Annotated in this window: 972 protein-coding genes, 1 tRNA gene, 23 pseudogenes, 4 riboswitches and 1 other annotated feature (2 of these 1001 cut by a window edge); of the genes and pseudogenes, 795 read left to right on the plus strand and 201 right to left on the minus strand. The window is 41.2% G+C overall.

All coding sequences use genetic code 11. The annotated features are described in order from the left end of the window. The 6 genes from ctaD to eis all read left to right on the plus strand — a co-directional run. Positions 1-524 carry the 3' end of a cytochrome c oxidase subunit I gene (ctaD, locus tag FOF60_RS08045; protein WP_192470226.1) on the plus strand. 1,348 nt of this gene lie to the left of the window's left edge, so only the last 524 of its 1,872 coding nucleotides appear in the window; its start codon lies beyond the left edge, outside the window; its stop codon occupies positions 522-524. Continuing rightward, positions 524-1,153 carry a cytochrome (ubi)quinol oxidase subunit III gene (locus FOF60_RS08050; protein WP_192470227.1) on the plus strand — a complete coding sequence of 210 codons (630 nt, stop codon included), beginning with the start codon at positions 524-526 and terminating at the stop codon, positions 1,151-1,153. The genes ctaD and FOF60_RS08050 overlap by 1 nt, the downstream gene beginning before the upstream one ends. Before the next feature lie 4 nt (positions 1,154-1,157). Further along, positions 1,158-1,493: a cytochrome c oxidase subunit IVB gene (ctaF, locus tag FOF60_RS08055; RefSeq protein WP_192470228.1), complete on the plus strand. Its 336-nt coding sequence runs from the start codon at positions 1,158-1,160 to the stop codon at positions 1,491-1,493. Between the two features lie 150 nt (positions 1,494-1,643). Next, complete coding sequence (gene ctaG, locus FOF60_RS08060) at positions 1,644-2,555, plus strand: cytochrome c oxidase assembly factor CtaG (protein ID WP_192470229.1); 912 nt, start codon at positions 1,644-1,646, stop codon at positions 2,553-2,555. 165 nt (positions 2,556-2,720) lie between these two features. Next, positions 2,721-3,185 (plus strand): DUF420 domain-containing protein, encoded by a 465-nt coding sequence (locus tag FOF60_RS08065; RefSeq protein ID WP_192470230.1) that lies wholly within the window; start codon positions 2,721-2,723, stop codon positions 3,183-3,185. A gap of 104 nt (positions 3,186-3,289) precedes the next feature. Beyond that, positions 3,290-4,468, plus strand: coding sequence for a GNAT family N-acetyltransferase (eis, locus tag FOF60_RS08070; RefSeq protein ID WP_192470231.1), 1,179 nt, complete (start codon positions 3,290-3,292; stop codon positions 4,466-4,468). A 54-nt stretch (positions 4,469-4,522) separates the two neighbouring features. On the opposite strand, the gene ytvI is transcribed toward eis, so the two are convergent. After that, positions 4,523-5,581 carry a sporulation integral membrane protein YtvI gene (gene ytvI / locus FOF60_RS08075; protein ID WP_192470232.1) on the minus strand — a complete coding sequence of 353 codons (1,059 nt, stop codon included), beginning with the start codon at positions 5,579-5,581 and terminating at the stop codon, positions 4,523-4,525. 275 nt (positions 5,582-5,856) lie between these two features. On the opposite strand from ytvI, the gene FOF60_RS08080 reads away from it, so the two are divergent. Beyond that, positions 5,857-6,213 carry an Asp23/Gls24 family envelope stress response protein gene (locus FOF60_RS08080; protein WP_192470233.1) on the plus strand — a complete coding sequence of 119 codons (357 nt, stop codon included), beginning with the start codon at positions 5,857-5,859 and terminating at the stop codon, positions 6,211-6,213. Between the two features lie 16 nt (positions 6,214-6,229). Here FOF60_RS08080 and FOF60_RS08085 read toward each other — a convergent pair whose 3' ends face one another. Continuing rightward, entirely contained in the window at positions 6,230-6,589 is a 360-nt protein-coding gene (locus FOF60_RS08085) for a YugN family protein (protein ID WP_192470234.1), read from the minus strand. A 243-nt stretch (positions 6,590-6,832) separates the two neighbouring features. Between FOF60_RS08085 and FOF60_RS08090 the strand changes: the two genes are divergently transcribed. Both FOF60_RS08090 and FOF60_RS08095 read left to right on the plus strand, forming a co-directional pair. Then, positions 6,833-7,261: a CBS domain-containing protein gene (locus tag FOF60_RS08090; protein ID WP_192470235.1), complete on the plus strand. Its 429-nt coding sequence runs from the start codon at positions 6,833-6,835 to the stop codon at positions 7,259-7,261. 375 nt (positions 7,262-7,636) lie between these two features. Then, the gene (locus tag FOF60_RS08095; protein ID WP_225649858.1) at positions 7,637-8,653 is read left to right on the plus strand and encodes a CAP domain-containing protein; all 1,017 of its coding nucleotides are present in this window, start codon (positions 7,637-7,639) and stop codon (positions 8,651-8,653) included. Positions 8,654-8,708: 55 nt separating this feature from the next. Here FOF60_RS08095 and FOF60_RS08100 read toward each other — a convergent pair whose 3' ends face one another. Together FOF60_RS08100 and FOF60_RS08105 are read right to left on the minus strand one after the other, a co-directional pair. Then, positions 8,709-9,074 carry a hypothetical protein gene (locus FOF60_RS08100; RefSeq protein WP_192470236.1) on the minus strand — a complete coding sequence of 122 codons (366 nt, stop codon included), beginning with the start codon at positions 9,072-9,074 and terminating at the stop codon, positions 8,709-8,711. Between the two features lie 11 nt (positions 9,075-9,085). Continuing rightward, positions 9,086-9,577 (minus strand): PaaI family thioesterase, encoded by a 492-nt coding sequence (locus tag FOF60_RS08105; RefSeq protein ID WP_192470237.1) that lies wholly within the window; start codon positions 9,575-9,577, stop codon positions 9,086-9,088. A gap of 285 nt (positions 9,578-9,862) precedes the next feature. Between FOF60_RS08105 and FOF60_RS08110 the strand changes: the two genes are divergently transcribed. The 4 genes from FOF60_RS08110 (at position 9,863) to FOF60_RS08125 (ending at position 11,534) form a co-directional block, all read left to right on the plus strand. Continuing rightward, positions 9,863-10,261, plus strand: coding sequence for a YlbD family protein (locus tag FOF60_RS08110; protein ID WP_192470238.1), 399 nt, complete (start codon positions 9,863-9,865; stop codon positions 10,259-10,261). 14 nt (positions 10,262-10,275) lie between these two features. Further along, positions 10,276-10,515 (plus strand): YlbE-like family protein, encoded by a 240-nt coding sequence (locus FOF60_RS08115; RefSeq protein WP_192470239.1) that lies wholly within the window; start codon positions 10,276-10,278, stop codon positions 10,513-10,515. A 121-nt stretch (positions 10,516-10,636) separates the two neighbouring features. Then, on the plus strand, positions 10,637-11,104 hold the full coding sequence (locus FOF60_RS08120; RefSeq protein ID WP_192470386.1) for a YlbF/YmcA family competence regulator: 468 nt from the start codon (positions 10,637-10,639) through the stop codon (positions 11,102-11,104). Between the two features lie 154 nt (positions 11,105-11,258). After that, positions 11,259-11,534 (plus strand): YlbG family protein, encoded by a 276-nt coding sequence (locus tag FOF60_RS08125; RefSeq protein ID WP_192470240.1) that lies wholly within the window; start codon positions 11,259-11,261, stop codon positions 11,532-11,534. Positions 11,535-11,604: 70 nt separating this feature from the next. Here FOF60_RS08125 and FOF60_RS08130 read toward each other — a convergent pair whose 3' ends face one another. Beyond that, positions 11,605-11,994, minus strand: coding sequence for a DUF7147 family protein (locus tag FOF60_RS08130; protein WP_192470241.1), 390 nt, complete (start codon positions 11,992-11,994; stop codon positions 11,605-11,607). A gap of 165 nt (positions 11,995-12,159) precedes the next feature. On the opposite strand from FOF60_RS08130, the gene FOF60_RS08135 reads away from it, so the two are divergent. The 3 genes from FOF60_RS08135 to coaD all read left to right on the plus strand — a co-directional run bounded on the left by FOF60_RS08135 (position 12,160) and on the right by coaD (position 14,917). After that, positions 12,160-13,551, plus strand: coding sequence for a stalk domain-containing protein (locus FOF60_RS08135; RefSeq protein WP_192470242.1), 1,392 nt, complete (start codon positions 12,160-12,162; stop codon positions 13,549-13,551). 298 nt (positions 13,552-13,849) lie between these two features. Then, positions 13,850-14,422 carry a 16S rRNA (guanine(966)-N(2))-methyltransferase RsmD gene (gene rsmD, locus FOF60_RS08140; protein ID WP_192470243.1) on the plus strand — a complete coding sequence of 191 codons (573 nt, stop codon included), beginning with the start codon at positions 13,850-13,852 and terminating at the stop codon, positions 14,420-14,422. Next, a complete protein-coding gene (gene coaD / locus FOF60_RS08145; protein ID WP_192470244.1) occupies positions 14,423-14,917 on the plus strand; it encodes a pantetheine-phosphate adenylyltransferase in 495 nt (164 codons plus the stop codon). Between the two features lie 16 nt (positions 14,918-14,933). On the opposite strand, the gene ylbJ is transcribed toward coaD, so the two are convergent. Beyond that, positions 14,934-16,157 carry a sporulation integral membrane protein YlbJ gene (gene ylbJ, locus FOF60_RS08150; protein WP_192470245.1) on the minus strand — a complete coding sequence of 408 codons (1,224 nt, stop codon included), beginning with the start codon at positions 16,155-16,157 and terminating at the stop codon, positions 14,934-14,936. Between the two features lie 386 nt (positions 16,158-16,543). Between ylbJ and FOF60_RS08155 the strand changes: the two genes are divergently transcribed. Together FOF60_RS08155 and FOF60_RS08160 are read left to right on the plus strand one after the other, a co-directional pair. Continuing rightward, complete coding sequence (locus tag FOF60_RS08155; protein ID WP_192470246.1) at positions 16,544-17,362, plus strand: patatin-like phospholipase family protein; 819 nt, start codon at positions 16,544-16,546, stop codon at positions 17,360-17,362. After that, positions 17,359-18,384, plus strand: coding sequence for a SepM family pheromone-processing serine protease (locus FOF60_RS08160; protein ID WP_192470247.1), 1,026 nt, complete (start codon positions 17,359-17,361; stop codon positions 18,382-18,384). Before FOF60_RS08155 ends, FOF60_RS08160 begins: the two co-directional genes overlap by 4 nt. A 41-nt stretch (positions 18,385-18,425) precedes the next feature. Here the strand turns inward: FOF60_RS08160 and FOF60_RS08165 are convergent, their stop codons facing one another. Then, positions 18,426-19,652 (minus strand): nucleotidyltransferase, encoded by a 1,227-nt coding sequence (locus FOF60_RS08165; protein ID WP_192470248.1) that lies wholly within the window; start codon positions 19,650-19,652, stop codon positions 18,426-18,428. 146 nt (positions 19,653-19,798) lie between these two features. Here FOF60_RS08165 and FOF60_RS08170 point away from each other — a divergent pair, with 146 nt between their 5' ends. The 4 genes from FOF60_RS08170 (at position 19,799) to FOF60_RS08185 (ending at position 22,242) form a co-directional block, all read left to right on the plus strand. Continuing rightward, a complete protein-coding gene (locus FOF60_RS08170) occupies positions 19,799-20,323 on the plus strand; it encodes a YceD family protein (RefSeq protein WP_192470249.1) in 525 nt (174 codons plus the stop codon). 80 nt (positions 20,324-20,403) lie between these two features. Next, positions 20,404-20,577 carry a 50S ribosomal protein L32 gene (gene rpmF / locus FOF60_RS08175; protein ID WP_023615018.1) on the plus strand — a complete coding sequence of 58 codons (174 nt, stop codon included), beginning with the start codon at positions 20,404-20,406 and terminating at the stop codon, positions 20,575-20,577. Positions 20,578-20,771: 194 nt separating this feature from the next. Next, a complete protein-coding gene (locus FOF60_RS08180) occupies positions 20,772-21,542 on the plus strand; it encodes an enoyl-CoA hydratase/isomerase family protein (protein WP_192470250.1) in 771 nt (256 codons plus the stop codon). 79 nt (positions 21,543-21,621) lie between these two features. Further along, a complete protein-coding gene (locus FOF60_RS08185) occupies positions 21,622-22,242 on the plus strand; it encodes an RsfA family transcriptional regulator (RefSeq protein ID WP_192470251.1) in 621 nt (206 codons plus the stop codon). A 107-nt stretch (positions 22,243-22,349) separates the two neighbouring features. Here FOF60_RS08185 and FOF60_RS08190 read toward each other — a convergent pair whose 3' ends face one another. After that, positions 22,350-22,823, minus strand: a complete 474-nt coding sequence (locus tag FOF60_RS08190) for an N-acetyltransferase (RefSeq protein ID WP_192470252.1) — start codon at positions 22,821-22,823, stop codon at positions 22,350-22,352. A 361-nt stretch (positions 22,824-23,184) separates the two neighbouring features. Here FOF60_RS08190 and FOF60_RS08195 point away from each other — a divergent pair, with 361 nt between their 5' ends. From FOF60_RS08195 to FOF60_RS08440, 50 genes and pseudogenes are all read left to right on the plus strand, one after another. Then, entirely contained in the window at positions 23,185-24,528 is a 1,344-nt protein-coding gene (locus FOF60_RS08195; protein WP_192470253.1) for an acetyl-CoA carboxylase biotin carboxylase subunit, read from the plus strand. A 13-nt stretch (positions 24,529-24,541) separates the two neighbouring features. Next, positions 24,542-24,754: an acetyl-CoA carboxylase biotin carboxyl carrier protein subunit gene (locus FOF60_RS08200; protein ID WP_192470254.1), complete on the plus strand. Its 213-nt coding sequence runs from the start codon at positions 24,542-24,544 to the stop codon at positions 24,752-24,754. Between the two features lie 21 nt (positions 24,755-24,775). Next, positions 24,776-26,317, plus strand: coding sequence for an acyl-CoA carboxylase subunit beta (locus FOF60_RS08205; RefSeq protein WP_192470255.1), 1,542 nt, complete (start codon positions 24,776-24,778; stop codon positions 26,315-26,317). Between the two features lie 231 nt (positions 26,318-26,548). Further along, positions 26,549-27,439 (plus strand): 2-dehydropantoate 2-reductase, encoded by an 891-nt coding sequence (locus FOF60_RS08210; RefSeq protein WP_192470256.1) that lies wholly within the window; start codon positions 26,549-26,551, stop codon positions 27,437-27,439. Further along, positions 27,436-27,828 carry a DUF3397 domain-containing protein gene (locus FOF60_RS08215; protein ID WP_319801573.1) on the plus strand — a complete coding sequence of 131 codons (393 nt, stop codon included), beginning with the start codon at positions 27,436-27,438 and terminating at the stop codon, positions 27,826-27,828. The genes FOF60_RS08210 and FOF60_RS08215 overlap by 4 nt, the downstream gene beginning before the upstream one ends. Before the next feature lie 176 nt (positions 27,829-28,004). Next, positions 28,005-29,639, plus strand: coding sequence for a bacillithiol biosynthesis cysteine-adding enzyme BshC (gene bshC, locus FOF60_RS08220; protein WP_192470257.1), 1,635 nt, complete (start codon positions 28,005-28,007; stop codon positions 29,637-29,639). Positions 29,640-29,875: 236 nt separating this feature from the next. Further along, entirely contained in the window at positions 29,876-30,307 is a 432-nt protein-coding gene (gene mraZ, locus FOF60_RS08225; RefSeq protein WP_192470258.1) for a division/cell wall cluster transcriptional repressor MraZ, read from the plus strand. A 57-nt stretch (positions 30,308-30,364) separates the two neighbouring features. Beyond that, the gene (gene rsmH / locus FOF60_RS08230; protein ID WP_264647695.1) at positions 30,365-31,288 is read left to right on the plus strand and encodes a 16S rRNA (cytosine(1402)-N(4))-methyltransferase RsmH; all 924 of its coding nucleotides are present in this window, start codon (positions 30,365-30,367) and stop codon (positions 31,286-31,288) included. Between the two features lie 57 nt (positions 31,289-31,345). After that, complete coding sequence (ftsL, locus tag FOF60_RS08235; RefSeq protein WP_192470259.1) at positions 31,346-31,702, plus strand: cell division protein FtsL; 357 nt, start codon at positions 31,346-31,348, stop codon at positions 31,700-31,702. Further along, positions 31,702-33,912, plus strand: coding sequence for a penicillin-binding protein (locus tag FOF60_RS08240; RefSeq protein ID WP_192470260.1), 2,211 nt, complete (start codon positions 31,702-31,704; stop codon positions 33,910-33,912). The genes ftsL and FOF60_RS08240 overlap by 1 nt, the downstream gene beginning before the upstream one ends. A gap of 383 nt (positions 33,913-34,295) precedes the next feature. Continuing rightward, positions 34,296-36,209, plus strand: coding sequence for a stage V sporulation protein D (locus FOF60_RS08245; RefSeq protein ID WP_192470261.1), 1,914 nt, complete (start codon positions 34,296-34,298; stop codon positions 36,207-36,209). Positions 36,210-36,406: 197 nt separating this feature from the next. Then, a complete protein-coding gene (locus FOF60_RS08250; RefSeq protein WP_192470262.1) occupies positions 36,407-37,867 on the plus strand; it encodes a UDP-N-acetylmuramoyl-L-alanyl-D-glutamate--2,6-diaminopimelate ligase in 1,461 nt (486 codons plus the stop codon). Between the two features lies 1 nt (position 37,868). Then, positions 37,869-38,318, plus strand: coding sequence for a hypothetical protein (locus tag FOF60_RS08255; protein ID WP_192470263.1), 450 nt, complete (start codon positions 37,869-37,871; stop codon positions 38,316-38,318). Between the two features lies 1 nt (position 38,319). Next, positions 38,320-39,294 carry a phospho-N-acetylmuramoyl-pentapeptide-transferase gene (gene mraY / locus FOF60_RS08260; protein WP_192470264.1) on the plus strand — a complete coding sequence of 325 codons (975 nt, stop codon included), beginning with the start codon at positions 38,320-38,322 and terminating at the stop codon, positions 39,292-39,294. After that, the gene (murD, locus tag FOF60_RS08265) at positions 39,295-40,647 is read left to right on the plus strand and encodes a UDP-N-acetylmuramoyl-L-alanine--D-glutamate ligase (protein WP_192470265.1); all 1,353 of its coding nucleotides are present in this window, start codon (positions 39,295-39,297) and stop codon (positions 40,645-40,647) included. A gap of 67 nt (positions 40,648-40,714) precedes the next feature. Next, positions 40,715-41,851 carry a stage V sporulation protein E gene (gene spoVE / locus FOF60_RS08270; protein ID WP_192470266.1) on the plus strand — a complete coding sequence of 379 codons (1,137 nt, stop codon included), beginning with the start codon at positions 40,715-40,717 and terminating at the stop codon, positions 41,849-41,851. Between the two features lie 518 nt (positions 41,852-42,369). After that, positions 42,370-43,465: pseudogene (gene murG, locus FOF60_RS08275) on the plus strand (undecaprenyldiphospho-muramoylpentapeptide beta-N-acetylglucosaminyltransferase). A 59-nt stretch (positions 43,466-43,524) separates the two neighbouring features. Next, entirely contained in the window at positions 43,525-44,433 is a 909-nt protein-coding gene (gene murB, locus FOF60_RS08280; RefSeq protein WP_192470267.1) for a UDP-N-acetylmuramate dehydrogenase, read from the plus strand. Positions 44,434-44,695: 262 nt separating this feature from the next. Then, complete coding sequence (locus tag FOF60_RS08285) at positions 44,696-45,487, plus strand: cell division protein FtsQ/DivIB (RefSeq protein WP_192470268.1); 792 nt, start codon at positions 44,696-44,698, stop codon at positions 45,485-45,487. Beyond that, positions 45,435-46,169 carry a DUF881 domain-containing protein gene (locus tag FOF60_RS08290; protein ID WP_192470389.1) on the plus strand — a complete coding sequence of 245 codons (735 nt, stop codon included), beginning with the start codon at positions 45,435-45,437 and terminating at the stop codon, positions 46,167-46,169. Before FOF60_RS08285 ends, FOF60_RS08290 begins: the two co-directional genes overlap by 53 nt. A gap of 167 nt (positions 46,170-46,336) precedes the next feature. Then, positions 46,337-47,017, plus strand: a complete 681-nt coding sequence (locus tag FOF60_RS08295) for a DUF881 domain-containing protein (RefSeq protein ID WP_192470390.1) — start codon at positions 46,337-46,339, stop codon at positions 47,015-47,017. After that, complete coding sequence (locus FOF60_RS08300) at positions 47,017-47,367, plus strand: small basic family protein (protein WP_023614986.1); 351 nt, start codon at positions 47,017-47,019, stop codon at positions 47,365-47,367. Before FOF60_RS08295 ends, FOF60_RS08300 begins: the two co-directional genes overlap by 1 nt. A gap of 137 nt (positions 47,368-47,504) precedes the next feature. After that, positions 47,505-48,788, plus strand: a complete 1,284-nt coding sequence (gene ftsA / locus FOF60_RS08305) for a cell division protein FtsA (protein WP_192470269.1) — start codon at positions 47,505-47,507, stop codon at positions 48,786-48,788. A 40-nt stretch (positions 48,789-48,828) separates the two neighbouring features. Next, positions 48,829-49,971, plus strand: a complete 1,143-nt coding sequence (ftsZ, locus tag FOF60_RS08310) for a cell division protein FtsZ (protein WP_192470270.1) — start codon at positions 48,829-48,831, stop codon at positions 49,969-49,971. A 611-nt stretch (positions 49,972-50,582) separates the two neighbouring features. After that, a complete protein-coding gene (gene spoIIGA, locus FOF60_RS08315) occupies positions 50,583-51,521 on the plus strand; it encodes a sigma-E processing peptidase SpoIIGA (RefSeq protein WP_192470271.1) in 939 nt (312 codons plus the stop codon). A 44-nt stretch (positions 51,522-51,565) separates the two neighbouring features. Then, positions 51,566-52,284, plus strand: a pseudogene (gene sigE / locus FOF60_RS08320) (RNA polymerase sporulation sigma factor SigE). Positions 52,285-52,452: 168 nt separating this feature from the next. Beyond that, on the plus strand, positions 52,453-53,232 hold the full coding sequence (gene sigG, locus FOF60_RS08325) for an RNA polymerase sporulation sigma factor SigG (RefSeq protein WP_144474803.1): 780 nt from the start codon (positions 52,453-52,455) through the stop codon (positions 53,230-53,232). A 170-nt stretch (positions 53,233-53,402) separates the two neighbouring features. Then, positions 53,403-53,675 carry a YlmC/YmxH family sporulation protein gene (locus FOF60_RS08330; RefSeq protein ID WP_192470272.1) on the plus strand — a complete coding sequence of 91 codons (273 nt, stop codon included), beginning with the start codon at positions 53,403-53,405 and terminating at the stop codon, positions 53,673-53,675. 68 nt (positions 53,676-53,743) lie between these two features. Beyond that, positions 53,744-54,574 carry a peptidoglycan editing factor PgeF gene (gene pgeF, locus FOF60_RS08335; protein ID WP_192470273.1) on the plus strand — a complete coding sequence of 277 codons (831 nt, stop codon included), beginning with the start codon at positions 53,744-53,746 and terminating at the stop codon, positions 54,572-54,574. After that, complete coding sequence (locus FOF60_RS08340; protein ID WP_192470274.1) at positions 54,574-55,260, plus strand: YggS family pyridoxal phosphate-dependent enzyme; 687 nt, start codon at positions 54,574-54,576, stop codon at positions 55,258-55,260. Before pgeF ends, FOF60_RS08340 begins: the two co-directional genes overlap by 1 nt. Position 55,261: 1 nt before the next feature. Further along, on the plus strand, positions 55,262-55,702 hold the full coding sequence (locus FOF60_RS08345; protein ID WP_102262124.1) for a cell division protein SepF: 441 nt from the start codon (positions 55,262-55,264) through the stop codon (positions 55,700-55,702). Positions 55,703-55,707: 5 nt separating this feature from the next. After that, positions 55,708-55,968: a YggT family protein gene (locus FOF60_RS08350; RefSeq protein ID WP_192470275.1), complete on the plus strand. Its 261-nt coding sequence runs from the start codon at positions 55,708-55,710 to the stop codon at positions 55,966-55,968. 75 nt (positions 55,969-56,043) lie between these two features. Then, complete coding sequence (locus FOF60_RS08355) at positions 56,044-56,817, plus strand: YlmH family RNA-binding protein (RefSeq protein ID WP_192470276.1); 774 nt, start codon at positions 56,044-56,046, stop codon at positions 56,815-56,817. Between the two features lie 90 nt (positions 56,818-56,907). Continuing rightward, positions 56,908-57,429 carry a DivIVA domain-containing protein gene (locus FOF60_RS08360; RefSeq protein WP_192470277.1) on the plus strand — a complete coding sequence of 174 codons (522 nt, stop codon included), beginning with the start codon at positions 56,908-56,910 and terminating at the stop codon, positions 57,427-57,429. 370 nt (positions 57,430-57,799) lie between these two features. Continuing rightward, positions 57,800-60,559, plus strand: coding sequence for an isoleucine--tRNA ligase (ileS, locus tag FOF60_RS08365; RefSeq protein WP_192470278.1), 2,760 nt, complete (start codon positions 57,800-57,802; stop codon positions 60,557-60,559). A 152-nt stretch (positions 60,560-60,711) separates the two neighbouring features. Then, on the plus strand, positions 60,712-60,999 hold the full coding sequence (locus FOF60_RS08370; RefSeq protein WP_192470279.1) for a TraR/DksA C4-type zinc finger protein: 288 nt from the start codon (positions 60,712-60,714) through the stop codon (positions 60,997-60,999). Between the two features lie 370 nt (positions 61,000-61,369). Then, positions 61,370-61,861, plus strand: coding sequence for a signal peptidase II (gene lspA, locus FOF60_RS08375; RefSeq protein WP_023614969.1), 492 nt, complete (start codon positions 61,370-61,372; stop codon positions 61,859-61,861). After that, the gene (locus FOF60_RS08380; protein ID WP_192470280.1) at positions 61,833-62,744 is read left to right on the plus strand and encodes an RluA family pseudouridine synthase; all 912 of its coding nucleotides are present in this window, start codon (positions 61,833-61,835) and stop codon (positions 62,742-62,744) included. The genes lspA and FOF60_RS08380 overlap by 29 nt, the downstream gene beginning before the upstream one ends. A gap of 205 nt (positions 62,745-62,949) precedes the next feature. Continuing rightward, the gene (pyrR, locus tag FOF60_RS08385; protein ID WP_192470281.1) at positions 62,950-63,492 is read left to right on the plus strand and encodes a bifunctional pyr operon transcriptional regulator/uracil phosphoribosyltransferase PyrR; all 543 of its coding nucleotides are present in this window, start codon (positions 62,950-62,952) and stop codon (positions 63,490-63,492) included. Between the two features lie 143 nt (positions 63,493-63,635). Then, positions 63,636-64,955, plus strand: coding sequence for a solute carrier family 23 protein (locus FOF60_RS08390; protein WP_192470282.1), 1,320 nt, complete (start codon positions 63,636-63,638; stop codon positions 64,953-64,955). A 179-nt stretch (positions 64,956-65,134) separates the two neighbouring features. Then, entirely contained in the window at positions 65,135-66,079 is a 945-nt protein-coding gene (locus FOF60_RS08395; RefSeq protein ID WP_192470283.1) for an aspartate carbamoyltransferase catalytic subunit, read from the plus strand. After that, entirely contained in the window at positions 66,042-67,325 is a 1,284-nt protein-coding gene (locus FOF60_RS08400) for a dihydroorotase (RefSeq protein ID WP_192470284.1), read from the plus strand. The genes FOF60_RS08395 and FOF60_RS08400 overlap by 38 nt, the downstream gene beginning before the upstream one ends. Then, positions 67,322-68,419, plus strand: coding sequence for a carbamoyl phosphate synthase small subunit (locus FOF60_RS08405; protein WP_192470285.1), 1,098 nt, complete (start codon positions 67,322-67,324; stop codon positions 68,417-68,419). The genes FOF60_RS08400 and FOF60_RS08405 overlap by 4 nt, the downstream gene beginning before the upstream one ends. Further along, positions 68,406-71,618: a carbamoyl-phosphate synthase large subunit gene (gene carB, locus FOF60_RS08410; protein ID WP_192470286.1), complete on the plus strand. Its 3,213-nt coding sequence runs from the start codon at positions 68,406-68,408 to the stop codon at positions 71,616-71,618. The genes FOF60_RS08405 and carB overlap by 14 nt, the downstream gene beginning before the upstream one ends. Further along, on the plus strand, positions 71,615-72,382 hold the full coding sequence (locus FOF60_RS08415; RefSeq protein ID WP_192470287.1) for a dihydroorotate dehydrogenase electron transfer subunit: 768 nt from the start codon (positions 71,615-71,617) through the stop codon (positions 72,380-72,382). The genes carB and FOF60_RS08415 overlap by 4 nt, the downstream gene beginning before the upstream one ends. After that, positions 72,379-73,320: a dihydroorotate dehydrogenase gene (locus FOF60_RS08420; protein WP_192470288.1), complete on the plus strand. Its 942-nt coding sequence runs from the start codon at positions 72,379-72,381 to the stop codon at positions 73,318-73,320. The genes FOF60_RS08415 and FOF60_RS08420 overlap by 4 nt, the downstream gene beginning before the upstream one ends. Beyond that, positions 73,292-74,008, plus strand: a complete 717-nt coding sequence (pyrF, locus tag FOF60_RS08425; protein ID WP_192470289.1) for an orotidine-5'-phosphate decarboxylase — start codon at positions 73,292-73,294, stop codon at positions 74,006-74,008. The genes FOF60_RS08420 and pyrF overlap by 29 nt, the downstream gene beginning before the upstream one ends. Continuing rightward, entirely contained in the window at positions 74,005-74,640 is a 636-nt protein-coding gene (gene pyrE, locus FOF60_RS08430; RefSeq protein WP_192470290.1) for an orotate phosphoribosyltransferase, read from the plus strand. Before pyrF ends, pyrE begins: the two co-directional genes overlap by 4 nt. 110 nt (positions 74,641-74,750) lie before the next feature. Beyond that, positions 74,751-75,251 carry a hypothetical protein gene (locus tag FOF60_RS08435; protein ID WP_192470291.1) on the plus strand — a complete coding sequence of 167 codons (501 nt, stop codon included), beginning with the start codon at positions 74,751-74,753 and terminating at the stop codon, positions 75,249-75,251. Positions 75,252-75,440: 189 nt separating this feature from the next. After that, positions 75,441-76,088, plus strand: coding sequence for a VTT domain-containing protein (locus tag FOF60_RS08440; protein ID WP_192470292.1), 648 nt, complete (start codon positions 75,441-75,443; stop codon positions 76,086-76,088). Positions 76,089-76,347: 259 nt separating this feature from the next. On the opposite strand, the pseudogene FOF60_RS08445 reads toward FOF60_RS08440, so the two are convergent. Further along, positions 76,348-78,056 (minus strand): annotated as a pseudogene (locus FOF60_RS08445) (NFACT family protein). A gap of 307 nt (positions 78,057-78,363) precedes the next feature. On the opposite strand from FOF60_RS08445, the pseudogene FOF60_RS24410 reads away from it, so the two are divergent. The 17 genes and pseudogenes from FOF60_RS24410 to spoVM all read left to right on the plus strand — a co-directional run bounded on the left by FOF60_RS24410 (position 78,364) and on the right by spoVM (position 96,533). Next, positions 78,364-81,053, plus strand: a pseudogene (locus FOF60_RS24410) (calcium-translocating P-type ATPase, SERCA-type). A gap of 234 nt (positions 81,054-81,287) precedes the next feature. Then, a pseudogene (locus tag FOF60_RS08460) lies at positions 81,288-82,162 on the plus strand (YicC/YloC family endoribonuclease). A 56-nt stretch (positions 82,163-82,218) separates the two neighbouring features. Next, a complete protein-coding gene (remA, locus tag FOF60_RS08465; protein ID WP_023614949.1) occupies positions 82,219-82,482 on the plus strand; it encodes an extracellular matrix/biofilm regulator RemA in 264 nt (87 codons plus the stop codon). 9 nt (positions 82,483-82,491) lie between these two features. Beyond that, on the plus strand, positions 82,492-83,106 hold the full coding sequence (gene gmk, locus FOF60_RS08470) for a guanylate kinase (protein ID WP_192470294.1): 615 nt from the start codon (positions 82,492-82,494) through the stop codon (positions 83,104-83,106). Continuing rightward, complete coding sequence (rpoZ, locus tag FOF60_RS08475; RefSeq protein WP_041965989.1) at positions 83,107-83,331, plus strand: DNA-directed RNA polymerase subunit omega; 225 nt, start codon at positions 83,107-83,109, stop codon at positions 83,329-83,331. Between the two features lie 291 nt (positions 83,332-83,622). Continuing rightward, positions 83,623-84,834 (plus strand): bifunctional phosphopantothenoylcysteine decarboxylase/phosphopantothenate--cysteine ligase CoaBC, encoded by a 1,212-nt coding sequence (coaBC, locus tag FOF60_RS08480; protein ID WP_192470295.1) that lies wholly within the window; start codon positions 83,623-83,625, stop codon positions 84,832-84,834. Further along, positions 84,831-87,245 carry a primosomal protein N' gene (priA, locus tag FOF60_RS08485; protein ID WP_192470296.1) on the plus strand — a complete coding sequence of 805 codons (2,415 nt, stop codon included), beginning with the start codon at positions 84,831-84,833 and terminating at the stop codon, positions 87,243-87,245. The genes coaBC and priA overlap by 4 nt, the downstream gene beginning before the upstream one ends. Positions 87,246-87,437: 192 nt before the next feature. Continuing rightward, positions 87,438-87,923: a peptide deformylase gene (gene def / locus FOF60_RS08490; protein WP_192470297.1), complete on the plus strand. Its 486-nt coding sequence runs from the start codon at positions 87,438-87,440 to the stop codon at positions 87,921-87,923. Next, entirely contained in the window at positions 87,920-88,873 is a 954-nt protein-coding gene (gene fmt / locus FOF60_RS08495; protein ID WP_192470298.1) for a methionyl-tRNA formyltransferase, read from the plus strand. The genes def and fmt overlap by 4 nt, the downstream gene beginning before the upstream one ends. Further along, a complete protein-coding gene (gene rsmB / locus FOF60_RS08500) occupies positions 88,866-90,215 on the plus strand; it encodes a 16S rRNA (cytosine(967)-C(5))-methyltransferase RsmB (protein ID WP_192470299.1) in 1,350 nt (449 codons plus the stop codon). Before fmt ends, rsmB begins: the two co-directional genes overlap by 8 nt. A 1-nt stretch (position 90,216) precedes the next feature. Next, on the plus strand, positions 90,217-91,308 hold the full coding sequence (gene rlmN / locus FOF60_RS08505) for a dual-specificity RNA methyltransferase RlmN (RefSeq protein ID WP_192470300.1): 1,092 nt from the start codon (positions 90,217-90,219) through the stop codon (positions 91,306-91,308). Between the two features lie 4 nt (positions 91,309-91,312). After that, positions 91,313-92,065, plus strand: a complete 753-nt coding sequence (locus FOF60_RS08510; RefSeq protein WP_192470391.1) for a Stp1/IreP family PP2C-type Ser/Thr phosphatase — start codon at positions 91,313-91,315, stop codon at positions 92,063-92,065. Positions 92,066-92,070: 5 nt separating this feature from the next. Continuing rightward, positions 92,071-94,029, plus strand: a complete 1,959-nt coding sequence (gene pknB, locus FOF60_RS08515; RefSeq protein WP_192470301.1) for a Stk1 family PASTA domain-containing Ser/Thr kinase — start codon at positions 92,071-92,073, stop codon at positions 94,027-94,029. 18 nt (positions 94,030-94,047) lie between these two features. Further along, on the plus strand, positions 94,048-94,929 hold the full coding sequence (rsgA, locus tag FOF60_RS08520) for a ribosome small subunit-dependent GTPase A (RefSeq protein ID WP_192470302.1): 882 nt from the start codon (positions 94,048-94,050) through the stop codon (positions 94,927-94,929). Between the two features lie 3 nt (positions 94,930-94,932). Next, positions 94,933-95,577, plus strand: a complete 645-nt coding sequence (rpe, locus tag FOF60_RS08525) for a ribulose-phosphate 3-epimerase (protein ID WP_192470303.1) — start codon at positions 94,933-94,935, stop codon at positions 95,575-95,577. A gap of 90 nt (positions 95,578-95,667) precedes the next feature. After that, entirely contained in the window at positions 95,668-96,315 is a 648-nt protein-coding gene (locus FOF60_RS08530; protein ID WP_192470304.1) for a thiamine diphosphokinase, read from the plus strand. Positions 96,316-96,452: 137 nt separating this feature from the next. Further along, positions 96,453-96,533: a stage V sporulation protein SpoVM gene (gene spoVM, locus FOF60_RS08535; RefSeq protein ID WP_167831967.1), complete on the plus strand. Its 81-nt coding sequence runs from the start codon at positions 96,453-96,455 to the stop codon at positions 96,531-96,533. A gap of 204 nt (positions 96,534-96,737) precedes the next feature. Here spoVM and rpmB read toward each other — a convergent pair whose 3' ends face one another. Further along, positions 96,738-96,926 carry a 50S ribosomal protein L28 gene (rpmB, locus tag FOF60_RS08540; protein ID WP_023614934.1) on the minus strand — a complete coding sequence of 63 codons (189 nt, stop codon included), beginning with the start codon at positions 96,924-96,926 and terminating at the stop codon, positions 96,738-96,740. 294 nt (positions 96,927-97,220) lie between these two features. Between rpmB and FOF60_RS08545 the strand changes: the two genes are divergently transcribed. From FOF60_RS08545 to FOF60_RS09165, 125 genes and pseudogenes are all read left to right on the plus strand, one after another. Next, a complete protein-coding gene (locus FOF60_RS08545; protein WP_041965977.1) occupies positions 97,221-97,583 on the plus strand; it encodes an Asp23/Gls24 family envelope stress response protein in 363 nt (120 codons plus the stop codon). A gap of 15 nt (positions 97,584-97,598) precedes the next feature. Then, positions 97,599-99,269: a DAK2 domain-containing protein gene (locus tag FOF60_RS08550; RefSeq protein ID WP_192470305.1), complete on the plus strand. Its 1,671-nt coding sequence runs from the start codon at positions 97,599-97,601 to the stop codon at positions 99,267-99,269. Between the two features lie 291 nt (positions 99,270-99,560). Further along, positions 99,561-101,609, plus strand: a complete 2,049-nt coding sequence (gene recG, locus FOF60_RS08555; protein WP_192470392.1) for an ATP-dependent DNA helicase RecG — start codon at positions 99,561-99,563, stop codon at positions 101,607-101,609. A 246-nt stretch (positions 101,610-101,855) separates the two neighbouring features. Continuing rightward, positions 101,856-102,425 (plus strand): transcription factor FapR, encoded by a 570-nt coding sequence (gene fapR, locus FOF60_RS08560; protein ID WP_192470306.1) that lies wholly within the window; start codon positions 101,856-101,858, stop codon positions 102,423-102,425. Positions 102,426-102,438: 13 nt separating this feature from the next. Then, positions 102,439-103,419 (plus strand): phosphate acyltransferase PlsX, encoded by a 981-nt coding sequence (gene plsX, locus FOF60_RS08565; protein ID WP_192470307.1) that lies wholly within the window; start codon positions 102,439-102,441, stop codon positions 103,417-103,419. A 39-nt stretch (positions 103,420-103,458) separates the two neighbouring features. Continuing rightward, positions 103,459-104,406 (plus strand): ACP S-malonyltransferase, encoded by a 948-nt coding sequence (gene fabD / locus FOF60_RS08570; protein WP_192470308.1) that lies wholly within the window; start codon positions 103,459-103,461, stop codon positions 104,404-104,406. Continuing rightward, positions 104,403-105,146 (plus strand): 3-oxoacyl-[acyl-carrier-protein] reductase, encoded by a 744-nt coding sequence (fabG, locus tag FOF60_RS08575; RefSeq protein ID WP_192470309.1) that lies wholly within the window; start codon positions 104,403-104,405, stop codon positions 105,144-105,146. The genes fabD and fabG (FOF60_RS08575) overlap by 4 nt, the downstream gene beginning before the upstream one ends. A gap of 392 nt (positions 105,147-105,538) precedes the next feature. Beyond that, a complete protein-coding gene (locus FOF60_RS08580) occupies positions 105,539-105,772 on the plus strand; it encodes an acyl carrier protein (RefSeq protein ID WP_167831778.1) in 234 nt (77 codons plus the stop codon). A gap of 276 nt (positions 105,773-106,048) precedes the next feature. After that, positions 106,049-106,828 (plus strand): ribonuclease III, encoded by a 780-nt coding sequence (gene rnc / locus FOF60_RS08585; protein ID WP_192470310.1) that lies wholly within the window; start codon positions 106,049-106,051, stop codon positions 106,826-106,828. A gap of 206 nt (positions 106,829-107,034) precedes the next feature. Continuing rightward, a complete protein-coding gene (gene smc / locus FOF60_RS08590; RefSeq protein ID WP_192470311.1) occupies positions 107,035-110,601 on the plus strand; it encodes a chromosome segregation protein SMC in 3,567 nt (1,188 codons plus the stop codon). Between the two features lie 107 nt (positions 110,602-110,708). Beyond that, complete coding sequence (gene ftsY, locus FOF60_RS08595; RefSeq protein WP_192470312.1) at positions 110,709-111,713, plus strand: signal recognition particle-docking protein FtsY; 1,005 nt, start codon at positions 110,709-110,711, stop codon at positions 111,711-111,713. A gap of 100 nt (positions 111,714-111,813) precedes the next feature. After that, positions 111,814-112,143 (plus strand): putative DNA-binding protein, encoded by a 330-nt coding sequence (locus FOF60_RS08600; protein WP_192470313.1) that lies wholly within the window; start codon positions 111,814-111,816, stop codon positions 112,141-112,143. 13 nt (positions 112,144-112,156) lie between these two features. After that, positions 112,157-113,509, plus strand: coding sequence for a signal recognition particle protein (gene ffh / locus FOF60_RS08605; RefSeq protein ID WP_192470314.1), 1,353 nt, complete (start codon positions 112,157-112,159; stop codon positions 113,507-113,509). Between the two features lie 109 nt (positions 113,510-113,618). Next, positions 113,619-113,891: a 30S ribosomal protein S16 gene (gene rpsP / locus FOF60_RS08610; protein ID WP_192470315.1), complete on the plus strand. Its 273-nt coding sequence runs from the start codon at positions 113,619-113,621 to the stop codon at positions 113,889-113,891. A 14-nt stretch (positions 113,892-113,905) separates the two neighbouring features. After that, the gene (locus FOF60_RS08615; protein WP_192470316.1) at positions 113,906-114,136 is read left to right on the plus strand and encodes a KH domain-containing protein; all 231 of its coding nucleotides are present in this window, start codon (positions 113,906-113,908) and stop codon (positions 114,134-114,136) included. Positions 114,137-114,340: 204 nt separating this feature from the next. Next, positions 114,341-114,733 (plus strand): YlqD family protein, encoded by a 393-nt coding sequence (locus FOF60_RS08620; RefSeq protein ID WP_192470317.1) that lies wholly within the window; start codon positions 114,341-114,343, stop codon positions 114,731-114,733. Between the two features lie 7 nt (positions 114,734-114,740). Next, complete coding sequence (rimM, locus tag FOF60_RS08625; RefSeq protein WP_192470318.1) at positions 114,741-115,259, plus strand: ribosome maturation factor RimM; 519 nt, start codon at positions 114,741-114,743, stop codon at positions 115,257-115,259. Beyond that, positions 115,259-115,999: a tRNA (guanosine(37)-N1)-methyltransferase TrmD gene (gene trmD, locus FOF60_RS08630; protein ID WP_192470393.1), complete on the plus strand. Its 741-nt coding sequence runs from the start codon at positions 115,259-115,261 to the stop codon at positions 115,997-115,999. Before rimM ends, trmD begins: the two co-directional genes overlap by 1 nt. 131 nt (positions 116,000-116,130) lie before the next feature. After that, the gene (gene rplS / locus FOF60_RS08635; RefSeq protein WP_079508409.1) at positions 116,131-116,475 is read left to right on the plus strand and encodes a 50S ribosomal protein L19; all 345 of its coding nucleotides are present in this window, start codon (positions 116,131-116,133) and stop codon (positions 116,473-116,475) included. Between the two features lie 297 nt (positions 116,476-116,772). Then, a complete protein-coding gene (gene lepB, locus FOF60_RS08640; RefSeq protein WP_192470319.1) occupies positions 116,773-117,327 on the plus strand; it encodes a signal peptidase I in 555 nt (184 codons plus the stop codon). A 58-nt stretch (positions 117,328-117,385) separates the two neighbouring features. Next, complete coding sequence (gene ylqF / locus FOF60_RS08645) at positions 117,386-118,261, plus strand: ribosome biogenesis GTPase YlqF (RefSeq protein ID WP_192470320.1); 876 nt, start codon at positions 117,386-117,388, stop codon at positions 118,259-118,261. A gap of 91 nt (positions 118,262-118,352) precedes the next feature. After that, a complete protein-coding gene (locus FOF60_RS08650) occupies positions 118,353-119,123 on the plus strand; it encodes a ribonuclease HII (RefSeq protein WP_192470321.1) in 771 nt (256 codons plus the stop codon). A 21-nt stretch (positions 119,124-119,144) separates the two neighbouring features. Continuing rightward, the gene (locus FOF60_RS08655; protein ID WP_192470322.1) at positions 119,145-121,001 is read left to right on the plus strand and encodes a hypothetical protein; all 1,857 of its coding nucleotides are present in this window, start codon (positions 119,145-119,147) and stop codon (positions 120,999-121,001) included. Beyond that, complete coding sequence (locus FOF60_RS08660) at positions 120,998-121,282, plus strand: EscU/YscU/HrcU family type III secretion system export apparatus switch protein (RefSeq protein ID WP_192470323.1); 285 nt, start codon at positions 120,998-121,000, stop codon at positions 121,280-121,282. Before FOF60_RS08655 ends, FOF60_RS08660 begins: the two co-directional genes overlap by 4 nt. 299 nt (positions 121,283-121,581) lie before the next feature. Then, positions 121,582-122,742 carry an ADP-forming succinate--CoA ligase subunit beta gene (gene sucC / locus FOF60_RS08665; RefSeq protein WP_192470324.1) on the plus strand — a complete coding sequence of 387 codons (1,161 nt, stop codon included), beginning with the start codon at positions 121,582-121,584 and terminating at the stop codon, positions 122,740-122,742. 22 nt (positions 122,743-122,764) lie between these two features. Beyond that, a complete protein-coding gene (gene sucD, locus FOF60_RS08670; protein WP_192470325.1) occupies positions 122,765-123,667 on the plus strand; it encodes a succinate--CoA ligase subunit alpha in 903 nt (300 codons plus the stop codon). Between the two features lie 62 nt (positions 123,668-123,729). Beyond that, on the plus strand, positions 123,730-124,584 hold the full coding sequence (gene dprA / locus FOF60_RS08675) for a DNA-processing protein DprA (protein ID WP_192470326.1): 855 nt from the start codon (positions 123,730-123,732) through the stop codon (positions 124,582-124,584). Between the two features lie 368 nt (positions 124,585-124,952). After that, positions 124,953-127,028, plus strand: a complete 2,076-nt coding sequence (gene topA / locus FOF60_RS08680) for a type I DNA topoisomerase (RefSeq protein ID WP_192470327.1) — start codon at positions 124,953-124,955, stop codon at positions 127,026-127,028. A gap of 424 nt (positions 127,029-127,452) precedes the next feature. Next, the gene (gene trmFO, locus FOF60_RS08685) at positions 127,453-128,760 is read left to right on the plus strand and encodes an FADH(2)-oxidizing methylenetetrahydrofolate--tRNA-(uracil(54)-C(5))-methyltransferase TrmFO (RefSeq protein ID WP_192470328.1); all 1,308 of its coding nucleotides are present in this window, start codon (positions 127,453-127,455) and stop codon (positions 128,758-128,760) included. A 60-nt stretch (positions 128,761-128,820) separates the two neighbouring features. Then, positions 128,821-129,723 (plus strand): tyrosine recombinase XerC, encoded by a 903-nt coding sequence (xerC, locus tag FOF60_RS08690; RefSeq protein WP_192470329.1) that lies wholly within the window; start codon positions 128,821-128,823, stop codon positions 129,721-129,723. Positions 129,724-129,743: 20 nt separating this feature from the next. Further along, a complete protein-coding gene (hslV, locus tag FOF60_RS08695; RefSeq protein WP_041964480.1) occupies positions 129,744-130,286 on the plus strand; it encodes an ATP-dependent protease subunit HslV in 543 nt (180 codons plus the stop codon). Positions 130,287-130,305: 19 nt separating this feature from the next. Continuing rightward, complete coding sequence (gene hslU, locus FOF60_RS08700; protein ID WP_192470330.1) at positions 130,306-131,712, plus strand: ATP-dependent protease ATPase subunit HslU; 1,407 nt, start codon at positions 130,306-130,308, stop codon at positions 131,710-131,712. Between the two features lie 128 nt (positions 131,713-131,840). Then, positions 131,841-132,620, plus strand: a complete 780-nt coding sequence (gene codY / locus FOF60_RS08705; protein WP_167831756.1) for a GTP-sensing pleiotropic transcriptional regulator CodY — start codon at positions 131,841-131,843, stop codon at positions 132,618-132,620. A 495-nt stretch (positions 132,621-133,115) separates the two neighbouring features. Continuing rightward, entirely contained in the window at positions 133,116-133,511 is a 396-nt protein-coding gene (gene flgB / locus FOF60_RS08710; protein ID WP_192470331.1) for a flagellar basal body rod protein FlgB, read from the plus strand. 2 nt (positions 133,512-133,513) lie between these two features. Then, entirely contained in the window at positions 133,514-133,963 is a 450-nt protein-coding gene (flgC, locus tag FOF60_RS08715; protein WP_192470332.1) for a flagellar basal body rod protein FlgC, read from the plus strand. A 45-nt stretch (positions 133,964-134,008) separates the two neighbouring features. Next, positions 134,009-134,287, plus strand: a complete 279-nt coding sequence (gene fliE, locus FOF60_RS08720; RefSeq protein WP_251613475.1) for a flagellar hook-basal body complex protein FliE — start codon at positions 134,009-134,011, stop codon at positions 134,285-134,287. A gap of 75 nt (positions 134,288-134,362) precedes the next feature. Beyond that, positions 134,363-135,958: a flagellar basal-body MS-ring/collar protein FliF gene (gene fliF, locus FOF60_RS08725; RefSeq protein WP_192470334.1), complete on the plus strand. Its 1,596-nt coding sequence runs from the start codon at positions 134,363-134,365 to the stop codon at positions 135,956-135,958. Between the two features lie 11 nt (positions 135,959-135,969). Next, entirely contained in the window at positions 135,970-136,986 is a 1,017-nt protein-coding gene (gene fliG / locus FOF60_RS08730) for a flagellar motor switch protein FliG (protein ID WP_192470394.1), read from the plus strand. Then, positions 136,970-137,740 (plus strand): flagellar assembly protein FliH, encoded by a 771-nt coding sequence (gene fliH / locus FOF60_RS08735; protein ID WP_192470335.1) that lies wholly within the window; start codon positions 136,970-136,972, stop codon positions 137,738-137,740. Before fliG ends, fliH begins: the two co-directional genes overlap by 17 nt. Then, positions 137,740-139,053 (plus strand): flagellar protein export ATPase FliI, encoded by a 1,314-nt coding sequence (gene fliI, locus FOF60_RS08740; RefSeq protein ID WP_192470336.1) that lies wholly within the window; start codon positions 137,740-137,742, stop codon positions 139,051-139,053. The genes fliH and fliI overlap by 1 nt, the downstream gene beginning before the upstream one ends. A 7-nt stretch (positions 139,054-139,060) precedes the next feature. Further along, complete coding sequence (fliJ, locus tag FOF60_RS08745) at positions 139,061-139,507, plus strand: flagellar export protein FliJ (protein WP_192470337.1); 447 nt, start codon at positions 139,061-139,063, stop codon at positions 139,505-139,507. A gap of 4 nt (positions 139,508-139,511) precedes the next feature. Continuing rightward, positions 139,512-140,111, plus strand: coding sequence for a MotE family protein (locus FOF60_RS08750; RefSeq protein WP_192470338.1), 600 nt, complete (start codon positions 139,512-139,514; stop codon positions 140,109-140,111). A 33-nt stretch (positions 140,112-140,144) separates the two neighbouring features. Beyond that, the gene (locus FOF60_RS08755; RefSeq protein ID WP_192470339.1) at positions 140,145-141,383 is read left to right on the plus strand and encodes a flagellar hook-length control protein FliK; all 1,239 of its coding nucleotides are present in this window, start codon (positions 140,145-140,147) and stop codon (positions 141,381-141,383) included. 10 nt (positions 141,384-141,393) lie between these two features. Next, positions 141,394-142,023: a flagellar hook assembly protein FlgD gene (gene flgD / locus FOF60_RS08760; RefSeq protein WP_192470340.1), complete on the plus strand. Its 630-nt coding sequence runs from the start codon at positions 141,394-141,396 to the stop codon at positions 142,021-142,023. Between the two features lie 17 nt (positions 142,024-142,040). Beyond that, positions 142,041-142,430, plus strand: coding sequence for a TIGR02530 family flagellar biosynthesis protein (locus FOF60_RS08765; RefSeq protein ID WP_192470341.1), 390 nt, complete (start codon positions 142,041-142,043; stop codon positions 142,428-142,430). A 79-nt stretch (positions 142,431-142,509) separates the two neighbouring features. Next, positions 142,510-143,691 (plus strand): flagellar hook protein FlgE, encoded by a 1,182-nt coding sequence (locus FOF60_RS08770; protein WP_192470342.1) that lies wholly within the window; start codon positions 142,510-142,512, stop codon positions 143,689-143,691. Positions 143,692-143,745: 54 nt separating this feature from the next. Further along, positions 143,746-143,967 (plus strand): flagellar FlbD family protein, encoded by a 222-nt coding sequence (locus FOF60_RS08775; protein ID WP_167831742.1) that lies wholly within the window; start codon positions 143,746-143,748, stop codon positions 143,965-143,967. Beyond that, positions 143,957-144,385 carry a flagellar basal body-associated protein FliL gene (gene fliL / locus FOF60_RS08780; protein ID WP_192470343.1) on the plus strand — a complete coding sequence of 143 codons (429 nt, stop codon included), beginning with the start codon at positions 143,957-143,959 and terminating at the stop codon, positions 144,383-144,385. The genes FOF60_RS08775 and fliL overlap by 11 nt, the downstream gene beginning before the upstream one ends. A gap of 42 nt (positions 144,386-144,427) precedes the next feature. After that, entirely contained in the window at positions 144,428-145,429 is a 1,002-nt protein-coding gene (gene fliM / locus FOF60_RS08785; protein ID WP_192470344.1) for a flagellar motor switch protein FliM, read from the plus strand. Further along, positions 145,416-146,681 carry a flagellar motor switch phosphatase FliY gene (gene fliY, locus FOF60_RS08790; protein WP_192470395.1) on the plus strand — a complete coding sequence of 422 codons (1,266 nt, stop codon included), beginning with the start codon at positions 145,416-145,418 and terminating at the stop codon, positions 146,679-146,681. Before fliM ends, fliY begins: the two co-directional genes overlap by 14 nt. 18 nt (positions 146,682-146,699) lie before the next feature. Continuing rightward, positions 146,700-147,062 (plus strand): response regulator, encoded by a 363-nt coding sequence (locus tag FOF60_RS08795; protein WP_041967240.1) that lies wholly within the window; start codon positions 146,700-146,702, stop codon positions 147,060-147,062. Positions 147,063-147,093: 31 nt separating this feature from the next. Beyond that, entirely contained in the window at positions 147,094-147,750 is a 657-nt protein-coding gene (locus FOF60_RS08800; RefSeq protein ID WP_225649862.1) for a flagellar biosynthetic protein FliO, read from the plus strand. Then, entirely contained in the window at positions 147,743-148,408 is a 666-nt protein-coding gene (gene fliP, locus FOF60_RS08805; RefSeq protein ID WP_192470345.1) for a flagellar type III secretion system pore protein FliP, read from the plus strand. The genes FOF60_RS08800 and fliP overlap by 8 nt, the downstream gene beginning before the upstream one ends. A gap of 14 nt (positions 148,409-148,422) precedes the next feature. Next, entirely contained in the window at positions 148,423-148,692 is a 270-nt protein-coding gene (gene fliQ / locus FOF60_RS08810; RefSeq protein ID WP_192470346.1) for a flagellar biosynthesis protein FliQ, read from the plus strand. Between the two features lie 4 nt (positions 148,693-148,696). Next, entirely contained in the window at positions 148,697-149,473 is a 777-nt protein-coding gene (fliR, locus tag FOF60_RS08815) for a flagellar biosynthetic protein FliR (RefSeq protein WP_192470347.1), read from the plus strand. After that, positions 149,474-150,559 (plus strand): flagellar biosynthesis protein FlhB, encoded by a 1,086-nt coding sequence (gene flhB, locus FOF60_RS08820; protein ID WP_192470348.1) that lies wholly within the window; start codon positions 149,474-149,476, stop codon positions 150,557-150,559. Between the two features lie 35 nt (positions 150,560-150,594). After that, a complete protein-coding gene (flhA, locus tag FOF60_RS08825) occupies positions 150,595-152,631 on the plus strand; it encodes a flagellar biosynthesis protein FlhA (RefSeq protein ID WP_192470349.1) in 2,037 nt (678 codons plus the stop codon). Then, positions 152,628-153,806 (plus strand): flagellar biosynthesis GTPase FlhF, encoded by a 1,179-nt coding sequence (gene flhF, locus FOF60_RS08830; RefSeq protein ID WP_192470350.1) that lies wholly within the window; start codon positions 152,628-152,630, stop codon positions 153,804-153,806. The genes flhA and flhF overlap by 4 nt, the downstream gene beginning before the upstream one ends. Next, positions 153,799-154,665: a MinD/ParA family protein gene (locus FOF60_RS08835; protein WP_192470351.1), complete on the plus strand. Its 867-nt coding sequence runs from the start codon at positions 153,799-153,801 to the stop codon at positions 154,663-154,665. Before flhF ends, FOF60_RS08835 begins: the two co-directional genes overlap by 8 nt. Positions 154,666-154,672: 7 nt before the next feature. Further along, on the plus strand, positions 154,673-155,758 hold the full coding sequence (locus FOF60_RS08840; protein ID WP_192470352.1) for a protein-glutamate methylesterase/protein-glutamine glutaminase: 1,086 nt from the start codon (positions 154,673-154,675) through the stop codon (positions 155,756-155,758). A gap of 19 nt (positions 155,759-155,777) precedes the next feature. Continuing rightward, complete coding sequence (locus FOF60_RS08845) at positions 155,778-157,835, plus strand: chemotaxis protein CheA (protein WP_192470353.1); 2,058 nt, start codon at positions 155,778-155,780, stop codon at positions 157,833-157,835. A gap of 45 nt (positions 157,836-157,880) precedes the next feature. Continuing rightward, positions 157,881-158,336: a chemotaxis protein CheW gene (locus tag FOF60_RS08850; RefSeq protein ID WP_192470354.1), complete on the plus strand. Its 456-nt coding sequence runs from the start codon at positions 157,881-157,883 to the stop codon at positions 158,334-158,336. Between the two features lie 17 nt (positions 158,337-158,353). Further along, a complete protein-coding gene (locus FOF60_RS08855; protein ID WP_192470355.1) occupies positions 158,354-158,995 on the plus strand; it encodes a chemotaxis protein CheC in 642 nt (213 codons plus the stop codon). Continuing rightward, positions 158,988-159,485, plus strand: coding sequence for a chemotaxis protein CheD (locus FOF60_RS08860; RefSeq protein ID WP_192470356.1), 498 nt, complete (start codon positions 158,988-158,990; stop codon positions 159,483-159,485). The genes FOF60_RS08855 and FOF60_RS08860 overlap by 8 nt, the downstream gene beginning before the upstream one ends. 64 nt (positions 159,486-159,549) lie before the next feature. Beyond that, positions 159,550-160,311, plus strand: a complete 762-nt coding sequence (locus FOF60_RS08865; RefSeq protein ID WP_192470357.1) for a FliA/WhiG family RNA polymerase sigma factor — start codon at positions 159,550-159,552, stop codon at positions 160,309-160,311. A gap of 19 nt (positions 160,312-160,330) precedes the next feature. Next, positions 160,331-161,713, plus strand: coding sequence for a flagellar assembly protein A (locus tag FOF60_RS08870; protein WP_192470358.1), 1,383 nt, complete (start codon positions 160,331-160,333; stop codon positions 161,711-161,713). Position 161,714: 1 nt separating this feature from the next. Next, positions 161,715-162,029, plus strand: coding sequence for a hypothetical protein (locus tag FOF60_RS08875; RefSeq protein ID WP_192470359.1), 315 nt, complete (start codon positions 161,715-161,717; stop codon positions 162,027-162,029). Positions 162,030-162,038: 9 nt separating this feature from the next. Next, a complete protein-coding gene (locus tag FOF60_RS08880) occupies positions 162,039-162,608 on the plus strand; it encodes a hypothetical protein (protein WP_192470360.1) in 570 nt (189 codons plus the stop codon). Positions 162,609-162,752: 144 nt separating this feature from the next. Next, the gene (gene rpsB / locus FOF60_RS08885; RefSeq protein ID WP_192470361.1) at positions 162,753-163,463 is read left to right on the plus strand and encodes a 30S ribosomal protein S2; all 711 of its coding nucleotides are present in this window, start codon (positions 162,753-162,755) and stop codon (positions 163,461-163,463) included. A 345-nt stretch (positions 163,464-163,808) separates the two neighbouring features. Then, positions 163,809-164,693, plus strand: coding sequence for a translation elongation factor Ts (tsf, locus tag FOF60_RS08890; protein WP_192470362.1), 885 nt, complete (start codon positions 163,809-163,811; stop codon positions 164,691-164,693). A gap of 128 nt (positions 164,694-164,821) precedes the next feature. Continuing rightward, positions 164,822-165,547 carry a UMP kinase gene (pyrH, locus tag FOF60_RS08895; protein WP_167831722.1) on the plus strand — a complete coding sequence of 242 codons (726 nt, stop codon included), beginning with the start codon at positions 164,822-164,824 and terminating at the stop codon, positions 165,545-165,547. Continuing rightward, positions 165,547-166,104 (plus strand): ribosome recycling factor, encoded by a 558-nt coding sequence (gene frr / locus FOF60_RS08900; RefSeq protein WP_192470363.1) that lies wholly within the window; start codon positions 165,547-165,549, stop codon positions 166,102-166,104. The genes pyrH and frr overlap by 1 nt, the downstream gene beginning before the upstream one ends. Positions 166,105-166,692: 588 nt before the next feature. Next, entirely contained in the window at positions 166,693-167,469 is a 777-nt protein-coding gene (locus tag FOF60_RS08905; protein ID WP_192470364.1) for an undecaprenyl pyrophosphate synthase, read from the plus strand. A 19-nt stretch (positions 167,470-167,488) separates the two neighbouring features. Further along, the gene (locus tag FOF60_RS08910; RefSeq protein WP_192470365.1) at positions 167,489-168,277 is read left to right on the plus strand and encodes a phosphatidate cytidylyltransferase; all 789 of its coding nucleotides are present in this window, start codon (positions 167,489-167,491) and stop codon (positions 168,275-168,277) included. Positions 168,278-168,372: 95 nt separating this feature from the next. Next, positions 168,373-169,515: a 1-deoxy-D-xylulose-5-phosphate reductoisomerase gene (gene dxr, locus FOF60_RS08915; RefSeq protein ID WP_192470366.1), complete on the plus strand. Its 1,143-nt coding sequence runs from the start codon at positions 168,373-168,375 to the stop codon at positions 169,513-169,515. 51 nt (positions 169,516-169,566) lie between these two features. Then, entirely contained in the window at positions 169,567-170,829 is a 1,263-nt protein-coding gene (gene rseP, locus FOF60_RS08920; protein WP_192470367.1) for an RIP metalloprotease RseP, read from the plus strand. Positions 170,830-170,914: 85 nt separating this feature from the next. After that, positions 170,915-172,617, plus strand: a pseudogene (locus FOF60_RS08925) (proline--tRNA ligase). A 618-nt stretch (positions 172,618-173,235) separates the two neighbouring features. After that, positions 173,236-177,561, plus strand: a complete 4,326-nt coding sequence (locus FOF60_RS08930) for a PolC-type DNA polymerase III (protein WP_192470368.1) — start codon at positions 173,236-173,238, stop codon at positions 177,559-177,561. Positions 177,562-177,773: 212 nt separating this feature from the next. After that, positions 177,774-178,244, plus strand: coding sequence for a ribosome maturation factor RimP (rimP, locus tag FOF60_RS08935; RefSeq protein ID WP_192470369.1), 471 nt, complete (start codon positions 177,774-177,776; stop codon positions 178,242-178,244). 202 nt (positions 178,245-178,446) lie between these two features. Next, positions 178,447-179,556 carry a transcription termination factor NusA gene (gene nusA / locus FOF60_RS08940; protein ID WP_192470370.1) on the plus strand — a complete coding sequence of 370 codons (1,110 nt, stop codon included), beginning with the start codon at positions 178,447-178,449 and terminating at the stop codon, positions 179,554-179,556. Positions 179,557-179,572: 16 nt separating this feature from the next. Beyond that, positions 179,573-179,854, plus strand: a complete 282-nt coding sequence (rnpM, locus tag FOF60_RS08945) for an RNase P modulator RnpM (protein ID WP_102265029.1) — start codon at positions 179,573-179,575, stop codon at positions 179,852-179,854. Further along, positions 179,854-180,156 carry a YlxQ family RNA-binding protein gene (locus tag FOF60_RS08950; protein WP_041967213.1) on the plus strand — a complete coding sequence of 101 codons (303 nt, stop codon included), beginning with the start codon at positions 179,854-179,856 and terminating at the stop codon, positions 180,154-180,156. Before rnpM ends, FOF60_RS08950 begins: the two co-directional genes overlap by 1 nt. A gap of 19 nt (positions 180,157-180,175) precedes the next feature. After that, on the plus strand, positions 180,176-182,458 hold the full coding sequence (gene infB, locus FOF60_RS08955) for a translation initiation factor IF-2 (RefSeq protein ID WP_192470371.1): 2,283 nt from the start codon (positions 180,176-180,178) through the stop codon (positions 182,456-182,458). After that, the gene (locus tag FOF60_RS08960; RefSeq protein WP_192470372.1) at positions 182,458-182,739 is read left to right on the plus strand and encodes a DUF503 domain-containing protein; all 282 of its coding nucleotides are present in this window, start codon (positions 182,458-182,460) and stop codon (positions 182,737-182,739) included. The genes infB and FOF60_RS08960 overlap by 1 nt, the downstream gene beginning before the upstream one ends. Before the next feature lie 19 nt (positions 182,740-182,758). Beyond that, complete coding sequence (gene rbfA, locus FOF60_RS08965) at positions 182,759-183,139, plus strand: 30S ribosome-binding factor RbfA (RefSeq protein ID WP_192470373.1); 381 nt, start codon at positions 182,759-182,761, stop codon at positions 183,137-183,139. Between the two features lie 113 nt (positions 183,140-183,252). Continuing rightward, the gene (truB, locus tag FOF60_RS08970) at positions 183,253-184,170 is read left to right on the plus strand and encodes a tRNA pseudouridine(55) synthase TruB (protein WP_192470374.1); all 918 of its coding nucleotides are present in this window, start codon (positions 183,253-183,255) and stop codon (positions 184,168-184,170) included. Between the two features lie 105 nt (positions 184,171-184,275). After that, positions 184,276-185,229, plus strand: coding sequence for a bifunctional riboflavin kinase/FAD synthetase (ribF, locus tag FOF60_RS08975; RefSeq protein ID WP_192470375.1), 954 nt, complete (start codon positions 184,276-184,278; stop codon positions 185,227-185,229). Positions 185,230-185,351: 122 nt separating this feature from the next. Continuing rightward, positions 185,352-185,621, plus strand: a complete 270-nt coding sequence (gene rpsO / locus FOF60_RS08980; RefSeq protein ID WP_023614845.1) for a 30S ribosomal protein S15 — start codon at positions 185,352-185,354, stop codon at positions 185,619-185,621. Between the two features lie 456 nt (positions 185,622-186,077). Further along, positions 186,078-188,195 (plus strand): polyribonucleotide nucleotidyltransferase, encoded by a 2,118-nt coding sequence (pnp, locus tag FOF60_RS08985; RefSeq protein WP_192470376.1) that lies wholly within the window; start codon positions 186,078-186,080, stop codon positions 188,193-188,195. A gap of 246 nt (positions 188,196-188,441) precedes the next feature. Next, positions 188,442-189,407, plus strand: a complete 966-nt coding sequence (locus FOF60_RS08990; protein WP_192470377.1) for a polysaccharide deacetylase family protein — start codon at positions 188,442-188,444, stop codon at positions 189,405-189,407. 84 nt (positions 189,408-189,491) lie between these two features. Further along, positions 189,492-190,724: a M16 family metallopeptidase gene (locus tag FOF60_RS08995; protein ID WP_192470378.1), complete on the plus strand. Its 1,233-nt coding sequence runs from the start codon at positions 189,492-189,494 to the stop codon at positions 190,722-190,724. Between the two features lie 462 nt (positions 190,725-191,186). After that, positions 191,187-191,432, plus strand: a complete 246-nt coding sequence (locus FOF60_RS09000; protein WP_192473234.1) for a YlmC/YmxH family sporulation protein — start codon at positions 191,187-191,189, stop codon at positions 191,430-191,432. Between the two features lie 227 nt (positions 191,433-191,659). Further along, entirely contained in the window at positions 191,660-192,562 is a 903-nt protein-coding gene (dpaA, locus tag FOF60_RS09005) for a dipicolinic acid synthetase subunit A (protein ID WP_192473268.1), read from the plus strand. Beyond that, the gene (locus FOF60_RS09010) at positions 192,559-193,155 is read left to right on the plus strand and encodes a dipicolinate synthase subunit B (protein WP_192473235.1); all 597 of its coding nucleotides are present in this window, start codon (positions 192,559-192,561) and stop codon (positions 193,153-193,155) included. Before dpaA ends, FOF60_RS09010 begins: the two co-directional genes overlap by 4 nt. A gap of 248 nt (positions 193,156-193,403) precedes the next feature. Then, entirely contained in the window at positions 193,404-194,453 is a 1,050-nt protein-coding gene (gene asd / locus FOF60_RS09015; RefSeq protein WP_192473236.1) for an aspartate-semialdehyde dehydrogenase, read from the plus strand. A gap of 41 nt (positions 194,454-194,494) precedes the next feature. Beyond that, positions 194,495-195,739 (plus strand): aspartate kinase, encoded by a 1,245-nt coding sequence (dapG, locus tag FOF60_RS09020; protein ID WP_192473237.1) that lies wholly within the window; start codon positions 194,495-194,497, stop codon positions 195,737-195,739. 58 nt (positions 195,740-195,797) lie between these two features. Beyond that, positions 195,798-196,664 (plus strand): 4-hydroxy-tetrahydrodipicolinate synthase, encoded by an 867-nt coding sequence (dapA, locus tag FOF60_RS09025; RefSeq protein ID WP_192473238.1) that lies wholly within the window; start codon positions 195,798-195,800, stop codon positions 196,662-196,664. A 182-nt stretch (positions 196,665-196,846) separates the two neighbouring features. Then, a complete protein-coding gene (locus FOF60_RS09030) occupies positions 196,847-198,511 on the plus strand; it encodes a ribonuclease J (RefSeq protein WP_192473269.1) in 1,665 nt (554 codons plus the stop codon). Between the two features lie 138 nt (positions 198,512-198,649). Next, complete coding sequence (locus FOF60_RS09035) at positions 198,650-199,402, plus strand: ClpP family protease (RefSeq protein WP_225650411.1); 753 nt, start codon at positions 198,650-198,652, stop codon at positions 199,400-199,402. Then, entirely contained in the window at positions 199,399-199,611 is a 213-nt protein-coding gene (locus FOF60_RS09040) for a YlzJ-like family protein (protein WP_192473239.1), read from the plus strand. Before FOF60_RS09035 ends, FOF60_RS09040 begins: the two co-directional genes overlap by 4 nt. A gap of 229 nt (positions 199,612-199,840) precedes the next feature. Then, a complete protein-coding gene (locus FOF60_RS09045) occupies positions 199,841-202,174 on the plus strand; it encodes a DNA translocase FtsK (protein WP_192473240.1) in 2,334 nt (777 codons plus the stop codon). A 306-nt stretch (positions 202,175-202,480) separates the two neighbouring features. Further along, positions 202,481-203,206, plus strand: coding sequence for a GntR family transcriptional regulator (locus FOF60_RS09050; protein ID WP_192473241.1), 726 nt, complete (start codon positions 202,481-202,483; stop codon positions 203,204-203,206). 88 nt (positions 203,207-203,294) lie between these two features. Next, positions 203,295-204,389: a BMP family lipoprotein gene (locus FOF60_RS09055; protein WP_225650413.1), complete on the plus strand. Its 1,095-nt coding sequence runs from the start codon at positions 203,295-203,297 to the stop codon at positions 204,387-204,389. Between the two features lie 268 nt (positions 204,390-204,657). Next, positions 204,658-206,181 (plus strand): ABC transporter ATP-binding protein, encoded by a 1,524-nt coding sequence (locus tag FOF60_RS09060; RefSeq protein WP_192473242.1) that lies wholly within the window; start codon positions 204,658-204,660, stop codon positions 206,179-206,181. Then, entirely contained in the window at positions 206,178-207,257 is a 1,080-nt protein-coding gene (locus tag FOF60_RS09065) for an ABC transporter permease (RefSeq protein ID WP_192473243.1), read from the plus strand. The genes FOF60_RS09060 and FOF60_RS09065 overlap by 4 nt, the downstream gene beginning before the upstream one ends. Before the next feature lies 1 nt (position 207,258). Then, positions 207,259-208,212 carry an ABC transporter permease gene (locus FOF60_RS09070; protein ID WP_192473244.1) on the plus strand — a complete coding sequence of 318 codons (954 nt, stop codon included), beginning with the start codon at positions 207,259-207,261 and terminating at the stop codon, positions 208,210-208,212. 180 nt (positions 208,213-208,392) lie between these two features. Next, positions 208,393-209,481: a GGDEF domain-containing protein gene (locus tag FOF60_RS09075; RefSeq protein ID WP_192473245.1), complete on the plus strand. Its 1,089-nt coding sequence runs from the start codon at positions 208,393-208,395 to the stop codon at positions 209,479-209,481. Between the two features lie 211 nt (positions 209,482-209,692). Further along, a complete protein-coding gene (gene yfmF, locus FOF60_RS09080) occupies positions 209,693-210,970 on the plus strand; it encodes an EF-P 5-aminopentanol modification-associated protein YfmF (RefSeq protein ID WP_192473246.1) in 1,278 nt (425 codons plus the stop codon). Then, complete coding sequence (gene yfmH, locus FOF60_RS09085; RefSeq protein WP_192473247.1) at positions 210,970-212,265, plus strand: EF-P 5-aminopentanol modification-associated protein YfmH; 1,296 nt, start codon at positions 210,970-210,972, stop codon at positions 212,263-212,265. Before yfmF ends, yfmH begins: the two co-directional genes overlap by 1 nt. 70 nt (positions 212,266-212,335) lie before the next feature. Continuing rightward, positions 212,336-213,058, plus strand: a complete 723-nt coding sequence (ymfI, locus tag FOF60_RS09090) for an elongation factor P 5-aminopentanone reductase (RefSeq protein ID WP_192473248.1) — start codon at positions 212,336-212,338, stop codon at positions 213,056-213,058. Positions 213,059-213,160: 102 nt separating this feature from the next. Next, entirely contained in the window at positions 213,161-213,418 is a 258-nt protein-coding gene (locus tag FOF60_RS09095; RefSeq protein WP_192473249.1) for a DUF3243 domain-containing protein, read from the plus strand. Between the two features lie 274 nt (positions 213,419-213,692). Continuing rightward, positions 213,693-214,484 carry a DUF3388 domain-containing protein gene (locus FOF60_RS09100; protein WP_192473250.1) on the plus strand — a complete coding sequence of 264 codons (792 nt, stop codon included), beginning with the start codon at positions 213,693-213,695 and terminating at the stop codon, positions 214,482-214,484. A 20-nt stretch (positions 214,485-214,504) separates the two neighbouring features. Next, positions 214,505-215,398 (plus strand): helix-turn-helix domain-containing protein, encoded by an 894-nt coding sequence (locus FOF60_RS09105; protein ID WP_192473251.1) that lies wholly within the window; start codon positions 214,505-214,507, stop codon positions 215,396-215,398. A 183-nt stretch (positions 215,399-215,581) separates the two neighbouring features. Continuing rightward, entirely contained in the window at positions 215,582-216,160 is a 579-nt protein-coding gene (gene pgsA / locus FOF60_RS09110) for a CDP-diacylglycerol--glycerol-3-phosphate 3-phosphatidyltransferase (RefSeq protein WP_192473252.1), read from the plus strand. A gap of 25 nt (positions 216,161-216,185) precedes the next feature. Next, a complete protein-coding gene (locus FOF60_RS09115; RefSeq protein ID WP_192473253.1) occupies positions 216,186-217,433 on the plus strand; it encodes a competence/damage-inducible protein A in 1,248 nt (415 codons plus the stop codon). A gap of 294 nt (positions 217,434-217,727) precedes the next feature. Further along, positions 217,728-218,767, plus strand: a pseudogene (recA, locus tag FOF60_RS09120) (recombinase RecA). Positions 218,768-219,137: 370 nt separating this feature from the next. Continuing rightward, a complete protein-coding gene (gene rny, locus FOF60_RS09125; RefSeq protein ID WP_251613466.1) occupies positions 219,138-220,700 on the plus strand; it encodes a ribonuclease Y in 1,563 nt (520 codons plus the stop codon). A gap of 118 nt (positions 220,701-220,818) precedes the next feature. Beyond that, positions 220,819-221,616 (plus strand): TIGR00282 family metallophosphoesterase, encoded by a 798-nt coding sequence (locus FOF60_RS09130; RefSeq protein WP_192473256.1) that lies wholly within the window; start codon positions 220,819-220,821, stop codon positions 221,614-221,616. 591 nt (positions 221,617-222,207) lie between these two features. Beyond that, positions 222,208-222,468, plus strand: a complete 261-nt coding sequence (gene spoVS / locus FOF60_RS09135; protein ID WP_010193268.1) for a stage V sporulation protein SpoVS — start codon at positions 222,208-222,210, stop codon at positions 222,466-222,468. A gap of 130 nt (positions 222,469-222,598) precedes the next feature. Beyond that, positions 222,599-223,534 carry a dipeptidase gene (locus FOF60_RS09140; protein ID WP_192473257.1) on the plus strand — a complete coding sequence of 312 codons (936 nt, stop codon included), beginning with the start codon at positions 222,599-222,601 and terminating at the stop codon, positions 223,532-223,534. A gap of 297 nt (positions 223,535-223,831) precedes the next feature. Further along, on the plus strand, positions 223,832-225,565 hold the full coding sequence (locus tag FOF60_RS09145; protein WP_192473258.1) for a 2-oxoacid:acceptor oxidoreductase subunit alpha: 1,734 nt from the start codon (positions 223,832-223,834) through the stop codon (positions 225,563-225,565). A gap of 1 nt (position 225,566) precedes the next feature. After that, a complete protein-coding gene (locus FOF60_RS09150; RefSeq protein WP_192473259.1) occupies positions 225,567-226,433 on the plus strand; it encodes a 2-oxoacid:ferredoxin oxidoreductase subunit beta in 867 nt (288 codons plus the stop codon). A gap of 341 nt (positions 226,434-226,774) precedes the next feature. Continuing rightward, positions 226,775-228,319: a tRNA (N6-isopentenyl adenosine(37)-C2)-methylthiotransferase MiaB gene (miaB, locus tag FOF60_RS09155; protein WP_192473260.1), complete on the plus strand. Its 1,545-nt coding sequence runs from the start codon at positions 226,775-226,777 to the stop codon at positions 228,317-228,319. A gap of 1 nt (position 228,320) precedes the next feature. Then, the gene (locus FOF60_RS09160; RefSeq protein ID WP_192473261.1) at positions 228,321-228,758 is read left to right on the plus strand and encodes a YlbF/YmcA family competence regulator; all 438 of its coding nucleotides are present in this window, start codon (positions 228,321-228,323) and stop codon (positions 228,756-228,758) included. A gap of 486 nt (positions 228,759-229,244) precedes the next feature. Further along, positions 229,245-229,787, plus strand: a complete 543-nt coding sequence (locus tag FOF60_RS09165; RefSeq protein ID WP_192473262.1) for an outer spore coat protein CotE — start codon at positions 229,245-229,247, stop codon at positions 229,785-229,787. Between the two features lie 152 nt (positions 229,788-229,939). Here FOF60_RS09165 and FOF60_RS09170 read toward each other — a convergent pair whose 3' ends face one another. Continuing rightward, the gene (locus FOF60_RS09170) at positions 229,940-230,851 is read right to left on the minus strand and encodes a 4Fe-4S dicluster domain-containing protein (RefSeq protein WP_192473263.1); all 912 of its coding nucleotides are present in this window, start codon (positions 230,849-230,851) and stop codon (positions 229,940-229,942) included. Positions 230,852-231,158: 307 nt separating this feature from the next. On the opposite strand from FOF60_RS09170, the gene FOF60_RS09175 reads away from it, so the two are divergent. The 6 genes from FOF60_RS09175 (at position 231,159) to FOF60_RS09200 (ending at position 238,064) form a co-directional block, all read left to right on the plus strand. Then, positions 231,159-231,773 carry a molecular chaperone TorD family protein gene (locus tag FOF60_RS09175; protein WP_192473264.1) on the plus strand — a complete coding sequence of 205 codons (615 nt, stop codon included), beginning with the start codon at positions 231,159-231,161 and terminating at the stop codon, positions 231,771-231,773. Between the two features lie 340 nt (positions 231,774-232,113). Further along, positions 232,114-234,309 (plus strand): molybdopterin-containing oxidoreductase family protein, encoded by a 2,196-nt coding sequence (locus FOF60_RS09180; RefSeq protein WP_192473265.1) that lies wholly within the window; start codon positions 232,114-232,116, stop codon positions 234,307-234,309. Next, positions 234,309-234,845 carry a 4Fe-4S dicluster domain-containing protein gene (locus tag FOF60_RS09185; protein WP_192473266.1) on the plus strand — a complete coding sequence of 179 codons (537 nt, stop codon included), beginning with the start codon at positions 234,309-234,311 and terminating at the stop codon, positions 234,843-234,845. Before FOF60_RS09180 ends, FOF60_RS09185 begins: the two co-directional genes overlap by 1 nt. 5 nt (positions 234,846-234,850) lie before the next feature. Further along, a complete protein-coding gene (gene nrfD / locus FOF60_RS09190) occupies positions 234,851-235,747 on the plus strand; it encodes an NrfD/PsrC family molybdoenzyme membrane anchor subunit (RefSeq protein ID WP_225650416.1) in 897 nt (298 codons plus the stop codon). 90 nt (positions 235,748-235,837) lie between these two features. Next, positions 235,838-237,393, plus strand: a protein-coding gene (locus FOF60_RS09195; RefSeq protein WP_192473838.1) for an IS3 family transposase whose coding sequence is annotated in 2 segments (ribosomal slippage) — positions 235,838-236,477 and positions 236,477-237,393 — 1,557 coding nt in all. Because the reading frame shifts where the segments join, the coding sequence is not laid out codon by codon here. A 161-nt stretch (positions 237,394-237,554) separates the two neighbouring features. Continuing rightward, on the plus strand, positions 237,555-238,064 hold the full coding sequence (locus tag FOF60_RS09200; RefSeq protein WP_192473342.1) for a hypothetical protein: 510 nt from the start codon (positions 237,555-237,557) through the stop codon (positions 238,062-238,064). 109 nt (positions 238,065-238,173) lie between these two features. On the opposite strand, the gene FOF60_RS09205 is transcribed toward FOF60_RS09200, so the two are convergent. Next, positions 238,174-239,628: an aldehyde dehydrogenase family protein gene (locus tag FOF60_RS09205; RefSeq protein ID WP_192473341.1), complete on the minus strand. Its 1,455-nt coding sequence runs from the start codon at positions 239,626-239,628 to the stop codon at positions 238,174-238,176. 191 nt (positions 239,629-239,819) lie between these two features. On the opposite strand from FOF60_RS09205, the gene FOF60_RS09210 reads away from it, so the two are divergent. The 13 genes and pseudogenes from FOF60_RS09210 (at position 239,820) to FOF60_RS09270 (ending at position 253,069) form a co-directional block, all read left to right on the plus strand. After that, positions 239,820-240,269, plus strand: a complete 450-nt coding sequence (locus FOF60_RS09210; RefSeq protein ID WP_192473340.1) for an NUDIX domain-containing protein — start codon at positions 239,820-239,822, stop codon at positions 240,267-240,269. Between the two features lie 220 nt (positions 240,270-240,489). Next, positions 240,490-240,633, plus strand: coding sequence for a hypothetical protein (locus tag FOF60_RS09215; RefSeq protein WP_192473339.1), 144 nt, complete (start codon positions 240,490-240,492; stop codon positions 240,631-240,633). Positions 240,634-240,660: 27 nt separating this feature from the next. After that, a complete protein-coding gene (locus FOF60_RS09220; protein WP_192473338.1) occupies positions 240,661-240,987 on the plus strand; it encodes a hypothetical protein in 327 nt (108 codons plus the stop codon). A gap of 179 nt (positions 240,988-241,166) precedes the next feature. Continuing rightward, positions 241,167-241,664 carry a GNAT family N-acetyltransferase gene (locus tag FOF60_RS09225; protein WP_413632851.1) on the plus strand — a complete coding sequence of 166 codons (498 nt, stop codon included), beginning with the start codon at positions 241,167-241,169 and terminating at the stop codon, positions 241,662-241,664. Between the two features lie 131 nt (positions 241,665-241,795). Then, entirely contained in the window at positions 241,796-242,836 is a 1,041-nt protein-coding gene (locus tag FOF60_RS09230) for a sensor histidine kinase (protein ID WP_192473337.1), read from the plus strand. Next, the gene (locus tag FOF60_RS09235; RefSeq protein ID WP_192473336.1) at positions 242,817-243,443 is read left to right on the plus strand and encodes a response regulator transcription factor; all 627 of its coding nucleotides are present in this window, start codon (positions 242,817-242,819) and stop codon (positions 243,441-243,443) included. Before FOF60_RS09230 ends, FOF60_RS09235 begins: the two co-directional genes overlap by 20 nt. A gap of 205 nt (positions 243,444-243,648) precedes the next feature. Next, a complete protein-coding gene (locus tag FOF60_RS09240) occupies positions 243,649-244,590 on the plus strand; it encodes an ABC transporter ATP-binding protein (protein ID WP_192473335.1) in 942 nt (313 codons plus the stop codon). Between the two features lie 13 nt (positions 244,591-244,603). After that, positions 244,604-245,794, plus strand: coding sequence for an ABC transporter permease (locus FOF60_RS09245; RefSeq protein ID WP_192473334.1), 1,191 nt, complete (start codon positions 244,604-244,606; stop codon positions 245,792-245,794). Further along, positions 245,787-246,917 (plus strand): ABC transporter permease, encoded by a 1,131-nt coding sequence (locus FOF60_RS09250; protein ID WP_192473333.1) that lies wholly within the window; start codon positions 245,787-245,789, stop codon positions 246,915-246,917. Before FOF60_RS09245 ends, FOF60_RS09250 begins: the two co-directional genes overlap by 8 nt. 268 nt (positions 246,918-247,185) lie before the next feature. After that, a pseudogene (mutS, locus tag FOF60_RS09255) lies at positions 247,186-249,845 on the plus strand (DNA mismatch repair protein MutS). 54 nt (positions 249,846-249,899) lie between these two features. After that, positions 249,900-251,825, plus strand: a complete 1,926-nt coding sequence (mutL, locus tag FOF60_RS09260) for a DNA mismatch repair endonuclease MutL (RefSeq protein ID WP_192473331.1) — start codon at positions 249,900-249,902, stop codon at positions 251,823-251,825. A gap of 178 nt (positions 251,826-252,003) precedes the next feature. After that, entirely contained in the window at positions 252,004-252,450 is a 447-nt protein-coding gene (locus FOF60_RS09265; protein ID WP_192473330.1) for a hypothetical protein, read from the plus strand. A 106-nt stretch (positions 252,451-252,556) separates the two neighbouring features. Further along, positions 252,557-253,069 carry a DinB family protein gene (locus tag FOF60_RS09270; protein ID WP_192473329.1) on the plus strand — a complete coding sequence of 171 codons (513 nt, stop codon included), beginning with the start codon at positions 252,557-252,559 and terminating at the stop codon, positions 253,067-253,069. A 132-nt stretch (positions 253,070-253,201) separates the two neighbouring features. On the opposite strand, the gene mreBH is transcribed toward FOF60_RS09270, so the two are convergent. Then, a complete protein-coding gene (mreBH, locus tag FOF60_RS09275; protein WP_192473328.1) occupies positions 253,202-254,209 on the minus strand; it encodes a rod-share determining protein MreBH in 1,008 nt (335 codons plus the stop codon). 276 nt (positions 254,210-254,485) lie between these two features. On the opposite strand from mreBH, the gene miaA reads away from it, so the two are divergent. From miaA to FOF60_RS09300, 5 genes are all read left to right on the plus strand, one after another. Then, positions 254,486-255,439 carry a tRNA (adenosine(37)-N6)-dimethylallyltransferase MiaA gene (gene miaA, locus FOF60_RS09280; protein WP_192473327.1) on the plus strand — a complete coding sequence of 318 codons (954 nt, stop codon included), beginning with the start codon at positions 254,486-254,488 and terminating at the stop codon, positions 255,437-255,439. Positions 255,440-255,468: 29 nt separating this feature from the next. Beyond that, a complete protein-coding gene (gene hfq, locus FOF60_RS09285) occupies positions 255,469-255,699 on the plus strand; it encodes an RNA chaperone Hfq (protein ID WP_192473326.1) in 231 nt (76 codons plus the stop codon). A 383-nt stretch (positions 255,700-256,082) separates the two neighbouring features. Next, on the plus strand, positions 256,083-257,042 hold the full coding sequence (gene spoVK, locus FOF60_RS09290; protein WP_192473325.1) for a stage V sporulation protein K: 960 nt from the start codon (positions 256,083-256,085) through the stop codon (positions 257,040-257,042). 84 nt (positions 257,043-257,126) lie between these two features. Beyond that, positions 257,127-257,357, plus strand: coding sequence for a glutaredoxin family protein (locus tag FOF60_RS09295; protein WP_192473324.1), 231 nt, complete (start codon positions 257,127-257,129; stop codon positions 257,355-257,357). A 191-nt stretch (positions 257,358-257,548) separates the two neighbouring features. Next, entirely contained in the window at positions 257,549-258,568 is a 1,020-nt protein-coding gene (locus FOF60_RS09300; protein ID WP_192473323.1) for an STAS domain-containing protein, read from the plus strand. Positions 258,569-258,613: 45 nt separating this feature from the next. Here FOF60_RS09300 and FOF60_RS09305 read toward each other — a convergent pair whose 3' ends face one another. Next, on the minus strand, positions 258,614-259,219 hold the full coding sequence (locus FOF60_RS09305) for a trimeric intracellular cation channel family protein (protein ID WP_192473344.1): 606 nt from the start codon (positions 259,217-259,219) through the stop codon (positions 258,614-258,616). 181 nt (positions 259,220-259,400) lie between these two features. On the opposite strand from FOF60_RS09305, the gene hflX reads away from it, so the two are divergent. The 19 genes from hflX to FOF60_RS09400 all read left to right on the plus strand — a co-directional run bounded on the left by hflX (position 259,401) and on the right by FOF60_RS09400 (position 278,002). Then, positions 259,401-260,660: a GTPase HflX gene (hflX, locus tag FOF60_RS09310; protein ID WP_192473322.1), complete on the plus strand. Its 1,260-nt coding sequence runs from the start codon at positions 259,401-259,403 to the stop codon at positions 260,658-260,660. A 31-nt stretch (positions 260,661-260,691) separates the two neighbouring features. After that, positions 260,692-261,963: a methionine gamma-lyase family protein gene (locus FOF60_RS09315; protein WP_192473321.1), complete on the plus strand. Its 1,272-nt coding sequence runs from the start codon at positions 260,692-260,694 to the stop codon at positions 261,961-261,963. A gap of 143 nt (positions 261,964-262,106) precedes the next feature. Then, entirely contained in the window at positions 262,107-262,511 is a 405-nt protein-coding gene (locus FOF60_RS09320; RefSeq protein ID WP_102262287.1) for a MerR family transcriptional regulator, read from the plus strand. Positions 262,512-262,557: 46 nt separating this feature from the next. After that, positions 262,558-263,898, plus strand: coding sequence for a type I glutamate--ammonia ligase (glnA, locus tag FOF60_RS09325; RefSeq protein ID WP_192473320.1), 1,341 nt, complete (start codon positions 262,558-262,560; stop codon positions 263,896-263,898). 342 nt (positions 263,899-264,240) lie between these two features. Then, entirely contained in the window at positions 264,241-265,566 is a 1,326-nt protein-coding gene (locus FOF60_RS09330) for a phenylacetate--CoA ligase family protein (protein ID WP_192473319.1), read from the plus strand. Positions 265,567-265,586: 20 nt separating this feature from the next. After that, entirely contained in the window at positions 265,587-266,546 is a 960-nt protein-coding gene (gene paaA / locus FOF60_RS09335; protein WP_192473318.1) for a 1,2-phenylacetyl-CoA epoxidase subunit PaaA, read from the plus strand. Positions 266,547-266,601: 55 nt separating this feature from the next. Next, positions 266,602-266,949: a 1,2-phenylacetyl-CoA epoxidase subunit PaaB gene (paaB, locus tag FOF60_RS09340; protein ID WP_192473317.1), complete on the plus strand. Its 348-nt coding sequence runs from the start codon at positions 266,602-266,604 to the stop codon at positions 266,947-266,949. Beyond that, a complete protein-coding gene (gene paaC / locus FOF60_RS09345) occupies positions 266,946-267,764 on the plus strand; it encodes a 1,2-phenylacetyl-CoA epoxidase subunit PaaC (RefSeq protein ID WP_264647696.1) in 819 nt (272 codons plus the stop codon). The genes paaB and paaC overlap by 4 nt, the downstream gene beginning before the upstream one ends. A 6-nt stretch (positions 267,765-267,770) precedes the next feature. Further along, positions 267,771-268,253 (plus strand): 1,2-phenylacetyl-CoA epoxidase subunit PaaD, encoded by a 483-nt coding sequence (gene paaD, locus FOF60_RS09350; protein WP_192473316.1) that lies wholly within the window; start codon positions 267,771-267,773, stop codon positions 268,251-268,253. A 118-nt stretch (positions 268,254-268,371) separates the two neighbouring features. Continuing rightward, positions 268,372-268,680, plus strand: coding sequence for an EthD family reductase (locus tag FOF60_RS09355; RefSeq protein ID WP_192473315.1), 309 nt, complete (start codon positions 268,372-268,374; stop codon positions 268,678-268,680). Beyond that, a complete protein-coding gene (locus FOF60_RS09360; protein WP_192473314.1) occupies positions 268,673-269,452 on the plus strand; it encodes an enoyl-CoA hydratase-related protein in 780 nt (259 codons plus the stop codon). The genes FOF60_RS09355 and FOF60_RS09360 overlap by 8 nt, the downstream gene beginning before the upstream one ends. 14 nt (positions 269,453-269,466) lie before the next feature. After that, complete coding sequence (locus FOF60_RS09365; protein WP_192473313.1) at positions 269,467-270,240, plus strand: enoyl-CoA hydratase-related protein; 774 nt, start codon at positions 269,467-269,469, stop codon at positions 270,238-270,240. 35 nt (positions 270,241-270,275) lie between these two features. Next, a complete protein-coding gene (locus tag FOF60_RS09370) occupies positions 270,276-271,793 on the plus strand; it encodes an aldehyde dehydrogenase family protein (protein WP_192473312.1) in 1,518 nt (505 codons plus the stop codon). A 67-nt stretch (positions 271,794-271,860) separates the two neighbouring features. Continuing rightward, positions 271,861-272,724 carry a 3-hydroxyacyl-CoA dehydrogenase gene (locus tag FOF60_RS09375; protein WP_225650427.1) on the plus strand — a complete coding sequence of 288 codons (864 nt, stop codon included), beginning with the start codon at positions 271,861-271,863 and terminating at the stop codon, positions 272,722-272,724. A gap of 12 nt (positions 272,725-272,736) precedes the next feature. Further along, the gene (gene pcaF / locus FOF60_RS09380) at positions 272,737-273,945 is read left to right on the plus strand and encodes a 3-oxoadipyl-CoA thiolase (RefSeq protein WP_192473311.1); all 1,209 of its coding nucleotides are present in this window, start codon (positions 272,737-272,739) and stop codon (positions 273,943-273,945) included. A 1-nt stretch (position 273,946) separates the two neighbouring features. Continuing rightward, positions 273,947-274,723, plus strand: a complete 777-nt coding sequence (locus FOF60_RS09385) for an enoyl-CoA hydratase-related protein (RefSeq protein WP_192473310.1) — start codon at positions 273,947-273,949, stop codon at positions 274,721-274,723. Between the two features lie 131 nt (positions 274,724-274,854). Next, complete coding sequence (gene paaX, locus FOF60_RS09390) at positions 274,855-275,730, plus strand: phenylacetic acid degradation operon negative regulatory protein PaaX (RefSeq protein ID WP_192473309.1); 876 nt, start codon at positions 274,855-274,857, stop codon at positions 275,728-275,730. Between the two features lie 500 nt (positions 275,731-276,230). Beyond that, positions 276,231-277,268, plus strand: coding sequence for a DmpA family aminopeptidase (locus tag FOF60_RS09395; protein ID WP_192471239.1), 1,038 nt, complete (start codon positions 276,231-276,233; stop codon positions 277,266-277,268). A gap of 59 nt (positions 277,269-277,327) precedes the next feature. After that, positions 277,328-278,002, plus strand: a complete 675-nt coding sequence (locus tag FOF60_RS09400; RefSeq protein ID WP_192471240.1) for an NAD(P)H-dependent oxidoreductase — start codon at positions 277,328-277,330, stop codon at positions 278,000-278,002. A gap of 54 nt (positions 278,003-278,056) precedes the next feature. On the opposite strand, the gene FOF60_RS09405 is transcribed toward FOF60_RS09400, so the two are convergent. Then, on the minus strand, positions 278,057-278,578 hold the full coding sequence (locus tag FOF60_RS09405) for a gamma carbonic anhydrase family protein (protein WP_192471241.1): 522 nt from the start codon (positions 278,576-278,578) through the stop codon (positions 278,057-278,059). A 73-nt stretch (positions 278,579-278,651) separates the two neighbouring features. On the opposite strand from FOF60_RS09405, the gene FOF60_RS09410 reads away from it, so the two are divergent. From FOF60_RS09410 to FOF60_RS09495, 18 genes and pseudogenes are all read left to right on the plus strand, one after another. Then, complete coding sequence (locus FOF60_RS09410; RefSeq protein WP_192471242.1) at positions 278,652-279,599, plus strand: NAD(P)H-dependent flavin oxidoreductase; 948 nt, start codon at positions 278,652-278,654, stop codon at positions 279,597-279,599. A gap of 509 nt (positions 279,600-280,108) precedes the next feature. Beyond that, the gene (locus tag FOF60_RS09415) at positions 280,109-281,107 is read left to right on the plus strand and encodes an ABC transporter substrate-binding protein (protein ID WP_192471243.1); all 999 of its coding nucleotides are present in this window, start codon (positions 280,109-280,111) and stop codon (positions 281,105-281,107) included. 18 nt (positions 281,108-281,125) lie between these two features. Further along, the gene (locus tag FOF60_RS09420; protein ID WP_192471244.1) at positions 281,126-282,157 is read left to right on the plus strand and encodes an ABC transporter permease; all 1,032 of its coding nucleotides are present in this window, start codon (positions 281,126-281,128) and stop codon (positions 282,155-282,157) included. Continuing rightward, positions 282,132-282,926 (plus strand): ABC transporter ATP-binding protein, encoded by a 795-nt coding sequence (locus tag FOF60_RS09425; protein ID WP_192471245.1) that lies wholly within the window; start codon positions 282,132-282,134, stop codon positions 282,924-282,926. Before FOF60_RS09420 ends, FOF60_RS09425 begins: the two co-directional genes overlap by 26 nt. Positions 282,927-283,104: 178 nt before the next feature. After that, a complete protein-coding gene (locus FOF60_RS09430; protein ID WP_192471405.1) occupies positions 283,105-283,494 on the plus strand; it encodes a thioesterase family protein in 390 nt (129 codons plus the stop codon). A gap of 61 nt (positions 283,495-283,555) precedes the next feature. Continuing rightward, positions 283,556-284,662: a Leu/Phe/Val dehydrogenase gene (locus FOF60_RS09435; RefSeq protein ID WP_192471246.1), complete on the plus strand. Its 1,107-nt coding sequence runs from the start codon at positions 283,556-283,558 to the stop codon at positions 284,660-284,662. A 33-nt stretch (positions 284,663-284,695) separates the two neighbouring features. Continuing rightward, on the plus strand, positions 284,696-285,763 hold the full coding sequence (gene pdhA / locus FOF60_RS09440; protein ID WP_192471247.1) for a pyruvate dehydrogenase (acetyl-transferring) E1 component subunit alpha: 1,068 nt from the start codon (positions 284,696-284,698) through the stop codon (positions 285,761-285,763). Continuing rightward, the gene (locus FOF60_RS09445; protein WP_192471406.1) at positions 285,763-286,758 is read left to right on the plus strand and encodes an alpha-ketoacid dehydrogenase subunit beta; all 996 of its coding nucleotides are present in this window, start codon (positions 285,763-285,765) and stop codon (positions 286,756-286,758) included. The genes pdhA and FOF60_RS09445 overlap by 1 nt, the downstream gene beginning before the upstream one ends. Positions 286,759-286,769: 11 nt before the next feature. Then, on the plus strand, positions 286,770-288,146 hold the full coding sequence (locus FOF60_RS09450) for a dihydrolipoamide acetyltransferase family protein (protein ID WP_192471248.1): 1,377 nt from the start codon (positions 286,770-286,772) through the stop codon (positions 288,144-288,146). 127 nt (positions 288,147-288,273) lie between these two features. Beyond that, on the plus strand, positions 288,274-289,389 hold the full coding sequence (gene hppD / locus FOF60_RS09455; RefSeq protein WP_192471249.1) for a 4-hydroxyphenylpyruvate dioxygenase: 1,116 nt from the start codon (positions 288,274-288,276) through the stop codon (positions 289,387-289,389). A gap of 70 nt (positions 289,390-289,459) precedes the next feature. Beyond that, complete coding sequence (gene hisC / locus FOF60_RS09460) at positions 289,460-290,551, plus strand: histidinol-phosphate transaminase (RefSeq protein ID WP_225650042.1); 1,092 nt, start codon at positions 289,460-289,462, stop codon at positions 290,549-290,551. A 3-nt stretch (positions 290,552-290,554) separates the two neighbouring features. Continuing rightward, complete coding sequence (locus FOF60_RS09465) at positions 290,555-291,166, plus strand: flavin reductase family protein (RefSeq protein WP_192471251.1); 612 nt, start codon at positions 290,555-290,557, stop codon at positions 291,164-291,166. An 8-nt stretch (positions 291,167-291,174) separates the two neighbouring features. After that, positions 291,175-292,098, plus strand: a complete 924-nt coding sequence (locus tag FOF60_RS09470) for a fumarylacetoacetate hydrolase family protein (RefSeq protein ID WP_192471252.1) — start codon at positions 291,175-291,177, stop codon at positions 292,096-292,098. A 15-nt stretch (positions 292,099-292,113) separates the two neighbouring features. Then, a pseudogene (locus FOF60_RS09475) lies at positions 292,114-293,272 on the plus strand (homogentisate 1,2-dioxygenase). Between the two features lie 445 nt (positions 293,273-293,717). Next, positions 293,718-295,325 carry a ribonuclease J gene (locus FOF60_RS09480; RefSeq protein WP_192471408.1) on the plus strand — a complete coding sequence of 536 codons (1,608 nt, stop codon included), beginning with the start codon at positions 293,718-293,720 and terminating at the stop codon, positions 295,323-295,325. A gap of 122 nt (positions 295,326-295,447) precedes the next feature. Continuing rightward, positions 295,448-295,861, plus strand: coding sequence for an SRPBCC family protein (locus tag FOF60_RS09485; RefSeq protein WP_192471253.1), 414 nt, complete (start codon positions 295,448-295,450; stop codon positions 295,859-295,861). 1 nt (position 295,862) lies between these two features. Then, positions 295,863-296,189, plus strand: a complete 327-nt coding sequence (locus FOF60_RS09490) for an ArsR/SmtB family transcription factor (protein WP_192471254.1) — start codon at positions 295,863-295,865, stop codon at positions 296,187-296,189. 147 nt (positions 296,190-296,336) lie between these two features. Beyond that, complete coding sequence (locus FOF60_RS09495) at positions 296,337-299,519, plus strand: DEAD/DEAH box helicase (protein WP_192471255.1); 3,183 nt, start codon at positions 296,337-296,339, stop codon at positions 299,517-299,519. Positions 299,520-299,610: 91 nt separating this feature from the next. Here FOF60_RS09495 and FOF60_RS09500 read toward each other — a convergent pair whose 3' ends face one another. Further along, a complete protein-coding gene (locus FOF60_RS09500; protein ID WP_192471256.1) occupies positions 299,611-300,450 on the minus strand; it encodes an STAS domain-containing protein in 840 nt (279 codons plus the stop codon). Positions 300,451-300,784: 334 nt separating this feature from the next. On the opposite strand from FOF60_RS09500, the gene FOF60_RS09505 reads away from it, so the two are divergent. Next, on the plus strand, positions 300,785-301,657 hold the full coding sequence (locus FOF60_RS09505) for an aminoglycoside 6-adenylyltransferase (RefSeq protein ID WP_192471257.1): 873 nt from the start codon (positions 300,785-300,787) through the stop codon (positions 301,655-301,657). Between the two features lie 44 nt (positions 301,658-301,701). On the opposite strand, the gene FOF60_RS09510 is transcribed toward FOF60_RS09505, so the two are convergent. After that, positions 301,702-303,147, minus strand: coding sequence for a zf-HC2 domain-containing protein (locus FOF60_RS09510; protein WP_192471258.1), 1,446 nt, complete (start codon positions 303,145-303,147; stop codon positions 301,702-301,704). Further along, complete coding sequence (locus tag FOF60_RS09515; protein ID WP_192471259.1) at positions 303,144-303,641, minus strand: RNA polymerase sigma factor; 498 nt, start codon at positions 303,639-303,641, stop codon at positions 303,144-303,146. Before FOF60_RS09515 ends, FOF60_RS09510 begins: the two co-directional genes overlap by 4 nt. Positions 303,642-303,820: 179 nt before the next feature. Here FOF60_RS09515 and FOF60_RS09520 point away from each other — a divergent pair, with 179 nt between their 5' ends. Together FOF60_RS09520 and FOF60_RS09525 are read left to right on the plus strand one after the other, a co-directional pair. Beyond that, positions 303,821-304,300, plus strand: a complete 480-nt coding sequence (locus FOF60_RS09520; RefSeq protein WP_192471260.1) for a GNAT family N-acetyltransferase — start codon at positions 303,821-303,823, stop codon at positions 304,298-304,300. A gap of 47 nt (positions 304,301-304,347) precedes the next feature. After that, a pseudogene (locus tag FOF60_RS09525) lies at positions 304,348-304,869 on the plus strand (GNAT family N-acetyltransferase); the annotation flags it as partial. Between the two features lie 332 nt (positions 304,870-305,201). On the opposite strand, the gene FOF60_RS09530 reads toward FOF60_RS09525, so the two are convergent. Then, positions 305,202-305,723 carry an undecaprenyl-diphosphatase gene (locus tag FOF60_RS09530; protein WP_192471262.1) on the minus strand — a complete coding sequence of 174 codons (522 nt, stop codon included), beginning with the start codon at positions 305,721-305,723 and terminating at the stop codon, positions 305,202-305,204. A gap of 79 nt (positions 305,724-305,802) precedes the next feature. Between FOF60_RS09530 and FOF60_RS09535 the strand changes: the two genes are divergently transcribed. After that, positions 305,803-306,267, plus strand: a complete 465-nt coding sequence (locus FOF60_RS09535) for a GyrI-like domain-containing protein (protein ID WP_192471263.1) — start codon at positions 305,803-305,805, stop codon at positions 306,265-306,267. A 143-nt stretch (positions 306,268-306,410) separates the two neighbouring features. On the opposite strand, the gene FOF60_RS09540 is transcribed toward FOF60_RS09535, so the two are convergent. Then, positions 306,411-306,719 carry a DUF4257 domain-containing protein gene (locus tag FOF60_RS09540; protein WP_192471264.1) on the minus strand — a complete coding sequence of 103 codons (309 nt, stop codon included), beginning with the start codon at positions 306,717-306,719 and terminating at the stop codon, positions 306,411-306,413. Positions 306,720-306,986: 267 nt separating this feature from the next. On the opposite strand from FOF60_RS09540, the gene FOF60_RS09545 reads away from it, so the two are divergent. The 12 genes from FOF60_RS09545 to FOF60_RS09600 all read left to right on the plus strand — a co-directional run bounded on the left by FOF60_RS09545 (position 306,987) and on the right by FOF60_RS09600 (position 313,899). Next, entirely contained in the window at positions 306,987-307,424 is a 438-nt protein-coding gene (locus FOF60_RS09545) for an NUDIX hydrolase (RefSeq protein ID WP_192471265.1), read from the plus strand. Positions 307,425-307,531: 107 nt separating this feature from the next. Then, positions 307,532-308,143, plus strand: coding sequence for a kinase (locus FOF60_RS09550; protein ID WP_192471266.1), 612 nt, complete (start codon positions 307,532-307,534; stop codon positions 308,141-308,143). Positions 308,144-308,233: 90 nt separating this feature from the next. Then, positions 308,234-308,569 (plus strand): hypothetical protein, encoded by a 336-nt coding sequence (locus FOF60_RS09555; protein ID WP_192471267.1) that lies wholly within the window; start codon positions 308,234-308,236, stop codon positions 308,567-308,569. A 6-nt stretch (positions 308,570-308,575) separates the two neighbouring features. Then, a complete protein-coding gene (locus FOF60_RS09560) occupies positions 308,576-309,595 on the plus strand; it encodes a DUF2332 domain-containing protein (RefSeq protein WP_192471268.1) in 1,020 nt (339 codons plus the stop codon). Positions 309,596-309,627: 32 nt separating this feature from the next. Continuing rightward, positions 309,628-310,221, plus strand: coding sequence for a hypothetical protein (locus FOF60_RS09565; protein WP_192471269.1), 594 nt, complete (start codon positions 309,628-309,630; stop codon positions 310,219-310,221). Between the two features lie 23 nt (positions 310,222-310,244). Further along, positions 310,245-310,679 carry an ester cyclase gene (locus tag FOF60_RS09570; RefSeq protein WP_192471270.1) on the plus strand — a complete coding sequence of 145 codons (435 nt, stop codon included), beginning with the start codon at positions 310,245-310,247 and terminating at the stop codon, positions 310,677-310,679. Positions 310,680-310,682: 3 nt separating this feature from the next. Continuing rightward, positions 310,683-310,910, plus strand: coding sequence for a hypothetical protein (locus FOF60_RS09575; protein ID WP_192471271.1), 228 nt, complete (start codon positions 310,683-310,685; stop codon positions 310,908-310,910). Between the two features lie 51 nt (positions 310,911-310,961). Next, entirely contained in the window at positions 310,962-311,423 is a 462-nt protein-coding gene (locus FOF60_RS09580; protein ID WP_192471272.1) for a GNAT family N-acetyltransferase, read from the plus strand. 110 nt (positions 311,424-311,533) lie between these two features. Continuing rightward, positions 311,534-312,133 carry a hypothetical protein gene (locus tag FOF60_RS09585; protein WP_192471273.1) on the plus strand — a complete coding sequence of 200 codons (600 nt, stop codon included), beginning with the start codon at positions 311,534-311,536 and terminating at the stop codon, positions 312,131-312,133. After that, positions 312,126-312,683, plus strand: coding sequence for a ribonuclease FAU-1 family protein (locus FOF60_RS09590; protein WP_192471274.1), 558 nt, complete (start codon positions 312,126-312,128; stop codon positions 312,681-312,683). The genes FOF60_RS09585 and FOF60_RS09590 overlap by 8 nt, the downstream gene beginning before the upstream one ends. Before the next feature lie 24 nt (positions 312,684-312,707). Continuing rightward, on the plus strand, positions 312,708-313,589 hold the full coding sequence (locus tag FOF60_RS09595) for a DUF2268 domain-containing putative Zn-dependent protease (protein WP_192471275.1): 882 nt from the start codon (positions 312,708-312,710) through the stop codon (positions 313,587-313,589). After that, the gene (locus FOF60_RS09600; RefSeq protein ID WP_192471276.1) at positions 313,570-313,899 is read left to right on the plus strand and encodes a hypothetical protein; all 330 of its coding nucleotides are present in this window, start codon (positions 313,570-313,572) and stop codon (positions 313,897-313,899) included. The genes FOF60_RS09595 and FOF60_RS09600 overlap by 20 nt, the downstream gene beginning before the upstream one ends. Before the next feature lie 57 nt (positions 313,900-313,956). Here FOF60_RS09600 and FOF60_RS09605 read toward each other — a convergent pair whose 3' ends face one another. Beyond that, a complete protein-coding gene (locus FOF60_RS09605; RefSeq protein WP_192471277.1) occupies positions 313,957-314,505 on the minus strand; it encodes a GNAT family N-acetyltransferase in 549 nt (182 codons plus the stop codon). Positions 314,506-314,686: 181 nt separating this feature from the next. On the opposite strand from FOF60_RS09605, the gene FOF60_RS09610 reads away from it, so the two are divergent. After that, positions 314,687-316,615, plus strand: a complete 1,929-nt coding sequence (locus FOF60_RS09610) for an ATP-dependent DNA helicase (protein ID WP_192471278.1) — start codon at positions 314,687-314,689, stop codon at positions 316,613-316,615. A gap of 45 nt (positions 316,616-316,660) precedes the next feature. Here FOF60_RS09610 and FOF60_RS09615 read toward each other — a convergent pair whose 3' ends face one another. Together FOF60_RS09615 and lexA are read right to left on the minus strand one after the other, a co-directional pair. Beyond that, on the minus strand, positions 316,661-316,864 hold the full coding sequence (locus tag FOF60_RS09615) for a hypothetical protein (protein WP_192471279.1): 204 nt from the start codon (positions 316,862-316,864) through the stop codon (positions 316,661-316,663). A 171-nt stretch (positions 316,865-317,035) separates the two neighbouring features. Continuing rightward, a complete protein-coding gene (lexA, locus tag FOF60_RS09620) occupies positions 317,036-317,659 on the minus strand; it encodes a transcriptional repressor LexA (protein ID WP_023614724.1) in 624 nt (207 codons plus the stop codon). 154 nt (positions 317,660-317,813) lie between these two features. Between lexA and FOF60_RS09625 the strand changes: the two genes are divergently transcribed. From FOF60_RS09625 to FOF60_RS09670, 10 genes are all read left to right on the plus strand, one after another. Beyond that, positions 317,814-318,128 carry a cell division suppressor protein YneA gene (locus tag FOF60_RS09625; protein WP_192471280.1) on the plus strand — a complete coding sequence of 105 codons (315 nt, stop codon included), beginning with the start codon at positions 317,814-317,816 and terminating at the stop codon, positions 318,126-318,128. Between the two features lie 19 nt (positions 318,129-318,147). After that, positions 318,148-318,792 carry a YneB family resolvase-like protein gene (locus tag FOF60_RS09630; protein ID WP_192471281.1) on the plus strand — a complete coding sequence of 215 codons (645 nt, stop codon included), beginning with the start codon at positions 318,148-318,150 and terminating at the stop codon, positions 318,790-318,792. A gap of 78 nt (positions 318,793-318,870) precedes the next feature. Next, positions 318,871-319,104: a DUF896 domain-containing protein gene (locus FOF60_RS09635; RefSeq protein ID WP_102262345.1), complete on the plus strand. Its 234-nt coding sequence runs from the start codon at positions 318,871-318,873 to the stop codon at positions 319,102-319,104. A gap of 312 nt (positions 319,105-319,416) precedes the next feature. Next, on the plus strand, positions 319,417-321,426 hold the full coding sequence (gene tkt / locus FOF60_RS09640; RefSeq protein WP_192471282.1) for a transketolase: 2,010 nt from the start codon (positions 319,417-319,419) through the stop codon (positions 321,424-321,426). A 208-nt stretch (positions 321,427-321,634) separates the two neighbouring features. Then, positions 321,635-322,186: an RNA polymerase sigma factor gene (locus FOF60_RS09645; protein ID WP_192471283.1), complete on the plus strand. Its 552-nt coding sequence runs from the start codon at positions 321,635-321,637 to the stop codon at positions 322,184-322,186. Next, entirely contained in the window at positions 322,186-323,208 is a 1,023-nt protein-coding gene (locus tag FOF60_RS09650; protein WP_192471284.1) for a DUF4179 domain-containing protein, read from the plus strand. Before FOF60_RS09645 ends, FOF60_RS09650 begins: the two co-directional genes overlap by 1 nt. A 125-nt stretch (positions 323,209-323,333) precedes the next feature. Then, positions 323,334-323,759 carry a VOC family protein gene (locus FOF60_RS09655; RefSeq protein WP_192471285.1) on the plus strand — a complete coding sequence of 142 codons (426 nt, stop codon included), beginning with the start codon at positions 323,334-323,336 and terminating at the stop codon, positions 323,757-323,759. Positions 323,760-323,871: 112 nt separating this feature from the next. Next, positions 323,872-324,618: an SDR family NAD(P)-dependent oxidoreductase gene (locus tag FOF60_RS09660; RefSeq protein ID WP_192471286.1), complete on the plus strand. Its 747-nt coding sequence runs from the start codon at positions 323,872-323,874 to the stop codon at positions 324,616-324,618. 106 nt (positions 324,619-324,724) lie between these two features. Further along, positions 324,725-325,420: a lysozyme family protein gene (locus FOF60_RS09665; protein WP_192471287.1), complete on the plus strand. Its 696-nt coding sequence runs from the start codon at positions 324,725-324,727 to the stop codon at positions 325,418-325,420. A gap of 145 nt (positions 325,421-325,565) precedes the next feature. Beyond that, on the plus strand, positions 325,566-325,715 hold the full coding sequence (locus FOF60_RS09670) for a hypothetical protein (protein WP_192471288.1): 150 nt from the start codon (positions 325,566-325,568) through the stop codon (positions 325,713-325,715). 42 nt (positions 325,716-325,757) lie between these two features. Here FOF60_RS09670 and FOF60_RS09675 read toward each other — a convergent pair whose 3' ends face one another. Continuing rightward, complete coding sequence (locus FOF60_RS09675; RefSeq protein WP_192471289.1) at positions 325,758-326,393, minus strand: FMN-dependent NADH-azoreductase; 636 nt, start codon at positions 326,391-326,393, stop codon at positions 325,758-325,760. A gap of 252 nt (positions 326,394-326,645) precedes the next feature. Here FOF60_RS09675 and sirA point away from each other — a divergent pair, with 252 nt between their 5' ends. Both sirA and FOF60_RS09685 read left to right on the plus strand, forming a co-directional pair. Further along, complete coding sequence (sirA, locus tag FOF60_RS09680; protein WP_192471290.1) at positions 326,646-327,086, plus strand: sporulation inhibitor of replication protein SirA; 441 nt, start codon at positions 326,646-326,648, stop codon at positions 327,084-327,086. Between the two features lie 158 nt (positions 327,087-327,244). Beyond that, positions 327,245-327,460, plus strand: coding sequence for a YneF family protein (locus FOF60_RS09685; RefSeq protein ID WP_041966564.1), 216 nt, complete (start codon positions 327,245-327,247; stop codon positions 327,458-327,460). Between the two features lie 282 nt (positions 327,461-327,742). On the opposite strand, the gene FOF60_RS09690 is transcribed toward FOF60_RS09685, so the two are convergent. Continuing rightward, on the minus strand, positions 327,743-327,904 hold the full coding sequence (locus FOF60_RS09690; protein ID WP_192471291.1) for a hypothetical protein: 162 nt from the start codon (positions 327,902-327,904) through the stop codon (positions 327,743-327,745). Positions 327,905-328,043: 139 nt separating this feature from the next. Between FOF60_RS09690 and FOF60_RS09695 the strand changes: the two genes are divergently transcribed. From FOF60_RS09695 to FOF60_RS09710, 4 genes are all read left to right on the plus strand, one after another. After that, positions 328,044-328,499, plus strand: coding sequence for a GNAT family N-acetyltransferase (locus FOF60_RS09695; protein ID WP_192471292.1), 456 nt, complete (start codon positions 328,044-328,046; stop codon positions 328,497-328,499). A gap of 11 nt (positions 328,500-328,510) precedes the next feature. Further along, entirely contained in the window at positions 328,511-328,885 is a 375-nt protein-coding gene (locus FOF60_RS09700) for a DUF2750 domain-containing protein (RefSeq protein WP_192471293.1), read from the plus strand. Positions 328,886-328,975: 90 nt separating this feature from the next. Then, positions 328,976-330,271: an MFS transporter gene (locus FOF60_RS09705; protein ID WP_192471294.1), complete on the plus strand. Its 1,296-nt coding sequence runs from the start codon at positions 328,976-328,978 to the stop codon at positions 330,269-330,271. A 117-nt stretch (positions 330,272-330,388) separates the two neighbouring features. After that, complete coding sequence (locus tag FOF60_RS09710; RefSeq protein WP_192471295.1) at positions 330,389-331,030, plus strand: Type 1 glutamine amidotransferase-like domain-containing protein; 642 nt, start codon at positions 330,389-330,391, stop codon at positions 331,028-331,030. Between the two features lie 187 nt (positions 331,031-331,217). On the opposite strand, the gene FOF60_RS09715 is transcribed toward FOF60_RS09710, so the two are convergent. Beyond that, a complete protein-coding gene (locus tag FOF60_RS09715) occupies positions 331,218-331,571 on the minus strand; it encodes a response regulator transcription factor (RefSeq protein ID WP_192471296.1) in 354 nt (117 codons plus the stop codon). A gap of 190 nt (positions 331,572-331,761) precedes the next feature. On the opposite strand from FOF60_RS09715, the gene FOF60_RS09720 reads away from it, so the two are divergent. From FOF60_RS09720 to FOF60_RS09740, 5 genes are read left to right on the plus strand one after another with little or no spacing between them, the layout of a single operon-like run. Beyond that, complete coding sequence (locus FOF60_RS09720) at positions 331,762-332,409, plus strand: class I SAM-dependent DNA methyltransferase (RefSeq protein WP_192471297.1); 648 nt, start codon at positions 331,762-331,764, stop codon at positions 332,407-332,409. A gap of 23 nt (positions 332,410-332,432) precedes the next feature. After that, the gene (mtnN, locus tag FOF60_RS09725; protein WP_192471298.1) at positions 332,433-333,131 is read left to right on the plus strand and encodes a 5'-methylthioadenosine/S-adenosylhomocysteine nucleosidase; all 699 of its coding nucleotides are present in this window, start codon (positions 332,433-332,435) and stop codon (positions 333,129-333,131) included. After that, complete coding sequence (locus FOF60_RS09730) at positions 333,131-333,598, plus strand: S-ribosylhomocysteine lyase (protein WP_192471299.1); 468 nt, start codon at positions 333,131-333,133, stop codon at positions 333,596-333,598. Before mtnN ends, FOF60_RS09730 begins: the two co-directional genes overlap by 1 nt. A gap of 15 nt (positions 333,599-333,613) precedes the next feature. Next, on the plus strand, positions 333,614-334,537 hold the full coding sequence (locus FOF60_RS09735; protein ID WP_192471300.1) for a PLP-dependent cysteine synthase family protein: 924 nt from the start codon (positions 333,614-333,616) through the stop codon (positions 334,535-334,537). Continuing rightward, on the plus strand, positions 334,538-335,671 hold the full coding sequence (locus tag FOF60_RS09740; protein WP_192471301.1) for a bifunctional cystathionine gamma-lyase/homocysteine desulfhydrase: 1,134 nt from the start codon (positions 334,538-334,540) through the stop codon (positions 335,669-335,671). Between the two features lie 123 nt (positions 335,672-335,794). Here the strand turns inward: FOF60_RS09740 and FOF60_RS09745 are convergent, their stop codons facing one another. After that, positions 335,795-337,105, minus strand: coding sequence for a nucleobase:cation symporter-2 family protein (locus tag FOF60_RS09745; RefSeq protein WP_192471302.1), 1,311 nt, complete (start codon positions 337,103-337,105; stop codon positions 335,795-335,797). Beyond that, positions 337,102-337,704, minus strand: a complete 603-nt coding sequence (locus tag FOF60_RS09750) for a xanthine phosphoribosyltransferase (RefSeq protein WP_192471303.1) — start codon at positions 337,702-337,704, stop codon at positions 337,102-337,104. Before FOF60_RS09750 ends, FOF60_RS09745 begins: the two co-directional genes overlap by 4 nt. A 131-nt stretch (positions 337,705-337,835) precedes the next feature. Further along, positions 337,836-337,937, minus strand: a riboswitch (purine riboswitch). 190 nt (positions 337,938-338,127) lie between these two features. Between FOF60_RS09750 and FOF60_RS09755 the strand changes: the two genes are divergently transcribed. Further along, positions 338,128-339,876 (plus strand): ABC transporter ATP-binding protein, encoded by a 1,749-nt coding sequence (locus FOF60_RS09755; protein WP_192471304.1) that lies wholly within the window; start codon positions 338,128-338,130, stop codon positions 339,874-339,876. 3 nt (positions 339,877-339,879) lie between these two features. Continuing rightward, the gene (locus FOF60_RS09760) at positions 339,880-341,673 is read left to right on the plus strand and encodes an ABC transporter ATP-binding protein (protein ID WP_192471305.1); all 1,794 of its coding nucleotides are present in this window, start codon (positions 339,880-339,882) and stop codon (positions 341,671-341,673) included. Positions 341,674-342,246: 573 nt separating this feature from the next. Here FOF60_RS09760 and FOF60_RS09765 read toward each other — a convergent pair. Next, positions 342,247-342,417 carry an aspartyl-phosphate phosphatase Spo0E family protein gene (locus FOF60_RS09765; RefSeq protein ID WP_192471306.1) on the minus strand — a complete coding sequence of 57 codons (171 nt, stop codon included), beginning with the start codon at positions 342,415-342,417 and terminating at the stop codon, positions 342,247-342,249. A 301-nt stretch (positions 342,418-342,718) separates the two neighbouring features. Here FOF60_RS09765 and FOF60_RS09770 point away from each other — a divergent pair, with 301 nt between their 5' ends. The 9 genes from FOF60_RS09770 to FOF60_RS09810 all read left to right on the plus strand — a co-directional run bounded on the left by FOF60_RS09770 (position 342,719) and on the right by FOF60_RS09810 (position 347,616). Next, positions 342,719-343,426, plus strand: coding sequence for a cytochrome c biogenesis CcdA family protein (locus tag FOF60_RS09770; protein WP_192471409.1), 708 nt, complete (start codon positions 342,719-342,721; stop codon positions 343,424-343,426). A 258-nt stretch (positions 343,427-343,684) separates the two neighbouring features. Beyond that, the gene (locus FOF60_RS09775) at positions 343,685-344,044 is read left to right on the plus strand and encodes a response regulator (RefSeq protein ID WP_192471307.1); all 360 of its coding nucleotides are present in this window, start codon (positions 343,685-343,687) and stop codon (positions 344,042-344,044) included. Between the two features lie 82 nt (positions 344,045-344,126). Beyond that, positions 344,127-344,609, plus strand: coding sequence for a CcdC family protein (locus tag FOF60_RS09780; protein ID WP_192471308.1), 483 nt, complete (start codon positions 344,127-344,129; stop codon positions 344,607-344,609). 163 nt (positions 344,610-344,772) lie between these two features. After that, positions 344,773-345,327, plus strand: coding sequence for an HAD-IIIA family hydrolase (locus FOF60_RS09785; protein WP_192471309.1), 555 nt, complete (start codon positions 344,773-344,775; stop codon positions 345,325-345,327). After that, on the plus strand, positions 345,324-345,458 hold the full coding sequence (locus FOF60_RS09790; RefSeq protein WP_264647663.1) for a hypothetical protein: 135 nt from the start codon (positions 345,324-345,326) through the stop codon (positions 345,456-345,458). The genes FOF60_RS09785 and FOF60_RS09790 overlap by 4 nt, the downstream gene beginning before the upstream one ends. Before the next feature lie 102 nt (positions 345,459-345,560). Next, positions 345,561-345,770, plus strand: coding sequence for a class I SAM-dependent methyltransferase (locus FOF60_RS09795; protein WP_225650043.1), 210 nt, complete (start codon positions 345,561-345,563; stop codon positions 345,768-345,770). Between the two features lie 6 nt (positions 345,771-345,776). Then, positions 345,777-346,208 carry an NUDIX hydrolase gene (locus FOF60_RS09800; protein WP_192471310.1) on the plus strand — a complete coding sequence of 144 codons (432 nt, stop codon included), beginning with the start codon at positions 345,777-345,779 and terminating at the stop codon, positions 346,206-346,208. Positions 346,209-346,220: 12 nt separating this feature from the next. Beyond that, positions 346,221-346,778, plus strand: coding sequence for a GNAT family N-acetyltransferase (locus tag FOF60_RS09805; RefSeq protein WP_192471311.1), 558 nt, complete (start codon positions 346,221-346,223; stop codon positions 346,776-346,778). Positions 346,779-346,800: 22 nt separating this feature from the next. Continuing rightward, positions 346,801-347,616 (plus strand): DUF2268 domain-containing protein, encoded by an 816-nt coding sequence (locus FOF60_RS09810; RefSeq protein WP_264647697.1) that lies wholly within the window; start codon positions 346,801-346,803, stop codon positions 347,614-347,616. A 56-nt stretch (positions 347,617-347,672) separates the two neighbouring features. On the opposite strand, the gene FOF60_RS09815 is transcribed toward FOF60_RS09810, so the two are convergent. Both FOF60_RS09815 and FOF60_RS09820 read right to left on the minus strand, forming a co-directional pair. After that, the gene (locus tag FOF60_RS09815) at positions 347,673-348,257 is read right to left on the minus strand and encodes a histidine phosphatase family protein (RefSeq protein WP_192471313.1); all 585 of its coding nucleotides are present in this window, start codon (positions 348,255-348,257) and stop codon (positions 347,673-347,675) included. Between the two features lie 11 nt (positions 348,258-348,268). After that, complete coding sequence (locus FOF60_RS09820; protein WP_192471314.1) at positions 348,269-348,658, minus strand: NUDIX domain-containing protein; 390 nt, start codon at positions 348,656-348,658, stop codon at positions 348,269-348,271. Between the two features lie 435 nt (positions 348,659-349,093). On the opposite strand from FOF60_RS09820, the gene FOF60_RS09825 reads away from it, so the two are divergent. The 5 genes from FOF60_RS09825 (at position 349,094) to FOF60_RS09845 (ending at position 352,756) form a co-directional block, all read left to right on the plus strand. Then, positions 349,094-350,266 (plus strand): FAD-dependent monooxygenase, encoded by a 1,173-nt coding sequence (locus FOF60_RS09825; RefSeq protein WP_192471315.1) that lies wholly within the window; start codon positions 349,094-349,096, stop codon positions 350,264-350,266. Between the two features lie 209 nt (positions 350,267-350,475). Beyond that, the gene (locus FOF60_RS09830; RefSeq protein WP_192471316.1) at positions 350,476-351,336 is read left to right on the plus strand and encodes a cation diffusion facilitator family transporter; all 861 of its coding nucleotides are present in this window, start codon (positions 350,476-350,478) and stop codon (positions 351,334-351,336) included. Positions 351,337-351,480: 144 nt separating this feature from the next. Next, positions 351,481-352,074, plus strand: coding sequence for an NUDIX hydrolase (locus FOF60_RS09835; protein WP_192471317.1), 594 nt, complete (start codon positions 351,481-351,483; stop codon positions 352,072-352,074). Positions 352,075-352,110: 36 nt separating this feature from the next. Further along, positions 352,111-352,506: a VOC family protein gene (locus tag FOF60_RS09840; RefSeq protein ID WP_192471318.1), complete on the plus strand. Its 396-nt coding sequence runs from the start codon at positions 352,111-352,113 to the stop codon at positions 352,504-352,506. After that, a complete protein-coding gene (locus FOF60_RS09845) occupies positions 352,481-352,756 on the plus strand; it encodes a DUF3977 family protein (RefSeq protein ID WP_225650044.1) in 276 nt (91 codons plus the stop codon). Before FOF60_RS09840 ends, FOF60_RS09845 begins: the two co-directional genes overlap by 26 nt. A 63-nt stretch (positions 352,757-352,819) precedes the next feature. On the opposite strand, the gene FOF60_RS09850 is transcribed toward FOF60_RS09845, so the two are convergent. Further along, the gene (locus tag FOF60_RS09850) at positions 352,820-353,293 is read right to left on the minus strand and encodes a hypothetical protein (RefSeq protein ID WP_192471319.1); all 474 of its coding nucleotides are present in this window, start codon (positions 353,291-353,293) and stop codon (positions 352,820-352,822) included. Positions 353,294-353,510: 217 nt separating this feature from the next. Here FOF60_RS09850 and FOF60_RS09855 point away from each other — a divergent pair. The 5 genes and pseudogenes from FOF60_RS09855 to FOF60_RS09875 all read left to right on the plus strand — a co-directional run. After that, a pseudogene (locus FOF60_RS09855) lies at positions 353,511-353,708 on the plus strand (GNAT family N-acetyltransferase); the annotation flags it as partial. A gap of 150 nt (positions 353,709-353,858) precedes the next feature. Then, positions 353,859-354,332: an 8-oxo-dGTP diphosphatase gene (locus FOF60_RS09860; protein WP_192471411.1), complete on the plus strand. Its 474-nt coding sequence runs from the start codon at positions 353,859-353,861 to the stop codon at positions 354,330-354,332. A 34-nt stretch (positions 354,333-354,366) separates the two neighbouring features. Further along, entirely contained in the window at positions 354,367-354,858 is a 492-nt protein-coding gene (locus FOF60_RS09865; protein WP_192471320.1) for a GNAT family N-acetyltransferase, read from the plus strand. A gap of 31 nt (positions 354,859-354,889) precedes the next feature. Beyond that, a complete protein-coding gene (locus tag FOF60_RS09870) occupies positions 354,890-355,354 on the plus strand; it encodes a GyrI-like domain-containing protein (RefSeq protein WP_192471321.1) in 465 nt (154 codons plus the stop codon). Positions 355,355-355,436: 82 nt separating this feature from the next. After that, positions 355,437-355,799, plus strand: a complete 363-nt coding sequence (locus tag FOF60_RS09875; protein ID WP_192471322.1) for a DUF2500 domain-containing protein — start codon at positions 355,437-355,439, stop codon at positions 355,797-355,799. 50 nt (positions 355,800-355,849) lie between these two features. On the opposite strand, the gene FOF60_RS09880 is transcribed toward FOF60_RS09875, so the two are convergent. Further along, the gene (locus tag FOF60_RS09880) at positions 355,850-356,350 is read right to left on the minus strand and encodes a CBO0543 family protein (protein ID WP_192471323.1); all 501 of its coding nucleotides are present in this window, start codon (positions 356,348-356,350) and stop codon (positions 355,850-355,852) included. A 119-nt stretch (positions 356,351-356,469) separates the two neighbouring features. Here FOF60_RS09880 and FOF60_RS09885 point away from each other — a divergent pair, with 119 nt between their 5' ends. The 8 genes from FOF60_RS09885 (at position 356,470) to FOF60_RS09920 (ending at position 361,699) form a co-directional block, all read left to right on the plus strand. Next, the gene (locus FOF60_RS09885; protein WP_225650045.1) at positions 356,470-356,796 is read left to right on the plus strand and encodes a hypothetical protein; all 327 of its coding nucleotides are present in this window, start codon (positions 356,470-356,472) and stop codon (positions 356,794-356,796) included. 131 nt (positions 356,797-356,927) lie between these two features. Beyond that, positions 356,928-357,347 (plus strand): VOC family protein, encoded by a 420-nt coding sequence (locus tag FOF60_RS09890; RefSeq protein ID WP_192471325.1) that lies wholly within the window; start codon positions 356,928-356,930, stop codon positions 357,345-357,347. After that, positions 357,344-357,904, plus strand: a complete 561-nt coding sequence (locus tag FOF60_RS09895; protein ID WP_192471326.1) for an AAA family ATPase — start codon at positions 357,344-357,346, stop codon at positions 357,902-357,904. Before FOF60_RS09890 ends, FOF60_RS09895 begins: the two co-directional genes overlap by 4 nt. A gap of 50 nt (positions 357,905-357,954) precedes the next feature. Continuing rightward, the gene (locus tag FOF60_RS09900; RefSeq protein ID WP_192471327.1) at positions 357,955-358,728 is read left to right on the plus strand and encodes a phosphotransferase; all 774 of its coding nucleotides are present in this window, start codon (positions 357,955-357,957) and stop codon (positions 358,726-358,728) included. Positions 358,729-358,739: 11 nt separating this feature from the next. Beyond that, a complete protein-coding gene (locus tag FOF60_RS09905) occupies positions 358,740-359,177 on the plus strand; it encodes a GyrI-like domain-containing protein (protein WP_192471328.1) in 438 nt (145 codons plus the stop codon). 67 nt (positions 359,178-359,244) lie between these two features. After that, on the plus strand, positions 359,245-359,985 hold the full coding sequence (locus FOF60_RS09910) for a class I SAM-dependent DNA methyltransferase (protein WP_192471329.1): 741 nt from the start codon (positions 359,245-359,247) through the stop codon (positions 359,983-359,985). A gap of 6 nt (positions 359,986-359,991) precedes the next feature. Beyond that, positions 359,992-360,456, plus strand: a complete 465-nt coding sequence (locus FOF60_RS09915) for a GNAT family N-acetyltransferase (RefSeq protein ID WP_192471330.1) — start codon at positions 359,992-359,994, stop codon at positions 360,454-360,456. 1 nt (position 360,457) lies between these two features. After that, positions 360,458-361,699, plus strand: coding sequence for a S41 family peptidase (locus FOF60_RS09920; RefSeq protein ID WP_192471331.1), 1,242 nt, complete (start codon positions 360,458-360,460; stop codon positions 361,697-361,699). 787 nt (positions 361,700-362,486) lie between these two features. On the opposite strand, the gene FOF60_RS09925 is transcribed toward FOF60_RS09920, so the two are convergent. Further along, positions 362,487-363,395, minus strand: coding sequence for a nuclease-related domain-containing protein (locus FOF60_RS09925; protein WP_264647665.1), 909 nt, complete (start codon positions 363,393-363,395; stop codon positions 362,487-362,489). Between the two features lie 137 nt (positions 363,396-363,532). Between FOF60_RS09925 and FOF60_RS09930 the strand changes: the two genes are divergently transcribed. Further along, entirely contained in the window at positions 363,533-363,754 is a 222-nt protein-coding gene (locus FOF60_RS09930; protein WP_192471333.1) for a hypothetical protein, read from the plus strand. Positions 363,755-363,781: 27 nt separating this feature from the next. Here the strand turns inward: FOF60_RS09930 and FOF60_RS09935 are convergent, their stop codons facing one another. Next, positions 363,782-364,072 (minus strand): hypothetical protein, encoded by a 291-nt coding sequence (locus tag FOF60_RS09935; RefSeq protein WP_192471334.1) that lies wholly within the window; start codon positions 364,070-364,072, stop codon positions 363,782-363,784. A gap of 86 nt (positions 364,073-364,158) precedes the next feature. On the opposite strand from FOF60_RS09935, the gene FOF60_RS09940 reads away from it, so the two are divergent. Both FOF60_RS09940 and FOF60_RS09945 read left to right on the plus strand, forming a co-directional pair. Further along, the gene (locus FOF60_RS09940) at positions 364,159-364,335 is read left to right on the plus strand and encodes a hypothetical protein (RefSeq protein ID WP_192471335.1); all 177 of its coding nucleotides are present in this window, start codon (positions 364,159-364,161) and stop codon (positions 364,333-364,335) included. A 19-nt stretch (positions 364,336-364,354) separates the two neighbouring features. After that, positions 364,355-364,876, plus strand: coding sequence for a P-loop NTPase family protein (locus FOF60_RS09945; RefSeq protein WP_192471336.1), 522 nt, complete (start codon positions 364,355-364,357; stop codon positions 364,874-364,876). Positions 364,877-364,910: 34 nt separating this feature from the next. Here the strand turns inward: FOF60_RS09945 and FOF60_RS09950 are convergent, their stop codons facing one another. Next, a complete protein-coding gene (locus FOF60_RS09950) occupies positions 364,911-365,342 on the minus strand; it encodes a DUF2621 domain-containing protein (RefSeq protein WP_192471337.1) in 432 nt (143 codons plus the stop codon). A gap of 139 nt (positions 365,343-365,481) precedes the next feature. On the opposite strand from FOF60_RS09950, the gene FOF60_RS09955 reads away from it, so the two are divergent. From FOF60_RS09955 to FOF60_RS09970, 4 genes are all read left to right on the plus strand, one after another. Next, positions 365,482-365,578: transfer RNA gene (locus FOF60_RS09955), tRNA-Sec, on the plus strand. A 180-nt stretch (positions 365,579-365,758) separates the two neighbouring features. Further along, positions 365,759-366,571, plus strand: coding sequence for a VOC family protein (locus tag FOF60_RS09960; protein WP_192471338.1), 813 nt, complete (start codon positions 365,759-365,761; stop codon positions 366,569-366,571). A 255-nt stretch (positions 366,572-366,826) separates the two neighbouring features. Further along, entirely contained in the window at positions 366,827-368,521 is a 1,695-nt protein-coding gene (locus tag FOF60_RS09965; protein WP_192471339.1) for a M3 family oligoendopeptidase, read from the plus strand. A gap of 323 nt (positions 368,522-368,844) precedes the next feature. Next, entirely contained in the window at positions 368,845-370,002 is a 1,158-nt protein-coding gene (locus tag FOF60_RS09970; protein WP_192471340.1) for a hypothetical protein, read from the plus strand. 102 nt (positions 370,003-370,104) lie between these two features. Here FOF60_RS09970 and FOF60_RS09975 read toward each other — a convergent pair whose 3' ends face one another. Together FOF60_RS09975 and FOF60_RS09980 are read right to left on the minus strand one after the other, a co-directional pair. Further along, positions 370,105-371,028: an LCP family protein gene (locus FOF60_RS09975; RefSeq protein WP_192471341.1), complete on the minus strand. Its 924-nt coding sequence runs from the start codon at positions 371,026-371,028 to the stop codon at positions 370,105-370,107. 160 nt (positions 371,029-371,188) lie between these two features. Beyond that, on the minus strand, positions 371,189-371,944 hold the full coding sequence (locus FOF60_RS09980; RefSeq protein WP_192471342.1) for a DUF3891 family protein: 756 nt from the start codon (positions 371,942-371,944) through the stop codon (positions 371,189-371,191). 118 nt (positions 371,945-372,062) lie between these two features. Here FOF60_RS09980 and FOF60_RS09985 point away from each other — a divergent pair, with 118 nt between their 5' ends. After that, positions 372,063-372,371 (plus strand): DUF3817 domain-containing protein, encoded by a 309-nt coding sequence (locus FOF60_RS09985; RefSeq protein ID WP_192471343.1) that lies wholly within the window; start codon positions 372,063-372,065, stop codon positions 372,369-372,371. Continuing rightward, entirely contained in the window at positions 372,372-372,638 is a 267-nt protein-coding gene (locus FOF60_RS09990) for a DUF1450 domain-containing protein (RefSeq protein ID WP_192471344.1), read from the plus strand. Positions 372,639-372,676: 38 nt separating this feature from the next. Here FOF60_RS09990 and FOF60_RS09995 read toward each other — a convergent pair whose 3' ends face one another. Together FOF60_RS09995 and FOF60_RS10000 are read right to left on the minus strand one after the other, a co-directional pair. After that, complete coding sequence (locus FOF60_RS09995; RefSeq protein ID WP_192471345.1) at positions 372,677-372,862, minus strand: hypothetical protein; 186 nt, start codon at positions 372,860-372,862, stop codon at positions 372,677-372,679. Positions 372,863-372,880: 18 nt separating this feature from the next. Next, a complete protein-coding gene (locus FOF60_RS10000; protein WP_192471346.1) occupies positions 372,881-373,036 on the minus strand; it encodes a hypothetical protein in 156 nt (51 codons plus the stop codon). Between the two features lie 108 nt (positions 373,037-373,144). Here FOF60_RS10000 and FOF60_RS10005 point away from each other — a divergent pair, with 108 nt between their 5' ends. The 7 genes from FOF60_RS10005 (at position 373,145) to FOF60_RS10035 (ending at position 377,681) form a co-directional block, all read left to right on the plus strand. Then, positions 373,145-373,513 (plus strand): hypothetical protein, encoded by a 369-nt coding sequence (locus tag FOF60_RS10005; RefSeq protein WP_192471347.1) that lies wholly within the window; start codon positions 373,145-373,147, stop codon positions 373,511-373,513. A 184-nt stretch (positions 373,514-373,697) separates the two neighbouring features. Further along, positions 373,698-374,210, plus strand: a complete 513-nt coding sequence (locus tag FOF60_RS10010; RefSeq protein ID WP_192471348.1) for a cell wall hydrolase — start codon at positions 373,698-373,700, stop codon at positions 374,208-374,210. A gap of 149 nt (positions 374,211-374,359) precedes the next feature. Beyond that, complete coding sequence (locus FOF60_RS10015; protein ID WP_192471349.1) at positions 374,360-375,139, plus strand: SGNH/GDSL hydrolase family protein; 780 nt, start codon at positions 374,360-374,362, stop codon at positions 375,137-375,139. 12 nt (positions 375,140-375,151) lie between these two features. After that, complete coding sequence (locus FOF60_RS10020) at positions 375,152-376,063, plus strand: ABC transporter ATP-binding protein (protein WP_192471350.1); 912 nt, start codon at positions 375,152-375,154, stop codon at positions 376,061-376,063. Beyond that, complete coding sequence (locus FOF60_RS10025) at positions 376,056-377,036, plus strand: DUF2705 family protein (protein WP_192471351.1); 981 nt, start codon at positions 376,056-376,058, stop codon at positions 377,034-377,036. Before FOF60_RS10020 ends, FOF60_RS10025 begins: the two co-directional genes overlap by 8 nt. A 291-nt stretch (positions 377,037-377,327) precedes the next feature. After that, positions 377,328-377,492 (plus strand): Fe3+ hydroxamate ABC transporter substrate-binding protein, encoded by a 165-nt coding sequence (locus FOF60_RS10030; protein ID WP_192471352.1) that lies wholly within the window; start codon positions 377,328-377,330, stop codon positions 377,490-377,492. 12 nt (positions 377,493-377,504) lie between these two features. Continuing rightward, entirely contained in the window at positions 377,505-377,681 is a 177-nt protein-coding gene (locus tag FOF60_RS10035; protein WP_192471353.1) for a hypothetical protein, read from the plus strand. 36 nt (positions 377,682-377,717) lie between these two features. On the opposite strand, the gene FOF60_RS10040 is transcribed toward FOF60_RS10035, so the two are convergent. Continuing rightward, positions 377,718-379,130, minus strand: a complete 1,413-nt coding sequence (locus tag FOF60_RS10040) for a LysM peptidoglycan-binding domain-containing protein (protein WP_192471354.1) — start codon at positions 379,128-379,130, stop codon at positions 377,718-377,720. A gap of 164 nt (positions 379,131-379,294) precedes the next feature. Between FOF60_RS10040 and FOF60_RS10045 the strand changes: the two genes are divergently transcribed. From FOF60_RS10045 to FOF60_RS10100, 12 genes are all read left to right on the plus strand, one after another. Beyond that, a complete protein-coding gene (locus tag FOF60_RS10045) occupies positions 379,295-379,663 on the plus strand; it encodes a hypothetical protein (RefSeq protein WP_192471355.1) in 369 nt (122 codons plus the stop codon). A 138-nt stretch (positions 379,664-379,801) separates the two neighbouring features. Beyond that, positions 379,802-380,254, plus strand: coding sequence for a DUF7010 family protein (locus FOF60_RS10050; RefSeq protein WP_192471356.1), 453 nt, complete (start codon positions 379,802-379,804; stop codon positions 380,252-380,254). A 240-nt stretch (positions 380,255-380,494) separates the two neighbouring features. Then, entirely contained in the window at positions 380,495-381,160 is a 666-nt protein-coding gene (gene rpiA, locus FOF60_RS10055) for a ribose-5-phosphate isomerase RpiA (RefSeq protein WP_192471357.1), read from the plus strand. Between the two features lie 112 nt (positions 381,161-381,272). Beyond that, positions 381,273-381,950, plus strand: a complete 678-nt coding sequence (locus FOF60_RS10060; protein WP_192471358.1) for an AlkZ-related protein — start codon at positions 381,273-381,275, stop codon at positions 381,948-381,950. Between the two features lie 2 nt (positions 381,951-381,952). Further along, positions 381,953-382,492: a cysteine hydrolase family protein gene (locus tag FOF60_RS10065; protein ID WP_192471359.1), complete on the plus strand. Its 540-nt coding sequence runs from the start codon at positions 381,953-381,955 to the stop codon at positions 382,490-382,492. A 127-nt stretch (positions 382,493-382,619) separates the two neighbouring features. Further along, on the plus strand, positions 382,620-383,540 hold the full coding sequence (locus FOF60_RS10070; RefSeq protein WP_192471360.1) for a DMT family transporter: 921 nt from the start codon (positions 382,620-382,622) through the stop codon (positions 383,538-383,540). Positions 383,541-384,131: 591 nt separating this feature from the next. Next, on the plus strand, positions 384,132-384,797 hold the full coding sequence (locus FOF60_RS10075) for a sigma-70 family RNA polymerase sigma factor (RefSeq protein ID WP_192471361.1): 666 nt from the start codon (positions 384,132-384,134) through the stop codon (positions 384,795-384,797). 20 nt (positions 384,798-384,817) lie between these two features. Continuing rightward, entirely contained in the window at positions 384,818-385,399 is a 582-nt protein-coding gene (clpP, locus tag FOF60_RS10080; RefSeq protein ID WP_192471362.1) for an ATP-dependent Clp endopeptidase proteolytic subunit ClpP, read from the plus strand. 345 nt (positions 385,400-385,744) lie between these two features. After that, on the plus strand, positions 385,745-386,926 hold the full coding sequence (locus FOF60_RS10085) for an LL-diaminopimelate aminotransferase (protein WP_192471363.1): 1,182 nt from the start codon (positions 385,745-385,747) through the stop codon (positions 386,924-386,926). An 82-nt stretch (positions 386,927-387,008) separates the two neighbouring features. Beyond that, positions 387,009-387,114, plus strand: a riboswitch (SAM riboswitch). A gap of 142 nt (positions 387,115-387,256) precedes the next feature. Continuing rightward, positions 387,257-388,306: an LLM class flavin-dependent oxidoreductase gene (locus FOF60_RS10090; RefSeq protein WP_192471364.1), complete on the plus strand. Its 1,050-nt coding sequence runs from the start codon at positions 387,257-387,259 to the stop codon at positions 388,304-388,306. Positions 388,307-388,334: 28 nt separating this feature from the next. After that, positions 388,335-389,288 carry an ATP-grasp domain-containing protein gene (locus FOF60_RS10095; protein WP_192471365.1) on the plus strand — a complete coding sequence of 318 codons (954 nt, stop codon included), beginning with the start codon at positions 388,335-388,337 and terminating at the stop codon, positions 389,286-389,288. Between the two features lie 96 nt (positions 389,289-389,384). Continuing rightward, the gene (locus tag FOF60_RS10100; protein ID WP_192471412.1) at positions 389,385-390,188 is read left to right on the plus strand and encodes a pentapeptide repeat-containing protein; all 804 of its coding nucleotides are present in this window, start codon (positions 389,385-389,387) and stop codon (positions 390,186-390,188) included. Positions 390,189-390,662: 474 nt separating this feature from the next. On the opposite strand, the gene FOF60_RS10105 is transcribed toward FOF60_RS10100, so the two are convergent. Further along, positions 390,663-392,084, minus strand: coding sequence for a VWA domain-containing protein (locus FOF60_RS10105; protein ID WP_264647666.1), 1,422 nt, complete (start codon positions 392,082-392,084; stop codon positions 390,663-390,665). Between the two features lie 160 nt (positions 392,085-392,244). On the opposite strand from FOF60_RS10105, the gene FOF60_RS10110 reads away from it, so the two are divergent. After that, positions 392,245-392,814 (plus strand): cysteine hydrolase family protein, encoded by a 570-nt coding sequence (locus tag FOF60_RS10110; RefSeq protein WP_413632857.1) that lies wholly within the window; start codon positions 392,245-392,247, stop codon positions 392,812-392,814. A gap of 23 nt (positions 392,815-392,837) precedes the next feature. Here the strand turns inward: FOF60_RS10110 and FOF60_RS10115 are convergent, their stop codons facing one another. Beyond that, positions 392,838-393,587 carry a YqcI/YcgG family protein gene (locus FOF60_RS10115; RefSeq protein ID WP_192471367.1) on the minus strand — a complete coding sequence of 250 codons (750 nt, stop codon included), beginning with the start codon at positions 393,585-393,587 and terminating at the stop codon, positions 392,838-392,840. Positions 393,588-393,763: 176 nt separating this feature from the next. On the opposite strand from FOF60_RS10115, the gene FOF60_RS10120 reads away from it, so the two are divergent. The 4 genes from FOF60_RS10120 (at position 393,764) to FOF60_RS10135 (ending at position 396,888) form a co-directional block, all read left to right on the plus strand. Then, on the plus strand, positions 393,764-395,200 hold the full coding sequence (locus FOF60_RS10120) for a PQQ-dependent sugar dehydrogenase (RefSeq protein ID WP_192471368.1): 1,437 nt from the start codon (positions 393,764-393,766) through the stop codon (positions 395,198-395,200). Positions 395,201-395,212: 12 nt separating this feature from the next. Then, positions 395,213-395,761, plus strand: a complete 549-nt coding sequence (locus FOF60_RS10125; RefSeq protein WP_192471369.1) for a hypothetical protein — start codon at positions 395,213-395,215, stop codon at positions 395,759-395,761. Between the two features lie 46 nt (positions 395,762-395,807). Then, on the plus strand, positions 395,808-396,380 hold the full coding sequence (locus FOF60_RS10130) for a YybS family protein (protein WP_192471370.1): 573 nt from the start codon (positions 395,808-395,810) through the stop codon (positions 396,378-396,380). Positions 396,381-396,498: 118 nt separating this feature from the next. After that, positions 396,499-396,888: a thiol-disulfide oxidoreductase DCC family protein gene (locus FOF60_RS10135; protein WP_192471371.1), complete on the plus strand. Its 390-nt coding sequence runs from the start codon at positions 396,499-396,501 to the stop codon at positions 396,886-396,888. Positions 396,889-397,023: 135 nt separating this feature from the next. Here FOF60_RS10135 and FOF60_RS10140 read toward each other — a convergent pair whose 3' ends face one another. Next, the gene (locus tag FOF60_RS10140; protein ID WP_192471372.1) at positions 397,024-398,346 is read right to left on the minus strand and encodes a DUF3238 domain-containing protein; all 1,323 of its coding nucleotides are present in this window, start codon (positions 398,344-398,346) and stop codon (positions 397,024-397,026) included. A 240-nt stretch (positions 398,347-398,586) separates the two neighbouring features. On the opposite strand from FOF60_RS10140, the gene FOF60_RS10145 reads away from it, so the two are divergent. Continuing rightward, complete coding sequence (locus FOF60_RS10145; RefSeq protein ID WP_192471373.1) at positions 398,587-399,516, plus strand: DMT family transporter; 930 nt, start codon at positions 398,587-398,589, stop codon at positions 399,514-399,516. A gap of 450 nt (positions 399,517-399,966) precedes the next feature. Here the strand turns inward: FOF60_RS10145 and fosM are convergent, their stop codons facing one another. Then, on the minus strand, positions 399,967-400,389 hold the full coding sequence (fosM, locus tag FOF60_RS10150; RefSeq protein WP_192471374.1) for a FosM family fosfomycin resistance protein: 423 nt from the start codon (positions 400,387-400,389) through the stop codon (positions 399,967-399,969). Between the two features lie 154 nt (positions 400,390-400,543). Between fosM and FOF60_RS10155 the strand changes: the two genes are divergently transcribed. Both FOF60_RS10155 and FOF60_RS10160 read left to right on the plus strand, forming a co-directional pair. Continuing rightward, on the plus strand, positions 400,544-401,311 hold the full coding sequence (locus tag FOF60_RS10155) for an NUDIX domain-containing protein (protein WP_192471375.1): 768 nt from the start codon (positions 400,544-400,546) through the stop codon (positions 401,309-401,311). A gap of 124 nt (positions 401,312-401,435) precedes the next feature. Then, positions 401,436-401,939, plus strand: coding sequence for a GreA/GreB family elongation factor (locus FOF60_RS10160; RefSeq protein ID WP_192471376.1), 504 nt, complete (start codon positions 401,436-401,438; stop codon positions 401,937-401,939). A 183-nt stretch (positions 401,940-402,122) separates the two neighbouring features. Here FOF60_RS10160 and FOF60_RS10165 read toward each other — a convergent pair whose 3' ends face one another. Continuing rightward, positions 402,123-402,989: a PIG-L deacetylase family protein gene (locus tag FOF60_RS10165; RefSeq protein WP_192471377.1), complete on the minus strand. Its 867-nt coding sequence runs from the start codon at positions 402,987-402,989 to the stop codon at positions 402,123-402,125. A gap of 268 nt (positions 402,990-403,257) precedes the next feature. On the opposite strand from FOF60_RS10165, the gene FOF60_RS10170 reads away from it, so the two are divergent. The 6 genes from FOF60_RS10170 to FOF60_RS10195 all read left to right on the plus strand — a co-directional run bounded on the left by FOF60_RS10170 (position 403,258) and on the right by FOF60_RS10195 (position 409,287). After that, positions 403,258-403,992, plus strand: coding sequence for a GntR family transcriptional regulator (locus FOF60_RS10170; protein WP_225650046.1), 735 nt, complete (start codon positions 403,258-403,260; stop codon positions 403,990-403,992). A 38-nt stretch (positions 403,993-404,030) separates the two neighbouring features. Further along, positions 404,031-405,215: an iron-containing alcohol dehydrogenase family protein gene (locus FOF60_RS10175; protein ID WP_192471378.1), complete on the plus strand. Its 1,185-nt coding sequence runs from the start codon at positions 404,031-404,033 to the stop codon at positions 405,213-405,215. A gap of 16 nt (positions 405,216-405,231) precedes the next feature. Continuing rightward, on the plus strand, positions 405,232-406,980 hold the full coding sequence (locus FOF60_RS10180; protein ID WP_192471379.1) for a thiamine pyrophosphate-binding protein: 1,749 nt from the start codon (positions 405,232-405,234) through the stop codon (positions 406,978-406,980). Next, the gene (locus FOF60_RS10185; RefSeq protein WP_192471380.1) at positions 406,981-407,907 is read left to right on the plus strand and encodes a bile acid:sodium symporter family protein; all 927 of its coding nucleotides are present in this window, start codon (positions 406,981-406,983) and stop codon (positions 407,905-407,907) included. Then, complete coding sequence (locus FOF60_RS10190) at positions 407,904-408,896, plus strand: SDR family oxidoreductase (protein ID WP_192471381.1); 993 nt, start codon at positions 407,904-407,906, stop codon at positions 408,894-408,896. The genes FOF60_RS10185 and FOF60_RS10190 overlap by 4 nt, the downstream gene beginning before the upstream one ends. Positions 408,897-409,059: 163 nt before the next feature. Then, positions 409,060-409,287 carry a hypothetical protein gene (locus FOF60_RS10195; RefSeq protein WP_192471382.1) on the plus strand — a complete coding sequence of 76 codons (228 nt, stop codon included), beginning with the start codon at positions 409,060-409,062 and terminating at the stop codon, positions 409,285-409,287. 523 nt (positions 409,288-409,810) lie between these two features. Here FOF60_RS10195 and FOF60_RS10200 read toward each other — a convergent pair. Next, complete coding sequence (locus FOF60_RS10200) at positions 409,811-410,632, minus strand: DODA-type extradiol aromatic ring-opening family dioxygenase (RefSeq protein ID WP_192471383.1); 822 nt, start codon at positions 410,630-410,632, stop codon at positions 409,811-409,813. Positions 410,633-410,789: 157 nt separating this feature from the next. On the opposite strand from FOF60_RS10200, the gene nhaC reads away from it, so the two are divergent. Together nhaC and FOF60_RS10210 are read left to right on the plus strand one after the other, a co-directional pair. Next, positions 410,790-412,199, plus strand: a complete 1,410-nt coding sequence (gene nhaC, locus FOF60_RS10205; RefSeq protein WP_192471415.1) for a Na+/H+ antiporter NhaC — start codon at positions 410,790-410,792, stop codon at positions 412,197-412,199. Positions 412,200-412,304: 105 nt separating this feature from the next. Beyond that, a complete protein-coding gene (locus FOF60_RS10210) occupies positions 412,305-413,144 on the plus strand; it encodes a manganese catalase (RefSeq protein ID WP_192471384.1) in 840 nt (279 codons plus the stop codon). A 62-nt stretch (positions 413,145-413,206) separates the two neighbouring features. Here the strand turns inward: FOF60_RS10210 and FOF60_RS10215 are convergent, their stop codons facing one another. Continuing rightward, complete coding sequence (locus FOF60_RS10215; protein ID WP_192471385.1) at positions 413,207-413,725, minus strand: ferritin-like domain-containing protein; 519 nt, start codon at positions 413,723-413,725, stop codon at positions 413,207-413,209. Between the two features lie 136 nt (positions 413,726-413,861). Between FOF60_RS10215 and tatA the strand changes: the two genes are divergently transcribed. Further along, positions 413,862-414,056: a twin-arginine translocase TatA/TatE family subunit gene (gene tatA, locus FOF60_RS10220; RefSeq protein ID WP_192471386.1), complete on the plus strand. Its 195-nt coding sequence runs from the start codon at positions 413,862-413,864 to the stop codon at positions 414,054-414,056. Between the two features lie 82 nt (positions 414,057-414,138). Here the strand turns inward: tatA and FOF60_RS10225 are convergent, their stop codons facing one another. Both FOF60_RS10225 and FOF60_RS10230 read right to left on the minus strand, forming a co-directional pair. After that, positions 414,139-414,432 (minus strand): hypothetical protein, encoded by a 294-nt coding sequence (locus FOF60_RS10225; RefSeq protein ID WP_192471387.1) that lies wholly within the window; start codon positions 414,430-414,432, stop codon positions 414,139-414,141. Position 414,433: 1 nt separating this feature from the next. Then, positions 414,434-415,723, minus strand: a complete 1,290-nt coding sequence (locus FOF60_RS10230; protein WP_192471388.1) for a TolB family protein — start codon at positions 415,721-415,723, stop codon at positions 414,434-414,436. Between the two features lie 203 nt (positions 415,724-415,926). Here FOF60_RS10230 and FOF60_RS10235 point away from each other — a divergent pair, with 203 nt between their 5' ends. The 5 genes from FOF60_RS10235 to FOF60_RS10255 all read left to right on the plus strand — a co-directional run bounded on the left by FOF60_RS10235 (position 415,927) and on the right by FOF60_RS10255 (position 421,573). Then, positions 415,927-416,160, plus strand: coding sequence for a hypothetical protein (locus FOF60_RS10235; RefSeq protein ID WP_192471389.1), 234 nt, complete (start codon positions 415,927-415,929; stop codon positions 416,158-416,160). An 829-nt stretch (positions 416,161-416,989) separates the two neighbouring features. Further along, the gene (locus FOF60_RS10240) at positions 416,990-417,241 is read left to right on the plus strand and encodes a hypothetical protein (protein WP_192471390.1); all 252 of its coding nucleotides are present in this window, start codon (positions 416,990-416,992) and stop codon (positions 417,239-417,241) included. Positions 417,242-417,576: 335 nt separating this feature from the next. Continuing rightward, positions 417,577-418,353: a TerC family protein gene (locus FOF60_RS10245; RefSeq protein WP_192471391.1), complete on the plus strand. Its 777-nt coding sequence runs from the start codon at positions 417,577-417,579 to the stop codon at positions 418,351-418,353. A gap of 143 nt (positions 418,354-418,496) precedes the next feature. Then, positions 418,497-420,128, plus strand: a complete 1,632-nt coding sequence (locus FOF60_RS10250; protein ID WP_192471392.1) for an acetolactate synthase large subunit — start codon at positions 418,497-418,499, stop codon at positions 420,126-420,128. Continuing rightward, the gene (locus FOF60_RS10255; protein WP_225650049.1) at positions 420,122-421,573 is read left to right on the plus strand and encodes an aldehyde dehydrogenase family protein; all 1,452 of its coding nucleotides are present in this window, start codon (positions 420,122-420,124) and stop codon (positions 421,571-421,573) included. The genes FOF60_RS10250 and FOF60_RS10255 overlap by 7 nt, the downstream gene beginning before the upstream one ends. A gap of 46 nt (positions 421,574-421,619) precedes the next feature. Here FOF60_RS10255 and FOF60_RS10260 read toward each other — a convergent pair whose 3' ends face one another. The 5 genes from FOF60_RS10260 to FOF60_RS10280 all read right to left on the minus strand — a co-directional run bounded on the left by FOF60_RS10260 (position 421,620) and on the right by FOF60_RS10280 (position 425,820). Further along, on the minus strand, positions 421,620-422,078 hold the full coding sequence (locus tag FOF60_RS10260) for a hypothetical protein (RefSeq protein WP_192471393.1): 459 nt from the start codon (positions 422,076-422,078) through the stop codon (positions 421,620-421,622). A gap of 3 nt (positions 422,079-422,081) precedes the next feature. Further along, positions 422,082-422,870, minus strand: a complete 789-nt coding sequence (locus tag FOF60_RS10265) for a hypothetical protein (RefSeq protein ID WP_192471394.1) — start codon at positions 422,868-422,870, stop codon at positions 422,082-422,084. A gap of 269 nt (positions 422,871-423,139) precedes the next feature. Then, positions 423,140-423,901 (minus strand): nucleotidyltransferase domain-containing protein, encoded by a 762-nt coding sequence (locus FOF60_RS10270; protein ID WP_192471395.1) that lies wholly within the window; start codon positions 423,899-423,901, stop codon positions 423,140-423,142. Continuing rightward, on the minus strand, positions 423,898-424,752 hold the full coding sequence (locus FOF60_RS10275) for a patatin-like phospholipase family protein (RefSeq protein WP_192471396.1): 855 nt from the start codon (positions 424,750-424,752) through the stop codon (positions 423,898-423,900). The genes FOF60_RS10270 and FOF60_RS10275 overlap by 4 nt, the downstream gene beginning before the upstream one ends. A 321-nt stretch (positions 424,753-425,073) precedes the next feature. Then, on the minus strand, positions 425,074-425,820 hold the full coding sequence (locus FOF60_RS10280; RefSeq protein WP_192471397.1) for an AAA family ATPase: 747 nt from the start codon (positions 425,818-425,820) through the stop codon (positions 425,074-425,076). Between the two features lie 214 nt (positions 425,821-426,034). On the opposite strand from FOF60_RS10280, the gene FOF60_RS10285 reads away from it, so the two are divergent. The 7 genes from FOF60_RS10285 (at position 426,035) to FOF60_RS10315 (ending at position 430,627) form a co-directional block, all read left to right on the plus strand. After that, complete coding sequence (locus FOF60_RS10285) at positions 426,035-426,361, plus strand: YnfA family protein (RefSeq protein ID WP_192471417.1); 327 nt, start codon at positions 426,035-426,037, stop codon at positions 426,359-426,361. Between the two features lie 411 nt (positions 426,362-426,772). Further along, entirely contained in the window at positions 426,773-427,006 is a 234-nt protein-coding gene (locus FOF60_RS10290; RefSeq protein WP_192471398.1) for a glutaredoxin family protein, read from the plus strand. Between the two features lie 133 nt (positions 427,007-427,139). Beyond that, entirely contained in the window at positions 427,140-427,685 is a 546-nt protein-coding gene (gene lepB / locus FOF60_RS10295) for a signal peptidase I (protein ID WP_192471399.1), read from the plus strand. A 191-nt stretch (positions 427,686-427,876) separates the two neighbouring features. Next, positions 427,877-428,020 carry a hypothetical protein gene (locus FOF60_RS10300; protein WP_192471400.1) on the plus strand — a complete coding sequence of 48 codons (144 nt, stop codon included), beginning with the start codon at positions 427,877-427,879 and terminating at the stop codon, positions 428,018-428,020. Positions 428,021-428,032: 12 nt separating this feature from the next. Beyond that, on the plus strand, positions 428,033-428,254 hold the full coding sequence (locus FOF60_RS10305; RefSeq protein ID WP_192471401.1) for a hypothetical protein: 222 nt from the start codon (positions 428,033-428,035) through the stop codon (positions 428,252-428,254). Further along, on the plus strand, positions 428,235-428,609 hold the full coding sequence (locus FOF60_RS10310; protein ID WP_225650052.1) for a SpoIIAA family protein: 375 nt from the start codon (positions 428,235-428,237) through the stop codon (positions 428,607-428,609). Before FOF60_RS10305 ends, FOF60_RS10310 begins: the two co-directional genes overlap by 20 nt. 359 nt (positions 428,610-428,968) lie before the next feature. Continuing rightward, positions 428,969-430,627 carry a catalase gene (locus FOF60_RS10315; RefSeq protein ID WP_192471402.1) on the plus strand — a complete coding sequence of 553 codons (1,659 nt, stop codon included), beginning with the start codon at positions 428,969-428,971 and terminating at the stop codon, positions 430,625-430,627. Positions 430,628-430,708: 81 nt separating this feature from the next. Here the strand turns inward: FOF60_RS10315 and FOF60_RS10320 are convergent, their stop codons facing one another. Beyond that, on the minus strand, positions 430,709-430,882 hold the full coding sequence (locus tag FOF60_RS10320; RefSeq protein WP_192471403.1) for a hypothetical protein: 174 nt from the start codon (positions 430,880-430,882) through the stop codon (positions 430,709-430,711). A gap of 132 nt (positions 430,883-431,014) precedes the next feature. On the opposite strand from FOF60_RS10320, the gene FOF60_RS10325 reads away from it, so the two are divergent. Further along, positions 431,015-431,929, plus strand: coding sequence for an SDR family oxidoreductase (locus tag FOF60_RS10325; RefSeq protein ID WP_192471404.1), 915 nt, complete (start codon positions 431,015-431,017; stop codon positions 431,927-431,929). A gap of 173 nt (positions 431,930-432,102) precedes the next feature. Here FOF60_RS10325 and FOF60_RS10330 read toward each other — a convergent pair whose 3' ends face one another. Then, on the minus strand, positions 432,103-433,242 hold the full coding sequence (locus FOF60_RS10330; protein WP_192473840.1) for an IS110 family RNA-guided transposase: 1,140 nt from the start codon (positions 433,240-433,242) through the stop codon (positions 432,103-432,105). 425 nt (positions 433,243-433,667) lie between these two features. Further along, a complete protein-coding gene (locus FOF60_RS10335) occupies positions 433,668-433,805 on the minus strand; it encodes a hypothetical protein (protein ID WP_192473792.1) in 138 nt (45 codons plus the stop codon). A gap of 533 nt (positions 433,806-434,338) precedes the next feature. Here FOF60_RS10335 and FOF60_RS10340 point away from each other — a divergent pair. Continuing rightward, positions 434,339-435,355: an STAS domain-containing protein gene (locus FOF60_RS10340; protein WP_192473791.1), complete on the plus strand. Its 1,017-nt coding sequence runs from the start codon at positions 434,339-434,341 to the stop codon at positions 435,353-435,355. A gap of 240 nt (positions 435,356-435,595) precedes the next feature. Further along, the gene (locus FOF60_RS10345) at positions 435,596-435,919 is read left to right on the plus strand and encodes a hypothetical protein (RefSeq protein WP_192473790.1); all 324 of its coding nucleotides are present in this window, start codon (positions 435,596-435,598) and stop codon (positions 435,917-435,919) included. Positions 435,920-436,095: 176 nt separating this feature from the next. Here FOF60_RS10345 and FOF60_RS10350 read toward each other — a convergent pair whose 3' ends face one another. Further along, positions 436,096-437,568 (minus strand): ATP-binding protein, encoded by a 1,473-nt coding sequence (locus tag FOF60_RS10350; RefSeq protein ID WP_192473789.1) that lies wholly within the window; start codon positions 437,566-437,568, stop codon positions 436,096-436,098. Positions 437,569-437,762: 194 nt separating this feature from the next. Between FOF60_RS10350 and FOF60_RS10355 the strand changes: the two genes are divergently transcribed. Genes FOF60_RS10355 through FOF60_RS10365 form a run of 3 tightly spaced genes read left to right on the plus strand, consistent with a single transcriptional unit; the run spans position 437,763 to position 439,986 of the window. Next, positions 437,763-438,299: a sigma-70 family RNA polymerase sigma factor gene (locus FOF60_RS10355; protein WP_192473788.1), complete on the plus strand. Its 537-nt coding sequence runs from the start codon at positions 437,763-437,765 to the stop codon at positions 438,297-438,299. Continuing rightward, a complete protein-coding gene (locus tag FOF60_RS10360) occupies positions 438,300-438,707 on the plus strand; it encodes a PadR family transcriptional regulator (RefSeq protein ID WP_192473787.1) in 408 nt (135 codons plus the stop codon). Positions 438,708-438,714: 7 nt separating this feature from the next. Further along, on the plus strand, positions 438,715-439,986 hold the full coding sequence (locus tag FOF60_RS10365; protein ID WP_192473786.1) for an FtsW/RodA/SpoVE family cell cycle protein: 1,272 nt from the start codon (positions 438,715-438,717) through the stop codon (positions 439,984-439,986). A gap of 531 nt (positions 439,987-440,517) precedes the next feature. Here FOF60_RS10365 and FOF60_RS10370 read toward each other — a convergent pair. Then, entirely contained in the window at positions 440,518-441,693 is a 1,176-nt protein-coding gene (locus FOF60_RS10370; protein WP_192469760.1) for an IS256 family transposase, read from the minus strand. A 380-nt stretch (positions 441,694-442,073) separates the two neighbouring features. On the opposite strand from FOF60_RS10370, the gene FOF60_RS10375 reads away from it, so the two are divergent. Next, positions 442,074-443,546: a substrate-binding domain-containing protein gene (locus FOF60_RS10375; protein ID WP_192472396.1), complete on the plus strand. Its 1,473-nt coding sequence runs from the start codon at positions 442,074-442,076 to the stop codon at positions 443,544-443,546. Positions 443,547-443,711: 165 nt separating this feature from the next. Here FOF60_RS10375 and FOF60_RS10380 read toward each other — a convergent pair whose 3' ends face one another. Continuing rightward, positions 443,712-444,503 (minus strand): TIGR00266 family protein, encoded by a 792-nt coding sequence (locus FOF60_RS10380; protein ID WP_192472397.1) that lies wholly within the window; start codon positions 444,501-444,503, stop codon positions 443,712-443,714. A gap of 443 nt (positions 444,504-444,946) precedes the next feature. Here FOF60_RS10380 and FOF60_RS10385 point away from each other — a divergent pair, with 443 nt between their 5' ends. From FOF60_RS10385 to FOF60_RS10405, 5 genes and pseudogenes are all read left to right on the plus strand, one after another. Continuing rightward, positions 444,947-445,195: a heterocycloanthracin/sonorensin family bacteriocin gene (locus FOF60_RS10385; protein WP_319801582.1), complete on the plus strand. Its 249-nt coding sequence runs from the start codon at positions 444,947-444,949 to the stop codon at positions 445,193-445,195. A gap of 152 nt (positions 445,196-445,347) precedes the next feature. Further along, positions 445,348-447,258: a putative thiazole-containing bacteriocin maturation protein gene (locus tag FOF60_RS10390; RefSeq protein ID WP_192472398.1), complete on the plus strand. Its 1,911-nt coding sequence runs from the start codon at positions 445,348-445,350 to the stop codon at positions 447,256-447,258. Then, positions 447,255-449,203 (plus strand): annotated as a pseudogene (locus FOF60_RS10395) (TOMM precursor leader peptide-binding protein). Before FOF60_RS10390 ends, FOF60_RS10395 begins: the two are co-directional and overlap by 4 nt. An 11-nt stretch (positions 449,204-449,214) precedes the next feature. After that, positions 449,215-450,771, plus strand: coding sequence for a SagB family peptide dehydrogenase (locus tag FOF60_RS10400; RefSeq protein ID WP_192472399.1), 1,557 nt, complete (start codon positions 449,215-449,217; stop codon positions 450,769-450,771). 323 nt (positions 450,772-451,094) lie between these two features. Next, positions 451,095-451,589: a DUF3267 domain-containing protein gene (locus tag FOF60_RS10405; protein WP_192472479.1), complete on the plus strand. Its 495-nt coding sequence runs from the start codon at positions 451,095-451,097 to the stop codon at positions 451,587-451,589. Between the two features lie 37 nt (positions 451,590-451,626). Here the strand turns inward: FOF60_RS10405 and FOF60_RS10410 are convergent, their stop codons facing one another. Further along, positions 451,627-452,154 carry a hypothetical protein gene (locus FOF60_RS10410; protein WP_192472400.1) on the minus strand — a complete coding sequence of 176 codons (528 nt, stop codon included), beginning with the start codon at positions 452,152-452,154 and terminating at the stop codon, positions 451,627-451,629. 207 nt (positions 452,155-452,361) lie between these two features. Between FOF60_RS10410 and FOF60_RS10415 the strand changes: the two genes are divergently transcribed. From FOF60_RS10415 to FOF60_RS10430, 4 genes are all read left to right on the plus strand, one after another. Further along, positions 452,362-452,940: an RNA polymerase sigma factor gene (locus FOF60_RS10415; RefSeq protein ID WP_192472401.1), complete on the plus strand. Its 579-nt coding sequence runs from the start codon at positions 452,362-452,364 to the stop codon at positions 452,938-452,940. Next, positions 452,930-454,036, plus strand: a complete 1,107-nt coding sequence (locus tag FOF60_RS10420) for a DUF4030 domain-containing protein (RefSeq protein WP_192472402.1) — start codon at positions 452,930-452,932, stop codon at positions 454,034-454,036. The genes FOF60_RS10415 and FOF60_RS10420 overlap by 11 nt, the downstream gene beginning before the upstream one ends. Positions 454,037-454,135: 99 nt before the next feature. After that, positions 454,136-454,768, plus strand: a complete 633-nt coding sequence (locus FOF60_RS10425; protein WP_225650263.1) for an alpha/beta hydrolase — start codon at positions 454,136-454,138, stop codon at positions 454,766-454,768. A 190-nt stretch (positions 454,769-454,958) separates the two neighbouring features. Continuing rightward, entirely contained in the window at positions 454,959-456,473 is a 1,515-nt protein-coding gene (locus FOF60_RS10430; RefSeq protein ID WP_192472403.1) for a flavin-containing monooxygenase, read from the plus strand. Between the two features lie 12 nt (positions 456,474-456,485). Here the strand turns inward: FOF60_RS10430 and FOF60_RS10435 are convergent, their stop codons facing one another. Continuing rightward, the gene (locus tag FOF60_RS10435) at positions 456,486-457,016 is read right to left on the minus strand and encodes an MEDS domain-containing protein (protein ID WP_225650271.1); all 531 of its coding nucleotides are present in this window, start codon (positions 457,014-457,016) and stop codon (positions 456,486-456,488) included. Positions 457,017-457,205: 189 nt separating this feature from the next. Continuing rightward, on the minus strand, positions 457,206-457,967 hold the full coding sequence (locus FOF60_RS10440; protein ID WP_192472405.1) for an MBL fold metallo-hydrolase: 762 nt from the start codon (positions 457,965-457,967) through the stop codon (positions 457,206-457,208). 118 nt (positions 457,968-458,085) lie between these two features. On the opposite strand from FOF60_RS10440, the gene FOF60_RS10445 reads away from it, so the two are divergent. From FOF60_RS10445 to FOF60_RS10460, 4 genes are all read left to right on the plus strand, one after another. Next, complete coding sequence (locus FOF60_RS10445; RefSeq protein ID WP_192472406.1) at positions 458,086-458,499, plus strand: Lrp/AsnC family transcriptional regulator; 414 nt, start codon at positions 458,086-458,088, stop codon at positions 458,497-458,499. 88 nt (positions 458,500-458,587) lie between these two features. Beyond that, complete coding sequence (locus FOF60_RS10450; RefSeq protein WP_192472407.1) at positions 458,588-458,842, plus strand: hypothetical protein; 255 nt, start codon at positions 458,588-458,590, stop codon at positions 458,840-458,842. Between the two features lie 136 nt (positions 458,843-458,978). Beyond that, the gene (locus tag FOF60_RS10455; protein ID WP_192472480.1) at positions 458,979-460,217 is read left to right on the plus strand and encodes a cysteine desulfurase-like protein; all 1,239 of its coding nucleotides are present in this window, start codon (positions 458,979-458,981) and stop codon (positions 460,215-460,217) included. 35 nt (positions 460,218-460,252) lie between these two features. After that, positions 460,253-460,888, plus strand: coding sequence for a LysE family translocator (locus FOF60_RS10460; protein WP_264647667.1), 636 nt, complete (start codon positions 460,253-460,255; stop codon positions 460,886-460,888). Positions 460,889-460,947: 59 nt separating this feature from the next. Here the strand turns inward: FOF60_RS10460 and FOF60_RS10465 are convergent, their stop codons facing one another. From FOF60_RS10465 to FOF60_RS10475, 3 genes are all read right to left on the minus strand, one after another. After that, positions 460,948-461,262 (minus strand): hypothetical protein, encoded by a 315-nt coding sequence (locus FOF60_RS10465; protein ID WP_192472408.1) that lies wholly within the window; start codon positions 461,260-461,262, stop codon positions 460,948-460,950. Between the two features lie 211 nt (positions 461,263-461,473). Continuing rightward, positions 461,474-462,118: a glycosyltransferase gene (locus FOF60_RS10470; protein WP_192472409.1), complete on the minus strand. Its 645-nt coding sequence runs from the start codon at positions 462,116-462,118 to the stop codon at positions 461,474-461,476. Between the two features lie 109 nt (positions 462,119-462,227). Then, positions 462,228-463,103 carry a LysM peptidoglycan-binding domain-containing protein gene (locus tag FOF60_RS10475; RefSeq protein ID WP_192472410.1) on the minus strand — a complete coding sequence of 292 codons (876 nt, stop codon included), beginning with the start codon at positions 463,101-463,103 and terminating at the stop codon, positions 462,228-462,230. A gap of 223 nt (positions 463,104-463,326) precedes the next feature. Between FOF60_RS10475 and spxA the strand changes: the two genes are divergently transcribed. From spxA to FOF60_RS10490, 3 genes are all read left to right on the plus strand, one after another. Beyond that, the gene (spxA, locus tag FOF60_RS10480) at positions 463,327-463,722 is read left to right on the plus strand and encodes a transcriptional regulator SpxA (protein ID WP_192472411.1); all 396 of its coding nucleotides are present in this window, start codon (positions 463,327-463,329) and stop codon (positions 463,720-463,722) included. 79 nt (positions 463,723-463,801) lie between these two features. Then, positions 463,802-464,224 carry an RrF2 family transcriptional regulator gene (locus tag FOF60_RS10485; RefSeq protein WP_192472412.1) on the plus strand — a complete coding sequence of 141 codons (423 nt, stop codon included), beginning with the start codon at positions 463,802-463,804 and terminating at the stop codon, positions 464,222-464,224. Between the two features lie 72 nt (positions 464,225-464,296). Further along, complete coding sequence (locus FOF60_RS10490) at positions 464,297-464,629, plus strand: IDEAL domain-containing protein (protein WP_192472413.1); 333 nt, start codon at positions 464,297-464,299, stop codon at positions 464,627-464,629. A 51-nt stretch (positions 464,630-464,680) separates the two neighbouring features. Here the strand turns inward: FOF60_RS10490 and FOF60_RS10495 are convergent, their stop codons facing one another. Next, positions 464,681-464,989 carry a peptidoglycan-binding domain-containing protein gene (locus FOF60_RS10495; protein ID WP_264647668.1) on the minus strand — a complete coding sequence of 103 codons (309 nt, stop codon included), beginning with the start codon at positions 464,987-464,989 and terminating at the stop codon, positions 464,681-464,683. Next, entirely contained in the window at positions 464,940-465,431 is a 492-nt protein-coding gene (locus FOF60_RS10500; RefSeq protein ID WP_264647669.1) for a L,D-transpeptidase, read from the minus strand. Before FOF60_RS10500 ends, FOF60_RS10495 begins: the two co-directional genes overlap by 50 nt. A gap of 246 nt (positions 465,432-465,677) precedes the next feature. Here FOF60_RS10500 and FOF60_RS10505 point away from each other — a divergent pair. After that, positions 465,678-466,369 (plus strand): annotated as a pseudogene (locus FOF60_RS10505) (DUF421 domain-containing protein). A 102-nt stretch (positions 466,370-466,471) separates the two neighbouring features. Here FOF60_RS10505 and FOF60_RS10510 read toward each other — a convergent pair. Next, positions 466,472-466,795, minus strand: coding sequence for a hypothetical protein (locus tag FOF60_RS10510; protein ID WP_192472416.1), 324 nt, complete (start codon positions 466,793-466,795; stop codon positions 466,472-466,474). Between the two features lie 261 nt (positions 466,796-467,056). Here FOF60_RS10510 and FOF60_RS10515 point away from each other — a divergent pair, with 261 nt between their 5' ends. The 7 genes from FOF60_RS10515 (at position 467,057) to FOF60_RS10545 (ending at position 469,805) form a co-directional block, all read left to right on the plus strand. Then, complete coding sequence (locus tag FOF60_RS10515; RefSeq protein ID WP_192472417.1) at positions 467,057-467,605, plus strand: hypothetical protein; 549 nt, start codon at positions 467,057-467,059, stop codon at positions 467,603-467,605. A gap of 64 nt (positions 467,606-467,669) precedes the next feature. Beyond that, positions 467,670-468,086, plus strand: a complete 417-nt coding sequence (locus FOF60_RS10520) for a hypothetical protein (protein WP_192472418.1) — start codon at positions 467,670-467,672, stop codon at positions 468,084-468,086. Between the two features lie 135 nt (positions 468,087-468,221). Next, entirely contained in the window at positions 468,222-468,695 is a 474-nt protein-coding gene (locus FOF60_RS10525) for a hypothetical protein (RefSeq protein ID WP_192472419.1), read from the plus strand. Between the two features lie 114 nt (positions 468,696-468,809). Next, a complete protein-coding gene (locus tag FOF60_RS10530) occupies positions 468,810-469,043 on the plus strand; it encodes a hypothetical protein (protein WP_225650265.1) in 234 nt (77 codons plus the stop codon). A gap of 9 nt (positions 469,044-469,052) precedes the next feature. Continuing rightward, entirely contained in the window at positions 469,053-469,253 is a 201-nt protein-coding gene (locus FOF60_RS10535; protein ID WP_225650273.1) for a hypothetical protein, read from the plus strand. After that, a complete protein-coding gene (locus FOF60_RS10540) occupies positions 469,238-469,462 on the plus strand; it encodes a hypothetical protein (RefSeq protein WP_192472481.1) in 225 nt (74 codons plus the stop codon). The genes FOF60_RS10535 and FOF60_RS10540 overlap by 16 nt, the downstream gene beginning before the upstream one ends. Positions 469,463-469,634: 172 nt before the next feature. After that, on the plus strand, positions 469,635-469,805 hold the full coding sequence (locus FOF60_RS10545) for a hypothetical protein (RefSeq protein ID WP_192472420.1): 171 nt from the start codon (positions 469,635-469,637) through the stop codon (positions 469,803-469,805). 66 nt (positions 469,806-469,871) lie between these two features. Here FOF60_RS10545 and FOF60_RS10550 read toward each other — a convergent pair whose 3' ends face one another. Further along, a complete protein-coding gene (locus tag FOF60_RS10550; protein ID WP_192472421.1) occupies positions 469,872-470,066 on the minus strand; it encodes a hypothetical protein in 195 nt (64 codons plus the stop codon). Positions 470,067-470,243: 177 nt separating this feature from the next. Between FOF60_RS10550 and FOF60_RS10555 the strand changes: the two genes are divergently transcribed. Together FOF60_RS10555 and FOF60_RS10560 are read left to right on the plus strand one after the other, a co-directional pair. Further along, positions 470,244-471,446 (plus strand): TolB family protein, encoded by a 1,203-nt coding sequence (locus tag FOF60_RS10555; RefSeq protein ID WP_192472422.1) that lies wholly within the window; start codon positions 470,244-470,246, stop codon positions 471,444-471,446. A 94-nt stretch (positions 471,447-471,540) separates the two neighbouring features. Next, entirely contained in the window at positions 471,541-472,392 is an 852-nt protein-coding gene (locus FOF60_RS10560; protein ID WP_192472423.1) for an alpha/beta fold hydrolase, read from the plus strand. A gap of 64 nt (positions 472,393-472,456) precedes the next feature. Here the strand turns inward: FOF60_RS10560 and FOF60_RS10565 are convergent, their stop codons facing one another. Beyond that, positions 472,457-473,275, minus strand: coding sequence for an MBL fold metallo-hydrolase (locus tag FOF60_RS10565; protein ID WP_192472482.1), 819 nt, complete (start codon positions 473,273-473,275; stop codon positions 472,457-472,459). Positions 473,276-473,422: 147 nt separating this feature from the next. Between FOF60_RS10565 and FOF60_RS10570 the strand changes: the two genes are divergently transcribed. The 5 genes and pseudogenes from FOF60_RS10570 to FOF60_RS10590 all read left to right on the plus strand — a co-directional run bounded on the left by FOF60_RS10570 (position 473,423) and on the right by FOF60_RS10590 (position 477,266). Then, entirely contained in the window at positions 473,423-473,809 is a 387-nt protein-coding gene (locus FOF60_RS10570) for a hypothetical protein (RefSeq protein WP_192472424.1), read from the plus strand. Between the two features lie 65 nt (positions 473,810-473,874). After that, a pseudogene (locus tag FOF60_RS10575) lies at positions 473,875-474,085 on the plus strand (IS1595 family transposase); the annotation flags it as partial. A 50-nt stretch (positions 474,086-474,135) separates the two neighbouring features. Next, on the plus strand, positions 474,136-475,173 hold the full coding sequence (locus tag FOF60_RS10580; protein ID WP_264647671.1) for a serine hydrolase domain-containing protein: 1,038 nt from the start codon (positions 474,136-474,138) through the stop codon (positions 475,171-475,173). A gap of 570 nt (positions 475,174-475,743) precedes the next feature. Continuing rightward, the gene (locus FOF60_RS10585) at positions 475,744-476,088 is read left to right on the plus strand and encodes a hypothetical protein (protein WP_192472426.1); all 345 of its coding nucleotides are present in this window, start codon (positions 475,744-475,746) and stop codon (positions 476,086-476,088) included. A 962-nt stretch (positions 476,089-477,050) separates the two neighbouring features. Next, positions 477,051-477,266, plus strand: a complete 216-nt coding sequence (locus tag FOF60_RS10590) for a hypothetical protein (RefSeq protein ID WP_192472427.1) — start codon at positions 477,051-477,053, stop codon at positions 477,264-477,266. A gap of 55 nt (positions 477,267-477,321) precedes the next feature. On the opposite strand, the gene FOF60_RS10595 is transcribed toward FOF60_RS10590, so the two are convergent. Further along, complete coding sequence (locus FOF60_RS10595) at positions 477,322-478,260, minus strand: endonuclease I family protein (protein WP_192472428.1); 939 nt, start codon at positions 478,258-478,260, stop codon at positions 477,322-477,324. Positions 478,261-478,384: 124 nt separating this feature from the next. Next, on the minus strand, positions 478,385-479,431 hold the full coding sequence (locus FOF60_RS10600; RefSeq protein ID WP_192472429.1) for an NAD(P)/FAD-dependent oxidoreductase: 1,047 nt from the start codon (positions 479,429-479,431) through the stop codon (positions 478,385-478,387). A 181-nt stretch (positions 479,432-479,612) separates the two neighbouring features. Between FOF60_RS10600 and FOF60_RS10605 the strand changes: the two genes are divergently transcribed. From FOF60_RS10605 to FOF60_RS10685, 17 genes are all read left to right on the plus strand, one after another. Then, a complete protein-coding gene (locus FOF60_RS10605; RefSeq protein ID WP_192472430.1) occupies positions 479,613-480,458 on the plus strand; it encodes an ABC transporter ATP-binding protein in 846 nt (281 codons plus the stop codon). Then, complete coding sequence (locus tag FOF60_RS10610; protein WP_192472431.1) at positions 480,409-481,329, plus strand: iron-hydroxamate ABC transporter substrate-binding protein; 921 nt, start codon at positions 480,409-480,411, stop codon at positions 481,327-481,329. Before FOF60_RS10605 ends, FOF60_RS10610 begins: the two co-directional genes overlap by 50 nt. A 64-nt stretch (positions 481,330-481,393) precedes the next feature. Then, positions 481,394-482,401 (plus strand): FecCD family ABC transporter permease, encoded by a 1,008-nt coding sequence (locus FOF60_RS10615; protein WP_192472432.1) that lies wholly within the window; start codon positions 481,394-481,396, stop codon positions 482,399-482,401. Continuing rightward, positions 482,398-483,405, plus strand: coding sequence for a FecCD family ABC transporter permease (locus FOF60_RS10620; protein ID WP_192472433.1), 1,008 nt, complete (start codon positions 482,398-482,400; stop codon positions 483,403-483,405). The genes FOF60_RS10615 and FOF60_RS10620 overlap by 4 nt, the downstream gene beginning before the upstream one ends. Positions 483,406-483,697: 292 nt before the next feature. Then, positions 483,698-484,717, plus strand: coding sequence for an STAS domain-containing protein (locus FOF60_RS10625; protein WP_192472434.1), 1,020 nt, complete (start codon positions 483,698-483,700; stop codon positions 484,715-484,717). A 140-nt stretch (positions 484,718-484,857) separates the two neighbouring features. Then, the gene (locus tag FOF60_RS10630; protein WP_192472435.1) at positions 484,858-485,283 is read left to right on the plus strand and encodes a DMT family transporter; all 426 of its coding nucleotides are present in this window, start codon (positions 484,858-484,860) and stop codon (positions 485,281-485,283) included. 24 nt (positions 485,284-485,307) lie between these two features. Beyond that, positions 485,308-486,006: a Crp/Fnr family transcriptional regulator gene (locus tag FOF60_RS10635; RefSeq protein WP_192472436.1), complete on the plus strand. Its 699-nt coding sequence runs from the start codon at positions 485,308-485,310 to the stop codon at positions 486,004-486,006. Between the two features lie 18 nt (positions 486,007-486,024). Further along, on the plus strand, positions 486,025-486,519 hold the full coding sequence (locus FOF60_RS10640; RefSeq protein WP_192472437.1) for a DMT family transporter: 495 nt from the start codon (positions 486,025-486,027) through the stop codon (positions 486,517-486,519). 131 nt (positions 486,520-486,650) lie between these two features. Then, positions 486,651-487,478 (plus strand): STAS domain-containing protein, encoded by an 828-nt coding sequence (locus tag FOF60_RS10645; RefSeq protein WP_192472438.1) that lies wholly within the window; start codon positions 486,651-486,653, stop codon positions 487,476-487,478. A gap of 372 nt (positions 487,479-487,850) precedes the next feature. Continuing rightward, on the plus strand, positions 487,851-489,887 hold the full coding sequence (locus tag FOF60_RS10650; RefSeq protein WP_264647672.1) for a transglycosylase domain-containing protein: 2,037 nt from the start codon (positions 487,851-487,853) through the stop codon (positions 489,885-489,887). A gap of 169 nt (positions 489,888-490,056) precedes the next feature. Next, positions 490,057-490,557, plus strand: coding sequence for a hypothetical protein (locus tag FOF60_RS10655; RefSeq protein ID WP_192472440.1), 501 nt, complete (start codon positions 490,057-490,059; stop codon positions 490,555-490,557). 185 nt (positions 490,558-490,742) lie between these two features. After that, positions 490,743-491,759 (plus strand): DUF3231 family protein, encoded by a 1,017-nt coding sequence (locus FOF60_RS10660; protein WP_192472441.1) that lies wholly within the window; start codon positions 490,743-490,745, stop codon positions 491,757-491,759. A gap of 193 nt (positions 491,760-491,952) precedes the next feature. Continuing rightward, the gene (locus FOF60_RS10665; RefSeq protein WP_225650267.1) at positions 491,953-492,687 is read left to right on the plus strand and encodes a phosphatase PAP2 family protein; all 735 of its coding nucleotides are present in this window, start codon (positions 491,953-491,955) and stop codon (positions 492,685-492,687) included. Between the two features lie 220 nt (positions 492,688-492,907). Beyond that, the gene (locus FOF60_RS10670; RefSeq protein ID WP_225650269.1) at positions 492,908-493,003 is read left to right on the plus strand and encodes a putative holin-like toxin; all 96 of its coding nucleotides are present in this window, start codon (positions 492,908-492,910) and stop codon (positions 493,001-493,003) included. Between the two features lie 520 nt (positions 493,004-493,523). Further along, a complete protein-coding gene (locus FOF60_RS10675; protein ID WP_192472442.1) occupies positions 493,524-494,048 on the plus strand; it encodes a ribonuclease H-like YkuK family protein in 525 nt (174 codons plus the stop codon). Between the two features lie 29 nt (positions 494,049-494,077). After that, the gene (locus FOF60_RS10680) at positions 494,078-494,272 is read left to right on the plus strand and encodes a hypothetical protein (protein WP_192472443.1); all 195 of its coding nucleotides are present in this window, start codon (positions 494,078-494,080) and stop codon (positions 494,270-494,272) included. A gap of 295 nt (positions 494,273-494,567) precedes the next feature. After that, on the plus strand, positions 494,568-495,350 hold the full coding sequence (locus FOF60_RS10685; protein WP_192472444.1) for a GNAT family N-acetyltransferase: 783 nt from the start codon (positions 494,568-494,570) through the stop codon (positions 495,348-495,350). 67 nt (positions 495,351-495,417) lie between these two features. On the opposite strand, the gene FOF60_RS10690 is transcribed toward FOF60_RS10685, so the two are convergent. Genes FOF60_RS10690 through FOF60_RS10705 form a run of 4 tightly spaced genes read right to left on the minus strand, consistent with a single transcriptional unit; the run spans position 495,418 to position 500,048 of the window. Next, positions 495,418-495,813: a hypothetical protein gene (locus FOF60_RS10690; protein WP_192472445.1), complete on the minus strand. Its 396-nt coding sequence runs from the start codon at positions 495,811-495,813 to the stop codon at positions 495,418-495,420. Positions 495,814-495,816: 3 nt separating this feature from the next. After that, complete coding sequence (locus FOF60_RS10695) at positions 495,817-497,211, minus strand: sensor histidine kinase (RefSeq protein WP_192472446.1); 1,395 nt, start codon at positions 497,209-497,211, stop codon at positions 495,817-495,819. Then, complete coding sequence (locus tag FOF60_RS10700) at positions 497,208-497,879, minus strand: response regulator transcription factor (protein WP_192472447.1); 672 nt, start codon at positions 497,877-497,879, stop codon at positions 497,208-497,210. Before FOF60_RS10700 ends, FOF60_RS10695 begins: the two co-directional genes overlap by 4 nt. A gap of 48 nt (positions 497,880-497,927) precedes the next feature. Beyond that, entirely contained in the window at positions 497,928-500,048 is a 2,121-nt protein-coding gene (locus FOF60_RS10705; protein ID WP_192472448.1) for an MMPL family transporter, read from the minus strand. 330 nt (positions 500,049-500,378) lie between these two features. On the opposite strand from FOF60_RS10705, the gene FOF60_RS10710 reads away from it, so the two are divergent. The 13 genes and pseudogenes from FOF60_RS10710 (at position 500,379) to FOF60_RS10770 (ending at position 510,196) form a co-directional block, all read left to right on the plus strand. After that, a complete protein-coding gene (locus FOF60_RS10710; protein ID WP_192472449.1) occupies positions 500,379-500,816 on the plus strand; it encodes a hypothetical protein in 438 nt (145 codons plus the stop codon). A 64-nt stretch (positions 500,817-500,880) separates the two neighbouring features. Next, complete coding sequence (locus FOF60_RS10715) at positions 500,881-501,492, plus strand: group-specific protein (protein ID WP_192472450.1); 612 nt, start codon at positions 500,881-500,883, stop codon at positions 501,490-501,492. Positions 501,493-501,574: 82 nt separating this feature from the next. Next, on the plus strand, positions 501,575-501,853 hold the full coding sequence (locus tag FOF60_RS10720; RefSeq protein WP_192472451.1) for a hypothetical protein: 279 nt from the start codon (positions 501,575-501,577) through the stop codon (positions 501,851-501,853). 109 nt (positions 501,854-501,962) lie between these two features. Further along, positions 501,963-502,406 (plus strand): hypothetical protein, encoded by a 444-nt coding sequence (locus FOF60_RS10725; RefSeq protein WP_192472452.1) that lies wholly within the window; start codon positions 501,963-501,965, stop codon positions 502,404-502,406. Positions 502,407-502,433: 27 nt separating this feature from the next. Beyond that, positions 502,434-502,622 carry a hypothetical protein gene (locus FOF60_RS10730; protein WP_192472453.1) on the plus strand — a complete coding sequence of 63 codons (189 nt, stop codon included), beginning with the start codon at positions 502,434-502,436 and terminating at the stop codon, positions 502,620-502,622. A 169-nt stretch (positions 502,623-502,791) separates the two neighbouring features. Continuing rightward, positions 502,792-503,418: a class I SAM-dependent methyltransferase gene (locus FOF60_RS10735; RefSeq protein WP_192472454.1), complete on the plus strand. Its 627-nt coding sequence runs from the start codon at positions 502,792-502,794 to the stop codon at positions 503,416-503,418. Between the two features lie 187 nt (positions 503,419-503,605). Further along, positions 503,606-505,061 (plus strand): annotated as a pseudogene (locus tag FOF60_RS10740) (amidase family protein). A 493-nt stretch (positions 505,062-505,554) separates the two neighbouring features. Next, positions 505,555-506,493, plus strand: coding sequence for an MBL fold metallo-hydrolase (locus FOF60_RS10745; protein ID WP_192472455.1), 939 nt, complete (start codon positions 505,555-505,557; stop codon positions 506,491-506,493). A gap of 153 nt (positions 506,494-506,646) precedes the next feature. After that, on the plus strand, positions 506,647-507,465 hold the full coding sequence (locus tag FOF60_RS10750; protein ID WP_192472456.1) for a GNAT family N-acetyltransferase: 819 nt from the start codon (positions 506,647-506,649) through the stop codon (positions 507,463-507,465). A gap of 70 nt (positions 507,466-507,535) precedes the next feature. Continuing rightward, positions 507,536-507,889, plus strand: a complete 354-nt coding sequence (locus FOF60_RS10755; protein ID WP_192472457.1) for a DUF3221 domain-containing protein — start codon at positions 507,536-507,538, stop codon at positions 507,887-507,889. A 106-nt stretch (positions 507,890-507,995) separates the two neighbouring features. After that, positions 507,996-508,811, plus strand: coding sequence for a class I SAM-dependent methyltransferase (locus FOF60_RS10760; protein ID WP_192472458.1), 816 nt, complete (start codon positions 507,996-507,998; stop codon positions 508,809-508,811). 179 nt (positions 508,812-508,990) lie between these two features. Then, the gene (locus tag FOF60_RS10765; protein WP_192472459.1) at positions 508,991-509,467 is read left to right on the plus strand and encodes a DinB family protein; all 477 of its coding nucleotides are present in this window, start codon (positions 508,991-508,993) and stop codon (positions 509,465-509,467) included. A gap of 171 nt (positions 509,468-509,638) precedes the next feature. After that, positions 509,639-510,196: a thioredoxin family protein gene (locus FOF60_RS10770; RefSeq protein ID WP_192472460.1), complete on the plus strand. Its 558-nt coding sequence runs from the start codon at positions 509,639-509,641 to the stop codon at positions 510,194-510,196. 249 nt (positions 510,197-510,445) lie between these two features. On the opposite strand, the gene cspC is transcribed toward FOF60_RS10770, so the two are convergent. Further along, positions 510,446-510,646, minus strand: a complete 201-nt coding sequence (gene cspC / locus FOF60_RS10775; protein ID WP_044394619.1) for a cold shock protein CspC — start codon at positions 510,644-510,646, stop codon at positions 510,446-510,448. 438 nt (positions 510,647-511,084) lie between these two features. Between cspC and FOF60_RS10780 the strand changes: the two genes are divergently transcribed. From FOF60_RS10780 to FOF60_RS10790, 3 genes are all read left to right on the plus strand, one after another. After that, on the plus strand, positions 511,085-511,273 hold the full coding sequence (locus FOF60_RS10780; RefSeq protein WP_192472461.1) for a hypothetical protein: 189 nt from the start codon (positions 511,085-511,087) through the stop codon (positions 511,271-511,273). 194 nt (positions 511,274-511,467) lie between these two features. Further along, positions 511,468-512,400 carry a DNA/RNA non-specific endonuclease gene (locus tag FOF60_RS10785; RefSeq protein WP_192472462.1) on the plus strand — a complete coding sequence of 311 codons (933 nt, stop codon included), beginning with the start codon at positions 511,468-511,470 and terminating at the stop codon, positions 512,398-512,400. 576 nt (positions 512,401-512,976) lie between these two features. After that, positions 512,977-513,465: a hypothetical protein gene (locus FOF60_RS10790; RefSeq protein WP_192472463.1), complete on the plus strand. Its 489-nt coding sequence runs from the start codon at positions 512,977-512,979 to the stop codon at positions 513,463-513,465. Positions 513,466-513,651: 186 nt separating this feature from the next. On the opposite strand, the gene FOF60_RS10795 is transcribed toward FOF60_RS10790, so the two are convergent. Next, the gene (locus FOF60_RS10795) at positions 513,652-514,155 is read right to left on the minus strand and encodes a hypothetical protein (RefSeq protein WP_192472464.1); all 504 of its coding nucleotides are present in this window, start codon (positions 514,153-514,155) and stop codon (positions 513,652-513,654) included. 92 nt (positions 514,156-514,247) lie between these two features. Beyond that, positions 514,248-514,667 (minus strand): hypothetical protein, encoded by a 420-nt coding sequence (locus tag FOF60_RS10800; RefSeq protein WP_192472465.1) that lies wholly within the window; start codon positions 514,665-514,667, stop codon positions 514,248-514,250. A gap of 141 nt (positions 514,668-514,808) precedes the next feature. Here FOF60_RS10800 and FOF60_RS10805 point away from each other — a divergent pair, with 141 nt between their 5' ends. The 17 genes from FOF60_RS10805 to FOF60_RS10885 all read left to right on the plus strand — a co-directional run bounded on the left by FOF60_RS10805 (position 514,809) and on the right by FOF60_RS10885 (position 529,934). Next, complete coding sequence (locus FOF60_RS10805) at positions 514,809-515,138, plus strand: hypothetical protein (RefSeq protein ID WP_192472466.1); 330 nt, start codon at positions 514,809-514,811, stop codon at positions 515,136-515,138. Positions 515,139-515,299: 161 nt separating this feature from the next. Next, positions 515,300-516,226, plus strand: coding sequence for an alpha/beta hydrolase (locus FOF60_RS10810; protein WP_192472467.1), 927 nt, complete (start codon positions 515,300-515,302; stop codon positions 516,224-516,226). Between the two features lie 665 nt (positions 516,227-516,891). Continuing rightward, positions 516,892-517,740, plus strand: a complete 849-nt coding sequence (locus FOF60_RS10815) for an MBL fold metallo-hydrolase (protein WP_192472468.1) — start codon at positions 516,892-516,894, stop codon at positions 517,738-517,740. Positions 517,741-517,891: 151 nt separating this feature from the next. Next, complete coding sequence (locus tag FOF60_RS10820) at positions 517,892-518,350, plus strand: NUDIX domain-containing protein (RefSeq protein ID WP_192472469.1); 459 nt, start codon at positions 517,892-517,894, stop codon at positions 518,348-518,350. A gap of 253 nt (positions 518,351-518,603) precedes the next feature. Continuing rightward, positions 518,604-519,566 (plus strand): helix-turn-helix transcriptional regulator, encoded by a 963-nt coding sequence (locus FOF60_RS10825; RefSeq protein ID WP_192472470.1) that lies wholly within the window; start codon positions 518,604-518,606, stop codon positions 519,564-519,566. Between the two features lie 74 nt (positions 519,567-519,640). Beyond that, the gene (locus FOF60_RS10830; protein WP_192472471.1) at positions 519,641-520,273 is read left to right on the plus strand and encodes a type 1 glutamine amidotransferase family protein; all 633 of its coding nucleotides are present in this window, start codon (positions 519,641-519,643) and stop codon (positions 520,271-520,273) included. Between the two features lie 547 nt (positions 520,274-520,820). After that, positions 520,821-521,141, plus strand: a complete 321-nt coding sequence (locus FOF60_RS10835) for an NUDIX domain-containing protein (RefSeq protein ID WP_319801574.1) — start codon at positions 520,821-520,823, stop codon at positions 521,139-521,141. Between the two features lie 129 nt (positions 521,142-521,270). After that, on the plus strand, positions 521,271-521,702 hold the full coding sequence (locus FOF60_RS10840; protein WP_192472472.1) for an NUDIX hydrolase: 432 nt from the start codon (positions 521,271-521,273) through the stop codon (positions 521,700-521,702). Positions 521,703-521,860: 158 nt separating this feature from the next. After that, on the plus strand, positions 521,861-522,730 hold the full coding sequence (locus FOF60_RS10845; protein WP_192472473.1) for a GNAT family N-acetyltransferase: 870 nt from the start codon (positions 521,861-521,863) through the stop codon (positions 522,728-522,730). A gap of 116 nt (positions 522,731-522,846) precedes the next feature. Continuing rightward, a complete protein-coding gene (locus FOF60_RS10850; protein ID WP_192472474.1) occupies positions 522,847-523,206 on the plus strand; it encodes a hypothetical protein in 360 nt (119 codons plus the stop codon). A 117-nt stretch (positions 523,207-523,323) separates the two neighbouring features. Next, complete coding sequence (locus FOF60_RS10855; protein WP_192472475.1) at positions 523,324-523,707, plus strand: hypothetical protein; 384 nt, start codon at positions 523,324-523,326, stop codon at positions 523,705-523,707. Between the two features lie 133 nt (positions 523,708-523,840). Continuing rightward, on the plus strand, positions 523,841-524,398 hold the full coding sequence (locus FOF60_RS10860) for a hypothetical protein (protein ID WP_192472476.1): 558 nt from the start codon (positions 523,841-523,843) through the stop codon (positions 524,396-524,398). 181 nt (positions 524,399-524,579) lie between these two features. Beyond that, the gene (locus tag FOF60_RS10865; RefSeq protein WP_192472477.1) at positions 524,580-525,104 is read left to right on the plus strand and encodes a P-loop nucleotide/nucleoside kinase family protein; all 525 of its coding nucleotides are present in this window, start codon (positions 524,580-524,582) and stop codon (positions 525,102-525,104) included. A gap of 205 nt (positions 525,105-525,309) precedes the next feature. Continuing rightward, positions 525,310-526,605 carry an IS110 family RNA-guided transposase gene (locus FOF60_RS10870; protein ID WP_192473839.1) on the plus strand — a complete coding sequence of 432 codons (1,296 nt, stop codon included), beginning with the start codon at positions 525,310-525,312 and terminating at the stop codon, positions 526,603-526,605. 581 nt (positions 526,606-527,186) lie between these two features. Continuing rightward, positions 527,187-528,455: an MFS transporter gene (locus tag FOF60_RS10875; protein WP_192473708.1), complete on the plus strand. Its 1,269-nt coding sequence runs from the start codon at positions 527,187-527,189 to the stop codon at positions 528,453-528,455. A gap of 256 nt (positions 528,456-528,711) precedes the next feature. After that, the gene (locus FOF60_RS10880; RefSeq protein ID WP_192473709.1) at positions 528,712-529,197 is read left to right on the plus strand and encodes a tetratricopeptide repeat protein; all 486 of its coding nucleotides are present in this window, start codon (positions 528,712-528,714) and stop codon (positions 529,195-529,197) included. 164 nt (positions 529,198-529,361) lie between these two features. Further along, positions 529,362-529,934, plus strand: a complete 573-nt coding sequence (locus FOF60_RS10885) for a chloramphenicol phosphotransferase CPT family protein (RefSeq protein ID WP_192473710.1) — start codon at positions 529,362-529,364, stop codon at positions 529,932-529,934. A gap of 94 nt (positions 529,935-530,028) precedes the next feature. On the opposite strand, the gene FOF60_RS10890 is transcribed toward FOF60_RS10885, so the two are convergent. Both FOF60_RS10890 and FOF60_RS10895 read right to left on the minus strand, forming a co-directional pair. Then, positions 530,029-530,460: a hypothetical protein gene (locus FOF60_RS10890; protein ID WP_225650508.1), complete on the minus strand. Its 432-nt coding sequence runs from the start codon at positions 530,458-530,460 to the stop codon at positions 530,029-530,031. 138 nt (positions 530,461-530,598) lie between these two features. Beyond that, entirely contained in the window at positions 530,599-530,949 is a 351-nt protein-coding gene (locus tag FOF60_RS10895) for a DUF2200 domain-containing protein (RefSeq protein ID WP_192473711.1), read from the minus strand. A gap of 140 nt (positions 530,950-531,089) precedes the next feature. On the opposite strand from FOF60_RS10895, the gene FOF60_RS10900 reads away from it, so the two are divergent. The 15 genes from FOF60_RS10900 (at position 531,090) to FOF60_RS10970 (ending at position 543,701) form a co-directional block, all read left to right on the plus strand. Next, positions 531,090-531,362 carry a hypothetical protein gene (locus FOF60_RS10900; protein WP_192473712.1) on the plus strand — a complete coding sequence of 91 codons (273 nt, stop codon included), beginning with the start codon at positions 531,090-531,092 and terminating at the stop codon, positions 531,360-531,362. A gap of 155 nt (positions 531,363-531,517) precedes the next feature. Continuing rightward, the gene (trhA, locus tag FOF60_RS10905; protein ID WP_192473713.1) at positions 531,518-532,156 is read left to right on the plus strand and encodes a PAQR family membrane homeostasis protein TrhA; all 639 of its coding nucleotides are present in this window, start codon (positions 531,518-531,520) and stop codon (positions 532,154-532,156) included. 36 nt (positions 532,157-532,192) lie between these two features. After that, on the plus strand, positions 532,193-532,735 hold the full coding sequence (locus FOF60_RS10910) for a GNAT family N-acetyltransferase (RefSeq protein WP_192473714.1): 543 nt from the start codon (positions 532,193-532,195) through the stop codon (positions 532,733-532,735). Positions 532,736-533,006: 271 nt separating this feature from the next. Continuing rightward, the gene (locus tag FOF60_RS10915) at positions 533,007-533,915 is read left to right on the plus strand and encodes a proline dehydrogenase family protein (RefSeq protein WP_192473715.1); all 909 of its coding nucleotides are present in this window, start codon (positions 533,007-533,009) and stop codon (positions 533,913-533,915) included. 205 nt (positions 533,916-534,120) lie between these two features. Further along, on the plus strand, positions 534,121-534,420 hold the full coding sequence (locus tag FOF60_RS10920; protein WP_192473716.1) for a helix-turn-helix domain-containing protein: 300 nt from the start codon (positions 534,121-534,123) through the stop codon (positions 534,418-534,420). Between the two features lie 24 nt (positions 534,421-534,444). Beyond that, complete coding sequence (locus tag FOF60_RS10925; RefSeq protein ID WP_192473717.1) at positions 534,445-534,684, plus strand: hypothetical protein; 240 nt, start codon at positions 534,445-534,447, stop codon at positions 534,682-534,684. 134 nt (positions 534,685-534,818) lie between these two features. Then, positions 534,819-535,448: a BA5345 family protein gene (locus tag FOF60_RS10930; RefSeq protein WP_192473718.1), complete on the plus strand. Its 630-nt coding sequence runs from the start codon at positions 534,819-534,821 to the stop codon at positions 535,446-535,448. 229 nt (positions 535,449-535,677) lie between these two features. Continuing rightward, entirely contained in the window at positions 535,678-537,792 is a 2,115-nt protein-coding gene (locus FOF60_RS10935; protein WP_192473719.1) for a DEAD/DEAH box helicase family protein, read from the plus strand. Positions 537,793-537,804: 12 nt separating this feature from the next. Next, on the plus strand, positions 537,805-537,981 hold the full coding sequence (locus FOF60_RS10940; protein ID WP_192473720.1) for a hypothetical protein: 177 nt from the start codon (positions 537,805-537,807) through the stop codon (positions 537,979-537,981). Next, positions 537,981-539,978 carry an AAA family ATPase gene (locus FOF60_RS10945; RefSeq protein WP_192473721.1) on the plus strand — a complete coding sequence of 666 codons (1,998 nt, stop codon included), beginning with the start codon at positions 537,981-537,983 and terminating at the stop codon, positions 539,976-539,978. The genes FOF60_RS10940 and FOF60_RS10945 overlap by 1 nt, the downstream gene beginning before the upstream one ends. Beyond that, positions 539,971-540,435, plus strand: coding sequence for a DNA phosphorothioation-associated protein 4 (locus FOF60_RS10950; protein ID WP_192473722.1), 465 nt, complete (start codon positions 539,971-539,973; stop codon positions 540,433-540,435). The genes FOF60_RS10945 and FOF60_RS10950 overlap by 8 nt, the downstream gene beginning before the upstream one ends. A gap of 309 nt (positions 540,436-540,744) precedes the next feature. Then, positions 540,745-541,275 carry a DUF6431 domain-containing protein gene (locus FOF60_RS10955; protein ID WP_225650527.1) on the plus strand — a complete coding sequence of 177 codons (531 nt, stop codon included), beginning with the start codon at positions 540,745-540,747 and terminating at the stop codon, positions 541,273-541,275. Positions 541,276-541,319: 44 nt separating this feature from the next. Then, the gene (locus FOF60_RS10960) at positions 541,320-542,675 is read left to right on the plus strand and encodes a DDE-type integrase/transposase/recombinase (RefSeq protein WP_192473827.1); all 1,356 of its coding nucleotides are present in this window, start codon (positions 541,320-541,322) and stop codon (positions 542,673-542,675) included. After that, on the plus strand, positions 542,668-543,468 hold the full coding sequence (locus FOF60_RS10965) for an ExeA family protein (RefSeq protein ID WP_192473828.1): 801 nt from the start codon (positions 542,668-542,670) through the stop codon (positions 543,466-543,468). The genes FOF60_RS10960 and FOF60_RS10965 overlap by 8 nt, the downstream gene beginning before the upstream one ends. Beyond that, positions 543,465-543,701: a DUF5348 domain-containing protein gene (locus FOF60_RS10970; RefSeq protein WP_192473829.1), complete on the plus strand. Its 237-nt coding sequence runs from the start codon at positions 543,465-543,467 to the stop codon at positions 543,699-543,701. Before FOF60_RS10965 ends, FOF60_RS10970 begins: the two co-directional genes overlap by 4 nt. Before the next feature lie 105 nt (positions 543,702-543,806). On the opposite strand, the gene FOF60_RS10975 is transcribed toward FOF60_RS10970, so the two are convergent. From FOF60_RS10975 to dndB, 7 genes are all read right to left on the minus strand, one after another. Continuing rightward, on the minus strand, positions 543,807-544,766 hold the full coding sequence (locus FOF60_RS10975; protein ID WP_192473145.1) for a hypothetical protein: 960 nt from the start codon (positions 544,764-544,766) through the stop codon (positions 543,807-543,809). Positions 544,767-544,783: 17 nt separating this feature from the next. Beyond that, complete coding sequence (locus FOF60_RS10980) at positions 544,784-544,948, minus strand: hypothetical protein (RefSeq protein ID WP_192473146.1); 165 nt, start codon at positions 544,946-544,948, stop codon at positions 544,784-544,786. Positions 544,949-545,031: 83 nt separating this feature from the next. Beyond that, positions 545,032-546,150 (minus strand): cysteine desulfurase family protein, encoded by a 1,119-nt coding sequence (locus FOF60_RS10985; protein WP_192473147.1) that lies wholly within the window; start codon positions 546,148-546,150, stop codon positions 545,032-545,034. Between the two features lie 8 nt (positions 546,151-546,158). Next, on the minus strand, positions 546,159-546,530 hold the full coding sequence (locus FOF60_RS10990; protein WP_192473148.1) for a DndE family protein: 372 nt from the start codon (positions 546,528-546,530) through the stop codon (positions 546,159-546,161). Continuing rightward, the gene (gene dndD, locus FOF60_RS10995; protein WP_192473149.1) at positions 546,527-548,512 is read right to left on the minus strand and encodes a DNA sulfur modification protein DndD; all 1,986 of its coding nucleotides are present in this window, start codon (positions 548,510-548,512) and stop codon (positions 546,527-546,529) included. Before dndD (FOF60_RS10995) ends, FOF60_RS10990 begins: the two co-directional genes overlap by 4 nt. Before the next feature lie 21 nt (positions 548,513-548,533). Further along, entirely contained in the window at positions 548,534-550,126 is a 1,593-nt protein-coding gene (gene dndC / locus FOF60_RS11000; protein WP_192473150.1) for a DNA phosphorothioation system sulfurtransferase DndC, read from the minus strand. 1 nt (position 550,127) lies between these two features. Then, positions 550,128-551,225 (minus strand): DNA sulfur modification protein DndB, encoded by a 1,098-nt coding sequence (dndB, locus tag FOF60_RS11005; RefSeq protein WP_192473151.1) that lies wholly within the window; start codon positions 551,223-551,225, stop codon positions 550,128-550,130. A 204-nt stretch (positions 551,226-551,429) separates the two neighbouring features. Here dndB and dptF point away from each other — a divergent pair, with 204 nt between their 5' ends. Genes dptF through dptH form a run of 3 tightly spaced genes read left to right on the plus strand, consistent with a single transcriptional unit; the run spans position 551,430 to position 560,375 of the window. Further along, a complete protein-coding gene (gene dptF, locus FOF60_RS11010) occupies positions 551,430-553,733 on the plus strand; it encodes a DNA phosphorothioation-dependent restriction protein DptF (protein WP_192473152.1) in 2,304 nt (767 codons plus the stop codon). Positions 553,734-553,741: 8 nt separating this feature from the next. After that, on the plus strand, positions 553,742-555,160 hold the full coding sequence (gene dptG / locus FOF60_RS11015; RefSeq protein WP_192473153.1) for a DNA phosphorothioation-dependent restriction protein DptG: 1,419 nt from the start codon (positions 553,742-553,744) through the stop codon (positions 555,158-555,160). Beyond that, positions 555,141-560,375 (plus strand): DNA phosphorothioation-dependent restriction protein DptH, encoded by a 5,235-nt coding sequence (dptH, locus tag FOF60_RS11020; RefSeq protein ID WP_192473154.1) that lies wholly within the window; start codon positions 555,141-555,143, stop codon positions 560,373-560,375. The genes dptG and dptH overlap by 20 nt, the downstream gene beginning before the upstream one ends. A gap of 36 nt (positions 560,376-560,411) precedes the next feature. Here the strand turns inward: dptH and FOF60_RS11025 are convergent, their stop codons facing one another. The 3 genes from FOF60_RS11025 to FOF60_RS11035 are packed head-to-tail and all read right to left on the minus strand — an operon-like array spanning position 560,412 to position 562,995. Further along, entirely contained in the window at positions 560,412-560,777 is a 366-nt protein-coding gene (locus FOF60_RS11025) for a DndE family protein (RefSeq protein WP_192473155.1), read from the minus strand. Between the two features lie 4 nt (positions 560,778-560,781). Then, positions 560,782-562,797 carry a DNA sulfur modification protein DndD gene (dndD, locus tag FOF60_RS11030; RefSeq protein ID WP_192473156.1) on the minus strand — a complete coding sequence of 672 codons (2,016 nt, stop codon included), beginning with the start codon at positions 562,795-562,797 and terminating at the stop codon, positions 560,782-560,784. A gap of 9 nt (positions 562,798-562,806) precedes the next feature. Continuing rightward, complete coding sequence (locus FOF60_RS11035; RefSeq protein WP_192473157.1) at positions 562,807-562,995, minus strand: DNA modification system-associated small protein; 189 nt, start codon at positions 562,993-562,995, stop codon at positions 562,807-562,809. A 144-nt stretch (positions 562,996-563,139) separates the two neighbouring features. On the opposite strand from FOF60_RS11035, the gene FOF60_RS11040 reads away from it, so the two are divergent. The 3 genes from FOF60_RS11040 (at position 563,140) to FOF60_RS11050 (ending at position 568,382) form a co-directional block, all read left to right on the plus strand. Then, positions 563,140-564,132 (plus strand): HNH endonuclease, encoded by a 993-nt coding sequence (locus FOF60_RS11040; RefSeq protein ID WP_192473158.1) that lies wholly within the window; start codon positions 563,140-563,142, stop codon positions 564,130-564,132. Between the two features lie 67 nt (positions 564,133-564,199). Continuing rightward, on the plus strand, positions 564,200-565,927 hold the full coding sequence (locus tag FOF60_RS11045) for an MrcB family domain-containing protein (protein ID WP_192473159.1): 1,728 nt from the start codon (positions 564,200-564,202) through the stop codon (positions 565,925-565,927). Next, positions 565,899-568,382, plus strand: a complete 2,484-nt coding sequence (locus FOF60_RS11050) for a restriction endonuclease-like protein (RefSeq protein ID WP_192473160.1) — start codon at positions 565,899-565,901, stop codon at positions 568,380-568,382. Before FOF60_RS11045 ends, FOF60_RS11050 begins: the two co-directional genes overlap by 29 nt. A 54-nt stretch (positions 568,383-568,436) precedes the next feature. Here the strand turns inward: FOF60_RS11050 and FOF60_RS11055 are convergent, their stop codons facing one another. Beyond that, on the minus strand, positions 568,437-568,673 hold the full coding sequence (locus FOF60_RS11055) for a hypothetical protein (protein ID WP_192473161.1): 237 nt from the start codon (positions 568,671-568,673) through the stop codon (positions 568,437-568,439). A 94-nt stretch (positions 568,674-568,767) separates the two neighbouring features. On the opposite strand from FOF60_RS11055, the gene FOF60_RS24415 reads away from it, so the two are divergent. From FOF60_RS24415 to FOF60_RS11070, 3 genes are all read left to right on the plus strand, one after another. Further along, complete coding sequence (locus FOF60_RS24415) at positions 568,768-569,610, plus strand: nucleoside triphosphate pyrophosphohydrolase (protein WP_319801575.1); 843 nt, start codon at positions 568,768-568,770, stop codon at positions 569,608-569,610. A 25-nt stretch (positions 569,611-569,635) separates the two neighbouring features. Beyond that, positions 569,636-570,118, plus strand: coding sequence for a hypothetical protein (locus FOF60_RS11065; RefSeq protein ID WP_264647673.1), 483 nt, complete (start codon positions 569,636-569,638; stop codon positions 570,116-570,118). Between the two features lie 1,012 nt (positions 570,119-571,130). Further along, a complete protein-coding gene (locus FOF60_RS11070) occupies positions 571,131-572,528 on the plus strand; it encodes an LVIVD repeat-containing protein (RefSeq protein ID WP_192473163.1) in 1,398 nt (465 codons plus the stop codon). Positions 572,529-572,700: 172 nt separating this feature from the next. On the opposite strand, the gene FOF60_RS11075 is transcribed toward FOF60_RS11070, so the two are convergent. Next, entirely contained in the window at positions 572,701-574,011 is a 1,311-nt protein-coding gene (locus tag FOF60_RS11075) for an acetamidase/formamidase family protein (protein ID WP_192473164.1), read from the minus strand. A gap of 604 nt (positions 574,012-574,615) precedes the next feature. Here FOF60_RS11075 and FOF60_RS11080 point away from each other — a divergent pair. Together FOF60_RS11080 and FOF60_RS11085 are read left to right on the plus strand one after the other, a co-directional pair. After that, positions 574,616-575,128 carry a hypothetical protein gene (locus FOF60_RS11080; RefSeq protein ID WP_264647674.1) on the plus strand — a complete coding sequence of 171 codons (513 nt, stop codon included), beginning with the start codon at positions 574,616-574,618 and terminating at the stop codon, positions 575,126-575,128. Between the two features lie 211 nt (positions 575,129-575,339). After that, positions 575,340-575,756: a GNAT family N-acetyltransferase gene (locus FOF60_RS11085; RefSeq protein ID WP_264647675.1), complete on the plus strand. Its 417-nt coding sequence runs from the start codon at positions 575,340-575,342 to the stop codon at positions 575,754-575,756. A gap of 70 nt (positions 575,757-575,826) precedes the next feature. Here the strand turns inward: FOF60_RS11085 and FOF60_RS11090 are convergent, their stop codons facing one another. Continuing rightward, positions 575,827-576,354: an NUDIX hydrolase gene (locus FOF60_RS11090; protein WP_225650385.1), complete on the minus strand. Its 528-nt coding sequence runs from the start codon at positions 576,352-576,354 to the stop codon at positions 575,827-575,829. Between the two features lie 100 nt (positions 576,355-576,454). Between FOF60_RS11090 and FOF60_RS11095 the strand changes: the two genes are divergently transcribed. From FOF60_RS11095 to helD, 9 genes are all read left to right on the plus strand, one after another. Beyond that, complete coding sequence (locus tag FOF60_RS11095) at positions 576,455-576,907, plus strand: HIT family protein (RefSeq protein WP_192473165.1); 453 nt, start codon at positions 576,455-576,457, stop codon at positions 576,905-576,907. Beyond that, entirely contained in the window at positions 576,900-577,715 is an 816-nt protein-coding gene (locus FOF60_RS11100; RefSeq protein ID WP_192473166.1) for a PP2C family serine/threonine-protein phosphatase, read from the plus strand. Before FOF60_RS11095 ends, FOF60_RS11100 begins: the two co-directional genes overlap by 8 nt. A 146-nt stretch (positions 577,716-577,861) precedes the next feature. Further along, positions 577,862-578,338, plus strand: a complete 477-nt coding sequence (locus FOF60_RS11105) for a glutathione peroxidase (protein ID WP_192473167.1) — start codon at positions 577,862-577,864, stop codon at positions 578,336-578,338. A gap of 21 nt (positions 578,339-578,359) precedes the next feature. Further along, a complete protein-coding gene (locus tag FOF60_RS11110; protein ID WP_192473168.1) occupies positions 578,360-578,800 on the plus strand; it encodes a MarR family winged helix-turn-helix transcriptional regulator in 441 nt (146 codons plus the stop codon). Between the two features lie 130 nt (positions 578,801-578,930). After that, positions 578,931-579,398, plus strand: coding sequence for a UPF0158 family protein (locus FOF60_RS11115; RefSeq protein ID WP_192473169.1), 468 nt, complete (start codon positions 578,931-578,933; stop codon positions 579,396-579,398). 191 nt (positions 579,399-579,589) lie between these two features. Then, complete coding sequence (locus FOF60_RS11120) at positions 579,590-579,988, plus strand: cytidine deaminase (RefSeq protein ID WP_192473170.1); 399 nt, start codon at positions 579,590-579,592, stop codon at positions 579,986-579,988. Between the two features lie 159 nt (positions 579,989-580,147). Continuing rightward, positions 580,148-580,549 (plus strand): nuclear transport factor 2 family protein, encoded by a 402-nt coding sequence (locus tag FOF60_RS11125; RefSeq protein WP_192473171.1) that lies wholly within the window; start codon positions 580,148-580,150, stop codon positions 580,547-580,549. Between the two features lie 63 nt (positions 580,550-580,612). Further along, positions 580,613-580,801, plus strand: a complete 189-nt coding sequence (locus FOF60_RS11130; RefSeq protein ID WP_192473172.1) for a hypothetical protein — start codon at positions 580,613-580,615, stop codon at positions 580,799-580,801. A gap of 266 nt (positions 580,802-581,067) precedes the next feature. Then, positions 581,068-583,395, plus strand: a complete 2,328-nt coding sequence (gene helD, locus FOF60_RS11135; protein WP_192473173.1) for an RNA polymerase recycling motor HelD — start codon at positions 581,068-581,070, stop codon at positions 583,393-583,395. A 114-nt stretch (positions 583,396-583,509) separates the two neighbouring features. On the opposite strand, the gene FOF60_RS11140 is transcribed toward helD, so the two are convergent. The 3 genes from FOF60_RS11140 to FOF60_RS11150 all read right to left on the minus strand — a co-directional run bounded on the left by FOF60_RS11140 (position 583,510) and on the right by FOF60_RS11150 (position 585,558). Beyond that, on the minus strand, positions 583,510-584,508 hold the full coding sequence (locus tag FOF60_RS11140) for a DUF3231 family protein (protein ID WP_192473174.1): 999 nt from the start codon (positions 584,506-584,508) through the stop codon (positions 583,510-583,512). An 88-nt stretch (positions 584,509-584,596) separates the two neighbouring features. Next, a complete protein-coding gene (locus FOF60_RS11145) occupies positions 584,597-585,088 on the minus strand; it encodes a hypothetical protein (protein ID WP_192473175.1) in 492 nt (163 codons plus the stop codon). Then, a complete protein-coding gene (locus tag FOF60_RS11150; protein ID WP_192473176.1) occupies positions 585,085-585,558 on the minus strand; it encodes a hypothetical protein in 474 nt (157 codons plus the stop codon). Before FOF60_RS11150 ends, FOF60_RS11145 begins: the two co-directional genes overlap by 4 nt. A gap of 252 nt (positions 585,559-585,810) precedes the next feature. On the opposite strand from FOF60_RS11150, the gene FOF60_RS11155 reads away from it, so the two are divergent. Continuing rightward, positions 585,811-587,499, plus strand: a complete 1,689-nt coding sequence (locus tag FOF60_RS11155; RefSeq protein WP_192473177.1) for an NAD-dependent malic enzyme — start codon at positions 585,811-585,813, stop codon at positions 587,497-587,499. Between the two features lie 183 nt (positions 587,500-587,682). On the opposite strand, the gene FOF60_RS11160 is transcribed toward FOF60_RS11155, so the two are convergent. After that, a complete protein-coding gene (locus FOF60_RS11160) occupies positions 587,683-588,339 on the minus strand; it encodes a potassium channel family protein (protein ID WP_192473178.1) in 657 nt (218 codons plus the stop codon). 453 nt (positions 588,340-588,792) lie between these two features. On the opposite strand from FOF60_RS11160, the gene FOF60_RS11165 reads away from it, so the two are divergent. Next, positions 588,793-589,323, plus strand: coding sequence for a nucleotidyltransferase family protein (locus FOF60_RS11165; protein ID WP_192473185.1), 531 nt, complete (start codon positions 588,793-588,795; stop codon positions 589,321-589,323). A gap of 213 nt (positions 589,324-589,536) precedes the next feature. Then, positions 589,537-589,881: a hypothetical protein gene (locus tag FOF60_RS11170; RefSeq protein ID WP_192473179.1), complete on the plus strand. Its 345-nt coding sequence runs from the start codon at positions 589,537-589,539 to the stop codon at positions 589,879-589,881. Positions 589,882-590,201: 320 nt separating this feature from the next. On the opposite strand, the gene FOF60_RS11175 is transcribed toward FOF60_RS11170, so the two are convergent. Next, positions 590,202-590,390, minus strand: coding sequence for a hypothetical protein (locus FOF60_RS11175; RefSeq protein WP_192473180.1), 189 nt, complete (start codon positions 590,388-590,390; stop codon positions 590,202-590,204). Positions 590,391-590,543: 153 nt separating this feature from the next. Here FOF60_RS11175 and FOF60_RS11180 point away from each other — a divergent pair, with 153 nt between their 5' ends. Both FOF60_RS11180 and FOF60_RS11185 read left to right on the plus strand, forming a co-directional pair. Next, positions 590,544-590,894 (plus strand): nuclear transport factor 2 family protein, encoded by a 351-nt coding sequence (locus FOF60_RS11180; protein ID WP_192473181.1) that lies wholly within the window; start codon positions 590,544-590,546, stop codon positions 590,892-590,894. A gap of 308 nt (positions 590,895-591,202) precedes the next feature. After that, the gene (locus FOF60_RS11185) at positions 591,203-591,625 is read left to right on the plus strand and encodes a hypothetical protein (RefSeq protein WP_192473182.1); all 423 of its coding nucleotides are present in this window, start codon (positions 591,203-591,205) and stop codon (positions 591,623-591,625) included. A 478-nt stretch (positions 591,626-592,103) separates the two neighbouring features. On the opposite strand, the gene FOF60_RS11190 is transcribed toward FOF60_RS11185, so the two are convergent. From FOF60_RS11190 to FOF60_RS11215, 6 genes are all read right to left on the minus strand, one after another. Continuing rightward, positions 592,104-593,330, minus strand: coding sequence for an IS4 family transposase (locus tag FOF60_RS11190; RefSeq protein ID WP_192473841.1), 1,227 nt, complete (start codon positions 593,328-593,330; stop codon positions 592,104-592,106). Between the two features lie 466 nt (positions 593,331-593,796). Continuing rightward, positions 593,797-594,585, minus strand: a complete 789-nt coding sequence (locus FOF60_RS11195) for an ABC transporter permease (protein WP_192473772.1) — start codon at positions 594,583-594,585, stop codon at positions 593,797-593,799. A gap of 3 nt (positions 594,586-594,588) precedes the next feature. Beyond that, positions 594,589-595,371, minus strand: coding sequence for an ABC transporter permease (locus FOF60_RS11200; protein ID WP_192473771.1), 783 nt, complete (start codon positions 595,369-595,371; stop codon positions 594,589-594,591). Beyond that, entirely contained in the window at positions 595,368-596,348 is a 981-nt protein-coding gene (locus tag FOF60_RS11205) for an ABC transporter ATP-binding protein (protein WP_192473770.1), read from the minus strand. Before FOF60_RS11205 ends, FOF60_RS11200 begins: the two co-directional genes overlap by 4 nt. A gap of 111 nt (positions 596,349-596,459) precedes the next feature. Beyond that, positions 596,460-596,717, minus strand: a complete 258-nt coding sequence (locus FOF60_RS11210) for an ArsR/SmtB family transcription factor (protein WP_264647676.1) — start codon at positions 596,715-596,717, stop codon at positions 596,460-596,462. Beyond that, entirely contained in the window at positions 596,695-597,492 is a 798-nt protein-coding gene (locus FOF60_RS11215; RefSeq protein ID WP_264647677.1) for a hypothetical protein, read from the minus strand. The genes FOF60_RS11210 and FOF60_RS11215 overlap by 23 nt, the downstream gene beginning before the upstream one ends. Before the next feature lie 251 nt (positions 597,493-597,743). Between FOF60_RS11215 and FOF60_RS11220 the strand changes: the two genes are divergently transcribed. From FOF60_RS11220 to FOF60_RS11255, 8 genes are all read left to right on the plus strand, one after another. Next, complete coding sequence (locus FOF60_RS11220; protein ID WP_192473768.1) at positions 597,744-598,169, plus strand: nucleoside 2-deoxyribosyltransferase; 426 nt, start codon at positions 597,744-597,746, stop codon at positions 598,167-598,169. A 33-nt stretch (positions 598,170-598,202) separates the two neighbouring features. Next, positions 598,203-598,397 carry a hypothetical protein gene (locus FOF60_RS11225; protein WP_192473767.1) on the plus strand — a complete coding sequence of 65 codons (195 nt, stop codon included), beginning with the start codon at positions 598,203-598,205 and terminating at the stop codon, positions 598,395-598,397. Positions 598,398-598,442: 45 nt separating this feature from the next. After that, a complete protein-coding gene (locus FOF60_RS11230) occupies positions 598,443-598,586 on the plus strand; it encodes a hypothetical protein (protein ID WP_192473766.1) in 144 nt (47 codons plus the stop codon). A gap of 759 nt (positions 598,587-599,345) precedes the next feature. Then, positions 599,346-600,116 (plus strand): alpha/beta hydrolase family protein, encoded by a 771-nt coding sequence (locus FOF60_RS11235; RefSeq protein ID WP_192473765.1) that lies wholly within the window; start codon positions 599,346-599,348, stop codon positions 600,114-600,116. Between the two features lie 283 nt (positions 600,117-600,399). After that, positions 600,400-600,588 carry a PspC domain-containing protein gene (locus FOF60_RS11240; RefSeq protein WP_192473764.1) on the plus strand — a complete coding sequence of 63 codons (189 nt, stop codon included), beginning with the start codon at positions 600,400-600,402 and terminating at the stop codon, positions 600,586-600,588. A gap of 46 nt (positions 600,589-600,634) precedes the next feature. Beyond that, a complete protein-coding gene (locus tag FOF60_RS11245; RefSeq protein ID WP_192473763.1) occupies positions 600,635-600,976 on the plus strand; it encodes a hypothetical protein in 342 nt (113 codons plus the stop codon). Positions 600,977-601,021: 45 nt separating this feature from the next. Then, positions 601,022-601,540 carry a GrpB family protein gene (locus FOF60_RS11250; protein ID WP_225650520.1) on the plus strand — a complete coding sequence of 173 codons (519 nt, stop codon included), beginning with the start codon at positions 601,022-601,024 and terminating at the stop codon, positions 601,538-601,540. A gap of 236 nt (positions 601,541-601,776) precedes the next feature. Continuing rightward, positions 601,777-602,709 carry an oligosaccharide flippase family protein gene (locus tag FOF60_RS11255; RefSeq protein ID WP_264647678.1) on the plus strand — a complete coding sequence of 311 codons (933 nt, stop codon included), beginning with the start codon at positions 601,777-601,779 and terminating at the stop codon, positions 602,707-602,709. Here the strand turns inward: FOF60_RS11255 and FOF60_RS11260 are convergent. The 4 genes from FOF60_RS11260 to FOF60_RS11275 are packed head-to-tail and all read right to left on the minus strand — an operon-like array spanning position 602,670 to position 605,626. After that, positions 602,670-602,906 (minus strand): DUF5348 domain-containing protein, encoded by a 237-nt coding sequence (locus FOF60_RS11260; RefSeq protein WP_192473829.1) that lies wholly within the window; start codon positions 602,904-602,906, stop codon positions 602,670-602,672. The two genes, FOF60_RS11255 and FOF60_RS11260, sit on opposite strands and share 40 nt — an antisense overlap. Beyond that, positions 602,903-603,703, minus strand: coding sequence for an ExeA family protein (locus tag FOF60_RS11265; protein WP_192473828.1), 801 nt, complete (start codon positions 603,701-603,703; stop codon positions 602,903-602,905). Before FOF60_RS11265 ends, FOF60_RS11260 begins: the two co-directional genes overlap by 4 nt. Beyond that, positions 603,696-605,051, minus strand: a complete 1,356-nt coding sequence (locus FOF60_RS11270) for a DDE-type integrase/transposase/recombinase (protein ID WP_192473827.1) — start codon at positions 605,049-605,051, stop codon at positions 603,696-603,698. Before FOF60_RS11270 ends, FOF60_RS11265 begins: the two co-directional genes overlap by 8 nt. Positions 605,052-605,095: 44 nt before the next feature. Then, positions 605,096-605,626 carry a DUF6431 domain-containing protein gene (locus tag FOF60_RS11275; protein ID WP_225650527.1) on the minus strand — a complete coding sequence of 177 codons (531 nt, stop codon included), beginning with the start codon at positions 605,624-605,626 and terminating at the stop codon, positions 605,096-605,098. Positions 605,627-605,822: 196 nt separating this feature from the next. On the opposite strand from FOF60_RS11275, the gene FOF60_RS11280 reads away from it, so the two are divergent. The 5 genes and pseudogenes from FOF60_RS11280 (at position 605,823) to ftsZ (FOF60_RS11295) (ending at position 610,634) form a co-directional block, all read left to right on the plus strand. After that, positions 605,823-606,665 carry a lipid II flippase MurJ gene (locus tag FOF60_RS11280; RefSeq protein WP_192473660.1) on the plus strand — a complete coding sequence of 281 codons (843 nt, stop codon included), beginning with the start codon at positions 605,823-605,825 and terminating at the stop codon, positions 606,663-606,665. 81 nt (positions 606,666-606,746) lie between these two features. Next, positions 606,747-607,254 (plus strand): annotated as a pseudogene (locus FOF60_RS24565) (TolB family protein); the annotation flags it as partial. A gap of 68 nt (positions 607,255-607,322) precedes the next feature. Next, a pseudogene (locus tag FOF60_RS11285) lies at positions 607,323-608,738 on the plus strand (prolyl oligopeptidase family serine peptidase); the annotation flags it as partial. Positions 608,739-608,860: 122 nt separating this feature from the next. Further along, positions 608,861-609,088, plus strand: a complete 228-nt coding sequence (locus tag FOF60_RS11290; protein ID WP_192473659.1) for a hypothetical protein — start codon at positions 608,861-608,863, stop codon at positions 609,086-609,088. A 319-nt stretch (positions 609,089-609,407) separates the two neighbouring features. Then, positions 609,408-610,634, plus strand: a complete 1,227-nt coding sequence (gene ftsZ, locus FOF60_RS11295; protein WP_192473658.1) for a cell division protein FtsZ — start codon at positions 609,408-609,410, stop codon at positions 610,632-610,634. Positions 610,635-610,888: 254 nt separating this feature from the next. Here the strand turns inward: ftsZ (FOF60_RS11295) and ggt are convergent, their stop codons facing one another. Further along, entirely contained in the window at positions 610,889-612,661 is a 1,773-nt protein-coding gene (gene ggt, locus FOF60_RS11300; protein ID WP_192473657.1) for a gamma-glutamyltransferase, read from the minus strand. A gap of 292 nt (positions 612,662-612,953) precedes the next feature. Between ggt and FOF60_RS11305 the strand changes: the two genes are divergently transcribed. The 25 genes and pseudogenes from FOF60_RS11305 to FOF60_RS11425 all read left to right on the plus strand — a co-directional run bounded on the left by FOF60_RS11305 (position 612,954) and on the right by FOF60_RS11425 (position 630,389). Then, positions 612,954-613,343, plus strand: coding sequence for a DUF4440 domain-containing protein (locus FOF60_RS11305; protein WP_192473656.1), 390 nt, complete (start codon positions 612,954-612,956; stop codon positions 613,341-613,343). A 63-nt stretch (positions 613,344-613,406) separates the two neighbouring features. Next, on the plus strand, positions 613,407-613,928 hold the full coding sequence (locus FOF60_RS11310; protein ID WP_192473655.1) for a spermidine/spermine N(1)-acetyltransferase: 522 nt from the start codon (positions 613,407-613,409) through the stop codon (positions 613,926-613,928). Positions 613,929-614,264: 336 nt separating this feature from the next. Further along, positions 614,265-614,981 (plus strand): M14 family zinc carboxypeptidase, encoded by a 717-nt coding sequence (locus FOF60_RS11315; RefSeq protein WP_225650499.1) that lies wholly within the window; start codon positions 614,265-614,267, stop codon positions 614,979-614,981. After that, positions 614,942-615,397 carry a hypothetical protein gene (locus FOF60_RS11320; RefSeq protein ID WP_225650497.1) on the plus strand — a complete coding sequence of 152 codons (456 nt, stop codon included), beginning with the start codon at positions 614,942-614,944 and terminating at the stop codon, positions 615,395-615,397. Before FOF60_RS11315 ends, FOF60_RS11320 begins: the two co-directional genes overlap by 40 nt. Positions 615,398-615,554: 157 nt before the next feature. Further along, complete coding sequence (locus FOF60_RS11325) at positions 615,555-616,106, plus strand: GNAT family N-acetyltransferase (RefSeq protein WP_192473654.1); 552 nt, start codon at positions 615,555-615,557, stop codon at positions 616,104-616,106. Between the two features lie 68 nt (positions 616,107-616,174). Next, positions 616,175-616,360 (plus strand): DUF4177 domain-containing protein, encoded by a 186-nt coding sequence (locus FOF60_RS11330; protein ID WP_192473653.1) that lies wholly within the window; start codon positions 616,175-616,177, stop codon positions 616,358-616,360. A 145-nt stretch (positions 616,361-616,505) separates the two neighbouring features. Beyond that, the gene (locus FOF60_RS11335; RefSeq protein ID WP_413632894.1) at positions 616,506-616,703 is read left to right on the plus strand and encodes a hypothetical protein; all 198 of its coding nucleotides are present in this window, start codon (positions 616,506-616,508) and stop codon (positions 616,701-616,703) included. 89 nt (positions 616,704-616,792) lie between these two features. Further along, positions 616,793-617,086 carry a hypothetical protein gene (locus FOF60_RS11340; protein ID WP_192473651.1) on the plus strand — a complete coding sequence of 98 codons (294 nt, stop codon included), beginning with the start codon at positions 616,793-616,795 and terminating at the stop codon, positions 617,084-617,086. Between the two features lie 215 nt (positions 617,087-617,301). Continuing rightward, the gene (locus tag FOF60_RS11345; RefSeq protein WP_192473650.1) at positions 617,302-617,928 is read left to right on the plus strand and encodes a histidine phosphatase family protein; all 627 of its coding nucleotides are present in this window, start codon (positions 617,302-617,304) and stop codon (positions 617,926-617,928) included. An 83-nt stretch (positions 617,929-618,011) separates the two neighbouring features. Then, entirely contained in the window at positions 618,012-618,878 is an 867-nt protein-coding gene (locus FOF60_RS11350; protein WP_319801576.1) for an aminoglycoside phosphotransferase family protein, read from the plus strand. A 47-nt stretch (positions 618,879-618,925) separates the two neighbouring features. Further along, entirely contained in the window at positions 618,926-619,369 is a 444-nt protein-coding gene (locus tag FOF60_RS11355; RefSeq protein WP_264647679.1) for a hypothetical protein, read from the plus strand. Between the two features lie 84 nt (positions 619,370-619,453). Then, positions 619,454-619,987, plus strand: coding sequence for a hypothetical protein (locus FOF60_RS11360; RefSeq protein ID WP_192473649.1), 534 nt, complete (start codon positions 619,454-619,456; stop codon positions 619,985-619,987). Between the two features lie 41 nt (positions 619,988-620,028). Continuing rightward, positions 620,029-620,793 carry a class I SAM-dependent methyltransferase gene (locus FOF60_RS11365; RefSeq protein ID WP_225650494.1) on the plus strand — a complete coding sequence of 255 codons (765 nt, stop codon included), beginning with the start codon at positions 620,029-620,031 and terminating at the stop codon, positions 620,791-620,793. A 56-nt stretch (positions 620,794-620,849) separates the two neighbouring features. Further along, on the plus strand, positions 620,850-621,416 hold the full coding sequence (locus FOF60_RS11370) for an NUDIX hydrolase (RefSeq protein ID WP_192473648.1): 567 nt from the start codon (positions 620,850-620,852) through the stop codon (positions 621,414-621,416). Positions 621,417-621,439: 23 nt separating this feature from the next. Then, positions 621,440-621,730 carry an SdpI family protein gene (locus tag FOF60_RS11375; protein WP_192473647.1) on the plus strand — a complete coding sequence of 97 codons (291 nt, stop codon included), beginning with the start codon at positions 621,440-621,442 and terminating at the stop codon, positions 621,728-621,730. Between the two features lie 161 nt (positions 621,731-621,891). Further along, a complete protein-coding gene (locus FOF60_RS11380) occupies positions 621,892-622,842 on the plus strand; it encodes an alpha/beta fold hydrolase (protein WP_192473646.1) in 951 nt (316 codons plus the stop codon). A gap of 201 nt (positions 622,843-623,043) precedes the next feature. Continuing rightward, positions 623,044-623,211, plus strand: coding sequence for a hypothetical protein (locus FOF60_RS11385; protein ID WP_192473645.1), 168 nt, complete (start codon positions 623,044-623,046; stop codon positions 623,209-623,211). A 120-nt stretch (positions 623,212-623,331) separates the two neighbouring features. Further along, complete coding sequence (locus tag FOF60_RS11390; RefSeq protein ID WP_192473644.1) at positions 623,332-623,892, plus strand: GNAT family N-acetyltransferase; 561 nt, start codon at positions 623,332-623,334, stop codon at positions 623,890-623,892. Positions 623,893-623,955: 63 nt separating this feature from the next. Then, the gene (locus tag FOF60_RS11395; protein ID WP_192473643.1) at positions 623,956-624,132 is read left to right on the plus strand and encodes an amino acid transporter; all 177 of its coding nucleotides are present in this window, start codon (positions 623,956-623,958) and stop codon (positions 624,130-624,132) included. 510 nt (positions 624,133-624,642) lie between these two features. After that, a pseudogene (gene istA / locus FOF60_RS11400) lies at positions 624,643-626,188 on the plus strand (IS21 family transposase). Next, positions 626,188-626,952, plus strand: a complete 765-nt coding sequence (gene istB / locus FOF60_RS11405) for an IS21-like element IS643 family helper ATPase IstB (protein WP_192473832.1) — start codon at positions 626,188-626,190, stop codon at positions 626,950-626,952. Before istA ends, istB begins: the two are co-directional and overlap by 1 nt. Before the next feature lie 69 nt (positions 626,953-627,021). Continuing rightward, a complete protein-coding gene (locus tag FOF60_RS24420) occupies positions 627,022-627,366 on the plus strand; it encodes a class I SAM-dependent methyltransferase (RefSeq protein ID WP_319801577.1) in 345 nt (114 codons plus the stop codon). A 419-nt stretch (positions 627,367-627,785) separates the two neighbouring features. Then, positions 627,786-628,421 carry a zinc dependent phospholipase C family protein gene (locus tag FOF60_RS11415; RefSeq protein WP_192471225.1) on the plus strand — a complete coding sequence of 212 codons (636 nt, stop codon included), beginning with the start codon at positions 627,786-627,788 and terminating at the stop codon, positions 628,419-628,421. Between the two features lie 25 nt (positions 628,422-628,446). Continuing rightward, positions 628,447-629,460, plus strand: a complete 1,014-nt coding sequence (locus FOF60_RS11420; protein ID WP_192471224.1) for a S66 family peptidase — start codon at positions 628,447-628,449, stop codon at positions 629,458-629,460. A 56-nt stretch (positions 629,461-629,516) separates the two neighbouring features. Next, positions 629,517-630,389 (plus strand): phosphotransferase family protein, encoded by an 873-nt coding sequence (locus FOF60_RS11425; RefSeq protein ID WP_192471223.1) that lies wholly within the window; start codon positions 629,517-629,519, stop codon positions 630,387-630,389. A gap of 102 nt (positions 630,390-630,491) precedes the next feature. Here FOF60_RS11425 and FOF60_RS11430 read toward each other — a convergent pair whose 3' ends face one another. Together FOF60_RS11430 and FOF60_RS11435 are read right to left on the minus strand one after the other, a co-directional pair. Next, on the minus strand, positions 630,492-631,739 hold the full coding sequence (locus tag FOF60_RS11430) for a M20/M25/M40 family metallo-hydrolase (protein ID WP_264647680.1): 1,248 nt from the start codon (positions 631,737-631,739) through the stop codon (positions 630,492-630,494). Next, positions 631,740-631,880 carry a hypothetical protein gene (locus FOF60_RS11435; protein ID WP_225650023.1) on the minus strand — a complete coding sequence of 47 codons (141 nt, stop codon included), beginning with the start codon at positions 631,878-631,880 and terminating at the stop codon, positions 631,740-631,742. A 283-nt stretch (positions 631,881-632,163) separates the two neighbouring features. Between FOF60_RS11435 and FOF60_RS11440 the strand changes: the two genes are divergently transcribed. From FOF60_RS11440 to FOF60_RS11455, 4 genes are all read left to right on the plus strand, one after another. Beyond that, entirely contained in the window at positions 632,164-632,991 is an 828-nt protein-coding gene (locus tag FOF60_RS11440) for a manganese catalase (protein WP_192471222.1), read from the plus strand. Positions 632,992-633,153: 162 nt separating this feature from the next. Then, a complete protein-coding gene (locus FOF60_RS11445) occupies positions 633,154-634,074 on the plus strand; it encodes a DMT family transporter (RefSeq protein ID WP_192471221.1) in 921 nt (306 codons plus the stop codon). Positions 634,075-634,089: 15 nt separating this feature from the next. Further along, positions 634,090-634,965: a proline iminopeptidase-family hydrolase gene (locus FOF60_RS11450; RefSeq protein WP_192471220.1), complete on the plus strand. Its 876-nt coding sequence runs from the start codon at positions 634,090-634,092 to the stop codon at positions 634,963-634,965. A 75-nt stretch (positions 634,966-635,040) separates the two neighbouring features. Then, positions 635,041-635,280 (plus strand): hypothetical protein, encoded by a 240-nt coding sequence (locus tag FOF60_RS11455; RefSeq protein ID WP_192471219.1) that lies wholly within the window; start codon positions 635,041-635,043, stop codon positions 635,278-635,280. Between the two features lie 128 nt (positions 635,281-635,408). On the opposite strand, the gene FOF60_RS11460 is transcribed toward FOF60_RS11455, so the two are convergent. Next, the gene (locus tag FOF60_RS11460) at positions 635,409-635,588 is read right to left on the minus strand and encodes a hypothetical protein (RefSeq protein ID WP_192471218.1); all 180 of its coding nucleotides are present in this window, start codon (positions 635,586-635,588) and stop codon (positions 635,409-635,411) included. A gap of 312 nt (positions 635,589-635,900) precedes the next feature. Between FOF60_RS11460 and FOF60_RS11465 the strand changes: the two genes are divergently transcribed. Next, positions 635,901-637,436 carry a DUF4145 domain-containing protein gene (locus FOF60_RS11465; protein ID WP_225650021.1) on the plus strand — a complete coding sequence of 512 codons (1,536 nt, stop codon included), beginning with the start codon at positions 635,901-635,903 and terminating at the stop codon, positions 637,434-637,436. 45 nt (positions 637,437-637,481) lie between these two features. Here FOF60_RS11465 and FOF60_RS11470 read toward each other — a convergent pair whose 3' ends face one another. After that, positions 637,482-637,607: a hypothetical protein gene (locus FOF60_RS11470; protein WP_023614463.1), complete on the minus strand. Its 126-nt coding sequence runs from the start codon at positions 637,605-637,607 to the stop codon at positions 637,482-637,484. 207 nt (positions 637,608-637,814) lie between these two features. Here FOF60_RS11470 and FOF60_RS11475 point away from each other — a divergent pair, with 207 nt between their 5' ends. The 8 genes from FOF60_RS11475 (at position 637,815) to FOF60_RS11510 (ending at position 642,242) form a co-directional block, all read left to right on the plus strand. Then, the gene (locus FOF60_RS11475; RefSeq protein ID WP_158651528.1) at positions 637,815-637,961 is read left to right on the plus strand and encodes a hypothetical protein; all 147 of its coding nucleotides are present in this window, start codon (positions 637,815-637,817) and stop codon (positions 637,959-637,961) included. A gap of 174 nt (positions 637,962-638,135) precedes the next feature. After that, on the plus strand, positions 638,136-638,309 hold the full coding sequence (locus FOF60_RS11480; RefSeq protein WP_192471217.1) for a DUF3934 family protein: 174 nt from the start codon (positions 638,136-638,138) through the stop codon (positions 638,307-638,309). A gap of 167 nt (positions 638,310-638,476) precedes the next feature. Further along, a complete protein-coding gene (locus tag FOF60_RS11485; RefSeq protein WP_192471216.1) occupies positions 638,477-638,968 on the plus strand; it encodes a DUF2975 domain-containing protein in 492 nt (163 codons plus the stop codon). A 10-nt stretch (positions 638,969-638,978) separates the two neighbouring features. Then, positions 638,979-639,194 (plus strand): helix-turn-helix domain-containing protein, encoded by a 216-nt coding sequence (locus FOF60_RS11490; protein WP_192471215.1) that lies wholly within the window; start codon positions 638,979-638,981, stop codon positions 639,192-639,194. Between the two features lie 206 nt (positions 639,195-639,400). Continuing rightward, positions 639,401-640,195 carry a DUF2935 domain-containing protein gene (locus tag FOF60_RS11495; protein ID WP_192471214.1) on the plus strand — a complete coding sequence of 265 codons (795 nt, stop codon included), beginning with the start codon at positions 639,401-639,403 and terminating at the stop codon, positions 640,193-640,195. Between the two features lie 318 nt (positions 640,196-640,513). Further along, positions 640,514-640,760, plus strand: a binding site (T-box leader). A 65-nt stretch (positions 640,761-640,825) separates the two neighbouring features. After that, on the plus strand, positions 640,826-641,392 hold the full coding sequence (locus FOF60_RS11500) for a GNAT family N-acetyltransferase (protein WP_192471213.1): 567 nt from the start codon (positions 640,826-640,828) through the stop codon (positions 641,390-641,392). Between the two features lie 86 nt (positions 641,393-641,478). Continuing rightward, on the plus strand, positions 641,479-641,928 hold the full coding sequence (locus tag FOF60_RS11505; protein ID WP_225650018.1) for a GNAT family N-acetyltransferase: 450 nt from the start codon (positions 641,479-641,481) through the stop codon (positions 641,926-641,928). A gap of 92 nt (positions 641,929-642,020) precedes the next feature. After that, positions 642,021-642,242, plus strand: a complete 222-nt coding sequence (locus FOF60_RS11510; RefSeq protein ID WP_192471212.1) for a hypothetical protein — start codon at positions 642,021-642,023, stop codon at positions 642,240-642,242. Between the two features lie 497 nt (positions 642,243-642,739). Here the strand turns inward: FOF60_RS11510 and FOF60_RS11515 are convergent, their stop codons facing one another. Beyond that, positions 642,740-642,937 (minus strand): hypothetical protein, encoded by a 198-nt coding sequence (locus tag FOF60_RS11515; protein ID WP_192471211.1) that lies wholly within the window; start codon positions 642,935-642,937, stop codon positions 642,740-642,742. A gap of 324 nt (positions 642,938-643,261) precedes the next feature. Here FOF60_RS11515 and FOF60_RS11520 point away from each other — a divergent pair, with 324 nt between their 5' ends. The 15 genes from FOF60_RS11520 to FOF60_RS11590 all read left to right on the plus strand — a co-directional run bounded on the left by FOF60_RS11520 (position 643,262) and on the right by FOF60_RS11590 (position 654,471). Continuing rightward, complete coding sequence (locus tag FOF60_RS11520) at positions 643,262-643,924, plus strand: ArsR/SmtB family transcription factor (protein ID WP_225650017.1); 663 nt, start codon at positions 643,262-643,264, stop codon at positions 643,922-643,924. A gap of 97 nt (positions 643,925-644,021) precedes the next feature. Next, complete coding sequence (locus FOF60_RS11525; RefSeq protein ID WP_192471210.1) at positions 644,022-645,245, plus strand: MFS transporter; 1,224 nt, start codon at positions 644,022-644,024, stop codon at positions 645,243-645,245. A 557-nt stretch (positions 645,246-645,802) separates the two neighbouring features. Next, on the plus strand, positions 645,803-646,642 hold the full coding sequence (locus tag FOF60_RS11530; RefSeq protein ID WP_192471209.1) for an aminoglycoside 6-adenylyltransferase: 840 nt from the start codon (positions 645,803-645,805) through the stop codon (positions 646,640-646,642). Between the two features lie 62 nt (positions 646,643-646,704). After that, complete coding sequence (locus FOF60_RS11535; protein WP_192471208.1) at positions 646,705-647,232, plus strand: histidine phosphatase family protein; 528 nt, start codon at positions 646,705-646,707, stop codon at positions 647,230-647,232. A gap of 71 nt (positions 647,233-647,303) precedes the next feature. Continuing rightward, positions 647,304-647,498: a hypothetical protein gene (locus FOF60_RS11540; protein ID WP_192471207.1), complete on the plus strand. Its 195-nt coding sequence runs from the start codon at positions 647,304-647,306 to the stop codon at positions 647,496-647,498. Between the two features lie 180 nt (positions 647,499-647,678). Then, positions 647,679-648,041 (plus strand): hypothetical protein, encoded by a 363-nt coding sequence (locus FOF60_RS11545; protein ID WP_192471206.1) that lies wholly within the window; start codon positions 647,679-647,681, stop codon positions 648,039-648,041. A gap of 35 nt (positions 648,042-648,076) precedes the next feature. After that, positions 648,077-648,430 carry a YunG family protein gene (locus FOF60_RS11550; RefSeq protein WP_192471205.1) on the plus strand — a complete coding sequence of 118 codons (354 nt, stop codon included), beginning with the start codon at positions 648,077-648,079 and terminating at the stop codon, positions 648,428-648,430. Between the two features lie 64 nt (positions 648,431-648,494). Continuing rightward, entirely contained in the window at positions 648,495-648,701 is a 207-nt protein-coding gene (locus FOF60_RS11555) for a hypothetical protein (protein WP_192471204.1), read from the plus strand. A 185-nt stretch (positions 648,702-648,886) separates the two neighbouring features. Further along, positions 648,887-649,831: an ABC transporter ATP-binding protein gene (locus FOF60_RS11560; RefSeq protein ID WP_192471203.1), complete on the plus strand. Its 945-nt coding sequence runs from the start codon at positions 648,887-648,889 to the stop codon at positions 649,829-649,831. Positions 649,832-649,835: 4 nt separating this feature from the next. Beyond that, positions 649,836-650,591 carry an ABC transporter permease gene (locus tag FOF60_RS11565; protein WP_192471202.1) on the plus strand — a complete coding sequence of 252 codons (756 nt, stop codon included), beginning with the start codon at positions 649,836-649,838 and terminating at the stop codon, positions 650,589-650,591. After that, positions 650,591-651,376: an ABC transporter permease gene (locus FOF60_RS11570; RefSeq protein WP_192471201.1), complete on the plus strand. Its 786-nt coding sequence runs from the start codon at positions 650,591-650,593 to the stop codon at positions 651,374-651,376. The genes FOF60_RS11565 and FOF60_RS11570 overlap by 1 nt, the downstream gene beginning before the upstream one ends. 89 nt (positions 651,377-651,465) lie before the next feature. After that, positions 651,466-652,140 (plus strand): DUF5694 domain-containing protein, encoded by a 675-nt coding sequence (locus FOF60_RS11575; protein ID WP_192471200.1) that lies wholly within the window; start codon positions 651,466-651,468, stop codon positions 652,138-652,140. A gap of 123 nt (positions 652,141-652,263) precedes the next feature. After that, complete coding sequence (locus FOF60_RS11580) at positions 652,264-652,752, plus strand: NUDIX hydrolase (RefSeq protein WP_192471199.1); 489 nt, start codon at positions 652,264-652,266, stop codon at positions 652,750-652,752. Between the two features lie 118 nt (positions 652,753-652,870). Continuing rightward, on the plus strand, positions 652,871-653,494 hold the full coding sequence (locus FOF60_RS11585; RefSeq protein WP_192471198.1) for a hypothetical protein: 624 nt from the start codon (positions 652,871-652,873) through the stop codon (positions 653,492-653,494). A gap of 131 nt (positions 653,495-653,625) precedes the next feature. Further along, positions 653,626-654,471 (plus strand): aminoglycoside adenylyltransferase domain-containing protein, encoded by an 846-nt coding sequence (locus FOF60_RS11590; RefSeq protein WP_192471197.1) that lies wholly within the window; start codon positions 653,626-653,628, stop codon positions 654,469-654,471. A gap of 106 nt (positions 654,472-654,577) precedes the next feature. Here FOF60_RS11590 and FOF60_RS11595 read toward each other — a convergent pair whose 3' ends face one another. Next, positions 654,578-654,982 carry a GNAT family N-acetyltransferase gene (locus FOF60_RS11595; RefSeq protein WP_192471196.1) on the minus strand — a complete coding sequence of 135 codons (405 nt, stop codon included), beginning with the start codon at positions 654,980-654,982 and terminating at the stop codon, positions 654,578-654,580. Between the two features lie 336 nt (positions 654,983-655,318). Here FOF60_RS11595 and FOF60_RS11600 point away from each other — a divergent pair, with 336 nt between their 5' ends. The 3 genes from FOF60_RS11600 (at position 655,319) to FOF60_RS11610 (ending at position 658,856) form a co-directional block, all read left to right on the plus strand. Continuing rightward, positions 655,319-657,124: a S9 family peptidase gene (locus FOF60_RS11600; RefSeq protein WP_192471195.1), complete on the plus strand. Its 1,806-nt coding sequence runs from the start codon at positions 655,319-655,321 to the stop codon at positions 657,122-657,124. Between the two features lie 226 nt (positions 657,125-657,350). Next, positions 657,351-658,034, plus strand: a complete 684-nt coding sequence (locus FOF60_RS11605) for a type 1 glutamine amidotransferase domain-containing protein (protein ID WP_192471194.1) — start codon at positions 657,351-657,353, stop codon at positions 658,032-658,034. A 63-nt stretch (positions 658,035-658,097) separates the two neighbouring features. Next, the gene (locus FOF60_RS11610) at positions 658,098-658,856 is read left to right on the plus strand and encodes an SDR family NAD(P)-dependent oxidoreductase (protein ID WP_192471235.1); all 759 of its coding nucleotides are present in this window, start codon (positions 658,098-658,100) and stop codon (positions 658,854-658,856) included. Positions 658,857-658,936: 80 nt separating this feature from the next. Here the strand turns inward: FOF60_RS11610 and FOF60_RS11615 are convergent, their stop codons facing one another. Next, the gene (locus FOF60_RS11615) at positions 658,937-659,377 is read right to left on the minus strand and encodes a cell wall hydrolase (RefSeq protein WP_192471193.1); all 441 of its coding nucleotides are present in this window, start codon (positions 659,375-659,377) and stop codon (positions 658,937-658,939) included. 697 nt (positions 659,378-660,074) lie between these two features. After that, positions 660,075-660,800 (minus strand): hypothetical protein, encoded by a 726-nt coding sequence (locus FOF60_RS11620; RefSeq protein WP_192471192.1) that lies wholly within the window; start codon positions 660,798-660,800, stop codon positions 660,075-660,077. An 87-nt stretch (positions 660,801-660,887) separates the two neighbouring features. On the opposite strand from FOF60_RS11620, the gene FOF60_RS11625 reads away from it, so the two are divergent. Next, a complete protein-coding gene (locus FOF60_RS11625) occupies positions 660,888-661,343 on the plus strand; it encodes a DUF4362 domain-containing protein (RefSeq protein ID WP_192471191.1) in 456 nt (151 codons plus the stop codon). A gap of 75 nt (positions 661,344-661,418) precedes the next feature. After that, positions 661,419-661,796: a VOC family protein gene (locus tag FOF60_RS11630; RefSeq protein WP_192471190.1), complete on the plus strand. Its 378-nt coding sequence runs from the start codon at positions 661,419-661,421 to the stop codon at positions 661,794-661,796. A 137-nt stretch (positions 661,797-661,933) separates the two neighbouring features. Here the strand turns inward: FOF60_RS11630 and FOF60_RS11635 are convergent, their stop codons facing one another. Further along, the gene (locus FOF60_RS11635; RefSeq protein WP_192471189.1) at positions 661,934-662,185 is read right to left on the minus strand and encodes a hypothetical protein; all 252 of its coding nucleotides are present in this window, start codon (positions 662,183-662,185) and stop codon (positions 661,934-661,936) included. A gap of 178 nt (positions 662,186-662,363) precedes the next feature. Between FOF60_RS11635 and FOF60_RS11640 the strand changes: the two genes are divergently transcribed. The 4 genes from FOF60_RS11640 to FOF60_RS11655 all read left to right on the plus strand — a co-directional run bounded on the left by FOF60_RS11640 (position 662,364) and on the right by FOF60_RS11655 (position 664,299). Continuing rightward, the gene (locus FOF60_RS11640) at positions 662,364-662,927 is read left to right on the plus strand and encodes an AAA family ATPase (protein WP_192471188.1); all 564 of its coding nucleotides are present in this window, start codon (positions 662,364-662,366) and stop codon (positions 662,925-662,927) included. 107 nt (positions 662,928-663,034) lie between these two features. Next, positions 663,035-663,205: a hypothetical protein gene (locus FOF60_RS11645; RefSeq protein WP_192471187.1), complete on the plus strand. Its 171-nt coding sequence runs from the start codon at positions 663,035-663,037 to the stop codon at positions 663,203-663,205. A gap of 3 nt (positions 663,206-663,208) precedes the next feature. Next, positions 663,209-663,502: a hypothetical protein gene (locus tag FOF60_RS11650; protein WP_192471186.1), complete on the plus strand. Its 294-nt coding sequence runs from the start codon at positions 663,209-663,211 to the stop codon at positions 663,500-663,502. A 71-nt stretch (positions 663,503-663,573) separates the two neighbouring features. Further along, entirely contained in the window at positions 663,574-664,299 is a 726-nt protein-coding gene (locus FOF60_RS11655; RefSeq protein WP_192471185.1) for a sulfite exporter TauE/SafE family protein, read from the plus strand. Between the two features lie 98 nt (positions 664,300-664,397). Here FOF60_RS11655 and FOF60_RS11660 read toward each other — a convergent pair whose 3' ends face one another. Beyond that, complete coding sequence (locus tag FOF60_RS11660) at positions 664,398-665,231, minus strand: DUF1206 domain-containing protein (protein ID WP_192471184.1); 834 nt, start codon at positions 665,229-665,231, stop codon at positions 664,398-664,400. A 197-nt stretch (positions 665,232-665,428) separates the two neighbouring features. Between FOF60_RS11660 and FOF60_RS11665 the strand changes: the two genes are divergently transcribed. Further along, positions 665,429-665,635, plus strand: a complete 207-nt coding sequence (locus FOF60_RS11665) for a ChaB family protein (RefSeq protein WP_023614440.1) — start codon at positions 665,429-665,431, stop codon at positions 665,633-665,635. Between the two features lie 68 nt (positions 665,636-665,703). Here FOF60_RS11665 and FOF60_RS11670 read toward each other — a convergent pair whose 3' ends face one another. Next, entirely contained in the window at positions 665,704-666,228 is a 525-nt protein-coding gene (locus FOF60_RS11670; RefSeq protein ID WP_192471183.1) for a DinB family protein, read from the minus strand. Positions 666,229-666,429: 201 nt separating this feature from the next. Between FOF60_RS11670 and FOF60_RS11675 the strand changes: the two genes are divergently transcribed. Continuing rightward, positions 666,430-666,954: a sigma-70 family RNA polymerase sigma factor gene (locus FOF60_RS11675; RefSeq protein ID WP_192471182.1), complete on the plus strand. Its 525-nt coding sequence runs from the start codon at positions 666,430-666,432 to the stop codon at positions 666,952-666,954. Further along, positions 666,947-667,954 carry a DUF4179 domain-containing protein gene (locus FOF60_RS11680; protein WP_192471181.1) on the plus strand — a complete coding sequence of 336 codons (1,008 nt, stop codon included), beginning with the start codon at positions 666,947-666,949 and terminating at the stop codon, positions 667,952-667,954. The genes FOF60_RS11675 and FOF60_RS11680 overlap by 8 nt, the downstream gene beginning before the upstream one ends. Before the next feature lie 148 nt (positions 667,955-668,102). Here the strand turns inward: FOF60_RS11680 and FOF60_RS11685 are convergent, their stop codons facing one another. Continuing rightward, entirely contained in the window at positions 668,103-669,521 is a 1,419-nt protein-coding gene (locus FOF60_RS11685) for a PQQ-dependent sugar dehydrogenase (protein ID WP_192471180.1), read from the minus strand. 294 nt (positions 669,522-669,815) lie between these two features. Between FOF60_RS11685 and FOF60_RS11690 the strand changes: the two genes are divergently transcribed. The 7 genes from FOF60_RS11690 (at position 669,816) to FOF60_RS11720 (ending at position 676,748) form a co-directional block, all read left to right on the plus strand. Then, positions 669,816-670,508, plus strand: coding sequence for a response regulator transcription factor (locus tag FOF60_RS11690; RefSeq protein WP_192471179.1), 693 nt, complete (start codon positions 669,816-669,818; stop codon positions 670,506-670,508). 2 nt (positions 670,509-670,510) lie between these two features. After that, positions 670,511-671,506 carry a sensor histidine kinase gene (locus FOF60_RS11695; RefSeq protein WP_225650016.1) on the plus strand — a complete coding sequence of 332 codons (996 nt, stop codon included), beginning with the start codon at positions 670,511-670,513 and terminating at the stop codon, positions 671,504-671,506. A 228-nt stretch (positions 671,507-671,734) separates the two neighbouring features. Further along, positions 671,735-672,499, plus strand: a complete 765-nt coding sequence (locus FOF60_RS11700) for an ABC transporter ATP-binding protein (protein ID WP_192471177.1) — start codon at positions 671,735-671,737, stop codon at positions 672,497-672,499. After that, positions 672,489-674,423 carry an FtsX-like permease family protein gene (locus tag FOF60_RS11705; protein WP_192471176.1) on the plus strand — a complete coding sequence of 645 codons (1,935 nt, stop codon included), beginning with the start codon at positions 672,489-672,491 and terminating at the stop codon, positions 674,421-674,423. The genes FOF60_RS11700 and FOF60_RS11705 overlap by 11 nt, the downstream gene beginning before the upstream one ends. Positions 674,424-675,059: 636 nt before the next feature. Then, positions 675,060-675,848 carry a helix-turn-helix domain-containing protein gene (locus FOF60_RS11710; protein ID WP_192471234.1) on the plus strand — a complete coding sequence of 263 codons (789 nt, stop codon included), beginning with the start codon at positions 675,060-675,062 and terminating at the stop codon, positions 675,846-675,848. Positions 675,849-675,881: 33 nt separating this feature from the next. Further along, positions 675,882-676,253 carry a VOC family protein gene (locus FOF60_RS11715; protein ID WP_264647681.1) on the plus strand — a complete coding sequence of 124 codons (372 nt, stop codon included), beginning with the start codon at positions 675,882-675,884 and terminating at the stop codon, positions 676,251-676,253. 12 nt (positions 676,254-676,265) lie between these two features. Continuing rightward, a complete protein-coding gene (locus FOF60_RS11720) occupies positions 676,266-676,748 on the plus strand; it encodes an SRPBCC family protein (RefSeq protein ID WP_192471174.1) in 483 nt (160 codons plus the stop codon). A gap of 44 nt (positions 676,749-676,792) precedes the next feature. On the opposite strand, the pseudogene FOF60_RS11725 reads toward FOF60_RS11720, so the two are convergent. Both FOF60_RS11725 and FOF60_RS11730 read right to left on the minus strand, forming a co-directional pair. Further along, positions 676,793-677,122, minus strand: a pseudogene (locus FOF60_RS11725) (redoxin domain-containing protein); the annotation flags it as partial. 15 nt (positions 677,123-677,137) lie between these two features. Beyond that, positions 677,138-677,314, minus strand: a complete 177-nt coding sequence (locus FOF60_RS11730; RefSeq protein WP_192471173.1) for a hypothetical protein — start codon at positions 677,312-677,314, stop codon at positions 677,138-677,140. 462 nt (positions 677,315-677,776) lie between these two features. Here FOF60_RS11730 and FOF60_RS11735 point away from each other — a divergent pair, with 462 nt between their 5' ends. Further along, entirely contained in the window at positions 677,777-677,932 is a 156-nt protein-coding gene (locus tag FOF60_RS11735) for a hypothetical protein (RefSeq protein WP_192471172.1), read from the plus strand. Positions 677,933-677,959: 27 nt separating this feature from the next. On the opposite strand, the gene FOF60_RS11740 is transcribed toward FOF60_RS11735, so the two are convergent. Next, positions 677,960-678,418, minus strand: a complete 459-nt coding sequence (locus FOF60_RS11740) for a J domain-containing protein (RefSeq protein ID WP_192471171.1) — start codon at positions 678,416-678,418, stop codon at positions 677,960-677,962. Positions 678,419-678,551: 133 nt separating this feature from the next. Here FOF60_RS11740 and FOF60_RS11745 point away from each other — a divergent pair, with 133 nt between their 5' ends. From FOF60_RS11745 to FOF60_RS11760, 4 genes are all read left to right on the plus strand, one after another. Further along, positions 678,552-679,073 carry a DinB family protein gene (locus FOF60_RS11745; RefSeq protein ID WP_192471170.1) on the plus strand — a complete coding sequence of 174 codons (522 nt, stop codon included), beginning with the start codon at positions 678,552-678,554 and terminating at the stop codon, positions 679,071-679,073. 143 nt (positions 679,074-679,216) lie between these two features. Next, a complete protein-coding gene (locus FOF60_RS11750; RefSeq protein WP_192471169.1) occupies positions 679,217-679,672 on the plus strand; it encodes a DUF5662 family protein in 456 nt (151 codons plus the stop codon). Positions 679,673-679,726: 54 nt separating this feature from the next. Beyond that, positions 679,727-680,128 carry a GNAT family N-acetyltransferase gene (locus tag FOF60_RS11755; RefSeq protein ID WP_192471168.1) on the plus strand — a complete coding sequence of 134 codons (402 nt, stop codon included), beginning with the start codon at positions 679,727-679,729 and terminating at the stop codon, positions 680,126-680,128. 209 nt (positions 680,129-680,337) lie between these two features. Continuing rightward, positions 680,338-681,228, plus strand: a complete 891-nt coding sequence (locus tag FOF60_RS11760; RefSeq protein WP_192471167.1) for an acyl-ACP desaturase — start codon at positions 680,338-680,340, stop codon at positions 681,226-681,228. 170 nt (positions 681,229-681,398) lie between these two features. Here FOF60_RS11760 and FOF60_RS11765 read toward each other — a convergent pair whose 3' ends face one another. Then, the gene (locus FOF60_RS11765; RefSeq protein WP_192471166.1) at positions 681,399-682,337 is read right to left on the minus strand and encodes an acetamidase/formamidase family protein; all 939 of its coding nucleotides are present in this window, start codon (positions 682,335-682,337) and stop codon (positions 681,399-681,401) included. Between the two features lie 12 nt (positions 682,338-682,349). Continuing rightward, positions 682,350-683,285 (minus strand): DMT family transporter, encoded by a 936-nt coding sequence (locus tag FOF60_RS11770; protein WP_225650014.1) that lies wholly within the window; start codon positions 683,283-683,285, stop codon positions 682,350-682,352. A 331-nt stretch (positions 683,286-683,616) separates the two neighbouring features. On the opposite strand from FOF60_RS11770, the gene FOF60_RS11775 reads away from it, so the two are divergent. The 10 genes from FOF60_RS11775 to FOF60_RS11820 all read left to right on the plus strand — a co-directional run bounded on the left by FOF60_RS11775 (position 683,617) and on the right by FOF60_RS11820 (position 693,475). Further along, positions 683,617-683,751, plus strand: a complete 135-nt coding sequence (locus tag FOF60_RS11775; RefSeq protein WP_264647682.1) for a hypothetical protein — start codon at positions 683,617-683,619, stop codon at positions 683,749-683,751. A 738-nt stretch (positions 683,752-684,489) separates the two neighbouring features. Further along, positions 684,490-688,764 (plus strand): S8 family peptidase, encoded by a 4,275-nt coding sequence (locus tag FOF60_RS11780; RefSeq protein ID WP_192471165.1) that lies wholly within the window; start codon positions 684,490-684,492, stop codon positions 688,762-688,764. Positions 688,765-688,981: 217 nt separating this feature from the next. Then, a complete protein-coding gene (locus FOF60_RS11785) occupies positions 688,982-689,386 on the plus strand; it encodes a DUF4181 domain-containing protein (protein WP_192471164.1) in 405 nt (134 codons plus the stop codon). 52 nt (positions 689,387-689,438) lie between these two features. Then, positions 689,439-690,098, plus strand: coding sequence for a hypothetical protein (locus FOF60_RS11790; protein WP_192471163.1), 660 nt, complete (start codon positions 689,439-689,441; stop codon positions 690,096-690,098). A 392-nt stretch (positions 690,099-690,490) separates the two neighbouring features. Next, a complete protein-coding gene (locus tag FOF60_RS11795) occupies positions 690,491-691,381 on the plus strand; it encodes a carbohydrate kinase family protein (protein ID WP_192471162.1) in 891 nt (296 codons plus the stop codon). A 60-nt stretch (positions 691,382-691,441) separates the two neighbouring features. Then, positions 691,442-691,705 carry a hypothetical protein gene (locus FOF60_RS11800; RefSeq protein ID WP_192471161.1) on the plus strand — a complete coding sequence of 88 codons (264 nt, stop codon included), beginning with the start codon at positions 691,442-691,444 and terminating at the stop codon, positions 691,703-691,705. A gap of 228 nt (positions 691,706-691,933) precedes the next feature. Then, entirely contained in the window at positions 691,934-692,263 is a 330-nt protein-coding gene (locus FOF60_RS11805) for a hypothetical protein (protein ID WP_225650013.1), read from the plus strand. Further along, positions 692,260-692,709 (plus strand): hypothetical protein, encoded by a 450-nt coding sequence (locus tag FOF60_RS11810; protein WP_192471160.1) that lies wholly within the window; start codon positions 692,260-692,262, stop codon positions 692,707-692,709. The genes FOF60_RS11805 and FOF60_RS11810 overlap by 4 nt, the downstream gene beginning before the upstream one ends. A gap of 84 nt (positions 692,710-692,793) precedes the next feature. Beyond that, the gene (locus tag FOF60_RS11815) at positions 692,794-693,147 is read left to right on the plus strand and encodes a hypothetical protein (RefSeq protein ID WP_192471159.1); all 354 of its coding nucleotides are present in this window, start codon (positions 692,794-692,796) and stop codon (positions 693,145-693,147) included. Positions 693,148-693,280: 133 nt separating this feature from the next. After that, a complete protein-coding gene (locus tag FOF60_RS11820) occupies positions 693,281-693,475 on the plus strand; it encodes a hypothetical protein (RefSeq protein WP_192471158.1) in 195 nt (64 codons plus the stop codon). Between the two features lie 80 nt (positions 693,476-693,555). Here the strand turns inward: FOF60_RS11820 and FOF60_RS11825 are convergent, their stop codons facing one another. The 3 genes from FOF60_RS11825 to FOF60_RS11835 all read right to left on the minus strand — a co-directional run bounded on the left by FOF60_RS11825 (position 693,556) and on the right by FOF60_RS11835 (position 697,943). Then, positions 693,556-695,022, minus strand: a complete 1,467-nt coding sequence (locus FOF60_RS11825) for a M20 family peptidase (RefSeq protein WP_192471157.1) — start codon at positions 695,020-695,022, stop codon at positions 693,556-693,558. Positions 695,023-695,081: 59 nt separating this feature from the next. Next, complete coding sequence (locus tag FOF60_RS11830; protein ID WP_192471156.1) at positions 695,082-696,353, minus strand: MFS transporter; 1,272 nt, start codon at positions 696,351-696,353, stop codon at positions 695,082-695,084. Positions 696,354-696,635: 282 nt separating this feature from the next. Further along, positions 696,636-697,943: an alkaline phosphatase family protein gene (locus FOF60_RS11835; RefSeq protein WP_192471155.1), complete on the minus strand. Its 1,308-nt coding sequence runs from the start codon at positions 697,941-697,943 to the stop codon at positions 696,636-696,638. A gap of 140 nt (positions 697,944-698,083) precedes the next feature. On the opposite strand from FOF60_RS11835, the gene FOF60_RS11840 reads away from it, so the two are divergent. The 3 genes from FOF60_RS11840 to FOF60_RS11850 all read left to right on the plus strand — a co-directional run bounded on the left by FOF60_RS11840 (position 698,084) and on the right by FOF60_RS11850 (position 699,411). Next, positions 698,084-698,623: an HD domain-containing protein gene (locus tag FOF60_RS11840; protein WP_192471154.1), complete on the plus strand. Its 540-nt coding sequence runs from the start codon at positions 698,084-698,086 to the stop codon at positions 698,621-698,623. A gap of 85 nt (positions 698,624-698,708) precedes the next feature. Then, positions 698,709-699,086, plus strand: coding sequence for a VOC family protein (locus FOF60_RS11845; RefSeq protein ID WP_264647698.1), 378 nt, complete (start codon positions 698,709-698,711; stop codon positions 699,084-699,086). Between the two features lie 106 nt (positions 699,087-699,192). After that, positions 699,193-699,411, plus strand: a complete 219-nt coding sequence (locus FOF60_RS11850) for a hypothetical protein (RefSeq protein ID WP_192471152.1) — start codon at positions 699,193-699,195, stop codon at positions 699,409-699,411. Positions 699,412-699,482: 71 nt separating this feature from the next. Here the strand turns inward: FOF60_RS11850 and FOF60_RS11855 are convergent, their stop codons facing one another. Continuing rightward, the gene (locus FOF60_RS11855; RefSeq protein ID WP_192471151.1) at positions 699,483-699,701 is read right to left on the minus strand and encodes a hypothetical protein; all 219 of its coding nucleotides are present in this window, start codon (positions 699,699-699,701) and stop codon (positions 699,483-699,485) included. 376 nt (positions 699,702-700,077) lie between these two features. Between FOF60_RS11855 and FOF60_RS11860 the strand changes: the two genes are divergently transcribed. The 4 genes from FOF60_RS11860 to FOF60_RS11875 all read left to right on the plus strand — a co-directional run bounded on the left by FOF60_RS11860 (position 700,078) and on the right by FOF60_RS11875 (position 703,716). Continuing rightward, on the plus strand, positions 700,078-701,511 hold the full coding sequence (locus tag FOF60_RS11860; protein ID WP_192471150.1) for a glycoside hydrolase family 1 protein: 1,434 nt from the start codon (positions 700,078-700,080) through the stop codon (positions 701,509-701,511). Between the two features lie 131 nt (positions 701,512-701,642). Further along, on the plus strand, positions 701,643-702,197 hold the full coding sequence (locus FOF60_RS11865; protein ID WP_192471149.1) for a GNAT family N-acetyltransferase: 555 nt from the start codon (positions 701,643-701,645) through the stop codon (positions 702,195-702,197). Positions 702,198-702,211: 14 nt separating this feature from the next. After that, positions 702,212-702,745: a GNAT family N-acetyltransferase gene (locus tag FOF60_RS11870; RefSeq protein ID WP_192471148.1), complete on the plus strand. Its 534-nt coding sequence runs from the start codon at positions 702,212-702,214 to the stop codon at positions 702,743-702,745. Between the two features lie 44 nt (positions 702,746-702,789). Next, a complete protein-coding gene (locus tag FOF60_RS11875) occupies positions 702,790-703,716 on the plus strand; it encodes a GNAT family acetyltransferase (RefSeq protein WP_192471147.1) in 927 nt (308 codons plus the stop codon). A 304-nt stretch (positions 703,717-704,020) separates the two neighbouring features. On the opposite strand, the gene FOF60_RS11880 is transcribed toward FOF60_RS11875, so the two are convergent. Then, positions 704,021-704,803 (minus strand): SDR family oxidoreductase, encoded by a 783-nt coding sequence (locus tag FOF60_RS11880; RefSeq protein WP_192471146.1) that lies wholly within the window; start codon positions 704,801-704,803, stop codon positions 704,021-704,023. Positions 704,804-705,025: 222 nt separating this feature from the next. Between FOF60_RS11880 and FOF60_RS11885 the strand changes: the two genes are divergently transcribed. Beyond that, positions 705,026-705,736: a DUF4230 domain-containing protein gene (locus tag FOF60_RS11885; protein WP_192471145.1), complete on the plus strand. Its 711-nt coding sequence runs from the start codon at positions 705,026-705,028 to the stop codon at positions 705,734-705,736. A 403-nt stretch (positions 705,737-706,139) separates the two neighbouring features. On the opposite strand, the gene FOF60_RS11890 is transcribed toward FOF60_RS11885, so the two are convergent. Both FOF60_RS11890 and FOF60_RS11895 read right to left on the minus strand, forming a co-directional pair. Further along, on the minus strand, positions 706,140-706,319 hold the full coding sequence (locus FOF60_RS11890; protein ID WP_192471144.1) for an H-type small acid-soluble spore protein: 180 nt from the start codon (positions 706,317-706,319) through the stop codon (positions 706,140-706,142). Between the two features lie 123 nt (positions 706,320-706,442). Next, positions 706,443-708,383, minus strand: coding sequence for an alkaline phosphatase family protein (locus tag FOF60_RS11895; protein ID WP_192471143.1), 1,941 nt, complete (start codon positions 708,381-708,383; stop codon positions 706,443-706,445). A gap of 164 nt (positions 708,384-708,547) precedes the next feature. Between FOF60_RS11895 and FOF60_RS11900 the strand changes: the two genes are divergently transcribed. Continuing rightward, positions 708,548-709,105 carry a YdhK family protein gene (locus tag FOF60_RS11900; protein ID WP_192471142.1) on the plus strand — a complete coding sequence of 186 codons (558 nt, stop codon included), beginning with the start codon at positions 708,548-708,550 and terminating at the stop codon, positions 709,103-709,105. A 492-nt stretch (positions 709,106-709,597) separates the two neighbouring features. Next, a complete protein-coding gene (locus tag FOF60_RS11905; RefSeq protein ID WP_192471141.1) occupies positions 709,598-710,764 on the plus strand; it encodes a TraB/GumN family protein in 1,167 nt (388 codons plus the stop codon). Between the two features lie 820 nt (positions 710,765-711,584). Here the strand turns inward: FOF60_RS11905 and FOF60_RS11910 are convergent. Continuing rightward, a complete protein-coding gene (locus tag FOF60_RS11910; RefSeq protein ID WP_192471238.1) occupies positions 711,585-711,725 on the minus strand; it encodes a hypothetical protein in 141 nt (46 codons plus the stop codon). A gap of 82 nt (positions 711,726-711,807) precedes the next feature. After that, on the minus strand, positions 711,808-712,287 hold the full coding sequence (locus FOF60_RS11915; RefSeq protein ID WP_192471140.1) for a hypothetical protein: 480 nt from the start codon (positions 712,285-712,287) through the stop codon (positions 711,808-711,810). 139 nt (positions 712,288-712,426) lie between these two features. Here FOF60_RS11915 and FOF60_RS11920 point away from each other — a divergent pair, with 139 nt between their 5' ends. Next, positions 712,427-713,239 carry a DUF2935 domain-containing protein gene (locus tag FOF60_RS11920; RefSeq protein ID WP_192471139.1) on the plus strand — a complete coding sequence of 271 codons (813 nt, stop codon included), beginning with the start codon at positions 712,427-712,429 and terminating at the stop codon, positions 713,237-713,239. An 83-nt stretch (positions 713,240-713,322) separates the two neighbouring features. Here the strand turns inward: FOF60_RS11920 and tenA are convergent, their stop codons facing one another. Then, positions 713,323-713,994, minus strand: coding sequence for a thiaminase II (gene tenA, locus FOF60_RS11925; RefSeq protein ID WP_192471138.1), 672 nt, complete (start codon positions 713,992-713,994; stop codon positions 713,323-713,325). A gap of 79 nt (positions 713,995-714,073) precedes the next feature. Further along, a riboswitch (TPP riboswitch) is annotated at positions 714,074-714,183 on the minus strand. A 173-nt stretch (positions 714,184-714,356) separates the two neighbouring features. Here tenA and FOF60_RS11930 point away from each other — a divergent pair. Next, positions 714,357-714,572 (plus strand): hypothetical protein, encoded by a 216-nt coding sequence (locus tag FOF60_RS11930; protein ID WP_192471137.1) that lies wholly within the window; start codon positions 714,357-714,359, stop codon positions 714,570-714,572. A 261-nt stretch (positions 714,573-714,833) separates the two neighbouring features. Here the strand turns inward: FOF60_RS11930 and qoxD are convergent, their stop codons facing one another. The 5 genes from qoxD to FOF60_RS11955 all read right to left on the minus strand — a co-directional run bounded on the left by qoxD (position 714,834) and on the right by FOF60_RS11955 (position 719,176). Further along, complete coding sequence (gene qoxD, locus FOF60_RS11935) at positions 714,834-715,133, minus strand: cytochrome aa3 quinol oxidase subunit IV (RefSeq protein ID WP_192471136.1); 300 nt, start codon at positions 715,131-715,133, stop codon at positions 714,834-714,836. Between the two features lies 1 nt (position 715,134). Continuing rightward, the gene (qoxC, locus tag FOF60_RS11940; protein WP_192471135.1) at positions 715,135-715,740 is read right to left on the minus strand and encodes a cytochrome aa3 quinol oxidase subunit III; all 606 of its coding nucleotides are present in this window, start codon (positions 715,738-715,740) and stop codon (positions 715,135-715,137) included. Beyond that, positions 715,730-717,709: a cytochrome aa3 quinol oxidase subunit I gene (qoxB, locus tag FOF60_RS11945; protein ID WP_192471134.1), complete on the minus strand. Its 1,980-nt coding sequence runs from the start codon at positions 717,707-717,709 to the stop codon at positions 715,730-715,732. The genes qoxC and qoxB overlap by 11 nt, the downstream gene beginning before the upstream one ends. Next, the gene (qoxA, locus tag FOF60_RS11950) at positions 717,699-718,724 is read right to left on the minus strand and encodes a cytochrome aa3 quinol oxidase subunit II (RefSeq protein ID WP_192471133.1); all 1,026 of its coding nucleotides are present in this window, start codon (positions 718,722-718,724) and stop codon (positions 717,699-717,701) included. The genes qoxB and qoxA overlap by 11 nt, the downstream gene beginning before the upstream one ends. Before the next feature lie 287 nt (positions 718,725-719,011). Further along, entirely contained in the window at positions 719,012-719,176 is a 165-nt protein-coding gene (locus FOF60_RS11955) for a hypothetical protein (RefSeq protein WP_192471132.1), read from the minus strand. Positions 719,177-719,299: 123 nt separating this feature from the next. Here FOF60_RS11955 and FOF60_RS11960 point away from each other — a divergent pair, with 123 nt between their 5' ends. The 8 genes from FOF60_RS11960 (at position 719,300) to FOF60_RS11995 (ending at position 727,234) form a co-directional block, all read left to right on the plus strand. Continuing rightward, a complete protein-coding gene (locus tag FOF60_RS11960; RefSeq protein WP_192471131.1) occupies positions 719,300-720,052 on the plus strand; it encodes an alpha/beta hydrolase family protein in 753 nt (250 codons plus the stop codon). Between the two features lie 21 nt (positions 720,053-720,073). Then, positions 720,074-720,967 carry an oxidoreductase gene (locus FOF60_RS11965; protein ID WP_192471130.1) on the plus strand — a complete coding sequence of 298 codons (894 nt, stop codon included), beginning with the start codon at positions 720,074-720,076 and terminating at the stop codon, positions 720,965-720,967. Between the two features lie 186 nt (positions 720,968-721,153). After that, entirely contained in the window at positions 721,154-721,381 is a 228-nt protein-coding gene (locus FOF60_RS11970) for a hypothetical protein (protein WP_192471129.1), read from the plus strand. 103 nt (positions 721,382-721,484) lie between these two features. Next, entirely contained in the window at positions 721,485-724,088 is a 2,604-nt protein-coding gene (gene adhE, locus FOF60_RS11975; protein ID WP_192471128.1) for a bifunctional acetaldehyde-CoA/alcohol dehydrogenase, read from the plus strand. Positions 724,089-724,285: 197 nt separating this feature from the next. Continuing rightward, on the plus strand, positions 724,286-725,689 hold the full coding sequence (locus FOF60_RS11980; RefSeq protein WP_192471127.1) for a M20/M25/M40 family metallo-hydrolase: 1,404 nt from the start codon (positions 724,286-724,288) through the stop codon (positions 725,687-725,689). A 237-nt stretch (positions 725,690-725,926) separates the two neighbouring features. Further along, positions 725,927-726,361, plus strand: coding sequence for an Hsp20/alpha crystallin family protein (locus tag FOF60_RS11985; RefSeq protein WP_192471126.1), 435 nt, complete (start codon positions 725,927-725,929; stop codon positions 726,359-726,361). A gap of 211 nt (positions 726,362-726,572) precedes the next feature. Further along, positions 726,573-726,929 carry a hypothetical protein gene (locus tag FOF60_RS11990; protein ID WP_192471125.1) on the plus strand — a complete coding sequence of 119 codons (357 nt, stop codon included), beginning with the start codon at positions 726,573-726,575 and terminating at the stop codon, positions 726,927-726,929. 14 nt (positions 726,930-726,943) lie between these two features. After that, positions 726,944-727,234 carry a hypothetical protein gene (locus FOF60_RS11995; RefSeq protein ID WP_192471124.1) on the plus strand — a complete coding sequence of 97 codons (291 nt, stop codon included), beginning with the start codon at positions 726,944-726,946 and terminating at the stop codon, positions 727,232-727,234. 32 nt (positions 727,235-727,266) lie between these two features. On the opposite strand, the gene FOF60_RS12000 is transcribed toward FOF60_RS11995, so the two are convergent. From FOF60_RS12000 to FOF60_RS12025, 6 genes are all read right to left on the minus strand, one after another. Continuing rightward, positions 727,267-727,965 (minus strand): YetF domain-containing protein, encoded by a 699-nt coding sequence (locus FOF60_RS12000; RefSeq protein ID WP_192471123.1) that lies wholly within the window; start codon positions 727,963-727,965, stop codon positions 727,267-727,269. 60 nt (positions 727,966-728,025) lie between these two features. Then, positions 728,026-728,241, minus strand: coding sequence for a hypothetical protein (locus tag FOF60_RS12005; protein ID WP_192471122.1), 216 nt, complete (start codon positions 728,239-728,241; stop codon positions 728,026-728,028). A gap of 14 nt (positions 728,242-728,255) precedes the next feature. Next, complete coding sequence (locus tag FOF60_RS12010; protein WP_192471121.1) at positions 728,256-728,501, minus strand: hypothetical protein; 246 nt, start codon at positions 728,499-728,501, stop codon at positions 728,256-728,258. Between the two features lie 361 nt (positions 728,502-728,862). Beyond that, the gene (locus FOF60_RS12015) at positions 728,863-729,063 is read right to left on the minus strand and encodes a cold-shock protein (RefSeq protein ID WP_192471120.1); all 201 of its coding nucleotides are present in this window, start codon (positions 729,061-729,063) and stop codon (positions 728,863-728,865) included. Positions 729,064-729,232: 169 nt separating this feature from the next. Beyond that, entirely contained in the window at positions 729,233-730,813 is a 1,581-nt protein-coding gene (locus tag FOF60_RS12020) for a bifunctional metallophosphatase/5'-nucleotidase (protein WP_192471119.1), read from the minus strand. Between the two features lie 91 nt (positions 730,814-730,904). Continuing rightward, positions 730,905-732,152 carry a CYP152 family fatty-acid peroxygenase CypC gene (locus tag FOF60_RS12025; protein ID WP_192471118.1) on the minus strand — a complete coding sequence of 416 codons (1,248 nt, stop codon included), beginning with the start codon at positions 732,150-732,152 and terminating at the stop codon, positions 730,905-730,907. Between the two features lie 284 nt (positions 732,153-732,436). Between FOF60_RS12025 and FOF60_RS12030 the strand changes: the two genes are divergently transcribed. From FOF60_RS12030 to FOF60_RS12040, 3 genes are all read left to right on the plus strand, one after another. Beyond that, complete coding sequence (locus FOF60_RS12030; RefSeq protein WP_192471117.1) at positions 732,437-732,619, plus strand: hypothetical protein; 183 nt, start codon at positions 732,437-732,439, stop codon at positions 732,617-732,619. 19 nt (positions 732,620-732,638) lie between these two features. Further along, positions 732,639-732,761 (plus strand): hypothetical protein, encoded by a 123-nt coding sequence (locus FOF60_RS12035; RefSeq protein WP_264647683.1) that lies wholly within the window; start codon positions 732,639-732,641, stop codon positions 732,759-732,761. Between the two features lie 1,023 nt (positions 732,762-733,784). After that, positions 733,785-734,372 (plus strand): GNAT family N-acetyltransferase, encoded by a 588-nt coding sequence (locus tag FOF60_RS12040; protein WP_192471116.1) that lies wholly within the window; start codon positions 733,785-733,787, stop codon positions 734,370-734,372. A gap of 75 nt (positions 734,373-734,447) precedes the next feature. Here the strand turns inward: FOF60_RS12040 and bioB are convergent, their stop codons facing one another. The 3 genes from bioB to FOF60_RS12055 form a co-directional block, all read right to left on the minus strand. Next, a complete protein-coding gene (gene bioB / locus FOF60_RS12045) occupies positions 734,448-735,443 on the minus strand; it encodes a biotin synthase BioB (RefSeq protein ID WP_192471115.1) in 996 nt (331 codons plus the stop codon). 15 nt (positions 735,444-735,458) lie between these two features. Then, positions 735,459-736,049, minus strand: a complete 591-nt coding sequence (locus FOF60_RS12050) for a biotin transporter BioY (RefSeq protein ID WP_192471114.1) — start codon at positions 736,047-736,049, stop codon at positions 735,459-735,461. A 282-nt stretch (positions 736,050-736,331) separates the two neighbouring features. Beyond that, positions 736,332-736,640 (minus strand): hypothetical protein, encoded by a 309-nt coding sequence (locus FOF60_RS12055; RefSeq protein WP_192471113.1) that lies wholly within the window; start codon positions 736,638-736,640, stop codon positions 736,332-736,334. 163 nt (positions 736,641-736,803) lie between these two features. On the opposite strand from FOF60_RS12055, the gene FOF60_RS12060 reads away from it, so the two are divergent. The 3 genes from FOF60_RS12060 to FOF60_RS12070 all read left to right on the plus strand — a co-directional run bounded on the left by FOF60_RS12060 (position 736,804) and on the right by FOF60_RS12070 (position 739,302). Further along, positions 736,804-737,769 carry an alpha/beta hydrolase gene (locus tag FOF60_RS12060; RefSeq protein WP_192471112.1) on the plus strand — a complete coding sequence of 322 codons (966 nt, stop codon included), beginning with the start codon at positions 736,804-736,806 and terminating at the stop codon, positions 737,767-737,769. A 9-nt stretch (positions 737,770-737,778) separates the two neighbouring features. Next, positions 737,779-738,636 carry an MBL fold metallo-hydrolase gene (locus tag FOF60_RS12065; RefSeq protein ID WP_192471111.1) on the plus strand — a complete coding sequence of 286 codons (858 nt, stop codon included), beginning with the start codon at positions 737,779-737,781 and terminating at the stop codon, positions 738,634-738,636. A 213-nt stretch (positions 738,637-738,849) separates the two neighbouring features. Next, positions 738,850-739,302 (plus strand): SRPBCC family protein, encoded by a 453-nt coding sequence (locus FOF60_RS12070; protein WP_192471110.1) that lies wholly within the window; start codon positions 738,850-738,852, stop codon positions 739,300-739,302. 32 nt (positions 739,303-739,334) lie between these two features. On the opposite strand, the gene FOF60_RS12075 is transcribed toward FOF60_RS12070, so the two are convergent. Then, positions 739,335-739,640: a hypothetical protein gene (locus tag FOF60_RS12075; RefSeq protein WP_192471109.1), complete on the minus strand. Its 306-nt coding sequence runs from the start codon at positions 739,638-739,640 to the stop codon at positions 739,335-739,337. A gap of 126 nt (positions 739,641-739,766) precedes the next feature. Here FOF60_RS12075 and FOF60_RS12080 point away from each other — a divergent pair, with 126 nt between their 5' ends. After that, a complete protein-coding gene (locus FOF60_RS12080) occupies positions 739,767-740,477 on the plus strand; it encodes a DUF2161 domain-containing phosphodiesterase (protein ID WP_192471108.1) in 711 nt (236 codons plus the stop codon). Positions 740,478-740,892: 415 nt separating this feature from the next. Here FOF60_RS12080 and FOF60_RS12085 read toward each other — a convergent pair whose 3' ends face one another. After that, positions 740,893-741,762 carry a TetR/AcrR family transcriptional regulator gene (locus FOF60_RS12085; RefSeq protein ID WP_192471107.1) on the minus strand — a complete coding sequence of 290 codons (870 nt, stop codon included), beginning with the start codon at positions 741,760-741,762 and terminating at the stop codon, positions 740,893-740,895. 183 nt (positions 741,763-741,945) lie between these two features. On the opposite strand from FOF60_RS12085, the gene FOF60_RS12090 reads away from it, so the two are divergent. Further along, positions 741,946-743,484 (plus strand): DHA2 family efflux MFS transporter permease subunit, encoded by a 1,539-nt coding sequence (locus tag FOF60_RS12090; RefSeq protein ID WP_192471106.1) that lies wholly within the window; start codon positions 741,946-741,948, stop codon positions 743,482-743,484. Positions 743,485-743,562: 78 nt separating this feature from the next. Next, entirely contained in the window at positions 743,563-743,901 is a 339-nt protein-coding gene (locus tag FOF60_RS12095) for a nuclear transport factor 2 family protein (RefSeq protein WP_192471105.1), read from the plus strand. Between the two features lie 81 nt (positions 743,902-743,982). Here the strand turns inward: FOF60_RS12095 and FOF60_RS12100 are convergent, their stop codons facing one another. After that, entirely contained in the window at positions 743,983-744,357 is a 375-nt protein-coding gene (locus FOF60_RS12100; RefSeq protein WP_192471104.1) for a hypothetical protein, read from the minus strand. Between the two features lie 170 nt (positions 744,358-744,527). Here FOF60_RS12100 and FOF60_RS12105 point away from each other — a divergent pair, with 170 nt between their 5' ends. From FOF60_RS12105 to FOF60_RS12115, 3 genes are read left to right on the plus strand one after another with little or no spacing between them, the layout of a single operon-like run. Continuing rightward, positions 744,528-745,532, plus strand: coding sequence for a DUF3231 family protein (locus FOF60_RS12105; protein ID WP_251617360.1), 1,005 nt, complete (start codon positions 744,528-744,530; stop codon positions 745,530-745,532). A 21-nt stretch (positions 745,533-745,553) separates the two neighbouring features. Then, a complete protein-coding gene (locus FOF60_RS12110; RefSeq protein WP_192471103.1) occupies positions 745,554-745,925 on the plus strand; it encodes a hypothetical protein in 372 nt (123 codons plus the stop codon). A gap of 29 nt (positions 745,926-745,954) precedes the next feature. Continuing rightward, positions 745,955-746,104, plus strand: coding sequence for a hypothetical protein (locus FOF60_RS12115; protein WP_192471102.1), 150 nt, complete (start codon positions 745,955-745,957; stop codon positions 746,102-746,104). Positions 746,105-746,129: 25 nt separating this feature from the next. On the opposite strand, the gene FOF60_RS12120 is transcribed toward FOF60_RS12115, so the two are convergent. Then, positions 746,130-746,966 carry a GDSL-type esterase/lipase family protein gene (locus tag FOF60_RS12120; RefSeq protein ID WP_192471101.1) on the minus strand — a complete coding sequence of 279 codons (837 nt, stop codon included), beginning with the start codon at positions 746,964-746,966 and terminating at the stop codon, positions 746,130-746,132. 170 nt (positions 746,967-747,136) lie between these two features. Here FOF60_RS12120 and FOF60_RS12125 point away from each other — a divergent pair, with 170 nt between their 5' ends. Beyond that, complete coding sequence (locus FOF60_RS12125) at positions 747,137-748,504, plus strand: MATE family efflux transporter (protein ID WP_192471100.1); 1,368 nt, start codon at positions 747,137-747,139, stop codon at positions 748,502-748,504. A gap of 126 nt (positions 748,505-748,630) precedes the next feature. Here FOF60_RS12125 and FOF60_RS12130 read toward each other — a convergent pair whose 3' ends face one another. Continuing rightward, positions 748,631-749,068, minus strand: a complete 438-nt coding sequence (locus FOF60_RS12130) for a DUF4395 domain-containing protein (RefSeq protein ID WP_319801583.1) — start codon at positions 749,066-749,068, stop codon at positions 748,631-748,633. 168 nt (positions 749,069-749,236) lie between these two features. On the opposite strand from FOF60_RS12130, the gene FOF60_RS12135 reads away from it, so the two are divergent. The 3 genes from FOF60_RS12135 (at position 749,237) to FOF60_RS12145 (ending at position 750,902) form a co-directional block, all read left to right on the plus strand. Then, the gene (locus FOF60_RS12135; protein WP_192471099.1) at positions 749,237-750,250 is read left to right on the plus strand and encodes a VanW family protein; all 1,014 of its coding nucleotides are present in this window, start codon (positions 749,237-749,239) and stop codon (positions 750,248-750,250) included. A gap of 110 nt (positions 750,251-750,360) precedes the next feature. After that, complete coding sequence (locus FOF60_RS12140) at positions 750,361-750,516, plus strand: hypothetical protein (RefSeq protein WP_192471098.1); 156 nt, start codon at positions 750,361-750,363, stop codon at positions 750,514-750,516. Positions 750,517-750,551: 35 nt separating this feature from the next. Next, positions 750,552-750,902, plus strand: a complete 351-nt coding sequence (locus tag FOF60_RS12145; RefSeq protein WP_192471097.1) for a hypothetical protein — start codon at positions 750,552-750,554, stop codon at positions 750,900-750,902. Between the two features lie 21 nt (positions 750,903-750,923). On the opposite strand, the gene FOF60_RS12150 is transcribed toward FOF60_RS12145, so the two are convergent. From FOF60_RS12150 to FOF60_RS12185, 8 genes are all read right to left on the minus strand, one after another. After that, positions 750,924-751,142 (minus strand): hypothetical protein, encoded by a 219-nt coding sequence (locus tag FOF60_RS12150; RefSeq protein ID WP_192471096.1) that lies wholly within the window; start codon positions 751,140-751,142, stop codon positions 750,924-750,926. Positions 751,143-751,206: 64 nt separating this feature from the next. After that, positions 751,207-752,052 carry a hypothetical protein gene (locus FOF60_RS12155; RefSeq protein ID WP_192471095.1) on the minus strand — a complete coding sequence of 282 codons (846 nt, stop codon included), beginning with the start codon at positions 752,050-752,052 and terminating at the stop codon, positions 751,207-751,209. Further along, the gene (locus tag FOF60_RS12160) at positions 752,042-752,536 is read right to left on the minus strand and encodes a sigma-70 family RNA polymerase sigma factor (RefSeq protein WP_225650010.1); all 495 of its coding nucleotides are present in this window, start codon (positions 752,534-752,536) and stop codon (positions 752,042-752,044) included. The genes FOF60_RS12155 and FOF60_RS12160 overlap by 11 nt, the downstream gene beginning before the upstream one ends. A 285-nt stretch (positions 752,537-752,821) precedes the next feature. Then, complete coding sequence (metH, locus tag FOF60_RS12165) at positions 752,822-756,274, minus strand: methionine synthase (RefSeq protein WP_192471093.1); 3,453 nt, start codon at positions 756,272-756,274, stop codon at positions 752,822-752,824. Further along, the gene (locus FOF60_RS12170) at positions 756,255-758,117 is read right to left on the minus strand and encodes a bifunctional homocysteine S-methyltransferase/methylenetetrahydrofolate reductase (RefSeq protein WP_192471092.1); all 1,863 of its coding nucleotides are present in this window, start codon (positions 758,115-758,117) and stop codon (positions 756,255-756,257) included. Before FOF60_RS12170 ends, metH begins: the two co-directional genes overlap by 20 nt. Beyond that, the gene (gene metC / locus FOF60_RS12175) at positions 758,117-759,295 is read right to left on the minus strand and encodes a cystathionine beta-lyase (RefSeq protein ID WP_192471091.1); all 1,179 of its coding nucleotides are present in this window, start codon (positions 759,293-759,295) and stop codon (positions 758,117-758,119) included. The genes FOF60_RS12170 and metC overlap by 1 nt, the downstream gene beginning before the upstream one ends. After that, the gene (locus FOF60_RS12180) at positions 759,292-760,407 is read right to left on the minus strand and encodes a methionine biosynthesis PLP-dependent protein (protein ID WP_192471090.1); all 1,116 of its coding nucleotides are present in this window, start codon (positions 760,405-760,407) and stop codon (positions 759,292-759,294) included. The genes metC and FOF60_RS12180 overlap by 4 nt, the downstream gene beginning before the upstream one ends. A 174-nt stretch (positions 760,408-760,581) precedes the next feature. Further along, positions 760,582-760,695, minus strand: a riboswitch (SAM riboswitch). Positions 760,696-761,680: 985 nt separating this feature from the next. Continuing rightward, complete coding sequence (locus tag FOF60_RS12185; RefSeq protein ID WP_192473449.1) at positions 761,681-763,312, minus strand: M4 family metallopeptidase; 1,632 nt, start codon at positions 763,310-763,312, stop codon at positions 761,681-761,683. Positions 763,313-763,566: 254 nt separating this feature from the next. Here FOF60_RS12185 and FOF60_RS12190 point away from each other — a divergent pair, with 254 nt between their 5' ends. The 5 genes from FOF60_RS12190 (at position 763,567) to FOF60_RS12210 (ending at position 768,667) form a co-directional block, all read left to right on the plus strand. Continuing rightward, a complete protein-coding gene (locus FOF60_RS12190) occupies positions 763,567-765,309 on the plus strand; it encodes a carbon starvation CstA family protein (RefSeq protein ID WP_192473450.1) in 1,743 nt (580 codons plus the stop codon). Positions 765,310-765,368: 59 nt separating this feature from the next. After that, positions 765,369-765,632 carry a cory-CC-star protein gene (locus FOF60_RS12195; protein WP_192473477.1) on the plus strand — a complete coding sequence of 88 codons (264 nt, stop codon included), beginning with the start codon at positions 765,369-765,371 and terminating at the stop codon, positions 765,630-765,632. Between the two features lie 11 nt (positions 765,633-765,643). Further along, positions 765,644-766,609 carry an ArsA family ATPase gene (locus tag FOF60_RS12200; RefSeq protein WP_192473451.1) on the plus strand — a complete coding sequence of 322 codons (966 nt, stop codon included), beginning with the start codon at positions 765,644-765,646 and terminating at the stop codon, positions 766,607-766,609. A gap of 115 nt (positions 766,610-766,724) precedes the next feature. Further along, the gene (locus FOF60_RS12205) at positions 766,725-767,402 is read left to right on the plus strand and encodes a hypothetical protein (RefSeq protein ID WP_192473452.1); all 678 of its coding nucleotides are present in this window, start codon (positions 766,725-766,727) and stop codon (positions 767,400-767,402) included. 71 nt (positions 767,403-767,473) lie between these two features. Continuing rightward, positions 767,474-768,667: a thermonuclease family protein gene (locus FOF60_RS12210; protein ID WP_264647684.1), complete on the plus strand. Its 1,194-nt coding sequence runs from the start codon at positions 767,474-767,476 to the stop codon at positions 768,665-768,667. A 253-nt stretch (positions 768,668-768,920) separates the two neighbouring features. Here the strand turns inward: FOF60_RS12210 and FOF60_RS12215 are convergent, their stop codons facing one another. Both FOF60_RS12215 and FOF60_RS12220 read right to left on the minus strand, forming a co-directional pair. Continuing rightward, positions 768,921-769,700: a hypothetical protein gene (locus FOF60_RS12215; protein WP_192473453.1), complete on the minus strand. Its 780-nt coding sequence runs from the start codon at positions 769,698-769,700 to the stop codon at positions 768,921-768,923. Next, the gene (locus tag FOF60_RS12220; RefSeq protein ID WP_192473454.1) at positions 769,690-769,860 is read right to left on the minus strand and encodes a hypothetical protein; all 171 of its coding nucleotides are present in this window, start codon (positions 769,858-769,860) and stop codon (positions 769,690-769,692) included. Before FOF60_RS12220 ends, FOF60_RS12215 begins: the two co-directional genes overlap by 11 nt. 151 nt (positions 769,861-770,011) lie before the next feature. On the opposite strand from FOF60_RS12220, the gene FOF60_RS12225 reads away from it, so the two are divergent. The 3 genes from FOF60_RS12225 to FOF60_RS12235 all read left to right on the plus strand — a co-directional run bounded on the left by FOF60_RS12225 (position 770,012) and on the right by FOF60_RS12235 (position 772,841). Further along, the gene (locus FOF60_RS12225; protein ID WP_192473455.1) at positions 770,012-771,238 is read left to right on the plus strand and encodes an ATP-binding protein; all 1,227 of its coding nucleotides are present in this window, start codon (positions 770,012-770,014) and stop codon (positions 771,236-771,238) included. 291 nt (positions 771,239-771,529) lie between these two features. Beyond that, positions 771,530-771,730, plus strand: a complete 201-nt coding sequence (locus FOF60_RS12230) for a cold-shock protein (protein ID WP_192473456.1) — start codon at positions 771,530-771,532, stop codon at positions 771,728-771,730. A gap of 154 nt (positions 771,731-771,884) precedes the next feature. Continuing rightward, a complete protein-coding gene (locus FOF60_RS12235; protein WP_192473457.1) occupies positions 771,885-772,841 on the plus strand; it encodes a glycine-rich domain-containing protein in 957 nt (318 codons plus the stop codon). Between the two features lie 35 nt (positions 772,842-772,876). Here FOF60_RS12235 and FOF60_RS12240 read toward each other — a convergent pair whose 3' ends face one another. Beyond that, positions 772,877-773,719, minus strand: coding sequence for an STAS domain-containing protein (locus tag FOF60_RS12240; RefSeq protein WP_192473458.1), 843 nt, complete (start codon positions 773,717-773,719; stop codon positions 772,877-772,879). Between the two features lie 290 nt (positions 773,720-774,009). On the opposite strand from FOF60_RS12240, the gene FOF60_RS12245 reads away from it, so the two are divergent. From FOF60_RS12245 to FOF60_RS12265, 6 genes are all read left to right on the plus strand, one after another. Beyond that, the gene (locus FOF60_RS12245; RefSeq protein ID WP_192473459.1) at positions 774,010-775,155 is read left to right on the plus strand and encodes an exonuclease SbcCD subunit D; all 1,146 of its coding nucleotides are present in this window, start codon (positions 774,010-774,012) and stop codon (positions 775,153-775,155) included. Continuing rightward, positions 775,152-775,583, plus strand: coding sequence for an AAA family ATPase (locus tag FOF60_RS24425; RefSeq protein WP_319801578.1), 432 nt, complete (start codon positions 775,152-775,154; stop codon positions 775,581-775,583). Before FOF60_RS12245 ends, FOF60_RS24425 begins: the two co-directional genes overlap by 4 nt. Continuing rightward, positions 775,580-778,288 (plus strand): SMC family ATPase, encoded by a 2,709-nt coding sequence (locus FOF60_RS12250; protein ID WP_319801579.1) that lies wholly within the window; start codon positions 775,580-775,582, stop codon positions 778,286-778,288. Before FOF60_RS24425 ends, FOF60_RS12250 begins: the two co-directional genes overlap by 4 nt. Before the next feature lie 122 nt (positions 778,289-778,410). Further along, a complete protein-coding gene (locus FOF60_RS12255) occupies positions 778,411-779,472 on the plus strand; it encodes a DUF3900 domain-containing protein (RefSeq protein ID WP_192473461.1) in 1,062 nt (353 codons plus the stop codon). Positions 779,473-779,635: 163 nt separating this feature from the next. Next, a complete protein-coding gene (locus FOF60_RS12260) occupies positions 779,636-780,136 on the plus strand; it encodes an NUDIX hydrolase (RefSeq protein ID WP_192473462.1) in 501 nt (166 codons plus the stop codon). Positions 780,137-780,155: 19 nt separating this feature from the next. Beyond that, positions 780,156-780,935, plus strand: a complete 780-nt coding sequence (locus FOF60_RS12265) for a class I SAM-dependent methyltransferase (RefSeq protein ID WP_192473463.1) — start codon at positions 780,156-780,158, stop codon at positions 780,933-780,935. Between the two features lie 177 nt (positions 780,936-781,112). Here FOF60_RS12265 and FOF60_RS12270 read toward each other — a convergent pair whose 3' ends face one another. Further along, positions 781,113-781,319, minus strand: coding sequence for a hypothetical protein (locus FOF60_RS12270; RefSeq protein ID WP_264647685.1), 207 nt, complete (start codon positions 781,317-781,319; stop codon positions 781,113-781,115). A 161-nt stretch (positions 781,320-781,480) separates the two neighbouring features. On the opposite strand from FOF60_RS12270, the gene FOF60_RS12275 reads away from it, so the two are divergent. The 14 genes from FOF60_RS12275 to FOF60_RS12340 all read left to right on the plus strand — a co-directional run bounded on the left by FOF60_RS12275 (position 781,481) and on the right by FOF60_RS12340 (position 796,493). Beyond that, a complete protein-coding gene (locus tag FOF60_RS12275) occupies positions 781,481-782,233 on the plus strand; it encodes an SDR family NAD(P)-dependent oxidoreductase (protein ID WP_192473464.1) in 753 nt (250 codons plus the stop codon). Between the two features lie 40 nt (positions 782,234-782,273). Continuing rightward, positions 782,274-783,887, plus strand: coding sequence for a long-chain-fatty-acid--CoA ligase (locus FOF60_RS12280; protein WP_192473465.1), 1,614 nt, complete (start codon positions 782,274-782,276; stop codon positions 783,885-783,887). 79 nt (positions 783,888-783,966) lie between these two features. Beyond that, positions 783,967-784,530, plus strand: a complete 564-nt coding sequence (locus FOF60_RS12285; RefSeq protein ID WP_192473466.1) for a TetR/AcrR family transcriptional regulator — start codon at positions 783,967-783,969, stop codon at positions 784,528-784,530. 104 nt (positions 784,531-784,634) lie between these two features. Continuing rightward, the gene (locus FOF60_RS12290) at positions 784,635-785,036 is read left to right on the plus strand and encodes an acyl-CoA thioesterase (protein WP_192473467.1); all 402 of its coding nucleotides are present in this window, start codon (positions 784,635-784,637) and stop codon (positions 785,034-785,036) included. Positions 785,037-785,072: 36 nt separating this feature from the next. Beyond that, positions 785,073-785,852: an SDR family NAD(P)-dependent oxidoreductase gene (locus tag FOF60_RS12295; protein ID WP_192473468.1), complete on the plus strand. Its 780-nt coding sequence runs from the start codon at positions 785,073-785,075 to the stop codon at positions 785,850-785,852. Between the two features lie 39 nt (positions 785,853-785,891). Next, positions 785,892-786,683, plus strand: a complete 792-nt coding sequence (locus tag FOF60_RS12300) for an enoyl-CoA hydratase/isomerase family protein (protein ID WP_225650441.1) — start codon at positions 785,892-785,894, stop codon at positions 786,681-786,683. An 11-nt stretch (positions 786,684-786,694) separates the two neighbouring features. Beyond that, complete coding sequence (locus FOF60_RS12305; protein ID WP_192473469.1) at positions 786,695-787,669, plus strand: quinone oxidoreductase family protein; 975 nt, start codon at positions 786,695-786,697, stop codon at positions 787,667-787,669. Positions 787,670-787,684: 15 nt separating this feature from the next. After that, positions 787,685-788,683 carry a phosphotriesterase family protein gene (locus tag FOF60_RS12310; RefSeq protein WP_192473470.1) on the plus strand — a complete coding sequence of 333 codons (999 nt, stop codon included), beginning with the start codon at positions 787,685-787,687 and terminating at the stop codon, positions 788,681-788,683. Positions 788,684-788,791: 108 nt separating this feature from the next. Beyond that, the gene (locus FOF60_RS12315; RefSeq protein WP_192473471.1) at positions 788,792-789,676 is read left to right on the plus strand and encodes an MBL fold metallo-hydrolase; all 885 of its coding nucleotides are present in this window, start codon (positions 788,792-788,794) and stop codon (positions 789,674-789,676) included. 42 nt (positions 789,677-789,718) lie between these two features. After that, positions 789,719-791,236: a class I adenylate-forming enzyme family protein gene (locus FOF60_RS12320; RefSeq protein WP_192473472.1), complete on the plus strand. Its 1,518-nt coding sequence runs from the start codon at positions 789,719-789,721 to the stop codon at positions 791,234-791,236. Positions 791,237-791,260: 24 nt separating this feature from the next. Further along, the gene (locus tag FOF60_RS12325; protein WP_192473473.1) at positions 791,261-792,154 is read left to right on the plus strand and encodes a R2-like ligand-binding oxidase; all 894 of its coding nucleotides are present in this window, start codon (positions 791,261-791,263) and stop codon (positions 792,152-792,154) included. A 259-nt stretch (positions 792,155-792,413) separates the two neighbouring features. Then, the gene (locus tag FOF60_RS12330; RefSeq protein WP_192473474.1) at positions 792,414-793,943 is read left to right on the plus strand and encodes an aldehyde dehydrogenase family protein; all 1,530 of its coding nucleotides are present in this window, start codon (positions 792,414-792,416) and stop codon (positions 793,941-793,943) included. 34 nt (positions 793,944-793,977) lie between these two features. Then, a complete protein-coding gene (locus tag FOF60_RS12335) occupies positions 793,978-795,192 on the plus strand; it encodes an iron-containing alcohol dehydrogenase (protein ID WP_192473475.1) in 1,215 nt (404 codons plus the stop codon). An 83-nt stretch (positions 795,193-795,275) separates the two neighbouring features. Beyond that, the gene (locus FOF60_RS12340) at positions 795,276-796,493 is read left to right on the plus strand and encodes an acyl-CoA dehydrogenase family protein (RefSeq protein ID WP_192473476.1); all 1,218 of its coding nucleotides are present in this window, start codon (positions 795,276-795,278) and stop codon (positions 796,491-796,493) included. A 341-nt stretch (positions 796,494-796,834) separates the two neighbouring features. Here the strand turns inward: FOF60_RS12340 and FOF60_RS12345 are convergent, their stop codons facing one another. Then, positions 796,835-797,884 carry a M42 family metallopeptidase gene (locus FOF60_RS12345; RefSeq protein ID WP_192472031.1) on the minus strand — a complete coding sequence of 350 codons (1,050 nt, stop codon included), beginning with the start codon at positions 797,882-797,884 and terminating at the stop codon, positions 796,835-796,837. A gap of 149 nt (positions 797,885-798,033) precedes the next feature. On the opposite strand from FOF60_RS12345, the gene FOF60_RS12350 reads away from it, so the two are divergent. From FOF60_RS12350 to FOF60_RS12440, 19 genes are all read left to right on the plus strand, one after another. Continuing rightward, a complete protein-coding gene (locus FOF60_RS12350; RefSeq protein ID WP_225650179.1) occupies positions 798,034-798,933 on the plus strand; it encodes a superoxide dismutase in 900 nt (299 codons plus the stop codon). An 81-nt stretch (positions 798,934-799,014) separates the two neighbouring features. Next, entirely contained in the window at positions 799,015-799,326 is a 312-nt protein-coding gene (locus FOF60_RS12355; protein WP_192472032.1) for a DUF3892 domain-containing protein, read from the plus strand. 158 nt (positions 799,327-799,484) lie between these two features. After that, positions 799,485-800,660, plus strand: coding sequence for an acyl-CoA dehydrogenase family protein (locus FOF60_RS12360; protein ID WP_192472033.1), 1,176 nt, complete (start codon positions 799,485-799,487; stop codon positions 800,658-800,660). Positions 800,661-800,708: 48 nt separating this feature from the next. Further along, on the plus strand, positions 800,709-801,473 hold the full coding sequence (fabG, locus tag FOF60_RS12365; protein WP_192472034.1) for a 3-oxoacyl-ACP reductase FabG: 765 nt from the start codon (positions 800,709-800,711) through the stop codon (positions 801,471-801,473). 16 nt (positions 801,474-801,489) lie between these two features. Next, positions 801,490-801,939, plus strand: coding sequence for a MaoC family dehydratase N-terminal domain-containing protein (locus FOF60_RS12370; protein WP_192472035.1), 450 nt, complete (start codon positions 801,490-801,492; stop codon positions 801,937-801,939). Next, positions 801,936-802,343 (plus strand): MaoC/PaaZ C-terminal domain-containing protein, encoded by a 408-nt coding sequence (locus FOF60_RS12375; RefSeq protein WP_192472036.1) that lies wholly within the window; start codon positions 801,936-801,938, stop codon positions 802,341-802,343. Before FOF60_RS12370 ends, FOF60_RS12375 begins: the two co-directional genes overlap by 4 nt. Positions 802,344-802,500: 157 nt before the next feature. Continuing rightward, on the plus strand, positions 802,501-803,646 hold the full coding sequence (locus FOF60_RS12380) for an acyl-CoA dehydrogenase family protein (protein ID WP_192472037.1): 1,146 nt from the start codon (positions 802,501-802,503) through the stop codon (positions 803,644-803,646). 49 nt (positions 803,647-803,695) lie between these two features. After that, positions 803,696-804,901, plus strand: a complete 1,206-nt coding sequence (locus FOF60_RS12385; protein ID WP_192472038.1) for an acyl-CoA dehydrogenase — start codon at positions 803,696-803,698, stop codon at positions 804,899-804,901. A 13-nt stretch (positions 804,902-804,914) separates the two neighbouring features. Further along, positions 804,915-805,688 (plus strand): SDR family oxidoreductase, encoded by a 774-nt coding sequence (locus tag FOF60_RS12390; protein ID WP_192472039.1) that lies wholly within the window; start codon positions 804,915-804,917, stop codon positions 805,686-805,688. A gap of 15 nt (positions 805,689-805,703) precedes the next feature. Further along, positions 805,704-806,873, plus strand: a complete 1,170-nt coding sequence (locus FOF60_RS12395; RefSeq protein WP_192472040.1) for a thiolase family protein — start codon at positions 805,704-805,706, stop codon at positions 806,871-806,873. A gap of 31 nt (positions 806,874-806,904) precedes the next feature. Beyond that, positions 806,905-807,960: a phosphotransferase family protein gene (locus FOF60_RS12400; RefSeq protein WP_192472041.1), complete on the plus strand. Its 1,056-nt coding sequence runs from the start codon at positions 806,905-806,907 to the stop codon at positions 807,958-807,960. 34 nt (positions 807,961-807,994) lie between these two features. Beyond that, positions 807,995-808,708 (plus strand): 2-phosphosulfolactate phosphatase, encoded by a 714-nt coding sequence (locus FOF60_RS12405; protein WP_225650181.1) that lies wholly within the window; start codon positions 807,995-807,997, stop codon positions 808,706-808,708. A gap of 34 nt (positions 808,709-808,742) precedes the next feature. Then, a complete protein-coding gene (locus tag FOF60_RS12410) occupies positions 808,743-809,696 on the plus strand; it encodes an alpha/beta hydrolase (RefSeq protein WP_192472043.1) in 954 nt (317 codons plus the stop codon). 20 nt (positions 809,697-809,716) lie between these two features. Next, on the plus strand, positions 809,717-811,393 hold the full coding sequence (locus FOF60_RS12415; protein ID WP_192472134.1) for a long-chain fatty acid--CoA ligase: 1,677 nt from the start codon (positions 809,717-809,719) through the stop codon (positions 811,391-811,393). Between the two features lie 45 nt (positions 811,394-811,438). After that, positions 811,439-812,302, plus strand: coding sequence for a branched-chain amino acid ABC transporter permease (locus FOF60_RS12420; protein WP_192472044.1), 864 nt, complete (start codon positions 811,439-811,441; stop codon positions 812,300-812,302). A 2-nt stretch (positions 812,303-812,304) separates the two neighbouring features. Then, entirely contained in the window at positions 812,305-813,327 is a 1,023-nt protein-coding gene (locus FOF60_RS12425) for a branched-chain amino acid ABC transporter permease (RefSeq protein WP_192472045.1), read from the plus strand. Position 813,328: 1 nt separating this feature from the next. Continuing rightward, positions 813,329-814,093, plus strand: coding sequence for an ABC transporter ATP-binding protein (locus FOF60_RS12430; RefSeq protein WP_192472046.1), 765 nt, complete (start codon positions 813,329-813,331; stop codon positions 814,091-814,093). After that, positions 814,086-814,793 (plus strand): ABC transporter ATP-binding protein, encoded by a 708-nt coding sequence (locus FOF60_RS12435; protein WP_192472047.1) that lies wholly within the window; start codon positions 814,086-814,088, stop codon positions 814,791-814,793. Before FOF60_RS12430 ends, FOF60_RS12435 begins: the two co-directional genes overlap by 8 nt. Before the next feature lie 89 nt (positions 814,794-814,882). Next, positions 814,883-816,082: an ABC transporter substrate-binding protein gene (locus tag FOF60_RS12440; protein ID WP_192472048.1), complete on the plus strand. Its 1,200-nt coding sequence runs from the start codon at positions 814,883-814,885 to the stop codon at positions 816,080-816,082. A 133-nt stretch (positions 816,083-816,215) separates the two neighbouring features. Here FOF60_RS12440 and FOF60_RS12445 read toward each other — a convergent pair whose 3' ends face one another. Further along, positions 816,216-816,413, minus strand: coding sequence for a hypothetical protein (locus tag FOF60_RS12445; protein WP_251617425.1), 198 nt, complete (start codon positions 816,411-816,413; stop codon positions 816,216-816,218). A gap of 122 nt (positions 816,414-816,535) precedes the next feature. On the opposite strand from FOF60_RS12445, the gene FOF60_RS12450 reads away from it, so the two are divergent. Further along, positions 816,536-817,330, plus strand: a complete 795-nt coding sequence (locus FOF60_RS12450; RefSeq protein ID WP_192472049.1) for a type II pantothenate kinase — start codon at positions 816,536-816,538, stop codon at positions 817,328-817,330. Between the two features lie 92 nt (positions 817,331-817,422). Here FOF60_RS12450 and FOF60_RS12455 read toward each other — a convergent pair whose 3' ends face one another. From FOF60_RS12455 to FOF60_RS12485, 7 genes are all read right to left on the minus strand, one after another. After that, complete coding sequence (locus FOF60_RS12455) at positions 817,423-818,439, minus strand: LLM class flavin-dependent oxidoreductase (protein WP_192472050.1); 1,017 nt, start codon at positions 818,437-818,439, stop codon at positions 817,423-817,425. A 178-nt stretch (positions 818,440-818,617) separates the two neighbouring features. Continuing rightward, positions 818,618-819,352 (minus strand): exonuclease domain-containing protein, encoded by a 735-nt coding sequence (locus FOF60_RS12460; RefSeq protein WP_192472051.1) that lies wholly within the window; start codon positions 819,350-819,352, stop codon positions 818,618-818,620. Between the two features lie 14 nt (positions 819,353-819,366). Next, the gene (locus FOF60_RS12465; protein ID WP_192472052.1) at positions 819,367-820,326 is read right to left on the minus strand and encodes a DUF294 nucleotidyltransferase-like domain-containing protein; all 960 of its coding nucleotides are present in this window, start codon (positions 820,324-820,326) and stop codon (positions 819,367-819,369) included. Between the two features lie 85 nt (positions 820,327-820,411). Next, positions 820,412-821,731, minus strand: a complete 1,320-nt coding sequence (locus FOF60_RS12470; protein WP_192472053.1) for an ammonium transporter — start codon at positions 821,729-821,731, stop codon at positions 820,412-820,414. 138 nt (positions 821,732-821,869) lie between these two features. After that, positions 821,870-822,208 (minus strand): MerR family DNA-binding transcriptional regulator, encoded by a 339-nt coding sequence (locus tag FOF60_RS12475; RefSeq protein ID WP_319801525.1) that lies wholly within the window; start codon positions 822,206-822,208, stop codon positions 821,870-821,872. Positions 822,209-822,271: 63 nt separating this feature from the next. After that, complete coding sequence (gene fbpA / locus FOF60_RS12480; protein ID WP_192472054.1) at positions 822,272-822,418, minus strand: Fur-regulated basic protein FbpA; 147 nt, start codon at positions 822,416-822,418, stop codon at positions 822,272-822,274. Positions 822,419-822,431: 13 nt separating this feature from the next. Then, a complete protein-coding gene (locus FOF60_RS12485) occupies positions 822,432-822,575 on the minus strand; it encodes a hypothetical protein (protein ID WP_192472146.1) in 144 nt (47 codons plus the stop codon). Positions 822,576-822,737: 162 nt separating this feature from the next. On the opposite strand from FOF60_RS12485, the gene FOF60_RS12490 reads away from it, so the two are divergent. The 5 genes from FOF60_RS12490 to FOF60_RS12510 all read left to right on the plus strand — a co-directional run bounded on the left by FOF60_RS12490 (position 822,738) and on the right by FOF60_RS12510 (position 827,885). Then, positions 822,738-823,604: a dimethylarginine dimethylaminohydrolase family protein gene (locus FOF60_RS12490; protein ID WP_225650185.1), complete on the plus strand. Its 867-nt coding sequence runs from the start codon at positions 822,738-822,740 to the stop codon at positions 823,602-823,604. A gap of 1,001 nt (positions 823,605-824,605) precedes the next feature. After that, positions 824,606-826,066, plus strand: coding sequence for an alanine/glycine:cation symporter family protein (locus FOF60_RS12495; protein ID WP_192472055.1), 1,461 nt, complete (start codon positions 824,606-824,608; stop codon positions 826,064-826,066). 123 nt (positions 826,067-826,189) lie between these two features. Beyond that, positions 826,190-827,104, plus strand: coding sequence for a CBASS cGAMP-activated phospholipase (locus tag FOF60_RS12500; protein ID WP_192472056.1), 915 nt, complete (start codon positions 826,190-826,192; stop codon positions 827,102-827,104). A gap of 105 nt (positions 827,105-827,209) precedes the next feature. Then, positions 827,210-827,479, plus strand: a complete 270-nt coding sequence (locus tag FOF60_RS12505) for a DUF1292 domain-containing protein (protein WP_192472057.1) — start codon at positions 827,210-827,212, stop codon at positions 827,477-827,479. Between the two features lie 136 nt (positions 827,480-827,615). Then, positions 827,616-827,885, plus strand: coding sequence for a hypothetical protein (locus FOF60_RS12510; RefSeq protein ID WP_192472058.1), 270 nt, complete (start codon positions 827,616-827,618; stop codon positions 827,883-827,885). Between the two features lie 126 nt (positions 827,886-828,011). On the opposite strand, the gene FOF60_RS12515 is transcribed toward FOF60_RS12510, so the two are convergent. Next, positions 828,012-830,075 carry a metallophosphoesterase family protein gene (locus FOF60_RS12515; protein WP_192472059.1) on the minus strand — a complete coding sequence of 688 codons (2,064 nt, stop codon included), beginning with the start codon at positions 830,073-830,075 and terminating at the stop codon, positions 828,012-828,014. A 115-nt stretch (positions 830,076-830,190) separates the two neighbouring features. Further along, positions 830,191-831,339: a glycoside hydrolase family 18 protein gene (locus FOF60_RS12520; protein ID WP_192472060.1), complete on the minus strand. Its 1,149-nt coding sequence runs from the start codon at positions 831,337-831,339 to the stop codon at positions 830,191-830,193. Between the two features lie 155 nt (positions 831,340-831,494). Here FOF60_RS12520 and FOF60_RS12525 point away from each other — a divergent pair, with 155 nt between their 5' ends. From FOF60_RS12525 to FOF60_RS12540, 4 genes are all read left to right on the plus strand, one after another. Continuing rightward, on the plus strand, positions 831,495-832,286 hold the full coding sequence (locus FOF60_RS12525; protein WP_192472061.1) for an alpha/beta fold hydrolase: 792 nt from the start codon (positions 831,495-831,497) through the stop codon (positions 832,284-832,286). An 87-nt stretch (positions 832,287-832,373) separates the two neighbouring features. Continuing rightward, on the plus strand, positions 832,374-832,667 hold the full coding sequence (locus tag FOF60_RS12530) for a DUF3219 family protein (protein ID WP_319801584.1): 294 nt from the start codon (positions 832,374-832,376) through the stop codon (positions 832,665-832,667). Between the two features lie 3 nt (positions 832,668-832,670). Then, complete coding sequence (locus FOF60_RS12535; protein ID WP_192472063.1) at positions 832,671-833,663, plus strand: LLM class flavin-dependent oxidoreductase; 993 nt, start codon at positions 832,671-832,673, stop codon at positions 833,661-833,663. Positions 833,664-833,894: 231 nt separating this feature from the next. Beyond that, positions 833,895-834,611 carry a YebC/PmpR family DNA-binding transcriptional regulator gene (locus FOF60_RS12540; RefSeq protein WP_192472064.1) on the plus strand — a complete coding sequence of 239 codons (717 nt, stop codon included), beginning with the start codon at positions 833,895-833,897 and terminating at the stop codon, positions 834,609-834,611. Between the two features lie 58 nt (positions 834,612-834,669). On the opposite strand, the gene FOF60_RS12545 is transcribed toward FOF60_RS12540, so the two are convergent. Further along, positions 834,670-834,996 (minus strand): Mpo1-like protein, encoded by a 327-nt coding sequence (locus FOF60_RS12545; RefSeq protein ID WP_192472065.1) that lies wholly within the window; start codon positions 834,994-834,996, stop codon positions 834,670-834,672. Positions 834,997-835,204: 208 nt separating this feature from the next. Here FOF60_RS12545 and FOF60_RS12550 point away from each other — a divergent pair. After that, a pseudogene (locus FOF60_RS12550) lies at positions 835,205-836,446 on the plus strand (erythromycin esterase family protein). Positions 836,447-836,488: 42 nt separating this feature from the next. Here the strand turns inward: FOF60_RS12550 and FOF60_RS12555 are convergent. From FOF60_RS12555 to FOF60_RS12565, 3 genes are read right to left on the minus strand one after another with little or no spacing between them, the layout of a single operon-like run. Continuing rightward, positions 836,489-837,625 carry a zinc-dependent alcohol dehydrogenase gene (locus tag FOF60_RS12555; protein WP_192472066.1) on the minus strand — a complete coding sequence of 379 codons (1,137 nt, stop codon included), beginning with the start codon at positions 837,623-837,625 and terminating at the stop codon, positions 836,489-836,491. 16 nt (positions 837,626-837,641) lie between these two features. Next, positions 837,642-838,004 (minus strand): spore coat protein, encoded by a 363-nt coding sequence (locus tag FOF60_RS12560; protein WP_192472067.1) that lies wholly within the window; start codon positions 838,002-838,004, stop codon positions 837,642-837,644. Continuing rightward, complete coding sequence (locus FOF60_RS12565; RefSeq protein ID WP_192472068.1) at positions 838,004-838,231, minus strand: spore coat protein; 228 nt, start codon at positions 838,229-838,231, stop codon at positions 838,004-838,006. Before FOF60_RS12565 ends, FOF60_RS12560 begins: the two co-directional genes overlap by 1 nt. A 127-nt stretch (positions 838,232-838,358) precedes the next feature. Here FOF60_RS12565 and FOF60_RS12570 point away from each other — a divergent pair, with 127 nt between their 5' ends. The 3 genes from FOF60_RS12570 (at position 838,359) to FOF60_RS12580 (ending at position 840,145) form a co-directional block, all read left to right on the plus strand. Then, positions 838,359-838,568 (plus strand): hypothetical protein, encoded by a 210-nt coding sequence (locus tag FOF60_RS12570; RefSeq protein ID WP_192472069.1) that lies wholly within the window; start codon positions 838,359-838,361, stop codon positions 838,566-838,568. Beyond that, positions 838,565-838,861 carry a spore coat protein gene (locus FOF60_RS12575; RefSeq protein ID WP_192472070.1) on the plus strand — a complete coding sequence of 99 codons (297 nt, stop codon included), beginning with the start codon at positions 838,565-838,567 and terminating at the stop codon, positions 838,859-838,861. Before FOF60_RS12570 ends, FOF60_RS12575 begins: the two co-directional genes overlap by 4 nt. A gap of 216 nt (positions 838,862-839,077) precedes the next feature. Next, entirely contained in the window at positions 839,078-840,145 is a 1,068-nt protein-coding gene (locus FOF60_RS12580) for a mechanosensitive ion channel family protein (protein WP_192472071.1), read from the plus strand. Between the two features lie 55 nt (positions 840,146-840,200). On the opposite strand, the gene FOF60_RS12585 is transcribed toward FOF60_RS12580, so the two are convergent. Next, a complete protein-coding gene (locus FOF60_RS12585) occupies positions 840,201-840,845 on the minus strand; it encodes an SDR family oxidoreductase (protein ID WP_192472072.1) in 645 nt (214 codons plus the stop codon). 203 nt (positions 840,846-841,048) lie between these two features. Here FOF60_RS12585 and FOF60_RS12590 point away from each other — a divergent pair, with 203 nt between their 5' ends. Then, the gene (locus FOF60_RS12590; RefSeq protein WP_192472073.1) at positions 841,049-842,419 is read left to right on the plus strand and encodes an aldehyde dehydrogenase; all 1,371 of its coding nucleotides are present in this window, start codon (positions 841,049-841,051) and stop codon (positions 842,417-842,419) included. Between the two features lie 36 nt (positions 842,420-842,455). After that, the gene (locus FOF60_RS12595; protein WP_192472074.1) at positions 842,456-842,650 is read left to right on the plus strand and encodes a YbxH family protein; all 195 of its coding nucleotides are present in this window, start codon (positions 842,456-842,458) and stop codon (positions 842,648-842,650) included. A gap of 85 nt (positions 842,651-842,735) precedes the next feature. Here the strand turns inward: FOF60_RS12595 and FOF60_RS12600 are convergent, their stop codons facing one another. After that, positions 842,736-843,977 (minus strand): dicarboxylate/amino acid:cation symporter, encoded by a 1,242-nt coding sequence (locus FOF60_RS12600; protein ID WP_192472075.1) that lies wholly within the window; start codon positions 843,975-843,977, stop codon positions 842,736-842,738. 245 nt (positions 843,978-844,222) lie between these two features. On the opposite strand from FOF60_RS12600, the gene FOF60_RS12605 reads away from it, so the two are divergent. Together FOF60_RS12605 and FOF60_RS12610 are read left to right on the plus strand one after the other, a co-directional pair. Further along, the gene (locus tag FOF60_RS12605; RefSeq protein WP_192472076.1) at positions 844,223-844,756 is read left to right on the plus strand and encodes a class I SAM-dependent methyltransferase; all 534 of its coding nucleotides are present in this window, start codon (positions 844,223-844,225) and stop codon (positions 844,754-844,756) included. A 146-nt stretch (positions 844,757-844,902) separates the two neighbouring features. Next, the gene (locus FOF60_RS12610; protein WP_192472077.1) at positions 844,903-845,862 is read left to right on the plus strand and encodes a nucleoside hydrolase; all 960 of its coding nucleotides are present in this window, start codon (positions 844,903-844,905) and stop codon (positions 845,860-845,862) included. A gap of 40 nt (positions 845,863-845,902) precedes the next feature. On the opposite strand, the gene FOF60_RS12615 is transcribed toward FOF60_RS12610, so the two are convergent. Together FOF60_RS12615 and FOF60_RS12620 are read right to left on the minus strand one after the other, a co-directional pair. Continuing rightward, positions 845,903-847,123, minus strand: coding sequence for an MFS transporter (locus FOF60_RS12615; protein WP_192472078.1), 1,221 nt, complete (start codon positions 847,121-847,123; stop codon positions 845,903-845,905). Positions 847,124-847,286: 163 nt separating this feature from the next. Beyond that, the gene (locus FOF60_RS12620) at positions 847,287-847,526 is read right to left on the minus strand and encodes a hypothetical protein (RefSeq protein ID WP_192472079.1); all 240 of its coding nucleotides are present in this window, start codon (positions 847,524-847,526) and stop codon (positions 847,287-847,289) included. 128 nt (positions 847,527-847,654) lie between these two features. On the opposite strand from FOF60_RS12620, the gene FOF60_RS12625 reads away from it, so the two are divergent. Next, positions 847,655-848,215 carry a flavin reductase family protein gene (locus FOF60_RS12625; protein ID WP_192472080.1) on the plus strand — a complete coding sequence of 187 codons (561 nt, stop codon included), beginning with the start codon at positions 847,655-847,657 and terminating at the stop codon, positions 848,213-848,215. Between the two features lie 641 nt (positions 848,216-848,856). Here the strand turns inward: FOF60_RS12625 and FOF60_RS12630 are convergent. Together FOF60_RS12630 and FOF60_RS12635 are read right to left on the minus strand one after the other, a co-directional pair. Further along, on the minus strand, positions 848,857-849,600 hold the full coding sequence (locus tag FOF60_RS12630; RefSeq protein WP_192472081.1) for an adenylate/guanylate cyclase domain-containing protein: 744 nt from the start codon (positions 849,598-849,600) through the stop codon (positions 848,857-848,859). 14 nt (positions 849,601-849,614) lie between these two features. Beyond that, positions 849,615-850,145, minus strand: a complete 531-nt coding sequence (locus FOF60_RS12635; RefSeq protein ID WP_192472082.1) for a Pycsar system effector family protein — start codon at positions 850,143-850,145, stop codon at positions 849,615-849,617. A 301-nt stretch (positions 850,146-850,446) separates the two neighbouring features. Between FOF60_RS12635 and FOF60_RS12640 the strand changes: the two genes are divergently transcribed. From FOF60_RS12640 to FOF60_RS12665, 6 genes are all read left to right on the plus strand, one after another. Next, a complete protein-coding gene (locus FOF60_RS12640) occupies positions 850,447-850,629 on the plus strand; it encodes a hypothetical protein (protein ID WP_192472083.1) in 183 nt (60 codons plus the stop codon). 81 nt (positions 850,630-850,710) lie between these two features. Beyond that, positions 850,711-851,385: a hypothetical protein gene (locus tag FOF60_RS12645; RefSeq protein WP_192472084.1), complete on the plus strand. Its 675-nt coding sequence runs from the start codon at positions 850,711-850,713 to the stop codon at positions 851,383-851,385. Beyond that, entirely contained in the window at positions 851,340-853,322 is a 1,983-nt protein-coding gene (locus FOF60_RS12650; RefSeq protein ID WP_192472085.1) for a hypothetical protein, read from the plus strand. Before FOF60_RS12645 ends, FOF60_RS12650 begins: the two co-directional genes overlap by 46 nt. A gap of 21 nt (positions 853,323-853,343) precedes the next feature. Further along, positions 853,344-854,336: an ATP-binding protein gene (locus FOF60_RS12655; protein ID WP_192472086.1), complete on the plus strand. Its 993-nt coding sequence runs from the start codon at positions 853,344-853,346 to the stop codon at positions 854,334-854,336. Between the two features lie 35 nt (positions 854,337-854,371). Further along, positions 854,372-855,931: a hypothetical protein gene (locus FOF60_RS12660; RefSeq protein WP_192472087.1), complete on the plus strand. Its 1,560-nt coding sequence runs from the start codon at positions 854,372-854,374 to the stop codon at positions 855,929-855,931. Between the two features lie 92 nt (positions 855,932-856,023). Next, a complete protein-coding gene (locus FOF60_RS12665) occupies positions 856,024-857,373 on the plus strand; it encodes a hypothetical protein (RefSeq protein ID WP_192472088.1) in 1,350 nt (449 codons plus the stop codon). Between the two features lie 76 nt (positions 857,374-857,449). Here the strand turns inward: FOF60_RS12665 and FOF60_RS12670 are convergent, their stop codons facing one another. Next, entirely contained in the window at positions 857,450-858,460 is a 1,011-nt protein-coding gene (locus FOF60_RS12670; protein ID WP_192472089.1) for a tyrosine-type recombinase/integrase, read from the minus strand. Positions 858,461-859,030: 570 nt separating this feature from the next. Here FOF60_RS12670 and FOF60_RS12675 point away from each other — a divergent pair. Further along, on the plus strand, positions 859,031-860,140 hold the full coding sequence (locus FOF60_RS12675; RefSeq protein WP_192472090.1) for a YncE family protein: 1,110 nt from the start codon (positions 859,031-859,033) through the stop codon (positions 860,138-860,140). 551 nt (positions 860,141-860,691) lie between these two features. Here the strand turns inward: FOF60_RS12675 and FOF60_RS12680 are convergent. Further along, complete coding sequence (locus FOF60_RS12680) at positions 860,692-862,308, minus strand: multicopper oxidase family protein (protein ID WP_192472091.1); 1,617 nt, start codon at positions 862,306-862,308, stop codon at positions 860,692-860,694. A 503-nt stretch (positions 862,309-862,811) separates the two neighbouring features. On the opposite strand from FOF60_RS12680, the gene FOF60_RS12685 reads away from it, so the two are divergent. The 11 genes and pseudogenes from FOF60_RS12685 (at position 862,812) to FOF60_RS12735 (ending at position 873,587) form a co-directional block, all read left to right on the plus strand. After that, on the plus strand, positions 862,812-863,357 hold the full coding sequence (locus FOF60_RS12685) for a ferric reductase-like transmembrane domain-containing protein (RefSeq protein WP_225650211.1): 546 nt from the start codon (positions 862,812-862,814) through the stop codon (positions 863,355-863,357). Between the two features lie 187 nt (positions 863,358-863,544). Then, the gene (locus FOF60_RS12690) at positions 863,545-863,871 is read left to right on the plus strand and encodes a four-helix bundle copper-binding protein (protein ID WP_192472137.1); all 327 of its coding nucleotides are present in this window, start codon (positions 863,545-863,547) and stop codon (positions 863,869-863,871) included. A gap of 169 nt (positions 863,872-864,040) precedes the next feature. Continuing rightward, complete coding sequence (spoIIP, locus tag FOF60_RS12695; RefSeq protein WP_192472093.1) at positions 864,041-865,198, plus strand: stage II sporulation protein P; 1,158 nt, start codon at positions 864,041-864,043, stop codon at positions 865,196-865,198. A 205-nt stretch (positions 865,199-865,403) separates the two neighbouring features. Continuing rightward, positions 865,404-866,348, plus strand: coding sequence for a F510_1955 family glycosylhydrolase (locus tag FOF60_RS12700; RefSeq protein WP_192472094.1), 945 nt, complete (start codon positions 865,404-865,406; stop codon positions 866,346-866,348). 495 nt (positions 866,349-866,843) lie between these two features. Next, entirely contained in the window at positions 866,844-867,185 is a 342-nt protein-coding gene (locus FOF60_RS12705) for a metal-sensitive transcriptional regulator (RefSeq protein ID WP_192472095.1), read from the plus strand. Between the two features lie 14 nt (positions 867,186-867,199). Continuing rightward, positions 867,200-867,406 (plus strand): copper chaperone CopZ, encoded by a 207-nt coding sequence (copZ, locus tag FOF60_RS12710; RefSeq protein ID WP_192472096.1) that lies wholly within the window; start codon positions 867,200-867,202, stop codon positions 867,404-867,406. A 127-nt stretch (positions 867,407-867,533) separates the two neighbouring features. Beyond that, a pseudogene (locus tag FOF60_RS12715) lies at positions 867,534-869,964 on the plus strand (heavy metal translocating P-type ATPase). A 249-nt stretch (positions 869,965-870,213) separates the two neighbouring features. Then, positions 870,214-870,828, plus strand: a complete 615-nt coding sequence (locus FOF60_RS12720; protein WP_192472098.1) for a YdhK family protein — start codon at positions 870,214-870,216, stop codon at positions 870,826-870,828. Between the two features lie 450 nt (positions 870,829-871,278). Further along, entirely contained in the window at positions 871,279-872,661 is a 1,383-nt protein-coding gene (locus FOF60_RS12725) for a sensor histidine kinase (protein ID WP_225650189.1), read from the plus strand. Beyond that, positions 872,658-873,332 carry a response regulator transcription factor gene (locus FOF60_RS12730; protein ID WP_192472099.1) on the plus strand — a complete coding sequence of 225 codons (675 nt, stop codon included), beginning with the start codon at positions 872,658-872,660 and terminating at the stop codon, positions 873,330-873,332. The genes FOF60_RS12725 and FOF60_RS12730 overlap by 4 nt, the downstream gene beginning before the upstream one ends. Before the next feature lie 12 nt (positions 873,333-873,344). Further along, complete coding sequence (locus tag FOF60_RS12735; RefSeq protein WP_192472100.1) at positions 873,345-873,587, plus strand: hypothetical protein; 243 nt, start codon at positions 873,345-873,347, stop codon at positions 873,585-873,587. 236 nt (positions 873,588-873,823) lie between these two features. Here FOF60_RS12735 and FOF60_RS12740 read toward each other — a convergent pair whose 3' ends face one another. Then, the gene (locus tag FOF60_RS12740; protein ID WP_192472101.1) at positions 873,824-874,765 is read right to left on the minus strand and encodes a plastocyanin/azurin family copper-binding protein; all 942 of its coding nucleotides are present in this window, start codon (positions 874,763-874,765) and stop codon (positions 873,824-873,826) included. A gap of 203 nt (positions 874,766-874,968) precedes the next feature. On the opposite strand from FOF60_RS12740, the gene FOF60_RS12745 reads away from it, so the two are divergent. The 22 genes from FOF60_RS12745 to FOF60_RS12845 all read left to right on the plus strand — a co-directional run bounded on the left by FOF60_RS12745 (position 874,969) and on the right by FOF60_RS12845 (position 893,363). Beyond that, positions 874,969-875,721 carry a PIG-L deacetylase family protein gene (locus FOF60_RS12745; RefSeq protein ID WP_192472102.1) on the plus strand — a complete coding sequence of 251 codons (753 nt, stop codon included), beginning with the start codon at positions 874,969-874,971 and terminating at the stop codon, positions 875,719-875,721. A gap of 23 nt (positions 875,722-875,744) precedes the next feature. After that, positions 875,745-877,541, plus strand: a complete 1,797-nt coding sequence (locus FOF60_RS12750) for an ABC transporter substrate-binding protein (protein WP_192472103.1) — start codon at positions 875,745-875,747, stop codon at positions 877,539-877,541. A gap of 81 nt (positions 877,542-877,622) precedes the next feature. Beyond that, entirely contained in the window at positions 877,623-878,588 is a 966-nt protein-coding gene (locus FOF60_RS12755) for an ABC transporter permease (protein ID WP_225650191.1), read from the plus strand. Beyond that, on the plus strand, positions 878,581-879,438 hold the full coding sequence (locus FOF60_RS12760) for an ABC transporter permease (protein ID WP_192472105.1): 858 nt from the start codon (positions 878,581-878,583) through the stop codon (positions 879,436-879,438). The genes FOF60_RS12755 and FOF60_RS12760 overlap by 8 nt, the downstream gene beginning before the upstream one ends. Positions 879,439-879,441: 3 nt before the next feature. Continuing rightward, entirely contained in the window at positions 879,442-880,410 is a 969-nt protein-coding gene (locus FOF60_RS12765) for an ABC transporter ATP-binding protein (RefSeq protein ID WP_192472106.1), read from the plus strand. Beyond that, a complete protein-coding gene (locus tag FOF60_RS12770) occupies positions 880,403-881,407 on the plus strand; it encodes an ABC transporter ATP-binding protein (protein WP_192472107.1) in 1,005 nt (334 codons plus the stop codon). Before FOF60_RS12765 ends, FOF60_RS12770 begins: the two co-directional genes overlap by 8 nt. A gap of 16 nt (positions 881,408-881,423) precedes the next feature. Next, positions 881,424-882,056, plus strand: a complete 633-nt coding sequence (locus FOF60_RS12775; protein ID WP_225650193.1) for an NAD(P)/FAD-dependent oxidoreductase — start codon at positions 881,424-881,426, stop codon at positions 882,054-882,056. Positions 882,057-882,068: 12 nt separating this feature from the next. Beyond that, positions 882,069-882,407 carry a metal-sensitive transcriptional regulator gene (locus FOF60_RS12780; protein WP_192472109.1) on the plus strand — a complete coding sequence of 113 codons (339 nt, stop codon included), beginning with the start codon at positions 882,069-882,071 and terminating at the stop codon, positions 882,405-882,407. A 29-nt stretch (positions 882,408-882,436) separates the two neighbouring features. Beyond that, the gene (locus tag FOF60_RS12785) at positions 882,437-883,801 is read left to right on the plus strand and encodes an MATE family efflux transporter (protein WP_413632720.1); all 1,365 of its coding nucleotides are present in this window, start codon (positions 882,437-882,439) and stop codon (positions 883,799-883,801) included. Positions 883,802-884,044: 243 nt separating this feature from the next. Further along, positions 884,045-885,700, plus strand: coding sequence for a peptide ABC transporter substrate-binding protein (locus FOF60_RS12790; RefSeq protein WP_192472110.1), 1,656 nt, complete (start codon positions 884,045-884,047; stop codon positions 885,698-885,700). Between the two features lie 99 nt (positions 885,701-885,799). Then, the gene (locus tag FOF60_RS12795) at positions 885,800-886,729 is read left to right on the plus strand and encodes an ABC transporter permease (RefSeq protein WP_192472111.1); all 930 of its coding nucleotides are present in this window, start codon (positions 885,800-885,802) and stop codon (positions 886,727-886,729) included. 3 nt (positions 886,730-886,732) lie between these two features. Then, a complete protein-coding gene (locus FOF60_RS12800; protein WP_192472140.1) occupies positions 886,733-887,650 on the plus strand; it encodes an ABC transporter permease in 918 nt (305 codons plus the stop codon). Positions 887,651-887,679: 29 nt separating this feature from the next. Continuing rightward, the gene (locus tag FOF60_RS12805; RefSeq protein WP_192472112.1) at positions 887,680-888,684 is read left to right on the plus strand and encodes an ABC transporter ATP-binding protein; all 1,005 of its coding nucleotides are present in this window, start codon (positions 887,680-887,682) and stop codon (positions 888,682-888,684) included. Between the two features lie 158 nt (positions 888,685-888,842). Beyond that, the gene (locus tag FOF60_RS12810) at positions 888,843-889,070 is read left to right on the plus strand and encodes a hypothetical protein (RefSeq protein ID WP_192472113.1); all 228 of its coding nucleotides are present in this window, start codon (positions 888,843-888,845) and stop codon (positions 889,068-889,070) included. Between the two features lie 334 nt (positions 889,071-889,404). Beyond that, positions 889,405-889,782 carry a hypothetical protein gene (locus FOF60_RS12815; protein WP_264647554.1) on the plus strand — a complete coding sequence of 126 codons (378 nt, stop codon included), beginning with the start codon at positions 889,405-889,407 and terminating at the stop codon, positions 889,780-889,782. A 642-nt stretch (positions 889,783-890,424) separates the two neighbouring features. Beyond that, complete coding sequence (locus FOF60_RS24570; protein ID WP_413632895.1) at positions 890,425-890,730, plus strand: CBO0543 family protein; 306 nt, start codon at positions 890,425-890,427, stop codon at positions 890,728-890,730. An 804-nt stretch (positions 890,731-891,534) separates the two neighbouring features. Beyond that, a complete protein-coding gene (locus FOF60_RS12820) occupies positions 891,535-891,759 on the plus strand; it encodes an SHOCT domain-containing protein (RefSeq protein ID WP_192472115.1) in 225 nt (74 codons plus the stop codon). Positions 891,760-891,834: 75 nt separating this feature from the next. Continuing rightward, positions 891,835-892,083 carry an SHOCT domain-containing protein gene (locus tag FOF60_RS12825; protein WP_225650195.1) on the plus strand — a complete coding sequence of 83 codons (249 nt, stop codon included), beginning with the start codon at positions 891,835-891,837 and terminating at the stop codon, positions 892,081-892,083. 48 nt (positions 892,084-892,131) lie between these two features. After that, positions 892,132-892,566 (plus strand): hypothetical protein, encoded by a 435-nt coding sequence (locus FOF60_RS12830; protein ID WP_225650197.1) that lies wholly within the window; start codon positions 892,132-892,134, stop codon positions 892,564-892,566. 59 nt (positions 892,567-892,625) lie between these two features. Then, positions 892,626-892,811 carry an SHOCT domain-containing protein gene (locus tag FOF60_RS12835; protein ID WP_192472116.1) on the plus strand — a complete coding sequence of 62 codons (186 nt, stop codon included), beginning with the start codon at positions 892,626-892,628 and terminating at the stop codon, positions 892,809-892,811. Positions 892,812-892,830: 19 nt separating this feature from the next. Continuing rightward, positions 892,831-893,115 (plus strand): SHOCT domain-containing protein, encoded by a 285-nt coding sequence (locus FOF60_RS12840; protein WP_225650198.1) that lies wholly within the window; start codon positions 892,831-892,833, stop codon positions 893,113-893,115. Positions 893,116-893,129: 14 nt separating this feature from the next. Further along, entirely contained in the window at positions 893,130-893,363 is a 234-nt protein-coding gene (locus FOF60_RS12845; protein ID WP_192472117.1) for an SHOCT domain-containing protein, read from the plus strand. Between the two features lie 51 nt (positions 893,364-893,414). Here FOF60_RS12845 and FOF60_RS12850 read toward each other — a convergent pair whose 3' ends face one another. Further along, on the minus strand, positions 893,415-893,780 hold the full coding sequence (locus FOF60_RS12850; RefSeq protein ID WP_192472118.1) for a hypothetical protein: 366 nt from the start codon (positions 893,778-893,780) through the stop codon (positions 893,415-893,417). 125 nt (positions 893,781-893,905) lie between these two features. Here FOF60_RS12850 and FOF60_RS12855 point away from each other — a divergent pair, with 125 nt between their 5' ends. Next, positions 893,906-894,529, plus strand: a complete 624-nt coding sequence (locus FOF60_RS12855) for a class I SAM-dependent methyltransferase (protein ID WP_225650200.1) — start codon at positions 893,906-893,908, stop codon at positions 894,527-894,529. 252 nt (positions 894,530-894,781) lie between these two features. Here FOF60_RS12855 and FOF60_RS12860 read toward each other — a convergent pair whose 3' ends face one another. After that, positions 894,782-895,066 (minus strand): AbrB/MazE/SpoVT family DNA-binding domain-containing protein, encoded by a 285-nt coding sequence (locus tag FOF60_RS12860; RefSeq protein ID WP_192472120.1) that lies wholly within the window; start codon positions 895,064-895,066, stop codon positions 894,782-894,784. A 392-nt stretch (positions 895,067-895,458) separates the two neighbouring features. Here FOF60_RS12860 and lgt point away from each other — a divergent pair, with 392 nt between their 5' ends. Next, positions 895,459-896,280: a prolipoprotein diacylglyceryl transferase gene (lgt, locus tag FOF60_RS12865; RefSeq protein ID WP_192472121.1), complete on the plus strand. Its 822-nt coding sequence runs from the start codon at positions 895,459-895,461 to the stop codon at positions 896,278-896,280. A gap of 587 nt (positions 896,281-896,867) precedes the next feature. On the opposite strand, the gene FOF60_RS12870 is transcribed toward lgt, so the two are convergent. Then, positions 896,868-898,331, minus strand: a complete 1,464-nt coding sequence (locus FOF60_RS12870) for a multicopper oxidase family protein (protein ID WP_225650202.1) — start codon at positions 898,329-898,331, stop codon at positions 896,868-896,870. Between the two features lie 268 nt (positions 898,332-898,599). Between FOF60_RS12870 and FOF60_RS12875 the strand changes: the two genes are divergently transcribed. The 5 genes from FOF60_RS12875 (at position 898,600) to FOF60_RS12895 (ending at position 900,145) form a co-directional block, all read left to right on the plus strand. After that, on the plus strand, positions 898,600-898,809 hold the full coding sequence (locus FOF60_RS12875; protein ID WP_192472122.1) for an SHOCT domain-containing protein: 210 nt from the start codon (positions 898,600-898,602) through the stop codon (positions 898,807-898,809). A 74-nt stretch (positions 898,810-898,883) separates the two neighbouring features. Beyond that, the gene (locus tag FOF60_RS12880; protein ID WP_214705864.1) at positions 898,884-899,126 is read left to right on the plus strand and encodes an SHOCT domain-containing protein; all 243 of its coding nucleotides are present in this window, start codon (positions 898,884-898,886) and stop codon (positions 899,124-899,126) included. Between the two features lie 27 nt (positions 899,127-899,153). Further along, positions 899,154-899,588, plus strand: coding sequence for a hypothetical protein (locus tag FOF60_RS12885; protein WP_225650204.1), 435 nt, complete (start codon positions 899,154-899,156; stop codon positions 899,586-899,588). A 61-nt stretch (positions 899,589-899,649) separates the two neighbouring features. Beyond that, positions 899,650-899,835 (plus strand): SHOCT domain-containing protein, encoded by a 186-nt coding sequence (locus tag FOF60_RS12890; protein WP_192472123.1) that lies wholly within the window; start codon positions 899,650-899,652, stop codon positions 899,833-899,835. A 25-nt stretch (positions 899,836-899,860) separates the two neighbouring features. Next, complete coding sequence (locus FOF60_RS12895; protein ID WP_192472124.1) at positions 899,861-900,145, plus strand: SHOCT domain-containing protein; 285 nt, start codon at positions 899,861-899,863, stop codon at positions 900,143-900,145. Positions 900,146-900,305: 160 nt separating this feature from the next. Here FOF60_RS12895 and FOF60_RS12900 read toward each other — a convergent pair. Then, a pseudogene (locus tag FOF60_RS12900) lies at positions 900,306-900,779 on the minus strand (multicopper oxidase domain-containing protein); the annotation flags it as partial. 189 nt (positions 900,780-900,968) lie between these two features. On the opposite strand from FOF60_RS12900, the gene FOF60_RS12905 reads away from it, so the two are divergent. The 12 genes from FOF60_RS12905 (at position 900,969) to FOF60_RS12960 (ending at position 912,093) form a co-directional block, all read left to right on the plus strand. Next, a complete protein-coding gene (locus tag FOF60_RS12905) occupies positions 900,969-901,220 on the plus strand; it encodes an SHOCT domain-containing protein (protein WP_192472125.1) in 252 nt (83 codons plus the stop codon). Positions 901,221-901,452: 232 nt separating this feature from the next. Further along, positions 901,453-901,713 (plus strand): metal-sensing transcriptional repressor, encoded by a 261-nt coding sequence (locus FOF60_RS12910; RefSeq protein ID WP_192472126.1) that lies wholly within the window; start codon positions 901,453-901,455, stop codon positions 901,711-901,713. A 165-nt stretch (positions 901,714-901,878) separates the two neighbouring features. Next, complete coding sequence (locus tag FOF60_RS12915; protein ID WP_192472127.1) at positions 901,879-902,379, plus strand: QcrA and Rieske domain-containing protein; 501 nt, start codon at positions 901,879-901,881, stop codon at positions 902,377-902,379. Positions 902,380-902,900: 521 nt separating this feature from the next. Continuing rightward, positions 902,901-903,428 carry an RNA polymerase sigma factor gene (locus FOF60_RS12920; RefSeq protein WP_192472128.1) on the plus strand — a complete coding sequence of 176 codons (528 nt, stop codon included), beginning with the start codon at positions 902,901-902,903 and terminating at the stop codon, positions 903,426-903,428. Beyond that, positions 903,412-904,167 (plus strand): hypothetical protein, encoded by a 756-nt coding sequence (locus tag FOF60_RS12925; RefSeq protein ID WP_192472129.1) that lies wholly within the window; start codon positions 903,412-903,414, stop codon positions 904,165-904,167. Before FOF60_RS12920 ends, FOF60_RS12925 begins: the two co-directional genes overlap by 17 nt. 318 nt (positions 904,168-904,485) lie before the next feature. Beyond that, the gene (locus FOF60_RS12930; protein ID WP_192472130.1) at positions 904,486-905,391 is read left to right on the plus strand and encodes an ABC transporter permease subunit; all 906 of its coding nucleotides are present in this window, start codon (positions 904,486-904,488) and stop codon (positions 905,389-905,391) included. Continuing rightward, positions 905,384-906,295, plus strand: coding sequence for an ABC transporter permease subunit (locus FOF60_RS12935; protein ID WP_192472131.1), 912 nt, complete (start codon positions 905,384-905,386; stop codon positions 906,293-906,295). Before FOF60_RS12930 ends, FOF60_RS12935 begins: the two co-directional genes overlap by 8 nt. A gap of 490 nt (positions 906,296-906,785) precedes the next feature. Then, positions 906,786-907,148: a hypothetical protein gene (locus FOF60_RS12940; RefSeq protein ID WP_192472132.1), complete on the plus strand. Its 363-nt coding sequence runs from the start codon at positions 906,786-906,788 to the stop codon at positions 907,146-907,148. A gap of 201 nt (positions 907,149-907,349) precedes the next feature. Beyond that, positions 907,350-908,645, plus strand: coding sequence for an IS110 family RNA-guided transposase (locus tag FOF60_RS12945; RefSeq protein WP_192473839.1), 1,296 nt, complete (start codon positions 907,350-907,352; stop codon positions 908,643-908,645). A 494-nt stretch (positions 908,646-909,139) separates the two neighbouring features. Further along, the gene (locus FOF60_RS12950) at positions 909,140-909,586 is read left to right on the plus strand and encodes a hypothetical protein (RefSeq protein ID WP_192473802.1); all 447 of its coding nucleotides are present in this window, start codon (positions 909,140-909,142) and stop codon (positions 909,584-909,586) included. A gap of 681 nt (positions 909,587-910,267) precedes the next feature. Next, positions 910,268-911,596: a group II intron reverse transcriptase/maturase gene (gene ltrA / locus FOF60_RS12955; RefSeq protein ID WP_192473803.1), complete on the plus strand. Its 1,329-nt coding sequence runs from the start codon at positions 910,268-910,270 to the stop codon at positions 911,594-911,596. A 152-nt stretch (positions 911,597-911,748) separates the two neighbouring features. Further along, entirely contained in the window at positions 911,749-912,093 is a 345-nt protein-coding gene (locus FOF60_RS12960) for a hypothetical protein (RefSeq protein WP_192473804.1), read from the plus strand. 132 nt (positions 912,094-912,225) lie between these two features. On the opposite strand, the gene FOF60_RS12965 is transcribed toward FOF60_RS12960, so the two are convergent. After that, complete coding sequence (locus FOF60_RS12965) at positions 912,226-912,708, minus strand: hypothetical protein (protein ID WP_192473805.1); 483 nt, start codon at positions 912,706-912,708, stop codon at positions 912,226-912,228. Between the two features lie 139 nt (positions 912,709-912,847). Next, positions 912,848-913,687, minus strand: a complete 840-nt coding sequence (locus tag FOF60_RS12970; protein ID WP_192473806.1) for a tyrosine-type recombinase/integrase — start codon at positions 913,685-913,687, stop codon at positions 912,848-912,850. Positions 913,688-913,831: 144 nt separating this feature from the next. Here FOF60_RS12970 and FOF60_RS12975 point away from each other — a divergent pair. The 4 genes and pseudogenes from FOF60_RS12975 (at position 913,832) to FOF60_RS12990 (ending at position 918,428) form a co-directional block, all read left to right on the plus strand. Continuing rightward, positions 913,832-914,686, plus strand: a pseudogene (locus FOF60_RS12975) (alpha/beta fold hydrolase). 132 nt (positions 914,687-914,818) lie between these two features. After that, positions 914,819-916,114 carry an IS110 family RNA-guided transposase gene (locus FOF60_RS12980; protein ID WP_192473839.1) on the plus strand — a complete coding sequence of 432 codons (1,296 nt, stop codon included), beginning with the start codon at positions 914,819-914,821 and terminating at the stop codon, positions 916,112-916,114. A gap of 466 nt (positions 916,115-916,580) precedes the next feature. Then, a complete protein-coding gene (locus tag FOF60_RS12985) occupies positions 916,581-917,033 on the plus strand; it encodes a hypothetical protein (RefSeq protein ID WP_192472322.1) in 453 nt (150 codons plus the stop codon). 501 nt (positions 917,034-917,534) lie between these two features. Next, complete coding sequence (locus FOF60_RS12990) at positions 917,535-918,428, plus strand: C39 family peptidase (protein WP_225650256.1); 894 nt, start codon at positions 917,535-917,537, stop codon at positions 918,426-918,428. Positions 918,429-918,828: 400 nt separating this feature from the next. Here the strand turns inward: FOF60_RS12990 and FOF60_RS12995 are convergent, their stop codons facing one another. Then, a complete protein-coding gene (locus FOF60_RS12995) occupies positions 918,829-920,340 on the minus strand; it encodes a multicopper oxidase family protein (RefSeq protein ID WP_225650257.1) in 1,512 nt (503 codons plus the stop codon). A 203-nt stretch (positions 920,341-920,543) separates the two neighbouring features. Between FOF60_RS12995 and FOF60_RS13000 the strand changes: the two genes are divergently transcribed. The 3 genes from FOF60_RS13000 to FOF60_RS13010 form a co-directional block, all read left to right on the plus strand. Beyond that, entirely contained in the window at positions 920,544-921,062 is a 519-nt protein-coding gene (locus FOF60_RS13000; protein ID WP_192472323.1) for a hypothetical protein, read from the plus strand. A 21-nt stretch (positions 921,063-921,083) separates the two neighbouring features. Beyond that, positions 921,084-921,941 (plus strand): hypothetical protein, encoded by an 858-nt coding sequence (locus FOF60_RS13005; RefSeq protein WP_192472324.1) that lies wholly within the window; start codon positions 921,084-921,086, stop codon positions 921,939-921,941. A gap of 72 nt (positions 921,942-922,013) precedes the next feature. After that, positions 922,014-922,746: the 5' portion of an MATE family efflux transporter gene (locus tag FOF60_RS13010; protein ID WP_192472325.1), read on the plus strand. The gene runs 701 nt beyond the window's last position; only the first 733 of its 1,434 coding nucleotides appear in the window; the start codon lies at positions 922,014-922,016; the stop codon falls past the right edge of the window.

The following is a 922,746-nucleotide window of genomic DNA, read 5'->3' on the forward strand; positions in this document are numbered from 1 at the left end:
TCCTGCCTGGACAGGGACTTGAACTAGGAAACTTAATCAGTACAATTGGTGCCTTCTTTATGGCTGTAGCTGTTATTGTTTTATTGATTAACGTAATCATCACACAAGTTAAAAATGAAAAAGTTGGGAATGACCCATGGGGAGACGGCCGTACACTAGAGTGGGCGATTGCATCTCCGCCGCCATTCTACAACTTCAAGCAGCTTCCGCTTGTACGCGGACTTGATGCTTACTGGCTGGAGAAAATGGAAGGCAAGAAGGGCATGACTCCTGCAGAACCGCTTGGCGACATTCATATGCCGAATAACTCTTTCATTCCTTTCGTTATATCACTTGGTCTTTTCATCGCAGCATTTGGTGCAATGTACCGTGCTGAAACAAGCTGGGGACTATTAGTGCTGATCCTCGGCATGGCTGTAACATTAGGAGCCATGTTCGTACGTTCGATTAAAGATGATCATGGATTCCATATTCATAAAGAAGACTTAATGGACGATGATAATGATAAGGGGGCAAAGGCATAATGCAAGCTGAAGAAAAATTCACTTATGAAACATGGCCTGCGGAGCCTGAAAAAGCAACCCTCGAAGCAAAAAACAAGTTTTTGGGCTTCTGGTTCTTTCTTGGTGGAGAGACAGTATTGTTTGCGACTCTCTTCGCAACCTATCTTGCATTGAAAGATAAGGTTCCAAGTGCTGAACATGCACTTGCCAAGGATATCTTTGAAATACCACTTGCTTTTACGGCGACAATGCTTCTTTTAACAAGCTCTTTGACAAGTGTATATGCTATGTACCATATGAAGAATTTCAATTTTAAGAAGATGCAGCTATGGCTTGGATTTACAGTACTTCTAGGTGCTGCATTTCTGGGTCTTGAAATTTACGAGTTCTATCACTATGTTCATACCTTTGGACACACGTTTACAAGTAGTGCCTTCGGATCTGCATTTTATACGCTAGTCGGCTTCCACGGAGCTCACGTGGCATTTGGTTTATTGTGGATCATTACTCTGATGGTCCGCAACTCCAAGCGTGGATTGAACCTTTACAACGCTCCTAAGTTTTATGTGGCCAGTCTCTACTGGCACTTCATCGACGTTGTATGGGTATTCATCTTCACGGTTGTATATCTAATGGGAATGGTGGGATAAACTGATGTCTAATCAACAACCAAGTTCAGGGAACCCAAGAGTAGACGTGGAATATCGTCGCAGGAAGAGCGCCGAAGAGATGAGATACCAAATCGTTACATTTGCATTGATGATTTTCTTGACGATTGTTGCCTTTGTTGCAGTTGGATATGAAGGATTCTCAGGCTGGTTCACAGTTCCGTTCATCCTTCTGCTAGCTGTCATCCAGGTAATCTTCCAGCTCTACTATTTCATGCACATGAGCCATAAGGGGCACGAAGCACCTACTCTGTTCCTATATTCTGGCGTTGTTGTAGGAGCAGTAACAATTCTTGCTTTCACAACAATTATCTGGTGGTAATATGACTTAAAGAAAAAATCGGCTTTTAGCCGATTTTTTCTATGTAAGCGAGTATACTAACATTTAATGGCAGAGCCGTTTTATTGAAGTACCATACCTTTGGAAGTATAATGAAAGTAAAGTTCTTAGACAGGACGGGGTGAAATACAAATGCTTACTTTAGATATATTTGGATTCAGAGCATTATGGAGTCCAGTATATTTTCTGGTGATGGCAGCTCTATTAGTTGCTTATTATCTGGTTGTCTACAAGTACTATGATCGTTTCAAGGAAGGTGTACCTGCAACACGAAAGCAGGCTGTTTATTTTACATCGGCTATCATCGTGCTTTATATCATTAAAGGTTCGCCTGTCGATTTGATGGCACATATCACTTTTTACATGCACATGATCCAGATGGCTGTCCTATACCTTGTTGTTCCGCCTCTTTTGATTTTTGGCCTGCCTGACTGGTTTTGGAGATCATTCTTGTCGTTGCCGGCAATTGACCCGTTGTTCCGTTTTTTCACAAAGCCGCTTATTGCTTTGATCATGTTCAATGGAATATTCTCGATTTACCATATCCCGCTGATTTTTGATTTTGTAAAAACGGATATGTGGCTCCATGCTGGCTATACATCGGTGCTATTTATACTAGCGATGTTCATGTGGTGGCCGCTAGTCAATAAATTGGAAGAATATCAGACATTATCCGGCGTTAAGAAAATGGGCTATATATTTGCTGACGGTGTACTAATCACACCAGCTTGTGCTTTGATTATCTTTGCTGATACACCAATGTACGCAACTTTTTCCGATCCGAATGCATGGGGTGAGGCCTTGAAATTATGTGTTCCGCCTACGATGCTCTCGACACTGGATCTTAGTGGTCCGGAAACCTTCAGTTCTATTTCGCTCCTGCATGATCAGCAGCTTGGCGGAGTAATCATGAAGGTTATACAGGAAATAGTATATGGCATTTTCCTCGGATATGCGTTCTTCCAATGGTTCCGCCATGAGGAAGACAACCAGGCTGAACAGGATGCAATCAATCTTGCCAGCGCCCCTCAGCCGGTAAAATAAATTGAGTTGTAAAAGCTTCCTTAAAGGGAGCTTTTATTTTTTCTGATTTGTCTTTATTCTCCAAAAGAAAATTTATCAGTAATATGCATTCAAATATTGAAAAAAAGGGACAGGTCACCTACAATTAACCTTATGGAGAAATAATGAATTGAGAGGTAAACATATATGTCTAACTTACCGATCCTGCCCACGATCAGCACAACATTTATTGTTTTAAGTGCAATCACGGTGGCAATTGGCTGGGCCCAGATAAAACAAAGAAAAATTGATCAGCATCGCAAAACCATGACGCTGGCTGGAATATTCGCGATCATATTCTTTGTCATTTATGCTTCAAGGACAATCTTTATCGGAAATACTTCATTTGGGGGACCAGATGATATCAAGATTTATTACACTGTGTTTTTAATTTTCCATATTACACTTGCTACAGTTGGGGCGGTCCTTGGAATCATTTCACTTTACACAGGATATAAAAACAAATTAGAGCGTCACCGTAAACTTGGTCCTGTAACAAGTGTTATCTGGTTCTTTACTGGTATAACGGGCGTTGCCGTTTACCTGCTTCTTTATGTATTCTATAAAGGCGGAGAAACAACATCAGTCATCAAGGCCATACTTGGAACATAATAGACTCTAAAAACATTGCTTATAGCAATGTTTTTTTATTTTTAGAAGGTATTCCAGTCTTAACAGGCGAATCTATTAGATTGTAAAAAGGGGGTTGTATTTGTTTGGATATTAAGGTTCTATCTGAAGAACATTATCTGGAGTCAATGAATTTATCAATGTATGCTTTTCAATATCAAGTACCGGAAAGTGATATTCCTAAACGTTTGGAAACTCTAAAGAAACATCACTTGCTTGGGATATTTGAGGGAGAAGAGCTTGCGTCCAAATTGCATATTCTTTCTTTGAAGGTGAAAATTGGCCAGCTTGAATGGAAAATGGGGGGCATTGCAGGTGTTGCTACCTATCCAGAGCACAGGCGTAAAGGGCATGTAAACGCACTTATGAAAAGGGCGCTGGTGGATATGGATCAAGACGGGAATATAGTTTCCTTTCTGCATCCTTTCCAGATTGATTTCTATAGAAGGTTTGGGTGGGAGATCATTTCTGACAATAGGAAGATTACTATTGAGAAAATCAATCTAAAACCTGTAGAAAGACAGGAGGGAATAATTAAGCGGCATACAGAGAAAAGACACTCCATTGATATCGAGAGGGTGTATGATCGATATGCAGAAATGCATAGCGCAATGCTCGCAAGAGATTCGGAATGGTGGCGCACGAGTATATACGGCGAACAAACAGCTGCTGTTTATTATGATTTGAAAAAAGAAGCGGCAGGGTATCTGATATACGAGATTAAAGATAATGTCATGAAGGTTGAGGAATACGTCTCTTTAACCCATGAAGCAAGAAAAGGCTTGTGGAATTTCATTTGCCAGCATGATTCAATGGTAGAACGAGTAGAGATACTGACATCCATCCATGATCCTTTCCCGTATTTCTTGAAGGAGCCTAAGCTCAAGACAGAAGTTTATCCATATTTCATGGGCAGGATTGTGAATGCTGAAAAAGCATTATCAACATATCCCTTCAGCAACAGGAATGAAGGGGAGAATATCTTCATTCATCTGGATGACGCTGCTGCTCCATGGAATGCAGGCACATATATAATAGGGCAGGATGGGGTTAAATTTCACCCTGTCAAAGAGGGAGGAACCTGTGTAACAGCTCCCAAGCGCGGGCTGCACACGAACATCAATACACTGACAGCCATGTTATTCGGTTATAAACGTCCACTTGAATTATATGAATTGGAACTGCTCAAGGGAAACATAGATGAAGTAAAGGTGCTTGAGCAGATAATACCGGCATTCAAGCCATTCTTCTATGATTTTTTCTAAATCTATAGAAATACAATAAACCCCGGGTGCAAGCCACCCGGGGTTTTTCTGTCCTTAAATCTTGAATTTGAATTTAATGATTCCAGCTTCTTTGGCTGAATTGAAACCAATCAGGAGCAATGGTCCAATTACAAAGCCCATGAACCCGAAAAGCTTCAGTCCGAGATACATGGCAATCAGTGTAGATAGTGGGGAAAGGCCAATATGGCTGCCCATCACTTTAGGTTCTACCGTTCGCCTGATGATCAATAAAATGACAGCCAGTACAGCCAGCTGGGTTCCAAGGGCGATGTTGCCCGTTGCCAGGTGGAAGATTGACCATGGCGCCAATATGACGATTGAGCCAATTAGCGGGATGAAATCAATCAGCCAGATAATCGCTGACATGACAATTGCATATTCTGGAGTGATGAAAAGCAACCCAATTAGTGCAACGATAAAAATAATCACACTCACTAGAAATTGTGCTTTCAAGAATCCAAATACAACGTAAGAAAGTCGTGAAGTCATGAAATGGACCTTATCAGCAGTTCTCTCTGTCAAATGGCTGTACACACCTTGCCTTAAAGATGGCAGCTCCAGCAAGAAAAGAAACAGTGCAATCAAATAGACCAGGAAGCTGATCAGGAAATTCGGGATGTAGGTCAGCAATGCCTTCAAATTATCTATATTGATAAATGCAATCATGTCATTTTTGAGTTTATTGAGAAAGTCCTCAGCCCGGTTGCTGATTTCGGTTACCACTTCCCTTGGAAGGTCATTGGCAGCCTCAACAAAGCTATTTTCGGCCTTATACCAGGCATTTGTAATTTCATTTATATAAACTGGAGTATTATCAATCAGGTCAATTGCCTCGGTGACTGCCGTCGTAGTCAGGAAATAGCCTGAAACCATGATGAGCAATACGAACAGGAGGAAAATTGTCAAGACTGCAAGGTGCCGCCCTCTTTTGAATCTTTTCTGGAAGTAAACTACCGCAGGCTCGAGAAAAAGAGCGGTGATCAAAGCAGCAATCAACGGGATGGATACCGGCAGGATAATGTAAAGAATTGCTGCAACTACGATGGTGATTAATGCAATAATGATCGTTCGTTTAGTGAAAATACCGGACAAGTGAAGCTCCTTTCTATACTCCTGAAGAGTATATACCTCTAAAAAGCATTGTATTGAGGGCACTTAAGCAAAAAGCGTAAAAAACCTTAACAATTAAATTATAGTACGCATTTAATATAAGAAACAACAAAAATCAGCTTTCATCCATGTGTTTTTGTAAACTTTGTTGAATTTTAGCAATTGAGTACACTCAGATGAACGATAGAAAGGTATCCCATCTCTATCTCTCCCGATGTAAATCAAGTTTCGCAACCTTAACAGCGAGGGGTGAGGAAATGAAGGAGTCAAGTAAAACCATGCCTCCGCAATATAGAGAGGTATGCCGTGCAGTCTGTGCGATTGTGCATGCCAATATAAATGAAAACCACTTTTTTTACCAGTCGAAATTAAAAAACAGGATTTCCCGCTTACGAAGAAATTCCTTTGCTGATAATGGAGTAATTGTTGAACTAGACCAGGGTAACGTGAAAATAAAAGTCTACGTTGACACTGTGGTAGGGAATTACTCAATCCTTTACACTGCAATGGAGCTCCAGAAGAATATTGAAGAGGAGGTTGTGCTGCTGACTTCTATCTTGCCGAAGAAGATTGATGTCTCCATAATGGGACTGAATATAAAAAAGGCGCAATAATTGCGCCTTTTTTATGTTAAATTGCAAACTTTTCTACTTCAGATTTCACATCGTTTAAAAGCTTTTCGCACTGGCTGACAAGTGCTTTTGGGAATTGCTCACCTTCACCATATTCAACGCCATGCGGATAGTAATGTTTTCCCAGCAAAGGAGTCATTAACTTAATGATCGCTTTGTGTGAGCCGATATCACCTTCATGAGCATAGCCTTGGACACGCAAATAAAATGTTCCTTCTTTGACTACAATCTTTTTGTCATAGGTTACTCTCTCATAGTCCCATTGTCCTTCACGTACCAGACCGTGCTCTAACATAACCTCATCAAGTCGGTTCAAGTCCGCCTTCAGGTTTTCAATACCTGTATTTTCGAATTTCATCCTTTTCCCTCCTAAAAACACACTGCAGTAATATCGCCTAAAATAGATTATATCTCAAATTTAATAATAGTAAAAATATGCTTAAGTTGCAATGAATATAAAAGCGAATTTCTGCTTTCTTCTTCTGCTTATGAACCAGGAAGCAGAGAAATAAGAATTATGTAATTGAGGGCATAATTAGCATCATACGGGCTAACCTAACAGTGAGTAGGCTAAGCTTTGATTCATAAGGAGGAAAAGATAGTGCGTAAAATCCGTGATATCATGACTAGCGATGTTGAAACCTGTACTTTGTTGGACAATGTATTCGAAGTGGCAGTTAAAATGAAGGAATGGAATGTTGGTTCCATCCCAATTGTGGACGAGGATAAGCTTGTAGGTATGATTACCGACCGGGACATTGTCATTAGAGGAATAGCAGAAAAACATCCGCCGTCATCAAAGGTTGAAAGTGTCATGAGTGACCATCTCGTTACAGCGACACCTGATATGTCCACTAAAGAAGCAACTAAACTGATGGCGGATCATCAAATAAGAAGGCTGCCGGTAGTTGAAGGTGAAAAACTAGTAGGAATCGTAGCGTTAGGAGACTTTGCCGTAAACGAACTGACAGACGAACAAGCCCAGCACGCCCTATCAGAAATTTCAGAGCCAGGAAACCATATGCAATAGACTAAGGCACTCATATTGGGTGCCTTTTACCATCATTTCACCGGTAATTGTCCACTTATATTCCGTAAGGGTGTTGTTTGATTTTACATCGGGAAAGCGATATGTTAAAAGTAGGATAACCAGAGATATTGAAAGCAGTAGTGTCAATCGTGTTACAGTTCAATAATTTTTTTATGTCCCATAGAACACTTCTATTAAAACGAACACTATAAATGATATAATAATTTCAAAAATCACTCATATAGTGATAGAGAGATCATAGTGTCTTTTGACTCACATTCGTGTATCTGGCACAGTCAAAAAGGGGGGATCTACCTGAGAACTATTGCAAGGATATTAGTTTTTGCCGCAATTTTTTTACTTATTGGATTATACATGGGATATAACAAGGAAGATAATGAGGAAATGGTAATCGAAGAGAAATCCACTCCTAAAGTAGATGAATCCCTTAAAAAGGATATCAATGAACAAAGTATCAGCGAAGGTATTGAGCAGCCTTCACAAGGTGTTGGTTCCTTGTTGGGGAAGGATATTGACTCTCTTAAGGCGGCCTTAGGTGAACCTACAAGAGTTGACCTTTCAGCGTATGGCTTCCACTGGTGGATCTTTAACAATGATCCTGAAGAATATATCCAGGCTGGTGTCTTGAATGATAAGGTTGTGACGGCTTACGGCATTGGTCCTTCGGTAAATGTGCAGCCATTTAAAATTGGCCAGCCGATTGAAGAAATTTTCTCTATGAATGTCATTGAACCTGATGTAACATTTGAATATAATGGAAGCTCCTATAAGTTCGAGCTGTCCGAGCAGGATATGAACACTCGTCCCATTATAAAAATGGGGGAATACTTTGTTCAGCTCTATATCGATAAGTTCACTAGTTCTGTTTCGAGCATCCGTTATATGGATAAGGAAACAATCGTCAAACAGCGTCCATATGAAATGGTCTACAGAGGAACGCTGATCGAACCGCCTGTATTGTCGGAAGGGGATTGGATCAGGATTGAAGCCGGTCTCGAAAAACAAATCCTGGACATTACAAATGCGATCAGATCTAGGCATGAGCTTCAAACACTTGAATGGGATGAAAGAACAGCAGAAGTTGCCTATGCCCATAGCAAGGATATGGCCATTGAGGACTATTTTTCACATGAATCTGAAAAACACGGGGATTTATCTGAAAGGCTAAAAGCAGCAGAGATCTTGTATCAATTGGCTGGGGAAAACATTGCAGCTAACTATACAGATGGACCAGCGGTTGTTGAAGGCTGGCTGAATAGTGAATCCCACCGTGAGGCATTATTGAACGAAGAATTCACGCATCTTGGTGTTGGCGTATACCAAAGGCATTATACCCAGAACTTCTTGAAAACATGGGAAGAACCACAGTAATTGCTATTTTACATTCATTCATTAAGTATAGCGAAGGAGCATGACCCAAAAGAGGTCATGCTCCTTCCTTTTGCTTGATGGCCCTGTTGATTGAAAAGAAACCTTGTTTCCAGCTGCCGTAAAGATGTACCAAATCCCCCTCATGGAATAGAGGTGGAACTGCGCCTTTTCTCAATGGCGTCACTTTTTTAACGGTTAATTCCTTTATTCCTGTGTTGATTTTTAAAAGTGTTATATGATTAAACCGATGATAATAGAAACGCTCTTTATATGAATTGACTTCGATGATTCTTCCGCTTACGATCGCTTCTTCAGGAATATTTTCAAGTTCGATCCATTCCTGGAAATTCGCCTGCATTTCTTTCTTCGTCAGCCAGTAAAAATAGGCCAGGACAATCGGAATCGCAATTGCTGTAACCATTATTGATCACCTTATTTATGCTGTTTTTTTACAACAAAGAAGCTGCCTGATGAATGCGCGATTTTTTTCCCATCGGATCTGAAAACATCGGCTTCAAGGACGACAGTGCTTCTTCCTTTATGAATCAGCGTAGCTTTACAATGGAGGTTGTCACCGATACCTGGCGCAAGGTAATGGATGTTAATTTGAGATGTGACAGCGGCGTAACCTTCTGGCAGCAGCTTATTGGCAAGTGTGCCCATCGCTGTGTCTAGTACCGTGGCAGTAAAACCGCCATGTACTATGCCAAGGGTATTATCGAGCACATTTGTAATCGGAATATCAATTTCGCAAGTTTCATGATCGAGTCTTCTGTCCATATGCAGAAGGCCGTCGATATACGTACTGTTTTTCCCGCTTAGTTTATTTTTAACTCCGGCCAGCACCGTTCTGAGAGCTTCAAGTTCCTGCTCGCCCGATAACGAGATGCATTCGTCTAGAAGCTTTTTCAATTCTTTTTCCACTATATTTTTACCTCTTTCTTTATGGCCCTGTTACTTAAATTTCGAATGAAAATCATTATTTTAAAAAAGCCATTTTCTAATCTGTGTATTATTTTAACACTTTAAAAAAGTTAGATGAAGTTTTTAAGTAGTGGGCGACAATAAAGCAGGTATTAAAATTGCCAGGAAAGCACGAATAACCAGAAGGTTTCTCTTAGAACAACAATTTCTCATTGAGGTCCTTCACCAATACCGTTGAGTTTCATATGCTATTATAGGCATTTGTTACACTGTGAGGTGAAAGCTATGGCCAAAAAGAAACTGCATCCCTCTGTAGAAAAGTTCAAGGAATTTGTAAAAACCCACCCAGAGCTCGTGCAGGAGGTCAGGAAGGGAAATACAACCTGGCAGGAAATGTATGAAGATTGGTACCTGCTCGGTGATGATGATCCAAAATGGAACAAAAGCATGAATGAAAAGGACGAAAAAAGCGAAGAAAAGGAAAAGAAGACGGATTGGTTAGGGACGATAATGGGTGCTGTGAAAAATATGGACCCAGAGCAGGTGCAAGGACAAATTCATAATATAAGCCAGGCGCTCGGTGCGATTCAGGGGGTGCTTTCCCAGTTTCAGGGCAGTAAAGGCGGCCAGCAGCCATCTAAAGGCTCGGGGCCTGCACATCCTTTTTCCTTTAGGCAGGATTAGAATGGAGGCTGAAAATGCGTAAAGATGTTATGGAGCAATTACGATCGAATAAAGAATTGATCGAGTTTGTCCGATCCCAGCCACACTGGTACAGGAAGCTGAGCAGAGATCCACGGGATATTTATTCTGCAGAGATCGCTGCACTGCACCATTTTGAAAAAACAATCCCGCATAAGGTTCAAAAATTCTCCAACAATGTCCAGATGGCCTCAATGATGATGCATATGTTCTCAAGCATGAATTCCCAATCATGACAAAGCTTTCTTCTGAATGAGGAAAGCTTTGATTATTTTAGAAAGTAAATTAAGCAGGCATATGACGGCTTTCAGTTGGCCGGTCCGGAAAGTTTCGCTTTTCTGGCAGTTTCATGGTAAAATGAGGTTCGGAGGTGAGCCAGCATTGCTTGCTGTTACATCAGAAAGAGTTTTATTGTTGGAAGAAGCTGAACAGTTAGTCAGCATGATTTTACAATCTGATATTGCCGAGAATTATCGGGAATGTTTATATAATGTTAAAAACAATCCTGAGACACAGAAGAAGGTCCGTAAATTTGTGGACATGAAGGAACGTTATGAAGAGGTTCAGCGTTTCGGAAAGTACCATCCTGACTATAAGGAAGTCATGGGCCAGATCAGGATTGTGAAAAGAGAGCTGGACATGGATGAGGTAATAGCCGAATTCAAGAAAGCGGAAAATGACCTGCAAAGTCTGCTTGATGAAGTTAGCGTGATCATCGGCCGATCCGTTTCGGAGAGCGTGAAAGTTCCTACCGGGAATCCATTCTTCGAAAGCTCTTGCGGAGGCGGCTGCGGCAGCGGAGGAAGTTGCGGGTGCTCTGCGTAAATCGTTGCCAAAAGCATGGATTATCCATGCTTTTTTCTTATAATTAAGCTTCGTTTGCCCTCAATAGTTGGGTAAAAAGGATTGATTATTGAAAAAACTGGTTTTTATATGCTAGACTAGTACAAAGCAAACGTTTACCAAAGGGGAAAAGAATATGATAGGACAGAGGCAGGGAATCATCGTCTGGCTGTATTCATTAAAACAGGCCAAGATGCTCAGAAGATTTGGCAATGTTCATTTTGTCTCGAAAAAATTGAAATATGCAGTTATATATTGCAATTTGGAAGAGGCAGAGTCGCTGATGGAAAAAATCAATTCATATTCGTTTGTTAAAAAGGTGGAACCTTCCTATAAACCATTCTTAAAGATGGAATTCGAAAACTCTTCCCCTGATAAAGCAAAAGAATATGATTATAAGATGGGAATTTAGAACCGTACTTATAGAGCAAATGATTAACAGTAAAAGGTGAGGGGGAGCCCCTCACCTTTTTATTTTGATTTTATTGTAAAGGCGGAATATAGTGGTTTAGCCTTAAAATGCCAATAAGGTGCTGATAGTACAACTCTTTTTCGGCAAACATCGTCGATGGCTTGGCATCAAATTCAATGATGGTTTTGACAAGTTCAGCAGCCATTTCTGCAAACATGTCAAAGCGTTTGTTTTTAAGGACATGGGGGTTTGGGATACCTTCCCTGCAGACATATAGTGCCTGGAATTTCCCAGGGTCGGTTGGCTTTAGCACAACGACAAGGGAACTTACATCTTTTTCGTTTATTTTTGTATGGATCGCCATCAAATGCATCAATCTATGCTGGTTTGCCCTGGCAGTTTCTATTAATTCGTAAAGATCAGAATATCCTTCACCAAGCTCAATAAAACGCTGAATCAATCTAAATTACCCCTTCCAACTTATCATTCCATCATACTTTACCACTTGTGAACAGAAAATTGAAGCGTTTGTCAGACTTGATTCTTTTAAAAAAGTGAAAACTTTGTCTTACGCTCTTCCGTTGTTTTTGCTATTTTATTAGTAGTAGAGAGTGGGGATAAAACGATGAAAAAGGTGTCTATCCTGATGACCTCAGGATTATTCATAGTTATTTGCGTAGCTGTTCTATGGCAATGGAATGCTTTTTCGGAAGACAGAGGCAAACCAGCTGAACGAAAGGAAGAAACCTCTATCGTTACTTCGGTGAAGGTGGAGTCGAACCAGCTTCTAGTAAAGCAGGTTTTTTATGGTCTGGAGTCGACCCGGCAATACCAGGCAGTCATCCCGGCACAGGCTGCCGAGGTTAAATGCACCGATTCAGAAGAGAATCCATGCGGGGATGGATTGTTGCCTAAAGGAGAAAAGCTTCAGTTTGAGTACATTTTAAAAACTGGTCCAGGGCTTTCGCTTCTTTTGAATGATTGGATGATTGTACTGAAGGAAGCAGCGGTCAACAAGACGAGAATTGAGATAATAGACCAATATAACAGAAAAGGGACATGGGCTGCCGGGCTTCCATTGAAGGGCTTTAAGCAAACGGAATTACTGCGTTATTATGTGTTTGAAGGAGTTCATTCAACTCCTTCGCTATATTGGCAGGAAAAGCCGCTTTTTAAACTAAATGGTCAAAAGGGTATCGATTATTATATCAGTAAGAAGGAACAGGTCATTTATGAATTTGACAGTCTTGGCACCTTTTCCGACAATCATTTAACTGTAGTCATTACAGAGGATCAAAGGGCGATCCATGGAAACGGGCTGTTGCTGGTTGGAAACATGCTGACCGACAAGGGAATTGAGCGGCAATTGGCAACCGCCTTCCTGGCTTCCAAGTTTGGAACAGACAGGGGCAAAGAAGGCTGGACTATTGAGGCACTCGCTTCACTGGTTACAAAACAGGAACCGGAAACTGCCAAAAGCAAAGCGATGGCCAGAGAGCTGGCGAATGCTTTGACAACAGAAGAAACTGCTGCATTTGTCACCTATTTTTCCAAAGAGAGAAATCTTGATGTCAGCTTGCTCGATGAGTATTTATCATCAATCAAAGGGATGAACACAAAGTTCTTCTTAAAAAACAGCCAAAAAGGTCAAGCAGGATTTCCAATGCTTTTCACAGACTCAAGGAGTGTCATCGTAAATGGAAATGAAAAGGATGAACTGGAGGTTGTGATCAAAGGCAAGGAGCAACTATTTCCATTAGTGCCGACCATGGCTGCTCTAGGGTATAAAGCAAAAATAGGAACTGATTTTAATGCAGTGGAACTCTCATCTGACAACAGCCAATACTCCTTCAACCTGAAGAATAAAACATTCATTCTAGATGGCCAAAGCTTCGGGATTCTTGAAAATCCATTCCAGTACCTGAATGGAGAATGGTACCTGGAAAAGCGCTGGCTTCATGCGATCTTTAAGGTGCAAATTTCGGAAAGTGATGAAAGGTTATTTCTTGAAACATAATTATTTGCAATCTTTTTTAAGGCAAAAAAAAAATCCCTGCAGTTTCTGCAGGGTCCTTCTATATCCTGTCAACAGGATAGAAGGCAAAGGGAGAGGAGAAACCGGAGGAAGAACTTATGGGGAAACGTAAGTCTTCTCCGCGGTTGGCAACAACATCCTCAAATTGATGTTGTTAATCATCATTATTTCCACATTAGGAAGGGATATACACTTATTTGGTTAATTTTTTATATGTGTGGTAGGATAAGGGAGTAATTTACATAAGTTAAAAATGTTTAAATGATTGAGGGATATAAATATGAGAGTTGTATCAGGTGATTTGAAGGGCCGCGTTTTGAAAGCGGTACCCGGAACGTCTACTAGGCCTACTACTGATAAAGTGAAGGAATCGCTGTTCAATATGATTGGGCCTTATTTTACAGGAGGATTGGGCCTTGATTTATTCGCTGGAAGCGGAGGGCTTGGAATTGAAGCTCTAAGCAGAGGCCTGGAGAAAGTAATTTTTGTCGACCGTGAAGGCAAGGCAATACATATCATCAATGAAAACCTTAAATCCTGCGGTTTGGAAGAAAAGGCAGAAGTATACCGAAATGATGCTGTCAGGGCTTTGAAGGCCATTCAAAAAAGAGATCTAAAGTTCGATTATATATTCTTGGATCCCCCATATAAAAAACAGCAGCTGGTCAAGCTGTTGGAATTGATTGAAAAAGAAAGGCTTATTCATCATGATGGGTTGATCGTCTGCGAGCATGCTTCTGATATCACCTTGCCAGATAAGGTAGGGGTGCTAGTACAGTCAAGAAACGAAAGTTATGGAATAATCGGAATTACTCTTTATAAAGTCGATGCAGATGTTGAGGGGGAAATTTAAGTGGCAAGAGTGGCAGTATGTCCAGGCAGTTTCGATCCCATTACATTGGGACATTTGGATATCATTACTAGAGCAGCTAAGGTATTCGATGAGCTGTATGTAGTTGTTTTGAATAATTCTTCAAAGCAACCTTTGTTTACGGTAGAGGAAAGAATAGAGCTTATTGAACAGGTGACGAAGGGAATTCCAAATGTAAAAGTAGATTCATTCCAGGGGTTATTAGTTGATTATGCAGAGAGCGTTAACGCCGATGCCATTATTAGGGGCTTGCGCGCTGTTTCGGATTTTGAGTATGAAATGCAAATTACATCCATGAACAGAGTGCTGAGTGATAAAATCGAGACTTTTTTCATTATGACAAACAATCAGTATTCTTTCTTGAGTTCAAGTATCGTTAAAGAGGTTGCGAAGTATGATGGGAAAATTTCAGAATTGGTTCCGCCTGAGGTCGAAGAGGCGTTGCTAAGAAAATTCAAGAATGAAGAGAAGAAATAACGGGCAGAGATGCCCGTTATTTCTCTTTTAATAGGCGATTTCCAAGTAACCAGACATAAACAAGTAAACTGGCGATTGTAATCAAAGGGCCTGCAGTGGTGAGCATATTGTGTGCGTCTGCCAGGCGGCTGCCCTCCGAAGTCAGGTATTCCATTACCGGCAGGGCATTCGAAGGCTGGCCATCTTCAAAGTAGCGCTCATAAACTGGTTTCCATAAAATGAACGCATAGAATGCCGCAAAGATTCCGTGAAGGATTCTTGCAAAAAAGAAAGGTTTGAAGCGTATGTCTGTCTGGGCAAGAATACTGGCAACCTGAGCCTGGACACTAAACCCGCTGAAAGCGAGAATGAAGCTGGTTATTACCGCCTGATGCATCAAAGTGGCTTCCTGGATCTGGCTGGTCATCTGGCTGCCGAGAGTGATTTCGAATAGGCCTGAAATGAATGGAAGGCTCAAGCTTTCTGTCATACCAAGCATCACCAGTAGCATTTCGAGGAATTCGGCCAGGAATGCGGTAATGTGAAGATGGAATAATAGTTTATTAATAACCGAGAATAAGATAATGAAACCGCCAATCATCAACAAGGTCTGGATCGAGGACATCACGGCGTCACCCAGCAGTTTTCCTATCGGGCGATTGTCTTTTATCCTTGTCCTGTGCAAGGCGGCAAATGCATCCCTGATCGTAAGGTTACGACCCTTTTCCTTTGTGGCATTTTCTTCATTCCTGCCGTAGAACCTCATAACTAACCCTACACTGATGTTTCCCAGGTAGTGGGCCAGGGCCAAAATAACACCGAGCTGGACATTATAAAAGAACCCAACTGATACTGCGCCAAAGATGAATAGTGGGTTAGATGAATTAGTAAAAGATACGAGCCTTTCTGCCTCGATTTTTGACAGCTGCCCTTCCTGGCGCATTCTGGCCGTCAGCTTTGCGCCGGCAGGAAAGCCGGAAGCCATGCCCATCGCCCAGACAAAACCGCCGACACCTGGTACCTTGAACAGCGGCCTCATCAGAGGTTCCAGCAAAACACCAATAAAACGAACGACACCAAATCCAATCAGCATTTCGGAAACGATGAAAAAAGGAAGGAGTGAGGGGAAGACAATTTCCCACCACATATTCAAGCCTCTAATCGATGCATCAAAGGATTGCTGGGGAAAAGAAATGAGTGAAGCAGCCAGTAAAGTGACGGAGGCTGCAAGGAAAAGTGTTTTCATTCTTGATTTTAGCACCTAAAATCCTCCTTCCTGCGGTCTTGCTGTGAAACTGTATTAATCAATGGTAAAATAGAGGGAAACTCACCAGAGGGATCGTTTTCCATTCAAGATCCGGTATTTGTACTTACCGGACCGTATGCAGAAGGCGTTCAAACTTGTTATTCTTTTGAAAGCTGGCAGTGTTCGCGTTGATTATTGCTTTTAGCATTCTTATATGTACCGGGCTATGTTTAAATGAGGCCGCAAGGGATTCATTTTTATTTTGTTGTCACAGCAAAAAGTTTGCAAAAAGAGCCAGAAAAATACATAAATAATGATTAGTTGTCAGCCTTGTCCTCATATAAATCAATATACTCGCTGAACTCCAAATTAGACCAAGTTTAGTCTGTATCGAAAAATTCATGGTTTTAAGGGAGGAAAAAGCTTTGGCAAGTCCAAAGATCGGTTTAGCTCTTGGATCAGGAGGGGCACGGGGGTTTGCCCATCTGGGGGTCATAAAAGTTTTAAGAGATGAAGGCATCCCAATCGACTTGATTGCCGGGAGCAGCATGGGTGCACTAGTGGCTTCATTTTACGGTGCGGGCCTTGACGTCGACCGGCTTTATAAACTATCGCGTGTGTTCAAACGGAAGTATTATCTCGATTTTACGGTCCCTAAGATGGGATTTATCGCCGGCAAAAGGGTGAAGGAGCTCATCAGGATTTTCACCCATGGCAAAATGATCGAGGAGCTGGATATCCCGATTGGCATTGTTGCAACAGACCTAATGTCAGGTGAGAAGGTCGTCTTTACAAAAGGACCTGTGGCGGAAGCTGTAAGGGCAAGCATCGCAATCCCGGGAATTTTTGTTCCCGAAAAGCTGGACGGAAGATTGTTCGTTGATGGCGGAGTTGTTGACCGGATTCCTGTTTCTGTCGCTAAGGAGATGGGAGCAGATATTGTGATCGCAGTGGATGTATCCAGCGTGAAGATCAAAAACGAGGATGTTACCTCAATTTTCGATGTGATCATGCAGAGTATTGATATCATGCAAATGGAGCTGGTCGCAAATCGAGAGGTTGCTTCAGATGTAATGCTCAGGCCGCCAGTTGAAATGTTTAATTCAAAAGCATTCACTAATATTGAAGAAATCATCGCAATCGGTGAAGAAGAAGCTAAAAAGCACATTGATAAGATAAGAAAGTGCATTGAACAATGGAAGGAGCCACAAACAGAATGAGCAGAAAAAAGTCAATAGGTCTGTCTATATTGGCAGCTATATTAATAATGGCTAGCGCTCTTTTTTACTTGCCTTACTATGTTACAAAACCGGGAATGGCAAAGGAGCTGGAACCGATTGTCGAGGTTGAGGACGGTTATGATGAAGAAGGAAGTTTCATGCTGACGACAGTCAGGATGGGAAGAGCGAATATTTATGCCTATGTTATTGCCAAGCTGAGCAAATACCAGGAAATCTTTCCAGTAGAAGATATAAGGGCGGAAAATGAATCGGACGAAGAATATAATATTCGCCAGTTGCACATGATGGATAACTCGAAGACATCGGCAATAGAGGTCGCCTATAAAAAAGCGGGAAAACCAGTTGGCTACAACTATAAAGGAGTTTATGTATTAAGGATAATGGATGGAATGCCTGCTGAAGGCAAGCTTATGCCTGGCGATCTAGTTTTCAAGGTAGATGGTAATGAATTTGAATCATCTGATGAATTCATTGAATATGTTAGTTCAAAAAAGCCAGGGGATAAGGTCGAGCTCTCATATAAACGGAATGGGAAGACGAATTCAGTGGAAATTCCACTAAAGGCACTGGATGATGGCAGCAATCGACCGGTAGTAGGGATCCAGCTTGTGGATGACAAAGAGATCGACGTTGAGCCTGATGTAACAGTACAATCGGAGGAAATCGGCGGACCATCGGCTGGACTTATGTTTTCTTTGGAAATCTACAACCAATTGACCGAGGAAGATTTGACAAAAGGGTATGAAATAGCTGGTACAGGCACAATGAGTCCCGACGGAACGGTAGGTAGAATCGGGGGAATCCAGCAGAAAGTAGTAGCTGCGGATAAGGCAGGTGCGGAAATCTTCTTTGCTCCGTTTGAAAAAGGTGCAAAGGGATCGAACTATGAAGAAGCACTTATAGCGGCTAAAGATATTGGTACGAAAATGAAAATAGTTCCTGTGGATACTTTTGATGAAGCTGTATCGTATCTGGAAAATTTAAAAGAAAAATCAAGCTGAAGCTAGCTTGATTTTTTTTATCTTATAGATTTAATTAAGGTTCATCGACGGCTATCTTTCAACATGATTGGGGGCCGGCTGAATTCTTCCGTAAGCAGCTGTTCCTGGCCATGATCCTTCTGGCCAAGAGCATAAATCCTTGATGCTTTGATATCGAGTTCGATGTCAGGGTCAGAAAAGGCAGATAGTTTTGAAACAAGCGGCAGACTGAAATCCTTCTTTTTGGAATTCAGGTAGGAACGGCCTTTTTCCGTAGCACCTAATAACCTTAAATAACTCACTGTTTTTTCGCTCGTTTTCATGGTGTCTTTGCGTGTATTCGTTAAAATATGCAGGCATACTCTCTGCAGCCTTGTCCATGTATATCGCTTGGTTTTGATTGATTCCATGAATTGCTGAAAAGAGCGAGAGGCAGATGCTGCGGCAAGCAATCTATTCTCCAGTCCTTCTTCGACTTCATAGAACTCCGTTAATTCTGCTGGATTGCTTTGGGTCAGTTTATATTTTAATAAAGGCCAGTAATTTTCCCAGGAATGAAAACTGCCATATTGATCTCTGTAGTTTATTAGCTGAGCATAGGTTGTTTCCGGTACGTATTGCTTGATTGTTTCAATCTCTCCTGCCGATCCAAATAAAGCTTTACGTATGCTTGTCGCGCTGGCTATTGTGGCTGATGCGAAATGCTCGTCATGATAGCCGGCATTCTTCCTGGTGATCGTTTCCGCTTTCATTGAGCTTTTTTGCCTGATGATCGCCTGTATGTAATGAAGTCCGAGAATGTTATTCGGCTTTGAAATATCGATGAAGCTTTCAGATGGAGCAAGCGATTGGAAGCTAAGAGCGATTGATTTAGGGTAACTATGGCCTTCCCCAGTATAAAATTTTATTTTACTCTGGAATTCCTCATTGTTTTCCTCAAGAAAGGCAACCGTATTAGTGAATGCTTCCAAATCACCGGATTCGCTGCCGAAACAAAGAGTATCGCAACCAGCAGCGGAAAGAATCGAAACAGCTCCTTCTGCAAAAGTTTCTGCATGCTGTGTCGCAAAACGGTAAGGAAGTTCAAAGACGATATCAACGCCTGCTTCAAGAGCCATCTTTGTCCTTGCCCATTTCGAGACAAGGGCCGGTTCACCGCGCTGAAGGAAATTTCCGCTCATCGCCGCAATCGAAAGATCTGCATCAGTTTGTTCCTTCGCCTGTTGCAGGTGGAATAAATGGCCATTATGGAAAGGATTATACTCAACAACAACGCCAACTGCTTTCATTCTGGCACTCCTTCATGTTAAGATTGATATTGCATTGTCTTGAAGTTTAATTTAAAGTATGTATGTAAATTATAGTGTAAAGAAAAAATATTGACAAATGATTATACGAAGGGCTATAATTACCTTTGTTGCCTTGGGGTGATTCTATGAAATGGACAATAAGTCAGATACAAAAACATCGAAACAAGGACTTTCTGATTGACGAGTTTGTCCGAATGGACTCGATTAAGGAAACAGATCCGACAATCCGTGAGGTATCTCCCATCCATCTAACTGGAAGGGCAGATATCAGTGCCACAAGAGTGACATTCCATGTACGGATTGATGGCCACCTGATCCTGCCTTGTTCACGGACACTGGTTGATGTAAAACATCCAATTGATGTGGAAACTACTGAAACTTTCATGTTAAACAGCCACGACTATGAGGCTGATGAGGAAGTTCATCAAGTAACAGGCGATGTCCTTGACCTTGAACCAATCATCAGGGAAATCTTGCTAGTGGAAGTTCCATTGCAAGTATACTGTGATGATAGCGCTGGACAAGAAGGCGCACCCCAGTCAGGTAAGGATTGGGAAGTAATCGAGGAACAGGAGAAATCCGAAAAACTTGATCCCCGACTTGCCGGGCTTGCAAAATTCTTTGAGGATTCTAAGGATTCCTCTGACTAATTGATTAAAAAAGAGCGTGGAGGTCCAGAAAAGGACTGGCCTTCATAAACTTTCTTATTCCTTTTAAGGAGGTGGGAAGAATGGCTGTACCATTTAGAAGAACGTCTAAAACTGCGAAAAGAAAACGCCGTACTCATTTTAAATTACAAGTTCCGGGTATGGTAGCATGCCCTAACTGCGGTGAAATGAAACTTGCTCACCGTGTGTGCAAAGCTTGCGGAACATACAAAGGGAAAGAAGTTGTAAACGACTAATTTTCTCGTGAAAAAGCACAGGATGCAACTGCATCCCTGTGCTTTTTTTCGTTTAAGCGGACTTGAAAAAATCATCTGCCTGCAAGAAGTGGGACATTGGCGCACGAGTCCTGCTTTAATTCATACTCCAAGCACTTTTTATATGTACTGAATATTGATAAAATTTAGTGGACGAGAATATTAGGAGGAGCACAATGGATCCATACATAATTTCTAAAGAAAAAGATGGAGTACTGCTATTTACAATCAACAGGCCTGACAGGAGAAATGCCATCGACTATGATGTGATGAACGGACTGGAAAAAGCAATCGAGCTCGCTGCTGGAAACGATGTTAAAGTATTTGCTATTACGGGGGCAGGCGGCCAGGCATTTTGTTCTGGAGGCGATTTATCAGCCTTTCATCGTTTAAAAACAGAGTCGCAGGCGTATGGGATGCTTTCAAGGATGGCTAGTATTTTATACAAGCTGCTTGTCCTTCCAAAACCGACTATTGCCATTCTGAATGGTTCTGCTGTAGGAGGAGGGTGCGAAATTGCTTCAGCATGCGACTTCAGGATTGGAAGAGAAGGGATGAAAGCGGGCTTTGTCCAGGGAAACCTAGCCATTACGACTGGCTGGGGAGGAGGCTCGATCCTCTTGGAGAAACTTCCACAGAATATCGCGATGAAAATGCTGCTTGATGCGAAAATATATACTGCAGAAGAACTCGTGGAAATTGGATTCATCCACCATATTTATAAAGAACATCCGACAGATGCCTGTCTCTCATTTATGGAAGGCAGCTTGAATAAAGAGACAACTGTTTTAGAAGCCTATAAAACTTTAATGAATAAAAAATGGGAGCTCTTATCAATGAGAGAAAGGATGGAAGAGGAAGCTGCGAGATGTGCTGTATTGTGGGAACAGGAAGTCCATCACGATAAAGTGGACGAATTCATGAGTAAAAAAAATAAAAATAATTAGCAGGGTATTAGGTGATATCAGTCTATCTTTCCTATTAGATGCATATGAATGAATAAAAAACAATAGGAGGGATTTATTGATGCCATTAACCCGTCAAGATGCCTGGTCACAGGATGAAGACTTATTGCTGGCTGAAGTAGTATTGCGGAATATCCGAGAAGGCGGTACCCAATTAAAGGCATTTGATGAAGTAGGGAAACAGCTTTCGAGGACTGCAGCAGCTTGCGGTTTCCGCTGGAATTCATATGTAAGAAAGCAATATAAATCAGGTATTGAGCTTGCAAAAAAACAGCGGAAGGAAGCGAAAAAACAGGGAAAGACACAGGAGAGAGCAGAGGAGCCTGCGGCACCAGTGAGCGTAGCGCCAAGCATCCCTTCAGAACAAGAGGAACAGCAATCCAGCCTTAGCATTGAAGCGGTAAAACAATACCTCGATGACCTCTATGAAAAAGCGGCAGCTGCTAACAGCCAGGATGTGCAAAAAGATCAAATCCGCGGGCTTGAAAAGCAAATCTATTACTTGTCTGCGGAAAATGAAAAATTGGAAACACAATTGCGTTCTATGGAAGAAGACTATCGGGCCTTAATTGACATCATGGAGCGAGCAAAAAAAAGAGTAGGCCCTAAAAGTGAAGACCAACAACAAAGAATGAATTTCCAGGTTGAGGGTAAAGGAAATATGGAAAAAGTAGAAAAATAGGCAATAAAACGTGCGCCTGCCGGTCATGGCAGGCGCTATTATTGTACGATTCGATTTTAGAAAAAATAAATATCTGCTCCTGCGAATATCGCAGTTATAAAGTGAGATTATTGAAGCTGTTCAGTTACACCAGCTGGGTACCAGACAAGCGGGTTCTCTCCACGGTCCCTCTCTACATCATAATGGACTGGAGTAAAGTCCATCTTTTCCCAGAAGTCCTGTGATTTTACCCGAGGATTCGTTTTGATCGGAAGGCCAAAACCCTTCGCGAATTCAACGAGTGCTTTGCCATATCCCTTGCCCTGGTAATTTGGAAGTACCTCTAACTTCCAAAGCTCCAGATAATCCTGGGGAGGCTCGAAATAGCGGTCAAACTGTTTCTTGACCTGGTAAAGGCTCATGCGGGCAACAAGCTTGTCACCGAAATAGATTCCGTAGAACGGAGAATCGCTATCATTTTCCACAATGTTTGCTTCCAAATCCTCAAGCATTGAGAGCTCCTGATGGCCATACTCTTTGAACTTCTTGAATTCTTCTAATGTCTTATAATTGATTTTCAGTTTTTCCACTTTATTCACCATAAAACAATCCCCCAATCAAGCCGCCAATAATTCATTGTATACTGCTCTTAACGAAAGTTTGCTCATCCATAGCCGGATGATAAAAATCTGAACCTTGATTTTTATGAATCTTTCAAGGCTGAGGACAGATTCAATGACATCATGCTTTCGAAAGCAGCAATATATATATACCCGAAATGTGGCATATTTAAAGGCAGCTGAATATTTTTGTTTTTTATAGCCTATTTTTATTATATTATAAAAACATGAAAAATTCTGCATTTGAATTTTAGAAAGCGGTTCCAATTTTTGCAGGAAGTATACAGAATATTGTAGAATTTTATATAGTGAGCGTATTTTTTTACGGGAAAGGGGAAATAGCGTGCAAAAAATACTAATTGCAAACAGAGGGGAAATTGCGCTTCGCATCATCCGAACGTGCCGCGAGCTTGGTGTAAAAACAGTGGCTGTCTATTCTGATGCTGATAAAGAGTTGCCTTTTGTTAAAGAAGCTGACAGCGCTTACCGGATTGGCGAGCCGCCTGTTCAAAAATCATATCTCAATGCAGAAGAAATCTTAAGAATCGCAAAGGAAGAAAATGTCGACGGCATTCATCCTGGTTATGGCTTTTTATCAGAAAATGCAGAGTTTGCCCGTAAGGTGGAGAAAGCTGGCTTGGCTTTCATTGGTCCGGCTCCTGATACGATTGAAAAAATGGGTGATAAAATAGTCGCCAGATCGACGATGGAAGCAGCTGGTGTTCCAGTTGTGCCGGGCAGTGACCAGGGACTGAAGACACTGGAGGATGCTGTTAGGCTTGCCGAGAAAATAGGCTACCCAGTTATGCTGAAGGCTAGCGGCGGCGGGGGCGGCATTGGCATGGTGCTCTGTGAAAATGAGCAAGCGCTCGTTAAGAATTATGATTCAACGAAGGGCAGGGCAAAGGCTTACTTTGGGTCCGATGAAGTATTCATTGAAAAATACATCAAAAATGCCCGTCATGTCGAGGTGCAAATTTTTGGCGATACACATGGCAACCATGTACATATGTTTGAACGTGATTGCTCTGTACAGCGCCGCCATCAAAAGGTGATTGAGGAGGCTCCTTCGCCATTCCTGAAAGAAGAAGCGAGACAAAAGATGTATGAGACAGCAGTTAAAGCTGCTAAGGCTATGGACTATGTCAACGCAGGAACGGTGGAATTCATTGTCGATGAGAACGAGAACTTCTATTTCCTTGAAATGAACACCAGACTGCAGGTTGAACATCCAGTCACAGAAACGATTACAGGCCTGGACCTTGTTAAGTGGCAAATCCTCGTTGCCCGCGGTGAAAAACTGCCTCTGCTTCAGGATGAGATCATAAAGAATGGTTGGGCGATTGAATTCCGATTATATGCGGAAGACCCTGTAAGGTTCCTGCCTTCACCTGGCAAGATCAGTGAGTTTTCATGGCTTGAGGCAGAAGGCGTTCGAGTTGATTCTGGATATGAATCCGGTTCGACTGTAACCCCTTTTTATGATCCTATGGTTGCCAAATGCATCGTAGGAGGCAGTACCAGGGAAGAAGCAATACAGCTTGCACAGGAATTTTTTAAGACGCTGAAACTCGAAGGCATTAAATCCAATGCCCCTTTGTTTGCGGAGATATTAAGTGAAGAAGGCTTCAAATCTGGCAATTATACAACAGCCTATTTAACAGATAGAAAAATGGCATCTAAATAGAGGAGGAAAAGACATGAAAGAAATTACAGCAAATATGGCAGGTACAGTTCTTAATGTGATGGTAGCAGCAGGAGATACGGTATCAGAGGGGCAGGAAGTCCTAATGCTTGAATCAATGAAGATGGAAATCCCTGTTGAAAGCCAGGGTGCAGGAACCGTTGCGGAAGTTAAGGTGAACATTGGAGACTTTGTTAACGAAGGCGATATCCTGCTTGTATTAGAATAATAGATTTTAAGGAGGAGTAGAATGACTACGGCAAAGACATTAACTGATTCATTGCAGGAAAAAGTCCAACAAATCGAGGTTGGCGGACAACCGAAGTATCATGAAAAGCTGGCTGAGCAAAATAAATTATTTGTGCGTGAGCGTTTGAATCTATTATTTGACGAGGGAGTCTATGAGGAAGATGGCAAATTCGCCAATTTCCAGGCAGGCGACCTGCCGGCAGATGGTGTTGTAACGGCTATCGGAAAAATCGGCGGGCAAACAGTCTGTGTCATGGCGAACGATTCAACAGTAAAAGCGGGTTCATGGGGAGCAAGGACCGTTGAGAAGATCATCAGAATCCAGGAAACAGCTGAAAAACTAAAGGTGCCTTTATTGTATCTGGTTGATTCAGCAGGGGCCAGAATTACGGACCAGCTTGATATGTTCCCTAATCGAAGGGGAGCAGGCAAGATCTTTTACAATCAGGTGAAATTGTCTGGAGTAATCCCGCAGATCTGCCTTCTTTTCGGGCCTTCTGCAGCAGGCGGAGCATATATTCCGGCTTTCTGCGATATCGTGATCATGGTTGACCAGAATGCTTCGATGTATCTGGGGTCACCGAGGATGGCGGAAAAGGTAATCGGCGAAAAGGTAACGCTTGAGGAAATGGGTGGCGCCCGAATGCATTGCTCTGTCAGTGGTGTAGGCGATATGCTCGTATACAGCGAGGAAGAAGCCATTGAATCAGCGAAGCGCTATTTAAGCTATTTCCCTGCAAATTTCCAGTCGAAGACAGCTTTGGTCGAAGGAGTGGCTCCTAAGGCCGGAAGAAGCCTTGAGGAGATTGTACCAGTGAACCAAAACGCTCCATTTGACATGTATGAAGGCATTGATGCGCTGATCGACGAAGGAAGTTTCTTTGAAATCAAAAAGCTGTTTGCTCCTGAAATTATCACAGGGCTTGCTCGTATAGATGGAAGGGCAGTTGGAATCATTGCCAACCAGCCGAAGGTGAAGGGCGGAGTATTATTCGTGGACTCTGCCGATAAGGCTGCTAAATTCATCACGCTTTGTGATGCCTTCCATATCCCATTGCTATTCCTTGCTGACGTACCAGGATTCATGATTGGAACGAAAGTGGAGAGAGCCGGGATCATCCGCCATGGTGCGAAGCTGATTGCTGCGATGAGTTCAGCTACTGTACCGAAAATTTCTGTAGTTGTCCGTAAGGCATATGGAGCAGGCCTTTACGCGATGGCAGGACCAGCATTTGAGCCGGATTGCTGCATCGCCCTGCCGACTGCCCAAATCGCGGTAATGGGTCCGGAAGCTGCTGTCAATGCAGTCTACTCCAATAAAATTAATCAGATTGAAGACCCTAAAGAAAAAATTGCGTTTGTCCAGGAAAAACACCAGGAATATAAAGAAAGCATCGACATCTATAAGCTAGCCTCTGAGTTGATCGTGGACGACATCGTTGCAGCCAACGACCTGAGGAATGCACTGATCGATCGCTTCAAACTATACGAAACAAAAGATATGGAATTCAGTGTCAGAAAACATCCTGTATATCCGGTATAAAAGTAAACGGAGATCCTATTGGGTCTCCGTTTTGCTTCTATGGGGTGAAAAGTTGAGGTTCTATCAAAATTAATTCAAATAACCATAATCCCTTCTTCCTAATAAGCAAGTGTTTCTGCTAAAATATGACTAAAGTCATTGTAATATCGGTGCCAAAAATAATAGATTTTTCATTATAAAAGCACAAATGTTCTTTCATATTATTTTTTAAGAGCAGGATGAGGGGTTTTTATGAAAATAGGAATAATCGGCGGCGGCTCAATAGGATTATTATTCTCTTATTACCTAAGCTTGCACAATGAGGTTTCTATATACACAAGGACACAGGAGCAAGCAGACCTAATTAACGAACATGGTCTTCATCTTGTAAAAGGTGGAATAGAGCAGGCTCCATTACAGGTAACTGCTGCCCCAATCCAGAAATGGAGGGGGGGCGAAGATTTAACTGTTGTAGCGGTGAAGCAGTACCAGCTCTCCGGTTTAATAACTGACCTGAAAGAAAAGGCCAAAGGAAGCATTCTTTTCCTTCAAAATGGCTATGGCCATATTAAAATGCTCTCGGAGCTGGCAGCAAATGATGTTTTTGTTGGTTCTGTTGAACATGGAGCTGTCAGAATGAACGGATATACAGTTCAGCACAATGGTGTGGGTGTAACCAGAACTGCAGTTTTTAGAGGAGATTCTGGCGTCCTTGGAGAATTATCTACAATAACAAGTTTTCCATTTATCCTGGAACGTGACTACAAAGAGATGCTCATCAAAAAATTAGTGGTCAACGCGGTGATCAATCCATTGACGGCAATCCTTAAAGTGAAAAATGGAAAGCTGATTCAAAATCCTTTTTACTTTGAGATCTTCAAGCAATTGTTTGATGAATGTGCTTATGTACTTGAACTGCCTAATCGGGAACAGTACTTCAGCAATCTTATGGCAGTATGCGAAAAAACAGCAAATAACCATTCATCCATGTACAAGGATATTGAAAATGGCAGGCAGACAGAAAATGATGCCATTCTCGGGTATTTGCTTGAATTAGCCAGAAGCAAAAATAAAAAAGCTCCATTAATACATAACTACTATCACTGCATAAAGGGGAAGGAGCACGAAAGGGAGGGAGCATGATGCCGGGATTCTTCTCCGCACTTGTTGCCACATTGATCACAGTTCCAATGATTGGCTACCTCACTGTGTTCATCATCAGTAAGCAAGTTACAGGCAACCATCGTCGTTCGGTCAATATGGCTCTTGACTTTAGCACCTTTTTGCTGGTGCTGTCTGTCCATTTTTTGATCATCACCATCTGGAACAAATCGTATCTATGGCTCATCTTGATCATCTTGTTTGGGCTAGCAGCTATATTTGTTTTGATTCACTGGAAATATAAAGAGGAAATCTTGTTGCCGAAGGTATTCAAGGGCTTCTGGCGCTTCAATTTCCTGCTTTTCTTTTCAGCCTACATTGTCCTCGTGTTATATGGTTTGTTCAAACGACTGACATTCCTGTTTGCTTAAACTAGTGTTGGACCGTCTTAATAGAGGGTCCAGCATTTTTTTTAGCTTATTCAAAGCTTGATTAAAAAGAATCTTGATTTTAGAAATTTCGAAAGGCAAAGTTTTTTTCTTTTCGATTCAAACAATGCTATACTCATAACAGTGAAAATTGCTTACGAGAAAGGAAGTACAAGTTAATGGAGATGTTGAATCTCTCTCTTCCGGCTGCCAACCGGTTTGCGACAGATTATCTAACTGGAAGCCCTGGGCTGCAGAGCTTCTTTCATTATAATTTCAACGATAAAAACGCATATATCCACCGCTTGGATGAATTGAAAAATAGAAGCTTTATGAGAAATGAGCTTGCAGACCATATTCAGTCCTTTATGTCCCGTTATGCGAATTCTGAAAAAATCACAGATAATATCAATAAGCTGAGAAAAGAAAATAGCGTTGCTGTCATCGGAGGGCAGCAGGCCGGTATTCTGACTGGTCCGCTATATACAATCCATAAAGTGATTTCAATTATCAAGCTTGCTGAACAAAAAGAGGCTGAGCTTGGCGTTCCTGTCGTACCGGTATTCTGGATTGCCGGGGAAGACCATGACTACCAGGAAGTTAACCATGTGTATGTCATGAAGGACAATAAGCAGGAAAAGTGGGTTTATCCTGAGAAGAACCTAGAGAAAAAGATGATTTCAGAAGTGTGTATAAACAGGGACCTTTGCTACTCCTGGGTTGAAGAGATTATGGAAACTTACGGAGAGACGAAGCACACGAAAGAGGTATTGGAATTTGCCCTTGAATCGTTGAAGACTGCGGAATCCTTCGTTGATTTTTTTGCAACGATCATTATGGAGCTATTCAAAGATTCAGGCTTGCTGATCGTAGATTCTGGAAATAAAGAACTGCGCAGGCTGGAAAAAGACTATTTTATCAATCAAATCAAAAATCATCGTGAAATCACGTCTGCTGTTCTTGGCCAGCAGGAACGGACATCTGGTGCTGGATTTGCGAATATGATCGATATTAGCGAGAATGCAGCGAACCTTTTCTTTTATGATGAAAAAGTAAATGAGCGGATTTTGCTCCAGTTTAACCCACAAAGTGGAGGTTTTTCAGGGAAAAATGGGGAAGTCAGCTTCACATATGAAGAGCTGTTGGAGATTGCGAGCGAATATCCAGAAAAGCTGAGCAATAATGTCGTTACTCGTCCGCTAATGCAGGAGTGGCTGTTCCCGACGCTGGCGTTCATTGGCGGACCTGGAGAAATAGCCTATTGGGCTGAGCTGAAACTGGCTTTCGAACATTTGAGCCTAAAAATGCCGCCACTTGTTCCAAGACTCAACATAACATTGCTCGAAAGGTCGATTGAGTCTGACCTTGAAGAACTGAACCTTGATTTGAAAGAGGTTTTAATTTCTGGAACAAATGGTCATGAGTTGAAATTCATTGATTCTTTAAAGGATCGTGAAGTAGAAGAACTTTTCGAGAATGTAAAAACGATGCTGGCAGATCAATATAAAGTCATCCGTGAAAAATCCAACGGAATTGACCCTGTTTTGATGCCTATGCTCCAGAAGAACGAATCCATCCTGATTAAACAGGTTGAATTCATGGAGGATAAAATAGTAGAGGCCATTTGCCGAAAGCATGACCATATCCTGCGTAAATTCACAAGGGTAGAAAACGCGTTAAGGCCAGGCGGTTCACCGCAGGAAAGAGTCTGGAACCCGTTCTACTACTTAAATAAGTTCGGATTAAATTTAATACCAGATTTACTAAAGCTTGATTATGAATTCGATGGAACACATAAAATTATAAAGTTGTAAGTTTAAGCTTCATCCTTTTTAGGATGGAGCTTTTCTTTTTAAAGATAAACAACTCAGCTTTGCCCGAAAAGAGTGAGAGGGTGAATTTCGATGAAAGCAACTTTTTTGAAATGAAAGAAATTGATGGAAATGAATATTTACAGAAGGAATTTAAGGGCGTGGGGAGAATAATTAAAATAAGGTGGTGAAAAGTGGGGGAATGTGGTACATTGTATTTAGAAAGTGGGGGTAGTGGCATGTTCATGGGTGAATACCATCATAATGTTGATAGCAAAGGCCGATTGATCATCCCTGCCAAGGTCCGTGAAAACCTGGGAGAAATGTTCATTCTTACCCGTGGACTTGACCAATGTTTATTTGGTTACCCCGTTTCTGAATGGTCAGTGATTGAAGAAAAGCTTAAAGGACTTCCGCTGACTAAAAAAGATGCACGTGCATTTACCCGTTTTTTCTTTTCGGGTGCTACCGAGAGTGAAATTGACAAACAGGGGAGAGTAAATATTCCTTCCCCGCTGATGCAATACGCCAAGCTTGAGAAAGAATGTGTGATTTTAGGTGTTTCCAATCGAATTGAAATTTGGAGCAAAACCATCTGGGAAGAATATTTCGCAGAATCTGAGGAATCTTTTGCTGAAATTGCGGAAAATATGATTGGATTTGATATTTAAGGGTAACATTATTCTGATATAATATTACCTGCTCCTCGATTGGAAAGGTGGATCATGATGTTCAAACATACAACAGTTTTACTGGAAGAAACAGTAGACGGGCTAGATATCAAGCCTGACGGTACATATGTGGATTGCACTCTCGGTGGCGCAGGCCACAGTGAATTAATTTTGTCCAAGCTTTCGGAAAAAGGAAAGCTATACGCGTTTGATCAGGACGATATTGCAATTGCGAATGCGAAAGAGAAGCTTGCTGCTTATGGCGACAGGCTGACGATCATCAAGAGCAATTTCCTTTATTTACAGGAAGAGCTTGAAAATTTGGGTGTAACAGAAGTGGATGGAATCCTGTATGATTTGGGGGTTTCCTCACCGCAGCTGGATACTCCAGAACGCGGCTTCAGTTATCACCATGACGCTCCGCTCGATATGCGAATGGACCAGGATGCACCATTGTCCGCGTATGATGTGATTAATGAATGGCCATATGAAAAATTGGTCAAAATCTTTTTCCAGTATGGTGAAGAGAAGTTTTCAAAGCAAATTGCCCGCAAGATTGAGGCAGCGAGAGAAAGTAAACCAATTGAAACAACTGGTGAACTTGTCGAATTGATCAAGGATGCGATTCCTGCACCTGCAAGGAGAAAAGGCGGTCATCCGGCCAAACGAGTTTTTCAGGCAGTCAGGATTGCGGTTAATGATGAGCTTGGTGTATTTGAAAAATCGCTAGAGCAGGCAATCGATCTCCTGTCCGTAGGAGGAAGGATCAGCGTCATCACCTTCCACTCACTTGAAGACAGGATTTGCAAGGTAACCCTAAAAAAAGCGAGTGAAACGCCTCCGCTTCCACCAGGCTTGCCAATCATACCTGAAGAATACCAGCCAAAATTGAAGCTGATAACTAGGAAGCCGATCCTTCCGTCAGAGGAAGAGCTGGAATTCAATAACCGGGCAAGATCCGCAAAGCTGCGCATCAGCTGAAAAAGATAAAAAAATAAAATATAAAAATATAAAATATAATTTTCAGGAGGGAAAATAATGAGCAATCTGGCTAGAAAATTGCAGCAAGAACAGCAGCAGCGCACTGTTCAGGCACCGGCAAAATCGCCGGCAAGACGCAATTCGATACTGACGCCCGGCGAAAAAATCCTGATGTTTGTTTTTGGGGCAATTGTTTGCTTCGGCGCGACATTCATGGTTTCAAAACAGGCAGCTATTTACGAAGTTAACAAAGAAATTCAAATCATTGAAGGCAGCATTCAGGAGCAGCAAAAGATTAACAGTGACCTTGAAATCCAGATTAGCGAATTAAGTACCTATGAAAGAATCAAAAAGGTAACAGAGAAGCTCGGTTTAACATTGAACGAAGACAATGTTAAAGGTGTGGAAAACTGATGATTAAGAAACAGCCAAATATGAATGCGGGAGCAGCGGTATTATTCGTAATATTCAGCCTGCTCTTTTTTATCTTGATTTTCAGGTTCGTAACCATCCAGGTTACGGGAGAAGTTCACGGGCAAGCCCTGGCTGCAAGGGCACAGCAAAAGTACACGAATGAAAAAGTAATCGAGGCTACAAGAGGAACGATCTTTGACCGGAAAGGTGAAGTGGTTGCCGAGGATACAACTGCCTACACGCTTGTCGCCATCCTTAACGATTCAGTAACAACGAATAAGAAGAAGCCGAAGCATGTAACTGACCCTGCAAAGACTGCGGCAGTGCTGGCAAAGTATATAGATATGAATGAATCGGAGATATACAAACGACTGACCAAAGAAAAAGCATGGCAAGTTGAGTTCGGGAAAGCCGGCCGGGATATATCCCACCAGACCAAACGGGAAATCGAAGAGGAGAAACTTCCTGGGATCACTTTTTTGCGAGATTCAAAGAGATTTTATCCGAACGGTGTATTTTCATCCCATTTAGTCGGATTTGTAGAGAAGGAAGAAACAGAAGATAAGAAAACAGTTACTTCTGGTCAGCTGGGGATTGAAAAAACGCTTAATGACGAATTGACTGGCAAGAATGGTTCTCTTTCATTCGAAAGTGATTTATGGGGCTTTCTTTTACCTGATGGAGAGAAAAAAGTCACCCCAGCCAAGGATGGAAGCAATGTATTTTTAACGATTGATAAAAAAATCCAAACATTTGTGGAGGATGCCGTCGATCGTGTTGATGAGGAATATAAACCAAAGAAAATCATTGCGGTCGTTGCTGATCCGAAGACCGGAGATATCCTTGCAATGGCCCAGCGACCGAGCTTCCACCCGACGACAAGGGAAGGGCTGGATAATAGCTGGCATAATGAGGTGGTCGAAACCCCAATCGAGCCAGGATCTACGATGAAGATTTTCACACTTGCAGCAGCAGTGGAGGAAAATAAATGGAATCCGAATGAACCTTATAAATCAGGTTCTTATAAAGTTACCGAAAATTCAAGAGCAATTCGCGACCATAACGGCAGTGGTTGGGGAACAATATCTTATTTGGAAGGCATCCAGCGTTCTTCTAACGTAGCAGTTGCAAAGCTGGTAAATGAAAAAATCGGCACGGAAAAATTCCGTGAGTATTTGACTGATTTTGGCTTTGACCAACCTACGGGTATTGACCTACCTAACGAGACATCTGGAACAATTGTCTATAAATGGCCGATTGAGAAAATTACGACTTCATATGGACAGGGAACGACTATAACACCGATCCAGCTGATACAGGCAGCGACATCAGTTGCAAATGACGGGAAAATGATGAAACCGCGAGTGATTGATAAGATAGTCGATCCAAACACGGGTGATGTGATCAAGCAAGAGGAACCAAAGTCTGTTGGCCAGCCTATTTCTGCAGAAACTGCCAAGGCAGTTAGGGATGTTTTAGGGACTGTTGTCACTGGTGAGCATGGTACAGGGAAATCATATGCAATCGATGGGTATGAGGTTGCCGGCAAAACAGGTACTGCGAACATAACAGCGAACGGCAGTTATTTAGATGGTGCAAGCGATTATCTGTTCTCATTCCTTGGAATGGCACCAAAAGATGATCCAAAATTAATCGTCTATGTCGCTGTCCAGCAGCCGGAAATAGACCATTATTATAAAGGTTCTATTCCAACCTCTATGATTTTTAAATCAGTGATGAAAAGCAGTCTGCAATATTTAAATATTAAACCTGCCTCTGTGGAAAAGGCGGATTCAAGCCCGGTACCAGATGTTACGGATATGAGTGCCGCAGAAGCAAAGAGCTTGCTTGAATCCAAAGGGTTTGAAACAGTTGTTATCGGAGACGGAAACCAGGTGGAGGAGCAGTTGCCTAAGGCTGATATAATGGCACTCGAAGGTGAAAAAGTCTTTATCAGATCATCCGGAGTCATGACATATCCGGACATGACAGACTGGTCACTTAGAGATGTAATGAAGCTGGCGCAGATTGCAGAGATTAAGCTGAATAAAGCCGGCAGCGGTTACGTCACAAAACAAAGCCTTAAACCGGGAGTACCAATCAATGAAGGTGAGAACCTGATTGTCGAGCTGGAAACCCCGCTTCAGCAATTTGAGAAATCATTGAAGACTGAGGAAGAAGATGTAGAAACAGAGGAAGTGGGCGGATGAGCCCTTCCTCTGTTTTTTTTGTTTGCCTGGTAAAAGGGTGTGCAATTGTATTCCTAGCTTCGGATAAGAGCTGTATGCTACTATCACCTGAGGTTCGGACAAAACTTCAGTTGTGGCACCTCATTTGTCTGAAGTAGTCTCAGGTTCGGACAAAACCGGAGTTGTGGCACCTCATTTTGTCCGAAGTATCCCTAGGTTCGGACAAGTTTATGATGATTTACAACAACGTTGACTAAATTAGGCCTGTCTCCGTGGTATAAACAAACCTCAGCTTGTCTCTACTTCTTGTTATATTTAAATTCGTACAAGCATATATTTGAACGAGTATCTGAGAGGATCTTAGTCTACTATTGGAACGACTATAGGGGAGGTTTGTTCAATATATGCGTGTATCAAATGTGACGGTCAGAAAGAGGCTGGCGCTCGTTTTGGTAATCGGGATTCTGGTGTTTTTTATCATAGATGTCCGTCTCGGCTATGTACAGTTTATGCTGGGAGATTTCTTGACGGGAAAAGCAAAGGATTCATGGAGCAGGAATGTACCGTTTGAACCGCAGCGAGGGGAAATTACGGACAGGAACGGGATAGCGCTGGCAACGAATATTAGTGCACCGACAGTTTACGTAGTGCCGCGCCAGGTAAAAGACCCTGAAGCTGCTGCAGAAATATTGGCGAAAGCACTAAATATGTCTAAGGAGAAGGCCTATCAGCACATTACGAAAAAAGCAATGATTGAGAGGATTCCAGAGGGAAGGAAAATTTCCCATGAGAAGGCAAAGGAAATAAGGGCGCTGGATATCAAAGGTGTTTATATTGGCGAGGATTCAAAGCGTCATTATCCATACGGCAGCTATCTATCCCATGTGCTTGGTTTTGCGGGAATCGATAATCAAGGATTGATGGGGCTTGAGCTCTATTATGATAAGGAATTGCAAGGGCAAAAGGGCTCGGTTCAATTTTATGCGGATGCCAAACAGCAGCGGATGAACAATATGGCGGATGACTATGAGCCGCCGGTAGACGGGCTGGATCTGAAACTGACAATTGACAGCAGGGTACAGACTATCATAGAGAGGGAGTTGGATATTGCCCAGGCCAAATACAATCCTGATGGTATCATTGCCATTGCCATGAATCCAAATAACGGTGAGATCCTGGCAATGTCGAGCAGGCCGGACTTCGACCCGGCTAACTTCCGTAATGTCGCACCGGAAGTCTATAATCGTAACTTGCCGATATGGAGCACATATGAGCCAGGATCCACTTTTAAAATTGTAACCCTGGCAGCAGCCCTCCAGGAAGGGAAGGTCGATTTGGAAAAAGACCATTTTCACGATTCCGGTTCAGTAGAAGTAGCCGGGGCAAGGATACGCTGCTGGAAAAAGGGCGGACATGGCAGCCAATCCTTCCTTGAAGTTGTCGAGAATTCCTGTAACCCAGGGTTTGTCGAACTTGGGGACAGACTTGGAAAAGAAAAACTGTTCAAATATGTGAAGGATTTCGGTTTTGGTGAGAAAACAGGCATTGACCTTCAAGGGGAAGGCAAAGGAATCCTCTTCAACCTGGATAGGGTCGGTCCGATCGAACAGGCAACAACTGCTTTTGGACAGGGTGTGTCAGTCACCCCGATCCAGCAGGTCGCTGCGGTTTCAGCAGCAGTAAATGGTGGAATACTTTATACACCTTATATTGCTAAAGAGTTGATTGACCCTGTTACAGGGGAGGTTGTCATGAAGAAGTCCCCACAGGCAAAAAGAAGAGTAATTTCTGAAGAGACTTCAAAAGAGATAAGGCATGCGCTTGAAAGTGTCGTAGCTAAGGGTTCGGGTAAAAATGCTTATGTAGACTCTTACAGGGTTGGCGGAAAAACTGGTACGGCCCAAAAGGCGAAGGATGGGCGATATCTCGAAAATAACCATATCGTATCATTCATAGGCTTTGCTCCTGCGGATGACCCGCAAATAGTTATCTATGTAGCGGTAGATAACCCGAAAGGTACAGTGCAATTCGGTGGGGTAGTGGCAGCTCCGATCGTTGGCGATATGATGGAAGATAGCCTGCGCGCGATGGAGGTTCCTCCACGGAAGGACCAGATTGAAAAAGAATTGACGTGGATGGATACGCCAATGGTGGAGGTCCCTGACCTGATCGGCTTAACCAAACAGGAACTCAGGCAGCAACTGATCAACTTTAAGCTTGATATTGCGGGCGATGGGGAGAAGGTTGTTAAACAGCTTCCTTCACCAGGAGTAAAAATCAAGGAAGGGTCAACCATCAGGGTTTATATGAACGATTAACGAAGATATTTTAGAAACAATAGGTTAAGGTGAGCAGGCGGCGGCAGGATAATCATCCGCCGCCTGTTTTTGGCTCGCCCATATTTCTGCACTTACTCACGTAAAAAGGGCTTGTTCTTTTCATCTCCACAATGGCTAATTTCAGCCTAATCATGTAAAATAAGAGTCGCCATGTTGTTTGAGAGGATTTGATATTTATGAAATTACACGAATTGATTGGTTACTTGCACCCGTTCGTGGATTACAAGGGAGAAAATCCCGAAATTACTTCAATTGAAAATGATAACCGCAGAGTGACTCCTGGAAGTTTATTCATATGCATAAAAGGTTATACAGTTGATGGTCATGATTTTGCTGCTTCTGCAGTAAAAAATGGAGCTGCAGCCGTTCTCGCTGAACGGGAATTACCTGTGAATGTCCCGGTAATTGTTGTCAAGGACACTGTCCGGGCAATGGCAGTGCTTGCGGATGCTTTCTTTGGCCAGCCTAGCCAGAAGCTTCATATGGTTGGAATAACGGGTACCAATGGAAAGACGACGACCAGCCATATTATTGAACAGATTTTTAAGGATGCTGGCCAGAAGACCGGTCTGATTGGAACGATGTACACAAAGATCGGCGAGCAAATGTCTGAAGTCAAGAATACAACACCTGAAAGCCTGACTTTGCAAAAAACTTTCAAGAGGATGGTTGACGAACAGGTTGAGACAGCTGTAATGGAGGTATCGTCGCATGCGCTTGTTTATGGCCGTGTCCATGGTACAGATTACAATGTTGCTGTTTTCACAAACCTGACACAGGACCACTTGGACTACCACAAGACAATGGAAGAATACAGAAAAGCGAAGGGACTTCTTTTTTCACAGCTCGGAAATGCCTTCAATCATGCTAAGCCTAAATTTGCCGTCCTGAATGCAGATGATCCGGCAAGTGACGAATTCGCCATGCTGACAACTGCCCATATATTAACTTACGGCATTGATAACCATGCTGACCTGCAGGCAATCAACATCGCGATGACAGCAAGCGGTACTTCATTTGACTTGGTCAGTCCTTTTGGCGTGAAAAAGGTAAACATCCAGTTGATCGGCAAGTTCAGCATCTATAATGTACTCGCCAGCATCGGAGCTGCCGTTGTTTCAGGCTTATCTTTAGATGAGATCATCGCCTCTGTGGAAGGAGTAAAGGGAGTTTCGGGCAGGTTTGAGGTAGTCGATGCGGGACAGGATTTCTCTGTGATTGTTGACTATGCCCATACACCGGATAGCCTTGAGAATGTCCTGAAAACCATACAGCAATTTGCCCAGAAAAGGGTATTTTGTGTAGTAGGTTGTGGTGGCGACCGTGATCGCACCAAGCGTCCGCTTATGGCGAAAATCGCCTGTGAATATTCTACTGATGCTATCTTCACATCGGATAACCCGCGAAGCGAGGATCCGGCAGAAATCATCAAGGATATGGAAGAAGGAGTAAAGGGTGAAGTGTATACTTCAATCATTGATAGGAAGGAAGCTATCCAGCATGCCGTGAAAAATGCGAAGTCAGGAGATGTCATCCTGATTGCTGGCAAGGGCCACGAAACATACCAGCAAATTGGTGACAGAACATTTGACTTTGATGACCGAATTGTGGCACGTGAGGCGATAGAGGAGAGGTAATATGCTGACATACCAGGATGTTTCAAGTCTATTTTCAAGAACAACTGGAATAAAGGGTGAGAATATCTGCTTTCATACTGTAAGCAGTCTTGCTGACGCCAAACAGCCCAAAGGGCTGTTTGTCCCTGTATCGAATGATTCAGGTACTCTGCAGGAAGCGATTTCGAACGGCGCTGTGGCAGCTGTCTGGCCTGAAGGAGAGCAGGTGCCGGCATATGCGCCAAACCACTTCCCGATTTTTTACACAAAAGATAATTTGAAAGGCTTAGAGAAAATTATGAACTCATACTATGATTACTTATCACAACACGAAGAGATCAAGGAAAGAACTAAATTCATTTTCCTGAACAAAGCACTTCTTAATGAAGCTGATGAAACATATGATATAGCTGTGATGGCTGAAAACATTAATAGTCTTGGCAGCAATAAGAATAAGGCAGGTGAGGAATAGAATGCTGGAGCAAGTTATCTTTTTCACAATATTGATGGGTTTCCTGATCACTGTTCTGCTTTCTCCAGTGTTTATTCCTTTTTTGAGAAGGCTTAAATTTGGCCAGAGCATCAGAGAAGAAGGACCGAAATCGCACCAGAAAAAAACAGGTACACCAACAATGGGCGGCGTAATGATCTTAATCTCCATCACAATTACGACACTTGTGATGACAGGGAAGTTCTCTCAGCCTTCAGTGGAAACGTATCTGTTATTATTTGTAACTTTAGGATTTGGTCTGCTTGGCTTTATGGATGATTTCATCAAGGTTGTTATGAAGCGAAACCTTGGCTTGACTTCAAAACAAAAGCTTCTTGGCCAGATTATTATTTCCGTTATTTTTTATTTCATATTCAAGCAGAGTGATTTTTCAACAGAAGTCAGCATCCCATTAACCGACATCTCTTTTGATCTTGGATGGGGATACGCTCTGTTCATTATTTTCTGGATGGTCGGTTTTTCGAATGCTGTTAACCTGACGGACGGGCTTGACGGGCTGGTTTCCGGTACCGCTGCCATTGCGTTTGGTGCATTCGCTGTACTAGCCTGGAGCCAGTCTCAATACGAGCTGTCCATTTTTTCGGTAGCGGTCGTGGGCGCTGTTTTGGGATTCCTGGTATTTAATGCGCATCCGGCGAAAGTGTTCATGGGAGACACCGGTTCGCTTGCTCTGGGTGGGGCGATCGCAACTGTCGCCATCCTTGCAAAGCTTGAGATCATCCTGATCATCATTGGCGGTATTTTCGTGATAGAGACATTATCTGTGATCCTTCAGGTTATCTCATTTAAAACCACAGGGAAGAGAATTTTCAGAATGAGTCCGCTTCACCATCACTATGAGTTGATTGGCTGGTCAGAGTGGCGTGTCGTTGTCACATTCTGGACTGTCGGCCTGCTTTTCGCCATCCTAGGAATTTATATTGAGGTGTGGATCTAAATGAAAGATATCAAAACATATCAACATAAAAAAATACTTGTACTTGGCCTTGCCAAGAGTGGAGTCAGTGCAGCGGCTCTGCTACATAAATTAGGGGCTTTTGTTACGGTCAATGACAGCAAGCCTCTTGCTGAAAATCCAGAAGCGCAAGGGTTGCTTGAGCAGGGGATCAAGGTTGTTTGTGGAAGCCACCCAATCGAATTGATGGACGAAGGTTTTGAACTGGTCGTCAAGAACCCGGGAATTCCATACTATAACCCTATGATTCAAAAAGCGGTTGAAAAGGAAATTCCGATTATCACTGAAGTTGAACTGGCATACCAGATTTCTGATGCACCACTGATTGGCATAACAGGCACGAACGGAAAGACGACGACTACCACGCTGATTTTCGAAATGCTTGAAGCAGGGGAGAAGCATCCATTGATTGCAGGGAATATCGGAACTGTGGCATCAGGTGTTGCCCAGGAAGCAACTTCTGAAAATACGATTGTTATTGAACTCTCTTCCTTTCAATTGATGGGGATCGACCAGTTTAAACCACGTATCGCAATCATTACAAATCTGTATGACGCACACCTGGATTATCACGGCACGAGGAAAGAATATATGGGAGCCAAAGCTCGGATTACCCAGAACCAGACTGAAGAAGACTTCCTCATTATCAATGCCGACCAGGAGGAATGCATGGAAATTGCCCGCAATTCAAAAGCGCAAATCGTACCTTTCTCAACAAGGAAGGTGCTTGAAAGCGGCGCTTATGTAAAGGATGGCTGGGTTTGCTTTAATGGGGAGCAAATTATTGAAACAAAGGATATCGTCCTGCCGGGCAAGCATAATCTGGAGAATATACTATCGGCCGTAGCGGCAACGCTGCTTTCAGGTGCAGATAAAGAGGCAATCAGCAAGGTGCTTACTACCTTCGCAGGCGTACGTCACAGGCTTCAGTATGTGGCCACTATCGATGAACGTAAATTTTATAATGACTCAAAAGCTACCAATATTTTAGCAACTGAAAATGCCCTGGCGGCGTTCGAAGCCCCGATTGTCTTGCTGGCCGGCGGTCTTGACAGAGGCAATTCTTTTGATGAGCTTGTTCCCTCACTGAAAAATGTAAGGACCCTGATCACCTTTGGAGAAACTGCTGAAAAAGTTGGACAGGCTGGACAGGATGCAGGAATAAAAACGATTCTGCGGGCCGATAATGTGGAAAAGGCCGTTCCCGTGGCATTTGAACATTCAGAACCCGGTGATGTTATCCTGCTGTCTCCTGCTTGCGCAAGCTGGGATCAGTACAAAACTTTTGAGGTCAGAGGAGACATGTTTATCGAGGCAGTGCATAAGCTTAAGTAAGGGCTTGTCTTGGACAACATGACTCACCGATGCTTGGCCTCATTGCAGGCTGGATGGGAAGCGGCATATGAGCCCTAAATCATACAGCCGAGGTGTATTGCTTTGCCAACGAAAAAAAACGACTCCAGACATATTCCTGATGATTGTAACATTTACGCTTTTGGCAGTAGGTTTAATCATGGTTTACAGCGCAAGTGCTGTCTGGGCGGATTATAAGTTCAATGATTCCTTCTTCTTTGCAAAACGGCAGATGCTGTTTGCAGGTGTCGGGATCGTCGCGATGTTCTTTATCATGAATATTGACTACTGGACATGGAGGACATGGGCAAAGGTCATTTTGATCATCTGTTTTGTCCTGCTGATCCTTGTGCTGATCCCTGGAATCGGCAATGTGCGGAATGGTTCCAGGAGCTGGATAGGAGTAGGAGCATTCTCAGTACAGCCCTCAGAGTTTATGAAAATTGCGATGATTGCCTTCCTCGCGAAGTTCCTGTCAGAGAACCAGAAGGCGATCACGTCATTCAAGCAGGGACTGTTTCCTTCATTAGGACTTGTATTTTTGGCATTTGGCCTAATTATGCTTCAGCCCGATCTAGGTACAGGAACTGTCATGGTTGGCACTTCTGTGGTTATCATCTTTATTGCCGGAGCCAGGATAAGTCATTTTGTCGGTCTCGGACTGTTAGGGGTGGCAGGTTTTGTAGGACTGATCATTTCAGCTCCATACAGGATGAAACGGATTACATCCTTCCTTGACCCATGGCAGGATCCACTCGGAAGCGGCTTCCAGATGATTCAATCGCTGTATGCGATCGGACCAGGTGGGCTGTTCGGTCTTGGTCTTGGGCAAAGCAGGCAAAAATTCTTTTACCTGCCTGAGCCGCAAACTGATTTTATTTTTGCGATTCTTGCAGAAGAGCTCGGGTTCATTGGCGGTTCACTGATTCTTCTATTATTCTCATTACTGCTTTGGAGAGGTATAAGAATTGCACTGGGAGCTCCCGATTTATTCGGAACTTTCCTGGCGACTGGGATCATCGCGATGATTGCGATCCAGGTAATGATCAATATCGGTGTTGTAACCGGGCTAATGCCTGTTACCGGTATCACGCTCCCATTCCTGAGTTACGGTGGTTCATCCCTGACATTGATGCTGATGGCTGTAGGGGTACTGCTGAATATCAGTCGCCACTCGCGATATTAAACTGTTACAAAAACAAAAGACCCTGCATCAGGGTCTTTTGTTTTTGATAATTTTTCCTCCTGTAAGTTATGATTTAAACAGGAGCCGGAAATTCGGACATGATCTGTGAATATGTTAGGAATATGGCTTTGTTCATGCTATATTACATTTAAATAACAATATCTTTAAAAACTGTCCTGAAGTTTAGAATATAGTAGAATAGGGTAAAACCGGGGAGTGCCTTTTTTAAAGGCTTCTTTTCACCGTCATAATTTACATCACTGAATCCGGAAAAAACTGGTGTGTAAATCCAAGCGTGATAGACGTGATTAAAAAAGGCTGTTTTCGCCATTGATTGTTGCTTTTCAGACGGGTGCTCGTCTTCGGGATAATTAAGTAATCGGGCTTACTTCAGAAGATTTATGAAAAAGCATTGAATTATATTCGAAAATCCCGGGTGTCATTTAAATATTTGTTGAGAGAGTAACAGGGTTTACGAAAGAGCCTTAAAAAAGAGATAAGTTGCTGAGGTGTGGAAAATGAAGATTGCAGTTAGCGGCGGCGGTACAGGAGGGCATATTTACCCTGCGCTCGCACTCATAAGGGAAATTCAAAAAAAGGATGAAAATGTTGAGTTTCTTTACATAGGGACAGAGAAAGGCCTTGAAAGCAAGCTTGTGCCCAGGGAAAACATCCCGTTCAAATCCATACATATCACAGGATTCAAACGAAAAATTTCATTCGAAAACGTAAAGACGGTCCTGCGGTTTCTAAAAGGAGTTCGGGACAGTAAAAAAATGCTCAAGGAATTCAAACCAGATGTTGTCATTGGTACAGGCGGCTATGTTTGCGGGCCGGTGGTCTATGCTGCTGCGAAAATGGGCATACCTACAATTGTCCATGAACAAAATAGCGTTCCAGGTTTGACGAATAAATTCCTGAGCCGTTATGTTGATAAAATCGCCATTTGCTTCGAGGAAGCAAGAGAGTTCTTCCCTGAGCAAAAGGTTGTGCTGACTGGTAACCCTAGGGCGTCCGAGGTGTTGGGGCAGGATGGAATCAAAGGCAGGTTATCTGCCGGCCTGAAGCTTAAAATCCCAACTGTTCTCATATTTGGCGGTAGCAGGGGTGCAAGGCCCATTAATGAGGCAGTCGTAAAAAGTCTGACCGAATTAAGCGGCAAACCGTATCAGGTTTTATATGTAACGGGTGATGTGCATTTTGAAGATGTCCGGAAAGAAGTTGAGCTTGTTGGAAATCCGGAAAATGTCATTATCAAACCATTCATACACAATATGCCAGAGGTGTTATCCGGGGTAGATTTAACAGTAGCAAGGGCAGGGGCGACTACGCTGGCTGAGCTCACTTCACTGGGAATTCCCAGCATATTGATTCCAAGCCCATATGTAACCGACAATCATCAAGAAAAAAAACGCCCGGGCATTAAGTGAAAATGGTGCAGCCAAATTGCTGCTTGAAAAAGACCTCACAGGTCCCAAACTGGTTGAAAGCATTGACCATATTCTGGGCCGTGAAGAGAAGCTGGCAGAAATGAAGAAGGCCGCGAAAAAACTAGGCATCCCTGACGCTGCCCAGAGACTGTACCGTCTCATGGAGGAATTGGCGGAAAAGTAGCCTATAGGCATGCAGCTGCATAAACTGTTCAAAAGCTGTATCGTGAAAGGAAGGGTATTATGAAGGATCTAGCTAGCAAACTTAGAGATTTGAGCATCGGTTCTATAAAAGAGAATGAACCGCTCGCAAACCACACATCGATGAAAATAGGCGGACCTGCTGACATACTTATTGAACCTTCATCAATAGAAAATCTAAGAAAAGCGGTTGAAGTCATTAAGAATTCTGGTGTTAAATGGACCGTAATCGGCAGAGGATCGAATCTCCTCGTTTCAGATAAAGGAATTGAAGGTGCTGTTATCAAGCTGGGTTCCGGGCTTGATGATTTGGAGATTGATGGCACAAGAGTGACAGCTGGCGGAGGCCTTTCGCTGGTCAATTTTGCGATCACCATTAGTCGCAAAGGGCTCTCCGGACTGGAATTCGCAGGCGGCATTCCAGGGTCGATCGGCGGTGCGGTTTATATGAACGCCGGAGCACACGGATCGGATATCTCACAAATACTTGAGAAAGCATATGTGCTTTTTGAAGATGGCTCTCTTGAATGGCTTACTAACAAAGAGATGAAATTCTCATATAGAACATCAGTCCTTCAGAAAGAAAGACCAGGGATTGTTGTAGGCGCCATTTTCCAACTTGAAGAAGGAAATAAGGATGAAATTGTCGCGGAGCTGCAAAAAAACAAGGATTATCGAAAAGAAACACAGCCATATAATTTTCCAAGCTGCGGCAGTGTCTTCCGGAATCCACTGCCAAATTATGCAGGAAATTTAATCGAAAAATCAGGCTTAAAAGGCCATCAAATTGGCGGAGCGCAAATTTCCGAACTGCATGCGAATTTCATTGTAAACAAAGGAAATGCCAAGGCTGAGGATGTTCTCGGTCTAATCCAGCATGTAAAGGACACTGTCCTCGATTTACATGGTGTGAAAATGGAGACAGAGGTAGAAATTATCGGCCGGAAATAGCAGGAAAGAGGTTCAGGCTGTCAATTTCTGTGATATAATAATTCATTAGATTAGGATGCTTACCTGATAGAAACGGCATGGCCAAATTTTCATGCCGTTGGTTCTTCTTTTCTTGTTGTGCTGCTTTACATAGCTTAATTAATTTGAATTTATAGGGCAGCTCCTGATCAAAAATTATTATAACGATGGCTATAACCTGCATGAGCAAGTAAAAAGGAGTTTTCTTCAGAGAATGGGTTCAGCCGATAAAGAGGGGATTGAAATGGACAAGAGGAAAATCGTCTCGATTGAAGACCGGATTCCAAAGTTAAAACATCAAAGGCGCAAGAAAGCCAATCGCAGGCTTATCATGCTGCTGGCTATGTTTTTTATATTAATAGCCGGTGTTATCTATTTTCAATCACCGCTTAGCAAGGTGAAGGATATTACTGTTTCAGGAAATGACTCCTATTCTTATGAACATATCGTTGAAAAAAGCGGAATCTCCTTCGACACAAATGTGTGGAAAATCAGCAAGGGTGAAATTGAAGGGAAACTGGAAAAAATCCAGGAAATCAAGCAAGCTTCTGTGAACATAAAGCTTCCAAATACAGTCGACATCGTGCTTGAAGAATATAGCAGGCTAGCCTATATTTCAAAGGGAAAGAATTTTTATCCGGTCCTTGAGAATGGGAATATCCTTGGTGAAAAACAGATGGATGAAATCCCTGTCAATGCGCCCATTTTAATTGGATTTAAGGAAGGAAAAGTCCTGGATGAAATGATTGCTGCATTGGAGGAACTTCCAGAAGTGGTGATGAATTCAATTTCTGAAATCCACTCACAGCCAATTAAAACGGACCGATATCTCATCAAGCTGTATATGAATGACGGATATGAGGTGAATGCTTCTCTCAGGACTTTTTCTGATAAAATGGCACATTACCCATCAATCGTCAGCCAGCTTGACCCTTCTAAGAAGGGTGTGATCGACCTTGAGGTTGGATCCTATTTTAAAGCATATGAAGCAGAGGAAGCTGAGGAAGTTGAAATTGAAAAAGAAAGTGAACAGTAATCGTGTAATTCTTTCAATCGTTTTCCTGGTCCTGGGCTTCATGGTCGCTTTTTCATTCCGTGTCACACAGGACGAGGGAGAAAAAGGCCAGGGCCTCACGGACAGACAGTGGGAGAAGCACTTAAGTTTGAGGAATGATTTAATAGAGCAGGAAGAAAAAAACCGAGAGCTCCAGAAAGAGTTGAATGCCAAGCAGGAAAAGGTGAGGGAAATAGAAGCCAGTCTTTCCAAAGAGGCTCAAGTTTTCTTTAACATGGCTGAGGACGCTGAAAAATACCGTATGTATCTTGGAAAGGTGAAGGTTAGCGGAAAAGGTGTAAAAGTAACACTGGCTGATGGAGAGTATGACCCTGATGAGAAAAATATCAATAATTATCTTGTGCATGAACATCATGTATTCAAGGTGATCAATGAACTGTACATCTCAGGTGCAGCAGCTATTGCTGTGAATGGTCAGAGGATCTCACACAATTCCTATATATTGTGTACAGGCCCTGTTATTACTGTTGATGGCTACCAGCATCCTGCCCCATTTGAAATCACTGCGATTGGCGACCCCGATGTTCTTTCCTCCGCTCTTAATATTACCGGTGGGGTAAAAGATCAGCTTGTGAATGACCAGATCGTGTTTTCCTTAGAAGAAAAGGAAAACATTCATATCGATCCAATTTTGGGCAAATGATTATCATCAGTTATTAACTTCCCAATTAGGAAAGCCATAAATATTTAGGCAGGCTTTTTATTATGGATTAGACCATGTAAAGAAAAGGCTTTATAGAAAGCAAGGTGAAAGTATTGGGCGGACCAAAGAATCTTAGCTTCAGCGTTATAGCTGCTATCATTGGATTAATGGTCGCCATTCAGTTTCAAACCGTGAAGGAACCGGAAGTCAGGGATACACGTGACACTTGGCAGCTTCGGGAAGATTTAATGAAGGAGAAGGAATTACAGTCCAAGCTGCTTCTCGAAATCAGGTCAAATGAAGAGAAAATTGCTAAGTATGAAACTGAGAGGCAGCAAAGCAAGGAAGAAGTGCTTCGGGAAACACTCTCTGAATTAAAGGAAGAGGCAGGATTGACAAAGGTCACCGGACCTGGCATCACGCTTTCGATAGAACCTGCTTTCAGCCTAATAGTCGAAGGTGGCAATCCACCTTCAGTTTCTCCGGATATGCTCAAAAGGCTGTTGAATGAATTGAACTTATATGGCGCAAAGCATGTCTCCGTAGATGGTGAAAGAGTAATTAATACAACGGTCATCCGGGATATAAACAGGGTGACAAAAATCAATGGCCATTCCTTGAATCGTTTTCCAATAGAAGTTAAAGTGATCACGGAAAATGGTGACGCAGCCGAAAAGCTATACAATCGTATGAAGGTTTCCACGGTTGCCGAGGACTTCTTCATTGACAATTTGGAAGTCAAGGTAAACAGGCCTGTTGGCGATCTGGTTGTACCTGCCTATCAGGACACAATCAGGATCAGATACATGGAGTCTGCTAAAACAGAAAAAGAGGGAGGCAACGGGTAATGTGGCTTCCAATCATGGGATTGGTCATTGGTGTCATTATTGGGCTATTGACCGATATCCGAATTCCGGAAGAGTATTCTAATTATTTATCAATCGCAATCCTTGCTGCCCTCGATACTTTGTTTGGCGGGATTCGCGCCCAGCTGCAAAATATTTATGATGAAAAAGTTTTCGTATCAGGTTTCTTTTTTAATATAGTATTAGCAGCAAGTTTAGCTTTTCTAGGTGTCCATCTTGGTGTAGACTTGTATTTAGCAGCAGTTTTTGCCTTTGGGGTAAGGCTGTTCCAGAATATAGCCGTCATCAGGAGAATAATATTGACGAAATGGTCAACGACAAGTGAAAAGTAGAAAAAAAAATGATATTTTAAAAGGGAAATATTTAATTGTGACGAATAAAGTAATGTAATTAAAAAATGAAACGCAATTAGATAGTGGTTCGAAATTGTTGTTCTAACACTAGGAATTGATGAAGGAGGTGCCACAGAATGAACAGCAATGATATATACGTCAGTCTTGACATCGGTACATCCAGTGTGAAGGTAATCATTGGAGAAATGGTCAATGACACATTAAATATAATTGGTGTTGGCAATGTTAAGTCCGAAGGGTTAAGGAAGGGCTCCATTGTTGATATAGATGAAACCGTTCATTCTATTAAAAGGGCAGTCGAACAAGCTGAAAGAATGATAGGTTTAAAGATTAACCAGGTGATTGTTGGTGTCACCGGCAATCATGTTTCCCTGTTGCCATGCCATGGCGTGGTTGCAGTTTCCAGCGACAATCGCGAGATCACGAACGAGGACGTAGCGAGAGTCATTGATGCTGCACAGGTGGTATCGATTCCTCCAGAGCGAGAGATAATAGACGTTATTCCTAAGCAATTTATCGTGGACGGTCTTGATGAGATCAATGATCCAAGAGGCATGATCGGTGTAAGGCTTGAAATGGAAGGAACGATCATTACTGGATCAAAGACTATCTTACATAATACTCTTCGTTGTGTTGAGCGGGCTGGACTTGAAATCGTGGATATTGGCCTGCAGCCGCTTGCTGCTGGGGCATTCGCGCTTTCAAAAGATGAAAAGAATATGGGTGTCGCAATGATTGATATCGGCGGCGGTTCATCCACGGTCGCTGTTTTTGAAAACGGGCACCTAAGAGGTACATCAGTCATCCCGGTTGGAGGAGACCATATCACTAAAGACCTATCAATCGGTTTGCGTACTACAACTGAAGAAGCGGATAAATTAAAATTGAAGCATGGACATGCCTTTTATGACCATGCATCGGAAGAGGAAGTATTCGAGGTTTCAATTATCGGCAGCGACCAGCAGCAGCAGTTCAACCAGCTGGAAGTGGCAGATATCATCGAGGCCAGAATGGAAGAGATTTTCTCCCTTGTCCAGGATGAATTGAAACACATGAACATAAGGGACCTGCCAGGCGGATTTGTCCTGACAGGTGGAACAGCCAATATGCAGGGTGTTCTGGAGCTTGCCCAGGATATTTTCCATAGCAGGGTAAGAATTGCCATTCCGGATTATATTGGTGTAAGGGAACCTCAGTACACCACAGCAGTCGGCTTAATCCAATTTGCATATAAAAATGCAAAATTAAAAGGAAAGAAAATGGAAGCAGCTTTTAGTGAAATGGAACCAAAAGAAAAGAGAGTTCAAAAACAGCCGCATCCAAAATCGAAGCCTGAGAAACAGCCTGAAGAAAAAGTCACCTCAAGAATGAAGAAATTTCTTGGCTACTTTTTTGAATAATCAGAGCTAACGGGAAATCGGCGAATTAGGAGGATTTGTCATGTTGGAATTTGATACGAATTTAGATTCACTTGCTACTATAAAAGTTATCGGTGTTGGCGGCGGCGGAAATAATGCGGTTAACCGAATGATCGAACACGGTGTCCAAGGTGTGGAATTTATCGCGGTCAACACAGACGCACAAGCACTTAACCTTTCCAAAGCTGAAATCAGAATGCAAATCGGCGCAAAATTGACGCGCGGACTTGGTGCAGGAGCAAATCCAGAGGTAGGTAAAAAAGCTGCCGAGGAAAGCAAAGAACAAATTGAAGAAGTACTAAAGGGCGCAGACATGGTATTCGTCACAGCTGGTATGGGCGGAGGCACTGGAACTGGTGCAGCGCCAGTAATCGCACAGATCGCTAAAGATCTTGGTGCGTTAACAGTGGGTGTTGTTACACGTCCGTTTACATTTGAAGGACGCAAGCGTGCTGGGCAGGCTGGCGGCGGAATCTCTTCTATGAAGGAAGCAGTAGATACACTGATCGTCATCCCTAACGACCGTTTGCTTGAGATTGTTGACAAGAGCACTCCGATGCTTGAAGCATTCCGTGAAGCGGATAATGTTCTGCGCCAGGGTGTCCAGGGTATTTCTGACCTAATTGCTACACCTGGTTTGATCAATCTTGACTTCGCTGACGTAAAAACGATCATGTCCAATAAAGGTTCAGCCTTGATGGGCATTGGGGTAGCATCAGGTGAAAACCGTGCTACCGAAGCAGCCAAAAAAGCTATTTCATCTCCATTGCTTGAAACATCACTTGATGGAGCTCAAGGTGTCCTGATGAATATCACTGGCGGCACGAATTTGAGCCTTTATGAAGTTCAGGAAGCTGCAGATATTGTTGCTTCTGCTTCAGATCAAGATGTAAACATGATCTTTGGTTCTGTTATCAATGAAAACTTAAAAGATGAAATTATTGTTACGGTGATTGCAACAGGCTTCAATGAGGAAGTCGTCCAACCAAAGCCGACAAGACCAGGTTTTGGCGGACAGCAAAAGCCAGGTATGGGAGCGATCAAGCGCGAACAGCCGAAACGTGAAGAAATCCAGCAGGAAGCACCAAGAAGCAACCAGTCGCCACAGGGTGAGGATGCCCTTGATATCCCAACATTCCTGCGCAACCGCAACAGAAGACGCTAATATTACTGCAGAAGGACATAGCCGAAACGGCTATGTCCTTTTTAATGTTCCAAAACACCTGTCACACAAATTTCTTTAGGCAGTCCTAAAAAAATAGTGGTTTCCTATTAAATCAAAGATTCTTTTTACACTCGTAAATAATAATCTGAAAATTGACAAAATCCGAAGGTAAAAGTGAAAATCTCTGTTGTTTTGTTGCCAGAATATGACACACTTCATAGGTCATTGACGATATACTTTTCCGTAACGGAATGATAGAGCAAAAGCAAACCGTTTAAAAAGTGCTTGCCATGTGGCTGCTTACATTGCCCGACGCCAACTTGGTACAACAAAAATTTAATAGGGTTAGCCAGATTGAAAAAAACTTGTGTATGTTATCAAGTAGATGCTGGATTCTGGCTCTGCACATAAGGGCAAAAAAGGCGCTTGAGGATTTTGTACCTGTAAAGCGTATAGAGTTTATACACTTGGATTAGTGTCTAGCTCCAGCGCCTAGCCCCTCGAGACGTTTCGGTCCGCCCAATGAAGTCAAAGAACGACTTCACTGGTCGGCCCTCCAACGCTTGTCGGGGCTGACCAAGGCGCTTGCGCTTTTCTTAGGGGGATGAGAGGTGAAGGTATATCTGGATGTCATCTGGGCTCTGAATCTATTATTTGATACATTCCTTCTTTACCTGACTGCGATCATCCTGAAAAGACAGGTTAAGCTTTGGAGATTAGGTTTGGGAGGGGCCATTGGTTCATTGCTCATTATATTAGCAATTACTCCTTTTCATGCTGCAGCGGGGCACCCAGCAGGGAAATTGTTTTTTTCGATCATGATGGTCCTGGCAGCCTTTGGATATAAAAGATTCCGTTTTTTCATAAAGGCGCTCATGACTTTTTATGTAACGACCTTTCTGCTAGGGGGCACCTTGACAGGAGTACATTACTTTATCCAATTTGATATGAACCTGGCATCGAGTGTTGCTATGAATCATATTAAGGGATTTGGTGATCCAATCAGCTGGCTGTTTGTATTGCTCGGGTTTCCGCTTGCCTGGCATTTTTCGAGGCGGAATATTGAACAATTTGAAATGACCAAGATTCAGTATGATTCACTCGCAGAAGTTGACGTGAAGTTCATGGACTTGGATTTCAGCGTAAAAGGACTGATCGACAGCGGCAACCAGCTATATGACCCTATTTCTAAAATGCCAGTCATGATTTTATCCATTGCAAATTGTTTGGATCGTATGCCAAGTGAACTCAAAAGGATTGCGGATGATCCTGATTGTGTTTTGTCAGGGGATGGGAATTTTTCTGCTCAGTTAGAAAATCGAATGAGAATCATTCCATGCAAGGTGGTCGGACAAGAGCATCAGTTAATTATTGCTTTTCATCCTGAAAGTATTAAGATCACCACAAACGAAGGTACTTATATTGCTGAAAAGGGTTTAATATCTTTTACTGCACAAGAATTATCGGCAGATGGCAGTTTCCAATGCATTATCCACCCTAAAATGCTGGCAGGAATGTCAAAGTCAGAGCGGGCGGAGAAGGTAAGTTAATATTACTATACTCAGAAATACATAATTTAGAAGGAGGACAATCAATGAAAAATTTGCGGCTTCGGTTATCCTATTACTGGTATAAATTATTAATTAAACTAGGCTTGAAAACAGATGAAATATATTATATCGGCGGTAGCGAAGCGTTGCCACCTCCTTTAACGAAAGAAGAGGAAGAAGTGCTGTTGCATAAACTGCCAAAAGGGGATAAAGCAGCGCGGTCGATCCTGATTGAAAGGAATTTGAGACTCGTTGTTTACATCGCACGTAAATTCGAAAACACAGGCATCAATATAGAAGACTTAATCAGTATTGGAACAATCGGTTTAATTAAAGCGGTCAATACCTTTAACCCAGAGAAAAAGATCAAGCTGGCGACCTATGCATCGAGATGTATTGAAAATGAAATCCTCATGTATCTGCGCAGGAATAATAAACTTCGGTCAGAAGTTTCCTTTGATGAGCCGCTGAATATTGATTGGGATGGAAATGAACTTCTGCTGTCTGATGTTCTTGGTACAGATGATGATATTATCACTAAAGATCTCGAATCCAATGTTGATAAAAAATTGCTGGTTAAAGCGCTGCAGCAGCTTTCTGACCGTGAAAAGCAAATCATGGAATTGCGTTTCGGACTTGGGAGCGGTGAGGAGAAGACCCAAAAGGATGTCGCGGATATGCTGGGAATTTCACAGTCCTACATTTCACGTCTTGAAAAAAGAATCATAAACGTTTGCGTAAAGAATTCAATAAAATGGTATAGCAGAAAAATTTTCGCCAAAATATTTTTAACGTTGATAATCGTGATAAAACAACGGTTTACTGGACAATTCTTCCTGAAACCAGTCCAGGCTTCAGGTAAATAGTGCATATTTTTCCTTCTTGCGGAGATACTGATTTTTGACAGCAGCTCCTGTGAGGAGGGAAAAGATTGACACGAAACAAAGTTGAAATTTGCGGTGTTGATACATCAAAGCTTCCCGTTCTAAAAAACGAGGAAATGAGAAAACTTTTCAGAGAAATGCAAAGCGGTGACATCACAGCAAGAGAGAAACTTGTGAATGGGAACCTGAGGCTTGTTTTGAGTGTGATCCAGCGTTTTAACAACCGGGGCGAGTTTGTTGATGACCTGTTTCAGGTCGGATGTATAGGCCTTATGAAGTCCATTGATAATTTTGATCTCGGACAGAATGTTAAGTTTTCGACCTATGCTGTCCCTATGATCATCGGCGAAATCAGAAGGTATTTAAGAGATAATAATCCAATTAGAGTCTCCCGGTCATTAAGGGATATAGCCTATAAGGCCCTGCAAGTACGAGAAAAGCTGATGAGCGAAGCATCCAGGGAACCGACTGCAGAGGAAATTGCCAAGGTGCTTGAAGTGCCGCATGAAGAGATTGTATTCGCCCTTGATGCCATCCAGGATCCAGTCTCCTTGTTTGAACCAATCTATAATGATGGCGGAGATCCAATTTATGTAATGGACCAGCTAAGTGATGAACGGAACAAGGATACGAACTGGATAGAGGAAATTGCCTTGAAAGAAGGCATGAGGCGGTTGAACGAAAGGGAAAAACTAATTTTAAGGAAGAGATTCTTCCAGGGTAAGACACAAATGGAGGTAGCCGATGAAATCGGCATCTCACAAGCCCAGGTATCCCGCCTTGAGAAAGCAGCCATTAAACAAATGAATAAAAATATACAAAGCTAAGCTGCCTTTTGGGCAGCTTTTTCATTTGCATTAGGTATAAGGCTCTAATAAAAGAATGATAGGACATCCGATATAATCTGTAATGACTGAACTAATTCATACATCTGTATTACCTTCATATAATTTAAAAAGGGCTGACAAACGCCAAAGTGAAATCCGGAGGGATCTGTATGGTTAAGGTGACAGAATTTCAAGTTAAGGATGTCGTGAATGTTTCGGATGGCAAAAGGCTTGGTAATATAGAGGACTTTGAAATCAATTTAAATACCGGTAAAATTGAAGCGGTTGTTATAGGGAGTTCCGGAAAAGTGCTTGGATTCTTCGGAAAGGAAGAAGAAGTTGTGATTCCCTGGAGAAATATCCTGAAAATAGGTGAGGATGTCATTTTAGTCCGGTATAAAGACAGCGGTGAATACCTGCAGCAAAATGACAGTGATGAGTAAGGTCGTAATACTGTTGTATTGCGGCTTGTATGTGATAAACTAGACAAAAACGTGTGAGGTATTAGACAATGGAGCCATTCATCTTAAAAAGTGAGGAATATTTTGTCGTAAAAGAGTGGATGGAACGTTATCCAGGACTTGAAGCGGGGTTCACGACAAAGAATGGCGGTGTGAGCAAGCAGGATGCTTTTACAGGTCTGAATTTCGGTTTTCATGTTGGAGACGAGCAGAATGCGGTTTGCGAAAATCGTCTCCTGGTGGCCGATAAGATCTCATTTCCTCTTTCCAGCTGGGTCGGTGCGGAACAAACGCATGATATCCAGATTGCAAGGGTCGGACAATCGGATCAAGGAAGAGGCTCTGCAACTTATGATTCTTCTTTTTCAGGGACGGATGGCTTCATGACTGATGAGAAGGGAGTCCTTCTTACACTTTGTTTTGCAGACTGTGTACCGCTTTATTTTATAGAACCAGAGACAAGGTTGATCGGAGTCGCTCACGCTGGGTGGAAAGGAACTGTTCATGGCATTGCAGCTGAAATGATCAGCAAATTTCAGCAAAATGGCGCAAAAACGGAAAAAATTTCTGCTATTATTGGCCCATCAATATGCAAAAAATGTTATATTGTTGATGAGAGAGTCGTCAATTTAGTGAAAAATATACTAGATGGTGTCGATATATTACCATATAATCAAGTTAGTGAAGGCCAATATTCTCTCGATTTAAAGGAAGTGAACCGTCAGATACTGTTAAAAGCAGGCATGGAAGACGGGAATATACAGGTTACCGATTATTGCACAAGCTGCCACAGTGAGCATTTTTATTCGCATAGACGGGATAACGGGAATGCTGGGCGAATGATGGCTTATATAGGCTGGAAGGAGGATAGCCATCCATAATGAATGTCAGAGAAAATCTGGAGGTTATCCAGAGTCAAATAGCAGATGCCTGTAAAAAAGCCGGGCGCAATCCAGAAGAGGTCAAGATTATTGCAGTTACTAAGTATGTTTCACCAGAACGTGCCAAGGAGGCAATTAATGCAGGTGTCACCCATCTTGGCGAGAACCGGGATGAAGGACTGCTTCATAAAATTCGCCACTTAGAGGACAAGCCTGTATGGCATTTTATCGGGACACTGCAAACGAGAAAAGTGAAAAACATAATTGAACATGTTACATATATTCATTCATTGGACAGGCTTTCGCTTGCGAAGGAAATCAACAAGCGGTCAGATTCAAAAGTGAGTTGCCTGATTCAGGTCAACGCATCCGGTGAAGAGAGCAAGCATGGGTTGAGGCCGGATGAAGTAATTGGTTTTGTACAAGACCTGAAGCAGTTTAATAATATTCAGATCAGCGGATTGATGACGATGGCTCCCTTCACTGAAGACCAGCAAGTGATCAGGGATTGCTTCAGGACACTGAAGAGTCTCCAGGCTGAATTACAGTCGCTTCAACTGGAAAATGCACCATGTGATGAATTGTCAATGGGAATGTCAAATGATTTTCAAATAGCTGTTGAAGAAGGATCCACAATGGTGCGCATTGGCACTGCATTGGTAGGGAACGAATCGGAGGTGCAATAATATGAGCTTAAAATCAAAAATTAAGACATTTTTTTTCCTGGAAGATGAATATGACTATAATGATGAGGAAATGCTCGAGGAAGAAGCAGAGCCTTTTAAGCCCAATAAACAGCCTGTCCAGCAAAAGCAGAATGTGGTAAGCCTGCAAAGCGTGCAAAAATCTTCAAAGGTTATCCTCATGGAGCCGAGGATGTACGCTGAAGCCCAGGAGATCGCTGATCACTTAAAAAATCGCAGGGCAGTCGTTGTGAACTTGCAGCGTATCGAACAGGATCAGGCAAGGCGCATTGTCGATTTCCTTAGCGGAACAGTTTATGCAATCAGCGGTGATATTCAGCGGATTGGCATGAATATATTCTTATGTACCCCGGATAATGTGGAAGTCACAGGAAATATTTCTGAGCTGATGCAGGAGCGGGATTACCAAGAGTCGAGGTGGTAGATTAAATGGATATAGTAATAGGTATTATAGCTCAGTTAGTTAGTCTTTATCAGTGGGCCCTGATTATTTATATTTTCATGTCATGGTTCCCTAACGCGAGAGAAACGGCAATCGGACAATTTTTGGCGCGTATTTGCGAACCATTCCTGGAGCCTTTCCGCCGGATTGTTCCTTCAATTGGCATGATTGATATTTCGCCAATCGTCGCTTTCCTTGTATTGCGTTTTGCTGTCAGCGGCTTGTATCAGCTGGCTGCTTGGTTTTAATAAGGAAATTCTTTCTTGCAGGGTCTGAATCAGGCCCTGCTTATTTTCTATCAAGGTAATAAAAGGAGTACATAAATGTCTATTTACCAGCATTTTCGTCCTGAGGAAAGGGAATTTATCGATCAGGTCATTAACTGGAAAGAATATGTTGAGCAAAATTATGCTCCGAAATTAACTGATTTTTTGGATCCCAGAGAGCAGCAGATCCTTTCAACGGTCATAGGCAAGCATCCTGATGTAAAATGGGAGCTTTTTGGCGGAGCTTCAGGTACAGAAAGGAAAAGGGCATTCCTATTTCCCGAGTATTTGGAAGCTAAAAAAGAAGATTTCCAGGTGAAGCTTTTCCGAATTGATTATGCAAAAAAGTTTGTGAATATCGAACACCGGCAAGTTTTGGGCAGCCTGATGTCCCTTGGCTTGAAGCGAGGGAAATTTGGAGATATCCTGATTGATGGAGATGACGTGCAGTTTTTTGCAGCTGAGGAAATCGCTGATTACATCCGGCTGCAATTAGAATCGATTGGCAGGGCATCGATTGGCTTATCAGAACTTCCGCTTGAAAAGGCTGCAGCTATTGCTGAGGAATGGAATGAAATGAACACTACCGTTTCATCCTTACGCCTGGATACCGTCATGTCGGCTCTATTCAATCTCTCAAGGCAGAAATCCCAGCTGCTTATCCAGCATGGCCATGTAAAGGTTAATTGGACAGGCATTGAAAATACAGCCTTTGAGTGCGGTGAAGGGGATGTCATATCCGCACGAGGATATGGGCGTGCGAAAATCATCACAATTGAAGGTAAAACAAAAAAAGATAAATATCGAGTTATTGCCGGAAGAAAAAAATAATTATATAGTTATAGAAGAAGGATTTTTAGTGTTTTTGTCGAATCATTGCTTTAAGTACATAAAGGATTATAACTTATGGGAGGTGGCGTAATGCCTTTAACGCCGTTAGATATACACAACAAAGAATTCAATAAGGGATTTCGCGGGTATGATGAAGATGAAGTGAATGAGTTCCTTGATCAAGTTATCAAGGACTACGAACTAATAATCCGAGAGAAAAAAGAGATGGAAGAAAAACTGAATGAAATGAATTCAAGGCTTGGACACTTTACCAACATCGAAGAAACATTGAATAAATCAATCGTGATCGCCCAGGAAGCGGGAGAAGAAGTTCGCCGCAATGCACAAAAAGAAGCAAAGCTGATCATTAAGGAAGCGGAAAAGAACGCTGACAGAATCATCAATGAATCCTTATCAAAGGCACGTAAAATTGCTTTGGAAATCGAAGAGTTAAAAAAGCAGTCTAAAGTGTTCAGGACAAGATTTAAAATGCTGATCGAAGCGCAGCTTGATATGCTGAACACAGATGACTGGGATCACCTGCTCGAGTATGAACTGGATTCAACAGAATTAAAGTCGACTGCGCGAGAAGAAGAAGATTCACTAGCTTGACGCGGGGGCGTTAAATCGCATATAATTTCATAACAAAGTGCAATACATGACAGAAACGATGACAGGGACAGTATGGCGTTCCAGTTGCTTGCATTTCAGCGAAATGGGGAAGGTGGAAGCCCATTGCAAGCGGATAGCCAGAACATCACCCGATAGTTCCGAGCTGAACATCCTTTTTAGGACCAGTAAGCACAGGCGTGACATTCGCGTTAAGAATGCTAAGAGGACAGTATGAGGAATACTTGTCTATTTAGGGTGGTACCGCGGGAAATAAACCTTCTCGTCCCTTTTCAGGGATGAGGAGGTTTTTTTATTTTTCAAAGGTCGTTTTCTTTCATGATTGCAACGGTAAAAATAGGAGGATCAATTAATGGAGTACAAAGATACTTTACTCATGCCGAAGACCGAGTTTCCAATGCGCGGAAACCTTCCGAACAGGGAACCAGAAATTCAGGCAAAATGGGAAGAAATGAATATCTATGAAAAGGTTCAAAAACACACCGAAGGGCGTCCGCATTTTATCCTGCATGATGGACCTCCATATGCCAATGGAGATATCCATATGGGGCACGCACTAAATAAGATCCTTAAGGATTTTATCGTCCGCTATAAATCAATGAGCGGTTTCTGCTCGCCTTATGTACCAGGCTGGGATACTCATGGCTTGCCAATCGAGCAGGCACTGACGAACAAGGGCGTAAAACGCAAGGAAATGACGGTTGCCGAGTTCAGGAAGCTGTGTGAAGAGTATGCTTACCAGCAAATCGACAATCAGCGTGAACAGTTCAAGCGTCTGGGAGTGAGAGGCGACTGGGAAAACCCTTATATCACTTTGAAGCCAGAATATGAAGCACAGCAAATTAAAGTATTCGGCGAAATGGCCAAAAAAGGTTACATCTACAAAGGCAAAAAGCCTGTCTACTGGTCACCGTCAAGTGAATCTGCACTTGCGGAAGCCGAGATTGAATACCAGGATAAGCGTTCTGCATCCATCTATGTTGGCTTCCCTGTAAAAGACGGAAAAGGCGTACTGGACCAGGGTGTCGAAATCATCATCTGGACAACAACTCCATGGACGATCCCTGCTAACCTTGGAATTTCCGTACATCCTGATTTGACATATGTTGTGGTTGAAGCTGACGGCAGGAAATTCCTTGTAGCTGAAGATCTTCTTGAAGCAGTAACAAATGAAATTGGTTGGGAAAATGCTTCAACAGTTAAGAAAGTTGCTGGAAAAGAGCTTGAAGGCGTTCTGGCAAAGCATCCATTATACGGCCGGGATTCACTTGTCATGCTAGGCGAGCACGTTACAACCGATGCTGGTACTGGATGTGTCCACACTGCGCCTGGACACGGGGAGGATGACTTCCATGTTGGCCAGAAGTACGGTCTTGAAGTATTATGCCCTGTAGATGATAAAGGTGTTATGACAGCTGAAGCAGAAGGCTTTGAAGGTCTATTTTATGATCAGGCAAACAAGCCAATCACAGAAAAACTTGAAGAAGCTGGTGCTTTGTTGAAGCTAAGCTTTATCACCCACTCATACCCGCATGACTGGAGAACGAAAAAACCTGTTATCTTCCGTGCTACAGCACAGTGGTTTGCGTCAATCAAGGACTTCCGCGGTGAATTGCTAAAAGCTGTTGAGGAAACAAAATGGGTTCCGGCATGGGGCGAAACAAGATTATTCAATATGGTCCGTGACCGCGGTGACTGGTGTATTTCGCGTCAGCGTGCATGGGGCGTGCCAATTCCTGTATTCTATGCAGAAAACGGCCAGGAAATCATCACGGATGAAACGATCGAACACGTTTCAAACCTGTTCCGTGAGCATGGTTCTAATATCTGGTTTGAAAAAGAAGCGAAGGAATTGCTCCCAGAGGGCTTCAGCCATCCTGGCAGCCCTAATGGCCAATTTACAAAAGAAACAGACATCATGGATGTTTGGTTCGATTCAGGTTCATCCCATCAGGCAGTGCTTGTAGAGCGTGATGATCTCCAGCGCCCGGCGGATCTTTATCTGGAAGGATCTGACCAATACCGCGGCTGGTTCAACTCATCATTATCAACAGCAGTTGCCGTAACAGGCAAAGCTCCTTACAAAGGAGTCCTGAGCCACGGTTTCGCACTTGATGGCGAAGGCCGCAAGATGAGTAAATCCATTGGTAACGTAGTCGTGCCTGCAAAGGTCATGAACCAGCTGGGTGCTGATATCCTCCGTCTCTGGGTTGCATCCGTCGATTATCAATCCGACGTCCGTGTTTCTGACGCCATCCTGAAGCAGGTGGCTGAAGTGTATCGTAAGATTCGTAATACATTCAGATTCTTACTGGGCAACCTTTCAGATTTCAACCCAGAAACAGATGCTGTACCATACGAACAGCTGCGCGAGGTTGACCAGTTCATGCTTGTGAAGTTGAACAAATTGATCAAGTATGTGCGCAATGCATATGACAATTATGAATTTGCAGGCGTCTACCATGCGGTCAACAACTTCTGTACGCTTGATTTGAGTGCATTCTACCTTGATTTTGCAAAGGATGTTCTTTACATTGAAGCTTCAGGCAACGCTGAGCGCCGCGCAATCCAGACAGTATTGCACGAGAGTCTGCTTGCGTTGGTTAAACTGACTGCACCGATCCTTTCTCACACAGCGGATGAGGTTTGGGCTTTCATTCCTTCAGCGAAGGAAGACAGCGTCCAGCTGACAGATATGCCTGAAGCGAAGGAAATCGCAAATGCAGAAGCACTTGAAAACAAGTGGAATGCATTCATGAAGCTTCGTGACGATGTCCTGAAGGCACTTGAAGAAGCAAGGAACTCAAAAGTGATCGGCAAATCGCTGACAGCAAAAGTTTCTCTATATGTTAATGACAGCACAAAAGAGCTTCTGGATTCAATCTCTGAAAACTTAAGCCAGCTGTTCATTGTTTCAGGCTTCGAGGTCGCTGGAAGCTACGATCAGGCGCCTGACAATGCGATCAAGCTTGATAATGCAGCGATTGTGGTTACAAAGGCTGAAGGTGAAACTTGCGAAAGATGCTGGGTTGTCACACCAGATGTCGGCAAGGTCGAAGAGCATCCAACACTATGTGAACGATGTGCAACGGTTGTAAAAGAAAATTACTAATTTGATTTTTGGACTCCGGGATTTTATCCGGAGTTCTTTTTTTGCCAATTATCATCCTGCTTGGGAAATCCTGCAGTACATGTAAAAACTTTAACTGAGTCAGCAAATTGTTACGGGAAATAATAGCTTTAAACAGGAACGGGGGCAGATATATGGATAGTAATCTCGATTACATTTACAAAGAGCTCCGCGAAACGAGAACAGAATTGTTAGCGTACCTGAATGACGGCCAGAAAGACGAAAGGATTTTGCATTATATAAATGATGAGCTCCACGATATCGAAGCAGCGCTGGAAAAAATGGAAAATGGCGAGTATGGAAAATGTGAAGTATCTGGAGAATACCTGCCATATGAAGTTTTGCAGACCATCCCCACAGCTAAATCAGCTGTGGAGTTAGACCAGATTGAACAATACTACCGTAAGCCAATTTATTCGTAAAAAAAGATCGGCATGGTTGCGATGCTTAGGATTGGATGATCCACTCAATGTTAACTTACTGGAAAAAATCATCGAAAATTTCCAAGTCGCCAATAAAAGTGAATTTTCGCCAATAAAATCAAATTATCGCCAATAAAAAATGAAAATCGCCAATATAAATATTTTTTCGCCAATAAACATTTTTGACCAAACATTTTCTGTTAAAATTATGCCCTACTGCTCATTCTTAAGGGTAATTTCTTTGTTAGTAGCCGTTTTGCTACTTTTAAAGGACAGGAAAATTACAAAATCTTATAATATCTGTCGTTTTAATCTTTTATGTGCTAAAATTCAAAAGGTAATAAATGTTGTGGATGTGGAGGTTACCTTTGTGTTTTATTACATAATTGCACTGTTTGTTATTTTGCTTGACCAGGTTACTAAATGGTTTATTGTCAAAAACATGGAGCTTGGGGAGAGCATAAAGGTCATAGAGAATTTCTTGTACATCACTTCACACCGAAACCGTGGTGCTGCATGGGGAATCCTGCAGGGGCAAATGTGGTTTTTTTATGTCATTACCATCATTGTGGTGATTGGCCTTGTCGTCTATATTCAAAAAGCAGCTAAAGGCAAACTTCTGCTGGGTGTTTCGCTTGGTTTTATGCTGGGCGGGGCGATTGGGAACTTTATCGACAGGGTATACCGAAAGGAAGTTGTTGATTTCATCAACACCTATATTTTTGGATACGATTTCCCTATTTTCAATATCGCGGATTCTGCGCTGGTAATCGGTGTAGGATTGTTGATGATTGACATGATCAGGGAAGAGAGAGAGGCGAAAAGAAAAGCTTATGGAGAAAATGGAACACATCATCAGTGAGGAACAGGCTGGTGACAGAATAGATAAAGTGGTATCTACACTTGACCCAGAATGGTCTAGGAGCCAGGTGCAGCTATGGATTAAGGACGGGAACGTTCTCGTCAATGGAGCTAAAATCAAAACAAATTATAAATGCAGCTTGAATGATCAGCTTGAAATCATCATTCCGGAGCCAGAAGCGTTGGATGTTATCGCAGAGGAAATGGACCTTGAGATTTATTATGAGGATGCAGATGTCCTTGTTGTGAACAAGCCCAAAGGAATGGTCGTCCATCCAGCACCTGGACATATGACTGGAACACTTGTAAACGGGCTCATGGCGCACTGCAAGGATTTATCTGGTATCAATGGCGTGCTCCGCCCGGGAATCGTCCACCGGATTGATAAGGATACCTCCGGACTTTTAATGGTGGCCAAAAATGATATGGCACACGAAAGCCTGGTGAACCAGCTGGTGGCCAAATCTGTTACTCGAAAATACAAGGCGCTCGTACATGGAAATATCCAGCATGATCATGGAACAATTGACGCTCCGCTTGGTCGCGACCAAAGGGACCGCCAGAGCATGACAGTAGTCGATAATGGCAAAAATGCGGTCACACATTTCAATGTTCTCGAACGCTTCCAGGACTTTACTTTTGTTGAATGCCAGCTTGAAACAGGCAGGACGCACCAAATCCGTGTGCATATGAAATACATCGGTTATCCGTTGGCCGGAGACCCTAAATACGGACCGAAAAAGACACTTGATCTTGGAGGACAGGCATTGCATGCTGGCCTGCTTGGATTTGATCACCCAAGGACAGGTGAGTATCTGGAGTTTGAAGCTCCGCTGCCTGAGTATTTCGTAAAGCTCTTAAATGATTTAAGAGAAAATCGTTGACAAAGTTCAACATCTATTTTAAGATGACTATAGTTTAATAAGTCCTTTAAAGACAGTCCCGTGAGGCTGAGAAGGAAACGGATTTGCAACTGGCATTAGTGTATGCTCGGCTGCATAATGACACCACACGTTTACCCTCTTGCCGAAATCAGGCGAGAGGGTTTTTTACTTTCCGTTTTCCATAGACAGAGAAGGAGTGAAAACAATGGCTGAAAAAGCGGTTGTGCTCGACAACCAGGGAATCCGCAGGGCACTGACGAGGATTGCTCATGAAATCATCGAAAGAAACAAGGGAATCGAAGACAGCGTGCTTGTGGGTATCCGTACCAGAGGGATTTATATCGCCAAAAGGCTGGCTGAAAGGATCCGCGAGATTGAAGGAGCGGAAATCCCGGTAGGTGAGCTGGATATCACACTGTATCGCGATGACTTGACGAAGAAGACGGATGATCAGGAGCCTGAGGTAAAAGGCTCGGATATTCCGGTCGACATTTCGAATAAAAAGGTTATCCTGGTGGATGATGTCCTTTATACAGGCAGGACAGTACGCGCTGGTATGGATGCTTTGATCGATATTGGACGCCCGGCGACAATCCAGCTTGCAGTGCTGGTCGACAGAGGTCACAGGGAGCTGCCGATCAGGGCGGACTTTGTGGGAAAGAACATACCGACATCAAGCTCGGAAAGAATCGTCGTCGAGCTTCAGGAAGTAGATGAAGAAGAACGCGTAAGCATTTTTGAAAAATAAATAATGCCCTTTTAAATGCAGTCCAGAGAGGCTGAAAAGGGGGAACGCATGGCTGATGGCTTTGTGCGGGTTTTTTTACCCATACCCTCTTTGTATCTACTGGCAAAGAGGGTTTTTTTATACAAAGAGAGAGGGGAATAAATATGAACAAACCAATCCTAGACATTAAAGATGTACCATCACCATTCCAATGGTTCACACTTAGCCTTCAGCACTTATTCGCCATGTTTGGCGCGACAATCCTTGTACCTTACCTGGTCGGCTTAAGCCCGGCCATCGCCTTGATTTCAAGCGGCCTTGGAACGATCGCTTTCCTGATTATCACTAAATTCCAGGTTCCGGCTTACCTAGGGTCATCCTTCGCTTTCATCGCTCCTGTCATCGCAGCCAAAGCAGGTGGAGGACCTGGTGCCGCAATGATTGGTACCTTCCTTGCCGGACTCGTTTATGGAGTTGTAGCTCTGATCATCAAGAAGGCAGGTTACCGCTGGATCATGCGCCTGCTGCCGCCAGTTGTAGTCGGCCCTGTCATCATTGTCATTGGGCTCTCACTGGCAGGAACAGCGGTCAGCATGGCAATGAATGTCCCTGGCACTACTGAGTACAGCTTGATTCACTTCTCTGCGGCTTTAGTAACGCTTGCAGCGACAATCGTCTTCTCGATTTACGGAAAGGGAATGTTCAGCATGATCCCTATCCTTGCTGGTATCATTGTCGGTTATCTTTACTCAATGGCAATAGGCATCGTAGACTTCACAGGAATCAGAAAAGCGGATATTTTTGAAATGCCAGATTTCATCTTCCCGTTTGTCCATTACGATGTGAGCATCAGCTGGAAGCTGGTCATGCTGATGGTTCCAGTCGCAATCGTCACATTGTCAGAACATATCGGACACCAGCTCGTACTGAGCAAGGTTGTCGGCAGGGATTATATCAAAGAACCGGGTCTTCACCGCTCCATCATGGGTGATGGTATGGCGACAATGATTTCCGGTTTGATCGGCGGGCCGCCAAAGACGACTTACGGCGAAAACATCGGTGTCCTTGCGATTACGAGAGTGTACAGCGTGTATGTCCTGCTTGGCGCAGCCATCATCGCGACAGTATTCGGATTCATCGGTAAAATTACGGCATTGATCAGCTCAATCCCAACACCGGTTATGGGCGGCGTCTCAATCCTGCTGTTCGGAATCATCGCTTCATCAGGTTTGAGAATGCTTGTCGACAGCAAAATCGACTTTGGCAACACAAGAAACCTTGTCGTCTCATCGGTTATCCTGGTGATCGGGATTGGCGGAGCATTCATTAAGCTGAATGAAAACTTCGAAATACATGGCATGGCTTTAGCGGCCTTGATTGGTGTCATCCTTAACCTGGTCCTGCCTGGACGCCCGGAAATTGAAGAAGATATGTTTGAAATGGAAACTGAAAAAAAAACTGAGAAAAAGAACGATGTAGCATAGTACCACCTTTTAAAGAAGTCCAGAGAGGCTTATAAGGGTGATATGAGCGAACCGGCTTATTCATGATGCACGCAAACCCGAAAATTCGGGGTTTATGCCGGCAAGCTCATAGTCAAGCACCCTGTTGAACAGAAAACAGGGTGCTTTTTTTTCTTGCAAAATAGAAGGGGGGATCAGCCGTGAAATGGGATTTACTGACAACATCACAGCTTAGTGAACAAGAAATACAGGAAATTATTCTGTGTGCGGGTGAATTTGCCAGCGGGAAGACATGGCAGCCAAAAGAAAAACTGTTCATCAGCAATTTATTCTACGAGCCAAGCACAAGGACAAAGTCCAGCTTTGAAATGGCTGAACGCAAGCTTGGGCTCGAAGTGATTCCGTTTGAGGTCCAGACATCCAGTGTACTGAAAGGCGAAACTTTGTATGACACCGTTAAAACACTTGAAGCAATTGGCACCGACGCACTCGTAATCAGGCATAATGCAGATAATTATTTTTCAGAACTTGAAAAAGGCATTAGGATTCCGATCATCAATGCCGGCGATGGAAAAGGGCACCACCCAACACAATCATTGCTTGACCTGATGACCATCCAGCAAGAGTTCGGCAGTTTTACAGGGCTTGCAGTTACCATCATCGGTGATATCCTCCATAGCCGTGTAGCGAGGTCGAATGCGGACGCACTGGTCAGACTTGGAGCTAAAGTGATTTTTTCGGGTCCTGAAGACTGGGTGGATCAAAACAACCTTCCTGAAGGCTGCTGCTATATGCCAGTAGACGAGGCCGTTAAGTCGGCAGATGTGGTGATGCTCCTGCGTGTCCAGCATGAACGGCATGATGGCAAACTTCTATTTGATAAGATTGAGTACCACCGACACTATGGTTTAACGATGGAAAGAGAAAGGCTTATGAAAAAAGGGAGCATCATCCTCCATCCTGCACCAGTCAATCGCGGCGTCGAAATCGCAGATGAATTGGTTGAAAGTCCAAAGTCACGGATATTTAAGCAAATGGAAAATGGTGTGTACATCAGAATGGCAGTGTTAAAGAGAGCACTTGAAAATAGGAATGGGGGAATGAAAAATGACCATGTTAATCAAAAATGGCAGATTGCTTACTGAAACAGGATTTGAAGAAACAGATATTTTGATAGAGGACGGAAAAATCGCTGCAATCGGATCCGGGTTAACAGCTGAAGCAGAACAAATTATTGACGCTAAAGGAAAGCTGGTTGCGCCAGGATTTGTAGACCTGCATGTGCATCTTCGCGAACCGGGAGGCGAGAAAAAAGAAACGATTGCTACCGGAACACTGGCTGCTGCAAAAGGTGGTTTTACCACTGTTGCTGCAATGCCGAACACCAGGCCGGTGCCTGATTCAAAAGAGCAGATGGAGTGGCTTCAGAAGAGAATCCAGGAAACAGCTTCCGTAAGAGTCTTGCCATATGCGTCAATCACTGTGCGCGAGCTTGGCCAGGAACTGACAGATTTTGAAGGTTTAAAAGAAGCAGGTGCATTCGCACTAACGGATGATGGCGTTGGTGTCCAGTCAGCAGGAATGATGCTTGAAGCAATGAAAAGAGCTGCAAAGCTTGATATGGCAATAGTCGCACATTGCGAAGACAATACTTTGATCAATAAAGGCTCTCTACATGAGGGCAGGAAAGCCGCTGAACTGGGAATCAACGGAATCCCGTCAGTATGTGAATCTGTACATATAGCAAGAGACATTCTGCTTGCGGAAGAGGCAGGATGCCATTACCATGTTTGCCACATCAGCACGAAAGAATCAGTCAGAGCAGTCCGGGACGCGAAGCGATATGGCATAAAGGTCACAGCAGAGGTAACGCCGCACCATTTGCTTTTGAATGAAGAGGATATAAGCGGAAATGATGCCAACTATAAAATGAATCCACCGCTAAGAAGCAAGGCAGACCACGAGGCATTGATCGCAGGACTGCTGGACGGGACGATCGATTTTATCGCCACTGACCATGCACCGCATACAAGTGAGGAAAAAGCAGAGGGAATCCAGCTGGCGCCATTTGGGATTGTCGGCCTGGAGACAGCTTTCCCGCTTCTGTACACACACCTTGTTAAAAAAGAAATTATTACCTTAAAGCAGCTGGTGGACTTTTTAACAGTCAAACCTGCAAAAACATTTGGATTGTCTTATGGAGAACTAAAAGCTGCTACACCAGCTGACATCGTATTAATAGATCTGGACCTGGAAAAAGAGATCAATCCAGAAGAATTTTTATCAAAAGGCAAGAATACACCATTCGCAGGCTGGAAGTGCAAAGGATGGCCGGTACTGACGATTGCTGAAGGAAAAATAGTCTGGGAAAAGGGAGTTGTGACCGCATGAAAAAGCAGCTGATTTTAGAGGATGGAACCATTTTTGTGGGGGATGGATTTGGAAGTGAAGCGGCTACTACAGGTGAGGTTGTTTTCAATACAGGTATGACCGGCTATCAGGAAATCCTGTCAGATCCTTCATACTGCGGCCAGATTGTGACACTGACTTATCCGCTGATTGGCAACTACGGCATCAACAGGGATGATTTCGAATCTATCAGTCCTGCAGTCCATGGGCTAGTGGTGAAAGAAAATGCTGAATTTCCTTCCAACTGGCGTTCTGAATTATCTTTGGATGCATACTTGAAAATGAAAAATATTCCGGGCATTGCTGGAATCGATACCAGAAAGCTGACAAAAATCATTCGGCAGCATGGAACATTAAAGGGATCCATCTGCGGGATGGAAGAAAATCCGGATGAAGTTATTGCAGCATTAAAAGGCAGAAGCCTGCCGAATGACCAGGTAAAGCAAGTTTCAACGAAAACACCTTATCCAAGCCCAGGCCGTGGCCATAGGGTCGTGCTTGTTGACTTCGGATTGAAGCACGGTATCCTGCGGGAACTGAATGACCGGAACTGTGATGTGATAGTAGTTCCTTACAATACAACTGCCGAAGAAATTCTCAGCTTGAGTCCGGATGGCATCATGCTTTCAAATGGACCTGGGGACCCAAAGGATGTTCCTGAGGCGATTGAAATGATTAAAGGTCTGTTAGGCAAGGTACCGCTGTTCGGGATTTGTCTTGGCCACCAGTTGTTCGCGCTTGCCTGTGGGGCAAATACGGAAAAAATGAAATTCGGTCACCGCGGCTCCAATCATCCTGTGAAGGATTTAAGGACGGGGAAAGTAGCGCTGACCTCACAAAACCATGGATATACAGTTACTGAAGAATCTGTCACAGGGACAGAGCTAGAGGTTACACATATAGCATTAAATGATGGAACAGTTGAGGGTCTTGCCCATAAAAATGCCGCAGCTTTCACTGTGCAATATCACCCGGAAGCATCACCAGGACCTGAGGATGCGAACGAATTATTCAACCAATTCATCGAGCTAGTAGAAGCAGAAAAAAAGGAGGCTGTCACAAATGCCAAAGCGTAAAGATGTTAACAGTATATTAGTCATAGGATCAGGACCGATCATCATCGGCCAGGCAGCAGAATTCGATTATGCAGGCACACAGGCATGCATCGCACTGCGTGAAGAAGGCTATAAGGTCATCCTCGTCAATTCGAACCCTGCAACCATCATGACTGACACGGAAATTGCAGATGTGGTATACATAGAGCCGCTTACTCTTGAGTTTGTGGCAAGGATCATCCGCAAAGAGCGTCCGGATGCCATCCTGCCGACTCTTGGCGGACAGACAGGACTTAACCTTGCAGTCGAACTGGCTAAATCAGGTGTTTTGGATGAATGTGGCGTGAAGATTCTCGGAACAAAGCTAGAAGCGATCAACCAGGCGGAGGACAGAGAGTTATTCAGGGACTTGATGAACGAGCTCGGACAGCCGGTCCCAGACAGCGACATCATTCACAATCTAGAAGAGGCTTATACTTTTGTGGAGAGAGTCGGATATCCAGTGATTGTCCGCCCTGCTTTTACAATGGGAGGCACTGGTGGAGGCATCTGCAGCAACGAAAAAGAATTGATTGAGATCGTAACGAGCGGCATAAAAAACAGTCCTGTAGGACAATGTTTGCTTGAAAAGAGCATTGCCGGGTTCAAGGAAATTGAATATGAAGTAATGCGTGACAGCAATGATAACGCCATCGTCGTCTGCAATATGGAAAACTTCGATCCGGTAGGTGTCCATACAGGGGATTCCATCGTCGTGGCGCCAAGCCAGACTCTGAGTGACCGTGAATACCAGCTGCTTAGGAATGCCAGCCTGAAAATCATCAGGGCCCTGAAGATCGAAGGCGGCTGCAATGTTCAGCTTGCACTTGACCCTGACAGCTTTAACTACTATGTAATCGAAGTGAATCCGCGGGTAAGCCGATCCTCTGCCCTGGCATCAAAAGCTACGGGCTATCCAATTGCCAAGCTGGCAGCTAAAATCGCTGTTGGTTTGACACTCGATGAAATGCTGAATCCGGTTACGGGGAAGACATATGCCTGCTTTGAACCTGCACTGGATTATGTTGTAACAAAAATTCCACGTTGGCCATTCGATAAATTTGAATCAGCGAACCGGACACTTGGAACGCAAATGAAAGCAACTGGCGAAGTTATGGCAATCGGCCGGACTTTCGAAGAGTCGCTGCTTAAAGCGATTCGTTCGCTTGAAGCTGATGTGATCCACCTTTCTTTGAATAATCAAAGTGAAATTAACGATGAATTGCTTGAGAAGAGAATTCGCAAGGCCGGTGACGAGAGGTTATTTTACCTTGCAGAGGCGATCAGAAGAGGGATTTCAATCGAAACTCTTCACAGCTGGAGCAAGATCGATTTATTCTTCCTTCATAAATTAGAGAGATTAATAGCTTTTGAGCAGGAGCTTTCTGAAAAGAAGTTTGACCTGGAAACAGCAAAGTCAGCAAAGCGCAAAGGCTTTTCAGATAAGGTAATTGCTGAACTGTGGAACGTGGAAGAACAGGAAGTATATCAGTGGCGGATTGAGAACAGCCTGACCCCTGTATTTAAAATGGTCGATACTTGTGCCGCTGAGTTCGAATCAGAGACTCCATATTTCTATAGCACATATGAGGAAGAAAATGAATCAGTTGTGACAGGAAGGGAAAGCGTCATTGTACTGGGGTCCGGGCCGATCAGGATTGGTCAGGGAATCGAATTTGATTACGCTACCGTCCATTCCGTGAAAGCCATCAAAGAAGCGGGCTACGAGGCCATTATCGTCAATAACAATCCTGAAACGGTCTCTACTGATTTTAGCATCTCTGATAAATTGTACTTTGAACCTTTGACGATTGAGGATGTCATGAACATTATCAATCTCGAAAAACCAATTGGAGCAGTGGTCCAATTTGGCGGGCAAACTGCGATCAACCTGGCATCGAAGCTTGTCGACAGGGGAGTGAAGATTCTCGGAACAAGCCTGGAAGATCTGGATCGGGCTGAGGACCGTGACAAGTTTGAACAGGCACTATCCGGCCTGCAAATCCCGCTTCCAAAAGGCAGTACAGCAAAATCAGTAAAAGAAGCAGCGTTGATTGCATCAGAAATCGGCTACCCAGTTCTTGTGCGTCCATCCTATGTACTCGGCGGCAGGGCAATGGAGATAGTCTATAAGGAAGAAGAACTTCTGCATTATATGAAAAACGCGGTAAAGATCAACCCTGAATATCCTGTGCTGATCGACCGTTATCTGACTGGGAAAGAAGTAGAGGTCGATGCGATATCCGATGGGGAAAACGTATTGATACCGGGCATTATGGAACATATTGAAAGAGCGGGTGTCCATTCGGGGGATTCGATCGGTGTCTATCCGCCTCAAAGCCTCAGTGAGGAAGTAAAACAAAAGCTAGTAAACTATACGATTGATCTTGCTAAAGGGCTGAATATTGTCGGTCTGCTGAATATTCAATATGTCATTGCTGATGAAGAAGTCTATGTGCTCGAAGTGAACCCTCGCTCCAGCCGTACAGTACCATTTCTGAGCAAAATCACGAACGTGCCAATGGCGAGAATCGCAACTAAGGTCATCCTTGGCCAGAGCCTGCAAGCTCAAGGATACGAAACCGGTCTTGTACCTGAACAAGATGGAGTTTTTGTGAAAGTACCGGTGTTCTCGTTTGAAAAATTGCGTCGGGTTGACATCACACTCGGACCGGAAATGAAGTCTACCGGCGAAGTCATGGGTAAGGATACAACGCTCGAAAAAGCTCTGTATAAAGGCATGATTGCTGCCGGCATGAAAATCAAGGAGTTTGGTACAGTCCTTCTTACAGTTGCTGATAAGGATAAAGAAGAAACATTGGCATTGGCAAAGAGATTCTCGAACATTGGCTATCAATTGATGGCGACAGAAGGAACAGCCAAATACCTGGAGGCTGCCGGCATTAAGGTGAAGACTGTCGGAAAAATCGGTGCTGAAGGACCGAATCTGATCGATGTGATCCGTAAGGGAGAAGCACAGATGGTCATCAACACGCTGACAAAAGGCAAGCAGCCAGAACGTGATGGATTCAGGATCCGCCGAGAATCTGTAGAGAATGGTGTGCCATGCCTGACTTCCCTTGATACAGCAAAAGCGATCTTACGAGTCATTGAATCTATGACATTTTCAGCAGATGCACTAAAGCCGATGGAGCAAGCCAAAGAAGGTGTTTTTTCATGATCAGGCAGGAAAACTGCAAAGTAGTGAGCAACAGACAGATTGCCGACAACATTTTTGAACTGGTCTTAAGCGGCGAACTTTCTGCGGCTATGTCCCAGCCTGGCCAATTCGTCCATGTGAAAGTTGGGGAAGGCTTTGACCCGCTTTTGCGCCGGCCAATCAGCATCGCTTCGATTAATGATGGCACATTTACGATTATCTACAGGAGGCAGGGAAGGGGAACCTCCATGCTAGCCGAAAAAACCCCAGGGATGTCAGTCGATGTCCTGGGACCACTGGGCAATGGCTTTCCGGCAGGAGAAGCCAAACCGGGTCAAACGGCAATCCTTGTTGGCGGTGGAGTTGGAGTTCCGCCTATGTATGAACTCGCTAAGCAGCTCGCCCGAAATGGAGTTAAAGTCATAAGCATAATCGGATTCCAAACAGCCAGTGCCCTTTTTTACGAAAAAGAGCTGTCAGGCTTTGGTGAAGTGTATGTTACGACTGTTGATGGCACCTATGGCCGAAAAGGGTTCGTCACTGACATTCTTGACGGTTTGGAAGCGGATATAGTATTTGCTTGCGGTCCGACACCGATGTTGAGAGCCGTTGAAAATGGAAATTATGCAGATAAAACTTACCTTTCACTAGAAGAACGGATGGGATGCGGAATCGGTGCTTGCTTTGCATGTGTCTGCCATACGAAGGATGATCCACAAGGCTTCACATATAAAAAGGTCTGCAGCGATGGACCAGTATTTCAAGCAGGGGAGGTTGTCATATGAGTTCGCTATCAATCCAGCTGCCAGGATTAAATCTAAAAAATCCAGTTATGCCTGCTTCAGGCTGCTTCGGCTTTGGCAGGGAGTTCAGCCAGCTCTACGACTTGAGCCTTCTGGGAGCAATCATGATAAAGGCTACGACGCCAGACCCGCGCTTTGGAAACCCGACGCCAAGGGTTGCCGAGACGCCAGGCGGGATGCTCAATGCCATCGGCCTGCAGAACCCCGGCTTAGAGAAAGTGTATAATGAAGAACTTCCATGGCTCGAGCAGTTTGATGTGCCGATCATTGCGAACATCGCTGGTTCAACGGAGGATGATTATGTAAAAGTAGCAGAACAAATGTCCAAGGCTCCAAATGTCCATGCCCTTGAACTGAATATATCATGTCCCAATGTAAAAACGGGCGGGATCGCCTTCGGCACAGACCCCGACATGGCAAAGGCGCTGACCCGGAAGGTAAAAGATGTGTCTGAAGTGCCTGTGTATGTAAAGCTTTCTCCAAATGTATCTGACATTGTCAAGATTGCCAGGGCAGTTGAGGATGGAGGCGCGGATGGGATCACAATGATCAACACTTTGCTTGGCATGAGAATCGACCTGATGACAGGGCAGCCAATACTTGCGAATAAAACCGGCGGCTTGTCCGGTCCTTCTGTGAAGCCGGTAGCCATCAGGATGATTTATGAAGTCAGCCAGCATGTATCCATCCCAATTATCGGAATGGGGGGAATCCAATCGGCTGAGGATGTGGTCGAGTTTTTCCTTGCCGGTGCAAGTGCTGCGGCGGTAGGAACCCAGAATTTCGTAGACCCTTTTGTATGCCCAAAAATCATTGAAGAATTGCCGGAATGGCTGGCTAAGCTCGGGGCAGACCATATTTCTGAATTAACGGGAAGGAGCTGGAAGAAGAATGAAAGACTCGCTTATTATCGCCCTTGATTTCCCTAACAAGGGGCAGGTGTTTGAGTTCCTTGAACCATTTGGAAATGAACAGCTTTTTGTAAAAGTTGGAATGGAGCTTTTTTATGCCGAAGGGCCGTCAATTATTGAGGAGTTGAAGAAGCGGAATCATAAAATCTTCCTTGACCTGAAGCTTCATGACATCCCTAATACAGTAAAAAGTGCAATGAAGGTGCTCGCTGGAATGGGGTGTGGCCTTGTCAATGTCCATGCTGCTGGAGGTTCGGAAATGATGGCAGCAGCGATCGAGGGCCTTGAGGCAGGCACTCCAGCGGGTCTCAAGCGTCCGGATTGCATTGCGGTCACACAATTGACCAGTACATCTGAAATCCAGGTCCATTCTGAACAGCTGATTGGGGTATCGTTACATGAGTCCGTACTGAATTATGCGGCACTGGCTCAAAAGTCAGGGCTTGATGGTGTGGTCTGTTCCCCTCATGAAGCCAGCCTCATTCATGGCCGATTGGGTGTTGAATTCATGACCGTCACACCGGGGATCCGTCCAGCTGAAAGTGCGATTCAGGACCAGAAACGCAGTGCTACTCCTGAATTTGCAAGGAAACAAGGTATATCCGCAATCGTCGTCGGAAGGCCAATTACACGGGCAGCTAATCCCCTGGAGAGCTATCTGGCAATTAATAATGAATGGAAAGGTGTATATCAATGAAAAGAGAAATAGCAGAAGCATTGCTTGAAATCGAAGCTGTCAGCTTACAGCCTGAAAATCCATTTACATGGTCTTCCGGACTGAAGTCGCCGATTTACTGTGATAACCGACTCACTCTGTCTTTTCCTCCCATCCGCAGAAGAGTGGCTGAAGGGCTGAAGAGCTTGATTGTTGAACACTTTCCAGAAGCTGAGATGATCGCGGGAACGGCTACTGCTGGGATACCTCATGCCGCCTGGGTCAGCGAACTGCTTGATTTACCTATGACTTATGTACGCTCGAAAGCAAAGGGACACGGAAAAGGGAATCAAATCGAAGGAAAGGTGACTCAAGGCCAAAAGGTCGTTGTTGTCGAAGATTTAATCTCAACTGGAGGCAGCGTCATTGAGGCGGTCGAGGCATTGCGAGAAGCAGGCTGCGTAGTACTTGGAGTTGTTTCGATTTTTACATATGAACTAGAAAAAGGCAAGCAGCAGCTGGATTCTGCAAATATCTCAGCACACTCACTGACTGACTTCACAACTCTTGCTAACCTGGCAGAGGAAAAAGGACTTATCACTAAAGAAAGTCTTGATAGCCTTGCAGAATGGCGCAAAAATCCATCAGAATGGGGAACCGCCAAAAATATTTGACTGAGAGCAGCCTATTGGCTGCTTTTTCTACTTTAGTAAAATATGGTTAAATTTATAGATAGGATGTGATAAAATTAAAAAGTGGAATTTTCTGATAACGAGGTGCTAATGTGAAGAAAATAATCGGAATTATAGCAATCATGGCTGGTTTTAGTCTTTTAAGTGCATTTGTGGTTCCGGGTTTAGCAGATAAGCTTCAATCCAAAAAGGCTGCAAAACATGTTTTAGAAAATTTGGTAGAACAAAATTACGAAGCAGCGTTTGATGGGATTCATTTTTATGATGTTGCATCTGATTTATCTCCAACCATCCCCTATGGAGAGGCAAAAAAAGTTTGGAGTAAACGGGTTCAGTCTTTAAAAAAGAACGGCACTTATCTAGTTGACTATAAAAATCTTTATGTGGAGCTGGATGATACATACCCGACTGGAAAAGTGGATTTGGTTATGATGATCAATGGTAAGGAAAAGTATCTTGAAGATGTATCACTGTGGTTTGGGTTTCAGGACAGAAAATGGGGGCTTGGGAATTTACACGACTTCATAAATACAGATCAAGAGGAAGATTGGGAAAAAGCCCTAAGCGGAAATGTTGCCGCCCCTAAAGAATAGTTATGAACGGAAGTGTATCCTGGAGCAGGGTGCACTTTTTCTATCGGGGTAAAAAAAGAATTAAAGTTTAACAACTTTTAAGGGTTAACCTGTTGGCATGCAACTTAATAAGTGTGTTTCAATATAATTATAAGCCTTACTGCAATAATGCCAGGTATATAAATTTTATATAGTAGGAGGAAAAGACTCATGGAACAGGTCATACAGTTGCTGAAAAATATTGATAGCAGTCTCCACTACTATATTGATGAATATGGGGCAGCCATTTATATTATGTTGTTTTTGATTGTCTACTTTAAAACGGCTTTTGTAATCCTGACATTTTTGCCAGGCGATTCAATGGTCTTCGCGAGCGGTACTCTGGCGGCTGCCGGAGATTTAGATTTTAAAATCTTGTTTATGCTTTTTGCTGCTGCAACTATTTTGGGTGACAGCCAGAATTTCTTCATCGGGAAACAGCTCGGGAAGTTAAACTCCGAAAACCGTTTTCTATACCGTTTAACATCAGATAAATCGATTGGCAAGGCGAAGGTTTTTTTGTCTGACTATGGAAGGGTAGCCATTACCTCTTCACGGTTTGTCCCGCTCATGAGAACCTCTGTACCATTTGTTTCAGGATACACAGGATATGAGTTTAAATCATTCTTAAGCTACAACCTTATTGGTGGATTGATGTGGACAGCCTTCTGGCTGACAGCAGGATTTCTACTCGGTAATATTGCCTGGGTAGAGAATAACTTATTCCTCACATTGTTGATGGTTTCTTCTACTGCTTTTATTCCTGCAATTATTGGTTTTGTAAAACAATATAAAAAAAGGAAAGAGGCAGTAGCCTGATAGGCTGATGGAAATTTGTGAGAGGAACAGCTAAAGTAAAACCCGCCGGTAGAACTGAATACCAGGCGGGTTTCTTGTTTCGTAGGAAATTATAAAATTATTTAGTTGTGGATAACTACATGTAATTTTTTTAATCCAGCTCCAGCGCCTAGCCCCTCGAGTCGCTTCGGTCCGCCCAATGAAGTCAAAGAACGACTTCACCGGTCGGCCCTCCAGCGCTTGTCGGGGCTGAACGAGGTGCTTGCGCTTTTTGTTCAGTTTACTGTTTCAATTTCAGAATCATATCTTCATCCGGTGTCACGTATACGGTCTGTTGCTGTTCGTAAATGACAAACCCTGGCTTTGCGCCGGCTGGCTTCTTCACATGTCGCACCTTTGTGAAGTCGACAGGGACGGAACTTGAATTACGTGCTTTGCTGAAGTAAGCCGCAATCTTTGCTGCCTCGATAATGGTTTCTTCTGCTGGCTCTTTGCTGCGGATGACCACGTGGGATCCGGGGATATCTTTTGTGTGAAGCCATATTTCATCCCGGGCTGCCACCTTATTTGTTAAGTAATCATTTTGCTTATTATTTTTTCCGACGAGTATTTCTGTTTCATTGGTAGATCGGTATTTTTCAAGCTGCGGCTTCAGGTTTTGTTTATTTTTATTACCTTTTTTCTGCCGGGCCCGAATATATCCACCCTCAATCAATTCTTCCCTGATTTCTTCGATATCTTTTGGCGATGCAGCCTCTACCTGTTGCAGGAGAGCATCGAAATAAGAAACCTCGGCTTTTGCTATTTCAATTTGTTCTTTGACAATATTCACAGAGTTCTTTGCCTTTTGATATTTGGTGAAGTATCTCTGGGCGTTTTCCGAAGGTGTTTTCCGCGGCTCCAGCGGAATTGTGATGGTAGCTCCGTCTTCATCATAATAATTAACAACGGTAATTTCCTTCATGCCTTTTTCGGCCATAAAAATGTTAGCGGTCAGCAGCTCTCCGAATAATTGATACTGCTCAGCTTTTTTTGCATCTTCAAGAGTCGTTTCCAGCTTTTTGATTTTCTTCTCATTTTTCTCTTTTTCATTTGCAATCAGTCTTTCGAGATCATTGCCCTGCTGCTTGACCCGGTCACGTTCTGCTTTGCCAAAATAATAACGATCGAGCAGGCTGCTCAGGGACTCAAAGGACTTTGCTTCTCCCTTCAGGTGCTCAAGCGGAATCAGGTAAAAGGCTTCTTTATTGCTTCCATTTGTGATCGAAGGTTTATACCGATGTTGCCTGAGCTCATCCATCACTGATAAAAAGGCCTTTGGAATAGTTGTGCGGTTTGCAAGTCCAGCTTTAAAGACTATTTCCCTCGCCAGTACCGGTGACACACCGGCAAAACTTGAAACTAGCTGCTTATCAATTTTTCCAGCGTTAAAATCAATAAATCTCAAGACATCTTCTTCCTGTGCCTCGAATGGATTCATTTTTTCCTGCTGCGGAGGCATTACGTACTCTTGCCCGGCATGATGGCCCTGTGTGTATTCACGGCAAATGAAACATGCTTGATGCTATCGAGAATCATGTTTCTTTGTTTATCGACGATGATTATATTGCTGTGGCGTCCCATGATTTCGACGATCAATTGTTTGTAGGAGATATCGCCGATTTCATTTCTGCCTTTTATTTCAAAAATAATCATCCGGTCAAGGCCGGCCTGTTGGATGTCTTCTATGATCGACCCTTCAAGGTGCTTGCGCAGCAGCATACAGAACATTGGCGGCTCATTGGGGTTATCATATTGCTCATTTGTGATCTGGACTCTGGCGTAGCTCGGGTGAGCAGACAAAAGGAGCTTATGGTTAACTCCGTTTGCCCTCACAGCCAGAATTATTTCATTTTTATAAGGCTGGTGGATTTTATTGATTCGTCCCCCTTTAAGAAGGGTGGAAAATTCGTTTGTGATGGCTCTTGTAAACAATCCGTCAAATGACATGTAAAATACATCCTTTTCTATTTATCTGAAGCCTTGTCGAGGCTGATCAAGGCGCTTCCACTTTTCTTTATCTAGCTCCAGCGCCTAGCCCCTCGAGTCGCTTGTCTAGTGTCGCCTCCTAGAAACTCCGAAACTTCAACTTCGCCGTCAGAAGCAAAAAGCGCTTCTTTGTCGGAGTCTCCAGTTTCTGCGTTTCTGGACAGTCGCCTTCGCTTTTCTATTCTATAAACATCTTATCATTTTTTTGGACAGGGCTGAATAAGCTTTCTTTAGAGTAGGACAAACAAGGAGGAAGTGTGATGGCCCCATGAAGTTCCATGAGATGAATGAAAATGAAATAGCTAGTGCCTTAAGAACAGATTTTACAGAAGGATTGGAAGAAAAGGAAGTAAAACGCAGACGTGATCAGCATGGATATAACGCATTGGCCGAGGGGGAGAAACAATCGGCCCTGTTATTATTCTTCAGCCAGTTTAAGGATTTCATGGTATTGGTGCTCCTTGCAGCTACGTTGATATCAGGACTCCTCGGAGAAATGGTCGATGCGATTGCCATCATAGCCATTGTTCTTGTAAATGGTATTTTAGGGTTTTTCCAGGAAAGAAAGGCGGAAAAATCACTTGATGCCCTGAAAGAACTTTCCGCTCCGCAAGTCCATGCTTTGCGTGATGGCGAGTGGACAAAGATTCCGTCAAAGGAAGTTGTCCCTGGTGACATTCTTAAATTTACAAGCGGGGACAGGATTGGCGCAGATATCCGCTTGATTGAATCCAGGAGCCTGGAAATTGAAGAATCAGCATTGACGGGAGAGTCTGTTCCTGTACAAAAAAACACAAGTCCGCTGAGGATTCCTAACCCGGGACTGGGTGATATGGAAAATATGGCGTTCATGGGCACGATGGTCACAAGGGGAACTGGAACTGGTGTTGTCGTTGCTACAGGCATGAAAACTGCGATGGGCCAGATTGCTGACTTGCTGCAGACGGCTGAAGCACAGGAAACCCCACTTCAGCGCAGGCTTGAACAATTAGGGAAAATCCTGATAACGGCCGCTCTTTTCCTAACCTTATTGGTAGTAGGAATTGGCGTACTCCAGGGGCATGACCTGTATACAATGTTCCTTGCAGGGGTCAGTTTGGCAGTTGCCGCCATCCCTGAAGGTCTGCCGGCAATTGTTACTGTTGCGCTGTCACTGGGTGTCCAGAGAATGATCAGAAAGAATGCGATCGTCAGAAAGCTTCCTGCGGTGGAGACGCTTGGCTGCGCATCTGTCATTTGTTCTGACAAAACGGGAACGATGACTCAGAACAAAATGACCGTTACCCATTTGTGGAGCGGCAATAAAACCTGGACTGTGGATGGTGTGGGATACTCACCAACAGGATTATTCTTTTATAAAGACAAAAGCGTGGATCCTCATAGTGAAAAGTCATTGCAGCAGCTGCTGACATTTGGGATGCTTGCAATCACGCTGAAATGATTGATAAAGATGGCGAGTACACAATTGATGGTGACCCTACTGAAGGAGCTCTGCTGGTAGCCGCAATGAAAGCGGGTTACAGGAGAGAAAGCCTGCTGGACCAGTTTGAAATTGTTAACGAGTTCCCTTTCGATTCCAAGCGAAAAATGATGAGTATGATCGTGAAGGACAAAACTGGACGGAAATTTGCTGTTGTAAAAGGTGCACCGGATGTCCTGATTGGATTAAGTGATTCAATTCTCTGGGATGAAAGGCAGCAGCGCCTGACAAAAGACTTGACTGCTAAAGTCCAGGGGGCGATTGACGAGCTGGCTGGCAACGCATTAAGAACAATTGCCATAGCCTTCAAACCGATTCCGCAAAACACTGTCGTCCTTCATGAAAATGAAGCCGAAAAAGACCTGGTTTTCATCGGATTGCAGGGTATGATCGACCCGCCGCGACCTGAGGTGAAAACAGCTGTAAAAGAATGCCGCGACGCAGGTATTAAAACTGTGATGATTACTGGTGACCATGTTATCACTGCGAAGGCGATTGCTAGTCAGTTAGGGATATTAACCAAAGGCAGCAAAGTCTTAGATGGCAAGGCATTATCCGAGTTGTCTGTTTCAGAGCTAGAGGATGTAGTCGACGATGTTTCGGTTTTTGCGAGAGTTTCGCCTGAACATAAGCTTAAAATTGTAAAAGCTTTGCAAAATAGAGGGCATATCGTTGCGATGACTGGTGACGGCGTAAATGATGCGCCAGCCATTAAAGCTGCAGATATAGGAGTGGCTATGGGGATAACAGGTACAGATGTAGCAAAAGAAGCATCTTCCCTCGTACTCCTCGATGATAACTTCGCCACAATAAAAGCAGCCATTAAGGAAGGCCGAAACATCTATGAAAATATCAGAAAGTTCATCAGGTACCTCCTGGCTTCCAATGTTGGGGAGATTTTGGTCATGCTGTTCGCAATGATCCTTGGCTTGCCTCTCCCGCTCGTGCCGATCCAGATCCTCTGGGTGAATCTGGTGACAGATGGCCTCCCTGCGATGGCATTAGGGCTTGACCAGCCTGAGGATGATGTAATGAAAAGGGATCCGCGCCATCCTAAGGAAGGGGTATTTGCCCGGGGGTTAGGCTGGAAAGTCGTGTCAAGAGGTTTCCTGATTGGATTGATGACTCTGATTGCATTCATGATAGTCTATAATAGAAATCCGGACGACTTGGTATATGCACAGACCATTGCGTTTACAACACTCGTGATGGCACAGTTAATTCACGTATTCGACTGCAGGAGCGAAAAATCAATCTTCGCCCGCAACCCTTTTGAGAACAAATATTTAGTTTGGGCCGTAATTTCTTCGTTGGCCATGGTCCTTGTTGTGATCTATTCGCCAGTACTGCAGCCAATATTCCACACTGTTCCAATAATGGCGATGGATTGGTTATTGATCCTTGGCTTATCGGCAATTCCGACATTTTTGCTTGCGGGAACATTTTTTGCAAGAAAAACAAAGAGAAATATGATATAATCCGTTAGGTAATAGAGAAGGCTCTATTGCCTTTCTTTTTTTTACTAATGCTCTTTCGTAATCTTTCCTGCATCTACAGCTGAAAAGTTTTATGAAATCCTAAGCTTGGAAGTTCCTTTCGAGGGAAGGAGCGGAGTTGAAAAAAACATAAATTTAGACATTACATAAATGAATAAGCCTGTTCCACGGGTCTACAGGAAACTCGACTTTTTAGAAAGAATGGATGTGTCTGAAATGGTCGTCAGTATGACTGGGTTTGGAAGGAGCAGGACTGAATCTGACAGGTTCAGTGTCACAGTCGAGGTCAAAACGGTCAATCACCGTTTTTGTGAATTCCATATTCGCATGCCCCGGCAGCTCCTGAAAACGGAAGAAAAAATAAAAAAGAAACTCGGCGAACATATAAAAAGAGGGAGAGTCGAAGTATTTGTAACTTTGGAGGGCCAAGGCATAGTTAGCCGAAGTGTACATATTGACTGGGCAGCCCTGGACGAATTAGTCCATCACATAACTGAAATCAAGAACAGGTACAGCATTACGGGGGATATTGAGCTCCGTGACATTGTCAGCAGGCAAGAAATCATCCATATTGAAGAAATAGAAGCTGAAAATGAAGAGCTTGAACTTCTTGTCCTTTCAGCCGTTGAGGATGCCGGGAGCCAATTGGTCCAAATGCGTATGCTGGAAGGATCAGCACTTGAAAAGGATGTATTGCAGCATATCCAGCAGTTAAAAGAAAACATCACGAGCGTGAAGAAGCTGGCGCCGAGTGTTGTAGAGCAGTACCGTGAGAGGCTTCAAAAGAAAATGGCTGAATTGACGGATAGCCAGGCAGATGATGACAGAATCCTTACCGAGGTTGCCTTCTTTGCAGATAAAGCTGATATTAGTGAAGAGATTGCCAGGCTTGAAAGCCATGTAAGTCAATTCAAAGAAATTTTGAAGGCGAATGAGCTCTTGGCAGGAAATTGGATTTTCTGCTTCAGGAAATGAATCGCGAGGTCAACACAATCGGTTCCAAGGCGAATGATTCAAGAATTGCCAGGGAAGTAGTCGAGATGAAAAGCCTCCTGGAAAAGGTTAAGGAGCAAGTGCAAAATATAGAGTAGCGTTTAGAAAAGGCTTTAGAAGGCCAAAATAAATAACTGATGATTGGGGGACCATCATGGCAATCAAGCTTATAAATATAGGCTTCGGCAACATTGTTTCAGCTAACAGGATCATCTCGATCGTAAGTCCTGAATCAGCTCCAATAAAACGGATCATCCAGGACGCACGCGACCGTGGATCATTAATAGATGCAACATACGGAAGAAGGACGAGGGCTGTCATTGTAATGGACAGCGACCATGTCATTCTCTCTGCGGTACAGCCGGAAACAGTAGCTCACCGCCTGAATGACCGTGATGATATTATTGATGAAGGGTAGGACTATTTAATGCAGGAAAAAGGATTGTTGATTGTTCTTTCAGGACCATCAGGTGTTGGCAAAGGAACGGTCCGGAAAGAATTATTTTCCCAGCACGATACAGCTTTTGAGTATTCCGTGTCCGCGACAACGAGGCTGCCGCGTGAAGGAGAGCAAAATGGAGTAGATTATTTCTTCAAAACCAGGGAAGAATTTGAAGAAATGATCAAACAGGACCAATTGCTAGAGTATGCAGAATTTGTTGGCAATTATTATGGTACTCCAGTTGAGTACGTCCGCGAAACGCTCGATGCGGGAAGGGATGTTTTCCTTGAAATTGAAGTTCAGGGAGCAAGCCAGGTAAGAAGGAAATTCCCTGAGGGACTTTTCATTTTCCTAGCGCCGCCCAGCCTTTCAGAACTTGAAAACCGGATCGTGACAAGAGGGACAGAAACAGAAGATATCATCAAAGGCAGGATGAAAGCTGCTAGAGAAGAACTCGAAATGATGGAATTATATGATTATGTTGTTGAAAACGACCATGTTGAAAACGCAGCACAACGAGTTAAATCAATCGTTGTTGCGGAACACTGCCGCAGGGAACGTGTTCAACATCGTTATAAAAAAATGCTGGAGGTTGAATAAATGCTTAATCCTTCTATTGACTCTTTAATGACAAAAATTGATTCAAAATACTCATTAGTATCGGTTGCAGCTAAACGCGCACGCAGCATGCAGGTCCATATGGATGCTAAGCTAGATAAGTATGTTTCCCACAAATTCGTTGGCAAGGCACTCGAAGAAATCAACGCAGAAAAGCTTCATTTCAAGACAGCAGGAAGCCATGAAGAGCTAAATATCAACGAATAACACCACGATAACAACCTATTTATTGGGTTGTTATTTTTTTGTTTAGGCCTTACTGGCAAATAGGGAGATTCTATAAGCCCAAAAAGAGATTTTTACTTTAAAAAGGTCACATAGAAAAAAGTCTATAAATAAATAAAAAGGGACATAGTCCAGGTAGCTCATAATGTAAGGCACTACATACCACAGCTACTATATTACAGTAATGACCTTGCCTATTTCATGCTTAATCTGTGAAAAAATGTTATAGTTCAATCATAATGATAGTTTGTTGTAAAATGGGGGTTCTCTGACATGCTGAACGGTAAAAAAATTCTATTGTGTGTGACCGGTGGGATCGCTGTGTATAAGGGTGCTGCGCTGACGAGCAAGTTGACCCAGGCGGGTGCTGAAGTGAAGGTTATCCTTAGTGATTCTGCAGCTAAATTTGTTACTCCGCTCACTTTTCAGGCATTGTCTAGAAGTGAAGTTTATACAGATACATTCGATGAGAAAAATCCGGAAAATATCGCCCATATCCATTTAGCAGATTGGGCTGATTTGATTATAATTGCCCCAGCGACTGCCAATATTATCGGCAAGCTTGCAAATGGGATTGCTGACAATATGATTTCTACGACACTTCTTGCCGCGACTGCACCAGTATGGGTTGCTCCAGCAATGAATGTACATATGTACCAGCACCCCGCTGTTAAGAAAAACATGGAGACATTAAGAAACTTTGGATATGAATTTATTGAACCCGGAGAAGGGTACTTGGCATGTGGATACACAGGCAAGGGCCGTCTTGAGGAGCCTGAGACAATCGTCGAGCTTGCTGGCCAGTTTTTCTCTGATAAGGGCGGGGACCTTTCAGGACAAACTGTCTTGATTACTGCGGGCCCTACAAGGGAAAAAATCGATCCTGTCCGCTTTCTTACCAACCATTCAACTGGCAAGATGGGGTTCGCAATCGCAAGGGAAGCTGTGAAAATGGGGGCAAGGGTAATCCTTGTTTCGGGGCCGGTCAACTTGGATCCTCCAGGGGGAGCCGAATTAATTAAAGTGGAAAGTGCAGAGGAAATGTACCATGCTGCCCTGGCACATTTTGATAAGGCGGATGTCATGATTAGTACCGCGGCCGTAGCGGATTACCGTCCGAAATATACCTATGAAGAGAAAATGAAGAAAAAAGAAGGCGACCAGGCTCTTGAGCTTGAAAGGACGAAGGATATACTGTTTGAGCTCGGACAAAGGAAAACCGGCCAGGTGATCGTTGGGTTCGCAGCAGAAACAAATGATGTCGAAATCCATGCTAAGGGCAAGCTTGACAGAAAAAATGCAGACATGATTGTGGCGAATAACGTCAAACAGCAAGGCGCAGGCTTTGGTGCTGACACAAATATTGTCACCATTTACAAAAAGGATGGTACGTCCGTCGAGCTGCCTTTGATGTCTAAATCAGATGTAGCCCGAAAGATTCTTGCCGAAGTCGTTCACTGTTTTAAAAAGGATGAAAGCTTATGAATATAGCAAGCGTTATTGTCGATGTGCCTGCAAAGCAAACTGACAAAACCTTTGACTATAAAATACCTGAAAAATTCAAAGATGTGATCAAGCCTGGGACAAGGGTCATCGTACCGTTTGGTCCGAGAAAAATCCAGGGATTTGTCAGGGACCTTAAGAAAGAGTCCAGCTTCTCTAAGCTGCGCTCAATCATCGAACCACTTGATTTGACACCCGTACTGAATGAGGAACTTCTCGACCTCGGTGACTGGCTGACTGAACATACTCTAAGCTATAAAATCTCCTCCTATCAGGCAATGCTTCCAGCAGCGTTGAAGGCTAAATATGAAAAGAAAATTGTGCTTGCAAAAGGGACAGATATAACGGATCTGCCTGGAAATTTACTAGAGTTGTTCAAGGAAAATAGTGAAATCAACTGGGAGGATGCCGTTACTAAGGGTCTTGTACAGCAACTGCAAAAAGAGGCGTCGTCTGGCAGAGTAGAGGTAGTTTACCAGGTGAAGGACAGAGTGCGCAAAAAGCTGCTCAAGCATGTTTCACCAGCCGTTGAGCCTGTTCAGCTCAGGGAGGTAAGGGACAAACTATCATCACAGGCGTCAGGGCAGAAATCCGTGTTAGATTTCTTTCTGGAAAATCCAGAACCTGTGGAACAGAGGCTGATACTCTCCACTCTTGGAATCTCCCAGGCATCAATACAGTCACTGGTAAAGAAAGGTATGCTGAAAGTAGAAGAGCTGGAGGTTTACAGGGACCCATATTCAGAACGGGAATTTGAACGTAAAATGGCCCTCGAACTGACAGTTGAACAAGAAAAAGCGATTAGCCCCATCCTTTCTGCAATTGAAAAGGACTTGCATGAAGTCTTTCTATTATATGGTGTGACAGGCAGCGGCAAGACTGAAATTTATTTGCAGTCCATTCAGGAGGTATTGATTAAAGGCAAGGAAGCGATTGTGCTTGTGCCGGAAATTTCATTGACGCCGCAAATGGTCACGCGCTTCAAGGAGCGGTTTGGTGATTTGGTGGCTGTCATGCATAGCGGTCTATCTGCGGGTGAGAAGTATGATGAATGGCGGAAAATCCAGCGCAAGGAAGTAAAAGTGGTGGTAGGAGCGAGATCGGCGATTTTTGCTCCATTCGAGAACATCGGTATCATTATCATCGATGAAGAGCATGAAACGAGCTATAAGCAAGAAGAGAATCCAAGGTACCATGCAAGGGACGTGGCGATCCAGAGGGCTAAGACAAATGCTTGTCCAGTTGTCCTCGGCAGCGCGACTCCCTCACTTGAATCATTTGCCCGTGCGCAAAAAGGAAGGTATACTTTGCTCTCTCTCCCCAAGCGGATGAATAATCAGGCGCTGCCAACCGTTGAGATCGTCGATATGCGAGAGGAATTGCGAACAGGAAACCGCTCGATGTTTTCGGTAAAGCTTTTTGAAAAGATAAAAGACAGGCTTGAGAAAAAAGAGCAGACCGTCCTGTTTTTAAATAAACGCGGTCATTCGTCGTTTGTGATGTGCCGTGATTGCGGTTATGTCATGAACTGTCCGCATTGCGATATCACGCTGACATACCACCGATATAATGAGCAGATGAAATGCCATTATTGCGGTTACGAAGACAGGGTGCCGACCATTTGCCCTGAATGCAATAGTGAGCATATCCGCTATTTCGGCACCGGAACACAAAAGGTTGAGGAAGAGCTGTTAAAATTGATTCCTGAGGCAAGGATCATCAGGATGGATGTGGATACAACTGGCAGGAAAGGCTCACATGAAAAGCTGCTCACGGCATTTCAAGAGGGCCAGGCGGATATTTTACTCGGAACCCAAATGATTGCGAAAGGGCTGGATTTTCCAAACATTACATTAGTAGGTGTCCTTTCAGCAGACACCATGCTGAACCTGCCCGATTTCCGGTCTTCTGAAAAGACCTTCCAGCTTTTGACGCAAGTAAGCGGGAGGGCTGGAAGGCACAAGCTTCCCGGAGAGGTAGTAATCCAGACTTATACACCCGAGCATTACAGTGTTGAGCTTGCCGGGACGCAGGACTATGACAGGTTTTACCAGCAAGAGATGCTGATGCGGAAGGTTCACCAGTACCCGCCGTTTTACTATCTTTCCCTTGTAACTGTCAGCCATCAAGAATTGATGAAAGTAGTGTCAGTTACGGAAAAAGTTGCGAAATTCATCTCTTCGAGGCTGTCGAATGAAGCCGTTGTACTGGGTCCTGTAGCATCACCAATACCGCGGATCAACGATAGATATCGCTATCAATGTCTGATAAAATACAAAAAGGAACCAGAATTGAAGAATGCCCTAAAAACAATACTTGATCATTATCAGCAGGAAACAGGGACAGGGGGTTTGCAGATTTCTGTCGACTTAAACCCCTATATTTTGATGTAATGATTCCTTTTAAACAGGTTTTTTTCGAATGAAGTATACAAAGCAGGCCCGTATCCAGTTGTCGGAGAAACTACGCAATGTGAGGCTTTAAAGCAACAACGTTTACGAAACCTGTTTTCAGGAAAGTTTATGAAAAAAGATGATTGAACAAGCTAATACTACTATTTAAATGGATTTATTGGAGGATTTATTTTGGCAGTAAGAAAAATAGTAAATTATCCAGCGGAGATTTTGGAGCAGGAATGCGAAAAGGTCACAGTTTTCGACAAAAAACTGGCAAAGCTGCTGGATGACATGTATGATACAATGATTGAATTTGATGGCGTCGGCCTGGCCGCTCCTCAAATAGATATAAAGAAACAAATTGCGATTGTCGATATCGATGATGAGCACGGTACGATTGAATTGATCAATCCTGTTATCCTGGAAACCAGCGGTGAGCAAACAGGACCTGAAGGGTGCTTGAGTTTCCCGGGATTATATGGTGAGGTCACACGCCCGAATTATGTAAAGGTTAAGGCCCAGAACCGCAAAGGGAAAAGCTATGAACTAGAAGCAGAGGAGTTTTTAGCGAGAGCAATCCTCCATGAGATTGACCATTTACACGGAGTGCTATTCACCACCAAGGTGTCAAGATATATCGAAGAAGCTGAGTTAGAGGAGTTGAACCTGGAATGACAAGAATCGTATTTATGGGGACTCCGGATTTTTCTGTCCCGGTTTTGAGAAGATTGGTCGATGAAGGCTATGATGTAGTAGGAGTGGTTACCCAGCCTGACCGCCCAGTTGGAAGAAAACGGGTCATGACTCCGCCTCCTGTAAAAGCAGAAGCGCTGAAACATGGCATTACGGTTTATCAGCCGGAGAAAATCCGCCAGCAGGATGAACTCGATAAAATTTTGGCCCTTGAACCAGAATTAATTGTCACAGCTGCGTTTGGACAGATCTTGCCAAACAAACTCCTTGAGGCACCAAAGTTTGGCTGCATAAATGTTCATGCATCCCTTTTGCCAGAGCTGCGCGGTGGAGCGCCAATTCACTACGCCATCATCCGCGGCAAAGAAAAAACAGGTATAACGATTATGTATATGGTTGAAAAATTGGACGCTGGTGATATCCTGACACAAGTGGAAGTCCCGATTACCGAAACAGATACTGTTGGAACACTGCATGATAAAATGAGCTCAGCTGGTGCTGAACTTTTATCAGAAACGATTCCCAAGCTGTTAAAAGGGGAGATTACTCCTGTTCCGCAAAACGATGAAGATGCCACATTCGCGTGGAATATCAAGCGCGAACAGGAAAAGATCGATTGGAACAGAGATGGCGCAGAGATATATAACCATATCCGCGGCATGAATCCCTGGCCCGTTGCCTATACGACTATGGATGGATCGGTCATGAAGGTATGGAGCGCCGAAAAGGCAACTTATACAGGAAACGACCAGCCCGGTATGATTGTAAAAGTTGAAGAGGATGGTTTTGTTGTTGCCACTGGTGATGAAACCGCAATAAAAATCACAGAGCTTCAGCCAGCAGGCAAGAAAAAAATGGATGCCAAGCAGTTCTTGCTGGGGGCAGGATCCAACTTACAGCCAGGCGTTAAGTTAGGAGACAACAATGAGTAAAAAGAAAAATGTCAGGGATACAGCATTGCAGCTCCTTGAAACTATAGAAAAGAACCAAGCCTACAGCAATCTGCTCTTGAACAGTGCGATTGATAAAAATGAAATCAACCCGATTGACGTAGGCTTGCTGACAGAATTGGTATATGGCACGCTTCAGCGAAAAATGACTCTCGACTTTTACCTTAAGCCATTTATCGAGAAGAATAAAAAGCTTCAAAGCTGGGTCATCAATCTGCTGCGTATGACACTCTACCAGATGGTCTACTTGGATAAAATCCCGGAAAGAGCGGCTATATTTGAAGCAGTGGAAATTGCAAAACGCAGGGGACATAAAGGGATTGCCAGTCTAGTAAATGGTGTGTTGAGGAGCATTCAGAGAAATGGATTGCCTTCACTTGATACCATCACAGATCCTGCTGAAAGAATTTCGATCGAGACCAGCCATCCATTGTGGCTCGTAAAAAGGTGGGTCAACCAATTCGGTGTCGAAAAGACACAGGAAATGTGTGAAGTAAATTTAACTGCTCCGCTCCAGACAGGCAGGGTCAACTTGACGAGAATCTCCCGGGATGAGTGCCTTGACCTGCTTGAGGAAGAAGGATTTGAAGTAGAACCGAGTCCCATTCTGCCAGAAGCAGTAAAGTGTCTCAGGGGCAATCTTGCTTCATCCAAAGCTTTCAAATATGGTTTATTAACCATCCAGGATGAAAGCTCCATGCTCGTTGCCCACGCACTGGGCATTAAAGAAGAAGAGGTTATTCTTGATGCATGTGCAGCTCCGGGAGGGAAAACTACTCATATCGCCGAAAAGCTCGGCAATAGCGGGAAAGTGATTTCCCTTGACCTACATGAACACAAGGTGAAGCTAATCTCCGAGAATGCAGAGCGCCTGGGCCTCGAAAATATTGATGCCCAAAAAATGGATAGCCGCCAGGCTTCGGCTCAATTTGAAAAAGAATCAATTGATCGGGTATTACTGGATGCTCCCTGCTCCGGACTCGGAGTAATGAGACGAAAGCCGGATATGAAGTATACTAAGAAGGAACAGGATTTATCACAGTTGAAAACGATCCAATTGAGCCTGCTCGAATCAGTCGCCCCGCTTTTAAAAGCTGGAGGGACACTTGTATATAGTACATGCACGGTTGACCGTGAGGAAAACCAGGAAGTAATCGAAAAATTTTTACACGACCATCCCGAATTCGAAGGAGATCCCTCATTTGCAGAAAGAATGCCAGAGGCAATCAAACCATTGATTAATGGTTATGATGTGCAGATTCTTCCGCAGGATTTTGGCTCTGATGGGTTTTATATTGCTTGTTTAAGAAAGAAGGTGGAATAACATGGAACAAGAAAAAGCAACAAGGAATGCAGCAACAGAGGATACAGGAAAAAAGTCCATTTATTCACTTCAGCTTGATGAACTGAAGGACTGGCTGAAGGAACAGGGAGAAAAACCTTTCCGGGCAGAGCAAGTATTTGACTGGCTTTACAAAAAAAGAGCAGTTTCTTTCGAGGATATGTCCAACCTCTCAAAAACTTTAAGGGACAAGCTAGAAGAGCATTTCGTATTGACAACACTCGATACAATTATTCAGCAGACATCATCAGATGGAACGATCAAGTTCTTATTCGAAATGCATGATGGCAAGTCCATTGAAACCGTACTTATGAGGCATGAGTATGGAAATTCTGTCTGTGTAACTACACAGGTTGGCTGCAGGATCGGCTGTACTTTTTGCGCATCTACACTTGGCGGTTTAAAGAGGAACCTGGAAGCAGGAGAAATCGTTGCCCAGGTCGTAAAAGTACAACAGGCACTTGATGAGACAGACGAGAGAGTAAGTTCAATCGTCATCATGGGAATCGGCGAACCGTTTGATAACTATGACAATATGCTCTCTTTCCTGAAGATCGTCAACCATGAAAAAGGCTTGAATATCGGCGCGCGTCATATTACGGTATCAACAAGCGGAATCATCCCGAAAATTTATCAGTTTGCTGATGAGAATATGCAAATCAACTTTGCGATTTCGCTGCACGCTCCGAATAGCGAACTGCGCAGCAGGCTGATGCCGATCAACCGTGCATATAAGCTTCCTGACCTGATGGATTCAGTCCGCTATTATGTGAACAAGACAGGACGGCGAATCAGCTTTGAGTATGGTCTTTTTGGCGGAGTGAATGACCAGGTTGAGCATGCGGAGGAACTGGCACAACTGGTTAAGGGTATTAAGTGCCATATAAATCTTATTCCCGTCAACTATGTACCTGAGCGTGATTACGTAAGGACACCAAAGAGCCAGATCTTCAAGTTCGAACGGACACTTCGCGACCGCGGAGTGAATGTGACAATCAGAAGAGAACAAGGGCATGACATTGAAGCAGCTTGCGGACAACTTCGGGCGAAAGAAAGAAAAGAAGAGACGAGGTGACAAAATGAAGGCTGTTTTCATGACAGACAGGGGAAAAGTCCGCCTGCATAATGAAGACAATGGCGGCATTTTTGTAAACTCTCACGGCCAGCGCCTTGCCATCGTAGCAGATGGCATGGGCGGCCACCGTGCGGGTGATGTTGCCAGTGAAATGACGATCAAGCATTTGAAGGATCTATGGGATAGTTCAACAGAGATACATACAGCAGAAGAAGCAGAAAAATGGATGGAAGAAGCTGTCTTGCAAGTCAATAAAGATATATTCGAGCATTCCTTGAAAAACACAGAATGTGAAGGAATGGGAACAACCATCGTGGCGGCCATTTGTACGAACCTGTTCGCGACCATCGTTAATATAGGTGACAGCCGATGTTACTTATTGAACGAGACGGGATTCAAACAATTGACGGAGGATCACTCTCTTGTTAACGAGCTGGTTCGATCTGGACAGATTTCAAGGGAAGATGCAGAGCACCACCCGAGAAAAAATGTCCTTTTAAGAGCGCTCGGGACTGAAGAGTCGGTCGAGATGGATGTGAAAACAATCATCTTTGAAGAGGAAGATGCGCTTCTCCTTTGTTCCGATGGACTTTCCAATAAAGTAAGCCAGGAAGAAATGGAAAGCATCATTAGAAATAGCGGTATGTCCCTTGAAGATAAGGCGGCAGAATTTATCAAAAGGGCAAACCAATACGGCGGCGAAGATAATATTACTCTTGCTATCGTCGAATACCAGGAATTCAACGAGGGCAGGTGAAGAATATGATTATCGGAAAAAGAATCAGCGGACGCTATAAAATCAAGGACATGATCGGCGGCGGAGGCATGGCGAATGTCTACCTTGCCCATGATATGATCCTCGATAGGGATGTAGCGGTCAAAATGCTTCGTCTTGATTTTGCCAACGATGATGAATTTATACGCAGATTCCATCGAGAAGCGCAATCCGCAACCAGCCTTGCTCATCCAAACATCGTCAGCATTTATGATGTCGGTGAAGAGGACGGGCTATACTATATTGTGATGGAATATGTCGATGGCCAGACATTGAAGCAGTACATACAGCAGCACGCGCCTGTTCCGGTTGAAGAAGCCCTTGATATAATGCAGCAGCTTACTTCCGCGATTTCACATGCCCATCATAATCATATTGTCCACCGGGATATCAAGCCGCATAATATCCTGATCGACAGCAGCGGTACAGTAAAAATTACCGATTTCGGAATAGCAATGGCTTTAAGCGCAACCAGTATCACTCAAACGAATTCAGTGCTGGGATCTGTTCATTATCTTTCTCCTGAACAAGCTAGAGGGGGCATGGCAAACAAGAAGTCGGATATTTATTCGATTGGGATTGTCATGTTTGAATTGCTCACAGGGAGACTTCCCTTTTCAGGTGAATCTGCTGTTTCCATTGCCCTGAAACATTTACAGTCGGAGACTCCTTCCTTAAAAAGATGGAATCCGCAAATCCCTCAAAGTGTAGAGAATGTTGTTCTCAAGGCGACTGCGAAGGATCCTTTCCATCGATATGATACTGTCGATGAAATGGAAGAGGATCTGCGTACAGCACTTGATGCAAATCGTTTGAATGAAGGAAAGTTTGCCATACCAGAAGATGATGAAGCGACAAAAGCAATCCCGATTATAACGAATGACCGGCCTTATCATAATCTTGATGAAACAATCGTACGAAAAGACGATGCTGGTTCACAGGAACAAACACCAAAAGCTAAGCCAGAGAAAAAGAAGAAAAAGAAATGGCCAATCATACTGACAGTTTTGTTTTTATTGATCTTAACAGCGGGAATAGTAATGGTGACAATGGGCCCCGACTTATTCGGTCCGAAGGAAAAGGAAGTGCCTGATGTAAGCGGCATGGAAGTAGAAGATGCAGTCGCAAAACTCATGTCAGCTGGCTTTGTTACCGGAGATATAAATGAAATCAGTGATGAGGAAGTCGAAGAAGGAAATGTCATCCGCACTAATCCGAAAGCTGGTAAGATGATTAAAGAAGGAAATGAAATCGACTTGTATATCAGTACAGGGAAAGAAACAGTGGAATTGTCGGATTATAGAGACAGGAATTACGACGATGTCTACAGCCTGCTGGAAGGGAAAGGTTTCAAGGATATCGTAAAAAACGAAGAGCATGACGATAGTGAAGCAGGTACCATCCTTGAGCAAAATCCACCGGGTGGTGAATCCGTCATTCCTGAGGAGACAACTTTGGAATTTAAAGTCAGCAAGGGGCCAGAATTGGTCACATTGCGAGATTTGAAAGGATACAACCAAGACAACCTCGATGTATATGAAGAAACCACTGGCCTGGTCATTGAGAGAACTGAAGAGGCGTATCATGATACAATACAAGCCGGATCGGTAATTTCTCAAAAAACTGAACCAGGTACTGACTTGCCACCAGGCAGTAAGGTGAGTGTGGTCATTTCAAAAGGACCTGAGCCAGCACCTCCTAAAGAAAAAACTATTGAAATTACAATACCATTTCAGCCGAAAGAAGAAGGAGTACCTCAAGAAGTAAAGATTTATATTAGTGACATGAATCGCGATGATTCAGTTCCTGCAGAGACCTTTAAAATCACTGAGGATACAACCCGTAAACTCACTTTTATGATCGCACCAGGCCAAGAGGCTTATTATAGAGTGACAGTGGACGATGTACATTATACAGAGGAACGTATTCCGTATCCAGAAGACTAACAGACAGGGAGTGTTGCTATGCCTGAGGGCAAAATTATTAAGGCGCTGAGCGGTTTTTATTATGTTGCCAATGAAGATGGGGTTGTCCAGTGCCGAGGCCGTGGTGTTTTCCGTAAAAACAAGGTTACACCGCTCGTAGGTGACGAGGTCGTTTTCCAGGCTGAGAATGATACGGAAGGCTATATCCTGGAAGTCAAAAACCGGAAGAATGAGCTGGTACGCCCGCCAATCGCGAATGTAGACCAGGCCATCCTCGTTTTTTCAGCTGTGGAACCTGATTTCAGTACAGCTTTGCTAGACAGGTTTTTGGTGCTTGTTGAATACAACCAAATCGAGCCACTCATCTGCATTACGAAAATGGATCTAACCAATGAAGAACAAAAGTCCCGGCTCGAAGAATATGCAGAGGACTATCGTAAGGCAGGCTATGAGGTGATTTTAACATCCTCTGAAACTTCAGAAGGGCTGGAAAAATTGAAACCTCATATTGAGGGCAAGATATCTGTTTTTGCCGGTCAATCCGGAGTGGGAAAATCTTCTCTGCTTAACGCAATCCGACCAGACCTGGAGTTGAAAACTGACGATATATCTTCCCATTTGGGCAGGGGCAAGCATACAACAAGGCATGTTGAACTGATTACCATCAATAATGGGCTTGTTGCTGACACACCTGGTTTTAGTTCGCTGGAATTCACAGATATTGAAGCAGAGGAGCTTAATTCATGCTTTCCGGACATAGCGGAGATCAGTGAGGATTGTAAATTCCGCGGCTGCCTTCATATGGCTGAGCCCAAGTGTGCCGTCAAAGCAGCAGTCGAGTCAGAAGCATTGCCTGAATACAGGTATTCGCATTATAAGGACTTTTTGTTAGAAATCAAAGATAGAAAGCCGAGGTACTGAAATATGGTGAAAATTGCACCTTCCATTTTATCAGCCGACTTTGCCCGCCTGGGGGAAGAAATCAAGGATGTCGAGCGAGGTGGAGCTGATTATATTCATGTGGATGTAATGGATGGACATTTTGTCCCTAATATTACGATTGGTCCATTGATTGTCGAAGCAATCAGACCAGTAACGAAGCTTCCGCTTGATGTCCACCTGATGATCGAAAATCCTGACCAATATATTGAAGCGTTCGCAAAGGCCGGAGCGGATTATATTACGGTCCATGTGGAAGCGAGCAGGCATCTGCACAGGACGATTCAGCTAATTAAATCTACCGGTGTAAAAGCGGGGGTTGTCTTGAACCCGGCAACTCCTGTGGACAGTCTGAAGCATATAATTGAGGATGTCGACTTGGTGCTTCTTATGTCCGTCAATCCGGGTTTCGGCGGCCAAAAATTCATCTCTTCAGTACTTCCTAAAATCAGGCAGGTAAAAGAACTTGCAGAAACATTGAATCTTGAACTTGAAATCGAAGTCGATGGCGGAGTGAACGAAGAGACAGCCAGACTTTGTATTGAAGCTGGAGCGAACGTGCTTGTAGCCGGTTCAGCAGTCTTTAATAAGGAAGACAGAGGAGCTGCTATCGCTAGCCTAAGACCATAAATAAAGCCAGCCGTCACATGCGGCTGGCTTTATTTAGCTTATAGTTTTTCAGTATATACTATTCTTTGAATGGAAAAGGAGTTTGCTTTTATGATAATAAACTTAGTAGCAGGAGGACCGGCAAACCTGATACCAGATTTCCATTTATATGACGAAAGCAATGTCATCTGGGTTGGGATCGATAGAGGTGTATTTTTTTTACTTGGGGCAGGAATCAAGCCATCAACAGCATTCGGGGATTTTGACTCCGTTTCAGAAGCAGAGTTGGCAGAGATTGAGGAAGCTGTTTCAGACCTTAATAAATTTAAACCTGAAAAAGATGAGACAGATATGGAGCTGGCTTTAAACTGGGCACTTGAGCAGGAACCGGAATCCATAAAAGTATTTGGCGCCACTGGAGGAAGGCTGGACCATCTAATGGCAAATATCCAAATGCTGGTCAAGCCCCTTCAGGACGGATCTTCCATCCATATCGAAATAATTGATAAAAATAATATCTTATATATCAAAGGCCCAGGCACCTACACTGTCAGCGAGCTCGATGAATTTAAGTATGTTTCCTTTCTGCCTGTAACACCGGCAGTCTCCGGCATGACGCTAGAAAATTTTAGATACCCATTAAAAGACTGTCATATTCCTATGGGGTCGACACTATGTATTAGTAATGAACTTATTAGAGGTCATGGTACTTTTTCATTTTCTGAAGGCATATTATTAGTTGTAAGAAGCAAGGATTGAAAAGTCTTCTCTGGAGCTCTATTCATGAAATTGAATTCAAGGATTCACATGAAAGGAGCAATTTTTGCATACCAGCGAATATACTGTACGGATGCAGAAAGAAGACTGGTTTTCGAGAGATGGTGAGGAGGGACGGTATGAGATTCTATACAATCAAACTGCCTAAATTTTTAGGGGGCCTCGTACGGGCGATGTTAGGTGCATTTAAAAAGGAATAGAACCGATAAAAAGTGAAGTGAAGAGAGAATATGAAAGCTCTATTGGCACCCTGGAAACGGGGTGCTTTTATTTTGCTGTCAATTGGGAAGAATGAGAATGAGGATGTTTTGTAAGTCACAGAAAAATAAAAAAGGCACCCTCTAGGATGCCGTGCAGTTTCCTGCCGGCTGCTGGAGCCAGGCAGAAGATCTGCGACTTTTTAATTATACGCGTTCAACTTTACCTGATCTTAGAGCTCTTGCAGATACCCAAACACGCTTAGGCTTGCCGTCTACAAGAATACGTACTTTTTGAAGGTTAGCACCCCATGTACGCTTGTTAGCGTTCATTGCGTGAGAGCGTGCGTTCCCAGAACGAGTTGATTTACCAGTTACTACACATTTACGTGGCATATGATTTCCCTCCTAACTGACAAAAGCTGTTACTATTTTTTGCTGCAATTATTTGCATATCGTCAGAACTGCGAATTAAACAGGATAACCTCTTCTCTGACATACTTTAATAATTTATCATAGAAATTTCGCATTTGCAATACTTCTGATGAAAGCTATAAAGAAAAAAACCTTGACATATAGTTGAGATTCTTGCTGAATAATAAAGGGAAGGGCAGAATAACTTTAAAAATTGCTTGGCTTATAGTAAAATAACTGTAGCATAATGCTATTTTTCCAAAGGGGGAACGAATCATGTCCATCGAGCTAAAAACGAAGTACGGACAAATTGATATATCAAATGACGTCATTGCAACGATTGCGGGCGGCGCAGCGGTTGATTGTTATGGTATTGTCGGGATGGCTTCAAAGAACCAGATCAAGGACGGATTGACAGATATTTTGCGCAGGGAGAATTTCACTCGCGGAGTAATCGTTCGCCAGGAAAACGAGGAAGTACATATTGATATGTATATTATTGTGAGCTATGGGACGAAAATTTCCGAGGTTGCCCACAATGTCCAGTCAAAGGTAAAATACACTCTTGATAAAACTGTAGGGCTGGCAGTTGACTCGGTGAATATTTACGTTCAAGGAGTTCGTGTAACGAACCCGTAAGAGGAGGAAAGATTTGTGTCTATTAATGTTCTAGACGGAAAGCGTTTTGCGGAGATGGTGATTCAGGGTGCCAACCATTTGGCGGCGAATGCCAAGTATGTCGATGCACTGAACGTCTTCCCTGTTCCTGATGGTGATACGGGAACGAATATGAATTTATCGATGACTTCCGGTGCCAAGGAAGTAAAGAACAATGTACAGGAACATATCGGGAAGGTTGGTTCTGCACTTGCCAAGGGCTTGCTTATGGGAGCGAGAGGCAACTCTGGGGTTATCCTGTCCCAATTATTCCGCGGTTTTGCAAAAGCAATCGAAAATAAGCCAACTGTGAACTCTGTAGAGTTTGCCGCTGCGTTGAATGCAGGTGTTGAAACAGCTTATAAAGCTGTCATGAAACCTGTGGAAGGCACAATTTTAACAGTAGCAAAGGATGCTGCAAGGCATGCTGTAGCTATTGCCAAGAATCATGAAAGCCTTATTGGCTTAATGGAAGAAGTGCTGAAAGAAGCGAAGGCATCATTAAACCGCACACCTGATTTGCTTCCCGTTCTAAAGGAAGTAGGAGTAGTAGATAGTGGCGGACAGGGTCTTGTGTTCGTTTATGAAGGCTTCCTTGCAGAATTGAAGGGTGAAAAGCTTCCTGATTCCCCATCTGCGATGCCGAATATGAATGAGCTTGTCAGCGCTGAGCATCATAAGAGCGTCCAGAGCCACATGAACACTGAAGATATTGAATTCGGCTATTGTACTGAATTCATGGTTAGGCTTGAAGGAAAAGAAGCATTTTCTGAGGAAAACTTCCGCCAGGACTTGAGTCATTATGGAGATTCACTTCTGGTAATTTCCGATGACGAAGTAGTAAAGGTACATATCCACTCAGAACAGCCCGGCGAGGTTTTGACGTATGGACAAAGATACGGAAACCTTATCAATATGAAGATTGAAAATATGCGCCAGCAGCACACGGATATTGTCGGCGAATCATCTACCCCACTTCGAACTCAGGCTGCTGAGCCTAAGAAGGAAAAACGGGAGTACGGAATCGTCGCTGTCTCAATGGGTTCCGGAATCGCTGAGCTTTTCCGCAGCATTGGTGCCAACGCGGTGATTGAAGGCGGCCAGACAATGAATCCAAGTACAGAGGATATCATTAAGGCGATTAAAGAAGTGAATGCGCGCAAGGTCATCATCCTGCCGAACAATAAGAACATCATCATGGCCGCTGAGCAGGCTGCTGAGGTAGCCGAGGAAGAAGTGGTAGTCATTCCTTCGAAAACTGTTCCCCAGGGAATGACAGCATTGCTATCATTTAACCCATCAGCTGAACCTGGTGACAACAAAGAAGCAATGACTGAGGCAATGCAGCATGTGAAAACGGGCCAGCTGACATATGCTGTCCGCGATACGAGTATAGACGGTCTTGAAATTTCAACAGGAGATTTCATGGGCATCGCCGATGGAAAAATCGTCCTGAAGGACCAGGACAAAGTCAAGGCAGCCAAGGACCTATTGGAACAGATGCTTGATGAAGACTCAGAAATCCTGACAATCTTAAAGGGTGAAGATGCTTCCGAGGAAGATGTCGATTCAATCGTCGAGTTTGTTGAAAGCAATTACGGCGATGTGGAAGTAGAAGTCCACAATGGTGAACAGCCATTATACGCCTTCATCTTCGCGATCGAATAAATTCATCCAGAATTGGAGATTCTTCCGCTGGACAAATAAAATTGTAATATGGTACTAAGAAATAGAAGGGGACACCCTTCTATTTCGTTTTGTATATAAAGAGTTTTTAATCGTTGATTGCACGATTTTATGTGAAAAGATAAACGTAACAGCTTCTGCTTTGCCCGAAAAAGGGCCGTGCAGTGAAGACGGTAAAAACAAAACTCCAGAAACAGCGTGAGGAGGGGGGAGCGGCAGCACCGATTGGCCGTAAGCTGGAGGCCAGAATTTTCGGTATACCGCTTGATAATCTTGAATGAACAATTAAAACAACCAGTAACAGCAGTTAAAGGGATCGGCAATGAAATGGCGGAGACTCTGGCAGATATGCAGATCAGGACTGTCGGTGACTTGCTTGAATACTTCCCGTACCGTTACGAGGATTATCGCCTGAAGGACCTGGCGGAAGTAAAGCATGACGAGAGAGTCACGGTGGAAGGGACGGTTCACAGTGAGCCTTCTGTTGTATATTATGGCCGTAAAAAGAACCGGCTGACAGTGAGGCTGCTTGTTGGCCGTTATTTAATCATCGCTACATTCTTTAATCAGCCATATCTAAAACAAAAAATAACTGTCGGGGAAACCATCTCTGTTACCGGGAAATGGGATCAGCACAGGCAGACGATCACCGCTACTCAAATGTCGTTGGGCGAGCATGGAAAGAGCCAGGATTTTGAACCTGTTTATGCTGTAAAAGGAAAAATGACCGTAAAAACAATCAGAAGGCTGATCAAGCAGGCATTTTCTCAGTTCGGACATGAAATCGGAGAAATTTTGCCAGCGGAACTTCTTCAGAAATACAAACTGCTTAATCGCAGGGATGCGCTGAGAATCATGCATCTCCCGTCAGATTCAGAGGAGATGAAGCAGGCGAGAAGGAGATTTGTATACGAGGAGTTTCTTTTATTCCAGCTTAAGATGCAGTCATTGAGAAAACTTGAACGGGAACAGAGTCCTGGAATTGCGATTTCATATGAATTGGACAAGCTGAAAACTTTCATTTCGGGATTGCCTTTCCCGCTTACGGGAGCACAGAAACGAGTGGTAAATGAAATCCTTGGGGACATGAAGTCGCCTTACCGCATGAATCGTCTTCTTCAGGGGGATGTAGGATCGGGTAAAACAGTTGTTGCAGCGATCGCCCTCTATTCGGCAAAGACAGCCGGCTATCAAGGTGCATTAATGGTCCCTACGGAAATCCTGGCCGAACAGCACTCGCAATCATTGACACAGCTGCTCAAGCCATTCGGGATAACGGTGGCTCTCCTGACAAGCTCTGTCAAAGGGAAGCGCAGAAAAGAGATGCTTGAACAGCTGAAGCTTGGTGAAATTGACGTGCTGATTGGAACACATGCTTTGATCCAGGATGAAGTGGATTTTCAAAACCTGGGACTTGTTATTACGGATGAACAGCACCGTTTTGGCGTGGAACAAAGACGGGTACTTAGGGAAAAAGGGGAAAATCCTGATGTACTGTTCATGACCGCGACTCCAATACCAAGAACTCTTGCCATTACCGTATTTGGTGAAATGGATGTCTCTGTTATTGATGAAATGCCAGCTGGACGTAAAACGATCGAAACATATTGGGCCAAACATGAAATGCTTGAGCGAGTTCTTGCCTTTATGGAAAAAGAGCTTTCGAAAGGAAGACAGGCCTATGTGATTTGTCCTCTTATCGAGGAGTCGGATAAGCTGGACGTGCAGAACGCAATCGATGTGCACAGCACATTGAGCTTCTATTTTAAAGACCGTTACAAGGTCGGACTTATGCATGGACGCCTCCATTCCGATGAGAAAGACCAGGTCATGAAAGCATTCAGTGATAACGAGGTGCAAGTTCTCGTTTCGACCACTGTGGTAGAGGTTGGAGTCAATGTCCCGAATGCGACGGTCATGCTGATTTATGACGCTGAGCGATTTGGATTGGCACAGCTTCACCAATTAAGAGGCAGGGTTGGCCGCGGAAGCGATCAATCGTACTGCATTTTGCTTGCCGACCCTAAAAGTGAAGTCGGCAAAGAGCGAATGAAAATAATGTCCGAAACGAATGATGGGTTTGTTCTCAGTGAAAAAGATTTAGAGCTGAGGGGCCCAGGTGACTTCTTTGGGAAAAAACAAAGCGGCCTGCCTGAATTCAAGGTAGCTGATATGGTCCATGATTACCGTGCGCTGGAAACCGCTAGGAATGATGCGGCGCTGCTAGTCCAATCAGAAGCTTTCTGGCAAAGCGGGAAATATAGATTATTACGAGAGTATCTAGAGGAAACAGGTGCTCTTGCCAATGAGAAACTGGATTGACCTGATTGAATCTATTAACGATTAAAAGATTCATAGTATGGACGAAAGCAGATTCAGTTGTGAGTCTGCTTTTGTTATGCACCGGGGTAAAGCCATGCAAGTCACAAGATTTACCGATACTCTGACAACGATGATTGGTGCTGATCCAGTCCCCGGCGCATTTCATTTTTCTTCTTGCAATCTTTTTTTATTATATATATACTACTATTAGTACCTAGTCTTAATAGCTCGGGCGGTGTTTAGTAAATGAAACGCAACAAAAGAGAACGTCAGTCTATGTTGACTGAGACGATTAAAGAAAATCCCTTCATAACGGATGAGGAGCTGGCCGAAAAATTTTCCGTCAGCATCCAGACAATAAGACTGGACAGACTGGAATTATCAATTCCTGAACTAAGGGAAAGAATTAAGAACGTGGCCGAAAAACGATTCGAAGATGAAGTCCGTTCCTTGCCGCTGGAAGAAGTAATTGGTGAAATCATTGATATTGAACTTGACCATAGTGCAATATCAATTCTGGATATAAAGAGAGAACATGTATTTAAACGAAATAAAATCGCCAGGGGGCACCATTTGTTTGCCCAGGCTAACTCGCTGGCCGTTGCCGTTATAAATGATCAGCTTGCATTGACAGCTAAAGCTAATATCCAATTCACAAGATCGGTAAAAGAAGGTGAACGGGTAATCGCCAAAGCGAGAGTCAAAAAGATTGATAACGATCATGGCCGTACTCTTGTAGAAGTGATTAGTTTTGTGAACAGTGAAAGTGTTTTTAAAGGCGAGTTTGAAATGTACCGGTCAAAAAATGAAAAGTAAGGGATGAAAAGCGATGAGGCTAGCAGTAGATGCGATGGGCGGAGACAATGCACCAAGAGAAATCGTCCTCGGAGCAATGAAAGCAATTGAAAAATATAATGACATACATATAGTGTTAGTTGGCGACGAGAATAAGATCCGGGAGCACCTCACAAATGAAGAGAGAATCGAAATCCTTCATACAGAAGAAGTGATCCTTGGTACAGATGAACCTGTCAGGGCAGTGCGCCGCAAAAAAACTGCTTCAATGGTTCTTGCAGCCCAGCAAGTTGCTGATGGAAATGCAGATGCCTGTATTTCTGCCGGCAATACAGGAGCTTTGATGGCTGCTGGATTGTTTGTGGTAGGAAGAATAGATGGTATTGAAAGACCGGCCCTGGCACCGACTCTTCCTACAATTGGAGGAGAAGGCTTCCTGCTTCTCGATGTCGGAGCCAATGCTGATGCAAAACCTGAACACCTTGTCCAATATGCGATAATGGGTTCGATTTACAGCGAGAAGGCAAGAGGAATCACAAATCCTCGTGTGGGCTTGTTGAATATTGGGACAGAGGAGAAGAAAGGCAACGAGCTCGTAAGAAACACATATGAATTATTGAAGGAAGCAGATATCAACTTCATTGGCAACGTTGAATCAAGGGACTTGCTTGAGGGAGCTGCGGATGTTGTAGTCGCAGATGGTTTTACCGGAAATATGGTTCTGAAAACCATTGAAGGTACAGCAATGTCGGTGTTTAAAATGCTAAAAACAGCTTTGACTTCCAATTTCAAAAGCAAGATGGCTGCTGCTGTTCTGAAGCCGGACCTGACCGTACTCAAAAATAAGATGGATTACACGGAATATGGCGGTGCTGGTCTTTTCGGTCTTAAAGCTCCTGTCATCAAAGCTCATGGATCATCTGATGCAAATGCGGTGTTCAATTCGATCCGGCAGGCGAGGGAAATGGTAGAAAAGGATGTTTCCGGTACTATCAAAACTGCCATCGAAAAGTGAGTAATGAATAAAAAATAACGAGTTAAAGGGGAATCTTTCATGGGGAAAATCGCGTTTTTGTTCCCGGGACAGGGATCGCAGACAGTAGGGATGGGACAGGCCCTCGCGAATTCAGAGCAATCAGTCTCAGAAACTTTCAAAAAAGCGGACGAGGTCCTGGGTGAAAGCTTAAGCACACTGATTTTTGAGGGTCCTCAAGAGAAGCTTACGCTTACGACAAATGCCCAGCCTGCGCTTTTGACAACCAGTATTGCTATATTGAATTATTTCAGCCAGTTCGGGATCAAGCCTGATTTTACTGCCGGCCATAGTCTGGGTGAATATTCTGCCCTGGTTGCTTCGGAAGCTATTACTTTTGAAGACGCAGTGTATGCAGTCCGCAAACGTGGAGAGCTCATGGAAGAGGCTGTACCGAATGGAGAAGGAACAATGGCCGCAGTTCTCGGCATGGATCGTCAGAAGCTCATGGATGTGACCGAAACTGTTTCAGCTGGCGGTAATCCTGTTCAGCTGGCCAACTTGAATTGTCCGGGACAAATCGTCATTTCTGGTTCTAGAGCTGGAGTAGAAGAAGCTTCTGTGAAAGCAAAGGAAGCTGGTGCCAAACGGGTTATTCCGCTCGATGTCAGCGGTCCGTTCCATTCCTCGCTGATGAAGCCGGCTGCTGAAAGATTTGAAGCTATACTGGGAAACATTACAGTAAAGGATGCGGCTGTTCCGGTGATTGGAAATGTAACGGCCGAACCGATGACAGAAGCTTCGGAATTCAAAAAAAGATTAGTTGAACAGCTTTATTCTCCGGTACTATGGGAGGATTCAGTCGCGAAAATGCTGGAACTTGGTGTCGATACCTTTATAGAAATTGGGCCGGGAAAGGTTCTGTCTGGTCTTGTAAAGAAAGTGGATCGCTCAGCAAAGACATTCGCAATAAATGATGCAGAAACTTGTGCAGCAGCAGTTGCTGCTCTTAAGGAGGAGAAGGAATGAGACTGGAAGGTAAGGTAGCGCTGGTAACCGGAGCCTCTCGCGGAATTGGGCGTGAAATCGCTTTGGAACTTGCCAGGGAAGGTGCATCAGTCGCAGTCAATTATGCAGGGAGCGAAGCAAAAGCCCTGGAAGTTGTTGATGAAATCAAGGCAATGGGACAAGATGCTTTTGCCATTCAGGCAGATGTTTCCAACTCCGAATCAGTAAATGATATGGTTAAAGAAACGATTGAGCGTTTCGGCAAGCTGGACATACTTGTTAACAATGCGGGTATAACGAAAGACAATCTGTTGATGAGGATGAAAGAATCTGAATGGGATGATGTAATCAACATCAACCTAAAAGGTGTCTTTCTTTGTACAAAAGCAGTTACAAGACAAATGATGAAGCAAAGAAGCGGGAGAATCATCAATATCTCTTCCATTGTAGGTGTCAGCGGTAATCCAGGGCAGGCTAACTATGTTGCGGCCAAATCCGGAGTGATTGGGCTGACTAAAACGACGGCGAAGGAGCTATCATCCAGAGGAATCACAGTGAACGCTGTGGCACCGGGATTTATCACGACAGACATGACGGATAAGCTAAACGAGGATGTAAAAACAGAAATGCTCAAACAGATACCGCTGGCACGGTTCGGTGAGCCGAAAGATATTGCAAGAACCGTCGTCTTCCTGGCATCCGAAGACAGCGCGTATATGACAGGCCAAACCCTGCACATAGATGGCGGCATGGTGATGTAGATTTTTTTATTGCTTTTGTGAAAGGGCTAAAACAATGAGATCACAAGGGTGTTGATTCTAAAGTATCGGGCTCTGTTATAATCAACTTTCAATTTATAAAACCTGTTGATTGTAGTGGAAGGCGCGAAGACTCCTCCGAAGTGCTAACGCATTTTCATCGTGCGTGGGAGGATTCAAGGTAGCAAATTCAATGTCCTGCGGGATTAGCAAGTCATCGGGAGACCCCGCAGGCGTGTTAACGCCGAGGAGGCTCCCGGACTGCCCGCGGAAAGCGAAGCGCCTGGAACGAAGATCAACAGACTAGTTTAATAGCCCTAATATTAAAAAGTTATTACAGCCATTTATTAATTAAATAAAATCAACTATAATGGCTTGAGGGGAGGTGAACAAGCATGGCAGACGTTTTAGAACGCGTAACAAAAATTATTGTTGACCGTTTGGGAGTAGATGAATCTCAAGTAACTTTAGAAGCATCTTTTAAAGATGATCTTGGTGCTGATTCCCTTGATGTTGTTGAATTGGTAATGGAACTAGAAGATGAGTTCGACATGGAAATTTCTGATGATGATGCTGAAAAAATCGGTACAGTTGGTGACGCTGTTAACTACATAAATAGCCAAAAGTAATTGTTCGATTTACTGAGAAGCTCCGTTTTTATAAACGGGGCTTTCTTCTGTAAAAAAGCTCGTATTTACTCTTCAACAGGACTTATAATCACAATTGACCCTTTACACAGTAAACTTAAAAAGTAATCTGCTGGAATTAGCCAAGTTTTTTTGCTTTATTGGCGTTATTTTTTGTAAACTGTTAGTAGTCTGTATTGTTTTGCATATGGCACAATAAATGAAATCTGCAAAAACATTCAATAACAGCTTTAAATTATGAGCAAGGTGGAATAAATCATGCGCAACAATGGAAGAGAAAGAGACAAAAAGAATATCCGCGCAAAGGAGCAGAAATTCAAAGTATTCCAGGACAAAATTGGTATTCATTTTGATAGTGATAAGCTTTTAAAACAGGCATTTACACATTCATCCTATGTGAATGAGCATCGCAGAAAGCCTCATGAAGATAATGAGAGGCTTGAGTTTCTTGGTGACGCTGTTTTGGAACTGACTGTTTCTCAATTCTTATATAAGAAGTATCCGATGATGAGCGAGGGAGAGCTTACTAAGCTGCGCGCTGCTGTAGTTTGTGAGCCATCACTTGTGGCCTTTGCGAATGAGCTTTCCTTTGGTGAACTTGTTTTGCTTGGCAAGGGAGAAGAAATGACAGGTGGAAGAACAAGGCCTGCCCTTTTGGCAGATGTATTCGAGGCTTTCATCGGTGCCTTATACCTGGATAAAGGAATTGAAACAGTCACTACATTCCTAGAAGAAATTGTGTTTCCAAAAATCAATGCCGGTGCTTTTTCTCATGTGATGGATTTTAAAAGCCAGCTTCAGGAACTCGTACAGCGGGATGGTGTCGGCACGCTTGAATACCGGATTATGAAGGAGATAGGTCCTGCGCACAGCAGGGAATTCGAATCACGTGTCTATCTTAACGGGCAAGAATTGGGGACAGGAACAGGGCGCTCGAAGAAGGAAGCAGAGCAGCATGCTGCCCAGATGGCTCTTGAAAAATTGAAGTCCCATATGGAAGCGAATATGGAAACGGACGATAAAACGGGCGATAAATAGAACGGTTTTTTAATAGAGGTTAAGTCCGATGATCCAAAACTGTCTAGCTCTAGCGCCTAGCCCCTCGAGTCGCTTCGGTCCGCCCAATGAAGTCAAAGAACGACTTCACTGGTCGGCCCTCCAGCGCTTGTCAGGGCTGGACAAGGCGCTTGCGCTTTTCGAATGTCATCTTAGAGAATTAGTTTAACTGGAAAGGGAGAGCCATATTGTTTTTAAAACGATTAGATGTGGTTGGATTTAAATCGTTTGCCGAGAGGATTTCAGTAGAATTCGTTCCAGGTGTGACTGCTGTCGTAGGGCCTAATGGAAGCGGGAAAAGTAATATTACTGATTCTATCCGCTGGGTTCTTGGGGAACAATCAGCCAAGTCGCTCCGCGGTGCAAAAATGGAAGATATCATCTTTGCCGGGAGTGATTCGCGCAAGCCGCTGAATTTTGCAGAAGTAACATTAACCCTCGATAACGAAGATCAATCCTTGCCGCTTGATTACAATGAAGTGAGCGTAACCCGTCGTGTCTACCGTTCAGGTGACAGTGAATATTTAATCAACAAACAGAATTGCCGACTCAAGGATATTGTTGATTTATTCATGGATTCGGGCCTCGGCCGCGAAGCTTTCTCGATTATCAGCCAGGGCAGGGTTGAGGAAATACTCAACAGCAAACCTGAGGACCGCAGGACGATATTTGAGGAAGCTGCGGGTGTTCTTAAATATAAATCTCGTAAGAAAAAAGCGGAAAGCAAGCTTTTTGAAACGCAGGAGAATTTAAATCGGGTAACGGACATCATCCATGAATTAGAAGGTCAGGTAGAGCCGCTGAAAATCCAGGCTTCAATCGCAAAGGATTATCTGCAGCAAAAAGAAGAATTAGAACAAATAGAAGTTGCGCTGACTGCTTTTGAGATTGAAGATCTCCATGGCCGATGGGAGCAGCTGTCTAGGCAGCTTGAACAGCATAAAGAAGATGAAATCAAACAATCTGCCGTCCTTCAGAAAAAAGAAGCGGAAATAGAAAAAATGAGGGACCAGCTAGCCGCACTGGATGAATCGGTCAGCGATTTGCAGAACGTGCTCTTGCATGCCAGCGAGGAGCTTGAAAAGCTGGAAGGCAGAAGAGAGGTTCTCAAGGAACGGAAAAAGAATGCTTCGCAAAACAAAGGGCAGCTCGAAAAGAATATTGAGGAGCTGACCTCTTCTGTTGTACTGCTGGAAAACCAGAAGGCTGAGTATGAGCAATCTGTTTCAGTATTAGCGGCAGAAGCTTCTGCACTCCAGAAAGAGCTTCAGCAGAAGCAGGAGCAGTTAAAGCTTTACAGCGAAGATGTTGAACATAAAATCGATTCAATAAAAAGTGACTACATCGAGGTGCTGAACGAACAGGCCGGGGCCAAAAATGAGAAGATTTATATTGAACAGCAGCTGCAGCAGCAAGCAGCCAAAGGTTCGAGGCTGGACAATGACAATGACCGCTTTGTCTCAATTCGTGATGAAATCAATGAGAGAAAAGCAGAAATAGAGAAAAAGGTCGCCTCTTCACAGCAGGAGTTGGAGGAGCAGGCTAGAATCTTTTTTGAAGAGCAGAAGAAGCTTGAATCTTTAAGGAATAATTACGAGAGGCAAGAGAAAACACTGTATCAGGCATATCAGTTCCTGCAGCAAGCTAAATCAAAAAAAGAAATGCTTGAAGAAATGGAGGAGGATTACTCGGGCTTTTTCCAAGGCGTAAAGGAAGTGCTGAAGGCCAGGGATACTCGTCTTCACGGTATAGAAGGTGCGATTGCTGAATTAATCCATGTTCCTAAACAATACGAAACGGCGATTGAAACAGCTCTTGGCGGCGCGATGCAGCATATTGTTGTCCAGAATGAAGAAAATGCGCGAGCTGCAATACAGTTCCTGAAGCAAAAATCATTCGGCAGGGCAACATTCCTCCCGCTAAGCATCATCAAAGGGAAATATCTGGCTTCTTCACAGCTCGCACTTCTTGCGGATAACAGTGCGTATATCGGCACTGCTGCCGATTTGATTCAGTTTGATCAAAAGTATGCTGAAGTCGTAAAAAACTTACTGGGCAATGTAGTGATTGCCAGGGATTTAAAGGGCGCCAATGAAATTGCCAAAATGCTGCAATACCGCAGCCGAATCGTCACACTTGATGGTGATGTGGTGAACCCCGGTGGGTCGATGACTGGGGGAGCAGTAAAACAGAAATCGAGTTCATTGCTCAGCCGTAAGGGCGAATTAGAAGATTTAACGAATAAGCTAGCCGACATGGAAGAAAAGACTAGCTTGCTTGAATCGAAAGTGAAATCATTGAAGGCTGAAACGCAAAACAGTGAAATAAGGCTGGAGGAACTGCGGAAAGCAGGGGAAGAGCTTCGCTTTAAGCAGCAGAGTTTGAAGGGTGACCTGCGGGAAGTGGAGCTGGAACAGAAAAATATCAATGAACGTTTATCGGTATACGATTCTGAAAAGACCCAGCTCGACTCGGACAAGGAAAAGCTAGAATCCAGATTGATTGAACTCGATGGTTTATTGGCTAAGTTCCATCAGGATCTTGTTCAATTTGATAAAGAAATAGAACGCCTGACGAAGCTGAAGAACTCTAACTCTTCTTCCAAGGATTCGCTGGTTTCTGAAATCAGTGATTTAAAGATCAACCTGGCATCGAAGAAAGAACAACACTCCCATGTGAAGGAAAAGCTGGATTCTGCAGTTATACAGTCTGAAGAGCAATCTAGAAAATTGGATATTCTGAAAGAAGATCTATCTCTTCTGTCCTCTGAAATGACCGATAGTTCATCCGGTGAAACCCAACTGGAAGAAGCTGCAAAAAGAAAGCTGCAGGACAAAAATGAAACGCTTAAGCTGATTTCTTCACGCAGGAATGAGCGTCTTGAGCTTCAAAATAAGCTTGAGGACCAGGAGTTGGAATCAAAGGAACTAAGGAGACTTCTGAAGGGCATCAACGAAGTGCTCAAGGATGAGGAAGTGAAGCTGAACAGGCTGGATGTTGAACTGGATAATAAGCTTGCTCATCTTAGAGAGGAATATCTTCTTTCATATGAAGCGGCGAAGGAACAATATCCGCTGACAATCCCGGCCGATGAGGCAAGGAGAAAAGTAAAGCTGATCAAAATGGCGATTGAGGAACTGGGAACGGTGAACCTTGGGGCAATTGAAGAATACGACCGTGTCTCAGAGCGTTATGAATTCCTGCTGGAGCAGAAGAATGATCTCCAGGAAGCAAAGGATACATTATTCCTGGTCATCGACGAAATGGACCATGAAATGAAAAAGCGCTTTGAACAGACCTTCACTGCGATCCGCTCACACTTCGAGTCTGTGTTCCAGGCTTTATTCGGAGGCGGCCGAGCGGACCTGCGGCTGACACAGCCAGATGACCTGCTGAACACCGGGGTTGAAATAGTTGCCCAGCCACCAGGAAAGAAGCTGCAAAACCTAGGGTTATTATCTGGCGGTGAGCGGGCGTTGACCGCGATTGCCCTGCTGTTCTCCATTTTGAAGGTTCGTCCTGTACCATTCTGTATCCTGGATGAAGTGGAAGCTGCATTGGATGAAGCCAATGTATACCGTTTTGCTCAATATCTGAAGAAATACCGTGAAGAAACTCAATTTATCGTCATTACTCACCGTAAAGGTACTATGGAGGAAGCGGACGTCCTTTATGGTGTAACCATGCAGGAGTCAGGAGTCTCCAAGCTGGTATCCGTACGGCTTGAAGATTCGAAAGAACTTGTGAAAAATTAAAAGTGCAAACACCTTGTTCCGGCCTGGAGATGTAGAGGCTGGACCTGAGTCAATTCTCGCAGAGGTGCAGGGTTAAAATTGAAATAAAGCAGGAAGGCGTTGGAACCATGAGTTTTTTTAAGAAACTAAAAGAAAAGTTTACGACACAAACTGAAAGTGTCACAGAGAAATTCAAAGATGGTTTGACGAAAACAAGGGATAACTTCTCCAATAAAGTGAATGACCTTGTATCGCGCTATCGTAAAGTAGATGAAGAATTTTTCGAAGAGCTGGAAGAAATTTTGATCCAGGCTGATGTTGGCTTCGAAACGGTAATGGAATTGATCGAAGAGCTGAAAAAGGAGGTCAAGCGCCGCAACATCCAGGACACAAAAGATGTTCAGGCTGTCATCTCCGAGAAGCTCGTTGATATCTATGAGGCCGGATCTGATGATGACTCTTTCCAGCTGAACATCCAGGAAGACGAGTTGACGGTCATTTTGTTTGTAGGAGTCAATGGTGTCGGTAAAACAACTACCATCGGTAAATTGGCCCATAAGTTCAAGTCTGAAGGAAAAAATGTCCTGCTTGCCGCTGGTGATACATTCCGTGCAGGTGCAATCGAGCAGCTTGAAGTTTGGGGAGAGCGCGTTGGTGTCGATGTGATCAAGCAGGCTGAAGGATCCGATCCGGCAGCTGTCATGTATGATGCCGTCCAATCGGCGAAGTCGAGAAAAGCGGATATCCTGATTTGTGATACTGCCGGCAGATTGCAAAATAAGGTAAACCTGATGAAAGAACTTGAAAAGGTAAAGCGTGTCATTGAACGCGAGGTGCCGGGAGCTCCTCATGAGGTATTGCTAGTGCTTGATGCAACTACTGGCCAGAACGCTTTGATCCAGGCTAAGACCTTTAAAGAAGCGACTGACGTAAGCGGAATCGTTCTTACTAAGCTAGATGGAACAGCAAAGGGCGGTATTGTTCTTGCCATCCGCAATGAGCTGAACATTCCGGTTAAATTTGTGGGTCTTGGTGAAAAAATGGATGACCTGCAGGAATTTGATGCTGAAAGGTATGTTTATGGCCTTTTTGCAGACATGGTCGATAAAGAGGAAACAGCAGAGGAATCTTGATATACCAACAAATTGCTGTAAAGAACTTTTCTTGACAGGGAAGATGATCGTGTGTAAACTCTTAATGTAAAGGTATTTCACTTAACATGGGGGAATCGAAATGCTTGAGAAAACGAACCGCATGAACTATTTGTATGACTTTTATCAGGCATTGCTTACTCCAAAACAAAGCAGTTATATGGCTCTGTACTATCTTGATGACTATTCGCTCGGGGAGATTGCTGAAGAGTATGATGTTAGCCGGCAGGCTGTATACGACAACATCAAACGCACAGAAGCGATGCTCGAGGAGTATGAAGAAAAGTTGTTGTTGTTCGAGAAATTCCAGAAAAGAAGTGAGCTTATTTCAAAATTGAAAGAGCATTTTGGGGATGGAGAGAACGACCGCGATTTGCATGAAATGATAGCCGAGCTTGAGAAATTAGACTAGGGAGGCGCATGATATGGCATTTGAAGGATTGGCCGACCGACTGCAAAATACGATGCAAAAGATCCGCGGAAAAGGCAAGGTTTCGGAAGCGGATGTAAAAGAAATGATGCGAGAGGTCCGTCTGGCGCTTCTAGAGGCTGACGTTAACTTTAAAGTTGTTAAAGACTTCGTCAAGAAAGTCACTGAAAGAGCAGTTGGCCAGGAGGTTGTCAAAAGCCTGACACCAGGCCAGCAGGTCATTAAGGTTGTTAAAGAAGAACTTACCGAGCTGATGGGCGGAGAGCAAAGCAAAATCGCTGCCGCAAATCGTCCTCCGACTGTCATCATGATGGTCGGTCTTCAAGGTGCTGGTAAAACGACAACCACCGGTAAGCTTGCAAATCTCCTTCGTAAAAAATACAATCGAAAACCTTTGCTTGTGGCGGCGGATATCTATCGTCCAGCTGCCATCAAGCAGCTCGAGACGCTCGGCAAGCAATTGAGCATGCCGGTATTCTCGCTGGGAGACCAGGTCAGCCCTGTTGAAATTGCTAAACAGGCGATTGCCAAGGCGAAGGAAGACCATAATGACTATGTCCTGATCGATACTGCCGGTCGTCTTCATGTGGATGAAAACCTGATGGACGAGCTGAAGCAGATCAAAGAGCTTTCCAAACCAGACGAGATTTTCCTTGTTGTCGACGCGATGACAGGACAGGATGCCGTGAATGTCGCGCAAAGCTTCAATGAACAGCTTGGCTTGACTGGTGTCGTCCTGACAAAGCTTGACGGTGATACACGAGGCGGTGCTGCGCTGTCCATTCGCGCTGTTACCAATACGCCGATTAAATTCGTCGGTCTTGGTGAAAAGCTCGATGCCCTGGAAGCATTCCACCCTGAAAGGATGGCGTCCAGGATTCTTGGTATGGGTGATGTTCTTACCCTGATCGAGAAGGCACAGGCAAACGTCGATGAAGAGAAAGCGAAAGAGCTTGAGAAGAAAATGCGTACAGCATCATTTACCCTTGATGACTTCCTGGACCAGCTTGGCCAGGTGAGGAAGATGGGGCCACTGGATGAAATCCTGAAAATGATGCCTGGTGCTAATAAAATCAAAGGCATGAACAATCTTCAAATCGATGAAAAGCAAATCTCGCATGTTGAGGCGATCATCCAGTCGATGACAGCCCATGAAAAAACTCATCCTGAAGTCATCAACGCCAACAGGCGGAAACGGATTGCGAAGGGAAGCGGAACGTCCATCCAGGAAGTGAACCGCCTGCTCAAGCAATTCGAGGACATGAAAAAGATGATGAAACAGATGACGAACATGCAGCAAAAAGGCAAGAAAAAGGGCGGCTTCAAGATGCCATTCAACCCGTTTTAACTTGTAAATTCAGGTATTTGCAGTCTGTAAAGAAAAAACACTTTACAAGCTGTTTTCTATTTGGTATTATTCTATCTTGTGTGAAACTATTCGGAGGTGCTTATTTAAAATGGCAGTAAAAATTCGTTTAAAGCGTATGGGAGCTAAAAAGTCTCCTTTCTATCGTATTGTAGTAGCTGATTCCCGTTCACCACGTGACGGCCGTTTCATCGAGTCTGTAGGAACTTACAACCCAGTTGCTCAACCAGCAAAGGTTGAACTTAACGAAGAGTTAGTTCTTAAGTGGTTGAATGACGGTGCAAAACCATCTGATACAGTGCGTAACTTGTTCTCTAAGCAAGGTATCATGGAAAAATTCCACAACGCTAAGCACAGCAAGTAATTGTGGACACGCCCATGAAAGAATTAATTGAGACGATCGTGAAGCCACTTGTTGATTTTCCAGAAGATGTCCATGTAAATGAACATGAAGAGGATCAGCGCGTTACCTATAAGCTTTCCGTCAACAAAAGTGATATGGGCAAAGTAATTGGTAAGCAGGGACGCGTTGCAAAGGCGATTCGAACAGTAGTCTATGCAGCAGGCTCATCACAGCATAAGAAGATTTTCTTGGAAATCGTCGAATAACAATCATCTGCGCAAGCAGGTATAGAAAATTCTATAGTTGATTGTACTAAAAGGGAGGGGTAACCCTCCCTTTTTTCTATTTGTAGAAATTAAGGTATAATAGATACTTGATATAATAATGACCACTGATGTAATAGTTATTTTTTGGCCAGCCCTTGTTGAGGGTCTGGAAAGTGGTCAGCTTGGCTTTAAGGAGGAAATGCTTTGAAGGTACTGCAAACAATCATTGTCAAACAAGTACTGACAGAAGAGAGCAAGGAAAGAATCCACCAAAAATACCACTCCAGAAAGCTTCAGCTGCAGAAGGAATGCGATCAACTTAGATTTGAATTGAAGAAGCTGGAGAAATCCAGGAAGTTTCCGCCTGAAACATTGAAGAAGCATTTTGAGCAAGAAATAAAAGTCCATAAAGAAAAAATCAAGCTCCTGGATTTTCAAATAGAACAACTACATATTCTTCCGCTTGGGAGTGAAATTAAAGAAACGGAGCTGCAAGGGATCGTCGAGGTTGGTGTTGGCGACCAATGGGATGAGTTTCTTTCAGGAAAGACTATTATTGTGAAAGATGGCGTCGTGGCCGAAATACGCGAGAGGTGATTGGAAAATGGAAAAGTATTTTAATGTCGGAAAGATTGTTAATACACATGGCATCCGCGGGGAGGTCAGAGTGATATCAAGGACTGACTTTCCAGAGGAACGGTATAAGATAGGAAATACTCTGTTCCTATTCATGCCAGGTTCAAAGGAGCCGGAAGAATTGGTAGTGAAAAGCCATAGGACCCATAAGAATTTCAACCTCCTGACATTTGAAGGCTTCGACAATGTCAATCAGGTAGAAAAAATGAAGGGTGGCATCCTAAAGGTTCCAGAGACACAGCGCGGTGAACTAGAGGAAGGCGAATTTTATTTCCAGGATATTATTGGCTGTAACATGGTAACGACCGACGGTGAAGAACTTGGCAAGGTAATTGAAATCCTTACTCCTGGTGCAAATGATGTCTGGGTTGTAAAGGGAGCAAATGGCAAGGAACTCCTGATTCCATATATCGAGGATATAGTGAAAAAGGTAGACGTTAAGGAAAAGATTATTGAAATTGAGCCAATGGAAGGGCTTCTTTCATGATGAACATCGATGTCCTGTCTATTTTTCCAGAAATGTTTGAGGGTGTGTTTGGCTCTTCTATCCTGAAAAAGGCTGCTGAAAAAGGAGCTGCCGGGTACAATGTCGTCAATTTCCGTGACTTTGCCGATAACAAGCATCAGACAGTGGATGATTATCCATATGGCGGCGGTGCTGGCATGGTCTTAAAACCTCAGCCGATCTTCGATGCCGTATCTAATTTAAAGGAACGCGCAAAAAGCACTTCCCCAAGGGTGATCCTCATGTGCCCTCAGGGTGAGCGGTATACACAGAAGAAAGCAGAAGAGCTGGCAAAGGAAGAGCATTTAATTTTTATTTGCGGCCATTACGAGGGGTATGATGAGCGTATCAGGGAGCATGTCATAACTGACGAGATTTCAATCGGGGATTATGTCCTGACCGGCGGGGAGCTTGGCGCGATGGTTGTCATCGACAGTGTCGTGCGCCTGCTTCCAGGTGTACTTGGCAGTGAAGAGTCCCATATCCAGGATTCCTTCAGCACTGGTCTGCTTGAGCACCCCCATTATACAAGACCGGCAGACTTCCGCGGATTGAAGGTCCCGGATGTGCTGGTCTCTGGCAACCATAAGTTGATTGACGAGTGGCGGACAAAGGAGAGTTTAAGAAGAACCCTGCAGCGAAGGCCAGATCTTCTTGATGAGGCAGAGCTGACAGAACAGCAAAAAAAATGGCTTGATGAACTGATAAAAATGAATGAATAATATTGCAGTCAGGCCATGTTTATGTTAAGATACTTCTTGTGGCTAAAAGCAATCGTGCTTGTATGCCACTTATAACAATGTTCCGCTGCAATGAAAGTGTGCAAGAGCATTCGTGGGAGGAGTTGAATACGATGCAACAATTAATCGAAGAAATCACAAAAGCACAACTTCGCACTGATCTTCCATCTTTCCGTCCTGGTGACACTGTACGTGTACACGTTAAGGTTGTTGAAGGAACTCGCGAACGTATCCAGTTGTTTGAAGGTGTAGTGATTAAGCGTCGTGGCGGTGGAATCAGCGAAACTTTTACAGTACGTAAAGTTTCTTACGGAGTAGGCGTTGAGCGTACTTTCCCTGTTCACACACCAAAAATTGCGAAGCTTGAAGTTATCCGCCGCGGTAAAGTCCGCCGTGCGAAACTTTACTACCTGCGTAACCTGCGTGGTAAGAAAGCTCGTATTAAAGAAATTCGATAAGAATGAATGTCAAAAAGGAGCTTGCCTAGCCAAGCTCCTTTTTCATTCAGATTTTCTTTTTCTGGCGAAATGGTAATAGATATGTTAATAAAATGCAACCGCATATGGGCTCTTTTCAAGGAAACGTTTAAAATAGTGCGGCATACATTCTCGTAAACCTTTGGTTGGGCCAAGAACGAAAAGAACTTTATTAAATTTATTTTAAAAAATCATTGCCCATCGTGTTTATCTTGTCTGACTTATGTAAAATAAAGTTATGTACTCAAACAACATTTATTTCGGAATGGTGGGAAAAGAATGGCCGAGAAAAAGAAGAATGAACTATGGGAATGGACGAAGGCACTTCTGATTGCTGTCGTACTGGCAGCAGTGATCCGATACTTTTTATTTGCTCCAATTGTGGTGGATGGTTTATCCATGATGCCTACACTCCATGACCAGGACCGGATGATCGTAAATAAGCTAAGCTATAAAATTGGAGAACCAGAAAGATTCGATATTATCGTCTTTCATGCTCCTGAGAACAAAGATTACATAAAAAGAGTAATCGGCCTTCCGGGCGATACAGTGGAATATAAAAATGACACGCTATATGTGAATGGAAAAGCATATGAAGAACCGTACTTGGAAGACTATAAGAAACAGGTGATTGATGGGCCGCTGACAGATCCATTTACGCTGGAAGAGAAGATCGGCAGGGAGACTGTTCCTGAAGGCCATCTTTTCGTGATGGGCGATAATCGCCGTTTCAGCAAAGACAGCCGCCACATTGGGACTGTTCCATTTGATGAGGTACTGGGCAAGACTAGCATCATCTACTGGCCAATTGAGGATATTCGAACAATAGACTAGAAATTGAACGCAATCCAAAAGGCATGCAGGATTGCATAACAGATAGGAGGTGGCTGCTTTGACGATCCAATGGTTTCCAGGCCATATGGCGAAGGCTCGCAGAGAGGTCACGGAAAAATTAAAGCTCGTGGATGTCATTTTTGAGTTGGTGGACGCGCGGATCCCGTATTCGTCAAGAAACCCAATGATTGATGAAATCATTCAGCACAAACCAAGAATTGTTTTACTGAATAAAGCGGATATGGCAGATAAAGCCGTTACTGAGCAATGGCTGCGCTACTACCGTGAAAAAGGAATCACTGCGCTGGCGATCAATTCTCAGGCTGGTACAGGCTTAAAGCAAATAGTCCAGGAGTCCAAGGTGCTTCTGAAAGATAAAATTGACCGCCTGAAATCCAAAGGGGTCAAGCCGAGGGCCATCCGGGCAATGATTGTCGGAATCCCGAACGCCGGGAAATCAACACTGATCAACAGGCTTGCGGGCAAGAATATTGCCCAGACCGGGAACAGGCCTGGGGTCACTAAGTCGCAGCAATGGATCAAAGTCGGCAAGGAGCTGGAACTGCTCGATACTCCGGGGATTCTTTGGCCGAAGTTTGAGGACCAGGAAGTAGGTACAAAGCTTGCAGTGACAGGAGCAATCAAGGATACTATCCTTAATCTTCAGGACTTAACCGTTTATGCTTTAAAGTTTTTGGAAAAGCATTATCCTGAACGCCTCCAGGAGAGATATAAGCTTTCTGAACTCCCAGAGGAGATTGTGGAGCTCTTTGATCAGATTGGCGATTTCCGCGGCTGCAGAATGCCTGGTGGATACGTTGATTATGACAAAGTCGCAGAGCTCGTAATCAGGGAAATACGAACAGAAAAACTAGGTCCGCTATCCTTTGAACGACCTGAGGATTTAAACTCAGTGGATGAGATAGAAAGTTAAACCCCAAAAATAAAGGTCCTGAGTCCAGGGCCTTTATTTTTGGTTTAAACTGCCGATACATAATAAAGAAGTAATTTAGGAGAAAAATTACATGGAGAAATATACAATTGGTGAAATAGAACAGCAGCTATTCGGGGAAAAGGAAGTAAATAAAGAATTCTTGAAAAGCATAAAAAAAGATAGCCGCAAAGGCGTACAAAAACTGGTCTTGAAATGGGAAAGGCAGGCAGAGTTGAAAAGGCAAGTCCATGAGCAATTCATCAACATGACTTCCTTTGAGAGGAAATACCGATCCGAAGGTTTCCAGAATATTGCCGGGATCGATGAGGCCGGACGGGGACCTTTAGCCGGGCCAGTCGTTGCAGGTGCCGTCATCCTGCCGGAGAATTTTTATCTTCCTGGTCTCAATGATTCTAAAAAACTGTCAGAATCAAAAAGGGATGAATATTTTGAGGTCATCACGGCTGAGGCTCTTGCTGTCGGAGTCGGAATAATCGGAGCCCGGGAGATAGATGAAATCAATATTCTCCAGGCCAGCAAAAAAGCGATGCTTACTGCTGTCAACCAATTAGGGGTCAATCCCGATTATCTTTTGATAGATGCCGTTAAGCTGGACACACCATATCCGTATGAAGCATTGATTAAAGGTGATTCCAGAAGCATATCCATCGCGGCAGCTTCCATTATTGCCAAAGTAACAAGGGACAGGCTGATGAAAGAACTCAGTTTGGATTATCCCCAATATGGATTCGGGGCAAATATGGGATATGGAACCGCTGAACACTTGAATGCTCTCAGAGAGTATGGTGTGACAGAGCACCACAGGAAGACGTTCGCTCCTGTAAGAGAGTGCATTCAGTAAAACTTGCAAAGCAGGTGGACCATGGAAACAGGAGCGCTTCAAGGCTTATTTAACCAGAAAACATCACAACAAATAAAAACATCCGAATTCCGGCCCGGACAAATCATAAATGGCAAAATTCTAAAGCTGTACCCTGAGCAAGTAGCTGAAGTACAGATTGGGAATCAAAAGATGATTGCTCAACTAGAAGCGCCGTTGTCAGCAAATGAGCGCTATTGGTTTCAGGTCCAGCCTGGAGAAGGGAAGGTCCATTTAAAGGTAATCAGTTCAGGTGCTGAGGAGAAAGGCCAGCTGGGGAGCCTGTCGAAAATCCTTGGAGAATTTTCAATTCAGCCCACGAAGGAAAACATTGAACTGGTACGCTTTTTTATCAAGGAACAGCTTCCGGTAAACCGTGAACTGCTTAAGCAGGCATCAGAGTGGTTAAGCATGGTGGATTCACGCGCTGCCGGGCAGGATGCAATAAAAATGATCCTGACTAGAGGGATTCCGTATACACAGACGGCGTTTGAAGCCCTTCACACCACTGCTAAAGAGCCGTCTTTGGTTCTGTTGATGGAGAAGCTTGAAAAGGCTTTGGATACGGCATCGAGTTCTGCTGCAGGTACAAACCTCCAGAAACTATTGAATGAAATGCTGCCTGCCAATAAAACAGCAGCTTCCGAAACTGCCCTGAATCATCTAGCAGGGATATGGCTTAAGAGAGACGGGAAGGAAAGCCATGCGGCATTGGAGCTGCTTAAACAGTTTGGTGCAATTACTTCGAAAGGAAGCGAAAGCATCGTTCTGCAACAGATGCTGTCTAGGCTGCAGTACTCTAATACAATCGGAGAAGAATTGCCTGCCGGGCTGAATTTTGCCAAAAATGTCATGACTCTTATAGGCGATGGTGATCGTTCCGCGGCCAGACAGATGATCACAAGCTTCATTCCGGAAAAAATTCTTTCTGCTAATGAGCTTGTAGAATCACTTAAATTGCTATTCAACCGGGCACCTGGTAAAGAAGCGGAGGTACAGCAAGGGCTCCAGGCTTTCAGACAGTTAATGTCGATGGCGAGTGAAGGAGAGTCCCTGTCCATTTTACTGGGGGGTAAGGATAGGTGGCAGCAGGCAGGGATGGATCTGCTTAAGGCTGCAGCCCAGCCTCAATCTGGCAATTTTACAGGCCTCCATACCCAGCTTTTGTCAGAAGCAGCTGGCAAGGCAGAACAGCCAGCCGCAATGCAAGAAGCCGGAGCAGCACTGCTCACTGACACAAAGATTAAAACATTCCTGTCAGCTCTTGGCCTTTCGTATGAACACCAGCTTGGCGAGGTGTTAAAGGATGGTGAGATTGGCAGGCCGCATGTTTCGGAGACACTTAAACCCTTGTTGCTGCGCCTATTGAGCGAGAATCCCCCTGCAGCTGTAAAAGAAGCTTCAGAGCAGCTTTTGAACAAAATTACCGGATTCCAGCTGCTTTCGCAGGAAGCGGGTCCAATCCAGCAGCTCGTCGTGCAAATCCCCTTTATGCTGGGTGGAAAAACGAATGAACTAACGATGCAATGGAGCGGGCAGAAAACCGAAGATGGAAAAATTGACGCTGCTTTTTGCCGTGTGCTCTTTTACCTTAAACTTGAGCATTTGAATGATCTAATTGTGGATATGCAAGTTCAGAATCGCGTCATGAGTGTGCAGATTTTTAACGAAAATCCAGCTCTGAAAAAAATGGCAGAGCAACTGACACCGTTGTTGAAATCAAAATTAGCGGAAGTTAATTATCAGCTGTCCTCAGTTCATTTCCATGTCCCGGGACAAACTCAGTCAGCTCGAAACCAGCGCAGTCTGCAAGATTTATATAGCCAAAAAGAATATAGCGGAGTGGATATCAAAATATGAAACCACCAAAGCATACAAGGAGATCAGCTGTTGCCCTGGGGTATAATGCAGGAACTATGGACGCTCCTAAAGTAATGGCGAAGGGGAAAGGGCTACTGGCTGAACAAATCATTGGAAAAGCGAAGGATCACGACATTCCCATCCAGGAAGACCCATCACTTGTCGAAGTGTTGAGCCAGCTTGAACTGAATGACCGGATACCAGAGGAACTATATCAAGCAGTAGCTGAAGTATTTTCCTTTGTCTATCATTTGGATAAACAAGCAGGAAGACAAAAATAATATTTTCACAAACCACGATATCAAGTATAGCTTTTTTAGCGTGTTTTTTCTTAGTAAAAGCCGGGAAATGCAGTCTTCCCGGCTTTTAGTCTGCGCAAGTATTTGTACGGATGTTTTTTTGCAATATTTAAAATGGGGAAATATTTAAATCATAATGGTAGACAATCAATATTTCATTATATAAAATGAAAGCGCAGTCTATTTTTTAAAAATTTAAATGAATTATATTTTCTACTTAGGAAAGTGCATTTCAGGTATCTGGAAGTATTGAGTTTTCCTAATAGATAGGAGGATGGGAAATGAATGTCCATGAGTATCAAGGAAAAGAAATCCTCAGAAAATATGGGGTAAAAGTACCGAATGGGAAGGTTGCTTTTACAGTCGATGAAGCTGTTGAAGCAGCTAAAGAGCTTGGGTCATCAGTTGTAGTTGTAAAAGCTCAAATCCATGCTGGCGGAAGGGGTAAAGCCGGCGGTGTCAAGGTTGCAAAGAACCTTGATGAAGTACGTACATATGCTTCTGAAATTCTGGGCAAGACACTGGTTACTCACCAGACAGGTCCAGAAGGCAAGGAAGTAAAACGCCTGTTGATTGAGGAAGGCTGTGACATCAAGAAGGAGTACTATGTAGGCCTTGTGCTTGACCGTGCAACTTCACGTGTTGTCCTTATGGCTTCTGAAGAAGGCGGAACGGAAATCGAAGAGGTTGCTGAAGCGACTCCTGAAAAAATCTTCAAAGAAGAAATCGATCCTGTATTAGGGCTTATGCCATACCAGGCTCGCCGTATCGCATTCAACATCAACATCCCTAAGGAACTAGTCAACCAGGCTGTAAAGTTCATGATGGGCTTATATAACGCTTATGTTGAAAAGGATTGCTCAATCGCTGAAATCAACCCGCTGGTTGTTACTGGTGACGGACAGGTAATGGCACTTGACGCTAAATTGAATTTTGATTCAAACGCGCTATACCGCCAGAAGGATATCCTTGAGTACCGCGACCTTGAAGAAGAGGATCCAAAGGAAATCGAAGCATCCAAGTATGACCTTAGCTATATTTCTTTAGATGGAAATATCGGCTGCATGGTTAACGGTGCAGGTCTTGCGATGGCAACAATGGACATCGTGAAGCATTATGGCGGAGACCCTGCAAACTTCCTTGATGTTGGGGGCGGCGCTACTGCAGAGAAAGTAACAGAAGCATTCAAAATCATCCTTTCAGATCCTAACGTAAAAGGAATCTTTGTTAATATCTTCGGCGGCATCATGAAGTGTGATGTTATCGCTACTGGTGTTGTGGAAGCTGCCAAGCAGGTTGGACTTGAGGTTCCGCTTGTCGTTCGTCTTGAAGGTACGAACGTTGATCTTGGAAAACAGATTCTTAATGAGTCTGGCTTGAATATCATTGCTGCTGAATCAATGGCAGACGGCGCTGAAAAAATCGTTTCATTAGTTAAGTAGGATCGAAAGGAGAGAATTTGACGTGAGCGTATTCATTAATAAAGATACAAAGGTCATTGTTCAAGGGATTACGGGTTCTACTGCCCTTTTCCATACAAAACAAATGCTTGAATATGGTACAAAAATTGTTGGAGGAACATCTCCAGGCAAGGGCGGTACAGAAGTTGAAGGCGTGCCTGTATTCAATACTGTCCAAGAAGCTGTTGATGCAACAGGTGCAAATGCGTCTGTAATCTATGTGCCTGCTCCATTTGCGGCGGATGCGATCGTTGAAGCTGTTGATGCAGAGCTTGATTTGGCAATCTGTATCACTGAGCATATCCCGGTATTGGATATGGTGAAGGTGAAGCGTTACATGGAAGGCAGAAAGACTCGCCTTGTGGGACCTAACTGCCCTGGTGTCATCACTCCGGAAGAGTGCAAGATCGGAATCATGCCTGGATATATCCATACAAAAGGCCATGTCGGCGTTGTATCACGTTCTGGAACGTTGACATATGAAGCAGTACACCAATTGACACAAGCAGGAATCGGCCAGTCTACAGCTGTAGGTATCGGCGGAGACCCGGTTAACGGAACAAACTTTATCGATGTCCTGAAGGCATTCAATGAAGATCCGGAAACATATGCGGTCATCATGATCGGTGAAATCGGCGGTACATCTGAAGAAGAAGCAGCAGAATGGGTCAAGGCAAACATGACTAAGCCTGTTGTCGGCTTCATCGGCGGAAGAACTGCACCTCCTGGAAAGCGCATGGGCCACGCTGGTGCGATCATTTCAGGCGGCAAGGGTACAGCAGACGAAAAGATCCGCGTAATGAACGAGTGCGGCATCCAGGTTGCTGAAACGCCATCCGTAATGGGTGAAACCTTGATCAAGGTTTTGAAGGAACAAGACCTTTACGATCAGTGCAAAACACACTAAAATATACAACAAGACAGTCCCTCCTTACAGAGGGGCTGTTTATTAATCCCAGGGGGAAGCAAATGGATGAATTGAAAAAGAAACTAATCCGTCTTGTCCATAGCAAAAATGCGAGTTGGAAAACTATCTATTCTGCACTCAAAACAAATACTGAACTAGCTGATTATAAAACTGCAAAGTATTCCTCTATCAATCCTCAAGTGCAACAAGTCAACAGAGACCATCAATTTATTTCCATCGACAAACTGCTCAATGACTACACCTCAAAGAAAATTCACCTGATCACTGTTTTTGATCCCGAATATCCAATTAATCTTAAGACAATCTATCAGCCACCCTGGATTCTCTTTGCCAGGGGAGATTTATCTTTGCTAAAGAACCCTATGAGCCTTGCTGTTGTTGGCTCAAGGAACGCCTCATCATACGGCATAGAAGCGATCGATTATTTATTTCCTTCATTAATAGAGAAGAACATACAGATAGTAAGTGGTCTTGCAAGGGGGATCGATGCCCATGCCCATAAAGCAGCCATTAAATTGGGCGGAAAAACAATCGGTGTAATAGCTGGCGGGTTTAACAATCTTTATCCTAAGGAAAATGTTAAATTGGCAGAGTACATGATGGAAAAACAACTCGTATTGTCCGAGTATCCACCAGAGACAATGCCGGCGAAATGGCACTTTCCGATGCGAAACAGGATTATCAGCGGTCTTTCAGGGGGTACACTTGTTATTGAAGCGAGGAAAAAGAGCGGTTCACTTATTACAGCAGATTTTGCATTGAATGAGGGCAGAGATGTTTTTGCTGTCCCCGGAAGCATTTTGACACCTGATTCCGATGGAGTCCATTATTTAATCCAGCAAGGAGCCAAACTGGTCAAGTGTTCCGAGGATATTTTAGAGGAACTTGGTATGTAATGTGGGATATTCGTATAAAATGCAAAAAAGCAAATTTAAAATTTTTAAAGTGTGAGGTTTATGAAACAAAGAGCAGGACAAAGAATGATATAGTGCTAGGCTGCAGCAATAATTGTATTGGGTGGATATAATAGAAAAAAGTTAGAAAAAGTTTCGGAAATATACTATTTCAGCAAGTTATTTTTATATTTGAATGAAAATTTACATCAAAAAGGTTGAAATAATTTTCAATCTGTTATACATTTTGCATCAGGTATTTTAAAATTTCTTAAAGAGATGAAACCGTTTACTTTCAACGGTTGATTTGACAACATTATGATTAGTTGATAATAATTAATGTAATTTTATACCTCTAAGGAGGAAATTGGATGTCGGATTTTTTAGTCATCGTTGAATCGCCTGCAAAGGCAAAGACGATTGAGCGTTACCTTGGAAAAAAATATAAAGTGAAAGCCTCTATGGGGCATTTGATAGATTTGCCTAAGAGCCAGATGGGAATCGATACAGAAAATAATTATAATCCTAAGTACATTACGATCAGGGGCAAGGGGCCTGTTCTGAAGGAATTGAAAACTGCTGCTAAAAAGGCAAAGAAAGTCTACCTCGCGGCTGACCCCGACAGAGAAGGGGAAGCGATTGCCTGGCATTTGGCCAAAAGTCTCGACGTGGATGTCCATTCGGACTGCAGGGTTGTATTCAATGAAATTACAAAGGATGCCATCAAGGAATCTTTTAAACATCCGCGGGCGATCAATATGGACCTCGTAGATGCCCAGCAGGCACGCCGTGCTCTGGACAGACTGGTAGGATATAATATTAGCCCGCTGCTTTGGAAGAAGGTCAAGAAAGGGCTGAGTGCAGGGCGAGTGCAATCAGTTGCTTTAAGGATGATCATTGACCGTGAGAAGGAAATCGCTGCGTTTGTTCCAGAAGAATATTGGACAATCGGTGCTGAATTCCTGAAAGGCAAAAGTTCATTTGAAGCTTCTTTTTACGGAATTGGCAAACAAAAAGCTGAGTTAAAGTCTGAAGAGGATGTCAAAAATATCCTTAAGCAGGTGAAGGGAAACAAATTCACTGTTGAGTCGGTGACAAAGAAAGAACGAAAGCGTAATCCTGCACCGCCATTCATTACTTCTTCATTGCAGCAGGAGGCAGCCCGAAAGCTCAACTTCAGAGCCAAAAAGACTATGATGCTTGCCCAGCAGCTTTATGAAGGAATCGATCTTGGAAAAGAAGGTACAGTCGGTTTGATTACGTATATGAGAACGGACTCCATACGGATTTCTGAAGTGGCACAAGGAGAAGCAAGGGAATACATCACAAGTGAGTATGGAGAAAATTTCATACAGACAGAGGCCAGGAAAGAGAAGAAGCAATCCAATGCTCAAGATGCACATGAAGCAATCCGGCCAACCAGCACAATGAAGGTTCCCGAGAAGATAAAGGAATTCCTCTCAAGGGATCAGTACAGGCTTTATAAACTTATCTGGGAACGGTTCGTCGCAAGCCAAATGGCTCCTGCGATCATGGATACGATGAGCGTTGATTTGAAGAATGGAGAGGTTACTTTCCGCGCGACAGGCTCAAAGGTCAAATTCCCGGGGTTCATGAAGGTTTATGTAGAAGGTTCGGATGACCAGGTTGAAGAAAAGGATAAGTTCCTTCCTGACCTTAGGGAAGGTGACGAGGTCACAAAGAAAGAGATCGAACCGAAGCAGCACTTTACACAGCCTCCTCCAAGATATACTGAAGCAAGGCTCGTCAGGACGCTTGAGGAAATGGGGATTGGCCGGCCATCAACATATGCGCCAACCCTGGATACAATCCAGAAGAGGGGCTATGTATCACTTGATAATAAACGGTTCGTGCCGACTGAGCTTGGTGAAGTTATCCATGAGCTGATGCTGGAATTCTTCCCGGAAATCCTGGATCTTGAGTTCACCGCCAAAATGGAGCAGAACCTCGATAATATTGAAGATGGAAAAATCAATTGGGTCAACGTCATTGACGAATTTTACCGTGATTTTGAAAAGCATCTCCAAGTAGCTGAAAAGGAGATGCAGGAAATCGAAATCAAGGATGAACCCGCCGGAGAAGATTGCGATCAATGCGGTTCTGCTATGGTATTCAAAATGGGCCGGTACGGCAAATTCATGGCCTGCAGTAATTTCCCGGAATGCAGGAATACGAAGGCGATCGTTAAGGAAATCGGGGTTAAATGCCCCAAATGTGAAGAAGGCAATATCATTGAGCGCAAGAGCAAAAAACGCCGGATTTTTTACGGCTGCGACCGTTTCCCAGAGTGCGATTTCCTATCATGGGATAAACCACTTGCAAGGAAATGCCCTAAATGCGAAAATATGCTAGTTGAAAAGAAGCTCAAAAAGGGTGTTCAGGTTCAATGTACGGAATGCGACTATAAAGAGGAACCACAAAGCTAGAGTGAGCCGATGGCTCACTCTTTATCTTTGTAAAGAGGTTACCGGGACTGACCAAGGCGCTTCCGCTTTTCTTTGTCCAGCTCCAGGCCTAGCCCCTCGAGACGCTTCAGTCCTGCCAATGAAGTTAAAAAACGACTTCACTGTCAGGTCCTCCAACGCTTGTCGGGACTGACCAAGGCGCTTCCGCTTTTCTTTTTTTGAAACTTTTTCTTTCATTTTCGTAAATGAAAGTGCAAAATGATACAAGTATCAGGGTAAAGTAAGTAAGGTTGAGTATATAATAGAAGCTTTATGTCAAGGCAAGTGTTATAATAATTATTTTAAAAAGGCTGATGCTTTTACTTTGCCTGTTAAGATATGAATCAGAAAAGGCAATTGGACTTTCAACAAACAAAATTTCTAATAGCTACTGGAGGAAATAGAAATGACTGAAGCTACTGTAAATGTCGTTGGTGCCGGATTGGCAGGAAGTGAAGCTGCATGGCAGCTTGCTGAAAGAGGCATCAAGGTGAACTTATACGAGATGAGACCGGTTAAACAGACCCCGGCACACCATACTGATAAATTTGCTGAGCTGGTTTGCAGCAACTCTTTGAGAGCCAACACTTTAACTAACGCAGTTGGTGTTTTAAAGGAAGAAATGAGGAACCTGAATTCTGTCATCATCTCGGCAGCGGACGCATGTGCTGTTCCGGCAGGCGGAGCTTTGGCAGTAGATCGCCACGAGTTCGCTGCGCATGTAACCAGCCGTGTAAAGGAACATCCCAATGTTACTGTATTTAATGAAGAAATCACTGAAATTCCACAAGGTCCAACCATCATTGCGACGGGGCCGCTGACAAGCCAGGCGCTTTCCCAGCAACTAAAGGAGCTTACAGGGGAAGAATATTTATATTTTTATGACGCGGCAGCCCCAATTATCGAGAAAGACAGCATTGACATGGACAAGGTCTATCTGAAATCCAGATATGATAAAGGCGAAGCAGCTTATCTTAACTGTCCGATGACAGAGGAGGAATTTGACCGTTTTTATGAAGCGCTGATTTCTGCTGAAACAGTTCCTCTTAAGGAGTTTGAAAAAGAAATCTTTTTTGAGGGTTGTATGCCAATAGAGGTCATGGGTCAAAGAGGGAGAAAGACAATGCTTTTCGGGCCGATGAAGCCGGTTGGGCTCGAAGATCCTAGAACTGGTAAACGTCCTTATGCAGTGGTACAGCTTCGCCAGGATGATGCAGCTGGAACACTTTATAATATTGTAGGCTTCCAGACTCATTTGAAATGGGGGCCGCAAAAGGAAGTCATTCAATTGATTCCAGGACTGGAAAACGCTGAAATCGTCCGTTACGGTGTCATGCATCGTAACACCTTTATCAACTCACCTAAAGTTTTAAAAGCAACATATCAATTCAGGAATAGAGAAGATTTATTCTTTGCCGGACAAATGACAGGTGTTGAGGGTTATGTTGAATCAGCGGCTAGCGGACTGATTGCTGGAATAAATGCGGCCCGTCTTGTAAAAGGCGATGAGCCGGTGGAATTCCCTCATGAAACAGCAATGGGCAGCATGGCCAGATATATAACAACGACTAACGCGAAAAACTTCCAGCCTATGAATGCAAACTTCGGGCTTTTCCCTGATCTTCCCGAAAGAATCAAGGCTAAGCAGGAACGCAATGAGAAGCATGCTTCCAGAGCATTGGAAACAATTCAGAAATTTGTGAAAAATTTGTAATTTCTATTGCGAGGGCTATATAAATATGATACTATTTAGTAGCCCTTGTGAGGTGACAAGATGGAAGCAAATGTGAACAATTCTTTAAACTTATTTATTGAATATTTACAAATTGAAAAAAATTACTCACAATATACAATTGAACATTATCAACATGATATTAGGGAATTTTTTTTGTTCATGTCTGAGCAAGGCCTGACCAGTCTGGATGAAGTTGAGTATGCTGATACAAGGATTTACCTGACAAAATTATTTGACCAGCAGCTATCCAGAAAGTCAGTCGCCCGAAGGATTTCGTGTATGCGCAGCTTTTACAAGTTCTTGCTTCGTGAAAAAATAGTCGGGGATAACCCATTTTCTCTCGTATCCATCCCGAAACTGGAAAAGCGGCTGCCAGACTTTTTTTATGAAGAGGAACTTTCCCAGCTATTTAAAGCATGTGAAACCGAGACCGCGATCGGAAAAAGGAACAAAGCCCTATTGGAACTGCTTTATGCTACAGGAATCCGTGTAGGTGAGTGCTGTAAAATCACTCTTAAGGATATGGATTTATCTCTATCTACAGTTTTAATTCATGGAAAAAGGAAAAAGGATAGATATGTGCCTTTCGGAAGTTTTGCACAGGATGCGATTGAAGACTACATAAAAAATGGAAGACCAGAGCTTCTAAAAACGAAAGAAGATCATGGCCATTTATTTGTAAATTTCCGTGGCGGCCCTCTTACGGACAGAGGAATCAGGGAGATTCTGAATAAACTGATCGAAAAGTCTGCCCTGACAGGGAAAATCCATCCCCATAAACTGCGCCATTCTTTCGCTACACATATGATGAGCAATGGAGCAGACATGAGGACAGTACAGGAGCTGATGGGCCATGAATTCCTGTCTTCAACGCAAGTATATACCCATGTTACGAAAGAGCACTTGCGAAATATTTACATGTCACATCATCCGAGGGCTTAAGCAAAAAGGAGGACGAAGGAATGTCTGAGTTCCATGCCACAACGATATTTGCTGTTCAACATAAGGGCCAATGCGCAATGTCAGGCGATGGCCAGGTGACCTTTGGGAATGCTGTAGTGATGAAACACACAGCTAAGAAGGTTCGGAAGTTGTTTAATGGTAAAGTAATTGCAGGTTTTGCCGGTTCAGTTGCAGACGCATTCACCCTGTTTGAAATGTTTGAAGGCAAGCTTGAGGAATACAATGGAAATCTCCAAAGGGCTGCAGTCGAACTAGCAAAGCAATGGAGAAGTGATAAAGTCCTCAGGAAGCTTGAGGCGATGTTGATTGTATTGAATGAGACTGATATGCTTCTTATTTCCGGAACAGGTGAAGTCATTGAGCCTGATGATGGCATTCTTGCGATTGGTTCTGGAGGAAATTATGCTTTGTCTGCAGGCCGTGCATTAAAGCAATATGCTGGGGAACATTTAACAGCGAAAGAAATCGCGAAGTCTTCATTGGAAATTGCTGCTGACATTTGTGTTTACACAAACCACAATATTATCGTGGAAGAACTGTAACAGAAAAGGAGTGTTGAGTGTGAAACAAACGACAAGTTTAACTCCAAGGCAGATCGTGGAAAAGCTGGATCAGTATATTATCGGCCAAAAGGATGCAAAAAAAGCTGTTGCAGTTGCTCTCAGAAATAGATACCGCCGCGGCTTGCTCGCTGAAAATATCCGTGATGAAATCATCCCGAAAAATATCCTGATGATTGGCCCAACTGGTGTAGGTAAAACGGAGATTGCCAGAAGAATGGCTAAGCTGGTAGGTGCCCCTTTCGTCAAGGTCGAGGCGACAAAGTTCACTGAAGTGGGCTATGTTGGCCGTGATGTCGAATCAATGGTGAGAGACCTTGTTGAAACATCAATCAGGCTTGTCAAAGAGGAAAAGATGGAGCGAGTAAAGGAACCGGCAGAGGAAAACGCAAATCGCCGTCTAGTTGAATTGCTGGTCCCTTCAGCGAAAAAATCCGTCAATTACAAAAATCCACTGGAAATGTTATTCGGCGGCAGCCAGCAGCAGCCTGAACAAGAGTCTAATCAATCTGAAGACTTAGGGTTGTTTGAAAAGCGTAAAATCATCAAGCAAAGGCTCGATCAAGGTGAGCTTGAGGATGAGCTGGTAACGGTCGAGGTCGAGGAACAAGCCCCTTCCATGTTTGATATGCTCCAGGGTTCCGGAATGGAACAGATGGGAATGAACATGCAGGATGCTTTAAGTGGCTTAGTGCCGAAGAAGCGCAAGAAACGAAAACTCCCTGTCCGTGAAGCAAGGAAGGTATTAATCAATGAAGAGGCTCAAAAGCTTATTGATATGGATGAGGTAACTCAGGAAGCTACATATCGTGCTGAGCAGGCAGGCATTATTTTCATTGATGAGATTGATAAGATTGCCAGCAAGAATTCCGGTGGATCCAGTGCTGATGTTTCGCGTGAGGGTGTTCAGAGGGACATACTGCCTGTTGTGGAAGGATCGACTGTTAACACGAAATATGGTCCTGTAAAAACTGACCATATCTTATTTGTCGCTGCTGGTGCCTTCCATATGGCAAAGCCTTCTGATCTGATTCCTGAATTGCAAGGGCGTTTCCCAATCAGGGTAGAGCTTACTAAGCTGACAGTTGAAGACTTCTACAGGATTCTAGTTGAGCCTGATAACGCGCTTACAAAGCAATACGAAGCTTTATTGGAAACTGAAGGTATACAAATTGAATTTTCTGACGATGCTATTCGTAAGATAGCAGAAGTCGCTTATGACGTGAACCAAAATACGGATAATATTGGAGCCAGAAGGCTGCAGACGATTCTTGAGAAGCTGCTGGAAGACCTCAGCTTTGAAGCTCCAGACATCAATCTGGAGAAGGTAGCGATCACTCCGCAATATGTAGAAGAAAAACTAGGCGCTATCGCAAGAAACAAAGATTTAAGCCAGTTCATATTATAATGGTTTATCGTTTTAATGCATACTCAATAGGGTAGACAAATAAAGGCTGCCTATTGTGCTGAAGTATTGAAACTAGCCAAAATTAAAATAAATGTAATTTTGTTTGAAGCAAATAGGAGGAAGAATCAATGGACTTACTATCAAAAACTAGAAAAATTAATGCCCTGCTCCAAAAAGCCGCCGGCAAACCGGTAAACTTTAAAGAAATGTCAGAGACGCTAAGCGAAGTCATCGAAGCGAACATCTTCGTTGTCAGCCGCAGAGGGAAGCTATTAGGCGTAGGAATCAATCAGCAAATTGAAAACGAGCGCATGGTAAAAATGCTTGAAGACCGCCAATTCCCTGAAGAGTACACAAAGAATCTTTTCAATATCCAGGAGACATCACCTAACCTGGATGTGGACAGTGAGTACACAGCATTTCCTGTTGAAAACAAAGAGCTTTTCAAAAACGGGTTAACAACAATCGTGCCGATCATCGGCGGCGGTGAGCGCCTGGGAACACTGATCCTTGCCCGTCTCGAAGAACAATTCCACGATGATGACCTTATTCTAGCTGAATATGGCGCAACAGTGGTAGGGATGGAAATCCTTCGTGAAAAGGCTGAAGAGATTGAAGATGAAGCTCGCAGCAAAGCTGTAGTACAAATGGCAATCAGTTCTCTATCCTATAGTGAACTAGAAGCAATTGAGCACATCTTCGAAGAACTTAACGGAAAAGAAGGCTTGCTGGTAGCTTCAAAAATCGCTGACAGAGTCGGCATCACTCGTTCTGTAATCGTCAACGCGCTGCGTAAGCTGGAAAGTGCAGGCGTAATCGAGTCCCGTTCCCTAGGAATGAAAGGAACTTATATCAAGGTTTTAAATGACAAGTTCCTGTTTGAACTTGAAAAGCTTAAGAGCAACTAAATAAAGAATAAAAAATCGCTGAAGTTCAGCGGATTTTTTTATTCTTTATATTAAAGAGCATCTAGATTCGGCCAGATGCGAAAGGAGTTAACAGCATAATGTTACAAATTTATTTCGATTCTTTTACACTCCTCCTTTTATCATAGGAGAACGAATAATTTTAATGAAGAAAATAATGGAAAAAAGGTAAAATAATATAGGTAATTTGCCCTCGAAGCAATTTAGAAACCAAGCAAATTTTCGTTCGTTATTCCTATCTTTTTTTTAATACTTTACAAAAAACTGGTGTGAATTAATAAAAATATAAAAATTAGTAAACTTATAGGTCTTTTAGACTATTTTGAAAAATGAGCATAATGCATGATAAAAATTAACCGAAAGTACATAGACAGATTATTTCAGATTCTTTACAATTAGGAATATAATGACGAAATTCAGCAAAGAATTACAAAATCCAGCAAAATAATCCAGTGTAGCAATTGCGAGGTGCAAAAATTGAAGTTGTTTTCAAATACAGTATCAACCCTCGAGCATGCGTTGAACTATTCTTCTGCAAAGCAGAAAGTCATTTCGCAGAATATCGCGAATGTTGATACACCGAACTATAAAGCGAAGGATGTGTCCTTTAAGGCTGTGTTCCAGGATGTCATGGGACAATCCTTTCAAGCAAATAGATCTGACGCCCGGCATTATGAATTCAGCAGCAGGGCGAACACTTTGCCTGGAGTCGTTAATAATCCGTTTGTGAATTATAACGAAAATGGGAACAGCGTTGATATGGATAAAGAAATGGCCGACCTGGCTACGAACCAAATTTACTACAATGCGCTGACTGAGAGGATTAATGGAAAATTCAACTCTCTCCAAACAGTCATTAGGGGAGGTAAGTAAGAATGAGCATGTTTCATAGCATGAACACGACAGCTTCTGCGTTGACTGCCCAGCGCCTAAGGATGGATGTCATTTCTTCAAACATGGCGAACGTCGATTCGACAAGAGGAGTAAATGGAGAGCCATACCGCAGGAAGATGGTTGTCCTTGAACCTAAGGAAGGAAACTTTTCTTCATTCCTAAATAGAGCAATGGGGAAAACCGAAGGAGCGGGAGCAGGAAATGGGGTTAAAGTATCAAGAATTGTAGAGGACAGAGAAAATCCGCTTAAGATGGTATATGATCCTGAACACCCTGATGCTGATCAAGAAGGATATGTTGCTTACCCGAATGTAGATCCTTTAAGGGAAATGGTGGATTTGATAAGTGCGACTCGTTCTTATGAAGCCAATGTCACAGTTTTTAACGCTTCCAAGGGTATGATGATGAAAGCCCTTGAGATCGGTAAATAAGGAGATAACTAAATGAACACAGCTGGGATTAATTCTGTCAGCCAAATGGTCAAACCATTTCAAACAAAAGTGTCTACTCCCACACCTACACCATACGAAGCACAAAAAAGTTTTTCGTCCGTACTTAAGCAATCTATTGAAAATTTAAATAACACACAGCTTCAGTCAGATGCGATGACAAATAAATTGGCTCGTGGGGAAAATGTAGACCTGCATCAGGTAATGATAGCAAGCCAAAAGGCGAGCATTACACTGCAGGCTACAATGGAAGTCAGAAATAAAGTAGTTGAAGCATATCAGGAAATGATGAGAATGCAAGTTTAATAATTAGCTAAAAACTAAGATTAGATCGGTTATTAGCTGTATAAAAAGAAGAGACTTAATAACCGGGGGATTGAAATGAAAGAAACCGTTCAAAAGTATATACATACAATGAAGGATTTCTGGCAAGGGCGCACCAGAAAGCAAAAAATCGGTCTTGGTGCGTCTATTTTCTTTGTTCTAATAGTTGCCGTCCTTACAGCTTATTTCACTACCAGGACCTCTCTTGAGCCACTTTACAGCAATCTTTCACCGGCTGAAACAGGGAGTATCAAAGAGAGCCTTGATGCCAGGGGCATACCATCCGAGATTACCGATGGCGGGAAAACGATCCTGGTACCGGCAGAGTCAGTTGACAGCTTGAAAGTAGAGCTTGCGGCTGAAGGGATTCCTAAGTCAGGCAGCATCGATTATACCTTTTTTAGCCAGAATGCTGGAATGGGTATGACAGACAATGAGTTCTTTGTTCTGAAACTCGAAGCAATGCAAACAGAATTGGCGAATCTGATGAAAGGGATCGATGGAGTAAATGATGCTAAGGTAATGATTAACCTTCCCGAAAAAGGAATTTTTGTCAGCGATAATGAACAGCCTGCATCGGCTTCCATCGTGCTAAATACAAGCCCAGGCTATCAATTCAAGGAAGACCAAATAAGCGCACTATATCACTTAGTGGCTAAAAGTGTACCGAACCTTCCTACAGATAATATCGTCATCATGAATCAGTTTTTTGAGTACTTCGATTTAAAAAATGAAAATAATTCCAGCGGGACATCTTTTGCTTCCCAGCATCAGATTAAACAGCAAATTGAAAGAGATGTGCAAAGGCAAGTGCAAAATATGCTGGGTACCCTTATGGGTCACGACAAAGTAGTCGTTTCCGTAACTGCCGATATAGACTTTACCCAGGAAAACAGAGAAGAAAACATCGTAGAGCCTGTTGATCAAGAAAATATGGAAGGAATCGCAATCAGCGCCCAGCGGATTACTGAAACCTTCACAGGGAACGCCGACCAGGCCGGTGGAATTCCGGAAGGGGGCAATCCTGGTGAAACGACAGGTTCTCAATACCTAGAGGGTGCAAGTGGGAATGGCGATTATGAAAGAGTCGAAGAAACAATAAATAATGAAGTCAGCCGAATCCGCAAGGAAATTATCGAAAGCCCATACAAGGTGAGAGACCTCGGCATCCAGGTCATGGTAGAACCGCCAACACCGGATGACGAAAGTTCACTGCCGCAGGAAAGAGTAGAAGATATCACAAGAATCCTGGGGACGATTGTCAGGACAACCATTGATAAGGATGCTCTTGGAACGGAGCTGACTGATGAGTTAATAGAAGACAAGGTCGTTGTATCTGTGCAGCCGTTCAATGGAAAGATTACATTCGAGAATAACGTTGTAGAAAAACTGCCTTGGTGGATCTATCTTGTAGGAGGTTTGCTGCTCGCCGCAATCATAATCCTGCTGCTTCTATTCATGAGGTCCAGGAAGAATGCAGTTGAAGAAGAAGAATATGTAATGGAAGAAAAGTATGAACAAATTCGTGTTCCTGATGTGAACAAGGAATTTGAGACAGAGGGAACTATGAAGAAAAAGCAGCTGGAAAAAATGGCGAAAGAAAAGCCAGAGGATTTCGCTAAATTATTGCGAACATGGATTTCTGAGGATTAGGAGGAGGACCAATAGTGAGGAAAGACCAAAAAGAATTAACAGGAAAACAGAAGGCTGCAATCCTCCTGATCTCTCTTGGCCCAGATGTTTCGGCTTCGGTTTATAAGCATTTAAGTGAAGAAGAGATCGAGAAACTTACACTTGAAATCTCTGGTGTGAAAAAGGTTGACTCGATGGCAAAGGAAGAAATTCTGGAAGAGTTCCACAGTATCGCGCTGGCACAGGATTATATCACCCAAGGTGGAATCGGCTACGCGAAAACAGTATTGGAAAAGGCGCTGGGAACCGATCAGGCGGCAGTGATCATCAATAGATTGACCTCATCACTGCAAGTTAGACCATTTGATTTTGCACGAAAAGCGGATGCCGGACAAATTCTCAATTTCATTCAGAATGAGCATCCGCAAACAATTGCTCTTATACTTTCTTATTTGGATTCAGCCCAAGCAGGCCAGATTTTGTCTGAACTGCCACAGGATGTCCAGGCTGATATCGCCCGGCGCATAGCCGTGATGGACAGCACATCACCAGAAATCATCAATGAGGTGGAGCAGATTCTTGAAAGGAAGCTCTCAGCAACTGTTACTCAGGACTATACGCAAACTGGCGGTATTGAAGCTGTTGTTGATGTATTGAACGGAGTGGACCGTGCAACCGAGCGCACGATTCTTGATGCCCTGGAAATTCAGGATCCAGAGCTTGCAGAGGAAATCAAGAAGCGGATGTTCGTGTTCGAAGATATTGTCACACTGGATAACCGTGCAATCCAGCGTGTGATCAGAGACTGTGAAAATGAAGATCTCATGCTTGCTCTTAAAGTTTCAAGTGATGAAGTGAAAGAAATTGTCTTTAAAAATATGTCTAAACGAATGGTTGAAACCTTCCAGGATGAAATGGAATTCATGGGTCCTGTAAGGCTGCGGGATGTTGAAGAAGCTCAGTCAAGGATTGTCGCAATAATCAGACGTCTGGAAGAAGCTGGTGAAATCGTCATTGCCCGTGGCGGAGGAGATGATATTATTGTCTAGGCTTATCAAATCTCAATATACCAGTACAGTATCTTCAGAAAAGAAGGTCATCTCCATCAGGATGCTGGAAGCAACGAGTCAGCAAGATGTTCCCCAGGTCTTCACTCATACAGAAGATGAAAGAAAGAGAATCCTGGATAATGCCGCATTGGAAGCCAACCACATAGTTTCAAGGGCAATGGAAGATGCGGAGCAGATCCGGCAGCAAATCTACCAGGAAAAGCAAGAATGGGAGCAGCAAAGTTCCCTTTTAGCCGAAGAATCCAGGCAGCTTGGTTTTGAGCAAGGATATCAAGAAGGCAAAAACCAGGGTTATGCAGACTATCGTCAAACAATTTTGTTTGCCCAGGAAACAGTTGATGCAGCGAAACGGGATTACCAGCATCATATAGAATCATCAGAAAAGGTCATTCTTGATCTCGGAGTGAAAATTGCAGGGAAGATACTTGGCGAAAAACTGGCAGCAGCTGAAGGTTTTCTAGCCCTTGTGAAAAGAGCATTAAAAAACTCCAGAGATTATAAAGATATTCAGCTGCATGTACATCCAAAACACTACCAGGACCTGCTTGCTCAAAAAGAAGAACTGATTGCCATCTTTCCAAAGGACATTGATTTTTATATCTACCCGGATGATGAGCTTGAGGAGACTTCGTGCATCATAGAATCAGAAAATGGCAGGATTGACGCAAGTGTAGACAGCCAATTGGAGGAAATCAAAATTAAGCTGTTTGAAATGCTGGAGAGTGAACAATAATGAAGGCCGAGGATTTATTGGAACATGTCGATTTTATGGATAGTTTTAAACGTTATGGACGTGTAAAGAGAGTTGTTGGCTTGATGATTGAATCTCAGGGTCCTGAAAGTTCTATAGGTGATGTGTGCTTTATTCATGTTGGCACTAAGAAGAAGCGAAAAATCCAGGCCGAGGTTGTCGGCTTTCAAGATGAAAATGTCATTTTGATGCCGTATACATCCATTCATGATATATCACCCGGAAGTCTCGTTGAAACGACAATGAAACCGCTTGAAATCAAAGCTGGTCCTGGTATGATCGGGAAAGTAGTTGATTCTCTGGGGGTTCCGCTCGACCAATCCAGCCTGCCAAAAGGATTGGCATCCGTTCCAACAGAACAAGATCCGCCCAACCCTTTGAGCAGGCCGCCAATCTCAGAACCAATCGAAGTTGGAGTCCGGATGATTGACAGTCTGCTCACAGTCGGCAGCGGCCAGCGTGTTGGGATCTTTGCCGGAAGTGGTGTCGGGAAGAGTACTTTGCTGGGAATGATTGCGAGAAATACTACCGCAGACCTGAATGTCATTGGACTTATTGGTGAGCGTGGCCGGGAAGTCAGGGAATTCATAGAACGTGATTTGGGGCCGGAAGGGTTAAAACGTTCTATTGTGGTTGTCGCCACTTCTGACCAGCCTGCATTGATGCGGATTAAAGGTGCCTATACGGCAACAGCCATTGCAGAGTATTTTCGCGACAAAGGTTTGAATGTCATGCTGATGATGGACTCTGTTACACGGGTAGCAATGGCCCAGCGGGAAGTAGGACTGGCAGTTGGCGAACCTCCAACTACTAAAGGCTATACTCCTTCAGTGTTCGCCATCCTCTCGAGGCTCCTGGAAAGGACAGGGACAAATGAATTTGGATCCATCACAGGCTTTTACACTGTGCTTGTAGATGGTGATGACATGAATGAGCCGATCGCCGACACGGTACGGGGAATTCTAGATGGCCACTTTGTATTAGACAGGGAATTAGCCAATAAAGGCCAATACCCGGCAGTGAACGTGTTAAAAAGCATTAGCCGAATCATGAACAATATTGTTTCAGATGATCATGTCAAAGCAGCAGAAAGATTGAGGGAATTATTAAGCACCTATATCAATGCTGAGGACTTGATCAATATCGGCGCATATAAAAAAGGCACATCTGCAGAAATAGACGAAGCAATTATGAGATACCCGCAAATTCTTAATTTCTTAAAACAAGGAACCAATGAAAAAGTTTCAATTAATGAGAGTGTCCAGGCTCTATTGCAGCTAGTAAGGAAAGGTTGATGGTTCAATGAAATATCAATTCAAGTTTGATAAGATCCTTTCACTCAAGACGAGAGAAGTAGACGAAGCTCAAGTCGTTTACCAGGAATCAGTCAAAAAATTCGAAGAGGCTGCTGACCGGCTCTATCATCTGCTGAAGAAAAAAGAGGACATTGAGTGTTTCCAATCAGACCGGCTGCTGGATGGTTTACCTGTCCAGGAAATACGACACCATCAACAATTTATCGGAAATCTGGAAAAATCGATTGCTCACTATCAAAAAGTCGTGATGAACGCTAGAAATATCATGAACTATCAACAAGTTAAGCTAATGGAAAAAAATCAAGAAGTAAAAAAGTACGAAAAAATCAAAGAGAAAGACCATCTTCAATTTCTTGCAGCTGAAAAATATGCAGAGAGCAGGATGATGGACGAAGTCTCGATTCAGCAATATATGAACCGGGAAATTAGGTGATCAAATGGCACAGAAAGTGGAGGAAAAGGATAGTCAGGAAGAAAATAAGTTCCATTGGTTTTTGATGGTGGTTGCCATCCCAAGCTTGTTTGCAATTGTAATTGCTCTGGTTGCTCTTTCAATTCTAGGGATCAATATTTTTGAAACTGCGAAGGACATTGGCGGAAAAATACCATTCATTTCTCAGTATGTGAGTGAAGAGAACCAGCCGTCCACCGATGAATTTGAAAAAAATATCATCAGCCTTGAAGCGGAAATTAAAGACCGAGAAGCAAAAATGGAACAACTTCAGTCGAAAATCGACAGTAAGGATACACAGCTGAAACGGATGGAACTGGAAAAAGCACAGCTGCAGGCACAAATAGAGGAATTGACTGCGATCCAGGAAGAAAACAAGCGAGCCTTCCGGGAAATCGTCAAAACGTATGAAACGATGTCAGCAAAGAGTGCGGCACCGATTATCTCCAATATGGAAACGAGCGAAGCGGTTAAGATTCTGACAAATATCAAGCCGGAGTCACTTGCAGCCATTATGGAGAAACTTCCAGCCGAAGAAGCAGCTAAATATACAGAATTACTGACGAACGAAACGAACGGTAATTAGTTGGTGTAACGAGACTTGAGAGGAGGTGAAAACATGGAAATAGGAGGTCTTGGGTTTTTTAATACCATTGCCGCGGGGAAGCAGCCAGTAGCCGATAAGACAGGAAAAGATGGAAGTTTTGCCGGGTTCATGTCAACAGTTTTATCAGGGAAAACTAATTCACCCGCCGCAACTGAAGCATCTAAAGATGGAGAAAAACTAGAGGAACTAGGTTCGCTGGCAGAACTCATTAACGTATCGGACCTTTTAGAGCTGGAAGATGGGATGAAGCTTCTGGATATGCTGAATTCAGATTCTGGAAGTCTATTAAATAAGGCGCTGTCACAGCTTGGGATCAATAATGAAGAATTGAAACTTTTTATCCAAAAGTGGTCCAGTGCTGATGGAGTGGAATTGACGAATGCCTCTGATGAAGAGCTGTTGGCTTCCATAGCGGCTTTATTAACAGGTATTGCTAATCAGCCTGCGGATGAACTAACGATGAAATTAGACCAAAGTGATGTACAAGCCTTAAAGGCACTGAAGCTGTATGAATTAATGTCCAGATATGCTGATGGTCAAAATTTTAAAAACTCTGATTCTATAAAGGAATCTCTGAAAAGTCTCGGTGAAGCTTTAAAGGACTTTTTAGGAACAAATAACAACAATTCAAATACCGATTATTTACAAAAACGATTTACCCAGTTAGCAGTCGACCTAAACCTTGCTTCAAAAAAATTATTCACAGAGGGAAATGGTTTTGCAGATCCCAGCTCCGGTTTGAAAACGGAAGGGGCACCAGGAACACTTGGTTTCCTTCCACAAATGACCAAAGCTGAACAGTTGATGTTAACGATGAACAGCCCAGAAAGGCCAGTTTCAGCTGAACAATTAATGAAACAGTTTGAATCAATCCTTTCAAAATCACATTTCATGAACAGTGGCGGAACACAGAAATTATTCATCAAGTTATTCCCTGAGCACCTGGGAAGCATCCGGATCGAGCTTTTCCAGAGGGATCAAACGATGATGGCAAGAATCATAACCACCTCTGGTACGGCAAAGGAAACACTCGAATCACAGATTAATGGGCTGAAACAAGCATTTGCTGCACAGAACCTTTCGGTGGATAGGATTGAAGTGACTCAGCAGCAGGCTCAGCAAGAACGATTCCTGAACAAGGATTCCGAGCAGCAGCAAAGACATTCAGACAGAGGGCAGCAAGAACAGAAAGACGAAAAAGGGGATTTTAATCTCTCCTTCGAAGAAGCACTGCTAAATACTGAAGCTTAGGAGATAGACAATGGTGAATACGATCAATTCTACTTATCTGCTGTCCAATCTTCAAAAGGACAGGAAAGCTGGTTCAGATATTCTCGGGAAAGATGATTTTTTGAAAATCTTGATGACCCAGCTGCAGAATCAGGATCCTTTGAATCCGATGCAGGATAAAGATTTCATAGCGCAAATGGCAACATTTTCGACACTTGAGCAGATCACGAATATGGGAAAATCAATCGACCGTTTCGTTCAGGCTGAACAACAAAACAAAATGATTTCCTATAGCCAGTTCGTGGGCAAGGATATTACCTGGCACAAGATTGAAAGTGCAAATGGCGAGGAAACCGTTAAACAAGGAAATGGAAAGGTTGCCTCAGTCCAGTTCAAGGAAGATACAGTTTCTTTTGTACTTGAGGACGGCACGACCCTGGAACCAGCAAATATTTCGCAGATCAATGAGTTGTCCAGCGAGAACCATATGCTGCAGGCGAGCATGTTGATTGGAAAGACCATTAGCTATCTTGATGAAAATAACCAAGAGAAATCTGCTAATGTCCTATCTGTTTCATTTAAAAATGGCAAGACATCTTACTTGCTGGATGATGAGAATAACACAAGCATCATTTCTTCACAGATTACAAAAATTCAATAACACAAGGAAGTGGTGTAATGGATAAAACGCAATTCCGTCCAATTCATTCACTGCCTGTTAACAGGAATCACCAAAAACCTGTGAAAGCCAACAATTTAGCACAATCACCATTTTCCTTGCAATTACAGAGTGCAATCCAATCAAAGAATGGACTGACCATAAGCAAGCATGCAACTGAACGATTGGAGCAGCGAGGAATTAACATATCCCAGGAGCGCTGGAACAGGATTGAGGAAAAAGTTAGTCAGGCTAAAGCCAAAGGCGTGAGTGATTCACTTGTTCTGCTGAAAGACGCGGCGCTGATTGTCAGCGCGAAAAACAACACGGTCATTACAGCCATGGGCAGGCAGGAAGCAGCGGAACAAATATTCACCAATATAAATGGCACAATCGTCATGGAAAATTAAAAAAATAGGCTGGACCTTTACGGAGGCCTGGGCTGTGGACCGATTGAAGCAGCCCCCAAATCGAAAGGAGTTTTAAATAATGCTTCGTTCAATGTACTCAGGAATCAGTGGAATGAAAAACTTCCAAACAAAACTAGACGTAATCGGCAACAATATTGCCAATGTAAATACCTACGGTTTTAAAAAGGGCCGTGTTACTTTCAAGGACACAATGAACCAAACCATTTCCGGCGCTAGTGCTGCACAAAACGGAAAGGGTGGAAAAAATCCTATGCAAGTAGGACTGGGATCCACTATTGCAACAATAGATACGATTGATACACAATCAAGTTTGCAGACAACAGGAAGATCTCTTGACCTGGCAATTTCAGGTGATGGTTATTTTGTTGTTAAGCAAGGAAATGCACAGTTCTACACTCGCGCAGGTAACTTCTATCTTGATGAGGAAGGGACACTTGTTAATGGTGATGGATATAAAGTTCAATCCAACAATAATGGGGTTCTTGAAGATATTAAAGTGGATGTGAATTCTATTTTGCCCGCTCAGAAATCAACCGAGTTGAAAATTGATGGAAATTTTCCAACTGGAGTTGCTGGTGACACTGAACAGCTGCAACAAATCAAAGTTGTAGATAGTAATGGTGAGGAACATACAATTGAGTTGAGTGTTAATTCAACTGGAACTTCAGGTGAATGGGAAATTACTCTACAAGATAGAGCAAGAAGTTCTTTAACTGATTTGGTCATTACAATTAATAATGGGAGGATTACTCAACAATCTGGAACTTTATCTGTCGATAATGGAACAACCAATGGGGAACAAATCCCCCTATCAATTTCACTAGGAAACGTTACTTCAACTGCTGGGAACTTGAATGCTCTATTCTCACCTAACGGAACCACCCAAGGTGCAATAGAAAGCTTCAGTATTGGTCAAACGGGTGAAATCAGCGGTGTCTTCTCAAACGGTCGAGTAGAAACTCTAGGTGTTCTTGCTCTAGCTAAATTCAGTAACGCAGCAGGTCTTAGCAAGGTAGGTAACAATATGTTTCAGGACTCAGTTAACTCAGGTACAGCGAATATTGGTACTCCAGGGGACGGTTATGGAACTGTAGCGTCCGGAGCACTCGAAATGTCTAACGTAGATCTATCAGAAGAATTTACCGAAATGATCACGGCTCAGCGTGGTTTCCAGGCAAATACTAGAATTATTACAACCTCTGATGAAATTCTTCAAGAATTGATTAACCTAAAACGATAGACTAGGAGAGGAGCAGGGCTGAAAGGGAGATCCTTTTAGCCCCTGTGAATTATAGTGATTAAAGTAACGAAATTAAATGGTAAATCATTTAGGATTAATTCATTATTTATCGAAGTAGTAGAAGCTTTTCCAGACACAACAATTACCTTGACCAACGGACGAAAGTATGTCGTAAGGGAAAGTGAAGACGAAGTGAGCAAGTTGATCCAGGAATTTTATCAGAGTGTCGGCCTTCTTGGAGGGCGAATGTTGGAGGAACTGAATCATGAAGAATAATAAGCTGGTAATGATTATGTCGGTCATGCTGGTAGCCATATTGCTTGTAGGGACGATCGCTGTGGTAGCGGTTATGAAACTTACAGCTGAAGATGGTGAAAAAGAGCCAAGCATCGATGAGGTGCTCGAGGCTTCCGTAGACATTCCCGAGGTAACGACGAACCTTGCATCAAATGATTTTATAAAGATATCTTTTAAAATTGAAACAGACGGCAAAAAAGCAAAAGAAGAGTTGCAAAAGAGAGATTTTCAGGTGAAAAACCTGATTATCTATGAACTATCCGAGAAGAAGGCAGAAGAACTGCAAGGCAAGGAAGGCAAGATGAACCTTGAAGAAGTCCTAAAGACGAAGATAAATGACCTGATGCTTGAAGGAAAGGTCAAAAAGGTCTACATAACAGGTTCTCTCCTCCAATAACAGATTGAAATAAATTACCGTAACTTTATGGAGGTGAGGAGCATGTCGGGAGATGTATTGTCGCAAAGCGAAATTGATGCTTTGTTATCAGCATTATCAACAGGAGAAATGGATGCGGATGAATTAAAGAAAGAACAAGTAGAAAAAAGGGTTAAAGTTTATGATTTTAGAAGAGCTTTGCGTTTCTCGAAAGATCAAATCCGCAGCCTTACCCGAATCCATGAAAACTTTGCCAGGTTATTGACTACTTTTTTCTCCGCCCAGTTAAGGACATATGTAAACATCAATGTCGCGTCAGCTGACCAGATCCCTTATGAGGAATTCATCCGGTCCATTCCCAAGATGACGATATTGAATGTATTTGATGTAGAACCGCTTGAGGGCAGGATCCTGATGGAGGTCAACCCTAACATTGCATACGCAATGATGGACAGGCTGCTTGGAGGAAAAGGCTCAAGCCATAATAAAGTCGATAGCTTGACAGAAATCGAAACCAGAATCATGTCCAATATGTTTGAGAAAGCTTTTGAGAATTTCAGGGAAGCTTGGGGTTCGATTTCTGATATCGATCCGCAGCTTTCGGAATTTGAAATCAATCCGCAATTTTTGCAGATGGTTTCCCCGAATGAAACCGTCGTGGTGATTTCGTTGAACACTACGATCGGAGAAGCAAGCGGAATGATCAATATATGTATACCGCATGTAGTGCTGGAGCCGATCATTCCTAAACTTTCAGTGAAATATTGGATGCAGTCCGATAAGAAACAAAGCTTGCCAATCGAAAATTCAGTACTGCAGAGTGAAATCCAAAAGGCTGATGTCTCAATTACAGCGGAAATTGGCTCGTCTGAAATCTCGATTCAGGACTTCCTGATGCTTGATATCGGCGATGTAATTGAACTGAATCAGCAAATAGACCAGCCTTTACTGATAAAAGTCGGAGATATCCCTAAATTTGTTGGACAGCCAGGGAAATTGAACAAAAAGTTAGCCATTCAAGTGTTTGATACATTTAAGGGAGGAGACGATGATGGTGAGCGATGACATGTTATCTCAAGATGAAATCGATGCGCTTCTTAGAGGAACCTCTGATGAAGCAGAAGAAACAGAAAATACAATGAACGTGGATGACTATTTTTCTTTTATGGAAAGAGATGCATTAGGAGAAATAGGCAATATATCATTTGGCAGTTCAGCTACAGCACTATCAACTTTATTGAACCAGAAGGTAGAAATTAATACCCCTACGGTTACGGTAGTACACAAGTCAAAATTGGAAGATGCTTTTCCAGATCCTTATGTGGCCGTACAGGTTTATTACACAGAAGGTTTCAGCGGCAGCAATATGCTTGTTATCCAGCAAAATGACGCGGCGATCATCGCAGATTTAATGCTGGGCGGCGACGGATTGAATCCAAGGGATTTACTGGACGAAATCCAGCTGAGTGCTGTTCAAGAGGCAATGAACCAGATGATGGGATCTGCGGCTACCTCAATGTCTACAGTTTTTAGCAAGAGAGTTGATATTTCACCTCCCAATATCAATCTGTTGAATGTCGTGGAAGGAGAAGGCACTGAATCAATTCCCGAAGATGATATTTTGGTGAAGGTCTCATTCTCGTTAAAAATCGGCAATTTAATAGATTCGAATATTATGCAGCTTTTGCCAGTTACTTTCGCTAAAAGCCTGGTGGATGAATTATTAAATCCTGGGACAGCACAAGAGACAGCACCTGAAATCCAGGCACCAACATTCCCGCAAGGTAATCAGCCTGAACAAAATAAAGCAAATCCAACACAGGAAAACCATAATAATGCCCATTATCAACCAATGCAACAGCCGGAATATCAAGTACATCAGGAGCCGGCTTATTATCAGCAGCCAACCTATCAAAATGTTCCACAACAGCATGGCTATTCTCAACCGATGCAATCGGGACCACAGCATTTTGGCAATGTGATGACTGGCGCACAGCCTACAGTCCAGCCAGCAGTGTTCTCAAGCTTCGAATCATCACAGCCTCAGCAGGCGGAAACAAAGAACCTGGATATGCTGCTTGATATCCCGCTGCAGGTGACGGTTGAACTGGGCAGGACGAAGCGCTCAGTCAGAGACATCCTTGAGCTCGGATCTGGTTCAATCATCGAACTGGACAAACTCGCTGGAGAACCAGTCGATATCCTGGTTAACAATCGATTGATTGCCCAGGGAGAAGTAGTAGTAATTGATGAGAATTTTGGTGTCCGGGTTACTGATATAATCAGCCAGAGCGACCGCATTAAAAAATTAAAATAATCTTCAGGGGGAATTTCAATGGCGAACAAGATTTTAGTCGTAGACGATGCGGCTTTCATGAGAATGATGATTAAGGACATTTTGACAAAAAACGGCTTTGAAGTCGTCGCAGAAGCAGCAGATGGAGCACAGGCACTTGAAAAATATAAAGAATTTCAGCCTGACCTTGTCACAATGGATATTACCATGCCGGAAATGGATGGCATCACTTCTTTAAAAGAAATTAAAAAAATCAATCCGAACGCAAAGGTTATCATGTGTTCGGCGATGGGCCAGCAAGCAATGGTCATCGATGCGATCCAGGCAGGAGCTAAAGATTTCATCGTAAAACCATTCCAGGCTGATCGCGTTATTGAAGCGATTTCCAAAACATTAAGCTAGTGAACTTTTATCATTTAGAGGGTGCGGCAAATTGTTAAGATTAATCCGAACTGCCTCGACAATTCTTTTCTTATTAGCTGCTCTGTTCAGTCCAATTGGCTTGGCGAGTGCAGAGCAGCTAAATAAAAGTGTGCAGGATTGTTTGAAAAATCCTGAGTCGTGTGATGATGGACAGGCAGATAAGAGAACAAACCAATCAGACGATGAAAAATCCCAGGTAGGGGTCAATTTCATGGATTTCGTCAGGATGATCCTTGCTACGGCCTTTGTGGCAGCATTAATCTACTTCCTCCTCAAATTCATCAATAAGAAGAGCATGACCTATAAAAGCTCGCAGCTTGTTGAAAATCTTGGAGGCACCAGCTTAGGAGCCAACAGATCGGTTCAGATTGTAAAAGCGGGCAATAAGCTTCTCATTGTTGGCGTGGGAGAGAACATACAGCTGTTAAAGGAAATTGACGACCCGGAAGAGTACAGCCAAGTCATTCAGGAATATAACAATAAAATGGAGCAGCTTGTACAGCCAAGCGATATTGTGACAAAGTTGCTTAAAAGAGCGAAAAGAGACGGCGGCAATCAGCGTTCCGAATTTTCCGCATTGCTGAAGAACCAGCTGAATGATATGGCAAGCGGAAGAAAGAAAATGCTTGAGGAGATACAGAAGAAAGGGTCAGAAAAAAATGAATGAGTTTATGGAGTTTTTCAACAGCAGTTCTCCTGAGAGTGTATCAACATCCGTAAAGCTGATGCTCCTGCTGACTGTACTTTCGATTGCGCCAGGCATCTTGATTTTAATGACAAGTTTTACAAGGATCATCATCGTTCTTTCCTTTGTCAGAACGGCGCTTGCAACACAGCAAATGCCGCCTAACCAAGTGTTGGTCGGGCTTGCGATGTTCCTGTCATTCTTTATCATGGCACCTACTTTCCATGAAGTGAATGAACAAGCTCTGACACCTTTATTTAATGAAGAAATCAATTTGGAGCAAGCCTATGAGCGGGCATCAATTCCCTTCAAGGAATTCATGAGCGCGCATACGAGGCAGAAGGATTTGGCGTTATTTCTGGAGTATTCAAGGGCTGAAACTCCTGAATCGGTTCAGGATATTCCTTTGACTGCCCTCGTTCCTGCATTTGCCATCAGTGAAATCAAAACAGCATTCCAGATTGGATTTATGATTTTCATCCCTTTTCTGGTGATCGATATGGTTGTCGCTAGTGTCCTGATGTCCATGGGTATGATGATGCTTCCGCCAGTTATGATTTCTCTTCCATTTAAGATTTTACTATTTGTAATGGTAGATGGATGGTATTTAGTCGTGAAATCGTTATTACAAAGTTTTTAAGCAGGTGAATGTAAATGACATCAGAAGGTGTTATCTCAATAGCAGAACGAGGAATTTATACAGTTTTAATGATTTCAGGGCCATTGTTGATTTTAGCACTGGTAGTTGGTTTGATCGTCAGTATTTTTCAGGCAACTACACAAATCCAAGAACAGACACTGGCTTTCGTGCCAAAGATTGTGGCCGTGCTGGTCGGAGTCGTTTTCTTTGGTCCATGGATGCTAAGTTATATGCTGAGCTATGCGACGGAGATTTTTTCGAATCTTACTAGGTTTGTAGGCTGATGAGATGCTAGATTTCATTCCTTCGTTTCCGGCATTCCTGCTGATATTTGTAAGGGTGACATCCTTTTTCTTGATGATGCCTTTATTTTCATATCGGACGATTCCCGCGTCTCATAAAGTAGGGCTTGGATTCATGCTTTCTATCATCATGTTTACAGCAATTGGACCCCCTGAAATCGCAATAGACAGCACATATTTCCTGCTGGTCATCAAAGAAGCAATGGTTGGTTTATTCATAGGCTTCATTGCAGCATTGATGATGGCTGCCATCCAGATTGCCGGGGGATTCATAGATTTCCAGATGGGCTTTGCCATTGCGAATGTCATCGATCCACAGACAGGGGCACAGAGTCCGCTGATGGGGCAGTATTTATATACGATTGCTCTTTTGTTTTTACTGACTGTAAACGGCCATCATCTGTTGATGGATGGTATATTTTACAGTTATGATTTTATCCCGATCGATCAGGTGACCATACCGTTTGGGAATGAAAATATTGCGGAATTCATCATCCTGTCTTTCAATAAAATGTTCATTATCGCCTTCCAGATGTCCTTGCCGGTGGTCGGCAGCTTGTTCCTGGTTGATGTTGCCCTTGGGATTGTAGCAAGGACCGTCCCGCAATTGAATATATTCGTTGTCGGGCTGCCAGTGAAAATCGGTGTAAGCTTTCTCGTACTTATTGCGGTAATGGGCGTGCTGATCATGGTTATAACGGATCTGTTTTCCACTACTCTTGCGACCATGAGGGGTTTGATGGAAATGATCGGAGGAGCATAAATGGAGTTTTTAAGGTTAGACCTGCAGTATTTTGCCGGTGAAAAAACAGAAAAAGCGACTCCCAAAAAGAGACAGGACGCTCGGAAAAAAGGACAGGTTGCCAAAAGCCAGGACGTCAATACTGCCATTGTCCTTCTTGCTGTGTTTTTGTTTTTGATGTTCTTTGGCAGTGTGATGATGGAGAGACTCATCGGGGTCCTTCGCCATTCCTTACAAAACTACATGTTAATGGATTTGACTTCGAATAATATCGAATCTATTGTGATTGAAATATTAGCTGAATTGGTCATCTTCCTGGGTCCCGTCATGATCGTTGCGTTGATTGCAGGGGTTGCTGCCAACTACATCCAAGTCGGCTATATGTTTTCGACTGAAGCAATCCAAATGAAACTAGAGAAAATCAATCCGATCAGCGGCTTCAAGAGGATTTTTTCAATGAGGGCAATCGTTGAATTGCTAAAATCCATCCTTAAAATCACCTTCGTAGGTGTGATCGCTTTCTCAGTTCTGTGGTTGCGATTGGACGAGGTGCTTCTCCTCGCTAATAAGAGTGTGGGTGCTGCATTGGCAACTATTGCCGGGCTGACACTCCAAATGGGCCTTTTTGCTTCCGGAGCATTGCTATTTTTATCATTATTGGATTATCTGTACCAAAAATATGATTATGAGAAAAGTATCCGCATGTCAAAACAAGACTTGAAAGATGAGTATAAAAACATCGAAGGGGATCCTCTTATCAAGTCTAAGATTAAGCAGAAGCAAAGAGAGATGGCAATGCGGCGGATGATGCAAGAAGTTCCAAAAGCAGATGTGGTCATTACGAACCCAACTCACTTCGCGATCGCATTAAAGTATGACGAGCAAAAGGCTGATGCTCCGATCGTTGTGGCTAAGGGTGTTGACTTTGTCGCACAGAAGATTAAATTGATTGCCAAGGAAAATGAGATTATGTCTGTCGAGAACCGTCCTTTGGCGAGGGCGTTATACAGCCAGGCTGAGATCGGTGATGCCATCCCTGAGGAGTTTTTCAAAGCGGTGGCAGAAATCCTGGCCTATGTGTATCAAACAAAAAATAAAGTGCTGTAATTCTTCAGGTATGCAGTGTTTAGGAGAGAAGTAGTATGTCAGCAAGAGACCTGTCCGTCCTGCTTAGTGTCATCTTAATCGTAGCCATGTTGATCATTCCTTTTCCGCCATGGCTGCTAAGTGTACTAATCATGGTAAACATCTCAATTGCACTTCTGGTGCTGTTGAACACAATGAATATGACTGAACCGCTCCAGTTTTCTGTTTTTCCTTCACTGCTGCTGTTGTTAACTTTATTCAGACTTGGTTTGAATGTTTCGACGACGCGTTCCATCCTTTCAAAAGGTGAAGCTGGAGGGGTGGTTGAGACCTTCGGTACATTCGTTGTCGGGGGGAATGTTGTCGTCGGGATGGTCGTGTTCCTGATCTTGATCATTATCCAGTTCATTGTCATCACGAAAGGTTCCGAGCGTGTATCAGAGGTTGCAGCAAGATTTACCCTTGATGCGATGCCTGGTAAGCAAATGAGTATCGATGCTGATTTGAATGCCGGGATGATTTCTGAACAGCAAGCACGCGAACGACGCGAAAAAGTAAGTAGAGAAGCAGATTTTTACGGTGCGATGGATGGTGCAAGTAAATTCGTAAAGGGAGATGCCATCGCGGGAATCATCATCGTCCTGATCAACTTGATATTCGGGATTGTTATCGGCATGACACAGCAAGGTCTTGGGATTGGAGATGCTGCCCAGAAATACTCCCTGTTGACAGTTGGTGACGGGATTGTCAGTCAGATTCCTGCACTTTTGATCTCGACAGCGACGGGTATTGTGGTTACTCGAGCTGCATCTGATGGAAACCTTGGTATTGACATTACTTCGCAGCTGTTGGCTTATCCTAAAATGCTGTATGTCGGTGCAGCCACGATTTTCCTGCTGGGGCTGTTTACGCCGATCCACGATTTGCTGACAATTCCGATTGCGGCATTGATGGCATTTGGCGGCTACTCATTCTCCCGTGTTCCTGAGCCCGATAAGCAGCAGCTGCAGGAAATGGAAGAAGACATTCAGATGGACGAGATGAAAAGTCCTGAGAGTGTGGTTAATCTTTTGAATGTTGATCCGATTGAGTTTGAATTCGGATATGGTTTGATACCTCTTGCTGACGCTAATCAGGGAGGAGACCTTCTGGACCGGATTGTCATGATCAGAAGGCAGCTTGCCATTGAGCTTGGGCTGGTCATTCCGGTAGTCAGAATTCGGGACAATATCCAGCTTCAGCCGAATGAATACAGACTGAAAATCAAAGGGAACGAAATGGCCAGGGGAGAATTGCTTCTTGATCATTATCTGGCAATGAGCCCTGGAATAGATGATGATTCTGTCGAAGGTATCGATACAATCGAACCAAGTTTCGGTTTGCCTGCTAAATGGATCACGGAAGAAATGAAGGAGCAGGCAGAAATCTTCGGCTACACAGTAGTCGATCCGCCTTCTGTTGTTTCGACGCATATTACAGAAGTAATAAAGGCTAATGCACATGAACTTCTGGGCAGACAGGAAACGAAGCAGCTGATCGATCACCTTCGTGAAAGCTATCCGATCCTTGTTGAGGAAGCGACACCGAATCCTTTATCAGTTGGTGAAATCCAAAAAGTGCTTGGCAAGCTGCTTAGGGAAAATGTCTCAATCAGGAATTTGCCAATTATATTCGAAACACTTGCTGATTATGGAAAAGTGACAACTGATACAGATATCCTTGCTGAATACGTCCGTCAGGCCCTTGCAAGACAAATCACGAACCAATATTCCCGAAATGGTGAAACTCTGAAGGTGATTACACTATCGGGAAGGGTAGAAAAGGTGGTAGCGGAAGGTGTTCAGCAAACAGAGCACGGAAACTACCTATCCCTGGACCCTGCAGTATCTCAAGGAATATTGGAATCTGTGGCAAACCAGGTAGAGCAATTGAGCATAATGGAACAAACGCCGATTATCCTCTGTTCACCTGCGGTCAGGATGTATGTGCGCCAGCTGACAGAAAGGTATTTTGCGCAAATACCTGTATTGTCTTATAACGAACTTGAAGCAAATGTCGAAGTCCAAAGTGTCGGGGTGGTGAATGTAGAATGAAAGTAAAAAAGTATACAGCTTCATCCATGCCTGAAGCAATGAAACTCGTCAGGGGGGAGCTGGGCAATGAGGCAGTGATCCTTAATTCCCGTGTCGTCCAGACAGGAGGATTCATGGGCTTTTTCAAGAAAAATAGCATTGAGGTAATTGCTGCCATTGACCCAGACACCGACTTAAGTTCAAAGGCTGCCAGTGTGGATCAACCAGGTAAATATACTCGCCCTGTGGTAATGAGAGAAGTATCCAAAAAGGATGCATCAGCTGTTCAGGTGAAACCTGTAATGGAAACACCGCAAAAAGCGGACAAGGAACTATTGAAAGAAATTTCACAGCTTAAGGAACTGCTTAAGGAATCAGGAAAAATCGAAGGAGTCTCTTTGCCAGAACCAATCAGCAGGCAAATCCAATTCCTGAGGGATATGGATATAAATCAAGAAATCATTGATGAAATAGCTGGATTCCTTCTTGAGAAATGGTATCTCGGCGGAGCGGCTGCAAGTGAAGCAGAAATAACCGAATGGTGTGCACTGGCAATTGAAGAAAAGCTATCTCCTCTTACATTCGAAGGTATTTCTTTTAAAAGGAAATTTGTCAATGTCATTGGGCCGACAGGCGTTGGAAAAACGACTACACTGGCAAAAATCGCTGCTGATTGTGTATTGAAGCACCAGAAGAAAGTTGCTTTTATCACCACAGACACTTATCGAATTGCTGCAATTGAGCAGTTGAAAACATATGCGAAAATTCTCGATGTCCCAATAGAAGTTTGCTACAACATGGAGGACTTCAAGGCAGCAACAGATAAATTCGCGGACTATGACCTTGTCTTCATCGATACAGCAGGACGTAATTTCAGGAATCAAAAGTATGTCAACGATCTAAAAGATGTCATCGATTTCGGAAAGGATATGGAAACTTTTCTTGTCCTGGCATTGACGGCAAAACAAAAAGATATGGAGGAAATCAGGCAGCAATTTTCGCTGATCCATATTGATAAATTCATTTTCACAAAACTTGATGAAACCTCGGTATATGGAGCAATGCTCAATATGGCGTTGAAATTTTCAACTGGAATTGCCTATTTGACCAATGGTCAGGATGTGCCAGATGACCTGATCGAGGCAAAGCCAAATATTATTGCAAATACTATTCTTGGAGTCAGCACCTATGAATGACCAGGCAGAAAAATTAAGAAACCGACTTAAAACAAACACTCCCGCCAAGGAAGCGAAGACGCTCGCAGTGGTCAGCGGAAAAGGCGGAGTCGGGAAATCGAATTTCTCGCTCAACTTCTCGATCTCCCTCGCCAAAAAAGGCTATAAGGTCTTGTTGTTTGATTTGGATATCGGTATGGGGAATATCGAGATTTTGATGGGGAGAAGTTCTTCACTTTCCATTGCCGATTTTCTTTCAGGAAAATCATCGATGGAGGAGGTAATTTTTCAGGGGCCACACGGTGTCGAGTATATCTCAGGCGGGACAGGCTTAAGCCAATTAGTCAGGATGGACCGTGCTGGCGTCGATTACTTTATCTCTAGTTTAAGTGAAGTTCTGAGAAAGTATGATTATCTGATTTTTGATATGGGAGCCGGCTTGAACGAGGAGACTTTAGCGATCCTCCTGTCTGTCAACGAGATATTTGTCATCACCACGACAGAGCCCACCTCCTTGATGGATGCATACGCTACTATGAAATACATCCACCTGTCAGATTCAGAATTGCCGTTCTATTTGGTTGTCAACAGGGCAGGTTCCATCAAAGAAGGCAACGATACGATGGCCAGACTGGACGATGTTCTTGGGAAGTTTTTAGGAAGGACACCGATCAAGCTTGGAATGCTGCCGGATGATAAAACTGTCCAGGAAGCAGTAAAACGCCAGATTCCATTTACAATGTTCAATGAACGGTCACAAGCTTCTAAAGGAATGGCAGCGATTATCGAAAAATATATCAATAATGCGAGCTACAATGCCGAAAAGACAGATAACAGGAGTTTTACAGCTAGATTGAAGCAATTCCTTTTCGAAAGGTAGTGGTCGAGTGGCAAAAACCAGAGTTCTCATCGTAGATGATTCAGCTTTCATGCGAAAGCTGATCAACGACTTTCTATCAGAACACCCGGAAATTGAGGTTATTGGCACGGCTCGGAATGGAGAGGATGCCATTAAGAAATGCCGGGAATTCCGTCCTGATGTCATTACACTTGACGTAGAAATGCCGAAACTAAACGGGTTAGAAGTATTGAAGCTGATTATGAAGGAGCACCCGCTGCCGGTTGTAATGCTTTCTAGCACCACGAAAGAGGGCGCGGACACGACGCTGCAGGCGATTCAGGCGGGTGCTGTGGATTTTGTGGCCAAGCCATCAGGATCCATTTCAATAGATTTACATAAAATCAAAACAGAGTTAATCCAAAAAGTGTTATCGGCAAGCAAAGCTAATCTGACAAAAATAAACTTCCTGGAAGATTCAAATACTGTTGGGAAGAAATTGGAGAGTTCCATAGATTCAGAGATTAAGCCTGCAAGCAACGTAACAACAAGGGGATTTACGCAATCCAAAAAGATTGTCTGCATTGGAACTTCTACCGGGGGACCAAGAGCATTGCAGCAAGTTATAACTTCATTGCCGAAAGGTTTGGAGGTACCAATCCTGATTGTCCAGCACATGCCGCCCGGTTTTACCAAGTCCCTTGCCAATCGACTGGACTCCTTAAGCCAGATTAGAGTCAAGGAAGCGGAAGATGGCGAGCTTTTACAAAAAGGGACTGCATACATAGCCCCAGGAGGCTTTCACTTAACGGTTAAGACATTAGGTTCATCGCTGGCAATCAGTCTTAGCCAATCACCGCCTCGAAACGGACATCGTCCTTCCGTTGATGTGATGTTCGAGTCTATCAGTACCATCAAGAATTACAGTAAAGTTGCTGTCATCATGACAGGAATGGGGTCAGATGGGTCCAAGGGACTGGTTGAAATGAAAAAGAACGGCATAGTAAAAGCAATCGCTGAATCCCAGGATACATCAATTGTTTTCGGAATGCCAAAAGCAGCAATAGCAACGAATATGGTTGATGAGGTAGCGAATGTAGAGAACATCGCACAATCGATCATGAATTATATATGAGGCCGGAGGTGCTGTGCACATGGAATTGAATCAATATCTTGAAGTCTTTATTGAAGAAAGTAAAGAACATTTACAGGCCTGTAATGAACAAGTATTGGAATTAGAGAAGAATCCCCAGGATTTATCAATCATTAATGAAATTTTCAGGTCGGCTCATACTCTTAAAGGGATGTCAGCGACAATGGGTTACGAGGACTTGGCAAGTCTTACACATCAAATGGAAAATGTACTTGATGCGATAAGGAATAACAGATTGACGACAACACCTGAAATAATTGATGTTATTTTCATGGCTGTTGATCACCTTGAAGACATGGTCCAGGCAATAGCTGCTGGTGGCGATGGTAAAAAGGACGTCACTGAAACAGTTGAAAAGTTAAAACAGATTGAAAAAGGGGAACCGCTGTCGGACTCCGCTAATAAGGAAGTTGCCGCTGCAGCCGTTTTAGAAGCCAAGCAGCAATCCCATTATGATGAATTTGAACTGACTGTTTTAAAACAGTCCAAAGAACAAGGGTTCGGTGTTTATGAAATTGAGATCGCTTTGCGTGAAGATTGCTTGCTGAAAGCTGCACGAGTCTATATGGTTTTTGAGGTATTGGAGAAGATTGGTGAAGTAATCAAAGCAAACCCTTCAGTAGAGCAGCTAGAGGAAGAGCAATTTGACCATGAATTTTCGATTACGATTGTCTCCAAAGAGGATCCTGAGGATATTAAAAGCAAAATCATGAAAGTTTCAGAGGTTGTCAAAACCGACCTTAAGTCATTAGAGTTTGATGATGAGAGTAATGATTCGAATGGTGAGGTCATGTCAAAATCAAATGGCCTCGAGGTATCTGATTCAACTGCTTCGGACCTAACTCAATCGGTCGGTTCTGAAGTGGCGCCGGTTCAAGATAAAAAAGGCGGTGCCAAACAGCAAGTAAATAGCAGCAAAACAATAAGGGTGAATATTGAACGTCTCGATATTCTAATGAATTTATTTGAAGAACTTGTCATTGACCGCGGCAGACTCGAGCAAATCTCAAAAGATCTGGATAACGGAGAGCTTACTGAAACGGTTGAAAGAATGTCCAGGATATCCGGTGACTTGCAAAATATTATTCTGAATATGAGGATGGTCCAGGTAGAAACGGTATTCAATCGCTTCCCGAGAATGATTCGTCAATTAGCGAGAGACTTAAATAAAAAGATCAACCTAGAAATCGTTGGTGCTGAAACAGAATTGGATCGCACAGTAATTGACGAAATCGGTGATCCGCTTGTGCATTTATTAAGGAATTCAGTTGACCATGGGATTGAATCACCTGAAGAGCGGAAGGCCAAGGGTAAAAATGAAGAGGGTACTGTGGTGCTGCGTGCCTTCCACAGCGGCAACCATGTTTTCATAGAAATCGAGGATGATGGTGCTGGAATAAGCAGGGATAAGGTATTGAGGAAGGCCATCAGCAAGGGAATCATCACCGAACAATCTGCTGCAGGCTTCACTGATAAACAGGCATTTGAATTAATCCTTTCATCTGGCTTCTCGACTGCTGAGAAGATTTCAGATATTTCAGGACGAGGCGTAGGGTTGGATGTGGTGAAAAATACGATTGAGTCTCTGGGCGGTTCAATCTCAATCGACTCTAAGGAAAATGAGGGAACTATTTTCTCCATACAGCTTCCTCTGACATTATCAATCATTTCGGTTATGTTAGTCGAAATCCAGAAAGAAAAATTTGCGATTCCTTTGTCATCAATCATTGAGACAGCCATAATCAAAGAAACTGATATCATGAATGCACATAATCAAAAGGTAATTGATTTTAGAGGCAAGGTCGTGCCATTACTGTTCTTAAAGGATATCTTCGAGGTACCGTCAGAACATAGCGAAGATCAATTCCACTCGGTCATCATCGTTCGAAAAGGAGATAAAATGGCTGGCTTGATTGTTGACTCATTCATTGGACAGCAAGAAGTAGTCCTTAAATCATTAGGAAATTATTTAACGAATGTTTTTGCGATCTCCGGAGCAACAATCCTTGGAGATGGTCAGGTAGCATTGATTGTGGATTGCAATGCCTTAATTAAATAGATCCCTTGTTAAAACAATGACGATGATATTTTGGGAGTGAGAAAAGTGGCTGAAAATTTGGTGTCAGACTTAAAAGTAATCGTGTTCCAGCTGAATGATAAAGAATACGGTGTTCCTGTAAGCCAGGTTAAGTCGATTGAAAAGATCATGCATATTACAAGGGTGCCTCATACAAATCCTTTTGTAAAAGGTGTCATGAACCTTCGCGGAGTTGTGACTCCACTATTGGATTTGCGTGTCCGATTTGGCATGGAGGAAGAAGCATACAACGAAGGAACTCGAGTCATTATCGTTTCAATAGAAGATAAAGAAGTAGGCTTGATCGTAGATGGAGCAAATGATGTCATAGATATACCAACTAGTAAGATCGAACCTCCGCCTGAGGTCGTTGGCCTGGCAGCTGAAGGGTTCATTGACGGAGTGGCCAACTTGGATAAAAGGTTATTGATTTTAATAGATTTGCACAAAATCCTTGAATCCGATGAAGTAAAAGCTTTGTAAGTGAAGGGAATAGATCTATGACTTTTCTAAAAAGCATTTCGGACATCCACCTCGACATTTTAAAAGAGGTTGGAAATATAGGAGCAGGACATGCTGCAACGGCTTTATCAACTTTATTGAATAAAAAAATTGATATGAAGGTGCCCAGAGTCAGGGTCGTATCCTTTGATGAAGTGATGGACCTGGCCGGCGGGGCGGACAATGTCGTGGCGAGTGTATTTCTTCGAATAGAAGGCGATGCCCCGGGAAGCATGTTTTTTATCCTTCCCCTCCCACAGGCAGAGAAGTATATCGGCCAATTAATAAAAAAACAGTCATTCTCTTTTTCAGAAGAACAGGATAATGAGCTGGCACTATCTGCTCTCCAGGAACTAGGGAATATTTTATCGGGTTCATATCTTTCGTCACTATCAGATTTCACAAAGCTGAGCCTGTATCCATCCGTTCCGGCTTTAAGCATAGATATGGTAGGAGCAGTCATCAGTTTCGGGCTACTGGAATTATCGCAGGTGAGTGATTATGCGATCGTAATCGATACGGCTTTGGATGAAGAAGATGCCCAGATGCCTGACAGTGTGAATGGACATTTCTTTCTATTGCCGGACCCTGATTCATTCCATATCATCTTCTCTGCGCTAGGAGTAAGGCTTGATGTATAAAACAGCTGAAATCATCAAAGTCGGTATTGCTGATATGAACATTGTTAAAGTTCCGGACTTAATACGGACCACAGGCCTTGGTTCCTGTGTCGGTGTGGTTTTGTATGATCAGGCTAGAGAAGTTGCAGGCATGGCGCATATCATGCTGCCAGATTCGTCTTTGTCGCGGGCAGAGCCGCTGAATAAAGCGAAATTTGCTAATACGGCCATCAAGGAACTTTTAGATGGCCTGTTGAGAGCAGGTGCTAGAACTTCTGGAATAAAGGCCAAGCTTGCTGGGGGTGCACAAATGTTCCAGTTTTCCGGAAGCAGTGACATGATGAGAATTGGACCAAGGAATGTGGAAGCAGTTTTAAAGGAATTGAAGGAACTCAGGATTCCGGTTATAGCCCAGGATGTAGGCGGAAATAGCGGAAGGACAATCGAGTTTGATCCAAAAACCGGTTTGATGCAGATCAGGACTGTTAATAAAGGGAATAGTGAGATTTAATTCGTTGAATTTAAATGTAAGCAGCTTCCAAGAATAATGCGTGATGCGCGTGAGGAGGATGACAATGGTACGAGGATCCACGTCGGAAGAACAGGTAACATGGGATAAATGGGTACAGTTCCGTGATCCGGATGCAGGTAATTTACTGATAAAAAAATATATGCCACTTGTTTCCTACCATGTGCAAAGAATCTCAGTGAGTCTTCCGAAAAGTGTGTCTAGAGATGATTTAAGAAGCCTTGGCATGATTGGTTTATATGATGCTCTGGAAAAATTCGATCCGAACAGGGATTTGAAATTTGATACATATTCTTCTTTCCGGATTCGGGGAGCAATATTAGATGGATTAAGAAAGGAAGACTGGCTGCCGAGAAGTACCAGGGAAAAAGCAAAAAAGATTGATGCAGCCATCGAGAGACTGGAGCAGCGATATATGCGCAATGCGACCATCGAAGAAATTGCCAGTGAACTGAACATGGATGAGACCGAGATTTATACCACAATAAATGAACATTTTTTTGCGAATGTTCTATCGATAGATGAACATCCCAACGAAAATGATGAACGGGACAACCAATCATTCGTAATCAAGGATGAAAAAGCTGAAATCCCTGAAGATAAACTTTTAAAGTCTGAAATGCTGGAAGAGATAGCTGAAAAAGTCTCGAAACTAAATGACAAAGAGCAACTCGTATTGAGTTTGTTTTACAAAGAGGAATTAACGCTGACTGAGATTGGGCAAGTCATGAATTTATCGACCTCCAGGATCTCGCAGATTCATTCCAAAGCGATTTTTAAACTGAGAAAATGGCTAGAGACAGCTTAACAGAAGGCAGGAGATCAACTTGGCGACTGAGTATAAGATAAGGTTATCCCAGGACAGGCTTACTGCTGAATTGATTCTGGATACCGAAAATAGGGAATTGGCTTTTTCTATTGAGGAATTATTCGATATTTTAGAAGCTGAAAAAGTCGTTTTTGGTGTCAAAAGGGATCTGTTAACGCAAATCTCAGAGACCCCATATTCTTTTGACTATCCAGTCACCATTGCTGCTGGAGAGCCAAAAGTGGATGGTGCAGATGCGTATTTGCGTAACGAACTCCATCATAACAGTCGTCCTGACCATAAAGTTTTTAATTTTCGTTCCGTTATGCATATTCCCTCAGTGAGAAAAGGTCAGTTGCTGGCTTCTGTGGTCCCGCAAATGAATGGAACCGATGGGAAAGATGTCACTGGGAGGATGATTCCGGCAAAGCCGGGACGTCCCATCCGGGTGAGACCGGGAAATAATGTTATATTTGAATCCGGGCAGTTTTTTTCAATTTGTGATGGACAAGTCAGCATTACAGATAAAGCAATCTCGGTCAATCCAGTATTTGAGGTTAATGGTGATTTGGATTTAAGGACAGGGAATATTGATTTTGTCGGAAATATCACTATTAGAGGGAATGTGCCCAGCGGATACGAGCTGAAAGCTGGCGGAGATATCGTAGTGGATGGTCTTGTTGAAGCAGCCCATCTTCATGCAGAAGGCAATATCATAATCAAGGGCGGCGTGGCCGGAGCGATGAAAGGGAAGGTTACAGCCGGAGGAAATCTGCTGGCGAATTATCTAAACCAGGCCAATGTTAAAGCGGGACAGGATATTATTGTGAAGTCATCCATACTGCACAGTAAACTGACTGCTTCTGGAAATGTAGATTGCCGTACAGGCACAATCATTGGGGGAACCATCTCAGCCGGGCGAGATATTTTCGTCAAGGAATTAGGCAATGAGCTTTTTACGAAAACAGAGTTAGCTGTCGGCTGGGATCCCTTGCTTGAACAAGCGGAAATCGATACTCTTAAATCCATCGAAAATTCAAAAGAAAACATTAGAAAACTCACAGAAATCGAAGTGAAGCTTGCTGAAATCGGCAGCCGGGCAGGCGGTCTTAAGGCAGAACAGCAGCAAATGATCTTGAAGCAGCGCAATACCAGGCGGAATGTTGAAACTGGTTTAGCGGAATTGGTGGCTGAACTTGAATTTCTAAAAATGGAAAAGCAGGACAGATTATACTCATCCTTATATGTATTAGAAAGAGTATTCCCCAATACGAAGGTGTTTTTCGGGAAGTATGCGATCCTGACAAACCAGCTTTATAAAAAAGTCAGCTTTCATCTTGAAAATAGCGAAATCTCGATTCATTCAATAGTAGAGAAAGAAAGTCCAATAGTCAGGAAGTGACATGATGAGCCTCAAAGCAATCGAAATGCAGATTGCGCTTCCGAGGACACATGATGCCGGCAAGATTCAGGAACAACTTCAGCAGCGAGGACAGCATCTTCAGGAGCATGCCGCACAAAGTGTGACAAAGGAAGATGACTTAAAGCGTAAGACCGTGGTTAAAAATAGCCAAAAGCAAGAAGCCCGCCTGAATCAGGAGGGCAGCCCATCAGGCAAGCAGCAGCAAAATGGCCGGCGAGATCAAAAGGACAAGAATGATCAACCCGAACAGCCTCACCACCCATATAAAGGGAAGGTGATTGATTACAGCGGATAGAGGGATGTTATGACCACTTTTCTACTACTCTTAAGCCTCATGTTAAACGTTGCAGCAATCTTCGCAATCATCCTATTATATTTACGGCAAAACCGGCTCGCAGAAGCAGAGAAAAAGCAGGGAAAAATCATCAAGGAAATTGAAGAGGTATTTTCAGCTTACCTTTTTGAATTGAAGGAAGAAAATGATAAATTTCTAGAATTGATGACTGCAACAAATATTCAAAAGGAATCTGACGGTAACAAGACTGCCCCGATTGAAGCAGCAGAAGAAAAGCCAGAAGCAGTTGCTGATGGAGTTAGCAAGGAAACGAACCAGCGTCTTGGTAAAGGAATTTCCTACCATGCTGCCAGGAAGGCATACCAGCAGAATCACGTACCAGTTCCATCTGATTCAAATGATAACATTTATATGGAGATTCCCGAGGGTAATAGTGAATCCACACCATTAAGTTTTGTTGATCAGGTTGTACACATGAAAAAACAGGGATTGACGATCGAAGAAATTGCCAGGGATTTGGATAAAGGGAAAACAGAAATAGAACTTTTGCTTAAATTTCGGCAAAATACGCAAGAATAACTTGAATGTCCGTTTTATTTATGCTATATTATCTCATGGTGTTAATACACACGTTCATTGATTCGGTCAGATGGTGCTGTTTCGGCAGTTCCTGGCTGAAGATGATTTGGACGGAGGAAATCAAAACCATTAGGAGGAAACACAATGTCAGTAATTTCTATGAAGCAACTGCTTGAAGCTGGTGTACACTTCGGTCACCAGACTCGCCGTTGGAACCCTAAGATGAAGAAGTACATCTTCACTGAGCGTAACGGCATCTACATCATCGACCTTCAAAAGACTGTTAAGAAGGTTGAAGAAGCATACAACTACGTGAAGGAACTAGCTGGTAACGGCGGTACTGTTCTTTTCGTAGGTACTAAGAAACAAGCTCAAGATTCTGTTAAAGAAGAAGCAGCTCGTTCTGGTATGTACTATGTGAACCAACGCTGGTTGGGTGGTACTCTAACGAACTTTGAAACAATCCAAAAGCGTATCTCACGTCTTAAGAACATCGAAAGAATGTCTGAAGACGGAACTTTTGAAGTACTTCCTAAGAAAGAAGTAGTTCAATTGAAGAAAGAGCAAGAGCGTTTAGAAAAGTTCTTGGGCGGAATCAAGGATATGAAGGGCCTTCCAGATGCTCTTTTCATCATTGACCCACGCAAAGAGCGCATCGCTGTTGCTGAAGCACGCAAATTGAACATTCCTATCGTGGGAATTGTTGATACAAACTGTGATCCAGACGAAATCGACGTAGTTATCCCTGCGAACGATGACGCGATCCGCGCTGTTAAATTGCTTACTTCTAAAATGGCTGATGCTATTATCGAAGCTAAACAAGGCGAAGAAACTACAGAAACTGTAGAAGCTTAATTTAAAATAAGGTGATATAGGGAAGCGCCCTTTATCACCTTTTTTTAAGACTTGCTTCTGCACGGGTTAATAATAAATATCTATTTTGAACCCCTGTTGATTGAAGTGTAGGCGCGAGACTCCTGCGGGATCAGCGGGACGGGTGAGACCCCACAGGCGCAAAAGCGCCGAGGAGGCTCACCGCACGCCCCGCGGAAAGCGAAGCGCCGGAACGGAAATCAACAGCCAAGGATAACAGATCCTAACTTTAAAGCCAATGTAAAACATGTCTAGGTTTATATTGGCGAAATCAAGTTAAAATAAAGTATAGTTACATATAACCGAGATTTTAGGAGGAATTTCATTATGGCAATTACTGCACAAATGGTTAAAGAATTGCGTGAAAAAACTGGCGCAGGTATGATGGACTGCAAAAAAGCTCTTCAGGAAACAAATGGTGACATGGATCAAGCGATCGACTTCCTTCGTGAAAAAGGAATTGCTAAAGCTGCGAAAAAAGCTGACCGCATCGCTGCTGAAGGTACAACTTACATCCTTACTGAGGGCAACGAAGCAGTAATCCTTGAAGTGAACTCTGAAACAGACTTCGTAGCAAAGAACGAAGGCTTCCAGGTTCTAGTTAAGGAAATCGCTGAGCACCTTCTTAAGAACAAGCCTGCATCTGCTGAAGAAGCTAATGCTCAAACAATGGAAAATGGCGATACAGTTGAAACTCGCATCAACAATGCGATCGCTAAAATTGGTGAGAAGCTTTCCCTTCGCCGCTTTGAAGTAAAAACTAAGACCGATAACGATGCATTCGGTGCATACCTTCACATGGGAGGACGCATTGGCGTACTTTCTGTTCTTGAAGGATCTACAGACGAAGCAGCTGCTAAAGATGTTTCCATGCACATCGCTGCATTGAACCCTAAATATGTTTCTCGTGATGAAGTATCTCAAGAAGAAGTTGAGCACGAGCGTCAAATTCTTACACAACAAGCTCTTAACGAAGGAAAGCCAGAAAATATCGTTGCGAAAATGGTTGAAGGCCGCCTAAGCAAGTATTTCGAAGATGTTTGTGTTCTTGACCAGCCATTCGTAAAGAACCCTGACCAAAAAGTACGCCAGTTTGTTGAATCAAAAGGCGGAACACTTCGTGAGTTCACTCGTTATGAAGTAGGCGAAGGAATCGAAAAGCGTGAAGATAACTTTGCTGAAGAAGTAATGAACCAAGTAAACAAGAAATAATTTTTACTAGCCTATGTAATTGCAGGGAACACTCCAGTGTTCCCTGTTTTTGGACATAGCTTTAAAAGTAGGCTTTTCCTGCAGCATTAATGCTGCGGTAAGCCTGAAATTACATATGGAGGTACCCTATGACGAGCCCTAAATACAAAAGAGTTGTTTTAAAGTTAAGTGGAGAAGCATTAGCCGGAGAACAAGGATTTGGCATCAATCCGTCGGTAATTAAAAATGTTGCAGACCAAGTGAAGGAGATTGCAGAACTGGATGTTGAGGTCGCTGTTGTAGTAGGCGGAGGAAACATCTGGAGAGGCAAAATCGGAGAAGAAATGGGCATGGACAGAGCGACGGCAGACTATATGGGCATGCTCGCTACCGTCATGAATTCCCTGTCATTGCAAGACAGCCTGGAACAAGCGGGAATCGAGACAAGGGTTCAAACTTCCATCGAAATGCGCCAGGTAGCAGAGCCGTACATAAGAAGAAGGGCAATCAGGCACCTGGAGAAAAAGCGTGTGGTCATTTTTGCAGCCGGAACTGGAAATCCGTACTTCTCAACGGATACTACCGCTGCATTGCGCGCTGCTGAGATCGAAGCAGATGTAATCCTTATGGCTAAGAATAACGTTGATGGCGTTTACTCAGCTGACCCGCGTGTTGACAAGAATGCTACTAAGTATGAAGAGCTCTCATACCTGGATGTGCTTAAGGAAGGCCTTGCTGTCATGGATTCAACGGCTTCATCCTTGTGTATGGACAATGATATCCCGTTAATTGTATTCTCTATTATGGAAAAAGGTAATATTAAACGAGCAGTAATGGGTGAAACAATCGGAACAACCGTGAGGGGGAAAAACTAATGCCAAAACAAGCAATTGCCAATGCGAAAGAAAGAATGTCTAAAGCGATCCAAGCTTATACCCGCGAACTTGCCAGCATTCGTGCAGGGAGAGCAAGTGCCTCTCTTCTTGACAGAGTACAGGTGGAATACTATGGAGCTCCAACTCCAGTCAATCAACTTGCTGGCATTTCTGTACCGGAAGCGCGTCTTTTGGTCATCCAGCCTTATGATAAGTCAATCCTTGGTGAGATTGAAAAAGCTATCCTGAAGTCTGATCTTGGCCTGAACCCTGCAAATGATGGATCAATCATCAGGATCGCGATTCCTCAACTGACTGAGGAGCGACGCAAGGAACTTGCGAAGCAGGTTAAAAAGGAAGCAGAAGAAGCAAAAATCGCTATCCGCAATATCCGTCGTGATGGAAATGAAGATCTGAAAAAGCTTGAGAAAAACGGCGAAATTACAGAAGATGACCTGCGTGGATATTCTGACGATATTCAAAAGCTGACAGACGAACACATTGCAAAAATTGATCAGATTACAAAAGATAAAGAAAAAGAAATTATGGAAGTGTAATCACTGCATTTGCAGTCAACATCGAAAACCCTCTGTTTTCCAGGGGGTTTTTTCTCTATACATATACTTGCTGATGAGTTGATTGGAATGGAAGGCGCCGCAGACTCCTCCGAAAATGCTAGCGCATTTCCATCGTACGTGGGAAGACTCGAGGAAGCTCTTCAAAGTCCTGCGGGCTCAGCTCCGGTCCCGCGGAAAGCGAAGCGCCTGGAATGGAAATCAACAGTCTAATTTAACACAGCTAAAATTAAAACAATAAGTTTACGGAAACAGCCTGAATGATAGAATATAATAATATTGGCTGTATTATTCTGTTTTACTTCATAAGAACATATTCTGTATATAAGGCTCCTTTTGCGTAAGGGCAGGCTGGAATTGAAGAATATTAATGTGAGACCATCCGTTTATAGAGATATCTTTTTTCTTTTTTGGTATGATAGTGGCATATGGAATTGAAGAGAGAAAAAAGAATTACTCTAACGCTGTTAATGAGCAGTCCAGCTTCAGCGCCATATCGATCCCTGTCACAGTCAATAGGGATGAACGACTCATTGGAGCTAAAGATAATCTTTTGGGGGAGCTGTCACAATGTTAAATAAAATGAATCCGTGGAAAAAGGATCAAAATCCTGCCGGTTTCCGAGATCGTGTACTTCATATTAAAGAAAATGAAGTCCCTTCTCATGTTGCCATCATTATGGATGGTAACGGACGCTGGGCTAAAAAGCGTGCTTTGCCCCGGGTTGCTGGCCATCATGAAGGCATGAAGGTTGTCCGTAAAATAACCAAGCTGGCCAATGAGCTTGGTGTCAAGACGCTTACTGTTTATGCTTTCTCTACTGAAAACTGGAAAAGGCCCAAAATGGAAGTGGATTTCCTAATGAAGCTGCCCGAAGAATTTCTTGGCACTTTCCTTCCAGAATTAATTGAAGAAAATGTCCGTGTCGAAATGATAGGTTATATGGATAAGCTTCCAGAGCATACCAAAAGGGCCGTAGGGAAAGCGATGGAAGACACGAAGGATAACACCGGTCTTGTCTTGAACTTTGCTCTCAACTATGGAAGCCGTGGAGAAATCATAGACAGCGTCAAAAGAGTTATCGATGACGTGAAAAATGGTAAAATGGCTGAAAGTGAGTTGACGGAAGAAGTCTTTTCAACTTACTTGATGACCAAGGATTTGGATGATCCGGACTTGTTAATCAGGACTAGTGGAGAAATCCGCTTGAGCAATTTTATGCTTTGGCAGCTTGCATACACGGAGTTCTGGTTTACTGATGTTCTGTGGCCGGACTTTGATGAAGAACACTTTGTCGAAGCAATTGAAGCATTCCAGGGCCGGCAGCGGCGTTTTGGAGGAGTATAAAAAAGGTGTGAATAAATAGATGAAGCAAAGAATCATTACAGCAGTCATAGCAGCAGCTGTTTTTCTTCCAATCGTTATTTTTGGAGGCTGGCCATTTATTGCAATGGTTTACCTAATAGCATCAGTTGCATTATACGAAGCATTGAAGATGAAACATTTAAAGCTTTTCTCGGTTCCAGGCATTCTATCATTGTTGTTATTGTGGACTTTCCTGATACCCGAACAATATAGCGATCTTCTTGTTGAATTTGATTATACAAAACTAGAGCTTTTCTTTCTTGGAGTGCTTTTATTTCTGACTTATACTGTCATAACTAAAAATCGCTTCACTTTTGAAGATGTTGCTTTTTCAATCATGTCAATACTCTATGTCGGGCTCGGCTTTTATTTCTTCATTGAAACTAGAGAAGAAAGCCTGACCTATGTGTTCTATTCACTATTCATAATCTGGGCTACCGATTCAGGAGCCTATTTTATCGGACGGGCAATTGGCAAGCATAAGCTATGGCCCGAAATCAGCCCTAACAAGACAACAGAAGGCTTTTTTGGCGGTGTAGTGTCTGCACTCGCAGTTGCTGCCCTGTTCAGTGTGTTCGGGGATATGAAGGTTCCGACTGTTATCCTGCTTATGGCGACAGCATTTTTATCAGTGTTCGGCCAAATTGGAGACCTTGTTGAGTCAGCACTGAAGCGACATTACAATGTAAAGGACTCAGGCAACATCCTTCCAGGACATGGAGGCATGCTTGACCGCTTCGACAGCTTGTTGTTTGTCTGGCCGTTAATCCACCTGTTCCATTTGTTATAATGTCTTGAGCGCATCGTAATAAAGATAAGAAATTAATGAATTCGATAATACCGGGTGTGTACCGTTTCCCGTTGGAGATATTAGGAGTGAAATTTGTGAAAAGAATCAGCTTGTTGGGAGCAACAGGATCGATTGGAATCCAGACGCTCGATGTAATCAGGGAGCATCCCGAAGAGTTCAAGCTAGTATCAATGTCTGCTGGAAGAAACATAGAGCTTACCAGGAAAATCATAACTGAATTTCTGCCAGAACTTGTTTCTGTTCAGGAGAAAGACGATGCTGAACGGTTAAAATTAGAATTCCCCCAGGTGAGGATTATATTTGGACAAGAAGGCCTAGTGGAGGCTGCTGTTTTTCATAAGGCGGATATACTTGTCAATGCGGTACTCGGAAGTGTTGGTTTAGGGCCAACATTGGAGGCGATCAGATCAGGCAAGACGATCGCGATCGCGAATAAGGAAACGCTTGTAACTGCTGGTCATATCGTCATGGATGAGGCAAAGCGACATAACGTATCCATCCTCCCTGTTGACAGTGAGCATTCTGCCATTTTTCAGGCATTACAAGGTGAAAGGGAAAAGAATATTGAGAGACTGATCCTCACAGCTTCGGGAGGCAGCTTCAGAGACCGGAAGAGGGAAGAGCTGCAAGGTGTAACAAAAGCAGATGCCTTGAACCATCCAAACTGGTCAATGGGTGCAAAAATCACGATTGATTCCGCCACGATGATGAATAAGGGTCTGGAAGTCATTGAAGCTCATTGGCTTTTCTCTCTTCCGTATGATGATATATCGGTCCTCCTCCATCGAGAGAGCATCATCCATTCGATGGTAGAGTTCCATGACACAAGTATTATGGCACAGCTCGGAACACCTGATATGAAAGTGCCTATTCAATACGCCCTTACATATCCTGACAGATTGCCATTGGTTACAGGGAAAAGGTTGAATCTTGCAGAAATTGGACTGCTCCACTTTTCGGAAATGGATTTTGACCGGTTCCGCTGCCTGAAGTTTGCTTATGATGCCGGACGGGCGGGAGGCACTTTGCCGGCAGTCATGAATGCTGCGAATGAAGCAGCAGTAGCTGCCTTTTTGGACGACAGAATCACATTCCTTCAAATTGAGGACTTAATAGAGAGAGCAATGGAAAACCATAACATCATAGAAAAACCGGACCTTGAATCAATTCAAGAGGTTGACAAAGAGACTAGAAGGTATGTAAAGTCACTACTATAAAATTCAGTCTCGATAGTGGATTCTTATCCTATTAAAAGGTGGTTAGAAAATTTGAATACAGTTATTGCCTTTATCGTCATTTTTGGCGCCCTGGTGTTCTTCCATGAACTTGGGCACTTGATTTTCGCCAAACGTGCAGGGATCCTCTGCCGTGAATTTGCAATTGGATTTGGTCCTAAGGTCTTTTCTTTTAAAAAAAATGAAACGACTTATACGATCCGACTCCTTCCTATCGGAGGGTTTGTCAGAATGGCTGGCGAAGATCCCGAAATGATTGAGATCAAGCCAGGGCATAGAGTAGGTTTACTTTTTAACAAGAGTGAAGAAGTTCAGAAAATCATTCTAAATAATAAAGAAAAGTATCCTGACGCACGAATTATCGAAGTGGAAAAAGCCGATATCGAACGTGAGCTTTTCATTAAAGGTTATGAAGAAGGGGAGGATGACAGCCAGCTGACATCTTTCCCAATAAGCAAAACAGCCGTTCTTGTCGAGAATGGAGTGGAAACTCAAATTGCTCCATTTGACAGGCAGTTCGGTTCGAAAACGCTTGGACAGAGAACAATGGCAATCTTCGCTGGACCTATGATGAATTTCATCCTGGCAATGGTTATTTTCATCATCCTTGCCATTTTTCAGGGAATCCCGTCAAATGAACCTGTATTGGGAAAGTTGACCCCAGATGGAAGTGCACTTAAGGCGGGGCTTCAAGAGGGTGACATCGTTAACAGCATTGAGGGATCTGAAGTATCAAGCTGGCAGGATGTTGTTGAAATAATCCGGAAGAATCCGGGGAATGAGCTTGATTTCTCGATTGTTCGTGAAGGGAAGAATATCGAACTTCCAGTAACACCTGAAGTACAGGATGTTGAAGGAGAAAAAATCGGATTGATCGGTGTATACAGTCCGGTAGAAAAATCACCGTTAAAATCGATATCCTACGGCGTGAAGGAAACATACTTCTGGACAAAAGAGATCTTTTCCATGCTTGGAAAACTACTTACTGGGCAATTCTCGATTGACGCTTTATCGGGACCTGTGGGCATTTATGTCTCAACTGATACCGTTGCAAAGTCCGGAATCTTCTATCTAATGAAATGGGCGGCAATCCTAAGCATCAACCTGGGAATCATGAACCTTCTCCCATTCCCGGCACTAGACGGGGGAAGGCTGACCTTCTTTGCGGTTGAAGCGCTGAGAGGAAAGCCAATCGACAAGCAAAAAGAGGGTATGGTCCACTTCATCGGCTTCGCATTGTTGATGCTGCTGATGCTGGTGGTCACATGGAATGATATTCAAAGATTCTTCCTGTAAGTTAATACATTTTACTTCCTGCCCGGGCCAAACCGGGCAGGAACATTTTTAAAAACATGAACTAATCCTAATGAGGTGTTAATCAATGAAGCAAAGTATGTCGCTTATTCCTACTTTAAGAGAAGTACCATCAGATGCAGAAGTCAAAAGCCATCAGCTATTGCTCAGGGCTGGATTCATCCGTCAAAACGCAAGCGGTGTTTATACATACATGCCTTTAGGGCGCAAGGTCCTTCAAAAAGTCGAGGCAATCATCAGAGAAGAGATGAATAATGCCGGTGCAGCTGAATTATTCATGCCAGCCCTGCAGCAGGCTGAACTATGGCAGGAATCAGGCCGCTGGTATTCCTATGGCCCAGAACTTATGAGGCTTAGGGACAGGCATGACCGCGAGTTCGCTCTTGGCGCGACACATGAAGAGGTCATTACAAGCATTGTCCGGGATGAAGTAAAATCTTATAAACGCCTTCCGCTGACACTTTACCAGATCCAGACAAAATACCGTGACGAAAAACGTCCAAGATTCGGCCTTCTGCGCGGCCGTGAATTCATAATGAAGGATGCGTATTCCTTCCATGCTACACAAGAGAGCCTTGATGAGGTTTATGAGCGAATTTTCCAGGCATATTCGAATGTATTCAGACGCTGCGGTTTGAACTTCCGTGCTGTTATTGCTGATTCAGGAGCAATGGGAGGAAAGGATACACATGAATTCATGGTCCTTTCTGATATCGGGGAAGACACAATTGCCTATTCCGATACATCTGAATATGCGGCTAATATCGAAATGGCGCCAGTAACGGCGGTTTATGAGAAGAGCAGTGAACCTGCCAGGGAATTAGAAAAAGTGCACACTGAAAACAAGAAGACAATTGATGAAGTCTCTTCCTTCCTTAACGTTGAAGCAAAAGATTGCATCAAGTCTTTGCTGTTCAAAGTGGACGATCGCCATGTGCTTGTTTTAGTCCGTGGTGATATGATGTGAACGATATTAAATTGAAGAATTACTTTGAGGCTTCAGTTGTTGAACTGGCTGATACTGCGACAACGAAAGAGGTACTTGGGTGCTCAGTTGGCTCTCTTGGACCGGTCGGAGTAGACAGTGTTGAGATAATCGCTGACAATGCTGTGCAGGCAATCGTCAATGGTGTCTGCGGAGCAAATGAAGAAGATTATCATTTTACAAATGTTAATCCTGAACGTGACTTCAAGGTTGCAGCATTTACTGACCTGCGCTTCATTAAAGAAGGCGATCCTTCACCAGATGGTCAGGGAACAATTGTCTTCGCAAAAGGTATTGAAGTCGGACATGTGTTCAAGCTTGGCACAAGATACAGTGAAGCAATGAATGCTGAGATCCTTGATGAGAATGGAAGAACAAAGCCAATGATCATGGGATGCTACGGAATTGGCGTTTCCCGTACAATGGCCGCAGTCGCAGAACAATTCAATGATGAAAACGGGCTGGTTTGGCCAACGAATATTTCACCATTCGATGTCCACCTCATTGCAGTGAACATGAAGGACAGCGCACAGGCTGAATTAGCTGAAGAATTATATTCCAACCTGCAGGCAGCAGGTATGGAAGTGCTTCTTGACGATCGCCAGGAAAGGCCTGGAGTGAAATTCGCAGACTCAGATTTGATTGGCTTGCCTGTAAGAGTCACAGTCGGCAAAAAAGCCGGCGAAGACATCGTCGAAGTGAAAATCCGCAAAAACGGCGAAATGCAAGAAGTGCAAAAAGATGATTTGGCAGGGGTATTGAAAAATATTTTGCAAAAACTATAATTTGGCGGCGGATCCTTTATCAGGGTCCGCTCATTTTATTTACTGAGGATAGATTTATAGCTCCCCATAAGGGTACATTTATGGATTAATCGTACCCTTATGCAGCGAAATCAACCTCTATAAGGGTACATTTAAGGTTTAATCGTACCCTTATGCAGCGAAATCAACCTCTATAAGGGTACATTTAAGGTTTAATCGTAGCCTTATGCAGCGAAATCAACTCCTATAAGGGTACATTTAAGGTTTAATCGTACCCTTATGCAGCGAAATCAATCTCTATGAGGGTACATTTAAGGTTTAATCGTACCCTTATGCAATGAAATCAACTCCCATAAGGGTACAATTAAGCATCTAATCACGTCCTAAAGCCGCGTCTTCACTTTCTATAACAGTATACATACATCAAAAAAAGCTCTAGATTCGCTGTGTTTTTTTACAATATATATATTTATTGAATGATTCAAATGGTAATATCAAACACAGGTAAAAGTACAAGCATTTTATGTTATAATAACCTTTGCTATTAAACATGAAATACATCCAACCAGAGTTGTTTTCAAACGGGCAATTCCGCCCGATAGATAGAATTTAAGCTTTTCAGATGGGAGAGAAATAACCATGAGTGATCTTTCTTCGGGAAAAAAAGAAAGGTTTCAGCTCCTGCTGCAGCAGCTGCAGCTAACAGAAGATGCAATTGTCACTCATTTTCAAAACGCTGAAATTGACAGGGTAGTGATTGAGAAACAGGCAAGGAAATGGCATTTCTTTTTCCAGTTTGAAAGAATCATTCCTTGTCAGTTGTATAACACATTCATTGGCAAGCTGGAACAGACTTTCTCACATATTGCGAAAATATCATACTCGGTAAAAGTGCTTGAACAGGCAATCAGTGAAAAGGAAATCTTGGATTATTGGAAGTCATGCATCAAAGAAATAGATGGCATCGCGCCTCCGTTGTTAAAGCTCCTGAATGAGCAAGTTCCGCAAATCCATGGCACAAAACTCATTTTAACAGCCAGGAATGAAGCCGAAGGACTTGCACTTAAGCGTAAATATGGGGGCATTATAGCCGAGATTTACCAGAGTTTTGGTTTCCCTTTACTGACGATTGATACGGTTGTAAGTGAAGAAAGTTCTTCAGATGAATATGAAAAATTCATGAAGGCTAAAGAGAAGGAAGACCAGGAACGCGGTCTGATGGCAATGATCGAGATGCAGAAGAAGGAAGCTGAACAAGCCAAGGGAGATGGCGCGCCGCAGGAAGGCCCGGTTACCATTGGACTTACAATCAAGGATGATGCTGACTTCCGCAAGCTTGAAGACATCGTTGATGAAGAGCGCCGCGTAGCCGTCGAAGGCTATGTATTCTTTGCTGAAACAAAAGAGCTTCGCAGCGGCAGGACGCTATTGACATTCAAAATTACGGACTATACAAGCTCCATCATGGTAAAAATGTTCTCCCGCGATAAGGAAGATGCCGCGATTTACCAGCGCATTACAAAAGGAATGTGGCTAAAGGTAAGGGGCAGCATCCAGAACGACACCTTTGTCCGCGATCTTGTCATGATTGGAAATGACGTGAATGAAATAAAGCCCAAAGGAAGAATTGATTCTGCGCCAGAAGGCGAAAAAAGAGTCGAGCTTCATTTGCATACACCAATGAGCCAGATGGACGCAGTGTCATCTGTCAGCGCACTGGTTTCCCAGGCAGCAAAGTGGGGCCACAAAGCAGTGGCAATTACTGACCATGCAGTTGTGCAATCCTACCCGGAAGCTTTCGGGGCAGGGAAGAAAAATGATATCAAAATCCTATACGGTGTGGAAATAAACCTCGTTGATGACGGTGTGCCAATCGCGTATAATGATGCGCACAGATTGCTGGCAGACGATACGTATGTCGTGTTTGACGTCGAAACAACAGGTCTGTCAGCTGTATACGATACAATCATTGAACTTGCGGCTGTTAAAATCCGCGACGGAGAAATCATCGACCGGTTCGAATCATTCGCTAATCCTCACCACCGTTTATCGGCAACGACCATCAACTTGACAGGCATTACCGATGATATGGTCCGCAATGCGCCGGAAGTGAGTGAGGTACTGAAAAAGTTCAAGGAATGGTCAGGTGACTGTGTCCTGGTTGCCCACAATGCTTCTTTCGATATGGGATTTCTGAATGTCGGCTATAAAAAGATCGGCATGGGTAAAGCGCAGAATCCGGTTATCGATACACTTGAGCTTGGCCGCTTCCTGTATCCTGATATGAAAAATCATCGATTGAATACATTAGCGAAGAAATTCGATATTGAACTAACACAGCACCACCGTGCCATCTATGATGCAGAAGCGACAGGGTATCTGTTGGTGAAAATGTTAAAGGATGCAGCGGAAAAAGGATTGGAATACCACGATCAGCTCAATGACAATATGGGCCAGGGGAAAGCTTTCCAGAGAGCGCGTCCTTATCATGCTACCTTGTTGGCTAAAAACGAAGTCGGCATGAAAAACATCTTCAAGCTTGTGTCTATTTCCCATATTGATTACTTTTACAGGGTGCCGCGAATTCCACGATCACTTTTAAATAAACATCGTGAAGGAATTCTGATTGGTTCTGGATGCGACAAGGGTGAAGTTTTCGAAGGCATGATGCAAAAAGGTCCGGAAGAAGTCGAAGAAGCAGCGCAGTTCTATGACTATCTGGAAGTCCATCCAAAGGCTGTTTATGCTCACTTGCTTGAACTGGAATTAGTGCGGGACCAGAAGGCACTTGAGGATATCATCAACAATATCGTCAAGCTTGGCGAGAAGCTGGACTTGCCGGTAGTTGCTACAGGTAATGTCCACTACTTGAATGAGAATGATAAAATCTACCGCAAAATCCTGATCAACTCTCAGGGAGGAGCAAACCCTCTTAATCGTCATGAGCTTCCTGATGTGCATTTCAGGACAACGAATGAAATGCTCGATGCTTTTAAGTTTCTGGGAGAAGAAAAGGCGAAAGAAATTGTTGTAGAAAACTCTAACAAGATTGCTGACATGATCGATGTCATCAAGCCAATCAAAGATGACCTTTACACACCGAAAATCGAGGGCGCAGATGAAGAAATGCGCAGCATGAGCTACGGTATGGCCCGCAGCATTTATGGGGATGACCTTCCTGAAATCGTTGAGGCTCGTTTGGAAAAAGAATTGAAGAGTATCATAGACAATGGTTTTGCCGTTATCTATTTGATTTCTCATAAACTTGTTAAAAAGTCACTGGATGATGGCTATCTAGTAGGTTCACGTGGATCGGTAGGATCTTCTTTTGTAGCGACGATGACGGAAATCACTGAGGTTAACCCGCTGCCGCCGCACTATGTATGTCCAAAGTGCAAAAAATCAGAGTTCTTCAATGATGGATCAGTCGGTTCAGGTTTTGACCTTCCCGACAAGGACTGCCCGGAATGCGGAATTAAATATAAAAAAGACGGACATGACATACCGTTTGAAACCTTCCTTGGTTTCAAAGGGGACAAGGTACCCGATATCGACTTGAACTTCTCGGGTGAGTACCAGCCGCGTGCCCATAATTACACAAAAGTTCTGTTTGGTGAGGATTATGTTTACCGCGCGGGAACAATCGGTACTGTTGCGGATAAGACGGCCTATGGTTATGTAAAAGGATACCAGGGTGACAATAATCTGCAGCTTCGCGGAGCGGAAATCGACCGTCTGGCATCTGGCTGTACCGGTGTGAAACGGACGACTGGCCAGCACCCGGGCGGAATCATCGTAGTTCCTGATTACATGGATATTTTTGATTTTTCGCCAATCCAATTTCCTGCAGACAGCAGCACGTCCGAATGGAAAACAACCCATTTTGATTTCCATTCGATTCACGACAACTTGTTGAAGCTGGACATTCTCGGGCACGATGACCCGACAGTGATCAGGATGCTTCAGGATTTGAGCGGAATCGACCCTAAGACAATTCCGACTGATGATCCAGAAGTCATGAAAATTTTCAGCGGAACAGAATCCCTGGGTGTGACAGAGGAACAAATTATGTCCAAGACCGGTTCACTTGGTATTCCGGAATTCGGTACTCGCTTTGTTCGTCAGATGCTTGAGGACACAAAGCCGACGACGTTCTCTGAACTCGTACAGATTTCAGGTCTTTCACACGGTACGGATGTATGGCTTGGAAATGCCCAGGAATTGATTCATAACAATATTTGTAACCTTAGCGAAGTAATCGGCTGCCGTGATGATATCATGGTCTACCTGATCTACCAGGGACTGGAGCCGGCATTTGCATTTAAGATCATGGAGTCGGTTCGTAAGGGTAAAGGCTTGACGGATGAAATGGAAGAAGAGATGCGCAAGAATAAAGTGCCTGAATGGTACATCGATTCTTGCAAAAAGATCAAGTACATGTTCCCGAAAGCCCACGCCGCTGCATACGTTTTGATGGCCGTGAGGATTGCCTATTTCAAAGTCCACCATCCGCTCATGTATTACGCAGCATACTTCACAGTCAGGGCGGATGACTTCGATGTCGACGCAATGGTCCGAGGATCCGAGAGCATCCGGGCGGTGATTGAAGAAATTAGCGCCAAGGGGCTTGACGCTTCGACAAAAGAGAAAAATCTAATGACTGTAATGGAGCTCGCACTTGAAATGTGTGAGCGAGGCTTTGGATTTGCAAAAGTAGATCTGTACAAATCCAGTGCGTCAGAGTTCATCATTGAAGGCGATAAGCTGATACCGCCATTTAATGCGATACCTGGACTAGGTACGAACGCGGCGATTAATATCGTCAAAGCGCGTGAAGAAGGAGAATTCCTGTCCAAGGAAGACCTGCAGCAGCGAGGAAAGATCTCCAAGACGATTCTGGAATACCTCGACAACCATGGCTGCCTGGAGGGCATGCCAGATCAGAACCAATTGTCGTTATTCTAATTGTTTTGCGGCAGGCTTCTGGAAAGGCAAGCTATAACTGCCGTTTGTTTGCAATAAATATCTGGTTATGTTATATTTTTATTGGAAATACTAAGGATATCTCTGGCAGATGAGAGTGGGGCAACCCGCTCTTTCTTGTTTGTTAGGCACTTTTACGGGGATAAATACCAAATAGTGATTAAGTAATGAGGTTGTGTCAAAGGAGGGATTTTATGAGCAAGGTTACCGAAGTTGTGGAAGAGCTAGTAACTCCCATCTTAAATGAAAACGAACTAGAATTGGTCGACATCGAATATGTCAAAGAAGGAAAGAACTGGTTCCTGCGCGTATACATTGATAAGGACAACGGAATTGATATCGAAGAATGCGGCATCGTCAGTGAGCGCCTTAGCGAAAAGCTCGATGCCATTGATCCAATCCCGCATAACTACTTTTTGGAAGTCTCCTCACCGGGTGCAGAACGTCCGCTGAAAAAGGAAAAGGATTATCAGAAATCAATCGGCAAGAATGTCTTCATTAAAACCTATGAACCAATTGATGGGGAAAAGGCTTTTGAAGGAGTATTGACTGATTACAATGGCGAAACCGTCACTGTTGAAGTGAAAATCAAAACTCGCAAAAAGACAGTCGTCATCCCATTCGATAAGATTGCCAGCGCGAGACTCGCTGTCACTTTTTCATAATCTGTCCAGAAATTATCTTAAGTTAATTAATTAAAGGATTGTTTCGAATCTTTTGTTTTTAGGCAAAGGTTCATAATGATTAAACGTATACTTCTTTACAGGAACATGAAAACGTTTTTGAGGTGTGAACTGGCGGGCAAAGGGCGGAGTTTCGAAAAGAGCCTTACTAAGCAGGGTAGTAAAAAAGGGGGATTTATATCTCATGAGCAGCGAATTGTTGGATGCTCTTACGATTCTTGAAAAAGAAAAAGGAATTTCCAGGGACATCTTAATTGATGCGATCGAGGCAGCGCTTATTTCTGCATACCGCCGCAACTTTAACCAGGCACAAAACGTGCGTATTGATTTGAACCTTGGCAATGGTTCAATGCGTGTTTTTGCAAGGAAGGAAGTTGTCGATGAAGTATTCGATCCACGTCTGGAGATCTCATTGGAAGATGCACAAAAAATCAATCCGAATTACGTGGTTGAAGATGTCGTTGAACTGGAAGTAACACCTAAGGATTTCGGAAGGATTGCAGCGCAGACTGCCAAGCAGGTAGTTACCCAGCGTGTCCGTGAAGCTGAAAGAGGAATCATCTATTCTGAGTTCATCGATCGTGAAGAAGATATCATGACAGGTATTGTCCAGCGCCAGGATCCTAAGTTCATCTATGTAAGCCTGGGGAAAATCGAGGCGATCCTGCCAGCGAATGAACAGATGCCGAACGAACACTATAAGCCTCACGACCGCATCAAAGTATTTATCACCAAGGTTGAAAAAACCACTAAAGGTCCACAAATCTTCGTTTCCAGAACCCATCCGGGACTGTTAAAGAGACTATTCGAGATTGAAGTTCCTGAAATCTATGATGGAACAGTTGAAATTAAGTCAGTTGCGCGTGAAGCAGGCGACCGTTCAAAGATTTCTGTCCACTCAGACAATCAAGAAGTGGATCCGGTTGGTTCATGTGTCGGACCTCGTGGAACTCGTGTCCAGGCTGTCGTCAATGAGCTTAAGGGTGAGAAAATCGATATTGTAAAATGGTCTGAAGACCCAGTCGTATTTGTGGCCAATGCACTCAGCCCATCAAAGGTTCTTGATGTCATTGTAAACGAAGAAGAAAAAGCGACTACCGTCATTGTTCCTGATTATCAGTTATCACTTGCAATCGGAAAGCGCGGGCAAAATGCGCGTCTTGCTGCTAAGTTGACTGGTTGGAAGATTGACATCAAAGCAGAAACAGAGGCAAGGGAGTCCGGGATTTATCCTCGCGACAATGAGCCATTGTTGACTGCTGATAACGACTTTGAAGATGAAGACATCGATTAATGAGAGGTGAATGATCGTGAACAGCCGCAAAAAGGTTCCTATGCGAAAATGTGTCGCAACCGGTGAAATGAGGCCGAAAAAAGAACTAGTTCGCATCGTTCGCTCAAAGGAAGGAGAAGTATCCATTGATCTGACTGGCAAGAAATCAGGCCGTGGTGCTTATCTTTCTAAAGATAAAGAAGCAGTGCAATTAGCAAAGAAACGAAACATATTGTCCAAACAGCTTGAAACTCAAGTGGACGATGCAATATACGATGAGTTGAATGATCTCATCGAAAAGGAGAGCAGACTATCCTGATGAACTCAAATCAATGGATGTCATTGCTTGGCTTAGCCAATCGAGCACGGAAAATTATTTCAGGGGAAGAGCTTTCCGTCAAAGAAATCAGAAGCGGGAAGGCGAAGCTCATTTTGCTTTCTGCGGATGCATCCGCGAATACTACAAAAAAGATTACCGACAAGTGCAAATCCTATAATGTGCCTTACAAAGTAGTCCCGGACCGGTATCAGCTCGGCCAGGCGATCGGCAAGGAAGCACGTGTTGTAGTAGCCCTGTTGGACGAGGGTTTTGCAAAAAAACTGTTGACGTTGCTCGATTAATTCTAGCGGGGGTGAAGATATGAGTAAAACACGCGTTTATGAATATGCAAAGAAGCATAATTTATCGAGTAAAGACGTGATTATAAAGTTAAAAGAAATGAACATAGAGGTCTCTAACCATATGACTGCAATGGAAGATGACACCGTGAAGAAGCTTGACGCTGTCTATAATAAGAAAGAAGATAAGCAGCAGCAGCAAAGCCAGCAAAAGGCTTCACAGGGACAGAAACAAGCCCAGAACCGCAATCAAGGCCAAAAGGCTAATCAGGGCCAGAATCGCAACCAATCTCAAAACCAGCAAAAGAACAACCAGGCACAGCCAAAAGCTCAGCTGAAGACAACAGCCAGTGCTTTTTCAGATGATGAGCGCCGCGCAACAACTCCAGAAAAGGTGAAAAGTTCAGCAGCTGCCAAAAAGCCTGGAAACTCCCAGCCTTTCAATAAGAATAATAAGAACAAACAAAACAATAAGAACAGAAACCAGCAGAACCAAAATAAAGGCCGACAGAACCAGCAGCAAGCTCAACAACAGCCGAAGAAGGTTAAAGAGCTTCCATCAAAGATCACTTTCAGTGAGTCATTGACAGTAGCTGAACTAGCCAAGAAGCTTAACCGTGAGCCGTCTGAAATCATCAAGAAGCTCTTTATGCTTGGTGTCATGGCTACCATCAACCAGGACCTTGATAAGGATGCAATTGAATTGATTGCAACTGATTATGGGGTTGAGGTTGAAGAAGAAATCAAGATTGACACAACTGATCTTGAAGTTTACTTCACAGAAGATGATGAAGCATCTATGGTTGAAAGACCATCAGTTGTAACGATTATGGGTCACGTTGACCATGGTAAAACAACCTTGCTTGATTCAATCCGCAACACGAAAGTGACTGCAGGAGAAGCAGGCGGCATCACTCAGCACATTGGTGCATACCAGGTTGAAGAAAACGGCAAAAAAATTACATTCCTTGATACACCTGGTCACGCAGCATTCACAACAATGCGTGCTCGTGGTGCTAAGATTACCGATATCACAATCCTTGTTGTAGCTGCTGATGACGGTGTAAAGCCACAGACTGTAGAAGCATTGAACCATGCAAAAGCTGCCAATGTACCTATTATCGTAGCTGTTAATAAAATGGACAAACCGACTGCAAACCCTGATCGTGTTATGCAGGAGCTAACTGAATACGGACTTGTTCCAGAGGCGTGGGGCGGCGAAACAGTTTTTGTTCCGATTTCTGCCTTAACAGGAGAAGGACTCGATAACCTGCTGGAAATGATCTTGCTTGTCGGTGAAGTTGAAGAATATAAAGCAAATCCTAATCGAAATGCTATCGGTACTGTAATCGAAGCGCAGCTTGATAAAGGCCGCGGATCTGTTGCTACTTTGCTTGTCCAAAACGGTACACTGAAAATTGGTGATCCAATCGTTGTCGGAAACACATTCGGCCGTGTCCGTGCGATGGTAAATGATCTGGGACGTCGTGTTAAAGAAGCAGGCCCTTCTGCCCCTGTAGAAATCACAGGTTTGAACGATGTTCCGCAAGCAGGCGATCGTTTTGTAGTTTTCGATGATGAAAAGACTGCCCGCCAGGTTGGAGAGATCCGTTCACAGCAGGCTGTTCAGGCGCAGAGAAGCGAAAAAGCGCGCGTCAGCCTTGATACTTTGTTTGAACATATGAAACAAGGGGAAATGAAAGACCTAAATCTAATTATTAAAGCCGACGTCCAAGGTTCAGTTGAAGCACTTGCAGCAGCATTGCAAAAACTGGATGTGGAAGGTGTAAATGTAAGAATCATTCACACTGGTGTTGGTGCGATCAATGAGTCTGACATCACACTTGCGGCAGCTTCTAACGGTATCGTCATTGGTTTCAACGTACGCCCGGACAATAATGCTAAGCGCGCTGCAGAGTCAGAGAGCGTCGATATCCGACTTCACCGCATTATTTACAAAGTGATTGAAGAAATCGAATCAGCGATGAAGGGTATGCTTGATCCGGTTTATGCCGAAAAGATCATCGGCCAGGCTGAAGTCCGCCAGACTTTCAAGGTATCGAAAATCGGAACGATTGCCGGGTCATATGTTACTGATGGTAAAATCACCCGTGATAGCGGCGTTCGTTTGATCCGTGACGGAGTCGTCATCTTTGAAGGAGAAGTCGATGCACTGAAACGCTTTAAGGATGATGCTAAGGAAGTAGCGCAGGGATATGAATGTGGTATTACCATTAAAAACTTCAAAGACGTCAAGGAAGGCGACGTTATTGAAGCATATATCATGGAAGAAGTGGAACGTTAATGGTAGTAGGCTTAGCAGCCTGTGAATGCATCATCTATGATGCTCATTCTCTTAAGGAAAAGAGGGCTGTCCTCCAGCGGATCATCACAAGGCTCAAGCAAAAGTTCAATGTATCAGTATCTGAAGTGGACCATCACGATGTTTGGCAGCGGACAACAATTGCGGTTGCAGCCGTATCAGCATCGAAGGTGTCCACTGAAAGAGAGCTGCAGAATGCCTTGAAAATGATTGATTCTTTTCCGGAGATCGAACGTACCATCACCGAAATAGAATGGCTTTGATAGAACGAGGTGATTGAAAATGGGTCATAGAGTAAATCGTGTTGGCGAACAGATGAAGAAAGAAATAGGCGATATCATCAGCCGTAAAATCAAGGATCCGCGAGTAGGTTTCGTAACAGTAACGGATGTCGAGGTTACAGGGGATCTTCAGCAGGCAAAAGTGTATATTTCTGTTTTAGGCGACGAACAACAGAGGGAAGACACTCTTAAAGGATTAGCGAAGGCCAAGGGCTTCATCAGGACAGAAATCGGCCAGCGAATCCGCCTCAGAAAGACTCCTGAACTGATCTTTGAATTTGATGAAACGATGGCTTATGGTAATCGCATTAATTCACTGATCCATGAGCTGCAGAGGGAAGAGCAGCCTGGAGAAGATGAGCAAGAAAAGGATAATGATTAAGCGGTCCGCCGTAGATCTTGATATGAAAAATGGATAGACACTTTTGTCTATCCATTTTTTTCGATAAGCGGTGTATAAACTAATAATACATAAAAGAATCGAGGAAAAAGAAAATGGAAGGGATTCTGCCTCTTTTTAAACCAGCGGGAATGACTTCGCATGATTGTGTGTTTAAACTCAGGAAAATATTAAGAACGAAGAAGGTCGGGCATACGGGCACTCTTGATCCGGATGTGACTGGAGTACTGCCTATATGTGTTGGCAAGGCGACAAAAATAGCCGAATACATTACTGACGCAGGAAAAGCATATGAGGGGGAAGTCACCCTGGGCTTCACGACAACTACGGAAGATTCATCAGGTGAGAAGGTTGAGGAAAAAGCAGTGGACAGGGTAATCACAAGGACAGAGGTCGAAGAAGTCCTCCAATCACTGACAGGCGAAATTGCTCAGACTCCCCCTATGTATTCAGCCGTAAAAGTTAATGGAAAAAAACTATATGAATACGCGAGACAAGGTATTGAAGTTGAAAGGCCAACCAGGAAGGTCACCATTTATAAGATAGAGCTGCTTGATGATAGAGATTCATTTGAAGGTGATCAGATTAGTTTTAAATTCCGAGTTTCCTGCAGTAAGGGGACATACATTCGGACATTGGCAGTGACCATTGGTGAAAAATTAGGATATCCTGCCCATATGTCTTCCCTTGTGAGAATTCAATCCGCTGACTTCACTATTGAGGACTGCTATACGTTCGAACAGCTCGAGGAATTGGCTGAAGAAGGCAATCTGGCAGCTTCCCTGCACCCATTGGAAGCTGGTATTTCTTATTTGCCGAAATATCGCATTAATGATAAAGTAGCAGAGAAAGTGAAAAATGGAGCCCTGCTTCCTATCCCGGAGGAATATGCGGGGAATAGCGGTCCCATTATAGTAGAAACAGAAGACGGAAAAGCGCTCGCCATTTACAGGGCACATCCAACAAAAATAGGGATGATGAAACCTGATAAAGTTTTGAGAAATGATCAATAGATCAATAGGTCATCACTGTATAATTTGTTTATTTTGCAAATTAGTGATGTGAACTCTAAAGTCTTGATAAAGAGAGCAGCTGGGTCAGAAAAGGTGAGTAATATCGTGGAAATGATTAAGCTAAACCATCCTCATGCATATAATAAAGAAGATTTTCCTCCAATGGCCGTGGCACTGGGCTATTTCGACGGAGTTCATCTAGGCCACCAGCAGGTTATCGAGGAAGCAAAAAAAGAGGCTGAAGCTAAAGGGTTGAAAAGTGCGGTCATGACCTTTGATCCTCATCCCTCTGTCGTTCTTGGCAAAAGTGTTCAGCACATGGAATATATCACCCCATTAAATGATAAGGCTAGAACAATCGAAGCAATGGGCGTGGATTACCTATTTGTTGTTCATTTCACAACCGAATTCTCGAGTCTATTGCCCCAGGAATTTATTGATCAATACATCATTGGTTTGAATGTACACCATGTCGTGGCAGGATTCGACTATTCATACGGAAAAATGGGAAAAGGAAATATGGAGACGATCCAGTTCCATTCCAGAGGCAAGTTCGATTTCACTGTGGTATCCAAGCTGTCTACTAGTGAAGAAGAAAAGGTTAGCTCTACCTTGATCCGTACTTTTTTACGTGACGGCAAGGTAGATAAGATGCCAGGCTTGCTTGGGAGATTTTATACAACAGAGGGTACGGTTGTACATGGAGATCGCAGGGGGCGTACGATCGGTTTCCCAACAGCGAATGTAAGCATCGATGAGCAGTACATTCTCCCTCCTACTGGAGTATACGCTGTTAAGATTCAGGTAGAGGGAGCATGGCATGAAGGTGTTTGCAATGTTGGTTATAAACCAACCTTTCACAAGGAGAAAAAGGACAAACCTACTGTCGAAGTCCACATCTTCAACTTTAATAAAGAGATTTACGGTGAAACTGCAACAATAGAGTGGCATCTGCGCCTCAGAAGTGAACGGAAATTCGAGGGAATCCAGCAGTTAATTGCCCAAATCGAAAAAGATAAGCAAGAAGCCGTTCTATACTTTGAAAAAAACAAGGGTTAGACTTGCTTTTTGTCGTAAAAAGATGTATTCTTATTAACGTATCAAAAAAGAACCTTTGCTTGGCAAGTCGAGTCACCGACGCTTGCTCGGTAACAGGGGATTATTAAATGGAGGTGAAACGGATGGCAATCACAAAAGAACGTAAAAACGAACTTATCAACGAATTCAAGACTCACGAAAGTGATACTGGATCTCCAGAAGTTCAAATCGCTGTCCTTACTGCAGAAATCAACACATTGAACGATCACTTGCGCGTTCACAAGAAGGACCACCACTCACGTCGCGGTCTTTTAAAAATGGTAGGTAAGCGTCGTAATCTTTTGACTTACCTTCGTAACAAGGACGTTGCTCGCTACCGCGAGTTAATCAACAAGCTTGGTCTACGTAGATAGTCTGTAAAAGCGGGATTTTTCCCGCTTTTTTATTAGGCAAATTTTTTGCAGGTACATAACGATTGATTGATATGAAGCGCTCCTTTTTGGAGCATAATATAACATAAAAGACATTTTAACATGGCACACCCATTTGCTTTGTTGGGACAAACTTTGTAAAACGGGCTGTTGGGGAAGTTCATGGGTTTTATCATTCATTATAAAGGTATATTTGTTATATAAGACATGCGTTTGTGCTGTTTTAAATAAAAAGCGCAAGCGCCTTGGTCAGCCCTGACAAGCGGTGGAGGGCCGACCAGTGAAGTCGTTCTTTGACTTCATTGGGCGGACCGAAGCGTCTCGAAGGGCTAGGCGCTGGAGCTGGACACTGATCTAAGTGTGAAAGTTTATACTTGAAAATTACAAATGCCCGGGCAGAGCCAGGGTGTACTTAGTGGTAGAGAGGGGCTAAAAAGCATGGAACAAGAAAAACAAAGTTTTTCCTTCGACTGGGCAGGACGCAAGCTTACAGTTGAAATTGGACAGCTTGCAAAGCAAGCGAGTGGTGCAGTCCTTGTCCGTTACGGAGATACGGCTGTATTAAGCACAGCGACTGCGTCAAAAGAACCGAAGAATTTAGATTTCTTCCCTTTGACAGTCAATTATGAAGAAAGACTATATGCTGTCGGAAAAATTCCAGGCGGCTTCATTAAACGTGAAGGACGTCCAAGTGAAAAGGCGATTCTTGCGAGCCGATTAATTGACCGTCCGATCCGTCCATTATTCCCGGATGGATTCCGCAACGATGTTCAGGTAATCAGCATTGTCATGAGTGTTGACCAGGACTGCTCATCAGAAATGGCTGCTATGTTTGGATCTTCATTAGCACTTTCTGTTTCAGATATCCCATTTGGTGGACCAATCGCTGGTGTCACAGTGGGAAGAATTGATGGCAAGTTTGTGATCAATCCATCTGTAGAAGAAACAGAAAAGAGTGATATGCATCTGGTTGTTGCAGGTACAATGGATGCAATCAACATGGTTGAAGCAGGTGCGGAAGAGGTTCCTGAAGAGGTCATGCTTGAAGCAATCATGTTTGGACATGATGAAATCAAGCGTTTAATTGCCTTCCAACAGGAAATCGTCGCGCAGGTTGGTAAAGAAAAAAGAGAAATTAAACTTTTTGAATTAGATAAAGAACTTGAAGCTGAAGTTCGCGGAATTTGTGAGCAGGATATGATTTCAGCTATCCAGGTACAGGAAAAGCATGCTCGTGAAGATGCGATCAAAGAAGTGAAAAATGCCGTCATCGCTCGCTATGAAGAGCAAGATGCGGATGAAGACAAGCTTAAGCAAGTGAAACAAATCCTTGATAAAATTGTTAAAGGTGAGGTTCGCCGCTTGATTACGGAAGAAAAAGTACGTCCAGACGGACGTGGAGTCGATGAGATCCGACCGCTTTCTTCTGAGGTAGGCTTGCTTCCTAGAACACATGGTTCTGGATTGTTCACAAGGGGACAAACCCAGGCTCTAAGCATCTGTACACTTGGCGCAATGGGCGATGTGCAGATTCTTGATGGTCTTGGTATCGAAGAAGAAAAACGATTCATGCACCATTATAATTTCCCATTATTCTCTGTTGGTGAAACAGGTCCGATTCGTGGGCCGGGACGACGTGAAATTGGCCACGGTGCACTTGGTGAAAGAGCCCTCGAACCTGTGATCCCGAATGAGAAAGACTTCCCATACACTGTCCGACTTGTATCCGAAGTGCTTGAATCAAATGGTTCTACTTCACAGGCAAGTATTTGTGCTAGTACATTAGCTCTTATGGATGCAGGGGTGCCAATTAAAGCACCGGTTGCCGGTATTGCAATGGGTCTGATCAAATCAGGAGAACATTATTCTATTCTTTCTGATATCCAGGGTATGGAAGATCACCTTGGCGACATGGACTTCAAAGTAGCTGGAACTGCAAAGGGTGTTACAGCATTGCAGATGGATATCAAGATTGAAGGATTATCCCGTGAGATTCTTGAAGAAGCCTTACAACAGGCGAAAAAAGGCCGCATGCATATCCTTGATTCCATGCTGGCGACAATAAAAGAACCACGTGAACAGCTTTCAAAATATGCACCAAAAATCATCACTATGTGGATCAAGCCTGATAAAATCCGTGACGTCATTGGACCAAGCGGAAAACAAATCAATAAAATCATTGAAGAAACAGGCGTAAAAATCGACATCGAACAAGATGGTACGGTATTTATCGGTTCAGTAGATGAAGATATGATCCAAAGAGCAAAGAAAATTATCGAAGACATTGTCCGTGAAGTCGAAGTTGGAGAAATGTACCTTGGAAAAGTCCGCCGCATTGAAAAATTTGGTGCGTTCGTTGAAATCTTCCCTGGTAAAGACGGTTTAGTCCATATCTCTGAGCTTGCTGAAGAGCGAGTAGGTAAGGTAGAGGATGTCCTGAAGCTGGGAGATGAACTACTGGTCAAGGTAACTGAAATCGACAAACAAGGCAGAGTCAATCTTTCACGCAAAGCAGTATTAAAAGAGCAGCGTGAAAAAGCTGAAAAACAATCTTAACCAGTAAAGGCCGGGTGCAGTCCCGGCCTTTTTATTTTTTTCTATGCCCCCATCTTAACACCCCAAAGCTCTGCTCGATCAGCAGCAGTTTTTAATATTTACGTAGCCAAGATCCTCTCTTTTCTTGTTCATTCACGACTGTCTTTCGTTCTACCTTGTCCTTCTGTTTCATAGAGTAAAATAAGGCTCTTTTTGTACATCATGCAATATTTTCGAGTGGGCTTAACAGAGGAGGAGGCAAATTAAATGCGAAAGTTTGTATTAATTTCTGTTTTATTGATTGCTGCGTGGATCATGGTGAATAATCCATTCTCCCATACATATGTTTCAGGACTTAAAACCGGGGCACTTGAAGTGGCTGGCAATAAGAATTCATTAATGTCAGAAATTGAATTGAAAGCAAAAGAATATGAAATTGAACCATCCGATGCCAGGAAAGATCCTGTCTGGAAGGTAGTTCCCGGCTACAATGGGCTTAAAGTAGATATCAAAAAGTCTTTTAACAAGATGGAGAAGGAAGGCGAATTTGATCCGGAAAAGCTAGTCTTCAAGCAGGTGCCGCCTCAAGTACATTTAAATGATTTGCCGCCTTCGGCCATCTATAAAGGACATCCTGAAAAGCCGATGGTAAGCTTTATTATTAATGTAGCATGGGGAAATGAGTACTTGACAGGAATGCTTGCGACTTTAAAGAAGCATAATGTGACGGCAAGTTTCTTTCTTGAAGGCAGATGGGTAAAGAATAACCCAGGCATGGCGAAAATGATTGCTGACGCAGGACATGAGATAGGAAATCATTCATTCACACACCCAAACATGAAGCAGCTTTCTGCAGCTAAAATCAATGAGGAGATCACCAGGACAAATGAGGTTATTGAAGCAGTGACCAGTGTAAAAAGTAAGTGGTTTGCTCCACCAAGTGGGTACTACAAGGATGAAGTGGTTGAAATAGCTGCCGCACATCAATTAGGGACCGTCATGTGGAGCGTAGATACGATCGATTGGCAGAAGCCCACTCCAGATAGACTGATCAATAGAGTGATGGGGAAGGTTCACAATGGCGCAATGATTCTAATGCATCCAACAGAGTCGACTGCTGCCTCGCTCGATCAATTGATCACTCAAATAAAAGCCAAAAATTTACAAATTGGAACTGTTTCCAGTTTATTAAGTGAAAATAGGATAGTAACGACAAAAAAAATGAAAGAATAGCATTGTATTTGGAAAAAGTAAGTTAAATGGACTATACTAAGTAAATGCAGTAATTTTAGCAGCTGGTACCAGAGGAGGAATATAATGATAAAGAAATATACATGCCAAAACGGTGTAAGAATTGTACTAGAACAAATTCCAACTGTCCGTTCGGTGGCAATCGGAGTATGGATCGGAACAGGCTCCCGTAATGAAAACCCAGAGAACAATGGGATTTCCCATTTTCTTGAGCATATGTTCTTTAAAGGCACCAAGACAAGGACCGCCAGAGAAATCGCGGAGTCCTTTGACAGCATTGGCGGTCAGGTGAATGCATTCACTTCCAAGGAATATACATGTTATTACGCGAAGGTATTAGATAATCATGCCCCATACGCGTTAGAAGTTTTAGCTGATATGTTCTTTAATTCTACCTTTGATTCTGAGGAATTGAATAAAGAGAAGAACGTTGTGAACGAAGAAATCAAGATGTACGAAGATACTCCTGATGATATCGTCCACGATTTGCTTAGCCAGGCAGTTTACGGCGACCATCCGCTTGCGTATCCTATCCTTGGAACGGAGGAAACACTTCAAAGTTTTACAGGAGAAAAGCTGGAGCAGTATATGCATGATACTTACAGACCGGAAAATGTAGTTATATCCATTGCCGGGAATGTTCCGGAATCTTTCATAAAAAACGCAGAAGATTTCTTTGGCTCATATGAAGCAAGCAAGGAAAAGATGGATAATGCGAAACCCGAATTCCATGCAACACATGCTTCCCGTAAAAAAGAAACTGAACAAGCACACCTTTGCCTGGGTTTCGAAGGATTGCAGATCGGACACTCTGACGTCTATAGCTTGATCGTCTTGAACAATGTACTAGGGGGCAGCATGAGCAGCAGACTGTTCCAGGAAGTACGTGAACAGCGCGGACTTGCTTACTCTGTGTTTTCCTATCACTCAGCTTACCAGGATAGCGGTATGGTGACCATTTATGGCGGGACTGGCGCAAATCAGCTGAACGTTCTATATGAAACAATTCAGGACACTCTTGCGAAGCTGCGAGCAGAAGGCATTACGGAAAAAGAACTCAACAACAGTAAAGAACAGCTTAAAGGCAGCCTGATGTTGAGCCTTGAAAGCACAAACAGCCGTATGAGCAGGAACGGAAAAAATGAACTTCTGCTTGGAAGACATCGCTCCCTTGATGAAATCGTCGAACAAATCGATCAGGTAACTAAGGATAGCGTCGATGGAATGGCCAATAAGATTTTCACAGACAAATATTCTGTTTCCTTGATCAGTCCAAATGGCGAACTGCCAAATTTATAATATCTTCCAAAAACAGCAGTTTCCATGTGAAACTGCTGTTTTTATTTAAAGGAACCTTTCGCCACTTCAATTACAGCCCCAGGAAAGCAGAAAGAGGCGCAGGTTCGTGACAGGTTTGGTCTCTGCTGGATGAAAGCTGTCAAGAAAACGAAGGAATCGTGACAGGTTTGGTCTCTGCTGGATGAAAGCTGTCAAGAAAACGAAGGAATAGTGACAGGTTTGGCCTCTGCACATGAAAAGCTGTCAAGAAAACGAAGGAATAGTGACAGGTTTGGCCTCTGTACATGAAGAGCTGTCAAGAAAACGAGGGAATTATGACAGGTTTGGTCTCTGCAGATGAAAGCTGTCAAAATAACCAGTGATAGTGTCAAACAATTCCCCTTTTTTTCAAGGATATGTATTCTAAAAAACCTCCTGGATTGATACATATAGAGTAAGGACAAAGTGACAGGGGGGGCCAACATGAAATTAAGTGAACTTGGCGGTAAAGAAATCGTCGATGCAAAGAGGGCAGAAAGATTAGGCGTGCTCGGACAGACTGATTTGGAAATTAATGAACGTTCTGGACAAATAGAAGCTTTGATCATTCCATCTTTAAAATGGTTCGGTCTCCGCAAGCAATCCGGAGAAGTTCGGGTTCCATGGAAGCATATAAAGAAAATAGGTACCGACATGATTATCATTGACATACCAGATGATGAAGCGTAAAAGCGGGCACAGAGCCGGCTTTATTTTTTTGCCAGATTAATTCCTTAGGTTTTTCAACATAAAAAACTCTACACTTATAAAATAGCTTTCTGCGCCGGCCATAGGTCCGGCGCATTTCTTTTATGGAAAACTCACCTATTACAAGTTTGATACATATGATGTTGAAGTAGTTCAATTTGAATGAAATATATATTCCAGGATTAATGGAAAAGAAGGTGATTGTTCTCATGCTGACAGGAATGCAAATCGCAGTTATCGGCGGTGATGCGAGACAGCTGGAGATTATTCGCAAGCTGACAGAGCTTGATGCAAAGCTTTCTTTAATAGGCTTCGAGCAGTTGGACCATGCTTTTACAGGTGCCTCAAAAGAAAAGATAGATGAAGTTGATTTTTCCGTCCAGGACGCTTTGATCCTGCCTGTGCCAGGAACAAGTCTGGAGGGTCAGGTCGAAACGATTTTCTCAAATGAAAAAGTAGTCCTCATCAAAGAAATGCTTGAAAAGACACCAGAACATTGCACAGTTTATTCAGGCATCAGCAACTCATATTTGACTGGTATTACAAAGCAGGCTAACAGGAAACTTATACAGCTGTTCGCTCGTGATGATGTAGCAATATACAACTCAATCCCGACTGTCGAAGGAACGATCATGATGGCGATCCAACATACAGATTTCACTATCCACGGCTCCAAGGTAACCGTTCTGGGGTTGGGCAGAGTTGGTATGAGTGTGGCGAGGACCTTCCATGCCCTTGGTGCTAAGGTGAAGGTCGGAGCGAGGAAAAGTGAGCACATCGCAAGGATTACGGAAATGGGTCTAGAACCATTCCTTTTATCTGAAATAGGCAAAGAAGTTTCAGATACCGATATTTGTATCAATACGGTTCCTCATCAAATCGTTACAGCCTCTGTCATTTCGAGGATGCCAGCTCATACCCTGATTATTGACCTTGCATCCAAACCAGGTGGAACGGATTTTCGCTATGCGGAAAAGCGCGGAATCAAAGCGTTGCTTGCACCAGGATTGCCGGGAATCGTTGCCCCGAAAACTGCAGGCCAAATATTGGCGAACGTTCTTTCTCAGCTGCTTATGGAAGACTTTAATAACCGAAAGGAGAAAGAAGCATGAGTTTAAAAGGGAAAAAGATTGGATTTGGATTAACAGGCTCGCATTGTACGTATGATGCTGTGTTTCCTGAAATTGAAAAGTTAGTGAATGCAGGAGCTGAAGTTTTACCGGTTGTCACATTCACTGTTAAAAATACAGAAACACGTTTTGGCAAGGGAGAAGATTGGGTACAGCGGATTGAGGAACTTACAGGGAACAATGTGATAGACTCAATTGTGAAGGCCGAACCCCTGGGTCCCAAAATACCACTTGATTGTATGGTCATCGCCCCGCTGACAGGCAATTCCATGAGCAAGTTTGCGAATGCAATGACAGATTCACCAGTCTTGATGGCTGCTAAAGCAACTTTGAGAAACCAGAAGCCAGTTGTTCTTGGCATCTCGACGAACGATGCTTTGGGGTTAAATGGCGTTAATCTTATGAGATTAATGGCAACCAAGAACATTTATATGATTCCTTTTGGCCAGGATGATCCGGTCAAAAAGCCAAATTCTATGGTCGCAAGAATGGGGATGCTTTCCGAGACAATCATGGAGGCGATGAATGGCAAGCAGCTCCAGCCAGTGCTGGTCGAGCGTTATAAGGATAATTAATTCTGTAAGTTAACACAGAAGACAATGGGCAAAAATTCTGCTCTGAATGCACTAATTTCAACTGGAAACGCTTTTCTCCGGCAGTGAAGCAAAATGTTTCTTTTCTTAATGATTGATTATGATAAAATATAGGATAATATACTAGGCGGTTATTTCTATTGGACCGCCGTTTTACTTATGGTTTAAACAACCTCAGCAAAAAATGCGGGGATATAAAAACGATAATGGTAGTGGAAGGGGAAACAGCAATGTCAGAGAGAAAAGGTTACCGTATAGCAGTAGTGGGAGCAACAGGAGCAGTAGGTCAGCAGATGATCCAGACGCTGGAAAGCAGGGACTTCCCTGTTTCAGAGCTATTATTGCTGTCATCATCAAGGTCAGCTGGTACAAAGGTTCAATATAAAGGAAAAGAGATAACAGTTCAGGAAGCCAAGCCAGAGAGCTTTGAAGGTGTGGATATCGCCCTGTTCAGCGCTGGAGGAAGTGTCTCAAAAGAGCTGGCACCGGAAGCAGTCAAACGCGGTGCAATCGTTGTTGATAACACAAGTGCATTTCGTATGGATGAGAACACTCCGCTTGTCGTGCCTGAAGTGAATGAGGAAGATTTACATTCTCACAATGGTATTATCGCTAATCCGAACTGCTCTACGATCCAGATGGTTGTAGCATTGGAGCCATTACGTAAGAAGTTCGGCCTCGATAAGATTATCGTATCCACGTACCAGGCAGTATCAGGTGCAGGGGCAGCAGCAGTCGAGGAGCTTGAGGAACAGACTCAGGCAATCCTGAATGGTGAAGAATACGAACCAAAGATTCTCCCAGTTAAGTCAGCGGAAAAGCACTACCAAATTGCGTTCAACGCTATTCCGCAAATCGATACATTCGTAGATAACGGATTCACGTACGAAGAAATGAAAATGATCAATGAAACGAAAAAAATCATGCATATGCCTGAACTGCAGGTTGCCGCAACATGCGTACGTCTCCCGGTTGGAACTGGTCATTCAGAGTCAGTATATATTGAAATTGGCCAGGACGGTGTTTCCACAGCAGTAGTAAAAGAACTTCTGGCGGATGCACCAGGAGTTGTCCTGCAGGATGATCCTGATCAGCAGCTGTATCCAATGCCTGCATTCTGTGTTGGCAAAAATGATGTATTTGTCGGCAGAATCAGGAAGGACTTGGACAATGATAAGGGCTTCCACATGTGGGTCGTTTCTGACAACCTGTTAAAAGGTGCTGCATGGAACTCGGTCCAGATTGCTGAAAGTCTTGTGAAGCTTGGATTGGTAAAGTAGAAGCATAATTGTATTAATGACAGAATTACTGAGGTGTTACGATGAAAATAATCGTTCAAAAATTTGGCGGTACATCTGTCCGGGACGAACAAAGCCGCAGCCAGGCGATGGGCCATATTAAAAAGGCGATCGATGATGGGTATAAAGCGGTGGTGGTAGTCTCTGCGATGGGAAGGAAGGGAGATCCGTACGCAACTGACACCCTCCTCAGTCTGCTGGGAGGAAGTGACAGCAAAATCAGCAAGCGCGAGCATGATCTCCTGCTGTCATGCGGAGAAACGATTTCCAGTATCGTTTTTACCAATATGCTGCTTGAGAACGGCATAAGTGCGACGGCCCTTACTGGTGCACAGGCAGGATTCAGGACAAATAGCGAGCATACGAACGCGAGAATCCTTGATATGAAATGCGACAGGCTGTTGAGGGAACTTGATCAGGTCGACGTTGTCGTTGTGGCTGGCTTCCAGGGCGCAGCAAAAAATGGAGACGTGACAACAATCGGCAGGGGTGGCAGTGATACATCGGCTGCAGCGCTTGGTGCAGCGTTAAACGCTGAATGGATTGACATCTTTACCGATGTCGAGGGAATCATGACAGCTGATCCAAGGATTGCAGAAAACGCAAGGCCTCTTTCCGTGGTTACTTATACTGAAGTTTGTAATATGGCTTACCAGGGCGCAAAGGTAATCCACCCTCGTGCTGTAGAAATTGCCATGCAGGCAAAAGTTCCGATTCGAATCAGGTCCACGTATTCGGAAGGTCTCGGCACGCTGGTTACTGCCCTAAATCGTGAGAATAAAGGGACTGACATCAAGGAACGGCCTGTGACAGGAATTGCGCATGTTTCAAATGTAAGCCAAATCAAAGTATTTGCTAAAAAAGACCAATACAATCTGCAATCTGAAGTTTTCAAGGCGATGGCCAATGAAAATATAAGCGTTGATTTTATCAATATTTCTCCTAATGGAGTGGTCTACACAGTCTTGGACGAAATGACTGACCGGGCGGTAAAGGTATTGGAAGGACTTGGACATACGCCGCAAATCGAGAAACATTGTGCAAAGGTCTCCGTTGTCGGAGCGGGAATGGCAGGAGTCCCAGGGGTAACTTCGAAAATCGTTACAGCTTTATCTGAAAGAGGTATTCGCATCCTTCAGTCTGCTGACAGCCATACAACCATTTGGGTATTAGTAAAGCAAGAGGATTTAGGAAAGGCAGTAAATGCATTGCATGACGCCTTTCAGCTCGAAGAGGAAACAGTTGATTTCGAGCGTCAAGATATATAAAAGATTTTGCTTCCCAGCCTCGGCTGCTGGAAGCCTTTCAGAAGAGGAGTGAACAGGAATGGTTCAATTCGGAAGAGTATCCACAGCAATGGTGACCCCATTTGATCATAAAGGTCACATTGATTTCGCTAAAACAACCCAGCTAGTAAACCATTTGATTGATAACGGAACAGATTCGCTTGTTGTTGCAGGGACAACTGGCGAATCCCCGACTCTGTCTAAAGAAGAGAAAATCGCATTATTCCAGCATGTCGTGAAGGTTGTAGACAAGAGGGTTCCTGTAATTGCTGGAACAGGCAGCAATAACACATATGCGACCATCGAACTGACAAAAAAAGCCGAAGAGATTGGTGTAGACGCAATTATGATCGTAGCACCATACTACAATAAGCCGAACCAGGAAGGATTATACCAGCACTTTAAAGCTGCAGCTGCGGCCACATCCCTCCCTGTTATGGTTTATAATATTCCAGGAAGGTCAGTAGTCAACATCCTGCCTGAAACAGTGATCAAATTGGCTGAAATCCCGAATATTGTAGCAGTAAAGGAAGCCAGCGGCGACCTGAATGCCATGACTAAGATCATTGCAAATACACCGGACGATTTCCTTTTATACAGTGGGGATGACGGATTGACTCTCCCTGTCCTTGCCATCGGGGGTACTGGAATTGTATCTGTAGCTTCCCATGTGATTGGAAATGAGATGCAAGCAATGGTCGATGCTTTCTTCAGCGGAAGAAATGCGGACGCAGCAAAATTGCATCAGCGCCTGCTCCCAATCATGCAAGGACTCTTCGCTGCACCAAGTCCGGCACCTGTAAAAACAGCATTACAGCTAAAAGGGCTTGATGTTGGTTCCGTTCGTTTGCCAATGGTACCATTAACAGAACAAGAAAGAACAGCAGTAGCGAAATTATTTGAATAGAAGCAAAGGCCAGCCTCTTGGGGGTTGGCCTTATTTTATATGGAGTAAAGCCAAGTCGTTGCATTGCCCGCTGCAAACTCATGGCACGAATGAATATTGTTGTAAAGATTTTCAGTCATAAAGTATAATGATTTTAACTGATTACGTTCGGGAGCTAACAACATAGGAGGAGCAGGGAATTGATTACGAAAAACGAAAGTATTAAAATCATCCCACTTGGCGGAGTTGGGGAAATCGGCAAGAATATGTACATCACCGAAGTAGACGGTGATATTTTTGTGGTTGACGCAGGATTGATGTTTCCTGAGGATGAGATGCTGGGGATTGATATTGTCGTTCCTGATTTTACTTATTTGACTTCGAATAGCGACAAGGTAAAAGCAATTTTCCTGACACACGGTCATGAAGATCATATTGGGGCGTTAACTTATGTTTTACAAAAAATCGATGCACCGGTATATGGAACAGAGCTGACAATTGCCCTGGCGAAGGAGAAGATGAAAGAACAAGATTTTTCCGGATCTGCAGATTTCCGTGAAATTAACTCGGATACAGTATTGGATTTCGACAGAGTTTCTATTTCCTTTTTCAAAACCAACCATAGTATTCCTGGTTCAGTCGGCGTAAGCATTCATACTTCAGAAGGTGCAATCGTACATACAGGGGATTTTAAGTTCGATCAGGCTGCTGGACCACTGTACAAACCTGAAGTCGGCAAGATGGCAGCGATAGGTGAAAAAGGCGTTCTTTGCTTGCTTTCAGACAGTACAGAGGCTGAAAGGCCAGGATATACGCCATCTGAATCAACAGTCGTTGCTGAACTATACAATGTTTTTTATAATGCACAGGGCAGAATCATCGCTGCTTGCTTTGCCTCTGACCTAAATAGGATCCAGCATCTCTTTGACAGTGCGTCGTCAAATGGCCGCAAAGTAGCGGTAGCAGGAAAAAGCCTGAAACGCGTATATGATATAGCATTAGAACTCGGATATTTACAGGTGGAAGAGGACTTAATTATATCGGTAAATGATTTAAAGGATTACGAAGATGATCAGGTAGTTATTTTAACCACGGGAAGCCAGGGCGAGCCGATTGAAGCTTTGCAGAAGATGGCTAAACAAGTGCATCCACAGGTGAATATCCAGGCTGGAGACACAGTCCTGTTTGCTGCTTCTCCACTGAGGGGGAGTGAAGTATTTATTTATAAGACGATGGATATGCTTTACCGTGCCGGTGCGAAGGTTATGTCTGGCAAAAAAAGTGTTCATGTTTCAAGCCATGGAAGTCAGGAAGAATTGAAATTTATGATCAATCTGATGAACCCGAAGTTCTTCATTCCTGTACATGGCGAATACAAAATGCTGAAGGCACACAAAAAGCTGGCACAATCATGCGGGATTGCAGAGGAGAATATACTCATTCCTGACCGTGGTGACGTCATTGAAATTTCTGGCGGGAAACTGAAGTCCACAGAGAGGGTTCCGGCAGGGAATATATTGATTGACGGAATCGGAGTCGGAGATGTAGGCAATATTGTTCTCCGAGACCGAAGGCTGCTTTCGCAGGACGGCGTTTTAATTGTAGTTGTTACACTGAATAAAGCAAACAGAAAGATTGCAGCCGGTCCAGAAATTATTTCGCGCGGTTTCGTCTATGTCCGTGAATCAGAAAAGCTGATGACGGAATCTTATTCGCTTGTAAAAGAAATCGTAGAGAAAAATGCTGATAAAGAGTCATTTGATTGGAATAGTCTAAAACAGGACATCCGTGATTCCTTGAACCAATATTTATATGAAAAAACAAAACGCCGCCCAATGATCATGCCGATCATAATGGAGGTTAAATAATCACAAAAAGTACTGGCTCATGCCAGTGCTTTTTGTTTTACCCTCTCTTGCAAAAACCTGATGTCATTCTCTGGTCTGGAATGAAATTGCTTATGATGTTCATACTAAAATTATCATGCCTGAAGGGAGCATAAAAGGATGGATATTGATATGAATAAATTCAGTTCAGAAAACCAGGAAGGACAGCAAGGGGATAAGGAAAACAAACCATCTGGCCTTCTTGAGAAAATACAGCAGCTTGGCCAAACGAATGTACCCCAGCTGTCTCAGGATTCGAAGATCCATTGTTTGACGATTGTTGGCCAAATCGAAGGACATATGCAGCTTCCGCCTCATAATAAAACGACGAAATATGAACATTTAATTCCACAAATTGTCGCAATTGAACAAAACCAGAATATTGAAGGCTTGCTTGTTATCTTGAATACAGTTGGCGGGGATGTAGAAGCTGGGCTGGCGATATCGGAGATGCTGGCATCACTTTCCAAGCCAACAGTATCTATTGTACTGGGTGGCGGCCATTCAATAGGCGTGCCAATTGCCGTTTCCTGTGATTATTCGTTCATTGCGGAGACTGCAACTATGACAATTCATCCAATCAGGTTGACAGGACTCGTTATTGGCGTACCACAAACTTTTGAATATCTCGATAAAATGCAGGAAAGAGTCGTTAACTTTGTTACAAAGCATTCCAATATCCCCGAAGAAACATTTAAAGAGCTGATGTTTGCAAAGGGTAACCTGACGAGAGATATCGGAACGAACGTAGTCGGCCATGATGCAGTAGAGACTGGTCTCATCCATGAAGTTGGCGGCATAGGGCAGGCGATGAAAAAGTTAAATGAATTAATTGATTTGAATAAACAAAAGTCTGAAGTGATTGTACAATGATCCTTTACACTATGATGCCGCATGAACAGGTATTTCCTCCAAGTGAAGACGCAGCCGTAAACCAAGTAATGATGAGCTATAACGGAATCCCGATCATGGCTGAATTGACAGAAAATCACGAGTATCGGGTAGTCAGGGTAATGAGCACCGACCCGAACCATTACATGGAACCTTCCTGCTTACCTGGTACAACAATTTCACTATCATAGTTAAGTCTTGTTTTGGGACAGTTTTTCACCGGCAGGCGAAATGTAATCTGATCAGATATCTATTGGCAAGGATAAAAAAACGATTGTGCCGTTTCAGCTGGCAAATATGATATAATATGGATACACTCAGCATTGGCAGCCGATAGGGCTGCTTTTCTTCTTACTATAGTTTGAAGACTGGACTCATTGTTTATGCTGGTAGTGAAGCTATAAATATTCAGGTGATAAAATGGCCAAAAGGAAAAGACGGCAATCGAGAAAAAAGAATATTTTGAAAACAACAGTTCAATATGAACTTGCCGGGTTAGCATTGCTCGCATTGGCCATCATAGCGATGGCGGATTTGGGTGCTGTTGGAAGGGCGGTCGTGATGTTTTTCCGCTTTTTCTTCGGAGAATGGTATATGCTCAGCCTGGTCGGGCTGGTCGTGTTCAGTATTTATATCATGTGGAAACGAAGCCTGCCCTTTATTTTCCACACCAAATTGATTGGTACATATCTGATTCTCAGTGCAATCTTGTTATTAAGCCATGTGACGTTATTCGAACTATTATCGAATGGAGGCAAGTTTGAGGATCCAAGTGTCATTAAAAATACATTTGATTTATATGTCATGGAGGCTAAAGGTGAGACAAGCACAACAGACCTTGGAGGCGGGATGATTGGGGCTGTGATGTTTGCTTTGTTTTATTTTCTGTTTGATGCAGCTGGCTCCCAATTGATTGCGTTTCTGTTAATCATCATAGGCGCGATACTCGTTACTGGGAAAACCTTTAGTGAAGTTGCCGGAAAAATACTTACACCTATCGGCAGTTTTATCAAAGACCAATGGATTTCATTCATTGAAGACGTGAAGCAATGGAAAGAAAATCACCAGTATAAAAAGATGGAAAAAATGCAGGCGAAGCAAGCTGAAAAAGAGAACAGCCAGGCAGTTCCTAAGGAAGCACCAGTTGAAAAAACTATTGAACTTACCGAGGGGCCGGCCCCGGAGCCAATCATATCCAGCTTTGCGGAGCGAGCCTATGCAAACACCCCTGAAGCACAGCCGCAGGAGGCGGAGAAGAAGGCTAAAACCGCACAGGACACAGGTGATGCTGGTGAAGAATTGACACAACCTATTACTTTTACTGAGGTAGAGAATACCTCATACGAGCTTCCGCCGATTGATATATTGAAGCTGCCGAATAAAACCGACCAGAGCGGAGAATATGAAATGATCCATGCCAATGCGGCCAAGCTTGAACGTACATTCCACAGCTTTGGTGTAAAGGCAAGGGTAACTCAGGTTCACCTAGGACCTGCTGTTACAAAGTATGAAGTCCACCCAGATGTCGGTGTCAAGGTCAGCAGAATTGTAAGTCTGAACGATGATTTGGCATTAGCTCTGGCTGCGAAGGATATCAGGATCGAAGCCCCTATACCCGGAAAGTCAGCCATTGGAATCGAAGTGCCTAATTCCGAGGTGGCAATGGTTTCTTTACGGGAAGTTATTGATTCCAAACAGCACAACAAACCTGGGTCAAAACTTCAAATTGGTTTAGGGCGCGATATTACCGGGGAGGCAGTGCTGGCAGAATTAAATAAAATGCCTCACCTTTTGGTTGCCGGTGCTACCGGAAGCGGGAAAAGTGTATGTATTAACGGGATTATCACGAGTATTCTGATGAAAGCAAAGCCTCACGAAGTTAAATTGATGATGATCGATCCGAAAATGGTAGAGCTGAATGTTTATAATGGGGTGCCACATTTGCTGGCTCCTGTTGTGACAGATGCGAAGAAAGCATCCCAGGCACTCAAAAAAGTGGTCAGTGAAATGGAAAGGCGCTATGAGCTTTTCTCGCACACTGGAACAAGGAACATAGAGGGCTACAATGAATATATTAAGAAATACAATAACGAAGAAGATGCGAACCAGCCTTTACTTCCATTCATTGTCGTAATTGTGGACGAGCTTGCGGACTTGATGATGGTGGCATCATCTGATGTTGAAGATTCGATTACACGTCTTGCACAAATGGCCCGTGCTGCGGGGATTCATCTCATCATAGCTACGCAAAGGCCGTCAGTTGATGTTATAACAGGGGTAATCAAAGCGAATATTCCTTCAAGAATAGCATTTGCAGTGTCTTCAATGACAGACTCAAGAACGATTCTGGATATGGGCGGTGCTGAGAAGCTGCTCGGAAGAGGTGACATGCTGTTCCTGCCTGTAGGGGCATCCAAACCTGTCAGGGTGCAGGGAGCTTTCCTCTCGGATGAAGAGGTTGAAGAAGTTGTCAACTACGTGATTGGCCAACAGAAGGCGCAGTATCAGGAGGAAATGATTCCTGAAGATATACCTGAGAACACGTCAGAGGTTGAGGATGATTTGTACGGTGATGCAGTAGACCTTGTGGTTGAAATGCAGACAGCTTCTGTATCTATGCTGCAGCGAAGGTTCAGGATTGGGTACTCTCGTGCAGCAAGACTGATTGATGAAATGGAGCTGCGAGGTGTAGTTGGGCCCTATGAAGGAAGCAAGCCGCGGACCGTCCTGGTGGCTAAGTCCGAAGAGGCATAACTTTATACGATTACAAAAGACAAAAGTCGGGTGAGCACACCCGGCTTTTGTGTTTATGTAGGAAATAACTCCTATACAGAAAATAATAGTGTCATACTATTAAAACCGCTTACAAAATATTATTATACCAAAAATATAGGTTTTTCGTCCCGGAAAAAGTGACAATTTTGGTTATTCTAGCTTTTTTCGACAAAATGATGAAACACTATTTATTTATCTCTAAAAAAGTGTTATAGTATTTTCGATTAGTAGGAATGCTATACATCAGATGTCTGATGTCTTGAGCAAAGGTTGGAGGAACGCCTCATGTCGATCAAGTCAGATAACCGGCACCTGTATTTACAAGTAATCGATCACCTAAAGCAAGATATTCAAAAAGGTATATATAAAGAAAGAGAAAAATTGCCTTCTGAATTCGATCTTGCCAAACAGCTTGGAGTCAGCAGAGCTACACTAAGAGAAGCATTGCGAATACTTGAAGAAGAAAATGTCATTGTTCGCAGGCATGGTGTAGGGACCTTTGTGAACGCCAAACCATTGTTTGAGTCAGGTATCGAACAGCTTAACAGCGTGACTGGGATGATTGAGCAGGCAGGGATGAAGCCTGGTACAATCTTTTTAAACTCAACGACTACTGGGCCAACCGAAGAAGATATTCGTCGTTTCTCATGCTCGCTTGATGATGAAATCACACTCGTCGAAAGGGTCAGAACTGCAAATGGGGAGCCTGTTGTCTATTGTTTGGACAAGATTCCTTCAAGTATCCTGCCGGAAGATTCTTCTTTTGAAGATGAATCATTGCTTCATCTTCTTGAGATTAAATCGAACCGGAAGGTGACATATGCGGTAGCTCAAATCGAGCCAATTGGCTATCATGAGAAGATTTCACCCATCCTCGAATGCGCGCCGGAAACTGCATTGCTTGTTTTGAAGCAGATGCATTTCGACGAGAACGACGTTCCGATTCTTTATTCGGTCAATTACTTTAAAGCCGACAAGTTCAGTTTTCATGTCCTTAGAAGAAGAATTTAAATTTTTTTTAAGGAAATGAAAACGCTAACTGATTGGTTTTTCAGAACATTCCTGCGAAATCACAAACAATCTCTGGGGGGTACAAACCTTGAAAAAGCGTAAATTTGGTTTGGTAATGTCATTGCTTTTAGCAGCAGGTACAATGTTGGCAGGTTGCGGAAGCGACGATGGCGGTTCTACTGGTGGAAAAGAATCAGACTTAAGAGTAGGTATGGTAACTGACGCAGGTACGATTGATGACAAATCTTTCAACCAAGGTACTTGGGAAGGAATCCTGAAAGCTGAGGAAGATCTAGGCGTAAAGACAAAGTACCTTAAGCCAGCTGGAACGACTGAAGCAGAATACTTAAAAGAAATCGGCAACTTATATGATGCAGAATATAAGTTTATCATTACACCGGGCTTTAAATTCGAAACAGCAGTATTCCAAGCCCAAGATAAATATGAAGATGCTAAATTCGTCATCATTGACGGAAATCCACACAACGGAGACTTTAATCCAGTTGTAAAAGATAACACTGTTGCTGTATTCTTCGCTGAGCATGAGTCCGGCTTCCTTGCTGGTGTAGCTGCAGCGGTTGAATTGAAAGAAGGCGAAGCAGGCTTTATCGGTGGTATGGAAATCCCTGCTGTACAAAAGTTCAACTGGGGCTTCCAACAAGGTCTTAAATATGCAAATGAAAACCTTGACACGAATGTAACAATGAAAGCTGAAAACGTTGTATATCAAGGTTCATTTGACAACGCTGCTGCTGGTGGACAAATCGCGGCTCAATTCTATGATCGTGGCGTAGATGTTATCTTTACTGCTGCAGGTGGTGTTGGTGTTGGTGCGATCAACGAAGCGAAGAACCGTGCTAAGGCTGGAGAAAATGTCTGGATCGTCGGTGTTGACGTTGACCAGTTCGAAGATGGTAAGTACGATGGCGACAAGTCTGTCATCCTGACTTCAGCAATGAAGAAGCTAGACCAGGTTGCTTTTGATATGGTCCAAGCTGAAATCGATGGCAAATTCCCAGGTGGAGAAACATTAACGTTTGATGCTAAGAACGATGGAATCGGTCTTCCTGAGGAAAACCCTAACCTAAGCGAAGAAACTATGGGCAAGGTTAAGGAAGCTTACGACAAGATTAAATCAGAAGAAATCACAGTCTCTGCTGAACAAGGAGATTTATTTAAGTAAAAAAAGTGCAAAAGAGACGGTACCTTCCGTCTCTTTTGTCTATCAAACCCGGTACGGAAAATATTGCTAATTTTAAAATGTGAGTTTGATAATTGTTCATATTGAAAAAAAAATGTACAGCTCCAGAGCCTGGCTTCCACAAAATCGGCCTGCCAGAGGAAGTTGTTTCACACTTCCCCGAACAATCTGGCCTAATCTTGTGAAGCTGACCAAGGCGCTTACGCTATTCTTAATAGGTATAGAGTCTAATACAAAGGTGAGTGCTACTATGAGTTATGTAGTTGAGATGTTGAATATCCGGAAAGAGTTTCCGGGTATCGTAGCCAACGATAATGTTACCCTTACCCTAAAAAAAGGGGAAATACATGCATTATTGGGTGAAAACGGTGCAGGGAAGTCAACCTTAATGGGTGTTCTGTTCGGTATGTACCAGCCTGAACGAGGCGTAATAAAAGTAAATGGACAAGAAGTTAAGATTACGAATCCTAATGTGGCAAACCGTTTGGGAATCGGAATGGTGCACCAGCATTTCAAGCTGGTTGAGAACTTCACTGTAACAGAAAACATCATTTTGGGCAGTGAGCCACTTAGAGGCATGGTGCTTGATATTGATAAAGCAGCAAAAAGAATTGAAAAATTATCAAAGCATTATGGATTGAATGTTGATCCTCATGCGAAAATTGAAGATATCTCAGTAGGTATGCAGCAAAGAGTCGAGATTTTGAAGATGCTTTATCGTGAAGCGGATGTTCTGATTTTGGATGAGCCAACAGCTGTTTTAACACCAGCAGAAATTGATGAATTGATGAAAATTATGCGCAATCTTATTAAAGAAGGCAAGTCTATTATTATTATCACTCATAAATTGAAAGAAATTAAAGCGGTTGCTGACCGTTGTACGGTAATCCGCCGCGGTAAAGGCATTGGCACTGTCAATGTGGCAGAAGCAAGTGAGGCTAGTCTTGCAGAAATGATGGTCGGACGTCAGGTCTCTTTTAAAGTGAATAAGAAAGAAAGTACTCCTGCTGAGGTAGTACTTAAAATAGATTCTTTGTCAGTCAAAAATAATAGAAAAGTAATGGGATTAAAGGAATTTTCACTGGAAGTCCGAGAGGGAGAAATTGTTGGTATTGCCGGCGTTGAAGGCAATGGCCAGACAGAGCTTGTGGAAGCTATCACTGGTCTAAGGAAAGCAGAGTCCGGGTCAATCCTTCTTTATGGTGACGAAATCATTAATCTTCCAATCCGTCAGAGAAATGAAAAAGGAATCAGCCATATTCCGGAGGACAGGCAAAAGCGCGGTCTTGTACTGGATTACTCGCTTGTCTCAAACATGGTGCTCCAAATTTATAATAAGAAACCTTTCTCTAGGAATGGATTATTAAATGTGCCTGCAATGAAAGCGTATGCTCAAAATATACTGACAAACTTTGATGTGCGTTCAGGCGAAGGTGCTGCTTCGATTGCCAGAACACTATCAGGTGGGAACCAGCAAAAAGCAATTATCGGAAGAGAGCTTGAACTTGATCCGAAGCTTTTGATCGCGGTTCAGCCAACACGCGGTCTTGATGTTGGGTCAATCGAATACATCCATAAAAGGATTATTGAACACCGTGATAAAGGCAACGCAGTTTTGCTGATTTCATTGGAACTTGATGAGGTTTTACAGTTATCAGATCGTATCGCGGTTGTAAACAATGGTGAACTGGTAGGAATCGTAAATGCAGCTGAAACTGACGAAAATGAAGTAGGTCTAATGATGGCAGGCGTGTCTAAGGAGAGAAGCATATGAGAAATACCATCGTATCATTAATATCCATTATTCTAGGTCTGGTGGCCGGGGGAATCTTAATGCTTTTCATCGGAAGCAATCCGATCGAGGGCTATTCCTATTTGCTTCAAGGAGCACTGAAGAATTTGGAACGTATCGGTAATACTCTGGCAACAGCAACACCGCTTGTATTCACAGGTTTGTCTGTCGCCTTTGCGTTCCGTACTGGTCTTTTTAACATTGGCGCCTCTGGACAAATGCTGGCTGGAGGACTTGCTGCAACAGCTGTCGCCTTAACTTTTGATCTATCCGGACCTGTAAACCTTTTAGCAATGGTACTGGCGGGTCTGGTTGCTGGTGCTTTGTGGGCATTCATTCCTGGTTTGCTGAAAGCGAAATTCAATGTTCACGAGGTTGTTTCCACAATCATGATGAACTGGATTGCCTACTGGACGATCTACTATATTGTCCCAGGATATTTCAAGGGAGAATTCCTGGAGACAGAATCTAAGAAACTGGCAGAATCAGATACTTTGAGAACGCCATTCTTAACTGAAATGTTTGACGGGTCTTATATTAACCTGGGTCTTTTCCTTGCAGTCATTGCAGTTATTATCATTGCCTTTATCATTGATAAGACGACATTGGGCTTCGAGTTAAAGGCGGTTGGTTTTAACCGATTTGCTGCAGAATATGCAGGTATGAAAGTTAACCGTAACATTATTCTATCCATGTTGATTTCTGGTGCACTTGCGGGTGTTGGCGGGGTAGCGTTGTATACAGGAAATGCTTCTAGTATTCAAATAGGTATTCTGCCTTCTCAAGGTTATGACGGCATCGCGGTAGCCCTTCTTGGCGCCAACCATCCTGTAGGGGTATTCTTCGCAGCGGTACTGTTCGGAATTTTATACTCTGGAACAGGATTCATGAACGCAATGACGGAGATTCCGCCTGAATTGGCAAATACCATTATCGCGATCATCATTTATTTTGCTGCAACAAGTGTTATGATTGAGCGTCTTCTGAACAAATTCAAGGCGAAAAAATCTAACAAAGAAGATAAACGTGGTCCTGTAGTCGAGAAGGGAGATTCTTAAGATGTGGTCAATAATAGAACAAATTTTTCCTTACGCGATTATCTTTACAATTCCTCTTCTAATAACGGCGCTTGGCGGACTTTTTAGTGAACGAAGCGGTATTGTTAATATCGCCCTTGAGGGATTGATGGTCATTGGAGCCTTTTCTGGTGCGCTGTCCATCCACTACCTGAGCGGCGTATTGGACAACCACACATTGGTACTTTGGCTGGGATTGCTGGCTGCTGTACTTGCTGGTGTGCTATTCTCCATCTTGCATGCTTTTGCCAGCATTAATCTTAATGCCAATCAAATCATCAGTGGTACGGCAATTAACCTGATTGCTACTGCACTGACAGTGTTCCTTGCAAGGAATATTACTGGTAGTGGAAACATTCGGATCTCAAGCGGTTTTTCACCATGGGATGTTCCTTTCCTTTCTGATATACCTGTAATCGGAGATTTATTTTTCACAAAGACATATCCAACAACATGGTTGGTATTGATTATTCTTTTTGCAAGTTCATTCATTTTATATAAGACAAAGTTTGGACTTCGTCTGCGCTCCTGTGGTGAATTCCCACAAGCAGCCGAAGCAGCCGGGATCAATGTCAGGAGAATCCGTTACAGCGGGGTCCTGATTTCTGGAGCTTTCGCCGGTCTAGGCGGAGCCTTGATTATCGTCACCCAGTCTGGTGAATTCACAGGAACTGTTGCAGGTCTAGGCTTCCTTGCACTTGCTTCTTTGATTTTCGGTCAGTGGAAGCCGCTAGGTGTGCTTGCAGCGACTCTCTTCTTTGGATTTGCCAGTACGATTGCAAACGTGTCTCAAGTAATTCCAGAGTTGGCTGTTATTCCGCCAATCTTGTTGAAGATTTTCCCTTATGTAGTGACGCTAATCGCACTTGTTATCTTCTCCAAGTCATCACAAGCACCAAAAGCAGTTGGAGAAACATTCGACAGCGGCAAACGTTAATACGTACACTGTGAAAAGAGGTACCTAAAAAGGGTGCCTTTTTTTATATATTTTTATGGACTTAAATATTCAGTTGATAATATCATAAAAATTCGAACATTCCATTTAGATTAAATCTTCCATATGTGTTAATATAAAGGAAAAGTTTGCTAAAAAATATATCGTCAAGAGGGCATGGATATGAAGCTATCATTATATATGGACGATCGTGAAACGGAAAAAATCTTTTCTTATTTACGCTGGATATTCCTATTGGTAGGGATTCTAGTATTCTACTTTCCCCCATTGGCGGACAGGCTGAATTTTACAAAAGAAACATTTCCTTTATTGCTTTCAATTGGATTTGTCTATATGACCGTTGCGCAGGTTGCTTTGATAAAAATGTCGGCGGGAAACGAGTATTTCAATTTACTTACAAAGGCTGGCATCATTTTCGATTATATTGCCCTAATGTGGCTTCTCGCCTTGACAAATGGAGTCATTTCCCCGCTTTTTCCGATTGCTTATTTGGTCGTCATGCATGCGACCATTTACTGGCGGACAAAGGGGGCGATATTATCTTCGATTTCGTTAACAATAGGGTACACAACTATTTATGCCTTCCAGGCTCAATTTGACTTTCATACAACATTTGTCTTTATTTTAAATCTTGTCTTCATATGGATCATCGGTGTGTTTGGTTCATTGATTGTCATACGTGAAAGGAAGCATTTGAAACAGAAAGAAATTTTTCATGAGCTGATGTTCACTGATTATTTAACAGGCTTATATAATCATCGCCATTTTCAGGAACAATTAAGGGTTTTAGTAAATGCGCGGCAAAATTTCCTGTTGGTCATGGGAGATATTGATCACTTTAAGCAAATCAATGACCAGTTCGGCCACTTAGCGGGAGATGAAATCTTAAAAAAAATTGGAAGCATTTTTCAAGAATTGGCGACTGACTATGATGCGCAGGCTTTCCGTTATGGCGGAGAGGAATTTGCCTTTCTTTTACCTGCTATCGAGGAACCAGAACAAATCCGCTTTTTTGATGCCCTTTACGAAAGATTATCTGCTGAAAAGTTCAGTAAAGAATGCAAAAGTGTCACGATGAGCTTTGGGATTGCTTCATCAAAAGGTTCAGTCTTGCCGGATAAACTTCTTGGTTATACTGACCAGCTTTTATACAGTGCAAAAGCAAACGGAAAAAATCAGGCTAAATTCGAATCTGGTTATACATATTTTTACTCGCAGGCAAAAGATGAAATCGCTGCTTCCAGACAATAAAAGCTTCCCAATGGGGAAGCTTTTGCCATATTGACTGCCAAATCCTTGAATAAGACTTAATGTGAAAGGTATAGTTAGAGTATATTTATAGGAATATTAAATATAGACTTCACAACGTATACATAAAAGGAAGAATGTTTTATTTTCATCAATCATGTGAAGAAGAAAGATTGTAAGCAAGTCTTGTTGTTATAAATAAAGGAGGATATCAATGGCTGTCATTTCAGAATCAATCAAGGATATGAAAGGCTACAAGCTCCATATTGTCAAAACTGAAAAATTCAAAACAAATACAATTGTCTGGAAGATGAAGGCTCCGCTTACCAGTGAGGATGTAACGAAAAGGGCGCTGCTTCCGTACGTGCTGCAAAGCAGTTCCAAGGCTTACCCATCGACTTCGAAGTTTCGATCTTATCTTGATGAGCTTTACGGTGCAAATTTATATGTAGATGTTTCAAAAAAGGGAGAATATCAGGTCCTCAGTTTTTCCCTTGAAATAGCAAATGAAAAGTTCCTCAGCGACCCTGATCCTTTGCTGAAAAAAGGATTGCAATTGATGGCGGAGATACTGGTGAATCCGCTGGCTGAAAATGGGGCTTTTGACAAAGAGACTGTTGAAAAGGAGAAACGCACATTAAAACAGCGGATCCAGGCCGTCTATGATGATAAAATGAGATACTCCAATTTCAGGCTTGTACAGGAAATGTGCAAGGATGAACCATATGCGCTCCATGTCAATGGTGAAATTGATGATATTCCGCAAATTGACGAGAAGAACCTTTATGAATACTATAAGAAAGCCTTTGCGGAAGATGAGCTTGACCTATTTATCATTGGGGATGTTGATCAGGCTGAAGTCCAGTCGTTTGCACAGGACCTCCTGCAATTTGATCAGCGTGCACCTAAACTGGTTGAGGCTTCGAAAAGTGTTTCCGTGGAAGAAAAAACCGTCAAGGACAAAGAGGACGTCAAACAGGGTAAGCTGAATATCGGCTACAGGACGAATGTTCTTTATGGTGATAAAGATTATTATGCACTCCAGGTTTTCAATGGGATTTTCGGAGGGTTTTCACATTCTAAATTATTTTTGAACGTGCGTGAAAAAAATAGTCTTGCCTATTATGTCGCAAGCCGTCTTGAAAGCCACAAAGGATTAATGATGGTCATGTCAGGCATTGAATTTGAAAATTTTGAGCTGGCTGTAAAAATAATCCGTGAGCAAATGCAAGCGATGCAGTCTGGCGATTTTACCGACCAGGAAATCGAACAGACGAAAGCTGTGATCGAAAACCAAATGCTTGAAACTATGGATACGGCAAGAGGGATGGTTGAGGTCCTCTATCATAATGTTGTGTCGCGTCAAAGTGTCAGCCTCGATGACTGGCTTCAGGGCATGAGTAAAACCACAAAAGAAGAAATCGTTGCTGTAGCCAAAAAGGTTCAGCTTGATACGGTCTACTTCTTAACTGGATTGGAGGCGGACAAATAATGGAGAAAATCACTTTTGAACAGCTTCAGGAAGAAATGTACTACGAAAAGCTGGATAACGGACTCGATGTATACATTCTCCCGAAAAAAGGATTCAATAAAACATATGCTACTTTTACAACGAAATACGGTTCAATCGATAATCACTTCCTTCCTCCTGGAAAAGATGATTTCGTGAAGGTGCCTGATGGCATCGCCCACTTCCTTGAACATAAATTGTTTGAAAAGGAAGATGGTGACGTGTTCCAGCAATTCAGTAAGCAGGGTGCTTCAGCGAATGCATTTACTTCATTTACGAGGACTGCGTATTTATTTTCGAGTACATCAAATGTGGAGAAAAACCTTGAAACGCTGATTGACTTCGTTCAAGAGCCTTATTTTACCGAGAAGACAGTTGAAAAGGAAAAGGGAATCATCGGGCAGGAGATTACAATGTATGATGACAACCCAGACTGGAGGCTGTATTTCGGCCTGATTCAGAATATGTATAAGAACCACCCCGTCAGCATCGATATCGCGGGTACAATAGAGTCGATTTCCCATATAACAAAAGATATGCTGTATGAGTGCTATGAAACCTTTTACCATCCGAGCAATATGATGTTGTTCGTAGTTGGTCCTGTTAACCCTGATGAGGTCATGGCCTTGATAAAAGAGAACCAGGGGAAGAAGGAATACGAAAAACAGCCAGAAATCCAGCGGAGGTTCGACGAGGAACAAGTTGGGGTTGCTGAAAAGAAACAGGTTCTTAAAATGAATGTCCAGACGTCCAAGTGCCTGGTTGGGATCAAGGCGGCCGACCCGACTGAATCGGGCAGGGAGATGCTGAAAAAAGAGCTGTCTATCAATGTGATGCTTGATATTCTCTTTGGAAAAAGTTCTGAGAACTACACCGAGTTATATGGCTCAGGATTAATCGATGATACGTTTTCATACGATTATACGGAAGAACAGGGCTTTGGATTTGCGATGGTCGGCGGCGATACGAACGAGCCAGATGTCCTTGCAAGCAAGCTGGAAGCCATGCTACTGGATGCCAAATCCGGCCGAGGATTGACAGACGACAACCTTGAAAGAACAAAAAAGAAAAAAATTGGAGCTTTTCTAAGGGCAGTCAATTCACCTGAGTATATTGCGAACCAGTTCACACGCTATGCATTCAATGATATGGATTTGTTTGATGTAGTGCCGGTGCTTGAAAGCCTAACACTGGAGGATCTCAAGCAGGCTGCCAGCAAGCTGATTGCCGAAGAACGGTTTACAGTCTGCCAGGTAGTCCCAAAGGATAAGCAATAAAACAGCATTTAATCTATGCGCCGGTCTTTGCCGGCGCATTATTTCATGAGATTATTTGGAGAGGGAAAACATGAAGAAATTCGCACTCGTAACAGGAGCAAGTGGGGCGATCGGAAAGGCGATTTCCACGAAGCTTGCAGCTGAAGGTTATTCGCTTTATTTGCATTTTAACAAGAACGAAAAAGGGATGGAGGAACTTGTCGGTCAAATTCAACACTTTGGCGGAGAATATATACCGATCCAGGCAGATCTTGCTTCAAAGACAGGCTATTTGGATTTGGCAGCCAACATCTTCTCCATTGATGCAATAGTACATAATGCAGGAAATGCCCTATACGGACTTCTTGAAGATTTGAAGGAGGCGGAAGCAGAGGAACTTATCCAGATTCATTTAACATCGCCTATGATGCTGTCCAAAAAGCTTATTCCAAAATTGCGGCAAAAGGAAAGAGGGAGTATCGTTCTCGTGTCATCTATATGGGGACAGACAGGCGCATCATATGAAGTGGCCTATTCGGCGGTAAAAGGAGCCCAAATAGCTTTTGCAAAAGCGTTGAGCAAAGAACTGGCAAGCTCAGGGATAAGGGTGAATGCCGTAGCTCCAGGTGCGATTCAGACTCCTATGGTTGAAGACTTTTCACAGGATGAAATCGAGGCCATTACCGATGATATTCCATCTGGCCGTTTGGGTAAAGCAGAAGAAGTGGCAGACAGTGTTGAATTCCTCCTGTCTGATAAATCCTCCTATATTAACGGACAGGTCTTGGCAGTAAACGGCGGCTGGCTGACATGATGCAGATGTGACAATTTTTCAAAACATGTATCGAAATGAATAATAATGACCGTTCGTATGCAAAATAACCTTGTACTATTTTTAGACAAGGAGGTTGTCAATATGTCCGTATTGGATAATTGGAATCAGTGGAAGGATTTCTTGGGAGACCGCCTTCATCAGGCGCAGGACCAGGGGATGAATAAAGAGGTAATGGGAGACCTTGCCTACCAAATCGGGGACTATCTTGCCAAGAATGTCGACCCTAAAAATGAGCAGGAAAGAGTACTTGCAGACCTGTGGTCAGTTGCAAGTCCTGACGAACAGCATGCCATCGCAACAATGATGGTTAAATTGGTTCAGAACAACGGTACTAAATAATCAGCAGGATCTGGAGAGGGGACATATAGCTTCCTCTCTTTTTTTTATACTTTTTCTTAATCTTGTTGCTCTCTTAACCAAAAGTAAAACCGGAAGCGTGTTTTTTCGCTGTGTTCTTCCATCGAAAAGGCATCCGGGACAAGGCTTTATTTTACTTTTAACTTCTGGCTTGTTTTTCCTTTCATCTTCTTTGAAAATCATATAATATAGTAGCTAGATATTCGATGTCAAAATGTGTCGCAATCAAGTGACCTTATAGCAGAGGAGGAGAACGATGGAAAAGAAAGAATGGTACTTGGAATATGAGATTATGATTAACCGTCCAGGACTGCTAGGTGATATTTCTTCTTTGCTCGGTATGCTGTCAATAAATATTGTTACGATCAATGGAGTCGATGAAGGAAGGCGCGGCTTGTTGATCCTTGCAAAAGATGATGACCAAATTGAACGATTAGAGTCAATTCTAAATACAATGGATACAATAAAGGTAATTAAAATCCGTGAACCGAAGCTTCGTGACCGGATGGCGGTCAGACATGGCAGGTACATACAGCGTGATGCAGATGATAAAAAAACATTCCGGTTTGTTAGGGATGAACTTGGACTACTTGTAGATTTTATGGCAGAATTGTTTAAGATGGAAGGACACAAGCTGATTGGGATCCGTGGGATGCCGCGAGTCGGCAAGACGGAGTCAGTCGTGGCTTCAAGTGTCTGTGCGAACAAGCGTTGGCTGTTTGTTTCTTCGACATTGCTGAAACAGACAATCCGCAACCAATTGATTGAAGATGAGTACAACGCTGATAACTTATTTATCATTGACGGTATCGTCTCCACAAGAAGGGCGAATGAAAAGCACTGGCAGCTTGTCAGGGAAATCATGCGCCTGCCTGCGGTGAAGGTTGTTGAACATCCGGATATTTTTGTCCAGAATACGGAATATACACTGGATGACTTTGATTATATTATTGAACTTCGCAATAACCCTGATGAAGAAATTGTGTATGACATGGTTCAGAAGAATCACATGTTTACCGATTCTGATTTTGGCGGATTTGATTTTTAACAGTATTGGAAGGTGTTATCGTGACTGAGTTAGGAAATATATTAAAGGAAGCACGTGAAGCTAAGGGCCTCAGCCTGGACGAACTGCAGTCCATCACGAAAATACAGAAGCGCTACCTTCTTGGTATTGAAGAGGGCAATTACTCTATGATGCCAGGGAAGTTTTATGTCCGTGCATTCATTAAACAATATGCAGAGGCTGTAGGGCTTGACCCAGAACAGCTTTTTGAGCAGCATAAAAATGAAATCCCATCTACATACAACGAAGAGTTGCCCGAGCAGCTTTCCCGTGTCCAGTCGAGGAAAAGTGTTTCTCCGGAGACTTCAAAGATTCTCGACGTTCTTCCTAAAATTTTATTTGGAATCTTTATCATAGGTGCTATCGCATTGGTTTGGTATCTGATCGTCGAGTATGCGGGGGATGAGACAAAGGAACCTGTGACGCCAGGTAAGGAAACAAGGGTGGAAGAACCTGCAGAGATAACAGATGATAGTGATCAAACAGATGATAGCGGAAGTGGAGACACTGGCGAAGAAGAAGATGTCGCTGAGGAGGAACCGGCCGAAGAGGAAGCTGAGCCTGAAACACCTGCTCAGGATCTTTCAGTACTATCGAACAGCGGCAGCAATACGGTATATGAACTAAAGGGTGCCGATTCTTTCGTCATTAAAATTGTATCGCTTGGACAGACATGGGTGGGACTATCGAATGGTTCTAAATCTATTTTTCAAGAAACTCTGGTAAAAGGAAAGAATGAAAGCCGGACGGAAGATTTATCCAACGAAACAAAAGCAGTTATCAATATCGGACGTGCACCTGATACCGAAATCTACGTAAATGACCAGAAGCTTGAATATGCAGTACCGCCTGAAGAGGATATGACCCAGGTGATAACAATTAATTTTGTTAAATAAGCCTACTGCCTTTCCTTGTAAAGCCAAATCAAAGTATGATTTGCCAAAATGCCCGTATGGACTTTAGTTTATACGGGCTAAAATTATACTACAGGCATATTTAATGATGATTTTTACATATTGGATATAATGAAAGAAGTCAAGATAATGGCTTTGTAATTTTTCATCTGGAGGAAATAGTATATGAATTTGCCAAATAAGATTACGGTTTCTCGAATTTTATTGATTCCGTTATTCATGATCATCATGATTGTCCCATTTTCATGGGGTGATATCTCCCTGCTGGGTACAACCATGCCGGTCACTCATTTTGTAGGAGCGTTAATCTATATCTTTGCGTCCGTGACAGACTGGGTTGACGGTTATCTGGCGCGAAAGCACAATTTAGTTACAAACCTTGGAAAATTCCTTGATCCCCTTGCAGATAAACTGCTTGTCTCTTCTGCATTGATTGTGTTGGTTGAACTGGGTTATGCCCCTGCGTGGATTGTCATCATTATTATTAGCCGGGAGTTTGCCGTAACTGGACTGCGTTTACTGCTTGCTGGCGGTGGCGAAGTTGTTGCAGCTAAAATGCCCGGTAAGATTAAAATGTGGGCACAGACAGTGGCCATTTCCGCCCTCTTGCTGCATAATATCATTTTTGAAGCATTCTCCATACCGTTTGCAGACATTGCATTATGGGTGGCGATGTTCTTTACCATTTGGTCTGGATGGGATTACTTCGCTAAAAACAAGGAAGTATTCAGTAATTCCAAATAATTGATTTTGTCAGGGGGGACAAGAAATGAATGCCGAAATCATTGCTGTGGGATCTGAATTGCTCCTTGGGCAAATTGTCAACACGAACGCCAGGTTCCTTTCCAGGCAGCTTGCCGACCTGGGAATCAATGTTTACTTTCATACTGTTGTCGGAGATAATCCTGATAGATTGAAGAATGCAATGAAAATAGCCCGGGAACGTGCAGAGCTGATTATCTTTACGGGCGGATTGGGTCCGACGAAAGATGACCTGACAAAAGATACTATTGCCGGGCAGCTTGGAAAGCGGCTTGTTCTTGATGAAGAAGCGATGAAGTCCATCGAATTGTATTTTGAAAAAACGAACAGGATAATGACTGAGAATAACAGGAAGCAGGCGCTCGTGATCGAAGGGTCCACGGTTTTGAAAAATGATCATGGCATGGCTCCGGGGATGTTCCTGGCAACTGAGGACAATAAATACATGCTCCTGCCGGGTCCCCCTTCTGAAATGGAGCCTATGTTCTTGAAATACGGTCAGGCAGCTATTGCAGGCTTGTCTGGCAATCAAGCTAAAATTGAGTCGAGAGTTCTTCGATTCTTTGGAATTGGCGAGGCGGCTCTTGAATCGGAAATAGAAGATTTGATTGACCAGCAAAGCAATCCGACCATTGCACCACTGGCTGGGGATGGTGAAGTTACACTGAGGCTTACAGCGAGGGACGACGTCCACGGAACTGCTCAGGCATTGATTGACTCAATGGAAGCAAAAATCATGGACAGAGTCGGTGAGCATTTTTATGGTTACGACGAAACTTCGTTAGTGATCGAGCTTTCGAAACTATTGAAAAGCCAAAACCTGACGTTATCAGCTGCTGAAAGCTTGACCGGCGGCATGTTCCAGCAGGATTTGACTTCAGTTCCAGGTGCAAGCAGCCTTTTTAAAGGCGGTATAGTCTGTTACTCCAATGAGGCCAAAATGGGTCTTGTGAACGTTAATCCAAAAACAATCGAGGAATTTGGAGCTGTAAGCAGGGAATGTGCGGAAGAACTTGCAATAAATGCTGCTGCGATTACCAACTCTGATATCGGCATCAGCTTCACCGGAGCAGCTGGCCCAGACAGCCTGGAGGGGCATCCAGCCGGAACGGTTTTCATCGGAGTACATATAAAGGGGAAGCCAGTCCATGTGGAAAAACTAAGCCTCAGCGGCTCCCGGGATGCCATCAGAAAAAGATCAGTAAAGTTTGGCTGCCAGATCATAATTAATAGATTGTCAGGAACACGGAAGTGATGCACTTCCGTGTTTTTTTAGGCCCCTGAATATATAGTCGACCCGGTGCTTGGAATAGACAGATTCTTTGCTGAAAACTCTTTTTAGCGGGTATATATCAAAGTAAAACTGCTGAAAAAGGTATCGAAAAATCAATTTTGACGCTTTCTGCTCTTCTAAAAAAAAACGAATAAATGTTCGATTTTTTGTTGGACAAACCTCTTGGAAAAAGGTATAGTAATAGTAGGCTTTAAATAAGAGATTTGCGGCCAGGCAGTATGCTGGTTCGTTTTTATATAAAAGGAGGAAATTTGAGTGAGTGATCGTCAAGCTGCCTTAGATATGGCGTTAAAACAAATTGAAAAACAATTTGGTAAAGGATCAGTTATGAAATTAGGGGAGAAAACAGACACTAAAATTCTACCTCTCCAAGTGGGTCCCTTGCACTGGATGCTGCCTTGGGAATAGGCGGATATCCTCGCGGTCGTGTTATTGAAATCTACGGACCTGAAAGTTCAGGTAAAACAACTGTTGCTCTTCATGCGATTGCAGAAGTGCAGGCAAATGGCGGCCAGGCGGCATTCATTGACGCTGAACACGCACTGGATCCTGTATATGCACAGAAACTCGGTGTAAATATCGATGAACTTCTTCTTTCACAGCCGGACACTGGAGAACAGGCTTTGGAAATCGCAGAAGCACTTGTGCGAAGTGGAGCAATTGATATTATTGTTGTTGACTCCGTTGCAGCTCTTGTTCCAAAGGCTGAAATTGAAGGTGAGATGGGCGATGCCCACGTTGGTCTTCAAGCCCGTTTGATGTCCCAAGCATTGCGTAAGCTTTCCGGTGCAATCAACAAGTCAAAAACTATCGCAATCTTCATTAACCAGATTCGTGAAAAAGTGGGCGTTATGTTCGGGAACCCTGAAACAACTCCTGGCGGACGCGCTCTGAAATTCTATTCAAGTGTACGTCTTGAAGTCCGTCGTGCTGAAACATTGAAGCAGGGCAATGATATGGTCGGTAACAAAACGAGGATCAAGGTGGTCAAGAACAAGGTCGCTCCACCATTCCGTACAGCTGAAGTAGATATCATGTACGGTGAGGGGATTTCCCAAGAGGGTGAGATCATCGACATGGGTTCAGACCTTGATATCGTCGATAAGAGTGGTTCTTGGTATTCCTACAATGGTGAGCGTCTTGGACAGGGAAGAGAGAACGCGAAAATGTTCCTTAAGGAAAACCCATCCATCCGTCTTGAAATCAAGCAGAAAATCCGTAATCACTATGGCCTTGATGGCGAGTTCACGGTGACTGAAACTGATGAAGACCAGGAAGAACTCCCATTAGATTAATAGTCTATCTCTGCCTATCACCAAGGTCTCCTGAAATCCAGGAGGCCTTGTTTGTGCTTTTCTGACTATAATGGTAGGCGAATATTGATTTTTAGCATTCCTATTCCTACCGTAGAAAGTGTAGAAAATCAACAGTCACATCGAAGAAATAAGAATTGATTGAATAATTAATCAAACCAACGGAATACACATGGGACAAACCCTTGACAATAAAATATGGCAGCTTTACAATTAAAAATGTATATTTTACATTTTCATGGTATTAAAAACGTTTAAAAGCATTTGAGCTGTATATTGACGCTAGTAACAATGTACATGCCGACACTTTAAAAAACGTAACACAAGTTCATAGCAAGAGGAGGTGAAAATGATGGATCTAATTATTTCAATCATCTCCATTTTGCTTGGCCTATTCGTCGGTGCAGTTGTTGGCTATTTTTATCGTAAATCCGTTGCGGAAGCAAAAATTGCAGGTGCCAAAAACGCCGCAGAACAAATTGTTGAAGATGCGAAGCGTGAAGCAGAGGCTATGAAAAAAGAAGCCCTGCTGGAGGCTAAGGATGAAAATCACAAGCTGCGTACTGAAGCAGAGCGTGAAATTCGTGAACGAAGAAATGAACTGCAAAAACAAGAAAATCGTTTATTGCAAAAAGAGGAGAATCTTGATCGCAAAGATGAGTCGTTGAACAAACGCGAGAATCTTTTAGAGAAAAAAGATGACGCTCTTTCCAAAAGACAACAGCATATTGAAGAGATGGAAAGCAAAGTGGACGAGATGGTACGAAATCAGAAGACTGAACTAGAACGCATCTCGGGCTTAACGCGTGATGAGGCTAAATCCATCATTTTGGAGCGTACTGAGCAAGAACTTGCTCACGACATTGCACTAATGATTAAGGAAAACGAAAACAGGGCGAAAGAAGAATCCGATAAGAAAGCGAAAGAAGTACTTTCACTAGCCATTCAAAGATGTGCAGCAGACCATGTTGCTGAAACGACTGTATCAGTCGTAAATCTTCCGAATGATGAAATGAAAGGGCGTATTATCGGTCGTGAGGGACGGAATATCCGCACCCTGGAAACGTTGACGGGAATCGATCTCATTATTGATGACACTCCGGAAGCGGTTATCCTTTCTGGATTTGACCCTATCAGACGTGAAACAGCCCGTCTAGCTCTAGACAAGCTTGTCCAGGATGGACGTATTCATCCGGCTCGAATTGAGGAAATGGTTGAGAAAGCACGCCGTGAAGTTGATGAACATATTCGTGAGGTTGGGGAACAGACTACCTTCGAAGTGGGAGTGCACGGACTGCATCCAGATCTTATCAAGATTCTTGGCCGCTTGAAATATCGTACAAGCTACGGACAGAATGTACTTAAACATTCAATGGAAGTAGCCCAATTGTCCGGATTGCTTGCCGCAGAACTAGGTGAAGATGAAACTCTAGCTCGCCGCGCAGGACTTCTGCATGATATCGGTAAGGCAATTGACCATGAAGTAGAAGGAAGCCACGTTGAAATCGGCGTGGAGCTTGCTACTAAGTATAAGGAGCATCCAGTTGTTATCAACAGTATTGCTTCTCACCATGGTGATACTGAGCCGACTTCGATCATTGCAGTACTTGTTGCTGCTGCTGATGCATTATCAGCTGCAAGGCCTGGTGCCCGTAGCGAAGCGCTTGAAAACTATATCCGCCGTCTCGAAAGGCTTGAAGAGATTTCTGAATCCTATGAAGGAGTCGAAAAATCATTCGCTATTCAGGCGGGTAGAGAAATCAGGATTATGGTTAGGCCAGATCAAATCGATGACTTGCAGGCACACCGCCTCGCACGAGATATTCGTAAGAAAATCGAGGAAGAACTCGATTATCCTGGACATATCAAGGTTACAGTCATCCGAGAGACTCGGGCAGTTGAATATGCAAAATAAAGCGGTGCTTCGGCGCCGCTTTTTATATTGCATGCTCACTACTTTGCTGGTTTTCCTCTAAACTCGATGTTATGATACAATTTTTACATAAATAATTTGAAGGCAGGAATGAGGAATAATGAGAATTTTATTTGTAGGGGATGTTGTAGGCTCCCCTGGCAGGGACATGGTTACAGAATATCTGCCTAAGCTAAAAGGAAAATTCCGACCGACTGTTACCATCATTAATGGTGAGAATGCAGCGAGCGGAAAAGGAATAACGGAGAAGATTTACAGACAGTTTCTCGAGCAGGGAGCACAGGCCGTTACTTTAGGCAACCATGCATGGGATAATCGTGAAATCTTTGAATTCATTGATGGAGCTAAATATCTCGTCAGGCCTGCTAATTATCCTGAAGAGGTACCTGGAAAAGGGATTGTTTATTTAAAGATCAACCAGGATGAGCTGGCAATCATCAACTTGCAGGGCCGTACTTTCTTGACGCCAATAGATTGCCCATTTAAAAAAGCAGATGAATTGATTGAGGAAGCCAGCAAACGCACTTCCCTCATTTTCGTCGATTTCCATGCTGAGGCAACTAGCGAAAAGCAGGCGATGGGCTGGTATCTTGATGGAAGAGTTTCCGCTGTGGTCGGTACGCATACTCACGTACAGACAGCAGATGATAGGATTTTGCCCTCTGGAACAGCTTTTCTCACCGATGTAGGCATGACAGGACCGTATGATGGTATATTGGGAGTAGAAAAAGATGCGGTCCTAAGAAGGTTCATGACAAGTCTGCCAACGCGTTTCGAAGTAGCCAAGGATGGAAGGAACCAGTTGTCTGCAGTGTTGATAGACTTAGATAAAAAGACTGGCAAAGCAGTGAAAATCCAGAAAATCCTTATTAATGAAGATCATCCTTTCTATGACTAAAATATGATATCTGGTTAACAATCCTTCAGACTGCAGATGAACTCATTCGAGTTTGCCTGCAGTCTATTAATTTGCTTGGAATTGGATATTTGGAAGTGTATGAAATACCAAATGCCTGTAATTAGTAAGCATCCGGATAAAAGATACCCTTATCGAGAGGGAGAAGCCTGCATAAGGGTACGATACGCGCTGAAAGGTATCCTTATGAAGAGGGAGAAGCACGCATAAGGGTACGGATACGCGCTGAAAGATACCCTTATGAAGAGGTAGAAGGCCTCATAAAGGAACAATACTTGCCGAAAGACCCCCTTATAGAGAGGTGGCAGGCAACATAAGGGTGCGATAACCCTGCAAAGTACCCTTACCTAGAACAAAACCTGTGCAACAGAATATATCGATAAAACTGTCCTTTCCCATTAAAAAATATTCAAACAATCCGCTCTAACAACAGTATCTCTCTTAATACTTACATGCTTTTTTTTACTGAAGGTCATATGTGGGCCTCCTCCTGAATATAGTAGCAGTGGAACAGACTAACCTGGATGTCCACTTAAGACATCCAGGACGGGATAAAATAAGGAGGAGCCAGGAATGGAGATATTAAAAGTTTCAGCAAAATCTAATCCTAATTCTGTAGCTGGTGCGCTTGCTGGAGTACTGCGCGAAAGAGGAGGCGCAGAAATTCAGGCTATCGGGGCGGGTGCATTGAATCAGGCCGTTAAGGCAGTAGCGATCGCAAGAGGGTTCGTAGCACCTAGCGGCGTCGATTTAATTTGCATCCCGGCATTTACTGATATCCTGATTGATGGCGAAGAACGGACAGCCATTAAATTGATTGTTGAACCCAGATGAAAGCGCCAGCGTGCCTATAGATAGAGTAAGTCTTAAAAACCTGGAAGGGTAACTTTCTGCCTGTTTGCTACTGCAAGCAGGTTTCTTTTGTTTTTTGGTGTATTATGAATGTAAAAAGGAGGGTATTTTTGTGAAGATCTTTGATGCTCATTGTGATGTCCTATATAAATTATTTATGGATCCAACCCTTGAGTTCGCTAATTCACCGGGATTGCAGGTTAATCTTGAAAGGCTGAAGGCTTCGAACACAAAAGTACAATTATTTGCCATCTATGTGCCTGAATCCGTTCATCCTGACCTGAAATTTGAAGCTGCGCTCAGGATGGCAGATTTATTTTATGAAAAAGTCCTTACCCCTCATCCTCAAATCAGGCTGGTCAAGGACAGGGAGGACATTGATCAGCTCGCCGAGGATAAAATCGGTGCGGTCCTGACTCTGGAAGGTTGTGACGCGATTGGGCAGGATTTATTAAAGTTGCGCACATTGCTCAGACTTGGAGTACGCTCAGTAGGCTTGACGTGGAACTATGGAAATTATGTGGCTGATGGTGCCCTGGAGGAACGGGGAGCTGGCCTTTCAAGATTTGGCCGTCAGGTTGTCCAACTTCTGAATGATACTGGAACAGTCTGCGATGTCTCCCACTTATCTGAACAGGGGTTCTGGGATGTAATGGAGAGTGCTGAGCATGTCTTCGCATCTCATTCAAACTGTTATTCGCTTTGCCGCCATCCGCGCAACCTTAAGGATAATCAGATCAATGCATTGATTGATCGTGATTCAGTGATTGGTGTTACCTTTGTGCCGGAATTTTTATCAGGTAAAAAGGAATCCGCTTCAATTAATGATGTGATTCGCCATCTTGACCACATTTGTTCTCTTGGAGGAGAAAATCATGTAGGCTTTGGTTCTGATTTTGATGGAATTGAATTTACGGTAGGAAATCTTGAGGGTAATGAACAGTATGATAACCTTTGGAATGAACTTCAAAAATATTATTCTGATATACAAGTGCGTAAGTTCCTGCATAAGAATATGGCTTCCAGAATACCTGTTCTTAGTCGCTGAATTCTGTGTAGAAGAACAATTCCTAACCGTGATTGCAAGGTGGACAGGATAAGAAACTTATAATATTTTAATAAATAAAAAAATATTCATATTTTAGTCAATAATTATTCTGAAAGGGTTGCTTTTTTATTCACATAGGTCTAGAATTGTAAGCGTTTAGTACCATCCATTTGCTAGATTTCAGCACTAATTGCGAGATGTAAACCGCTTAATTCTAGTGAATTACTTGGAAAAGTGCTACACTTAATAACGAAGCGTTTTTACATATTTTTTTACGTATCTAAAGGGGTGTAAGAGATGATCAATCAACTTTCATGGAAAGTTGGCGGACAGCAGGGAGAAGGAATTGAATCTACCGGGGAAATTTTCTCTATTGCATTGAACCGTCTAGGCTACTACTTGTATGGCTACCGTCACTTTTCATCACGTATCAAGGGCGGACACACAAATAACAAGATTCGAGTAAGCACTACAGAGGTTCGATCTATTTCTGACGATTTAGATATTCTTGTAGCTTTCGACCAGGAAACAATCGATGTAAACTACAAAGAATTGCATGAGAACGGCGTAATTATTGCTGATGCGAAGTTTGACCCAAAAAAGCCTGAGGATACTCAAGCTGCGATGTATGCGGTTCCATTTACCGAAATGGCTACTGAATTGGGAACATCTCTTATGAAAAACATGGTTGCCATTGGTGCGACTAGTGCAGTTCTAGACTTGGATATCCAAGTTTTTGAAGAAGTCGTCCAGGAGATTTTCGGACGCAAAGGACAACAAGTTGTCGATAAAAATATGGAAGCCATCAAAGCTGGCTACGAATATACGAAAGAACAATTAGGCGGCGCTGAGACAATGCAGCTTGAAAAGGCTGATGGCCAGAAACGCCTGTTCATGATTGGCAATGATGCAATCGCTCTTGGAGCAGTAGCAGCAGGATGCCGTTTCATGGCTGCATACCCAATCACACCTGCTTCAGAAATCATGGAATACCTGATCAAGAAACTTCCTGCCCTTGGCGGAACAGTCATTCAGACGGAAGATGAAATCGCTGCTGTCACTATGACAATCGGTGCTAACTATGGCGGTGTACGTGCCCTTACAGCTTCTGCTGGACCAGGCCTTTCTTTGAAGATGGAAGCAATCGGTCTTTCAGGTATCACTGAAACACCGCTAGTGATTGTTGACACTCAACGTGGCGGCCCATCAACCGGACTTCCTACAAAACAGGAACAATCAGATTTAATGGCAATGATTTATGGAACGCACGGTGAGATTCCTAAAATCGTGTTTGCTCCAAGTACTGTTCAGGAAGCATTCTATGATGCAGCGGAAGCATTCAACCTTGCCGAGGAATATCAGTGCCCTGTCATTATGCTGACGGACCTTCAATTATCTCTAGGAAAACAGACAGTTGAACCGCTTGAGTTTGATAAAGTGGAAATCCGCCGCGGTAAATTGGCTACAGAAGCTCTTCCTGAAATCGATAATAAAGGCTACTTCAAGCGTTATGAAGTGACTGAAGATGGTGTATCACCACGCGTTATCCCAGGAATGAAGAACGGTATCCACCATGTTACTGGTGTTGAGCATGATGAAACAGGAAAACCTTCGGAATCCGCTGCTAACCGTATTGCGCAAATGGATAAGCGTATGCGTAAAATCAGCAATCTGAAGTTCAATACGCCAATCCACAAGAACGCTCCGCATGAGGAAGCTGATCTGTTGATCGTAGGTTTCAACTCTACAAGAGGTGCAATTGAAGAGGCAATGGGAAGACTTGAGAAGGATGGCCTGAAAGTTAACCACGCACATGTGCGCCTGGTACATCCATTCCCTGCTGATGAAATGATGCAGCTTGTACAATCTGCAAAGAAAGTTGCAGTTATTGAAAACAATGCGACAGGACAGCTGGCAAACATCATGAAGATGAATGTCGGAAGTCATGAGAAGATCCATAAGATCCTCAAGTATGACGGAAATCCATTCTTGCCGCAGGAAGTCCACACAAAATGCAAGGAGTTGTTCTAGGATGGCGACTTTTAAAGAATTTCGCAATAATGTAAAACCAAACTGGTGCCCAGGCTGCGGCGACTTCTCTGTCCAGGCGGCTATGCAGCGTGCTGCTGCCAATGTGGGTTTAGAGCCTGAAGACCTGGCAGTAATCTCTGGTATCGGCTGTTCAGGCCGTATCTCTGGATACATCAACTCATACGGTTTCCACGGAATTCATGGCCGTGCACTTCCAATCGCTCAGGGCGTGAAGATGGCCAACCGTGATTTGACAGTCATCGCTTCCGGCGGTGATGGAGACGGCTTCGCGATCGGAATGGGACATACAGTCCATGCGATCCGCCGTAACGTTAATATCACTTACATTGTCATGGATAACCAGATTTACGGTTTGACGAAGGGACAAACTTCCCCACGTTCGGCTGCTGGATTCAAGACAAAATCAACTCCTGCAGGTTCCATCGAGCAGGCTATTTCTCCAATGGAATTGGCTTTGACAGCTGGCGCTACTTTCGTGGCACAAAGCTTCTCGACAGACCTTAAGGATTTGACTGCGCTGATCGAGGCTGGAATCAAGCATGAAGGGTTCTCACTAATCAACGTATTCAGCCCTTGTGTAACTTACAACAAGGTAAATACTTACGATTGGTTCAAGGAAAACTTGACAAAGCTTAGCGATATCGAAGGATACGATCCTTCAAACCGTGAAGCAGCCATGCAGACATTGATGGAACATAAGGGATTGGTTACAGGATTAATCTATCAAGATACAGAGCGTAAGTCTTATCAGGATCTGGTAAGCGGTTATTCTGAAACTCCTTTATCAAAAGCAGATCTTAAGCTTGATCAAGCTCATTTTGACAAGCTGGTTGCTGAATTCATGTAATAAGCGAAGTGAGTTTCAATAAAACCCCAATCGTCGAGGATTGGGGTTTTATTATTCTTGTAAAATCAAGCTTATTGGGATCTTTTGTGATTAGTATCACTCCAATTAGATAATCTATAGGGTAATATAATTGACTAGGACGGCTTTTTTATCAAGAAAGCTGTATTTCCATTGCCTGCTATTGTTTTCATTGATTGAAGAGTTTATACTATTATAATGTGTATATTTAATATTTTCAGGGTGATGCAGCCCTTTTTATCGTAGAAAGCAGAACTGTTAAAATAGCTCCGGCGAGGTTGAATCCTTCTGCCTGCTTGCTTTCTAATGAAAGGAGATCTGAAATGAACGAGAATCAACGCTTGGAAGGCCAGAAAGTACAAACTGAAAATTCTTCGGACAAAAAATCCAGCAAGGATTACAGCAAGTACTTTGAAACAGTATATACAGCTCCATCATTGAAGGATGCAAAGAAACGCGGCAAAGAAGAAGTCAAGTACCATAAAGACTTTGACATCCCTGAAGAATTCATTGGTATGGGACAAGGGCGCAAATTCTACATCCGTACATATGGATGCCAGATGAATGAGCATGACACAGAAGTCATGGCTGGTATATTCCTTGGTCTCGGATATGAACCTACTGACAGTGTCGAGGATGCGAATGTCATTCTACTGAATACATGTGCAATCAGGGAAAATGCTGAGAATAAGGTGTTTGGTGAACTTGGACATTTGAAGCACCTGAAAAGAGAAAAGCCAGATCTTCTATTGGGAGTATGCGGCTGCATGTCCCAGGAAGAATCGGTCGTTAACAAAATTCTCAAAACCTATAACCAGGTTGATATGATTTTTGGTACACATAATATCCATCGCCTGCCACATATTCTGCAGGAAGCATATATGTCCAAAGAAATGGTCGTTGAAGTCTGGTCCAAGGAAGGGGACGTAATCGAAAACCTTCCGAAGGTTCGCAAAGGGAACATCAAAGCGTGGGTGAACATCATGTATGGCTGCGATAAATTCTGCACATACTGCATCGTTCCCTATACGCGAGGCAAAGAGCGGAGCCGCCGTCCAGAAGACATCATTCAGGAGGTCCGTCAGCTTGCGGCCCAGGGCTATCAGGAAATTACCCTGCTTGGCCAGAATGTAAACGCGTATGGAAAAGATTTTACGGACATCGATTACGGTCTAGGGGACTTGATGGATGAAATGCGTAAGATCGATATTCCACGTGTGCGTTTTACAACAAGCCATCCGCGTGATTTTGACGATCCCCTGATTGAAGTGCTGGCTAAGGGCGGAAACTTGATGGATCACATCCATCTGCCTGTACAGTCAGGTTCTACAGATGTATTGAAAATCATGGCCAGAAAATATACGAGGGAACAATACCTTGAGCTTGTACGCAAGATCAAGGCAGCTATTCCTAATGTCACATTAACAACAGATATTATCGTGGGTTATCCGAATGAGACAGATGAGCAATTCGAGGAAACAATGTCTCTTGTTCGTGAAGTAGGATATGAATCAGCTTATACATTCATTTACTCTCCAAGGGAAGGCACACCTGCCGCTAAAATGCAGGATAATGTCCCGATGGAAGTGAAGAAAGAGCGTCTTCAGCGCCTGAACGCACTAGTGAATGAGCAATCTGCACAGTCTATGAAGAAGTATCAGGATCAGATTGTTGAGGTATTGGTTGAAGGCGAAAGCAAAAACAACCCTGATGTACTGGCCGGGTATACAAGCAAGTTAAAGCTTGTCAATTTCGTCGGTCCGAAGTCGGCCATCGGTAAAATCGTCAAGGTTAAGATCACAGATGCAAAAACATGGTCATTAAACGGGGAAATGGTAGAAGAAATACAACCAGTTGAGGTGAACTAAGTTGGCAAAATACAATAAAGATGACATTATCCAGCGTTCAAGAGAAATCGCAAGAATGATTGCGGAAACAGAAGAAGTTGACTTTTTCAAACGTGCAGAAGCGCAAATCCATGAGAATGAAAAAGTGAAAACACTTATTTCTTCTATTAAAGGCCTTCAAAAACAGGCTGTTAACTTTCAGCATTACGGAAAAACAGAAGCGTTGAAGAAGACGGAAGCAAAAATTGCTTCTTTAGAACAACAACTGGATGAAATTCCAGTAGTCCAGGAGTTCAAGCAATCGCAAATTGATGTTAATGAATTGCTTCAGCTAGTAGCTACAACAATTTCCAATACAGTTACAGATGAAGTAGTCGCAGCAACTGGCGGAGATGTACTTCGCGGCGAAACAGGTGCAGCTTTGAAAAACGAAGCAAGCTGCCATACGCACAACCATTAATCATTGAAGAGTAAATGGCACCCGATTATAGGGTGCCATTTTTTTATTGTATAGGAAATTTTAAAAGCATTTTTGTGTGGATAACTACATGTGGGTGTCTTAATCCAGCTCCAGCGCCTAGCCCCTCGAGACGCTTCGGTTCTGCCAATGAAGTCAAAGAACGACTTCAATGTCAGGCCCTCCAGCGCTTGTCGGGGATGAACGAGGCGCTTGAGCTTTTTGTTCTTCATTGGATCAGATAAGGGTCCTGTTGGGAAGGTGAGTGGACTGCTTCTCCAGTCTGGAGTATCTCTTTTCGGGGACTGCGATATGAAATCAATACAATCTTAATTACCCATCAACTTTCTTCAATTGGGAACATTCAGCATGTATGGGCATACAATGAACTATGCCTAAGTTTTTACCAGTGGTTCTAAAATTAATCGCACACTAGTCTAATATCACGCATAGGATGAATTGAAAAAGATTGAGGAGGTTTCGCTCGCAATGGGAGATTACAGAGAGATTATTACGAAAGCCGTCGTAGCGAAGGGACGCAAATTCACGCAGTCCAATCATACGATCAACCCAGCGCATAATCCGAGCAGCATTCTGGGCGCTTGGGTCATAAACCATAAGTATAAGGCAAAAAAGGTAGGGAAAGTGGTTGAAGTAAACGGGTCTTACGAAGCCAACATCTGGTACTCCTTTGATGATAATACAAAAACTGAAGTAGTGACGGAGAAAGTAACTTACTGCGATGTCATCAAGCTGAAGTACCGTGACCCTGATTGCATGGATGATCATGATGTCCTTGTAGAGGTTCTGCAGCAGCCAAACTGTATCGAAGCGGTCATTTCGCCTAATGGCAACAAAATCATCGTTCACGTCGAGAGGGAATTCCTTGTGGAAGTCATTGGTGAAACGAAGGTATGCGTTGTCACTCATCCAGGCGGATGCGATTGCGATGATGATGAGTGGGGCCATGGCCTCGATGATGACGAATTCGAAGACTTGAACCCAGACTTCCTCTTGGGAGAGGAAGAATAACATCGAACTAGGAAGCTTTCACTTCCTAGTTTTTTTTTTACAATGAAACGAAAAAGGCGGAAAGAGATAGTCATTAAAAAAAGCACTGGGCATGGAAGCAGTTTAAAAAAATGGGCTTCTAATGGCCAGTGCCTCTATTATAGCCCATTCACTCAAAGGAAAAAATTGGGCTTTTTAATTGTGCTGCATATATGGCATGCATCAGATTCTTCCCAGGCATGAAAGGAAGTGCCGCATTGTTTGCAAATGTTCTTACTCAAGCTATAAGAGACTGACGGAGCCTTGTGAACCTCTTGCTCAACTGTTATTGCGCTCGTTCTGCAAATGTCCAAGCATAAATGGCATCCGGTGCATTGGTTTTCATTCATTATAAGCTCGTTCTCCCCGAGGCTGAATACGCCAGAGGGACAAATATTAAAACAGGCTTCACATAGTGTGCACTCATCCTCGTTGATTTCCACTTTATAAAAAGACCAATCCTTGAACAGAAGGGAAGGTTTAAAATTGCTTTCATTGAAGCGCCATTTAACAGGTGTCACGGAAGAAAGAACAGTTTTCCTGCTGTCGGAAGAGAGCTTTGCAAAAAAGTCCCGTCTTGATAACCTTGGCTGCTCTTTTGGCTCCAGGACCAAATGGTTTGTAACCTGCAGGAGTTCAAGTGACATGGCGCCCAGGACTTCATTGGCCTGGCTGATTCGGTTTACTAACTTCGAATATAAAGAAGGCTGATAAATAAAGCGTATTCCTTTTTTATGGTAGTAAAGCAGTTCAGTTAAGCTTGGCAGCGGCGATTCCTGCTCGAGCAGAAGATGATCCTGGCTGACCTTTCTTGAAGGAGATTGTCCTTTGATAGCCTGTACAGGACAGGCTGTGATACAGACACCGCAGGAAGTGCATCTTTTTTCATCAATCATCATTTTTTGATTCTCAAGCAGGATGGCTTCATCCGGGCATGCGTCAAAACAAGCTGAACAGGAACTCAGCGGGCTGATCGTCCTGGTGCAGGATTCTGAGATCTCCAGATCGTAACTAAGGCTTTCAAGCCAATTGGTTAACAGAGACATAATCGTCACCTCAGGGGGCATTATTCTATACTTTCATTTTACGATTAAACCTTTAAAAAAGAGGCGAGTTTGCCAGATATTCATACATATGTAAAAGAAAATTCACAAATGAAGTGCCGCTGAGTCACTATATCCTCAGTCAAACCAGGAGAAATCAGTTATGTCGATAGAACTTATGGAGGATTCATTAAAGTTAATTTAGGTGAATTCCTTCACATACTCAAGAGGGTTTCGCCACAGAATGTATATTGTTTCACAAACTTTTATGCCATATAGTGAAGGTGTATTCGAAAGGTGGTGAATCCCGGTGATTGGATTAGATAACAAGAAAGAGTGTGCGAATGTTTTTTTAGTCCTTGCAGATTTATATAAACATCCAACTATAGAGATCTGGGATGAGATTAAGGAACAAGATCTTCTGAAGAAGCTGGAAGAATCGATCAAGAATCATTACAATCATACTTTTTCCTTAGAGGAAGTCTTGCCTGAAAGCTATGAAAAGTTTCAAGAATTATTCATGACCTCTATTGGAAGCATGCAAAAGCAGGCTGCCATTCCGGTTGAATCTTTGTATAAACCGTGGACACAGGACAAAACTTGTACACTTCCCTTTGCACGGGACAAAGGGTATATCCTGGGTGATTCGGCGTTACATATCAATTTTCTGTTAGAAAAGCTAAAGATCGATATTCCTGTTGAATTACAGGGCATGCCGGACCACTTGGCTATCCTGCTGGAATTGCTGGCCTATTTCATAGAGCATGCTCCTGAACACTTTACAGCTGAATTTATGGATGATCATTTCGATTGGCTGGAAGAATTCGAATCGCAGCTTTCGCTGGTAACAGAGCACTCATTTTATCAGAGGTTGACAAGAATATTGATTGAGACCCTGCAGGCGCATCGAAATAATTACCTGTAGATCTTAAATTTTGGCTGTTTTCGCTTTGATTGCTGCATCTGGGCTCTTTTCGAGGAGACTCCCAGCTTCAAATGCGTAAAAAGGTTGTAAAAACAATAATGTTCCAAAAGCGTAAATCTGTTTAAGGTGGTGATGCTTTTAGTGATGGACAATCTTTTGAAAAAAGCTATAATAACAGATTCAATTCCATCAGTCAGGAATTTTGCTAAAGAGTCAAAAAGATTAAACTTTAGCATTGTTGGAAGAAGCATCATGTTATCGAATGTGCCTGTGACAATGCAATATAGGCATTACATCCAATATGTTTTACCGGTCGGGAGTAAAAGGAGGGCTAGTTAAAATGGTGGAAACAAAACTATCACGTCGTGGATTTATCAAAGCCTCTGCTGCTACTGCTGCTCTGGCATCTGCGGGAACAGTAGGCTTTAATGAATGGTCCAAAAATTATGTGAAAGCAGGAGCAAATGCAGTAGTGAAGGAGATTCCTAGTACATGCAATGCATGTTCAAGCAAATGCGGAATGATCGGCCACATCAAAAATGGCCGCTTATGGAAGCTGACGGGGCACCCTGACCATCCTTATTCGAAAGGAAAGCTGTGTGCGAGAGGGCATGGTTATGCTACTGTTGTTTATTCAAAAGACAGGCTGACACAGCCTTTAAAAAGGGTGGGCAACAAGAAATTTGAGCCGATCACATGGGAACAAGCTTATAAAGAAATCGCTGAAAAATTGAACAAAATCATTAAAGAACATGGTCCCCAGTCAGTCGCATTAACGGAGGACCCCCGTGCTTCAGGGAAATTTTATTCCCCTCGATTCATCAATGCCCTGGGTTCTGCCAACTATTATACGCACCATGTAGTTTGCTCGAACTCCAGGGATGCAGGTTTTCTTCATACAGTAGGGGTAACGGCTACTAGCGCAGATATCAGCAATGCAAAATATATTATGTTCATTGGCAGGAGCTATGGTGACGGCATCCGTCCTAGTTCCGTACAATCTCTGGCAGCCGCGAAGGATAACGGAGCCAAGATTGTTATTGTTGATCCTCGTTTGAACAATACCGGCAACCTGGCGACCGAATGGCTTGCGATCCGTCCTGGCACAGACCTGGCACTGGTGCTGGCGATGTCACATGTATTGATAAAAGAAAACCTTCAGGATACAGAGTTCATTAAGAACTACACAATTGGTTATGAGGAATATGCGAAGGAACTGAAAAAATACACGCCAGAATGGGCAGAAGGAATCACCGGTATACCTGCAGACGCTATCACTCGTATTGCAGTAGATATGGGCAAAGCCAAACCGAAGGCATTGATTGAGCAATCATGGAGAGGTGCTTTCGGCTGCAACTATGAAAATAGTACAGAAACCGGCCGTGCCGTAGCAATGTTCAATGCTTTACTTGGAAACTACCAGCAAAAAGGCGGAAGTATATTTGGCGGAAAACCTTCGCTGGGTAAGCTTGACAAGTCTAAACACCCGAGTCCAAAAGAACCAGATATTCCAAAGGCAGGATCCAAGGAATTCCCGATTGCCTACCCAGAAAACGGTGTAGCAACAATCGTGGCAAAAGAAGCTCTGGAAGGAAAAATGAAGGCGGCAATTTATTATCATTCCAATGCAGCACTTGGTTACGGAAATCCTAAAGTCATGAAGGAAGCACTTTCTAAAATGGATCTTGTGGTGGCAATAGATGTTCAAATGTCTGAAACTGCACAATTGGCTCACTACGTCCTTCCTGAAGTGACATATATTGAACGCGATGAAGTAATAGAAGGTTTATCAGGTAAGATTCCTGGAATCGCCCTTCGCCAGCAAATGGTGGAGAAAGTCCATCCAGAAACAAAGCCGATCCATGAGATTTATACGGAGCTCGCAAAAGCTTGCGGAGTTGGTCAGCACTTCAATTTCACACTGGATGAATTGAATGAAGCGATGCTTGCACCGACCGGTATTACGTATAAACAGCTTAGGGAAAAAGGTACAATCATGTTCCCGAATGAGGAAATTACGATCGGAGAAATGCCGAAATTAAAAACTCCATCCGGGAAAGTTGAATTTTACAGTGAAACATATAAAGCAGCTGGTTTCATGCCGATCGTCGAATGGATTGAGCCAAAGGTAAGTCCCGCAGACGATTCCTTCCGTCTGATTACGGGCAAGCAGGCGATACACAGCCATACTCAGACTGCGAATATACCAATCTTGATGCAAATTACAAAAGATTATGATTTAGAGAGAATCTGGATCAACCCTGTCCGTGCCAAAGCGCTGGGAATCAAGGATGGGGATATGGTGGAATTGAAATCCAGTGAAGCAACCAGCAAAATCCGGGTCAAAGTTACTGAAAGAATCCACCCAGAGGCGATTTTTGTCCCAAGTCATTACGGCATTACGTCTAAAGATTTGAAAACAGGATACGGTGTTGGCTTTGGATATATGGAGCATGTTCCCTTTGATTTTGAAAAATGGAGTGGATCGGGTAATATCCACGAAGTAATCGTGAAGGTTAGGAAGGTGAAGGGCTGATGGCACGCTATGGAATGGTAATAGACACACGAAAATGCGTCGGCTGCTATGCTTGCCGGGTAAGCTGCCAGATGCAGAATGAGCTTCCGGTAGAAGAGTCTTATATTAAATTTTATGAAAAGGAAACAGGGGTTTTCCCAAACGTCAAGAATGAAATCATCCCTGTACAATGCCAGCACTGTGAGGATGCCCCATGTGTTAGTGTTTGCCCGACAAAGGCAACCTATACGACGGATGAAGGCATCGTGCTAGTAGATGCAGATAAGTGTATCGGCTGCAAGTACTGTATGGTGGCATGCCATTATGGTGCGAGAACACAGGACCATAATACAGGAGTTGTTGAGAAGTGCCGTTTCTGTGCTGAGCTGGTAGCAGAAGGCAAGCAGCCGGCCTGTGTAAGCACATGTATTAGCAACGCCAGGATATTTGGTGATCTTGATGATCCAAATAGCGAAGTTTCGAAAGCAATTGTTAAAATGAATGCCCAGCCTTTAAGGCCGGACTTAGGCAAGGCAAAAATTTACTACGTGAGGTGATTATAATGGTTTGGGGAACAATTATCGCAGCCTATTTATTCCTTGCTGGACTAAGTGCCGGGGCTTTTTTAACATCTTCCTATGCAGCAAGGAAATATCCGGAGGCCAAGACAGTCAGGTTTGTTGGAAGGTTAATCAGCCCGATTCTGATGGGAATAGGACTGTTACTTCTAATTGTTGATGCTGAAGCCGGTCTTAAGGATCCTTTGCGCTTCATCTATTTGTTTACTAATTTCAGTTCCGTCATGACAATCGGTACTTATTTCATCAGCTTTTTCATGATGGCGGCAGCCTACATCGCCTTGATGGAACTGTTGAAAAAAGATACGAACAAAATTGTGGAGTACGTCGGTATCGTATTCGCTGTTGCCACAGCCATTTACACTGGCTTCCTGATTGGGGTCATCGGTGCTGTTCCGCTATGGAATACAGCCATTCTGCCGATCCTGTTCGTTGTGTCGGCATTTTCAACAGGAATTGCCGGTACTATGCTTGTATCAGCAATTTTGGATAAAAAAGTTGTGCATCATGTTATGGCGTTAAAAAAGATTCACTTAACATTGCTGATAGCTGAAGTATTTCTGATCTTCACGATGTTCCTGATTACTTCATCGACCAATGAGTCTGCAGCCCAATCTGTTTCTATGCTTCTTACCGGTGAGTACAGCACTTTATTCTGGTTCGGACTGATTGTTGCAGGATTAATACTTCCAATTACAATCGAAGCTCTTGAATTATGGAATTCAAAAAGACTTCATCAAACTCCGGCGGGATTGGAATTGGCTGCTTCAGGCTCACACGGAATTGCTGCTACAATGATCACAGAAAGTGCCGTACTGGCAGGAGGTTTCATTCTCCGCTACCTGTTGCTGGCAGCAGCTGTTCCGGTAATATTTTTATAGTAGCGAAAAGACCTGGACTAAAATGATATGCTCCCCTTTAGGTAGACAGATTAAAAAATATAATCTGTTTACTTAAAGGGGAGTTTTTATATGTCAAAAAGGGCCTTTTCACTCCAAGATAAAATTAAGATTATAAAGGCTTTGGAAAACAGGAACCATACCATTTCGGAACTGGAATCTATATACAAAGTGAGCAATATGGCAATTTATGATTGGATCTATAAGTTTGAAAAATACGGAGTGGAAGGATTGAACGAATCCTCTACTTGGAAGAGATATTCGAAGGAACTTAAACTGTCGGCAGTTCAGGACTATCTTAGCGGAGATTACTCCATTCAGGAAGTTACGAGGAAATATGAAATTTCCACTACTTCTCTCCTTCGCAAGTGGATTAAAAAGTATAATAGTCATAGAGAATTAAAGGACACTTTCCAAGGAAGGACAAACACTATGACTAGAAGAAACACTACTATAAATGAACGGAAAGAGATTGTGCTATATTGCCTTGAGAACGGCAAAGATTATCAGAAGGCAGCTGAGACCTACCAGGTCTCTTACCAACAAGTATATCAATGGGTTAAAAAGTATGAGGATGGCGGCGAAGAAGCCCTAGGGGATAAACGTGGGAGGAAAAAGGAAGAAGTTGAACTCTCTCCAGAACAGAAGATGAAATTGGAGATGAAGAGGCTTGCGAGCGAAAACGAACGCTTACGTGCAGAGAATGCATTCCTAAAAAAGTTAGAGGAGATCGAAAGGAGGCGAAGATAAGCCAGGTACGCCTAGAGGAGAGATATATCGCGATCAAGGAACTTCACCAGGAGGAGGGATTCCCTCTCGTCATGCTTTGTGAAATTGCGGGGGTGGCTAGATCTTCATATTACAAATGGCTGAAGCGAGTACCTTTAATCCGTGAACGACAGAATGAAGAACTTGTAGAAGAAATGAAGGCTCTCCATGAAGATGTTAAAGGAATCTACGGCTACCGCAGGATTACGATGGCTCTGAATCGAAAGTTGGGCAAGAGCTTCAACCATAAGCGTATCTATAGGCTGATGAAGATTGTCGGCATTCAAAGCGTAATCCGGAAAAAGAAGAAACGCTATAAAAAGTCAACCCCTCAACATGTCGCAGAAAATGTGTTAAACCGTGAATTCCAAGCCGAAAATCCAAATGAGAAATGGGTTACGGATGTCACTGAATTCAAGTATGGAGAAGCAAAAAAGGCTTATTTGAGTGCGATTAAAGACTTACACGATGGAACCATCGTCAGTTACGTTTTTGGGCATTCCAACAACAATAAACTGGTGTTTGATACGCTGGATCAGGCTACAGCCCTTTTGAATGGAGACCGTCCACTTATACATAGCGACAGAGGCTTTCAGTATACCCATCTCGGATTTAAACGAAGAATAGATCAAGCAGAGATGACTCAAAGTATGTCTCGAGTCGGAAGATGTATTGACAATGGTCCAATGGAATCCTTTTGGGGATCACTGAAAAGCGAGAAGTATTACCTGGAGAAATATAAGACCTTTGAGGAACTATCTGCGGCGATTGATGAGTACATATACTTTTATAACCATAAGCGTTACCAAAAAAGATTAAACGGCCTTAGCCCCCTAGAATACAGGGCTAAAGCCGCTTAGATTGTTTTTATTATTTCCACTGTCTACTTGACCGGGAGCAGTTCAAAAACGTCCAGGTCTTTTTGGTATCGATATGACTCTCCTTTTCTTTATTGATAAGGCTTAGAACAGTTAACAAACTTACGAATATAATGCCTATGAGGAACGAGGAGGGATTTTTGATGAATTTGCCTGCTGTGGATTTAGGAATCATGGCTGAACACCTGCCGACCCATCAAGGAGTAATCAGCAAGTTAAAGATCTACCATGAAATTGTAGACAATCAAGAGTTAGAGAAACTGATTCAGTTGAATATCCAAATGCTAAGGGATCATGTGAGAGTAATGCTTGAACTTATAGATCCAAAGCGTAAAGGAGAGGTAAAGCTCGCGGAAATGGCCGATATACAGATAAATACTGAAAAGCTGAACCTATCTGAACAAGAAAAAGATATTGTTTTAGAAACAAGGTCAGCATCAAAGCTTATGGGAAGCAATAATTTTAATTCTGCTTTAATGATGAAAGATAGGAATGTAAAACATATTCATATTCAGATGGCTTATCAGGATGTAAGAATGCAAATGCTTTACAATATGATTGTCGAACATGTAGAGGCTGATTTTACGCCGCGTGTTACTGAAGCAATGCAAGCAAAGACTCACGAAGAGTATAAGCATATTTTGCAGGAGTAGGGGACCTTGGTAATTTGGCTTAACTTCGCTGATTCGCCCTGTTCAAAGAATACTTGCAGGTTTTCAATCTAAAGCAAAAAGCTGAACCAGAGGTTCAGCTTTTAACATGTTAAAATGGGTATTTGCGTGGATTGGTCTGGGCTGATATCCATTGTACAGTTGTAAATTCTTCAAGGGACCATTCCCCGCCGAATCTTCCAAGACCTGAATCTTTTTCGCCGCCAAAAGCAACCAGTGGTTCATCGTTTACGCTTTGGTCATTAACATGTACCATGCCAGATTGTATTTGCTTGGCTACTTCGACACCTTTTTCAACAGATCCTGCGTGGACGGCTCCGCTTAATCCAAATGGTGTGTCGTTAGCAATGCGGATTGCTTCTTCTTCGCTTTCAACAGGAATGATGGTTACGACTGGACCGAACATCTCGTTCTTCGCCGTTGCGACCTCATTGCTGCCCGTAAGCACGTATGGAGTCATTAGCGTGCCATTTGCAGAGCCCTCCAGCACCACTTCTGCTCCTTCAGATTTAGCCTTCTCAATATCTTTAAGAATCCGTTCGACTGCTCCGCGGTTGATCAGTGGTCCAATCAGAGTATCAGGCTCGCGTGGATCACCAGCTTTAAGATTCTGAGTTTTTTCCACAAACCTTTCAACGAATTCATCATATCGGTCCTTATGGACGATCACGCGGTTAACAGCCATGCAGATTTGTCCATTATGCATGAATTTGCCGAAGATGGCGGAGTTTATGGCATGCTCTATATTTGCATCCTTAAGGACTACGAGTGCATTATTACCGCCGAGCTCCAACGCCACTTTTTTTATGTTTTGGCCGCAAAGCGCTCCGATATGGCGGCCGACACCAGTTGAACCAGTGAACGAAATCATTCTTGGCACAGGATTCTCTACGAATGAATCTCCGATTTCACCGATATCAGATATAGTAACATTGAGCAAACCTTTTGGCAGACCCGCTTCTTCAAATATTTTAGCGATCACAGTACCGCCACTCATTGCGGTCTGTTCATCAGGCTTCAACACGACTCCATTGCCAACTGCAAGTGCAGGTGCAACAGAACGCATTGATAAGTACATTGGGAAGTTAAATGGACTGATGACACCTACCACCCCAAGTGGTTTACGGTATACACGATTTTCCTTTCCGGGAACAAGGGAAGGCACCATCTTGCCGTCCATTCTTAATGGGAATGACGCTGACTCTCTAGTGATGGCGATACAGAAATCAACCTCGACATTCGCCTTTATATGGGTAGAGCCAGACTCTGATACGAGTAACTCTACCAATTCCTTTCGCCTTTCCGACATGATGCGGACTGCATTTTCCATGATGGTAGAACGTTCGAAAGGATTGACATTCTCCCATTCTTTTTGGGCTTTCCTGGCAGACTCATACGCTTGCTTAACATCTTCAATTCCAGCCATCTTGAATTCAGCCAAGACTTCTTCGTTATACGGGTTTTTATCCTTATAGCGGCTCTGGCCAGTACCATCTCGCCATTCTCCGCTGATATATTGTTTATTCAAACTTTTGTACAGTTCCATAATCTCACTCCTAGTAATATAGTCTCTATTTTTTTACCCTCGCAAAGATAGTTGAAAAGTAATTTAAAGAAATGGAAGGAGATTCTTGTGAAAACACGAAAAGTAAACTGAAGAAAATTGTTCCAAAATTAAGTGCTTCTCTAGTTGTTTATCATAAACATAAATACTTTTTGGATTGAAGGGATGCAAGAATGATAACTTTTGGGAAAATGGAACCAGAAATAAACTATACCTGGCGGCCGGGGGTGTATGGAATCATATTGAAGGAAAATGAGAATCTGGTTGCATTAATAGAGACGGATGATGGGCGATATTTCCTTCCTGGCGGTGGCATGGAAGGAAGTGAAAGTCACGTTGAGTGTCTTGTAAGAGAAGGCATTGAAGAAATGGGAAAGCTTCTTGAAATCGGCGAATGGATAGTAAAAGCACAGCGATATTTTTACTCGGAGAAGGATGGTACATATTATCTTGTGGAAGGACACTTTTATTTTGCCAGAATAGCCGGAAATACGGGAGAACCTTTAGAGGCAGACCATAACCTCAAGTGGATCGAAGCGGGAGAAGCAGTAAAGAGATTGTTTCATGAACATCAAAGCTGGGCTGTCCAAAAGGCACTAACAATGATGGAAAATAACGGTTAAAATACCTAATATACAGGCATTATAATAGCAAGAATGGGATTGATAACATGTCTGAATAAGGTATCCTTGTTGGGAAATTTAAATGAACCAAAATACCCCTTTCCTTTCTGACCTGCTTAATGGTAATGTTAGCATAATCACATTCCTCATGATAAATTTGTTTGACCATAGGCATAAATGGGAAAATATTTCTTAGAACAGTAAAATAATGAGGGAGATTATGATTAACAACTTTGAATACCGGATCTTTTACGAAGAACTAAGAAGACTTCATAAAGAATACAAGCGATGTAATGATGCCACTATAAAAAAATCTATAAATATGGACATCAAACTTTTAGAGAATGCGCTGGAAGCAATCTGAAAAAGTAAATTAAGCAGGAGATTTTCTATGAATAAACAATTAACTGATCCAGAATTCCTTACTTTTTGTGAAACCGCTCTGCCAATAGAAGTGGTAGAGAAATTTACCGATAATAATATCCGCGGACTTGAGAATATTGCACTTAGGTCGATTTCAACTCGCAATAAACTCCCGGCAAATGTAGCCAATCTTCTGGTTGCTTATTTTTACAGCCACTTCGGTAATCAAGTATATAATCGTAATGACCTGGCGCGTTTATATGATTACTGGGCATCAAAGGATGTCAGGACAATGGCTCAAGCAGCCGAAATGACCAGTGAAGATATTGAGGCTGTTCTCAATACGTTAAGATGATGTCATAACTTTAAAACAGGCTGAGCTCAGCCTGTTTTTTTTGCTCTTTTTGCGTTCATTCTTATCTTTGTTTTCGGATTGGTGGTAAAGCAACAAAATAGCAAAACAAGAATTAGTGAAGGAATATCACTTGAAATATAGAATAGTACACTAAACTAATAGAAGGTGGGTGTCATTTTTTGCTGGAAAATAGTCTGGTTAGACTTGCGGTAATAGAAGATGGCGAAAAGATTATCGAGTTGCTAAAAAATAACGCAAAGTGGATGCAAGATCATGGAATTAATCAATGGCAATACCTTTTAAACGGAGGGGATGATGAGGAAATCCTGGAAGCCATAAAGCAGAAAAAAACATATATCCTCCTGAATAATGAAAAATTAATTGGTACATTTACACTGTCGACAACCCAAAGTGAATGGGACAAGCATATATTTGGGGAGGACCCTGATGGAGATTCAATGTATCTGCACAGGCTTGCTGTATTGCCCGCATTTATCGGCAAAGGTCTTGGAAAAGAGATATTAAGGTGGATTGAGGATAATGTTTCAACTGACAAAACCTATTTAAAATTAGACTGTGTTGCCGACAACAGCAAACTGAATCAATTCTACTGTGCAAATGGATTTCACTACATCGGTGAAACAGATCAACACAGTAAATTTCAAAAAAAATTTTGACCCTAGTTGGGTCTTTTTTTGTATATACACTTGATATTTCACTTAATGTTAATAAACATGGCAGAGTACCAGCCTGAATAAGGGTTAAAATGGAGTTGCGAAGAAGAGATGTTTTAGCGAGGGATTAGTTTATGGTTATCCAAACAGAATTTTTGGCGGAAATTGTTGATCATCTGCCTGAGGGCATGATTGTAATGGATAAGGATCGGAGTATTCATTATCTTAATGAAAAGGCAGTTCATATGACTGGATGGAAGCTTGGCGAGAAAGTACCCTACTGTACTTATTGCCAGGAAAGAGAGCTGGATGAGGATGAAAATCGCTGTATTTTAACTTCTGATGAACCGATTCCTTTTTTCAACTCCCATCTGGCGGTATATGAAGGACTTGAAGAATTTGAAATGTCTTTAAAGAAGATGATTATATCGGAAGAAGAATTTTATGTACTTAGAATACGGCCGCCTGTACGGAATGAGAATAGCGAGCGGGCACGATTCCATGAGCTGCTTGTTCAAGAAACACTGCTGGCGCAGGAGGCAGAGCGCAAAAGGATAGCCATGGAACTGCATGATCATATAGGACAGAGTGTCTATAGCATTTTTCTTGGCCTTGAGGTAATCAAACAGAATATTAACGAAGAGAAGTATCAAAATCATGTCACCAACATGGTCAATGTTATGGAAAAAACCCTTGAAGATATTAAGCGCCTGACCAAAAGTCTCAGACCTGAAATCGTTTATGATATTGGTTTGGAGAAATCACTTCGTCAAGCTGTAAAGGACTGGAGAAAACTATACCAAATAGACATTTTTTTGGAGATGGAGCTTGATAAGGAGCAAAAACTTGATCCGGAAAAAGAACTTCATCTATTCAGGATTATCCAGGAAAGTATCACAAATTCGGTTCGTCATGGAAAAGCAACCTATTTCTCCATCCATTTAAAAACATTCTATCAATATATATTTTTTCAGTTATTCGATAATGGCAATGGTTTCATTTCCAAAGGATGCAAGACGAAAGGGCTCGGCCTGAAGCATATGTACGAGCGCTGCAAAATACTTGATGGGGATATTAAGTGGGTCAGCAAGGAAGGCGGACCTACACGGGTAGAAGGGTTTGTATCTTTAACAAAAGCGGAGGAGGAGAGGGAAGATGAACCTAATGATCATTGATGACCATGAAATCGTCCGGGATGGATTAAGTATGCTCTTACAGCAATCTTTTTGCATTGACGGAAGGATTTGTGCCTGCGATGGCTATGAAGCAGTTAAAGCTGCAGCGGACTTCCCCGCCGACCTGGTACTGCTGGACCTTTCGATGCCGGGCGGCCTGGATGGAATGACGACATTGGAAAGGCTGCGGAAACTTCTGCCTGATGCCAAAATAGTCATTTTCTCGATGCACGATGATATCGGGTATCAGAAGAAAGCCTACGAGGCCGGGGCCGACGGTTATTTAATCAAGCAGCTGAAGCGGGACGATCTCATCCAATCCCTGGACAAAATTTTAGCGAACCAAAAGGTGTTCGATACCCATGTGTGGGAAGATGATTCGGAAGGTGACCAAATCAATCTCGTTGATCTTCCAATAACGAAGCGAGAAAAAGAGGTATTTATTCTTACTGTAAAAGGATATTCCCAAAAGGATATCGCGGAAAGGCTTGATATATCAGTCAAAACCGTTGAAAACCATCGCCAGAAAATCGGTGAGAAGCTAGGAACGCACAAACGATATGAATGGGTCGAGACTGCATTGAAATATAATGTATTGCAGCCTTAGAAGCAGGACAGATAATGATGTCTTGCTTTTTTATTTCTCTTAATGTGATTAAAATATGTTCTTTCTTGGGGGGAATTGCAGGTGGGATGTCATAATCCATTTGAGAATCTTTTAAAACAATTTCATGTATTAATTGGAAATTATTTCATAAATGCAGTTTTTCTGAGATAATAAAATCAAATATAGGTCGAAAGCAGGTGTCTGAATGGAAGTCCTGGAAGTAAGTCAATTGACTAAGAGGTTCAGAGATTTCGAAGCAGTTAAGAATGTTTCTTTTTCCGTGCAAAAAGGTGAATCATTTGGTCTTTTGGGACCAAATGGGGCAGGAAAGACCACCACGATCCAGATGATATCCGGGTTATTCCCTCCAAGTTCAGGAACCATTGACATAGCAGGCATTGACATGGTCAGGCAGCCAAAGCAGGGGCAAGCGCTTTTAGGCATTGTTCCTCAGGAAATTGCTCTATACCAAACGATGAGTGCGCGGGAAAACCTTACATTCTGGGGAAGAATGTACGGTTTAAGAGGAAACCACTTGCAAAAAAGGATAAATGAAGTACTTGAAATCATCGGTTTGACCGATCGGGCCAGGGAAAAAGTAGAGACTTTTTCTGGCGGTATGAAGAGGAGAGTCAATATCGGTGCTGCGATTTTACATAAACCGGAATTATTGATCATGGATGAACCAACTGTAGGGATCGATCCTCAATCCCGCAGCCATATCCTTGAAACAGTGAAACAATTGAATGCAGAAGGGATGACTGTTATCTATACAAGTCACTATATGGAGGAAGTTGAGTATCTTTGTGAAAAGATCGGCATTATGGATCAGGGAGAATTCATTACATCGGGATCCATTTCCGAGTTGAGGGAGACAATTGGTGATCGTTCACGGATTGTCATGAACTTTTCGAAGGCACTCAACCTTGAAAACATAAAGACGATACTGTCTCCTTCAATACCTGAAAAAGACCTGTCATTGAATCATGATGAGCTGGCCATTTTTCATAAAGAGCCACAAAAAGTGCTAAGTGAATTAATTCAGTCAGTTACGGGAGCGGGTTTTGAAATCACATCCGTAGAAGTCGTGGAACCGAACCTTGAGAGTGTATTTCTCCACCTTACTGGCCGAAGTTTAAGGGATTAAGGAGGTAGTTGAAATGGGTTTTTGGTGGCTGGCACTAAAAGATGCGCTCCTCATGGGCAGAGACCGGAAGGCACTGTTGACGCTTGTCTTTATGCCTATTTTATTGATTGGGATCCTTGGTGCAGCATTTGGCAATATGATGGATGAAGAGGAAGCAGCTTCGATTAAAAAATTCAAGGTCGGTATTGTGAATTATGATGAAGGCGAGCTTGGCAGTGTCTTGTCTCAAGAGGTATTCAAGAAAGGCCTTCCGGAACTCATTTCTGCAAAGGAAATGACCGAGGAGAAGCTGGAAGACAGTTTAAAGGAGCAGGAAATTTCCGTCGGTATCATTATTCCGCGGGATTTTTCCGGCCACATCATTTCGGGTGGGAATTCTGAGGTACGGGTCATCTCCATTCCGTCAGCTTCTATTCAATCATCGATTGTCGAGAATGTCGTGCTTCAATTCACTCAGAGTGCCGCTATAAATGTAATTGCAATGGAGGTCGCTGGCCCAACCAGCTTTGGCAAAGCTCTCCCTGCTATGTCTCAATTGGCGGAAGCTGATTATGCCTTTGTTGAAGAAGCAGCGGCAGAACAGGATCAGAAACCAGTGGGCTCATTCCAGTATTACGCAGCCGGTATGGGTGTCATGTTCTTGCTGATGACGGTTATTACTGGAGTAAGCGCAATGATCGATGAAAAGGAACAAGATGTATTCAATCGTTTGCTTGTTACAAAGCTGTCTAATCAACATTACTTAATAGGCAAGTTTATTGGCTTGCTGTTTATGTCTTCAGTTCAATTTTTCATTATTATTCTTGGGACACATTACCTTTACGATGTTCAATGGGGAGAGTCCATGACTGGGGTTATAATTGTCGGCTTTGCATTTGTTTTTAGTGTCAGCGGGCTGGGGGTACTTCTGGGAGCTCTAGTCAAAAAAGAGAAAACATTCAATGCTGCCGGAATGCTGGCTACTCAAATAATGGCTGCACTTGGAGGGAGCATGGTCCCATTGTATATCTTTCCCGACTGGGTCAATACGGTCGTCAAAGTCCTTCCAAATGCTCTTGCCCTCCAAACATTCCTGGAGCTCATGTCTGGTGCCGGAGTATGGCAAGTACTGATAGAAGCAGGCATTTTAATTGCGATTGGTCTTGTATCCCTTCTAATTGCGTTTGTATCCCTTTTCGCTGGGAGGAGGGCTTTGCATGCGTAAAATTTTATCCATTGCCATTTTACATCTGAAATCATTGTTCAAATCACCTTCAGCGATTGTGATGATGTTCATCATGCCAATTATGTTCAGTCTTATTTTTGGAGGAATTGGCTCAGAAGGGTCTTCACGGGATAAACCGGTTGTGCTGATGGCAGCAAAAGATGATGAATCAAACAGCAGGATTCTCGAGTTACTGTCATCAAATGGCCAGTATACCTGGAGAAATGCGGAGGAAAAGCAAGCCAGAGAATCGGTCGAAAATCAAGAGGCTATTGCAGCGGTGATAATCGCTGAATCGGCATTAGAGAGCCATGATTCCGGTAAGCCTCTTTTTCAAATGGTTGTCCAAAGGAAAACCCAGGAGTATCTTGCATTAAAAAGTTATGTTGAAGGTGTTGGGAGGACTGTTATTCAAACCATTGAAATGTCCCCTGAACAAGATGCATTGGCCTTCAAAGCTATACTAGAAAAAGCAGCAGCGCGAGAACCATTGGAAATCAGCAGTGAAGTCATTCATAAAGAAGAATCAAAGACTGGTTCAGTCGGCATGCTGGCGATCGGCTTTACGATTATGTTCATGATGTTTGGCATATCAGGAGCAGCCTCCACCATTCTTGATGAAAAAATTGGCGGCACATGGCAGCGCCTGCTCACGTCACCAACAACGAAAGTCCAGGTAATGACAGGCTATCTATTTTCATATTTCTTGATGGGGGCAATCCAGTTAATCGTCCTCATGATTGTCATGTACTTAATTTATGGTTCAATGTGGGGCAATTTGTTTTATTTCGTACCATTTGCAGCACTCGTCATCATCACGATTGTCGGCTTTGGCCTGATGATGGCCAGCATCGTAAAATCGAGACAGCAGGCTAGTGCGCTGAGCGCTGTGTTGATTGTCAGTACATGCATGCTCGGAGGTGTTTACTGGCCAATAGAGATTGTGCCGGAATTCATGCAGCAAATAGCCAAGGTAGTGCCCCAAAGTTGGATGATCACAGGATTCCGTGAAATCGTCAGTGGAAGCCTTTATCTCCCTGCACTCCGGAATTCAACACTGGTATTACTAGTATTCAGCTTACTATTTTTTACAATTGGGTTGAGGAAGATGAAATATGATTAAAAAATGCCAGTCCTTATAGGGACTGGTAATTCTTTTTAAGGGGATTCTATCGAAAATTATTTTTTGTCGAGTTATAATAGATATTTAGAATAATAGTCGAAAAAGAGCTGTTTCCAGTGTGCATTGCCCAAATAAGAGTGTGAGCACGGGAAACGGTTAGGTCAGGGCTTCTGCATTGACCGAAAAAGAGTAAGAGAATGGAAAACGGTCAAAGCGGATCCCTTGCAATGACCTTACAATAAAAGCAAAGTGAATTTTGGAGGATAATATGGCTGCATATACCCCTATGATCAAGCAATACCTGCAAGTGAAGGCGGATTACAAGGATGCCTTTTTATTTTTCCGTTTGGGAGATTTTTATGAAATGTTCTTCGAGGATGCATTAAAGGCATCACAGGAACTTGAAATTACACTGACGAGCAGAGAGGGCGGTGGAGAGGAACGGATTCCGATGTGCGGTGTTCCTTACCACTCAGCTCCTAACTATATTGAACAGTTGATTAACAAAGGCTATAAAGTAGCGATTTGTGAACAAACAGAAGATCCCAAGACTGCCAAAGGTGTCGTTAAGCGTGAAGTTGTCCAGCTAATCACTCCGGGAACCGTAATGGAAGGAAGAGGGCTTTTAGAAAAAGAAAATAACTTTATCGCTACTGTTTCGGCTTTTCAGGGAAACATATATGGTTTTGCCTGCAGTGACCTGTCGACAGGAGAAAGCAGGGCTACTTTAATTAACGGCAGTATTGAAGACCTTATTAACGAATTATCGATTTCCGGAGCAAAGGAAGTTGTCATTGAAAGCACGCTTTCACCAGAAGTCCAGAAAAAGCTGAAGGAGCGTTCTATTCTAGCGCTGTCAATAGAGGATAACACTGAAATGAATGAAGCTTTCTCAGTTCTATTTGAGCACCTTGAGAATGAGCAGTTAAAAAGCACAGCTTCAAGATTATTCAATTATTTGTACCGGACGCAGAAGCGCAGCCTTGATCATTTGCAAAAGGTATCTGCCTATCAGGTCCAGCAATATATGAAGATTGATTATTTTTCGAAGCGAAATCTTGAACTGACAGAAACGATACGTTCTACTGCAAAAAAAGGAACACTTCTATGGCTGCTTGATGAGACAATGACTGCCATGGGCGGCAGGATGCTGAAGCAATGGATAAACAGGCCGTTGATTGACAAAGGAGAAATCGGCCGCCGCCAAGAACTGGTCCAGCTTTTTGTCGGACAGTTTTTTGAGCGCCAGGAATTGCGGGAGAAGCTGAAAGAGGTATACGATCTTGAACGTTTGGCCGGCAGGGTTGCTTTTGGCAATTTAAATCCAAGAGACTTGATGCAGCTAAAAAGGTCTTTATTACAGGTGCCATCGCTAAAACATATTTTGGAGAGTCTTCCCCACGAGGAAGCTGCCCATATGGCAGATAGACTTGACCCTTGCGAGGAGGCAGCGGATCTGCTCGAACAGGCCATCGTCGATAATCCTCCGATCTCTGTCAAGGAAGGGAATATCATTCGCGATGGTTACGATCAGCAGCTTGATCAATACCGAGATGCCAGCAGGAATGGAAAAACGTGGATTGCGATGCTGGAGCGGGATGAGCGTGAGAAAACAGGGATAAAATCCTTAAAGGTTGGCTATAACCGAGTGTTTGGCTACTATATTGAAATAACGAAGGCGAACCTGCATCTTCTTCAGGAAGGCCAGTATGAGCGCAAACAGACGCTTTCTAATGCTGAGCGCTTTATCACGCCTGACTGAAGGAAAAGGAAGACTTGATCCTTGCAGCCGAGGAAAAAAGTGTCGAGCTAGAATATCAGCTATTTACCGGAATTCGCGAGACGATAAAAGAATATATTCCTAGATTGCAGGGACTTGCAAGGGCTCTAAGTGAACTTGATGTCATTCTCGGGTTTGCAGAGCTGAGTGAACAGCGTCATTATGTAAGACCTATTTTCTCAGCTGATCGGAAAATTGTCCTGAAGGATGGACGCCATCCAGTTGTCGAAAAGGTGATGGATGCACAGGAATACGTGCCTAACGATTGCTATATGGACAATGACCGTGAAGTCCTGCTGATTACAGGGCCGAATATGTCTGGTAAAAGCACATATATGCGCCAGGTTGCCCTGACAGCTATCATGGCTCAAATAGGCTGTTTTGTCCCGGCCTCCGAGGCGGTCTTGCCGATATTCGACCAGGTTTTCACCAGGATTGGGGCGGCGGATGATCTTGTTTCCGGACAAAGTACTTTCATGGTCGAAATGCTGGAGGCAAAGAACGCAATTACCAATGCGACGAAAGACAGTTTGATCCTTTTTGATGAAATCGGCCGTGGTACCTCAACTTATGACGGCATGGCACTCGCCCAGGCTATGATTGAATATATCCATGATAAGATCAGCGCAAAGACGCTGTTTTCGACACATTATCATGAAATGACTTCACTGGAAAATGAATTGGAAAAGTTGAAGAATGTACATGTCAGTGCAGTTGAACAGAATGGAAAAGTAGTCTTTCTTCATAAAATCAAGGAGGGTGCAGCAGATAAAAGTTACGGAATACATGTTGCCCAGCTGGCAGAATTACCGGCAGATCTGATCGAACGCGCTGCTGAAATCCTGCAAATACTCGAACATACGGATACCCAGGTGTCTACTGAACTTAAAAGTCTGAAGAGCGCAGACTCTGTGCGTGAACCATTGCAAAATGGCCATGAAAAACAAAGCATGCTTCAGGCTGCAGAAACGGCAGCCGCAGCTCAATTATCATTTTTTGATGAAGAGCCCGAACAAAAGAAAGCAAGTGGCTCAAGCAAAAAAGAGAAGCAGATTATTGAACAATTAAACGGACTGGAAATCCTTGATATGACTCCTTTGCAGGCCATGAATATGCTTTACGAGCTGCAAAAAAAGCTGCGAAAGTAATTATAGTTCACAAAAATGCATGAAGAAAATACTAATAGCTGGAGGTGAGACGGAATGGCGAAAATTATTCAACTCGACGATGCTTTATCAAATAAGATTGCTGCTGGTGAGGTAGTTGAACGGCCGGCATCGGTTGTTAAGGAATTATTGGAGAACGCGATTGATGCCAACAGTACCGTGATTGAGATTGATCTCGAGGAAGCAGGACTGGCCAGGATCAGAATCACAGATAATGGAGACGGCATAGAGGAAGATGATGTTCTTGTCGCCTTCCAGCGGCATGCCACGAGCAAGATCAAGAATGAAAACGACTTGTTCCGGATCAGGACTCTCGGGTTCAGGGGCGAGGCGCTGCCGAGTATCGCCTCTGTCTCAAGGCTTGAAATGAAAACATCCACCGGTATCGAAGGCAATAAAGTGGTCATCGAAGGCGGCAAGGTCGAATCAGTAGAGAAAGCCGACAGCCGCAAAGGAACGGATATCAGTATTTCAGACCTGTTTTTTAATACTCCGGCACGCCTTAAATATATGAAGACGATCCATACCGAACTTGGCAATATTACTGATGTCGTCAACCGCCTGGCGCTGGCAAACCCGAATATCTCCTTCAGGCTTATCCATAATGGGCGCCAGCTTTTGAAGACAACAGGAAATGGGGATGTTCGCCAGGTGCTGGCTGCCATTTACGGGATTAATATGGTCAAAGCTATGATCCCAATCTCTGGAGAGTCTCTAGATTATAAGATTAGCGGTTATATTTCAATGCCGGAAATCACCAGGGCATCACGAAATTATATTTCGACGATGATTAATGGCCGTTTTATCAAAAATTATGCTCTTGTTAAAGCAATCCAGGAAGGGTACCATACGCTGCTCCCGATCGGCAGGTATCCAGTTGTCCTGCTGAATATTGAAATGGACCCGCTTTTGATAGATGTGAATGTCCATCCATCCAAGATGGAAGTGCGATTAAGCAAGGAGCAGGAGTTGAATGAGCTCGTCTCGAGCGTCATAAAGAACGCTTTTAAGACGAAGGAATTAATACCGGCTGGGATGGTTAGCCAGAAGCAGGAGAAACCCAAGTCAGAACAAACATTCATGGACCTGGACCATTTGCCTAAAGCTGAAGAAAAGTCTTCAATGATCCAGTCAACCATTGAGCGCAGGCCATTTGTGGAGGAGAAGGCTGTTGAGCTGACCAAAAGCTATAAAGCTGCTGAAGTACAAGAAGCTTCACAGCAGGAAGCTCCTGACTGGAGAAATGCCTTGGTAGCTCAAGAGAATCCAGCACTTTCATTTGCTGCACCTGATGAAAACGAAATTGTTCAAGAAGATGGAATGACAGAACCGGCTGCCTCAACAGCAGCTTCCGAACAGCCTGCTGAAGTGCAGGCTTCCCGTGTCCCTCCTCTTTATCCAATTGGGCAAATGCACGGTACTTATATTCTCGCTCAAAACGACCGCGGATTATATATAATTGACCAGCATGCTGCCCAGGAGAGAATCAAGTATGAGTATTTCAGGGACAAGGTAGGCGAGGTAGCGACCGAGCTTCAGGAAATGCTCATGCCAATAACACTTGAGTACTCAGCCGATGAGTGCATAAAAATCAATGAGCACCAACATGAGCTGGAAAAAGTGGGAGTCTTCCTTGAGCCATTCGGCTACAACAGCTTCATCGTCCGCTCACACCCGCAGTGGTTCCCTCCCGGTGAGGAAAAAGAGCTGATTGAAGACATGATTGAACAACTCTTGATGATGAAAAAAGTGGATATTAAAAAGCTTAGGGAAGAAGCAGCCATCATGATGAGCTGCAAGGCATCCATCAAAGCAAATCATCACCTGCGCAACGACGAGATCCAGGCATTGCTGGATGAATTGCGGCGTTCGTCCGACCCGTTTACATGTCCTCATGGCCGGCCAATCATCGTTCATTACTCCACATATGAAATGGAGAAAATGTTTAAAAGGGTAATGTGATTCAAAAGAAACAGTGTTTCCAATTGGGAGCACTGTTTTTTATGTAAGAAAATTTTACTTCAGTTGGATAAAAATCCTTTAATTCCTCTTCCTTGTGGTGTAAAATTACACTAATAGGAAAATTATAAAATCACCAAATTAGTTATTGGCTCTTATACTTTTAAAAGGGGGCGATAGATTGTTTGTCATTTCATTATTAATCTTCATCTTACCAGTCGTTATATTGATTTTTGCAGTGGCATTTGCAGTGAAAAATAAAGAGCAAGGGGGAGAGAAAGTGGTCAGACATTTATATACCTATCTCGTATTGTTTGCTACATTGATGATGGTCATTGGGGGAGGCGTTTCGATCTTCATGGCGACGGCGGATCTTGTCAGCCCAACTGGATACTATCAAAGTTTTACAGAATATAAGCAAAATATGACCATTGGCAAAATTGAAAATTCCAAAACAGAACTGACTGAGGAAGAACTCCGCAGCAACTATGATTTGTATGTAACAGAAGAAAAGGCGAGGCAAAAAGACAGGGCAGTCAATCAAATTATCAAAAGCCTGGGCTTTATCGTCATTCCTTTGCCGGTTTTCCTGTATTTTAATAGGCTGAGGAAACAATATAAAGAGTGAATAGGAAGGCACTGTTCATCTGAACAGTGCCTGTTTAAATTATATAAGAGGAAAATATCCCATCATACACGAATACTTTATGAATGAAGAAAGGAAGTGAATTTGAATGTTTAAACGACCAAAGTTGGAAGAATTCCCTGCCTATACACGGAATTATATTAAACTGGTTCCTGAAGGAGACATCGTCGATATTCTTACTGAACAGCTGGATACTACATATAATCTATTATCCCAAGTAACCGAAGATCAGGCCGACTACCGCTATGAGGATGGGAAATGGTCTTTGTCTGAGGTGCTTGGACATCTCACAGATACTGAAAGAATCATGGCCTACAGAATCCTTCGCATTGCAAGAGGCGACCAGAACCCTCTCGTGGGGTTCGATGAGAATGAATTTGTTAAGAAAGCTTCCTTTTACGAGCGCCCTATGACTGATCTTTTGGAAGACTATCAGAATGTTAGAACAGCAACGACTAGTTTGTTAAAAGGCCTGCCACAACACTCGTTAAAATACCGGAGCAATGCGAATGGATTCGAAGTTACGGTGGAAACAGTTGCTTATATGGTCGCTGGGCATGAACGTCATCATCTGAAAATTATTGAAGAGAAGTATTTATAGAAAAGTGGGATTTATATGACTGAAGGAGTTGGGAAACTCAAAAGGCCATATAAAGGTTCAATGATAGAATGAATGCTTTGAAATGTAAACGAAAAGACCGCAAAATCATTGCGGTCTTTTCGTTCTTTTGCTTTATTTTACAGCGGGCTGCAGTTTATGGATGTACTGCAACGCTTTACCTGTACCGATTGCAACGGATTCCAGCGGGTTTGGAGCGATGTGTACTGGAACGACCATCTCGCTTCCAAGCCAATCCTGCATTCCATTCAACAAAGCACCGCCGCCAGAAAGGATCACGCCGCGATCGACAATATCACCGCTAAGTTCTGCAGGGCAGTCCTCAAGCGTAGCCCGTATCGCTTCCATGATATGAAGCAGGGATTCTTTTAATGTTTCCCTGATCTCATAAGAGTTTAGAGTAACGGTCTTTGGCAGGCCAGTTACTAAGTCACGTCCACGTATTTCCATTTCCATCATTTCGTGGTCAACAAGGGCGTAGCCAATCTCCATTTTGATTTTTTCAGCTGTTCTTTCACCAATGAGGACATTGTATTCTTTTCGTACATATTGAACAATGTCTTCGTCCATTCTGTCCCCAGCGATGCGAATGGAATGGCAGGCAACGACTCCGCCGTATGAAATGATTGCAACTTCTGTAGTGCCGCCGCCGATATCAACAACTACGTTCGCTACCGGCTCATCAACAGGGAGTCCTGCCCCGATTGCAGCTGCAACTGGTTCCTCTATGAGATGAACCTTCTTTGCACCGGCATTTCTGACTGCATCCTGAATCGCACGTCGTTCGACGCTCGTTGAACCAGAAGGTGTGCAGACGACAACATCCGGTTTACGGAGAGCAAATCCTCCTGTTTTTGAAGCTTTCTTCATGATTTGTTTTAGCATTTCAGTTGTTACGTCAAAATCAGCAATGACTCCATCTTTTAAAGGACGGATTGCTACGATCTTTCCAGGTGTCTTTCCGATCATTTCCTTTGCTTCCTTGCCGACCGCAAGAACATTTTTTGTCTCTGTATCGATCGCCACTACTGAAGGTTCGTTCAAAGCGACTCCTTTATTTTTACTATATACAAGTGTGTTGGCTGTACCTAAATCAATTCCTATTTCTGTAGTTGATAACATAGTGTGTTCACCCAGTTCCCTAAAAATTATTAACCATCATAGACTTCTATTAAACTATCATGAATGTGGGGGTGAAAGGTTGTTTGTTACTGAAACGTTATCTAACTGTAAAAGTTGAGGAAAATTTTTTCAAAAGATGATATAAGAGAATAACATTTGTAAAATTCGGGTATAATGCATAGATGTTCAACTGCTTTCTATTTAATGGTAAGATAAATTTATGATGTCAGAGATGAAATGACTGACACCCTCTATGAAAAGGCAGTGTGAAATTTTTTGGAACAAAAACAGAAATTGATTGTGTTAATCGGGCCGACTGCAGTTGGCAAAACAAAGCTGAGCATTGAGCTTGCGAAAAAGTTCAACGGTGAAATCATTAGCGGTGATTCCATGCAAATATACAAAGGGATGGATATCGGCACCGCGAAAATCACCAAGGAAGAAATGGAAGGGATCCCCCATCATTTAATTGATATCAAGAAACCTGAAGAAAGCTTCTCAACCGCTGAATTCCAGGAGCTTGTCCGCAAGAAAATCGATGAAATCAGTTCTCGCGGGAGGATGCCAATGATTGTCGGCGGTACGGGATTATACATCCAGTCAGTGATCTTTGATTATCATTTCACGGATACACCCTCAGACCCCACATTCAGGCGCAGTTTGGAGCAAGCAGTAGAGGAAAACGGTCAGGAATTTTTACATGGAAAATTGAAGGATGCGGACCCCGTAAGCGCATCACGTATACATCCTAATAATGTCCGGCGTGTCATCAGGGCGCTGGAGATTATCCACTGCACGGGCAAAACAGCTGGAGAACTGCAGGAGAACCAATCACCGGAACTTCTGTATGATACAGCACTAATCGGCCTGACAATGGACAGGGAGATGCTATACAATAGAATCAATTACCGTGTCGACCTAATGATGAAGCAGGGGCTCCTTGATGAGGTCCAATACTTTTATGAAAAGGGCTTAAGGGAATGCCAGTCCATCCAGGCGATTGGATACAAAGAGCTTTACGACTACTTTGACGGCAAGGTTTCATTAGCGCTGGCAATCGAGAATTTAAAACAAAATTCCCGCCGATATGCAAAAAGGCAGCTAACATGGTTTCGAAACAAGATGAATGTGGAATGGTTTGATATGTCAGAGTCAAAAGACGCTGAAAAAAAATTCGCTGAAATTTCGAAGTTCATTGAAGGAAAGCTCAAGATAAAAGCGAATACATAATAATAGAGATAAAAGAGGAGGATCCGCCCATGAAACAAGTGAACATTCAGGACCAGTATTTAAACCAGCTCCGCAAGGACAATATCAATGTGACCGTCTTCTTATTGAACGGATTTCAATTGAGAGGCCAGATTAAAGGTTTTGATAACTTTACCGTGCTTTTCGAATCAGAAGGAAAACAGCAGCTTGTTTATAAGCACGCTATCTCAACATTCGCACCGCAAAAGAATGTCCAGATCGATTTCGATGCTCAGGCTTAATTAAATAACGAGTAAGAAAACCCGCCTTGTGCGGGTTTTTTCTTTTATTTGGTTTTCTTGGAACCAGCTGCTTGAGTCAAAAATACCCTTATCCAGGAAGAACCGGCCCCATAAGGGTACAATAACATCCGAAATCATCGATATTTATTTTGAAAATGAATTTCCACCTTCCTGAATACATATAAATATAGAAGTTTATTTCTTGGGAAACCGCATAATGTGACAATAGCAAAAATATGCTGCTAGAACTTGTCGAATAAATCGAGGCCTCCCCAAAAAGGGTATTATTTTATTATGATATATATGTTTTGTACACCATATAGGCGGATATCACAAATACAACTATGATGCGTATACTGTTTCCAGAATGAGAGGTGAAATCTTTGGACCAACCGCTTCGTAAGAAAAACAACGGTCAAATCAGTATTGTATTGAACGCACAGCAAAGGAAGACGTTGACAAAGGAATTGCCTGAGTCGCAGCTGGTTCCAAAGTCAATCCCGCAGGAGCATGCAGCTTTGAAGGAAATTGAGGAAGAGCTCGGGGCACTTGTTGGCATGGAAGAAATGAAAAGGATGATTAAAGAGATTTATGCCTGGATCTATGTGAACAAAAAACGGGAAGAAATGGGACTGAAAGCTGGAAAACAGGCTCTTCACATGATGTTCAAGGGCAATCCGGGAACGGGAAAGACAACGGTCGCCAGGATTATCGGAAAGCTTTTCCTTAAGATGAATGTCCTTTCGAAAGGGCATCTAATCGAAGCAGAAAGAGCTGACCTTGTTGGTGAGTATATCGGGCATACCGCGCAAAAAACGCGCGATTTGATAAAAAAGGCAATGGGAGGCATCCTGTTCATTGATGAAGCCTATTCCCTCGGCCGAGGCGGAGAAAAGGATTTCGGCAAGGAAGCGATTGATACCCTTGTTAAACATATGGAGGATAAACAGCATGAATTCATCTTGATCCTTGCCGGATATTCGAGAGAAATGGAATTTTTCCTTACACTTAACCCGGGACTTCATTCAAGGTTTCCGCTCGTAATCGATTTTCCCGACTATTCAATAGACCAGCTTATGGATATAGGACAGCGTATGCTGAAGGAAAGGGAATATAGTCTGAGTCACGAGGCAGAACGGAAATTGCGGGAGCACCTTGTAAATGTAAAATCAACACTTGGGGCAGCGGCATTTTCGAACGGTCGCTATGTTCGAAACGTGATTGAAAAATCAATCCGGGCACAGGCAATGCGGCTGTTAATGCAGAATCAGTATGACCGACATGAACTGATGACCCTACGAAGCAATGACCTTGTTTTTACAGATGATAACAGGGGGAAATAATGTCAGCATCTTTGTTGACATTATTTTTTTGGTTTGATAATATACCCATATAGGTATAATTCGTAGTCATTGGGGGATATTAAGATGAACGAAATTATAGTTTACACAACAAATACTTGTCCTTACTGCACAATGCTGAAAAATTTCCTGGATGATAAAGGTTTGGCTTACAAAGAAGTGAACGTACAGCAAGACCCGATTGCGGCACAAAGATTGGTCAACGCAACAGGACAAATGGGTGTGCCACAGTCAAATGTAAACGGGAAATGGGTATTAGGCTTCGATCCAAATTCAATCATGTCATTCTTAAATTAGTTACAGAGGATTCCAGTTTTCCTGGGATCCTTTTTTATTTTTAAGGAGTCAACGATTGCATATCGATTTTAAGTTTAAAGGAAGTAAATAAAGGGTAAAGATTGGGGTTTCCTTAAAGTTTTTTGGGAAAACTAATCTTTATCGTAAAAATGAGTGCTTAACTTATATAGAGAAAAAAGGAGCTAACAATTATGGGGTATGAGTATAATCATGAGATTGCAGGTTATGATTTTGGCTGGGATGTAAAATCCGGAAAGTTTACGTTCGAGGGTCAGGATGCAGTGCTGTTTTGGATTTCTTCAGCAATGAAAACCTTTTTTGATACGATCGAAGAGATTTCTGGAGAAGAGGCATCCAACCTGGTTTTTGAAACAACTGGGTTTCGCCAGGGACTTGTGGTTGGCCAATATTTTGAAAAAATGAAAGAGGTAAGCGTATCTGAAGCTGCTGATATGATCACAAGTACATATGCAACCGCCGGATGGGGGTTGACTATTATCAAGGATTTGGATTTTGAAACGAAAACATTTACAGCCTTTATGAAGGACAGCTGGGAGCATAAAGTGAATATTGCCCAGGGAAAAAAAGTGGGAGGAAGATTCTTGCCCGCTCATTATGCTGGAGTTTTTTCCGGACTATTCGGTACAAATATCTGGTATGAAATCAAACAGCATCAGTTAGAAGGGCACGAATACAGTGTGATTGAGTATTTCCCTTCAGATGTCACAATCGCTGATAATATTCATCAGCTGGCACGAAAGAAAGAATCAGAACAAATCAGGAAACTCGAAGGCCTTGTTGAAGAAAAGACTGCTGTATTAAAGGAGCTGGTCAATAAGCTTTCCTCTCCGATTATCCCGGTTCTTGAGGGAGTCGTCGTCGTCCCACTGATCGGAAAATATGAAGAAGACAGGGCAGATCAGCTGATTGTAAACACCCTGAATCGACTGCCATCCTATAAAGCAAGCTATCTCGTCCTGGATTTGACAGGTATGGACCAGGAAATCGGACCGCATGCAGTCAGTCTGATTGAGAAAATTGGGTCTGCAGCTAGGCTTATTGGTACGAAAACCATTCTGGTCGGGATTTCATCCACACTTGGGATTGAAATAACCCAGTCCAACATCAATCTCTCGAAATTTGATTGCTTCCAGACATTGCAGCATGGCATCCACTACGCTATCGGGCAGATGGGAAGGAAGATTATATAGTTAGAAAAAAAGCAGAGCTGATTCATGTTGAATCAGCTCTGCTTTCTAGTGTACTCCCAGCTTCCGGACTGGCAAATGCCATTTGTAGGTGTATGACAGTACGCGGAGTGCCGTGATGACTGCAAAAAGTCCATAGAGTTCGACAGCTTTATCAGCCATTCCGAGGCCGATGACTAGTCCGGCAAGAACAGCCCAGACGGCATATATTTCCGCCTTCAATACTAATGGTTTTCTGCCGGCGAGCAGATCACGGATGATTCCGCCGCCGCTTCCAGTCAATACAGCAGCTACGATGACGGCGCTTAAAGGATGCCCCATATTTGATGCGTAGATCGCGCCTTGGATCGCAAAAGCTGCAAGCCCGATGGCATCGAAAAAGTTGCCCCATCGCTGCCAGTGTTTTAATAGATTACTAGGAAATAAAAAAACGATGGTAATTGACAACAAGGCCAAATTGAAAAATAGCCCCTGTTCCCATAGTGCTGATACTGGTACCCCGATTAATAGGTTGCGGATTGCACCGCCGCCAAATGCCGTTACGATTCCTAATATATAAACTCCGAAGATATCATATTCTTCTTCCATTGCGATGATTGCACCGCTGATCGCGAATGCTACTGTTCCAATCATGCTGAGTACTTCCCATGTCATCATGTTTTTCTCCTCTTGTTAAAATAATGCCTCAATACTAAAATAGTTAAATGAAAACATATTGATTTTATCATGTTTATTCCAATTTACAACCACTTTTACACTTACTTTCAAAATTTTTGTTTGCGGCATTATTTTGGTATGATGTCATTAGCTATATATATGGAAAGAAGGGTGTTATTTGGAACAGGAAAACGTATTTGAAAAAGTGATTCTTGTTGGCTGTCAGACGACTGAAGAAGAAGATCTTCGTTTTCAATATTCAATGGAGGAACTTGAATCACTTACGGAAACGGCAAAGGGAAATGTCCTGATGCAGGTTGTCCAAAAGCGGCCAAAGGTCCATCCTGCTACATACATTGGCAAAGGGAAGGTGGAAGAGCTCCAGGCACTTGAGGAGGAGCTCGAGCCGGATTTAATTATTTTTAATGATGAACTGTCGCCAAGCCAAAACCGCAATCTTTCAGCCGGCTTAAAGGCGAGAGTCATCGACCGTACACAGCTGATCCTTGATATTTTCGCTCAAAGGGCCCGCTCGAAAGAAGGGAAACTCCAGGTCGAGCTTGCTCAGCTTCAGTATCTTCTGCCGCGTCTTGGCGGTAAAGGGATTGAAATGTCACGACTTGGTGCGGGAATCGGGACGAGGGGACCTGGTGAAACAAAGCTGGAGTCAGACCGCCGGCACATCCGCAAACGTATCGATGATATTAAAACGCAATTGTCAGTCATCGTTCAGCACCGTGACCGCTACCGGGAGCGCCGGAAGAAGAACAAAACGTTCCAGATTGCTTTAGTCGGGTATACGAACGCAGGAAAGTCCACTCTTTTTAACCGGTTGACAGAAGCAGAGTCGTTTGAAGAAAATCAATTATTCGCTACCCTGGATCCAATGACTAGGAAAGCGATTTTACCAAGCGGCTTTACGGCTCTCCTGACAGATACGGTCGGATTCATCCAGGACTTGCCGACCACCTTGATCGCAGCTTTCCGTTCAACTCTGGAAGAAGTACGTGAAGCTGATTTGCTCCTGCATGTAGTGGATATGTCCAATGAGGATTATTTTTCACATGAACAGACAGTCAATAAATTGCTGGAGGACCTTGAAGTCCACCAAATCCCGCAGATTACCGTCTATAACAAGCGGGATATCGCCCACCAGGATTTCGTGCCAAATGCACAAAATGATACGGCGTTCATAAGTGCGTTCAGTGAGGAAGACCGCAGGAATCTCCTTGTGAAAATTGAACAGTCCATCATCGGAATGATGGAGCCATTCCATGTCCTTGTGCCGTCAGATGAAGGAAAACTGCTGGCACAGCTGAAAAATGAGACCATTCTTCGTGAGCTTGCTTTTGATGAAGATAAGCAGGGCTATGTCTGCAAGGGCTACTCTTTGACAGACCATCAGATTACCGGCCAGCTGAAACGGTTCTCGGTATAAATTGATTTTTCTTAAAAGATAGGAGAGCAACATGTTTAAACAACTAAAAAACGGGCAGATGCTGCAGCCTCTTGTCAGCGAAATTGAGCAGCAAATTGCACATGTGCACAAAAATATAGATGAACGGATTGATTCTAACCAATTCAGGGTATTGCAGAGTTTCCAGAAACATCGGGTGAGTGATTCCCATTTCATCCCGACCACCGGTTACGGATATGATGATGCCGGCAGGGAAACCCTCGAAAAGATTTACGCAGAGGTTTTCGGTGCAGAAGCCGGACTGGTCCGCCCGCAAATCATCTCCGGAACTCATGCGATTTCGATATCGCTATTTGGGATCCTTCGGCCTGGCGATGAGCTGTTATACATCACTGGAAAACCGTATGACACTCTTGAAGAGATCGTTGGGATACGCGGTACCGGAAACGGATCATTGAAGGAATTTGGAATTTCTTATAATACTGTGGATCTTACAGAAAAGGGAGACATTGATTGGGCTGCTGTCGAAAGAGCAATCAAACCTGAAACAAAAATGATCGGTATTCAGCGCTCCAAAGGGTATGCGACAAGACCGTCCTTCACTATCGAGCAAATTGGTGAAATGGTGAGGTTTGTAAAGGAAATCAAGCCTGATGTCGTCGTGTTTGTTGATAACTGTTATGGGGAGTTTGTTGAGGAGCTAGAACCATGCCATGTTGGCGCAGATTTGATGGCTGGCTCCTTGATTAAAAATCCTGGAGGCGGGATTGCTAAGACAGGCGGATACATAGTAGGCAAGGAAGAGTTTGTCGAGGCTTGTTCTTTCCGGATGACATCCCCGGGAATTGGGGCAGAGGCCGGTGCTTCTCTATACTCTTTACAAGAAATGTACCAGGGATTCTTCATGGCACCGCATGTTGTCGCACAAGCCTTGAAGGGTGCTGTATTCACAGCCGCAATGCTGGAAAGTCTAGGTATGAATTCCTCGCCAAAATGGAATGCGAAGCGAACCGATCTAATCCAGGCAGTCCAATTCGATGATCGGGATAAGATGGTTGCATTTTGCCAGGCCATTCAGTATGCATCCCCAATCAATTCTCATGTGACCGCACATCCTGCTTATATGCCGGGATATGAGGATGATGTGATTATGGCTGCTGGTACATTCATCCAAGGAGCGAGTATTGAATTAACAGCTGATGGGCCGATCAGGCCGCCATATGTCGCGTATGTGCAGGGTGGCTTAACCTATTCCCATGTTAAGATGGCTGTTTGTATTGCAATCGATTCTTTAATCGAAAAAGGTTTAATTCATATAAAATAGGTAAATATACAACAGGACGCTTGCTAAATAAGTCCTGTTCTTTTTTTATAATTTTTCATGTCAGATAATCTAACATATGTTTGACAACATACCTTACATTGAATATAATGAGAATATCTTAAAAGGAAGGAGGAGAAATCATCATGGGCGGAAGTGAAATTCGCCGGAATATGCCGCTCTTTAGCATTGGGATTGTCATGCAGCTGACAGATTTGACCGCCAGGCAAATCCGATACTATGAAGAGCATGAATTGATTTCTCCGGCAAGAACAGAGGGCAATAAACGACTCTTTTCCTTAAACGATATTGACAAGCTCCTTGAGATCAAAGACTTGATCGACCAGGGAGTCAACATGGCAGGCATCAAGCAAATATTTAATGTTAAACAACAGACAGCCATTAGTGCTGCTGAGAAAAAACAAGCTGAGAAAACGAGACGGGAGCTATCTGATGCCGATTTGCGTAAATTGCTTCGCAAAGAACTTCAGCAGGCAGGACGCTTTAACCGATCTGGCAATCATGGGGACATGTCGAGATTTTTTCATTAGTAATCAAAATTATCTATCATTAGAATTTTAGGAGGAACTTTTAACAATGGCTAAGACGTTTACAAGAGAAGACATTATTCGCTTATCAAAAGAAGAAAATGTAAAATTCATTCGTTTGCAGTTCACTGATATTTTAGGAACGATCAAGAACGTTGAAATCCCGATCAGCCAGCTTGAAAAAGCGCTTGATAACAAAATGATGTTCGATGGATCCTCCATTGAAGGCTTCGTTCGTATTGAAGAATCTGACATGTACCTGATCCCAGATTTGGATACATGGGTAATCTTCCCTTGGACAGCTGAAAAAGGTAAGGTTGCGCGTTTGATCTGTGATATCAAAAATGCTGATGGCACACCATTTGCGGGCGACCCGCGCGGTAACCTCAAGCGCATTCTGAAGGAAATGGAAGAGCTTGGCTTCACAAACTTCAATCTTGGACCAGAACCGGAATTCTTCCTGTTCAAGCTGGATGTCAATGGAGAGCCTACACTTGAATTGAATGACAATGGTGGCTACTTCGACCTTGCACCAACCGATCTTGGCGAAAACTGCCGCCGCGATATCGTTCTTGAGCTGGAAGAGATGGGCTTCGAGATTGAAGCATCTCACCATGAGGTTGCTCCTGGACAGCACGAAATCGACTTCAAATATGCAGATGCTTTGACAGCTTGTGACCAGATCCAGACTTTCAAGCTTGTTGTTAAAACTATTGCCCGTAAACACGGTCTGCACGCAACATTCATGCCGAAGCCATTGTTCGGCGTAAATGGATCCGGAATGCACTGCAACATGTCATTGTTCCGCAACGGCGAGAACTCATTCTATGATCCATCCGATAAGAAACTAGAGCTAAGCGAAACTGCTTACCAGTTCATCGCTGGAACATTGAAGCATGCTTCTGGATTTACAGCTGTAACAAACCCGACTGTAAACTCATATAAGCGTCTGGTACCTGGTTATGAAGCACCTTGCTACGTTGCATGGTCTGCTAAAAACCGTTCACCATTGATCCGTATCCCTGCATCACGCGGCTTGAGTACACGTGTTGAAGTCCGCAGTGTCGATCCTGCAGCTAACCCGTACCTTGCAATGGCAGTATTGCTTGCAGCAGGCCTTGACGGAATCAAGAATAAAATGACTCCTCCTTCATCAGTAGACCGCAACATCTACGTGATGAACAAAGAAGAGCGTGTAGAAGAAGGAATCGATGATCTGCCGCCAACATTGGCAGCTGCTCTCGACCAGCTGAAGAAGAACGAAGTAATCAGCGCAGCACTTGGCGACCACATTCTCGAACACTTCATCGAAGCAAAAGAGATCGAATGGGATATGTTCCGTACCCAGGTCCACCCATGGGAGCGCGAACAGTACATGAGCATGTATTAATAGAACAAAATGACCTCCTGACTCTGTCAGGAGGTCATTTTTTTAAAAAAGTGACTGGAGCAAGCGCGCCTTTTAAGGTGAAAAGAGCATTAGCAATATCACTATGACTTTCCTTGCAAATTACTAGCACTTTCCCAACAATCCCTGCAAAAATCACCACATATCACTTCTTTTACCTTCTACAAGTAGAATTTCTTCAGCAAAAATTAAAATTTTCAGAAAAATAATTGACTTTTTCCTATATACACGTTATCTTTGTTTTAAAATATATAACACATTTATAGTGTTACGGTTATATAACGTTATATAAATAAAATTTTATGTATTACAGGGGGCGGAATCTTGATTCTACATGAAATTGAAATGAGCAGTCGTGAGTCCATCGAAGAGATCCAACTTCAAAGACTCAAGGCAGTAGTGGAGAAAGTTGCCCAAAGGGTACCGTTTTACAAGAAGAAATTTACGGAGGTAAATTTTTCGCCTGATAGGCTAAATAGTCTGGAAGATTTGGAAGCGCTTCCTTTCACTGAGAAGCATGACCTTCGGAATCACTATCCTTTCGGGCTTTTCGCTGTCCCGCAAAGTGAATTGGTCAGAGTACACGCCTCGTCGGGAACAAGCGGCAAGCCGACGGTGGTCGGCTATACACAAAATGATATCGAAATGTGGGGAGAGATTGTCGCCAGGGCGATTGCTCTTGGCGGCGGTGAACCAGGCAATTTCCTGCATAATGCTTATGGGTATGGCCTTTTTACTGGCGGATTGGGCTTGCATTACGGAAGTGAAAAGCTGGGGATGGTGACAGTACCGGTTTCCGGCGGCAACACCCAGAGACAAATCATGTTGATTGAAGATTTTAAACCGCAGGTCATTTGCGGGACACCTTCTTACATTCTGAATATCGCTGAAACGATGGAGGAAATGGGCATGGACCCGCGCGAAACTTCATTGAAATACGGTATTTTCGGGGCTGAGCCTTGGTCAGAAGAAATGAGGAAGGCGCTCGAAGAAAAGCTGGGAATTAAGGCATGCGATATTTACGGTCTTAGCGAAGTGATCGGGCCTGGTGTCGCAAGTGAATGCCATGAAGCACAGGCGGGATTGCATGTTGCCGAAGATCATTTTTTAGTTGAGGTAATTGACCCTGAAACGTTAAAACCTGTTCCTGAGGGGGAAGAAGGGGAACTGGTATTCACAAGCCTGACGAAGGAAGCCTTTCCGGTCATCCGCTATCGTACGGGTGATATTGCTTCAGTAACTAAGGAAAAATGCAGCTGCGGACGGACGACAGTCAGAATGTCCCGTGTCAAAGGAAGAATCGATGACATGCTAAACATCAATGGCGTTAATGTGTTCCCATCACAGATTGAACATTGCCTGCTGACAGTACCTGAACTTGCCCCTCATTACCAGATTCAGATTTTACAGAAGCGTACGTTAAAAGTTCTTGAGCTGCATGTTGAGATGAATGAGGAATATTTCACAGGGATTGGGGCGGATCCGATTTCGGATTCGGTTTATCAGCTGGAGCAAAGGATTCAGTCATTGCTGAGGAGCCAGTGCCTGATATCAATGGAGGTGCGGGTGCATCGTCCAAAAACAATACCGCGCTCTGAAGGGAAAGCAGTTCGGATTGTAGATAAAACAAAGGAACCTATTGGAACTTAAATCTAAGGAGGTAAGGCAGCATGGAAAACACAATTTCCTTCGATCTAATGAGCGAAGAAGCGAAATATGAGCACTTCATGAGCCGGATTGAAGCAGGCGATAAAGTTGAGGCAGAAGACTGGATGCCGGATGACTATCGAATGACACTGATCAAGCTTATATCAATGCATGGCATCAGTGAAATAATGGGTGCGCTCCCGGAAAAAGAATGGGTCCCAAAAGCGCCTACTTTGAAAAGAAAGCTGGGGATCATGGCGAAGGTGCAGGATGAAATGGGACACGGCCAACTTTTGTTAAGAGTGGCCGAAGATTTGATGAAGCCGCTGGGAAAATCACGCGAGAACATCATACAGGATTTGCTTTCCGGCGACTTGAAATTCCACAATGTCTTCCATATGGAAGCAAAAACATGGGGAGATGCCGGATTGATTGGCTGGCTTGTCGATGGTGCAGCCATTATATCCCAGACGAATATGCTTGATGCTTCGTATGGGCCATACGCAAGAGCGTTGAAGCGAATCTGCGCGGAGGAGGTTTTCCATGCCCAGCACGGCGAGGCGATCATCATGGCGCTTGCAGAAGGAACTGACGAGCAGAAAGCGATGATTCAGGATTCGTTAGACCGCTGGTGGGAAGCGCTTCTAATGTTCTTCGGTCCTGCAGATGCGTCTACTACTGGAACTTCCAAACAGGACACAACCATCAAGTACAGGATCAGAACGAAAACAAACGAGGAGCTCCGCCAGGACTTTTTCACAAAATATATTCCAAGGGTCCTGTCGCTTGGTTTGAAGCTGCCAGATGAAACGATGCATTTTGACCAGGAGTCAGGCATGTGGCAATACAAGCAGCCGGACTGGAGCAAGTTCAAGCAAATCATCAAGAATAATGGACCAAAATCAAAGGATCGTTTAAGGCTTAGGGAAATTTCCTATAGCAACAATAAATGGGTCATCGACGCATTGAGCGCTAAAGCATAAGCCACCAGCTAATGAAGAATTAGCCGAGGGAATTCCACAGGAAAGGAGAGAGATCATGTCTGGGAATGGATTTTATCAGGAGTTTGAAGTCTTCAGCAAAAGGACGGTCAATTCGCCTATGCAGTACCAGTTCTCATTGCTGGCTCCGAACCACGAGCTGGCCCTTGTGATGGCTCAGGAAAATTTCATGAGGCGGGAGCCGGTTGCCGATATTTGGGTCGTCAAGCGGGATGATATCAGAAAGATGTCGCTTGAAGAGCGCCAAACATTGCAAAGGCTTGATAACAAGGATTACAGGAATACAAAGGGCTACGGTTATTTGAAAAAGAAATGGCGCTACTACGAGCAGGAAATGCTTGATGAAAAGGAGATCTTGTCATGGGGAGGGAAGCAGGAGAAATGAAATATGAACTTGAAGATGCGTTGAAAAATGAAACCCTTCACGACGCTGCAGTTGAACTCCTGTTCCAGCTTGCTGATGATGATTTCATTATTGCCTACCGGGGTTCTGAGTGGCTGGGGCTTGCTCCCCATATTGAAGAGGACGTCGCTTTCTCTTCTATCAGCCAGGATACAATGGGCCATGCGGCAATGTTTTATCAGCTTCTTAGCGACCTAGGGGCTGGTGATCCTGACCAGCTTGCCCACAGCAGGCCGGCAGCAGAACGAAAGAATGCGATTTTACTAGAAAAAGTGAACGGCCCGGGTACGTATTTGACAGAGCCGCATTATGACTGGGCATTTGCTGTAGTGAGGAACTATTTTTACGCCCAGGCCAAGAAAGTGAAAATTGAATCACTGAAGAATTCATCCTACCAGCCAATGGCTGAAGCGGCAGTGAAGATCAATATGGAACTTTACTACCATTTACTGCACTGGAAAACGTGGTTCTCCCAGCTTGTGAGTGCCGGTGGAGAAGCGAGGACAAGAATGGAAGCCGCGATGGAGAAGGTTTTTGTTGAACTTGAAGGATTGTTCTCGATGGGAAGCCAGGCCGAAGAATTCTCAAAGCACAATTTGATAGATTCAGAGGAAGCTCTGAGAACGAAATGGATGCAAATGATGGCACCTGTTTTTGAATCCCTTAACCTGGAGATGCCAGATCAATTCGGGATGATGAGCGGAAATGGGCGAAATGGCGAGCATACCGCTGACTTGCAGACTGCTCTAGATACATTGAGTGAGGTCTATATATCCGATCCGGCAGCAAGCTGGTGATGATGAATGATAAGAGATAAAATCATCGATGCTTTGCAGACTGTGAAAGATCCTGAGATCGACAGTGTATCGATTATTGAACTGGGTATGCTTGATGAAGTCAAAATCACCTCAAATGATGTTTTGATAAAGCTATTGCCTACCTTCATGGGCTGTCCGGCACTAGATATCATCAAAAACAATGTTGTCAAAGCGGTCTTATCCATTGATGAAGTTGAAAAAGTGGATGTGAAATTCATCTTTCATCCCCCTTGGACATCAGATCGTGTCACTGATCTTGGCAGGGAAAAGCTCAAGGAATTCGGCATCGCACCTCCGCCAAGGCATATTACAGAAACGGGTGAGTGGCAGGCTGATTGCCCTTACTGCGGCTCAACCTATACGACCATGGAAAATCTCTTTGGCCCGACTGCCTGCCGCAGTATTCTATACTGCAAGTCATGCAAAAACCCTTTCGAGGCAATGAAACCAGTATCAACTTTGATGTGACGCCAAAGTCGAAAAAAGGAACCTTGGTGTCACATCAATTGATTAATAGCTTCAAGAAGCAATGCATATATTCTATTTGGTCTATAAAAATTTTAAAGAGAAAAGGGAGAGATTTTTAATGGTAAAACTAATCGCGATTTACAAGCATCCACAGGACAAAGAGGCATTTGACAAGCACTATTTTGAAACGCACGCCCCGCTGACTGCAAAAATTCCTGGTCTCCGTAAAATGGAAGTGACACGCATCGTCGGAAGCCCAATGGGCGGGGAAGGTAAATATTATCTAATGTGTGAAATGTACTATGACGACCATGAGGCATTAAAAGCTGGGATGAAATCTGCTGAGGGCAGAGCTTCTGGAAAGGATGTTATGAGCTTTGCGGGTGATCTGGTCACGATGATGATCGGTGAAGAAGTGAATGAATAGAAACTATGAAATGATCGAAACGACTGTAAAAGGACATATTGGATTAATACAGCTTAATCGCCCGAAGGTCCTCAATGCCTTGAACAGGCAAATGGTTTCGGAGGTGCTTTCGGCAATGGAAGCATATGACGAGGATGCTGACATTAAGGTGATTGTCCTCGCAGGCAAGGGAAGGGCATTTGCTGCAGGTGCCGATATCGATGAAATGATGGACGCGGACGCAATCTCAATGGAAACATTGAACCAGTTCACTGACTGGGATCGGCTTGCCTGGATCAAAAAGCCTGTCATCGGGGCTGTACATGGATTTGCCCTGGGCGGTGCATTTGAGCTGGCGCTATGCTGCGACATGCTGTTTGCCGCAGAAAATGCGGAATTCGGATTCCCTGAAGTCAATCTTGGCGTCATGCCGGGAGCAGGCGGAACGCAAAGGCTCACAAAGCTCGTTGGCAAAACGAAGGCAATGGAATGGATCCTCAGCGGCAAGCGTATCTCTGCCAAAGAAGCATTGCACCATGGAATCATTAATTCTACTTTTGCTGAGGAAGTCCTGATGGAAGAAACACTAAAATTCGCCAATACAATCGCGAAGCAGGCTCCAGTTGCTGTAAGACTGATTAAAGAGTCGGTGCTGAAAGCAGTCGATTATCCTTTATATGAAGGAATGCAATATGAACGCAAGAACTTTTACATGCTTTTTGCAACGGAAGACCAGAAGGAAGGCATGAGGGCTTTCAAGGAAAAACGGAAGCCTGAATTTAAAGGGAAATAAGGGGGTACATAGACATGTTTGAAACCGTTTTATATGAAGTGCGGAATCAGGTAGCCTACATCACCCTGAACCGCCCTGATAAATTGAATGCCTTCACTCAGCAATTGAACAAGGAAATACAAACCGCAATCAAGTCTGCTTCACGGGATAAAGACGTTAGAGCGCTGGTTATCACTGGAGCAGGGCGGGCGTTTTGTTCAGGCGAGGATTTGGCAGGGGTTTCAGATGAAATGGACCATGGCGAAGTGCTTCGCAAACGCTATAATCCGATGCTTTTGGAACTTGACCGTTGTGAAAAACCGGTCATTGCCGCCGTTAATGGGGTGGCGGCAGGAGCTGGAATGAGCTTAGCGCTTGCCTGTGATTTCCGGATTGCTTCTGAAAAAGCTAGTTTCGTAGAGGCCTTTATCCATGTCGGCCTTGTTCCTGACGCCGGCAATCTATATTATCTTCCACGGCTGATCGGCCACGCGAAAGCAATGGAGCTTGCTGTATTTGGAGAAAAAATTCCTGCAGACAAGGCAAAGGATCTGGGGCTGGTAACAGAAGTCTACTCATTGGACAACTGGAACGACAATGTTGCTGTATTTGCAGAGAGACTTGCCAATATGCCTACTAAGGCAATTGGCCTAATCAAAAGGAACTTGAAGGCAAGCTGGCATACAAGCTTTGAGGAGTATCTGGAAAGAGATGCCCAGAGCCAGCGAATTGCCGGGCAGACCGCAGACCATAAAGAAGGCGTCCAGGCGTTCATGGCAAAAAGAAAACCAGTCTTCAAGGGTGAATAAATTATCAATCAATCTACTAAAAGGAGATGTTACGCGTGACAACAGTAAAAGAGCAAAAATTCGAAGCAATGGCAGTAAAACGCGAGACATATCAGCTAATCATCAATGGAGTACGCCAGGACAGCGTCAATGGTGAAACGTACAAAGTCTACAATCCGGCGACAGGCGAGGAAGTTGCAACTGTGGCTAAGGCTTCAAAAGAAGACGCAGAGCTTGCGGTACAGGCTGCAAGAAATGCATTCGATTTTGGGAAGTGGCGTCATTTCCCTGTAAACAAGCGCTCCCGCACATTGAATAAGATCGCTTCCATCATGCGCTCCCGTTTCAATGAGCTGGTAGAGTTGGAGATTCTTGATACAGGTAAATCTCTGGCTGCAGCACAGGGACAGGTAATGCAGGCAATCGAGGATTTCGAGTTTTACGCAGGTGCGATTGTCAGCCACCGCGGTGCTGTGAACAGCATGCCTGGTGCATTCCAGAATATTACCGAAAAAGAGCCTGTCGGCGTTTGTGCCCAGATCATTCCTTGGAACTATCCAATGATGATGGCGGCTTGGAAGATTGCTCCTGCGATTGCAGTCGGCTGCTCGGTTGTCGTGAAGCCAGCATCACTGACACCATTATCAGCAGTCGTCCTCGGTGAAATCTGTATCGAAGCAGGTGTACCTGAAGGCGTTGTGAACGTCATTCCTGGATCTGGTTCAGTAGTGGGGAACTATCTGGTCGAGCACGATAAAGTCGACAAAGTAGCTTTTACAGGTTCAACGCCAATCGGCAAGGATATCATGGCAAGAGCTTCTCAAACGCTAAAGCGTGTGACTCTTGAACTTGGCGGAAAGTCACCGAGCATTGTTTTTGAAGATGCGGATATCGATGCTGCAGTAGCGGGCTCTCTATTCGGGATCTTCTACAATACGGGCCAATCATGCGAAGCACGTTCTCGTTTGTATGTCCATGAGGATGTATATGATGAGTTCATGGAGAAATTCGTGACAAAAACAAAGCAGCTTAAGCTTGGAAATCCATTTGAAAAGGAAACTCATGTCGGCGCCGTCATCAGCCAGGACCAAATGGATGTCATTGATGGATATGTAAAATCTGCAGTGGCTGACGGAGCTGAAGTTTTAACAGGAGGAAAAGCTGCGAATCTCGAAGGCTATGAAAATGGTTACTGGTATGAACCTACCATCATCGCTGAAACGACTCACAGCATGAAGGCTGTTAAAGAAGAAATTTTCGGGCCGGTTGTTGTCGTCATGAAGTTCAAGGATGAAAAAGAAGCTGTCAAACTGGCGAATGACAGTGAATATGGACTTGGATCTGCCATTTGGACGAAGGATTACGGCCGTGCAACAAGGGTATCAAAACAGATCCAGGCGGGGATCGTCATGATCAACTGCCCGTTCTCTGCATTCCCGGGCACACCATTCGGCGGCTATAAGCAATCCGGATTCGGCCGCGAACTCAGCATTGAAACACTCGATTTATATACAGAAACAAAGAGTATCGTCTCTTATTACGGCAGCCGCCCGCTAAATCCGTTTAACGTTTAATCATGAGGCGAGCACTCTACGACCTGGGTGCTCGCCTTTCAGTTTTTGTGAACAGGAGGAATATATAATGAAGAAACTCATCGTAATCGGTTCGGGTGTCATGGGAAGAGGAATTGCCTATGTCAGCAGCCTGGGCGGTTTTAATACTGTCCTGATTGATGTTGATGAAAAACAGCTTCTTAACGCCGAACAAGAAATCAACAGCATTTTTGATAAGGGGATTGCCAGAGGGAAAATCGCGCTAGAAGACGCAGAGTCCGCTAAAACAAGACTGAAATATTCGAATTTCCTTGCTGATAATGTGAAGGATGCTGACCTGGTCATAGAAGCCGTGCCTGAAAAAATAGATATAAAGAAAACGATTTTCGAAGTGATAGACCAGCATGCTCCTGAACATTGCCTGTTTGCGTCCAATACATCGACAATGAGCCCTACTGAAATTGCCTCTTTTACGAAGCGTCCTGAGAAGGTCATCGCGATGCATTTCTTCAATCCGGTCCACAAAATGCCGCTTGTAGAAATTATCCGAGGTCTGGAAACGAGCAATGAAACAGCTGAAGCAATCCAGAAAGCGGCAATCCAGATGGGAAAAGAAACAGTCATCGTCAACGAATTTCCCGGTTTCGTGACAAGCCGGATCAGCGCGTTAGTCGGCAACGAAGCCTTTTACATGCTGCAGGAAGGGTTGGGCAGCCCGGAGGATATCGATAAGGCAATTAAGCTTGGATTGAATTATCCGATGGGGCCATTCGAGTTGGGTGATCTTGTTGGGCTGGATACACGCTTGAACAATTTGAAATACCTCCATGAGAAGCTCGGTGAAAAATACCGCCCGGCACCATTGCTTGAGCAATACGTTAAAGCTGGCCGTCTTGGCAGGAAGACTGGACGCGGTGTGTACGACTATCGAGAATCTGTGACGACGAAGTAGAGGAGGATGGCGATGAGAGAAGTTGTGATTGTTGATGCAGTAAGAACACCGATTGGAAGATACAACGGAAGTCTCCGTCATATCCGCCCGGATGATTTAGGGGCAATTGTTATCAAGGCGTTGATGGACCGTAATCCAGATGTGACTGCAGCTGAAATTGAAGAAGTAGTTTTGGGGAATGCGAACCAGGCAGGCGAAGATAATCGCAACGTTGCAAGGATGTCAGGACTGTTGGCTGGACTGCCTGTCGAAGTTGCCGGGACAACCATCAACCGATTATGCGGTTCTGGTCTGGATGCTGTCAACTATGCGGCCAGAGCGATATTGGCCGGTGAAGGCGACATTTTCATCGCCGGAGGAACGGAAAGCATGACAAGAGCGCCATTCGTGATGGCCAAGCCGGAAAAAGATTTCCCTCGCGGCAATATGGAGATGTTCGATACGACAATCGGATGGCGTTTCGTAAACACCAAGCTGAAGGAAATGTACGGAACGGACAGCATGCCGGAGACAGCAGAGAATGTCGCGAAAAAGTATAGCATTTCCAGGGAAGCCCAGGACGAATTTGCAGCAGAAAGCCAGCTTCGCGCACAGAAAGCAGTGGAAGCCGGGCGATTTGAAAACGAGATCGTTCCTGTTGTTTACGAAGATAAAAAAGGGAACAAGGCTGTGATTGACTCTGATGAACATCCACGGCCAGGAACAACCATTGAAAAGCTGGCAAAGCTAAAGCCTTTGTTCAAGGATGGAACGGTAACGGCAGGCAATGCTTCTGGAGTGAACGACGGTGCGTCTGCACTCCTTTTGATGAGCCGAGAGAAGGCTGTTGAGCTTGGTTTGAAGCCACTGGCAAAATATATTGTATCAGCGACAGCGGGATTGGAGCCTTCCATCATGGGCATGGGCCCTGTTTATGCTGTTCAAAAGGCTCTGAAGCGTGCGAATCTGTCTGTTGAAGATATGGATTTGATTGAGTTGAACGAGGCGTTTGCTGCCCAATCCCTCGGCTGCATTCAGGAGCTTGGGCTGGATCAATCTAAGGTCAATGTAAACGGCGGGGCCATTGCGTTCGGCCATCCGCTCGGTGCAAGCGGTGCCCGTATTTTGACAACCCTTTTATATGAAATGAAAAAGCGGGATTCCAGGTATGGACTTGCGACTATGTGTGTAGGTGTTGGCCAGGGAATTGCCACGATTATCGAGAATATAGGAGAGAAATAAAATGAACAACATCAAATTCCAGAAAGAGCAACATATAGCCTATGTAACGCTTGACCGGCCGGAATCACTGAACTGTTTCAATTTTGAAACGCTTCAGGAGCTGGGCGATTTAGTAGACAGACTGCATACTGATACAGACGTCAGAGTAGTTATTTTTACCGGAGCAGGGGAGAAAGCCTTCAGTGCAGGCGCCGATCTGAAAGAAAGGAAGCATCTTACAGATGCGGAAGTGCGCCGCAATGTAAAGAAGATCCGCGATGTTTTCAGCGCGATTGCCGACCTGCCGCAGCCGACGATTGCCGCTGTCAACGGCTTTGCTTTTGGCGGTGGTTTCGAACTGATGCTCGCCTGTGACTTTAAAATTGCTGCAGACAATGCCTTGATGGGCATGACAGAGGTGAGCTGGGGCATTATTCCGGGTGCAGGCGGTACACAGCGTCTGTCCAGGCTGATTGGTGAGATGAAGGCGAAGGAACTGATTTTTACAGCGAGAAAAATTTCCGCTGAGAAGGCTTATGAACTGGGAATTCTTACAGCGGTGGAATCAAAAGAGAATGTCATGGCAGCCTGCAAGGAGCTTGCTCAGGAAATCCTCCAGAATGCGCCAATTGCCGTGAGACAGGCAAAATATGCCATCCATCATGGCAGCAGCACCGACCTGCAGACAGGGCTGGCAATCGAATCCAAAGCTTATGAAGTAACCATTCCAACAAAGGATCGAGTGGAAGCGTTAAATGCCTTCAGTGAAAAACGCAAGGCTGTTTTTACGGCACAGTAAATCCATAGGGAGAAATCCCTATGGTTTTTCACTTTTTAAGCAAAAAGTTTTTGCAAAATAATGATAATACTGTAAAATATTCTATAACGGTTTTATTACGTATATCAAAAACGGATGAGGATGACATAAGCTTGAATACTAGATCAATGATTTTCACCTTATACGGTGACTATATCTCCCATTATGGGAGCAAGATTTGGATTGGCAGCCTGATTCGGCTGCTGAATGAATTTGGACATAATGACCAGTCGGTGAGAGCGGCTATTTCACGCATGAATAAACAGGGCTGGGTCCAGGCTGAAAAAATTGGCAACAAGAGCTATTACTCCCTGACACCGCGCGGTCAGAAAAGGATTGACGAGGCGGGCAAGCGTATTTTTAAGTTGAAGCCAGAGGAATGGGACGGAAAATGGAGAATCCTCATGTACACCATTCCTGAGGAAATCCGCAATGTCCGCGACGAATTGCGCAAGGAACTGATATGGAGCGGCTTTGGATCGATGTCGAACAGCTTCTGGATTTCAGCCAATAATCTCGAAAGACAGGTCAGGGACCTGATCGAGAAATACGAAATCGAACAATATGTCGATTTCTTTGTAGCCGAGTACAAAGGTCCGCATGAAAATCTTCGGCTTGTTGAAAAAAGCTGGGACTTAAAAGAGATTAATGCCAAATACCACGATTTCATCAGTGAGTACAGCCAGAAATACATCATCGATAAAAACAAAATCCAAAAAGGGAGCATGTCCGACGCCGAATGCTTCGTGGAGCGCACAAAGCTGGTACATGAATACAGGAAGTTCCTCTTTTTTGACCCGGGTCTCCCTGAGGAGCTTTTGCCGGAAAAATGGCTGGGTAGCCACGCCGCCGCATTGTTCAGCGAATACTACAAAGAACTTGCCGAACCTGCATCCCGCTTTTTCGAGTCCGTCTTCAAAGAAGGAAACGAAATCAAGCATAAAGACGTGGACTATAACGTCATGGACCACCCGTATATACTAGAATAGTTTTATGCCATCCTTGCGCTGTCTAGGATGGCTTTCTTTCATCATTGTCGATGGTTAAGCTGTTTTAGGTATCTTCAACTTATGACAGGTTTGGCGTAGGAAGAGGAAAAGCTGTCAAAAGAATGCCCGACTTAAGACAGGTCTGGCATCAAATGCAGCAAAGCTGTCAAAAGAAAGGCCAACTTAAAACAGGTTTGGCGTGAAATGGAGAAAAGCTGTCAAAAGAAAGGCCAACTTAAGACAGGTTTGGCGTGAAATGGAGAAAAGCTGTCAAAAGAAAGCCCGACTTAAGACAGGTCTGGCATCAAATGCAGCAAAGCTGTCAAAAGAAAGCCTAACTTAAGACAGGTTTTGCGTGAAACACAGAAAAGCTGTCACAAGAAGCCCGAACTTCAGACAGGTTTGCAATGGAAAGAGGAAAAGTTGTCATAAGAAGCCGCATTTGATCTGTGTAAAGAATAACAGCTATTTTCCCAAAAGGATGTTCTAGGAGGATTAACATGAAAGTACGAGACAGAGGCATAATAGTTGGCAGGATGTCCCCTGGGACCAATAACTGTATAACAGATGTACCTGGTTTAATGGTCGGCCATGTAACATTGGATTATCCTCTGGATGACAAAGGTGAGGAGTATGCCTGTACTGGTGTGACGGCAATTCTGCCGCATGGAGGGAATTTGTTCAAAGAAAAAGTTACCGCCGCCAGCTATGTCCTAAACGGTTTTGGGAAGACGACGGGCCTCGTCCAGGTGAATGAACTCGGAACGATCGAGTCACCCATTATGCTGACGAATACCTTAGGAGTGCCGGCTGTCACCCAGGGTACCCTGGAGTACATGCTTGCTGAAAATGAAGAGATTGGCGAGACGACGGGCACGATCAATATTGTCGTCGGTGAATGCAATGACAGCTATTTAAACTCGATTCGTCTTTTTCCGGTAAAGCCGGAAAATGCCATACAGGCAATTAAGAAAGCTTCAGCAATTCCGGCAGAAGAAGGTGCCGTTGGAGCGGGAAAAGGAATGGTTTGTTTCGGTCATAAAGGCGGCATAGGTACAGCATCCAGAATGATCGAAGCAGATGATCCACATATGATTGGCTGTCTGGTGCTCAGCAATTTCGGCAAAAAAGAAGAGTTTATGGCAGGGAAATATAACATTGAATCAATAAAAACAGGAATTGCCGAAACGGCAGACGGTTCCATCATGATTATTCTTGCAACAAATGCACCGTTAAGCGACCGGCAGCTGTTGCGCATGGCAAAGAGGTGTGGAATCGGCCTGGGCCGGACCGGCAGTCATTACAGTCATGGAAGCGGCGATATTGTGATTGCTTTTTCAACTGCCAATAAAACAATGCACGATTCAGACGAATACATTCAATCAAGCAGCATGATCAGGGATGACCATCCATTAATGAACGATCTATTCACGGCTGCAGCAGAAGCAACAGAAGAAGCAATCCTGAACTCCCTATCACAGGCTGAAACGACTAAAGGGAGAAAAGGCAGAGTTGTTGAAGCTTACCCTTTTTTGTAGGCAATATTAGGAGAAATGTGATAAGTTAAGAAAAACATAACCTGGGAGGAGAGTTACATATGCGAGACAAAGCAACTTTGAAGCAGGAGATTCTTGATGCTTTCCATTTTAGGCATGCCACAAAGGAATTTGATCCAAGCAAAAAGATTCCAGAGGATGACTTCCGTTTTATCCTGGAGACCGGCCAGTTATCTCCAAGCTCTTTTGGTTTTGAACCGTGGCGCTTCCTTGTTGTACAGAGTGAAGAGCTTCGCGAGAAAGTGAAAAATACTGCCTGGGGAGCGTATGGAAAGCTTCCGGAAGCAAGTCATTTTGTGATTATCCTTGCGAGGACAAAAGTTGATACTAAATATGATTCTGAATATCTTCAGGATCATTTTAGAAACAAGAAAAAGATGCCTGAGGAATTCATGGCGAATTACCTCAAGCGAATTGAGGAATTCCAGAAGTCTGATTTTAAATTGCTCGACGGAGACCGCCCGCTGTTTGATTGGGCGTGCAGGCAAACGTATATCGTCCTGGCTAATATGATGACGGCAGCAGCGCAAATCGGTATTGATTCCTGTCCGATTGAAGGTTTCAATTTTGAAAATATGAACAAACTTCTCGCTGATGAAGGATTGCTGGATGATGGCCATTTCGGAATTTCCGTCATGTGTGCGTTTGGCTATCGCGTAAAAGAACCGAATCCAAAGACAAGACGCCCATTGGATGACATAGTTAAATGGGTATAATAGTATAGCTGCTATCAAAACAAAGAGCCTGGCTGTCTGCCAGGCTCTTACTCTTTATTTAATCTCCTTTAAGCTCTCCCGATATTCCTTCCCCTTTTGAACATATGTATCGATCGATAGTTGAATCAGCTCCAGATCTTTATCGCCGATCTCCCTGACGACTTTCCCGGGTGATCCGACAACAAGAGACCGCGGCGGTATTTTTTTTCCCGCAGGTATCAAAGTATTGGCTCCGATAATACATTCTTCCCCGATTTCGGCTCCATCAAGGATGGTCGAGCCCATTCCGATAATGCATCGTTTCTTGATGGTGCAGCCATGAAGGATGGCGTTATGGCCGACCGTGACCTCGTCTTCAATGACAAGTGGCGAGCCTTCATAAAGATGGCACGTGACGTTATCCTGGATGCTGCAGCTGTCGCCTATAGTGATTGTATCTTCATCCCCGCGTAAAACTGCATTGAACCAAACGCTGGAATTCTTGCCGATTTTTACGTCGCCGATGATGAAACTGCCGGGTGCCTGGAAAACTGTTTCATCAACGACCGGGCTTTTATCGGAATAACTTAGAATCAATGAAAATCCCCCTTTTTCAATTGTCATAATTTTAGAACTAGTATAACATTAATTTAACGAAGGGGGAATTTTTGTGAATGGAATTACTACTGTTCTGGGCATAAAATATCCAATCATCCAGGGTGGAATGGGGAACATAAGCAATGCCATTTTGACAGCTGCTGTTTCCGAAGCTGGCGGCCTTGGAACGATAGGTGCCGGTACGATGTCAGCTGAAGAAGTGGAGCAAATTATTCTTGAAACGAAAACGAGGACATCGAAGCCTTTTTCAGTGAATGTGGCCTTAAGTGTTTCACCGAATGTGGTGGAAATCCTGCGCCTGGCTGTCAAGCATAAAGTGCAGGCAGTAACATTATCAGCAGGGAATCCTGCACCTTTCATTCCTAAGCTGAAAGAGGCTGGAATTAAGATTATTACCGTGGTCGCATCTGTAAAGCAAGCAAAGAAAGCCGAAGCTGCAGGTGCTGATATCTTAGTAGCTGAGGGGTATGAAGCAGCGGGCATTAACTCGAATCTCGAAACAACGACGCTGGCATTGATTCCTCAGATTGTTGCACAGGTGAACATACCGGTTGTTGCGGCGGGAGGAATTGGGGATGGCAAGGGCCTTGCTGCCATGCTGGCACTTGGAGCGAGCGGCGTCCAAATGGGAACAAGATTCATCGCTACAAAGGAAGCTCCTTTCCATGAAAACTACAAGCAGAAGCTTTTGCAGGCAAGTGATCATGAGACAGTAATAGTCGGCAGATCTGTCGGAAGAATTCGCAGACTGCTGAATACCTCTTATGCAGGGAGACTGCTGGAGGCAGAAAAACAGGGTCTTACTCCAGAAGAATTTGCCGAACTGACAACTGAGGAAATACATAAAAAAGGGGCATTGGAAGGAAGCGAAGATAACGGGTTTATGAATGGAGGCCAGGTGTCTGGACTTGTTTCTGATATCCCGTCAGTAGATGAATTATTGGATCGAATGGTAAAGGAAGCAAAAGATCGGTTAAAAGTTGCAGAACTCTTACTATAATTTTGAGAAGTGTGCTCCAATCAGGGAGCGCACTTTTTTAGTTTTTTGTAAAAAATGTTTTTTTATTTGATGTCCATACCTGAACTTTTTAAATGGTTGAGGCTGCAAAAGTCTATAAAACAGGTGTTTATACATCGCTTTCGTGCATAAAAGCGAAAAAGTTAAATTATTTTTAAAAAACATCTTGATAGTTTATTAAAGTGATGGTTTAATAATTAAATATCATAACATACTAAATTTTCGGAATTTTATTGACTTTAATTTATTGCTGGTGTTAATATAACGTTATATTTACGGTGTCTATAGTGGATATCATACTTTTTGGAATCGCTTTCAAAAAATACATCCAGTTTCTTAGCTAAAGCTTTAAATGGACACCCACTGCCTCAAGTTATAAATGGACTTCCAGATCTTTGCCTAATGTTTTCAATTTTGGTGCGTTCCGGCTGCTTTGAAATTTAAGTCTACATAGTTTACTGCCGGTTAAAAAATATTCAAGGGGGATTATTATGAAAAAATCAGTAAAAGCTATTTCTCTTGTTCTGGCCAGTGCCTTGTTCATGGCTGGCTGCGGAGGAAATGAAGCATCAAATGGATCTTCTGACAAAGATCAGTACAAGATTGGCCTGACGCAATTTGCGGAGCATCCATCGCTTGATGCCGCAACCGAAGGATTTAAGAAAGCTCTTGAGGACAAAGGGTTCAAAGAGGGAGACAATGTAACATATGACTTCCAGAACGCACAGGCAGACATGAATAACACAGCAAGTATCGCGAATAATTTTGTCGGTGATAAAGTCGACCTCATCTTCGCTAATGCTACACCAAGTGCGGTCGCAGCACTTAATGCGACGAAGGACATTCCAATCATTTTCACATCAGTGACAGATCCGGTTGGGGCGGGGCTTGTTGAAGCATTCGATAAGCCTGGCGACAATATCACTGGTACGACCGACAACCATCCGGATGCTACCAAAAAGACAATTGACTTCATGACGAATGAAATTGGCGCAAAGAAAATCGGCGTCATTTATAACGCTGGCGAGCAGAACTCTGAAGTCCAGTTGAAGGAAGTAAAGAAGCTTGCGGAAGCAAATGGAGCTAAGGTTGTTGAAGCCTCAATCTCTACATCAGCTGAAGTTAAGCAGGCTGCAGAATCCCTTGTCGGACGTGTTGATGCCATCTATGTCCCTACGGATAATACAGTCGTTTCTGCGCTTGAATCTGTTATTTCTGTAGCTAATGGCAAAAAGATCCCGTTATTCGTTGGTGAGCTAGATTCCATGAAGCGCGGCGCTGTTGCAGCCAGCGGTTTCAATTACTATGACATTGGTTACCAGTCGGGCTTGATGGCTGCTGAAATTTTATCTGGCAATAAGAAAGCTTCTGAGATTCCTGTTGAGCTTCCTGAATCTTTAACACTGACAATCAACAAAAAAGCTGCTGAGGAGCAGGGTGTTGAAGTCAAGGAAGAATGGGGAGACGACGCAGAGTTCTACGAAGAATAAAAGAAAGGATGATTCAACTTGTTTACTTCAATATTTGGAGCATTTGAGTCCGGCATTATCTATGCCATCATGGCTCTGGGTGTATACTTATCCTTTCGGGTACTTGATTTTCCGGATTTGACGGTTGACGGCAGCTTCGTAACTGGAGCTGCGGTCGCCGCCATCATGATTGTAAATGGTTCAAACCCATTTGCTGCTACAATGGTGGCACTAGTTGCCGGATTCATCGCTGGATGCTTGACAGGCATCATTCATACAGTAGGTAAGGTTAATGCGCTTCTGTCGGGGATCCTGATGATGATTGCCTTATATTCTATCAATCTAAGAATAATGGGTAAGTCGAATGTCCCTTTGCTGAACACGGATACTGCCATGACAGCGGTTCGGGACTTTTTCGATAAGACGGGAATTGATGGATTCTTCAATGGAATCCTTACGGCAGTCGGCCTTGGCGACAGTCTCCCAAGGACATGGGGAATCCTCCTGTTCATGATTGTCGTAACGCTGGCAATTAAATTCCTTACGGATGCATTCCTTAAAACAGAACTTGGACTTGCAATCCGGGCAACTGGTGATAACAAGAGAATGATCCGCAGCTTCTCATCCAATACAAACCTGATGATCATCCTTGGCCTTGGCCTTTCGAATGCGATGGTGGCTTTTTCAGGCGCTTTAATCGCCCAGCAGGGTGGTTTTGCGGATGTCGGCATGGGTATCGGAATGATCATCATCGGTCTTGCTTCAGTCATCATTGGTGAAGCACTGTTTGGTACAAAGTCGATTGCAAGAACAACACTCGCTGTTATTGGCGGGGCTATCATCTACCGAATTGTTGTCACACTGGCATTACGGGTGGAGTTCCTCGAGCCAGGCGACATGAAGCTGATCACGGCAATTATCGTAATCCTGGCATTGACTGCTCCGAAAATGATAGAAGGCTATAAAGAGAAAAAACGGAAGGTAAAAAGGCAGCTTGAGCACATGCAGATGGCAGCTATTCCTTCTGAACGAAAGGGTGAGGCTGGTGCTGCACTTAAATCAGATTCATAGAGTCTTCAATGAGGGTACTCCAGATGAAAAGATCGCCCTGGACAATATTAATCTCACCCTGGAAAAGGGAGACTTTGTCACAGTCATCGGCAGTAACGGAGCCGGAAAATCTACTTTAATGAATGTGATCTCCGGTGTCATGATTCCAGACCATGGTCAGGTGGAACTGGACGGTAAGGATGTAACCTACATGACCGAGTACAACCGCTCAAAATTGATTGGCCGTGTATTTCAGGATCCAATGGCCGGCACTGCACCAAGCATGACAATTGAAGAAAACCTGGCCATTGCCTATTCAAGGAACAAGCGACGTTCCCTGCGTCGAGGCGTCACGAAAAAACGTCGTGAGCTTTTCCAGGAAGTACTTGAATCGCTGCACCTGGGCCTTGAAAACCGCCTGAATGCGAAGGTTGGCCTGTTATCAGGAGGAGAACGCCAGGCGTTATCCTTATTGATGGCTACATTCACAGAACCATCCATTCTTTTACTGGATGAGCATACCGCGGCACTCGATCCTGCGCGTGCCGAGTTAATCACCAATCTAACAAAAGAAATCGTCGACAAATACCATCTCACTACATTGATGGTCACGCACAATATGCAGCAGGCACTAGACCTCGGCAACAGGCTGATCATGATGGACAAAGGCCAGATCATCCTCGAGGTAAACGAAGAACAAAAAGCCAAGCTGACAATCGAAGACTTGCTAAATGAGTTCCAGCGAATCCGCGGAACAAAGATGGCAAGCGACCGGGCTTTATTAGGCTAAACAAAAAACAACCAGCTATTTTGAGCTGGTTGTTTTTTGTTAGCTAAATATTATATCAAAATTATTTTTAAGAAAATACCAAAATTTCTTACAATTTATTGACCATTTATTTAACGAAATGTTATGATAGCGTTAAATAAACGTTATACATATTTGCAACTTGGAAAGGTGGGATATGATGCTAGATGGCTTGATCGCTGGGCATACGGCCTCCATCGATGTCATTGTTACACCAGATATGTTTGCCCGCTTTGAGGGAAAAGTCGTCCATCCAGTATACTCCACGGTTTCGATGGTGTATCACATGGAATGGGTTTCACGGCAAATTATCATTCCCTTTTTAGAGGATCATGAAGAAGGAATGGGAGGTGCGGTGACTGTTAAACACATCGCTCCATGCACCGAAGGAGCTGAGGTAACGATTACTGCTACCGTCACAGGGCTGCAGGACAATACCATTCTTACTAATATAAGGGCAGAAAGCAAAGGTCGCCTTATAGGAATAGGGGAAGTAAAGCAAGTGGTCCTTCCTAAAGAGAAGATAACTGAATTAATTACTGGAAGCTAAAAATTTTTGCGCAAAAATGTAAGCGCTAACATGGTTTAACGGAATAAAGGGGGAAAGCACAATGGATATGTTTGAACAAATTCGTGAGCACGAGCAAGTTGTTTTTTGTAATGATGAAGCAACTGGATTAAAGGCGATTATAGCGATTCATAGTACACGGTTGGGACCAGCATTAGGCGGCTGCCGCATGTACCCTTATAAAACAGTCGACGATGCACTTGAAGATGTACTGCGGCTTTCAAAGGGCATGACGTACAAGTGTGCAGCGGCTGACGTCGACTTCGGCGGCGGGAAGGCTGTCATCATTGGTGATCCTACCAAGGATAAGAGTCCGGAATTATTCAGGGCATTTGGCCAGTTTGTAGAGTCGATCCAGGGCCGTTTTTATACAGGAACAGACATGGGGACGGATCCGGAAGATTTTGTCCACGCATTAAAAGAAACGAATTGCATCGTTGGCGTCGATGAAGTGTATGGCGGAAGCGGCGACTCTTCAGTCCCAACAGCGCAGGGTGTAATTTTTGGATTGCAGGCAACGAGCAAAGCTCTATGGGATACGGATGATTTGTCCGGTAAATCCTATGCGATCCAGGGACTGGGCAAGGTAGGCTACAAGGTTGCAGAATACCTTCTGGAAAATGGTGCAGACCTGTATGTTACAGACATCAATCAAAAAGCAATCGACCAGATTGTCCAAAAAGCGAAGGAAATGGGAGCAGGAATCAAAGTCGTTAACAGTGACGAAATTTATTCCCAGCCTGCGGACATTTTCATCCCGTGCGCAATGGGCGGAATCATCAACGATGACACAATTCCACAATTGCAGGTAAAAGCAGTCGTGGGTTCTGCGAACAATCAGCTCAAGGAAGAACAGCACGGTCATATCCTTCAGGAAAAGGGAATTCTTTATGCGCCTGATTACATCGTCAATGCAGGCGGATTAATCCAGGTTGCGGATGAACTTTATTCGCCAAACAAAGAGCGGGTCTTGAAAAAGACGAAGGCTATCTATAATTCTCTTTTAAATATTTACAGGCAGGCAGAGAGTGAAGGAATTACGACTGTTGAAGCAGCGAATAAATTCTGTGAAAACAGGATCGAAGCCAGAACAAGACGCAACAGCTTCTTCTCTCATATGAAGCGTCCAAAATGGGCAGTGAGGATGTAATAGAATCATAGACTTTTAAAAAAGGGTGAGCCGATGGAAAAGGATTTTCCGATTTTTCAAGTGATGGACCAGAACGGAAACATTGTGTCTGAGAAATATAAAGATTTGGTGACTGAAGAGCGAGTGAAGAAATTTTATTCGGAAATGGTAAGGATCCGGACGCTGGACAGGAAATCCATCAGTCTCCAGCGTCAGGGGCGAATCGGGACATACGCTCCATTTGAAGGACAGGAAGCTTCCCAGGTAGGAACGGCTTTAGCACTCGAAAGTGATGACTGGATGTTCCCGACGTACCGTGATCATGGAGCAGCAACGGTGTTCGGCCACTCGCTCAGGAATATTCTGCTGTTCTGGAATGGACGAAATGAAGGATGCGTTCCGCCGGATGGGAAAAAGATTTTTCCACCGGCCATACCGATTGCAACGCAGATTCCACACGCTGCAGGTGCAGCATTTGCCGAAAAGCAAAAAGGTACAAAGAATGCGGCCATTTGTTATTTCGGTGATGGTGCGACCTCGGAAGGTGATTTTCATGAAGGCTTGAACTTTGCCAGCGTCTTCAAATCACCGGTCGTCTATTTTTGCCAGAATAATCAATATGCAATATCAGTCCCTATTAGCAAACAGATGAACTCTGCAACCATTGCACAAAAAGCGCTTGCCTATGATATTCCAGGTGTGAGAGTTGATGGCAACGATGTTTTTGCCGTGTTTGCTGAAACGGAAAAGGCACTTGAACGTGCCCGGAATGGCGAGGGTCCAACATTGATTGAAGCGCTGACCTGGCGTTATGGGTCCCATACCACTGCTGACGATGCATCAAAATATCGTGATCAAGGTGAAAGTGCGCTCAAGCGAATGGAGACAGATCCTTTGCTAAGACTGGAACGCTGGCTGAAAAATGAAGGGCTCTACGATGAAGCATGGGTGACGGAAATAGAAGGACAGGCAGCGGCAGAAATTGACGCAGCTGTACAGGAAATGGAGAAATTCCCTAAAGCTGACCCGGCTGTGATCTTTGACTATGTCTTTGAGAAACCTACATGGACAATCGAGAAGCAAAAGCGGGAGTATCTAGAATTGATCGGAGGTGAGTCATGATGGAAACAGCAGTGCAGACAAAGACTTTAACGCTTATCCAGGCGATCACCGAAGGACTTGATACGATGCTGGATGAAAGCAAGGAAGTCATCCTTCTAGGTGAAGATATCGGAAAAAACGGCGGAGTATTCCGCGCTACTGATGGTCTTCAGGAGAAATATGGGGAGGACCGCGTGATCGATACGCCTTTAAGCGAAGCAGGCTTTGTTGGGGCAGCGATTGGCATGGCAGTGAACGGATTCCGTCCCGTTGTGGAAATTCAGTTCCTGGGCTTTATTTATCCTGCCTATGAACAAATCATGACCCATGCTTCAAGACTGCGGATGAGAACTCTTGGCCATTTTACTGTTCCGATGGTGATTCGCGCTCCATATGGGGCCGGTGTGCGTGCACCTGAAATTCATTGTGACAGCACTGAATCCCTTTTTACCCATATGCCAGGAATGAAGGTAGTCTGTCCATCCAATGCTTATGATGCAAAAGGGCTGATGATTGCTGCAATTGAAGATCCCGACCCTGTCCTCTTTTTAGAGCCGATGAGAAGTTATCGTTCTTCACGTGGTGAGGTTCCGGAAGGGAAGTATACAGTTGAAATCGGTAAAGGAAAGAAGCTGACAGAAGGCGAAGATGTGACGGTCATTGCCTGGGGCGCGATGGTACCAGTAGCGATGAAGGCCGCTGAAGATATGAAGCAAAAGGGTATCAATTGCGAGGTCCTTGATTTGAGGACACTTTATCCAATCGACAAGGACCTAGTCGTCGAGTCAGTACAGAAAACAGGGCGCACGGTGATTGTCCATGAAGCCCATGCGACAGGCGGAACTGGCAGTGATTTGATTTCTTTGATCAATGATGAGGCGTTTCTTTACCAAAAAGCTCCGGCCGAAAGAGTGACAGGCTATGACACGCCTGTACCGTATTTTGGGTTTGAGGATCATTATCTGCCGACACCGAAAAGAGTCGCAGCTGCAATACAGAAAGTAATGAAGTTTTAGGAGGCGTGCCGATGGTTGAAGTAAAGCTCCACGACATTGGGGAAGGCATGACCGAAGCGGACATCAATTGTTACCTGGTGAAGCCAGGGGATTTCGTCAAGGCAGATGATCCATTGGTTGAAGTCCAGACAGACAAAATGACCGCAGAGATTCCCGCTCCCCGATCAGGTGTAATTAAAGAACTGCTGTTAACTCCAGGGCAAACGGTAAAGGTAGGAACAACTTTACTGATCATGGAGGACAGTACCAGTGCAGGTAAGCCTGTTGAGTCCCAGAAGGTAGTTGATGCTGGAAAAGCAGCAGCCGAACCTGCCGAGGCTGCGGTAGCTGTTTTGGACAGACCAACTGCTAGTAAGGTGCCTGTAGGTGTTAGTGCGCGACTGGGACAGATCCTTGCTTCTCCTTATACCAGGAAAGTTGCCCGGGAACACGGCGTCAATATTATGGAGGTCAAAGGGACTGGACCAGCAGGCCGGATTACCGAAGAAGATATACTTGCCTTTGTTCATTTAAGAGAGCAAGGGGCTGCGAGCCATTCGGAAGGTGGTTCCGAACAGCAGGTTCCGAACGTTTCGCAACTAGCTTCCGAACAAGAGGTTCCGATGGTTTCAAAACATGCTTCCGAACTGCAGGCTCCGAATGTTTCAGAAGCAGGTTCCGAAGAACAGGTTGCTGCTCGAAGCGAAGGTGTCCATCTGGATATATTGCCATTCCGCGGCCGCCGCAAGCAGATTGCAAAAAAGATGGTCCAATCCATGTATACCATCCCTCACTGTACTCATTTTGAAGAAATTGATGTCAGCGAGTTGATTGCTTTAAGGGAAGAGATCAAGGCTTCCGGTAACTCTATATCTGCAACGGCATTTTTCATTAAAGTCCTTTCGATTGCGTTGAAAGAATTTCCGGTCTTTAATGCAAAGCTCGATGAAGAAAATGAAAATATCCAGCTGTTGCGTGAACATCATATCGGAATTGCCGTGGACACTCCAGAAGGCCTGATCGTGCCGGTAATCAGGAATGTTGAGCAGAAGAATTTAAAGAATATCCATAGTGAAATGAAGCGTCTGACAAAGCTCGCCCTTGATGACAAGCTTACGGTAAAGGATATATCAGGCGGAACATTCACGATCAGCAATGTGGGTCCACTGGGCGGCAGCATTGGTGCTACACCAATCATCCAGCACCCGCAGACAGCGCTTGTTTCCTTCCATAAAACAAAGAAACGGCCAGTTGTCACAGATCAAGATGAAATTGCCATCCGGTCTATCATGAATCTGTCAATGGCATTTGACCACAGAGTCGCAGACGGGGCAACGGCTGTTGCTTTTACAAACCGTTTCGCACAGTTGATTGAGAACCCGAAAATGATGCTATTGGAATTGATGTAACAGTTTCAAGAATAGATACTTTACCACACAAAAGCATCATAGCTTTACATCACGCTCTTGAGAGGGCTGGGATAATTACTATAAAATAATTTTAAATATTATAAATATTCTTTCAGGAGGTTTTACAATGCAAGAGAAAGTAATGGTATCTGGCCAAAATACAGAGGACTTTTTTCCGGTACAGGATGTTGATTATTTAGAGCTTTATGTAGGGAATGCCAAGCAGGCATCTCACTTTTTCCAGACGGCTTTTGGCTTTAAGGTAGTTGCCTATTCCGGCCTTGAAACAGGGAATCGCGAAACAACATCCTATGTCCTGCAGCAGCGAAAGATCCGTCTTGTTGTGACTGGAACGTACAATGATTCATCTCGTGTAGCCCAGTTTGTCAAGACTCACGGCGATGGCGTCAAGGACATTGCGCTTGCTGTTGATGATGTTGAGAAGGCGTATGAGGGAGCGGTTAAGCGGGGAGCAATTGAAATCCAGCCGCCGCATGAAGTTTCTGATGAAAACGGTACGTTAAAAAAGGCGGTCATCGGTACATATGGTGACACCATCCATACACTTGTTGAAAGAAAAAATTACAAAGGCTTGTTCATGCCAGGGTTTGTTGAACACGAAACAACAGTCCCTGTGAATGACGCTGGTTTCATCGGGATTGACCATGTTGTCGGCAATGTTGAGAGAATGGAAGAATGGGTTAACTATTATGCCAATGTTATGGGCTTCAAGGAAATGAAGCATTTCACTGATAAGGATATCGTTACTGAGTATTCAGCGTTGATGTCTAAAGTAATGCACAATGGCGGCCGCATCAAATTCCCGATTAACGAGCCGGCAGAAGGCAAGCGCAAGTCGCAGATCCAGGAATACTTGGAGTTCTACAACGGACCTGGCGTTCAGCATCTAGCGATTTTGACAGAGGATATTGTCAGCACAGTAGCACAACTGCGTGAAAATGGTGTTGAATTCCTGAACACACCGGATTCTTACTATGAAATGCTGTCAGAGCGTGTTGGCGAAATTGATGAAGAAATCGATAAGCTAAAAGAGCTTAGCATTTTAGTAGACCGTGACGATGAAGGTTATCTGCTGCAGATCTTCACGAAGCCAGTCGTAGACCGTCCAACGCTATTCATTGAAATCATCCAGCGCAAAGGTGCAAGAGGTTTTGGTGAAGGAAACTTCAAGGCTCTATTCGAATCAATCGAGCGTGAACAGGAACGACGCGGCAACCTTTAATAGCAGGGAGTGAAGGGGGCGAAACGCTCCCTTTTCGTTGTAAGTGCGACTGTGAAATGGGGGGATGAACATGAATGTAAGAGCAAGAGCAGAACTCGAAGGAATCACACCATACGCCCTCGGACAGACAATTGAGGAGATTAAAGAACAGTATGGACTTACTAAAGTAAGGAAGCTTTCGGATAATGAAAATGTGTATGGCACTTCGCCAAAAGTCAGAGAAGCAATCATGCAGGCTTCATCTAATCTGGCATTCTATCCGGACGGATTGACCTCAGGAATCGTTGAGAAGCTTTCCACCTATTATAAATTGGACCAAAAGCAATTTCTTGTATCAAACGGTTCAGAGGAAATCATTCGTCTTTTGACAAGAGCATACATTGGTAAAAATGATGAAGCGGTCATGGCAGAGGTTACTTTCCCTCGCTATAAAACGAATGTGGTGATCGAAGGCGGCAGAGCTGTCACTGTACCGATGATCGACGGCAGGCATGATCTTAAAAAAATGCAGGAAGCCATCAACGAAAAAACTAAAATGGTATTCGTTTGCAACCCGAACAACCCAACCGGGACGATTGTCGCCAAGCAAGATTTGCTTTCTTTTATCGACAATGTGCCTTCAAATGTGCTGATCATCATGGATGAAGCTTATTTTGAATACACAGATTCTGATGAATTCCTGGATACGATGACATTGCTTGATCAATATCAAAACATCGTCATCCTCAGAACTTTTTCGAAAATCTATGGCCTTGCCAGTCTGCGAGTCGGCTATGGCATCATGCATGAAGATATCGCGACGGAGCTTCATAAAGTCAGGGACGTCTTCAATGTGAACCAGCTTGCACAGGAAGCAGCAATGGCTGCTATAGAGGACCAGGATTTCGTGAAAGACTGTGCAGCTAAAAATAGTGCAGAAAGAGCATTCCTGAGTGCGAAGTTCAAAGAGTTGGAGATTGATAGTTTTCCATCGCAATCCAATTTTTTGTTTGCTTTCACGAATAGACCGGTTATTCAGAAGCTGACGGAAAATGGTGTGCTTGTCAGGCAGATGCACCTGCCAGGGTACAAGGAAGCATTCCGGATCACTCTCGGCACACATGAAGACCATGAGTTCATTTTGCAAGTCGTCAGCCAGCTTTTTCATGAAAGGGCGGTGTAAGCCTTGGAAATCAAAACAGATCAACTTGAATGGAGAGACGCATACAAGCTCTTGCAAGGCTCAGTCCTGCCGCGGCCCATTGCCTTTGTTTCCAGCCAGGATGAAAACGGGAACGCCAATCTGGCTCCATTCAGTTTTTTTACCGTCATCAGCTCAAACCCGATGATGGTCTGCTTTTCGCCAATGAGAAGAGGGACTGACGGCGCGAAGAAAGATACCCTGAAAAATATTGAAAGCACAAAGGAGTTCGTCATCAATATTGTCAGTGAGGAGTTCGTCCAGCAGATGAATGACTGTGCGACGGAATTCGCGTCAGATGTCGATGAATTCGAGGCTTCCGGACTGACCAAGGTTGACAGTGTTGCAGTTAGACCTTCACGAGTCAAAGAGTCCAAGGTCCATCTTGAGTGTATTCTCGATCAGGTCCTGCACTTTGGCGGGGAAGAAGCTGGAGCTGGCAGCCTTGTCATTGGCAAAGTTGTTCATGTCCATGTTGAAGATGATCTTTATGAAAATGGCCGCATTAATTCTGAGAAGCTAAATCCGGTTGGCAGGCTGGCAGGCGCAACTTATACTCTGCCCCTGGCCAAAACCTTTGAACTGCAAAGAAAATAGGTGATCACATGAAATTCATTACTTTTACGAAAAAAGACGGAACAGTGAGAGCTGGCTGGATCAACTCCAGCAATATGGCAGTTGATATGCATGAAGCATCGAATGGGACATTGCCTGACAATATGCTTGCATTCATCGAAAACCATGCTGCATTCATGGAGTATATCCAAGAAAATAAAGGCTTGATTGAGACAGGGAATGGTTCTTATCCGCTGACTGAAGTAACCTTGAACGCGCCGCTCCCAAATCCTAAGAGTGTACGTGATTTTTACGCATTCGAGCAGCATGTAAAAACAGCAAGGGAGAACCGGGGGCTGGAAATGATTCCTGAATGGTATGAGATCCCGGTGTTCTATTTTACCAACCATCTTGCCATCAAAGGACCAGAAGATGAAATCAGGCGTCCGCAAGCATGCGAGTGGCTCGATTATGAATTGGAAATCGCTTGTGTCATCGGCAAGGAAGGCCGGAATATCAAGGCTGAGGATGCAGAACAGCATATATTCGGATTTTTTATCATGAATGACTGGAGTGCCCGCGATCTGCAGCGTCACGAAATGAAAGTAGGCCTTGGACCGGCGAAGGGCAAGGATTTCGCGACTTCAATTGGTCCATATCTGGTCACAAAGGATGAGCTAGATTCCATCAAGGCGGAGAAAGGCTATGACCTTCAGATGACAGCAAGGGTGAACGGACGGGAACTTTCAAGTGGCAATGTGAAGAATCTTTATTACTCCTTCGGCGAGATGATTGAGCGTGCTTCCGCGGGGACGACCCTGTACCCGGGAGAGGTAATCGGCTCAGGCACAGTTGGAACAGGCTGTATCCTGGAACTGGGTACAGATGTCCACCGTTGGCTGGAGCCCGGTGATGAAGTAGAACTTGAGATTGAAGGACTTGGTGTTTTGAAAAATAAAATAATCGAAGACTAGAAAGAAGGTGTATCAATGTATTACCGTCAGCTGGGAGAAATCCCAAAGAAAAGGCATATCCATTTTTAAAAAGGAAGACGGTTCGCTTTTTCGCGAGCAGGTAATGGGAACCAAAGGGTTTTCCGGCACACAGTCAATCCTTTATCATCACCATATGCCGACAGAGGTAGTAAAAAGTGAATTGATCGGCAGCTACATGCCTGAATATGAAGAGCAGGAATCATTGAACCATCGGCACTTCCTGACCGACCAGATTACGAAAACTGGGGATGCTCTAAGTGGAAGGGAATATATCCTCGGTAATGACGACCTCCTAATTGGATTCGCGAATATCACTGAAACGATGAAGCAATTTTACCGCAATGGTGATGGAGATGAAATGTTCTTTTTCCATCATGGATCCGGCAAGGTGGAAACGATGTTTGGAACGATAAACTATCGTCCTGGTGATTATGTCGTGATCCCAATCGGCACGATGTACAGGGTTGTTCCAGATGATTCTGAGCAGACAAAGGCATTGATTGTTGAATCGTTCAGCCAGATTACCACTCCTCGACGTTACCGCAATGAATATGGGCAGCTTCTCGAGCACAGTCCATTCTGTGAACGTGACATCCGCGGGCCGGAAACGCTGGAAACCTTCTCTGAAAAAGGGGAGCATGAGGTGATTACCAAGACGCGCGGCCATCTGCATCGTCACGTGTTGAACCACCACCCGCTTGATGTTGTCGGCTGGGATGGCTATTTGTATCCGTGGGCATTCAATATCGAGGACTTCGAGCCAATCACCGGCCGAATCCATCAGCCGCCGCCTGTCCATCAGACATTCGAGGGCCATAATTATGTGGTATGTTCCTTCGTGCCAAGGCTTTACGATTATCATCCTGAAGCGATTCCGGCACCATATTACCACAGTAACGTAAACAGCGATGAACTGCTGTACTATGTAGAAGGAAACTTCATGAGCCGCAAGGGAATCAAGGAAGGATCGATCACATTGCATCCAAGCGGAATCCCGCACGGACCGCATCCGGGCAAGACAGAAGCAAGCATCGGCAAAAAAGAAACGTTGGAGCTTGCCGTCATGATCGATACATTCCGGCCGTTGAAAACGGTAAAAAAAGCCAAGGATATCGAAGACGACCAGTATATGTATACCTGGATCGAGAAATAAGGAAATAAGACCAATTCGCTAAAGAGCGGGTTGGTTTTTTTGTTCAGCAACTGGAAAAAACATGCATTTTTTCCAGTTTGCGAATAAAATCGTATTTTTGCGAATAAAATTTTAGATTTTGCGAATAAAATCATTTTTTTGCGAATAAACATATGGTTTTTGCGAATAAAATTTTTTCGCAAAATATACTAATGGAATTCTCTAATAATCTGGGCGAAAAACATGAGCAGCACGATCTTCAGTCATTTAAAAACAAGTGAAAAATATTAAAAAAATGCAAAAACGTTTAGTTTTGAGGAATTCCTAAACATTATAAGGGTAAACTCATTGCAAAATAATCCAAACCAAAATCGGCAATACTAACAAAATCGATTACGGATTAGGAGGATATGACGTGACTTTATCTATATTCGCCTTGGGCGGCATCAATGAAATCGGAAAAAACATGTATGTTGTCCAATATGAGGACGATATTTTTGTGATTGACTGCGGAGGGAAGTTTCCTGATGAGAGTTTATTGGGAATCGATTTGATTATCCCGGAAATGACCTACCTTGAAGAAAACAGAGACAAAATCAGAGGGTTGATTGTAACTCATGGACACGAAGACCATATCGGCGGAGTCCCTTATTTCTTCAAAAAGCTGAAAGCGCCAGTATATGCAACAAATTTCACTCTCGGATTAATTGAACTGAAACTCAGTGAGCACAAACTGCTGAGAGGGACAGAGCTGAATAAAATCAATTCAGATTCAGTATTGGATTTCGGCAAGGTGAAGGTTTCTTTTTTCAAAGTGAGTCACAGCATCCCGGATTGTTTAGGAATTGTATTCCATACACCTGAGGGGAATGTTGTTCATACGGGAGACTTCAAATTCGACCTGACGCCGGCTAATGATGAACAATCTGAGATTCATAAGATGGCGAAAATTGGAACGGACGGTGTGCTTGCTCTGTTATCAGAGAGCACGAACGCAGAGCGCACTGGTTTGACGCCATCAGAAAGAATGGTGGCCAGCCATCTTGAAGAAGCCTTCATGAAAGCAGAAGGGAAAATCTTTGTATCAACTTTTGCCTCTAACGTGAACCGGGTTCAGCAGGTCGTTGAGGCAGCAATCAAGACAGACAGGAAGCTTGCGCTGCTTGGCAGGAGTATGGTCAATGTAGTCGATGTGGCGATCGAAAGAGGGTACTTGAATGTTCCTGAAGGAATGCTGATACAACCGAATGTAGTCGACCAACTGGACCCACATAAGGTTGCCATCCTGTGCACGGGCAGCCAGGGAGAGCCGATGGCCGCGCTTTCCCGCCTCTCAACAGGAAATTATCGCGATGTCTCGGTATATCCAGGAGATACCGTCATCATGGCGGCATCCCCAATTCCCGGAAATGAAAAGGATGTTTCCAAGATCATTGATAATTTGTTCAAGCTCGGCGCAAAAGTCATTTACGGCTCTGGCAGCACTACCGGCATGCATGTTTCCGGCCATGGCTACCAGGAAGATCTCAAGCTGATGCTGACTTTGATGCAGCCTAAGTATTTCATCCCAATTCATGGGGAATACAGGATGCTGCATCACCACCGCTTGCTGGCGGAATCTGTTGGTGTCGAAAAAGGAAATACATTTATCGTTAAAAATGGTGATATCGTTGACATAGAAAATGGCGAAGCGCGCCAGACACGAAATGTTCCTGCAGGTGATACGTATGTTGATGGCGTAAGTGTCGGAGATGTGGGCGAGATTGTGCTCAGGGACAGAAAGCAGCTATCCGAGGATGGAATGCTTGTCATTGTCCTGACTTTAAGCAAAGCTGAACGTAAAATCATTTCTGGGCCAGATACAATCTCACGAGGGTTTGTTTTTGTGAAAAACTCAGAGGACCTTATGAGAGATGTAAACAATCTTGTGACAAAAACAGTAACCGAACTTCAAGAAGACAATGTACATCGCTGGAATGTCATTAAGCAGGGAATTAAAAAAGCAGTCGGCCAGCACATCTTCCAAAAAACAAGAAGAAGGCCGATGATCTTGCCGATTATAATTGAAATTTAATGTTATAGTGGACCAGGTACTACACTTAGTGCCTGGTCCATTCTGTTGACATGACACTATAAGGTGTCATATATTAAGGAAGTGACACCAAATAGTGTTATTTAACCAATGGAGGGTAAAACATGGATACACAAAGAGAAATCCGCAAAACAATCATTCTAAATGCACCAATCGAAAAAGTATGGAAAGCAGTCGCAACATCAGAAGGGATCGCTGCCTGGTGGATGCCGAACACATTTGAACCGGAGCTTGGCAAAGAGTTCATTCTCCACGCAGGTCCTTTTGGAGATTCACCATGTAAGGTAACCGAATTGGAACCGCCAAATCGTCTGGGCTTTGATTGGGGGAGGGATTGGCACCTACTATTCGAACTGAAGGAGTTGGAGGGAAAGACTGAGTTCACGTTAATCCACTCTGGTTGGGATCCGGATAAGGTCACTGAGTTGGGTCAGCCTCATAGTGTTATCCAGGGAATCATGGATAATGGTTGGGACAAAATCGTTAACGAAGCACTTCCAGCCTACATCGAGGGCTAATATGTCAGCTTCACATGCAAAACATGATGTTTTCCAGGCTGTTGCAGACCCTACTCGCCGGAAAATACTGAAGCTGCTCGCAGACAAGGAGATGCCTGTTGCGTCCATAACTGAAGAATTTCCGATTACCAGGACGGCAGTAAACAAACACTTATTTGTGCTATCTGAAGCAGGTTTGGTAACCAGTAAAAAAATTGGACGTGAAACTCGCTATTCATTACAGCCAGAACCGCTTCAGGAATTGCAGGAATGGCTTTCGTTTTTCGAGATATATTGGGATAACAAACTCTCAGCATTGAAAAATTTTGTGGAATCGGATGATGACTAAGTTCCGGATGTTCTGGAAGCTTACTTCCATTTTAAAACTTCGAGCATGGAGAATTCTCCATGCTTTTTGCATTCCTGCTTAACAAATGAGGAGATAAGGTCTACACTAATAATTATCGATTACCGCATCTCGGGGAGGGAGCAGGCCATGGATCTCAAACTAAACTTAAAAGTCATCAAGGAATTATGCGGCACTGTTTCCTTCAAGCGGGGGGATGCGTTTTACCGTGCGGATAAAGTAGAATTCAAAGACTGCAATGATAAACGGCTGAATGCAACAGTTACAGGCGCGGATGTATTCCACGTCATTGTCACCAAAACCGGTGACGGCCGTTTCACAACGGAGTGCACTTGTCCCAAGCTTGCTTCTGTCAAACATGAATGCCAGCATGTAGCCGCGGTCCTGCTGGCGATTTTGGATGAGCAAAAGCATGGGTCATCAAATGCACTTAAGAATTTTGATCATCCAGGAAGTGAGCTGGCTGAAGGGCTGCTGACCATTTTCAGTGAAGGACCACGAAGAACAAGCGGCCACCAGCTCCATTTTGAAACAAGGAAGCCCTTGAATACGATATTCAAGATCGAGCCGGTTGAAACAAGTGATCAGCAAATGATGCTTGGAGTTTCGATGAGTATTGGCCCAATTGAAATCGAGGATGTTCCCGGATTCCTGATGAGTGTAGCGAATCGGCAGTCAGCATCGCTATCTAATTTATTCACCTATGATCCCGAGCTTCATTGTTTTCATAATGATATTGACTCAATCATTAATATACTTATCCAAATCGTCCAGGACTCAGAATTAAAGGTCAATAGCGATCATGACTCCTCTGTCATCATCATTCCGCCATCCTTTTGGCATCAGCTATTGCCGCTGTTGGAACAGGCACCGGATGTTAAGTTGAAAGAGGATGGCCAAGTTACCGGGCTGTTTTCTGTTTCCACCGATCGTCTTCCGCTATTGTTCAATTTTGAAAAAGTTACGGAGAAAGACTATTCGCTAAAAATTGCCGGAATCTCTGACCTGATCGTACTTCATAAATATGACCTCGTTTGGTCGAAAGCTCAGTTAATCCAGCTCAGTACCGAGGATTGCAGCAGATTATTTGAACTGAAAAATATGCTTGCCCAATCAAGAACGAATAGCATACCGATTTTACAGGATCAAATGGGTTTCTTTGTCGAAAAAGTCGTACCAGGCCTCCGCCGGATTGGGGAGGTTCAAATTGACGGCGATATAACGAAACAATTCTTATCAGAACCGTTGACCGCAAAGCTGTATCTTGATCGCGTGAATAACCGGTTACTCGCAGGGATCGAGTTCCAGTATGGAAAAATCGTTTTCAATCCGCTTGAGAACAGGGAACCTAAAGTGAATTCTCTGCTAATCAGGGACATGGAAAAGGAGGATCTGATTCTGGAGTTGCTTGATGAAGGTTCATTTGCAAAAACGGATGGCGGTTATTTTTTGCATAACGAAGAGCTGGAATATGAATTTTTATATCACACCTTGCCGAAGCTGCAAAAGCTTGTTCACGTATATGCTACTACAGCTGTCAGAAGTCGTATTTTCAGGGAGCCTGCCCGGCCGCAAATACGTGTAAAGGTGAAAAAAGAGCGGACAAACTGGCTTGAATTCAAGTTTGAAATGGATGGGATTCCTGAAAAGCAGATCCGGGACATCCTCGAAGCACTTGAGGAAAAGCGTAAGTATTATCGTTTGCGAAGTGGTGCACTTATGTCCCTTGAAACGAGGGAATGGGAGGAAATCCAGCGTTTCTTAAAGGCAGGGCCAATCCAGGATGAAGATTTGGAGAAAGGGTTGAATGTTCCTATTGTCCGGGGGATGCAAATGCTGGAATCATTCGGGGATGGATCCGTTCTAAGATTAGAAGATTCGTTCCGCACTTTTCTGGATGAAATAAGCACTCCTGGAAAAGTAAAATTTGAGGTCCCCGATAATCTGGATCCAATCTTGCGTGAATACCAGAAACAGGGTTACCAATGGATGAAAACTCTCGCAGGTTACGGGTTTGGCGGCATCCTGGCAGATGATATGGGACTTGGTAAAACACTGCAAAGCATCGCCTATATTGCATCGGAGCTTTCCAGTATAAAGAAGAACCGAAAGCCTGTCCTGATTGTCTGTCCATCTTCACTTGTCTATAACTGGCTCAGTGAATTCATGAAATTTACTCCTGAAATCCAGGCAGTCATCATCGACGGCAATAAAGCAGAGCGCTCCAAACTGCTTAAGGATGTTTCGGGCATTGATGTGGTCATCACCTCTTATATGCTTCTGCGCAGGGATATTCATCTGTACGAAAAAATCAAATTTCACACTGTCTTTTTCGATGAAGCACAGGCTTTTAAAAATCCGCTGACTCAAACGGCAAAAGCAGTGATGAACATACAGGCTGACCACCGGTTCGCGTTGACTGGCACGCCGATTGAAAACTCCATAGAGGAGTTATGGTCTATTTTCCGGGTAGTGTTTCCAGAGTTATTCCAGGGATTGAAGGAATACAGCAATCTGACAAGCAAGACCATCGCCCGCAGAATCCGGCCATTTTTACTGCGAAGGGTAAAAGAAGAAGTGCTTGGGGAGCTGCCGGAAAAAATTGAATCAATCGATAGAGTTGAATTGCTGCCTGAACAGAAGAAGCTTTATGCTGCGTATCTGGCAAAACTTCGCCATCAAACGCTGAAACAGCTGGATAAAAATACGATCAGGAAGAACCGGATCAAAATTCTGGCTGGCCTGACACGATTAAGGCAAATTTGCTGCCATCCTGCTTTGTTCGTAGACGGATACAAAGGCGACTCAGCAAAGCTGGAGCAGCTGAAACAAATCATTGAGGAATCCAGGTTTGCTGGAAGAAGAGTTCTCATATTCTCACAGTTCACGAAAATGCTCGACTTGATTGGCAGGGAATTGGCATATGAGGGAATTCCGTTCTTTTATCTGGACGGACAGACACCTCCTGAAGAGCGAGTGGAAACGTGCGAAAAGTTTAATGCTGGAGAACGGGACTTTTTCCTGATTTCCTTGAAAGCTGGGGGCACAGGCTTGAATCTTACCGGAGCTGACACAGTCATCCTTTATGATTTATGGTGGAATCCAGCCGTAGAGGAGCAGGCCGCGGACCGCGCCCACCGAATGGGACAGAAGAATAAAGTCCAGGTCATCAAATTGATCGCCAGAGGTACAATTGAAGAAAAGATGAACGAGCTCCAGGATAAAAAGCGGAACATGATCGAAGAAATAATTGAAGAAAAAAGCTCGGCTTCGCTGACAGAAGAAGATATCCGCGAAATTCTGCAGATTTAGCTTTAGTTGAGTTAAACAGGATAACGAAGAGCCCAGCTTGCATAATAGCCAACAGGTAAGCCCCTAGAATTGACTAGGGGCTTTTACTGTTTTATTTCGTATTTTCGCTATCCAGATAGGATCTCAATGTTTGCTGTAACGTACCTTTGGTCTCTGCTTTTTGATCAAAAGTGATTCCTGAATGTATCATTTTTCTTACAAGATCAGGACGCATTCCTGTAATGACTGCGTTTGAACCCATCATCGATACGCCGCTCAATACTTTTTGGAAATGGGAGATGACGTTCATTTCCATGTCTGCAATTCCTGAAAGATCCATAATTAATGTTTGGACTTTCAGCTTTGAAATATCCATCAGTACCTTCTCTTCGATAATCTGCATCCTGTAGTCATCCATCATACCGATTAGAGGAAGTACAGCAACCGAACTGCTGACTGGGATAATCGGGACGGATAAGTGTTCAACCAATTTCCTTTGTGAGTTAAGCAGTTCATCTTTGTACTTTGTATAAGTCAGGAAGAAGGTATTCAGGAATTGGTCAACTCGGTCATTGATCCTTTTCTCGAGCTGGAAGAATTCCTCGCGGTCTGTAAATCGATTGTACGTTTGATCATATTTGTTTAGGAAGTGCCACAAAGTTCGGCGAATGGCCTGAATCCATTCCAGCTTGAATGCCACAGTCAACGAATGTTCTGCCCAGGCGATTCCTTCTTGTTCAGCAAAAGCAACCAGATTGTCTTCCTGCTGCTCCACTATGTAGACAATTAACTTTTCTGCGTTCTTTAAAAGGTCGATATTTCCTTTTTGGAGAATCTCATTAATCTTCGAAGCGACATTCACCGCTTCTGATAATAAGTGTTGTTCGAAAAGTTCCCTATTGGATTGAATGAAATCGGTCACTTCATCTCTTTGGTTAAAAGTTGATTCCATTTTGTGTACACTCCCCAGCTAATTACTTAAATTTATTTAACAACATCGAGATAGTGTTAAGTCTCCTTAATTTAACTGTAACAAACAATGAGAGTAAACTCAAATAATCCAATACCACACAGCCTGATAATCAATTTTTTGCAGGATATGTGCTCAGAAAACCGAAATAATGATATAAGGTTATATTATTTAACAATCATTAGGGGGGAAACAATGGGCTGGTTCATCATTGTTATTATTGCGTACTTACCGATATTTTACCGTATTCATCGCCGTCTGGACTTCTTGGAAAAAGAGGTTGAGCGGTTAAGCAAAGAAAAGGAAGTTATCTAACATGAAACAAGAACAAGAGATGATAGGCCAGCTTCTTGATTGGGCCAGGAAAAACAATAATATCCGGACTGTGCTGATGACAAGTTCACGAGCAAATCCACATGCATTCACTGATCTGTTCACTGATTATGATTTCGAGATTTTCGTGAATGATTTAAATGCTTTTACCGAGGACGATGGATGGCTCGAGCAATTCGGTCAGCTCATAAAAAAAGTGGTTTTAGAGGATGGCAATTGGCGAACGAGACTAGTCCTATACGAAGATGGAACAAAGATAGATTTTCAGATTACGGCTAATGATTTTGTTAAACACCTGGCTTCCCTGTCAGAACTGCCGGAAGGGTATGACAATGGCTATAAAGTCTTGTTAGATAAGGATGGAATCACAAATGGAATCCAGGCTCCTTCTTACAAGGCATATATAACAAAGAAGCCGTCAGCGGAACAATTTGAAGATATTGTCAACAGTTTTTGGGGAGATTCCGCATACGTAGCGAACAGCCTTTGGCGTGATGAATTGTACTTTGCAAAGTACATGCTTGATAATATCATACGATTCCATTATCTCCAGCCTGTGATTGAATGGCACTTGGGAGTAAAACATGAGTGGAGCGTCAATCCCAATAAGTTTGGGCGATGGTTCAAGCGTTACCTGGATACAGAAACATGGGCAGAACTGGAAGGGACTTATGCTGGAGCCGGGATTGAGGAGAACTGGGAGGCTCTTTTCCAGACAGCAGACCTTTTCAGCCGTCTGTCACAGGAAGTCGGGAAGAGTTTGGGTTATGAGTATCCAATGGAATATGAGCGAAAAATGTGGACGTATTTGTTAAAGGTGAAGAAGTTGCCGCAGGATGCTAAAAGTTTTACATAGTAGAAAGACTGCCTGTGCATAATCACAAGGCAGTCTTTTACATTCTAAAAATGATCTAAATAGATTTTCTCTTCGAGACCTGTTTTTGCTGATATAAATTTTCCCTCTTCAAAGTGCTGCAAATCCGGTTCCATGTAAACCAATTCAAAATTTCCGGTTAAAGCTGAGTAAATGACAACAGCTTTTTTGTCACCATTTTTTTCAGAGGAGGCTGGCAGGGTGACTGCATCCAGTTGTTCGAATGAAGGAACATCGGGATTGTGGTGAAAGTTCTCGAGTTCGCCGTTCCTGGCATTAAGGTTAAGAAAAGTTTCCGTCTCAAAAGGTGTATACAAAGTATAACCTTGAACTCTTGGCACAGCTCTGAAGCTATAAACCTTGTATCTGGAATCATTAGCTGAGGAGTTAAAATTAAAGCCTAAAGAAACGAGATCAAAATTAATATCTTTTCCGTATATATTTTCTAAATATAATCTGGCTTTTTTTTCGGCTTTTACCTGATCCAGGATCGGTCCGTCGGTTAGCGGGCCAGTGACTCCAAAATATTCTGTGATTTGGCCGGTGACTGCATCGATCTCTCCGCCATAGCCATTTTTATTCTCAAAGCGATAGACATATATATCGTTTACCGGACTTACTTTTTCCAATTCAAATTCATCTTGCTCAATTTTTAGAGAGTCGGCGATACGGCTTTTTAATTCCGATTCCTTCAGGGGCTCGATCTGATCAGGCATTTTATGAAAACGAGTATAACTGTAGGTTAATAAGTTTACGTTTTCATAAAACTTATCGATCTCCTTAACATCTATAATATGAAGAAAGGAGCTATAGCCATGGTGGGTTTTTTCATACTCTTCCCTAAAATCTTGCCTGTGGATTTGAATATATTCTTTTAACGACTGGTATGCTGATTCATCCGTGTCAGACCACCTGCCCTGGTTAAAACGGATTTTCATCACTTCAAGCATCGCATTCAGTCTTTGAGTATTCAGGATGAGATGAAATTCTGTTGATTTTAATTTGTACTTCTCGATAAAATTCATATGATCTGTAAGTTCATTATTATATTCATGGAAACGATTCATTTCATATGAGTCAAAGTTGATTTGATCTTTGTTTTTCACAACTTCAATTATTCTGTCCATTTGCCCGAGAACATCGTAATAACCATCGGTAGCCATGAATAATTGTTCTCGCTCATTGATGTAATCGGTGAATACCATGGAAAATAGGATGCCGGCAAGAACGACTGAAACCACCCTTAGACGGATCAGTTTCATTTTTAAGATGATTTTATCATCAAGGGCTTTTGATACAGCCGGCTCTTCCATGTCATTTAATTGGATTGTCTTTTCACCAGTTTCGTAAAACTTCTTGCACGCCTCACATTCCTTCAGGTGTCCATCAACTGCTGTTTTAACAGAAGGGGTTAAGTCATTTTCTATATATAACGGATATAGATCCTGGACCACTTCATGTTCCAATTTCATTCTCCATCCTCCATTTGCTTGTAGAGTTCTTTGAATTTTTTTCTGGCCCGGTACAAGCCAACCTTGACCTGGCCGATTGTTTCGTTTGTGATCGCCGCAACTTCTTCATAAGTAAGATCGTTCACATCCCGCAAGATGATATACGTTCTGTAATTTTCCTGCAGCTTCAGTAATGTCAGTTCGATTGCATTTTGGTCATCTAAACGTTTGAATTGATCGTGCTGATGATTTAAGTGCTGGTCAATTCTATCTGATTGAAGCTCCATGCTGGTTTGTTTCTTCTTGCTGAAATTGATATATGTGTTTCTTGCAATTTTAAAAAGCCAGGTTTTTAATGAGGACTCTCCACGGAAGCTGGAAAGCGACTGAAATGCCTTCAGAAAGGTATCCTGGGTAAGATCTTCAGCAATATGTTGATTTAACGTCGCACGGTATAGGTACAAGAAAATCGCTTTCTTGTAATTTTCGTATAATTCAATCCTCGGGTCTGACATTCCATCCCCCTCTCTCTAGAAAACATAGACAGTTAGCATTGCCAAAAGTTACATATTATTTTATTTTTTATATCTAAAAGTGAGTTGAGAATGGTAAAATTAGCTAAAAACGTATCTGTACACTTAATAATATCATCGGTACATAATGAATGTTTTATAGAACGACAGGGGGATCTTTTATGGAATTGACCTTAAGGCCTATAGTTAAGGATAATTGGGAGGAGGCAATACAGTTAAAGGTTAAGGAAGAGCAAAGGAATTTTATAGCCTCCAATCTGTACTCCATCGCAGAAGTCCAATTTCTTGATCAGTTCAAAGTTTCCGCGATTTATGATGGCGATCAGATGGTGGGTTTTTCGATGTATGGAATTGACCCGGATGATCAAAATTATTGGATTTATCGTCTAATGATCGATGAAGCCCACCAGGGAAAAGGATTCGGAACGGAAGCAGTAACATTGATAGTTAACGAGATTAAGAGTGAAAACACAACAGGTATCCCAGTTATCATGATTGGATACAACCAGGAAAATGATGGTGCCAGAGCGACATACACCAAGGCCGGATTTGTTGAGACAGAGATAGCGCCCTGGGGAGAGCAGTTGGCAGCTTATAGCTTAAAAAGATACCCAATGAAAAAGAGATTCATATTTTCCTGAAGTAAATGCTGGGTGTTTGTTGGGTGTATTGAAGGGGCGAATACCAGGTGACGGATCAAGTATACTTAGTAAAGCCAAATATAAAGTTAGAAAAGGAATATTTAGAATTTTACGAAGAGTGGAAAGCAAGCGGGGAGAAATTGGCTCCATCTATCATTAGAAAGGCTCCATCTGATTTTGCAGGCATGGTCGATTTTTTCCTCAATAACGAAAAGGGGATTAATCTTCCTGAAGGCTGGGTGCACAACTCAACATACTGGCTTGTTAATGAGAATAATCGGGTGTTGGGTGCAGCAAATATCAGACATGAGTTAACAGAAAGGCTATATAATTCTGAAGGCCATATTGGCTGTGGTATCCGTCCAAGCGAGCGGCGAAAGGGCTTCGCGACGAAGATTTTGTCATTGTCCCTGGAGAAAATGCACGAGTTAGGAATTTCTAAGGTTCTTGTTACATGCAATGAAGACAATGTCGGATCAGAGCGTGCTATTTTAAAAAATGGCGGCAAAGAGGACGTCAGCTATACAGAGGAAAATGGGAATGTAGTGAAACGGTTCTGGATTGATTTAGAAAAGGATGGAGCCGAACAAGAATATTCTCTAGTAACTTCAGACAGGTTTGGCTTTAAAAGCAGAAAAGCTGTCAAAAGAAAGCCAAACTTCAGACAGGTTTGGTGTTAAACGGGGAAAAGCTGTCAAAAGAAAGGGTAACTTCAGACAGGTTTGATCCCAAACAGAGAAAAGCTGTCAAAAGAAAGGGTAACTTCAGACAGGTTTGATCCCAAACAGAGAAAAGCTGTCATAAGCAGCCTAATTGTTGCCATGCAACCAGCCAATAGAAGCTTTTTATTTTATGACCCTACTGGCCGCATATTATTGCGACTTTATGCAGGACCAACCAATTAACTGATTTCCGGTTTGTTTCCAAATTTACGGTATGAAATGAGTCTTGTCACAACACTTGCCAACGAACCGATTAATGCACTGCCAACAATATCAGAAGGGTAATGGTGACCGACCCAAATCCGGGAAAAACCGGTTAGAGCAGACAACCAGGTCATCATTATCCCTAACCTGCGATGGAACATCAACAGTGAAGTGGAAGCGGCAAAGGCAAGAACAGTGTGCTTGCTCGGGAAGGACGAATTCATTTTTGAAGGAATCAGAATACCAACTCGTCTCTTCTTGAATGGACGAGGCTTATAATAAAAGATTTTAATGAAAAATTGAATCACAAAACTGATAAAAATAGAACTCCCGGTTTCAAGGGCAATCCGTTTGTTGCGTCGGTTCTTAAAAAGGAGTAAGGCTGTTATTAGAATGTAGACATAACGGATACGATTAGACACGAATATCATTAACAAATCCACTGGCCTCAAACGGCCAGATAATCTGTTGATTAACTGGAAAAGATTAAGATCCATAAAGTTTCTCCTCATATTTTTAATCTTACTTTTCCCTGGCTGGTTCTAAAAATGTATTGAAAAAAGGAGAGGATAAAAAATGGAAGCAAAGGTGGTAAATAAAGAAGCATTCAAAGCGATAGGAGTCAAATGGGTCGGCACTTTTGAACAGGCCGCCAAAGGAGAAATTAAAGTTTTTCACAAAAATTTTCTAAATAGCAAGAAACAGATAAATAATGCTGTTAATCCAGAAAATATTCTTGGTCTGTCTTATCACATCACAGATAATGGCTTTACCTATTATCTGGCCCTAGAAGTTGAAGAGGGGACAACTACCCCTGAAGGAATGGAGTTCATCTCGGTTCCGGCCTGTACATTTGCCACAACTGAGTATAAGGGGGCAACTGTGCATGAAGCTTATACAGCCTTGTATACATGGATTAAACAGAATGGATATAATTTAAGCCAGAGTGATTTAGAGCATCTGGAAGAGTATCCAGGGAGTTTTGATCCTGTAATTGATGTACCTGAGCTAAAAATTAATATTCCGATTAAGGGGATTTAAACGAAGGTTATATTAGGGGATGAAGAGGATCCTATTAAAACTTTCCCAAGTTCATTTATATCAAAAAAAAACAAGCACTTTGGAAGCTGCTTGACCAATGGCGTTAGCAAACTTCTTTCTATCAGGCTGAGGTGTTGGTTTTTTCATTTGCCAATATCCTCCCCACCCTGGTTACTGCTTCCTATTCGAAATAATTCAAGTCCTCTTAGTAAGGCATCACCCCCGAAACCAGCCATGATGGACATCAAAAAGACTCTTAGCAGTGAATCAGCTTCGGATGAGACCACTAGAAGTGCGGCGGCTAGGGATCCTGTGAGGATCTCTTCCAGGAACCCCAGGTAAATGAACTTTTTTGTCCTTCTTGGCATGATGATCTTGCCTCGTTTTCTAACATGAGCTGTCAGTCCAACAAATCCACCGATGACCATTGCGAAAATAATGTTTTCTAACATGTTCATCACTCTCCTAAAGTCCAGATTTTTGTTGGGTCGACCCTAGGTAACTCTAGGTGTAATACTATTATACAAGTAGTAATAGTGGAAAAGCATGTGTAAATTTATCGAATTTTCAGTAAATTTAAATAGTAAAAACTATGTGTAACTTTTTGGTAAAATTTAATAATTGGGACCTTTAAAAAAAGTTACAGGCCTTTAGTCATAAAGATTGTTTTTAAATGGGTGTATTGGTAATGGAGAAGAGTAATTGGAGGGAGTTCATTAATGTTTGTTCTAAATGTTGAAGGCGCCGTGTACAGAGAAGGAAAGTGGCTAGTCATTGAACGGAGTACCAAAGAGGAACATGCAGGAGGACTGCTTTCACTTGTTGGGGGAACGGTTGAAAACGAAGGATTCTCAGTAGATTTGCTTGAGCGAACTTTGAAACGGGAGCTCTTTGAGGAAGTTGGGATCACAATAAAGGACGATGTTAAATATGTACGCAATACATCTTTTATTCTCCCGGATGGACGGGAAGTACTCGATCTTGTATTCTATTGTGAAATTGCCGCTGGTGAACCATACCCAAAAAGCAAGGATGAAGTGGAAGCAGTTTATTGGATGACAGCAGCAGAAATTTTTGCTCACCCCAAGGCTCCTATCTGGCTAAAGGAAAGCATTGAAGAGGGAGAAGTTCAAAATAGTAAAATTGAAATCAAATGATGATGCCGCCTTTTCCAGGTGGTTTTATTTTTGCCTGAAAAAGGGATATGTGTAAGTTTAGCGAATAAGTAAATGTATTTTTTAACTTTGAAAAGTGGGGTTGCAAGATGAACGCTGAAGAAGAGTTATTGAGACAGGTTAATTCGGTACTACACACAAATAAACGATGTATTTTAGGTATAGATGGTCTTAGCAGGGCAGGAAAAACCACTTTAGTGAAGAGAATCGCTTCAATGCTTACGGAAAAAGAAATCGAAACTACCGTCATTCACTTGGACGACCATATTGTAGAGCGGTCGAAGAGGTACAATACCGGCCAGGAGGAGTGGCAGGAGTATTATAGCTTACAGTGGGATGTAGATTCGCTAGTGAAATCCTTATTTGACAACTTGATACACTCAGATGAAATTGAACTCTCATATTATGATAATGAGACGGACCAACATGTTAATAGAACACTGAATCTGGCTTTTAAAAAAGTGATAATTGTTGAAGGGATTTTCCTCCAGAGAGAGGAATGGAGACCATATATTGACTATACCGTTTTTATAGACTGTCCAAGAGATGTAAGGTTTGCTAGGGAAAACAGTCAAACTCAATTGAACATTGAAAAATTCAGAAACAGATACTGGAAAGCAGAGGACTACTACATGGAAAAACTTCGTCCCGTAGAAAAAGCTGACCTAGTTGTCCCTTATACTCAATTAATGAACGATTAACTAAGAACTGCAGGTGAAGGGGATTGAATTGGAAAAAGCTATTAAGCTTTGGGAAAAGTACGGAAAAAATGTACTTATGGTGGGACTGATATGCTAGAAAAAGTGCTGCGGCACAGATTGTTATTGGTATCTATTCTTATTGGCTGGATAGAGGTGACAATTACTCCTTTCTTTGATTCAGTCACTGTAACCCCTGATTATGATTTGACAAAGCATAGACTTGGGCTGCCTCTGCCGATTATTGAACAGAACACCTGGTTGACACCATTGGAGGATGCGTTTCCATTTGAATTGGGATTAGTGAGTCCACTGGAGAATCCTACGCAGATCTTAATAGGGAATTATTTATTCCTTGTAGTGGCAGCTGCGTGTGCTGTTTATGTGATTCTTTTAAGTATTGTGTCTTTATATAGAAGGGCTCGGTGATGTTTAATGACAAATGATCTCTCTAATAAATTCAGAAGATTTGCGATCTATGAATGCAGGGAATCAAGTCCGTTATATGAGTTTCTTTCTTTAAAGATTGCTGAAGACGGTGAGATGCTTGAACTTTCATCTTCGGCAAAGAAGGGGCAGCCTGTGCCCAATTTGTTCTTTGGAGCGGTCCACTATTTAATATTGAAAGGATATAATCATAGGCTCTCGGATTTTTATCACAGTATAATAAATCATCCAGGAAAGGCAGAAGATGCATACCCTGCTTTCGTGGACTTTTGCCAAAAATATTCTAATGAGATTATTGGTTTGTTAAAAAATAAAATCGTCCAGACCAACGAAGTCAGACGATGTTCGTATCTTTACCCAGTATTCAGTCATATATATCAAATGACTAAAAAACCATTGGCATTAATTGAAATCGGAACCAGTGCAGGTTTGCAACTATGCGTGGATCAATACAGTTATTCTTATGGAACTGGAGAGTTATATGGGAATCCGAATTCTGAAGTTCATCTGTCCTCTGTAATCAAAGGGAGAAACCCGCTGCTGCAACAAATGAATAAGCCCGAAGTGGCAACAAGGACCGGAATCGACCTGCATATAAATGATGTTGGAAAAATAGAGGATTATTTATGGCTAAAGGCATTGATTTGGCCTGAACACGGTGAAAGACGGGAGTTATTTGAAAAGGCGGCAAGCTTTGTAAGCAATCAAACTTTAAGGTTAATAGAGGGGGATGGTGTCGAAATAATCAGATCCCTATCAACCGAAATTCCGGAAGAACAAGTGATGTGTATATTTCATACTCATGTTGCCAATCAAATGCCCATCGAGACAAAGGTGAAGCTTCTGGAGCAAATAAAAGAAATTGGACAACGAAGGGCAATTTTTCATATATACAATAATATTTACGATGAAAAGCTCCACCTGGATTTTTATCTCGATGGAGAAGAAAGCTTGAACACAATCGGGGAAACCGATGGCCATGGCCGTTGGTTTAAATTGAGTTACTAGAATGTTGGAATTTTTCTGTTAGGGTGAATTATATGGATAAAGGATCTTTAATTATTGCTAGCATAGGTATGGCTATATCCATTTTATACTCAATTTATCAACTTTTTATTAGTAAAACATCAGGCGGATTGGAGAAAGAAGTAGAAGAGAAGATGAAAGCCCGCCCAGTCGCCAATGTTATACGTTATTTGATCTTCATTGCTGTAAACTCTTTCCTTGCAAATATGTTTTTTGACATAGGCTGGCTGTTATGGATTAGTTTTTTTTCGGCATTTGCTTTATGGATTTTGCTGATTGAGCATCAGTTTAACTTTTCATACCTAATCAGTATCATTATGATTCTTTTGATTTTTTTAGGAGCTGGTGTACCGACCCATCAACAATCGTTTATAAACCATATCACTGATAGTACTGAGTACGAATGTTTAAGAATTGAGTGTGTGAAAGTTTCTGATGTCGTTGTGGATGATGAACTGAAGACTGAGGTAAAAGTTTTATCAATTCAGGGTTATTCATTTGATTGGTATATGTTATTTGCCAGAGGAGAACTGATTTTGAAAGATGAAGACGGCAATGTAAATGAATTCAGCGGAATCAACATCGGTGGCCTATGGCTGCTGAACTAATAACTATGATCAGGAGTGGGGATATGATTAGCGATGATAAGAGATTGCTAGCTGAAAGATGGTTCGGAGAATATTTTACACAGGGGAATCTTGGTGTGATTGAGGAACTGACCACTGAGGATTTTGTTTACTATTCGCGAAACGGTGAAAACTCACGGGAATCAATGGTTGATTTCATGAAATGGTATCAATCCGTTTTTCATGATGATGAATGGGTGCTGGAGGATTTGATTGAACAGGGCAATAAGCTGGTAGTGCGTTACACCGGCTGGATGACCTATAAAGGTGGCTGGTTTGATATTCCGTCAGAAAACCAACGGGTAAAAGAGACTGGTATCATGATCTTCATATTTAATGGCAGCAAGGTAAAAGAAATGTGGTGTGAGAATAGCGATGCGGGTATTTTATATGATTTAGGGGCATTGGAAAAAAACTCACGAAGTATTTTAGGAGGGTGAGGAATGGCTGGAACAGTATTTTGGTTTCTGGTTGCAGGATTTGTCGTTCTGTTTATTTGGGGCTTGATGAGTAAATCTAGAAAGCTTCTTATTATAAGTGGATTGGCAATTACCCTGCCATCCCTATATTTTCTGGGCGCGGAGAATGGATTCAGGCTGTTAGCACTAGTTCCGTTGCTTCCCTTCGGATTTAGTTGTTTTTTTGCAAAACAAAAGAAGAACAGCAGATAGATGGAGAGCAGAATTTCACCTGCAGAAAACATTTACTGTGCGGAGGAAAATATGAAAATTCGATTAGCCAATAAAAGGGACATTGAGCAGTTAATAAAGATGAGATGGGACTTTACGCTCGAAGACTACCCAGAAATGGGGGAAGGTGTGAAGTTTAGCTCGTTTGAAAATGAATGCAGAAGGTTTCTTGGAACCGCGATAGACAGCAGCAAGTGGTTTGTTTGGGTAGCTGAGAAAAATGGGCAAATCATTTCCCATATTTATGTTGAGTTGATCCAAAAGGTTCCGCGCCCAGGCAGGGTCACACATCCGTTTGCCTATATGACAAATGTATATACTGTTCCTGAATATAGGGGAAAAGGAACTGGCAGCAAGCTGCTATCACGTGTTAATGAATGGGCCGAGGAAAAGAAGCTTGAATTCATCATTGTTTGGCCCAGCGAAACTAGCAACGAGTTTTATGGCAGAAACGGCTACACACATTGTGCAGAACCAATGGAACGGCATTTTTAAAACGATTGTTCTTAAGAATAACATTTATTTACAATAATATTCAGATAATTTGAAACCTTCTATCCTGATAAACGTATTACCGTATATATTGGGAAATGGAGGAAATGATTATGCCTCGCTTAAGTTTTAATACAGAGAATACAACGAATATAATCCTCGTTACAGCAATTATTTTACTCATCAGCAGTTTGTTCATGCCACTCGTTTTTGTTTATTTTATACAGGATTATCTTTACCTGTCAGCCGATAAATGGTTTTATGATACTCCGCCATCGGCTTATATACTTTTCATGATTGGTATGCTATGGATCTCGGTAACCTTATTCCTGTATTTATTTCTTGATTGGAAGTTTGATTGGAAAGGCGTAAAGTGGATTTCACTTCTCCTCATGTTAGGCTGCATTCCATTTTTTATGTTCGGCGTGTCGAACTATTATTACCTTGATGACAAGGGAATGCACTTTAATGAACATACAACGTTCAATACAATCAATTCTTATTATTGGGAGGATATGAAGGAAGCGAAAGAGATCTTCGTGAAGAACAATGGAGTAACAGTAGTAGACCATTTAAATTTGATTACAAAATCTGGAGAAGTGATTGAACTGCCTTATAACAGCAAGGTTCAGAACAACAGATACAAAATCATGGAGAAACTGCAAGAAAACAATATCACCCTAACCAATAATATGGGAGATTTATATGAATGATTTCAACTTAAAAAGAAAATACGGTGACCGAGCAGACTGGCTTCGTGTGGTTCAGAGAGAATTCATTCAGCAGTATTTTAATGAAGAACGCTTTAAGGGCTACGTTACCTTATTAAAGGTCATCAAAGTGACCGATCCATTAGAGCTGGAATATGGGGATCAAAAGATTTGCATTGTAGATGAAGGTTATACCTGGCTGCAGCATTTCCCAGAGGGTTCACGCCATTCCGTGACAACCATGTATAATGCTGCAGGAGAGATTGTCCAATGGTATATCGATATATGTTATCGCATTGGCATTGAAAATAGCCGTCCATGGATGGATGATCTTTTTTTGGATATCATTATCCTTCCCTCCGGAGAAGTGTTTCACAAAGATGCTGATGAATTAGAATGGGCCTTATCCTCCGGTGCTATAGATGACGAACTATATAAAATTGCAACCTCTGAGGCTGTCTCAATAAAAAAACAAATCGAAGCAAATAAATTTGAATTGCTTCATTTATCTAAGGTGCATAAAGAATTTTTGGAACGGAAGATGGGCAGTTAATGAAATGGTGAGGAGCGATTTGTGTTGGACCATATTGAAGTTCGGGATTTTAAAGAAAGGTTTTTAAGCTTTTATAGAAAAGCAATAGAAACGGAAGTGGATACAGAAGAAAGATGGAAGCTATGGGAGGAGCATTATGGCTTTGCGGCTGTTCCACCTGGTTCAGAAGGAGAAAAGTTAGCAAGACAGCTCCTAGATAATTCGTGGGAACAGTATGAACAGCATATTGAAGACATCATTTCATGGAATCCGGATCAGGCTGCAATAACGGATAAGTTAGGGGAAGTAAAACAAGTTTTAGGATTTAAAGGTGATATTACCTTATTGCTGTTATTCTTTGTTGGCAATTTTGAAGGGAATGCCTTCATTGCTCCTACTGAGGACGGGAACATGGCTTTATGCTTCCCAATTGAGATTCAGTCAAAAAGAGATTCCGAGATTCTTATTTACCACGAATTAGCTCATGTCGTACACTTTCATAAAGCTGACATCAGTACTAATTGGGAACGGTCAATTGCTTCAACGATCATCCAGGAAGGGATCGCGATGCACACAAGCAAGGTGCTTGTACCGGGAAGGAAGCTTGTTGAGTATATTGGAAATGATGATCAATGGGTGACATTATGCAATGAGAAAGAATTAGGGATTCTTTCCGGTGCCATTCCTTTTCTGGAGAAGAGCGATTCCGAATCAGTCTTTCGATTTACATTAGGCGAGGGGACATGCGGATTCCAAAACGAGGCCTATTATATAGGCTGGAAGCTGGTAGAGCATCTATTGGAAAAAGGAATGTCATTGAGTGATTTAGCAGGCTTACACGAGCCAGATTTACCAAGATTTGTTGCAACTCACCTGAATCTATATATAGAAAGCAAATGGTCGGATTATGTATGTAAAGATATATAGATATCGCTTAAAGCCGATGAGGGAGCAAGAATACCTCGAAATACAAAGCGAAGCAGAGCGGATTTATTCGCATTTTATACAGAAACAAACTTTGTTTTTGCAAAGCAGCGAAGATAGGGAAATTTGGCAGGAAATACATATCTATCAAGATAAGAAGAGCTATACTGAAACTGTCTCTTTAGTAGACCAACAGCCTGAAATCCAGGTTTTGTACAACCGGTTCCTTGAGGTGATCAATTCAATTAATGAGATGTCTGAAGAAGACTATCAATTGATTGATATAGATTTTCTACGCGAATTTTCAGAATAGAGTTAAAAGATTTAGGTTAAAAAAGTGAGGGAACAATTTGTATTTCCCCTCACTTTTTTATGCTATCAACTTACTAACAGAATTAAAGGCAGGCGGATACTCAATTTTCCCCTGTAATCCAGTTAATGAACCTTTCTTTAGTTCAAGAGCCATAAATACCTCTTCAGGAACAGGAAAAGGGGGAACTATTCCAAATTGGCTTGTCGGCGAAAAGCCAAAACGAGGGTAAAAATTCGGGTGCCCAAGAACAAAAATATGATCACATCCTAAATCCCTGCAAGCTTTAATTCCTTCATTGACCAAGTCAGAACCGATTCCGCTATTTTGATAATCTGGTTTCACGGACATTGGAGCAAGACCTAAAGTAGGGACAATTCCCTGGTCAGTAACAAGGTGAATGACACTGAAAAGTATATGTCCTATTATTTCACCTTCATTCTTGGCGGCAACGAGGCTCAAACCAGAGACAAAATGCTCCGATTCCCTTATAAGTTCGACTAAAGAAGCTTCATTTTCTCCATTTTCAAAAGCCAAAACAATTAATTCCCTAATGTATGTATAATCATTGGGGTTTTCTGGGCGAATGATATAATCAGCGTTGTTCATATTTCTTGTACTCCTTCCAGACAAGGTTGGGTGTGTGATTGTATCTGATTTCATATTAGCAGAAAATCCCAAAAAAGTAATCGAGATTTTAACAGAAGAAATCCTTTCACTTATCGTACTCTTATCTGTTATGATAAAAGCTGGCTTTTTGCCGGAATCAATATTTTTGAGGAGAACCTGAATGAAAAATAACCTTCCATTTACCATTACCAAGAATGATACGTTCTTTGATTTATTAGGAGATTATATTGGTGATGTCTTTTATGATATATTGCCTGAAAAGGGCTATGAACTGCGTGATGAACAGATTTATATGGCCTTCCAGGTGGAGCAGGCCTTTAAGAATAAAGGAATTGTTTTTGCAGAAGCGGGCGTCGGTACCGGCAAGACATTCGTCTATCTTATTTATGCCATTCTATACGCAAGATATATGGGAAAGCCGGCGATTGTTTCTTGCTCGGATGAGACGTTGATCGAGCAGCTCGTGAAAGAGGGCGGCGATATCGAAAAGCTAGAAAAGGCGCTAGGATTGAAGGTTGATGTCCGTCTCGCAAAAGCAAGGGAACAGTATGTGTGCGTGAAGAAGCTTGACGACCTTTCAAACACGTCGAATGAAAAAGAAATTCTGGATGTCCACGACCAGCTGCCAGATTTCATCTTTGATGAAGGAATCTCAATGAATTCATTCACTCGCTATGGCGACCGAAAGGAATATCCATGGGTCACGAATGAAAAATGGGCTTCTATGGCCTGGGATCCACTTCAGCAATGCTCAACATGCAGCTGGCGCCATCGCTGCGGCCAAACCTTGAACCGTGATTATTATCGTCATGCGGGCGATTTGATCATTTGTTCTCATGATTTTTATATGGAGCATGTGTGGACAAAAGAATCTCGTAAGCGGGAAGGGCAGATGCCATTGCTTCCAGACGCAAGTACGGTGATTTTTGACGAAGGCCATTTGCTTGAATTCGCGGCGCAAAAGGGATTAACATATCGGTTCAACTCTCAAACTTTGACCACTGTCCTTACAGGATATATGCACCAGGACGTCCGGGAAGAATCTCTTTATTTAATCGAAGATATTCTGGAGCTCCATGATGCATGGTTTGACCTTTTGGTTAAAAATTCCTCGGCAGTAGAAGGGTCTAATCGAAAAGAAGTACCGATGCTATCAAATATCAGGCAGACTGCGGAAACTCTTGAGAAAAAGGTTACCGATTTAATGGACCAGCTGGTTTTTGATGCCGAAATGTTCCTGATCGACGAGTACCATTTAAAGATCATGGAAGAATATCTCGAGTTTTTCGCTTATGGTCTATCGATTTTCCTAAAGAACGACGAAGGGATTTTCTGGCTAGAAGAGAATGAAGTACAAACATCGCTGGTTATCATGCCTCGACTCGTTGAGGATATATTGAAAAAAGAAGTATTTTCACAAAACATCCCATTTGTATTTTCATCAGCTACATTGTCCCAGGGGGGAGACTTCAGCTATATAGCGAAAAGCCTGGGGATTGAAAAATACTCCTCCTTTACTGTTGCATCTCCATTTGAGTATGAAGAGCAAATGGAACTGGTTGCACACAGTGAGGATGATGAAATAAAGAAATGGGACAAAATAGGAGAAGACCTTAGGTCCAGCAATGGCAGCTCTCTTGTTCTGTTCTCGTCCGAACAAGAGATGGAACGATTCCGGGCATGGACTGAAAATCAAGAATGGAGTTTCCCTATCTTGTTTGAGGGAGACCGTGAAATTAGTGAAACCGTTAAGGGATTCCAGAATGGCATTGCAACCGTTCTATGTTCATACAGTCTATGGGAAGGATTGGATGTCCCGGGAGAGTCATTAATCCAAGTCATCATCTCGTCCTTGCCATTCCCGCCTCATGACCCAGTCTTCCAGGCGAAAAGAAAGCATGCGGATAATCCAGCTGCAGAGGTTGATATACCTTATATGCTGCTCCGCCTAAGACAGGGAATGGGCCGCTTGATCAGAAGCAGCCAGGATAGCGGAACAGTGCATGTATGGCTGACTGCAAATCAAAAAGCAGCGTACTTTGAAGAAATAAAAGGTGTGCTGCCTGTTCAAAATATTCAATGGAAATAGAAAAATCCCGAAAGGACAATCCTTTCGGGATTTTTCAGTTAGATGTTAGCCTCTGCAGCCACATTTTCTATGGCGGCGGTCACGATCGTCATCCCGATCATCCCGAGCGCCTGCTACTAAATCCTCAAGTATACAACGGCGCACAGCACGGCAGAGGTCATCAAAATCAACAGTTGCCCTGACTTTGTCTCTGTCCCGGTTAGGGAAAAACACGCCAGCTACATCATTATCATTTCGATTGTATCCCATTAGAAACTCAACTCCTTTCCATCATGAAAGATACTTACACAATATCTTATGTGGAGAGGGACAAGTTGTCAGGGTCTCTACCTATTTTTTTCATAAATGTGCTAGTCTCATATAGAAGTAGTTAAAAAGTTTAGCAGATAGAAAAAAGCAAGCGAAGGCCGCTTGCTTTTTTTAATGCATATGGCGGTATACACCAATGACTTTACCAAGAATGGATACATTTCGAAGGATAATTGGATCCATCGTAGGGTTTTCCGGCTGCAGCCTGAAATAATCCTTTTCCTTGAAGAAGCGCTTTACTGTTGCTTCATCATCCTCTGTCATCGCAACAACAATGTCTCCGTTATTAGCTGTTTTCTGCTGCTTGACAATAACGTAGTCGCCATCAAGAATGCCTGCTTCAATCATACTGTCCCCCATGATTTCGAGCATGAAAACCTGCTCATCATGTGGAACAAGGCGGTCAGGAAGAGGAAAGTACTCTTCTACATTTTCGATTGCGGTAATTGGCATACCAGCAGTTACTTTACCGACAACAGGTACATTGACCACTTTATATTTAGGGATGCGGCTATCTTCTTCTATTTCGAGAATTTCTATTGCACGCGGCTTAGTAGGATCGCGTCGGATCAAGCCTTTGCTTTCAAGTCTTGCAAGGTGTCCATGGACAGTGGAGCTGGAAGCAAGCCCCACAGCTTCACCGATTTCGCGTACGGATGGCGGATACCCTTTTTTCTTGACTTCACCTTTTATGAATTCAAATATATCTTGTTGACGCTTCGATAACTTTGTCATATTCACGCACCTCGTATATTTTCTTGTCCTAATTATACCATGTCTTTTCCACAGATACAAACATAAGTTCGAATTTTTAGGTTGACACAAAACAAATGTTCGATTTATAATAAAATCAATAAACCGAACATACATTCGTCAAGGGGTGCCGTAAATGAAAAAGCTTTGGGAAAACTATTCATATGCAATGATCCTGCTTGCTGTCAGCTTAATTTTTTCAATCGTCGCAAAAGCACAGTTAAATAACGAGGATGCATACATAACTGTTACTATAGAAGAAGGGCAATCATTATGGGAGATTGCTGAATCATTTGCCAGTGAACATAATCTTTCTGAAAATGAATTTATAAGCTGGGTAGAAAAAGAAAACGGAATTATAGGTGAAACAATCGTTCCAGGCGATGAGCTGGTAATCCCTGTGGAGGCTGAGCATATTGAACCAACACAGATTGCGGATGCGGAAAGATAGGATGAAATAAGGTGACAACATGAAAGCAATTATCTATTGCCGCGTAAGTACAACAAAGGAAACACAGGAAACTTCCCTGGCCAGACAGGAGGAAGAGCTGCTGCGGCTGGCAGGCAATTATGGTTTTGAAGTAGCTAGTATTATTAAGGAACAAGCTAGTGGTTATGATCTTGAGAGAGAAGGGATTCTTGAACTGCTGGAACTGATCAAGGATAAGAAGATTGGTGCCCTGTTGATTCAGGATGAGACGAGACTTGGAAGAGGAAATGCCAAAGTCGCGATTCTTCATTGCATCTTGAAAGAAAATGTAAAGTTATATAGTGTCTCCCACAGTGGGGAGCTCCAGTTATCCGAATCAGATTCGATGGTGCTCCAAATTGTCAGTATGGTGGAAGAGTATCAGAGGAAGATCCACAATATTAAAATCAAGCGTGGGATGAAACGAGCAGTTGAGCATGGATATAAACCGCAGCGCAACTTGAAAAATCAAGGTGAAAACTCCGGCCGGGAACGAAAAGAGATGCCGGTCGAGGAAATTGTCAGACTGCGTAATAACGGGCTTACCTTTGCTGAAATCGCAGCAACACTAAGGGGTTTTGGATATGACGTATCCAAAGCAACGGTAAACCGAAGATATCTTGAGTATACAGAGACAGAGGAATAAGAAAGCTCTATTCTTGTAAAATCCAAAAAATTTTAGTAAGATGACATTTGACGTAATTTTTTACAAAGGAGCTTTACAATGCTATCAAGTGATAAAATTGCTAGAATCAATGAACTGGCAAGGAAAGCAAAATCATCAAAGTTGACAGAAGAAGAAGCAAAGGAACAAACAAAGCTTCGTGCGGAATATCTACAATCTTTCCGATCTTCTATGCTTAATACACTTAAAGGTGTTACCATTGTGGATCCTGAAGGCAATGATGTTACCCCTGATAAGCTCAAAGAAGAAAAAACGAAGAACAAGCTTCATTAAATATATGAAAAAATGGAATACATACAGCATGTATTCCATTTTTATTTTGTTGTAAATTCTTTGACACCGACAAAAGCAGTATTACGATTACTTCCGGCTGTTCGGGCTATTCAGAATTCCTAAATAATGCACTCTGCTGCAATATCTTTTGCATCTGCATAAGCAGTGCATTTACATAACAATAGCTAGTTTGTGTCAAAATAGATAACAATACGGCCATTTCTGTCTCCTTCAGGCATAATTTGTTGTATAATAATTTCTCTCGCTATAATATTAAGGATGTAGCTAGTACCTATAGAAAGGATGTATTTAATGTTTAAAGAAATTGATATGCTTTCAATTGATTCCATCCGTACTTTATCAATTGATGCAATTGAAAAGGCAAATTCCGGCCACCCTGGCATGCCGATGGGGGCAGCTCCGATGGCTTACACATTGTGGACTCGTTATATGAACATCAACCCAAAGAATCCAGAATGGTTTAACCGCGACCGTTTTGTATTGTCTGCAGGACATGGTTCAATGTTGTTATACAGCTTGCTCCATCTTGCAGGTTATGATTTAACCATGGATGATATTAAACAATTCCGCCAGTGGGGCAGCAAGACTCCAGGACACCCTGAGTTCGGCCATACTGCCGGTGTAGACGCAACAACTGGACCGCTTGGCCAGGGGATTGCTATGGCAGTCGGTATGGCAATGGCTGAACGTCATCTTGCTGCAGTCTACAATAAAGATAACTTTAATATCGTTGATCACTATACATATAGTATTTGCGGTGACGGCGATCTAATGGAGGGTGTATCTGCTGAAGCAGCATCACTTGCAGCTCACCTGAAGCTAGGCAGAATGATCGTTCTTTATGATTCGAATGATATTTCTTTGGATGGCGATCTGGATAAGTCATTCTCAGAAAGTGTTGAAGGACGTTTCAAGGCGTATGGCTGGCAATATATTCGCGTGGAAGATGGCAATAACCTTGAAGAGATCGCAAAAGCAATTGAAGAAGCAAAGACGGATGAAGACCGTCCGACAATGATTGAAGTAAAAACGATTATCGGCTATGGTTCACCTAACCTATCAGGTAAATCAGATGTTCACGGCGCTCCGCTTGGGGCTGATGAATTGAAGCTTACGAAGGAAGCTTATAAGTGGACTTTCGAAGAAGACTTCCATGTGCCAAGTGAAGTGTACGATCACTTCAAACAGCAAATCGCTGAAAAAGGTGAACAAACAGAACAGGCTTGGAACGAACTTTTTGCAAAATATAAGAGTGAATATCCTGAACTAGGAGCCCAGCTTGAAAAAGCCATGAAGGGTGAGTTAGTCGAAGGATGGGATAAAGACATTCCTGTATACGAGGAAGGAAAGAGTCTTGCGAGCCGTGCTTCCTCTGGAGAAGCACTTAACGGAATCGCGAAGAACCTTCCATACTTGGTCGGTGGATCTGCTGACCTTGCTGGATCAAATAAAACAATGATCAAGGGATCAGGCGACTTTTTCCCGAATTCATTCGAAGGCCGCAACATCTGGTTTGGTGTCCGTGAATTCGCTATGGGTGCTGCGATGAACGGTATGGCGCTTCACGGCGGACTAAAGATATTTGGCGGAACATTCTTTGTGTTCTCTGACTACCTAAAGCCGGCAATCAGACTTGCTGCACTAATGGGCTTGCCTGTAACTTACGTATTCACTCATGACAGTATCGCAGTAGGGGAAGACGGTCCTACGCACGAACCAGTTGAGCAGCTGGCAGGACTTCGCGCAATGCCGAATCTGTCAGTGATACGTCCTGCAGATGGGAACGAAACAGCGGCTGCATGGAAGCTTTCAGTTGAATCAACCAAGACGCCAACAGCTCTTGTGTTGACTCGCCAAAACCTGCCGACAATCAAAGATACTGACAAGAACGCTTATGAAGGCGTATCTAAAGGTGCCTATGTCATTTCTCCGGCTGGAAAAGACACTGCTGACGCACTGCTTCTGGCAGCAGGATCAGAAGTTGGACTTGCAGTGGAAGCCCAACAAGCTCTGGCTTCAGAAGGCATTGACGTTGCGGTTGTCAGCATGCCTTCATGGGACCGTTTCGAACAACAGTCCAAGGAATACAAAGAAAGCGTAATTCCTAAGTCTGTCAAGAAGCGTCTTGGAATTGAAATGGGATCTTCACTTGGCTGGCACCGTTACGTGGGTGACGAAGGGGAAGTTCTTGCAATCGATACATTTGGAGCGTCTGCTCCTGGCGAGAAGATCTTGGAAGAGTACGGCTTCTCTGTAAACAATGTAGTCGCACGCGTAAAAGCATTACTTGAGCAAAACTAAATAATTGAATGTAAAAGAGTACGGAATCAATATGGTTTCGTACTCTTTTTGTTTGGAATAAATAATGGGAATTCATGTTAAAATCAATTTGGGTTATGACTAAAAGTAGAATACAAGTAATTTCATTAATATATTTTTTTCATCACCTTGCAACCAGAAAGTGGTTGACTTCGCCTAAAGAATAGAAGCAAACAAGGAGGTGCTGCTTTTGGAACAGAAAGAATTGATGCTGCGAATCCAGAATGGAGATGAGTCAGCATTCGCTGAATTATTGAATCCATTGATTGAAAAGGCATATAAAACGAGCTATAGTATTGTCCGGTCAAAGGAAGAGGCAGAAGAAGTCGTCCAAAACGCTATGCTTGAAGCATATCGGAATATCATGGCCGGTAAGGAAATTGTCTATTTTAATACCTGGTTTTACAAGTTGGTTTCACACCGGTCCATTGATAGCGTAAGAAAGAGTGCAAGAAAGAAGGAAACGGTAATTGAAATTGAAACGTTACAAGATCATTGGGGAGTAGTAGACGCGGTGATTCAGGAAGAAATGCATCTTGAAATCAATCAAGGAATTCAGTCTCTCAAAAACGGAGATTATCGGAATGTGCTGCTCTTATACTATTATCAAGATTTTTCTATCCAGGAGGTTTCAGAAATGCTTGGCATAAAAACCTCAACAGTCAAATCACATCTTCACAGGGCCAGAAAAGCTCTAAAGACTAGGCTAATGGAAAATCAAATGATAGGGGTGAGCACATAATGAATAAGGAAGATAAGATGATCAAAAGAGAGATAGAGGAAGACATGGATAAGATTGAGGTGCCATCTTCTCTTTATGATTTTGCCAAAAATATTAAGAAGGAAGAAAGACAAAGGAAATCAACTGGAAGAATTAGCAGAAAGAGAACTTTACAGGTCGCCGCAGCAGCTGTGATTGCTCTTGGGGTAACGGCTGGTTCGGCATTCTATAATCCTTCTGTAGCAGAAATGGCTTCTAAAATCCCTTACCTGGGACAGGTTTTCCAGACGAAACCTGTTAATACCATGCTTCGGGATGCACTGGAAAAAGAAGGGTATGATAACTTCTCCCTAGGGATGACACCGGGTGAAGTGACCAGTTTTGAAATCAGGATTAAAGGTTCTGAAAAGGATGCTGACCGTGAGCGGGAGAAAATAACCGCAATAACAGATAAAGTCCTCAAAAGTAAAGGATATGATGCTTATAAAATCAAAGTCAGCTCCTACCTTCCTCAAGTTACACCACTGACGAAGGAGGAAGAGGAATTAACCAAGCTTGGTGAAAACCTAGAAGCTGCCCTAAAGCAAGCAGGGTTTGACATTCTATATGTAAATCCGTTCAATAGCCAGATTGAAGTTGCTATACCAAAAACAGAAACAAGTGCAGAAGAAATTAAAAAGGCAACAATTCAAGCAGCCAATAATAATGGTTACGAAAGAGAGGTTACCATAGAAATTGTCGATATAGAAAAAAATAACCGCGAAGATATATGGCTGGGTTATATGAGAAGCATATATGAAGGAATGGCTCTGAAAAAAGAGTATCACGTAACCGGTTATGGGTATTCATACAAAAATAATAAAATGAAAATGATCATAAAAACTAATTTGAAGCCATCTGATAAGGAAGCAGAAGAAACGGTAAACAACATTCGTGAGGAAATCGTTAAGTTTGTTGAAAGTGAAAAACAGAATTCAAATGTAAAGGAAGATGAATACGAGATAATAATCCGCGATAAAAGTGGAAATGACTTGCCATATTAAGAGAATGTCAAAAAAGCGGCAACCTCCGCTTTTTTTTTGTTCAAGTATAAAATTGAATGAGGAAACAAATAATGGTAAAATAAAAAACGAACTGATGTTCCTAATTATTAGAAAGAGGTGCTGAAATGATTACAGGAATTGTTCCTTATTTAGTGACAAATGGAAATGGCCAGAAAGCAGTGAAGTTTTACCAGGAGGCACTTGGAGCCGAAGTGGTTAGTCTGCAAACATTTGGTGATATGCCTGCGAATCCTGAATACCCGCTTCCTGAAGAAGCAAAAAATCGAGTATTGAACGCCCAGATGAACATTGGAAATGCGAAATTGATGCTATCTGATACATTTCCTGGATACCCATTTCAGCTTGGATCTCAAGTCACAATCGCATTAATGGTGGATAATCCCTCTGAAGCTCAGACAATTTTTGAGAAGCTTCAAGCAGGCGGAAAGGTTACAATGCCACTTCAGGAGACCTTCTGGAGTCCCGCTTACGGCCAGGTGACAGATCAATTTGGTGTCGAGTGGCAAGTATCAACAGAAATGAAGAAATAAATCCTGAGCTGGACTGTTAAGGCAGTCTGGCTTATTTTTGATATAGAGATTGAAAAGATGAACGATGTGGAATCAATGATAATATTAACTTCGCTTAACAGGAGGTAAAGAAATGACAGAAAAGTTTGAAGGGAAGACAGTCGTCATAACCGGCGGATCTAATGGTATTGGTAAAGGGCTTGCCGAAGCATATGCAAAAGAGAACGCGAATGTATGTATTGCAGATATAGATGAAACGAAGGGGAAAGAGTTGGTTTCCAGCCTAAAAGAGTTGGGTGGACAAGCTGCCTTTTACAAAACAGATGTCAGGAAAGAAGAGGATCTTGTCAGCCTGGTAGATCGTGTTATCAATGATTTCGGTCAGATTGATGTATTGATCAATAATGCCGGGGTGTCAAGGTTCAAGCCTTTATTTGAGCTTACTACTGAGGAATGGGAAGATGTTGTTTTTACCAATCTCAGAAGTGTATTCATTGGATCCCGTGAAGCTGCCAAAAGGATGAACGAAGGTGGACGGATCATTAATATAGCATCAACAAGGGCGACTATGTCTGAACCGAATTCCGAAGCTTATGCTTCCTCTAAAGGAGGAATTGTTGCATTGACACATGCCCTTGCCGCTTCGCTTCAAGAGAAAGGGATCACAGTCAACTCGATAAGTCCAGGCTGGATCCAGACAGAAGATTATGATGGCTTACGTGAAAAAGACCATCTTCAGCATTGGTCCAACCGTGTCGGGAGGCCGGAGGATATAGCTAAAGCATGTCTCTATTTAGCTGACCCGGGGAACGATTTTATTAATGGCCAGGACCTTGTTATTGATGGCGGTATGACGCGGAAAATGATCTATGAAGAGTAAAATAAATGAGAGGGGGCTGCGAAAATAATAGCGGCTCCCTTTCAACTTTGAATGATTTTTTATAAAATAAGAGGAAGAAGTAAAGTATTTGGGAGAGAAATCATGAATGAAATACAGTAAAAAGAAACCCAAAAAGAAAAAGCAAGTGCAGAGAAACTTCAATCTGGCTATTTTATTGTTTGTGAGCTTTGTTGGTTTTTTCCTGCTTGATAGATTCCTAGAGTTATATAATGATAATTTCAAAAAAATGAATGTTGGCGTTAATAGTTCAATCGGTGAAGTAGCCAAATATACTCCGATGATTGAGGAAGAATTGAAAAAAGTGGGAATGGACGATCACACCGTCACAGTCGCAGCTTTAATGATGCAGGAGAGCAGAGGGGAAGGCGGCGACCCAATGCAAGCTTCTGAATCATTGGGATTGGCTCCTAATACCATACAGGATCCGCAACAGAGCATTCAGCAAGGTGTAAAGTACTATCAACGTGTCGTGAATCATGGTAACAAAATGCAGGTGGATTTCCCGACTATCATCCAATCATACAATATGGGAATTGGTTATATTGATTTTATAGCTAGAAACGGCGGGAAGCATAGCGAGGAGCTGGCAAAAAAGTTTTCCATGATCCAGGTAGAAAAAAATCCGCAAACCTATGATTGCGGCGGGGACAAAGACAATTTCCGCTATCCTTATTGCTACGGCGATTTCACTTATAGTACGAAGGTGGCCAAACATATGGAGTCCATTACAGTTAGCAATCCAGATAATTTTACAGAAGAAAATACAAAAAGTTCTTTTTAGGTTGCATGATATGATAAACCAAACATCCGGGGTTCCGGGTGTTTTTATTGTGAAAAATATTTTTTGAGGCAGCAGGAAAAAAGAATGAACACGGTAAATATATTAGTAATAAATACCCATACTAATTATCAGGAGGTGTGTACAAATGTTCGAATATGGCAAGGACATTCCGTTGGACGGTGCGGTTGTGAATCAAGCAGAACAACAAGGAGCTGGCGAGGAACAGGGAGTCACAGAGGGAGCTGTTTTCAGCTTCGACCATCGCAAAGACATTCCATTGGACGGAGTAAAATAAGCAGAAAAAAAAGCCTGAAAGAAAACAGGCTTTTTTGCTGTGTTAAAATTGTTTAGCGAGCTCATTGGCGCGTTGAATGGCTTGCTGCTTGATTTCTTGTGCTTTATCAGGCATAGCAGCCATACCCTCAATTGCCAGTGTTTCAGCATCGGTGATTCCCATGAATGCAAGAACAGCACGAAGGTAGCGGTCGCCGAACTCCAGATCCTTAGCAGGACCTTCTGAATAGATACCGCCGCGCGCCTGGATGTGAAGAGCCTTCTTGCCTCCAAGTAAACCAACTGGACCCTCTGCCGTATATTTGAATGTTTTTCCGGCAATCGCGATGTTATCGATATAAGCTTTCATTTTTGGCGGGAAGCTGAAGTTCCAGAATGGTGTTACAAAAATATATTTATCCCCGGCAACAAACTGATCTGTCAGTTTATTGATGGCGCTCACTTTTTGTTTTTCATCGTCGCTTAGCTGTTCGAAAGCCGAACCTTGCTGTAATTTACCCCAGCCGCTGAAAACATCTGTATCAATAAATGGTATGTCCATTTTATAAAGGTCCAATCTGACGATCTCATCTTCAGGATTGTTTTCACGATAGGCTTTAATAAACTCCTCACCAACCGATAAACTGAACGATTCCTCAACCGGCTTCGGATTTGCTGTAATGTAAAGTACTGTTGCCATGAATAGTCATCCTTTCTATATCTGATTAACATTGATATATTCCCCTGTTTACTAGCGAGTATTCCACTTTCGAATAAAAAAACTGTAAAACATCGGATTTCGTGACTACCAAACAGGTGAAAATTATAATAAAAAGTGAGAAAGTTTTGAATTCGACATAATTAGTGGATTTTTTCGGCATCTTTAGACAAACGCTGACTGAACGTTTTCCTATAATAAAGACAAAAGCTTGTCTGCAGAGGAGGGGATCATGTGAGATCCTACCAGCTATATCTAATAGAAGATGAATTTGCCTCCCATTATTTCGGAAGAGAACGGATGTTTTATCAATTGTTTTTGGAATATAGTCAAGCAAACCATGACCTGAAATCTATCATTGCCAAGCAAGTTAAATTTGTTACGAAATCCATTCCTGTGCTTCGCATCCATCAGCTCCTTCATCAACAGCTTTCCAAGGCTAAAGGATTTCATGTTGAGAACGGCATATACATTTATGAAAACAACTCAAATAATAGTTCAGCCACGCTTAAAGTCCATGAAAGGTGGCTGGAGTTAGACTCACATGGTCAAGTCGACGCAGAAACAGTCTTTTTTGAAATTCTTCGGAAATGTGAATCATCCTTCCTTGCCATCGACCTTGAATCACATAAGTACGGCTGGCTGAAGCCGATTAAAGAACGAAAATATGTATAGTGAAGGCAGATGTAACAATTGGTGGTTCCATTCTTCGCTGATGAATGCAAAAAGTTTTGAAATTGAATTGATTTAATAGAGAAAAAAACCTGCAGATATTGTATAATAGCTGTTGGTTTAGTACACTGTATGTTAGACAACATGAAGGAGGAAGTTTTATGTGGGATCTAATTCTAGTTGGTATACTGGCATTAGTTGTCGGTGTAGCGCTAGGATTTTTCATTGCTCGTAAATACATGGAGAGCTACTTAAAGAAAAATCCGCCAATCAACGAACAAATGCTTAAAATGATGATGATGCAGATGGGTATGAAACCATCCCAGAAGAAAATCAATCAAATGATGTCAGCAATGAACAAGCAGACAGGAAAATAAAAAGGACAAGCACTCATTCATTCTAATGATGGGTGCTTTTCTTTTTGTTGTTTTCCCCTTAAGGCGACATTTTAAGTGTCGAAGAGATCAAACGACCAAGGAGAAAAGTTTAATGGACATTTTAAAGAGTAAGAGGGCTCGAAATGTCCAAGAAGAGGGATTTAATAGACATTTTGAAGTGTGGCAGGAATAGAAATGTCCAAGAAAAGGGCTTTGATAGACAATTTGAAGTATGGGTCTTCTAATAAAATGTATGCAAAAAAACAACGCCGGAAAATGGCGTTATTTTTGTTTGTTTGATTTGTCCTCGTCCTTATTTTTTGCACCTTGCTGAAATATTGAATCGAAAAATTCGTCTGCCGTTTCCATTACGCCGCCGTGAAGCTGACCGTCAGCCCCAACTTTGTTTTTATCACCTTTGACTGGATTATGGATTCTTACCAATGTAAGCTCACCTCCTATTATTAGGCTTTGTCATCATAGTCCAAAATAACCGGCCAGAAGCATTTGTTAAACTATGGCAGGACATCAATCGGCCAATACAGAATATGAAACCTAAGAAATTAAAAAAGGAGTTCATATTATGTACCAATATTTCAACGGACTTGTTATACGGGAAGGGACGGAAGGGATATCAGCGGAAAAGGTCGAGAAGCTTTTTGAGGACGCGGGCTGGACACGTAACACCCCGGATTGGCAAAAAGAAAAGTTTTCGCTGATATTTAAAAATTCAACCTGGGCATTTACGGTGTGGGATGAAAATGAAATGGTCGGAATGGTCAGGGTCATCTCTGATCAGATTATGGCAGCGAATATTATGGATCTGGCCGTTTTATCATCATATCGTGGGAAAGGGATTGGCCAGAAGCTAGTGCAGCTTTGCGTCCAAAAACTCCCCCATGGAGACTGGTTTGCGCATACTTCTGCCAACAATTTTAGCTTCTATGAAAAATGCGGTTTCGAGGTCAAGGATCTTTCGCAAAATGGTACATGCGCGTATTATGGGTATATTCAGGCCCGGAAAGATGGACATAGATAGGAGTGCTGTAATTGAATCATCATGAATTTGAGGCAGTCATCAAGCAGCCGGCTGCTATAAGGTATGAATACTTCATAAAAAAAGCAGCAGATTATGAAGAGATATGGGGGCTGTATAACGATGGCTGGGCAACTGCAGAAGATGACATGGGCAATGTATTGATCCCGTTTTACCCTAATGAAAAGTTCGCAGAAACATTTGCTAAGAATGAATGGGAAGGCTTTAAAGCAAAAAAAATTGAAATGGATGACTTCCTCGAGAAGTGGCTTCCGGGGATGAAGTCAGACGGGATAAAATCATCAATTTTCCCAACCGACACAGATTCTGCCGTAATGAATGTAGATATTCTGCTAAAAGACCTGAAAGCAGAGCTGGAGAATTATTGATTTGATAAGCCAAATATAAATCATATTCAAAATATACCCAATATGGTATAATTGTAACATCTTGATTTTAGAAAGAGAGAGCTGAAAAAAATGTCACGTCAATCCGAAGGTGCAGCGGCTGAGGAAAATCATCCCGAGTGGCTGCAAGATTATGTAGAATCACCTGAAAAACAAGAAGCTTTATATAAAAGAACCTTATTAATAGTTGTTCTGTCCCAGATTTTCGGCGGAGCCGGCCTTGCAGCCGGGATAACTGTAGGGGCATTGTTGGCTAAAGAAATGCTTGGCACTGATAGTGTGGCTGGTCTTCCGATAGCGCTCTTTACGTTAGGTTCTGCAGGAGCAGCTCTCATTATCGGGCGCCTTTCACAGCGTTATGGCAGGCGAGCGGGCCTGGCTTCAGGATTTTTAACTGGCGGAATTGGCGCGATTGGTGTAATCATAGCTGCAGTAACGAATAATATTTTTCTGCTTTTTGCGTCACTTTTGATCTATGGTGCCGGCAGTGCGACAAATTTACAGGCACGGTATGCAGGGACGGACCTGGCCAGTCCTAAAGAACGTGCGACAGCTGTCAGTATCGCGATGGTGTCCACGACGTTTGGTGCTGTAGCTGGTCCTAACCTTGTCGAGGTAATGGGAGAGTTTGCAACATCTGTAGGGGTACCGGCTTTGTCCGGACCATTCATTCTCGCAGCCGCAGCCTATATCGTTGCTGGATTAATACTATTGTTTTTCCTTCGTCCCGATCCGTTTGTGGTCGCAAGGGCCATAGCTTTGGCGGAACATAAAGCTAAAACCAGTTCCCATGATTATGTCGAGGAAGCACTTGTTACCGATAAACGAGGAATCGGAGTAGCGGCTTTAATCATGGTTCTCACCCAAATGGTGATGGTAGCGATTATGACGATGACTCCTGTGCACATGGGCAGCCATGGACATGGTTTAAGCGCGGTTGGTATGGTAATAGGTTTCCACATTGGAGCAATGTATCTGCCTTCTTTATTGACTGGTGTACTTGTTGATAAAATCGGACGCGCGGCGATGGCGATCGCCTCCGGAATTACACTTCTGGCTTCCGGGATTATGGCTGCTGTTGCTCCGGGTGAATCTATGTTTTGGATCACACTTGCCCTCATTCTCCTCGGTCTAGGCTGGAACTTTGGCCTAATCAGCGGAACAGCTCTGCTTGTCGATGCCACAAATCCGGCAAATCGCGCAAAAATGCAAGGTACAGTTGATGTAATGGTCGCATTGTCGGGAGCCTCCGGCGGAATGTTATCAGGCATGGTTGTGGCTAATTCAAGCTTTGCCTTCCTTTCACTTGCAGGTGGGGTACTTTCCTTAGTGTTAATACCATTTGTGATATGGACAAATAAAAAGTAATTATTTTATCTTTTGGGTCTGGATGTTTCCAGGCTCTTTTTTTTGGACATTTAAAGGTTTTTCCAGTATCTTTATTGAAAATATCTTGATGAATAATTTCAGAAAGAGATGAACGAGATGAGAAAATTAGTGCTTTTGAGTGATCTAAGAAATATGAATCCAGCTTTAATAAGGAAAATCAAAAATATAACTGGCGGCCAGTCACTTAGGCTTGCTTATATCCCGTCACGAACAGACAAAGAAAGATGGTATTTTGATAAAGCCAAGCCAGAGTTTTCGGAAATGGATATTACTGACTTCTTTTATTTTGACGTGGACGAAGACTTCGAATCATCACAGCTGGTGGAGTTTACAAGCTGTGACGCCATTTTTCTGTCAGGGGGGAATACCTATCAATTTTTGAAGAACCTGAAGGACCGGAACATTTTTAAACATATTAAACAAATGGTGAATGAGGGGAAACCTTTAATCGGTGTTAGTGCGGGCAGCATGATCATGTCCAAATCAATCAAGATTGCAGCATTCCATGATGAAAATGAAGTCCAGTTAAATGAATTAAGCGGGTTAGAACTGGTGGATTTTGAATTTATGCCTCATTGGAACAGAGAAAAAGATCAGCTGGAGGAGCTTTTAAAATATTCCCTTACTCAGGAAGAAAGCATTTTTACCTGCAATGACGGCGATGGAATAGTCATTGAAGGAGATGAAATTGAGTTTTATGGAGATATAAAGGAGATACGAAAAGGTGTGTTGATATAAATTTTGAAAAGTGTAAACCATTAAATCCCCTAACGGACAAACGGAAGGCGGCACCGTGTAAAAATGTCCGATAGAAGTGCCCTATCGGACAAACGGAAGGCGGCACGCAAGAAAAGTGTCCGATAGAAGAGCTCTATCGGACACACGGAAGGCGGAACGCATGAAAAGTGTCCGATAGATGTCTATTCTATAAGAGATCTTTTATCTTCGAAACTACATCCTTTGGGCTGAATGGCTTCAAGATGTATTCGCTGGCTCCTAATTCTGCTCCTCGTTCAAGGTCACTAGCTTCCCCTTTAGCAGAAAGCATGATGACGGGTGTGTCTTTGGTTTTCCTAATTTCCTCTAATACTGAAAAACCATCTCTTCCAGGCATTAAAAGGTCCAGAATGATGACATCATATGAATTCTGTAAAGCTTTTTCCAAAGCTGCTTCCCCATTGTCAGCAACTTCAACGACTAATGCTTCTCTTTCTAAATACATCTTTAATAAATGGCTAATTCTTTGTTCATCCTCAGCAACTAGCACTTTCTTTCCCATGTTTTCCCCCTGAAAAATCTTTGTTTATTGTAAGTATACACTATTGCCGAGTTGTTTTCTTCAATGATGAAGGAATTAATCACGGTAAAAAAATTGATTTTACAAAATGAACGTGATAATATGTGACCTATAATAATTTAATTCATACTATACATATAGGAATTATAATAATTAAATCGGAGTGAATGGAATGGGTCGGGAATTTATCCCCTTATTTGATGATTGGGCCGAATTTTACGAGGACACAGTGTCAGGAAATGATCTTGAGTATAAAGAAGTATTTGAAAATTATGATAAAATATTACAAACAGTTGCCTTAAGATCAAATGGTACCGTATTGGAGTTTGGAGTAGGAACAGGGAATCTTACTGAAAAGCTGATTTCCTTGGGAAGAGTTGTATATGGAGTAGAGCCATCTAAAGCGATGAGAGCAAAAACAAAAGCTCGATTCACGGATCTACATTTATACGATGGGGATTTCATTAACTTTCCTGACCTTCCTGGAAAAGTGGATTCGATCGTAAGCACGTATGCTTTTCATCATTTGAGCAATGAAGAAAAGGATACAGCCCTCAAATTGTACAGCAAACTCTTGGGTGATCAAGGGAAGATTGTGTTTGCTGATACTGCATTTGTAAATGAAGAACACCGGGAAGAACGACATCGAATCGTAAAAGAGCAGGGGCATGAGAATTTGCTTGCGGATCTAAAGAGAGAATACTATACAACCCTCGAAATTTTGGAGAGGCTTTTCGAGAAAAACGGATTTCAGGTTTCTTTTGAAAAAATGAACTCTTATGTTTGGCTGATGGAAGCTGTTAAAGTAAGTAAAAATTAATATGGTATTGGAGAGTTGCAGCAATGAGAGTTGGAATAATCGGAGCAATGGATGAAGAGGTTGATTTACTGCGCAGCAAGCTAGAAGAAAGGAAAGATACGATTCTAGCTGGAAGTGAATTTTATCAAGGGAAGATTGATAGTTTAGAAGTTGTGCTGCTGAAATCTGGCATCGGAAAAGTGAATGCGGCATTGGGAACGGCATTATTGATTGAGAAATTCGAGCCGGACGTCATTATCAATACTGGATCTGCAGGCGGCTTCCACAAGGATCTCAATGTTGGGGATGTGGTCATTTCTACTGAAGTGAGACACCATGACGTTGATGTTACGATTTTTGGGTATGAATATGGCCAGGTCCCGAGGATGCCAGCATATTTTGCTCCGGATGATAAGCTTGTAGCTGCAGCAGTAAAGAGCGCAGAACAAATTGATGGTATCCAGGTTGTTAATGGATTGATCGCATCTGGCGATTCCTTTATGAATGACCGAGAGAGAGTTGAATTCATCAGGACCAAGCTGCCCGATTTATATGCTGCGGAAATGGAGGCAGCTGCAATCGCGCAGGTAGCATATCAATTTGAAAAACCATTTGTCATTATCAGGTCGCTCTCCGATATTGCCGGCAAAGAGTCGAACATTTCATTTGACCAATTCTTGGAAACAGCAGCGAAAAATTCCGCAGAACTAATTTTACTAATGTTAGAGGAGTTGAAGAAGTAATGGTAAAGAAAATGAATGTTGAAAGTTTTAATTTAGATCACACGAAGGTGGCTGCACCATATATACGTTTGGCAGGAACAACACAGGGTGCCTATGGAGATGTAATTCATAAATATGATATCCGCTTTTGCCAGCCGAACAAGGAACATATGGAGATGCCTGGCCTTCACTCACTAGAACATTTAATGGCAGAAAACATTCGCAATCATCATGCGAGTGTCGTTGATATAAGTCCAATGGGCTGCCAGACTGGTTTTTATTTGTCAGTGATCAACCATGATGACTACGACAATATTCTAGAGGTTTTAGAAGATACTCTTAAAGATGTGCTTGAAGCAGATGAGGTTCCTGCCTGCAATGAAATTCAGTGCGGCTGGGCTGCAAGCCACAGCCTAGAGGGAGCAAAAGAAATCGCAGCAAAAATGCTGGCAAAGAAAGATGAGTGGCGCCAGGTATTTGCTGAATAAGGAGAGTTAAAGGCAATGACGGTTTACCGCAGTGTCCATGAATTGATAGGACTTACACCAATGGTTGAACTTACTCAATTCCATTTGCCTGCCGATGTCCGCTTATACGCAAAGCTGGAATACTTAAACCCAGGAGGCAGCATAAAAGACCGGCTGGGAGTAGAGTTGCTAGACGAGGCATTCCGTACAGGCAAGTTGGAAAAAGGCGGCACTCTGATTGAGCCGACTGCCGGCAACACAGGGATCGGGCTGGCGTTGGCAGCAATCAACAAGGGGATTAATGTTATCCTTGTTGTCCCGGAAAAGTTCAGCTTGGAAAAACAAACGTTGATGAGAGCACTTGGTGCCAACATCATCCATACACCTACATCGGAAGGGATGGCTGGAGCAATCCGCAAAACGGAACAATTGCTTGAAGAAATCCCTAACTCCTACTCACCATCTCAATTTTCCAATCCGTCAAATCCAGAAACTTATTATAAGACGTTGGGACCTGAGATTTGGCAAGACTTAGATGGCAAAATTGATATTTTCATAGCTGGTGCCGGTACTGGAGGAACATTCATGGGTACTGCGAAGTTTTTAAAAGAGAAAAATCCAATGATAAAGACCGTTATTGTTGAACCCGAAGGATCGATTCTAAATGGAGGTCAGTCTGGTCCGCATAAAACAGAAGGAATCGGAATGGAATTCCTTCCGCCATTTATGGACTCTGCTTTATTTGATGAGATCTATACCATCTCCGATAATGATGCATTTGACACTGTGAAAAAACTCGCGTCTAGAGAGGGAATACTTGCTGCAAGCTCATCTGGCGCAGTTCTTCATGCAGCTTTACAAGAAGCTCGAAAAGCCCCTCCTGGCACCAACATTGTTACCGTCTTTCCGGACGGCAGTGAGCGTTACTTAAGCAAAAAAATCTATGAGGGGGGAATTTAAATGAAGCGCAAAACAAAAATGATACACGGCGGTATTCCCGGCGATAAAACTACTGGCGCTGTTTCATTTCCAATTTACCAGGTAAGTACTTACAAGCAAGACGAGGTAGGAGTCCATAAAGGGTATGAATATTCACGGACAGGCAATCCAACCAGGTTTGCTTTAGAAGAGCTGATTAAGGATTTGGAGGAAGGGAAAAGAGGATTTGCCTTTGGTTCCGGAATGGCGGCAATCACAGCCGTGATGATGCTCTTTAACTCAGGAGACCACATCATTTTGACTGATGATGTTTATGGCGGGACTTACAGAGTAATGAACAAGGTCCTAAACCGGATTGGCATTGAATCAACATTTGTCGACACAACAGACCTTGAAGCGGTGAAGGCTTCGATTCAGCCAAATACTAAAGCCATCTATATCGAGACTCCAACAAATCCGCTCTTAAAAGTAACAGACATTAAGGCCTGTGCAGAGCTTGCAAAAGAACATGGATTGCTGACAATCGTGGACAATACCTTCAGCACACCATACTGGCAGACACCGTTGACTTTGGGTGCTGATATGGTCCTTCATTCCGCGACTAAATATCTAGGTGGCCACAGTGATGTAGTGGCAGGGTTGGTCGTCGTGAATGATGAAAAGCTTGCAGACGATCTTCATTTTGTCCAAAACTCAACCGGAGGGATCCTTGGCCCGCAGGATTCCTGGCTGCTTGTGCGGGGAATTAAAACCCTGGGTCTTCGAATGGAAGCGCACGAGGCAAACACGAAGAAGATCGTCGAGTTTCTATCAGAACACAAGGGTGTGGAGAAAATCTATTATCCCGGTCTCGAAACTCATCCACAGCATGCCATTGCAAAGGAACAGGCAGGAGGATTTGGAGGCATGGTCAGCTTTGATGTAGGAAGCGCTGAAAAAGCGGCTGAGGTATTAAGCAAGGTAAAATATTTCACACTTGCTGAGAGTCTTGGCGCGGTGGAAAGCTTAATATCTGTTCCAGCTAAAATGACCCATGCATCTATTCCTGCAGAGAGAAGAGCAGTATTAGGAATTACCGACGGGTTGATCAGAATCTCGGTCGGAATTGAAGATGCCGAAGACTTAATAGAGGATTTGGAGCAGGCGTTGCAATAGGAATCCGATTGGCGCCCGAAAATCCGAATTTATGAAAAACAGGTCACCAATAGAATAATAGAATGAAAACAGGCACCGAATTCAACCGGTGCCTTAATTTTATTACTAACCACGGTATCAATATCACGAAGCTTTCTGCTCAGCAAAAGAAGCATGCTGGGCGACTTTATTTCCTTTAAAAACATTGAATACTAGATTCAATACGATGGCGGTTAAACTGCCAGCGACAATCCCGTTGTCTGTCAGGATTCGGATGCTTGATGGCATTTGTGCGAATAATTCGGGCACAGTTGTCACACCAAGACCTATTCCGACTGAGCAGGCAATGATCAATAGATTCTCCTGTGATGAGAACTCTACAGCGCTAAGCATTTTGATTCCATAGGCGACAACCATTCCGAACATGGCTACCATTGCTCCTCCTAAGACAGGGGTAGGAATAATAGTAGTCAGGGCACCAATTTTTGGTACAAGCCCTAGCAATACAAGGAAAGCACCCGCAGTGTATATGACATTCTTTGTTTTGACTCCTGACAGCTGAAGAAGTCCAACGTTTTGTGAATAAGTGGTATAAGGAAAAGCATTAAAGAATGCTCCGAGGATAATTGCAAGACCCTCGGCACGATAGCCATTTGCAAGGTCTTTTTCTTCCAGCTTTTCTTCACAAATATCACTTAAAGCAAAGTATACTCCTGTTGATTCCACAAGACTGACCATCGCCACAAGGATCATTGTCAGGATCGCTGATACTTCAAATGTTGGCAAGCCAAAATAGAATGGGGCTGGCATATGAAACCATGAAGCCTCCCCAACAGCAGTGAAATTAACCATTCCCATAAAATAGGCAACAGTAGTTCCCGCGGCTAAACCTAACAAAATAGCTATGGCACGAACAAATCCTTTAAAGAAACGGAATAGCACAATAATGAACAGCAATGTGCCAAATGCCAATCCGATGTTTGTAAGAGAACCATAATCAGGACTGCCCTGTCCGCCTGCCATGTTATTCATCGCAACAGGAATTAAAGTGATACCGATGATTGTAACGACAGATCCAGTCACAACTGGAGGGAAGAACCTGACAAGCTTGCCAAAGTACTTTGAAATAACAACGACGAATATACCTGAAACAAGAATGGAACCGTAAATAGCTGAAATACCATATTGTCCGCCAATCGCGATCATTGGTCCTACGGCAGTGAAGGTACAGCCTAATACGACAGGAAGGCCGATTCCGAAGAATTTATTGCGCCATACCTGCAGGAGGGTTGCAATACCGCACATGAAAATATCAATCGATACTAGATAGGTCAATTGTTCACCTGTTAAACCGAGGGCTCCTCCCACAATCAGCGGAACAATCACCGCACCTGCGTACATCGCCAGAACATGCTGGATTCCTAATGAAGCTATTTTAAAAGGATTCTGTCTCATCGTGTCAATTCCGCCTTTCCTTCTACAGTGTGATCAAATCTGACGATACCTTCTTCAAGCGAACAAATAGTAGCCAATGATTCAACTCGATAGCCCTTATCTCTCAGAAGGGAGCCGCCATCCTGGAAACCTTTTTCAATCACAATGCCGATGCCGGCAATTGAGGCGTCTGCTTTGCTTGCTATTTCCGCAAGGCCAAATGCTGCTTGTCCGTTGGCAAGGAAATCGTCAATGATCAACACTCTATCGTTCTTTGATAGATACTGTTTTGAAACAGATATTTCGTTTGCTTCTTTCTTGGTAAAAGAATAGACAGATGCTGTAATCAAGTCATCTATGAGAGTCAAAGACTTTCTTTTCCTGGCAAACACTACTGGTACATTCATTTGAAGTCCAGCCATGACAGCAGGAGCAATCCCAGAAGATTCAATCGTCAGGATTTTGGTTACCCCGCAATCAGCAAATCGTTCAGCAAATTCCTTCCCGATTTCCTGCATCAGCTGCGGATCAATCTGGTGATTCAGGAATGAATCAACCTTCAGTACAGATGGTGACAGGACAGTTCCTTCGTTTTTAATTTTTTCAACAAGCAGTTCCATTGTATTCCTCCTCTTAAGATGAGGGCCTAAAAATACAAAAAAGCCCATAGCCTTGCATTCACATCATAAAATGAGTGAAGCAATGGCCTTGGGCTTACAATAAGCTGCCGGCAAACAGAGGAAGAGTAGAACCCTCTGCATTGCTCACTCATAGTCGGATCATTTACGGTAATCCGGTAGAAACTTGCAGGCCATATCCCCGCGATTATATGAGTGAATGTATGAATTTAAAATCATTATATCACTATTTTAATTTGTTTCAACAGGAAAACGCTGAAAAGACGAACAAATTGAAAATATTCAGACATAATATTCGTTTTTAAAACCTTTTCGTAAAAGGAATGTATAAAATAAAAAATCTTCCCCATTATACAAATATTTGATAAACTATTTAAGCATTTGAGGGGTTTGGGGGATATACATATGAGCGTATTCAAGGATTTATTATGGTACTTCAAGTCGGAGAAAAAGGCTTACTTGACAGGGATTTCTCTGCTGTTATTTGTAGCACTGCTCCAGCTTGTCCCGCCGCGCGTTATAGGAATAATAGTAGATGAGATTACCAATGGGACACTGACGGCAGGAAAACTAGGGAAATGGATTTTAGTTTTAGCCGCTTCAGGGCTGGCGATGTATTCACTAAGGTATTACTGGCGAATCATGATTTTTGGTTCAGCGGTAAAACTGGCCCGCCTATTAAGGAATCGGCTTTATGCTCATTTTACGAGCATGTCGCAGTCTTTCTACCAAAAGAGAAGGACAGGGGACCTGATGGCTCATGCCACAAATGACCTTTCAGCAATCCAGCAGACAGCAGGTGCCGGTGTCCTGACATTTGTTGACTCTGTGTCAACCGGCGGTTTCGTCATCATCGCGATGGCTGCGACAATCAGCTGGAAGCTGACATTGATCGCTTTGATTCCAATGCCATTTATGGCTTTGCTGACAAGCTGGTACGGGACAATGCTTCATAAAAGGTTCCATAAAGCCCAGGAAGCTTTTTCGGATTTAAACGATAAGACCCAGGAAAGCATTACGGGAATCAAGGTCATTAAAACATTTGGCCAGGAAAAAGAAGATATCGAGGATTTCCGTAAACAATCTGAGGATGTTGTGAAAAAGAACATTTCTGTCGCGAAGGTTGATGCTTTATTTGACCCGACGATTTCCATCATTGTCGGCATCTCATTCTTCTTATCGATTGCTTTTGGAGCCAGGTATGTATTGAACGGAGAACTGACAATTGGACAGCTGGTAGCTTTCACTTCCTATCTAGGCTTGCTGGTATGGCCGATGCTGGCGTTCGGGTGGTTTTTCAATATTGTGGAACGTGGAAGGGCGTCATATGACCGTGTTTCCGCCTTGCTTGATGAAAAAATCGACATCCAGGATAAACCAGATGCGCTGGATATTGTCCCGAATGGCGATATTAAATACAATATTGAGTCATTTACCTATCCTGGTGACCAGGAAGCTTTATTGAAGGATATTAAATTTGATTTAGGGAAAGGCCAGACGCTGGGAATCGTCGGAAAAACCGGTGCCGGAAAAACGAGTCTATTGAAGCTATTAATTCGTGAATTCGACCTTTCAGAAGGCAGCATCAGCATTGGCGGGAGAAGTATCCGGGACTATAAGATGGATCGATTGAGACAGGCGATCGGATACGTACCACAGGATCATTTCCTTTTCTCCGCGACTGTCATGGATAACATTGCATTCGCAAATCCTTCGGTTGATAAGGAAGTTATCTATAGTTCAGCCAGGGTGGCGAACATCCATGATGACATTCTCGAATTTACCGACGGCTACCAAACAGTTGTCGGGGAGCGGGGGGTTTCACTCTCCGGCGGCCAGAAGCAGAGAATCTCGATTGCCCGCGCATTGGTGATGAATCCTGAAATCCTGATCCTGGATGACTCCTTGTCGGCGGTCGATGCGAAGACCGAGGAACAGATTTTATCCGCATTGAAAGAAAATCGAAAAGACAAGACAACAATTATCACTGCACACCGATTGAGCGCCATCCACCATGCTGATCTGATCGTTGTCCTCGAGGATGGCCGGATTGCTGAACGCGGCACTCATGACCAGCTGATGGAGCATGACGGCTGGTACAAGGATATGTATTTGAGGCAGCAGCTTGAAGAGCTTGTCGAGCAGGGAGGGTGACCAATGGAAAAAACGCCTGTATTAAACGCAAAAGAGCAGCGTTCAGTGCTGTTCCGGCTTCTTGCATATGGAAAGCCGCATTTAAAAATGATTTTTATCGCATTCGGATTCCTTCTGCTCGCAACGGTAGGTGACGTGCTTGGTCCGATTTTGGTAAAAATCTTCATCGATGATTACTTGAGGGAAGGATACATGCCTTTCGAGCCATTGTTGATGCTAGGTGCTGCTTATATTGGGATTCAGATTCTCAATGTACTTGTTTCTTATTTTCAGCTTCTAAAGTTTCAGGAGATTGCGTTAAAAATCATCCAGCAAATGAGGATTGATGTATTTACAAAGGTCCAGCAGCTAGGACTGAAATATTTCGATAAAACGCCTGCCGGCTCGCTTGTGTCAAGAGTTACAAATGATACTGAGGCAATCAAGGATATGTTCGTCAGCGTCATTGCGACTTTCATCCAAAGCGGCTTCTTGCTGTTCGGGATCTTTGTCGCGATGTTCGTCCTGAATGTGAAGCTGGCATTATTCACGATGCTGATTTTACCATTCATCGTGTTTATCATGAGCTTGTATCGTAAACTGAGCTCAAGGTTTTATCAGGATATGCGTGAACGGCTGAGCCAGCTGAATGCGAAGCTTAGTGAATCATTACAGGGAATGTCGATTATCCAAATGTTCCGACAGGAAGAAAGATTGAAAAAAGAATTCGGCGAAATCAATGACAAGCACTTTGACGCTGGGATGAGAAACATCAAGGCAGATGGACTCCTGCTGCGCCCCGCGGTTGACCTTGTCTATATTTTAGCGTTAATTATCGTACTCAGCTTTTTTGGAATTACCTCTTTTGACAGCCCGATTGAGATCGGGGTGCTGTATGCATTCATCAATTATCTGGATCGCTTTTTCGAGCCGGTGAACAATATGATGATGCGACTTTCTATGTATCAGCAGGCAATAGTCGCTGCATCGCGAGTTTTCAAGCTGCTTGATGAAGATGAGCTTGCTCCGGGCCAGACTGGGACGGAAGCTGGCAAAATCAATGAAGGCAAAATTGAATTCAAGGATGTCAGCTTTTCATATGATGGCAAAAGGGATGTATTGAAAAATATCAGTTTCACCGTAAATCCTGGGGAAACTCTTGCCTTCGTCGGACACACCGGAAGCGGGAAAAGCTCAATCATCAATCTGCTGATGCGCTTTTATGAATTCGAGCGCGGAAATATTTTAATTGATGATCATTCGATCAAAAATTATCCAGTTAACGAGCTGCGAGATAAAATGGGACTAGTGCTTCAGGATCCGTTTTTGTTCTACGGAACAATCGGGGATAATATCAGGCTGCACAACAGCGATTTGACTGAAGAAGATATAAAGAGGGCAGCTGAATTTGTCCAGGCGGATTCTTTCATTGAAAAACTGGAGGATGGATATGCCCAAAAAGTGACAGAGCGAGGTTCAACATTTTCTAGCGGACAAAGGCAATTGATCGCCTTTGCGAGGACGATAGCGGCAAATCCGAAAATCCTTGTCCTCGATGAAGCGACTGCAAATATTGATACTGAAACCGAAGAGGCCATCCAGACGGCACTCGCCAAAATGCGCAAAGGCAGGACGACGATCGCCATTGCCCACAGGCTGTCGACTATCCAGGATGCAGACCAGATCATCGTCCTCCATCATGGAGAAATAGTTGAACGAGGCACACATCAGGAACTTCTTGCCCAACAGGGGCTTTACCACAAGATGTATCTCCTGCAGAATGGTTCAGTCGAACGGTTGGAAGATGTTGTTGGATAAATAATTATATTATGTAAAATGGCGATTACTAAATGGTAATCGTCATTATTTTTATATGCTATTGATTAAAATGAGAACTACCTTATGAGTTATCTGGTAATGTTACTTCGTGTTGTGTTGACTGGCAAATTTAGAGCACAACGCTCATTTTAATCATATCAGGGCAAGTGTGAAACTTTTCACCGTAAGAATCGTACTATTATTGATCATCCATTTAATTGAGGAAGAGGGAAAGAGATGGGATTAAAGAGTATGATAAAGAAGGAAATAAAAAAACAAGTGAAGAAGCAAATAACAAAGAAAGCTGGAAAGAGTGCAGGAAAAATAATCGGAAAAGTAATGAAAAAGTTTTAGGTTTGTCTGGGAAAAAAACATACAGCCGTGCTTACGATGAGCAGAGTTTTCTATAGTCCATCCAGGAGGGCCGATGCATTATTTACAGCTGCACAGTGTAGCCGCTTTATAAGAAGCGTATTGCACGTAGGCGCCATCCCTAAAATGAATAGCCCAGAACCAGCTTAAATAGACACAAAAATAAAACAGCTATAACGCTTACGGCGTTTTAGCTGTTTTTTAATGGGCTGCTATCTTTTTTATATAAACACGGTTATATTCATTTAATAGTTCATCAAGTTCCTGGCTATAGGTAATAGCTATGGTAGAATTCAGGCCGTTCTGCGAAGCGATTTGTATCAGCTCTTCTCGTTTCTTTTCAATGAGGGTGATCAGTTGCTCTTTAGACAATGTGAAAATCCTTTCTTGTTTTATCTCTCGGCAGTATATGAAACAAGCTTATGTAAAATCATTATAAATATAGTAATTATTACAAGTGCTATATTAGTATATAGCATATACTGCCAAATTTCAAAAGAAACATTTGTAAAATATTTTCCTGTTAAAAATATACACCATAGTTTAATACCCAGTTTTTAAAAAGGTAAACACCTTTTCTATAGAAATTAATAAATTGTTCACAGTTAAACTATAATAGTAGTATATGGTTTTGTTAGAATGGGACTAACGAATATGGACTGGAGATGGAATGATGACAGATATTAATATTTTCATTGCTATGGGAGCGGGATTCCTAAGCTTTATTTCTCCATGCTGCTTGCCGCTTTATCCCGCATTTTTGTCTTATATAACTGGAATGTCCGTGGGTGAACTGAAAGGCGAAAATGCGATGCTGCAAAAGCGCAGTCTGCTCCACACCTTATTTTTCCTGCTGGGCTTTTCGGTGATTTTTATTGCAATTGGGTTCGGAACTTCTTTCGTAGGCCAATTTTTCATGCAGTACCAGGATCTCATCCGTCAATTGGGTGCCATCTTTATAGTTGCCTTCGGATTAATGGTTATTGGTTTCTTTAAGCCTGAATTTTTAATGAAAGACAGGAAGATAGAATTCAAGAACCGTCCATCAGGTTATTTCGGGTCTTCATTGATCGGTATGGCTTTTGCAGCAGGCTGGACTCCATGTACTGGACCGATCCTTGCATCGGTCATTCTGCTTGCGAGCTCAAATCCTGGATCAGGTATGATTTATATGATCGCTTACACACTTGGATTTGCGATTCCATTTTTCATCCTATCTTTCTTTATCGGAAAAATGCAGTGGATCCGTAAGCATAATGTGAAAATTGTTAAAATTGGCGGCTATATCATGATCTTAGTCGGTATCATGCTGTTCTTCGACTGGATGACGAAGCTGATTTCGATTCTTTCTATGTTTTTTGGCGATTTTACAGGTTTTTAAAATGTGATAATTGGATGCGTTTAGCTCTGTAAAAATTTTTATGGAGTAATGCCGAAATCCGATTAAACCGTTAAAAACTTTGGGTTATTCAGGTACTTAATGACCAAAATTAGAATTATCTCATAAGGAACTTTTTCCAGCCGAGAATTTTGTCGGTGTCTTTACATTGAAAATAATGGTTAAATATAGTTATATAGTAATGAAGGAGAAATTTAACAAATTAATATATTTGTTGTGATTGTCGGGGAGGATACAGCAATGGCCAGAATTTTGATAGTTGACGACGCAAAATTTATGAGGATCACCTTAACCAATATTCTGAAGAAAGCAAATCACGAAATAGTAGGGGAAGCTGAAAACGGACGTGAAGCAGTCATGCTGTATCGTGAGCTAAAGCCCGACCTTGTGACAATGGATATTACAATGCCTGAAATGAGCGGACTGGATGCTGTAAAAGAAATCAAAAAAGATTTTAAAGATGCAAAAATTATCATGTGCTCTGCCATGGGTCAGCAGAAAATGGTAGTGGATGCCATCGAGGCAGGCGCGAAGGATTTTATCGTTAAACCATTCGATGATTCACAGGTAGTTGACTCCGTATCAAGAGTATTAAGATAAAAAACAGCCATTTAAGACTATCTTAAATGGCTTATTTTCATTATAATAATGTGGAAATCTATAATAAGGGATGAAATTAAGAATGAATTATGTTTTGGCGTCAACAGTTGGAGCAGTTGGCATGGCCATCTTTGTGACTTTCATGAGAATGAAGGCCGCCAAAAAACCAGCATCTGCCAAGAAAATTATCTTACCGCCAATCTTCATGAGCACCGGTGCGCTCATGTTCATCTTCCCAATGTTCCGGGTAAATTCTTTACAGATTATTGAGGCACTTACAGTGGGAATGTTATTTTCGATACTTCTTATAAAGACCTCTAAATTTGAAGTGCGGGGTCGGGAAATCTTTCTAAAAAGATCCAAGGCGTTTGCCTTCATTTTGATCGGTCTGTTGATCGTACGTGTAATTGCTAAGCTTGTGCTAAGCAGCTCATTCGATGTAGGTGAACTGGGCGGCATGTTCTGGATTCTCGCTTTTGGGATGATCGTTCCGTGGCGAGTCGCGATGTATTTGCAGTTTAAAAAGCTTCACAATGCAGTGAATAGTAGTAAGAATGTGAATTAATCAGAAAACCTTTGCCAAGCAGCAAAGGTTTTTTTGTTATTTCGCTTAGTGTTGGAAATTTTGGATATAAATGTATTTTATTGAATGGTATGATGGAGTTAATTGAATTATTAAAAAGTGAAAAATTAGATTTTCTTGGAGTTGTTTTCGAGGGGGAGATAAAGTGCTGCATATCCAGGCTGTTTTTATAGACCGTGATGGAACCCTTGGGGGAAGTGACAAAGTGATTTATCCAGGGGATTTTAAGTTATTCCCGGGTGTCAAGGAATCAATTAAGCTATTAAAAAACAATAATATTTTAGTTTATTCTTTTACGAACCAACCAGGGATCGCGAATGGAGAAGCTGCTGTTGCCCAGTTTGAGGAAGAGTTGAAATACTCTGGTTTGGATAAGGCATACATTTGTCCTCATAGCCATGAGGAAAGCTGCACTTGCAGGAAACCTTCGCCCGGCATGCTGAAAAGAGCTGCGTTTGAAAATAATCTGGAATTAAATCGTTGTGCTGTGATAGGTGATAGATGGACGGACATGCTGGCTGCCGATGAAGCTGGCAGCATCAAGATATTGGTCAAAACAGGCAGCGGCCAGGAAGCCTATGATAAATACATAAACAAACAGTATTATGGCCGATGGGGAGAAATCCAGCCGGACTTTATTGCCAGTGATTTGAATGAGGCAATACACTGGCTTATGGGGAAGGAAGGAATAAAGAAATGACGGTCATTATAGCCATTCTTTTATTTGCATTTATGGTCGATTTTACAAAGCTCAGGAAGCAAAATGAGAAAATGATTGAACAGAACGATCAAATCATATCTCTGCTTGAGGAGATCGCGAAAAGAGGTTGAGCCAGGTAAGAAGGATCAGGGATAACGGAAATAATAGGGAGAACATCGAAGTCTAAATTTTGAGGAATTGCGCGATATTCTCGAATAATTGGAGGAGCATTCATGTTAAATAAACAAGGTTTTGATTTATGGGCAGATGGCTATGACAAAACAGTACAGGTAAGTGAAGAAAATGGAGTATATCCCTTTGCAGGTTATCGAGCCATCTTGAATAAAATTTTCAATGAAGTTATGGAAAAGGAAAATGCGAGAGTTCTGGATATCGGTTTTGGTACAGGGGTTCTGACAGCCAAGCTGTATGAAAATAGGTGATTGATAGTGAAAAAAGGAGTCATCAGGCCACTGGCTATTTGTCTATTAAAAAAAGGTGAGTCGATACTGGCAGCAGAAGGTTATGATTTGGTGAAGAAGGATTACTACTACCGGCCGATTGGCGGTGGAATTGAATACGGTGAAAAAAGCTTGGACGCACTTAAAAGAGAAGTGTATGAAGAAATTTCTGCCGAGATTAAGAATATAAACTACCTCGGAACAATTGAAAATATTTTTACCTATAACGGTGAATTAGGCCATGAGATTGTGGTCGTTTATGAGGCGGAGTTCAAGGATGAAGCTTTCTATCATTTGGATACTTTTACAGGGAAGGAAGATGACGGATCTGTTTTTTCGTTAAAGTGGATTCCTGTAAGTGAGTTTGGACCTAATAAGTTGAGATTGGTTCCTGATGGGTTGCTGGATTTAATCTGCTAAGGAGTGGAAGAGGTGGTAAAAGTGGATGTGTATACTGAAACTGAAAGACTGGTTTTACGCCCATTTAAGCGAGATGATTATCATAATTGGTATAAGCAGTTTGATAACCGATTGCCATCTCAATACAGGCATGACGATGGACGCCCATCCAATTTGGATGTATACACGGAAGATTGGTTTGCCGAGTGGGTAAGCAATTTTGACCAGTCAGCGAAGGAAGATAAAAGGTATAACCTTGGAGTTTTTCGAAAAGAAGATGGTGTGAATGTTGGAAAAATAGAACTGATGACCATTATGAGAATGGATTATCAATGGGCAATGATGGGTTACTCGATCCATAATCAATTCTGGAAAAAAGGCTATGGGATCGAAAGTGTTGTTGCTGCGAGGGAACTATTTTTCAATAGACTCGATTTCCATAGAATTGAATTGCATATTCACGTAGACAACCTTCCGTCGATCAACTTGGCCAAAAAAGCAGGTTTCATTTATGAATGTGTTAGAAAGGACTTTTCCCTGGAAAATGACCGCTGGACGGACTTTTGTATTTATTATCAGAACCGAAGCTAGGAAGGTGAATTAATTGAACAAGGTGAGTCAAATTGCCCCAATGGACCTTTACCAGCATAGAGGTGACTTAGATTCTTTTCTCTTAAAAAATCTAAGTCCACTTGTAAATGAAAATACGTGGATGAAAGAGTGGAAACAAATTGCGGAACGGTTTCAGTTGTTTAAATTCAAAGAACTCACAGAAGGGGAGGCTGAGGCTTACTCCTGGGATGCCAAAAGGGTAAATGAAATCATTGATGAAACAATAAACAATGCTCGTAACCATCTTTCTTTTGATGAGGTAACAGTGACTGTTTTTCCAGCGATACCATTCCCATGGCACAAGAAACTTCCTCAATCAATGTGGACAAATGGATTTACCAACGGTCCAAACAACATCCAGATTGCAGTCCTGCCTGAACCAGACGAAGACTTTCTTAGCTATATGATTGCCCACGAACTCCATCATGCCATACCATGTAATCCTATCTATGACCTTACTCTCGATACTTTTTCCCTGGCCGAATGGTTTAAGATGGAAGGGGGCGCGGAATTTTTCAGCTTAAGCCTTTACCCCGATAAGCGTTGGTGGAAGGATGAATTCACCTCAGAAGTGGAGTTGAATTATTGGAGGGAAGCGAAAAGCGTATATGATTCTACCGATGGTAAGACCAAAAACCTTTTTACTTTTGGCAATCCGAAGCAGGGAATTCCATATATGGCTGGCTATGCATTCGCCTATCATCTTTTCCTGGCTTTCGCGGAGGTTTATCCTGATAAAACGTTTGAGGATTTACTACTCATAAAACCTGAGTCTTTCCTTGAAAACTATCAGGAAAATGGATTGGAGAAAATGTAGTGTGTATTAGAAGGCGAGAGGCAGCAACCTATAGACAGGCTGCTGCCTTCATTTTTTCAAGTGCGAAGAAGTTCTTCCTTCCAAAGCCGTTCACAAGCGACTAATTCAAAGTGGTCGTTAATTAAGAGCTTATAAATATCTGGTTTGGTGGTTTGTTTCCAGAACTCGAAGTCATATTTTTTGTCAAAATAGTTCATCGTGCAGGCCATAATATTACCATGAATACCTATTGCGATTTTCTGGCCTTTATACTTCTTTACGGCATTCCTTAACCCATCAATTCCTCGTTGCTGCACTTCAAGATTGGTTTCTCCTCCAGGAAATTTGTATGCAGGGTTTGAGAAGACTTTTTGCATGGCTTCCACTGGATTTTCAAAATGATGATTTCTGTCAGCTAGATCCCGTTCTCTAAAACGGGGAACTAACTCAATTTCCAGATTCAGCAGATTTGCCAGTCCTTCGACCGTTTGTCTTGCTCTGACATATGAACTTGAAATGATTTGATTGATATTTTCCTGTAAAAGAATTTGAGTGATTTTCTCTGCATCTCTCCAGCCTTTTTCGGAAAGCTCCCGTGTCTCCTCATTCTCCAGGGAGAAGACAGAATGAGCGTGTCTTACGAAATATACTTCTGTAATCATCTTTTAAACCTCTATACTTTCAACTTCATAGCTTCTAATACTTTAGCAACGTGAAGATCATCCTTCACCGATTCAAGTGAATGCCATTTCACTTCTTTTAATGTTTGTTTGTCGCCAAGTTCAGGGTCGTGGCCGAGCGAGGCTTCTTTGTCGTTTAATGGTCGCACTAAAAAACACCTTTCCTCCCCACCGCTGTATCGACCAGTAAAAAGATAGTCAACTACTTCAACATCCAGATTCACTTCTTCTTTCACTTCCCGAATGACTGCGTCTTCATAGGTTTCTCCTGCTTCAAGACCTCCGCCAGGAAGTGTCCAGAAAGAACCGTCCGAATAGACATGTTTTGTCATAAGTATATAATTGTTTTTAATGATGGCAGCAAAAGCTCTCGGTCTAGTCAAAAAAATCACGCACCTCACTACTAATATTATAGAAATTTTACTATATTTTAACATGTTAACAGAATCTATTGGACATTTAGAATGTGGATATCGATGAAAATGTCCGATAGAAAGACTCTATCGGCCAAACGCAAGGCGGAATCTAAGAAAAGTGTCCGATAGAAGGGCTCTATCGGCCAAATGAAAGGCGGAAGCCGAGAAAAGTGTCCGATAGAGGGGCTCTATCGGCCAAACACAAGGCGGAAACTCAGAAAAGTGTCCGATAGAAGGGCTCTATCGGTCAAACGGAAGGTGGAAACCTAGAAAAATGTCCGATAGAAGGGGTCTATCGGCCAAACGGAAGGCGGAAACCGAGAAAAGTGTACGATAGAAGGTCTCTATCGGCAAAACAGAAGGTGGGAACTCTAAAGATTCCCACAAAAGGGGGCAGGGCAAATGGTCAATTCAATAAACCATTCTGATACAGCGATTATCGGTGCTGGTATCGGGGGACTATCCGCGGCGATTGCCTTGCAGCAGCTGGGCCTTAAGGTGAAGGTTCTTGAGAGAGCTTCGGAACTAAAGGAGATGGGTGCAGGTATTGTATTGTCTGCCAACGCAATCAAGGTTTTGGAAAAACTCGGGTTAGCGGATCAGGTGCGCCAGGCTGGCTCGCCAGTGAAAAAGGCGGAAATTAGGACTCCTGATGGACAACTTATTGTAGAAATGCCGGTCCACATGCAGGCAGAACGATATGGAACGTTCAGCTATTTACTATACCGTCCTGATTTACAAAGAATTTTATATGAAAAATTAGATCCTAATACAGTAGTGCTTGGAAAAAAGTTTTTACGACTGGAACAGGATCCTGAAAAAATCACAAGCTTTTTTGAGAATGGAGAAATACTAAATTCAGGCCTTCTCATTGGAGCGGATGGGGTACATTCTCGAGTAAGGCAGTATATTATGGAGGAGTCAAAGCTGCGCTATTCAGGCTTCACTGCTGTCAGAGGAATTTCAAAATATGAAGATGCCCGTTTTCCGGCCGAACTGGGTGGAGGATTCGAAGCGTGGGGTAACGGAAAGAGATTTGGTTTTTCACATTTAGGAAATGGCCGCGTGTTTTGGTTCGCTGCGATCAACACGCCTCAAGGGTCACTTGTTAAGGTTGAAAATAAAAGACATCTCGCTTTACAGCAATTCAAAGGTTGGTGGGGACCAATTGCAGATGTCATTGATTCTACCAAAGAGGAGAACATCCTTGTTCATGAAATTTTTGATCGCAAGCCGCTGAAAAAATGGCATAAAGGAAGAGTGACTCTGTTGGGAGATGCAGCCCATCCCATGCTGCCGAACCTGGGGCAAGGCGGAGCCCAGGCGATGGAGGATGCATTAATTCTCGCACGCTATCTCAAGGAATATCCTCAAGAAGTTGAGGAAGCATACAGTCTATTTGAGCAAGAGAGAATACCACGCGTTACAAGAATTATTAAAGACTCAAGAATGATGGCTAGAATGATGCAACTTGAAAACCCGGCGGCGATGATGGTCAGAAATCAAATTATTAGGCATGTTCCAGATAAACTTAAAATTAACAGACTGGATTGGATACTTGGATACAAAGCTTAATAAGAGCTGCTTTCGAGCAGCCTTTTTTATATTTATTGATAATAATTATTATTAATGAATTTATTAACAAGTCTGATTTTCTTATGAATAAACATCTGACGATGAATACTATTCTCAATTAAAATTTATTTTCTCAATTACTCTTGATTTTCAACTCTTGATTGGTGTGTTATTAGATTATAATAATTCTAATCTAGAGGATGATGTTTATGAGCGCTTCTCAGGAGCAGTATGTAAATCATAATAAAAACAAAAAGTTATTCATTTGGGCAGCGGGGCTAACGATTTCCTTTGCTCTAATTGAAATCGTTTATGGATTCATATCAGGGTCGCTAATGATTATCGGTGATGGTGTCCATATGAGTTCTGACGCTATATCGCTGATTCTCTCCCTTGTTGCCGCAATCATGTCCACTAAGGCAGCTACAAAAAAGAGGACCTTTGGCTACAAGCGTTTTGAACCGATTGCTGCTTTTATCAACGGGCTTACGCTAATTCTGATTCCGCTTTACATCATGTATGAGGCGGTCAATCGAATGATCAGACCTGTGGAAATCATTCCGGAACAAATGATTACGGTCGGAATCATTGGACTTTTGATTAACGCACTTGTTGGCTATATATTGTCAAAGGGCGATGCGAACCTGAATATGAGAAGCGCGATTTTACATGTATTTGCTGACATGATCACCAGTCTCAGTGCGGTAATTGTTGCACTCGCCATTATGTTCTTTGACCTGGTCTGGCTGGACCCGGTTGGCAGTATCGTTACTTCTTTCATTATTATTCGTGGAGGAATCTCGATCACGAAGGAATCCTTTAACATCTTGATGGAAGGAACGCCTGAAGGATATTCAGTCGATGAGATTAAGAAGTCCATACAAAGGATGAACGGGGAGCTTAATGTTCAGGACGTTAAAGTATGGTGTGTAAATGAAGCGGAAGTTTATACAATGATTCGCGTAAAGACTACTGGTGGCATGATTAAAAATATGCAGAAAATGATTAAAGATCTGGTATCTGGATCGACGAAAATCCCAGTTGAAAATATATTTGTCGATGTAAATTGAATCGTGCATTTAGCGCGATTCTATTTTATTTCAAACCTTTGATGCGAACTCGCCGAAACCAGGTTCAAAAGTACGCCTATTACTAAAAGAAGGAAAATACAGTGTTAATGTAGAAAACTTTTATGAAAAGTGGGGGGATAAACAATGGAGACGAAACATGTCCGCACATCCGGGGCTTATACTATGTATAATGGATTATTTCCTTTTCAGGTGGGACCAACAAGAAAAGGGGACAAGCTTGGCGTGGTCAGGCTTGGTGGTCATCGTGAAAAAGAAGAAAGTGCCCAGGAGACAGCAATACGCGAAGTTCTCGAAGAATCTTCCATGGAAATCAAGCTTGTAACCTCCCCGATCACTTTTTTTAAAAGAGAATGGAATGACACAGCTATTAAAATACAATCAAAAGAGGAAGTTGCTCCAATCTTGATAAAAGGCTCAGATCCAACTGCTTCAACAGCAATGTATCTGGCCTGTTCAAACATGGCTCCAGTACCTTCTTCCGAGACAATTGGGCTTCTGCTGTTATCACGAGAGGACATCTCAATTATATGTAAGCAGAGAATCACGCTGGAACAGTTTATTGAACAGGGAGGCAAGGCTATGTTTAGCCAGAAGATAAATTTTGAACTTCCCCTTGAACCTTTCCCCCAGCTGCTCTTTTTAGCTGAATTATTTGAGAAAGAAGCAAGCTTAATGGACCAGGTTATTTCACAGCTGGAGCCTGGCTTAGATAAATGATATTACACGAGAAAGTATATGAAGGAGGCGGATGGAGTGATTTTTGAAATGACATACCAGGTGCGGGTTTCTGATTTCAATGAAGGCTTAAAATGGTATAAATCTCTGTTGAAAAAAGAACCTGATTTTACACCGCATGATGGTTTTGCCGAGTGGGAATTGATACCCGGCTGCTGGCTGCAGGTAGCAGAGGGAACGCCATCTGATGGAAGCGGCCCTTTGCGTTTGGGTGTTAAGTCAATTGAAGACGAAAGATCCAGATTGATCAATGAAATAAATATCGAATCATTTGAGATTTTTTCGAGAGAAGAAGTTCCAGTAAAATGGGCAACATTTTCCGATCCTTGGGGAAATTCGATTGGATTTTTCGAGTACATAGAAGAAAAGGAAATGAATGAGAGAAAAAATGTCATCCTCGGAAAAAATGGTTGAAATGCCCCCAACAAAATATATTGAAATCGGTTTCGGAAATACCTGGTTTGCCAGAACAGAATTTGAAATGGAGAACGGGGATGAATATGAGGAAAAGGGGATTAAGGGCCCTGTGTATTTTCATTCAGCTTATATAAGAATCTGGTTCTGGAAGTCAGTGATCATTATCGATTCCAGGGAAGGCATAAAAACGATGGCGAAGAACGATAAGAAATTTAAATTTATTTTCGGTATAGTGAGTAAGCAGTGAGGTTTGTCCAATAAGTGAGCACGTAATCTCCAGATTTTATATCTGAAGATTAGTACCGTACATTCATCTGAAAAATCCCCTTGAATTTCTCCTTCCAGTGTTATAAAGGAGATCGGATGTTAAAAAAACACCTACAGGCGGTATAACTCCTGTGTTGATTGGCGGGCCAGTCAGCACTGTATCAGTGGTAGCAATCCAGCTTCCCGATTCACCGGCTTGCAGAGATGGTGGTTTCATCAGAAACTTGCCGCTTAACACCAAATGGCGAACATTGATACCTGCATCATCATAAATCATCAATTGGCCAGCAAATGAAGCATAAGGTGAATCGAACCTGATGGATTGCGAATTTTCATCCCAGGTTCCCTGGATTGGGATGGGGTTCCCCCGAAAATTAGCGGTTCCAGTCAAGGTGCTCCCTGAGAGGGAATTGATTGTGATTGTCCCTCTGACAATCGGCTTCCCGGCAATCTCCGCGTCAATCCCCCAGAGTGAAGGAACCGGCAAACTTTGGGCCACATTCTGTCTATTGTGCAACTTGATCTCTCCTTATTTTATAAGTAAAGGGTTTCAGCCTATTAAAGAGTATATGCAGCAATCATTTAAATGGGGAATGGGCAAGCATGGTTAGGAGGTTGAGCACTTGAAAATAGATTATGAAGTATATAGCTGCATTCCTGAAAAGGGTATTTTAGAAGGTATTTTAGATGTGCACAGAATTATATTCGATACAACTGATGGCTTTATAGAAAAAATGCAGAGTAAGCCTCATCTTCTGTTCAGTGTTGCTTTTGAAGGCTCCAAAGTGATTGGTTACAAAATAGGATATGAACTGACCAATGAAAAGTTTTACAGCTGGCTTTGGGGAGTACACCCGGATTATCGCCATTTAGGTGTCGCTTCTAAGTTAATGAACATTCAACATCGCTATTTGGAAAAACAAGGCTACAAAACCGTTCAAACTAAGACACTGAATAAATGGCGCAGTATGTTAATTTTAAACATCAAAAGCGGTTTTGACATAACAAATACATATATCGACCGGTACGGGATTCTGAAGATTGTGTTGGAAAAGGAATTAACTAAGGGGAGAAGAGATGAGATGAGCGATCACATCAACTATAAACTATGGACTGTGTGTATGATTCAAAATGGAGACAAAGTTTTACTGATCGACCGGCAGCATGATCATTTCAAAGGCTATATTCCTCCAGGCGGTAAAGTCGATTTTCCGGAAAGCATCATGGAAAGTGCTGTTAGAGAGGTAAAAGAGGAAACTGGTTTAGATGTGTGGAATTTGAAATACAAAGGGTTATACGAATATGTGAACACTAAGGCATTGGATCGATATATGATTTTCAACTATATAACCAGTGATTTTAAGGGTGAACTGCTGGAGAACGGGCCGGAAGGAAGAGTTGTTTGGGTTAACATTGAAGAGGCATATCACCTCCCTATGCAGGAATCCATCAGAAGAAGGTTTCCATTGTTTTTTCAAGAGGGAACATTCGAGATCCAGGTTACATGGGATCAAGAAGAAAACAAAGAGGGCAATGTTGCGATTAAAAGTACATAAATGATTACTGGTTTTCACTTTAGGAGAGTTCTATATGTCAATTGTAGAAAAAGGAATCGTTTCTTTGGTCTTTTACAAGCCAGAATATAAAGCGTTGCTGTCGAATTACAGTTTGTCTGAAGAGCAGCAAAGGTATACAGCACTTCCGGTCGACGCACTGCAAAAATGCGAGTCTGAGCCAGACAGACACCCAATTGTCATATTGTTTGGCCGTCAGCCTGCAGGATTCTTTGTCCTCCATGGATGGGAGGGTGTTAAAGCTTTTAGCAAAAATAAAGAAGCGATCCTATTACGTGCATACTCAATAAATGCAGAGTATCAGGGGAGAGGTATTGCTTCACAATCCATACAGCTATTGAGCCCCTTTGTAAAAAAGCACTTTCCAAAGGTAAATGAGGTCATATTGGCTGTAAATCATGCGAATGTAGTTGCACAAAATGTTTATAAGAAGGGCGGCTTCGTGGACAAGGGCATTACTGCATTGGGAAGAGAGGGAGAAATGTTTATATATCATCTTGAGATTTAAATTGACATTTAAAAAATGGGGGGAATTAAGCATGCCAGAAGTAAAGCGGTTATCAGAAAAGAAGTTGGTGGGGTTCCGGGTGTTGTGTCCCGGGGACCAGTATATCGTCGAGATTCCGAAAGCTTCAAAGCTGTTGAGTGAACGAACGGGTGAAATTGCGAATACGGTGAACCCAGGTTTTCAGTATGGAGCTTTTGTAGTCGAACATCGTGCAAATGAGGAAGATGGATATTGGGTATGTGTTGAAGTATCAGAAATTGAAGAGATACCCGAAGGCATGGTTGGTCTAACCATACCTGGTCAAATGTACGCTATTTTTAGACACAAAGGAACGAACAATGGAATCAGGGAGGCGTATACCGAGCTTCATCAATGGATCGAAATGAATGGCTACCGGAGAACTCCGGAAAAATGGCATCTGGAAGCATTTTATAAATGGTCTGATCCTGACAATTTAGATGTGGAACTCATGGATACGGTTGCCTTTGAAGTGTAAAAAATGGAAGTTTTTGAAACCTAATTTCTTCCTCAATCGTAGATAGATAACACATATAGATGAATACAGGGGGAAGGTTATTATGATGGTGGAAGCGCAAGGGGATTGGATGTTTACTGTTGTCCCGATCTTTATGGGAGCAATCTTTATTTTAGTCATTGGAATCATTATTTTTACGATCATTAAAAGCATAGGTACCTGGAGTAAAAACAATCAGTCACCACGTTTGAATTCTAACGCTCAGGTAGTGACGAAAAGAACGAGCGTGCGCGGCGGGGGAGAAACGAATGCCCGCAGCCTATACTATGTGACGTTTGAATTCGATAGTGGAGACCGGCTGGAGCTGCAGGTGAACGGCCAGGAATATGGGCAGGTGGTTGAGGGGGATTATGGAGAACTGAGTTTTCAGGGAACTCGTTATTTAGGTTTTACAAGACATCGTTAAGGGGAGAGTTCAAAAGACCAAATCATATCATGATTTGGTCTTTTTATGTGCTAATCGACGGAAAGGTCATCCCTGTTGATCATACGGATGGTTGAAATGATGGCTCGGCAAACTAACATTTTAATGGCTAAGCTGATAAAGGAGTGCTGCCAGCTCCATCCCTTTTTCCAGGTGATTAAATCTGTCTTCTTGGCAGCAAAGGTTTCGACTAATACTTGCGGGATGAGGAACGGGAAAAGTTTTAAGATAATACCCAGCGGCTTGCTATTGAGTGTCCATTGATTGTAATAAAGAAGCATTAAAGGATAATGTACATAGTCAAAAGGTAAATGGATTTTGAAATTATTTTTGAATGGCCTGATATCATATTTCAGATAGCCTTTTGAGACAAGATATCGATCTGCCCATGAGTTTCCGATGATACTGACTAAATAAACGATCACCCAATCCTTGAATGAACGTTTTACAATTGCAAAGGGCAATAGGAAAATGCCAATAATGGTTAAAATATATAAAAACCCTACGGATAAATTCTTTTGTTTTTTTCGCAAGAGTACCACCTCATCATTAAAATGTTACATTGGGGATAATTTATGTATGGCAATTCTTTTCTATAAAAATCGGGCTAAAGGGAATAATGCATTTAAAAGAGTACAAAGAAGGTGAGACCTTGCCGAAAAAATCCGCAGATCAAATAGATGAAAAAGAGAATGAACAGCAAGAAAAGGTGCCCCAGCAGGCAGAACCAAAAGATGAAGCGGAAAAATTAAATCATATGTTGGCAGCTGTGCTTAACTATATATCCGATGATGAAGTCGAAGTTATCGATATTGAATATTTGCTCAACAATACAGAAGGGCTCCGGGAGTGGTGGGACCAATACCGAGAAAGAAACAGAAAAGAAATTGAAGAAGATATCTCAAAGGCACTTGGCGGACTATCCATTGAGGAGTTAGAAGATCTCAGGGAGAAAATAAAGGGAAAAGACAAAGAGTGAAAAAAGGACCGACAAGCACTCCCAAGTTAGGGAGTGCTTTATATATTTTCGCAAGTTCATTTGAGGAAAATATAGACAAATAAGAAGGTGAATTCCAGAAAGTAGAGAATTTTAATACAGAGGTGATGAGAATGATAAACCAATTAATCAGGGTAGGAACAATTTATATTCCAGTGGAGGATCCAAAGGAATCGTCGAATTGGTATAGAGATATGCTTAAGGCTAAATTGAATTACTTAGATGAAGACAAGGCAATCATGGGTTTGGCTGATATCAGTCTGTTTTTGGTGAAGTCTCCGGGGCAGAGTTCAAACTTTACGGACATTAATGGAGAGGAAAGGTTCATTCTTACCTATGAAGTGGATGGTCTTGAGGCCCTTAAAACATTACATAATGATTTAACGGAACGTGGGATTAGAGTCGGTGAGATTGAAAACAGAGGCCATGCAGGCAGGAATTTTGTTTTTAGTGACCTTGATGGAAACAAATTCGACGTATGGAGTGAGTTGAGCCCACAGTTTAAAGAAAGGCTTGTGAAGGAGGCAACATGAAACTTGTTTTGATTTTTGGGCCGCAGGCTGTCGGTAAAATGACGGTAGGGCATGAACTTGAAAAGATAACAGAACTAAAGCTTTTTCATAACCATATGACAATTGATCTGGTTAATCCCTTTTTTGACTACGGGACAAAAGAGGGGAAGCGTTTAGTCGGGCTTTTTCGTCAGGAAATCTTTAAGGCGATGGCCAAAAGCGATCAATATGGCTTGATTTTCACGTATGTCTGGGCATTTGATATGAAGGAAGACAGGGATTATGTAGATCAAGTATGCCAGCTATTCGAGTCAGAGGGCGGAACAGTGTATTTTGTTGAATTGGAAGCGGATTTAGATGAAAGACTGAAGCGGAATAAAAGTCCGCATCGGCTCCAGCATAAGCCATCAAAACGAAACCTGACATGGTCGGAGCAAGACCTGGTTCAGTCGATGGACCAATACCGCCTGAATTCAAATGCAGGTGAGATTGAAAGAGAGAATTATATACGAATAAATAATACTCACTTAAGCGCGACAGAAGTTGCCCAGCAGATTAAGGAGTATTTTGGTTTGTAAGTCTACAGCATTCTTGTTTGCTGGATGGTAAATGTGATGGGGGAACAAATATGGAGATGGAAATGAGGAATAGTCAGGAATTCTTTAAGGATTTTCTAGGTGAGATAAAAGAGATTGTTAAGCTTCCTGATCAAGGCTGCACTTCTGAAGTTAGCGGGATCGTCACTGGAGACGGCACTTACCTTTTGAAAAGTGCTTTTAAGGAAAAATATCGAGAGTGGCTAAAGTCCGAGGCGGAGATTCTTGAGAGTTTGTCTTTACAGAGATCAATACCAGTGCCCAGATATTATGGATTCATGGAAGATGAGCATGCAAGTCATTTGCTGATGTCGTTTGAGAAAGGAATAACTCTGACTGCAGCATTAAAAAATGCCGAATCAAGCTGGGAAAAACAGAGACTATTCCGCAGTTTTGGCCAGTTTATTATGCAGCTTCATGAACAAGAACCTGTCTTCAAAACAGATTTTGACTGGCTTGAAACCCAGCTGAAAAGAGCACGTATATATGCTGAATCAGGTCAAGCCGATGGCAGCTTGCAATTATTGGATCAGTTGATCGTTAATAAACCCAATTATGTAAAACAAACCATGATCCACGGAGATTCCACAACTGATAATGTGCTGTTGATTGATGGAGAAGTGCGGATGTTCATTGACGTAGCTGGTATGACACTTGGCGATCCACGTTATGATGAAGCATTGGCTATTCGGAAGATAAGAAACAACCCTGAATTGTTGGCTGCATTTTATGAAGGATATACTCGTTACAGAGTAACGGAAGAAGAATTCCGATATTTTGAAGAAGGTTTATATGAATTTTTTTAGGAGGCTATATTATGTGCCAGGTTGTAAAAAAGGAATTTAAAGTGATTGGCGAGAAACATACAGGGCTCTACAAAGATTTTGCAGAGTTAGTCCCCAAGGCCGCCAATCAATTTTTAGAAAGAGCATCAAATCTAGCGGGAACTGAGGTTACCGTGTACGAGCCCAAAGTAAGTGAGAGCCATAATGAGGGAACTTTCTATGTCGGAGTATTGGTAAATGCTGAGTTTGATACCTTACCCGAAGGAGCTGAAATTCTCGATATTCAGCACTCATATGGAATGATTAGAGGAAAAGGAACAGAGATGGGCAGTTTATATTCAACGCTGGATCAATGGATTGATGAACAGGGCTATGCGCGTGATACTTTGGAAAATTTCATTTTAGAAACTTATCATCCAGTGGAAAATGACGTGGAGAAAGTAGAAATATATATTCCTATTAAAGACTAAGACAATCTTTTATGTTTATGGTAATATATCAAAGATTTGTCTTTCTTTAGAAAGTGGAGGGGATAGGATGGAGTTCAGAGGTGCCTCTGTTTATGACGAAGGGGAATTTTACGAGAGTTATATGAAGCGGAGAAACAGGCCGGAAAGTCCAAACAATATCATTGAAAAGCCTATTTTGCTCGAGATGATTGGAAATGTAACTGGAAAAAGGGTTCTGGATTTAGGATGCGGTGATGCGAAAATTGGGGTTGAACTATTACAACAAGGCGGAACCTCTTACCTAGGTGTGGAAGGCTCTGAAAATATGACTCTGGCTGCAACACAAAATCTGGAAGGAACTACGGGACAGGTTCTGCATTCTTCAATGGAAGAATGGCAGCCACAGCCAGAGCAATACGATCTTGTTCTTTCACGTTTTGCTCTCCATTATGTAGCTGATTTATCGAGCGTCTTTAAAAAGGTTCATGACTCACTGTTGCTTGGCGGGAAGTTTATCTTCAGCGTTCAGCATCCTGTTCTTACCTCCTCGGCGAAAAGTGCAGAAGGCTCGTGCAGGAGAAGTGATTGGGTTGTGGATGACTATTTTAACCAGGGCGAACGGGTCGAACCGTGGATCGGAAAAAAGGTGATTAAATACCACCGGACGGTCGAGGAGTATTTCCAGCTTTTATTGGCTGCCGGTTTCATGGTGGAGGATTTAAGGGAGGGCACCCCGCGTCCGGAGAACTTCTCCAACCGGGAAGAGTACGAGCGAAGAATGAGAATTCCACTGGTATTGATCATCTCCGGTACGAAGCGAGGAGAATGACAGCAGATGGAAATTCGACCAGCAATACTAGAGGATGTTAAGGAAATATTGACTATATTAAATGCTGCGTCATTGGCTTTACTTGATAAAGGGATCAACCAGTGGCCCTATCCCTGGGATGAGGACACGCTTTTGGAGCAGCTTGGATTTTTGCATGTAGGAACAGTGGCTGGCAAAGTTATTGCGACATTTGGTATTAAAGATTTGAAGGGTTGGCATGTTGGGAAGAGCGGAAAGTATCTGTATCAAATTGCCATCCAACCTGAGTATCAGGGTAAGGGATATGGTTCGGTGATTACAGGCTGGGCATGCGAATATGCCCGGAGACTAGTTGAAGAGCTGTATCTGGATTGTTGGGCAGGAAATACGAAATTAAAAGACTTTTACAGTGAAAATGGCTTCGAATTTGTCGGCGATTTTCCAGAAGAGGATTATTACATAAGCGTTTTTAAATGTAAGCAGGAGGGATAGTATGGAAGCTATTTTTAAAGAAATTGTCCATATTATGCAAAATGACTACGCCGGATGGAAGGACAAGAAAGGCTGGGACCGGCCTGAGCATTTTTTTGGGAAGATTCAGTCTGATAATTTTGCCAGTGTTATTAGAGAATACTTACTTGATTTCAGAGATAACCATATCTATTTTACAGAATTGAATACTGAGAAAAATGTCGCCAATGATAGAGGGTTTAAGGTAAGGCGGTATGAGGACAAGCTTTATGTCACCGAGGTCGGTGCAGAAGAGCGGCTTGAAAAAGGAACTGCCTTTACAGCCATTGGCGGGTGGTCGATTCCGGAGCTTAGGGAGCGGCATGCGAGGCTTTTGAATGAGAGCCATGCCGAACGGGAGAAATGGGCGCCAATTCTCGCGCTTTATGAGTATGGTGAAACGGATGCCGGGCAGGAGATTCGGTTCCGTTTTTATCCAAAGAGTGAGTATCAGCCGGTTTATTCTGTAGAACCTTTAGACGATAAGACTCTGTTGCTGACGATGACGGACTTTGAGGATCCGGATTCGATTATAGAGATGATCGAGGAGCATAAAGACCACCTTGAGTCTATGGAAAACTGGATAATTGATGTGAGAGTGAACTATGGCGGAGGTGACGCGAGTTATTTTAACCTTTTGCCATATTTAATGCCAGAAGAAGGTGTAGATCTGGCAGATCCGGATGAAAAAATGCTCTTTAATTGTACCGTGGCCAACGCAGAAAGGCAGCTTGCGATGGTAGATGAGCAGATGAAAGGCGTTCGGGATGAACAGACATTGGTTTTCCTGAAGGCATGGCAGCGGGAGTGGGAGCGGAATAGCGGTAAGGGTTTTGTTGAATTTGATTTTAGTGAATTTATTCCTGATACTTTTGTTAAGGGGAAGTCTGTGCCAAAGTCGATTATTGTGATGACGGATGTTTATTGTGGCAGTGCCGGGGACTCGTTTATCGAGAACTGTAAGAGATCCAGTAAAATTACCGTAATTGGGAGGCCCACGGCAGGGCTGAACGATTATGCGAACCTGGCAATCCAGCGTTGGGAAGAGGGCTATGAACTATGGTATCCGACCTCGCGCTTGTCCAGGATTGATCATGGTCGCGGCATGACAGGAGTAGGGATTGAACCTCATATTTATATTCCATGGTCACCAAGGCATCTGGAAGAAGATGTAGACCTGGCTGCAGCGTTGAAACTGGTATCCTCTAACTTAACTACATATTAACAGAAAATACGGTAAAAAGTTTACAAAATAGCCGTATTTCTTTTAATCCAGCTTTACAATACTGTGTTAAAGTATAAATGTAAGGTACTCTCAATATAAGGAGTGTTGGCGATGGTTTACAAAGTCATCATAAATTTCTTATTGGTATGTGCCCACTTCTATCTGCTTTAACAATTGTTTATAATGTCTTAACAAATTACGGCAATGAACTTTATTTTACTCTATTAAAATAAATACTAGGCAGGATAGCAAGTGTGGCTATCACAGCAACCGGCGAAGGTGGGGCCGGTTGTTTTTTTGTGTGTTTTTGAATTGATCGGTGGTCTTTACAGTTATGACCGCTACTGGAAACCTCTATCGGACAAACAGAGGCCATAAACGAAGAAAAGTGTCCGATAGAAGGGCTCTATCGGCCAAACGGATGGGATGAAGCGGAAAAAGTGTCCGATAGAAGAGCTCTATCGGACAAACGGGAGGGATGAAGCGAGAAAAGTGTCCGATAGAAAGGCTCTATCGGACAAACGGAAAGCGCGAAGCAAGCAAAGTGTCCGATAGAAAGGCTCTATCGGACAAACGGAAGGCGCGAAGCAAGAAAAGTGTCCGATAGAAGGGCTCTATCGGACAAACGGAAGGGATGAAGAAAGGAAAGTGTCCGATAGAAGGGCTCTATCGGACAAACGGAAGGGATGAAGAAAGGAAAGTGTCCGATAGAAGAGCTCTATCGGACAAACGGAAGGCGTGAAGACTGAAATAGGTGATTTCACTATGGTCAGTTTAATACAGTGTACTATCTAAATTTTGTCCATTTCCTGGATCCTTCAATTGTAAGATGTTTCGTAAGTATTCTTCTAATCCTTTTACCATCCTTAATCACTACACAAAATTTCTGAATCGCTGAAGTAGTAATTGCTGTTTCTGGGGAAAGTAATCTAAACTCCTTTACCATCCGCATTACACCTGATTCAATTGATTCTTTACTTCCGCAAACATCACACACAAGATACTTATGTGTGGCTGTTACCTCAAAAGACTCACACTCCGAACAGGTAATGCCCTTCTTCAATTCGTCAAAATGAAAGGCAGGTACTTTATTGTTGGATGAATCAATCTGATGGAGGGATACTAGTTTGGTTGCGAGTTTGTAATGGTTGGTGGATATGTTTCCCGGCTGGTTGTTGAGGTTGTTTTGGAGTCGATTAATCTGTGTAGGGAAAATGAATGGGAGGTCTGGTTGTGCGTGATACAGGGTGAACTCGGGGTTAACAAAAACAACAGAACCTTGTATTTTAAAGTTGTAGCCAAGTTGATTCAATAGTTTTTTGAATAGCAGCTTAGTGCGATTGAGTTGATCAAGGGGATTCTTGATTGTTAATCCGGTTGTTGTCGAGGTTAGCCCATCTTGTTTGTAGAGGTAATCTCCCTGGTTATTCTTTATTTCAAAAAGATACAAAGTGCCTGAAAGTATAATTAAAGCATCGATTTGAAAGGTTGTTTTCTCAACCTCGAGCAGCAACTCGTTCAAGATCAAACAGCTGCTTGTCAGTTTTTCCGTCATGGCATCGAATTGTAATTCACCTCTATACCCTTTATCGAGGGATGAAAGATACCTTTTTTCCTCGTCTGATAACTCCAGTCTTTTATTCAAGATTCTCAGTTTAGATAAAATAATAGGTTCCGTCCGCTCTTTAAAAGCCACGTGCATCTTCCTCTCTATAATTAGTCATGATAATCATACTATTTTACTCAATTAAAAATATTGAATTTTTTGTGAATTGTGGCAAGCCTGCTTGAATACAATGATAAAACCACTTGATTCAGTCAGGAGGAGTAGGGATGTCATTGAAGGTTTATGCCATTATACTGAAAACTGCGGGTCTTGCCGTTTTCCTTGTGCCGATGTTCATGAAGGGGATGGGATATATTGCGACCCTTTCTCCCACAGTTATGTTTAGTTTAATCGCAATCGGAATTGTGTTATTAATAGTCGGGAATGTATTTGAGGCCAAGGCGATGCGGAACGGCGCTTATGGCAGGCGGAGAGGATTTAGGAGATGAGAAACGAGTTTCAGCATCTGAAACTCGTTATTTTTTTAACGAAAGAATGAACCAGACAAGTAGGTAAAGATAACCCGCAATGGTGAAAATAGCCCAAAGTGCTCCTTGCTTGAACTCCCTCGCTAGAAATTCGAATTCATTCATCTCTAGAGGTCTTCCGATGCTGTTCATCAAGCTGACCATGGGCACCGAAATAATGACAAGGATTGCGATCATAGCCAGTGCAACTTGCTTTTTCTTAATAACCCTATAGATAGCTCGTACAAAAATAGTCATTAACAATAAATAATATATGATCCAAAATAAAACTTCACTCATAGAAATAACCTCCCTAAGGAATTCTATCATTTTTTTATCTATAATGCCTGTTAGATTGTGGTAAAATTTCTTGAGAGGTGAGCATTTTGGTAGTTATCAATATTTGGTTAATTGTCATTCCGGCTGTTGCCTTTCTCGCGGCAATAGGAGCCTGGCTAAATACAAGAGTCATCTTAAAAGAGTTGGCTGTGATAAAAGCTCATTTGGGGATCAAGGATGAGCGGACGCCTTCCGTATTTGATAATGACCTCGATAAAGATTAATTAACAGGGTGGAAGTACAGTGACGAAAATACATATAATTGGCGGTCCAGGAAGCGGGAAATCATACATAGCGGCAAAACTTTCAAAGATGCTGGATCTTCCTACGCATGACTTGGACAACTTCTTTTGGGATCAAGAGTCAGATTATTTCGGCTCACAAACTCCTCCTGTAAAAAGGGCGGAAAAACTGGCGGGAGTAGTATCGCAGGAAAAGTGGATCATCGAGGGAGTATATCATAGCTGGCTTGAAGAAAGCTTCCGCCAGGCAGATTATATTTTTGTGCTCAAGACGAATGTCTATGTGCGCGACTGGAGAATATTGAAAAGGTTTATACTTAGAAAAGTTAAACTGGTTTCTTCTCCGCGAAAAGAGAACCTAAAGACACTGATCGACTTGCTAAAATGGAATCATCAATATGACGGGAACAATTTGGTACAGGCAATCAAACTGATGAAGCCATACAAAGACAAGGTCATCATCCTCACGAAAAATGATGATGTGTTCAAGCTATTTAAAAAGCGTAAAAAGAAGGCGGGCTAATAGCGAAAAAAACTGCCTTTAACCAAAGGCAGTTTTAGAACAAACTCTCATATGGTGCGGTGCTGATTTGCTTTTCGGCAAGCCGCTTTCGTAAAAATTTATGGTCACGCTTTGGTGTTGCCAGGATATAGCCGCGGATGACAAGCTCCTGAGTGATCCTGTCCGCTTTTTCCTTCAACGCAAGCTCGCCAATTTTACCGGCAATCTTATGCCTTGCCACATCCCTGAACAATTCAGGTACCGGACTGACCAAATCTTCGAGCAGTGCCTTCTGTTCATCGTGCCACAGATGCCTTGTCTGGTTCACATAATATTCTTCCCAGTCCATATCCGATTTGCCGTCGTTCTTCGGCAGCTTTTTCAAAAACTTGCGGAACATGAAGAATCCGCCGATCGCAAATAAACCTACCAAAACAACGACCCAGAACATAATAAACCACAAAAACCAACCTTCAAGCTGATACATTACCCTTCACCCACACATTTCTAATATCTTTTCTTATTATAGTATCAGCAGTCAAGCGAAGACAAGTCCTGTGACAATTTGAGTAACACACTTGTAAAATCGACAGGTTCTAAGTATAATAGACCTTGTTCTTTAAAACGGGGCTGAATGGGGTACTGGTGTCCCCCACGGTCTTCAAAACCGCTTGTGACCTGCGTGCCAGGTCAGGTGGGTTCGATTCCCACGCAGTCCCGCCAAAATACATAAATTACTAACCGCTCAGAAAACTGGGCGGTTTTTTTTATTACTTGGAAAGGTAAAGCACCTCTTTCTATTTGGAAGCAAAAAGTACGTCCCTCTTTTTCTTTATAGTATAATAGAAGGAATTCATAAAATATTGCTAATGTTTTATTTTATTCTTAGAAAGGGGTACAATAATGCAATTTTTCTTTGACCACCTTGTTTGGTTCTTTAAGAAACCAGAGAAAGCAATTTCTCTCTTAAACGAAAGAGGACTTCATGTTGTGAAGGGTGGCCGTCATGAGTCTTGGGGAACATATAATACCCTAACTTATTTTGGCTTAAGTTATATTGAATTTTTAGGAATTGATAATCTATCAATAGCTGAACAGCATGATGAAAATCGATTGATTACGCAAATCGTTGAACAGTTAGCAAAAGAAAATCGGGAAGGTCCTGCGAAAGTAGCGATCCGAACAAATCAAATAGAAGAACTAGCAATAAAACTTAAGGCAGAAGGGCTTACAGTATATGGGCCGCTAACTGGGGAGAGAGTTCGTGCTGATGGTCAAGTAATCAGGTGGTCATTGTTATTCCCTGAATACGTGGGAAAAGAGGTCTCTTTACCGTTTTTTATTCAATGGGAAAAATCAGATGATGAAAGGTATTCGGAATTAGAAGAACAAGAAGTCATAGGGTCACACATAGTTGGTCAACCCAAATTAGAAAGTGTCGGATTTGTCGTAGATGATCTGGATAAAACACTAGACATTTGGATTAAATTGTTTGGCCTTAAACAAGGAGAAGAGTATATCGATACGGAACTCAATGCCCGTTGCAGAAGTTTAAAATTGAACAGAACTAATTTATTATTTTTTACACCAATTGGAGATGGACCGGCTGCTAAAGTATTAAAAGAAAAAGGGGAGACTCCTTTTTTAGTGAACCTGATTGACACTAATCAAAGTCACTTCTTTGAAATGCTGGATGGTTATTGGAGTTTCCGGTAATTAATTTGAATAATTATATTGTAAATCACAGATTAAGATTGAATAAGATCCTTACTTAGTTCGCTCAGAATACTGGGCGGTTTTTTTGTGTCTAGATAATATCTTTACTGGGTGTACAGGTCACTCACTAAAGGGGAACCACAAAAAAAATATATTTCGAATAACGAAGTTTTTTCTGAAATTAAAAAGGAGATTGTCTCACTTTGTCGAAATAGTTTCTTTACACGAAATTTTTTTACATAGGAGGATTTTTTCATGCAGTTTAACGATTATCCATATACTAGACCAAACATTGAAGAGGTGGAGGGGAACTTTAATCAATTACTCGAGAGGTTCCAATCTGCTGAGTCTTTTGAGGTTCAGGACGGAGTAATGAAAGAAATCAATGAGTTGCGCTCTGAGTTTGAAAGCATGAGACAGATTGTTCAAATTCGCCAGACGATTGATACAACGGATGAGTTTTATAAGAAAGAAAAGGATTTTTTCAATGAAGTGGGACCAGCCTACAAGGGTCTAATCACGAAATATTACGTGGCACTTACAGGTTCTAAATTCCGCTCTCAGTTAGAAGAAAAGTGGGGAAAACAATTATTCTTATTAGCTGACAGTCAATTAAAGACGTTCTCTCCTGATGTGTTGAAAGACATGCAGGAAGAAAACAAACTAGTTAGTGAGTATGTTGATTTACTTGCTTCGGCTAAAATTCCGTTTGATGGAGAAGTAAAAAATCTTGCTCAGTTAGTTCCTTATCACCAATCACCTGATCGGACGATTAGAAAGGAATCGAATGAAGCGAAGTACAACTTTTTCGTTGAGCATGCCGATCAATTAGATGATTTATACGACAAGCTTGTAAAAGTACGAACTAGTATTGCTAAGAAGCTAGGATTCTCTTCTTTTACAGAGTTAGCCTATGCTCGACTTTCCCGTACTGATTATGATGCTGAAATGGTCGCAAAGTTCCGTGACCAGGTGAAAGAGTATATCGTTCCTTTAGCTACGAAACTAAAACAAAGACAGCAGGAACGAATTGGTGTCGATACATTTAAATATTACGATGACAGCTTCAGCTTTAAGACAGGAAATCCAGATCCAAAGGGAGATGCGGAGTGGATTGTTGATCAAGCGAAGAAGATGTACGAGGAAATGTCCCCTGAAACGAATGAGTTTTACACTTATATGGTAGAAAACAACCTAATGGACCTACTAAGTAAAGCAGGTAAGGCTGGCGGTGGATACTGCACTTATATTAGCAAACATAAGTCACCATACATTTTTGCAAACTTCAATGGAACAAAAGGCGATGTTCGTGTATTAAAGCATGAAGTAGGACATGCGTTCCAAGTATTTGAAAGTCGTGTTTTTGAAGTGCCTGAGTACGGGTTCCCTACACTGGAAGCGTGTGAAATCCACTCGATGAGTATGGAATTCTTTGCTTGGCCTTGGATGGATCTTTTCTTCGAGGAAGATACGGATAAGTACAAGTTCTCTCATTTAAGTGAAGCGGTCCTATTCATTCCTTATGGTGTAGCAGTCGACGAATTCCAACATTTCGTGTATGCCAACCCGGAAGCAACCCCAGCTGAGCGCAAGCAAGCATGGAGAGAAGTCGAGAAGAAGTACCTGCCACATCGCGATTATGAAGGAAATGACTTCTTGGAAAACGGTGGTTTCTGGCAGCAGCAGGGACATATTTACAAGGTTCCATTCTATTATATTGATTACACATTAGCTCAAATTTGTGCTTTGCAATTCTGGAAACGTACGCAGGAAAATACAGAGGATTCCTGGAAAGATTATCTGCACCTTTGTAAGCAAGGTGGAAGCCAGTCATTCACAGAGCTTGTCAAAGAAGCGAACTTAATTTCTCCATTAGAAGATGGTTGTGTGAAATCTGTTATTAATGAGATTGAGGCTTATTTGAATACAGTTGATGATAAGGCACTTTAATGCAGAAGCCAGCAAAATTCAAGACCGTCTGTGACCTGCCTGCCAGATCAGTTGGGTCGATTCCTACGCAGCCCCGCCCAAATAAATCTTATTGCCGCACAGTTAGTTGTCAATCTGTGCGGTTTTTTGCGTGAAAAATAGCTGATTCAAAGTGAAGTGTCTTTTTCTAATTAGAAGCATAAGGTCCCTGGCTTCTGAGATACAGGGGCTGGAGATTACGGCCAATTTTGCATCACCTTATTAATTATAGGAACCTTATATACATGAAGGGAAAAATAACAGCAACTTGATATAATAATAGAAAAGAAATTAGGGGTGTGTTAATGAGGGAATTGTCGTTTTTTATGCTCATTGTTCTGGCCGTTTTGGTAAGTGGTTGTTCGGTGGGCCTGGATCAAGAAGATATCATGCGGTATGTTCAGAGAAACCACGGGATAAAGGTGGAGGTGCCGAGGGAACCAAAATTTGGGGCTAAGAGTCCGTATGGTTCAACTACTGTAATAAGTAAAGATGACCCCACTCTTCAGTTTGAAGTGTTTTTTCAATCTGGTATAGGTCCGTTTTTTAGTAGTATTTCGGGCGATAGCTTTAAAGAAAAATCAGCATTCAATAAGTTGAATAAGGATTACCAAAACTCGCCGTTGTACGGTGATTTTAAGGACGTCGGTTTTCAGCACTCCAACCTCGTTGATAGTACGATTTATACTCATGATTATGATGAAAATGAAAAGAAGGCAACGCTTTATCTTTTTAAAGAGGAAGGTTTTGCATTGAAAGATTCAGACTATCAGATGCTTTATGAGGCAATGCCCTATATTCTAAGAATTCAAGAATTGCTATCGGCAGCTAATTATAGTTTTGAAAAGATCGTTGTAAATGGCGAGGAGTACTCTGAGTTCAAGAATATGTATGAATACGATAATTCTTCCGCACGGAAGTTTGAAATAGAGGTTCCTATTCGAAACGGTTTAGCTGATATCCATTCTCTATCAGACATGAAAAACCTCATTCATAATGACCATTATTATGGTTCACTGAATACGGATATGCTTGTTAAGAAGCATTTCTTTAAGAGGGACTATCCGGTGTTCGAGGATACGCTAGCTGAAATTGAGTCTTTAGGATTCATTAGGGATGAGAATTCATATGACCCTCATTTCTTGTCTTGTGATAATTATCTTCAAAATGAAGAAATAGAAAAAATCGATTTAACGGAATGCCAAGATTATTTATTATTCCTATCCATTGAAGTTGAGAATGATAACTATAAATCGATTGTAACAGAAGAAGGGTTAGAGAAATGGTGGCAGATGGTCCAAAAATTAAAATCATCCAATCTAAACATACACCGCGTACAAGTGGAATTGTTGAATTCAAGTATCTATTACGTGGACGTGGCTTTTGAAGATATTAAGTCCGTTCAATCGAAAGAAGAAATGGAATCGATTATTATGGATGAAATTGGTCATTTGATAAAATAAACAAAAAGAGCCCGCTACTCGCATAACGTCATAGAGAGCAGTTTTATTATGCAGCACATCGCTCCAACATAGTAAAACCGCACACTAGGTGCGGTTTTTTTCTTAATCTGCCAAAAACTCCTTCAACGCCTCTCTATTAAAATCCAAATCCACCTCCAAAACCTCACCAACACCTTCATAAGTTTCATTCTCAAAGCTGCCGTCTTCGGGAAGTCGAAGGGTTTGTATGTCCCCGGTTTCATTGGTGAGTATGTCTTTTCCAATTGTCAGGAGTGTGTGTGTGTCGACATTGGTATCGACATATGTACTTAATAGGTCTAACAGTTGTGGCAGCTTGGCGACACTGTTTAGGGATACAGCTTCTTCTTTTAATTTTGACACGACTTCTTGTTGTCTTTGGACCCGTCCAAAGTCACTTAGTCTGTCCTGGCGGAAGCGGACGTAGCCTAGCAGTTCTTCGCCATTCAGTTGTTGGGTTCCTTCTTCCAATGTCATTCCGATTCCTTCGGACATTTCGTATGGGATGTCTACTTCAATTCCATTGGGCACTAGGAGGTCGACTGCTTTTACAAAGCCTTTGAAGTCGACAATCGCATAATGGTGAATGTCCAGGCCTAAATTCAGTTTGATTGTTTCCCTTAATAATTCAGGGCCTCCAAAGGAATAGGCAGCGTTCAATTTTTGCTGTCCGTGTTCTGGGATATTCACATACATATCGCGCATAAGGGAGATCAGTTTTACCTTGTGCGTTTGTGGGTTGTAATGGGCGACCATAATGGAATCTGTTCGCGCACCTTCTTCACCGCGTGAGTCGCTGCCCAGTAACAGAACATTTACTTCCTCTGTTGTGTTCTCCTCTCCTTGAAACGAATCTGCTTCAGCTTTTTGAAACGGTTGATTAATTGCTTGATAAGTTCCTTCTATGTACTGAAATATGGTAAAAAGACCAACCATGAAGATTCCAAGGAGCAGCAGGGCGCCGACAACTCTTCCCCATCTTACTCTTTTGCCTCTTTTATTTGCCATTTTTACACCACCCGGGCTGAACTTTCCTTTTTACCAGAAGTGGTCATTATCCCATAACTTCATTTCAGCTATTTGTTGTTGAGGTTACAGTTGTTTGAAATTCTCTTTACAATGCTGAAAAATACCATAGGAAAACCGCACAGGAAGTTATTCTGTACGGTTAAAGGTATGTTACTTCTCTATATAAAATTGGGCTGTTTTGAAAAGCTGCAGCCAATCCTATGTCTTTAATCTGTTCCTTTTCAACTGCTTTAAAAGGCAGTGTGACATGAAGTTCTTTTTTAAAGGGGGAAATCGACAGGGACACGGTTTCCTGGCCTAACCATCTTGCATGGATCGGTTTTTCATCTGCAAATGAAAATCTCTGTGGAAAGCCTTCTCGGTAAAAATAATGCTCCTGATCTTTTGGCGTACCAGGATCATTCAGGCAAATATACAATGACAGGTTGTCGCAGAATTTTAATAGATTTAAATGGAAGGAGAGGGTTTTGTCATTAGCAATCCCTAATTCATTCAGCAACTTCTGCTGTCTATGTTTTTCTGCGACCCAAAAATTCTTCCCAATCGTGCTTGTTGCATCCTTTAGGAATGATCCGTAGTGAAGGCTGCAAAGGAGGCCGGCGTATGGGTCCATTTGGACGATCTCGTCGATTCCTTCTTTGTAAAAAGCAAGCTTTGGACTGCCAGGGTAATCCATAAAGGAGTAGGGCTGCTGGGTATGTTCATTCCATAACGGTTCTTCATCGGGTTCGATCCAGCAGCGGTCATGTTCCCGTACGGCGAGGACAACGGATTCTTTCTTGTCTATTCCTAAAAAATAATCATCTCTCCACCATTGTGCAGCATCTCGGGATACATGGGCATGGTCATGCTGGGCCACCATCACAAATTCATGTTCTCGTTCATGGATTATCATTTTATATCACCCCTCTATACCTAGCATATTTTAATAGGTGGTTATATGCTAGAATTTAGTATTTCTAGTCATTGATAAAAAATGTTATAATTTCTTGGTTAGGAAGTAGGTGTTATGTATGCAAAATACGGCTATAAGTCGTTTTCGTCTGATGGGTTTGCTTGAGGGTGGATCATTGCTGGTGCTTGTGTTCATTGCGATGCCGCTTAAGTATTGGGCTGGTTTTCCCGAGGCTGTCCGGTTCGTAGGTTCTTTGCACGGTTTTTTGTTCGTTCTATATGTGCTCATGATTGCTTATACGACATTCAAGGTTAGATGGTCTTTTTTATGGGTTGTGAGTGCGTTTGCAGCTGCGTTCATTCCTTTTGGCAATATGGTTTTGGATCGCTTTTTACAGCGGACTTTTTCTGTAAAGGAAGCCTCATAAATGAATGTAATCCAGAAGCTTTTTTCAAAACAAAAGAAGGTGAAGATTGAATTCTGCCAGCGTAATCTGGAGCAGTTTTTACCTGAAGAGAACTATGCTGCCTACAATGAATTCTTGAGCCGCAAAAATGTTGAGCATAAGGAATTCGAATGCCAGAGCAGATGCAAGGAATGCCGTCTGTCTCCGTATGCTATGGTCAATGGTGATTTTGTAGCCGCAGAGGATTCAAACGAACTGCTTAAGAAAATGGCTCAATATATAGATTAAAAAAGCATCGGTTACGATGCTTTTTTGCATGCCGTCGTTTATTGATGATCAGATGGTCCATTTCCGCCTGGAAAAATGAAAGACTTGTCATGCAAGGCTTGATCTTGTTCGATTCGATGGTTTTCTGAATCGAGCTTCGGGTCACCGGTTCCTTTTTTCCTATCCATATAAATAGCAAGGGGAACCAAAACAATTAACGGGGACAGCAAAGCTAACCACAGCATATATATTCCTCCTTCCGTCTATAACCCGTCAATGTACAGATTTAAGATAAAAATGACAATGACAACAAGAGCAATAATATTGATCCATAAAGGGGAGCGTTCTTTTTTTGCTTTTTTACTGATTTTCTCCTGATACTTCTTTTGGATTCTTCTTGTTTGAAAATTGGATTTCATTAAGAATCACCCCGTATGTTCATTTTAACATAAATATCCATTTAGATATGGTGGAGTTTTAAAAATCCTTTTAGAAACATATTTGTTTTATAGAAGGAGTTGGTGGAAATGAATTTTGAAATGCAAAAAGCCAACCTGCTGGCGGAGAATATCAAGGGTTTTGCGGAGTATGTCCAGAAGTGTTATACCAGCAAATCAGGGTTGATTCTGAATCATGATAAGCTGTACCAGGTGAGGCTCTGGGTGGAGGAGTATAAATTTAACCAGCTTGCTGAGGAACTCGCGAGAATCAATATGTTTGAGTGGGATGAAAAATACACTTTATTGCTGGTGGAGCGGTTTTGGAAAGGTCTGGTGATTATTGAAGATTATGTTGAACATTATCATTCAGACTTGTTTATTTTGACAGCGAGAATCCACACACTTAAAAATTTGACTGCACTTTTTTCTGTAGAAAAGAAGGCCACATCCGGATAATGTTATTTTAAATTTGTAACAAAGATTACGAATCCACCTTATATCGTAATAATAAATACAGTTTTTACCCGTGTTGGTATGAAGTTAAAAATTCACCCAACGATTAACTAGTGTGATATGATGGTAAACCTGTTAGCCTATTATAGGGCCTGTTCAGTCTAATAAACACAACAGGAGGTTTACAATGAAAAAAATTCTTATGCTAGTTTCAATCCTTACATTAGTAATTGGTTCATATACAGTTTATGCCGAATCAACGAAAACGATCAAACCGGCTGAGACTTTGACAGCCAAAAAGGTAGATGTTGATACGAAGGAATCCTCGGTCACAGATAAACGCTTCATCAAAGAAGAAGAAGTGAGACTGCTTGCCCGCCTGGTCCATGCGGAAGCAAAAGGTGAACCGTATGAAGGCAAGGTTGCAGTTGCCGAAGTCGTGCTGAACCGTGTGGAGCACGAACAATTCCCGGATACGGTAAAAGAAGTCATTTATCAAAGAAATGCATTCCAGCCGGTCCAAAATGGTGCGATCAATAAACCGGCAGGTGAAGAGGCAATTAAGGCAGTTGAAGATGCCCTTGAAAATGAGAACAATATAAAATCTCTTTACTTCTATAATCCTGAGACAGCAACAAGCCAGTGGATTTTCACTAGGAATGTCGTTAAAAAAATCGGGAAGCATGCATTTGCTATTTAAAAGCGCGTACAGCATATAAAGCTGCGCGCTTTTTTGCTTTTAATCGCCAAAATCCCACATCCAGCACATTGCCACACTATTATCATTTTTATTCCGATCAAAATTATTATAAAATAAAGCTTACCAATTAGTGGAACGAGGGTGGTCAGGTGAAAAAGTATTCGCTTAGTTTAACACTGCTTTTTTCAATGCTTTCATTATTATTAATGCTGTTCGGTCTTGGATGGACAATCCAGAACCAATTTTTCAGCAATGGAGCGTCCGGAGCTATTGAGCAGACAAAGCCAGTAGAAGAAGATACGGGAAAAGACGGCAAGGTGGTTGTGGCCCTTGGAGATTCACTGACTCGGGGAACCGGGGATGATACAGGTAAAGGCTATATTGGCTATCTGGTTGATGAGCTTGAGGAAAAATCAAAGGAAAAGATCACAATACATAATTTCGGGGTTAAAGGATACCGTTCCAATCAGCTTTTGGATCAGCTGAAACAAGGAGAAATCCAAAGGACGATTCAAGGCGCAGACTACATCCTCATAACGATTGGCGGCAATGATTTGTTCCAGAGCGGGCAAACGTTCTTGCAAATGGATGAGCAGCAAATCGCTCAGGCAAAGGAAAGTTATTTGAAAAACCTTGCATCGATTTTAAAAGAGTTAAGGACCATGAATGACTCGGCTGTCATTTTTCATATTGGACTGTATAATCCGTTCATTGATTTAAATGATTCAGAGCTGACAACGAAGGTCGTCCGTGATTGGAATTACGATACAAATCAACTGCTTGACCAGAATGAAAAGTCCGTCTTTGTGCCGACATTCGACTTGTTCCAGCTGAGTGTGAACGATTATTTATACACAGATAAATTCCACCCGAATGCTGAGGGCTACAGGCTGATTGCAGAACGGGTAGCATCTTTGATTACATGGTAAGGGGGGAGAACGATGAGTGAAATCACGCTGTCTGTAAAAGGGCTGAGAAAGACGATTGGCAAAAAAGAGATCATTAAAGGAATCGATTTTGATTTAAGACGAGGCGAGGTCTTTGGGTTCCTTGGTCCGAACGGTGCTGGCAAAACGACAACAATCCGTATGCTTGTGGGGTTAATCAAGCCAAGTTCGGGGACAATCGAAATTGGCGGCTACAATGTCAGGAAGAATTTTACGAAAGCAATGGAGCAGATGGGCTGTATCGTGGAAAACCCTGAGCTATATTCCTATCTGACAGGCTGGGAGAATCTCGAGCACTTTGCGAGGATGCTGCCTGAAGAAGACCCGGCGCATATGAAATATGTCGTGGAGCTCGTGCGATTGGAGGAACGTATCCATGATCCTGTCAGGACGTATTCCCTTGGGATGCGGCAGCGTCTGGGGATTGCCCAGGCATTGCTGGGAAAACCAAAGGTCCTGATTCTGGACGAGCCGACGAATGGACTTGATCCGATGGGGATAAGGGAGATGCGGAATTTCATTCGTTATCTTGCCGAAGAAGAAGGATTGACTGTCCTTGTATCAAGCCATCTTCTGAGCGAAATCCAGCTGATGTGTGACCGAGTCGCAATCATTTCGAAAGGGTCAGTTATCAAAGTGGACTATGTTGAAAATCTTTTGGCATTACAGGAGAAAGTCATCTGGTTTGCAGAACCTCGTGATACTGCGAAAGAAATTCTGAATGGCGTGACGACGGTTTCCGATGGAGCAGATGGAGCTTTGGTTACTCCTTATTTAGAAACTGAAAGTGCTAAATGGAATCGGATGCTGGTGGAAAAAGGGGTTCAGGTAAATGAAATGAACAGGAAATTGCCTGCTCTTGAAGATCTTTTCCTTGAATTGACTGGGGGTGAGTCGATTGATTAACCTCGTCAGGAATGAAATGCTGAAGATTGTTCGCAAAAAAAGAATCCTGATAGTGGCTGGGATCATTGCTGTGCTGGTCGCACTTTTTACATATTCTCAATACAGGGAAATTGAAAGAAGGCTTGAGCGCTTTGGGGATGTTGATTGGCGGACGACTCTGCAGCAGCAAATCATCGATACACAAAACCGGATCACAAGCAGCGGCATATCAGATGAGTGGAAAAGCGAACTGCAGCTCCGTATCCAACAGCAGCAATACTATCTTGATAACAACGTGAATCCGATGGAGCCCGGCGCACCAAGCTTTGCGCGTGTTTTCGCGGAGCATTCGATCAACTTGTTCCTGCCATTGATGATTATGGTAGTGGCAGCTGATATTGTTTCCTCCGAACGGAGTGCCGGCACGGTGAAATTACTGCTGACAAGGCCGGTGAAGCGCTGGAAGATTCTGATGAGTAAGTACATCACTCTGATTTTATCCGTATCAATCATTGTAGTATTGTTTGGGGTGCTGTCCTATTTGATATCCGGCCTTATTTTTGGCTATCAAGGCTGGGCTGCTCCTGTTATGACCGGGTTTAGTGTCGAAGGAAATGAATTGAATACGAGTGCGATTCAGATGATTCCCCAGTGGCAGTACTTGTTAATGGAGTTCAGCCTTGTGTGGTTTGTTGCACTGATTGTAGGAACAATCACTTTCATGCTGTCGGTTCTGATACGGAATACGCCAGCAGGAATGGGCGTTATGCTCGCAGCACTGATTTCCGGGGCGATCCTCAGCAATATGGTCTCATCCTGGGAGTCAGCAAAATACTTGTTTATGATCAATTTGAATTTGACAGGCTACCTGTCCGGCCAGGCACCGCCGATTGAAGGGATGACACTGGGTTTTTCTCTTGTCGTGCTGGCTCTTTGGGGATTGGCTGCTTTAATTGTTTCGTTTGTTGTGTTTATCAGGCAGGATATATATTAAGTTTTGAAAACCCTGGCCAAATTTGGTCAGGGTTTTGGTTATTCTATGGTGTTTGGGAATCGTTTCAGCAGCAGATAAAACGGTTAGACAGAGTAATTTAACGGTAGCCGCAGTTTTTTTAACGGTTAGAAAGAAAATATTAACGATTGTGGCAGTTTTTTCGACGGTTAGAGGGAATTTATCAACGGTTGGAGTGATTTTATCACCGGTTGACATGTTTTATAACAGTACCAATAATAAGGTTGAAACTTTTGATGCTTAAAAAACGTATTAAAAACCGAGGTGTTGGTCATGTTCAAAATTACTCGACAATGCTCGATATGCGAGAAGGAAATCCAGCCAAATGAAGAGATTTACGTGAAAATGAGGTACCCGGAAAAGAAGGGCATGACGGAGATCAAAGCCTTTATCCAGTATCAAGGTAAGATCATATGCGAAGAGTGCAACAATAAATAGGAGGAACCTGAAATGTTTGTAGAAAAACGGTCAGAAAAGAGAAAGAAAAAGAAGCAGGATGGCAGCTATAATTTTTTGGACTTTGTTTTTGATGTGCTGTTTTGGATTCCCGAATTGATCATTCTTCCGTTCCGGCTGGTTTTCTATCTGTTCAGGTTTCTTGCAAGGTCTATATTTGATAGCATATAAAAATCCTGCGATCCAGAATCGCAGGATTTTTCATATTTATAGCTTCCTCACTCGAAAATTATTGTGCAGCACTGGCCAGTTTTGAGGAAATGATGGCCCTAAGGTCCAGAAGCTTACACCACGCAAACCATAATTTTTCACAGTATCGTACTTGGCCTGAACGCTTCTCGCGTCTTCGAACCAGACTTCGTGCTGTTGTCCGTCTGCGTCGGTATAGCGGAAAAATGGTGATTGATAGGTAGAATCGAATTGGATATTGACCCCCTGTTGTGCTGCGAGTTCCACTGCGCCTTTTGGACTGACTGTTCGAGCATAGGTTCCCTGCACCCAGGGGATGCGCCAGTCTCTTCCGTATAAAGGCACGCCCATCAGGATTTTATCACGGGGGATAGCTGTTACGGCATAATCGAGAACTTTCCTTACTTCACTTATCGGCGCGATTGCCCATGGCCTGCCGCCGGACCAGCCCCATTCATATGTCATAATCACAACAAAATCAACGATTTCTCCGTGCGCTTCGTAATCATGCGCTTCATACAGCAAACCTTGCTGACCGGCACTTTGCTTTGGAGCCAGTGCAGTCGAAACGGTATAGCCTTCCGGATGCAAGCGCGCAACGGCTTTTCGTAAAAAGTTGTTATAGTTTTCGCGGTCTTCTGGATAGACATATTCGAAATCGATATTCAAGCCGGTATAGCCTTTTTCCTTCATTTTAGCGAGGATATTGCTTAACAAAGTATCCTGGACATCTGGACTCCGCAGGATGGCGGCTGCACGATCCGAACTGAACGAGCCTTCCGCTTCATTCGTAATCGTCAATAATGGTGAGGTGTTAGTCATGTTTGCTGCTTGAAGAACATTTGTGTCCAACAGATTCAGGAGTGATCCATCCTCCCCCATCTTATAGGAAAAAGGAGCAAGATAAGTGAAGAGGTGCCCGCGTGACAAAACATTTCTTCTGCCTGTCTCATCCATTCTCGTTATATAGGAATTCACTTCAATTAATGGTTTTGAAGGTGCTGGTATTCTTAGAACACTGCCTGGATAAATGAGGGAAGGATTCGATATACTATTAGCTTCTGTGATTTGGTTAATACTTACACCGTATCGCTGGGCAATTGCCCATAAGGTTTCGCCTGAACGAACGGTATGACTAAAGAATGGCATCTGAAGCATCTGGCCGACAAAAATCAGCGAAGGATCCGCGATATTGTTATAGCTTGCCAGTTCCTGTACAGTTACTCCATAACGTGAGGCTACTCCCCATAAAGTGTCACCCTGCTGGACGATATATTCCCGATTGATTTCCGGGATCACAAGGGACTGGCCAACCACTAATACATTCGGATTATCCATCTCATTCGCTAAAATAATCTGGTTCATGGCAGTTTGGTAGCTTTGTGAAATAGCCCATAAAGTGTCACCCGGTCTTACAACATGTATTTTCATTTATAATCATCCTCCAAGTAAGGTACCTTTTATCATGATATGCGGGCAAAAGATGTCCTATCTGCAATACGGTTTATTTCAGAATATTCGAAATAAGTGTATATATTTTTTAAAATACCGATATAATAGAGAGAAAAACTATAAAGATAAAAGGGGAAAATGGTATGGTAACGTACGGCACTTTTTTACTTTTAGTAGAAGAGGCGGAGAAGTTGAACTGCAAGGTGATTTATGACTCCAAGAAAAAAATCAATTTTAATCCAAACATGTCCATAACGATTCCATTATCGACCACACAGGAAAATGTTTATGCCTTTGCCCACGAGATTGGACATTGTATTGATTTTGTCAATGGCGAGCTCGACTATGAAAAATGGCTGAATGACTGGTCTTACCGGATTACGGCTGAAATGAGCGCATGGGTACACGCCTATAAAATCCTGAAGAAGCTGAATGTTCCTTTCGAAGGCTGGAAGGACCATGTAGATTCCAAGCTCTCGACCTATTTTAAATACCATGAAGTGATTGCATGAACTGGCCTAGGCCAGTTTTTTTCATTTAAAATCAAATTTTATATGGTTTACGAACATTTGTTCGGGATATAATAGCTTTAAGTACTCCCGAAAGGATGGTCAGCATGAGAATACGAGACAGAGGAAAAATCAAAAATTATGGTATGGGTTTATCTGTTCGGCATAGGTCTGGTTTTGCCTCTTGGAATTTTGGTTTCAAAAGTCGTTCATGTCAATTTTCTAGCAACACATAATCCACTTTCAACTATTGGCGGGTTAGTGGGTGGAATTCAAATCTTCTTCGCGCCAATCATCATTCTTATAGCATATCAGCAGCCGGATTGGATTCCGTTCGTCGTCGGTGTTTTAACGGGTGCTCATTTCCTGCCCTATGTAGCCATTTACAAAAGCAAGGGTTATATATTCCAAACAGTCGCTACTGTTCTGGCTGCCTCTGTGATCGGGTTCGGCTGGATGAATCAAGCTTATTTACTCATTCCTTTTTCATTAATCATTGTTTATTCCATTACATTGGTTTGGTTAATGAAGGAAGCAAAAGTGGTAAAAGAAAAATGGACTGCTGCTGAGAAAGAGAACTCTATCACAATGTAAGCCTATAAGATGGGGAACCTTATACGGGCCGATAAACCTCCATAAGGGTACTATTCAATCTTAATTGTATCCTTATACGGAACGGTTACCCCGCATAAGGGTACGATTTAACCCTAATCGTGCCCTTATACAGATCGGTTACCCTCCATAAGGGTACGATTCCACTCTAATTGTACCCAAAATCAGTACATAACTTTTAATAGTTAAGCTAAGCTATGTTTGAGGATTGGAGGTGCTAGGATGAATGAAAAAGAATTAGTTGGCGTCAGGGCTGCAGAATACATAAAAGATAGAATGGTGGTTGGACTGGGAACAGGATCGACCGCTTATTATACAATCAAAAAATTGGGCGAGTTAGTGAGAAATGGCCTAAACATTAAAGGGATCCCAACATCGGAACAAACCGCAGCTTTAGCTGTGGAGCATGGTATCAAGCTTGTGGATTTTAAGGATGTGGAACGGATCGATGTCGCGATTGATGGAGCGGATGAATTTGATGCTGATTTGAACTTGATTAAAGGCGGCGGAGGGGCACTGCTAAGGGAAAAAATCATCGCTAATGCTGCTTCTGCCTTTATTGTAATCGCAGATTCATCCAAAGGAGTAAATAAATTGGGAGACTTTCCGCTGCCTGTTGAGATTGTAACTTTTGGGGCAGAAATGACCTCAAGGAAGATTGCCGAGCTAGGCTGTGAACCGAAATTAAGACTGAGTGGGACCCAGCCATTCATCACAGACAATGGGAACTATATTCTCGACTGCGATTTTAAACAGATTGAATCTCTTGAGGAGCTGGAAAAGCAGCTGAATATGATTCCAGGCGTGGTTGAGAACGGTTTGTTTGTGAATATGGCGAGAAGGCTGATTACGATCGAAAATGGTGAACTGGTTGAAATAACAAGGTGAATTTTGAACGGTGCTTCTAAGTTGAAGTACCGTTTTCTCATTTTTGGGAAAGGGGAATTGTACCAGTTTATAGAAATACAATGTAGTGATTTATTTTAAGGAGATGTCTAAATTGAAGGATTATAAAATAAAAACCTATAAAGAAGCGATCCAGGTCATTGAAGAGGTTGGTTTACTCCCGCTAGCTCCATTGGTACCTGAATTTCCAGCGTTGAATACCATTACTGCTCCTGAGAGCTGGCATTCCGATACAGAATTTGATCCGTGGATTTGGAGGACAAGGTTTGCTGTCGAGGGCGTCGCTGGGTATGGAAAATTCATGAAGAAAAAGTCCGTCCTGATTTCTCGTGCCTTACTTCCATATTTTAAGGCGGTTCTAGGCAGTTATGAAACAGTTGAAGAACGCTTTCAAAAAGGAAATGTATCGAGAGAAGCTCTGGCTGTTTACCGAATCATTAGTGAAGCAGGGGTCATAGATACAAGAGAGTTGAGGACCATAGCGGGGTTAAGGGATAAAGAACATAAAAAGGTGTTTGACAATGCTTTATTGGAACTGCAGGGGGCGATGGATATTGTCATTTCGGGAATCAAGGAAAGAATAAACGCGGAAGGCGAAAAGAATGGCTGGAGCAGCACGTCCTTTGAAACGTACGATTCCTGGGCAAGCAGAAATAAAATCGAAGCTCTGGCTGTGGAAAAGGAGAAGGCGAGGGAATACCTTTTGTATCATTTTCAAGAAGTTGCCAGTGAAAACGCTGTAAAGAAGCTGAAGAAAATACTGGGGGAATAACAATGGTAAACAAAGCATTAGTGATCATTGACGTTCAAAACGGAATGTTCCTGGAAGGGGAAGCAGTTTCCGATGGAGTTGAGCTGCTGCAAGGGATTAAGGTGCTTATAACACAGGCACGTTCGACCAAAATACCAATCGTATATATTCAACATAATGAAACGGCAGGGTATCCATTAGAAAACGGTACATATGGCTGGGAGATCCATTCTGAAATCAGCCCAGAAGAGGGAGATATTATTATTCAAAAAACAACCCCGGACTGCTTTTTGAAAACATCCTTGGACCAAGAATTAAGAGAAAGGGGGATAGAACACCTCTATCTCGTTGGCATTCAAACGGAACTTTGTGTGGATACGACTTGCAGAAGTGCATTCAGCAAGGGATATAAAGTTACTTTAGTTTCCGATTTACATAGTACTTGGCCAAGCACCGAACTAACAGCACAGCAAATCATCAACCATCATAACGAAGCGTTGCGCTGGTTTGCGTATGTGAAGTCTAGCGTTGAGATTGAATTAAGCTCGAAAGCCTGGGAATAACCAATGTAACACGTTCTGCCTTAAATTAAAGCTTTAAAGGAAAATCCTCTAAGTGTTTTTAGAGGCTTTACTTAAAGGTAAATACACCTATTAACCAGAATTTACTTTCTGGAAAAGGGGGGCCGTTATGGAAAAAACAAGTCTTCATCCACTCATGTTCATTGTGCTTGTCGTTGTCACTACATTTCTTATGGGCTCTTCTTTTACCGTCGGAAAGATTGGTTTAAACTATGTCTCTCCTTTATTATTGGTTGGTTTGCGATTCACAATTGCTGGTTTGGTGATGGCGGTACTTGTGAGGAAAAGTGGTAAGCCGGAAAAGCTCGCTGACTGGGGAAGGATCTTCACGATTGGTTTGATGCAGACGGCAGGAGTGATGGGCTGTATCTTTCTTAGCTTACGAACGATTACAGCGGGCGAGTCTTCAATTTTAACCTTTACCAATCCATTAATGGTGGTGATGATGGGGACTGTTTTTCTTGGAATTCGATACAGGCTCCTTCAATGGATCGGCGCGTTTGTAGGGTTCATCGGTGTATTCATCACATTAGGTTTCCATCTGCAGCTGACAGTTGGTACACTTTTCGGTTTGGGGGCTGCTGTGTTTTGGTCAATTGGGACTATCCTTATTAAACAATGGGGCAGCCGCTTCAATGTCTGGGTGTTGACAGCTTATCAAATGCTCTTTGGGGGAATTGCCCTCTTATTGATGGGGCTTACATTGGAATCCCCAAAGTTGATGATAAACCCCGTTTCAATAACAGTTATTTTATGGCTGGCAATTATGGCCTCAATCGTCCAGTTTGCCATTTGGTTTTACCTGATTAATCAAGGAGATCCAGGCAAGACAAGCGCCTTCCTGTTCCTTGCACCTTTTTTCGGTGTACTTACCGGTTGGGTTCTGCTCGATGAGGTCGTGGAGTGGTATGTGTATGCAGGCGGAGCGCTGATTTTCATAGGAATTTTCCTGGTGAACTGGACGTTTAAAAAGGGGACAGCGAATCTTGAGGGTGACATAGAAAAAATGGCAAAACCATTAAATAGCTAGGAAAATCGCTGCCTGGGCTTAAAAAAATATCCATTTCAGTAATCTCCTCGAAAAGATTACTTACCTTTAATGATAAGAATATAAAAAACTAATGCGTATTTATTCCATAACTTCAGGAGAATTGATTAATATGTATACACTTTACGAAAAGATAAAAAGCTTATTTGGCGGGATATTTTTCCTTTTTTCTTTTTTTATTTGTCTTGCTTCCTCTATATCGTTATTTATGGAAGGTGAAATTCTATATGGTTTAGCCTTCTCTGTGCTAACTCCGTTTGCACTAGGAATAAGTGTGATGTTTTTTTCTGATCTCAGACGAAAAAAGGATGAATCCATTTAGACCTGTGTGGAAGTTATCCTGATCGTTTTCCGGAAAAAGCACCAATGTCCAGTTTATATTTGCTGGCTTTAATACCAATAGTTTTATTACCTTTACTACTGTTGTTGTTAAGAAAAAAGAAACAGACTGTAAAAGCTGAAAAATTCCTTTCCCAGCATATACTGAAGAAAGAATAAAATTATTTTGAAGGCCGTATCTTTTCTCTCCCTCCAGCCGTTTAAGGGGCAGAGAGGTTCAAAGGAGTGAACAGGATGTCGATCGACAAGCTCAGGAAATTGAAAACAGCAGAGGATACCGGGGTAATGGACCATTATCATAGCCTAAAGAGATACTGTCGGTTTCTAACGCAGAACAGCTGGGATGGTGATGACCTCGTGCAAGAAGTGTCGCTTAAGGCGATTCGCCATTATGAGGCATCCCAGATCAGCTCTGCATTGTTGAAAAAAATAGCTTATAACCATTGGGTTGATACGGTCAGGAAGCACAGCCGCGAGATAACGGGTATCCCGGAGGATCTCGAATCTTTCACTCAAGGCAATGTAATGGATACAGTCGAGATGGTCATGTCCAAATTGACGCCGAAGCAGGCAGTGATTTTTATCCTGAAGGAAGCATTTCGTTTTCAATCACGGGAAATTGCTGAGCTGATGGGGACAACAGACATGGCTGTTAAAGCTGCACTCCACCGGGCAAGAAAGAGGGTTGAACGTGATAATACTTGCCTGTGTGAAGTGGATCAGGAACTGGACGACGAGGAAGCAAAGCTGCTGTCAGACCTGCTATGCGAATCTCTTCAGTCTGAAGATCCGACTGTTTTGCTTGAAAATATCCAGCAAATCCCAGCGCTTGCTCCGTGTTCACCGGAAATGTCTCTGCACTCCCGTTCACCTCTCTCTACTTTCAAAATGGCTGCGTAAGCAGGAAAGGGAGGAACAAAGTGAGTACAATTCCTTATGTCATAGAACAATCCAACCGCGGGGAGCGTTCATACGATATTTATTCAAGGCTGTTAAAAGACAGGATCATCATGCTTGGAGATGAAATCAATGACCAGGTGGCAAACAGCGTTATTGCTCAGCTTCTGTTTCTTGAAGCAGATAATCCTGAAAAGGATATCTCCATCTATATTAATAGTCCTGGAGGTTCAACCACAGCGGGATTCGCTATTTTTGATACGATGGAATACATCAAGCCGGATATCAGCACAATCTGTATCGGAATGGCCGCATCGTTTGGAGCCATGCTGCTGCTTGCGGGAACAAAAGGAAAACGATTTGCATTGCCTAACAGCGAAATCATGATTCATCAGCCGCTGGGCGGTGCAAGGGGCCAGGCAACGGAGATCGAAATTTCAGCCAAACGAATTCTGAAGCTGCGAGATCATGTGAATCAGATTATATCCGAGAGAACAGGGCAGCCAGTGGAAAAAATCGCAAAGGATACTGACCGGGATTATTTCATGAGTGCCGAGGAGGCGCTTGGATATGGAATCATCGACAAAATAATCACACGAACTTAGTAGAGAGCTGCCCTGGGCAGCTCTTTTTGTTTGCCTGTTTATTGCGGTTCTAACATATCCGGATACCCAAAATTCCCAACTGGTATTAAATCGTTGTTAACTGATATTAAAAGGCTTTCAACTGGTATTAAAAATGATTAAACTGGTATAAAATCTTCGCTAACTGGTATTATCCGCAAAAGAAAGCATAATCAAATACTGGTAAGTGGGCATACGTGCTCATTTTTATTTTTTTCTAGAACTGATCAAACGAAACTGCTATAATCGAATTTATATTTTAAAAATTCAGATGAATCAACCTCAACGAAAACATCATGAATGAATGAACAGTAAAGGGGAATGTCCATGAAAATCTACGGATCAGAAAAGATTAGAAAAATGACATCCAGTATTTTTCAGGAAGTGGTTGACCGTAAGCAGGCGGCCTTGATGAATGGAAAAGATGTGATTGACCTGAGTATTGGGAGTCCGGATTTTGGACCGCCTGCTTTTGTCATGGAGGAACTTGCTAAGCATTCGGTGGATCCGGGGAAGTATGGATATACACTTAAGGGAATTAGTGAATTTAACGAGGCGGTAAAATATTTTTACCATCAGCGTTATTCGGTTGAACTGGAAGCAGAAAGCGAAGTCCTGCAGCTGATGGGCTCGCAGGATGGGCTTGCACATCTTGCAACTGCAATTATTGATCCTGGTGATTATGTACTTGTTCCTGATCCAGGGTATCCAATCTATGAAGCGAGCGTTACCATCGCAGGCGGAACGATTTATCCTATGCCTTTGCTGGAGGAAAATAAATTCCTGCCTCAACTTAATGAGATTCCTCTGGAAATTTTACAAAAAACAAAGATGATGATCTTAAGCTATCCGGGTAATCCTGTCACTGCACTTGCTGACACCAGTTTTTTTGAACAGGTAATCGAATTTGCCAAAGTACATAATATCCTGGTCGTACATGATTTCGCCTATTCTGAATTGGTTTATGATAAGAACCCGCAAATCAGTTTCTTATCCGTACCTGGTGCAAAGGAAGTTGGTGTAGAGTTCAATTCACTCTCTAAAACTTTCAATATGGCAGGCTGCCGCATAGGCTACGTTGCTGGAAACTCACAGGTTATCAATATTCTTGCTTCCTTTAAATCACATATCGATTACGGCATCTTTTACCCAATCCAAAAAGCAGCGATTGCAGCACTTACTTCTGATTATTCTTTCCTGAAAGATCAGTTAAAGCAGTATGAAGCGCGGCGGGATGCTTTGGTATCTGGATTTCGGGACAGCGGATGGGAAGTGGCTAATTCTCCGGCAACGATGTTTGTGTGGGCTAAAATTCCTGCAGGCTGGAAATCCCGCGATTTTGCCTTCAAGCTAATTGATGAAGAAGGGATTGCCGTCGTTCCTGGTGATGCTTTTGGCAAACAAGGCGAAGGGTACGTCAGAATCGCTATGGTTCAGCCTCCAGAAAGACTAATAGAGGCATCACAGCGGGTAAATAAATTTCTCTCAGGGTTTCCGGTTGAAATATAAAAATATTTCGATAAACGAATTGACTTTTGTTTGAATTTAGAATATTATCACTTTATTAAACTAAAATTTAATACATGATGTCTTCTTATCAAGAGAGGTGGAGGGAAAGGCCCTGCGAAACCTCGGCAACAGGTTCTGAAAGAATACTGTGCCAATTCCTGCGGACAATTTTGTCTGAAAGATGAGAAGAGAGTATTATATGGCTCTCTTCTTCAAGAAGGGAGCTTTTTGTGTTTAGGAGGCTTATTTATAAGTCTCTAGTGTTTTTCTAATAAAACCAACTTATCGGGTTGGTTAAGTTGAGTTTAAATGAGCAGAGGAGAGATTGTGATGAAGTATGGATTTTGGCTGCCGATATTTGGCGGATGGTTAAGGAATGTTGAGGATGAAAACATGCCGCCTACCTTTGATTATGCAAAGCAGGTGATTCAGTCAGCAGAAGAGTGGGGCTACTCAACTACTTTAATCGCAGAATTGTATCTTAATGATATCAAAGGCCCCGAGCATGACTCCCTAGAAGCCTGGACAACAGCTGCCACTTTGGCTTCTGTTACTGAAAAAATCGAGATCATGTCTGCTGTTAGGCCAGGTTTCCACAATCCTGCAGTCACAGCAAAGATGGCGGCAAACATAGACCAAATCAGCAACGGGCGATTTACCCTTAATGTTGTATCTGCGTGGTGGGAGGAAGAAGCGCGTCAGTACGGCGGGATTTTTACCGAACATGATGAAAGATATGAGCGGACTACGGAGTTCATTGATGTACTCAAGGGACTTTGGAGTGAAGATAGCTTCTCTTATGAAGGGAAGTTTTATCAGCTCAAGAATACGAAGCTGTTTCCGAAACCAGTACAGCGTCCAAATCCGATTCTGTATGCCGGCGGGGAAAGTCCAAAGGGGAAACAGACCATTGTTGAAAAATGTGATGCCTATGTCATGCATGGCGGAACAGTAGAGGAAATTGAACAGAAAATAACCGATATGAAAAATCGCAGAGCGGCTACGTTAAATCCAGAACTGTCGGAGTTCGGAATGGCTGCCTATGTCATTTGCCGCGAAACTGAAGAAGAGGCATTTGCAGAATTGGAACGCATCACGACAGTTAAAGAATCAAGTGCCTATGCGGGTTTTAAGGATTTCACAAGCAAATCCCAGCTTGAACAGCAAATCCAGCTTCAGGATTACTCGGTATCAAACCGTGGACTGCGGCCAAATTTAGTAGGGACACCAGAACAAATCGCCGAGCGGATTTTACAGTACGAAGAAGCCGGTTTAGGATTACTATTACTGCAATTCTCGCCGCAGCTCGAGGAAATGGAACGTTTCGCAAAGCTGGTAATGCCGCTCGTTGAGGCAAAAAGAAAGCAAGCGATTGTATAATCTATCTTAAACTAAGGAGAGGAAGAAATTGAGTAAAGTATACATCATTCATGAAAATAGCGAATGGACCATCCATTTAACAAAGCGGCTGGAGGAGCTGGGCATACCTTTTGAGGAATGGCATTTGGACGAAGGCCTGCTGGATTTATCGAAGGAACCGCCAGAAGGTATTTTTTATAGCAGGATGAGCGCTTCCTCTCACACAAGAGGCCATCGCTTTGCCCCTGAATATACAGCACAGGTTCTATCATGGCTGGAGAACCACGGCAGGAAGGTATACAACGGATCCCGTGCGCTGGAACTAGAGGTAAGCAAGGTCAAGCAATATCTTGAGCTGGCCAAGCATGGAGTAAGGACTCCGAGAACGATTGCGACTGTCGGTAGTAAACAGCTATTAGAAGCAGCGAAGGAATTTGAAGGGAAATCATTTATAACAAAGCACAATCGGGCAGGAAAGGGACTTGGGGTACAGCTTTTTCAATCGATTGAAGCATTGAAGTCCTATGTAGAGGGAGCTTCTTTCGAAGAGCCGGTTGACGGTGTCACGCTGATTCAGGAATATATCCATTCCCCGGAGAGCTATATTACCAGATGCGAGTTTGTCGGCGGCCAATTTGTTTATGCGGTGAAAGTCGATACTTCGGAAGGCTTTGAATTGTGCCCGGCTGATGCCTGCCAGATTGGAGACCTGTTTTGCCCGGTAGGTGAAGAGGTTGAAGAAAAGCCGAAATTCCAGGTGATTGAAGGCTTTAATGATCCCATTATTGAAAAATATCAGAGAGTACTAGAAGAAAATAATATCCATGTTGCCGGAATTGAATTCATCAGAAACGAGGCAGGTGAAATATACACTTACGATATCAATACAAATACGAATTATAATTCAGATGCAGAAGCAAAGGCAGGGAAATTTGGCATGCTTGAGCTGGCAAAGTTTTTAGGAGAAGAGCTGGCTGCGGAGTATGGGGCAGTGACAAGATAAGCAGGGAATCCCCCTGCTTTTTTTTTCTGAGGTAAAATGTGATAATCTATAATTAACAAAAGATGGAATTATACTACGGGAGATTAAGAGAAATGAATAGTCGTGTATAAAAATAAACTGAGTGCCGATTGTGAAAGTTGTTTTGGTTTATGCTGCGTGGCTTTGCCATATGCAAAATCAGCAGACTTTGCTTTTGATAAAGCTGGCGGGGTGCCTTGTACGAATTTGCTGAAAGATTTCCGCTGCGGGATTCATAACAAATTGAGGGATGAAGGCTTCAAAGGATGTACTGTCTACGAATGCTTCGGTGCCGGACAAAAGGTTTCGCAGGTAACCTATAGGGGGCTGGACTGGCGAGCTCAGCCAGGAACGCAGAAGGAGATGTTTGATGTTTTCCCGATCATGCAGCAGCTCCATGAAATGCTGTGTTACTTGGATGAAGCTATGGAATTAGAGGCGGCTAAACCATTATATGAACATCTTCTAGCAATTTATGAAAAAACAGAACAGCTTACTAATCTTGAAGCAGACGAGATTCTTAGTTTGGATATTCCTGCACATCGAGCAGATGTCAACGAGCTGCTCTTAAAAACAAGTGACTTGGTACGTTCGAGAGTGAAAAATAGAAAGCAGCAGAGAGGGAAGAACCTATTTGGCGCGAAATTGAAAGGAGCAAATCTTAAAGGAGCCGATTTACGCGGCGCACTGTTAATTGCTGCAGATCTTAAGGGAGCTGACATGAGGGTGTGTGACTTTATCGGTGCAGATTTGAGGGACGCTGACTTAAGCGGGGCAAATCTTGAAGGGAGCTTTTTCCTGACTCAGGCTCAAATTAACTCAGCAAAAGGAAATGCAGAAACCAAGCTACCTTCGTCGCTAGAAAGGCCAAAGCATTGGTGAGTTAAAAAGGAGGAATTAAAACTGACTGCTTTTATAATCTTGGTTGGAAGTATTTTCAGTGTCCTGGCGGTGGGCTTTGGAGCAAACGTTTCGAAAAATAAGAAATAATGTTAGTTTATTTTTAGAATTTATGTAAATTTGTGGTATGGCAAGAGAGTAAAAACTCTTGCTGGGCAAGAGTTTATGAGTATAAGCCTATATTGGTCTTAAGCTTTTTCCTTACCGCTTAGTAAAAGCAGGAATGTCCATTCAATACAAAACAGGGTGAAGCCTATAATGAAATCCAATGTTTTATCTCGCATTTTCGCCAACTCCTTGAAGAGGATTACAGGCTAATTATACGCGTACAACAAGGATTTAAGCTGGCAAGAAAGTGAGAAATAAATGAACAAAACAAGGATAATATGTGAACGAAACAACGGGCCATCTAACTGAGGGCCCGTTGTTTGAAATGTACAATTAAAACGAGGCGTTTTACCAGGTATCGCCGCGCTCTTTTTTCAGTTCTTTCATTTTCTCCACCCAGTCGTCGACTCTTTGCCTGATTTCCTTGCTCTCGGTGTCTGCTTTTTCGCGATTGGTTTTGCTCATGGCGTAATGGAGTTCTTTCATCGCTTCACTGCGTTCAAAGCCCCAATCTCTTAACTGCGAATATTGTTCATCGCTGATCCAGCCATTCTCGGACATGATAGCGGCTGCGTCGATGATTCGGTGTGCTTCCTTTCTTCCGACGGTCCATAACTCAAGAGGGTACTTTTCTGCGACTTTGTATTCTGCAACCATATCCCATCCGTCTGGCGCCATCGTAAATGCAAATGCCAGGTCGAGGGTGGAAGGGAGCCACTCGTACTGGATTGTATTTTTCAATTCCTCAGGGTTGTCAGCTTTGAAGTATTCCCCGTTTCCGGCTTCAGCAACTGCCTTTAACTGATTCTCTGTTTCACCATCTACATCGAATCCGATGATGTTCACCGTACTTTCAGCATTCTTGGCCACCAGATCCTTGCTGGCCCCGACAGGATCACCCTCACAGGTTTCTGCTCCGTCACTGACAATATATATTGTTGTGTTGCCATCATAGCTGCTGCTCATCTCTGCGGCCTTTTGGATGGCACCTGCAAGTGGGGTCCAGCCTTTGCTATCAAAGGAATCGACCGCTCCGTGGAATACTTCTTTTTCGTATTTGCCCATAGGATATACTTCTTCAATTCCTGAGCAGGAAGCTCCTTTATCGGCATCTGAATCGGAGCCTTTGTGACCGTAGACAACCAGTGAGACCTCACTGGACTGGCCGATTGCTTTGGCGAAGCTTTTTACCGCGTCTTTCGCAATTTCCATTTTGACACGGCCATTTGTTTGTTGAAGCATGCTTGAGCTTGCATCAAGAAGGATGATCGCTTTGTCAGAAGCCTTCGTTTCCTCTTCTTCACTTACAGACTTTGTCGGGTCAGGCAGGAAAGGCTCTTCGAAATGCGGTTCATAAGCTTGGGCATTTTCGATAATCTCTTTATAATGTGGACTGGCTAGCAGGGAAACAAGTCCCTTTTTAATTGTCTCTAAGTCAGGTGAGCCATTGGCAAGTTCTTCAAGTTTCGCCGGCAGTATATTTTTTAGATCGGGGTCCAATTCAGGTGTATTGAAACCAATGTCTTCTATGTCCTTTTCATAGCTCAGGTCGCCCATCATCGAGCCAGGCTCCAGTGCCATCAGGCTTTCCTCTGTAACATCTAAACTTATATTCTTGAAATGTTCAGGTTCATTCTGCTTTGTTTCTTCCTTTTTAACGACTTCCTTAGCCGGTTGTTCGGCTACAACTTCTTCATCCGGTTCATCACTGCTGCACGCAGAAAGAACGAGAGACGTGAATATCAAGAAAAACAGCGAATACCGTTTCACAAAAATCCTCCTCATCAAGTTTTCGCTTATGTAAAAAACATCTTTATAGAGTTTACCATGATTAGCAATTAGATTTGAAGTAATTTCCATGAAGGATCACAATGATGAGTAAAAAGTCGCTGAATAACAAAAAATGAGCAAAGAATAAGGAGGAATGAGGATGAATTTGATGGAACTGCCAGCCCTGCTTGTTTTGGATGTCCAGAAGGGGTTTGACGATCCCTACTGGGGGAAGCGGAATAATCAGGAAGCTGAAGGAAATATCGCCAAGCTCTTAACAGAATGGCGGAATAGAAAGGGTCACGTCATCTATACGAAGCATCTGTCACTTGACCCGGCTTCACCATTGCATCACCGTAACCCATTGGGTACTGAATTCAAGGAAGTTGTCAAACCACTGGATGGGGAGGTTGTTTTTACGAAAAACGTGAACAGCGGTTTCATCGGAACCGAGCTGGAATCGTATTTGAAGAAGAATCAGATAAAGACAGTGGTTATCACCGGATTATCGACTCAACACTGTGTCTCGACAACAACCAGGATGAGCGCTAATCTTGGTTTCAATAGCTTCCTTGTTTCTGACTCGATTGCTGCATTTGAGATCACTGATCATAAAGGAGTGCTGCATACTGCGGATTCAATCCAGGAACATGAACTGGCCATGCTGCAAAAGGAGTTTGCCACCATCTTGACCACCAATGACCTGATCAACCAGCTGAATCAACAGTAAAGCGCAGGAGCTTCCTGCGCTTCTTAACTGTTTTTACCCAGAAGTTTCAGGAAACGATGGTAAGGGCATTTCGATAGGGAAGTATCATCATCCCGGAGGAAGTACTGCCGCCATTCAAAATTATCCTCAGCTCCATAAGTGTTCAGGTCTGGGTGAATTGTAATGTTATCGTAATTCGCGAGCCTTTTTCTCACTTGAGACTTAATTCTTTGCGCATAGCTTTGCGATTTATTAAATTCCTGAAGAACCCAGCGCGGAGTAATCGCAAGCATCAACACGTCAAAATGTCTGCTTTTCCGGTTTTTGTGTGCAGGGGTTGCACAATACATAAAATATTTCTCGCCGTTGAAGCAAAATTCCCAGATTGGGTCATGCGGGTCTTGAGGGATATCCTCTGGCCAATCAAATTCATCCAACTCAGTTAACCTCGAAAGATGCTCCCAGAATATTTGTTCATATTCCTCGACAGGTGCATTCTTCATTGACTCAGGTGTTTCATAGAAAATGATCAAAGAAGTATAATTGCCGAACTCCCTTGATTGTTCTGTATAGCTCGTCAATAAGCTGGCGAGCTCTTTTATCGTTGTGTCCCTCCTTGGGCTCCCAATAAACCCATATTTAAGTTGATTCATTGAAAACCCGATTGTTGCCGGAATGCAGGGAAAAGGCTTTTCCTTGTCACTCATTTTAGCGAAGAATGAATCCAGTGCATGCTTTTCCCAATCCAGCAACTGATTCCGGGAGGAGGAACCATGCGTATACAAGCCTTTCATCACAGTCACCTCCGATAGCTTCTACACTATATTCAACAAATGGAAGTTAGGATAGATGTCCATGGACAAAATGGGCAAGTACCCAGAATAGAGGGATTTCACCTTGACCATACTGTTTAACGGACCTGACTTAGTTAATTTTAGACAAGGGCTCCTAAAAACAGGAGGTAATTTATTTGCGCAATCTTTCTGTAAAAAAAACCAGTGAAAAAGTAATTGAGCTGCCAATCAGCGCACGCCAGCTCGTCAATCCTGATGATGTATGGGTTCCTGATGGTTATCAAGTAGAAGTAGTCGCAGCAGGCCTGAGCTTTCCGACTGGAATGGGGTTTGCTGATGATGGGACACTTTTTATTTTAGAAGGTGGCAGTACCTGGCCAACTCGCCCTGCACTGCCACCGAGGATTTTAAGGCTTGATCCAGCAGGCCAATTAGAGGTTTTTGCTGTTGAAACTCTTGGAGGACCCAGGGGCATAAGCTATAAAGATGGATATATTTATGTGAGCTGCAAAGGAGGGTACTTGGCCAGGATTGTCAGATATGACGTGAAGACCAGGGAGAGGAAAGTGCTGATTGAGAGCATACCAAGCGGAGGGTGGCATGAGCCTGGAGGACCGGTTTTTAGCCCGCATGATGGCTTGATGTATTTTGCCAACGGTTCAGTGTCACAGAATGGTGTATGCCTCCCGGCTGGTTTTACCGTTGATTTGGCGAAACATCCACATGCTCATGATATTCCGGGAGAAGATATTGTTTTGACAGGAAATAATGTGACAACGAGAAACCCTTTAATGCCTTTTCCGTTTTTAACAGAGACCGGGCCATTTAAGCCATTTGGTACACCTGCTAAAAAAGGGGAAGTGATCAAAGGAGAGTTATGGTGCTCAAGCGGGCTTTGGCGTTCTAAACCCGATGGAAGTGATGTCGAACTCCTTGCCTGGGGTCTTAGAAATCCTTATGGATTGGCTTTCAGTGAGGATGGTGAGCTTTATGCCTCCGATAACTGTCTTGAGGAAAAAGGGGAGCGCGCTATAGCAGGAGACCCTGATCGTATTTGGAGAATAAGGAATGTGAAAACACCACATGGGAGTATCAAAAAACCTGATTGGTATGGCTTTCCGGAAATGAGAGCCGATGGAGTCCCTGTTTGGGATGAGCTCTGTAAGCCAGAGAAGGGGAAACTTGCCGAACAACTAATTGAAAACCTGCCGGAATGGGCAGGCCCTCCAGTTTACTTGGAAAAACCTCATTCTGCTATGACGAAAATGGACTTTTGCCGGTCTGACTCTTTTGGATACAAAGGTGACCTTTTTGTCACCGAATGGGGAACCTATGCGCCGTTGAATTCGCCTCATGAAAAAGACTTGAATAATGGCTTCCAAGTCTTAAGAGTGGACGTTAACACGGGTGCTTCAGAGGTATTTGCCAAAAATAAATTGCCTGGAGCTTCATCCAGCCAGGAATCCGGTGGGATTGAAAGGCCAGTTGATTGTAAGTTCCATCCGGATGGTAAAAGCCTATACATCACGGACTTTGGGCATTCTCCTGTTACAGAAGGACTCGTACAGGCATATGGCCACACTGGTGTACTTTGGAAAGTGACAAAGAAATAGGGGGAGAAGGAAATGAATCATGAAACAATCCTGCTTGAACTAGATGAGGACTACCTGGCAAAACAATTTAATGAGGTTGAAAAATGGTTCGAGCATGTATGGGCTATACAGACAGCGCTTGAAACCTCGATCTCCAAAGCCATACCAGAAATCAAGGAACCTCATATCAGAGAAGCAATGGAAAAAATGCTGGAGTCAAACAAGCATCACAGCAAAAGTCTGGACGAACTTTTCAAAGCCATACAACGTAATCCCAATAAAGGATCGGATAAGTTGATGGGCAGTGTGATGGTGAGCCTGCAAAAAAAATTGGTCCATCTCCAGGATGTAATCGGAGGAGGCGGTGGCTCATGGGTACATCTGCATGTTCTCCTTCTCGTAAACCAGCAGGCTATGGGAGCATTTGCTGTCGCCGAGCAGTTAGGGTTAGCGCTAGGAATGAAGGAGATTGTAAGCATTGCATTCCCGATTGTCCATGAAAAAACAATGCATCAATTGCTTTTACAGGAATACATGTTAGAGATGGCTCCAATTTCAATCCTTTACAAGGAAGATATATGAAGCCCGTTCATCCAATAAAATGAAGGTTTAAGCTGGAGGGGATTCTTTGCGCTTAGCTAACTTAATCCACAGAGAGCATAGGACCGCGCCTGAAACTCATTCAAATAATGTGAAATTGATAACGGGGAGTCTGCTGGGTGCGATTGCTGCCATCCTCCAGTCTGCAGGGCTGTTTGGAGGAGTTGGTTACATCTTCAGCATCATGGCGACGGGTCCAATCGTGCTGGCTACCCTCACTTCTTTGCGTATTGGTTTTCTGACTTATATGGTCACTGGCTTGCTTTTAATGATCATTCAGCCTTCTGAAGTATTGGTGTTCTTGTTTACAACAGGCTTGTTGGGAGTCTCTCTGGGAGCAGGTTTTAGAAAGGCAAAAAGACAAACAACAGTGACTTTTATTGGCGGGTTAGCCTTGGCTTCAGGAATTATGGCATTGCTGTATGTATTTCGTTTCCCCGTGCTAGGACCCGGAGTTTCCACAAATATCAATGCAGTTGTTCCGGCAGGTATTTTTGTGTTCAGTCTTTTCTACAGCTTTATATGGATGCGTCTTAGTATGACAGGGATGAAATATTTAAACAGGATCATAGTCAGAAACACGATATTGGAAAAGAATTAGGGTGATACCAGAAAGATAATAAGCACCAGCTTGCTCTAGCTTTGTTTTATTTCCCTCAAAATGGATAAATGGTAGAATAGAGACAACATCACCCAAACCGATTGAGGAGGGATGAAGCATGCAGCCTGTTATCTTATTTGATGGTGTTTGCAACTTTTGTGATGCCAGTGTCCAATTTATCCTGGACCGTGACGATAAAGAGCTGTTCCGTTTCGCATCGCTCCAGAGTGATGCAGGAGAGGAATTGCTGAAAAAATATAATGTTCCTGATGATGTGGACAGCATGATTCTGATTGAGAATGGGAAGGTTTATTATAAATCGTCCGCTGCCCTGCGGATCAGCCGTCATTTGCGAGGGGCATGGAAACTGTTTTATGTGTTCATGATCGTTCCACCCCCAATCAGGAATATTGTGTATGACCTTATTGCCAAAAATCGATTCAAATGGTTCGGCCAGAAGGACAGCTGTATGCTGCCGCCGCCTAATGTGCGGAAGCGGTTTTTATAAGAAAAGTGGAAACGCCTTGGTCATCCCCGACAAACGTCACGAGGTGCAAGGCGCTGAAGCTGGACAATTAAAACTATAAAAATCTGATATTAACAGAAAAAACGGAAAAGCTGACAGTCAGCTTTTCCGTTTTTTTTAGTTAGTGAAAGTAGAGTAGCGCCAATAATGATTCGCCATTGGATCTGCCATCATTTCGAGACCTTTGCTGTGAGCCTGATGGATGACTTGCCAATCGTCTGTGCCTGGTTCTTTAAGATATACCTCATGTTCAGGTGCCTGATCATGGATACCAACTAAATCGAATTCATTGTCCTTATAAAAGGTTCCGCAGACATGATAATCAATGGCAGGGGACACAACCAGTGGATTGCTGACAGAATGGTTCAAGTGGACCTTAACTCTGTCGTCATCTGTGAGTACCTTCTCCAATTGAAATCCTTCGTCAGAAGCGCTCGCAGTTTCTATAGGTTCCTGTTCATTACTGAATGCTTCTGTTTTGCCGGTAGCCTTGCTTAAGAGGGCAGAGGGATTTTCAGTGTCGATAAATACGTCTCCCCTGGTCCTGAACTTGGAGGAATCAGGATCGAATGAGCGGTGATCGCCTTTAAAAATCTGATCCTGTGATGCCGCATTCGGATTTTTAAGCCATTCTTCTTTTAAAAAAGTTGTGTACCTAAGCTGCCAGTTTCCAGACTTAAGTTTTCTTTCCTTCGGGGATTTCAACAATTCCTTTATTGGCCCAATCCTCTTTGTGATGGTAAATTCTTCGTCAGCCGCTATTTCAGTGGAAGAATCTTTCTTGATAACACCTACCGCATTTGCAATAACTGATTTCAGCTCCCACTTCACCTGTTCGGAACGCTGCAAAGGCCGGCTGGCTTTGATCATGTAAGTATGATAATCGTCATCATCAATTCCGTTATCGGTAAAAGCACAAGAAGTTACCGTCTCAAGTTTTACGCCATTCCTGAAAATGTTATACTCTGAAACACCCTCGATCGGTTCCCATTCGAAACTGATTTGACCAGAAGTAACAATCGTTGTAATGAGCAAATCCTCAAGAAGGTTCTCTTTTTCCTTGAAATCCACTGCAGTAGTTGTTTGGATCCGCATTCTGTCCAATACACCGCCATTGTCATCAAGGGTTTCTATACAATAGGTGTAAAGAGTACCCGGTACAAGATTTTGGTCCACCAGCCGTGGTTCCACTCCTTCGTAAACAAGTTCCTCACCTCTAAATACACGATAAGGACTGTTCGTACCCTTCCATTCAAGCTTTATATGTTTTGAGTCCTGCTCAATCTTTTTAAGCATCCTTGAGTGTGAAGAAGCGGCAGTCTTGCGCCGGCGATTCCATTTAACAGCATAAAGTGTCCCGGCAATGCCAAGAGCAGCAATCGGTACTATTTTGCCAGTCCGATATTGTTTCAAAGGTTGCAATTGGGTCTGACTATTCATTCGTCCACCACCTTGAGTTTTTTTACTATTTACCCAAAGTAATGACGTTTTAATAGAATGTCTGCCGATTATGCACTGGTAAAATAAGGTGCAGTACTCTAGTTAAGATGTCTATTAATGAATAGCTTTTGTTATTTTTATGGTAATATAATATTTAATAGATAGACGGTTCTGGAAAGGTGAATTTCCGGTCTTGAAGAATTACATATATCAAAGTCAAAGACTAAAGGAGCGCTGGCGATGGAACGATTAAAAGGAATACTTATGATTGTCATTGGAGCCATGCTCTGGGGGATGACGGGGTCGATCATGGAATGGATGCTCGCAAATACTGAATTATCGGTTCCTTTTATACTATCAATCCGGATGATGATTGCAGGAAGCAGTATCCTTTTGTTCCTGGCAATCAAAAAGGAAGATATTTTTACAGTAGTGAAAACAGCATACTGGCGGAATCAGCTTATTATATTCAGCATTCTTGGAATGGTCGGATTGCAATACACTTTTACGATGGCCATTGAAGCAAGCAATGCTGTCGTGGCAACCTTGCTGCAATTCTCCGCACCAATCTTTGTGGTACTCTATGTTTCTTTTAATCATAAAAAATGGCCGCCGCGCTATCAGATACTTGGCATCGCCGGTACATTGGCCGGGCTGTTCCTGTTATTGACGAACGGTTCTATAAGCAATCTGTTGGTCAGTCCCGCCGCCTTGCTATGGGGAGTCGCGGTAGTACTAACATTTGCTTTCTATACACTTTATCCGGCTCGCTTGATGAAGGAATGGAGCGTATTGGCGATTGTCGGCTGGAGTATGCTGTTTGGCGGAATTGTTCTGGGAGTAATCAACCGAGTTTGGATGAGCAATGAATGGCTTATTTTAACTCAGCCGAAGATGATTTTTATCATGACAATTTCGATTTTCTTTGGCACACTTGCGTTTTTGCTATTCTTAGGCAGCATGAACTATATTACCGCAGTTGAAACTAGCATTCTATCAAGTGTTGAGCCATTAACCGTCATGGTCATTTCAGTGATATGGTTTGACACGATGCTCCAAAACGTCCAGCTGATGGGAGCAATGATCATGCTCATCTTCGTGACCTGGCTGTCAATCGGCGATAAGAAAGCATCTGTTGAAGGACAAGTTGTTAGGCAAAATAATAGTTAATGAATAGAGCCGCCAATTTTGGCGGTTTTGTTTTTTGGAGGACGTTTAAATTACGCGGTAGGTTCGACTTCGGACTAGATTAGAGCAAACCGGAGAAAAGCTGTCCAAAGTAAGAGCAAGTTCGGACAGGTTTAGAGCAAACCGGCGGAAAGCTGTCCGAAGTCAGAGCAAGTTCGGACAAGTTTGGAGCAAACCAGCGGAAAGCTGTCCGAAGTCAGAGCAAGTTCGGACAAGTTTGGAGGGAACCGGTGAAAAGCTGTCCGAAGTCAGAGCAAGTTCGGACAGGTTTAGAGCAAACCGGCGAAAAGCTGTCCGAAGTCAGAGTAAGTTCGGACAGGTTTGGAGGAAACCGGCGAAAAGCTGTCCGAAGTCAGAGCAAGTTCAGATAAGATTGGAGCAAATCATCGGATTGCTGTCCGAAACAAGCCTGTGACCGGAAATTTTTACTTCTTAATCAAAAAACTCCATATGTCCTTTTTCTTGTTTGTAATAATTAATTCTATCTTGTAATGTTCCCGTATGGAACTCGAATTTATGGCCATCTGGGTCCGTAAAATAAATAGACATTTTATCTTTTACATCTCTAAGGCGACCTGGTAGTATATTCACTTTCAAATCTTTCAACCTGTTATACATCGTTTCAAACTCTGCTTCATCAATCGAAAAAGCTATATGTGTATATGATTGGTGTATTTCTTGACGAGGTATGTCTTTTTCAACATTCAGGGCTAGCCATATACCATTAAGATCGAAGTAAGCGGTATTTTTCCCTTTTACTAACAGCTTTGCATTAAATACGTTTGCGTAAAAAGCAATTGATCTTTCCAAATTAGAAACAGAAAATAATAAATGGTTAATCCCATTGATCTCCACTTTCTCACCTCAAAATAATTATTCTTTAAATAAGATATCAAAATAGGCGGTGTTGTTTCCTGTAATATTTCCATAATAACCGAACGGCACCTCTAATAATGAAGGATTTTCTTCATCAATGTGGAAATTAAAGGAAGAGAAAGGGGAGCTGAAAATGATTTTTAAAAGAAATACATACAGAATACAGCCTGAAAGATTGAATGATATGAATCATTTCTTTCATACACATGTTTACCCAATTCATATTAAAAATGGAGCCAAATTAATTGGGCGCTGGGTGAATGATACGAATGAAGAAATTCTGGTTATCTGGGAATATAGCAGCATGGAGCATTATGAAAGGATCAATATTTTAATTGAAAATAATGAAGAGTACCAGGCAGCAATGGAGGAGTTAGGCGAAGTTAAAATAGAAGCAGACAAAGATTTCTTGTCTGCAACTGCTTCCTACCATCATCCTAAACATATATTGTCTGTTAGCGGATATATCACAAACAAAGATGGCGATGTACTGCTAGTCAGAAATTTTCACCGGTCCGATACTATGGAAATGCCTGGCGGCCAGGTAGAAGAAGGGGAAACATTGGAAGAAGCCATTCATCGCGAGGTATTTGAAGAGACGGGAATAAAGGTTAATTTACACGGTATAACAGGCATTTACCAAAATCTGACGATCGGAGTTACTTCTGTAGTTTTCAGAGGTGAGTATCAGTCTGGTGAAACCAGGACAGCTGAGGGTGAAACTTCAGAAGTCTTTTTTACCAAAATAACGAAAGAAAATATTGGGCAATTGATTACGAGGGAGCAATTTAGAACCAGGGCTCTTGACGCGATGGATGCGAACTACATCCCATATGAAGCGTTTAAAAAAGGACCCTACGAACTAGTCAGCAGATTTAATGTGATAAAAGAGTATAATTAATTTCAAACGGTATTGTTACTCTTTCACGAAGTTTCAAGGTATATTAGAATGGTCGAGATTTAAACTAGCTAGAGGGATTACCTTTGGATTGTTCGAGTTAACACTGAGTAGAGGGGAGAGTAAAATGTCTGTAAAAATCACACCTAAGGGAGAGCAACTGGTCCTCCAACAAATAGCCAATTTGGAACAAGAACTGAAGCAAGTGCGGATGGATAAAAATATTGCCTTCAATGCGTGCGGGGACGATAAGATTGCTAATCCTAATTTTCACAAATTAGAGCAGGATGAAAGTATATTGGTTGAGCGCATTCAGGAAATTCAGCATGTGTTAAAGACAGCTGAATTTATTAAGTTTGATGAGCGTAATACTGAAACAGTAGAGATTGGCTCGATCGTGAAATGCTCTTTTGAGTACCCAGATTTTACGGAAGAAGAAATATATGAAATTGTTGGTTATGGCGAGTCGAATGTAGATGAGAACAAAATCTTCTATGATACACCTGTAGCTAAAAAGCTGATAGGCTTAAAAATTGGTGATGAAACGGTGTTATCAGTGCCTTCTGGTAAAGTGAAATGCAAGGTGTTGAAGATGTATAGCGGATGGGAAGAGGCTGAGGGATCAATATGAATTCAGAACTGCGTTAATCCTGGAAATTAACGCTTTTTTGTGATTGAACATTGCAATAGTGAAACGCAAAAAGCATGCAGACGACAAAAAGCCGCTCGAAGCAGATGAACTTCTAGCGGCTTTTTGCAGCACTCTTTATTGTTATTTGATTTTATTTCCAAAACGCCAACAAAAATGACGATTTTATTTAGATTTAACCAAATGATAATACTCCCGGTCGAAGATTCGGTAATAAATCCAGGATGGAACTTTGTCATGATAAGGCTGCACGCTTGCTACTGTTTTCCATTGTGTTTCATGAGCAAGCAGGACTTGTTTGCGTGGTGAAGCTTCGGATGCCATCGGGAAGGCTATGGTTGGTTCCGGCAAACCTTTATCCCTCGGGTATCTTTCTTTAAAAGTAGGTGAGAGCTTGAGTGCGAGATCGATCATTGGCTTTGGGAGGGTGGCGAAATAGAGCCGCTTCACAGGAGAATCTTCTTTTTCCATTTCCTCTATAACGACTTCTTTTGTCAACTTGCTCATCACTACATGGTCAGGGTGACCGTATAATCCGACTACATCATCGTAAGTAATGACAGTTGTAGGCTGATGTTGATCAATTAATTCCCTAATTGTTTTCTTGATGTCCTCATGATCCGCATCAGCCAGGCCGCTGTCAGGGTAATCATAGACTTCAAGGTGGTCAATATTGAGGATTTCTGCTGATTTCTCCAATTCCTTTGTCCGTGTTTCCCCCAGTTTCTCTTTAGGAACAAGTCCACCAGTACCGCCAGCTTCACCTCTTGTAAAAGTGGCGAGGACAGAGGTAACATCTTTATCTTTATTCAACTTATGGTAGGTTCCGGCTATCATGATTTCATCATCTGGGTGAGCAAAGATGGCCATGATTCTTTGAGGCGCTCCTTCAGGAAAAAGCTCCTCGGAAACCTCGATATCCTCATCATTCACATAATAGTTAGCATACATGACAGCTCCAGCAACCAACACCACCAACAGACATATAGTCGAAAGCAACACTACAATCAAAGTTTTCTTCCATTTTTTCATGAGATTACTCCTTTGAAAAGACTATTAATCTAGTATATGAGTGTATCTATAATTCATTACAGAATCATAAAGGAGTAATATAATATTTTTATGTAAACTAACTAAGGTTAAAGAACAAAAGAACTATATTAATATATTTAATATTTCAAATATTATAAAAACTTGTTGTTAAATGGAAATGTAGTCCATATAATGGAGATGTAAATCATCCAGAAATTAACTGGTCTGAACTGGTAGGGACGTCGCAACAAGTAAGGAGGGACAATGATTGGTTGAGATTGATATGGAAAATCCAATTCCTTACCATGTGCAAATTAAAAACTTACTGAGGAAGGAGATTTTAGAAGGCCGATACAAAGAAAAAATCCCCAGCGAAAGGGAATTGATGAATCGCTTTTCAGTCAGCAGGACGACTGTAAGGGAGGCGATTACACATTTAGTAAACGATGGGGTATTGACTAAAGTACATGGAAAAGGCACTTATATTTCACCGAAGCGGCCAATTGAGGAGTGGCTTAATTCCTTACATAGTTTAACAGAGACAGTCCGTAAAATGGGGATGAAGCCTGGGTCGGTTTTGCTGAATAGTGGAGTGATGACTAAGCCGAGGTACTTTGCAGATAAAATCGGTGAAAAGGAATTTTTTACAATCGAGAGGCTACGGACCGCAGATGGAGACCCGATTGCAATTGAACGCCACTACTACAGTCGGGAAATTGGCCAGCAGCTTTCAAAGCATGATTTAGAGACAGCAGCAATTTATGAATTGATTGAAAAGAATCTGGGGATTGAACTTCATCAGGCAGAACAGTTCATTTCCTGCAAAAGGATTTCAGATATGGATGCTGAAAATCTCGGGATTCCTAAAGGTATTAATGTTCTTTGCGTCGAGCGTTTGATCAAAGGTGCAGATGGAAAGCCGATTGAATTATACATTAGCTTTTACAAACCTGATATGTATGTTTTTCGGATCAAGACAAAAAGACAGAAATATTCGTCGTGAGGTATTATGTAAGCGCTTTATCTGGAGAGGGGTATGATATGGTTCATGAATTTCATTTACCCGGCAGTCTTTATCATGGAGCCGGGAGTTTAGAGAAGTTGGCAGATGCGGCAGCAGGGCTTGGGGCACACCACCTGTTTGTCGTGATTAGTTCAAGTGTGCTGCGAGAGCCACTCAATCTGAATGCACGGTTAAAAAGCATACTGGTGAAGGCAGATCTCAGTATAACAATCTATTCCGGATTAAAAGGTGAGCCAACTACTGAACATGTGAAAGAGGCCGTTAATTGCTGCATGGAAAGCCAGGCTGATTGTATAGTCGCCATAGGCGGAGGAAGCGCGATTGATTTGGCCAAAGCCGTTTCAGTTTTTGCAGTAATTCCTGATATTCAATATAAAGAGATTCCCAGCTTGAAAATAATGAAAAGGTTACCTCTTATTGCTGTACCAACGACTGCGGGAACTGGTTCGGAGGCAACGAAGGTAATGGTTATAACAGATGTTGAAAGTGGTACTAAAATGAATCCGGGCCATCCAGGGTTAATTCCTGATATTGCGATTTTAGATCCGGAATTGACAGAGACTTTGCCGGAATCCTATACGGCCTACACGGGAATGGATGCGTTAGCACATGCATTGGAAGCCTATGTTTCAACCAGAGCAACAGAAATGAGCGACTATTTTGCAGTAAAAGCGATTTCTCTAATCAGTAAAGCCTTGCCAATCTCCTTTAAACAAGGAAGTAACTTAGAGGCACGTGAAAATATGCTGCTTGGCAGCTGCTTTGCCGGGATCGCATTCTCGAACTCTTCTACCAATCTTGCTCATGCAGCAGGAAGGGCTTTAGGTGCAAGATTCCATATGACACATGGGTTGAGCGTAGCCTTATTACTTCCGTTTGTAATAGAGTATGGACTCAAGGCTTCTCAGGAGAAATATGCAAGAATCGGAAACATACTTAATCCTGAGGCTTTTGGCTCCGAGGGGGAGATGGCGCAAGAAGTCCTTAAGATGGTTGTGAATTTAAACAATCTGTTTCATATTTGGGAAGCTGGAGCTGCGTATATAAATCAAACCCGTGAAGGTGAGATTCCGTTACTGGTAGATGATGCGTTAGCGGGAAATGGGATACTTACCAATCAGGTGGTCCCTGGTCACGATGATATAAAAAAAATATATCAAAAATTATTTGATAAAATATCTGAATATTCGGTATTAAAGTAGATGGAGGGGGTTCTTTATGGCTGAAATGACAGGCGGAGAAGTGATCGCAAAGATGTTAAGCATTGAAGATGTGGAGAAGGTTTTTGGCATTATAGATGGAACTTATTTTGGGTTCTACTCTAATCTTAAAAAATACGATATTGATCTAATATCTCCAAGACATGAGACAACGGCTGCGCACATGGCTGGTGCATTTGCCAGAGTGACAGGGAAATTGGGAGTATGCATGGCTAGCAATGGTCCTGGAGTGGCGAATATTCTCCCTGGATTAGTTGTTGAAGAAGCAGAGGGAAATCGTGTGCTGGTAATTACGAGTGCCAGGAGGACAGGGATCATGTATCCTGACCGCGGTGGAACCTACCAATGCTTCAATCAGACAGGTGTCATTTCCCAGATTGCGAAGTGGAGCGAATCGGTGCCATCATTTGATCGCATTCCAGAAATGATGAGGACAGCACTGAGGAAATGTTATGAGGGAAGGCCAGGTATTGTCCATATCGATATTCCAGAAAATATACTGAATACGAAAGTGAAATGTGACCTGAGTTTTTGGGAGCCGCATCAATACCGTGTGACGGAATTGCCGGGAGCTACAGAAAATCAGCTTGAGGCTGCCTGTGACCTGTTGATTAATGCGGAATTTCCGGTCATCCATGCCGGCAGCGGTGTCATCCATTCCGGAGCATCTGAGGAGTTAGAAATGGTCGCTGAGCTTTTGCAGTCAATGGTGACGACAAGCTGGGCTGCACGAGGAGCAATTTCTGAGACTAACCCGCTTATGATGCCAATGATTTATTTGCAGACGAATAATAAAATCAGGAATGAAGCAGATGTCGTATTAGTCCTTGGTTCAAGAATCGGGGAAACAGACTGGTGGGGCAAAGCTCCTTATTGGGACGCAAACCAAAAAATGATCCAGGTCGACATTGACCACGGAATACTGGGAGCCAACAAACCAGCAGACCTGGCAATCCAGGCAGACATCAAAACTTTCCTTACACAACTCTACCAAAAGCTTCAGCAGCGCAAAGAATCTATCCATACAACGAATCGAAAAGCTTCGATCCAGAAACATATCTCTGAAAAAGAAAAGAATAGAAAGAAGCTTGATCAACATTTGGAGGATTTCGCTGTGCCAATGAATACAGCACATGTCCCTGTCATCAGCCAGAAGGTTTTTCCACCAGGCACCAACCTGGTCATAGATGGCGGGAATACAACAATTTGGACCAATTTCTATTATTCGGTCGACAAACCTGGCTCTGTTTTTTCAACCTATAAATTTGGAATGCTCGGAGCCGGAATCGGCCAGGCACTTGGCGTTGCGGCTGCAAATCCTGAACGTCCTGTCTGCTGCATAATTGGTGACGGAGCCATGGGCTTCCACCCGCAGGAGATTGAAACAGCAGTCCGGAACAATTTGCAGGTTATTTATATCGTCGTTTGCGATCGCCAGTGGGGAATGGTGAAAATGAATCAGCATTTCGCCCTGAAACCAATCAAGACTGTATTGAAAAAGTCCTTAAGTGCTGAAGAAAGCATTAATACGGATTTGGGAGAAATCAAGTTTGATATGCTTGCAGAAAGTATGGGGGCGCATGGAGAGCATATTAACGACCCGAAAGATCTCAAGGGGGCAATAGAACGGTCCTTGATGACCGGTAAATGTTCGGTTATCCAGGTTGATGTTGACCCGGTAAAACATATGTGGGCTCCTGGATTGAAGTATTTTAAAGATATGCACCAGGAACCAAAGGGGAAATAAATGGGGATCGATCAAGTAACTCTTAACTTTAACTCCGCCACTCTGACCATTATGAATATATTGATAGGATTTATTATGTTCGGTGTCGCGCTTGACTTGAAAGTGGATGATTTTAAAAGGACACTCTCTACGCCAAGACCCGTATTGATCGGGCTCATCGCTCAATTTTTCCTGCTGCCGGCTTTTACTTTCTTGTTGGTCATGATTGTTAAACCATTACCCAGCATTGCGTTAGGTTTGTTTTTGGTAGCAGCCTGCCCGGGCGGGAATCTATCAAACTTCTTAACGTATTTGGGGAAGGGCAATACACCTTTATCGATTAGCATGTCTGCGATCTCAACTGTTTTGGCAATATTCATGACTCCATTCAATACCCTATTTTGGGGCTCATTATATCCAGGAACAAATGCGTTGATGCGATCATTTTCAATCAGTCCGGTCGATATGCTAGTCACGATTTTTATTATGTTAGGTATACCTCTCGTTGCCGGAATGTATATTGGCTACAAATACCCGGGGTGGGCGAGCAGGACAAATAAATGGATGAAACGGTTCTCGATTATCTTTTTTATCCTGTTCGTGTTAGCATCACTGGCGTCCAACTTCACATACTTCATTGATTTTGTCGGTATGGTAGCCATCGTTGTCTTTCTGCACAATCTTGTTGCCATCCTGTTGGGCTATTTTTCCTCCCGGGTTGCCGGGCTGCCTGAAAAAGACAGAAGAGCAATCGCGATAGAAGTTGGCATCCAAAATTCAGGACTGGGATTAATCCTTATTTTTAATTTCTTTGATGGCCTTGGCGGAATGGCGATCGTAGCGGCATGGTGGGCGATCTGGCACATTGTGTCCGGATTGTCACTGGCTACTTTCTGGTCAAAAAGAGAGCCTGAAACTACAGCCATAAACGGAGGTATACAAGTATGAACATCCTCATAACAGGTGCCGCCGGTTATCTCGGTACACAGCTTGTTAAACGGCTGATCGAAGAGAATAAAACAACTGGACAGAAGTGGAACATAATCGCGACTGATATCAGACCTGAATCTTCTTTTAATGAGGAAGATGGAATCAAATATTTTCAAATGGATGTGCGCTCCCCTCAGGTCCAGGACGTGATGAAAAAAAATAAAATTCATACGGTTGTCCACCTTGCGACAATCGTAACTCCTGGCAAAAAGAGCAACCGCGAATTCGAATATTCCGTGGATGTCAAAGGGACGGAAAATGTATTAAAGGCATGTGCAGAAAATCAGGTAAAAAGAGTTGTCGTAACATCAAGCGGGGCTGCATATGGTTATCATGCTGATAATCCGAAATGGATCAAAGAGGACAATGCAATCAGGGGGAATGAAGAATTTTCCTATTCTCATCATAAGCGGCTCGTCGAGGAGCTTCTGGCAGATTACCGGGAAAAGCATCCACAACTTGAGCAGGTTATTTTCCGGATTGGAACGATTTTGGGAGACACAGTCAATAACCAGATTACAAATCTTTTCGAAAAAAGGGTACTGCTGGGAATTTCAGGTTCAGATAGCCCGTTTGTGTTCATCTGGGACCAGGATGTTGTAGGGTGCCTGATTAAAGCAATCTACGGCAAAGAAACAGGCATTTTTAACGTAGCAGGGGATGGAGCTCTGACAATCGACGACATCGGAAAAATACTTGGTAAGCCTGTCATCCGCATACCAGCCAGGCTTATCAAATCAGTCCTTTTTATCCTTAAGCGCTTATCACTGACACAATACGGAGAAGAACAAGTGAACTTCCTAAGATACCGTCCTGTTTTAGATAACCATAACCTGAAGAATGAATTCCGCTACACACCAAAGAAGACTTCGCGTGAAGTATTTCTCTATTATGTTGAGAAGAAACATTCCACGGTAAACAGATCAGGTAAAAGTGTGGTAGTTTAAAAACTGCCATAAAGGCTATAACAGAATAAGAAAAGTTACGCGTCAGGATTTTTCTGACGCGTTTTTATCTTGATGTAGTTTCAGGTAAAATTATTATGTAAACCAGAATAAATATTTACTTTTTGATTAATATAACAAGAGAAATTAGTAAAGGAGTTAGCCTATGAAATCATATGAAGTGACAAATATGATTATTGATGAAGAATCATATGGTGAGGAACATGTAACAGTTGAATTAACAATTGAGCAACAGAATTATATCGTCACTTTTCAAAAATCTGATTTGGAATTGATGAATGCCTGGATTGTCGAGGATGATACGACACTGCCTGCAAACTTGTCTGAGGATTTGATGGACTCTATAAAAGAGGATATTAGTAATAAAATCTAGTTAATAGCTAGAAGTTGGAATAATGGTAAAACCAATGTTTTGCTCGGCTATCTGTTCTTACATGGATAGAAAGGCGACACGTTTTTCTATACAAAGGGCCGTCAGTTTAATGTAGTTTTGCTGGATTAAATATAAGAAGCAGGTAAATCATACCCTTATGCAGGGAGTATGCTTTCTATAAGGGTACATTTAGGGTTTAATCGTACCCTTATGCAAGGTGTTTGCTTGTCTATAAGGGTACAATTCGGAGTGAATCGTACCCTTATGCAAGGTGTTTGCTTGTCTATAAGGGTACAATTAGGGTTTAATCGTACCCTTATGCAGGGAGTATGCTTTCTATAAGGGTACAATTAGGGTTTAATCGAACCCTTATGCAGCATGTCTGCTGTCCATAAGGGTGCATTTAGGATGTTATGATGTCATAAGACGAGTCCGGCCTCTCAAAGGGTGAACTCATGAAAAAAATTGTGACTTGCTCCGATTTCATTTAGTTTGTCTACAGTCTGAAATCTAGTTATCATGACTAGATTTTTCTTTTTGCTAAAACCCCTGCACAAATTAGCCCGAAGTATGTTGGTGCTTCGTATGATAGAAATTCTATTTGCCTCTCCTCGGGTGGTATTGCTCCAGCCAGAATGAGGGTTTGCCAGATTCCGTCAGGTTTGGCGGCTTCAATAAAATCTGCATCGAAGTCTGCCATTTTTTCAAGTTGATTGGTTTTGATCAGCTCAACGATTTGATTATCAAACTCTTTGGCTGCTGGATCAAATCCATAAGGTCCTTGTTCATCATGAGCATGGGCCCAATCGCAGCTGGCAATCAAACCTACTTTATTACCATAATCAGCGACTGCAGTCCGAAGAGATTCACCGAATGTAAAAAGCTCCTGGAAGGAAAGATCTCTTGATGGTGTAATCACTACTACTGGAACATCTGGCATGAAACGGAGAGGGATTATTGCACCCCAATCCAGCGGCAGGCATGAGATTGGGCCTGCTGCAGTTCCAAAATTTATGGTAGAGGATGGGAGTCCGTTTTTTAACGCTTCCTCGTTAATTTTTCGCGCTAAATCCCGTTCTACTTTTTTTTCCATCGTAAAAGTTGCCTCGTTCTCACTCCAGCTTCCATCGAGCCGTTCTGAATCGGTTATCGAGAATCGGCCATTGATCCTTGTTCCATGAGGACTAAGAACCACGATACAGTCAGGGTTGGCCGCTGCCATTTGCTGGCCGAGCTTCACCATGCTTTTTCTGGTGACAGCCATCCGCTCGGGGCTGGACCCTTGCAGTTCCGGAATAATCTCACCGCCATGAGGTGCAATACAAGCATAAACGAATGGATTCAAGGTTACGACCTCCTTTTACTATGAGTATTTAGATAAAGATTATATGAATTCCTTCTTTCATTTTCTGAGTTTCCAAATTCTTGCTTGTCTAACTGCCTTGATTTAAGGGTAAAGACAGTTATCGAGACAGCAAGGAGGAACACAAATGGGGAAAAGCATTGAAAGGAAAGTGCTATTCGGACTTGCCGTTATCCCTTTGTTGGTTATGGTAGTTTCAATGGCAATAACGATTGTAAAGTTTGAAGGAGACCCGCATATTCCGTTGATAATTGGAACGGTTGTGGCAGGTCTAGTTGCCTGGTTTGCAGGCTTTAAGTGGGATTTTATCGAAGAAGGTATATATAAAGGCATTAAAATGGCTTTGCCGGCAATTCTTATTATCATCACAGTTGGGATGATTATCGGTTCTTGGATTGGCGGAGGAATTGTCGCAACAATGGTATACTATGGCTTGAAAATCATGAGTCCGTCCATGTTCCTTGTATCCATCAGTATCATTACGGCATTGATCACCCTGGCTATAGGGAGTTCATGGTCTACAATGGGTACGATTGGTGTTGCTGGTATGGGAATCGGTATGAGCATGGGAATCCCGGCACCTATGGTAGCAGGGGCGATTATTTCTGGCTCTTATTTTGGAGATAAAATGTCACCACTATCTGATACGACAAATCTGGCGGCAGGGATTACGGGAACAGATCTGTTCGCGCATATTCGCCATATGATTTATACGACAGTTCCTGCATTTTTGATTGCCCTGGGTGTCTACTGGTATCTTGGAAGAGACTTTAGCAATGCAGGAGTAGATAATCAGGAGATTCTAGAAATCATGAATGTGATTCAAACAAATTTCGTGGTATCACCTTGGCTGCTTTTAGTTCCAGCGGCGGTCATTTTAATGGTTGCCTTTAAGGTGCCAGCACTTCCAGCCCTAATTGTTGGAGTGTTTTTAGGATGGATTACACAGTTTACCGTACAAGGTGGCGCAGTAGCTGATGCGGTGAATACACTTCAAAACGGTTTTACGATTGAAACGGGGAATGCTTCTGTCGACGAGCTATTCAGTCGAGGCGGAATTCAGGATATGATGTATACCGTATCTCTTGCACTTATAGCGATGGCATTTGCAGGAGTTATGGAGCAGACGGGTATGCTAAAATCAATCGTGGATAAAATCCTCAAGATGGCTCGGACAGCTCGAAGTTTGGTTGTCTCTACGGTTGCAACCTCATTTTTAACAAATGTTGCAGCTGGAGAACAGTACCTATCAATCCTTTTACCAGGACGAATGTATAAAAAAGCGTATGATGACAAGGGGCTTCATTCGAAAAACCTGTCTCGTGCCGTTGAGGATGGCGGCACGGTGACATCACCGCTTGTTCCGTGGAATACTTGCGCGGTGTTCATTATTTCAGCACTGTCTGTACATCCATTTGAATACGCACCGTATGCGGTACTGAATTTCACGGTTCCGATTTTATCGATTATCTTTGCATTATTCGGTTTTAAATTGGAATTTGTCAAAAAAGTAAGTTTTGAAAAAGAATCCGAGAGGAAAGCTTCATAGTTTCCAGGACAGTACCAATATGGTACTGTCCATTTTAATGTCTACATATTTTCGTTCTTGATAACAAATGTTAACCATGTATGTTAAAAGTTTGGAGGTTAGCAGATGTTCTATCATGTTAAAGAATTGCAGTATAATGCCAAGCCGGACAGGCCGGATCCTGTATATGCAAAGAAGCTTCAGGAGATCCTTGGCGGACAATATGGAGAAATGAGCGTCATGATCCAGTACCTTTTTCAGGGCTGGAATTGCCGCGGTGAAAAGAAGTATCGGGATATGCTGCTGGATATCGGTACTGAGGAAATTGCGCATGTTGAGATGCTTGCCACGATGATTGCCCAGCTGCTAGATGGTGCACCAGTTGAGGAACAGGAAGCAGCAGCGAAGGATCCAATTATTCTCGCAGCAATGGGCGGCATGAATCCGCAGCATGCGATAGTCGGAGGGCTTGGAGCGAAGCCGGATGACAGTCAGGGATATCCATGGAATGCACGTTATACAATCGCAAGCGGCAATTTGCTTGCTGATTTCCGTGCCAATTTGAATGCGGAGTCACAGGGCAGGCTTCAAGCGGTAAGACTATATGAAATGACAGATGATCCGGGTGTGAGGGACATGCTATCATTCCTGATTGCAAGAGACCATATGCATCAGCTCCAGTGGATCGCCGCGATTGCAGAGCTTGAGGAAAAAGAAGGGCTTGTCGTTCCAAGCACCTTTAACCAGCAGTATGAAAAGCAGGAAGTAAGTTACTCCTTCATGAACTGCTCTAAAGGAACGGAAAGTGCTGAAGGAAAATGGGCTTCTGGTGCCACGCCAGATGGAAAAGCGCAATTCGAATATATTGAAAATCCTGTACCGATGGGACAAATACCGGAATTGGCTCCGGCACCAACTCATATGCACGGAACACCTCCGCCAGGGAAGTTGCCACCGAATATGTAATGCCTCTAGTAAAAAGAGAAAGAGATTGGTTTTTACCCAGTCTCTTTCTCTTTTATGCCATCTTAATTCCGGCCTGCACCTCTCTGGAATGCTCTTAAGTGGTTTTTTGAAGCATTTCCTAATTGAGTAAAAACCATCTTAACATCCTGAGGCAGGGAAGGGATGGTTTTTAACTTATCGTACATGGCTATATTGTCGATTTCGGCTTGAACTCCTTCATTAAATGCTTCCTTCAAAGTACCGGGGGCAGAAACATATTGTTTTGCATTGTCTTCAGGAATCTGTTTGTCGTACTTCTGAAATAAAGTAACGAGGGCACTGATATGCTGCTGTTCTGCTGCCTTAATATTGCTGAATGGCCTGATGCTGCCGAATTTCCCAATCACGGCATCGTATCTGGCCTGTGCAAGGTACTCGTCCTGGATGGCATAAACTAATGCTTCATCCAATGTTATCGAGTCATCCTTTAGAGCTCCCTTTGCACCAAAGTCAGCAGGCACCTCAGTTTGAGCATGGGCAGTACCGCAAAAACAGATTAATAAAAACAAGCATGCTGCTACTTGTACTAATTTTGTCTTCATTTTTAAACACCCCTTATAAAATATTATCAACCTTATTGTTTTCATAGCGGGGAATTTGATACGTAATAGGCTATGGGTTTAATTTGCGAGTATGATTCGATATAATAGACGTAACTTTTTCAATAGGAGAGATACAATGTTTTCAAATATAGGATTTCCAGGATTAATCCTGATTCTCGTGATTGCCCTGATCATCTTTGGGCCAAACAAATTGCCGGAGATCGGTCGAGCGGTCGGCAAGTCGATGAGAGAGTTCAAGAATGCGACGAGTGGACTCACTGATGACATCAAGAAGGAAATGGGAGAAGACGAAAAAGATAAGAAGAGTTGATTGATTAAAAGCTGCCACTGGCAGCTTTTTTGATTTTTTGCCTGAAAAACTGTCCGGCGAATAACAACCGAACAGCGTGGAATCATTTCTTGAAATATATGTGAATGGCAGACAACAAGAGGATCAAACCATTCAATAGATACAGCCCGGTATAAATCACAGTCATGATTCCGGCACCCCAGCCCGTCTCGTCCCATGTAAAACCGAGATAAAGAGTGCTGAAAAAGATTACTGGTGTAAATAGGAGAAAAACCACTCCGGCGATTATACGTCTTTTAACATTTCTCGCTGAATGCTTCACTGCAAAATAGTTCGCCGTACTAAACAGGGCGATATTCATTAAAAGCGTCAAAATCATCCCAACTGATTCTGGCATTTTATTTGGCCCCTTTTTTATAAAGCTTTAAGCCAAAGGCAAAGATGAATTGAACAATCGTACAGGCTAGTACACCGGTTGCCAGCATTCCTACCCCAATTCCTGCCCATGGATCCACTGTTGCAGCCACAATAATGCTAGCCACAATTGTGAGCATTCCTATGGAAAGGCTGATGAATGAAGGCAAAAACACCCTCGCAGGGAAAACGTAAACTGTAATCAGCATGAACAGCACGGTGTATAACAGGCCAACCGTCCAGCTATTAACGGAGTAATCAATGGCTTTCATGACAAAGTTGCTGGGTTGTAGCTCAGGCATATCGAGTGTAAGCTCTTCTAACTTTTTAGTTTCAAGGTTCACCGTCCGCAATGTGTATTCCTCGGGTTCTCCCGGCCAATTTATATATGCCAGGAAGAGAATTTCATTTTCCTCGTTAAAAAACTGCGGAGAAACGACAGAGGTATTCAAGTCGGTGAGCCTTTTCTTTTCTCCATTTTGCAAATCCTGATAAAACAATTCATATTCATACAGTGAATTTTCCTTTGATTCTCCTGCAACCATCGTGTAAGCAACCGCGTTTCTTTCAGGCGATAGAGTTAAATTGAAGACATCATTAGGCATCTTACCGTGTAAATCCGACGTATACACCCGTTGGTCTTCCAAGTCAAAGGCATTTATATCATCAAAATCTTTAAAGATGATTTCTTTTTTCTCAGCAGAAAAGATTAGGCTTTCCATTGTATAGAAGTCCCGGTCAGTTAACTGCTGCATTCCACTGCCATCAATTTTTACAGAAAATAGGTCAAAACCTTCCTTCGTTTCCCCTTCTGACTTGAGAGATTCTTCAGCAGGCATGCTTGAAAAGAAAATCGTTTCACTGTCATCTGAAAAGACAGCCCCAGAAATATGCTGTGAGTTGTCTGAAAGTTTCTTAGGGTTGGTTCCGTCGACATTGGCGGTGTAAAGGGACTGAATACGGTCTTTATTGCGTGACAAATATAAAATCTTCCTGCCATCAGATGAAAACTGTGGATTAGAGTGATAAACCTGGTCAGGATTGCTCACTCTTTTTACATCGGTTCCATCTTGCCTGGCTGTATAAATCGCAGAACTGCCGTTATTGAAATAGGAAAAGGCAATGTGCTGATCATCCTTTGAGATAGCCAGCCCGCTCCCAAGCCCTGTATGATATTTGTAAGCATCTCGATCACCCAATAATAGATAGGTGATACTCGACATCAACAATAAAGCAACAATTGCAATGGTTCCCACTACAGCCTTCTTTTTCACTGGTCATCCCCCTTTTATTTACTATATATACAATATAGTGTAAATTTACACTAATTAAAAGGGTTTTTTAGGAAAAACTTATAGAAATTTCTTATGAAGCCCTATTCTCATTTTGAAAAAATTTCTCTGATGTTCAATAATAGGACAATTACGAACATGGTAAAATAATAGGGAAGGAACAGTCGTAATCAGGGGGTGCAGAGATGGATCCAAGAGGTCAGTCAGGTAAAAGACGTCCATCAAAACGTGTGATCACTGCCAGAAAAGAAATGCGGTCAGCCCATTTACTCCATGAATTCGATGAAGACGACCAAGACTGGAAGAAGGAAAGGAAACACAATATTCACCGTTCCCAATCCGCCTCAAAAGCCCACGACTACAGGGTAACAAAACTGAAAAATAGGGAAGCTTATAAAACCCATCAGGACGAATATTAGTCGAAGTGATAACAGCTGCCAAAAGTGGCTGTTTCTTTGTAGCATTGAGATTCATTTAGGATAAGCGGGTAACTTCGGACAATTTAGGGTGTTTTCAAAGGAAAGCTGTCAAGAAAACAGAGGTATTGTGACAGCTTTGGGTGCAAATGCTGAAAAGCTGTCAAAAGAAAGCCTAACTTAAGACAAGTTTGATGCCTAAAGCAGAAAAACTGTCAAAAGAAAGAGCAACTTAAGACAGGTTTGGTGCCTAAAGCAGAAAAACTGTCAAAAGAAAGAGCAACTTAAGACAGGTTTGGGTGCAAATGCTGAAAAGCTGTCAAAAGAAAGCCTAACTTAAGACAGGTTTGGTGACTAAAGCAGAAAAGCTGTCAAAAGAAAGGTCAACTTAAGACAGGTTTGTTGCCTAAAGCAGAAAATCTGTCAAAAGAAAGAGCAACTTAAGACAGGTTTGGGTGCAAATACAGAAAAGCTGTCAAAAGAAAGAGCAACTTAAGACAGGTTTTGGTGCAAATGCTGAAAAACTGTCAAAAGAAAGAGCAACTTAAGACAGGTTTGGTGCCTAAAGCTGAAAAGCTGTCAAAAGAAAGAGCAACTTAAGACAGGTTTGGGTGCAAATGCAGAAAAGCTGTCAAAAGAAAGGTCAACTTAAGACAGTTTTGGCACCAAACGCAGAGAAGCTGTCTAGAAATAAATTAAAGACGATTGATAAGACAGGGTAGTCATATGGATTAATCAAGCTGCCAGGTTTGGCAGTTTTTTTATTTCACTCTCGGAAAAAAGTGGTATAATTGGAAAGTGTGAAAAAGCTGGCCAAAAGGGAGGGATACCTATGCAGCTTACGATCTCTGCTCTTGCCTTTACAGCCATTGTTTCCCTGACCATTTTCATCATGAAAACCAGGGCCAATGCGCAAAGGAGAGCGATTGTTGAGCTAATCTTCTTATCAACCTCATCCGTGGCGATTGCTTTAGCGTTAAATTCGATGTATTCCCTGATATTTTTTGCTTCGCAATTAATATTATTGCTGATGGCCATAAACTTGGCTCTAAGGGAGCAGAAAGAACAAAGAAAAAAAGGTTAACGCAGAAGGATTCCGGTATTCTGAATTTATTGCCATGTAGGGGGGAAATGATCCAAACGGACAAGCTGTCTGTTTATTTTTTGTTTCTGAAAAAAACAAAAATGTTGAATATTTTCTTGAAAAAATATAGAGTATTATAGTCTCAACCGTAATTCTTTTGGTAAGTTTATCTATAGCTTTAAAAAGGTATATGGATATAGGGAAATAAGGAAGACATAGAATGACGCTCAGGAAATTAAGCAATAATCGTGTGGAATTTTGCAAGGCTTAATGGGTAATTCTATTGTTAATGAGACATCTACATAAGTGTTGTGTAAGAGGAAGGAGAGAGGTTGATGGAAGGAATTTGGCTTGAATATGCCTGGGCATTATTGATATTGATCGGTCTTGAAGGTTTGCTGTCGGCTGATAATGCACTTGTACTGGCTATCATTGCGAAACATTTACCTGATAATCAAAAAAGAAAAGCAATCAATTATGGGATTATGATGGCGTTTGTTTTCAGGTTTGGGGCATTATTTGCTATTTCATTCATTGCAAACGTATGGCAGGTACAGGCTATCGGTGCTGCTTACCTTCTGTATCTTGGATTGAAGCATGTTATCCAGGCTAAGTTTGGTAAGGAAAATGAAAATATCCGCGAGGAAGAAGAGAAGGAAGCAAGAGGAATGGGCTTCTGGCCGACTGTAGGTAAAATCGGTTTAGCAGACCTTGCTTTTGCGATTGATTCTATTCTTGCAGCAGTTGCGCTTGCCCTTGGTCTACCAGATTCACCGCTGCCAGATTTTGGCGGCATGGACGGTGGAAAATTCATAGTGGTTCTTCTTGGCGGAATCGCAGGTCTGATTTTAATCAAATACGCAGCTACCTGGTTCGTTAAGTTGCTTGATCAGCGACCAGCATTGGAAACAACTGCGTACGCAATTGTAGCATGGGTCGGTGTTAAGCTAGCAGTTATCACCCTTGCGCATGAAGACATTGCGGTTTTACATCATGATTTCCCTCATAGCACACTTTGGACAACCATCTTCTATGGTGTGTTAATAGCAATAGCCCTTCTAGGTTGGTTTGCTCCAGCGAAAAAAACTAAGGGTGAAGAGAACTCTTTATAATGAATGAAGCAGAAGTGCGTGTAACCCGTAATGGGTTGCCGCACTTTTTTTGTTTCAATGCTCCAGAATCTCCTGAAAGTTTAACTGCACTCCTGTGTGGAATAGTCACTAATAAGGATGATCCCATGTAAAGGAGTGTTGATATGAACGCAGCAGAGTTAATGATCAAATGTTTGGAACGTGAGGGTGTGGAATATATATTCGGTGTTCCCGGTGAGGAAAACCTTGATATCATGGACGCTCTTCTCGATTCAAGTATTGAATTCGTTGTTACGAGGCATGAAACGAATGCCGCTTTTATGGCTGGGACCTATGGAAGATTAACGGGGAAGCCGGGTGTCTGCCTCGCGACTCTTGGACCAGGAGCCACTAATCTTTTAACAGGGGTGGCCAATTCAAATATGGATCACAGTCCAATCGTTGCGATTACAGGACAGGCAGGGTTGGACCGCCAGCATAAAATTTCCCACCAGTATTATGACCTGGTTTCGGTTTTTGAACCGGTGACGAAATGGAATACACAAGTGAAAAAAGCGGAAATCATACCTGAGGTTGTCCGGAAAGCATTTGATGTTGCCCAGGGCGAAAAGCCCGGAGCCACCCATATCGATTTGCCAGAGGACATTGCAGCAATGGAGGTTGAAGGGAATCCTCTGAACATCAGTGAACCGACAACCATGGAAGCAGGAGAGCGGGTCATCAAGGATGCTGCAACACTAATTGAACAGGCAGAGCATCCACTGATCCTTGCGGGAATGGGTGTTGAAAGGGGACAAGCGGAAGAAAGTCTGAGAACTTTTGCGGAAAAAGCAGATCTTCCCGTCGTTCACACCTTCATGGGTAAAGGAGCGATTTCCTGGAAAAATGATCTAAGTTTGCTGACGGCTGGCATTAGCGGCAAAGACTATATAACATGTGGATTTGATCAGGCGGACTTGATTATCGCGATAGGCTTTGACATGGCTGAATATCCGCCGATAAACTGGAACCCTGACGGCCAAAGACCTATTTTACACATCGATACAATAGAGGCCGAAACAGATGAAAATTATCCTGTAAAACATAGTGTGATTGGTGACATCAATGAAAATCTCAAGCAATTGGAAAAAGTAATTTCACCCAAAGAAAGGGATAACAAGTGGGTTTCCCATGTAAGGGAGAAAACGCTTGATGAATTTCAGTCCTATTCGGATGATACTGGTTTCCCTGTTAAACCGCAGAAAATCATCTCGGATCTGAGGTCCGTCATGAATGAAGAAGATATTGTCATTTCGGATGTCGGTGCCCATAAAATGTGGATGGCGAGAATGTACCATACATTTGAACCGAATACTTGCCTGATCTCAAATGGTCTTGCATCTATGGGAATAGCCGTCCCGGCCGCCATCACTGCAAAAATGGTCCATCCGGAACGGAATGTTGTCGCCGTCGTTGGTGACGGTGCCTTCCAGATGTCAAGTGCGGAACTTGAAACAGCAAAAAGATTGAATCTGCCAATCATCATCCTTTTATGGAGAGATGACGGCTATGGCCTTATTGAATGGCATCAGCGCAGGGAATTCAACAGAACTTCGAATGTCAAATTCGGCAACCCGGATTTCCTCCAGCTGGCAAAATCATACGGTTTCGAAGCGATTGGGATAGAAGAAGGCGGAGAACTGAAGGATGCCATCAAGAAAGCGGTCGAGATGAAGAAGCCAGTTTTGATCGATTGTCCTGTGGACTATAGCGAAAATATGAAACTCACCGAGAAATTAGGTGAAATCTTATGCTAGAAACCGGAGGGGATGTCATGAAAATTGCTTCGATCATCAACGGCGCTGAAAGTATTGATAGCAGCGGAGAAACGATGGAGGTAAGGAATCCATACAGCGGCGAGTTGGTTGCAGAGATGCAACTGGCTGGTGAAAAGGAGATGGAGGAAGCAATCGAGAACAGTCTCCAGACCTTCCATAAAACAATGAAAACTATGCCCGTCCATGAACGGTCAGATATTCTTCGCAGGGCATCCGATCTGCTGGAGGAAAAGCAGGAAGAGTTTGCTGAAATTATCGCCATGGAAGCTGGTAAGCCAATCAAGCACAGCCGTGCGGAAATCAAACGCTCGATTCAAGTTATCCGATTTTCAAGCGAACTGTCCAAGCATATGGAGGGAGATGTCTTGCCCATGGATGCGGGTCTTCGCGGAGAGAACCGTATGGGCATGGTTAAACGGGAGCCGATGGGTGTAATCGGTGCGATCACTCCTTTCAATTTCCCGCTTAATCTTTCGCTGCATAAGATTGCCCCGGCAATTGCTGCAGGCAATACGGTCATTTTTAAGCCGGCAGAAAAAACGCCTGTTTCAGCTTATATGCTTGCGAAGCTTTTTCAAGAGGCAGGTCTGCCTGACGGGGTGTTGAATCTTGTGCTTAGTACCGGTAAGGTGGCAGGGTCCACACTCGTTCCTCACAAGGATGTTCCGAAAATCACCTTTACAGGCAGCCTGACAGTCGGAAAAATCATCCGCGATACAGCGGGCTTTAAAAAGGTCACAATGGAGCTTGGTTCCAATTCACCAAACATCGTTTTTGAAGATGCCGATATAGATGATGCGGTCGAACGCCTTGTCAATGCAGCGTTTGGTTACTCAGGCCAGGTTTGTGTATCGGCCCAAAGAATTTATGTCCAGCAAGGTGTATATGATGAGTTCCTAAAGAAATACAAAGAGGCAACGAATAACCTGAAAATCGGCGATCCATTGGAAGAAGAAACGGACTTTGGTCCGATGATCGATGATAATGCCGCGAAAAAAATCCAGGAGTGGGTTGAAGAAGCCAGGAATGAAGGAGCAACAATCGAAACTGGCGGAGAAAGGAAGGGTACGATCATGTACCCGACGATCATCACCAACGTCAACAAGGACATGAAGGTCGTCAAAGAGGAAGCTTTCGCGCCGATTGTGACCGTGATGCCGTTTAAGACCGAAGAAGAAGCGGTTGAAAATACAAATGACTCGATTTATGGACTACAGGCGGGTGTATTCACAAAAGACATCAGCCGGGCTTATCGAGTCGCAGACAATCTCGAGATGGGAGGCGTCTGGATCAATGATTCGTCCGTATTCCGCCAAGATAATTATCCGTATGGAGGAGTGAAATTGAGCGGACTTGGCAGGGAAGGCGTCAAGTATGCGATGGAAGAGATGACTGAATTGAAGTTTATAGGGTTACGTTTGTAAAAAGAAGGAAGCTTAAGGGCTTCCTTTTTAAGTTGCTATTTTCGTCTTATTTCACTTTTGCAACTCCTAATGCATAGTGGCTAAATAATATATTCTCAACCATCTCGGCTTGAGAATCCTTACAATCGACAATAACAATCAATTCGGATTGAAACCCTTTTAACAATCTTCGTTTCTTTTTAATGATTATTTCAGTGAATAGGCGAATGGCAAATCCAATCAGTGCTCCGATAGCTGCACCGATCAACCCCCAATAAATAGGACCCCACGCCAGCTTGAACCCGATACTGGCGCCGATGACTGAAAATACAGTAGCCAGCGCTGCCCCAATATCGATTAGTGATGTTCCATCTGATCGATTGATATTATCAAAAACTATGCGCTCCTCCATACGATTATCAAGGGGGACTACAAAAATATCCTCCTTTTTAATTCCCTTTTTTTCAAGAGTGGCAATAGCCATTTCTGTATGCACAGTATGTTGAAAAGTTGAAAATAGCTGCATTTGTTAGTCCACCTTTATACCTTTCAGCACACGAAACAAAGGAGATTGGTACTTCTCCTGAAAATAGGCACGCTGCTCTTTTTCGTATAACTTGTTATTTTCAACAGTATTGATATAAGCGTCAAAAACTGCAAATCCATATAGAGAAGGGAAGAATAAGAGCCACTCAGGATTAACGACCGAAGTTGCCTTTGCTATTTCGCCTAAAAATAAGAGTGAAATACCTTCCAGAGCGCGGGAGTAATAAAAAAAGACAACGCACCAAATGATGACAAAAAAAGCAGTCACGATTCGGTGAATATAAAGTTGACCTAAGCCTGGTACAAATAGGGACCAAATTATAGCCATGACAGGATTTCTTTTATCCAAATAATTAATTTCCAACGCGCCTATACTGAAGGAGTTAAATCTGTGCTCCTCACGTTCTGCCATTAAGTATATTTTATTTAAATCTACGGTTGTCCGATAACTATCCCAGATTCCGAATATATAAACCGGGATATATATTAATAACCACCTTGTATCTAATATGTCCTTGGCCATATCAATCTCGCCTTGAAAGGAATAAATCATTGCTAAATTAACATTAGCTTTTATGTTTACGACGACTTCCCAGATGAATAAAACAAAACCCCGCAAATACTTCGATAACAACAGATGGCCAAACCCTGGAAATGCAGCACTCCACCAGGCGATGATATAAGGGTTTCTAAGATGAATCTGGGTGGTTCCCAGTGTGCTGACATGGGCGGTGTACCTTCTTGCTGTGTTGTCGTTAGTATAATTGTCCATTAGTTCCCCCGAGCGAAGTTCTTATTATCATTTTTACCTGATAATCCTATTTCATTCACTGGTGAACCTGGGGAAGCAACTCAAATTGAAGCATATTTGAAGCAAGATGTTTATCCTAATGGAGAATTGTGAATTTAGGACACAAACAAGGTTTGGTTAATTGCAAATATTTATGGGAGGGCTTATCCTGCAAGTTGCAGTTAGAAAGTTCAAGGAGGGGGATCAGGAACCTTTCCAGACTGCCATGGAAGGCTCCGATCAATAACAAGCTAATTCGAGGTTACCTTGTCCCATAATGGTTTGATTTTCTCAGGGTTAGGCATTTCTCTAAAAATCCAGTCTTCTTCACCATCCAAAAAGTCACGAAGATAAGCTGCAGCGCTATGATGTTTTTGCGGAGTGATATTTTCTTGGATTTCAAGCACCTTTTTAATGACGGCATCAGGGAGTGAGGTTTTCACTGTTTTTATACCTAATTGAGCCCTTTCTGGTTTGTATCTGTGCAGCAGGACTCTGGCTAGATGCGCCATAACCTGATTGAGCAGGTTAACGGACCATAAATCATTCCCTCGTGCCGAGGATTTTTTATATTGATAGAGAAACCAGGCAATGTCATCTACAGCATCCTGGTACTCCCCAGGAGATAACCTGAGGCTCTGCGATGCCTTGTATTTTTCCAATCGATGGTGCGGGTCATGGATGATTTTGAAATAGTCTTTTTCAATAAATGTCTTCTCTGTCACAGTAAACAAATCCACATGAAGCATATCTTCATATACGGCAAGGATTTGCGGTGCAACGATGAAAATGTCGTCGTGAAAAAGCAATTTTCCGTATGATTCAAGATGGCGGATCCGACTCTGCAGAAAATCATCCAAGTCTTTTGGATCAACAAGGCAATACAAATCTAAATCAGAAAATTTGTCTTGCTCACCACGCCCGACAGATCCTTTTACAAAAATAGCTTGAACTCTTGGGTCTCCTTTAAGGCTGCTCGCTAAAACTTCAAGTGCATCGTCTAACGCCATCATTTCTCTACCAGCCAGTTTTTCAATTGCTGAAAACCTTCCTTCGCATCTTGATATCCAACTTCATATAGGCGGGTAAGTTTTTCTGGATTGCGTTCAACTCGTCCCACCTTGAGATCCTGCGAAGGCCTGATCACGATGATTTCATTCCTGGCCTCAAGCTCTTCTATGTAATCCAGTGTTTCGTTGTACATTTTATAGCGTATTTCCAGAGCCTTGTGCAGCCCTTTGAAATCCTTATACACATATCGCGGCAGCCAGGCGAAGGATGATTTTTTCTTGCGGTATCCTTTTGGCTTCGTTAATACAATGACGTTCTTTTGAACACCGTCAGCCATTGCTTTCCTGATGGGGATAGGATCTGAAATACCGCCATCCATCAGCGTCCTCCCCTGAAATTCGATTGCCGGAGCCATGAATGGCAGTGTGCTTGAAGCCCGAATGATTTTCAGGAAATCTTCAGAAACATCATTTTTGTCAAAGTAAACTGGTTCGCCGGTGATGCAGTCGGTAGTGCCGACAAGGAATTTTTCGGCTGCACTGTTAAATGTTTCGAAATCAAAAGGAACCAGCTCATTAGGGAGTTTATCAAAAATGAAATCCATCCCGAACAATTCTTTTTTAAAGAATAAGTTTCGATACGAAATATAATCTTGATGCGTAACATAATCAATCGTAACCTGCTTGTTCCGCCCGGGCTGTCTGGCTACATAGGATGACCCCTGGCATGCACCGGCAGAAACCCCGATCACATATGGGAAAAACAATTCTTTCTCTAAAAAATACTCCAGCACCCCGGCGGTGTAGACACCTCTCATGCCGCCGCCCTCCAGGATCAAACCACTGCTAAGCACGCATACTCCCCCTTTAATATATTTCTATTAGTCTCGTGGTGTTTTCTATAAAAATAGTCTATCACAGAGTATGCAAATTTTTACAAGTTATGATTGTGAAAAAGTAATATCCCTGAGTAATCCGGTACAACTCAGGCGATTAAGAAGTATTAGTATTTTATCGGTAAAGTAATATACTCAGTTTTTGTGCTTGCCCTTTGGGTGTGCTTCCAAAGTTGCTCTTGGCTAGCAATTCCGCGGGCTCTTTTTGTCACCAAATGGAAGCAGCAGATCCGTTCTCGAAAGTTCGGCTATATTTTCAGCTCTGGTTACTGAGGCTGATTAATCCTCCAATAAATGATGAATCATCCTAGGTGTATTTTCGAAAAATTGTTTCATGATGCGATAATGATTCGTTTCTTCTAGCTGCCTTTTAAAAATGCCTTCGTCGCTGAATTCATAAATCGCTGCATCCGGATAGGCCATGATGATTGGAGAATGTGTGGCGATGATCAGCTGGGAGTTTTTATTGATTAGATCGTGAATACGTGTGAGCATCGACATTTGCCGTAACGGAGAGAGAGCAGCTTCAGGTTCATCCAAAATATAAATGCCATTCCCGCGGAAACGGTGAAGAAAGGTTGAGAAGAAGGCTTCACCGTGTGACTGCTCGTGTAAAGATTCTCCGCCAAATGAATCAATAACCTTTGGGCCGAATCCCTCACGATCCAACTCCTCTATATTTGATGCCACATTATAAAAGCTCTCGGCACGGAGGAAAAATCCATCCTGCGGCCTTTCTACTCCTTTTACAATCCGTAAATAATCCCCCAGATCCGAATGGGAGTCATAGGTGGAAAAATTGAAATTATATGACCCGCCTTCAGGATTAAAACCGAGTCCAACTGCAATTGCTTCAAGTAATGTCGATTTACCCATCCCATTCTCACCAATCAGATAGGTGACCTTGGGGTGGAGAATCAGCTCGTCCAATGCTTTGAAACTCGGGAGATTGAACGGATATTCCTGAAAGGAGGGCACTTCCTCCCTTTTGAGGCTGACACTTCTGACATATTGCCAATTCAACATGAAATTTACCACCTGACGTTTCTTTTTCTTTATTTTATCATGAGTAAATCTGGAAAAAATACTTGAAAATTACCAATTCGCTATAAAAAAGAGAAAGTCGCTATAAAAACGGGAAAATCGCTATAAAACTGTCATGCAGCTAGATTGTGTTTTAAATCTTGATCACAAAATTACGATATAATGCTGTTACATACCAATTTAGGAAGTGTTTTTTATTTTAGGCGCGATAATATTATTCATTTTGGCAGGGATTGCTGAAATTGGCGGAGGATATTTGGTCTGGCTCTGGCTAAGGGAAGGAAAACCGCTTTATTGGGGAATAGGAGGGGGACTGGCACTTGCCATATACGGGGTGATTGCAACGTTTCAATCCTTTCCGTCATTCGGCAGAGTGTACGCAGCTTACGGAGGTGTATTCATTGTTTTGTCTGTCATTTGGGGCTGGGGCATTGATAAGAAAACTCCGGATCTTTACGATTGGCTCGGTGCAGGGATTTGTATAATAGGAGTTTCGGTCATGCTGTTCGCTCCAAGGCAGTAAATTACCTATTTTTGATTTGATAACAGCTCTAGTATTTCTTCATTTTGTTTTTTTACCAGCTCTAATTCTTTTCTAACCTAGGAGATATCATTAACTGCGCGTTAATTGCAACAGTTAGCGAAACATATCAGTGGATGTTTAAGCTGGTACATATTTTAATAGCGTTCAATTTAATTGCCCTTGGTTTCCAGCGCTTAAGAGAAAAAAGATCATTTTCCTCATATTTCATCATCGGACTAGCAGCTTTGATTATAGTCCTGTCTCTATCATAGCTGAATACCTCCCATCCTGTTTTTTTTTTGAAAAATAGGGAAAAACATAGGTATCCCGATGCTTTTCTTTTGCATAAATTTAGCATTTTTGGGATAATACATTATAGGGTATTTGAAAATAAACAAGGAGGCATGCAAGATGAACGATATTACAGTTTACACTACAAACACTTGACCTTACTGCACAATGATGAAACAATTCCTTGAGGGTCAAGGATTAAACTACAAAGAAGTTAATGTACAATACGATCAAGCTGCTGCACAAAAACTGGTTGAAGAAACTGGCCAGATGGGTGTACCGCAAACAAAGGTGAATGGCAACTGGGTTCTAGGTTTTGACCCGGATACACTAATGCAGTATGTAAAAAAATGATCTTAACCAAAAAGGGGCTTACGCCTCTTTTTTTGTTTTTTCAGGTGTCTGCGAAAATTTATTAAAGAGGAAGGAATTCCAATGACTAATGTGGAATAAAATCCCATAGAGACAGTAGGAAAGGATGCGTAATATGGTAAAAGAGCGGAATGAAATCTGGGAATGGGTAAAGGCATTACTTATCGCAATAGTATTGGCTTTTGTTGTTCGAGCCTTTTTAATGACTCCAATTGAAGTTAAAGGTGCCTCCATGGAACCAACCTTACATAGCCAGGAGAGGATGTTCGTTACGAAAATAGGTGAACCGAAACGATTTGATATCGTCGTTTTCCATGCAACCGAGGACAAGGATTATATCAAGCGGGTCATCGGGCTTCCTGGTGACCGGGTTGAATACAAGGATGATGTACTCTATATAAATGGGAAACCGTATGATGAGCCCTATTTGGAGGAAAACAAAAAGCAGGTCGCTCATGGACCACTGACTGGTTCATTCACACTTAGCGAAACACCAGTTGGGAGCGATGTAGTTCCAGAGGGCCATATTTTTGTATTGGGCGATAACAGAAGAGATAGCAGAGACAGCCGGCATATTGGAGCCGTCCCGATTGATAGTATAGTTGGGACAACAAAGTTTGTTTATTATCCGTTTAAAAAAATGAAGATTATTGGTGAGTAATTCAGTCGCGTTGATTCTTGATGAATCAACGCGTTTTCTTGTTAAGGGGTATCCTATTTTTTATTGCACGGGCTATGACGGACAGAAATGGACGCACATAGAGAAAAAGTGTCCGTCATCGTGGCTATGATGGACAAAAATGGGGAGGAAAAGAGAAAAAGTGTCCGTCATCAGAGTCATGATGGACAGAAATGGATGGACGAAAAGAAAAAGTGTCCGTCATCGTGGCTATGACGGACAGAAATGGACGGATAAAGAGAAAAAGTGTCCGTCATCGTGGCTATGACGGACAGAAATGGACGGATAAAGAGAAAAAGTGTCCGTCATCGGAGTAATGACGGACAGAAATGGATTGGGAAAAAGAAGAAGTGTCCGTCATCGTGGTCATGACGGACAGAAATGGACGGACAAAAAGAAAAAGCGTCCCTCACCGGAGGCATGAAGGGCGAGTGGCCCTGTATGGGAATCTTCTTTTGGATCCAAGGTTCGAAAAGTTTCAAATCATTCTTTCCGGGGAACTAGTAATTAAATTTAATAGTGGAGGGATGAATGATGCTGGAAATTCTTAAGAGCAGGGATCCGTCTACAGTGGCGCTTTCTTTTGAAGGGAAGGCTGCCAAGGAAGATGCTGAGAGACTGGATGAGCATGTGAAGGCCCATTTTAAAGAAAATGAGAGGTTTAATGTGCTTGCTTTTATCAAGGAGATTGAAGGCACTAGCATTCCGGGAATGATCAACGGTTTAAAAGTTGATATGAAGAGATGGAACCAGTTTAATAAATTCGCTGTCATAAGTGAGAATGACCTCGTAGGAAATCTAGCATCCCTTGCAAATTATTTGCCGGGACTAAGGGTTAAATACTTTAGTGAAAACCAGGTTGAGGAAGCGTGGGACTGGATTCTTGAAACCAGTGAAATAGAATGAACACGCAGTGGGACTGGCTGGCTGAATCAAATATAATCCATACCCAGGAAACCTGAAATCCCTAGGTTTCCTTTTTTAATTTCTAAAAGTTAAAAATAGCCGTTTAGTCAGCAGGTTAAAGGGTATTGACTAAATGTAATGGGAAATATTGCAGTTATATCCTTTAAATGATAAAAAAGGCTTATGATTCATACATAATTGCACATACTAAAGCCGTTAAATGGGAAAGTTCCCAAATCTCTATCCCTATAACGTCAATTTATATTTTTCATAAATTGAAGTTTACAAAAAAATGCGCCTGTATAAATTTCCCAAGCGGAGATGCGATAAGGGTGACGAATTTAAGGAGGTATATCATTTTGGCTGAAAATAAGGATAAGAATACTTCAAACGGAGATGACATGAAGCGTGAGAAGCTGACGACACGCCAAGGACATCCTGTTAGAGATAACCAAAACATCCGTACTGTTGGCAATCGTGGTCCAGCAACTCTTGAGAATTATCACTTTATCGAAAAAATTTCCCACTTCGATCGCGAAGAAGTACCTGAGCGTGTCGTACACGCACGTGGATCTGGTGCGTTCGGTTATTTTGAAACCTACGGAAAAGTAGGAGACGAACCCGTTGAAAAATATACTCGTGCAAAAGTGTTTTCCGGTGCGGGAAAAAAAACACCGCTAATGGTCCGTTTCTCGACAGTTGCTGGGGCGAAGGATTCCCCGGAAACGGCACGTGATCCGCGTGGATTTGCGGTTAAAATGTATACCGAAGATGGCAACTGGGATCTTGTCGGCAATAACCTGAAGATTTTCTTTATCCGCGATGCGATGAAGTTTCCTGATATGATTCATGCGTTCAAAGCCGATCCGTCTTCAAATGTGCCAAATCCAGAGCGCATGTTTGACTTCGTCTCAAGAACACCTGAGGCAACACATATGATCACTTTCCTGTTCTCGCCATGGGGTATTCCAGCTACATACCGTCACATGCAGGGTTCTGGTGTTAATACTTATAAATGGGTGAATGAAAAAGGAGAGGCAGTCCTGGTCAAGTATCACTGGGAGCCTAAACAAGGGATCCGAAACCTGACTCAGGAAGAAGCCAATGAAATCCAGGCGAAAAATGTCGGCCATGCAACCCAGGATCTTTATGAAGCGATTGAGCGTGGAGACTATCCAGAATGGGAGCTTTTTGTCCAGATCATGGAGGATGATTACCACCCGGAACTTGATTTTGATCCGCTCGATGATACAAAATTATGGCCGGAGGATCAGTTCCCATGGCTGCCGGTAGGACGTATGGTTCTTGACCGCAATCCAGTTGATTTTCATTCAGAAATTGAGCAGGCTGCCTTTGGGACAGGTGTGCTTGTTGATGGGATGGACTTCTCGGATGATAAAATGCTGCAAGGACGTACTTTCTCATACTCTGATACACAGCGCTACCGAATCGGCGCTAATTACCTGAAACTTCCGGTCAATGCACCAAAAGCGCCCGTGCGCACAAACCAGCATCGCGGCCAGATGGATGTACGTGACCCGAAAGAGTCAGGTGACAATCCACATATCAATTATGAGCCATCGATGTTGGGAGGCTTTGAGGAAACGGGTAATGAAGGGCATCCGCCACATCAGCCATCCTATAATGCAGTGGTGATGAGCGCGCCGATCGACCGTCCGAATAACTACGGCCAAGCTGGTCACACATATCGCAGCTTTGAGGACTGGGAGCGTGACGAGTTGATCAAAAACCTCTCAGACGCCCTAGCTGCATGCAACAAAAAGATTCAGGATGCAATGATCGAACACTTCACACAAGCGGATGAAGACTATGGCCGCCGCGTGAAGGAAGGAATCGAAAAGCGCGTGAAGGAACTTGAAGCAATGTCTAAGGAAGACAATGTTCCAGGCCGTGAATCTGGTAACTCTAAATATGGCCAGGGTGGACAGGGTTCATTAGCTGCCAATGAAGCAGCAAAAGATGCTGTGAAGAAAAGCCACGAAACCGGTCCTTACTAATATAAATAAGGCTGCATAGAGTTATGTCTCTGTGCAGCTTTTTCATTTTATGCAATTTCTCAAAGAAGATAGCCTGCTCCATTAAATAATCGGGTAATACTGCTCATAGCGCGGGTAGGCGTAGTAAGGCGGCCGCGCTCCAATTTTCGGCATCTCGAACCTTTTGCTATTGTCATTATAAAGTACTTTCACCTTCTCATCGGATTGATTCACTAATAATAGTTTGACCTCCGGACTATATTGCAGGTTTTGCAAATGAATCTCCTCCTCTGCATTGCTTCACATTACTTTATTCATGCACAGCCAGTTTGACACCAGCGTTGCCAGGCACGATAGGCTTATGCCCAACATATCCTGATTCAGAATGTAGAATTCAGGAGGTTGACCATGCCGAATAAAGAGAAGCAAACGTACCCGATGCATCCGAATTACGGCAAGATTACAAAATATGAGGAAGTTGCCCTTACGGTACCAGAGCAAAGGCAGCTGCGGCAGCCAGGTGTGGAGAGCCAAATGATTCCCAGGCCGATTGTTGAAAATCCCCATTACAAAGGCAGTGGGAAATTAAAGGGAAAGGTCGCGCTGATTACTGGTGGCGACAGCGGAATGGGGGCGGCTGTCGCGATTGCTTTTGCAAAAGAGGGCGCAGATGTGGCGATTGCCTACCTTGATGAACATGAAGATGCTAATCGGACGAAAATAAGAATCGAAGAAATCGGGCAGCGCTGTTTGCTTTTGCCGGGTGATTTGCGGGATAAAAATCAATGTAATGAAATTGTTGAAAAAACAGTCGAGACGTTCAATCAGTTGGACATTCTCTGCAATCATGTTGGAATCCAATTTCAGCAGATGAGCCTGCTTGATATTACAGATGAACAGTTCGATGACACCTTTAAGGTAAATATCTATTCGCATTTTTACACTACACGAGCAGCGCTACCGCATTTAAAGGCCGGAAGCTCCATCATCAACACGGCTTCAGTCGTTGCTTATTATGGGCATGACCAGCTGATCGACTATTCTGCAACAAAAGCTGCAAATGTAGGTTTTACAAGAGCGTTAGCCAATAACCTTGTAAATAAGGGAATTAGAGTTAATGCTGTTGCTCCCGGAAGGTTCTGGACACCGCTCATCCCATCGAGCTTTTCGGCAGACCAGGTAGCTTTGGCCGGAAATCCAATGGACCGGCAAGGCCAGCCATTTGAAATTGCCCCAACCTTTGTTTACCTGGCATCAGACGATTCACGTTTCGTAACAGGGCAAACCCTTCACGTGAACGGCGGCCAGGTAACAGGGTCTTGAGTAAGCATGGGATTCCATCTCATGCTTTTTTCTGTGAAAATAATTAATTCTGTCTTCTTCGAATAATCTTGATCATATTCGGCAATCATTAAAATAACCTAAAAAAGCCAATAAGAAAGCAGGGCTACCGGTAGGAGGGTAACCGTGTATACTTCTATTTGGTTTTGGTTATACTAAATAACTTGTCTTTCTTTAAATGGCTCCTTGTTTATAAGCATGGAGTAGATGATTCGAAGCATTCGATGCGATGTCGCAACGAGTGCTTTTTTCTTTCCTCTTCGAGCGGCAGTAGACCAATATTTCGTAGCTAACCACCTATTTCGACTTCTTGAAACGGCCCAGGCTGCTTCACACATGGCTGATTTAATGTGCGGATTTCCTTTTGTTGTCCGAGTACTCTTGCGTTTCCCTGCACTTTCATGATTGCCAGGAGATACACCTGCCCACGAAGCTAAGTGTTGAGAGGTGGGGAATTGGTTCATATCCACTCCAATCTCGGCAATAATGATGGCTGCTGTATCTTTCTTTATTCCAGGAATGGTCAGGAGTAAATGAAGTTCTTCTTTAAATTCCTCTAGAAGCTGGTCAATTCTTTTTTCCACCTCTACAATATGTCCCTCCAGCTGTTGAATATGAAGCCAAGACTGTTTGATTAGAAATCTTTGATGGTCATTGATTGTGCCGAAGAGCGAGTCAGTAATTAATTGTTTTTTAGATGACATCTTTCCGTGTATCCGGCTTTCGACATCATCGCCATCTACGTATCCCTGTTCCACCAGTCTCTCAAGCAGCTTTCTCCCTGAAACCCCAAAGACATCGGAAATAACAGAACTCAGCTTTACATTTGAGCACTCCAGAACCTTCTGAATCCGGTTCTTCTCGGAAGTTAAATGACCTATCCACTTTTTTCGAAGGCGTGTAAGGTCCCGTAGCTCCCGGATATCGGAGGGAGGCACGAAACTCTTTTCGATGAGTCCGTGTCGCAATAATTTGGCAATCCACTCGGCATCGGAAACATCTGTTTTTCTTCCAGGGACGTTCTTAATCCTTTGGGCATTCGCAAGAGTAATATCAAAAAAGTCTTCAAGGATATTAAACACAGGCTTCCAATATACTCCCGTGCTTTCCATCGCAATATGGGTAACCCCATGGTCTTCCAGCCATTTTAAGAGACGGAAGAGATCTTTCGTCAAGGTTGGAAAGGTTTCAGTTACCCTAATCAAATCTTCGTCCTGTTTGCCCGTCAGAACACAGGCAACGATTGTCTCCGAATGAACGTCAAGACCAGCACAACGTTCAATAAATACATCCATAATACCAATCCTCCGCGTGTTAAATCACAAACAGCGAGTGGATTTGAAAATAGGCATTTTTCTGTACGTGGTCATCCTTCCCAAAGGGAATGAGCCAACAAAGGGTTGATCACCAAATCCACTCAAACAGTTTTTATTACAGGGTCTTAGCCACCATAAAAAGCCACGTCCTATAAACCGTTTGTGTCCTCTACATTATGGACATAGAAGATTTATTTTCATGCATGAGTTGGGAGTCGAAGGAATCATGATAGTTTTTATTGTAAAAAAAGCTGTTTTCGTATTGATTGATGGCTTTTAGTACATGGTCGGATATCTTTTCGAGATGACTTCTGAATGGCCCGTAAAAATCCAGGAGCCGGTTTTTACTTTTGCTTAAGAAAGCAGAAAGAGCTAAAAAAAAGAGAAGGATTGTGACATAATCACTAATCCTTCCTGATTTCATCCAGCTTATTCTGCACTTTGGCATTATGGTAAATGGTCAAACCTAAAATTATGGTACTCATCACACCTGATACAATCGAACTTCCGACCAGCAAACGATCCTTTTGCGTAGTCCTCACAATTTACACCTCACTTTAATTACTGGAAAAATTATTCTCTTACTAAAGGATGTTAATTGAGTAAAGATAGGTGATAATTTCTCATCATTGATGGTTAATCTCTCGCTCAACATCAGTAATCTCTTAAAATATGGCTGGAATTATGCTGTTTACCTAACTTTGGTAAAAGGGTGTCTAATCTATTTTGATTTTATCTTTAATTTACCCAATCACAAGCAATCTAAGCTGCGTTTTGTTCGATTGCCGTCTTTTCGTGTAAATTGATAGCCTTATGTGCACGAGTCGATCTTCATAAGGATACCAAACGGCCAGAAAGGTGCCCTTATGCAATCGATTAGTACTTCATAAGGGTACTTATCGGTCAAAACTACACCCCTATGCACACGATTATCGCTCCTTAAAGGTATCCTATCGACTTAGCAGTACGAAAAATGACAAATTTGGCAGGAATTGAAAGAGGTAAAGTCGAAAATATACTGATAATAAATCTCAATTTTCCTTTTTACATAATCTATTACTAGTGGGTGAATGAAATGGAGATGCAAAAGAGTCTTGTTGTTGGCGGTGTGGATTTGAAGTGGGATCTGACGACCGGAAAGGTATTGTTTGAGGGAGGGGACGTCGTTTTTTTCTGGGTGTCTGCCATGAAAACCTTTTTTGACACCATTAATGAAATCTCAGGTGAAGAAGCAACACACCTCGTGCTTGAGACTACAGGTTACCGTCAGGGAATCATAGTGGGGGAAGGGTTCAAGGAAATGAAAAATATTGATACCTCCAATGTTGTCGATTGGCTGTCAAATACATATGTTCCTGCAGGTTGGGGATATGTGAAAGTTAATGAGATAGATCAGGAAAATGATATATTTACTTTATATATCAAGGATGACTGGGAATATAAAATGAATAACCTGAGTGAACTGCACAAAGATGGAATATTTGTGCCTGCACACTATGCTGGTGTATTTACCGGTCTATTTGGAACGAAATTTTGGTATAAAATTGTCCAGCATCAAAGTGAAAATAATGAATATACAATTGTGAAATATTTCCCTTCCGAGATTGATATACAGCAAAATATCCGTAACCTGGCAAGGAAAAAAGAGGCCGAAGAAATCGCCCAGCTAGAAGCGCTAGTAGAAGAAAAAACGAGAGCACTTCAAAAACTGGTAAAAGAGCTGTCTTCCCCGCTCATACCAGTACTTGATGGCATTGTCGTGGTTCCACTGATTGGCAGGTACGATGAGGACAGGGCGGAGGACCTCATTCAGAACACCTTGAACAACCTGCCGAATCATCAGGCAAGATACGTGCTTCTCGACTTAACAGGATTAAATAAAGACATTTCTATATACACAGCAGAATTAATTGATAAGCTGGGATCAGCTGCCCGCCTCCTTGGCGTGGAAGTCATCCTGGTCGGTATCTCTGCAGAATTGGCCATTACGATCTCCCAGACACTGACCGGTTTGAAAAAATACGAATGCATGCAAACTCTTCAGCATGGCATCTATTATGCCCTTGGTAAAAGCGGGCGCAGGATTGTGTAAGGGATTTTAAATTACCTGATGCATTAAAAATAATTATTAAACGATAGCAGTCCTCCATTACCAATGGAATCGGACTGCTTCTTTATGATTTTTATGGGAAAATGAGGATCGAGTTTTAAAAAATCATTCAAAGCTATTGTTGAGGAGATAATAAGCAGCCCTATTCAAGTCAGTTTTTATGCAAAGGGCACAATAGTAGCGGAGACATTCCAATTTGCTGATCAGTGAGGGTGGTAACAGATGTACAGATTGAAAAAACTTCTTACTAGTTTGTTGTACAGGCTGTTTAGAATAAAACCTAAAAATGGTGGCTGGACATCATTTGCTCCTTTAAAAATTGTACCTGAATATACAGTTGACATGGAAAAAGGTCAAGTAACCGGAGTAGTGAAACATGCTGAAAAGGCATATTTAACGGTTATCGTGGATGTAGCTAATAAGAAAACAGTAACAAAAGGGAGTCTTAAAGGAATCCGAAAGTATACTAAGCCGTTTAAAAAGAGCCATTACATAGAAATGGTAAAAGGCGAGGCTGAATTTTTACTTGAGAATGAAAAACCCTGATTTGATTGTAGAAAAAAATGCCGAACCCGATTTAAGTTCACGGGTCCGGCATTCATTTTTTTGTTTAAGGCTGTTCTCAGTTTGTTTGATTGTTGTTTTTCGTACTTGCACCTTCAGTTCTCTTAAAGTGGAATCTTCAGAAAAAACAGGTTGAGAAAGCAAAAAAGTTTACGTAATTAGCCATAATTATTTTGCATGTGTGCTTCTGAAGACTCGTCCTGGATATTAGATGGCTCATGTAAAGGCAATGTCAGCGTAACGGTAGTGCCTTCATCAACGATGCTGGTGAAATTGATTTTGCCGCCATGGTTTTTAATGATTTTCTGGCAAATCATCAAGCCGAGTCCTGTTCCTTTTTCCTTTGTACTATAGAAGGGTTCACCTAGTTTATTTAGCCGGTCTTCGGGAATTCCGGCGCCCTGGTCAATTACCTGGATTGAAGCAAGATCGGTGTCCTGTGAGATGGCAACGATGATTTCTCCACCGTCAGCCATTGCCTCAATCGAATTTTGGATTAAATTGATCAACACCTGCTTTATTTTATCAGGCTCACATTCTATGTATAAATTAGGTGTATCAGTTTTAACCTTAATGAAGGCATCTGATAGTGTTGCCTGTGGATTAAGTAGATTTACAACACCATTCACAAGGGAAATCAAGTCTACGTTTGATAGATTGGATGCCTGAGGCTTAGCAAGGACCAGTAAGTCTCCTACTATAGATTCAATTCGTGCCAACTCATCAAGAATAATCTCAGCATAATCTTCCGCTTCTTCAGCTGGATGTTCACTTAAAAGTTGGGTGAAGCCTTTTATGGCAGTCAATGGATTCCTGATTTCATGAGCGATTCCGGCTGCCATTTGGCCAATGACAGAAAGTTTTTCAGCCACCTGCAGCTGATCCTCAGTTTTCCGCTGCTCTGTTATATCCTTGATGATGATAAGTGAGACGTCTCTGTTCTTGAAGACTGTTGGAATCAGCTGTACCTCAGCCCTCTTCGTATCATGATCTTTTCGAATTAAACTGATTTCAAAATCACTAGAGTCTCTTGAATCCAGACTTTGTTTCAGGAGCTTATAGTCCTGTGGATTAATATAGTCATACAAAGATGTACCAATGATCTCTTCGAAACTGGTTGCGCCCATTAATTTTTTTCCTTGCTCATTAATGTATGTCCACACTCCGTATTTTGTGATAATCCCCATTGTATCCTTGGAATGTTCGAGGAACAGCCGATCTCTCCTCTGATTTTCTTTTATTTTTTCCGCCTGATTAACACGATGTGTAACATCTCTTGAAATCAGCACTATCTCAGAGTGGTCTTCATTCACCTTCGTGCTGCTGGATTCCAGCCATATATAATCGCCTTCTTTTCTTCTGAACCGGAACGGAATTTCTCCGGGATGAAAGTTAGAAAAATACTTTTCTAACTTTTCTTGGTCCAATGGATGGCAAAAATTGAAAATGGATTTTCCGTGCAGCTCGGAAGGTGTGTAGCCAAGATTTTCACAAGAAGGTGCTACATATTGGAAGCTTCCATCAAGGGAATGACTGGAGATAAAATCTTTAGCGTGTATTAGTGCTAAGCTTATATCATGAAAACTATTTATATCTGGGGCATAGGCTTGTTGACATTCTTCTTTAATCATTTAAAAGCCTCCCTAAAATTATTTTGTATAATAAGTGAATACGATTGACATCCATCTTCTATTTTACTAGACGAAAGTGAAGACGGTCGAATATTATTCTCAATTTTTAAAAAATAGAACTTTTATCCCTATTTAACTAAACCCAAACTTTTTTCAAGGGTGCGTCGTCTATAAACTATGAAGGGGGAACAGTTGTGGATGATATTACAATTGGCATCAATGTAAGCGAGAATGCCGCAGAAGCAATTGATGAAATCATGACAAGGTATGGTCAAGAGATTCTGCAACTCGCTTTTTCATATGTGAAAAATAAACAAATCGCTGAGGATCTGACTCAGGAGATTTTCGTGAAATGTTATCGATCGCTTCATACATATAGCGGTAAATCAAAGTTTCGGACCTGGCTTTGGAGAATCGCTTCCAATCACTGCAAGGATTACTTAAAAAGCTGGTACAACAAGAATGTCTTTACAACCGATTACCAGCCCATTTATGATTCAATCCAAAGTGAAAGTGTTGAGCAAACGGTGATCCAGGACGAAGAAGACGGGCAGCTGGCATCGGCCGTCATGGAGTTGCCGGTTCATTATCGGGAAGTGATTTATCTTTTCTATTTTGAGGAGATGTCGATCAAGGAAATAGCTGTCGTGACAGAGTCAAAAGAAAACACCATCAAGACGCGGCTAAAGCGAGCAAAAGAACTTCTGAAGGAAAGATTGGAGGAAATATAAATGGAAGACCGGCTAAGTAAACTCCGAAAATCTATGGAGAAGTCCGCATTTAAAGAACTCAATTTTTCAGAAAAGATGAGGAAAGAAATTCACAAACAAATAAATATGCCAGATGAGAATGATGATTTAATCACGTTGGCCATCCTGCAGCTTCTTTTACATGAAAAAACAGGCTATGAATTAACCGGGCTGCTAAGGTCAAGGGGTCTCAAAAAATTCGAGGACAATGAGGGTTCTTTGTACACTATGCTGCACACGCTTGAACAGAAACGTCTGATTGGATCCTGTTGGAATGAAGAAGGAGCGAAATACTATCAGATTACCGATAAAGGGAGAAAATATGCCCGCAGGCTGGAGAAGAACACCGTCTCCGGTACAATCGCCATAAAAGGATTGCTAGAGGAGTGACCGTGCTATGAGTAATAAATGGAATCTTTTTTTAAGTGAAGTAACGACACATATCCGTTCAAAGGAAGCGAAAAAGTTTGTAGCCTCGGAATTGGAATTTCACCTAAATCAGGTGAAGAAGGAATGGATCGGGAAAGGCATGAGTGAGGAGGCGGCGGAGGAAAAGGCAGTAAGCCAAATGGGAAGTCCGGCCAAGCTTGGACACGAGTTGAATAAACTTCATAAACCGAGGATTGACTGGTGGCTGATTAGCTTGCTGGCTATTACCATGGCGCTGAGTTTCCTGCCCCTGCTTACATTGGGAGATGAGTTAGGGGGCAATTTTATGGCTAAGAAAGCCATTCATGTCTTCCTTGGTGTATTGTTGGCGGTGATCATGATGTTTATCGATTATCGGAAGTTTGAAGGAAAAGGTTGGGCTTTTTACTCAGTTGGAGTGTTCTTTCTTTTCATGTTGATCAACTTTCCAAACAGAATCCTGAACGGAGCTCCATACTTTCAGATTGGCCCATTCCAAATCGAAAGCTATTTCGCTTTGCCATTTTTATTCCTGGGATGGGGGTCATTTTTCAATAACTCAAAAATAAAACTTTGGCAGTACTTCATTTTATTCGCATTACCGCTGATGCTATTTTTGGCCGTACCAAACATGGCAGTAAGTTTCATTTATATCGTAATGGTATTTGTGATGATGTGGTGGAGTGCAATTAGCAGGAAAACGGCAATGATCATTACGATCGCTTCAGGCTTTGGTGCTGCCGCTTATGGCACACTTGGTTGGTTTACTGCTGCAGAATATCAGTTTGCCAGAATATTAGGGTTCCTCAATCCGGAAAAATATCCATCCACATGGGGATATAACTACCTGCAGCTGAAAGAACGCTTAGCTTCTTCCGGCTGGTTCGGTCCTGCTGCCAAAAGTAATGCGTTGCCATTCGAACATACGGATTATGCCTTCGTCAATCTGACTTATCACTACGGGTATCTATTTGCGATTGGACTATTCGTGATCCTATCATTATTTGCAGCCAGGATTATAATGATTTCTTTTCAAATTAACTCCCGGTTTGCAAACCTGTTGCTTGTTGGCGGGGTGACATTGTTCCTTGTCCAATTCATCTATAACATCGGAATGCTGATTGGCCTGCTCCCACTGACGTCCATGTCTCTGCCATTCATCAGTTATGGATTCGTCCCGATGGTCTTCAACGCATTTATTATGGGAGTAGTATTAAGTGTCTATCGGAGGAAGGATTTTATTTTAAATAAAACGGCTTGATGATGGGGGCGGAACTGTATTTAATACGGTTCCTCTTTTATATATTTATGTTGAGGGAAACTACTTCACGCTACCAATTATTTACAATGATGCCCTGATTTTTTAAAACGGATAATTAGGTCACCAATAGAAGTTATTGGTGCTCTGTTTTCTCAAAAACTGGATAATTAGGTCACCAATAGGGTTCATTGGTGCCCTGTTTTCTCAAAAACTGTAAATTTAGGTCACCAATAGGGTTCATTGGTGACCTATTTTCTCAAAAACTGGATAATTAGGTCACCAATAGGGCTCATTGGTGCCCTGTTTTCTCAAAAACTGTAAATTTTGGACACCAAGAGAGGTTATTGGAGTCAAGTCCTGGTTATTGTGTAAAATCAACGGCAAATGTTCTCAACCAAACCCTTTCATTTTTTTGCGAAGCTTCCATGGTTTCTTTTCTTCATCTCCGGGTAGGGATGTCAAATGGTTTTCAATTTGATATCCCTTCCCGGAGATGTAATCATCCATGATGGAAGTGGAGCTGAAAATGCGCTAATATACCCGACCCATTAAAGATTTCCTCTTTGTGTAGTCTGACACATGGTAATGCATCAGAACGGCACCAACCAAACGGTACGCAGATTGGGAATTAGGGAAAATACGGATCACTCTTTCCCTCCTGCGAACCTCCTGGTTCAGCCGTTCCAATGAGTTGGTGCTTCGGATATGGATACGAATGTTTTCAGGAAAATTCATATATTGTATGGTATCTTCGAAACCTTCATCCAAGATGGCAAGCGCTTTTCCAAACCTTGCCTCATTACTAAAACGGTTCATCAATTCATCTTTGAACCGGCGTACGTCATCAATCGTAACTGCTTCAAATACTCGCTTTATCATCATGCGGATTTCAGCTGAATCCTTTTTGGGCAACTTTTCAATGATATTTCGTTTGAAATGGACATTGCATCTTTGCCAGGCAGCGCCTATAAATTCACGTTGGATGGCTTTCTGCAGTCCTTGGTGGGCATCTGAAATTATAAGTTTGGGTGATTGGAGGCCGCGTGATTTAAGCTGTTGGAAAAAACGGCTCCAGCTTTCAAAACTTTCCGCATGGTCAACACTTAGGCCAAGGATTTCACGTGTATGATTCTCTGTAATGGCTGTCGTAATATAAACAGCTTTAGATACGACTCGATTGTGCTCACGCACCTTTATATACATGGCATCTGCGAAAACGTAAGGGTAGTAGGTAGTATTTAATGGTCGTCCAGCCCATTCATTCACAATAGGATCAAGCTTCTGTGTAAGGGATGAAACAAAGGACTTGGACACATTCTTACCACAGAGTTGTTCCACGATGTTGGTCACTTTCCGCGTCGAAACACCATTGACAACCATCTCCAACATGGAAAGGACCAGGGCCTGATCACACCGGGCATACTTTTCGAAAACGGTGGTTGAGAATTCGCCATTACGCGTCCGTGGAACCTTTAGGGCTATATTTCCGATACTCATCAACAGTTCTCGTTCATAGTAACCGTTCCGGTAGTCACGGCGTTCGACAGCACGTTCATAAGGGGCAGCCTTTAAATAGTCGTCTCTTTCCTTTTCCATAAACTCATTTAATACCAACACAACGGCTGATTTAATGACCATATCAAGGTTGGAATTTACAATGGCTTCTTTTAAAACATCAACATTCAGGTTAAACTGTACTTGAGTCATTTATATTCCTCTTTTCACTTGTTTATCGTGGTTGAAAACAGTGTTGCCAAGAGTGAATAAAATGACTCTTTCTTTTTACACAATTATACGGACTTAATCGTTATTGGTGCCCTGTTTTCTCGAAAACTGGATAATTAGGTCACCAATAGGGTTCATTGGTGCCCTATTTTCTCAAAAACTGTAAATTTTGGACACCAAGAGAGGTTATTGGTGCCCTGTTTTCTCAAAAACTGGATAATTAGGTCACCAATAGAATTAATTGTCGCTCCCAATCCATTTACTTCCAAGTTTTATGTTTACTTCTAAAATTACATATTTACTAAAATATTCATATAGTGTAAAATTACACTATATTAAACTAGTTACTGGGGGTCTTCATTTTGAAGAAGGATGCCGGTTTTTTAATTATTTACTTAATATTTATGCCTCTCTTTCTATCATTGTTAGGGATTGCAGTTTTAGCGATTGAGAATTATGGGCCGCCTATTATGGTATTGACCATCTCGATTCTGGCTCTTATTATAGGGTACCGTTTTGGGAAAAGGCCAAGGGCTGCCTCGTTTTATGGGCGATATCTTCCGGTTTTTGCACCTCTTTTACTGACGGTACTTCTTGCTGCCATAGGGATGATTATTTCTAAAGGCTTTTTCGGGCACCAGGTTTGGGGAATCTTCGTATTCGCGCTATTCCCTTTTTTACCGAATTCTTTTATTTCAGCATTGATGGGTGAATTCATTCTTACCTTCGCTGTGCCGTTTTCTTATTATTTATTCTTTTTGATCGGCTTTTTCGCTTCTGAACGGAAAACCCAGAAGAAAGTCATTATAAAAAAGGGAAATCTGATCGCAGGCGTCGGTATCATTGTGCTGCTCTTGGCTGTGATTGGAACAATCTATATTGAGCGGAGCAAGCATGTTCTTCCACCTTCATATGGATTTGATTATGGCAATGGCTTCTCGAGTGTTGACCTTGAACCATACTATGTGACGAACCCAAATAATAAATTACCAAAGCTGGAAGGCCCGGCAAGTTTTAGTGTGGAAACTCAAAGTGAAATGCCAATTTTGGATGGAGCAGAGGCAGCTTATCCAGTATATGCGGCCTTCGCAAACGCGACATATAAAGAGATAAGAAGTAACAACACGCTTCCGACTGGTGAAGAGGTCGTTAGTTTTACGAATACGCTCTATGCCTTTGAGAGACTTGTATCAGGTGAAGTAGATATATTTTTCGGTGCCCAGCCCTCGGCTTCGCAACAAAGCCTGGCAGAGAGTAAGGGGAAGGAGCTCGTCCTCACTCCAATTGGGAAGGAAGCATTTGTGTTTTTCGTAAATGAAAAAAATCCAGTTGACAACCTGAATTCAGAGGAAATTAAATCGATTTACTCAGGTAAAATAAACAATTGGAGTGAAGTGGGTGGAAAGGAAAACAGGATTATGGCTTTCCAGCGGCCGGCAGACTCTGGCAGCCAGACGATCATGGAAAAATTCATGGGTGACACCCCGTTGATGCCCGCTTTGAAAGAAGAAGTGGCGGGAATGGGCGATTTGATGGAGGAGGTTGCCAGCTACCGTAACTACAATAACTCCCTTGGTTACTCATTCCGCTTTTTCACAACTGGCATGAATCCGAATGCAAAAATCAAGCTGGTTTCACTGGATGGAGTTGAACCATCACCAGAAAATATCGAGTCAGGTAAATATCCATTTGTCGTCAACCTGTATGCAATTACAGTAAAGGATAACCGGAAAAAATCGGTGCAACCGATGCTGGAATGGATGCAGGGACCCGAGGGGCAGAAGCTGATTGAGGAGGTTGGTTATATTCCTTTGAAAGGGGAAGCTGCTAATTAGAAAATGGCTAGCTGAAAAGGATGTCAAAAGATGAAAATAGTAGAATCAGCGCACTGCAAAACTATTTTTAGGCTGCTTCGTTCCAGAGTATTACCCGAACACAATATCGTTTTTATCAATGGAAAAGGATGGTTCCGATTCGGAAACCATCCCTTTTTGTATTCTCTATTCGCCATCAAGCATTCTGAAGACTCCGCCAAGGACGCTGCCTTCACCTTTGTTCTGGCCTCCAGCTTGTGGAGCCGCGGCGAAAACTCTGCTGGCAAGGCGGCTGAATGGAAGTGATTGAATCCAAACAGTACCTGGTCCTCTGAGTGTTGCAAAGAAAAGCCCTTCTCCGCCAAATAGTGCAGTTTTAATTCCTTTTACCATTTCGATGTCGTAATTCACATTGCTCGTCATTGCAACAAGGCAGCCGGTGTCGACTTTAATGACTTCTCCTGGCTGAAGCTCTCTCTTATGTATCGTTCCGCCCGCATGGACAAATGCCATTCCGTCTCCTTCAAGCTTCTGCATGATGAAGCCTTCTCCGCCGAAAAAACCTGCTCCAAGCTTCCTTTGGAATTCAACCCCGACAGAAACTCCTTTAGCCGCAGCAAGGAAAGCGTCTTTTTGGCAAATGATCTTGCCGCCATTCTGGCTTAGATTCATCGGAATGATTTTACCAGGGTAGGGTGACGCGAATGATACATGCTTCTTATCGTGGCCAATGTTCGTGAATGTTGTCATGAAAAGGCTCTCGCCCGTCAACAACCGCTTTCCTGCACCAAACAGTTTGCCAACCAAGCCGCCGCCACTACCGGAGCCATCGCCAAAAATCGTCTCCATTTCAATTTGCTGGTCCATCATCATCAGACTGCCAGCCTCAGCTACAACCGTTTCATTCGGATCCAGTTCAACCTCTACAAACTGCATGTCATCGCCATAAATCTTATAATCAATTTCATGGTTTCTCAATGCTTTTCCCTCCAGAAAAATCTACTTTACATGTTCATTGTACAACTTTGCGTAGGAAGTTGCAGAATTTTTAAAAGGACAGCATTCTTCGGGCATCATGAAAGATTTTGGGTTTTAGAACCTCAATTATTTCATTTTAAAGGTACGCATTTGTTTTCCTGCTTCTGCCCTTGATTAAAGGCTGAAACAGTTAAGATTTTTGGCATTAGAATATGTTCAGTTTCATTTAGAAAATCCTCAACACCCAAAAATAGGCTTTTGCATATGTGACAATGCCCACTTCGTCTACATAAATTGTTAAAGAGTATCCTTATTAATTGGTGTCTTATCCTTATATACAGAAATATTTGCATATTGCTCACTTGGTTTCTTGCTTAGTTGGAGCCCTGTCAATTTTTCGAGGAGGTAAACAAATGATGAATAATTTTCAAAATGAACTGCAAATGCTGAATGTTGGTGATTTCCAGGCAACTCAGCCGGTTAGCTGGGATCAAAACCAGTACCATTCAGGGGATGAACGTATTTTTTTAGGACTGGGTGGCTTTGGCGGTTGTTTCGGTTTTTCTTGCTTCTTTAGCTGCTTTGGGTGCGGCGGGTGTTTCCGCTGCGGTGGATGTGGCGGCTGTGGAAGATGTGCTCATTGCGGCGGGTGCGGACGCTGTGGCGGTTGTGGCCGCTGCCATCGTGGTTAAGTTAATTAATCCAGAATTCAGCCCCTGCGGTAATTCTTTGCAGGGGCTTTTCTTATTTCATTCCGAGACATAAGGGACAAATTGCGCTACATACGATGATAATGACAGTCAATGAAGCAGAGTAAAGGCTTTAATGCCTGAGGAGGAGTGAGATGGTGAAGTTGGAACCTTCTATGATATTGAAGGTGAAAAGAGATACGTTTTATCTCGCAGAACCGAACCGGGGAGTTTATTTAAGGAATAATTCATGTTCATTCCGTCTTGAAGGGAATGGTATTGACCAATGGGTTGAAAAGCTTTTGCCAATGTTTAACGGGGAGTATTCGCTGGGAAAATTGACGGATGGCCTGCCTGAACCATACAGGGAGCGTGTTTATCAAATTGCTGAGGCTCTTTTTGAGAATGGTTTTGTCCGGGACGTGAGCCAGGATGAACCGCATCAATTATCTGAGCAAGTCCTGAAAAAATTCGCTTCGCAAATAGAGTTTGTCGATAATTTGGCTGGTTCAGGTGCATCAAGGTTCCAGTCATTCCGCAAGGCAAAGGTACTGGCCATCGGCTCTGGTCCCATGTTGAATTCACTCGTATCGACTTTGCTTGAATCCGGTCTGGAGAAAGTGAATGTCGCTATTACAGATGAAAGCCGGACGAATAGAAAAAGATTGGCAGAGCTCGTGAATCATGCACGTAAAACAGATTCGGAGGTGGAGTACAAGGAATTTTATAATATGAATGGGAACTGGAGCGAGCTGCTGAGGCCTTTCGACTCGGTCCTGTACATTTCACAAAATGGCAATGTGGAGGAATTGAAGGTTTTGCAATCAATCTGCAGGGAGGAAAGGAAAACCTTCATTCCTGCCATCCTGTTCAAACAAACAGGCATAGCGGGTCCATCGTTTATTCCAGATTCAGAGCTTTGTTGGGAGTCGGCGTGGCGGCGATTGCATTCTTCTGTTTTCGTAAAAGAGCAGAGCGACTCTCCTGCATCTTTGACCTCTGGAGCTTTGCTGGCTAATGTTATTACATTTGAATTATATAAAGAACTCGCAGGTATCACGAAAGCTGATCAAAGAAACCGGATTTATTTGCTCAATCTAGACACTCTTGAGGGAAGCTGGCATTTGGTTTCACCACATCCCTTAGTAACTGGAATTTTCTCATCCGCAGAGGTAGAAGACATTGAAGAGCGGCTCGGTCAGGACCTCAGAAAAGCTGAACCAGAAAAATTTTTGCAGTATTTCAGTCTATTTACTTCAAAGGAGACGGGAATTTTACATGAGTGGGAAGAGGGGGATCTTAAGCAGCTTCCATTGGCACAATGCAGGGTTCAGGCAGTCGATCCGCTGTCAGATGGGCCGTCTGAATTACTGACAGCAAGGGTTTGTACAGGGTTCACACATGAAGAAGCGAGAATGGAGGCGGCGTTGACGGGGATTGAATCATATACTGCCCGCCTTGCAGAAATCATTGAAAACCGCGGCATTCTGGGTGTTGGTGCCGGTGAAACTTTTGCGGAAGCTGTTGGGCGAGGTCTGCAAAAATGTCTCTCCAAAGAACTGGATCATCGAAAGCTCAGTGAAAAAGAGTCGATTTCCCTTGTCGACCTCGAGCCGATTGAAGACCAACGTTGTGCTTTTTATATAAAGGCTCTCACTACGATACAGGGAGCACCCCTAGCAGGGATTGGAAAGGAAATTCGTGGCTTCCCTGTTGTCTGGATCGGAACAAAGAGAGGCTGGTATGGAAGTGCTGGTCTGAATGCAACTTTGGCATTAAGAAGCGCTTTGCAGATTGCTTTATCCGATTTTCAAAATGAGTCAGCTGGGGATGGGTCTCAAGTTCTGCAGGATTCAGAGGTTTATTTTTCTGAAATAGGTAAACAAAGCTTGGAAATTCCAGAATATACTGGAAGGTTTCAGTGTGAAATCCTGCAGGCAGCCATTGAGGTTCTTAAACAGAACAGAACCAAAATGTTCGTTTATGAATTAAGCATTGAACCGATTTTCAAACAACAACTAGATGGAGTATATGGTGTATTGCTGCGAGGGGAGGGATCAAGTTGAGTTCCTTCGTAGTCATTATAGGAGAAGGTTGGCTGGCTGATTGTGTTGCTGAGGAATTATCATCACGCTATCAAGTGTTCAGAAGGATTGATTTTGAGAATGGACTGCCCGAGAATTCAGAGTTGATGCTTGTCCTTCATGATTATTGGAACCCCATAGCGCATCAAAAAGCTGAAGAAGCGGTAAAACTGACTGGCAGTCCCTGGCTCCGGGCCTTTGTTTCGTTTGGGGAGGGAATCATTGGGCCGCTCGTCAGGCCAGGCAAACCTGGATGTTTGCAATGTGCTGACCTGAGGAAGCTGCTAGGGGGCCAGGAGCGAAGCGAAATGCGAAAGGTGAAGCGAAAGCTGGAAGCCGAAAAAGAAACACCTTCGGATTCATGGGCATCGAAAAATGGACTTCTGCATTTGGTTCATTTAATTGTAACTGAAGCGGATAAGGTTCTAGCGGGCAAGAAGGGCCTTTCGGCAGGACAGATGTATTTTACCGACTTAAAACATTGAATGGATCCTGGCATTCGTTCCTGGCGGATTCCCTGTGCCAGGTATGCAGTACCATTCCAGACGATTCAGCTTCGCTTGCAAAAATCGCATTAAATCCAAGTCCGAAGATCAGTGCCGGCAGCTATCGATGTACACCGCTGGATAAGATGAAGGAAGTGCTCGTTGCCGATTATTTTGACAATCGGACAGGGCTTTTAAACAGTAAAATGTACGATTTGGTCACCCCTTTCGCAGATGCGAGCGTCAATCTGCCAATGATTACTGGCGGCAACGAAGGCACAGCCGGCAGGACACAATGCTACGCAGAAAGCGAATTGACTGCCATACTGGAAGGACTTGAGCGCCACTGTGGACTTCAGCCCCGCGGAAAGCGGACTGTCATCCATGATAGTTACCGGAACTTGGAAGAGCAGGCATTGAACCCAGTAGAAGTAGGTGTCCATGCTGATGAAGAATATGAAAAGCCCGGTTTTCCATTTCAAAAATTCGACCCTGAACGGCCAATGGATTGGGTTTGGGGTTACTCTCTGATCGAAGAGCGCCCGATTCTCGTGCCAGAGCTTCTATCCTATTATAGTCTGGGTTGCGGTTCAGCCGGATTTGTCTATGAAACGTCCAATGGCTGCGCGCTTGGCGGAAGCAGGGAAGAGGCGATTTTCTACGGAATCATGGAAGTGGTGGAGCGGGATTCCTTCCTTTTGTCATGGTACTCAAAACTGAAACTGCCTCGCCTTGATCTTCAATCTGCCGATGATGAAGAACTGCTATTGATGGCGGAGCGGATGAGGGCTGTAGCTGGCTATGATCTGTATTTATATAATGCCACCATGGAGCATGGAATTCCAAGTGTATGGGCTCTGGCGAAAAACAGAAAGGATAAAGGATTAAATATTATTTGTGCGGCAGGGGCCCACCTTGATCCGGTCAAGGCAGCGAAAAGTGCTGTTCAGGAGCTCGCCGGCATGATGCTGAATCTAGATGGGAAATTGGAAGGAAACAAGGAGAAATACTTGCAAATGCTTGATGATGATTCACTAGTGCGGGAAATGGATGATCATGGAATGCTATATGGATTACCGCAGGCAGAGGACCGTTTAGGCTTCCTGCTCGAAGATGACCGGCCATTACAGAGTTTTCAAGCCGCTTTTCAAAAGGGCTCACGTCATGCTGACCTGACGGAGGATCTAAAGGGTATTCTCATGGAATTCCGCCGGTTGGGCCTCAATGTTATCGTTGTCGACCAGACTCCTCCCGAAATAAGGAAAAATGGTCTTTATTGTGTGAAAGTATTGATACCGGGGATGCTGCCAATGACCTTTGGGCACCATCTGACTCGCCTCAAAGGGCTTGACCGGGTGCTCCACGTCCCAATGAAGCTTGGTTATTTCAATAAACCGTTGTCATTTGAAGAACTAAATCACTTCCCGCATCCGTTCCCTTAGGAGGCAGCAGAATGAATCTTGAGCAATTTTTAATCGATCTTCAGTTTAATATAGAACGTGCCAATCAGGAAAACTGGGAACCTAACTGGGAAGACGCTCCACTACCCTATAAACTGTATCGAGGATTGCCAGTAGTGCCTCTGTCAGGGGAGGTGCCTTTGTCCCTGGCAGAAAACAGGCAACCAGCCACACCGGGTATCAAGGAAATCGGACATTTCCTCTGGTATGTTTATGGAATAACGCAAGTAAGCGAGTCGCATTTTTCAGATGAGGTTGATCCAGTCCATACCTTTAGGAGGCATGCTCCTTCCGGCGGGGGCCTTTATCCTAACGAACTTTATCTTTATTTAAAGCTAGAGGATCTGCCTGACGGGATCTACCATTATGACCCGGCTCATCATCGCCTTGTTTTGCTGCGGGCTGGAAACTTCGATTCCTATATTGCTTCTGCTCTTGGTGACCGTTGCGATATCTCTTCCTGTTTTGGGACTGCATTCGTTTCTACAATGTTTTGGAAAAACTTCTTTAAATACAATAATTTCTCCTACCGGCTGCAAGGATTAGATGCTGGGGTACTGATGGGGCAGCTTCTGGCAACAGCAAAACGTTTTGGCTTCGCTTCTGGTGTTTACTTTCAGTATCTGGATTCGGCAATCAATTATCTTCTCGGCTTATGTGAGCAGGAGGAGAGTGTGTATTCAATTATTCCGCTGTCAGTGGAAATGACCAACTGGTCTGCAAACGGAGCAGCTTCACGCTATAACATAACGTCTGATGAATTGAAAAGGGAACTGAAACCGGTTCTATTTAAGAGTTATGAAAGGTCGAAAAAAGTTTTGGAGTTTCCGAAATTAATAGCATTGAATGAAGCCTCAAAACTAGAGTCGACCGAGTCGTTTAACGGGGTATGTAACCCGCCTTGTGAAGTTAAAGAAAGTGTGCAGATCACTCTCCCGCATACGGAATCATTAGCGTTTGATTTGGCAGAGGTAAGCAAAAAACGTTCTTCTCCAGAGATGGACTTTGTTTTGTCCAGGGTGAGTCAGCAGCAGCTGGCCTCCTTGTTGAAGGAATCAATGTCGGCTGTTGCCTACCGGAATGATTTGGACGAAATTCACTCCAGCCAGGAGCCAAGGGTTTCAATCTATGGCTGTTTCTATAATGTAGAAGGCATCACAAATGGAGCCTACTACTACAACCATGCAGAACATAGATTACAAGAAATCCAGCAAGGGGACCAACGTCTGCGTTTACAAACAATGTTGTCGATTGATAATGTAAACCTGCAGCAAGTACCAATTTGCCTGCATGTCGCAGGCAATAAGGAATTTTTACGAGAAGAATTAGGGTACAGAGGTTATCGAATACTACAAATGGAAGCAGGAATGCTCGTTCAAAGTTTACTTTTAGCAGCATCTGCACTTGGATTAGGGGGCCATCCCCTTCTTGGGTTCGATGCTAGCAAGGCCGACGATCTTTATCGAATGAAAGGAAAAACTAGCTTAATCCAGATACCAATCGGCTCATATCGACCACGTCAATGGTTAAAAGGAAGTTTGCACAGCTAGGTAAGCAGAAATAGGCGAAAATGAAAGGCAAGGGAAACAGTCTTACAGGGTCGTTATTCGTGCGAAAAATGCCAAAGTAATCTGGCGCAAGAAAATTTTATATCAGAAAACGCACAGTAAATGATTTACTGTGCGTTTTTAAGTTGTGTAGTTTACTGAATTTTTTGGAGTTTTTGAGAAATCTTATGGTAAACTATAAGAAATCTATTTGTAAAATTTTACAAATGAAGATTGATAGTAAATGAAATGTTTATTTTTCAATATTCTTTTGAGGGAGAGGAGCTCTTATCATGATTTGGTTTCGCCACTTACCACAGATAAGTATGGACTTGTCTGAATGGACTCCTTTTATACAGAACAAGTGGTATCGACAACATTATATGAAGTTTGTATATCTACTTCAGTTCATTATTTTTATGTTACCCTATTTCTTTGGAACAGGTTTCACTCATATTAATGTATTTTATCTCATTATAATAGGTATTTTTGTCTTCCTTATTCACGAAAGTCTACATGTTTTAGTCGTAAACAAAAAAGGCGATATTAGCTTAACATTTAGCGGGGTATTTTTTTGGCTAAATACAGATGCAATTCTATCCAAAACAAGATTTTGGATTTTCATGAGCTTGCCCTTTATTGCATTATCGGTAGTGCCTGCCGCTATGTCTTTCTATGTATCAGGAGAAATAAAATCAATCATTTTATTTGTGTGTTGGATAAACTCAATAATTTCTGCTTCAGATATTTACAATTCATTTTTAATTGCAATTAAACCGAAAAACTCAATTTTTTACAGAGGTTATTATCAAGTGAAATAGTTTTGCTATTCTAGCAATCAAGCTATTGCGGAATCTCTTAATTTTCCATGGGATCAGTTATAACTCCATCATCAAACGGAATGTTTCGATGCTGGGTGACGCCGAATTTTTTATAGGTAATTCTTAATAAATTAATATCATTTTCTGGAGTCGTACCATTATATTGGACAGCTAGGATTAAATGAAAATCGTTATCTACCTGGTAATTTTTAATATTCATGAAATCTTCCTGTATTCCTTCTTCTAGAACTTGTTCCTCATCGAAAGCACCAATATATCGTCCTTTTGCGATATAGGGTTCAATCTTGAATTCATCATCATCCTTGGCGACTATCGTCCCGTCTTTCTTGATGAACTCGACTTTCTCGAGGGTGGGTTTTCCGATGCCTTCCCAGGTAAAATCATATCCCAGATAGAATTTCTTATCATCTTTATAATACTCAGAACCCATGGTGGTATGGCTCCATTTAGTAAAATCTCCATCACTGCTGACATAGTCAAATGTCCAAATGATCCCGACAGCGACAATGATAATCATCAACATAATCATGATTGTTTTTTTCATAAAATGCCCCCTAAGCAATCCTGAAATCAACTTAAATATATTTTTACGGTATCCAAATATGCCTAGTAAGTAGTGGTTGTTCCTTGTTTTCGCCGTTAGTGAATAATCCTCCTGCTTTAAATGTTAAGATTTATTTTAAAAAAAGTGCAACCAAATCTTTCCTTCATTTCGTTATACTTATGTAGCAAATGAAAGGAGGTTTCCTCAATGAATAAGGAACAGGAATTAATCGTTAGGATCAGGGGAGGAGACCATGAGGCATTCAGTATCCTTGTTAAGCCATTGTTGTCTTCGGCTTATAAGACAGCGTATATAATCCTTCGATCAAAAGAGCATACTGAGGATGCATTGCAAATTGCCCTGGAGGGTGCTTATGTCAGCATTATGAAAAAGAAAGATATCACGAATTTTAAGGCGTGGTTTTATCGACTTGTTTATTCTCGATCTATAGATATATACCGAAAAAACAATCGCCTGGCTTACATAGATTTTGATGATAATAGAGAAGCTCAGCTGAAAATTACTTCTGAGTCAGCTCAGCAAATCGCCATACATAAAGAAAGCAAGAGTGAAATGATTCGCCACCTGATGAAGTTGAAAAGGGAGCAGAGCTTGCCGATATTCCTTTATTATTATGAAGACATGTCTGTAAAGGAGATTTCGCTAATCCTCAATGAAAATATCAATACGGTAAAAGCAAGGATGAAGCGGGGAAAACAAAGCCTGGCAAAAATCCTTCAGGAATCCAGGCAATTTGTACAGGAGGTGAAGGTAAATGGGATCTAATAAAAAGGACAAGGTCGAATCACTTGAGCAGCTGGAGGTTCCTGAAAGTATTTTTCAAATGATCGACGAGATACCAAAGAAACAAATCTCCCCAGAAGCAGATGAACAAGTTGATGAAGATTGGAATAGGTTTCAGACCAATTTAAGAAAACAAAGAAACGGCATCATCAGAAAAAGAATGGCTATACTTTCACTTTCGGCTGCAGCGACACTAGGGCTTTTCATCAGCACAGCCTTTGTTTCACCAGCTGTAGCGCAAGTGGCATCCCGGATACCTTACCTTAATCTTATTTTTGAAAAGAAAATCGAGGTAAAAACCCTTGAAAATGAAATAAATCAAGCAATCGTGGAAAAGAATTTTACAAATATTGCACTGCATGTTAATAGAAAAGAAAAATATATAGAAGCGATGGTTTTTAATACCGAGGAATATTATCACGAAATGAAAACACCAATTAAGGATATGATCAGCGCTATTCTTAAGTCGAGGAATGAAGAAGATTACGATATCAGGGTGGCAAACGATCCGGAAGCTGCTGAACAATGGAGCAAGATTGATGTAGAATCTGATAAAAAGATTGCTGAAATAGAGAAAACGGTATATGAAGTGCTGGGCAAATACAATTATGATTCTCCAAGACACACAAGCGGGATCAGCGTGAATCGAGTCAATCTCGAGCTTCCGGTAACCGAACCAAATATCAAGAATATCCCAATCGAAATAAAAGAAAAGCTGAAACAAAGAGAACTTGGCGATATCGAAGTAAAGGTATACACATATGACCCTGGGCTTGAAGAACGTGGCGGCAAGTTCATGAAGATATTTGATTCGATTGCCACAGGGTTAAAGGCAAATCCGGAATACCAAATCGATTCTGTAGGCTTCTCTAATAACAAAAAAGAGCATTATTACATTTCGATTCGGTTGGTTTTGAAGTCAACGGATCCTGATATTGAGCAAGTAGCTGAAACGATCGAAAAAACAGTCCAGGACTTTCTCCAATCTGAACAAGCTTTACTTTCCATCCAGGATGAAAAATACCAGGTTGTAATTTCAAGCAGCGATAAGAAAAAGCTGAAGGTCATTAGCAACTAAGCATGGGACATCCCATGCTTTTTGTGCAACTTGTTCTAGTATGGAATTCGTTGATATGGTAAAATTTCCTTCAAATTAATAGGAAAGTATGTGTAAAAAATGATTGAAAGTTTCCCAGTGGCATTGTTTGGTGAGGATAGAAAAATTAGAGTGTATATGCCTTCTGGTTCTGCCGAGAAAAGATATCCTGTTCTATACATGCATGATGGCCAGAATGTGTTTGGCAACGAAGAGGCGATTGGCGGCGTGGGGCTGGAATTACACGAGTATCTGGATAAACATGAAGTGGGGCTAATTGTAGTGGCCATTGACCAGAATTCTGCTGAGAGAATAAATGAATATTGTCCCTGGGTGAATGGAGATTATACAACAAAGCTTCTGGGCAAGCCAAGTTTTGAAGGCGGAAAAGGTAAGGAGTATGTGGAGTTCATTGTCAACGAGTTAAAGCCTCTCATAGATTCAAATTATAGCACGAATCCGCATGAAACCTATATGGCCGGCATCTCTCTTGGTGCATTAATCACAACATATGCTGGATGTACATACCCTCATATTTTTAAAAGAATAGCAGGGTTTTCTTCCGGTTTTTACCGTAACCAGGAGGAGATCGAGCATTTGTTAAAAACAGCAGACCTATCTCAACTGGAAAAAGTATATCTTGATTGCGGCACGAAAGAGGGTGGCGAGAAACTCGCTGGGCCATTCCTGGAGACCAATAAAGCCATTTTTTAGATAATCAGACTAAAAGGAATTGAAGCAGAACTGAAAGTGATTGAGGGAGCGGAACATAATTATCAAAACTTCAAGAAACGAATTCCAGATAGTATTTCCTATCTATTAGCTTAGTTTGAGGAAGAGGTGATAAAACTTTATAACATTCAGAAAGTTTAAGGAAAATAAATGTAAGACAGGGGGTTGAGAGATGAAACCTATAAACAAAGCGAGAATCATCATTATCGGAAGCGGTTTTGCCGGGATTGCAGCGGCTGTCAGGCTAAAACAAGCCGGGGAAAATGACTTTATCATTCTTGAGCGGGGTGAAGACGTAGGAGGAGTATGGAGGGATAACCGTTATCCAGGCTGTGCGTGTGATGTGGAGTCCCATCTATATTCCTTATCCTTTGCGCCTAATCCAAATTGGAGCCACAAGTTCTCTTCACAACCCGAAATCTATGCGTACCTGCAGGATTGTGCCAAAAAGTTTGACCTGATAAGTCATGTGCGCTTCCGGCATGAGGTTAAGAGAATGGAATGGAACGAAGACACCTGTGAGTGGTATGTTGCCACAAGTCAGGGAGATTTTAATGCTCAAATGGTCGTTGGTGCATTTGGCGCACTTAGTAATCCCGCTATTCCAAAGCTAAAAGGTTTAGATACTTTTGCAGGGGAGGCTTTCCATTCCTCCAATTGGCCAAAGAACTTTGAACCAAAAGGAAAGCGGATCGCCGTCATCGGAACTGGCGCTTCGGCAATCCAGTTTATCCCGGCATTACAGCCTGAAGTGGACTACATGACAGTTTTTCAGAGGACCCCGGCCTGGGTAGTTGGTCGGCCTGATCAAAAAATATCCCCAACTAAGCAGAAGCTGTATAGCAAGTTTCCTTTATTGCAAAAAGCAACCAGGTTAGGGATTTATATCAGGCGCGAGTTACTTGGGATTGCTTTCCGGAATCCAAAGTATATGAAAATTGTAGCAAAAGCTGCCCTTAGCAATATGTACCGTTCCATCAAGGATCCTGTACTAAGGGAGAAGCTCACACCAGATTATATAATAGGTTGTAAAAGGATTCTTCAATCAAATGTTTACTATCCAGCAATGGCAGCACCCAACGTAAATGTTGTTACTTCAGAAGTCGTGGAGGTAACCGAGGATTCCATCATTGCAGCGGACGGTACGGAGGCAAAGGTGGATTCAATCATCTTTGGTACAGGTTTTCAAATAACAGATATCCCTTTCGCTAGATATATTTTTGGCAAGAATGGCCAGCGTTTAGCTGATGTCTGGGCCGGAAGTCCAAAAGCATATCTGGGGACAACTGTGTCAGGATTCCCTAATTTATTCATTATGCAAGGTCCTAATACTGGACTTGGCCATACCTCGGTAATTTATATGATAGAAGCACAAATTAAACAAATGATGGGGGTCTTGAAGCATATGCAGAAAAATCAGCTCGACATCATCGAACCGAGTATGGACGCCCAGAAGGGTTTTGTGGAAAATACAGAAAAATCGATGAAAGGAACTGTTTGGACAAGCGGGGGGTGTAAAAGCTGGTATCTGGACCATACGGGAAGGAACAGCACTCTGTGGCCAGGTTCTACCTATTCTTTTCGAAGATTAGCAAGCAGGGTGATTACGGGAAACTATGTCGGCGATCAAGCTTCTGCAAAAATGAAGTACCTATTAAATAATCAATCAGGCTCGCCAGATCGGTGAGCCTGAGTTCTTTCATTCTTTACCATTAATAATAAAATCATGGCAATTTATAAGGCCATCTATTAATTCTTGGCTAACCCTTTCGAAATCGTAGGCACAAACAGCTAGAAATTTTGCTTCGGCCACAATGGTATCAGATTCTTGTTCAGAAACGATTAATTTTCTGGTGATTTCTTGTTCATCCCGCCATTCTACATGAGCCCAGCTGCGAATGACTACATCGGGCTCTGAATAACCGTCGATCAGGCTAGGAAGGAAATCAGGAATGGAATTAACGCTAAAGTCTCCCTTGGCATAATAAAAGTCAAAGTTATTGATGAACTTTACTTTTTCCAAACTGTTTTCATCCACTGACTTCACGAGTTTTCTGATAATCAAGGGTCTCATTCGGTCATTTTCTACAATGATGGAATATTCTCCGTGTTCCAGTCCCGAAATAACGAAGTCAACCACTCGAGTATCATACTGTTCCTGGTTCTCAAAGAAATATAATCCGTGTCCCTTGGTAAGGCCTGCAAGTTCATTAACTTCCTTTAAATGCATACTTTCCAAATTAGCACCCCATCAAATAAAAGACATTATCAATAGAGTGTATCATACTTGAATGTTAATATGTGTTTACTTTCAAAATCTTTGTATTGGAACATTTATTGTTTATAGTTTGTTTTAACTACAGTGAAAAAGCTCAGGATCTTAATAAGCCTCTGAGCTTTCTGGGTGACCTGGAGGTTATTAAAATCTGTATGAATCTCCGTCATTTGGGACGAGAACACTTGAGGAGAATCCTTTTTCATCTGCAAAACTTTTCAGTTCTTCCCTTGATAGTGTCCAATGGTTGACGGCTTCCATATGGCTGGCGATGATTTTTGCAGAAGGAGCGGCTTTATGCACTTCATACACGTCGTCTTTCCCCATGACAAGTGAGCCGCCTTCAAGGAATTGATTATCTCCTGCATTTACGACAATGACTTCTGGTTTGTGAGTATCGATTGCTTCTTGTACACCTTCATACCAGACAGTGTCTCCTGCTACATATAAGATTTTCTCGGTATCGTGTTTAAATACAACACCACACACGAGGCCGGCAAGTTTTAATATTTCTCCTCTGCCATGCTCGCCTTTTGTTTTAATTAACTGAATGCCTTCGAAAACGGTATCATCCTGTAAAACTTCTACATTTTTAAAACCGTCATTTTGGACTGCACTGGCATCTTCCTCATTTTGTACGAACATTTTTAGTTCCTTCGGAAGCACCTCTTTGGCAGCCTCATCATAGTGGTCGAGGTGTAAATGCGTTACAATGACAGCATCTATATCATTGACCATGTCGTCAATGGACACCGGCAGGCCTACTAAAGGATTGTTTCGATCTTGCCTTAATGAATTTGGAAACGGAGGATATGCTCCTTTTTCAGCCAAAAATGGATCGATTAAAAACTTCTTTCCAGCGTATTGTACAACCAATGTTGCATTTCGAATTTGTTGTATATTCATATTCATTAGCTCCTTTTCTATAATGTATTTATAGTTTATAATAAGACCGCTTTAGACTTACATAGCTTAAATCAAGTCTTTTTCCTTTTTTACTTGAATATTGAAAGGATTTGAAACAATGTTGGATAACACTGATTCACAAATTATAGATGAGCTTACCAGGAACAGCAGGATTACCATGAAGGAACTAGGTGAAAAAGTCCATTTGACTGGCCAGGCTGCTTCAGCGAGGGTTGCCAAGTTAGAGGATCTCGGAATCATTGAAGGGTATACCATTAAAGTGAACCAAATGAAAATGGGGTATTCAGTTCATGCAATCATACATATTTTTACGAAAACTACAAATCACCAGCCATATCTTTCGTTCTTAAAAAAACAAGAAACTTACGTTATGAACCACTATAAAGTCAGTGGGGAAAGCTGTTACCTATTAGAATGCAGGTTTCCATCTAACGAGATTCTAGATGAATTTCTGACAGACTTGAGCAATTATGTGGGCTATAAGCTTTCGATTGTAATTAATAAACAGTAAAGGAGAACGCCTAATTTCTTCTCTACAGAACGGACATCCATACCCTTGTCTCCCTCCATGAATACCTTGATAGTATGGAGGTGAAAAGATGGAAAGAAAAGATCAGAAGGGTGATTTAGCTGATTTGTTTTGCGGCCATAACGTGAATAGTGTGCCTTTTCCTAAGTTAAGGGTCATTCCTGTAAGGGAAGTACCAGATGACTGTGTATTGGTTTGTGTAGGCCCAATTTGTTATTTAGCCTGCTATGCAGTTGGTGAAGACCCATTCGACGATTGCCAGATTGTTTGTTCAGAGAGCGGCCAATGCTTTATAGTTTGCCCGTATTTTCCCGAAGAAGAATAAAGATTATCTCGAGAGTGGAGCCGTTTAAAATGGTTCCTCTTTCGTTTGTCGAAAGATTAGAACTGCAATTTTTAGAAAATTATGACATAATAAGTTGATATCAGTTTGGCAGAAGGAGTGATGAGGGTTGGCTAATATGTTTCCAATCGACCAGGTGAGAGAGAGGTTTCCTGCGTTAAGTCGAAAGGATAATGGTCGGCAGGTAATATACTTTGATGGGCCGGGCGGTACGCAAATGGTCGATTATGCAATGGAATCAATGTATCGGTACATAAGGAATGGCATGGCAAATCTTCATGGTACCTTCAACACAAGTGCTGACACGGATGCAATGCTGGACAAAGCACGCGAGGCTGTCGCTGATTTGCTTGGATGCCAGGCGAATGAAGTTGCGTTTGGAGCGAATATGACGACACATGCTTTTGCGATTGCACGGAGTCTGGCTGGTTTTATTAAAAAGGGTGACGAGATTGTGGTCACCGAGCTCGACCATAGGGCCAATGTGGATCCTTGGATTACCCTTGCGAGGGATTGCGGCGCGACGATTAAGTTTATTGAACTGGATTCTGAAACTTTCACTTTAAATGTAGCAGACTTAGAAGAGATCATCACTGATAAAACAAAGCTGGTGGCCGCAGGGATGTCATCGAATGTAACAGGGACTGTGACGGATTTAAAACCAATCATTGATCGTGCGAGAGAAGTTGGCGCCCTTGCAGTTGTCGATGCAGTCCATGGAGTGCCGCATTTATCAATTAATGTTAAGGAGTTAGGGTGTGATATCCTGCTATGTTCTGCATATAAATTCTTCGGTCCGCATGTCGGCATCGCCGTGGTAAGAGAGAGTTTATTTGAAAAGCTTCCAGTTTATAAGCTAAAGCCAGCGCCTGCGGAAATACCTTACAAGCTTGAAACTGGGACTCAGAATCATGAAGGCATTGCAGGGGTGATGGGAGCCATCCAGTTCATCGAAGAGCTGGGACATGGCGAGACGAGAAGAGAACGACTGCTGTCCGGAATGCAAGCAATCGATGAATATGAGAGTAAACTTGCAGCAGAAGTGGAAAGCTTTTTGCGCAGCCTCCCGGAAGTGACGCTGTATCGTGCAGCATCTGGACGAAGGACACCAACATTTGCTTTTACAATTGAAGGTCATAATTCCCGTGAGGTCACGGCTTGGCTAGCCGATAAATTCAATATGTGTGTCGCAGATGGGGACTTCTATGCCTCCACGATGGCTGAGGTGCTAGATGTCTATCCAACAGGAGGCTGGGTACGGATCGGGCTGGCGCCTTATAATACAATGGAAGAAATCCAGAAGTTTAAAGAAGCATTGGGAGCTTTCATCCAACAGCATCAGCAAAATGCTGTATAAGAGAAAGTTAATTTTACAGTAGGGGAAGATGAACGATGTTTGGGATAAGTAATTTCGAAGTATTTTTGGCAACAGCGATTCTGCTCAATTTAACACCTGGTACAGACACTATGTACATAGTGAGCAGAAGTATATCCCAAGGCAGGACAGCTGGGATTTTCTCAGCCTTTGGGATTTCTACCGGAATCGTTGTCCATACACTCCTTGCAGCTTTCGGATTATCCGTCATATTAACACAGTCAGCTTTTTTATTTCAAACCATTAAAATTGCCGGCGCTATTTATCTGGCATATCTGGGGATTCAGATGTTAATATCCAAAAGCAATGCACGTGAACAGAAAGCTTTGCCAATCCAAAGCAACAAAAAGATCTTTTTTCAAGGCATGATCACGAACGTGACGAATCCAAAGGTGGCTTTGTTTTTCTTGGCATTTCTTCCTCAATTTATTCACGCCGATGGGGGTGCTGCAAGCCCAATTCCATTCATCATTCTGGGATTGACGTTCACCTTGACCGGGGGAGCCTGGAGTTTGCTGACTGCCTATTTCTCCTCGATGGCAACATCAAGTCTCAGGAAAAATGCAAAAGCCGGAACGATCTTAAACCGTTTGACTGGCATTGTTTTTATCGGAATGGGCATAAGCTTGCTGAAGACAAAAGCTGCATCTTAACCATGGAGAAACTAGAGTAGTCTGGACATTGTGCCAGGCTATCTTCTATTAAGAAGTGATTAATAGTTTTTATATCGTACATACTCATAGTTTGAAGTAGGAATTCGTTTTAAAATGTGGCCGTCCTGGTCGCGATGGATTTCGTACTCTCTGTAGGTTTCAACGATATATCCATCTACTTCCTTGTCCAGGGATTCTATGTGCAGGTATTCAAATTCAGGCAAGATGGTCTCTAAAATTTCATTGTCATTCTGGACACTGGCGTCGGTTTCCAAATATTCGAGATCAGCGTTTTTCTGGGCATTTTGCGGATAGGTATAGACCAGGTATATACAGAATAGCAAGAGTGCGGATAATCCTAGTATTCTTATCAATTTAATGGCTCCTTTTGTTCAAGTTACATTAAACCTTATGCCTGTCCAGGAAAGAATATAACCGAGGGGTTGAGTGTTAGTTAAGAAGGTTATATATGCCCGAAGTGATGCTTAAAGATTTTACTTGCATTCAGCGTACCGTTTCTTATTCTTTACCTTTGAAAAATCAAAGAAAATCCCTGGTGTCCGTCTAGACCCCAGGGATTTAACGTTATTTCTTAAACTTCTCAGGGAACTGCTTGACGACAGCTTCAGAAATGGCATCGGCCATCATGATGATATGACTCATTCCGTCATCAATTGAAACGATTCGTGCTGCCCAGTCTTTATCCAGGCTTGCAGCAAGGTCATCTGCCACCAATTTGAGATGCGCATATAGCAGCTTTTTAACCTCTTCATTTTTTAAGTTCGGGTTGGCACTGCTAAGGAAGGCCGAGATATCATCAGCATTTCGATACCATTCTTTATTTAGCTGATCCAGCTTTGCTTTATCTCCACTTTTGGCTGCTTCGACAATACCTCCAGCGATGACAATATGCTCTTTAAGCAAATCTGTAAGCTTTTTCCCAGCGTGCTCGCCGTACACCGGTTTAATAGCATTTCCGATATCCTCCTGGTTTTTCAGGAGTCTCTCGAGCACCTCTTTTTGGTCCTCAGCACCAGCTGTTGTGGCACTTGTAATATAGTTGCTTGTCCATAAAACATGGTCAACCCACAGTCTCCGGAAACCATTCTCGAATTTCACCTCAGATTGGGTGATACATTTGTGTTGTGGTTTAGCATAGGCAGGTGTTGATCCTGCCATCATGTTTAGCGGGAATAATAAAATAAAACCCATCAACAATAATTTTTTCATTGTACCTTCTCCTTTTTATGTAAATTGTATCCTCCTTATTATTTATTCCTTGCATATTTCTATCCCCAAAAATAGTTCAAGAAAAAACCGCCAAGCGGCGGTCTCGAATCTAATTATCTAATCTGCTTAAATCAAAATATTGGACGGTTTTTCCATCACGGTCGAACTGGATGATTAATTCATTCTTGTTAAATTGGTAGATGAATTGTTCGCAAGTCGCGCTTTCGTAGCAGGAGACGCTCTTTACTTCATTAGGGTATCCATATATCTTGATAACCTGACTTTTGTCTTTCGGAAGGGAACTTAGTTTTAAATATTCCGGATAGACTTGCAGACCGAACACCGAACCATTCTTCATTTTAAAATTCACGCGGACTCCGGCACCTTCTCCAGTGTAGTTCAGCGACCTGATATTCAGCTGATCCTCGGTTTTTAACGGTTTCCCGAATTTCTGCAGAAGCTGGCTATAGGTGGAACCAATATAAACACCATGAACATTAAGGTTCTTATTCGTATCGATGTAAGCATCTTTAATGCCATTTTTGATCAATAAAGCCTTTTGTTTTTCCGCATTTGCTTTTTCAGAAAAAACTCCAGCCTGGATGCGGTATAAGGTTTTTTCGTTAATGACCTTTGTGATGACTGTGGCTTCAATTCCTTTCTTCTTCAGAACTGCGATTTGCTTCGCTGCATTGTCTTTCTTGGAAAAAGAACCCCCGACTACTGCATACATAGATTGTGATTCAGCCAAGCCGGGAAGGAGAAGTTTTTGGCCAATATAAATAGTATTATTCTTCAAACCATTGAAATCCTTTAACTCCTCGACAGTCAGGTTGTATTTTTTCGAAAGGCTGTATAATGTATCGCCTTTTTTAACAGTGACAGCATGATTATCTGCATAGCCAGACCCGTTGGTAAAAAAGAGTAAGGAACCGATCAATAAGAGACTCAACCCAAGCTGTATGAAACGTTTTGTCTTCATCATTTTTTATCACCTCAAATAGTTTGACGAGAGGATTTCAACAGAGTTTCGAAAGGATAAGCCTATTTTAAAAGGAATGAGAAAATGGGGAGTGACCTAGAAACGACTATTGACTTTGTTAACTGTAAAGTTTATTATTACAGTATTAGTATTTTTTAAATTTAAGAACCTATTGCTGTTTATCTGTAATTTTTATCATTACAGTTGAACGAAGGAGCTGTGGATTATGGTAACTTTATATATCACATCAAGCTGTGCTTCCTGCCGGAAAGCAAAAGCGTGGCTGCAGGAACATCAGATTGATTTTATTGAGCGAAATATCGTATCTGAACCACTCACAGTCGATGAAATTAAATCTATTCTTCGCCTGACAGAGGATGGAACGGAAGACATTATCTCGACGAATTCAAAAACCTATAAGCAGCTGGATGTGGATATTGACTCTCTTCCGCTGAATCAGTTATATGATTTAATCATTAAAAACCCGCAAATGCTGCGCCGTCCGATTATCCAGGACCATAAACGCCTGCAGGTTGGGTATAATGAGGAAGAAATTCGCAGTTTCTTGCCGCGTAAGCTGCGTACATTCTCCGGCTTTGAGTGGGAAAACATCGCGAATTAGTGCTCAAAATACTTTTTGCTTTTCAATTAACTGGATAAAATGTAGTATATAGCATAACAAATCTGTTAGGAGGCAGGCAATGAACAGCGATTTTACTCTTGCCATTCACAGTTTAACCTTACTTGCTCTGCAGCCGGACAGAATGTCGACAAGCGAAGCGATCTCGGAGAGTGCTGGAGTTCATCCTGTACGGATCCGCAAAGTGCTGGGCCTGTTAAAAAAACATGGATTTATCAAATCAAAAGAGGGAACCGGCGGCGGCTTCATTTTTGCACTGGATTTAAATGAAGTGAACCTCTGGGATATCTATAAATTGACCTCCGAAGGGGCACTGCAGCCTAAGTGTCCGGACTCTAACGAAAAATGCGTTGTCGGAGCAAATATGCACAAAGTGTTGTTTGCCATTTTCCTGGGTGCTGAAGAACATTTGGGAGAATATTTAAAGCACTATTCCATAAAGGAAGTAGTCGACCTGGTCAAAGAAACAAACTGTTGTGACTAAGAGCACGCCAGCTTTCTTAGCTGGTAAATGTAATGAAAAATATTACAGTTTATATTAAATGAGGTGACATATATGTTTTCCAATAATGACACGATTTTAAGAGTAGGCGATTGGATCAAGGGAAAATCCAGAGATGGAGAATTATTCATCGGATATATAGAGTCACTTGATATTTTGGATGATAAAGTAAATGCAACAATCACATCAAGTGATGATGAATCAATGGTAGGCAAAACGATTCCAATGTCCACTAACGGAGTGAAAAAACTGCCTAATCCGAAGGTGAAAAACAAAGAACAAATTCAATATCTAATTGATCTCGCGCTTGCCACTGGAGATGAAGAATGGTTCTTGGAGCTTTCCGAAAAGCTGAACTCGATGAGGGAACTTGTTAAAGGCGTATAAAGATGAAGACGGTCCTTCCTGTTTAGGAGGGACCGTCTTTTTGTGCAGATGCTATTTCATTCCGAGTGCCTTTTTGGTGGCAGGTCCAGCGACACCGTCTACCTTGAGCTTCTTCGCCTTTTGGAAACTCTTTACGGCTGCTTCTGTTGCCGGACCGAATACACCGTCGATTCCTTTCGTACTGTAGCCTTTGTTTGTCAACGCCTGCTGCAGCTGCTTCACTTCAGGACCTCGCATCCCTTTTTTCAGGACAGTACTTGATGGAACAGCAGTCACTGGAACGGAAGCCTGGCCGGAAACCTTATACCCATTAGCGGATGCGATCGCATTGAAGGATTTTTTGGATTGATGTGATGACAACCGGAGTGTTTACCTTAACCTGGTCATAAAGCCATTGCACTTCGTTGTCGTACATCCTGATACAGCCGGCACTAACGTATCCGCCGATTGATTTAGGATTATTATTACCGTGGATCGCATACGTTGTTCCCCATGTGCCTCTTGCATTTAAGCCCAGCCATCTGTCGCCAAGCGGATTCCTTGGGTCCCCGCCAGGAATCTTTCCACTGTAATATGGGCGATTCTTGATTTTGTTCACGATCTTGAATTTGCCCTCAGGCGTGTAGGATGCTTTCCGCCCAGTACCCACCTTAAACGTTTTTACCAGTTTATTATTTTTATAATAAGCCAGTTGATTGATAGACTTATTAATGATAATCAAATCCCCGCCGGCAGCCTCTGCAGGTGCCTCAAAAAACATCATTGATACAAGAAGCATCATTGATACCAGCCACTTTTTCATTCCCCATCCCCCTGATTCATTTGCAGGCCGATCTACACAAAAGTCTTTGGTCCTGCTGTATTAGTAAAGATATTTACATACTTATAAACGGTTTTTTATTATAAAAGTTACATGTTTTACCGTTAAATGGTAATGAAATTGTTTGACAAAAAATTCGATTCATTTGTCGTTTTTTGCAGATATTTTTTTAAAAAATGATTCAACTTCTGAAAAACTTCCCATAATGGGGAGGAAGGAGTGGGAGTGTTGAATCATTACTTATCAATCGCACTAGAATTAACAAGCGGGTTTGTGTTTTTATTTATCATGACGAAATTGCAGGGGAAAACTCAGTTCTCCCAGATAACGCCCTTTGATTTTATTTCTGCCATTATCCTTGGTGAACTTGTAGGAAATGCGATTTATGATCACGAAGTGAAGATTGGCGAAATTGCCTTTGCTGTAACATTGTGGGGAGTACTCGTTTATGTGACTGAGACTATTACTCAAAAATTCATGTCATCGCGGAAGCTGCTTGAGGGCGAGCCGAATATTGTAGTCCGTAAAGGAAAGATTAAATTCGAAGCTTTGAAAAAAGCAAAGCTGGATATCAATCAGCTACAGAGTCTTGTCAGGCAGCAAGGTTACTTCTCACTTCGCGAAGTGGAATATGCCATCATGAAACGAATGGGATGGTCAGTGTCCTGCCCAAAGCGGATTATGACACACCTAAAAATAGCGATATGAAAATCAAAGCAGACGAACCAAGCCTGCCAGTCAACATGATCCTTGATGGTGAAGTGGTAAGCGATAATCTTAAAGAAGCCGGCGTCGATGAGCAATGGCTGAAAAATGAGTTAGAGAAACAGAAAATCCATCATGTTGAAGATGTACTATTTGCCGAATGGATGGAGAATGAACCTCTTTATGTTTTGAAATACGAGAAGAAGGCGAACTGAACAGGGCTGAGCCGGTAGTTGCCGGCTCGGCCTTTTTGTGTGTGATTTTTCGAAATATGTTCGTTGAAATAGTGACCTGCATTTGCTAACTTGTTTCAAAGTTTAATCAACCGTGAATATAACTAGGTCAACTGGAAATAAAACGTGCTCAACCGGGAATAAAATTGGGTTAACCGGGAATATATCATGTTCAACTGGGATTAAAATTGTATCAACGGGGATTAAATCGTGTTCAACAGGGATTAAAAGAAAAACAACGGGGATTAAATCGTGTTCAACAGGGATTAAAAGAAAAACAACGGGGATTAAAGTTAGACTAATCGTTAAAAAATCTTCTGCAACCGTTAAATTAATCGAGTCAACCGTATAATTAAAGGAGCTAACCGTTAAAATATATTCGCCAACAAAAGAATCAAGGTAAAACACAAAAAGGCTGAACCCAGGAATAAGATATGGTTCAGCTTTTTACTGTTTTGAGGCGCGAAAATGCGGTTAAGCAGAAAAAAGCGTCAACCATTCGCCTTATGGGGGCATGAAATGGTTTTTTGGGATGTTGACTTCACCAAGACTTACAATATATGGTTAAATAAAACTATAACTTTTCTTAGGCAGTTTCCTTTAAATCTTGATAGATTCTAGTAATCTACGAAACTGACGAAATGGTGAGTATTAAGGGAGAAGGAGTTAATGATGACTAAAAGAATTCGTCTTCTTGTGATTATTGGTATTGCATTATTTGGAGGATATTTTTTTAACATACTCTTAAAAGATGATAGTAAAGAAATCGAAAGCATTGTTCATACGATCAATGAACCTTTATTGAGTATGGCACATGTGGAATTTTTAGATAAAAACCATGCCGTTGCCTTTTATGAATCAGTTCCAACAGGTGAATTATATTTTGGAACAGCCATTTTTAAGAAAGGAATATTGGGATGGGAAGCCTTGGGTTCTTATTCCAGTCAGATAACTAAAGACAGGAAATTAGACTGGGGCTACTCTAATTTGGAACAAAATGAGTTTGCCGGTTATACCGATTTTATTAGGGGTAAGATTTTATCACCTGAGATTGAGAAAGTAAAAGTTGTAACAAAAGAAGGTAATGATTACGAAGCTAAGATTATTGAATACAACAATAGTGAGCGGCTTTGGTTCTTGATCTCCAAAGGCGAAGAACTTTTAGGTGCTTCCATACTAGGGATATCTAAAGAAGGAAAAGTCATAGAGAAGTTATAACGTGAAAGTGGTAACGTAATCCGGAGAAATCCGTCTGTTTATATATAACGGAGGAGGAATAACAATGAACCTCAAAAAAGTTGTGTATGGAATGCTGATACTGACCTTATTGCTAACTGGCTGCGTAAGTGAATCTGTAGAAATTATCAGGGTAGATATGCGAAACAAGGAAAATGATCAATATGAAACTCTAAAAACAATCATGAATTCAAACAAAGTAACGGAAGTCAAAAACATACTTAATGAAGTAACGTGGCAGGATGGTAATTGGGCTACTACAAGAGATCCTGCTTATATAATCTATTTTTTCTTGGATAAAGACGAAACAGAAGGAAAACAAGCTCCGTCAGCAGTTTACGAACTATATCCAGAACACAATGATAATATGATAGGAATTCTTTCCGACGCTGAAAAATATGCAAAGTTGAGTGAGGAAGATTCACAAAAGCTGATGTCTATTTTGACTTATGATGAACAATAACAGGAAAGAATGATTTTTTAGCATGCAGGATAGCAACCATCAGAAGGCTGGTTCTGCGGATGCTTGGGATTGAAGGTGCCAGGTTAGAGATAACCATACTATGAAGACATCGTCTAATTTATGGAGGATATATTGATGAAGAAAAGTGCAATTATATTATTCGGAATCATCATGATTGTAGCTGCTTGTTCACCCGAAGAAAAAATTCTTAATTTCAATGATAATAGCGGCGAAAAAGAAAGAATTGATTTGGTAAAGTCTGTCAGTATGATAACAATAACAGGAAACGGCTTGGGATGTTTTTCAGAAACTGAGGGCCAGCTAAAGGAGGGAAAAGTAGTTTTTGAACAAACCGAAGAAATAGAAGTTATTTTAAAAGCATTAGAGGATGCCTCGTCTCATTCGGGTCCAATGACAGATGAAGGTGAAAATTTTCAGATATTACTTTCCTACAAAGATGATACCTCTGACACAATACTCTTATGGCTTTATCCTGACAGAAACACAGGGAGAATCCAAAGAGAGAATTACACTGGACCAATGTTCTTACTACGTAAAGAAGATGTACAAAGTATTGTGAAATTGATAGATAAGAAGAGCTTGCAATAATCTAAAGGAGCAACCAGGACAAGTGTATTGGCAGCTCTTTTTTCATATGTAATGAACGAGGATGAGTTGACAAGATTAGGGATAAATGTATAAAAGGTATGGGATGTGCTAAAAGTGAACTTTAGACCTTCGCAAAGGATTAGACCAATTTTTCGGTTGATTAAAAGGAACGAAATATTAGAAGCTATTCGACTTATACAAATTGATATGGTTGAATTGGAGAAGGAGTTAAAAGGTGATTATCCAAGTATTGTTATGGATGCCATTGAGGATACCTTAAACAGATATAAATTTGATTTAGGTTATTTAGAATGTAGACTGTCTAGATTGGAAAAGAAACAAGGTTAGGATTTCAAACTGAAATCCAAAAGCTCTTTCAGGTTTATTACTCTTAAAGGCAGGACACCCCTGCAAATGGCTTTGCGGCAGATTTTTGCGCTTATTCCCGTACTGGACAATTACAAGCATTATTTTATCGATGAAAAAGAGATTGAGAAACTTGAACGTTATGGTGAGGGCTGTCTTGATGATCACCCGCAAAAATCCTTTATTTTTTAAGAAGGCATTTACAGCCGGATAATTTAAAACGTCTTAAGAGACGCAATACAGGCAAAAAACAGAAGCTTGCATTGAAAGAGTTCGCGCTTGGAATCGAAGGAATCCGCCGATTCGTGAACGGAGAATCCATCGAGAGAGTTCACGAATGCGTCCTTGCCACCCTGGCAATGGTACAAGATGCCGGATACGCGTTTGTAGAATATGATTAGAAGCTGAACCAGGTTGATGATGGTTCAGTTTTTTTGTGGAGCCAAGTTGAGGGAACTTAAACAAACGAAAAACCGCAACCGGGAATAAAACTGCAGGAACCGGGATTAAAAATCTTAAAACCAGGATTAAAACTGATAAAAGCGGGATTAATATTGTGGAACCGGAGGTAAAATGGCAGCAACCAGAGATAAAACTGCTGCAACCAGAGATAAAACTGCTGCAACCAGAGATAAAACTGCTGCAACTGGAGATAAATCTGATACAACCGGAGATAAGTTCAGAAAACCTTTAAGCTCTGTACAATGCTGCTTTCTGAATAGGAAAGTAGCTCTGTTAAAATAGGAGGATCGATATATTTCACATTTGATCCACTATTAAGGAAGTATAAAACCCTGCAAATGCAGGGTTTTAACTATGGTCCAGCCGCTTAGTCTGGATCCACCAATCAATATGGTCTGAGTTAAAGACATATAGATTTTTAGCAGGTCTTAGATGTGGGATGTCTTTCTCAGCAATGAATTGCTGGATCTGTTCCTCGGTTAGCGGAAAGCCTGCCGAGGCCAGGTATGCGACCAGATTGGGAATTCCATAGATTTTGCTCACCTAACCACCTCCCGCAAAACTCTCCTTTCCCATCAGGAAAAAGAAAGCTCAGCAGAAAGTACTTAGCAAGCAAGTCGGCTAGCATAGATTTTCTTTACCCTTTTTTGAATTAAAATAACCCCCTAAATAAGAATCCTCTCCAGGGGACAGGACACTCTATTAACAGGAGGGATGTTCTTGAGACTGAGGATATTATTGTACGGAGTGCTGATGTTTCTTTTACCAATAGAAGTAAGCGCTGAATCACCACTGACTGCTGCTTTTGTCCGTGACCATCAGTTGTGGATCAAAACCGGAGGTGAAGAGGTCCAGGTGACGAAGCGCCGAGATGTGCAATCGCCAAAATGGTCTTATGATGGGCGGTTTATTGCCTTTATTGACGGAGATGAACACGGTGAAAAATCAGATCTGTTCATTTATGATACCCAGGAAAAAGAGAGCTTTCAGCCATATCAAATTGAGACGTCTGATTATAAATGGTCCCCGATTAAAAACCAATTGGCCTATAATTCTCATGGTGTATTGAATGTAACAAGAATGAAGGATGGCAGGCCAAAGGGATTTGAGAATGTGGCCCTGGGTGTGAGTGGCTTCGAATGGTTCCCGAATGGAAGGGAATTCATTGTTTCCTCTCAATCAAGTTTACGGCCAACCGGGTGGGGGCCAGTTCCACTTTATAAGATCCCGATCAACGCAAACTTGGATAAAAATAAGATGGAATCCTTTTATACCATTAAAACACGTGAACCCGATTTGTTCGGGATTGATGCCGACTTTTTCAAGTGGAGTAATGATGAAAAATGGGTTGCTTTCATACTGATCCCCACAGCTTCATGGTCGATGGATAGCAATACATTATGTGTCCTTTCCAACGAGGGAATACAATTTCAGTCGGTGGGGAATATGCTGGGCTTTAAAGACTGGATGAAGTGGGCGCCAGCAGCCAATCAACTTGCCTATATTTCTGGAGAAGGGCGTTTTTTTGTGGAAAACAAGAAAACCAGCATCGCGGATATGCCGGCCGTAATCCAGCAAAAGCAGTACACCCCTGAAGGCTATGTTGATCTAGATTTAGATTGGTACTCTCCTGATAAAGTGATTGTAGCCCGTTCGAAAGAAAACAAGGAGTGGGATGAAGGTCCTGTTCCAACGATGTTCACAGCACTGTATGCCATCGATATAAAAAAGGATGAACAGACCAAAATTTCTAATCCAAAGAAAAACGAATTCGATCGTCAGCCACAAGTTGTCGGAACTAATATTACCTGGCTGCGTCAGGATGGCAAAAAGATTGATTTATGGGTGAAACGGGGATTGGATGGCAAGGAATATAAATGGATCGAGAACATTGAGGAAGAACCTGTCTTTCTACAGCCATAAGAATAACCGACAAAAGCGTTAGTCCCAATGGAGGATTAACGCTGTTTTTGTGGAATTATTTTACTTATAGAACTTAATCAAGAAGGAGAAAGATATGTGGGAACAACGACTGGTTCAGACAGAAAGAGGTCAGTTTGAAGTATTTGTGGCAGGTAAAGGGGAGCCGCTCTGTGTGACTCATCTGTATAGTGAATTTAATCATCTAGGAAATTATTTTGCCGATTTGTTTGCTGACTATTTTACAGTCTATCTAGTGAATTTGAAGGAAGCAGGAAAGTCAGCGAGAGTGCAAGAGGAAGATGAGCTAAGCATGAGTCAGTCAGTTGAGGACTTGGAAGCGATTAGGACGGTGCTCGGTTCTAAACAATGGAGTTTTGCCGGACATTCCACTGGGGGCATGTTAGGGCTAGTGTATGCTGCTCAATATCCTGGTTCATTAAGGAGTCTGATAATTGGCGGGGCATCAGCTACAAATCAATATATGGAGCATAGAGATAGCATATACAGTGCCAAAAACCCTGCAAATAAAAGATTGAAGGAGATCTTCTCCATCCTAAAATCCAGTGACTCAACAAGGGAGGCGAGAATGGAGGCTGGCAGAGAATGGACCGAAATGTCATTATTTGATCCAGGCCGATTTGATGAGTATTTTTCTAAGCCAAGCAGTGGAAAAGTGGTTCAGCAGCGATTGGATTATTTTTCGTATGAAGAACTTCCATCTTTCGATATTAGACAGGCCATTTCAAAAATCAATACGCCAACTATTGTTTATTGCGGCAGGCATGACTCGCAATGTCCTTTTGTTTTTTCAGAAGAAATACATCATCTGATCACTGCTTCGAATTTTTATGTCTTTGAAAAAAGCAATCATTCACCCTTCCTGGAGGAAAAGGAAAAATTCAAAGAGATGATCGAGGATTTTTTTGAAATGATCAAGGGCTGTTAAACCTGATAATGAAGTGGACCAAATAGAAAGGCCTGCCTTAATGTAGGCAAGCCTTGCTAACCATCTATTTTTCACCATCCACATATTTCCCGTAATCGGGGATGGCAATGTCGTCAAATTCATCAACGAGCTTTCTGAGATTTTCTCTTAAAGTCTCGGCTGCCATCGGGATTCCGTGCCCGGTGATGGCGTAAGTGGGTTGCAGTGCCTCCAACTTCTGGACGGAGGTGCGGGCTGCTTCCCAATCGGTCGTCAAATAACGGGGAGGGCCGCTTATTTCCTGGTCCTGAGTCAGCACGCTGTACAGGGATTCTTGTTTGACCGTTACAAAAGCATCGCCTGCAATCAGGACGCGGTCGGACTCCCTGAACAGTGACACATGCCCAGGAGTATGTCCCGGGGTATGCAGCCATGTCCATCCGGTCATATGCGGTATCGTTCCATCCTCGTTCAGAGCTTGTACATGGGTTCCAAGATCAATTCCCTCATGCGGAAAAGTAGGGGACATCTTAGCAACCAGGCCGCCCTCGACTGTGGCATCAGGCTTGGGGTAATCTTGTTGTCCTGTTAAAAATGGAAGCTCAAGCTGGTGGGCATATACAGGTACCTCCCAGCGCTCGACTAAGTCGATTATGGCGCCAACATGATCAAAATGACCGTGAGTTAAAATGATTGCCTTCGGTCTTGCTCCTTCACCAAAAATCTCTTCTGCAGCTTCAATAATTTTATCAGCAGACTTTGGCATTCCGGCATCGATCAGCACCCAGTCACCAGGTTGTTCGGAAATGCGGACAAAACAAACGTTTACAATCTGGACAGTAAGGCTGTATACACCAGCCGCACCATTCTGAATCATCCCGCTCATTGTTGAAGTCATAGGCATATAACGTTGTGTTGAAGAGCTTTCTTTCACTAGTAAAACCTCCCATATATGAGCATCTCTTTGAGTATACCCCGAGTAAGGCTTTCGTATGCCGTGAGTTTAGGAAGGATAAAGTCTCGTTAAATTACGTTTAAAGGAAGAAAACAAATGCTGAAACTGAAAATCATGGTACTTACACTACTGATTCTAATATTGTTCCTGGCCGGCTGCAGTGCAGATGGCGGCAGAGTGACTGCAAGAGATGTTCTAAAGCAGAATGATAACGCGGATATTTTGAAATATGATGGTTTTATCTACAGTAATGTCACGAACTTGGAATGGTTTGAAAAAGAAAAGGAACGGATTCAAAAGGGTGAGGAAATCGGAAAAATCAAAAAAGTTACGACATCAAGCCTGTTTTTCACAAATTTTTCAGCTACAAAGTTACCTAAAGGAACCGTTTTGTATGATACGAATGACGGGAATAAAGGGACGATTTATGTAGAAACGGAGAATGGCGAGGCCATGTATTATATTCAGTTACTTGAAGGGTAGAATCGTCTGTTTTTTTAAGGAATGTACACCCCACTTTTTAAGTGAATTTCTTTTATAATAGCTTCCAGAACGTCAACAGCTACCACAGTAGGCTAAAAAGGATTTAAGGGTGTTGCAACGAAGTATCTTAATAATTATCTTACTTGGTTACAAGTTTTAAAAACTATTTAACACCAAAGAAATGACGTTAACATAAAAGACTTGATAATTAAAGGAAATCTAATACCAAATATAGAAACTTATAATACACTTACGTCATCAAATATCGTGATATAACAAGTGCAGCTTCTTCAACGAAGCATTAAGAGTGAAATATAAAGGGGATAGTGGATTTAGAGATGAATATAACCTTTAACAAAGATGCATTTAAAGATCTCACCTTATATACAGAAAAAGTAAGAAGAGATATGAATGCATCAGGTTCTGCATTGGTTATTATGAAAGATAATAAAATAGTACACGAGTGGTATTCTGGAAGGCACCATTATGAGCAAGGTGCAATACAGATAAATAGCAATTCAAGATTCAATGTATATTCCGTTAGAGTTACTTATATTGGATTTGCCATTGCATTAGCTATATATGAAGGCTTATTAAACCTGGATGATAAATTAAGTGACTATTTAGATGATGAATATAATAAAGACATCCTTGGAGAGGCAACAATCAGACATTTATTAACAAGATGTACTGGTCTAAAATTTGAAAATAGAACAGTTTACCGTGTCTTTGATCTAGGAACTAACATCGAGGGAAAGAGACCCGAAATATTAGCGAAGATCTTATACAAAGCTACTGGCATGACAGTAAATGAAGTCCTATCAAACAGAGTGTTTAAGCCCTTGAATTGGACAAACACTGGTTGGGTTACTGAAGGGAATAACAATTTAGTCTGTGATATAGATACGTTAAAGAATTATCCAACATTAAGAATTGGCTCAAATATAGGTGATGAAAGAAATCTTTATGTAAGTGCCAAAGAATTAGCATTTTGGGGTAATTTACATTTAAACAAAGGGATATTTGAAAATAGGTCAATACTTCCACAAGAAATATTTGAACTAACTACTACGGTGCAAAGCCCTAATTCCTTACCCCATCAACTTCCGAAATTCGGGTTTCTATGGTGGGTGAAAGATGGTGATATATCTGTTGATTACAATGAATTAGGTTCAGAATTACCCGCAGGTTCCTACCAAATACTTGGGGCATCTGGATGTTCCTGTACTGTCATTCCCGAATATAATGCAGTGGCCGTTAGAATGTACAATAGTTTAAATGCATACGAGAAATTAGGGTTCGATTTTATAAAAGATATTCAAATGTTTGACAACCTGGTTAGTTCGAATCTAAAAAACTTATAGAGTGGCAGCTATTGTAGTAACGGGGCGTTAAACAAAACAAACGATTAGGCTGTCATTATATGGCAGCCTAATTAAATAGTATAATCAACATTAAACTAACACAGCTTTTTTAATAAAAGAGGGGGATGAAATGTCTCGATATTTTTGGCATTACTATGATTATTTCTGGTTCTCTCCTTCTAATCATTGCCTATGGAAAGGAAACAGGGGATGCTGAACAATCATTGGTCATCGCATATTCCTTCCTGATATTTGCCTTTATTTACATAGTGTATAAAGTGATACGTAAGCCGTAATTGCTTTAGGAAAAAACATAAAAGATAAAACAAATCTGAATGTCAAGTTAAACATTAAAAATCAAAAGGGTGAAGAGATAAAGAGTGTGAAAGTAATATCTGAAAGACGCAATGAATGGAGCTTTGTTTTCACATCTGGGGACCTTTAAGTGGATATCAGGGAATGAAGTGGCACTCATCAATGCTGGGAAAACGAAACAATGGACTGTTAAAGTTTAATATTCCTATGGGTTATTGTACTTTTATGGTGGTATGTTAGATGGGAGATTTTTTTATGAAGAAGTGGGTTGTCCCAATTTTGATCATTTTTTTTGCAATGATTTATATCTATCAACAGAATCCAATGGTTACAGGACAAGCTATAGTCCACTCAGTTGAACTTTTACAAAAGTCATCAGAAGAATGGGGAGATTCTACTCCTACCCTGGATTTGAGCGAGTTAGAAGGACTCCCACCTGATAGCGTTGAAGCAACACTAAATTCAAGGCAGGGACTTTGGTATAAACTCTTAAATAGAAAGCAATGGGAGGTCAATATAAAATTAAAAGGTCATGAACCAACAGTTGTTTTCGATGCAACCACTGGCAAATTGATTGGCCTTTATGGACCCTTGAATTAAATATAAAACCCGAATTAATCATTTGAAAGCGGGAGAATTTACCACTTTATTTAAAATCTAATAAGCATAATAATTAATCTTGCGAACAGATTTACATCTTAGGAATGATGTATTTAAATGGAATTAGTATTCATTTCAATTTTTTTAATAGTATTGGGTATAGTTTGTATATTGACGGCAATCTTCATTAAAAAAAAGGACCTTAAAGAGGTGGGTCCAGGTGTACCAACAAATGTTTTCGAGTTTTTCTTCCTGATAATTTTCATGCTATTCCCATCAATAGTAAAGAGAATATTGATATTCATATTGGGATTAGGATTTATAGCAGGAGCCTTTTTCCTGTTAACCTCTTAATTCATTAATAAACAAGATGATGCGTTGATCCAAGAAGGATTGACGTTTTTTTTGTTACCTTTTTAGTTGAAGGAACTTGTGCCCGTACAAAGGATTGGAATTAGGAATCAGGGTAACAAGATAGGTGAACTTATGCCCATGAAAGACCGGAAATAGGAATCACGGTAACAAGATGGAGGAACTTGTACCCGTGAAGGAGGGAAATCAGGAATCACGGTAACAAGATGGAGGAACTTGTGCCCGTGAAAGACCGGAATTAAGATTCACGGTAACAAGATGGGTGAACTTGTGCCCGTGAAAGAGGAAAATCAGGAATCACAGTAACAAGATAGCGAAACTTGTGCCCGTGAAAGAGGAAAATCAGGAATCACGGTAACAAGATGGCGAAACTTGTACCCGTGAAAGACCGGAAATAGGTTTCACGTTAACAAGATGGAGAAACTTGTGCCCGTGAAAGACCGGAATTAAGGTTCACGGTAACAAGTGTGGGGAACATGTGCCCAATTGGAGTATTTAACGAAATTTTCGGTAACAAGCCAGCAGGTCCTGTGTATATTGTCATGTTTTATTAAAATAGAAATAACTGCAGTGGCGGAGGGGGCACATCTATGGCGAAGCAAATCGTGTTTTTTGTTTTATCAGTAATCTTCTTGCTTATCTATATAAAAATCTTTGATTATATTTTCTTGTTAATCGAAGCAAGTCTGCTTCCGTATGGTCTACTTCTTTTTATCATTCAGATTTTTTTCTCCATCGTTTTTCTCTTTCCAGCCTCGATCGTGACCACGAGGAAAATCTTTGATGTTATTGAAAATCAGCAGTAACTTAATAAGAAACGAATACATACAAAAAGCTGAACCAGATCATGTTGGTTCAGCTTTACCATGGGAAATCAATCTTCTTCGCCAACTCCGGAAAATCAATAAACGGATTGCGGTTTCCCTGGATATAATAGATGGCCTGGTTCCGGTGCTTTTCATAAAGGGTGGGCGGGAACTCTTCATTCCAGCGGGCGAGCAGCGTGATGTCGACCTTCTTTTTGAATTCTTTTTTTACTCTTTTCGGATATCTCAGGAAAAAATAAAGCATCGCCCGGGCGGAAGCTCCTTTGCCATGCTCAGGTTCAAACTCGAATCCTGTCGTGACGCCGCAGTTATTCTGAATCGGTTCATTTTCCGATTCAGGGTTATAAAAATCAAAGTCGGCAAACGGGTAGTTGGAACGGGAGATGTTGCAATCAGGTTCGCAGACAAACAGGTGATGCAGGTCGCCCTTCATCGGTTCAGCGCCCTCGAACCAGGACTGGGGCACAATGTGCTCGGTGTTCATTTTAAAATGATCCTCAAATACCTTCAATTCCTTGATTGAATCAAAGCCATTCACCTGGATTTTCCGGGAACGCCTTCTAAACTCATCATACTTCTCTCTTAGTGTTTCATTATCCTCAATAAGCAATGACTCAGGATTCTTCATCTGGCTGGAATAGATACTCTTAGCAGATCCATCAGGATATAAATCGACCCAGGTGTACAAATACAAATCCTTGGCCAGGAAGTAGGGGAGCTGGTTTTTATGGGACTGGAATATGATCGTATGGAATTTATAAAACAGAGCCAGACCGGACAAGTCCAGATCCTGAGCACCGCGGTAATAATTCTTGATATCCAGCTCATCCTGATCAGGGTCATAATATAGCTGCTGATTACTTTGGATGTCGCGGCGATTCTCCTTCAGGATCGTCAGCAGCTTTTTCAGGTCGAGTGAATCGTATTTATGGTCCCATCGTTCCTGTTGCCGTAGTTTTTTATATTTTGACATAACGAACTCCTCATTCTCGTCATCGTATCCCTATTTTACCCTTTAAAAGATTGTCCTTCAAAGACATTGGAGATAAAAATGCCCGAACAAGAAGTCGTACCGAGATTTCCTTTTAACATAAGTCTCAATTGATTAACTCAAGAATCATTTCCTTGTTTCTCTCTGAAAATACTTTATTGTGAGATGACACCATTGCAGAATGGGAGGCTGCCGGTTCGATGAACTGTTTAGCCTTATTGACCGCATTGGCTGCATCCTGGAATGTGCCGGCAATCAAATTCAATTTGCCTTCATGTTTTAAAATATCTCCTGCAGCAAACATACCAGGTACGGATGTTTCGCTCGTAGGAGTCCCATCAATGTAAAAGCCATCAATCATCCTTGGTTCCAGCTCGCTTTTCTCGAGCAAGGAAGCATCCTGATCAAATCCATGGTTGACCAGAACATCATCAACAGGAAGGTGGAGAACTTCATCGGTAGACTGATTGGTTATTTCGACTTCAGCAATGGATGTCCGGCTTTCATCTGCAATTAAATTGGTAAGGCAAGATTGGAATACACATTCCACAGTGCTGTTCATCAGTTGGGTCACTTGTGATTCATGGCCGGAGAAACATTCTCTCCTGTGCACCAGATAGATCTTTTTTGCAACCGGTTCTAACGCATTGGCCCAGTCGATGGCCGAATTGCCTCCGCCAGAAATGACAACTGTACGATTTTTGAAATACTTAAGAGAATTAACCATGTAGTGGAGGTTTGATACCTCGAATTTTTCGGCACCTTCAAGCTTCAGCTTTTGGGGCTTCAGGATTCCACTACCAATGGCAACGATGACTGATTTTGAATAATGGATTTTTCCAGAAGCAGCTTTTATCAAAAATGTATCCTGTTCCTTGCTTATGGATTCAATTTTTTCATTCAAGACAACTTCTGGGTTAAACGTCATCGCTTGTTCTTTCAACTGTTTAATCAAATTTGCGCCTGTAATAGGGCCGATGCCGCCTACATCCCAGATCACTTTTTCCGGATAGACATGAATCTTCCCACCAAGGTCTGACTGCGCCTCAATGATCTTAGTCTTCATTTCACGCAAGCCAGCATAAAAAGCTGAATATAATCCGGCAGGCCCGCCGCCAATAATCGTAATGTCATAGATTTCAATGTTATCCATCGGAAACACTCCTCAATTGTGTTGTGTAAATCGTGAATGTATACGGTACCAAAATGGTGTGAAAATGAATAGTTCACAAATCTGTCATTGACTGAATAAAATAATAGCTTTATAGTATTCATTGTAACCGACACTGATAATCATTATCAACGAGAAATTGAAAAACTTTGGAGGAATGATGATGGTCCGCTTATACACAGACCAATTAAAAGTGGGATATGGGGAACGGACAATCGTGAATGACCTGACTTTGGAAATCCCTGATCAGCAAATCACAATTATCATCGGCCCTAATGGGTGCGGAAAATCGACTTTGTTGAAATCGATGTCACGAATCATTCCGCATCAATCTGGCTCTATATTCTTGGATGGGTCAAGTATCTCAAAAGAAGATACGAAAACCCTGGCAAGAAAGATGGCTATTCTTCCCCAGACCCCCGAAAGCGCAGCCGGCCTGACGGTAGGGGAATTAGTCTCATATGGACGTTTTCCTTATCAAAAGGGGTTCGGAAGGCTGACGAAAAAGGATATCGAAACCATTGATTGGGCCCTTGAAGTAACGGGAACGGCGAGTTACAAATACGAGCCTGTCGATTCATTATCCGGCGGACAGCGACAGCGTGTATGGATCGCCCTCGCCCTTGCACAGGAAACAGAAATGATTTTCCTTGATGAACCGACCACCTATCTGGATATGGCACATCAGCTTGAAATCCTTGAGCTGCTGCAAAAGCTGAACAAAGAGCAGGGCCGGACAATCGTGATGGTGCTTCATGACTTAAACCATGCCGCAAGATTTGCCGACCACCTGGTTGCCTTAAAAGCCGGTAGCATCGTGAAAACGGGATCAAGTGTAGAGGTCATCAAAAAGGAAGTACTCAGGGAAGTTTTCCAGATTGACGCTGAAATCGGGAAAGATCCGCGTACGAATAAACCAATTTGCATCACGTACAACTTACTAAAAGGAGAAGAAGACAATGAAGAAATTACTTATGCCATTCCTGCTTATGCTGGTGCTTGTTCTTAGTGCTTGCGGCGGAGAAGAAAAGCAAGAAAATTCTGGTGGGAAAAAGGAAGAAGATAAGCCTCAAACAATTACCTATGAGTCTGAAAATGGCCCAGTTGAAGTACCTGCGGATCCAGAGAGAGTCATCGTTCTTTCTTCCTTTGCCGGAAATGTCATGGCTCTAGATGTGCCAATCGTGGGAGTTGACTCATGGTCAAAAATGAATCCGCGCTTTGAAAAATTGCAGGAAGTCGAAGAAGTGACAGATGAAAACCTTGAGAAGATCATTGAACTAAATCCAGATCTGATCATTGGTCTATCAAATATCAAGAATGTCGATAAGCTAAAAGAAATTGCGCCAACTGTTACTTTTACCTACGGAAAGCTAGGTTATCTTGAGCAGCATTTGGAAATCGGCAAGGTTTTAAATAAAGAAAAAGAAGCCCAGGAGTGGATCGATAACTTTAAGGCTGACTCAAAAGCTGCAGGTGAAGAAATCAAAGCTAAAATCGGTGCAGACGCAACTGTCTCTGTCATCGAAAACTTTGACAAAGAACTATACGTATTCGGTGATAACTGGGCGAGAGGAACAGAAATCCTGTATCAGGAAATGGGTCTCAACATGCCTGAAAAAGTAAAAGATGCGGCACTTGAGCCTGGTTACTATGCGATTTCGCCTGAAGTACTGTCTGAATACGCCGGTGATTATGTTGTATTCAGCAAGAATGCTGAGGGAGATACTTCCTTCCAGCAAACAGAGACTTATAAAAATATTCCTGCCGTAAAGAATAATCGTGTATTCGAAGTGAATGCGAAGGAATTCTATTTCAATGATCCTTTAACACTTGAATATCAGTTGGAATTCTTTAAAAAATCATTCTTGGAACAATAATAATGCAGCAGGAGGAATTCTTTTATGGAATTCCTCTTCTTGCTATCAGAAAGATGAGATGCAAATGATAAACCCAAACAGCTCGCTTCCCATGCTCATAAAGTTCGTTGCAGGTGTACTCGTCCTGGCTGCCAGTTTCATGACGGCAATGGTTTTCGGGGCGGCTGACACGACCATCAAAGAGATTTGGCTGGCGCTTACTTCGACAGTTAAAACAGATACCATCACCATGATCAGGGAAATCCGCCTGCCTCGGGAGGTTGGCGCCATTTTCGTCGGCGCTGCCCTTTCGGTAGCGGGTGCAATCATGCAGGGCTTGACGAGAAACCCGCTCGCTGATCCGGGACTGCTTGGGCTCACGGCTGGTGCCAATGCTGCACTTGCTTTGATTATGGCGCTCAGTCCTGGAGCTGGTTATCTTGCCATCACGATTGCTTGTTTTATCGGGGCAGCAGTTGGTGTCATGCTTGTTTTTGGTATTGGCGCGTTAAAAAAAGGCGGATTCTCTCCGCTACGGATCGTATTGGCCGGAGCTGCGGTCTCGGCTTTTTTGTTCGCAGTAGCCGAAGGAATCGGCCTCTATTTTAAAATTTCAAAAGATGTCTCGATGTGGACAGCCGGAGGCCTGATGGGAACTTCATGGACACAGCTGAAAATCATCGTGCCTTTCATTCTGATTGGTATGCTGGTTGCTTTTTACCTGTCGAGGCAATTGACGATTTTGAGCTTGTCTGAAGAAGTAGCAGTGGGACTTGGGCAAAAGACTAACTTAATTAAATTGGTATTATTCATTGTTATTGTTTTGCTGGCAGGGTCAGCTGTGGCTCTAGTTGGGAACATGGCCTTTATCGGACTGATGGTCCCGCATATTGTCAGGATGATTGTCGGCACAGATTATCGATTTGTCCTGCCGATGTCTGCCTTATTCGGAGCTTCGTTCATGCTGATTGCAGATACACTCGGCCGGACAATCAATGCTCCTTATGAAACACCAATTTATGCGATCATTTCCATTCTCGGATTGCCGTTCTTCCTGTTCATCGTCCGTAAAGGGGGGAAGAGCTTCACATGATCCATCCATCCATTATTAAGAAACAAAGAATCATAGTTGCGACTTTATTCATTTTAATTGTGTTAACCATGGCTGCTAGTCTTGGCCTTGGTTATTCTTCCGTTTCGTATGACCGGATTTTGCCAACGTTATTCGGAAATGGCACTTTTAAAGAAGAGTTTGTCTTGTTTGAAATTAGACTTCCCAGGATCATTGTAACGCTCCTTGCAGGAATGGCACTAGCCATTTCGGGGGCGATTTTACAAGGATTGACCCGCAATGATCTGGCAGATCCGGGAATCATCGGCATCAATTCAGGAGCAGGCCTGGGAATTGCCGTATTCTTTCTCTTCTTCCCAATTGATGCAGCATCGTTTGCCTATATGCTGCCATTGGTTGCGTTTGCTGGTGCTTTGCTGACGGCTGTTCTCATTTACTTATTTTCTTATAAAAAGGGAATCGGGCTTCAGCCTGTAAGACTGATTCTTGTAGGAATCGGGTTTTCGATGGCACTATCCGGAGCAATGATTGTCATTATTTCCGCAGCGGAAAGACAAAAAGTTGACTTTATCGCCCGCTGGCTTGCCGGCAATATCTGGGGAACAGACTGGCCGTTTATTTGGGCGCTTTTGCCATGGTTGATCATCCTTATTCCTTTTACGCTCTATAAAGCAAACAGATTAAACCTGTTAAGCCTGAGCGATCCTGTCGCGATCGGTGTAGGTGTATCGATTGAAAAGGAAAGGGTCATCCTGCTTTTGACAGCCGTAGCCCTGGCAGCTTCTGCCGTGTCGGTAACAGGCGGAATCGCCTTTATCGGATTGATGGCTCCTCATCTCGCAAAAGCGCTGATCGGTCCTAGAAACCAATTGTTCTTGCCAATTGCAATATTGATTGGGGGATGGCTATTGCTGTTCGCTGACACCATTGGCCGCAATGTCCTTGAACCTGAAGGAATCCCGGCTGGAATCATGACTGCATTAATTGGGGCACCTTATTTTGTGTACTTGCTTTTACGAAAATAGATAAACATGCTGTCGGGCAATTCTGCCGGCAGCTTTTTTATTTCCGCAAGATGGGAAAGGTTCAAATGCAATAAGTATTAATCTAAGGAGTATAATTTCTTGGGAGTGTTGGTACTTGTGAGAAGATAAAATGTGTAATCGTCTGGCCATAAGGATTAACTTCTTCTATGAATTTTAGGCAATTGAAGTAAAGAAAAGTTCCATTGCCCCAGATTTTTAGACCATTAGATTGGAATTTCATATTTCTTTCAGATAGAATTGAACTAATTCACAATATTAAGGGAGTCTTATAATGGTCAATTCTAACCATCAGATAAAAGTGAACAAAAATGAGTTTGTTTGGAACAGCCAGGAGGGGGAGCTGACATTCGATGGTGCTCCTGCTTTGCTTTTTTGGGATTCAGCGATCGAGCTGTTTTTAAATACGATTGAGGAAATTTCCGGGAGTGATGTATCGAAGACCGTCTATGAAGTTACCGGGTTTCGTATGGGGAAGCTTGTGAGCTCCTATTACGAAGGCAGAACAGACGTGGTCCAGCTGTTGAGTGAATATAGTGATATATACAAAAGTGCTGGTTGGGGAGTCGCTGAGATTCAAGAGTACTCTTATGAAGAGAAACGTGCTGTCGTAAGAATACGGAACAGCTGGGAACATCGAATCTTTAAAATGACTGGTAAAAATGAGGCTGGTGTCCTGCTTCCAAGTCATTGGGCAGGTATTTTTAGCGGGCTTTTCAAGCAGGATATGTGGTATAAAATGGTGAAAAGCCAGCAGGAAGGCCATGAATATGATGAGGTGGAGATTTTCCCTTCATCCGTGACTATTTCGCAAAACATCCATGAGCTAGCCAGAAAGAAAGAACAGGAAAGTATCATAGAACTGGAGCAAAAAGTAGAAGCACGAACGAAAGAGCTTAACTCTCTCGTTCAGGAGCTTAGCTCTCCAGTCATCCCAGTCTTGAATGGGATTCTGGTCATACCGCTGATTGGACAATATAACGAAGAGCGGATCAGCAGCATGATGGAAAAAGCCTTAGTTGAACTCACGAGGCTGAAGGCAAAATACTTATTGATCGATTTAACTGGTATAAAGCATGTTGATCCTTACACGATCCATGGTATTCAAAAGCTGATCCAATCTGTTCGCCTGATTGGCGGCCAATGCTTTATCGTCGGAGTATCCGCGGAACTTAGCATCCAAATCTTAAGTTCAAACGTGAACCTTGAGCACATTCAATCCTTTTCGAGTCTGCAGCAGGGCGTGGAATATGCCATCCAGCAGAATGGATATGAAATGGTTAAAAAGCAATAATTAGTACCAGCTGGACCGGGAAATTACTGGTCCAGCTTTTTGCTGGAATGAAACTTTTTTCGTTTTAGGACATATGTCCTTCCCGAGCAGGTTCGTTGTGTCATTTAATTATTACAAACATAAGGTTTGGGGAGAGAGAAATGAAAGGTTTGATTTTTGCTTTATTAGGGGGAGCTTTTATTACGCTGCAGGGTGTAGCCAATGCGAGAATCAGCCAGGATATTGGTACATGGCAGACAGCTTCGCTTACACAGTTTACCGGATTTTTGACTGCATTGTTGGTCTTGATTTTTTTCACAAAGGGACAGTGGCAGGGATTAAGGAAAGTGAAGCCTCTATATTTGATTGGCGGGCTGTTTGGAGCAATTGTTGTCTTTGGAAACGTAAAGGCGATCCATTACATTGGTGTAACATTAACGGTTTCTGCAATGTTGATTGCCCAGCTGGGAATGACCTTCTTGATTGACCGCAACGGATGGTTCGAGGTAAAAAAGCAAAAAATGAGGGTGCCTCAGCTGGTTGGTATTACAATGATGATAGTCGGCGTGGTCATCCTGGGCTGGTAATCGAAAAAAGGCAGGGAAAGCTGTATGACAGAAATCAATGCAACTGAACAGATAGAAAGGTATTTGCGGTCTTACAAGGTTGAAACATTATTTACGGACGAAATCATCCCTTACTTAAACTTATTCGAATTTGAAAAAGGCGAACAGATTTGCTCACAGGGTGAGCCTGTTGAGTACCTATATATATTGGTTAAGGGGAAAGTGAAGATTTTCACCACTTCAGAAGAGGGCAAGACATTGATTCTTTCCTTTAAAACTCCAATAGAAGTCATTGGTGATATTGAATATGTGCAGGAAATCGACACGATCAATACGGTTGAGGCTGTTTCTTCGGTTGTCATGATCGGAGTCCGGCAAACTGTAGTGCGAAGATTTCTAAAAGACCACTCACCATTCCTGCAATTTTTGTTAAAAATCATTGCGAGGAAATTCTATATCAAATCCCAATTCATGCGCCATAACATCCTCTACCCGGTGGAAACCCGGTTAGCGAGCTATCTCGTGTCTGTCGCTTATGATGAAAACGAAGCGCTCGTCAATGGGAAGGTCAGTACATCGAACCTGACCGATATTGCCAATTTAATTGGAACCAGCTATCGGCATCTTAATAGAGTCATTAAAGATTTCTGTATAAAAGGCATGGTGGAGCGGAATAACGGAGCAATCGTAATCAAGGATCTTGAGGGATTGAAGTCCCTGGCTAAGGAAGATCTTTATGAGTAAAAATTTGGAGGAAATACTATGCTATTAGGCTTACTATTTGCGATAATTGCCGGCACGCTTGTTGGCATGCAGAATATTTTTAACAGCAAGGTCAATGAAAAAGCGGGCTCATGGACGACTACGACATTAGTATTGGGGCTGGGTTTTCTAGCATCCTTCATACTTGGCCTGTTTTTTGAAGGTGGTCGAATGTTCGATCTGCAGCAAATGAAAGGTTGGTACTGGTTCAGTGGCTTGCTCGGAATCGGGGTCATTGCTGGCTTAGTACAGGCGATAAAATTCCTTGGACCGACCTTTGCAATATCCATTGTATTGACTTCACAGCTTGGGTTCGCATTATTGTTGGATTCATTAGGCTGGATGGGATTGGAGAAGGTGCCTTTTACATGGCAGCAATTGCTTGGAGTACTTGTTATAACAGCAGGAGTGATCGTCTTTAAATGGAGCGAAGGTAGTGAAGAAAAGGTTGATGTTATCACTTCCGAGCTCAATAAAAAAGCTGAAGTATCATAAGGGACAATCTTTCGCGGCAGCTCGCTAACTGCCGTTTTTTTATGTTTGGTGTGGTTAAAATTATATGTAAGCACTTAAACGTGGTATAATCTTAAAAAACAAAAAAGGAACATTTTATAGGAGCTGAATTTGTGAATTCCATCGAAAGATTTTCTAAATACCTCATCGATCATGCAGAGACGATCAGTAAGGAAATTACAGATTATAATGTGAAAAAGCTTGAAATCACTCTGCCTGAAGAAATCATCCAGCAATCAATAAACACAAACAAAGCTCTTATGGAATTTCTCGGTGAAACACTGAACCTATCTAAAGAAACAGTGGCAGAGAAATTTATTGAGTGGTATAAAGTTCGACAAGCAAACAGACGCGAATATCAATTCAGCCATGAAGAACTCGCGAGTATCCTCAAGCCATATGGAGAAACTAGGCTGCAGCTTATTGAAATGATGACGAAATTTTCAATCGGAGAGGGGCTTTCCACAGAAGAAGTTGTATTCGTCAATAACCGACTCAGCTACCTGCTTGATTTGGGTATTACGGAAACAATGATAGAGCGGGAAATGCTTGCTATTGAAGAGAACAAAATGAATCAAAAGATGATTACAGAGCTGTCATCCCCGATTGTTCCGCTCGCAGAGGACATGGCCATCCTGCCATTGATCGGCGAATTCGATTACGAACGCAGCGACCATATCATGACACATGTAATTCCAAAGATCAGTGAACTCAGAATCAAAAACCTGATTATCGACTTTTCTGGAATTGCGATGATTGATGCAGAAATTGCAGCGAGAATTTTCAATATCAATAAAGTCCTGAGATTGATTGGGATCGAGACGATGCTGACAGGCATTCGCCCTGAACTCGCAGTAGATGTCATCAACACAGGTGTCGATTTCTCTAGGTTGAACACCTATGGAACCGTGCAGCAGGCGATATTGGCTCATGAAAAATAAATAAGACAGGAAAACACGGCAGTTTGACTTGATTACTGCCGTGCTTTTTTGTGATGTTAGTCATTCGAGAATACTAATCCCATTTTTTCATTTTGATCAAGAAATATTTGTTATCAACATTTATTTTGGATAAAAAAATAAAATGTTGTAGTGCTCTTGGATATATATATAGCAATGAGTTGGCAAGGAATAAACTCACTTTTGCAGCAGGTATATGAACATTAGAAGATAAGGTGGTTAACAACAGTGGGAAGAGCGGAGAGAAGGCGGCAAAGGCAGTCGTCAAGCAGGATATGGAGCGAATTTAATACAAAAAGTACGAAGTATAAAATTTTTGGTATTGGTATCGGTTTGCTCCTTTTGGGGCTTCTTGTGCTAAATATTTTGATTTGGACCAGTGACGTCAGCAAGCTTGAAGATCCGGCTCCACAGCCGACGATCATTTATGATCAAAATGATGCTATAGCAAGCAAGGTGGCCGTTTCAAACATTGAAGGAGTAAGCATCGACCAAATTCCGGAACATCTGATACATGCTGTCATTTCTACGGAGGACCAAAGATTTTATAAGCATGATGGAATTAACTATTTTGCGATCGCTAAAGCCTTCATGCAAAATACGTTAGAAGGAGAAATTGTTGCTGGGGGCAGCACTCTGACCCAGCAGCTGGCGAAAAATGCTTTTTTAACACAGGAACGCACTTATACAAGGAAATTTAAAGAACTGATTTTTACGAAAAAAATCGAACGAAAATACTCCAAAGAAGAAATTATGGAACGGTACTTAAACCAGATTTATTTTGGTGAAGGCGCTTGGGGCATACAGCGGGCAGCACAAACGTACTTTGGCAAGGATGTTAGTGAATTGACTTTAGGTGAATCAGCGATGATTGCAGGTTTGATTAAAGCTCCCTCGCATTTATCTCCTTTCAAAGACATGGATAAGTCTGTTGAGCGGAGAGATATCGTTTTATCGTTAATGGAAAGTGAAGGATATATCAGTCAAAAGGAGCTGGAAGAAGCGAAGGAACAGCAAATTGTCCTGCAAGGCAAGAAGATTGATGAGTATAAAGGAAAATACCCTTATTACGTTGACCATATTATTGAAGAAGCAATAAAGAAGTATGGCCTTACTGAAAACGAAATTCTATCTGGCGGTCTGCGAATTTATACTGAAATGAATCCTGAAATACAGGCTGCCGTTGAAGAAGTCTATAAGGATAATAGTATGTTTCCAGCCAGCAAATCAGATCAGCTGGTCCAGAGTGGAGCCGTTTTTATCACTCCACAGACAGGCGGGATAGCAGCGATTGTTGGCGGCAGAGGAGAACATACCTTTCGCGGGTTTAATCGTGCAACACAGCTGAAGCGGCAGCCGGGTTCTGCTATGAAGCCTTTGGCCGTATATACGCCTGCATTGGAGCAAGGCTACGATATGTTTGATGTGCTGAAGGATTCTCCTATTAATATAGATGGATATCAGCCAATGAATTATGATAAGCAGTTCCGTGGAGAGGTTACCATGTACGATGCGATGGTGAACTCCTATAATGTACCGCCCGTCTGGCTTCTTGACAAAATGGGGATTAAGTATGGAATCAATGCAGTAGAACGTTTTGGGATTGAATTAGAGGAAAAGGACCATAAGCTCGGATTGGCACTGGGCGGAATGGATAAAGGAGTATCTCCATTATTAATGGCACAAGCCTTTTCTGCTTATCCTAATAAGGGGACGATGGTGCAGGCCCATTCCATTAAACGAATAGAGGATGCTGAAGGAAACCTTATTGGCAGATGGAATAATAACGCAATCAGAGTAACGGATGAGAAGGTTGCTGATAAAATAACTTACATGCTTCGAGGGGCTGTCCAGGAAGGTACAGGCAAAAATGCAGGAGTCGATGGCTGGGAAATTGCCGGTAAAACAGGAACAACAGAAACTCCTTTTGGGAATAACGAGGGAACCAAGGATCACTGGTTCGTTGGATACTCACCCGAAATTGTCGGAGCTGTCTGGATGGGCTATGACAAGACAGATGAAAAGCACTATTTAACAGAATCAAGCAGCTCCACGGTTACAATTTTATTTAAAGAAATCTTCTCCAAGTCTATTAATCAATTTTCGCAAAATCAATTTAGTTTGGCTTCGATCGAAAAGCAGATTAATGACCAGAAGAAAAAGGAAGAGGAGAGAAGGGAAGAAGATAAGAAGAAGAGAGAGAAAGAGGAGGATAAGCGAGAGAAAGAACAGGAAAAGAAAGGGAAGAAGCGAGACGAAGAAGAAAAGAAGAGAGAGAAAGAGGATGAGAAACGCGAGGAAGAAGAAGAGAAGCGAGAGAAGGAACAAGAAAAGAGAGAGAAGGAAGAGGAGAAAAAGCGGGAGAAAGAAGAAAAAAAAGATGACGATTAGAAGCAAAGGGTTGCGAACCCTTTGCTTTTTTGGAGAAATGCGGGAGAGTCCATGTTGAAAAAACCATTGCAACAAAAGTATTGGTCTATCACATACTTCTGAAAAATAAATTCATCTAAACGGAACTTTTTTACATATTTGTTCGTATTAGGTAATGAGGTGAAAATTATTGAATTATAGACTAACATTGTCATTGTCTCTGCTTTTATCATGCGTTCTTTTGTTTGTCACAGGCTGCTTTGCAACTGATAAGCCATTATCTAAGGATCCGAACATCACGGCCCTTCAGACAGTTTTAGAGCATCAGTTCACGGGACCGGACCCTGAATTTATTGAGGGATCGGACAATATCGAAAAACTTGAACAATATTATGAAAAACGGTATAAGCCCTATTTTACAGAAGAAAGGTACAATAGCTTCATTTCTACCTCAGCTTACCAATATATCCTTGTCGCTCTTAATAATGATAAGCAAATAAAGATGGATAAAGTAAAGGTTGAAAAGGATGAAGATACTTACACCTTTAAAATGACCGTATTGTACGGCAAGGAAGATAGCAGTCAAAATTCTGCTGAGGTTACAGGCAGAGCTAAATTCAACAATGAAGGCAAAATCACTAGTATTCAATACTTGAATGATGATGGATTGTCTGAAAAGTTGAGTAACTAAAGAAGGAAGTCTGTAATATGAATCACAGAGTGAGGTGCACTGTAATGAGTGCATCTCTTGTTTTGATTAAATTTCTTTAGATACGAACTATAGAGACTGCTGCTCCTTATAACTGTGTAACGAATACATACTAAAGGTAATTCATGGGGAAAGTATTTTTAGTATATCTTTCGTGGAGGTTACTTATGGAGGGAAAAGGAAACCAGATCAGGCTGACAGCAGGTGAGATTGCTCAACTTTGGATTCAATACTTAAATGATAGCGCCAGCATATGCGTTCTTTCGTATTTTTTAGAAAAAGCTGAGGATGAAGAAATTAAGCCTTTAATTCAATTTTCCTTAGAGTTATCTCAATCACATATTCAAAAAATCACGACGATTTTAACAGAGGAAAAAAATGTCGTTCCTTATGGTTTTAGTATAAAAGAGGATGTTGACTTAACTGCTCCCAGGCTTTATTCAGACGGCTTTGTACTAAATTTTCTAAACCAGATGGCTAAGGTTGGACTTACATCCTATGCTGGCAGTGTATCAGCATCAGTAAGAGACGATATAAAAACCTATTATATGGACTGCCTTACCGAAACGATGAATTTATATAAAAAATCAACTGATTTATTATTGTCAAAAGGATTGTTTTTCAGGTCTCCCAGTATGCCTAATTTAGAAAAGGTTGAATTTGTGAAAAAGCAATGGTTTATTTTAGATGTGTTTGGCGAGAAAAGACCTTTGATAGCAGCAGAAGTAGATCATTTATTTGCTAACCTCCAAAGAAACGCATTGGGAGTTGCTACACTTACTGGATTCAGTCAGGTTGCACAAAATAAAGATGTGAAGCAATTCTTTTTAAAAGGGTTAGAAATTGGGAATAAACATATAAAATTATTCAGGGCTAAGTTAGAGGAAAGTAAACTCCCTGCTCCTATGGGTTGGGATTCAGAAATAACAAATAGTACATCGTATACATTTTCTGATAAACTTATGATGTTCTTTACATCTGGTTTGATATCTTTGAGCGTGGGCTTTTACGGTACAGCCACCAGTCAAAGTCCCAGAGGTGATATTGGGGCGATGTATAACAGGCTATCAATGGAAGTTCAGATGTATTCTGAAGATGGAGCTAATATTATGATTAAAAATGGCTGGTTGGAACAGCCGCCAATGGCATCGGATAGAGACGAATTAGTAAGGCGAAAAAATTAATTGTAGAACGTTTCAAAGTCCTTCTGTTGTTTGCATAAGGACTTTTTTTGTGTTTTTCAGGATTTTGCAAGTATGTACGGAAGGTACTACTAATTATACTTTTAAACCAATTACGATTAGTTTTTTGTGTTTGCCACAATTTCAAGAAGGGAACTTCTATTATGTAGGTAGTAATGGGAGGGACGCAGGTTATATGATGGTAAACAAAACAAAGGCGAAAAACGTGGTCCTTCCAATCCTTTTGGTTGCTGCAGGCTTAGGAATATCGATTGCCTTTCTCTACTTATTTGCTGAGCTGGCGGAAGAAATGCTGGAATCCGAGGTTAAAAGGTTTGATGAAAGCATTATTCAATTCTTTTATCATATAGAAAATGATGTGTTAGATATGATCTTGTTTATTTTTACTGAGTTGGGTTCCGTCTGGTTCCTATCCATTTTCTCGATCATAATCATTTCATTCCTATGGATTAAAAAGAAAGACAAATGGAGCATCCTCTTTTTCATTATCGGCATAGGCGGTGGAGGCCTCCTGACCAAACTGTTGAAATACTATTATGGAAGGGAACGCCCTTCAATCGATGAAACTATTGACGCCATCGGCTACAGTTTTCCAAGCGGCCATTCCATGGGGTCTTTGATATTTTACGGATTCCTGAGTTATTTACTGTTCCGTTCCAGCCTCCGAAAAACAATCAAGTGGATGGCACTTTGCATATGTGGTGTGCTGATTATATTCATTGGAATCAGCAGGATTTATCTAGGAGCCCACTATCCAAGTGACGTCATCGCCGGCTATCTGGCAGGAGGCATTTGGCTTATCCTCTGTATTCTTGCGTTAGAATATGTAAAGTGGAGGAGTGCTTTGCAACGAAAACCGATAAAGGCATTTAAGGAGTTTATTGGGAAGCAGTTGAGCAGCAGGGTTTAGGAGACAGGAAGGTACAAGTGCTAGAAATTATCCGAAGTAGATGAAACTTCAGACAAGATCAGCTGAAAAAGCAGAAGGTTGTTCAAATCTATTACAACCTCCGAGAAAACACACTAATAGATATGCGAACATACATTCTCGTGGTATACTTATATTTGTACAGCAAATGCGGGGTGGGCAGCGGCCATTCCTCACTTTCTTAGGAAAGGGGGTGCCGCTGATGGTTACGTACGAAGCAATGAACATGATGATTAGTTTTGCCACATTAGTCATTGCCGTAATCGCATTAGGTATTTCTGCAAACAAAAAGAAATGACCTACCCTGCAACGCCCATTGTTTGAGTAGATCATTTCTTATTCACACTAATGGCCGCTGCACTTCAAGCAGCTTGCTGTTCGTTGAGTTTCCGGTTGCCACCGGAAGCTCTTTTTTAATATATGGACTATATAGTTATATTATAAACATTTTTAAAGCGAAAAGTAAATATTATGGCTTTAACCTGCCGCGATAAGGTGATCATTTTCGGCAGTCAGGTAGGGTATTTCTGTAATTAAAAAGAAATGACCTACCCTGCGCCACCAAATGTTTGAGTAGGTCATTTCTTATTCAACCTATGGCCGCTGTACTTCAAGCAGCTTGATGTACATTGAGTTTCCGGTTGCGGCCGGAAGATCTGTTATATTTATAATATACAATTTTTAATCCTGAAAGGTAAATATCTCGAACGACATGCTTGATTATGGAATCACGTTAGAAAAAAGCAGAAATGCTGATAACCACCTTTGTTGTAGCATATAAATGAGTACAACTATTCTGCTAATGGCAGGTGGATGAAATGAAATTTCAAAAAGGTTTTCAGAATTTGTCAAAGCGGAATATGAATTTTGAGGAGGTCTTCCAGCATATCCTGTCGTTCATTAAAGTGCAGCCAAATGGCAATCACAGATTGATCATTGGCACGGACTCTCAAGTACATAGTTCGTACACTCGTTTCATCACTGGAGTTGTGATACAACGGGAAGGCAAAGGTGTATGGGCATGTTACCGGTCCGTTGATCTAGCAAGGAGAATTGAAACCTTACAGGAGAAGATTTCGTTGGAAACTAACTTCACTCAGGAAGTTGCCTGCATGTTCACTCCGCAAAAGCAAAAACAAATAATCGATCTAATGATTCCATATGTCGAAAAAGGGGCCAATTTCAAAATGGTAGGGCATTTGGACTTGGGACGAGGAACGAAAAACAAAACCAGAATATATGTAAATGAAATGATTAAGCGAATCGAATCAGTCGGGCTAGAAGCACAGATCAAGCCTGATTCATTTGTTGCCTCAAGCTATGCGAACAGGTATACAAAATAGGCGAAGAACCTGCTGCCGGAAGAAAAAACATGTTAGAACCAGATGTAACTGAAGAGTCTGATGTAGTAGTTACGAATAAATTCAAGAAGCAAAGGATGCTCCTTTGCTTTTTGAGTGTGACAGGTTTGCCGGAGCAGAGGCCGAAGCTGTCAAGAAAAGCTTGTTATTGTGACAGTTTTGCTGGAGCCGAGGCTAAAGTTGTTAAGAAAAGCTTGTTATTGTGACAGGTTTGAAGATACAGAGGCTTAAGCTGTCAAGAAAAGCATGTTATTGTGACAGGTTTGCTGGATAAGAGGTCAAAGCTATCAAGAAAAGCTCGTTATTGTGACAGGTTTGCCGGAAAAGAAGCTAAAGCTGTCAAGAAACTGCTGGCATTTCGAAAAAATGAATGAATCAGCCAGCCGACGAACTACTAGAACAGGAGATTAGTTGCTAGTGTATGTACAGTTACGTTAAATAATAGAACAACTCCTGAACTTGGATATATATGCTAAAATATGACTGAGGGGAATGAGATACATGTTAGATAGAATACTAGAGTTGGAATTTTTATATCTTGCTACCTTAACAACTCGTCACGACAGGGATTGGGGTTTTCTATTTTTAAATGAGAATCAGCCTGTATATTATGATGCGAATCATGCACATATTCGCAAACCAGTGGATCATACAGAAAAAGTGGTCGATGAAGTCATATCCTTTTATCAGTCAAAGAATATTATTCCGCGGTTTTACTTATACAATCCCGCTAAACAACCTGCTTTACTGCGCGAATTAAAATCAAAAGGGTTTAAATATGAGGAATTAGTTACGCCTGTACAATTATGGGATCAGAAAGTGGTTAACCTTGAAGACAATGATACTATTACAATTGAAGAAGTGACAGAAGCAAACTATCAAGAGGCGTTAGAGATCGAATGCAGCATTAAAGAGATTGGCGGCCGCGAAGTCAGAGAAAAAGCACTAAAGGATGAGTTTGATCATCCCGCTTACCAGCACTTTTTGTTAAGGTACAATGGTGTTGCCTGTTCCACTGCCTGTATCTTCGCTCACAGAAGCCAAGCTCGCATGGAAAGTGTAGCGACTCTAAAGGAATACCGGGGAAAAGGATTAATAGGATATATCATTCAACATATTCAGCATGAAGTACAAAAACAGGGTTTTGAAAACCTATGGGTATTTCCTATTAACGAAAGGGTAGAAAAGGTATATAACCGCTATGGCTTTGATACCGTCATGAAACTTACGACAGGACATGCCTTTTTGGGAGGAAAAAGCATTACGGAAATTCAAAATGGTTAACTTCCATGCAAAAAGAAATGACCTACTCACAGATTAGTAGGTCATTTCTTATTGAATCGGTCTCATTCTAATTTCCTGTTTTTTCGATAAAAAAAGTAACAACAACGAATAAAATAAACGCGACCAGCAGCAGTGAGCCGCCGACGATGAACAGGACCATCACTAAAGTTTCATCCAGGTTGAAGGGGTTGATATTGTACATCCACATCCCGATGGTGAGTCCGAGAGAACCGATCATGCCTGTTATCGAATGAATGGCTACTAGTTTTTTAGATTTGATTTGATAGTTTTTGTAAAAGATTCCCCAGGCGAATACGGATAGCCAGCCGACTAACAGGATGTGGGCATGGATCGGGCGCATGGCATAGTCGCCAGCACCCGCCATATGTGAGCCCATGAATGTTCCAATGAGTCCAAAGATCGCTGCAAATCGTATAAGTCGAATACTCCAAATTTGTTCCATTTTTTATTCCTCCGTCTGTTTTTCTATAGGGAGCTTTATTGTAAAAGTAGTACCTTTTTGAATCTCGCTCTCCACTTCTATTTTTCCATTGTGTAATTCAATAATATGTTTGACAATCGACAGGCCCAAACCTGTTCTATCTTTCTTTCGTGCGGCGTCGACACGGTAAAAGCGTTCAAAGATTTTTGAAGCTTGTTCCTCGTTCATGCCGATCCCGGTGTCCTTGAAAGTGACCGTGACAAGGTCGTCGTTTCCGGTAATCTGGATAAAAATACTGCCGCCGTTTTGATTGTATTTAATTGCATTCGTGAGCAGGTTGTCCCAGATTGTCATTAATAGCTCGGGATCAGCGAGAATCGGGGTAGGGGGTAGATGATAGGAGATGTCAATCTCCTTTTCCTCCAGCCGCCATTGATGCCTTCTGACCGTATCCTTGATTTGTGTGTCAATCCTTGTGACGCCAAGCTTCATTGGATACGATTTCTGATCCAGTGAGGTAAGAAGCAGCAGCTGCTTCGTCAAATTGGACAGCCGTTTCGATTCCTGGTCGATAATATCGACATATTCAAGGTGCTCCCCATCGAGCGCCTGAGTTTTTAAAAGCTCCGCATAACCCTGGATATTCATCAATGGTGACTGAAAATCATGCGATACATTATTGATGAAGGACTTCCGAGCTTCATCATTGTGCTGCAATTGAACCTGCATCCTGCTGAAGCTTTCGGCAAGCTGGCCGATTTCATCGCTTCGATGGATGTTCAAGGGGTAATTGAAGTTTTCTCTGGTGATTTCCCTTGTGGCTTCTGTAAGCTTGGTGATCGGCTGGATTAGGTGTTTGGCAAACCAAATGACACCGCTGATACTGACGATTGAAATCGCGACGAAAAACCAGGCGAAGATGACATGGACATCGGAAAATAACAATTTGTTATTTGGTCTCAGGTACAAGCCATAGTCCTCGTCGTCTATCGTGAACGGAACGCCGACAGTATTATCCAGCTGATTCGAAAAATGGCTCATCATCATCCAAGGAGAGGGTGAATTGTCCATTCCGTGATAGATTTTCTTATCCTTAACAACTTTCAAAGCCTCATCCGGGAGGGTCTTTTTCGAAAAAGGTTCTCCAAAGAAGAATTCCTCCCCCGATTCACTCAGCACATAAAGTTGATAGCCCAGTTTGCTGATTGAGTCCAGATAGCCCGTGAAACTTATATGGGTTGTCGAGTGCATTTGCTCAAGACTCGACGCAACCTCTTCAGCAACCTTTACATTCTGTAAGTCAATCCGTTCTCTTGTCGAGGTCATGTAGACCCAATTGGCCAAAATGAAGGCAATCACGATACTGATTCCCAGAATGAGAAGGGTTGCGATGATGAATTTCCGGTACAATGTTTTCATTTCAATTCCTCGAGTCTGTAACCAATTCCGCGGATGGTCTGGATTTCAACTGAAGCTTGGTGCTTTTTCAGCCGGTCGCGAATACGGTTGATATGAGTATTAAGAGTTTGTTCACTGCCCTCATAGTCCGCACCCCAAGCCTGTTCAATCAATGACGCGCGGGGAGTGGTTTTATTCATCCGTGAGGCGAGAATACTCAGCAGCTCGAACTCCTTTAGCGGAAAAAGAATTGTTTCCTGATTGATTTCCACCTCAAAGCTGTTGCGGTCAATCTTCATATTCCCGGCGAGAATGATCGAATCGATGGCCCGCTGCATCCTCCGGAGGACAACGGCCACCCTGAATAAAAGCTCCTTCACTTCAAACGGTTTGACAATATAATCCTCGCTGCCTGACAGGAATCCTTCTTCTTTATCGCTTAACTGGCCTTTTGCGGTAAGGAGGATGACGGGAATCTCCCAGTCATCGGTCAAAATCTTTGTCAGTTCGAACCCGTTCATCCCAGGCATCATCACATCAACAATCGCCAGGTCTACATTCTGGTTTTCAAGCAATGTTAACGCCTCCTCGGCATCGTTTGCCCTGAAAACTTGATATCCTTCCTGGGTTAAATGGATGGTCACGAGCCTTTGAATATTAACATCATCATCGACAACCAAAATTCTCATACTTCAGCCTCCTAAAAGGGGAATGAGAGAGGAGGCCCTCTCCATTCCTTATTGAATCTCCGGACTGGTTTGCTTGTCTTTTTCAAAGAAAAGAATCAATGCGGGCAGCAGCATACCACGCACAAGGAAGGTATCGATCAGGATCCCAATCGCTACCATGAATCCGAAGATGAACAGATCAGCAATTGGCATCGTCGTCAGGGCTGCAAAGGTTGCTGCCAAAATGATCCCTGCGGATGAAATAACGCCGCCTGTATTGCGGATGGCGATTTCCAGTGCTTCTTTCACATTATGTTTCTCACGTTCCTCGATAAAGCGGGACGCTAAAATTATATTATAATCGATTCCGAGTGCGACGAGGAAAATGAATGCATAAACCGGCACACGGGTGCTGATGGCATCATACCCGAAAAGCACGTCAATCAGGAATACTCCTAGACCTAAAGCGGATACGTAGGAAAGCAAGATGGTTCCCATCATATAAATCGGCATTTTAAAGCGTCGAGTCAAGACAACAAGCAATCTAAGAATCAGAGCCGTTTCCAACAAAACGATTTTAATGATGTCACCATTACTATATTCGCGCTCATCGACCAGCTTTGGAGTGACGCCGCTATAAAACGCCTCAGCATCCAAACCTAAATCGTCAAGAATTTGTGGTGTTTTATTCTGCAAATCCTCCATATAGTCCATCGCCTCTACTGAGTATGGATTCATCGCGAGGGCAATGCTGAACCTGGCAGCTTCATTGTTATCAGTTATCCCTGATAAGCGGACAGAAGCAATCTGCTCTTCGTCCTGCAGTTTTTCGATAATCTTCATAGCATTTGCTTCTGTAAATGAGTTATCAGCTGCTATCAATAGTGTAGTAGGAGCTAGCTCACCTTTATCATATCTCTGTTCCACTATTTCATAGCCCACGCGTGATGGCAAATCCTCTGGGAAGCTTTTCACCATGTCGAATTCATATTCCAAATTGAAAACGTTCAGGGCAGTGACAATCAGGAATATTCCGACCAGACCTCCTGAAAGCCCTGGTTTGTTGACAACCAACCTGGCAATTGGTCCACAGACACCATGCTTAACCTCTGTTTCAACACCATACTCAGGTACCTTCGGCCAGAAAGCCTTGCGTCCGAATAAAGTGAATAATGCAGGCACCAATGTTACGGAAGCAATCATGATGAAGAACATCGCCGTTCCGAAAATTGGAGCAAAGTTCTGATAATCACGGAAATCAGCGAACAATAGCACAAGCATCGCAGCCAGCACCGTTCCGCCAGCAAAAAAGACCGGTTCACCTGTAGCACGCATTGCATGCTTCATCGCATCAAATTTATTTTCATAATGGTTCAGTTCTTCACGGAAACGCGAGAAAACAAATAAAGAATAATCAATAACGGCCGCGAAAAGCAGGATACTCATGATCGAGGTTGTCTGGTTATTGATTTCAAGTCCGCCTGCTCCCAAAAGGGCAACACTCTGGTTCACGACCTGATAGACAATGGCCGTCGCCAATAATGGAATGATGGCCAACAGCGGAGAACGGTAGATCACAATCAGCAGGACAAGGATGATTCCGACCGTTGCCAATAAAAGCACGAAATCCGCCCGCTCAAATAGCTTGATGGTATCACCAGAAATTCCTGCAGGACCCGTGATATAAAAAGCAGTGCTCTCAAGCTTGTCAGCAATTCCTGTGCCAATTTCCGTTGCCTTATCATTGATTTTTGCATACTCGTCATTGCCCAGCCCTTGTCCAAGTTCCATCGGGACAATCATCGTTGATTGGTCCTCGGATATAAATCCACTCAGCGCCTGCGGTGGAAGGGATCGAGTATCAACGATGTTCTCTATTCCTTCAATATCCTCTGAAATGATCCCATCCAGGATTTGATTCACTTCATCAAGATTAATGTCCCCACTCTCATTATGGAAGACGAGAATGCCAGGAGTACCCTGTTCACTCGGGAAAAATTCCTCTGTCTTTTGCTGCGCGATCATCGACTTTGCCTTATCAGGCAGCGATTGAAAATTGTTCACTTTGTAATCTCCCAGCTGCGGGCCTGCGCTTAAGCCTAGCATCAGCACCAGCCAGGCAATGATGGTAATCCACATTCCGCGTTTCGTTGAAACCCAGTCTGTGATGGAAAAAAGCATTTTCTTCATTTTTGTTGCCTCCTATGTTCATTACTGAAATCCAATCGATCCTTCAGCACTCTTTCCGGATAAATCCCAATTTCAGAATTCGGAATGAGCCCTGAACAATGAACATCATAAACTATGAAAATAAACACAACCTCAACTTTCAGTTACAAATCACAAGAGGAATCTAACAAGTAAAAGGAGAATGATTAGGAAGGCATGTAAAACAGGCAGCAACGCATAGATTTCTTTGTCATACTAAAAAGTAAGATATACAAGTCAGCAATGGCCCTTTATTGTCACTTATGTGCAAGGGTGGATTGGTCCGTTTTTCAGCCGTAAGGGGGGGATAGGATGTTCATAAGAAAACTAGTCTCTGCAATAGGTGCAACATTGATGATGGTAATCTTGTTCTCGATCCTAGATCACTCAGGAATAGGGTTATTTTTCGGTATGTACATCCTGCCGATCATCTTAATCTATGGAATTCCATCTTCCATACTATCTGATTTCCTAACACGGAAAACGGATAGAGGAAAAAGAATTGCAGCTGCAGCTTTACTCCATGTTTTTCTTGGAGCGCTGTTTGTTGCCGTCCCAACTTTTATATTTGATGCTGAAAACGCAAACTGGATTTCGAGTTTAAGAAATAATGGCTTTTTCTTTTTTTCTGCTACAATTTCTGCATTTATCTATTGGTGCTTTGATGAAATGTTGAAAAGTAAGTGGTTTGGTGCTTTAAGAAGGAAGTTTTACAAGATTTTAAATAGGATTGGTGCTTTGAGGATATAGCCTGAAGCAGGGGAAGCCGCACCCAGAAACTTAAGGGCAATACAATCATCGGAAGGGGAATGGGATGATGCACGATATTCGAGATGAATTACCTACTGGATTCGAGATGGAAATAAATACACCCTATTCATTAAATTACTTAATTATGATCCAAAACATTTATCTAAACAGCAAAAATAGAGAAGGAGAAAGACCGTTATTCCCTTATGTGGATAGTTCAATGTGGGGAATTTTAGAGGGAGAATTCGAAGAAACTTTTACTGAAGTTTGGAAAGCAGCTGTCGATAAAAATTCCCAGGATCATATGTATGATCACAATGGAGTATTTCATCTGGACAATGAATTATATCAAAAGTTGTTTTATAAAAATGAAGCAGGTGCATTCGGATACTCAGAAAGTGAGAAGTTCTTTTTAGCCTGGTGGAATGGGATTCATGGCAAGATAGCGATTGAGGCTGTGTTTGATCATGACAGAATGGATAAGGTTTACAGGGAGTTATCTCAATCTATAAAGATCAATAAACGATTAAGAATTCATTTGATCTATGATAAGCCCGTCTTAACTGGAAGAAGTGAACGTTCGTGGTATTCAGTGGTGCCTATAGAGGATGTTTTTATACATAAAAAACGACCAGAGTTACTATCAAATCTATTAAATAGTTGTAAAGGGATATGATAGCTTACTTAAGCAATACTTAACTTTCTAAGTTGATGATTTCTATGGCAAAGTACCAAAGTAATGATAAGGAGAGAAATATATGAATACTACTAGTCGTTGGATAATCGCAGTTATTCTATTTTTATTTGCAGTATTATTATTTAACAAAGGGTTAGATCTAAGGTCTCTTGGAACAGATGTGGATGGCGATGGTATTGGAGTTTATTTTTTTGCCATGGAGATCAATGACAGAGTACCAGAGGAAAGTATCCCATCCTATGCAAATGGATTTCTAATATCGAGCTTTGTTGTCTTTATTATTTCTATTTTATTTGTTTGGATGAATTTAAAATTTAGGAATAAAACAACCGTGAGATGATTTCTTATCCTAACAAGGGAGTTAAATTAAATCAAAGCGTTAACGTTTTTTTATGTAAATGAAACGTTTACAGAAATAAAACGTAGTTAATTTAAAGGGGGGGATGATCATGAAAAGAGTATTGGCTATGTTATTTTTATTAGTTCCCATGATCTTATTAGGATGCAGTCAAAATGAGGAAAGGTTTAACCATACAGCACTTAAAGAAGAATTAAAAGAGGAAGGGATTGCTCCAAAGCTTCCGACGAAATTTCCAATGACCATAGTAGAGTACGAACGAGTTACTCCTCCTCACGAAACAAATATAAACGAGGTGATCTTCAAAGGGGAAGAGGGAGGAATGCAGTTTTCATTGACGATTCAACCACCCCCAGTGGAATACCATTTCGAGGGATACGAAGTGACCGTTAACGGTAACGACGGTTTCTATATAAAGGGACCTGGATCCTCGATTCATTGGACGGATGGCGATTATCATTACATCTTGACATCCTATTCAGAAGAAAACGGAACCAAGGAAAGAATGGTTGAAACAGCCGAGTCCTTTCAGTAAGAGAAAAACCATTTTAGGAGACTTAGTATGGAATTACTATATAGCATAATTTTTTTATTTATTTTTTATCTAATTATTAAAACAGCCGTTGCAAAAGGTATAGATGAATCACGGGTAATAAAGGAATTGAAAAAAGAGATTAAAGAGTTACAAAAGCAAAGGTCGGAAGAGCAAAACAGGGAAGAATCTAAACACATCATAAATAGGAAAGCGTAAATCGGTTAGGAAAATGGTTTAAATGCAGGCTTCCGTGGCAAGCTGCATTTTTAGCTGTTTGGCTGAACTTATAAAACGAATAAAGCATGTTATTTAAATAATATTTGAAAGGGTCTACCTAAACTTTGTTGAATTATAAGGTATTAGAGCATTTCAAGGGGAGTTATGTATGGGTTTCTTCAAAACAACTAGAGAATTTATTGATAGTCAATATAAAACGCCAAGAGGAATTATAGGTACATATATTGGTGAAAAAATGGTAAAGCAGCACAAGACTGAAACAAATTGGTCATTAGAGCTAATGAATATTCAACAAGGGGACAGGATTTTAGAGTTAGGATGTGGAGCAGGATATGCAGTTAAATCAATTTCTGAAAAGGATTTAGCTGAAGAAATAGTCGGTTTGGACATCTCACCAACAATTATTCGATCAGCAAGAATTAGAAACAAAAAGGCAATAAACGAAAAGAGAGTAAAACTGGTACAAGCAAATTTCAATAAACTGCCCTTCCATAATGAAAATTTCAATACAGTCTTCAGTATCCAAACTATTTATTTTTGGACGGATATAACTACGACATTATCAGAAATCTTTAGGGTTCTAAAGCCAAGAGGAATAGTAATCCTTACGTTTTCTGACGGGAAAGAAGACGAAACTTGGGAAGGCATAAGAGGTATTACAGAAAATCAAGTAATTCCGTCTATGAAAAAAACAGGGTTTAGGGATGTATCTTTTGTCAGAGGTCCAGATTCAAGAGGATATCATACCGTGGCAATTAAGGGAACTAAGAATTAAAATAACCTTTCATATTTTTGTTCGACTAAAAGGTGCGTTGATCCAGTAGGATTGAGGCATCTTTTGTTTATTTCCTTATTTAACAACTTGGGCAAGTTAGCGGAAGAGTGGTCTAAAGAAATAGCACCCAAATATTTGTAAAAGTGATAAAATAATGTAAATCAACAACTTAATAAGGGGCCTTAATATGACTATTAGTTTTAATGAGTTTTATAAGGAAGAATTAACGATTAATGAAATTCAAAGTGCAATGGAAAGTGGGTTCGTAACTTCAAAAGAATTAGTGATGTACTATTTATATCGGATAGCGAAATATGACCAGGACGGACCAAGAATCAATTCCGTTCTTGAAATAAATCCTGACGCTATCTTTATAGCCGAAGCCCTTGATCATGAAAGAAAAACTAAGGGTGTTAGAGGACCGTTGCACGGAATTCCTGTCCTTTTAAAAGATAATATTGAAACGTCTGATTCAATGCATACAAGTGCAGGTACGATTGCTTTGGAGGATTATAGAGCTGAAAAAGATGCGTTTCTTGTTGAAAAGCTCCGTGAATCAGGTGCAGTTATTTTAGGCAAGACGAATATGACTGAATTAGCTAATGTGGGCTGGGTATAGCTCAAGGGGAGGGCAAGTATTGAATCCTTATGGTGACACTGACCTTTTTGTGGGCGGGTCTAGTTCTGGTTCGGCTGTGGCAGTTGCGGCGAATTTTACCGTATTATCCGTAGGTACAGAAACAGATGCTTCCATTCTTAGTCCTGCTATACAAAATTCAGTGGTGGGAATCAAACCAACTGTAGGGTTAATTAGCAGAAGTGGCATTATCCCTTTTACATATTCTCAAGATACTCCTGGGCCATTGGCGAGGAATGTTACGGATGCAGCGCTTTTGCTCGTGGTTCTAGCTGGTCTGGATAAGGAAGATGCAGCAACATATAAAAGTGAAGGAAGGATTGAGCAGGATTATTCAATATTCCTTGATTCGGAGGGTCTTAAAGGGGCCAGGGTCGGCATATTTAAAAATGCATCCAATGACTTTCTAGCTTCGGATGAGTACGATGAGGCTTTGTTTCAAAAAGCTATACAAGTCATTAAAAATCAGGGAGCCATTATAGAAGAGATAGAAATACCTTCCTTTCACAGGGATTGGAAGTGGGGAGTAAATCTATACGAATTAAAACACAGTTTAGATAATTTTCTTTCACAACTCCCAACAAACTTACCAATTCATTCAATTAAAGATTTAATTCAATATAATCAAATCAACAAGGGAAAGGCATTAAAATATGGACAGGATAAATTAGAACAAAGAGTCTCTTTTCCAAATACATTAAGGAGTCCCGATTATTTACTAAACAAATTAGAAGACTTGTATTACTCCCAGGACCAAGGGATCGACCTTGCTTTAAAAAAATACAATCTAGATTCAATTCTATTTCCTTCATATATAGGTTCTACGATCAGTGCGAAAGCAGGCTATCCATCCATTGCCATACCCGCTGGATATAAGCAAAACGGACGGCCTTTTGGAATTACCTTTGCAGGAACCGCTTATAGTGAAGGGAAATTAATTAAGTTAGCATATGCCTTTGAACAGGCTACAAACCATCGGAAAAGCCCGAACTTTGAAGCTGGATGATTAATTTGAGTGTGTAAGTATGACAGATAAACATCGTGAAGAATTGTATCTATTTTAATGGGTTCATTCATCCAGAGAGGATAGAAGGAAGATTCCTTTTTCACTTCAAGATTTAGCTGCTCGAAGTAGGCAAATGTTCGGACAGGTTTCAGTCTGGACAAGCAGAAGCTGTCCGAAGTAGCGCTGAGTTCGGACAGGTTACAGTCTGAACAAGCAAAAGCTGTCCGAAGTAGCCCAGAGTTCGGACAGGTTACAGGAAGAACAAGCAAAAGCTGTCCGAAGTAGCCCAGAGTTCGGACAGGTTTCAATCTGGACAAGCAAAAGCTGTCCGAAGTAGCCCAGAGTTCGGACAGGTTACAGGCAGAACAGGAAAAAGCTGTCAGAAGTAGTCCAGAGTTCAGACAGGTTACAGGCAGAACAGGCAAAAGCTGTCAGAAGCAGGTGCATTGATAGCAATGTCTCCGCAAAAAAATGATTAAAGGAGATATAATAAATGACCACAAGTAAAATAAAATCACCTTATTTCACTGTAGAAAAACTCGAAGATGGTGTATATGCTGCCATTGCAAATAAAGGTGAGGGTGCAATGGGGAACTCCGGGTTTATTGATATTGGCAAAGAAATCGTCATTTTTGATACCTTTACAACTCCAACCGCTGCCAGAGAATTGCGACGGTTAGCGGAAGAAATTACACAAAAAAGAATTAAGTATGTTTTTAACAGCCATTACCACGGAGATCACACTTTTGGAAATCAAATATTCGAGGATGTAACGATTATCTCAACTGCTAAAACTAGGGAGTTACATAGAGATAAAAATGTAATCATTGATCCGAATCAAGAAATGGAGGAAATGAGAAATTATCTGGATCAATTGGCGGAAAGGTTAGAAGTTGAGCGTATTCCAATTTTAAGAGCAAGCTTAGAAAATCAAATAAAGGAAATGAAAAAGGTTCACGATTCAATTCCTGAGCTTCGAATTGTGCTTCCTAATCTGACGTTTGAAAATAGACTGGTTCTTCACGGTGAAACTCGAAGCTTAGAGTTTTATTGTTTTGGCGGGGGGCATACTCCGAGTGATGCTTTTTTATATTTGCCTAAAGAGAAAATTGCATTTATGGGTGACATCGTATTAGAAAACCTTCATCCTCCCATTTACAATTCTCAAGAATTTATTGATAACTTAATAAAAATCTCTAAGTTCGATATTCAAAGAATCGTTCCAGGTCACGGTAACTTAGTAACAAATAGTCAAATAGATGTAATGTTAAACTATTTACACCACCTTACTGATAGGGTAAGTCAGGCTTTGGAAAAAAGACTACAATTGGAACAAATTTTAGCTTTGGAAACACCTGAAGAATATTCAACATGGACAGGTCTCGATGGATATAAGAGAAATTTAAAAACGGTATACGATGAACTCAAGTAAAATTGATGTCTAATATTGTGAGGAATGCACTTACACTTTGCGTTGATCAAGGCCTGATTAACGCCCCTTTATTGGAGGTCAATTCATCAAAAGTAGATACTAATGACACTGTGAAATTATAATAGCAAAAATTATTTTTTGGGAGTCGTGAGAATGAGTTTAGTTGTCAATAAGGGCTTAGCAGAAAGGTTGGAGATTTCAGAGATCGATACTTTAAGCTCTAGGTTAACAGAAATGCAAAAAATAGATGGAAATCCAATGAAAGTTGAAATTCAAAAGTTTGGCAATGCGACTGCATTCACGGTAAAGAATATACCTGGTCCATCCTTCAACACGGTTAAGGGTCTAAAAGAAGGAGACGAAAAGCAAATAGATAAAATCATTGATTTTTACAAGCAAAAAGATATTCCTGTTCGATTTGAACTAACTCCAGCACATACTTCTCCAGACTTATTAACCCACCTCAGTGAAACTGGATTTTATCATAATGATTTTCATACAACTCTATATGCTTCACTTTCTAACGAAGCAGTAACAAGCTATAAATTAAATGAACAAAAAATTTCCATCCGTAAGTTAAAACGTAATGAATTTGATACTTTTGCAGAAATCTACACAAAGGGTTTCAAAATGCCAGCATTCTTAAAAAGTGGAATAGCACAAAATAATGAAATACTTTATAACATAAAAAATTGGACATTTTATCTAGCCAGCTATGAAAACGAACCTGCTGGAATTGGTGTTTCGTTCATAAAAGACCGTATAGTTACTTTAGCTGCAGCGGCAACATTACCGGCTTTTAGAAATAAAGGTATACAAAGTGCATTAATAAATCAACGTATCAACGAAGCAATTCTACAAAACTGTGATTTAGTTGTAGGACAAGCAAAATTCGGCTCCGTCAGTCAAAATAATATGGAAAGAGCGGGATTGAGTATAGCTTATACAAAGGCAATTTGGGTTGAAAAGTAAGTACCTTTTTCACTGGCGGGTAGTAAGGTAACAGCAATGGGCTTCTAAATGGAATTTTTGGAGGTGACAAATGTATAGGAAATACTTCAATCTAATATTATATTTTTTTTGCTGCTTGCTTATAGTAGCTTGCTCAAATGAGAGTATCTATTCTGGGAAAGTTGTTCAAAAGGCTGAAAGAAATGATAATAGCTATCTTATACTTGTGGTAAAAAATATAAGTGATAGTGACCTGGAAAACAAATCTGCTGATGAATTACTTGAAATAGCTTCATTACCTGATAATGGCTTGAATTTTTACGTCGATAAGAAAACTTATGAAAATATAGAAGTTGGGAATAAGGTTGAAGTAACATATTCTGGACCTGCTCAAGAATCATTACCTCCAAAAGTGGGTGCAAAAAAAGTAAAAGTTATCGAATAATAAGCCAGAATTCCCCTACTTAACAAACCATGCAGTATAGTTCGAGAAGGATTTGAACATTGCTGCATCGAATATAAATAGGTAAAAAGTGGAAAAAGGTGAAAATATGAGTAAAATCATAAACTATTACAATCAATTTGATGAGTGGGGAAGGTTAGAACGTGAACCAATTGAATTCCAAGTGAATTGGCATTTTATAAAAAAATATTTGCCCCAAACAGGTTACGTTCTTGATAATGGTGCTGGACCAGGAAAATACTCAATGGAACTTGCTAAAGAGGGTTATACGGTAATACTCACGGATCTAACGCCACGATTAGTAGAAATTGCAAAAGATAAAGCAAAAGAATTAAAATTAGAAGGACAATTTGAAGGGTTTTATGCTGCGGATGCCAGAGATCTTAATATGATTAAAGATGAACAATTCGACGCATCGTTAATGCTTGGTCCTATGTATCATTTGCAAAAAAAAGATGAACGTATCCAGGCTGTTAGAGAGTTAAATAGAGTAACAAAAAAACGGGGATTTGTTTTTGTTGCTTTTATGCCAAGAATTAGGCACATACTTACATCGCTGATAAATCCGGAGAATTGGAAGCCGAATGACAATATGGATACCATTGTTCAGTTTTCTCAAACGGGTTGCTTTAACCACGCTGATGAGGGACGTTTTACAGGGGCGTATTATTTTAATATTGAAGAAATCATTCCTTTTATGGAATCACAAGGGTTTGAAACCTTGGAGTTAATAGGTTCAAATCCTGGAGCGATCCTTAACAATGATAGTTGGAATTACTGGAGAGATAAAGGTGATCAAGAAGTAAGAAAAATCATTGATTTAATAAAAGAAAAAGCTGCTGACCCTTATATTCTTGGTATTTCTACTCACTTACTTTACATTGGTAAGAAAAAAAGTAGATAAAACATACTTTTTCATCAGATTGTGCGGAATGTACTCGGCATATAGGTTTCGTTTCTAATAATTGTGCTGCCATTCATGGGTGGCATAATTTTGTTTTTAAAATAATAAAACAGCTTCAAGAAGGAATGGTTATCTTTAAATAGAAATACATTGTATAAGCTGAATTTGGAGTGTGTACAATGATTAAATTCTTTGAGTATAACTGGCAGGTAAGAGATGAGTGGTTTGACTGGTGTAATCAAGTAACAATTGAAGAGTTATTAAAGGATCGTAAAGGAGGAGTAGGTAATATTTTATACACACTCTTCCATATAATTGATGTGGAATATAGTTGGATACGTGGTATTCAGGGGAAAGAGGATGTGGTTTTTCAGTTTGCTGACTATAATACACTTGAAAAGGTTAAGTCTCTTTCAGATCAATTACGCATTGAATTAGCCGAATATTTAAAGACAGACCTATCAGACTTGAAAGAACTGATTGTCAGTGTACCTTGGGATGAAGCAAAATACAATGTGAATGATATACTTCACCATATTATCGCACATGAAATTCATCATATCGGCCAGCTTTCAGTTTGGGCAAGAGAATTGGAACTAAAACCCGTATCCGCTAATTTGGTTGGCAGAGATTTAAAATCTGTCCATTTTTATTGAAAAAACGGGTTCTCCCCTTTAAAATTTTTGGTCGAAAATACAGATAAGTGATAGCTGCTATTATGATTTTAAAGAATAAGAAACGATATTTGCTATTTAAAGATCTCAGTGTTAGTTGAATTTTATTTAGGTAAGATAGTGAGTAGCAATACATAGAAAAGAGGCATTTAGATGAAAACTGAACAACAGTATTTTGAAGAAGGAAAATCAATTCAAACTTATATGAATGAAATGGGCATATTAAAAGAGGAAAGTTTTGGTGTATATGAACAATTTCATCTCCCTTCAGATGGATTTGCTGAAAAGTTAAAACAAAGCCAACTTCATTTCTTAACGATTACAGAAGATTGGTGTGGAGATGCGATGATGATTAATCCTGTTATTCGCAAATTAGCTGAAGCTGCTGATATTGAAATGCGCGTTGCATTACGAGATACAGATACAGATCTGATTGATCGTCACTTAACTAACGGTGGACGTGCCATTCCCATGATTTTAATCTTTGATAACCAAGGACATTTACTTGGAAAATGGGGACCCCGTGCACCCAAGGCTCAGCATATCGTTGATGAAGTCCGTGCTGCATTGCCTTCAAAAGAGGATCCCTCCTTTGCGGAGAAACAAAAAGAAGCCTTTGGTTCTTTAAGGAAAAGGTATACAGAGGATCAAGTTCTATGGTCAGATGTTTATGATAGCTTTAAGGAGACCATGTTAGCTATTTTGAAGTAGTGTATGAGCAGTGTGTCCAAGAATAAAACCTAATTGGGAAAGATTGAAAAATATATAATTTGATAAAATCCGCCTATTGTCAATCCAGTATGTTATACTGGAAACAAACCTTTTTATCTTTAAATCTTTTTACATTACCGGTTCCATCTCCCTGCTCATATCTTGAGCAGGGTTTTTTTTATTGAGAATTTTTTATGGAATATAAAAAACAGGCTCTATATAGAGCCTGTTCGTATGAACGATTTAAGATTAAGCTTTTTGAACGTTAGCAGCTTGAGCTCCACGAGCACCTTGCTCAACGTCAAAAGTAACTTTTTGACCTTCGTCTAAAGATTTGAAACCTTCACTTTGGATAGCAGAGAAGTGTACGAATACGTCGTCTCCACCTTCGCGCTCGATGAATCCGAAGCCTTTTTCTGCATTAAACCATTTAACTGTACCTTGTTCCATTTTTGTTGCCTCCTAGTGCGTTATCGCACAACGTATTACTATCCTTGCCCAAAGTGATCATCAAGACGAAAAGTTTGATACTTATACTATCCTTTACACCGAACAAAAATAATTCTTATTCATCATAACAGGAAACGTAAGATAAAGCAAATCAACCCTTGAAGAGTCCACTTATATTAGCGCTGACCATACAAGGATGCTGTAATGGTTATTGAACGAAGAGATTCTTTAATCCAGAACGGGTTAACACTTTTTTGAATATACCTTGATCAACGAACGGGCAGAATCTATCCTCGTACTGTTTGCCGGGTAGGACACTGGCAATATCGTATAGGTTGGGAGTAAAAGGAATCATAGTATTTTTTAAGAGAAAAATAGGGTAATAGGAGCATTTACAATTAATACCAATTACTTTATACTATAATCGAGGTGGTAAAGATGATTTGGTTGATAATTGGAGCACCGTTAATTGTTTTGATCATTATTGCTTTGATATTGGAAAAGAAAAGAGGGGCTGTTCCACCAGAGCCACGCCACAACCATGGTATCGAATCTGATACAATGAAATATCAGTATTATACCACTCCTCATAGTGGAGGAAGTGAAGGTAATCCTCCACAAGGTTAAGGTTCACTTAGTTGACCGTTCTTTGTTATTGAATCGTGTATAATCCCTTCTCAACTAAGAGATGGGATTTATTTTTTGTATTTCCTTATCAACTCTTTAACTGAGTCTCTAATAGATATACCCGAATATTTATTGAAGTCTTAAGTTCTAGAAAAGGAGAGAATAATCTGAAACTATAGAAGGAGAATCCTAAAATGAAAAAGAACTATTTAATCTTACTTTTAACAACCACTTTCATGGTAGGTTGTACCAACGTAGAGGATGCACCAATTACAGATAAAGAAACAGATTCGCAAGAAGTATCCACGGTTAATACAAATGAAAAAAGTGAAAAAGAAGAAACCACCACTACGGTTGTAGACGAACCAGTAGTAGAGGAACAACCAACCCAATCAAATGTTGAGCTGTTCTCAGGATACAAATTAATTGAAGTTGATGGTGGTGATTTGTCAGGAATTCGAGAACCTAACGTCGTCGTAGATATTGGATACGGAGACCGTGAGTACTGGGCTTTTACGAATGAGTACGGGCAACTAGTACGTGTAATAGCTAAAGAAATCATTCTCCAAGATGACCGTAACGAACCTGTATTATCTTCTGGCAGATACTACTCTGATGAAGCAAAGGTTCCCGGTGTCGTAAGTGACGTTTTAGATGAAGGACATGTGATTGCTGATTCTCTCGGAGGGGTGTCGAATGCATATAATATTACCCCACAAGATAGTACACTTAACCGTCATGGTGATCAAGCTTATATGGAAAAATCGATCCTTACCGCAGGTGGAGCAACTAACTTTGAAGCAATTATCACATATCCGAATAATCAAACCCAGATTCCTTCAAGTTATCAGTATACCTATACTTTAATGGGTAACGAAATCATTGATAAATTCGACAATGTGAACCCTGATGCGATAAACCAATCACTAAGTTCAACAGGCAGTGAGCCTTCCGATTCAACAGGTTCAAACACAAACGGCGATATTTCAAGCGTTGATACAAACGGTAATGGACAGGTGACGATTAAAGAAGCAAAAGCCGCAGGTTTCAGCATGCCGATAACGTCTGATCATTGGTTATACCCATATATGGATGATCGTGATGGGGACGGCATGGTAGGTGAGTAATCCCCTGGAACTGTGAGGGAAATAAATGGCCGAAAGAACATTTTATTCGAGTTTTATGAGTATAGATAGTGAATGGCTGGTCATTTGGTTTAATGATAAAGACCTAGTGACAGATTATGAAATTAAAACAGATTAAATGATACAGGGATGCTTAGGCAGATCAGGTTTAAATATATCTGTGAAAAAATCTGCTTCAAAATGTGGGTGCATTAATCCAAGAAGGATTAGGCACCTTTTTGGTTGAATTCTAATTATACTAAGGAACAGTAGAGTCTAAGAAGAATTTTATTGGGGGAGGCGTTATTTTGGGAATTAAAAGTAAGTTAATTTATCTTTTTACCTTGGTATTTCTGACCTTTGCAATATACTTAATTGTTGAATCTATCTCATTTAAAGGGATATTCGACGAATATGAACCAGTATGTATACTACTTTCTTTAATAGCCTCACATTTAATTACGACCAAGATTCTTGAATAATCATTACAGATTCTATATTAATCAAACAGGGCAGGAGTTTAAGAGTGATTTAATTAATGGGGGAAGTATTATAATCAGATGTATTGCCGTATAAACTTTGCTTCTTATTATATTGACAGGCTGTAATTCGCAAATTTTTTTAGAAGATGAGAAGGACAACATTCATAATGCATTATCAGAATACTTATCACTATTAGTTAAAAAAGACTATAAAAGTGCATCAGAATACGTAGTAGTTTATTTTGCTGAGAAACCGTACCCAGTTCAAGAGGAAATTGCTAAGGAAATATGGATTCAAAGAGTGGAGAATCAGTACAACACAAACTCGTATTTATTGTCTTTTAACATACTAACTGTTGAACCAAGCGTTGATAATAGGGATTTTGCGCAAGCACTAGCAGAAATGACAGTATTGGAAAACGGTATCAAGAATACAAGGAATATTTATGTTCATTTAGAATTAAAAGATAAATGGGAGATCGGATATTATTTTCGCGAAAATCATTCAATGCCAGACCCTATTACCAATATCTATACGGGGTATATTTCTCAAGAAGAGATGAAATCTTTTAATACAAAAGACTAAACAGCTTTAACAGACTTAGTTAACTCGTTGTGAATAAGTAGCCCATAATAAGCCATGCGACTTAGGCAAAATAGTGAATGAGTGGCATTACCAAGAAAAGCATCTTGAAACATTGAATAGCTGCAGGTCTATCAACGAAATTCTAATCAAAAGAAAGTGACAGACAACTTTGTCTGTCACTTCTTCCTACTTATTCGGAATCTCTTTGACGGTTTGCTTTCCTGTTTTATGATTGTAATTTACGATGTATAGGAACTTCTTGGTTTTCTTTATATCAATAATTTTCACCGTTTTAGTGCCGTCTTTTTCTTGCCAGAAATCCATGATGACAGGTTCAATAAATTGGCCACTTTCTGTTAAGGACTTTACCCAATCTGTAGATGGCGTGTTATTCATAAGCTGTTCTAGTTGATAAAGTGTTCCTTTAAACGGAAATGTCTCTGTTGATGTGTGGGAATGGTAAGCTGTCACGAAATCCCCGACTTGGAAATTTTCTAATTTGAGAGTTTCTCCTTTTTGGTTTTTGAAAGTAATCGACTTGTCAAAAGTAAAATCGACTCTGTTGATACGGAATCCGTTTGGTAAAACCTTCGTGATGTATCCAGTATACATAAAATCCTTTCTATCTTTGAGCGCTTTCTCCTGCTGTTCTTTTAATTTCTCAGCAAACTCATTTTTGATCTCTATCACTTTTAAATCCTTATTTTTCAGATTAAGAGTAGCTTCGTATTTTTTCCCGTTTATAGTCCATTCGAAAAAATGAATAATTAGTTTATCATCCGTTATTTTTTGTAAAGATGGAGATATGATTTTCCCATTAGGCTGATGAGGATATAACGAACCGCTTCGCTTATTTCCTGGCTTTTCTTGTCATCATAAAGAATGACCCTAGTTGCTTCCCCTTGTCCCGGAAAGGATGTCATGATCACTCCTGTCGTTTTTAAATTAATTAGGCTTCCCGGTTGAAAATCCTTGGAAGAAATTTTTTTACCAGAAGTCGTACCAATTACAGCCTTATCGATTGAATAGTAGGTACTATCAACAAGAATATTGCTTTCACCTGTGTCTTGGATAATCCTCGCAGAATTTAAAAGCTCTTCATTCATGTTGAGCGAGCCTACAAGTGTAGTTTTGTTTAGATTGCAACCAGTTAATGTAATAAGGAGTATAATGATGATAAATATATTAATTTTCTTAAACATTTATTTCTCCTCTCTTATTCTCTTTTTTATTATAGTGTGAATTCGACCTAATAGCGATATGAAATGAAGTCTAGTGTCATGCGTAAAAGCTTTAACATATAAAGAAGTTAGATAGAAATAGTAACTTAATGGGAGGAACTTATGAGGAACCTAAGAATTGTTATTCTCGTTGTATTGATAATGTTCATGGCAGCTTGTTCTTCTGAAAAAACAACCGAAACATATTCCATAATCATTGTTTCTGGTGATGAGAATATAAGTGAAACGTTTGTAAAATATGTAGGGGAAACTGTAATTGAATATCAGCATTTAACCAGCCTCAAGGTAGCACAAGAAAAATATCCAAAATACGATATAGAAAAAGCTCCAGCAATTTTAATATTTAAAGACAACGGAGGAGAACTAAAAAAGTTGGTATTAAAAACATATGATATTGAAGAGGCAAAGGAATGGTTAGAAAACAACAAATAAATACTTTATTCATGAAGGCGTTAATCCAGGGAGGATTAGCGCTTTTTTTGTTGAATTCCTTATTTGGCTAAAGAAGCAGGATATTTGAACAAGTAGGTTATTAAAAGTAATTGTCCAAGTTTACGATTTATAATTAAAAAAGGATGAGGAGCGTGAATACCGTGTCGGAAACAAAATTCGTAGACCTTCAAAAAGAACTTTTTAGTCTATTTGAGCTGGAGAAATATAATGAAATTCATGCACTAATTGAAAGAGCACAGGGGGAATTTCCCGAAAGACTAAATAAAACAATCTTTTGGAGGGCTTGTGTATATTCTAGACAAGGAAACGAAGAGAACGCTATTGCAGTTTTAAAAGAAGGATTAAAAAAGGGAATATGGTGGAACCCTTTGACTTTAATTCGTGACCAAGATTTAAATAACCTCCAAAACATCGAAGAATTTAAAATGATAGTAAATGAGTGCAAGGATATCTTGGAAAATCATAAATATATTTCTCACCCACAACTGTTTACTTATGGAAATGAGAAATCAAATACAGGATTATTTTCTTTGCATTGGCGGGGATCTAATGTAAAAGATTTCGCTCCTTATTGGTTTGACAATGGTTTGTTAGACGATTTTCTTTTTGCATTTCCGCAATCATCTCAGGTCTTCGGATACAATGCTTATTGCTGGGACAATCAAAATATTGCCGTTGAAGAAATATCGGCATCATTCAGCGATTTCAAAGAAAAATATAATACAGATCAGGATATTATTGCTGGTGCATCACAAGGCGGGAAATTAGCGATTGAATTAAGTTTAAATGGAAATATTCTTGGAACAAAAGGATTTATAGCAGTTATTCCAGCCATTCAGGATGTGGCTTCCTTAGAAAGTTTACTAATGGGAAATGGAAATAAAATTAAGGGCTGCATTATCACTGGAGATAAAGATCCTTTTTATAATAAAACTGTTGAATTAGTAAAACTTTTTGAGGAAAATAACGTTCAATGCAAATTGATAGTCAAAGAGGGTTTAGGCCACTTTTTCCCTGTTGATTTTACTGATTTGTTAAGAGAAGCCATTGAGTTCATCCACTCATAACATAAGAAGTAAATTTGATTTTTGAAATGAGTAATTACTTATTGTTGTAAAGGGTGAGTTTGGTATCCAGTAAAAATTAACACTATTTTGGGGATTACCTTATTCAACAAGCGAAACAAGTTAGATATACAAGTATCTAAAAAAGTGTAAAAGATATTGTAGTTCCATACGGGGGTAATGAATTGAGCAAAAGGACTAGTATGATAATTATTCGCTGTCTATGGACATTTTTCTTGTTTGGTTTATGGGTCATACTCTCTCAATTTAAAGGTTTGGATGGTCAGTGGTGGTCGATGTATAGGATGAATCCAGAAAAATATGGTCCATGGGCTTTAGAATTTTCAAATTCGAAAATAGTTATTTTCGCTTCTCTATCAATAATATCAGCATACTTCCTTACAAAATTTACGGGGGGAGAAAACACATAGGAGTTTATATCTAGCGGACATTATGGTGGCTAGGAGAATTTAGAATTAACCTTCCCTGAAGATAGAGATTTCCTTATTAACTACATAACAAAGGCATTCCAGCCAATTAATTGTTCATTCAAATGGGTGCGTTGAACCAAGATGAAGGATTAACGGCCTTTTTTGTTGAACTCCTTATTTAACGAACGGAGTTTGATTGAAGAACAATATAGGAACAGAGCAATGGAGGAAACTAAAGTGAAAATTGAATTTTTAGGAACTGCTGGTCCAATGGCTGTTCCAAGACCTTTGTGTAAATGTGAGGTTTGCCACCAAGCAAGAGAAGAGGGTGTTCCATACAGTCGATCTTGCCCTAGCCTATTTTTACACGGACCTAATCTTTTATTTGACACCTCAGAAGATATAAATATGCAAATAAATCGTTCACAAATTACAGAAATAAACGGACTATTTTACTCACATTGGCATCCAGACCACGTTATGGGGAGAAGAGTATTGGAACAGTTAAACGCAAATTATGTCAATCACCCACCAATGAATACAAGAACTAATGTATTCCTCCCTGAACAAGTAGGAAATGATATTAAACGTTTTCTAGGAACTGGAGACCATCTTGAATTCTTAAACAACAAGGGGTACATAAAAATTCATATTATAGCAGATGGGAATACTGTGAATTTTAATGATGTAGAAGTAACACCTTTTAGATTGGCTGAAAATTATGCTTATGGATTTTTGGTACAGGATTCAGATAACAAAATCTTGATTATTCCTGACGAACTGAGTAACTGGGCCCCTGATAATAGTTTTGATGGGCTAGACCTCGCAATTTTACCGATTGGTGTATTAGAATATCACCCTTCTACTGGAGAGAGATTTGTTGATGTAAATCATCCAGTTTTAAAAAAAGAATGTAGATTTTCTGAGACAATTGAAATTATAAAAAAACTTAATCCGAAAAAAACTTTGCTTACCCACATAAATGGCTTTAGTTTCGATGATTTAAAGGCTTTAGAAGATAGACTAAAGTTGGAGGGTCTGAATATTGAAATTGCCTACGATACTTTATTAGTTGATGTAGAGTAGTCATACATTCTTTGTTGGGCTATCGGGTGCGTTGATCCAGGAAGGATCATGCATCTTTTTTATTGAATTCCTTATTGAACTATAGAATCAGGATATTTTAAAAAGACTTTAAGATGTTAAGGTTAGCAATTGGATATATGGGGGGATACAAGTGCATATAAGAAATTCTGCAAAAGCTATTATTATTAGGGAAGACAAAGTATTATTAACCAAAAACCAAGATGAAGATGGATATTTTTATCTTTTTCCTGGTGGAGGACAAGAACACGGTGAAACAATTCATCAAACATTAATACGAGAGTGTATTGAGGAAATTGGGCAACAAATAGAAATTGGACAACTACTCCATATTCGTGAGTATATAGGGAAGAATCACGAATATTCGGCGGTAGATTTCAATATTCATCAAGTTGAATATTACTTTAATTGCAAAGTAATAACGGAAAACCATCAAAAACCAACTAATCCTGATAGCCTTCAGGTAGGAATCGAATGGATACTTATTAACAATTTACTACAATATAGAGTTTATCCTAAACAGTTAAGAGAGTATATTGTTAAGCATTTTAATAACGTAATATCTCCAGTTTATTTAGGAGATGTTAATTGAGAACCTATTCAACAAATGGTGCAATAATGCTACTGGACCAATGCACCATTTGTTGACGTTCACGGGTACGGTAATCCAATAATAAGAAAGTCATGTATACGTACATTGTGAAGAAATGTACTTAACCCGGGCAAGATGATGTAGTTGGAGATCCTATTTTTATAGAAAGCTATCAGAAAGGAACAGTTGTTGAGTTATACCAAAAATCGGAAATATATAATAGAAAATAAATTTCATATAGAGGTGGAATTATATGCCTAAAATTGACAATATGTTAGCAATTCTATGGATGCTTCGTTCAGGTGAAAAAATTACTGCAAAACAAATTTCAGAAAAGTTAGAGATGAATATAAGGACTGTGTATCGTTATATTGATACAATTTCAACAAGTGGGGTACCTATAATTTCAGAACCAGGACATAACGGTGGATACACTTTATTGAACAATTTTATTGATGCTCCTCTTTTTTTTGATTTTGAGGAGCAAACTTCACTTTTTCACGCTGCTGTTTTTGCAGAAGAAGCCGGATATTATGGAGGTGAAGCACTAAATAGGGCCATTTCAAAGCTAAGTAAATACTCAAATCAAGAGCAGGAAACAAAGATAAACCAACATTTAGCTAGTCTCGAAGTAATAAGTCGATTAAGTTCACCCTCTATGGACCCTTTTTTGAAGGAGTTGGAGCAGGCCGTTGCTGACGGGTATTCCGTAAAAATTCTTTACCATAAAAGTGGCGAAAAGCAATTAAATTATAGATTGGTCGATCCGTACAGAATTATCTTTTGGAATAATAAGTGGTATGTGATTGGATTTTGTCAACTTAGGAATGATATCCGTAGTTTTAGAGTAAATCGAATTGAAAGTCTAATGCTAACCGAAAATAAGTTTAGCCGGCCAGAAAATTTTTCAGCACGTGAATTTTTTATAAAAAGTCTTCTCCCCACTATAGAAGATAAGGAAGGGATTATTTCTTTGGTTATTAATGGGGATAAAAGTGTATTGGCTGATATTTGCCAACATTGGTTTTTAGGACATTATTTACAAGAACGGACTTCAAATCAAGCAGTTTTTCTTCTTGAAAAAGATATAATACATACATATGTACCTTATTTACTTTTACCGTACAATAAATCTATTAAAGTTATTGAGCCAATAAGTCTTAAGAAAAGACTTATTGAAGTTCTGTCGGAATTAATAAAATTTCATCAAGTATGATAACTTCCCTGACGTTAACTGTCAGGGAAGTTTTATTATAATAGCTATATCAATTGTGATTGGAGTGTTATTGGATGAAAACAAAAAAAGTTTTTCTATATGTATTTAATACAATGTCGGACTGGGAATATGGATATTTAATTGCTGAACTAAACTCAGGAAGATATTTCAAGAAAGATTTAGCACCTTTAAAAGTAATTACAGTAGGAGCTAATAAAGAAGTGATTACGACTATGGGAGGACTGAGCATAAAACCTGATATTTCCCTTGATGAATGTACTCTTGAGAATAAAGATCTTTTAATTTTACCAGGAGGGACTACCTGGAGTGAAGAAATTCATCAACCTATCTTGGTAAGAATTGGCCAAGCTTTAAAGCTTGGTACTATTATTGCTGCAATTTGTGGTGCAACTGAGGCCCTTGCAAATATGGGATACTTAGATACCAGAAAGCATACAAGTAATAATTTACAATACACTAAAATGGCATGTCCTAACTATAAAGGAGAAAAGTTTTATGAGGTGGGAACTGCGGTATCTGATGCGAATTTAGTTACTGCATCAGGAATAGCTCCTCTGGAATTTGCGAAGGAAGTACTGAAAAAATTAGATGTATTTGCACCAGATACATTACATTCATGGTATAACCTAAATAAGACTCATAAACCTGAATACTACTTCCAATTAATGAATTCAATAAATAGCTGAGCTAAAATATCAACTTTGCAGTTTTATATTAGTTCAAATAAATGAAGTAACTGAAAAGCTCACTTTCTCTATTTTGTTTTGCAGAGAAGTTGGGCTTTTTATTTTGGGATTTCCTTATCGTTGTAAATCCGCATTTCCTGACGCTTCCCCTTATTGAAGATATGTGCAACATTCCTGAAGTTTGTTGATCATCATTCAATAATAAGATGCTTTTCTTTAGTTAGAAGGCGTATTTTTTATTTGCTACTACAAAAATATATTGAACAATTTTACTTATGCAAAGGTACGATGGATTCAGGCACTTTTTTGCCGTATTCCTTATTGAAACGTAAATTAATTAAAAAGGAAAAATTATCTAATTTGTCGAAGTGTAAGATAATAGGTTTGGTGAAGGAGATTAGTCGATGAATTATATAAAAGAGATGCGGCGGTATATTGGGCACGAAACTCTGTTAACAGTTGGGTGCGGAATTATAATAGAGGAAAATGATCAGATTTTATTGCAACATCGAAGGGATGAAGACAATTGGTGTATTCCTGGGGGCTTATGGAAATAGGAGAAACTTTTGAAGAGACCGCCAAGAGAGAGGCTTTTGAAGAAACAGGATTACGAGTTATGAACTTACACCTATTTGGAATCTATTCAGGAGAGAAATGTTTTGTTCAATATCCCAATGGAGATAAGGTCTTTAGTGTTCAAATCATTTTCAAAGCTACACATTATACTGGGGAATTAAAACAAAAGGGTAATGAAAGCAGGGAACATCGATTTTTCAGGAAGACGGAACTTCCTTCTAACTTAAATCCACGTCAAAAACCTTTTATTAAGGATTGGGCAGAAGGGAGAAAATACCCGATTATAAAATAAGGGTTTGTCTTATTTTCTACATAATGGTTACAAAAGCGACTGATTCGGTTTTGGGCCGTCTTTGATTGCATTAAAGAAGCCGCAGTTTGTTAAAAACATAAAACAAATACATAAAAGAGGGGGATTATTATGGTGCAAAGTACACAACAAATTTACACACCACCAAAACATTTTGTTTCAGCAGCAACTATTGTAATCAATGAAGAAAATGAAATTTTGTTAATTAAGGGACCTAGTAGAGGATGGGAAATGCCAGGTGGAATAGTAGAAGAAGGTGAGTCTTTGAAAGATGCAGCAGTAAGAGAAACTAAAGAGGAATCTGGTATTGATATTGAAGTTCTGAAATTCTGTGGAATCTTTCAGAATGTGAACAAATCAATCTGTAATACGTTGTTTTTGGCTAAGCCAATCGGAGGAGAATTAACAACTTCATCAGAGAGTTTAGAAGTAGGGTTCTATCCAATTGAGAAAGCATTAGAAATGGTAACCGTGGGAAACTTTAAGCAAAGAATTGAATACTGTTCTGATAATAGCAAACACCCATTTTATATAGAATTTTAGATAGAAGGAAATAAGGAATTACAGTATTGCTTATTAAAGTAAGAGTGCAAGATATATAATGCAATTTGGAAGCGTTTTGTCCTAATAAAGGGTTTGTACAATAACAAGAATTTATCGAATTTAACATAAGGACTTAATAGATTTGAAGGGGAAATTTAATGGCTGCATACAATAAAACAATATTAGAATTAGTCCAATTTGATCAATCTGATATCAAATCTTTGATTGACTTGTCTGCATCAGTTGGCTGGGATTATGATGAATATGAAATTAAAACTGTAATGTCATCTGGTAAAATATATGGGCATAAAAATGCTGAAGGGAAAATTGTGTCTACTGCTGCTGTAATTCATTATGATAATTATTTAGCTTCTATTGGTATGGTGATTGTTAATAAAGAATATAGAGGCTTAGGATTAGGGAAGGAGGCAACACAAAAATGTATAGATTTAGCTTCAAGTAACGCTTCAATTATGTTAATTGCAACTGATGAAGGGAAACCCTTATATGAAAAAATGGGTTTTAGAACAGTAGATCATGTTCATAAGTATCTTTGTAATAACTATACAGCTCCTAAACTATTAACTACCAGTGTTGTATCCTTTGAAAAATTCAGTGAGAAGGATTTACCCGAAATTTTAAATTTAGATAAGGCTGCCTTTGGAGATAAAAGAAGAAATTTTCTTCAGAATAGGATAAATCAATCAGAACAATGCTTAGTTGTAAAAGATAGTAATGCAAACATTATTGGTTTTGGTATATCAATTTTAGGACCAATAAACCTAATATTGGGACCTATTGTTGCATCTGATACTCAAACAGCAGCTTTAATACTAAATAGGTTAGCTTTTGGATATCAAGGGAAATTAAGGATTGATGTGCCTTCAGGTAATGAAGAGTTTATGTTGTTTTTGGAGCAAGCAGGATTTATAAAAGCTGGTATACCTCCAATAATGGTGATTAATTCTGTTAATATGCCACCTAGAAACAAAACATTATTCGGAATTGCTGCCCAAATTTTCGGATAAAAAATATAGTCCTAATTAATCTTACGGGAGAGCAGAATAAGAGATTTTAATGTAACATAGTATCATTTGTGGTAAAATATGTTATTAGTACAAGCCCGAAAGTATTAGGAAGTTTTATGATGAAAAGGAAAATAGTTTTGATTACTGTTTTTGCAGGAGCTTTAGCATTATCAAACGGTTTTACGAAAGACCTGGAAAGCACAAAGGTATCTGCACAAACATCAAACGTAAAAATTGGACAAACAGCCACTAATAACGGAGATCAATACAGAGTTATATCAGTTGGAGAGCAAAATCGAAGAGAAGGTTATGAAGCTGAAGGAAAAATTTCTATTACAAATATATCAATTGAAGAACAGAATATGGTGGAAAAGAGTTCAGCTAAACAAGGATTTCTTCCACAAGAAAATGGGACAGGTTTCTTTTTTCTAAAGGAAAATAAAATTAACACTCTACTATTCAACAAGGATTGCTAGATGTAACAAAGGAGCTGTCAATTATGGCAGCTTTTCTTGTATCACGAACGAAGGAGTTTAGTTGAAGAATGAATCTATAAAATACCTTGGCTTGAGCCCAAATGAGGGGGTAATTAAATGAAAAAGGTTGAATTTATACTAGGTATAGCAATAGTTATTATAGCTGTGTTCATAATTGAAAATAAATTATACTATCCCTCTCTTCCAATAGAGAATTTATCAGCAAAAGAAGCAATTGATAAACTAAAAGAATCGGAAAGTAAAATAGCAGAAATTGCAGTAGAAGGCGATTCTATTTGGTATATCATAAGTAGTGAGAACCAAGGTATATCGAGTGCTGATGAATATATAAAACAATTGATTGGTTCAAATGGATGGGAATTTAAAGATAAAGATGGTGCTGGTCTGTTCTTTGAAAAAGACGGAAGGAGATTAATTGCCACCACTCAAATGTGGACTGGAAATTATGTTCTTGTTAAAATCCCAGATGATTTTAAATAGTTTTGAGAGGTTTTTGATCAAACTAAACGGGTGCGTTGATACAGGGAAGGATTAATCTTGTTGAATTCCAACATAAGATGCAGGTTAGTAATCAAATTTTTAAATCTAATATGCGGAAGGGTGCGTTGATTAATTGAAAAGATTTTTATCAATTGTTATTTATCTTTCTTCATTTATAGTAGTCTTGCTAGGGTGTAGCGAGGTAAAACAGGAGGATTTACAAACAAAACAGATAGTGACAGAAGGGGATTTTATTTATCGTCTTGTGACAGAAGAATCAGAGTATAAAGAGAATGGGCCAATAAGGCTTATCGCTGAATTAGAATATGTGGGTGATAAAGAAGAAGTTCTTATCTCGCATGCAGCCTCTCCATTCTCATTTTCCATGGTCGAAACAACAAGGGATTATAAAATAAGCTATCCTATGGCAGAGCCAGAGATAGAGACTGTTATTCGAAAAGGCAAACCATTAAGAAAGGAATATACAGGCGGAGCTGGCGCTTATAGTGCGGAAGATAAAAAGAACTATGTTACATTCATTCAAAAAATTATGAAAAAAGAGTTTCCGAATGGTCATTACATCGTTAATGGTCTTGCGAGTTATACGGTTTTAGAGAATGAGGAAACAGGTCAGGAGAAGGATTTTAACTTAAAAGCTCGAGTTGAGTTTAGAGTTAAATCCTCGAATTAGACTGTAGTAAGTAGCTGAAGCAAAATAAGGATATGTTCGTAAACTTATTCAACTAAGATTCGTGCTGCCCTTCAACGGCGACATTTTTGTTATTTAGCTATCGATGCAGTTTAGTGCAATAAGGATGGACATTGATGCCGAAATGAAATCAGTTACTTAATTATTGAAGGAAGGTATTATCATGTTTTTTGTTCAGATGTCAGGGTTCCCTGGTTCGGGGAAGTCTACACTTGCTCGTCAAATCGCAATAAGAGCAGGTGCAGTTATCATTGACCATGATATTATAAAGTCTGCATTATTAAATTCGATTGAGGAATCACCGATTGATGCAAAACATGCTGGTGAAATTTCATATAATATTGATTGGTCTTTAATTGAATTTCACTTATCACAAGGACAAGCAGTAATTTTTGATAGTCCTTGTTTATATGAAGAAATGGTTCAAAGAGGGACAGTATTATCAAAAAAATATAATGTTAAATACAAATATGTGGAATGTTACCTTGATGACCGAAATGAAATAAATAATAGATTAAAAAACCGTGCCAGAATGATAAGCCAAATAAAAGAGATAAAATCCGAGGAAGCTTTTAAATATACTATTAATAACAGTAAAAAGCCTATTGATTATAAATGTTTGACTGTAGATACTTCACAACCTTTAGATAGTTACATTCAAAACGTAATGAATTATATAGAAGAATAATTAATATTAATCAAGTTACTGGAGCGTTCTCCCATAAAATAATGAGGCACTAGCTTGTTGAATCCCTTATTCAACAAACGAAGCAGCATTCCTGTAATGAAGGAAAATGGTGTTTGAACAAAAAAATAACCTCTTGGTAGAATGAGAGAGTCCTGACGCTGGCCAGCAAAAAGGACAGATATCTCAAATACCAGGAGGCTTTAAAATGAATTATAACCAGAATAAGAAGATTGCTCAAATAACTTCTCAGACTCTTATTATAGGAGTCGATATTGCCAAATTCAAGCATGTGGCACGGGCTCAAGATTTTAGGGGAATAGAGTTTGGATCTCCATGTCAATTTGAAAATACTAAAGAAGGAATTGAGCATTTTCTTAAATGGATTTCGGAAATTAAAAAAGAACAGCGTATGGAAAAAGTGATGGTTGGCATGGAGCCGACAGGCCATTATTGGTTTAACTTGGCCCATATTTTAAAAGATAACGGGATTAAATTTGTCGCTGTAAACCCCTTGCACGTCAAGAAAAGCAAGGAGTTGGATGATAACTCACCTACGAAGAATGATGTGAAAGATGCCAAGGTCATAGCTCAGCTGGTCAAGGACGGAAGATACGCAGAACCTACGATACCGCAAGGTGTTTATGCAGAACTCCGGGTGGCAAAGAAAATTCGCGATCTTTTAACTGAAGACCTACAAACGGTCCAAGGACAGGTACACAACTGGATTGACCGGTATTTTCCGGAATTCCTCAAGGTATTTAAGAAATGGGAAGGTAAGGCTGCTTTACAATTCTTAAAGCTCTATGCCTTGCCACATGAAATAGCTGTATTCACCGAAGAAGAACTACTCGTTCATTTGAGAAAATCCGTATCACGGAGTGTTGGATTAAACAAGATTCGCGAGTTAAAACAGGCAGCCAGTAAGTCCATCGGACTTCGACAAGGTGCTGAAATGGCCAGGCTTGAGCTAAAAACCATTCTGGCTAAGTATGAATTAATCCAGTTACAATTCGGAGAATTGGATGCAAGACTTGACGGTCTGCTTAATGATATTCCAGGTGTACAACAAATGTTAGCGATAAAAGGTGTGGGCAGGGATACAATTGCCGGCTTCTTCGCTGAAGTAGGAGATTTAGGCGAATATAATCATCCCAGGCAAATTATCAAGCTGGCCGGTTTAAGCTTGAAAGAAAATACATCGGGTAAGCACAAAGGAAAAACGACCATTACAAAAAGGGGCCGTAAGAAGCTAAGGGCCCTGTTATTCAGGGTTTGTATGATTCTTGTCGCCAAAAATACGGCATTTAAGGCGTTACATGCGTACTATACTCAACGTCCGGATAATCCATTAAAGAAGATGCAGTCCCTGATCGCTTTGTGTAATAAACTAATCCGGATCCTCTTTAGTATTGGTAAAAAGCAATTTGAGTTTAATGAAGAAAAGATGTTAAAGGACATCCCTCATTTGGCACTAGCCCAGAAGACGGAAATGGCAGCGTAACTCTGTTTTAGTTTAGATGAATAGTAGTTCTGGTTTTATAGATTTTGGAGACATTTGAAGCACGGATTAGTCGGCAAAGCAACTAAATTACGGGCTAAGACCCTGTGGGGCAGCATGGCTGACATCCACCTCATGGAAAGGTTGGACGAAGGAATTTGAGAGCGAAGACTCTGTGAGGCATGGGAGGGTTGACCTCCATGAGTAAATGTGGACATCCACCAGTGCGGTTATATTTTTACTCATCCACCATTTTCTGTAAGGAACTGGTTAGTGGGTTGTAGCTCTTTTTTCTTACTCTGTCCAAAAAAATCCTTTCAAGTGAAGATCCTCCATTTATAAAGCCAGTTACCGGAAGGTAAACGACTATGAAATTCTAAGAAAACATGAGTAAATCGGCGTTTTGGCTTCATTTATTGAGGGAGTAATGTTGAAGAAGAGTTTGTTTGAACACTATAGAACATCCAGGTGTTAAAATTTTTCAAAAATCTGAAACCTATCTTGATATAAAACGTAAATGTAAATAATTTCAAAATTAAGATTGATTGTTTTATAAGTGTTCTTAAGGAGGGACTATTCGATTAATGGAGGGGAATTTCAAAAAAACAACTCGTAATGTAATTGTTATGATTACAAATGATTTTATTGCAACAGTAGGAAATTCTATTTTTCCCATTCTAGTAATGTGGTATATATTCGAGCAAAGTGGGTCAGCTCTTTATACTGCAATAGCTGGATCGTTTATTCACATAACCAATTTCTTGATTGGTCCAGTTGCAGGAGTTTTTGTTGACAGAAGCAAATATCCAATACGGATTTTATCTTTTGCATTATTGACTAACGCATTTTTATTACTGTTTCTTGGTTTCGGGATTCAAATATTCTCGGATTGGAAAGCATTGGCGTTACTTTTAGTGATTATGTTCTTACGAGATGCATCCTACGCTTTTACAACTCCTGCTGAAACGAAAATCATTCCTAATTTGGTTCATGAAAAACAGGTTTCAACTCTTTATGGTTATCGTACATCTTCAACTCAATTGTCAGGTTTACTTGGAAACGCACTTTCAGGGTTTGTGATTCTAATGTTTGGTATTACAGGAGCGATTTATCTTAACTCCCTTACGTTCTTTATTTCAGCATTTATTTTAGGAATGCTTATCCCCCTCAAAGAATTTACAGGGAAAAATAAAAGTGATATTGGAGTAGGTTTTAATAATAATCTTAAATCAATTATTCAGGAAATCCGTGATGGAGTAATAGTAATCTATAAGCACGAGAAATTGAGAACAATTGTAATGATCACAATGATGATGAATGTTGCATCTCTTGTAGGACCATTATATGTCGTTTACATAAACGATCACCTTCAAGAAGGAGCCGAAGCTTATGGAATTCTTCAAGCTGTGGGATTGATTGGTGGGGTTATTGCGGGCATTGCCAACAGGTTTGTGAATAAAAAAATGAAACCTTCAATGCAGATCGTAGTTTTCTATTTTATTACTGGGACTCTCTTTGTATTACTTGGCTGGATGAATAGTATTCAGTTTGTATTACCCATATTTTTTTTCCTGACTTTTTCATTATCGTTGGCAAGCATATCACTTTATTCAGTGACTATTTTATTAATCCCCGAGGAATATCGAGGAAGGGTTTCTGCCACCATTCAGGCTATAAGTGTAATGGTGATTCCAATTTCAAATATAATTGGTGGGATATTTGCAGATATTATTGATGTTGAAAATGTGTTTAAATTCGCTGGGGTTTGGGTTGTCTTCGTTAGTTATTTATGTTTTAGGAATAGAAACATTTATAATCATTCAGAAAATACTAATGAGGCTGCATCCCTTTAATAGAATAACTTTTACGGAAAGTATGAGGCTATTCAGATATCACCTAAAGAAATAAGTTTATTTGTAAACGAGTTACAAAAAAGGAATCCCCATGTTCAAATTAAAAACTCTTAAAAGAATTAATCTTTAAATAAATATTTACTGTATTAACGGGAGCAAGAGCTCCAGTCAATGCTGAGAATGAAAGCAGTATTCCTTGATCGACTAAAGAAGCAGGATAGTGGAACATACATAAATAGTATTGGAGTTGAAAAGGTTGGAACAAGAATTAGAAAATGCTATTGATCTACGGAAAAGTGGGAGTCATAAAGAATCTAACGAATTACTTATGAAACTGGTACAGAAGTACCCTGAAAATGCTTCGATTAATTATCAATGTGCTTGGAGTTATGATTTATTAGGAGAAGAATCTAAAGCAGTAACCTTTTACGAAACTGCAATCAAATTAGGGTTGCATTCAAGTGAACTGGAAGGAGCTTTTATAGGATTAGGAAGTACATATAGAACATTAGGGGAATATGAAAAGTCTAAAAAGACATTTCAAAATGGAATTGAAACTTTTCCAAACAATAGAGCAATTCAGGTATTCTATTCGATGACCTTATATAATTTAAACGAGCATAATAAAGCGATGGAGTTGCTACTAAAATGCTTAATAGATACAACAACAGACGATAAAATCTTAAGTTATAAAAAGGCAATTGATTTCTATTCGGATAAATTAAACGAAGTTTGGAAGTAGTTTGTGAAAAAACGTACTTAAACATAAGGTGCTTTAGTTTAATAAAATAAAAAACTTATAATACAATTTGATCTCTTTAGTTATTTCCTTATCCAGGAATCTAAACATGGGTGCTGAATTTTAAAGAGTATGGATTTATAACTGAGTTATTGGAGCGTGTTTTTGTGGAAAAAGGAATGATTATTGTTCTAAACGGTGTATCAAGTTCAGGAAAATCAACTTTAGCAAAGGAATTAACAAAGTTACTTCCTGATTTTTTTGATTTTAGCGTGGATGATTATGATTTAGTGATAGAAAAGATGGAAGATAGGGAAAACGACAGGCTAATACCTATAGAAACAGAATATTTCTATTATAAAAATGTGGCAATGTTCTCAGATCGAGGTGTTAATTTAATTCTAGATCAAATTCTTCATGACCCTATTACATTACAGAATTTTTATGAAACGCTAAAATCTTACCCAATTATTCTTGTGGGAGTTCATTGTCCTGCCGAGGAGTTAAAGAGAAGGGAAGAGTTAAGAGGAGACCGCCAAATAGGGCAAGCAATTTCTCAGCTTAATTTTGTACATAGCCAAGAATTTTATGATATAGAGGTTAATACTTACACTCACTCAATGGTTGAATGTGCAAGAGAAATTGTAGATTGTTTGGAAAGCAATACAGCTTTAATAGGATTTGAAAAATCGCTTAAGCAATACGAATCTTCAAAGATTGCGTTAAATAACAATTGTTAAATTGGTTATTCAAAATACAACTTTCTTACTCATTTAATCTAAATGGAAAAATACTACAATTGGCAGCTATGCACAGATTTGCTAAGACGAACTATCATTCTTTTCTCTCCATGGTAATGTTAAGGCTTCCACCCCGAGTGGTTTCATGCATGCCTATTAGCTGTACTTCTATATGATCATGTAGAAAAGGCTTGTCGATTTTCCAGGTTAATGAAAATGTATGTGGACTATTAAAAGTTCCTTCTTTTTCTGTGTTTATTGCATAACCAATAAGGGTTCTTTCCCACCATGTCTGAGTGCCAGTAGGTATAAGCCAAAACAGAACAGTTTCTGTATTTTCGGCTTCTACATAAATGGTTAGTTCTTCAGTTCCTTTTGGTACAGTAACCCAGTTGTTGATTTCGGGGATGTTTGTATAAGCACTTTTTATTAATTTTGGTGGAGGTACAGTAATTTGGCTGTTGGCAGTCATAATCCCTACGTTGTAAAAAAGACTTAAGGAAATTAATATTTTAGGAATTAACATAATATCACCTCATAGCTATTATTTTCTGCATCTGAGATAGTATGTGGAATTTCGCTAAAACGGGTTTATATTCAATAAGGTTCATAACAAAAAACACCGACCTTTTTTATAAAAGTCAGTGTTTTCTTGATTTACTTGTTATTTTCGTAAGATCTTTTCCATTGCTTTTCCTTTTGCCAGTTCATCGATCAGCTTGTCCAGATAGCGAATTTCCCTCATCGTTGGTTCTTCAATGTTTTCAACTCGGACACCGCAGATTACGCCTTTGATCAAGTCCCTCGAAGGATTCATGTTAGGAGCTTCTGCAAAAAAGGTCTCAAAGTCTGTCTTTTTTTCCAGTATTGCTTCTAACTCTTCCTGACTGTACCCTGTCAGCCAAGTGATAATTTCATCAACTTCTGTCTTCGTACGTCCTTTTCTTTCTGCCTTATTCACGTAATGTGGATAGACACTTGCGAAACTCATTGTATAGACCTTATGTTTGCTCAAGATACAAACTCCCTTAGAATCGTTTTCTTCATTATAGTACGAAGGAATGGCGTGTTCAAATTTGTTTTTATTAAAGAAAGCAAAGGAAATTGGCCTGTAGGGAAAGAATATTAAAGCATATGAAGAAGGGGGTGTGGTTGATGGCTAAGACAGTGCTTTCCAACAAAGGAAGTAAAAATCCTAGAACCTTTTTCGAAGAAAGCTCTTTCTTTCGTATGCTCCGTTTTGCATTCTTATTATTTCTTTCCTTCTTATTGGTGTATACCTACTATCTGCATCTTACAGGCAATCTTCAAAAAACCATTCTCACTATCTGGTCTAACTATAAGCAAGTCATCATTGCCTCATCAATTTTAGTTACCTATACAGGGATTGTTTTTCAGTTGGGTGTTTGGCGGGGGAGAAGAAGTTGAATGAAAGCAGGGTGATTAAATTCTCTGCTTTTTTTCATGCAAAGAGCAATCTAAATAAAGCTGGCTCCATATCCTTTCACCAATCAACGTCATAGGTGATATACTAATGGTCTACTATAATAGAAGAAACGGTTTAGAGCAAAGGAGTCAACAGTATGGCCAATGTACATATTTTTACAAAGAGAGAGGAAATCGCAAACGCCATCATCCATGGCATCGGGGGATTATTAAGCATTGCAGCCCTTGTCATCCTGATTGTGTTCGCTTCCCTGGACGGAACAACATGGCATGTCGTGAGTTTCACCTTATTCGGGGTGACCATGGTACTGTTATATACATCATCAACTCTTGTCCACAGCTTTCCGCCGGGCAAAGCAAAGGACTTCTTTGAAATCATGGACCACTCATCCATCTATTTCTTCATTGCCGGCACCTACACACCATTTCTGTTCATCGCTGTAAAAGGTGCATTAGGATGGACACTGTTCGGAATCGTCTGGGGCCTTTCCATCGCAGGAACAGTATTCAAATCCCTGTTCGTCAAACGCTTCCTGCACACATCCACCGTGTTATATGTCGTCATGGGCTGGCTGATCGTCTTTGCCTGGGGACCACTGACGCAGAATGTATCATCACAAGGACTGCTGTTCCTGGTGATCGGAGGAGTCTTGTATACAGTTGGAGCCATCTTTTACGTCTGGCGCGGATTCCATTACCACCATGCGATATGGCATGTGTTTGTTTTAGCCGGATCGATCATGCACTTTTTTGCGGTTTTGAGTTTGTTGCCGTGAAATTAAATAAACTCCCTCGGTTTGGAGGCGGATTGATTGCTTCATGTGAATATTAGAAGACCAACCACTGCAGATCTTGAGCAGTTGAAGGATTTTTTTAGAACAGTGATCATCGATACATTCATTAAAGAAGGTATTGGTGATCAATTAAATGTTATCAATGAAGAGATTGAAGTGAAGAAAAAATACTTAACTAGTGATTTTGAAAGCAATGGCAAGGAAAGATATTTTTTAATAGCATTCTATGGTGACAAAATTATTGGATCCATAGAATTTGGCCCAGCAAATGAAATCATAAGAAATGTTTCAGATCATGCTTTTGAAGCACTTGTCGAGGTAGGTACAGTATTTGTCCATCCTGACTATCAGAGGAATGGAGTAGGAAATTTACTATTGGAGGCAATGTATGAAACATTACGGAATAACGGTATAGAAGGCTTCTGCCTAGATAGTGGATATAAAAGTGCACAACTTATATGGAAAAAGAAATTTGGAGAACCAGCTGTTCTATTAAAGGATTATTGGGGTAAAAATTTTGACCATATGATTTGGAGAGTAAAAATCAGCGAACAAGAATAGGAATTTCTTTTGCAGTCGACTGCGCCTTTCTGTTCAAGAACATTATTTTCACACACACTAACAACTCTTTCACTTAACAGCGATAAATAGAAAGGGCAAGCCTCAGGTTAAATTAATAGGCTTGTCTTTTTTTTGCTGGAGTCATTCTACTTAATGGTAACCATTTGTGAATCTAGAGTTTAGCAAACGCCAAAAAAGTTATTCTAAAAGGGAAAAGGGTATCAAACATATAAGAAAGCTTCCCAATTAAAAACAGAAAGGATAATGTGCAGTGGCTATAGCGAGAGATTTTTTCATAGCGTTGTCAAAAAATCAGTTATTAAATGCTAGTGCAAAAAAATGGGGATTTAAACTCGGGGCGGGGAAGGTTGTTGCAGGAATTGATACAGATGGAATGATACAATCAGTGAAGAATCTAAACTCTCATGGTATTAGTGCAACAGTAGACCATCTGGGTGAATTTGTACGTTATGAGCATGAAGCAATAGAAGCCAAAAAGAATGTCCTTAAAACACTGCAAGCCATTAAACAATCAGGCGTAGACGCACATTTATCGATTAAATTAACACAACTGGGATTAGATGTTGATCAAGAATTTTGCCTGAAAAATATGCAGGACATAATGAAAGCAGCAAAAGAATACGGAGTATTTGTCAATATAGATATGGAAGATTACAGTCATCTTCAAATGACGTTTGATATATTAAAACAGTTGCAAGTAGAATACGACAATATCGGTACAGTTATTCAAGCCTATCTCTACAGGTCAGAAAACGATATTGAAAATTTAAAGCATATGCGGCTGCGACTCGTAAAAGGCGCATACAAGGAAAATGACCAAGTATCTCTGCAGAAAAAGGAAGAAATTGATGCGAATTACTTGAAACTTATCAAGAAACGGTTACTACATCCAGGTTTCACATCAATTGCGACACATGACCATAATATTATTAACGAAGTAAAACAATTTGTGATTGAGAACGATATTCCGACAAAAAATTTTGAATTCCAAATGCTATATGGTTTCCGAACAGATATGCAGCTAGAACTAGTGAATGAAGGGTATTCCTTTTGTACCTACGTACCATATGGGCATGACTGGTATGGATATTTTATGAGAAGACTAGCAGAACGGCCACAAAACTTGAACCTAGTTTTGAAGAGTTTAGTGGCGAAATAAAATGCTTGGGGGCTTAACCGAGTTCCAACCTGGATTCACAGATATTAATTTAATAGCTTATTAGGATTGAGGGCGGCAGTTAATATATATTGTCGCTTTTTTGTTATTCTACATAAATGTTGCGCAAAGGAAACAAATGGTCATTATAGTGCGTGGTCAATCTTTTTCCAGAGGAGTCTAATGGTCTTAAAAAGGGGTATCAGCCTTGGAAGAACAGACCATTGAATTCGGCCACAAACTAAAAATGTTACACAAAAAACAATTCCTAAGCCAAGAAGATTTAGCAGAATTAAGCAAGCTCGATCGAAAATACATAAGCAATTTAGAAAGAAATGTATCTAGTCCAACGCTTGATACATTGTACAAACTAGCCGCAGCATTCGGCATAACATACTTGGAACTGAGTCAGGAAATTAGTGAAGTAGAAGAAAACCAAAATTACCTTATCATCGCCACAAAAGAAGCAGAAGAAATAAAGGCTATGCAAAAAAATAAGAAGCAGTAGATTCCCATCCAACTGGAGGTAACTATGCAGACAGTAGATATTATTGATCGAAAAGTATCCCAATTCATAAATGAGTATAACGATGAGATTGAGATGGAAATCATTAAGTATCAAGATCATTATAAAGTAGTCGTGACGATATGCCAGGAAGCACCACCTTATAAGGATTTTATTGGGATTGGGAGCGATAAAAGGATTGCGAGGAGAGCGGCTAGGAGGGCTTTAATGAAACTATACAGCGTGGCGTATCCTAATTTATTTTAGAAATTATAAAATGGAAAGAATCTATAAACTATTAGATTGCTTTCCATTTTTTCTATAGAATTTCAAAAATAAGAATTTTGACTTATTAATAATTCAATGTAAATTAGTTACATTTATTATAAGGGGGGAGAAAAATGCCGGGGGATAAAATAATTAGATGGGGTATCCCAGGGTGGATACTGATGGCTTGGCTCTTATCTCTTTATACAGTAACACATCAGGAACAAGTTTTAGATTTTTTAAAGAATGAAGCTGTCAAATCATTAAGTATTACAGCTATATTAGGAAGTATTGGTGTTCCACTGGGTTATTTGATTCACGAACTATATTTTGCTATGTCATGGACTATAATAAAAATTGACATCAACAAGATTATTTTAAAGGTAGAAAATTTCCCTTATCTCAAAAATTGGAACTCCCTAAATGATAAAGAAAAGTATTATTACTTTGAATACATTTGGGATAAAAATATCAATAGACTTGAAGAAGGATTAAGGAAAGAAATGAAGGAAAGATATCGTGATAGATTAACATTAATACATAGTTTAGGAACTCTTTTCTTTAGTATGTTATTAACCATTGTAGCTTCTATAACTGGAATCGTATTAGAACTGGGGTTAACAATCATTACTTCCTTAGTAATGTTATTTCAAATAATTACAGTTTTGATTCTTTGGAAGAATTATAAGTATCATTCTGATCAACTTAAAGATTATCAAGGATACTTTTTAAATGACATGATAAATAATAAGTTGAATATTTGAGTAGAATGATTAATTATTGGATTTAAGAGACTTCCGTCATGGGAGTTTTTTTATTTTACAGCAATTACAGTCCGGTAAGAATCTCTCTAAAAGGGTCGGTAAATAAAATATCATTCAATTAGGTTAGCCCTTAGTATGTACTCTATTTATCACCTATTATTGAGAAAATTCTAATGGTATAATGTTATTAACTAATTTTGTAAACTTATTCCTAGGAAGGTCGATAAAAATGGATTTCCAAGGTCTTAATATTTCTTATCAGTATCGTTCTGATGTTGAAGAGATAAATGTTGTGCGAGATTTTTACATACCTGTATTAAGCTCGAGTAAAACATATAAGAGAGCAGTTGGTTATTTTACTTCTAATTCTCTTTCCTTAGCAGCTAAAGGTTTTTCTGAGTTGATTGAGAATGGGGGAAAAATCCAGCTTATCGCTTCTCCATACCTTGAAAAAGCAGATATTGAAGCTATTGAACAAGGCTATAAGCAAAGGGACGAAATGATAGAAGAGGCTTTGAACAGACAGTTAGAACATCCCGAAAATGAGATACAGAGGGAAAGATTAAATTATCTTGCATGGTTGATTGCAAATAATCAACTGGATATTAAGATTGCGGTATTAAAGAACCTCAAGCAGGGAATTTACCATGAAAAATTAGGTCTTATGGAAGATTATTTTGGAAATAAGCTTGCGTTTACCGGATCTTCAAATGAAACCATTGGGGGATTAGTTAATAACTTTGAGTCAATTGATGTCTTTTGTTCTTGGAATCCTTCTGAGAGTATGAGGGTGGAAAGAAAAGAAAGAGATTTTAATGCACTTTGGGATAATAGTACAAAAAATTTAGAGGTTATAGAGTTTCATCAGGCTCTTAAAGATAAATTGTTATCTTTTAAGAAGGATACATATTATAAGGTTGACCCCGAGGCTACCGAAAATCAAGATACCACTCTTGTTGTAAAGGAAAAAAACCAACTGGAATTTTATCCCAAAATACCAAGTCGCATAAAGGTAAGGGAATATCAGAAAGAAGCCATTATCAGCTGGTTCAGGAATGAATGTCAAGGGTTGTTAGAAATGGCTACCGGAACTGGGAAGACTATTACAGCACTATCGGCTCTTTCTAAGTTATATGAACATACTGGAAGATTAGGTATTGTAATTGTATGTCCTTATACCCATCTGGTCGACCAATGGGTTAAAGATATAAAAGCTTTTAATATGAGTCCAATAGTAGCATACCATTCGAAAACTCTATGGGAAGAAGATTTAAATTATCATATTACAGCTTTTCAATCCGGTATTATTAATCATTTTTGTTTAATAACGACTAATAAAACTTACCTGACTGATACAATGCAAGCGCTTTTAAGACGCTTATCGAAAGATATTCTTTTTGTAGCAGATGAGGCTCACCATTTAGGGGCTGAACAAAGTAGAGTGAAGTTAATTGATGAGTTCCCATACAGACTAGCTTTGTCAGCAACTCCAAATAGATGGTATGACGATGATGCTACAGAACAACTTATCAATTATTTCGGCTCAAAAGTGGTTTTTCAGTTTGGCTTAGACAAAGCAATAGGTGAATTCTTAACACAATATTACTATTATCCACATTTGGTTTACTTGGATCAAGATGAAGCAGAACTTTATCATGAAATAACGAATAAGATAGCAAAGTATAGCGTAATGAATGATGATGGACCATCGGCTAGTAAGGAACTCATTAAAAATTTATTGATAGAAAGAGCAAGGATTTTAAGTAGGGCTAGGAACAAAATCCATAAGCTAAAAGAATTAATGGTCAATAGAACTATGTCAAACTATAACTTATTTTACTGTGGAGACAGTTCTATTGATGGAGAAAGGCAAATTGATCGGGTTGTGAAGACTTTAGGAAATGAGCTTGATATGAGCGTTCATACCTTTACATCAAGAGAAGATAAACAAGAGAGACAGGAACTCTTACAAAGATTTGAAAATGGCAATTTGCAAGGTTTAGTGGCAATTAAATGTCTAGATGAAGGTGTTGACGTGCCTGCAACTCAGACAGCATACATCCTAGCAAGTAGTACCAATCCCAGAGAATTCATCCAAAGAAGAGGAAGGGTTCTGAGAAAACATCCATTAAAATCGTTCTCTTATATTCATGATTTTATTGTGGTACCTCGGCCTTTAAGTGATGTAAAAACTCTCGATGCAAAAACTTTCAATATTGAAAGAAATATGTTGAAACGTGAACTGGATCGTTTTACTGAGTTTGCTGATCTTGCTTTGAATGGACCAGAAGCACACGAAGTCTTAAATGAGATTAAAAAGAACTATAACTTACTTAGCTATTAAGGAGTGTTATCCATGCAAAATGAAAAGGAAATGTTACAAGGCATTCTTTCTAAGTTACCTGAAGAAAACCTTTTAATCCTTAGGGAAATATTGCAGTCTGAAAAAGAGCTATTGCATAGAAAAAATCTTCAGGGAACTACGATTGTTAGTGATATTGTTAATATTATAAAAGAAAGAGTGAACGATTAATGTTATTGGAGTCAATTACTTTAGAAAACTTCAGGCAGTATTTTGGACGGCAAGTTATTGAGTTTTCCCAATCCTCGTCAAGAAATGTAACTGTCATTCATGGTGAAAACGGTTCAGGGAAAACAGCCCTTTTAAACGCTTTTAACTGGTGCCTATACGAGAAACTCGACTTACCTAATCCAGAACATATTATTAATGAGTATGCATTAGAAACTGCATCTGTAGGAGGTGTGGTAACCTCAAAGGTGATCTTGAGATTTTCGGATAACGAAAAAAAATACATACTTACTCGAATGATTCACGCTAATAAAACGAATACAGGAATGTATCTTTCTGAACCTGAAACAATTTTAGAGTTTAAAAATAATGGGCAAAGTGAATCAATACAAAACCCAACTATTGAAATTAACAGAATTATTCCTGAGAACCTACGCTCTTATTTCTTTTTTGATGGAGAAAGAATTGATAACCTTTCCAAAGAGGAAGGGACGGATGACATAAAAGATGCAATCAAAACAATGATGGGTCTTGAAGTTCTTGAAAGGGCAAAAAAACATACTGAAACTGCAAGAAGAAGATTCTTAGATGAAATGAAAAAATTTGGTGACGCCGAAACAGTTCATTTAATAGATCAAGAAATGAAACTCGAAAATGAAAAGGAAAAAATACAAGAAGAATTAAAACAGCGAAATGACAATCTTAAGATTCTTGAGAAGCAAATTAAGGAAAAAGAAAATAGATTGAAACAAATTGAAGGTGCGAAATACTTACAGGAAAGAAGAGATCAAAAAAATGACGAACTTGCTCGTGTTCGTAATGATTTAAAATTCAAAAGAAAAGAAATTACAGACATAATGAGCAAAAAAGGCTATTTAGCTTTTAGCTTTTCGCCTATGCAAGAAGCTCAAAGTAAATTAGATAATTATAATGGTGGGTCTAATAAGGTAGTTACTGGATTAACTTCAAGTTTTATCAATGAACTTTTAGCTAGTGGAAACTGTATTTGCGGGGAGAAGTTAGAAAAGGGTTCTTCCCATTATGCTCACGTAGAAGAGCTACTTAATTATCTTGCTCCAATAAGCTTGGATGCTGCAATTACAAATTACAAATCAGATGTTAAGATTCTTGATTTAAGTAGAAAACAACTGTTTCAAGATTTGAAAAGGCTTAAAGAAGAAGAGAGTAATTATAAGGCTCAAGAGAGAAAACTTGATGAAGAGATACAAGAGATTAGTGCAAACTTATCGGAAAAGGATTCCGAAGAAATAGTTGAAATCGAAAATGCACGTTTAAAATTAATTACCCAGAAGAGTGAAACAGATAGGGAAATTGGTAAACTCCAATCTCAATTAGAGAAAATAGAAATGGAAATTTCTAAGATTAGAAGTGATCGTGAGAAAATAGAGAAAAGGGCTGATAAAGTCAATTTGGCTCAAAAAAGAATAGATGTATGTGAAAGTTTAGTAAAAGCAATGGAGGAGATTTATACTGTTCGTGAAAAAATCGTTAAATCTAATCTTCAGGAAAGAATAGCCAATGTATACTCTCAATTTTTACGCAAAGACTATAAAATTAACTTAAATGAGAATTATGAATTGAATGTACTAAATGCAAATAATAAAGTTGTTGGCATGTCTCAAGGTGAGCGACAAATTACAAGTCTAAGTTTTATTGGCGCTATTGTTGATATAGCACGTGAACAACATAAGAAAGAGAATAAAAATGCATTTGAAGATGGTGGAATATATCCATTGGTTATGGATTCTCCATTTGGTGCTCTTGATTCTGACCATAGGGAAAGGATTGCTAAGGGTATTCATAAATTAGCCGATCAAGTTGTTGTCATTGTCTCTACTTCTCAATGGAGAGGTGAAGTAGAAGAACAAATGAAGAACTTAATTGGAAAAGAATATAATCTACAATATAATGACCCAAGAATTAACAAGGATAAACCATATGAGTATACAGAGGTCATAGAGGTGAAAAAAGGTGTATAACAGAAGGATAAGAAGACCAAAAGAACAAGAGGATATGTATCGTGAATTAACCGATAGTAATGAATTTGGGTTTTTCTCAACTTATAAGGATGTTTTTATGGCTGCAGGCCTAATAGGTTTTATAAATCAAAAGAGAGTACCTTTTAAAGGTAGCTTAGAAGGAATACACTGGAATGTCTTTAACCAAGATACTGATGAGGCAGTAATAAACGCTGTAGCCTTAGCCGATTCTGGTGAAGTAAATGTAATAAATACTGACGAAGACACATTTGAGGAAAAAATATTGATTTTTGAAGAATATGCTGCTGCTGGAGTTGAAATTCTTCATAAAATGCTAATGGAATCCCCTAAATTAGCGCTAGACACATATTTTGCCTATTTAATGTCAATGGAAGAACATTTAACAACAAAAGAAAGGAACCTAAAGGCAATTGCTGACTTAATAGATTTTGATTAGACTGACCAGGAGGATAACTCCTGGTCTTAGTCTTTTAGGAAATCTAAAAGAGCGTTTGCAATAACTTTTGATTTACTCAGGCCCACTTTTTCTGAGTAAATTGTTTTTGACATCCTTAAATTTCCGAAAGTTGACGGTATTGCCTGTCCAGAATTAGTCGATTATAATGTCCGTATATAATTCGAAACATTTCGACATTTATTCTGGAGAAAGGAAAAGACGTCCCCCATAATGTATAACTGCGCCAACAGTTATACAGGAGACGTCCCACAAAAAAGTATATGGTTATTGTATCAGATTATCAGCTGATTGAAAACACTCTTACTGGAGTTTTTAGTTAGGGGTGCGGGGAGGATCCCTTCCCCTTGCTGTGGTAAAGACATGTTGGTTAGAGGTACAAAGAATCGAAAAGCCAAGGATCATACAGGTCAGAGTAAAACATATAACATCCGAAGAATGCAGTGCACCAATTGTCAGACCATCCATCATGAACTTCCAGATTTATTGATTCCTTATAAACGCTATGAGGCTGAATGTATCGAAGACGTTCTTACGAACCCATCCACCCACATTGTTGCTGCCGAAGATTCCACTCTTTCAAGATGGCACGGTTGGTTTCATCAATTAATGGATTATTGGATCGGCTGTTTGAACTCCATCATGATCAGGACCAACCAGGGAAAGATCCCCCAGGATGTTACGTCCAAATGTTCAGGGACCGCACTTCAAAGGATAGGACGCTTGGTAGGAGATGCCAATGGATGGCTGACAAGAATTGTCCGGCCCATCGCAAATATAAATTTATGGTTACACACCCGTTCCGCATTCATTGTCCAATAGAACCTGATTTACACTCGTGATAGACACAGAGAGGAGAATGTATCATGAGTGATCATAAGAAATCAGAAGAATTGGCAGTGCAGCGTTTTCAGCTGATATCCCCTTTATTGGCAGAGGGGCTTGACGCTGGGAAAGTAAAGGAGTTAAGAGACCAGATAGCGAAGGCTAGCGGTCTTTCTGAAAGAACCATCAGGCGATATTTGGCTCAATTTCAGGTAGATGGGTTTGGAGGACTAAAGCCGCAAGGAAGAAAAGGTGCTCAAAAGTCTGAGGCTATCCCTCCTCATTTATTGGAACAGGCAATCCTTCTGCGTAAGGAAGTGCCGAGCCGGAGCGTGGCTCAAATCATACAGATACTCGAGTGGGAAGGGTTGGCTGAACCAGGGCAGATCAAAAGGTCAACGCTCCAGGAAAAGCTCACTGAAAAAGGTTACAGCACACGGCATATGCGACTCTACTCCCAGACAGGAGTAGCTGCCAGGAGATTTCAGAAGCGACATCGCAACCAACTCTGGCAATCAGATATCAAGTATGGCCCTTACCTGCCAATTGGTCCGAATGGAATGAAGAAACAAGTATATCTTGTCGCCTTTATCGACGACGCCACCAGATTTGTGCTTCACGCAGCTTTCTACCCTACTTTGGATTCAAGGATCATTGAAGATGCCTTTCGGCAGGCCATACAAAAGTATGGTGTTCCAGAAGCTGTTTATTTTGATAATGGAAAGCAATATCGAACCAAATGGATGTCGCGTACCTGCTCAAAAATAGGCACCCGCCTTACATACACAAGGCCATACTCAGCTGAATCAAAAGGGAAAATTGAACGCTTTAACAGAGTAATAGATTCATTCATAAGTGAGGCTGTCATCGAAAAACCCAATACACTTGATCGTCTGAATGAGCTTTTCCAAGTGTGGCTGACAGAGTGTTATCAGAATAAGCCTCATTCTGCACTTGGGGAGAAAATCAGCCCGGAAACGGCATTTCGTTCAGATAAGAAAGCGATTCGGTTCATCGATCCGGATACGTTGAGTAATGCATTTCTCCATTGTGAAACGAGGAAAGTTGATAAATCAGGATGCATCAGTTTCATGGATCAAAAATATGAGGTGGGCCTGACATTCATTGGACGACAGGTTGAAGTTGTTTATGACCCTGCGAATATCGAGGAGCTAACCATTGAGTTCGAGGGTCATATTCCATGGAAAGCCAAGAAGCTGGTCATTGGGGAAAGAGCTGGGAAGCGTCCTGCATTACCTGAGCACCTGCAGGTGCAGGATGTAGAATCTTCAAGACTATTAAAGGCAGCTGAACGAAAGAACCAGGAACGTCAAACTGAACAGAAACCTGCCGTGACCTTCCGTGCCGTTTGGAAGGAGGATGATTCTCGTGTTTGAAGCCTTCTATGAAATGGATTACACACCTTTCGCCAGAGATCTTCCGACTGATCAATTGTATGATTCCTCGATGATGCAAGAAATCCTTGGAAGGCTGAAGTACACAGCTGAAAGACAGCTTTTCGCCGTTCTGAGTGGGGATAGTGGTACTGGAAAGACTACGACCATCCGTAAGTTTGTGGACAAATTGGATAAAAGGAAATTCCATATCCTTTACCTGTCTGACTCTAAGTTAACACCTCGGCATTTTTACAAAGGTCTTCTGGAACAGTTAGGCTCCGAAGCGAAGTTTTACCGGGGAGATGCAAAACGGCAGCTTCATCGTGAGATTGAATTAATGAAAGGCATACGAGGGCTACAACCTGTGGTGGTAGTGGATGAAGCCCATCTTCTGGACCGTGAAATGCTTGAAGAGGTTCGTTTCCTACTGAACTTCAAAATGGATTCGCAAAGCCCGATGGCGCTTATCCTTGTCGGTCAAAGTGAATTATGGGATCGACTTCGGCTCCAATCATACGCAGCCATACGCCAAAGAATCGATATCCAATTTCAGCTAGGACATCTCGATCGTGCCCAAGTTGAAGAATATGTTTCTAGGCACCTTCGTTATGCCGGAGTTGACCAACCAATATTCTCTGACGGGGCTCTCGATGAAATCCATCGGTTTTCTGGTGGTGCCGCAAGGCTCATAGATAAACTCTGCACGCATAGTCTACTCTATGGCTCACAAAATGGCCGAAGGATCATTGACGACCATATGATCAAGCAAGTCATCCAGGGTGAACTTTCATGAAAAGCCGTTGGAAAGAAATGAATTACAATGAAGAGTTGGATTGTTGGGTTGTATTTTGGGGGGACAATGCTGGTTATAAGATGCGATGTGGAGAATGGTTTGATCTTCATCTAGGTAATGGCAAGACTCTTTCCTGCCGTCTGGAACTGGGTAGGGATTGGTATATTTTCACTGGTCGTAACGACGTAAAGTTCTATCTTAAGAAAAACGAGACGTACCAAGTTGACTTGTAAAATCGTTGGGAAGCAGGAAAACTGCCTCCCTTTTCATTTTGGACAGGAAATCCGTCAGTTTTCGGACAATTAGTACCATCAATTTCCGGACATTGTAGAACGTCATTAACAGTAAATCTCTAATTTCTTTAAAATAGGAGATTCAATAAAGATATTTATTTGTTTTAACCTGGAGTCGGATTTTGTTTGCGATTCTTGAGTCCAGAATCCAATTATTTCTTTTAAAATCTTAATATCTTCAACTGAAAGATCGTTGTCTTCCTGTGTCTTTATTAATGCTTTTTTTTCTATATCAGCTTCACTTGAAGCTGTTTCTGCTTTTAAGTGGGCATGTTCTAAATTGATTTCATCTTGTTTTTCTAATTGACCGTACTCAAGATTAATTATGTTATCTTTATTAAGACCATTACTAACTTTTTCATCAATAGAATTTGTTTTTGTTTCTAAAACAGTATTTTGTTTGTGATCACTCAAATATTTAAGTGTTTCTAGTGTTCTAGAATCAAATCCTTTCTTTCTTAATTCTTCGATGGTTATTAATCCATTTTTAATATCTAAGCTTAACTGGTCAACAAGTTCTTTTCTTTCTTTAGTTGTCCAAACTTGAAAAAGAGGATCATATCTGTAATTCGCATTTTTTAGTGAAAGACGGAGACTTGCGGGTGTAACTTCAAATTTTTCGGCAACCTCTTTTAAAGGTTTTCCGGTATTCAAATCTTCCACAATAAGAATTAATCCTTTTTTATTACTTGAAGCTTTGATGTCCCAAACTTTTAGAGAAAAATTATATTCATATTGATATTTATCAAGCAGTTTTTCAACCATGGATACAAAACGTAATCTCTCTTTGTTTCCCCTTAAATATTTTCCTGATAAATCATATATGGTATTTCCTTTGTTTAGGTGTGATACTAAATCATGACAAAGCTGCTCTTCATCTAGAGTAGACCAAAAATTCATAAAGGAATAAAATTTATAGTTGTTAGAGAGTAATAACTCCTCTAATTTTCCATATGCAAGATTAAAATGTTTTTCAATCTTACTAGGATCTACTCCCTGGTTCAATAACTCTACATAGTAATCTAAATTACCATTCTTCTTGTTAATTGTTCTATCTTATTAGCTCTTTGTGCTTCAATATCTTCAGCTATATTTTCGCTATTAAGATTACTACTTTTAGTATGTACAGATGATTTCTCTGTTTTACGATTATCAATAAAGTCATTAACCAAATCTACAATATCCATATAGAATCTCCTTAAAGAAATTTATTGAATTTTAAAATTATCTCACTTGATAATATTATAGGGGCTATTAGCCCCTATATAAATTATAATTCACGGAAAATATTTAGGTCATCTCTGGAAATAAACGTAGACAAGGAAAACCTTACAGTTGACCTTAATTCTTCAATTGATAGACCAATTGCTTCTAAAACATGAGATGGTTTACTGGAACTGCAAGCCGATCCGGTTGATGCTGCGATAAACGGAGAGAGCGATTTTAATAGAACCTCGTTGTTGGTACCCTTAAATTGAACGCTGATTACACCAGGTATTTTATTATCACGATCATTGTTATAGAGAATATTGTTGCCGAATTTATCAGATAGAATAGTTGTTAAATATTCTTCTAGTTGTTTTAGCTTTTTAATATTTTCTCTCAAATTCTTCTTAGCAAGTTTGGCAGCTATTCCTAATCCAACTATATTATGAACGGCTAAAGTACCGCTGCGTAGGCTATTTTCTTGTCCGCCACCATGTAATAAGGGAGTTAACTTGGTTAATATATCATACTGGTCTTTGCGGATGAAAGTAGCACCAATTCCTTTTGGGCCATGAAATTTATGAGCTGAGATCGACAGGAAGGTTAATCCAGGATAATTTTCAAGACTGAAATTTACTTTTCCAACAATTTGTGTTGCATCACTATGAAGGAAAATGTTATTTTCATAGCAAATATTCGATATTGACATCATATCATTCAAGGAACCCAATTCATTATTTCCCCATATTATAGATATAAGAATTGTTTCGTTTTTGATTTCTCTTCTTAACTCTTCCAAATTAATTCTTCCAAATTGATCCACATCTAGGTATGAAACCTTATATCCCTTTGTTTCTAGGTATCTGCAAGTCTCTAACACTGAAGGATGCTCAACTTTTGTAGTAATAATATGATTACCTTTTGACTGATAATAATCAGCAACACCTTTTATAACCATATTATTACTCTCGGTTGAACCACTAGTAAAAATCAATTCAGAAGGGGAGCAGCCAAGTAAAGAAGCAAGAGAAGATCTTGCTTCTTTTACTGCCTTTTTGGCGTTTTCCGCTACGGAATAATATTTGCTCGATGGATTACCAAACTCTTCCATTATATAAGGGAGCATTGCATCTTTTACTTCAGGATGAACCTGAGTTGTAGCACTATTGTCAAGGTAAAGCATTAAAACACCTACTTATCTATCTTTAGTAAGTTAACTAGCAGCTTTTCATAATTTCCTGCGTGCTTATATTCATTTTCTAGGAGTGTAATGCCTCTTTCTAGGTGGGCATTAAACAAATCTGGAAAATACTCTTCATCCGGGACATTTCGTTTAGCATGCTGGCGAATAATTGCCTTATAAGTATAATCATGTTCTCCAGTCATAACATTTCTCGGGATTTCTATTCCATTTTTATTAAAAACAGGTTCTGGAAGAGAAGGAATTCTCAGAGATAGAGCCACCGATATCCTGGAAAGAATATTCCAAGTTAATCCTGTGTATGATTGCAAAGCCACTAATTTCTCTCCGGTTTCTTTAGAAGTTTTTAATCGGAAATTCATTTGCTCACCTCCAGCTGCTTAAAAGGAAAGTATTGATTTAATACAGCCGTTTCATGGCCTTCTACATTAAATTCAAGCATATATTCTTTAGCAGTAAAAGGTGCTAGTAAATTGTAATGATGTTCATCAATTTCAGAATCGGTGGAAAGTATAATAGCTTGTTTGCCGCTATAGGGAATAAATTCTGTGAGAACAGCTGCCTTATGTGTCTTATCAAGTCTACCCAGCAATGTATCGAATATAAAAGGAACCTTTCTGCCGGAACATTTAAAGATTGCCCAAATCAATGAAATTAAGAGAATTTCTTTTTCTCCTGCTGAAAGCGTAGACTTCTCGATTTGATCCTTATGTGCATCAAACAATTTTACATCATAGGTTACATGATCAATTGTTAAAGAAGTTATATAATCATTCTTCCTAAAGATTTTCTTGAGCATTTTAGAAGCCTCTATTTGAACTTCTTGCAGTTTTTTCTTTAACTGGATTTCTCTGAACTTCCGGCTGAAATCTATTATTTTTTGAGACTGTAAGAAAGAGCTTTCCGTTTTATCGCGATCTTTTAAGATGGCCTGCAGTCTTTCCTTTGAGTTTAAAGTCAATTCTAATTCTTTTTGGATACCATTTAACTCGGATTCCAATTGCTCAATCCTTACTTGGATATCATGCAAGGAGTATTGCAGAGTTTCCATGTTTTGAATCATAGAACTAAACTCTGTTGTGCTATCGTTTATTGACAATTTATCCTTAAGGGTACGTATTTTTTCAAGTTTTACTTTGTTCTCTTCTATTTGACCTAATGCCTGCTCATTGGAATCTGAATTTATTGTTAAGAAAATATTTTCAATTAAACTGCTCTCAGAAAAAGATGCACCATGGATCTGTATAGTATCAGTATCCGGTTTTACCAGATTAAGGATTTCATTTCTCATCTTACTTTGGGTATCCAAATCTTCTAACTTAGCGACTTTATTAACAGCTTGGCTAAATGCATCGATAGAAAGTCTCTCGTTCAACTGTTTGAATAATTGCATTGATTCTTCAGCTTTTAGCTGTTCCCTAGTTTCAGCTACTATTTCTTTAGCTAAATAAAAAGGTAGTAGGGAAGAGACAAAATCTTTTATCTTATCCATATTTTGCTTACGTTCAGATTCAATCCTATTAATTTGTTTCAAAAGATCTTCTCTTTCTGTTTTAACAAGGCCGCCAAATTTCTCGAAGTCATTTTTTTCTTTATTGTATGCAACCTGATATTCTTCTTGATCCTTCAATAGATTGTCTCTGTTATTAATAATCTGAGATACCTTGTCTCGAAGTAGCTTTTCTTTTTCAACTAAATCAAATAACTCCTTTTCAAATCCATCCATTTTCTTAACATCTAAAGATTGATTAGCATAAGTTTCTAAGTCAGTCTCTAATGCTTCAAAAAGGTCTAGATTAAAAACCACTTTAGATAGGTTTCTTAGGTAACCCGATAATAAATTTTCATTAACTATTCTTGAAATTTCTTCACCATCAAATAAACACAAATCTAGTAGGTGAGGGGGCATGATTTCTTTTAATCTGGATAAAAATAACTCCTTATCATATTCGCTATAGTGCTTTCCTTTAGCTACTATTTCAAAGGTTTCTTTTATCCCAGTTTGGGTTAGTTTCCAATGACGATAGAAAGTGTAATCAGTTTTTTCGAAATTATCGATAAGAGAGAAATCAAGCTTGATTCTAAAATTATTTTCACCAAGTTTTTTTGCATTGTTATTTAAAATGCCTTTAACCTTTTTATAGTATTCTGCATTTTCACTTTTGTAACCAAAGCCATAAGAGCCAAACAATCCAAGTTTAATAGCATTTAACAGTGTTGTTTTTCCTGCTCCATTTTCTCCGCCTATAAGAATTACATTCTTGTCATCAACGGGGCGGATATCAATAGTATTTGTGCCTCGATAAGCACCTATGTTAGTTAATTGAACTTCATTAATAATCATTGTGGACCCTCATTTTCTAAATCATAAATGTAAGTAATCTTGCTTTAAGGCCTTACCTATTTCATCCATAAGTCCTCTTCTGACCTTATAACCAGAAAAGTCTTTTTCTATCGATATTAATTGTTTAATAACCTTTATATCAACTTTGTATTGATCAGCCAAAAGTTCTAAATCAGAAACTTGGTCCTTATCAAAAAGCGGACGATCATCCATTTCCCAATCAATAGAATAGCCCATAATTTCTTGGAAAATCATTGGTATACGATCTTCCCAATCCCCATGCTTAAACCAAATTTTTCTGATCGCCTTTAGCTCCTCAATACTGATTAATTCATGGTTTGGATCACTAGGATGGCTTAGATTTTTCTGTACTTTTAACAGGTTTCTAAGTATTTCTTCCCTTGCTTCCATGGTGAATGGTCCCAAACCAAGTTGTGCATGCTTAGTAACAACTTCACCATCTAAAGTTTCTTCCTCATATTTCACTAAAATCATATAATCATCAGGCGAACTAAGATCTATCTTATTTCTAGAGATGTATTCTCTAAGTTGATCTTTAGAGACAATTTCATATTCACTAAGAGGTATGAGCTTTTTTTCACGTCCAGCTTTTTTAGGTATTAGTACGTGATCGACACCCTCAATTTCCTCGATTTTAACTTCTTTATAATATATCTGACCTTTGTTTCTATACTTCATTCGTTTAGTTCGATCATCTCTAATTAGAGTAAGCCAATTTCTGAAATCCAATAATGGTTTCATCCAGTCATGTCCGCTTTGGATAAATCCGCTCAATGCCTTATCTTCATTGACTACAGTACAAACCCAGCATCCAAAACGGCTGTTTCCGCAAGATCCGGCTGATTCTTTTATTGTCTTATCCACTACCAATGGACATTCACCACTGCTAGAATCCTGATATAGTCTGTGTAATTCATGATTATCATCACCCCAAGGAGAAGGGAAGTTCAATAAGTAATCCCATACATCATCTAATGTGAAGCTTCTTATTGGTGCATAAACATAAGCATTAGATAATGTGGAATGTCTCATAAAAGTTTTTCCTTCAACTGTGTGCGAGCGAATGACATTGCCTCTAGTAGCACTTTCATCCTCTCGTACACCTAGAACCATGATCACTTCTCCAAATGAGGAGACTTTATCCATTATAAATTGGTTCGCAGGGTCGATCTTAAGACGGTCGGTACACCATCTAAATTGCTGGTTTGGGGTAGGGTAGCCTTTACCGATAATATTCACCCAAAATGATTGTTCAAATTCAGGTTTTACTTTATGCGTTTCGATCGGCAAATTTCTATTTAGCGCTTCTTCTTGAATTCTTCTTAACGTCTGGTTAATAGAATTTATAATTAAAGGTGTTTCAACTAGTGTATCAGAGGAGATTACATAAACTTTTTTATGCAGTTCTTCACTGTCCATCTCAGTTAGGGCTTCAAATACTAATTGTACAACCACAGTGGAGTCTTTCCCACCACTGTATCCAACCACCCAAGGTCGATTATCTTCTTTATAAGCTGCTTTAATTCTTTCTTTTGCTTCCTCTATATGAGGGTTGTTTTTAGATAAAAGATTACTAATGATGCCGTTAGCCATGTTAAACTACTCCTTGAAAAAATTTATCTTCCAGTGCCTGTTCAGCTTCAGTTAGTGGCAGGCCAATTAATTGTTTAATTTTATTTGAGGTTAGTTGAATTGTATAAGAAGTTTTTTGAATCCGGCCATTGTGATTAAAAGCTCGACCGAGCCAGTCTTGGTTATTACTTCTATTCCAATCAATCTTGGATAGCATATTTAAATATTTTGGCAAGTCTTGTTCGTGATACCTTCTTAAATAATTTCCAACAATGCCAAGTGCTTCAATAAATACACCGTGTCCAACAATATAGGTTTCTCTTAATTCTTTCGGTGACAACTCTTTAGACAACACGTGATTCCATTCTTTAATAGAATCACATAAGACAGACCAAAACAACCTTAGGAAATCTTCATCTTCTTGGGTTATTTGATCACCCTTAGATTTACCCAACAATTTAAGGTTGGTATTAAAGATGTGATTCAAAGCCAAAATCTTGGGTGAGTTTTTCGAAAGAGAAACTCTTTCCTTGTCCGTATACCTATTTAGTAATGGGGTGGTTAGGATGATATCCTTTGTCAACAATGACAACCGATCTCTATGATCATATAAAATACCAATAGATGATGTAGTATTCACAGCATGTCTATTTAAATCTGAAAAAATTTGTTGTGATTTTCTTAAGCCTTCATCATGGAAAAATACAACGGAGATTGTTTCATTCCCTAATTCAGGAGAAATCTTTAAAGCCTCTTCAATTGCTGCTCTTCTATGCTGTCCGTCATTGATTAGAAATCTAGCATCCAGAGCAATTCTTAACTGACCTAGATCCTTGGCAGATGGGTCATTAATGAAAGGAACAAAGCTTAAGTCACCATCAACAGAAGCTGTGATAGAAGAAAAGACGTAATCTTTTTGATTATCGACTATGTAATTTGTTAATTCTGGTATACGAGCCTTATTTAAAATTCTTTGGGCTCTATGCTCAGGAGGAATTTCTTCTTCATCAAAAAGAAAGATCTTAGGAATAATCCTCAAAGGGCACATAGCAACAAAATATTCTTTTCCAGCCTGGATTCCTCTAATGGCAGGAAAGTTGTAACTAAACGTAGCATCCATTTTACCGCCTCCGTATTTACGTACGTAATTTTATGTTTTTATTATAAAACTAATCTGTTGTACAAGCAATAAAAAAGACGAACCTTTATTCGTGTTGGAATTGGCAACCAATTGTAAAAATCTTGATCAAACCATAAGGCTTAGGCTAAAGAATGTGCTAAAATCATTTATATAAGAAGAAATGATTCATTCGGAGGGTAATAAATGAGTTCCAATGAAGTGTATTTATTAAGTTTTCTTGAAGATTCGATCCCGGCTGCTGCCTACAGCGCGAAGAAAATGGAAGAACTAATATTCGAAGATGCTAGCAGTTCGATCATTAAAGGTAGATTATTTGCTGAAGAAATCCTATCTGAAGTTTTTAAAATAGAGAAACTAGAAGTTCCTTATCAATCTTCACTTTACGATAAGATCAATATACTTACTAGAGAAGAAATTATTAATAGGGATATACAGCAGGCATTTGATACGATCCGGCTATCCGGAAACAAAGCTGCGCATAATGCAAACTTTAATGATATCACTGAAGCTTTTAAGTTACATAAAGAGATGTATAAAGTGGGTGTATGGTTTGTCGAAGTTTATTCTTCAGGTCAGCTTAAGATCCCGCCATACGAAGCACCAAAACCAAAGAATAAGGTGCCCCAAAAAGAGGAATTTACTGAATTAATCAACAAACAGATCTTAGAATTGTTGGGTTTAGGAAAGCTTGATAACGTTCAGAAAGCTAATGTCGTCAATAAGGACCCTAAGGAAACAGAAACAATAAAGGATGGAAAATCACCCGAGACACTAATCAAGAAAGATCTTGCTCAAGGAGAAAGCTACTTAATGAGAGAATTGAGAAGGTTAAAAGAATCTTCTCAGGAAGCGATTGAAAATGCTAACCACTTTAGTTCATTTAAAGACTATATGCACGTAGATCGCAAAATTCAATTAGACCTAGAAGAAATTCTAGAACGAAACAAAGGGATAGAAAAAGGAAGCTTGATATTACTCTGTGGTAGTGTCGGTGACGGAAAGTCGCACTTGCTTGCCTACCTAAAAGAGAAAAAACCAGAATTGATCAGTGATTATAAAATATTTAATGATGCAACCGAAAGTTTTTCACCGAACAAAAATTCCATTGAAACACTGGAAGAGGTTTTAAGTGGTTTTTCAGATGAGAACTTGGAGTATTCTAATGACAAGATTATATTAGCAATCAATATGGGAGTCTTAAATAACTTTATTCATTCAACCCATGAAAAGCATTCATATTATTCACTTAAGGCCTTTGTAGAACGCAGTGAGCTTTTTACTCAGAACATAACAACTCATTATTCAGAGGGTTCTTTAAGCTTATTGAGTTTTGCTGATTATCATACATATGAATTAACAGAAACTGGGGCCCGATCATCCTTCTTCTCCTGTTTGTTGGAGAAGTTATTAAATAAGTCGGATCAAAACCCTTTTTACGTGGCATTAAAAGAGGATCAGAAAAATTACATCGAAAATATTGTTCATGTAAATTATAAATTTTTACAAAATCAATTTGTCCAAGATCAAATTGTCCAGCTTGTAACTCAAACCATCGTTAAGAAAAAGTTAGTCATTTCTGCAAGAGCATTTCTTAATTTTATCTCTGATATATTGGTCCCTGACAATGTAAACAGGATAGAAATACTAAGTGATTTTGAAGTGTTAAATCATTCGCTGCCTACACTATTGTTTAACCGAAGAGAGAGGTCTTCTATTCTGAATGCAATGAGCGAGCTAGATCCGATTCATTGTAGATCCGTTCATATTGATCAATTAATCATTAAATTGAATACCTTAGGTGACTGGGGAGGGCCAATTTCAGAATATGTTAATGACGTGATTGGGCTTAATTGGTTAACACCATTTATGACTAGAAGTGACCTAACTGAACACTCATTCACTCTATTTTTCGAGTCATTAATTAGGATTGCATTCCTTTCCAATAAAGATTTTGCAGCTAATATCTCAGATCAAGACTATAAGGATTACATTGAAAATCTTTATTCCTTTAATGTGGTTAAAATGAAGAAAATAAGTCATTTTTATGAAGAGATACTGTCGGCCATCTTTAAATGGAAGGGAAGTCCTAAAAAAGACTATATTTACCTAAGTAAACCGTCAGATAAATATCGATTGGCACAAAAATTGAAGCCTAAACCTACTGTTGAGCATTTATCACCGAATACAAATGAAGTTCTGGATACCTTTAAGTCTTCCATTGTAATCGGCTATAACAACGGAAACAGTGAAAATAATCTATTTATAGAAATTGATTTTCAATTGTATTCTTTATTAAAGAAAGTCGTAGCCGGATACAGGCCGAATAAGAGAGACGAAGAGGATGCAATTAAATTCATGGAATTCATGGAAAAACTAATGGAATTCGGAGAGAAGAAAGAAGAAATGCTCATTCATTTCCCGAGGGATAATAAGTTTTACATGGTTAAACGTGATAGTTTTGGCGCGTTTGCTTTTGAAAGGGAGTAGAACATAAAATGGTTCAAACTTTAAAAAGAGATGATTTAAAAGAGTTATTATATAGTAAGAAAAAACACGACCAGGGTAAAGCTTTAGATGCCTTACCTTTTTTGTCTAAGCGGACAGGGGCCATAAGAAGTCAATTTAATAAGCTACTTGGAGAGTTTACAAGGAATGTTAGTGGGGTCAAATATAATGAAAAAGCTATAGCAAAGCAAGATTTCTATCATTCTGAAGATGAGAATGAATTGAGTGAGCACATAGCAAGTACCATTGATTGGGATGATGATGAGGAAGCTGCCGGTGATTTCGTTAGATTTCTTGATCAGTTTCTCTTTAATCAAGAAGATTTACGTCCCATCCATCCATTTTTATTCAATTATATTCAGTTAGATAAAAAACTTAAAAATGAGTTTGGGAAGTATACTCAGTTTATGAACGAGGTATTAGTTGGAGACAATAGTGACATAAAAGATGTCTTCAATAATAAGGAAGCAGATGATGTATTAACCGAACTTATTCTTGAAAAAATGGGGAATCTTGAAGAGAAAAACAATAAAAGACCTAAAGAACAGTATGTCTCCATTCTTAGTTCATTAGTTAAACAATATCAGGAAGATCTAGTTTATTTGAGCAGGTATAAAGATTATTTTCTAACTTCGTTTCCACTTCTAACGCATTACTATGTCTTTATGTATGCTTGTCAGCTTCTAATAAAATTTGAGCAGTTTACAGATGCTGACTATAATCAAACACAGCCATTGTATTTCTCGTTAGATTGGGAATCAATTACCAAAAGGAGAAAACCTGCCGACGATCTTGAAGGATATAAGTTCATCAAGGAACATGCAATAAATTTATTCCCTCATATCCATACTATCTCTCACTTAAGTCACAATGACTTTAATATGACTAATTATGATGAGGTTGATCAAGTAAACTTTACGCCTTATGCCGAACTCTATAAGAAGATCCAGGAAAAAGGGCCTGAATATGAGGAAGCATTCTTAAAAGATCTTAAGCTGTGGATTGCTGATTACTCTGAATGGGCTAAGATAAAGGTCGAGGATCGTTCGGAAACAGTTCCAGATGCATTTAAGGTACTCTTTTCTTGTTTAAGAGAGGGTATGAGTACTACAGTATGTGACAAGTATGGGAAAAACATTGACGATTTGGGCGCGAATCAATTTTTGAAAAATCGTGGTGCTTTAGGACCGATTCTTAACGTAAAACACGATTTTCTACTTCTTTTAACAGCTGTATCAGTAAAAGATAAAAGAATTCCTTTAAACGATCTTTTCGTTGAATTTGAAAAAAGGGGAGTTAAGTTCGACCGTTATTCCAAGAAGGAGATATTAACATTATTTGATAAACAGAACCTTCTTGATAAAAAAAGTGATAGTGGTGATGCACAATATGTCAAACCAATTTTATAAATATATTTCTACATTGCTTGTAAATTATTTCAGGGATACAGGCGTTAATGATGGGGATCGATACTATTTACAACTAGATCGAGATAGTGATGTCAAGAATCTGGTAGAAAGCTTAAAGTTAATCCAAGGCACTAAAAGGTTTAATTATAAGCATGAACTTGGTGAAGAATATGTAACATTTTCAATCCCTTTCGGTTCGGTACAGTTGGTTATTGCTTATACTTCTAACAATGTTACACCAGACTTTTTAGTCACCTTAAGGAATCTGGTAGGAGAACAAGAAGGAGTCTGGAAAAATACAGCCTTGTTAAGTATTGTGTCTGAGCAATTGGATTCAATACAGGGTGGAAGCAGTGATTTGCAAAAGGAAGGAATGCCTTTACATCCAAACTCCTTATTCAATAATTTAAAGACCGAAATTGAAAATAGTGTTATACCTAAGGTTGATCAGATCATTTTATTAGATAATCTGGAAAACCTGATGAAAGATCAAGCTTTTCAACAAATAACCTTTTTTGAGTTTGAGGATATTTTCTCAACTTTACAAAAAGGGTCAATAGGTAATGATGAATATTCCAAATTTGGTCTTTTTAAAGATCCGGACCTTAGTACTTTTAAGGGGAAAGATCAAAAGGAAAGATTGAAAGAAAATAGAGAACTATATGACTTTGTACGAAAAGTTCATGATCTTGGTTTAGGAGAAGAGGAACTCGAAAAGCGTTTCACTTCTGAAGGTGCAAAAGAACTTCAAGGTGAACGATGGAAGGATATTGAATATCCTAAGGTAAATAAATTTAAAGTTGTCGAGAAGAAGAAAAAAATCGAGTATTCAGGCCTGAACATTAAAGGTAAATTGAAGGTATGGAATCGCCCACAAAAAGAAACAGCAGCAGGAAAAAGAAAAAGACATATTGTAATTTTTACTGGTGACGAAAATAATTCAATTGATCTCGATATCAGTTTTAATTTATTTGGCGAAATAAAAAGCCTTTCTAAAGAGTATTTAAATTATCCGAAAAACTCTAATGGTATTGAAATAAATGTTAAGAATAAAAATATTGGTGTAAGACTTACACCGATCCAAAATGAGGTTACTTTTCACAAGTTTTCTTACAAGCATGAAAAGAAAGCTTCTTTAGGAACAGAATTTTTCATAGCATTAATACCTATTAATCCATTATATATTGATTCATTTAAATCAAGCTATTTAGTCAATGTCGATAGCGGATTTTTAGAAATTCAGTTTGATGCAGATGAATTTAGTTTTGGGGATGGATTTGAAAATAAGAAAGTGGAAATCAGAAGTGATAAGGAGAAACATTCTCTTACACAAGATATGAAGCTAACTGTCATTCCTTTACCGGAAGCATACAATGACAATGATGAATTAAGCTTGTATATAGAGTTTGATCAAGTGACCCTTCCTTTTTTACTGAAAAATGAATTGCCTGATTCAATGCCTATTACAGGTCAAAGAATTTGGAAACTGATAAGAGAGACTGGTAAAGATATTCAGTGGATTAAAGAAAACAATAGACTGATATTGGAAAACAGAGAATTTTATTTCCATCCTGAATATCGTAATTTTTTTGAATGGGAAGACCTTTGGGTAGAAGAGGGTATGAGATTTGCAATTTTTGAATCAGATGAATTAAAAAGTACTGATATTAAGTTAAATGATGATTTAAGAGAAGCTTATAGCAGATTTGTTACCTACTTTAAAATAAGAAATTCAATTCCGAGTCTCTGTACAATAACTGAAGAATACAGGGCTAGAGCTTTAGAATATATTAATGAATACCAAAAAGCGATCAACGATTTTCAGAGTGGAGTGCCTGCAGGGAGCAAAGGTGTAGATTTATTTAGTCTAGGAACTATTCACGCAAACGGACAAATTTATTTTTCTCCTTTCCACCCGTTGATGGTTGCATTTAAATTAAAATTATATGAACTACTGGAAGGTGAAGAAATAGAAAACAGTATATTAAATAGGTTAAGCCCTGATGCATTAATACCTTTTCTTTACGAAAAAAATCATTTATATAAACCAGATCATCAACAAGCTGCCATGGAATGGTTATGCTTTAAGCCTGTAAATAGAGTATCTGTATCAGATGCCAATTTATATCTAGCAAAAGTGGTTAATGATAAAATCTCTCAGTTTAAAGAGCATTTCGCTTATTTATTTATTCAAAAGTCCATGGCCCCACTACAAATCAATGTAATTAATATCTCCAATGATAAGGAGGTTTTGAGAGGGATCCTTCAGTGGATGATCAAGGAAATTGAAAGCGGTGGAAAGGAAAGCCTAAAACCTATTGAAATCACACTATATAATGATGATGATTTTGAAAGTTCCTTTGATCTTTACTCACGAACTGAAACTGTCAGCGAATTTGAAACGAATTTCAATGTTAAGCTTAAAGTGAAAGACCTTGATGAAGATGAAGTATTAAGAACAATTCGTGAGAGATTGTTCTACTTTAAGCAAAAATCGTTAAATGATTTTAGATACGCACATATTTCTTTTTATAAGATGCATGCACAAGAGAAACACGCTGTACAGCCTATGAAGGATATGACAACAGGTATAGCGATAGATGGTTTATATGCAAGTGTTCCATCAATGAAAGACGAAGAAAACTACAAAAGTGGTTTTGGTACAAAAAATTACACACTTGATGACCAGAATTACTTAGCATGTACTTCCTTCTTGGTCAATGAGTTAGCTGCAAACCTTCGAAATGGCGGCCATGATAGCTATAGAAAGGGAGAAGCAATTTTTTCAAGAACAACAACTGCGGATGAAGAGCTGCTAAAAAACATCTTTAACTCTTCTTACTGGGTAACATTCGTAGACCCATCAATGGATTTGGAGTTTTTTGATAAATTTGATGAAAACCTGGTTGTAATTCACTATAGTGATCAATATTCCTCATCAAGTAGATATGATGCAATAACAGTTACGGATAAATCAAATCAGTATTATGCAGTAATTAAAGAATTCCTCAAAAACAAAGATATAAAAGGAACCGATGATAATGTCTTTAATACGATAAAGGCTTTTAATACCTTTAACGGAGAATGGCTGTTACGGATTATTGGGAGCAAAGGTCATTTTGATCGAGAAAAATTGAGTATTATTTCTGCAATAAAGTATTCGGTGTCGTATTTTGACCATCCGAATATTCTGTGGGTACCTATTTCTTTGGAAGAAATACTTAGGGTTGCAGGTGCAGTAAGTCTAAATAAATCTGAGGGTGTATTTACCGCTAAAAATTTAGGCGTCAAAGGGAGCCATAGTGACGATCTTCTATTGTTAGGTTTGGAGAATTACAATGGGGAAGTCTCATTGCATTTCTATCCGGTTGAAGTAAAGATTGGTATAAATAAAGGGGAAGTCTTAGATAAAGCGAGAAAACAAGTTCAGAAAACCTCCGAATTGCTATACAACACTCTTACCGGGGAAAACGCAAATTCCTTTACAGCCAAGTTTTATCGTAACTTCTTTGCTCAATTGTTAATTGCGAATGCCTATAAGCTTCATTCAAGCGAATTTTGGAATGAAAAGAGCTATGAGTTGACTTCTGACGTCATCGAAAAGCTCCTTAAGGATGACTATAAAATTACAAGTACATTCCGAGACTATATCGGAATGGGTGCGATCTTGTCATTTCAGAAAAATGCTTATCATAGAAGTGCCCAACTTGAGGATGGCATCCAGTTATTAAACTTAACAGAAAATGATGGTTATGAAGGTTTGATTATTCCAATTAATACAATGAGAAATTGGATCCAAAACGAGCCTAATGACTTTGTTAAAGAAGATATGTTATCAGTGAAATACCGAGCTGGAGAAACGATTATAGAAACAGAAACTGAAGAGAAGCTTTTAGTTACTGGTAACATTCATGAGGAATATGAAACTACGAATGGGGATTCGACGGGAAAGAAAATTAAATTAGATGATAGAGAAACTGAAGATGTCCATGAGCAAGAACAGGATGGAGATGAAGAAGAGACCGGGGGCACTGTCGAAACTTCAGATAGTACAGTTAATAGAGAAGATTTTAATCAAGAAAAAGCTGAGTCATTGGAAAAATTGCGGATTAAAATTGGTAAAGCAGAAAATTCAAATAAAGAAATTTTCTGGGAATATGGAAATAAAGGGCTTGCTAACAGGCATTTGCTGATTTCAGGAAAATCTGGTCAAGGGAAGACATACTTTATGCAGTGTCTTCTCCTAGAGAAATCTAAAATGGGTATTCCAAGTATAGTGATTGATTATACTGAAGGATTTCTTCCAAACCAGTTAGAACCAGAATTTGTTGAATACCTTGGTAACAAAATAACACAAAAAATTGTGTATAGTGAGAAGCTTCCTATTAACCCTTTCCAAAAGAACCAAAGAGATATAGGTGGAATCCAACTTCCTGAATCTGACACCGATGTGGCAGAGAGAATTAAGAGTGTATTCGCTGCTGTTTATAAGTCTCTGGGAATTCAGCAACAAAATGCCATTTATGAAGCTGTTTTAAACGGGTTAAACAAGTATGGAGAACATATGGATCTTTCTAAACTAAAAGAGACATTAGAAGAAGATGGATCTTCCTATGCTAAAACTGCATTGTCTCAAATCAGACCTTTAATTGATAGAAATCCATTTAACAATGATCAATCTTTTAGTTGGAAAGATATTGTTGATAGTAATGGGCAGGTATATATTATTCAATTAACTGGTTTTCCTAGGGATGTCCAACTTATGATTACAGAATTTATCCTGTGGGACCTATGGAACTATTCAGTTAGATTTGGAAATAAAAACAAACCGATGCCAGTTATTATGGATGAAGCACAAAATTTGGATCATACAGAAAAGTCCCCATCAGCAAGAATTCTGACTGAGGGGAGAAAGTTTGGTTGGTCTGCATGGTATGCGACTCAATTCCTGAAATCTCAATTGGATTCTGACGAACTGGCAAGATTACAAAATTCTTCAGAGAAAATTTATTTTTCTCCTCCTGAACAGGAGCTGTCTACAATTGCATCTAGTTTATCCAAGGATCCTCAGGATAAAAAGTATTGGGAAAATAAGTTGGCCACCTTAAGAAAGGGACAATGTATAGTTCATGGACCTATACAAACAGAAAATGGTACGTTATCGACTCCTACAGTAACAGTAGTTGATATATCACCTCTGACAGAAAGAATATAAAACAAAAATCCCACCGGATTAACGGTGGGATTTTTGTTATAGAATTGCCAATCTAAAGTCTTCCATTGATGTTTTGTTTTGGTGAATTTCCCTAAGAATACGCAATCCTTTTTCAATGAATAACAGCATATGTTTATGCAATTCATCATCATTCAATGGTCTGTTTATTTCGCTTACTATTAAGTGTTTATATAAGAGAAACTCTTTATCTTTAATGATATTATCTGGAATAGTCCATTTTTTCCCGCTCTGGAACTCATCAGAAATTGGTCCATTTGCCATGGCAATTCCTTTTGCAAGTGCAATTTTAACTGCCATCGGCCGTTCTATTTCCATAATGTCAGCAATTAAATCGAGTATTTCTTTACCTTCTTCTGATAATTGCATTCTTCGATTAGACATTCGATCACCTTCTTACAAATTCAAAATATCCATCACGCACAATGGTGTATTTTTTAGATTCATTATAGTCTAGCATGTATTGCTTGTATGAGTTTTCCTCCATTAAGGCTACATACTCTTCAGTTATTTCCGTATCTGTTGATAAGATGATCACTTGGTCGCTTAGTTCTTTATAATAATGGTTGATCAAGTGATTCCTATGATAACTATCCAGGCGGCCTAATGGAGTATCAATAACCATCGGCAAGGACAAGTCAGAAGCTTTAGTTAATGCCCATATTAACGCTGATGAAATCATTTGCATTTCACCAGCTGATCGTTCATGAACACTGATCTCCTGCATTCGATCGTTAAAGAGGCGGATGGTATAGGTATCAACGTCAAATTCGATCTTTCCGAATTCATCTTGTTTTCTAAATAGCTTCTTCAACATAAAGGCAAATTGCTCTTTAATAAAGGCTGCCTTCATATCAACTACTTCAGAGATATATTGGCTCATTGAATTAATTGTTTTGGAAACATTCTCTAATTGAGTCTGAACTTCTTCGAGATTTTCATCCTGGCTAGAGAGGCGAGAAGCTTTGTTCATTAAATTACTTCTCTCTTCAACAGCAGTTCTATGTTTACTATTAACAATCTTAAGCCTGTTATCTATAACACCAACTTTTTTAACCAGTACATCAATCTTTTCGTTTTCCTTGTCAATATTAACAGCTTCCGGCGCATTTCTGATTTCAGTCTCAAGGGAAATCAATTCTTGCTGTGATTTTTCTATCTTATTGATGAGATTAGTTAGTTCAAGTTTATTCTTGATTGGCAAATTCATTAAATAATTGTACTCACTATTTGTTAAATCATGAACTTCTGTGAAATCCTCAGGAATTGCATACCTAATATGGTTCTCTCTAATCCAAACATCTTCTCCCAATTTCTTAATTTGTTTAATTTGATCCTCTGAAAGGGGAGGAGTAATACTCTTGCTGAGAAGTTGACTTATAAAGTTACGATAAGGCTCTAAAGAAGCATTTTGCAAAATACGTTTATGGCTTATTTCATTTTCGTACTTTAACTGCTTCTTTAGTTTGCTAATTTTTTGACCTAATAAAATATAAATCATGTTGTTATTTAGGAAATTGTTAAGTTCCTTAGTTGCTAACTCAAGTTCAGTAGTCAGTCTGGATTGTCTTTGAATAAACACTTCACGAGATTTAGAGTTTAGTGATATTTTATTATTCCGCTGGTTCCTGGCTTCCTTAATAAGACTGTCTATTTTCCTTTTTTCATTTAAATAATTATCTCTTTTTTCTTCTAAGTCTTTAATTGTTGTATCTAATTTATCTTTTTCGAGTTTAATGTTACTCAATGCAGACTTGCTTACTGCTCTTGCTAATTTATTCTCTAATGAAGCTTTTAAGGATTTGAGATCATCTAGTAACTGTTTGTAAGCTTCCATACCAGTTATTTTTTGAATTGCTTCCTTCATTTCGTTGCTATTTTGACGAAGTATAATATCTTTTATTTCCTCACCATCAAAGATGAAGAAAGGAGCAGCATGATAAGGAATAATCCGATCAATGAACTTATTGAATACTTCGATATTATCGATCCTTGCATGTTTTGTTTTACTAAATGAGGATTTTTTAACTTTAAGTTCTCGCTCCTCATGTGTCATTCGCTTATATTGGTCAAAAAACCATTTAACACGAAGATCCCATTCTTCCCCAGAATCCGTCTCTAAAATTAGAGAAACAGAGCACTCTCGGCCACCTTCACTGAAAAATGTATTATTAATTACATTGGAAAATAATCGTTTATATTCAGTATCACTTAAGCCTCTTTTACCAAACAAAACATAAAGGATTGCTTTCAGTATCGTAGTCTTACCGGCACCATTAAGTCCGCCAAGGAGAATAATATTTTTCCCTTCTTGCTCACGGACATCCTTTGGAATATAGAGGTCAATTTCTTGGTGACCGTAGTATGTCTTATAACTATCAAATATAAGTTTTTTTATTAACATAATCTCACCTTATGATTCATTTTTAAAATTGTACTTTATCAAGTCCAAGTATTCCTTATTTCTCTCTCCAGCTGAAACATTTTTATAAGAATAGGATTCAGCAGTTTTAATAAGATCTCTCGCTAGCTTTAAGGGAATACCATTTTCATTGCAGATTCTTGCTAGAAGCTCAGTTTCTCTTCTTGTAATTTCTTTCATTTTTAATCACCTTATATAGAAATATGTCGAATATATTAAAATTTTAACATAGTTATATTAAAAAAATACCAAATTAGTTACAATTATATTTTACCAATGTTTTGGAAGAAAAAGATTTTTAAGTTAGTAATGAGGTGAAGCAAATTGAGTTGGAATTTAAAGATTGGGGAAATACAACAAAGTTATATAACCGATGAGGATATTTGGATTGCCCTTAATAACTTCTTTTTTCGGTCAAATGTAACAATGTCCTACAAATTTGGTCTATTAAAGTCATTCTTGGAAAATTTGTATATGGTTAATGAAAAGTTAGAATTAAATTATGATCATTTATTTTATTCATTTACTAAAATATATTGGAATCTTGTTATTCACCATTCACTATGGCAATCGTCAAGTAAAACACAAAAATCTAGTATTCAAAAGATCATAGAAGAATTTGCGAAATCTTACTCAATACCTCAAGATCTTACTTTTGATAAACTGCCGTCTAATGCTCAAATAGAAATTGTGAAAAAAATTAAAAAAGCAGGAAAGAGATACGTGATAGGAGCCTTTTACTCTGATACAGGGAAGTTTTTTTATGAGTTTGATCTTAAACTAGAGTATCTTCGTTTCAATATACCGGTCTATAAATTTATTCAAAGGCATCAAAGGATAATCACATACATGACCAATTATCACCTAGCTCTTTTTTTAGAAAGAAACAATCAAATACCTAATATTAACTATTTACTTAATAAAGTGGAGAACGTCTCCAAAAGAGAGTCATTAAACCACTTTTTAACCATCCTATATCAATATGAAGAAAAAATTTGTTTTTATTGTGGTAAACCTCTTAATGTTGCTAAGAACAATTTGATCCATGTTGACCATTTCATTCCTTGGAGTTTTATACAAAGCGATAACCTTTGGAACTTGGTTTTGTCTTGCCAAACATGTAACTTAAAAAAGAACGATAAACTTGCAGAGGAAGTTTATCTCAATAATATACTGGGCCGTAACGAGGATTTAGCTTTTAAATTAAAGGAAGATAATCAACCTCATTTTGAATTTTATAATCAAGAAAAATTGATAGATTTATACAAGTTTTCAAATTTAAATGGGATATCTGAAGTTTGGAGTCCGTATATGTGAAAAACTAAATTACACGGTCTGATAGTTATTTATTACAAGCAGGTATCAATAGAAGAGGGAGAACGGTATGCAAAGTAATTTAAGAGCAAGCTTATTAAAAGTAATGAATGAGTACTTGCAAGCAAAAAGAGAGCCTTTTGGAGGTCATCCACTCGGAACGTTTGTAAGGAATGACGTACCAGCGGAGTTTACTCGATTACCTATTGTACCTCCAACTGACTATGTTGTCACTGGCTCTGTAGGACAGGGTGTATGGGCTCATGTACCTTGGTTTGCAATAATGAATAGATCTGTCACAGTGTCAACCCAAAGAGGCTACTATATTGTTTACCTCTTCAGTGAGAATATGAGTAGGGTATATCTAACTCTAGCTCAGGGAGTTACCGAAACTTCACGAGAGGCCATGTATAAAATAAAAGAAGAAATACGTGAATCTGTTCCTCTTTCCAGCAAAGTAAGGAAGGATGATGATCTTTATTTAGGTAATAGTCCAAGGGCAAAGGCTTACGCGCAATCTACTGCGCTTTATATTCCTTATGAATATGAAAACATGCCGGATGAGAGTGAACTAGTGGCAGACCTAGAAGAAATGATTAATATTTACGAGAACTTTATTTTGATTAAGAATGGCAGTGTGCCTTCTAGGTATGAGGGAGATATTATGAGTGAAAATCCACATGATGTAACTAGAGAAAAATTCGAATACCTCTCGTACAATGATTTAGTTTCTCATATTTATTCTTTTATTAAGGGAAAAGGTTTTTATTACGAAAAGGACGAAATCATTAATCTCTTCTTAACCCTAAAAACAAAACCTTTCGTGATCATCTCAGGTATTTCCGGAACAGGTAAAACCAAAATTGTTCAATGGTTTGCTGAAAGTGTAGGAGCGACTGAAAAAAATGGTCAATTTAGTTTAATCCCGATACGTCCAGATTGGAATGATGGTTCTGATTTATTGGGTTATGTTGATATCAAAGGTGAGTTTAAAGAAGGTCCTTTAACGAAGGTGATCAAGAACGCCCACCAGAATCCTGAGTTACCTTATTTTGTTCTAATGGATGAGATGAACCTGGCGCGTGTGGAGTATTATTTTAGTGATATTTTAAGCGTGATGGAAAGCCGTAAGTGGGAGAATGGGGAGGTTGTTTCTTCTACTCTCCTCTCAAGTGATGTGTATGGGGAGGATCTTACACTTCCAAACAATCTTTATATTATCGGTACTGTTAATATGGATGAAACGACGCATCCATTCAGCAAAAAGGTATTGGATCGGGCAAATACGATTGAGTTTAATCGTGTTCATCTTGGTAACCTGGCCTTTTTAACTGAGCTTGAAGAAGTGGAGCCGAAGGTCATTGGTGAGGATCGTTTTGCTTCTAAGTATCTTCATTTGAAAGATGTATATAAAGATAATAAAGAAATTGTGATCAGGGCAACGGATGAACTGGTTAGGATTAATGAATCGCTCCAGTTGATTAATGCACATGTGGGTTACCGCGTCCGGGATGAGATTTGTTTTTATCTTGCATACAATGAAGAATCGAGTTTAATGAAGTTTGAACCGGCATTTGACCACTGCATCTTGCAGAAAATTCTCCCGCGAATTGCAGGCAGCGATACTCGAGTGGAACAATTGCTGAGGGGACTTTTTAGTCTGTTTGCGAATCAAGAGTATGAAGAAGATTGCCAAATTGACATTCAAAATGCCAAGTATCCACGAAGCGCAGCAAAGGTTGCTGAAATGCTTGGGAGGTTAAGAAACGATGGCTTTACTTCCTTCTGGATCTCGTGATGATGTTGAATTAGTAAAAATAGAGACCGAGGATCTTTCATTAGTGATAAAGGGAAAACCTTATCATGAGCGGTATGAAGGTTTACGACAATATAAGGCTATGGACCGTCATGATGTGATGGATTTTACGGTAAATGGAGATGGCATACAAGAGATCAAGGTTTATGATATCGCCAATCAGGAGCTGGTAACTCCCTCTGATCAAAGACCAATCTTCTTTGAAAATGGGGTCTATCAGTTGATCGTCGTTCCGAAAGATGATCGGGAGTTCACTTTTTATCACGAATATCCTCTTATCAGACAAGCCGTCTCTACGGTGCCAATTGGCAGCCATTCTATTTTAATGGGGAATCTGCAGTTTCAGAATGAGGTTGGGTTTACATCGTTCGAAATTAGGGCGGATGGTAAGGAGATTCTTGAAGTCACGCTGGAGATTTTCCCTGTTAAACTCGATTATAAAAAGGATTATCAGAAGCTTTTAGAGGAAGTGAATGATGAAATCTATAACCTGGCTTTTCACTTTATTCGAAAAACGTATTTGGGTGCCAGGTTAAGGCTGGAGGGGAATCCGTCGAAAGCGGAATTTTACCGGCTGATTAGTGAGCATTTTCATCAATTTCTCCAGGCTGTTGCGAGAATTGAATTCCAACCTCATCATAAATTAGAGAAGACGTATGAAAAAGCACGTGGGGACCAGCTGAGGAAGCAAGACTCTGTTAGCAGGAATTTTTTGCGGAAGCGTGCGAACGTCTTTGTCGATGTTTCAAAAGGGATTGCTGTTCATGGCAGGACGGTGATGCCTTCTGAAGGGTTGAAAATCAAAAAAGAGCTGACATATGATACTTTGGAGAACCGCTATGTTAAGTGGATGATTGAGCGGATTAAACAAAAGCTAGATGATTTAATGGACTCTATTGTGAGTAAAAACAGGTGGACCAGAGAGAAGCCAGATTATGACTTAGTTGAGAAAATTGAATCGATGTCCAAACAGTTAAAGTCAAAGATGAGCAGTCCTTTTTGGAAATCTATTGGCAAGTTGGACCGATCGGTTATGAGTCTGGTACTGCAAATGGCACCCGGTTATCGGGACGCTTTTCAAATCTATTTAACTGTGTCAAAAGGATTGATGCTGCAGGGAAAGCTGTACCGAATGTCGGTGAAGGATGTTGCCACTCTCTATGAATATTGGACTTTCTTGAAGCTCGGACAGATTCTTAGCCGTAAGTATAAGCTTATTAGCCAGGATATAGTTCAAGTTAATAGGGAAGGGCTGTTTGTAAATCTGGAAGCAAATAAAACGGCAAGAAGAATATTCAGGCACCCTGTAACAAATGAAGAAATCATTTTAGCGTACCAAAAACGGGAGACTAGCTTGCCGACTGTATCGCAAATACCTGATACGATGCTGAGCATTGAGAAGAAGGGAAAGGATTACAAGTACCATTATATTTTTGATGCTAAGTATCGAATTGATTATGCTCAGGAAGACAGCTTTTATCAGAAACGATATAAGACACCCGGTCCCATGGAAGATGATATTAATACAATGCACCGCTATCGTGATTCGATTGTTACGACAAATGGGGGTCCATTTGAGAGAACCGCTTTTGGAGCTTATGTGTTATTCCCATGGTTTGATGAAAACGTCTATGAAGAGCACCATTTTTACAAGAGTATTGATAAAGTGAATATAGGTGGGCTGCCTTTTCTTCCGAATGCCACGAATATGGTTGAACGTTTTGTAGAAAGATTGATCGATAAGAGCCCAGAGGAGATTCAAAAGGAAGGGATCCTGCCAAGGGGTGCGCATGAAGAATGGCAGTCGAGCCTGGATCAAATGGTGTTGGTAGGGCTGGTTTCCGATCAAGAGAGTTATGATCAATTCATCAAAGAAGCCTATTATCAAATTCCTGTAAAGCAATTAAGGAAAGGTTGGCAGGAAGCTGAGTATATAGCCTTGTATGTTAAAAACAGCTTAAATACTGATAATGGCGTTCAGCTTTATGCGAAGATTAAAGATGTTAGGCCTTATCATGATGGAACAGACGAATATATGCGTTTTCATGCAGCACCCTGGTCTAGGCTGAAGCAGAACATTAGGCCCGTTAATTACGGCATATCAACCTATGTGATGACGACCTTAAATACTCTAAAGGAAGCGCAGGAACTTCCTGAATTATTCATGAAGTCCAAGGAAGAGATGACCATTTGGCGTATGCTTAGGAGGGTCTCTGATCAAATTAGGATTGACCTGGATCATGAGAATCTAGACCGGGCTTCTGGAATTTCAGAGTATAAGATTAAGGATATCAAAGTGATCATGGATAAGAAGAAGAGGGAAATCCGGTTTATTCAAAATAGTGTAGAAGAAGTAATTTCGATTGATCAATTGGAGAGAAATCCTTCAGGGGTTTTTAAGAAGTTGATGGAGATGATTCAACAAAAGGGTTATTGAAGGCAGACTATTTGGTCTGCCTTTTGCTGTTTCTTTTTGCATTCTTACATACTTCTATCCCAGGGTTGGTTTGCACACTTTACATGGTTTAACGGATTGATCGTTTATTCCTTCAAGGTGTTCCAGAGGCCGATAGTAACCGTTCTTCTCCTGATTAATGATCACTTTCAAATCAAAATTCTTTTTTGTGATATAGGAGCAGCTTGTCTTATGCAGCTTATTTCCAGTAGCGGTGTCATAAACGATTACGTAGGGATATTTTAGGATTTCAGCAAACATCTTTATAGCCATAAATATAACACTCCCTTTTTCTATGAATATATCACTTGGATAAGCTGAATGGTATAATTTAACTAAAATATATTCTGAATTGAGGGAAAAAGACATGGCATCTTTTACTCAGGAAAAATTTGATTTGCCAGGAAACTTAAGAGGCAGAAGTATTCATCTAAATGTTATTCCAACTGTGTCCAATTTGAAAAATGTCATTGATAAATTGATTGTAGTTGATGGGGATGTAAGTCAATTAAAGCAGTGGGAAAAGAGGAGTTATGCAGCTTATCAGATTAGTAAAATCAAAAGAGAAGTGATGAATGCACCGACAAAGGAGCGCAGAACGAATCTTGTAAAACAGCATATTTTAAATCAGGATCCCAATGCTTTAGGTGTTAGCTGTATTGATATTTATTTAGTTGCCTACGTTGCAGAGAACGTTAAGCCGGGAAAGCAAGCATTTATTGAATATGTGATGCAGCAAGGGATTACAGATAAACCTAATTCGGCACAGGCAATTTGGCAGGTTGGGAAAGGGGATGGAACCTATCTTGGAGTTTTAAATGAAGATGGTTCTGTCCGGGATTGGGATTTTTTCAGGAAGTGGATTAATGGTTTAAGTATTGGCAAGTCAAAGGTATATAACAAGCTAGTCCGAGACCGAATACCTGAAATCATTCATCAATCAGGTAAATCATTTAACATTAGAACACTATCACATGAGGAATACATAAAAGAACTGAGAAATAAAGCATTTGAGGAGATGAATGAGTACGCACAGAGTGCCAGCAATCAAGAAGCAGCTGAAGAACTGGCGGACTTGCTAGAAGTTATGCATTCAATAGCAAAAGTCCATGGTTATACATTTGATCAGATTGATGAAATACGCAAAAGAAAAGCTGAGGAGAGAGGCGGGTTTAGGGAAAGGATTTATTTGATTGATGTAGAAGAATAGTTAAAGATAACTAAGGAGAAAAATGATGGATAAAAAGACATTTAAGATAACCTTTAATATATTGCTGGAAGCGTCAGTGGACGGACTTACAGATGAACAAAAGATTAAGTATATGAAAAAATGGATTAGAGAACACGAGAAGATTGAAGAAAGCAAAACGAACAAATCCATTAAGGTGCCTAACTCTTTACCAGTAGATAGCACTGAGAAGATAGGTGAATTGGTAAGAACAAAATTAGCACAAATAATACGCAACCACCTACTAAGTCCAGAAAAGGTACGAGTTTTACAGGATGCAAGACACTGCAAGAATTTATTTGACATAAATTATCCGATGCTAAAAAAGGTTACATATGACGGTCCTTTAATACAGCAAAGAACAGTGAATGGATATTTCCGTTACTGGGCTAAGCCGGTTACTATACATAATGAAAAATATCTTGTATGCAATGATTGGTATGAGAGGAATAGAACAAAGTTCATTAATTGGGTGGATGGTTTGAATTAATAAATTCATTGTTCTTTTTATCTAACATCATTAAGATGTTTAGAAGGGCATCGGAACAATTTTAAATGACTGTTGGTATCAAAAAAGGTCTTGGGGAGAAGTAGGATGGCGTTTTTTAAAAGTATTTTTAAAGGTGTAGGTTACATATTTGTATTTGGTTGGATAATAGGATTCATTCAATTTCGTTTCAGCCTTATCAGGATTCATCATTCAACCTGGGGTGCCTGAAAATGCAAATAACTTAATATGGTCGCTGGTGAGTATTCTGATTGTGCTTGTATCATTCTTGATTAACCGAAAAACCGTCCTTGATGTAATTGGCTTTTGTTTGACTTTTGGCTTTATGGGATATCCTGTATTGCATGCTATGCTGGCTATGGTTCCGACTTTTCTATTGCTGTTTAAATTCGAGGATAACGGATGGATTCACGAAGTAATTATTGGAGGCTGTTCTAATCCTCGTCTTTTTCTTTGTTGTAAGTCCTTTCTATCAAAGATTTATCAAGTGGTATTTTAAAGAGAAAGAGAGCTTACTGGAAAAGAAGGATCCATTAGAACCTGTTACTCCTCTACCCAGTGACAAACAAAAAGAAGCGTAAAAAGAAAAGAATTAGTTAGAAAGCAGAAGATATATTAATCGATATAGGATGCATGCTAGTAAAGTTTTAAACTTAGAGTATTATAAATACTACAAATAGAACGGTCAATAGTGATTTATCACTTAGTTGGGCAGTAAACGAAAATGCGCATTAATTTCGGATTTAATATAAAGCAAAGGTTAATAAGCCTTTTGCTTTTTTTAAAAGAGAAACGTATTGGTTTATCGAAGTTTACAGTTCCTGTTTTTTTCCCAATAAAAATATGACAAATAGAGTTGTTTAAATATAATTATTATCATTTTTAGGAGATGTTTCCTAATTTTACATCATCAATAAATTAGTTCTTTGTAAACTTTTACAGAATCTGTTTCTACTATATTCTTAGTAATTAGATAGGAAAAGGAGGTTTTATAATGTTTAAATTATCTTCAAAGGTTCTTGCCGGAACTCTGGCCATCACTCTAGCAGGAACAAGTCTTGCCTGGGCCTGTGAGGATGGGCAAAAAAGTTACATTGAAGCTGGAGTTTCCACATTTGGCGGAATTCCTCTTGTGAAGGGCTCAAAAAACTTCATGAATCTGCAGGAAACTGCTGCAGTACCTTTAAAAGAGTTGAAGGGATCGTCAGTGACCACTGCTGATGTTTTTGCCCATAAAGGATATGCCTATCTGGGAACTCACAGAGGGAAGATGACAAACGAGGGAGTCCGAATTTTTGACATGAAGGACCCGGCAAATCCTAAGGAAGTAGCCGTCATCGGAAATGATATTCCAGGAACATGGCAAGAAAAAGTCATTGTCCGCTCTGTCAGTACTCCTTCTTTTAAAGGGGATATAGCTGCCATCAGTGTTCAACGAGTTGATAAGGAACGATATGGCTATGAAGGTGAAACGTCTCCTAATGGCGGAGTTGTACTTTATGATGTCACAAATCCTGCGTCACCTAAGAAATTAGGTTTTTGGAAAACTCCTTCCAACCTGCCAACTGGCACGCATGAATTCTGGTTGACGGAGCAAAACAACCGTTTGATCCTGCTGGCAACTAACTATCAAGCAAAAAGATATAAGGAACAGGGAGTAGAAGTGCATGACTTCTCCATTGTCGATGTCACGGATCCAACCCAGCCAAAAGAGTTGTCCAATTGGGATCCAACAGAGGTAGGCGGTGCTTTTGATGGCAATTATACATACAAGGATGAGACGGGAGCGTCAAGGACTGCATTCCTTCACAGTGTAATTGCGGACGAGACGGGTAAGTATGCATATCTGTCTTATTGGGATCTGGGAACAATCATCTTAAATATTGAAGATCCGGCAAACCCGAAATTCGTAGGCCGTACTAAATTTGAGCGTGATGTTCAGGGAGCTGCCCATTCAGCTGCACTTGCTCATGGAGGAAATATTCTCATCGAAACAAGGGAAGTATTTAATCCTGATCCACATGATCCAGCATTCGAAAGAGGATGGGGCTATGTCCGAGTCTATGACATTAAGGATAAAAGCAACCCGGTGTTGCTGAGCACATTCCGTACATTGAATTCAGCGGTTCAGATTAAAGCAGGCGAAAGACAGCCTGGAACCTATACAGTACACGATCCAAAAGTCAGAGGAAATACTCTTTATCTGTCCCATTACTCAGACGGTATTCGAATGGTCGACCTTACCGATCCTAGCAATCCAGTAGAAGTCGGTTCTTATGTATCTGATAAAGCAAACGTTTGGGGAGTATTTGTGGACCGTAATTATATCCTTGCTTCAGATATGGGCCAAGGGTTGAAGGTACTTCAGAAGAAAGGAACAGGGTTAAGATAAAGCACTAACGCAAGTATGACCAAATGGCTGATCTTTTTAGAAAATACTAGGTGAAGTAGGAGATGATCTCTGTTTTCGGCAGGGGTCATCTTTTTTATATTCTACTATATTTGTATTAAAAAGACCCTGTGCAACAAGTCGGCTCCACAGGGTGCAGTTTAAGACAAAGAAACTATTTTTCCAAAAGCTCACGATAATGATCTCTAACCAAATGCGTCAACCCAATTTGATCAAGATAACTGGTTGGTGCCAGGAAGGTTACGGTGACGACTCCTGGATGGCGGCCGATTTCGATGGAGCCTGTGATGGTGGCTCTGTTCATGACTTCTGGAACTGTGATTCCGAATGCTTCGGCTGCCCGTTGTAATCCATTTTCGGTTGCTTCATTCAGGTTGGCTCCAGTACCGATGAAGGAGATTGGCTGTGATTCCTCTAGCTTGCGCACTCCCCATTGTTTGGCTACGTTTTGTGCAGATTCTTTTTCTTTTTTCGTAATTGGCTTTGCCAGGTAAGGCAGGTCTTCGCCAACTGGCAGCAGGATTGGGCCATCGATGTTCAACCCTTTTATAACGATTGTTTGGAGGGTGACGATGCCTGATACATCTGTCGTATGTCCTGCAATCTCACCGTCTCCCTGCATGGCATGCATATCCCCGATATACACTCCGCCGCCTTCTACTTTTACAGGGCAAATCAGGATGGCGCCTTCACGGACTCTGTTTATGTCCATGTGGCCATCGGTGCGGTCTGCAAGCTGCTCTTTAGTAATTCCGTATTCATGAGGGGCATCAACAAGGAATTGGCCAAAGTCACCTGCATTATGAGAATCCGGTAAGGCTCTGCCGGGAGTTGTTCCCAGCTGGCCAAGGAAAGGACGAAGCCTTGCGACTGTTCCAACCAGGTCATGAGGGGCGAAAGCGACAATTGGGTTTTGTACCGATTTTTCCGGTGTGTTCATAAATGCTCGACCCTGGCTGGCGGCTTCTTCGGCTGCTTCTTTATGTAAAGTGACACCCACCTGTCTGTTGGAGTCAAACGCGATCGTATAGCCATTTGTAAAAACAAAAGGGGTTACATCTGTACCGCATTTGCTGCAGCGAACGGATTCAGGACCTGTGCCTACAACCTTTGTCTCAGGATAAAGCTCTCCACAGCCGGGACATTTAACGGCGACAAAAGGATCGCCAACAAACCTGCCTTCAACAGGTGAATCGTTCCCTGAGGAAGTTCCCATTGAAGTGACCTGAACGGACTTTATCCGTATGGCAATCGCATCGCCTACTTCCGCGCCTTCAACATATACCGGTTTTGTTACTTCATGTCCTCCGCGGATACATGGTGTGATCATCGGACCCCAGCATCCTGGCGTCGTGTTGGCAATGATATGGCCGCCATTTTTTACCGGGCCAAGCATCTCCTGTTCAGGGTCAAGAATTCCATTGGTAAACTCATTCACATAAACTGTTTGCTGAGCTTCTCTCACTGTAAATCACCCTTTCTGAATTTTCTGTCACAACTTTATTATAGGCCTATTTTAGGGCAGAGGCCATTCTAAAGGTTGGTAAATACATCTTGAAAGAGTAAAAGAATCCACTGAAAAAATGCGCTTTTTATTTAATCATTTACGTTCTTTATTGTGATGTTTTCAATTTCTTTCGGTAATCTTCAAATTTGGAAATTATGAAAATGAAGAGGGTAATATTTGATTCTTTAAATAAAATGGTAAATAAATTTGAAAAGCCCGATATTCCATGCAATTTGAAAAATGTCGATTCAAGATATGGCTGAGTAAAGGCATTGTTGCGATTAAAATCAATATTACTAAAATCGAAGCAAAGGCTAAACTCAGTCAGAATCATCCATCTGAACGGCAAGAGTTAGTCATTGAGCAGTTAGAAAAATCAACTTATCAAAACGATTTACAAATAGCCGGCCTAATGAAAACACAGTTGTGATAAATATATTTATGAGCGAACAATTGGCACTTTTCCTGAAGTGCTTTTTTTTTTGGATAAATGCATAATGGATAATTATGTTAATATGGTTTCAGAGTAATAATATCCTGATTTCTAATAAGGAGCTATGAAATGAAGTCCTTCCTTAAAGCGTTTTTCAAATCGGTCTATTATGTATTCATCTGGATTTGGGTTATGTTGCTTTTTATCTTTTCTATTTCATCATTATTTGGACTTTTAACAGGGTCAGGAGTGATTGGCAGTGCGGACAATCTTACGGGCTCCATGCTCAGCTTCCTGGTTGTTCTGGTTTTATTCCTGATCCACCGTAGAAGTGTTCTTAATGTTATAGGGTTCTGCTTAACTTTTGGCTATCTTGGATTTCCGTTATTTCATGCTTTTCTAGCTCTGATACCGACATTTATATTGTTGCCTAGACTTCAGAACCTTGGGACGAATATTGAAACAGTTATGTTTTTTGTTTTGTTTCTAGTTTTTATCTTCGTTTCAGGTCCAATTTATAGAGGTATTGTCAGGTGGTTTTTAAGAATAAAAGAGAGTCTGTTGGAAGGTAAGCAAGTTAAAGAACCGATCATCTATCATCAGAAGAATAAAAAGAAGCGGAATAGGAAGAAAAGTGGCTAAATAAATAGCTCCTTTTGTTAAACAATAATATTAAAAATAATCAAGCGTACTACAGACTCAGGACGCAGTTATTTATGAAAAGGGAGAAAAACAATGTTCAGTTTTAGAGTGAATGATTCTATAAGTCTCGAATTATTGCAACAGCATCATTCTGAGGAAATCTTTAAGTTGATTGATAACAACCGAGAGCATTTAAGACAATGGCTACTGGGTGGATAAACGGAAAAGTGCAGAAGATATGGTGCCGGTGATTAAGTATTGGTTAGAAAATCTGGCTAATAATCACGGGTTCGATGTTGCTATCAGATATAATGGTGATCTTGTTGGCATGATAGGCGTCCAGTTTGAATGGGGGAATCGGGCCGCGAGCATTGGCTATTTCATTTCGAAGGATAGTGAAGGTAAAGGGATCATCACGATTAGTTTAAAGAGTATTATTAAAGAGCTATTTGACAGATATTCCATGAATAGGATTGAAATCCAATGTGCAGCTAATAACCTGAAAAGCCAGGGGATACCTGAGAGATTAGGGTTTAAAAAGGAAGGAATCAAACGGGCGGGACAATTTCTATACGATCATTATGAGGATTTGATTGTCTATAGTCTTTTGAGAAATGAGCAGACCTAAACTCTATTAGATTAAAATTTGATACCAGCATAAGTAGAGGGTAAACTCCCTGCTTCTGCTGGTATCTTTTTTAACAATTGATAGACTGCATTTCATCCAATTGTTTTAATACATAGGTTTCGCGTTTCAACCAGCCGTTTTGCCCAAACTTGCCAATCAGGCTTTCGTTTTGCTTAATGGCTTCTTCGAGTGTAACCCATTTTGGAGTGAAGTCCAGTACCGTTTCGTATTCATCTAATTGCAACTCATCTTTTTCTTCTGATACGAGATCACAAAGGTAGTAGTGTGAAGTCATTTGAAATAATGCATCCTTTTCGAAGTCATCTTTTTTCCGTTCAATGATTGTGCCAATCTTGTCCAGGACAATACAATTAATATACCCGGTTTCTTCTTTTACTTCTCTCTTCAGACATTCCTCATGGCTTTCGTCCTTTTCAACTCCACCACCGGGAAATTTAAAATCCCCTGTATTTGATTGAACTAGTAGAATGTGATTATTCTTCATAATAATGGCTCTTACTGCTATTCTCTCGATGGTATTTTTATAAATATCCATGTTGGATCCGTCTATTGTCATTTTGAAGTACATGGTTTTCATCTCTAGCATCCTTCCACCATTTAATTCTCCTTAGAAAATTATACCAATTTTCCTGTAAATATATTATACTTTTAAAAATATCAAAAAAGGCGGGGTTCTTGTGAGCGATTGTTTTATCTGTAACAAGCATAGTGGCACTATCCAGACTTCTGGTGTGGCGATTTATGAGGATGATTATGTTTATGTTGGCCATATTGATCGTAATGGGGATCCTAATTATTTAGGCCATATTATGATTGATTTAAAAAGGCATGTTCCGACACTTGGGGATATGAACATGGAGGAAGCAAAAGTGTTTGGCATGACGATGGCTAAAGTGAGCAAGGCTCTCATGGAAAGTGAGGGTGCTGAGCATATCTATTCCTATGTGTTGGGGGATGCGGTGCCACATCTACATATGCACTTGGTTCCTCGCTATCCGGGCACTCCTAAGGAATATTGGGGACCGAATGCTGTGTATGATTGGGAAGGTGCTCCAATGGGTGACAACGATGATGTGGTTGCACTTTGTACCCGCATCAGGACATATTTAGAGAATCTTGCAGATGAATAAGAGCAGCCAGGAATTTAGCTGGGTAGGGAGTCAGGAACATTTCATTGATCAGCAAGAGACTTTTTGTCATGGAAAAATTGTGGTTGGCCGGTATGGTGGCAATTCGAGCGCTGGTCAATATAAGAATGAAGATGGATGTTTAGTTTGGTTTAATGAGCAGCAAGATTGGGAGTTTTCGATCCTACTTGACGCACATAATACTGCGGAAAGTGCAGAGTTGATTATTAAGCTATTTGAAAGTGCGGAGGCTGTTATAAAACATCTCTTGTCTTCGCCGGCAAACCACCTGACTTTTAAAAAGATTGAAGAGAAGATATTAAGCCTATTTTTATCAGAAGAATTCCTGTCAGCCTGCCGAAATGTTACTGGTGAGACAGCTTGCTTAATTGTCGCCAGGAAGGATCAGTATGTATGGTGGTTTTCGGTTGGTGATTGTGTGCTCTATTTATTCCACGAGGAACTTGCTGCAATGGGGCAGTATCAGTTAAACCAGAGACAATTTTATGAGTGGATTGGCGAGGTCAATACATTTGAATTGGATGTTCCTTGCTACAGTGTTGGAATAAGAGAACTGAGAACAGGGAAGAATCGGCTTTTACTGACCACAGATGGGCTGATTGAATGCCCAAATGAACCTTACGCAGACCCTGCCAACATTTATCAATCCTTTTCTGAAACTGAAGAGGATGAAAGCATCATCTATTTGATGTTGGAGAAGATTAAGGACCAAAATGTCAGGGACAGTACGACCATCCTTAGCTGGAATGTGGATGTTATTAAGAAAGCTGCTCGGCCGAGTGATCAATAATAACCTTTATATATAAATCTAGCACAGGATGTACCCTGTGTTTTTTTTTATTAATGAGAATTCCATTCCTAAATCTTTGCGAAAAATTAATGAATCTGTTACGATTTAATCGTACACGATTTAATTATTCCGAGGAGTGACTATAAATGAAAACTGTTTATGATTTTACGGTAAAGAAGCCAAATGGGCAGGAGCAGACTTTAAGTGATTTTGAAGGAAGACCAATGTTAATTGTCAATACTGCAAGTAAATGTGGCTTGACGCCCCAGTTTAAAGGGCTTCAGGAAATGTACGATGAATATCAGGAGCAAGGTTTGGAGATTTTGGGTTTCCCTTGCGGCCAGTTCAATGACCAGGAGTTTGATAACATCGAGGAGACGACTGAGTTTTGCCAGTTGAACTACGGTGTGTCATTCCCGATGTTCGCGAAGATTGATGTGAATGGCGCAAAAGCTGATCCTCTTTTTACCTTTCTAAAAGAACAAAAAGGCGGAGTTCTGACGAAGGATATCAAATGGAATTTCACAAAGTTCCTTGTTGACCGAAATGGGCAGGTGGTTAAGCGCTACGCACCAACTACTGAGCCAGAAAAAATTAAGAATGATCTTGTTAAATTACTCTAAGCATTTTGAAGGATGAGTTACTTGAACGATTTTTTAACATTGGAAAATCAGTTGTGCTTTGCTGTCTATGACGCGGGAAGCCAGTTTACCAAACTTTATACAAAAGCGTTGGATGCTTTCGGGCTCACTTATCCGCAATATTTGGCGTTATTGGCTCTTTGGGAGAAGGATGGGCTTACACTTAAGGAGCTGGGCGAAAGGTTAAACCTCGGCACTGGCACTTTGACTCCGATGATCAAACGGATGGAAGCCAATGGATGGGTGAAAAGGGAGCGTTCAACCGAGGATGAACGGAAGGTTTCCATCACCCTTCTTCCAAAAGCGATTGAGCAAAAGGAGAAAATCGTGCAGAAGATTGCTGCTGAATTGAAGCTTTGCAATATTGAGTACGAAGAGTATGAGCAATTGATGAAGCAGTTAAACGTTTTGCGGGGGAAATTGAATACGTATAATATGTCATGAGAAATACACGCCATCTGAATAACGGGTTTAACTACTATACCATAAAGTTAATTTAGATCGTAAAAATGCTTTTTGTAGAAATGTCCTAAATCAAACGACTGCACTAAGAAATAAAACAGGTGATCTAATTGTGAATATACCAGTAAAACTTAATGATATAATTGAGGAAATGGAAGGACAGTTTGAAGAATCCCATTCATTATTAAATAAAAAAACGGGTGAAATCGTGTTGGTAACATCGGAAGACTTAAGAGCTGCAGAAGACGAAGTACCATTTGATCATTTACCTGAATGGGAACAAGAAAATAGAATGATTGCAATTGATGTAGTTGAAAACTTTGAGCATTATATAGAGTTACCCACTAAATTTGAGTTAAATGAATATGAAATAATAGAAAACTTTTGCTTAACAGTCCGTGGTCAGCAGATGCAGGAATCTTTATTACGGACAATCAGAGGAAATGGTGCCTTTAGAAGGTTTAAGGATAAAATAATAGAGTTTGATATGGAAGAACAATGGTTTTCATACCGTGACGAGTGTTATAAGCAAATTGCGATTGATTGGTGTCAAGAAAATAAAATAGACTATATTGAATAGTAATGATAAGGGAGTGATTACATATAAAAAGAGTAATCACCCTTTCTTTTTTGCTGAAAGATCAATTCGTTCATCGTTTTTCCATTGACAAAAAATTAGCACAAGTATTATATTAGAAGTCCTGCCAACTTTTCGGTTGGCGTAAAAGGGGACTGTGAAAAGTTCATTCTTATGGGAAAGGGAATGATAATATGAACAAAGAACAATTAGTGGAGAGTGCGCGTCAGACGAAAAAGAATGCTTATGCGCCTTATTCTAAATTTCCTGTTGGTGCAGCTTTGCTGCTAAAAGATGGTACCGTTTACAACGGAGTTAATGTTGAAAATGTATCTTTCGGTGCGACAAATTGCGCTGAGAGAACGGCTATTTTTACTGCTGTGGCAAATGGTTATAAGAAGGGTGACTTCGAGGCGATCGCCGTCTCTGGTGATACAGCCGACTTCCTGCCGCCTTGCAGCATCTGCAGACAAGTGATGGCGGAATTCTTTTCACCAGATATGCCGGTGTACTTAACGAATGATAAAAAAGAAATCCGCGAGCTGGCTTTGAAAGAATTATTGCCATACGCGTTTACAGACTTGGATATGTAAATTTTCATAAATAGTACGAGAGCATGTTTTGATCATTAGATCAGGATGTGCTTTTTTCTTTAGTTTTCTTTGTAAAGGATGTTGCTTTAAGAAACATCTAGGATATGCCTAATTATGGTACAATTGAGACAATATTCAATATAAAGGGTGCTCAGTTTTATGGAGAAGAATTTAAAGAAACACTTACAAGCATTGGAGGAGAGTCACACAGGACTTGAAGTACGAACAAGTCGTGAAAAGCTGGATGAAATACTCGCGGACGGGTTCTTTGAAATAGGCAGTTCAGGCTATATGTTTGATAAGAAAGAATGCCTTGAAACTGGAGTTGTGTTGACTGAAATGTCACTGCATAACTATAAAATTTACCCTTTGGCACAAGATGTAGTCTTATCTACTTATTTTATTGTTGATCAAACCAGGGACCGTAACACATTACGCAGCTCTATATGGAAACTTATTGATGATAGATGGCAATTATATTTTCATCAAGGAACTATTTCACCATTGCAATTGAGCGAAGTTATTAGAGAAAACAACAAGATTGTTTTTGGTGATGACTAACATGAAAAAATAAAGCTATTGTTGAAAGAACTATTATGTTTAAGTGTTTGAGGAGGAGCATTCTTGAAAGTTACTGCAAATTATCTTATTCAGTTAGCCGGACTAATTATTTTAATCTTTGGCGGAACAATGATCATTGTGTATTCCCAAACTGGTGATATATTAATAGATCAGCTTATTGGTACTTCCATTGGAGTTGTACTATTGATCGCCAGCTTGATTTGGAAAAAAGTGAAGAAATCAGATACATAAGAGCACGAAACAGAATGAAGTATTCATAAAACTTTTGGAGAAAAAATTGTAAAAGACGAAGATAAATAGCCAAAAATAGAGCAGTATTTACGCGTGAAGGCGTAGAATACTGCTCTTTTTCATATTGAAAAATATAAGATCATATGGTAACTTTATATAGATGCGCATTGTTAATTTGGAGTTCGATATAATTATCCCTATTTTAATTATACAATGCAATCGAAACGGAAGTCAACTCTTTTATCAAAAAAATTAGGGGTGTTGCAATGAGTTTGGATCTTCAGCGTGAGCAAAAGCGTTTGAACAGTGTGATGGAGGCCATTACGGATGAGATGAATAGGGTGGAAGAGGCAACTTCCAGGCGTAAAAATGAAGTCGTCCACATCCGGAAGCACTTTTGGGATGAAGTGAAGGTCAATACGGATACCTTTGATGATTTTCTAGAAACAATCATTGGTTTGAGGCAGGAAGCGCAGGCTCTATCGGTTAGCCAGAGCACACACAGGCACTCTTCTAAGCGTCTGGCTACACTAAGCCGAATGAAGGAGATTCCCTATTTTGGCCGGATTGATTTTACAGAAGAAGGTACTTCGGCTCCAGAACAAATCTATATTGGTATTTCCTCGCTTACTGATGCTGCAGGCGAAAATTTCTTGATCTATGACTGGAGGGCTCCAATCTCAAGTGTTTATTATGATTATCAGCCTGGTCCGGCAAAATATCAAACACCTGGAGGTACGGTTGAAGGGACACTCGAGAAAAAGTGGCAATATCTTATTCGTGGCGGCGTTTTGCAGTCGATGTTCGATACGAGCCTTACAATTGGAGACGAGATTTTACAACAGGTGCTTGGCAAAGGCACCGATAAACATATGCATAATATAGTCGCAACCATTCAACAGGAGCAGAACCGGATCATCCGCCATGACCGCGGCAGACTTTTGATTGTTCACGGTGCGGCTGGGAGCGGCAAAACATCGGCTGCGATGCAGCGAATTGCTTATTTACTCTATAAATACCGGGATCAACTAAATTCCGATCAAATTATCCTGTTCTCACCGAATACGATGTTTAGCAGTTATGTTTCCAATGTCCTTCCGGAACTTGGAGAAGAGAATATGCAGCAGGCAACATTCCAGGAATATCTGGATCATCGGCTGGGTAATGAGTTCGAAGTCGAAAATCCATATCAGCAATTGGAATATGTTTTAACAGCTAAGGGTGACGAGACGTATAAAGCCAGGGTAGCGGGGATTCAATTCAAAGCATCCATTCATTTTTTTGAGGCAATTCAATCCTACAGGAAATCACTCGAGGTTTCTGGAATGGTCTTCAAGAACATCCGATTTAGGGGAGAGCCAATTGTCACTTCCCAGCAAATCGAAGACAGGTTTTACAGAAGCGAGGCGTCAAACAGTTTTCACAGCCGTCTTGAAAAATTAAGAGATTGGCTATTAAAACAAATTGCTGAGGCTGAGAAGCTTGAACGGACTAAACCTTGGGTTCAGGATGAAATTGAACTGCTTAGTGATGAGGAGTATCATAAGGCGCATGCCTATCTGGCGAAAAAACGGGGATATACAGGTGAGTCGATTCATGATTATGAAATCGAGGATGATGCACTGGCACGCCTGATTGTTAGGCGGAAGTTAAATCCATTGCGTAAAATGATCAAGGCTTATCGCTTCGTTAACATCAAGGGAATCTACAAGCAGCTTTTCACTGGGAGTAATCAGAAAAAGTTGATGGACTATGATGTACCAGAGGAATGGCAGGGTATTTGCTTATCGACGGCCAAGATGCTCGATGAAGGGAAGCTGTATTATGAGGATGCTACTCCATTTCTGCTTTTAAAAGAGTTGATTATGGGCTTTCAGATCAACAGCTCAATCAAACACATTGTGGTGGATGAGGCTCAGGATTATTCTCCATTTCAATTTGAATTTTTGAAGCGATTATTTCCTGCTGCAAATATGACTGTGCTCGGAGACTTTAACCAGGCGATCTTCGCTCATGCCAGCGAGGTGGTCGATTTTCATACACTCACCAGCCTGTACGGTCAGGATAAAACTGAAGTGATCAACATGTCGCGGAGCTATCGATCCACAAAGCCGATTATTGAATTTACACGTTCGCTTGTGCCTAACGGAGAGAGGATTATTCCATTTGAGCGGGATGGCGAGCGGCCGATGCTGACACAAGTGGTGAATCACAATGTGCTCCATAGACGTATTGCTGATAAAGTGGAACAGTTACGGAGCCTTGGTTATCAGAGCATTGCGATCATCTGCAAATCGGCTGAGAAAAGTCGAAAGGCGCACCAATCCCTTGCAAGCATTGAAGGAATCAAACTCATAAAAAGCAGCTCGATTGAATACGAGCAAGGAGTAGTCGTAATCCCGTCCTATTTATCCAAGGGAATCGAATTCGATGCCGTCATCATCTATGATGCATCGGAGAATGTGTATGCTAGTGAGAGCCTGCGAAGAGTATTCTATACCGCCTGCACGAGAGCGATGCATCATTTGCAGATATATAGTGTAGGAGAACCAAGTCCGTTTATACGAAACGGATTGCGTGAAGGGTTGATTTAGAAAAAATAACATCTAGAGAGGGCAGTATTTACGCATTAAATCGTAGAATATTGCCCTTTTTCATATTGGAACATTAGAAAGGTGATCAATAATCAACTTGTACCACTTCATAAACTATTGTTTGTGGCTAATCATTTGCGGAGGCTCTTCTGACCATCCATTTTTAATCATGATTTTTGCCCCTTTATGGGCATATTCAAAAATATCCTTTGTAAAAATGGACATTTTTGCAGGCAGGTCATTGCGTAAACTAAAAGCGGTGCCAAGGGAGTTGCTTCCCAGGGAAAAACTGCAAAACAGGCTGGTACAATACATCATTAGCTTATCAGAAAATGGAGCGACTGTAGAACGGGTTGCATTTCCTCCTGGAGATTGTGGAACAGGGAGTGCGTCTTGAATCATTAGTTCACTTACTTCTTTGATAATCCCTTTAGCCAGCTCCGCGCCTTCGTGAAAGAATTTCTTCACCTCATTATTATGGGCGCACTGTTCAAATCCTAATATCATTTGTAAGCCTGTAAGATTTGATTCAATCCCCTTATGAAGATGGGCCACCTCAACCGCGTTTAATGTCCTTTTCTGGGTTAGGGGATTTAGGCTGTTTGCACTTAAGTAGTCTTTATTTTTTACAAACTCTACTGACTTTGGCATTGAAACGAAAGGAGTCCTGACAAGAAGCCCCTTCTCAAGCAAATACTGCGAACAAATCCTATAATACTTTTGTGAAAGAGCGGTAAGATCTTCAAAAAGAATATTAATATCTTCTCTAAACGTCATAGTCAAATTCAATGAATGAAGTCCCATGCTGATTTGATTTATTAATCGGACAAACATAATGTCAAAACCATTATCAAATAGCTTGGGGACATCCTTATTCACATCCTGTGCTGTGTAGCCGACGGGAATAACGGCCCCTTCCTGTTCATAAATGGCGATTATTTTTCCAACATAAAGCTCAAGATCGCTATGTAAACTAGTCATAATCTCCTTTGCTTTTTTGTCATCAGCTTTCTCTATAAAATACTCTAACATTCTTAAAATCATCGTTTTTTCCTGATAAGTGAGCCATAATGTCCCTAATTCAGAAGAAGTTATCGGCGCTTTTTCTGGCATTGGTAAGCCTCCTGAGTGTTTTTTTTATGATGTGCTGAATGAGGAAATTTGATACTTAAAGGCTGAACAGCATATAAAGGGGACATTTTTAGTATGCCAAATCCTCATATTTATTTTTTATAAAATGAAAGAAAAGGATTAATAGCACCGCTGCTGCTGGGTATACGGGTATGGAATACAAGAGCTTCCAGCCTGTATATATTAGGGCGTTATTTTTCACAGTAACCCATTCGTAAAATACTGAAAATACTGTCCATCCTAAAATATACAAAACTGTTTTTTTACCGTGTAATTCAAACTTATCGTAAAAATACAGAAATACTAAGGATGCACAAGGGTACATGAATAAATGGAATAATGCACCGGAAAGTTCGTATGTTGGATTATCACCAAAATAGTAAGCTTTAAAAGGGGTTGCGATTAAGAAGTAGTCAATTGATGAAACAAGGAATATGTTATACATCCAAATAAGAAGGACAATTACTGGCCTGAAGTATTTTCGGATGGGCCAAAATGTTAATAATGCTGCAACCGAAGAAATCAGAAAGTACCATTCGTTCCAATCGTACTTTACATTCATTTATAATGTCCTCCTTTAAAAAGTAAAGTTCGGTATCCCTTCATAAAGCCAATAAGCAATAGGAGACCCCCAAACCAAACGGATGGTGACCACCAAAATTGCCAATTCACATGAATCAATACACCTAAAAAATGGTTCAGCCATTCTACGCTTGTTAAGATAGCTACAAACAAAATCATTAGAAAGCCCTTTTTGTACCATGAATCCGTGACCAAATAATAATCCAAAAAAAGAACCATGATCACCGGGTAGAGGTTGATTCGACTAATAAAATGAGACATTTCAAGCGGTAAATTTTCAGGGATGTATAGAGTTTTAAAATTCATATAACATAGTGCAGAGAAATTCTGAGCAATGTAAGAAGCGAGAAACCAATAAGCCGTGAGCTCAAGAATATGGAGATTTTTCTTTTTCTTAATTAAAAAGAGTAAAGCGACTCCGTTTAATAAGAGATAAATGAACAATATCATATAAGAATCTCCTTATTTGCCTATTTCCTTTATCGCTGGGCTATTTTCCTGATTGATAGGGAGTCTTCGTAAAAACGATAAATCTCATAATGACTTATTGTCACCAAAAATAAATCTAATATGTTTCCCTCTTATAACTAAATCCTTGGTTTTAATCTGGGTAGATAAAGGACTACAGACCCCCCGCTTTTATCAATTTGTGAAAAGGGTATACATACTTAGAACAGCTTACAAAAGAAAGAGGGGAGATTGATGTCCAATTCTAATGTGATCCAGACGACGTTAAGAGGGAAGGAGCTATTATCGAATCCTTTTCTGAATAAAGGTACGGCTTTTACCAAACAGGAACGTGAAGAGCTGGGACTTGAAGGGTTATTGCCGCCCCAGGTACTGACGCTCGATGAACAGGTAAAAAGGGTTTATGAGCAGTATTCTATCAGGACCACCAACTTATTTAAGAATGGACTTCTTTATGACTTGTATAATCGGAATGTTGTCCTGTTTTACAGATTGCTTAAGGATCATTTAAGTGAAATGCTTCCTATTGTCTATACTCCTACTGTCGGAGAGGCCATCGAGCAGTATTCACAGGTTTACCGCCGGCCAGGTGGATTGTATTTATCGATTGATGACCAGGATGGGATTGAAACAGCGTTTAAGAACCTCGGGCATGCCAAAAATGAAATTGATTTGATTGTCGTTACCGATTCCGAAAGCATTCTCGGCATTGGAGACCAGGGGATTGGAGGAATCAATATCTCGATCGGTAAGTTAGCTGTCTACACAGCAGCTGCCGGAATCAATCCTAGCCGGGTATTGCCAGTTGTGCTGGATGTCGGAACGAATAACAAGGCTCTGGCGGAAGATCCGTTTTACATTGGAAACGAGTTCCCTCGGGTACGAGGAGAGCGTTATGATGAGTTCATTGATGCGTTTGTCTCAACAGCAAGAAAATTTCACCCTGATGTCCTGCTGCACTGGGAAGACCTTGGCAATGTGAATGCCCGTAAAATCATGGAGAGGTATGGAGATAAGATACTCACGTTTAATGATGATATCCAGGGAACCGGAGCTGTCACCCTCGCTGCCATCAAGTCTGCCCTGAAGATGACAGGGAGTTCATTGAAGGATCAGCGGATTGTTGTCTTTGGGCCTGGTGCTGCGGGAATTGGCAATGCTGATCAGATGGTGGATGCCATGGTTTCTGAAGGATTATCGAAGGATGAAGCTTATGACCAGTTCTGGGCAGTGGATTACAGGGGCCTTTTGACGGAGGAACATGGAGATGTCCTGGATTTCCAAAAACCATATGTCCGTGGAGTTAATGAAGTGGAAAATTGGGCACGGAATGACGAGGGCATTATCCCATTAATGGAAGTGGTCAAAAGGGTGAAACCGACGATTCTGATTGGTACATCTGGACAAGCCGGTGCTTTCTCGGAGGATATTATCAAAGAGTTGGCAAGCCATACAGAGCGCCCAGTCATCATGCCGATGTCCAATCCGACATCACTGGCAGAGGCTGTCCCAGCTGATTTGATCCAGTGGACAGAAGGGAGAGCGCTGGTTGCAACGGGTAGCCCGTTTGAGGATGTGGATTACAACGGAGTTTCCTATGAAATCGGCCAGGCTAACAATGCTTTTATTTTTCCAGGTCTCGGCCTCGGAGCCATCGTGGCAAAAGCAGAAGTCATTTCAAAAGGCATGTTCACCGCAGCTGCAGATGCTGTTGCCGACATGTGCTGCAATGATCAGCCGGGCGCGTCACTCCTGCCTAACATCAATAAATTACAGGAAGTATCCGAAAAAGTCGCGCTGGCAGTCATTGAAGCGGCTATCAAGGAGGGAGTTGCAAGGGCAGATATCACTGATGCCGAAAAGGCAGTGGCAGATGCTATGTGGAAACCGGAGTATAAGGAGATTAGAAGTATTAAAATTTAATGGCTGGGATTACAAGAGCGCAGGGGGGACCCTGTGCTTAATTTGCTTTTTACTAGTTTAGTGTAGATATGCTTTGTGTTGAGAAAGGTGAATGTTTTCGGAATCTTCGAGAGTAAGGAATGACTTTTTGTTTTGAATCTACTTGAAATCAAATAATCATTGTCTTTTTTAGGATTTTCAAAATTAAACCCCTTTATCTTCGAACGCATGAATTTCATTATTATTACCTAATACGATGAGGATATCATTAGTGCAGATGACTTCTTCAGCTGAGGGGGAAACAATAAATTCTTCTCCGCGCTGGATCCCGATGATCGTACAGCCGTAATTGGCACTTACATTCAGTTCATTTAATGTTTTGTCAGTTACCTTTTTTGTAGAGACTATTTCTGCAATGCTGTGGTTCTTGGAAAGCTCAATGAAATCAATAATCTTATCAGATGTAACATGGTGAGCGATTCTCTTAGCCATTTCCCTTTCAGGGTGAATGACGCGATCGGCTCCGATTTTTTCTAAAACCTTTTGATGGTTCTCACTTGATGCTTTCACCCATACTTGTTTGACACCCAAGTCCTTTAGCAACAATGTTGTGAGGATACTAGCTTCAATATTACTGCCGAAGGATACAATGACAAGGTCAAAATTCTTCAGCCCCAATGATTTCAGATTATTTTCGTTAATAGCATTGGCCACAACAGCATGGGTAGCATATTGGCTATATCTGTTCACTCTTTCCTCTTTCAAATCGACAGCCAGAACCTCGAATCCAAGATGATGAAATTCCTCGACAAGGCTTCCTCCAAAACCCCCAAGGCCGATCACAGCAATTAACTTTCTCACTATGTATTTCCTCCTATTTAAAAAGAAAATTCTACTAACAGGGTACATTTTTAATATGCCAATTCCTGATATTTATTTTTTGAAAATGAAAGAAAAGGGCTGCTCGGTACACGGGAATAGGATACTGGGGCTTCCAGCCTGTATAGATTAAGGCGTTATTTTTCACATAAATCCATTCATAAAGTACTGAAAATCCAGTCCATCCTAAAATATACAAATCTGTTTTGGGAGTCTTCTGTAGTGCAACGATAAATCCCATAATGACTTATTTTAACCAAGAATAATTTAAATATGTTTCCCTATAAGAGTTATTTGAACAAATACATATTAAAGTTCATGTTCCCCGAACGTTATATTGTGTTAATATAGGAATATACGTTCGTATAAAATGGGGTGATTCTTTTGCTGAAAAACGAAGAAGATGTAATAAAGTTAATTCAATCAGACGATAACATGATGAAGATTATACATACAGCTAGTACTCTCGATTTGCCGGACTGGTGGATCTGTGCTGGTTTTGTTCGCTCAAAAATTTGGGACACTCTGCATGGTTTCGAGGAGCGCACGATGACACCTGATGTTGATGTGATCTATTTTGATCCCGCCAACATTAATGAAGATGAGGAAAAGAAACTGGAGGACGAGTTGAAAAGCCTTATGCCTGTGATTCCCTGGTCCGTTAAAAATCAGGCAAGGATGCATGTCGTCAATCAGATTCCTCCCTATACATCTTCAGAAGATGCCATCTCAAAATTTCCGGAAACCGCGACAGCTCTGGGCGTGAAGCTGGACAAAGAGAAGAGGCTGGTCATGACCGCACCATGTGGATTGGAAGATGTCCTTCATATGGAGATAAAGCCGACGCCTTTTTTTACAGAAACGAAAGAACGAGCTGCCATTTACGAGGAGAGGCTGATCAAGAAGAATTGGACAGCGAAATGGCCTATGGTGAAAGTGAATCATGTAACATTACCCTCCTGGTAAAAATCCCATTTCGAATAGCTCTGCAAAGTATACTTCCTGAAACTTTTTATTCAGGATGCCAGTATAGTAGGCAAGCGGATTTTTTCTCTTAAGGGGGCGGATATTATGGCAGTATTGTGACGGATTTTTTGGAAGTGTCTCTATCTTAATAGTTTGGCGAGGAGACAGAAAATCAAAAATGTCATATACTATTATTCAAAGGAGGTGAGAAGAATGGAAAAACAAATACTAGATATCTTATTAAGTATGCAAAAGGATCTAAGTGGTGTAAAAGAAGATGTGAGCACTTTGAAAGCTGATATGACGAACGTCAAAGAAGACATAAGTGCCTTGAAAGGTAATGTTACCAACTTACAGAATAGCGTTGAAGTCGTTCAAGCCGACATTAAAGAGGTCAAAGCAACGGTTGATCGAATAGAAGCGGCACAAACTGAGGATGTGATCGGTATACTGAAATTGAGTAAAAAGAAAACAGACTTTGAAGTTGATTATTTGAACAATCGACTAACTGAAATGGACAAGCGCATTTATGTTCTTGAAAAGACGGTACAAAATTAAAATTTTTAATTGATTTAGTACAGATCGAAAAAGTTACTTAAAATTATCATTTTGGTTTATTCCAACTGGATGATTCGTTTCTTCGGTTTCCTTTTAACCACTATATTAACTTAAAGTATCTTATCTTTTAACCTCATGAACGAATCATCTGCACTGATTGGTTAATACTGTCTATTGAACCTTTTAGAAGTTTTTCTTCTTAAAATTCCTCATAAATGAAAAACTCCTTTTATTAGATCCTTTCTATGAGTGCTTCCTGATACCACGCCTTTTCTTAGCGAAGATGGGCAAAAAGAACTCAAAGCTCATGAGCAGAATGGTTACTTAAGTAACTTCTCAGGATTCTTCACCTTGATTGAAACAACTTCACCGCAATCTAAACAAACTGTATAGACCCTTTCTGATCCGATAGCCATTTTTTTATCCACTGGGCGGAGATTAATATAATCCATCGCTTGAACGAAAGAGTCTCCACCGCAGCTGCAGCATTTCATTTCTTTATTACTCATAAAGTTCATCCCCTTTCTATATATTTCCTAATACGATTCAAATGTGCAGAGGTTTCACTTTTTAACGAGTAATGGCATTGTTTTACATTTTAGAAGGATATTCGATGTCTTTGTTGAATTAGTCTTCTATTGATTGTAAAGGAGACGTCATCTATGGATCTAAAAAAGCATATTAAACAATTAGAGGAAAAATTATTAACGGCAGAGGTCCGATCATCCAAAACGGAGCTGAAAAAGTTACTGGCTGATAAGTTCTTTGAGTTTGGCAGTTCTGGGAGAGTATTGTATAAGGATGAAGACTTTGAAGGTGGAATTGGGATGATCAAAGTTACATTAAGCGATTTCGATATCCACCCTTTATCGGAAAATATTGTTCTGGCGACATATCGGACTTTTAATGAAGATACGAAACAGCATGCGTTACGGAGTTCTATTTGGAAACTAGATGAGGGAGTTTGGAAAATGGTTTTCCACCAGGGAACGAAAACGGACCCATCAATTTAAAAATTTGCGGAGCAGGTATAACAACATATTGAGCAAAAGTGCAATCTGTGTAATAGTAAATTGGTAATATTTTACTTTAAGATGGCAAATGGGAGGCAGAGGGAATGGATGATTTTACAAAAGCACTGAAGAGAATGACCAAAAAGTATCCGGTTCTTACTACTATATTCTTAACACCTATCATCTGGGAGTTAATATGGGAGAGTTCTTCGCTAATATAAGCAATTGAGCATGGAAGGTCGCAGGATGTGCGAAGGAATATAATGAGAGCGGCACAACGGTTCTATAAAAAAGTGAGGTGGAAGCGAGTGAAAAAGCGCATCAGCTTATTGGTTTTAGTTTTGTTCATCCTGAACGCTTGTACCAACAGGGATGAACCATACTGGGGATTAAGTACTACATTTACCAATGATGGTAAGACCTTATTTGGGATAGAGGATCAGTTTGGCATGATGAAATTGAACGGAGAAACCGATGAGCCTGAGTTTCCAGCAGGAAAAGGGAGATATTACAAGCTATATTTTTTGGACAGTAACAAAGATTTAACCGGTAAACAGTATAAGATGATTGGGACACATAAAGATTCGGGTGAAACTAAGGAACTTTACCAGCAAGAAATTATGGGTATGCAAAGTGAAGCAAAGTTTGGGCTTGACCAAAACGGTCTTTGGAAGATTGATATATTGATTGACGATGAGGAATATAGCAGTTTCGTAGTAGAAGCAAAATAGTAACTAGCGGAACCAAGCTGATAGCAAAATGTTATTGATTGTAACTTCGAGGTGGTCTTTTGGGTGAATTACTATACGGCAATGAAGAGATTTATATTATTGTTTATTGCTTCATTTTAATATGATGTTTTATTTAATTACAGCCTGGCAAAGTTGAAAAAATCAAACCTAAAGTTTTACTTGGCAGGCCTGGATACGATTTATGTTTCCGTTTTTGTTTTTTATTTGTTTCTCTCATAGATTTTTGTGATAAATCATCACTCGGGTTTATTATCCATTGTTAATTTTCGTGTAGAGATTAATAAGCGGAGAATTTCCGGCTATTGTCACTAGCTTTGCAACGAGACACCAAATTTAGTTAATTTTAGTTTAAATTTCAAATTTAGTTACCTAGCTAGTTAGCGTTGGAAACAAAAAAAGGAACACCTGGTTAAAACAACAAGTTACCAAGCAAGTTAGTTAGCACCTTATTATCCGTTTATCTTTGGACAATTTGGACGGTCTTCAACTTCTTGGGATATTTTCTTGGCCGGCCGGGTTTTCCTTTCTTTCGCCTTCCTTTGGATGTTCTGCTCGGCTCCCTGAATAAGGCTTCCATAAAATAATCCCATGAGTCATACCAGTATTGACGAAGGTACTTGAGTATTTCCCACGTGGATTTTTTAGAACCTGTCTGAATCCTGACCAATTCGCAAAGCCCATAAGCAATCATGGCGAGCCACAACTGATTCCAGACAGCCTCCTTTTTATGACTGTAGAACTTCACTAGTTTGAGGTGCTGTTTGATCCATTTGAAAAAGAGCTCGACTTTCCATCGTTGGCGATAGATCTCCGCGACTTCACTCGCAGTAAGGTCCCGTCGGTTCGTGACTACCCTGTATTTATTGCTTTCGTCATCAAGGAACTCTATGAGACGCAATGCAATGGTCTCTTCCGTTTTAGGCTTTTTGACTTGAACCTCGGCGTCTAAAACAATGTTAGGTTCGTCATGAATGTCATGCTTATTCACGATTGTCAGCTTTGAATTCATTTTTACCCTGGCGACAAATTTCAGGTTCTTTTGAATTAAATCCGAATAGAGACCATAACTGATATACCCTCGATCATAGATGTAGGTGACAGCTTGATCGACCACTAGTTCGAGGGCGACTTCCTTGTCATCTACTCCGGTAGTAGAAAGAATTGATTTGCCAGGATAATAGGTATTTTCATCCGCGACAATCAAACAGAGATGGAGCTTTACTCCATTGTTTTTCTTGGTGGAATAAGCCCATTCACCCGCCTTGGAAGGGAGTGAGAACTGAGAAGAGTCTACAGCGGCCAACTTTCCTATCTTGTCAAAGCCAGGCAGACGCTTGTGATGCTGGTCAATCTGCTTAAAGATTCGAAATGCAGTCTCCTGCAGGAGACCGGTTGGCAGCTTCTCAAGCTTTCTGTTAATAGAAGAGCCATGTATACTCTTTAGCTCAAGCAGTTCCTTGAACACCTTCTTGGACTTGAGGTTCTCACTCAAATCCCATAAGGATTCACGTCTCATGAGCATTCCTTCCACCGCCATGGTAATAACATGGCCAGAAAAAAGTTTGTGTGCTCTATGGTCCATAAAGGGGTCACGATAATTCACAAGATTTAACAATGTCAAACACTTTTGAACTACAGTTGAGTCGGGTAAAGTTAGATTGGGTATAGAACTCTTTGAGTTCATAGGAATCCTCCTCTTGTAGAATAGGTGTTTGGCAACTTGTTGTTACCATTCTACATAGGAGGATTTTTTCTGTTTAAAACCTTTTATTGTTCGAATACCATTATTTGGAACAACTTTGCAAGCCTAGTGGGCTATTGTATATAGATGCCTCAATATAGCAGAAATAAGCGGAGATATTCCGGTTAACTGATAAAAATATGAAAAAATCCAACGAATTTGATTGAATAAGCGGAAAAAATACCCTTATTTTTAAGAAAACAAGGGTTGTTTCCAATTTAAGCGGAAATTTTCCGCTTATTTTTCAAATGCTGTGAAATCAACAATAAGTTAGAACAGACCTTTTTAAAATACTAGTTTGTGAAACGGAAATTGGAGATTTGAGAAGCGTCATATACAAACCAGTTATAGACGGAGCTGATCAACAAAAGGCATTGCACCTGCAATGCCTTTTGTTGTGTTCTATTAATCAATCAAATTCCATTGTTCCTTTTGTTCGAGACTGGTATTCGGCGAGTTTTAGCAGAAGGAAGCTGATGGCAAAGAATGCAATGCCTAATAAGATTTCTTCGCCTAAAAGGACTGCCACATTTGAATAGTTCCCATCATTCAATATGTCCTTTGTAAGTTGGACGCCTCTTGTCAGTGGTGTGAACTGCCCGAGGAGCTGCAGCCATTCTGGCATCCGGGAATAAGGATAGTTAGCACCACTCAATAAAAGTAACAGACTTGCCAGCAGGTTGGACCATAGGTGCATAGAAGGGGACCAGAGACAAAAGGTTCCGAGTATAAGGCCAAGCCCGGCACCTGAGAAGATCGAACAAAGCCAAATAATCAGGAGCACAAAGCCTTCTTGAAAAGAAATCGTTAACTGAAAGAGGAGGATTCCAAACAGAAGGCCGATAGCTGCGGTCACCAGTCCATTTAAGACGTGCGCGATGGATCGTGATAAAAATAAGCTTACTTTATTGTAAGGTGTCGCCATGACAAGGGGAAGTGTTCCCATCCATCGGTCGGAGGTGATGACAGACATAATTCCAAACACTGCATTTAATACACAAAGCAGGAGAGCATTGGCTGCTACATAGCCTAATAGGTTTTCTCCCTTGTATACATAGTTTACTAAAGTTGAAAAGAAAATCAGCTGGCTGAGTGGACTCAGCACCATTACGAATAGATATACCTTCGGATCCAGCCAGCCAAATAAAGCTTTGTACGATAGAAAACCGTGACGTATAAATCGTTGAACAGCTTCCATTCTTTAATACACCCCCAATTTCCCGTGAAATCTAGCCTTTTTATCCATTAAACGATAGAAATACATCCCAATGAAAATGTATAGCACTGTAAGAGAAACAAGGGCTGTAAAAGAAAATAGCACTGTTTGTGAGGAGAACGTTTCTGTCGTTACATCCCGTAAAAGTTGGATTGCCCAGGTAGGAGGCAGGACGTAAGAGATTCCTTGAATCCATGCTGGCAAATACGAAATCGGAAATAAAAAGCCGCAAATTAGATAAATCGGATACTCAATGAAATTCATCAACGCTTCCGCTTGTCTGGAAAGGGTAAAGGCGAGCGCGAGAAAGAAAGAGAAAACAGCCAATGACAGCAGGACGAATAGTAGTGCTGTTAAAAAGACCCGCGGATGATAAAAGACAAGGTCTAACTGGAAAACAAATTTTAAATAGACGAAAGACAAAATCATTGAAATAAGTCCCCATATTGTATTTGCAATGATTTTTCCTATCAGAGTGACCGCGAACGGAACTGGCGAGATAAAAATGATTTCGAGTGTTCCATAAAATCGTTCTCTGTTCACATCACTTGCAGATGAAAAAACAATCGAGGACCAGAGAGCCATGAATCCTGAGCCCAATACGACATTATGGAACAAAGTTTCGGGTGAGTCTTTTCCGTAAATAAAGATCGCCAATGTTGAATAAAAAAGCGGTGAAATCCAGATGATGAACTTAAACATCGGCCGTGCAATCGATAGCTTCATATGGACCAGGATGGTATGAAGAAGGGACGCAGCTAGACTCATGATGCATTCTCTCCAATCGTTCTAACATATACATCCTCAAGTGTTGGATTCGAAATCGTTAAATTGGTAATCACAGAATCTTTCATTGAATTATAAATAAATGGCACGACAAGCTGGGGTTCTGTTGTCTGGATCCTTAATGTAAAGGCAAAATCCTGTCGGTCAACTTTTATGTGCTGAATGCTTTTATGATTCTTTATTGAATCAATTTGCGATGATGATGCTCCCAGGACCGAGCAATCGATAATCGACATGTTATCTACCTTTTTCTTCAGATTGTAAGGGCTATCGATGTCGATTATTTCCCCTTTATTAATGAAGGCAATGCGATCACATAATTCGTCTGCTTCATACATGTAATGAGTTGTCAGAAGAATCGTTGTACCTTGATTATTTAGTTTCCGCAATGTCTCGCGAAGCTGCCTCGCGCTTACAGGATCAAGGCCGATAGAAGGCTCGTCAAGAAACAGAATCTCCGGATTGTTCACAAGCCCTCTTGCAATTTGTAATCGCTGCTTCATTCCTTTCGAGAAAGTCTCAACCTTTTGATGAGCAACATCATGAAGGCCAACGAGTTTCAATAAATCTTCTATTCTATCTTTCTTGGTAGATTGAGGAATTTTATAAAGGTCAGCAAAATACGAAAGGTTGTCATAAGCCGATAGCCGCCAGTACAAATTCCGCTCTCCTCCGAGGATAAAATTGATTTTTGGCCTCAAAAGTCGGTGATCTGTTGCCGGATCAAGCCCTAAGATGGACACATTACCTGAATGGGGGATCAGCATGGTAGACAATATTTTAATCATCGTTGTTTTACCGGCACCATTGGGACCCAACAAGCCGAAGATTTCCCCTTTCTTCACTGAAAAAGAAACTCCTTTTAGTGCTTCTACCGTCTTCTTTTCTTTCTTGAATATTCCTACTTCCGTTGTGTAGGCTCGAGTAACATTTTTTACTTCAATTACATTTTGGTTCATGTCTTCGCCTCCAATGTAAGATAGTTATCTTATAAGATGATTATATTATGTCCTTTGGTAAAGTCAACCATTTTTTACATAAAAAAAGCCTAATCCTCTGTGGGGATTAGACTATAACTTAGGGCTTATAAATTCTTGCAATTGTTTTAAAGTTGCCTCTGCATGTTCCTGGTTATAGGAAAAATACTTAATCGTCCCTACTTTTTCTTCTTTCACAAAACCAGCTTTCTTCAAAAGTTCCAGATGGTGCGAGACGGTGGCCGTTGTAATTCCGAGGTACTCGGCGATTTTGGCACCGTATTCCTTATTCCGTGCAAGCATTCTTAAAATAAGGATTCGATTCCGGTCAGAAAGTGCCTTTAGTTGCACTTCCAGTTCGGCACTTTTTTTTTCGATAATCGACCAGTGGTGCAACAACTCCATAGATGATGATACATGTCTTGGAATCGAAAATCCTGATTCGATTAGCGGCAAAAAAGTAGGATGGAATGTAGTAATACACTTGATATAAGCTTGTTCGTCTGAACGTTTTTCCCATTATGTATTGAGCTAACGCCAAAGGCTCCATGTCAATCGATTTCACTTTCTCGATAGATTCCTGGGCAGCATTGCTTACGTTTGCAAGCTCATCTTTGAATGTCCGCGATTGAGATACATCTAACAAGAGAGATATAAAGCTATTTCGGAAATCAGGCAGGTTGTTTAGAATACCTTGCGTAGTTGTTTTCTTTTCATCAGTTTCCCACCAGATCGTATCCTCAGCAGACTTAAGCTTCTCTGGATTTTTAATCAATTCTTTAATTTGCTTTTCAGGAAGAGACTCGCCAAAAAAGTGATACAAAAAATCAGGATCACTAAGAGTAGAGATTTTTTCAAGAAACAGTTCTACATCATGAAAATAAGGATAAGGCAGAAGGAAATTAAAAAGAAAGGTGAAACTCCAATCGGTTTTTGATTCCCAAAAATCCAGGAATTCTGCGGAGTTTTTATCTAGTTCCTTGAGTAGTTGACCATATAAGCGGTCCTTTTCAGTTCTTGCATCAAGTAAAGACGAAGTAAAAGCAATAAATTCCACAACAGTTGAGTGAAAGTGCTCCACTACGACTTCATCTGCTTTTGAGCGGCTGTCCCACTCTAATGACATATCAACACCTCATTTCATACATGTTTATTATAAGGCAATCATCTAATAAAGGAAACATGAAAGGTTCGGAAGCTTTTTTAATGTTATAAACTGGCTTTATTAAGTAGGGGTGTTTCGGTTTTTATCATAAATACCAGCTAATATTAATTAGATTTCCATTTTTCGACATTCCGGGGGAGGAGTAACGGTCTTTTTATTGAATACTTATGTTAGTAAGAATGGAAAGCTCAGTTTTTTAAAGGGAGAAGAGTATGGAGAAATTTTATGTAGCATCGAGTTTTCGGAACATTGATGCTGTGAACTATGTGACGAAACAATTAGTAAACAAAGGCTATGTGCATACATATGATTGGACGAAAAATGCCCAAGCAAGGGAAGACAAAACATCAACATTCGAAGATTTAATTGAGATTGGCCAAAATGAGAAAAACGCCGTCTTAGAATCTGATTTTATCGTTGTGTTACTGCCAGGTGGAAAAGGAACTCATATAGAATTAGGAATTGCGCTGGGCTTGGAAAAGAAAATTTTTCTTTACTCTCCAGATGGAGCAATCAATCATTTTGAAACAACTATTACATTCTATCATTTGCCAGAAGTAGAAAAATGTTATAGGACACTGGATGAATTAATAGAGAAGATCATCATTCAGTTGCCTTTAAACCAAGAGGTGTATTAATTCGGAGCTAAAAATGAAAGGCAGGTGACCAAATTGACAAAAAAACTTTCATTAATTTTGTTGGGTTTATTAGTTTTCGTTGCCTTATTTTCAACATTTTTATTCTTCAGGACTATTTTTTCAAATCTAATTCCTGAATATAAAACAGCTGAAGCAATCCCTCTAGCCATTTTTTCAGGATTAACATGGGTTGCACTTGCTATAACTTTAAGGAGTCTTGAGAAGTAGTTTGCATACAGTGGTAACATGGAAATTTTTTAGGGGTGATTAATCTTGAGATTTATTGATGACTTAGCAGGCTCTATTTATGATATTTTTAAATTCATTTTAAAGTCGCTTAGCTATTTTCTGGCAGGTATGATTATCGTAGCAATTCCAATGTACTTGATTGTTTGGATATTTGGTTATTTAAAGTAGAAGCTGTTTCAGAAGAGATTTTCCGTAATACTTATAAAAACAACTTACAACAAAAAGGGGGAGTTTAAGATCAAGAGTCCATTAAGTAAATTTCTTTTGTTTGGTGCCTTGTTATCTGCGATTCTATCTTTTATTCTCGGCACTAAACTCGCTATACTGTCGGCCGGATTCCTTTTAGCCAATGCAGTCTTGCTTCAATCTTTGAAAAAAAGAGAAGATGAAGGAGGTAGACAATAACTGTTTTTGTTTGATGCAGAATGGCTCTTGTAGAAGGAATATAGGTTGTGTAGGGAATTGAAGAGAACAATCAATGAATTTATGGAGTAGTGAGAAAATGAATAAAAGTATCCCTTTTAGATTGATTGAACAAAAAGAAGGAACAGATAGCTTAGTTATTGTTTTACCCGGGGCGGGTTACTCCACACAAGCTAATGTAACCGTAGTCTAAACTGGAAAAAAACGGGCGGAATTTCCAGTTTGCCAATAAATTTTGATTTTCGCCATTAAGTAGGGTGAAATCGCCAATAAATAAATTTTTTCGCCAATAAAATTTGAAAATCGCCAATAAAGTTGTGAAAACCGCCAATAAAAAAATTCTATAGTGAAAAAAGGCTTAAAAGGGTCTTGTTTTTTCTATGTAATCTTGCTTTTAACCTTCAATCGGCCTTCGCTTAAAGAGATAGGCGATAAGAATGCCACTTTTCATGAAGGAAGTGTGGAATTCTACAGAAATATACTGTTATTTAAGGAGTAATCTCTATGTCCAATAAATTTAATATTTCTTATGGGGAACATCAATCAAAATTTGGTGTTTTGCGTTTGCCTGAAAGTTCAGATCCATGCCCAGTAATAGTTTTAATTCATGGGGGGTTTTGGCAATCCAAATATAACTTAGAGGAGAATACCCCAATTGCTGAGGATTTAACTCAACGTGGTTATGCAACTTGGAATATCGAATATAGAAGAATTGGTGAAGAACTAGAAGGATGGAATAGCATTTTTAATGATGTTATTGACGCTATTAACCATCTGTCTATTATTAAAGAGTCATATCATATTGACCTCTCAAATGTAACTGTTATAGGTCATTCAGCTGGAGGCCATTTAGCCCTTTGGTTAGCTTCAAGAATTAACACGTCGAAAGCCGATGATGTATATAGTGAACTTTCTATACCTATTAAAAAAGTATTAAGTCTGGCAGGGGTCACTGACCTAAAAAAGATGTGGGAAATTCACGAACAAAAGGGAATAAAAAGCCCAGTAGCTGCACTATTAGGTGGGGCACCACATGAAGTTCCTAAACGCTATAAAATGTCTTCTCCAATAGAATTATTACCATTTGAAGTCGATCAAGTGTTAATACACGGTGAGTTGGATCGTCATGTTCCTGTTGAATTAAGCAAGAATTATTACCAAAGCGCTTTAGAAAAAGGAGATAAGGTGAAGTTAGTTGTTCTGCCTGATATAGAACATTTTAAGGTCATTGACTCAACTTCAGCTGCTTGGGACATAGTTGTTGAATCAATTTGAGGATTCGATCTTTTTTTCACATCTAGGAAGAACGGAAAAAGTGAAAGCGTTATTCATTGGACTTATTGGTATTTTAATTATGGTAGGGACTAACTTAATTTTTTTTATTCTTTAACTGGCTGCCGGATGGCAGTTTTTTTGATTATGTGGGCAGAATTCATGACTGATTCCAGGAGGATTAACGACATTTTTAGCAAATGATGCCGTAATGTTAACTATGTGTATTGGTTATTTATGGTATTATTTAATTTAGATAGGCTCCGATATTTGAGGGGGAATTGAAGTGAAAAATAAGTTAAAAAAGTCTTCAACAGATAAGTCTATAAGTGGTGTCTGCGGAGGTATAGCTGAGTATTTTGGCATATCTTCTTTGGCGGTAAGGCTCATATTTGTTTTGTTACCTGGCGCTAATATACTAATCTATTTAATTCTTGTTAATGCGATGGATGATAGTCCTCCTTCGTTATATTAAATAGATTGGTGCATTACTTGCAAAATTAATTGAAAGGGATTTTTCTTTGAAGAAATGGAAATTGCTTACGATACTTTTGACTAGCTTAATAATAGGTGTATTACTTTATCACGATGCTCGAACTTTGAATCTTGATCGGTCTGATTTACCTGTGAATGATCAGCTGGCGATTACAATCTCTCAGCGTTACCTTGCTGGTTATTGGACACATCCAGTTAAGCTGAATTTAACACCTTACGAGAGTAAGAATGTGAAAGAAACAGCCGAGACTTATATTGTCGATATTATCGATGAAAGGGATACGCCACTTTGTAAGGGGTATCAAATAGTTGTTGAGAAGGATAGCGGTAAAGTTATAGATAAAGAAGAGAAGGATTATTGCCGTTAATACTATAATCTTTTTTTAACAAACTCGAGAGTTTATAGTATTTCATTGGAGGCGATTAACACGGAGAAGGTCAATTTTATTCATCATAACACCTTAAGCGAAAAGGCTGAGGAAACTTTTTTATTACATAAAACCTTGATTGCAATCCTACTCCCCGAAGCAGATATTCAGCATGTAGGCAGTTCAGCTGTTCCAAACAGCATTACAAAAGGGGATTTAGATATACAGGTTCGGGTTGAAGCTTATCTATTTCCCAAAGCAGTTCAAGAACTTTCGAAATTGTATGAGGTTAATGAAGGTAGTACAAAAAGTCAAACTTTCCGAGCATTTAAAGATGATTCAGTAGATCCACCTTTAGGGGTACAACTGACCGTTATAGGCTCTGAATATGATTTCTTCTGGAAATTTCGTGATATTTTGATAATGAATGAACAATACCGAAAAGAGTATGACGAGTTAAAAAGGAATTTTGAAGGGAGAGATATGGAGCTTTACCGAAAAGCCAAGAATGAGTTTTTTGAAAGACTAATGGAAACTCCTGAATTTCAACAGTTTGATAGGTAACCTGAATATGGTCAGGGAAGCAAAAAAAACAGGCCGGGTATCTTTCAATAAACCCAATTAGTTGATGTGAATAAATAGTAAATAGTAGAGTGCGCTGATCTTGGGAGGATTAGCGCACTTTTTGTTTTGTTGCTAGTGAAACCTTAATGGATAAATATGTTAATATAGGTTTATTAGAGAAACAGCATAATGGAAAAGAGTTGCTAACATAGTTGTGATTAATTTGAGGTGTTTCAGTGGAGAGTAAATTTATAAGAGGGACTTTCTTTTTAACGGCAGCCAGCCTGATATCCAAGATTCTGGGCTTTATTTATATCATACCATTCACGGCTCTCGTTGGAACTCAAGGATATGTTTTATATAAATATGCCTATGGGCCGTATACGATCCTTTTGAGTATTTCAACAATAGGCCTTCCCCTTGCCGTTTCTAAAATCGTTTCGAAATATAATGAATTAGGTAACTATAGAGTGGGTTTGACTCTATTAAGATATGGAATGTTTTTAATGGTCATAAGTGGTATTATCTCATTTGCTGCTTTGTATTTATCAGCACCATTCTTAGCAAGTGTACTAATTGAGCCTAATGATCAAACAGGTAATTCTGTAGAGGATGTTCAGTATGTAATTCGTCTCGTCAGTTTTGCTTTGTTAATTATTCCAGCGATGAGTATTTTCAGGGGATACTTCCAAGGGAGCCAATCAATGGGGCCTTCGGCATTAAGTACAGTGGTAGAGCAGGTAGTCAGGATTGTCTTTATCTTGGCAGGCGCATATATTACCATCCACATATTTAACCGTTCTGTTACCAATGCTGTAGGGATTGCCACCTTTGCCGCCTTTATCGGTGGAGTAGCAGGATTTTTAGTTTTATTATTCGTTTTTTATAAACGAGGAGAATTAATAAAGAAACAAAGAGATATCAGTCCAAATAACAAAGACCTAAAAGTGATATCAATGTTAAAGGAATTGATTGGTTATGCAATTCCTTTTGTCATTACAGGACTGGCAATCCCAATTGTTAATGACGTTCTACAATGTCCGGAAATTGATGGTACTAATTGTCCGAAAACTGACGGATTTCCTGTCCAAAATGAAAAGGGAGGCAGTTTTCCTGCTTCCCAACGATTTTACAAGTCAACTTGGTACGTCTCGTTTTTCTTAAGATAGAACTTTACGTCGTTACGACCAGTGAAAATATACCAATCCCTACCCAGTTCCAGACGGCAGGAAAGAGTCTTGCCATTACCTAGATGAAGATCAAACCATTCTCCACATCGCATCTTATAACCAGCATTGTCCCCCCAAAATACAACCCAACAATCCAACTCTTCATTGTAATTCATTTCTTTCCAACGGCTTTTCATGAAAGTTCACCCTGGATGACTTGCTTGATCATATGGTCGTCAATGATCCTTCGGCCATTTTGTGAGCCATAGAGTAGACTATGCGTGCAGAGTTTATCTATGAGCCTTGCGGCACCACCAGAAAACCGATGGATTTCATCGAGAGCCCCGTCAGAGAATATTGGTTGGTCAACTCCGGCATAACGAAGGTGCCTAGAAACATATTCTTCAACTTGGGCACGATCGAGATGTCCTAGCTGAAATTGGATATCGATTCTTTGGCGTATGGCTGCGTATGATTGGAGCCGAAGTCGATCCCATAATTCACTTTGACCGACAAGGATAAGCGCCATCGGGCTTTGCGAATCCATTTTGAAGTTCAGTAGGAAACGAACCTCTTCAAGCATTTCACGGTCCAGAAGATGGGCTTCATCCACTACCACCACAGGTTGTAGCCCTCGTATGCCTTTCATTAATTCAATCTCACGATGAAGCTGCCGTTTTGCATCTCCCCGGTAAAACTTCGCTTCGGAGCCTAACTGTTCCAGAAGACCTTTGTAAAAATGCCGAGGTGTTAACTTAGAGTCAGACAGGTAAAGGATATGGAATTTCCTTTTATCCAATTTGTCCACAAACTTACGGATGGTCGTAGTCTTTCCAGTACCACTATCCCCACTCAGAACGGCGAAAAGCTGTCTTTCAGCTGTGTACTTCAGCCTTCCAAGGATTTCTTGCATCATCGAGGAATCATACAATTGATCAGTCGGAAGATCTCTGGCGAAAGGTGTGTAATCCATTTCATAGAAGGCTTCAAACACGAGAATCATCCTCCTTCCAAACGGCACGGAAGGTCACGGCAGGTTTCTGTTCAGTTTGACGTTCCTGGTTCTTTCGTTCAGCTGCCTTTAATAGTCTTGAAGATTCTACATCCTGCACCTGCAGGTGCTCAGGTAATGCAGGACGCTTCCCAGCTCTTTCCCCAATGACCAGCTTCTTGGCTTTCCATGGAATATGACCCTCGAACTCAATGGTTAGCTCCTCGATATTCGCAGGGTCATAAACAACTTCAACCTGTCGTCCAATGAATGTCAGGCCCACCTCATATTTTTGATCCATGAAACTGATGCATCCTGATTTATCAACTTTCCTCGTTTCACAATGGAGAAATGCATTACTCAACGTATCCGGATCGATGAACCGAATCGCTTTCTTATCTGAACGAAATGCCGTTTCCGGGCTGATTTTCTCCCCAAGTGCAGAATGAGGCTTATTCTGATAACACTCTGTCAGCCACACTTGGAAAAGCTCATTCAGACGATCAAGTGTATTGGGTTTTTCGATGACAGCCTCACTTATGAATGAATCTATTACTCTGTTAAAGCGTTCAATTTTCCCTTTTGATTCAGCTGAGTATGGCCTTGTGTATGTAAGGCGGGTGCCTATTTTTGAGCAGGTACGCGACATCCATTTGGTTCGATATTGCTTTCCATTATCAAAATAAACAGCTTCTGGAACACCATACTTTTGTATGGCCTGCCGAAAGGCATCTTCAATGATCCTTGAATCCAAAGTAGGGTAGAAAGCTGCGTGAAGCACAAATCTGGTGGCGTCGTCGATAAAGGCGACAAGATATACTTGTTTCTTCATTCCATTCGGACCAATTGGCAGGTAAGGGCCATACTTGATATCTGATTGCCAGAGTTGGTTGCGATGTCGCTTCTGAAATCTCCTGGCAGCTACTCCTGTCTGGGAGTAGAGTCGCATATGCCGTGTGCTGTAACCTTTTTCAGTGAGCTTTTCCTGGAGCGTTGACCTTTTGATCTGCCCTGGTTCAGCCAACCCTTCCCACTCGAGTATCTGTATGATTTGAGCCACGCTCCGGCTCGGCACTTCCTTACGCAGAAGGATTGCCTGTTCCAATAAATGAGGAGGGATAGCCTCAGACTTTTGAGCACCTTTTCTTCCTTGCGGCTTTAGTCCTCCAAACCCATCTACCTGAAATTGAGCCAAATATCGCCTGATGGTTCTTTCAGAAAGACCGCTAGCCTTCGCTATCTGGTCTCTTAACTCCTTTACTTTCCCAGCGTCAAGCCCCTCTGCCAATAAAGGGGATATCAGCTGAAAACGCTGCACTGCCAATTCTTCTGATTTCTTATGATCACTCATGATACATTCTCCTCTCTGTGTCTATCACGAGTGTAAATCAGGTTCTATTGGACAATGAATGCGGAACGGGTGTGTAACCATAAATTTATATTTGCGATGGGCCGGACAATTCTTGTCAGCCATCCATTGGCATCTCCTACCAAGCGTCCTATCCTTTGAAGTGCGGTCCCTGAACATTTGGACGTAACATCCTGGGGGATCTTTCCCTGGTTGGTCCTGATCATGATGGAGTTCAAACAGCCGATCCAATAATCCATTAATTGATGAAACCAACCGTGCCATCTTGAAAGAGTGGAATCTTCGGCAGCAACAATGTGGGTGGATGGGTTCGTAAGAACGTCTTCGATACATTCAGCCTCATAGCGTTTATAAGGAATCAATAAATCTGGAAGTTCATGATGGATGGTCTGACAATTGGTGCACTGCATTCTTCGGATGTTATATGTTTTACTCTGACCTGTATGATCCTTGGCTTTTCGATTCTTTGTACCTCTAACCAACATGTCTTTACCACAGCAAGGGGAAGGGATCCTCCCCGCACCCCTAACTAAAAACTCCAGTAAGAGTGTTTTCAATCAGCTGATAATCTGATACAATAACCATATACTTTTTTGTGGGACGTCTCCTGTATAACTGTTGGCGCAGTTATACATTATGGGGGACGTCTTTTCCTTTCTCCAGAATAAATGTCGAAATGTTTCGAATTATATACGGACATTATAATCGACTAATTCTGGACAGGCAATACCGTCAACTTTCGGAAATTTAAGGATGTCAAAAACACCAATTTATCAAAACATTGATACCTTTACCATTAATAATTTGTTTCAGTCTATAGGATACAAGTTAAATGAAGCGGAGACTATTAATTCAGTTATTGGATTAGCGCAAATTCTCGTGATGGTACCTGTGTCATTGGCTACAGCATTCGGCATGTCTTTGATACCGGGTTTAACTTCAGATTTTATTGGTGGAAGAATAGTAGAAGTAAGAAATAAGATTTCTGAAACCATCCAAATTATTGTGTTCTTTACTCTTCCAGCTGCTATGGGCCTATGTATTCTTGGAGCCCCTATTTATATCACGATTTTCGGGGTTGAAAACAGTCCTGAGCTGGGCGGGTACCTTTTACAATGGTACTCTTTAGCCGCAATATTTTTTGCAATGTTTACAGTAACAGCTGCAATTATGCAAGGAATAAATGAACAAAAGAAATTAATCATAGGAATCCTTTTAGGAGTTTTTTTGAAGATCGTTTTAAACTACATACTTGTGCCATATTTCAAGGAAGCTGCCCCAATTTTAGCTACTTACTTTGGTTTTATGATCTCTATTCTATTTAACATTTTCATCATTAAGAAAACAATTCAATTCAGGTTAACACCATTACTTAAAACATTAAAGGGCATTTTCTTGTTAGTTTTGACCATGTCAATGGCTGTTTGGTGTGTAAAACTTTTTTCAGAACTATGGTTGCCAAAAGGTTTGAGCATATATTCTCGTGCTGCAATAACTTCAATTATCTCCATCTCTACGGGGGTATTCGTTTATTTAGGATTAGGTTACAAGCTGCATATGGTAAAGAGATTTTCATTGAGAAGTAAGAGTAAATAGTAATGCAAATAGCCAGTTAATATTCTATATAGCTATCATCCAAGTCTTGGACAATAGCCAATAATGATTAGGAGATTTAAAATGACAATTATTGAAAAATCATATCTTACTATAGAAGAGCTTATTTCATTACCAACCTTATCAGGCATAAACATTAGTGAAGATGGAAAAAACGTCGCCTTTGTCAAAAATACAGTTGACTGGGAAGGCAATAGATATAGGAATCACATATGGATATATGAAAAAAATAAGGGGAAATGTCGGTCATTAACAGCCAACGATCTAGAGGGTACATCGCCATTATGGTCACCAGACTCTAGACATATTGCATACCTTCGTTCAGTTGGTGATGGGGAAGAGAAGAAAAATCAAATCTTTGTTGAGTCATTAGTTGGCTATAGCAGGGTTCAAATGACTGTTGAGAAAGAAGGAGTAAGTAAATTCAAATGGGATCCAGCTGGCAAGGGTTTTTATTATTTGGCACTGTCAAATGAATCTGAGGAGATCAAGAAACGCAAAGAGATATATGGAGACTACGAGCATGTAGGCAAGGATTACCGAAACCATTGTTTATATTTCGTTGAAATAAAAAATATAGATGAGAGCCCAGAGGATTCTAGTTATGCGGGTAAGGTTAATGAAAAAACCATTCCGCTTCGGCTGACTGACGGTAAGGATTTTCATATCTATGAATTTGACATTTCTAACGATGGACAAAAGGTTGTGTTTATTGCTGCACCAAGCCCGTCTGGTGAAGATGAGCAGAATGCAGACCTATATATACTAGATACGAAAACTGGCGAGCTGCAAAAGATGAATGTTGATAAGCTATTGCGTACGAGTGTTTGCATTTCTCCTAACGAAAGCAAAATATGCTACTCAGCCAGCATAAGGGAGAAAAATTATTATAAGACACATATAGGAGACAGAACACTATACATATATGATCTTAATAGCGGGGAAGTCATTCACCCTTAAAAAGATTTTGATAGTACGGTTATTCCAATACGGTGGACAGCTAAAGGGATTTTAATTAAATGGCAGAATAAAACTAATTATCTTATTGCGTTATTATCTGAGAATGGCAATGTGGAGATGTTAAGCGAAAAAGCAGATGGCGTAATAATGGATGCATCTATAACAAAGGATGGAAAACATCTTTCCTATAGTAAGGCTGCAGCAAATGAAACCTTTGAAATCTATTTAGACGAAAAAAAGCTAACGAATGAAAATAGCTTTTTCAAAGGAAAGCTTAAAAGTAACAGGGAAATTATCTCATGGAAAAGCAGTGATGATCTTGAAATAGAAGGGGTTTTATCAACTCCGGCAGACTTCGATTCACAGAAAAAATATCCTTTATTGGTACTTATCCATGGCGGTCCAAATTGGGCATCGTTCCCGATCCATTCAGGCTGCTTCAATGAAAAATATCCTGTTGAGCAGTTTATTGAAAAAGGATTCATCGTTCTAGAACCAAATTACAGAGGAAGTTCAGGATATGGGAATGAATTTTTAATAGCAAACTATAGAAATCTGGGAATTGGTGACTACCAGGATGTCATATCCGGGGTAGACACACTTGTTGACATGGGTATTGCAGATAAAGACCGAGTAGGGGTAATGGGGTGGAGCCAAGGTGGATATATATCAGCCTTTTGTTCTACATATAGTGATAGATTTAGGGCAGTTTCAGTCGGTGGAGGAATTACAAATTGGAGTCACCATTATGTAAATACAGACACACCATATTTTATTAGGATGTATTTAGGAGATAACCCATGGAATGATCCAGAGATATATAGTAAAACATCACCCATGACATATATTAAAACAGCCTGTACTCCAACATTAATCCAACATGGCCAAATGGATGCAAGAGTTCCAACCACAAATGCATATGAGCTATATCAAGGCCTAAGGGATATGGATGTGGAATCAGAATTAATCATATTTAAAGGTATGGCATATAGTTCTGACCAGCCAGGAATGAATGTGGCTATTATGAATCAGAATTTGATATGGTTTACGCACTATATTCTTGGAGAGAGCATGGAAGGTCTTAGAGTTGTGTGATTAGTTAATGGATATCCCAAAAGGATGCATAAGGATGAAACTACGAGAATGCTCAAGAAGGTTATTTAGATTTAGGGAACGAATAAAGAATAATTAGATAATTTGGTTAGAGGAGGTAACAGATGAATTCAAGATACAGCAGGTTTTATATACCTTTGGCCATTATTTCAATTATTGTATTGATATTACATAAAATAGGACCGTTTGCTGGCCAATATAGACTTGTCGGCTTTGCTCTCTTCGCTGTGCTATGTGTTGCCTTGGTCATTGAAAATAGAAGATCTAAAGGGAAAGCATTAGCAGCTATTTTTTATTTCCTTTTTGGACTTGTTATCCTAATTGGAAGTTAAAGGTTAGTTTTAACGATCCCCTAGTCTTACAAACCGGTGCTTTGACATTTTTTATTTAACCCATTTTGCTTGGAAAAGAATCAACGCTATTTTTGTAGGATCATAAGAACCATAATTCCAAATAAAGTTTTTTTAGTTGTAAGATTAAGAAGGGAAGAGTAATGTGGTACATAAGATTCTTGAATTACTTAAATATTACTGTAGAATTACAGTTCATTAACAATTCGCAGAAAAAGACGGAATTGCGTAGCCGGTGGCGAATTGTATAGGTACAGAGAAAAATAGGGGGCAATTCAGAAGCTAAATAGGGGGACTACATATGCTAGAATTTGACACTAATATCGATCAATTTGCCACTATAAAAGTAATTGGGGTTGGCGGCGGCGGAAATAATGCCGTGAACCGGATGATTGAGGATGGCGTGCAGGGGGTGGAGTTCATCTCTGTGAATACCGATGCGCAGGCTCTCAATATGTCAAAAGCGGAGGTCACGATGCAAATTGGCGGTTCGCTGACTAGGGGCCTGGGGGCCGGAGCCAATCCTGAAATCGGCAAAAAGGCTGTCGAGGAAAGCAGGAATCAGATCAGGGATGTGTTGCAAGGTGCGGACATGGTGTTTGTAACAGCCGGAATGGGCGGCGGAACCGGGACCGGAGCTGCGCCGGAGATTGCCCATATCGCACGCGAACTTGGCGCACTTACAATTGGAGTAGTGACTCGTCCGTTCACTTTTGAAGGGCGTAAGCGGGCACAAAATGCGGCAGCCGGAATTGAAGAGATGAAGAAAGCCGTTAATACCTTAATCATCATCCCAAACGAGCGATTGCTGGAAATCGTCGACAAGAAAACACCGATGCTTGAAGCCTTCCGTGAGGCGGACAATGTTCTCAGGCAGGGTGTCCAGGGCATTTCCGACTTGATCGCCGTGCCAGGCTTGATTAACCTGGACTTTGCTGACGTGAAAACGATTATGTCCCATAATGGAACGGCACTCATGGGCATCGGAGTGGCTTCAGGCGATGACCGTGCTGCCGAAGCTGCCAAAAAGGCCATCTCCTCACCACTGCTTGAAACAAGCATCAATGGTGCGAAAGGAGTGCTGATGAACATCACCGGGGGTGTGAACCTCAGTTTGTATGAAGTCCAGGAAGCGGCTGATATTGTGGCGGCTGCAACAGATGACCAGCTAAACATGATTTTTGGGTCGGTCATCAATGAAAACCTGACAAATGAAATCATGGTGACCGTGATTGCGACCGGCTTCGATCATGATGAGGAGGAAGCTCCGACATCGAACTCATCGCGACGTCCTGGAGACATGATTGCTAATTCCCGTGAGCAATACCATGCTCATTCGAGACAGCGAGAGCCTGTTGCCTATGCTGAAACCGGGAATTACGGTCTTCCCCAAAACTACGGTCAGTCTGGCCAATACAGCAATCAGCCTGCCTACGATGAGCCAGCGAATTATGATCGGGGTACCCAGCAGCAAGACGACTCGCATGATATTCCAGCGTTCTTGCGGAAGCGAAGCAGAAGGCGGTAAATCTAGAAAAAAGTAGTTTCAGCTATGGCAATATAAATAACATAAAAAATATGGATTACATTGTACTTGCAATGTAATCCATTTTTTTAACTGAACGAAAAATTTATATTGCTGCATGATTTGTATCACAAAATATAATAAGAAAAAATAGACCATCAAATGTTTTATATTAGATGGTCTATTTGCCTTGCTTAAATTAAGTTTTTTAACAGGTAAGAGAACCTGTTAGGAAACTCTCTCACTTTTTTTTGGTTCTATTTTCGTTTGCCTTTCAGGTCGATACCAATCGCTGCTCCGTTTCGGCTTGAGTCAGCGACTCCTTTGAAAATACCATTCTCACGATCTATGAGAATGCTTTGTACATTTCCAATCGTGGTTGGACTAGGCCCAAATTTATGTCCCAACGTATTCAGTTGACTTAATGTATCAGCACTAATGCCGTTTTCATAACGGTAGGAATTTAGATTATTTGTGTAGATTCTAGGTTCCTCAACTGCTTGCTTAAGTTCCATATCGTACTCAATTGCATGGATAATGGTTTGCAGTACTGAAGTGATGATGGTCGGGCCTCCAGGAGAGCCAACCGTTAAGACTGGTTCACCTTCGTTATCAAAAACGATTGTTGGTGTCATGCTGCTCAAAGGGCGTTTGTTTGGCTGCACTTCATTCGCACCGCCAGGGACTGCATCGAAGTCGGTTAATTCATTGTTCAGCATGAATCCATAACCAGGCACCATGATGCCCGTTCCAAAAACCTGTTCAATGGTTGTTGTATAGGAGACGACATTACCCCATCTGTCTGTTACAGAAAAGTGGGTTGTTTCGCCATATTTCCGATCATTTGGCTGGCTTTTCTGTGTATAGTTGGCTTCGGAATCCTCATACTTCCACGGGTCGCCGGCTGTTGGATTCTGATTGATTGAATCGAGACTGATCATTTCCTGGCGCTCTTTGATGTAATCGGGGTGTAAAAGTCCATTCACAGGCACATTGACAAATTCAGGATCTCCAGCGTAGGCAGCCCGGTCCGCGTAGGCAAGGTGCATAGCTTCGGCCAGAAGATGATACTTTTCTGCAGATCGAACATCATACTGAGAAAGATTGAAATCATCAAGAATTTTCAACATTTGCAGCAGGAAGACACCGCCTGAGCTTGGTGGTGGCATGCTGGCAATTTCATAGCCCTGATAGTCGCCCCACACCGGTTCATCCACTGTTACCTCATACTTTTCCAAGTCCTCTGGAGTCATTGAACCTCCGAATTCCTGGACAACATCAGCAACTGCTTCTGCAATTTCTCCATTATAAAATGCTTCTGTACCTTGTGAGCGGATCAGCTTAAAGGTTTTAGCCAAATCGTCCTGAACAAGAACATCTCCCTCTTGAAGCGGTTCTCCGCCAGGCAGGAAGACTTCACTTGCTGCAGATCTTGATAACTTGTCCTGATTATCCGCAATCGCATCTGCCAGGACCGAATCAATTGGGAAACCCTTGTCAGCGAGTTTGACGGCCGGTCCGATCAGCTGTTGCAGCGGGCGAGTTCCCCACATTTCAAGCGCTGCTTCGAGACCTTTCAGGGTACCCGGCACTCCAACTGCTGTACCGCCTGTTGACCGAACGGAGAAAGGAATTGGATTTCCGTTCTCATCCAGGAACATATCTGGTGTCGCGCCTTCAGGAGCACGTTCACGACTGTTCACAATCTTGGTTTCCTTTGTTTTTCCGTCATAAACCATCATAAAACCGCCGCCGCCGATTCCTGACATCATTGGCTCGACTACAGTCAGTGCAAACTGGATGGCTACAGCAGCATCAATTGCATTTCCGCCTTTGCGAAGGACTTCAGCACCAATCTCGGATGCGAGAGGGTGGGCTGTTGCAACCATACCATCCTTGCCAACATCAACCTGGCTGTACTGGTCATAGCTGAATTGCGGTTTTTTTGCCAATCCCGTCGCAGGCATGGTACCGGCGAGCAACAGAACACTTAGAAGAGCAAATAGCCCAGTACGTAAGAATCTTTTCATATGAATCCCTCCTGTTTAATTTTGGAATCATCCTCATGGTAGGGGAAAAGCGAGATTGATAGCAAATTATTTGCTGAATTTTCCTAATTTTAAATCTTTATTCCTAACTGTATTGGGAAAGGTAGTTAAATAGACACTTGAACTAGTGGGGACTAAAGAACGAGTGAGAGGCTCTGCCTAATCTAATTATGGAAGAAGAAAATTGTCGTCTGTGTTCCTTATTACGAAAAAAAGGAATTTATAAAATAATGTGGAATTTATAAATAATCGGTTTTAATATGGGGGTAAAGCTGTGCTAAATGAAGCTCTTAAAGCAGTTGAGGAGTATCGCAATGTACTAAAAAGCAATGATGTGAACGAAGTGAATAAATGGATATCAAAGGACTTTATTGGATATTTTGGTTATTACAATGATCGGGATTACGAGGTTTATACCGGAGCCTCTTATAAACTATCAAATGTGGAAACATTTGAGTCATACCAAGGGAAAAATACTCAATGGCAGTATACCGACTTAACCAGCAATCTCAGGTCGGAAAATGAGATTATTCTGTCATCGATAATCGACTTTTATTTTTCAGGTAAAAAAGTAGCAAGCGCCTTGGCTATAGAAATTTTTAAAAAAGAACAGGAAGGCTGGAAGTTATACAGACAGCATATGGAGAGATATTCCTCTAGTTAATTGGTAAAATTCTTGTTATTCGAAATATAGTTAAAGGTTTGTATGAAGGAGCGAAATAGGCAAATGACAATAAACTTAAAAAGCTGTACTCTTGAGGATTTGCAAACACTTCAAGAAATTAGTAGAGAAACATTTGACGAAACTTTTAGGGCACAGAATTCCCCTGAGAATATGAGTGCCTACTTAGAGAAGGCATTTAACTTAAAACAACTGGAAAGCGAACTATCCCATCCTTCATCACAATTCTTTTTCGTATACTACCTTGATGAAGTTGCTGGATATTTGAAGGTTAATACCAATGATGCTCAAACTGAAAAAATGGGTAATGAGTGCTTGGAAATTGAAAGAATTTATGTGAAAAACAAATTTCAAAAGCTAGGTCTTGGCAAGTATCTGTTTAATATAGCTATCGAAATGGCAATGGAAAGCGGTAAAGAGAAAGTCTGGCTGGGTGTATGGGAAAAGAATGAAAATGCCATCGCTTTTTATAAAAAAATGGAGTTTGTCCAAACTGGAGAGCACTCTTTTTACATGGGGGATGAAGAACAAATAGACTTGATCATGACTAAGACACTGCATGATTAAGTCCATTATCTGCCGACGAAGTGTTAATCTATCACCTATAATTACAATAAGGCGACCATTTGCAGGTTTTTTCAACCTAGCATGTGATCGGCTTTTTTCGTTATTTTAAGGAAACATAGATATTAGTAAGTTGGGTTCTACATATCAACTATGGTCTTTTAATTATTAGTAGGTCTAAAGACCAAATAGAGCTTGTCTTATATTGTCTAAATATTCATTCTTTTTACACTATTAATATAGTACTAACTTAAACTATTATTTATTTAGCGTCCCGAAAGGTATACAAAGGAGGGGAGATATAAAGGGGGCGACAACTTTGACGGAGGGGTTACATAGATGAAATCGTTAAAAAGATCAATGAAGATTACCTCGGCTATTTTGATCCTGATGCTTGCATTCAGCTCGGCATCATTTGCCGCGTTACAGCCTGGCGGGCCATCCACGAACGGCAAAACGAACATTAACAGCACCCTATCTTACCAGGAAGTTGTCAAGATCCTTGAAGGCATCGAAAGAACGAGCAAAGGAAAGGTTGATGTATTTACGCTCGACCAGTATGGAAAGTCCGAGCAGGGCAGAAGCATTTATGCTGCAAAAGTTGGGACAGGTCCTCAGAAAATTTGGATTCAAGCGCAAATCCACGGTAATGAGAAACTGGTTACAGAAGCAGCACTCCAGCTTTTAAAGACTTACGCACAGAGCGGGGAGAAGGATGTTGAGAGGGTTCTCGAAGAGTCTACGCTTTATTTCATCCCAATGTACAATCCGGATGGAGCAGAAATGAACTTACGTCAAACCAAACTTACGAATAGCGGTAAATTAATCGATCTTAACCGCGATTGGACGGCGGCTGGTTTTGAAGCAGTAGAATCCAGAGTGGTTTACGCCTACTGGGCAGACGTGAACCCTGATTTTGCGATAGACCTTCACCATCAGGGGTTGAAACAAGTGTATGCACGAACGAATCCACGTCATTCTCCCTTGGAATCTCACTTGCTCCTGACGGGCCAACTTTGCCTAGTACTGGTTATAATGACATCACTAAGCAAATGATGTCATATGTTTATGATGAGTTGAAAGATTACGGTTACACTCATATTGACCGTTACCAGGTCGCTGTGGATAGAGAAGCAGGAATCGGCTATGATATTGATATCAGGGGCGGAGTTGTTTCAGCGATGATGATGGGGCTTGATTACAACAACCTGAATCCAGAAGGCCATAGCCATCCAGCAGTATTTTTTGAAACAAAAGGGAATTCTTCTGATGGAAGCCTTGGCCAAAAGTCAAATGGCTATCTGACAAAGCAGAATTACCAGGCACTGAAATCGTTGGTGTACGGATATGTAACCGGAGAAGTCGAAAAGGTGAATCCAGATGACTGGTATAACATCCCGTACTATCCTCTTGCTGGATACTTTACAGACTATAATGGGGTTGTACCTGCAGGAGCAGACAGCGGATATTAATAACTTTTTAAGAGAGTGTCGTTAAAGGCACTCTCTTTTTGTATTAGGAAGAAAATTTAGTGGAATAATTGGCATTTTTAACAATAAAATTCCAGAAAACATTTATAATAGAGTGACAGAGTGTTATTTAATGGTTACTTGTATAGGGGGAAGTGGAATGGTAACAACGTTATTGCCAAAGGTAACTTTAAGGGAGTTAACTTTACAGGATGCTGAGGATCGGTATAACTGGTGTCTGGATAAAGAAGTAACGAAACATTTGAATATGCCAGAGAAATATCCTCCCTTCAGCATGGAAGAGACAGAGACGTGGATAAAAATGTGTATGGCTAAGACAAATGGATATGAACAAAAAGCTATCATGACCCAACAGGGTAAACACATCGGCTGGATTGATTTAAAGAACATTGATAGGTTAAACAAGCATGCAGAGTTAGGTATTGCGATAGGCGATAAAAGTTACTGGGGTAAAGGGTATGGCTTATCAGCAATGAACGAAATGCTATTATGGGGATTTAAAGAATTGGAGTTAAATAAGATATGGCTTAGAGTGGAGATAGATAATGAGAAAGCCATTAAATCTTACAAAAAAATAGGATACATAGAAAAAGGAATTCTGAGAGAAGACAGATTAAGAAACGGTGAATTTGTAGATCGGTTAAGAATGAGCATTCTTAAAAATGAATTTTACAACAAAGCGGTTATTTAGCATAAAAACCTTGAAACGTTTTTAGCAATGAATCGTAAGTAAACATACTGGACTTGGAGGTGTAATGAATGTACGAATATCAATTTGTAGAAACTTCACTCGGAGGATTTTTCTCTTCGCCAACACATCGGGAAACCGTAAGTGAGTATGCAGCTGAGGGCTGGAGGTTGGTACAAGTTTTGCCTTTAGAATACAATGGCCACGGAAAACCTACTTCTTATGAGATCATCTTTGAAAGACCGGTTCAGGATTAGTCTTGAAATCAGATCTGTTTGGAATGCTAACGACTACTCAAATACATGAAAAGCATACGGGATTGACCTATGCCATTCTGATAGTTTAGAAGGATTCATCCTATCATGTCGGAAAACCAGAAACCAAAGGAGTTGAGGTTTGAATATGGTTAATGAATCGAAAGAATCTTCTCGCAGCAAGAAGGTAAGACCGGTGATCGCATTAATAAGCAGCTTCACCTTGTTTATTTGGGGAGTGTATACATTATTTGTTGGGAATATCAACTCGCCATTTGTTCCAACGTTGCTGGCAATTGGCGGATTTATAGGGCTGATTGGTGCAATTGTAGAGCTTAAAAAATGAATCTTGCTGGATCTGTGGTTCGTGTAACCAGAAAAGGTGTACACACTATTCCATATGGTAAGTTTAAATGATTCTAGGGAGTTATTGATATGGGGCAAATGCAGAAAAAACTATTGAAAGAGCGGCGGGAATTAATATTAATGATTTTAGTTCTTGGTCTGGCAGCTTACTACATACTTTTCTTTACACCTAAAGATTCTCTTGAATTATATCAAGCCATTTCGTTTGCAGATGATTTTGAAGAAGCTCAAAAGGTAATGCTGGAGGGCTACGAGGGCAATTTTAAGGAAGAAGACTTTGAATTCATTAACAGGCTTGATACTTCTGCAGATCGTATAAGCCAATTTACACTTTTTGAATACGATGAAAAGACTATTTGGTGATGACTACACCTGGAACTGTAAGGTTAAAAGTACTGGCAGTTGAAGAGTTACCGGAAGAGATCAGAGAGTATTTTCTTGAAATAGCACCATAAGTCTATTATAAGTGGTATGGAAATAAAAGGTTGCGAATCCTGTTAGTTCTTTTTTAAAAGTACAGAGGATTTTTGCGGAAATAATAGAATTAATCTAGAGAGTACATGTTAGGAGAACTTTTGATGATAAAACTTTACATTACAAGGCACGGAGAAACTACTTGGAACACTGAAAAAAGAATGCAAGGATGGCAGGATTCGAACCTGACTGAAAACGGCAAGAAAAATGCAGAGTCTTTAGGCGAGAGGTTAAAGGACATTGAATTTGAAGCAATATATTCGAGTCCAAGCGGGAGAGCGAAAACTACCACTGAACTAGTTAAAGGCAATCGAGAAATACCTGTTATTTTCGATGACCATCTCAGGGAAATGAACTTGGGAACATGGGAAGGTCAAACGATGGATTCAATTAGGGAAACTAACCCGATAGAAATCGATCATTTTTGGAATGCACCAGAACTTTTTGTTCCAGTTGGCGGAGAAACATTTATTGACGTTAGAGAAAGAGCGTTAAAGACCCTTGGACGAATTAAGAACGATCACTTAACAGGAAACATCCTGATCGTTACGCATTCGGTCATGATTAAAACTTTATTTTCTATCTTCAATCAATCACCTATTGAAAAATTATGGGATCCGCCTTTTATACATGACACTAGCCTTACAATTGTTGAAATGAACGAGGATGAATTTAAAATCGTTTTGGAAGGAGATATTTCACATAAATCTCCTGTCTTTTTAAATCAATAAGATCCAATTTCCAGCTGCCTTCAAGGTGGCTTTTTCTTCGGTAATCGGTGAAGTATAAAAAGGTAATAAAACAGGAGGGATGTATGATGTTAAATCGTGTCATTAAGAAATTTGGTTTGCAGACACAATCGATGAATGAGGTTGAAGATTCTCATAGTTCAACAGTCTATAAATGTACTTTAACAAAAGGTTACACTGCTTTTTTGAAAATTCCTTATACTAAACTGAAGTTCCAGCGCGAGTTGGAAGCATATGAAATATTAAAAGGTAGAGTGTCCGTTCCTGAACTATTGGATTATTGGCCAGGTGATGAAGAGTGCCCTGGGGCTTTTTTATTATCTCAACTGGAAGGGGGCCCATTAACATTGGAGTCATCGCCATCAGCAGCGTTTCAAGTGGGAGTCCTCCAAGCTGAGATGCATAGTATTAAACCGCCTGCTGATAAGGTATTGAATGGAATCCAAAATGAATTTCCGAACTGGTCTGATTTTGTAGAAAAGCAATTTTACAGCTTTGCTGAGGACGTAAAGGATGTCTTGGATCCAAAATTATACGGACAAGCGATTGAAAAATTTGAGAATATGAAGCATCAGCTGCCATCTCCGGATGGACCAAGTTTTGTACATATGGATTTTAGACCTGCCAATATCATCGTTGATGGTGATAAAGTGTCCGGAATGATTGATTTTGAGAGTGTCCGGTTTGGTTCTACAGAAATGGACTTTACAAAACTTTATCGTGATTTTTTACGGTTTGACTCTGCTTTGTATAAATCATATAAAGACGGCTATAACACCATCCGCCCATTAATTGACCTAGACATTGTCCTGCCTTTTTATCAATTCACAGATGCCTTTAATAGCATTGGCTGGTGCAAGCGCCGCGGAATTGAGAAAAACGCTCTGTTCCTGGAAGAAAATTTGGTGAGATTAAAAGGTTTTTTACAGTAAAGTCATTGGTGTAAAGACACACTACAAGGGAAGTTAAGGAGATTCTTATGAGGTCGATGGTATGGTGGTTCGTCCTATGTGTTATCTTTGTTTACCTAGTGGATTTATTTACTTTTAAACCCCATGTGATATCTGGTAATGGCAATTTAGGGCTCTTATTTGTCGGGCCAGCATTAATTATCTCTATTTTTTTTGCAAAAAGTTTATGGAATGGTTTAAGAAATCTTAGATTAAAATCCAGCTCATCTATAATGATCAGTTTGGGAGCATTTGCTCTTTTTATCATCTTTTTAATTTTAGAGTATAAGTTTGCAGCTAATCTAATAAACGATTTAGGTGGATCCCCTAAGGAGCCCTCTTCAAAAATATATCGTTTTCCCTGGTTGAATCAGTATACAAATACAATTTTTATTAATTTTTACACTCTGGGCATGCTGGCAGCTGGAATCAGCTTCTTGAACATACTGTTTAAAAGAATAAAAGGAAAATAACTGACATGTGGCTTAATTCTGTTAAAATGAATAATAGGGAAAATATTCCTTTAAAATTATGGCATAACAAATGGAGGAGAAAAAGTGGAAAAACAAAATCCAGTTGCCAAAGTGCTCCGCATCATAGGGTTCGCTGTAATGATCGGCGGCTTCATCCTTGCAGCGATTGAGGGACCCGTAGAATCAGATGGCGGTTATAATGGGGGAATGACTTTAACTGTCCTGTTTTCCAGCTTTGTAACAGGTATGCTTTTCATAGGTTTCTCAGAAGTCATTGCCTTGCTGCAGAAAATTTATCTTCGACTTTCTCAAAACAGTTCGAGTGATCATGCAATGTCAAACGACAGAAAAGAGATTGAGGAGCCACAAGTCCAAAAAGATTGGCAACTGTCACCACTATACCTTGATGCTATTCATGAAGTGTACCCTGGTCAAAATGTGAAAATCCTAGCCACACCATTTGAAGATTATTGCGTCGTACAGATTGAGGGAGAAGAAAACATAGAAGTGTTAGAGCTTGGTGGATTCAAGCCTATGAAAATTACTGCTGATTCTGAACCCAAACTCTTTCATAAAATACAAGAATGGTTTAGCAATCGGCCTTCCCAAGGAATCTAGGATTCTATCAAAATAAATTTCTTATTTTTAGGTGATAAAAAATGAGCATCAGCGAAGCAGGAGAACAGAACAAAAGAGCCTGGGAACATCGGGCGTATGAATTTTGGAGCAGGCAATATGGAAAACCAGAGGATTTTGCTGTGCGGCTCATTGAAAATCCTCTAGAACAGCTAAAGAAACACAAGTCGTATTTTGATAACATTGATGGAAAAAAGATTGCCAATCTTTGTGGTTCAAACGGCAGAAAAGCAGTGCCTTTAGCTTTATTGGGTGCGGAAGTTACAGTATTTGATATATCAGAGGAGAATAAACAGTATGCGTTAGAACTGGCAGCCCACGCAAAGACATCAATCGAGTATATTGTCACAGACCTATATGATATCGATCAAATCAAATATGGCGGCTTCTTTGATATCCTTTACCTCGAAGGCGGCATCTTACATTACTTCCACGATCTTAACCGCTTAATGTCCTTGCTTTTTTCGATGCTAAAAGTTGATGGTTTGTTGGTTTTAAGCGATTTCCATCCTTTTAGAAAATGTATTACGAAGAAAACAGACGGTCAGTACCAAGTTGAAGATAACTATTTTAATGAAGAGATACATAGCGGAGATGTAGCCTTTAAACATTTTTATGCTGAGCAAGAGCAAGAAAACTTTCCTGAAGTTCGTGTCAGACACTACACGATCAGTGAAATTATTAATGCTTCCATTGCAGCAGGATTCAAACTGCAAAAATTCGAAGAACATCGCGGTTGGAATGGTGAAAATATTCCATGGGAATTCACTATTGCTGCGAGGAAATAAATTGGCTTGTTTAGCTTCTCTTAAAATATCGAAATAAATGTCAAATGGAGAAATGTATGAAGTGGAAAAAATTAAAATCGGAGTACCTTTATAAATCGCCTTTTGGAAATTTGAGAAAGGATAAATGTCAGCTTCCAAATGGATCTGTTCTAAATGAATACTATGTGAATGAATACTCTGATTGGGTTAACGCCATCGTCATCACCAAAGAAAATAAGGTTGTACTTGTTGAACAATATCGCCACGCCGGCAGTGAACTGTATTTGGAAATTCCTGCAGGTAAAATGGAAGAAAACGAAACAAACGAAGATGGAATACTAAGAGAATTAAGGGAAGAAACAGGATTTACTTCAAGAATCAGACCAATAAAGTTAGGTGAATTTATGGTCAACCCAGCCACTCAAACGAATAAGGTCATTACTTATCTTATAGTTGATGCTTATAAAGAATCGGACCAAGATTTAGATGCCAATGAAGATGTTAATGTGCATTTGTATGATTTCAATGAGTTTGGAAAGGCGTTAAAAGAAAACTTACTTAATACCCAGCTCTTTACCGCATATGCCTATTATATGGCAAAGGATTTTATTGCTGAAAACTTTGAACAACATAGAATTTTATGATGCTAATTATGGGGGGAGTGCTATTGAATGAAGGGTTATTATTTGGAGCTGTTATCATAATAGCTGGGATCATACTTTCTTTATTTCCGCCTAAAAAGATTAACCGCATTTATGGATACAGAACTGTGAGTTCAATGAGAAATAAAGAAAATTGGGATATAGCAAATAAATATAGCAGCAGTTTAATGATTATTTTCGGAATAGTTATACTTTTAATTTCATTTATTTTTAAAAGTACAATGATAAATCTAATAACGCTTGGCGTTTCAATATTACTTATTTTTATTTTAGTTGAAACTAAAATTTCAAAGTGATGACGTTAAAAATTTATGTTCGAGCTATAAAAGATGTTTTACTAAGTTGTCGCTAAAAACAGGCGGCATTTTTAATACCAGATTGAAAAAGGAAGGAATCATTTTAATCGTTATCGAATTATAATCTCTAGAGAAAAATATGGTATTTAATGGAGGAAATAATGAGTTTACCTGCGATAGCTAGAAATACACTAGGCATTATTGGCTTGCCTTTTACGCTCTGGAACTTATCTATGAATAAAAAAAACAAAGTTAGCCCGCCTGGTCAGATCTTTAAAACGAGTTTATCAGAGGTGCACGCAATTGTGAGCGGGGATGGACCTGTCACTGTCATACTTGAAGCAGGGTTTAGTTCAACCTCTATTGATTGGTGTTATATACAACCAGAAATTTCTAAGGTCGCACGTGTGATTTCATACGATCGAGGGAGTTACGGATGGAGCAGGACGAAGAGGAAAACTATGACCTCTTTAGATAGTGTCGAGGAAATTAGGGAAATCCTTAGTCATCTCAAAATAAAACCACCTTATATACTCGTGGGCCATTCATTTGGCGCACTTTCTATGAGACTCTTCGCAAGTATGTACCCAGATGAGGTTGGGGGGCTTATATTAGAAGATGCTGCACACGAGAATCAGTATGTGTTTTCTCAGGAAAATATTAAACGTATAAAGAAATTTAAGACGCTTGTGACATTTGGATATATTACCTCATTAGTCGGTATACCAAGAATGTTAAAACAGAAGATAGGCCGAAAATTCCTTGCAAAGGAATATGATGATTCACTTAATTATATCGGATATACGCCAGGAGCATATAAATCAGCATACCAAGAATATGTGGATTCCATTACATCCGCTTCACAACTATTAACTTCTCGACCACTACGGCAGGATTTACCTGTTATTGTGATCAGTGCAAAAAAACAACCTGAAAGTTGGAAGAAAAATCAGCTGCTGTTAACCGATTTAACCAACAATACTGAGCAGATTGAAGCAGATACTGGGCACTCCGTTCATCTTGAAAACCCAAAGATTGTTATAGACAGTATTTTAAAATTAATAAGAATAATCAACCATTCTAATAACGTGGGAATTAACAAATCATCATAAGGATTGGATACATCTTCAATGAATATATCGATTCTCACTATGCAAGAAGTCTTAAAGCAAATGATCATACAAAGTGGAATTATTGAAAATTTAGATGAAGACGTTCCAGAGATTATTTACTTTAAAACTTATAATTACTTGTTCAATTTTTTTATACTAAGATTTGTTACGGCATATCCCTTTAAAAAGGAGGAGGTAAGGATGAAAAAAAGTGGAATTTTTACGTATACTGCATTGGCATTTTCTATGGGTATGGTCTTAGGATTCTTGATCTCTCCAGCGAAAAATGGTTTTGGCAATAACTGTGGCAATAACATAAAGAATTACTATTATAACAACCCTTCAGCGGAAGATGATACAAATAATTAAGGTAAAGAGTTTCAGTGATGAATTATCCCAAGGTAAAACGTTTTAGAGAAAGGATTGAGTCATCCACCGATACTTTTACATTTATGTAAAAATCGGCAGATCTAATGTTTGGTGGTGATTATGATAAAAGAAAATTTCCCGGTTATTCAAACTGAAAGATTGATTTTAAGACAAATAACACAAGATGATGCAGAAGATATTTTTAAGTATCTTTCAGATGAAAATGTGATGAAATATTATGGTTTGGAACCCTTTAAAACAATTGATGAGGCATTGGAGGAGATTGAGTGGTATCAATCAACCCATGATGAGGATTCTGGAATTAGATGGGGAATTACCTTAAAAGAGAACGGAAAGGTGATTGGCAGTTGTGGTTTCTTAAACAAAGTTCCACAGCACTACCGTTCCGATATTGGGTTTGAATTAAGTACGGACTATTGGGGACAAGGGATTGCTGGAGAGGCGTTGGCCGCTGTCATACAATACGGATTTGAACAATTGAACCTGTATCGGATCCAAGCATTGATTGAACCCCCTAATATTTCTTCGCAAAAGCTTGTTGAAAACAATGGCTTTATTAAAGAAGGTCTTTTGAGAAATTACGAATTTACTTGTGGGAAATTTGATGATTTATTCATGTATTCAATCATTAAGCAAGATTTTGAGACAAACTCAATTTAATTATTAACTTGATATTTTATAGGGGAGACCTTTTATTGAATCATAAAATTAAGGAGGGCTGACATGTCAGACAAAAAACCCATCAATGATGCAATGGAGCACCTTAGTAATATCGAAGGATACCCAGCCAATGTAGATATAAAAGGTTTACCGAAACCATTAAGATATTTTGGATTTTTCATGGTCGACTTCTTTTCACTATCTATACTCTTTATCATTATAGCTAAACTTTTGACATAATAATCGATCCCTTAACCGGCTGGCCTAAAGCCGGCTTTTTATTAAGCGAAAGCGGAAGTTGAGCAAGTGAAGACAAAGGGGGTATTTAATGAATGGAAAAATCGGTGTCATTTTATTTGTTGGTATCTGTTTTTTGATATGGCTGTACTTTGCAATATATGAATCTTCAATTAAAAGCTGATGGACAGTCAATGAGATAAAACAGGCAAGTGCTGATACTGTTCAAATCGGTGTCTCATTTGTAAAGGTTTTTGTTGGGACAGTTGTTTTTATTTTAAGCGGCATATTAATCTATTTCATGTTGAGAAAGAGAAATTAGTCCTTAAAAAGAGGTGAAAGTATGAAGGAACAAATAAAGGATACCTTCGATAGCCTTGTGTTAACGCTAGAATAAAGTTGACAGTTTTTGCTTGATTAGATTTTACACTTTTGCTCAATCAACCTACTACTTTAGTAAAATAGATAGTGATGTTATTTTACTGGAGGTTAGGGTTTTTGGAGGAGAAGTTAGTGTTATATGTAAAGATTCATGAACTACGTAAAAGAAAATTTAAAGTAGCACAAATTGCTAAGGAGCTTAAGATCTCAAGACCAACTGTCTATAAGTATTTAGAAATGTCATTTGATGAAGCAAAAGCGTATACGGAACAACCTTTGGGGAAGAAGAAAAAATTGGATCATTATAAAGACTGGATACTTGCCTGGCTAGAAGAGTATCCTCACCTGAGTAGTGCTCAAATTCATGATTGGCTTTTGGAGAGATATCCCGACCTATTGGTCGGTGGAAGTACTGTGAGAACTTATGTGAAAAATATTCGTGAAGTCTATCAGATTGAGAAAAAGGTCATCGTTCGTCAATACGAAGCAGTTCCTGAACAACCAATGGGCAAACAGCTTCAGGTAGACTGGGGTGAAACAAAACAGAAGACGATAAACAACAAAGAAATCAAACTGTACTTTATTGCCTTTGTACTCGCTCACTCCAGACATAAATATATGGAATGGCAGGTACGTCCATTTACTACAAGAGATGCGATCAGGTGTCATGAAAATGCATTCCAATTTTACGGAGGACGAACAGAAGAAATCGTTTATGATCAGGACCACTTAATCACAGTGAGTGAAAATGCAGGCCATCTGCTTTTAACATCAGAATTTCAAAGCTATGTGAATGAGCGTAAGTTTAAAGTTCACTTGTGTAGAAGAGCTGATCCTGAATCTAAGGGCATGATTGAAAATGTAGTTAAATACATAAAAGGCAATTTCGCAGACAGTCGAGTGTTTAGCGACATAGAAGATTGGAATAATCGAGCACTACAGTGGCTTCAACGTACGGGGAACCATCAGGTTCACCAGACAACAAAAAAAAAGACCAGCAGAAGTGTTTCTCCTCGAAAAGCAACACTTACAGCCAGTCTCTTCGTTACTTTCATATGAAAGTACCAATAACCAAAGTATAACAAGAAGTGTAAGCAAGGACAACACTATCCGTTATAAGTCAAACCGTTATTCCGTCCCACTCGGGACTTATCAAACAAGGACTGAAAATCTTGTATGGATTGAAGTGACAGGCGACGAACATCGTATGCTTGTAATCCGAAAAGAAGTAAATGGTGAAATCATTGCCGAACACATTATTAGCTCAGAAAAAGGAAAACTCATTCAAAACCGCCATCATACCCGTGATCGTTCAAAAGGGATTGAAGAGCTTAAGCAACGTCTAATCTCTAACTTTGAAGATCAGACACAGGCAGCTGTTTATTTTGATGAAATCAGCCAAAGATACCCAAGGTATCGTCGAGACCAGTTTGCGATCATCCACAAGGTGATTCAACAGTACCCAGCATTAATTGATATTGTGATGACTAAGTGCATGACAGAGAAATTATACAATGCGAATGATTTTCGCGATATCGCTCATCACCTTGATACATTGAGTGATGAACCGATTAAAGAGGTACAATCCTTTTATCCTAATTCAGCAAAACACTCTCATATCAAGGCCTCTATCCGTTCTTTAAATGCGTATACAAGCATTTTAGGAGGTCGAGCATAATGAACAAGACGGTGCATGAATTACAAGATCAATTTCGTCAGTTACGCTTATCTGAGACTGCGGAGGAGCTGCCACAGCTTCTTCGCGAAGCTGAGAAAGCATCTTGGACTTACTTAGAATTCTTAGAATCTCTTACGCGTTATGAATTAGCAAAACGTGAAGCAAAAAGCCTTGATAAAAGAATGAAATGGGCACGCTTCCCTTTCGTGAAGTCATTAGATGAGTTTGAACTGGAAGGTCAAAACGTTCTGACAGCACGACAGCTAAAACAACTCAGAGAGTTAAGCTGGCTGGAACAACAATACAACTTAATTCTACTAGGGCCACCTGGCATTGGAAAAACGTACATCGCAATCGGACTAGGACTCGAAGCCGTTTACAGAGGATTCAATGTTTACTTCGCTACAATGGGTGAGCTTGTACAGCTATTAAAGACAGAAGAATACTTGAATAAATCTAAAGTCCAACTCAAACGGATTAGAAATGCCGATCTTATGATTATCGATGATTTGATGTACATGGCGATGGATCAGAGAGAAGCAAACTTATTCTTTCATTTAATTAATCATTTATACGAACGAAGTTCGATCATCCTTACCTCAAATAAAAGTCCAGATGAATGGGGTAATTTAATTGGAGATCAAGGCATTACGACAGCTATTTTGGACCGTTTGCTTCATCGTGTTGAAGTCGTACATGGTGGCGAGGATGAGGAAAGTCATCGGATGAAAAACCGAAAAAGCATTTTTTCAGCAGAAGTGTAAAAAGGAAACGAGCATAAAGTGTAAAATTAAACTTGACGTCTACACCTTGCCGGTGTTTATGAGAAATCAGTGGACACAGAAAGCTTATATAATAGCGAATATGAAAGACCTTCAATGTTAAAACAATTACCAAAAAATCTAAGTAATAAGGTTATTCTTGATGCTGGTTGTGCCGCTGGCTGGTATACTCAGCAATTAGTCAACAGAGGAGCCAATGTGGTTGCTGCTGATGTTAACCCTGAGATGGTTCGTTCAACAATGAGGCGTGTTGGAGATAAATCCACTGTTCATTGTTTGGATTTGGAAGCAAACTTGCCCTTTGGAGATCATACATTTGATTACATTATTAGTTCTTTAACTCTTCATTATATAAAGGATTGGAGTCTTACTTTTAGGGAATTTCAAGGATCTTAAAGCCCAATGGAATATTTTTGTTTTCCATTCATCATCCAATTGCAGATATGAAATTAATCCAGGATGCTCACTATTTCTCTACTGAAATGATTATTGATACATGGACCAAAGAAGGTAAATCATTTGATGTGCCCTTTTATCGAAGACCTCTACATAAAATTTTGAACGAAACTTTGAACTATTTTTCAATTGAAAAAGTCATTGAACCAAAGCCTACAATGAACTTCAAGGCCCAAGCACCGGATAAATATGAAGCGCTTATGAACAGCCCTCAATTTCTCATTATAAAAGCCTATTTGAAATGATCTAAGTGCTATACACAACTTTTCAGCAGCTAAAAAGAAGCAGTAAAACAAAGGAATTTCCAACGCAATTCTTGAAATAAAATAGATGATAAGGAATTAAAGGGGAGAGTATTATTGGGTTCAAGAATCATGCATTCGATTATTGGAGAAAAAATTGCACAGTCATTATCAATTGAAGACAAGGCATCGTTTTTACTTGGAAGCATTGCTCCTGATGCTGTTTTTTCAAATGATGAGAAGAACTTATCACACTTCTTTATAGGGGATGTAAAAGATTATTCAAGATGTGTTGATTATAAAGGATTTTTACATAGATATGGTTCGCATATAGAACATCCATATATACTGGGATACTTTGCTCATTTAATTGCTGATGATATTTGGTTAAGAGGATTTTATCTTTCTTGGTTGAAGAACAGAATGGATGCCGATGAAGACCTATATAAGTTATATCATAATGATTTCCGTTTGCTAAATGGAAAGTTATTAGAACACTATGGCTTAACAGATGAATTGAGGGATTCATTTAGTCATATTCCTGCAATCATCGATTTGGATGAGGTCACTACCAAAGAGGTTGAAGAATTTGTTCCATATGTGTTAGGAGATATGGAATACGATGAGGAAATCCTTGATGAAGCGCTTAATGTTTTTACCTTTAATCAGATGGTGGGCTATATTGAGACATCCGTTGATCAGGGGAAGCTGAATATTGAACAGATTCTAACAAACAAAAAGATTTTTTTATAAATATACTGAAACCTTGGAGGAGCAGATGATAAAATATCCGTCTTTGAAAGAAGAAGCTACTATAGGGGTTACTGCACCGTCATCTGGAGTTCAAATAGAATTGCACGACCTGCTGAAAACGGCAATTAGTCGTATGGAATCGAATGGTTATCATGTCATTAGCGGCAGCACTGCCTGGACACAAGATAAAGTTAGGTCAGCACCTGCCAAGATAAGAGCTAAAGAGTTTAATGAAATGATGGTTAATGAATCTATAGATTTAATAATCCCACCGTGGGGCGGAGAACTGCTTATTGAGGTTCTCGAATATATTGATTTTGACAATATACAGCCTAAGTGGGTACTAGGCTATTCAGATATAAGTCTATTACTGTTGGCTATCACTTTGAAAACAGGTACAGCTACTGCCCATGGAACAAACCTAGTAGATTTAAGAGGAGAGTTTTCAGATGATACAACAGCAATGTGGCAGCGCGTATTATCGACGAAAAAGGGTGAATCCATCCTGCAGCATTCTTCAGATACATATCAAAAAGAATGGCAATTTGATAAGCCTACTCCGTATGTCTTTAATCTAACAGAAAAAACTTCCTGGAAATCAATATCATATAATCAAGTAAAAATAGAGGGGCGTTTGCTGGGCGGATGCATTGATATTATTGGGCATTTAGTGGGCACGCCATTTGGGAATGTATCTGACTTTAGAAAACTTCATATCCAGGATGATTCAATCATATGGTACTTTGAGAATTGCGAGTTAGGTCCTACTGAGTTACGTCGCACCCTTGTTCAAATGAAATTGGCTGGCTGGTTTGATCAATGCTCGGGTATCATGTTCGGTAGAAGTTCAGCGCAAGAGATTGTGAGCGGTTATACAGTTGAAGATGTTTATAGGGAGCTTAACGACGAACTAAAAATCCCAATAATCTATGATATTGATTGTGGCCATCTTCCTCCGCAAATAACCTTAATTAATGGGGCATATGCTCAAGTAGAGGTTGATAATGGAAAAGGGAAAGTTTTGCAATGGTTTAGGTAAAAATCCATTCTACTCAAAGGTGACCTTAAATCAATACCTTTTTAGGAGCTTTATTAATGAATAAATTTATAGAAAATATTAACCGTGTTTATCCTGACCTGATCATTAAGGAATATTATGTTAATGAGATTGGCCAGAATAATGACTTGATTGTTGTTAACGAATCTCTGGTCTTCAGATTTCCTAAATATAATCAAGGGATACTGCAATTAAGAAGGGAAACCGATATTTTAAAATACATAGAAGATAAAGTTTCTCTTCAGACCCCAGTCCCTGTTTATAAGTCTTTTGCCGAATTAGAACCGGGAAAGGTTTTTACTGGTTATCAATTAATTGAAGGCAAACCCTTGTGGAGGAAGAGTTTATTAGAAATCAAGAATGATAATCAGGTAAGAGGGCTGGCGTCACAACTAGCTTCTTTTCTTACAGCTCTTCATTCTATTTCTGGAGAAACAGCAAGCCGTGAGTTACAGTTGGAGCTTATTCATCCGCGGAAGGAAATGATTGATCTTTATGAAAAAATTGAAAAAAGACTATTTCCTTTTATGAGAAAAGAATCCCAGGAGGAAGTAACAGAATCCTTCAAGAATTTTCTAACAGGGGAGTCACAATCAAATTTAGATCTTTCACTGATCCATGGGGATTTTGGTGCATCCAACATCTTGTGGAAACAAGAAACAAGTGAAATTTCTGGGATCATCGATTTTGGCGGCTCTGGTGTTGGAGACCCGGCGTATGACTTTGCAGGAATACTTTCCAGTTATGGCGAAGAGTTTTTTAATAGGTGTATTGATCAATATCCGAACGGTTATGAAATAGCTAAACGCGTTCAGTTTTACAGAAGTACCTTCGCGCTGCAAGAGGCACTGCATGGTATAGAAAATGATGATCTACTGGCTTTTGAAGCCGGTATCAAGAATTATAGATAAAACCTTGTATTGACGACAGCAAAGTATGGCTTTCATATTTTCGAAAGATGAAATAAGTAAAGAAATGCCGCGGCCATCGCGGCATTTCTCTTTTTAAAAGTATTAATTATTCAACCCTGGGACATCTTTCCTGACTACATCGAATAAACCGGCACCGATGATGTCGAGTGCGGATTTCATCTTTTCAGATGAGATGTTGTCTTCGATTGTATCCTGTGGTGTATGGTAGACTTTCTCGATATGGTAGACAAGCGGGTCCCAGCTGTCAATTCCCATCCAGATGAACAATGCAGCTGGAATGCCGGCATTATGGAACGGGACATGGTCACTTGACCCAAATTTGCCTGGCAGGATATCAGAGTTTCCAAGTCGTGCTCCGGCTGCGACAGTTGAATCTGTGACAATGTTGTTGGAACCATTCGGTGTCATGGCATACAGATTCTTTGCTGGTCCATAGTTTGTGGCAACCATGTCAGGTACGAAGACTGCTTCGATATTGTCACGCTGTTCCTGGGTCAATTGGTCGACATAGTATCTTGCGCCGAGCAGTCCGCGTTCCTCAGAACCGAAGGCAATGAACTTTAGTTCTTTATCTGTATTGTATCCCTTATAAACGCGGGCAAGTTCTAGCATTAAGCCTACACCTGATGCGTTGTCATTTGCACCAGGAGCACCGACGACGCTGTCATGATGCGCGCCCAAAATCACTTCTTTCGTATTTTTGTTTTTCTCTTTAGGAGCCTTTGTGGCGATGACATTTACAGATTCCAGATCGGAGAACTGCTCAGATGACAGGCTGATTTCCACCGGACCTTCTGCCAGCTGTTTTTTTAGCCATTCCCCCTGAATGTATGCCGCTCCAAAAACCGGGATATCGACCGAAGTACTTAGGTTAGGGTTAAAAGTCTGTCCGTAGTTTCCACGGCTTCCAACCAAACTTTGCAAAATTACCCCAGCAGCGCCTGCTTGTACTGCATTGTCAACTTGTGCACGGTAACCCGCTAAGCTAGATGCTCTAGGCATGACTACAATCTTTCCGGCCGTATCTGCCGGAAAGTCAGCTTGATTCGTCCCGCCTTCCACAAATAGAACCTCTCCAATGACAGCTTCTTTGCTAACTTTTCCTTTTGGAGCAGCAGCCATCTGCCATGACGTACCGTCTGCAAAGGCGACATCCGCTATGTACTGGTCTGCTACAGGGAAGTATTGAAACTCTACCTCGTAACCATAGCTTTTCAAGACATTGGCAATGTACTCAGCGGACTCTTTTTCAGCCTGCAGACCGCCAGGACGAGGACCGATTTCCTCCGATAGGTACCTGACATGCTCAATAGCCCGCTCAGCATCCACTCATGCTACGACTTTCTGGTCATGCGAGTAGCCTGACTTGCCGTTGACAGGTTCACTTGTTGCATAACTGGCTGAGCCAAACGCCATTGTTAATGCCAAAATTGAAGCCGCAACTTTTACACCTTGCTTCCGTAATACCATGTTATTCCCTCCTATTAGCAGTTACTAGAATCTAGCAAAACTAGATTCTTACACCATATCGTAGTTTTGGAGCAGGAGAGCCGACAAGTTAAAAAATTACTAATTTTCTAAATTTTTCAATCTAACCAAAGAACTATATGAAGGGTGATCAGCATACTTAATTAAAATACGAGTTTCTGCTAGACACGAATGAAACAATACACAACTCTATCTTTTTTGTTTATCTCTCAATCAACAGTGGAAAGAGTCTATTGTTCCAAAAACTTTGAAAGGTGGTTTCATAATGGCATTTCTACACAGAAAACAGTTAGTGTTTGAAGCAAAACCAGAAAGACCAGATCCGCTTTTTGCAAAGAAACTACAGGAATTGATTGGTGGCCAATATGGAGAAATGACGATTTTTATGCAATACCTTTTCCAGGGCTGGAATACAAGGGGACGACATGAAAAGTATAAGGATTTAATTATGGATACAGGAACAGAGGAAATTGGACACGTGGAACTGCTTGCAACAATGGTGGCAAGATTGTTGGATAACGCGCCGGTAAAAGACCAGGAAGAGGCAGCGAAGGATCCAGTCATTGAAGCCGTTTTAGGTGGAATGAACCCGCAGCATGCAATTGTTTCTGGTTTAGGTGCGATGCCTTCAGACAGTGTTGGAAATCGCTGGTCAGCAGATTACATTATTGCAAGCGGTAACTTAATGGCCGATTTTCGTGCCAATCTCAATGCGGAATCACAGGGCCGTTTGCAGGCAGTCCGCCTTTACGAAATGACTGATGACCCTGGTGTAAAAGAGATGCTATCTTATCTGATTGCGCGGGATACTCAGCATCAAAACCAGTGGATAGCGGCGCTACAGGAACTGGAGATTGAAGAGGGTGGCCTGATTGTTCCTACAACAGCCGATGAGAAATGGGAAGCTGAAGGATTTGCCCATCAATTGTTCAACTACTCTGAAGGAGAAGCAAGCAAGGAAGGGCGCTGGGCTTCCGGTTTAGGACCAGATGGAAAAGAATTTGAATATGTCGACCATCCAAAGATTGTCGGCGGCCCGCTCGAATTAAAACCAGCACCGCCACACATGCATAATACACCACCAAAAAAATAGAGCATTGAAAACAGGGTATCCAGTTATTGGATGCCCTTTCTTTTCATATGTAAATATAATAATAGGAATAAGGCAGCCTTATAAAATAAGAAGGTAATTCCATGGATTTGCAGAATTAATTATGGAATAAGGTTTGATTTCAAAGGAAGGGAGGGAGAAGAAGTGGTCCAGAGACTTGCCAATGCACCGTATTTTCTGTTGGCAGTAGCGGCATTGTTTTGGGGCGGCAATGCGGTCGCCGGGAAGTTCCTTTCTGATTCACTTCCGCCGGTGACGATTTCGTTCACTCGTCTGGGGATTGGCGTGCTCATCATGTCCCCGGTGATCATCAGGCTGTTCAAACACGAAATGGCTGCCTTCCGCGAGCACTTCAAGCTGCTTTTGTTTCTGGCGGTGACCGGAGTGATGGGCTTCAATTTGCTCATCTATTGGGCAGTAAATTATACGACGGCCATCAACGCGTCCTTGCTGAACAGCACGAGTCCATTGTTTATTTTCCTGCTGTCGGCGCTTTTGATTAGTGAAAAAATGGAGCTGAAGTATTGGATTTCGCTGGTGATTTCTATGCTTGGTGTCCTAGTTGTCATCACAAATGGTTCGATTGAAAGAATGCTTGCCCTGCAGTTTAATATTGGGGATCTGATTATGGTGCTCGCGGTCATCTTGTGGGCGTTGTATTCCATTAAAATTAAAAAGATCTCAGGAAAGCTTCCTTCTCTGACGATATTCGGTTTTTCCCTGGCAATTAGCTTTATGTTGATGATTCCGGCGGTGGCAATCGAACTGTCAATGGTTCCAGTTGGTGCGGTTGGTCTTCCTGAGTGGACTGCGTTATTTTACATAGGGATTTTTCCATCGATATGTTCTTTTTTATTATGGAATCGTGGGGTGGCATTGATTGGGCCATCCAAGGCCTCAATCTCATTGAATCTGATTCCAGTGTTTGGGACCATTTTCGCCTTCTTTGTTCTGGGAGAAGTGATTTCCGTGCCGCAGATCATGGGAGGGTGCCTAGTTTTTGTCGGAGTTTTCATCACTTCTTTTTTGAAAAAGAAACCAGTACAATTGGCTGAGGAAGCATAGAAAGGGGAAAACAAGATGTACGAAGAAGGATTTGTGAATGTTACCGGCGGAAGAGTCTGGTATGAGATTTATAATAAGGACGCGGAAGGGACACCTGTGGTCATTTTACATGGCGGGCCAGGATCCTCGACTTATTCGCTAAAAGGGTTGAAGAAACTTGGAAAGGATCGGCCTGTGGTTATGTATGACCAGCTTGGCTGCGGGAAGTCAGACCGGCCTGATGATCTTTCATTATGGAAGATTGACCGTTTCGTAGATGAGCTTGGCCAGGTTAGGGAGGCACTGGAGCTTGACGAAGTACATATTCTTGGACACTCCTGGGGTACGACATTGGCGGCGGCTTATGTGCTGACAAAGCCAACCGGTGTGAAAAGCGTGATTTTTTCAGGTCCATGCTTGAGTGCGCCAATGTGGGAAGAGGACCAAAAGCGGAATATCGCTAAGCTGCCAGCTGATGTGCAAGAAACCATTTTACGCTGTGAAGAAAGCGGCGAGACGGACTCTGAAGAGTTTAAAGCCGCGATCAAGGAGTTTAACAAGGAATTTGTTTTCCGCGGTGAGCCAGATTTGGAGTGGCTGAAAGCTGGGGCTGGCATGAAGAACCCTGTTGTCTATGAGACGATGTGGGGACCTTCTGAATTTACGGTGAAGGGAAACCTCAAGACGTTTGATTGCACACCTCAATTGGGGGAAATCGAGTGTTCAACACTCTATACCTGCGGTCATTTTGATGAGGCGACTCCAGAATCGACCGGGTATTACGCCAAGTTGACGCCAGGAGCAGAGTTCCATGTTTTTGAAAAGAGTGCCCATATGCCATATATGGAAGAGCCTGAAGAGTATCTGCAGGTGATGGGTGATTTTCTAAAGAAAGTGGATCGCCAGGTGTGACTTTTGCTATACTCCCTTGAGAAACCTTTATGCTATGTTAATAGTGTTAATTAAGTCATAAAGGAGTTTTTTATCATGAGCTGTGGATGTTCTCGATTAGAAGATGGCAAAGCAATTGTTGACCATGTGAAAAGCAAAGGTAAGGAAAAGATAAAGCCGCGTGTGGCACACCAGATCGCTTGCGAATGCGGTGAAATGTTCACAATGGAAACCATCATTACAAACTGCCCTAGCTGCGGCATGACATACGGCGTTACACCTTGCAGTTCCGGGGATATTAATAAGGTCAAGGCTGCTGGAATCCAATATGCATAATGAAAAATCTCTCGAGATGTCGAGAGATTTTTTGTTTGTTTAGGGATGATGGGAGTGGATTGGATGGCGGAGGGAAAGTCCCGGGTAAACTGCGCTATAGATGGGGTATTGGCATACTTGCGGGCAGACTAAATCGCCGAATCAGCTTCCTCAACAAGTTCAAAATGAGTTTTGAATACTGTATGTTTTTTGCCCAGTTTATTTATAACAATATAGGTCGTATCTAACTCTCGATCGACATCATATTGGTCACCCACGTTGAATTCCATTTCTAAACCTTCATTATTGATGCAAATGACTTTTCTCATAGTAATCCTCCTGGGAAATGAATCGTTGTTTTATATAGTTTCGCGCGGAGAGTATATTTTATGTCTTTTTTTTAGAGTGAGGGAGCGTTTGTAACTAGAATGAAAAATGGTAATAATCGCTCGTGATCTCCAGTTTGCGAATAAGTTCCTTTTTTTTGCGAAGAAAAAGCTTTTTTTTGCGATTAAGTTGCATGTGTTTGCGAATAAAATCACCCGCCACACAATTGATTGCTTTCCAATTTCCGGTTTACGCTAGAATGTGTCTATTATTATGTTAAAATCATATGTAGACTACAATCGGGGGACCAATTCATGAGTGCAAATACATATTTTTATCAATTTTTAGAGCCGATTTCAAAGGAATTGGCTTTGCTGGCCAAGGAATTAGAAAATAGTATTTTTTCAAGCCCGAGAACGATGCTGACTCATTCGCGGGTGTTTATTGAAAATATTTTGCAGCAGGTGACGAAGGAAGAAGGAATTAGTGTCGATCAGCGGACTGGTTTGAAGGAGCAGCTGGATTTGCTCAATGACCAGGGTTACTTGATTCCTGAGATTCGGGATGCCCTGCATTTGGTGCGGAGAATGGGCAACCAGGCGGCTCACGATGCGCGGATGTTCCGCTTTTCTGAGGCGCTTTTATCATGGGAAGCTTTGTATAGCATTGTGAAATGGTATGTTGAAGTGTATGGTCCTGTGGATGTGGTCGTGCCTGAATATCAGGACCCATCTCCGCAGGCAGAAAAGGCGTTCGACATGACCGAGCTTGAGATCAGGTTGAAGGGATTAGAGGATCTGTTAAAAAATCCTCCTATGCAACAAGCAGAAACACAGGCAAAGGAAGAAGTTGCAGTGGCTGTTGCTCCACCTTCTGTTGAGGTCCAGGAGACACCCGGATTTACGCCGATCAGGACGATTACTTATAAAGGGAGGTCGCTTGATATCCCTTATTTTTTGCGTGATGCTTTTCTTTTGCCGCAGCGGTTTGATAAATCGGAAACCTTTCTTATCCGCCTCGGTGCCGAACAGGAAGCACGGATCATGAGTGAGCTGCCTGGCAATCTCGAAGGTTTGCATAAAAATGTGAAGCGATATAATGAAAAGAATGATGAGCAGTTTTTCGAGGAGCTTGGAACCTTCATTGAAGAAGAAAAAGTTCGCCGACACCTGACATTGAAGCGACAGGGGGAGCTGTTCTTCTTTTACAAGGCGAGTCATATTGTTGTGACGGAAGAATTGAAAAAGGTTCCGCTAACTGCGGAGCAATTCGCAGGAATTCCAAGTTTAGTACGGCAGTTGAATGAAGACCAGATTTTTAATGTTGGCCAGCTGCCAATGGAGCTTGTGATTTTAGCAAAGTATGACAATGTCGGAGTAGGGACCGTTGAGAAGCTGTTCGAACAGCTGAAGGCAAAGGTAACGGACAAAGCTGTCCAGGTTGCTGACGACATTTCTACAGAGCGAAAAAGCTTCAAGAAATGGGAGTCATTATATGTAAAAGTAAAGCTGAATGGTGTTCCAGCAGTTATTGAAGGTACTAGTGTTCCGTCAATTTGGAAGCAGGCGTTGAAGTGGATCGAAGATAATCGCCTGCCCCTTCATGAACTTGTTAAAAAAGGAATCATTCTTGGCTCTACTGATAATGGCAAGCGTTATGCGATTGCGCTTCAGCCGATTCATCCAGATCAAAGGCCATTTACGCAGCTTCATACCTACCAATCCCAAACCTCTGGTGAAGTCTATTATTTAGAGACAAAGATCAATCCGAAGTCTGGGCTTGAGACATTGGGGAAGCTTTTGACTACATTGGGTGTAGAGGTGGATATTCCATTGTTGAAGGGTGAATAGAAATGACAGAATGCCGTGGTGATTCCACGGCATTTTGTGTCCACTTTACTTCCTTTTCTGGGCTTTCAGCTTGTTCATTTCCAGTTCAGCCGCATACTCCTCTTGAGATTTGCCTTGCTTGAAGCTCTCAGATTGGATTTTCCTGAACTTGTTGTCATTTTGATTAGGCATGCTAAAACACCTCCTTTTGAACATAAGTATTTTGTTCAATGCAGGGATGTTTATTCTGAATCATTGCCTAAAACTGTTGGATAAATTTCTCATAATTCTATATTATTTTGCTATTCCGGATATAATGAAAGCGCTTTACATGTGAAACTATTCACAAGTATAATAAGAGTGTAAATAAAACATTATTCATTTCCGGGAGGAATCGCAATGTTAGCTGACCTTATCTATGAATTCAAAAGCTGGTGGATTGGAGATTTACCAAAGGTCGGAAATGAGGAATTTGAAAGAATCGAATCAAAGCATACTAGAGTTCATCATGATGAAGATATCTATGAAATCATAAGGGTGCATTAAAAATACGCTATCACACAATCAGCAGCAGTCCGATTCTAAATGAATTAGACTGCTTTTATTTTGTAGAAATTCATGGCTGACTGTTGTATGCTTATACTTCATTAAGTTTGGTTTTTCCCAGAGAAAAATGGTTAAAACTAATCAATGAACGTCCGAGAATATGGAGATGATCTTTTGAGTAAAGCTAAAGGTAAGAGCGGAACAGGCAGAGGAACTGGCAAGAAAGGCTGGAATCGCTGGCAGGCTAGTGCAAAAAAAGCGAAGAGTGCCAAGCCTTATAAGAGCAAAGGTGTGAAACATGGGAATGCTTCCAAGGCAGGTAATAATGATGATAGTTCTGAAAAATAATGACTGTAGTACACATTATGCGTTGATCCATTAATGGGATTGACGCTTTTTTGTGAGTTCACCATGTTAAATCAATAAATAAATTTTAATATTTGATAAAACTTTATTGTGAAACGATAAATAACATGGTAAATTCAAATTGACAATAAATGAATGAGGTGCTTGTTATGAAAAAAGGGTCAACACTTTTTTTGAAGGTAGCAGTTATTTTAATTGGCCTCCCGGTTTTGGCTTTGTGTCTGTTTTTGCTGCCGCAGATTGCGTCTGAAGCGAATGAAGCAGCGGAAAGAGGTTCGGACCTTGCTTTTACGGTTTACGCTATCTTGATGGTTATGTATGTTTCGGCCGTTCCATTTTACTTCGCATTGTATCAATCCTTTAACCTTTTGACGTATATCGATAAAAACCAGGCTTTCTCTGACTTATCTGTAATAGCACTAAAGAAAATCAAAAATAGTGCGGTCATTATCAGCGGCTTATACGTGGTTGGCCTTCCATTCGTCTATGTTTTAGCTGAGGTAGATGATGCGCCTGGCCTGATCCTTATTGGAATGGGAATGATATTTGCTCCATTGGTGGTTGCTGTTTTCGCGGCAGTCTTGCAGCGTCTCTTAAAAGAAGCCATCGATTATAAAGAAGAAAACGACTTAATAGTCTGAGGTGAAAACAATGGCAATTATAATCAATATTGATGTGATGTTGGCGAAAAGAAAAATGAGCGTAACAGAACTTTCAGACCGGGTCGGAATCACGATGGCAAACCTTTCTATATTGAAAAATGGAAAAGCAAAAGCAATTAGGCTTTCCACACTGGATGCCATTTGCAAAGCGTTAGAATGCCAGCCCGGGGATATTTTAGAGTATAAAGAGGATGAAGAGTATTAATAAGAGTGGCAGTATCGTAAAGTGTAAATTGAGGTAATAAAAACCCTTTATAACTATAGGTATGCGATCATCCAGGGAAGGAAGGATGACCGCATTTTTTTTGATTTGTCTAGTTTATTTGTGAAAATAGTTAGTTCGAATAGCAAGAATATGGACATGTACACATACATATGATGGAGGTGAAATCTGTATAAGGGGTGGGGAAATTGGCGAATCCAATAGTCGCTAGGTCGTTGGACGAAATACAGTTTTGGTCCAGAATCATGAAGGAACATGCTTTGTTTTTAAGCCTCGGATTTACTTATGAACAACAGCAATTGATAGCTGAAGCTCAACAATTTATTACTCTCTTTGAACGAATCGAGGAAAAGCTGGCAAGGTTTTCTATTAACACGGATATACGCCAAATTCAAGTTTTTAACAATGAGGTTTATCAAGCAGCTGTTGCCATTTGGAGTTACAAGAGAAAGGTGTTAGGGTTAACTTTACGCTGTGAAATCCGGACAAATAATTTTCCTTTATTGGTTGACCATGTTAGCAGAGAGGCTGCTTATTTTGCCAACAGATTAAAAGAACTTAACGAAGGAAAACTAGCCCCCGAACCTGATAAGATCATTCAAGAAAATCTTTTCTTTTTAAAAATTATGGCCGATCATGCAAAATTCATCGGACACCTCTTAGATCCTTCTGAAAGAAAACTAGTTGAACAAGCAAATGAGTTTAGCCATGATTTTGATCAGTTAGTCTTCCAGGCGGTTGATTTAGACTCCATGCGTCCACAATCCGAAACAGGGCCAATTCTAGATCAATTCTTAGATCAAAATAGAGTATCAGTAGTCTCACTAAGGGATTTTAAGAAAACAGCCAGAGAATTAATCGAGGCTTGCCGAATAAAAAGCAATATTCATCCACTTCTAGCAGACCATACATTTAGAGAGGCTGAGAGATTCTTGGAAATTATAGATTTATTTGATACTCACCTTACAAAGCAAAAGCAATAAAAATATATGTATTTCGATTCTTTACAGAGCCGCTTTTTTTTGAAGCTCCAGAAGGCAAACTATTTCTGTAAAAGTTTAAGCTAATGTATTTAAAATTAATGGGTTTGACTGAAAGAAAAAGAACGCTGACAAGCTTAGCTTTTTGTTTAGATAAACCTGGTAAGTCTTAGCCTGCCGTTTATTTGTGAATTAATTCGAGCAGTTACCCTTAACTTTATTACTTAAAGACATTGTACGATTAATACGAGTTTTCCTATGACAAAGGAATATATTGACATCAGTTCATATAAGCGCTAAAATATTTTAAAATTCGAAATAATAAAAGCGTTGAAGAGAAGAGTAGTTAATCTAGGATATTTACAGAGAGCTCCTGGCTGCTGAAAGGGAGTAATATCTGGCTTAATGAAAAAAGTCTCGGAGCTTCTTGCCAATCTGATGATAATCAGGGATCGTAAGACGGGTTCTTCCGATATAAAGATAGGGTATAAAAGTACCTGAAGAGGTTGGTTTGGCGACGAATCAACAAACTGAGGTGGTACCGCGAAGTCAAACTCTCGTCCTCAAGATTCATTTCTTGGGGGTGAGAGTTTTTTTAATGCAAAAATCCATAGAACGGTGAGGGGAAAGAAAATGACAGATCCAATATTAATCGATATTCCATCCTCGATAGAAACAGAAAGATTATTACTTCGAGCTCCAAATCGAATGGGTGATGGAAGTATCGTCAACCAGGCAATAAGAGATTCATTCAATGAGTTAAAAGCGTGGCTGCCATTCGCCCAAAAGCTGACTGAAGTGGAGGAAACCGAGATTAACCTGAGGAAAGCCCATATTAACTTTTTAAAGAGGGAAAGCTTTCGTTATCTCATTTTTCGAAAAGAGACGAATGATTTCATTGGGACTGTAAGCCTTCAAGGGATCGACTGGTCCATTCCTAAATGTGAAATTGGGTATTGGATCAATACGATGCACGGCGGAAACGGCTATATGATAGAAGCGGTAAAGGCGTTAACTGATTTTGGGCTGAATCAACTTAAATTCAAGCGAATTGAGATAAGATGTGAATCTACTAATCTGAAAAGTCGTGCCATACCTGAAAAACTTGGATTTGAATTAGAAGGTGTTTTACGGAATGATGATTTATCAGCGGATGGAAGCAGGCTGACCGACACATGCTTTTATTCGATTATTTCATAAAAGAGGCCGATAGATAACATGGATTGCTCTGAACTGGGTTATGGATTGTTTACGTTTGGGAAATTCAAGTGGGGAGTTATGATTATATGATAAACGAAGTGTACTTTAGGGATATTGATCATACGAACGAATGCACTGTGAAAAATATAAAATTAAAACCAGGCCAGGAAAGGTTTATCGAAACTGTTGATGAATGTTTAAAAGAAGCTGCTATTTATCAAGAATGGCACCCTGTTGCTATTTACTTTGATGAGAAAATTATTGGATTTGCAATGTACGGCTCTTTTGGTCCTAACAGAGATACCTGGATTGATAGAATCATCATAGATGAAAGATACCAAGGGAAGGGTTTTGGAAAAATGGCAATGATTAAACTTATTGATAGAGTTTCAAAAGAATATGGAGTCAATGTTATTTATTTAAGTATTATCGAGGAAAACACAATTGCTCATAGATTATACAAAGGCTTGGGATTTGAATACACCAATGAAAGAGATTCAAATGGAGAACTGATATTTAAATATACTATCCTATAAATTACTTCTTTTAAATTTAATTTACTGAAAATTGAAACCTTTTTTCAACACGCTCGTAAAGTTTATATAAAACGGTAAGGGGTGTTGAAATCATGGGATGGGGCTTGGCCAGGAATACAGATTTTAGTGGACACCAACTTGAAATTGCTGCAATTTTTGCCTTGTTCATCGTAATCGGAATTTGGGTGTACTATGATTCGGACAAATATTTTGTCGGGATCAAACGGCATATTTTATGGGTTTTAACAATCATCACAGGTCCAATAGGTCTGATCATTTATTTAATACAGCGGAAGAAAGAAGGATTAGTTTAATTGGAACGGTTATATTAGATAAAGTAAGTCGTTTGGGTTTCGCCCCTATGTTTTCTTGAAGGCACTATATATCAAAGGAATAGTGAAATGACTGAAAGTTCCCTATATAAGAGCTCTATCGGACAAATGGAAGGTATAAGCGTGAGAATGTGTCCGATAGAAGAGCTCTATCGGCCAAACGGAAGGTGCAAGCGTGAGAATGTGTCCGATAGAAGAGCTCTATCGGACAAATGGAAGGTATATTCGTGAGAAAGTGTCCGATAGAAGGGCTCTATCGACCGAACGGGAAGTGCAAGCGTGAGAATGTGTCCGATAGAAGAGCTCTATCGACCAAACGGAAAGCGCTAGCGTGAAAAAGTGTCCAATAGAAGGGCTCTATCGGACAAATGGAAGACGTAAGCATGAAGAAGTGTCCGATAAAAGAGCTCTTTTAGGGAGTACCCTGTGATTTTTTGAAGTCCACCCGTATATTCTATCAAAGCAACTCCATAAAATGACTACAACTCACTTTTTTTAGTATTCTTACCCATTTTTTCAAGAATGAAAGATCCTGCCAGTCCGACCCAGAGGGATGCTAAAAACCATACTAAATAAGCTTGAATGAAATCTCTTCCTATTTTAAAAAAAGATAAAGTTAAGGCTATGACTCCAATCCCTTTTAATAGATTAAATAGCCAACTTAATTTTTGCTTCATTAATCTTACCCCCAAAAAACTTTAATATTTTACATAATTATACAATAATTTCTGTTTTTGGGAATGTCTATCAATCAATGAGACTTTAATAAATTATGGATAAGTTTTACTGCATACCTCATGCTGCTATTAGTAATCCTTAACAATTCCCCGACATATGGAACAGAGCGATTGGCTCTTATAAAAACAATTGTAGATCCTTAAAGTAACTAATATATAAAACCATGCCAGCAGGATAACACTATGGCATGGTTTATTTTTATATTATTTACAAAGAGATTGTTCTAATGTTACTATTCAACTAATCAGTTGAATAGTTGTTTTTTGGAGGGGATCATTATAGAAGCTCGGGAATTTAAGGATTTCATTTACGGCGAGTTTGCTCGGATTGGAAAAGCAATCTCAAGTCCCAAGAGGATTGAACTATTGGATTTGTTGACTCAGGGCCCAAAAACGGTTGAAGCTCTGGCTGCTGATACGAAAATGAGCATAGCCAACACCTCAAAGCATTTGCAGTCATTGCTCGAGTCTAAGCTCGTCAATTACACAAAGGACAAAAACTATGTGATTTATCGCTTAGCTAGTGAACAAGTGTTAATGTTTGTGCTGGCGTTAAGAGGAACGGCTGAGGAGCGTATATCAGATGTGAAGCTTGTAAGGGAAGGTCACATTCTTAGACAAAACTCATTAAGTCCTATTTCGTTTAAGGAGTTAACTGAAAAGTTGAATCGGAATGCTGTCACCTTATTGGACGTAAGACCATTTGAAGAATATAAGCACGACCATTTACCACATGCTTTATCAGTACCGATTTCGGAATTAGAACACCACCTGGATTTATTGCCGAAAGATAAAGAGATTGTGGCATACTGCCGGGGACCGTATTGTGTGTATGCTACTGAAGCAGTAGAGTTTCTAAAATCAAGAGGATATCAAGCTACATTGCTTGATGCAGGTATTAATGAATGGAAACAAATACAGCACTAAAACTTTTACAATATAGCTGCTTCAAGCTGTTTCATTGATATTAGTAATTTTAATTGCCTGAAGACTATTTCGGACTTTATTTTTGGAGGTGAGAAGGATGCAGCCTAAAATCGGGATTAAGGAAAACATCGTTCAGTTTGTGCTGTTGGTCGTGACAAACCTGTTCGTTGGGTCAATGGTTGGGATTGAGCGAACCGTTCTACCGCTTCTTGGGGAAGAACAGTTCGGACTGGCATCTGCAAGTGCTGCGCTATCATTCATTATCAGTTTTGGATTTTCTAAAGCCATTGTAAACTATTTCGCAGGTGAAATTGCAGATCGGCTTGGGCGTAAGAAAGTGTTATTGCTCGGCTGGTTTGTTGGCCTTTTCGTACCAATCCTCATTATCTTCGCGCATGCATGGTGGGTCATTATTGTTGCGAACATCTTGCTCGGAATTAACCAGGGACTGGCATGGTCAATGACTGTGAATATGAAAATTGATATTTCTAAATCGACCCAACGCGGTACAGCAGTAGGTTTGAATGAATTTGCCGGCTATTCGGGCGTAGCGATCATGGCAGCAGTTTCCGGATATATTGCTTCATCGTATTCCTTAAGGCCTGAGCCATTCTATATCGGGATAGGTATTGTTTTGGTCGGGATTCTGCTATCGTTGATTGTCAAAGATACAACTGTGCACTTGAAGCTTCAGGTTAAAAATAGTGGAACAGTCAGTTCGGGAATTACTCGATCGGCCAAAGAAGTATTTGCTTTGACAACCTGGAAAAACAAGAATTTATCTACCATTAGTTTTGCTGGCTTGTCAACGAACCTAAAGGATGGCATGGCATGGGGTCTTTTCCCCATCTATTTCACTGCTGCAGGATTATCCGTTGGGCAAATCGGTACTATTGTTGCCGTATATCCAGCTGCCTGGGGCATTTTTCAATTGTTTACGGGTACGTTAAGCGATAAAATCGGGAGGAAAGTTTTAATCACTTACGGCATGTGGACGCAAGCTGCTGCATTATGGTTCATACTCGCTGCCAATCAATATTTACTATGGAATATTGGAGCTCTTTTATTAGGCCTTGGCACTGCGATGGTCTACCCAACTTTGCAAGCAGCAATCAGTGATGTTGCCGATCCGGATTGGAGAGCTTCCTCAATGGGAGTATACCGCTTCTGGCGTGACAGCGGCTATGCATTCGGGGCATTAATGGCAGGAATCATTGCCGATCTTCTAGGAGTCAATTGGGCAATAGGCTTGGTTGCTCTCCTCCCATTCATTGCAGGTGTCCTTTCAAAAGTTCGTTTGATGGAAACAATTAAAAATTGATTAAATCGGTGCATCACCATAATGGGGTGGTGCACTATTTCTTCCCTAAGTTATGAAAACTTATATTCGATTGAATCTGTCCAAACTATACTAGGTCATTTACAAAACGGAGAAAATAAGGAAGGAGTAGGTTTTACAACCGCCTATTTTACAAATCCATTTGAAGCAAGAGAATTTATGGCAAACTGCGGTTTGAAGGAGCTAACATTTGCGGGAATTGAAAATGTTCTAGGTTATGAGAAAAAGAAATAATCTCTTTAGAAGAAAGTGAGTACAGAAAGTAGATAGAATTCGGATATCGCCTAAGCTCCGATGAAAATATTATTGGTACAAGTCAGCATTTTTTGTATATTGGTCGTAAGATTCAAACATAGGTGAGGTATATAGGCCATCCAGAGCAGAAAAAGAAGGTCACCATTTTAAGCGTTAGTCCCTTTAAGGATTAACGGCTTTTTATATTCTCCAAAAATAACAATGAAAAAAGGAATTTCTTTTCCAAATGCAGAATAGTTCAAGTGATAGGTTTTTTTCTAACGATAAGGAGATGGGAATTATGTGTGGGATTTGTAAGTAAACATTTAGAAAGGGATTTAACTCTGCCAAAACAACGTGGCATTCTCTTGGAGAGTGCACTAAAGGATTTAACATTTGATCCAAAAGTTTTGGCAATTTATCAGGCGGGGTCACTAGCCAGAGGAAACTTTGACAATTACTCGGATATAGATTTACATATTATTGTTACTACAGGACAGAAAGCAAATTTTATAAAGGAAAAACGGAACAGGGCAGCCAAATGGGGAAATGTTTTATTTTACGAGGATTTTAACCCTGCATCACCAGTTGTTGTTACCCATTATGATTCTTTTGTAAAAATAGATAGCTGGTATCATTCACCTGAGGAAGTGGTACCATCTATTTGGCTAAAAGGTTATAAGGTACTTTACGACCCGAACAATATTATTAGTGATATCATTCGTGAATCATCACATAATGTTTATCAACCTTCAGCAGACGAGGTTGAGTTTTGGCGAGGAAAACTTCTGGCTTTCATACACGAAACTTATCGTGCCGTTATGAGGGGAGAAATATACTACGCACTAGCGAATTTAGATCGAGTCCGATGGTTAGTCGTTTCTGGATGGTATATGGAAATGGAAGAACACCTGGACAGTCCTTATGGCGTTTGGTCAAAGATTGAGGGCAAAAGAAGCAAATTGGAAGAACCGAAATTATCTCTTTTAAAAAGTTGGGAAAGCAGCCGGAATCCTGATCAAATTATGAAAACAATTGCCAGTATCGTCCCGGAAATTTTTAGATTGAATAAACTCCTCAGTAAACAAGTGAATATTGCAGAGAACGAAGACCATATCAAAAAAATTATAGATATGGTGTTTTGATCGATCTTTACTTTTAGGAGATCAATGACAAATTCTTATTCATGAGTAAGGGGGGACTATACTTGATCTATGTAATTAGACATGGTCAAACAGATTTGAATAAAGAACGAAAAATGCAAGGGAGAAAGGGTTTGCCATTAAACGAGCATGGAATAGAACAAGCCAAAGCGTTACGGGATAGGTTGCATAACATAAAATTCGACTTTGTCTTTTCTTCTCCGCAGCTTCGAGCAATGCAAACAGCAGAAATAGTTACCGGCCTTAATGCCGTTAAAGATGATAGACTGGATGTTTTTGATTTAGGAGAAGCTGACAGATTAAATGTTAATGAGGTCAAGATGGCTGGTCCATTACCTGATCCTTCAGTTTATAAAGGAATTGAAAACCCTGATGCGTTTGTAAAAAGGGTGTTTAATTTTATGAATGAACTTGAGAATCAGCATGGAATTAGAGAGTTAAATATTCTTATTGTTGGCCACAGATGCACAACAGGTTGTATTGGGGCTTATGTTGAAGGGATACCAACTGATAGGAATATATTGAAATTCTCATCCGATACTGGCGATTATAAAACTTATGAATTTGGATGATATGCAACTGTACCATGTTTTTTTGAACATTATCGGTAATAATAGGCTAACATTAGAAGCGGGGTGTAAATATGGTCTCAAATATAGGAGCTCCTGGTTTTGTTCTGCTTTTTAATATTGTTTTTTTGATTGTAAGTGTAATTATTATGTATTTAGTCATTTTAAAAGCAGTCAGGGAAGGGATTAACCAATCTGTTGTTGGCCAATTTATTGAAAAAAAGTATGGAGTCAAAGCTAATAAAAATGATTTAGATAATGACGAGTAATTTAGATAGACGTGAACGGGCGGTTATCCAGGAAGGATTAATCGCCTTTTTGCTGGATACATTTAGTCAATGATGCTAGGTTGTTGAATCCGGAGGGTTTCGGCCTTTTGTATAGAATCCTTATTAAACAATTGACGAAGGACCTTTGTGCCTTGCCTGTGCTTTTAGGGGGGAGTGTTTATGAAAAAGAAAAAATGGAGTGTATTGTCTTTAATAGGAGTAGTTGTGATGGTTTGCATCACTTTCGTTCTAACAAAACCAAGCGAAACAGATTTTGTAGTATGGATGGAACAAACTTATGATGTTAATTGTTTAGATGATAATTGCGATGCGTTTAAGGTAAAAGTTATCGAAGGTGGAGAAAACAAGGTGATTACAATGCAAGTTTCGAGCGGAGGATATTCACCAGGCACATTTGTAATGAAGAGAGAAGTGAAATATCGAAACTTTGAGAATCCGTCGTATATTTTAGATTTAAATGTTATTGGATTTTTGGGCAAGATTTCATTGGTAGATGAAACAAAACGATTGACCAATGAGTAATTATATCTGAAGTTAATAAAGGGGATTTTATCAAAATGCGGAAAATAATATCTAATGCAGATATGCAAAAAGCATTATTAAACTCTTGGTCAATAAATTCTAGTTCAAAATGGACTAAAGACAATCCAGCAAAAGGGCAATGCGGTGTAACTGCATTAGTAGTGAATGATCTACTTGGAGGACAAATTAGAAAGACCTTTCTATCTGAAGGGTGGCATTACTATAATGAAATCAATGGTGAATGTTATGATTTTACGGATTCACAGTTCAATGAAGATATTGAGTATATGGATATTCCGTCGAATAGAGAAGAAGCATTCTTGGATACCAATCAGGAACAATATGATTTTCTAAAACAGAGTGTGATGGATAATTTAATGGAAAGGTAATAATGAATTTCTATTGTTTATCTAATAGCAAGATTAGTAAGTTCAAGTTAAAGGAGAACAAATTATGGATAATTGGTTGTTGATTTTCATCATGACCTTCATCGGAAGTTTTGTTTTAGTATATGGATTAGGGGCTATTATAGGCGGAGATAATATAGAATTCCTTTATTTACTTTTGTTTATTATTCAATTTTCTTTTACTACGACAATTTTATTTCAGATACTACATAAAGTGAAACAGATGGAAAAAAAGGAAAATCTTAAAGAGTAAATTACTTTTGATTAAGTTAAAAAGCGTATTCCTTCGGGATTGCGCTTTTTTATTTTGCCAGGTCTAATGCCTTCTCAACTAAGCCTATCTCTCTGAGGTTTTGTAAGAATATTTAAACAATATGTAGATTTTTTGAGAAATTATGGTAATATTTATCAGTGGAGTAAATAGTTTAGGGGGATAACATGGAAAAGGTTATTGAAGTTAAAGGGCTTTCGCGTTCTTACAAATTGAAAACGGGCTTAAAAAATGCCTTGGATGATGTTTCTTTTGATGTGAAAAAGGGGGAAGTATTTGGTTTACTGGGGCCGAATGGGGCTGGTAAAACGACTACGATTAAAATCTTAACTACTTTATTGCTGCCTACTGCCGGGGATGCAAAGGTTCTTGGCTATGATGTAGTATCTGAGAGTCATAGGATCCGCAATAGAATAAACTTTGTTTACGGTGGTGAAAGAGGCGTTTATGGCAGACTTACCGCAAAAGAGTATATGCATTATTTTTGTACGCTTTATAAGATTAAAAATAAAGAACAAGCTGCGTTGATAAAGGATTTATTGCACCTTGTTAAATTAGAGGACGCAGAGGACCAAAAAATCCATACCTATTCCAAGGGTATGACGCAACGATTACATATCGCTAGATGTTTAATCAATAATCCTGAGATCCTGTTCCTTGATGAACCGACAATAGGCCTGGATCCAATCGGGGCAAAATTACTGAGGGACATTGTAAGAGATTTATCAAGCAAAGGAATTACCATCATCTTGACGACTCATTATATGCAGGAAGCCGATGAGCTTTGTGATCGTATTGCTTTTATTAAAGGCGGGAAAATAAGCCTCATAGGCGAACCGGATTTCATAAAGCAGAGCTGTAATCACCTTAATCTTTACGAAGCTACGATGAGTATTTATGATATCGATAAGCTAAAAGCAGACCACTATCTTAATAAACTGGGTATCGAAGTCATTAAAGAGCCTTATTATAGCTTGAATTTTGAAGTGAATGAAAAAGTTCTTGAAAGGGTATCTGCCTACTTAAACCAATTTGGGGATATATTAAAATTGAGTAAGAGAGACATATCGCTTGAGGATGCCTATATCTATCATATGAAGGATGTAGGGTGAGAACATGTACCTGCTCATAAGAGAAATTAAATATTTTACTAACTTTAATAATAAGATGTATCAATTTCTGCTGTTTTTCCAGCCGCTTATGTTTTTGTCGATTGTTTACTTTTTAAAGCAAGTTAGGGGAGATATTAATTCAGACAAGTTTGTGTTGGCATCTGCCTTAATCAGCATGTGGAGCTATGTATTGTATTCATCAGGATCAGCGTTGATTTCACAGAAGTGGAATGACACACTTAAGCTGTTAATTGCTGCGCCAGCTTCATTGTTTGCGGTCATTTTGACAAAAGCCTTAAGTAATTCTGTTATTGCCTTGATCTCCATGATTTTAAGTTTTATTTACGCGAGATTTATTTTTCAATTTAATATCGGGATTGCCAACTATGGTTACTTCTTACTTTCGATACTCGTTCTGATGTTTTCTTTAAGTGTTGTTGGACTTATTTTAGCCATAGTGTTTGTTGCTTCTCAAAATGTTTTTGATTTCCAAAACTTGATCCTTACACCGATGATCTTACTCTGCGGAGTGTTCATCCCGGTTGAACAGTTTCCAGTTGTGCTTAAATTCATTGCTTATCTAATACCAATGACCTGGGGGATTAAGTCAGTACAGGATACTTTAGTATTATCCCAAACTATGTTTTCATCTATGGGGATTTCAATTGTAGTGAGCATGATTTATTTATTCCTGGCTTACTTTATTGTGAAAAAAATTGAGGTAGTGTTGCGTAAGACCGGAAGTCTGGGGGCGATCTGATGTTTTTAATCAATAAATATGGTTTTACTAATTTATCATATAAAGCAATTTATTCTTTTCAAACGATCCGTTTGTTTATTCTATTTCGTATTGTTGACCCTTTTATGCACTACATCTTTTTCGCAACTTTGGCTAGCTCACTGGTTGGATCGGATTATTTAAAATATGTTGTGATCGGCAACATCGCCTATTACACCTGCCAGACTATCATGATTAACTATATGAATATGTTTAGGATGGAACGAAGATATGGAACATTGGAACTGAATATAGCTTCACCCACACCGACACTGCTGATCATCTTCCGTAAGGGGATTGTTCCTCTGTTGGATGGGTTATTTGTGTTCATCGTAGGCTTGGTTATAGGGTGGGTGTTATTTGGAATCACAATGCCAACCGGTAATTTGGATACACTGCTAATGCTAATACCTATTACCATGTTTTCCGTTATAAGTTTCTCATTCCTTTTTGCCTCAGTGAGCCTGTTGTTCTCTAATGTTAACTTATTCCTTAATATATCATTGGCATTTTTTCAGGTGTTTTGCGGAGTCAACTTTTCGGTAACATTATTGCCCGAGCCGTTAGAAATGCTAGCTCGAATGCTCCCGCTTACCCATAGCATCGAAGCACTCCGCTCCATCTATAGCCTGGAGAATTATGATGTATATCAGCTATTAGGTAAAGAAATTATTATAGGCGTTTGTTACTTAACTGTGTCAGTCCTTTTAGTTTCTGTAATGGAAAAGTTGGCACGGAAAAATGGGGCGTTATTGAAGAATATATAAATATTTTTAAGGAGGCCGTTATTATTAAACCATCTATACTAATTCTCGGTACTGACCATTTTTCGGAACAGAATAATGGTGATTTGTTTATGACTGACAAAGAGGATATTTTATCTAAAACGAGTCAAACCGAAATTCGCGATGTCATCAACTGTTTGAGAGAATTTGAACCAACAAAAGTTGCGTTAGAAGTGTTACAAGAGAATGAGGAAGCGCTGAATAAACAATATGAATCTTTTATTAAGGGCGATTATACCTTAACCATTAATGAGGTGGATCAAATAGGCTTCCGTTTGGCTAAGGATTGCGGCCGTAAAAAAGTGTATGCGGTGGATTGGAATAAAGATGAAGATGGCATTCCGGATTTATCAGGTTTAGATGAGTGGAAAGACACTGATGAATATAAAGCATTTAAAATGATTGCGGAGGAAATAGTATCTGAATCAAATACATATAAACAAAAACACTCGATAAGAGAATTTTTGCTTTGGATGAATGATCCGCAAAATGTTTTAAGGGGACAAGAAATGTATATGAAACTGTCTCTAGTCGGTGGTAAGGAGAATCCAGCTGGGGCTGTTTGGACTGCAAAGTATTGGTATTATCGTAATCTGCTAATCTATAAAAACTTGGTTAGTCTGATTGATTCAAATGAAAATCGAATTTTTGTTTTATACGGTGCTGCACACCTACATTTATTGTTGCAATTTATAAAAGAAAGTGGGATTTTTGACGTAAAAGTTCCAAGTGATTACTTGGGTTAGTTTCCTTTAACGTTTTTTAAAAAGAAAAGTTGATACATCCACCTTATTAGGAAACATTCGCCTATTAAACGATCATGCAGGAACGGTTTTACACAAAGAAGATCAGAGGAAGGAGGTTGTATCATGTCATTCCCTACGCATATCGTATCCGCGGGCGGGTTTGTTGAGGATTCTGAAGGAAATATCCTTATCGTAAAAACTCGTGACGGTGGGTGGGTGTACCCAGGAGGACAAGTGGAAGCTGGTGAAAATCTGATGGATGCATTGATTCGTGAAATCAAAGAAGAAAGCGGCATTAATGTCGAGGTGAGCTATTTAGTAGGAGTGTATTCAAATACAGGAACTTTCAAATGGTATGATGGGGTGACGGATGTTCCTACCCAAGTGATATTTGATTTCGTATGTAAACCTGTTGGTGGTGAGTTATCTGTTTCTGAAGAAACAACGGATAGCCGCTGGGTAGCGAAGGACCGCGTTCTCGACTTTATCGCGCATCCAGCTATTAAAACTCGGTATCAAGCCTATTTGGATTTTAATGGGGAAGTAAATTACATGGAGTATGTGAACGTTCCCAGCTTTACCATTAAACACAAGACTGGGATAACGAGGTAAAGGGTTTCTCTATTAATATTGAAGTATCTTCATTCAAGGAAATTATCGGATGTTTTTAGCAGTAGGCGAGGAATAAGCAGGATGATAATATTCGTAAAAGACTGGAGGATGCTGATCTTTGATAAAAAACTATTCGATTTACAGTTTTATCTTCATTTTCGTATTAGTATTGAGTTCTGGTTGCTCTCATTCAAATGACAAAACCGCTACTATCTCTGTGAATTCAGATTCTAAGTATGTGAAAACTTTTGAAGAGTTAAATTTAGGAATTCTATTTGATTTTGACTTCACCTTGCCTAATGCTGATGAAAACTGGGTGAATCTTTGGGTAGAACGATACAATAATGGAGAAAAGGATATAAAACCACTAACGCAATTATCCTATGGTAACAGTCCAAATAAAGTTGAAAAAGGGTCGATGGGTTTTGGCATGATCAATCCAAACACTGATGCCCCATTAGTATTTCTTTATGGTCCTGACGTAAGAACTCAACCCCAGATCATTGAAAAAGAATCCAATACTAATCGTCTCAGTACTTGGGACTATGCTATCGGTGAGGAAGAAGTAGAGTTGGAAATGGGTGAAACAAAAATCCTTGCAGTATATAGGGAAACGGAAAGTGATTCACTTCTTACGGTTGATTTACAGGATGAGGAAACTGTTAAAGAAATCATTGAACAAGATGATACGGTGCTAGTGTTGAAGGTAAAGATTGATGAAAAAAATGTTAATAAGAACTAGGGATTGCACTTATTAAACTATGAAGAAATATCTGTGCCTTAATCCACGAGGGATCGAGGCATCTTTTTGTTGATTTTCTTACATATAAACAAAGTTAAATTATTAGCAAGTGTTTAAAAGGGGATTCAGTAATGGTATTACCAGAGGTTGTCGAAAAAGTCTTAAAAGATTATATTAACCTATTAAATGAACATCTGCCTGGCACCATCGAAGGGTTATATATACATGGATCCATCGCATTGGATGCCTACGTTGATGATTCTAGTGACATTGACTTTATCACTTTGACAAATCGCCGGTTAACAGAGGCAGATTCGAAAGCTTTATCATATATTCATAAACAAATTGAGAATAAATATAAGAAGCCGGAAATGGACGGAGTATATGCTCTTCATGAGGACATAGGGAAGATATTTAATAACAGTGAGGAAAACATTGATTATCTCTACTATAACAATGGTGAGCTGGCATTCGGCGACTACTTTAACTTTAACCCTATAACCTGGTGGGTTTTAAAAGGTAAAGGAATGAAGGTATTTGGATCAGAGATCGAGGACTTTAGTATAGATACTCAGCCGCAGGCGTTAACTTCTTATGTAGTTGGAAATATGAATTCTTACTGGTCCAACAGGATTCAAATGGCAGAAGCATCAATTGATCAGTTGGTTAAGCTGCCAACCAGCGAGATTGATTTTGAAATAGAATGGACCGTTCTCGGCTTACTGCGTCAATTTTATACAATCAAGGAAAGAGATATAGTTTCCAAGCTGGGCGCTGGAGAATACGGACTAAAACAGCTTCCAGTGGAATGGCACAACATTATTAAAGAAGCAATGAATATACGTAATGGTGAAAAACAAAAGATTTTTAACTCTGAGAGGTATCGATTGAATAGCACTTTAGCATTCTCTAAATTTCTCATTAATCATTGTAATTATATAGTTGACAACAATATACCTTTGCGGGAAGGAAGGTAAAGACGTTACAAAGAAAATTGGCTCTAAAAAATCAGTCCTAATGCTAGGACTGATTTTTTTAGAAAGAACTTGGTGAAATTTAAATGAGCCGAATTAAAAGCCTTACTTAAATCCCTGACTGCTTCTCATAATTCCTAAAAATCATTCCATTTGCTTTTATCATGCCGAGCTTTTCGTAATAGGGGACCAGGTCATCGTCACAACACAAGTCAATCATATAAATATCAGCAAGTTCGGTCATCATTCGATGGACTAGTTCCTTGCCGATTCCTCTATTTTTGTACTCAGGCAGCACTTCAAGGAAGGGAATATAGGCTGATAATACACCATCACTGACGGCTGTGATGAACCCAACAACTTGATCAGCATCTTTATCTAACGCTAAGACCACTTTGCTGCTGTTCTTTAATAATTTTAAATGAGTCTCTCGACTTGGCGGTGTTGGCCAACCGACAAAAAAGCCTTCCAGCATGTCAGGCGTAATTCCCTCAAGTGAATTTCTATATAACATTTTTATCAACTCCCAGTTATTTTTTAGGTAGTTAATATGAATCAATAGTAAAGTAACAAATCCATGATCCTCCAGACATTGTTCTTTTTCCTATTATTCTATTTGGACCGGGGAAATCCTTCAAAAGCATAAATTATTTCTCGGGAAAGCGCAGGATTTGACTTTATTTTCAGACTTTGTCGCAATTTTGGGTATTATGGCAATTTGCGTTATATGTGAAAGCTAAATAAGAAATATGTCGTAAGTGTATTAATGTTATGGCTGGACATTTAGCCCTACTTCTGTTTAAGTTTTCAGTATAGATAGAAATTTCTAAAAAGAATAGGGGTTTGGGAAATGATTACATTTAAGAAGCCAGATGTTGAGAATTTTTATCGCACCTTTAATATTCAGTCTTTTACAGTGAGTCCTGACGAGAAGCAATTGGTCTACAGCACGAATTTAACAGGGAAATATAATTTATGGGCGATGGATTTGCCGAATCAATATCCATATCCGCTTACATTCATTGACCAGACATGCCAGGCATTGAGCTATTCGCATGATGGAAGCTTTATGGTGGTTGGTTTTGATAATGACGGTGATGAAAATGGCCAGTTATACGCACTCCCTCCTGCGGGTGGAGAGATGGTGCCGCTTCGCACGGCTGAAGGGCATCGCCACATATATCCGTTCTTATCAAAGGACGATCAACGACTTTACTACACTTCTACCAAGGGCAACGAAACCTATCTGAATATTTATCGTTATGATATGAAATCAGGTGATGAAAGCATTGTTGTTGAGGGAGAGGGCGCTGCTTGCTTTTTAGTGGCTGTTGACGAAGAAGAGAATAATTTTGCCTACCTCAAACAATATGCCAATACATACGCTCCTGGATTTATTTTTCAAGATGGAAAGTCGTACTCACTGACTCCTGAAACAGATGAGCAATTCACAGTCGGTGAGGGAGTGTTTGTAGGTGACGAGTACTACTTTGTCACTACATATGGTGAAGATTTCGATTATCTGGCAAAGTTCAACCTCAACACACATGAGTTTACCAAAGTTCTTTCGATTGAAAAAGAAGAGTTCGGGCCTATCCGATATGATAAGTGCACAAACAGCCTTTATTTTGTTACATCTAAAGGGGTCAATGATTATTTGTATCAATACGATTTAGCTGAAGGAACATATACAAACAGTCAATTGCCTGCTTCGATCATCCAGGGTGGATCAGTCGCTAAGAGTGGTAATGTATATATTCTGGCCGGATCAGCGACGAAGCCTAATAACATTTACATGAAGGAAGCGGGCAGTGATGAGTGGAAGCAGCTGACGAACCTGTCTATTCCTGGAGTCAAGGAAGAGGAGCTTGTAGATCCTGAAGTTCTGACCTACCCATCATATGATGGCATGATGATGGAAGCTTTATTTTTCAAGGCGAAGGAAGAAGTGAGCAATGGCCATGTCATCCTTTGGCCGCATGGTGGCCCGCAGGCTGCAGAACGGAAATTCTTCCGTGCGATGTTCCAATTCCTCGTGAACAGAGGCTATAGCATATTCGCTCCAAATTTCAGAGGATCAACGGGTTATGGTCTAGCTTTCACCAAGATGGTCGAGGGCAACTGGGGTGAAGGACCACGCCTTGATAACATTGCTGGCCTTGAGTACCTTTATGAAAATGGTCTGGCTGATAGGGATAAGACATTATTAATGGGCGGAAGCTTTGGCGGATATATGGCATTGCTATTACACGGCCGCCATCCGGAATATTTCAAGGCCGTCGTCGATATTTTCGGACCGTCTAATCTTTTCTCATTTATTGAATCCGTCCCTGAGCACTGGAAACCAATCATGAATCAGTGGGTTGGCGATCCGGTCAAGGACTTCGATAAGCTGACAGAGTATTCGCCGATCACTTATCTGGACACGATGACCAAACCGATGCTGATCATCCAGGGAGCAAACGACCCTCGAGTCGTCAAGCAGGAATCAGACCAGATCGTCAAAGCCTTGCAAGAAAAAGGCCGCGATGTGAAATACCTTGTACTTGAAGACGAGGGACATGGGTTCTCGAAAAAGGAAAACGAGATTCTTGTAAATCGTACGATTCTTGAGTTTTTTGATCAGTTTGTTGAAGCGAAGGTTTTAGCAGAGTAAATACTTTATGCAAACTCCCCAGCTGCAGGAGGCATCCCTGTGGTGGGGAGTTTTTATTTTTCATAGAGCAGCAGAGTGAGAGGGCATATTCCATCAGATAAGGTGCATTAGCATATTGTGAAAAAACGTGATTTTTTCCGTGGCAAAAGGAGGAAATGGATTTTAAGAGTAAACCAGTTGAAATAGGGAAAATACATTCTGTTATCAGTAAAAGGAGGTATTTTCAATGGCAAAAGTATTAGCGGTATTATCAAGTGGACATAAGGACGAAAAAAACAATTATGAAACTGGCTGGTGGGGAGAGGAATTATTTGCTCCGATGCAGCTTCTTGAAGAGGCGGGCCATCAGGTTGACCTGGCATCACCGCTGGGAGGCAAGCCGGTTATCGATAAAATGAGTATCAGTGAAGAATATGATCCGAAAGGTAAATATAAGAAGCTTTATGAGTCCGGAAAAGCGGATGATACGATGAAGCTTTCAGATGTGCAGGCGGACGATTACGATGTCGTGCTTGTGGTAGGCGGTCATGGTGCGATGTACGACCTTGCTAAAGATGAGGATCTGCATAAGATTATGAATAGTATTCACGACGGAGGAGGCATTGTCGCTGCTGAATGCCACGGCCCTGCACCGCTTGTGTTTGCAAAGCGTCCAAATGGCGATAGTTTTATTGCTGGTAAAAAAGTGACCGGTTATCCAGATGAGATGGAGCCTGAAGGTCTGTTGGATATCCTGCCGTTCAGTCTTGAACAGGAAATGCGGAAAATCAGCCATTATGATCAAGGGGACCTAGAAAAAACAGGACATGCTGTCTGGGCGGACGAGCAGCTCGTTACGAGCCGGGATCCATTTTCTTCTGAGTTAATGGGAGAAGAGCTGGTTAAGGCACTGGAGAAGAAGGGGAAATAAATTTCGCCCTTCAGGAGAAAATAACCCAAGTTGGAAAATATGCTAAGGAGAGTTGATTTTGTGATGTCAAATAGCAATAAAGTAGCAATTATCACTGGTGGTGGAAGTGGATTAGGTCAATCGACGGCACTTCGACTAGCGGAAGAAAAAGTGAATATCGCAGTGGTTGATATCAGTGAAAAAGGCGGTAATGAAACAGTAGAGATGGTAAAAAAGCTAGGTGTCGAGGCTATTTTTATCAAAGCTGATGTCTCAAAGCAAGAAGATGTTAAAAACTATGTGAATCAAACGGTTGAACAATTCGGCAAAATTGATTACTTTTTTAACAATGCGGGGATTTCAGGCAGCGGCTCGTATTTCCTGGATTCATCCATTGAAGAAATCGAACAGATTGTAGGGATTAATCTTTTAGGAGCACTTTATGGTGTCCGATATGTAGCTGAGGTTATGCTGAAGAATGGTGGAGGTTCGATTGTGAACACCGCTTCAAGTGCAGGCGTAATTGGTCAGGATTCCGTTGTGACCTATTCTGCTACAAAGCACGGGATTGTAGGATTTACGAAGAGCATGGTAGCGGAGTATGGAAAAGATGGTTTGCGGGTGAATGCGATTGCCCCGGGACCAACTGAGACTCCGATGGTCAAAAGCTTTTATGAAGCAAATCCAGCTATGAAGGAAAACGCAACGAAAGGGATTCCTCAGAGACGCCTGGGTAAGCCGGAGGAAGTGGCTGAGCTAGTTACATTCCTGCTAACATCTAAAGCGGAGTATATTAATGGAGAAGTCATCCGTATTGATGGCGGGTTTACCAATACGAAATGATCGTTAGTTTGAAGCCGGGGTGAGGAATATCATACCCCGGCTATTTATAAAGGGTAATCCCCTTTGATTGGGGATCAGTTTTACCATCTATAAGCATTTTCACAAGTATTAGCAATTGGTTCATAGTAACAATGTTGTTTATATTGTCCGGCGAATGGCTGATTGTACCATGTGGGCGGACAAGGAGCATACGGATTAAAATACCAAAGTGCATACTTGGAAGGTTGTTGTCTCCAATAATCCAATGTTTGCTTAGCTAATCTCTTTTCTGTACTTCTAGCTCTGTTATAAAAAACATTCCCCTTTTGAACGGCTTCGAATGAATAGTTTCCTCCTTGAATTTGAAAAATTACGTCTCGTACAGACCTTAAATCTTTAAAATCAAGACAATTCGCTTTTAATCGATTAACAACTACATTCCCAACCATAAGCATTCCCAGCGGTCCTTCACCTTCAGCTTCCGCCCTCATCATCCTGGCAATCAATGCAACGTCACTGTCGACATATTTTACCCTTGGCATTTTTATCACCTCAATAAAGATTGTATTAAAAACAGCTTGTCATAATGTTAAGAGGTTCAGAATATTGGGTGATAAACAACAGTGAAATCCTTTTAAGCGGGAGGGGAGAAATTCTGCACTATCCGGTGAGAATTTAGCCCACAATTCCCAAAACATTAGTGGGGCCAACCGTATAGGAGAAGGATAGCGAATTTGGAATCCAAGTAAAGCCAACATGTGCCCGTGAAAGAGGAAAATCAGGAATCACGGTCACAATAAGAGCGAACTTGTGACCGTGAAACGTAAAAAACTCAAATGACGGTCACAAGAAGAGCCAACTTGTACCCGTGAAAGGTGAAAAACACAAATGACGGTCACAAGAAGAGCCAACTTGTGCCCGTGAAAGGTGAAAAACACAAATCACGGTCACAAGAAGAGCCAACTAGTGCCCGTGAAGAGAAAAACATGAATGACGGTCACAAGAAGACCGTACTTGTGACCCGTGAAAGAGGAAAAATACAAATCACGGTCACAAGAAGAGCCAACTAGTGCCCGTGAAAGTTGAAAAACACAAATCACGGTCACAAGAAGAGCGAACTTGTGCCCGTGAAAGAGAAAAAACATGAATGACGGTCACAAGACGGCCCAACATGTGATCATAAAAGAGGAGAATTACATATTTGGGTCAAATCTTATACAATCAGGGACGAAGTGTAAATCATTCAATCCCTTCATCCTTAAAAAGCGCCGGGTTGGCGGAGATATTCAAGCTTTGAGTCGAGGCCCAAAGGTTCCCAAGGAATCTTGGCATCATCTGCTGGGACGGGAGTGAACCATATCTGGAGAAATAGACAAAGAGTTTCAAATAATTACGCGCATTTCCAGGCAGGTGAATTTCTTTTGCATAATACTCGTTTTCTGTCACAGTTGCAAAGGAGCGGGTCTCGAATCCTGAGACAAAGCGAGTTTTCTCACCCTTGTACTCATTTTCGATAAAATGGATTTTCTTGATAATGGTTGGATCATCGTTGCCGTCATAATTAGCAATCCTCGCCTGATTAAAAGCGGAAACAGAATCCAGCTGATGGACGAATGAAAGTACATGGCCGTATGCTTTATCATGACCTTCATATAATGGCTTAATATCCACCATCATCATTAAATCGATCAGCTTTAATTCCTCATCTTTTAAATATGGAGGACGAAAAATCTGCCTCGAAAGCTTCAATTCATCTAACGAGCCACATTCGAGCGAAGTAAAGAAGTACCACTGGCCCTTATCATCAAGACTAATACCATAGGATAGACCATTCTTTTCCAATATGTAATCCTTAAATCGATCCTCTCTGTCAAAAGTAAAGTCACGTTCCGTTTCCTTTCCTGGAATGAAGCCAAAAGGAGGTTCGATTGGAACGGCAACCTCTGAGAAAAATTTATCCTTCATAGAAAAACACACCTTTATTAAAAATTAAGATACATACAGATTACCCATTATTATTTAAATGAACACTTGGAAAGTGGGGATAGGTTAATGAAGAAAAGTATCAGATTCATAATCCTGTTAACTTTGATGCTGGCAGGATGTCAGAACGAGGAGCAAACTATTCCAGAGGAAGCTGTCGATCTTTCTGAACCCCCTAAATACATTCAGGCACCGGATGATATAGTCAATATGCATGGAGAAATTACGAATTTAGAGAGATTTTATGCATTTGTTGATCACGTTGAGCAAGGTAAGAATGATAAAGTCAGGATCGTCAAATATACAACTGAGGGAGCTCCCATGATTCACGACTTGCAATTCGACGGCACAGAAATCCACTCAATCTACGATTCTACTAGAGACGGATTCGGATCACGGAGTATAGAAGAAGCAAACTGCGAAGGGATTGCAGTAGTGAAGACTGATACACGTACTGATTATGTTTTGGAGGAATGCAGCAACCAGAAGGAGTGGGACAAGACGATTCTAGTCATTCAAGAATAGAATAAAAAGGCAGGAGGATTATTGCCCATAATTATAGAAACTATCTATAGACTTTTAAAAGGAGTGAAAAAATACATGATTAATAAAATTGGTCAGATCATGGTGTACGTAAATGATCAAGATGCTATTGCAAAGTTCTGGACGGAAAAATTGGGTTTTATAATTAAGGCTGAAGAAGATAATGGGCAGGGAATGAGATGGATTGAAATCGCTACAAGTATTGATTCAGAAACAAGTATTGTACTTCATAATAAAGAATTCGTCGCCAAAATGTCGCCTGGACTCCATCTTGGTACACCATCTTTAATGTTTTATTCTGACAATCTTGAGGAATTGCGCAGCGATTTATCCAAGAAAAATGTTGTAGTCGGGGAAATTGTGAACATGCCTTCAGGAAAAGTATTTAACTTTGCGGATGATGAGGAGAATTACTTTGCGGTGATGGAAAAATAAAAATTGCAAATCGCCTATGCCTAAGACCGTTTTACAGTTGAAAACGGTCTTTCTTATGGCCCTTTTTTACAAACTGCCGATGTAAATAAATGAGTATGAAACAACCGTCATCCCATACTCGAATTCAATTTCAAACACTACATAAAGTATTCTTTGTACATAAAAAATGTGGCAATCACTGATCCAAGCAAATAGAGAATCGAAGCATAAAAAGCATAAGAAGGTGAAAAAGTTTGTTTCGTTTGGTTCATTTTGATGCCTGTTTCACCCTGAACTTGCATATCAATGCTGCGACTTGTAACTCCGCCAGTTGAGCTGAAGAAATAAATGAGAAATACACTGGCCAATCCTACAAAAACTGAAATCTCTATAAAACTAAAATTCGTCATTAAAGTTATCCCAAAGTTAATTAATCCGATGGCTAGCAGAGTTGCTGAAAAGCTAATGATTTTTCCGATGATGAATACCCCCTTGAAGTAATTACGATTAGCCAGAATAAAAGTTTCAATTTTTTAAAAATTTGTAAGATAATATGCCTGATAATACACTTATTAAGGAGGGAGCCGGTTGAAGAGGCTTGTGATCATAACGGTTGGCCTAACTCACAGTGGAAAAACAACATTCGCCCGAACTTTAGAAAAAGAGTTGGATAACTCTACAGTGATTGACCAGGACAACCACGCGGAATTTATCAATACTTATTATAAAAGACTGCAACCAAAGGACGGGCCAAATACATTCAAGCATGCTATATCCAGGTTGATTGTCAATTATGCAAAAGACCAGACTGATCATCATCTTATTATTTGCAACTCGAACCGAAGCCGAAAAGATCGGTCATACCTTTTTGGAGAGTTGCTTCCCAAGGGTGACTTTATACATATCATTGTCCATTTTGACATCCCATATCCTGTACTACAAGCTCGTGTTAAAGAGAGTAAACGGATCACCAATATATTCAGAGGGTCCTATTCGAATTTTGAACAAGTATTGAATAAGCAGATGGCTGATTCTGTAAAAGAGGATGTAGTCAATCCAGCCGAAGGTGAAGCCGATCACTTATTTGTAATTAAAGATAATAAAGAAGCTGAATTTGTGATTCAAGAAATTTTACGTATTGCAGGGCAATAAACCATAAAAATATCTAAATGAATTATTAATAAGAGTTTGTTAATAAACTTTTATAGAAGAGAGGTACTTTACTGGATAGAGATATTATCAAGAGAAGGGGGTACTGGATGAAAAGATTAACTATTCTGTTTGTCCTTTTCTTATCAATATTAACTGGCTGCACGACTACAAAGGATTATTATCAGTCGTTTAGAGGTAAGAGTGAACACTGGTCCGCAGAGTTGATTCAAAAGGGGAAGGTCGAATATCGCGATCATAAACAATTCGAAAACCATTAAGAAATGACCTATGAACGAGAACATACTTTAAGACTAAAGTATATTGGCAATGAACCAGATCTAGGCCGTACTTTGGAATACTCTTATGATAATGGAAGCGCAGTTCGAGAAGTATTAGAAGGGGATCCGCTGGATGTTAATGAAGTCTTTACTCTAGCGGGTTCAAGTGAAGGTACTTCGCATATTCCGAAGGATTCTGATTATAGACCACTCGATAATCAGGATAGTACGATTGAGGTAAAGGTTAAATGGAATGGTAAAGAGGAAAAGATTAAGTTAAAATATGATCGAAGATAAGTGATTCTCATTAATATCAAGCTGCCATACAGGCGGCTTTTTTCCTTTTGAGATAATACAGGAGGTCCGATTTGGTAACTGCATTCATTTTCATAAGTATTATCCTAATCGCTTCTGTTTTGCAAACAAGCACTGGTTTTGGATTTTCCATAATGGCAACACCGTTCTTATTAATGCTATACCTGCCATATGAAGCGATTCAAATTAATATCATTTTGTCCTTGATCATCTCGGTGGCTCTTATTTGGAAAATCAAACAGGATATTGATTTTATTTTATTGAAAAGATTCATTTTGGGAAGCATTGCTGGGGTACCGTTTGGTATATTAATCTTTGCTTCTATGGACATAGAGGCTTTTAAATTAGTCGTTAGTATCCTTTTGTTGCTGCTAACCCTGTTGTTGATTTTGCAATTCAGGGTCAATGAGACACCGTTTAGGGACTATCTGGTTGGTGGAATATCCGGTCTGTTAACGACGAGCATCGGAATGCCAGGACCGCCATTATTGCTTTACTTAACAGGCACAGAAACGAAAAAAGCAAAGCTGAGAGCAACCACGCTGGCGTTTTACCTGTTTATCTATTTCGTCAGCCTGCTCACCCTGGTGGCCATTGTAGGAACAAACAAAACCATCTTATTCGCAAGTATGTCTGCAGTGCATATCGTTCTTATCGGGATGTTTCTCGGTCAAAAATTTTATAAAAGGATCAATCAGAGTACATTCAGGATCTTTACCTATATCCTGTTGAGCAGTACAGGGGTTTATCTGTTTTTGAACAGTATATTCGGGAAATGAATTATGAGTTTAGTCACTCATGTTTATTACATAAGAAAAGCTAGTACGGTTTTTACCTCCGTACTAGCTTATCATTTCATATCTATCTATTTTCCATTTTATCCAAAGTTCATATATTGGTAGCGGCCTTTGATAATTTGGTAGATGCCGTATAAAATAAGTCCCACTGCCACAACCGCCAGAAGAACCTGTCCGAATGGCTGGTTTGCTAATTCTGTTAATGCACCGCCCAGCCCTTTGGATTCATTGGGGTTATTGGTGTATGCAGTGCGAATGAAGAAGAAACCGACCATACTTAACACGATCCCCCTGGAGATTAGTCCAATTTTACCGGAAAGGCGCGCGATTTTTCGTTCTTTATCATTCATTTCATACGTTTTGAATTTTGACATGAATTTTTCTTTAATGCCGCTATAAAGTTCGTAAACACCATATCCAATTATAATTGCTCCTACTATCCCGACCAGCCAAACGCCAAATGGCTGTTCCATTAACTTGGCCGAAATCGTTTTCTCCGAATTTCCACCGCTTGCTGAACCCGTGTTGCTGGCTAATTTAATTGCACCGAAGGCTAAATTTGTATAAATTAGCCCGCTGATGAAATAACCTGTCCTTTTAATCAATCCCTTGGCATCTGTTCCTTCATTTTCAGGGTCTTTAATCGCTTTAATAAAATCCCACAGAATGTAACCGATTAAGCCAATACCGATAAACCATAAGGCTACTTCACCGAAGGGCATTGCAGCGAGTGATTGAAGAGCTCCTGAGGTTCCAGTAGTGTCACCGCTTGGTCCAAATGCAGCTAAGGCAGCAAGCACTCCAACCATACCGTATACAAGACCTTTGGCAATGTAGCCAAAACGAGCAAACCGTCTAACCCACGGTTTTACTTCCCTCAATTTATTTCTGACTTCTATTGTTTGTGAATTCATTGCTTGTACACTTCCTCTATGATTCTCTGGTTAATAAGATGTTCCCCATTTGCGCAAAAAGAAAACCATCGGGCGTATTTAGGGATTTCTCTTCTCCTTTTTTTCATCCATTAAACGCCTTTATAAACTGAATTGTTTTATCTCTCTCTATTGCGGGAAAAGTGAAGGATAGATTTCTACTTTAGGAGGTTAGCATAATGCCTTATAACTCTTTAAAAGATCTGCCGGATGCAGTAAAGGATAACCTGCCACATCATGCCCAGGAAATATTCAAAGAGGCATTCAATTCAGCCTCAGAGCAATACGATGAAGAAGAAACAGCTTTTAAGGTAGCATGGAGTGCCGTTAAAAATGAGTATGAAAAGAATGATGATGATGAATGGGTAAGAAAAGAAGAAGATTAATAGGACGGTACATGCTACAGTTTAAAAAGGGCTTCCCATAGGGAGCCCTTTTTTCAAAGAATTATGCTTTACTGATTGTTTTGCAGGAGCCTTCTTTTTATAATCCGAATCTGGCCGCGATGGCTGATTTCGTCTTCAAGCACGTGGAACCAAAGATAGTAACAGTTATGTTTTACACCATTATCCCACTGTCTTTCTTCGAATAACCAATCATCATTATAACTCTTTAGTTGAGACAATGTTCGTTCTCTAATTAATGCGAGCTCATTCAAGTAAAAATCAAGTTGGTTAAGTTTTATTGTATGTCTGGCCTGTTGCCCAAGTTCTAAGGCGGCCTGCCACTTCAAAAACTCTACTTTGTTAATATCTCGTTCCTCAAACGTAATAACCTGATGGACAAATTCTATGGAGGCTATATGCATTAACAGTGCTCCGATTGAATTAGACCCTTCATCCGTGGGATAATCTAAATCCTTTTGAGTTAAACCCTTAATCTCCTTCAGGGTAACAGCTCTGGTGTGTTCCAGCATTGAAACTAATTCGCCAATCCTTTCTGAATAACCACCAACGGACTTAATCCTATAATTAATCATATATCACCCTCCCAGCAGTCTTACATAAGGGTAACACCAATTAATAAAAATAATAGACTAATAAAAACTGGTTAGATATGGTATAATTTAAATATAACGAGCAAACTGATTTTTTCAGTCTTGCTCTTTTTTTATGAAAAATTATTGAAACGTTTTATATATCCCGTTTGTCTAACAGTGGAAGAAGGGAGGGGCACTGGTTTGGCAGATATCAAAAAGGTACGCCGTGCAATCAAGGGGAACAAAAAGGCTTTTCAAGAATTGATGGAAGATGAGAAAGTGAAACTTTATAAAATAGCCTATGTATATATGAAAAATGAAGCTGATGCGTTGGAGGTTTTTCAGGAGACGGTATATAAAGCGCTTGTGTCCATAGGTAGTTTGAAGGAGGAACGTTATTTCTCTACGTGGCTGACGAGGATTCTCATCAACAATGCCGTTGATCTTTTACGGAAAAAGAAAAGGGTCATCCCAATGGACCGGGATAAGCTTGAAAGTAAGACTGCTGCCTATATTGAAGGTGACCGGCACCCTGAATTGCTAGAGGCTGTAATGGAGCTGGAGGAAAAGTATAAAGAAGTGTTGATTCTCCGGTTCTATAAGGACATGTCAGTAAAGGAAATTGCTGAAATTTTCGATTGCCCAGAGGGTACGGTAAAATCAAAAATCCACCGCGGAGTGAACTTATTAAGAGGTAAATTAAAGGAGGATTGTGTGAATGAGTAGCCAATTCCCAGATTTAAAAAGTGAAATGGACCAAATCTCTGTGCCAGTCGAAAAGCTGGATAACATTATTGCAGAGACGGTTAGCAGAACAAAGATGAAGAGGACGAAAAAGCGCATTGTTATGTATTCGATAAGCGCTGCAGTGGTTGGTTTCGGATTGTTTTTAGGCTCTGCTATGGTTTCTCCTGCGATTGCGAAGGTCGCTTCGAATATCCCGGTTGTTGGGACTTTTTTCAATGACGTAGGTGATGAGGGGCTAAAGATAGCGGGACAAAAAGGATTAACGCAGGTTGTGGATCAAACAGTGAAGGATAATGGAGTCACATTGACGATGAATGAAATCTTTTACGATGGATCCCGTTTGACGCTAGGTTACACACAAGAATCCTTATTGCCGGTTGGAGGGCTTGAACGTCCAACAATCTTGGTTGATGGAAAAGAAATCAATTTTGGATCGGGCTTTTCCGGAGAATTCGTTACCCCGGGGACCTATAAAGGAATTATTAACGTAACATTGACTGAGGAGCTGCCTGAGGAGTTTGAAATGAATATAGTCTTCGATGCCGTGGGCCTCCTGCCAGGTAATTGGGAGTTTGCTTTCCCAGTGAAACAATCAAGTGAAGTTACAGTCATCAAACCAAAAGATGTAATAGATATACAAGGAGCACAGCTTAGTGTGGATTCATTGAAGATCGGACCGGCTGGTACAGATTTAAGAGTGAAAGTGATATCTGATGAAGATAATCGTGAGTTAGACCCATTTGCATTAAATTACTATATAGTTGATGATCAAGGAAACAGATTGGAAATGTTGAGTGGCAGTGGGCATGGAGATACAATAGAAGGAAAAATGCATGCTTATCAAAACCTTTTATATGAGCGACTGGTGGCCGGGGTTAAAAAGATTAAGGTGATTCCTTATGATTCGTCTTTGAATCAAAAAGATTTCAATGAAGAAACGATTTTGCAGGAGAATGGGTTTGAAATTGAAATTCCGTAAACTGAGAATGATAATTCAGCAGAAAAGGTATGACGCATGCATTCAGCATACGTCATTTTTCTGTTTAATGGGTTAGAATCCGTGTTCCAGGTAGTCTAGGTATAATGATTTTAAAATTTATTGTTCAAAGGTCTTTTCAAATAAACTCTTAGACGGGAACAATCTCAAACACAGTACCCTGGTTATAATCCGTCACCTTCATAGATCCGTATACTCCTAAAAACATCCTGGATTGATCGAGGTTTGTTCCTAGACTGACATAATAAACAGATTGGGAGCCAAAGTCATACTCTGTTTCAATGATATTAAAATCATTCAAAATACCATCTGGCCTGAACCTCGTATATGCTAAGAACCCTTGATCTGGTTGTTCATTATTTTTAGCACGGGAAAGGTCGGTGAACACCAGGCTTCCTGATAACTCAGGGATTGATTTTCCCATGTAGGGCTGGACACCGGTAAGTGCAGTTCCTCCATATTTATCGGGTCGAGGTTCTTGATGAAAATAATTCGTCAAAGGTGGCAGACGCCGGACTGAAGTTTTTACTGCTTCATCATAAAAAGCAATTGTTTTCTCATCCAGTGTCGAATTCTCTGAACAGCTTTTTATAATTGGAGTAGGGAAGGCACCTTCCCAACCTCGCCAGCCAAAATTAATGAACCCTTCTTTCTCTGTTACCGTTCTCCCGGAAGAAGCATGAGTAAGCCGGGTTACAGGAACGGGCCGATAATGAATAAATGAAAAAATAGACTCGGCAAAATCCTGTCCAACATTTCCGGCATACTTAATGTAATGGTTATACAACCTTTGATAGGCTATACCTGGAATATTACGGACCCCTTTGGCTATGACAGTTAGTGTCTCCTGAATAGAAGGGGAAATCTCATCAAAACGGGTAACTGAGGGTGGATTTTGGCTAAACACATTTTTGCTTATATCGATTTCAATGATCTTACCGGCAATCTCCATATCATCCTGGCTTAAATTGAAAGGGTCATAACCTGATCCACCATCACCAGTTGTTAAAACCAGTCTGCCTGTTTCAGGTGAAAAGTTTAAGCTGTTGACTCCATTATGGTTGGAGAAGGGCCTTCTTAGGTTCAGCAGTGTCCTATGTCTTTGAGGCTGGCCATTCGATTGTACAACCCATTCTTCAACTGTATCGATATGGTCATATTTTGTTTCTCTTTTCTCCCATTTAAGATTTAAGGTTTCCGGATCACACGGGTCAGGTCGGAACGAACCAGAAAGAGCCCCTGGACCTTGTGTTCCAGCCACTGAATAATGAAGGTAAAATAAACCGTTGTTATAAAATTCGGGATGAAACGCCAGTCCGAGCAGTCCACGTTCATCATATCCGCCACTGGAACCACCCAGTTCGATGACTTGTTGGCGGATATCTAAAAATGTCTTTATCTCTTCGTTGCTTATATAAAATATCTCTCCTGGCTGGGTCGCAATAAATAAGCCCTCGTTTGAGTTACCAGGAAGAATGGCTGTTTTTATGACAGTGGGTAAGTTTACTCTTCCTACGATGGGGCGTAGTGCAACTTTTACTTTCCTCATCTTTTCTTTCCCCTCCTTGGTGAATGTTTTTTATATGGATATGAGTAGGACTTTCTATGAGTACCAAGTCAGGATCAGGGAGGAAACTGAAACCATGTGATTTGCTGTGAGGCCTCATGGTTTTACTTTTGGATTTTTTGATAATCGAAAAAACCAGGGACACGTCACTAACAATTCGAAGGAAAACAGCAGTGAGAAACGGCTTGCGTCTTTTTATGGAAAATTCTGCTGATTTTATGCTGAGAAAAATTTATACTATGGTAAGAGAGTTTTAGATAAAGAGGAGTATAGAAAATGTACAAAGTCATGCTGATTGAAGATGATTACCAGCTTTGCGGGCTGATCAAGGAAAATTTGGAGCGCTATGGGTACAACGTAATTTTGCCTGAGAATTTTACCAATATAGAAGAAGAGTTTTTAACAATCAATCCGGATCTTGTGTTGCTGGATATTAACCTGCCATATTATGATGGCTATTATTTGTGCAGAAGTTTTCGGCAGAAATCCACCGTGCCGATTTTGATGATTTCTGCGCGGAGCCAGGAAATGGACCAAATCATGGCGATTGAACTGGGGGCTGATGATTTTATCACGAAGCCTTTCACATTTGAGATGCTGCAATCAAAAGTCAAAGCAACATTTAGAAGAGTGTACGGAGAGTATGCTGTGAAGGATGGAAAGTGCGTCTGTGTCGGCTCTTTATGCCTGGACGATAAAACAATGTGCCTGGATTATAAAGGGATAAAAGTTGAACTTTCTAAAAACGTTTTTAAACTGCTGAAAAAATTGATGGAAAACGAAAATTCATTTGTTTCAAGAGAAGAGCTGATTGAAGAAGTATGGGATTCGGTTACATTTGTCGATGATAATACGCTTACAGTAAATGTAACTAGAATTAAACAAATTCTGTCAGAGCTAGGGTTAAAGGATTTGATTAAAAGCAAAAGAGGGGTAGGATATATGCTTCAGTATCCTTCGGGTGAATGACCATGCTGAAGATCTTTTTGAAAGATCGACTAATGCTCATTCTGATATACATAGTAAACTTGGCCAGTATCTTGTTGTTTTTCTATCTTAGTGTTCCAGCGGATACGGAGTTTTTCTATCCGTTGTCAATTGGACTATTTTTTCTCGTGATTTATTTACTTATAGATTGGGTGAAATTTTACCCGGCAAATCGGTCTGCTGCCAAGCAGCTCAGCAATCAAGATGTCGAGCTCGAAGCTTATACGGGGGAACAGAAGGTTTTTAAGCGTTTGTTGGCGAAAACAGTCAGTGAAAACTCACAAAAGTTCAATGATTTAAAAGAACAAAATAAAGAGAGAATCTATTTTCTGTCTCACTGGATGCACCATTTAAAGACGCCTGTATCCGTAATTGAATTGATCATCAATAAAGAGGAAAAGACAGAGGCACTCGATAAAATCCAACAGGAAAACAAACGGCTGCACTATTCTATTGAACAAGGTCTGACGATGATTAGGATGGACAGTTTTGAAAACGACTTTGAACTTAAGTCTGTTGATTTGCTCTCCACACTACGAAAGTTGATCAACGCCAGGAAAAGGGAGTGGATTTATCAATCCATTTACCCTTCTATTGAGTTTGAGGAGGAGCAAGCACGCATTATCACCGATCCAAAATGGAATGAGATTTTAATTGACCAGATTATTTCTAATGCCATCAAGTATTCTGGGAAAAAGGAAGGAAAGCAAAAGCTGGTTTTTCAGATTGAGAGAATAGCCGAACACATTAGTTTAGCGATTGTTGATCAAGGAGTTGGAATTCCAGATTATGATCTTGAGCGGGTGTTCCAGCCATTCTTTACAGGTGAAAATGGACGTAAGTATCCAAACTCATCTGGCATCGGATTGTACCTCAGCAAAAAAATTGCCGACAAACTTGGAGCTGGGATTGAGATTCAATCCACGTCAGGTAAAGGTACGACAGTCCAAATCAAGTGGCTAGCCGGAAAAAGTGAGTGAATACCTTACAAAAGTGTAAGGTATTTTTTGGCGTCATCGATGGATGCTTGATCACAACCATATTAGGATGTGGATATGAGGTAGGCGAACCGATACTAGTTCTTACAAAATGTTCGAATATCCTAAATAATGTCCAAATCCGGCTGCACTTCGGAAAAAAATTGCGGGAAGGCCGATGTATGGTCTGGACCGGTTACGGGTTCGGAAAGAGTTCAAGGGGGAGAAAGAATGGCTATTTTAAAAGCTGGTAATATAGTGAAGGTGTATGGAGCATCGAGTGGAGAAGGTTCAACGATTGCTTTGGATGGGATCAGTCTAACAATTAAAGAAGGTGAGTTTGTTGCGATCATGGGGCCCTCAGGCAGCGGGAAGACAACTTTACTAAATATCCTTAGCGGAATCGATCAACCTACATCAGGTGAGGTATCGATTGCCGGACAGGAAATTAGCGAGAAGTCAGGAGATGAACTCGCTCTGTTTCGTCGTAAACAACTCGGTTTTGTATTTCAGGATTTCAATCTATTAGATAGTTTGACGGTTAAAGAGAATATGATGCTGCCAATGGTGCTTGAAAAGAAGTCAGCAGGTGAAATGGAATCGAAAGTACAGGAGCTGGCTCAACTTTTCGAAATACAAGCTACGCTGGATAAATACCCCTACAACATATCCGGAGGCCAGCAGCAGCGAACTGCGGTCAGCCGGGCGCTTGTCAATGAGCCTGCCATCATTTTTGCCGATGAGCCTACGGGAAATCTCGATTCAAAAGCTTCTGCGGTCATTATGGAATGCTTTGAAAAAATTGTCAAGGAGCTTACAACAACGGTCCTGCTTGTGACGCATGATGTTTTTGCAGCGAGTTATTGTCAAAAGGTTGTTTTTATCAAAGACGGAGTAATTCATTCGAGTATTGTGAAAAAAGGGAGCAGGAAGGAGTTCCTGGATCGCATTATGGATAATCTTGCCGTCTTGGGAGGAAGATCCTATGACATTTAATCAAATTGTCTGGAAGATGGCAAAGGTAGAATATAAAAAATATATCTTTTATTACTTATGCAACAGTTTTGCAGTGATGTTCTTCTTTATGTTTTCGACTGTCTATTTTAACCGCAGGGTTGAGCAAGGGAAGAAATTGGAGAGCCTTCAGGATGCTCTTTCTATTCCTGGTGCTGCACTGATCATTTTTACTATCTTCTTCATCAGTTATGCACACAACGTTTTTATAAAACAGAGAAGAAGTGAGTTCGGGCTGTTCATGACTCTGGGCATGGCAAAAAGAGACATAGCAAAATTACTGCTCCTTGAAAATGGTGTGATTGCCATGCTATCCATTCTCTCCGGTATTCTTGCTGGTACAGTATTCTCCAGGCTATTTTTCATGCTGTTAATGGACCTGATTGAACTAAAGGAAGTTCCATTTCATTTCTCTGTTAAAATGTTCATTTTCTCAATTGGAGCTTTTCTTGCAGTATTTTTGCTGGCCGTCGGAAAATCATTGTTCCAGACGCTAAGAAGCAGCCTGGTCTTAAGCATGAAAAGCAACAGATTTGCGGAGAGTATTAAAATGAGAAGCCCTTTCCTGGGAGCATTTGGCCTGATAATTATGATCGGTTCGTTATTCATGCTGTATTTTACCTTTGAGGAATCTTCAGGGGCATTCCTTCCGCTTTGGACAATGGCGATGTTTTTAGGTCTATATATTTCCCTTAGCCAATCTGGCAGCTTCCTTCTCTCTTTAGCGAAAAAATTCCCAGGATTTTATTATCGCAGATTGCTGTTCCTGAGCAGCCTAGAATATAAATTCAAACAACTGACATCGATTATTATGCTTTTGACTGTGATGATCATGATCACCATTCTCTATAGCACGCTACTATTGACATTTTACAAAGCTTCGGAAAAGGATGCTGTAAATAACAACCCGTATGACGTGGCATTTTTACAGTCAGAAACGAAGAACACTATTTCAGTTGCAGAACTTGAAGAGACATTTGAACTGAAAGAGCATTTAGAGATCCCCATCTTCAATTACTATGAAAAGTTAATATATGTTGATGGATATCAAACTTATCAATTTATGGCACTAGAGGACTTCAATAAATTGACATCACAAAGGCCAAACCTAAAAGATAATCAATTTCTGTTCTATTTAAATTCTGAACCTGAATACGCTCATACTGATATTGCTGAATCCATTAAACTTTCGATTCAGGGTGAAGAGAAGACTTTTACAATGAAGAATAAGGTGATTGAGAGAAATATTAATCTGCTGCCTAAGACATACGAATTTATTGTTGTGGATTCTGAAGTTTTGGAGGCATTAAGGCAAAGTCCTGATGGCTACGAATTGAAGCTTCAATTAATGAACGTAGCAGACTGGAAAGTGAGCGAAAAGTCGGTTGAACAATTAAAACGGCAATTCCTGGCTGGGAATCGAGAAACATCTCCAATGGATTACCCTGATATGCCCTATACTGCCGAAGAAGATTTATTCCGTGTTGCTTCTAAAATCGGGGACTATCAAACAAACCAAACTACTAACGGAATAATGTTTTATGTTACCTCATTCCTAAGCATCATGTTCTTTTTTGGCACCTTTGTACTGTTATATCTAAATCTATTTTCCGAAATGGATACAGAAAAAATGAAGTATCAGAAACTAAATAAAATAGGGATGTCATCGAATGAAATCAAGCAAAATGTTACAAGAGAATTGGCGACTATATTTTTCGTACCAACTATACTAGGAACAACGCTGGCCTTTTTGTACCTGGCAATCTTGTCATCAGATGTCGGAGGAATAATGAAAAATCCTGATATCTTGATGCACTTCCTGCAAATAGTCGGAATTTACGTGATGAGCCAATTGGTATCCTTCTTTTACGCGAGGAAAAAGATGTTGTTTCAGTTGATAAATTAGATCATAAGAGCTGCTTTCCAAAGATGTATGGACCTTATTTTTCTACCCTACTAGACTGATGTATTACTTTAGCTTGATTCTCTTCGAATTTTTAATAATATGGTAAATTTGTTTAGTAAAATGACAAAACAAACAGGGTTAGCTTAAATATACAGGTATATGTCCATTTAGTGCGTATGATTCGGCCCCTTCACGAAAGTTAATAGATATTTCGAGTGCGAGGAGGTGGTGAAAAGTCTAAAAAACCCCAGTTAATAGACATTTTGCAAGAGTTAAAGGGATGAAATGTCTAAGAAACCTCCGTTAATAGACATTTTGCAAGAGTTAAAGGAGTAAAATGTCTAAGAAACAAGCCAATACACATTTCGGAAGAGTTAAGGAGTGAAAATGATTAAAAAACCACTGTTAATAGACATTTCACTAGCCATGACTGAGTGAATTGGTTAAAAACGTGTGATTGTACAGGTTGCTGCCACATAAGTATTAGGGTGTGGACGGAGTTACGAAGGGAGAATTAAAATCTCAACTCTGATAAAGAGTTGGGATTTTTTAGTGGTTTTTTAAAAGGATTCTATATGATAGAAAGCGAATTGATTATAGGTTACTAATTTTTTAATAGGGATAACGGTGTTGAAAATGGAGCAAGCAACTGAACATATTAGAGCAGTTTCGAAAACAATAGAATATATGAAAGAAAACATCAATGAAGAACTTACGTCGGATAAACTGGCAGCGATTGCAGGCTACAGTCCTTATCATTTTTCACGGGTGTTCAAGGAAGTCACTGGCGTTTCTCCCAGGCATTATCTTTCAGCATTAAGAATTGAAGCAGGGAAGGAGATGCTGATGGAACCATCCTCGCATTCCATTCTAAAGACATTGCTTGATATTGGCTTTCATAGTCTGGGGACATTCAGTTCAAAATTCAAGCAATTTGTAGGTCAGTCACCAAAGCAATTTCAAAAAAATGCCATCAAGCTCCATCGGTTGATGAATGAGTTAGATGAAAGGGAGGTTACGATTCCTGATGGAGTAAAACTGCCTGCCGTCCGTTGCAGGATAGAAGCTCCTGAGGACTTTAAGGGACTTATTTTTGTAGGATTATTTCCCCGCCCAATTCCCGACCAGGCACCCGTTGCAGGTACAGCTTTAAGGCAAAAACATAGAGAGTTCACTTTTTTTAGAGTTCCAACCGGTACATATTACGCATTGGCTGCAGCGATTCCCTGGAGCCTGGACCCCCGGGACTACTTTCTGCTGTCCAAGAGTTTGCGAGGAAAGGCTGAAGAGTCTTTCAATATCTCAGCTAGCAGCAAGATAGATGTGCATATTAAACTTAGGGAGCCAATGCCTTATGACCCTCCGATATTAATCAATTTGCCAAGTCTCTTATTTGAAAAAGATAGCAAACTAGAAGAAAAATAACAGATTAGAGTGTGTTAATTTTATGAAAAAGGAGTGTTGGTAAATGCTAAACAAAGTTGCGTATTAACGATAAAGGTTGAGGACATGGAAAAAGCCCTTCAATTCTACACTAAAGTCTTGGATTTTGAAGTATCAAAGCACTATGGGGAAAATATCGTTTCATTAGTACATAATGAGATCCCGATTGTACTGGAAAAGTGTGACGAAGCTACTTCAGCTGGAGGGCAAAAGGTACTGTTAGGCATACTCTCTGACAACCTTGATGAAGATGTGAATCGTCTGCGTGAAAAGGGGGCAAAGATTCTGTTTGATGAATCCATGCCGTGCCCGCCAGGAAGATACAACATGATTGAGGATCCATTCGGCAATCAGCTGGAGCTCGTTGAGTTTTCTAATTTTCAATAGGGGGACAAGTTTATGGAGAATATTTTGGCAGAAGTAAAACAAGAAATAACCGTCAATGTGCCTGTTGAATTAATTTGGCATGCCTGGACAATATCAAACCGGGTTGCCCTGTGGTTTGCGCAAGAAACGAATATTGAAGCTAAAGTTGGCGGGGCGTACGAGCTATATTTTATTCCAGGTAATAGAACGGGTATGAATACGAAAGGATGCAAGGTACTGAAGCTTGACCCTTTTCAAAAGCTGGTTTTTGACTGGAAGGGACCTGATCAGTTCAGTTCACTGATGAATGAGGGAGAAACATTGACAATCGTTTCAGTGAATTTTGAAAAAGTAGAGGGCAATATGACAAAGGTGACCGTACGTCACACAGGTTTCAAAAATGGGGATGCATGGACTGATGCAATTAAGTGGCATGAAATGGCCTGGTCGGGAGTTTTAACAAGCCTGAAAAATGCCTTGGAAACAGGCAAAGGCGAATTATGCTGCCAGCCGTAATAGAGAAGAAGCACCACCAAAAAATTATGGGTGGTGCTTTCTTTTTACTCCGCAGGTTTCTCGCCGTTCGCTATATCAGCTGCATATGGAATGATTCCTTCGGCTTCTGTACCGAATGTATCGATTTGCTGTGAGTGTAGGACGGTACCGTCTTTATCAAGAACAGCGAATCCTCTGACCGATATTGGAGACTCAGGGTCCAACAGGTTTACCTTCTTGATCAGCTTCAAATCCTTGTCCGATATAACGGGATATTCCAGGCCTAGTTCTTCTTTCATCGCTTTATGTTCCTTAACAGACGAAGCGCTTACTGCATAGATGTTTCCTGGAAATTGACTGAATGATTCTTTTCGGTTTTGCAGCTCGACCAGCTGCGATTTACAGAAGTCTCAACCAACTCCGGTAAAAAAGAAAACGAGCGCAGGCTCTTCCATATTCTCAAATGATACTTCCTCACCGTTCTCATCTGGCAGGGAAAGGCCTTTTGATTCGGAATTTTCCTCTGAACAGCCGCTGATCAAAGCACCGACCATCAATAGCATTAATAAAAAGATCGATTTTCGCATGGGTGCACCTCCTTATGTACGGTAATAAGTATATCGTTTTTTGTTGAAAAGTCATTATATCATTTATGAAGGTTTTGTTTCGAGTGAGGGGCTTTTGATCGCGAAGCAGCACATGCGGCACTATTCGAAGAAGCGATCTTGCCCCCAAAAGTATTGGAAAACAAGAAAGCTCAACAAACAGGCGATCATGTTAATATGTATTTTGTCTTTTCACTGTGAGGTCTTGCCAAGAATGAATTAAGTTTTGCCAAATAAGCAAACCGAAAGAATAATTTTATTGAACCCTCTGAATCGTTGGATTTGAAGGGTTTTTGCTTACTCTTGGAAGATTGTTTGTAGCAGTCCACCATTCAATGGGACGCCCGAAGTAAGCCATGAAGTGTTAAACTTTTTCCTAAATAAAGGATATTTTCATATTGTTATAGAAGTAATTCTGTAAAATAAAGCCGAAAAGGAGTCAGCATGAAAAAAGGTAAATTTCTGTTCCTTGTCGGACTGTTCACATACATGGCCGGCATCCATTTGTCCACGATATGGGTTGCAGCAGGCGCAGCTATTGGTATATCAGGTGGTCTGATCATGGGAATCAGTACATATTATTTAGCAATGAAAAATTGATTAACCAAATCGACTCTCTATAGCTCATCACAATTTCTCATAATGTTCTTTGAACACCTTAAAGAGTCTTTCATCGCCGCCACGGTCGGGATGAAGGGCTTTGAGTATCTTTTTGAATTCTTTTCTGAGTGAATGAGCATTGCTATTCTGTTTCAACCCAAGCAATTGCTCAAGTTCAGAGGTGGTCGCACCCGATGCCTCTATATGGGCATTGAGCATTTTTTTCAATGTGCGAACCTTTGATTGTTCGATATGTAATCTTGTATTTAAAAAATCCAGCTGTTCGTTCAGTTTGTCATTTTCACGACGAGACTGTTCCAATAGGTCCGTATTTTTCTTGATAACAAATTCTGCGAGATTATTGGGATTTATTTTATTAGATTCAGCGGATAAAAATCCTGTATCGATCAAGGTTTGGATTTCCTGTTCAGTCGTTTCCAGCCCATATGAAGTTAATTGTTCTGCAGCTTCTTTGATTGTCAGCATCTATTTCACTCTCTTATCTTAAAAATAATCAGACAAATCTATCATACCATTGATTTTTTTCAGAAAAAGAACAGAAGTATGACAATGTATTACATCTAGGTGCTTTTAAAAGGATAAAGGGGGCCGAGTAAGAATGTCATTTACCTTATCGGAAGTAATTGAAGTATTAGAACGGACACCAAAAGTATTGGAGCAATATTTAGTTGGTTTATCAAGCGACTGGCTAAAATCCAATGAAGGGGAAGGGACCTGGAATCCCTCGGAGGTCGTTGGCCATCTGATTGATGGTGAGAAATATAACTGGATTCATAGACTGGAGTTAATGTTAAGCGATACAAGTGATAAAACATTCCCCGTATTTGACCGGTTTTCTCATTTACAGCAGTACAATGAATGGTCAATCGAAGAAAAGATTCGTGAATTCAGTTCTTTAAGGGCGGAAAGTATTGCAAAACTTAAAGAGTTAATCAAAGATGAGAGCCAGCTTGAAAGAGAGGGAATTCATCCTGAGTATGGAGAAGTGAAAGTGCGCGAATTGGTATCTACCTGGGCCGTTCATGACTTAACTCATATTTCGCAGATTACCAGAGTGTTGGCAAAGAGGTATGATGAGGAAGTAGGTCCATGGAAGAGTTATTTAGGTATCTTGAAATAGTAATAAGAAAAATCGGCAACCCTCTTTAACATGGATTGGGTTGCTTTTTTTATGGCCACTCATCCTTGCTGGAATTTAAGGAAGGAAATGTAAACATATAAACAGAATATAGACTTAACTAAAATAGATTGGCAGGTTCTTATATGCTGAAATCCTACTGGAAGTATTTGCTTTACCTACTTGACCATAAAATGAATGTTCTTGTTGAATGTTGGATAGAGGGACTATACATACAGGGGATAACTCACGATCTATCAAAATTTTCTCCTAAAGAATTTTTTCCTTATGCGAGGAAGTTCTTTTCTGGAAGAAAACTAAGCGAGGAAGATGAATTAAGATGGCGTTATGCCTGGCTGAATCACCAACATCAGAACAAACATCACTGGGAATATTGGGTTGTAGACCACAATAAAAAACTGGCATTGCCAATGCCACGTAAATATTTACTGGAGATGGTCTGTGATTGGCGGTCGTTTTCAAGAAAGTGGGGAAGGAAGGTAAAGCCAGGTACTCTGGACCTTATCGATAAGGCCATCCTTCACCCCGACACAAAGAAAGAACTTGAAGTCATCATGCGTCATAAAAGAGATAGTACATAGACTTCTATGCCGTAAACCGAATAACAAGAAAGAATTCTATAGAGGTGAACAAAAATGATTCGTGAAGCTGAAGGTACTGATCAAATGCAAATTTATGGGTTATATAAAATGTTGGTGCCAAACAGTAAGAAAATGCGTGTCCTTGAAGACCAGATAGAAACTATGAAGAGGGATCCATACAACTTTTTGTTAGTATACGAGGAAGAAGGAGAAATATTAGGAACACTAACATTGAATATTTGTCTACAGGCTTTGCACGAGTCAAGGCCTTACGCAATAGTAGAAAATATCGTGGTTCATGAGAACTGCAGGAGTAGGAAAATTGGCGAGAAACTTCTACAATATGTGGAGAAATATTGTAGATCAATCGATTGCCATCGGATTATGCTTCTAAGTAATTCTAAACGAGAAAAAGCCCATCGCTTCTTTGAAAAAATGGCTACAGCGGCTCAGTAAGCAGGGGATTTAAGAAATATTTATAATGGTACCCATTTGTGGGAGTTTTACACGGATCGAGGAATTCATACTGCAAAGGACCTATTTATTAATATATAAAACTTCTAATCGGGTAAAATACAGAAAATAATGTTAAAATCTAAATTAGTAACAGGTCATAACATCTAGTAATTAACCAAATCGTTTTTGAAGAATAACGGAGGGACTAAATGTTAACAAATCATTTGGATTTTAGACTCGAACCAAGGATTAGGGAACTGTATGAAGAGCACAAAATGCGGGCGGAAAAAATAGATTGGGGGTATCATGAATTTTTACCATGGGACAAGGCTATGGACTTTAAAAGGGTTCCATGGGATGAAAGCCAGGTAACGCTGCCGCCATCGGTCATAACTGCGATTGAAACTGCGCTATTGACTGAAGTGAATTTACCGTGGTTTACGTCCTATCTGGATCAGACTTTCAAAGGATCATTGTCGGTCATCAAGGATTTTGTCCATACCTGGACTGCGGAAGAGGATCAGCATTCAAATTTGCTAGAAACTTATCTTTTGATTACCAGGAATGTTGAGCCTATGAGGCTGCATCAGTTACATAAAATGACGCTTGAGAATGGCTGGGATCCTGATTTTCATACTCCATTTGAAACGATGGTTTACACATCGATGCAAGAGCTCGCAACAATGGTGTTTTACAATAACGTAGCTAAAGTGGCAGGAGCACATGACAGGGAATTAGCCACATTGCTTCGCAGACTTGCTAAGGATGAAACCTTGCATTATGCGTTCTACCGCGAAGTTATTAAGTATCATCTGGAGCTTGAACCTAATTATTGCTACTACCTGGGGAATGTCATCATGAATTTCCAAATGCCGGGAGCTGTAATGCCTGATTTCGATAATCGAATGTCAATCATCGCGAAAGAGGCGAATTACGGACCGCTTGAATATTTCGATCAAGTCCTGGATGTGATCATTGATTACTGGGACATCGAAAATTTAAGGCCGATAGCGCCGGAGGCAGAAAAAGCAAGACTGGATATTTTGAATTATCATGCCCGTCTGAAACGAGTACGGGATCGGTTTTATAAGAATAAGTAAAAAAATCAGCGGGCAGCCCGCTGATTTTTCTTTGAGTAGGGATGTCGAGAATACACCCTTTTTAGCTTTAATGAATTCCTCATCCAGATTTGAGTTGCTTCGGTAGATTTCCATTATCGGTTTCAGTATGAGTTCAAATCTATTTTAGTGTGGATTTTCCTATTACACACTTATAAAGCAATGCTGCCATCCGGCAATACGGCATGTACACCTTTTACACCGTTTACTACTTGTGTAACTCGCAGATCGACAGTGACACTGGCCAGCGCCAGAGCTTGTGATTTTTCTATTTTATAAAGCATGCTGATCAATTCAACCATTTCGTCCAGTGCTTGAGCAGCTGCCTGATTTAAATCTTCATTAAAACCAAATGTTATCCATCCAGCAGGTGTCTTTGCCCTTGGAATAGCCAGCTGCATATCATCTCTTAAAGTTAACGTAATATCGACTAAATCCATCGGGCACTCGATTGCTGTGCCAGAAACTTCTCCGTCTCCCTGTGCGGCATGGCCGTCCCCGATTGAAAATAAAGCTCCGTCAACAGAAATCGGCAGGTACAAGGTACTGCCTCTTTTTAGCTCCTTGCAGTCGATATTACCGCCGCAATAGCGGGGAGGAGAGGTGTGGTGTACGCCATGTTCTGCTGGTGCTACTCCCATTAGTCCTATGAAAGGATTAAGCGCGACATTCACAGGACGGGAACCAACTTCAACACTCGCAGTCATCGTATCCCGGTTTAATTCCCAGTCAAGGCGAATTCTCTCAAATCCCGTCAAACCGACTGCGTCATTTTGCCAGGTTTTTTTGCCACCTGCCCAGTTCGTTCCATACCAGCCTGGCACAACATCGTTCAACTTCACTTCCAGCACCATTCCTGGCTTTGCTCCTTTCACTTCAATGGGACCCACCATCGGGTGCAGGGGAGTTTCTTCATTTACAGCAGATTGGAAAAACTCTCTCTCGATTCCTTTGGATGCTGAATATCCCCATTCAATATCGGGAGTCTGCATGCGGATTGAATCTCCGGATTGGACTGTAAGGATTGGTTTATATTCATTGCTGAAAGAACCATGCAGGTTTTGGGACTTCAATTCGATTCTGTGGATCATGTTCGCCACTCCTTATGCGATCTCATTTTTTACTATCTCAGCTTTGGGCTTTCTTTTAAAAAGCTTTGAGTTCGTTCCAATATAAACTCCTGATAATACGAGAGCTGCTCCGATTGCATGAGCGGCAGTGAAATTTTCACCTAAAAACAAGGTAGCCATTATGACCGCAGATACCGGCATTACATTGATGAAAATGGATGCCTTCGCGGCGCCAACTTCTTTGATTCCGTTGTAATACATGACGAATGACACGACCGTAACCAAAACGCTCATATGGATAATCGCAACCCAGGTTGTACTTGATGCCTGCTGAACATCCTGCCACGATGTTTCTGTCAGGGCGAAAGGCAGTAAAAAGAGAGTACCGAATGCTACTGCATAGGTAGTCGACTCCACCGAACTGAACTTCTTTAGTACAATTTTACCCACTACACTGTAAAGAGCCCAGCTTACAACCGCACCCATCAAAACAAAATCAATGGGCTCGAATCCAAGTTTAATTAAATTCATCAGATGTCCTTCGGTGATGATGAAAAAGGCACCTGAAAGGGCTATTGCCAAACCAATCACGTTGTTGCGGGTGATGGTTTCTTTTAAAAATAAAGCTGACAAAAGCACGATCAGCACCGGGTTGGAAGCAATGAACAGAGAGCTTTTGATAACTGGTGCATGTTTGCTGGCCAGGAAAAAGAAGATATTATACAATGCGATCCCTGTAAGGCCTAGAACGGCAAATAAGCTGATATCTTTCCAGTTCGGTTTTTGACGGTTTTTCTCCATCACGAACATAAGAGGAAATAAGAGGATGGCAGCCCCAAAAAAACGGAAAAAAGCGACTGTGGCCGGTTCGAAGCTTTGGACCGCGTATTTTCCGGCAATGAATGCACTGCCCCATGTTGACGTGGCAAATGTCAACATCCCATATGTAAGCCATAATTTTTTGTTCATTATATTCCCTTCTTTATGAATGATTTAAATAGTATTGTAGCATTTTTTTCGATAAGCGAAATAAAAATTTAGTAAGTTCTGAAACTTTTTTTTACCAGCTTAAGACAGATTTGGTGCGAAAAGAGGAAAAGCTGTCAAAAGAAAGCCCAACTTATGACAGTTTTGGCGGGAAAAGAACAAAAGCTGTCAGAAGAAAGCCCAACTTGAGACAGCTTTGGTGCGAACAGGGGAAAAGCTGTCAGAAGTAAGTCCAACTTAAGACAGTTTTGGCGCGAATAGAGGAAAAGCTGTCAGAAGTAAGTCCAACTTAAGACAGTTTTGGCGGAAAAAGATGAAAAGCTGTCAAAAGAAAGCCCAACTTAAGACAGCTTTGGTGCGAACAGATGAAAAGCTGTCAAAGAAAGCCCAACTTAAGACAGTTTTGGCGGGAGAAGAGGAAAAGCTGTCAGAAGTAAGTCCAGCTTAAGACAGATTTGGCGCGAATAGAGGAAAAGCTGTCAAAAGAAAGCCCAACTTAAGACGGCTTTGGTGCGAACAGATGAAAAGCTGACAAAAGAAAGCCCAACTTAAGACAGATTTGGCGGGATAAGAAGAAAAGCTGTCAGAAGTAAGTGTAAGTATGCAAAAGGAACATATGAACTCGAAGATTGGATGGAGTCGGATTTGGAGAGGTTCTTGAATCAGACGATTACCAACACAATTAAATAAATGCAATAACGAAACAGAGGCATGAGGCCTCTGTTTTTTATTCGTTAAATAACCTTGGGTCTCCAAAGTTGAGGCTAAATTCGCCTGGTGCAATACCCACTGGGCTTTTTTATAGTTCTTTTTGTATTGTCAAATGGGTTATGTCCGTATGATTCTTAAACATTTTACCTATCAATTAAGGTTTGGCTTAGGAAGAAATAACCATTTTTCGGCCTCGTTCACCTCTAGCCAGGGGATTACATTATGGAAATAATTAGAAAGTTATAGTCTTTGCATGTTACAAAATAGGTTTACACTCTATAAGGATTATTTTAAAAATTTCCCAACAACAACTAATTAATCATTTTCTGAATATTCAGTTTTATAGTACTAAGATTCGACAAAACAGCCAGCCACAAAAGGCTATGGTTGATTTAGCACCTATTTTCACATAGAGTGTGCGACGAAAGGAGGGCAGGAAAGAAGTTCAAAGGAAAAATACTTAGGAGGTAAATGGATGAAACGTAAAAAAAGCCGATTATTATCCGTACTTCTATCAACTGCACTTGTTGTACCATTGCTGCTTCAGCCACAGATCCAGACAGCTGCAGCAACCAACGGAGTCAGTGCTTCTGCAAAGGATGCTGTCCAGAATGCAGAACAAAAAGTGAACAAAAAGCTTTATACGCAGTTTGAGAATCAAGATAAAGTTACGTTCCTGGTAAAAATGAAAGAGCAGGTTAACACCAAGGCTGTTGCTAAAGAGGCTGAGAAGAAAGCCAGCCAGCAAAAAGCTACTCCTGCAAAAACTAAATCAATAAAGCGTTCTACAATTGTATCAGAGCTAAAAGCAAAGGCAAAGGAAACACAGTTCGATGTGATAGAATTCCTTAAGGAGCAAGAAAAAAACGGCGGAGCTAAGGATATTCATTCTTACCATGTCGTGAATGCGATTGCGGTAACAGGTACGAGAGAGGTAATGGATAAAGTGGCTGCTTTCGCCGAAGTCGATAAGATCCTTCCTAATGAAACAAGACAGTTGTTCATACCGGAAAAATCAGCTGTCGCTGTAGAAGATCCCGCAGCTAAAACAAGTTCGATTGAATGGAATATAGACCGTGTTGGAGCACCTGCGGTCTGGGAAATGGGGATTGATGGCAGCGGAATTACCGTAGCTTCGATCGATACAGGTGTTCAATGGAATCACCCTGCATTGCAGGAAAAATACCGGGGCTATGACTCAGCTACTGGGCAGCCGTCACATGAAAACCACTGGTTTGATGCTGTTGCGGGCCAATCTGCACCATATGATGACCATGGACATGGCACGCATGTTACTGGCACGATGGTAGGCTCCGAGCCTGATGGTGGAAATGTCATCGGAGTTGCTCCAGGAGCAAAATGGATTGCTGTAAAAGCATTCACAGCCTCTGGAGGTACAGATGTTGACTTGCTGGAAGCTGGTGAGTGGATCCTTGCTCCAAACGGGAACCCTGATTTAGCTCCAGATGTTGTCAACAACTCATGGGGCGGCGGACCTGGATTGGATGAATGGTATCGCCCAATGGTTCAAGCATGGAGAGCAGCTGAGATTTTCCCAGAATTCTCTGCCGGGAATACGACTTTCAGCAATCCAGGAGGGCCAGGTTCCGTTGCAAACCCTGCCAATTATCCGGAATCAGTCGCAACAGGAGCGACAGACATCAATAATAATTTGGGAAGCTTTTCACTCTTAGGCCCATCACCATATGGCGAAATCAAGCCTGAACTAACCGCACCGGGAGTCAATATCCGCTCATCTGTTCCAGGCAGCGGATATGAAGGAGGCTGGAACGGGACGTCAATGGCTGGACCGCATGTTTCAGCAGCAATTGCTCTATTGCTGCAGGCAAATTCCAGTCTGACTGTTGATGATCTTGAGGAGATTCTATTAACGACGGCACTGCCATTAACAGACAATGCTTATCCTGAATCACCTAATAATGGCTATGGTTCTGGATTGTTAAACGTATTTGATGCGGTTTCCTCGGTGGTTTCTGGTCTGGGGAAATTAAAAGGACAGGTAACAAAGGATGGAGACGACAGTGAAGCACCGGTGTTGGAGCATTCCCAACCTGCCACGGTTTTCGCAGGAATGCCACTGACTTTAGAGGCTTCAGCTGCCGACAACATCAGTGTAACAAATGTTGAAGTGGAATATCAATTGGAGGATGGATCGTGGACTACTGTTTCAGCCGTACGTACTGGCGGAGATTATAAAAATGGAACGTATCAGGCCAATATACCTGGTGAAGCGGTCTCCGGTAACGAGTTCGTATACAAATGGAGAGCAGTGGACTTCGGAGGGAATGAAACGGTAAGTGAATTTACCGTGACAGTCTTGCCTGGAATCACTGTAGGCTATGAACAGAATTTCGAAAACGATGCTTCTGGCTGGACCTCTTATGGAGACGCCAACAGCTGGGAGTGGGGAACGCCGACAAGTGGTCCTGGCTCTGCTTTTTCAGGCGAGAAGGTCTATGGAACGGCTCTAGGTGGAACGTATCAAAACCGGGCGAACATGTCATTGCAAATGCCGCCGATCGATTTACCGGAAGGCAGCAGCTACCTGCAGTTCAAGCAATGGTATAACCTGGAGAGAAATTATGACTACGGCCATGTATTTGTCTCCACCGATGCTGTTAACTGGGTGCAAAAACTGCGCGTGAATAATCTTTCTAATGGCTGGATCGATGGTGAAGTGGATTTAAGTGAATATGCTGGCCAAAGAATTTATGTCGCCTTTAATGTAACAACTGACGGCAGTGTGGTCAGGGATGGCTGGTATCTGGATGATGTAGTATTAACAGATACTCCGCTTGCCGCGCCTGTTAAGGCAAATATATCTGTAGATAATGACGATACGAAGGCTAGCCTGAAAGAGGATGTCGATCCAAATAAAATCCAGATGGCAGTGCCTAAACAGCCAAAGGCAGACAATTCAGCAAGTCTGATGGCATTGCCTATGCAGGCTTCAGTGACAGTTGTTGAATCAGGCCGTTCCGTAAAAACCAACCCTGCAAATGGCAGTTTCGAACTGACACATGCAGCCGGTACCTTCACGGTAGTAGCAGAAGCTTATGGTTTTCGTCCACAGACTCAAACAGTTGAAATTGAGCAGGATGGAGAGGCAACGGCAAACTTCACTCTCGAGGAATTGCCAAAAGGCACATTGACTGGTTCGATCACGAACAAAGCTACAGGTGAACCTGTTGAGGGTGCTACCGTTTACTTGCTGGAAGATGCGAACATTTCACCAGTGGCAACAGATGAAAATGGTCAATACTCGTTGACTGCATATGAAGGGGAATATACTGTAAAAGTAATTGCTCCTCATTTTTACAGTCAGGAGGCAAGCGTTACTCTTGACGGCGATGTTGAACAAAACTTCGAAATCAAGCCGTTCATTGGTTATCCTGGTGAAATCGGCTATGATGATGGCAGCGCTGAGAATGCGCGTGCATTCTATGACGCTGGCAATGGCTGGGCTGTAAAAATGTCATTGGCAGAAGGTAATGACAAAGCATTAGTTACTGGCGGACTGTTCCGATTCTGGGATACAGAATGGCCAGTTCCGGGCGGTACGGATTTCAAAGTGGAAGTATACGATGCAAGCGGCACTGACGGTGCACCAGGAAAGAAGCTGGCGGGACCAATTGATGCTACTGCATTAAGAAACGGTGAATGGACACATGTTGATTTAAGCAGCCATGGAATCGTGGTAGAAGGAGATTTCTACCTTGTTTACATCCAGGCAGGAATCAACACAGCCTCACCAGGCCTGGCAACTGATGAAAACGGTGAAAATGCATTAAGAAGCTGGCAAATGGTCGGCGGAAGCTGGTCGCCTTCTCCAGAGGATGAAGGAAACTATATGATTCGTGCGGTGGTTGATTATGAAGTGACAGCACCAAGCATCGCTTCCCCTGCAGATGGTTCTTTTACAAATGAAGGTACTGTAACAGTAGAAGGATCGGCAGCACCAACAACGACCGTCCATATCTATAATGATGGCGAAGAGGTTGCGACGACAGCTGCAAACGATGATGGCTCCTATGCTGTAGAAGTAACTCTCAATGAAGGTACGAATGTACTGACAGCCAAAGCCTCGACAGGGCAGGGAATTACTGATCCATCAGAACCAGTAACAGTGGTTTTTGATCCGCATGCACCTGAGTTGTCGATTACCTCACCTGCTGATGGAAGCAAATACAATAAAGAAACTGTAACGGTTACCGGCGCAATTGCAGATGCCAACCTTGATGCTGTCACGGTTAATGGATCAGCAGCTACGGTTGAGAACGGAACCTATTCAGCAAGGATCATGCTTGATGAGGGTATAAACGAAATCAAGGTAATTGCGAAGGATAAAGCAGGAAACGTCACTGAAGAGTCTGTAAATATCGATGTGAAATACACGGCTCCAGTGATATCAGACTTAAAACCAGATCAGGATCAAACATTGAAGAAAGGGGAAAGTTTAAAAATCGAGTTCACAAGTGAAGCGAACCTGGATGCAACTTTCGCAATCCACATGCCGTTAACGAGCGATTCTCAGACAACGAATGCGACAGAGCTTCCAATGAGTGAAGTTTCACCAGGATACTATGTGGGATACTATACAGCCACTAAGGATGTTGTCGCAGACGGAGCCATCGTTGAGGTCAAGGCAGTAGACTCCTATGGCAACGAAACAAGGAAAACAGCAGATGGCAAGCTGATCATCAATGTGAAGAAAAAAGGCAAGAAATAGCGTTTTATCTATAGGAGGAGCCTTTCGCTTTTAAGCGAAAGGTTCTTTTTGAGAAAATCTTAAAACGGTTAGGAAAAGGATGAATCTTAACTCTTCTCTTCGAAAAAGGGCATATCCTGGAGTATTCTCCGGCAGTATGAAACTGAAGATGAAAAGGTAAGACTTCTATATCATTCACTGGGATCGGATGGTAATATTATAGATAAGGAGGGATTTTATGGGATTATTGGTGCTCCTTATTGTCCTGATCGGAACCATTGTCTGGCTTATGAAATTCTTATTAAGAAAAGCTCTCAACATTCCTAAGGTTAAAAGGAAGGTATTTTCCTATAATCATATAAATAAAACTCATCGAAACTTTGAGTGGATTTTGCGGATTACAACGCTGATTGCTTATTTAATTTTATTTTATCAATTAATATATGAAAATTTCTCGGTGGATCTTTTTCTGCTGATAATGACATTGCTGTTCACTGCACAAAGTTTTCTGCGAGCTTACTTCGAGTGGAAAGCTTCTGATCAGCCTAAAGAGTCCATCCTTTCCATTGCGGAGGGAGTCCTCCTGATTGGATTCGTCCTGCTTATAATCCAATTTGATGTTCTCTACAGTCTCGCCCCATAATTTACCTTACAGGAAGTACATTTATTTCATGGGGGGAAAGGAATGATGCGTAATGGTTAAGAATAAGAAATATTTGATCCTGGCCATGCTCTTTTTCTTTATTTCGATAGCACTGAACTTTCCGTTTCCTCATGAATATCCTCGTGGCCAGGAAAAATCAGTAGCTTTAGGGTTTCCAATTAACACCATGGATGGAGTCAGTTATATTGGAATCTCTGGCCTTGTTTTATTTATCATCAGTCTGTTTTTTCTGGGGAAGTCGCTCAAAATATACCACAAGCGTATGATATTAATTGCTATAGTATTAGTTGTCTTCCTGCCTCTTGAAATGATAAATGCCTACCAAAAAACGTTTGCGACAGGTATTTACGCCGTCGAGTATGAAAGAGGAGAGAGTTTTTACCGTTTTGAAATGAAAGATGATACAACACTATACGCCGTCTGCCATCTCCCATTTGAAAATCACAGCAATCAGACAGTCCAATTCAACGTTGAATTCTATGAAAAATACCTGTTCGAAGATGACTACCCGATTTTGTCTCTCATGAATGAAGGAGAACCATACGAGGTCACCCTCCTTGGAAAAGAGAGACAAATGGTCAGAATAGAGACTGAAATCGATTTATCCAAGTTAGGAAGAGACTCTTTGAGCGCCGAAGGCTGGGGAATCAATTTAATGATTGTCGATGGGGAAAAAGTCAGGAAGCTATGAGTACAGTCTCCTTATATTATAGAAAAATAAAAAAACTGCAGGGAAGACTTATTTTGAAGCGTTAAATAGCGCTTCTTTTTTCTTGATGAGGTTTTTAATAGGTGTTTTCCCTTATATCTGCTTCGAGAAAATGTCTAAGATTCTCCAAAAGTTTGTGGACTTTTAGACAAAAATGTATATAGATAAATGACTCTGTACTGTTTAATGTAAAGTTGTACATACAATCTAAATTTCATTGTGCAATAGTTACCAGATGTCATGAATAACACCATGCTTCTGGTGTCAGCTTGCTCGGCCAATGCTTATCTGCATGATCTGTTTTTTAAAGTCAGTGGAGGAGATACAGCTTTTCATGAACCTTAAGGGAAAGTTGATAGAAGGAGGAGAATGAGTTGGGAAAAGTTCTTATAATAGGTGGAACCACATTCGATTCGATCATTCATCTGGATAAACTTCCAGAACCGGTGCCTCAAACGATCCACTATGCAGCTTTTACTGAGACAGTGGGTTCTACTGGTGCGGGCAAAGCATTGAACCTTTCGAAATTAAATGTGCCTGTAACACTACATTCTATAATCGGGAATGATGAATATGGGTCGGAAATCCGTAAGAAACTGGATGAGGGCGGTGTCGATTTTGTTTATGACCATGATCCTCGGGGGACAGAGAGACATATCAATTTGATGAGTCCGCAGGGAGAAAGGATATCGATATTTGTTACCCAGTCTTCATCTGAATTGCATCTTAACTTGCACAGGATCGAGCAGCTAATTAAAGAGGCTGATTTGGTTGTTTTGAATATCATCGAGTATACCAAGCAGTTAATCCCGATGATAAAAAAATATAATAAGCCTGTGTGGACCGATTTACACGACTATAATCCCGGCAACCTTTATCATGAGGATTTTATCGAAATCGCAGATTATATCTTTGTCAGCTCTGATAATATGCCTGATTATAAACCTATGATGGAGAAGTGGATATCCATTGGCAAACACCTGGTTGTCTGTACACACGGAAAGAATGGGACGACAGCTCTGACAAGTGATCAGGAATGGCTGGAAAGTTCGATTATTAACGAGTATGTATACAAAGATGGTAACGGCGCAGGTGACAGCTTTTTTTCAGGCTTCTTATTCGGGTTTTTAAAGGGTAAATCAACTGAAGAATCGCTTAAACTAGGAACAATTTGTGCCGGACTTTGTATCACCTCCAAGGAAGTAGCATACGAGGAATTGAATCCTCATTTACTTGATGAAGAGTATGAAAAATATTTCGGTTAACCTGGTGTTATGTTCCTTGTATGGGGGAAAATATCTTCACCATACCAAGGGAGTGATAGAATGTTTGTCGATGGAAAAATTATTTCGGGTGAATTTGATTCATCCATAAATGAATTTTCTTTGCAGCGGGTGAAAAGCTTTGAGACGCAATCCATTTTCAAAGAGTGCCAGATGGAATCTGTCTATAATTATTTGAAGAAACACGAAAACGATCCTGATGGCCAAATCATCACACTTTATGATCAAATGCCGGTCCGGTTGACCCAATCGGAGATTAGTCAATTGCTAAGCGACCTTGAAAGAGTAAAGTTGCTTTACCAATGAAAGCAGGTCTATGAGACTTGCTTTTTCTATTTGCCCACAGGAATATCTACTATTTTTCACGAATAGATACAAGTGAATTTATTATTAGAATTTATGTTAAGTTAGAGAGGAAGAAGTCTTATTCATCCAAAAATAAAACCATTAGTCGGAGGGCTGATACCAGGGATCGTCCTTGGATTATTTTTGAAATTCATCCAATCTATCACAAGCCTGAAAGTGTATACCTTATTGCTGAATGTTGATTATATACCCTTTCTAAAGGAGTTAAAATTATCAGAAGTAGTTGAGTTTGGTTTGCATATGGTGATATCAATTATGCTGGCCTTCGTTATGAACTTTTACATCAGTAGAAAGAAATTTGGAAAAGAAGCAATCCATCGATTTGTTATTAGAGTTAGCTTAATAGTTGGTTTGCTGCTATACCCAACGACACTTCTTTCGGATCGGACACCTTCAATAACAAATGCATATGCCTTTGCTGTCTGGATGGCAGGGCACTGGATTTATGGCTTGGTTTTAGGACGAGTCTTAACAATTAAGGAAGGAGATAGGGTTTGAAAAAGAAAAACTTTTATATATTATCAATCGCTATTTTAATTTTACTTATATATGGAGTTGCCAAATGGGACGATTATCGTGAAAAGAATTTAGTGTCTTTGCTAGATACAAGCAAAATTGAAAAAATCTATTACAACCAGCTTCCGATAATGGATGAAAAGGCAGCATATAATCGTCAAATAACGGAAACGGCTTCAATTCTGGAGCTCATTCATTTCTTAAGTCAATATAATTTGAAAAAAGTCGGTGACCGTGATTTTGTTTCTGAATATCCAGATGAACAATTCCAATTCCAATTGGAATATAAAGATGAGAGAATCACCATGCCTTCATTAATCGAAAAGGATATTCTATTACACGATCTGTATCAATATCACATTACCAATGGGCCTGTGGATTATGAATGGCTGGAATGGTTTTTAGAAAAACATGGAGAAGAAGTATAAAAAGCAGTTAATTATCCATTTATTTGAAACCTAATCCCTGCTGAAACGTATTTTATGTAACAACCAATCTTCTGGAGGTACGTAATGAAAAAGATGCTAATTGTACTGTCAATGACGATTATCGCTTTTTTAACAGGCTGCAGTGAAGAGGAACAGCAGTTAAAAGGATTGGTCTCGGATAAAGAAGGTATTTATGGCTTATACGTCGTTGGTGATGAGGGAGTAGATGGAACCAGGTTAGCGAATGAGGGCGTTGATGAATCGAAAGTTCATATGATTTATCATCCAAAATCGCTGGAAGCAGCTCAAGATTCCTTCTCGACAGCCGGGATTGAAAAAGAACCTGCATATGTAGTTCTGGATAATAATGGAATAGCATTAAAAACTTATGATTATGATGAATTGGTGGAGTTTCTTAAGGCAAATATCGGCAAGTGATACTCAAATAATTAACTACCTATTATGTTGGTCATTATGATTGTATTTTTTTACCATAGACCAAACAACGGATGAAACCAGTAATACAAGGGTTACTTTAATTAAGGAAATATGCTCAATTAAAGGTGTATGATTGGAGCGATTTGCCGAGAAAATTGACCACCATCTTGGCTCTGAGAAGGTGATGGTCGATACAGTAAACCAAATGATGATTAATAAGAAGATTGACAGCCAATACAATTTCACAAGTTTCACCTCGTTAAAAGCTCAGGGTATTGAGCTTTTTTATTGCCCGAAGAGGGGTTTTCCCTGGGATATCGGTAATTAAACCTTTATAAATAACAATAAGAAATTGGGCGAGCTTTATTATAGATAAATAACCTCCGCCCAATCCATTAAGATTCTGATCTATTGTTTCTTATCCGCTTCTCTAATAACTTCCATATAAAAAATAATCGCCTTCATATAGTTATCGATACTAATATGCTCATTCGTGCCATGCATCCTGTTTAGGTCCTCTGATGTCAGCTGCACTGGCAGGAATCTATAGGTGTTTTCGGCTATGCTGTCGTAATGCTTTGCATCGGAACCAGCGAACATCAGATAAGGAGCTATGACTGCTTCATCGTATACATTCCTGGCGCTTTGCTGGATTGTTTTGAAATGCCAGCTGTCAACATCAGATACTCCCGAAGCCTCTGACCCTTGTATTGTCACTTTGATTTCATCGTCGCCAATCGTTTCTTCAATGTATTCCTTGACTTCCTTCAATGAATCACCAGGCATAAGGCGAAGGTTGACAATGGCCAAGGCTTTTTCTGGAAGGGCGTTATACTGCTCGCCAGCTTGGAAAATCGTTGGAGCAATCGTTGTCCTGATCAGCGCGGCAGACGCGGGCTGCTGCAAGAGGATTTTTTCAATCACTGGCTCGAATACGAATTTATTGGCAAACACATATTTCATGCCAAAGCTCATTTCAGGTGCGACAAACTCAAATAATTCTTCACCAGGTCCCTGGAGATCCGCCGGGAATTGAGTTTCTTCCAGCTTGGCAATCGCACCGGCAATCCTGCCAATATTCGTTCGGTTTTTTGGCTGTGATGAATGGCCGCCGCTTCCTTCAATTGACAGCTCTGCAGTCGCAGAACCTTTTTCAGAAACACCGACAACGCCGACGGGCTTATTGACACCCGGAACCATGTTCTCGACGATTGCGCCTCCTTCGTCTAAAACGAAATCAAACTTGATGCCTTTACCATTAAGAGTTTTCACAATCAAGGCGGCTCCTTCATCACCGCCGATTTCTTCATCATGTCCGAACATGAGATAGATATCGCGGGAAGGCTGATAATTTTCTTTGAGCAGGTGTTCTACAGCTTCAAGAATACCTATCACACCGATTTTGTCATCCAGTGTACCGCGACCCCAGATCTTTCCGTCTGCGACTGTCCCGCTGAATGGGGGATGCTCCCAGTAATCCTCCGTGCCTTCAAGGACGGGAACGACATCGTAATGGCTTGTCAAACCAATAGGAAGCTTCGTTGAGTCTGTTCCATTCCATTTATACACAAGCGCATGGCCATTCACTTTTTCAAGCTCAAGCTCTTCATGAACAATGGGAAAGCTCTCTTTTAAAAAGGAAATAAAACGATCGAATTCATCCAGGTCCATTTTGCTGCGGTCCTGGTAGGAAATAGTTTTAAATTGGACTGCCTTTGAAAGGGTATTAATCGCATGATCTTCTTGGATCGTACCGTTAAAGTAATCTGGTGAAGGCTGGCGAGATTCTAAGGTGAGGGCATTGAACATGGTGACAATGATGAAAACTAGGAGCAGACTGCCAATAATCATTAAGGAAAGCTTTAGTTTTTTCATAGACTTCTAGATAACCTCCATTCATTTTAAAAAACCTCTGGTTTCCCAGAGGTTGTTGATTAGGCAATTTCAGGTGCTTGAGGCTGCTGTTCTGGTTCTGGAACAAAGGCTAGAATAACCATTCCGATAACAAAAAGGATGACGAGGCTGAACACTCCCATGCTCGAATTTCCTGTCAGCTGTGCTGTCAGCCCCACCATAAGCGGTCCCATGATTGAAGCGAACTTTCCGAAGATATTATAGAAACCGAAGAACTCATTCGCATTGGCTTTCGGTACCAATTTTGCAAAATAAGAACGGCTTAAAGCCTGGATACCGCCCTGGGATGTGGCAACTAGCATTGCCAGGATCCAGAAGTCTGTCGTTGTTTCAAGGAAGTAAGCATAAATACATACAAAGATATAAACCGTAATTCCGACATAAAGCATTTTTTTGCCGGTAAAACGCTCGGATAATTTTCCGAATAAGATGGCGAATGGCCAGGCGACTACCTGGGTAGCAAAAAGGATGATTAATAGGTTAGTAGAGCTGATGCCTAAATCGGTTCCATAAGCTGTAGACATGGTAATAATCGTTCCGACACCGTCAATGTAGAAGAAATAAGCTAATAAGAATAAAAATAATGCCCTATATTTGCGGATTTCCTTAAAAGTTTTCCCTAAACGCCTAAAGCTTTGCAGCACCATTTGCGGCTCGCGTTCGATATAATGCTTTTGATGTACATTTTTAAACATGGGGATGGAGAAAAGTCCCCACCAAAGGGCGGTAATAATGAAAGCTGTCTGGCTAGCTAATGTCATAGAAATAGGAAGGACCTTTGTCTGGGCTAGAATAATGATTGCGATACTGATGATAAATGGGATCGTACTTCCGATGTAACCCATCCCGTATCCGCGTGCCGAAACTCTGTCCATCCGTTCATCTTTCGTGACATCAACGATAAAGGCGTCGTAAAAAACATTGGAACCTGTCGATCCTAACACAGCAAGGGTGTAGACAACCAAAAGCATCAGCCAGTTCCCGTTCGGCACGAAGGCAAGACCTGCTGTAAAGGTGATTCCTAACGTGAAGAATATAGTGAAGAAACGTTTTTTCATTCCTTGATAGTCCGCAATCGTTCCCAGGATCGGGCCAATCAATGCCAGAATAAAGGTAGCAATGGCTATTGTGTAACCCAAGTAGGCGGTCGAATTTGACAGGCTCACACCAGCCTCGGTAGCGGAAGCTTTGTAAAAGAGCGGGAATACAGCCGTCGAAATGATAATCGAATAAGCCGAGCTAGCCCAGTCATAACGGATCCAGCTGCTCTCTTCCTTCGTAAAACCTTTCATCTTTTTGCCCCCAATAAGAATATATTTTTGTAATACCGGCTCAACCCGATAATAAGTTTGTTGCAACCGGAATTAAATTCAACCTGACCGTAATTAAAACTGCAGCAACCGGAATTAAATTCAACACAACCGTAAATAAAACTATTGAAACCGGAAATAAAATTCAGCCCAACCTTTAATAGAAACTGTCTCAATAGGAGATAAAACTTTCCTAACCAAAAATTCCAATCCAACTGGTAATATACTTCGCTTAAAGTCTGCAAAAGACCTTCTTTCCTAGTGCTAAATATCCAAAATCCCTTCGATGATGGATCCATCTGTATCTCCCAGGTCGAGACCGAGCAATCGGGCAAAGGTTGGGCCTTCGTCTGTGAGGTGCATCGACCTGACTGAAATTCCAGGGCGAATGCCTTTTCCTGCAGCGAAGAAAACAGTGTGATATCCCTCTTTTTCAGGAGAATATCCATGGCAGGCAAAGGTGTACTTTTTCGACTTGGCATCCTGTTCAGTCACTTCCTCGATATAGTCACCGTCAATTGCCTCGCTAAAATAAAATCCTCTGCTGGCTTCAAGCATCCTGAACGCAGTGCCATCAGCTCCTTTTGCGTTTGCCTCGGCACCTGTAATGGCTGCTTCTATCCCATTGCCGTCATCCTGTAAAAGCTCCGCCAAAATTTCCGTAACTGCGTTTTTGGAAGCATCATCGTTTGGATCTTTTACATATACATAGGCCGAGCCGTCACAACTCTTGCAATAGGCTTTCCATTCGGTCACTTTACCCGCAGCATTGGTTTGGATAAGTCCTCGTTCTTTAAATAATACGTTCAATTTGATTACTTTAGACTCATCAAGTGCACTGTGGTCACCAAGAATGGCAATGGTTGAGTTGTCTGCTATTCCAGCCTCATTGAGAGCATTCATAATGCGGCCCAGTCTCTCGTCATGACGGTTAAGAGCCGCGATAGCTTCTTCTGATGAAAATCCGTGCATATGGCGTTGGGAGTCAAGATCGACAAAATGGATCAACATCAATTCCGGCTTCCTCGTTTTAATTGTTTCAACTGTTGCTTCGAGAACGAAATCGTCAAGCTCTGGCTGGCTCAGGCCGTTTCTGATATGGCCGAATTTAGAATTCATTTCAAGCTGGTAACGAGGACTTCCGTTGAAAAGAGAAACGGGAATCTGATGATGCCAAGGACGGTTAGCAAATATTTCAGGCATGTTGTAGTCAATATCGGCTTTTGCCGTTACCGGCCATAATAATGCGGCAGTTTTCATGCCCGCCTTTTTTGCTTCATCATAAAGAGTTGTCCCTTTTACATGACGCCTGTGCCAGTACCAGTCAGGAGAAATCTTGCCAGGCTGGATGAAGGTATTGTTGACAATGCCATGCCGATTAGGGTAATTACCGGTTACAATTGTCGCATGGCAAGGATAGGTTACAGAAGGGTAGATGGTTTCTACCTTGGTACAGAAAGAGCTTTTCTCTATAAAAGCCTTAAAATTTGGCAGTTTTCTTAGCAAAGGGACATCATGCTCAGAAAGACAGTCAAAAGAAATGACGATTAAGTGGTCTGTCAGTTTTGTCATGTCAGCCTCCAAAAGGTTTATATACTAAATATAGCAGAATAATTTGGGGGAAATAATAAGATTTTCCTTTTTCCGATGGAAGGAATTACTGATCTATTACAGAAGTTATTAAGTATCTGAAATAACTGGAGGAAATGAGGATGGAATTAGTCGACAAAGCCTTGCAAATTGCTTCTTTGGCACATGAGGGGCAATATCGTAAAAATACAAAAATACCATATATTGCTCACCCGGCTGCAGTCGGGATGATTTTACAAAAAGCGGGATACCGAGATGAAATGATTGTAGCTGGAATTTTGCATGACACAGTAGAAGATACAAATTTAACTATGGCTGATATTGAGCGTGATTTTGGAAGGGAAGTCGCCATGATCGTCGAAGGATGCTCAGAACCTGACAAGTCAATGTCCTGGGAAGAAAGAAAAGAACATACAATTGAATTTTTAAAAAATGCAACTGAAGAAATCAGGATAGTTGCCTGTGCGGATAAACTGCATAATGTCAGGTCTATTCGCCAGGACGCTGAACATTCCGGCGAAGAAGTATGGAGTAGGTTCAAGCGCGGGAAAGAGCAACAGGAATGGTATTACAGGAATGTTATACAGAGTCTTGGGCATGCATCTGAATTTCCACTTCTGGAGGAACTTAAATTGGAAGTTGAAAGATTATTTAAAGATTAACTTACTAAAGTCTAAGCATTTAAACTCAGATAAGGTAATACGGATTTGGCTAAAAATAACTCAGGAAGGGTGTTCAGTATTGGGAGTGTTATCTTCGCCAATAAAAACCAAAGTAAATAATGTATTCATTCACGTAATCAATTTAAAGGAATCTGCAGAATGGTATTCAAACCTGCTGGGAATACCTTTTGATCCTGATAAGGTGGAATCACCAGTTTATAATATACCTGTGACATCAGAAACAGGATTAAGCCTTGACGATCACACCTTCGATCCTGGCTTCAATCTGAATCCTTCAGAACATGTTCTATTTAATTTCCTTGTAGATGATGTAGAAGAAGCCTATACTTTTGTAAAATCAAAGGGGATAACAATTACAAGAGAAATTGAGCGCATCGGAGATTTTGCATACTTTAATTTCCGAGATCCAGATGGAAATGTACTGATGATTTGTAACTGTTAGCTTAATGATATTTGAGGATTATTTTACCAAATGAGATATTAATTTCCGTGATTCAATTGAATCTCCCATGGGTAAAGATAGGTAATCCTAACAAGGGGTGATAAAAATGAAGACGAAAGAAAGACTGTCCAAAGAAGAGCTATTAAAGCAAATCCAGAATAGTGATGGCAACTTAAGAATTTCGTCGGTATCCTCAACGGAAGAAGGGGAAGAAGTAATCGCCCTAGCTAAACATCTTGAACTTGAAGGCAAAATCGTATTATTGGAATACTGTTTGGATAAAAAGCCACTGGCTGTATCCCTGAAGACTAAAAATCCTGATTAAAAATATACACTCATAAGGCGAGCCACTTTAAAAGTGGTTCGCCTATTTTGAGTATTTTACTTTCTCATAAATTACTTTTTCTTCTTTTTACCTGGATCGGCTGTCACTCCAGGTTTCGCTTTCGCTTCCAAAGTGACCTGCACATGGTAGGTTTTCTCATCTACCGCCAGTACACTTTCAACTTTTCCTTTGCGACCCTTCAGTTTGAGGTTCTCGCCAACCTCGGGCACGCGTTGTAACAATTGATTCAGCACCTCATTTTTGTGATCATAAAAGTGGACAACAAACATCTAAATCACCTATTTTCTAGAGTATTGGCTTTCCTATCACTAACATATTTGCGAAATGCTAGGTTTAGAACTGATTAATAGTAGGAATTATAGTAGGTTGATTTATTGCGCAGCAGGGAAGAATTTTTAGTGATGACATAAGATAGTGTTTTTACTTATTACGTGGAAGTGAGATGCTATCAGGAAATATGCCGGAGATGGAATCGTGCCAGGTTTATCGAGACAGAGCAAAAAGCTGTCACAATAAAGCTGGATTCGTGACAGCTTCACGAGCAAAGGGCGATAAGCTGTCACAATAAAGTCTGATTCGTGACAGCTTCACGAGCAAAGAGCGAAAAGCTGTCAAAAGCGCAACAATACTAGGAGGTTAATAAAAATGAAACCATATCAATTCCCTGAAGGTTTTCTATGGGGAGGGGCTACGGCTGCAAACCAAATAGAAGGTGGATTTAACGAAGGCAATAAGGGCTTGAATGTCGCGGATGTTCTGCCAGGAGGAAAAGCCAGATACGATATTTTAACAAAACCTGGTTTTGATTTTGAAATCAAGCCTGATCAATACTACCCGAATCATGAGGCGATTGATTTTTACCATCGATATAAAGAGGATATTGCTTTGTTTGCGGAAATGGGATTCAAGGCTTTCAGGATGTCAATTGCCTGGACACGGATTTTCCCAAATGGCAATGAACTCGAGCCAAATGAAGAGGGACTTGCTTTTTACGATCGAGTATTGGATGAACTGCACAAGTATGGGATAGAGCCGGTTGTGACCATATCCCACTATGAAATGCCGCTTCATTTGGTGAAAAAGTACGGAGGCTGGCGGAACCGACAGGTTGTCACTTTCTTTGATAAATATGCCAGAACCATTTTAAATCGATATAAAGATAAGGTTAAATGCTGGATGACGTTCAATGAAATCAATAGTGCTCTAGTAATGCCGATCAACGGCCTTGGTTTTTCGATTGAAAAAGATGAGGATCGATACCAGCCAACTTTCCAGGCGTACCATCACCAATTAGTAGCAAGCGCAATGGCAGTTAAAGCTTGCCATGAGGTCATTCCCGGCTCGCAAATCGGCTGTATGATTCTTTTTGCCCCTGTTTATCCATTTGACAGCAATCCGGAAAACGTCCTGCATGCACTCAAAGAAGAGCAGCTTTTCAATTATTTTTGCGGTGATGTACAGGTTCGCGGGGAGTACCCTTCCTTCATGAATCGATACTTTAAAGAACACGATATCGAATTAGAGATCGAAGAAGGTGACATTGAGTTATTGAAGGAAGGTACCGTGGATTATGTTGGATTCAGCTACTATATGTCACGTACGGAGAAAAAGAAGAAGGCAGATGAGGATGCATCAGAAGGAAATATCATTGGCGGAGTGCGGAACCCATTCCTTGATGTAAGCGACTGGGGCTGGGAAATCGACCCTGTTGGCTTGCGTATCAGCCTTAACAAGCTATACGATCGCTACCAAATTCCTCTATTTGTCGTCGAAAATGGCCTGGGAGCCTACGACCAACTCGGAGATGATGGCAGTATAAACGATGATTACCGAATTGACTATCTCCGTGAGCATATAAAAGCAATGGGTGAAGCGATCGAAGATGGAGTGAATTTGATGGGCTATACCAGCTGGGGATGTATCGATATGGTCAGCATGTCAACGGGCGAGTTTTCAAAAAGATACGGCTATATTTATGTGGACAAGCATGACGATGGCAGCGGAACATTAGAACGGAAAAAGAAAAAGTCATTCTACTGGTATAAAGAAGTGATTGAAACCAACGGGCAAAAGCTGTAAAGGATTCTGAAAGGCTGCCGGCTAAGTCGGCAGCTCTTTTTTATTGTAGAAAATTCTTTTGCTAAAAGGAAAATCCACGATTTTGTCGAATAATACCCTGTTATAATCCTATCAATAGAGGAGGTATACTTGTGTTTTTATATAAAATAGATGAGCAATTATCCTTGAAGCTTACCGAGGTATCTGATGCAGAACAACTATTTGCACTAACTGAAAGGGCAAGGGATTATTTAAAAGAGTGGCTCCCATGGCTCGATTTTACAACGGACGTTGAAGATACAAGAGAATTTTTAACAGGAACAATGAAAGGCTACGCCGAAAATAAGAGTATAACGACCGTTATTTTGTACGATGGAGAAATCGTCGGAACGGCAGGTTTCAACAGTATTAACTGGTCAAATAAAACTGCTTACATTGGGTATTGGCTCGGGCATGAATACCAGGGCAAAGGTATCATGACCAAGGTTGCCAGGGCATTAACTGATTACGCTTTTAATCATTTGAAATTGAACAAAGTTGAAATCAGAGCGGCAGAGGAAAATAAAAAGAGCAGAGGGATTCCTGAAAGACTAGGGTTTGTGGAAGAAGGCAGAATCAGGCAAGCCGAATGGCTTTATGATCACTATGTAAATCATGTTATTTATGGAGTTTTAGCAGAAGAGTGGGCCGAGAATAAAGGCAGATAATTGGAGGAGGGAACATGCTATTCCAAAACGGCAGTTTAATGGTTCGCAGATTAAGAGAACAAGATAAACACCTATTAGCAAAATGGCTTTCTACTCCCGAGGTTCTTGAATACTATGAGGGAAGGGATAACCGCTTCGATTTAAATAAAGTGGACCAAGTTTTTTACGCTTCGGAAGACGAAGGTGTTAAATGCATTATTGAGTACGAAGAGAATTCGATTGGCTATATACAATTTTATGAATTAGATCAGGCCACTAAAAAAGTGTATGGATATGAGACGGGAAGAATATTTGGAACTGACCAGTTTATCGGCGAAGTCGACTATTGGAATAGAGGGATTGGAACATTACTGGTTAATTCCATGACAGAGTTTCTTTTCACCCATATGAAAGCCGACAAAGTCGTCATGGATCCTCAAGTGTGGAATGAGCGTTCAATAAATTGCTATGAAAAGTGCGGCTTCAAAAAAGTTAAATTTCTGCCTAATCACGAATTTCATGAAGGGGAGCTGCGTGATTGTTGGTTGATTGAAAAAACAAATATCTAATGGATTGGGACCTTCAAAATAAAAAGTTATAGAATGGTGAATGCATGAAGGCTATGAAAGAATATTTAATTCAGAACAATATTTCCCCTGGTATTGATTTTCTTAAAGATTTTCTTTCAAAAGGGGCAGGAAATGATGATTTCACTCAAAATCAAATTCTAGGAGGAGTTAAAAGCAAAAATAATTTCTGTACGTATGAGGCATATAAGGAAGGAAATTTGGTGGGGTTACTAACAGCGTGGACATCAGATTTTCACCCTTATTGTACATACTTCTCCTTGGCCACAAATCCTTTCTTGGATAATAAAGCAGAAGCTTTATTACTACAGTCATTATATAAGACACCGGGAATTAGGTTTCCACTGCAAACGTTGATTTGGGAGACTTCATATCGGCTTAAGACGTTTTATGAAGACAATGAATTTGTTGAAATCAGAAGAACCTATATGCCAATGCTAAAAAGCTCGAAAATCGAAATTAACCGGGTTTTTGCGGATATTGCGTCACATAAGCTTACTATAAAGGACCTTTATAGTATCAAAGATAATGATCTACTTAAATTTAAGCTAACAATGCTTATTAAGGAGAACTATAGCAGAACTCACTCTAAGAATCCTGTTGGTGAACTCGATTTCCTTAAATGGGAAAAATTAATCTTTAATAATGAAACCAATCAAAATGGTAGCTACATTGCTTTAAAAGACAATGAAATCATAGCTTATACGCTATTACATTTCTCTGAAACACCTAATAGGTTTGAATTCGGATGGAGAGGGACTAAGAACTATACTGATATTAGAGTCATGTTAATGCTGACAGCTCTTCAAGTGAATTTCGCAGCAGAAAATGGTGTTGACTTTATCGAAGCAGAAATAGATACGACTGATCATTTTGCCATTGAGATGTTAAAGTTCTTTCCTTTTTCTTCAGCCCCGGCTTTATTGACTTTTCAAAAAAGGGAAAATCGATAAAACTAATAATAAGGAGTAAGTAATGAACCTTAAAATCTTACCATTAACCTCCAAAACCTACCCTGAAATTATACACGAGAATAGTACAGAGTTGCCTAATGCCAATAGCCTTAAAGTTAGGTTATGAAGAAAAAGCGGGAATCTATGGCTTAACAAAGCAAGTCCCTGAATAATTCATTTGAAGTGAGCAATAATTGCTTCCGAGTATTGTAGGAATAGGGTACATTAAAACCAATAAAAGTCTATAAATGTTGTTTCTATCAAATGCTCAGGCAAAGTGCCTGAGCATTTTTGAAGTTGCCCTTTATAATAGCGATTCCGCTCCGTCTATATAGACTTCTGTCCCTGTAATATAGGAAGACATGTCGGAAGCGAGAAAGAAGACGAGGTCTGCTACCTGATCTGGCTTTCCGGCGTGTTCCTCCAATGGTTGATTGCCCTCCGGATATTCAACTGGGATTTTAATTTTTTCGAGATCTTTCTCCTGCGGAAAGGTGTTTTTGCCTATGTTGGTTTCGATTGCGCCTGGGCAGATGATATTGACCCGGATTTTATACTGAGATAGCTCGAGTGCCGCCATTTTTCCGAATCCTGTCTGCCCGATTTTCGAAGTACTGTAAGCAGACATACCGAAATTCTTATAGATCCTGTTTCCGTTAATAGAACTCGTGATAATGACGCTGCCGCCGTGCTTCTTCATATGGGGGATTGCATATTTTACGGTAAGAAAGGTTCCCTTGAGGTTCGTGTTGATCGTTTCGTCCCAATCCTCTGGAGCAAGGTCTTCAATTGGGGCGATGACACCATTGATGCCTGCGTTGGCAAAGACAATATCAACTTTCCCCCAGGCATCTATAACCTTTTGATAGCTTCGTTCCATTTCGTCTGGCTTTGCGATATCACATTCAACGATCAGTGCGCTCCCGCCGGCCTCTTCAATGGACTCCTTAACATCCCTGGCGTTTTCTTCCTTCACATCAATCAATGCTACCTTTGCACCCTCCTTGGCAAGTTTGAGTGCTGCTGCTCTTCCTATACCGGAGCTGGCACCTGTTATAAAAGCGACCTTCCCATCTAATTGGCTCATTTTTAGTGCCTCCTTCTTGGTGATGTGGATATTGTTTAACTATGCCCCATTTATTGAAAAATAAAACTGTGGCAGCTAGCAAACTGTCATTCTATGAAACCTTTTCCAAACTAGTACGTAATAATAATAAGCCTCCTTATTTTATGGAGGATTTTTTTTCAATAGGATTTGTCGAATGAAAGGATAATTTGTAATTTTATCAGTGCAGGAGGTTGAACATAAATGGACAAGCAGGAAAAAGTTATTACTAAGATTGATGAGCTATTGACTGAATTAAAATCGGGAAGAGAGGAAAGCGCGGCTTCCCTGGCTGCACATTCAGTGAGACCATCAAAGCTTAGTATGCTTAGCAGCAGACTAATGATTCTATTTTTCATAGCTTCAGTCATTGGTGCTGGCATTTGGTATGTTTCGGGGAACACGGGTAAGGCTGAGTCGTCTGTATTCATTGAACAAGTCCACGGCTTGGCAACATTGGCAACAGCGGAGGCACATGTGAAGGTCATCCTTGAGCAGGAGGATAATGAGTTATTTGGGGAGAAAATCAACTTTAATATACCTGGCACAAAGCGTGAATGGCTATTGATTGTTCCAGCAACCGTGATAGCGGGTGTTGATTTGCAGGAAATCGATCAAGAAGACATAAAGGTTGATGAAGAGAAAAAGGTAGTAGAGATTGTACTGCCACAGGCAAAATTCATTCAAGAACCATCTGTTAAGATGGACGAGGTCAGGACATTTTCAGATGAAGGAATTTTTCGTGGAAAAATAGAGTGGGACCAAGGATTCAATTTGGCAGCAATAGCCCAGGAAGAAATTAAGCAAGAAGCAATAGAAGCAGGTATTTTACAAAAAGCTGATAAAAATGCTGAAACAGTATTAACGGAGTTTTTCGGCCATTTGGGATACAATGTCATTATAAATAGAAGATAATAATGTTATGTTAACAAATAGATGTTAAAAACCAGAACAGCAATTAAGTTGGGGTAGAACATCCGTCTAAAAAATAATAGAACTTATTAAATATTTTCAGCCATCTTGCAAATATTAATAATAAACCCAAGTGTTGGGGAGGTTTATATTAAGACTGGTTAGCGGGTCGCTACAGCACTTAGCCATTTGACAATAGACTAAAATGAGGTGAAATGGATGAGGATTTGCGAAGTTTGTGGACGAAAAGATGTTTCAGAGAACAAAGAAGAAAAGCTTTTCCAACCTGTGAGGCTTCATGTATGCGAGAGCTGCAAGCAAGACCGGAGGATGACACCTCTGGGGGATTGGGCATTTTAAAATCAATCCAGGCGCAGGCCTGGATTTTTGCTCTCGATTCGAGAGCCTAGTTTTCATCCAAACCATCAATAGAGACAAGCTGCCTTTCTTCATGAGTTCCTCTTGGTGAAATGACCGCCATGCTTGAAGTAGAATCGATGCTTTCAATCCAGATTGGCACACCATGGTAATGGACAGAAATTTCATTTTCCGCAGCTAATATTTCCTTCACACGTTGTAAGTCCATAATTCTCTCACCTCATATTTAAAATATCCATTCAGATGATTAGGTATGTATGATGATCGTGGTTGTGGAAAAAGAAATCTAAAAAAGCGAACCAAGCTGATAATTTTGGTTCGCTTTTGCCGATTATTCAGTTAGGTCTTTAATCTTCTTCCCTTCAACGTAAGAGGAAATTTGCAATCCCAGAAGTTCATAAATAGTGGGTGCTATATCAATATTAGAAACTGGATCTATCTGTTTACCATTAGGGATGTCAGGGCCCATAGCCATAAAAACTGCTTTCAGTTTCTCGCGTTTCGGGTTACCGCCATGCGTGCCATAATCGGGAGTTGGTTTTACGATATGCGATTCACCCTGGCCCATTATATACCCGGGTGAAGCCATTAATAAAACATCTCCGGCATTTCGCTCCTTCGACTTTTTACTTTGGGATATTTTCTTTATATCCTCATAGGGGTGGACACTAGCATTCGTAAGATAACCAAATAAATCTTTTGTATTTTCTTTTACACCGTTAAAGGATAAATTCACTGTGCTTTTCCATATTGCTCTCAGTTGATGCTTGATGACAGGACCGTTTTCATTCCTGTTCACCTTGATTCCCTTGAAGGCCTGGATGATTTCGTTACGCACCTGTTCATAGTTATCTTCTGGAACAATTCCATGCTTTTCTCTCGATTTTAAGTTGATGTACACATGAGCTGCCGAACCACTTGGTATCGCGATTGCTTTTGACCTTTTATAATCAATTTTTCCATCAGAATCCAATACAAGAAGACCATTATCCTTCAAAACTTTATTGGGCTCTAATGCTGAGTGCGCCGGTTCCATGCCATGGTCAGAAACAATTAAGAGATGGTCATTCCCATCAAGGGACTTAACGGTCTTGCCAACCACCTTGTCAGCAACCTTATATGACCATTCAATATATTCCATGTACTTTTTTGATTTTTCAGGTGAGTAATCAGGCTGTCTCGGATCTGTAAGCAGATACTTGTGCTCCTGATGGTCAATTTGTGGTGCATAGAACATCAGCAAATCTGGCTGATACTCATTTTTGATGAAAAGTGATACATCTGCCACCCAATTGACAAACCTCTCCGAAATCTCTTCATATTCCTTTCTGGAGATCCAGCCCTTTTCCAATGCTGTATCATCATCCTGAGGGGGGAAGAAACCGAATTTGTTCCTAATTATGTCAGCAAACCCTTTAGGTCCATCAATTTGGCCTGATGTCACCTCTGAACGGTACATCACAGCATCTTTGGCCAATCCCGGGTCTGCAGTAGTGAACTTGAACCAGAAGCCTGCAGTTTTGCTTTCCTTTACCGGCAGGCTGACTGAGCCCCATTCTTTAGGACTGACTCCATTATGAACAGTTGTTTTATTGCTTGTCACAATAAATTTATCGTAATTCTTTTCCTGGTCGTTGGTTGAATCATATGCCAAAACATGCATTTTCTTGTTTTTACTGTCCTCGACCTTGATCGTGAAGGATGCTTCCTTCAATGGGCTAAAGCTAGACGGAGGGTTGTTCCAGCCTGATGCTTCTGAGAATCTGAGTTTTTCCTGTTTGCTGGGGGACCATGTATCCCCATAATAAATCGTATAGTCAGCCTGCTTCCCTATGGAAGGGTTTGCTCCGGCAAACGCAACTGTTGCAGTTGTTTTTCCCTGCTTCCGGGCTGAGACCCATAGTGGATCTACCTCAAATTCACTTAAGAAGGCACTTTTCTGGTTTGTCATTGCTGCATCTTTCTGTTGCCAGGCATTGCTAACAATGGATGTTTGCAGCGGAGTTGCTCCAGTTGCAATAGCTGCGTGTGATGGGGCAGTAAGGGACGGGCTGACTGTCTTGGCATATTTGGCAATTGTTCCTTTTTTAATAACATTCTCTATATTAGGCAGTTTGCCGTCTTTTACATAACTCCTTGTGAGATCATTGCGCATGCCATCAAAAGAAATAAGAATGACCTGTCGATCCCCCGCTGCATCAGCCAGTGGTACATTGATGGTTAAAATAGTCATAAATAATAGAACGATTGCTTTAAAAAATCTTGTTGTCATAAATTCTCCCTGCTTTGATGTTATATCAGGCATTTACCTATTTTTAAGGTGAGTAAAACTATTAAAAAAATGGTTATTCAGCTGCCAGGCAATCATAAAATTGCTGCTCGATAAAATCTGCATAAATTCATGATAAATTTTATATAAAAGGAGGGCGAGTTAGTATGAAACTAAACCGCAGATTTAAAATAGTATTGGTGTCCATTAGTACAGTATTATTTTTAACAGCTTGCTCAGGTGAAGAAGAGAAATCCAGCACTGGAGATCACAACAGCCATGCAAATATGGAGCATTCTGGATCGGGTGAGTTACCCGAAGGGCTGAAGGAAGCTGCTGATCCAACATACAAAGTTGGCAGTCAGGCCATTATTAATGATGACCATATGCCAGGCATGGATGGAGCGGAGGCTACTATCGTAGGAGCATATGATACAGTCGTCTATTCCTTATCCTATGACCCGACGAACGGGGGAGATCGTGTAGAACAACATAAATGGGTCATCCATGAAGAGCTGCTTGATGCCGGAGCAGAACCATTGCAGCCGGGTGATGAAACTACAATCAATACCGATCATATGGAAGGAATGCAGGGAGCAAAAGCGGTCATTGATTCAGCCGAAGAAATGACAGTCTACATGGTCGATTTCACGCCAACAGATGGTTCTGAAAAAGTAACGAACCACCAATGGGTAACCGAAGATGAACTTGAGCCTGCTAATTAATATTGAAGATTACCAAAATCATGCAGGATTGTCCCTTTTTAGTCAGGGTATATAAGTATTAAGACAAGAGGAGGGATGACGCATGAAGAAATTAATCAGGACAGCGCTTAAATGGGGACCTGTTCTATATCCAATTGTAAAAAAAATGATGAATAACAGGAAATCATCCTCAATTAAAACAAGCTATTCAAAATAAATGAAAATCCGGGACCGTACAGTAGTCAATTTAGGCTGCTGTGCGGTTTTACTTTGTTTTAGGCTTTTTGTCACCCTTTGTTGCTATTGACCACAAAGTTGCAAATCAACCTTGTATTATGTTTTGGTTATGCTTCATTACACTTGTTTAACAGTTTTTAATGCTATAAGTGATAAATAATCTTTATATTTCAGACTATTGTTCATGTTATAATGTTAAAATGAATCATAAACTGTGTTTTAGTATTGATAATACATGAAGCTGGCTTGCACGGGTCTTTTAAAAGGAAGGTATCTATGGTCGAGGAAAATATTACGAGAATTGAAATGAATGGCAAGGAATACATACTGATTGGAACTGCACATGTTTCAAAGCACAGCGCTGAGCAGGTGAAGGAGGTAATTGAAGCTGAGAGACCTGATTCTGTCTGTGTTGAATTGGACGAGCAGCGTTACCAGACGATTACCGAAGGTTCAAAGTGGCAGGAGATGGATATCATCCAGGTCATCAAGGAAAAACGCGCTTCTCTTTTACTAATGAATCTCGCTATTTCTTCATTCCAAAACCGGATGGCGAAGGAGCTTGGTATCAAAGCAGGGCAAGAAATGATCCAGGGAATAGAATCTGCAAAGGAAGTCGGAGCAAAACTTGTGCTTGCAGACCGTAATATCCAGATAACTTTTTCACGAATATGGGGTAACCTTGGCTTAAAGGGAAAGGCAATATTGTTAAGCCAAATCATAACCAGCATCTTCAGCAGGGACAGCATTTCAGAGGAAGAGCTCGAAAAGCTGAAGGAACAGGATACAATCAACGCAATGCTGAATGAATTCACTGAGACATTTCCGCGTTTGAAGAAGCCATTGATTGACGAGCGTGACCAGTATTTAGCTCAGAAAATCAAGGAAGCACCTGGAGAAAAAATCGTCGCTGTCTTGGGTGCAGCACACGTACCTGGAATTAAAGAAGAGATAAAAAAAGATCATGATCTAAATAAACTACGGGCAATTCCGCCGAAATCGAATTGGCCAAAGGTCATTGGCTGGAGCATTCCTATCTTGATCCTGGCTATTATCGTCTATACGTTTTTAGCTAACCCAACTGCCGGTTTCGCCCAAACTGTCAGCTGGATCTTATGGAATGGCAGCCTTTCCGCCCTGGGAGCAGCAATCGCAATGGGGCACCCATTGACCATTTTGACAGCTTTTATAGCAGCCCCGATAACTTCATTGAACCCTTTGCTTGCCGCAGGCTGGTTTGCCGGATTGGCACAGGCTTATATCCGGAGGCCTAACGTAAAGGACTTTGAGACACTATCAGAGGATATTTTTAGTTTAAAAGGATTCTGGCGGAACAAAGTCAGCCGAATCTTGCTGATTGTTGTACTTGCCAATCTGGGGAGCTCGCTCGGAACCTTCATTGGCGGCGCTGACGTGATCAGGGTCTTTATCGAGAACTTATAGGGATATGAACGAAATCATTTAGATTTCGTTCTTTTTTTATGTTTTTTTTATAAACTTCGCCTGTTTTACACAAGGTATGCTCAAAAGTCCTCCTGACGAGAACTTTAATGATCTGAACGCGGAATCTTCTTTGTAAAGCACCACCCAATGGTAAAACAGCCTTTTTTTCTAAAATAAAAGAAATATAAGAAGAAATTTGGCGAAAAAGGAGGAACTCTGTTACATAAAATGGAATATAAAAAGGGAAAGATTTTACAATGGAGTGATACTGTGAACGTTTTAAAACCTGCTTTGTCTATTTCAATCCTAATTCATTTCCTATACATAATAGGCATCCTGTTTTTTGCTTACTTTAACAACATGTTTTTAACCAATAACGCTTCTTTTATAGGTGAAATCCCAATCCTTTTGATGTTTTCAACTTTCGTTTTTACTGCAATCATCAGCTTGATCCTCTGGGTTATCAGAAGTACGAATTTAAACAGCTAACACAGCAAAAAAAAAATCATCCTCAAATGTGGGATGACTAGAAGGTGAATGTACAACTATGGTGAATGCTTACTTTTTCTTCTTTCTTTTCGAGTTCTTTTGGAAATCATTCTGTCGTTTTGCATCCTGTTTAAAAGCTTCCATTGCCTTGCTGTACAATAAACTCACCTTCAGCACCTCCTTCATTCATTCTTATTACCTTCGTTCCCGTTGACTATGGGTGTAAAACTTAAATTAGGAACAATTTTTAAAAAGGTATATTAGAAATTTTATGAAGGCAGAAACTTGTATTATGCAGAAAAGACGCCCAGATCATCTGGACGTCTTTATTTTACTTTTTATTTACTTGTTTGCCGCTTTTTTTCTGACTCTGCGATTTCGTATTTCCGACCTGAAACTCTGAGCCCAGTTCGATATCATTTCTTTTATCATGCTTTTCAATTTGTTCCCTTGTTTGATCTTTGTTGCTCATACCTTGTCTCGCCATTCTTTTCAGCTCACTTTCCTTCAATGTATCTAATAAAGCCTTATTATTATCTTCATTTAACAAAAAATTATTGATTGGTGATATCTGATTGTCCTCGTATTACTTTGTCATAAAAAACCTGGAATCCATATAAAACTAGGGTTTTAAATAAAAACACTATCGAAAGTTGGAATTTTGTTAAGCGTACCAATGAGACATAGCCAACTTTCTTGAAGATGTTCAGTCCATAATAAGTGAACAGTGAATCAATTAGGATATTGACCAATAAATAAAGGTTAAATTTTTTATAGGTGTATTTCATGATCCAAAATGACCCTATGAAAAATGGTCCCCAGATTAGGGGCATTTCAGCTAATACGTTTGGTTTAATTTTAAACGGAAACCACCACCACTTTCTTTTTTCAGCCAGCCTTCCTTCAAACATTAGATAAATTCCCATGAACAATGTACCGGGCAGGAACTTCCTGAACGTTTGTTTACCAAGAAGAGGCAGCGACAGCCAGGGCAGGACAGCCATTAGAAATATGTAAAGTTTTAAATTCTTCATAAGCAACTCCTTTTGGAATTGATTTTTTTAGTATCTCCACATCAGGATAAAAGATGAATGATATTAAAAATTTCTATCGATCATCATTTCTTACTCTTTTGAACAGTAAGTATAAGAAGGAAAAGGAGGGGGTAAAGGGATGATTTCTCTTTGGGATGAACATTCATTTTGGATTGAAATGCTGCAGGATCACGCTTATTTTGTCAGGGACGGTTTGTCTCCAAATGAATCGGAGTATGTGGAAATTGCGAGGCAATTTATACGGTTATATGGCGAACTTTTAGGCGAGTTACAGTCGATTCCTCGTCAAACAGGCTACCAGGACAGTCAAATGATTGATTTTTCAAGAAAAGCATGGCAGGTTGCTAAAAGCTATTATGATTTTGAAGGTACACTGCAATCATTACGAATTGATAACAAAGTTAACCTTAACTTGTCACCAACCTATTTAAACGGTACATTAAGTGAAAATCAGGAGTATTTACGGATATTGAGCTATCTGGTACAAGGCCAAGAACCAGTACGGTTGTCCGTTACACAGGTGATGGACCTTTGGCTTGAAGACCAGCTTGGCCACGCGGTACTTTTTGAAAATCTCCTCGATCCAATTGAAGTCGAAGCCAACATAGTAACGCAGGAGTACAAACGAAGATTTCAGCTTTACATTGTCCAGAATCACCATTTGAAAAATTATCTTCGGGTAAAACAGCCAGGCTTTGCCCGTCAGCAGGAATTCATCTATGAAGTAGGAAAGACGACGCTGGAAATGGATCATTATATTAGAAAGATGGTGGAAAAGTATAAGGCCAATACACTTTTGAATAAAACAAATCTCCGCTTTCTGGAGCATCACTTTCCAGAAACCTGTTACTTTCTTGCCAGTTTAAGCTACTATGAACCAAGGCTGCAGGCACAAGTCGGCAATTGCTCCTTGTCGAAGCCTTCCTTTTAGGCAAAAAACAACAGCATGAAGTGACCTGTTTGCACCCTGAATTAAAACAACGGGAAGGATCCCGTTGTTTTTTATGTTCGCTTTTACAATTCAATAGGCCATTTTTCTTGATTGTATGCCATGTCCCAAAACATGAATTCATACTGGCTGCTTATGATAAAATGCAGTTTCATTTTTTCTTTTTCTATATTTGACGCTTCCACTGCAAGCTGATCAAGCCTGTTTAGCTGCTCATTTACAAGTTCACTGAACCATTCTCCTCCATATGCTGCAATCCATTCTTGATAAATTTGGACATTGGGGGTGGATCCCTTAAACAATTGTCCAATTTCATGGTAAATCCAGTAGCATGGTAGGATGGCTGCGATGATTTCAGCCAGGCTTCCTGAAGCAGCAACTCGATAAAGATGGGAAGTGTAAGCATAGGCAGTAGGAGAGGGGTTAAACTCCGCTAGTTCTTGTTTTGTTACTTCCAGTTGCTTTAGAAAATTTTCATGCAAACCAAGTTCAGCCTCATAAGTCCCCATGGAATGGGCTGCCATTCTCGAAGTGGTGAACAAATCAGCTGCTCTTGACGCTGCGATTGCCTGTATCCTGGCAAAATGGGAAAGGTAATAGGAATCCTGTAAAACATAATAGCGAAAGGATTCCATTGCTAAATTACCATTTGCAATTCCCTGTACAAATGGGTGATCAAAATTTGCCCGCCAGATTGGATCAGCCTGTCTCTTTAACTCCTCAGTAAAACTCTTCATAAAAATCTCCTCCTCTTCCTGTTTAGCCCAATAAAAAAACCACTTTCCAAAGAAAGTGGTTTTATTGGCACAACAAAAAATGTCCCAAATTCCACTTTCCTACGCTGGTATAAACCAGATCAGGTTCCAAGGGTCTCAAAGTTTCACTTTAATCTCAGCCTTAAATCAAAGGCACCCCTAGTGGTAAAATACGGATATTTAGATTTCATCTGTAATCATAATAGCTTGGCTGTTGAAGAGTCAAGCTATTAAGGAAAAATAAATTGTGAAAAAATTTGGTGCTAATTGTGAACATTATGTGACATTTGTTTATAAATTCTGTTAATATTAAAATTACATACGAAAAAGTGGGGGAATGAGAAGTGGGAAAACTTCTTATGTATTTTTATTTAATCGTTGGATTGTATTGTCTTGTAAGCGGATTCCTGGCATTGATGTCACACGGATTCCAGCATGCAGTATTATCACTGTTTCTGGCAGCATTTAACTTCGCGATGTTCTCACTATTCAAGAAAGAAGGCAAACTGCCACGATTGCGTTTAATCAAAGGACGCAAAGGCGAGATGGCTAAAATTTAGTTCATTAATGAAAAGTGAAGGTTGTTTGAAGTAGAGTAAGGTTGGGACAAAATCCCGGCCGCCTAAGCAAAAGTTGTCCGAAGTAGGGGCATGTTCGGACAAAATCTCGTTGGCCCAAGCAAAGATTGTCCGAAGTAAGAGCATGTTCGGACAAAATCCAGCTGCCTCAACCGAAAATTGTCTGAATCAGCATCAATTATTCAAAATGAGCCCACAAAAAAACCAGGTCACCCCTGAGAGGATGCCTGGTTTCATTTCATTTTAATGCGAGTGTCCAGAAGTCATGACCCAGATGGATCCTGCAACTATGACAACTGCGATAAAAGCTGAATAAATGATATTGATATTATTGGTTACTTTATCATCGCCTTCATTGATGTGCATGAACATGTATAGCTGGATTCCGGCCTGGATAACTGCCAGTGTTCCGATGATCCACATGACTGCCTTCATTGAGAGTGAGCTCTGAAGGGCAATCCATGCTGCTCCGAATGTCAGGACTAGTGACATGAAGAATCCGATGACATGACTGATTGGGAAGCCTTTAGAATGCTTATCCATTTTACATCACCAACCCTTGTAAATAAACAAATGTGAAGATGAAGATCCAGACGACGTCAAGGAAGTGCCAGTACAGTCCGAAGATAAATGCTTTGCGGGCTGTAACAGGTGTTAATCCTCGCTGCAATATCTGGATGATCAGCAGGATAGCCCAGCCAATCCCGATTGTAACGTGCAAACCGTGTGTTCCAAGCAGAACGAAGAAGCTGGATAGGAACGCACTTGTCTGCATCGTAGCACCTTCATGGACATAATGGATAAACTCGCGAACCTCCATGAACAGGAAGCCGCCGCCCAGCAATAATGTGAATACGAGCCACATCAGCATGCCTTTAATATTGCTTCTGCGCATTTCGAAGATCGAGATTCCCATTGTAAAACTGCTTGTCAGCAGCAGGAAAGTCTGGATCATGACATCTCTTACAATAAAAATATCTTTTTGTGTAGGACCGCCTGCATATCTTTCACCGAGCACTCCATACACTCCGAAAAGGGTAGCGAACAGCACGATTTCTGCTCCAAGGAAGACCCAGAAGCCGAGGATATTCATCCTATTTTGTTCTGTCTGGTATTCAAGCGGTAAAGCTGCATTGACTTTAGCTGACATGGTTCTTCACTCCTTTGTTCGCGCCTTTTCTCCATTTGCTTTCTGTCTCAAAGATTTCATCCTTGTGGACATGGAAACCTTCATCATAATCAAATGAACGGAAGGCAAGACCAGCAAGAATACCTAGAGCGGCAACTCCGGCTGCAATCGTCCACTCGAACACAAGCAGGAATCCAGAAATTCCAAATACGACACCCATATAAATTGGAATCCATGTATTGCTTGGCAAGTGGATTTCTTCAATCTCATCTTCAGCAAGCGGCCGAAGTTCATTGTTCTTTTTCATGTGCCAGAATGCATCAAGCTTCGTAACCTCTGGCAGTGAAGCAAAGTTATAATGCTGTACAGGTGTTGCAGTAGCCCACTCAAGTGTTCTTGCATCCCATGGGTCATTGCCGATATTACGTTCAGCGTTACGTGCGCTCCAGTAGATGTTGTACACAAGAGCCGCAAAGCCTGCCGCAAGAATTACTGAACCAACAGCAGAAATCATCATTAATGGACCAAACCCAGTTTCAGCTGAGTAAGTGTACGCGCGGCGGACCGCACCGTCAAGTCCAAGGAAGAACATTGGCATGAACGTTACGTTGAACCCAACAACGAACAGCCAGAAGTGCCATTTGCCGATTTTCTCATTAAGCATATAGCCAAACATTTTTGGCCACCAGAAGTAAAGACCGGCAAAGATCGGGAACACAACGCCCGGAATCAATACATAGTGGAAGTGTGCCACCAGGAATAATGTGTTGTGATACTGATAGTCTGCTGCAGCCATCGCCAGCATGACACCAGTAACACCGCCGATAACAAAGTTAGGAACGAACGCCAATGCCCAGAGCATGGCAGTTGTAAACTTAATCCGGCCTTTTCTCATCGTGAACAGCCAGTTGAAAACCTTAACCCCGGTCGGGATGGCAATTGCCATTGTCGTGATCGAGAAGAATGAGTTCACGCCGGCGCTGTTGCCCATTGTGAAAAAGTGGTGAACCCAAACGAGCATACTTAGCACAGAAATCATCACGATTGAGATGACCATTGATTTATAGCCATACAAAGTTTTACGTGCAAAAGTCGAGATAATATCTGACAGCATACCGAATGCTGGCAGAACTACGATATAAACTTCAGGGTGTCCCCATAGCCAGAACAGGTTCGCCCAGAGCATATCCATACCGCCGCCGGAGATGGTAAAGAAGTGAGTACCGAACGTGCGGTCAAAAGTCATCAATGCCAGTGCTACTGTAAAAATAGGGAAGCTGGCTACGATAATGATTGATGTGATGAAAGATGTCCAAGTGAACATCGGCATCTTCATCAAGGTCATGCCTTTAGTTCTCATTTTTAACACTGTGACAACGAAGTTAATACCTGTCATCAAAGTACCGGCACCTGCTATTTGCAAGGCAACTGCGTAAAAATTATTCCCGATGCCCGGACTGAATTCTTTACCGGCAAGAGGGAAGTATGATGTCCATCCCGCGTCAGGAGAACCGCCAATGATGAACGATATATTGAACAGCGCTGCACCGCTCACAGTCAGCCAAAAGCTAAGGGCATTCAGCTGTGGGAAGGCAACGTCACGTGCACCAATCTGCAGCGGAATTACAAAGTTCATGAGGCCAATCAGCAGCGGCATCGCAACGAATAGAATCATGATGACGCCGTGTGTGGTGAATACCTCGTTATAGTGCTGTGCGTTAAGGAAGTCATTTTCCGGGACGGCTGTCTGGCCCTTCATCATCAGACCATCGATACCGCCGCGGAGAAACATCACGACGCCAAGCAGGATATACATAATCCCAATCTTCTTGTGGTCAACCGTAGTAAACCACTCCGACCAAAGGTAATTCCATTTTTTAAAGTAGGTAAGACCTGCTAATGCACCAACTAATGTCAGGGCAATCCCGATTTGTGATGCGAAAATTAATGGATCACCGGTTACGAAAAATTCATCCCACTTAATGCCCACTGTGGTCACCCCCGTGTGAATCTTCAGTTTCAGATTCTTTATGGTTCATATTTTCATTGTTTTCGTGATTAGAATTCTCATTGTTTCCATCTTTATATTTGTAATTGTCTTTGTCCTCAAAGATCTTTCCTGGCCAGCCATGTCCTCTGTCGTACATCTCCGGATTCGTGTAGTTCTTTGAATGCGGATCAGAGTGGTCGACCCAATCAAGATGCGTATTTGAGAAAGTCTTGCGGCCAAGGTGGGAAGGCTCAAGCATCTTCTCATATTCCTCGAGCGTCATTTTTGGAGCCGTTTCTTTTACATCTTTGATCCATTGATCAAAATCCTTTTGTGTCTGGGAAAGCACTTCGAACTCCATGCCTGCATAGCCCTGGCCATTAAAGTTCGTGTTCTTGCCAACATATGATCCTGGATTATCTGCAACCAGGTAAAGCTGAGTTTCAGCTTTCGCCATCGTGTACTTTTGGCCCGCCAAAGCAGGGATCCAGAAGCTTTGCATCGTGCCTGCTGAGGTCAGTCTGAAATCAATCGGACGATCCTCAGGAATATTCACATAGTTGACGGTTTCAACTCCTTGTTCCGGATAGCTGAAAATCCATTTCCAGTCAGCGGATGTAACGTTGATGACAAGAGGTTCTTTATTTTCATAGCCTTTTGGAATTTCATCTATTGCATAAATTGTTTTGACTGTAGGGATTGTCAAAGCAACGATAATTATAATCGGAATCACTGTCCAAATAATCTCCAATACTGTGCTGCCGTGTTCTTCAGGTGGCTCGTAATCCATATTGTCTTTGCGTTCCCGGTACTTCCAGACGATGAATCCAAATAACCCGAATACAACAACTGTTACAAGTAACATCAGAGCAATCGAAAAGTTGATTAGCTCAAGAATTTGCCTTGCGATTGGTCCCTCCGGATTGAATACCACCATATTGTTTTCACAGCCGCTAAGCAACAGCACAGCCATGATCGAGGTGAGGGAGACCAAAAATAGTTTTGATTTCTTCATCACTGCAGCTCCTTTCAAATATCAACCTTGTTCATTTTATCACAAACTTATGTTCATTTGTTCACAAAGTTGTCGAATGTAACCCGAAAATGAACGGTAAGTTGTGGCAAAAGGTGTGATAAATATCACACTGCTTTATTTGTAATCATTCTAACATGGAAATTGTTACGGTTTTGAAGACAAATGTGAACAAATTATGAAAACAAAAATTGTCATCTTAGTGAATTAAAATTATAATCCATTGACGAAAAAGCAGGGCACTCAAATTGAGGCCCTGCTTCGTAAAATTAAGATACTTTTATTGTTTCTATATATGTTTCCAATGCTGGATGAAATTCCTTTTCATAATGACCAGCCGGACAAGCTTTAATTACAATCGTCTTGCATGAAGGATTATCTTTGACTTCCAGCGTTGCTTTACAACGTGGACATTTTTCAATAAAAAGTTTCATTTTAATATCCCTCCAATAATTCCTATGCGTTTAGTATGAATTATAATCGGATTTATTTCAATGGTTAATAAGACCAATTGTGATAACATTGAAGATATTGTTAATACCGAAAGGAGTTACCCAATGCAACAAGCAGTTTCGCTTTTACATAACAACCAGGTTATGAGAGGGATGGCACATATCCCCCTGGCAGACCAGAAGGCTCCTGCTGTCATTCTCCTGCATGGTTTTACCGGCAGCAAACTAGAGCCTCATCGTTTCTTTTTGAAAATCTCAAGGGAACTCGAAGTTCTTGGGATTGCTAGTTTCCGTTTCGATTTTTTAGGAAGCGGTGAAAGTGATGGGAATTTTGAGGATATGACTGTTTTGAGTGAATTAGCAGAGGCAGAAACAATACTTGATTATGTACGCTCACATCCCAATATTAATAGCGAAAAAGTGATTGTCCTTGGTTTTAGCATGGGAGGATTAGTTGCCAGTCTCCTTGCTGGCGATCATCCAGAGAAAATCGAGAAGCTCATTTTACTCGCTCCAGCTGGTAATATGGCAGAGAAAGCGAATGTCATGGAAAAAAATTCTACTTATATAAAAGATATGAACGCCTACGACATTGGCGGGAATTTAATAGGAAAAGACTTTATTGCTCAGCTAAAATCCATTGAAGTATGGGAAAGGGCTAAATCCTATGAACGGGATGTTTTGATCATCCATGGGTCAAGTGATGAAGTTGTTTCTATTGAAGAATCCAAAGATTATCAGGAGAAATGCTATCAGAGGAAGGCAGCGCTCCGCATTGTGACAGGAGCAGACCATACCTTTAGTTCGTATCAATGGGAAAAAGAAGTCATTGAAAGCATTTGTAGCTTTGTAAAATAGACTCCATGGAGGTGCATCAACATGTTAAAGGATAACTTATCAAGACAAACCGTTATTATTACGGGGGCAAATAGCGGGATTGGCTATGAGGCAGCCAGGAAGCTCTCTGAAAAGGGTGCACACGTCATCCTTGCAGTGAGAAATGAGCAAAAAGGCAAGGCAGCTGTAGATTCCATTCTACAAGGAAATAGTAATGCTTCAGTAGAAATGATGAAGCTGGATCTGGCAGACCTTACAAGTGTCCGCAATTTTTCATCAACTTTTATCGAAAAATTCCATCAACTACATATATTGATTAATAACGCTGGGGTGATGATTCCTCCATTTGGCAAGACAAAGGATGGGTTCGAGCTTCAGTTCGGCAGTAATCACCTTGGACATTTTGCGCTAACAGGCCTTTTACTGCCGCTTCTGAAAAAGACACCAGGTTCTAGAGTAGTTACTTTAAGCAGTATCGCTCACCGGGGTGCTGCAATTGATTTTGACAATCTAGACGGTTCTAAAGGCTATAAAGCTATGAGATTTTATGGACAGAGCAAGCTTGCAAACCTGTTATTCGCAAAAGAGCTTGATAACCGCTTTAAAGAGCATGGAATCGAAACAATCAGTGTAGCCTGCCACCCGGGAATATCCAATACAAATTTATTCAATTTAGGGAAAGGTGAAACTCCGAAATACCTGAAAGGGTTGATGAAATGGTTTTCCCAGTCCGCAGCAATGGGGGCTCTGCCAACCATATACGCTGCAGCAGATGACAGCCTGACAGGTGGAGAATACATTGGCCCGGACGGGAGGGGAAACAGAAAGGGATATCCTGCGATCGAAATCCCGGCACCGGGGGTCTTTAATGAAGAAACCATGACAAGGCTATGGACTGTATCTGAAGAATTAACTGGTGTACAATTTGATTTTTAGGGACTCTTTTCAAGAGTCCCTTTTATTATATTAAAATAGTTTATCTATGAAAGCGATTACAAATTTTATTCTTACATTCTTTTATTTACAGAAATAAAATAGTTCATATATTGTTCAATACTTCACAAACTATTATTATAAATATATGATAATCTTTAATTAGAAAAGGAAAAGGAGTGATTTAAAATGATGTATTGTGAATTTAAACCCTTCTCAACCGATACTGAGACATATACTCAGGAAATGCTCGAAGAAGTCATAGGTGATGAATTCGAAGCGATGATGTTCAAAGATGATACAGAAATACCAGCATACATCTGGACAGTAAACTTTGTGGTCATAGTGAAAAGAAGTACGAAGTTTGTTACGGACATCAGCTTTGAAAAAATACCTAGAAATCCAGTTTGCGAGTAAATTATTTTTTGAACAATCTTGTGAAGGTATTCACAAATAAACTTAACAACATACGAACTACATATGCAGCAGTTGAACGTAAAATAAAAAGGAGGTCCTGAAAATGGGGACAGTTGAAAAAGTGGCAAAAGAGCAATCATCCGTTACAAAAATGGTTGATAATCTGCTAGATAAAGGTTTAAAAGCGTTAGCTCAAATGCGAGAGCTGGATCAGGAAACTGTGAATAAAATCGTAAAGGAAATGGCGCTGGCAGGCCTTGATCAGCATATGCCACTTGCGAAAATGGCAGTTGAAGAAACAAAACGTGGAGTTTATGAAGATAAGATCATCAAGAACATGTTTGCCACCGAGTATGTATATCACAACATCAAATACGATAAAACTGCTGGCATTATCGAAGAAAATGAACACGAAGGCATGATCACGATTGCTGAGCCAGTTGGCGTGATCGCCGGGGTCACACCGGTGACGAATCCGACCTCAACAACCATGTTCAAAGCATTAATCTCGATTAAGACTAGAAACCCCATCATATTCGCTTTCCATCCATCTGCCCAGAAATGCAGCAGTGAGGCCGCCAGAATCTTACGCGATGCGGCAGTTAAAGCAGGGGCACCAGAGGACTGTATCCAGTGGATTGAAAAACCGTCCCTAGAAGCCACACAATCTTTGATGAACCATCCGAAAATTTCACTGATTCTAGCTACTGGCGGTGCCGGGATGGTAAAATCCGCGTACAGTTCAGGAAAGCCGGCATTAGGTGTTGGGCCTGGTAACGTACCTTGCTATATTGAACGAACTGCCAATGTAAAACGGGCTGTGAATGACCTGATTTTATCTAAGACATTCGATAACGGGATGATTTGCGCTTCTGAACAGGCAGTCATCATTGATAAAGAAATCTACCATGATGTAAAAACGGAAATGATTGCGAATAGCTGCTACTTTTTAAGCGATGAAGAAAGGTCAAAGGTTGAGAAGCTTGTCATCAATGAGCACTCCTGTGCCGTTAATGCAGATATAGTTGGGATGCCGGCTCATAAGATTGCGGAAATGGCAGGTGTGACAGTACCTGAAGAGACTAAAATCCTTGTTGCTGAGCTGAAAGGAGTAGGCCCTCAATATCCTCTATCACGGGAAAAATTAAGTCCGGTACTGGCTTGCTATAAAGTGAACGGAACAGAAGAAGGACTTAAGCGGGCTGAAGAAATGCTTGAATTTGGCGGACTTGGCCACTCTGCTGTCATTCATTCAACTAGTGATGAAGTGATTAAAGCATTCGGATTAAAAATGAAGGCAGGACGCATCATCGTAAATGCACCTTCTTCCCAAGGGGCAATCGGCGATATCTATAACGCCTATCTGCCATCATTGACCCTCGGCTGCGGAACTTATGGCGGGAACTCCGTTTCAACCAACGTTGGTGCAATCAACTTGATCAATGTAAAAAAAGTAGCAAGAAGGAACGTGAATATGCAGTGGTTCAAAGTCCCATCAAAAATTTACTTTGAAAAGAATTCAACTCAATATTTAGCGAAAATGCCTAAAATCTCGAAAGCATTTATCGTCACTGACCCTGGAATGGTGAAGCTAGGATATGTAGATAGAGTACTGTACCACTTGAGGAAACGTCCAGACTATGTCCACTGTGAAATTTTCTCTGATGTAGAGCCAGATCCATCGATCGAAACAGTAATGAAGGGTGCGGAAATGATGGCGAGTTTCCAGCCTGATGTCATCATTGCTCTGGGCGGCGGCTCAGCGATGGACGCAGCGAAAGGCATGTGGTTGTTCTATGAGTATCCTGACGCTGACTTCCACGGCTTGAAACAGAAATTCCTGGATATTCGAAAGCGGATCGTCAAATACCCGCAGCTTGGACGCAAAGCCCAGTTCGTAGCAATCCCGACGACATCCGGAACAGGTTCAGAAGTGACATCCTTCTCTGTCATTACTGATAAAAAAGCGAACATCAAATATCCGCTAGCAGACTATGAGTTGACACCAGATGTAGCAATTGTCGATCCTCAGTTTGTCATGACGGTGCCTAAGCATATTACTGCCGATACTGGTATGGACGTATTGACTCACGCAATTGAAGCCTATGTCAGCTGCATGGCCAATGACTATACAGATGGCCTCGCGATAAAAGCCATCCAGCTGATATTTGAATATCTGCCAAGAGCATACCGAAATGGCCAGGACGAAGTAGCTCGTGAGAAAGTCCACAATGCGTCAACAATTGCCGGGATGGCATTTGCCAATGCATTCCTTGGAATCAACCACAGCCTTGCCCACAAGCTCGGTGCAGAATTCCATATCGCCCACGGCCGTTCTAATACAATTTTGATGCCGCATGTCATTCGTTATAACGCGACTAAACCAAAGAAATTCACAGCCTTCCCTAAGTATGAAAGCTTTGTCGCTGACCAGCGATACGCTGAAATTTCGCGCATACTTGGCCTGCCCTCCCGCAACACGGAAGAGGGAGTTGAAAGTCTTGTCCAGGCAATCATCAAGTTGGCGAGGGAAATGGATATTCCAATGAGCATTGAAGCAAACGGTGTTGAGAAAGCAGAATTTGAAGCAAAGATCGACCAGCTTGCCGATCGCGCATTCGAAGACCAGTGCACAACAGCTAATCCTAAGCTTCCATTAGTGTCAGAGTTGGCTGAAATCTACCGATTAGCTTATAAGGGAGTTTAATTGACTAAAAGGGGATGGAATCTTTGGGTTCCATCCCTTTTCTCCATATAATAAGCAACTTGACCTATTTCAGCGGCAGCTGAGTTTAAAACTGTACTATTTACCTACTGAAAATAGTAAAAAATTAACTAGTTTGTATTTTTAGAATATTATATTATTTATCCCGGATAACTATTTTACTAATCCGGGAGGTAATTATGAAGAAGAAGCCTTATCTATCAATCGCATTAGCAGCAGGTCTGGCAGTCAGCACATTAGGAGCGCAAGCCAGTTTCGCAAAGCCGGCTGACACTCCGCAACAGGTTCAGCCATTCAATGTTTTTGACAACAAGGTGTTGGACAAGATCAATGTTGAAAATATTTACAACAACATTGAATACCTTTCAAGAACTCCTCGTGTGGCCGGTACAGAAGCCGAGCACAATGCGATTCAGTATGTCAAAGAGCAATTTGAGTCATACGGTTATGAAACAGAGCTTCAGGAATTTACTTTCTATGGCTACACAGCACCGAATACAGTCGAGCTGACAGTAGATGGCTATCCTGGTGAAATCCAGCCAAAATCATTTACATACGGGATGGATGGAACTGCCTCAGGTGAACTGGTCTATGCTGGACTAGGACAAGCTGGGGATTTTGAAGGCAAAGATGTTAGCGGCAAAATCGCTTTGATTCAACGAGGAGCAATTTCATTTGCTGATAAAGTCTTGAACGCAGCAGCTAACGGTGCAGCAGGAGTCATTATTTTTAACAATGCAGCAGGAGACCTGAACGGTACATTCGGTTCACCGAATGACGCCTATGTACCGGCTGTGGCCATTTCCCAGGAAGTTGGACAAGCTTTAATGGACCAGCTAAACAATGGAGATACTCTGACTGGATCAATTAACATTGAGGGTGCAGAGGCTGGAATGAGAACTTCTTACAATGTCATTGCCACGAAAGCACCAACAAATAAAAATAAGGCAAAAGACACTATTCTAGCATTGGGTGCCCATCATGATTCAGTTCCTGGAGCACCTGGAGCAAACGACGATGCATCAGGCACTGCAATGACACTCGAGCTTGCCCGCGTTATGAAGGACTTGCCGACGAATATGGAAATGCGCTTTATTACTTTTGGTGCCGAAGAACTTGGGTTGATTGGTTCACGTTATTATGTCAGCCAGCTTTCAGAGGATGAAAAAGATCGCTTTGTCGGCTATTTTAATATGGATATGGTAGGAAGCAGGGATGCAGGAGATTTGGTGATCAATACACCGGACGGGAACGAAAACATTGTTTCTCAAACTGCTCAGGCTTCCAGCGCACGCTTAAATGGTGAACCAACTCCGATCCAGCCAGGCGGGAGCAGTGACCATGTATCATTCTTTGAAGGTGGCATTGCATCAGGCTCATTTATTCATAGACCGTTAGAGCCATGGTACCATACGCCGGAAGATACAATTGACAAAATCAGCAAAGAAAAACTGCAAGATGTGGCGGAAATCGTAGGTACGGCTGTCTATGATATCGTCCGTCCAGAGAATCAGGGACCGAAGGCTAATAGAGGAAAAGAACAAAAAGCACCTCACTTATATTATGAACAGGAGTTAAAGTAACTTTCAAAAAATTACCAGGTTCACCAGTTTATTGGTGGACCTGGTTTTTATTTACCTATGTGCAAACACTCATTTTAAAAAAGAATCAGCATTAATTTGGGAAAAATCAGGAATGGGGCAGAAAGACACGGATATATAATTCCCTAAGTTAATAAGGTCTCTAAGACCTTTTATAAGGTCTAATTTACACACATGAAAATATATATATACAATAACTACTTATTGCCTGGAGGAATTATGAGCCGGAAGAAAAGTGTGGATTCGATGGCAGAGGCCAGGAGGATTCTTGGTCACGATTTTTTTGATGCGGTCTCCGATATCCTCCCGCTGGTGGGGCCGAGAATCGATATGTTCCAGGGAGATCATGAGCTGGTTATAGTAGCCGAATTGCCGGGTCTTGTTTCACAGGAAGATGTGAATCTCTCGCTGGAAGGCTATAATTTAGCTATTAAGGGCGAATTGAAGCGGCCTTACGTGACAGATGAAGATAAACTGTTAATCAATGAACGCGCTGGCGGCCCTTTTGAGAGAATATTGAAAATTCCCCCTCAATGTTCCCTGGAGCGGATTCGGGCCGACTTTTTCAATGGTCTTCTTTTCGTTCGTATTCCATTCGTTCACCAGCAGTCCACACAAAATCGCGAGTCCATTCAAATCAACTTCCACGGCTGACATGGAGATGATGATATGACTAAAATAAAATTCAAACATATAGATATAAACAAGATCACCAATAGCTCAGGGGTCCATACAGGCGTTAACATAACACGCCAATGGAAAAGCCGTGTAAGCAGCTCCGAAGGTTTCGGGAATGTGGACGGGAAATCAAACAAGATATCTAATAATGTTTCCTTTTCTGATCGTAAAAACGGAGAGGGTTGAAATGGACAATCAAGAAGTTATAAGAATGATACAAAAGCTCAATGAAAAAATAGATACAATCCAGAAAAGTGAATTTCACTTTCATATTGAAAAAGTCTCAATCGAACACCTTCAATTAGAGGAATTAGCCTATCACTTGGATAAAATTGATATAAAAGAACTTAGCGGAATGATGAATTTGGGGAACTCCTTTAATCCTAATCTCGAGACAATAAAGTCTCAATCAAAAAAATCGAAGGAAAAGAATCCTGAAAATAATCGTGCTGAAACAGCATATAGCAGAAAACCCCAAGAAGGCGAGAGGCTCGAACCGGCTTTAAGCGTAATAATCAATGGGAAAGAAATTTTATCAGAATGAAGGGGGGAGTTATATTGAAAACACTAAGCCCTGCCTTTTATATAGGTTCCATACAGATTGGGACTGTCCAGGATGCATCCTGTGTAAATTTTGGAAACAGCTTTCCAAAGGATTTTACAAGCCAAAAAAATCAAAACCAGGGATTTGGGAGTATCAGCGGGGACAATAATGACATACATGATATTATTTCAAGACTTGCACAAAGGAATATAGCTGAAATTTTTGGTGACCCTGCAGAAACTGAACAGCCAGATTGGCTCGAGGGTCTATTGAAATCCCAACAAGTACAGATGGAACAAGAATGAAGAGGCCTGGCTCTTAAAGCAGGACCTCTTTTTTAATGCAAAAAATCATTTCGTTTATCTATATATAGATTTCCATCCGGCTGAACTTCAGCATAGAAAACATCATCCAGTGATTGAACTCCAGACTGTTGCAGCTGTTCATCGAGCCAAGTTCGATCCTTATTCATTTTATTAAGATTTTGAACATTCACTCTTCCGTCGGATACCAATTCTGTAGAAAGTGGAACAAAGTTGCCAGAAGGCATGGCTAGATTCATGTCACTTTTCGTAACCGTCTGTTTGCCTTCCTTTTTCATGACAGAAAGTTTCCCATCTGTTTCGAAGATGGCATAATCAACATCACTCAAAGAAAAGATGCTCTTTTCCCTAAGCATGGCTTTCAAAGAATCTGTGTCAAGACGTGCCTGCCTTAAAGCATCTTCCATGATCTCACCTTTTTTTATAACGATGACTGGATCCCCCATTAACAGCTTTCTGGCTTTCTTCGATTTTATATGAATTTGATCCGTCAAGACCGTAAAGGCGGCCCAGCCTAACAGAGCGATAATACCATTTAGAATACTAACACTCGGGTTAACGACAAGAGCTGCTGCTATCGATCCAAAGGCAATAGCAGAAACAAGGTTGAAGAACGTCATCTGGCTGATTTCTTTCCTGCCAGCCCACCTTGCCATTGAAAATAAAACGACAAAGCCAATCGCGATTCTAAGTAGTAGTTCTAACTGATTCAAAATAAATCCCGCCTTAACATTTTTAATGTATATTATTTGCTGATAGGCGGGATTTTTATTCTAAGTGACCGACTTAATGATTTCAACTTCATTATCATCCTTAACAAAACTTAAGTTGCGGAACAGTTGATTGTCATCACCAGTTACAGAAAATCCATTGTTTGATTTGGAGCTTGAAAGAAAATTCGTATTCACATTTGTCCCGAAAAATACGCCGGATGAACTGTTGATACTATTGACATTTATATTTCTAAAAGTAATTTTAATAGAATTCATAGCTTCTCCTGCCGTCAAAAAGCCTGCCCCTGGCTGGTCGGCTGAATATCTGGATCGGCATTAGGCTGGTCCACGCCATCATTGTCGCTAATCAAATGCATGTTTCCAAAATAAACATTACCCTGTCCGGTGCCAAAAATGCCGTTATTCTGCTTTGTCGGTGAATTCCATCCAGTTTGCGCGTTTCCACCGATGAAGACCCCAGCATTACTTTGCATCGAATTGACATTTATAGAATTAAATAAAACGCTGTTTGCCATATTGTTCCCTCCCAGAAAAGAACCCTTTAATACTTTTATTCGATAAGCGGATGATTTGTGAATTGAAGGGGGCAGTGGGGTTAACTAAAGATGAGAAAACGAAAGGGCGAAGGGAAGGGGAAATGAGACAAAATAAAAGCTTTTTAGGCATTGAAAGACTCTTTAAGTACACAAACATTTGTCGCGCATTATGAAAGGTTTTAGGCTCCTTACGAAGATGCTTCCGAATCAGATATACATGTGTAATCGTAAAAACCCAGAAGCCGGTTTTTACTTTGGGTGTGATGCGACAAAGTATATGCAAAGGGCATAATAAAAAGAAGATCCCCGCAGGAACCTTCTTCTTTAAGCAAAACTAATATTATAGTTTGTTTACGTTAGCAGCTTGTGGTCCGCGAGCGCCTTGCTCAACGTCGAAAGATACTTTTTGACCTTCGTCTAATGATTTGAAACCTTCAGATTGGATAGCAGAGAAGTGTACGAATACGTCGTCTCCACCTTCGCGCTCGATGAATCCAAAACCTTTTTCTGCGTTAAACCATTTTACTGTACCTTGTTCCATTTCTTGTTACCTCCCAGTGCGTTAGCACATTATGTTACTATCCTTGCCCAAAGTGATCATTAAGACGAAATAATTTCTATCCTTTACACCGAACAAAAATAATTCTATTTCATCATAACAGATACTGGAATCAATAGCAAACAATATTAAAAGATTTGATGCTAACGGACTATTTAAGAGGGAGCACACTCCAATTGTCATTGCATGAAGCCTCAATTTCCCTGTGTCTTTGGATATAATTTGCTATTAATTCGGTCATATCTGTCTGGATTTCTTTTTTGACCGGCTTACCTTTGAACATATTAAAGTGTCCACCACCGCCTGCACGATAATTATTGACCACTATGTTGAATGGATCACTAAGTTTTAGTGTTTCTCCCTTATATTTCAGGAGTGTAACCCTGTTTCCATGGGATTTGGAGATATCGATATGATATTCTATTCCTTCCCACATATCATAGTTATAATGCTGTGGTTTAGGAGACTCAAAGGAAGGATTAACATGGATTTCTCCTTCGTCATCTAAAATAAAGTATTCTGCGGATTTTTCAAGAGCGTCTTTTATATCCTGCCCAGAAACTGTAATCACTTTTAAAGTATTGGGGTAAACATAGTTGGATACGATATCCCTCATGGTTACCTTATTAGGTAATCCTGGGGCTCCATTATGGAAAAGAGCTGTCGCAGATATATCTACCCCAGCAGCATCCATCTGTATCTTATTAATAAACTCGATAAGAGGATGGTCTTTTTTTCGGACTTCGAGGGGTGAATGGACGCGCATATCCCCGACGATTTCTCCCAGTGGCTCATCAAGCCAATTTTGCGTGGAGTCTTCATATGGACTTGTCAACTCCACAATCTTTCCATCTGGCTCCGTGGTTTCATCTATGGCTATATTATCTGATGCCTTTTCAACAATAGTCCAGCTTCCTTTCAACTTTTCAAGTTTGATCGATACCTTTGAAAAAGCCTGTCCCATATGCCCTGGCTGTGCAACCAGGACACCGTTTAGTTGAGTGGATAGCTGACGATGCTGGTGACCGGTCAGAAGAATATCAATTCCGGCTATTTCCATGCACATCCGATAGGCCTGATTTTCGCCCGTAAGCTGTTCAGTCGGGGCTCCAGTCTCAAGGTCTCTCTCAAAACCGCCATGATAGGAAACAATAAGAAGGTCATACTGCTCATTTTCTTGTAAATACTCAACCCACTTATTTAGCGTTTCAAAAGCATCCAGGAATTCAAGCCCTAAAATATTATCGGGGTTTTCCCAGTTTGGTATGTAATGTGTTGTCACTCCAAGCACTGCGATTCGCAAACCATTAGGGAAGGTTTTGATAAAATACGGCTTACCGAATGCTGGTTCTTTAGTTTGCTTTTTCACTATATTAGCAGATAGCCACGGGAATTTTGATTCCCTGATCGCGTTCTTCAATAAACCCTGCCCAAAATTGAATTCATGATTGCCAATGACTGCTCCATCATAACCGAGGTCATTCATCACACTGACAATAGGGTTACTTAACTCGTTCAAATGTTTCGCGAAGTGATACGTAAGGGGAGTGCCCTGGATAAGATCGCCGTTATCGATCAGGATGGTGCAGTCGCTAGTTTTTAAAATGTTTTTGAAGACAGTTGCAAGTTTGGCCAATCCCGAATTTGTCTGTTTATTATTACCGTAATTAATAGGTAGAATATTCCCATGGATGTCGCTTGTGTGCAGAACAATAAGCTCGCACTGTTCCATCAAATCACTTCCGTTCACATTTTAAATACATATTTAATCCTTCCCATTTATATTAAAAATTAAAAAAGCGCTTAAAAATCAAGCGCTTCCGTTACTTCCTTTTAACATTGCTAAAAATCATACCGCTCTCCGGCAGCGTAGGCATTCTGACCAGACTGTAGCTGAGGTCCTGGTCCGGAATTTCATAGTCAATATCGTTTACGAGGTATGCTAGACTTGCCTTCATAACTTCTACGGTAATTCCCTCTCCAGGGCATCTGTGTCCAGTTGCAGAGTCTCCACCACCCTGAGGGATGAAATCGAACAAGCTTCCGCGCCAATCCTTGAACCTTTCAGGAATAAATGACTCAGGGTCTTTCCATAGCCGTGCATCATGGTTAGTGCCGTACATATCAAGTAATACAAGCTGCCCTTCTTTAAAATGGGCGTCATTCCAAATAAACTCTTTTTTAACTCTAGCACCGAGGAAAGGTCCGAAAGGGAAGAACCGGCGGACTTCCTGCACGAACATTTCTAGATAACGGCCATCATTGTCATTTTTTAATTTTTCCTTCGTTTTAGGAAATTTATGAAGGGCCAGTGCAGAAAAAGCAATAAAAGTAGCAATCGCAACAATGGGCCTTAATACATTGATTAATTCTACAGCAGCCATCTTTGAATTCAGTAACTTACCGTTCAGATCCTTATGAATCGCCAATTCATTAAGTGCAGAACCGTGCGCCGCGGCTATTTTGCCGGAACGGACTTCTTCTATTATATTCATAATCCATTCCTCAGCCCTCGACCTAGCGCGCCTTCCTTTCCAATGTCTGGGGCCAACTGCACCAAAAGCATCAACCATATCACTAAAATCATCAGCCCGCTCTTTAACTTCAGCTTCGTCAAGTGGGACGCCAGCCCAGGTACAGGCAGCCCGGCACAAAACCTGTTTTGCCTCCTCAAACAGGATGATTTGGTCTGCTACTTCCCATTTCTCTATTGATGCCCTCCAAAAGTCAGTAACCAAACGAGAAAGTCTTAATTGATTTGGAGGGGTCATAAGCGATAAGAAAAGCAATTTTCTATGTATGTGTGCCTCTCCATCCATCGTTTGAATGGCATTCTCGCCGAACAAAGTCTTCTGTACCCGTTTAGGTGCAGCGCCTTTTCTTTGAAAACGGTCGGTATCATAAAAAACCTTTGCTGCTTCTTCGCCAGTAAAGCAAATGACTTGTTCACCGAGAAGCCGTGCCTCAAAAATATCCGTATGATAACGCTCCATTCGATTAGAAATGAAAAGATAGCCTTCATTCATCAAGGCGATACTGTTATCCAGACTTTTATCATGTGGTATTCCCATCGATCTTTTCTCCTTTAGGTACTTTCTTTTGTTTGAATCATTGCTTCCATTACAATCCAGCTAGCGCTCATATGTTTAATAACAGGCTTGGGAGTTAGGCAAATGAAAAATTCGACTGGTACAGTCATAAACGCGGACGATTATTCCTAGTTTATTTACACGTAAAAGTAAAAAGTAAACTTGTTATCCTTTAAATGTTTCGTCTAACAAGGTGTTGTTATACATGTTCCACAGGAATGATACAAGCTGGTTTAACAAATAGTAAGAAAAAAGGAGGGAGCATTATGAGTAAATGGAATGAAGAAGGAGCTGCCAACAACAATCTTTCTGCTGAAACAATTTCGAGTTCTAAGCTGGTGGGAAAACCGGGCCTACAGGCGCATGAGTTTTCGGAAGAACTTGCTGATGGAGGAGAAAGGGATGAGGCGATCGAGAAGCAATTAAAGGAGCATCAACCAGGTATGTAATATGAAAGGAGAAATATTAATGAAGAATAATAATTACCTCGACAAAAGAGGAGATTTCACTGCTCCTCCTGAAGGTACTGCTGACTATCCAAAGAAACCGGATCACAGGAAAATTGAACAGGAAACTAATAAGAGGAAATGAACTGAGGGTTGTGTTGTGTTGATTGAAAACTTGGCGTGACTTCGGACAAGTTTTGATGAAGAGGCCGAAAAGCTGTCCGAACTTGGCGTGACTTCGGACAAGTTTAGATGAGAAGACCGAAAAGCTGTCCGAACTTGGCATGACTTCGGACAAGTTTAGATGAAAAGCTCGAAAAGCTGTCCGAACCTAGCATGAATTTGGACAAGTTTAGAAGAAAAACACCAAAAGCTGTCCGAACTTAGCGTGACTTCGGACAAGTCTAGATGAAAAGCACCAAAAGCTGTCCGAACCTAGCATGACTCCGGACAAGTTTAAAGGAAAAGCACCAAAAGCTGTCCGAACTTGGCGTGACTTCGGACAAGTTTAGAAGAAAGGCACCAAAAGCTGTCCGAACTTGGCGTGACTTCGGACAAGTCTAGATGAAAAGGGCGAAAAGCTGTCCGAACTTGGAGCGACTTCGGACAAGTTTAAAGGAAAAGCACCAAAAGCTGTCCGAACCTGGCATGACTTCGGACAAGTTTTGATGAAAAGCACCAAAGCTGTCCGAACCTAGCATGACTTCGGACAAGTTTTGATGAAAAGCACCAAAAGCTGTCCGAACTTGGCATGACTTCGGACAAGTTTAGAAGAAAGGCACCAAAAGCTGTCCGAACTTAGCGTGACTTCGGACAAGTCTAGATGAAAAGCACCAAAAGCTGTCCGAACTTGGCGTGACTTCAGACAAGTTTAGAGGAAAAGCAATAATAGTTGTCAGAGCTGAAGTCAAAAGATTCACTTTCCTTTTTTCTTGTTCTTTTGTATCATATTATTGTTAGGAAATTTAAGGAAATGAAGGAGGGGATTAATATGATAACTGATAAAATTATAATTCAACCCTATACGACGGTTTATTTTTCCCCTTTTATGATGAATAAGTAACAACTTATTATTTTCACGACAAGACCTTCGTAAAAAACGGAGGTCTTTATTTATGTTTTGGTATCCTTCCTAACAAAATAATATGAATCTAAGGAGTAACAATATATGGAGATCAGAAATTATATGAAGGAAGATGAAATTGGTTGGGTACATTGCAGAATACTTTCTTTTTTAGATACAGCCTATTTTGATAACGTTTTAAAGGAAAAAGAAAGTTATGACAATCCATCAATTGAGTTAGTAGCTGTGATTGATAATAAAATTGTAGGTCTATTGGATATTGAATATGAAACAGAAGAGCGAACAGTATGTTCCAGAGGGAAGGGACTTGGCGGAATGATGTGGCATATAGCAGTCCATCCTGACTTTCGTCGAAGGGGAATAGGCAAGAGTCTCCTGTTGGAAGCTGAAAGAATTTCTAAAGATCTTGGCTTGAACCGGATTGAAGCATGGACAAGGGATGATGAATGGGTAAATAAGTGGTATGAGAATAACATGTTTGTAAAAGCAGCATCATATTTTCATGTATTTATTGATGCGGGAGAAGAATTAAGAGGAACGAATAAAACTGAAATTCCTGGCTTATATCCCATTCAAACATTTGCACATTATGTTGGAAATAACAGAGAAATGATTAAGAATAAATTTAAACGAGTTCACGAATGCAATTGTTATGAGAAACAATTGTTATAGATTAAAATTTTCATATAGAGTATTTGTAAAACAACAAGAACGCCTGGGAAAACCCAGGCGTTCTTGTTGTTGATGCTAATTAACTGTTATTTCTTCTTTCGTAAATTCAATTTCAAACCCCAAATCCTGAAGCATTTTATGGTCAGCAGTCGTTTCTTGCCCTGCTGTTGTCAGATAATCTCCAACAAAGATTGAGTTGGCAGGGTAAAGGCCAAGAGGCTGCAGGCTTCGCAAATTAACTTCTCTGCCACCGGAAATCCTGATTTCTTTTGTTGGATTGATGAATCGCATCAGGCAAAGGACTTTTAGGCAATATCGAGGATTCAATTCATCGGTTCCCTCAAGAGGGGTACCGTCAATCGCGTGGAGGAAATTGACTGGAATTGAATCGGCGTCCAGTGCCTTCAGGCTCCTGGCCATTTCGATTACATCTTGCTTTGTTTCCTTCATTCCTATAATCACTCCGGAGCATGGTGAAATTCCGGAATTTTTAACAAGCTCTACAGTATTAACGCGATCTTCATATGTATGCGATGTCGTGATGGCATTGTGATGGTTAGAGGAAGTATTGAGATTATGGTTATATCGGTCAACACCAGCAGACTTGAGTCTTTCAGCTTGTGAAGGTTTGAGAATTCCTAGACAGGCGCAAACCTTCAGGCCATATTTCGCTTTGATTTCCTCCACTGCCGAAGTAACAGTATCAATTTCCTTTTCACTTGGTCCTCTGCCGCTTGCAACGATGCAATAAGTGCCGGCATTCAGGTTAAACGCCTGTTCTGCTCCTTTTAGGATCGTGTCCTTATCCATCATCCGATACTTTTGGATAGGGGCCTCGGAGACGCTCGACTGCGCACAATAACCGCAATTTTCTGGACACATTCCCGATTTTGTATTGATAATCATATTTAGCTTAACCCGATTTCCATAATAGTGATGGCGTATCGTGTATGCTGCCTGGAGTAATTCGAGCAGTTCCAGGTCGGGACATTCAAGTATACTTAAAGCCTTTGCATCAGTCAGCTCGTTCCCACCAAGTACGCCCTGCGCTAAATCCTTCCAGTATCCCATTCATTGATCCCCCTTTTAAGCTGTTTTTCTTAAATGCTTGAAACTGCCTTTGGACAAAACAGATTTTTCGAGTCTGTGACCCAACATGCCGGCGAATACAGCAAGGATGATGTCTTTGGGAAGAGGGGCAACCATCCATAGCCAAGCCATTTTATAGGTAAAGCCCTCTGGTGCAGCGGCCCAGAATTTATAAGCAAAGTACATCCAGTTCGTTCCGAATACATAATTGATAACAAGACCAATTAATGATGCAATGATAAAAGCTGATAAAGTGCGGTTCTTTTCAACAACTTTACCTGCAACATAGGCTGTTAGGATAAATGAAAGGATAAATCCGAATGTTGGACTTATGAAAGTAGACATGCCAGCGCCGAACTTGGCAAACACCGGTACACCCACTAAACCAACTAGCGCGTATACAGTCATTGAAATTGCTCCCAGCCGGCTCCCAAGGATGATCCCTGCCAGAATCGCAAAAAAGGTTTGGAGTGTAATCGGTACCCCGCCAACTGTCATAAACGGCACAAACGATGTTATGTTCGCCCCAATAGCCATAAGGCCTACGAACATGGATGCCAGAGTTAAATCAAGTGCTTTAAACTTCATGTAAATTGCTCTCCTTTTCTGTAATATAAATTCAGAATAAACTTTTTGAATATTTTATGTCAACTTAAAAATAATTAAGTTAACAAATATCGATCAATAAACCCTTGAGTTTAGGAGATTAGAAGTTATGAGCGTAATTAAAACTTGTAGATTTTGAGATAGCAGGTTTTACAGTGGAACGTTTTTATCGATTTTTAAACGAAGGCTGTTTTTGTTGTTAAAATCCTTTACAGTTGGTCGTTAAAAATAAACAAGGTGCACGGATAATCCGTGCACCTTGTATTATCTAACGCGATTATGCATTGCCCGTTCAGGCAATGGACGATCTATATCCTTGTTTTTATCAGTTTCTAATTCGGGGTTCTCTGTTGGGTCATCCTTGTAATCTTCAAAAGCGGGTTCCCCCATATCCAGCTCCCCTGGACTGAAAGCATTCGTTGGATACTCTTTGGTCGATTTTTTTTCGACATTATAGCCTGAAATGGAACTGTTGACAGGATGATCTTTTTCATCTTTTATCTTCCCGATTGAATCTATTTCTTCTTTTTCGTTTTTGTATGATTTGAGGACATGCTTTTTCTCAATTTCCATTGCGATCAGCCTCCTATCGGTTTTATTTACTTATACCCAAGATATAATACAGACTAACTTTTACTTTTTTTCCATGGCTGGTCTTTTTAGACTATCTTTCTGGTAAAATATTTTTAATCGAAGATGTTTTTGCATCTAAATCGGATAAAGGGGATACATTACTGTGAAGAAAAAGATCATTTGGATTGCAGGCGGGATCATTCTGGCAATTTTCATCGGACTGACTGCTGCAGGGAATTACTTTTATAATGTCGCCATAAATCGGAGCCAGGAATCTGTAGAACTCCATGGCGGCGGGGAAAGTGTCACGGCAGCCAAACTGTTAAGTGAAGAAGAGGAGCAGAAGAAGTTGGAGGAAATTACAGCCTGGACCAAGAAACAAAAATTTGAAGTGGTCGAAATTAAATCAGAAGACGGACTAAGGCTGAAGGCTCGTTTTTTAAAGAATGATCAGTCCTCTGGGAAAGCTGTGATTCTAGCTCACGGTTATAAAGGGAACAGTGAACAGATGCCAGGAATCACGAAGTTTTATTATGAGCAGGGGTATGATATTCTTAAGCCTGATGCGAGGGGGCACGGCCTTAGCGAAGGGGACTATATAGGTTATGGCTGGCATGATCGCAAGGATTATGTGCGGTGGTCTCAATTCTTAGCTGAAGAAGCTGGGGCTGATGAAATTTTTCTGCACGGTTTTTCCATGGGTGCTGCGACCGTCCTGATGGCGAGCGGGGAAAAGCTGCCGGAGCAGGTTAAGGGAATAATAGCTGACAGTGGGTATACGACGGTGCTTGAAGAACTAAGCCACCAATTGAAATACATGTATAAGCTCCCATCATTCCCGGTGATGCAGGTTACCAGTGTGATTACGAATTTACGGGCAGGCTACACTTTTGCAGAAGCCTCGGCTATTGACAGTGTTGCGAAAAATAAACTTCCTTTACTCATCATCCACGGTGACAAGGATGCATTAGTCCCAACTGAAATGGGAATACGTATTTTTGAAAGAGCAAACAGTGATAAAGAGCTTTGGATTGTCCCAGGCGCCGGTCATACGGAAGCATATACAATCGCTGAGCAGGAGTATCAAGAAAAATTAAAGGCCTTCTGGACGAAAGCCATAGGAAAATAGGTGAATTTCATGCAAACAATTGAAAGAATAGGCGAGCGTTTTTGGTATATGACGCCTGTTTCTGAGACAGACAGGCCGATCCTCGGTATAGTTGCAGGGAAAGAAAAAACACTGATGATTGACGCTGGAAACTCTGAAGCGCACGTTACTCTTTTCATGGATATGGTTAAAGAGCAAGGTGTATCTGCGCCCGCTTATGTGGTTTTGACACATTGGCATTGGGACCATATTTTCGGACTGTCTGCGCTTGGAAATACTATATCCATCTCTTCTGGAAAAACGAAGAAGGAAATTGATAAGCTGCGCCATTTATCCTGGTCAGATGAGGCAATAGATCAAAGGGTAGAAGAAGGAACAGAAATTGAATTTTGCGCGAATGCTATAAAACAAGAGTTTCCCGATAATCGGGACATTACAATAACCCTGCCAGAGATGACCTTTAAAGAAGAAATGGAGATTGACCTTGGCGAAATAACTTGTATCATCAAGCATGTAGGTGGTGACCATGCAGAAGATTCGGTTGTCATTTATGTCAAAGAGGAAAAGATACTATTCCTGGCTGACAGCATTTATCCAGATATCTTTGCTGTTAAAGATAACTATACAATCGAGGGAATAAGAGATTTGCTCAGTAAAATTGAAGCCTTTGATGCTGACACCTACATACTGTCACATTCAGGGATACTTTCTAAAGAAGAATTCTTTCAGGAAGCGAATCTCCTTAGATCTATCGCTGATTTAACTGAAAAGCATCATGGAGATTCTAAAATGATGATCGAGGACTATAGAAAAAAGGTTAATAGAGACCTTGCAGAGGAAGAACTCGAAACAATTGAATACTTCGTCAATGGATTTGAGGCGAGATGAAACACACCCAATTAGGTGTGTTTTTATTTTTACCAGGGTAAATACGAATGGGGTGCTGTTTGTGATTAAATGCAGGAGCTCTCCATCTCTGCGATAACCGCAATCATCTCTAAGTGGTCCGTTCGCAGCGAGTTACTTAAAAAAAGGACAAAGTATAAATCCGTTTGAAAAACATATATCTCTTAAAGGATATTCATCAAAGGAGGAGAGAGCATGCCAGAAGGAAAGCACGACATCATGATTGATGTGCCAATCGAACAGGTCTGGGATTTCGTGAAAGACATGGACAACTGGGCACCTTTATTGCCTGGGTATATTAGTCACGAAAAGCTGAATGATAAGCAGTCTAACTGGACCTTTAAGGAAACGGTAGGTGTTTTGAAAAAGAAAATCAGCTTACAGGTTACGATCAAGGAGTGGATTGAACCAACTAGAGTGACCTTTGAATTGAAGGGTATTAATGAAAACCTGGCTGGAAATGGTTATTTTAACGCAGAAAGCCTTGGTCAAAACCGGACAAAGATGACTGGTTATCTGCAAATGACGGCAGAAGGTGCCCTTGCACCTGTCATGAATGCTGTCATGAAGAACTCACTCCCGAAAAGCGGGCAGGAGCTTACCGAAGCAATCGCGGAGAAACTTGAGCAAAGAAAAGCAATTCGGTGAAAGTTGCAGGGAGCTCGCATAACACTGGCTCCCTATTCTGTTTTCTCAATTTTCACTGGTCCATCAATCCGTCCACTTTTGTCAAAATACAGAATTACATCATCTCCATTTTTTATTTTTTGGGATGATTCCACTTTTTCTTTTTTAAAATAAATGCTTCTACCATCCGCGCTTTCCCCATAATATCCAGAGCTGTCAACCTTATTGATGGTGTATTCTTCAGTAAAATACTCTGTTTCAACCTCATTGGAAACTTGTCGCGCTACGTCCATTTCAAACTTCAGGAAAACCATCAGTCCAAGAAGAAGAGTCAGTAAAAACAGCAATAATACCCTCATTTGTTTATCCTCCACTGCATAATCCGTAAACATTATATGAAGCGGGCTTGTCTAAATGACTTAATTCATTGAAAAAGTTTGCTATAATGATAGAAAAAATCGAAGGAATGACAGAAGGGTTGACACATGACGAAACTATATGAAGCCGATTTATATGAGCCAATCCGAAAACATTTTTCCAAACAAGGCTACCGAGTCAATGGTGAAGTACACGATTGCGATTTAACGGCTGTTAAGGATGAAGAACTCATTATCGTCGAATTAAAACTGAACCTGAAAATTGATCTTTTGCTTCAGGCAACGAGAAGACAGCGCCTGACTGATCTTGTATATATCGCGATTCCGAAACCAAAGAGGATATCAAGGAAACGCTGGAATGATATAACCCAGTTAGTAAGAAGGCTTGAACTGGGCCTGATTATTGTATCGTTAGCTGGAAATCAAAAAAAGATTGAGTTCAAGGTTCACCCGGAACCATATAAGCGCATGACCAGCAAGAACACCAGGAAGAAAGTAGCCTTGATTAAAGAAATAGAAGGAAGAAGCGCTGATTACAATATCGGCGGAAGCAACAAAACCAAGATCATGACTGCCTACAAAGAAAATTGCATCCAAATCGCCTGTTACCTTGAAAAACTTGGACAAATGTCTCCAAAAGCGCTTGTTGCACTCGGAACAGGGGATAAGACACCCTTGATTCTGCAGAAAAACTATTACAAATGGTTTGAACGAGTGGAGAGAGGTATTTATGTCATCACCGAGCAGGGAAAGGCCGATCTTAAAGACTATCCTGAGCTTGTAGAATATTACTTAGGTGGATTGAAAACGGAAGATTGATTTAGAGCTGCGGAAGTGAATCGGGTTGTGTCAACATTATTTGAAACTGCAAATTAAAATTCCATAGAAAGTAACAGTATTTAAAGTTAACTGGTAAAAAACGCTTAAAATTTCCAGTTCGCCAATATATTTTTATTTTCGCCAATAAAGTTGTGAAAACCGCCAATAAATTTTGTTTTAAAAATAAATTCGCTAGCAAATAGGCATAATTTAAGGGGATTTTAGTTGCGAATTAGACTAAAATGCAAAAATTAAGCAACTTATGCTTGCTTTTATATCGTTCATCTACCAATATAGCGAGAAAAACTAAATTCCGATAACATATAAGCAAAGCAAAGACCGCCGCAACCATAACCTTCACATTAAAATAAAAAAAAACGGGGAGAAACAACTAAACTGTTTTCTCCCCGTTTTTTTATGCCTTCTCAAGCAGATTTTCGTCTAACAGTGATTTTAATTCATCGAGTTCACTTTTATCGACCGTGTTCATTGATAACAGGACACTGTCAATGAGGAATTTTCTTGGTGATGATGATCGAAGGATTTCTTCCTCGATGAAATCCAGCTTTCTGAGATAATCACTGTTATTGCAATCAAGTTTTTTCAGTCGGGATAGTACTGATTGTATTTTCATCCTCCAGTCAACTGACTCAGTTGCAGACACCGGAAGCCAGTTATCCAAGGTTTCGGGGGGCAGCAATTGGTCTCCAGTTAGCGCCAGCTCTTCAAGCATTTTCAAAATTCGATTTACACTATACTGGACAACTGGACGTAAACTAGCTGCCTCACCGTTCGCTTTACGATGAAATCTAATATTCTGAAGCAGGATTCCATTAAGCATAATGGCAGCATCGAGAAGGTATGGCTGGCAAATATCATCCGTGATGTCACCTAGCCGATCAGAAAACCAGCGTAATATCTTCATTTGTCCCACTTCAATGAATTGCTTAAGCTCTTTATCTCCTGAGAAAAACACTTCTTCAAATAGCGGGACGATTTTATTTTTACGGTTTGCATTCATCTGAAATTCGATCTGGCTGATAAAGATTTCCGCGTCACCGGAATCCTGGCCAAGCAGCAATCCATTACGATCAATCTCCATCTTTCTGAAGGCAGTTTTAAAAATATCCATAAGCAATTGATTCTTGGATGAGAAATAGTTATAGAAGGTTCCTTTTGATATTCCGCTGTAATCGAGGATATCCTGAATAGAGGTGGCCTGGAATCCTTTTTCTATGAATAGCTGATGTGCTTTTTCAATTACATGCCGCTTTCTGTCGTTCATTTCATCACCTTGACCTTTTTATACCGATTGTATAAAAAATATACTACATTAAATTTTCGGTCTTTACAAATCCCTTTGTTAAGGGGATTTAAAAACGTTGCAAAAATTGTACCGATGGTATATGCTAGTGTCTATGCAATCACATTGTTTACAAATTTGTGAACAATTTTAGGGGGATATAGAATGGAACAAAATATGAAAACACCTGACAAACCGCCCTATGGAATATTGGCGGTATTAATTGTTGGGGCTTTTATTGCATTTTTAAATAATACATTGCTCAATATTGCTTTGCCTTCGATCATGACTGACCTTGAGGTAGAAGCAACGACAGTCCAATGGCTGACAACCGGGTTCATGCTCATCAGTGGAATCATGATTCCTCTTAGTGCGTACTTGATCCAAAAGTATTCGGTAAGGAATTTATTTTTGACCGCAATGGGTTTATTCACATTGGGTACGATCTTATCAGGAGCTGCGCATATATTCCCGATATTATTGGCAGGGCGGATGATCCAGGCTTCAGGTACAGCGATCATGATGCCGCTTTTAATGAATGTCATGCTTATAAGTTTCCCAATTGAAAAACGCGGGACCGCAATGGGAGTGTTCGGTTTGGTGCTTATGTTCGCACCCGCTATCGGTCCGACACTTTCAGGCTGGCTCATTGAGCATTACGATTGGAGGATGCTTTTCCATTTTGTAACCCCAATCGCTGCTACGGTCTTGTTACTCGGATTCTTCCTGTTAAAAGATAAAAAAGAGAAAGTGCATATGCGTTTGGACATCATTTCTTTATCACTATCGAGCGTAGGATTTGGCGGACTCCTGTACGGTTTCAGCTCTGCCGGTTCGAAGGGATGGGACAGTCCACATGTCTATCTAACTTTATCGATAGGCGCAGTATCACTTATCGTCTTTATCCTTCGTCAATTACGCCAGGATAATCCGATGTTGAATTTCAGGATTTATAAGTATCCAATGTTTGCTTTATCTTCAGTTATTTCGATGATCGTGACAATGGCAATGTTCTCTGGAATGCTGCTTCTGCCAATCTACGTGCAGACAATACGCGGAATTTCACCATTGGATGCGGGCTTAATGTTGTTGCCGGGTGCTATTGCCATGGCCATTATGTCTCCGATTACTGGTAAATTATTTGATAAGTTTGGCGGCCGCGCTATGGCTGTCATCGGTTTGATCATTACGCTAGTGACGAGCTACTATTTCAGCAAGCTTTCAATGGAAACAACTTATACTCAGCTGATCATCCTTTATACAGTTCGTATGTTCGGCATGTCGATGGTTAATATGCCTGTTAACACAAATGGACTAAACCAGCTGCCAGCTCGTTATTATCCACACGGCACAGCAATGAACAATACGCTGCAGCAGGTTTCTGGTGCAATTGGAACAGCCTTGCTGGTTACGGTGATGTCAATGCGTGCAGAATCCTATGGCAAAGAACTAGCAGCCTCAGCACTCAAAGAAGCTGCTGCAGCAGGTAAAGCTGTAACTCCTGCCGTAAAAGCGGAAATGGAGCAGCAGATTGCCATGCAAGCGATGCTGCAGGGAATCAATGACGCATTTTTTGTCACTGTATTCTTGTCAGCGATTGCGTTGGTGCTTGCTTTCTTTATCAAACGAGCAACACAGGCAGAGGACACAATTGGCAAAAAGGCTCCTGCCAAAAAACCTTCTCATAAATTAGTTAATAATTAATTTCTTCCCCCTGTATACCAGGGGGTTTTGTATAATAAAAAGTAAACAAATTTTAATTGATAGATAGGGAGAACATCAATGGAAAAAATCTCAGAAATGCTCGCGCAAAAGCAGCTTGACGCTTATAACAAACAAGATTTACAAGAGTTTTTATCTGTTTATAGTGATGATGTAGTGATTATGGAGTTTCCTGGTAATAATGTGACTACTCGAGGTATTGAAGAAATGCGAACCAGATATGGCAAGCTTTTTAAAGAGCATCCCAATAACCATGCGGAATTATTGGCCAGAATGGTCCATGGCAACAAGGTCGTGGACCATGAACTTGTAACAGGAAGGGAAAACTCTGAACCGAAAAAAGCTGTTGCCATATATGAAATTGAAGGCGAAAAGATTGTGAAGGTTTGGTTTTTATAATCTCAGCAAATAGAAAGCCAGCACCAGTTCGACAAGGTGCTGGCTTTTAAATTGCGGTGGACTGCTGGGAATAATGCTGTCCTACTGGTTAAAAGAAGGCTGTTGCATGAATTGGGACACAGACTGCTGCTGATAATGAACCGGTTGCTGCATGGCAGTCTGGAATCCATAAGTGGAAACATTGTTGCCAGATAGCTCACTCGCCATCTGGGAGCATAAATTGATGACTTCCTGGCATCGGTTAATGGCAAGATCATGATTTCGAAGGCTAACCTCAATCATTTGCGCCGCCTGTTTCTCACGCTGAAGCATTTGTTCAAGCATGTGGATGTTCTGTTGTTCCTGCTGCAGCATCATCCGATATTGCTGGCTGCCCTGCTGAGTCTGTTGAATCAACTGCTGAGCGATCTGGCGTGTTTGATTCACTTGCTGTAACCCATGCTGAATGGTATGCATCTGTTTTCCTCCCAATAATATAGTCGTGGAAACAATGTTCCTGCAATAGTTTGCAACGAATATCAGGTAAAAAAACTGTAAATGAGGACCATAACCGGTGGAGTTATACCATTATAATTTCGTTTTTAAGGGGGAATCTATCCCTAAATACACAGAAGGGTTTGAAAGAAGTGGCAAAACACAACAACATCCAATTGACATCAGCCGAATTAGCAGCTCTTCACCAAAATTATCTCGGAGATACAATGTCTGTTTGTGTTTTTGGGCATTTCCTTGAAACAGTGGTGGATCCCGAGATTAAAAAAGTGGTGGAACACGCACTGGATATATCAGTACAACATGTTGAACATATCAAAGAAATATTTATTAAAGAAAATATACCTGTTCCAATAGGTTTTACGGCACAGGATGTAAACAAGCATGCTCCACGGTTATTTTCAGATGCATTCTATTTGAGTTACATTAAGCACATGTCAAGAGGTGGCCTGGCTCTTTATGGTTTCATTCAGCCCCATGTATTCAGAAGTGATGTTTTATCTTTCTATACTAAATGTTTACATTCGGCAATTGAATTGAGCAATGAGACGACAAAATTATTACAACAAAAAGGGTTAGCAGTCCGGCCCGCATATATCCCTTATCCTGATAAAAATGAATTCATACAGAAAGATTCCTTTTTATCAGGCTTTATAGGTGATAAAAGGCCCTTGACGGCGATGGAGATTACTCATCTGTACGCGAATATACAAACAAATAAACTAGGTGAAGCACTTTCAATCGGATTTAGCCAGATCGCCCAGTCCAAGAAGGTAAGAAAGTATTTACTGAGAGGGAAAGAAATCTCTGAAAAACACATCAAAATATTCTCCGGGTATCTACGTGATGAAAATCTTCCAGTACCAATGACGTGGGACCATGAAGTTACCAAATCACAGGAACCTCCTTTTTCGGATAAATTGCTGATGTTCCATTTTGGACTTATGAATTTTTCCGGCAGCGGCAACTACGGAATGTCTGTTGCGGCGAGTCAAAGAAAGGATATTGCAGCCATATACGCCCGGTTAAATGCAGAAATTTTATTATTTGCTGAGGATGGAGCTAATATCATGATCGATGAAGGCTGGCTTGAACAGCCGCCACTCGCAGCAGACCGTAATGATTTGAGTGAGAAATAAGCTGAAATAAGTGGTGAAACAATGAGCGACCAAAACAAGATTGTTTCTATAGAAAACTCAAGCAATTCTAGAGAAATCACCGGTATGAGGTTCACCAAGAATTTTCGTTCTGCTACAGCAGAAGAATGGTATGTCTTTATTCCGGGGTTTAAGGACCCTGTTAGCGGGGGAGCTGCAGCGAAGGCAATAATCCATTACAATCTATACGGCAATAAGGATATATTTATCAATACAACAGTCATCTTTGATGATCCTGGTCTGCATGAGGAAGAAAATCATCAGCTTGTCTATGGACTGGCAGAAGAAATTATAAATGTGCTGGTAGGGTATGCAGACACATTGTTGTCGGTACATTCGGGAAGCAACTCCTATCAGGCGGTATATCGTTCTTAGATAAAATCCTTAAACGGAGGTGAACTAAAATGAAAAAAGATACAGAAGGTGAGGCTTACGAAAGTGAAGTAGCCAAATTATTTGGACTCGATGAAGAAACAAGTCTTCAATCCGTCAATTTCGCCACAACTGAAAACCCCTTATTAAATGAACATTTCCAGGAGGAACAGCAAAAATAAATAAAAGCCAGGCTTAGAGCCCAGCTTAATTTTGGCGGTTTGCCAGGACGGCATCCGCTTTATTCTGTTGTTGGAACTGCTGGAGGATCTGACTGGATATGGCTGTATTGCCAGAATAGTTTGGATGCACTCCATCACTAGACAAATACTCCAAATTATCACTGTTGATGACATTGGTCGTTTGTACTACTATCGATGACCCAGTCCCTTTTGCAGCTTCATAAATCATTAAATTCCATTTTGGAAGAAGCTTATCTGCCAGGGAGTAGAATTGGTGATCGGCTGGCATCGGGTTATACAGCTCTAGCAGTACGATTGTCGCTGAAGGATTTAATTCACCAATTTTCGTGGTAATCTCAGCAAGATTTTGTGAAAAATCTGTTTGCAGACTGTCAAAGGATTTAAGAGCACTGTAAATATCGCTCTTCTTTACCAATTTAAGAATATCATTGCCGCCAACGTTAACAGTTATGAGGTCGGCCTCCTTAATTGCCTCGTCATACAACCCATCCTGAACGTACTGGTTCAACCTATCGCTTGTTATACCAATCACACCAACGTTATTCGAAATGACTTGTTTCCCAGTTTCCACACTGAGCTGGCTGGAAAATTGACTAACGAAATTTTCTTCCTCTGGAATATTGTAGCCGCGAATGATGGAGTCACCGAGAGCTAGATGGTTAATGGTACTGCCTGGAATTGTTTTGTAATAATCTATATAGGTAAGCTTATTGGTATTTTCAACTGTTGGTGCATTTTCCTGCTTGATTTTATTGATTTGGTATTGGGGATAGTAAATCCACGCGGAAAATGACAGGACGGCAAGCAGGGACGACAGCAGCAGAATTTTTATGATTTTCATGTTGATTCACTCCTCGATATATCTATTGTATCAAGGATTTTGAAGGAAATAATTAGGGGGGTATTTCCATTTTTAAAATAATGATAATATTTAGTGATACGAAAAAACTTCCGTTTTAGCCAAGATATTTTGTTATAATTATATAATTAATATATTCAAGGAGTACACAGATGTACCAGACATATTCGACAAAAGAGAAAATTAAACAGATTTTTGTCATGCTGATCCCAATCTTGATAACTCAATTAGGGATGTTTTCAATGGTCTTTTTCAATACGATCATGTCAGGAAAATATAATTCTACAGACCTTGCAGGTGTAGCCATTGGGTCATCGATTTGGAGCCCGGTCTTCACCGGACTCAGTGGAATTCTTCTTGCGGTTTCACCGATTGCAGCCCAGCGGTTTGGTGAAAAGAAAGGAAAAGAAGTAGCCTCAATTCTCACTCATGGTATTTATTTGGCATTAATCATTGCAGCACTTGTTATCGTTTTGGGTGTTTTTCTGCTGAATCCTATTTTAACAGCGATGAACCTTCCCGAGGGTGTCCACGAAACGGCCTTTCGCTATCTGGCCGGATTAAGCTTTGGAATCATCCCATTATTTATTTTTAATGTATTAAGGTCTTTCATTTATGCGCTCGGAAAAACAAGAGTGGTCATGTATATCCTGCTGATGTCCCTGCCAATCAATTTCTTCTTGAACTATGTCTTGATTTTTGGTCACTGGGGTTTTCCTGAATTAGGCGGAGCCGGAGCAGGTTATGCAACGTCGATTACCTATTATGTAATCGCGGGAATGACTGCTGTTGTGATTATAAAGCAAAAGCCATTCTCGGATTTTGTCGGGTTGGAATACTTCAAAGAGTTTTCCGGTGCGAAAGTGAAGGAGATCTTGAGTATCGGTGTCCCGATGGGATTATCGATTTTCTTTGAAACTAGCATGTTTGCCGTCGTCACCATTTTGATCAGTAAATTCAATATCACTACTATTGCCGCCTATCAGTCCGCTCTGAATATCGTTTCTTTTTTATACATGATTCCAATGAGTATTTCGATGGCGCAAACGGTTCTCGTCGGATTTGAAGTCGGGGCCGGCCGTTATCATGATGCCAAAGTCTATAGCTGGATGGGGATCTATCTTGGAGCTATTATTGCGGTTGGAGCGGGACTGCTAGTGGTGCTTTTCCGATATGAGGTAGCTGGATTTTATTCGAATGAACCTGCCGTGATTGCCTTAACTGGCCAATTTTTGATCTATGCTTTGTTTTTCATGATATCTGACGCAATCCAGGCTACTGCGCTAGCAGCATTGCGCGGCTATAAAGACGTGAATATTTCTTTTGTCATAACCTTGATCGCATACTGGCTCATCTGCCTTCCGGTCGGGTACCTGCTGGCCCATAATACCGGACTTGGAGCTTCGGGATACTGGGTAGGACTGACAATCGGATTGCTCGCAGCTGGTATATCCTTATCATTAAGACTGATATTTATCCAAAAACGTCGTTTTAACGCTAATTTGGCAGAAGTTATCTAATGAAGAGTGAGGTTCCAAAAGGAATCTCGCTTTTTTTATGCCTCTATCATCGAGGGTTATTCACATCAATTTAATGAAAAATGTTGGACAGCCAAAACAAAGAAGAGACCTAATGGAAGGTCTCTCTTAAGAGTTTACTGCATGTTTTTTTGGTTTGTATTTAGACCATTGAAAACGAATGAAGCAGCCAATGCAAAATCCGAGGATTGCAATAAATGCGGCTAAAGCTACCATTATAGTAAATATATTTCCTAATAACGTTAGACCATTGACATAGGCAATGATTCCGCCAGCTAAGCAGCCAACAGCGATTTTCTGATTGAACTGCTGCTGTTCCCATTCCTCCGGGATATAATCCGATTTTTTCTTTCTAAGAAAACTGCTCGCTATTTTCATTACCGGGTTAAATCCGAATAACAGCCCTGAAATCCCAGCAAGAAACGGTAAAGCCAAAATCCATTCTAAACCTGTTAACCAGGTGCTAATTACACTTATGACTATAAACCACTGATTTGTTCTAACCAGGGGCCGAGGAATTGTGCGAATTTCATCAGTTATTTTAATTCCGACCTTTCATATTGGTTTATTAGTATTTTATCTTTTTTTCCTTGGAATGTGAAGCCTTAGGTGATTTATTTTTATTTTTTACCACAACATGCGGAAATATGGAAAAGTATCCCTGAATATAATGGAATGGTGGTTTTTAATATATAGAGGAATGATGGGGGTAACATGGGGAGAAAAATGAGGTTTATTGGGCTGTTAGTTGTTGCGGTATTTATTGGATTGGCTGGATGTTCGGAACCTACAGCAAAAAAAGCTGAGAAAGAGAATAAGGTGATTGAACAGGAGGGCGAGCAAGAAACAGAAAATGCAGAGAAAGAAAATGAGCCTGTTAAAGAAGAAGAAGAGGCTAAACCAATTGTAGTGAATGTGATCGAGCCTGACACCCAAAAAGTGATTCGATCACTTATACCGGCGGATATGGGTTATGGAAATGACAATGCAAGGTATAGAGCCGAATTGGAGAAATGGGCCCGAGAATTGGCTCGCGGGACGGAGACGACTCCTGGATACGACCAAAGGATGATTCCGGATAAGCTTGGTCCGGATGGACAGGTGATTAAAGGGAGCCCTTTAATTGTTTTGGAAGAAGCGGAACTGGTTGAAAAGATCATCGAAGCTTCAGAAAAAGGGGGAAATGTCGAGCTGCCACTTTATGTAACGGCGAGTGGTTACGAAATCAATGATGCTTCCCAGCTAGGCGAGGTTGTTGTTGGAAAATACACAACCTATTTTAACGCTTCCGTTGCAGGCAGGACGAAGAATATTGAGCTTTCAGCTGAGGCGATTAATAATGTAATCCTGGGCACTGGGGATGTGTTTTCCTTTAATACCACTGTCGGTCCAAGCGACGAAGCCCATGGCTATCAGCCTGCTGAAGAAATTGTGAACAAAAAGCTGGTCATGGGGATAGGAGGGGGCATCTGTCAGACTTCGTCCACTTTATTCAATGCTGTTGATGAACTTGGTGTTGGATATGTGGAAAAACATCATCATTCCCTATCTGTAGGCTACGTCCCTGAAGGAAGGGATGCAACAGTTTCATATGGAGGCAAAGATTTTAGGTTTGCGAACACAACTGGTGTGCCTCTTTTGCTGAAAGCAATAATGGGAAAAGGGTCTTTGACCGTAGAAGTGAGGACCTCCAAAGAGTACGAAGCTCAAATGAAGAAAGGTATTTAATGGTCTTAAACTGATTCAGTCAAAAGATGTAGAAAGAATCAATCTGGTGGTGAATGTTTCCATTACTTCATTCCCTTATTCTTAAGTTAAGAACAAGGGAGGCGAACGATATGGAAATGAATTATTTAGCATTAGAATATATATGGAATACAAAGAAGGAAGAAATGAAGCGGAAAGATGATTTTAGGGAAACTTATAAACTCTATCCAGAGCTTACTAGGTTTCAGTGGATTAATTCTTTAAGGAGGGAGAATAAATCAAAGTAATAAAATATTTAATGTATACAGCAGGTTTTATCATTTTGCTGATTGTTATTGGTAACCTTCAGCAAAGCTTTGATAATATTGGAAGGGAGACGTTTAGGCTCTACCCTTGGAGCATCCTTGCTGTTATTTTATATTTTCCTTTGGGTGTTTATCTCGGAATTCCGGGAATTATGAAGGAATACCAAAAGGATGGAAAATGGAAATTCAGCTGGTATAAGAATATTTTCATAACTCTGCCGCTGATCTATTTTTCGTTCTTCTGGTTCATTCCAACTTCTTATCCGATACCAGATTTGATGGTAGGATCCCATTCAACGTTTAAACTGGCGATGCTGGCTTCAGGGATTGTTTTCATGTATAGCATCACTAAAGAAAACAGCGGCTGATATTGTGCCGCTGTTTTTCTATTAGGAGGTCCGTCTCTTTTCATTTACATTCACCAATAGCCCACGTTTGATCCAATAATCAAAGTTATCCACCGGAAAAACACTTCGATTCTCTGCGTTGTTCATTTTGATGATTACGCTGCTGTTTGAAACCTCTAAAACCTTTAATCTGTCTGAGTTATACATATTGGGCAAAAAGCCATGACGAATTTCAAATTCCATATTATTTTGATAATCCATAAAAAACCCTCCCGGATTTCATTATGAATATAATATTTGTCAAAAACAGTTTAATTATCCAATTTTAAAAGCCGAAATAAACATCAATAAAATTCTGCAGCTCGGCTGTTTTGTCGCCATCACCTTGGTAGGAGTATCCATGAATTTCTCCTTTTCCGTCGTGATTGATCGTCATATCGAGGTCATTCAGCAATTTTTGTAAATATACAACTGACTGACTCATTTCTTCTGAAGGTTCCTTCCAGTATTTATGGGCATCAAATTTGCTGACACCTTCGATATTGACGCCATCTAACCGCTTTCCTTGTTCCTCATGAATTATGATAGTCAAGCTATATAGATTATTAAAGTCTTTCTCTATATCTGTTCCTTGGACTTTTATTATATTTAGTCCATTTTGCACAGACATTGACTCTAAATAATAATAGTACATATCATCATAGCCTCTTTGAGTTAGTTTGGAATCAGCAGAGGGCTTTGTTTGGATTGATCTATTAGCACTTGCGATATAAGCCCTTGCACTGGTCGGCATATCATAATGTGCTCCTGGTTCAAGGACAGTTACATCTTTCCATTCTTTCGCACCTGAACCTTGGGTGAGCTGATCTTTTTCAGTTCCTATTTTGGAAGTTTCTCTGGTTGTTTCATCCGCAAGTGTGACGGAAGGAGATGTTACTGCCGAACGGTTATCCGGAAAAAGATTATAATATGTGAATGAACCAATAGAGAGTAAGAAAACCATCGTTACTGCAACTGAAAGAATAGGACCAATCAAATTCTTATTTTTCTGTGCATAGCTTTTATTAATTGCTTGTTCTAGTATACGCTTTTTTTCCGCTTGACTCATACGGCCATTCTTTAAGACAGTATGGTTCATGCTCGAACGCAAGTTTTTTAATTTATTCTCCATCCAGTTCAACCCCTTCGTACATTTTACGAAGCAATGATTTGGCACGCCTTAGTCTTGTTTTGACAGTATCTAGGTTTATATTACTCAATTCACTTATTTCTCGGATGTTCAAATCCTCGTAATAGTATAAAATGATGACCTCACGATATTTTGCTGGCAGCCTTAGCACCTTCTCTGAAAGAATGTATTCATCATTTTTTTCTATGACTTCGTCTTCTGGCGACGCTTTAATTCCAGAAAACAAGGACCAGTTGAAATCAAAAGGAACAATCGATTTATACCATTTGCTTTTTAAGTAATCCTTGGATTTATTCACAGTAATTTTAAATAACCAAGTTTTATATGAACTCTCGATTCGGAATGAATCCAGATTCTTATAGCAGGAAATGAACACTTCCTGGGTAATATCCTCAGCGGCTTGCCAGCTTTTTACATACGTATATGCCAATCGTTTCACACGTTCTGAATATTCATCAACCAACATCTCCAATAATTCCTCAGTAGTTATAGTTCTTCTGCCAGGCTCCAACTTTCCACCTCTATTCATTTTGCTCATATTTAGACGATTTAGGTGACATAAAAGGTTCATATGCTAAAAATTATACACGACGGTTTTTAGAAAGACTTAAAGAGTATATAAATAAGGAGAGAATTCTATTTTCGTGTTTATCTATTTGATGTTGATGGTCGATAGGATAAATATTCAGAAGTTTCCTCCTAAACAGAAAAAGCAAGAGGGGAAAACCCTCTTGCTGAAATATTCAATCTCCTAATTCTTTAATACATTGAAATACCTTGCTTCTGGATGAGAGAAGACAATAGCTGTAACCGATGCCTCCGGTTCCATCATGAATCCTTCGGTCAAATTAATTCCAATATCTTCTGGCTGGATCAAGTTGAAAAGCTTTTTTTGATCTTCTAAATCGGGACAGGCAGGATATCCGAAAGAGAACCGCTGACCTTGATACTTTGCTGCGAAACGGTCCTTCATGGTCATATCCGGTGTGTCCGGGAAACCCCATCGATCACGGATTTGGCGATGAATCAATTCCGCGAATCCTTCTGCACTTTCAAGAGCAAGTGCCTGGAGGGCATGGCTTTCCAGGAATCTTCCATCGTTTTTTAGCTGTTCTGCCGCTTGGCGAATGCCTGCACCTGCTGTGACTGCGAACATTCCGATGTAATCCTTTTCGGAATCACTGACAGGGCGGACGTAATCTGCCAGGCATAGTCCAGGAGAAACCTCTTGTCTTGGAAAATCAAAGGTTTCAAGGATTTCATCTGGTTGTTCAGGATTAAAGATATAAAGCCTATTTCCCTCTGACTGGGCAGGGAAGAACTGATAAACGGAAGCAGGTTTGATCCACTCATTTGCCTTGGCTTCCTTTATAAGAGATTGAACGACTTCCTGAAGCTTGACAGCTTTTTCATTCCCATCAGCAAGCAGTCTTTCTACCTTTCCCTTAAGTCCAAGATGATGCCCCAGAAGCATTTGCTGGTTTATATAGGGCTCAATATGGGAGAGGGAGTAGGATTTAACAAGATGCCTCTTTGTATCCTGCGGAATGAAAACCGGTGCCTTAACTGTTACTTTTGGACGTTCTAAAACAGTTGTGGCAGAGGTTCGACCCGTTGTCGTATAGTCCTGCTTATTCATCGCTGCTTCTTGCTTAGCCTTTTGTTCCTTTAAAAATTGTTCGTACCCGTCTGGTTCCCGAAGCTGATTTGCAATCGACAGGCCGTTCATTGCATCTTTTGCATACAATACAAGACCGTCATACTCTTTGGAAATCTTTGTATCAGTGAACTTCCTTGATAATGCAGCGCCGCCCACAAGGATGGGAGTGTCGATCCCAGCTTGCTTCATATCATGGGCAGTCAGCACCATCTGCTGTGCAGATTTAACAAGAAGTCCTGAGAGCCCAACGATATCTGGTTTTTCCTTTTTTATGGCCTCTATAAGTGCAGTTGGAGTCACCTTGATTCCCAGGTCGACAACATCGTAACCATTATTGCTGAGGATAATATCTACAAGGTTTTTGCCAATATCATGGACATCGCCCTTTACAGTCGCGAGGAGTACCTTTCCCTTTGCTGCCGTTGTATCATTTTTCTCCATATGAGGCTCCAAATGGGACACAGCGGCCTTCATGACCTCTGCACTCTGAAGAACCTCGGCCACAATCAACTGGTTGTCATTGAACAGCCTGCCAACTTCTTTCATCCCATTCATCAATGGACCATTTATAATATCCAGCGGGGCAAGGAAGATGCCCAGTGCCATATCAAGGTCTTGCTGAAGGCCTTCTTTTGTTCCTTCAACTACATAGTAGGCAAGTCGTTCTTCTAGGGTCATATCAGGCAATGCGCTTTTTGTTTCCTTCTTTTTATCCCGGTAAAAATCGGTGAATTCCGCAAGTGTCTTATCAGTTGTACTGAATAACAGCTCTTCAGCCATTTTAACTTCTTCCGCACTTATCGAAGCAAATCGCTCAAGCTTTTCTGTATTCACGATTGCGTAATCAAGACCTGCCTGGGTGCAGTGATAAAGAAATACTGAATTTAACACCTCACGGCCGACAGGAGGCAGGCCAAAGGAAACATTGCTGATTCCAAGAATACTTTGTGTTTCAGGGAAGGTTTCTTTGATTCTTCTGATTCCATCCACTGTTGCTTTTGCTGAGCCAATATATTGTTCATCCCCGGTGCCGACAGGGAAGACGAGAGGATCAAAAATCAAATCCTGTGCAGGTACTTTATATTTGTTGACTAGCAGGTCGTATGATCTTTTGGCAATTTCTAATTTCCTTTCAGCAGTTACACCCATACCTTCCTCATCGATTGTTCCGACAACAACAGCAGCACCATATTTATGGATCAAGCGTGCCACTGACTTGAATCGTTCTTCGCCATCTTCAAGATTGATGGAATTGATGATTGCTTTACCCTGTGAATATCTCAAAGCTTTTTCGATTACTTCATCATCTGTAGAGTCTATAACGAGTGGAGCCTTCACTTTTTTTACAACTTCCCTTATGAATCCTTCCATATCCTGAAGTTCATCCCGGTCCGGGTCAGCCAAACAAATATCGATGACGTGTGCTCCATTTTTAACCTGAGCCCTTGCAATCTCAGCTGCTTCCTCAAGTTTGCCTTCAGAGATCAGACGTTTGAATTTTCTGGAACCGATAACGTTCGTCCGTTCCCCAACCATAATTGGCCTTAGTGTTGGATCATCATAGATGAAAGGCTCAATCCCGGAAACCATATGTAAATTGTTTTCTTCCGTCTGCCTTGGCAGGCGCTCTTGCATTTTTTCCGAAATTGCCTTTATATGTGCAGGTGTCGTACCACAGCAGCCTCCGACAATATTCAGCCAGCCTTCACGGGCAAAATCGGCGAGCTTCTGGGCGAGCGTGTCAGGCGTTTCATGATATTGACCTTCCTCGTCGGGCAGCCCAGCGTTCGGATAGCAGCTGACAGCAGAAGTCGAAAGGGAGGACAGGGAACGCAAATGCTCCTGCATGAATTCCGGTCCGGTTGCGCAATTCAATCCAATCGCAATCGGATTCATATGCTGTACTGAAATATAAAAGGCTTCTATAGACTGGCCGGCAAGTGTCGTGCCCATTGGTTCAATTGTGGCAGAAATCATGAGAGGGAGCTCTTTGCCACTTTTTTGGAATGCACGCTGGATTCCCGTATAAGCAGCTTTAACGTTCAGCAAATCCTGGCTCGTTTCGAGCAAAAGCAAATCGACATTGCCATCGATCAGGCCAAGAGCCTGCTCCTCGTAGGAAGCTGACATTTCTTCAAAGGTTGATCCCCCGGTCACGCTAAGTGTTTTGGTAGTCGGACCCATTGAACCAGCCACAAATCGCGGCTTGGAGGGAGTGGATGACTCGTCAGCCGCTCTCCTGGCAATAAGAGCCGCTTCCTTGTTGATTTCGTACGCTCTGTGGCCCAGGCCGTATTCGTCAAGAACCAGGCTTGTGGCACCGAAGGTATTGGTCTCAACGATGTCTGCACCGGCTTCGAAGTATTCACGATGAATCTTTTCAATTACTTCCGGCACAGTTATATTCAGGATTTCGTTACAGCCATCATATTCTTCACCGCCAAAATCTGCGGGGGTCAAGTCTGCCTGCTGGAGCATCGTTCCCATCGCTCCGTCCATAATCAGGATTTTTTTCTTCATCTGTTCAGTTAACAAGGTTGACATTCTGTTTCCTCCTCTTTAGAAGGCTGCTGTATTCATTAGCGTAGCTCGATAACTCGACACTCATCTCATAATTCATAAAAGGTGTGATGATATAGATTCCGTTAAACAGTTCTGCTGCAGCCTCAATCAAACCTTTTGTAATCGCGATGCCTTCCTTTTTGGATTGCAGCGGTTCATTATTAAACTTCGCCATAATGTCTAGTATTTCCTGTGAAATCTTAATGCCGGGAACTTCATTATGAAGGAATTCAGCATTTCTGCTGCTTGTTAGCGGCATTAGGCCGATATAAACAGGGGCATCAATATGCTTTGTTGCTTCATGCACCTCCAAAAGCATTTTTTCCGAGTAAACTGGCTGGGTGATGAAATAATCTGCACCAGCGCGGATTTTCTTTTCCATCCTCAGGACAGCCTTTTCGATGGAACGGACATTTGGATTGAAGGCAGCACCAATAGAAAAAGCACCTTTTTGTCCTAAATCCTTTCCAGAATAGGAGAGACCATCATTAAACTGTTTAATCATCTCAATTAACTCGAAGGAAGAGACATCAAACACTGACGAAGCACCAGGGAAATCACCGACACGGGCTGGGTCACCCGTAACGGCTAACACGTCATGCAGGCCGAGTGTATGCAAGCCCATTAAATGTGACTGAAGCCCAATGATGTTCCTGTCACGGCAAGTTAAGTGTACCAGCGGTCGCAAACCGATTTTTTCTTTTACCAGATGGCCGATAGCCGAATTTGAAATCCTTGGTGAAGCAAGTGAATTGTCTGCGAGCGTTAAGGCATCAATACCAGTATCTTTTAGTGCCTTTGCTCCTTCAAAAAATCGAGTTGTATCCAGCTTACGCGGTGAATCAAGTTCAACAATCACAGAGGGCCGTTCTTTCACCACTTGATGCAATGGAGCTAAAGGCCTTTTTATGTCAGCGGGTGAGACGACAACCTTCGGCTTCTTTGCAGGGATTTTCTTATCCAACACAGGCGGCAACCCTTTTAGCTCCTCAGCAAATGCTTTAATATGTTCAGGTGTCGTTCCGCAACAGCCTCCAATCAGCCTTACTCCCTGGTCACGGAAGCTGCGGGCAGACTTGCCGAAGTACTCTGGATTGCCTTCGTAATGGAATTTGCCATCTGTGTAAGCAGGCAACCCGGCATTAGGATAGGCGGAAAGGAATGCCTTTGAAGGCAGCTCTATCTGCTCAAGACTGGAAATCATATGATGGGGGCCAAGTCTGCAATTTAGACCTACAAGATCAGCGCCAAGATTCTCTAATCTATTGAAAACTACCTGAAGCGGAGTCTGGTCCTGCATGATGCCTATTTCCTGGAGGGAAACCTGTGCAATGATTGGCAGGTCGGTTTCCTTTCGGGCAATCTCGAGCACCGTCTCGATTTCTTCCATATCATAAAATGTCTCCAGCAAAAGTCCGTCAACACCCTCCAGGAGGAGACAATAGAGCTGCTCCCTGAAGCTTCTTTTGATTTCCTCAATCGGGATGGCAGAAGGCCTGATTCCCCGGTTTCCGCCAATCGTTCCGAGGACATATGCATCGGTGCCTGCTGCCTGGCGGGCTAGTCTTACTGCTGCACTATTAATCTCTTTAACCTGATCCTCAAGTCCATATCTTTCAAGTTTTATATAATTGGCGGCATATGTGTTCGTCTGGATAAGATCGGCACCGGCATTTATATAGGCTTTATGGATTCGTATGATGTCATCAGGATGTGAGATGTTCAACTCTTCAAAACAGGTTCCTGCTCCATAAGAGTGGAGGAGAGTACCAATCGCACCATCCGCGATCAAAATTTCATTTTCCAGGCGTTTCAGGAAACTCATTAGATTTCCTCCTTTTGTGCTGCTAAAGTTCCTATGTAATCCAAAGCTTGCTCAAAATCCGCGATCAAGTCGTCGGCGTTTTCCAGCCCGACAGAGAGTCGAAGGAGGCCGTCAGTGATGCCTCGCCATTCTCGTTCGTCCTGCGGCATGGCCGCATGTGACATTTTTGCCGGATAAGAGAGAATCGATTCTACTGCTCCAAGACTGACTGCAAAAACTGGTAGCTTCACATGTTCTATGAATCTGGTTAAAACCTCTGCATTTTCAAGCTCAAACGACAGTACTGCTCCCGGCCCATATGCCTGCTGAATCTGAAGGTCCGACTGCGGATGATCCGAAAGGCCAGGGTAAAAGACATTCTTGATTACTGGCTGTTTCTTTAAAAATCCAGCTATTTTCTTTGCGCTTTCCTGAGATTGTTTCATCCTGACAGACAAGGTCTTGATACCTCTCATGACAAGCCACGCATCCTGGACTCCGAGGACTGCCCCGAAAGAATTCTGCAGGGTATAAAGCTTGTTGGCCAGATTTTCATCCTTAACCACCGCCAGACCCGCGACTGTATCACTGTGGCCGGACAGAAACTTTGTGGCGCTGTGGAGGACAATATCAGCTCCAAGTTCCAGCGGGCGCTGCAAGTAGGGAGTCATGAAGGTATTGTCAACAAAGGTAAGAGCGCCGTGTTTCTTCGCTATTTCGCTAATCGCCTGAATATCTGTCACCTTTAATAGCGGATTAGAGGGAGTTTCAGCATATAGCAATGCAGTATTGGGCCTAATTGCACGCTCTACCACGTCAAGGTCGGTCATATCCACAAAAGTGTGCTCAATACCAAAACGGTTCAGTACCTGTGTAACCATCCGGTAGGTGCCGCCATAAACATCCTCGGTTACGATCACGTGGTCACCTTGAGAAAGAAGCAAAAAGGCAGTTGAGATAGCTGCCATCCCGGATGAAAAAGCAAAACCCCGGACACCGCCCTCCAGCTCGGCGGTTATTTCCTCAAGTGCCTCTCTGGTGGGATTAAGACTGCGGCTGTAATCATATTTTCCAAATTTGTCTGCCGACGGCTGGTGGAAAGTTGAGGCGTGCTGGATTGGCACGCTTACTCCACCGGTTGCAGGATCGAACTTATGCTTGTTATGGAGCAATTGGGTTTCAAATGTATATCTGCTCATATTGCTTCAGCCTCCTGGCTTGCTTTTTGGAAAGCTTCATCCAAGTCTTTTATCAAATCCGCCACATTTTCGATTCCCACAGAGAATCGCAGCAGTCGGTCACAAACCCCGGTTTGTTCACGAATTTCAGCTGGGATATCGGCATGTGTCTGAGTCGCAGGGTAGGTAATGAAACTTTCTACGCCACCAAGGCTTTCTGCAAAAGTAATGGTAGATAGACTTTTTAAAAACGGATTCACCATGGCAGGAGAGTGTACTCTGAATGAAATCATTCCGCCTCTGCCGGGATACAAGACATCCTTCACAGCATGATGATTCTGTAAATAATTCATCAGCTCCCTGGCATTTTGTTCATGGCGTTCCATCCTTAATGCCAGTGTTTTCATCCCGCGGATGAGCAGCCAGGAATCGAACGGACTTAACACCGCACCTCCGCCATTATGATGAAGGAAGAGGGAATCACATATCTGCTGGCCCCTGGCAACGATGAGCCCGGCAAGAACATCATTGTGACCTCCAAGATATTTAGTTGCACTGTGGATCACGATATCTGCACCTAAAGTCAATGGTTTTTGCAGAAGGGGAGTGTAGAAGGTATTATCAACAATCAGCAGAATGCCGTTCTCTTTTGCGATGTTTGCGATGGCTTCAATATCAGCCTGCTCCATCAGAGGATTCGTCGGCGTTTCTACAAAAAGAGCCTTAGTCCTATGATTTATTGCGGATTTGATTTCGTTTACATCGGCCATGTCAGCATATGTACTATTTAATCCCCACTTTTTGAAACCCTGCTCGAGAAGACGGTAAGTTCCCCCGTATAGATCCTTCGAAACAATCCATTCATCTCCGTGCTCGAATAATGACAGAACTGTCCAGATTGCTGCCATTCCGGAGCTGCAGGCAAAACCGCGGTCTCCATCCTCCAGGTCTGCAATCGCCTTTTCAAGGATTTCGCGAGTAGGATTGCCCGTGCGGACATAATCATAGCCGCTGGATTGCCCAATCCCTTCGTGACGGTAGGCTGTCGTTAAATAGATTGGTGGATTGACCGCACCTGTTGATGATTCACTCCTGTTGCCAAGCTGTGCTAGCTTTGTTTCGATTTCTGCCAATTTATTCACTCCTATTGGTTATAGTCAGATGGCAGTTTTTGTTTTATGAGAAAAGACGAGATAATCGACTTAAAAAGGGACTTGTTCGACAATGATCCAGAAAGTCAGTGTGAGATCCCTAATAAAACAAAAAAAGCCTTCTTAAGAAGAAGACTTTACAGTTAGTAGCCATTCTTCTTATCTGCCAAGTTTCAAGAACTTGCTGGAATTAGCACCTTTTCAACAAAAATATAGTTGAAGGTTGCTGAAGCTTCACAGGGCCAGACCCTCAGCTTCTCTGGATAAGATTTAATATTATTGAATTATTAAATTTCTCTAAATATTACATCTGATCATGTTCAATGTCAATCATTTTAATTTAATGCGGTGAAGTATATATGCATAAGGTGTAAGATTAATAGAAGTATCTGGCAAGGCAAAGTAATTTTTTTTGACAGCTTTTTAGTGGATGAGGGCAAAGCTTTTAAGATTCCGGAGGTTTTATGACAGCTTTTCTGGTTCCGAAGCCAAAGCTGTCATGATTCCGATGTTATTGTGACAGCTTTTCTGGTTCCGAAGCCAAAGCTGTCATGATTCCGATGTTATTGTGACAGCTTTTCTGGTTGCAAGGCCAAAGCTGTCACGATTCCGGTGTTATTGTGACAGCTTTTCTGGATCCGAGATCAAAACTTTCACGATTCCGATGTTATTGTGACAGCTTTTCTGATTGCAAGGCCAAGGCTGTCACGATTCCAATGTTATTGTGACAGGTTTTCTGGTTCCGAGGCAAAGCTGTCACGATTCCGATGTTTTATGACAACTTTCCAGGTTACAGGCCAAAGCTGTCACGATTCCGATGTTATTGTGACAGCTTTCTGGTTCGAGGCCAAAGCTGTCACGATTCCGATGTTATTGTGACAGCTTTCTGATTGCAAGGCCAAAGCTGTCACGATTCCAATGTTATTGTGACAGGTTTTCTGGTTCCGAGGGCAAAGCTGTCACGATTCCGATGTTTTTATGACAACTTTCCAGGTTACAAGGCCAAAGCTGTCACGATTCCGATGTTATTGTGACAGCTTTTCTGGTTGCAAGGCCAAAGCTGTCACGATTCGAATGTTATTGTGACAGGTTTTCATGATTAGCTGCCAAAGGTGTCACGATTCCGTACCCTCAATCCCGCTTTAATCAAAATCAATATTCCGTTCTCTCATTAAAACGAGAAGGCGAGGGAGCAGCAGCATAAAAAGACTGGCTCACAAGAATAGATGAGCCAGTCTGACTAAATATAAAGTTATTAATATATTCCTACAGCATCAAATGCTTTATTGACAGCTTCAACTTCTGCAGAAGCCGCACCGTACAGGTCTTTTGCTGCTTGTACTGTTCCTGCTCGTGCCTGGCTGAAATTCGTGGAAGAAGTGTAATAGACTGTGTTTGCACGGTAGAAGATCGCTCCCATTTTATCTGTACCGATTCCTGGGACCGATACTCCATAATGTGAACCGCCTTCACTCAGAAGGTAGGCAGCTTTATTGATGATACCGCTGTTAATGTGGACACCGCCGTTATCGGAAGTTCCAGTGTAACGCTTGGAGTAGTGATCAGGATCGCCGTATTTAGTTGGGTCACTCATAGAACGAAGAGCATCTCCAGCCGTGTTTGGTGTATAGATGTCTTCGCCGATTTCAAAATCAGGATCATTGTTGTCATGGAATTCAGCAAGTGTGCCGAAGATATCGGAAATCGCTTCGTTCAATGCACCTGATTCATACTGGTAAACCAGGTCCGAACTGAAATCCGTCACAGCGTGAGTCAATTCATGCGCCACAACATCAAGACCGCCGGAAAGCGGAATGAACGTTGTGCCATCTCCATCACCATATACCATTTGCTGGCCATTCCAGAATGCATTGTTATAACTTCTGCCGTAATGGACAGTGGACTTCAGCGCTGCACCATTGTTGTCATATGAATTACGGCCAAAAGTGTTTTTATAGTAGTCATAAGTGAGACCTGCATAGTAGTGGGCATCTACTGCGGCTCCATCATAAGAAGCGTTCAGGTTATTATCTCCATCCACCCATAGGGAGCCTGGCGTTCTCTGGCGGTTCTTGGCATCGTAGGTAAACACACCATTTCCGCGAGTATTGTCCTGTAAATAATAAGAGCCATTTGAAAGAAGCGTGTTCAACGACTTCGTGTCGCCAAGCACTCCGACACCTGATCCAACCGTATCTGTTCCGTTTAAAGAAGGATTGTTTTTGCCAGCAGTATGAATGGCGTTGTATTTATTAATTATTTCACCTGTAACAGCGTTGATAAAGTACTGGTAATTGCCTGGTTCAGGGCTCAGGAAGTTCAACGTGACATGGTAAGCGTACACTGCTTGATCCTCACCAGGGTAAACGACCAATTCAGCCGTTGGCGTTACTTCATAATCAGGCTTGTAACCCAAATCCGCTTCTGCTGAAGCAATTGCATCTCTCTGAGATTTTTTGCTGGAGACTTTTACAAGCTTGTCGCCCAGTCCGTTACTGACAGTTCCGCTAAAAACCTTAAGAACACCGTTTTCGTCGACTCTGGCAGCCTGTGTTGCTCCCCAGACAGGAACACCATTATAGACTTGCTGCAGGCGGACAACATCTCCGCCAAGCTTGTCTGCTTCCTGAGATTTAACAACGAAACTATCATTTGTGCCCAGATTGTATTTTCCTTTCGAAGCCTTCAGGTACCCAAGGACTATATCCTTTGCTGCTTTCTCTGATGGATTTGTCAGCTTGCCGGCAACAAACTCAGGTGCGCCATGACTTTTCGTAAACTTGTTCGATGGTGAATCTGCTGATGGGGCGGCAAAGCCTGTTGCAGCAACCAAACCGCTGATTGCAAGGCTTGCTGTCAAACTGAGGGAAACGACTTTCTTCTTCAAATAAATTCCTCCTAAAATCAAATTCTATCTAATAGGAATTAGTAGATTATCATATTTATACTTTAATAGTCTGAACATTTCAACAACTAAGTCTAAAATTGTCGAATATGCATGTTGGGAAATATTTTTGACCTAAGAGTGAATGGATAAATATGGGATTTTAAGAAAAGTAGTCAGAATTTATTGACTAATTCAGCAATATATTTTTATTATTAAGTTGTAATACCAACTCATAAAAAAGGAGGTTTATAAAAATGAATTCTTTATGGTTAGCCGTGATCGGAATGATTGTCTTTGCGATTGGCTATCGCTTCTATTCCAAGTGGGTAGCAGAAAAGATTTACCGTCTCGATCCTAACTACGTTACACCGGCACACCAGTATTCGGATGGGGTGGATTTTGTCCCAACGAAGAAAATGATCTTATGGGGCCACCATTTTACCTCTGTTGCCGGAGCTGCACCGATTGTCGGACCAGCAATCGCTGTATATTGGGGATGGCTTCCTGCATTCCTGTGGGTTACTTTGGGGACGGTCTTCGCGGCAGGTGTCCATGACTTCGGAACTCTTGTCCTGTCAGTCAGGAATAAGGGACAGTCAGTAGGAACAATCACAAATAAGCTGATTGGCAAACGTGCGAAAATCATGTTCTTATTCATTATTTTAATACTTGTTTTGATGGTAAACGCTGTTTTTGCATGGGTTATCGCGAACTTATTTGTCAGCTTCCCGGCAAGCGTCCTGTCGGTATTCCTGCAAATTCCGCTGGCAATCTGGATTGGCTATGCTGTTTATAAAAAGAAAAAAGGTATGCTTCTGCCTTCATTGGTTGCACTTGCGGTCATGTATGGTGCCGCAATCCTGGCCAGCCGTGTACCAGCCTTACAGATTGATCTTGTGAAATACTTTGGCGGAGCGGATAACACCGTCATGTTTGGCCTTAGTGGTGTATCAATGGCATTCTTAGTCTGGATTATCGTGTTGATGGTTTATGTGTACATTGCTTCAACACTGCCGGTCTGGAAGCTCCTTCAGCCTCGTGATTATATCAATTCACACCAGTTGGTTGTAGGTTTATTCATTTTATATGCTGGGTTAGTCTTCCTTCAGCCTGAGGTTACAGCTCCTGCAATGAATGCAGCGGCTACTGATGTTTCCTGGTTTCCGCTATTGTTCATCACTATTGCCTGTGGTGCTATTTCCGGTTTCCATGGACTAGTTTCATCGGGTACATCCTCCAAGCAGCTGGAAAAAGAAACGGATGCCCGTTTTGTTGGTTATCTTGGTGCGGTTGGGGAAGGTATTCTTGCACTGATTGCCATCATTGCGGTTATCACTGTTTTTGCGACTAAGGCTGATTTTACTGCGGCGTATTCAAGCTTTGCGGCTGCAAGCTCAGGCGGTCTTGGCAACTTCATCAATGGTGCTGCCCAGCTTGCGACTGGCATCTGGATTCCTGCGGACATCGCAAGGACAATTGTTTCCATCATCGTTGTCAGCTTTGCCGCAACAACTTTGGATACATCAGTAAGATTGATGCGTTATATCATTGCTGAGATTGGAAGCGAATATAATGTCCAGGCTTTGACTAAAACTCATGTAGCGACAACAGTCGCAGTTGTTTCCAGTGCAGCGCTTGTACTATTGCCAAAAGGTCCTAATGGATTCGGTTCTGGTGGATACCTGTTGTGGCCGCTGTTCGGAACAAGCAACCAGCTATTGGCAGGTGTAAGCCTTCTGCTTGTATCCATCTGGTTGAAGCGTCAGGGAAGGAATTATCTAGTTACTTTCATCCCAATGGTATTCGTTTTCTTCATGACACTCTGGGCTATGATTCAGCAAGTCGTTTTCCAGTGGTCTGGATATGGGGGAGGGGAGCTGAATATGCTGCTCTTTGGTATCGGCGGACTGATTTTGATATTTGTCTTCTGGATCATCATCGAGGCATTCTCAGCCTTCAGCAGGAATAATCCACCGCCATTAAGCAAGGAAATGTAATGAAATGGAGGCCGGGCGACCGGTCTCTATTGTCATTTTTAGAAAGAGAGGTAATCATGATGGGTTTCTACGAACAATTCAAGCGTGCAATAGCTGTTTATGATGAGATTCTCAGGCAGCCGCACAGGACAGAAATAGCACGTGAATTGAGAGATGAGGAAGACCTGTTTATGCTGCTTTGCTTTTCGGAATTGCTCGGCCTGCCCAACCCTGCATTTTACTATACGCTTGAACTTTACCCGGTCATCATCGAGCGTTTTCATGATTGGCATTTGCGGGCAGGTATGGAAAAATCACCGCTCGAAGGAATACGCTGCTGTTAGGAGGAGCTGATATGACGATGATGGACAAGAAGATCTATTTTATCGGTGGAAAAGGCGGCGTTGGCAAAAGTACAACATCTGCAGCCATGGCGCTCTTACTCGCACAAAAAGGGAAAAGGATCCTGCTGGTTTCAACCGATCCGGCCCATAATACAGGGGATCTATTCCATCGGAAACTCCGTGGAGGAAAAATTGAGAATGCCACCCGGAATCTCGATGTACTGGAGATTGACTCTGAGCAGGAGTCCAGGAACTATATCAATGGTGTAAAAGGCAACTTGAAAGGCCTGGTGAAAGCGACGATGCTTGAGGAGGTCAACAGGCAGATAGACATGGCGGCATCCTCGCCTGGGGCAGAAGAAGCAGCGCTGTTTGACAAAATCACCTCATTGGTTCTGGAGGAAATCACCAACTATGATGCCATTGTTTTTGATACAGCACCGACAGGACATACAATCCGGCTGCTGACTCTGCCCGAATTGATGGGCGTTTGGATGGACGGGCTGTTGGAACGGCGCAAAAAAGTAAATGAAAATTACGCACAGTGGATGAACGATGGTGAAACCGTCGATGACCCTTTATATGACAAGCTGAATGAACGAAAGAACCGTTTTAAGCGCGTACGAGAAATACTGCTTGATGGTACACAAACGGAGTATGTATTTGTACTTAACGCAGAGCGCCTTCCTATCCTTGAAACGATTAAGGCAATCGAAACACTGCACCAGCATGGCATACATGTTAACTCAATCGTTGTCAACAAGGTCATTCCCGAAGATGCAGATGGTCGGTTCATGGCGCAAAGAAGAACGAACGAGCGATTGTATTTAGATGAAATCAAGGATGCATTCAAGAATCAGAGGCAGGTTTTATTGCCGCTCCTGGAGCATGATATTTCCTCGCTTAGCACACTGGAGTTCATTTCGGATCTTTTAGGAAAACAAATCGATTCAATCTTGAACCATAGCCAAATGTAGAGTTTTCATCTTGCTTATTAGGGTTATATAAATACATGGATAATTTTTTGAGTTGTATGGAAACTAAAGCTAATGATGAGCGGAAGGAATCTGCCATACAGAAAGGGGCACTAAAATGAGGCGGATCTATGCAGGTTCGATTACATCTTATAGTCAGTTCGGACACTTGAAGGTCCCAAAGGGTATTAAAAATATCTGTCCAGTATGCAAGGAAAAAGTTGAATTTGTCCTTAAGTCGACTTATCAGAGCAGCAAACATGGACTGATGACTGAAAGTTCTTGTCCCTCATGCAAACACAGCGTTCCGTTTGTTATCATTACAAGGGATAATGAAACTCAGCCCGATGTATACATATATGATCCACAAAGCTCCACAGATCCAACAAGCCAGATACAGCACATTCCCAAAATTCCCGAAGAATTGGTAAGGGCATATAAATCGGCAGTCAGCGTCTATCTTTCAAAAGAGAATACAGCCACTGCAGTACTGGCCAAGCGTGTCATCGAGAATGTTCTAAAAAACTTTTTGGGTGACAAGTCAAAGGGCATGACTCTTGATCAGCAATTCGAGATCCTTCCAGACCATATTAATTTAGTAAATCCAGTGACCTCATTAAGCCCCTTGTTGAAACCTGAAGGGGGACTCCATAGGATGCTTGAGTTGGAAACGGACATGGATGATGAAATGACAGAACTAATAATGGATTTACTGGAGGATTTGATACAGTACCTGTTCGTTTTACCCGGAAAAATTGAGATGACCCGGGAACAAATCGAAAAGAAGTTAAATTGATTTGATTTTAAGCAGCTTCCATGGGAGGCTGTTTTTTTGGTATAGTAGGAGGGGTAAAAGGGGGAGCAGCAGTGAATTACATAAAGAAATTTAGTTTGATATTTGCCATCGTGATGGCATTTTTTATTTTACCAACCCTGGCCTCGGCGCATAATGGCTCGCGGGATGAACTGGGCGGACATTTCCGAAATGCAGATTGCGTATATATCCTTCATGAGCCTACTTCGATTACCAAAAGCGCAGCCAATATTGGCGAGCTTATCCGATTGATTCATCAGTATAACAATAATTCTGATTGTGCAGCCGGACTCAGTGAGGAAAAAATAGATTTGGAGGGGTATACTTTCTCAGGTGCAGGAAAAGTTGCGCCAGAATCTAATCAGGCTGCAGACGAAATGCATAGAGCTGAAGTTTCTTCCGGCAATTTGCAGCTTGGAAAAGTGTACGAGGCAGAATTGTCAGATTGCACAGACGGGGATACGGCTGTGTTTACGATCAACGGAAAAGACTATAAAACACGTTTTCTCTATATTGATACCCCTGAAAGCACAAGGACGAAGGAGCCATTTGGACCGGAAGCAGCACAGTATACATGTTCCTTTTTAAAGCAGGACAATATTAAACTTGAGACGGATGGCGGAAGCCTTTTCGATAAATATGATCGACTTCTGGCATGGGTTTGGGTAGGAGACAAGCTGCATCAGGAGGAAATCACGAAGGCAGGACTGGTCGAAGACTTTTACGATTATGGCAGCTATAAGTATGAAAATCGAATCCGATCTGCGATGGATTATGCAAAAGATAAAGGAGAAGGCATATATGCAGCTACGGATGCTCCAAAAGAGAGAAATGAACAATCACAAGAGCAACCTAAAAAACAAGAGGATCATACCAACCAAGAGCAGCAGCCCAAAAATGATAGGGAAGAAAATCAAATAGAGAGTCAGCCTGATAAAAGGGAAGAAAATACCGAAGTAACTGACCAACAGCGTGAATCGAAACAAGAATCCGATCAGGCTGAAACTGCTGATGAAGAATTTGACTGCAACTTTTTAAGCGGCCTGTTGTATGCATTGTTATTTTACCTCTCACTTCCCATAAAGAAGGCGATGGGGAAGCGGACGCTGATCGCTCACAGATTGTGGAGCAAAAAATGGCCGCTCAATCTGTTACTCGGTGTAATTTATGCTTTTCTTTGCTACATTACCTTGCTGCTATCACTAGTAGAAGTGCTCCATCTTTTCAAAAATAAAAAGCGCAAGTGAAAATGACGGAAACAAATTGACGGAAAATCGAGAAAACTGTCCGTCATCGAGGTTATGACGGACAAAAATTGAACGGGAAATCGGGAAAACTGTCCGTCATCGAGGTTATGACGGACACTAATCGATGGGGAACCGGGAAAACTGTCCGTCATCCCAGGTGATGAAAGACACTAATCACTAGTAATTCTAGAAAACTGGACGCCATCCTTTATTGATGGCGTTTCCCAATTTTTAACCATACTTTCAGCATAAGTCACGGTGAAGCGACCCTCAGCATTTTAAAGAAATCTTCTCGATTATATGCCTCGTAAAGCAATCTTTCATGATTGAAAATGGCGTAATACGGCAGCGAATCGATTTTTAAATCGGGGAATTGTTGGCGTGCTTCCTCAAGGTTGTTAACCTTCAAAGAATGTGCCTTATGTACATATTTGTTATTTAATTGTTCGAGAGCCCAATTTACCTGCAGCTCTTCTGGTTTATACAGTTCAAGTATAGCCAAGTAGCCTCGTTCTTCGGCAAGTTGTGCCTGATACGCAACCACTTCTTCAATGATCAATGGAAAAACATAATGATAGACTTGGTCACCACTGGAGGCCTGAATGATTACTGTACTTTGGCCAGCCACATTGTTAAAAGTATAGGTATCATCAAAAACTGTTTCCAGCGGAAGGTTCCCCATCTCCAAATCTCCTTGTCCCTGTGAGCGGTAAACAGATATACTGTCAATTCCTTCTTTTTCGGGAAAAGTAATCTTCATTTCGCTGAACGGCTTCACGCTGACAGGCAGCAAATCATGGAACAGGATTGGTGGCTCATCTTGGTCGATGACAGGTCCGGTGCCTTTTTCTACCCAGGCAAATGTGCCTGATTTATATATAACTTCCTGATCTCCAACGGTGATTATTGCTTCTGGAATACTGAAAGTCGGTTCTTTTTCCTGTTCCGGCAGATGCGTACGGAGTCTATCTACGGTGAAGACCAGAAATACCGCTATGAGGACTATTCCGTATGGAAGCCATTTACTTTTCATTGTTAGTATTCTTTGAAGTTAGCATCTTTTCAATTTCCTCATCCGTTGGTGGTGGCGCCACTGGGTTAAGGTGAGCATTCAACCTATCAATTTTCTTGTGCAGTCTTACAACATCAATGAGTGTGAACAACAGTAAAGCAATGATTAACCACATTAGCATAGGAAACACCTCTCTTTTTTTCAAATATAAAACAAAAGGCATGGAATAGAAAGGTGAAATTGGATAAAATTTGCGCTGCGCACTGGATTATAATACTATCTTAGTGAGTACAAATGGTGGTGTTGCAGTGTAAATTACAAAGCATTTATTAATGAATCTCTCACTTCTTCTTGTCCTTTTGTTTTTTACACAGTTAATCATCGAAAGGCAAGTGAAGGAAGAGAGCCGAGAAAGATATCAATTATCTTATTTCATAATATCGATTTTTACATGTTATATTTTTTCGGTACAAGTGCAGGATGGCATTCACTTTGACCTTAGACAGGTGCCGATGATTCTTGGAAGTCTCTATACTGGATATAGTTTTCTGCTTGCAGGCGTCACTATCCTTATGAGAGGTTTTTTAGGCATAAACGATGGGTTCTGGGTCTCGGTGGGGGTCTTTGCAGCGCTTGCCATCCTTCTCAAATGGATTCATCCCTGGTTCAACAGGCTTACTCTGAACAGTAGAGTCGGTATTTCCGTTTTACTGACCGTAATCACTTCGTTTTTACTAATGCAAATGGTCAACGTAGTTAATGAACCAATCAGACACCCGGAAGCCTGGATCAGTTTCATTTTGATTCCCGCGCTAACATCAGGTCTAGTCAGCTATTCAATTGAAACCATTCGTCAAACATTCATTATCCGGCAAAGACTAGCGAAGGCCGATAAAATTGAAGCCGTCAGCCATTTAAGTGCGGCTATTTCTCATGAAATCCGCAATCCACTTACAACTGTGAAAGGATTTCTGCAACTGCTCGGTGAGAAAGATTATCCTGATGAAAAGAAGAAGGAATTCATCGATATTGCGGTCCAGGAATTAAATCGTGCCGAAGAGGTCATTAATGACTATCTTACTTTTGCAAGGCCTGCTTTTGAAAAGGAAGAGAAAATCGAAATCGATAAGGAATTGAATCAGGTTCTTAATGTACTAAATCCATTGGCTAACCTTAATGGTGTGAAAATTATCAAAAAGTATAGCCCAGGTTTAGTCATATCAGGGGACCGTTCGAAATTCAAGCAAGGATTCATCAACCTGATCAAGAACGGTTTGGAGGCTATGCCAAATGGCGGGGAACTAATCGTCCAAACCTTCCGAACCGGAACTGTGATCCACATCCTTGTGAGAGATACAGGTCTCGGGATGACGGAAGAACAGATTGCCCGCCTGGGAGAACCATACTATACGACAAAAGGGCAGCAAGGAACTGGCCTTGGCATGATGGTGACTTTCAGCATTATCCGTGCAATGAGAGGTAAAGTGGAGGTTAAGAGCCAGGTTGGCACAGGGACCACCTTCCATATCCGCTTCAGCAATATAATAGAAGACAGCTAGGATGATCCTAAAAACGATTTGGGATGGTATTGTTTTTTCAACATGCCCCTGCAAAAAGTTCCTGACAGAAGTAACTTTCAACTAGAATCTGTCAGGTTTGTCTTTTGTTGACATCAAAAAGCATCGTTGCTATATTGAAATTAGCTGATTGCACACGTATTAGGCACTTTGCAATTTGCTTATTCTAATGTTTTACAGACGTTTGAATAGGACAGGTATGAGGAACTAGTCGTTGTGATTTTGCTAAATTTTAATCATGGATTGTTCGGCCGATCTAGGAGGATTTTTCACATGAAAAACGGTAAAGTTAAATGGTTCAATGCAGAAAAAGGATTTGGTTTCATCGAAGCTGAAGACGGCAATGACGTTTTCGTACATTACTCGGCTATTCAAACAGATGGTTTCAAAACATTAGAAGAAGGCCAGGAAGTATCTTTCGAGGTTGTGGAAGGTGCTCGCGGACCACAAGCTGCTAACGTTACAAAACTATAATCGTACTAAACTATCAATCTTATTCTGATTTTTTAGCTCAGCCAACAGGCTGGGCTTTTTATATTTTGCCAGAAATTTCAATTATTCCGAAACCTTTCCATGATGTAAAACGTAATATCCTTAACAACTATTTCACAAGGCGAGGTGTTTGATTTTGGGTATCTTCTTAACAATTGCAGCGGGAGCAGGAATTCTCTTTGCCATAGCTTATTTTTCGGGCAATGAAAGCAAAAAGAAAGTTTTATTGAAGGAGAATATACCGGCTTGTCTTGGCTTGCTTGATGATGTTCCGGCTTCTGCTATCCTGAATAAATTGGAAAACGCACTGCCTTATGAGTATATCAATCAAGTTAAACTTCGCTATTTAAGTGACCATCCCCAAATTTCCGATGATGAGTTTGAATGGCGCCTATTTGAATTAAAAAGATATTTCTTCCTTAATTCGATTATGAAAAGCACGCCAATGTTCAGCAGCGAGGTCGATGAGGTTTGGCATGAGATGCTGATGTTCACGAAGCAGTATGAATCATTTTCTCAAAAATATCTTGGCAGAATGCTTCATCATACGCCGAACCTGGCACTGGAACCGGCACCACAGCAACGGGCATTCTTTGATTGGGTGTTCGCTCAGCTATTTGAAATTACAGAGTACACATGGCAGGCATGGGGAGACTTTTTCCATTATCCAATGGATCAGCAGCTACTCCAAAAAATCAGTTCACTTAGTGACGATGAGCTGAAACAGCAATTTTTCAGGATTACTGAGGATAATCTGGAGCTAGTGGATTACTTAACCAAACAACTTAGGTCACAACTAAGAAAAGCCCAAGAAATATACAGTGTTGACAGAAAAGGGACTTTTGAAAGGCCAGGACTTTTTGGCGACTTATCAGGATTGAGTTTGGTAATGGTGTTTTATTCTTACTATTACTTTGATGAATATTGGGACTATGCTCAAGCATATGCTTATTCACACCAGGCACATGGAACATCGGGCTGCAGTGCCGTTTTTTGCGGTTCCACCGACATGAATGATTCCCATAATGATGGAGGCGGACACAGCTGTTCATCCAGCAGCTGTTCAAGCTGTGGCGGAGGATGTTCTTCTTAAGAAAAAAGAAACCTGCTAGTAATTGCTAGCAGGTTTTAACTTTGTATAATTTTTTTAATTACATTCTGCAGGTTACCTTCTGTCATAATATCTGAAAAATCTATTCCCAGTTGAACTGCTGTTTGTGCAACCTCTGGGCGGATCCCTGTAACGATGGTTTGAACGCCTAGCAACTTTAAGGCATCCATCAGTTTGAAGATTTGATGGGCTACCATCGTGTCAACCATCACAACTCCTGAAAGATCAACGATCAAGGTATTGATTCTGGCATCGATACTTTGTGTAAGCGTGGATTCCATCAAGCCCTTTGCTCTCGTTGTATCGATTTCACCAATCAATGGCAGAAGGCCGACTTCCTTTGTCAGACTAATTACTGGCGCGCTTAATTCCTTAATTAAAGTTGCTTGAGAGGCTAATCGGTTCATAAGGATGTCCATGAAAACGATAATAAATGTTTCAAAGACATAATCAAGCGTGAAATTGATCTTTTCTTCCCATGTAAAAACGTCGTCCAGTGTAATCTCCATTTCTGTCTGTTTCACGAATTTTTGTACATATTCCCAGTAAACACGACGGAAAACCCCTGAATTCCAAGCCACTTCTGTCAGGTCCGTTTTAGATTTTATCCGGTCAGCTGCAGTCTGGCTCGTCCAGGCCGAAATGGTTTCCTTCATCTCTTCCTCAGTCTGATAAAGTGATTTGGCCACAAGGCGAACATAGTTTGAGTTTTGCTCCTTCACCCTGTTCATGACTTCTGGCGGCGCGTCAGCAGAGTAATCAGATCCCTTAATAACCCGCTGGCGTTTAAGCCAATCCTCTGTAAAATTGCTTGCATTGTCTACAAGAAACTTATATAACGCCTCTGTTTTTGGTTCCATTCATAATCCCTGCTTTATTGATTAGTCTTAACTCTATTGTGAAAAACAAGCACTGAAAAGTCAAATTTCAAATATATTTACTAAATGTTATTTCAATAGACAATAGTGAAGGAAAAATCAGGTAGATTTTTAAGTGGGTGCCTGATAGAATTAGAACAAACGTTCCTTGAATCTTTCCTTTTTTTTGAGCACCCATTAAATTTACGAGTTTGATATAATAGTAACATTGTCAAAAAACGCTTATAGCAAGAATTAAAATAGATAACTTTTTAAAAACAGGGGGGATTGGCATGAAATTTATCCATACAGGTGACTGGCATCTTGGAAAGCTTGTACACGGTATGTACATGACTGCAGATCAGCGAGAGGTATTGAATCAATTTGTGGATCTTGTCGCCGACGAAAAGCCTGATGCTGTTGTGATTGCAGGAGATCTTTATGACAGATCTGTTCCGCCGACAGATGCAGTGGAGCTTCTTGATGAAGTGCTCTTCAGGATCAACGTGGAACTGAACACGCCAATCGTGGCGATTGCAGGAAATCACGACAGTGCAGAACGCCTGTCCTTTGGCAGTTCATGGTACCGCCACAACCATTTCTACCTTACCGGTAAGTTGACGAACGACTTTAGGCCCGTGCATATTAATGGAGTCAATTTTTACCTGATTCCTTATGCAGAACCTGGCGTCGTCCGCCATTTGCTCGACGATTCTTCGATCCATTCCCATCAGGATGCAATGAAAGCAGTGATTGGCAAAATCGAAGAAAACCTGAACCCTGACGAAGCAAACGTTTTTGTTGGACATGCTTTCGTGCTTGGCGGTGACTCCTGTGATTCAGAGCGCACATTGTCTGTTGGCGGTTCAGGCTGTGTCACTCAGGACCTTTTTGATCCATTCGCCTTTACTGCATTAGGTCATCTTCACAGCCCAGACGCAATCAAGCATGACAAAATTAAATACTCTGGCTCCCTGTTAAAATATTCTTTTTCGGAAGCAAAACAGCGCAAATCGATTTCAATCATTGAAATGAATGAAAACGGCACTTTCGACATGCGCTACAAAACCCTGAAACCGAAGCAGGATATGCGTGAATTGGAGGGCCACCTTGAACAGCTTTTGGATCCATCGTTCTATGAAAAAGAAAATACGAGTGATTATTTAAAAGTAACTTTGCTAGATGACGGGGCCATGATCGACCCAATGGGCAAACTGCGCCAGGTTTTTCCGAATGTCCTGCATCTTGAGCGTAAAATCGAATCTATAGATCAGAAGCAAAAGCAGCATTTCAGCTCCATCAGGGAAGAGAAAAAGACTGAGCTGGAGCTTTTCGAACAGTTTTATAAAGAAATGACAACAAGCGAATTTTCAGAAGATAAACGCGGGGTCATGACAGATGTGATTGGCAAAGTATTGAGGGAGGAGGGTCAAAAATGAAACCTCTGAAACTGACGATGCAGGCTTTCGGGCCATATGCCGGTACGGAAACGATAGATTTTAAGCAGCTTGAGAACAGGACAATGTTTGTTATTTCGGGTAAAACTGGATCTGGAAAGACAACCATTTTTGACGGCATCAGTTACGCGATATACGGCAAGGCAAGCGGTGAGGACCGTAATGGCCCCGATCTGCGGAGCCAATTTGCTGAAGATGAGTTATTGACTGAAGTTACTCTTGAATTTTCATTGCGTCAAAAGACGTACCGGATTACAAGGTCTCCGCAGCAGGAGAGGAAAAAGAAATCTGGTGAAGGAACAACCAATGTCGGTGCCAAGGCAGAATTTTATCTGATCGACGAAAATGGAGAACTGCAGCTGCTTGCATCAAATGTTCGCGAAGTGGATGAAAAGATCAAGGAGATATGATCATCGACAGCAATCAATTCCGGCAGATCCTGATGATTCCACAGGGTGAATTCCGAAAGCTTCTAACTTCCGACAGTAAGGATAAGGAAGTCATCCTGCAAAGACTCTTCCATACGGAAATCTATAAGAGAGTAGAAGAAAAGCTTAAGGAAGAAGCAACTGTGCTGAAAAAATCGGTCGAGGACCAGGTTGAAAAAAGGAATTCAGCTCTTCGCAGCATAAAAGCTGTGGAAAATGAGGAACTGAAGGAGTATGTAGAAGCCGGCAGTACAAATGATGTATTGATTCTTCCGCTTTTAAAAAAAGAAATTGGGGCAATGGAAATAAAGCTTGAAAAGCTAAACAGAGACCGCGATAAACTTCAGCTGGAGCGCGATAAAATGCAGCAGCGTTTGTTCGAAGCTGAAGCAACTTTAAAACAAATCCAATCACTAGAAACCCTTAAGATGACAAAGGAAAAGCTTGAAGGCCAAAAGAGTCTGTTTGCAGAAAAAGAAAAACAAACAGTGCTTGCCAAAAAAGCAGCTCTCCTGGAAGCTCAGGAACAGCTTTGCCACCGACTTAAGGCCGACCTGGACAGTATAACAAACCAGGTAAATGTGATCACAAAACGAATCGAACAGTTAACTGTAAGACTCACAGCAGCAGAAAAAGAACACCAGAAACAAATTGATCGGGAACCAGAGCGGAAAGCAGCTGCTGAGCAGGTAAACAGGCTTGAAAATATGAAGGAAGATGTCCATGTATTCGCCAGCATAGCTTCACAGTTTGCTGAACTACAGCAGTCACTGGAATCATCGGCAAAGAACCGGGAGAACAGTGAAGCCCAGCTCAAGTCAACTGAGGAGCGGCTTAAAGTCTTGCTTGCAGAAAAGGAAGGTGCCGAAAAGGCGCAGATTACTTATCTGGAGAATGACCGGAAATTGGAGAAACTGCTGCTTGAATTGGACAAGTTGAATAGGCTTGGCAACCATAATCAGAAAGTTACCCAAGCCCGAGCAAGCTTTGAAGCACGGAAAGGCATTTTTGACCAGGCTGTATCCAGACTGAATGATGCCAAAGCCACAGTGGAAGAGCTTGAACAAAAATGGCTTCATTCCCAGGCTTCCGTTTTGGCTGCCTCACTGCAAAATGGCAGTGCTTGCCCTGTTTGCGGATCAGAGCATCATCCTGAACCTGCAGAAGCAACTGGAGGTTTTATTCCGACCGAAGAGGATTTAAAAGCTGCACGGGAGCAGATCACTGGTATTGAAAGAGAGAAGGGTGCTGCTGAAAAGTCTTACATCGAGGCAGATACGACCCTTAGGTCAATGATTGAAAGCGGAGAGGAAATGATTACTGAAATCGTCAAATTCCGTACTGACTTTGTCGTCGGCCAGTTAGCTGACACCGTTCTGCTGACTCAAAGCGAGGTTGAAAAACTGCAATATGAGCAGAATCAACATTCGGTGAAGTTAAAAGGCTTGGAAAAGATCAAATCTGAAATCAAAAGGTTTGAAGATGACAAAGAAAGGCTGAATAAGCAGCTGAAAGCTATAGACGAAAGCTATCAAAGCCTGATGATCCAGTATACGGAAAAGAAAACCACCCTAGAGAGAATAACAGAGAAAATACCTGAACAACTGCGCTCACTGCAAGTATTTGAATCGAAAGTGAAATCAGCACGACTCTTACAGCAGCAGCTTGATGAGGAACTAGAGCGGGCGCGCAAAAATTACCAGGAAGCAAAAGAACTTCTGGGAACCGAAAAAGCACGGAGTGAAGAGGCCGAAAAGAGATTGAAGGAAATAGATTCGCAATTGACAGCCGAGCGGGAAACATTCAAAAACAATATGACATCCCAGGGCTTTGAAAACTATCAGGCCTATCACCAGGCGAAAATTCCAGAACAGGCTATTCAACAGCTTGATGCAGACATCTTGAATTATCGGGAAGAAGTCAGGTCGGTAAGTGATCGCTTCGCGGAGTTGTCTGAACTTCTTAAAGACGTTAAGAAACCTGATATAGTAACACTTCAAGCAGAATTCGCCCAGTTAAATAATATGATCAGGGAGACTGATGAAGCATACCAGGATTTAAACCTGAAAAAACGGGATAATCAGTCCATCTTGGACCAGGTAGATACTCTGAATGAGCAGATGAAGGTACTGGAGGAAAAGTACAAGCTGGTAGGCCATTTATTCGAAATTTCAAAAGGCCAGAACACTTACAGGATTACCTTCGAACGTTATGTCCTGGCGGCGTTTCTCGATGATATACTGGCTGAGGCAAATCTAAGGCTCAACAAGATGACGAGCGGACGATACAGATTATTGCGAAAAACTGATCGGTCAAAAGGCAATGTACAGAGTGGGTTGGAGCTCTTGGTTTTTGATGCATACACCGGACAGGAGCGACATGTAAAGACATTGTCTGGCGGAGAAAGCTTCAAGGCGGCGTTATCGCTTGCCCTTGGATTGGCCGATGTTGTCCAGAATTATGCAGGTGGAGTTTCATTAGAGACAATGTTCATTGATGAAGGCTTCGGAACCCTTGATCCAGAATCCCTGGACCAGGCTATAGAAGCATTAATCGATATCCAAAGCAGCGGCCGGCTTGTCGGCATCATTTCTCACGTTCCGGAACTAAAAGAGCGGATTGATGCAAGACTCGAAGTCATTTCCACCCAAACCGGAAGCAAAACAGAATTTGTATTGATGAACTAACGTGAAAAATACAGCATCTTGCAACAGATGCTGTATTTTCACGCTTACAGGTCAGCCTGTGTCTCAACTTGTATTCAGCTTGTGAAAAGTAATCATTAAATAAGTCAGCAGGGAGTTTTACCATGGATTTTGAAGTTCAATATTTATCATTTTACGTTGTACAGGTAGAAGGAAAAGGCGATCAGGCAGATAAAAGATATAAACATTTTCAGACATTGAACGAGGAAGAATATGAATCCAGTCATCTGAAGGAGTTTCTAGATGGCGAGTTTGCCAAAATCGTCAAGCGTAAGGTCGAACGCCATCCAAAAACAGATGAAGTTCCTACTAAGCTCGGCTACTTCATCGTTGAGGAGGGCCATGATTTAACATCCAACCCAAACTACAACCTATTCCATCGCGTTCGTTTTGCGGAGTCAAAGGAAGACTTCCAGCAAGAAAGTGAAAAATTCGCAATCGCTTATGTAGATACAAGCGCAGTAAGAGGCGGGGCTTTTATTGTAGCGAGAGCCAAGCTTCGCAAGTTTTTTGATGATGCATTTGTGTTCATCCTTAAATGTGATTTTGAACCAAAAGTAGCTTCCATTTCTGACGAGTCCACATTGATCCGGCAGGTGGAAATGGCGATAACGACTAAAAACATGAAATCAATACAGTATCCCTATATGCCAGAAGAGGGAATGATTCAGGATAATGAACTGAAAATCAACCAGTCTTCCCATGCACGTTATTTTGAAGACTTCCTGAAATATGTAGAGTATGGCCAGTCGATGCCAGAAATCGTTAAGACTCAAGTTATTGAGATGGTCCGCGGGCATATGGAGGAAACCTTTGAGCCGGAAAGTGAAGAGCGGGAACAGCTTGAGAACGCCATGGAAATCTGGGCAGCCAGTGACAAGCGCGAACTCCAGGAGCGATTCGAGCCAGAGCAGGTCATTGAAGCGGCTGCACAGCTCATCGAGCATACACCTGAACTGGAACTGAAAATGAAGCTCGACCACATATCAGTAAAAGGGTTGCTGGCTGATTACGGTGACAGCATCCATCTGTCAAAGGTTAATGGAAAGTATGTCATTATGATTGAAGCAGATACCATTACATTTGAAAAAGGCTTTTCTCCAGTCGAATTTGCAAAACCTGATGAAATTGGTACAGTAGTAGAAAGAATCAGGCAAAAGAGCTGACAACTAAAAATTTACAGACTGATAATGTGAGCTGGATTAATTCCTTTAATAACACATACAAGCATTGGCGCAACTGCCAATGCTTTTTTTACTCTTGTCACACTATTCAAATTATGGTTACAATTGGAAGGAGATGGTTGATTAGCAGCGAGGGGGCTTTGGATTGATAACTACATATGTAAACTGGGACAATGCAAAAGTTAAATTAACCTGGCAGAAGGATGACCAGCTTCCACCGAGGGAGTTGATCAGCAGTGTCCATGGTTTTTGTTTCCACGGTGATAAGGTGCTCCTGGTAAACTTGAATCATCGCGGGTGGGATATAACTGGCGGTCATATTGAGGCAGGTGAATCTGTTGAGGAATGTTTCATGAGAGAAACTATGGAAGAGGCCTATGTTTCTGGTGATTGCAGGCTTTTAGGTTCAATCATTGTCGATCATACGGAGAACCCGCAATGGAATAACAACAGTCCATACCCCAAAATCGGATTCCAGGTGTTTTACCGGATGGACATTAACGAAATACATGATTTCGATGCAGGATATGAATCCTCTGAAAGAATCTTTGTCAATCAAGACCAGGTCCGCGAGTATTATCATGATTGGCACGAACTATATGAACATATTTTAAGATATGCTGCTGATAAAAAAATAATAGATTAAGATAGTTAGGGTGAAAGAGATGGATGCAGTTAAGCAAAATAGTCTTGCATGGGACAAGAAGGTTGAAAGTGAAGCAGTTTATACTAAGGCGGTTTCAAGAGAAGTAATTGAAAAAAGCAAAGCGGGTGAGTGGGAAATCACGGTAACAACTGGAAAGCCGGTTCCAAGAAGCTGGTTTCCACAATCACTGACAGGATTGAAAGTTCTATGTCTTGCTTCTGGAGGTGGACAGCAGGGGCCCGTCCTGGCGGCAGCTGGAGCTGATGTAACAGTTGTAGATATCTCAAAAAAACAGCTGGAGCAGGATGAGTTTGTTGCCAAAAGAGATGGACTTCAATTAAGTACACTCCAATGCAGTATGACTGATCTTTCAGCGTTTAGTGATGAAGAATTTGACATGATCATCCATCCAGTGGCCAATCTATTCGTCGAAGACATCTCACACGTCTGGAAGGAAGCGTCGAGAGTATTGAAAGATAAAGGAACACTTATATCCGGCTTTACAAATCCTCTGTTATTTATTTTCGATGATGAAGAGGACTTGAAAGGGAACCTGGTGGTTAAGAACAAAGTCCCCGGCTCTTCAATGGATAACCTGACGGATCATGAGAAAGAAAAACATATTCAATCAGGGAATACAATTGAATTTTTTCATACACTAGAAGACCAGATACAAGGTCAGGTGGATGCCGGCCTCGTCATCGCTGGATTGTATGAAGACGATTTTGGCGGCAGAAGGCCACTGGATGAATATATTAAATGTTTTGTCGCAACAAAAGCAGTTAAAATAATGCTATAAATTGCTTAAGCCCTAAATATCCTTAGGGCTTTTTCTACTTTATAGGGTATGAACATACTCCTCGCAAATTAGTGTCTGGCTTCAGCGCCTAGACCCACGAGTCGCTTGTCTAGCTGCGGCTCCTAACTCCTCGAGACGTTTCGGTCCTGCCAATGAATTCAAAGAGCGACTTCACTGTCAGGCCCTCCAAAGCTTGTCGGACTTGGGCAGTCGCCTCCGCTTTTCGAATTGTCTAGTTTTGCCTCCTAGAAACTCCGAAACTTCAACTCCGTCGGCAGAAGCAAAAAGCGCTTCTTTGTCGGAGTCTTCAGTTTCTGTGTTTCTGGGCAGTCGGCTACACATTTCGTTTTCGGCCCGCCCAATGAAGTCAAAGAGCGACTTCACTGGTCGGCCCTCCAGCGCTTGTCGGGGCTGACCAAGGCGCTTACGCTTTTCTGATTATTTTTAGAATATTTAGACTAATAGTTGAATATTTCAATATAAACGTTATAATAAAGTTAATAATACATACCGACCGGTTAGTAGAAAGCATTAGGGGGAATAAAATGAGATTAGCAGACAAGACAGCGATCATTACTGGCGGTGCCAGTGGTATAGGCCGTGCAGCCGCACTTCGCTTTGCCGCTGAAGGAGCGAAGCTGGTAATCGCTGATGTGAATGGTGAAGGCGGAAGAGAAACAGCCCAGCTTATTGAACAACAAGGGGGCAAGGCCCTTTTTTTCGAAACAAATGTAAGCGATTCCAAACAGGTGAAAGAACTCGTTTCAGCAACTGTTGAGGCATACGGGAAGCTGAATATTCTTTTTAATAACGCAGGCATCGGCAATCCGGATGTTAAAAGTGTTGATCTCGATGAAGACGATTGGGACAGAGTTATAGATATTAATCTTAAAGGTGTTTTCCTCGGCATCAAGCATGCTGTTCCTGAATTGAAAAAGGCTGGTGGAGGAGCAATTATCAATACCTCAAGCCTGCTTGGCATAAAGGGGCAAAAATATCTTGCCGCTTATAACGCATCCAAGGCTGGCGTTATCTTGCTGACCAAAAATGCTGCGTTGGAATACGGCAGGGACAATATCCGAGTAAATGCAATAGCCCCGGGTGTCATCGATACACAAATTATAGATGGATGGAAAAATGATGAACGCAAATGGCCAATCATTTCAAGGGCTAATGCCTTAGGAAGAATTGGGACTCCAGAGGAAGTCGCAAATGCGGTCCTGTTTCTTGCCTCTGAAGAAGCTTCTTTTATTACTGGTGCGACATTGTCAGTCGACGGCGGTGGACTGACATTTTAGCCATATACAATTACGTTAAATTATGAATGGGGGAAATCAAATGAGCGAGAACAATGTCTGGCTTTCCAAGTATCCTGACTCCATTGCATCCACTATCACAATTCCTGAAAAATCTTTGCCGCAAATGCTGCGAGAATCAGCAGAGAAGTATCCTCATAATAATGCTCTATCCTTTTATGGCAGAAAAGTCACCTATGAACAATTATCCCAGAATGTCACACATTTCGCTTCAGCACTGCAAAACAGAGGAGTGGAGACTGGAGACCGGGTTGCCATCATGCTGCCGAACTGCCCTCAATATGTCATTTCCTATTTTGGCATATTGACTGCAGGTGCGATTGTTACCCAGGTTAACCCAATGTCCGTTGAACGTGAGCTTGAATATATCCTAAATGACTCAGGAGCGGAAACAATAGTGGTGTTTGATGCACTCTATGCCAAGGTTAAAAGTGTTCAGGCTTCTACTAAACTTAGAAATATCGTAGTTGTCAGCCTGCAGCCTTCTGAGCATACTTTTGCACCAGATACTAAATTTGAAGCGTTTTTAGCAGAAAGCAGCGGCAGGACATCCTTGGTGGATGTTGATCCTGCAGAGGATGTTGCTGTGCTCCAATATACGGGCGGCACTACAGGAAGATCCAAAGGTGCGATGTTGACTCATCGAAACCTTCTGGCCAATGTACTGCAATCCCATGAATTTTTCAAGAATGATATCAAACCTGGTGTTGAGCGTTCGTTGACGGTCATCCCCCTGTTCCATGTATTTGGGATGACAGCCTGTATGAACCTATCAATATATACAGGCGCAGAGATCATTTTATTGCCTCGCTTTGACCTGGAAGAAGTCTTGAATACGATAAAAAATGAGCAGCCAACAATGTTCCCTGGGGTACCGACGATGTATGTCGCCATTACGAACCATCCGAAAGCGGAGGAGTATGGAATCGGCAGCATCGAAATTTGCAACAGCGGTAGCGCGCCAATGCCTGTAGAGCTGCTAAAAGAATTCGAGAGAAAAACAGGTTCAAAGATCCTGGAAGGCTATGGCCTTTCTGAAGCATCGCCAACTACACATTGCAATCCAAGCTTTGCCGAAAGAAAGCCAGGAAGTGTCGGCATCGGCATGCCATCAACAGAATACAGAATTGTCGACCTGGCAGCAGGAACAGAAGAAGTTCCTGCTGGAGAGCTGGGTGAGGTAATCATCAAAGGCCCTCAGGTTATGAAGGGTTATTGGAATATGCCAGAGGAGACAGCAAACACATTGAGGGATGGATGGCTTTACACTGGAGATATTGCAAAGGTGGATGAAGACGGATATTTATATATTGTTGACCGGAAAAAAGACATGATTATCGCGAGCGGTTATAATATTTATCCACGTGATATTGAGGAAGTTTTGTATGAGCATCCGTCTGTCCAGGAGGCTGTTGTTATCGGCATACCGGATGAATACCGGGGTGAAGCAGTCAAAGCAGTGATTGTCTTAAAAGCAGGAAAGGAAGCCAATGAAGCACAGATCAAGGAGTTTTGCCGACAGAATATGGCGGCATACAAGGTACCTAACGTCGTCGAATTCCGTGAACAGCTGCCGAAGACAAGTGTGGGCAAGATTTTGCGCAGAGCACTAAGGGAAGAAGTAAGGAGTAAATAAATACTATCTCCTTAATGGGACAGGGGGTAAAATATGGTATAATTTCTGTGCAGACTAGTAGGATTGCGAGGACAGCAAAGTGAAAGAGAAAATTACCGCACACAGCATTAAATTATTTGAGAAAAAAGGTTTCAGTGAGACTTCGATCCAGGATATTGTCGACTCACTAGGGGTGACTAAAGGTTCGTTTTATTATTACTTTTCCAGTAAAGAAGAATTACTGATGGATATCCATCTCAGATATATTGACGAGTTACTGGGCCGTCAGGAAGAAATTCTCTCAGAGCAGTCAACAAGCAAGCAAAAATTATTTGACATTGTTTATATGCTGATCAGCAGCATTAAGTCCAAAGGGGCATCCGCAAAAATCTTTTTCAGGGAAATGCGTCACTTAAGCGATGACAGGCTGGCACAGATTGTCGCAAAGCGGGATCAATTCAGATTGAACGTGGAACGGCTGATTCGCGAAGGAATTGACAGTGGCGAGTTCCGCAAAGATTTGAATCCCATCATCGTAACATTTGGCATACTTGGTGCCGCAAACTGGAGCTACCAGTGGTTCAATCCAATGGGAAAGGTTTCTGACCGGGAAGTGGCAGAGATTTTTGTCGAAATGATCCTGAAGGGAATCGAAGTCAATTGAAGAAGTATGTAGGGAGAGGCTTATGAAAGCCAAGCCTCTTTCTTTGTATGCTACATACCAACCGGTTAGTACGGGGGAATTAGAATTAGAAAGTGGGGAGACAAATGCAGGAGATCCAGGTACAGGCACGATTTGGCGAGACGGACGCGCTAGGACATATTAACAACACCAGTTATTTTGTCTATCTGGAGGAGGCAAGGATGCGCTTTTTTGAAAAATTGGGCTACAGCATGGAGTTGAACGACTGGAAATTCATTTTAGCCTCTACAAAATGCGATTTCGTCAGCCAAGGGTATTTTGACCAGCTGTTGACGGTAAAAACATATGTATCAGGAATTGGTTCAAAAAGCTTCCAGCTAGAACATGACATTGTTTGCTCGCAGACACAGCAATTGATTGCCAAGGGCAATGCAATCATTGTGTATTATGATTTTACAAATCAACAGAGTGAGGTTTTGCCCGAATTACTAAAAGAAGGGCTGAAAAGCTATTTGTTGCCCGCCTAAATGACTGAATATTCCGTATTCACAGGAGGTGCTGAAGTGAGATTCGAAGAAACAGTGGTTCTTGTTACTGGAGCTGGGAGTGGAATTGGGAAAGCGACAGCCGCTCGGTTTGCCAGCGAAGGGGCAAAAGTAATATTGGTTGGACGGACGAAATCTAAGCTTGAGATGGCAGCAAAAGAAATAAATGAATCGCATGAGCTTCCTAAGGCAGAAATCTTTCCTGCTGATGTAACAGATGAAGAAGATGTAAGAGAGTTAGCTCAACACATTGAGGAGCAATTTGGCGACCTGCATATCCTTGTCAATAATGCAGGAGGTTCAGTTCACTCAAAAATTATGGACACCTCAGCCAGTGATTGGGACTTTGTACAAAATACGAATTTAAAAAGTGTTTTCCTGGTCTCGAAAGTGCTTGGGAAACTCATGGCAAAAAGTTCAGAAAAGGAGGGAGATGCTTCTCAAAACCGTTCGATTGTCAATGTAGCCAGTTTATCGGGACACCAGGCAGGTGCGCACATCCCACATTATAGTGCGGCAAAAGCTGGCGTCATCAATTTTACAAAAGCAATGGCATTGGAAATGTCTCCTTACGGGATCAGGGTCAATTCCGTATCACCTGGTTTCGTGGAAACTCCCCTGACTGAGCAGGGGATGAAGAATGAACAATTTGTTAAAGCAATCAGAAGAAATACTGCTCTAAGGCGAGCTGGACATCCCGATGAAATTGCGAATGTGATTGCTTTTGTAGCATCAAGTGAAGCTTCTTATATGACGGGTTCTGACATTCTCGTTGATGGCGGCTGGTTGATTAAATAAGTTTATGATTCTATTAAAATCTGAGAAAGGGTGAATGCTTTGACGAATGTTAAGACGAGTGACCATTTAATCATCAACAAAAATGGGTCAGTACTTTCCATGACCTTAAACAGACCAGAAAGCTTGAATGCCTTCAGCCCGGAAATGATTCTTACACTGACGGAGGCATTAAGAGAGGCACAGAACAACCCAGAGGTTAAGGTAATCGTTTTGTCCGGTGCCGGCCGCTCGTTCAGTGCTGGAGGCGATGTAAAAACAATGGGCCAGGCAAACGCAACGGGCGTATACGACCATATCGGCAGGCTGAACGAGTGTATTCTTGCCATGAAAGCTACAGAGAAGCCAATCATTGCAGCAGTCCATGGTTTTGCTGCAGGTGCAGGATTCAACCTTGCCCTTGCTTGTGACTTAATTGTCGCTGCCGATGACAGTAAATTTGCGCTGAGCTTCTCGCAGGTTGGCCTCGTCTCTGACGGCGGGGGTTCCTATTTTGTCCCAAGACTAGTTGGCCCGCATCTGGCAAAACAATTCTTGTTCACTGCAGAACCAATTCCGGCTGAGCGTTTATACCAGCTTGGAGTCATAAACAATCTCGTACCTGCTGCAATTTTAAAGGAAGAAACACTGAAGCTTGCCTCTCAACTGGCAAATGGTCCGACCCGAACTTATGGGATGATCAAGAAGCTGGTTGACCATTCCATGACAGCAACTCTTGAAGAAATTCTTGAGCAGGAACGAATCACACAGACAATGATGGTTTCCACTGAGGATCATCAAGAAGGCATTGCAGCATTCAAAGAAAAAAGAAAGCCAAACTTTACAGGCAACTAAGGAGGAATACCATGAAAGCAATCCAACTGAAAGAATATGGCGGACCTGAGGTTCTCCAATTAGTAGAAATGGAAAGACCAGTTCCTGCAGATCATCAGGTATTAATTGAAATACATGCGATCGGAGTCAATTATGCGGACACAGCAAGAAGAGAAGGACAGTATGTCGTTCCTACAAAACTGCCGTTTATACCTGGAGCAGAGATTGCGGGAGTAGTAGTTGAAACAGGAGAATCAGTAACAAATGTCCAAAAAGGTGACCGCATCGTTACCTTGATCGAATCAGGAGGTTATGCAGAATTTGCCCTTGCTGACAGCCGCGGGCTGATTCCTTTGCAGGACCATATGGAATTTGAACAGGCAGTCGCTCTCCCGCTTCAAGGACTGAGTGCTTATCACATCCTGAAAACAATGGGACGCCTTGAAAAAGGTGAAACAGTGCTAGTCCATGCAGCAGCTGGAGGAGTAGGCACTTTGGCTGTCCAATTAGCTAAGCTATCAGGCGCAAGCAAAGTTATAGCAACCGCTAGCACTGATGATAAACTCGCTTTAGCCGCTGAAATGGGTGCTGATGTGCTTATCAATTACACTGAACAGGGATGGGAAGAAAAGGTTTTGGAAGCAACCGGCGGTAAAGGTGTTGATGTCGCCCTGGAAATGGCAGGAGGGGATATTTTTAATAAAACGCTGAAATGCCTTGCCACGTTTGGACGGCTAGTTATCTACGGAGTTGCCAGCGGTGAGCAGAGCCGCTTTTATCCATCATCCTTAATGGCCAGAAATCAATCAGTCATCGGGTTTTTCCTGCCGCAAATTATGAGAAAGCCAGCGCTGATTCAATCAAGAATGGCTGAAATGCTTGGATATTTATCTAATGGCCAATTAAAACTGACAATTGGAGGCGTTTATTCGCTTGAGCAGGCAGCAGAAGTCCATCGCCTTTTACAATCACGTCAGACGAAGGGAAAGCTGATTTTAAAACCTTGATAAGGGGTGTGCTGAATGGCAAGTATTAATACGGTAACTGGTCCTATTAAAGCGGAGCAATTGGGGAAGACGCTGATTCATGAGCACTTTATCTTTGGATATCCTGGCTTCCAGGGTGATGTGACATTGGGTGGATTTAAGGAAGAATCAGCTCTCGAAGAGGCAATCAACACTGCCAGGAATATGCAGAGCTTTGGGGTAAAGACAGTCGTGGATCCGACCCCAAATGAATGTGGAAGGAATCCAGAGTTTTTAAAGAAAGTCTCGGAAGCTACCGGTCTCCAGATTATTTGTGCCACTGGCTATTATTACGAAGGGGAAGGAGCAACCCCTTATTTTAAGTTCAGGCAGGCATTGGGCACCGCGGAGGAAGAAATCTATCAAATGTTCAAAAAAGAGCTCACTGAAGGCATCTCAGGTTCCGGCATAAAGCCTGGAGTGATCAAGCTGGCCTCGAGCAAAGGAGAAATCACAGAGTATGAAAAGATGTTTTTCCGTGCGGGCGCCCGAGTACAGCAGGAAACAGGGGCAGTCATCCTCACCCACACCCAGGAAGGAACGATGGGTCCTGAACAGGTAAGGTTACTGATTGAACACGGAGCAGATCCTGGAAAAATCATCATCGGCCATATGTGTGGAAATACCGACCCCGAATATCATAAACAGGTTCTGGACCAGGGTGTCCGGATTGGCATGGACCGTTTCGGCATCCAGGGGATGGTAGGAGCTCCTTTTGACCAGGAAAGGCTACAGACTTTATTGGCTTTACTTAATGATGGGTATGAAGATCAAATTCTACTGGCACATGACACAGTGAATATCTGGCTAGGACGTCCGCCTGTTATGCCAGAGCAGGCAGCGAAGATCATGGAAAACTGGCAGCCGGGACATATTTTCACCAATATCCTTCCACAGCTTAGGGATAATGGTGTGTCAGAAACGCAAATAGATAAGATGCTTGGGGGAAATGCTGTTGGACTTTTCACGGGGGCTCCTGCAAAGGTAGTTTCCTAGGAACAGTTCTCAGGGCTGATTCAAGATTCTAATAGAAAGGGGCGACGACCTATCCAAAAAATCATACCTCTTACGCTGGATTCGCCTTTTTCTGAAGGGATCGTGGTAGTGTATGCCGTTCTTGGTGAAACAGCAACACTTATAGATACAGGCAATCCAGGAGAGAAATCTTTTTACCAGCTAAAATCAAAATTACAGGAGCATAATCTCAGTTTTAAAGACTTTGACCATATTATTGTTACCCATATGCATACGGACCATTGTGGAGGCGTCAGCCTAATCCAGCAGGAAGCGAGCCTTCCCGTATATGTACATGAGCTTGCACGGCCAGTGATCACTGGAGGAGAAGCAGAGTTTAATAGAATCAATCAGTTTTTTAGTGACTTTTTACAGGAATGTGGTGCTGACCCTGCCGTTCATCAGCATGCACGGAAATACAAAGAAGAAATCTGGCAGAATGTCCATTATGTCAATGACGGCGATGAAGTATACATAGGGGGAACCCCCTACAATGTATTGCATGTTCCCGGCCATAGCCAGACGGATATCCTTCTGATTGATGAGGAGCAGGGCATTACATTTGTCGGTGACCATATCATTCCTGAGCTCGCCGTTAACGCCTTCATCGAGCCTCCGGTACCAGGGAGTAAGCATCGTCCGTCTCCCTTGATTCAATACAGGGATTCCCTGATACGATCAAAGGGGAGAAACCTTGGAAGATGTTATTCAGGACATGGATTGCCCTTCACACAGCACATTGAGCTCATTGATAAGAGATTGGCTCAGCAGGATGCACGCTGCCAGCAAATACATCAGGTGTTAAAAGAGGGTTATAAAAATGTTTTTGAGATTTGCCAGGAAGTCTACCCGCACTTGAAGGGTGGGATTGTTTTTCTTGGCCTCTCCCAAATACAGGGCCATCTTGATTTGATGGAAGTCCGAAATGAGGTGATGAAGGAGGAACGAGATTCAATTGTTTATAAGCTGATCTGATAGTTGCCAAAGCTTCTTAAACTTTTAACAGGGGAGGATTAAATGAAGCTGAAAGAGCTGCTTGAAAATAACATCAGTAAATACGGGGAATATCCGTTTATCTATTATAAAGACCAGCAATATACAAACATTGAAACGAGGCAGTATGCTGACCGGATTGCGAATGGTCTCCATAAGCTCGGAGTGGGAAAAGGCGACCGGATTGTCGTCTGTATGCCGAATAACCCTGAAGTGATATTTTCCTATCAAGGCATCACCAGGAGCGGTGCCGTCATTGTTCCAATCATGTTCACCCTGCATCCAAAAGAAATTCAGTACATCATCAAAAATTGTGAAGCCAAAGTTGTCATTGCCTCTTCCTATACAGCAGAAAATATGAAAAAGGCGATAGAAGGCCTGGAAGTCAAACCAATCCTGGTCGTTACTGATCTTCCTGGCAGTGATGATTTGTTAAACCTCTATGATCTCATGTCTTCGGAGTCAGCTGGCACCGAGGATGATTCTGATGAAAACGAAACCGCCGTGATTTTATACACCTCAGGAACAACTGGAAACCCAAAAGGTGTTCTTTTGACCCACAAAAATCTCTACACCAATGCAGTCAACTCCGCAGCCCATAATGAAACCGAAAGAGGCGTTACGATTGGCGTCCTCCCGTTAGCGCATGTCTACGGGCTTACCATATCAAATACATGCTATATAACGGGAAGTTCAGTTGTTGTTTTCGCCCGTTTTGACCCAGAAGAAATTTTCAAAGCTATTGAGACCTATAAGGTAAAAGCTTTCTCCGCAGTACCTGCGATGATCCATGCTATGGTTGGCAGCCCAAAAGCGGACCAATATGATACATCCTCCCTTGAGTGGATTGGCTCAGGGTCGGCACCGCTGCCAATTGCCCTGTTAAATGGATTCCGCCAAAAGTTTGGGGCAAAAGTTTTTGAGGGGTATGGCTTATCAGAAGCAGCCCCAATCGTGACAGCGCATAATAAAAAAATTGAAATAAAGCCAGGTTCAGTCGGAATCCCGCTTCCAGGGGTCAACATAAAAATCGTTGATCATCTGGGCAGGGAAGTCCCCACAGGAGAAGTTGGCGAACTGATCGTTTCTGGTGATAATGTTACTCCTGGCTATTATCAGAACAGAGAAGAAACAAACAAGGTAATCAAGGAAGGCTGGCTTTTCACCGGTGATATGGCCAGGGTTGATAACGAAGGCTATCTCTATATTGTCGACAGGAAAAAGGATTTGGTGATCAGGGGTGGATTTAATATATACCCCCGTGATATTGAAGAGCTGCTGAACGCCCATGAGTCTGTCTCAGAGGCAGCTGTCATTGGAGTACCTGATGAAGCGATGGGTGAGGAAATCGTCGCATGTGTCGTGAGAAAAGCGGGCGCGTCACCAACAGAGGATGAACTGATTCATTACTGTCAGGACAATCTTGCCAAAAACAAAACACCAAAGAAGATTGTTTTTATGGAAGCATTGCCACGGAACGGAGTCGGCAAAATCCTCAAGACCCGTCTAAGAGAAACAGCTGCTACGATCATCACAAAATAAGCCATTTACTGGGGAGGAGTGCAAGTGGAGCAAAGAACAATATTAACAACCAGCAAGCGGGGGTTGCAGACGGATTCATTCCCATTCCGTCTCTATCAAAAAGCGAAGAAATTCGGCATCTGGAACCCTGCTGACATTGATTTTACCCAGGACCAACAAGACTGGAAGCAGTTGGACGCCGAACAGCAAAATGACATTCTGCGCCTGATTTCACAGTTCCAGGCTGGTGAGGAAGCCGTTACCCTCGATTTGCTGCCGCTGATCATGGCCATCGCCAAGGAAGGCAGGCTCGAGGAGGAGATGTTTTTAACCACCTTCTTGTTTGAAGAAGCCAAGCATACCGAGTTCTTCCGGCTTGTCCTGAATGCGCTCGGTGAAACAGGTGACCTATCAGGACACCATACTGAGACGTATAAAACGATTTTTTATGAAATCCTGCCGACTGCGATGGACCGTCTGCTGACTGACCAATCACCTGAAGCTATCGCTGAGGCTTCTACTGTCTACAATATGTTTGTTGAGGGAGTCCTGGCTGAAACAGGCTACTACTCATTCTATCAAAACCTTGAAACACTCGGTTTAATGCCAGGGTTGCTCAAGGGGATCGGCAATTTGAAAAAAGATGAATCAAGGCATATTGGCTATGGGACCTTCCTGCTGCAAAGACTGATTTGTGAGCATCCACATTTATACGAGTTCGTTGAAGGAAAAATGCAGGAACTGACCCCGCTTGCCATCCGTTTGAACCAGGAGGGATTCAAGGGGAAGGATATAAGTACTTTCGGAAATCAGATCGAAGATACAATGAATTTTACCATGAAACAGCTTTCAGTCCGGATGGAAATCCTGTCCCGTGCAAGAGGCAAGCGTATTGAAGAGATTTATAGAGTCACAGAGACCGAGATGGGAGTTCTGTAAGGACTAATCAAGGCGGTAACCAGCGAGTTGGTCGAAATAAGTAAAAATGTGGTCGAATAAATCGAATATGTGGTCGAATTAATTAGAAAAGTGGTCGAATAAGTCGGAAAAGTGGTCGAATTAATGATTTGGCTCCGAATATAAAGGTGAATATAGCTAAAATTTCAGGCACTCAGGCTCAGAAAAGTGCAAGTATTTCAAAACACTTACCAGTAAGGGGTTAAACCAATAATTTTTTATAACCTTAGGAGGACGCAAAATGACAGTTAAAGTCGATGTAAAAACGTTCCCGCTATTCATTAATGGAAAATGGGAGGCAGCGAGCAGCCAGGAAACATTTGATGTCTTTAATCCGGCGACTGGAGAACTGGTGGCACGTGTGGCCAAAGGCAATTCAAAAGATGTAGACAGGGCAGTTGATGCAGCGCGCAGGGCATTCGATGATACCGATTGGAAGGATATGAAGCCAAAGGACCGATCAAAGGTGCTTTATGCAATTTCCTATCAAATAGCTGCCCATGCAGAACAATTGGCCTATCTTGAGGCGGTCAGTTCCGGCGGCACAGTGAGAAGAATTGGCGGTAACGATATTCTGCAGATGGTCGATTTGTTCCAGACATTGGCCAAGTTCGTTGAAGAATATGAATTCTCGGAAACGCTGCCAAGTCCGCCATTCCCGGGACCGGCACATAATTTCATCTGGCGCGAACCAATCGGAGTTTGCGCAGCGATTACTCCTTGGAACCTGCCAATGGTGATCGCGACATGGAAAATCGCTCCAGCTTTGGCGATGGGAAATACGGTTGTCGTCAAGCCGGCAAGCTACACTCCTTTATCGACTTTGAAGCTGGCTGAAATCATTTCACAGGTCGTCCCTCCTGGAGTCATTAACGTCGTGACTGGCCCTGGGGCTGAAGTAGGCGAAAAGCTGGCAAGTCACCCAAAAGTTGATAAGGTTGCTTTTACAGGATCGACAGAAGTGGGCCGAAAGGTAATGCAGTTGGCTGCAGGGACAGTGAAGAACACGACTCTGGAGCTTGGCGGTAAGTCACCTAACATCATTTTGGAAGATGCTGACTTAAGCATCGCACTGCCAGGAAGCTTATTTGGAGTGTTCCTTCATTCGGGCCAGCTTTGTGAATCAGGAACGAGGCTGTTTGTTCCGGATCATTTGCATGATGTAATCGTTGAAAACCTTGTCAAGCTGGCTGGGAAAATCAAACTTGGCAATCCACTTGACCCTGCAAGTGATGTCGGTCCGATCATTTCCAAAAAGCAAAAAGAAACGATTTTATCTTATATCGAAGCAGGAAAAGCAGAAGGAGCCACCCTTGTTTGCGGCGGAAACGAAGCTGAGGTTGCTGGCTGTGAAAATGGACATTTCATTGAACCAACAATTTTCACAAATGTAACCAATGACATGAAAATTGCCCGTGAAGAAATCTTCGGTCCTGTCTTGTCTGTGATTCGATATACAGATGTTGATGAAGCAATTAAAATGGCGAATGACTCCATCTACGGTCTAGCTGCCGGCGTATGGACCAGGGATGTGAATAAAGCTTATGAGGTTGCCCGCAAGCTGCAGGCTGGAGTGGTCTGGATCAATGACTGGCATATGCTGCGCAATGATGCGCCATTTGGCGGATACAAACAGAGCGGCATCGGCCGCGAAATGGGCAAGCATTCATTAGATGCCTACACTCAAGTTAAGCATGTGCACACTTCGATGGTACCGGAAGCCCATAAACGCCATTGGTATGGACTGCTTTTATCCGATACAACTGAATAAAAAGCTATTAAAAAACTATATGAGGTGAAAAAGGATGCAAACGACAACATTATCACAGTTCTCCCTTCGTTCAGCAATCTACAGTGGATCAAATTCTCGTGCCATGGTACCTGATTTGTTCAAGGGCTTAGGGTCTAAAAGAGTGGTTCTTTTTAGCGACAGGGGTCTGGAAAAAGCCGGAGTAGTAGAAAAAGTCGCCCAGATTTTCGAGTTGACCGGCAAAGGTTCTGGTCCTGAACTTGCCGGGATTTACGTCGACATTGCCCAGGATGCTGAAAGCACTTCGGTGAATGAAGCTCTCCGGTATGCAAGGGAAGTGGGTGCTGACGGATTGCTTGCTGTTGGAGGCGGCAGCGTGCTTGACACAGTTAAGGGAGTAAAATATGCCATGCACAGAGGGTTAACAGACATCAAGGAAGCGATCCCCGGCGGCTTTTTATTCGAGCAATTTCCAAAGGCAACCCATATCCCGATCCCGCATATTGCCATTCCGACAACTGCTGGAACAGGTTCCGAGGTCTCGCCGATCGCGGTTATCTACAATGAGGATATCCAAATGAAGGGAAATATCATCAATCCTTTCCTCAGTGCGGACATTGCGGTGCTGGATCCTGATTTAACAGTGGGTCTGCCGCCGGCAATCACGGCTTTTACCGGCTTTGATGCCCTCACACATGCTATCGAGGCATTTGCATCTCCGAGTGCTACTGCACTGACTGATGCCCATGCTTTGCATGCAATCCGGCTGATTGAAAAAAATCTTCCGATCGCAGTAGCAGAGGGTACCAATCTTGATGCCAGAATGGAAATGCTTCAGGCGAGTCTGATGGGAATCACCGCATTCAGTTTTGCCTTGAACGCCATTCCTGTCCATAACTTCGCCCATGCATATGGAGCATTGTTCAGAATCCCTCATGGACTGGCAAATGCTGTTTTCCTGCCAGTGGTAATGGAATATGTACCAAGCTTGTATCTTCCAAAGGTAAGAGAGCTAGCCTCGGCATTGAGGGTTGATTTTGATGCTGAAGAAGAAAATGAAGCCGTGCTGGCAAAAGTAGTTGAAAAGTTGCGCCTGCTTCAGCATAAGACTGGATTGCCATCGGACTTTACAGAATACAATTTAACCGAGGAAGACCTGGAGCGGGTTGCGGGTGCCGTTGCCAAGGACCCTGCAGCCGTATCCTTCCCGATGCCAAAAGAACTGATCCAGGCTGTCGGCCAGCAGGTCGTTCCGATTGGTGTAAAATAATTGGATTTAAGAGGGGAGTCCGTCTGGGATCACCCTCTTTTTGCGATATTCTAACAGCTTAGTCTATAAAGGAGTGGTCACTGATGTTGAATTTTGATTTTACCGAAGAACAAGAGCTTTTGAGAAAAACGGTCAGGAGCTTTGTCGATAAGGAAATCATGCCTTATATAAAAGAGTGGGATGAGAACCAGCATTTTGAATCTGGTATTTTAACAAGACTTGCCGACCTGGGACTAATGGGTGTCTGCATTCCGGAACAATACGGCGGCAGCGGAATGGACTATAACTCCCTTGCGATTGTATGTGAGGAACTTGAGAGGGGCGACACGGCCTTCAGGACCGCGGTATCTGTGCACACCGGGTTGAACAGCATGACATTGCTGCAGTGGGGAAATGAAGAACAAAAGCAAAAGTACCTGATCCCACAGTCAAAAGGACAGAAGGTTGGAGCGTTCGGGCTTACCGAACCAAATGCAGGGTCCGATGTGGCCGCCATGCAGACAACGGCCCGTGACGCAGGAGATCACTATGTACTCAATGGATCAAAGACTTGGATATCATTATGTGATGTAGCGGACCATTTTCTGATATTTGCCTACACCGATAAAAGTAAAAAACACCACGGCATTTCTGCTTTTATTGTCGAGAGAACCTGGGAAGGCTTCTCCTCCAAAGCGATAAAAGGAAAGTTGGGTATTAGGGCCGGAAATACCGGTGGGATTTTCTTTGATAATGTAAAGGTTCCTAAAGATAATTTGTTGGGGCAGGAGGGAGATGGGTTTAAAATTGCAATGTCTGCCTTGGATAATGGCCGCTTTACGGTTGCTGCGGGGGCATGTGGCACAATTATGGCAAGCCTTGAGGCCAGTGTGAGGTACTGTCATGAACGAAGCACTTTTGGCAAAGAGATCGGCAGACACCAGCTCGTCCAGCAGATGATCGCCAAGATGGAAGCAGGATTGGTACAATCACGATTGCTCGTATACCGTGCAGGCTGCCTTAAAAACCAGGGAAAGAGGAATACCAGGGAAACCTCCCTTGCAAAGTGGCAGGCATGCGACTATGCCTATGAAGCCGCAAATGATGCCGTCCAAATCCATGGTGCATACGGTTTCTCCAACGAATATCCGGTTGAACGGTATTTAAGGAACGCCAAAGCACCAGTCATCTATGAAGGAACACGAGAAATTCATACAGTCATGCAGGGAGAGTATGTATTAGGATATCGAGTCGATAAACCATTGTCCAATATGCTCCCAACCTGGCCGTTTGAGTCCATTACAGAAGAGGCCGTGAAATAAAGAAGCGGGAGAGAGTGAGAAGATCCTTTTTCTTTACCGGAAAGTCAGGGGTAGAGTCAATTTGGGTAAAAGCAGGGACTTTGCTATGCCCGTTATTCGATGCTGAGCTCTTTTTCGGTAAAAGAAACCTCTCTGCTTTGCCCGTTATTCGGTGGATAGCTCTTTTTCGGTAAAAGAAACGGATCTGCTTTACCCGTAATTCGATGAAGAGCTCTTCCTATGTAAAACAGCACTTCTTTGTCGCCTATATTGGGTGGCAGGAAACTCCTGTGCGGACCTGTACACCAATAACTCATACAAAAAAGGTGATCACTTCATTAAATAAGTGATCACCTTTACTATTATAGAATTAATTCAGATTGTACGTAGTGATACAGGAGTTTCGCTGTGTTTTCGATAGAATCCTTATGTGTTCTTTCGAAAGCGTGGGAAGAGTCAATACCCGGCCCGATAAGTCCATGGATGATATCATGTCCTGAACGAATAGCGGCAGATGCGTCTGATCCGTAGAATGGGTAAATATCAAGTTTGTAGCCGATTTCATTGTCAATCGCAAGCTGTGTCAGTCTTTTCCTCAGCTCGTAATGATATGGGCCGCTCGCATCCTTTACGCAGATGGAGACCGTATACTCATCTGTAGACTGGCCATCACCCATGGCACCCATATCGACCGCTAGATACTCAACGGTTTCCGGTGTAATATTCGAGTTTCCGCCATAGCCAATTTCTTCGTTATTGGAAATCAAAAAGTGTGTTGTATAAGGAAGTTCGATGTTTTCTGCCTTAACTTGTTTGATTAACTGAAGCAGAATTGCGACACTTGCCTTGTCATCAAGGTGACGAGATTTAATGTATCCCGATGGTGAAATTTGAACACGGGGATCAAAAGAAACAAAATCACCGACTTCAATTCCGAGTGCTCTTACCTCGTCTGCACTATGTACTTTTTCATCAATTCGCACTTCCATATTGTCCTGGTTGCGTTCTGCTTTACCTGCATCCTTGTAGACATGGACAGATGTCTGGTGCATTAAAATCGTACCGGTAAACTTTTTGCCGCTTGAAGTTTCAATTTCACAATACTCGCCTTCAATCGAGTTATACTTGAAGCCGCCAATCAAATCAAGCTTCAAGCGCCCGCTTGGCTTAATTTCTTTTACAATTGCTCCTAGAGTATCGACGTGGGCAGTAAGCATTCTGTGGTTTTCCTGGTCCTTGCCAGGAAGAGTGGCAATCAATCCGCCTTTGCGGTTCCGTTTCGTTTCAACCTGTAGTTCTTTTAGATAATTTTCTACATATGTAATGACTTCGTTCGTATTTCCTGAAGGACTTGGGATGCTGACCAGTTCCTTCAATAAATTTACTGTTTCATCTGTGTTCGGATAACCCATAATAAATCTCCTTTCGTTTACAATCTTCACGCAATTCTTATTATAAACTTTTTCCTGAACGAAAGTAATCATTTATCTTGTATTTCTGTAATCACAAACCCAGTCTATTCATATTTTGATTATGGATGCAGTTTTGGGGAGGAGATAGCATGAACGGGTATTGGTACAAATATTCATTGCAGCAATGGTGCAATGAAATGGAAGCGAGATTGGATTCCTTTAAAGGGCAGCTCAGGGAATCTGGTGATGAAGCCATATTACAAAAATGGAACGAAAACCTTCTGACATTGAAACAAGAAGCGCAACACTCATTGGATGACGAAGCACTCTATGCTCAGGCGAGAAACTTATATGACGAACTGGACAGATATTTCCGCGGAGCTGACTTGGAAAGTGAACGCCAGCAAGGCCAGAGACTTCAGCCTGTCCCTATAGGCGGCCACAAACTTCCTCCATTGCCTTATGCTTATGATGCGCTTGAGCCTGTGATTGACCAGGAGATAATGAGACTTCACCATTTAAAGCATCACCAGAGCTATGTGAACGGATTGAACAAGGCTGAAAAAGAAATGCAGAAGGCAAGACAAACTGGGGATTTCGGTTTGATTAAACACTGGGAAAGAGAAGCAGCCTTCAATGGGGCTGGGCATTATCTACACACTATTTTTTGGAGCATCATGAGCCCTCGTGGAGGCGGCACCCCAAAAGGACAGCTCGGAAAAGCGATCAACGATTCATTCGGCAGCTTTGATGCATTCAAAAATCATTTTTCAGAAGCAGCGAAAAACGTTGAGGCTGTCGGTTGGGCGATCCTTGTTTGGTCACCGCGTTCCCACAGGCTGGAAATCCTCCAGGCAGAAAAACACCAGAATTTATCGCAATGGGATGTTGTCCATTTACTTGTCTTGGATGTCTGGGAGCATGCTTATTATCTGCAGTATAGGAACGATCGGGCTAAATATGTTGAAAACTGGTGGAAGGTAGTCAATTGGAAAGAAGTCGAGCAGCGGTTCAATAAAGCCAGAACATTGGCCTGGCAGCCTTTTTGAGGAGTGACTTATTGTCACCCTTTTTTTGTATAAAAACCTTCTTATAGCGAACACTAAACATATGTTCGGGAGGTGTTTTTTTTGGAAAGCAAAGACTTTAACCAGATTTACAATGATTATAAAGAGCAAAGCCAGGGGCAAGCGGAACTAGAAGCCAGCACACCACAATCAGGAAAAGAACAAATCATTGCCGTCCGCAAAAATGATGATGGCGATCTGATTGCTTTTAAAACAGAAAGCGGGAGAGAGCTTGATTATGTTTCTGCTCTTACTGAGGCTAAAGCGGGGAAACTTGCACATGTGGATGTATTCCATAAATATGGCCGTGATATTCTCAGAAGTGAGCCTGATGGAATTAAAGAAAACAACCTCGATCATTTACCACATTTCTAGCAGGGAGTATTCCCTGCTTTTTTTATAAATAACTTGATTTTTCAGAAATTTCAATCTAAAATAATATTAACATACCAACCGGTAGGTATGTAATTCGGAATCCAGACATATATTTTAATAGACTATCAGAATTAAAGAATACGATGGGAGTGACTTGAATGCATTTACGCCTTACAGAAGAACAAAAAATGGTTCAAAAGACGATTCGCCGATTTGTAGAAAAAGAATTAGTGCCGCTCGAAAATGAAGTGTTAAGAAATGAAAGAGAAGGACGTCCAAGCCTTCCTCCCGGAAAAATGCGTGAACTTCAGCTGAAAGCTAAAGAGGCGGGATTCTGGGGAATCAATACACCGGAACAATATGGGGGTGCTGATTTGGGCCAGATGATGATGGCCATCGTCCTGATGGAAGTTTCCAAAACATTCGTGCCCTTCCAATTTGGCGGTTCAGCAGACAACATTCTTTATTATGGAAATGAAGAGCAAAATCAGAAGTACCTGATTCCAACCATCAATGGTGAGAAAAAATCATGCTTCGCGATGACAGAGCCTGGCGCTGGTTCGGATACAAGAAACATTAAAATGACGGCTGTGAAGGACGGAAATGAATGGGTTCTGAATGGTGAGAAGACATTCATTACTGGCGGAAACGAAGCGGATTTTGTCATGGTCATTGCGATCACTGATAAAGAAAAACACCGTGCCACAGGCCGTGATGGGGTGACCTGTTTTATTGTCGACCGGGAAATGGGCTGGAAATCAGAATTTATACATACGATGGGCGAATGGGGACCGGCGGGACTGGTGTTCGATAACGTCCGCGTACCAGAGGAAAATATCCTGGGCGAAGTCGATGGCGGCTATAAACTGGGACTGGAATGGATCGGTTTTGCAAGATGGGTTGTCGGCGCCAGGGCGATCGGAGCCGCAGAACGCTTGCTGCAAATGGCCATTGATTATTCCAAAGAGCGGATTACCTTTGGCAAACCGATTGCGGAAAGACAAGCTATCCAGTGGATGATTGCCGATTCAGCTGTGGAAATTGAAGCCGCACGATGGCTTGTGCTCAATGCTGCATATACACTTGATGCCGGTGAAGATAACAGGCATATGGCATCGATGGCAAAATTGTATGGCTCCAATATGGGCAACAGAGTTGTCGACCGAGTTATGCAAATTCATGGCGGTATGGGCTACACAAGGGAATTGCCAATCGAGCGCTGGTACCGTGAAGCCAGACTTTGGAGAATTTACGATGGCACGGATGAAATCCAGCGGATGATCATCGCCAGGGACCTATTGAAAGGGCATGTGAAAATCGGCCAGTTTGTATAACGAACAAATGAAAGCGGTAACAGTTTGATAGATAGAGGAGGAAATAGAATGGCAGGAAGATTTGAGGGAAGAGTTGCTTTTGTGACGGGAGGCAGCAGAGGAATCGGAAAAGGGATTGTTCAGCTTTTCGCCGAGGAAGGAGCGAAGGTTGCTTTTATTGACTTGAATGAGGAAGCATTGGCGGAAACCACAAACGAGTTGCGTGAGAAGGGTTATGAAGTTTACTCCAAGGTAGCGAATGTGACGGACTCCGGGCAGGTTGAACAGACAGTGAAAGAAGTGCATGACACTTTTGGCTCTGTCGACATCCTTGTGAACAATGCCGGTGTTATCCGCGATAACCTCCTTTTTAAAATGAGTGATTCCGACTGGCAAACTGTCATGGACGTCCACCTTAAAGGTTCATTCAATGCAGCAAAAGCAGCTCAGAAGTATATGGTTGAACAGAAATATGGCCGAATCATCAATATTTCGTCAACCTCTGCACTTGGAAACAGGGGCCAGGCAAACTATGCAGCTGCCAAGGCAGGTCTCCAGGGTTTCACTAAAACACTTGCGATTGAGCTGGGGCGTTATGGGATAACAGCCAATTCGGTCGCTCCGGGCTTCATCGAGACGGAAATGACGAAGGAAACAGCAGCTCGAATTGGAATCTCATTTGACGACTTGATTAAGCACAGTGTCGCAGGCATTCCTGTCGGCAGAAGCGGAAAACCAGCGGATATCGCCAACGCAGTGGCCTTCTTTGCTGATGAAAAATCGTCCTTTGTCAACGGCCAGGTCATTTATGTAGCGGGCGGTCCAAAAAATTAATGTGAGGTGAAGATCAGTGTTCAAAGAGCATATTGGCAAACAGTCCAATAAAATTAAAAACATTGTGGAACGCGGCGCTGTCAGGAAATTTGCCGAAGCCATCGGAGATCTTCATCCTATTTTCATTGATGAAGAAACAGGCAAAAACTCACGATATAACAGGAACATTGCGCCGCCTACATTTCCTAGGGTTTTCGATTACGGAACAATACAGGGGCTGAATCTTCCTAATAAAGGCCTCATCCATGGGGAACAGACTTATCATTATGAACGCCCCTTGCTTGTAGGTGAAGAAATTACCTGTTACTCGGTGATCAAAAATTATTTCGAGAAGAAAGGAACCCAGGGTGAAATGGGCTTCCTGGTATTAGAAAGCTTTGGTGAGGATGAAATGGGAAAACTAGTCTTTTCCTCCACGCAAACGGTCATTATCACGGAAGCGGTAAGGAAGGTGTTGATTGGATGAGCAGCTTAGCAGAATTGAAGGTAGGAGAATCCCTGAAGGAGGTTCAGCTTGATCCGGTCGACCGGATAACGCTGATTAAATATGCCGGTGCTTCGGGAGATTACAATCCAATCCATACAATCGATGAAGAAGCTAAAAAAGCTGGGCTGCCGGGAATCATCGCTCACGGCATGTGGACAATGGGCAACCTGGCAAAGCTTTTCACCGAATTTTACGAGGAGGGATTCATTCAGGACTATATGATTCGTTTTAAAGGAATGGTTTTCCTGAATGACGTCGTCACTCTAAAAGCAAAGCTGGCAGAGGAAAATGAGAACATCCTTAGATTCAACGTTAGAGCAGTCAATCAAAATGGCAATGAAGTCATTAAGGGAGATGTCCTGTATCATCGGTATGATTCTTAATAACCAAAAACCCGGCAGAGATTTGCTGGGTTTATGCCATTTAGGTCTTATACGGTATATTCAGGGTTTTCAGAAATATTAACAAAAGCTATGTAAGAACGCCTAACCGACTTTCAATTTTCAATTAGAAATAGCAGAAACGAGGTGTTAAACACTAGTGAATTTTGATTTTGACGAGGATTTACTGACGTTAAAAAGAAATGTCCGTAATTTTATTCAAAGTGAAGTCGAGCCTATTGCGATGCAAATCGAGGAAGAAGACAACATTCCGGAAAACATCATCCAGCTTTCCAGGGAAATGGGCCTTTTCGGTTTAAGCATACCGGAGGAATACGGCGGACTGGGAATCGGCATGGTGGAGAAATGTGCATTGTATGAGGAAATCGGCCAGACGCACAATGGCTATACGACTTTGATTGGTGCCCATACTGGGATCGGCACAGTCGGGATTGTCGAGCTGGGCAATGAGCAGCAAAAGCGAAGATATTTGCCTGCTATGGCCAGCGGAGTGAAAATCGGGGCCTTTGCACTGACAGAACCTGATGCAGGTTCGAATGCAGCTAATCTAAAGACGACCGCTGTAAAAAAAGGCGATAAATATGTGCTGAACGGTTTGAAGCACTATATTACGAATGCATTAGAGGCAAGTGTATTTACAGTGATGGCAGTGACAGACCATGAAAAAGGTGCGAAAGGAATCACATCGTTTATCGTCGAAAAGGACTTTCCTGGCTTCAAGATCGGAAAAACGGAAAAAAAGATGGGCCTAAAGGGATCCCATTCTGCTGAATTGGTGTTCGAGGATTGCGAGGTTCCCGTTGAAAATGTTCTTGGGACTGAAGGGCATGGTTATGTAAATGCCTTGAAAATACTGGCCAATGGAAGAGCAGGCCTTGCGGCGCGTAATCTGGGATCCTCCCAAAAGCTCCTTGACATGTCTGTTGCCTATGCCAAAGAGAGGTTCCAATTCGGGAAACCGATCATCAAGCATCAAGCAGTAAGCCATATGCTCGCGGAAATGGCGGTTGAAATCGAAGCACTCAGGTCTTTTACATACCGAGTTGCCTGGATGGTTGATTCCGGACAGAAGGTCATCAAGGAAGCTGCCATGTTAAAGCTATATGGTTCGGAGGTTTACAACAGGGTCGCCGATAAAGCAGTGCAGATTCACGGCGGTCTCGGTTATATTTCTGATTATCCGGTCGAAAGATATTTCCGTGATGCAAGAATCACAAGAATTTATGAGGGCACGTCGGAAATCCAGAAAAACATTATCGCTGCTCAGCTGGAAAAAGAAAATTAACAATCGAACATACCTACTAGTTAGTATGAAAAAGAAAGAGGTGGTATGGATGAATTTTAACCATACGGAGAAGGTCAAGGAATACCAGGCCAGGCTGTCAGAGTTCATGGATGAATACATTTATCCAAATGAGAAGGTGTATAAAGACCAGATTGACAAAAATGACCCATTCTCTAAAGTTCCCCCAATCATGGAAGAACTGAAGGAGAAGGCGAAAGAAAAAGGGCTCTGGAATCTGTTTTTACCAGAGAGTGAGTACGGTGAGGGTCTAACCAATCTGGAATATGCACCGCTATGCGAAATCATGGGAAGGTCCAGTATTGCGCCAGAGGTGTTCAACTGTGCTGCGCCTGACACCGGCAATATGGAAGTCCTTGTACGTTATGGATCTGAAGAGCATAAGGAGCAATGGTTAAAGCCTCTCCTGGACGGCGAAATCAGGTCCTGCTTCTCGATGACAGAGCCGGACGTCGCTTCCTCCGACGCAACGAACATCCAGTCAAGCATCATCCGCGATGGAGATGAGTATGTCATTAACGGAACGAAATGGTGGTCTTCAGGTGCTGGAGATCCTCGCTGCAAGATTGCCATTGTGATGGGTAAAAATGACCCTGATGCCCCGAAGCATGAGCAGCAATCTATGATTCTTGTTCCTCTAGATACACCGGGAGTAACGATTAAGAGAATTTTGCCTGTATTCGGGTACGACCATGCGCCTCATGGGCACGCGGAAATAGAATACAAGAATGTGAGGGTGCCTGCCTCCAATATGCTTTGGGGTGAAGGAAAAGGTTTTGCAATCGCCCAGGGCCGTCTTGGTCCAGGCAGAATCCATCATTGCATGAGAACGATCGGTGCGGCTGAACGTGCACTGGAAGAGATGTCAAAACGGGTTCTTCAAAGAACTGCATTCGGTAAAAAGCTTGCCGACCAGGGCGTCATCCAGGAGTGGATCGCAGAAGCAAGGATTGATATCGAGCAGGCAAGGCTCCTTACTTTAAAGGCAGCCTACATGATGGATACAGTCGGAAACAAAGAAGCCAAGGCTGAAATTGCGATGATCAAAGTGGTTGCGCCAAATATGGCACTCAAAATCATCGACAGGGCGATCCAGGCTTTCGGCGCGGCAGGTGTAAGTGATGACTTCACGCTCGCAGCTGCATGGGCGAATATCAGGACACTAAGATTGGCGGATGGTCCGGATGAAGTACACAAACGAGCGATAGCAAGATACGAACTGAAAAAATACTTGTAAGGAGGATTCACCAATGCATGTATCTGAACTATTTTCACTAAAAGGAAAAGTAGCGATTGTCACAGGCGGGGGCCGGGGCCTTGGAGAACAAATCGCTATTGGATTCGCAGAGGCAGGTGCCAATGTGGTCGTTTGCTCAAGACGTGTCGAAGCATGCGAGGAAGTCAGTGGGAAGCTGAAGGAAATCGGTGTTGACTCGCTTGCTTTGAAATGTGACATCACCAATCCGGAAGATGTGAAAAACGTAGTACAACAGACTGTCGAGAAATTCGGCAGAATCGATATCCTCGTCAATAACAGCGGAGCCTCCTGGGGAGCGCCGGCTGAGGAAATGCCGCTTGAAGCATGGCAAAAGGTCCTGAATGTCAATGTGACAGGAACATTCTTAATGTCACAGGCGGCTGGAAAAGTGATGCTGGAGCAAAGGTCAGGCAAGATCATCAATATTGCTTCGGTTGCAGGGCTGAAAGGGTCCAACCCTAAAGTTATGGATGCGATAGGATATAACGCCAGCAAGGGAGCTGTTATTACTTTCACAAAGGATCTTGCAGCAAAATGGGGGCCGCGCGGTATCTACGTAAATGCTATTGCACCAGGTTTTTTCCCGACAAAGATGTCAAAGGGACTGCTTGAAAAAGGCGGCCAGGCGATTCTTGAAGGAACTCCGCTGCGAAAATTCGGCTCTGACACTGACCTTAAGGGTGTAGCAGTATTCCTGGCAGCATCAGCATCCGATTATATTACCGGTGATGTTGTGATAGTCGATGGCGGAACACATGTACTGTAAAAGGAGGCAGCATCCATGAACAGAGATGCAGTGATTGTATCTGCAGTCAGGACAGCAATCGGCAGGCAGGGTGGAGCTCTTGCTTCGGTACCTGCCCATGTGTTTGGGGCAGAGGTGATCAAAGAGGCAATCAGGAGGGCAAATGTACAGCCTGAAATGATCGAGGATGTCATCATGGGAAATGTCATCAGCGGAGGCGGGAACATTGCCAGACTCACAGCGCTGAAAACGGGACTTTCACTTGAATTGCCCGGCCTGACGATCGACCGCCAGTGCGGATCGGGAATAAATGCGGTTAATCTTGCCGCCCAGGCAATTATGTCGGGAGTAGGCGATGTCTATGTTGCTGGCGGCATTGAAAGCATGAGCAGGGCACCTTATTTAATGGATAAACCAGAAAGACCTTACAGCCCTGAGCCGCCAAGTTTCAGGAAGTCACAGCTGTCACCAAAAGAAATCGGCGATCCGCCAATGGGAATCACAGCCGAAAATCTAGTAACAAAATATTCAATCAGCAGGGAAGAACAGGATCGGTTCGCGCTTGAAAGCCAGCAAAAAATGGCGGCAGCAATGGCTGAAGGCCGGTTTGACGAACAGATTGTCCCAATCACAATAGCTGTCCGAAAAGGTGCACCGGTCATTTTTAACAAGGATGAGCATCCAAGACCGCAAACGAATTTGGAAGCCCTGGCCGAGCTAAAGCCCGCTTTTTTAGCGAATGGGACGGTCACAGCTGGAAGCAGTTCAGGCTTGAATGACGCCGCAGCAGCTCTAATTGTTATGTCAAGGGAAAAAGCACAGGACTTAGGTGTGAAACCAATGGCGGTCGTGAGGGAGCAGGCAGTAGCCGGGGTGGACCCAAATATCATGGGCATTGGCCCGGTACCTGCAGTCAGAAAAGTACTTGAAAAGTCTGGTCTGACTCTTGATGACATGGATATCATCGAAATTAACGAAGCATTTGCTGCTCAGGTTATTGCTTGTGACAGAGAGCTAAACATGGATCATTCAAAAGTCAATGTCAATGGAGGGGCGATTGCCCATGGACACCCATTGGGAGCAACAGGAGCAATCCTGATCACAAAAGCGGTTTATGAGCTTGAGCGAAGAGGCGGACGTTACGCCCTTATCACTGCCTGCATCGGCGGCGGCCAGGGAATTGCCACAATCATAGAGCGCGAATAAATATTTTCAGCTAAAAGGAGGAATGGTGCTAATGGCTTCTGATACGATTCCAATCAGACAAGGGGAAGAACTTGATACCAGCGCGATCGAAAACTACTTAAGGGAGCATTTACACAATCTTCCTGAAGATAACCTGTCGATCCAGCAATTCAGCTTTGGAAAATCCAATCTAACCTATCAGCTGAAAATGGGGGAGTGGGAAGCGGTCCTGCGACGTCCCCCGCTTGGTCCTGTAGCACCAAAAGCGCATGATATGGAAAGGGAATATAAAATCCTGAAAGAGATCAGCCCTCATTTCGCGGCTGCTCCGGAACCTTATCTGTTTGCTGATGAAAGTGTCATTGGCAGTCCATTTTTTGTGATGGAAAGAAAGCGCGGAATTGTCCTTGACACTGATTTTCCTGAAGGCATTACGCCTGTCAGAGAGATATGCAGGTCTTTGTCAGAAACAATGGTCAACCACCTTGTTGAGCTGCACAGCATTGACTATACAAAGACAAGGCTTACGGAAATGACAAAACCCGACGGCTTCATGGAAAGGCAGGTCATAGGGTGGATTCGCCGATATGAGCATGCGGAAACGGATATCGTTCAAGGCGTTGAGCAGTTAAAGCAATGGATGCTGAAGAATGTGTCTGAATCTGAAACGCCGGCAATTATCCATTATGATTACAAATTAAACAATGCCATGTTCAATAAGGAAATGACCGAAATGGTTGGATTATTCGACTGGGAGATGACAACTGTAGGTGATCCGCTAGCTGATTTGGGTGTAGCGATGAGCTATTGGATACAACCCGACGACTCCGATCTATTGAAAAAAGGAATGGGAAAGCCTCCGGTCACGATAACACCCGGGTTTATGACCCGTGACGAATTTATGGAGCATTACGCAAGAAAAAGCGGCAGGGATCTGGCTAACATGAATTTTTATCAAACATTTGCTTATTTCAAGCTTGCAGTCATTTGCCAGCAAATCTATTACAGGTGGAAAAAGGGGCAGACGAAGGATTCCCGGTTTGCCCACCTTGATAAGTTTGTCAGCAGCCTGATCCAATATGCCCTTTGCACTGCAGAAAAAAAATGACAGAAAGGGCTGAAGGATGATGAAGGTTCACCTTTTGCTAAAAAAAGAGGACATCGATAAACAGAAAATGGCTGACAACAAAATCGCTGTTGTTTTCGATGTACTGCTGGCAACATCTACTATTGCGTCAGCACTTCAGTTCGGCGCGAGAGAAGTAATCCCGGTCCTGGATGGAAAGGCTGCTGAACAGGAAGCTGCCGCCAGGGATAAAGACAGTTTCGTTCTCGTTGGTGAATATCAAGGGAAAACGATCGACGGGTTCCTTTCTCCAAATCCTCTGGAATTGAAAGAAAAAATTGAAGGGAAATCTGTCATACTATCTACCACTAATGGCACGGTCGCGCTCAAAAATTCTGCTGATGCAAACGCAGTTTATGCGGCGTCCCTGCTGAACTGCAAGGCAGTTGCCAACCATGTTATAAAAGGATATCAGGGTGAGACGATCGTGGTTGTCTGTTCAGGTTCTTCCAATGAATTTAATGTAGAAGATTTCCAGGGAGCGGGCTGCTTTATTGACGCACTCATCAAGCAATTCGGCGGTGAGGTTTTTCTAACTGATTCAGCCTATGCTGCATACAGTTTCTACCATGGGCACAATCAAAATAGTGAGGATATTTTAAAAGCTTCCCGAGTTGGACGGATGCTAAGCAAACATGGGTTTGAAGAGGAGCTTGAATTCGTTTCGCAGCAGAATATATTTAAAAAGGTTCCTATGCTTATAGATAAAAAGAGAATCATCGCAGTATAAAATGATAGCGTTTACATAAAAAGGAGGAGAGTATATGCAATTAAAACCTGAAGTAAAAGCACTGCTTGAAGCATTCGCCAACAACCCTGTTCCGCCACTCGAACAGCTTCCATTGGAAGAAGCCAGAAAGGGATTTGAACAATCTGCTAAACAAATGAGCAGAGCTGAAAAACTGGCAAAAACAGAAGACCGGAAGATTAATGGATTTAACGGAGAAATAAAGATCAGGATCTACACACCTAAGGAAACTGAAGAGTCAAAGCTGCCAGCCATTGTTTACTACCATGGAGGCGGCTGGGTGATCGGCAACATTGAAACACATGATGCCCTCTGCCACACCTTATCAAATGAAGCTGAATGTATAGTCGTTTCTGTGGATTACAGTCTTGCACCTGAAAGCAAATTCCCGGTACCAGTTGAAGATTCTTATCTAGCTGCTAAATGGGTGTTAGATAACGCTGAAGAGCTGAATATCGATGAAAACTTTATCGCAGTCGCTGGTGATAGTGCAGGAGGAAATCTTGCAGCTGCTGTCAGCTTTCTATCAGTAGAAAGGCAGACACCGTCGATTGCTTACCAAATGCTTTTTTACCCATCTACAGGCTTTGAATATACTCCATCTTATGAAAAATACGGAGAAGGCTACTATTTAACAAAGTCCACAATGAACTGGTTCCGTGAACAATACCTGAACACACCAGCCGATACACAAAACCCTCTTGCCGCACCTTTGCTGATTCCTGATGATATAACCGAAAAACTTCCGCCAGCTTTTATCATGACAGCAGAGCTTGACCCTCTATGCGATGGCGGTGAGCACTTTGCCATGAAACTGAAAAATGCCGGTGTAGAAACAGAATATGTGTGCGTTCCAGGAATGCTGCATGGTTTTCTCGGAATGACTGAATTTCTGCCAGACGGCAAGAAATCTATCAAAGATGCAGCAGAAGCCTTCAAGAACAGAAGTTCACTTAAACCAGTTGAATAAAAAATCAGGAGGAATAAATGATGCCTAATCTTCATTTTGAGCATTGGCCTAAAATCTCTAAATCTCTGAAATTGCCTGAAACATCACTCTATGAAAATTTAAAAGTCAGTGCAGAGAGATATCCTGACCAGAGTGCGATCTACTATTATGGTCATACAATTTCCTACAAGGAGCTTGATGAGGAAGTCAACGCCCTTGCCGGCTTCCTTCAGCATAAGCTGGGTGTTGCAAAAGGGGAAAGAGTCCTGTTATTTATGCAGAACTCCCCGCAATTTGTGATTGGATTCTATGCCATATCAAGAGCAGATGCAGTCGTGGTGCCCATCAATCCCATGCTGACCGCAGAAGAGCTGAGCTTTTATATCAAGGATTGCGGAATTAATTCCGCAATCGTCGGCCAGGAGCTTTATGACAAAGTCGAGCCGCTCGTAGGAACAACTCCGTTAAATAATGTAGTAGTTGCCGCTTATTCGGATTATAAAAGGGATGGTTTTAACGGAACAGTGCCCCCGGAGGCAGAGGCAGCAAGAAAGATTTACGACCAGCCGGGACATTTCCATTGGAGGGAAGCCATCGCTGCACATTATGAACCTGAAAAGCATACGACCGGGGCAGATGACCTTGTTGTGCTGCCTTATACTTCTGGAACAACCGGGCTGCCAAAAGGCTGTATGCATACGAACCGGACTGTACAGGCGAATACAATCGGCGCGTATCACTGGTCTAGTTCTACCACAAGTTCGGTTCATTTAACCACTCTGCCATTGTTCCATGTTACCGGAATGGTACACAGCATGCATATGCCGATCTTTTCAGGAAGTACAATGGTCCTGATGACAAGATGGAACCGGGAGGCAGCCGTTGAGCTTATCCAATCGCAAGGATGCACGCACTGGGTGGCCATTGCCACCATGATTGTCGACTTCCTTGCAAATCCCAAACTGAAACAAGAGGATATCGCAACGTTAACCTCGATATCAGGAGGCGGTGCAGCGCTCCCTGAGGCTGTTGGAGAAAAACTGTACAAACTGACAGGACTGAGGTTTGTGGAAGGCTACGGACTCTCAGAAACAATTGCCCAAACCCATTTCAACCCGCCTGACAGGCCTAAAATGCAATGTCTTGGAATCCCGTCTTTTGATGTTGATGCAAGAGTCATTGAACCGTCAACCGGAAAAGAACTTGGTGCAGGAGAAATTGGTGAAATTATTGTAAATGGCCCGCAGGTAATGGTCGGCTATTACAACAGGGAAGAAGAAAACAGGAATTCATTTATTGACATAGACGGCAAAAAGTTTTTCAGGACAGGGGACATAGGCCGCTTCGATGAAGAAGGATACTACTTCATGGTCGACCGCGTCAAAAGGATGATCAATGCCTCAGGTTATAAGGTATGGCCAACTGAAGTGGAATCGTATCTTTACAAACATCCGGCAATACAGCAAGCGGTGGTGGTTGGTATCCCAGATCCTAGAAGAGGGGAATCGGTGAAGGCCTTCGTGATTCTGAATGAGGGATACGATGGTGAAATAAGTGAAGATGAAATAATTGAATGGTCCAAACAGCATATGGCGGCCTACAAATATCCACGTGAGGTCGAGTTCAGGTCACAGTTCCCAATGACGAGCAGCGGCAAGATATTATGGCGTAAATTACAGGAGGAAGAACGGGAAAAGGCGGAAAAACAGGTAAGGTAAAAGCACTCCGTCTAAGGCAGCTATCAAATTTTAAGGAGGATCTTGATGGAGATTTTGGTTCAGCAGCTGTTCAATGGGCTTACCATAGGAAGTGTTTATGCACTGGTGGCCCTTGGGCTGACTCTAGTTTACGGTATCCTTCATATCCCGAATTTCGCCCATGGTGCTCTGTATATGATGGGTGGGTATATCACGTTGATGATGATGGTCCAGTATGGCCTTCATTATTGGTTGGCCATCCTTGTTTCTGTCATTGTTGTCGGACTTATTGGCGTGCTGATGGAACGATTGGTTTTTTACCCATTGCGGCACGCACCGCCGATACACGACAAAATTGCCGCTATTGGAATTCTGTTGTTCCTGGAAGCTTTTGCACAGTATGTCTGGGGAGCGGACTATCAAACAATGCCAACGCCATATGGCCAGGTCATCCAGTTATTCGGTTTGACCTTTACTATGCAAAGACTGCTCATCATCATTGCAGCGATTGCTGTCATGGTTCTGCTTTATCTTTTCCTGAAAAAGACGTATACAGGGGCATCCATCATCGCCATGTCACAGGACCGTGACGGAGCGAACCTTGTTGGCATCAATACGAACCGGGTCGCGATGCTGACGTTCTTGATATCCGGGGGGCTCGCGGCGATTGCCAGCTCTCTGGCTGCGCCGATCAACCTTGTTTTTCCCGGCATGGGACAGCTCGTCATCTTAAAAGCATTCGTCATCATCATTCTTGGCGGTATGGGAAGCATTCCCGGAGCCATCATCGGCGGTTACATTCTAGGTTTCAGCGAAAGCCTGGGAGCAACGTATATATCAAATGATTATAAAGATATTATCGCGTTCATCCTGCTGGTGATCATTCTATCAGTAAAACCAACTGGTCTCTTTGCAAAGGGGGGACACTAGCGGTGAAGTTCATTAATAAACGGAATATCATTCTGGCCATTGTGCTTCTTGCCATCGTCTTTCCATTTGTGACGCAAAATGACTATTTCATCCATGTTATGACTCTCTCTTTCATCTGGATGATTGGTGTCTACGGGCTGAATCTATTGGCAGGTTATACAGGGTATCTATCACTGGCACATGCTGGATTCTTTGCTGTTGGTGCCTATTCCTTAGGCCTTTTGACAGTAAAAGCTCAGATGAATTTCTGGCTGGCTTTTGTTCTTGCCCTGATCATCACCAGCATTCTCGGCTTTTTGGTTGGCCTGATTGCACTAAGGACAAAAGAGCACTTCTTTGCCATCTATACGCTTTGTGTGGGATATATCCTTTACCTTGTCATTGATAAGTGGGACAGCTTGACAGAGGGCGTCCGTGGACTGATCGGGATTCCGGCGCCGGCAAACATTGGGCCGATTTCCTTTGAGACACCCTTATCACAATACTACCTTGTCCTCGCCATCCTGCTTGTTGTCATCCTGATTGTTTACCGTATTGTGCATTCCCTTACTGGAAGGACTTACATTGCTATTCGCAATAGTGAGGACCTGGCGCAAACCATCGGTATATCCACTATGAAAAATAAACTTGAAGCATTCGTACTCTCAACTTTTTTTGCCGGACTATCAGGAGCTCTCTATGCTTCATTCATCCGCTTCATCGGCCCTGATATCGGCAACATCGTCATCACGTTTGATTTGCTGACCTACCTGTTGATTGGCGGAATCGGAACGCTTTCAGGTCCAATCGTGGGAACTGTTTTGGTCGTCTGGATTTCACAGCAGCTGCAATTTCTCCAGGATTACCGCATGCTTATTTTTGGACCTATCCTGACTCTGCTGGTGATCTTTTACCCGCGGGGAATAGCAGGCTCGATTGCTGGATGGAATGCAAAACGTGCGGAGAAAAAGCTTGCACAAGCCCAGCTGGACGAACGGTTTTCACAATGCACAATAGCGGCAGAAAATCAGGTGAAGGAGGGGTAGAATGTTCCTTGAAACAAAGAATTTATCAAAGAAATTTGGCGGTTTGACAGCAGTTAACAATGTTGATTTCTCCATTGAAAAGGGTAAAATCAATGCCATTATCGGACCTAATGGTGCCGGTAAATCAACCTTTTTTAATTTAATCAGCGGCTTCCATCCTCCGAGCTCAGGCAGCATTATTCTGAAAGGTCTGGATATCACCAATATGCCTCCTAATAAAATAGCTGAATTGGGAATCGCGCGCACCTTTCAAACAACCAATCTGTTCGAACAGTCAACTGTATTAGACAATGTAATCGTCGGACACAGATTAAGGACAAAATCAAATTTACTTGATGCCGTTTTAAGATCAAAGAGGTTAAAAAGAGAAGAGGAACAGTGCCGTGAAAAAGCTCTTGAAGTGATTCGCTTTACCGGATTGGAGAAGGTTTCCGGGAAATTGGTTGGAAGCCTGACTCAGGAAGAGAAGAAGCGGACGGCCTTTGCGCTGGCCCTCGCGACGGAACCGGAAATCGTATTTCTTGATGAGCCTGCAGCGGGCGTCAATCCTGATGAAACAGAGGGGCTCGCTCAATTGATGAAGAAAATGATTGATAGCGGGATCACTGTCTGTCTGATTGAGCACAAAATGCAAATGATCATGAAGCTGGCAGATAAGATCATGGTGCTCAACTACGGAGAAAAAATCGCTGAGGGTACTGCAGACGAAATCAGGAATGATCCTGCTGTCATCAAGGCTTATCTGGGAGGGAGTGCCAGTGCTTAAACTGCAGGATGTTTCAGTAAAATACGGAAGCTTCACAGCTGTCCAGAATGTTCATTTGGAGGTTCATCCTGGTCAAATCGTTGTTTTGTTAGGGGCGAACGGGGCAGGGAAAAGCACTATATTCAAGACGATCAGCGGGCTGAACAAAGCATCTGCTGGAAGTATCGAATTTGAAGGCCAACCTCTTAACAAACGCTCTCCTGATAAAATTGTCCAGTCAGGCATTGTCCAGTGTGCAGAAGGGCGTAAACTGTTCCCTTCAATGACAGTAGAAGAGAATTTGAAGATGGGGGCCTATGTCCATAGAAAGCATAAGAAAGGGATAAGGCAGTCGATGAAACATGTATTTGAACTTTTCCCTATTTTAGAAGAAAAGCAGGATGATATGGCCGGTTCACTGAGCGGAGGACAGCAGCAAATGCTTGCAATTGGCAGAGCACTGATGGCAAAACCGAAGCTGATGCTTCTCGACGAACCTTCCATCGGGCTCGCCCCGTTGATTGTTGAGCAGATGTTTGAAGTGATCAAAACCATCAATCGCGAGGGTACCACGATTTTGCTTGCGGAACAAAATGCCAATGCTGCGTTGAAAATTGCAGATAAGGGCTATGTGTTTGAAAACGGAGAGGTTGTCCTGGAAGGTACTTCCGAGGAACTGTTCGCGAATGATGAGATTAAGAAAGCTTATATCGGTGCCTAGAACAACTTCTGTCATTAGGGAGGTGGTTGCGAAGCGGTCTACAATAATATTTCTGAATATTAGGAAAACAATATTAAGGGGGAAAGCAAATGAAGAAGTCTAAACTGTTATTAGTCTTAAGTGTGATGTTTGCTTTGATTTTCAGCCTTGCCGCTTGCAATAACTCTGAAAAAACAGATACAGGAGGAACAGATGGAGATGCTGAAGCAGGAGAAGGAACGATTAATATTGGATATACCGGGCCGTTAAGCGGACCGGCAGCCTTTTACGGAGAACGTACATTGAATGGTGTCCAGATGGCAGCCGAGGAAATTAACAATGCTGGCGGAGTAGAAGTAAATGGCAAGAAATACAAATTCAATGTTGTCTCCCTGGATGACAAATATTTGCCTAATGAAGCGGGAGCGAATGCCAAGAGACTGATGCAGGAGAACAAGACGCCGATTATTTTCACACCGCACAGTGGCGGGGTGGCTGCAATGCAGGTGTTTAATCAGCAGGAAAAATTCATTATTGGCGCCTACACAAGTGAACCCAAGGTAACAGAGGGCGGCAATAAATTAACGGTCAGAATACCTCCTCGTTATGATGGCTATCTCGAGCCATTCACTAATTATACAATGGAGAAATTCGGCAAGAAAATCGCCTTTCTTCCGACTGCTTCACAATATGGGAAGGATTGGGCAGAAAAGCTGCAGCCTCACTGGGAAGAAGCGGGCGGTAAAGTCGTGTATAACTCTTCTATCGATTTCGCGAAAGATACCGATTTCTTCACGATTATTACAAATGCCCTGAAGGAGAAGCCTGATGTATTATTTATCGGCGGACCGTCCGAGCCAACCGCAAAAGTTGCCAAACAAGCGAGGGAACTTGGCTTCAAAGGCGGATTTATTGTTATGGACCAGGCAAAATTCGACGAAATGAAGAAGGTTACTGGCAGCTACGATGTACTTAATGGAGCAATTGGAGTCATGCCGCTTGTGGATTCTGACAGTCCTGGTATTCCGGAATTCGTGAAAAATTATCGTGCCAAATATAACGAAGATCCCGGGTCAGAAGCAGGCTTGAATTATATTGCCATGCATGTTTTTGCAGAAGCGATAAAAGCCGCAGGGTCCGTAGATGATCCTGAAAAAATCATGGCGCATATGCAGGATGGCCTGGATAACCTTCCAGAAGACAAACATGTCTATGTTATTCCTAAGATTGACCCGAACGGCGGATTTGAAGGTGAGCTGATCGTTGCAGCAATTGAGGATGGAAAAGTTGTGCCAATCAAGGCAGATTAAAAGGTTGCCATTTAACCCTGATAGGTTTATATAAACCTGCTCTTGATAATAAATAGTAGAATTACAAGACGAAAAAGCGGCAGTTAAATGCCGCTTTTTCTTTGGATTAGAAAGAAAGTATAAATTTTTTTACTTAGATTAGTGTCCAGCTCCAGCACCTAGCCCCTCGAGTCGCATGTCTAGTGTCGCCTCCTAGAAACTCCGAAACTTCAACTCCGCCGGCAGAAGCAAAAAGCGCTTCTTTGTCGGAGTCTCCAGTTTCTGCGTTTCTGTACAGTCGGCTATACTTTTCGATTTCGGTCCGCCCGATGAAGTCAAAGAGCGACTTCACCGGGCGGACCTCCAGCGCTTGTCGGGGCTGACCAAGGCGCTTGCGCTTTTCTTATTGCCTTCTAGTTTCCTGAAAACTTACAATAAGGTATAAAGGTTGAATTTCATGGAAGGGGCGACCTTATGAATAATAGGATCGGCATAGACGCTGGAGGGTCATTAATTAAAATTGCATATCAGGAAAATGGCAGATTACATTTTCGCAAACAACCGATAGGGCAAATGGAAGAAGCATTAGGCTGGCTGAAAATAGTCTCCACAAATAAAAGGATCTTTCTGACAGGCGGGAGAGCCAGTAAAATTAAATCGGAATTTTTTCCGGAAGCAGAGATTATCGATGAATTCACCGCAGCATGTGAAGGGGCGACTTACTTCATGATGAAGGAAGGATTACCTAGGGGTGAAAAATCCTTGCTCATCAATATTGGCACCGGCATTTCCTGGATCAAAATTGATGGTGAAAGCTATAACCGAGTACTTGGCAGCGGAATCGGCGGCGGAACTTTTATGGGCATGGGGAAGCTTTTGGCTGATTCCAGCGATTTCGCAAATCTGGTTAGCTTGTCTGCCTCAGGACGAAGGGGAAATGTCGACCTGCTGGTGAAGGATATCTATCATCCGGAAGAACCACCGATACCTGGCGAACTGACGGCAAGCAACTTTGCCAAAACAGAAGGAATCAATTCAAGCTCGCCAGCCGACAAAATGGCTTCTTTTTTGAATATGATGGCAGAGACCATCACCCTTCTGACCGCACAAACTGCTGCTTTGCACGAAATTAAGAAAGTCATTTTCATAGGAAGTACGCTGGCAGGCAATAATCCACTGCAAGACAGCCTGGACTTCTATTGTAAAATGTCAGGCCTGGATCCAATCTTTTGCAAAACGGGGAATTCAGCGGGGCAATCGGGGCAATAATCAGATAATCTGAGACATTCAGAAAAAACAGGCCAATATAAAAAGAGGAGAATCTAGCTTTAGATTCTCCTCTTGCTATGATGATGTTCTTCCTAACCCTTAAAAACCTTAGAAACAATTTCGAAAGATTTCAGTCTGGCTTGATGATCAAATATTTGTGCGTTAATAATCATTTCATCTGCCTGTGTTTCATCCAGGAATTCCTGAAGTTTGGTCTTGATCGTTTCAGGGCTCCCGACGATAGAAGAACCGATACGGCTGTCTAGGAGCATTTTTTCATAGTCGCTCAGCTGATTTTCCAGGTTTTTAACAGGAGGCAGTAAAGGACTTGGGTTATTCCTGAACAGGTTCAGGAACTGCTGCTGCATGGATGTTGCCAGGAATTCTGCTTCCTCATCCGTTTCGGCAGCAATCACGTTAACGCCCACCATTGCATAAGGCTCTTGCAAAACTTCTGAAGGCTGGAAGTTCCTGCGGTAAAGCTTTAATGCTCCTAATGTATTTTCCGGCGAGAAATGGCTGGCGAATGAAAATGGCAATCCGAGTTGTCCCGCAAGCTGCGCACTGTATCCGCTGGAGCCCAATAGCCAGATTGGAATGTTCAATCCTTCACCTGGAATTGCCCTTACACTGCGATATTGCGAATCGAGTTCCGGATTGAAATAAGCTCGAAGTTCATCCAATTGCTCCGGGAAATCCTGACCATCACTGCGGCGTTCACGACGCAGGGCATAGGCGGTCACCTGGTCAGTTCCTGGAGCGCGTCCGAGACCAAGGTCAATGCGGCCCGGGAAAAGAGATTCAAGTGTTCCGAATTGCTCAGCGATGACAAGGGGAGCATGGTTAGGAAGCATGATGCCACCAGAGCCAACTCTAATGGAGCCTGTTCCCGCTGCAACATGGCCGATCACAACGGACGTAGCAGAACTTGCGATACCAGGCATGTTGTGATGCTCTGCTAGCCAATAGCGGTTATAGCCCCATTTTTCAGCATGCTGGGCAAGATCCAGTGTGTTTTTGAACGCATCTGCAGCTGTGCCGCCTTCAAGAATTGGAGCCAAGTCGAGCACGGAGTATTTTATATCGTTTAATCGTTTGTTGTCGGTCATTTTTTCAACTTCCTTTATTGGATAATATTCACCGCCAGGATTATCATTTTTCCTATTCCCAGCGTTTATACTATTCAATAGTAACAAGAATCTTTCGGTAATCAAAATAAAATGTTTGGAGATAAAAGGAATGAGGACATTTAAAAGAGAGGGGTGGGGAGGGATACGATGAACAAGCTTATCTTTTTAAAGATAGGTATTCATAAACCTCCCGCAAGTTATGGTAGCCTTGCTCGCGGGCTTTTTTTATATAGAATGCCCAAAGTTTCGCTGCCATTTTGGCATCCGCCAGTGCATGATGCCTATTTTTCACTTCAATCCCGCACTCAAGGCAAATTTGTTCCAAAGGCAGGGAATTGACAACGGGCTGGAATATTCTTATTAAAAATGTAGTATCAATCACTCTATGTTCAAAATGTAAGCGCAAATGACTGCTTGTGTATTTCTTCATAAAGGCTTGCTCATGTTTTGCATGGTGAGCTACAAGTACTGAGCTGCCTGTGAAGTGTAAAAATTCCATCAGGGCTTGTGAAGTTTTCGGGGCAGACAAGAGCTCTTCCTCAGTAATAGAAGTTAGCTTCAGGACATCAGTTGGTACTGAAATTTCTGGATTGATTAATGAATAGAAAACCTCATTTTCAAGTATTGTGGAACCAATTATCTTTACAGCTCCTATAGAGATGATCCTATCGCCTTTTTCAGGATAAAAACCTGTTGTCTCAAGGTCAAAAACTACGACAGGCAATTCTTCCAACGGACAAGCGAGGGTATTTTCCTTCTTCATCTCCTTTTGCAGCTGTCTTAAAAATGACATTTGTTGTGGATTCGAGTGGATTGGCATTCCGGCATAGATGTTCGATCCGAGCTTTCCGGTCATTAGCCGAAAGAAACGAATCATATCATTCATTCCCATAAAACTTACATCCTTTAAAACAGCTTTCTGACATGTTCATAAAATAGTTCACCCACTTTAATGATTTCTTTTAATGCTTTCTTTTCATCTTTAGTAAGTTTATTGATATTAACGTAATGTTCGGAGTCATAATCCCTATGAATTCCATGTTTAAGGCGATAGTCAAGCAATGCAGAGAAGTTATTGCTGAACAAAGATTTATATTTATGTGGCATCACGGCTTCAGATAAAAGGCTAATACGGTACAAAGTCGAAGTTTCTTTTATCTCTTCGTAAAATGACAACAGCCTTGCTGCATTTACAAATGGGAAAAACGCTGTCTCCTTTAGATTAAGGGATCCAGTAAAGGGGCCATGAGTTTCTACAAGCAGCTGACCAAGTAATCCAACCCCTTTTTTAAGAAACATTGTGTTATGAAGCATTCTTAACAGCAATTGCTCTCTTTTAACTTCGTGAAAGGCTTTTTCTTTCAAGATATTTAATAGACTATGATCGCCGTCGATGGTCCTGGCATCGGCAAATATAAGCAAATATCGGATTGACTCCCAAGTAGATTCACTAGCCCAAAGTCCGATTTGATTCTCCCAATCCTTCAGCGATTTACACCACAATGGATTGCTGGCCATAACAGAGCCGGAACATTTTTTATAGCCAGCCAGCTTTAATCCTTCAGAAATCTCTTTACCTAGCTTTAAAAAGTACTCCTGTGCATCTTTACTGTTAGTTTTGAAAACAAGACCGTGGTCTTGGTCACTCCAAATAGATTGCTCCATCCGTCCAGCACTGCCCATGACGAAGAAACAGAAAGGTGAAGGGGGGCTCCCGTATTCTTTTAACAATTTGCTTACTGCAGCTGATATGACTTGATCATAGATCAAGTCATGGAAATGGTTTAATTGTTCATTGCTAAAAGTTGCGTCAGAAAGCGCTTTAACTCTTATTGCATTTATATTTGAATAGTCATCGAAGTCCATAATTCGGACGTCCTCCTTTCTCCATTCATCAAAAGACGGCTGGCCCACAATAGGGCCGCCGCTCAATACATGAAACTTCAATAATCTAATTGACAGATGGTTGCTGCGAACTCAAAGGGACATTAGATGTTGAGGTGGCATCCATTGTTACCTTAGCTCCTGCTTCTTTATTGACCAATTCCGGATACCCATAGCTTCCGTGTTCACTAATATCCAGGCCGATAATTTCTTCCTCTTCTGTTACCCGCAAGCCCTTCATTGTTATTTTCATAATCGATAAGATGATAAAAGATACTATGAAAGCGAAAGCACCTGAGGCCACAACTCCCAGCGCCTGTACTCCTAGCTGTTCAAAACCGCCACCATAAAACAATCCAGGATTCCCGACTGTGGCTAGCTCAGGGGTCGCAAAGAATCCTGTTGATAAAGTTCCCCATACACCAGCAGTACCGTGGACTGATAGCGCAAAGATAGGATCATCTATCTTTTTGCTTTCAAAGAAGCGAATACTGTAGAAAACAAGGATGCCAGCAATAAGCCCGATGACAACCGATGCCCAAGTATCCACAAAAGCACAGGATGCCGTAATGGCCACTAGACCTGCGAGCGCTCCGTTCAGCATCATCGGAACATCCGCTTTACCTAAAACAATCCAGGAGATTAGCATGGCTGCAACAGTACCTGCAGCTGCCGCAAGATTCGTATTTAGAGCAACAAACCCAAAGAATGCTCCATCAACAGAAACGGTGCTTCCTGCATTAAATCCGAACCAGCCAACCCATAATAACAATACGCTCAATGCTGTGAAAACCTGATTGTGACCTTCAATATTATTAGCTGAACCGTCTTTATTAAATTTACCAATACGCGGCTTCAGGAGGATGGTCGCAGCCAGTGCCGCCATTGCTCCAGTCAGGTGGACTACAGTTGAACCAGCGAAATCCTGTTTACCGTGTTCTGCTAGCCAGCCGCCGCCCCATATCCAATGAGCAATGAACGGATAAACTAAAACTGAGAATAGAAGTGCAAAGACGAGATATACAGACAATTTTGCTCTCTCAGCAAATCCGCCAAAGGCAATCGTTAAGGAAATCCCGGCGAAAGCCAGCTGGAACAGAAAGAATACAGCACCTGAAAGTCCTAAGCCTTCTACATCGTAGCCAGAATAGAAAAAGTTCGAGAAACCCATAATCGAGTTACCTTCCCCAAAAATAAGTCCATAACCTACAGCCCAGAAAACAATTGATGAGATCCCAAAAGTCAGAATCGTTTTTCCGGCAATATGGCCGGCGTTCTTCATTCGTGTGGATCCTGTTTCAAGGAGGATAAAACCTCCAATCATCAAAATAACCAAAACCGCGGAAATCATAACCCACAGGCTATTCATTAAAAATACCGTATCCATTTTTTCGTCCCCTTTCAAATTGTGAATGTAGTTTGTATTGTCGCATGTATTTATTAATCAATCTACAACGATGTAAGAAAACCTTACATAACTTTTTTCGCCAAAAAGAAAAACCCTCCAAACAGGAAGGTTTTATCGTCAATATTTGCGTATTCCAAATCTGGCATTCAATTGTCCCTGAATCATTTTCTTGTGAGCTTCTTCATCAGTCTGCTTCTTTTTCCGTATCATTTCTTGTCTAATTTCATATGTCTGGACACCGTCTTCAATTTTATTGGCAATCTCAACTAATTGCTCGACATCCAGGAATGAATATCTTCTGCTTCCGCCAGGAGTCCGATCGGGAAAAACTAATTTCCTTTCTTCATAATATCGTATTTGCCGTTCTGAAAGACCGGTCAACTCACTAACAATTCCAATGGTAATCACTTTCTTTTCTTTGTAGGAGGAAGGGTCTGCAGCCAATTCATTCACCACACTTTTTCACTTTTAATAGTATATGTTATATTTTCTCACATGATATATCGATTTGTAAATTGGCTAAAACCCATTTATCAAGTTTTTCAATTCAGTTAATGTTAGCTTTCTTAATTCCTCTTCGCTTTCATTGGTCATTTTTGACTTGATCAAATGCTGGATATAATGGTCCTTTAGTTTTTCTACGGCAGTACGCAAATGCAAGGACACAATGAATCCCTCCTTAATAAGTTTCATTCTGAGCAGTACGTAACAGTTCAAAAGCGTCGTTGCCGTGCCTTTTCAAAAGTTCCTCATACAATTCATCCCGAAAAAGATCAACCATGATAATCAATTGAGCCAATTCCAATCCATTCCGACTTTCCATATTCATCTCCTCGATTTGTGGTACATTTTTTCAAGCGTAAAGAATTCCTGCTAAAAATTCAGCAGCTTTGTCAGGATATCTGACAGGATTTTTCAAAGTTAAGTAATGTTTCAAGTGAAAACCGGAAAACCTATAATGATTTGTTCATTAGGAGGAATGAGGATGGAACAAAATATGCACCCCGAAAATAGAGGGTATGTCATAAATGAATATGACGTACTTAAGAAAGTCATTCTTTGTCAGCCACAGTATATGACAATTCGCGAAGTAATAAATGAAACCCAGAAACATTTCAAGGATGAAGGCATACATATAGAAGTTGCCTTGGAACAGCACAATGAATTCGTGAATACATTGAAAAATTACGGTGTGGAGGTCATTCTGCTCCCATACCACAAAAAATACCCGGAGCAAGTCTTTACGAGGGATATCGGGTTTACTCTCGGCCAAACGGTTTTTGTTGCGGATATGGCCAGCGATGTGCGAAAGGGTGAGGAGGATGTCCTGAAACAGTGGCTCGAGGATGAAGGGATCTCCTACTACAATTTAATCGGTGATCAAATCGAAGGCGGGGATGTAGTCATCGATCAAGACACTGTATATGTAGGCTTGAGCAACAGAACCAACCAACAAGCAGCAGATCACCTGCAAGGATTGCTTCCGACTTTTAAAGTTAAAGCCATTCCGTTTAAGGCGGAGTATTTGCACCTCGACTGCGTATTCAATGTTGTATCACCAGAGGTAGCCCTGATTTACCGACCGGCATTGACGGAGGAAGATATTAAATTATTCAGCTCACGCTATGATTTAATTGACGTGAGCGAGGAAGAACAATTTACTCTAGGAACAAATGTGCTGGGGATCGGAAACAAAAGAATTTTGAGCTTGCCAGTGAATAAAGGAGTTAATGAACAGCTTCGAAGCAAAGGATTCGAAGTAATTGAAGTGGATATAACTGAAATCATCAAATCTGGTGGTTCGTTCAGATGCTGCACACTTCCGATTATGCGGGAGAAGCGTGTGCATTAAAACTTGATGGAATAGCGGGGGACAGTAGTCTCTCGCTTTTTTTGGTTGAATGGATATAAGGCAAACTTTTTGACAGGTTTGGAGGGAATCGGCGAAAACCTGTCTGAACCTGGGGCAACTTCAGACAGCTTTTTAGGAAATCGGCCAAAAGCTGTCTGAACATGAGGCGACTTCAGACAGCTTTTCAATAAATCAGCCAAAACCTGTCTGAACATGGAGCAACTTCAGACAGGTTTTCAGGAAATCAGCCAAAACCTGTCTGAACATGAGGCAACTTCAGACAGCTTTTTAGCAAATCAACCAAAACCTGTCTGAACATAGGGCAACTTGAGACAGCTTTTTAGCAAATCAACCAAAACCTGTCTGAACATAGAGCAACTTCAGACAACTTTATAGGAAAACAGCGAAAACCTGTCTGAACCTGGGGCAACTTCAGACAGCTTTTTAGGAAATCGGCCAAAAGCTGTCTTAACCTGGGGCAACTTCAGACAGCTTTTCAATAAATCAGCCAAAACCTGTCTGAATATGGAGCCACTTCAGACAGGTTTTCAGCATATCAACCAAAACCTGTCTGAACATGGAGCCACTTCAGACAACTTTATAGGAAAACAGCAAAAACCTGTCTGAACATAGAGCAACTTCAGACAGCTTTATAGGAAATCAGCCAAAAGCTGTCTGAACAGGGGGCAACTTCAGACAGCTTTTCAATAACTCAGCCAAAACCTGTCTGAACATGGAGCCACTTCAGACAACTTTTCAGCATATCAACCAAAAGCTGTCTGAACATGGAGCAGCTTCAGACAGCTTTTCAATAAATCAGACAAAACCTGTCCGAACCTAAGGCAACTACATCCAGGTTTGCAGGAACAACAGTAAAATACCGTGTAAAACACAGTACCAAGAAAATGTTTCCTGTAAATATCACATTTTGATTGTCCTTTAACTTTAATTATCTTATAATTCAAAATAGCAAGAAATTAATTTAGTAAAGGGGGATTCATTTGGAAGCTTTTGTTTCTTGGCTCAATGGGATTCTTTGGAGCAATCCGGTTATTTACATTATTCTTGGAATCGGTTTGATCTTCTCAATCCTGACACGATTTTTGCAAATTAGACTTGTGAAGGACATGGTTATGCTAATGTTTAAAGGAAGAAGTTCCGATGCGGGCGTTTCGTCTTTTCAGGCCTTATCTATCGCATTATCTGGCCGTGTAGGAACTGGTAACATCGCAGGTACTGCTACTGCTATCGCAATGGGGGGACCTGGTGCGGTTTTCTGGATGTGGGCGATTGCGTTTATCGGGGCAAGCAGTGCGTTTGTAGAATCCACATTAGCCCAGATTTACAAAGTCAAACAAGACGGTCTCTACCGAGGCGGCCCAGCATACTACATCGAAAAGGGCCTTGGTATCAAGTGGTTCGCTATTGCTTTTGCCATAGCTGCATTGCTGGCAATGTCATTGCTGATGCCAGGAATTCAGTCTAACTCGATCGCACTTGGTCTTGAAAACGCATTTGGCGTTAGCAAGACAGTGACAGGAGTTATCGTGATCGCTCTTTTGGCTTTAATCATTTTCGGAGGCGTTAAAAGGATTGCAACTGTTGCCCAATATACAGTTCCATTCATGGCCGTAGGATACATCCTTGTTGCTCTTATCATCATTGGAATGAATATCTCAGAAGTTCCTGCGGTGTTCGCTTTAATCTTCAAAAGTGCATTCGGTGCTGACTCAATGTTTGGCGGTATTCTTGGCAGCGCGATTGCATGGGGTGTAAAACGCGGTATCTATTCCAATGAAGCAGGTCAGGGTACAGGGCCTCACGCAGCAGCTGCTGCTGAAGTATCGCACCCGGCTAAACAAGGTCTGGTCCAGGCTTTCTCTGTTTATATCGATACTTTATTCGTTTGTTCTGCTACAGCGTTCATGATCCTGTTCACTGGAATGTTCAACACGGTTGGTGCTGACGGGGCATTCATAGTCGAAAACCTAAAAGGCGTAGAAGCTGGTCCTGGATATACACAGGCTGCAGTAGATGCGGTTCTTCCTGGGTTCGGTGCTGAATTCGTTGCTGTAGCACTTTTCTTCTTCGCTTTCACTACAATCATGGCATACTATTATATGGCTGAGACTAATATTGCTTATCTCCTTAGAGGAAGAAACGGCAAGGTGCCAATGTTCATCCTGAAAATCGTTATCCTTGGAGCTGTCTTCTATGGAGCCGTAAAAGAGGCGTCGCTCGCATGGGCGCTTGGTGATGCAGGCCTGGGATTGATGGTATGGCTCAACCTAATAGCCATTGTCCTGCTCGCGAAACCGGCATTGATTGCCTTGAAGGACTATGAGGAGCAGAAAAAACAAGGACTTGATCCAGTCTTCAATTCCAAAAAACTCGGTATCAAAAATGCTGAATACTGGGAAGAAGAATATTCCTTCAATCATGATAAGGAAAAAGTTTCTTAATAATGTTGCATAGGGAGAGCTGCCTTTTAAAGGGCAGCTCTTCTTTTTGACTAATTGGTTTGATTATATTGTCCCGGTGGAATGGGTAGAATGAGAGCATTAAGCTCGAATCGGGGGAATTTCATGAAAATGTTATGCATCGATGGGGGCGGTATAAGAGGCATTTTCCCGATTGCTATCCTGCAAGCCATAGAGGAAGAGTTTGGAAGGCCTGTGGGTGAACTCTTTGATGTGATTTCAGGAACAAGTACAGGATCAATCATCGCTGCTTCAGCTGCTTTGAACACATCTATGGAAGAGGTGATGGGCAGGTACGAGACTTATGGTGAAAAGATATTTGTGAGAAAATCCAAAATAGGTCTTTTTAAGAGTGTTTATAGTGACAGGTATTTACGTCGACTGTTAAAACAGGCCTTCAAGGAAGTTACTCTTGGCGATATCGAAAAGCCTTTGTTGATACCGGCTGTCGATATAACACATGGGAAACCTTACATCCATCGAACGGATTTTGGTTACTCGTCCGAAAATGAATTATCAATAAAGTTGTGGGATGCTGTTCTATCGTCTTGTTCAGCGCCAATCTACTTTCCACCCAACAATGTAAACAATCAATATTTATCAATCGATGGAGGACTATGGGCTAATAATCCATCTTTGGTTTGTGTGACGGAAGCTTTGCATCACTTTAAAACCGACTTGGCTGACATCCATATACTGTCGATTGGAACTGGCCAACAGAATATCGATTTTTCCATAGGCGAGGAAAAGTACTGGGGCATCCGACAATGGCTGCCTTTCCATTTTCCAACTTTAAAGGTTACCCCAAAATTATTGGATCTTGCGATGGATTTATCCTCTGAATCAGTTTCTTATCACTGTCGGCTTTTGCTAGGCGATCATTATCTCCGGCTAAATACAGAACTTTCAGAAGAAGTACCTTTTGATGATTTTACTAATATGGCGGAACTCAAGAATCTTGGACGTCAGGTTTTTCAAGATAATAAAGACAAAATAGCCTCTTTTTTATCAAGGAAATAGGCTTTAAACTGGCTAAAAATTTCTTTTTAACTTAGGCTTAAACAGTATGTGGTTTACATAGTATTGAAATACTATCTGTGTAAAAAAAGACAGGAGGTACTATCAATGGAAAAACTTGAAGTTGGTGAAGTATTCACAATTAGTGATGAAAATGATGAGGAGCAAGAGGTAGAGGTTATTGGGACTGTGACAATAGAGGGCACTGACTATGCAGCGGTAAGCTTCGTAGAGGATCTGCAAACAGAAACGGATGAAGATATTGATATCTTTTTCTTAAAAGTAGATGAAGATGGAGACTTAGCTGCAATTGACTCGGATGAAGAATTCGAAAAAGTTTCTTCCGCGTTTGATGAAATGCTGAATGAAGAAGAATAGTGAGCAGGAGAAAGGTTAATCCTTTCTCTTTTTTTGGTATTATTAGTAGAAGGCAAGCATCTTCACGTAAAAAAGTTGTAAATAGAAGGAAATCAAACGAGTTTGTCGAATTGTTTTTTGGAAGGAGTTGATTCCATTGGATAGCGTCATCCTTGTTACCTTTAAAATCAAGGGAATACCCATACCTATTAAAATAGCCTCTACTAATGAACCCACCAGGGAGCAAATACTGAAGAAAATTACTGACTTGGCGAATGGATATGACTTATCCGGCGAAATCCAATTCAAGAAGCTCCTTAAAGAGAACGGCCATAAAATGTATATCTATGAAATCGGTGACAGGAAATGCATGGTGCTCGTAGAAAAGCTTGAAAAGATTAAAGAGTTTGAGGAAATCGACACTTAATCCGGATCATCAATGTATTTATAAATTCTTATTTAAAAACCCAGCGGCACAATGCCCTGGGTTATATCGCGTCAAAAAATACGATTTTATGCTTCTGAAATTTTTATAAGGATTACCTGTTTTAGATTATTCAACATTTTCACCGTAATCCACAGTCATGAGCAAGGTATTTTCAAGTCTGCTTTTCTCAACCTTCAGGTATCCGATGGAGTTTTTCGTTTCGGCAATGCTGCCATCTTCGAATGAATAATACTGAATACTTTCTTCCCATAAAAGCTGTTCTTTGGGATTCACCTCACTTTTTCCAAGCGTGAGGTTGTAAGTTTCCCCACAGCTGCGGTAAAGAGACTGTTCTTTTCGTTTACTTGCGTTGAGCCAGAGCACGGACTTCATTAACACTCCCCATAATCCGGTAAAACTCTCATTACGAATAGGACTGCTCGTGAATTGATAAAAGGATTGTTTTTCACCAGAACTCCATTGAACATCTGACTTCACGGATGATGAGAAGTGGACATCTCCAGATAGCAACACAGAGTACGCAGGGTCCCAGGAAGCAACTTGAGATATAAAAGCATGAAAGCCTTTACCATTATATTTCCATCCGTCAAAATCAAATGTAGTCTGGACGGGGAAACCCAGTACTTTGAAGGGATATACATACTTATGGAGAAAGGATTCAATTAATCCCATCCCATAAAAAGGAGCTGGGGAAACGATATTCAAGGGCGTTTTTCTTCTCCAGCCGCTCTGCAGCAATTTTCGGCTTATATCTTCCCAGCCTGCTTCGCTGATCAATACCGGCGTGCGTGTTGTTTCTTCGATCAAGCTGCCCAGTTTAACTGCCTCCGGTCTAGGATCGAACTCCCGTTGGGTCCTTGTATCAAGGAAAACTGTTTTTGGATTGGTCGGAGCAATGAAATGCCAGGAGTGAAAGTTCCAAAGATGATTCAACCCAGCCTTATAGCCAGCGGAATCAATGCTGGATGATGTTAGATAGCTTTTAACTTCCTTAACGAATTCACGGTCAAAGTTATCAGGTTCATTGCCCCAACCCTGGAAAAGCCAGTAGGCAGCAAGTCCGTTTCCGATGATATGCTTTCCTAAGGAAGAATCTCTTACAGCAGAGGTCCACTTATGGGATATATTCCAATCATCTGTCAGGTCGTGATCATCAAAAATCATATAGGTTGGCGTGTTTGCCATTAAGCGTCTTGCCGCAGATAGTGAGACTACAAAGTCCCTGACATTATCCATTTGCTCCTCGTACCTTGCTTCCAGCCTGGATAATTCCTTTTTTCTCTTTTTATCATGATCCAATTTGAGGTGTATTTTATCGCTTTCTTTTAACTGTTTAAAAGAAAGGAGGAGCTCATTCTCATGAATATAATCCCAAATTTCGGGGCTCCAGCTGAATAAATACGTAGCAGCATATTCACCAAAAGCAATCAGGTGGTTATCACCTTTCCTTGTTGAAAAATTGGCGAGGTGTTCAATTAAGAATTGTCTTCCATTCACCTGCTGTAGTCTAGGACTTAAATTTTCCGGTATCAGTTCATTCAATTTATCCTTTTCACTGTCGCTGGCCAGTTCCTTTCCAAGTTCCGTTATGATGGGAAGAAGCGGATCAGCAACATCATCAGCATAGATCTGATCTCCCATTAAAAATAAAGCATTGGGCCTTTCTGTAAGATCAAGATGTTTATTTTCAACTAGCACATCTGCTGCAAAAAGGGCATCATCTCCCTGGCCATGAGGCTTTCGGCAAGAGCCATATAGCAAGTTATCAGGCTCGCTTTCATGGTTTATAGTAAACGAGGGATACTTAAGGTTTCCATATACGATTGATCGGGGATTTTCAGGGTCCAGCAGATTATAACTGTCTAGAGTACGCACTTTTCGCCCTTTTTTAAAAAACAGATCATAACCGAGGAGAGTGCAAGGGGGAAAATGTGAATGATCAGGAGAAATCTTTAGCAAATAAATATATAGATTGTCACCTGCTTTGAAGGTGTTTGCCTCAGTGTGTGTCCGTAAAGGAATATATTGATACTTTTCGTCACCACTATACTCGATCTGAAATATTTTGGCATCGATTTCAACATTGGAGCTTAATGAGATCCAAATATATACCGAAGAAGGATCGACCCTTCTAATGATAGGTCCGGATAAGATTGAAGGTAATTTCATTCATCAGTTCACCACCGTAGAATTCTTTACTGCTAATTTATTCATGCAATAACTAAACGGTGTCCTACAGGCTATGAACCATAAAGAAAAGGAAGCTAGTTGCGGCTTCCTCAATTTACTTCCTAGTATAGTAACGAGTATCTTCCTGTTTCTTTAATTCTCCTGCGATTAAGGCTGTGGCACTATGGTTCCCTTTTGCGTCCAATCCCGCTTCCCAAAGCATCATGCCGCCCAGCTTTTGTGAGAGGGCAAGATCGGTTTTCTTTTTCAATGTGGAATGGCCATTATAATGGTAGGTCGTCCCATTCATTTCGACCTGGTCCTTTCCTGTATTAGCAGGGTGATGTTTGATAAGAGCTTCGTATGAGACCTGTTTGATCGAGGGATCCTCAGGCTGTGCATAGAGCGGCACACCCAGGACCAGTTTCTCCCTTGAAAATCCATGCTTGTCAAAAAGGGCTGTCCAGTAGGCTACTATATTAGAAGAATAAGAGTAAGGTGATAAATTAGCAGCGTTATATTCTCCATCCCATTGGCCATCATAGGCCATTAAATTGACATGATCAAAGTACTTGAACATGGATGGCTCGAACACGACAGAGTGAATTTCAGTCCCTGTCACGCTATGCACCTTGGCATTTACAGCGATGGATAGTTCTTTACCTTTTGGTTTCAGCTGTTCACTTAGCTCCTTTGCGAAGGAAGCGAGATAGCGGGCATCTTCTAAAGAGCGAGGATGCTCAAAGTCGATATCAATTCCATCAAGCTTTTCGTTTTCTGTAAAACTCACAAGCTCTTGAACTAGTCTTTTTCTGGATTCAGAGTTGGAAATGGCCGCTTTGAAATAATCATAGGATTCTCCGCCATTAATGTGGTACCAGCCGCCGATTGCCAGCATGACCTTCGTATCGTGATTTTTTGCATTAGCAACAACCGCCCTTAAATTTTTGACAGCATGATCTCCATTCATTAACAGGCTGCCATCCGAGTTTGGATGAGCGAAGGAAAAAATCACATGAGTCATATTTTTATAATCGATCTCTTCAGGCTTCCTGAAATCCTGGACATAGCCGATTAAAACCTTCGCTTCTTGCTTTTTCAATTGTGGTTCTTTTTTGACTCCAGGTATTTTGGCTGAATGTGCAGCCTGAGTGCTGGTTACTATCGTCTTGCTTTGTTGCGTATTCGAATAGAGTGTTCCAGATATAAAACCGCCCACGAAGGTGAGGATTATGACCATCAGAGGCAGGAAACGTTTTTTCATAAGGGTATCCTCCTGTGTTTTATCAACCTCAAAATTGTAACAGAGAATACACCGTTATAGCTGTGGAAATATCAGCCTATCGATTTCAGCAATAGATTAATAAACGGGAATCAGGGAATATAATATATATAACTTAATGATAGGAGCGGAAAGATATGGACTCAAAGAAAGTAAGAGCTGAGAGCACGGAAATAAGCTTTTATGATGAAGGCAAAGGTGATCCAATTCTCCTCATACATGGGTTTGCCGGCAGCAAGCACTATTGGGATCAAATCATTCCCAATTTAGCCAAAGAGTATAGAGTCATCGCACTCGACCTTCCAGGACATGGAGAGTCAGGCATGGGGAAGGACAAAAATTCCATTGAGGATATGGCCAGTACGATTAAAGAATTATTGGATCAGTTAGGCTTGGATAGAGTCACACTTTTCGGTCATTCACTGGGCGGATATATCACGCTGGCATTTGCCGAGCTATTCCCACAATATCTAAAAGGGTTTTCCTTGGTGCACTCCACGGCTAATCCTGATTCTGAAGAAGCAAAGGAAGGCCGGGAAAACAATGCAAAGAAAATCCAGGAAGAGGGTGCTGGACCATTTATCGAAGGACTTTCCCGGAAGCTCTTTTCTCCTGATAACACAGAAGTGAATGCGAAAGAACTGGAAAAGACAGTCAAAATCGGCATGATGACTAAGGTGGAAGGGCTTGTCAGTGCATTGATGGCGATGAAGGACCGACCAGAGAGGAATAAAGTGTTAGAGGAAACAGAACTTCCTGTACTCCTGATTGCTGGTGAACAGGACCAAATTATCCCTCCTGAAAAAACATTTACTGTATCGAGACAAAATATTGAAAAGAAAGTCATTCAAAATGCTGGCCATATGAGCATGTATGAACAGCCTGAGGAACTTGTTAAGGTAATGAAAGATTTCCTTGCAAAAATATAACGAGCCGGAACAGCCTGTCCACTTAGGGCAGGCATTTTTTCTTTAAAGTTCATGAGTGTTAAAATGGATTTCAGCAAGTGTATAGGAGTGGATATTTTGGTTGACAGAATTATATTAGATGGACGAACAATCATAATCAGTCATTTTGAAATGGACAATACTGGCGGATTAAAGCGAATTTCAGTGCATTTCCCCGTTACTAGTGAAGATTATCATGATGTCACCACATTATTATATAAAGACGAATTTTATGTGCAGGTTCCTGCGCAAGATGCAGCTTTCAGAGGGAAAATCGTCGAGTACTCGACCTCTGTTACGAATTTATATAAAATCGGACAGGTCGGTACCTTCAAACTAGCCTTGTTGGAAATAAAGGAGTAAGCCATGAAGTTAAGTATACTTGACCAGGCGCCCATATCGGCGGAGCAGACTGCCAGAGATGCATTGGAGCAATCCGTTTTGCTTGCACAGACTGCCGAGAAATTAGGGTATACGCGCTACTGGATTGCCGAGCACCATGATATACCAGGTTTGGCTTGTCCAGCACCGGAGGTCATGCTGCCCTATATCGGGGCAAGGACAGGCAAGATACGAATAGGTTCTGGAGCTGTATTGCTTCCACACTACAAACCTTATAAAGTGGCGGAGCTTTATAATTTGCTGGCAACGTTGTTCCCAGGCCGGATTGATATCGGAATCGGCCGTGCACCAGGAGGGTCTGCAGAAGCAACAAATGCTTTATCAGATAACTTCCTGCAAAATGTTTGGAAACTGCCTGAATCATTGAAGGACTTGCTTCATTTTATCAATGACAATCATCCGGAAGACAGCGAACAAGCTAAAATTAAAGCCGCACCCTTACCAGAAGTCCGTCCAGAACCCTGGCTTCTGGGCACGAGTAAAAAAAGCGCAAGGCTGGCGGCTGAGTACGGAATGGCTTATGCGTTTGGTTTATTTATGAGCGCCCAGGACCCGCAAGACATTTTGCAAGAATATTATAATGCCTTCAAGCCAGGAAGCACAAAATCTCCGCAAACCATTTTGACTGTTTCGGCCATTTGTGCTGAAACCAATGAACAAGCAGAAGAGATTGCATCAAGTTCACTTATATGGAACATCCAGCAGGGAAGAGGAGAAGGTATATCAGGTGTACCTTCGATTGAAGCTGCAAAGAAATACAAGCTTACGGCAGAAGATTATCAAACAGTAGAAAACATGAAGCGGAAAATGATTATCGGGAATCCAATGCAAGTAAAAGAGAGATTGCTTGATTTGCATAAGAAGTACAAGGCTGATGAAATAATGATTCTGACCATCACATACTCACCAGAGGACCGCATAAGGTCATATGAATTGATAGCCGGAGAAACTCTTTAGCAGCGAGGGGGACATTTTGTGTTCCCATAACCGTATTGAGAAACTTTTTTCATCCGGCTATTTGAATTCGTGCTCCAACAGTGCTATTGGGACATGTATACTCTACTTTAACCGTATACTAACCTCTTAACAAATCTTCCATTTAAGGTATAATATTATCTGTGGGAAGATGCTGCAACATGTATATAAACATTGCAGCGATCTGATATAAGTTGAAAGAGAGTGGAATTTATGGGTCGTAAATGGAACAACATTAAAGAGAAGAAAGCGTCCAAGGATGCAAATACAAGCAGGGTTTATTCAAAATTCGCGCTTGAGATTTATGTTGCAGCCAGACAAGGTGAACCAAATCCAGAATCCAACCAGGCGCTGAAATTCGTCCTCGAAAGAGCGAAGACATATAATGTACCAAGAGTCATTATTGACCGTGCCATTGATAAAGCTAAGGGCGGAGCCGAAGAAAATTATCAGGAGCTTCGATACGAAGGATTTGGTCCTAATGGATCCATGGTGATCGTTGATGCACTTACAAACAACGTAAACCGTACGGCTTCCAATGTGCGAGCTGCTTTTGGAAAGAACGGCGGCAATATGGGAGTAGCTGGATCTGTATCTTATATGTTCGACAAAACTGCAGTAATCGGATTTGAAGGAAAGTCTGCTGATGAGGCATTGGAAATATTGATGGAAGCGGATATTGATGCACGCGATATCCTTGAAGAAGATGAATCCATCATTATTTATGGCGAGCCTGAACAATTCCACGCAATCCAGGAGGCATTCAGGAATGCAGGTATCACAGATTTTACTGTTGCTGAACTGACAATGCTGCCTCAGAATGAAATTGCTCTGGACCCAGAATCGCAGGAACAATTCGAAAAACTAGTTGATGCACTGGAAGATTTAGAGGATGTCCAGCAGGTATACCATAATGTTGATTTAGTATAATTTAACGCAAAAACAAACCCTTCAAAATTGAATGGGTTTGTTTTTTTTTGAAAAATATTTAACCTGCCAATTTATTTTTGTCGAGTTCCTTTTCCAGTTTTCCTAACAAAATTAATCGGTACATACGAAAATCTGCACGGAGTGACCAAAATGGGTGGCCGAATGTGGCTGGCTTGTTGCCTTCGATAAAGAAATGGCTGAACCAGGCGAATGCGTAGGCAGTGACTGGAGCCAACAATATTAACCAGAAGTTCAACGTAAGGAGAGCAGCGATCAAAAATACGAAAACGAAACTTGTGCCAACAAAATGCCATCCTCTTGTTGAACGTTTACTATGCTGCGATAAATAGAAAGGCCAAAACTCTTCATAATCTTTAAACTCCATTGTCAACCTCCTAATATTATTTACTAAATATAGTTCTATACAATGCTGAAAATTCCTCTAATTGTCCAGACTACAAATTTCTTGCGGAAAGAAAGGGTAAATTAAAAATAGTCAGCATCCACAAGAGAAATATCGGCTAGCAAGCATACTAGTTCAATCTAATTCATCATGCAAAACGAAGATAACGCTATTAAATTGGAGGTGTACCATGGCTTCAAAAGGCGATCTAGTCCAATCTATTAAAAATCATGCAGTAAGGTTTGATACATATGATGACCTCGACGCAATTGTTGAAGCTGCAGCAGATAAACAGTATGTGATGCTGGGAGAAGCTTCTCACGGAACATCCGAATTCTATACCATCAGGGCAGAAATCAGTAAAAGATTGATTGCAGACCATGGGTTTTCTTTTATTGCTGTAGAAGGTGACTGGCCATCTTGTTTCACTGTGAATCAATATATTAAAGGGTATCGTGACACCGACGCTCATACAGCACTTAAAGATTTCGACCGCTGGCCTTCCTGGATGTGGGCAAATGAAGAAATACTTGAACTTGTAAGTTGGTTAAAGAACTATAATGAGTCTGCAGAAAAACCAATCGGTTTCTACGGTCTTGATGTATACAGCCTTTAGGAGTCAATGGAAGAAATCATCAGGCAGCTTGAGAAAATATCGCCTGATGATGTCGAATCGGCGAAGCAAGCTTTTTCCTGCTTCGAACCCTTTGATCGACGAGGGGAGAATTATGCGATTTCATCAGCTTATTATGGAGAAAATTGTACAGAGGAAGTCATAAAGGTTCTGATTGATCTTCAGAAAAAACGGAAGAGTTACCCAAAAGAGCAGGAGGGTGACTTGAATTTGGAGGTTAACAGCCTTGTCATGCTGGACGCTGAACGTTACTACCGGGCAATGGCCAAAGGCGGTGCAGAGGATTGGAACATCCGTGATACCCACATGGTGAGCGCTCTTGAAAAAGTTGTGCAGGCCCATGGGGAAGGTGCCAAAGCAATCATATGGGAGCATAATACCCATATTGGAGATGCAAGGGCAACAGATATGGCGGATGAAGGCATGATAAATGTTGGACAAATTCTAAGGGAAAAATATGGTCAGGATGTTTACGCAATTGGTTTTGGAACACACCATGGCACAGTGATTGCTTCTGATCAGTGGGGCGGTTCTGTACATGTAATGGACGTTCCGGATGCCCAGGCTGGAAGCTGGGAGGATGCTTTGCACCAGGCAGGAGCATTCGATAAGTTTATCTTATTCAATCAGGAAAACGAAAGAGACTTTGATCGTGCTTTAGGCCACCGAGCCATAGGCGTCGTATATGATCCTGAGCTCGAACACTTGGGCAATTATGTTCCATCCTATGTTGCCAGAAGATATGATGCCTTTATTTTTATCAATGAAACCAAAGCCTTATCACCAATATTCTTATGAACCTAAAAACGTCCCTGAAACTGGGACGTTTTTGTTTAGGCTTTACGGCTTCAGGACCACTTTAATGCAGCCATCTGTCCTCGTGTCAAAAATTTGATAGCCGTGTTTCGCCTGGTCGAGCGGCAACACATGAGTGATGACATCGCTTAGATCCATTTTTCCTGTAGAAATAATATCATAAAGGTAGGACATATAAGGGATTACCGGTGCCTGGCCCATTTTGAGATCCACGTTTCTCTGGAAGATGTCTCCCAGTGGAAAAGCATTATATCTGCCTCCATAGACTCCGGTGATTTGGATTGTACCAGCCTTGCGGACAGCCTGAGATGCTATGACTAGACCACCCATCGCACCGCCGTGCAGCTTCAAGCCAGCAGCCAGGTATTCAAGCGGAGACATTTTCCCGCTCATGCCTGTGCAATCAATGACAATATCAGCACCGCCTTTGGTGATCTCCTTCAGGTATTCGCCGGTATTCTGGTGTTCCTCTATGTTAACTGTTTCAACTTTATTTGTCTTTTTTGCATGCTCTAAACGGTAGTTTAAATGATCAACAGCTATTACTCTCTTCGCCCCTTTGAACCAGGCGAATTTTTGCGCGAGCAAACCAACCGGACCGCAGCCTAAAACCACTACTGTGTCGCCTGATTTAACACCTGCATGGTCAACGCTCCACAATGCTGTTGCTGCAGCATCAGCTAAAAGTACAAGTTTTTCATCCTCAACTTCACAATCCTCAGGGATTTTAAAAGGAGTGAAATTTCCGTAAGGTACACGCATATATTCAGCCTGTCCGCCAGCATAACCGCCCGTTGTTTCGGAGTAGCCAAAAAAACCGCCCATTTCTCCATGAGGATTGGAATTATCACACTGTGAAGTGATGTCATTTTTACAATACCAGCATTCTCCGCAGCTGACATTGAAAGGAATGATCACTCTGTCGCCTTTCTTTAGTTTGTTCACACCAGGTCCCACTTCTTCGACTACACCCATTGGTTCGTGCCCAATTACATAGTCTGTAGGCAAGTTCGGGATCATTTGATGCAAAAGGTGCAAATCAGACCCGCAAATAGCCGAAGCGGTTACTTTTATGATGATGTCATCTGAATTCTTTATTTCAGGATCTTTTACATTCTTGACCTGTATATTTTTGCTCCCTTGATACGTTACGGCTTTCATAATAGACATTCCTCCTTTATTTATCTGGTGTCGCGAACATTCCAAGCCGATCCGTGTCAATAGGGAATAGATCCATCTTTCCGATACTTACTGCCATGTCCGCAGATTTTAAATCAAGTTCCACTTGCTTTCCTACATCATGGGGGTACAGCCAGCCCTTATTCATCATCAAATCGGAAACTTCAGCATGAAGGTCTATCGCTTGTTCCATTTGTTTGTATAAGGTTTTCCTAAGCTCTGCATTGGCTGTTTCAGTGATGGCAATACCGTAAGTGTGTATACCAGTTTTGATCCAGAGGAGAAAGTCCAGCGCAAATGATGCATCGGCCATCTCGGGCATGTGCTCAGCACCCTGGGGATCAAGGTAATCCATTTCCATCAGATTTCACCTTCCTGCGTTGGTTTTGTTCTAGCACCTTTATAAAATACTCTTAATTCATCAATTGCTGTGATCGACTGTTGAACATCTTTTTCCATTAATGCTTTCAGGTCGTTATCAAAACAGAGACCCTGCATTAATTTTGATTTAAGGACACTGATCGTTTTAAAATTCAATATTTCATGAGCTTCCATCGTTTCATGGAAGGCAAGTGTTTCTTTCTCCATAAATTCACCTCCAGTAAGAACATATCTAATTTTCCAATTATGGAGGGCGTTTATACAGAATGTCAGAATAATGGAATGTTTTAATGGAAATATAACAGGGAGAGCTTAGAAATAGGAGAGATTGCTGATGACGAAATATTTAGGTATACATGAGACGCTTGAATTGCTGGAGGTTATGACGTTCAAAAGCGTCACATTGACAAAAGCGACAGCTATGGGCTTGCTTGTTAAGGACTTACGGCTAAAAGAAATCTTAACCGATGAAGTGGCGGCATCAACCGCACATATCAATCGGATGAAGGAGCTATTGACCAAGAAGGAGGAGAATAGGGCATGACGAACATCTTGCACAATCTGGCGGGCATGGCAGGAATGACAGACCAGGTAATCGCAACGGATTATTTGATTTCCATTAAGTCAGGAATCCGAAACCTTTCGTTTGCAATCACGGAAACTGCTACACCCGAATTAAGGGAGGCATTTCGAGAACAGCTGAGAGCGGCTGTAGAAGCTCATGAAAACATTTCAGAGTATATGATTGAAATGGGATTTTACCACCCGCATAACCTTGGGGAACAAATTAGAGTCGATTTGGATACCGCCGATACCGCTTTGAACCTTGCGGACTAATATAAAAGTGCATGGGCTTAGTTTAGCCACAGCAAGCGTTGAACTCTGGACATTATTCTAAGTGGAATTTTATATTTATCCTTGAAAGGCTGCCGAGGCAGTCTTTTTATTCTTTGTAATGAATTTAAGACCAGATCTGCTGCTTTTATACCTGTTAAGTTTAATGCCCTTGTTTTACAGGAATAGACTGATATATTGGAATTGCAGGTGGTACACATGGTGGATACTTTCATTAGGGACATTTCTCGCGAGGATATTATTAGACTTGCTGTATTTTTAGTGATCATTATAGTAGGAAATTGGCTAATCAAAAGGGTTGCTAAGTTTTCGGCTGCCAAAGATTCAAGGTTTTTGCAAAGATCTCTGCCGATCATCGACTCGCTTGCGGACTGGGTAACCTTTTATGGAATCATCATTTTACTCCTATTGACCTTCTCAAAGAATGAATGGTTATTTGAACCCCTATATACCCATGGAGAAGTAAAGGTAACAATCTTGCTGATTGTCATAGCCTTCCTGATCGTTTCGCTGGCGCACAGGTTAATTAAACTTTTCAATAAGTATATTTTATCTTCGGTCTACGATTACTACGGAGTGGACAGAGGATTGGGCTACACTTTCAACCAAATCATATACTATACCGTAATGTTTGCCGCACTGGCTGTAAGTCTGACCAGTGTCGGCATCAACCTGACTGCGATCGGGGCTGTTTTTGGAGTTCTTGGCATTGGTATAGGTTTTGGCATGAGGAATGTTGCTGGTAACTTTGTATCGGGTATCATTATTTTATTTGAAAGACCAATTGAGGTAGGGGAAATCATTCAGATCAATGATAAGGTAGGACGGGTTGAAAATATCCGCTTAAGATCTACAATTATCCGTACTGCTAAGGAAGGGACTTTGATTGTTCCTAACCAGTACTTTATTGAGCAGATCGTCAAGAACCGCACCAGTGCAAGAATGATGGCCCAGGTAAAGGTGAGTGTCGCTTTTGGGACAGATACCCATATGGTTCAGGCACTGCTTGAACAAGCAGTAAATGAAATTAAGGAAAATGAGGATGGCATCCTTGATTCTCCGGAGCCTGATATCCGCTTTATTGATTTTCACAGCAGGGCAATGGAGTTCCTGATCGAAATTCCGGTCGTTAACTTTGAAATTAAAGAGAAGATCGAAAGTAAATTAAGGCACATGGTAGCAGCGATTTTTGTGGATAAAAATATACAGCTGCCAGCAGTAACCTTCCAAATGGGTGATAAAAATAACTTTTACACCTCAGAATGATCAGAATAAGAAAAAAGAGAGTTTACACCATGGTAAACTCTCTTTTTGATGCTGATTAAATGCTTTTTATTGCATCCACAATATCATTTTCGCCAGAAATTAAATCAAAAGATTTCTTGAATGTGTTTTTCGCATTCAAGCATGCCAATATGGTTTTTGCTACATCAACTCTTGGAATCGAGCCCGTTTTCAGGTTCTCAGCAACCTCAATTTTACCCGTGCCAGGTTCGTTCAGTAACCCGCCTGGCCTGATGATTGTATAATTCAGGCTACTCTGCAGCAACGCCCGATCCGCATAGTGTTTTGCGACATAATAAGGTTTAATGGCATCAGACCAATTTTCCCTCTTGTGTGCTTGCAGGGCACTGACCATTATGAACCGGTCAATCCCAGCCTGTTCTGCAGCCTCCACCGTTTTCACAGCGCCGTCAAGATCCACTAACAGAGTTTTATCCAAACCTGTATGTCCTCCTGAACCTGCTGCGAACACAATGGCATCACAGCCTTTTGCAGCAGATGCGATGTCTTCAACGCTACCTTCAAGACTGGCGATTATAGTTTCAACACCTTTTTCTTCAAACTCCGGAGTTTGTTCCGGTTTTCTCAGCATCGCTTTTACATCATGTTCGCTGCTTTCCTTAAGCAAATCAACAAGTTGTTTGCCAATCTGTCCATTTGCACCTACGACAAGTACTTTCATCAGATAACCTCCTTGAAAATTCTTCGGTCATACAAAAAAACCTCGGGTTCACATAAAGTTCTGTATAACGCCACATGTATATAATCTACCCTTATCTACTATTGTAAAAGATTTGAATTGAACAATTAAATCCATATAGGTATGGATTATATGAAATGGGGAAAATAAAGAGAAACTTTCTATTCTTACCGGAGGAGGACAGGATGGAGAATTACAGTGGATTAATAGAAAAACAAAGACAGTTTTTTTTCAGCGGAAAAACAAAGGAAATTTCATTCAGGCTTGAGGCTTTGAAGTTATTAAGAAGCTTGATTAAATCCCATGAACAGGAACTGATGGATGCCTTAAAGGCAGACTTGAATAAGACTGAGTTTGATTCATACTTAACCGAAATTGGGATAGTACTTGAGGAGTTGCGGTTCACCATAAAGCATGTCCGTAAATGGGCAAAGCCAAGAAAAGTAAAATCTACTCTGACTTTGTTAGGCTCTAAAAGCTTTATTTATCCAGAACCGTATGGAGTAGCTCTTGTCATTGCTCCATGGAACTATCCTTTCCAACTGGCGGTAGCCCCTTTAATTGGAGCCATTGCTGCCGGGAACTGTGCCATTTTAAAGCCTTCTGAGCTGACTCCCCGTACTTCCGGGGTCCTCGCAAAGCTCATTCATGATCATTTTCCTGAGGAGTATCTGGCTGTAGTGGAAGGCGGAGTGGAAACCAGCCAGGGACTTTTACGGGAGAAACTGGATTATATCTTCTTTACAGGAAGTGTTCCGGTAGGCAGGATCATAATGGAAGCGGCAGCTAAGAAACTTACTCCCGTTACACTTGAATTAGGAGGTAAAAGTCCATGCATCGTACACCATGATGCGCACTTAAAGTTTGCAGCAAAGAGGGTTGCATGGGGTAAGTTCATGAATGCAGGACAAACCTGTGTTGCTCCTGACTATCTATGTATCCATAAAAGTGTAAAAGATGAATTTTTAAAGCTGCTAAAAGAATCTGTAGAGGAATTATATTCCCTGGATGCGATTTCAAGCGGAAACTTTACGAAAATCGTAAGTGAGCGGCATTTTAACAGACTAACGGGTTTCCTCGATAATGGTGACACATTCTTTGGCGGAAGAACAAATAAAGAAAAGCTTTCAATAGAGCCTACCGTTCTGACCAATATCAATTGGGAAGATGAAGTGATGGAGGATGAAATTTTCGGACCGATTCTGCCTGTCCTGGAATACGATGATTTGTCTGATATGATATCCAGCATCAATGCTCGTCCTAAGCCGCTCGCACTTTATATCTTCTCTGAAAGTGAACAGGTCCAGAAAATGATTCTTGAACATATATCCTTTGGCGGCGGATGCATCAATGATACCGTCTACCATTTAAGCTCACCGTACCTGCCATTTGGCGGTGTAGGTGAAAGCGGTATCGGTGCTTATCATGGGCAGGGCAGCTTCGATGTATTTTCACATGAAAAAAGTATATTGAATCAAACCACTCGCTTCGATCTTCCATTCCGGTATCCTAATACCAAGAATGCGCTTAAGAAAGTGAAGCTGTTTATTAAATAGGCAACGATTTACAAACTAGTAAGGAGGGCTAAACAGATGGGTGCAGTTGAGCGCAGCGGATATATTTTTGAACCGGAATACAGTGTGATTAACCAGGACGGAGCGATCCATGTATATCATAAAGGGGAATTTATCGAAGAAGTGAAATTTTCCTTCGAAGGGAAAGCTCCTGATCCGGGTCTTACTGAGCGGTTAATCGACCAGTACTGTGAGAAGCATGGAATTGACTAATGGATTTTATTCACTGGGAACTAGAAACAGCTGCTCCGGAAAAGAGCAGCTGTTTCTAGTTTCAGCATATAAGAAGAAAATTAACTTATGCAGTAACATTCTCGTCTATTTCAACCTCTTCTAAAGTTTCCCCTTCAGAGCGGGCAACATAGACGGCGCAGGCAGCATCACCGGTAATGTTCACTGCCGTTCTGCACATATCAAGGAGACGGTCAACCCCCAGCACTAAAGCTATAGCTTCAACAGGCAAGCCAACGGAAGTTAATACCATAGACAGCATGATCAGTCCCACTCCAGGGACGCCTGCTGTTCCGATACTTGCCAGTGTCGCAGTCAATATGACGGTCAATAATTGCCCAAGTCCAAGTTCTGCTCCATAAACCTGGGCAATGAAGATGGTGGCAACCCCTTGCATGATGGCTGTTCCATCCATATTGATCGTAGCTCCCAGCGGCTGTACGAAACCACTGACACTTTTGGAAACTTTGAGATTATTTTGCAATGTTTTCATCGAAATAGGAAGGGTCGCTGCACTACTAGATGTACTGAATGCAACAATCATGGCTGGCGAGAATTCCTTGATGAATTTAATTGGGTTCAGTTTTCCCAGCAAAGATACTGCTGAGCCATAGGTGATCACCAGATGAAGCAGCAGGACGAAAAGAACCACAAACATATATTTACCCATTGCAGCGATTGCTTCCAGGCCCTGGCTGCCGATTGCCGTTGCAATCAAACCGAAAGCGCCGTATGGAGCGAATTTCATAATCGCCTGGACTAAATACATCAGTACTTCATTGGCCTGATCGACCAGTTTAATCAATCCAGCAGCTTTTTCACCGACTCTTGCTATACCAAAGCCGATGATAATTGAAAATGCGATCACCTGGAGCATAGAACCCTCGACCATGGCCCCAAGAGGGTTGGCAGGAATAATATTCAATAATGTTTCAATAACCGGCGGTGCCTCAGCAGCCTCAAAGCTTGCGCCATCCAGTTGGAAGCTTCCTGAACCTGGCTGAACCAGAAGTGCCATCCCAATCGCCAGAACTAAAGCAATTGCGGTAGTAATCAGGAAAAAAGAAATCGTTTTGCCGCCGATCCTGCCGAGCTTCTTAGGATCACTAATCCCCGCAGTTCCAAGTATAAGAGAAACGATGACAATAGGGACAACAAGCATTTTAATCAAATTGACAAAGATTTTTCCAAGAGGGACAAATAGATAACTATTGATTGTTTCGAACACCCCAGGCAATGCTAAGTTAAAGATAAGACCAACAATAATACCCAATCCCATGCCATAAAGGATTTTGCGCGTGAGTGACATTTCATCTCCTCCTAATAAAAAATAATAAAAAATGAAAGCGCTTACCTAAATAACTGATAATTATAAATATTTTGTTACATTTAAAGTATGACTATTTTCGTTGGAAAAGACAAATGTTTTCTGAATATTATAAAAATATTACATGAAAATGAGAGAGCAATATATTTATGGTATATTCTTGTTAACTTTTCTTTTAAAGGCAGTGATATAAAGTGGATGCACAAACTAAATGGAATCGAAAATACATGGATAGGTTAATAGACGGGAATCCTCCGGAACCGAATAGAAGGCTGGTAAAGATGGCTGCTTATTTGAAAGGCGGGACAGCAATCGACTTTGCCTCTGGACTGGGAGGCAATAGCATTTATATGGCAGAACTAGGCTATGACATAACTGCCGTAGATATTTCCGAGGTTGCTATCAACTATGTACAAGATCAGGCAGCCAAACGAGGGTTGAATATTACGGCTAAGGTAGCCGATCTCACGAAGGAAAGAACCTTTTTAAAAGGCCATAAGCTTGATTTAGCAGTAATGACCTATTATCTGGACCGTTCTTTATTTCCACTAGTCAAACAAGTGATCAAGGACAAGGGATATTTATTTTTCGAAACGTTTTACAAACATAAGGCTGAAGTTAACGGGCATGTTTCGAGTCAATACAAGCTGGAATCGAATGAACTGCTGAAAGAATTCGCAGATTGGAAGATTCTCTTTTTTGAGGAGAATGAGCAGGAAGGACGACAGACAATTTTTTGCCAGAAAACTAACAAATTATGACCACCACATCTGAATAAACAAAAATCGAATGAATCTGATTACTACAAACATATACTTATAAAGGGACTTATTTGCATACAATCAACAACTTTAGAGTGTTAATTGGCTCAGGATTAATTAAAAAATAATCATCAAGGAGGCGAGCCATGTATAATATCCTGTTGTTTACGGATTCAGGGGTAGATGATTCATTGGCGCTTATGTATGCCTTGCTTCATCCTGAACTAAATGTTGTGGGGGTTGTTACCGGGTACGGGAATATCACAAAAGAACAGGCAATAAATAATACAGCCTATTTATTGCAGCTGGGAGGAAGAGAGGATATACCGATCATCGCCGGTGCATCCGGCCCTTTGTCTGGTGAACTTGCTACTTTTTATCCGGAGATACATGGACCAGAAGGGCTTGGTCCAATCAGGCCGCCAGAGGATATGGGAGAAGTAGAGGTATATGATATAAATAAAATTCTTGATATTGTGAATCAGTACCCTGAAAACCTGGTAATCGTCGGAGTCGGAAGACAAACGGAACTGGCAATCCCATTCATCTTATATGGCGTGGAAGCGTTCAAAACAGTTAGTGCTGTCTATATCATGGGTGGAGCCTTCCTCGTGCCTGGCAATGTCACAGCGGAAGCTGAGGCAAATTTCTATGCCGATCCGATTGCGGCTAATCAAGTGCTCGAAAAGGCAAGAAATGTATTCCTGCATCCTTTAAATATCACGAATAGAGCCATCATCCCCCCAGCAGTAATAGACTATCTTGCCCAAAACAGCCAGTCTCCTTTTAAGGATCTGATTAAACCTGTATATGATTATTACTTTGATGCGTATAAAAAGAATGTCCCGGGCATCCAGGGTGCGCCTCTCCATGATGTGATCACATTAAGTGCACTGGTAAACAAAAATCTGGTGAAATATCTGCCACGACGAGTAACCGTTGAATTGTTTGGGCGTGCCAGAGGCAAGAGTATTGCAGACTTCAGGCCAAAGCCTGAGCAGGAACCAGGTGAGAACTTGGATTGGATTGGCATGGAAGCAGACATACCAGCTTTTATTGAAGATTTTACCCTTGTTTTCATGGGAGAGACCCAAGCTAAAAGTTAAAGAAAGGAACTCCCATACAAATGGGAGTTCCTTTTTTGGGTTATACACTTTGATTTACTTCCTTATACTTTTTCCTGTTAGCATTTGAATAAAACATCACCAAAAGGCTTGAGATAATCAAGGTTCCATGGAAAATCCAGACCATTCTAGGCAGTGAAAAAGCTTCTAACAGAATAGGGGCAATGACAAAACCAAGTGCAAAACCTAATGACTTTAACAGCATGCCAACTCCAAATATTCTTCCTCGTATGTAATTATCCGTTTTCTGGAGGATAGTCGCGTGAAGGGTGGTGAAGCATGCATCAAAAATTCCGGTAAGGAAGGCAAACAACATGACAATCCAAACATTTATATTAGAAAGGAAGATGATGAAGCCGGTTGACATCAAAATTGCTGAGAGAAAATATGTCCGATACAACTGGTTTCCCTGCAGGAATTTCATTCTGGGTAAAAGGAGGGTGGCTAACACGGAACCAATTCCCCAGACACCCCAAATGAGTCCGTAAATTAAGCTTTGTTTGCTGGAATCTATTGATTCTGCTAACAAAGGAATTCCAAGATTATGAGAAGCACCGGCAAATGAACCTACGAGGAAAACGATATTTACGTACAATAACATCGGCACTGAAAGGATGAACGAATATACTTCTTTTAAATCTTTACCAATCTGGGAAACTCTTTGTTTAACTCCATTCGTTATCAAACCTGAATCAGCTGGCTTAGTTGTTTCCCACTTGATTTTGATTAATACTGCTGCAGATATTAGATAAGTAGCAGCGTCAATAATCAAGGTAACCTGGTAACCAAGAAAATCTGTGATTAAACCAGCACCAATGAACCCAAAAACCAGGCTGATCGATGTAAGTCTGGAGATAAGGGCATTCGTCTCTAAAACCTTATCCTGGCCAAAAATTTGCGGGATTTCCGCACTATAGCTTACAGCAAAAAAGCTGCTCGTTAAACCGATCAAAAAGCAGACAACCAATATCATTACCGGATTAGGGAAGGGGATCAAGCTCAAAATGATAATTGCCCGAAAAACATCGGTCCATATCATGATTTTCCTGCGGTCAAATCGGTCAGCAAGAACACCTGAAAATAAGCTTAATAAAACTCCGCCCAGTGTCCTGAACGCCATCGTGGCTGCAAGCCAGGCAGGACTCCCGGTAGCAATATACATCAAGACATTGATTGCGATTAAATCCATAAAGGTTCCAAGATCGGAAAATGCTTTTACATAAAGAAAAACTTTGGTGTTCATAATATCTCCCTTAATCATGAGGTAATATAGTTATACTGTTTTATTTTAAAGATTTTGAATTTACTTCGCAATACGAAATTTCAGTTTTTTGCTATAATATAATAAATTTCTCATTAGAAGGGAGAAACTCCCTGGCGAACAGGGAGCTCCATTTATTTAGGAATTACCACCAAGGCCTGCCATACCAGGGGCGACGTCCGAATCCATACCAGGGACGTCTGCCGAATCCGTACCATGGTCTTCGGCCGTACCAGTATCCAGGACGTCCGTAACCATACCAGGGACCACCGAATCCATAACCTCCATAAAATGCAGGTGCAGCAGCGGTGAGGAACAATAATGGAATAATTCTTTCATCATTCTGCTGATCTTGCCTGTGAAAATAAGTTTGAGGATAATTCATTGAGCAACCTCCTATATTTTATTCAATATAGGATATGTGACTAAAAATTTGATGGCATGAAAATAGAAAAAATAGACAGTTGCCCATGCTTCACCGAAAAATTTTAATAAATGGAGGAACAAAACATAATGATTCAATTAATCAATCAAACTGTGATGCATAGTTATCCAGGAATGGTCGCACTCGTTACAGTGTCTCATGGAGAGGAAAACAATATTATGGCTGCAGGCTGGCACTCATACATATCCTATCAACCGCCTATTTATGGAGTATCTATCGGCCGTGAGCGCCATACTCATAAGCTGGTTAAATCTGCAGGCAGATTCGCCATTAATTTTGTGCCATATGAATATTCGGCTCTTATACAGCAATCAGGTGTGTATTCAGGTTCAAAGGTGAACAAATTCGAAAAAGCGAACATCCGTTTCGACCACGGATCAGCAACGAATTCACCGATACTAAGTGATGCATATATAGCATATGAATGTGAAGTCATAGACTGCAATAGTTATGGCGACCACGATTGGTTCGTTGCAAATATCGTACAATTTTACAGGGATCCTGATAAATTCCTTGAAAACGGCATGCCAAATTTCGATAAGCTTACGATTCCGCTTTATTTAGGAAGATCCACATACACAAATGTAAATCAACATAGTGATTTTGTTTCGCATAAGATAGAGGAATAGCAGGATACTAAAAAACACGAAAAGTGATCTGAAGAAGGCTCAGAAGATTTTTCGTGTTTTCTTGTGTAATTGTACGTTGAAGAGAATCGTCCTACATTTGAATATAAGGAAAACGCTTAGAAAACAAGATTCTTTTTGTTATGTAGGTATATTCTCTTCACTTTTTTATTGAAGAGAATATACCTACATATAATTGAAATGAAGAGAAAGTTCCAACATAATTAACATAAGCATTCCGATAAAGTAGGGAATGGGAGCAATGAATTAAAAACTGACCTTTAGGTTATTACTTTTCCACGAATTATTAATAGGTGGACATAGGTAAAAAATTTTATAAAGAATGCACTTGTATTCTAAACTTACCTTCTAAACGAAAAGAACTATTAACAAAAAACCAATGATTTTTCATCTGTAAAAGTCGTATTATTATTTGTTAAGCTATTTTCTTTATTTAATAGGACTGGTTGGTTAAATTCGAATTAAAAATCAGGTTACAATTTTTCTCGAAATCGGGGAAACTAATAAGTATAACAATAATTTTTATGATTACTTAAAAAAGCCTAAACCAATTACGGATTTAGGCTCAGAGTAAGTTTTTTAATGAGGTTTATTTTAGTTATGTATAAACTAACAAGAAAATTTTATAATACACTCCACCTATAATTTGTGAAATAAAAAGTTTCCTGTTTACCATTGTAAGTGAAGCTCTCGGAATTCCACATGTTTATTTTTTCGTCGACTCCAAAAATATTTTTCCGGGTGTGAAATTTTACATTGTCATTTAGATTGTGATATACATACCTAGAAATACAAATATGATTAGGAGCTTTAGCCAAGTCACTTAGTCTTACAGCTTTATTCACTGCATTACCTGCCCAAAAAAGACCTTTATTATTTAAGTCTCCACCAATACCAATTTTAGTACATAATATTTTTCCATCGTCTAAACCGATTCCAAAATCTATTGCCGAATATTTACTTAACAGCTTATTTATGCCACTTTCTTCATGGGATATCATATACTTCATTTGCATTGCTGCTTGAACAGCACTACTTAATGTATTTTTTGAAGTTCCTGGAAAGTACACTAACATACTGTCCCCATTAAAACTCCGTACAGAACCTCCTAATGCATGAGCAAGGGTGGTAATTGTATGGAAATAAGCCATGTGAATTTTTGCAACTGTTGATTTATTATGATTGTTTAATATTCCTGTTGAACCTCGCATGTCTATATGTAGAACCGTTGCTTCAAATTTAACTCCTTTGTTACCGAAAGTTAACTTTTTATCATCTATATCTGGAACATAGTCGACATCTTCTACGACGAAATTTGTATCCATTATTTCCTTAACTTTTTTCGTAATGCTATCTTTTTTTCCCATTGTTATACCTCTTTTCAAACAATATAAGAAAGTAAAATAAAAAACAAAAGTATTATACCCGTTAGAAGCAAATGATTAGTCGTTTTAGCGAAATAAACTGTTTTCTTATCCAGAATTTTTGACACTTCAAACACTTGTCCTAAAAGATTCACTGTTAAAGCATCCTCATCCATGCTCTTATACTGATCAATTAATTGTTCCTTTCCAATTTTAGAAATATGATAATAATAAAATAATGAAGATTCACCAGTCTGATAATGTTTAGCAGTTCGAGGTTTTAAAATTAAAACAATAATTATATAGAATTGGTAGGTAATAAATAATACCAACGCTAAACCGGTTATAAGTGTTAGGAAAGAAAGGATTTTCTCGTTTAAGCCAGTAATTTCATTTATATTTACAAAGCTTAATTTTTTTGAAAATTCTATAAAAGCAGTTAGAAGAAATCCATATAATACGAGTAACGCACCAGCTTTTTGATCAATAAATTTTATTAAGTCTTGTATGTTTTTAAAGTTTTCGAAAATCATCTCACGTTTATCCATTTTAATATCACCTTCTTTACTGTTGGTTTGTAATTATTTCCAATGAACAATATAATTCTACCATAAAATAAATTGTTAAAGTACACTCTAAACTCAAACGAGAATATCCGTTTAACTACAAAAATTTAACAAAGCTTTTATACGTAAAATAGTTATAGAAATTGAAAAAAATTTATTCAACCGATTTTCTTAACGTCTACCCCTCAGGGAAGGCGTTTTTTTAATAAAAAACTAGTAATGACTTATAATTTTTGAAATATGTGGATAACATGACAATACACAGTAAAGGGAGTGATAAATTATGAAATTCATAGAAATCAAATTAACCAAACATTCTATTTATCTAACAGAAGAAGAAATTCGTAGGTTACTATCAAACCAACCAGAAGTATATATAGAAGGTATTAAAAGAGGGAAGGCCTTCAAAAGAAGCAACCAATTGAAGGAACGAATAAAAAACAAACACAATGAGGAAATAAATTGAGTATTTCCCATTACTTTATATATTCATAGATATTTCAAATTAGAGTAAGCTATATGTAATTTATGAATCGAGGTGTGACAAGTGTATGAACCGCATCCTATAAAGAGGAACAGCTCTTTTTATAAGAATTATTGGGAGTCCTATAGTCCTAAATTAAAACGTGATGTCTGCTATCTTGGACAAGCGAATTATGAATTATGGCTGCTGATTGAAATAAATCATGAAATAATATCATTTTGTGAACGTCCTTTAGTGATATCGGGTGTTTTTAATAAGAAAAAAATCGAAGTAATTCCTAACTTCTGGCTAAAATACAAAAATGGCCAGGAAAGCCTTGTAATAATTGAAGCAAGCAAAAGTGAGAAACAAAAAAGAGAAATTACCTTTTTAGCAGAATGGTGCAAGAATAATAACAGACAATTAGAGGTAAAAGAGTATTCTTATCTATTAAAAAATCAACTATTAATAAATAATGCAAAGCGGATAATCCCCTATCTCTCTAATTCTTACCCCATAGATTTAGATATACATAAAGTTAGTAAATGTCTATCTTTTGAGAAAAGGACAATAAAAACGGTCCTGAATGAATTAAAGGCCTCGATTACTGAGCAAAGAATCATAGTAGCTCTATATAGCTTAATATTCAATAACAAAATAGCATCCAATTTACACTTAAAACCATTAAATATAAATACGGAGGTGTGGCTCCATTGTCCAGAAGAAGAATCACAGAATCATACGATAACGAATTATTAAATATAGCCAAATGGCCAAGAGCAAATTTAAATGTCATGCCCGAACAAGATTTGGAGACTTATAAAAAAAGAAAAAAAGCTGTAGAGATGTTTATAAAAGGCGATTCTCTTAAAGAAATAAAGATAGAGACTGGCATAGATAGGAAAGAAATTAATAATTTTTTCAAGAAGTGCTTATATGAAGATAAGTTTGGGATAATATACGGATTTAATGCATTAATACCTGGAAAGACAATCAAACAATATAACAGAAAAGAGTTACCAAACTCTACATCAAAGAAGCACTATAATCAGCAGACTGGAGCGTTTGCACTTTTGTTAAAAACCTATCCAGTATTACAAGAATTGATCGATACTTTATTTTTCAGAAATAAGAATAAGTCTCTAATCGACCCTGTTATGAAAAAAAACAGAATACATAAAAGGTTTATTGAGAAATGTAGAGAGTTAGGATTAAAAGCGCCTTTTGATTACCCCTTTAACACTAAAGAGTTAGCAAGAAGATCTCTATATAGCTATCTTCAAAAATTAGAAGAAGATAAAATGTCTGATGCAAGCTATAGATACAACAGTGAAAATGAACATCATGATAATATTAATAGTCACTTTAACGAACAAGCACCTACCCATTTAAAACCATACGAGAGGGTCCAATTTGATGGACACAAAATTGACCTATCCCTCTCATTAACTTTTGAAACACCTTCTGGAGATGAAATTACTAAGGTTTTAGATCGAATTTGGTTATTAGTGATCATGGATGTAGCATCCAGAGCAGTTCTTGGATACCACATATCATTAAATAAAGAGTACAATTCAAACGATGTTCTGCAATGTGTAAAAAAATCAATAGAGCCTTGGAAGCCTCTTAACTTAACTATTCCTGGATTAAAATATCCACCTAACGGAGGACTACCATCCGGACTGATAAAAGAATCAATGTGGGCTTTGTGGGATGAATTTTATTATGACAATGCTAAAGCCAATTTATCCATCATAGTAAGGGACAGAGTAAAAAGAATCATAAACTGCAGAGTAAACGCTGGCCCAATCAAATCCCCAACCAAAAGGTCCTTGATAGAGAGATTTTTTGGATTACTTGAGGAAAATGGTTATCACCGATTAACAAATACAACAGGTAGCAATCCTAAGGATCCTAGAAGAAATAACCCAGAAAAACAAGCTCTTAAAATTAAGATGAATATAAACGACCTTGAAGAATTAACAGATGTGTTAATTGCTGATTATAATTCTACACCTAATGAAGGAACAAGTTATTCAACGCCATTAGAAGCATTACAACACAGAATAAATAAAGACCCAATTATACGCAAACTTCAGGAAGAGGAGCGAGACAATATTCCATTTTTATGTGTTGAAGCTAAACGGAAAGTAAAGGGAAGTATAGAGCAGGGAAGAAGACCGTATATTCAGTTTGAAAACGTAAGATATACAAATGAACTTTTACTTAGGTCCCCAGGCTTAATAGGAAAAACACTGGATCTAGTTATAAATATTGATGATGTAAGGTTTTTAACTGCATATTTACCAGATGGATCAGAACTAGGAAAATTAGTAGGAAGCGGTTATTGGGGGAAAACAAAGCATAGCTTGGCTTTAAGGAAAGAGATTTTTAGTTTGAGAAATAAAAAACTCATTCACTTTACCACAAAAGATGACCCTATTAAGGCTTTTCAACAGTATTTAAAAGAAAAAGCAATCACACATAAAAGATATAGAAATAAATTAAATTCATTAGAAAAAACTTTAGCAAATGAACAAGAAGTAACCAAAAACATACCAGATACATCCGAGAGGGAAGAGGTTAATACGTCCAAATTAAACAATGTAAGTCCCATTAAAATAAATACTAAAGACACTATGCCAATTGTTGAATTAGAAAATAAAAAAAGATTAAAGAGAACATTAACCTTCTAATGAATTGTCGAGGTAATAATTATGGAACAAGCAAATCAAATTCAAGTTTCTCAGAACTTAGGTCGTCCAATAATATCAAAAGGCAGTCATCCGATCGAAACAGGTAGATATTTGCTGGCAACAAACGAAATCCAAAAATTGTACCTTAAAATACAGCAGTGTTTAAATAACCGTTTTCCTGGCGCCATAATATATGGTCGTCCGAGACTTGGTAAAACAAGAGCAATAAAGTATCTGACTCACATACTTCCCAATGAATTTGATGGATTACCTATTTATTTTATCACTTGTCGGAAGTATAAAAACCCTAATGAAGCTGTTTTTTTTGAGGATCTTTTAATCGATGTTGGACATGGAACTCCTTTTTCTGGGAAGGCAAATGTTAAACGACAAAGATTGCTAAAATTTCTAATTCAAGAAGCTGAAGTCTCTAGACAAAAACGAATAGTACTTTTCATAGATGATGCGCAAAGATTACACGAAATACAGTATGGATGGCTGATGGATATTAATAACGAGTTGGATAGATTTGGCGTCTCTTTAACGGTTTTTTTAGTAGGTCAACAAGAGTTACTCGATCAGAGGTCCGTATTTCTTGAATTAGGACAAGCTCAAATAATTGGCAGGTTTATGGTACAACAACATAAATTTGAGGGAGTATGTAATCGCTCAGATATGTATGAATGCCTACTAGGTTACGATGAAGATTGTGAATTCCCTTCAAATAGTGGAGTCAGCTTTACTAAATATTATTTTCCTGATGCATTCGTGCATGGATTTAGATTGGCAAAGTATACTGATGAGTTAATGGAAATTTATACAGAAATGAGAAGAGAAGCTGGACTAAGTTCTCGATTTGAAATCCCTATGCAATATTTAACTTTAGCCATAGAATTTGCCTTAAAGAAATATGGTGTTGAAGGTGAGGATTTGAACTCTATTTCAAAAACCCAATGGATTGATGCCATTAAGTACTCAAGTTATATAGAATCTGAATTATATAGTGCTATCTAATTATATTAGACTGCGTTAAAAGGGTTGAAATTATTTTGAATCGCATACATCTAGAACCTTCAGATACACTAAGCGAAAGGTTAACATGGGATATTAAGTGGATAGCCGATTATGAATCACCTTGGGGAATTATTGAAAAAATCAAGCATGCCAACTTAATTACCTCAAAAGAGTTTTTAAAAATATGTGGAACAGCACATGTTAAGGGATTAAAATCAAATATTGGTTGGAATCACCGGGAGTTATTAACCCTAAAAGGAATAGATGATAATCAATTCAAACATTATTTCGGTTTTTCTATAAAAGAACATAATAATAATCTTATTGATATGCTTTGCAAACCACTTTTTGATGGAAAAACAAATGTAAATAAATACTTTCATAGCGGCCTTTATATTTGTCCAATTTGTATTAGAAAAGGATATCATAGTGTTTTTCATCAACTTAAGATTATTGACGAATGTCCTTTTCATTGTCAAAAACTTATTCAGGCTTGTGAACGTTGTAGCAGATGGTACCGAAATGACTTTGGTTATGAAATAACCAATAAAGCTACCCTTCCATTTCACTGTAATTGTGGGAATGGATATTTAGAAGTGAATGACGAGCTATTCCCTGACTGGTATAGCCCGAGAATGGAAGACATAAAATCAATAGAATTAAAAAGATGGATAACTTTAAATGAAGAAGAGTTAAAAGTGTTACAAGGAACCTATTTTTTACAACATAAAGACTTTCCTTTACAAAATAACCTTTTGAAAAAAATGATAACTTTAGTTTCTGACATACCGCATTTTAATAAGGGTAGGATGGTATCTAATGGTTCAATATCTTATTCAAAAATTAAGGAAAATATGGATCCTTTATTACTTCTCGATAGATTTCCCTATAGAAATCCCCATTTAAATGTTATAGATGATATATTTTTATCCACCAGGCAAACGGTAAAAGCTATCAGTAGGAAAATTCGTAAAGAGGTCTATAAAAATCACCGAAGTTGCCTAAAGCGAATGAAGAATCATCTTAGAGTGAAAGAAGAGGATGATCCCTTTTTTTGCCCAATAGCTTTCGCATACCTAGAAAGCAGGAAAAATTTACAAGGTTTTAATGAACCAACAAGTGTTGATAATCGATATTCCTATGAAGACAGATTAAATGACGAAGGATTTGATGTTGCAAATAGAATTGATAGAAACTTAATTCTGGCTATGACAAAAGATTTGATTCGATCAGATAATTTCAATTTTAATGTACCTAAATTAGAGTGGGTTATTAATAGAGTAATTGCCCATTTATATTCACACCATTTTATTAGTTTGCTTAACACTTTATCTACGATAAATAGAGAAAATGGTAATATTGATTACACGAAATATAAAAATTTAAATCAAATCTTAATAGTAAATTCCAGGTTAGACAACTGTGATAAGATTTATTGGGTGGATTATTTACCTGATTATAGTAAATTAATTACAAAATTTAGTGAACTTTGTCCGAATAAAAGTGTGAAACAAAGAAGAATTAAAGCTTCTGAAAATAGTTATAACCCAAGGAAACTAGCAATAGAGAAATTGGATTCAAGAAGAAAAAATTAAATATATTTTATGCTGCTGGAAAATTTTTCAGCAGTTTTTTGTATTTCTTCACTTCTGGCTGTCAATAATGATATTGAGGGGGTAGGAACATAATGGGTACAATTATAATAATTAATAAGGATATAAAGAAAAAATCTTTATTAAACTGGAATAATAGCTGGATTAATAAGTTTGAATCAATTTGGAGTATATTTGAAAAAATAAAGCTAGCAAACAATATTAGCAATAAAGAAATTTTACATCTGTTCGCAAGTGATAAAATTGCTCCAGCTAACAATCGCTCAATATATTTTTCTGAATTTAATTCAGAGACGAATATATTAATTGGTTATGATCTCTATAAACATCAATTGAACATAGTCAAATTACTTTCTACTGGACTACCAATTGATAATTTCCCTCTTGAAAAGTTGTTTAGAAAGGAAGTTACAACTTGCAAAACATGTATAGAGTTTAATTATCATAGCATATTCCATCAATTTAAGTTCTTAAGCTACTGCCCTTTTCATAAAATACCTTTGGCTATCACTAACCATAAAAAGAATATTATAGTTGATGCTTCTCTTGATAGTAATTTTCAACTTAATGCAGTAAGTAGAGATGTAGAAACAAGCGAAAAAGTTCATTTGTTTTTTAATTCAAAAAAGAAATGGCAAACAGTAAACTCAAATAAATTTCAGTTAAGCTGTGCTGTTACAAAAGAATTAATTGAAAAAAAATCAACTAAAGGAAATGTAACTCTTTATTTTGATCCATGTGTATTCTTTGTCAGGGAGGCTGCTTTAGAGAAGTATAACTACATTTTATCTAATAAATATAAAGTGAATATTGGTAAAGAAGAGTGCCTTACCTTCAGTAGTCCAAAAGTAACTAATCATGAAGAGAAATTCAATTTTACTGAAAACGACTTTAAATTACTGTATTTATCTACTCTAAAAACCTTTTATTCTATTGTAAGGCACCTTAAAGCTACCATATTATTTAAACACAAAAAATGTATAGAATTGAATATAAGAAATCATCCTGTTAAACCAAAGTGTCCATACTCAAACACTTACGTTCATTGGAGAAAGTTTATTGAGGGGCTTAATAATATTTCTGAAGTAGAGAAAAAAATTTCAAAAACTCATGATTCTTACCTTAATTTTAAAGTTTATTGCTACCAAGAACATGGTTTTTTTGAAAGACTTTTTTATACAACGATATCCTCTATTGATGAAAAATTTAGAACTCGCAAATTAGTTTTGTGGTTAATTAATAAAATTTATGGAAAGGTTATTACTAACTATTTCTATTGTTGGTTCGAGCACTTTCAGCGAAGGGAAGTCAATGAAAATACTTATTATTATTGTCCTCTAGAATTGGATTACATACCAACTTTTATAGTTGAAATAAATAAGGACCAAAAAGATTCTGTTAACCTTCACATTTGGAAAAAGTAACCAAGTTAAATTATCTTATCAAAAGTTAACAAACCAAATACCTAAAAGGCATTTGGTTCATTCTGCTTATTATTATCTAGTCCGATTTGATTCTTGTTAATATATCTAATATTCTCGCATCAGAATTACCTAGTAGACTTAATAAGGTTAATGCATCTTTATTACGGTTCCAATGTTGTACCGCATAAGATTGTCTAAGTTGTTGGGGACTCATACTTTTTGAGAATGAATTTGTATATTTCTCAACTATTAGTTGAATGCTTCGAATTGAAAGGGGTGTGTAACTTCCTAAATGGTTTTTCCCAAATAAGGTTTTACTTTCATTTAAAAAACTTTCCTTTATCAATTTAGAATAGTGAACTTTTAAGTGAGTCAAAGCTGTTAGTGAAATTGGTACTAAGACTTTTTCTCCTTTTCTTATAACTATTATTATTTTTTCCTCCCACTTTATATCATTTTCTTTTAACGAAATTACTTCTGCTGCACGTAAGCCAGATTCTAAAATCAAGCTAACAATTGTTATATCTCTATTTTTATTCTTTTGGAAGGATGTGCGTTGCCGTGCTGAAATATTTTCTCTTTCATAATCATTTATTATAAAGTCTAATAATTCCTTTGTTTTACTTCCGGATAAAATAATGGTTGAAATTTCATTAGCTACTGTTTGCTTCGTTTTCTTTCTCAAATGAATATAGTTCATAACATTTCTGTTAAAATAACTCTCACCATCATCATCTTCATATTCTACTGTAAGATATACAAATAATGAACGGAGGGATGAAATTTTTCGGTTAATTGTATTATCCGAATGTTTCATTTCGAACTCTAGCCAATTTAGATATTCTTGAACTTCATTCTTACTCAACTTTTCTAAATCGTATAAAGTAACAGATTCAGAGGTCCTAGATATAAATATTCCTTGTTCACAATTCCAATTTAAAAAATGATGGATGTCCGAGGCATATCCATATACTGTATCAAACGAGCGTTTATTTTTAATTTTAACATCCAAGAACTCATTAACAAACCACGGAAGTTGGCCCTTTATATTTTCAATTGTTTTTAATTTTCCTTCATGTAAATTCATTCTGCTTTTCTCCCGAATTACTTCATTTTTAACTAGGAAAGATTAAACGTGTAATTAGTCTACTATAGAAATTAACTAAAAATAATATCTAAAAATGTTCCAATTATTTGAGGCCTATTTTGGGGTTCGTTCTTGTCTAGTTAGTCTTTAAAATACTTGAAGCTCATTATTTTGCAACCAAACACACTTTTACCTTTAAAAGTGGCGTCATTTCTAGGAACCAACTACACCTAATTAAAATCAAAATCATTTCTATACAATTATCTCAGCTTATCCACAGCTCCTTAAAAATGAAGGTAGTTCCCAATAATCTTGAATGAATTCTGTTAATGAACTAGTTGATCATAATTGGTGAGAATCAGGAGTTCAAGCGTTAATGAAAGCCATGCATTACGAAGTCTATATCGGTAGAAATTGTATATTGTAGATTAAAATATTGCAGTAAATATGAATTTCAAGAAATTGTTAAAATGTTTCTTGATATTTTTCTTTTTGTGATGTGCATCACATTTCCGATAGGAGAACCCGGTTATGCTATCGGTGTAATCACATTAAGGAGGAATTCAGATCATGAGAAAATCTTATTTTAGAGGGATAAGTTTAGTGATAGCAGCAGGTATCTTTCTTGCCGGGTGTGGTACCGAACCTGCCAAAGATGTTACAGAGGCGACTGCCAAGGAAAAGCAGCAAGTCGAAGAAAAATCAGAACAAGCATCAAAAAATGCTCAGGTAGACAAGTTTTATTTTACAGCCAATGAAGGGGGAACAATAAGCAAGGTAAATGCTATGAACAATGAGGTTGTTAAAACGATTCAAGCAGATGGGGTTGTCCATAATATTCAAGTGTCACCCGATGGAAAGACAGTTGCTGCTACGATCGTCCCGAGCATGGGGGCTCACGGAGGTGACGAGCATGATGATGGAGGACATGAAATGAAAATGAATGGCACTGCCCTTTTTTATGATACTGAATCAGATGAGTTGCTGAAAGAAGTAGAAGTCGGCAGCCATCCGGCCCATGTTGTGTATACAGAGGATGGAAAATACGCCCTTGTCACAAACAATGAGGACAATAATGTTTCCGTTATTGATACTAAAGACTACACTGTGGTCAATACAATAGGAACAGGGAAAGGCCCGCATGGCTTCAGGATATCAAGCGACAGCAAGCATGCTTATATAGCGAACATGGGTGAGGATTCTGTCAGTGTCATTAATCTCGAATCAATGAAAGAAGATCGCAAAATACAGGTAGGTGCCGCTCCGGTCACGACAGGAATAAGCGCTGATGGGAAGACATTGGTAACAACGCTCAATGCTGAAAATGCTCTGGCAATTGTTGATCTTGAAAGTGGAAACATAGAGAAGGTAGGAGTCGGTATTGGCCCGGCTCAAGTATATCTTGATGCTAATGATCAATTTGCCTACGTGGCCAATCAGGGAACAGAGAGTAATCCTTCTAATAGCATAACGATTGTAGATTTGAAATCAAAAGCAGCAGTTTCCACAATTGAAACGGGTAAAGGAGCGCATGGTGTGGTGCTGAGCGGTGACAGTAAGACGGCGTATGTGACCAATATGTTCGAAGATACGGTAAGCATTATAGATCTTGAAGCGAAAGAAGTAAAACAAACGATTCAGGTTGGAGAAGTCCCAAATGGGATCACGATCATGAAGTAATGGATGGATGCCGCGCCTCTTATCTTGGGGGGCGGCTTTTTGCATGAATGAATACAATTATTCGTCACATAAACTCGATTGTTTCTACACATTTGACTTATAGAATCAAAATGAATTAAGGGTTCCCCTTAGTAAAGGAGGCTTTGTATACCATGAAGCTAGTAAAATGGACAGTAAATACAAGTAAACTAATCGGGGAGATGAATGGACAAGTATAAAAGAATCGTGCTGTTGGCAGCAACTGTTAAGCGATTCAAAAGGCTAGCCTGATAGCCAACGCAATTTGACTTCGACTGCCGGAAAGTGGCTTGAAAACTTCAGTCTTTCGTAAAGAAAGAGGCCAATATCAACAACTCCGGTAAGTTTAGAAGAAGTTGCGAGGACTAAATCTAGTTAGGTTCCAACTAGGGAGGAAATCGGAAAAACACATTGGTGAAAGGCTATATATACCGATTGAAGAAGGGACTGAAAGTAAAAAAGGAAGCCAGGTAGGCTTCCTCTTTGAAATCAGTTTCTTATTCTACATTTTAATGCTCTAACGGAAGATGTTATTATTCAGGTTTATTATTTGCATCAGGATCTGGAGTGAAGTTTACTTTAAACCCATCATATTTAACCATATTCACCATTCCTGCAGTGGCATGATGCAAATCGTGACAATGGAATAGCCAGTTACCAGGATTGTCTGCTTTAAATGCAACGACATATTCATCACCAGGTTTTAAATTAATCGTATCTTTCATGATTGGAGCACCTTCTACAGGTTTTCCATTTTTGCTAAGAACCTGGAAGAAGTGACCATGCAAGTGCATAGGATGGTCATCCATCATAGAATTGTTGGTCAGTGTTACTTTAACAAGATCGCCTTCCTCGACATTTATACTATCAGTTTCTGGGAAAGTTTTGCCGTTAATCGTATATGCCATTTCGTTGCCATCCATCGTTGTGTTTAAATCCATTTTATATTCAATATCATATTTTTGATCCAGTGAAAATTCACCCTTTTCAGAGCCGCCATAATTCATAAAGGAAAATTCAGGTAAATCTTCGGACTTGTTAGATTTGTCAGCTGAATCAGTAGAGTTTTCATATTGAATTTTTGTATTCATTCCACTTGAACCTTCCATATCTCCGTGGCACTCTATGAACCATTCTCCAGGGTTGTTTGCCGTAAACTCAATGTCATATCTCTCACCGGGTGCTATTGAGATTACTTGATCCTTCAATTCTTTTGGTTTATTTAGTTCTTGTCCGTCAATTGCTGCGACTTTAAAGTCATGGCCATGCAGGTGAATTTTATGAGACATATACCCTACATTGACAAGACGAATTCTGACCTTTTCTCCTTCTTTGACCTTTAATGGTTCAATGCTGTTACCGCTTTTGCCATTTATCGTAAAGATATCGTAAGCACTCATATCGTGGCCCATTTCTTCCATTCCATCCATGCTTTCATTCTCATTTGACCCCATATCGCCGTGATCCATGCCACCAGAATCAGTTTCTTTATCACTGTCCTCGTCTGAATCCATATTACCGTGGTCCATTCCCTCCATACTGGATTCAGCTTCTTCTGGCTTGCTCATCCACTCGTCTAGCATAAGGGTATAATCACGATCATAAGACTTATCATTTGGCTCTACAATAAATGAACCATAAAGCCCTTTATCCATTTGTTCAACAGCATTTTGATGGGTATGATACATATAAGTTCCCGGATCCTCAGGGGTAAATTCATAGGTGAAGCTTTCACCTGGCTGGACTGCATTTTGTGTCACACCTGGGATGCCATCCATTTCATTTGGCACTGTAATTCCATGCCAGTGTATAGAGATTGGTTCATTCAGTTCATTTTTAAGATTTATTTTTAATTTCTCTCCTTGCTTTACCCGAATTTGGGAGCCGGGAACAGAACCATTGAAAGTAAGTGCTTTTACACTAACATCCTCACTTAGCTGATGCTTGGCTTCTTTGGCAATAATATTTATTTCATTGCCAGTAAGTGTTTCAGTAACGTTAGCAGTTTGTAGACCTTCTAAATTTTCTTTTACTTCAGAGCTAGGTTCTTCTTCCATGTTTTTATGATCCATTTCACTCATACTGCTACTGGAACAGGCAGCAATAAAAAGGGTGGAGAAAATGAGAATTGAAAGTAACTTTAATTTCATGCTGTATACCTCCTGAAATTTTTTTAAGGAAATCATAATACAAATAATTGCAGAAATTATGGATGAAAATTCGTCGTTTTTTTAGAAATAGTTATTTGGGTATGAGTTACCATGAAATTTTTGTAAAGTTTTATTTTATCAATTAATAATTAGAAATTTCTGCAAAAAGTAATGTTAAGATTGTTTAAATAGGAGGTGGCGAATTTGGATAAAACAGGAAGGAAGTTAAAAGCCCTGCTATATAAATGGGCTTTTTAATTTTCTTTGTGTTTCGTTGCTTGTACCAGAGTGTGTATATTCTTGTCTGAAATTTATGGTTAAAGAAAAAGGCGTTTTTTTCTAATATTTTATTGCGCATCTCATTCAATTTAATTCATTATATAGGACTGTTAATTTAGAAAGGAATAACTTTAATGAACTTATTTATCAGACACATGGTTGTTGGATTGACAAGCAGTATTCTTGTCTACCTATTCTTAAGTAGTCGCTCCGAATGGAGTCCCATGCATGCTTGGAATAGATCTTATGCTGATGTATCTCTTATTCTTCTCTTCATTACCATTATAATCGGTCCATTAAGTAGATTAAATAACCTATTTATTCGCTTTTTATCATGGAGAAGGGAGTTAGGGATTTGGTGTTTTATCATGGCTTTACTACATGTATATGTACTATTCCAGGGGTGGTTTTACTGGGAACCGATCAGACTGATCATTGGCGTGAACCAAGAAACTGGCCAGCTTTCGTTTGATCCTGGTTTCACCCTCGCTAACCTAGTTGGTGCTGTGGGATTAGCTTACTTATTTCTGCTTGCTTTAATATCAAATAATTATGCAATAAAAATATTAGGGGGAAGGAGTTGGGACTACCTCCAAAAGAAAAGTGGGACACTTTATATTCTAGTAGTATTGCACACTGCATTTTTTCTCTTCTTTTTTAGATTAGGCAGTTATAATTGGGTACAAAAACCTTTTTTAGTAACCGTAACAGTTATTCTCGTGCTGCAATGGGCTGTTTTTATTCGAAACGTCTACCAAAGCAAAAATTGAAGGAAAATAGAATAGAGTTCTTATTTTTTTCAATTAGAAAAATATGCCTTGCGATTGTATTTTCAGTTTCATTTATTTAAGTGTGTTACTGTGAGCATCTTAAGAGATATGCATTTTATATGCAGTTTATTTACTTAATGCATGGGTATCCTATCAAATGAAAGGAAAAAACAGAAAGGGTGATTCTATGTATAACCAAACTTATGAACAGTGTATTCAGGCTTGCCTTGAATGTTTGGAGGCTTGCAATGTATGCTATGATGCTTGTTTCCATGAAGAAGACTTAAAAATGATGGCAGATTGTATAAGAATGGATCGGGAATGCGCTGACATTTGTGCTTTCGCTGCCAATTCTATGCAATCAAACAGTCCTTTCGTAAAACAAATCTGCCTGTTATGTGCAGATATTTGCGAGGCTTGCGGAAACGAATGCAAGAAGCATTCACATGAACACTGTCAAAAATGTGCAGATGCTTGCTTTAAATGTGCAGAAGCATGCCGACAAATGGTATAGTAACCCAAAAAACAGACACTTGGTGTCTGTTTTTTTGTCTTCAAGATGTCTGAATTCCGACATGCCGGCAAAGCCCTTACTCTAAAAGTCTACATGGAAATCTAGTCTATTATTCTTTTTCCGGTCATATAAATCGAGTAAGTTGATAGTTTTAGAACGGAGTGAACGAATGAACAAAAGACATCAAAATACTATATTTTTAATAAGAGTTCACAAGATTTATTTCGCGTTTTTTTTCTTAATTATTAGTATTATATTTTTCATTAATTTTCTTGATTTTAAAGAAAAAATAAATTCTTCCTTTATTACAGCTACTAGCGAAAACGTACATACTAATATCATCCTAAGTCTCATGGCAACTGAAATAGGATCGCTTAGCTCAGTTATTAATGAACAAGAAACACCCTCTATCTCCCGAGCAGTATTTCTCTCTTTTACAAATATTTGGCCAGAAGACACTAGAACATTTCTAGGTCGAGAAATTCCAGGTTTTTTCAACTTTAATACCGAAATTGCTATCGCAGGAATTGGGACAGATCTTACCACAATGCCAATGGAATCTGCTCCTCCGTTAGAAGTGCTTTTGAAAGAGAAAGAAATGGCAGAACAGGAGCTAGGCGAAAAAAATGTTTCACAAGAAAAAGGGATTTCGCCTGTCCTTAAAACCGGAAAGGATGTGGCATATATTTATCATTCCCACAGCTGGGAAGCTTTTTTGCCCTCATTGCCTGGAAAGAAGACCGCAAATGAAGCTGTAAGTTTAAATGAAAGTAAAAACATAATAGCAGTGGGGAAAAAGCTAAGAGACGAATTAATGAAAAAAGGCATTGGAGCAAGCCACAGCACGTCCAATGTTACAGAGGAATTAAAAAAGAAAAATTGGAATTACAATGATTCATATACGCTTTCAAGAGAGTCAGTAAAAGAGGTAATGGCACAACAAGAATCTTCTATTAGTTATCTTATAGATATTCACAGGGATTCCCAACCTAAAAAGCTTACAACTACAATGATCAACGGAAAACCGTTTGCAAGATTATTTTTTATAGTGGGGAGGGAAAATAAAAACTATGAAAGTAATCTTGCCTTAGCCAAAGAATTGAATAAAATGCTAGAAGAGAAATTCCCAGGAATCAGCAGAGGTGTTTTTGTAAAGACAAAAGATGATGGAAATGGAGTATATAATCAGGACCTTTCCAGCCAATCGATGCTGCTTGAGTTTGGAGGAATAGAGAATAATAGCATTGAATTGGATCATTCTATTAAAGCATTTGCGGAAGTTTTCAGTGAATATTATTGGGAAGCTGAGGAAGTAAACGGGAATTGATAGTTTTGCGATTGTGATAGAGTCTATAACTCTATCCACCTACGGAACTTTTGACAGAAGATCGAAACCCAATTCTTCAAAGTTTGCCCATCTCCCTCTTGTTAAATCAGAACCGTTTGTCAATATCGGTGCTTCATAAAAAATGCATAGCTTTATGGGATATTAGTAACAAAAGTAAAGGAATAATAAATTTCAGGAGGAAACGATGACTAAAAAGAAGAAACAAAACAAAGAGCAAAAGTTTGGCTTAGGGTGGCTCTTTCTAGTAGTAATGGGTTTATTCGTGATTATAATTCTTCTTCCTAATAACGGAGGAAATAAAATGACATTTTCTGACTTGCATGGTCTGAGCTATTCAGAAGATGGAGAAAAGTTAATTGCAGCAGTCCATGATGGTTTAAAGGTATACTCTAATGGATCATGGTCAATACCAGAAGGACCAAAAAATGATTATATGGGGTATTCACCCGTTAAGGATGGATTTTACAGCAGTGGACACCCAGCACCTGGTTCTAACCTTCAAAATCCCTTAGGAATTGTAAAAAGCAAGGACAATGGACAGACAGTTGATGTAGTTGATTTGCATGGGGAGGCAGATTTCCATGCATTGTCCGTAGGGTACGAAACAGAAGAAATCTATGTCTTTGCATCTGAACCTAATTCCAAAATGAAAGAACAAGGATTTTACTACTCAAATAATCAGGGAGAAACCTGGAATTTAATGAATTTGCAAGGGATTTCCGGCTCTCCTTTAGTAATGGCGGCACATCCTTCCAAAAATGGAACATTCGCAATTGGAACAGATCAGGGTCTCTATCTTTCTGAGAACTATGGGGATTCGTTTGAACAGATAGTAACGGATTTAAGTGTGAGTGCTGCTGTATTTTCAGAGGATGATACAATAATTGCAGGAACAAATAATGGTGACAAGCGAATCTTACAAATTAATATCAGTGATAGTAGTTTCAGTAATTTAAATATGCCCCAAAACTTTGAGGGAAATATCTCTTATATTGCCGTAAACCGTGAAAACAAAAAAGAGCTCTCATTTGCAACCGATTTACTAAATGTATATACAAGTAGTGATAGTGGCAAAACATGGGATGAAATTGTTGAAGAAGGTACAAGTAGGAAGTCAGGAGAAAAGTAATCTCTTAAATAGAAATGCAACCTGATAGTGAAAATTATATAGAATTGTATGAAGTTTACTGTCAAAAGAGTGAAGGATAAGCTAAAAGCCATCCAAGTATAAATAATAGAGGATGGCTTTTCCTAAATTCTCCGTAATAGTGCCAATCATTCAATTTTTTTATGTCCCCGAAGAGAACAATAAACCCGGTTCTGCAGGTCTTTAGAAGACATTCCAAGGTTTTAGATGGCAACCATGCTTGGGAAATGGGTTCGCAGGATCGAGTATTCAACTTGCTAAATATCTTTATGACACTCAAATGATAAACCCTTTTTATGTGCAAAAAGATACACAGGTAGTAGGCAGGCAATACCAAAAAAGCAAACTGGAAATCAAGTGCAAGGCTTATCTTGTTTTGCGTTCACATTAATTACATATTTTTCTAAAAATTAATTTGTTTATATTTACATAGGGTACAGGGGTATGGTATATTGGTTATAGAAGGGGGGAAGCTAAATGCAACCTGAAATAAAAACGAATACTTTAATTGCTGATGAAGTAAATTGTTACGAGCTCGAAAGGAAAAGTCATCACTCGGATAAAGTGAAAAACTCACTTTTGATTCGACTAAACCGGATAGAAGGTCAAATACGTGGCATAAAAGGTTTAATCGAAAGAGACACTTATTGTGATGATGTCATTACACAAATATCAGCAACCCAATCTGCTTTGAACAGCGTGGCAAAAGTTCTTTTAGAAGGACATTTAAAGGGATGCGTAGTGGACCGCCTGGAGCAAGGAGATTTCGATGTATTAGATGAAGTACTCGTTACAATTCATAAGTTAATAAAAAAGTAAAGGAGCTGTTAGAAATGGAAAAGGTAACATTAAATGTACTTGGTATGTCGTGTGGACATTGTGTTAAAGCGATTGAAGGTAGTGTAGGAGAATTACCTGGAGTTTCAAATGTTAAAGTTTATCTTGAAAGCGGAAAAGTCGATGTGGAATACAGTCCAACGGAAGTTTCCCTGGATAAGATTAAGGAAACTATTGATGATCAAGGTTATGATGTGAATTAATTATGAAGAAGGGTGTGCTTAATGCGACACCCTTTCTTTTAATAACATGTATACCCTGTATGGGTATATAACCAATCTTGATAATATAGTATTTATCCTCATTTCCAGCTAAAAAGGAGGAAGAAAAATGGGTGAGAAATCAATAGCAAAGACTCAAACTGATCTTTCAGAAGAAAACGTTACATTGAGTATCACTGGAATGACATGTGCTGCGTGTGCGACACGCATCGAGAAAAACATTGCCAAAGTTCCAGGTGTACAAAAGGCTAATGTGAACCTCGCTACTGAGAAAGCTTCTGTTATATATGATCCTGCTGTTGCTTCTGTTAATGATGTCATTGCGAAAATAAAAAAGACGGGCTATGGAGTTCAGGAGGAAAAAGTCCAACTCGATATCATTGGAATGACATGTGCATCATGTTCAACTCGTGTTGAAAAAGGCTTGAAAAAGGTTGAAGGAGTTACTAGCGCAGCTGTCAATTTAGCAACTGAAAAAGCAATTATCGAATATATTCCTGGCAACACAAATATCGAGCAAATAATGGCGGCTGTAAAAAAAAGTCGGCTACGATGCCAGGGTAGTAGGCGATAGTAATGATGATTATGAGCGTAGCGCAAGGGAAAAGGAATACAAAACGCAGGTCAGAAAATTCACTGTAGGGGCAATCCTTTCTGTGTTTTTCTTAATTCAAATGATATCGGATTTTGCGATGGAATATGGAAATGGGATGTTTTTTCATATGAGTCCATGGGTTCAATTCCTTCTTGCTACTCCAGTTCAATTCTATGTAGGAGGCCATTATTACCGTGATGCCTTCAACGCGGTTCGTGGGGGCAGTGCAAACATGGCAGTTTTAGTTGTACTGGGAACTTCAGCCGCATATTTTTACAGTTTAATTGTCACGATATTAGGAACAGGGCAATTTTTGTATTATGAAGCAGCTGCCATTGTTATGACCTTAATTGTTTTGGGGAAATTGCTTGAAACAAGGGCAAAAGGGCAAACATCTGAAGCAATTAAAACGCTCATGGGACTTCAAGCAAAAACAGCAAAGGTCCTACGAAATGGAGAAGAACTTGATATTCCACTAGAAGAGGTTCAAACAGGTGACTTGATTTTTGTTCGAGCAGGAGAAAAGGTTCCAGTAGATGGAGAAATAATCGAGGGAAATACTACAGTTGATGAATCCATGCTTACCGGTGAAAGTATGCCTGTTACAAAAGGAAAAGGCGACACAGTTATTGGAGCAACTGTAAATAAACACGGGGCGTTTACCTTTAAAGCGACCAAAGTTGGAAAGGATACTGCGTTAGCTCAAATTATCAAACTTGTCGAAGAAGCTCAGGGCTCAAAAGCCCCTATTCAGAAACTTGCCGATAAAATATCTGGAATCTTTGTCCCGATTGTCATACTAATTGCATTAGGTACTTTTGCTATAACTTATTTCCTGGCAGGATTTACGCCTGCCCTTGTCAGCACTATTGCTGTGCTGGTTATTGCATGTCCTTGTGCATTAGGCTTGGCTACACCAACTGCAGTAATGGTTGGTACTGGAAAAGGTGCTGAAAATGGCCTCCTTATTAAAGGAGCTGAACATCTTCAAACAGCACAGCGGGTAACTACCGTTGTACTGGATAAGACCGGTACTATAACTAAAGGAGAACCCGATGTAACAGATATCATCACATTTGGGGAATACAGTGAAAATGAATTATTGCAATTAGCTGCTTCTGCCGAAAAAGGTTCAGAGCATCCACTTGGAGAAGCAATTATTAATGGAGCAAAAGGGAAGAATCTTCAGCTCCAGGATGCTCAAAATTTTAATGCCATCCCAGGGCATGGAATTCAAGTGGACATAAATGATCAAAAGGTATTTATAGGGAATAAAAAGTTAATGCACAAAAATAGTATCGTTATTGATACTGCATTAAATCGAATGGAAAAACTTGAAGGTGAAGGGAAAACTGCTATGTTAATAGCAGTTAATGACAACCTTGCCGGTATAATCGCAGTTGCTGATACAGTAAAGGAAACATCTGCAAAAGCAATTAAACACCTTAAAAACATGGGCATAGAAGTTATTATGATAACTGGCGATAATAAATTGACAGCCGAGGCTATCGCCAATCAGGTGGGGGTTGATCGGGTACTTGCCGAAGTTCTCCCAGAAGACAAATCAGCCGAGGTAGAAAAATTGAAGCAGGAAGGGAAAATTGTAGCCATGGTCGGGGATGGTATCAATGATGCACCAGCACTAGCTGCTGCGCATGTTGGTATTGCCATTGGAACAGGTACAGATGTTGCTATGGAAGCTGCGGATATCACCTTAATGCGAGGTGATTTAATGGGAATAGTTGATACAATTAGCTTATCAAAATCTACAATGAGAAAAATCAAACAAAATCTTTTCTGGGCATTTGCGTATAATGTCATATTGATACCGGTTGCAGCAATCGGCCTTTTAAACCCAATTCTCGCTGGAGGAGCTATGGCTTTCAGTTCTGTTTCAGTAGTTGGCAATACACTGTTTTTACGAAAATGGAAACCTATTCGCTAGAAAAGGTCTAGAAAAAAGTACAAGAAATGGGAGTGACTTACTGAGTCATTCTCGTTTCTTCCCTTACCTATGAAAAAACCATACAGATTAGTAATTTTTAAATGATTGCCTTCTATGCAGTTATTAAGTAATAATTTTGACTTTCAGATAAATGTTCGCAGATGGGGAATAAAAGATTAAGGGAATTGATGTGTCTAATTACTAATTCAGGGTAAGATAATCTAAAATGCCAAAGGAGGAGTTTGTTGAATGTTAAGAATTAATACAAGAAGATTAATGCTGTTTTTATTGCTGACCTCTCTTTTATTACTATTAGGGGCATGTGCAAATGGAAATGAAGAAAAAAATGAAAGTACGGGGAATAACAATACAGAAGAGACCCAAGATAAGATGGATGAAGATATGGAAGATATGGATCATGGCAATATGGATATGTCCGGTTCGGGTGAAGTTCCTGAAGGTTTAAAAGAGGCGGCTTCACCAGCTTATGAAGTTGGGAGCAAAGCAATTATTGAATCCGATCATATGCCTGGTATGAAAGGTGCGGAATCAACTATTGTAGGGGCATATGACACAACGGTTTATACTGTTTCATATACTCCGACTACCGGGGGAGAAAGAGTGGAAGATCATAAATGGGTGATTCATGAAGAGTTAGAGGGAGTCGGACAAGAAACAGTTAAACCTGGATCAGAAGTTACTATAAATGCTGAACATATGGAGGGAATGGACGGGGCAACTGCTGAAATTGATTCTGCTGAACAAACAACAGTGTACATGGTTGATTTCACACTGACTACAAATGGTGAAGAAGTTAAAAATCATAAATGGGTAACAGAAGATGAACTATTACCGGTTGAATAAAACAACTTAAAAATAACAGGGTGTCAGGTAAGTTTATTTTAGACTTTCTGAACACCCTTTTTTATGTGTTTATTTTTCGAGCTCCCCTTTGTAAATAAAACGCCGTTATATAAGATAATTAAAATGGTTTTTTCTTCTATTGTAGTTCTTATAAATACTGCCTCAATACCTGTTAAAATGGTGCCGCACTAGATCGTAATAGGGAGTGGAAAAGCGAATAGTTGGTTATCATTTTCTAATCATTAAGTGCTTTAGCCATTGAACTTTAGTCTTGAAGAAACATATTTTTGACTAGTCTAATATGACTCTTGATTCTACTTAAAGAAGGAACGACATTCCCTATTCTAGGATTATCAGATTTCTCCACATTTTCTTGATTTTTTTAATCTATTATATAATGAGTAATACAAATAAAACGAAGTAGTTATTGAGTTAGGGTGAGAAATTAATATGCCTTCTAGGTTGAAGAATATATCTTTTAAACTGGGCCTTTTGTTCAGTGCGATATTTGTCTGCTTCCTTCTTCTGTTGGGTTTGGTCCTCTATGGTGTTTTCACAAATGTTTTAATTGATTATATTAAGCAGGATGTCCTAACGCGTGGAAACAACCATGCCCGTATTTTAGAAGAAAACTTCGACCGGGCAACGATTGGCCATGTGGTTGAAATGGAACAAGGAGTCACAACTGAGGTGCTGATTGTAGATTCCGAAAACAATATCATCGTTGCTTCAAAAGAACCCGACAATGACATGAAGAAGCATCTTGGAGAAAACAGAAAAAAAAGCAGTTATATTCTAGAAGATGATTGGAGGGACCATCGCTATATTATCTCAGTCTCTGTTATTGGCGATCAAGAAGGGTATGTTTACATGTACTATCCTTCAAACATCCTCCGAGAAATCGTCTTTGTCATGAATGCCCTTATCACAATAGCCAGTATTGGGATTATCCTCCTGGCTTTCGGGCTTATCGGTATTTTGTCAAAAAAACTGACCAGTCCATTGCTCGCAATGAAGGAAGCCACTTCTAAAATGTCATTGGGAAAGTATATGCAAACGATTCCGGTCAAAGGCGAGGATGAAGTAGCCCAACTTGGCATATCTATCCAGAAGTTGGGTGAACAACTTCAATACTTTGAAGATAGCAGGAATGAATTCCTGGCTGCAGTATCCCATGAACTTCGGACTCCCTTGACATACATCAAAGGGTACAGCGATGTGTTGAAAAAAGGAATGGCAAATAGCGACGAAGAAAAAGAGGAGTACTTATCAATCATAAATAAAGAGGCACAGCGGCTATCCATCATGATTAATGACCTGTTTGAAATGAGCAAGCTTCAGGTGGGGAAATTCGAACTGGATAAAAGGCCGGTCAACCTAAATGAGCTAATTAATAAAACAGCTACGAACCTCAGACCTGAAGTGGTAAAAAAAGGACTGAAGATCACTCTTGAACTTGAGGACGGACTGCCAAAAACAAAAGTAGATAAAGAGAGAATGGAGCAGGTTTTCTACAACCTGCTTGAAAACGCGGTAAAATACAGCACTGAAGGCGAAATTACCATTCGATCCTCGACCAAAAAGGACCTTGTTGTTGTAGAAATCTGTGATACTGGGGAAGGAATACCTAAGCCTGAACTTTCCCGAATTTGGGATAGATTTTACCGGGTGGAACGTTCAAGGGGAAGGAAAACTGGAGGAACAGGTCTTGGACTCTATGTGGTGAAGCAAATTATCGAAGCCCATGGTGGACAGATTCAGGTTAACAGTAAGCTGAATGAAGGTACTGTTTTTACCATCTACTTAAAAACTTCCAAGGAGAGAGTGGAATGAACAAAATATTGATTGTTGACGACGAGGCACAAATGAGAAAGCTGGTTAAACTTTATCTGCTTCAAGAAGGCTATCATGTGGAGGAAGCAGAGGACGGACAGGAGGCAATTGACATGCTTCGAAAGGATGACTACGACCTGATGATTCTGGATGTAATGATGCCTATGATGGACGGGTGGGAGACAATACAGCATGTGCGCAAAATGTCTGACTTGCCGATTATCATGCTTACTGCTAAGGGTGCTGTCCAGGACAAAGTTACTGGCTTATCAACAGGGGCGGATGATTACCTTGTCAAACCTTTTGATGAAGCAGAGCTGCTAGTAAGGGTCAAAGCACTCCTAAGGAGGACCGGCCATTCCAATTCTGGAGAGAACATCTTGAAGTATCAGGGGATGGTAATTGACCTCATCGCGAGGGAAGCAATGTATGAAGGGTTGAGAATCAACCTGACACAGACTGAATTCGACATTCTCGCAGCACTAATCGAGCACAGGGGAAAAGTCTTATCACGAGAACAACTTGTGGATATGATTTGGGGGATTGAATTCATGGGTGAGGACCGGACTGTGGATTCGCATATCAAGAACCTTCGTGAAAAGTTGCAAAAAGCTGGAGTGGATAAGTCTATTGTTAAGACAGTTTGGGGTATTGGATATAAAATGGAATAGTGGTGATGAAAAATGAAGCGTTTATTGCCGATTATCATAATGACATTTGCCACCATAACAGGTTTGTTTTTCTTGTTTTTCGTAGTCAGAATGATATTGTTCCCGCCAAATTCCATGGGAATGATGATGGGAAGGCAAATGATGTACCATCATATGCGTTTCTGGTTCGGTCAGGCTTTTTGGCTGTTCCTTATATTGCTTGGAATCGGATTGTTGCTGTGGATGGTGATCAACCGCATTAATCGGAAAAAATAAGTAGTCATAACTCTTTAATGCCTTCCTTGTTCCCACCAAGAACAAGGAAGGCTGTTTTATTTTCTACAGTAGTGACCGATAGTGTATCAGCCAATAAGTAAATTACATATTTATTAATTCAATTAAGGAGATGACGCAAAGAATTTTGGTATCGCATCAACGGGTCAAACCGTATTCATCAATATTTAGTGAGGGAACAAGTTCTTATATTCATAATTGAAAATGAATTAACTTACTTACTCAACTATGATAATTCCGACCATTCCGTTCTCTCTATGCCCTGGCAGGGAACAATAAAACTCATATGTACCAGTTTCAGTAGGGGTAAATGAAATGTGTCCCTCCTCATGTGGACTAGCATGTAAATGTAGTCCATCTCCATGTGAATCATGTGAACCATGTGATGAGATGTTTTCCTGGTCGGTATTAGGCAATGTCGGCATTTTTACTATCACGATATCATGCTCTATGGAGTCGTGATTAGTAAAGGTAAGTAAGACTTTTTTGTTTTTTGACAAATTGATTTTACTTGGAGAATAGGAAAAATTTGATGGATTAACTTGAATAGTTATTCGGTTTAATTGCTCATCCTTGTTATCAGTAGTAATTTGGGAATGATTCTCATGTGTTGGTGATTCTCTTGAAAAAACCGACTCTTTATTTAATTGGTTGCCAAAATAAAAGTATCCTACTAAAACAATGAATGTAATGATAGGCTTTAAAAGCCAACTGGTAAAAACCCCAGTATCTTTGGTTGCTTTTTGTTGGGAAAGAATCAAATACAGGAATAAGGTAGAGACAGTAATAGTCAAAAATATATTTAGAAGAGAAACTGCTTGGAGTCTTGAAATCATTTCACCAAGCATTGCACCCATCATTCCCCCCATCATTCCAGCCATAGATCCCTCAATAACCGGGAGTATCCCAAATGCAAATCCTGCAGCAATACCTACCGAAATTCCAATCAATACGGAAATAAGGGAAGAAAGGAATAAATCTCCTTGATTTAAAAACCCAAAAAGAATCCCTGAGGTTACACCAATATTCATTGATATAGCCATAGATATAACCATGGATGCCATACTCTTCATCTTTGTTCTATATTGGTATGAAAGTATGATGGAAATCAGAGTCACAAGTAATAGTGTCCCTAAAACAAAATAGTGAAATTCGTTCATTCATCTTCAACCTCCTTTATTTGGTACATCATATGTCACTCCTAGACAAGCCAATTCTAAAAAAAAGAATTCTATTTAAGAATAATTATTAAAAAATTCTAAATATTTAGTATTTACAAAAGGTTAGTATGGTAGTAAGATTATTTTTAATTACTCCATGAATATACCGTAGCGGGGTAAAGTACATTTGAGGAGGGAATAGAATGGCAAAAGGACAGAAAATATTGTTTCTTGGTGTCTATGGAATGGAAGTTGTAGAGTGCGGAGGTGCACTGGCTAAGAACGTTCTAAATGGTGGAGAATCATATGCATCCATCATGCTGTGCCGGGAAACTAGCCAACCACAGGTTAGGAATGCAGCAGAAGTACTAGGAGTAAAGGATATTAAATTCCTGAATTTCCAGTATGGTACCGTTGATTTGAGCGTTGAATCCAAGAAGAAAATTGTGAAAATTATAAGGGAGGTTAAACCTGACATCATTATTACCCAAGATCCTGAACACTCCTTTCACGATTTGGACCCCGACCGTCGTCCAGCAATGACATTGCTTCTCGAGGCAATCGCCCTTTCTAGCAGAGATTTTGCAGTAGACGAACTACCAGGATTAGACCCTCATCCGATTCCAACTATTTACTATATGACACCGCACCATCCTAATACTGTCGTTGACATTACAGAAGTATGGGAGAAAAAAGAACGTGCAATGGATATGCTTGATAGCCAATTAGAATTCAGTGGCATGCATTTTGATGAAATGCTTGATCCGAAAGCAGCTGAAATTCTGTATCCTGGATTCTCAAAATTAACCAACTTTCAGGAAAAGGGAAGAGCTATACATCAAGTTCTAGATAAGGCTGTTCATGTTTATCATGGCCTTGCCACCCATGGTCATTTCGCTCTTGCGGAAGCCTATCGTAGAGAAGGGAATTTCCACTTGCAAGAATTAATGGTTTAACAAAATATAAGGGGGTTGGAAAAATGAGGAAGTTAATATCACTTATTATTATTGCTCTTTTTGTTTTTTCTTCTGCAGGAAACAGTCTTGCTAAATCAGAAGTAGAATCACTAAAAATTGGAATTCTTAGTGATGAAAGCACGTTAAACCCTTATACTTATCAAACCGGTTATCCAGGTCTTGACTTGGTTAGCCTGCTGTATGACACTCTATTGCAACTAGACAAGGATAACAAACCAGTGCCGTGGCTTGTAAAAGAGTACAACGTCAGTGATGACGGGCTGGAATACAGTTTTAAATTGAACGATAATATAAAATGGCATGATGGAGAAATGCTTACGTCTGATGATGTTAAGTTTACTGTAGATTATTTTATTAAATATCCTAAATCAAGATTTACCAACCCTCTTAAAAACGTTGCCTCATTAACTGTTGAAAATGAAACTGACTTTACAATGACTCTTTCAAAACCCGATCCAAACTTTATGATTCAGCCTCTTGCGGATGTACCAATATTACCAGAGCATATTTGGTCAAAAATCTCAGATCCTGACAGTGAAACCAATGCAATAGGAAGTGGCCCATACATTTTAAGTGAACATAAGGCTGATCAATATTATAAAGTGACCGCCAACAAGGACTATTTTAAAGAAGCTCCTCCTATTCAAGAAATCATATTTCCAATCATCAAAGATACTACAGCACTTTACAATGCATTGAAATCTGGGGAAATTGATGCGATCTCATCAAATATTTCTCCGGAACTTGTTAGCCAATTCGAGTCTAACCCCTCATTAAAGATTTCACGTGGAGCAGGATTCAGCACCACATTATTCCAGCTAAATTCTGAAAAATATCCTATGACAGAAAAGCCTTTCAGACAGGCAATTGATCTTGCAATAGATAAAAAAAGTTTGGTTGATATCGTGCTTTTAGGATTTGCAGAAGTCGGCAGCCCGGGTTTTATTCATCCGTCATCACCTTCATACAATAGTGAAGTAAAAACTTCTTACGATCCCGAAAAAGCAAAGAAAATCCTTGATGATGCTGGTTTCAAGGATACAAATGGGGACGGTTTCAGGGAAGACCAAAAAGGAAAAGAAATAAATTTCACAACACTAGTCCACTCTAACAATCCAATTAGAATCCGTGTTGCAGAACTGATTTCTGAAGCTATAAATGAGATAGGCATCAAAAATTCTGTAAAAGCCATGGAAGACACAACCATTATTAGTTTAATGTGGCCTGACTACGATGTTAGCAAGGGAAGAAACTTTGATATGGGAGTATTCGGCTGGTCAAACACGATGCAGCTTTTCCCTGATCGGATAGTCGAGTTGTTTTATTCAGATCCTGCAATTGGTGCTGTAAATATCGGTGGTTATAAAAACAAAGAATTTGATGCTCTGTCGGACCAACTAAGAGCGACATTTGATGAGACGGAACGACAAGAGCTTATTAATGATCTGCAATTAATGGTAGCAGATGAAGCACCAATTATTACTCTCTATTATCAGGAAATCGTCAATGCTTATAACCCTGAAAAATATGATGGTTTTGTTTTCCAAACAGGAAAAGGGATAATCAATAAGTTGTCATTTGTCTCTGGGGAAAGAAGTGAAGATGCTGCTGGGAATAACAGTAATTCCGGTGGGGAAAGTAAATCTTCTGATGAAAAAACGTCTAATGACAGCAATTCAGTAAAAGAAAATAATAACGGGATTATAATTTTTGGCGTACTTATCGTAATAGCAGCTATAGTTTTCTTCTTATTAAAAAGGAAAAAGAAGACGAACGATAAGGATGATTTTGATTTTTAAGGAATAAAGGATCTATCCCGTAAAAATTTTTACGGGATTTTTTCCTAAACTGGCAGGAGGTGCAGAATAATGGGGAAATTTATGGCAGGCAAGCTTTTGCAATACACAATTGTTATCTTCCTAATGCTGACATTGAACTTTCTTCTGCCTAGGCTTATGCCAGGCAATCCCCTCGTATTTTTGGCAGGTGAGGATGTTGGATTAATGTCCAGCGCTGAGAAAGAAGCAATCTTGGAAAAGCATGGACTTAATGATTCCATATTTGAACAATACGTAACTTATATAAAAAATATTCTGACAGGAGAATTCGGTTTCTCCTATCAGCAAAAAAGACCGATTTCAGAGATTATTATGGAGCGCTTACCTTGGACAATGCTTCTAACAGGGCTCGGTCTTGTCCTCTCAACCATTCTAGGAGTAATGTTTGGAGCCATTTCAGCCTGGCGCAGAGGGACTAAAACTGATGCGAATTTATTAACAGTTTTTATGTTTCTAAGTGCAATGCCTTCCTTCTGGGTCGGTATGATTTTAGTTTCTATTTTTTCAGCTCAATTAGGGTGGCTCCCTGTTTTCGGAGCTGAAAGTGCCTGGTCGAACTATTCGGGTATGGAAAGATTCATTGATATTAGTAAACACCTTATTTTGCCATTAACAACCCTCATATTAATCTCAGTAACAAGCACCTTCATGATTATGAGATATTCAATGCTAAATGTTCTTGGTGAAGATTATATTATGATGGCCAAAGCAAAGGGCGTAAAAGAAAAAGTTATTAAGTATAAGCATGCCATGAGAAATGCTATGCTTCCGGTGGCTACTGTATTTATGCTTAGCTTAGGGTTTACCTTGGGTGGGGCTACTGTAATAGAAACGGTCTTTGCATACCCGGGTGTAGGACGATTAATGTTTGAATCAGTTCTAAGCAGAGATTACCCACTGATTCAGGCTACATTCCTGATTATTACCTTCAGTGTTGTCATTGCCAATTTCTTGGCGGATTTACTATATCCTTTACTTGATCCGAAGGTGGGAAGCCGAAATGGGTAATAAAAAATGGAGAAAGTATTGGCAAGTACTTACATCTAATAATATCGGTATAGTCGGATTAGGACTTTTGATTATATTTTTGGCGATAGCTGTTTTCGCTCCTTTACTTGCACCATTTGACCCGACTGAACGTGTGGGAACACCATTTACGAAACCTAACAGTCAGTTTCTCCTGGGTAGCAATGACGTAGGACAGGATATTTTAAGTGAATTGCTGTATGGGACTAGAATTTCATTATTAATTGGTGTCCTTGCTGCCTTTATTTCGATTCTTCTTGGATGCCTTATCGGTGTAATATCAGGGTATTACGGCGGAAAAGTAGATGCTCTTTTAATGAGATTAGTAGACCTTGTTCTTGTTATCCCATTTTTGCCTCTTATGATCTTATTGGCAGCCTTTATTGGTCCAAGTTTTTGGAATATCATTTTGGTTATAAGCTTAATTTCTTGGGCGAGTCCAGCAAGGGTTATAAGATCACAGGTATTAACGCTAAAAACAAAAGGGTATGTCGAAGCCGCCAAATCAATCGGCACAAATATTAAGGTCATATTAGGCCGGCATATTTTGCCGGGTGTTATCCCAATTGCACTTTCCCAATTTGTATTAGCAGCAAGTCATTCTATTTTAATTGAAGCATCCTTAAGCTTTTTGGGTTTAGGAGACCCTTTTACTAAGAGCTGGGGAACGATTTTATATTATGCCCAGGCAAGGGGAGCGTTCTTGACGGATGCATGGGTCTGGTGGATACTTCCTCCTGGCTTACTCATCACCACACTGGTAATAGGATTTGCTTTTACTGGCTATTCATTGGAAGAAGTTATGAATCCGCGACTGAGAAGGGGGCGTTAACATATGTCTGCTGTATTAACTGTAGAAAATCTCTCCACTTTCTTTAAAACCGATAAGGGGATTGCCCGTGCTGTAGAAAACGTTTCATTCTCTGTTGAAGAGGGAGAAATGCTTGGACTGATTGGAGAGTCGGGATGCGGGAAAACGACCGTTGCCCAATCGATTCTAAGATTAATAGAGTTTCCCGGAAAAGTAGTGTCTGGAAGTGTTCATTTAAATGGCAAGGATTTGCTTAAAGCCTCCGATTCTGAATTAGGTTCTTTAAGATGGAAGGATCTTTCTGTTATACCTCAAAGTGCGATGAATGCACTAAATCCCGTTTATACAATAGGCGATCAAATTATGGAGGCCATTTTGCTCCATGAAAGAGTAAGCAAAAGAGAAGCACTGGCACGGACGAAGACCCTACTTGAGCTTGTTGGAATCGATGGTGACCGATGGAAAAGCTATCCCCACGAATTCAGCGGAGGGATGAAGCAGCGCGTTGCCATTGCCATGTCACTTGCTTGTTCTCCCAAACTGGTAATTTCCGACGAATCAACAACAGGACTAGATGTATTAACCCAGGCACAGGTGATAGCATTAATTAAAAACCTTCAGAGAAAAATGGATTTATCAGTAATTCTAATTTCACATGATTTGCCGATGGTTACTGCTATTTGCGACAAAATTGCAATCATGTATGCAGGGAAAATTGTTGAACTTGCCTCAACAGAGGATATATTGAATGATACAAGACATCCTTATTCAAAGGCATTATTACAAGCGACTCCTGACCTGTCCGATCCTGATCGGGAAGTGATTTCGATACCAGGCAGTGTCCCTAATCTAGTAAACATCCCACAATGTTGCAGGTTTCATACTCGATGTGCGTTTGCCTTTGACCGCTGCAGAAAAGAAACACCTGAGTTCAGGGAAGTAAAGGCCGGCCACTTTTCCGCATGCTTTCTTGAGGAGGAGGAAAATGGATAATTCAATTATACTGAAAGTAAGAGATTTGAAGAAAACGTTTGTGAAAAAAACTGGATCGATTTTAAACCGGAAACTGCAAAATGTTTACGCTGTCCATAATGTTAGCTTTGAGATTAAAAAAGGGGAAATTCTAGGGATCATCGGGGAAAGCGGCTGTGGAAAAACCACAACAGCTCGAATGGTGATGCGCCTGATGAAGGAAACCAGCGGGGAAATCCTTTTTGAAGGAAGAGATTTATGCAAACTAACTGATTCAGAGACAAACAGGCTGAGAAGCAAAATGCAAATGATTTTTCAAGATCCATATGATACTCTCAATCCTGGGATGACAATAATGGATATTTTAATGGAACCAATCAATGCCCACGAAAAACACCTGCCATATGATGAGAAAGTCCGAAGGGTCAAAGAGGCGATCGAATCAATTGAGCTGAGGCCGGCTGAAGACTATATGGAGAGGTTTCCCCATCAGCTGAGTGGCGGGCAGAGGCAAAGGATTGCTATAGCAAGAGCTGTGATTCTGGAACCACTCTTTATTGCAGCTGATGAACCTACTTCGATGCTTGATGTTTCTGTCCGAGCAGGTATTTTAAACCTCCTTCTCGAACTTAAGAAGAAAATGGGCTTAACCATGATGCTGATTACCCATGACCTATCGACAGCAAGTTATATGTGTGACCGCATTGCTGTCATGTACCAGGGTAAAATCATCGAGGTCGGGCCCACCAAGAAAATCATTCAATCGCCTTCACATCCTTACACAAAGGCACTAGTTTCGGTAGTGAAAGATCTAAATTACTTTATCCAAAATCGAGAAAAGTTAATTCTAGATGGTGAAGTGGATGCAACCGAAGAGACAGCAGGATGCCCATTTGTAAAAAGATGTCCATACCAGGAGGATATTTGTAACAGTAAAATGCCTAAACAAGAATCTCTAGGCGCAGGCCATGCAGTATCTTGTCACTGCCATAGTAATTTACTTGAAAAAACTTCTTAGGAAAGGGAGTTTTAAATTGAACAACGAAAAGAAAATAAAAGTCGCTGTTAATGGTGGCATTGATTTCGGGTCCAAACTGACTGCTAATCAGCTTCGAATACTTGCAAAATATATGGAGGACGGCCAGGAGCTAGAGCTTACAACCTTCCAGCAGCTTTATATTGATATTCCTGACAGTAAAAAGGATGAAATTATTACGGATTTTGAGTCGGTCGGGTTACAATGCTACCCAGTCGGCAATTTTGTAAAGAGCCTTAGAACCTGCAACTTTTGTAAAGGTGCAGAGGAAGAGGGAATGCCTGTCGCAATCGAACTTAATAAGAGAATTGCCGGAAAACCTGTTCCGTTTACCCTAAAACCAGCATACACCGGCTGTCCTGTTGGCTGTGGAGAGCCTTTGGTTAATGATATTGGAGTTATGAAAATAAATGGGAATCAATATAATCTTTATATTGGCGGGAAAACAAAAGGAGAGGATGCCGAGGCAGGAAGCTTATTTAAGGAAAATCTAAATCCTGAAGAACTTTATACTACAGTCGAAGAAATTATTAGGGTATATGGGGAAAAAGGAAAGAAACGAGAGCCTTTCCATAAATTTTTAAAGAGATTCGGAAAGGAAGAGCTAATTGAAAATATAAGTCAGGTATAAGGGGGAATGGGCATGGGTGTAGAGGCGGCTAATGAACAAGTATTGCCACCCACTGGTTGCTCTACAAATCATAGAAAGAGCCATCATTCAGAAAAAATAAAAAAGAACCTTGATTCAAGGCTAAATCGGATTGAAGGACAAATTCGCGGGGTTAAAAGATTAATTGAAAATGATACCTACTGTGACGATGTGATAACTCAATTATCCGCCATCCAATCTGCTTTAAACAGCGTTGCAAGTCTTCTTCTTGAAGGACATTTAAAAAGCTGCGTCCTAGAAAGGATAAATGAAGGAGATACTGAAGTCATTGATGAGGTCCTAGTTACCTTCCAGAGATTGCTGAAAAAGTAAGAGAGAAAGAAAACCGGGAGGGATTTTCGGTGGCTCAACAAGAGACGGCGGGTATACAAAGTACGAAACAAAAGGTTAGCACCATCTTAGCTTTAGCTATTCCAGCTATGGTTGAGAATACCTTACAAATGGTGGTAGGTTTTGTGGATACCCTGTTTGTTGCCAGACTTGGTTTAAACGAAGTGACAGCTGTTGGGATAGCGAATGCAGTTTTAGCCGTTTATATTGCTATTTTTATGGCAATAGGGGTGGGAACTTCTTCGCTAATTGCCAGGAGCATCGGATCAGGAGACATCGAAAAAGCAAAATCGATTGCCAGGCAATCCACTTTTATTTCTATTTTGGCGGGAATGATCTTCGGTATCATTTCCGTCTTTTTTAGTGAGCCGTTGCTTAAAATGATGGGCGCAGAATCAGATGTTTTAAGAGATGGGTCCATATATTTACAGATTGTTGGAATTCCATCTGTCTTTATTTCATTGATGTTCAATTTTGGTAGCATATTAAGGGCTGCTGGGGATACTAAAACACCTATGAAAGTAAGCTGGTGGATCAACTTAATTCATATTGGTCTAGATTATGTCCTGATTTTTGGCATATTTAAGTTGGATGGATTTGGTCTAGCTGGAGCCGCGTGGGCCACTGTCATTGTAAGGCTTTTGGGGTCAGCTGCGTTGTATCATCATATAAAAAAATCTCCGGTTTCTTTTTCTTTCTTTGGCGAATCTTCCAAAGGAGATTTATTTGCTATCTTAACATTATCTGCACCTGCAGCAATTGAGAGACTAATTATGCGTCTTGGCCAGGTGGTTTATTTTGGCCTGATCGTGAAAATAGGGGCAGAAACGTATGCTGCCCACACAATTGCAGGGAATATTGAAACATTTTCATATATGCCGGGTTACGGTCTTGCAATAGCAGCCACTACCCTTGTTGGCCAAAGGATCGGTGCTAAACAGTATAGGGAGGCATATGAATTTGGTTTTTTAACTACGGGGTTAGCAATTGGATTTATGTCATTAATTGGCTTGGTGTTGTTCTTTTTATCTCCATGGTTTGCTTCCTGGTTTACTACAGACCTACATGCTAGAAGCATGGTTGTAACCGCGCTAAAAATTGATGCTTTTGCACAGCCTGCATTGGCAGTGGGTTTAGTTTTAGCAGGTGCACTTCAGGGGGCCGGCGACACAAAAAGTCCGATGTACAGCACCGCACTTGGCATGTGGGTGATTAGGATAATCGGAGTTTATATTTTTGGAATACATTTCGGCATGGGGATAGCGGGAATATGGATTTCAATCGCGATTGATTTATATACAAGGGGAGCTTTTTTGTTTTATCAATTTAAAAAACACTTTAAAAAAATAGAAGAAAAAAACTTAGGGATTAACTGAATCAATTTTTATAAGCTTATTTATCGCTGTATTTATTAACCTACAATTCTAATTTTAAAAATTCTATTTATATTTTCTTGACCATCCTTTAATGGTTATTAAAAGTTATTTTAATGATGCACCCACATATACTATAGAGGGGTAATGTATATTGAGAACAGTAGGAGGTTTTGCTTATAGATATCAAGAGGTTTACTTGGATTGATGAGGTTTCGGGTCTAGAACATAATAGGGGGAAACACAATGCTTAATTATGGGAAACGCTTATCATTTTTCAGCTTACTTTGTGTACTGATATTAGTATTTAGTGCCTGTAATAATAGTCAAGTTAATACTCCTGCAAATAAAGAAAAGAATGAAGAAAAAACAAGCAGTTCTAATAAAGAGCAAGTTATCACAGTCAATGCGTTAAGTGAACCGCCTAGTCTTGAACCAGCACTGATTGATAACCAGACTGCAGGGGATATTTCAAATCAATTATTCGAGGGTTTGGTCCGATTGGACAAAGAAGGAAACATAGTTCCTGGTGTCGCAGAAAAGTGGGACATTTCTGATGATGGAACTGTTTATACTTTCTATTTTAATAAGAATGCTAAATGGTCAAATGGTGACCCTGTGACTGCTAAGGATTTTGTCTATTCGTGGGAGAAGGTTTTACGTCCAGAAGTAGCTTCACCTCTTGGCAGTAACTTGTTCTTTATTAAAAATGGAGCAGCATACAATGAAGGTTCATTAAAGGATCAGGCACAGCTGGGAGTTAAGGCTATTGATGAGTATACACTGGAGGTTACTTTAGAAAAACCTACTTCCTTTTTCTTAGGTTTAACTGCTTTCTTTACATTATTACCGATCCATGAAAAAACGGATAAGGCAAATCCAGAGTGGGCTTCTGAAGCTGAAACCTTTGTTTCTAACGGACCTTTTAAAATTGAGAGTTGGAAACACGGCCAAGAATTAATTATGGTTCCAAATGAAAATTATTGGGGCAATGATGTAGTTAAGCTTGAAAAGTTAAAGTGGGTAATGGTGAATGAACAAAATACTGAATATGCTATGTACCAATCGAACGAGCTCGATTTTTCTGCCAATATCCCAAATTCAATAAGAAGTAAATTAATCGCTTCAGGTGAAGCAAAAACAGCGCCAAGCGCAAGTTTAGCTTATATAAGATTTAATCATGAGGATCGAATTTTTAAAAATGAAAAAATCCGTAAAGCATTAGGTCTTGCCCTTGATAGAAAACTTTTGGTCGAAAAAGTGACACAGGGAGGAGAAGTTCCCGCTCTTGGTTTAATACCATTAGGATTGAGTAGTGGTGCAGGAGAATTCAGGGAATTAGCTGGAGACTCCTTGTTTAAGGATAATGATTTAGACACAGCAAAACAACTTCTGAAAGAAGGACTCGAAGAACTGGGACTTTCTACATTGCCAAAAATTAATCTGCTTTTTTATACAGACGATACTTACAATAAACTTTCTCAAGCAATGCAGGAAATGTGGAAGAAAAACTTAGGAATTGATACAGAGCTCCAAACGATGGAACGTAAGGTATTTGTTCAAAATGTTCAAGCCGGTGAGTACCAATTAGCTTTGTACAGTACTGGCGCAGACTATGATGATGCAAGCAATTTAATGGGACAATTCATGAGTGGGGATGTCTATAACTATAGCAACATTTCTATTCCTGATTACGATCAATTAATGGAAAAAGCAGAAGCGGAATTGAACCTGGAGAAGCGAGCGGGGTATTTGGTCGAAGCTGAAAAGGTTCTAATAGACCAAATGGCAATTTCCCCACTTTATTACCGTACAAAAGTTTACTTGCAAAAGGACTATATCGAAGGAGTCTATCAGTATACAATTCAGGCAATTGATTTCCGGGAGGCGAGTGTTAAGTAGTAAAAATGGTGGCGCGCTAAGCGGCTAGAATGCTGAAAGAGTGTACAATGAGTACACTTTTTCAGTTGTTTTTGCTTAAAATCATAAAGGAGGGGGAATATGCGGCAATTTATTACCAGGAGAATTATTAGTGTTATCTTAACTTTATTTGTCATTATTTCGCTTACCTTTTTATTGATGTACGCAATACCCGGTGATCCTTTTACAAGTGAAAATCGTATTCCAGAGCAGGTAGTTGAAAACTTAAAAGAGCATTATGGACTTAATGATCCCTTGTTTATACAATATTTTAAATATCTAAAGGGAGCATTATTGATGGACTTTGGTCCTTCAATCAAATGGGATAACCAGACAGTTAACCAATTAATTGCTAACGGATTTCCTGTTTCGGCCATGATAGGTATTCAAGCCATTCTCATAGCTGCATTCTTTGGAATCGTTTTAGGTATTCTCGCAGCTTTTCGTCACAATAGTGCAATTGACTATTTTTCGATGATTATTGCCATACTTGGCCTTTCCGTCCCCAGCTTCATTTTTGCTACAATATTAATCAATTTTTTTGCTATAAAGCTGCAATGGTTCCCTGTCGCAACATGGGGTACATGGAAACACTCCGTTTTGCCAAGCATTGCTCTTGCGGTGACACCGATGGCCTATATTGCACGACTCACTAGATCAAGTATTTTAGAAGTACTTTCGATGGATTATATTCAAACTGCCATAGCTAAAGGAGTGACTGGTTTCAGATTAATTTTTAGACATGTACTTCGTAATGCAATGATTCCAGTTGTAACAATACTTGGTCCCATTACAGCTACAGTATTGACTGGAAGCTTTGTCATAGAACAAATCTTCGGTATTCCAGGCTTGGGGAAATATTTTGTTGAGGGCATAACTGATAGAGATTATCCATTAATTTTGGGAACGACTGTTTTTTATAGTGCTATATTAATATTCTTTATTATATTAGTCGACCTTGCATACGTCCTGATCGATCCAAGAATAAAACTTATCAAAAGGAGGGGATAGATGATGCAGCAAGTGCCAGACGATCTTTTTGTTCTAAAGAAAAAAAACAAAGAAGAAAAGGCCGATAGTAAACCTAGTGAATCATTTTGGATAGATGCAATAAGCATTCTGAGACAAAACAAGCTTGCTATGACTGGACTTGCCATTAATATTGGTTTGATTGTAATGGCAATTATAGGTCCAATGCTGGTTCCCTATTCGTATTCAGACCAAAATCTGCTAAATTCCAATCTCCCTCCATCATTTGACTATTGGTTTGGAACGGATGATTTAGGTAGAGATTTATTTTCCAGGACCTGGGTAGGAGCAAGGATTTCCCTTTTTATTGGTATAACAGCAGTAGTTTTGGATTTAATAATCGGAATTATATGGGGAGGAATCGCAGCGTATAAAGGCGGAAAAACTGATGAAGTGATGATGAGAATCGTAGATATACTTTATGGACTGCCTCATTTGCTGGTGACAATTTTATTGATGGTCGTATTAAAGCCTGGATTACTCACTATTATAATTGCCATGGCTGCAACGGGATGGATTGGAATGGCGCGTCTAGTTCGCGGTGAAATACTGAGATTGAAGGAATCTGAATTTGTATTGGCATCCCAAGTATTAGGAGGGAGTTTTTTTCGGGTCTTGTTTAAGCACCTTATTCCAAATGCTATGGGCCCTATAATAGTGAGCATGACATTATCTGTTCCTGGTGCAATTTTTGCGGAAGCCACTTTAAGCTTTCTTGGACTAGGTGTTCCTGTACCGCTTGCGAGCTGGGGAACGATGACATCAGAAGGTCTCGTCACTTTATTAACAGGTGAAATATGGAGGTTGTTTTTTCCCGCATTATTTATTTCTTTAACGATGTTTTCATTTAATGTATTGGGTGATGGTCTGAGGGATGCGCTGGATCCGAAATTCAGAAAATAACTCTTTTACTCAATGAAAGGGTGAAAAATGTGAAAAGATTACTAGAAGTTAATGACCTGCAGGTTCATTTTCATTCAAAAAAACAGAATATCTACGCTGTTCGTGGGGTTTCCTTTCATGTGAACAAGGGGGAAGTCCTCGCAATTGTCGGAGAATCCGGGTCTGGGAAATCAGTTACTGCTAAAAGTATTATGAAACTGCTTCCTGAGAAAACATGTTCCATCCCCGAGGGGTCCATTTTATTTAACGGGGATGAAATCATCACAATGAAGAAAAAACAGCTTTCCAAAATCCGTGGGGCAAAGATCGGTATGGTATTCCAGGATCCCATGACTTCCTTAAACCCGACAATGAAGGTGGGTGACCAAATTGCGGAGGGGCTAATCGTTCATAAAGGCTATAGTAAAAAGTTAGCTCATGAAAAGGCAATTGAAATCATTAGTCTAGTTGGAATCCCGGATCCTATATATTGTTGTACAACTTATCCTCATCAGCTAAGTGGAGGAATGAGGCAGCGAGTTGCCATTGCAATGGCTTTGATTTGCGAACCTGATCTGTTAATTGCTGACGAGCCAACAACAGCTCTTGACGTAACCATCCAAGCACAGATTTTGGATTTATTAAAAGACCTGCAGGAGAAAATGGGTATGGCGATCATTCTCATTACGCATGATTTAGGTGTGGTTGCAAGGTTTTCAGATAGAGTGAATATCATGTATGCCGGTAAAATAGTCGAAAGTGGAACGAAAAACGAAATTTTTTATAATCCAAAACACCCCTATACGATTGGATTGCTAGAATCAGTTCCTCATCTTGATTTAGAAAAAAACCAACAATTAACCGTGATTGAAGGGACTCCACCAGACTTGCATGATCCTCCAAAAGGTTGCGCTTTTACTTCGCGATGTCGGTTTGCAATGGAGGTATGTGATTTGTATCAACCTAATAAAACCTTCCTATCAAGTACACATCATTCTGCATGTTGGTTGATGGACCAAAGAGCGCCAAAAGTAGATGAAATTCAATTTCAGTGAGTTTATATACGATAAATATTACCAGATTCTTCGGACATTCAGCCTTAGTTCCAATAACCGTCTGGCCTACATTCCACGAGGAGGGTACAGAAACTCCATTTTTTCTACATAATTAAACATTAATATCAAAGTAGATTGAAAATGAGAGGGTTGATGATATGTTTATAAAACTGGAGAAAAGCGGAGAAATGGTTTTTGGGCTGTTAGCAGGGGAAATGTTCCTAGACGGTGAATGTGGAAGGTGGAGTGAGGGAGCTGGAGTCTTTTTATGGGAGCCATTTGGGAAAGATCCGGCAATCGCTGTATTTGAGAATAATGGTTCCTATAAATGCTATAAAGTACTAGAACAAGTAGACTTCAAGGAAATTATCCTGGCAGAAAAATAAGCGATGAAGGCGAGATTGTTTTTTAATAAAGGGTTCCGTTTTCGGGTGCTTTTTTAATAAATGATTCAAGAATTGACGTATGAAGTGGCATACGTCTTTTTCTTTATTTATCAAGGTTTCTGCGGAATTTCTTTAACTTTGACATAGCATTTGACATAAGTATTGTACAATTAATAAAGAGAGTCAAAACTTCAGTCAATTTCAGTTCCGTTTTGAGTACCAATACTATTGATCCTTCTTCAACGAAGCAGCAGTTGAACAAAAGGAAATTAAGGGGATATATTTTCCACTAAGTATAACAATATAAATAATACAATACTTGGAGGGGAAAGCTTTGCTTGCTCGTAAAAGATTATCATTTCTTACTCTTGTGTTACCCTGGCTTACTGTTCCATTCATTAGGAAAAACACTTTCATTAGATTCTTGCCAACCGCCACATTTATTGGATATATATTTGCGTTATTTAGTGAAGTTGCAAAAAAGAACAAGCTATGGAAAGTAAGAAATGGTCTTTTTAAAGATTATACTTTAGATGTCTCTTATCTTTATGGACTTTATTTGATTACGACAATTTGGATATTTAAATTAACATTTAGAAACTTCTTGAAGTATTTAGTGACAAACATTGTAGCGGATTATTTTTTCTCCTTTCACATTATAAAAATTTTTGAGAAAGTTGGAACTTTTGAATTCAAAAAAATGAAACAATAAAAATTTACTTTTTCTATCTCTGTTTTGCTTTCGGTGGTACTCTATATTTATCAAAGGATTATTGAAAAGGTAATTTTTCAAGAAAAGTTTGAAGAAGAAATAAAGTAAATTGAAAATAGCTTTACCCAACTTTAAATTATGCTAAAAAGTGTAACCTAATATAGAAAGTCAGTTATATCACTCTTTCTTTTCGATTTATGGAAAATAAGAGATGAATTATAGGGATGCTAACGCCTTTGTATTTAACGTTTTTGGTTTATATTTCAGGGGTTTTCTTTATTTATCCAATTACCAGACAGGATAATGAAATAATTTATCTATATAGTCAGACAAATAGCTTTTCATTTATATATTTATGATGTGCAGAGAATGGTATATATCTTACGCTAAGGTGTGAAGGTGTTGAAAAAGTCAAATCTGAATTATGAATATATACAAATATTTCAGAGCAAATTGGAGGAATTAGAAACCCAGTATTGGTTAGAAAACAATTTGTTTTCCTTTCAATGGTGGTTACTCTTAATAGTACTTATTCTTCCGTGGGTTATATGGTCTAGATTTGTTGAACGTAAAAGAAGGAAGGAAATACTTTTATTTGGTGCTTTATTGATTATATTAGTGGGACTATGAGATGAATTAGGTATTAGTCTTAATCTTTGGTCTTATCCGTATAAACTAACAAATTTAATTCCAAGATTAGCAGCAATAGATTATGGAATTATTATTGTTGCACATATGTTCATTTATCAATATTTTAGAGAGTGGAAATCCTTTATTATTGCCAATGTGATATTAGCAGCTATTTTTACTTTTATCGCTGAGCCAATTACAGTTTGGTTAGGGATTTATAAATTAGATAATTGGAAATATATTTATTCATTTCCAATCTATATACTTAAAACAGCATTAATAAAATGGATAGTCGATGTTCACTTAGAGAAACCATAAAGTTTTTTATAAACTGTTTTCACTTGGTGATATATGTTTTAGAATACCTTATACTTTATGGAACAATATTGTGATCAGTATTACTTAAACGAAATGGGTAGCTTTAGTTAAATAAGGCTTTGGTATTCCTAATAAAGAAACTCGCCAATTACTATGGCGAGTTTTACTTTTTTATATACCAATAACGATGCCAATACGACTGTCATTTCGGCACATATTTTTAGAAAAGCACCTCATAACGGAACCCTTTAGTTTTTTAAGCGGTCTCGCTTTTTTTGATTTCAATGCAGCAGGCAAGAAAAATGGTTAATGTAAATCTATAGTGCTTTAAGGTGATAACTGGTTTGTAGTCCAACCATTAATATCATTTGGCAAAACTCGACCAGCCAATTATATATTGGGCTTTTCTTTCAACGTTCCGGTAATGGGGAAAGAAGTTTAAACAAATCATTTAGATAAAAAAGAATAAATTCTACTAGATCTATACAATTAATATCTACTCCTTTCTCGAAATACTCATGCAGATGATAATCCGTGGATAGATACAAATGTGCAAAGAAGGATAGAGTGACGGCTAACAGGGAGGTTGATTAAGTCCCAGTAGCGGTCATCTTTTTATTATAAAAATTAAGTTATTCAGTTATTCCGAGAACAGCCTGAATAGTGAGGACAATAAATACAATACATTCATTCTCCTATATTTGATGTTCTTTATAATTTTTTCACTCTACATACTTTCTCCATGATTCGCTTTTATATTTAAAGCATAGAAACAAACATCATCACCAGAAAGGAGGGGCTAGCATGATGGGACCTGGCTTTGCAGCAGCTGGCTGCGGACCGTTTGGCTTACTTATTGGTTTGCTGTTGATTGGTCTCCTGATCTACTTCTTGAAGAGCAGGAAGAAATCAGATGGGTCGAACCTGCCTGATTCTAGTAAAGCAATGGAACAATTGAAGATGCGGCTGGCACAAGGGGACATCACCCCGGAAGAGTACCAAAAGATGAGAGACATAGTTTCAAAATAACAGTTTTCGCTTCATACTTTCTACAAATTTTTAAAAGAGAATGAAAGTATAAAGAAATGGAAAGGAGAGAAGGAAATGATGATGGGACCTGGGTATGGTTACTTTGGAGGCTTCGGGATGGGAGGTGGATCCTTGATGATGATAATAGTTTTCCTGGCAGTCGGCTATCTGCTGTATCTGGCTTTCAACCAGAATAGAAGGAGTGAACAAACGCTTCCACTCCAGGCAGTGAACAATCAAGCAATTGACCTTGCCAAGGATAGGTTGGCAAGAGGAGAAATCACTGTCGAAGAATTCGAAAAAATGAAAGCAAACCTTTTGTAAAAAGTTTTAAAAAACCTTATAAAAATAAAAAAAATAGGAGTGTTTAATATGATGAAAAAGACAATCATTACTGGAGCATTAGCAGCAGCCCTTATCGCTACAGGAGGTACAGGATTGTATATGGCATCCGCGAAGGAAAATGCAGTTAATCCTGCTGATTTTATGAAGGAGCAGGGAATTGATTTCAAGAATATGGCTAACATCATGGGTGAGGGCAACTTTGAAAATATGCAGGAGTTCATGGATGAACAGGGTGTAAATATCGATGAGATGAATCAAATGATGGAATCAGGAGATTTTGATGATATGCAAAAATTCATGGATGAGCAGAATGTCAACTTTGGACAAGTGAAGCCATATATGCAGGAAATGCATCCTGATTTGAGCACTAAAGACCTTGAGGATATGTATAAAGGGATGCATGGCACAGGTGGCGCATCTAACAGCCGGAATTTCCAGGGTATGGGGAACATGGGCTTATAAAATCTTACCGAGGGCCGGTTTTTCGGCCCTTAATACCAAAATTCAGGAGGAATGGAACAATGTTTACGCTATTGATCTTGGCAATAGGTTTTTACCTTTACAAAACAGGCGATTTACAAAAACTCTTTAGGAAGATGGGTACTCACGTTCCAGATAATAACTCAGCCAGACAAATCATTGATTTGAGGTATGCTGCAGGCAAAATTACCGAAGAAGAATACGTTAAACTGAAAAATATCATTTAATATAAAGGAGTAATGACAAATGATGAACGGTCACATGGGTTCTTTTATAAACGGATATGGATATAGCGGTCCATCCGGCTTAACCCAGTTTGGAATGATGCCATACTTTAACTCGTCTACTTTAATTTTCCTAGTTCTAATTGCAATTGGAGTATATTTTCTGATGAAGAACCAGTCTTTATCCAAGGCGAATTCAGGGAATATCCAATCAATAGAAGCAGAAGAAATGGCAAAGTTAAGATACGCAAGAGGAGAGATCACCTTAGAAGAATTCCAGCAAATTTTAAAAACGATTAAATCGTAATCGAGGTGAATGAAGTGATTACTCTTATATTAGCAGCCATAGTCTTCTATTATTTATTGAGGACAGGAGATCTGTTCAAACTGATCAAGATGACAAGGAAGCTGATTGTTGACCTTATGTACTCTTTCAAAAAGCAGAAGCAAGATTCATTACAAAAGGATGCTCCTTCCGAAGTTCTGAAAATGCGCTACGTCAAAGGCGAGATTTCTCACAGTGAATATGAAATGATTACAAAAAACCTATTCTAAAAGAAAGCTGCCAAACGGCAGCTTTCTTTTCATCAGTTTTCATGACTGTTTTTAGAAAAGCGAAACAAATCCCCAACCTGCTGTTGCAAACAGAGTGATGAGTCCTAGTGTCAGACCAATCAGTCGCCGGTTTCCCTTTTTCTGTTGATTTAAATATTCTTTGTAATCGATTTCCCCGCGAGCAAACTTGAGTCCGATTTCATCTGGCTCAATTCGGTACAGGTTACCACCCTTATCAGCCAATACGATTTTTGAAATCACTCCGTGGTTCTCAGCTGGAAAGGGTTGGCCTGCTTCAATGGCAAATCTGCCTTCCCCGATCAATTCAATATGCAACGGGCGATATATTGTGAACTGAACGATTTGTTCCGCGATATGGTATGATATTTGGTCGATATTATGATGAGAAACACACATTTTTTTCACCTCACTAAGATTATATTAAAAAAGTTCAAAAATGAAACTAAAAATCCTTATTCATTCTTTGTGCACAGTTTGCCAGTATAATGATCACTAATCCGTAATCAGAGAGGATGGTTTCATTGAAACAGAAATTAAATGAGAAAATTAAAAAAAGATACAACCGAGTTTCAAAAATTTATGACAGAATGGATAAGATGATTCGAGAAGATTGGAGAAGGGACCTACTGGCTGGCGCTTATGGTGATGTCCTGGAAGCAGGGGTAGGAACTGGGGCGAATCTATCTTCTTATTATCCAATTAGAATTCAATCCTTGATTGGAGTGGATTTCAGCAGCGATATGTTAAAGTATGCAAGACAGAAAGCTTCACTACTTAATGCTCCTTATAAAATGGAACTAATAGAGGGAGACATCCAGGAACTGCCCTTTCCGGACAACAGCTTTGATACGATCGTATCTACCTGTGTGTTTTGCTCTGTACCAGACCCGGTTGTGGGTCTAGAAGAACTGAGAAGAGTTTGCAAACCGGACGGACAGATTCTCATGCTAGAGCATATGAGAAGCGAAAACCAGGCTGCAGGACTTGTAATGGATTTCCTGAATCCAGTAACAGTGGGAATGTGGGGAGCGAATATAAACCGGGATACAATGGCAAACATTAAATCAGCAGGATTGTCAGTTGTTGGCGAAGAAAGACTAATGGGGTCAATAATGAGAAGATTGTTGCTTTCTCCAAATAAATAGATTTATTTAACAAAAAACGGTTCAAGAACAGAACCGTTTTTTTGTTTGGTGTTTATAATTATTTTGACTTATTCCTGAATTAACTATTTGTGCTACGAAAGCAAAATTCTCCAGTAAATAGGATAGGCTATCTCTGCTCTAAGATAAGCATAGTCCAGAACATGACGGTAGAATTGACATTTCTGTGTCTGTCGAGGTTGTGTCTGAAGTATTATTCCTTTTAAAAGTGCATTAGTGTTTTACCATTGAGCTTTAATCAAATTTTCTTAAGGTGATTTTGTTGTTGGAGCTTACCTCCATTTCTAGGAAATTTTCCCCTTCCCAGTTTAGCAATTTACGTAGTTCACAAGGTATCGTTAAGTTACTATTATTTAGTGTTGCCTGATTTAAGTATTTATCTTCGTGGTCTTTCTCAATAATAATAGTATCTTTTTCGTTATAAATATAAAGCAATTGACCATCTTCAATTCCCAGCTCTTGTGTCACTTTCTTCGGTATGATGATTTGGCCATTATTATAAAGTTTCCTGATTAGCATGACTTCTCACTCCAATTAAGGATTTCCACTTTGTGTTTTTAACAAAGTTTTATTAACCTATGGTATCGAATAAATGAGTAGAAAGTATGCAGGGGTTGAGTATATAAAAAAACTCCGGAATGTATAGGAAAAGTTTAATCCAAGTTGAGATGAATGATTAAATATCCATAGTTATTGCACAAAGATCCTCTAACATGTAGGTGGTTACTTCTTAACCCCCTCGAAGAAACAGTCCGCATACAGCCGTTTCTTCATTTATAAACAGCTAGTCACTATTCTATCTTTCCAGCTAATGCCGAATAAGGGAAAATCAATGTTCTTTGTTCCCCTCCATACAAAATCCATAAATACAAGGTATGATGACAGAGAATGACATAGAAGAGGTGAAATAGATGGGAAACTTTGAACCAATTAATCGAATAGCATTGGAATTAGGCCCTATCACTATTTATTGGTACGGCATAATTATCGGCTTTGGGATTTTCTTAGGATGGTTACTCGCTACAAAAGAAGCAAAAAGAAGAGGGTTGCACCAGGATGTCTTTTCAGATTTGCTTCTTTGGGCGATTCCAATTTCTCTCCTTAGTGCTCGGTTATATTACGTATTATTCAAACTAGATTACTATTTGGATAATCCAGGACAGATTCTAGCAATCTGGGAAGGCGGCATCGCCATCCATGGAGGATTGATCGGTGCGGTAGCAACATCGATAGTGTACGCACGAAAAAAAGAAATTTCTTTCTGGCAGCTCGCTGACATAGCTGCTCCTAGCATTATTCTCGGGCAGGCCATTGGTCGATGGGGAAACTTCATGAACCAGGAAGCGCATGGAACAGAGGTGACAAGAACCTTTCTTGAAGATTTAATGCTTCCAGACTGGATTATTAATCAGATGTATATAGATGGAGCGTATTACCACCCAACCTTTTTGTATGAATCATTATGGAATCTTTCAGGTTTTTTTGTACTCCTTGCCATCAGAAAGTTGGGAGTCAAGCGGGGAGAAGTTTTCCTTTCTTATCTCATTTGGTATTCAGTAGGCAGGTTTTTTGTGGAGGGATTGAGGACAGACAGTCTAATGGTAACTGATGAACTAAGAATTGCACAGGTCATTTCCCTGGCTTTAATTGGTCTTTCTTTGTTCCTCATCTGGTATCGAAGGCAAAAGCGATTGGCAAACCGGTTTTACAAAGAAGGTATAAATGACAAATAACTTTCCCATTTAACCTCGACCTTCTAAGAAGATCCGAGGTTTTGTATATTGTTATTTATTCTTTTTATACTGTCAGCCTATAAAAAGGTAATTTACCAAGGGAATGTAGACTTCCGTTCGATATCATTTCAAATTAGCTGAATTCAATTCACTAACATTACTTTTTTAGCTTTGATTACTCGATATCCTAGTTGTTCCGCGAACTTAACCATCAATTTATTATGATAATCCAGGGTCTCATCCTCTATTTGGACACTTCTCCAACTATCCTCCAAAAGAAATTCATCATTTAGCATAATCTCCAATTCCTCATGAATTGAACGACTTTTTATAATTTCTAGCTGCTCAAACCCACAGTTTTTAATTAAGGGAATCCATTCCATCTCAGTTGGCAATAATGAACAGCCATAAAAACTTTTAATGATTAATTCATCGGTTTCATTTATATTGCTTACCTTGTTAATTTTGGGAAGCTTACGATTTTCCTACCCTCGATTTTAGGTTAGCGGGAGAATGGTCTCTTTACACAACATCTGAAAAAGCACAGTAACCCTTGAGATTAACTGCGCCTTATTCAAGACCGAATTTTATTCCACTTTAAATTGGCCCATCATACCTGCATCTTCATGTTCAAGGATATGACAGTGGTACATGAAGATTCCAGGATACTTGAAAGTAGCAATCGCCCTGACCTTCTCCCCTGGATACACTAGGATAGTGTCCTTCCAGCCGAATTCATTTGCTGGAGGCTGTTTGCCGTCTCGGTCAAGAATTTGGAATTGTACTCCATGAGCATGGAATGGATGGGCCATTCCCCCCATCATCCCAGTACTTTCATTGGAGATTTCCCAGATTTCTGTAGTATTTAAGGTTAAATATTCATCCATCCGGTCCATATCCATTTGTTTGCCATTTATATTGACATTGCTTCCCATTCCTTGGAAAATAAATTTTCTAGTTTTTACTACCTTTGATGAATCTATTCTTTCAATTATTGCAAGTTGGTTTGGTATATTAAAGTCTTTTTGTTTTTTACCAGTTACCATAAATTTCATGAATTCAGTACCTTGATTTGTTAGTTCGACCGTATCGCCATCTTTAAACATTGAGAAATCCACTATGATTTCAGCTCTTTCCCCTGGGCTGAGCACTAGTTTTGTCATCTCAACAGGCTGTTCAAGCAACCCCCCATCGCTAGCTACTTGATAGAAGTTTTGGTTATTGCTAAAAAGCAATTCATAAATCCTGGCATTTGATCCGTTCAGCAAACGAAAGCGCATTTTGCCTCTTGGTACCTCAAGATAAGGGTTAACAGCTCCGTTAACAAGAATTGTTCCTCCCTGAAGGCCCATCATAACGTCATGCATGCCCAGTCTATATTCAAACCTTCCATTTGCGTCCAGCTTCTTATCCTGGATCACAAGCGGAATGTCGTTGACGCCATACTCATTTGGGAGGTTCAGATTATCTGAAACATCATCATCTACATAAAACAAACCAGCGAGTCCTTTATAAACTTGCTCTCCAGTTTTATGGAGCAAGTGCGGATGAAACCATAATGTTGAAGCAGGCTGTGTGACCGTAAACTTTGGATTCCAGGTTTCTCCTGGCCTAATCCGTGAGTGAGGACCACCATCGTTTTCCCCGTCTACTTCAAGCCCGTGCCAGTGGACTGTTGTCTCTTCATTCAGGTTGTTTTTGACTTTTATCGAAACCTCATCACCTTTTCTGACTCTAATGACAGGGCCGAGATAATTTCCATTGTAACCATAAGTGTCTGTTTCTTTCCCCTCGATAAATTCTGTTTTAGCTATTTGAGCTGAAAGCTGAAACTCAGCTTTACTTGGGATCGAACTCATATTTTTAAGGAGCGGAGGAACAGGTAAAGGAGTGCCGCCGCTGAATGGAACTCCACTACTATCATTTCCATTCATCATTTCATTGTTATTAAAAATTTTATTTACTCCAACAGGAACAAGAGAAATAGCTGCTAATCCTGCGGCTCCCTTTAAGGAATAAGAGAGAAATTTTCTTCTATTGTATTTATCCATTAAAGCTGTACCTCCTTATCAAATTCCACTGAATTTTAAATCGGTGGGGGGTATTTTTGTATTTTAATATGAATATATGCAAAAAGTATGTAGAGTTAATTACTATGTATTCTGATAATTGATCACTCCGGTTTTTCGCAGGGTAACTGTGGTGAACTGCTTTTTTGTTTTCTACATATTTTCTACATGATTTGCTTTTATATTTTATGCATAGAAACAAACAACTCATCATGAAAGGAAGGAGGGATTCCGATGTGGGGACCGGGTTTTGCATCTGCTGGCTGCGGACCGATTGTGGTTTATCGGTTTGCTGCTGGCTGGCTTCCTGAGCTACTTGCTGATGATAAACAAGAAGGGACCGGATCAGACAATTCGTTCTGATTCCAGTGAAGCGATGGAACAATTGAAAACGAGGCTTGCACAAGGGGAAATCACCCTGGAAGAGTACCAGAAAATGAAGGAAACACTCTTAAAATAATCGCTTTACCTCCATACTTCTACATCTTTCTGATAGAGAATGAAAGTATAAAGAAATGGAAAGGAGAGAAGGAAATGATGATGGGACCAGGTTACTTTGGAGGCTTTGGGATGGGAGGTGGATCACTGATGATGCTAGTTGTGTTCCTGGCAATCGGCTATCTATTATATCTTGCATTCAACCAGAACAGAGGAAACAGCCAAACGCTTAGCCGTCAGTCGATGAGCAGTGAAGCACTTGAGCTCGCCAAGGGCAAATTGGCCCGAGGTGAAATCACTGTCGAGGAATTCGAACAAATTAAAACAAACTTACTATAAAAACGTTAAATAAGGAGTGTTTTTACAATGATGAAAAAGACAATCATTACCGGAGCATTGGCAGCTGCCCTGATCGCGACGGGAGGCACGGGGCTTTATATGGCATCAGCGAAGGAAAACCCTGCAGGGCCTTTCGTTTATATGAAGCAGCAAGGAATTAATTTTAGCAATATGTCCAGCATCATGGGTGAGGGCAACTTTGAAGACATGCAGAAGTTCATGGGAGAACAGGGTGTCGATCTTGAAGAAATGAACCAGATGATGGAATCTGGGAATTTTGAGGATATGCAAAAATACATGGATGAGCAGAATATCAACTTTGGGCAGATGAGGCCATATATGCAGGAAATGCACCCGGAATTGAGCAATCAGGATATCGAGGAAATGTATAAAGGCATGCATGGGACAGGAGGAGCGGCCAATAGCCGGAATTTCCAGGGCATGGGAACTACAGGACTATAAACATACAGGCCGGTCTGATCCGGCCTCCAATTAAAAAATTTGAGGGAGGAGGAATGGAACGATGTTTGCGCTATTGCTCCTGGCAATCGGTTTTTACCTGTACAAGACAGGCGATTTGCAAAAATTCTTTGGAAAATCGGATTCGCAGTATACAGGAGATGATCAAGCAAGAAAGATTATTGATCTAAGGTATGCTGCCGGAAAAATTTCTGAAGAAGAGTATGCTAAACTGAAAAACCTAATTTAATAATAGTAGGAAGGAGTAGATGATCATGATGGGCGGACATATGGGTTCTTTTGTAAATGGTTATGGGTTCAATGGTCATTCCGGCTACAGTCAGTTTGGAATGATGCCATATTTCAACTTCACGACACTGATTTTCCTTTCGCTGATTGCAGTTGGAGTCTATCTTTTTTTCAAAAACCGGACAGCCACCAATCCAAATCCGGGGAATACCCAGGCAATTGAAGCGGAAGAAATGGCAAAGCTGAGATACGCCAGAGGGGAAATCACCTTTGAGGAATTCCAGCAAATATTGAGAACCATCCGATCCTGATAGAGACGATATGAAGCGATAAACCTTGTATTAATGGCCATAATACTTGTTATATTTCAAGAGGTAGAATGATTGTCAGAAAGAATGGATTCTCCTGATAAATAGTCTTTTCAAAATAAAAAACGGTTTAAATCTGAACCGTTTTTTTGTATGGTGAGTTTTATTCTGGCTTCTTTCCTGCGCTGTCATCCGGTGTAAAGGATGGATTGAATCCTTCATATTTAAAAGATTGATCATTCCTGAAGAAGCATGGTGAAGGTCGTGGCAGTGGAACAGCCAGTTTCCGGGATTGTCGGCTGCAAATGCTACTACATATTCATCACCCGGTTTAAGATTGAATGTATCCTTGATAATCGGCGAAGCCTCCACTGGTTTTTCATTTTTGCTTAATACCTGGAAAAAATGGCCGTGCAGGTACATTGGATGGTCATTCATCAATGAGTTGTTGACTAGTTTAACCAGTACTTTATCGCCTTTTTTCACGTTGATGTTGTCAGTAATAGGGAATGATTTGCCGTTGAGGGTAAAAACCATTCCCTCAGTGTTCAAATCCATGGTGTACTCAAGGTCGTACTTCTGGTAGTGTGAACTTGCTTTTTGCTTCGGTTCCGTACACCGGAAGATTTCCTGCTGGTCTGATTTAGTAACGAAACTAAAACTAAAATGGTTAGTGATTTATGACATAGAAAAAGTGGTTGATGGCATCGTCTTAAAACACTACTTAATAACGAATAATTAAGTAATCAACTTTCAATTCTACGATTAACTTTATACCCATACGGGATTAGTTAGAGTAGATCAGGAAAGGAGTGTAGTGTAGTTTATGATGAATGGTGGCGGACCCGGTAATGGGATGGGAACAGGATTTTTTGGTCCAGGAATAATGGGAATACTGCTGGTTATTATAGTCATTGCGGTTATTGCTGTGGCCATTGTGTTTTTTAAGAACAAGTCAAATCATAATACAGCCAACACTGACGGCAATAACTCACTGGGGACATTGAAAGAAAGACTTGCGAGAGGAGAAATTTCAGAAGAAGAGTACGATCGTTTAAAACAAAAATTAGAGCAGTAACAGATTTCTTGGATGGTGCGTCTTAGGATCCTCTCCTCACCGTCTCACACCTGAAGGCTACCCTCTGAACGAAAAGCAACAAGCACGGAAATATACTGTCTTAAGCGGCACGAGCCGCTTTTTTTATTTTTAATCTTTACCAATACTCATCAGTGGAAAATTCCTCAGTCTCAACAAAATCTCCATACCTTTTATTTATAATGATATTTAATTTACAGTAGGAGGGGACGGCATGTTGTATAACAAAGAAATAGTAAATCGACTTAAGAGAATTGAGGGCCAAATCAGGGGGATTAGTAAAATGATGGAAGCAGAAAAAGCATGTGCTGATGTTGTGAACCAATTGTCCTCTATTCGAAGTTCCACAGGTAGAGCAATAGCCTATATTGTCGCAAACGAACTCCAAAATTCTCTCACAAATGACAAAAACTCCATAAAGGAAGAGTATAGTGCAGTAGATGATGCTGTAAATATGTTAGTAAAAAGTTCATAGATTTCTGCACAATTGGAAATCAATCAGTGAAATGATAAACTTACACTCCTTTTGTCAGGGGTGCATTCGCTTAGATAAAGACGACATTAGTATAAATTTCTCAGTCATAATCTTTGTGAAATTATTTGGTATTGTTTGTGATCAAAAACATGGAGGTGGAAATACATGTTGAATCGCCGGAAGTTTTTGGGGAAGTCTCTAAAAGGGACAGCAGGGATTTTGGCCCTTTCCTTCATGCCAGCAGGTTTAAGTGCCTGTAGTAAAGAGGAAAGCAATATTGACACCAGTTCTATGGCAAGTATTGGTCCTTTAAACGAATTGGAGAAAGGACCTTATCCAAAGAAAGTTTCTTATAAAGTAACAGTCCAGGATGGGTGGACAGAACAAAATCTGGAGGGTTTTGTTTATTTGAACAAAACGAAGGAAAATGAATTTTTAATTATGTCTCCAGTATGTACTCATCTAGGTTGCATCGCAGGTGAAGCGGAAGAAAGTAAAGTAACGGAAGGAATTGAATTCTATTGTCCTTGTCATGGAGGAGAATACGACGAACATGGAATTAATATTGGAGGACCACCGCCAAGGCCGTTGGACGTTTTTGAAGGATTTGTTAAGGATAACGAAGTTTATATTCCAATATTAAGTCCGACTAAAAGAACTAAATAAAAACCCTTTATTTTTTTATTTACGGTTTACTTCCGAGGTGCAAACAAGTAAATAACAAGGCAAATCGCACGGGTATTAACATTGAAATTCACCGTGCGAATTTTCTTATTAAATCAATGGTTTTTAATATATTTATTTAAAATCGCCCATCAATTCTCAGGTCATTTCTCAATGTGGAAATAATTATTGGAGGGTATGTGATTTTGTTGTGATTTGGTAAGTGGAATGTATGGAAATTGTGAAGGTGTTTGGATATTTATGTTAAAATTGAAATAAGACTAACGAAGACTTTGTGAAATAATGTACTTAAAGTAACGGGCAGTAATGTTGAAGAAGGATTGACATCGTAAGGAGTCGAATATTATCGGTATCATTATATTTAAGAAGGAGTTGCTATGCCAGCTCCTTCTTTTTGCTATAGAGGCCGTTAAAAAAATATAAAAAAAATAATAAAATAAACCAAAACCTTTTTCTAACCTACACGTCTAAGATTTAAGTGAATTAACAAGGAGAGAAATTAGATGGCTGACTACAGGGAAGAGGATATTCATGAGTGGTACAATCTGTATCATCAAACAATTTTTAAATTTATTTTTATGCTTACAAAAGATTATCAGCAAGCTGAGGATTTAACTCAGGAAACATTTTTTAAGGCCTATAAATATCATCATACTTTCAAAGGAGATTCTAGCGAAAAAACATGGTTGTTCAGTATCGCTCATAATGTGACTGTTGACCACATGAGAAAACAAAAGCCAATTCGCTTTTTTAAAGAGTTATTCCAACCTCAAATTGACATTAAACTATTGCCAGAAAATGTGGTCCAGCTTAAAGAAAGTTCAAAGGAAATTCACGAAGCACTAAGGGCACTTAAACAATCCCATCGGGAAGTTATCATCCTTAGAAAGATCAAGGGTTTTTCAATTACCGAAACAGCAGAAATATTGAATTGTTCGGAAAGTAAAGTTAAGTCCACATTGCATCGTGGAATGTTAGCTTTGGAAAAAAGATTAATTAAGGAGTCGGGGTTAAATGAACATACAAAGTGAATTGAACACTTATAATCGTGCTCTTCAGAAAGTAGAATATGATTTGGAATGGAGTCAGGAGCAAGCCGATTTAGTAAGGAGAAAACTGGAGAGGCAAATTTATAAGGAAAAGATTAAATCTCGAGCTTTCAAGATTTTCGGTTACGTATCATCTATAAGTATCACTTTTTCTCTTCTTTTTTTGCTAATTATTCAATTGGGGAATGAAGATTCATTTGTCTCAGGAATGCTATCAAATAAAGAAAAGCTGTATACAATGGAAGTGATTAACGGGAAAGAGACACCGATTTTAACCGAAAAAGGGATGGAATATGTCGTTTATCCAATGGATGCCTACAAGGAGATTAATACTATCTCAGGAGAACCACTTCTTGCAGTATCTGTTGAAAAAATAGGTAGTAAAGAACAAGTATTTACACAGGCCTTTTACCCGACTTCAGAAGGAAGGTTTATTTCCGTACATTATACAAAGAATGAAACGGGATCAGTTGAAGAAAGGAGTAAGTATTTCTTTCCCGAACATCCCCTCTACGGAACAAAAGTCACAGAAATAAATGTTTCAGGTCAACGGGCATTTCTACATGAACCTACAACAGAATATGGATCAGCTGCGTTATATATCGTTACCAAAAATTATGTATACTATATGACTAATCAGGGGTTGTTGAATAAAAAGCAGGGTGATTCTGAAGAGTTAGTCAGACTTGCCAACTTGTTTAACTTTGAGGTTGAAAGATAAAGGTTACATTTTAGTATTTATTATCTGCTTAAATAATTGCCGATGCATTGGAGTATAAATTAATTCTGTGAGTTAACAGGACTATAAAAGTTTGTGAACCATTATAATTTAAGGTAAGGGTGCTTTGATCCAAGAAGGATTAAGGCACCTTTTTGTTGAATTTCTTATTGAGCTATAGATGCAGTTTAGTTGCACAATGATTCTTTAATATTATTAAGATTAATTAAAGGTCGCCGTGCATACATTTACTAATTATGGAACTTTTTAACATGTTATTCGTATTAAATATTAGCGGAATTTTATGAGAAAGGAGACTAAATGAAGAATTACTTACAGTTTCTTAACGTGTACATATTGTTAAAAGGAATAAAACTCTTCTTGAAAGTGGTATTACTTTTTCTTACCGTACTTATGTTAGCTTCTATGAATTCACTAATTTACAACCAAAACATTTTGGGGTTTTATCCACTCGAATTTTTGAATACAGTTAAAACTACCTTCGGCAATTTACTCTCATTAAAAGATGGGTTGATACTAATCCCTCACATGGTCAAAACTATTTCCGTATTTGAATATCTGCCAAAGGCGTATAGCTACTCCATGACAGTGTTGTTTAGCGCATTATTACTTGGTGTTATTTTTGCATTTGCTTTTGTTTATATGTACCTTTGGCTCCCTTTGAAAGCTAAAAGGTTAGTTAGAAAGATTATTTCTATCCTCGAAACTTTGCCGGATGTATTTATTATCATGAGCTTTCAGTTTGGAGTAATTTATTTGTATAAAAAGACGGGGCTTAAATTTTTACAAATATATAGTTTGAACACAGAAGTGTACATCATGCCCATTATTTGTCTCATGCTGGTACCTCTTTTTATGCTGATCAGAATCATGATTACTTTGTTCGAAGAAGAATACGAAAAACTGTATGTAGACTTTGCAAGGGCTAAGGGGCTTAGTCAGCTGGAGGTATTCACAAAACATGTAATTAGAAATATCATATATTCTTTTTCTCAATATTTATCGCTCATATACTGGATGATGATTACGAGCTTTATTTTAGTAGAATACCTATTTTTGATTGATGGCTTCACATTATTGCTTTATAGGTTTGTTTCGCCTGAAATCTTTATCCTTGCCGTCGGTTTGATTCTACTTCCTTATAGTTTAATAATGCTGTTAATTAAAATCATAGGAAGAAAAATCGGGGTACCACAGCATGAATAATTTTAAAAAACCATTGTTGTTAATCATAGGACTATTGCTATTGGTGTTGTTTGTTAGCGTTGTATATTCATCTATTTTTAAAACAGATGCCGAACCCGAACGTATCCGTTATAACGAAAGCGGCGAGGTTATTGGGAAGGCTCCATTCCCACCTTCTTTAACTCATCCATTAGGAACTGATAAAGTTGGAAACGACCTTGCTGTTAGAATGATAGAAGGTGCCAAATATACAATCCTTTTTATTACCGGAGTTTCATTCTTAAGAATTTTAGTCAGCTTGATAATAGCTTATTTTCTCGTTTTTCCATTTAAAAGAATAAGTGAATGGGTTGAAACGGTCTTCATTCCTTTTAAATATATACCTGGCCTTATCTTAGTGCTGCTCTTATCTCCTGATTTAAAAGAAGCAATTGTTCAAATGGGTTTCTTGAAAATCATCCTATATCAGTTTTTCCTGTTTGTTTTCATTGGGATCCCAATACTCTCTGCTGTACTGACAAAAGAATCTCGAAATGTATTGAAAAATGAATACATTGAAGCTTCCAATCAATTAGGGGCAAGTAGTTGGCGTATTTATACTAAGCACATTATCCCGGTTTTAAAAGACAGGCTTATCGTTACATTTCTTCAGCAATTATCTATCAACTTGTTGTTGCTTATTCAATTAGGGGTTTTTCAATACTTTATCGGTGGATCCAAGCCAGGAAACATTGCAGCAGCAGAAGAAGTAGTTCCAAAGTATTTGTCTGAATCAGGTGAATGGGCAGGCATGATAGGTCAAGGAAAGGATGAATTCTTGACTGCACCTTGGACCTTTTTTGGTCCGCTGTTAATATCAGTAGTTTTCTTGATTTTGATCAAATCACTTGTGAACAAGTTTGAAGATACTAACCGAAAAATATAATTAAAGAAGGGTTGAAGTGCTAAGTAATAGACGTTACATTATCATCATTTCTTATTGAATGAACGGTTTAGTTTAAAACAACAAGTCAATTAACAACGACTTTACATTGTTTGTAAAGAATCTGTTATTAACAAACTTTTTAGGACTCATTTGAGTAAGAAAGGGGTCGATCCTTTTTGAATTCAGATTACAAAAAGAAAAAAATCCAAAAGGATTACCATAGGAAAAGTCAGACAAAAAAATGGACGAAAAAAAAGAGCCTATTTGGGTAAATGTTGTATCAATTATTGTGATTGTTAGCTTTATTTTACATCTCTATATTGATTGGTTATAAATACAAAATTAAAAATCAACCATCCAACCGAGGGTTCAGAAGATTATAAGATATTAATAAAATTATTTTTCGTTATTAAATAAACGAAGCCGGATTGTTTAAAAAGGTGTGAAAAATTAAAAATATATTGATATCTGCTTTTAGGGAGAGTGTTTAATGAAAAAGAGAAAATTGATTACCTTGTCTTTAATTGGAGTAATTGCGATTATTGGCACAACATTCTTTTTAACAAAACCAAATGAATCAGATTTTGTAATGTGGATGGAACAAACTTATGATGTTAATTGTTTAGATTATAATTGTGATGCATTTAAGTTAAAAGTTATTGAACATGGGGAAAATAAGGTAATTACAATGCAAGTTGTGAGCGGAGGATATTCACCAGGCACATTTCTAATGAACAGAGAACTGAAATATCGTAACTATGAAAATTCGTCATACGTACTAGATATAGATGTTATAGGTATTTTGGGCAAAATTTCATTGGTAAATGAAACTAAACGATTAACCATTGATTAAATAGCTTTTTCTATTAATGGGGTGTTATCCAGAAAGGATTAACGCCCTTTTTGTTGAATTCCTTCTTGAACAAACGGAGCAGCATTCCTGTAATGAAGGAAAATGGTGTTTGAACAAAAAAATAACCTCTTGGTAGAATGAGAGAGTCCTGACGCTGGCCAGCAAAAAGGACAGATATCTCAAATACCAGGAGGCTTTAAAATGAATTATAACCAGAATAAGAAGATTGCTCAAATAACTTCTCAGACTCTTATTATAGGAGTCGATATTGCCAAATTCAAGCATGTGGCACGGGCTCAAGATTTTAGGGGAATAGAGTTTGGATCTCCATGTCAATTTGAAAATACTAAAGAAGGAATTGAGCATTTTCTTAAATGGATTTCGGAAATTAAAAAAGAACAGCGTATGGAAAAAGTGATGGTTGGCATGGAGCCGACAGGCCATTATTGGTTTAACTTGGCCCATATTTTAAAAGATAACGGGATTAAATTTGTCGCTGTAAACCCCTTGCACGTCAAGAAAAGCAAGGAGTTGGATGATAACTCACCTACGAAGAATGATGTGAAAGATGCCAAGGTCATAGCTCAGCTGGTCAAGGACGGAAGATACGCAGAACCTACGATACCGCAAGGTGTTTATGCAGAACTCCGGGTGGCAAAGAAAATTCGCGATCTTTTAACTGAAGACCTACAAACGGTCCAAGGACAGGTACACAACTGGATTGACCGGTATTTTCCGGAATTCCTCAAGGTATTTAAGAAATGGGAAGGTAAGGCTGCTTTACAATTCTTAAAGCTCTATGCCTTGCCACATGAAATAGCTGTATTCACCGAAGAAGAACTACTCGTTCATTTGAGAAAATCCGTATCACGGAGTGTTGGATTAAACAAGATTCGCGAGTTAAAACAGGCAGCCAGTAAGTCCATCGGACTTCGACAAGGTGCTGAAATGGCCAGGCTTGAGCTAAAAACCATTCTGGCTAAGTATGAATTAATCCAGTTACAATTCGGAGAATTGGATGCAAGACTTGACGGTCTGCTTAATGATATTCCAGGTGTACAACAAATGTTAGCGATAAAAGGTGTGGGCAGGGATACAATTGCCGGCTTCTTCGCTGAAGTAGGAGATTTAGGCGAATATAATCATCCCAGGCAAATTATCAAGCTGGCCGGTTTAAGCTTGAAAGAAAATACATCGGGTAAGCACAAAGGAAAAACGACCATTACAAAAAGGGGCCGTAAGAAGCTAAGGGCCCTGTTATTCAGGGTTTGTATGATTCTTGTCGCCAAAAATACGGCATTTAAGGCGTTACATGCGTACTATACTCAACGTCCGGATAATCCATTAAAGAAGATGCAGTCCCTGATCGCTTTGTGTAATAAACTAATCCGGATCCTCTTTAGTATTGGTAAAAAGCAATTTGAGTTTAATGAAGAAAAGATGTTAAAGGACATCCCTCATTTGGCACTAGCCCAGAAGACGGAAATGGCAGCGTAACTCTGTTTTAGTTTAGATGAATAGTAGTTCTGGTTTTATAGATTTTGGAGACATTTGAAGCACGGATTAGTCGGCAAAGCAACTAAATTACGGGCTAAGACCCTGTGGGGCAGCATGGCTGACATCCACCTCATGGAAAGGTTGGACGAAGGAATTTGAGAGCGAAGACTCTGTGAGGCATGGGAGGGTTGACCTCCATGAGTAAATGTGGACATCCACCAGTGCGGTTATATTTTTACTCATCCACCATTTTCTGTAAGGAACTGGTTAGTGGGTTGTAGCTCTTTTTTCTTACTCTGTCCAAAAAAATCCTTTCAAGTGAAGATCCTCCATTTATAAAGCCAGTTACCGGAAGGTAAACGACTATGAAATTCTAAGAAAACATGAGTAAATCGGCGTTTTGGCTTCATTTATTGAGGGAGTTATGTTTAAGAAGGAAAAAACATAGTTAGAATAGAATTTATTATATAAAAAATAAAAGGGAGTGTTTTCCATTGCTTTCATCTCGTACGTTAAATGAAAAAATTGCTTTTATAATTGGTTTAGTTGGAGCAATCCTTGGAGTTGCAGTTTGGGGGCTATACCATTGGGATGGAAGTTTATTATGGGGGTTAATTGATTTTAATACCTCATACATATCAACTAGTGGTTCAGAAGCGAGTATAAGTGAAATGCAATCAGAGAGAATGATGTATTACATATTATTGTTTATTCCTGCTTGTTTAGCTTTTACTTCTGTATTATTTAATAAAAAATACCTGATGTTCTTAGCAGTTTTCTTACACTTACCAATTGGTGATTTTATCAGTGGTTCAACAGGATTTTCTTCTTTTACTACTATTCAAATTGTTTGGGTTTGTTATTTACTTTCAGGGGTCATTTCCTTAATAAAAATAAATCCGTCTAGGTATAAGAATGAACGTGTTAATACAGTTAGTTAACCAAGGGGTATTTAAAAATCTAATTGGGCGTTGTGTAAACAATGTCCTTTTTTTATTTGGGTAAGATAGATAGTAAAAATGTGAAACTTTACACTTAAACTATAGGGTGCTTTGATCCAAGAAGGATTAAGGCACCTTTTTGTTGAATTCCTTATTGAGCTAACGGAGCAGGTGTGCGGCCGAGCCCAGGTCGTATCATATAGCGGGTGGGATTCCCGCCGAGTAAGAACTAGCCATTCGCTCGTAGCGAGTCTTGGAGGGCTAATGGTAACTTTAGCCTTTAAGCGTAGACAGTTAGGTGACGGGCCGAAAGCCAAATGGTTGAAGGGATTGAGCTCCATAATCGTTAGTAAATCGGGAGGGCTGATGCCTTACCTGCGTGCAGAAAGCAATATTTTATCCTTCACTAAAGGCAAGAAGGGTAAAGCCTCCCTGGAGTCAGAGACCTTGGCACGTTACACATTGATATGATACGGCAACTCGGGAGACCCTACCGGTCTTTTCTTGTGAAGAGTATGGTCTACAAGCGATAACAAGCAAGGAAACCAAATGCCGATGGTAGGGAGTCGGATAGCAGCGTAGTACCAATGATGTTGGGTAATGCCGATGGAGGGAAGGCTAGCTACCAGTTATCACTCTTACTAGGGACACATTTACTACACACAGAGGTAGGAATAATAAATGGAAACAAAACTACTAAGGATAGCAGAATTAGCAAAATCTGAACCTAAAATGAAGTTTACCTCTCTTGCACATTTATTGAATGAGCAATCTTTAACTCAGTGTCATCATGAATTGCCTAATAAAAAGGCAACTGGTATCAACGGTACGACAAAAGAACAATACAGTGACAGCTTGGAAGAAAACATAGAGGATTTAGTTAGTAGGCTTAAAAGCAAAAGTTACCGTCCTGTTCCAGTAAGACGGATGTATATCCCAAAGCTCAACTCAAACAAGATGAGACCTTTGGGAATACCGGAACATGAAGATAAAATTGTTCAAAAGGGCATTACGAAAATACTAAATGCCATCTATGAAAATGACTTTCTAGACTGCTCATTTGGATTCCGTCCAAATAGAAACTGCCACGATGCGCTGAAAATACTGAATCAATATATTGAGAAGAGAGCAGTAAGTTATGTAGTCGATGTAGATATTAAAGGGTTCTTTGATAACGTTGACCACAAATGGATGATGGAATTCTTGAAACTCCGAATCACAGACCCTAACCTACTGAGAATAATCAGCAGGTTTCTTAAAGGTGGATACATGGAGGAAGGTAAGAAATACAAGACAGATAATGGTACACCGCAAGGTGGAGTGATATCTCCGATATTAGCCAATGTCTATCTCCATTACGTTCTTGATCTATGGTTTGAAAAAGTGGTTAGGAAACAATGTAAAGGCCAGGCATATATAGTAAGATACGCAGATGATTTTGTTTGTTGTTTTCAGAATAAAAGTGAAGCCCAGCAATTCTTCCATTCTTTAAAAGCGAGGTTAAAGAAATTTAACCTGGAAATAGCCGAGGATAAAACTAAAATAATTCCCTTCGGACGGTTTGCGGAAAAGAATGCAAAACGTGACGAGACTGGCAAACCAGATACCTTTGATTTCCTCGGATTCACACACTATTGTGGGATAAGTAAACACGGAAAGTTCCGAGTAAAGCGGAAAACCAGCAGGAGGAAAGTCCAAGGTAAACTAAAAGATACCAAAGAATGGCTGAAGAATAATAGGAATAAAGATATCCATATGATTATGGATAGATTTAAACGCTCACTAACAGGTTATTACAACTATTATTGCATCACAGATAATACCCAAACTGTTAACAACTTTAAAGCGAAAATTGAGTACTTACTGTTTAAATGGCTAAACAGAAGAAGCCAAAGGAAATCCTTTACCTGGGATAAATTCAGACTCTTTCTTAATAAATATCCACTACCTTCACCAAGAATCAAAGTGAATATTTACGATTTAAGAAAAGAGATTAGCTACATTTTGTAAATGATAATTGGAGGAGCCGTGTGCGTTAATAGCGCAAGCACGGTTCTGTGAGGGGGGAGGAGTACAATTTACCGCAAGGTAGAAAGGCTCCCTTCTACTCGACTAGCTCAAGAAAAGGAGACAGAAAATTTGTATGTTCTAGGGGGGATAATATGAAGCGATTGTTAATTGTTTGCTCATTCTTTTTATTAGCCTTAATTGTAGGCTGCTCTTCAAGTGAAAAATCTGATGAAAAGTATTTTGTCCTAATTGTTCAGGGTGAAGAAAACATTAGTGAGAAATTTAGTAAATTCACTAATAACGAATATTCCGTGGTTGAAATGCAATACCTAACAAGTTTAAAAACAGCAAAAGAAAAATATCCTAAATACGAAATAGAAAAAGCCCCAGCAGTATTTATATTTGAAACCGCAGGAGAAATGAAAAAATTAAAATTAAAAACTTATGATATTGAGGAAGCCCTTCGTTTTCTTGAGACTAAGAAAGAGAGTCAATAATCAAAAAAAGAAATGTTAAACAAAGGAGTGGTAAACTAGGTGGTTTACCACCTTTTTTGAATTACTTATTGAACAAACGGAGCAGGTTAACTCAATAAAAATAAAAAAGAACACATTATGTGTTCTTGATAATCATTTTGTATCTTGCGGAGGCTTACTGTGTTCGTACTTTATCAATTCAACTGCTGGATATTTTTCAGGAAAGTTCTTCGTTGTTTGACGAGATGGCTCGACCGCAAAGTATAAAGTATCAGTCCCGAAAGTTTTTCCATTACTGGATGAAGGAATTAAACTGATTTTCAAGATATATGAGTATTTTTCCATACCTTTATATTCTTTATTTCCTTTAAATGAAATTGATACCGTATCAATTTGTGAATGTGGTGCATAGCCGTTAATATTGTTATCGTTGTAATAATCCTCCATAGCTTTCATTATTTCATTATGGTACAGCTCAAGAATAAAAGAACCATACAGATGGTTTTTTTCTTTACTTGAAGTCGTAAATTCAGGTAATTCTTGTAAGGCTTTATCTGATGCCTCTGTTGTAATCAATGATTCAGGGAAGAAACTTACTATACAAAGTGCAGAAATTATCATTATAATCTTTTTCACTATTTCTCCTCCATTCTATATATAATGTGTGGAGATACTGTCTTAGTTATACAAATGTTATTAAGTGAATCAATGCACTTAAACTAACGGGTGCAAGAGTACAGAAGCAACGCATAATTTGCGTTGCTTCTTCACTTTGTTAGAAATATTTCTGATAAAACTCCTGTCTCAGCCTTCCGCTTAATTGGGCATATATTCGAGTGGTTTCGCTTTTCTCGTGACCCAAAAGGCTTTGAATGACTTCTACTGGTGCTCCATTGTTTAATAAGTGGGTGGCATAGCTGTGTCTTAGTTGGTGAGGATGGATTTCTTTATTGATGCCTGCACGAGCTGAGATTTTCTTTATGTAATACCTCATCTGTGCAATACTCATTCTGTGGGGCTTTCTCTCCGTTACAAAAATGGCTGGATCCTTATCGTGGCGATTATCTAAATATCGCTTCAGCCAGAGTTCGGTTCGGATATTAAAATAGACCTCGCGTTCTTTATCACCCTTTCCTCTGACAATGGCAGAGCGGTTAGACCAATTAATGCAGTTGCGATCAAGTGCCGCGATTTCTCCAATCCTGCAGCCAGTCGAGAACATTATTTCAAATAATGCCTTCTCCATTGGACTGATACAGGCTTCACGCAAAAGTTCAATTTCCCTTTCTGATAAAAATTTTGGGATTCTCTTGCCGGCTTTCGGTTCTTTGATCTTTGCTGCTGGATTAAGGGGAATATGCCCTTCCTCGTGACACCAGCGAAACAATGACTTCATGAATCGAATCCTGTGAGCCATACTAGAGGGTTTTAAGTCCTTACCTTGAGTAACAAGATATTTCTTTAATCCTTCTGTGTCGAAACTATCGATATTCTGATCATTAAAATAACCAATGAGTAGCTTTGCTTGGATTCCATATGCTTTTAAAGTATAAGGTGAAAAGCCTTCTATACGTTTATCAGCTTCATAGGATTTCCACGCAGTTGATAATAACAAACAAATCCCTCCCATTTAATTGGATACTAAGAGGAATTATTGCCTGTTTTATAGAAATTAAGACTCAAGGTATTCAATAGTAATGAAAGATTTATTCCAAAACTATTAATGTAAAGATATCTAGCTAGGTAAGGAGATTTAGAAATGACCTACTGGGAAACGAAAACAATTAATACCGTACGCGGAAACTTTGAGGTCTTTGTAAAAGGTGAGGGCAATCCAATTTGCGTCACTCATCATTATTCAGAGTTTAATAATACTGGTGATTACTTTGCAGACTCTTTGACAGAGAATAATACGGTCTACCTTGTGAATTTAAAACAAGCCGGTAATTCAAGTAAGGCTAATGAGGCTCATGAGTTGAGCATGTTTGATGCTGTATAAGACCTTGAAGCAATCCGAGACGCGTTGGGGTATGCCAAATGGACCTTTGCCGGGCACTCGACAGGAGGTATGATAGGAATCATCTACGGTATTCATTTTTCTACGTCTCTAACTTCACTAATAATTGTGGGGGCTGCTGCCAGGAAATATGCGAATTCATCCTCTGAATGTATCTATCATCCAGACCATCCAAACTTTGACCGAATGCAGCAACTTATTGAGACTTTAAAACGCTCCAATTTATCACATAGTGAAAGGGAGATTTTCTCAAAAGAGAGAACGAAACTGTCTCTATTTCACCCGGATAAGTATGATGAATACTTTTCTTTAGGCATACATAAAAAGATGTCTGCTGCAAGAATGAACTTTTTTATTAGGGAAGAAATGATCTTTGATGTAACCCGTGAGTTAGAAAAAATCTCAACAAATACTTTAATACTGAGTGGCCGATACGATGTACAATGCCCGCTTTCTTTCTCCGTAGAAATAAATGAGTTAATACCAAATTCACAACTATTTGTTTTTAACGAAAGCAACCATTACCCCTTCCTTGAAGAAAAGTCGTTGTTTAGACAAGTCATCTTAACTTACTTAAAAGAAAAGGTGTCTTATTGAACTATAGGGGCAGCATTCCTGTAATGAAGGAAAATGGTGTTTGAACAAAAAAATAACCTCTTGGTAGAATGAGAGAGTCCTGACGCTGGCCAGCAAAAAGGACAGATATCTCAAATACCAGGAGGCTTTAAAATGAATTATAACCAGAATAAGAAGATTGCTCAAATAACTTCTCAGACTCTTATTATAGGAGTCGATATTGCCAAATTCAAGCATGTGGCACGGGCTCAAGATTTTAGGGGAATAGAGTTTGGATCTCCATGTCAATTTGAAAATACTAAAGAAGGAATTGAGCATTTTCTTAAATGGATTTCGGAAATTAAAAAAGAACAGCGTATGGAAAAAGTGATGGTTGGCATGGAGCCGACAGGCCATTATTGGTTTAACTTGGCCCATATTTTAAAAGATAACGGGATTAAATTTGTCGCTGTAAACCCCTTGCACGTCAAGAAAAGCAAGGAGTTGGATGATAACTCACCTACGAAGAATGATGTGAAAGATGCCAAGGTCATAGCTCAGCTGGTCAAGGACGGAAGATACGCAGAACCTACGATACCGCAAGGTGTTTATGCAGAACTCCGGGTGGCAAAGAAAATTCGCGATCTTTTAACTGAAGACCTACAAACGGTCCAAGGACAGGTACACAACTGGATTGACCGGTATTTTCCGGAATTCCTCAAGGTATTTAAGAAATGGGAAGGTAAGGCTGCTTTACAATTCTTAAAGCTCTATGCCTTGCCACATGAAATAGCTGTATTCACCGAAGAAGAACTACTCGTTCATTTGAGAAAATCCGTATCACGGAGTGTTGGATTAAACAAGATTCGCGAGTTAAAACAGGCAGCCAGTAAGTCCATCGGACTTCGACAAGGTGCTGAAATGGCCAGGCTTGAGCTAAAAACCATTCTGGCTAAGTATGAATTAATCCAGTTACAATTCGGAGAATTGGATGCAAGACTTGACGGTCTGCTTAATGATATTCCAGGTGTACAACAAATGTTAGCGATAAAAGGTGTGGGCAGGGATACAATTGCCGGCTTCTTCGCTGAAGTAGGAGATTTAGGCGAATATAATCATCCCAGGCAAATTATCAAGCTGGCCGGTTTAAGCTTGAAAGAAAATACATCGGGTAAGCACAAAGGAAAAACGACCATTACAAAAAGGGGCCGTAAGAAGCTAAGGGCCCTGTTATTCAGGGTTTGTATGATTCTTGTCGCCAAAAATACGGCATTTAAGGCGTTACATGCGTACTATACTCAACGTCCGGATAATCCATTAAAGAAGATGCAGTCCCTGATCGCTTTGTGTAATAAACTAATCCGGATCCTCTTTAGTATTGGTAAAAAGCAATTTGAGTTTAATGAAGAAAAGATGTTAAAGGACATCCCTCATTTGGCACTAGCCCAGAAGACGGAAATGGCAGCGTAACTCTGTTTTAGTTTAGATGAATAGTAGTTCTGGTTTTATAGATTTTGGAGACATTTGAAGCACGGATTAGTCGGCAAAGCAACTAAATTACGGGCTAAGACCCTGTGGGGCAGCATGGCTGACATCCACCTCATGGAAAGGTTGGACGAAGGAATTTGAGAGCGAAGACTCTGTGAGGCATGGGAGGGTTGACCTCCATGAGTAAATGTGGACATCCACCAGTGCGGTTATATTTTTACTCATCCACCATTTTCTGTAAGGAACTGGTTAGTGGGTTGTAGCTCTTTTTTCTTACTCTGTCCAAAAAAATCCTTTCAAGTGAAGATCCTCCATTTATAAAGCCAGTTACCGGAAGGTAAACGACTATGAAATTCTAAGAAAACATGAGTAAATCGGCGTTTTGGCTTCATTTATTGAGGGAGTTTACTTATACAAGAAAATAATGATTATATTGAGGGGGAGTAATATGATTTTGACTTGGGAACCAAACTGGTATGAACTAGACCAAACTATAATTGTAAGTGACATTGATTACTTCTATCTCGATAAAGATGAAAAAACATTTGCAAATGATTTTACTTCCTCTGAAGACAAAGAAGTGCGTGGGGAAATTATAAAGATAACTCATCGTGAACTAGGAGAACTGTTAGGAGTACTGACAATTGGTTTAAGCTATAAATTCTTTTTAAAAGATGGTAAATTCATTCAAGTAGATGCAGAAGAGAATATAGGTCAGATTGATTATCCTAACAATATTAAAGTAAATGATTGGCTTTTTAATGTGGAATTAAATGTACTTGAGGTGACTGGTTTATCATCTCAAGAGAGAACCAAAAGAACAATGAGTCAAGAACGAGTAAAGCTAGAAAAAGAAAGAAAAGAAAGATATAAACGCTTATTGAATATTGATTATTTATAGTGCTTGTTCAACTAACGGGTGCTTTAGCACAATAAGGTAATATGAAAAAAGGCTTAGAGATGAAAATTCCTCTAAGCCTTTTAGTATTGTGAATAGTGTTGTGAAATAGGCGTGAATTAATATGTGATTATGTCTGTGAAATACCGTTTTGCACCTCACAAGTAAACCCGTTATTTTTTTATTTAGTGTGTTTTTGCATTGATTGTTACTTTTCATACATGCCATGCCAGATTATGAAATAATCAGGTCACTTTTTTTCTAAAATGTGTGAGCAGTAATGAAAAATTAAAAACCTGATTTTTTCTTTTGGCTGAGAAAACAACATAGTTTGAGAAGATTATATTAATGACCACTAACTTTATAGTTGGTCTTTTTTAATTGGAAATTTTTCTGACTTAAATATAGTGGTATAGATACTGCTTACCATCCGATACCGCTAGTTATTCTTAAGAACTATAAATATAATAACACTAACACCTCAAAAAAGGGGGATAAATGTATATGACACCCTGCATAAATTCTCCTAAATTAAATGATAACATGGTTACTAAACTAACAGGCAGGGGGAGTACTAAGATTAAGACCGTTATATTGAGTCATGCAATCATTATGGTAACTCTCATATTTGCTTTCCTAATAGGTGCGATTTTTATCTTTTATGACAGAGGTGAATCACTTGATAAGGTGTTGGCAATGGGGGGGAATGTTAAAGGCCAAGCAACTTTAATAAAGGATTCGGTTGAAAACGAGGGACCAATAAAAGAAAAGGTAATTGTAAGAATAAAGGACAAAGTGCTTCTTGACGCACCGGTTGTTAAACAATTTCCGGAACTTCCACGAGGATGTGAAGTAACTAGTCTTGCAATGTTGCTTCAGTACAATGATATTGATGTGGATAAAATGGAATTAGCTTCAGGGATTAAGAAGAATCCAGTGTTGCTCGAAAAAAGAGAGGGTGTAACTTACTGGGGACATCCAAACGATGGCTATATTGGGGATATGTATACCTATGAGAAACCCGGATTTGGTGTTTACCATAGACCAATAGCTGAGCTAGCAGAAGAATACTTACCTGGTAAAGTAAAGGATATAACGGGGGCTGACTTTTCCGTAATTAAAACCTATTTATCCTTGGACCTTCCCATATGGGTGATTATTAATACAACCTATAAGAAGCTGCCGGCCTCTTATTTTGAGGAATGGATAACGCCATCAGGACCTGTATCAATCACTTACAAAGAACATTCCGTGCTGATTACAGGTTACGACGATAAATATATATATTTTAACGATCCTATCACGGGAATAAAAAACAGGAAAGAACCATACAGCAGTTTTGAGGAGGCCTGGGAGCAAATGGGCAAGCAGGCCATAGTCATTTTTCCTGATCCCTGATTTCCGAATAAGTGATAATAAGATTAACACAACTTTAATAAGCTGTTTTGTAAATATGTTATACATAAATTAGAACAGTATCTGGTTTTCTTGATTGAATCAATTGGTACAAACAAAAAGCGACAATATCTATTACAGATAAAATCTACCTGTTAATCTTAACGAAATGTAATAATTGTGTAATATAAATTGCACACTATGTGCACGTTGATTCGTTATTATTTAATTGCTAGGACACCCCCCCTTTTAATATAGATTCCTTCCTATGCATGAAAGGCTGTCGTTTAAAATGCGACAGCCTTTCTGCTATAGGTACGTTATTTGCATATGTGTGAATCTGAGATGCATAAACCCTGTTAAGTCCACCAAAAGGCTCCGGTAAATCACCGGAGCCTTTAGCCTATTCTACATTAAATTGCCCCATCATTCCTGCGTCTTCATGCTCGAGAATATGGCAATGGTACATGAATAACCCTTTATGATCAAATGTGGCAATTGCTCGGACTTTTTCACCAGGTGCAACCAAAATAGTATCCTTCCATCCGCGTTCATTTGGCGGCGGGGGATTCCCATCACGATCAAGGATCAGGAATTGGGTTCCATGGCCGTGGAACGGATGAGCCATGCCCATATTATTACCCATCATGCCCATTCCTTCATTCGAAATTTCCCAAATCTCGGTATCATGAAGCTTAAGCTGCTCGTCAATGCGATCCATGTCCATCTGCTTGCCGTTGATGCTGACATTACGGCCCATTCCTGACATGACGAATTTCCGAGTCCGTGCAGCCATGGTTTCATCTGGATCTGGAATGTCAACCAATTTTGATGGAACTTTATTCGGCCCTTTTTCCTCGCCCGTGACGATGAATTTCATAAATGAAGTTCCCTTATCGGTCAATTCCACGGTTTCTCCCTCTTTATATTCTGAAAAATCAACAATCAACTCAGCACGTTCTGCAGAACTTAAAATAAGCTTGTCCATTTCCACGGGTTTTTCCAGGAGTCCACCATCTGTCCCAATCTGGTAAAATTTCTGCTTGTTGCTCAGTTGGAATTGATAAATTCGTGCATTAGAGCCATTCAGCAGCCGGAAACGGACCTTGCCTTTAGGAACTTCAACATAAGGATTAATGGCTCCATTCACCATAATCGTATCTCCCTGCAGTCCCATCATGACATCGTGCATGCTCAAATCATAGGTAAACTGACCGTTTTCATCGAGCTGTTTATCCTGGACAATTAATGGTATATCATTCACCCCATATTCGTTAGGCAGATCCAGGTTCTCACTATCTTCATCATCAATTATAAATAGACCAGCAAGTCCTTTATATACGTGTTCGCCAGTTTCATGGAGCAGATGTGGATGATACCATAAAGTAGCAGCATTTTGTTCAATTTTGAATTTCGGATTCCACGTCGTTCCAGGCAGGATGCCGGAATGAGGGCCGCCATCCTGGTCGCCGTCAACTTCTAGTCCATGCCAATGGACCGTGGTTGCTTCATCAATCTCATTTTTTACTTTTATTGAAACATCATCTCCAGTTTTTACACGAATCACGGGTCCGAGGTAATCGCCATTATATCCAAACGTATCTGTTGGTTTGCCTTCTAAAAACTCCATGGATCCTTTTTGGGCAACAAGAGTGAACTCTGCTTTTCCTGGGTCTGGATTCTCGTCTTTTAGGATGGGGGGAATGGGAAGAGAGGTTCCTCCATCAGCGAGTGAGTCATTCTTCATATCTTCAACCTCTCCGTTATCGTTACCCATCATACCACCATCCATCATTCCTCCCCCTTGTCCAGGCATGTTACCGTTCATGCCGCCAAAACCCCTCATAAAAAACCAGCCGCCCACAATGAGCAGAATCAATAAGATAAGTGCGGCCATAACTATTTTTTTCATCATTTTTACCTCCTTTAGTACTTATCTAGCTTTTACATGAATTTATTCTTGAATACACAATACCTCGCTGTGTATTTTATAAGCGCCGGTTTATAATTGCAAACAATAATGCTAACTGTAGTCAAATATGCATTTTCTATGGAGTTTAATTCGAGAAACCTGTGGTAGAAACTATAAAGTAAATAAAATTAAGGAGGAATAAAAATATGCTATTACCTGCATCTGACTTAGGGTTAATTGCAACTCACCTACCCGCCCATGACGGTATGATAATGAAAGTAAAGCTTATGGCAAGAGAAGTAAAAGAAGAAAAATTACTTGAATTGCTAAATACTAAGGTAGGGATTTTACGAAGCCATGTGCGTATCATGATGGATATGCTTGATCCTGACAAAAGTGATTTTGAGAAGATTCCGGATTTCAATGAGCTTCCGGAGGGGCAGCTCGAAACTACATCTAGAGGGTCACAGCTGATGGACAAGCATATCGCAATGGAGATAAAGGCTTCAACAGAGGCAATGGCGAAGGATAACTTCGTCTCAGCTCTTAAAATGAAGGACCCACAGGTCAAACAGACACATATTGAAATGGCACTTCAGCAAGTGCAGCTGCTTAATATGGTTACTGAATTCCTGAAGGAGATTGAAGCAGATGTAACACCTATGGGTACGCCAGATGAGCAAAAGAAAGTCTTGAATCATTTCAGTCATATAATGGAAGAATAGATTTTGATTGGAGGTCGAGAGATGAATCCTAAAAATGAACATAGTACTGTAAACAATCATGACCACAGTCAGGCCAGCAGAATGACTAAAGATAGTAGCCAGTCCAGTCGAACACCACATGACAGTCATGAACATCATCAAGGACATAGCATGATGGACTCCCATCAGGGACATACCGACCATAAGGAGAACATACCAAAAGTACAGGTTGATTGGACCTCAAACCCTCATACGGTCAAAGTGGATCAAGAAACAGAAATTTTTATCGACATAAAAGATTTCTCCGGGAAGGTTATCGAGACTTTTTTAGCTGTGCATGAAAAAGAAATGCACCTACTGGCAATTAAAACGGATTTATCTGTATTCCAACATCTTCACCCGCAATATATTGAAAAGGGTAGATTTCAAGTGAAGACAACCTTCCCAAAGGCCGGGGAATATAAATTTTATGCAGATTTCCTGCCGGAGGGGGCAAATCAGCAGCTTGCGTCACATGAGCTGGTCGTAAAAGGTTCGGAAACCATGGAAGAGGTAGTTCCCGATAAGCTTTTGAAAAAGGAGATAGACGACCTGACATTCGAGCTGATTCTCCCAGAAGCCAAAGTAGATGAGCATATAAGTTTGATTTTCACCCTAAATGATAAGGAAGGAAACCCAATTACTGAACTTGAACCCTATCTTGGTTCTGCAGGACATGTGGTGATTGTCAGTGAGGATATGAATGAATTTCTCCATGTTCACCCAGTGGATGAGAACGCAAAAGGGCCTGATGTCGAGTATATGACCAGCTTTCCCCAAAGTGGATTGTATAAAATTTGGGGACAGTTCAAGTACAAACAAAAACTTTATACGGTGCCTTTTGTGATTGAAGTTAAGTAATAGGCATCAGTCCAGCAATGGCACACAGAATTGTGTGCTATTGTTCAATTTTCTAGTAAAGGAGGTAGAAACATGAAGGAGATTGAAGGGGAAATTGACATGCCGCAAACGAACAAAGGACGATTGAAAATTATTACGGTACTGGCTATTCCGGCAGTCATCGAAAATTTTTTCCAGACGATTCTCGGCTTTGTCGATACATACTTTGTATCAAAAATCGGTCTGGCAGAAGTTTCGGCGGTAGGGGTCACCAATGCAGTCCTTGCGATATATTTTGCGTTATTTATGGCAATTGGGGTAGCAGCCAATGTAAGGATAGCAAACTTCCTTGGTGCTAACCTTCCGGAAAAAGCAAGGCATATTTCACAGCAATCAATCGTCCTTGCTGCCATATTTGGAATTTTAACAGGGATCATTACCTTGGTTTTCGCTGAACCGCTGCTGAAACTAATGGGTATCGAGGCAGAGGTCCTCGAGGCCGGTGCACTGTATTTCCGGATTGTTGGTATACCTTCGATTGTGATGAGCTTCATGTTTGTATTAAGCGCTATCCTGAGGGGAGCAGGCGATACAAAATCGCCGATGAAGGTAAGTATTGTCATCAATATTGTCAATGCAGTTTTGGATTATGTCCTTATCTTCGGTTTTTTGTTCATCCCCGAAATGGGCATCGTAGGAGCAGGGATTGCAACCGTAATTTCACGATTGATTGGCAGTATTGCGCTATTTTACTATGTCAATAAAACAGAAACCCTTAGCTTCAGAAGAGATTACTGGAGTATTGACAGGACACATTTAATGGAAC

Origin of the sequence: Mesobacillus jeotgali (genome assembly GCF_014856545.2) — a bacterium.
Lineage (GTDB): Bacteria > Bacillota > Bacilli > Bacillales > Cytobacillaceae > Mesobacillus.

Coding starts and splice junctions, on each gene's coding strand:
- FOF60_RS10600 (WP_192472429.1), bottom strand. CDS start 479,431: ATGGATAACATTGAAATCTATGACATTACGATTATTGGCGGCGGGCCT.
- FOF60_RS08205 (WP_192470255.1), top strand. CDS start 24,776: ATGACTACGGCAAAGACATTAACTGATTCATTGCAGGAAAAAGTCCAA.
- FOF60_RS13005 (WP_192472324.1), top strand. CDS start 921,084: ATGAATCCTAAAAATGAACATAGTACTGTAAACAATCATGACCACAGT.
- hppD (WP_192471249.1), top strand. CDS start 288,274: ATGCAAGAGAAAGTAATGGTATCTGGCCAAAATACAGAGGACTTTTTT.
- FOF60_RS11465 (WP_225650021.1), top strand. CDS start 635,901: ATGAGTGCAAATACATATTTTTATCAATTTTTAGAGCCGATTTCAAAG.
- FOF60_RS10240 (WP_192471390.1), top strand. CDS start 416,990: ATGCAGCTTACGATCTCTGCTCTTGCCTTTACAGCCATTGTTTCCCTG.
- FOF60_RS11835 (WP_192471155.1), bottom strand. CDS start 697,943: ATGACAAAACTGACAGACCACTTAATCGTCATTTCTTTTGACTGTCTT.
- FOF60_RS10260 (WP_192471393.1), bottom strand. CDS start 422,078: ATGCAGCTATTTTCAACTTTTCAACATACTGTGCATACAGAAATGGCT.
- FOF60_RS08835 (WP_192470351.1), top strand. CDS start 153,799: ATGAATGACCAGGCAGAAAAATTAAGAAACCGACTTAAAACAAACACT.
- FOF60_RS12400 (WP_192472041.1), top strand. CDS start 806,905: ATGGCTTCTGATACGATTCCAATCAGACAAGGGGAAGAACTTGATACC.
- FOF60_RS10430 (WP_192472403.1), top strand. CDS start 454,959: ATGAAACCTATAAACAAAGCGAGAATCATCATTATCGGAAGCGGTTTT.
- FOF60_RS12375 (WP_192472036.1), top strand. CDS start 801,936: ATGAGCAGCTTAGCAGAATTGAAGGTAGGAGAATCCCTGAAGGAGGTT.
- FOF60_RS09495 (WP_192471255.1), top strand. CDS start 296,337: ATGGATCTCAAACTAAACTTAAAAGTCATCAAGGAATTATGCGGCACT.
- FOF60_RS12095 (WP_192471105.1), top strand. CDS start 743,563: ATGGAAAAAATCTCAGAAATGCTCGCGCAAAAGCAGCTTGACGCTTAT.
- FOF60_RS09960 (WP_192471338.1), top strand. CDS start 365,759: ATGCAATTTTTCTTTGACCACCTTGTTTGGTTCTTTAAGAAACCAGAG.
- FOF60_RS10560 (WP_192472423.1), top strand. CDS start 471,541: ATGTGGGAACAACGACTGGTTCAGACAGAAAGAGGTCAGTTTGAAGTA.
- FOF60_RS12570 (WP_192472069.1), top strand. CDS start 838,359: ATGACGAAATATTTAGGTATACATGAGACGCTTGAATTGCTGGAGGTT.
- FOF60_RS12850 (WP_192472118.1), bottom strand. CDS start 893,780: ATGTGTGTTTCTCATCATAATATCGACCAAATATCATACCATATCGCG.
- FOF60_RS11955 (WP_192471132.1), bottom strand. CDS start 719,176: ATGAAACTTTTTATTGAAAAATGTCCACGTTGTAAAGCAACGCTGGAA.
- FOF60_RS10485 (WP_192472412.1), top strand. CDS start 463,802: ATGAACAGCGATTTTACTCTTGCCATTCACAGTTTAACCTTACTTGCT.
- FOF60_RS08545 (WP_041965977.1), top strand. CDS start 97,221: ATGTCCATCGAGCTAAAAACGAAGTACGGACAAATTGATATATCAAAT.
- FOF60_RS11045 (WP_192473159.1), top strand. CDS start 564,200: ATGCAAAGTAATTTAAGAGCAAGCTTATTAAAAGTAATGAATGAGTAC.
- FOF60_RS10685 (WP_192472444.1), top strand. CDS start 494,568: ATGTTAGATAGAATACTAGAGTTGGAATTTTTATATCTTGCTACCTTA.
- bshC (WP_192470257.1), top strand. CDS start 28,005: ATGGAGATGTTGAATCTCTCTCTTCCGGCTGCCAACCGGTTTGCGACA.
- FOF60_RS11515 (WP_192471211.1), bottom strand. CDS start 642,937: ATGAAGCAAAAATTAAGTTGGCTATTTAATCTATTAAAAGGGATTGGA.
- FOF60_RS12720 (WP_192472098.1), top strand. CDS start 870,214: ATGTTAAGAATTAATACAAGAAGATTAATGCTGTTTTTATTGCTGACC.
- FOF60_RS10030 (WP_192471352.1), top strand. CDS start 377,328: ATGTTCAAAATTACTCGACAATGCTCGATATGCGAGAAGGAAATCCAG.
- FOF60_RS09865 (WP_192471320.1), top strand. CDS start 354,367: ATGTCAATTGTAGAAAAAGGAATCGTTTCTTTGGTCTTTTACAAGCCA.
- FOF60_RS10610 (WP_192472431.1), top strand. CDS start 480,409: ATGAAGAAATTACTTATGCCATTCCTGCTTATGCTGGTGCTTGTTCTT.
- rnc (WP_192470310.1), top strand. CDS start 106,049: ATGCGCAACAATGGAAGAGAAAGAGACAAAAAGAATATCCGCGCAAAG.
- FOF60_RS08770 (WP_192470342.1), top strand. CDS start 142,510: ATGCTTCGTTCAATGTACTCAGGAATCAGTGGAATGAAAAACTTCCAA.
- FOF60_RS10405 (WP_192472479.1), top strand. CDS start 451,095: ATGGACTTGTCTGAATGGACTCCTTTTATACAGAACAAGTGGTATCGA.
- FOF60_RS09100 (WP_192473250.1), top strand. CDS start 213,693: ATGGAAAAGAAAGAATGGTACTTGGAATATGAGATTATGATTAACCGT.
- rsmD (WP_192470243.1), top strand. CDS start 13,850: ATGAGAGTTGTATCAGGTGATTTGAAGGGCCGCGTTTTGAAAGCGGTA.
- pgsA (WP_192473252.1), top strand. CDS start 215,582: ATGAATTTGCCAAATAAGATTACGGTTTCTCGAATTTTATTGATTCCG.
- FOF60_RS11625 (WP_192471191.1), top strand. CDS start 660,888: ATGAAGAAAAGTATCAGATTCATAATCCTGTTAACTTTGATGCTGGCA.
- FOF60_RS12120 (WP_192471101.1), bottom strand. CDS start 746,966: ATGAAAATCATAAAAATTCTGCTGCTGTCGTCCCTGCTTGCCGTCCTG.
- FOF60_RS10475 (WP_192472410.1), bottom strand. CDS start 463,103: ATGATGAAGACAAAACGTTTCATACAGCTTGGGTTGAGTCTCTTATTG.
- FOF60_RS12585 (WP_192472072.1), bottom strand. CDS start 840,845: ATGAAAGTACTTGTCGTAGGTGCAAATGGACAGATTGGCAAACAACTT.
- FOF60_RS12330 (WP_192473474.1), top strand. CDS start 792,414: ATGACAGTTAAAGTCGATGTAAAAACGTTCCCGCTATTCATTAATGGA.
- FOF60_RS12125 (WP_192471100.1), top strand. CDS start 747,137: ATGTACCAGACATATTCGACAAAAGAGAAAATTAAACAGATTTTTGTC.
- FOF60_RS09715 (WP_192471296.1), bottom strand. CDS start 331,571: ATGGGAAAGAAAGTGCTAGTTGCTGAGGATGAACAAAGAATTAGCCAT.
- FOF60_RS10410 (WP_192472400.1), bottom strand. CDS start 452,154: ATGAAAAAAACAATCATGATTATGTTGATGATTATCATTGTCGCTGTC.
- FOF60_RS12555 (WP_192472066.1), bottom strand. CDS start 837,625: ATGAAAGCCGTAACGTATCAAGGGAGCAAAAATATACAGGTCAAGAAT.
- FOF60_RS10340 (WP_192473791.1), top strand. CDS start 434,339: ATGGAGATGCAAAAGAGTCTTGTTGTTGGCGGTGTGGATTTGAAGTGG.
- FOF60_RS08185 (WP_192470251.1), top strand. CDS start 21,622: ATGCCATTAACCCGTCAAGATGCCTGGTCACAGGATGAAGACTTATTG.
- FOF60_RS08510 (WP_192470391.1), top strand. CDS start 91,313: ATGAAGGCTGTTTTCATGACAGACAGGGGAAAAGTCCGCCTGCATAAT.
- FOF60_RS12420 (WP_192472044.1), top strand. CDS start 811,439: ATGGAGATTTTGGTTCAGCAGCTGTTCAATGGGCTTACCATAGGAAGT.
- FOF60_RS12725 (WP_225650189.1), top strand. CDS start 871,279: ATGCCTTCTAGGTTGAAGAATATATCTTTTAAACTGGGCCTTTTGTTC.
- gmk (WP_192470294.1), top strand. CDS start 82,492: ATGCAGGAAAAAGGATTGTTGATTGTTCTTTCAGGACCATCAGGTGTT.
- FOF60_RS10455 (WP_192472480.1), top strand. CDS start 458,979: ATGTTTCCAATCGACCAGGTGAGAGAGAGGTTTCCTGCGTTAAGTCGA.
- FOF60_RS08845 (WP_192470353.1), top strand. CDS start 155,778: ATGGAATTGAATCAATATCTTGAAGTCTTTATTGAAGAAAGTAAAGAA.
- FOF60_RS10730 (WP_192472453.1), top strand. CDS start 502,434: ATGGAATTACTATATAGCATAATTTTTTTATTTATTTTTTATCTAATT.
- FOF60_RS11165 (WP_192473185.1), top strand. CDS start 588,793: ATGATGAAGATTATACATACAGCTAGTACTCTCGATTTGCCGGACTGG.
- FOF60_RS09045 (WP_192473240.1), top strand. CDS start 199,841: ATGGCCAAAAGGAAAAGACGGCAATCGAGAAAAAAGAATATTTTGAAA.
- FOF60_RS12635 (WP_192472082.1), bottom strand. CDS start 850,145: ATGGATAAACGTGAGATGATTTTCGAAAACTTTAAAAACATACAAGAC.
- FOF60_RS08440 (WP_192470292.1), top strand. CDS start 75,441: ATGGAACAGGTCATACAGTTGCTGAAAAATATTGATAGCAGTCTCCAC.
- FOF60_RS09590 (WP_192471274.1), top strand. CDS start 312,126: ATGAATGATTTCAACTTAAAAAGAAAATACGGTGACCGAGCAGACTGG.
- FOF60_RS08245 (WP_192470261.1), top strand. CDS start 34,296: ATGCGTGTATCAAATGTGACGGTCAGAAAGAGGCTGGCGCTCGTTTTG.
- FOF60_RS08350 (WP_192470275.1), top strand. CDS start 55,708: ATGGATATAGTAATAGGTATTATAGCTCAGTTAGTTAGTCTTTATCAG.
- FOF60_RS10680 (WP_192472443.1), top strand. CDS start 494,078: ATGTTAGAACCAGATGTAACTGAAGAGTCTGATGTAGTAGTTACGAAT.
- FOF60_RS12740 (WP_192472101.1), bottom strand. CDS start 874,765: ATGAACGAATTTCACTATTTTGTTTTAGGGACACTATTACTTGTGACT.
- FOF60_RS11365 (WP_225650494.1), top strand. CDS start 620,029: ATGAGCATCAGCGAAGCAGGAGAACAGAACAAAAGAGCCTGGGAACAT.
- FOF60_RS10695 (WP_192472446.1), bottom strand. CDS start 497,211: ATGAAAACATTGTACCGGAAATTCATCATCGCAACCCTTCTCATTCTG.
- FOF60_RS09900 (WP_192471327.1), top strand. CDS start 357,955: ATGGAGATGGAAATGAGGAATAGTCAGGAATTCTTTAAGGATTTTCTA.
- FOF60_RS10190 (WP_192471381.1), top strand. CDS start 407,904: ATGAACATCCTCATAACAGGTGCCGCCGGTTATCTCGGTACACAGCTT.
- FOF60_RS10270 (WP_192471395.1), bottom strand. CDS start 423,901: ATGATGGCGTTAGACGATGCACTTGAAGTTTTAGCGAGCAGCCTTAAA.
- FOF60_RS10875 (WP_192473708.1), top strand. CDS start 527,187: ATGGAGGGGAATTTCAAAAAAACAACTCGTAATGTAATTGTTATGATT.
- FOF60_RS10720 (WP_192472451.1), top strand. CDS start 501,575: ATGAATACTACTAGTCGTTGGATAATCGCAGTTATTCTATTTTTATTT.
- FOF60_RS09075 (WP_192473245.1), top strand. CDS start 208,393: ATGAAGCTATCATTATATATGGACGATCGTGAAACGGAAAAAATCTTT.
- FOF60_RS09930 (WP_192471333.1), top strand. CDS start 363,533: ATGTCATTGAAGGTTTATGCCATTATACTGAAAACTGCGGGTCTTGCC.
- pgeF (WP_192470273.1), top strand. CDS start 53,744: ATGGAGCCATTCATCTTAAAAAGTGAGGAATATTTTGTCGTAAAAGAG.
- lepB (WP_192470319.1), top strand. CDS start 116,773: ATGGCCGAGAAAAAGAAGAATGAACTATGGGAATGGACGAAGGCACTT.
- FOF60_RS08120 (WP_192470386.1), top strand. CDS start 10,637: ATGAGGTTCGGAGGTGAGCCAGCATTGCTTGCTGTTACATCAGAAAGA.
- rimP (WP_192470369.1), top strand. CDS start 177,774: ATGAGCAAGGTTACCGAAGTTGTGGAAGAGCTAGTAACTCCCATCTTA.
- FOF60_RS10420 (WP_192472402.1), top strand. CDS start 452,930: ATGGGATCTAATAAAAAGGACAAGGTCGAATCACTTGAGCAGCTGGAG.
- ltrA (WP_192473803.1), top strand. CDS start 910,268: ATGGAAACAAAACTACTAAGGATAGCAGAATTAGCAAAATCTGAACCT.
- FOF60_RS11860 (WP_192471150.1), top strand. CDS start 700,078: ATGAAACCATATCAATTCCCTGAAGGTTTTCTATGGGGAGGGGCTACG.
- FOF60_RS10215 (WP_192471385.1), bottom strand. CDS start 413,725: ATGAAGACAAAATTAGTACAAGTAGCAGCATGCTTGTTTTTATTAATC.
- FOF60_RS12345 (WP_192472031.1), bottom strand. CDS start 797,884: ATGGGTTATCCGAACACAGATGAAACAGTAAATTTATTGAAGGAACTG.
- FOF60_RS11790 (WP_192471163.1), top strand. CDS start 689,439: ATGGTTAAGAATAAGAAATATTTGATCCTGGCCATGCTCTTTTTCTTT.
- FOF60_RS09825 (WP_192471315.1), top strand. CDS start 349,094: ATGGTCAATTCAATAAACCATTCTGATACAGCGATTATCGGTGCTGGT.
- fliL (WP_192470343.1), top strand. CDS start 143,957: ATGAAGAATAATAAGCTGGTAATGATTATGTCGGTCATGCTGGTAGCC.
- FOF60_RS09385 (WP_192473310.1), top strand. CDS start 273,947: ATGAACAACATCAAATTCCAGAAAGAGCAACATATAGCCTATGTAACG.
- FOF60_RS11990 (WP_192471125.1), top strand. CDS start 726,573: ATGGACAATCAAGAAGTTATAAGAATGATACAAAAGCTCAATGAAAAA.
- FOF60_RS09040 (WP_192473239.1), top strand. CDS start 199,399: ATGATCCTTTACACTATGATGCCGCATGAACAGGTATTTCCTCCAAGT.
- FOF60_RS08360 (WP_192470277.1), top strand. CDS start 56,908: ATGCCTTTAACGCCGTTAGATATACACAACAAAGAATTCAATAAGGGA.
- FOF60_RS08795 (WP_041967240.1), top strand. CDS start 146,700: ATGGCGAACAAGATTTTAGTCGTAGACGATGCGGCTTTCATGAGAATG.
- FOF60_RS10615 (WP_192472432.1), top strand. CDS start 481,394: ATGATAAACCCAAACAGCTCGCTTCCCATGCTCATAAAGTTCGTTGCA.
- FOF60_RS10085 (WP_192471363.1), top strand. CDS start 385,745: ATGAAAATCTACGGATCAGAAAAGATTAGAAAAATGACATCCAGTATT.
- FOF60_RS10035 (WP_192471353.1), top strand. CDS start 377,505: ATGTTTGTAGAAAAACGGTCAGAAAAGAGAAAGAAAAAGAAGCAGGAT.
- FOF60_RS12545 (WP_192472065.1), bottom strand. CDS start 834,996: ATGGAGTTTAAAGATTATGAAGAGTTTTGGCCTTTCTATTTATCGCAG.
- FOF60_RS09910 (WP_192471329.1), top strand. CDS start 359,245: ATGGAGTTCAGAGGTGCCTCTGTTTATGACGAAGGGGAATTTTACGAG.
- FOF60_RS11550 (WP_192471205.1), top strand. CDS start 648,077: ATGCGGAAAATAATATCTAATGCAGATATGCAAAAAGCATTATTAAAC.
- FOF60_RS09355 (WP_192473315.1), top strand. CDS start 268,372: ATGGTAAAACTAATCGCGATTTACAAGCATCCACAGGACAAAGAGGCA.
- fliY (WP_192470395.1), top strand. CDS start 145,416: ATGGTGAGCGATGACATGTTATCTCAAGATGAAATCGATGCGCTTCTT.
- FOF60_RS09560 (WP_192471268.1), top strand. CDS start 308,576: ATGACAAATGATCTCTCTAATAAATTCAGAAGATTTGCGATCTATGAA.
- FOF60_RS09780 (WP_192471308.1), top strand. CDS start 344,127: ATGAATTATGTTTTGGCGTCAACAGTTGGAGCAGTTGGCATGGCCATC.
- FOF60_RS11475 (WP_158651528.1), top strand. CDS start 637,815: ATGTTAGCTGACCTTATCTATGAATTCAAAAGCTGGTGGATTGGAGAT.
- FOF60_RS11735 (WP_192471172.1), top strand. CDS start 677,777: ATGAAAAAAGGTAAATTTCTGTTCCTTGTCGGACTGTTCACATACATG.
- pdhA (WP_192471247.1), top strand. CDS start 284,696: ATGGAAAAGGATTTTCCGATTTTTCAAGTGATGGACCAGAACGGAAAC.
- FOF60_RS12705 (WP_192472095.1), top strand. CDS start 866,844: ATGCAACCTGAAATAAAAACGAATACTTTAATTGCTGATGAAGTAAAT.
- FOF60_RS12340 (WP_192473476.1), top strand. CDS start 795,276: ATGTTGAATTTTGATTTTACCGAAGAACAAGAGCTTTTGAGAAAAACG.
- FOF60_RS12835 (WP_192472116.1), top strand. CDS start 892,626: ATGTTTACGCTATTGATCTTGGCAATAGGTTTTTACCTTTACAAAACA.
- rplS (WP_079508409.1), top strand. CDS start 116,131: ATGCAACAATTAATCGAAGAAATCACAAAAGCACAACTTCGCACTGAT.
- FOF60_RS10110 (WP_413632857.1), top strand. CDS start 392,245: ATGAATTTGATGGAACTGCCAGCCCTGCTTGTTTTGGATGTCCAGAAG.
- fmt (WP_192470298.1), top strand. CDS start 87,920: ATGACAAGAATCGTATTTATGGGGACTCCGGATTTTTCTGTCCCGGTT.
- topA (WP_192470327.1), top strand. CDS start 124,953: ATGTCGGATTTTTTAGTCATCGTTGAATCGCCTGCAAAGGCAAAGACG.
- FOF60_RS09630 (WP_192471281.1), top strand. CDS start 318,148: ATGAAAGCAATTATCTATTGCCGCGTAAGTACAACAAAGGAAACACAG.
- FOF60_RS11850 (WP_192471152.1), top strand. CDS start 699,193: ATGAAGACGAAAGAAAGACTGTCCAAAGAAGAGCTATTAAAGCAAATC.
- FOF60_RS10925 (WP_192473717.1), top strand. CDS start 534,445: ATGCAGACAGTAGATATTATTGATCGAAAAGTATCCCAATTCATAAAT.
- FOF60_RS11720 (WP_192471174.1), top strand. CDS start 676,266: ATGGAGAATATTTTGGCAGAAGTAAAACAAGAAATAACCGTCAATGTG.
- FOF60_RS12770 (WP_192472107.1), top strand. CDS start 880,403: ATGGATAATTCAATTATACTGAAAGTAAGAGATTTGAAGAAAACGTTT.
- FOF60_RS12100 (WP_192471104.1), bottom strand. CDS start 744,357: ATGCATACCATTCAGCATGGGTTACAGCAAGTGAATCAAACACGCCAG.
- FOF60_RS10135 (WP_192471371.1), top strand. CDS start 396,499: ATGCAGCCTGTTATCTTATTTGATGGTGTTTGCAACTTTTGTGATGCC.
- FOF60_RS10640 (WP_192472437.1), top strand. CDS start 486,025: ATGCTATTAGGCTTACTATTTGCGATAATTGCCGGCACGCTTGTTGGC.
- FOF60_RS09675 (WP_192471289.1), bottom strand. CDS start 326,393: ATGGCAACAGTACTTTACATTACAGCAAATCCGAAGCCGGTTGAGGAA.
- nusA (WP_192470370.1), top strand. CDS start 178,447: ATGAGCAGCGAATTGTTGGATGCTCTTACGATTCTTGAAAAAGAAAAA.
- FOF60_RS09585 (WP_192471273.1), top strand. CDS start 311,534: ATGCCTCGCTTAAGTTTTAATACAGAGAATACAACGAATATAATCCTC.
- rpoZ (WP_041965989.1), top strand. CDS start 83,107: ATGCTTAATCCTTCTATTGACTCTTTAATGACAAAAATTGATTCAAAA.
- coaBC (WP_192470295.1), top strand. CDS start 83,623: ATGCTGAACGGTAAAAAAATTCTATTGTGTGTGACCGGTGGGATCGCT.
- remA (WP_023614949.1), top strand. CDS start 82,219: ATGGCAATCAAGCTTATAAATATAGGCTTCGGCAACATTGTTTCAGCT.
- FOF60_RS09520 (WP_192471260.1), top strand. CDS start 303,821: ATGGAATTGACCTTAAGGCCTATAGTTAAGGATAATTGGGAGGAGGCA.
- FOF60_RS11695 (WP_225650016.1), top strand. CDS start 670,511: ATGCTGAAGATCTTTTTGAAAGATCGACTAATGCTCATTCTGATATAC.
- FOF60_RS12830 (WP_225650197.1), top strand. CDS start 892,132: ATGATGAAAAAGACAATCATTACTGGAGCATTAGCAGCAGCCCTTATC.
- FOF60_RS10970 (WP_192473829.1), top strand. CDS start 543,465: ATGAAAAGCCGTTGGAAAGAAATGAATTACAATGAAGAGTTGGATTGT.
- FOF60_RS12870 (WP_225650202.1), bottom strand. CDS start 898,331: ATGGATAAATACAATAGAAGAAAATTTCTCTCTTATTCCTTAAAGGGA.
- FOF60_RS12335 (WP_192473475.1), top strand. CDS start 793,978: ATGCAAACGACAACATTATCACAGTTCTCCCTTCGTTCAGCAATCTAC.
- FOF60_RS10450 (WP_192472407.1), top strand. CDS start 458,588: ATGGAAAGAAAAGATCAGAAGGGTGATTTAGCTGATTTGTTTTGCGGC.
- dpaA (WP_192473268.1), top strand. CDS start 191,660: ATGCTGACAGGAATGCAAATCGCAGTTATCGGCGGTGATGCGAGACAG.
- FOF60_RS11595 (WP_192471196.1), bottom strand. CDS start 654,982: ATGTTATATAGAAATTCACTTGAGGGAATTACGCCTGACATGCTGGAA.
- pyrE (WP_192470290.1), top strand. CDS start 74,005: ATGAAAAGAGAAATAGCAGAAGCATTGCTTGAAATCGAAGCTGTCAGC.
- FOF60_RS10715 (WP_192472450.1), top strand. CDS start 500,881: ATGATGCACGATATTCGAGATGAATTACCTACTGGATTCGAGATGGAA.
- FOF60_RS08135 (WP_192470242.1), top strand. CDS start 12,160: ATGAAAAAGGTGTCTATCCTGATGACCTCAGGATTATTCATAGTTATT.
- FOF60_RS12620 (WP_192472079.1), bottom strand. CDS start 847,526: ATGAATTATCCTCAAACTTATTTTCACAGGCAAGATCAGCAGAATGAT.
- ctaF (WP_192470228.1), top strand. CDS start 1,158: ATGTCTAATCAACAACCAAGTTCAGGGAACCCAAGAGTAGACGTGGAA.
- FOF60_RS09150 (WP_192473259.1), top strand. CDS start 225,567: ATGGCGACTTTTAAAGAATTTCGCAATAATGTAAAACCAAACTGGTGC.
- FOF60_RS09515 (WP_192471259.1), bottom strand. CDS start 303,641: ATGTCAGACCCGAGGATTGAATTATACGAAAATTACAAGAAAGCGATT.
- rpsP (WP_192470315.1), top strand. CDS start 113,619: ATGGCAGTAAAAATTCGTTTAAAGCGTATGGGAGCTAAAAAGTCTCCT.
- fliR (WP_192470347.1), top strand. CDS start 148,697: ATGCTAGATTTCATTCCTTCGTTTCCGGCATTCCTGCTGATATTTGTA.
- FOF60_RS08950 (WP_041967213.1), top strand. CDS start 179,854: ATGAACTCAAATCAATGGATGTCATTGCTTGGCTTAGCCAATCGAGCA.
- FOF60_RS10590 (WP_192472427.1), top strand. CDS start 477,051: ATGGCGAAGCAAATCGTGTTTTTTGTTTTATCAGTAATCTTCTTGCTT.
- rpe (WP_192470303.1), top strand. CDS start 94,933: ATGGTGAAAATTGCACCTTCCATTTTATCAGCCGACTTTGCCCGCCTG.
- infB (WP_192470371.1), top strand. CDS start 180,176: ATGAGTAAAACACGCGTTTATGAATATGCAAAGAAGCATAATTTATCG.
- FOF60_RS10990 (WP_192473148.1), bottom strand. CDS start 546,530: ATGAATTTCCGATTAAAAACTTCTAAAGAAACCGGAGAGAAATTAGTG.
- FOF60_RS09830 (WP_192471316.1), top strand. CDS start 350,476: ATGAGCGCTTCTCAGGAGCAGTATGTAAATCATAATAAAAACAAAAAG.
- FOF60_RS09660 (WP_192471286.1), top strand. CDS start 323,872: ATGACAGAAAAGTTTGAAGGGAAGACAGTCGTCATAACCGGCGGATCT.
- FOF60_RS10840 (WP_192472472.1), top strand. CDS start 521,271: ATGGTGCAAAGTACACAACAAATTTACACACCACCAAAACATTTTGTT.
- FOF60_RS09875 (WP_192471322.1), top strand. CDS start 355,437: ATGATGGTGGAAGCGCAAGGGGATTGGATGTTTACTGTTGTCCCGATC.
- FOF60_RS10425 (WP_225650263.1), top strand. CDS start 454,136: ATGATTGAAAGTTTCCCAGTGGCATTGTTTGGTGAGGATAGAAAAATT.
- FOF60_RS11645 (WP_192471187.1), top strand. CDS start 663,035: ATGAAAAGATTAACTATTCTGTTTGTCCTTTTCTTATCAATATTAACT.
- FOF60_RS10360 (WP_192473787.1), top strand. CDS start 438,300: ATGGAAGACCGGCTAAGTAAACTCCGAAAATCTATGGAGAAGTCCGCA.
- FOF60_RS11685 (WP_192471180.1), bottom strand. CDS start 669,521: ATGAGGAAAGTAAAAGTTGCACTACGCCCCATCGTAGGAAGAGTAAAC.
- FOF60_RS10520 (WP_192472418.1), top strand. CDS start 467,670: ATGAACCTCAAAAAAGTTGTGTATGGAATGCTGATACTGACCTTATTG.
- truB (WP_192470374.1), top strand. CDS start 183,253: ATGGAAGGGATTCTGCCTCTTTTTAAACCAGCGGGAATGACTTCGCAT.
- miaB (WP_192473260.1), top strand. CDS start 226,775: ATGAACGAGAATCAACGCTTGGAAGGCCAGAAAGTACAAACTGAAAAT.
- rsmH (WP_264647695.1), top strand. CDS start 30,365: ATGTTCAAACATACAACAGTTTTACTGGAAGAAACAGTAGACGGGCTA.
- copZ (WP_192472096.1), top strand. CDS start 867,200: ATGGAAAAGGTAACATTAAATGTACTTGGTATGTCGTGTGGACATTGT.
- FOF60_RS13000 (WP_192472323.1), top strand. CDS start 920,544: ATGCTATTACCTGCATCTGACTTAGGGTTAATTGCAACTCACCTACCC.
- FOF60_RS12905 (WP_192472125.1), top strand. CDS start 900,969: ATGATGAATGGTGGCGGACCCGGTAATGGGATGGGAACAGGATTTTTT.
- FOF60_RS08905 (WP_192470364.1), top strand. CDS start 166,693: ATGTTAAATAAAATGAATCCGTGGAAAAAGGATCAAAATCCTGCCGGT.
- FOF60_RS12985 (WP_192472322.1), top strand. CDS start 916,581: ATGATTTTGACTTGGGAACCAAACTGGTATGAACTAGACCAAACTATA.
- FOF60_RS11215 (WP_264647677.1), bottom strand. CDS start 597,492: ATGTCATTAGAGTGGGACAGCCGCTCAAAAGCAGATGAAGTCGTAGTG.
- FOF60_RS11220 (WP_192473768.1), top strand. CDS start 597,744: ATGGAGAAATTTTATGTAGCATCGAGTTTTCGGAACATTGATGCTGTG.
- FOF60_RS08170 (WP_192470249.1), top strand. CDS start 19,799: ATGAAATGGACAATAAGTCAGATACAAAAACATCGAAACAAGGACTTT.
- FOF60_RS11420 (WP_192471224.1), top strand. CDS start 628,447: ATGATAAAATATCCGTCTTTGAAAGAAGAAGCTACTATAGGGGTTACT.
- FOF60_RS11615 (WP_192471193.1), bottom strand. CDS start 659,377: ATGCCAAGGGTAAAATATGTCGACAGTGACGTTGCATTGATTGCCAGG.
- FOF60_RS12440 (WP_192472048.1), top strand. CDS start 814,883: ATGAAGAAGTCTAAACTGTTATTAGTCTTAAGTGTGATGTTTGCTTTG.
- FOF60_RS09060 (WP_192473242.1), top strand. CDS start 204,658: ATGAGTTATGTAGTTGAGATGTTGAATATCCGGAAAGAGTTTCCGGGT.
- FOF60_RS11280 (WP_192473660.1), top strand. CDS start 605,823: ATGTCAAAAACACCAATTTATCAAAACATTGATACCTTTACCATTAAT.
- FOF60_RS12395 (WP_192472040.1), top strand. CDS start 805,704: ATGAACAGAGATGCAGTGATTGTATCTGCAGTCAGGACAGCAATCGGC.
- FOF60_RS12525 (WP_192472061.1), top strand. CDS start 831,495: ATGGACTCAAAGAAAGTAAGAGCTGAGAGCACGGAAATAAGCTTTTAT.
- FOF60_RS09205 (WP_192473341.1), bottom strand. CDS start 239,628: ATGGAACTGTACAAAAGTTTGAATAAACAATATATCAGCGGAGAATGG.
- FOF60_RS09300 (WP_192473323.1), top strand. CDS start 257,549: ATGGGGTATGAGTATAATCATGAGATTGCAGGTTATGATTTTGGCTGG.
- FOF60_RS12350 (WP_225650179.1), top strand. CDS start 798,034: ATGAACGGGTATTGGTACAAATATTCATTGCAGCAATGGTGCAATGAA.
- FOF60_RS08750 (WP_192470338.1), top strand. CDS start 139,512: ATGGCACAGAAAGTGGAGGAAAAGGATAGTCAGGAAGAAAATAAGTTC.
- FOF60_RS12465 (WP_192472052.1), bottom strand. CDS start 820,326: ATGGACTTCGATGACTATTCAAATATAAATGCAATAAGAGTTAAAGCG.
- FOF60_RS11175 (WP_192473180.1), bottom strand. CDS start 590,390: ATGAGTAATAAAGAAATGAAATGCTGCAGCTGCGGTGGAGACTCTTTC.
- FOF60_RS09915 (WP_192471330.1), top strand. CDS start 359,992: ATGGAAATTCGACCAGCAATACTAGAGGATGTTAAGGAAATATTGACT.
- FOF60_RS12290 (WP_192473467.1), top strand. CDS start 784,635: ATGCAGGAGATCCAGGTACAGGCACGATTTGGCGAGACGGACGCGCTA.
- murD (WP_192470265.1), top strand. CDS start 39,295: ATGAAAGATATCAAAACATATCAACATAAAAAAATACTTGTACTTGGC.
- FOF60_RS08345 (WP_102262124.1), top strand. CDS start 55,262: ATGAGCTTAAAATCAAAAATTAAGACATTTTTTTTCCTGGAAGATGAA.
- FOF60_RS12410 (WP_192472043.1), top strand. CDS start 808,743: ATGCAATTAAAACCTGAAGTAAAAGCACTGCTTGAAGCATTCGCCAAC.
- FOF60_RS11105 (WP_192473167.1), top strand. CDS start 577,862: ATGAAAACTGTTTATGATTTTACGGTAAAGAAGCCAAATGGGCAGGAG.
- FOF60_RS12220 (WP_192473454.1), bottom strand. CDS start 769,860: ATGCTAATGTGGTTAATCATTGCTTTACTGTTGTTCACACTCATTGAT.
- FOF60_RS12565 (WP_192472068.1), bottom strand. CDS start 838,231: ATGGAGAAAGAAACACTTGCCTTCCATGAAACGATGGAAGCTCATGAA.
- FOF60_RS09710 (WP_192471295.1), top strand. CDS start 330,389: ATGAGAAAATTAGTGCTTTTGAGTGATCTAAGAAATATGAATCCAGCT.
- FOF60_RS10390 (WP_192472398.1), top strand. CDS start 445,348: ATGGTGAAGTTGGAACCTTCTATGATATTGAAGGTGAAAAGAGATACG.
- FOF60_RS10660 (WP_192472441.1), top strand. CDS start 490,743: ATGGAGGGAAAAGGAAACCAGATCAGGCTGACAGCAGGTGAGATTGCT.
- FOF60_RS12245 (WP_192473459.1), top strand. CDS start 774,010: ATGAAATTTATCCATACAGGTGACTGGCATCTTGGAAAGCTTGTACAC.
- FOF60_RS12610 (WP_192472077.1), top strand. CDS start 844,903: ATGTATAATATCCTGTTGTTTACGGATTCAGGGGTAGATGATTCATTG.
- FOF60_RS10245 (WP_192471391.1), top strand. CDS start 417,577: ATGGAAGGAATTTGGCTTGAATATGCCTGGGCATTATTGATATTGATC.
- FOF60_RS08095 (WP_225649858.1), top strand. CDS start 7,637: ATGGGATATAACAAGGAAGATAATGAGGAAATGGTAATCGAAGAGAAA.
- FOF60_RS12200 (WP_192473451.1), top strand. CDS start 765,644: ATGACGATGATGGACAAGAAGATCTATTTTATCGGTGGAAAAGGCGGC.
- FOF60_RS12155 (WP_192471095.1), bottom strand. CDS start 752,052: ATGGAGAATAAATTAAAAAACTTGCGTTCGAGCATGAACCATACTGTC.
- FOF60_RS09165 (WP_192473262.1), top strand. CDS start 229,245: ATGGGAGATTACAGAGAGATTATTACGAAAGCCGTCGTAGCGAAGGGA.
- FOF60_RS09735 (WP_192471300.1), top strand. CDS start 333,614: ATGACGGTTTACCGCAGTGTCCATGAATTGATAGGACTTACACCAATG.
- FOF60_RS09655 (WP_192471285.1), top strand. CDS start 323,334: ATGATTACAGGAATTGTTCCTTATTTAGTGACAAATGGAAATGGCCAG.
- bioB (WP_192471115.1), bottom strand. CDS start 735,443: ATGGGATACTGGAAGGATTTAGCGCAGGGCGTACTTGGTGGGAACGAG.
- FOF60_RS10745 (WP_192472455.1), top strand. CDS start 505,555: ATGACCACAAGTAAAATAAAATCACCTTATTTCACTGTAGAAAAACTC.
- FOF60_RS08390 (WP_192470282.1), top strand. CDS start 63,636: ATGAACAAACCAATCCTAGACATTAAAGATGTACCATCACCATTCCAA.
- FOF60_RS12980 (WP_192473839.1), top strand. CDS start 914,819: ATGAATTATAACCAGAATAAGAAGATTGCTCAAATAACTTCTCAGACT.
- FOF60_RS09295 (WP_192473324.1), top strand. CDS start 257,127: ATGAACGAAATTATAGTTTACACAACAAATACTTGTCCTTACTGCACA.
- FOF60_RS09270 (WP_192473329.1), top strand. CDS start 252,557: ATGTTTAAACGACCAAAGTTGGAAGAATTCCCTGCCTATACACGGAAT.
- FOF60_RS12915 (WP_192472127.1), top strand. CDS start 901,879: ATGTTGAATCGCCGGAAGTTTTTGGGGAAGTCTCTAAAAGGGACAGCA.
- paaD (WP_192473316.1), top strand. CDS start 267,771: ATGATAAGAGATAAAATCATCGATGCTTTGCAGACTGTGAAAGATCCT.
- dndD (WP_192473156.1), bottom strand. CDS start 562,797: ATGTTAATAAAAAAACTTATATTTGATAGTTATAAGACATACTACGGT.
- FOF60_RS08330 (WP_192470272.1), top strand. CDS start 53,403: ATGGTTAAGGTGACAGAATTTCAAGTTAAGGATGTCGTGAATGTTTCG.
- FOF60_RS12305 (WP_192473469.1), top strand. CDS start 786,695: ATGAAAGCAATCCAACTGAAAGAATATGGCGGACCTGAGGTTCTCCAA.
- FOF60_RS11770 (WP_225650014.1), bottom strand. CDS start 683,285: ATGAACAAAAAATTATGGCTTACATATGGGATGTTGACATTTGCCACG.
- FOF60_RS12110 (WP_192471103.1), top strand. CDS start 745,554: ATGAGCGACCAAAACAAGATTGTTTCTATAGAAAACTCAAGCAATTCT.
- FOF60_RS10515 (WP_192472417.1), top strand. CDS start 467,057: ATGATGACTAAAAGAATTCGTCTTCTTGTGATTATTGGTATTGCATTA.
- FOF60_RS09095 (WP_192473249.1), top strand. CDS start 213,161: ATGTCCGTATTGGATAATTGGAATCAGTGGAAGGATTTCTTGGGAGAC.
- FOF60_RS10705 (WP_192472448.1), bottom strand. CDS start 500,048: ATGAAGAAAATGCTTTTTTCCATCACAGACTGGGTTTCAACGAAACGC.
- FOF60_RS12320 (WP_192473472.1), top strand. CDS start 789,719: ATGAAGCTGAAAGAGCTGCTTGAAAATAACATCAGTAAATACGGGGAA.
- FOF60_RS12995 (WP_225650257.1), bottom strand. CDS start 920,340: ATGATGAAAAAAATAGTTATGGCCGCACTTATCTTATTGATTCTGCTC.
- lepB (WP_192471399.1), top strand. CDS start 427,140: ATGGTAAAAGAGCGGAATGAAATCTGGGAATGGGTAAAGGCATTACTT.
- asd (WP_192473236.1), top strand. CDS start 193,404: ATGTCAGAGAGAAAAGGTTACCGTATAGCAGTAGTGGGAGCAACAGGA.
- FOF60_RS09180 (WP_192473265.1), top strand. CDS start 232,114: ATGGTGGAAACAAAACTATCACGTCGTGGATTTATCAAAGCCTCTGCT.
- FOF60_RS10865 (WP_192472477.1), top strand. CDS start 524,580: ATGTTTTTTGTTCAGATGTCAGGGTTCCCTGGTTCGGGGAAGTCTACA.
- mtnN (WP_192471298.1), top strand. CDS start 332,433: ATGAGAGTTGGAATAATCGGAGCAATGGATGAAGAGGTTGATTTACTG.
- ggt (WP_192473657.1), bottom strand. CDS start 612,661: ATGAAAAGATTCTTACGTACTGGGCTATTTGCTCTTCTAAGTGTTCTG.
- FOF60_RS09445 (WP_192471406.1), top strand. CDS start 285,763: ATGGAAACAGCAGTGCAGACAAAGACTTTAACGCTTATCCAGGCGATC.
- FOF60_RS11290 (WP_192473659.1), top strand. CDS start 608,861: ATGAATTCAAGATACAGCAGGTTTTATATACCTTTGGCCATTATTTCA.
- FOF60_RS08110 (WP_192470238.1), top strand. CDS start 9,863: ATGGCCAAAAAGAAACTGCATCCCTCTGTAGAAAAGTTCAAGGAATTT.
- FOF60_RS08300 (WP_023614986.1), top strand. CDS start 47,017: ATGTGGCTTCCAATCATGGGATTGGTCATTGGTGTCATTATTGGGCTA.
- FOF60_RS09435 (WP_192471246.1), top strand. CDS start 283,556: ATGGATATGTTTGAACAAATTCGTGAGCACGAGCAAGTTGTTTTTTGT.
- FOF60_RS11450 (WP_192471220.1), top strand. CDS start 634,090: ATGTACGAAGAAGGATTTGTGAATGTTACCGGCGGAAGAGTCTGGTAT.
- FOF60_RS10365 (WP_192473786.1), top strand. CDS start 438,715: ATGAGTAATAAATGGAATCTTTTTTTAAGTGAAGTAACGACACATATC.
- FOF60_RS12680 (WP_192472091.1), bottom strand. CDS start 862,308: ATGAAATTAAAGTTACTTTCAATTCTCATTTTCTCCACCCTTTTTATT.
- FOF60_RS11140 (WP_192473174.1), bottom strand. CDS start 584,508: ATGCCAGAAAAAGCGCCGATAACTTCTTCTGAATTAGGGACATTATGG.
- FOF60_RS09860 (WP_192471411.1), top strand. CDS start 353,859: ATGAGCGATCACATCAACTATAAACTATGGACTGTGTGTATGATTCAA.
- FOF60_RS11680 (WP_192471181.1), top strand. CDS start 666,947: ATGAGTAGCCAATTCCCAGATTTAAAAAGTGAAATGGACCAAATCTCT.
- FOF60_RS10040 (WP_192471354.1), bottom strand. CDS start 379,130: ATGAAAATACATGTTGTAAGACCGGGTGACACTTTATGGGCTATTTCA.
- FOF60_RS08650 (WP_192470321.1), top strand. CDS start 118,353: ATGGAGAAATATACAATTGGTGAAATAGAACAGCAGCTATTCGGGGAA.
- ftsA (WP_192470269.1), top strand. CDS start 47,505: ATGAACAGCAATGATATATACGTCAGTCTTGACATCGGTACATCCAGT.
- FOF60_RS08240 (WP_192470260.1), top strand. CDS start 31,702: ATGATTAAGAAACAGCCAAATATGAATGCGGGAGCAGCGGTATTATTC.
- FOF60_RS09215 (WP_192473339.1), top strand. CDS start 240,490: ATGATTAACAACTTTGAATACCGGATCTTTTACGAAGAACTAAGAAGA.
- FOF60_RS08755 (WP_192470339.1), top strand. CDS start 140,145: ATGGAAATAGGAGGTCTTGGGTTTTTTAATACCATTGCCGCGGGGAAG.
- ileS (WP_192470278.1), top strand. CDS start 57,800: ATGGAGTACAAAGATACTTTACTCATGCCGAAGACCGAGTTTCCAATG.
- FOF60_RS12255 (WP_192473461.1), top strand. CDS start 778,411: ATGGATTTTGAAGTTCAATATTTATCATTTTACGTTGTACAGGTAGAA.
- FOF60_RS08355 (WP_192470276.1), top strand. CDS start 56,044: ATGTCTATTTACCAGCATTTTCGTCCTGAGGAAAGGGAATTTATCGAT.
- FOF60_RS12500 (WP_192472056.1), top strand. CDS start 826,190: ATGAAAATGTTATGCATCGATGGGGGCGGTATAAGAGGCATTTTCCCG.
- FOF60_RS12050 (WP_192471114.1), bottom strand. CDS start 736,049: ATGAAGTTTAAAGCACTTGATTTAACTCTGGCATCCATGTTCGTAGGC.
- FOF60_RS11750 (WP_192471169.1), top strand. CDS start 679,217: ATGCTGAAATCCTACTGGAAGTATTTGCTTTACCTACTTGACCATAAA.
- FOF60_RS10845 (WP_192472473.1), top strand. CDS start 521,861: ATGGCTGCATACAATAAAACAATATTAGAATTAGTCCAATTTGATCAA.
- FOF60_RS10175 (WP_192471378.1), top strand. CDS start 404,031: ATGGTTCATGAATTTCATTTACCCGGCAGTCTTTATCATGGAGCCGGG.
- glnA (WP_192473320.1), top strand. CDS start 262,558: ATGGCTAAGACGTTTACAAGAGAAGACATTATTCGCTTATCAAAAGAA.
- FOF60_RS09050 (WP_192473241.1), top strand. CDS start 202,481: ATGTCGATCAAGTCAGATAACCGGCACCTGTATTTACAAGTAATCGAT.
- FOF60_RS12795 (WP_192472111.1), top strand. CDS start 885,800: ATGCGGCAATTTATTACCAGGAGAATTATTAGTGTTATCTTAACTTTA.
- trmD (WP_192470393.1), top strand. CDS start 115,259: ATGAACATCGATGTCCTGTCTATTTTTCCAGAAATGTTTGAGGGTGTG.
- FOF60_RS12640 (WP_192472083.1), top strand. CDS start 850,447: ATGAAATTCATAGAAATCAAATTAACCAAACATTCTATTTATCTAACA.
- FOF60_RS08655 (WP_192470322.1), top strand. CDS start 119,145: ATGGAAACAGGAGCGCTTCAAGGCTTATTTAACCAGAAAACATCACAA.
- FOF60_RS10305 (WP_192471401.1), top strand. CDS start 428,033: ATGGATTGGGAAAAAGAAGAAGTGTCCGTCATCGTGGTCATGACGGAC.
- FOF60_RS09605 (WP_192471277.1), bottom strand. CDS start 314,505: ATGAACAACGCTGATTATATCATTCGCCCAGAAAACCCCAATGATTAT.
- FOF60_RS10370 (WP_192469760.1), bottom strand. CDS start 441,693: ATGACTCAAGTACAGTTTAACCTGAATGTTGATGTTTTAAAAGAAGCC.
- FOF60_RS10935 (WP_192473719.1), top strand. CDS start 535,678: ATGGATTTCCAAGGTCTTAATATTTCTTATCAGTATCGTTCTGATGTT.
- FOF60_RS10280 (WP_192471397.1), bottom strand. CDS start 425,820: ATGTTGAATTGGCAATATGTCAGAAGTGTCAGCCTCAAAAGGGAGGAA.
- FOF60_RS09235 (WP_192473336.1), top strand. CDS start 242,817: ATGAACCTAATGATCATTGATGACCATGAAATCGTCCGGGATGGATTA.
- FOF60_RS08960 (WP_192470372.1), top strand. CDS start 182,458: ATGGTAGTAGGCTTAGCAGCCTGTGAATGCATCATCTATGATGCTCAT.
- dndB (WP_192473151.1), bottom strand. CDS start 551,225: ATGGATGCTACGTTTAGTTACAACTTTCCTGCCATTAGAGGAATCCAG.
- FOF60_RS11970 (WP_192471129.1), top strand. CDS start 721,154: ATGATGTATTGTGAATTTAAACCCTTCTCAACCGATACTGAGACATAT.
- FOF60_RS11125 (WP_192473171.1), top strand. CDS start 580,148: ATGGAGAAGAATTTAAAGAAACACTTACAAGCATTGGAGGAGAGTCAC.
- FOF60_RS10350 (WP_192473789.1), bottom strand. CDS start 437,568: ATGATTAAAGAAGAATGTCAACAAGCCTATGCCCCAGATATAAATAGT.
- lexA (WP_023614724.1), bottom strand. CDS start 317,659: ATGACAAAGTTATCGAAGCGTCAACAAGATATATTTGAATTCATAAAA.
- FOF60_RS11910 (WP_192471238.1), bottom strand. CDS start 711,725: ATGAGCAACAAAGATCAAACAAGGGAACAAATTGAAAAGCATGATAAA.
- FOF60_RS12385 (WP_192472038.1), top strand. CDS start 803,696: ATGAATTTTAACCATACGGAGAAGGTCAAGGAATACCAGGCCAGGCTG.
- FOF60_RS08400 (WP_192470284.1), top strand. CDS start 66,042: ATGACCATGTTAATCAAAAATGGCAGATTGCTTACTGAAACAGGATTT.
- FOF60_RS09615 (WP_192471279.1), bottom strand. CDS start 316,864: ATGGGATACAATCGAAATGATAATGATGTAGCTGGCGTGTTTTTCCCT.
- FOF60_RS11630 (WP_192471190.1), top strand. CDS start 661,419: ATGATTAATAAAATTGGTCAGATCATGGTGTACGTAAATGATCAAGAT.
- FOF60_RS12800 (WP_192472140.1), top strand. CDS start 886,733: ATGCAGCAAGTGCCAGACGATCTTTTTGTTCTAAAGAAAAAAAACAAA.
- FOF60_RS09000 (WP_192473234.1), top strand. CDS start 191,187: ATGAAATTAAGTGAACTTGGCGGTAAAGAAATCGTCGATGCAAAGAGG.
- FOF60_RS10065 (WP_192471359.1), top strand. CDS start 381,953: ATGGTAAACAAAGCATTAGTGATCATTGACGTTCAAAACGGAATGTTC.
- FOF60_RS12940 (WP_192472132.1), top strand. CDS start 906,786: ATGAAAAAGAGAAAATTGATTACCTTGTCTTTAATTGGAGTAATTGCG.
- FOF60_RS09210 (WP_192473340.1), top strand. CDS start 239,820: ATGATAACTTTTGGGAAAATGGAACCAGAAATAAACTATACCTGGCGG.
- FOF60_RS11565 (WP_192471202.1), top strand. CDS start 649,836: ATGTACCTGCTCATAAGAGAAATTAAATATTTTACTAACTTTAATAAT.
- FOF60_RS08125 (WP_192470240.1), top strand. CDS start 11,259: ATGATAGGACAGAGGCAGGGAATCATCGTCTGGCTGTATTCATTAAAA.
- FOF60_RS10195 (WP_192471382.1), top strand. CDS start 409,060: ATGAAATCATATGAAGTGACAAATATGATTATTGATGAAGAATCATAT.
- FOF60_RS12885 (WP_225650204.1), top strand. CDS start 899,154: ATGATGAAAAAGACAATCATTACCGGAGCATTGGCAGCTGCCCTGATC.
- FOF60_RS10665 (WP_225650267.1), top strand. CDS start 491,953: ATGATGGTAAACAAAACAAAGGCGAAAAACGTGGTCCTTCCAATCCTT.
- FOF60_RS12310 (WP_192473470.1), top strand. CDS start 787,685: ATGGCAAGTATTAATACGGTAACTGGTCCTATTAAAGCGGAGCAATTG.
- FOF60_RS12630 (WP_192472081.1), bottom strand. CDS start 849,600: ATGGGAAAAAAAGATAGCATTACGAAAAAAGTTAAGGAAATAATGGAT.
- FOF60_RS09890 (WP_192471325.1), top strand. CDS start 356,928: ATGATAAACCAATTAATCAGGGTAGGAACAATTTATATTCCAGTGGAG.
- FOF60_RS08085 (WP_192470234.1), bottom strand. CDS start 6,589: ATGAAATTCGAAAATACAGGTATTGAAAACCTGAAGGCGGACTTGAAC.
- FOF60_RS09750 (WP_192471303.1), bottom strand. CDS start 337,704: ATGGAACTGCTTGTTGAAAAAATTAAAAACGAAGGAACTGTCCTGTCA.
- FOF60_RS12415 (WP_192472134.1), top strand. CDS start 809,717: ATGCCTAATCTTCATTTTGAGCATTGGCCTAAAATCTCTAAATCTCTG.
- FOF60_RS08930 (WP_192470368.1), top strand. CDS start 173,236: ATGAGTGATCTTTCTTCGGGAAAAAAAGAAAGGTTTCAGCTCCTGCTG.
- FOF60_RS10090 (WP_192471364.1), top strand. CDS start 387,257: ATGAAGTATGGATTTTGGCTGCCGATATTTGGCGGATGGTTAAGGAAT.
- FOF60_RS12750 (WP_192472103.1), top strand. CDS start 875,745: ATGAGGAAGTTAATATCACTTATTATTATTGCTCTTTTTGTTTTTTCT.
- xerC (WP_192470329.1), top strand. CDS start 128,821: ATGGAAGCAAATGTGAACAATTCTTTAAACTTATTTATTGAATATTTA.
- rpiA (WP_192471357.1), top strand. CDS start 380,495: ATGAATGAAAAAGAATTAGTTGGCGTCAGGGCTGCAGAATACATAAAA.
- FOF60_RS08600 (WP_192470313.1), top strand. CDS start 111,814: ATGCTTGAGAAAACGAACCGCATGAACTATTTGTATGACTTTTATCAG.
- FOF60_RS09705 (WP_192471294.1), top strand. CDS start 328,976: ATGTCACGTCAATCCGAAGGTGCAGCGGCTGAGGAAAATCATCCCGAG.
- FOF60_RS09935 (WP_192471334.1), bottom strand. CDS start 364,072: ATGAGTGAAGTTTTATTTTGGATCATATATTATTTATTGTTAATGACT.
- FOF60_RS10440 (WP_192472405.1), bottom strand. CDS start 457,967: ATGAATATACAACAAATTCGAAATGCAACATTGGTTGTACAATACGCT.
- FOF60_RS12010 (WP_192471121.1), bottom strand. CDS start 728,501: ATGGCAAACAGCGTTTTATTTAATTCTATAAATGTCAATTCGATGCAA.
- FOF60_RS10770 (WP_192472460.1), top strand. CDS start 509,639: ATGAAAACTGAACAACAGTATTTTGAAGAAGGAAAATCAATTCAAACT.
- pyrR (WP_192470281.1), top strand. CDS start 62,950: ATGGCTGAAAAAGCGGTTGTGCTCGACAACCAGGGAATCCGCAGGGCA.
- FOF60_RS12920 (WP_192472128.1), top strand. CDS start 902,901: ATGGCTGACTACAGGGAAGAGGATATTCATGAGTGGTACAATCTGTAT.
- fabG (WP_192470309.1), top strand. CDS start 104,403: ATGAGACTGGAAGGTAAGGTAGCGCTGGTAACCGGAGCCTCTCGCGGA.
- FOF60_RS11830 (WP_192471156.1), bottom strand. CDS start 696,353: ATGAAAGGTTTTACGAAGGAAGAGAGCAGCTGGATCCGTTATGACTGG.
- FOF60_RS09775 (WP_192471307.1), top strand. CDS start 343,685: ATGGCCAGAATTTTGATAGTTGACGACGCAAAATTTATGAGGATCACC.
- FOF60_RS12390 (WP_192472039.1), top strand. CDS start 804,915: ATGCATGTATCTGAACTATTTTCACTAAAAGGAAAAGTAGCGATTGTC.
- FOF60_RS11880 (WP_192471146.1), bottom strand. CDS start 704,803: ATGAGCCAATTAGATGGGAAGGTCGCTTTTATAACAGGTGCCAGCTCC.
- FOF60_RS09755 (WP_192471304.1), top strand. CDS start 338,128: ATGAGCGTATTCAAGGATTTATTATGGTACTTCAAGTCGGAGAAAAAG.
- FOF60_RS09400 (WP_192471240.1), top strand. CDS start 277,328: ATGCGAGACAAAGCAACTTTGAAGCAGGAGATTCTTGATGCTTTCCAT.
- FOF60_RS11325 (WP_192473654.1), top strand. CDS start 615,555: ATGGTAACAACGTTATTGCCAAAGGTAACTTTAAGGGAGTTAACTTTA.
- ftsY (WP_192470312.1), top strand. CDS start 110,709: ATGAGTTTTTTTAAGAAACTAAAAGAAAAGTTTACGACACAAACTGAA.
- FOF60_RS09200 (WP_192473342.1), top strand. CDS start 237,555: ATGAATTTGCCTGCTGTGGATTTAGGAATCATGGCTGAACACCTGCCG.
- FOF60_RS12280 (WP_192473465.1), top strand. CDS start 782,274: ATGAGCGAGAACAATGTCTGGCTTTCCAAGTATCCTGACTCCATTGCA.
- FOF60_RS10675 (WP_192472442.1), top strand. CDS start 493,524: ATGAAATTTCAAAAAGGTTTTCAGAATTTGTCAAAGCGGAATATGAAT.
- FOF60_RS08255 (WP_192470263.1), top strand. CDS start 37,869: ATGCTGACATACCAGGATGTTTCAAGTCTATTTTCAAGAACAACTGGA.
- FOF60_RS11760 (WP_192471167.1), top strand. CDS start 680,338: ATGTTAACAAATCATTTGGATTTTAGACTCGAACCAAGGATTAGGGAA.
- FOF60_RS10225 (WP_192471387.1), bottom strand. CDS start 414,432: ATGCCAGAATCAGTTGGGATGATTTTGACGCTTTTAATGAATATCGCC.
- hfq (WP_192473326.1), top strand. CDS start 255,469: ATGAAACAAGTGAACATTCAGGACCAGTATTTAAACCAGCTCCGCAAG.
- FOF60_RS11525 (WP_192471210.1), top strand. CDS start 644,022: ATGCAGCCTAAAATCGGGATTAAGGAAAACATCGTTCAGTTTGTGCTG.
- hslV (WP_041964480.1), top strand. CDS start 129,744: ATGTCTGAGTTCCATGCCACAACGATATTTGCTGTTCAACATAAGGGC.
- FOF60_RS11915 (WP_192471140.1), bottom strand. CDS start 712,287: ATGAAGAATTTAAAACTTTACATATTTCTAATGGCTGTCCTGCCCTGG.
- FOF60_RS08180 (WP_192470250.1), top strand. CDS start 20,772: ATGGATCCATACATAATTTCTAAAGAAAAAGATGGAGTACTGCTATTT.
- FOF60_RS12240 (WP_192473458.1), bottom strand. CDS start 773,719: ATGGAACCAAAAACAGAGGCGTTATATAAGTTTCTTGTAGACAATGCA.
- FOF60_RS09550 (WP_192471266.1), top strand. CDS start 307,532: ATGAACGCTGAAGAAGAGTTATTGAGACAGGTTAATTCGGTACTACAC.
- FOF60_RS11665 (WP_023614440.1), top strand. CDS start 665,429: ATGCCTTATAACTCTTTAAAAGATCTGCCGGATGCAGTAAAGGATAAC.
- FOF60_RS12810 (WP_192472113.1), top strand. CDS start 888,843: ATGTTTATAAAACTGGAGAAAAGCGGAGAAATGGTTTTTGGGCTGTTA.
- FOF60_RS11700 (WP_192471177.1), top strand. CDS start 671,735: ATGGCTATTTTAAAAGCTGGTAATATAGTGAAGGTGTATGGAGCATCG.
- FOF60_RS11660 (WP_192471184.1), bottom strand. CDS start 665,231: ATGAATTCACAAACAATAGAAGTCAGAAATAAATTGAGGGAAGTAAAA.
- FOF60_RS12930 (WP_192472130.1), top strand. CDS start 904,486: ATGAAGAATTACTTACAGTTTCTTAACGTGTACATATTGTTAAAAGGA.
- fabD (WP_192470308.1), top strand. CDS start 103,459: ATGGGGAAAATCGCGTTTTTGTTCCCGGGACAGGGATCGCAGACAGTA.
- FOF60_RS12760 (WP_192472105.1), top strand. CDS start 878,581: ATGGGTAATAAAAAATGGAGAAAGTATTGGCAAGTACTTACATCTAAT.
- FOF60_RS11050 (WP_192473160.1), top strand. CDS start 565,899: ATGGCTTTACTTCCTTCTGGATCTCGTGATGATGTTGAATTAGTAAAA.
- FOF60_RS12595 (WP_192472074.1), top strand. CDS start 842,456: ATGGGTGCAGTTGAGCGCAGCGGATATATTTTTGAACCGGAATACAGT.
- FOF60_RS10300 (WP_192471400.1), top strand. CDS start 427,877: ATGGATGGACGAAAAGAAAAAGTGTCCGTCATCGTGGCTATGACGGAC.
- rlmN (WP_192470300.1), top strand. CDS start 90,217: ATGGAACAAGAAAAAGCAACAAGGAATGCAGCAACAGAGGATACAGGA.
- paaA (WP_192473318.1), top strand. CDS start 265,587: ATGGAAAACACAATTTCCTTCGATCTAATGAGCGAAGAAGCGAAATAT.
- FOF60_RS11920 (WP_192471139.1), top strand. CDS start 712,427: ATGATTTCTCTTTGGGATGAACATTCATTTTGGATTGAAATGCTGCAG.
- FOF60_RS11740 (WP_192471171.1), bottom strand. CDS start 678,418: ATGCTGACAATCAAAGAAGCTGCAGAACAATTAACTTCATATGGGCTG.
- dptF (WP_192473152.1), top strand. CDS start 551,430: ATGAGTTCCAATGAAGTGTATTTATTAAGTTTTCTTGAAGATTCGATC.
- FOF60_RS09480 (WP_192471408.1), top strand. CDS start 293,718: ATGTATGTTGTCCAATATGAGGACGATATTTTTGTGATTGACTGCGGA.
- FOF60_RS12625 (WP_192472080.1), top strand. CDS start 847,655: ATGATTCAATTAATCAATCAAACTGTGATGCATAGTTATCCAGGAATG.
- tsf (WP_192470362.1), top strand. CDS start 163,809: ATGGCAATTACTGCACAAATGGTTAAAGAATTGCGTGAAAAAACTGGC.
- fliI (WP_192470336.1), top strand. CDS start 137,740: ATGAAGGCCGAGGATTTATTGGAACATGTCGATTTTATGGATAGTTTT.
- FOF60_RS10725 (WP_192472452.1), top strand. CDS start 501,963: ATGAAAAGAGTATTGGCTATGTTATTTTTATTAGTTCCCATGATCTTA.
- FOF60_RS08295 (WP_192470390.1), top strand. CDS start 46,337: ATGGTCGCCATTCAGTTTCAAACCGTGAAGGAACCGGAAGTCAGGGAT.
- ftsZ (WP_192473658.1), top strand. CDS start 609,408: ATGCTAGAATTTGACACTAATATCGATCAATTTGCCACTATAAAAGTA.
- FOF60_RS09570 (WP_192471270.1), top strand. CDS start 310,245: ATGATTAGCGATGATAAGAGATTGCTAGCTGAAAGATGGTTCGGAGAA.
- adhE (WP_192471128.1), top strand. CDS start 721,485: ATGGGGACAGTTGAAAAAGTGGCAAAAGAGCAATCATCCGTTACAAAA.
- FOF60_RS11885 (WP_192471145.1), top strand. CDS start 705,026: ATGGACAAGCAGGAAAAAGTTATTACTAAGATTGATGAGCTATTGACT.
- FOF60_RS10415 (WP_192472401.1), top strand. CDS start 452,362: ATGAATAAGGAACAGGAATTAATCGTTAGGATCAGGGGAGGAGACCAT.
- FOF60_RS12195 (WP_192473477.1), top strand. CDS start 765,369: ATGGGTTTCTACGAACAATTCAAGCGTGCAATAGCTGTTTATGATGAG.
- FOF60_RS11345 (WP_192473650.1), top strand. CDS start 617,302: ATGATAAAACTTTACATTACAAGGCACGGAGAAACTACTTGGAACACT.
- FOF60_RS12580 (WP_192472071.1), top strand. CDS start 839,078: ATGGTGGATACTTTCATTAGGGACATTTCTCGCGAGGATATTATTAGA.
- FOF60_RS09500 (WP_192471256.1), bottom strand. CDS start 300,450: ATGGAATCAACTTTTAACCAAAGAGATGAAGTGACCGATTTCATTCAA.
- FOF60_RS09745 (WP_192471302.1), bottom strand. CDS start 337,105: ATGAGACAGAATCCTTTTAAAATAGCTTCATTAGGAATCCAGCATGTT.
- FOF60_RS09975 (WP_192471341.1), bottom strand. CDS start 371,028: ATGGCAAATAAAAGAGGCAAAAGAGTAAGATGGGGAAGAGTTGTCGGC.
- yfmH (WP_192473247.1), top strand. CDS start 210,970: ATGGAGAAAATCACTTTTGAACAGCTTCAGGAAGAAATGTACTACGAA.
- spxA (WP_192472411.1), top strand. CDS start 463,327: ATGGTAACTTTATATATCACATCAAGCTGTGCTTCCTGCCGGAAAGCA.
- FOF60_RS24425 (WP_319801578.1), top strand. CDS start 775,152: ATGAAACCTCTGAAACTGACGATGCAGGCTTTCGGGCCATATGCCGGT.
- FOF60_RS11315 (WP_225650499.1), top strand. CDS start 614,265: ATGAAATCGTTAAAAAGATCAATGAAGATTACCTCGGCTATTTTGATC.
- FOF60_RS12840 (WP_225650198.1), top strand. CDS start 892,831: ATGATGAACGGTCACATGGGTTCTTTTATAAACGGATATGGATATAGC.
- ffh (WP_192470314.1), top strand. CDS start 112,157: ATGGCATTTGAAGGATTGGCCGACCGACTGCAAAATACGATGCAAAAG.
- spoVS (WP_010193268.1), top strand. CDS start 222,208: ATGGAGATATTAAAAGTTTCAGCAAAATCTAATCCTAATTCTGTAGCT.
- FOF60_RS09635 (WP_102262345.1), top strand. CDS start 318,871: ATGCTATCAAGTGATAAAATTGCTAGAATCAATGAACTGGCAAGGAAA.
- dprA (WP_192470326.1), top strand. CDS start 123,730: ATGGATGAATTGAAAAAGAAACTAATCCGTCTTGTCCATAGCAAAAAT.
- FOF60_RS09720 (WP_192471297.1), top strand. CDS start 331,762: ATGGGTCGGGAATTTATCCCCTTATTTGATGATTGGGCCGAATTTTAC.
- FOF60_RS09065 (WP_192473243.1), top strand. CDS start 206,178: ATGAGAAATACCATCGTATCATTAATATCCATTATTCTAGGTCTGGTG.
- FOF60_RS09970 (WP_192471340.1), top strand. CDS start 368,845: ATGAGGGAATTGTCGTTTTTTATGCTCATTGTTCTGGCCGTTTTGGTA.
- FOF60_RS10765 (WP_192472459.1), top strand. CDS start 508,991: ATGATTAAATTCTTTGAGTATAACTGGCAGGTAAGAGATGAGTGGTTT.
- flhA (WP_192470349.1), top strand. CDS start 150,595: ATGTCAGCAAGAGACCTGTCCGTCCTGCTTAGTGTCATCTTAATCGTA.
- fliH (WP_192470335.1), top strand. CDS start 136,970: ATGATATTATTGTCTAGGCTTATCAAATCTCAATATACCAGTACAGTA.
- FOF60_RS12520 (WP_192472060.1), bottom strand. CDS start 831,339: ATGAAAAAACGTTTCCTGCCTCTGATGGTCATAATCCTCACCTTCGTG.
- FOF60_RS10445 (WP_192472406.1), top strand. CDS start 458,086: ATGTTGGATAACACTGATTCACAAATTATAGATGAGCTTACCAGGAAC.
- FOF60_RS12360 (WP_192472033.1), top strand. CDS start 799,485: ATGCATTTACGCCTTACAGAAGAACAAAAAATGGTTCAAAAGACGATT.
- FOF60_RS10780 (WP_192472461.1), top strand. CDS start 511,085: ATGATTTGGTTGATAATTGGAGCACCGTTAATTGTTTTGATCATTATT.
- FOF60_RS09530 (WP_192471262.1), bottom strand. CDS start 305,723: ATGGATCTTAATCTTTTCCAGTTAATCAACAGATTATCTGGCCGTTTG.
- FOF60_RS11145 (WP_192473175.1), bottom strand. CDS start 585,088: ATGAATGTAAAGTACGATTGGAACGAATGGTACTTTCTGATTTCTTCG.
- FOF60_RS12170 (WP_192471092.1), bottom strand. CDS start 758,117: ATGAGTTTCCTGAAACGCCTGGAAAATGAAATTTTGATCGCGGATGGT.
- FOF60_RS12250 (WP_319801579.1), top strand. CDS start 775,580: ATGATCATCGACAGCAATCAATTCCGGCAGATCCTGATGATTCCACAG.
- FOF60_RS10250 (WP_192471392.1), top strand. CDS start 418,497: ATGAACGCAGCAGAGTTAATGATCAAATGTTTGGAACGTGAGGGTGTG.
- FOF60_RS10005 (WP_192471347.1), top strand. CDS start 373,145: ATGAATTTTGAAATGCAAAAAGCCAACCTGCTGGCGGAGAATATCAAG.
- FOF60_RS11485 (WP_192471216.1), top strand. CDS start 638,477: ATGAAAAAAGGGTCAACACTTTTTTTGAAGGTAGCAGTTATTTTAATT.
- FOF60_RS12505 (WP_192472057.1), top strand. CDS start 827,210: ATGGAAAAACTTGAAGTTGGTGAAGTATTCACAATTAGTGATGAAAAT.
- FOF60_RS10630 (WP_192472435.1), top strand. CDS start 484,858: ATGAAAGGTTTGATTTTTGCTTTATTAGGGGGAGCTTTTATTACGCTG.
- FOF60_RS10235 (WP_192471389.1), top strand. CDS start 415,927: ATGGATCCAAGAGGTCAGTCAGGTAAAAGACGTCCATCAAAACGTGTG.
- FOF60_RS12945 (WP_192473839.1), top strand. CDS start 907,350: ATGAATTATAACCAGAATAAGAAGATTGCTCAAATAACTTCTCAGACT.
- FOF60_RS12755 (WP_225650191.1), top strand. CDS start 877,623: ATGGCAGGCAAGCTTTTGCAATACACAATTGTTATCTTCCTAATGCTG.
- FOF60_RS10760 (WP_192472458.1), top strand. CDS start 507,996: ATGAGTAAAATCATAAACTATTACAATCAATTTGATGAGTGGGGAAGG.
- FOF60_RS11895 (WP_192471143.1), bottom strand. CDS start 708,383: ATGACAACAAGATTTTTTAAAGCAATCGTTCTATTATTTATGACTATT.
- FOF60_RS12030 (WP_192471117.1), top strand. CDS start 732,437: ATGAGTAAATGGAATGAAGAAGGAGCTGCCAACAACAATCTTTCTGCT.
- FOF60_RS11235 (WP_192473765.1), top strand. CDS start 599,346: ATGTCCAATAAATTTAATATTTCTTATGGGGAACATCAATCAAAATTT.
- FOF60_RS10985 (WP_192473147.1), bottom strand. CDS start 546,150: ATGCTTTACCTTGACAATAGTGCTACAACTCAGGTTCATCCTGAAGTA.
- FOF60_RS09770 (WP_192471409.1), top strand. CDS start 342,719: ATGACAGATATTAATATTTTCATTGCTATGGGAGCGGGATTCCTAAGC.
- FOF60_RS12515 (WP_192472059.1), bottom strand. CDS start 830,075: ATGAAATTACCTTCAATCTTATCCGGACCTATCATTAGAAGGGTCGAT.
- FOF60_RS12605 (WP_192472076.1), top strand. CDS start 844,223: ATGGATAGGTTAATAGACGGGAATCCTCCGGAACCGAATAGAAGGCTG.
- FOF60_RS09545 (WP_192471265.1), top strand. CDS start 306,987: ATGTTTGTTCTAAATGTTGAAGGCGCCGTGTACAGAGAAGGAAAGTGG.
- FOF60_RS11195 (WP_192473772.1), bottom strand. CDS start 594,585: ATGGAAGCTGTTCAACGATTTATACGTCACGGTTTTCTATCGTACAAA.
- FOF60_RS09895 (WP_192471326.1), top strand. CDS start 357,344: ATGAAACTTGTTTTGATTTTTGGGCCGCAGGCTGTCGGTAAAATGACG.
- FOF60_RS09375 (WP_225650427.1), top strand. CDS start 271,861: ATGAAGAAACTCATCGTAATCGGTTCGGGTGTCATGGGAAGAGGAATT.
- FOF60_RS12780 (WP_192472109.1), top strand. CDS start 882,069: ATGGGTGTAGAGGCGGCTAATGAACAAGTATTGCCACCCACTGGTTGC.
- FOF60_RS09565 (WP_192471269.1), top strand. CDS start 309,628: ATGGATAAAGGATCTTTAATTATTGCTAGCATAGGTATGGCTATATCC.
- FOF60_RS11905 (WP_192471141.1), top strand. CDS start 709,598: ATGGTCGAGGAAAATATTACGAGAATTGAAATGAATGGCAAGGAATAC.
- dapA (WP_192473238.1), top strand. CDS start 195,798: ATGGTTCAATTCGGAAGAGTATCCACAGCAATGGTGACCCCATTTGAT.
- FOF60_RS11200 (WP_192473771.1), bottom strand. CDS start 595,371: ATGAGTCTAGCTGCGTCCCTTCTTCATACCATCCTGGTCCATATGAAG.
- FOF60_RS09510 (WP_192471258.1), bottom strand. CDS start 303,147: ATGAAATTGGAACATGAAGTGGTCCAGGATCTATATCCGTTATATATA.
- helD (WP_192473173.1), top strand. CDS start 581,068: ATGAGTTTGGATCTTCAGCGTGAGCAAAAGCGTTTGAACAGTGTGATG.
- FOF60_RS11965 (WP_192471130.1), top strand. CDS start 720,074: ATGTTAAAGGATAACTTATCAAGACAAACCGTTATTATTACGGGGGCA.
- FOF60_RS12575 (WP_192472070.1), top strand. CDS start 838,565: ATGACGAACATCTTGCACAATCTGGCGGGCATGGCAGGAATGACAGAC.
- FOF60_RS12890 (WP_192472123.1), top strand. CDS start 899,650: ATGTTTGCGCTATTGCTCCTGGCAATCGGTTTTTACCTGTACAAGACA.
- tatA (WP_192471386.1), top strand. CDS start 413,862: ATGTTTTCAAATATAGGATTTCCAGGATTAATCCTGATTCTCGTGATT.
- FOF60_RS10835 (WP_319801574.1), top strand. CDS start 520,821: ATGGAAATAGGAGAAACTTTTGAAGAGACCGCCAAGAGAGAGGCTTTT.
- rsmB (WP_192470299.1), top strand. CDS start 88,866: ATGAGTAAAAAGAAAAATGTCAGGGATACAGCATTGCAGCTCCTTGAA.
- FOF60_RS09485 (WP_192471253.1), top strand. CDS start 295,448: ATGGATACACAAAGAGAAATCCGCAAAACAATCATTCTAAATGCACCA.
- FOF60_RS12895 (WP_192472124.1), top strand. CDS start 899,861: ATGATGGGCGGACATATGGGTTCTTTTGTAAATGGTTATGGGTTCAAT.
- priA (WP_192470296.1), top strand. CDS start 84,831: ATGAATATAGCAAGCGTTATTGTCGATGTGCCTGCAAAGCAAACTGAC.
- tenA (WP_192471138.1), bottom strand. CDS start 713,994: ATGAAGAGTTTTACTGAGGAGTTAAAGAGACAGGCTGATCCAATCTGG.
- FOF60_RS10045 (WP_192471355.1), top strand. CDS start 379,295: ATGGTAACGTACGGCACTTTTTTACTTTTAGTAGAAGAGGCGGAGAAG.
- qoxA (WP_192471133.1), bottom strand. CDS start 718,724: ATGAAGAAATCAAAACTATTTTTGGTCTCCCTCACCTCGATCATGGCT.
- FOF60_RS11070 (WP_192473163.1), top strand. CDS start 571,131: ATGTTTAAATTATCTTCAAAGGTTCTTGCCGGAACTCTGGCCATCACT.
- rpsB (WP_192470361.1), top strand. CDS start 162,753: ATGTCAGTAATTTCTATGAAGCAACTGCTTGAAGCTGGTGTACACTTC.
- FOF60_RS09430 (WP_192471405.1), top strand. CDS start 283,105: ATGCTAGATGGCTTGATCGCTGGGCATACGGCCTCCATCGATGTCATT.
- FOF60_RS10825 (WP_192472470.1), top strand. CDS start 518,604: ATGCCTAAAATTGACAATATGTTAGCAATTCTATGGATGCTTCGTTCA.
- pnp (WP_192470376.1), top strand. CDS start 186,078: ATGGAACAAGAAAAACAAAGTTTTTCCTTCGACTGGGCAGGACGCAAG.
- FOF60_RS10000 (WP_192471346.1), bottom strand. CDS start 373,036: ATGAAATCCAATTTTCAAACAAGAAGAATCCAAAAGAAGTATCAGGAG.
- FOF60_RS11620 (WP_192471192.1), bottom strand. CDS start 660,800: ATGAAGGATAAATTTTTCTCAGAGGTTGCCGTTCCAATCGAACCTCCT.
- FOF60_RS11985 (WP_192471126.1), top strand. CDS start 725,927: ATGAGCCGGAAGAAAAGTGTGGATTCGATGGCAGAGGCCAGGAGGATT.
- FOF60_RS10160 (WP_192471376.1), top strand. CDS start 401,436: ATGTCTGTAAAAATCACACCTAAGGGAGAGCAACTGGTCCTCCAACAA.
- FOF60_RS09980 (WP_192471342.1), bottom strand. CDS start 371,944: ATGATAATCCATGAACGAGAACATGAATTTGTGATGGTGGCCCAGCAT.
- FOF60_RS12685 (WP_225650211.1), top strand. CDS start 862,812: ATGCATGCTTGGAATAGATCTTATGCTGATGTATCTCTTATTCTTCTC.
- FOF60_RS10155 (WP_192471375.1), top strand. CDS start 400,544: ATGATTTTTAAAAGAAATACATACAGAATACAGCCTGAAAGATTGAAT.
- rny (WP_251613466.1), top strand. CDS start 219,138: ATGGATCTAATTATTTCAATCATCTCCATTTTGCTTGGCCTATTCGTC.
- cspC (WP_044394619.1), bottom strand. CDS start 510,646: ATGGAACAAGGTACAGTTAAATGGTTTAATGCAGAAAAAGGCTTCGGA.
- FOF60_RS11870 (WP_192471148.1), top strand. CDS start 702,212: ATGCTATTCCAAAACGGCAGTTTAATGGTTCGCAGATTAAGAGAACAA.
- FOF60_RS10690 (WP_192472445.1), bottom strand. CDS start 495,813: ATGGAACAAATTTGGAGTATTCGACTTATACGATTTGCAGCGATCTTT.
- FOF60_RS11825 (WP_192471157.1), bottom strand. CDS start 695,022: ATGAAAAAACTAAAGCTTTCCTTAATGATTATTGGCAGTCTGCTCCTA.
- FOF60_RS10625 (WP_192472434.1), top strand. CDS start 483,698: ATGGTCAATTCTAACCATCAGATAAAAGTGAACAAAAATGAGTTTGTT.
- spoVM (WP_167831967.1), top strand. CDS start 96,453: ATGAGATTCTATACAATCAAACTGCCTAAATTTTTAGGGGGCCTCGTA.
- mraZ (WP_192470258.1), top strand. CDS start 29,876: ATGTTCATGGGTGAATACCATCATAATGTTGATAGCAAAGGCCGATTG.
- FOF60_RS08990 (WP_192470377.1), top strand. CDS start 188,442: ATGCGAAAGTTTGTATTAATTTCTGTTTTATTGATTGCTGCGTGGATC.
- FOF60_RS09245 (WP_192473334.1), top strand. CDS start 244,604: ATGGGTTTTTGGTGGCTGGCACTAAAAGATGCGCTCCTCATGGGCAGA.
- FOF60_RS09795 (WP_225650043.1), top strand. CDS start 345,561: ATGTTAAATAAACAAGGTTTTGATTTATGGGCAGATGGCTATGACAAA.
- FOF60_RS10785 (WP_192472462.1), top strand. CDS start 511,468: ATGAAAAAGAACTATTTAATCTTACTTTTAACAACCACTTTCATGGTA.
- FOF60_RS11390 (WP_192473644.1), top strand. CDS start 623,332: ATGATAAAAGAAAATTTCCCGGTTATTCAAACTGAAAGATTGATTTTA.
- FOF60_RS09250 (WP_192473333.1), top strand. CDS start 245,787: ATGCGTAAAATTTTATCCATTGCCATTTTACATCTGAAATCATTGTTC.
- hisC (WP_225650042.1), top strand. CDS start 289,460: ATGAATGTAAGAGCAAGAGCAGAACTCGAAGGAATCACACCATACGCC.
- FOF60_RS11580 (WP_192471199.1), top strand. CDS start 652,264: ATGTCATTCCCTACGCATATCGTATCCGCGGGCGGGTTTGTTGAGGAT.
- FOF60_RS09625 (WP_192471280.1), top strand. CDS start 317,814: ATGAAAAAGCTTTGGGAAAACTATTCATATGCAATGATCCTGCTTGCT.
- FOF60_RS12960 (WP_192473804.1), top strand. CDS start 911,749: ATGAAGCGATTGTTAATTGTTTGCTCATTCTTTTTATTAGCCTTAATT.
- paaC (WP_264647696.1), top strand. CDS start 266,946: ATGAAATATGAACTTGAAGATGCGTTGAAAAATGAAACCCTTCACGAC.
- FOF60_RS11540 (WP_192471207.1), top strand. CDS start 647,304: ATGGTCTCAAATATAGGAGCTCCTGGTTTTGTTCTGCTTTTTAATATT.
- FOF60_RS12160 (WP_225650010.1), bottom strand. CDS start 752,536: ATGTTGGTTGATGAATATTCAGAACGTGTGAAACGATTGGCATATACG.
- FOF60_RS11455 (WP_192471219.1), top strand. CDS start 635,041: ATGAGCTGTGGATGTTCTCGATTAGAAGATGGCAAAGCAATTGTTGAC.
- paaB (WP_192473317.1), top strand. CDS start 266,602: ATGTCTGGGAATGGATTTTATCAGGAGTTTGAAGTCTTCAGCAAAAGG.
- spoIIP (WP_192472093.1), top strand. CDS start 864,041: ATGAACAAAAGACATCAAAATACTATATTTTTAATAAGAGTTCACAAG.
- FOF60_RS12745 (WP_192472102.1), top strand. CDS start 874,969: ATGGCAAAAGGACAGAAAATATTGTTTCTTGGTGTCTATGGAATGGAA.
- FOF60_RS12115 (WP_192471102.1), top strand. CDS start 745,955: ATGAAAAAAGATACAGAAGGTGAGGCTTACGAAAGTGAAGTAGCCAAA.
- FOF60_RS09035 (WP_225650411.1), top strand. CDS start 198,650: ATGGATATTGATATGAATAAATTCAGTTCAGAAAACCAGGAAGGACAG.
- rpmB (WP_023614934.1), bottom strand. CDS start 96,926: ATGCCACGTAAATGTGTAGTAACTGGTAAATCAACTCGTTCTGGGAAC.
- FOF60_RS09730 (WP_192471299.1), top strand. CDS start 333,131: ATGGTAAAGAAAATGAATGTTGAAAGTTTTAATTTAGATCACACGAAG.
- FOF60_RS11890 (WP_192471144.1), bottom strand. CDS start 706,319: ATGGACTTACAACGTGTGAAGGAAATATTAGCTGCGGAAAATGAAATT.
- FOF60_RS10945 (WP_192473721.1), top strand. CDS start 537,981: ATGTTATTGGAGTCAATTACTTTAGAAAACTTCAGGCAGTATTTTGGA.
- dapG (WP_192473237.1), top strand. CDS start 194,495: ATGAAAATAATCGTTCAAAAATTTGGCGGTACATCTGTCCGGGACGAA.
- FOF60_RS08415 (WP_192470287.1), top strand. CDS start 71,615: ATGATCAGGCAGGAAAACTGCAAAGTAGTGAGCAACAGACAGATTGCC.
- FOF60_RS08160 (WP_192470247.1), top strand. CDS start 17,359: ATGAGCAGAAAAAAGTCAATAGGTCTGTCTATATTGGCAGCTATATTA.
- FOF60_RS11555 (WP_192471204.1), top strand. CDS start 648,495: ATGGATAATTGGTTGTTGATTTTCATCATGACCTTCATCGGAAGTTTT.
- dndC (WP_192473150.1), bottom strand. CDS start 550,126: ATGGCTAACGGCATCATTAGTAATCTTTTATCTAAAAACAACCCTCAT.
- FOF60_RS12615 (WP_192472078.1), bottom strand. CDS start 847,123: ATGAACACCAAAGTTTTTCTTTATGTAAAAGCATTTTCCGATCTTGGA.
- FOF60_RS12070 (WP_192471110.1), top strand. CDS start 738,850: ATGCCAGAAGGAAAGCACGACATCATGATTGATGTGCCAATCGAACAG.
- FOF60_RS09220 (WP_192473338.1), top strand. CDS start 240,661: ATGAATAAACAATTAACTGATCCAGAATTCCTTACTTTTTGTGAAACC.
- FOF60_RS11650 (WP_192471186.1), top strand. CDS start 663,209: ATGACCTATGAACGAGAACATACTTTAAGACTAAAGTATATTGGCAAT.
- FOF60_RS09115 (WP_192473253.1), top strand. CDS start 216,186: ATGAATGCCGAAATCATTGCTGTGGGATCTGAATTGCTCCTTGGGCAA.
- lgt (WP_192472121.1), top strand. CDS start 895,459: ATGGGAAACTTTGAACCAATTAATCGAATAGCATTGGAATTAGGCCCT.
- carB (WP_192470286.1), top strand. CDS start 68,406: ATGCCAAAGCGTAAAGATGTTAACAGTATATTAGTCATAGGATCAGGA.
- FOF60_RS12430 (WP_192472046.1), top strand. CDS start 813,329: ATGTTCCTTGAAACAAAGAATTTATCAAAGAAATTTGGCGGTTTGACA.
- FOF60_RS09185 (WP_192473266.1), top strand. CDS start 234,309: ATGGCACGCTATGGAATGGTAATAGACACACGAAAATGCGTCGGCTGC.
- FOF60_RS11425 (WP_192471223.1), top strand. CDS start 629,517: ATGAATAAATTTATAGAAAATATTAACCGTGTTTATCCTGACCTGATC.
- FOF60_RS12535 (WP_192472063.1), top strand. CDS start 832,671: ATGAAGTTAAGTATACTTGACCAGGCGCCCATATCGGCGGAGCAGACT.
- dndD (WP_192473149.1), bottom strand. CDS start 548,512: ATGATTATTAATGAAGTTCAATTAACTAACATAGGTGCTTATCGAGGC.
- FOF60_RS12790 (WP_192472110.1), top strand. CDS start 884,045: ATGCTTAATTATGGGAAACGCTTATCATTTTTCAGCTTACTTTGTGTA.
- FOF60_RS11800 (WP_192471161.1), top strand. CDS start 691,442: ATGTTTGTCGATGGAAAAATTATTTCGGGTGAATTTGATTCATCCATA.
- FOF60_RS08580 (WP_167831778.1), top strand. CDS start 105,539: ATGGCAGACGTTTTAGAACGCGTAACAAAAATTATTGTTGACCGTTTG.
- istB (WP_192473832.1), top strand. CDS start 626,188: ATGAACAAGACGGTGCATGAATTACAAGATCAATTTCGTCAGTTACGC.
- FOF60_RS11710 (WP_192471234.1), top strand. CDS start 675,060: ATGGAGCAAGCAACTGAACATATTAGAGCAGTTTCGAAAACAATAGAA.
- FOF60_RS11900 (WP_192471142.1), top strand. CDS start 708,548: ATGAAACTAAACCGCAGATTTAAAATAGTATTGGTGTCCATTAGTACA.
- FOF60_RS12065 (WP_192471111.1), top strand. CDS start 737,779: ATGCAAACAATTGAAAGAATAGGCGAGCGTTTTTGGTATATGACGCCT.
- FOF60_RS10700 (WP_192472447.1), bottom strand. CDS start 497,879: ATGAGAATTTTGGTTGTCGATGATGATGTTAATATTCAAAGGCTCGTG.
- FOF60_RS08340 (WP_192470274.1), top strand. CDS start 54,574: ATGAATGTCAGAGAAAATCTGGAGGTTATCCAGAGTCAAATAGCAGAT.
- FOF60_RS10255 (WP_225650049.1), top strand. CDS start 420,122: ATGCTAGAAACCGGAGGGGATGTCATGAAAATTGCTTCGATCATCAAC.
- FOF60_RS12190 (WP_192473450.1), top strand. CDS start 763,567: ATGAATTCTTTATGGTTAGCCGTGATCGGAATGATTGTCTTTGCGATT.
- FOF60_RS10070 (WP_192471360.1), top strand. CDS start 382,620: ATGGAAAAAACAAGTCTTCATCCACTCATGTTCATTGTGCTTGTCGTT.
- FOF60_RS12215 (WP_192473453.1), bottom strand. CDS start 769,700: ATGAAAAGTAAATGGCTTCCATACGGAATAGTCCTCATAGCGGTATTT.
- FOF60_RS12025 (WP_192471118.1), bottom strand. CDS start 732,152: ATGGGAATACCACATGATAAAAGTCTGGATAACAGTATCGCCTTGATG.
- FOF60_RS12665 (WP_192472088.1), top strand. CDS start 856,024: ATGGGTACAATTATAATAATTAATAAGGATATAAAGAAAAAATCTTTA.
- FOF60_RS08370 (WP_192470279.1), top strand. CDS start 60,712: ATGGATAGTAATCTCGATTACATTTACAAAGAGCTCCGCGAAACGAGA.
- FOF60_RS09450 (WP_192471248.1), top strand. CDS start 286,770: ATGGTTGAAGTAAAGCTCCACGACATTGGGGAAGGCATGACCGAAGCG.
- FOF60_RS12490 (WP_225650185.1), top strand. CDS start 822,738: ATGGAACAAAATATGCACCCCGAAAATAGAGGGTATGTCATAAATGAA.
- FOF60_RS08080 (WP_192470233.1), top strand. CDS start 5,857: ATGAAGGAGTCAAGTAAAACCATGCCTCCGCAATATAGAGAGGTATGC.
- FOF60_RS10570 (WP_192472424.1), top strand. CDS start 473,423: ATGCTGAAACTGAAAATCATGGTACTTACACTACTGATTCTAATATTG.
- FOF60_RS09600 (WP_192471276.1), top strand. CDS start 313,570: ATGTATGTAAAGATATATAGATATCGCTTAAAGCCGATGAGGGAGCAA.
- rsgA (WP_192470302.1), top strand. CDS start 94,048: ATGCCTGAGGGCAAAATTATTAAGGCGCTGAGCGGTTTTTATTATGTT.
- FOF60_RS11065 (WP_264647673.1), top strand. CDS start 569,636: ATGGATAAAAAGACATTTAAGATAACCTTTAATATATTGCTGGAAGCG.
- FOF60_RS11780 (WP_192471165.1), top strand. CDS start 684,490: ATGAAACGTAAAAAAAGCCGATTATTATCCGTACTTCTATCAACTGCA.
- FOF60_RS10460 (WP_264647667.1), top strand. CDS start 460,253: ATGTTTGGGATAAGTAATTTCGAAGTATTTTTGGCAACAGCGATTCTG.
- FOF60_RS10500 (WP_264647669.1), bottom strand. CDS start 465,431: ATGAAAAAGTGGCTGGTATCAATGATGCTTCTTGTATCAATGATGTTT.
- mutL (WP_192473331.1), top strand. CDS start 249,900: ATGGCGAAAATTATTCAACTCGACGATGCTTTATCAAATAAGATTGCT.
- FOF60_RS10310 (WP_225650052.1), top strand. CDS start 428,235: ATGATGCTGGAAATTCTTAAGAGCAGGGATCCGTCTACAGTGGCGCTT.
- FOF60_RS09790 (WP_264647663.1), top strand. CDS start 345,324: ATGACGGTCATTATAGCCATTCTTTTATTTGCATTTATGGTCGATTTT.
- fapR (WP_192470306.1), top strand. CDS start 101,856: ATGAAACGCAACAAAAGAGAACGTCAGTCTATGTTGACTGAGACGATT.
- FOF60_RS11570 (WP_192471201.1), top strand. CDS start 650,591: ATGTTTTTAATCAATAAATATGGTTTTACTAATTTATCATATAAAGCA.
- FOF60_RS10850 (WP_192472474.1), top strand. CDS start 522,847: ATGATGAAAAGGAAAATAGTTTTGATTACTGTTTTTGCAGGAGCTTTA.
- FOF60_RS12600 (WP_192472075.1), bottom strand. CDS start 843,977: ATGTCACTCACGCGCAAAATCCTTTATGGCATGGGATTGGGTATTATT.
- FOF60_RS08200 (WP_192470254.1), top strand. CDS start 24,542: ATGAAAGAAATTACAGCAAATATGGCAGGTACAGTTCTTAATGTGATG.
- FOF60_RS10605 (WP_192472430.1), top strand. CDS start 479,613: ATGGTCCGCTTATACACAGACCAATTAAAAGTGGGATATGGGGAACGG.
- FOF60_RS09965 (WP_192471339.1), top strand. CDS start 366,827: ATGCAGTTTAACGATTATCCATATACTAGACCAAACATTGAAGAGGTG.
- FOF60_RS11490 (WP_192471215.1), top strand. CDS start 638,979: ATGGCAATTATAATCAATATTGATGTGATGTTGGCGAAAAGAAAAATG.
- FOF60_RS09580 (WP_192471272.1), top strand. CDS start 310,962: ATGAAAATTCGATTAGCCAATAAAAGGGACATTGAGCAGTTAATAAAG.
- FOF60_RS12230 (WP_192473456.1), top strand. CDS start 771,530: ATGAAAAACGGTAAAGTTAAATGGTTCAATGCAGAAAAAGGATTTGGT.
- FOF60_RS09985 (WP_192471343.1), top strand. CDS start 372,063: ATGCAAAATACGGCTATAAGTCGTTTTCGTCTGATGGGTTTGCTTGAG.
- rpmF (WP_023615018.1), top strand. CDS start 20,404: ATGGCTGTACCATTTAGAAGAACGTCTAAAACTGCGAAAAGAAAACGC.
- flhF (WP_192470350.1), top strand. CDS start 152,628: ATGAAAGTAAAAAAGTATACAGCTTCATCCATGCCTGAAGCAATGAAA.
- FOF60_RS11260 (WP_192473829.1), bottom strand. CDS start 602,906: ATGAAAAGCCGTTGGAAAGAAATGAATTACAATGAAGAGTTGGATTGT.
- FOF60_RS09230 (WP_192473337.1), top strand. CDS start 241,796: ATGGTTATCCAAACAGAATTTTTGGCGGAAATTGTTGATCATCTGCCT.
- murB (WP_192470267.1), top strand. CDS start 43,525: ATGAAGGATCTAGCTAGCAAACTTAGAGATTTGAGCATCGGTTCTATA.
- codY (WP_167831756.1), top strand. CDS start 131,841: ATGGACTTACTATCAAAAACTAGAAAAATTAATGCCCTGCTCCAAAAA.
- mreBH (WP_192473328.1), bottom strand. CDS start 254,209: ATGTTATCAACTACAGAAATAGGAATTGATTTAGGTACAGCCAACACA.
- qoxC (WP_192471135.1), bottom strand. CDS start 715,740: ATGTCAGCTAAAGTCAATGCAGCTTTACCGCTTGAATACCAGACAGAA.
- FOF60_RS12080 (WP_192471108.1), top strand. CDS start 739,767: ATGACGAAACTATATGAAGCCGATTTATATGAGCCAATCCGAAAACAT.
- FOF60_RS11705 (WP_192471176.1), top strand. CDS start 672,489: ATGACATTTAATCAAATTGTCTGGAAGATGGCAAAGGTAGAATATAAA.
- FOF60_RS08660 (WP_192470323.1), top strand. CDS start 120,998: ATGAAACCACCAAAGCATACAAGGAGATCAGCTGTTGCCCTGGGGTAT.
- FOF60_RS09130 (WP_192473256.1), top strand. CDS start 220,819: ATGAGAATTTTATTTGTAGGGGATGTTGTAGGCTCCCCTGGCAGGGAC.
- FOF60_RS09685 (WP_041966564.1), top strand. CDS start 327,245: ATGTGGGATCTAATTCTAGTTGGTATACTGGCATTAGTTGTCGGTGTA.
- FOF60_RS11600 (WP_192471195.1), top strand. CDS start 655,319: ATGATTACATTTAAGAAGCCAGATGTTGAGAATTTTTATCGCACCTTT.
- FOF60_RS09315 (WP_192473321.1), top strand. CDS start 260,692: ATGTTTAAACAACTAAAAAACGGGCAGATGCTGCAGCCTCTTGTCAGC.
- FOF60_RS12470 (WP_192472053.1), bottom strand. CDS start 821,731: ATGGATACGGTATTTTTAATGAATAGCCTGTGGGTTATGATTTCCGCG.
- FOF60_RS12765 (WP_192472106.1), top strand. CDS start 879,442: ATGTCTGCTGTATTAACTGTAGAAAATCTCTCCACTTTCTTTAAAACC.
- FOF60_RS09305 (WP_192473344.1), bottom strand. CDS start 259,219: ATGACATGGGAAGTACTCAGCATGATTGGAACAGTAGCATTCGCGATC.
- FOF60_RS11335 (WP_413632894.1), top strand. CDS start 616,506: ATGGTTAATGAATCGAAAGAATCTTCTCGCAGCAAGAAGGTAAGACCG.
- FOF60_RS12735 (WP_192472100.1), top strand. CDS start 873,345: ATGAAGCGTTTATTGCCGATTATCATAATGACATTTGCCACCATAACA.
- FOF60_RS12265 (WP_192473463.1), top strand. CDS start 780,156: ATGGATGCAGTTAAGCAAAATAGTCTTGCATGGGACAAGAAGGTTGAA.
- FOF60_RS12225 (WP_192473455.1), top strand. CDS start 770,012: ATGAATCTCTCACTTCTTCTTGTCCTTTTGTTTTTTACACAGTTAATC.
- FOF60_RS11460 (WP_192471218.1), bottom strand. CDS start 635,588: ATGAGAAAAGTCATTTGCATCAATAATGAAGGTTTAGAAATGGAATTC.
- FOF60_RS11355 (WP_264647679.1), top strand. CDS start 618,926: ATGAGGTCGATGGTATGGTGGTTCGTCCTATGTGTTATCTTTGTTTAC.
- FOF60_RS11170 (WP_192473179.1), top strand. CDS start 589,537: ATGGAAAAACAAATACTAGATATCTTATTAAGTATGCAAAAGGATCTA.
- ftsZ (WP_192470270.1), top strand. CDS start 48,829: ATGTTGGAATTTGATACGAATTTAGATTCACTTGCTACTATAAAAGTT.
- FOF60_RS11270 (WP_192473827.1), bottom strand. CDS start 605,051: ATGAGTGATCATAAGAAATCAGAAGAATTGGCAGTGCAGCGTTTTCAG.
- FOF60_RS08190 (WP_192470252.1), bottom strand. CDS start 22,823: ATGGTGAATAAAGTGGAAAAACTGAAAATCAATTATAAGACATTAGAA.
- rpsO (WP_023614845.1), top strand. CDS start 185,352: ATGGCAATCACAAAAGAACGTAAAAACGAACTTATCAACGAATTCAAG.
- FOF60_RS08405 (WP_192470285.1), top strand. CDS start 67,322: ATGAAAAAGCAGCTGATTTTAGAGGATGGAACCATTTTTGTGGGGGAT.
- FOF60_RS08100 (WP_192470236.1), bottom strand. CDS start 9,074: ATGGTTACAGCAATTGCGATTCCGATTGTCCTGGCCTATTTTTACTGG.
- FOF60_RS11370 (WP_192473648.1), top strand. CDS start 620,850: ATGAAGTGGAAAAAATTAAAATCGGAGTACCTTTATAAATCGCCTTTT.
- FOF60_RS12690 (WP_192472137.1), top strand. CDS start 863,545: ATGTATAACCAAACTTATGAACAGTGTATTCAGGCTTGCCTTGAATGT.
- FOF60_RS10585 (WP_192472426.1), top strand. CDS start 475,744: ATGAAGAAGTGGGTTGTCCCAATTTTGATCATTTTTTTTGCAATGATT.
- FOF60_RS10620 (WP_192472433.1), top strand. CDS start 482,398: ATGATCCATCCATCCATTATTAAGAAACAAAGAATCATAGTTGCGACT.
- FOF60_RS10595 (WP_192472428.1), bottom strand. CDS start 478,260: ATGTCAAAATATAAAAAACTACGGCAACAGGAACGATGGGACCATAAA.
- tkt (WP_192471282.1), top strand. CDS start 319,417: ATGTTTAAAGAAATTGATATGCTTTCAATTGATTCCATCCGTACTTTA.
- FOF60_RS09470 (WP_192471252.1), top strand. CDS start 291,175: ATGAAATTCATTACTTTTACGAAAAAAGACGGAACAGTGAGAGCTGGC.
- FOF60_RS11155 (WP_192473177.1), top strand. CDS start 585,811: ATGTCCAATTCTAATGTGATCCAGACGACGTTAAGAGGGAAGGAGCTA.
- FOF60_RS11755 (WP_192471168.1), top strand. CDS start 679,727: ATGATTCGTGAAGCTGAAGGTACTGATCAAATGCAAATTTATGGGTTA.
- FOF60_RS10545 (WP_192472420.1), top strand. CDS start 469,635: ATGGCAGCAACCAGAGATAAAACTGCTGCAACCAGAGATAAAACTGCT.
- FOF60_RS10525 (WP_192472419.1), top strand. CDS start 468,222: ATGAAGAAAAGTGCAATTATATTATTCGGAATCATCATGATTGTAGCT.
- FOF60_RS09535 (WP_192471263.1), top strand. CDS start 305,803: ATGGAAGCAAAGGTGGTAAATAAAGAAGCATTCAAAGCGATAGGAGTC.
- FOF60_RS11815 (WP_192471159.1), top strand. CDS start 692,794: ATGAAAAAGATGCTAATTGTACTGTCAATGACGATTATCGCTTTTTTA.
- FOF60_RS09950 (WP_192471337.1), bottom strand. CDS start 365,342: ATGTATCAGCTTGAAGGTTGGTTTTTGTGGTTTATTATGTTCTGGGTC.
- FOF60_RS09670 (WP_192471288.1), top strand. CDS start 325,566: ATGTTCGAATATGGCAAGGACATTCCGTTGGACGGTGCGGTTGTGAAT.
- FOF60_RS08765 (WP_192470341.1), top strand. CDS start 142,041: ATGGATAAAACGCAATTCCGTCCAATTCATTCACTGCCTGTTAACAGG.
- FOF60_RS12020 (WP_192471119.1), bottom strand. CDS start 730,813: ATGGAACAGTGCGAGCTTATTGTTCTGCACACAAGCGACATCCATGGG.
- FOF60_RS11385 (WP_192473645.1), top strand. CDS start 623,044: ATGAAAAAAAGTGGAATTTTTACGTATACTGCATTGGCATTTTCTATG.
- FOF60_RS12205 (WP_192473452.1), top strand. CDS start 766,725: ATGAGGCGGATCTATGCAGGTTCGATTACATCTTATAGTCAGTTCGGA.
- FOF60_RS11440 (WP_192471222.1), top strand. CDS start 632,164: ATGGCATTTCTACACAGAAAACAGTTAGTGTTTGAAGCAAAACCAGAA.
- FOF60_RS11205 (WP_192473770.1), bottom strand. CDS start 596,348: ATGAACCAAAATGTAATTGAAGTAAAAAATGTTACTCGAGCCTACACA.
- FOF60_RS10855 (WP_192472475.1), top strand. CDS start 523,324: ATGAAAAAGGTTGAATTTATACTAGGTATAGCAATAGTTATTATAGCT.
- FOF60_RS11730 (WP_192471173.1), bottom strand. CDS start 677,314: ATGCGAAAATCGATCTTTTTATTAATGCTATTGATGGTCGGTGCTTTG.
- fliM (WP_192470344.1), top strand. CDS start 144,428: ATGTCGGGAGATGTATTGTCGCAAAGCGAAATTGATGCTTTGTTATCA.
- FOF60_RS09505 (WP_192471257.1), top strand. CDS start 300,785: ATGAAACAAGAACAAGAGATGATAGGCCAGCTTCTTGATTGGGCCAGG.
- FOF60_RS11775 (WP_264647682.1), top strand. CDS start 683,617: ATGAAAAGCTGTCAAAAGAAAGCCCAACTTAAGACAGCTTTGGTGCGA.
- FOF60_RS11055 (WP_192473161.1), bottom strand. CDS start 568,673: ATGGCTATAAAGATGTTTGCTGAAATCCTAAAATATCCCTACGTAATC.
- FOF60_RS10750 (WP_192472456.1), top strand. CDS start 506,647: ATGAGTTTAGTTGTCAATAAGGGCTTAGCAGAAAGGTTGGAGATTTCA.
- FOF60_RS12075 (WP_192471109.1), bottom strand. CDS start 739,640: ATGAGGGTATTATTGCTGTTTTTACTGACTCTTCTTCTTGGACTGATG.
- FOF60_RS09395 (WP_192471239.1), top strand. CDS start 276,231: ATGAAAGTACGAGACAGAGGCATAATAGTTGGCAGGATGTCCCCTGGG.
- FOF60_RS10400 (WP_192472399.1), top strand. CDS start 449,215: ATGAATCTTGAGCAATTTTTAATCGATCTTCAGTTTAATATAGAACGT.
- FOF60_RS09490 (WP_192471254.1), top strand. CDS start 295,863: ATGTCAGCTTCACATGCAAAACATGATGTTTTCCAGGCTGTTGCAGAC.
- FOF60_RS12140 (WP_192471098.1), top strand. CDS start 750,361: ATGGAAATGAATTATTTAGCATTAGAATATATATGGAATACAAAGAAG.
- FOF60_RS10490 (WP_192472413.1), top strand. CDS start 464,297: ATGTTTTCCAATAATGACACGATTTTAAGAGTAGGCGATTGGATCAAG.
- FOF60_RS12860 (WP_192472120.1), bottom strand. CDS start 895,066: ATGCTAATCAGGAAACTTTATAATAATGGCCAAATCATCATACCGAAG.
- FOF60_RS08065 (WP_192470230.1), top strand. CDS start 2,721: ATGTCTAACTTACCGATCCTGCCCACGATCAGCACAACATTTATTGTT.
- FOF60_RS12085 (WP_192471107.1), bottom strand. CDS start 741,762: ATGAACGACAGAAAGCGGCATGTAATTGAAAAAGCACATCAGCTATTC.
- fliF (WP_192470334.1), top strand. CDS start 134,363: ATGAAAGAAACCGTTCAAAAGTATATACATACAATGAAGGATTTCTGG.
- FOF60_RS08875 (WP_192470359.1), top strand. CDS start 161,715: ATGATGAGCCTCAAAGCAATCGAAATGCAGATTGCGCTTCCGAGGACA.
- plsX (WP_192470307.1), top strand. CDS start 102,439: ATGAGGCTAGCAGTAGATGCGATGGGCGGAGACAATGCACCAAGAGAA.
- pcaF (WP_192473311.1), top strand. CDS start 272,737: ATGAGAGAAGTTGTGATTGTTGATGCAGTAAGAACACCGATTGGAAGA.
- FOF60_RS08860 (WP_192470356.1), top strand. CDS start 158,988: ATGTATAAAACAGCTGAAATCATCAAAGTCGGTATTGCTGATATGAAC.
- FOF60_RS11690 (WP_192471179.1), top strand. CDS start 669,816: ATGTACAAAGTCATGCTGATTGAAGATGATTACCAGCTTTGCGGGCTG.
- FOF60_RS11785 (WP_192471164.1), top strand. CDS start 688,982: ATGGGATTATTGGTGCTCCTTATTGTCCTGATCGGAACCATTGTCTGG.
- FOF60_RS10165 (WP_192471377.1), bottom strand. CDS start 402,989: ATGAAAAAATGGAAGAAAACTTTGATTGTAGTGTTGCTTTCGACTATA.
- FOF60_RS11505 (WP_225650018.1), top strand. CDS start 641,479: ATGATAAACGAAGTGTACTTTAGGGATATTGATCATACGAACGAATGC.
- FOF60_RS12275 (WP_192473464.1), top strand. CDS start 781,481: ATGAGATTAGCAGACAAGACAGCGATCATTACTGGCGGTGCCAGTGGT.
- FOF60_RS12090 (WP_192471106.1), top strand. CDS start 741,946: ATGGAACAAAATATGAAAACACCTGACAAACCGCCCTATGGAATATTG.
- FOF60_RS11330 (WP_192473653.1), top strand. CDS start 616,175: ATGTACGAATATCAATTTGTAGAAACTTCACTCGGAGGATTTTTCTCT.
- FOF60_RS10710 (WP_192472449.1), top strand. CDS start 500,379: ATGTTCATAAGAAAACTAGTCTCTGCAATAGGTGCAACATTGATGATG.
- FOF60_RS11560 (WP_192471203.1), top strand. CDS start 648,887: ATGGAAAAGGTTATTGAAGTTAAAGGGCTTTCGCGTTCTTACAAATTG.
- trhA (WP_192473713.1), top strand. CDS start 531,518: ATGGCCAATGTACATATTTTTACAAAGAGAGAGGAAATCGCAAACGCC.
- yfmF (WP_192473246.1), top strand. CDS start 209,693: ATGGCTGTCATTTCAGAATCAATCAAGGATATGAAAGGCTACAAGCTC.
- FOF60_RS12150 (WP_192471096.1), bottom strand. CDS start 751,142: ATGGATTATCAAAATAATATGGAATTTGAAATTCGTCATGGCTTTTTG.
- FOF60_RS10050 (WP_192471356.1), top strand. CDS start 379,802: ATGGTATGGGTTTATCTGTTCGGCATAGGTCTGGTTTTGCCTCTTGGA.
- FOF60_RS12485 (WP_192472146.1), bottom strand. CDS start 822,575: ATGGAAAGTCGGAATGGATTGGAATTGGCTCAATTGATTATCATGGTT.
- FOF60_RS12910 (WP_192472126.1), top strand. CDS start 901,453: ATGTTGTATAACAAAGAAATAGTAAATCGACTTAAGAGAATTGAGGGC.
- FOF60_RS09650 (WP_192471284.1), top strand. CDS start 322,186: ATGAATAAGGAAGATAAGATGATCAAAAGAGAGATAGAGGAAGACATG.
- FOF60_RS10940 (WP_192473720.1), top strand. CDS start 537,805: ATGCAAAATGAAAAGGAAATGTTACAAGGCATTCTTTCTAAGTTACCT.
- ftsL (WP_192470259.1), top strand. CDS start 31,346: ATGAGCAATCTGGCTAGAAAATTGCAGCAAGAACAGCAGCAGCGCACT.
- FOF60_RS10930 (WP_192473718.1), top strand. CDS start 534,819: ATGCCGGGGGATAAAATAATTAGATGGGGTATCCCAGGGTGGATACTG.
- FOF60_RS10670 (WP_225650269.1), top strand. CDS start 492,908: ATGGTTACGTACGAAGCAATGAACATGATGATTAGTTTTGCCACATTA.
- FOF60_RS09695 (WP_192471292.1), top strand. CDS start 328,044: ATGTACCAATATTTCAACGGACTTGTTATACGGGAAGGGACGGAAGGG.
- FOF60_RS09845 (WP_225650044.1), top strand. CDS start 352,481: ATGTCATCCTCGGAAAAAATGGTTGAAATGCCCCCAACAAAATATATT.
- FOF60_RS08210 (WP_192470256.1), top strand. CDS start 26,549: ATGAAAATAGGAATAATCGGCGGCGGCTCAATAGGATTATTATTCTCT.
- mraY (WP_192470264.1), top strand. CDS start 38,320: ATGCTGGAGCAAGTTATCTTTTTCACAATATTGATGGGTTTCCTGATC.
- FOF60_RS09070 (WP_192473244.1), top strand. CDS start 207,259: ATGTGGTCAATAATAGAACAAATTTTTCCTTACGCGATTATCTTTACA.
- FOF60_RS11875 (WP_192471147.1), top strand. CDS start 702,790: ATGAAGGCTATGAAAGAATATTTAATTCAGAACAATATTTCCCCTGGT.
- FOF60_RS08380 (WP_192470280.1), top strand. CDS start 61,833: ATGGAGAAAATGGAACACATCATCAGTGAGGAACAGGCTGGTGACAGA.
- FOF60_RS11310 (WP_192473655.1), top strand. CDS start 613,407: ATGACAATAAACTTAAAAAGCTGTACTCTTGAGGATTTGCAAACACTT.
- FOF60_RS10870 (WP_192473839.1), top strand. CDS start 525,310: ATGAATTATAACCAGAATAAGAAGATTGCTCAAATAACTTCTCAGACT.
- FOF60_RS09905 (WP_192471328.1), top strand. CDS start 358,740: ATGTGCCAGGTTGTAAAAAAGGAATTTAAAGTGATTGGCGAGAAACAT.
- FOF60_RS10960 (WP_192473827.1), top strand. CDS start 541,320: ATGAGTGATCATAAGAAATCAGAAGAATTGGCAGTGCAGCGTTTTCAG.
- FOF60_RS10075 (WP_192471361.1), top strand. CDS start 384,132: ATGTCGATCGACAAGCTCAGGAAATTGAAAACAGCAGAGGATACCGGG.
- FOF60_RS11590 (WP_192471197.1), top strand. CDS start 653,626: ATGGTATTACCAGAGGTTGTCGAAAAAGTCTTAAAAGATTATATTAAC.
- metC (WP_192471091.1), bottom strand. CDS start 759,295: ATGAGCAGATATACATTTGAAACCCAATTGCTCCATAACAAGCATAAG.
- FOF60_RS11080 (WP_264647674.1), top strand. CDS start 574,616: ATGAAGTCCTTCCTTAAAGCGTTTTTCAAATCGGTCTATTATGTATTC.
- FOF60_RS09740 (WP_192471301.1), top strand. CDS start 334,538: ATGAAGCGCAAAACAAAAATGATACACGGCGGTATTCCCGGCGATAAA.
- FOF60_RS08155 (WP_192470246.1), top strand. CDS start 16,544: ATGGTTTTAAGGGAGGAAAAAGCTTTGGCAAGTCCAAAGATCGGTTTA.
- FOF60_RS11150 (WP_192473176.1), bottom strand. CDS start 585,558: ATGATATTGTTCATTTATCTCTTATTAAACGGAGTCGCTTTACTCTTT.
- flgD (WP_192470340.1), top strand. CDS start 141,394: ATGGTGAATACGATCAATTCTACTTATCTGCTGTCCAATCTTCAAAAG.
- FOF60_RS09010 (WP_192473235.1), top strand. CDS start 192,559: ATGAGTTTAAAAGGGAAAAAGATTGGATTTGGATTAACAGGCTCGCAT.
- FOF60_RS12880 (WP_214705864.1), top strand. CDS start 898,884: ATGATGATGGGACCAGGTTACTTTGGAGGCTTTGGGATGGGAGGTGGA.
- FOF60_RS11575 (WP_192471200.1), top strand. CDS start 651,466: ATGACTGACAAAGAGGATATTTTATCTAAAACGAGTCAAACCGAAATT.
- FOF60_RS08855 (WP_192470355.1), top strand. CDS start 158,354: ATGACTTTTCTAAAAAGCATTTCGGACATCCACCTCGACATTTTAAAA.
- FOF60_RS10470 (WP_192472409.1), bottom strand. CDS start 462,118: ATGAAAAAATTATTGTTGATGGGTTTTATTTTATTATTCCCGCTAAAC.
- FOF60_RS08865 (WP_192470357.1), top strand. CDS start 159,550: ATGGTACGAGGATCCACGTCGGAAGAACAGGTAACATGGGATAAATGG.
- FOF60_RS24415 (WP_319801575.1), top strand. CDS start 568,768: ATGGCATCTTTTACTCAGGAAAAATTTGATTTGCCAGGAAACTTAAGA.
- FOF60_RS11545 (WP_192471206.1), top strand. CDS start 647,679: ATGAAAAAGAAAAAATGGAGTGTATTGTCTTTAATAGGAGTAGTTGTG.
- FOF60_RS10325 (WP_192471404.1), top strand. CDS start 431,015: ATGCCGAATAAAGAGAAGCAAACGTACCCGATGCATCCGAATTACGGC.
- FOF60_RS08050 (WP_192470227.1), top strand. CDS start 524: ATGCAAGCTGAAGAAAAATTCACTTATGAAACATGGCCTGCGGAGCCT.
- rimM (WP_192470318.1), top strand. CDS start 114,741: ATGGAAAAGTATTTTAATGTCGGAAAGATTGTTAATACACATGGCATC.
- FOF60_RS09360 (WP_192473314.1), top strand. CDS start 268,673: ATGAATAGAAACTATGAAATGATCGAAACGACTGTAAAAGGACATATT.
- fliJ (WP_192470337.1), top strand. CDS start 139,061: ATGAAATATCAATTCAAGTTTGATAAGATCCTTTCACTCAAGACGAGA.
- nrfD (WP_225650416.1), top strand. CDS start 234,851: ATGGTTTGGGGAACAATTATCGCAGCCTATTTATTCCTTGCTGGACTA.
- FOF60_RS10755 (WP_192472457.1), top strand. CDS start 507,536: ATGTATAGGAAATACTTCAATCTAATATTATATTTTTTTTGCTGCTTG.
- FOF60_RS10830 (WP_192472471.1), top strand. CDS start 519,641: ATGAAAACAAAAAAAGTTTTTCTATATGTATTTAATACAATGTCGGAC.
- FOF60_RS10140 (WP_192471372.1), bottom strand. CDS start 398,346: ATGAATAGTCAGACCCAATTGCAACCTTTGAAACAATATCGGACTGGC.
- FOF60_RS11980 (WP_192471127.1), top strand. CDS start 724,286: ATGAAGAAGAAGCCTTATCTATCAATCGCATTAGCAGCAGGTCTGGCA.
- FOF60_RS08215 (WP_319801573.1), top strand. CDS start 27,436: ATGATGCCGGGATTCTTCTCCGCACTTGTTGCCACATTGATCACAGTT.
- FOF60_RS11765 (WP_192471166.1), bottom strand. CDS start 682,337: ATGATCCACAGAATCGAATTGAAGTCCCAAAACCTGCATGGTTCTTTC.
- FOF60_RS10180 (WP_192471379.1), top strand. CDS start 405,232: ATGGCTGAAATGACAGGCGGAGAAGTGATCGCAAAGATGTTAAGCATT.
- FOF60_RS09870 (WP_192471321.1), top strand. CDS start 354,890: ATGCCAGAAGTAAAGCGGTTATCAGAAAAGAAGTTGGTGGGGTTCCGG.
- FOF60_RS10185 (WP_192471380.1), top strand. CDS start 406,981: ATGGGGATCGATCAAGTAACTCTTAACTTTAACTCCGCCACTCTGACC.
- FOF60_RS12700 (WP_192472094.1), top strand. CDS start 865,404: ATGACTAAAAAGAAGAAACAAAACAAAGAGCAAAAGTTTGGCTTAGGG.
- pyrF (WP_192470289.1), top strand. CDS start 73,292: ATGAAAGACTCGCTTATTATCGCCCTTGATTTCCCTAACAAGGGGCAG.
- FOF60_RS12450 (WP_192472049.1), top strand. CDS start 816,536: ATGAATAATAGGATCGGCATAGACGCTGGAGGGTCATTAATTAAAATT.
- FOF60_RS10125 (WP_192471369.1), top strand. CDS start 395,213: ATGAATCATGAAACAATCCTGCTTGAACTAGATGAGGACTACCTGGCA.
- FOF60_RS09540 (WP_192471264.1), bottom strand. CDS start 306,719: ATGTTAGAAAACATTATTTTCGCAATGGTCATCGGTGGATTTGTTGGA.
- FOF60_RS11470 (WP_023614463.1), bottom strand. CDS start 637,607: ATGCCTAATCAAAATGACAACAAGTTCAGGAAAATCCAATCTGAGAGC.
- metH (WP_192471093.1), bottom strand. CDS start 756,274: ATGTCAACCTTGTTAACTGAACAGATGAAGAAAAAAATCCTGATTATG.
- FOF60_RS11670 (WP_192471183.1), bottom strand. CDS start 666,228: ATGATTAATTATAGGATTAAGTCCGTTGGTGGTTATTCAGAAAGGATT.
- pknB (WP_192470301.1), top strand. CDS start 92,071: ATGATTATCGGAAAAAGAATCAGCGGACGCTATAAAATCAAGGACATG.
- FOF60_RS11855 (WP_192471151.1), bottom strand. CDS start 699,701: ATGTTTGTTGTCCACTTTTATGATCACAAAAATGAGGTGCTGAATCAA.
- FOF60_RS09365 (WP_192473313.1), top strand. CDS start 269,467: ATGTTTGAAACCGTTTTATATGAAGTGCGGAATCAGGTAGCCTACATC.
- FOF60_RS09555 (WP_192471267.1), top strand. CDS start 308,234: ATGCTAGAAAAAGTGCTGCGGCACAGATTGTTATTGGTATCTATTCTT.
- fliP (WP_192470345.1), top strand. CDS start 147,743: ATGAATGAGTTTATGGAGTTTTTCAACAGCAGTTCTCCTGAGAGTGTA.
- FOF60_RS11100 (WP_192473166.1), top strand. CDS start 576,900: ATGAATAAGAGCAGCCAGGAATTTAGCTGGGTAGGGAGTCAGGAACAT.
- rbfA (WP_192470373.1), top strand. CDS start 182,759: ATGGGTCATAGAGTAAATCGTGTTGGCGAACAGATGAAGAAAGAAATA.
- ymfI (WP_192473248.1), top strand. CDS start 212,336: ATGAAGAAATTCGCACTCGTAACAGGAGCAAGTGGGGCGATCGGAAAG.
- FOF60_RS11510 (WP_192471212.1), top strand. CDS start 642,021: ATGGGATGGGGCTTGGCCAGGAATACAGATTTTAGTGGACACCAACTT.
- FOF60_RS09760 (WP_192471305.1), top strand. CDS start 339,880: ATGGAAAAAACGCCTGTATTAAACGCAAAAGAGCAGCGTTCAGTGCTG.
- FOF60_RS12590 (WP_192472073.1), top strand. CDS start 841,049: ATGGAGAATTACAGTGGATTAATAGAAAAACAAAGACAGTTTTTTTTC.
- FOF60_RS09995 (WP_192471345.1), bottom strand. CDS start 372,862: ATGCTGTGGTTAGCTTTGCTGTCCCCGTTAATTGTTTTGGTTCCCCTT.
- FOF60_RS10265 (WP_192471394.1), bottom strand. CDS start 422,870: ATGGACAATTATACTAACGACAACACAGCAAGAAGGTACACCGCCCAT.
- FOF60_RS12460 (WP_192472051.1), bottom strand. CDS start 819,352: ATGGGAATGAATGATATGATTCGTTTCTTTCGGCTAATGACCGGAAAG.
- FOF60_RS08995 (WP_192470378.1), top strand. CDS start 189,492: ATGATAAAGAAATATACATGCCAAAACGGTGTAAGAATTGTACTAGAA.
- FOF60_RS11035 (WP_192473157.1), bottom strand. CDS start 562,995: ATGAAAGAAATTACAAGAAGAGAAACTGAGCTTCTAGCAAGAATCTGC.
- FOF60_RS10435 (WP_225650271.1), bottom strand. CDS start 457,016: ATGCATTTAAAGGAAGTTAATGAACTTGCAGGCCTTACCAAGGGACAC.
- spoVE (WP_192470266.1), top strand. CDS start 40,715: ATGAGCCCTAAATCATACAGCCGAGGTGTATTGCTTTGCCAACGAAAA.
- FOF60_RS11435 (WP_225650023.1), bottom strand. CDS start 631,880: ATGGTATTACGGAAGCAAGGTGTAAAAGTTGCGGCTTCAATTTTGGCA.
- FOF60_RS11120 (WP_192473170.1), top strand. CDS start 579,590: ATGAACAAAGAACAATTAGTGGAGAGTGCGCGTCAGACGAAAAAGAAT.
- FOF60_RS12925 (WP_192472129.1), top strand. CDS start 903,412: ATGAACATACAAAGTGAATTGAACACTTATAATCGTGCTCTTCAGAAA.
- FOF60_RS08165 (WP_192470248.1), bottom strand. CDS start 19,652: ATGAAAGCAGTTGGCGTTGTTGTTGAGTATAATCCTTTCCATAATGGC.
- FOF60_RS09415 (WP_192471243.1), top strand. CDS start 280,109: ATGAAAAAATCAGTAAAAGCTATTTCTCTTGTTCTGGCCAGTGCCTTG.
- FOF60_RS12005 (WP_192471122.1), bottom strand. CDS start 728,241: ATGAATTCTATTAAAATTACTTTTAGAAATATAAATGTCAATAGTATC.
- FOF60_RS11500 (WP_192471213.1), top strand. CDS start 640,826: ATGACAGATCCAATATTAATCGATATTCCATCCTCGATAGAAACAGAA.
- FOF60_RS11090 (WP_225650385.1), bottom strand. CDS start 576,354: ATGAAAACCATGTACTTCAAAATGACAATAGACGGATCCAACATGGAT.
- FOF60_RS08115 (WP_192470239.1), top strand. CDS start 10,276: ATGCGTAAAGATGTTATGGAGCAATTACGATCGAATAAAGAATTGATC.
- frr (WP_192470363.1), top strand. CDS start 165,547: ATGCCAAAACAAGCAATTGCCAATGCGAAAGAAAGAATGTCTAAAGCG.
- FOF60_RS11840 (WP_192471154.1), top strand. CDS start 698,084: ATGGAATTAGTCGACAAAGCCTTGCAAATTGCTTCTTTGGCACATGAG.
- fliQ (WP_192470346.1), top strand. CDS start 148,423: ATGACATCAGAAGGTGTTATCTCAATAGCAGAACGAGGAATTTATACA.
- FOF60_RS12820 (WP_192472115.1), top strand. CDS start 891,535: ATGATGGGACCTGGCTTTGCAGCAGCTGGCTGCGGACCGTTTGGCTTA.
- FOF60_RS09320 (WP_102262287.1), top strand. CDS start 262,107: ATGGGCGGAAGTGAAATTCGCCGGAATATGCCGCTCTTTAGCATTGGG.
- FOF60_RS12670 (WP_192472089.1), bottom strand. CDS start 858,460: ATGAATTTACATGAAGGAAAATTAAAAACAATTGAAAATATAAAGGGC.
- FOF60_RS12990 (WP_225650256.1), top strand. CDS start 917,535: ATGACACCCTGCATAAATTCTCCTAAATTAAATGATAACATGGTTACT.
- FOF60_RS09665 (WP_192471287.1), top strand. CDS start 324,725: ATGAAATACAGTAAAAAGAAACCCAAAAAGAAAAAGCAAGTGCAGAGA.
- qoxD (WP_192471136.1), bottom strand. CDS start 715,133: ATGGATAAGCATTCTAAAGGCTTCCCAATCAGTCATGTCATCGGATTC.
- FOF60_RS08615 (WP_192470316.1), top strand. CDS start 113,906: ATGAAAGAATTAATTGAGACGATCGTGAAGCCACTTGTTGATTTTCCA.
- trmFO (WP_192470328.1), top strand. CDS start 127,453: ATGACTGAAGCTACTGTAAATGTCGTTGGTGCCGGATTGGCAGGAAGT.
- FOF60_RS08420 (WP_192470288.1), top strand. CDS start 72,379: ATGAGTTCGCTATCAATCCAGCTGCCAGGATTAAATCTAAAAAATCCA.
- FOF60_RS12825 (WP_225650195.1), top strand. CDS start 891,835: ATGATGATGGGACCTGGGTATGGTTACTTTGGAGGCTTCGGGATGGGA.
- FOF60_RS08880 (WP_192470360.1), top strand. CDS start 162,039: ATGACCACTTTTCTACTACTCTTAAGCCTCATGTTAAACGTTGCAGCA.
- FOF60_RS12035 (WP_264647683.1), top strand. CDS start 732,639: ATGAAGAATAATAATTACCTCGACAAAAGAGGAGATTTCACTGCTCCT.
- FOF60_RS10145 (WP_192471373.1), top strand. CDS start 398,587: ATGGAACGATTAAAAGGAATACTTATGATTGTCATTGGAGCCATGCTC.
- FOF60_RS11605 (WP_192471194.1), top strand. CDS start 657,351: ATGGCAAAAGTATTAGCGGTATTATCAAGTGGACATAAGGACGAAAAA.
- FOF60_RS10900 (WP_192473712.1), top strand. CDS start 531,090: ATGGCTAAGACAGTGCTTTCCAACAAAGGAAGTAAAAATCCTAGAACC.
- FOF60_RS09610 (WP_192471278.1), top strand. CDS start 314,687: ATGAAAAATAACCTTCCATTTACCATTACCAAGAATGATACGTTCTTT.
- fabG (WP_192472034.1), top strand. CDS start 800,709: ATGGCAGGAAGATTTGAGGGAAGAGTTGCTTTTGTGACGGGAGGCAGC.
- FOF60_RS09815 (WP_192471313.1), bottom strand. CDS start 348,257: ATGATTACAGAAGTATATTTCGTAAGACACGCTCATTCTGTCTTCTCC.
- FOF60_RS08250 (WP_192470262.1), top strand. CDS start 36,407: ATGAAATTACACGAATTGATTGGTTACTTGCACCCGTTCGTGGATTAC.
- FOF60_RS09145 (WP_192473258.1), top strand. CDS start 223,832: ATGATCAATCAACTTTCATGGAAAGTTGGCGGACAGCAGGGAGAAGGA.
- FOF60_RS10635 (WP_192472436.1), top strand. CDS start 485,308: ATGACAGAAATCAATGCAACTGAACAGATAGAAAGGTATTTGCGGTCT.
- FOF60_RS08285 (WP_192470268.1), top strand. CDS start 44,696: ATGGACAAGAGGAAAATCGTCTCGATTGAAGACCGGATTCCAAAGTTA.
- FOF60_RS11960 (WP_192471131.1), top strand. CDS start 719,300: ATGCAACAAGCAGTTTCGCTTTTACATAACAACCAGGTTATGAGAGGG.
- flhB (WP_192470348.1), top strand. CDS start 149,474: ATGGAGTTTTTAAGGTTAGACCTGCAGTATTTTGCCGGTGAAAAAACA.
- FOF60_RS10345 (WP_192473790.1), top strand. CDS start 435,596: ATGTACAGATTGAAAAAACTTCTTACTAGTTTGTTGTACAGGCTGTTT.
- pyrH (WP_167831722.1), top strand. CDS start 164,822: ATGACGAGCCCTAAATACAAAAGAGTTGTTTTAAAGTTAAGTGGAGAA.
- FOF60_RS10330 (WP_192473840.1), bottom strand. CDS start 433,242: ATGGATGTATTTATTGAACGTTGTGCTGGTCTTGACGTTCATTCGGAG.
- FOF60_RS08910 (WP_192470365.1), top strand. CDS start 167,489: ATGAAGCAAAGAATCATTACAGCAGTCATAGCAGCAGCTGTTTTTCTT.
- FOF60_RS12015 (WP_192471120.1), bottom strand. CDS start 729,063: ATGGAACAAGGTACAGTAAAATGGTTTAACGCAGAAAAAGGTTTTGGA.
- FOF60_RS11180 (WP_192473181.1), top strand. CDS start 590,544: ATGGATCTAAAAAAGCATATTAAACAATTAGAGGAAAAATTATTAACG.
- FOF60_RS12455 (WP_192472050.1), bottom strand. CDS start 818,439: ATGACCGACAACAAACGATTAAACGATATAAAATACTCCGTGCTCGAC.
- FOF60_RS12040 (WP_192471116.1), top strand. CDS start 733,785: ATGGAGATCAGAAATTATATGAAGGAAGATGAAATTGGTTGGGTACAT.
- FOF60_RS09835 (WP_192471317.1), top strand. CDS start 351,481: ATGGAGACGAAACATGTCCGCACATCCGGGGCTTATACTATGTATAAT.
- FOF60_RS12675 (WP_192472090.1), top strand. CDS start 859,031: ATGAGAAAATCTTATTTTAGAGGGATAAGTTTAGTGATAGCAGCAGGT.
- FOF60_RS10980 (WP_192473146.1), bottom strand. CDS start 544,948: ATGGATATTGTAGATTTGGTTAATGACTTTATTGATAATCGTAAAACA.
- FOF60_RS10210 (WP_192471384.1), top strand. CDS start 412,305: ATGTTCTATCATGTTAAAGAATTGCAGTATAATGCCAAGCCGGACAGG.
- FOF60_RS11635 (WP_192471189.1), bottom strand. CDS start 662,185: ATGACGAATTTTAGTTTTATAGAGATTTCAGTTTTTGTAGGATTGGCC.
- FOF60_RS09990 (WP_192471344.1), top strand. CDS start 372,372: ATGAATGTAATCCAGAAGCTTTTTTCAAAACAAAAGAAGGTGAAGATT.
- dptH (WP_192473154.1), top strand. CDS start 555,141: ATGTCAAACCAATTTTATAAATATATTTCTACATTGCTTGTAAATTAT.
- ctaG (WP_192470229.1), top strand. CDS start 1,644: ATGCTTACTTTAGATATATTTGGATTCAGAGCATTATGGAGTCCAGTA.
- FOF60_RS08290 (WP_192470389.1), top strand. CDS start 45,435: ATGAAGCAGAGGAAGCTGAGGAAGTTGAAATTGAAAAAGAAAGTGAAC.
- FOF60_RS09920 (WP_192471331.1), top strand. CDS start 360,458: ATGGAAGCTATTTTTAAAGAAATTGTCCATATTATGCAAAATGACTAC.
- FOF60_RS11380 (WP_192473646.1), top strand. CDS start 621,892: ATGAGTTTACCTGCGATAGCTAGAAATACACTAGGCATTATTGGCTTG.
- FOF60_RS11340 (WP_192473651.1), top strand. CDS start 616,793: ATGGGGCAAATGCAGAAAAAACTATTGAAAGAGCGGCGGGAATTAATA.
- FOF60_RS10010 (WP_192471348.1), top strand. CDS start 373,698: ATGAAAAAAATTCTTATGCTAGTTTCAATCCTTACATTAGTAATTGGT.
- FOF60_RS10115 (WP_192471367.1), bottom strand. CDS start 393,587: ATGAAAGGCTTGTATACGCATGGTTCCTCCTCCCGGAATCAGTTGCTG.
- FOF60_RS10735 (WP_192472454.1), top strand. CDS start 502,792: ATGGGTTTCTTCAAAACAACTAGAGAATTTATTGATAGTCAATATAAA.
- sucC (WP_192470324.1), top strand. CDS start 121,582: ATGAATGTCCATGAGTATCAAGGAAAAGAAATCCTCAGAAAATATGGG.
- FOF60_RS11190 (WP_192473841.1), bottom strand. CDS start 593,330: ATGAACTCAAAGAGTTCTATACCCAATCTAACTTTACCCGACTCAACT.
- dptG (WP_192473153.1), top strand. CDS start 553,742: ATGGTTCAAACTTTAAAAAGAGATGATTTAAAAGAGTTATTATATAGT.
- flgC (WP_192470332.1), top strand. CDS start 133,514: ATGAGCATGTTTCATAGCATGAACACGACAGCTTCTGCGTTGACTGCC.
- fliE (WP_251613475.1), top strand. CDS start 134,009: ATGGTCAAACCATTTCAAACAAAAGTGTCTACTCCCACACCTACACCA.
- FOF60_RS10890 (WP_225650508.1), bottom strand. CDS start 530,460: ATGTTAATTCCTAAAATATTAATTTCCTTAAGTCTTTTTTACAACGTA.
- FOF60_RS12730 (WP_192472099.1), top strand. CDS start 872,658: ATGAACAAAATATTGATTGTTGACGACGAGGCACAAATGAGAAAGCTG.
- FOF60_RS09170 (WP_192473263.1), bottom strand. CDS start 230,851: ATGTCTCTGTTAACCAATTGGCTTGAAAGCCTTAGTTACGATCTGGAG.
- FOF60_RS10805 (WP_192472466.1), top strand. CDS start 514,809: ATGAGGAACCTAAGAATTGTTATTCTCGTTGTATTGATAATGTTCATG.
- FOF60_RS12560 (WP_192472067.1), bottom strand. CDS start 838,004: ATGGAAATGGATTACCTTGATCCCCAGGGTGCTGAGCACATGCCCGAG.
- FOF60_RS11395 (WP_192473643.1), top strand. CDS start 623,956: ATGTCAGACAAAAAACCCATCAATGATGCAATGGAGCACCTTAGTAAT.
- FOF60_RS10800 (WP_192472465.1), bottom strand. CDS start 514,667: ATGTTTAAGAAAATTAATATATTTATCATCATTATACTCCTTATTACA.
- FOF60_RS11610 (WP_192471235.1), top strand. CDS start 658,098: ATGTCAAATAGCAATAAAGTAGCAATTATCACTGGTGGTGGAAGTGGA.
- FOF60_RS11350 (WP_319801576.1), top strand. CDS start 618,012: ATGATGTTAAATCGTGTCATTAAGAAATTTGGTTTGCAGACACAATCG.
- FOF60_RS10020 (WP_192471350.1), top strand. CDS start 375,152: ATGAGTGAAATCACGCTGTCTGTAAAAGGGCTGAGAAAGACGATTGGC.
- FOF60_RS12055 (WP_192471113.1), bottom strand. CDS start 736,640: ATGGAAATTGAGAAAAAGCATGTCCTCAAATCATACAAAAACGAAAAA.
- FOF60_RS12540 (WP_192472064.1), top strand. CDS start 833,895: ATGGGTCGTAAATGGAACAACATTAAAGAGAAGAAAGCGTCCAAGGAT.
- FOF60_RS11025 (WP_192473155.1), bottom strand. CDS start 560,777: ATGTCTAATCGAAGAATGCAATTATCAGAAGAAGGTAAAGAAATACTC.
- FOF60_RS08530 (WP_192470304.1), top strand. CDS start 95,668: ATGATAATAAACTTAGTAGCAGGAGGACCGGCAAACCTGATACCAGAT.
- FOF60_RS10565 (WP_192472482.1), bottom strand. CDS start 473,275: ATGCCTATGACTTCAACAATGAGCGGGATGATTCAGAATGGTGCGGCT.
- FOF60_RS09575 (WP_192471271.1), top strand. CDS start 310,683: ATGGCTGGAACAGTATTTTGGTTTCTGGTTGCAGGATTTGTCGTTCTG.
- FOF60_RS12135 (WP_192471099.1), top strand. CDS start 749,237: ATGGGGAGAAAAATGAGGTTTATTGGGCTGTTAGTTGTTGCGGTATTT.
- FOF60_RS11745 (WP_192471170.1), top strand. CDS start 678,552: ATGTCATTTACCTTATCGGAAGTAATTGAAGTATTAGAACGGACACCA.
- FOF60_RS12655 (WP_192472086.1), top strand. CDS start 853,344: ATGGAACAAGCAAATCAAATTCAAGTTTCTCAGAACTTAGGTCGTCCA.
- FOF60_RS12935 (WP_192472131.1), top strand. CDS start 905,384: ATGAATAATTTTAAAAAACCATTGTTGTTAATCATAGGACTATTGCTA.
- FOF60_RS09240 (WP_192473335.1), top strand. CDS start 243,649: ATGGAAGTCCTGGAAGTAAGTCAATTGACTAAGAGGTTCAGAGATTTC.
- FOF60_RS10385 (WP_319801582.1), top strand. CDS start 444,947: ATGCTGAATGTTGGTGATTTCCAGGCAACTCAGCCGGTTAGCTGGGAT.